Here is an 898,538-nt window from a genome sequence, read left to right as displayed (position 1 = left end):
CCCACGGACCGGGCCGAGCAGGTGCCCCTGGAGGGGTTCTGCGCCCTGGCCCGCGAGGTGGCAAAAGGCTGAGACCAAAAAAGGCCGCCATTGAGGCGGCCTTTTCAATCCGGTCAGAAACATACGCTTATTCAGCGGCCTCTTGCGGCGGTTGATCGCCGCCCTCGGTGCCCTCGGCCTCGGCGGTCGGGGCGCTTTCCTTGGGCTTGCGGCGGCTGCGCGTGCGCTTGGGCTTGCTTTCGGGCGTTTCGACAAGGCCGGAGTCGCTGTCCGAATTGTCGATCACGGCGTCAAACGGCTTTTGCTGGTCGCCTTCGCTCTTGGCTTCGGGTTTGGCATCGGACTTGCTGTCCTGTTTGGGCTCGTCGCCCTCGGCCTGCTGATCGCCCTTGCGTTGATCGCCCTGGCCCTTCTGCTGGGTGCCACCCTGCTGGTTTTGCTGCTGCTCGCGGCGCGCTTCCTGCTCGCGCTGCGCCTCGGCCAGCATCCGCAGGTAATGCTCGGCATGCTGCTGGAAATTTTCCGCCGCGACCCGGTCATTGCTCAGCTGCGCATCGCGCGCGAGCTGGTTGTATTTGTCGATGATCTGCTGCGGGGTGCCACGCACCTTCCCCTCGGGGCCGGAGCTGTCAAAGACACGGTTGACGATGTTGCCGACCGAGCGGTTGCGGTTCCCTTTGGACCGCGAACGGTTCTTAGATGATCTCATATTGGTTCTTTGATCCAGTTGTCCTGGGTTTGCAAAGGGACGAGGCCCACGCCCCGATCCGCTGGTGCGACGAACCGACGTGCAAGCACACAGGTCCGCGATTTCTGGCAAATGCGCCGGCGGCGGCCAAGGCCGCGTCGCCCGCTTGACCTGAGTAAGCACGCAAACCCGCGCGAAACAAGGCCAAAACGACGTTTTCGCCATATTTGGCCGTGAGAAGCGGCATTTTGCCCATCCGCGTGTCGGATCGGCACCGCTTGCCGCGTAACCCTAGGGCACTCGGGCCGAGGCCACGCGGTCCTTTCCGTTAATATCGGGGTGGAGACCACAATCCGCAAGCCCCGCCCCGGCCATCAGGTCCAGCAATGCAGGGCCCTGGTCTTCGCCGATCTCAAAGAGCAGGCGCGCGCCCTTGGCGGCATGCGCACCCAGTCCCGACAGGATCGCGCGATAGGCCGCAAGACCGTCGCCGCCGGGCGTCAGCGCCATCTGCGGTTCATATCGGGTCACCTCCGGGGACAGGCCCGCGTAGTCCTGCGCGGTCACGTAGGGCGGGTTCGACACGATGAGGTCGAAGGCGCCATCGACGCCCTCCCACCAATCGGCCCGCTGCAAGGTCAGGCGATCGGCAACGCCGTGGGCCTCGGCATTTCTTCGGGCCACCGCAAGGGCCTCGGGCGAGGCATCCGTGGCCAGCCCGGTCGCGTCGGGACGCTCGGCCAGCAGCGTGACGGCAATCGCGCCCGACCCGGTGCCGAGGTCGATCAGGCGCGCGAAGGGGGCTGACAGGGCGAGGTCGATCAGCGTTTCCGTATCGGAACGCGGGGTGAGCACGTCACGGCTGACGGCAAACTCGCGTCCGTAAAAGTTCCAATGCCCGAGGATCTGGGCGAGCGGCTCGCGCGCGGCACGACGGTCGAGCATCGCCTCTGCCTGCGCTTCGACGGAGGCTGCAAGCGGGTCGCCCGCCTCGCTGAGAAGACGCGCCGCGGACCAGCCGGTTGCCGCACGCAGGATCAGGCGCGCATCACGCTGCGCCTCGGGCAGGCCGATCAACGGGGCCAAACGGGCGACCGCCATCCGCAGCCAGACTGCACCCGTCATCGTCATGGGGCCGGCCTGCGCCCGCCACCATGGCGGACTCTTGCAAACGCGCGCCGGTGGTCAGCCCGGTTCGGCTCCGGGGGGCGGCGGCACGACGGGGCGCGGTCCTGACCTGCCTTCACCCCTGCCCCTCCATCTCGGCCAGCATCTGCGCTTGCGCGTCGGCGGTCAGCGCGTCGATGACGTCATCGAGATCGCCGCCCATCACCTCGCCCAGCTTGTAGAGCGTCAGGTTGATCCGGTGATCGGTCACGCGGCCTTGCGGGAAATTGTAGGTGCGGATGCGTTCGGACCGGTCGCCGGATCCGACCTGCGCCTTGCGGTCGGCGGACCGCTCCTCCTCGGCGCGGCGTCGTTCGAGGTCATAGAGCCGCGCCCGCAACACGCCCATCGCGATCTCGCGGTTGCGGTGCTGGGATTTCTCGGAACTCGTGACGACGATCCCGGTGGGTAGATGGGTGATGCGCACCGCCGAGTCGGTGGTGTTGACGTGCTGCCCCCCGGCCCCGGACGACCGCATCGTGTCGATGCGGATGTCCTGCGCGGGAATGTCGATCTCGACCGCCTCGGCCTCGGGCAGGACGGCAACGGTGGCTGCCGAGGTATGGATACGTCCGCCCGACTCCGTTTCGGGCACACGCTGCACCCGGTGCACGCCGGATTCGTATTTCAACCGGGCAAAGACCCCCTCGCCCACGATCCGCGCTGTCACCTCCTTGATGCCGCCCAGCTCGGTCTCCTGCAAATCCACGATCTCGACAGTCCAGCCACGTGCCTCGGCATAGCGGGTGTACATGCGCAGCAGGTCGCCCGCGAAAAGCGCGGCCTCCTCCCCGCCGGTGCCAGGCCGGATTTCCAGCATGGCGGGGCGGGCATCGGCAGCGTCCTTGGGCAGCAGCGCGAGGCGCAAAGCATGTTCGGCGCGGGGCAGCTCGTCGCGGATGCGGGCGATTTCCTCCTCGGCGAGGTCGCGCATCTCGGGATCGGCCAGCATCGCCTCGGCCTCCTCCATGCCGTTGCGCAGGGCATCATGGGCGGCAATCTGCGCCACGACCGGCTTCAACTCGCTGTATTCGCGGCTGATCTCGGCGATCTTGTCCGGGTCGGGCCCGGCATTGAGCTGCGCTTCGAGATACTCGAACCGGTCGGTGATCTGGCGCAGGCGATCGAGTGGGAGATTGGCGGGCTGCATGGATGTGGAAGTGCCGTGCAGCGCCCGCGCGGTCAAGAGCGCTTGACGCGGCGCAAGGCGCGGTCAGGGGGCCAGAGGCTCGGTCCAGCGGGTCACGCGCGCCCGGTTCGCGCCAAGGTCGGAGGTTCCGAAACGCGAGCGCGAAAAGATCTCGACCCGGGTTGCATCGCCCTCCGGCACCAGCCGGATCGACACCGCGTCGGGGAAGCCCATCAGAGGTGTGCGCACGACGTAGGTGGCGTGGCCCTCGGCCAGATCGCCCGCGATCAGCGTCGCGTTATCGGCCGCGGCAACCTGTTCGAGGATCGCGGCCGTCTCGGACAGCGAGCCGCCGTTGCGCGGCGCATCGTCCCCGATCAGCAGCACGTAATTCGGCGTCGAGGGCGGCGTCACCTCGGACGGCTCGACGTGCCAATCCTCCGCCGGCATGGAGACCTGGCGGAAATAGATCGCCCCGGCAACGATGGCGACAAGGATGAGAGCGGCGATGATCAACAGGATACGCATGGAACCTCAGGTGGGGTGCGGGAAGCGACGGTCAAGGGATGGTGTCTGTGGTGCGGGCGGATCGGTTACAAGAGCGCTGCGGTGGCACGCGCGATGACGCGTTCCTCATCGGTCGGCAGAACGAGGATGGGCACCGGCCCCGACTCGATCCGTGTGGCGTTGGCGGCATTGGCCTTGGCATCGACCGACAGCCCGAGAAAGCCGAGTTTCTCAAGCGCGCGCGCCCGGATCGGTGCCGCGTGCTCCCCGATCCCGCCGGTGAAGACCAGCGCATCCAGACCGCCGAGCGACGCCGCTAGCGCCCCGATCTCGCGCGCCAGTCGCGAGGTGAAATAGGCGACCGCCTGTTCGGCGCGCGGATCGGCCGAGGCCAGCAGGCTGCGCATGTCGTGGCTGATCCCCGACAGGCCTTTCAACCCGCTTTCCTTGTAAAGCAGCTTGGTCAGCGCGGCGGCATCGTATCCCGCATCGACAAGGTAGATCAGCACACCGGGGTCGATCTGGCCCGAACGGGTCCCCATCGGCATCCCGTCAAGCGCGGAAAAGCCCATGGTCGAGTCGACCGAAACGCCGTTTTTCGTGGCGCACAGCGAAGACCCATTTCCTAAATGTGAAATGATTACATTGCCTTGCGAGATACTGCTAAAGTCCTGCTTGAGCTTGGAGGTGATGAAATCGTAGCTGAGCCCGTGAAACCCGTAGCGGCGCACCCCTTGGTCATGGAAGCGCCGGGGCAGCGCGAAGGTGTCGTTCACCCAAGGATGGCCACGATGGAACGCCGTGTCGAAACAGGCGATCTGCGGCGCGCCGGGAAAGGCCGCGCGGGCGGCGGAGATCCCGGCAAGGTTATGCGGCTGGTGCAGCGGGGCGAGCGGCGACAGCGTCTTGAGATAGGCGATCAGGTCGTCGTCCAGGTGCCGCGGCCCGTCGAGATAGGGTCCGCCATGGACCACGCGATGCCCGATGCCCGCGATCTCGTCCCCGGCCAGCAAGGGTTTGAGCGCGGCGATGATGGCCGCGAGCGCAGCCTGGTGATCCGGGGCGGCGACCGCCGCGCGGGTTTCCCCCTCGCCCGTGTCCAGAACGAGCGCCGCATCGGGACCGATCCCGTCGACCTGCCCCCGCGCCTCTTCCACCGGGTCGTCGCCCTCCCGGTAGAGGCCGAACTTGATGGAACTGGACCCGGCATTGAGCGTCAGGATCGCCCGGCTCATGCCGCGTCCCCGGCCTGCGCATGGGCATAAAGCGCCGCCACCGCGCAGGAGGCCAGCCGCGCACGGTCGTCATCGGCCCGGCTGGTCAGGATCACCGGAACCTGCGCCCCCATGACAACCCCCGCGGCCTCGGCATGGGCGAGGAAGGTCAACTCCTTCGCGATCATGTTGCCGGATTCGAGGTTCGGCGCGACGAGGATATCGGCCCGCCCGGCGACGAGGCCCGTCAGCCCCTTGGTCCGCGCGGCGCCCAGATCGACGGCATTGTCCATGGCCAGCGGCCCGTCCACCAGGCCGCCGGTGATCTGGCCCCGGTCCGCCATCTTCGACAGGACCGCCGCGTCGATGGTGGACGGGATGGAGGGCGTCACGGTTTCCACCGCCGACAGGATGCCGACCTTGGGCGTCTCCACCCCGAGCGCGCGCGCAAGGTCGATCGCGTTCTGCACGATGGAGACCTTGCAATCGAGGTCGGGCGCGATGTTGATCGCCGCGTCGGTCACGAAAAGGAAATGGTCAAGGCCGGGCACATCCATCACGAAGACATGGGACAGGCGGCGATTGGTGCGCAGACCACCCTCTTTCTTCAGGATGGCATGGAGCAACTGATCGGTGTGGAGATGCCCCTTCATCACGGCGCGTGCGCGGCCCTCATGCACGAGCGCGACGGAACGCAGCGCAGCGGCACGGTGATCCGGGATGTCGATGATTTCGACGCCTGCGATGCTGACCCCGGCCTCTTCCGCGGCGGCCTCGATCTTGGGGCGCGCGCCCACGAAAACGGGTGAGATCAGCGTGTGCTCGGCCCCGAGGATCGCACCGGCGACGGCATCCGGCGATTCCGGGCATACAACCACGGTGCTCACGGGCGGCAGCGGCTCGGCACGGGCCAGCAGACGGTCGAAATTGGCGTGACGCTGCACGGTCAGGCCCGGGACATCGGCCCCGTCAAAGCTTTGGGCGCGATCCGGGGCGATGACCCGGACCTCGCCCTTGGCGACCGCGCCCGAAGGCCCCTCGACCAGCGTGCTCAGGCGCACCACGCCGCCATCGAGTTTCTCGGCCACCCGCACGGTCACGGTCATCTCTTCGCCGGCATGCGCGCGACCGCAGAACTCCGTATCCTGGTGCAGGTACAGCGTCCCCGGCCCCGGCAACTGGTTGCCAAGCACGCCGGAAATCAGCGCCACAATCCACGCCGAGGGGGCCACGGCCTCGGGCTTGCCATCGCCATCGCCGTCTTCCTTGGGCAGGTGCATCGGGTTCAGGTTGCCGCTGGCATTGGCGAAGACATAGAGATCATCGGCTCGGACGAGCCGCTTGATCTGCGCCTCCATTCCGATCTCCAGCTGGTCGTAGGGGATGGCGTTGAAAATGGTCATCGGCGTCTTTCGTGATGTGGTCCGGTCGGGCGGCAGATTAGGCGCTCATCGTAACACGTCCTTGATATGGGTCAGGCTTTTCCCGGGCGTGGGTTGGCAGAAAATTCCGGAATTTTCTGCGGCCTGGGGCGAGCGCCGCTCCGCCCCCCATCCTGGCGGCGTCTTTGGCTGCGCGCGGATGCCTCCGGCGGGCATATTTGCAGGATAAAGATGCGGGCAGACTCACCTATGTAGTCGGGTTGGGAAAAGACGACGGAGCCGGGGGCTTCGGTCCGCAAACGTCTTGCACCCGGACGGCAGCCGCGCAAGGGTCGCCCGAAAACGAGGATGCAAACATGACCCGCAAGATCATCATCGACACCGACCCCGGACAGGACGACGCGGTGGCCATTCTTCTGGCGCTGGCCAGCCCCGAAGAGGTCGATGTCCTGGGCATCACCGCCGTCGCGGGAAACGTGCCGCTGGAGCTGACCGCAAAGAACGTGCGGATCGTCTGCGAACTGGCCGGCAAACGCGACGCGAAGGTCTTCGCGGGCTGCGATCGGCCCCTGGGGCGCGACCTTGTTACGGCGGAATATATCCACGGCAAGACCGGTCTCGATGGCCCGGTTCTGCCGGACCCGACCATGCCGTTGCAGGAGGCCCACGCGGTCGATTTCATCATCGAGACCTTGCGCGCAGAGCCCGAAGGAAGCGTCACGCTCTGCCCCCTCGGGCCGCTGACGAACATCGCGACCGCCTTTCAGAAAGCGCCCGACATCATGCCGCGCGTGGCCGAGATCGTGCTGATGGGCGGCGCCTATTTCGAGGTCGGCAACGTCACGCCGGCTGCCGAGTTCAACATTTACGTCGACCCCGAAGCCGCTGAGATCGTGTTCAAATCCGGCGTGCCGATCACGGTCATGCCGCTCGACGTGACGCACAAGGCGCTGACCACGCGCGCCCGGATCGAGGCGTTCCGCGACCTCGATACGGATGTCGGCCGGGCCGTGGCGGAATGGACCGACTTCTTCGAGCGGTTCGACATGGAGAAATACGGCTCGGAAGGCGGGCCGCTGCACGACCCCTGCGTGATCGCCTACCTGATCAAGCCGACCCTCTTCTCGGGACGGCACGTGAATGTCGAGATCGAGACCGCCTCCGAGCTGACGCGCGGGATGACGGTGGCCGATTGGTGGGGGGTCACGGATCGCCCGAAGAACGCGATGTTCATGGGGGATGTGGATGCGGACGGGTTCTTCGACCTGCTGACCGGACGTCTGGCGCGGCTCTGACGGGGTGGCGGCGCGGGCCCGGCGCACCTAGGTTTGGTGGGACAGACACAGGACGCGCCATGACCCTCCAAGCCCGCTTCGACAATTCCTACGCCCACCTGCCCGACCGGTTCTTTACCCGGCAACGCCCCGAGCCGGTCGAGGCCCCCCGCCTGATCGCGGTCAACCGCCCGCTGGCCGAGCGCTTGGGCCTGACTTTGCCGCAAAGCGACGCCGAGATCGCCGACGTCTTTTCGGGCAACACCCTGCCCGACGGCGCCGAGCCCCTGGCCCAGGTCTATGCCGGGCACCAGTTCGGGGGATGGGTGCCGCAACTCGGCGACGGTCGCGCGATCCTGATGGGCGAGGTCGTGGCCCCGGACGGCGCCCGCTTCGACCTGCAACTGAAGGGCGCGGGCCGCACCCCCTACAGCCGCATGGGCGATGGCCGCGCCTGGCTGGGACCGGTCCTGCGCGAATACATCGTGTCCGAGGCCATGGCAGCGCTCGGCATTCCCACGACCCGCGCGCTGGCCGCCACCGCCACCGGCGAGGATGTCCTGCGCGAAGCCGTGATGCCCGGCGCGATCCTGACGCGGGTCGCCTCCAGCCATATCCGCGTCGGGACCTTCCAGTATTTCGCCGCACGACAGGACATCGAGGCGCTCTCTACCCTCACCGCGCACGTGATCGCGCGCCACTACCCTCAGGCCGAGGGGCCCGAGGGGCTGCTTGACGCCGTGATCGGCGCGCAGGCCGATCTCGTGGCCCGCTGGATGGGCGTCGGCTTCATTCACGGCGTCATGAACACCGACAACATGAGCGTCGCAGGCGAGACGATCGATTACGGCCCCTGTGCCTTCATGGATGCCTACCACCCGCAAACGGTGTTTTCCTCGATCGACCAGTACGGGCGCTACGCCTACGGCAACCAGCCGCAGATCGCGGTCTGGAACCTCGCCCAACTGGCCACGGCCCTTCTGCCGCTGATGCCGGACCGGGATGCCGCGATCGAGCGTTTCACCGAGTTGGTGAACGGCTTTTCCGGGCGGTTCGACCCGGCATGGCACGCGGTGTTACGGGCCAAGCTGGGCCTCGCCGAGGAGGAGGCCGACGACCTGCCCCTCGCCTTTGACCTGCTGGAGTTGATGGCGAAACAGGAGGCGGATTTCACCAACACGTTCCGTACGCTCTCCGGCCCGACGCCCGAGGCGATGGCCCAAGGCTTCCGAACCCCGGACGCCGTCCAGCCATGGCTCGACCGCTGGCGCGTCCGCCTTAGCCGGGAAACGCGGCCCGAGGAGGCCCGCATCGCGGCCATGCAAGCGACCAACCCGGGCCTGATCCCGCGCAATCACCGTGTCGAACAGGCGATCAGCGCGGCCTTGCGGGGCGATCTCGCACCGTTCCATCGGCTGACCTCCGCCCTGTCGACACCCTTCACGCCGAGCGAGGCGGAGGCCGACCTCGCCCAGCCCCCGTCCGAAATCGAGCGCGTCACGCGCACCTTCTGCGGCACGTAGGCCGCCCAGGCGAAAAGCTCCGATCTTTATCCTGCAAATATGCCTGCCGACGGCGTCACCGACACCCATCCGTTCGGGTGCCTGGTGCGACCTCGGCCACAGGCCGCAGAAAATTCCCGAATTTTCTGCCCCCGGCGACGACGCAGTCGGCGCAACCCCTACCTGGCTGTGCGCGTCGGCCGGTTGACCAGGATCAGGCCCGCCGAGACCAGCACAAGCGCCACGCCGATCTCCCACCCTACCGCTTCGTCCAGCAGCGCCCAGCCGAGCGCCACGCCGAAGATCGGCGACAGGAACGAGAACGCCGCGACCGACGCCGCCGGGTAGATCGACAACAGCCACAGCCAGAACAGGAACCCCGCCGACACGATCACCACCACCTGAAAGGCGAGACCGGCCCAATGGATCGCCTGCGGATCGCGCAAAAGCGGGCCGTAAAGCGGGGCGAGCGCCAGCAGGATCGGGGCGGAGACGGTCAACTGCCACAGAAGCTGCATCTCGGGCCGCACCTCCTTGAGCTTGGTCGCGCGGGCGCAGAGCGCGATCCCGGCCCACCCCATCGCGGCGGCCAGCGCCAGCAGATCGCCCAGAAGCGACGCCTCCCCGTCCCCGCCACTGCGGCTGACGATGGCCACGCTGACGCCGAGAAAGGCCAGCGCAAGCCCGGCCGATTTCATCATGGTCAGCCGCTCGCCCTCGATCAGGACATGCCCGGCCAGGGCCAGCCAGATCGGCATCGTGTAGAAAATGACCGAGACGCGCGTCACCGTCGTGTAGTCGAGCGCAAGGAACAGGCAGATGAACTCCACCGCGAAAAGCGCCCCGATCAGCAGCCCCGCGGGCACCGTCCCGGGCGCGATCCGCGCAGAAAGGCCCCGCGCCCTGATCCAGAGATAGATGCACAGCGCTCCGAAGAGCGACCGCAGCCCCGCGAAGAAGATCGGCTGCAGCCCGTCATTCGTGACCTTGATGACGACCTGATTGAAGGCCAGGAGTGCTGCGAACCCTGTCAGGGAAACCGCCCCGAAGGCGTCGATGCGCGATTTGCGGGGCATGGGGGCCTCTCGATCCTGATGGTGCCCTGACCTGCGCCCGGGACGACCGCCTGTCAAGGCGATCCGCCCGTTCCTTCCGGTCCGTTGCACCCCGCGCCGCCGGTTTCCCCTTGGTCAATCGACCCAACGGGTGCCATGCTCGACCCACCTTATTCATTCTGGCGGGGAGATTTTTCGATGAGTTTATTGCGAACATTGGCCTCGGTGGCCGTGGGCGTCGCCGCGGCGCGAGGCGCTGGCGCGCTGATGAACCGCGCCGACCGGGATCGCGACGACGAGGAGGAGGGCCTGCTCGACAGCATGCGCCGCTACGACCGGGACGACACCGGCGGTCTGGGCGAGCTTCTGGGCGGCGGGTCGCGCCGCGATGGCGGGCTTGGCGGGCTGATGGACCAACTGGGCGGCTCCGGCGCGCTTGGGGGTCTTGGCGGCCTCGCCGGCGGTCTTCTGACCGGCGGCGCCGCGGGCGGCGCGCTTGGGAGCCTCTTGGGCGGCGGGCGCGAGCGCGGGCGCGAGAATGCCTTCGGACGGCGCCTGAACGAGTCGCTGCGCACGGGGCGCGAACCTTCCGACCCGCCGACCGAGGCGGAAGAAGAAATGGCCGCGCTGATGATCAGGGCCATGATCATGGCCGCCAAGGCCGATGGGCGCATCGACGGGGCGGAACGCGAGCGGCTCTTGTCACGCCTCGGCGACCTCGACCGGCAGGAGCGTCGCTTCGTCGAGGAAGAACTTGATCGCCGCATCGACGTGCGCGATTTCGCCCGCGACGTGCCCAACCATCCCGGCCTGCGCGCCCAGGTCTTCGCCGCCGCGATGAGCGCGATCGATCTCGACAGCATGGCCGAGCGCCGCTTCGCCGAGGAGCTGGCCGAGGAACTGGGCGTGGACCAGAAGGCGCGCGGCACCGTCGGCCAGCGCATGGCGCGCGACTACGGCACCGAGACATGGGGCAAGGCGGGCCCGCCCCCCGTGCGAGACAGCTATGCCAAGGGGTCGGCCACGCGCGGCGGTCCGGTCCATGGCAAGACCATGCAGGGGACGCCGGGACAGGGACGGCCCTATCGCAAGGGCTGACACCCCGCGCGGGGTTCCCTCCCACGGCCAAATCCCATAATCCTTTGCGCCGCCCGGATTCGGTTCCGGGCGGCGGACGAGACACGGGGCCGATGACCGATACGATCGAAGCGCGCTGCGAGGCCAAGGGCCTGCGCATGACCGAGCAACGCCGCGTGATCGCGCAGGTGCTGGAGTCGTCCTCGGACCACCCCGATGTCGAGGAGCTTTATGCCCGGGCCACGGCCCGCGACCCGCGCATCTCGATCGCCACGGTCTACCGCACGGTCAAGCTGTTCGAGGAGTCGGGCATCATCGACCGACTGGAATTCGGCGACGGCCGCGCCCGCTACGAAGATGCCGAGCGCGACCACCACGACCACCTGATCGACATGAATTCCGGCGAGGTGATCGAGTTCGTGGACCCCGAGATCGAGGCGCTTCAGGAAAAGATCGCGGAGAAGCTGGGGTACCGGCTCAAGGGCCACAAGCTCGAGCTTTACGGCGTGCCGATCAAGAAGCGCTGAGGGGTTGCGCCGGGCCTTCGGCCCGTCGCCCCGCGCGGGCTGCGCCCGCGTTGGGGGGCTCTGCCCCCGCCGCCTCCGGCGGCTCCCCCGGCATATTTTTCGGGATAAAGATGGGGTGACGTTGCGGCTTTGCGCTGCGGTCATGCAAATCTTGAGACAGGTCAAGTCGGCATGGCACAGTGCATGCGATGTCTGGCCCCACAGGAGCCGCCCCATGCCCGAGACGGTTTTTCGCACCGAAGCGATCACCAAGACCTATGACACCGGCGAGGTGAAGGTGCACGCGCTTGCGGGCGTGGACCTGGAACTCTTCGCGGGCGAATTGGCGGTTCTGCTGGGGCCGTCGGGGTCGGGGAAATCCACGCTTCTGAATATCCTCGGCGGGCTGGATCATGCGAGTTCGGGCCGGGTCTGGTTCCGCGATCTGGAATTGACCGACCTGGGCGATCGGGCGCTGACCCGCTACCGGCGCGATCACGTGGGCTTTGTCTTTCAGTTCTACAATCTCGTGCCCTCGCTGAGCGCGCGAGAGAACGTGCAACTTGTCACCGACGTTGCGCCGAACCCGATGCCGGCGGCCGAGGCGCTGGACCTTGTCGGCCTCGGGCACCGGCTGGACCATTTCCCGGCCGAGATGTCGGGCGGCGAGCAGCAGCGCGTCGCCATAGCCCGCGCCATCGCCAAGAGGCCCGAGGTGCTGCTCTGCGACGAGCCGACCGGCGCGCTGGACAGCAAGACCGGGGTGCAGGTGCTGGAGGTGCTCAAGACCATCAACGACCAATTCGACACATCAACCGTGGTCATCACCCATAACGCGATGATCCGGAAGATGGCGCATCGGGTGATCCGCTTTGCCGATGGCAAGATCGCCGGGCTGGAGGTGAACGAGACCCGCCTCGCCCCGCACGAGATCGCGTGGTGAGCGGGATGCAGGCGCTCGACAAGAAACTGCTGCGGGATTTCAGGCGCCTCTGGCTACAGGCGCTGGCGATCGCGATGGTCCTGGCCTGCGGCGTGGCGATCCTGCTGACGGCCTTCGGGATGCACAGCGCGCTGACCGACACGCGCGACGCCTATTACGAACGCAACCGCTTTGCCGATGTGTTCGTCGAGGCGCGGCGCGCCCCGCAGAGCCTCCTGCCCGAGATCATGGCCATCCCCGGCGTCGTCACGGCCGAGGCGCGGGTCACCGGGGCGGCCATCCTCGACCTGCCCGGGCGCACGGAAACGGCAACCGGGCGCATCCTGTCCTGGCCCGAGGGGGACGACCCGCTGCTGAACGTGCCGCTGCTGCGCTCGGGCGTGCCGCCGCGCGTCGAACGCCCCGACGAGGTGATGGTGACCGAGGCCTTCGCCGAGGCCAACGGCTTCGAGATCGGCGACGGCTTCACCGCGAACATCAACGGGCAGGCGCGGGACCTGACGATCACGGGCACGGTCCTCAGCCCCGAGTTCATCTACACTATCGGGCCCGGCGCGCTGATGCCGGACAACGAGGGGTTCGGCATCATCTGGATGACGGAACAGGCCGTCGCCGCAGCCTTCGACATGGCCGGCGCGTTCAACGCGGTGTCGCTGCGGCTGGGGGCCGACGCGCGCGAGGCCGAGGTGCTCGACCGGCTGGACACGCTGCTGGAACCCTATGGCGGGCTGGGCGCCTATGGGCGCGACCGCCAGCAATCGGACAGTTTCGTTTCGGCCGAGATCGACCAGCTGCGCGGCATGGCGATGGTGGTGCCGCCGATCTTCTTCGCGATCTCGGCTTTCCTTGTCGGCATGGTGATGAGCCGGATCGTGGCGTTGGAGCGATCGGAGATCGGGCTATTGAAGGCGTTGGGCTATTCCGATTTGGAGGTCTTGGCCCATTACATGATGCTGGCCGGGTTGATCGCGCTGTTCGGCATTGCGATCGGCTGGGGCGCGGGCACGCTGATGGCGCGCGGCATGGCGCTGCAATACGCGCGGTTCTTCGACTTCCCCTACCTGCTGTTCCGGGTGCCGGCCTGGGTCTATGCCATGTCGGGGCTGGTGGCGTTGGTCACGACGCTTTTGGGGGCGGTCCGGGCGGCGCTGGCCGCCTCGCGCCTTGCCCCTGCCATCGCGATGCAGCCCCCGGCCCCGCCGAGGTTCCGACGCTCGGCCTTCGATGGGCTCATGCGGGGGATGCGGCTGAGCCAAGGCACCATCATGGTGCTGCGCAGCATGATCCGCTGGCCGGTGCGGTCGGCCCTGACGGCCCTTGGGCTGGCATGCGCGGTGTCATCCATCGTGGCGTCGAGCTTCATGTATGACGCGCTTGACGAGATCATGGACCTCGCCTTCTACCAGGCGAACCGGCAGGACGCGATGGTGCTGTTCACCAATGACCTGCCGGAAACTGCCCTTGCCGAGGTGGAGCGCCTGCCCGGCGTGTTGCAGGCCGAGCCGCAGCAGTTCCACGCCGCCGTTCTGCGCAACGGCCCGCGTGAAAAGACCGTCTCGCTGGAGGCGCGCCATCCTGACGCGAGCCTGAGCCGGGTGATCGGGGCGGACGGCCAGCCGATCATCGCGCCGCCGGGCGGCATCCTCCTAGCCGAACGGCTGGCCGGACATCTCGAGCTTGCGGTGGGCGACACGGTCGAGGTGGAATTCCTGACCGGGCGGCGCGAAACGCACGAGATGCTGGTGACCGGGCTGGTGGAGCAGTATTTCGGCCTCGGCGCCTATGTCGATGCCGGCTTCCTCGACGAGACCTTCCGCCAGTCGCCGCGCATGAACGTGGCCAACCTGATCGTCGACGAGGCGCAGCTTGACGCGTTGCATGCGCGCCTGCAGGACCTGCCGGCCTTGTCGGGCCTCATCATGATGACCGACACGCGGCGCGGCTTCATGGACACGATCAACGAGAACGTGGCCATCGTGAACGGGGTCTATGCCACGATCGCCATCCTGATCACGGTGGGCGTGGCCTATAACGCGGCGCGCATCCAGATGTCGGAGCGCGCGCGGGAACTGGCCAGCCTGCGCATCCTGGGCTTCACCCGCGGCGAGGTTTCGGCCATCCTCGTGGGCGAGATCATGCTGCTTGCCGTGATCGCCCAGCCCGTCGGCTGGCTTTTGGGGGCATGGATCGCGCGGGCCATGTCGAACGCTTTCACCTCGGACCTTTACGGCATCCCCCTGGTGCTCGAGGCCGACAGTTTCGCCTATGCCAGTCTCGTGGTTCTTTTCGCCTGCCTCGCCTCGGTCCTCGTGGTGCGGCAGCGGATCGACCGCATGGACCTGGTGGCCGTCATGAAAACGCGGGAGTGACGCGATGCATTGGAATGCCCGGACGATCCTGACCATGGGCGTGATCGCCGCAGCCCTCGGCGGGCTTTTCTACGTTGCCACGCGGACCGAGCCTGTGGCCGTCGATCTTCACCAGGTCGAAAGCGCGCCCCTGACCGTGACCATCGACGCCGACGGGCAGACGCGGATCCGCGACATCTTCGAGGTCGCCTCTCCCATCACCGGGACGGCGCGGCGCGCCCCGGTGGCGGTGGGTGACCTCGTGGTGCAGGGCGACACCGTCGTGGCGCGGGTGGAACCGATCAGCCCGTCGCTTCTCGATGCGCGATCCCGGGCGCAGGCGGAGGCGGCGGTGGACGAGGCGGCGGCGGCCCTGGATGTTGCGCGCTCGGACCTGACCCGTGCCGAGGAGGAAGAGGCCTTCGCACGGATGCAATTCGACCGCACGCAGGCCCTTGTCGAACGCGGTGTCACCAGCCTGACGCAACTGGAAACGGCCACCCAGCAACTTGCCGTCGCGCAGGCCGCCGTGGCCGCGGCCCGGTCGCGCATCACCATGGCCGAGGGCACGCTGGAACGCGCGGAAGCCGCCCTTGTGGGCCCGGAAACCGGTGAGGCTCAGACTAACGACTGCTGCGTGGACCTTCTTGCCCCGGCCGACGGGGTCGTCCTGTCCGTCTCGACGATCAGCGAACATCCGGTGACGGCCGGCGCGCCGCTTCTGACCATCGGCGATCCGGGCGACCTGGAAATCGTGGCAGACCTGCTGTCCTCCGACGCCGTGCGCATCGGGCCGGGCACGCGCGCCATCGTGCAGCGTTGGGGCGGCGACGTCGATCTCGACGCGGTGCTGACGCGGATCGAACCGGCGGCCGAAACCCGCGTCTCGGCGCTTGGGATCGAGGAACAGCGCGTGGATGCGATCTTCGACCTCGCCTCGCCGCCCGAGGCGCGGGCGGGCCTTGGTCATGGCTTCTCGGTCTTCCTGCGGATCGTGGAGTGGGAGGCGGACGCGGCCCTTCAGGTGCCCCTCGGCGCACTGTTCCGACGCGGCGAGGATTGGGCGGTCTTCGTGGTCGAGGATGGCATCGCCCGCGAGCGGATCATCGAGATCGGCCAGCGCGGCACACGCATGGCGCAGGTCATCGGCGGGTTGGAGGCAGGCGAGGCCATCATCACCCATCCCAGCGACGCGATCAGCGACGGGGTGCCGGTGGTCGACCGCGAAACGCTCTGAGCCGTCAGATCATCGGCAACGCGCGGCGCACCAGCACGTCGAGGTCCTTGTCATGGCCTTTTTGCGCGTAGACCTTCAGTTCCTCGCGCATTTCGGGCCCCCAGAAATCCTTGAGGTGACCCGCCACCCGCTCGGCCTGGTCCTGGCCCGGCTGGGAATGGAAGAAGGTGGCGATCTGGTTCGCCATGCGAACGAGCTTGTCAGGCGACATCGGTGTCCCTCCTGCGGATACGGGTTGGGTTTGCATAGATCTCGACCGCGCCGCGACGGGCGAAGGCGGCCAGCGTCAGCCCCGCGCCCTCGGCAAGGCGCAGCGCATGGGCGGTGGGGGCCGAGACGGCGACGAGCGTCGCACATCCCGCAAGAACGGTCTTTTGCACCATCTCGACGGAGACACGGCTGGTCAGCAGAATGGCGCCGCTCGCCGGGTCGTGGCCCGCACGCAACAGCGCCCCGATCAGCTTGTCCAGCGCGTTGTGGCGGCCCACATCCTCGCGCGCCATCACCACCCCCTGCCCCGGCTGCAAAAAACCCGCGGCATGAACCGCATGGGTGCGGTCATGCAGCGGCTGATGATCGCGCAACAGGTCGGTGGCGGCGGCGATCTCGGCCATCTCGAAACGCGCGCCCTCGCCCACAGGCGGCAGCGCGCGCAAGGCCTGCTCGAGGCTGTCGATCCCGCACAGGCCACAGCCCACAGGCCCCAGCATCGCCCGACGCCGCGCGCCAAGGGCCTCGGCAATCTCGTCCGCCACCCAAAGCCGCGCCTCGATCCCCTGCTCCAGGTCGATGACCTCGATGCGCTCGATCTGGTCGGGGCGCGCGATGCCTTCGGTCAGGGCAAAGCCGGTCGCGAACTCCTCAAGATCGGCGGGGGTGGCCATCATCACCGCCTGCGTGGAGCCGTTGACGGTGATCGCGACGGGCATCTCCTCGGGCAAGGTGCGCGCCACCTCGCGCGCCCCGTCGGGGCCAAGCGCCAAGCCGCGCGCGCTATGGGAGGTCGCGCTCATCCTCACTCCGCCGCCGGCAACACGCGGCGGGCGCGCCGCGCGCGGTCTTCATAGTCTTCCTGCCATGCGGTCGGGCCGTTCGACGGGCTGACCTGCACCGCCGTCACCTTGTATTCCGGGCAGTTCGTGGCCCAGTCCGAGAAATCGGTCGTGATGACATTGGCCTGCGTTCCGGGGTGGTGGAAGGTCGTGTAGACGACGCCGGGGCTGACCCGGTCGGTCAATGTCGCGCGCAGGCTGGTTTCGCCTGAGCGGCTGGCAAGCTTGACCCAATCGCCCTCGGTGATGCCGCGGGTTTCGGCGTCGTGGGGATGGATCTCCAACACGTCCTCCTCGTGCCAGACGGTGTTGTCCGTCCGCCTTGTCTGTGCGCCCACGTTGTATTGCGACAGGATGCGGCCCGTGGTCAGCAACAGCGGGAAACGCGGGCCTGTGCGCTCCTCGGTCGCGACGTATTCCGTGATCATGAACCGCCCCTTGCCGCGCACGAAACCGTCGACATGCATGATGGGCGAGCCATCGGGGGTGTCGTCGTTGCAGGGCCATTGGACCGAGCCGCGTTCCTCCAGCATCTCGTAGTTGACGTTCGCGAAACCGGGGGTGGTCGCGGCGATTTCCGCCATGATTTCCGAAGGATGCGCATAGCTCCACCCCGCGCCCATGGCATTGGCCAGAAGCTGCGTGATCTCCCAATCGGCATAGCCGTTCCTGGGCGCCATCACCCGGCGCACACGGTTGATCCGGCGTTCGGCATTGGTGAAGGTCCCGTCCTTTTCGAGGAAGGTCGACCCGGGCAGGAACACATGCGCGTAATTCGCCGTCTCGTTCAGGAACAGGTCATGGACGATCACACACTCCATCGCGGCCAGACCAGCGGCGACATGGCGCGTGTCGGGGTCCGATTGCAGGATGTCCTCGCCCTGGCAATACAGCCCCTTGAACTGCCCCGAGGTCGCCGCATCGAGCATGTTGTTGATCCGCAGGCCCGGCTCGGGGTCGATCTCGACGCCCCAGGCCGCTTCGAAGATCGCGCGAACATCGGCGTTCTTGACGTGCCTGTAGCCGGGCAATTCATGCGGAAAGCTGCCCATGTCGCAGGAGCCTTGCACGTTGTTCTGCCCGCGCAGCGGGTTCACGCCAACGCCCTCGCGACCGATATTGCCCGTCAGCATCGCAAGGTTGGCGATCCCCATCACGGTGGTGGAGCCTTGGCTATGCTCGGTCACGCCGAGGCCGTAATAGATTGCCCCGTTGCCCCCCGTGGCAAAGGTGCGGGCCGTGGCGCGCAGCTCCTCCGCCGGAACGCCGGTCAGCGCCTCGACCGCCTCGGGCGCATGGCGCGGGTCCGAGACGAAGGCGGCATACTCCTGGAACTCGTCCCAGTCGCAGCGTTCTCGGATGAAGGCCTCGTCGTATAGCCCCTCGGTCACGATCACATGGGCCATGGCGGTCACCACGGCGACATTCGTGCCGGGCCGCAGGGCAAGGTGATGCGCCGCCTCGACATGGGGCGTCTTCACCAGGTCGATGCGGCGCGGGTCGATCACGATCAGCTTGGCGCCCTGCCGCAGCCGCTTTTTCAGGCGCGAGCCGAAGACGGGGTGCCCATCGGTCGGATTTGCGCCGATCACCAGCACGACGTCGGAGTGCTCCACGCTGTCGAAATTCTGCGTGCCCGCGCTGGTGCCGAAGGCCTGGCCCAGCCCATAGCCGGTGGGCGAATGGCAGACCCGCGCGCAGGTGTCGGTGTTGTTGTTCAGGAACACGCCGCGCGCCAGTTTCTGGACGAGGAAGGTTTCCTCGTTCGTGCAGCGCGACGAGGTGATGACCCCGATGGATTTGCGGCCATGCTTTTCCTGCAAGCCGCGCAGGCGGGCCGCGGCAAAGCCGATCGCCTCCTCCCAGCTGACCTCGCGCCACGGCTCGTCGATCGAGTCGCGGATCATCGGGTGCAGGATGCGGTCGGGATGGCTGGCATAACCCCAGGCAAAACGCCCCTTCACGCAGGAATGGCCACGATTGGCCTCGCCATGCTTGTGCGGGACCATGCGCACCAATTCGTCGCCGTTAAGCTCGGCCTTGAAGGAACAGCCCACCCCGCAATAGGCGCAGGTGGTGATGACCGAGCGTTCGGGCGTGCCCAACTCGATCACGCTTTTTTCCTGCAATGTCGCGGTCGGGCAGGCCTGCACGCAGGCGCCGCAGCTGACGCAGTCCGACGACAGGAAATCGTCCAGCGATCCGCCCGCCTTGACCCGGCTGTCAAAGCCGCGCCCTTCGATTGTCAGCGCGAAGGTGCCCTGCACCTCTTCGCAGGCGCGCACACAGCGATTGCAGACGATGCATTTCGACGGGTCATAGGTGAAATACGGGTTACTTTCGTCCTTGGCCTGCCACAGCGGGTTGGCCTCTCCGCTGGTGTTGCGCGGGGTCACGTGGTTGGCGAGGGCCGCGTTCTCGGGCGCCTCGTAGCGCACGTCGCGCAGGCCCACGACCCCGGCCATGTCCTGCAACTCGCAATCTCCGTTGGCCGCGCAGGTCAGGCAATCCAGCGGATGGTCGGAGATATAAAGCTCCATCACCCCGCGCCGGATCTTCTTCACCTTCTCCGACTGGGTGCGCACGACCATGCCGGGGGCCACAGGCGTAGTGCAGGAGGCCGGCGTGCCGCGACGCCCCTCGATCTCGACCACGCACAACCGGCAGGAGCCGAACGCCTCAAGGCTATCCGTCGCGCAGAGCTTGGGAACCCCGATCCCGGCCAGGGCCGCGGCGCGCATGACCGAGGTACCCGCGGGCACCGTCACCTCGACACCGTCCACACTCAGCGTGACCGGCGCGCCGGTTTTGGCAGGCGTGCCAAGGTCGCGGTCGTCATCCCACGGAATGATGAAATCCTTCATATCCCTCTCCCATTCTGGGTGGCCGAATTGCCAGGGGCCGGAAAACGCGCGTTTCCCGGCTCGCAAAAGCCGGCTTTTGCGCCCGTTTTCATCGAGGAAAACGCTCCCTCCACCGGGCCGCTCATTCCGCCGCCTCCTGCTGCGCGGCGAACTCGTCGGGGAAGAGGCGCAGCGCACTCAGCACCGGGTAAGGCGTGAAGCCCCCGAGCGCGCAGAGCGAGCCGTCCTTCATGGTCTCGCACAGGTCCACCAGCAGCGGCACGGCCGACGCATCGCCCTGCGCCACGCGGTCCAGCGTTTCGACGCCCCGCACCGCGCCGATCCGGCAGGGCGTGCATTTCCCGCAGCTTTCCACCGCGCAGAATTCCATCGCGAAGCGGGCCAGCCCCAGCATGTCGGCGCTGTCGTCGAACACGACGATCCCGGCATGGCCGATCAGCCCGCCTGCCCCGTCGAACTCCTCGTAGCCGAAGGGCGTGTCGAACTGCGCGGGCGCGAAATAGGCCCCGAGCGGCCCGCCCACCTGCACCGCCTTGACCGGGCGGCCCGTGGCGGTCCCGCCCGCGACATCCTCGACCAACTCACCAAGCGGCATGCCGAAGGCGGTCTCGAACAGCCCGCCACGCGCGACATTGCCGGCGATCTGGATCGGCATGGTCCCCTTGGAGCGTCCCAGCCCGAACCCTGCGTAATGCGCGGCACCTTTCTCGAAGATCACGGGGATCGTGGCCAGCGACAACACGTTGTTGACCACCGTTGGCCGCCCGAGGAACCCCTCCAGCGCGGGCAGTGGCGGCTTGGCCCGGACAACGCCGCGCTTGCCCTCAAGGCTGTTGAGCAGCGAGGTTTCCTCGCCGCAGACATAGGCGCCCGCCCCCACGCGCACCTCCATGTCGAAGCGGCGGCCCGAGCCCATCACGTCGCCCAGCACGCCATTGGCGCGGGCGATGTCGATGGCCTCTTGCATCACCGCAATCGCATCGGGGTATTCCGAGCGGATATAGACATAGCCCTGCGTGGCCCCGGTCCCGAGGCCCGCGATCACCATGCCCTCGATCAGGCTGAGGGGATCGCCCTCCATCAGCATGCGGTCGGCGAAGGTGCCGCTGTCGCCCTCGTCGGCGTTGCAGACGATGTATTTGCGCTCCACCGGGGCGAGGCGCACGGTGTCCCACTTGATCCCAGTCGGGAACCCGGCGCCGCCGCGTCCGCGAAGCCCGCTTTCCTTGACCTCGTCGATGATGTGTTCCGCGCGCATGCCAAGCGCCCGGCGCAACCCGCTCAAACCGCCATGCGCTTCGTATTCGGCCAGCGACAGCGGGTCGATCAAACCCACGCGGGCAAAGGTCAGGCGGTTCTGGCGGGCGAAAAACGGGATCTCTTCGACGGGGCCAAGCCCGTCCAGTGCGCCATCGAAAAGGGCCGGCACCATCTCGGGCGTCATGGGGCCGTAGCCGTGACGCACCCCGTCGCGCTCGACCTCCAGGAGCGGCTCCAGCCAGGTCATGCCACGCGAGCCGGTACGGGTCAGCGAAACCTCTATCCCGCGCGTGGCAGCCTCGGAGAGGATCGCTTCGGCGACCTCTTCAGAACCGAGTGCCTTGGCGGCGGCATCGCGTGACAGGTAGAGCTTCATGCCGACACCTCCGCCACCAGCGCCTTGGCCTCGGCGCGGCCCTTGAGCTTGCCGTTCACCATCGCCGCGGGCGCACAGGCGCAAAGCCCGAGGCAATAGACCGGCTCGACCGTGATGCGCCCATCGGCAGAGGTTTCGCCCCAGCCCAGGCCCAAAAGGGTCAGCACCGCCTCGCCAAGCGCGCTGCCGCCCATGGACTGGCAAGCCTCGGAGCGGCAGATCTTCAGCACGTGTCGCCCGGCGGGTTCCTCGCGGAAGTCATGGTAAAAGCTGATGACGCCATGCACTTCGGCCTGCGTGATATTCAGCGCCGCCGCGATGGCCGGGCGCGCCTCGGCCGGGATGCAGCCGAAGTGATCCTGAAGGTCGTGCAGAATGGGCAGCATCGGCCCCTCGCGGTGCAGGTGTCGCGCGATGATCTCCTCCACCCCTGCGGGCGAAACGGTCTGGCTGGCAGGCATGCGTGGCTCCGGTCGTCTTTCGCATACAAAAGTCCACCGAAATTGATGCCTTTTCAATATCGCAATTTCGTCATGCGATAGAGATTTTGAATGAAACGCAGACGACGCCTCAGGGCGCAAAGACGACCGTTTCCCCCGTCCTAGCGAGCTTTTCGGCCTCTTTCAGCAGCGCCTCGGTGACCGGTGTGTGCGGTTCACGGAAGGGGGCGACCAGCCCGACAGCGTGGTCGGCGCGCTGCCGGTCGAGGGGCAGGATTCGCAAATCCGTGCCCTCGGCGAGGAAGCGCGCCATCTCGGCGGGCAGGATCGTCACCCAGTCCCCCTGCCCCACATGGGCCACCAGAACGACGGTGGAATTGCTTTCGACCTGCGCCTCGGGGGTGACGCAGGCCTCCATGAAGTTCTGGTTGATGATGCGCCGGTTCTGCATGTCGGGCGTCAGAAGGCACAAGCGGCACCCGGCGAGGTCCGACCAGCCGACGCTGTCCCGATCGGCCAGCGGGTGATCCGCGCGACAGACCAGCGTGTAGCGCTCGGTATAGATCGGCACGGTGGTGACCCGGCCCAATGGTTCGTTGTCGAGATAGGAAAGCCCCGCGTCGATCTCGAGGTTTTCCAGCATAGACAGGATCTCGGCGGAGGTGCGCGACAGGATCGTGAAGCGCAGGTTCGGATGCGCCTTTGAAAATCGCGCCGACAAGGCCGCCGCCCATGTCAGGGCGGTCGGGATCACGGCAAGGCGCACATGCCCGGCAAGCCCGTGCCGCGCGGCGCGCATTTCCTCGCGGAAGGCGCGGGCATCGCCGACCAGTTGGCGCGCCCAGACCAAGGCGCGTTGCCCCTCGGGCGTCAACCCGCCGTAGCGATGGCCACGAAAGATCAGCTGGACGCCCAGCATCGCCTCGAGCTGCTTGATCCCCGTAGAGAGCGTGGGCTGCGTTATGCCGAGGCTTTCGGCCGCGCGGCCGAAATGCCCCTCCCGGGCGACGGCGATGAACATTTCAAGCTTGTTGATCATGCACCCGACAGTGCAATCGATTGGCCATTTTTCAATCGAAAACTTCGATCAGTCACCGTTCAACGGGTGAAAACAGGCCGCCGCCTGCCCCGCGCCGCCGGTTTCCAGGCGCGGCACCTCCTTGGCGCAGCGCTCGGTGGCATAGGGACAGCGCGCACGGAACGCACAGCCCGTCGGCGGGTTCAGCGGGTCGGGCAGTTCGATTTCCCTGGCCTCGGGCGCGGTCAGCGGACGCCCCACGACCGGCGCGCTATCGGCCAGCAGCTTCGTATAGGGATGGCGCGGGGCGCGGAACACGTCCTCGGCCCGGCCCAGTTCCACCAGCGATCCGAAATACAGCACCGCGATGCGATCCGACACGGCCTCGACCACCGCAAGGTCGTGCGAGATGAACAGGTAGGTGAGCCCCAGGTCGGCCTTGAGATCGGCCAGCAGGTTCAGCACCTGCGCCTGCACCGAGACATCCAGCGCCGAGACGGGCTCATCGAGGATCAGGATCCGCGCCTCGGCGGCCAGCGCCCGCGCGATGCCGATCCGCTGCGCTTGCCCGCCCGAAAACTCGTGCGGGTAGCGGTCGAGGAAGTCCTCGCGCAGGCTGACCATGTCGAAGATCTCGGAAATCCGCTTGGCCCGCGCCGCCCGGTCCATCCCGTGCAACAGTTTCAGGGGCGCGTCCATGATCTGACGGATGGTCTTGCGGGGATTCAGGCTGCTGATCGGGTCTTGAAACACGTACTGGATGCGCTTGCCGAAGACCGCCGGGTCGGCATTGTCGAGCGCCGCACCCTCGATCTCGATCGTGCCGGTCGTGGGCTCCGACAGCCCCACCAGCATCCGCGCCAGCGTGGACTTGCCACATCCGCTTTCGCCCACGATCCCAAGCGTTTCCCCCGGCGCGACCTCCAGCGAGATCGGGTGCACGGCCCGCACGCCCGGCCGTTCGGGGCCGAAAAGCCTGCGCCCCAGCGAAAAGGTCTTGGACAGGTCTTCGAGACGCAGGGCGGCGGTCATTCGGCGGCCTCCTGTTCTGGCACGGGATTCAGGCACCGCACGGCGCGGGGTCCGCTTGGCTCCAGGGCGATGTCGCCCTTGCGGCAGTCCGGCTGCACGCGATTGCAGCGCTCGGCAAAGGCGCAGCCCGGCGGCAGGTCGTTCACGGCAGGCGGCAGGCCGGGGATCGCCTCCAACCGCCGGCGCCCGCCGCCCAGTTCGGGCACGCAGGCCATGAGGCGCGCGGTGTAAGGGTGGCGCGGCGCATCGAGGATGTCGCGCGTCGGCCCCTCCTCCACGATGCGGCCGGCATACATGACGGCGACCCGGTCGCAGAGTTGCCCGACCACGCCGAAATCATGGGTAATGAAGACGATGGCCAGCCCCCGTTCACGCCGCAGATCGTCCAGCAGCGACAGGATCTGCGCCTGCACGGTCACGTCCAGCGCTGTGGTGGGTTCATCGGCAATGATGACCTCGGGGTCGTTGGCCAGCGCCATGGCAATGCCGACCCGCTGGCGCATGCCCCCGGACAGCTCGTGCGGGTAATTGTCGATCCGGCTGGCGGCGTTGGGGATGCGCACCGCCTCCAGCAACTCGATGGCCTTGGCGCGCCCCTCGGCCCCGCTGATGGCGCGATGCGCGGAAATCGCCTCGATCAACTGGTCGCCGATCCGGTAAAGCGGGTGCAGCGTGGCCAGCGGGTCCTGGAAGATATAGGCGACCTTGCGCCCCCTGAGCGTACGCAAGCGGCGGTAGGGTGCGCCGATCAGGTCCTCTCCCTCCAGATGCACCGAGCCGCCGGTGACGATGCCCGGCGGCGAGGCGACCAGCCCCATCACCGACAGCGCCGTGACCGATTTGCCCGAGCCGCTTTCGCCGATGATGCCAAGGCATTCGCCGGGGCGCACGCCAAGCGTGACGCCCCCCACTGCGCGATAGACGCGGTCCTTTACGTGAAACTGTGTCTCCAGGTCGGTCAGCGTCAGGATGCCCTCGCGCTTCGGCTCGACCGGCTTGCGGTCGCGGGCCACCAGCGTGGCCGGCAGCGGGCGGTTCAGCGCGCCGGATTTCAGGCGCGGGTCCAGCGCGTCGCGCACGCCGTCCCCCAGCAGGTTGATCGCCATCACGATGACAAGGATCATCATCCCCGGCACGATGGAGGTATGCGGGTTGGTGATCAGCGCCGAGCGCGCCTCGCCCAGCATGGAGCCGAGATCGGCCTGCGGCGGCTGCGAGCCGAGGCCGAGAAAGCTCAGGCCTGCGGTTTCAAGGATCATCCAGCCAACGGTCGTGGACATGGCGATCACGATGACCGGAATGACGTTGGGCAGGATCTCGGTCAAGATAATGCGCGCGTCCGACATGCCCGACAGCCGCGCGGCATCGACGAATTCCTTGTTCGCGATGCTCACCGTGATGCCCCGGATGTTGCGCGCGAAGAACGGGATGTTGACGGCGGCCACCGCGATCAGCGCGTTCAGCAGGCCCGGCCCAAGGGCCGCGACGATGGCCAAGGCGAGCAGGATGTAGGGAAACGCCATCAGCATATCGACACCGCGCATGATGATGTTGTCGGTGCGCCCGCCGTAATAGCCCGCGATGATGCCGATGGCCGCGCCGATCGTGGCCGCGATCAGCGCCGCGGCGAAACCAACGGCGAGCGACAGGCGCGTGCCCCACATCAACCGGCTGAGCAGGTCGCGCCCGAGGTGGTCGGTTCCCAGCAAAGCCCCTTCGGAAAAGGGCGGCACGAAGCGGTTGGAGGTGTTCGTGACATCCGGGTCGGGCAGCGGCAGGAGCGGCGTGATCAGGGCGAAGAACACCACGAGCGCCATGACGATCAGCCCGGCCAGCGCAAGACGGTTGCGCGCGAGAAGGCCCAGAAACGCCCTCATGTCTTGATCCTCGGATCGAGCAGGCTTTGGGCGACATCGACGACGATGTTGAAGAAGACGTAGCAGGCCGCGACGATGACCACGCCGCCCTGCACCAGCAGGATGTCACGCCGCAGGATCGCGTCCACCAGCATTCGCCCGATCCCCGGCCATTGGAACACGACCTCGATATAGACCGCGCCGGACAGGACGAAACCTGCCTGGATGCCGAGGACGGGGATGATCGACACCATGGCCGCGCGCAGCGCATGGCGCCAGATAACCCCCCGTTCCGGAACGCCTTTTGCCCGCGCGGTGCGGATGAAATCCTGCCGCAGGACCTCCAGCATGGCGGAACGTGAGAGGCGCGCGATGACGCCGGTGGCGACGACCGACAGGGCGAAAGCGGGCATGACGAGGTGATCCAGAAGCGCCCAGATATCGCGGTCGCCATAGATGGGCCACATGCCCGAGGCGGGGAACCATCGCAGGTTCACCGCGAAGGTCAGGATCATCATCATTCCCAGAAAAAACGAAGGAATAGAGATACCTAGCAGGACGACGAAGGTGATGGCCTTGTCCGCTGCGCCGTATTGATTGGCCGCCGAGACCACGCCCGCCATGATCCCGAGCACGGAGCAGAAGACGAAGCTGGTGCCGGCCAGAACCAGCGTGGCGTTGAAGCGTTCCAGCACCTCGTCCAGCACGGGGCGGTTCAGCGCGAAGGAGCGTCCGAAATCGCCCTGCAGCATGTTGCCCAGCCAGATGAAATACTGCTGCACCAAGGGCTTATCGAGGCCCAGATCCTCGTTCAGGGCGGCGACGTTCTCGGGCGTCGCATAGCTGCCGAGGATCGCCGTGGCCGGGTCGCCGGGGATCATCGCCATGATCGCGAAGACGATCACCGAGATGCCCAGAAGGACCGGAACGGCCGAGAGCAGGCGGCGGAGAATGTAGCGGGTCATCGGGCCCTTTCCGGCGAAAAAAGCGAGTCACAGGGCGTACACACCCCGTACACAGCCTGTGCATATACGCATGCAGAAATTCTCGAGAATTTCTGGACGGAATTCTCGAGAATTCCGGGTCGGCCCCGGCGCGACCCTGTCGCGCCGGGGCCAGGGGATCAGTTCTTCACCACGTCGTCGAGCAGCAGGAAGAAGGACGGCTCGAGCGCGAAGCCGTCGACCCGGTCGCTGGTCACCGCGTTCTGCACCCAGTTGGCGACGAAGACCCAAGGGGCGTCTTCCTGCACGATCACCTGCATCTCGCGGTAAAGCTCGGCGCGGCGCGCCTGGTCGGTGGCCGTGCGGGCCTCTTCCAGCAGGGCGTCGACCTCGGGGTTGGAGTAGTAGCCCGAGTTGAAGCCGCCATTCTCGGGCCAGGCCTCGGTGCGCAGGGCGAGATAGGGCAGCGTGTCGGGATCGTTGGTCATCCACGCCATCTCAGCCATGTCGGCCTCGCCCTCCAGACCCGGGTTCACGCGGCCAAGGAAGGTGTTCCACTCGTAGGTCTCGATCGTCACGTCAAAGCCCACGGCCTCCAGATCGGCCTGGATCGCGGTGCCCATGGCGACCGGGTCGAGCATGCCCGAGCCGCCCTCGGTCACGTAGAAGGTGATCTCGGGGTTCTCGACGCCCGCCTCGGCCAGCAATGCGCGGGCGCGGTCGGGGTCGTAGGGATAGGGCTCCAACTCTTCGTTATAGGCCCAGGCGAAGGCGGGCGGCGTCGGGCCTGCGGCCACGGCGGCGGTGCCTTCAAGAACCTCGTCCACCAGTGCGGTCTTGTTGATCGCGTAGTTGGCCGCCTGCCGCACGAGCTGGTCGGTGAACGGCCCCTCGCGCATGTTGAGGATCAGGAACCAGACATGGGGGCCGGCCTGTTCGACGATGTTGAAGGCGTCGCCCTCGAACTCGGACAGGGCCACCGGGGGCACCTCGACCATCATGTCGATGCCGCCCGACAGCATTTCGGCCACACGGGTGTTGGCGTCGGTGATGGGGCGGAAGACCACGGCCTGAAGCGCGGGCGCGCCATCCCAGTAATCGGGGTTCGCCTCGACCACCACGGCTTCGTTCGAGCGCCATTCGGCGAAGGTGAAGGCGCCGGTGCCGACCGGGTTGCGCCCGAACTCGGCCCCATGCTCCATCACCGCCGCGGGCGACACGATCAGGCCGGTCGGATAGGCGAGGTTCGACAGGAAGGGCGCGTAGGGCGCGTTCAGCGTGAAGCGCACGGTCATGTCATCCACGGCCTCGACGCTTTCGACCGCCGAGAAGAAGAAGCTCAGCGGGAAGGGGCCGGTGTCGTGATAGGGGTGATCCTCGTTCAGCATCCGTTCGAAGTTGAAGACCACGGCCTCGGCGTTGAAGGGCGTGCCGTCGTGAAACTCGACGCCATCGCGCAAGCTGAAGGTGTAGACGGTGCCGTCCTCGGAAATCTCCCAGTCGGTGGCCAGTGCCGGTTCGACCTCGAGCGTGCCGGAGGCGTAGCGCACAAGCCCGTCATAGACATTCATCAGGATGCGGAAATCATTGACCGCCGTGACAGCGTGCGGGTCGAGCGCCTGCGGCTCGGCCACCTGTCCCACGACCAGGACACCGGGCGGCGTCTGCGCAGACACGGGCGAGAGCGCGGCGAGGGAAAGCGCAACGGCGGCCCCACCCGCGAGGACCGCGCGGCGGGTCCAGTTCAACAAAGCCATTTTCTTCACCTCTCCTGTCAAAACATTCTCGTATTGATCATGATAAATTGAATGACGCCAAATTATCATGATAAATGCAAGGCTCATGGCAGCGGAGGCAGGCGCGTGACGATTTCTATCCTCGCATATGATGAAAAAACGGGCCTTATGGGCGGCGCGGCGGCCACAGGAAGCCTGTGCGTCGGCGGCTGGGTCCTGCGCGGCGACGCCGATTCGGGCATGTCGGCCAGCCAGGGCACCGCGCCTTCGACGCTGTGGGGCGACGGGGTGTTGCGCCTGATGCGGGACGGCGCCCCGGCCTCGGACGCGGTGGAGCGGATGGTTGCACCCGACACGGGCCGCGCGCATCGGCAATTGGCGGCGCTGGACCCCAGGGGCGGGACCGGTGCGCATACCGGCGTCGAAAGCGTCGCCTATGCGGGCGAGGCGTTCGCGCCGGGCGTCGTGGTCGCGGGCAACATGCTGACCGGGCCGGAGGTGATCGAGACCGCCCTGGCGCGCTATCTCGGGGCGGCGGACCGCCCCTTTGCCGAGCGCCTGCTGGTGGCGCTGGATGGCGCGGCGCAGGCGGGCGGCGATGCGCGCGGGCTGAAATCGGCGGCGCTGCTGGTCGTGTCGCGCCGCGCGGCGCCCCTGACGCTGCGCATCGATCATTCCGACCGGCCGCTGGCCGCGCTTGGCGATCTGTATCGCGTGGCCCATGCCGACCCGTATTTCGGCTGGACCAAGGTGGTGCCGGTGCTGGACGACCCCTACCGCGCGCCGCCCTCCGAAGCGGTGCCAGAGGTGCCCGAGCCGATTATAGAGGCCTCACCGGCCGTGAAGCGCTGACCCCCTGCCCTATTCGGCGATGAACCGGCGCAATACCTGCGCCTCCTGCCGCTGCATCAGCGCCTCGGCGGTTTCCATATGGGCGCGCATGATGGCACGGGCATCCTCGGCCCGGCCATCGCGCAGGGCGGCGATCAGGTCGGTCTGATAGGCGAGGCCCTTTTCATAGAGCTCGGGGTTGGGCGGGTCGTAGAGCTGCCGGTAAACGGTCAGGTCGGTCAGGATCCGGCCCATGAAGCTGACCACGAAGGCCAAAAGCGGGTTGGTCGAGAAATTGGCCAGCCGCCGGTGAAAGGCGAGCGAGGCGACATGCTGGTCGCGTTCTTCCTCGGCGGTCTTGGCGGGCTCGGGGTATTGCGCGACCACGGCTTCGAGCGCGGCGAGTTGGTCGTCGGACAGCTTCCCGGCGAGCGAGGCGGCCAGTTCAGGCTCCAGCACGCGGCGCAATTGGTAGATATCCGCGACCGATAACTCATTGAAATAGAAGTAGTTGGCCAGCAGCGCCTTGGCGCGGTCGGCGGTGACCTCACCGATGAAACTGCCGCCGCCGGGGCCGGTGCGGGTTTCGATCAACCCCTGGGCTTCGAGGATGCGCATCGCCTCGCGGATGGTGCCCTTGGCCATGCCGAAACGCTCCATCAACTCGGCCTCCGACGGCAGACGGTCGCCCTTTTGCAGGTTGCGCTCGACCACCCAGTCCTTGATCGCGTCGGCCACGCGCACGGGGCGCGAGCGGCGGGGTTTGTCGGCGGAGGCGGCGGTCATGGCTGTCGTCGGTCACCTGGGGATCGGGTGATTTATCATGATGAATGGCGCGCGGCCTTGCAATGAAAAGGGGCCGCGCATCACACGCGGCCCCGGTCCCCTGTTCGCGATGGGGATCTTCTCAGCGGATCACTTCACGTCGAAGCGGTCGGCATCCATGACCTTGGTCCAGGCGGCGACGAAGTCCTTCACGAACTTCTCCTGCGCGTCGTCCTGGGCATAGACCTCGGCATAGGCCCGCAGGATCGAGTTGGAGCCGAACACCAGGTCCACACGGGTCGCCGTCCACTTCACGTCGCCCGACTTGCGGTCGACGATCTCGTAGAGGTTGTTGTCCGCCGGCACCCACTTGTAGGCCATGTCGGTCAGGTTGACGAAGAAATCGGTCGTCAAAGCGCCCTCACGGTCGGTGAAGACACCGTGCTTGGTGCCGCCGTGGTTGGTGCCAAGCACCCGCATGCCGCCCATCAGGCAGGTCATCTCATGCGCGGTCAGGCCCAACAGCTGCGCCCGGTCGAGGAGCATTTCCTCGGGGCTGACGACATAATCGGCCTTCAGCCAGTTGCGGAAGCCATCGGCCAGCGGTTCGAGCGGTTCGAAGCTGTCGGCATCGGTCTGCTCGTCGGTGGCATCGCCACGGCCCGGCGTGAAGGGCACCGCGACGTCGAAGCCGGCCGCCTTGATGGCCTGCTCCAGACCCACGTTACCGGCCAGAACGATCACGTCCGCGATGGACGCGCCGGTTTCCGCCGCGATCGGCTCCAGCACCGAGAGGACCTTTTGCAGGCGGGCAGGCTCGTTGCCTTCCCAGTCCTTCTGCGGGGCCAGACGGATGCGGGCCCCATTGGCGCCGCCGCGCATGTCCGAGCCGCGGAAGGTGCGGGCGCTGTCCCATGCGGTCGAGATCATCTCGGCCACCGACAGACCGGCATCGGCGATCTTGGCCTTCACCGCATCGACATCGTAGTCGGTGGTGCCGGCCGGGATCGGGTCCATCCAGATCAGGTCTTCTGCCGGAACCTCGGGGCCGAACCAACGGGCCTTGGGGCCCATGTCACGGTGGGTCAGCTTGAACCAGGCGCGGGCGAAACAATCGCGGAAGTACTCGTGGTCTTCGGCGAACTTCTCGCAGATGGCGCGATAGGCCGGGTCCATCTTCATCGCCATGTCGGCGTCGGTCATGATCGGGTTGTGCCGGATCGAGGGGTCGGACGCGTCAACAGGCTTGTCCTCTTCCTTGATGTCGATCGGCTCCCACTGCTGGGCACCGGCGGGCGATTTCCGCAGTTCCCATTCGTAGCCGAAGAGCAGCTTGAGATAGCCGTCATCGAACACGGTCGGGTTGGTCGTCCAGGCGCCCTCGATGCCCGAGGTCACGGCCTTGGACGCCTTGCCACCCATGTTCGGGTTATCCCAGCCAAGGCCCTGCAGCTCGACCGGGGCCGCTTCGGGCTCGGCGCCCAGAACGGAGGCGTCGCCATTGCCGTGACACTTGCCGACGGTGTGGCCACCAACGGTCAGAGCCGCGGTTTCCTCGTCGTTCATCGCCATGCGGGCGAAGGTTTCGCGCACCTGCTCGGCCGTTTTCAGCGGATCGGGCTGACCGTTCACGCCTTCGGGGTTCACGTAGATCAGGCCCATCTGCACGGCGGCCAGCGGGTTTTCCATGGTCGAGGGCTTTTCGACGTTCTCGTAGCGCTCGTCCGAGGGGGCCAGCCATTCCTTCTCGGCGCCCCAGTAGACGTCCTTTTCCGGGTGCCAGATGTCTTCGCGGCCAAAGGCGAAGCCAAAGGTCTTCAGGCCCATGGATTCGTAGGCCACGTTGCCCGCGAGGATGAGCAGGTCGGCCCAGCTGATCTTGTTGCCGTATTTCTTCTTGATCGGCCACAGCAGGCGACGCGCCTTGTCGAGGCTGGCGTTATCCGGCCACGAGTTCAGGGGGGCGAAACGCTGGTTGCCGGTGCCGCCGCCGCCACGGCCATCGGCCAGACGGTAGGAGCCCGCGGCGTGCCACGCCATGCGGATCATGAAGCCGCCGTAATGGCCCCAGTCGGCCGGCCACCACTCCTGGCTGTCGGTCATCAGCGCGTGCAGGTCGGCCTTCAGCGCGTCGACGTCGAGCTTTTCCAGCTCCTTGCGGTAGTCGAAATCGAGGCCCAGCGGATTCGTCTTGGTGTCGTGCTGGTGCAGGATGTCGAGGTTCAGCGCATTCGGCCACCACTCCATCACGTCCGAATTGTGATGCGTGGCCCCGCCATGCATCACCGGACAACCCCGACGGCTTTCGTTCAGTTCGCTTTCGACAGTATTGCCGTCCATAGCTTTGCTCCCTTCCGTTGGTCACGGGCCGGGGCGCTGCACCCCGACTTTCTGGAATCGTTCTAGCATGACTGTTTGATTAGTTTTAGTTGGATTTACTGATTGTCATGATAAGTTCATCTTATGCTTAATCTGACCCTCAAACAGATGCGCTATTTCGAGGCGCTGGCCCGCCATGGCCATTTCGGGCATGCCGCCGACGCCTGCGCAATCTCGCAACCCGCCTTGTCCATGCAGATCAAGGAGATGGAGGAGGTGATGGGCACGCCGCTGTTCGAACGGGGCGCGCGGCAGGTCCGCCTGACCGGATTCGGAGAGGAGGTCGCCTCGCGCATTCGCGACATCCTGCGCGGGGTCGAGGAGTTGAGCGACCTTGCGCGCAGCACGGGAAACCGGCTGGCGGGGCGGCTGCGCATCGGGGTGATTCCCACCATCGCCCCCTATCTTCTGCCGCGCATCATCCCGCACCTGACCGAGGGCAACGGCGCGCTGGATGTCCGCGTGCGCGAGACGGTGACGCCGAAACTGATCGAGGAATTGTCCGAGGGGCGGCTGGATACCGCCATTGTCGCGCTTCCGGTCTCGGAGCCCGCCTTGACCGAGGTGGACCTGTTCACGGAGGATTTCGTGCTGGTGCGTCCCGGCTCGGATGCGAACAAACCCGTGCCCAGCCGCGACATGCTGCGCGAGATGCGGCTGCTTCTGCTGGAGGAAGGGCACTGTTTCCGCGACCAGGCCCTGTCGTTCTGCAACCTTGCCAGCAATGCGCCGCGCGAATTGCTGGATGGCAGTTCATTGACGACGCTGGTGCAGATGGTCAGCGCCGGGATCGGCGTGACGCTGATCCCGGAAATGGCGGTCGAGGTCGAAACCCGCGCGGCGCAGGTCTCGGTCGCGCGGTTCGACGGGCCGCAACCCTCGCGCAGGATCGGGATGATCTGGCGCAAATCCAACCCGCTGGCCCCGCAATTGACGGAGCTGGCAGGCCTGGTGCGGGACGCGGGCGAGGAGATGCGCGCGGCCATGGCGCCCCTGCCCGTCGCCCCGGTGGCGGGCCAGATGCCGGGGGACCGCCCCGCCTAGTGCAGGGTGGCGCCCGACCAATCGACGCCGCGCGCCCCCGACAGGAACCCGTCGGACAGGGAATGGCCCGGCTCGACCTGCTGGATCTCGGCGGTGATTGCCCGTGCGTCGCGCGTGCCATCGACCAGCTCGCGGTACAGGCCGCAGATCTGCGCAAAGCCCGAGGATTGCGGCGACAGGCGCAGCGCGTTCACGCCGGCCTCTTCCAGCGCGGCCACGTGCGGCGCGGCACAGGCGTAGCTGTCCGACAGCGTCTGCACCCCGTTCATGGCAAGGAAAGGCTGGTCATCCATCGTGTGCACGTCCAGCCCGTCGGGATCGTCCTCGCAGGCGAATTGGCAATTGTCCTTGGTCCGGCCATGCATCCGCGCGTGGTAGCAGCGCCCCGAGATCGCCAGCGGCACGCGGCCATGGCCCCAGACCTCGATGGCGACGCCCAGATCCGCCCCCGCCTTGGCCAGCACCGCGATGGAGCTGAGCGGCAGTTCCGGCGGCAGGCAGACGCGGGTCGCGCCCTTTTCGGCCAGCCAGGCCAGCGTGGTCTCGTTATAGACGTTGACCAGTGGCCCCACCGTGAAGGGCGCGCCTTCGGGCAGGTAGGCCAGCGCGGTCAGGTCGTTGACTTCGACCAGGGCGCCCGCCTCGGCCAGTTCGGTGGTCAGCTTGCGCTCGCGCTTCAGCGTCACGAGGGCGAGGCTGGTCAGCACCACCTCTTTCCCGGCCTGCGCCAGGGTCTCCACAGCCTGCGGGATGCGATCCTGGTAGAAGGGCAGCCGCTTGGAACACACAAGCTCCCCCAGCACGACGCGATCGACAGGCGCGGCGGCCAGATCGTCATAGAGCGCCGCCCAGCGCTCGGCTTCCCAGAAGAATTGGTTCGGTCCGACGGTCAGTTCCATGCCCTTACCTCCAGGTCTTCTTGTAAGCGCCGGTCGTGGTCGCCTGCCCCTCGGACAGCCGCGCCAGCATGCCGGTCGGCAGCGGACGCCCCGCGTCCAGCGCATCGACGGCGGCGCGGAAATTGCGCACCACCTCGGCCACGTAAGAGCGCGAGCGTTGCCGCCCCTCGATCTTGAGCGCGGTGACGCCGGCCTTCTGCAACTCGGGCAGCAGAGCCTCGGCGTTCAGGCTGACCGGGTCTTCGAACAGGTGGCCGGTCTTCTCGCCCGCGCTGAAACAGCCCTTGCAGAGTGTCGGATAAGGCGCGCTTTCGCCCTTGCCCACGCGGTGGATCGTGTAGCCGCCCAGACGCGCATCCAGAACGCCGCCGTTATCCTCGTACTCGACATGGGACGCGGGCGAACACACGCCGTTCATGTTGGGCGACCGGCCCGTGGCATAGGAGGACAGCGAGCAGCGCCCCTCGGCCATGACGCAGAGACCGCCGAAGACGAACACCTCGGTCTCGACCTCGGTCTCCTTGTTGATCGCCGCGATTTCCGGCACCGACAGGACGCGCGGCAGCACCACGCGCTTCACGCCGAATTCCGTGCCGTAGAAATTGATCATGTCGGCATTGGCCGCCGCCGCCTGCACCGAGAGGTGACGCCGCAGGCCGGGATGGGTTTTCGCGGCATAGGCCAGAAGCCCCAGATCGGCGAGGATGACGGCATGGGCGCCGCAGGCCTCGGCATCCGCCACGGCGCGGTGCCACATCTCTTCGCCGCCGGCGCGGGGAAAGGTGTTGATCGCGACCAGCACCTTGGCGCCGTGCGATCTGGCAAAGGCGATGCCCTCGCGCATTTCATCGCGGTTGAAGTTGAGGCCCGGAAAGTTGCGGGCGTTGGTTTCATCGTTGAAGCCGCAATAGACGGTATGCGCGCCGGCCTTCACGGCGGCGCGCAGCGCGGCGGGGGTGCCTGCGGGGCAGACGATTTCCATTACCATAGATCGACCTCCTCGGGTCGCGAGAGGCTGACGCCGGTGCGCCGTTCGGCGATGGCCATCAGCTGTTTGATGGGAGCGGCGAAGGGCCCGGTGAGCCGGGCGATTTCCTCGGACAGGTCCAGTTCGGCATCATCGACGGCGTTGCGCAGCGCCAAGGCGGCCGAGGTGTCGCCCTCGATCACGAGATCGCGCGAGAAGAACAGCGCGTCGCCGTCATAGGCCCCGTGAACCAGCCCGAGCAGCGCGGCCAGCGGCCCGGCGATGCGCGCCTCGCCCTGCCCGGCCCCGCGCACCACGCGGACCGAGGGGCGGCCCTTGTTGGGCTGCAACTCGATCACGATGGGCAGGTCGGTCGGGTCCAGCACGAAGGGCGTGCTGTCATACTCGCCCAAACGCTGGAACAGGCCCGGATGGCTTTGCGCGATGCGCCGCGCATAGACCGTCAGCGACAGCGACATGGGCAGAAGCGGCGCAACCCGCAGGCCCAGCGCCAGCGGCTGCGGGAAACGGGGGATCGGGGCATCGGATGGAGGCACGCGTTTTCCTCTTCGCGAAGACAACAAGGGGGCTCACGCGGCTTTCCTATGCCGGAACCTGTCAACCGGAATTGACATCCATCAAATCGGGGCAGGTTTTTTACTGCTAGGCGGAGAGCCACGCATTCGATCGAAGGCCCCTCCGTTGCGAAACCTGCCCCCCTTTCCGACCTTGCGCAGCTTCCTCGACTGGTGCGCAGCCACCGACCAGTTGGCCCGCATCGCGGAGCTTGTGCCGATCCGCCATCGCATGACCGCCGTGCATCGCCGTGTCTTGGAGGATGGCGGCCCGGTCCTGCGCTTCGATGCGCCGGTGGACGGGGCGACACGCCTCGACATGCCGGTTGTGACCAACCTGTTCGGCACGACGGACCGCGTGGCGGCGGGCCTTGGCATGGGGCTGGACGGGATCGACGGGCTGGGCGAGTTCCTTGCCGCCCTGCGCGCGCCCACCCCGCCCGAAGGGATCAGTGACGCGCTGTCGCGCTGGCCGATGCTGAAAGCGGCGCTCTCGACCCGGCCCAAGACGGTGAAAAGCGCGCCGGTGCAGGACGAGGTGGTCGAGGGCGCGGACGTGGACCTGTCGCGCATCCCGGTACAGACCCATTGGCCGGGCGATGCCGGGCCGCTGATCACATGGCCCATCGTCGTCACGCGCCCGCAGGACAGCGCGCCGGGCGATCTGAACCGCTATAACGCGGGCGTCTACCGCGTGCAGGTAATCGGGAAGAACCGCGTCATCATGCGGTGGCTGCAACATCGCGGTGGCGCGGCGCATCATCGGACATGGGGCCGCGCGGGAGAAAGGACGCCGGTGGCCCTCGTCTTGGGGGCCGATCCCGCCAGCCTGCTGTCCGCCGCCCTGCCCCTGCCCGAGACCGTGTCGGAGCTGACCTTCGCCGGTGCCCTGAACGGGTCGCGCCCGCGCTTCGTGCCCGCCAAGACGGTGCCGCTGATGGTGCCCGCCGAGGCCGAGATCGTGCTGGAAGGCTGGGTGTCGCAGACCGAGACCGCGCCCGAGGGGCCGTTCGGCGATCACACCGGCTACTACAACAAGGCCGAGCCCTTCCCGGTGGTCGAGATCACCGCCGTCACCCACCGGCGCGATCCGCTTTACCTCTCCACCTACACGGGCCGTCCGCCGGATGAGCCCGCCATCATCGGCGAGGTGTTCAACCGCCTCGCCCTGCCGACGATGCGCGCGCAGATCCCGGAAATTCGCGACCTCTGGCTGCCGCCCGCCGCGTGCTCCTACCGCATCGCGGTTGTGTCCATCGACAAGCGCTATCCGGGGCAGGCCCGGCGCGTGATGATGGGGCTGTGGGGGATGCTGCCGCAGTTCAGCTACACCAAGATGGTGATCGTGGTGGATGACGATATCGACCCGAAGAACTGGGACGATGTCGCCTGGGCCATGGCCACCCGGATGGATCCGGGGCGCGATTTGATGCTGCTGGAAAACTCGCCCATGGATTACCTCGACTTCGCCTCGCCGCAGCCGGGGCTGGCGGGAAAGATGGGTATCGACGCCACCACCAAGATCGAGGCCGAGACGACGCGCGACTGGGGGACGGTGATGAAGACCGCGCCCGAGGATGCGGCTTTCGCCGAGGACCTGGTCACACGCCTGCGGCTGCGGGGGGCGGCATGACCCCGGCGCGCATCATCCTGGGCGTTGCAGGCGCGTCGGGTGCCGTTCTGGCGCTGGAGGCCGCGCGGCACCTGCGCAGCATCGGGGCGGAGATCGACCTTGTGGCCAGCAGCGCCGCCGAACGCACCCTGACCGAGGAAATCGGGCCCGACGCGTTCGGAGAGTTGCGCGCCATGGCCACCCGGTGCCACGCAATCGGCAATATCGGGGCGGATATCGCCTCGGGCTCGGTCCCCGTCTCGGGCATGATCGTGGCACCCTGCTCCATGCGGTCGCTGGCGGCCATCGCCCATGGGCTGGACGACAACCTGCTGACCCGCGCAGCAAGCGTACAACTGAAGGAACGGCGGCGGCTGGTCCTGCTGGCGCGGGAGGCCCCCTTGACGCTGGCCCATCTGCGCAACATGACCTCGGTGACCGAGATGGGGGCCATCGTGCTGCCGCCCGTCCCGCCCTTCTACCTGCCCCATGCCACCGTGTCCGAGATCGCCCGCCAGATCGCGGCGCGCGCGGTGGACCTGCTGGCCGTCGCCCCGCCGGTCGCCAAGGCCTGGTCCGGGTCGGACTGAGCGGTCAGTTTCCCTGCTGGCGCATCATGCGGTCATGCACCGCCGCCATGCCCCATCTGCGCCGCTGCCATGCCCGTGCCGCTCAGGACCATCAGGGCCACGGCCAATAGCTGTCGTCCCATGCGCTTAACCCTTGGCCACGGTCGCGTCCCGGATCAGGAACCCCCGTCCCCCCTGAACAGGTCAATCGAGGACGATGCCCCGAACGGGAACGTGATGGCCCTTTCGTCGTTTCACATGGGAGGGAACCCGTTTACCCCTTTCGAGACGACCCGCCAGAGGAGACCGCCATGCCAGATCCCAAACGCCCCATCCGCCGCATCGCCTGCGTGGGCGAGGTGATGATCGAGTTGATCGCACGCGCGGATGGCACGGCCCGGATCGGCGTGGCGGGCGACACCTACAACACGGCGGTCTACATGGTAAGGGCGCTTCGTGGCAGCGGCATTCACGTGAGCTACGTGACCGCCTTGGGCGATGATCCCTATTCCGACCGGATCATGGACGCGCTGCGCGGACAGGGCGTGGAAAGCGACCTTGTCGAACGGCGGGTTGGCATGATGCCGGGGCTTTACGCTATCGACACGGATGCCAGGGGCGAGCGCAGTTTCAGCTATTGGCGCTCCACCTCGGCGGCGCGGAGCCTGTTCGATGAGCCGTGCGAGATTGGCCTTCCCGCGCTGGACGGGTTCGACTTGGTGTACCTGAGCGGCATCACGCTGGCCATTCTGCCCGAACACAGCCGCGCGCGCCTGTTCGACTGGGCCGAGCAGTTCACCCGCTTGGGCGGCACGCTGGCCTATGACAGCAACTACCGCCCGCGCCTGTGGGACAGCCCCGAGGCCGCTGTAGCGGCCAACACCCGGATGTGGCGGCTTGCCGATATCGCCCTGCCCTCGCTCGACGACGAAGAACGTCTCTCCGGCCTTGATGGCAGCGCCGCCGTTCTGGCGCATCTGCGCGCCCTGGGCGCGACGCGCGGGGCGTTGAAACGCGGCGACCAGGGGCCGATCGACCTGGCCACCGGCCAGACGCTACCGGCTGGCAGCCCGGTCGAGGTGGTCGATTCCACCGCCGCCGGCGACAGTTTCAACGCGGCCTATCTCGCCGCGCTTGCCCGCGGGCAGGACGAGCTAAGCGCCATGGCCGCCGGGCATGGCCTTGCAGCCGAGGTCATCAGGCATCCCGGTGCCATCATGGCGGGCTGAGAAACCTCGTTTCTCAAGGCTCGGTGCAGACCTGTGCAAACCGTCCATTTCATTGGCCTACATGCGCGGATCGGCGGAGCCTCGGGCGGGTGAGCACTTGCGCATGATCCATTTCCCGACTAATTCAATCAACTAATGCCGCGCGCATTGGCCAGCCCTGCCCTGTTGCAGAGCCAGCGATCCCCGACACCTTTCGCCGAGAGATCGCCCAAGCCATGGTTTCACGCCCGTTTTCCTTTGTCTTCCGCCTGACGCCCGGACACTGCCACGGCGGATTGTCCGTGCTTCTTGCCGTCATCGCGCTTGTCCTCGGGGTGTTCACGGGGCCGGTGCAGTCCCAGGAAGATCGCGGGCGCATCATCTCGCTTGGCGGATCGGTGACCGAGATCGTCTATGCGCTTGGGGCGGGCGACCGGCTGGTGGGGCGCGACACGACCTCGACCTGGCCCGAGGCGGCGCTGGCCTTGCCCGATGTCGGCTATGTCCGCGCCCTGTCGCCCGAGGGGGTCCTGTCGCTCGATCCGGGCCTGATCATCGCCATCGAAGGCAGCGGCCCGCCGGAAACGCTGGAGGTGCTGGACAGCGCCTCGGTCCCGCTTGTGACGGTGCCGGAGGGCTACGACATGCCCGCGATCCGCGCCAAGATCGAGACCGTGGGCGAGGCGCTTGGCCTGCCCGAGGACGGCGCAGCCCTTGCCGACCGCGTCGAGGCGGAGCTGGCGGCAGCGGTCGAGGCCGCCCGCATCGACACCCCGCCGCGCGTGCTGTTCATCCTGTCGATGCAGGGGGGCCGGATCATGGCCGCAGGGGCCGGCACGGCGGCGCAGGGGATCATCGAACTGGCCGGTGGCATGAACGCGCTGGAGGGGTTCAGCGGCTACCGGCAGATCAGCGACGAAGCGGTGCTGCTGGCGGCACCCGACGTCATCCTGATGATGGACCGGACCGGCGATCACGCCATGGGCGATGACGCCATGCGCGCCCACCCGATGCTCCGCCACACCCCGGCGGTCGAGGCCGGGCGCATCGTCCGCCAGCCGGGGACGCGCCTTCTGGGGTTCGGCCCGCGCACGCCCGAGGCGGTGCGCGCGCTGGCCGACGCGTTCCAGACCACCGGGAGCTGACCTTGGCGATGTCGCACGCCATGACGGCACATGCTCGTGTCACCCTGCCCGGCGACCGCGATAGGCGGGGTGCGCGGGCCATGGTGGCGCTGAGCCTGCTCTTGCTCGTCACCTCGGTCCTGAGCCTCGGCACCGGGGCGTCCGGCACCAGCCTGTGGGGCGCGCTCTCCAATCTTCTGCGGGGGGAGGAGATCGCTGCGCGCGACGCGGTGATCCTGCTCGACATTCGCTTGCCGCGCCTTGGCCTCGGCATTCTTGTGGGGGCGGCGCTGGCCGTGTCGGGGGCCGTGATGCAGGGCCTGTTCCGCAACCCGCTGGCCGATCCGGGGCTTGTCGGCGTCAGCGCCGGGGCCGGGCTTGGGGCTATCGGGGCCATCGTGCTGGGCGGGCTGTTGCCCCTGGCCGTTTCGGAGAGCCTTGGCTTCTACCTCGTGCCGGTATCGGCCTTTCTGGGCGGATGGGGCACCACGCTGCTGCTCTACCGTTTGTCCACGACGCGGGGGCGAACCTCGGTCGCGGTCATGCTGCTCGGCGGGATCGCCATTGCCGCGCTCGCGGGCGCACTGTCGGGTATCCTGATCTACCTCGCCGATGACGCCCAACTGCGCGACCTGACCTTCTGGGGGCTGGGATCGCTGGCGGGGGCGACATGGGACAAGCTGCTGGTCGCTGGTCCGCTGATCGGGCTGGCGCTGGCGGCCTCGCCCTTTCTTGCGCGTGCCTTGAACGGACTGGCCTTGGGCGAAGGACCGGCGGCGCATCTGGGTATCCCGGTGCAGAAAATGAAGAACATCGCCGTCCTGATGGTGGCCGCGGCGACCGGGGCGGCGGTGGCGGTTTCGGGGGGTATCGGCTTCATCGGGATCGTCGTGCCGCACCTGCTGCGCCTTGTGATCGGGCCGGATCACCGTTTCCTGCTGCCCAATGCCGCGCTTCTGGGGGCAAGCCTGCTGATCCTGGCCGACATGATCTCGCGCAGCGTCGTCGCGCCGGCGGAACTGCCCATCGGGATCGTCACGGCCACCTTGGGCGGGCCGTTCTTCCTGTGGATCCTGCTGCGCAACCGCAGCCTTCTGGACGTGTGAGATCATGCTGAGCGCCAAGAACATCCGGGTGAACCTGGGCGCGACAACCGTTCTGCACGGCGTCGACCTGACCGCGCAGCCCGGCGAGGTCACCTGCATCGTCGGCCCCAACGGGTCGGGCAAAACAACCCTCCTGCGCGCCATGACGCAGGATCTGCCCTACGAGGGGGACATCCGGCTGGACGGGGACGACATCGCGCAGATGCCCGGCTGGCACCTGGCCACGCGGCGCGGGGTGCTGCCGCAGGCCAGCCGCATCGCCTTTCCCTTCACGGTGCTGGAAATCGTGCGCCTTGGCCAGATGGCCGCCGCCGACCGCGCCCCGCCGCATCGCGCCTCGGAGGCGCTGGAGCGTGTCGGGCTGGCCGGGTTCGAGGGGCACTATTACCAGGAATTATCGGGCGGCGAGCAGCAGCGCGTGCAACTGGCCCGCGTCCTGACGCAGGTCTGGCACCCGGTCGGGCATGACGGGCCGCGCTGGCTGTTTCTCGATGAACCGGTCTCCAGCCTCGATATCGGGCACCAGCTGGAGGTGATGGACCTGATGGCCGATTACGCCGCGCAGGGCGGCGGCGTCGTGGCCGTCATGCATGACCTGAACCTGACCGCGATCTACGCGCAGTCGGTCGCCATGCTTGCGGGCGGGCGCGTGATGGCGCAGGGTTCCCCCGCCGCCGTCCTGACCGATGCGGCCCTCAGCCACGCCTATGGCTGCCAGCTGCGCGTGAACGCGACGCCGGGCGAGGCTGCGACGTTCCTCTTGCCCCACATGGCCCGCCGGGCGGGCTGACCCAGTTTCAAGACAGTGAAAGGAAACGACCCCATGTATCTCGCCATGAACCGCTTCACGGTGCGCAGCGAAAATGCCGACGCCTTCGAGGCGCTGTGGCTCGGCCGCGACAGCCACCTGAAAGACATGGAGGGCTTTGTCGAGTTCCACATGCTCAAGGGCCCGGAAAAGGAGGATGGCACGATCCTCTATGCCTCCCACACGGTGTGGGAAAACGAAGAGGTCTTCCGCGCCTGGACCCGCTCCGAGGAGTTCCGCAAGGCCCATGCCAATGCCGGCACCACCTCGAAACTGCACGAGGGCAGCCCGAGCTTCGAGGGCTTCTCGGCGATCCAGCACATCGCCCGCGACGCCGCCGCCTGATCCGGAACCAAAATCGAGCAAAAAAGCCCGCCGCGGTCCGAAAGGAGCGCGGCGGTTCTTTTTGGCGAAATGACGATCAGGTCAGAAGGTGAAACTCGCCGTCAGTTCGAAACTGCGGCCGGTCTGAGACAGGCCGTTGGGATAGATCACGTAGTCTTCGTCAAAGACGTTATCGATGCCGAAGCGGATCGTGCTGCCTGCAAACACGCCGTTTTCCGGCGCGACGGAGGCGAACAGGTCCAGCGTCCGGTAGCCGTCGAACGTGTCGTCGGCAATCGGCTCGGCGGCGAAGGTCGCGCGCGCGCCGACGCTCCAGTCGTCATTGGGGCGATACCCGGCCTCCAGGGTCAGGCGATCTTGCGGCAGCGACGACAGCCAGTCGCCATCGGCCCCTTCGCCGCGCGCGATGCTGAGGCCCGCGCCCGCGAACCAGCGCTCGGCGTCGTAATCGACCTCGGCCTCGAAGCCCCAAAGCTCGGCATCGACATTGGTGAAGGTCGTGGTGCCGGCAAGGATGTTCACGGCCATCTCGATGAAGTTCTCGACTTCGGCAAAATAGGCATTGGCCGAGAAGCTCAGGCGGTCGCCCGCGCTGAACACGCCCATGCGTTCGAACCGCGCCCCGATCTCGAATTGCGTCGACTCCTCGGGGTCGAGGTTGGGGTTCGGAACGAAGAAGTTGTCCGGCGGGAACGGTGCCCCGATCGCGAAGTGCAGACCGCTGTTGTAGAGCTCGGTCAGCGACGGCGCGCGGAAGGCGCGGGCCACGTTCGCGAAGATCTGCCATTCTTCGGTCGGTCGGTAGCTGACGCCGAGACGGGGCGACAGGAACTCTTCGCTGACCTCGTCGAGCGTCGCGTCACTCGGGTCGCGCTCGTACAGGTCGTAGCGCAGGCCGGCGATCACGTCGAAGGACGGGCTGACCGAGACCGTGGCCTCCATGAACACGCCCACCGTGTCGGCCTCGGCATCGGGGAAGGCCGTGCGCGGGGCGCCGTCACGTTCGCCTTCCTGCGTGTCGCGGAAGGCTTCGAACCCGTAGACCAGGTCCACCGGCACGCCCAGATCGAAGCTGGAGCGGTTCGTGACCTCGAAGCCGAACGTCTCGTAGCGCGTCTCATCCAGACGGGGCGCGGTCACGCGGTCTTCGGTGATCTCGAGCCATGTGCCATAGGCCAGGACCGACAGATCGATCCAGTCCGAGGCGACCGGGGCATAATCCCACGACAGGCGCAGGTTGGTGACCTCCGCCTCGCGGTCGACCAGCGGGTTCGACCCGGTGACCGCTCCGTTGGAGTTCGACGGAATCTGCCCCTCGTCGAGGTAGCTGGAGAACGTCAGTTCGAACCGGCTGTCGGCCGACGGCTCGAACCCGATGGCGACATGGCCGTTGACCGAGTCGACTTGCGAATAGGCGATGTCGTCGCCGCCACCGGCTTCGAGATCGGCGTTGATCTGGCGCCCGCCGACGAACAGCAGCGCATCCCAATCGCCCCAATCGGCATAGACCATCGAGTTGGCGTTGACCTGCTCGCCGTTCGAGCTGTAGCCGAGCGTGACGCGCCCGCCTTCGGTCTGGTCGGGGCCGAGCAGATCCGCCGCCGAGATGGTCTCGACCGAGACGACCCCGCCAAGCGCGCCCGAGCCGTAGAGGGTCGATCCGCCGCCGCGCACCACTTCGACGCTGCCGACCAGGTCGGGATCGACGAAGAACCGGCCCCGGTGACCCTGGCTGTAGTTGAACCGCCCGCCGTCGAAGCGCAACACGATCTGGTCGTCGGAGAAGCCCCGGATGTTGATCTCTTGCGACATGCCGCGCGGGCCGCCGTTGATGGATACGCCCGGCAGATCGCCGATCAGGTCCTGGAAATCGCCGGCCTGTCGATTGGCGAGGTCTTCGCCCTCGATGACCGAAGCCGCCGCCGGCGTATCGAGCACTGCGCGTTCATCGCGGAAGGCGGTCCCCAGGAGAATCGGATCGAGCACGAAACCCAGATCCTGTGCTTGCGCGGACGCACCCGAGGTGGCCAGCGCTGTCGTCAAAAGCAACACCGTGCGACGCATGATTTGCCCCTTTTCCTTGGCATTGTCTGTCGCGGGACCTGCCTGCGGGTGGGGCGCGTTCGTGAGGCTGCGCTACATTTCCCGATTGTTTTAGTCAAGAAAGCAGATCGCGATTTTTCTCAGCCTGTTACCGGCCGCGCACAGCCACGCTGTAACTGCGCTGCGCGCCGGGCGGCGGTGGCGGAAACGGGGCCGCGCGCTGCACATGCGACAGCGCGATCCGGTCGAACTCGGCATTGCCGGAGGAGCGCGCGACCGAGATCGCGGCCAGCCCGCCAGACGGCGCGATGGTGAAGGCGATCACCGCCGCGCCGCTGAACCGAGTGTTCGGACGGCGCAGGCGCGTCAGCTGGCGGTTGACCAGGTTCGGATACCGCGCTGCGGCCCGACCGTCGCTTGCGCTGCTGCCCGTGTCTCCGGCGGCGGTCTGCGCCCCTGCCCCGGTCTGCTGGCCTGCCGCCTCGCCCGCCCGCGTGGTGGTCGCGGCGCTGCCTTGAGGGGCGGGTTGCGACGGTTGCGGCGCGGGGCGCGCGACCCGGGGCGTTGGGCGCGGCGTGTCGGCCTCGGGGCGCCGCACCACGGGATCGGGCTGCGCTTCGACCCGTTCCGGCTGGGGCCGGGTCGCGGGTTGCGCGGGGCTGGGGGTGACGGGGGTAGCGGCGACCGGGACCGTCGGGGCGAGCGCGCTCGGCGGCGTCGGGGTGACCTCGGCCATCATGGGACTGGGAATGGTGGGCGGATCTGTGGGACGGGTTTCGGCGACGGTCGCCTGCGCCACCGGCTCAGCCTCGCTCGGCGCGATCCGGTCTGGCCGCGCGGCCTCGGTCGGGTCGATCCGGTCGGGCGTTTCGGTGACCTCGGAGGGCGGCACGGGGGTGGCGACACCGGCCACGGCATCCTCGAAACTGTTGCCGATCATCGCGATCTGCGGCGGGCCACCGGACAGGGTTTCGCGCTCCTCCCCGCCGAGCGCCACGATGCCCGTGCCATGCAGGGTGACGGAGAGCAGCGCCGCGACGCCGACTGCGAAGGGCGCGCGCCTCCTCATGGCAGGCCCCGCTCGGTCACGATCCAGATCTCGGCCGCACCGGCCGCGCGCAACTCGCGCGCGATGGCAACGAGGTCCTGCGCAGGCAGGGCGCGGTCGGGGACAAGCCGCAGCGCAACCTCGGCCCCGCGTTCGGACAGGCGCTCGGTCAGGTAGGCCTCGGAGGTGATCTCGGCGCCGCGATAGACCATGGTCCCGTCCGCCCGGATCACGGCGGCGTCGGGCGGCGCGCGCCCCTCCAGCCGGTCGGCGCGCACGAGGGTCACCCCGCGCTCCATCGGCGGGGCGATGCTGGCGGCGACCAGGAAGAAGACCAGCATCAGGAACACGACGTTGATCAGCGCGATCATCGGCTCGGGGCGGCGGCGTTTGCGCGAAGGGGCAAGGGCCATGGCGTTATCCCAGCACGGAAACGGCCAGCCACGGCACAGGCCGCAGCATCACCAACAGGTCGATCAGGCGCTGCGATGTGACGACTTCGGACAGCGTCACCAGAAGGGTCGTGGGTTCCCCTTTGTCGGGCCGCAGCGCGGTCAGGGCGTCGATGAGATCGGCATCGCCCACGGGCGCGCCGTTCAGGCGGAACGCCTCGGGCCCCAGTTGCAGGAAGATCGGGCGCGGGCCCGGCGCGGCCCCGCCACCGGCATTCTGCAACGGCACCTCGGCAAAGCGTGTGAAGGTGGAACTGAGCATGAAGAACAGCAGCAACAGGAAGATGACGTCGATGAGCGGCGTCAGGGTGATCGGGCGCCGCCGCCAGATGCGCGTTCTAACCGGCATGGATCGCCTCGACCCGCGCAGGCTGTGCCGCGACCTCGGGCCGTCCGTGCGACGACATCGGGTGGAACGCGGTCTCCAAAGCGAGATCGGCGCAGGCCCGTTCGCGCGCGGCGCGGCTTTCGAACCAGGTCAGCGCCAGCGTGGTCGGCATGGCGACGGCAAGGCCCGCCGCCGTGGTCAGCAGCGCGACCCAGATGCCGCCCGCCAGAACCGACGGGTCCACCGCATCGCCCGCCTGTTGCAGGGCGCGAAACGCGTCGATCATGCCCAGAACGGTGCCGAACAGCCCCAGAAGCGGCGCAACCTGCGCGATGCTGTCGAGCAGGCGAAACCCGCGTTCGACGCGCCCCAGCCGATCCTCGGCCATGGCGACCAGGCGCGCCCTGGTGTCGGCGGCGCCCTCGATCGCCATGGCCAGCACGGGGGCAAGGTGGCTCCGGCATCCGGCGAGGATCTGCGCCGCCTCGGCCGGGCGGCCCGCATCGATGGCCGCACGCGCGCGGGCGATGCCGCCATGCCGGCCCACGCCGAGCGCCTGGAATTGCCACAGCTTCCAGATCACCGTCGCAACCGCGATGATCGACAGGAGCAGCAGCAGGCCGATGACCGGGCCGCCAAGGTCGATAATGTCCTGAAGGCGCGCAAGAATGGTGTCGAGGAGGTTCATCCGATCACCTCCACATCCGTGCGGGAGGAGACGCCGAGGGCCCCCGCGCAATCCGCGCCGCCGCTGCATTCGGCCACGCCGTTGATCAACACCCGCCCCAGTTGCGCACAATCGAGCGCCCCCAGATCGAACTGGCGCACACGCGGCAGGCCGTCAGGCAGCGCGCCGAAGTCGAACAGTGTCAGGCGGTCCACCTGCCCCGCGGTGTCGATTAGCACGGTTTCCAGCGACAGCGTTGACAGGTCCGCGCCGGTGGCATTCTCGGCCATGAAGGTCAGGCGACAGGCGCCGTCCAGCTGATCGACCCGGTTCAACTCGATACCGAGGCGCGGGGGCTGATCGGCCTGTTGGGCCAGAACGGGGGCGGACAGGAGCGTGAACGCAAGGGTCAGGTGGCAGAGGGTGCGCATGAAGCCTCCGGTGCGGTCGAAGTTTCGGGATGATTGGCTGGCACCGAACGGGCTTGCGCGTGGGGCGATGCTTGGTTTCCATCGCCTGACTTGCATCATCTACGAAAACCGATAAAAACTGTCAACAAATGCCGGATCCGAGGTGGTTACCGGTCTGACCCAGCCCTTTCCCCCCTGACCTCGAACCGAACAAAGGTCCTCGACATGACTGAGTCCGATACTCTTGCCGACACACGCCGCACACCCAGTGCCGCCGACCTGCGCACCGCGCTGGAGGATGCGACCCTGCGGGCGCGCGATCTGGCGAAAAGCCTTGGCGTGACGGAGGCCGATCTGGTCGCCGCGCAGGTGGGCCATGGCGCCACGCGCATTCCCGCCGACCCGAACCGTCTGATGCCCGCGATCCGGTCCCTGGGCGAGGTCATGGCGCTGACCCGCAATGAAAGCGCGGTGAACGAGCGGACCGGCACCTATGACGACTGGCACCCGGGCGATCATGCCGCGATGATCCTCGGGCCCGAGATCGACCTGCGCATCTTTCCCAAGCATTGGGTGCATGGCTTCGCCCTGCGCAATGACAGCGGGAAAGGCCCCGCGCGCGGCCTGCAAATCTTCGATGCCAGCGGCGAGGCGATCCACAAGGTTTATTCGCAGGACGGCACCGATCTGGACGCCTGGGACCGGGCGGTCGAGGGCTTGGCGACCGGCGACACGCGCGACACGCTGACACTCGACCCCGCCCCGGTGGCCGAGGGCGTCCGGTCCCGCCCCGAAAAGGCCGAGGCGTTGCGCGCCGAGTGGTCGCGCATGACCGACACGCACCAGTTCCTGCGCGTCGTCTCCAAGATGAAGATGAACCGGCTGGGGGCCTACCGCATCGCGGGGGCACCTTTCGCCACGGCGCTGCCGCCCACGGCCCTGAACGACGCACTGATTGCCTGCGGGAACGGGGCGGTTCCGATCATGCTGTTCGTCGGCAACCGGGGGTGCATCCAGATCCATTCCGGCCCGATCGACACGTTGAAAGAGGTGGGGCCGTGGCAAAACGTGCTCGACCCGCGCTTCAACCTGCATCTGCGGCTGGATCACGTGGCCGAGGTCTGGCTGGTCGAAAAGCCGACCAAACGCGGAGCGTCCCTGAGCATCGAGGCGTTCACGGAAACCGGCGAGTTGATCCTGCAACTCTTCGGCATGCGGAGCTCGGCGGTCGATCACAGCGCGGCCTTCCGGACGATGACAGAGGCCCTACCAAGGCTCTGATACGGCCAGTCCGAAAAAGGCGGGCGCTGGAGATCAGCGCCCGCCTTTGTGTCTCGTCTCTATCCGAATGCCTTGCCCCGGCTTCAGATGATGGCGTGACGCACCCGCGCCGACACCCATTCGCTGAGCACGACGGTGGCAAGGATCAACAGCAGGATCACGGACACCTGGCTCCAGGCCAGCGTGTTGAGCGAGGCCTGAAGCTTGAGCCCGATGCCGCCCGCGCCGACAAGGCCGAGGATCGTGCTTTCGCGGATGTTGATGTCCCAGCGGAAAACACTGATGCCCCAGAAGGCAGGCATGATCTGCGGCACGATCCCGTAGTTCAGCACCTGCGCGCCACTGGCGCCGGTGGCCTGGACCGCCTCGATCTGCTTCGCGTCGGTTTCCTCGATCGCCTCGTACAGCAGCTTGCCCACGAAGCCGATGGAGCGCAGCGCGATGGCGACGATCCCCGCCAGAAGGCCCGGACCGATGATCGCCACCAGAAGCAGCGCCCAGATCAAGGAGTTGATCGAGCGCGAGGCCACGATGATGAACAGCGCGATGGGCCGCAGGATGGTGGCCGAAGGCGTCGTGTTGCGCGCCGCCATGAAGGCGACCGGCACGGCCATGATGACGCCGCCGATGGTGCCGAGCGTGGCGATGTTGATCGTGTCCCACAGGGGCTGCATCAACTCGGGGAAATACTCCCACCGCGGGGGCACCATGCGGCCCCCGATATCGGCAGCCTGCCGCGGGGCGTCGGCCACGAAGAACCAGATCGTGTTCTCGTTCATCAATTGCCAGCACCACACGAACAGCGCGACCAGCGCCAGCCACCCGCCCCAGAGAAGCAGGCGCTTGCGCGGGGTGCGATGGGTCCAGACCTGGCTGTAATGGGTGATCTCGGTCATTGCAGGAACTTCCGCAGATAGCTGGAGCTGTATTCGGCCACCATCACGATGGCGATGATGATCAGCAGGATCGCGCCCGCGCTGTCGTATTCGTAGCGGTCGATGGCGGTGTTCAGGGTGGCCCCGATCCCGCCCGCGCCGACGATCCCGATCACCGCGCTTTCGCGGAAATTGATGTCCAGCCGGTAGAGCGACAGGCCGATCAGGCGCGGCATGACCTGCGGCTGGACGGCGTAGTTGACCAGTTGCCACCACGACGCGCCGGTCGAGCGGATCGCCTCGGCCTGGGTTTCGTCGATCTCCTCGATGTCATCGGCCAGAAGCTTGGCGATGAAGCCGATGGTGGCGAAAGACAGGGTCAGGAAGCCTGCGAAGGGGCCGAAGCCGAACATCGCCACGAAGAAGATCGCGATGATGATTTCCTGAAGCGCACGGCTGACCGCGATGATCGCGCGGCAGATGTAGTAGATCCAGCGCGGGGCAAGGTTGCGGGCCGCCCCGATGCCGATGGGCACCGAGATGGCGACGCCCACGACCGTCGAGGTAAGCGTCATGGTGAGGCTTTCGACGAGCCCCTGGCTGATATCGCGCCAGCGGCTGGCGAAATCGGGTTGCAGGAAGCCCATGATGAAGCGCTGTCCGCGCTCCAGCCCCTCGTAGACGCGGGACCAGTTCACCTCGACCGAGCCGATCGCCAGCACGAGGTAGACGACGATGCCGATTTGCAGGGCCAGCCGCCAGCGCCGGTCGGTGACGATCTGCGGAGGCCTGCGCCACGTGCTCGGGTATTGATCGGGCGCGCTCATTTGGCCAACGCGGCCATGCGGTCGCGCGCCTCCGCCTCGGCCTCCTGCTGTTCCTGGTCGCCCCGGCGCATCTCGTGCCAGTCTTCCTCGCCGTAGATCGTGGTCAGGGTGGACTCGGTCAACTGGTCGGGCGTGCCGTCGAAGACCACGCGCCCGGCGCGCAGGCCGACGATGCGCTGCATGAACTGCTGCGCCAGCGGCACGTCGTGGATGTTGACGATGGCCGGCAGGCCACGCTCGGCGCAGATCTCGGTCAGAAGGCGCATGATCTGGCGGCTGGTCTTGGGGTCGAGGCTGGCCGTGGGTTCATCGACCAGCAGCAATTCGGGGTCTTGCGCCAAGGCGCGCGCGATGCCGACGCGCTGGCGCTGACCGCCCGACAGGGCATCGGCGCGGTTGTCGGCCTTCTCCAGAAGCCCCACGCGATCCAGCAACTGGTAGGCGCGCTGGATATCGGCGGCGGGGTATTTCCGCATGAAGCTGCGCCAGAAGGGCACGTAGCCCAGGCGGCCCGACAGGACGTTTTCCATCACCGTCAGACGTTCGACCAGCGCATATTCCTGGAAGATCATGCCGATGCGGCGGCGTTGGCGGCGCAGGTCGGCCTTCGACAGGCCCACAAGGTTCACATCGCCCAGCATCACCTTGCCCGAGGTCGGCTCCACCAGCCGGTTGATGCAGCGGATCAGGGTGGATTTGCCCGCGCCCGACGGTCCGATCAGGCCAAGGATCTGGCCCTTGGGCACGCTCAGCGTCACGTCCGAAAGCGCCGGGTCGCCGGTTTTGTAGGTCTTGGACAGACCTTCGAGTTTCAGCATTCAGGTAGCCCCCGCAAAGTTACACGGGCGGCACCGGGCCGCCCGTGTGTCGCCTTTGTCAAACAGGTTCAGTCGCAGTCGTACTCGACGCCGTTGAACGCGTCGATGGTGCGGATCACGGCCCAGTTGTTCTGGAAGGTGATCGGGATGAACTGCGATTCACCGTTGCGGCCGAATTCCTCGGCCAGCGGGGTGCCTTCCCAGTCATAGCTGAAGAAGGCCCCCTGGATGGCCTCCTGCAACTCGGGGGTCAGGTTGTAGACGACACCGTAGCCCGTGGTCGGGAAGGTCTGCGAGGTGTAGATCGACACGATCTGGTCCTCGGTCACGACCTCGCGGTCGATCATGCGGCCCAGAACCGAGTTGGCGATCGCGGCGGCCATGTAGTCGCGGTTGGCGACGCCGAGGATCGAGTTGTCATGCGCGCCCGAGAAGACGGCTTCGAAATCCTCGCCCGGGGTCATGCCGAACTCGTCATTCAGGATCGCCGAGGGGGCCTTGAAGCCCGAGTTGGAGGTTTCCGAGGTAAAGGCCATCTGCTGACCACGGATATCCTCGACTTCGGTGATGCCCGAGTCCGGGTAGGTGATGATTTCCATCTCGTACCCGAAAGAGCCATCTTCAGCCGCCATCATCGCAAAGGGGCGGAAGCCGGCGCAGGCCACGGCCAGCGGGTTCGAGCCGGTGTTGAAGCCCGCGATATGCAGACGGCCTGCGCGCATCGCCTCGATCTGGGCGGCGTTCGACTGCACCGGGAAAAATTGCACGTTGCGCCCCGTCGCCTCGGACAGGTGGTCGAGGAAGTCGGCCCAGACCTCGGCATAGACGGCGGGGTCTTCCACCGGCGTGTAGGCGAAGATCAGGGTATCGGGGTCGATCAGCTGATCGGGATCGGTCGGAATATCCGCGATGAGGTCGCCATCTGCATCGGTGAAACGATCGCCGAGCGCGAATTCGGCCTGCACCGGAAAGGCGACTGCAAGCGCGGCAACCGCCGCAAGAGTTGTGTAGGCTTTCATGATTCTCCCCAAGATGTTGTGGAACCTCGCGGCTCCTACCGATCCTCCGTAACCGGAGTATGACAACCGATGAAATTTGTCGCAATAAGCAAGGCGCGGCTGGCGCAGGGACAGGTCCAGCCGACTTGCAGGTCGATGACCCCGACCCGGCGGGATCCTGCAATGAGGACGGAAATGCCGGCGGCCGCGGACAACGGGGACACGCCGGAAACGCGCGGTCTATCCCCGCCACCGCGCGTGCAAGGTCGCGACCGGGTTTTCACCGAAGGCGTCCTTGTACTGCTGGCTGAACCGCCCGTGATGCTCGATCCCGCACAGGCGGCACACGTCGGACACGGTGGCGGGACCCTCGCGATCGAGCAGGGCGCGACGGGCGCGATGCAGCCGCGCCTGACCAAGCACTTGCGTGGGCGTGGCGCCGCGCACCTTGCGGAAAGCGGCCTGCAAGGTCCGTTCGGACACGCCGACATGGCGGGCGATGTCCCGAATGCTGCCGATCTCATCCGGTCGTCCGTAGATCAGGTCCTCGGCTTTTCGGACATGGCGCAGCGACAACTCGTGGATGTCGTCCGGCAGATCGGACCTGTCCGAGCCAGGCTGCGCGTCCAGGCAGCGATTGATCTGGCCGGTGACGACCGTTGTCCACGCGTCTGCCACGTTCCGGTCGAGCGTGGGTGTTCCCGACAGAGTCACCTGTGCGGCGAGGTCCATGACAAGACGTGCAAGATACTGGTCCTCTGCGCGTGACTCCGTGCCCCACACCATGCCACCCCGCGCTTCCACCTGCGCCAGCCGAGGCCCAAGGAATTGCGGCGGCATCGACAGCACGAAGGCCTCGTATTTCGTATCCCGCGACGCCGTCACCCGCGTCTGTCGCGTGCCGCGCCCCGTCAAAAGCCAGGGTTTGTCCAGGCTATCGCAGTGCATATGCTGGTTTCGGGTCTCCAGCTTGCCCGAAAAGACCACCAGGAGGTTGGGTCGCTGCAACTCCGTCAGGATGACGTCATGCCCGGTCGACCGGATATAGGCGAGGCTCATCAACCCGATATCGCCGATGGCCACCACCGCGCGACCGGCCAGGGGCGCGTGCAGATCCAGCACGGCCTTTCCGGTGAACTGACGGCGGTAGAGCTTCGAATCATCGCCGCGGTATTCGGCGCCGAGCCGGAATCCGCCCCTGCCCTGGGGGACAAGGTCGTCGGGCGCGGCCTGCGGCGCGTCGGACATGGCCCAATCCAGCGGATCGAAAGCGCAGGCGGACGAAAAAAAGCTTTTCAATAGCGCTATTTGGATATCCTCCTCGCTGTTTGGATAGACGCCTTACCGGCCCTTCGCAATCTTTGTCGGTGACAACGATAGAGCGCCTGGCAGATCCGAGATCCGGAGAGCGGACGACCAGAAGCGACTTTACGAGTGGCCGATCAAGCCTATGTGCCCAGTCGGCAGCAGGCGTGATGCCTGCAGGGTCAGCCGTCCGAACGCACAATGCGCCGGTGATTGACAAGACGCCAAGAAAGGGAGTTGTGGACCATGAACAGGGTGCTTTGTGCCGTTTTGGCACTACTGGTAACGGCCGCGGTCGCCTCGGCCCAACCGATGCTCAACCGACATGACGTTGATTTCGCGGGCTGGACCGGCACGGCCATCGACGGCGAGATCGTCGGGCGCGATTTCGACCGCTACGAGTTGCAAGGCGTGGCGGGCAACACGCTGACCATCCGGCTGAATACGCCGCATACCGGCACGTATTTCAACGTCTACACGCCCGGCAACGGCCCCGGCGACGAAGCGCTTGCCAACAGCAGCCTGATCGGCGGTCCGGTGCTTGACCTGAACGAGTTCTCCGGCACGCTGCCCGAAACCGGTGTGTACGAGGTCGTGGTCTACATGGTGCGCGCCGCCGCCCGGCGGGACGAAGTGGCCCCCTACTCCATCGAGTTCGACATGCTGCAACCCACCGATGCCGACGATCCGGATGCGGCCTTGCGCTACTTCCAGGTGCGCACGCGCGCGCGCGGTGGCCATCTGAACGTGCATACGGGCCCGTCGACCGACGCGCCCCGTGTCGGGCGCTACGACAACGGCGCCGTCCTGCGCGATATCGGCGGCTGTGCGCAGAACGGCGGTCGCGAATGGTGCGAGGTGATGGCCTATGACGGCGGGCTTGCGGGCTATGTCGCGCGCGAATTCCTTGCGCCGGTATCCCGCCATCACGGGGCCGCGCCGGTGACGCCGCCGCGCCGCGGTTCCGCCCTGCCCCAAACGCCGGCGACGCCGACGCGCGCGGGCATCACGACCACGTCGGACTGGTTCCACGTGCACCTGACCAATCCGGGCGGGCATCTGAACGTTCATGCCGAGCCGTCCGCGGCCTCGGTTCGTGTCGGTCGCCTTCCCGACGGGGCCGACCTGCGCAATGTCGGCGGCTGCGTGGCCTCGGGCGGGCGCACCTGGTGCGACGTGATGCAGGCCGGTGGTGGCGTCTCGGGCTGGGTCGCGGCGGAATACCTCCGCGACGGCCATCCCCCGGCAGCGGCGCTGACGACCCGCAGCGGCGCGCCGCGCCCGGTCACGAACGATTTTGCCGATGGCATGGCGGGTGGACCCGACTGGTGGCAGGTCGACCTCAACCGCTCGGGCAGCGCGCTGCGCGTCCACACCCGGCCCTCCACCCATGCGCCGATCTTAGCCCGCTTCCCTAACGGTGCGACCCTGCGCAACGCGGGCGGCTGCCGGATGAGCGAGGGGCGCCGCTGGTGCTATGTCAGCTCGGTCTCGGGCGATGCCACGGGCTGGGTTGCGGGCGACTTCCTGCGCGAAGGCGCCGCGCCCGGCGTGGCCTCCCACCTGCCCAGCCCCGTCCCGCAAGCCCCCGTGGCCCCGGCAGCGCCCGCTGCACCGGCGGACCCGGCGCCGCAGGATTTCGGGCCGAGCTACGACATGACCGGGACGCTCACCTGCTACGCCGATCGTGACGCCAGCGCCGCCGAGTGCAGCTATGGCACCGTCCACGAAGGCTCGGGCAATGGCTTCCTCCAGATCACCGAGGGCGGCTATGGCGGCCGGGCGATCAGCTTCGAGGCCGGCGTTCCCGTCTATTTCGACCAGAGCCAGGCCGATGGCGACATCTCGATGATCGTCGCGCAGCAGGGCGATCTGTGGATCGTCAGCATCGGCGAGGCGCGGTTCGAAATCCCGGTGGCGCTGTTCCAGCCGCACCGGGACATGGGGGCCGCCGTCCAGCTGCCGCTGGCGCCGCCGCCGATGGAGGAGGACGCCACCGTGCCGGGCACCAACTTCAACGCCACCACGCAGATCCCCTGCGTGCGGGACATGGATGCCGCCGAGGCGATGTGTGACGCCGGTGTCGTGCGGAACGGCGATGGCACGGGCTACATCGATATCTCCTGGCCCGATGGCGGTGGGCGCGTGATCTACTTCGAAGGCAACACGCCCCACCACTACGACGAGGCGCAGGCAGATGGCGGCGCCCAGATGACGGTCAGCCGCGATGAGAACGATAACTTCGTCGTCTTCGTCGGCCAGGCCCGCTTCGTCATTCCCTCGGCGCTTATCACCGGCGGCTGACCGCACAGTTGCTCCCGGCCCCTTGTTCGGGCCGGGGGCGTTCATTCCCCTCATCGCGAACCAGGAGGCTCATGCCCATGAAACTTCGCACCGCCGTCACCGCGGCCGCCCTTGCGCTCGCCGCCCCTCTTCCGGCCACCGCCCAGTCGGTCGGCATCCTTCTCGACCGCTGCGCCTCGGTCGCGCGCGACTATTTCAACGCGCCAAGCGCCCAGACCAACATGCGCTACAACGGGGCCCGCGTGGACGGCACCGAAACCATCGGCGGCGAGATCTACCTGCGCGGCCGCGCCCCCTACATCGCCTGCGCCTTCACCCGGCCCGGCCTGCGCCAGACCGAGTTCTTCGTCGACGGGCAGGACCAGAGCGGCTTCCTGCGCGCCTCAAGCGGGGGCGGCGGCGGAGGGGCTGGCCAGACCGACACCGTCCGCGTTCAGTTCCCCGCCGGCACCAGCGGCACCGAGCTGAGCGACAACCTCGCCCCCGGCGCCAGCCGCCGCTACGTGCTCGGCGCGGGCGACGGCCAGTTCCTTTACGTGCGCGTCGCGCCGTGGAGCGGATCGCTGGACTACCAGATCTTCAACCCCGACGGGTCCTTCCTGCTCGACATGGTTCCGTCCCGGCAGGAGTACCGCGGCCAGCTTTGGCAGGACGGCGATCATGTCGTCGAGGTGATCAACCGCACCAACCGGACCGTGTCCTACAACGTCATCTTCGGCATCGACTGAGCGCCGACACGCCCCCCAACACCAGAAGGAGGAACAGAATGAAAACCCCACTGACGATCGCCACGGCCACCCTTGCCGCGATAGGCCTTGCCGGCTGCATGGAGATGGGCGGCGATATGGGTATGGACCCCGGTCCGGGCAACTCGGCCGAGGCCGACGCGCGGGCCGCCTGTGTCCGCGACACGCGGGCGGAAACGGGCAACCCCGACGTGCGGGTCCAAAGCTCGTCCTTCTCGGAAGCCGGGACCGAGGTCATCATGCTGGTCGGCGGCACCGGCACATGGCGCTGCATCGCCTATCGCGACGGCACCACCGCAGGCATCATGTCGATGACCAACGAAGGGTATCTTTGACATGACGCTGTGCACGGACCCGGGGTCCCTCGTCTCCGGGTCCGTGCACCTTGATCGGCATGAGTGAGGGCCACGGATGGGCCACCGCATCTGCAAAATCCTGATGATCGTCCTGATCCTGCTTTACCTAGCGGCCTTGGCCATCGGGCTGATCGGCACCTATGGCTGGTTCGGACAGGACCGCGACCCGCTGTCCTGGATCTTCATCCTGCCCCTTGGGTTGCCGTGGTCCCTGATGCTGGACCGCGCTGGTGACACGGCTGCGCCGGTGCTTGTGGCGCTCACCCCGCTGCTCAACATCGCCATCCTTTGGCTCCTCTGCCGCTTCCTGAAAGGAGGCTCTGCGTGACCTTCGATATCGCCCACGCCCTGGTGACCGGCGTCCTGATCCTCCTGACAATCGTCGGGATGGAACAGGCGGGGCTTTATGTCCCCCACAAGAAAGGCGGACCGCGGTTCAGCTGGCCCCTTTTCCTGGCGATCTTCGTGGTCGTCCTGATCTTCAACCTCATCTGGCCATAGGGCCGGACATACAAGAAAGGCACTCATCATGGGACGTATCCTTTTCGGCATCATCGGCCTGATCCTCGGCCTCATCGGCGGCGCGCTGTTCGGCGGCGCCATCCTTGGCGGCACGGCGGCCGGCGTTGGGGTCGCCACGGGCATGACGACGGGCGTTTGCAGCACCGTCATGGCCGCCACCGAGGAGGGCTTGCTGACCGCCGAACAGGTCGAGCAGGTCATGGTCCGGGCCGCCGCCGACCTCGGCGCAACCATGGACGCCACGCCAGAAGCGACGACCGTCGCGCAATGCGAAGAGTTCATGCAGACCCTGATGAGCGAGAGCGACGGCTAAGGCGTCGGCGACCCCGAGGAGATGACATGAAAACAGACCGCCGCACCGTCACCCTGTCGCTGGCCGCAGCCCTTGGCCTGCCCGCGATCCCCCTCCGGGCGCAGAGCAACGCGGAGGAAGAAGTCGTCTTCGACGTGGCCAACATGCTGCCCGGCGATTTCACCTGGCACCCCGAACGGGAGCCGCAGGGCGCGGTCGCGGTCATCTGCTCGATCCCCGAGCAGCGCGTGCATGTCTATCGCAACGGCATCCGCATCGGCGTCTCGACCTGTTCCACCGGGCGCCCGGGGCACGAAACGCCGACGGGCGTGTTCACCGTGCTGCAAAAAGACGCCGACCACCGGTCTTCGACCTATAACAACGCGCCGATGCCGAACATGAACCGGCTGACCTGGGGCGGGATCGCGCTGCATGCCGGAAACCTGCCGGGCTACCCGGCCAGCCATGGCTGCATCCGCCTGCCGCTGGAGTTCTCGGCGCTTCTGTTCGAGGTCACCCATATCGGCACGCCCGTCATCATCTCGGGCGCGCGCAACGACCCGTGGGAGTTGATCCATCCCGGCTTCGTGCTCAGCGGCCTCGCCGAGGCAGACATGGAAGAGGCCGTCGCGGGCCTCGATGGGCGCTCCCACCCCTCCGACTGGACAAGCGGCGCGGACTATCCGGTGACGGCGGTGCTCGCCACCCGTGCGGATCGCAAGATCATCCTCATGGAAGACGGCCGAAAACTGGTCGAAAGCTCGATCGAGATCGACGACGACCGCCCCCTGGGCGAACATGTCCTCGTCATGCAGGGCAGCCGCGAGACCGGGCTGCACTGGACGGGCCTCACCCACCATCCCGACCCCGAGCATCCGCTTTGGCCCGAGGAGCAGGTGCTCAATCGCCTGCGGGTCCCGGAAGCCTTCTCGCAGGCGATGATGGCGCGGCTGCATCCCGGCCTCGTGCTGGTCGTGTCGGACCTTGCCGCCACGCCGGATCGCCAGTCTGGCCGCGATTTCGTGATCATGACCGGCGAAACCCTCACCTCGCCCCGTCCCCTGCCCAATCCGAGAGACTGACCACAGCGACCGGCACTCTTTCAAGACCGGTCCGGCCCTTGTCCTCCGCCGACGCAGGCACCAAGGTGGCCTCCGAGCCACCAGCGACCGCTGCCTCGTCCGCGCGGCCGGTGCCAAAGATAACAATCGCAAGGACAGGCCGGAGATGAGCGAACCGACATCCAGACCCCTGTGGCAGTGGAGTGCCACCGACATCGCCCGCGCGACCCATGCCGGTGAGATCACCGCAAGCGAGGTGACCGAAGCCATCCTCGCGCGGATGGACGCGGTCAATCCCGCGCTCAACGCCGTCGTCGAAAGCCTCGCCGAAGAAGCCCGCGCCGAGGCCGCCGCCCTGGATGCCAGCGATGCGCCCAAGGGGCCGCTCCATGGCGTGCCGGTGACCATCAAGGTGAATGTCGACCAGAAAGGCCATGCCACCACGAATGGCGTCGCCGCCCTGAAAGACCTCATCGCCCCCGACGACGCGCCTGTGGTGCGCAACCTCAAGGCAGCGGGCGCACTTATCATCGGGCGCACCAACACGCCCGAATTCTCGTTTCGCGCCGATACCGACACCCCGCTCCACGGGCGGACCTACAACCCCTGGGGGCGGCACCTGTCGGCAGGCGGGTCGTCGGGCGGGGCCGGATCGGCGGTAATGGCGGGCATCGGCCCCCTCGCCCATGGCAACGATATCGGCGGCTCGCTGCGCTTTCCGGCGTCGGCCAACGGGGCCGTGACGGTCAAGCCGGGCCTTGGCCGGGTGCCGGCCTGGAACCCGAGCCAGACCGCCGAGCGCGGCCTTCTGGCGCAAAGCATGTCGGTCCAGGGGCTGCTGGCGCGCTCGGCCAAGGACCTCCACCTGTCGATGCCCGCGCTGATCGCGCCGGATGCACGCGACCCGTTCCATGTGCCGCTGCCGTGGCGTGGTGCCCCGCCCGTTCCCCCGATCAAGGTCGCCGTCACACGGGACGATTTCGGCTTCGGCCTGCACCCCGAGGTCGCGACGGCGATCGACAAGGCCGCCTCGGCGCTGTCCGACGCGGGCTACGACGTGACCGAGGTCGAACCGCCGCTTGCCTTCGAGACCGGGGAGGAGGGCTACAGGACCCTTCTGGGCGAGGTCAAAGCCTTGATGGGCCCCGACATCGCCGCTTATGGCTCCAAGACCGTCAACGCGATCTTTGACGCCTATTTCGAGCTGTTCCCCCCCTACGAGGGCCCCGACCTGCTGCGCGCGATGGCCAAACGCAGCCATTACGCGCGGGCGTGGTCCCTGTTCCTCCAGGACTATCCGTTGGTCCTGACGCCCTTCCTGCTCAAGCCCTTCTTCCATGCCGGGCGAGATGCCGAGGGCCTCGACGGCGCCCGCGACGCCCTGGGACAGGCCCACTGGTCGTTCATCATGAATTTCACCGGCCTGCCCGCGGGCAACCTGCCGACCCACATCGCCGATCTACCCGAAGGCCCACAGCCCATCGGCGTTCAGATCGCGGGCCAAAGGTGGCGAGAGGACCTGATCGTCGACGCCATGCGCGCGATCGAGGAACGAATCCCGCCGGTCTGCACGACCTTGTGGGAGAGAATGGGCTGAGGATTTAAGGGGGCACATTCGGTGCGGCACCAAGACCGCCAAGCAGGGGGTGTCCGATGCCGATCCAAGGCCGGACGGGTGGCGTTCAACCGAATGATTTGTCGGTGCTAATGGTGCCCCCAGAGAGACTCGAACTCCCGACCCTCTGATTACAAATCAGATGCTCTACCAGCTGAGCTATAGGGGCGCTGACGTGCAGATACTGCGCAAAATGATGCGGCGCAAGCACCGGGCGCGGCAGCAATGGTCGTTTGCACGTGCTTTCGTCCTTCTATAGGGTTCTGAAAAACAGACGGGGCAGCCGGGGCATCTGCGATCATGGAGGTTGTGTTTCATCTCGGGGCGCCCTGCACCGACAACGATCTGTTGATCCAGACCCTGCTCAAGAACCGCAACCGTCTGATGGCCGAGGGGACGTCCGTGCCGCCGCCCGGCCGTTACCGTGCCGTCGTGCGCGACACGGCCCGCGCGCTCAAGGGGCATCCGGCGAGCGAGGAAATCCAGGGTGCGCTGCTGGATGCGATCCTCGACGATTTCGACGTCGAGCGGCTGATCCTGTCGGACCCGCGCTTCATCTGCATCAACCGCCTCGTGATCCAGCGGGCGCAGATCTGGCCGATGATCGACCGGCAAACCGCGCAACTGCGGGCGCTTTTTCCGGAGGCGCAGGTCGAGTTCTTCATCGGCATGCGCGATCCCGCCACCCATATCCCGGCCCTGTTCAAGGCGTCGCGCTTCAGCAATTTCGCGGAATTCTCGGAAAACATGCAGCCCCATGCCGTCGCCTGGTCCGAGATGCTGCGGCGGCTGAGCATGGCACATCCCGATTGCCCGATCACCGTCTGGTGCAACGAGGACACGCCGCTTTTGTGGGGCGAAATCCTGCGCGAAATGGCCGGCGTCGGAGAGGCCACGGCGCTGGAGGGGGTCGACGACCTGGTCGAGAAGATCATGGAACCCGCCGGGTTCAAACGGATGCAGGCCTATATCGCGGATCACCCGCCAGAGACCGACTGGCATCGGCGGCGCATCGTGGCCGCCTTCCTCGAACGCTATGCGCTGGAGACCGAGGTCGAGGTGGAACTGGACCTGCCGGGCTGGGACGAAGGGTTCATCGACGAGCTGTCCCTCGCCTATGACCGCGACATGGAAGAGGTCGCGCGCATTCCGGGTGTGACCTTGCTGATGCCGTGAGCGGCCTTCCCGGCGACTGGGTTATCGGCCCTTTGCGCATACGGCCCGTCTGCGCCGGAGACCTCCCCTTCCGCCAAGAGTTGTTCGCTGATCCGGCCCTTGCGGCGCACAAGCCCGATCCGACCCCGGACAGCGCGGGGGATATCGCCCGCCAGCACGCCAAGGATATCGCGCATTGGGGACGCCATGGCACGGGCCGTTGGATCGTGTTGGATGACGGCGCGCCCGTCGGCTTTTGCGGCTTGACCCGGCGCGACAGGGTGCCTGGGCTCAACATCTCCTACCATCTGACGCCCGACCGTTGGGGCAGCGGGATAGCCTCGCGGCTCGTGCGCGGCATGGTGGACCTCGTCTCTTGCACCTGGCCCGATCTTGACGGGCCGATCTACGGTTTGGTGCGAGCGTCCAACCCGGCCTCGGGCCGCGTGCTGGAAAAGGCCGAGTTTCAGCGGAGCGGTGAGGTGATCCATGCCGGCGCCCCCACGATCCGCTGGGTCCGCCCGATCCATGAAAAAGGGGGCGATCCGCTTCAAGATCGCCCCCCCAATCCTTGATTTGTCGCGCCATTTGCCAGGCGCTGACACGTCCTCAGCGCATGCCGAGCGCTTCCTTGTACATCTCCAGAACCGCCTCTTCCTCGGCGATGTCATCGGGCTCGCGCTTGCGCAGCGCGATCACCTTGCGCATCACCTTGGTGTCGTAGCCGCGCGATTTCGCCTCGGCCATCACCTCTTTCTGCTGTTCGGTGATGTCCTTCTTTTCGGCCTCCAGCCGTTCGTAGCGCTCGATGAACTGGCGCAATTCGTCGGCGGTGACGCGGTAGCTGTCGGGGCGGGCGTCGGTCTCGATCATCTCGTCCATCTGGCGGTCCTCGGGCAGGGTCGTGTGACATGTGGCTCGCGGTGACCCGCGATCGCGCCGCGCGAGGGGTCGCGCCGGCTGAGCCCGAGGTCTAGCCGCGCCCAACGCGGCCCGCAAGACTTGCCTGCCCTGTCGCGATGGGCTAGCCCCAAGCGGCGCGCAGCGATGAGGGGACATGCCATGGGTTGGCTGATCTGGGTGGGCACGGGACTGACGGTCATCGGCCTCAGTGCATTGGTCTATTGCATCTTCGCGGCCATGTCCGCCAAGCGCGCGGGCCTGCCGGACGACGTGCTGCGCGGCCGCTTGCAGCGGATCGTCGCGATCAACATGGGCGCGCTCCTGATCTCGGTGCTTGGGCTGATGTCGGTCGTGATGGGCGTGTTCCTGGGCTGACGCCACACCCTTTTGCTGCCCGTTTCGCAACAGAGCCGGTATCGGAAATGAAAAAGGCAGGACGCGATCCGCGCATCCTGCCTTTTTCATTGCACCCTGTCTTCGTCATGGTCCGTTGCGGGCGGCTCTCCTCCGCCTAGACCGGCATATCGTTGAACAGGTCGTCGTCATCATCCGGGTCGGTCGGCTGGACCTTGGATCTCGGACGCGGGCCCTTTTTCGTACCGCCCTCTCCCGATCCCTGCGGTCGAACCTCGGTATGCGCCTTTTCCTCTTGCTCCGGCGTCTCCTTCGGCGCGGCGTCGTCCTTGTCACTCAATGGTCTCTCCTCCCTGGTGCAAGTCATGGCGCCGCATCGCGCAGAATGGCCCGTTCGGCCCTCCGGTTACCCCGCGGCGCGGCGCAGGACGATCACGTTTTCCCGCGCTTCAAGCTCCTTTGCGCAAAGCGCCTCGACCCTTCGCGATCGCAGATCGGCCATCGCGGCGCGATCATGCCATCCGGCATCGGCTTGTTTCAATCTTTCGGCAACCTGACTTCCCGCCACCTGCGTCATCAGCAGGCGGGCGATCTTGTCCTCCAGGTCTTCCGGTCGTACTTGGCTCGCCATAGTCAACTCCCTGTAGGGTGGTATTCGCGCGTTTCCCTACACACTTTTAAGATGCACATTCCCGGCAGAACGGCGTGAACGGCAGCAGGTCCAACCTCTGTTCCGAAACTTCCTTGCCGCATTTCACGCAGTAGCCGTATTCGCCTTCATCCATGCGCTTCAGCGCCGCCTTGATCTGCTGGATCTCGGCCTGCCCCGATACGCCCAGCCGTTCCAGCACCTCGTCGCCTTCGCGCTCGGTCGCCAGTTCCTCCCAGTCCTTGGACTGGTGGCTGTCGAGTTCTTCATCAATCTCCTGCAAGCGCGCATTCAGATCGGACAGCCGTTGTTCAAGCTGTTCACGACGCTTCGCCAGATCCATGTCGGCCTTGGTCATTCCTACGCCCTCCGAATGCGCCCGGCCTTCCTCTGGGCCGGATCGTTCCCACATGCGTAGTCCCGTTCGTGGGGCGGCAGCCTTGATCTCGATCAAGAACCCGTGAGGCGGGGCCTTCCCTCTGCGCGCGGCATCCGGCATGGTCGCGCCGGACACGACTCCGTTTGAGTTAGCGAACAGGCAGGACACGCGACATGGACATTCGCCAGGTCACAGACCGATATTACACCGCCCCCCAATTGCAGCCGCAGGACATGGAAAAACTGGCCGAGCAGGGAATCACCACGGTGATCTGCAACCGCCCCGACGCCGAGGTGCCGCCCCAGATCCAGGCCGCCGCCATGCAGGAGGCCGCCGAGGCCGCCGGGCTGAATTTCGTCTTCAACCCCGTGGGCGGCGCGCTGAGCCAGCCGATCATCGAGGAACAGTCCGAGGCCATCGAATCGTCCGAAGGGCCCGTCGTGGCCTATTGCAACACTGGCAACCGCTCGACCATCGTCTGGGCGCTTGGCGTGGCCGGAGAGATGGAGATCGACGAAATCCTCACCCGCGCCCGCGATGCCGGACAGAGCCTTGACTGGCTGCGCCCCAACCTCGTGGCCTGCGCCGCCCAGAAATCACAGGGCTGATCTTGCGCGCGCTCTCGCCCACCGCGCAGGGCATCGTGATGATGCTCGGCGCGATCTTCCTGTTCTCGACCATGGATGCCATGGCCAAGGGGCTGAGCGCGACATACGACCCGTTGCAGGTGGTCTGGGCACGCTATGCCGGGCAGACCGCCGTGGTGATGCTGGTCCTCGCCCCCCGGTTGCACCTGCTGATCCGCACGCATCACCTTGGCCTGCAACTGCTGCGCTCGGGGCTGCTCTTCGCGGCGACGCTGTGTTTCTTCACCTCGCTCGGCCAGCTGGAGATCGCCTCGGCCACCGCCGTTCTGAACGTGCATCCGATGCTGCTGACGCTTGGTGCGGCGCTGATTCTCAAGGAACCGCTTGGGCCCCGCCGCCTGATCGGGATCGGCGCGGCGCTGCTCGGGGCGCTTCTGATCATACGGCCCGGCTCGGACATCTTCTCGCTCGCCTCGCTCCTGCCGCTGGCGGCGGGGGTCTTCCTCGCGTCCTATGCGCTGGCGACACGCTTCCTTGGCCGCGATGAACCGATCCTTACCTCGTTTCTCTATACCGCGCTGATCGGAACGCTGGTGGCGAGCCTGCTGGTCCCGACCGCGTGGCAGACGCCGCCGCCCATCGACGCGCTGCTGTTTCTGGTGCTGGGCACCGTTGGCGCGGCCGGTCAGTTCCTGCTGATCCGCTCGCTGACCGTGGCCGAGGCCGGGGCCGTCGCCCCCTTCGGATATGCCGGGGTGGTCTTCGCGACGCTCTACGGCGTGATCTTCTACGGCGAAACGCCTGACGCGCTCTCGGGCCTTGGCGCGCTTGTGATCATCGGGGCCGGCGTCTATGTCTGGCATCGCGAAACCCGCGCCCGCCAGGCCGAGGTCAAGGCCCCGGCCGCCCGCTGATCCAGGCGGCGAAAGGCGCCCCTGCCGAGCCGCGAGATGTCCAAACGCAAACGTATCAACTGGATCGACTGGTTAAGCGACCTCGCCGCGCGCACGCTGATCGCGGCGATCCGGCTGATCCCGTGGCGGTGGCGCGTTCCGATGATGGGGGCGCTGATGGCGCGCGTGATCGGGCCGTTGGCCGGCTACCGCCGCCGCGCCGAGGAAAACCTCGCCTATATCCACCCCGAGATGGGCGGGGCGGAGCGGCGCAGGATCGCCACGGCGGTGCTCGACAATATCGGTCGCACGATCATCGAGAACTACTCGCCCCGCGATCAGATCGCGCGCTTTGCAGATCTGGAGCCCACGGGGCCGGGTTGGCCCATCGTCGCCCGCGCCCTCGAACAGAACCGCCCGATGCTGTTCGTGACCGGCCATTTCGGGAACTGGCAGATCGGGCGCGTGGCGCTGAATGCCAAGGGGTTCGAGATCGGGGGACTCTATCGCCCCTTCAACAACCCCTACGCCAATGCCCATTACGTCTGGTCGGTCGAGGCCGTGGGCGGCAAGGCCTATTCCCGCGACCGGCGCGGGCTGGCCGCCTTTCTCAAGACCCTGCGCGGCGGCGGGCAAGCGGCGATGATGCTGGACCAGTTCGTCTCGGACGGGGCCTTCCTCAGCTTCATGGGCAAGCCGGCGCTCACCTCGCTGTCGGCGGCGGAGATGGCGCTGCGCCACGATGCCCTTCTGGTGCCGATCTATTGCCCGCGCGGGCCGGGCGGAATGAGCTTCACCGTAGAGATCGAGGCGCCGATCCCACAGGGCACGCCCGAGGAGATGACGCAGGCGCTGAACGACAGCCTCGATGCGCAGATCCGCAAGCGCCCCGAACAGTGGTTCTGGATTCATCGTCGGTGGAAGCCCGAGCGGCTTGAGCGGAAACGGCGAAAACGCCTCGCGGCCGAGAAAGCCGCCTCACACGACTAGTCGACGCGCGCCGCGCCCAGGATCGCGCCGTAGCCACTATGTTGCACGATCACGACATGCGGCATGTCCTCCGACACCGCCAAACGGGCCGAGAACGGTTCGGCGCCGTCCCATTCGCCCACCACCTGCCAGTCGCGCACGATATTGTGGTAGGTCACCGACCGCCCGGCATTCTCGCCGCGCGTGATCTCGACCTCTTCACTCGGCAGATAGGCCACAAGCTGCACCACCATCGCGGGCGCGGGCGGCGTTGCGCGCCACTCGGCGGTCAGGGCAAAGCCGTCTCCATCGGGCTCGACATGCACCGCGACCGGATCGGGCTGGCGGGCATGTTCGGCGATCACGTCCGCCACCTGCATCGGGCGGAACCCCACGACATGCTCGATCCCGCCGATCACCATCTGCGGCGTGTAGACCACGTTGGACCCCGCCGCGACGCCGTAGCCGTGCTGGCGCTGCGTGAACTCGGGCCGGGCAAAGGTGTCGGCCCAGCCGATATAGTCCCAGTAGTCGACATGAAGCGCCAGCGCGATCACCCCGTCACGGCTCGCCAATTCGCCCAGCAGGCCATCGGCCGGCGGGCAGGAGGAGCAGCCCTGGCTCGTGAACAGCTCGACCACGACGGGCTGACCGTCCTGTGCCGAAGCGGCAGACGCCATGATCCCGAACCCTGCAAAAAGGAAAGCGAAGCTGCGTGTCAGGCGCATGCGCGATGGTCCCCAGATGATTCAATTCGTCCCCAACTTGACCCAGAGCTAAGCCGATCCCCCCTCTCTTGCCAATCAAGCCTTTGCGAGAGCGCGTTACAGTCCGGCTCAAAACCAGCGATGCGTGCGGTTGAGATAGAGGTTGGCCTCGGTCCCGAAAATGCGCCGCAACCCCTCTTCTTCCGGCTCAATGAAGCGACGCGTCAGCACCTCGTAGAAGAGATAGGGCAACAGCACCGGGCTGAGCGATCCAAGCCAGAGAACATAGCCCGTCAGGATCGCCAGAAGGCCAAGGTAGATCGGATTCCGGCTGAAGCGATAGGGGCCTTCGACGATCAGCGCGGTGGGTTCGTGATGCGGCTCGATCGTCGTCTTCTTGCGCCAGAACCACAGCGCGGACCACGCGATCACGCCGAGGGCCGCGCCGATCAGCAGCCCGCCGGCCGCGCGAAAGACGAGGCCGAAGGCGGTGACCAGCGGCAGGTATTCGTTCAGCACCCAGGCTGCGGCGAGGAAAACGCTCAGCCAGACCGGCGGGATATCGGGAAAGCCCTTGAGCGGCCCGTCCAGCAACCAGCGGATCATGCGCCCCCCTGCCCGTCCGGCATGGAATAGCGCAGCGACATGCAGGACAACCCGCCATCGACCAGGGCGGCCTGCATCGTTTCCAGTTCCACGACCTCGTAGCCCGTCTGGGCCAATCGCTCCGCCGTGCGCGGGTGACCGGCGCTCAGGAACACCGGCGCGTTGAAGCGGACGGCGTTGGCCGCCGCCTCTTCTCCCTCGGCGGTTTCGATCACGCGGTAGCCCGCGAAGCAGCCCGTCGCGGCAAGGCGCGGCGTGGCGAGGACGGTCTCGGGGTCCAGCAGGCTCGACTCGGTCTTGAAATGGAGGATCTCGGGCGGCGTCTCGACCAGCCGCAGACGATAGCCGAGGTCTTCGACGATCGGGCGCAACGCCGCGATGCCCGCGCGATCCGTGCGGGCCGAGAGGCCGACCATCACCTCGCTGTCGGAACACAGGATGTCGCCGCCATCGACCGCGCCCTCGGGCAGGTCGATCACGCCGGCGCAATGGCGTACCAGGTCGGGGCGCAGCGCCGCGGCCTCCCCCGCCCGGCTGGGCGCGCCGGGGCGCAGGGTGATCGCCACACCGTTCAGCACCAGCGCCGGGTCTTCGATGAAGACGCTGTCGGGGAACTCCTCCAACGCGGGCAGAACGGTGACACTCGCCCCGGTCGCGCGCAGCGCCGCCACGTAGGCCGCATGTTCGCGCGCAAAGGCCACCGGGTCCGGGTCGCCCTGGTCGACAGCGCGCAGCCCATCCGTGACCGAGCCAGCCGGCGCGCGGCACAGCGCGTGGGTGAAACTGATCGAGCGGTTTTCCATCAACGCAGTCATCGCGCCCCCGTACCGGCTTGTCGAGCGCCCATCTCGCCGCGCATGAAAAAGGCCCCCGGTCCGAAACCGGGGGCCTTCATCCTCACTGTCCCTTCGAAGTGAGTGCCTCGCGCAGCTCTCAGGCCGCTTTCGCGAGGTCGCGCAGCACGTAGTGCAGCACGCCGCCATGTTCGACGTATTCCTTCTCGATGGCGGTATCGATCCGGCACTTGAGCATGATCTCCTTGGTCGACCCGTCCCCGTAGGTGATGGTGCAGGGCACTTCGGAAAGCGGCTTCAGATCGCCTTCCAGACCGTGGATCGCCACCGTCTCGTCGCCCTTCAAGCCCAGAGACTTGCGGGTGTCGCCGCCGGTGAACTCGAACGGGATGACGCCCATGCCGACCAGGTTCGAGCGGTGGATACGCTCGAAGCTTTCCGCGATCACGGCCTTCACGCCCAGAAGCGCGGTGCCCTTCGCGGCCCAGTCCCGGCTGGAGCCCGCGCCATACTGCTCGCCCCCGAAGATGACGAGCGGCGTGCCCTGTTCCTGGTAGGCCATGGCCGCGTCGAAGATCGAGGTCTGCTGCCCGTCCGGCCCGAGCGTGTAGCCGCCCTCGACCCCGTCCAGCATCTCGTTCTTGATGCGGATATTGGCGAAGGTGCCGCGCATCATGATCTCGTGGTTGCCGCGGCGCGACCCGTAGGAGTTGAACTCGCGCACCGGCACCTGACGCTCGATCAGGTACTTGCCCGCCGGGGTGGTATCCTTGAACGAGCCTGCGGGGCTGATGTGGTCGGTCGTGATCATGTCGCCCAGCAACGCCAGAACGCGCGCGCCCTCGATGTTCGAGATCGTGCCCGGCTCGGCGCCCATGCCCTGGAAATAGGGCGGGTTCTGGACGTAGGTCGAGGTGGCCGGCCAGTCGTAGGTTTCCTGCTGCGGAACCGAGACGCCCTGCCATTTCTCGTCGCCCTTGAAGACGTCGGCATATTTCGTCTGGAAGGCCTCGCGCGTCACGGTCTTCTCGACCAGGTCGGCGATCTCCTTCTGCGACGGCCAGATGTCTTTCAGGTAGACGGGGTTGCCGTCCTGGTCATTGCCCAGCGGCTCGCGGGTGATGTCGACATTCATGTCGCCCACCAGCGCATAGGCCACGACCAGCGGCGGGCTGGCGAGGTAGTTGGCGCGCACGTCGGGGCTGATGCGGCCCTCGAAATTGCGGTTGCCCGACAGGACCGAGGTCGCGATCAGGTCGTTGTCGTTGATGCACTTGCTGATCTCGGGCTCCAGCGGGCCGGAGTTGCCGATACAGGTGGTGCAGCCATAGCCGACGAGGTTGAAGCCGATGGCATCCAGGTCGTCCTGCAACTCGGCCGCTTCGAGATAGGCCGACACGACCTGCGAGCCGGGCGCGAGCGAGGTCTTGACCCAGGGCTTACGCGTCAGGCCTTTCTCGCGCGCCTTGCGCGCCACGAGGCCCGCACCGATCATCACGTAGGGGTTCGAGGTGTTGGTGCAGGAGGTGATCGACGCGATCGCGATCGAGCCGTCATGCAGCTGGTAATGGCCGTCCTCGGTCTGGACGAAGCCGCGCTGGTGGTGGCCCTCGTCGCCCGGGATCTCGGTCGGTTCGGGCGCACCGCCCTCGCCTTCCCAGCGGACCTCTTCCTTCGGGGTGGCGTCCTTGCCCTCGCGCTCGCCCTTCACGTAGGCGGCAAAGGCCTTTGCCGCCTGGTCGAGTGCGATGTAATCCTGCGGACGCTTGGGGCCCGAGATGGCGGGCACGATGGTGTTCATGTCCAGCGACAGCGTGTCGGTATAGACCGGCGCGTAATCGGCGCCGCGCCAGAAGCCGTTTTCCTTGGCATAGGCCTCGACCAGCGCGATCGTGTCCTCGTCGCGGCCGGTGTTGGTCAGGTAGCGCAGGGTTTCGTCGTCGATCGGGAAGAAGCCGCAGGTCGCGCCGTATTCCGGCGCCATGTTGGCAATCGTGGCCCGGTCGGCCAGCGGCAGGTGATCGAGGCCGGCGCCGTAGAATTCGACGAACTTGCCGACCACGCCCTTGGCGCGCAGCATCTCGACGACCTTCAGCACCAGGTCGGTGCCGGTGGTGCCTTCCATCATCTCGCCGGTCAGTTCGAAGCCCACGACCTCGGGGATCAGCATCGAGATCGGCTGGCCCAGCATCGCGGCCTCGGCCTCGATGCCGCCCACGCCCCAGCCCAGGACGGCGGCGCCGTTGACCATGGTGGTGTGGCTGTCAGTGCCCACCAGCGTGTCGGGATAGGCCACCATCTCGCCCGACTGGTCGGTGTCCGACCACACGGTGCGCGACAGGTATTCCAGGTTCACCTGGTGGCAGATGCCGGTGCCCGGCGGCACCACGCGGAAGTTGTTGAACGCGGTCTGACCCCATTTGAGGAAGGTATAACGCTCCATGTTCCGCTCGTATTCGCGGTCCACGTTCATCTGGAACGCGCGCGGGTTGCCGAACTCGTCGATCATCACCGAGTGGTCGATGACCAGATCGACCGGGTTCAGCGGGTTGATCTTCTGCGGATCACCGCCGAGCGCCTTGATGCCGTCGCGCATGGCGGCGAGGTCGACCACGGCGGGAACACCGGTAAAGTCCTGCATCAGCACGCGCGCGGGGCGATAGGCGATCTCGCGAGGGTTCTTGCCACCCTTGGCGGCCCAGTCCGAGAAGGCCTTGATGTCGTCGGTCGAGACGGTCTTGCCGTCCTCGAAACGCAGCATGTTCTCCAGCACCACCTTCAGCGCGGCGGGCAGCTTGGAGAAGTCGCCGAGCCCGGCGGCCTCGGCTGCGGCGATGGAATAATAGGCGTAGGACTTGTCGCCGACAGAAAGCGTCTTGCGCGTCTTGGCGGAGTCGTGGCCGACGGTAATGGGCATGGGTGCCTCCCTTAATCCGGTCGTGGCTGCGTCACAATTGGCCTGCTGTTGCCATTGACGCGAGGCGCAATCAAGGGGTCACAGCGGTTCTGCGACAATTTTTGTATGCAATCGCATACTGGGTGTGCAATTTCGCGCCCGAACACGCCCGCCGACCTCGCCCGGCGGCCTGCCGGATGCCCGCCGGATGTTCGCCGGGCTTGGGTGAGTCGCATGCCCGGACAGCGCGGCATTGCGGCGCGGGGCCTCGGCGCTTCCCCTTCGCGCGGCAATCGGATAGCGCTTGACCGCAATGAACTTGACCGTCACTGATCTTTCCTGTGCCCGAGGTTCCACGCAGGTCCTCGCCGATGTCAGCTTCACCGTTGCGGCGGGCGAGGCGCTGATCCTGCGCGGCCCCAATGGCGCGGGGAAAACCACGCTTCTGCGCACGCTGGCGGGCCTCACCCCGCCGCTTGCGGGGCGCGTCGATTGCCCCCCGGACGCCATCGCCTACGCGGGCCACGCCGACGGGCTGAAAGCGCAGCTGACGGTTCAGGAGAATCTCGAATTCTGGGCCGGCGTTTTCGCGTCGGGCACGATCACCCGCGCCGTCGACGCCTTCGACCTCGAAGGCCTGCTCGACCGCCGCGCGGGCGACATGTCCGCCGGGCAGAAGCGCCGCCTGTCGCTCGCGCGCCTTCTGGTCACCGGTCGCCCCATCTGGTGCCTCGATGAACCCACCGTCTCGCTCGATACCGAGAACGTGCAGCGGTTTGCGGCCGCCGTGGAGCGTCACCTCGACGGCGGAGGTTCGGCCGTGATCGCGACCCATATCGACCTTGGCCTGCCCGCGGCGCGCAGCCTCGATGTCTCGCCCTTCATCGCCAAGCGCCTGCGGGCGGACGACCCGTTCGCCCAGGGTCTCGACGATCCTTTCGCCGACGGGGTGGAGCCATGATCGCCCTGCTCAAGCGCGACCTCGCGCTGGCCATCCGCGCGGGCGGCGGCTTCGGCCTCAGCCTCGCCTTCTTCCTGATCTTCACCACGCTGGTGCCTTTCGGCGTTGGCCCGGCGGCCGGCATCCTCGGCACCATCTCGCCCGGTATCCTGTGGCTTGGCGCGCTGCTGGCCTGCCTGCTGTCGCTCGACCGGATCTTCCAGCTCGACTGGGAGGACGGGACGCTGGACCTTGTCGCGACCTCGCCCGTCCCGATGGAGGGGTTGGCCGCGATGAAGGCGCTGACCCACTGGATCACCACCGGCCTGCCGCTGGTCGCCGTGGCGCCTGCGCTGGGGATGCTGCTGAACCTGCCCGGCCCGGCCTATCCCTGGCTGATCGCCTCGCTCGCGCTCGGCACGCCCGCGCTCAGCGCGATCGGCACCTTCGGCGCGGCGCTGACCGTCGGAATCAAGCGCGGCGGCCTGCTGCTGTCGCTTCTGGTCCTGCCGCTCTACGTCCCGACCCTGATCTTCGGCGCGCTGGCCGTCAGCCGCGGGGCCGAGGGGCTGGACGCCACCACGCCGCTGGCGCTTCTGGCCGGCATCACCCTCGGCACGCTGGCGGTGCTGCCTTTCGCCGCCGCCGCCGCGCTCCGCGTCAATCTGCGCTAGACCCGCGCGGCCCTGTCCCATTGAGAGACCGACCATCCATGCCTAAAACTCAGACCATGTCTTCACTCTGGGAATACGCCAATCCGCGCAAGTTCATGGCCACCTCGGCCTGGCTGCTGCCGTGGGTGACCGCGATCACCGTGATCTGCCTGGTGGTCGGGCTGGTCTGGGGGTTCTTCTTCACGCCGAACGATTTCCGCCAGGGATCGACGGTGAAGATCATCTATGTCCACGTGCCCGCCGCAATCATGGCGATCAACGCATGGCTGATGATGCTGGTGACCTCGCTCATCTGGGTCATCCGGCGTCACCATGTCAGCGCGCTGGCGGCCAAGGCCGCGGCCCCGGTCGGCATGATCTTTACCCTGATCGCGCTGTTCACCGGCGCGGTCTGGGGTCAGCCGATGTGGGGCACGTGGTGGGAATGGGACCCGCGCCTGACCTCGTTCCTGATCCTGTTCCTGTTCTACCTCGGCTACATGGCGCTGTGGGAAGCGGTCGAGAACCCGGATTCGGCGGCGGACCTGACAAGCGTGCTCTGCCTCGTGGGCTCGGTCTTTGCGATCATCTCGCGCTACGCGCTGCTGTTCTGGAACCAGGGCCTGCACCAGGGCGCGACCCTGTCGCTGGATGCCGAGGAAAACATCGCCGACGTCTTCTGGTACCCGCTGGTCATTACGCTGGCGGGCTTCGGTTTCCTGTTCCTCACGCTGGTCCTGTACCGCACGCGGACCGAGATCCGCGCCCGCCGCCTGAAGGCGCTGATCGCGCAGGAAAGGATGGCCGCATGATGCCCGACCTTGGAACTTACGCCGTTCCGGTCCTTTCGTCCTATGCCGGCACTCTCGCACTGTTGATCGGGCTGGTCGTCGGTTCGATCTGGAAAGCCCGGCGCGTCGCGCGCAAACTGGATGCCGTGGAAGAACGGCGCGGGAAGGGCTGATGAAGATCAACTGGTTGATGATCGTGCCGCTGGCGGTAACGCTGGGGTTCTTCGGGGTCGCGGGCTACCAGCTGCTCAGCACGCAGGATGCGCTTCGCGAGGGGGTCGACACCGCAGCCTTGCCCTCGGCGCAGCAAGGCCGCGCCGCGCCGCCGCTGTCCCTGGAGGAAATGGACGGCACGCCGCTCCTGACGCGCGAGATGCTGGAAGGCCATGACGACATCATCATGGTGAATTTCTTCGCCAGCTGGTGCCCGCCCTGCCGCGTCGAGCACCCGAACCTGACCGCGCTGGCCGAGGCCGGCGTGACGCTTTACGGCGTGAATTACCGCGACCAGCTTTCCCAGGCCGAGCAATTCCTCGACGATCTGGGCAACCCCTATCACGCGATGGGCCGCGACCCCGAGGCGCGCAACGGGCGCGATTGGGGGGTGGTGGCGATGCCCGAAACCTTCTTCATCGACCCCGAGGGCACCGTGGTCCTGCATTTCCGCGGCCCGGTCACCCGCCGCTCGATCGCCAACCAGATCGCGCCGGCGCTGGCCGAGGCCGGGTACAGCCTGCCCGATCTGCCCGAGCTTGGTGCAGAGACCGACTAAGGCCACCGTGCCGCGCATCGCTCAGTAGATATAGCGGATCTGGTCCGACCAGTACCGCTCGATCCGTTTCAGGGAATGGTTCACGCGGTCGATCCCGTCGGTGTCCAGCACGCCTTGCCGCTCCAGCCCCTCGGCCTGCCGGGCGAACAGATCGGCCACGGCGGCGCGCACGTGCCGCCCCTTCTCCGTCAGGCGCACCCGGACCGAGCGGCGGTCGATCTCGCAGCGCTGGTGGTGCATGTAGCCCATCTCGACCAGTTTCTTGAGATTGTAGCTGACATTCGAGCCCTGGTAGTAGCCGCGCGATTTCAACTCGCCCGCCGTCACCTCGTGATCGCCGATATTGAACAGCAAGAGCGCCTGCACGGCATTGATGTCGAGGATGCCGAGGCGTTCGAACTCATCCTTGATGACATCGAGCAGCAGCCGGTGCAGACGTTCGACCAATGACAGCGACTCCAGGTACCCGGCCAGGAATCCGGCCCGGGCAGAGGGCGCAAGGGGCGCATGCATACTCATCTTCAACTCCGCAAATCTGACTTGCGGGGAAGATTCGGTCAAAAATGGAAATAAGTCGTTAAGCGCCTCGCCCCGCGGCCGCCCCTCCCGGCAAGCCGTTGAATTCGCTGGACACACGCAGCAGCATCGGCGCGATATCGGCAGGCGGCTCGGACTGGCCCGAGACCCAAGCGTAAAGGTCCTGGTCGGCCTCGGCCAGCACCGCCTCGAAGGCATCGAGCGTGGCGTCATCGGCCCCGTCGAGGTGCCGATCCGCCCAACCGCCCAGGATCAGGTCCATTTCCTTGATTCCACGGTGCCAGGCCCGCATGCGCAGGCGCTTGACCCGGATCTCTCGTGTTTCCTCGACCATCTTGTCCTTTACAGATCCTTTGCCAGAACCAGCCGCAGCCGTTTTTCCAGGCGCCCCATTTCCTCGGCGATGCGCGCCTGCTGGACCTTGAGCTTGCGCAGGTCGGTCAGCACCGCCGTCATGTCCTCCGAAAGGATATGGTGTTCGTCGGGGCCGTCCAGCCCGTCGCCCTCGCCGCTGAGCAGCCACATGATCGAGACGCCCAGCATGCCCGCCAGCATCTGGAGCTTGTTGGCGCGCGGTTCGGCCTGGTCGTTTTCCCAGCCTCGGACCGTCTTGACCTTCACGCCCAGCCGCTTGGCCAGCTCTGCCTGGCTCAGCCCCGCCGCCTCGCGGGCGCCGGTCACGCGGTCGCCGAAGGTGGTGGCCTCGGCATCGTACCAGCCGGGGCCGTCGGTCTCTTGGCCGTTCTCGGGGGTGGTGGACATTGCTCCTCCTCTCGGTGGCGGCTTGATTGCCGCGCGGGCGCACCCTAAGCATGGGCCCGACCTATTGCAAACGACCCCGATCGGCGGGGTCAGGCCCAACCCGGAGCGACTTGATGCCCTTCCTTTCCGACACGCTGGCCCGTGTGAAGCCCTCGCCCACCATCGCCGTCTCGAATCTCGCCGCCGAGTTGAAGGCGCAGGGCAAGGATGTCATCGGCCTCGGCGCGGGCGAGCCGGATTTCGACACGCCGCAGAACATCAAGGACGCCGCCAAGGCCGCGATCGACGCAGGCAAAACGAAATACACCGCCGTCGATGGCATCCCCGAGCTGAAACAGGCCATCTGCGACAAGTTCCAGCGCGACAACGGCCTGACGTACACGCCCGCGCAGGTCAGCGTCGGCACCGGCGGCAAACAGATCCTCTACAACGCGCTGATGGCCACGCTGAACCCGGGCGACGAGGTCATCATCCCCGCGCCGTATTGGGTCAGCTACCCCGACATGGTGCTGCTTGCGGGCGGCGCGCCGGTGATCGCCGAGGCTGGCGCCGACACCGCCTACAAGCTGACGCCCGCCGCACTCGAGGCCGCGATCACGCCGAAGACCAAGTGGTTCATCTTCAACTCGCCCTCGAACCCCACCGGCGCGGGCTACACCGCCGAGGAACTCAAGGGCCTGACCGATGTGCTGATGCGTCACCCGCATGTCTGGGTGATGTCGGACGACATGTATGAGCACCTCGTCTATGACGGATTCGAATTCGTCACGCCGGCACAGATCGAGCCGGGCCTTTACGACCGCACGCTCACCTGCAACGGCGTCTCCAAGGCCTATGCCATGACCGGCTGGCGCATCGGCTATGCCGCAGGCCCCGAAGAGATCATCAAGGCGATGCGCAAGATCCAGTCGCAATCGACCTCGAACCCCTCGTCGGTCAGCCAGTGGGCCGCGTTGGAGGCGCTGACCGGGCCGCAGGATTTCCTTGGGCCGAACAACGAGACCTTCAAGCGCCGCCGCGACCTGGTGGTCGAGATGCTGAACGCGGCCGAGGGCGTGACCTGCCCCGTTCCCGAAGGCGCCTTCTACGTCTATCCGTCCATCGAGGGCTGCATGGGCAAGACCACGCCCGGCGGTGTGACCATCGACAGCGACGAGGCCTTCGCCACCGCACTTCTGGAAGAAAAAGGCGTGGCCGTCGTCTTCGGCGGGGCCTTCGGCCTGTCGCCCTGTTTCCGCGTCAGCTACGCCACCTCGGACGAGAACCTGAAAGAGGCCTGCACCCGCATCCAGGATTTCTGCGCTTCGCTGACCTGACCCGCGCCCGTCGCGCCCGCCTCGGGCGCGGCCTCGGCGGAACGTTTCACGGATCGGCACGTTGTCGCGAGGAGCGGCGACGGCGCACCGGCTGCGCGCGGCCCCCGATGAAAGGAACAGGCGCGCACGATGCTGGCCGAATGGTCCACTCCGATGATCCTCGCCGCCTTCGCGGCCGCCGTCCTGGTCGTGCTGGCCAGCGGGGTGCGCATCACCGGGCTGGTGGACCGGCTGGCCGACCGCACCGGCATCGGCGAGGCCATCGCGGGCGCCGTCCTTCTGGGGGCGGCGACCTCCCTCGGCGGCTCGGTCGTGTCGATCACCGTGGCGCTCGATGGCTATGCGTCGCTGGCCTATTCCAACAGCATCGGCGGGATCGCGGCGCAAACCGCCTTTCTTGCGGTGGCCGATGCCGTCTATCGCCGCGCCAACCTCGAACACGCGGCGGCGGACTTGACCAATATCTTCCAGGCCGTCGTCCTGGTGATCCTTCTGACCCTGCCCCTTCTGGCCGCCTCGCAGCCCGAGGTGACCCTCTTCGCGATCCATCCCGTCTCGCTGGCGATCCCGATCATCTACGTCATGGCCCTGGTCGGCGGGCGCGCGCTGCGCGAGGCCCCGATGTGGCGGCCCGTGTCAACCACGGACACCCGCACCGACACCCCGGAGGAGGAAGACGCCGACACCGCGCGGATCAGCACCCTGCGCCTGTTTTCCACCTTCCTGCTTCTCATGGTGATCATGGGCATGGCGGGCTGGGTCATCGCCAAGACCGCCAGCGAACTGACCGACCGCCTGTCGCTGTCGCAATCTCTGGTGGGGGCGCTGGCCACCGCCGTCGCAACCTCGCTGCCCGAACTGGTCACCACCATCGCCGCGGTGCGCCGGGGCGCGCTGCAACTGGCCGTGGGCGGCATCATCGGCGGCAATTCCTTCGACACGCTTTTCCTGACGGCGGGCGACATCGCCTATCGCGACGGGTCGCTCTACCACGCCGCGGGCCTCAGCGACCAATTCTGGACGCTGACCGCGATCCTGATGACCGGCGTCCTACTCAGCGGCCTTCTGTTGCGCCAGCGCGAGGGGCCGGGCCGCATGGGATGGGAAGGCGCCCTGATCCTTGCGATCTACGGCGCGGCGGTAACGATCCAGGTGTTCACCGCAAGCGCCGGGTAATCGCGCGCGCCTTCGAGAAATTTGCGCCTTTTTAACGGTTTCTTAAACGTTTCGGTGTAGCACGTTCCCCGTGGCCACATCGTGAGGACGGTTCGCGCGGGTCTTTGCGCAGACAGCCCCCTCAAAGGGCCAAGCATCCCCCGCACCACCGCCGGCATCCGCCCCGATTGACGACCGGGGCATCAAGGAACCGCTCCGCCAAACCCGAGGCGGCGCCGCTTCACCTTCTCGACCGGGCACCGGGGCAAGGCCCCGCCGCCCCTCCCCGGACAGAGACAGCATGCCTCCCCCGGCCGATCTTGCCACCGGGCGGGAAAAGCGTATGCCGAACGCACACCGCCCGAAAGGCCGCCATGCCCCGCACCTCGCCCCCCGATTTCTGGAACCGTATCGCGCGCCGCTATGCCGAGCGGCAGATGGGCAACCCCGAGGCTTACGAGGCCGCCATGGCGCGGGTCATCGCGCATCTGGCCCCCACCGACCGCATGCTGGAACTGGGCTGCGGCACGGGCTCCACGGCGCTCAAGCTCGCGCCCCATGTCGCGCAGATCACCGCCAGCGACTACGCGGGCGAGATGTGTGCCATCGCCGGTGAACGCATCGACCAGGCCCGCGCGACGAATGTCACCGCGCTTCAGGCCAGCGTGGACGAGGCCCTGACGCACGGCCCCTTCGACGTGGTCTGCGCCTTCAACCTGCTGCACCTGCTGCCCGACCTGCCCGGCACGCTGGCGCAGATCCATTCGGCCCTGCCGGAGGGCGGGCGCTTCATCTCGAAAACCGTCTGCCTTGGCGGATCGCTGAAATACCGCGCCATCGTCACCGCGCTGCAATGGGCCGGCGTGGTGCCGCAAATGCGCTTCGTGACCGCCGAAGGGCTGGAAGCCGAGATCACCGGGGCGGGCTTTGCCATCATCGAGACCGGCACCTACCCCGCCGCGCCGCCCGGCCGCCTGATCGTCGCGGAAAAACGATAGCGCAACGAACCGTTGACCATGGGGAACGCTTGGCTTTGACAGGGCGGGACCAAACGGCATACTTGCCGCATCGCAACGCGTGAGCAGAGCACGAGGGTTCATGTCCGACCTGCCCGAATACTATTTCCGCGTCCGCGAGAACGGGGCCGCCGTCTTCCGCATATCGACCGAGAACCGGCAGCGCCGGATCGAGATGGACGAGATCGCGGTCATCAATATCCGCAATGGCAGCGTCAAACCCCATGGCGACCATGTCCTGACCGACGAGGAACACGAGGTCATCGCCGACTGGATGGAGGAACGCCGCGCCGTGCTGGCCGAGCGTGACCTCGACGACATTCACCGCGCCATCGACTACCTGAACCTCACGACCCATTGGGCGCAAAGCCGGGCCTCGGACGAGGATCTGGAGGAGGTCACGGACCGCCTGCTTCTGGCCATGCACGATCTGCGCAGCGTTCTGGTCCGCAAGAAGGCCGACCGGCTGATGGCCGGGGCCGCCGACGCACAGGAGGACAACGCGGCCGAGTGACCGGCCGCGCCGCCTCATTCGTTTCCGAAAAACTGACCCGGCCGCGTGATGCGGAACCTCTCCTGCCCCGCGACGGGGCTGAACATCTCCAGGCAGTTGCCCGGCCCGTCCGTGATCATCCAGACATGGCCGACGAAGGTGAAGAAGGCGGTGCTCGCGCCGGGGTCGAGAAAACCCAGATCCTGCACGCTGCCATCGCTCGCCACCCAGGACAGGCCGCGCCCGCCATCGCTGGCATTCTCGAAGGTCACCGTCAAAGGGGCGCCCCCGCCCGTGGACACGGCCTGCCCCAGCTGATCGCAGGACATCGCCCCCGGCTCGGACGAGGCAGCCGCCATATCGCCCCCGCCCGGAGCAGCTTCGGCAGCGACCGGGAACAGGATGTCCCCGTTCGGATCGGGTTGCTGGCTGCCGAAATGCGCGCATTCGTACAGGAACCGGCCTGCGATATGCTGGTTCACGCTGGCATCGACGGTAAAGCTTGCCTGCCCGTCGATCGCCCAGGTCAGAACCGGCGCGGCCACCAGTGCGAAGTTGAACGGGTCGGTCGGTGTCCGGTCGATGAAAACGCCGCCGATGAACTCGGTCGCGCGGGTCGTCGCCGGCACGGTCGAGGGGTTCAGCCCCTCGGGGGTCACGGTGAAATCGACATCCGTTTCCAGCGGAATGGCCCCGGCATCAGCGGCGAAATTGAACGAGACCTGCGGGCCCGAGGTCAATTCGCAGCGCGCCTCCAGCACGACGTCATCGGTTTCCGGCACGCCAAGCCGCAGCGCCATGACGGTATTCATCGGGTTGGGCTGAATATCGCGGAAGTAGCTCCACTCGTAGCCGGTGACTTGCGCGAAGGACGGGGCGCTCGACAGGGCGAGCAGCGCCGCGCTGAGTTTGAAAAATCGGGAACCGGGCATTGGCGTCTCCTTGCGGGACAAAGGATCGAAACCGTGAATGCCCGATCAGCCTACGCAGCCCGCCCGCGATCTGGCAAGCGCGGGGTTTCCCTACGTCACCGGGGCATCTTCGGGAACGAAACGCGAGCGGATGATCAGGTCCTTGCGCGGCCCAGAGACACGCCAGACGCTGCCCCAGCGCGGCCAATCGGTGAAATCATAGGTCACGTCATAGGTGTCGGGATCGCACCAGTGGCGGTCGCCCGCCCGGCCCGGCCCGATCCTGTGGAACGGGCGACCGTCCTCGAAGAACACGGCCAAGTCGGTCCCCTCCGCCCGCCAGAGGTAGACCCGTTCGGCCCGCATCGGCGCCGCCGCCCCGTAATGCAGAAGGCCGCTTTCCTCCTGCCGCAGCCCGTCGCCATCGGGCCGCCAGACCGCCCTGCCCTCCAAGTGCCCCGTCAGTCCAGCGCGCGCATCCTCGATCACGCGGCTGAGCTGCCAGCGCCCTACCAGATCGGCCAGCGCGATCATTCCGCCTGAAACCGCCCGGCACTGACATTGCCGTGGTCGTCGATGAAGCGGACGCCGTCCTCGCCGTCATATTCGACCGTGTAGCAGGCCCAGTCGCCCAAACGCACCCAGCGTTGGCAGGACTGGCCGTCGCGCACGATCCAATCGCCCAGGCTGGTCTGGCCCATCCGCGCCTCGCCCGCGTGGAACGCGGTGCGGCCCGCCTCGGTGAAGATCTGCCAGCCGACATCGTCGTAGACCACGGTCCGCCCGGTCAGAACGCCCTCGATCTCGGCATCGCTCAGCACGCGCCACTCGGCCAGCGCCGGACCGGGCAGAAGCGCCAGAAGCACCGCCCAGACCGGACCTTGCGTCAGTTTGCGTGAAACGCTCACCTTGTCCCTCCCGTTTTGCGCCTCTATGAGACCCCTGAACTGCCAAGCAACGCAAGGCCTGCCGATGATCCCCCGTTATGCCCGCCCCGAGATGACCGCCATCTGGGAGCCCGCCACCAAGTTCCGCATCTGGTACGAGATCGAGGCCCATGCCTGCGACGCGCAGGCCGAGCTGGGCGTGATCCCCCGCGAGAACGCCGAGGCCGTGTGGAAAGCCAAGGACGTGGAGTTCGACGTCGCCCGCATCGACGAGATCGAGGCCGTCACCAAGCATGACGTGATCGCCTTTCTCACCCACCTCGCCGAGCATGTCGGGTCCGAAGAAGCGCGCTTCGTGCACCAGGGCATGACCAGTTCGGACGTGCTGGACACCTGCCTGAACGTGCAGCTTGTGCGCGCCGCCGACATCCTTTTGGCCGATATGGACAAGGTGCTGGCCGCGCTGAAAAAGCGCGCCTTCGAACACAAGATGACGGTTCGCGTGGGCCGCAGCCACGGCATCCATGCCGAGCCGACCACGATGGGCCTGACCTTCGCCCGGTTCTACGCCGAGATGGACCGCAACAAGGCCCGCCTGCAACAGGCCCGCGACGAGGTCGCCACCGGCGCGATCTCGGGCGCTGTCGGCACCTTCGCCAATATCGACCCGCGCGTCGAAGAACATGTCTGCGAGAAGCTGGGCCTGCGCCCCGAGCCGATCAGCACGCAGGTCATCCCGCGCGACCGCCACGCGATGTTCTTCGCCGTGCTGGGCGTCATCGCCTCCTCGATCGAGAACATCGCGATCGAGATCCGCCACATGCAGCGCACCGAGGTGCTGGAAGGGGCCGAGTTCTTCTCGATGGGGCAGAAGGGCTCCAGCGCCATGCCGCACAAGAAGAACCCGGTTCTGACCGAGAACCTGACCGGGCTGGCCCGGCTGGTGCGCATGACCGTGATCCCCGCGATGGAGAACGTGGCGCTCTGGCATGAACGCGACATCTCGCACAGCTCGGTCGAACGCGGCATCGGGCCGGACGCAACGGTGACGCTGGATTTCGCGCTGAACCGTCTGGCGGGTGTCGTCGACAAGATGCTGATCTTCCCCGAGAACATGCTGGAGAACATGAACAAGTTCCCCGGCCTGGTGATGAGCCAGCGCGTGCTTCTGGCCCTGACGCAAGCCGGTGTCAGCCGTGAAGACGCCTATTCCATGGTGCAGCGCAACGCGCTGAAGGTCTGGGAAGAGCGCCTCGATTTCCGCGACTTGCTGCTGGCCGATCCGGAGGTCGTCGCGGCCCTGGGCGAGGACGGCATCAACGAGAAATTCGACATGGAATACCACACCAAGCATGTCGACACGATCTTTCAGCGGGTCTTCGGCGAAAGCTGATCCGCCGCGCGATCTGCCTGCGAAACAGGCACGGACCCTGCCCTGCGCCCGTCGCGGGGCAGGTTCTTTTTTGTCTTTCCGCCACGTCATGCTACCGTTCGGTCATACGACGACGACCAGACCGATCCTGACAGGAGTGCCAAGATGACCAAGCTGAAGACCCTGCTGGCCGCCGCCGCGCTGATCGCCGCGCCGGGCTTTGCCCTTGCCGACTGCCCCTATGACCATCAGGTCACGATGAGCTGCGCCGATGGCACCAGCTGGGATTCCGAAAGCCAGAGCTGCGTGCCCAGCGGCATGAGCTGAGGCGCCTGAACCTTCTCTCTTCCGGCCCCGCGCGGATTGCCCTGCGCGGGGCTTTTTCGTCTTTGGGCAATTGTCGGAAAATCCCGTGCAACGGGGACAGCCCCGTCAAGCCCGTCTTAATCCGCGTCCGGCATGGTCGGGTCCGGGTGAAGTGGTGCCACGTCAGTGGCGCGGGACGGGTGGAACCGATGACCATTCAACAGGCAATTGGCGCGTCGCAATCCGACGCCATGGACGTCGATGAGATCCGCGACGCGACGGCGCGGGAAATCACGCCCCGGCCGCTCAGTCCGGGGCAGAAGGCTGCCGTGATCGTGCGGCTTCTGCTGGGACAGGGCGTTTCCCCCGGGCTTGACCGCTTGACGCCCGACCAACAGGCCCGGCTGGCGCGCACGATGGCGGGGTTGGGCAATATCGACCGTGCCACGCTGGCACACGTTGTGCAGGAATTCACCGGTCGGCTCGATGGCCTCGCGCTCACCTTCCCGGCCGGGCTGTCCGACACGCTGACCCTGCTCGAAGGCCACATCTCGCCCATTGCGCGCGACGGGCTGAGGGCCGAGGCCGAGTTGGGCGACGCCACCGACCCCTGGGCGCGGCTGGCCGCGATGGAGCCCGACCGCCTGCGCCCGCTTCTGGAACAGGAAAGCGCCGAGGTCTGCGCGATCCTGCTGTCCAAGCTGGGCGTCGCCAAGGCCGCGGGCCTCCTGGCCGACCTGCCCCCCGACCGCGCCCAGGTCATCGCCCATGCCGTGGCGCTGACGGCCACCGTCACGCCCGACATGGTGACCCGGATCGGCGAGCATCTGTTCCAGCAGATGACGACCAGGCCGCAACCGGCCTTCCGCGCCAGCCCGGTTGACCGCGTCGGCGCCATCCTCAATGCCGTGAGCGGCGCGGCGCGCGATACCCTGCTCGAAGGCCTGGACGCGCGCGATGCCGGTTTCGCCGCCGAGGTGCGCCGCGCGATCTTCACCTTCCATCACATCCCCAAGCGGGTCGAGGCGACGGACGTGCCGCGCATCCTGCGCCGGGTGGAGCCGGACGTGCTGAACACCGCGCTGGCGGCAGGCCTGAAAAGCGCCCCGCTTTCGGTGGAATTCCTGCTGGAGAACATGTCGAAACGCATGGCCGAGCAGTTGCGCGACGAGGCCGAAGCGATCCCCACCCCGCGCGAAGACGATGGCGAGGCCGCCATGGCGCAGGTCGTCTCGGCCATCCGCGCCCTGGAAGAGGAAGGCGAGATCCGCCTGATCCCGCCCGAGGATTAAAGCCGCAGCCGCTCGGCCCGGCTCATGGCACGGAACCGGCGGTTGGTCTGTTCCTGGTCGTACTCGGTCTCGATCCATTGCCGCAGCGGCACGCCACGCGCCTCGGCCTCGGCCGCATCGGCCAAGAACAGGTCCAGCACACCGGCCTTCGACCATTTCGCATGCAGCCGCGCCAGAGACAGTTCGCGCTTCGCTTCAGCGGCCGGCACGCCATGCTTCGCGATCAGGTAGATCGCCGCCGCCAGCCCCGTGCGGTCGGCGCCGGATTTGCAATGGACCAGCATCGGCGCGTCGAGGTCTTCGAAAAGATCGAGAAGGCTGAGCAAGCGGGCGCGCTTGGGGGCGCGCTGCGCCGAAAGCGGGATCTGCAGCAGCGTCATCCCGTGTTTCTCGCAGGCCTCGGCCTCGAACCGGTACGGGGCCACGTGCTGCCCGCCGCGCAGCGTCAGAACATGGGTGATCCCCATGCCCGCGTAGCGACGCAAGCGGCGCGGGCTGGGATGGTTCGACCGGTAAAGCTTGGGGGCGACCTGTTTGAAGTTGTGCCACCCCGCACGCAGGGCCGCGTGATCGAACAGTTGCGTGTAGACACCGGACATGAACCGATCCCACGGCCTGTCGATCCTGTGCGAGAACGCATCGCGCAGCCAGCGGTTCATCGACTTGTTCACGGAATGCTTTTTCGCGGCCTTGCGCGCGCGCCGCGCCGCGCGTTCCTTGGCATCGGCGACCGATGGCTGGTGCTGGTCTTCGGTCATGAACGGCCCGTGTGGTGACAGCGCCTGTTCCGGCGCTGGCGGTCTGGTAAAGCAGGCGGCGGTGCAGGGCAACACCGCCCAGGCCGGTGCGCCCCCTTCTCTTGCCGGCCGGGACCCAATAGAGACGGAGGGGAAACGACGGGAACGGAGGCCAGATCGATGCGGGTCGCCCAATTGGTGCCGGCGCTTGGCGATGGCGGGGTCGAGCGCAGCGCGGTCGAGATGGCCGCTCGGCTCTCGGCCGAGGGCCACCCGAACTGGGTGGTCAGCGCGGGCGGTCGGCTCGAGGCCGAGCTTGCGGCCCTGGGCACCGGCCATCTTCGGCTGGAGATCGGGCGCAAGTCGCCCCTGGCCATCCGCGCCAACGCCACCCGTCTTGCCCGCTGGATCGACGCCGAGGGGATCGACCTCATCCACGCCCGCAGCCGCGCACCGGCCTGGGTCGGCTGGCTGGCCAGCCGCCGCGCACGACGCAAGCCTGCCTTCCTGACCACCTTTCACGGGGTCTACGGCCACAAGGGCGCGCTCAAGCGCTGGTACAATGGCGCGATGCTGCGCGGCCCGGTCGTGATCGCCAATTCCGAGTTCATCCGCGATCACCTGCAAACGGTCTATGGCGTTGCGCCCGGTCGCATCCTCGTCGCCCCGCGCGGCGTGGACGAAGCGCGCTTCGACCCGGCGAAGGTAAGCGGAGCGGCGACCGCTGCAATCCGCACCGAATTCGGGGCCGGGGACTGTCCCCTTCTGGTGCTGGTCGCCCGGATCAGCCGCTGGAAGGGCCATAGGCTGCTGCTGGACGCGTTGGAGCAGGTCACGGATCTGCCGTGGCGACTTGCGCTGGTCGGCGGAACGGATTCGGGCACGCTGGAGGCCGAGTTGCGGGCGCGGGTTTCGGACGGGCCGCTGACAGACCGCGTCATCTTCACCGGCAGCCGCTCGGACATTCCCGCGATCCTGGCCGCCGCCGACCTCGCCTTTTCCGTCTCGACCGAGCCCGAGGCCTTCGGGCGCGCCGTGATCGAGGCGGGCGCGATGGAAACCCCGGTGATCGGCGCGGCCCATGGCGGCACCTTGGAAACGCTCGTCGCGGGCGAAACCGGCTGGATGGTCCCCCCCGGGGACGCGACGGCGCTGGCCGAGCGCATCCGCGCCGCCCTGACCGCCCCCGAAGGCGCGCAGGCCATGGGCCGGGCGGGCCGCGCGCATGTGCTGAGCCGCTTCACCACGCGCCACACGCTCGATGCGGAGCTTGAGGGCTACCGCCGCGCGCTGGCGGAACGGGGGGCGGCATGACCGACGCCCCGCGAGTCTGGATCCTGGGCGATGGCCGGATCGGCCACGCGGTGCCCATGATGGGCGTGGCCGAGCGCGCCGGATGGCCCTACGAGATGCGGCAGGTCGCCCCGCGCAAACCCTTCGAGCTGTTGGCCCCCTTCGGCCCCATCGACCCGGCCGAGGCGCCGGACCGCGCGGGCAGCCCGCTTGCCCCGCCCTACCCCGATATCTGCATGGCCTCGGGGCGGCGGACGATTCCGTACCTTCGGCACCTCAAGCGCGTCTCGCCCCGCACCTTCACCGTGCTGTTCCGCATGCCGCGCACGGCGCGGACGGGCGCGGACCTGATCGTGGTGCCCGAGCATGACGGGTTCACCGCCCCGAACGCCATCACTGTCCCGGTCCTGCCGCATCGCTTCTCGCCCGACAGGCTGGCCGCCGCCCGCGCCGCACCGTCCAGCGCCCTGGAGGGCCTTCCAATGCCTCGCGTCGGTGTGCTGATCGGCGGCGACAGCCGGCATCACAGCTTCACGCCGGACGATATCGCGCGGCTCGCGACAGGGCTGAGCGACCTCGCCGAAAGCGGCGCGGGCCTGATGGTGACGCTCTCGCGTCGCACGCCCAAACCGCTCGCCGACGCGATCACGGCGCTTGGGAAGGCCGAGACCGTTTATGTCTGGGACGGGACCGGCGAGAACCCCCTGACCGCGATCCTCGCGCTCTCCGACGCGCTGGTCGTCACCGCCGATTCCACCAACATGGTCGGCGAAGCGGCGGCCACCGGCGCCCCGATCCACCTGTTTCACCCCTCGGGCGGTCATCCGAAGATCACCCGCGCCTACGAGATCCTCGAACGCGCCGCCGAGATCCGCCCCTTTCCGGGGCCGCTCGACGGCACGACCTACCCGCCCATCGACACCACCGCGGACGTTCTGGCCGAGATCGAGGCACGCTTTGCCGCCCACCGCGCCCGCAACAGCGCTTGACGCCGGACGCCCTACGCGGGAAGGAACGCCGCGATGACTGAGACACGCACAGATGACAGCCGCCAGACGGTGATCTGCCTCAAATGGGGGGATCGCTACGGGCCCGATTACGTCAACCGGATGTATCGCATGGTCAGCCGCAACACGGCGCGGCCCCTGCGCTTCGTCTGTTTCACCGATGACCCGACGGGTATCGGCGACGGGGTCGAGGTCAAGCCCATGCCGCCCTTCGACCTGCCCGAGCGGATGCGCTTTCACCCGTTCCGGCGCATGTTCCTGTTCCAGGAGACGCTGGACGACCTCTCCGGCCCGCTGCTGCATCTCGATCTGGACCTTCTGGTGACAGGGTCGATCGACGCGTTCTTCGACTACAAGCCCGAGGCGCGCTTCGTCGTGGCCGAGAACTGGACACAGAAGGGCCAGGGCATCGGGAACATGTCGGTCTTTCGCTTCCGCGTGGGCGAGTTGACCGAGGTGTGGGAGCGCTTCCGCCCCGATCCCGGCGCGATGATGGACCTCTACCGCAACAGCCAGACTTTCGTCTGCCGCACGCTGGGCGAGGTGGAGTTCTTCCCCGAGGACTGGTGCCTCAGCTTCAAGCATTCGCTGGTGCCGGCCTGGCCGCTGCGCTTCTTCGTGGCGCCGAAACTGCCGCCCGAGGCCCGCACCGTGGCCTTCACCGGCAAGCCCGATATCGACGAGGCGACGCGCGGCGAATGGCCGGTGCGCGCAGGTTGGAAGAAGCTCTACAAGCACATCCGCCCCGCCCCCTGGATCGCCGATCACTGGCGTTGAGCGGGAAAAGCCCATGCCCCTGGCCGAGATAAATGGAAACACGGTCCTCTTCGCCCATGTGCCGAAGACGGGCGGCTCCTCCATCGAGCGGTACCTGGCGACACACGGGACGGTGACCCTGAAGTCAGACCGGCGCGCCGAGGGCTTTCCCTGCTCGGCCCAGCACCTGCATGCCGAGCCGCTGTCCAGCCTGGTCGAGGCGGCCACGGTCGACCTGAGTTTCATGATGGTGCGCCACCCCGTCGCCCGGATCGCCAGCGAATACCGCTACCAGATGCGCAAGCGCGGCTGGCTGCGCGACCGGCTGAGCTTTTCCGGATGGCTGCGCTATGCCCTGACCCGGCGCGCGATAAACCCCTGGTATCGCGACAACCATTTCCGGCCGCAGCACGAGTTTGAACTGCCCGGCGCCGAGGTGTTCCGCTTCGAGGATGGCGTTGATGCCTGCATCGCCATGCTGGCCGAACGGCTGGGAACACCGCCGCCCGCCAAGCAGATCCGCGAAAAACCCTCCCCCGCCCGCGCCTTCGCCTTTTCCAGCAGCGACCTTGCGCGGATCGAGGCGGTCTATGCCGAGGACCTTGCCCGCTACGGCTACGGCATGGGGCGCGACGCCCTGTTGGAGGCCGGGCTTGGCGCGGATATGCTGCCGTGATGGAAAAGACTGCCCCCACCATGACCGACACAGCCGCCACCACTGCCGCTGACCCCGTCGAAAAGGTCTTCGTCATCGGCCTGTCCAAGACGGGCACGACCACGATGAAGGACATGCTGACGACGCTGGGCTACCGCGTGCGCGGCCCGTCCAAGACCCTGCTGGCCGCGATCCGCGCCGGTGACATGGACGCGGCCCTGCCGGTGATGGAGGCCTATGACGCCTTCGAGGACTGGCCCTGGCCGCTGGTCTATCGCAAGGCCTACGAGGTCTATGGCGACCGCGCGCGCTTCGTCCTGACCGTACGCCGGGACGAAGACACCTGGTTTCGCTCGATCGAGCAGCATGGCTATGGCACCAGCCCCCTGAAATCCATGAAGGATGCCTACGGCCACTACCGGCCCTTCGGGCGCAAGGCCGAATTCACGGCGCTTTACCGCGACCACACCGCCGCCGCGCGGGCGTTCTTCGCCGACAAGCCGGGCCTGTTCATGGAATTCTGCCTCGAACACGGGGATAGCTGGGACAAGCTCTGCCCGTTCCTCGGCCATCCGGTTCCGACGGGTGAACCCACGCCCCACCGCAACAAGACCGCCAAGGGCAAACGGGCGCTGAACCGCAAGCTGAACGCCCTGATCGCGCCGATCTACGCGCGCCTGCCCTGAGCCACGCAACACAAGAGGACATCCCGTGCCCGAGACCACCGACACACGCGGCGTGATCTACGTCGCCACCGGGGCCGCCTATGTCACCGACGCCTGCGCCTCGGCGCGCACGCTGCGCGAGGCAAGCCCGGGCATCGAGATCGACCTCTATTGCGACGCCGCCGACGGGGTCGAGGACGGGCTGTTCGACAAGATCCATATCATCGAGAACCCGCACAAACGCTCAAAGGTCGATTACATCTGGCAAACCCGCTTCGACCGGGCGCTGTTTCTCGACAACGACACGCGGATCGTCGCGGATATCTCCAACCTGTTCGACCTGCTCGACCGGTTCGACCTCTGCCTCGCGCATGCCCATTCGCGCGAACGTCCCTCGACCAACCAGACCTGGCGCACCGAGATCCCGAGCTGTTTTCCGCAACTCAACAGCGGCGTCTTCCTGTTCCGCAGGTCCGAGGCCGTGGTCGCGATGTTCAGGGAATGGGCCGACGCCTATCACGCGAACGACTTCACGCGCGACCAGGTCACCCTGCGCGAGTTGATCTGGCTGTCGGATCTGCGGCTGTTCGTGCTGCCGCCGGAATACAACATCCGCTATCCGAAATACCTCGAAGTCTGGGACGACAACGAAGCGCATCCCAAGATCCTGCATTACCCGGAATTCACCTCGGGCCGGACCGGCAAGCTGCGGCACGCGTGGAACAAGCTGCGGGGCCGCAAGGATTGACCGCTCAGAAGGTCATGCCGAACAGGTCGATCTCGCGCGCATAGCGGCGGCGGACGATCTCGGCGGTCTCGTCGGTATAGAAATCGCGGTAATCGCGCTTGGCCTTGGTGCGGAAACTGCCCTTGGCGCGCGGCAGGACAGGCACGTGGTCAAGCCCGAGACTGCCGACGAAGCTGGCGAAATCCTCCGCCAGCGTTTCATAACGCATCACGGTGTCGGCGACGCTCTTGCCGTTGATCGAGTAGATCTCGAACGTCTTCATCCCGGGCCGCCAGACCCTGCGACGCACGAACTGCTCGAAACCGGGTTTCTCATCCAGCTTACGCGTCGCCCAGAAATACAGCGACACTTCCCGGTCCCAGGCATTTCGCACGATCGTCACCTTGCGGTAGCTGTCGAACTCTGCCGGGTCCATGCGGCGGCGGACAAGCGCGGCCGGCATGTGCTGGAAATAGGAAAAGCCGGATTTGCGCGCCCGTGCCCCCATCCGGTGCAACAGCGCCGCGCCGAGCGGGCGGTAGGCAGGCGGAACATGGTAATTCTGCGGGCCGCGCCGCGCCGGATCGTCCTCGCGTTCCACGGCGTTCATCGGCGTGATGACATCCTCGGGGCCGCAGATCTCGGACAGCGCCAGCTCGACGCTGCTGCCAGCGGTTTTCTGCGTCTTGAGAAAGATGAACCTGTGACGGTGCGAGATGATCATGGGGCGCGGGCCGGGTCGGATCGGCCAGAACGGCCTTGGGCTGGAGATCACGCTTACGCGCCCCCCTTCCCCTTGTCCAGTTCGCGCCCCCGGCGCGGTCGCTTGCCTTGCCAGGGGCAGGCCAGTAAGACGCGGTGCATCGAGCGATGCCACCGCTCCGCCCGCATCCCCGCGCCGCTGACCGAAGAAGATCTGACGGATATGCACCCATGACGGCCGTTCTGCCGACCACGACCGAGCCCATGCCGCCCTTCTTCTGGCTGCACATCCGCAAGAGCGCGGGGCAATCCACCCGGGCGGTGCTGCACGAGACCTATGCCCAGTCCTGCCGCCGCGGCAACATCCAGAACTTTCCCGAAAGCCCGCCGAGCGAATGGAACGACGTGCTGAACAACCACCGCGTTCCGCTGGGGCGCTGGCAGTTCCGCCGCTGCATCTATGCGCGCGATTTCATCTACCGCGAGCATTGGGACAAGATGGTCCGCTTCGCCTTCAGCCGCGACCCGCTCGAGCGCTGCATCAGCGGGTTCTTCTACCTCGACAAGCCGGGCTATCGCGGCGGGCTGCTGAGCCGCTCGGCCCGGCTGCCGATCGGCCCCCTGCGCCGGACCGCGCTGAACCACCGGTTTGACCGTCACCTGGGCAAGATCGAAGCCTGCCTCGCCAGCCCGGTCGCGGAAAAGCCGCATGGCGTGCATTTCGCCACGCACACCGCGCCCATGTGGCCCGATATCGTGGACGAAGACGGGAACATCCTGCTCAGTCACGTCTTCGACCTGAGGGATTTCGACAAGGGCATCGCGTTGGTGCACGAGCTTTGCGGCCTGCAGCCGCCGCCACGCGCGACCGTCGAGAAAAAGACGAATGTCAACGCGCGCCGCATGCCCTTCACCCCCACGCGCCAGCAGATCGCGCGGGTCGAAAAGATCTACGAGCGCGATTTCACGCTGCATCACGACCACCTGCACAGGTTCGACTGATCCGCGCGCCCCCGTCGACGGATCCGTTGTTTTGCGCGAGCCGCCCCGCTATCACCAATGACGAGTTCCGCGCCAGCCCCTGACATCACAGGACAACCCGTCAATGAAGAGCCCGCGCCTCCTCTACCATCGGGCGATCGCCGATCTGCATAACTGGCGCGTTCTGTCTGCTTATCCGGACCCGAAAGACCACCCGATGCTGGCCAGCACGCCCGGGCACGCGAAAAAGGCGGTGCTGTCGCGCTGCTACTACATTCCGAAATTCGGTCTCTACTACGCGCGCATCCCCAAGAACGCGAATTCCACGATCTCGCGGACACTGACCGCCCATGCCGGGGTGAAGCGGCAGGACGAGGTCGGGCTGCTGGCCAAGAACATCTTCAACCGCATCCCGACCGCAGAGCAGTTCAGAGATGCCAGGAAGGTCGTGTTCCTGCGTGACCCGGTGGCCCGGGCCATGTCCGGTTGGAAGGACAAGGGCGTGTCGAGGAGTTTCCACATCCGCTACGGACTTTGCGGCGCAGAGGGTACGCCGCCGAATTTTCTGGACTTCCTGCACTGGCTCGAAGACCACCGTTATTTCACCAACCCGCATTTCCTGCCGCAGGTCGACCTGATCCCGGGCGATGTGTCCGACTACGGCGTTCATGTCATCGAGGATCTGGAGACCGGCCTGCGCGAGGTCTGCCAGGAGGTGTTCGGCCATTTTGGCGGGCTGGAGGAACGCCACTCGGGGCGGACCGGGGCAAGGTCCCTGCGCGAAAACGTCTCGGACGCGGAAATGGCCATGATCGAGCGCCTCTATCCTCGGGATCTCGCCCTCTACGCCAAGGTGACGGGCCAGACCGCCTGACGCGCCTGTTCGGGGGGCGCATTCCTTCCTATAACCGTTCCATGGTTCTGGAATTCACCGAAGCCGGCATCTACTGCCCCGCGGCCGATGCCTATATCGACCCGTGGCGGCCGGTCGAGCGGGCGCTGATCACCCACGGCCATAGCGACCATGCGCGATGGGGCCACCGCGCCTACCTCGCGACTGAGGCCGCCGCGCCGGTGATCCGGCATCGGCTGGGCGATATCCGGCTGCAAACCACCCCCTACGGCGAGGTCCACAGGATCGGCGACGCCAATATCAGCTTCCACCCCGCCGGCCACGTTCCCGGCTCGGCCCAGATCCGCGTCGAGGTGGGGGGCGAGGTCTGGGTCGCCTCGGGCGATTACAAGGTGGTCGATGACGGGCTGTCCGAGCCGTTCGAGCCGGTGCGCTGCGACACCTTCATCACCGAGTCGACCTTCGGATTGCCCATCTACACGTGGACGCCACAGGACGTGCTGGCCGAGGAGCTGAACCAGTGGTGGGCCGACAGCGCGGCGCAGGGCAAGCGCGCCGTGCTTGGCGTCTATGCCCTTGGCAAGGCGCAGCGCATCCTGCGGCTGCTGGACCCGTCCATCGGCCCGATCCTGACCCATGGCGCGGTCGAGGCGGTGACACAGGTTTTACGCGACCAGGGACTATCCCTGCCCGACACGGTCCAGATCAGGGCCGAAACCGACCTCACGGCCTATCCCGGCGCGATGGTTCTGGCCCCGCCCTCGGCGCTCGGGACGCCCTGGATGCGCAAGCTGGGGCCGGTCTCGACCGGCTTTGCCTCGGGCTGGATGCGGCTGAGGGGCGTGCGGCGCAGGCGGGCGGCGGATCGCGGCTTCATCGTGTCCGATCACGCCGATTGGGACGGGCTGAATACCGCCATCGCCGAGACCGGGGCCAGCCGCGTCTATGTCACCCATGGCTACACCGCGCAGTTTTCGCGATGGCTGTCGGACCAGGGCTACGAGGCCGGGATTGTCGAAACCGAATATGGCGGCGAAACGCTCGATGACGCCGAACCTGAAGGAACACCTGATGAACGCTGAGCTGACCCTCAAGGACCGCCTCTATCGCGGCATGGCACGATACATGGAAAAGCCGACACTGGCGAACGTGCCGTGGCACAAGGCGTTGCGCGTCCTCTTCGCGACCTCCGCGCTGTCGGGCGGGAAGAAACCGCGCGGCACGCAGGTCGAAAGCGACGGGCGCGACGGGCTGATGATCACCCCGCCGGGCGTGGGCCCGGAGGCGCCGCTTCTGTTCTACATCCATGGCGGCGGCTTCACCATCGGCAGCCCGCGCACGCACCTTGCGCTGGCCAGCCACGTCGCCAAGGCGGCGGGCATGCGGATGCACATGCCGGGTTACCCGCTGGCGCCGGAAAACCCGTTTCCCGCCGCGCCTGACGCGATCCTTGCCGCCTACCGCGCCCATTGCGACGCGGGCGACCCGCCTGCCGCCATCGGCGGGGACAGCGCGGGCGGCAACCTTGCGCTCGGGACCGTCATGGCAGCGCGCGACGCGGGCCTGCCCCTGCCGCGCGCCATCGCGCTGATCGCGCCCGCGCTGGATCTGACAGGCGATGTCGGGGCCCGCGCCGACGAGGCAACCGAGGAATACCTGATCCCCGCGGCCTGGGCGCAGCGCATCTTCGACGCCTATCTCGACGGGGCCGACCCGACCGATCCGCGCCTCAGCCCGCTCAAGGGCGATCTGGCGGGTCTGCCGCCGATCATGGTGCAGGCCAATGACGGCGAGGCGCTGGCGCCCGACGCCCGCGCGCTGGCCGCCCGCCTGCCCGAGACGCGGCTCGACCTGTGGCACGGGTTGCAGCATGTCTGGCACCTGCGCGCCGGCGCCACCCCCGCAGCCACCCGCGCCTGCGCAGAACTCGGCGCCTGGATCAAGGAGACCGCGGCGGCATGAAACGCTTCGCCGCGATGTTCACGCGGCTGGATCAGACCAACTCGACCAAGGCCAAGACCGAGGCGCTTGCGGACTATTTCCGCAACGCGCCCGAGGCTGACAAGCTGTGGTGCATCGCGCTTCTGTCAGGCCGCCGCCCGCGCCGGACGATCACCACGACCAAGCTGCGCGAATGGGCGGCCGAGCTGGCGGGCATCCCCCTCTGGCTGTTCGAGGCCTGCTACCCCGTGGTGGGCGATCTGTCCGAAACCATCGCGCTGGTCCTGCCGCCCAACACGCGCGACGCGGAGCTCAGCCTGGCCGAGTGGATCGCGCGGCTGCGCGCCCTCGATGCCGAGGACGAGGAGGCGCGCAAATCCGCCATCTTCGACGCGTGGGACAGCCTCGGCCCGGTGGAACGCTTCGTCTTCAACAAGCTTTTGACGGGAGGCTGGCGCATGGGGGTCAGCCAGAAACTGATGACCCGCGCGCTGGCGCAGGCCACCGGCATCGACGAGGCCGAACTGACCCACCGGCTGATGGGCGACTGGACCCCCGACAGCGTGACATGGCAAACCCTGATCGAGGCGCCGGACCCGACCGCCGACCTGTCGCGCCCCTACCCGTTCTACCTCGCCTACCAGTTGGAGGATGCCCCCGAGGACCTCGGCGATGTCTCCGACTGGCTCGCCGAGCGCAAATGGGACGGCATCCGCGGCCAGGTGATCCTTCGCGGGGGCGCGCATTGGCTGTGGTCACGGGGCGAAGACCTGATGACCGACCGCTTCCCGGAACTGGCGCGCCTGCGCGATTTCATCCCCGAGGGCACCGTGATCGATGGCGAGGTGCTGGCCTGGGACGCCGAGGCCGCCCGCCCCCTGCCCTTTGCCCGCTTGCAGCCGCGCATCGGGCGCAAGACGGTGCCGAAAAAGCTTCTGAAAGAGGCGCCCGTGATCGTCATGGCCTATGACCTGCTGGAATGGGGCGGCGAAGACTGGCGCGATCGCCCCCTGTCCGAGCGACGGGCGCAGCTCGAAACCCTTGCATCAGACCTGCCCGAGGGCGCGCCCCTGCGCCTGTCCCCCTCGGTCGAGGCCGACACTTGGGCCGAGCTGACCGAGGCCCGCGCCATCAGCCGCGAGATCGGGGCCGAGGGGCTGATGCTGAAACGCCGCGCCGCGCCCTATCTCGCGGGTCGCAAGAAGGGCGATTGGTGGAAATGGAAGGTCGATCCCCTGACCATCGACGCGGTGATGATCTATGCGCAGGCCGGCTCGGGGCGGCGGGCGACGCTCTATACCGATTTCACCTTCGCCGTCTGGGACGGGGACGCGCTTGTGCCCTTCACCAAGGCCTATTCCGGCCTGACGGATGCGGAGTTCCGCAAGATCACCGCCTGGGTGCGCAAGAACACCACCGACCGCTTCGGCCCGGTCCGCGCGGTCAAGCCCCACCATGTCTTCGAGATCGCCTTCGAAGGCATTCAGGAAAGCCCGCGCCACAAATCCGGCGTTGCCCTGCGCTTTCCCCGCATGGCCCGCTGGCGCCAGGACAAACCGGTATCCGAGGCCAACACGCTCGACGACCTGAAGGCGATGCTGGCGCAATACGGCTGATGCCCTGACCTGCATCAAGGCGTCTCGATCTTTTCATGCGCAACCTATCGGCGTCTTTTCGCGGCACGCAGGGAGGTTGCCATGACGGACGTGGACGCGCTTCTGACATCGACGGTCGAAGACCTCGACAAGCTGCTCAATCCAAAGAACGTGCTCGGCGACCCGATCGAGCGGGATGGCGCGACGGTCATTCCCATTGTCAGCTACGGCTTCGGCTTTGGCGCGGGCGGCGGCGAAGGCACAGGCGATGCCGGCAAGGGCGAGGCGCAGGGCAAGGGCGGCGGCGCGGGCGCCGGTGGCGGGATCAAGCCGCTGGGGGCGATCATCATCGACCAGAACGGCGCGCGCGTCGAAGCGGTGAAAGGCGCCATGACCTCGGTCGCGACCGTGCTGGCCGAAACCGCGGGCCGCGCCATGGGGCGCAACGCGGCCAGGGAAAACGACGCCTGAGCCGATGGTCCCCGCGCTCGGCATCCTTTTGACGTTGCTTGCGGCAGTGGTGCTGCTGGCCCTGCTGCCGTGGCACCTGCGGTTCCGGGCGCGCACCGCACCGGCGGAGCTCCGCTTGGACCTGCGCCTGTTGGCGGGGCATGCGCCAGCCATCCCGCTGGCGGGTGACAAACGGCGCGACAAGCCTGCGCGAGATCGGAAAAAACGACCCGCCCCCCACCGCGCCTCGCGCCACCTGCGCAGGTTGCAACAGGTGCAGGGTGTGGGTGCCTTGGTGGCAGGCCTGCTTTCGGCCTTTCGCCTGCGCGACCTCGAACTGGACGGCCGGATCGGCACCGGTGATCCCGCCGATACCGGCGCGCTCAGGGGCTGCCTCACCCCCCCCGATCTACGGGCCGGGACAGGCCGCGCGCCGGATCGAGATCGTGCCGGATTTCGCCAACCGGGTGTTCGAGTTCAGCGCAGCGGGCACCCTGGCGATCCGCCCCGACCGGGTGCTGGGAACCGGCCTGCGCTTTGCCTGGGTCAATCGCGGGATGCTCTTTTCACGGGGTCCCGCATGAGACGGCGGCGCGTCTCCCTCGGCCCGGTGCGGCAGTGCGGACCCAACGCGGTCAGCACCGTGGAAGAGGTCACGCTCGACGTGAGGCGCGGCCCGTCCCCCGAGCGCGGTCTGGCCGGATGGGGCGGGAAACGCCCCCTTGCCATCCTGATCCAGACGCCCGGCGGCCTCATCGCCACCACGCCCGATGGCCGCCCTCTCGCCCCCGACACGCTCGACGCGCTCTGCCCGGGCGCGCGGGATCACCTGACATCAGACCGGATCAACCAAGGAGGAGACCAGATGGAAACCAAGGACATCATCCAATACGCCCATGCGCTTTACGACGCCCATGGCGACAAGGCCGAGGCCGAAGCAGCGCAGAAGGCCGCCGCCGCCCGCGACGAGGGCAACACCGCAGACGCCGAGAAATGGGACAAGATCCGCCTCCATATCAAGGAGTTGCGCGGCCCCAAATCGACCTGAGCGCATCACGCCGGAGCGCGGGGTGCCTTGCTGCAAGGCGAAACGCGCGCTCCACGCGCCATGGCCCGACATGGTCACACCGCGCATCGCGCTGGCGGTGCCGCTTGGCTGCGCGCCGGTGGTGGCCCGCCACGCCCGTGCTTTGCGGCGATGCGGCCCAATCGGCCAGCGCGGGGCCTGCCAATGCGCCGGCCGCCATGGCGGCGCGTATGCGGAAACGGCACATCGTGACCCCGTTTCGAGATGATGACGAGAGGGTCAAGCGCGTCGCCATCGGCCCAAGGCATGACCGAAGCGGCGCAAAAGCGGGGTGTTCCTGACAGCGCAGGGCCGATCAGGCGACCTCGGCGACCGAGACGGGCCGTTTCCGGGCCTGCCAGTCCCGCGCCGCCTGCCCGAAAGCCTCGAACAGCGGGCGGCTGACCGGGTCGGTCGCCGCGCGGTACTCGGGGTGCCACTGGACCGACAGGGTGAAGCCGGGCGCGTCCTTCACATAGGTTGCCTCGGGCGTGCCGTCGGGCGCGTGGCCGTCGATCACGATCCGTGCCCCCGGCGTCTTGATCCCCTGCCCGTGCAGCGTGTTCGTCATCACCTCGGTCGAGCCGAAGAGCCGATGAAACGGCCCGCCTTCGGTGAAGGTGACGGTATGGCGGAGGGCGAATTTCTCTTCGATCGTGCCATCGGGGGGCATGCGGTGGTTCATCCGTCCGGGCAGATCCCGGATCTCGGGGTAGAGCGTGCCCCCCATCGCCACGTTGACCTCCTGGAAGCCTCGGCAGACGCCGAAGATCGGCTGTCCCCGCTCGACGCAGGCGCGGATCAGCGGCAAGGCCACCGCGTCGCGCGCCCGGTCGAACGCGCCATGCGCCTCGGTTGCGTCCTCGCCATATTCCTCGGGGTGCACGTTGGGCCGCCCGCCGGTGAACAGGAACCCGTCGCAGGCCGTCATCAATTCCTCGGTCGCTACGAAGCGCGGATCGGCCGGGATCAGCAGCGGCATGCAATCGGCCACGCAGGCGATCGCCTCGGAATTCATCGTCCCGCCCGCATGGGTCGGGTACTCGTCATTGACGAGGTGATGGTTGCCGATGATGCCAATGACGGGCCGGGCCATGATTGTCCTTCCGGGTCGTTCCGATCCTTCCCGATATAGCCCGGCTAATCGCCGCCGCAAAGGGACAGCCCCGCGCAGACCGCCCGCAGCCCGTGCACATGCCTAAGTCTTGGGCAATCTTGCGGTCACTTCGATCTCGATTTTCATGCGCGGGTCCTGCAAGGCCGCCACGATCATGGTCGCGGCAGGCCGCACCTCGCCCAGCCAGTTGCGCGTCACCGGCCAGCAGGCGGGCCAATCTTCGGCATCGGGCAGGATGTAGCGCACCCGCACCACGTCAGCCATCGAGGCCCCGACCTCGGCCAACGCCCCGGCAATGGTGCGAAAGGTCTGATCGGCCTGCGCGGCCACGTCGTCGGAGATCTCCATCGTCGCATAGTCGAACCCGGTCGTGCCCGCGACGAAGACCCAGCCATCGGCCACCACGGCGCGCGAATACCCGATCTCGGCCTCGAAGGGCGATCCGGTGGAAATCAACTGGTCAGCCATCCTTTCCTCCGCTCTTGCGCCCGCGCTTCGCCTCGGCCCGGCAGCGGTCCGAGCAATAGCGCAGCTCGTCCCAGACCTTCTCCCATTTCTTGCGCCACGCAAAGGGCCGCCCGCATTGCGCGCAGGTCTTTTGCGGCAAATCCGAATTCCGGCGCATCCTGGCCATCGCTTCCCCTTTCCGGGCCACCCCGCCCCATCTTTATCCCTCAAATATGCAAACCAGCGCCGAAAGGGGCTCAAGGCCCCTTGAGGCGCTTGCCCGGGCGACGCGGCGCAGGCGCGGCGCACCCTCTCACAGGTCCATGCGCAACTGCCGGGCGTCGCCGCCGCCGCGCCGCCGGGGTGCACGGTCATTCACGAAATGCCGGCCCGCGCCCCGATCCTTGCGGCTGGCATGCTTCTCGACAATCCGCGCGGCCTCGTCGCGGAAAGCCGCGCCGCGCCGCACACCCCAGACCTTTTCGCGCGCCTCCTTCGCGGCCCTGGCCACATCCACCAGCGGAACCGGATAGCGTTTGCCCAAGAGCCGCCCCGCCCCCTCCCAACGCCACGGTTCCTGCAGGAAAGCATCGGGCACCTCGGCCAGTTCCGGCACCCACCGTCGCGTGAACACCCCGTCCGGGTCCTGGTCATGCCCCTGCTTGACCGGGTTGTAGATGCGCACCGTGTTCATGCCGGTCGTGCCCGATTGCATCTGCACCTGCGGCCAGTGGATGCCCGGTTCGTAATCGGTGAACATCCGCGCGAGATGCGGCCCGGTCGCGCGCCAGTCCAGCCACAGGTGATAGGAGGCCACCGCCACCAGCATCGAGCGCATCCGGAAATTCAGCCAGCCGCCATGGGCCAGGTACCGCATGCAGGCATCGACAAAGGGCAGGCCCGTCTCTCCCGCCTGCCACGCCGCCAGACGCGCGGCATCGGGCGCGACCGGGCGCAGAGCCTCGTAGGCCGGGTGCAGGCAGCGCGTCTCGATGCTGGGCTGATCCTCCAGCTTCTGCATGAAATGGTCGCGCCAGGCGAGCCGCGCCTCGAAGCTTTTCAGCGATCCCGCCCACTCCTCGCGCGTGCCTTTCACCTCGGATTTGCGCGCCTTGGTCGCTTGCACCACCTCGCGCGGGCTGAGCGTGCCCCAGGCCAGGTGCGGCGACAGGCGGGAACAGGCCCCCTCCCCGGTCAGGGGAGAGGACATGTCGCGGCGATAGCTGCGCCCGCGTTCGGTCAGAAACCCCTGCATCAGCGAAAGGCCGTGCGCGCGCCCGCCCTTCTGACGCCCCGGACAGGGATCGAAGGCAAGGCCCAGATCGCGCGCATCCGGGATCGCCCCCGCCTCTTCCGGCAGGGGCTTCAGCGCCTCGGGCGCGGCCATCGCTTTGCGCCGCATGGCCTTTTCGCGACCGGCGGCCCACCCGTCGCGCCCCGACAACCGCCGCACCACGCCCAGTTGCGGCACCTCGACCCAGGCGATCCCGGCCTCGCGCGCCCAGGCCCCCACGCGGCGGTCGCGCGCATAGGTCCAGAGGTTGCCGGTTTCCTCGCTGCTGACGATCTGCGCGATGCCGTGCCGCGCGCAGAGCGTCCGCAGCACCTCGACCGCATCGCCCATGCGCACCACCAGGGGCGCGCCCAGCCCGGCCAGGTCGTCCCGCACCCCGGCCAGGCTCTCGGCCACGAAGCGCCATTGCCGGGCAGAGGCGTCGGGCTGCGCCCAGAGCTCGGGCTCGACGATGTAAAGGGGCAGAACGCACGCACCCCGCCCGGCCGCCTCGGCCAGTGCGGGGTTATCGTGAATGCGCAGGTCGCGCTTGAACCAAACGAGAACATTGCCGTTCATGGGCGGTCAGATAAGGGGAAATCGCCGCGCGTCAAAGCGATTCCCCGCGCTGCCTCAATCGACCGCAGCAGAGGGGGCGCTGCCGGTTTCCAGCTCTTCGGCGATCGGGTCGCCCGAGCCGAGCATCTGCAGCGCAACGAAACCGACCAGCGCCAGCACGGCGAAGGCGATAACCAGCCGCAGGGCGATCATCGAGGGTTTGTGGCGGCGTTCCTGTTTTTCCAGATTGGTGTCGGGGGCGCTCATCTGAGGTCTCCTGTCCTGTTCTTGCGTCAGCCTCTCAACGCCGCAGATGCGACATGGTTCCCATTCAGCCGCTTGGCGCGGTTGCGGCCCCGCCCCGCGCGGCCTAGCTTTCAGACAGCCCCAACGACAGGACCCGCGCCATGAAGGACGCCGCCCCCCAGCCGATCCACCTTGCCGATTACCGTCCACCCAGCCACCTGGTGGACAGCGTGCACCTGACCTTCCGGCTGTCACCCAAGGACACGCGCGTGAAATCGAAGATCGCCTTCCGCGCCAATCCCGAGGGGCTGGACGAGGGCAACCTGCGCCTCGATGGCGAGAACCTGCGCCTGATCACGCTGTCGCTGAACGGCAAGCCGCTGACGGCCTTCGACTACCTGCTGACGCCCGAGGGGTTGACCATCCCCGCCGAGCGCCTGCCCGGCGACGCCTTCACGCTGGAGGCCGAGGTCGCCATCGACCCCGAGGCAAATACCGCGCTGGAGGGGCTTTACACCTCGAATGGCATGTTCTGCACCCAGTGCGAGGCCGAAGGTTTCCGCAAGATCACCTTTTACCCCGACCGGCCCGACGTGATGGCCCCTTTCACGGTGCGCATCGAAAGCGACCTTCCGGTGCTCCTGTCGAACGGCAACCCCATCGCCCAGGGCGACGGCTGGGCCGAGTGGCACGACCCCTGGCCCAAACCCGCCTATCTTTTCGCGCTGGTCGCGGGCGATCTTGTCGCCCATTCCGACAGCTTCACCACCGCCAGCGGCGCCAAGGTCGATCTCAACATCTGGGTGCGGCCCGGGGACGAGACCCGCTGCGCCTATGCGATGGACGCGCTGAAACGCTCCATGGCCTGGGACGAGCAGGTCTATGGCCGCGAATACGATCTGGACGTGTTCAACATCGTCGCCGTGGACGATTTCAACATGGGCGCGATGGAGAACAAGGGGCTGAACATCTTCAACTCCAAATTCGTGCTCGCCAGCGCCGAGACCGCCACCGACCGCGATTACGACTTCATCGAGGGCATCGTCGCGCACGAGTATTTCCACAACTGGACCGGCAACCGCATCACCTGCCGCGACTGGTTCCAGCTGTGCCTCAAGGAGGGGCTGACCGTCTTTCGCGACCAGCAGTTCAGCGCCGACATGCGCAGCGCCCCGGTCAAGCGCATCGAGGACGTGCTGCAACTGCGCGCGCGCCAGTTCCGCGAGGATGCCGGCCCGCTGGCCCACCCGGTCCGGCCCGAAACCTATATCGAGATCAACAACTTCTACACCGCCACGGTCTACGAGAAGGGCGCCGAGGTCATCCGGATGCTGCGCGAGCTGGCCGGCCCCGACGCGTGGCGCGCCGCCCTTGACGAGTATTTCGCCCGCCATGACGGGCAGGCCTGCACCATCGAGGATTGGCTTCAGGTCTTCGAGGATGTCGCGCAACGCGACCTCAGCCAGTTCAAGCGCTGGTATTCGCAGGCGGGCACCCCGCGCGTGACGGCGGAGTGGTCCATCGCGGGCGACGACCTGACCCTGACCCTGCAGCAAGAGGTGCCGGAAACCCCCGGCCAGCCGCTCAAGGAACCCGCGCTGATCCCCGTGCGGCTCGGCTTTCTCAGCCCCGAGGGCGTGGACCTGTTGCCCGACACGGTGCTGGAACTCGACAGCCCGGACCTCACCCGCACATGGGACCTCGCCGCCCTCGCGCGCGAGGCCGGCGTGCCCCGCCCGGACCGGGTGATCCCATCGCTGCTGCGCGGCTTCTCGGCGCCGGTCATCCTCGACGCGCCGCTCTCGGCCGAGGATCGCGCGGTGCTGCTGGCCCATGACAGCGACCCGTTCAACCGATGGGAGGCGGGCCGCAGCCTGCTGCGCGAGGCCATTGTCGCCGACCTGTCGGGAACGCCGTTCGACACCGGGATGGTGATCGACGCGATCGGCAAACTGGCCGGGGACGAGACGCTCGACCCGGCCTTCCGCGCGCTTGCGCTCGGCTTCCCGTCCGAGGATGACATCGCGCAGGCCGTCCATGATGCGGGCCTCGTGCCCGATCCGACCGCGATCCACGCAACGCGGCAGGCCATATCGGAGCGGATGGGCACGGCCCTGGCCCCCCTCTTCCGCCAGCTTTACGAGGCGCATGACCCCGGCCCCGATTACAGCCCCGACGCCGCCTCGGCCGGCAAGCGCGCCCTGCGCAACACCGCGCTGCGCTTCCTGTCGCCGCCAAGCGACCCGTCGCTGGCCCGCGCACAGTTCGACGCCGCCACCAACATGACCGACCAGGTCGCGGCGCTGACCTGCCTGATCGCCGCCGGCGACCGCGCGGCCCCCGCCGCCTTCGAGGCGCAGTGGAAAGGCGACCGGCTGGTGATGGACAAATGGTTCATGCTGCAGGTCAGCACGACGCCGCCCGCCGACGCGCTGGCGGTCGCCCGGGCGCTGACCGAACATCCGCTCTTCGACTGGAAGAACCCCAACCGCTTCCGCTCGGTCATCGGCGGGCTCAGCATGAACCCGGCGGCCTTCCACGATCCCTCCGGCGCGGGCTACCGCTTCGTGGCCGACTGGCTGATCCGGATGGACGGCGCCAACCCGCAAACGGCGGCGCGGCTCTCCACCCTGTTCGAGACCTGGCCGCGCTATGACACCGACCGGCAGGAGATGATCCGCGCCGAACTGGACCGCATCGCCGCGACCGAGGGGCTGAGCCGCGACATGACCGAGATGGTGGCCCGCATCCGCGGGTGACCCGCGCGAGTCGGCGGGCGGGTCAAGGATCGCCCGAAGGGCGACCGCGCAGCGCGCGGCTTGTCCTTGAGGCGACCGGCGACTCGCCTGCATCCTCGGGAAGGCCTGTTTGCCTGGCAGAATGGCCAGCAAACGGCCTCTCTACAAATGGCCGACCCCCGCCATGCCGCGCGCCGCATCCGGCCGGGCGCGCCCCCGCGCGGACCCGGCCAAAGGCCGGCCCGCGCGCCACGCCCAAACCAAGGCGGCGTGGCACAGCCATGCCGGCCTTGGGCGGGAGCGCCCGCCTCAGCGCATCAGTTGCGTGTAGGACCAGACCAGCGCGATCAGGACCGGCTGGTGCAACAGGTAGACCCAAAGCGAATGCTTGCCCGGCCAGGCCAGCGCGCGGGCCAAGCGCCCACCCTGCCATGTCGCGGCCCGGGTCCAGAGGCCCGTCACCGTTCCGATCCGCCCCGCCGCCAGCCCCAGCAGGAACGGCCCCAGCCATGGGAACAGCGGCACGTAATCCACCGCGATGATCGGCACGGTCTGCAACCCCGTCCACCACAAGGGCCATGGATCGAAGAACGCAGAGCGCGCCACATGCGGCGCCGCGAAGGCCAGCGCCGCCAGCAGGATCACCCCCACCGCTGGGATGCGGATCACCAGCATCCCCACAAGGCTCGCCGCCGCGATGGCATGCAGGATGCCGAAGAAGATGAAGGCCTGCGGGATCGCGATCCGGGTCGCCACCGTGATCAGAAGCGCCGCCGCCGCGATCTTGGCAAAGCGTTTCCAGAAGGACGGCCAGCGCGCGCCCTGCCCGTGCGCCAGCCACAGGCTCACCCCGGCGAGAAACAGGAACGACCCCGCCGTGCAGATCGCCAGCATCCGCCAGCCCCCGGTCAGAACCGTGCCGCGCGGCAGGTATCCGAATGTCTCGAGGTCATAGGCGAAGTGAAAGATCGCCATGGCCAGAAGCGCGAGGCTCCGCGCATGATCAAGCGCCAGCACCCGCCCGCGCCGCAACCCCGTTCCGGCCCTCACCGCGGGGCCATGCCTGTGCACAAGATCCACCATCGCGCCCGACCCTAGCAGCGGGACTTCGCCTTGCCCATGCCCGACGCAAGCCGGGGGCTGGAAAGGGCGCTGCGTGATCCCCATGTCATGACGGCGTTACAGGAGCATGTGATCCGGAGGATGCCATGCAACCCGCCGCACGCCACTCCGATGCCTTCGACTGGCCGCCCGCCGCGGCGCCCGGCCCGATCGAGGACCGGCTCGCCCCGCTGATCGAGGAGCGCGCGCCCTGGCTCTTCTCGGGACGGCGCGGCACGGCGACCGCCCGCGCGGCGCTCGACCGGCTTCTGGGCCAGAAACGCACCGTCGAGATTGCCACCGCGCTCGACCCGCATGCGGGCCCGCGCGTCATGGATACCGCGGCGCGCCTCGTGTGTCGCAGGCTCGATGTCACGGGGCTCGGCAACATCCCCGCCACCGGACCCGCCCTGATCGTGGCCAACCACCCCACCGGCATCGCCGACGGCTTGACGCTTTGGCGGGCGCTGGCCACGCGGCGACCCGATCTCTTCTTCTATGCCAATGCCGATATCCTGCGCGTCCTGCCGCAACTGTCTCAGGTCATCGCCCCGGTAGAATGGCGCGAGGAGAAACGCTGCCACGCCAAGGCGCGCGCCACCATGGCCTACACCCGGCAGGCGCTGGTCGAAGACGGGCGTCTCGGCGTGATCTTCCCGTCGGGGCGGCTGGCCAAGCGGCGCGGGCTGCGCCTGCATGAGCGGCCCTGGATGGCCTCCGCCGCGCAGATCGCGCGGCGCTTCGACGTGCCGGTGATCCCGATCCATATCCGGGCCCGCAACTCGGCGCTGTTCTATACCTTCGACGCGATCCACCCCACGCTGCGCGACATCACCCTGTTCCACGAGGTGCTGAACAAGGCGCGCCAACCGTTTCGCGTCACCATCGGCGCGCCGATCCCGGCCGCCGATCTGCCCCGCGCCCCGGAGGCGGCGATTGCCCATCTGCGCCGCGCCACCCTTGCCCTTGGCGAGGACCAGGGCGGCGGGGGGCTGTCGCTGCTCAAGGCCGGGCCGCCGCGCCTGTTGCCGTCCCCCCGGCCGGGCCTCGGCTGAGCGCCCGAGGGCCGCCGATCCGGTCGAAAAAGCGGACTGTCTCCAAGGTTTCCCAGTGGTGACACAAACTTGTCCAAATCGGGCGGTTTAACATCGCCATGACCGACACGTTCGAATACGCAGCCCGTCCGGGCAATACCGCGCTCAGCCTCGCAGCCTTTGCCGGGCTTTCGTTTCTGACCGTGCAACTCTGGGCCGTGATCCCGGGCTACGTGCTGCTTCTGCTGCTGCCCGCCCTCGCGATCAGCCTTGCACAGATGATCTTCGTGCCGAACTGGGGGCTGCGCATGGGGCGCTCGGTCTGGCAGCTGGATATCGGGCGCGACAAGGTCTCGATCCCGGTCGGCCGGATCGCCTATCTGGAGGTCGCGGACCGCCGCGGACAAACCCGGATCGCGGTGGTTCTGGAAACGGGCGAGCGTATCGCGATGCCGAAGCAGGCGCTGCCGGACCCCCTCGTGCTGATCCGCGAGGCGACCAGCCGCGGCATCCCCGTGCGCCACACCTGATCTTTTACGGCAAGCCTACCCCGCGCGCGCCGGACGCGCGACGGGACGCAGGCTCAACCTGTTCATCGGCCCCGAGATGGCCTCCATCACCACCGATCCGCCGGGCCGCGCGGCCTCGGCCAGGCCGGCCGGCCGCATTTGCGGGCGGGTGGCGGATTGGCAATAATCCTGCGACCGGACCCAGTTGCGCATATCCTCTCGCTTGCGGCGCGAATGGAACGGCCCCCAATCCGCGGCCACCCCGCGCATCCCTTCCGAGACGACATTATCGCGCGGCACGGTGATCCCCATGATCCGGATGCCGCAGCGCAGGTTCGCCGACCCGTCGAGCAGCGCCTCGGCGCTGGTCACGTCGCAATTGCGCCAGCGCGCCGTCCCCGGCGCGATCTGGACAAGGCCGAACCATTGGCCGCCGCCGCCCACGGCGCGCGGGTTATGCGTGCTTTCGTGCCACGCCAGGGCCGAGATCAACCCGGCCCAGAAGGCCGCACGCTGACCGCGATCGGCAGTGATGTATCCGGGGCACCAGGCCTCGATATCCTCGGGCACGGTATCGAGCAGCGGCGCCCCCGGCCCGCGCAGCGCGGCCATGACGGCGGCGGTCCAGCGGTCGCCGCGCGGATGTTCGTCCCACCGGGCGGCCGGCACCAGCCACCCCTCTCGGTGGCGCGGCCTGAGGCTCCGGGCCGGGGCCAGCGCGCTGATCTCGGGTTCGGGCGGCAGGCTGACGGGGGTGTCGGCATCGGCCAAGGGGGGCGCCAGAGCCATCTGGCCCGCGGTCACCTCGACCTCCGGCACGCTTGGTGGAGTCACCTCAGGTGTGGCCGCGACAGGGCGCGGGATCGGGCGTAGCGACAACACCCCGGCAGGGCCGTCCTGCGCCGTCGCGGGCCGGGGCAAAAGCCCCGCCAGCACGATGCAGACGGCCAGTGCCACAGCCTTGGTCAATGGCTTGGCAGCCATGCGCTCTCCCCCCAGTTGCGATCGCGCACCGCGCGACACTGCACCCGCACGCGCGAAAAGGCAAGGAAAACAAGGGGCGAACATGGGGCTTGGCCCGCGTCAGCCCGCGCAGAAGGGCTGGGCGCTGACCCAGGCGCGCATGTCCTCGCGCTTGTCGGATTGCACGAACGGCCCCCAATCGGCGGCCACGCCGCCCCGACCGCTGGCCACCACGCCATCGCGCGGCACGGTCTCTCCCCAGATCCGCAGCGCGCAGGAAAGATTGGCCTCGCCATCGCGCAGGGCGTCGCCGCTGGTGGCGCGGCAGCCGTAATGGCGCGCGGTGGCCGGGCTGATCTGGACCAGGCCGAACCAGCGCCCGCCGCCGCCCACGGCTTGCGGGTTCCAGGTGCTTTCATGGCGGGCCAATGCCGACAGCAGGCCAACCCAGAAGGCCTCGCGCTCGGCGCGGGTGCCCTCGGTATAGGCCGGGCACCAGGCCTCGATATCGGCGGGAACAAGGTCGGGCAGATGACCCGCGGGCGCGCCTTCTTCCAGCATGGCGAGGCTGGCATCGGTCCAGGCGGGGGCTTCGGGGCGGTGGTCCCAGCGCATCACGAACTCGGTCGGTTCCACCTCGGACGCGCCGAGCGGCAGCATGGAACAACCCGACAGGCCCAGCACGGCAGCAGCCGCCAGAATGAACGCTCGCATAATGATTTCTCGAAACTATTGCAGACAGCGCGGTGTGCCCGAGCCTGTATGGCCGAGTCCATGACCCTGTGGAAAACCCGGCAAGGTCGGCAGAAGCCCGCCGAAACCGGGCGGAAAGAAGCGCATCCGCCAAGAAACGACCGGCGCCCCGTTCGGACATCGGAAACGGGGCGCCGGGGTGGTCAGCCTAAAGCCGACCGGGGGGAAAGATCCTGCGGTCAGGCGGCCTTTTTCTCGTGGCGGCCTTCCTCGATCTCTTCGACGATCTTGCCGACGAACTCCTTCAGATCGTTCGGGTTGCGGCTGGTGACGATGCCACTGTCGGCCACGGCGGATTGATCGACCCACTCGCCGCCCGCGTTGATCACGTCGGTCCTGATCGAGTGATACGAGGTCATCTGGCGGCCCTTGGCAAGGCCGGCCTCGACCAGCAGCCACGGCGCGTGGCAGACGGCGGCGATGACCTTTCCTTCACGGGCGAACGCCTTGACCGTCTCGATGGCGCGGTCATCGACGCGTAGTAGGTCGGGGTTGATCTGGCCGCCCGGCAGAACCAGCGCGTCATAGGCCGCGACATCGATCTGGTCGAAGGACAGATCCGCCTCGGCCTCGCGGCCCCAATCGCTGCCTTCCCAGCCCTTGATGGGCTGGCCATCGGGCGTGGCGATATGGACCGTCGCGCCCTTCACGCGCAACTGGTCACGCGGGAATTCGAGTTCGGACTGCTCGAACCCGTGGGTGGCGATGATCAGGATGTTCGACTCGGTGATGCTTGGCATGGCGTGTCCTTTCGGCTCGCTTGCATTTATGGTGGAACGCGCCCGTTCGGCGCGCCCTTCGCTTTCAAAACGCGCGCCCCCGGCTTGCGTTCCATCGCTTGGCGCATGCCGCCCCCTTGCCCGCTTCGCGCCGCTGACCTAAACGCTTGGACAAACGAGACGGAGGCCCGAGAATGCTCGACCTGACCCCAGACGAAAAACCGACCCCGAAACCCAAGATCATCCCCGGCGCCAAGCAGGATTGGGAACTGGTGATCGGCATGGAGGTGCATGCGCAGGTCTCGACCCGCGCCAAGCTGTTCTCGGGCGCCTCGACGCAATTCGGGGCCGAGCCGAACTCGAACGTGGCCTTCGTGGACGCGGGCATGCCCGGCATGCTGCCCGTCATCAACGAGGCCTGCGTGGCGCAGGCGGTGCGCACCGGGCTGGGCCTCAAGGCCGAGATCCACCTGAACTCGGCCTTCGACCGCAAGAACTATTTCTACCCCGACCTGCCGCAGGGCTACCAGATCAGCCAGCTCTACCATCCGATCGTGGGCGAAGGCGAAGTGCTGGTCGAGATGGGCGACGGCACCGCGCGCACGGTGCGGATCGAACGCATCCACCTCGAACAGGACGCAGGCAAGTCGATCCACGACATGGACCCGGCGATGAGCTTTGTCGATCTCAACCGCACGGGCGTCGCCTTGATGGAGATCGTCAGCCGCCCCGACATCCGCGGCCCCGAGGAGGCAGCGGCTTACGTCGGCAAGCTGCGCCAGATCATGCTCTATCTGGGCACCTGCGACGGCAACATGCAGAACGGCAATCTGCGCGCCGACGTGAACGTGTCGATCTGCCAGCCGGGCGCCTACGAGAAATACCGCGAGACGGGCGATTTCGGCTATCTGGGCACCCGCTGCGAGATCAAGAACATGAACTCGCTGCGCTTCATCCAGGCCGCCATCGAATACGAGGCGCGCCGCCAGATCGCCATCGTCGAGGGCGGCGGCAAGGTCGACCAGGAAACCCGCCTCTACGACGCCGACAAGGGCGAGACGCGCTCCATGCGCTCCAAGGAAGAGGCGCATGATTACCGCTACTTCCCCGATCCCGACCTTCTGCCGCTGGAGATCGAGCAGGCCTGGGTGGACGAGATCGCGGCCAACCTGCCCGAACTGCCCGACGCCAAGAAGGCCCGCTTCATCGGCGATTACGGCCTGTCGGATTACGACGCCAGCGTGCTGACCGCCGATCTGGAGGCCGCGCATTACTTCGAATCCGTCGTGGCCGAGGCCAAGGACGGCAAATCCGCCGCGAACTGGGTCATCAACGAGTTGTTCGGCCGTCTCAAGAAAGACGAGACATCCATCACCGACAGCCCGATCACGCCCGCGCAGCTGGGCCAGATCGTCAAGCTGATCAAGTCCGACGCCATCTCGGGCAAGATCGGCAAGGACGTGTTCGAGATCTCCTACACCACCGGGCGCGACCCCGAGGAGATCGTCGAGACCGAGGGCATGAAGCAGGTCACCGATACCGGCGCGATCGAAACGGCGGTGGACGAGATCATCGCCGCCAACCCCGCGCAGGTGGAAAAGGCGCAGGCCAACCCGAAACTGGCGGGCTGGTTCGTGGGCCAGGTGATGAAAGCCACCGGCGGCAAGGCCAACCCCAAGGTCGTGAACGAGATCGTGACGGCGAAGCTGGGGCTGTAGCATGGCGCGGCCCGCCTGCGCGACGAACTGGCCACCCGTAACCGGCGGGTGAAGCTGCTGGCGGGGGTCCTGAACGCGGTCGGGCTGGGCCTGATCGGCTTTGCCGTCCTGCGCCCGCTGACCGATAACGCCATCCCGCTGACGGTCATGACGGCCATCTGGGCGCCTGCGGGACTCGCATTGCACGCCATTGTACACTATATTCTTGGCATGACGCGCAAGGAGGCTTCCCATGACGCCCTTTGAAATCGCCATCCCCGTGATCGCCCTGGCCGTGGCCGGGATCGGTGTCATGCTGATGCGTCACGAGACCCGCAAACTCGATGCCCGCATCGAGGTCGAGGCCCGGCGCCGCCATCCAGCCGAGTGAAGATTGGGGCTATGCGCCCCGATCCCCCTTGCCCCGGCCCCGTGGCACGGGCTAAGACGCGCCGATCCAACGCCGCGCTCCGGAGAGATCCATGCCCTATTTCGAGTACAAGGTCGTGCCCGCCCCCGACAAGACGCCGCGCGTGAGGGGTCTGAAGGGCGCTGATCGCTTTGCCTACACGCTCGAAACGATCCTGGGCGAAATGGGCGCCGAGGGCTGGGAATATGTCCGCGCCGACACGTTCGACGATACCGAGCGCAAGGGCATGGGCCTTGGCACGAAATCGACGGTCAAGCGCTGCGTCCTGATCTTCCGCCGCGAGATCTTTTACGAAGACGAGGCCGCGACGGAGCACCCCGAGGACACCGCCGAAGCCCCTGCCCCCGAGGGTGCCGAGGACGCCTGGGCCGAACCGCCCGCAGCGTCCGCCGCCGGGCGGCGTCTCGTGGCCGACCCCGCCGACCGCGCCGCCGAATAAGGCTCAGGCGCTGATCTTCAGCGCCAGCGCGTGGATCTCCGACACGAGGTCTTTTCCCAACGCGTCATGGACGGCGCGATGCTGGGCGACGCGCGACAACCCGTCGAATTTCTCGCTCTCGATGCGGACCCGGAAATGGCTTTCGCCGCCCTCCTGGTAGCCCGCATGACCGCGGTGGCGTTCGCTGTCATCGACCACCTCCAGAACCCGGGGCGCGAAGGCCTCCTGCAGTCGTGATCTGATTTTCTCTGTCCGCGTCACGAAATCCGCTCCTCGCCTCTTTCCCTTGCCGTCCAAAACCCTAAACTGCCTGTTCCGAGTCGAGAAGGGGCCGAGCATGAGTGACAAAGACCCGTTCAATTTCGACCTGCGCGTCTCCACCGACAAGAAAAAGCGCCGCTCCGGCAGGCGCGGGATGTCGGGCGCGTTCGAGACGTCGCAGCGCGTCTGCGAGCATCCCGGCTGCAACGAGCCGGGCCAGTATCGCGCGCCCAAGGCCCCCGACGTGCTGGACGATTATTACTGGTTCTGCCGCGACCATGTGCGCGAATACAATCTCAAGTGGAACTTCTTCGAAGGCACCACCGAGGCCGAGATGGAGGCGCAGCTGGACCGCGACCGGGTCTGGGACCGCCCGACCAAGCCGTTCAAGAAATCGACCGAGGAACGCGCCTGGGCGCGTCTCGGCATCGAGGACCCGCACCAGGTGCTGGGCGAGAACGCGACGCGCAACCCGGGCCGCTCGAACGGGTCGACCGGCCGCCGCCTGCCGCCCACCGAACGCCGCGCGATCGAGATCCTCGACGCCAAGGATCACTGGACCAAGGCCGAGATCCGCAAGAGCTACAAGGCCCTCATCAAGGTACTCCACCCGGACATGAACGGCGGCGACCGCTCGGACGAAGACCGCCTGCAAGAGGTCGTCTGGGCCTGGGACCAGATCAAGGACAGCCGCAATTTCGGGGATTGAGCGAAATGATGCGCCCGCCCGGGATCGCGTCTTGATCTTTATCCTTCAAATATGCCCGCCGGAGGCGCCAGCGCCGCGCGGGGCTCGATGCCCCGTGCGGCGCTCGCCGGGCGACGCCAAAGGCGGCGCAATCCCTCGATGAGTGCGAAACCGACAGACGTGACCACCCTGATCCTCGGCGCGGGCGCGGCGGGGATGATGTGCGCGGCCCATTCCGGCCCCGGCACGCTGGTCATCGACCACGCCAAGGCGCCGGGCGAGAAAATCCGCATCTCGGGCGGCGGGCGCTGCAACTTCACCAATCTCTACACCGAGGCCGAAAATTTCCTCGGCGAGAACCCGCATTTCCCGAAATCCGCCCTCAGCCGCTACACCCAGTGGGATTTCATCGACCTCGTCGACCGCCACGGCATCGCGTGGCACGAAAAGACTCTGGGCCAGCTGTTCTGCGACCGCTCCGCCAAGGACATCATCGCGCTCCTGCGGGCCGAGATGGACCGCGCCGGGGCCGATCTGTGGCTCGAGGCCGACCCGGGCGAGATCACCCAGGCCGATGGACTTTTCCGGGTCGAGGTCACGCAAGGCGGCACGCCGCGCAGCGTCACCGCGCGGAACCTCGTTCTGGCCACGGGGGGCAAGTCGATCCCCAAGATGGGCGCGACGGGGCTGGCCTACCGCATCGCCGCGCAATTCGGCCACCGCGTGACCGAGACGCGCCCTGCCCTCGTGCCGCTGACCTTCGACGAGACGCGCAAGGCCGGTTTCGCCGACCTGCCCGGCACGGCGGTGGACACGCGCATCACCTGCAACGGCGCCAGCTTCGACGAGGCGATGCTGTTTACCCATCGGGGCCTCTCCGGCCCGGCGGTGCTGCAGATCTCGTCCTATTGGCGCGAGGGCGACAGCTTGTCGGTCTGCCTGCGCCCCGATCTCGACCTGTTCGAACATCTGCGCGCCCGCCGTGCCGAGGCTGGCGGAAAGGCGCTCTCCACGGTCCTGTCCGAGATCCTGCCCCGCAAACTCGCCCTGCACCTGGCCGCCGAATTGGGCCTTGCGGGCAATCTTGCCGACCAGTCCGACGCCGCGCTGCGCACGCTGACCGACCAGTTGACCCGGTGGGAGCTGACGCCGACCTCCTCCGAAGGCTACCGCACGGCGGAGGTCACCTTGGGCGGCGTGGCAACCGATGCGATCAGTTCCAAGACGATGGAAAGCGCGCTGGTCCCCGGCCTCTTCGTCATCGGCGAGGCGCTGGACGTGACCGGCTGGCTGGGCGGCTACAATTTCCAGTGGGCCTGGTCCTCGGGCGTGGCGGCAGGACGGGCCATCGCCACGCGGTGAGGGGGGCGTTTTCCGCAACGGAAAACGCCGGAAAAGCCGGCTTTTCCGGTCCGGAAATCTCGAGATTTCCGCCCCTCACGTCCGCCAGAAGGCGGTAGTGAACAGCACGAAAACCGCCATCAGTTCCAGCCGTCCCACCAGCATGGCCAGCGACAGGATCCATTTCGCGGCATCGTTGAGCGATGCGAAATTGCCCGAGGGTCCGATGGTATCGCCCAGCCCCGGCCCGATATTGCCCAGCGCCGCCGCGGCCCCCGAGACCGAGGTGATGAAATCCAGCCCGGTCAGCCCCAGCGCCACCGAGACGATGCCGAGCGACACGAAGAACAGCACGAAGAAGGCCATGACCGAGGACAGGATCTCTTCCGAGATCGGGCGGCCCTCGTAGCGCGGCTCGAACACGCCGTGGGGGGCGTAAAGGCGGCGCACCTGCGTGGCGATCGAGGCGAAGAGCAACTGGTAGCGGAACACCTTGATCGAGCAGGAGGTCGACCCGGCGCAGCCGCCGATCAGGCCGACGAAAAAGAAGATCACCACCGGCACCGGCCCCCACAGCTGGTAGTCGACGCTGGCATAGCCCGTCCCCGAGATGATCGAGGTGACGTTGAAGATCCCCTCGCGGAAACCGTGTTCCCAATGGTCGTCATTGGCAATCACCCGGTAGAGCGTCAGGAACACGGTCAGCAGAAGGATCGTCGCGATATAGGCGCGCACCTGGCTGTCGCGCAGGATCGGGCGCGCGGTGCCCGCGACCAGCTGGATGTAGCGGACGAAGGGCAGGCTCGCGAGGATGATGAACACGGCGGCCACGTATTCCAGCGGCCCCTGATACGCGCCGAAAGACGCATCGCGATTGGAGAATCCCCCTGTCGAGATGGTCGTCAGCGCATGCATCAGCGCGTCGAACCCCGGCATCCCCAGCGCGGCATAGGTCAGCGCACAGGCGACCGTCAGGCCCAGGTAGATCACCGAGATCCGCGCCGCGATCTCGGTCGCGCGGGGCAGGATCTTGCCCATCGTGTCGAACGCCTCGGAGCGGAAGATCTGCATGCCGCCCACGCGCAGCTCGGGCAGGAACACCATGGCCACGACGATGATCCCGATGCCGCCGAACCATTGCATCAACCCGCGCCAGAGGTTCAGCCCCACGGGCAGATCGTCGAGCCCCGAAAACACCGTCGCCCCGGTCGTGGTCAGGCCCGACATCGCCTCGAAGAAAGCGTCGACATAGCGTGCCTCGGTCGCGCCGAGCACGAAGGGCAGCGCCCCGAAAATCGGAAGGACCAGCCAGACGCCGGTGGTCAGCAGAAAGGTCTGCTGGATCGACAGGCCCTCGCTCACCCCATTGGCGCAGGCCAGCGTCAGTAGCAGCCCCGTGACGGTGGTGATCGCCATGGCCTCGGCGAAGGGGCCCCAATGCCCGTTGCCCGCCGCGAGATCGAAGGCGAGCGGCACGATCATCGTCGCCCCGAGCACGAGCACGAGAAGACCGAGAACATAGACGACGGGGCGCAGGTCGAACATGGCGCGGAGCGTTGGCGCGCGCCGCCCCCCCTGTCAAGCGACCGAGGCTGCGCGGGCGCGGTTTCCGGGCAAACCCCGCTCCCGCTTGGAAAAACCGTGGCAGCCTGTCGCAGGAAAATGTTGCCGCAAGGTCATTTGGTCGTTAGCCTTTTTTGGAAAGGTTCCAGAGTGAGGGCGATTTTGGCCCTTTGGTGGAGCTCAAACCCCCGCCAGCCGCCCTCGGGTGGCCCGCCAGGACAAAGGGGACGCCATGGGCGCCCAGGACCAAAAAGGCCAGAAAACGCTGACCGACGATGACATCGCCACCATCCGCTATCCTCGCGGACCTGCGGGCGGTGGCCATGACGTCGACAGCGACGCGCACGCGCATACCGATTCGGACGCCGCACCGGCGCACAGCACGGATTCAGACACCAGCCACCCCGCCCCCGCCCATGACAGGGACGCGGGATAGGCCGATTTTAACCTGAATTTTCAATCCACCCATTCACGCACGGAGGACAGGACCGATGACGGACAAGAAGGAAGACAAGGCCAAGCCGACGCTGGACGAGAGCCAGATCGACACCAAGCGCGGCCTCAACCGGCGCACCATGCTGCGCGGCTTCGGGATCGGGGGCCTTGGCCTTGGGACGGCGGCGGCAACCGGCTGTGTGCCCGTTGGCTATGCCAGCGGCATCACCGACTCCGACAACGGCCCGATCATCGACCCCGCTGGCTGCGGGCGCGGCGGGCGCCGGGGCTACTACACCGGCTACACCGACGCCGATAACGGCCCGATCGTCGATCCGGGCGGCCAGGGCCGCGGTCCGCGCACCTGCTGAGGCGATCAAAGCTGTTCATGACGAAGCGGTCACCGGCCCAGGCGCCGGGGCCGCTTTTTCATTGGAACCCGGTCCGGTTCCGCGCGGCGCATCGCCTGTCGCCATTGCGCCGCACCGCTGGCGAAACCCGGCGAAGGGCTTGAACGCCGCGCCCGTCCAGTCCAAGGCGCGCAAAACTGCGCAGCAACACCTCGGAGATCGCCGCCATGGGCCTGTTCGAACGCTACCTGTCCGTCTGGATCGCCCTGGCCATGGTGGCGGGCATTGCCATCGGTGCCACCCTGCCCGGCCTTGTCGAGGCCATCGCGGCGGCTGAACTGGCCAGCGTCAACCTTGTCGTGGCCGTCCTGATCTGGGCGATGGTCTACCCGATGATGGTGGGCGTCGACCCAGGCAGCCTGAAGGACGTGGTGAAACAGCCGCGCGGTCTCGCCATCACGCTGGCGGTGAACTGGCTGATCAAGCCCTTCACCATGGCGGCGCTTGGCGTCCTGTTCTTCGAGGTGGTCTTTGCCGACCTGATCGCCCCCGAGGATGCCCAGCAATACATCGCCGGTTTGATCCTGCTCGGCGCCGCGCCCTGCACGGCGATGGTCTTCGTCTGGTCGCACCTGACCCGGGGCGATGAAAGCTACACGCTGTTGCAGGTCTCGGTGAACGACGTGGTGATGGTCTTCGCCTTCGCCCCCATCGTGGCCTTCCTGCTGGGGGTCACGGATATCGCCGTGCCCTGGGGCACGCTGATCCTGTCGGTGGTGCTGTTCGTGGCGCTGCCCTTGGCCGCGGGCCTCTGGACCCGTGCACGGCTGGGCAGCGAGGACCGGATCGAGGCGTTTCGCAACCGGGTGAAACCGTGGTCGGTGATCGGGCTGATCGCGACAGTGGTGATCCTGTTCGGCTTGCAGGGGCAAGTGATTTTGGACCGCCCGCAGGTGATCGCCCTGATCGCGGTGCCGATCCTGCTGCAATCCTATGGCATTTTCGCGCTGGCCTACGCGGCGGCCTACATGCTGCGCGTGCCGCACCGCATTGCCGCGCCCTGCGCCCTGATCGGGACGTCGAACTTCTTCGAACTGGCCGTCGCTGTCGCGATAAGCCTGTTCGGCCTGAACTCGGGCGCGGCGCTGGCGACCGTGGTGGGGGTGCTGGTGGAGGTCCCGGTGATGCTGTCCCTTGTGGCCTTCGCCAACCGCACGCGGGCACGGTTCACCTGAGATAAAAAAGACCCCCGCACAGGATGCGGGGGCCTTTCGGCGATCTTGGGAGGAGCGCCGCGCAGGCGACGGGTCAGCCTGCGTGTATCAGCGACTGGAACAGGCGCGGGTCGAGGCTCGCCGCCTCGAAGGTGGGCCCTTCGGTCAGCACGCTGACCGCGTCGTGGCTGTGCAGGCTTTCCTGGTGGCTGGCCAGCACGCGGAAATCTCCGACACGCAGGTCATTCTCCAACTGCTCGGCAAAGAGCCGCGCGGCATCCTCGACGAAAACCGGGTTGGCGGCGTTCAACTCGGCAAAGGCCTGTTCATCCTCGCGCTTGACCATCACCTGCGTTTCGGTCGGCACGGCGGCGCGCGCCATGTCGATCAGATCCTCGAACCACAGGCAGTCCTGCCCGTCGGCCAGTTCGACCGAGATCCGCGCGACCGAGCGCTGCGAATGGGGCGTCGCCAACTGGTTGCGCGTGGCTCGCGCATGTTCACTCAGTTCCAGCGAGCACGGGCAGGTCGAGGAATAGACATAGTCGAGATGGATGATCTTCTGCCGGACGCCGCCGCGCTCCACCAGTTCCAGCGCGATGTCGTAATACTGGTAGCCCGACAGCCCCGAGCGCAGGCTGTCCACCTTCATCGGGAAGGACAGGCGCATCTGGATGCGGGCGTCGAAGCTTTCGAGATCGGCCTTGTAGTCGTCCAGCGCCGCCTCGATCACCTCGAAGCTGAAGGTTTTTTCGGCATGGGCATAGAAGGACCGCATGATGCGGCTCATGTTGATGCCCTTCTTCTCGGCTTCGAGGCTGACGGTGCCGGTAACGCTGGTCTCCAGCGTCAGGTCGCCATTGTCGCGCGTGTGATAGTGGATCGGCAGGCGGAAATTCGAGATGCCGACATGCTGAATTTGCCGCTGCGCGCCACGGATCAGCGAGGACGGCCCGTTCTGGAGGTCGGGCAGACCGGCCTTGTAGGCGGCATCGACGGTGAACGCCTCGGGATACTCGCGCGAGAAGGACGGGTAATCCCCCTGCCCGGTCAGCAGACGGGCGATGCCCGGATCAAGCTCGGCCAGATCGGCATCGCTGGCGCCGGCGGCCCAGTTCTTCAATAGGCGCAGTGCCTCGGCCGCGTCCTCGCGGTTCGGCTGCTCGGGGGTGCTGGTTACATGCATATTCATGGGGGTCACCCTGTCCTGTCTCTCATCCAAGAATATGGGGCGCGAGGGTCGCGACCCAAGTCTTGTCTTTCGAAAGAGTTACGCTAAGCGCCCGGAAACGGATTATTTTCCAACGTTCACGAGCACGTTATCCGCCGAAACGACGGGTGAAATTCGACAGGATGCGCTCCGGCACGGTGATCTCTTCGGCAAGGCAGGCCTCGGTCAGCGCCTCGGCGTCGGACGGGTCGAAATAGCCGCGATCGCGGTAGATGCGGATGCGGTTGGCGAAATTCTGCCCCTTGGCTTCGGGGTGGAACTGCGTGGCATAGACGTTGCGCCCGGCCCGGATCATCTGGAACGGGCACGGGGCCGAGGCGACCAGGTGAACGGCCCCCTCGGGCAGGGTTTCGACCGCTTCCTTGTGGCCCACCAGCGCGCGGAAGTCGCGCGGCAGATCGGCAAGGATCGGGTCGGCCGCCCCCGCCTCTGTCATCGTGCAATCGACGCCGCCGATCGGCTCGCCATAGCGGCCCTTTGCGACCGTGCCGCCCAGCGTGTGGCCCAGGATGCCCATGCCGTAGCAACAGCCCATGAAGGGCATGTCCCGCGACAGGACCTCGGGCATGAGCGACAGGATGTCGGCCTCGATCCGGGCTTCCAGCGGGTCCTTGTCCTCGGGCGCATCGCTGACGCATCCCGGACCGCCGCCGACGATGATGCCCGCATAATCGTCCAGCGACAGCGCGGGCAGCGGCGCCTCGTCCAGCCGGATGCGATGCACCTCGGCGGCGCTCAGCCCGCCACGGTCGAGAAAGGCGTCGAACTCCTCGTCGGCGGCCTCGGTCTCGGGGCGCAGTTGCAGGACGAGGAACCGTCTCATGCCGCCACCTCCGCCGCGACGAGGGGCTTTTCCATCACCGCGTTGGGCAGGCCGATGCCGTGGCGCTTGACCCTCTGACGGCGCAGGACCGACCAGCCGCGCGCGGCAAAGAACGGCTCGGCCACGCGGCTGGCCTCGGTTTCCAGACGGTCGATCCCGGCGGATTTCGCCCGCCCCTCCAGCACGGCCAGCAGCGTGCCGCCGACGCCCCGCCCCGCCGCCTCGGGCAGGACATAGGCGAAATCGAGGAAGGCATCGTCGAGGTTCAGCGCCATGAAGCCAAGCAGGCCGCGCCCATCCTCGGCCACCATCGTGTCGAGGCGCGACAGGCGCGTATCCCAATGCTCGGCCGTCTGGGGGCGCGGCGACCACGCCACGCGCTGCGGCAGGGTGTAGTAGCGCGCGGCCCCGCGACGGACGGCGCGGTGGAACACGGTCGCCAACCCCGCCGCATCCTCGGTGCGATAGGGTCGGATGATGAGCCCGCTCACCGCGCGGCCCTCAGGCGGACCTTGCGGCGGCCAGCGCCGACCTCAGGTCCTCGACCAGGTCCTCGGGGTCTTCGAGGCCCACCGACAGACGCACCAACCCGCGCGTGATCCCGAGGCGATCGCGCTGCTCTTCGGACAGGCGCTGATGCGTGGTGGTCGCGGGATGGGTGATGATCGACTTGGCATCCCCGAGATTGTTGGAGATCGTGATGATCTGCAGCGCATTGAGGAAGCGGAAGGCCGCCGCTTGGCCGCCCTCGATGTCCAGCGCGATCACGGTGCCGGGCCGATCCATCATGCGCGCGGCCAGTGCGTGCTGCGGGTGATCGGACAGGCCCGGGTAGATGACGCGAGAAAGCCCCGCCTGCCCCTGCAACGCATCGGCAATGGTTTGCGTGCTGTCCGATTGCGCGCGAACGCGCAGGTCCAGCGTTTCCAGCGATTTCAGCAGAACCCAGGCGTTGAACGGGCTCATCGCGCCGCCGGTATGTTTCATGTAGGGCTCAACCGTCTTGCGGATCATCTCGCGCGTGCCGAGGATTACGCCGCCCAGACAGCGCCCCTGCCCGTCGATATGCTTGGTCGCGGAATAGACCACCAGGTCGACGCCCTGCGCGATGGCGTTGGAATAGACGGGCGTGGCAAAGACATTGTCCACCACGACCTTGGCCCCGACGGCATGGGCCAGGTCGGCCACGGAAGCGATGTCGATCACCTCGAGCGTGGGGTTCGAGATGGTCTCGAAGAACACGGCCTTGGTCTCGGGACGGATCGCCGCGCGCCACTGGTCGAGCTCGGTGCCATCGACGAAGGTCACCTCGACGCCGTAGCGGGTCAGCACCTCTTCGAGGATATACAGGCACGATCCAAAGAGCGCGCGGGCGGCAACCACATGGTCCCCGGCCTTGAGCAGGGACACCAGCGCCCCGTTCACCGCGGCCATGCCCGAGGCGGTGGCAAAGGCATCTTCGGCCCCTTCCAGCGACGCGATACGCTCTTCGAACATGGCGACGGTCGGGTTGCCGTAGCGCCCGTAGATGAACTCGTCGGGGCCGGTTTCGATGAAGCGCGCCTCGGCGGCCTCGGCGGTGTCGTAAACGAAGCCCTGCGTCAGGAACATCGCCTCGGACACCTCGCCATACTGGCTGCGGCGGGTGCCGGCATGCACGGCGCGGGTGCGCGGTTTCAAAACGGGTTTGGCGGGAGCGTCCTTCATGCGCCCAATCCTCCTGATCCGGGTGCGCGGACCAAAAAAGCCCCCGCACCATGTCCTGGCCGGGGGCGGGCGGTTCTAGCGCACTCCTCGACCTCTTTAGCGGTTTCTTTAGCGTGGCCCGCAATCCGGTTCACAAATCGCCACGAATGCCGCGATGCCTAAGCTCGCCGCGCGGGACGGTCAAGCGAAATGAGGGGCGGCCCGCAGGTGGCGCGCGGGTCACGTCACCGAACTGTCGTGCCCGCGTTACCGAGATGTTGCGGAGGCCACCTATCCAGCCATCAAGCTCTGGTGGAAAACGGGCGGCAGGATGGCGCTGATCGGGCTGAACGTCGATGGCACGGGGATCGAGGGGGCAGAGGCGATCTGGCCCGCGCTCGATGCGCTACCCGAGGGCCGCGCGGTTACCGTGATGACCCATGGCTACCGCTACAGCCCCCGCAGCCCCGAGACCGATCCGCATACCCATATCCTGTCCCTGCGCCCCTCGCGCCGCTGCTGGAAGGCCGTCAGTTGGCCGCGGCACCTGCATCTGCACCGCGCGGGGGCCGATCTTGGCCTCGCGCTCGGCTGGCATGCGACGGGCGCCCTGCCCCGCGTCGCCCTGCGCGCAAGCCGCGTGGGCGGTATCCTCGGTGGCCTGATCGGAGAGATCCACGCACGGCGTCCCGATCTGCGCATCAACCTCGTGGCGCATTCGCTGGGGGCGCGGGTGGCGCTCGCGGCCATCGCGGATGCGCCCGCGGGTTCCGTCAGCCGGGCGATCCTGCTCAGCGGAGCCGAGTATCGCAGCACGGCACGGGCCGCGATGGCCGCGCCCGCCGGACGTAGCGCGCAGGTTCTGAACGTGACCAGCGGCGAAAACCTGCCCTTCGACGCGATGTTCCGGCTGGCCGCGCCGCCGCTTTGGCCCGCCGACCGGGCGCTCTGCGCCGGGCTGCCCGGCCTGCCCGGCTGGACGGACCTGAGGATCGACTGCGCCGACACGCGTGCGGCCCTGTCCGCGATGGGCTATCGCACGCGCCCGCCCGTCACGCGGGTCTGCCACTGGTCGGGCTATCTGCGCCCCGGCCTCTTTCCGCTGTATCGCGATGTGCTTGGACCGAACGGCTCCGAAACGCTCGCCCGGATCGCAACGCGAACGGGCGCGGCCCACCGCGCCGCGAACCGCGTCAGCCTGGGCAAGGGGATGGTCCGCGCCTGACCCGGCCCCCGCATCGGGGAGAGAAATTTGCCCTTTCCCCCTTCACGGATCGCGCATGTGTCCCGATCTGATAGGCATCGCCGGCGACGCAGCGCGCGGTGGCAAGAAACTGCAACAGGGGACGGCAATGTCTGGTTTTCACAAAGAATCCTGCCTATCGTTTCGACAGGCGCGTATGATTGCGTCTGAAACGACCACGGGGCCGACATGAGTTCGAGTTTTCTTCAGGGCGTGGCGTTCTTCGCGCTGACCATCATCATCCTGATGGCCATCTTCGGCGGATTCGGGGCGCTCTGATCATGGCGAAGCGATACGGCGGAGAATTCAGCCCCACCGGCCAGCGCCCCGATAGCGGCGCGCCCCGCGACATGGTGACGGCCGAGCGCATCACCCATGCCAGCTTTGCCGGGCGCAAACCCCTGCGGCACGGCGCGAAGATCAACCTGATGTTCGTGCTGCCGCTGCTGAGCTTCTTCACCGCCTTCTTCCAGCCGGTCACGGCCATGGCCACCGATCTGGCCGGCGCGGCCGCGATCCTGCTGGCCGCATGGTTGACGCGCGACGGCGTGCGGGCCGAGGATGCCTTCAACGAACGCAAGGTGGCGCGCCGCCCGGCGATCCCGCGCAAGATGTTCGGCTCGGTCCTGACCGGGATGGGGGTGTTCCTGCTGGTCTTCGGCGGGCAGTGGAACCCGATCACGGCAACGCTGATCGGCCTGATCGCGGCGGGGCTGCACCTGTTCTCCTTCGGACCGGACCCGCTTCAGGACAAGGGGCTTGAGGGGGTCGACCGCTTCCAGACCGACCGGATCGCCCGCAAGATCGAGGAAGCCGAGGCCGTGCTGAGCGAGATGACGGACGCCATCAAGCGCGCCCGCGACCGCGAGATCGAGGCCCGCGTCGCCAGCTTCGAGGAGACGGTGCGCCAGATGTTCCGCCAGGTGGAGGCCGACCCGCGCGATCTCGCCTCCTCGCGCCGGTATCTCGGGGTCTACCTGCAAGGGGCGCGCGACGCGACGGTGCAGTTCGCCGATCTCTACGCGCGCAACCGCGAGACCTCTGTCCGGGCCGATTACATGGCCTTTCTCGATGACATGGAAACCAATTTCGCCCTGCGCACGCAGAAAATGCTGACAGATGACCGCGAAGGCCTCGATATCGAGATCGAGGTGCTGCGCGAAAGATTGAACCGGGAAAACCTTAGGATCGAAGGGTAACAAAAATGAGCACACAAGTCAGGGAACAGGCCGAACAGGCCGCCAAGCTGGTCGATGAAATCAACGCCGTCGTCCTGCCCGAACCGAGCGCCGACATGGTGCCGCTGCCCGCCGCCGACGCACCGACCGCCGAACAGATCAACCGCCGCATGGCCGAGATCAACATGTCGGACACCAACTCGATCGTGACCTTCGGCTCGAACGCACAGGCCGAGTTGCAGGCGATCAGCCAGGAAATGCTGCAAGGCGTCAAGAACAAGGATGTCGGCCCCGCCGGCGACAGCCTGCGCGAGATCGTCGGCACGATCCGCGGCTTCTCGGTCGATGAGCTGGACCCCAACCGCAAGCGCAGCTGGTGGGAGCGCCTGTTCGGCAAGGCCAAACCGATCCACGATTTCATGGCGAAATACGAGGAGGTGCAGGACCAGATCGACCGCATCACGGACAATCTGCTGAGCCACGAGCACATCCTGATGAAGGACATCAAGTCGCTCGACAAGCTCTATGAAAAGACCCTCGATTTCTATGACGAGCTGGCGCTCTACATCGCCGCGGGCGAGGAAAAGCTGCGCCTGCTGGACGAGGTCGAGATCCCCGCGAAATCCGCCGAGATCGAAGCCGCCCCCGAGGGCGACCAGGTCATCAAGGCGCAGGAACTGCGCGACCTGCGCGCCGCGCGCGACGACCTTGAACGCCGGGTGCACGACCTGAAACTGACGCGCCAGGTCACGATGCAATCGCTGCCCTCGATCCGCTTGGTGCAGGAAAACGACAAGAGCCTCGTCACCAAGATCAACTCGACGCTCGTGAACACCGTGCCGCTGTGGGAAACCCAGCTGGCGCAGGCCGTCACGATCCAGCGCTCGACCGAGGCGGCCAAGGCCGTGCGCGAGGCGACCGACCTGACCAACGAATTGCTGGAGCAGAACGCCTCGAACCTGCGCGAGAGCAACAGGATGGTGCGCGAGGAAATGGAGCGCGGCGTCTTCGACATCGAGGCCGTCAAGCGCGCCAATGCCGAGCTGATCGCGACGATCCAGGAAAGCCTGGAGATCGCCGACGAGGGCAAGCGCCGCCGCGCCGAGGCCGAAGCCGAGATGGAAAAGATGGAGGCGGAACTGCGCGACACGCTGGCCGCCGCCTCGGCCGGGCAAACGCCCAGCGGCCAGGCCGCTTCCGCGACGCCCCCCACCCCGCCGCAGAACGGCTGACAGGAAGAAAGGGGGCGCGCGTGCCCGCACGGTTGCAATCAGACAAGGCGACGGGGATCGGACGCATCCTCGGGCGCGCGGCCCTGGTCGGCGCCTGCCTTGCCCTTGCGGCCTGCGTCATGCCCACCCCCGACACCTCGCCCCGCCCCGAACCGCGCGAGGCCGAGGGACCGCCGCCCCCCTCTGCCGAAAGCGAAAGCTTCGCGCGCTACTACGCCTCGGTTCAGGCGCGGCTGGTCAGCGACGGGATGCTCAGGACCGATGGCGGCGGGGTCGACACGCCCTTTTCCGCCGCGCAACTGGCCGCCAATTTCGAGCGCATCGCGCTTTACGACGAATACGCGCTGTCGGGCGGACGCTTCATCGCGCAGCAAACCCCGTCGCGCCTGCGCCGCTGGGACCAGCCGGTGCGCATCCAGCCCCATTTCGGCGCCTATGTGGACGACGCGCAGCAGGCCGAGGACCGCTCGGTCCTGTCGACCTACGTGTCGCGGCTTGCGCGGGTCTCGGGCCATCCGATCCGCGTGGTCAATTCGGGCGGCAATTTCCACGTGCTCTACATCAACCGCGACGAGCAGCGCACCGCCGGGGATCTCGTGCGCCAACTGGTGCCCGGGATCAGCGCCGAGACGGTAAACGAGATCCAGACGCTGTCGCGCTTCACCTTCTGCTCGGTCTACGCCTTCTCGCAGGCCGGGGGCGGCTCGACCTATGTGGCGGCCATCGCGATCATCCGCGACGAACACCCGGACCTGCTGCGCCGGTCCTGCGTGCACGAAGAGGTCGCCCAGGGCATGGGCCTGCCCAATGACAGCCCCGCCGCCCGCCCCTCGATCTTCAACGATGACGAGGAATTCGCCCTGCTGACCCGCCATGACGAGCTGCTGTTGCGCATCCTCTACGACGACCGGCTGACACCGGGGATGCAACCGGACGAGGCGCGCCCCATCGTGCGCCGGATCGCGGAAGAGGTGATGGGCGGGCCATCCTGAGGCGCCCCACGGGGTGAAACAAGGTCGGGTTTTCCCCGCCCGATTCCCTGTAGCTAGGGGCGGCTCGTCCCTATATCATGTGTGCAAAGATCGGCTTTTCGACAGGGATTGCAGCGCCATGCCATTTTTCGATTTCCTTTCCGGCCAGTTCATCGACGTCATCGAATGGACCGACGATACCCGTGACACGATGGTCTACCGTTTCGAGCGGCATGGCCATGAGATCAAGTACGGCGCCAAGCTGACCGTGCGCGAGGGGCAGGTCGCCGTCTTCATCCACGAGGGGCAGCTCGCCGATATTTTCACCCCCGGTCTCTACATGCTCGAGACCAACAACATGCCGATCATGACCAGCCTTCAACACTGGTCGCACGGGTTCAAATCGCCCTTCAAATCGGAAATCTACTTCGTCAACACCAACCGCTTCACCGACCTGAAATGGGGCACGAAGAACCCGATCATGCTGCGCGATCCCGAATTCGGGCCGACGCGCATCCGGGCCTTCGGCACCTATTCCGTCAAGGTGATCGACGCGGGCAGGTTCATGACCGAGATCGTCGGCACCGATGGTGAATTCACCACCGACGAGGTCACCTTCCAGATCCGCAACATCATCGTGCAGCAGTTCAGCCAGACGGTCGCGGGGTCGGGCATCCCGGTGCTCGACATGGCGGCCAACACGGGCGAATTCGGCGGGCTGGTCGCGGGCAAGATTTCCGAGACGATCGCGGCGTACGGCCTGTCGCTGCCCGAGCTTTACATCGAGAATATCAGCCTGCCGCCCGCCGTCGAAGAGGCGCTGGACAAGCGCACCTCGATGGGGGTCGTGGGCGACCTGCACAAATACACCCAGTTCCAGACCGCCGAGGCGATGCGCGCCGCCGCCGAGAACCCCGGCGATGGCGGCATGGGCGCGGGCCTTGGCATGGGCATGGGCATGGCGATGGCCAACCAGATGGCCAATGCAGGCCCCTGGGGCCAGGCCGCGCAGCAGCCGCAGCCGCACCAGGCCGCCCATGCCGCGCCGCCGCCCCCGCCGGTCGAACATGTCTGGCACATCGCCGAGAACGGCCAGACCAAGGGCCCGTTCTCCAAGGCCGACCTTGGCCGCATGGCGACCGATGGCAGCCTGACCCGCGAGACGCTGGTCTGGACGCCGGGTCAGGACGGCTGGATGAAGGCCGATGACGTGCAGGAACTGGCGCAGCTCTTTACCGTCATGCCGCCCCCGCCCCCACCACCGCCGCCGGCCGGCTGAGACTTGATCGCAGCCTCATCTGCCTCACATCTTGGGGCAGCGACCCCGGCGCCCCTGGTTGCCGGGGTTTTTCTTGCCGAAACTTTCCCGCGCCGTCGCCCGTGACTGTCCCATGACCGAAACGCTCACATCGCCGCCCCCTCGCCCGCTCAGCGCGCTGCGCAGGCGGCTTCCGCGCCGCCGGACGGTGCTGAAAGCGATGCATCTGGCGATGATCCCGCTGACGGTCTGGTTCGTCATCGCCACGCCCGAATTCGTCCGCTCCATCTGGGGCGCGCGCGGGGCCGAGATCAATTCCGACATCGCGCTGGTCTTCGTGACGATCTGCCTGATCTGGTCGGTCGACACTTTCTTTCGCGGGCTGGCGGGACGCCCGGGGCCGAAACTCTCGCCACGGCTGAAGCTGTTTCACCAGGTGCTGCACAAGACCATCGTCTGGGGCCTGTTCCTGGTGGCGGCGGGCGGGTTCCTGATCGGGCTGACCTCGGACCGGATGCTGTTCGCGGGCGGCTGGCTGCCGATCGCGCCGCCCCTGGGGCTGGAGCGCGCGAACGAGATCATCGGCAAAATCCACATCTACCAGTTCTACGCCCTCGCCGGGATCATCGTGATCCACGCGGGCTTCCATGTCTGGCGGCATCTCCGGCTGAGGGACAACGCGCTGCGCATCATGGCGCCAAAGGTGCTGCACCGCTTCCTCTGACGCGGCCAATTGCCGGGAAAGATAAGGAAATCCACCCTTGCCGCGCGGGCGCATGGGGTGTCTGATTGCCCCAAGCCTCCCGAGCCGCGGAATCCCTCATGTCCGACACTTTCGACGCCGACCCCGAAGCCCGCCGCCCCGAGGACGAGCATCGCTTTCCCTGTCCGTCCTGCGGGTCCGACATGCGCTATGCCCCCGCCGACGGGAAACTGATCTGCGACCATTGCGGCCACGAGGAAGGGATCGAAGCGGGCGAGTTGGACGGCACCGGCGAGGCGCATGTCGAATTCGATTTCGAGGACGCCCGGCGCAGGGACCACTCCGAAATCGAGATGGAGGAAACCCGCGTTTCCCAATGCCCGAGCTGCGGCGCGCAGGTGGAATTCGACCCGAATGTGCACAGCCAGGAATGCCCGTTCTGCGCCACGCCCGTGGTCACCGATACCGGCACGCACCGCCATATCAAGCCGCAGGGCGTCCTGCCCTTCGGCGTGACCGAGCGCGAGGCGCACAAGGCGATGAACGACTGGTTGGGCAAGCTGTGGTTTGCGCCCAACGGGCTGAAGGAATACGCCCGCAACGGGCGCAAGCTCGACGGGATCTACGTGCCCTACTGGACCTATGACGCCGATACCCGGACCGCCTATCGCGGTCAGCGCGGCGATGCCTATTACGTCACGGTCCGCGGACCCGATGGCAAGCCACGGCAGGAACGGCGCATGCGCTGGACCTTCGTGCGGGGCCGCGTGGCGCGCTTCTTCGACGATGTGCTGGTGCTGGCCTCCCGCTCGCTGCCCAAGTCCTATACCGACGGTCTTGCGCCTTGGGACCTGACGAAACTGGCCGATTACAAGCCGGAATTCCTGTCGGGGTTCCGGGCCGAGGCCTACCAGATCGACCTGGAAGACGGGATGGTCGAAGCGCGCGCGATCATGGACAACCAGATCCGCCGCGACATTCGCCGCGATATCGGCGGCGACGCGCAGCGCATCTCGAAGATGGACGTGAACGTCTCTGCGGTGACGTTCAAGCATGTCCTGCTGCCGGTCTGGCTGGCCGCCTACAAGTATCGCGGCAAATCCTACCGCTTCGTGGTGAACGGCCAGACCGGCAAGGTGCAGGGCGAACGCCCCTATAGCTGGATCAAGATCGCGCTGGCGATCCTGGCGGCGATCATCATCGCAGGCGGCGTTCTCTACGGGCTGGAAGTGCTGGACAATGGCGGCTTCCCGCAAAGCGGCAGCCTGCCCGCCCCCAGCCAGACGACCGGCTTCACGCCGCCGCAACCCGTCCAGACGCCGACCTTCACACCACCGACCAAGTAACGCGCATCAGCCCTTGCGGATGGACACCTTGCGCGCGCCTTCGGGCGGGGTCTCGGCCCGCTTGGGCACTGTGATCGTCAACAGCCCGTCCTTCAGGTCGGCATCGACCTTGTCGCCATCGGCATCGGGCGGCAGGCGGAAGCTGCGCGAGAACGACCCGTATTCGCGTTCCGAGAAGAACCAGGTTTCCCCTTTCTCCTCGCGCTCGGATTTCTTCTCGCCGGTCACGGTGACGACGCCCTCGTGCACGGTGACGTCGATATCGCCTTCGGCAACCCCCGGCACCTCCATCGAGATGCGGTAGGCGCTGCCGTTCACCGCCGCCTCGGCGGCGGGCGCGAACCAGTCCGCGACCTTCGATCCGAACTGGCGCAACGGGTCGGCGAGAGATGGGAAAAAGCCGGATTTATGGGCAGATTCAACCATGACACCCTCCTTCGTGAAATGGTTTCATTGCAGGTGCAATCATCCTGTCCGAGCGCGCGACTCGCCTTGATTTGCGTCAAAAGGGCTGGCGACCGGCCGGTCCACGGGCTAGCACTTGGGCCGTGCCAAAAACGGAGGGCTCCGATGATCCTGTGTGCCGGAGAAGCGCTGATCGACATGCTGCCGCGCAAGACGGAGAAGGGCGAGGCGGCCTTTGCCCCCTATCCCGGCGGCTCGGTCCTGAACACCGCCGTGGCGCTGTCGCGCCTCGGCGTGGCGACGCAGTTCTTCACGGGCCTGTCCACCGACCTGTTCGGCGAGCGTTTGTCCAACGTGCTGACCGCGAATGGCGTGGGCCATGGCCTTGCCGCGCGCTCGGACCGCCCGACCACGCTGGCCTTCGTCACGCTGACCGATGGGCAGGCCAGCTACGCCTTCTATGACGAGAACACCGCCGGGCGCATGCTGACGGAGGCCGACCTGCCCGCGATCCCCGAGGATTGCGCGGCCTGTTTCTTCGGCGGCATCAGCCTTGCCGTCGAACCCTGCGCCGAGGCCTATGCCGCGCTGGCCGCCCGCGCCGCCGGGGCGGGCCGCGTCGTGATGCTCGATCCCAATATCCGCCCCGGCTTCATCGCCGAGGAAGAACGGTTCCGCGCCCGGATGGACCGGATGCTGTCGCATGCCGATATCGTGAAGCTCTCGGACGACGACCTGCGCTGGCTGATGGGCGACCGCAGCTTTGTCGAGCTGACCAGCGAGTTGCAGAAGAAAGGCCCGAAGCTGGTTCTGGTGACGCAGGGCGCCGCGGGCGTGACCGCCTTCGGCCCCGGCGGCGAGGTGCATGTCGATGCCACCACGGTCGAGGTCGTCGATACCGTCGGCGCGGGCGACACGTTCAACGCAGGCCTCTTGGCGGGCCTGTCCGATGCGGGGCTTCTGGACAAGGCGTTGTTGGCCGAGGGGCTGCCCGAGGACGGGCTGCGCGCCGCGCTGGAGCTGGGCGTGAAAGCCGCCGCCGTGACGGTGACGCGCGCCGGCGCCAACCCGCCCCGCCGCGAGGAGATCGCGTGAGGGCGCTGATCCAGCGTGTCACCGGCGCCCGCGTCGAGGTCGCCGGAGAGGTGGTCGGCCAATGCGGTCCGGGGCTGATGATCCTCGTCTGCGCCATGCAGGGCGACACAGAGGCCGAGGCCGAGAAGCTGGCCGCCAAGACCGCCAAGCTGCGCATCTTCAACGACGACGCGGGCAAGATGAACCGCTCGCTTCTGGACGTGGGCGGCGAGGCGCTGGTTGTCAGCCAGTTCACGCTGGCCGCCGACACGCGCTCGGGCAACCGGCCCGGCTTTTCCACCGCCGCCCCGCCCGATGAGGGCGAACGCCTGTACGAACATTACGCCCGCGCCCTGGCCGCGCTTGGCCCCAAGGTCGAGACCGGATGCTTCGGCGCCGAGATGGCGGTCAGCCTGACCAATGACGGGCCGATCACGATCTGGCTCGAAACCTAGGCAATTTGCCTAAAATTCAGGCATTTGCCCGCATCCGGGCGCGACAACCCCTTGGATGCAAGCGGTTTTGCCGTCACATTTGCAGCGATGTGACCGGGATGCGACAGTAGTGACATGTCAGACACGACTCAGTTTTTCGACGAGATGACGGGCGGTGCCGGCGGGGCCCGCCCCCCCTACAGCGCCTATGACGCGTGGTTCTCGGGCGAGGACCTGACGGAACTGCGCAAGAAATCCCTCGATGCCGAGGCCTTCTTTCGGCGCACCGGGATCACCTTCAATGTCTATGGCGAAGCCGAGGCAGACGAACGCCTGATCCCCTTCGACATCGTGCCACGCATCATTTCAGGCCGCGAATGGGCGCGCCTGACGCGCGGGATCGAGCAGCGGGTGCGCGCGATCAACTCGTTTCTCTACGACATCTATCACCGGCAGGAGATATTGCGCGCCGGCCGCGTGCCTGTCGATCTGATCGCCAAGAACGAAGCCTTCCTGCCGCAGATGATCGGGATGAAGCCGCCGGGGGGCGTCTATACCCACATCGTCGGCACCGACCTTGTCCGCACCGGCGAGGACGAGTTCTACGTGCTCGAGGATAACGCGCGCACGCCCTCCGGGGTCAGCTACATGCTGGAAAACCGCGAGACGATGCTGCAGATGTTCCCCGAGCTGTTCAGCCGCATCAAGGTGCAGCCGGTGCAGGATTACCCGATCCAGCTGCGCCGCTCGCTCGCGGCCTGCGCCCCCGCCATGACCACGGAGACACCGACGGTCGCGGTGCTGACGCCCGGCATCCACAACTCGGCCTATTTCGAACACGCCTTCCTCGCCGACCAGATGGGCGTCGAACTGATCGAAGGCCACGACCTGCGGGTCCTCGACGGACGCATCGCCATGCGCACCACGCGCGGCTACAAGCCCATCGACGTGATCTACCGCCGCATCGATGACGATTTCCTCGACCCGCTGAACTTCAACCCCGACAGCATGCTGGGTGTGCCGGGGATCATGGATGTCTATCGCGCGGGCGGGATCACCATCGCCAATGCGCCCGGCACGGGCATCGCCGATGACAAGGCGATCTACAGTTACATGCCCGATATCGTGGAATTCTACACCGGCGAGAAGGCGATCCTGCAAAACGTGCCCACCTGGCGGTGTTCCGAGGCCGACAGCCTGGCCTATGTGCTCGACCACCTCGAAGACCTGGTCGTGAAAGAGGTGCACGGCTCGGGCGGCTACGGCATGCTGGTGGGCCCCGCCGCCTCGAAGAAGGAGGTCGCGGCCTTCCGCAAGAAGCTGGAGGCCCGGCCGGGCAACTATATCGCCCAGCCCACGCTGGCGCTGTCGACCTGCCCGGTCCTGACCAAGGCGGGGCTGGCGCCGCGCCATGTCGACCTGCGCCCCTTCGCGCTGGTCAGCCCGCAAGGCTGCACCATCACGCCGGGTGGGCTGACGCGGGTCGCCATGAAGAAGGGCAGCCTTGTCGTGAACTCGTCCCAGGGCGGCGGCACCAAAGACACCTGGGTTCTGGAGGAATAGGCGCATGCTGGGCAAGACAGCCGGCGGGCTCTTCTGGATGTTCCGCTATCTCGAACGGTCCGAAAACACCGCGCGCCTGATCGAGGCGGGGTTCCGCATCGCGCTGACACGGGCCGCCGGGGATGACGACGAATGGCACAGCGTGTTGCAGACCGCCGCCGTGGCCAACCTCTACTACCAGCGCCACGAGGAGTTGGAGGCCGCCAAGGCCATCGACTTCATGCTGCGCGACATGTCCAACCCGTCCTCTGTCCTGTCTGCGATCACGGCGGCGCGGCAGAATGCGCGCCTCGTGCGCACCGCGATCACCCGCGAGGTGTGGGAGGCCGTGAACGACACCTACATGCTGATGAAGGACGCGCTGGCCCGTCCGGTGCGTCCGCGCGACCTGCCCGCGGTGCTGGCCATGGTGCGGCAGCAATCGGCGCTGGTGCGCGGCTCGATGGCGGGCACGATGCTCAGGAACGACATCTTCGATTTCGCCCGCCTCGGCACCTTCATCGAACGCGCCGACAACACCGCGCGCATCCTCGACGTGAAGTATTACGTGCTGCTGCCGTCGATCAACCAGATCGGCTCCAGCCTCGACAACGTGCAGTGGGAGACGATCCTGCGCTCGGTCGCCGGGCAACGCGCCTATCGCTGGCTGAACCAGGGCGAGTCGAACCCGATGGGCATCGCCGACTTCCTGATTTTCGACGGGCGCATGCCGCGCTCGCTGAAATTCTCGGTCGCGAAGATGTCGACGAACCTGCGATATCTCGCCGAACAATACGGCCAGCGCCACGCCAGCCACGACCAGATCGACGGGCTGAACGCGCGGTTGAGCAGCGCCACGATCGAACACGTTTTCGAGGACGGGCTGCATGAATTCCTTACCGACTTCCTGACCGATGTGGCGCGCCTTGGCGGGCAGATCGAACAGGACTACCGTTTCCTCGGATAGCGCGCGTCAGGACCCCTATGAAACTGAAGATCAAGCATACGACGACCTACAATTTCGACCAGCCCGTGCCATACGGGCTGCAACAGCTGCGACTGACCCCCAAGAGCCGGGCCGGTCAGGCCGTCGTCGATTGGCAGATGTCAATCGAGGGCGGCGAGATCCAGACGGACTACAACGACCACCACCAGAACCGGGTGACGCTGATCTCGTTCGACGCGGGCGCGACCTCGGTCGTGATTCATTGCGAGGGCGAGGTCGAGAACGCCGACCTGCACGGGATCGTGGGCAAGCACACCGGGTTTGCCCCGCTGTGGCATTTCCAGAAATCCACCGAACTGACCCGCGCGGGCCCCAATGTGCGCCGTCTTGCCAAGGGGTTGCGCGACGAGGTTGCCGAGGACGTGCCGCGCCTGCACGCGCTGTCGGCCCGCATCATCGAGGAGGTGCCCTACGAGATCGGCACCACCCATGCCACGACCACCGCCGAGGAAGCGATCGAACACGGCTGCGGCGTCTGCCAGGACCATGCCCATATCTTCGTCGCCGCGGCGCGGTCGATGGGATACCCGGCGCGCTATGTCTCGGGCTACCTGATGATGGAAGACCGCATTCACCAGGATGCCAGCCACGCCTGGGCCGAGGCCCATGTCGAGGGGCTTGGCTGGGTCGGGTTCGACGTCTCCAACGGCTATTCGCCGGATGCACGCTACGTGCGCGTGGCGACGGGGCTGGACTACCGCGAGGCCGCCCCGGTTTCGGGCATGCATTTCGGCGGCGCGGGCGATGCGATGGGCATCGACATCATGGTGCAGCAGCAGTAAAGCGATGCGTCCGCATCCAATCGAAAAGGCGCCGGGGCAATGACCTATTGTGTGGGGCTGAAGCTGGACCGTGGGCTGGTCTGCATGTCCGACACCCGCACGAACGCGGGCATCGACAATATCAGCGTGTTTCGCAAGATGTTCATCTGGGAGACCGAGGGCGAACGCTCGATCACGCTGATGACGGCCGGCAATCTTGCCACCACGCAAGCCGTGATCAGCCTTCTGAACGAGCGCAGCAAGCCCGCCGAGGATCGCGGCGCGCCCTCGATCCTGGAGGCGCCGTCGATGTTCCAGGCGGCCAAGCTGGTGGGCGAAACCCTGCGCGAGGTGATCCGCGACCAGTCCGGTATCGAAGGGCCGCAGGCCGACAGCCCGTTTTCCGCCACCCTGATCCTTGCGGGCCAGGTCCGCGGCGGCGAGCCGCGCCTGTTCCTGATCTACCCCGAGGGCAATTTCGTCGAGGCCGCCGACGACACGCCGTTCTTCCAGATCGGCGAGACGAAATACGGCAAGCCGATCCTCGTGCGCGCCTATGATCCGGCCATGAGCTTCGAGGAAGCGGTGAAGCTTCTGATGCTGAGCTTCGATTCGACGATCAAGGCGAACCTGTCCGTGGGGCTGCCGCTGGACCTGCATATCTACGAGGCGGACACGTTCCGCACCGGGATCCTGCGCCGGATCGAACGCGACGACGCGTTTTTCGAAGCGATCTCCTCGGGCTGGGGCGAGGCCCTGCGCGAGGCGTTCAGCCACCTGCCGGATTACTCGTTGACCTGAGGGGTTTCGCCCGCTGCGCGGTCGACCCGTGCGAGGGGGCGCTGCCCCCTCGCGCTCCCCCGGCATATTTTCCAGGATAAAGAGGGGATCAGGCCGTCACGTCGTGGGTGTGGATCCACGCGTAGCGGTTGGTCACGGCGTGCGGAGCGGCGCGGGCGGCCAGCCGCAGCGCGCTATGGGCGGCAAAGCGCAAGGGACCCGGGCGCAGGTGGTAGTTCGTCGCGTTGTCGGTGGCGGCCTCGACGATGCGGGCGGTGCGGTCGCGCCGCAGGGCCTGGTAGCGGGCGAGCGCGGCCTCGGGCAGATCCTCCTCGGAGAGGCAGCGCGCGAGGGTCCAGGCGTCTTCGAGCGCCATGTTCGCGCCCTGCGCAAGGAAGGGCAGCGTCGGATGCGCCGCATCGCCAAGCAGCGCAAGGCCGCCCTGGTACCAGTTGACCGCAACCGGGTGGCGGAAAAGCCCCCAGAGGTTCACCTCCTCCGCGCGGGCCAGGAGGCCCTTCACCTCGGGGCAGAAATCGGAAAAGGCGCGGCGCAGGTTGGCGGGGTGATCGGTGTGATGCCACCCCTCGGCGACCCAGCCATCGCGTTCCTCGACGGCGACGATATTGACCAGCTTGCCCCGCCGAAGCGGGTATCGCACCAGGTGACGGCCCGGCCCCATGAACACATGCGCCTCGGGGGCGAGGCTGCCATCCTGCGGGATGGTCGCGCGCCAGGCGACCTGACCGGTGAAGAAGGGCCGCGTGCGCGGGTTCAGCACCTTGCGGGCGGGCGAATGCAGGCCGTCGGCAGAGATGGTCAGGCCGTGGACCTCCTCGCGTCCATCCTCCAGCGTGATCCGCGCGCCCTCCCCCTCGGGCGTGACGGCTGTGATGCGGGTGCCCAGCCGCAAGGCGACCCCGGCGCCCCGCGCGGCCTCGGCCAGCACCTCGACGAGATCGGCACGATGGACGAAATGCCAGGGCTTGGCAGGATCGTTCAGCGGCATGGAGAAGACCTCGGCCCCGCGGCGGAAATCGCGCAGCCGCACGGCGCGCGCGCGCGGCGCCTGCTGGGCCACCGCCTCGGCCACGCCGAGCGCTTTCAGAACGACCCAGCCATTGGGGCTGATCTGGATGCCGGCGCCGACCTCGGTGATCGCGGGCGCCTGTTCCAGCACGGTGACCCGCGCCCCGTGCCGCGCCAAGGCCAGCGACACCGCCAGCCCGCCGATGCCGCCGCCCAGAACCGTGATCTCTTGCCCGATCAACATGCCTGTCCCCCGAAAACCCAAAAGGGCGCCCCGGATCCGGAACGCCCTTGTTCTTTAGCTCTGCTGGCCGGCGGATACCGCGCGGTCAGTCGTCGCGATGCACCTTTTCGCGGCGCTCGTGGCGTTCCTGCGCCTCGAGGCTCATGGTGGCGATCGGACGGGCATCGAGGCGCTTGAGCGAAATCGGCTCGCCCGTGACCTCGCAATAGCCGTACTCGCCTTCCTCGATGCGGCGCAGCGCCGAGTCGATCTTGGCGATCAGCTTGCGCTGGCGGTCGCGCGTGCGCAGTTCCAGCGCGCGGTCCGTTTCCTCCGAGGCGCGGTCGGCCACATCGGGAATGTTGCGCGTGCCATCCTGCAACGTCTCCACGGTCGACCGGCTTTCCTCCAGCAGATCGGCCTTCCAGGATTCGAGTTTGCGACGAAAATATTCGAGCTGGCGCTCGTTCATGAACGGTTCGTCCTCGGCGGGACGATAATCTTCCGGCAGAAAGATCTCGGCTTTCATCTTGCTCCCCTCGACGGGGCCGGGTTCGATCTCAGACATGAAATTGTCCTTTCCGGCCACCCGCCGCCCGATTACCCGAGCGGCCTTGGCTTGTCACCTCCTAATGCGCGTGGACCCAAAAGGAAACCTGTCCCGCTGCCACAACGGGTCCTGTCTGGGCAAATCCGCGAATCGCCGCCCTGATTTGCATCAAGCCCGCGTTGCCGAGGTCGGGCAAAGGCCGGGCTCAGGCCTGTTCCGGCCGCTTGGCTGGACTTCGCCGCGCGCGCCGCCTAGGTCGGAGGGAATGCGAGCGGAAACGAGGGCACCCATGCGGTTCGAAGGCACATCCGACTATGTTGCAACCGAGGATCTGACCGTGGCGGTCAACGCCGCCGTCACGTTGGAACGGCCCCTGCTGGTCAAGGGCGAGCCGGGCACGGGGAAAACCGAACTGGCGCAGCAGGTGGCGACTTCGCTGGGGTTGCCGATCATCGAATGGCACATCAAGTCGACGACGCGCGCGCAGCAGGGCCTTTACGAATACGACGCTGTCAGCCGCCTGCGCGACAGCCAGTTGGGCGACGAACGCGTCCATGACGTGAAGAACTACATCAAGAAGGGCAAGCTTTGGGAGGCCTTCGAATCCGAGGGCAAATCCGTCCTGCTGATCGACGAGATCGACAAGGCCGATATCGAGTTTCCAAACGACCTGTTGCAGGAACTCGACCGGATGGAATTCTTCGTCTACGAAACCGGCGAGACGATCCGCGCCGTCACGCGCCCCATCGTCATCATCACCTCGAACAATGAAAAGGAACTGCCCGACGCCTTCCTGCGGCGCTGTTTCTTCCATTACATCCGTTTCCCCGAGATGGAGGTGATGAAGCAGATCGTCGAAGTGCATTTTCCGGGCATCAAGCAGCAGCTTCTGAGCACCGCGCTGACGCAGTTCTACGAAATCCGCGAGCAGCAGGGGCTGAAGAAAAAGCCGTCCACCTCGGAGGTTCTGGATTGGCTCAAGCTGCTCCTGGCCGAGGATCTGGACCCCGAGGACCTGCGCCGAGACGGGGCCAGCGCCTTGCCGAAACTGCACGGGGCGCTCTTGAAGAACGAACAGGACGTGGCCCTGTTCGAACGGCTGGCCTTCATGGCGCGGCGGCAAAGGTAAGGGCGTTCCGGCAACACACCGCCGACGCGATCGCAAAGCGGCTGGTTCCCATCCCGATTCCTGCCATAATCATTCCCAAGGCTCGTGGATAAACGGGCAGACGCGCAAGGCAGGCAGAGTGACGAACTCCATCCAGATCCGCCCCCTCGAACCGGGCGACCGGGAGGCATGGGCCCCGCTGTGGCGGGACTACCTGGCCTTCTACGGCACCGAGCGGGATCAGGCGGTCTATGACACGACCTTCGGGCGCTATACCGATCCCGCGCGCGAGGACATGAAGGCGTGGCTGGCCTGGGATGGCGGGCGCGCCGTGGGGCTGGTGCATGTGATCGTCCATGCCCATGGCTGGCAGGTGGCGCCGATCACCTATCTGCAAGACCTCTACGCCCGGCCAGAGGCGCGCGGCACCGGCGTGGGCCGCAAGCTGATCGAGACGGTCTATGCCGATGCCGACACCCATGATCGGCCCTCGGTCTACTGGATGACGCAGACGGGCAACGCCACCGCGCGGCGCCTTTACGACCGGATCGGTGTCGCCACCGATTTCATGAAATACAGCCGGAGTTGAGGTGACCATGCCCCCCTGCCCCAAGCGCCTGACCCGGACCCTTGCCGGCATCGCCTGCCTCTCGGCCCTGGCGCTTGCGGGCTGCACCCCGTCAACGGCCGGCTACACCGAGGTCTCGGCCCGCCATGACGCGGCGCTGCCGCAGGACATGCCGCCGATGAACCGCTTCGGTCCCGAGCGCACGGACCCGCCCAGCCGCTCGAACGCCGAGATCGCGCGCGATTTCCTCGACCTGTCCTTCATGATGGAATCGGGTCGCCCGATCGAACGCCTGAGCCGGTTCGAAGGGCCGATCACCGTCGCCGTGGCCGCCGGGGCGCCTGCGACCCTTGGCGCCGATCTCGACCGGCTGATCGCGCGGCTGCGCGCCGAGGCGGGGCTCGACATCCGCCGCGTGGGCGCGGGCGACGGGCCCGCCGGCATCACCATCGAGACCCTGCCGCGTGACCGCATGCAGCGCGTCGTGCCGCAAGCCGCCTGTTTCGTGGTCCCGCGCGTCAGCAGCTGGGGCGAGTTCCGCCGCGCACGGTCCGGCGGGACGCTGGATTGGACGACGCTGCAAACCCGCGAACGCGTGGCCGTCTTCATCCCGTCCGACGTGGCCCCGCAGGAAATCCGCGACTGCCTGCACGAAGAGGTCTCGCAAGCCCTGGGGCCGCTCAACGACCTCTATCGCCTGCCCGATTCCGTCTTCAACGACGACAATTTCAACGCCGTGCTGACCGGCTTCGACATGCTGATCCTGCGCGCCTATTACGACGAGACGCTGCGCTCGGGCATGACGCGGGCCGAAGTGGCCGCCGCCCTGCCCGAGATCCTGTCGCGCCTGAACCCGCGCGGGAACCGCAGCGCGGGCGGCCGCATCAGCCCCACGCCCCGCGCCTGGATCGAGGCCATCGAAACCGCGCTTGGGCCGGGCAGTTCGGACCGCGCGCGCATCGCCGCCGCCCAGAACGCCGTGACCATCGCGCGCAACGCGGGCTGGACCGACGGGCGGCTGGCTTTTTCGCATTTCGCCCTCGGACGCCTGACGCTGTCCAGCGACGTGGAAACCTCGGTCGCGGCCTTCCAGCGCGCGGCGGGGATCTACGACCGGATCGCGCCGAACGGCATCCAGACCGCCCATGTGGACATGCAGCTGGCCGCCTTCGCGCTTTCCTCGGGCCGCGCGGACGAGGCGCTGCGCCTGACCAATGCCGCGATGCCGGCGGCCACGCGGGCGCAGAACGCGGCGCTTCTCTCGACGTTGCTGATGATCCGGGCCGAGGCGCTGGAAGATGTCGGGCGCGCCTCCGAAGCGCGGGCCGTGCGCCTCGACAGTCTGGCCTGGGGCCGCTATGGCTTCGGCGCCAGCGCGGCGGTGGGCGCGCGGCTGACCGAGGTGGCCGCCCTGTCACCCGGCGGCTGAGGCAGGCGAGACGAGGACCTATCAGATGCTGAACCTGATCGGCGCCCTTCTGGGCGCGGCGCTTGGCGCCTTTCTGGCATGGCGGCGCAACGGCAACCGGCTGGACATCGCGCAATACACGGCTGTCCTGGCGATCATCGGGTTTCTGCTGGGCACTTTCGCCATGCTGCTGATGCCCGCGCCCTGAACGGTTGCGGACCGGGCCACGCTGCTCCTAGATAGGGGGCATGTTCCTGCCCTTCTTCGAAACCCTGCGCGCGGCGCGCATCCCGGTCAGCTTGCGCGAATATCTCGCCTTTCTCGAAGGCATGTCGAAGGGCCTCGTCACCTATGACGTGGACGGGTTCTATTACCTCGCCCGCGCCGCGATGGTGAAGGACGAACGCCACCTCGACCGCTTCGACCAGGCCTTTGCCCATACCTTCGGCGGGTTGGAGCAGATCACCGCCGAGGACGTGCTTGAGGCGACCGAGATCCCCCGAGAATGGCTGGAAAAGCTCGCCGAAAAGCACCTGACCGCGGAAGAACGCGCCGAGATCGAGGCGCTTGGCGGCTTCGACAAGCTGATGGAAACCTTGCGCGAACGGCTCAAGGACCAGGAGGGCCGCCACCAGGGCGGCAACAAGTGGATCGGCACCGCCGGCACCTCGCCCTTCGGCGCCTATGGCTACAACCCCGAGGGCGTGCGCATCGGCCAGCACGAAAGCCGCCACCGCCGCGCGGTCAAGGTCTGGGACAAGCGCGAGTTCAAGAACCTCGATGGCGACGTGGAACTGGGCACCCGCAACATCAAGGTGGCGCTCAAGCGCCTGCGCCAATGGGCGCGCGACGGCGCGGCCGAGGAACTCGACCTCGACGGCACGATCCGCGCCACGGCCGAACACGGCTATCTCGACGTCAAGACCCGCCCCGAGCGGCGCAACGCGGTAAAGGTGATCCTGTTTCTCGACGTGGGCGGCTCGATGGACGACCATATTCGGGTGGTCGAGGAACTGTTCAGCGCCGCCCGGGCCGAGTTCAAGCACCTGGAATACTACTATTTCCACAATTGCCTGTACGAATCCGTCTGGCGCGACAATCGCCGCCGCTGGAACGAGCAGATCCCGACGCATGAGGTGATGAACACCTACGGCTCGGACTACAAATGCATCTTCGTGGGCGATGCCTCCATGTCGCCCTACGAGATCGCCTTTGCTGGCGGCGCGAACGAGCATTGGAACGAGGAACCGGGGCAGGTCTGGCTGCACCGCGCGCGGGCGCAATGGCCCGACCACATGTGGATCAACCCGGTGCCCGAGAGGCATTGGAAATATACGCAATCCATCGGCATGATCGACCAGATCTTCGAAGGACGCATGGTGCCAATGACGCTGGAAGGCATCGATCGCGGCATGCGGGAACTGGGCCGGTGAGGGCCGAGCGCCCCCGCGCCCTGTCCTACCTTTGGGCGCATCACCGCCCGGCCCTGGTCGCCTTCGCCCTTGCGCTGGCCGTGGCGATCTTCTTCCTCGTGCGCCTCGTATTGCACACGCTTTACTGGGCCGATCCCGCGCATCGGAACCAGCCGCTCGAAGGCTGGATGACGCCGGGCTATATCGCCCGCTCCTACCAAGTCGAGGGCGAGGTCTTGCGCGACGCGATCGGCCTGGCGCATCCCGAGTTTCCCACCGCGCGCCCGACGCTGAACCAGATCGCCGAGGCGCGGGGCGTTCCGCTTGAGCAGGTCATCGCCGAGATCGAGGCCGCCCTTGCGGCCACGGGGACGGGCACGGGCGCCGGACGTCCGAGGCGCGGCGAATGACCGAGGACATCCTCGCCCTTGTCCCGATTTACGGGCTGGTCGTGCTGGGGGTTGGCACCTTCCTGTCCTGCCTCGCCCTGCCCGTGCCCAGTTCGCTGCTGATGCTGTCGGCGGGCGGGTTCGCCGTCTCGGGCGACCTTGTCTTGTGGCAGGCCGCGATGGCGGCGCTGACCGGCGCGATCCTCGGCGACCAATTGGGGTATTACATCGGCCACGCGGGCGGACGCTACGCGGCCAGCGCCAGCCGCTCCCCCCGGCGCGCGCACCTGATGGAAAAGGCCCGGCGCCAGATCATCGACAAGGGCGGGTGGGCCGTGTTCTTCAGCCGCTGGCTGGTCTCGCCGCTCGGCCCATACGTGAATTTCGCCGCCGGGGCGGCCGGGCTGCGCTGGAGCCGCTTCACCCGCGCGGGCGTGGCGGGGGAACTCGTCTGGGTCACCGTCTATGTCGGCCTCGGCGCGGTCTTTGCCGACAATATCGTGGTCCTTGGGCAGCTTCTGGGCGACGTGACGGGCCTTCTGGCGGCCCTTGTGGCGCTGGGGCTTTGCGCGCTCTGGCTGCGCGCCGCGCTGCGTCAACGGCCCCTGATCCCCCGCGGCGAAGCCGGGCGGCGGGCGAAAGAGGCCCTCGTTCGCCTGCAGGAACGCCGCAAATCCTGAGGCGCACCCCACCTGAGCGCATGCGCCCATTGCCGGGTCCCGCGCCGCGCCCCATATCTGGGTCATGTTGAAATTCACGCCCATCCTTCTCGCCATCCTTTATGCGCTTGCGATGTACCAGTTCTCGGCCTGGCGCACCCGCAAGGAGCTGGATGCGAAATCGACCGAACTGGCCGATGCGACGCTCAGGCGCCTGACGGACCGCATGGCCGAGGCGCTGGGGCTGGAGCGCATCCCGGTGCATATCTACGAGGTGCCGGTTGTGAACGGCCTCGCCGCGCCCGACGGGCGGATTTTCCTGACGCGCGGGTTCTACGACCGCTACCGCAGCGGAGAGGTCAGCGCCGAGGAGCTGGCCAGCGTGATCGCGCATGAGATGGGCCATGTCGCCCTTGGCCATTCGCGGCGGCGGATGATCGACTTTTCCGGCCAGAACGCCGTGCGCGTGGTGTTGGCGGGCATCCTGGGCCGGCTGATCCCCGGCGTTGGCGTGTGGCTGGCCAATACCCTCGCGTCGCTTCTGGCCGCCCGGCTCAGCCGGCAGGACGAATACGAGGCCGACGCCTATGCCTCGGCGCTGCTGACCAAGGCCGGGATCGGCACAACGCCGCAGAAATCGCTGTTCGAAAAGCTGGAACATCTGACCGGCATGGCCGGGCGCGGCACACCGGCCTGGCTGATGAGCCACCCCAAGACCGAGGACCGGATCGCGGCCATCGAGGCGATGGAGGCCCGCTGGCGCCGCGAATTGCCGAGCGAGTGACTTGGGGGCGCTGCCCCCAAACCCCCGGCATATTTCAGGGATAAAGATGGGGTCAGGTCCGTGCCATTGCCTTGGCGAGGCGCGGCAGGCGGGCCCGTTTCAACAGCGCGCGCAGGGGCAGGTCTTCCCCGGCCAGGCGTTCGGCCTCGGCATGGGTCGCGGTGACGGCGGCGCGGACCGTCCCGGCGTCGCGTTCCAGCGCGTTCAAGAACAGCGTATCGGGGTGCAGCGCGATCAGGCCGAACCCGGCCAGTTCCCGCGTCGGGAAATCGCGCATGTTCAGCGTGACGATGGCCTGCGCCCCGCCCGCGCGCGCCGTGGCCAGCACGTGGATATCGCCCGGATCGGGCAGCCAGAGCGGTGCCTCTTCCTCGGCCTCGTGCCGGATCTCGGCCTCGGGGAAAGTCGCGCGCAGCCGCGCGATCTCGCCCCGCGCCAGCAACTCGTCCGCCGGTCCGCCCTGTTTCAGCGCCGTGCGCGCCCATTCTTCCAGCAGGCGCGGCGACCAGAGCGGCGCGAACAGCCCCCCCGCCGCGCAGCCCAGAAGGATCTCGCGCAGCACGGTGGGATAGAGCACGCAGGCATCCAGCACGTAGCGCGGTGCGCTCATGGCATCAGCCGGAACGCGAGCGCCTTGAGATAGCCCGTCTCGGTCAGGCTGGGATGCTGCGGATGATCCGGCCCGGCAAAGCCCGTGTAGATCAGGCGCGGGTCGCGCCCCGCCCGCCCGATCCCGCGCAGGCAGGCCATGCGGAATTTCGACAGGTCCGCGGCGTGCGAACAGGAACACAGGATCAGCGTGCCCCCCGGCGCAACAAGGTCGGCTGCCAGCCTTGCGACACGTTCATAGGCGCGCAAGCCCTGTTGCAGCGCCTGTTTCGACGGCGCGAAAGCGGGCGGATCGCAGATGACGAGGTCGAACTGCGCACCCTCGCCCTGCAACGCGGTCATCACGTCGAAGGCATCGCCTGAACGGGTGGAAAACCGATCTGCCACGCCCGACAGTTCCGCCCCCTGCCCCGCCAGCGCCAGCGCGGCCTCGGAGGCATCGACCGACAGTGCGCTCTGCGCGCCATGGGCAAGGCAGGCCAGCGCAAAGCCGCCCACATGCGAGAACACGTCGAGCACCCGCGCGCCCTGCGCCATCCCGGCGGCAAAGCCGTGGTTCGGGCGCTGGTCAAAGAACAGGCCGGTCTTCTGCCCGCCCATGACGTCGGCGGCATAGGTGGCCCCGGTCATCGGCACCGGGATCGGGCCATCGGGCGCGTCACCGGTCAGAACCGCCATCTCCTCGGGCAATCCTTCGGCCGCGCGGGCGCGCGAGGTGCCGTTCTTGAGGATCGTCAGCGCCCCGGTCAGTTCGGACAGAAGCGCGGTCAGGGTGTCGAGACGCTCCTCCAGCCAGAGCGCGTTGGGCTGCATCACCAGCGTGTCGCCGAAGCGGTCGACGATCAGGCCGGGCAGCCCGTCCCCCTCGGCATGGACGAGGCGGTAGAAGGGCTGATCATAGATCCGCGTCCGAAGCTCCAGCGCCGCCGACAGCCGCGCGCGCAGCCAGTCCGCGTCGATCTTCGCCGACGCGTCGCGATCCAGAAGGCGCAGACCGATGCGGGCCTCGACCGTCGCGATGCCCACGCCAAGCGGCTGACGCTCGGCATCTTCGAGGATCGCCAGGGCGCCGGGCGCGATCTTGCGCGACCGCCGGTCAAGCACGAGGTCGTCGGACCAGGCCCAGGGGTGGCCATGGCGGATGCGGCGGGCATCGGCCTTGGGTTTCAGGCGCAGGACGGGAAAGGGGGACGCTGTCATGCGCCCCCCTTAAACCGGGTTCGGAATTTGCGAAAGGGTTAGCTGCCGAGCGCGCCCACAAGGGTCTGTGAAAACTCGGTATGAACCCATTGTTGCAGGCGCTGCGTGATGCGCACGCGCTGCGTGATGCCCTGCGCCTCGGCATCGACGGCCTGCTGGCCGCCATAGGCGCGGAAGGTCAGGTCCACCTCGCGCGGGCCGGACAGGATCTGGCCGGTTTCGGCATGGGCGACGGTGACCGTGAACTCGATCTCGTGCTCGCCGCCGATGGTGTAGCGGGCGCGCTCGGTCAGGGCGTGAAAGCGCGTGACCTCGATCTGGACCGTGACCGGCGTCGCGCCCTGCATCGGGGCCAGGGTCGGCTCGAGCGCCGCCTGCATGACGGCCTGCACCTGGGCATGGCGGTCGCCGACCGGGTCCTCGCGCCAGACGATATCGGCGCGCGGCTTGATCGAGTTGGCCTCGGAGACCTCGAGGTTTTCGGGAACCAGAACCACGAGGCGGGCGAAATCCCAGTTCTGCGTCGGAACGTCGATTACCGGGCCGAGGTCGAGGCCGGCGTTCCGCGACGAGACGTTCACGGCGGGCGTCGTCACGCAGCCCGACAGGATCATTGCGGCGCCGAGCGTGATGGCGGGAAGGATGCGCTTGATGGTCATGACTGTTCCCTTTTCTAGGGCCGGTTCGTGCCAAACCGGATGGTGTTTCTGCCTCTGTCGCGCGGGTCTTGGCCCTTTGCGACATTCCGAATATCGCGCTTTAGTCGGGTGAAACCGGGATCGAACCCGCGCAGGGGCGGGGTGTTTTCAAGGTCATTTGCAGGCGCAATTGCGGCAGATTTGCCTTAAAGGCCACCGATCGGCGGCTGCATCGCTCAGGAAAACTCGCGGATGCCCGCGACGGCGGCACGCGCGCCCTGCAGCATCCACGCCTGTTCCGAGGCGATGAAGAACATGCCCAGCCCATGCGCCTCGGCCAGCGTCCTGGCCGCGGCGGCGTTCGGCACGAAGGTCGCGTAGCCCAGCCCGTTGGCCTTGGCCGCCGCCCCCACGCGGGCCAGCGCGGCGGTCAGTTCCGGGCTGTCCTGCCTGTCCTTGCCATAGCCCACGGACAGGTCCGCCGGCCCCAGGAACAGCGCGTCGATCCCCGGTGTGGCCGCGATCTCCTCGACCGCGCCGACCGCTTCGGCGTCTTCGATCTGGGCGATCACCACCGTTTCCTCGCGCGATTGCGCCAGAAGCTCTGGCATGGGACGCGTGGCGAACCCCGCCCAACGCGTGGACCCGGCAAAACCGCGCCCGCCGGGGCCAAAGCGCGACTGCCGTGCGACGCGGGCGGCGGTTTCGGCATCGGTCACATGGGGCACGACGACTCCCACGGCCCCGAGATCGAGCACCATGCCGATCCGCTCGGCGCTGCTGGACGGCACGCGCACCAGAAGCGGGAAATCGGCGGCGCGCGCCAGGGCGGCGCAGGCATTCATCGCCGCGCGCTCGAACGGGGCGTGCTCGGCATCGAGGCAGACGAAATCGAGCCCGGCGAGGATCAGAACCTCCAGCACGTCGATGGCAGGCGTCTTCATGAAGGTGCCCGCCAGCGGCGTGCCCGACCGGACCCTTTCCTTGAAATCAGCGATGCCCATGCGCCTGCCCCTTTCGCCCTTGCTGCGCGAGCTTGGCCAAGCTCCGGTCCGATTGCAACCGCGTCTCAGCCCTTTGCCACCTGTGCCACAGCGGGGCCGTCACCCCCGGAGGCAGGCGCGGGCGCCGGGATGTCGGCTGCGGGCCGGTCGTCGCCGTCCAACGCCGCCTTGTCCGGGGCCGACGGGGGCCTGTCCGGCGCCGCGACCCGCAAGGCGCGGCGGCCACCCTGCTGCCCGAGGGCGGCGCTGAGGACCACGGTGCCATCCGGCGTTTCAAGCGCGACCGAGGCGAGGTCCGCGCGGTCGAAGGGCAGGATATCGCCCTCCGACAGCGCCTCGACCTCGCCCAGGGACAGGGTCAGGCGCATCAGCACGGCATCCAGCACCAGCGGCGCTTCGGACAGGGACGCGCGCAGCCCCGCCTCCCAGCCCGGCGGGGGTGCGGGCGCGTCGCGGCCAGGTTTGCCCCCTTTGGCGTCGGCCAGGGCCGCGTCGCGCGGCAGGACCAGCACGATCTGCCCCTTGCGTGCGCCCGTTTCGCCCAAGGCGACCTCGGCGGTGAGGGCGTGATACGCCCGCTCGGGCAGCAACAGGGTCAACCGATCGCGCGCCTCGACCCGGCTGCCATAGGCCATGCGCGCGGGCCAGTCGCGCCCCTCCCCCTCCGCGGCCTCGCGCGCGAAGGCGGCAAGCGTCAGGTCGATGAAATCGCGGCTGAGCGCCTCGTCGATGGCGGTGACGCGGCGCGGCGGCAGATCGGCGGCCTCGACCCGCCCCGTGGTCTGCACCTCGATCAGCGGGTCCATCGCGCCATGCGACAGGGCGATCATGCCGCGCGATCCGCCCTCGGCCTCCAGCACGGCGACCAGCCCATGCGCGGGCAAGGCGGCAAGCGCGGCGTCCAATGGCACGGACGTGGCGACGGTGACGGAGCTCGGCGACAGGCCCAGCCCCTCGAACGGCACGCTCGCATGCCGGAGCGCCCGCGTGAAAGCACGCTCCAACACCGGCGCAAGGTCGGGCGCAGGCGGTCGCTGCCCCGCATGGGCCGCGACGATACGGCGGAGCACGGCCTCTCCCTCGGGTGTCGCGCGCTGGTGGGTCACGGTCTTTGGCCTGCAAAAGGGGTGATGGGCATCACCCCGGTTCTGCCATGGAAAGGGTTAAGAAAACCCCAACGCGCCGGCGTCAGGCCGCTTCCTGCGCGCGCGCGGGCAGGCGCACGCGGAACCGCGTGCCGACCTTCGATGGCATATAGGCCAGGTCGCCGCCGAGCCGCGCCATGATCTCGCGGCTGATGGCCAGGCCCAGCCCCGCCCCCGGCGCGCCCTTGGCCGTGTCCAGCCGGGCGAATTTCTCGAAGATCAGGGTCTGCTGGCGCGGCGGGATGCCCGAGCCATTGTCGACGAAATCGACCTCGATCTCGGCTCCGCGCCCCTGCACGGTGATCGAAAGTTCCGGCGCCTCGGCATCGCAGTATTTCTGCGCGTTCGAGATCACATTGATGAAGACCTGCGCCAACCGGTCCGCGTCGGTCCAGAGCGTCACCGCCTCGCGCGCGCGGTCGCGGCGGATGGCGATGCGCCCGCCCTCCTCCAGCGCGCCAGCGGCGTAGATCGCCCGGTCCAGCACGTCCGACAGGCTCGCCTCCCCCTCGTTCAGCGACACGCGCCCGTTTTCCAGCACCGACAGGTCCAGAAGGTCGTCGAGCAGCCGCGTCAGGCGCAGGCTTTCGTCGTGGATGATGCGCGAAAAGCGCGCCCGCGCGGCATCGTCCAGCGGATCGGACTCCATCAGGATTTCCGAGAACGACCGGATCGAGGTCATCGGCGTGCGCAACTCATGGCTGATCTGGCTGAGGAAGGCGTCCTTCTGAACCGACAGTTCGGTCAGTTTCTGGTTCACCTCGCGCAGGCGCTCCGCCGTGCGGACCAGTTCGGCCGATTTCGCCTCCAGCTGGCTGGAATATTCCATGATCTGCGCCGTTTCATCGGCCACGGCCAGCAGGTCGCGCACCGACACGCTGGCCCCCCCGGTGATCTGCGCCACCATCGCATGCGCCGTCGCCGCGCCGACCGAGCCCGCCAGTTCACGCTCCAGCGTTTCAAGGAAATCGGCGGTCGGTTCCGGCAAGGCCCCCTCGCGCCCCTGCGCGGCGGCGGCACTCTGAAACAGCCGCCCTGCCCGGCCCGACCCGAGGATACGCTGCGCCATGATCAGCAGGTCATCGGCCGTGCCCGCCGCCCCGCGCCAGCCCAGAAGCGCGCGGGAATGGTCATAGACATTGACGAATTGCGCGCCCTGCAACCGCTCCAGCGGGCTGGGAAAGGAAAACAGCGACCCGAGGATGAAGAGGAGCGTGTTGGTCCCCAGCGACAGGATCATCGCGGTCAGAAGGCCATCGGTCGCCTGCAAGCCAAGGGGCGTCGCGGGGCTGAGCCAACCGATGCCGAACGGCCCCTCCTCCAGCATGGCGGGGATCAGGCCGCCGGTCTCGGCCATGTTCGGGATCAGGAGCAGCCACGCCCAGATCAGGAAGCCCGCCCCGATGCCCAGCGCCGCCCCCACCCGCGTCGCCCCCCGCCACAGGATGCCGCCCAGAAGCGCGGGCAGCACCTGCGCCACACCGAGGAAGGCGATCAGCCCGATATCGGCCAGCGCGTCGGCCCCGCCCGACAGGCGATAGTACCACAGGCCCAGGAACAGCACGCCCGCGATGGACAGCCGCCGCGCCGTCAGCGCCACGCGCCGCATGTCACCCGAGGTCGGCCCCTCGGCCCGCGAAAACCGCAGCCAGAGCGGCACGATCACATGGTTCGACACCATCGTGGACAGCGCCAGCGCGGCAACGATGACCATCGAGGTCGCCGCCGAGAAGCCGCCGAGAAACACCAACAGCGCCAGACCGTCGCGCCCCAGGCCCAAGGGCACGGTCAGAACGAAAAGGTCGGGGTTGTCCCCGGCGCTTGGCAGGTCCAGCCCGATCACGGCGATGGGCACCACGAACAGGCTGATCAGCATCAGGTACAGCGGGAAGGCCCAGCCCGCCGTCGCAAGGTGCCGCTCGTCCGAGTTCTCGACCACCAGCACCTGGAACATGCGCGGCAGGCACAGGATGGCCGCCCCCGCCAGCGCCGTGATCCCCACCCAGCGCGCACCGTTCCAGCTTGTGTCGATCACGGGGCTGGCCTCGATCCGGGCCAGCATGTCGCCGGGGCCGTCCGCCACGCCCCAGACGACGAAAACCCCCAGCGCAAGGATCGCGAAAAGCTTCACGATCGCCTCCAGCGCGATGGCCGAGACCAGGCCGGGATGGCGTTCGTTCACATCCAGCGACCGCGTTCCGAACATGATGGTAAAAAGCGCAAGGCCCGCCGCCACCCAGATCGCCGTGGCCTCCGCATCCGGCGCGTCCGCCCCGCCATTGCCGGAAAAGACCGAGAAGGACAGCGTCACCGATTGCAGTTGCAGCGCGATATACGGCGTCGTGCCCACCACGGCGAGCAGCGTCACCATCGCCGCCAGCGCGCCTGACTTGCCATACCGGCTGGAGATCATGTCGGCGATCGAGGTGATCCGCTGCGCCCGCCCGATCCGCACCATCTTGCGCAAAAGCCAGAACCACCCGATGAAAACCAGCGTCGGGCCAAGGTAGATCGTCAGGAACTCCAACCCCGAGCGCGCGGCAGAGCCGACGGCGCCGTAAAAGGTCCAGGCCGTCGTGTAGATCGACAGGCTGAGCGTGTAGGTGATGGGCGAGTTGAGCCAGCGCGCCTTGCCCTCGGCGGCGCGTTTCTCGGCGAGGAAGGCCACCGCGAACAGTCCCGCCACGTAGAGGACGCATACCGCGACGAGGCCGTTGAAACTCAGCATCTCAGGGATCCGGTGCGCCGCGTGGCGCGGGGGCGGCATCCGCCTCGCCCGGCATGTCGCGCATCAGGGACCGGTTGATCCAGTAGGTTGCGCCGATCAGCCCCGCCCAGATCGCGAAGAAATAGACCAGCCAGGCATCCAGCCCGGCCGCCGCCGTCTGCTCGGCCTCGGAGCGGATGAAGACCGGCCCGAACAGCAGCACCGCACCGAGAACCGGCAACAGCCGCGCGGCATCCTGCAACCGGTTGTGCCGGTAGGTGCGTCGCTCCAGGAAAAGCCGCCGCGCCACGGGTCCGGCCCTCAGGCCCCGCCGCCCGACCGCGCCGCGGCCGGGGCGTCTGTCAACGTGCCGACGATCGAGACCAGTTCCGCGTTGGAAAAGGGCTTGGTCAGGAAGGCATTCGCGCCCAGCGCCATCGCCTGTTCGCGGTCTTTCGCCTGCCCCTTGGCCGTCAGCATCAGCACCGGCAGATCGCGCGTGGCGGGGTCGGCGCGCAGGTCTCGCAGGATTTCCAGCCCCGACCGCCCCGGCAGCATCACGTCCAGAACCACGATATCGGGCGAGACGCGGGCGATCTCGGCCAGCGCGCTTTCCCCCTTGCCATGGCCCTGAACCTCCCACCCTTCGCGGGACAGGAGAAACCCGATGGCTTCGAGGATGTTGGCCTCGTCCTCGATCAGTAAGATACGCTTGCCCAAGTATTCCGGCCCTCCCTCAGGTCGGTTCGATCAGTCTGCAAAACGCCGACCAAATAGGCAATGGCCCATCTGGCAGGACTCAGCGCCGCGCGGGGCATGCCTCGCGCGGGCACAAATGGCACCCCGGACCGGCGGGAATGGCCGCCTCGGCCCCGTTGTCCGAGCTGGCGGGCGCAACCAGCATGGTGGCCTGCACCACCGGCGCGCGGCCAAAGCCTGTCTGCGCCACCGGTTGCGCCACGGCCCAGGCGTCGAACACCCCGCCTTGCGGCAGGTCCAGCCGCGCCGCCTCGGGCTGGCCGGGACGCGCCAGAACGGCATAAAGCGGCCAGAGCGGGCAACCGGGCCCGAAGCGCGGGATGGAAAAGGACGGCAAACGCCGCCGGAACAACAGCGCCCCGGCCGCATCGCAGACCGCCAACCCGAAATCCGGCGCCCCCGCCGAGAGCGGCAGGCTCGCCAGCCGCCGCAACACCAGCGCCACGTCCCCCTGCCCCAGCATCAGCAGGCGGCCCGGGTCGAACCCGGCCTCGCGCGCGGCCGGCAGGATCACGTCGAGCGGAAGGCGCGCGGCATCCTGCGCGTAGCGCTCCAGCATGTCGCGGGCGAGCGCGTGGCTGGCGCTATCCTCCATCCCCGCCGCCCGCGCGATGACCCCCTCGATCCCGGCACGGCCCTGCGTCTCGATCTCGGGGAAATGGTGGCCGGCGGCCTCGAACAGCGCCTCGACCGTTTCGATGGGCGTCGAACTGGCGCCCGCCTCCTCGGTATCGGGCGCTTCGAAATGGGCCAGCATCGCCGTGGCGCGGATCGACAGGCGCTCGGCCTCTTCGTGGAGGTTGCGGTGAAACCGCCCGCGCCACGCCGCGTCCAGATCGGGGTCGCGCGCAAGGATGTCGGCGGTCGAACGGATCGCCGCGACCGAGGACAGCATCTCGTGCATCGCCTCGGCCAGAACCGGGTCGTGGCCCAGCCGGTCGCGCAGCCCCTCGGCCACCGCCTCAAGGCCCGCGATGCGCTTGTGCTGCGCGGCGATCAGGCCGGTCCAGCCCGGAAAGCGCGCGGCCAATTCGTCGATCCGTGCCGTTTCGGGCAGCACGCCGCCCAGCCCCGCGCGGGTGTCGCGCGCCGAGGCCTGCAACGTATCGTAAAGCGTGGCATCCGCCCCTTCGGACAGCGCCGCCGGTTCGACGTCCAGCGCGCGGGCCAGCGCGTTCAACAGCTTGCCCCCGATCTTGCGGCGGTTGTGTTCGATCAGGTTGAGGTACGAGGCCGAGATGCCCACCGCCTCGGCCAGCGCCGCCTGCTTCATGCCGCGGGCAAGGCGACGTTCGCGGATCCGATTACCGGTCAGCTGCGCGCGCCGCATCCCGTCGGGCAATCCGGCCATCTGGTTTCTCCTCCCAAGACGCGCGCAGATTAACAGGTTTTACAAACCCGGCAAAGGATTTACCGACCGCGCCCGCCAGCATCTGGAAAACCGACGAAAACCAAAGAACCTTGCCTCCCCTCCGGCGATGCGGAACACTCCCCCCGACTGCCGGACCGGAGGAGGGTTCGGTTGCCAATCTGACCTGAAGGGGAGGACCCATGCCCAACGATATGACACCCCCGTCCGCCGATTTCGCGAAATCCGCCCATATCGACGCGGAAACCTACGAAAAGATGTATGCCGCCTCGGTCGCCGACCCCGAGGCCTTCTGGGCCGAGCATGGCCAGCGCATCGACTGGATCAAACCCTATACCAAGGTCAAATCCGCCAGCTTCGCGCCCGGCAATATCGACATCAAATGGTTCGAGGACGGCACCCTGAACGTCGCCGCCAACTGCATCGACCGCCACCTGGCCACCCGCGCCGACCAGACCGCGATCATCTGGGAGCCGGACGACCCCAACGACGCGGCCAAGCACATCACCTATGCCGAGTTGCACCGCGAGACGTGCAAGATGGCTAACATCCTCGAGGATATGGGCGTGCGCAAAGGCGACCGCGTGGTGATCTACCTGCCCATGATCCCCGAGGCCGCCTATGCCATGCTGGCCTGCGCGCGGATCGGGGCGATCCATTCCATCGTCTTCGCGGGCTTTTCGCCCGACGCGCTCGGCGCGCGGATCAACGGCTGCGACGCCAAGGTCCTCATCACCGCCGACTATGCGCCGCGCGGCGGGCGCCAGACGCCGTTGAAATCAAATGCCGACGCTGCCCTCCTGAACGTGTTGCGTGACTGCAAGGTGCTGGTGGTGCGCCGCACCGGCGGCCAGATCACGTGGAAGGACGGGCGCGACCACGATTACAACGAACTGCGCCTCGAGGCCGACAATCACACCCAGGCGGTCGAGATGAGTGCCGAGGATCCGCTCTTCATCCTCTACACCTCCGGCTCCACCGGGCAGCCCAAGGGCGTGGTGCACACCACCGGCGGCTACCTTGTTTATGCCTCGATGACCCACGCCTATACCTTCGACTACCACGATGGCGACATCTTCTGGTGCACCGCTGACGTGGGCTGGGTCACCGGCCACAGCTACATCATCTATGGCCCGCTCGCGAACGGGGCCACGACCCTGATGTTCGAGGGCGTGCCCACCTACCCCGATGCGGGCCGGTTCTGGGCCGTGTGCGAAAAGCACAAGGTCAACCAGTTCTACACCGCCCCCACCGCGATCCGGGCGCTGATGGGACAGGGGGACGAGTTCGTCACGAAATACGACCTGTCGGACCTGAAACTGCTGGGCACCGTGGGCGAGCCGATCAACCCCGAGGCGTGGAACTGGTACAACAGCGTCGTCGGACAGGGCCGCTGCCCCATCGTCGACACGTGGTGGCAGACGGAAACCGGCGGCCACCTGATCACCCCCCTGCCCGGCGCGATCCCGACCAAGCCCGGCAGCGCCACGCGCCCCTTCTTCGGGGTGCAGCCGGTAGTGCTTGACCCCCATTCCGGCGCCGAGATCACCGCGACCGAAGCCGAGGGCGTGCTGTGCCTGAAAGACAGCTGGCCGGGCCAGATGCGCACCGTCTGGGGCGATCACGAGCGCTTCGAGAAGACCTATTTCTCGGACTACAAGGGCTACTATTTCTCGGGCGACGGCTGCCGCCGCGACGGGGATGGCTACTATTGGATCACCGGCCGCGTCGATGACGTGATCAACGTCTCCGGTCACCGCATGGGCACCGCCGAGGTCGAAAGCGCGCTGGTCGCCCATGCCAAGGTCGCCGAGGCCGCCGTGGTCGGCTACCCGCACAAGATCAAGGGGCAAGGCATCTACGCCTATGTCACCCTGATGAACGGGGTCGAGCCCTCGGACGAGCTGCGCAAGGAGCTGGAAACCTGGGTCCGCACCGAGATCGGCCCCATCGCCAAGCCCGACCTGATCCAATGGGCCCCCGGCCTGCCCAAGACCCGCTCGGGCAAGATCATGCGCCGCATCCTGCGCAAGATCGCGGAGAACGATTACGGCAGCCTCGGCGACACCTCGACGCTCGCCGAACCCGCCGTGGTGGACGAGCTGATCGAGAACCGCATGAACAAGGGCTGACGCCCCCCTGCCGAACCGAAAAGGGCCGCCCGATCCGGGCGGCCCTTTTTCTTGGCGTGTCGCCCCTCATGGGCGAGATCCGGGTGGGCGTGACGCCACGTCTGACAAAGTGCCCAAGGAAAGTTTCGAGATACGTCTGCGCCAAGGGTCGGCTTGGCGGGACCGAACCCAAATTCGCTGCAACGGCACCAATGGCAGGTTGTGACGTACGAAGTGTTTCCGTCAATCTGAAGTGATTACCCTATGATTCTGGCATTTTCAGCGGAAACTGACGTCAATGTGCAATCGAGTTTGAGGAGCGGACTCCAAAATGACTTCCCGTTGTGCAGGTAAGGCACATTTCTGCCGCAATCTGGTGAGACAAATGTGCTGGGAGACGGGTTTCTTCGAAGAAAGTCGGGAGCAAGCCTGATGTAGACCGCCCGTCCCCGTGATGTAGATAGCAAAGGTATCTAGTTTTGGGTACGTCAACGGCATTCATATCAGAGATGCACTACCGGACCGGTGAAGGTCCGGCGGAATTCCTTGAGGTGACGCTTCTCGCGACCGAGGACCCGGCTGACTATACAGTATCTTTTTACACCCCATCTGGCACTCTTCAGACTGCAATTCCTGTAACTGGTGCCGTTGGAGGGGAAATCACGCTTGATGCCGCGTCGGTCACCGCTGTTGCAGACCCCGACAACCCTGACTACGTCATTTATACGATCACCTCAAACACCGGTTATTTGTTCACGGCAGGAAGTACCGCCTCGGGAGAAGCCCGCGCGGTTACGCTGACCAATACCGATACAAGCACCGTAATCGATGCGTATAACGTCAATGGCGGGACAACAACGACGACCCAAGGTGCCGGCTCTGGCGTGACGACGGCACCGTCGGGTGCCGCAGGCTCAAACCAATCGGTACATTGGGATATATTTGGCAATCAGACCTCCGGCACCTATACCCCTGACGACGCTGTTTTGTGCTTTCACTCCGACGTTAGGATACAAACAGCCACCGGTGAATGCCGGGCAGGCAACTTGAAAGTTGGCGATTTGGTCAAGACCTTGGATCATGGTTATCAACCGATCCGCTGGATTCATAAAACACCCGTTTCACCTCAAGCACAGCAGGCAACCTCGAAGAACTGCCCGATCCAAATTTCCAAAGGTGCATTGGGTGATAACTATCCAGAGCGTGATCTACTGGTTTCTCCGCAACATCGTATTTTGCTGCAATCACGAATTTGCGAAAGAATGTTTCGCACTTCTGAAGTTCTTGTCAACGCCAAAAGCCTGCTGACAATTAACGGAGTTACTCAACTTGAGCCAGGCGAAGAGTTCAGCTACGTACATATACTGTTCGGGAAACACGAAATCGTTTTTGCAAACGGTCAGCCCTGCGAAAGCCTGTTGCCCGGCGAAATGGTCTTCCAAACGCTGAGCCAAGTTGACAGTTATGCACTTGAAGAGGCGCTTTCCAAGTATTGCCCTGTTCTGGAACGAGTCAAACCGAGCCGACCCATCGTGAGGGGCCACGCTGTGAGAAAGATGATTGCGCGCCATAAAAAGAACGAAAAGCCACTAGTTGATTTGAGTTTGAATTACCGCTCCTCCCCCCTGCCAAAAGCCTCATAGTTTTTTTGAAGGCGGGAGGTTTTTGAACGCCATTGTCGCGTTTCCAAAGCGAGATCAATTTTCTCAATGCTGCCATTCAGCTACTTTGCAGCATCCTGAAATGTGGGTTCCAAACCGACAACACCCTCCTTCCCCTCCGCGCTCATCTGCGCCCCGAACCCAAAAGGACCGCCCGATCCGCGCGTCCTTTTTCAGCCGGGGGGCAGGCCTTATGCCGCCTCCATCAGATCCTTCAGATGCGGAGGCAGCATGCCGTTCCGCGAATACTCGCGGGCCGCTTCGCCCAGCACCTTGTCGACATTCACGCCGGTCAACTCCGGGAACAGGCGGTGCAATTCCTCCAGCGCCGCGTGGTCCAGGCTGCCATAGCCCATCGGGCCGGGATAGAAGCTCTCGCTCGGGATGCCGTTCGACCAGATCACCTCGTGGCGGTCGAACAGGATGTGGTAGTAGGTCACCGACCGTGCCCCGTTTTTCACCCGCGCCGCGCCGCCCGGCATGCGCGCCAGGTGCGTCGCCCGGTAAAGCACCTCTCCGCCCGGATGGTCGCGCGGGGACAGAAGCACGCCGTGCTGCGGCGATACGATCAACTCGCGTTCCAACCCGAAATGGCCCGCCTGCAACTGGATCGGCCGCAGCCATGGCGCGGCCGCAAGATCCTCGGGCCCCAGCCGCTTGCACCCGACCCAGAGGATCGGCTTGATCCCGTTGTCGCGCGTCTGCACCAGATCACCCACACGGAGCATTTCGATCGCCACTTCGCCCGAGGGCGTCGCGATCATCGTGCCTTCGGCGAAACAGACCACGCCGGTGTTTTCCTGCGTGAAAAAGGTCTCGTCTGCCGCGCCGCCCTCGAAGACGATACCCTCGCCCGAGCCGAACTGCGTGTTGTCCGAGTAATCGACCGTGTTGCCACGGGTATCGGTGGTGTTGGACTGGTTCAGGATGCCGTCATCGGCGTAGTCGGCATAGAGCTCCGAGATATGGTCGTAATGGCCGGACAGGTCGATCGCGTCGTTATTGGTGGCATCGCCATCGTCGATCGCACCGGCGGTCGTGTCGTTGAAATCGGTGATCGTGTCGAGACCGCCGGTATAGGCAAAGGTGTCGTTGCCCTCGCCGCCGGTCAGGCTGTCGTTCCCGGCACCGCCATCGAGGCTGTCATCGTCCAGTCCGCCGTCCAGCACGTCATTGCCGTCCTCGCCCGACAGGGTGTCGCCGCCCGCGCCCCCGGTGATCGAGTCGTCATCGGCCCCGCCCAGGATCGTGTCGCTGCCGTCGCCCCCCTCCAGCGTGTCATTGCCACTCCCGCCGAGAATTTCGTCATTGCCGGTGCCGCCATCGACGCTGTCCGCCCCGGCTCCGGCGTCGACGCTGTCGTCGCCGCTGCCGGCAAAGACGATGTCGTCGCCCGCCCCGGCCAGAACCGTGTCATCGCCGCCCCAGGCCTGGATCACGTCACCGTCGCCCGTCGTACCCAGAACGCCGGTCGCATCGCCCGCATCGACCATGTCGCCGTCGGGGTCGCCGGTGTAGCTTGCGTCGATCACCTCTCCGGCGGTGGTGCCGTCGACGATCCCGTCCAGCGCCGGCACGGCCTCGGTGTTGAGCGTCAGGTAGCCGACATCCGTGGTGCCGTCGCCATTCTCGATTGTGTAGGTGATCTGCGTGGTGCCGACATCGCCGTCGGTCTGGATGGTCAGCGTGCCATCCGCGTTCAGCGTGATGACCTCACCCGTGGACAGCGTCACGCTGCCGCCAACCGCGATGGCCTCGCCATTGATCTCGGTGATGGTCAGGCCCTGCCCCAGATCGTCCACGTCATTGGCCAGCACGTCGACGACGCGCGCGGAATTGACCGGACAGGTCACCTCGTCATCGAAGGCCAGCGCGACGGTCTGGAGACTGTCGGCCGCGAACAGGACATTGGTGTCATAGGTCCCGTCGCCCTCGTCGGCGAGCGCGATCTTGATCGTGTTTTCCTCGCCCGCATTGACCGGCGCCTTGAAGGAGAGGTTGACCGTGAACCCGTCCATCTCGGTGTTGTAGGGATCGCTCCCGGCGGGATTGTCGATGTAGAGATTCGAATTCGAACTGTCGTTGACCGTGTCGATGGACACCTCGTCGCCGAGGGGCGTCACCGCGATGTACTCGCCGTTCACCCAGACGCCCAACGTGTCGCTGAACCCCGAATTCACGTATTCCAGGTACTCCTCGGACGAAAAGGTGAACTGCATCGTGATGTAGTCACCATCGGGCACGAACACCGCCTCGAACACGACCGCGTCGTAGGTCCAACTGCCGGTGATGGCCTGGAGGTCCGCATCCCCCGTCCCGCCATGGTCGGTGGATGTCCCGGCGGAGGTGTTGGTGTTCGTCGACCCGCCGGAATTGGTGAAATCCGTGACATTCCCGGTCGAGAAGATGACGCCGGAATCGCCCGCCGCCACGCCGGGCGAGGTCGTGTCGGCATTGCTGTAAAGCCCGGTCTGGCCAGTGGCCCCGCTCAGCGTGGCCGACTGAACGGTGATCCCGTCGCCGAAAAGCTGGTTGGCAACGGCCGTCGCGTCGGTGGTGACGGTGACATCGAGTTCCGCGGCGGTGGCCATTCTGAAATCCTTCGCGCGTTGATCATTACAAGGGACAACGCATACCAGACGACCCATCGGAGATGGGGGCCAGGGTCTGCCTGCACGTTGCCTCGATCATGGACTACCGGGCCAAGGTGCCGCGAGTGCGACCAGAACGTGGCATTTTGTGCGAACTCTGCGGCGGAAAGGGTGCACAGGACGGATACGGGCGGCGCGCGGGCCGCATCAAGCTTGGATTTTAACCATCTCGGGACAGACCGACTCCGGCTGTGGTAAACGGGTCTCGGGTCGGGGCATCACCATGCAAACCAAGGGTGATCGTGATGCTGACCATGCCTTTCCCCCCTGTCACCGCAGGTTCCGCGGCCCCGGTCATGGGCCCTGCGTCACCCAACACGCCCCCGCCCGGAACGCCCACGGAAACCGGCCGGCAAGCCGTCACGCCTGCATCCGATGCGACGCCGGCCGACATGCGGCAGGCACCATGCGGGACCAACGGCGTCGAACCGCTGGACCCACCCGCCGATCCGCCGCCGGTGAAAGGCCTGGGCATTCCGCCGCTCGACGTGACGCGGGTGGGCGATTCCGACAGCCCCGAGGCCCGGCCACGGACCCCGGCCGAGGCGCTGTTCGCCGCCCGTCTCGACGGTGCGCCAAAACGCGACGGCGCATGAAAAAGCGGCCCCGCACAGATGCGGGGCCGCCTCTTGTTCAACCGTTCAGCAGGATTATTCGCCCAGCGCCATATCGGTCACGGCATGGGTGAAGGCCCCCTCGGGCGCCTCGGAGATCACCGGGTCCGAGCCGCCGGCCAGAAGCGTGTCGACCGTGCGCTGGTAGGCCTCTTCATCCAGCGTGCCGTCTCCGCCTTCGACCAGCAGGGCGATCTCGCCCATCATGCGCATCTGGTGCTGTTCGGTCTGGGCTCCGGTCTCGTCATAGTCGAGCACGATCATCGCCGCCTCGTCGGGGTTTTCCACCGCCCAGGTCCAGCCGCGCATCGAGGCGCGCACGAAACGCGACATGCGCTCGACAAATTCCGGATCTTCGAGGTTCTCTTCCAGCGTCCAGATCCCGTCTTCCAGCGTGGCGACGCCGTAATCTTCATACTTGAAGGTCACCAGTTCCTCGGGCGTGATGCCCGCGTCGATGATCTGCCAATACTCGTTATAGGTCATGGTCGAGATGCAGTCGGCCTGACGCTGCAACAGCGGATCGACGTTGAACCCCGCCTGCAACAGCGTCACCCCGCCCTCGGAGCCGTCGGTCGGAATGCCAAGCTGGCTCATCCAGGACAGGAACGGGTACTCGTTGCCGAAGAACCAATGCGCCACCGTATGACCGGCCAGGTCGGCGGGCTCGCTGATGCCCACGTCCGCCCAGCAGGTCAGCATCAGGCCCGAGCGCACGAAAGGCTGGGCGATGTTGACCACCGGCAGGCCGCGTTCGCGCGCGGCCAGGGCCGACGGCATCCAGTTCAGCATGACGTCGGCCGCCCCACCGGCCAGCACCTGCGGCGGGGCAATGTCGGGGCCGCCCGGCATGATGTTTACGTCGAGGCCTTCTTCCTCGTAATAGCCGTTTTCCAGCGCCACGTAGTAGCCGGCGAACTGCGCCTGCGTGACCCACTGAAGCTGCAGGTTCACGGTATCCATCCCGCCATGGGCCTCGGCCCAGGCTCCGGTGGTGGTCATGGCAAGGGCCGCAGCCCCCATCATCGTCTTTTTCATGGTCTTCCCTCCTGTTGGGCTCTCTTGGTTTGTTATGCCGTTTTATCAGCCCCGCCGTTGCGACGGATGCCAGAATGTCGTCTTGCGCTCGATCAGCGCGACAAGCCCGTAAAATCCAGACCCTGCCAGCGCCGCGACCGCGATCTCGGCCCAGACCATATCCATGGCTAGGCGTCCGACCTCGATTTTGATGCGGAAACCCATGCCGACCGTGGGCGAGCCGAAAAATTCGGCCACGATCGCCCCGATCAGCGCAAGGGTTGTGCAGATTTTCAACCCGTTGAACAGGAAAGGCAGCGCCGTGGGCAGGCGCAGTTTCATCAGGCTCTGGCCGTAGCTGGCCGCGTAGGTGTGCATCAGGTCGCGCTGCATCGGCTCGGAGGCCTTCAGCCCCTGCACCGCGTTGACCAGCATCGGGAAGAACACCATCGCCACCACGACCGCCGCTTTCGATTGCCAGCCGAAGCCGAACCACATCACCAGGATCGGGGCCGTGCCCACGATGGGCAGCGCCGCGATGAAATTGCCCACCGGCAACAGCCCGCGTTGCAGAAAGGGCGACCGGTCAATCAGAAGCGCGGTCAGGAAGGCCGCACCGCAGCCGATCAGGTAGCCCGCCAGCGCACCTTTCAGAATGGTCTGCTGGAAATCGGCCCAGAGGATGTCGGTGTTGGCGGCGAAGGTCTCGGCGATGGCCGAGGGCGCGGGCAGGATGATGGGCGAGATCTCGAACAACCGCACCGCCAGTTCCCACAGCCCCAGAAGCGTCGCGCCGAAGATCACCGGCACGAGGAACCGGACGCCACCGCCGCTGTCCGTGTTCGAGATCAGCACGTTGACCAGCCACGCCCCGATCCACAGCGCAAGGATCGCCCCCAGCCGCCAGTCGATCAGCCCGCCCAGCAGGACAAGCGCGACGCCGACCGCCGGCATCATCCCGCTTCTGACCAGGCTTTGTTGCATCGCGGCTTTCATCGACCTGCCTCCATCCGTCCGGCCAGGGCGCGTTTTCCTTGAGGAAAACGGCCAGAAAAACTCGAGTTTTTCTGCGCCGCGCAGGGCGCGGCGGGCATGCCCCACCCCGTCATCGCGCAAACCCCATGCGTTTGAGGACCAGCCGTTCGATCAGCCCCAGGATGCCCACAAGCGCCGCGGCGCAGATCGCTGCCATGAACAGCGCCGACCAGATCTGGATCGTCTGGCCGTAATAGCTGCCCGTCAGCAGGCGCGCGCCAAGGCCGAACCGCGCCCCCGTGGGCAGTTCCGCCACGATCGTGCCCACCAGCGCCGCCGCGATCCCCACCTTGAGCGAGGCGAAAAGGAACGGCACCGAGGCCGGCAGGCGCAGTTTCCAGAAGGTCTCTCCACCGCTGGCCGAATAGGTCCGGAGCAGGTCCAGATCCATCCCCGAGGGGCTGCGCAGCCCTTTCACCATGCCCACGACCACCGGGAAGAAACTCAGATAGGCCGAGATCAGCGATTTCGGCAGCAACCCCTCCAACCCGATCGAGTTCAGCACCACGATGATCATCGGCGCGATGGCAAGGATGGGGATGGTTTGCGACGCGATGGCCCAGGGCATGACGCTCAGGTCCATCGCGCGGTTATGCACGATCCCCACCGCCAGCAAAATGCCCCCCAACGTGCCAAGCGCGAAGCCCAGCATGGTCGGCGCCAGCGTTTGCCACGCGTGGAAGAACAGGCTGCGCGGGTTCGGGCGATACTCGCCCCGGCGTTCGCGCAGGATCGGCTCGCCCATCGTCGTGTTCCACAACTCGGTCGCGACCTGCACCGGCGTCGGCAGAACCGGGCGTTCCTGGCTCAGCGTGTCGGCGATGATCTCGGAGGTGGTCATCTCCAGCCCCCGCCGCTCGATCTGGTCCAGCGTCCAGGCCCGGTTCATCATGATCGCCGCCGCGTACCACAGCGCCACGATCACCCCGACCACCACGAGGATCGGCAGGAGGGACCGACCGACCGCGCTGACGCCACGGCTCAGCAAGCCAGCGCCGCCGGGCCGGGTTGCCGGATCGACCGCCGCGCTCATGCCCGGCCCCCGCGTGTATGTACGGGCTGTGTACAGGGCGTGTACGGGGTGTGACGTGCCATGTTCGCGGCCTCAGTCGTCATAGGCATGCCCCGCGCGCAGCCCTTCGCGCACCCGGTGCGCGATCTCCAGAAACTCGGGCGTGTCGCGGATATCGAGCGGGCGCTCGGCGGGCAGCGTGCTTTCGATCACGTCGGTGATCCGCCCCGGGCGCGGCGACATCACGACGATCTTGGTCGAGAGATACACCGCCTCGGGGATCGAGTGTGTAACGAAGCCGATGGTCTTGTGCGTGCGCGCCCAAAGCTCCAGCAATTGCTCGTTCAAATGGTCGCGCACGATCTCGTCCAGCGCACCGAAAGGCTCGTCCATCAACAGCAGGTCGGCATCGAAGGCCAAGGCCCGTGCGATGCTGGCCCGCTGCTGCATCCCGCCCGAAAGCTGCCACGGGTATTTCTTTCCAAACCCAGCAAGATCAACCAGTTCCAGAACGTTCTTCACGCGCCGATCCTGTTCGGCCTTGTCGAAGCCCATGATCTCAAGCGGCAGCTTGATGTTCTTCTCGATGGTCCGCCACGGGTAGAGGCCCGCCGCCTGGAACACGTAGCCATAGGCCCGCTTCCGCCGCGCCTCGTCCGGGGTCATGCCGTTGACGGTGATGGAGCCGCCCGTGGGATGCTCCAACGCCGCCACGACCCGCAGGAAGGTGGTCTTGCCACAACCCGAGGGGCCGATGAAGCTGACGAAATCCCCCTTGTTGATGGTCAGGTTCACGTCCCGCAACGCCTGCACCGGACCGTCATTGGTCTGGAAAGTCAGGTCCAGGCCCTTGGCCTCGATCACGGGGGATTGGGGGGCGGCGCTCATGCTGGCAGACCCGTCGATCTCGCTTGCAACAGCCATCACACCCCGCTCGGAATATTCAGCGGATCACGCTCGATCTTGCGCGGCGTGGTCAGTTCCTTCCACTTGCTCAGCGCCTTGGACGCGCTGGCGAACGGCGCGCGCTTGACGAACTTGCCACGGCCGGGCTGCGGCTGACTGTTCTGCCCGTAGGCCCAGACGACATCGCCGCGAGACAGCGTGTACCGCGGCTGTGCCGTGACCTCCATGCCCTCGAAGACGTTGTAATCAATGATGGATTTCTGCGTCGCGGGCGAGATCGTCTTGCTGATCGTCGGGTCCCAGACCACCACGTCGGCATCCGCGCCGGGCACCAGGGCGCCCTTCATCGGATAGATATTGAGGATCTTTGCGATGTTGCTGGAGGTGGCGGCGACGAATTCCTCGGGCGTCAGGCGGCCCGTCTCGACCCCCTTGGTCCAGAGCATCGCCATGCGTTCCTCAAGGCCACCGGTGCCGTTCGGGATCTTGGTGAAATCGCCGACGCCCATCCGCTTTTGCGCATCGTCGAAGGCTGCGTGGTCGGTGGCCACCACCTGCAACGACCCCGCCGCCAGACCCGCCCAAAGGCTTGCCTGATGCTCCTTGTTGCGGAAGGGCGGCGACATCACGCGGCGGGCCGCATATTGCCAATCCTTGTTGAAATACTCGCTTTCATCCAGCGTCAGGTGCTGGATCAGCGGCTCGCCATAGACGCGCATGCCCTTCTGGCGCGCGCGCCTGATCGCCTCATGCGCCTGCTCGCAGGACACGTGCACGATATAGAGCGGGGTGCCGGCGGCATCGGCGATCATGATCGCGCGGTTCGCGGCCTCGCCCTCCACCTCGGGGGGGCGGGAATAGGCGTGGCCCTCGGGGCCGGTGACCCCCTCGGCGAGATACTTGTTCTGCAATTCCTGGACGATATCGCCATTCTCGGCATGGACCAGCGGCAGCGCGCCCAGTTCGGCGCAGCGCTTGAAGGACGCGAACATCTCGTCATCCTCGACCATCAGCGCGCCCTTGTAGGCCATGAAATGCTTGAACGTGTTGATGCCGCGCTCTTTAACGACGGCTTCCATCTCGTTGAAAATGTTCTCGTTCCAGCCGGTAATGGCCATGTGGTACGAGATGTCGACGCAGATCTGGTCCTTCGACTTGCGGTCCCAGTCGTCGATCGCGTTCAGAAGCGAACCATCGGCGCCGGGCAGACAGAAATCCACCAGCATCGTGGTGCCGCCAGCGGCCGCGGCGAAGGTGCCCGACTCGAAGGTTTCGGCGGCCGTCGTGCCCATGAAGGGCATTTCCAGATGGGTGTGCGGGTCGATCCCGCCGGGGATGACATAGGCCTCGGAGGCGTCGATCACCTCGTCACCGCTGAGGTTCTCACCGATCTCGACGATCTTCTCGCCCTCGATCAACACGTCCGCCTTGTACTGGCGGTCGGCGGTGACGACAGTCCCGCCCTTGATCACCTTGCTCATCTCGTACTCCCCGTTTGCCCGGGGCCTTTCCCGGCCCCGGTTTGATGTCATTCCCCTGTTTTCAGGGGCATTTTCAGGTCTGCACGTGGCTTATTGCGCCACGACACAGATCATGCGGTCATCGCGCGTCATGAGCGGCAGGTAGGTCGTTTCGACCGGCCCCTCGTAACGGTACCAATAGCAGCCGTCGGACTCGAGCCGCACGCTCGTCGTGTCCTGCCCGGGTGCCGCGAGCGCCAGGATCTCTTCGCTCAGGGCCTCGGTTTCCCCCTCGGGCGTCGGCGTCACGCAGCCCGCCAACAGGGCCAGCATGACCGCCGGGGCCACGAACTTCACAAATTTCATTCCACGATCTCCGCAGTTTCCACTACGGCGTGGAATAGCACATTGGCGCCCGCGGTCGCCCATTCAGGTGAAATTTCTTCGGCTTCGTTGTGCGAAAGCCCATCCACGCAGGGGCACATGATCATCGCGGTGGGCGCGACATCGTTGATCCAGCACGCGTCATGGCCTGCGCCCGACACGATATCCATGTGGGAATATCCAAGACGTTCAGCAGCTTGGCGCACAGCGCTCACGCAGTTTTCGTCAAAGGCCGGCGGGTCGAACTGCCCCACGATCTCGGCGCTGAACGCGACCCCGATCTCTTCGCAGAGTTTCGGCGCCCGCTCCATCAGCTCGTCCACCATGGCGTTGAGCTTGTCCAGCAGGTGCGTGCGCATGTCGACGGTGAAGACGACCTTGCCGGGAATGATGTTGCGCGAGTTGGGGTAGACGTCGATATGCCCGATCGCGCCAACCGCGTTCGGCTGGTTCTTCATCGCGATCTCGTGGACCAGCTCGGTAATGAGCGCGAGGCCCCGGCCCGCGTTCTTGCGCATGTGCATGGGGGTAGAACCGGTGTGGCTCTCCTTGCCGGTCACGGTGCATTCGATCCAGCGCAGCCCCTGCCCGTGCGTGACGACACCGATATCCTTGCCCTCGGCTTCGAGGATCGGGCCCTGTTCGATATGCAACTCGAACATGGCGTGCATCTTGCGATCACCGACCTTTTCCTCGCCCTTCCAGCCGATCCGCTCCAGCTCGTCGCCGAACCGCTTGCCCGCCGCATCGACGCGGTCATAGGCCCAGTCGAGCGTGTGGCGCCCGGAAAACACGCCCGAGGCCAGCATCGCGGGCGCGAAGCGCGTGCCTTCCTCGTTCGTCCAGTTCGTCACGACGATCGGATGTTTCGTCTTGATGTTCAGGTCGTTGAGGGTGCGGATCACCTCAAGCCCGCCAAGGACGCCCAGAACGCCATCGTATTTGCCACCCGTGGGCTGCGTATCGAGGTGGCTGCCGACATAGACTGGCAGGGCGTCGGGGTCGGTGCCTTCACGACGGGCGAACATGTTGCCCATCTCGTCCACACCCATCGTCATGCCCGCCGCCTCGCACCAGGACTGGAACAGGGCGCGGCCCTCGGCATCCTCGTCGGTGAGCGTCTGGCGGTTGTTGCCACCCGCCACGCCCGGCCCGATCCTGGCCATTTCCATCAGCGAGTCCCAAAGCCGCTCGCCATTGATCGTCATGTTCTCAGCCGGGGCCGCCATGAATAGTCCTTCCCTGTCAGTTTCGTCCGGGGCCCTGTTAGTCCAGGCCCTTCAGGATGTCGGCCAGCTTGCCGAACAGCGTGTCGATATGGTGCTTCTCGATGATCAGCGGCGGGCTGAGCGCGATGATGTCGCCCGTGGTGCGGATCAGAACGTCGTTCTCGTAGGCCTGCAGGAAGGCCGAGAACGCCCGCTTCGTCGGCGCGCCCGCGATCGGGTCCAACTCGATCCCCGCGATCAGGCCCATGTTGCGGATGTCGATCACATGCGGACAGTCGCGCAAGCTGTGCACGGCGTCTTCCCAATAAGGCGCCAACTCGGCCGCGCGCTCGAACAGCCCTTCTTCCTTGTAGGTCTCCAGCGTCGCCAGGCCGGCGGCCGAGGCGATCGGGTTGCCGGAATAGGTGTAGCCGTGGAACAGCTCGATCGCTTCTTCCGGGCCGTGCATGAAGGCGTCGTGGATTTCCTTGGTCGCCAGCACCGCGCCCATCGGGATCACGCCATTGGTCAGGCCCTTGGCGCAGGTGATCATGTCGGGCATCACGTCGAAATGATCCGCCGCGAAGGACGACCCAAGCCGCCCGAACCCGGTGATCACCTCGTCGAAGATCAGCAGGATACCATGCTTGCGCGTGATCTCGCGCAGGCGTTGCAGGTATCCCTTGGGCGGCATCAGCACCCCGGTCGAGCCCGCCATCGGCTCGACGATCACGGCGGCCACGGTCTCGGGGCCATGCAGGGCGACGATACGCTCCAACTCATCGGCCAGGTGCGCGCCGTGCTCGGGCTGGCCGCGGCTGAAGGCGTTCTGCCCGGGCAAATGGGTGTGCGGCAAGTGGTCGACCCCGGTCAGGAGCGAGCCGAAGAACTTGCGGTTATTGACGATCCCGCCCACCGAGATGCCGCCGAAATTCACCCCGTGATAGCCGCGTTCGCGCCCGATCAGGCGGGTGCGTGTGCCCTGCCCGATGGCGCGCTGGTAGGCGATGGCGATCTTCAGCGCGGTCTCGACCGACTCGGAGCCTGAGTTGGTGAAGAACACATGCTCCATCGGCTCGGGCGCCATGTCGCGCAGGCGCGTCGCCAGCTCGAACGCCTTGGGGTGGCCCATCTGGAAGGCGGGGGCATAGTCCAACTCGCCGGCCTGTTGGCGGATCGCCTCGACGATCTTGGGACGGTTGTGGCCCGCGTTGCAGCACCACAGACCCGCCGTGCCGTCCAGCACGTCGCGCCCGTCGGATGTCTTGTAGTACATCCCGTCCGCCGACACGAACATGCGCGGCGTCTTCTTGAACTGCCGGTTCGCCGTGAACGGCATCCAGAATGCGGAAAGGTCGTTCGGCACCGGGTTGGAACGGTCGAGGGCCATCGTGGTCATTCCCTGTCTAGCGCCCCGGTCGCGCGCCGCCGGGGCTTCGATTGTTTTTGACCAAACGGTCAAGATCACGCTAGCAGAGGCGCTGTGCCAGTCAATGAATTGAACGCCCTCGCCTGCCCAATCGCAAGGCAAATGATGCCTGAAAAGGCAAACATGCCCAGCAATCGGGCATGCCGCAAAGCAGCACCTTGCCTCTCGCCCCGCCGCCAGCCAAACATCGCCCCATGAACGCCGATCCGCCCCGCACCCGCATCCAGAAAAAGAACCGTCACGCGATTCTCGACGCCGCGCTCGAAGTCTTCTCGCGCCACGGGTTTCGGGGCGCCACACTCGACCAGATCGCCGGAGAGGCGGGGCTGTCGAAACCCAATCTGCTTTACTATTTCCCATCGAAAGAGGCGATTTTCATCACGCTTCTCAGCGGCTTGATGGAAACCTGGCTGGACCCGCTGCGCGAATTGGACCCGGACGGTGAACCGGTCGAGGAACTGCTCGCCTATGTCCGGCGCAAGCTGCAACTCAGCCGCGATTTCCCGCGCGAATCGCGCCTCTTCGCCAACGAGATCGTCCAGGGCGCGCCGCGCATGGAACACCTGCTGGCCACCGACCTGAAAACGCTGGTGGATGAAAAGGCCGGCGTCATTCGCGGCTGGATCGCCGAGGGCCAGATCGCCGACGTGGACCCGCATCACCTGATCTTCTCGGTCTGGGCGCTGACCCAGCATTACGCCGATTTCGACGTACAGGTCCGCGCCGTGCTCGGCCCCGGGCATGACCCGCTGGCCGAGGCCGAGACATTTCTCGACACGCTGTTCCGGCGCCTGCTCGCCCCCTGACGCAACGCGAAAAGGCCGCCCTGGTGCGGGCGGCCCTTCCTTCATCTTGGCAAGAAAACTCTGGGGGGTGCGGGGGGCAAAGCCCCCCCGCGGGTCGCCGCGCGCAGGCGCGGCGAAACCCTTCATTCAGCGGCGCAACTGCCGGGGTTGTTCGGATGCGTCGTCCAGTTCGCATACTCTTCCTCGACGACCTTGCCGGTGCGCGGATCGGTGGTGCCGGGCTCCATCCGCTCCATGGTGATGCAGCCCTCGACCGGGCAGACATTCACGCACAGGTTGCAGGCCACGCATTCGGCATCGATCACCTCGAAGGTGCGATCCTCGGACATGGAAATCGCCTGATGGCTGGTATCCTCGCAGGCGGCATAGCAACGCCCGCACTTGATGCAGGCCTCCTGGTCGATCCGCGCCTTGGTGACGTAGTTCAGGTTCAGGTGCTGCCAGTCACTGAGGTTCGGCACCGCGCGGCCGACCAACTCATCGACCGAGCTCATGCCTTTTTCATCGAGGTATTGCGACAGGCCCGAGATCATCTCCTGCACGATCTTGAAGCCGTAGGTCATGGCCGCCGTGCAGACCTGCACGTTGCCCGCGCCAAGCGCGATGAACTCGGCCGCGTCCTTCCACGTGGTCACCCCCCCGATGCCGGAGACCGGCAGGCCCGCCAGCGACGGCGTGCGCGTGATCTCGGCCACCATGTTGAGCGCGATGGGTTTGACCGCCGGGCCGCAATAGCCGCCATGCGCGCCCTTGCCGTCGATGGTGGGTTCCGGCGCGAACAGGTCGAGGTCGACCGAGGTGATCGAGTTGATCGTGTTGATCAGGCTGACCGCATCCGCCCCGCCATCCTTGGCCGCCTGCGCGGGCTTGCGGATATCGGTGATGTTGGGCGTCAGCTTCACGATCACGGGCAGGTCCGAATGTTTCTTGCACCATTCGGTGACCTGCTGGACGTATTCGGGCACCTGCCCCACCGCCGATCCCATGCCGCGCTCGCTCATGCCGTGGGGGCAGCCGAAGTTCAGCTCCACCCCGTCACAGCCCGTTTCGATCACCCGGTCGAGGATCGCTTTCCAGCTATCCTCGTTCACCGGCACCATGAGCGAGGCGATCAGCGCGCGGTCTGGGTAGTCCTTTTTCACCCGCGTCATCTCTTCGAGGTTCACCTCGAGCGGGCGGTCGGTGATCAACTCGATGTTGTTCAGGCCCAGCAGGCGCCGGTCCGCGCCCCAGATCGCGCCGTAGCGCGGGCCGTTCACGTTGACGACGGGCGGCCCCGCTTCGCCGAGGGTCTTCCAGACGACACCGCCCCAGCCGGCCTCGAAGGCGCGGCGGACGTTGTATTCCTTGTCGGTCGGCGGCGCCGAGGCCAGCCAGAACGGGTTGGGCGAGGTGATGCCGCAGAAGGTCGTGGTCAGGTCTGCCATGTGTCTTACTCCTTCGGTTGCGCGGCGCTCAGCCGGCTGCCTCGGTCAGCATTGCGTGGATGTCGTCGGCGGCATCGCGGCCCTCGGCCACGGCTGTCACGGTCAGGTCTTCGCCCCCCGCGGCGCAGTCGCCGCCAGCCCAGACCTTGGCGAGGTTGGTGCGCCCCGCCCCGGTCACGGCGATCTTGCCGCCGGTCAGGTCCAGCCCCTCCGGCATCTCGCCAAGGGTCTGGCCGATGGCCTTGAGAACCTGGTCGGCGGGGATGTCGAAGGTTTCGCCGGTGCCCACGAGGGATTTGCCCTCGGATCGCGTGTATTCGCAGCGCAGCGCCGTCACCGACCCGTTGCCGACCACCTCGATCGGCATGGCGTTGAAGATGAAGCGCACGCCTTTCGACGCCGCGAGATCCTGTTCGAACCGGCTGGCCGGCATCGCCTCGCGCCCGCGGCGGTAGACCAGCGTGACGTTCTCGGAGCCCAGCAGTTTCGACTGCACGGCGGCGTCGATGGCGGTCATGCCGCCCCCGATCACCACAACGTTGCGGCCCACCGGCAGCGTCGCCAGATCATCGGCCTGCCGCAGATCGGCGATGAAGCCCACCGCGTCGGCCACGCCGTCCTTGGCCTCGCCATTCGCGCGCAGGGCGTTCACCCCCGCCAGACCCATTCCGAGGAAGACCGCGTCGAAGTCGTTTTCCAACTCGCCAAGGGTCAGGTCGCGCCCAAGGGCCTTGCCGTTCTCGATGGTGATGCCGCCGATCTTCAGCAGCCAATCGACCTCGGCCTCGGCGAAGCCGCCCACGGATTTGTAATAGGCGATGCCGTATTCGTTGAGGCCACCGGGCTTGGGCTTGGCCTCGAAGATGGTGACGTCATGGCCCTTCATCGCCAACCGATGCGCACAGGAAAGGCCCGCCGGCCCGGCGCCCACGACGGCGATCTTGCGCCCCGTCGGCGCGGCCCGCTCGAACGGGTGCACGCCCTGCTCCATCAACGTGTCGGTCGCATAGCGCTGCAAGCGCCCGATCTCGACGGGCTTGCCCTCGGCCACTTCGCGCACGCAGACCTCTTCGCAGAGCGTCTCGGTCGGGCAAACGCGGGCGCACATGCCGCCCAGGATGTTCTGCTGGAAGATCGTCTTCGCCGCTGCCTCGGGCGTGCCGGTGGCAATCTGGCGAATGAACAGCGGAATATCGATATCGGTCGGACAGGCTGTCATGCAGGGCGCGTCATGGCAGAAATAGCAGCGGTCGGCGGCCACGAGCGCTTCGTGGTCGTCCAGCCTTGGGTGCAGATCGGAGAAATTCTCCTCCAGCGTCGCGGGCGCAAGACGCGCAGGCGCGATGCCGGGGGTGAAGGGGGTGTTGCTCATGTGTGGCTCTCCCGGTCGGATGGATGGCTCGGGCCTTTCACGGCCTCTTTCGTCGCAATCACGCTGGCACGGGTCCGATTTTTTATCAAATGGTAAATTATTGGATCGCGCCGCAACGGGTGCAGTTTGCCGTCCAAACCGGCGCGTTTGCCCGAAATTCGGGCAACACGGGGTTCCAATACGCCCGCGCCTCCCCAAATCACCTAGGTGATTGCGCGGCTTTTCCCCCGGGTCATGCTGCGTTATAGGGCGTCGATACCGTGGTGATGCAGCCCCGGCGCGACGCCGCCCAGGGATGAGCTCAGAGGATATACATGACCAACAAGACGCATGAGCAGGACGTGGAGTTCATCCGCGCATTGGCAGAGCTTCTGAACGAGAACGATCTGACCGAATTGCAGGTCAAGCGCGACTACGGGGAAGACGACAGCCTGAATGTCCGCGTCTCGCGCCAGCAACCGGCGCCCGCCCCGGTCCAGTACGCCGCACCAGCCGCGTCGGCCGTGATGCCCGCCCCCGGCCCCGTCGCAGAGCCCGCCGCAGCGGCACCGGCCACCGCCGAGGACCCGGCCCAGAACCCCAACGCCGTCACCTCGCCCATGGTCGGCACCGTGTACCTGCAGCCCGAACCGGGCGCGCCGTCCTTCGTCTCGGTTGGCGACAAGGTGGCCGAGGGCCAGACCCTGCTGATCGTCGAAGCGATGAAAACCATGAACCAGATCCCCAGCCCGCGCGCCGGGACGGTCAAGCGCATCCTCATCGAGGACAAGGCGCCCGTGGAATTCGGCGCTCCGCTGATGATCATCGAGTAAGCGGGGCCGCGCCATGTTTTCCAAGATCCTCATCGCCAACCGCGGCGAGATCGCGCTTCGCGTGATCCGTGCCGCGCGCGAGATGGGCGTGGGCACCGTCGCCGTCCATTCCACCGCCGATGCCGACGCGATGCATGTGCGCATGGCCGACGAATCGGTCTGCATCGGCCCCGCGCCGTCGAATGAAAGCTATCTCAGCATGGCCGGTGTCCTGACCGCCTGCGAGATCACCGGTGCCGAGGCGATCCACCCCGGCTATGGCTTCCTGTCGGAGAACGCGAATTTCGTTCAGGCGGTCGAGGATCACGGCCTGAAATTCATCGGCCCCTCGGCCGAACATATCCGCATGATGGGCGACAAGATCACCGCCAAGGACACGATGAAGGCGCTTGGCGTGCCCTGCGTGCCCGGCTCGGATGGCGGCGTGCATCATTTCGAAACGGCAGAGGCCGTGGCCAAGTCCATCGGCTACCCCGTGATCGTCAAGGCGACCGCCGGCGGCGGCGGGCGCGGCATGAAACTCGCCCGGACCGAGGCCGACCTCGAAACCGCCTTCCGCACCGCCCGCGCCGAGGCCAAGGCCGCCTTCGGCAATGACGAGGTGTATATCGAGAAATACCTCGGCAAGCCGCGCCATATCGAGGTGCAGGTTTTCGGCGACGGGCGCGGCACGGCCGTGCATCTGGGCGAGCGTGACTGCTCGCTCCAGCGCCGCCACCAGAAGGTTCTGGAAGAGGCCCCCGGCCCCGCCATCGACCCAGAAACGCGCGCCCGCATCGGCGAGACCTGCGCCAAGGCCGTGGCCGACCTGGGCTATGAAGGCGCAGGCACGATCGAGTTCCTCTACGAGGATGGCGAGTTCTACTTCATCGAGATGAACACCCGCTTGCAGGTGGAACACCCGGTGACCGAGGCGATCTTCGGCGTCGACCTCGTGCGCGAGCAGATCCGCGTCGCCGCCGGCGAGCCGATGTCCTTCACCCAGGACGACCTGGAGTTGCGCGGCCACGCCATCGAGGTGCGCATCAACGCCGAGCGGCTGCCGAATTTCGCCCCCTGCCCCGGCAAGATCACCCAGTATCACGCGCCGGGCGGCCTGGGCGTCCGGATGGATTCCGCGCTCTATGACGGCTACAAGATCCCGCCCTATTACGACAGCCTGATCGCCAAGCTGATCGTGCATGGCCGCGACCGGCCCGAGGCGCTGGCGCGTCTGAACCGCGCGCTTGGCGAGTTGATCGTCGATGGCGTCGACACGACCGTGCCGCTGTTCCATGCGCTTCTGCAGGAACCTGACATCCAGTCGGGCGACTACACGATCCACTGGCTGGAAGGCTGGCTGGAAGAGAACATGGACTGAACCGGGCCGCAGAATTTTTCCGGAAAATTCTGCCCGGTCGGGTCAAACGCGTTTTTCAATGGGAAATCGCCGCGCATGCGCCTACCTCTAGGGAATGGCGCATGACATGTATCCCCGCACCCGGCCCCCGCTCAGCCCCGAGCTGATGCTGCGCGCCTATGCGGCGGGGATTTTCCCCATGTCCGAAGGGGCCGATGACGACGACCTGTTCTGGGTCGACCCGCAGCGGCGCGGTGTCTTTCCGCTCGACGGCTTCCACATCTCACGCAGCTTGCGGCGCCGTATCCGCAGGGGTGGGTTCGAGGTTCGCGTCAACAGCTCTTTCGCCGAGGTCGTCCATGGCTGTGCCGACCGCGAACCGACCTGGATCAACGCGGAACTCTTCGGCGTCTACCTCGCCCTGCATCAGGCGGGCTTTGCCCATTCCGTCGAGGTCTATGAGGACGGAGATCTGACCGGCGGCGTTTTCGGCATCACGCTTGGGGCGGCCTATTTCGGCGAGTCGATGTTCTCACGCCGCCCGGACGCCTCGAAACTGGCCCTTGCGTGGTTGGTGGCGCGGCTGAACTACGGCGGTTTTCGCCTTTTTGACACGCAATTCGTGACCGAGCACCTGATCAGCCTCGGGGCGGTCGAAGTCCCGCGTGCCGACTATCGCGAAGGCCTGGCGCAGGCCTTGACCGAGACTGCCGATTTCCACGCCATGCCAAGCGACCTGCCCGTTCAGGACGTGCTGCAGTTGAGCACCCAGACGTCGTAACGCGCATGCTCCAGCGCGTTCAGCGCGGGCGACGAGGCGATCATCCATCCATCGAACAATTCGCTGCCCGCAGAGTCGACGACCTGCACATAGGCGAATGCGTCCGAGCTTGGGTTATCCACCGGGTAGCGGCAGTCGAGCACACGAATGGCGATCCGCCCGAAGAGAACGGTTTCCCCCATCGCAAGGTCGAGATCGGTCGGCGACCCGCGCATGCGATCGAGGGCGCGCAAGGTCACGCGCGACGCGCTGTCGGTTTCAGGCTGGCTGACCGAGGTGACCGGCCCGGTCACACCCGGAAAGGTCTGGAGCACCGCGCCGCCCTCGATCCCGTCTTCGAGCATGACGCCGTTCTCGCCAAGCGGCTGGATGATGATCTCGCCGGTCTGGTTGTCCTCCTCCCCGAGCCCTTCGATCACGAGGCCGTCGGGATTGGGCAATTGAAACCCTTCGAACGGATCGTCACCGAAATTGTCGAATTGCTGCGCCCCGAGCGGTGCGGCGATCGCGATGCACAGCCCAAGCGCGGCAGCGGCAGCGGCGCGGCGCATCATTCGCCCCCCTCCCCGCTGACGAAGCGCATCAGCAGTGTCAGCAGGCTGACCGAGCTTTGCGTATCAAGGATCGCGTCGCCCGGTTCGAGGTTAAAGGGCGACCCGCCCGGGATCACCTCGACGAAATTTCCGCCCAAAAGACCCTCGGAGGCGATGGCGATGGCGCTGTCATCGGGCAGGATCACGTCGTCGGATACGGTGAAGGTCGTGTCCGCGAGGAAGGTCTCGGGGTTCAATTCCATCGCCGTGACAGTACCGATTCGCACCCCGGCCAGTCGCACCTCGGTTCCGACGCCGATCCCCTCGGCCGACCGGAAGGACGCCTCCAGCCGGTACCCGCCGGGCGTGCCGAGCCCCCCCGCGCTGGTCACCGCGTAGAAAAAGAACCCGGCGGCGGCGGCAAGCACGAGGCCGCCGACAAGGATCTCGGTCAGGGTGTCGTCACGCTCAGCCATGGAGCCTGTCGCCTCCTTGGGCCCGATGGGGGGACCGGTGGTTCAAGGCCGGACGCGTCAAACGCTCACTCCGGGGTCCACGCCTCGTAATCCTGCCGCTCGACCGGCTCAATCCGGCGGATGGAGCCCGCCGGCGCATAGGCTGCCGGTGTGCCCGTCAGGTTCGGCAGGTGCGGCTTTTCCCACGCCTTGTGAACGACGGGTTTCTCGGTCGGCGGCTCGTCCCAAGTGTGATGCAGCCAGCCATGCCAGTCGGGGCTGACCCGGCTGGCCTCGGACAGGCCGTTATAGATGACCCAGCGGCGTTTGTCGTCGCGCGAGCGGTAGTAGATGTTGCCCTGCTCGTCCTCGCCGACCTTCACGCCTTTGCGGGCGGTGAAAATCTGCGTGCCAAGGGTCTGGCCGTTCCACCAGGTAACAAGGCGTTTGATGAAATCCAGCATGACAGGGCGTCTCCGCTCGGGGTCGGTCGTTTGCAGAGGGTAATGCCCGATCGCCGCGCGGGCGTCCAGTGGCAAGGGGCCGATCCGGTGGTCGCGCGCGGCGATGGTCTGAACGTTCGAAAGCGGCAATTCTCGACGAACAGGCATCTCCAATCGCATCTTGTCGCATGACACGCGTTCCTATCCACGCATGGGCCGTTGTGACGTTTCGACAACTCGCCTACTCCTGTCGCGATGCAGTTCGGGAGGAAGGATGACCCCATGAGTGACGCACCCAGCTACGGCTTCGACACGCTTCAGATCCACGCGGGCGCCCGCCCCGACCCGGCCACGGGCGCGCGGCAGACGCCGATCTACCAGACCACGGCCTATGTCTTCCGGGACGCGGAACATGCCGCGGCGCTCTTCAACCTTCAGGAAGTGGGCTACATCTATTCGCGGCTGACCAACCCCACCGTGGCCGTCCTTCAGGAACGGATCGCGACGCTGGAGGGCGGTGTCGGCGCGGTCTGCTGCTCGTCGGGGCATGCGGCGCAGATCATGGCGCTGTTCCCGCTGATGGGGCCGGGCAAGAACGTGGTCGCCTCGACGCGGCTTTACGGCGGCACGGTCACGCAGTTCAGCCAGACGATCAAGCGCTTCGGCTGGTCGGCCAAGTTCGTCGATTTCGACGACCTGGACGCGGTGCGCGACGCCATCGACGACGACACCCGCGCCGTCTTCGGCGAAGCCATTGCAAACCCCGGCGGTTACATCACCGATGTGCGCGCCATTGCCGATATCGCCGATGCGGCGGGCCTGCCGCTGATCATCGACAACACCTCGGCCACGCCCTACCTGTGCCGCCCGATCGAACATGGCGCCACGCTGGTCGTGCATTCGACCACGAAATACCTGACCGGCAACGGCACGGTCACCGGCGGCTGCATCGTCGATTCGGGCAAGTTCGACTGGTCGGCCAGCGACAAGTTCCCCAGCCTCTCCCAGCCCGAGCCCGCCTATCACGGGCTGAAGTTCCACGAGACTTTCGGACCGCTCGCCTTCACCTTCCACGGCATCGCGGTGGGCTTGCGCGACCTGGGCATGACGATGAACCCGCAAGCCGCCCATTACACGCTGATGGGGATCGAGACGCTGTCGCTGCGGATGGAGCGCCATGTCGAGAACGCGGTGACGGTCGCCAAGTGGCTGGAGGCCGACCCCCGCGTCGACTACGTGACCTATGCGGGCCTCGAGAGCAGTCCCTACCACCACCGCGTGGCCGAGGTCTGCCCCAAGGGCGCAGGCGCCCTGTTCACCTTTGCCGTGAAGGGCGGCTACGACGCCTGCGTCAAGCTGGTCGATGCCCTCGAGATCTTCAGCCATGTCGCCAACCTGGGCGATACGCGGTCGCTGATCATCCATTCGGCCTCGACCACGCACCGTCAGTTGACGCCGGAACAGCAAGAGGCCGCAGGTGCCGCGCCCAACGTGGTGCGCGTGTCGATCGGCATCGAGAATGCAGAGGACCTGATCGCCGATCTGGACCAGGCTTTGGCCAAGGCGACCGCCTGAGTCGCCGTCAACCCGGGCCGCAGAACACGGCCCGGGTTATCCACAGAAACCGGACTTATCCACAGACTGTGCAGGACCCGACAACGGGCTGGCAACAAACCCTTTTTTCAAAAGGGGAATCCCGGTAGTCTAAATTCCGCTTATAGCGCCCCCTCGGACCGCGCCCTGTTTCCCCAAGGGCGCGATACCTATATGAGGGGGCGATTGTTCGGGTATCTGCGCCCGCTGCTGCCGACAGAGGTCTGTCTTGACGGTTCATTTCGCGCTCTTTCTGTCGCCCGATGGTATCGCGCTTGCGCATCGCCAGGGGGCTGGACATTGGGCTTTCCTGGGCGATGTCAGTTTCGACGCGCCCAATCTCGACGGCGCCATGGCCAAGCTGCGGGCCAAGGGCGAGGAACGCGAGGGCAAGGGGTTTGCCACGATTCTGGTACTGCCGGACGACCAGATCCTCTACACCTCGCTGACCGCGCCCACGGGCGATGACGAATTGACGACCTTCCGGATCGAGGAAGGACTGGAAGGGCTGACGCCCTATGCCGTGACCGAACTGGTCTATGACTGGCGCACCATCGAAGAGGATCGCGTCAAGCTGGCCGTGGTTGCCCAGGAAACGCTGGACGAAGCGCGCGCTTTTGCCGAGGGGCACGGGTTCAACGGGGTTGGCTTTGCGGCCATGCCACCGCTTGAGAAATTCCCCGGTGTGCCGCTGTTCGACCTGTCCGGCCCCGCGCACGGGCTGAGCTTTCCCGACGAAGGGCTGGCCTTTGGTGCAGACGCCTGGGACGAGACGACCGGGGCCACGCCGGACGCGCCCCAGACTCCGGACGACACCGCCGAGGCCACGGATGTGCCGGAGGCTGACGCGGAGGCGGCCGCCACGCCTGCTGAGCCTGCTCCCGCAGATCCAGAGGTGATCGAACCGGCAGAGGATGAGGACAAAGCACCGGCGCCGGACCAGAGATCGCCCGATAAGACGCCCGGCGAACCTGCCGAAGCGGCGATCGCGGCGGACGGCACCTCGGAGGCCGAGACGGTCAGCGCCGGGGAGGAGCCTCAAGCCGCGCCGGAGCAGGGTGAGGCTGAAACCGTTGCCGCCGAGCGGGATGCGCCCACCAAGGACGCATCCTCCGAAGAAAGCACGCCCGAGGACGAGACCCCGCCGAACCCGATCACCGATCCGATGCTCGATGGGCCGGTCGCCCCTCTGCCGCCAGAGGACGAAGCCGAGGCAGCGGTCGAAGATGCGAAAAGCGCCCCCGATGCGCCGCGCCCCTCAGCGCCCGCTGCGGCAACGCCTTCGTCTCCCGTGCCGTTTCTCGATGACATGGGCGAAGAAGGGGACGACGACCTGCCGCCCCTTCCGGCGACGGCTGTCCTCGCGGCGCGTCAACGCGCCCGAGACGAAAAGGACGCCGGAAAAACGCCGGCCGGCAAAGATAAAAAACCGTCCGTGGCAGCGCCTACGCCGGGCTCTCCCGATGCGGCTGTGCCCACCTTCTCGGCTCGTCGGGCGAAGGACGCCCCGCCCGCCGATACGCCGACCGCAGCAGCCAGTGTCGCGCAACGCAAGCCACGGATCGGCTTTGCCGCGACACGCCCCCAGCCTGCGACGGGCAAGGCCCCGACGGCACCTGCAAGCGATGCACCGACCAAAGCCCCGGCAGACGCGGCCAAGTCCAACCCGCTGACGAGCCGCTTGACGCGCCTGCGCGACATCAGCCGTGCAAAACCCCGGGACGACGCGGCGACGCCGCCACCGCAAGCAAAGGGTCGCAATGGCGGAGCGTCGCCCGCTCCGGGCGCGGCCAAGCCGTCCACCCCCGATCCCTTGGCCAAGGCGGCTGCGAAAGCGGCTGGCGGCAGCGCCAAGGTCCGTCGCCCCAAGGGCGGAGAGAACGTTTCTGGCGGCACACCGACAAGCGGGGCGTCCGGTCGCGGGCGGCTGACCGGCCTTCTGGGCTCGGCCAAGGCCGGCGCGGCAGGCCAACCAGCCCCGGGCGCGACGAAACCGACCGAGGCGACGCGGCCCGGGCGCTTGTCCGGCCTGCTCGACGCGGCGCGGCAAGGCGCAAAGGGGCTGAGTGGCCAGGACAAGGGCGACACGGGCGCAGATCGTGGTCAGGGGAGGCAGGCGAAGCTGTCCGACCGGCTGGGAACGCGTACACCGACGGCCCCCACCCCCGCCGATGCGGCACCGGAAAGCCGTCTCTCGGCGCTTGGCGCGGCGCTGCGCAGCAGCGATCCCGAGGAGAGCCGGGCACAGCCCACCCCTGCGGGCAAGACGGCCCCGGCAGCCGATGGCGCGACCACCGCCGACGGGGCCTTCTCCAGCGGGCTTCTGGCACGCAAGAGCGATACGACCGCGGGTTCAGGACCGTCGCTTCGCACGGGGTTGATCTTGACCGTGGTGCTTCTGGTGCTGTTGGCGCTGATCGCCATCTGGTCGGTCCTGTTCCTGCCGGACAGCCCGATGGCGCGATGGGTCTCGGGCTCCGACACGATCGACGTCGCTGCCGAAGACCCACTGACCGCACCGGCCCCACCCGCCGCGATCACGGCACCGCCCGCAATCGGCCAATTGGGCGAAGCGCCCAACCCGGCGGCGGCCTCGGCCACCGCGCCGGTGCAACGCCCGGAGATCGCCGCAGCAGCCCCCCCCGAAGCGCAACCCGATGCGGAAGACGAGGCCGCCGCGGATGGCGTGGACCTTGCGGCATTGGAGGCCGCCGACCCGGCAGAGCCTGTCACGGTGCCCGAAGCCGCCCCCGCCCCGGCGCAGGACTTACCGGATATCGACGCCGAGTTGGACCTGCCGCCACTGCCGCCGACACCGGAAGACCTGCTGCCCTCGCTGGAGGAAACCCAGCAGATCTACGCCGAGGATGGGATCTGGCCCCGCACGCCCGAACGCCCCGACCCGGGCACGATCACCGGGTTGAACGACCTCTACGTGGCCTCGATCGACCCGACGCTCAGCACGTTTGATGCCCTGGCCCTGCCGGCCGCCGGCGTGAACCCCTCAGAGATGCTGCGCCGGATGCCGCCCCCGCCGCCCTTCGGCACCGAGATCGACACGGACGCGCGCGGACTTGTCGTGCCCACGCCCGAGGGCGTCGTGACCCCGGACGGGGCTTTGGTCATTCAGGGCCGCCCCGACATTGTCGCCGTGCCGCGCCCGCGCGAGATCGCCCCCGAGCCCACCGCTGACGCGCCGGTGGTGAACGGGGTCGAGGGCGCGATCCTCGCCACGTTCCAGCCGACGCCCCGGCCGACCGATCTGGACGAAACCCGCGAGCGCCAGGTGCTGGGTGGCCTGACCTTGGGCGAGTTGAACGAGCTGCGGCCCGATGCCCGCCCGCTCTCGGCACAAGAAGCCGCAGCGCAGGCCTCGCTCTTCCCCGGCAACGACGCAGATGCAGATGCCGACACGGATGCGGCCGCCCTGCCCGATGGCGAAGAGCCCGAAATTCAAGGCACGGCGCTGGCCGTGGCACAGTCGCTGGTGCCGCCGACCCGTCCCGCGAATATCGACGAACTGGTCGCCAACGCGGAACGGGCCCCTGAACCCACAGCGCCTGCCGTGGCGCCCAGCCAGATCGCGCCGCAGCCGCAGATCCCCTCGAACGCCGACGTGGCGCGCGCAGCCACGGAACGCAATGCGCTTCGCCTGCGGGACCTCAACCTGATCGGTGTGACAGGCACGAACTCCAGCCGCCGCGCCCTTGTCCGCCTGCCCTCGGGCCGGTTCGTGCGGGTGGCCGTCGGCGACAGCCTGAACGGCGGCACGGTCGCCGCAATCGGCGAAAGCACCCTGCAATACGTGCGCAACGGCCGCACCATCACGCTGGAAGTGCCGGGCTGAGCGCACGCCTCCAAAGACGGTCGCCTGTCTTTCTCCAGACCGCCGCTGATGCTTTCGGGTCGCACGCAACCGGCGCAGGCGGCCATGACAGTGCCCTAGAAAATCTCCGATTTTCTGCCCCCGGCGACGCGCGACAGCGCGGCGCACCCCCTTACAACAACAGCAGGACAGCCAGCCCGAGGAAGGCGAAGAAGCCGACCACATCGGTCACCGTTGTCACGAACGCCCCCGAGGCCAGCGCCGGGTCGACCTTCAGCCGATCCAGCACAACTGGCACGAGGATCCCGGCCAATCCCGCCACCAGCAGGTTGATCACCATCGCGACGGCAATCACCACGCCCAGCATCGCGCTGCCGAACCATGCCAGCCCGATCACCCCCATCACGACGGCGAAAACCGCCCCGTTGATCAATCCGACCCCGGCTTCGCGCATCACGACCCGCATCAGGTTCGAGCGCGTCAGGTCCTTCGTGGCCAGCGCGCGCACCGCGACCGTCAGGCTTTGCGTGCCCGCATTGCCCCCCATCGAGGCGACGATTGGCATCAGCACGGCCAAGGCCACGATCTGCGCGATGGCCTCCTCGAATTGCGAGATCACAAGCGAGGCGAGGATCGCGGTGATGAGATTGACGAAAAGCCATGGAAAGCGCCGCTTGGTCGTGTCGATCACCCGGTCGTTGAGCGAGCTTTCGCCATCCACACCGGCAAGGCGCAGGATGTCCTCCTCGTTCGCCTCGTCCAGCACGATCATGGCGTCGTCGATGGTGATGATCCCCACCAGCCGCCCGTCATCATCGACCACCGGGGCCGAGATCAGGTGATACTGGTTGAAGGCATAGGCCACCTCATCCTCGTGCTGGGTCGCGGGGATGGCACGAAAACTGTCCTCGACCAGGTCGGTCAGGGGCGTCTTGCGCGCCGAGGACATGATCCGCCCCAGCGTGACGTAGCCGGTGGGCTTCATCCGCGGATCGGTCAGGATCAGGTGGTAGAACTGCTCGGGCAATTCGCGCTTGTGGGCGCGCATGTAGTCGATGGCCTCGCCCACGGTCCAATGCTCGGGCGCGGCCACGACCTCGCGCTGCATCAGTCGCCCGGCGGAGTCCTCGGGGTAACTCAGCGCCTGTTCGACGGCGGCCCGTTCCGTGGGGTGCAGGAAATCGAGGATCGCCTCCTGCTGGTCATCCTCGAGATCCTCGACAAGGTCGACCACGTCGTCGGAATCAAGGTCGCGCACGGCGTCGGTCAGAACGGCGTCGGGAAGAAGCCCGATCACCTCCTCGCGCAGATCGCCATAGAGTTCCGACAGGACCGCACCGTCGATGTTCGACGGCCACAGCTTCAGCCAAGCCTCGCGCACCGGGGGCGACACCTGTTCCAGAAGGTCGGCGATGTCGGCCGGGTGCAACGGGGTGATCAACGCGTCGATGGCCGCCGGGTCGCCGATATCCACGGCGGTGCGCAGCTTGCCAAGCAGCGTGTCGTCGAGCGCATAGCTGTCGCGGGCTTCGCCGGATTGCCCCCCGGCAGCCTCGTCCAGCACGTCATCCTCGATGTCGCTCATGCCTGCCTCCCGGGATCTGTTGCGCGTGACCTGTTGCGATTGGGCCTAACATAGGGCGCATCGGATCGCTATGCAGGGATCGCATGAAACAAGGCGGGATAGACGCATGACCGGCAAGCGCCTGATCCTTGGGCAGGTTCTGGAATTTTCGGGCGATCCCGCGCGCGAGGGGTCCGGTGCAGCACGCCACAGACGGCGGGGTGCGGTGCTGGTGGCGGACGGGCACATCGTTGCGGTCGACGAGGCCGACATCCTGCGCGCCGCCCATCCCGAGGCCGCCGTCACCGACCACGGCGATCACCTGATCCTCCCCGGCTTCATCGACGCCCATGCCCACTATCCCCAGACCGCGATCATCGCCTCCTGGGGCAAGCGGCTGATCGACTGGCTGAACAGCTATACCTTCCCCGAGGAGATGCGCTTCGGCGATCCCGACTATGCCACCAGGGTCGCGGCGCGCTATTTCGACCTCGTGCTGTCGCACGGCACCACCACCGTCGCCAGCTACTGCACCATCCATCCCGAAAGCGTCGAGGCGTTCTTTGCCAAGGCGCAGGCGCGCGGGCTGAGGATGCTGGCGGGCAAGACCTGCATGGACCGCGACACGGCCCCCGAGGGCCTTCGCGACACGGCGCAATCGGCCTATGACGACAGCAAGGCGCTGCTCGACCGCTGGCATGGGGTCGACCGCCTGTCCTACATCGTCACGCCGCGCTTCTCGCCCACCTCGACACGCGGCCAGCTCGACGCGCTCGGCACCCTCTGGGCCGAGCATCCCGACTGCCTGATGCAGACCCATCTCAGCGAGCAGACCGACGAGATCGCCTGGATGCACAGCCTCTATCCCGAGGCGCGCGATTACCTCGACACCTACGAGGCACACGGATTGCTCGGCGAAAACGGCCTCTATGGCCACGCCATCCACCTCACCCCGCGCGAGATCGACCGGCTGGCCGAGGTCGGCGCGGCGCTGGTCCACTGCCCGACCTCCAACACCTTCATCGGATCGGGCCTGTTTGACATGAGCCTGCGCGCCCGGATGCGCGTGGGGCTGGCCACCGACACGGGCGGCGGCTCCAGCTTCTCCATGCTGCGCACCATGGCCGCCGCCTACGAGATCGCACAGCTTCGCGGCACGGCGCTGCATCCGTCAGAGCTGATCTGGCTCGCCACGGGCGCATCGGCCGAGGCGCTGAAGCTCGGTGACCGGATCGGGCGGCTGGCCCCCGGGTACGAGGCCGACATGATCGCGCTCGACCTCGCATCGACCCCCGCCATCGCACAGGCCGCCGCACGCGCCGAGGATATCTGGCAGGCCATCTTCCCCACGATCATGATGGGCGACGACCGCGCCATCATCCAGACCTATATCGCCGGCCAGCCGGTGAAACCGGACTGACCCTGCCCTTCATCTTGGCTGAAAAACTCCGGGGGAACGGCCGAAGGCCGTGAGGGGGCAGCGCCCCCGACGGGCAAGGGAGCGGCCCCCGGACACCGGGGGCCCGAGCGCGCCCGTTCCCCCTCAGACGGCGGCTTCGACCGCGCCGACGATCTCGTCGACGACGGCCATCATCAACGCCTCGTCCTCGGCCTCGGCCATAACACGAATCAACGGCTCGGTGCCCGACTTGCGGATCAGCAATCGCCCCTGCTCACCAAGCCGCGCCTCGCCCTCGGCGATGGCCTCCTGCACCTGCGGCAACTCCAACGGCGTCTGGCCCACGCCGTAGCGCACGTTCTTCAGAAGCTGCGGCACCGGGTCGAAGCTGCGCGCCAGGGCACTGGCGGGTTGGCCCGTCCGCACCATCTCGGCCAGGAATTGCAGGCCCGCCATGAGGCCGTCGCCCGTGGTGGCATAATCGGTCATCACGATATGGCCCGACTGCTCCCCGCCCAGGTTCAGGCCATGCGCGCGCATCGCTTCGACCACGTAGCGGTCGCCGACGGCGGTGCGGTGCAGCCCGATCCCCTTGCCAGCCAGGAACCGCTCAAGCCCGAGGTTGGACATCACGGTCGCGGCCAGCTTGCCGCCGGTCAGCCGGCCTTCCTCGGCCCAACGCGCGGCCAGAAGCGCCATGACCTGGTCGCCATCGGCCACGGCGCCCGTCTCGTCGATCAGGATCACCCGGTCCGCGTCGCCATCGAGGCAGATGCCCACATCCGCGCCGGTTTCCCGGATCTTCTCGGCGGCGGCCTGCGGCTTCGTCGATCCCACGCCGTCATTGATGTTCATCCCGTTGGGCGAGACGCCCACGGCAATCACCTCGGCCCCCAGTTCCCAAAGAACCTCGGGGGCGGCGCGGTAGGCCGCGCCGTTGGCGCAGTCGATCACGACCTTCAGCCCCTCAAGCATCAGACCTGCCGGAAACGTGCCCTTGACCCGTTCGACATAGCGGAAGCGGCCATCGTCGATGCGCTTGGCGCGCCCGATATTCTCGGCCTGGGCGGGTTCGACCTCTCCCGAGACGAGGTCCTCGATCTCGGCCTCGGCCGCATCCGACAGCTTGAAGCCATCCGGTCCGAAAAACTTGATCCCGTTATCCTCGGCCGGGTTGTGGCTGGCCGAGATCATCACACCCACATCCGCCCGCATCGACGGCGTCAGCAGCCCCACCGCGGGCGTCGGCACCGGGCCAAGCAGGAACACGTTCATCCCGGTCGAGGTGAACCCCGCCGTCAGCGCGTTTTCCAGCATGTAGCCCGACAGCCGCGTATCCTTGCCGATCACCACGCGATGCTCACGGCTGGTGTCGCGCCGGAAAAAGCGGCCCGCCGCCGCGCCCAGGCGCAGCGCCATGTCTGCCGTCATCGGATAGGTGTTCGCACGGCCCCGCACCCCGTCGGTGCCAAACAGCTTGCGTGTCATTTTTCTCTGCCCTCCGCCCGGGTTGGCCCCGGACCGTCGCTTAGCCTCTCGTCGCGCCGGAGACGGCGCGCCACAGGCGGATCGCCTGCGCATGCATCTCCATATCATGAACGCGCAGCATCTGTATGCCCTGCGATATGGCCCATAGGCCAACACCCGCCGATCCGGGGCCGCGCGCCTCGGGGTCGGGTGCCCCGCCGATCCGCCCGATCAGCCCCTTGCGCGACACCCCCAGCAGGATCGCACATCCAAGCCCATGAAACAGGCTGATCCGGTTCAGCACCGCAAGGTTCTGCGCTTGCGTCTTGCCAAAGCCGATGCCGGGATCGACCACGATCCGCTCCCGCGGCACGCCCGCGGCCTCGGCCTGCGCGACGGACGCCGACAGCGCATCATAAATGTCGAGCAGAACGTCGGCATAGGCCTCTTCGGCCAGGGATTGCATCGTTTCGGGCGTGCCGATGGAGTGCATCAGGATCAGCGGTGCGCCGGTTTCAGCCGCGACATCGGCCAATGCAGGGTCGAACCGCAGGCCGGAGACATCGTTCAGGATCGGCGCCCCGGCGGCCATTCCCGCCCGCGCCACGCCCGATTTCCGCGTATCGAGGCTGATCGGAGCGGACACCCCCTGCGCCCTCAACGCCGCGATCACCGGCGCGATGCGGCCGATCTCCTCCGGCTCGGGCGTCTCGGGCGCGCCCGGTCGGGTGCTTTCACCGCCGATATCGATCAGGTCTGCACCTTCCTCAAGCAAGCGCGCGGCATGGGCACAGGCGGCCTCGACACCTTCATGCTGGCCGCCATCGGAGAAACTATCGGGGGTGACATTGAGGATGCCCATGAGCCGCGGCATGTCCATGCTCAGCCCGGCGATGGGCGCACGCGGCGCGATCAGTGGCGCGCGATCCTCCTCGGGCAGATCGGACGCGGCGATGATCTCGGGCGCGGCCCCGCGTGACAGGCACTCGACATGGCTGAACCGCGCCCACCCCCCCGCCAAGACGAAGCTGCCCGGCATATCTGCGGGATCGAGGTACGGGATCGGGCGAAAATAGCGGCTCATGACGCGCCGAGTAGCGTCTGCGGCCTTGCATCGCAAGGTGCTCTCGATGGTATATGAGCCTGTCGCAGGTTATAAAGTGACGCCACGTCAATCCAGTGCCGGACCCAATGTCTGCCCCTGTCCCGTTTCAAACGCCACGTTTGTCCTGCCGCCCGCCCGAGGCCGGCTCGGCCCCGACATACCGGGCGCTCTTCAACGAGAAGGGCCCGGCGCGGCTGGCCCTGGATCGCGGCGAATGGGAACGGCGCGGCGTGGCCCCCTGGACTTTGTCACATGCGGGCCATGACCTGGGCGTGGGCGGGTTCAATATCGGGTTCGGGCGCAAGGGCCTGCAACTGAGCTGCTACCTGCTGCCCGAGCAATGGGGCAACGGGCTGGCCAGCGAATTCGTCGCCCACGCGCTGGATTACGCGGTGCGGGTGTTCCGGGAAACGGATGTGTTCGCCATCATCGGCCCCGAGCATCGCGCGGCCTTGAAGGTCCTGGAAAAGTCAGGCTTTCGGCGCGATCCGACCCCCCCGTCGCAATCCGGCACGCGGGTCATGTGCTGGTCAGCGGGACCGGCACGTCGGGCAGATCGGCGGCGCTAAGCAGGCGCAGCGGGCAATGGGGATCGGGCGCGCCCTCCGGCGGGGTCGCACCAAGGGACAGGACCTCGCGCGCGTGGAACGCGGCGGCCAGCCAGAGCGCGAGCGACAAAGGGTGCGTTACGTCGGGCGCAGGCCCCTCAACCGCGTCGAGCACCAATTTCGAGGGCGCCCAGACACTGATCTGCCCCTGCCGCATGGCCCAGTCCAGCTCGGTTCGGCTGTCGACCACCACGCAGCGCCGATCGCGCGCCGCCAGCACCCAAGCGCCCTGCTCGATCGCCAGAAGGTCGATACGACGCTGGGGCATCGGGTGGGCGGCATGGGGCACCGGCAGGTCGGGCCGGTCGACGCAGAGGATCACCGGCGCACCGGCGGCCTCCAACCGGTCAAGCAAACCGGAAAGATCCGGTCGCGCGACCGCTTCGTTCGACAAGTACACGACCAGCGGTTGCGGCGCCGTCTCGGCCAGAAGGCGCAAGGGGCGGCGGCCCTCGGGTGCCTCACGCACGATCTCGACGCCAAGCGTGTAGGGGCCACGATCCAGCTTGCCGATGCGCACGAAGACGCGCGCAGCGAGCGGATGGGCGAGGATGCCGTCGGCGATACGCGCGGCCAGCGTCTCCAGGAGGTTGACCCGCTCGGCTGCCAGTGCCGCGTCGATCGCCTCGACGATGGTGTCGTAGCTCAGGATCCTGTCCACGTCGTCGGCGGCGCTTTCGGCGCGACTGCTGACCTCGACCACCACGTCGAACCGGATGGTCTGGGTTACACCCCGCTCGGCCTGGAAAGCGCCGATCTCGACCTCGCGCAGATGCTCGGTCATCGAGATCCGGTCGCGCGGCGCGTCGCCCGCCGTCGCCTTGGCGCGCTCCGAAGGGTGGCGGAAGGCCAGGGAAATCTCGTCACTCATGGTTGGAACCCACCCGCTGTCGTCCTGCGGGTGTGGCCTAACATGCGAAACCGCCACGCGCCATGACAGGCCGCGGCGGTTCGGGCGCGAAAGACGACGCGCTCAGTATTGCTGACGGTAGAACAGGTGGATGCCGTATTCGGCGGTGCGCGGATAGACGCGCGCCCAGTTCGGGCTGACCCAATCGGCGTGGTAATGGGTGGCCCCGCCCGTCAGGTCCCGCGGCGCACCGTCCATCATGATGCGGGCGATGTGCCCAGCCCTGTGCCACGCGGTGCGCTCGGTCATGTCTTCGGGCTGACCGTCGCAGGTATAGGTGAACTGGCAGGCGAACCGGCGCCCGGTGCCCTGGTGCACCACGTCGCAGATCGTGTTGGGGTAGTTCGGACTGTCCACGCGGTTCAGGATGACTTCGGCCACGGCATACTGGCCGACGATGGGTTCGCCGCGCGCCTCGAAATAGAGCGCTTCGGTGAGGCACTGCCACTGCCGGTTGCCGCGCGGGCGGCGCAGGTCATCGAGCTCCGCGGCATCCATGATGCGCACGTCATCGCCCGTTCCACCGGTGTAAGGGGCACCCAGGCGGCGCAGGCGCGTTTCGGAGAGCGTGGCGAGCGACGCCTGCTCGATCCCCATTAGGGCGCCCAGTCGACCAGAGATCCCACCACCCGGGGTCCGCGATGTCGACATCGTCACCTCGGGATTGAGTGTATCGGCGGCGGCGGGCACCGCAAAACTCATGAGGCCGGCCACAAGGGCGGCCAGCTGCATCTTTCTCGACATTTTACCCCTTTCCACGGACGGCATGGCCCGTGCGCAGCCGTTGATTCGACCGTCGTCGAGTGGTGTACCGTGTTTCGCCTGCGTCACAAAATTCGCACCGAATCTAGTGATTGAAGCTGAACAGGTCACAAATAGTTGACGACACTCGTGCCGAAATCAGTCATCGGCGCCAATATCCAAATCAACGTCGTGCGGCAAATGCTTGTCAAGAATGGACAATTGTGCCGCCGCCAACTTGGCGACCGGAACCCGGAACGGGGAACAGGAGACGTAGTCGAAGCCGGCGCGCCGGCAAAAACCGATGGATTGCGGATGGCCGCCATGCTCGCCGCAGAGCGACAAGGTGACGTCCGGCCGGGCCTCGCGCCCGCGCTCTGCCCCAAGCAAAAGCAACTCGCCCACACCGTCGATATCGAGCTGGGTGAAAGGGTCTTCTGCGAACACGCCCTGGTGGACATAAGCCGACATGAAGCGGCCCGCATCGTCGCGCGACAGGCCATAGGTCATCTGGGTCAGGTCGTTCGTCCCGAAGGAGAGGAAGGCGGAGTGCTCCGCGATCTCGCCCGCGCGCAACGCGGCGCGCGGCGTTTCGACCATGACGCCAAGGCGATAGGTGAATTCCTTGCGCGTCTCCGATTTGACCGCGCTGGCCACCCCGTCGATGCGCGCCTTGACCAGTTCGACCTCGCGCCGGGCCGAGACGAGGGGGATCATGATCTCGGGCACGACCGGCGCGCCCTTGCGGGACGCGGCGATGGTGGCTTCGAAAATGGCGCGCGCCTGCATCTCGTAGATCTCGGGCACGGTGATGCCGAGGCGCACCCCTCGCATCCCCAGCATCGGGTTGAATTCCTGGAGGTTCTCGATCCGCGAGGCGACGCGGCTGGCGGGCAGGTCCAGCGCCTCGGCCAAGGCATGGATACCCTCGCGATCGCCGGGCAGGAATTCATGCAGCGGCGGGTCGAACAGGCGGATGCACACGGGCTGCCCGCGCATCAGCTCGAACAGGCCCTGGAAATCGGCACGCTGCATCGGCAGCAGGCGTTCCAGCGCGGCGGCGCGATCCTCGGGGTTCTCGGCGAAGATCATCTCGCGCATCACCGTCAGGCGACCGGCCTCGAAGAACATATGCTCGGTCCGGCACAGGCCGATCCCGTCCACGCCGAAGCGCTGCGCCATCGCGGCATCCCCGGCCGTGTCGGCATTGGCGCGGATGCCGATATCGCGTTCGGCATCGGCCCAGTCCATCAGCGTCGCAAAGGCCCCGCCAAGGGCCGGTTCGATCATCGTGGCGGCGCCCACCAGCACCTCGCCCGAGGAGCCGTCTACCGTGATGATATCGCCCTCGTGAAACACCTTTCGGCCCGGCACGGTCAGGCTTTTCTTCCGGCTGTCGATCTGAAGCTGGGTGGCCCCGGCAACACAAGGCACGCCAAGGCCCCGCGCGATCACGGCGGCATGGCTGGTCATGCCGCCCCGCTCGGTCAGGATGGCGTCGGCGGCATGCATGCCGCGAATATCTTCGGGGCTGGTTTCGCGCCGGACAAGGATGCAGGCCTCTCCCTTCGCGGCGCTGGCCTGCGCGGCGGCAGCGGTGAAACAGATGCGGCCCTGCGCAGCGCCCGGAGCCGCGGCGATGCCGGTCGTCAGCACATCGCGATGCGGGTCGGGCAGAACCTGCCGGTGGAGCATCTGGTTCAGCGTGTTCGGCGCGATGCGCGTCAGCGCCTCATGCCGCGGGATGATGCCGTCCTCGGCCAATGAGACGGCGATGGCGACCTCGGCGCGGGCCGAACGGGGCGCGCGCACGGCGTCGAGCAGCGACAGATGCCCGTCCATCAGCGTGAACTCGATCTGCATCTCCTCGCGCAGGCGGGTCCGCATCAGCAGTGCGGCCTCGCGCAGGGCGGCGACGGTCTCGGGCGCATCGTCTTCAAGCGACGGGCCGCGTTCGTCATGCTCGATATACCGGGCCTCGGATTTCGACAGGGCGGCACGGCCCTGCCCCTGCGGCAGGTAGCGGCCCGTCACCTGCGGCTCGCCCGTTTCGGACGAGACGAATTGGACGACGCCCGCCCCCGAAAGCCCCTTGCCGGGACCAAGCGCCATCTGCTGCACCACCAGCCCGAGGCCCGCATCGGCGGGCGCACCCTTGGCCTGCCGCAAAAGGCGTGCGGTCGTCCCCTCCCACGCGCGCGCCATTGATTTGAGCACCTGCGCAAGTTGCACGGTTGGGTCCTGCGGAAACTCTTCCTCCATCTCGTCCTCGAACTGGGACTTGGCGAGGCGGGGCGTCAACGGCCCTTCGAAGGCATCTTCGTCAAGGCGCAGCACATCGACGGCATAGCTGCGGATGAAATTGACATAGAAGGCGTCGGCGGCGGATTGACCGTGGATGGCGGCAAGCCGCTCGGCCTGCGCGTCGTTCATGCCGATATTCAGGATGGTGCCCGGACCGCCCCAATCGGCGGCCTCGCTGGAGGACCGGACCGAAACCAGCGTATCGGGGCCGAACAGCCCCAGCACCTGCGCGAGGTCCGGCATCCGCCCCTGGGCGATGGCGCGCACCGTGTCAAAGGGCAGCGCGACCGTGGGCGGCACCGGCAAATCCAGCCGGACCAGGCGTTGCAGGCATTTCGCGCGATTGCCGTGCCGGTCCGTGCGAATGTCGGCCGTCGGCGTGATCTCGGTGAAGTCGGGTGTGGTGAGCATCATGCTCGTCCTTTCGCGCGTGCAGCACACCATACTAGCACGAAATGACCTGTCCAGTTCAGGTGACAGGATGCGACGCCACGTTGCCTGTGGCAAAGCGGCCCGCCCGGGGCCGCCCGCCCTACCCGTCCAGCTTGTCCAGATCGGCCACCTGGCCGCAGGTTTCCACGATCTGGTGCAGCAGATTCAGGCGGTTGCGCCGGACGATCTCGTTGTCGGTATTGACCTGCACCGCCTCGAAAAACGCGTCGATCGGCGCGCGCAAACCCGCCATATGGCCCATCGCGGCGGTGAAATCCTCGGCCGCAAGCGCGGGGGCGATGGCCGCTTTCGCCTGATCGAGGGCCGCGAACAAGGCCGTTTCCTCGTCCGTCTCGGCGAATTTCGGATCGGCGCCGAAGCGGTATTCGACCCCGTCCTTTTCCTCGGCCTGCGTCAGGATATTGGCTGCGCGGCGATAGGCCTGAACGAGGTTCTCGCCATCCTCGGTCGCGATGACCTCCTGCAGGGCGCGGGCGCGGGCGACAACCAGCGTCAGGTCGTCTGCGGGCGGTTTCGACAGGCTCGCGTCGATCACGTCATGGCGCAGACCTTCGGCCCGCAAGTGCACTTTCAGCCGGTCATGGAAGAACGCCAGCAGGTCCGTGGACAGGTCCGGCACCATGTCCCCCACGGTGCGCAGGGGCGAGCCCTCTTCCAGATCAGGCCCGTTGCCAGCGGCCTTGAGACGGTCGGTCACCGCGCGGAAGGCGGCGCCGAAGACGCCCCGCTCCGCGATCTCTTCAAGGATCTCTTCCATCGTGTCGATCACGTCATCGCCGACCACGGGGCGCTCCAACGCGATCTTGTGGCGCAGAACCTGGCTGTCGATGAAGCGATCCAGCGACAGGCGACGCCCCTCACTCAGCACGATGCGAATGATCCCGAGCGCGGCGCGGCGCAGCGCGAAAGGGTCTTTCGACCCGGTCGGCTTCTCGTCGATGGCCCAGAACCCCGTCAGTGTGTCGATCTTGTCGGCCAGGGCGACGGCGACCGAAAGCGGCGAGGACGGCACATCGTCCGACGGGCCGAGCGGCTGGTAATGTTCCTCCGCCACGGCGGCGATATCGGGCGCATGGCCGGCGGCCTCGGCATAGTAGCGGCCCATGACGCCCTGCAACTCGGGGAACTCATAGACCATTTCCGAGGACAGGTCGGCCTTGGCGAGCTTGGCGGCGGTCGCGGCATCCTCGGGGTCGGCGCCCACCACCGGCGCGATTTCCCGCGCCAGCGACGCGATGCGCTGGATGCGGTCGGCCTGGCTGCCAAGACGGCGCTCGAAGGTCACGTTTTCCAGCGAGTCCATCCACTCGGTCATGCCGGACTTGGCGATGCGCAGATCGTTTTCCCAGAAGAACTTGGCATCCGACAGGCGCGCGGCCAGAACCTTCTGGTTCCCGGCAAGGATCGTCGCGCCATGATCGGCGGTCTCGCGGTTGGCGACGGTGATGAATTTCTCGATCCGGCCCGTGGACGGGTTCTTCACCGAGAAGAATTTCTGGTGCTCGCGCATGGAGGTCTGCAGAACCTCGGGCGGAAGGCCAAGGAACTCGTCCCCGATATCGCCCATCAGCACGACCGGCCATTCGACCAGCCCCGCCACCTCGGCCAGAAGCGCGCGATCCTCGACCACCTCCATGCCGGCGGCAAAGGCCATCGTGGTCGCGTCATGCCAGATCTTCTCTGCCCGTTCTTCGGGCGAGAGGATCACATGCGCCTTGGCCAGCTTGGCCGCGTAGTCGTCGTAAGAATTCACGGTAAAGCGGCCGGGCGCCATGAAGCGGTGCCCCTCGGTCGTATTGCCGGCCTCGATGCCATCAATGTCGAAGGCGACGGTGCTGGAGCCGTTCTCGTCTGACAAAACGCAGAGGATGGAATGCAGCGGGCGCACCCACCGCAAGGAGCCCGCCCCCCAACGCATCGACTTGGGCCAGGGGAAGGTGCGGACGGTCCGGGTGACGACCTCGGCCACGATCTCGGCGGCGGGGCGGCCCTGGGTTTCGATGGTGGCAAACCAGAAGCTGCCCTTCTTTTCCTCGCGCGCCTCAAGCTGGTCCTTGCTGAGGCCGGTCGACCGCAGGAACCCCTCCAGCGCCTTTTCGGGCGCGTCGGTGCGGGGGCCGCGCCGTTCCTCGCGCATGGTCGGGGACTCGGCGCTCAGCCCTTCCAGCGCCAGAACCAGCCGCCGCGGGGTCGAGAAGGCCCCTGCCCCGGCATAGGTCAGACCCGCCTCGACCAGCCCGTCGGTGACGAGGCGCTTGAGGTCTTCCGCCGCGCGCGCCTGCATGCGGGCGGGGATTTCCTCGGAAAAGAGTTCCAGCAGAAGGTCGGGCATCGGATTGGTCCTGAAGCTCGGGTCGGGTTGGTCGGTCTATCGCGCGAAGGGCGCGCGGGGGCAACCGGGTTCGGTGAGGGTCATTCCAGCGTGCCGTTCAACTGGTGCCACGCAAAGCCACGCCCATCGGGGAAAAGCGCGATCACGCGGTCCACGCCGGTCGCGATGTTGCGTACCCCGAGGATCGCGGTCGCCTCGTCGCGGTCGAGCGCCAGCGCGATGGTTTCGGCGTCGTAGCACTCGAACCAGCCGGGCGCGACGAGCGGCTCGGGCGTGTCATAGGCCATGCCCGCTTCGATCAGCGGGGCGACCTCTGACGGGTCAAGCGCGAAACAGGCGCGGTAGCGCAGCGGCGAGGTGCTGGCGTCGATCCCCTCGAACGCCAGCAGGGGCCGCTCCATCGGTGTTCCGTCCGGCGCGCTGAAGGTGATGTCGGGCGTATCCACCGGGCCATACCAAGCCTGGGTCTGGGCGTACCAAAGGCCCACACCGGCCGCGATGGCCGTTGCGACCAACGCAAGGACGACCCATTTGCCCGCCGTCATGCCGCGCTGTCCGCCGGGCGGAACCCGCCCGCCGCGGTCGCCACGAAGGCATCAGCGCAGAGTTTCGCCAGCGCGCGGACACGCCCGATATAGGCCTGCCTCTCGGTCACCGAGATCACGCCGCGCGCATCCAGCAGGTTGAAGATATGGCTGGCCTTGATGCACTGGTCATACGCCGGATGCGCCAGCACGATACGCTTGCCCGTTTTCGGATCGTCATGGGGCTCGTTCAGGATGCGCTGGCACTCGGCTTCGGCGTCCTCGAAATGCCGGAACAGGACCGCTGTCTCGGCCACATCGAAATTGAAGCGCGAGTATTCTTCCTCGGTCTGGCGGAACACGTCGCCATAGCTCAGCGGGATCGGCGCATCGGGGTCGTTGAAGGGCATGTCCATGACATGGTCGATGCCAAGCACGTACATGGCCAGACGCTCCAGCCCGTAGGTCAGTTCGCCCGAGACCGGATGGCAGTCATGGCCGCCAACCTGCTGGAAATAGGTGAACTGGCTGACTTCCATGCCGTCGCACCAGACCTCCCACCCGAGGCCCCAGGCCCCCAGCGTCGGGCTTTCCCAGTCATCCTCGACGAACCGAACGTCATGCATGGCAAGGTCGATGCCGATGGCTTCGAGGCTGCCGAGATAGAGCGCCTGCAAATCGGGCGGGCTGGGTTTGATGAGCACCTGGTACTGGTAGTAGTGCTGCAACCGGTTCGGGTTCTCGCCGTAGCGCCCGTCGGTCGGGCGGCGCGAGGGCTGGACATAGGCGGCGGCCCAAGGCCTGGAGCCAAGGCTGCGCAGCGTTGTCGCCGGGTGAAAGGTGCCCGCGCCGACCTCCATGTCGTAGGGCTGCATGATGGCGCAGCCCTGGCTGGCCCAGTAGGTCTGCAGCCGCAGGATGATCTCCTGGAAACTGCGGGGCGCGTCGGCTTTGGTCGTGGCGGCGGACATGGCGTCGATCCCGTGGCGTCTGTTGGGGTTCGGCGCCTTCCTATGCGCGCGGCACCAAAGGGTCAATCAGGGTGCACCGCCTTGCAGGGCGGATGCGCCACACCGCATGGCCCGAAAACGTGCTTCTTCACTGGCGTAAGGGGCAGACCCTCTGCTAACGTCCGCCGGGAACGTGCGGAGATTTTACACCGCGCCATACACAAAGCCTCGAAACGACAGGGTTTTTGAAACGATGTTGACGACTTTTCTCCGGGGCATTCTCGCCCTGACGCTGGTCTTGGGCCTTGGCGTATCGCTGGCCGGACCGGCCAGCGCACAGGACCCCGATCAGCGGGTCTGGATCCAGATCGAAAGCTACCCGGATCTTGCCACGACCGAACAGCGCACGCGCGCCTATGCGCAGCTTCTGGAGGATGTGAACGGCTTCCGCGCCGGCGCGCGCTTCTACGCCATTGCGCTTGGTCCCTACGCGCGCGCCGAGGCGGTTACGCTTCTGGGCCAGCTTCGCGCACAGGGCCTGATCCCCGGTGACAGTTTCCTGCAGGACGGACAGGCCTTCACCGAGCAGTTCTTCCCGGTGGGTGTGAACACCCTGGCCGGGGATAGTGTCGTGACCACCGAAGGTGTCGTCGCCTCGGCCGAGGATGCGTCCGAGGAATTGGCGGAAGAGGTCGTGGACGCGGTCGCCGAGGAGGTCGCGGAAGAGGTCGTCGAAGAGGTGACGCCGCCCGAACCTGCCTCCCTGCCCGAGGAAACCGTTGCCGAGGCGCGCCAGAGCGAAGCCCAGCTCACCCGCGAACAGCGCGACGCGCTGCAGATCGCCCTTCAGTATTACGGATTTTACCGCGGTGGCATCGACGGGGCGTTCGGCCCCGGCACCCGGGCCGCCATGTCTGCCTGGCAGCAATCGCGCGGCTATGAGCCGACGGGCATCCTGACCACGCGGCAGCGGGCCGAGTTGCTGAACCAACGCGCCGAAGAACTGGCAAGGCTTGGCATCACCACCGTGCGGGACGACGGCGCTGGCATCGAAATCGATCTGCCCCTCGGCATGGTCGAATTCTCGGAATACAACTTCCCCTTCGCGCAGTATGACAGCATCAACGACAGCGGATTGCAGGTGCTGCTGATCAGCCAGCCGGGCGACCGCGCCACGCTTTTCGGCCTCTACGAGATCATGCAGACGCTTGAAATCGTGCCGATGCAGGGCGAGCGGGAACGCCAGGGCGACCGCTTCCTGCTGACGGGTCAGTCGGCCACCCTGCGCAGCCATACCGAGGCGCGCGTCGTGGGCGGGGCCGTCAAGGGCTTCACCCTGATCTGGGGCCCCGAGCGGGACGAGGATGTCGAGCAGATCCTGCCCATCATGCAGGAGACGATCAGCTATTTCGACGGCGCGCTCGATCCGGCCTTCGTGCCGGAGGGTGCAGGCCAGGATATCGACCTTGTCTCCGGGTTCGAAGTGCGCCGCCCCGAGGTTTTGCGGACGGGGTTCTTCATCGACAGCCGCGGCACGGTGCTGACCACGACCGAGGCCGTGACCGGACCCACCGGGCAATGTTCCCGCGTGCTGATCGACAATGCCTACGAGGCCGACATCGCCTATCGCGACGACGCCCTCGGGATCGCGGTTCTGCGCCCCCGCACGGCGCTGGCCCCGCTGGACTATGCGCGGATGGCGGAAACGCCGGGCCGCGTGCGCGGTGAAATCGCCGTCGCAGGCTTTCCGTTCAACGGTGCCCTGTCGGCCGCGTCGACCAGCTTTGGTTCGATCTCGGCCCTGTCCGGCGTGAATGGCGAGACCACCGTGCAGCGGCTGGACGTGGAAACCGCCGATAGCGAAGCGGGCGCCCCGGTCATCGACGCCTCGGGTGCGGTTCTGGGCATGGTGCTGCCCGGCATGCTGGATGGCCGCGCCCTGCCCGGCGAGGTGACGCTGGCGCTGCGCGGCGATCAGCTGTTGCCGATCCTGCAGCAGGCCGGTGTCGCGCCGCAGATCGCCACGCCCGCCGGGATGATGAACCGCGAGAACCTGTCGCGCCTGGGCGCAGATATCGCGGTTCGGGTAAGCTGCTGGAACTGACGCTGGCGCGACACGAGACTAAAAAAGGCCGGGCAGAACGCCCGGCCTTTTTCGGTGCAGCCGTTGCCGCTCAGGCGGGCTGAAACCGCAGCGCCACGCCGTTGATGCAATGGCGCATCCCGGTCGGTTCGGGCCCATCCTCGAAGATATGGCCGAGGTGACTGCCGCAGCGAGCGCAATGACATTCGGTGCGCACCATCAGCAGGAAGGACCGGTCCTCCATCGTGCCGATGGCGTCGGGCAGCGCCTCGTAGAAGCTGGGCCAGCCCGTGCCGCTGTCGAACTTGGTTTCCGAGGAATAGAGCGGCAGGTCGCAGCCCCGGCAATGGAAAAGTCCGTCGCGGGTTTCATCGTTCAGGGGGCTGGTATAGGCGCGCTCGGTCCCGGCCTCGCGCAGGACGGCGTATTCCGCATCACTCAGCATCGCGCGCCATTCTGCCTCGGTGCGCGTGATCTCGAACGGCCCCTCGGCAAGGGCGGCTTGCGCATGGCGGGTGCTGAACGGCGTTGCGGCCAGGGCCGCTCCCACCGCGCCCATCAGGCTGCGTCTGGATATCATGGCGATCTCCTTTCGCTTGTTATGTGGGGAAGATACCCCTTGTTTCAAAGGGCGGCGGCCGAGGCGATGGCACCGGGAGGGGCCCCATGGGTCTAAGGACCCGGCACCACCACGTTGGGGACAAACACGCGCGGACTGGACCCGCGCCTCGGCCGTCGTCCAGCCCGGGGGCAATCCGGGCCGGATCGGGCTGTGTCTTGCGCGGCGCGCTTACGCGTCGGGCAGAAGCACCGTGTCGATGACGTGGATCACGCCATTGGACTGATCGACATCGGCCTGCGTGACGGTGGCCATGCGGCCCTGCTCGTCCTCGATCATGATCTGGCCGCCCTGCATCCGCGCGGTGAAGGTACAGCCGCCGACCGTGTCGATCGGGTGTGCACCGCCGTCATCGGCGATCATACCCGCGATCGCCGAGGAAAAGGCCTCGGCCGCCACCACGTGACAGGTCAGGATCTCGGTCAGGCGGTCCCGGTTGCCGGGCTCCAACAGGGCTTCGACCGAGCCTGCGGGCAAGGCGGCAAAGGCGTCATTCGTCGGCGCGAACACGGTAAAGGGACCGTCGCCGGCCAGCGTATCGACAAGGTCCGCGGTCTGGACGGCGGTGATCAGCGTGGTGTGATCGGCCGAGTTCACGGCATTCTCGACAATATTCATGTTGGGATACATCGGCGCGCCGCCCACCATGGGCACGGACTGGGCCAAGGCAGTGCCGCCAAGAATGACGGCGGTGGCGGTGGCTGCAAGCGTCTTGGGGGTGAACATATGGTTGTCCTCTCTGTTGCTTTGGTCACCGGGGCGTTTCCTTGTCCCGGAGATATGAGCAGCCACGAGAGGGGAGGCGCGGGAGTTTCAGATGGGTCAGAAAAAATCCTCAGACCCTTGGCCGGGCCGGGATTGGCGGTTTCCGATGAGGCAAGGCAGGGCCGCTTGACCGTATAATCAGAGAGGCACGAGCGTGCCGAGGGCGAGGATTGCCCCGGTCGGCAGCCCCGTGGGCGACCCGCCGGGCGGCTCATCCGAGATCGCGACGGAGGCGCCCGCTTCGAAAAGCCGTGCCGTCTCCCCGTCCGGGGTCAGAGTGGTGATCTGGTCTTCGGCCAGAAGGCCAAGCGAGATGGGCGCGTCCTGCCCCTCCACGATCAGCCACAGTTGCTGTTCGCGGCCCGGTGTCGGCGCGCCCGCCACGCGATTGACCCGCAAAGTCCCATCGGGTTCCCGCGTGAGGGCCAGTCCAAGGCCGGAATCCTCAACGGGGATCAGGTGCGTCATCAGGATCGTGCCGGGCGGGATGCCCTCGGCGGGTGCCTCAGGGTCCGGGCCCGGCTCGGGCGGCTGGATCACCGGCAGAATGGCCACCCCAACGGCGACCGCCGCGACGACGGTGCTCACACCGGACAAGGCGCGCCAGAACCCGACACGCTGCCAGAGCGTGGGCCGTGACGCGGCGCTTTCCTCGCCAAAGAGTCTGCGCTCGACGGCGGCCTTCACATGATCGGGCGGCGAGATGGCGTCGACCTCGACCTCGGCAATGCCGGCGAACTGCGCCTGCCATCTTTCGACCGCGCGCCGCATGGACAGGTCGTCGAGCATGCGCTGCTCGACGATCCGCGCCTCGCCGGGTGCGAGCAGCCCGAGGGCGTACTCCGCGGCGAGCGCGTCATCGTCGGGGCCCAGCCCCCCGCCCATCATGTCGGGACGGTCGCTCATCTCGACAGGCACTCCTTCAACTGTTGCAGGCTGCGGCGCAGCCAGGTTCGCATCGTATTGAGCGGCACCGCGTGGCGCTCGGCCAGATCGGCGTAACTCATGCCGTCCAGATAGGCCCCGCGCACGGCTGCGGCGCGGTCCGCCTTCAATTCGTCCATGCAGGCCACCACCCGCCGCGCCTCACCCGCCGCAACCGCTTTCGCCTCGGGTCCTGGGGCGGCATCGGCAAGCGGCAGGGCATCGTCGATCTCGGTCGAGGGCTTGCGCGCCCTCAGCCGGTCGATGGCCCGGTTGCGCGCCAGCGTGATCAGCCATGTCATCGGGCTGTGCCCTGTCACCTGGTAGCGATCCGCCTTTTGCCAGATCAGGACATACACCTCTTGCAGAACCTCTTCGGCCTCGGCCCTTACCTTGAGAACACGAAGGCAGGTGCCGAAAAGTTTCGCGGACGTGGCATCATAAAGCGCGGAAAAGGCCGCACGATCCCCAAGGGCCACCCGTGCGATCAGGGCTTCCAGTTCTGCGCGTGCATCCATGGGTCAAGCAGATCACGGCATGGCTATAATGGAAAGCCCCGGCAGCGCGGAAACCGCGTCAGGCGAGACGAAAGCGCCCCTTCCCCTTGCAGCCTCCCGCGATATGTTGCACCACCAGCGGGTTCGATCCCTTTCCAGATAATTCCCGAGGACGACATGGCCGATGGCAGCTTGAGCATGGATGCAAAACCGACCGAAGAAATCTCGGTCCGGGAGGTGTTCGGGATCGACACCGACATGAAGGTGAAGGGCTTTGCCGAAGCCACCGACCGCGTGCCCGACCTCGACTCGACCTACAAGTTCGACCCCGACACGACGCTGGCGATCCTCGCGGGCTTTGCCCATAACCGCCGCGTGATGATCCAGGGCTATCACGGCACCGGCAAATCGACCCATATCGAACAGGTCGCCGCGCGCCTGAACTGGCCCGCCGTGCGCGTGAACCTCGACAGCCACATCAGCCGGATCGACCTGATCGGCAAGGACGCGATCAAGCTGCGCGACGGCAAGCAGGTGACCGAGTTCCACGAGGGCATCCTGCCCTGGGCGCTGCGCAACCCCGTCGCCATCGTGTTCGACGAATACGATGCGGGCCGCGCCGACGTGATGTTCGTGATCCAGCGTGTTCTGGAGCATGACGGCAAGCTGACCCTGCTCGACCAGAACGAGATCATCACGCCGCACCCGTATTTCCGCCTGTTCGCGACAGCCAACACGGTGGGCCTGGGCGACACGACCGGCCTGTATCATGGCACGCAGCAGATCAACCAGGCGCAGATGGACCGCTGGTCGCTGGTGGCCACGCTGAACTACCTCAGCCATGATGCGGAAACCGCGATCGTTCTGTCCAAGAACCCGCATTACAACACCGAGAAGGGACGCCGCACGGTCAGCCAGATGGTGACCGTGGCCGACCTGACGCGCACGGCCTTCATGAATGGCGAGTTGTCGACCGTGATGAGCCCGCGGACGGTGATCACATGGGCCCAGAACGCCGAGATCTTCCGCGACGTGGGCTATGCGTTCCGCGTGTCCTTCCTCAACAAGTGCGACGAGCTTGAACGCCAGACCGTGGCCGAGTTCTACCAGCGTTGCTTTGACGAGGAACTGCCGGAAAGCGCCGCCTCGATGAGCCTCGGCTGATCCGGCGCGCGGTCCGGCTGGGACGGCTGGCCAACCGTTAACGATCTGTTAAGAAACGGGCATGAGTGGTTCTCTTGCCCGTTTTCTTTTTGCCGGTTCGGTTGCTGTCGTGCTGGCAGCCGCCTCCTGCACACCAGGCCTGCCACCCGCACCCGAACAGGGCGACGCGTGCCGCGTGACCAACGTGGTCGATGGCGACACGGTGGATATGACCTGTGCGACAGAAGGCCGGTTTCGCGCCCGCCTGACCGGGTATGACACGCCCGAAAGCTATCAGCCCGGATGCCGGGAAGAGGCGGAGCTTGCCCGGCGCGCGACCGACCGGTTGCGTCAGCTTGTGCGCAATGCCGCGCGCGTCGACGCGCGACTGGGCGGGATCGACCGCTACGACCGCCGCCTCGTGCAGCTGCGTCTCGACGGGGTGGATGTCGGGCGCACCCTGATCGCCGAGGGGTTGGCGGTGCGCTACAGCGGCGGGTCCCGCATCGACTGGTGCGCGCGACTGACCTGACCGCGTTGGGTGGTGTTTCGTGGCGGGCCTGCTAGGCTGGGGTCCACGACCGACCCGACCTTCGAAGGACTTTGCATGCCTCTCCCCCCGATCCGCGCGGCGCTCTGCGCGCTCTGCCTTGCCTTGCCCGCCACCGCGCAAGAGATGAGCGAAGCCCCGGCCGCCCCCGAAGGTTTCGACGAAGCGATGGGGGCCGCCTTGGCCGCGGCGGGGGCCGGCGAGACGTTGGTGCAATGCACCGCGCTGTTCCGCGCCTTTCGCCTTTACGCCGGAGAGCAGACCGAGGTCGGGCGGATGGCCGCCGAGCGCGAAACCGACATGGCCGTGTTCTCGGTCCTCGTCTGGCAGGATGAGACCGGCTCCGAAGATATGGAGGCCGCCTTCGAAGTCGTGGTGCCGTGGGTCGACGCGGCGACGGAGTTGTATCTCGACCGGATGACGGCGAACCAGGCCGAAGGCGGCACGGTGTTCGACGCGAACCTCGAAGGCAATCTCGGGTTCTGCAACGCGTTGCGCGACCGGCTGGCCGGCGATGCGCCTGCGGACGAGGAACCGGACGGCGATCAATGAGACAGGGCACAGACCCTCGCGGCCTGACATCCCTGGCTTGCTGCTCGCCCCCCTCCGAAATACGCCGCTGACGGCGAGGAATAGCGCGCGAGCCACCTTGCCCTCGGCCCATTCGCGGTCCACATTCCACGCCATGGCGAAACCGACCTCAGACAACCCCGCAGAGCCGTTCAAGAAGGCCCTGGCCGAAGCCACCCGCGTGATGGCCGACGACCCGGATCTGGCCGTCAGCTACACCGTCGATCCGCCGGGTCTGACGAATGACAGCGTGCGGCTGCCCCAGATCAGCCGCCGCATGACCCGCGACGAGGTTCTGCTGGCGCGTGGCACCGCGGATGCCTTGGCCCTGCGCCACCGCTATCACGATGCGGGAACGGCCGCGCGCTACGCGCCCTCCGGGGCGATGGCCCGCGACCTGATGGACGCGATGGAAACCGCCCGCTGCGAGGCGATGGGCGCGCGCGACATGCCCGGCACCGCCAAGAATATCGACGCCAAGATCGGACACGAGGCCCGCCGCAAGGGCTATGGCGAGGTGCGCGAAGCCGCCGAAGCGCCGCTGGCCACCGCTGCGGGCTACCTGATCCGGCATCTTGCCACCGGGCGCGACCTGCCGCCCGAGGCCGCCAACGTGATGGAGCTGTGGCGCGGCTTCATCGAGGATCGCTGCGACGACCGCCTTGGCGATCTGTCCGAGGTGCTGTCCGACCAGACCGCCTTCGCCAAGTTCGCGCGCCAGATGATCCAGGACCTCGGCTACGGCGACCAGTTGGGCGAAGACCCGGACGATCTGGACGACGAGAGCGAGGAAGAGGCCGGGGACGAGTCGGAAGAGGATCAGCCCGACTCCACCGGCGAAGACGACAGCCAGGAAGACGACGCCGAGGCCAGCCCGGAACGCAGCCAGGACGAACAGCAGGATGCCAGCCAGGCCCAGGTCGAGATGGACGACCAGGGCGACATGGACGAGGCGGAAGAACAGGAACTGCCCGAAGGCGAAGCCCCGCTGGAGCCGCCCCCGCCGCAGCCCCATTCCGACGCGGACCCCGATTACAAGGTCTACACAACCGAGCATGACGAGGAGATCGAGGCCAGCGAATTGGCCGAGCCGCAGGAACTGGAACGCCTGCGCGCCTATCTCGACCAGCAACTCGACCCGCTGAAAGGCGCGGTCAGTCGCCTCGCCAACAAGCTGCAGCGCCGCTTGCAGGCGCAACAGAACCGCAGTTGGGATTTTGACCGCGAGGAAGGCATTCTCGATGCCGGACGCCTGGCCCGCGTGGTGGCCAACCCGACGACGCCGCTCAGCTTCAAGGTCGAGCAGGACACCGAGTTCCGCGACACGGTGGTGACGCTGCTTCTGGACAATTCCGGCTCGATGCGCGGGCGGCCGATCTCCATCGCCGCGATCTGCGCCGATGTGCTGGCCCGCACGCTGGAACGTTGCGGCGTGAAGGTCGAGATCCTCGGCTTCACCACCCGCGCCTGGAAAGGCGGCAAGTCGCGCGAGGAATGGCTGGCCGAGGGGCGGCCGCAGCAACCCGGACGTCTGAACGACCTGCGCCACATCATCTACAAGCCCGCCGATGCGCCCTGGCGGCGGGTGCGCGACAATCTTGGCCTGATGATGAAAGAGGGTCTGCTGAAGGAAAACATCGACGGCGAGGCGCTGGAATGGGCGCATCGGCGGATGCTGAACCGGCCCGAGGCGCGCAAGATCCTGATGGTGATCTCGGACGGGGCGCCGGTGGATGACAGCACCCTCAGCGTGAACCCGGCGAACTACCTCGAGAAGCACCTGCGCGACGTGATCGCCATGGTAGAAAAGCGCCGTGCCGTGGAACTGCTGGCGATCGGGATCGGCCATGACGTTACGCGCTATTACGAGCGCGCGGTGACGATCACCGATGCCGAACAGCTGGCCGGCGCGATCACCGAGCAACTGGCCTCGCTGTTTGACAGCGACCCGCGGGCGCGCGCCCGCGTGATGGGCATGAAACGGGCAAGTTGACGTTCGCGACCGGGGGCGCCCGTCGCACGAGACCGCTCGACAAGGGGCATCGAGCCCCTTGCCGAGCGCGCGCGGTCCGCGCGTGCATATTTCTGGGATAAAGATGGGGTGGGACAGCGCCCTCCTGTCTGGTGCGGGGAAAGGTGGCAATGTTTCAGGAGTTTTCAGCGACAACGCGGCCCGAGGACGGGCCGAAGCGGCTGGCACGGTTGCGCGCGCATCTTGCGCAGGATGGAGTGACCGGCTGCCTTGTGCCGCGCGCGGATCGACACCAGGGGGAATATGTCGCCGCCTGTGATGAACGCCTGTCTTGGCTGACCGGGTTCACCGGGTCGGCCGGGTTCTGCGCGGTTCTGCCCGACGTCGCCGGTGTGTTCGTCGACGGGCGCTACCGGGTGCAGGTGAAAGCGCAGGTGGACACGGGCGCCTTCACGCCGGTCGACTGGCCCGAGACCAAGCTGGAAGATTGGCTGCTCGACCATGTGCCGGGGGGCGGCGTGATCGGCTATGACCCGTGGCTGCACAGCTCTTCGGAGATCGACCGGTTGGAGGTGGCCCTGGCGAAACGGAAGATCAGCCTGCGCCCCATCGCGAACCCGGTCGATGCGATCTGGACCGACCGCCCTGCCCCACCGACCGAACCGGCGCGCGGCTACCCGGTGGAGTATGCCGGGAAGACCTCGGGCGAGAAGCGCGGGGAGATCGCGGCGCTTCTGCGGGAAGAGGGCCAGCGCGCTGCGGTTCTGACCCTGCCGGACTCCATCGCGTGGCTCTTGAACATCCGTGGCGGTGACCTGCCGCATCTGCCGGTCACGCAGGCCTTCGCGATCATCGAAGACGACGCCCGTGTGACACTGTTCACCGATCCGGCGAAACTCAAAGGGCTGGGGCCGGACCCGGCGATCACGGTCCTCGGCTGGGAGGCATTCGACGCGGCCTTGGCCAACCTCGCGGGACCCGTGCGCGTGGACCCGGCGACCGCGCCGGTGCGGGTGGCGCAGGTGCTGGAGGAGGCCGGCGTCGAGATCGCGAAAGCGGCCGATCCCTGCCTCTTGCCCAAGGCGAAAAAGACGCCGGCCGAGATCAGGGCCACGACCGAGGCGCATTTGCGCGACGGCGCGGCAGTGGCGCGGTTCCTGCATTGGTTCGATACCGAGGCGCCCAAGGGCAACCTGACCGAGATCGATTGCGTGCGGTCGCTGGAAGCCTTCCGCGCCGAGACGGGCGCGTTGAAGGATATCAGCTTCGACACCATCGCAGGGGCCGGCGCGCATGGCGCCATCGTGCATTACCGCGTGACCGAAGAAACCAATGCGCGGGTCCTTCCGGGTCAGTTGTTCCTGATCGACAGCGGCGGCCAATACGAGGACGGGACCACCGACATCACCCGCACCCTGCCCGTGGGCGAGGTGGGCGACGAGGAGAAGACAGCCTTCACCCAGGTGTTGCAGGGCATGATCGCCATCCATCGGGCGCGCTTTCCCAAGGGTGTGACAGGCGGGCACCTGGACGCGCTTGCCCGCGCGCCGCTCTGGGCCGCGGGCCGCGATTTCGACCATGGCACGGGGCATGGTGTCGGTGTCTACCTCGGCGTCCATGAAGGGCCACAACGGCTTAGCCGCGTGTCGACGCTGCCGCTGGAGCCCGGGATGATCCTGTCGAACGAACCGGGATACTATCGCGAGGGGACCTTTGGCATCCGGATCGAGAACCTCGTCGTCGTGACCGAGGCCGACACACCGCCGGGCGGCGATGCGCATCGCGCGCTGCTTGCCTTCGAGACGCTGACCTGGGCCCCGATCGACCGGCGCCTTGTCGTGGCCGACATGCTGTCGCCGGCCGAACGCGATTGGCTCAACAGCTATCATGAGGGCGTTGCGCGGCGGATCGGGCCGCGCCTGGATGGGGCGGCGGCCGATTGGCTGGGGCAGGCAACCGCGCCGGTTTGACACGCCCCTGTCACAGAACATGGGCAAAGCCGGGGGTGGAGGCTATAAGCAACGTCGACGACAGTGGAGGGGACCGTGATGGGCGAGCATATCAAGATCAGGAACGCGACGGGCAAATGGGTTGTCCGTGCAGGCGGTGCCGTCGTGGCGGAGTCCTCGGACGCCAAGGAACTGACCGAGGGTGACATGCCCGCGGTGATCTATTTCCCCCGCGCCGACGTCGGCATGGCGTTTCTGGAGAAAACCGACTCGACCACGCGCTGCCCTTTCAAGGGCCAGGCAAGCTATTACACGGTGTCCACGGCAGCCGGTGACATCCCCGATGCGGCCTGGAGCTACGAGGACCCGATCGACCGCGTGGCAGATATCCGGGATCACATCGCCTTCTACAGCGACAAGGTAACGGTCGAGCAGCTGTAATGGCGCCGGCCGCGTGCCGCTTATTGCGACAGCAGGAAACCGAGACGCCCGCCCTCAAGCGCCGAAACCAGCGTGTCATAGGCGCCATTCGTGGCCGCTCCATCCTCGCCCCAGCCGCCATTCAGCGCGATCGTCACGGTCGGCTGCGCACCGGGGCTGAGGGTGATGCTCGGGGCCTCGGCGACACGTCCGGCATGAAGGATCGGCCAGGCCTCGGCCAGGCGCGTATCCAGCCCGTCGAGCTCCGTACCTGGCGCGAACAGCAAGACGAGCGCCGCGCCTTCGTTCTCGCGCGCGGCCGCGTCGCTGAGCAACAGGCCTTCGAGCGCCGCCGCGTCCGCATTGGCAATCGGAAGCGTGCCGCCGTTTCGAAGCCAGATGCGCACCGAGGCCGCAACGCCGAGGCTGCCCGCCCGTGCGAGGCCAGACAGCAGCGCCTCGACGTCGGGCATGGCGGCAAGGCTTGCCCCGGAGGGTGCCATGGCCGCGTCCAGCGTCGGCCAGCCGGTGGCCCAGAGCATCCGGTCATCGTAGATGGCGAAACGGGTCGAAAGCCCCCTGTCCCCGCCAAACGGGTTGGCCGGATCGACGCGCGCCTCGGCGGCCTCGTAATCGGCATCCCCGCGCCACATGATGGTGACGCCCCGCCGCTCGCCCATCTCGAACCCGTTGCCGAAGAGGTTGCCGCGCAGGCGCATGGAACTGTCGGGATGGATCTCCATCCCCCCGAGGCGGATGTCACCGGACGCGACCTCGAATGTCGTGATCCAGTCCGACGGGTTCATGCCGCTGGCCTCGCGCACCTCGTCGTCGGTGAATTCTTGCCAGACCCGCATTTGCAGGGGCGAGGCGCTGCGGATCGCCGAGAACAGGTTCGGCGTATTGGGATTGACGCCGATCTGCGCGCCGCGCACCGCGGGCCAGCGCACGGCGTCGCCATTGCCCACACCGATCACGATGGACTCCGACGCGCCCGATAGCGCCGCTTGCGGGATCCGCGACAGCGTGCTGCGGGCGAGCTCCGCCCCGCCCTGCGCCTGGACCGGCGCGGATGACAGGAACAGCACCAGCGTTGCAAACAGTGCCGCGGCATATGCGGCCAGACGCCCCCGAATTCCCATGGCGCAAGCATGGCCGCGCCCAGGGGCGGCTGGCAAGCCTTTCGAACGGTTGGCTTAAAGAAACAACGCGTTGCCCAACCAGGATCTGCGAGATGCCGGAAACCGGGGGGCTTAGCTGTGTTCCTCGGCCGCCGTCGCCGCCAACGCGCGGTTATAGGCCTTGAGCGCATCGACATGGAACAACGCACCTTCCAGCGCGGGCGGGCCATCCCCCGGGGCAAGCTGGACAACGGGCACGTAATCGAGGCCGGTATTCTCGAAGATCGGCAGGGCACGTTCCAGCGTTGCGTTGGTGTCGGTATAGATCCCCTGCTCGACCAGCGTCAGGAGCTTTTCCTGCGGGGCGCTGTTTTCATGGTCCATGGGACGCATCACCTTGCCCACCCGGAACATCGCCAGAAGGTAGGCCTGCGGCCCGGCGGCAAGGTGGATGTTGCGCCGCTCCAGCTGCGTCAGGAAGAAGGACCGGTGCACCAGCCGCGAGGCGATGGCCGTCGAAAGGGACACCGCCACCATCACCGCAAGGCCCGTCTGCCAGTCGCCGGTCAGTTCGAACACGATCAGCGTGGTGGAGATCGGCGCGCCGAGCACGGCCGCGGCGACCGCGCCCATGCCCGCCAGCGCATAGAGCGTCTGCGACCCGGATACGTCGGGAAAGATGGCCGTCGCGATCAGGCCGAAGGCCAGCCCCGACAACGCCCCCAGCATCAACGAGGGCGAGAACACCCCGCCCCCCATCCGACCGGCGATGGTGATGGTCGCGGCCAGGGCCTTGAGCGCGGCGAAGATGATCGCCTCGTAGAGCAACAACTCTCCCGTCAGCGCCGCCGAGGTCGTCTCGTATCCCACGCCGATGATATGCGGAAAGAAGATCGCCAGCGCGCCCAAGAGCAACCCCGCCACCGCCGGGCGCAGCCAGCGCGGCAGACCGGTCTTGCGTTGCAGGTGGTTGGCGACATCCTCCGCCCAGAAGGTGCCGCGCATGAAGGCGACCGCGATCAGGCCCGACACCAGCCCGAGGATCAGGAAGGCGGGCAGCTCGACATAGAATTGCAGCGCTTCGTCCGGCCGGAGGCTGAACTCGGTCACATCGCCGAATTCCAGCCGGTTGATGACCGTCCCGGCGACCGAGGCGATGACGATGGGGGCAAAGGAATGCACCGCGAAATGCCGCAGAACGACCTCGAGCGCGAAAAGCGCGCCCGCGATGGGGGCGTTGAAACTGGCCGAGACGGCCGCGGCGACGGCACAGCCCAACAGGTCGCGCCCGGTGACGCCATCCGCCTTGATCCAGTCCGAGACACGGCTTGAGATGACGGCGGCAAGGTGGACAACCGGCCCCTCCCGGCCCGACGACCCGCCTGATCCGAGCGTGATCATCGAGGCCAGCGCCGAGACAAGGCCCGCCCGCTGCTCCACCCGCCCATTGTCGAGCGCCGCGCCCTCGATCACGTCCGCGACCGATCGGACCCGCGCGTCCGGCGTGAAATAGTGCAGCAAGAAGCCCACGATCAGCCCGCCACAAACCGGGATCAGCAGGATCAGGTACCACGGCAGGCTTTCCGCGAAACTGTGCAGCAGGCGCACGTCTTCGACCCCGTAAAGGGTATGCTGCAGCGCATTGATCCCCATACGGAAGAACAGGGCGGCGAACCCGGCCGCGATACCGATCACCAGCGCGATGAACCAGAACTGGACCTGGCTCGGCCCTCGCTGCAACAGAACGCGCCAGCCGTTGCGCAGGGCTGCGGCAGCATCACGGGCCTGCGTCTGCAGGAAACCCTTGCTCTGGGGCGGTTGGGTCACCGCGCTATCCCTTTCATGGGGAGGATCGGGTCGTTCGCCCTGTCACGCTGCCGCCTCCCGCACCCGGCACCGTCAGGTCAACTTGACGTGTAGCTTGCCAAAAAGACGAAGGAAAGGCGGCGCTTGCCTTGGAAAGGGCCGCGGTCCATCTGTGTCGGCATGGACACTGGATTTGAAGATGCAGAGGCCGTGGCAGATGCTTTCGTGATGCGCCTCGTCGCGGCGTGGCATGCCCGCGATGGCCAGGCCTTGGCCGATCTGTTCGCGCCGGACGCCGATTTCGTCAATGTCGTCGGCATCTGGTGGGAAGACCGCGGCGCCATCGCCCGCGCGCATCAATATGCGCTCGACAGTTTCTTTGCCGACACACGGCTTGCGCCCGGACGGCGCAAGCTGCGCCCGCTCGGGCCGCATCACCTGCTGCTGCATCAGCGCGTCCGGTTGAGCGGGCAACGCGCGCCGGACGGGTCCGAGGCGGGTGCGCGCAGCACCATCTTCAGCTTCGTTCTTGAACGTCGCGGGGCGGATTGGCTGGCCGTTTCGGCGCAGAACACGGATGTCGTGCCGGGGGCGGAAACCCATGTCAGCGACGGCAGCGGCCTGACGGCGCAGGATTATCGCAGGTCTCGTTAAGCCCCTGACAACAACGCGCGCGCCGCCTCCCGCGCGGCGTCGGTAATCGTGTCCCCTGCCAGCATCCGCGCCACCTCGTCGATGCGGTCCTCCGGGGCCAGCGGCACGACCCGGCTGGTGGTCACGCCGCCCTCGACATCCTTGGCCACCCGCCAGTGATGCGCGCCAAGCGCGGCCACCTGCGGCGAGTGGGTGACGACCAGAACCTGCCCGCCCTCGGCCAGGGCCGCGAGCCTGCGGCCCACCGCATCGGCGGTCGCGCCGCCGACCCCACGGTCGATCTCGTCGAAGATCATCGTCAGGCCACTGTCGTCATGGGTCAGGCAGACCTTGAGCGCCAGGAGAAAGCGCGACAACTCCCCGCCCGACGCGATGCGGTTGAGCGGCCCGGCCGGCGCGCCGGGATTGGTGGCCACCGTGAAGGTGACCGCGTCGGTGCCGGTGGGGCCCGGATCGGCCGGTACGACCTCGGTGGTGAAGACCGCGCGTTCCATCTTCAATGGTCCAAGTTCGCGGGCCATCGCCGCGTCCAACCGACCGGCAGCCTCGACGCGCGCCTCGGTCAGGCGGGCGGCGGCGGCGGCAAAGGTGGCCTCGGCCTCCTGCAAAGTCTTGGCGAGAGACGAGATTTCCTCGGCACCACCATCGAGCTGGCCTAGGCGGGTGCGCAAATCATCGGCAAGACCCGAGAGGTCGTCGGCCATCACCCCATGTTTGCGCGACAGGCCGCGCAGCGCGAAGAGCCGTTCTTCGGCTTCCTCCAGCTCCGCCGGATTGAACACCAACTGGTCGGCGAAGGTCTCGACCGCCGATTGCGCCTCGGACAGTTCCACCGTCGCGCGTTCCAATGCAGCAAGGGCCGCATCCAACCCACCCTCCGCCCGATCCGTCACGCCTTCCAGCCAACGGCGCGCATCCGAGAGCATCCCCTCGGCCCCCTCCAGCCCGAGCGCGGCCCCGGCACGGGCGACATCCTCGCGCATCTTCTCGGCCGCCTGCATCAGGCGCCGCCGCTGGTCGAGTTCCCCCTCCTCGCCCGGCTGCGGGTCGAGCTTGTCCAACTCGGCCACGGCGTGGCGCAGGTAATCTTCCTCGGATTTCATCTCGGCCAGCCGGGCGTCCGCCTCGGCCAAGGCGCGGGACGCCTTGCTTCGCGCGCTCCAAGCCTCTGCCACCTCGGCCTTCAGCGCCCGCAAACCGCCGAATTCGTCCAGCATCGCGCGGTGGTTCTTGGGGTCGAGCAGGCCCTTGTCATCCTGCTGCCCGTGCAATTCCACCAGCACATCCGACAGTTGCCGCAGCACTTCCCCCGAGGCACGGCGATCATTGACCCAGGCGGTCTTGCGCCCCTCCGGCGTGTTGACCCGGCGCAGGATCAACTCGTCGCTGACCGGCAGACCGGCCTCTTCCAGCACGGCGCGGGCCGGGTGGCCTTCCGTGATCTGGAACTCTGCCACCACTTCGCCCTGTGCCGCCCCGGCACGGACCAGATCGGCCCGCCCGCGCCAGCCCAGCACAAAGCCCAACGCATCCAGCAGGATCGACTTGCCCGCGCCCGTTTCGCCCGTCAGCACGTTGAGACCCGGCTGAAACGCAAGTTCCAGCCGGTCGATGATCAGCATGTCACGGATGTCGAGATGCCTCAGCATGGGCGCACCATCCAGCCAAGCGGGGGCAAGCGCAAGCCTGCCCCGCGACTTACAGCCAGTCGCCCCGCACGGTCTGATCCCAGATCTCGCGCAGCCAGCTTTCGCCCGCGGCCTCGTCCGTCAGGCCCTGCCCCGTCAACTGACGGAAGGCGTCGTCATAGAAAGGCGAGCCGCGGAAGTTGTAGCCAAGGATGGCACCCGCGGTCTGGGCCTCGTCCGTCAGGCCAAGCGCAAGGTAGGCTTCAACCAGGCGCAAGAGCGCTTCGGGCGTATGGCTGGTGGTCTGGAATTCCTCGACCACGACACGGAAGCGGTTGATCGCGCTCGTGTAATGCTGGCGGCGGAGGTAGTAGCGCCCAACTTCCATCTCGCTTGCGGCCAACTGGTCAAAGGCCAGATCAAAGCGCAGCACGGCATCCTGAACGTATTCGCTATCCGGGTAGCGTTCGATGACGTTGCGCAGTTCCTGCAAGGCCAGGTAGGTGATCCCCTGATCGTTGCCGATCTGGTCCATCTGGTCATAGTAGCTCAAGGCCATGAGGTATTGCGCGTAAGCCGCATCCTCTTCGGCGGGGTAGAAATCGAGGTAGCGCTGCGCCGCGAGGCGCGCATTCTCATAATCCTCGTCCTGGTGATAGGCGAAGGCCGCCATGATCAGGCCGCGCTTGGCCCATTCCGAATAGGGATGCAGGCGCTCGACCTCGGCAAAGAGGACCGCCGCGTCATCGGGGTTGCCGGATTCCAATTCAAACTCGGCCTGCTCGAAGATGGATTGGGCATCCATTTCTTCCAGCGGGACCGTGGCGTTGCGCGAGGCGAAGAGGCCACCGCCGCCGCCACCGAACAGGCCACCGCCATCGCCGCCGCCGCAGGCCGCAACCGCCGCAACAACGGCAACCAGCGCCGCGCGCCGCGCCGCTTGTGTCAGGATGGAAGGCTCTCTCAGCAGCATCCGCGCATTCCCCAAGGTCGTAACGTCCGTTTCGCGCCCGCGTCCGAGCGCTGTCGGATTGCGTCTAGCACATTCCTTTTAGGGGCAAAACGCTTGAAATCGTCACGGCCTGCGCCAAGCGCCTCCCCGCCGTGTCGGCTCAGGCGACATGCGCCAGGTCGGCGACGTTCACACCCATGCCCGGCAGGCGCGCGGCCAGGGTCGTGTCGCATTCGACGACGCGCGTCGCGCCCGGTTCGGCGAACAGCGCGCGCAGCAGACGGTTGGTCAGCATGTGGCCCGCGCGTTCACCGGTGTACCGCGCGAGGATCGGCGCCCCGGCGAGGTAGAGATCGCCAAGCGCGTCCAGCATCTTGTGACGCACGGCCTCATCCGCATGCCGGAAGCCACCGGGGCTCAGCACGATGTCGCCATCGACGACCACGGCGTTGTCGTAGCTGCCCCCGAGGGCAAGGCCAGCCGCGCGCATCGCGTCGACATCCGCCTGCCGGCAGAAGGTGCGGCTGTCGCACAACTCTCGCACGAAGCGGCCATTGGCGAGGTTGGCAACGCGGCGCTGGCGACCGATGGCGGCATCCGTGAACTCGATCGCGAAATCCATCTCCAACCCCTCGGACGGGTCGAGACGGGCAAAAGCGTCCCCTTCCCGCACCTCGATGGGCCGCGTCACAGCGATGGCATGGATCGCGGAAGACTGGCGCTGGATCCCCGCATCAAGGATCGCGCGCACGAAGGGCGCGGCCGAGCCATCGAGGATCGGCATTTCCGGACCATCCACTTCGACCAGCGCGTTGTGGATACCGCAACCGGCGAGCGCGGCCATCACATGCTCGATGGTCGAGATCTCCACACCATCTTCGCCGAGAAGCTTGGTGCAAAGACGGCTTTCGGGAACGCGGTCGTAGCGTGCGGGGATCAAGGCCGACCCGGGCAGGTCGCTGCGACGGAACCAGATCCCCATGTCGGCGGTCTGCGGCTGGATCGACATGCGGACCAGACGCCCGGTGTGAAGACCCGTTCCGGTAAAGCTGACAGAATGGCGGATGGTTGCCTGCATCTCGTCCCTCGTCCCGTTTCCTTCGGCCTGGCTGCCATCATGCTCGGTGCAGCTTCTGGGCCTGCGCTGCGGGCCCTTGGGCCCCATGCAGCTTTGCTTGAGGAAAGGGGGTACAGGCGCGCCGGGAAAGAGACAATTCAAGGTTTATGACGCATTGCAACAAACCCGGACCCTGTCGGCAAAATCCCGCCCAAACACCCCCAACGCTCTGAAATAAAAGGGAAAAGGGCCAGCGCATGGCTGGCCCCTTTGTTGCAAATATGACCCTGTTCAGTTGGCTTGGCGACGCAGGAACGCCGGGATCTCGATCCGCTCCTGCTCGGGATCAACGGCGCTTTCCTCGGCACGGGCCGGTTGCGGGACGGATACCGGCTGCGGACGCGGCGCCTGCATGCGCGGCTGCGCCCGACGCTCGACCGGGGCCGGTCCCTCGTCGCCATGTCCGGTCATGCGGTTGATCAGGCTGTTGATGCCGAAGCGGGACTTTCCGTGGCCTTCGGGCTGATGCTGCGCCTGGGGGGCAGGCTCTGCCGCGCGGGGGGCGTCCTTCTGGATGGCCGCGCGCAGGCGGGCCAGGGCTTCGGGCGTCGGGGCGCCGGCCGGGGCCGGTTTCGGCGCCACGTAGTCCGAGCCGTCTTCGGCGTTCTGAACCGGCATCGGGGCCGGGCGCGGGGCGCTGGCCGCGGGGCGCGGGGCGGGACGATAGGCCGGGGCCGGAACATCGTCTTCCGCCAGGTCGTCGAAGCCGGGCTCTTCCACCTTGCCGGGCGCAAAGCTCTCGAACAGCGACGGTTCGGGATGCTCTTCGGTCAGCTCGGGCATATCCGCGGGTTCGGGCTCCACCTCGGCCACGGCCAGGGCGGGAGCCGCCGGTTTCGGAGCCGGAGCGGCACCCGAGCGGTAGGACGCGTAGTTCTGACGCGCCGGTTCCTGCGCCGCCTGCTCCGAGACGTCGATGCCGGTCGCCACGACGCTGACGCGCATCTGGCCTTCCATCGTCTGGTCCAGCGTCGAACCGACGATGATGTTGGCCTCTTCGTCGACTTCTTCGCGAATGCGGTTCGCGGCCTCGTCCAGTTCGAACAGGGTCAGGTCGTAGCCGCCGGTGACGTTGATCAGAACGCCTCGGGCCCCCTTGAGGCTGATCTCGTCGAGCAGCGGGTTCGCGATCGCCTTCTCGGCGGCCTGCAATGCGCGGCTCTCGCCCTCGCCTTCGCCGGTGCCCATCATGGCCTTGCCCATCTCGTTCATCACGGCGCGCACGTCCGCGAAGTCGAGGTTGATGAGGCCCGGGCGCACCATCAGATCGGTCACGCCTTTCACGCCCTGGTACAGAACGTCGTCGGCCATCGCGAAGGCTTCGGTGAAGGTGGTCTTCTCATTGGCCAGCCGGAACAGGTTCTGGTTGGGAATGATGATGAGGGTATCGACCACCTTTTGCAGCTGCTCGATGCCTTCATCGGCCTGCCGCATCCGCTTGGAGCCCTCGAACTGGAAGGGCTTGGTCACGACACCCACGGTCAGAACGCCCAACTCCCGCGCGGCTTGCGCGATGATCGGCGCGGCGCCCGTGCCGGTGCCGCCGCCCATGCCGGCGGTGATGAAGGCCATGTGCGCGCCAGCGAGGTGATCGACGATTTCCTCGATCGACTCTTCGGCAGCGCTTGCGCCGACGGCGGGGCGCGCACCGGCACCCAGACCTTCGGTCACGCGGGCGCCCATCTGCACCTTGCCCGACGCCTTGGACTGCGCCAGCGCCTGCGCATCGGTGTTGGCGACCACGAATTCGCAGCCATCCAGCTGCTGGTCGATCATGTTGTTGACTGCGTTGCCGCCCGCCCCACCGACGCCGAAGACGGTGATGCGCGGTTTCAGTTCCTGCCGCATGTCGGGCATGGTGAGATTGAGTGTCATCGCTCTGTCCGCCTGTGTTTCGTTTGCGACCCCGGTCTTGTGCCGGTTGATCTTTTCTGCCTCTTATTCCGATACATGCTACCCAACTCCCGCGCGCGCGTCACGCGGAAATTTGGCGAAAATCGCGAAATATGGGGCGGAAAACCGCCGATTTTGCGGGATTTGGGGGCTGACCACCAGATGCGGTGGTCACCAATTGTCACGGAACCACTTGACGGCCCGTTTCAGGCTGCGCGCCGGATAACGGTCGGCGGGCATTTCGAAGTCCCACCATTCGTCCTGCGGGTAGGCCGCAAAAAGCGCGAGGCCCACCGCCGAGGAAAAGGCAGGGCCGCAGGTCGATTGCGGCAAGCCCTGTACGCGCAACGGACGCCCGAGGCGCACCTGGTTGCCCAGGATGCGGCTGGCCAGACCGTCGAGCCCCGGGATCTGCGACGATCCCCCGGTCAGAACGATCCGCTGGCTGGGCAGATGATCGAACCCCGCCGCATCCAGACGCGCGCGCACCTCTTCGAGGATCTCCTCGACCCTGGGACGCATCACGCCGATCAGCTCGGCGCGGCTGACCGTGCGCCGATCATGGTTCCAGTCGCCCGTGTCGCTTGCCAGCTCGATGATCTCGCGATCGTCCATGCCCGTGGCGATCACGCCGCCGAAGCGTGTCTTGATCCGCTCGGCATCGCACATCGGGATCTGAAGGCCCTGGCTGATATCGCTGGTCACGTGGTCCCCGCCCATCCGAACGGTATCGGCGAAGATCATGTGCTTCTTCATGAAGATCGACAGGCTGGTCGTGCCGCCGCCCATGTCGATACAGGCCGCGCCCAGTTCCTGCTCGTCCTCGACCAGGCTGGAGATGCCGGCGACATAGGGCGCGCTGGCCAGACCGGCGAGTTCCAGGTCGCAACGCTTGACGCAATACAGCAGCGTCTCGATGGCCGCCGCCTCGATCGTCAGCAGATGCATGTCCACCGACAGGCGATTGCCCACATGCCCCCGAGGATCGCCCATCCCGGTGCGGTGATCGAGCGAGAAGTTCACGGGCTGGGCATGCAGCACCTCGCGCCCCTGCCCGAAATCGGGCACATCGCAAGCCGCCAGAACGCGGGCGACATCGGCATCATGCACGGTGCCCGTCGTCAGGGTGATCTCGCCATCGAGGCCATAGCTGCGCGGCCGCGCCCCGGCGAAGGAAACGATTACGTGATCGACGCGCACCTGCGCCATTTTCTGGGCGGCCTGCACGGTGGTGCGGATCGCACGCTCGGTTTCCTGCACCGTGTCGATCTCGCCAAACCGCACCCCACGGGACCGGGTCGTGTTGGCGCCGATGACGCGAAAGCCCGCCTGCCCCGCCATGGCCCCGACGCCCTCTGACGCCGCGCCGGGATCGGTTTCGTCGAAACGCAGCACGAGACAGGACATCTTGTGCGACCCGATATCGAGAACGGCGAGGACACCACGGCGCATCGCCTCTTGCCGCTTGGCCCGCATCGCCCGTTGGGACTGATAAAGCAGGTTCATCCGCGTTGATCTCCGCTGAGGGGTTGAGGGTTGGGTTCGCCGTCGCGCAACTGGCGCAGCGCGGTCATGGCGTCGGGGCTGAGCTGCACGGTCGGGCGGCGCGGGTTGCGCAGGTCGATCCGCATGACGTCGCGCGACAGGATTTCCTGGACATCATCCAGCGCCAGCACACGGTCGAGCGCGGCGCGCGCCCCGGTTTCCGGAAGCTGGATACGCAGCCCGCTGTCCAGCACCACGTCCCACCGGCGCAAGCCGACACGCACCAATCCGCGCAGCCGGTCCCCCAGCGGCTCGGCCACGGCGAACAACGCCAGGGCCTCGTCCACGACCATGTCTGCGCCTGCACCGCCCACCATCGGCAAGGGACGCTCGGGCACGCGGTCTTCCAGGCCGGCCACGAAATGCCCTTCGCCGTCAATCAGGACCGTGCCTTCCCGCGTTTGCCAGATCAGGGCCGGAACACGCTCGGTGATGGTGACCGACAGGATGCCGCCGGACTGGATACGCAGATCGGCATCCGCAATCGCCGGCAAGGCAACGAGCCGCTCGCGCAGCATGTCGAGGTCGATATCGAACGAGGATTGCGGCAGGTCCAGGCCCATCGCGCCGCGCACCTCGTCGGTCACGACGGGGCTTGCCCCCTCGATCGCCATCAGGTTCACGCGGAACTCGGGGCGGTTCTCGATCTCGCGCCGGATCTCCTGCACGCCTTCAACCAGCGCCGTGACATTGTCCTCGTCGGTGAAATACCAAAGCGTCCCAAAGGCCAGCGCAAAGGCCGGCAGGCCCACCCGCAGCAAGCGGCGAAAGAACGGGGTCAGCCACAGGCGCTGCACCCGGTAGGTCCAGATCGAGGGCGCGGGATCGACGCCGTTCCGCCGGCGCATCAGCGATCGCATGAGGCATCCTCCACCATCCAGCGGCAGAGCGCGCCGAAGGAATATCCGCAGGCCTGCGCCTGCTCGGGCGTCAGCGATGTGGGTGTCATGCCGGGCTGGGTGTTTGTCTCCAGCAGGATCAGGCCGTCGAGCCCCCTCGCCTCATCCCAGCGGAAATCGGTGCGGCTGACCCCCCGGCACCCGAGGGCGACATGCGCGCGGGTGGCATAGTCCATGCAGGCATCGAAGATCTCGGAGGGCACATCGGCGGGCACGACATGACGCGATCCGCCGGGGCGGTACTTGGCGTCGTAGTCATACCAGCCCTCGGTCAGGATGTCGGTCACGGTCAGCGCACCGGGGTCGCCCTCGCCCGCCCCCATGACCGAGGCGGTCAGCTCGCGCCCCGCGGCGAAGGCCTCGACCATGACATGCGCGGGCATGTCGGCAGACAGTTTCGGCGGATCGTTCGCCCCCTCGGTCACGAGGTAGACGCCCACCGACGAGCCTTCGTTGTTGGGCTTCACGACATAGGGCGGCTCCATGACGTGGCGGGCCATCACCTCGTCCCTGGAGCGAATGACGCTGTCGACGATGGGCAGGCCCGCCGCGCGGTACACCTCTTTCGAGCGGGTCTTGTCCATCGCCAGCGCCGAGGCCAGCACACCGGAATGGGTATAGGGAATGCGCAGCCATTCGAGCATGCCCTGAACACAGCCATCCTCGCCCCAGCGTCCATGGAGGGCGTTGAACACCACGTCGGGGGAAAGATCGGCAAGACGTTCGGCCAGACCGGGGCCGGCATCGACCTCGATCACCTCATAGCCCTCGCCCCGCAGCGCCTTGGCGCATTCCGTTCCCGTGCTGAGCGACACGTCCCTCTCAGCCGAGGGGCCGCCCATCAGGACCACGACGCGGGAGGCTGTTCTGCTCGAACTTGCCACCACTGTGCCTCATCTGCCGCCGGTGTTCTTTTGGCCCGGTCAGCTTTTCTTGTTATTCTACGGCCCGGTCTTTGCCGGGCCGGTCGGTGTCGGTCGGCCGACACGCTTGATTTCCCATTCTAGCGTCAAACCGCTGGTCTCGAAAACCCTTTTTCGGACAAGCTCGCCCAATCCTTCCAGATCGGCAGCACTGGCCCCACCGGCATTGATCAGGAAGTTGGAATGCAGCTCGGACATCTGGGCCCCGCCAAGGGTCGCGCCGCGCATGCCGGCATCGTCGATCACCTTCCAGGCCTTCAACTCGTGGCTGTCATCCGCACGGCCCGTCGAGGAAAACCCCGCCGGGTTGCGAAAGGTCGATCCGGCCGTCCGGTCCTTTGTGGGTTGGGTCGCATCGCGCTTGGCCAGTTGCTCGTCCATCCGCCCAAGCAGCGCCTCGGGGTCTCCCGCCTCGGCGCGCAAGCTCACCTGCGTGATCACCGCGCCATCCGGCAGGTCCGTGTTGCGGTAAGCGAAACTGACGTCATCCGACCCCAGCGATACGATGGTGCCATCGCGCAACACCGCGCGGGCCGACACGAAGTGATCGGCCACGTAGGAGCCGTAGCACCCGGCATTCATCCGCAGCGCCCCGCCGATCGAGCCGGGGATCGTCCGCAGGAAGGTCAGGTCGCGCCCGCCCTCCGCCGCCCGCTTGGCAACCTGCGCATCCAGGGCCGCCGCGCCCGCGTGAACGAGGTCGCCCTCGATCTCGACGCCATTGAACCCGCGGCCGAGCCGGATCACGACGCCCTCGATCCCGCCATCCCGCACGATCAGGTTCGAGCCGACGCCCATGGGGAAAACCGGCATCTCGGGATCGAGCGCCGCGAGGAAATCGGACAGGTCCGCTTCATCCGCGGGCTGGAAGAACCAATCGGCCGGCCCGCCGACGCGCAGCCATGTCAGCGAAGACAGATCGCGGTTTCGCGTCAGGCGTCCGCGCACATCGGGCATCTCGATCTCGGTCATCCCCTGCCCTCCCGGCTGCGGGCCCAGCCCGACACCGCCCCGATGGCCAGCCCCACCGGCATGGGCAAGAGCACGCCCAAGGCCTGCCCGAGCCGACCGGAGGACAGGAATGTGCCAAGGATCAGGCCGGATAGGCCGAAACTGGTGGAAAGGATTGCAGCGCCCGTGGTCATGGGCGTTCTCTAGCCCGAGCGCGTGGCCCGGGTCCAGTGGCGCTCATTCACCCGGGGGCGTCTGCGCTTCATTGGCACCGAAGGAGGCGCGCAGCGTTTGAGCAAGCCGGATCAGCGGCCAGCGCAGGACCGAGACCCCGGCGGCCATCACGCCCAACCCCCACCACGGCCCCATCGACACGGTCACGAGCCCCAGAAGGGGAATGCCCGTTGCGATCAGCACCCAGGCCGCCGGCCAGTGAAACCGGGTTGGCATCATGCCTGCAAGGCAGGCTGTCAACGCCCAAAGGCAGGCCAGGATAAAGGCAAGGGGCATGGTCAGGCCCTCCAAACCAGGTGACGCGCGGACGCGCCAAGTGGGCGGCGGACCGCCGATGCGATGTCCGCCAAAATGACAGAAACGGGAATTCCCCGGGGCTGCAAGCTGAAAAACCCGTGTCGCAGGGGCATGGAGACCTCGCACGAGACGCTCGGCACGACCTGCGCTGCCCCCGGCATCAGGACCAGGGGCGCATCCTCCGAGGCGGGCAGACGGGACAGGATCGACAGATGGCTCATGCGCTCCCCCATATGGCGGCGGAAAAACAGGACAGGCAGGCCGCGATCCCCAGCCACGGCACCCAGACGGGCGCGGCAAACCCGTCCCACGGGCCTTGGCGTTTCACCCCGATCAGGGCCGCGTTCACGATGGAGAACACGATCAACAGGGCCAGCGTGGTGATCTCCGCCAGCTCTGCCACAGGCAGCGCAAGCGCAGAGAGGATCACCGCCACCCCGATCAGCAGAGAGGCCAGAACCGGTGTTCCGAAGCGCGGGTGCGCATGGTGGAAGATCGCCAGTGTCGGGCTGCGCCGTCCAAGACCGAAAAGGACCCGCGCGGCCATGATGATCTGCGCCAAAACGCCGTTCAGCGCAGCGAAGACGGCGATAACGGACAGGAGCAAGGCGGAGGTTCCCGTCGCCGTGGACCAGACCAGCGCCAGGGGCTGCTCGGATTGGCCAAGCGCCTCGACCTCGACGCTGCGCACCGCCGCCATCGTGACCAGCGCGTAGAGAAGCGCGGTGATCGCCAGCGAGATCAGGATCGCGGCCGGCATCGTGCGGCGAGGATCGCGGGCCTCTTCCGCCATGTTGACGAGGTCGTCGAACCCGATGAAGGCGAAGAAGCCGAAGATCGCGGCGAAGGCGATGCCCGACCATTGGGGCGCCGGCGGAGCCTGCCAGTCGGTCACAGGCTCGGCCACGCCGAAACCCGCCCAGATGATCAGGATCAGTCCCCCGACCTCGACCGCGGTCAGCACCGCGGCGAAACTCAGGCTTTCGACAACGCCGAGGATGGCGATGGCGGTCAGCGCAACCCCAAGCCCCACGGTGGCCACCACCGGGTCGAGATCGACCACACCGGCCAGATAGCCGACCCCGCCGCGCAAAACGGCCGCCGAGGCGACCGTTCCGGCGATGATGTTGATCGCGCCGACGACGACGGCCAGCCAATGCTGGCGCAGTCCGATCTCGACATAGGAACTGTCGCCCGCCGCCTCGGGGATGCGCGCCGACAACTCGGCGAAGGCCAGGGCCGAGGGCACGGCCACCAACCCGGCCAGCAGGAAGGAAACCGGGGCCCAGACACCCGCCGCCCCGGCGGCAGCGCCGACCAGAACGTAGATGCCCGCGCCGACCATGATGCCGATGCCGTAGGCCGTCATCAGGCCAAGCCCCAACCGGCGCTGAAGCGCCTCTGTGCCCGGGGGCGTTATCTCAGGGCGCGCCTGCACCGGCCTCCTGCCCGTCGGCCAGCCGCTTGGGCAAACCATGCGCCCAGGCGCTGATCGTGCCCGCCCCGAGGCAGACCACCATGTCGCCGGGACGCGCCTCGGCCCGGACCAGTTTTTCGAGGTCATCCTCGGAATTCACCGCGACCGCGTGGCGGTGACCATGCCGGATCAGCCCGGCGACGAGATCGTCACGCGATGCACCCTCGATAGGGTCCTCGCCCGCGGCATAGACCTCGGCGATGCCCACCACGTCGGCATCGTTGAAACAGCTGCAGAAATCGTCGAAGAGCGAATGCAGCCGCGTGTAGCGGTGCGGCTGATGCACGGCGATGACGCGCCCCTCGCAGGCCTGCCGCGCGGCGCGCAGCACGGCGGCAATCTCGACCGGGTGGTGGCCGTAATCGTCGATCACGGTCACGCCACCCACCTCGCCCACGCGGGTGAAACGGCGGTTCACGCCCTTGAAATTGGCGAGCGCCGCGCGGATTTCATCCGCCTTCATGCCCAGGTGCCGCGCCACCGCCACGGCCGCCAAGGCGTTCGAGACGTTGTGATCGCCCGGCATCGGCAGGGTACAGCCCTCGATGATCTTTCCCTCGGGCTGAAGCGCGATGTCGAAATGCGCGATGCCGCCCTTGTAGGTCAGGTTCATCGCCCGCACGTCGGCCTGCGCGTTGAAGCCGAAGGTCGTCACGCGGCGGTCGGTGATCTTGCCCACCAGCGTCTGCACATCCGGGTCATCGGTGCAGCACACCGCAAGCCCGTAGAACGGGATATTCGACACGAAATCGAGGAAGCCGCGATGCAGGTTCTCCTCGGTGCCCCAATGCTCCATATGCTCGGGGTCGATATTGGTCACGATGGCGATGGTCGCGGGCAGACGGTTGAAGGTGCCGTCGCTTTCGTCGGCCTCGACCACCATCCAATCGCCCTGCCCGACCCGTGCGTTCGAGCCGTAGGCATGAATGATCCCGCCATTGATGACGGTCGGATCCACCCCGCCCGCATCCAGCAGCGTCGCCACCAGCGTCGTGGTCGTCGTCTTGCCATGGGTGCCCGCCACCGCGATGTTGGAGCGCAGGCGCATCAACTCGGCCAGCATCTCGGCCCGGCGCACCACGGGCAGGCCGCGCAGACGCGCGCTGTCCAGTTCCGGGTTGCCCGGCTTGATCGCCGACGAGATCACGACGACCTCGGCATTTTCGAGGTTCTCCGCCCGTTGCCCGATGAAGATCCGCGCGCCCAGCCGTTCCAGCCGCTCGGTGATCTTCGAGGGTTTCAGGTCGGACCCCTGCACGTGATACCCGTGGTTGAGCAGAACCTCGGCGATGCCCGACATGCCGATCCCCCCGATCCCGACGAAATGGATCGCGCCCAATTGGGTCGGCAGCTTGGTGGCGGCGGCAGCACTCATTCTTGGTCCTCATGTGTCTTGGCGGGCTTGAGGCCTGCCAACTCCTCGACCAGGGCGACAAGGCGTTCGGTGGCGTCCGGCACACCGACCGACAGCGCGGCCTGGGCCATGCGCCCCGCGGCCTCGGGCTGGGTCAGCACCGACGCGATGGCTTCGGCCAGGGCCTCGGGGGTCAGCTTGCTTTGCGGGATGCGGATCGCGGCCTCGGCCTCGACCAAGGCCTTGGAATTGGCGGTCTGGTGATCGTTGGCGGCAAAGGGATACGGGATCAGGATCGACGGCCGCCCGATCACGGACACATCCGCAAGCGACGAGGCCCCCGCGCGGCAGATCACCAGCTGCGCCTCGGACAGGCGGCGCGGAATGTCCTTGAAGAAGGGTTCGATCTCGGCCCGAACGCCCATCGCCTCATAAGCTGCGGCAACGGCCTCGGCGTCCTCGGGGCGGGCCTGCTGGGCGACGCGCAACTGGCCGCGCCGCTCTTCGGGCAGCAATGCCAGCGCGGCCGGAACGGCCTCGGAAAAGACATGGGCCCCCTGGCTGCCGCCGAAGACCAACAGGCTCATCGGCCAGTCGCCGGGCGGCGTGTAGGGCGCGCCCGCGCGGTCCAGCACGGCGGCGCGCACCGGGTTTCCCGTATGGATCGCCTGCGCCCCCTCGGGCAGGACCGTGGGCCATGTGCCGCACGCGACCGTGTCGACGCGCTTGGCGAAGATGCGATTGACCTTGCCCGGCACGCCGTTCTGTTCGTGCAGCATCCGGGGCCGGCGCGTCAGGATCGCCGCCGCAACCGCCGGGATCGTCGGGTAACCGCCGAAGCCCACCACCACGGCAGGCTTCTCGCGCCGCATCCGCAGGGTGGCCGAAAGAATGCCGCCGAGAATCCGGAACGGCGCCGCAAGCTTGGCGCCCACACCGCCGCGCGCGAAACTGGCCGACGCGACCTCGCGCACCTCGACAACATGCGGGAAGCCACCGGTGTAGCGCGCGCCCCGCGCATCGGTCGAGAGCGTCACCCGCCAGCCCTTGCGCACCATCGCCTCGGCCAGCGCCTGCGCGGGGAACATATGCCCGCCGGTGCCGCCTGCCGCTATGATCAGATGGGGGTGATGCGTCATGTCCTGCCGTGCCGGTTGAGAAGGAAATCGCCGATGTCGCCCTGCGGGCGGGTGCGGGTGAAACACAGCAGCATCCCCACCGCAATGCCCGTCGCGATCAGCGAAGAGCCGCCGTAGGACACGAAGGGCAGCGTCATCCCCTTCGCGGGCAGCAGCCGCACCGCGACGCCCATGTTGATGAAAGCCTGCAAGGTCAGCAGGCTGACCAGCCCCGTGCCCGCCAGCCGGATGAACGGGTCGCGTTCGCGCATCAGCCGGAAGAAGCTGCGCATCGCGATGCCTGCGTAAAGCGCGATGATGATCAGGACCAGCACGAGGCCATATTCCTCGGCCGCGACCGCGATGATGAAATCGGTATGCGCGTCGGGCAGCGTCCACTTGACCGAGCCCTCGCCAAGGCCCGCGCCGAACAGCCCGCCCTCACGGATCGCATCCGTGGCATAGGCCAGCTGCGTGTTCGGATCGACCTCGGCCGACAGGAACCCGTCGATACGGCGGGCGAAATGTTCCGAGTTGTTATAGGCGACGACGCCACCGACGCCCACAAGCCCGAGCACGACGAAGAGGATCATCATCGGCGCGCCGGCGACGAAATAGATCACCGACCATGCGAAGACGATCAGCGCCGCCTGCCCGAAATCGGGCTGCATGGCCAAAAAGCCCACGATCATCACCGCCACGAAGAGCGAGACCGACTTGCCGGGCGGGCCGCCGATCTCCTGGCTGGCGGCGACCATCCATGCGGCGAAGACCACGAAGACGGGCTTCAGGAATTCCGAGGGCTGAAGGCTCGCGAAGCCGAGGGAGTACCAGCGCACCGCGCCTTGCCCGTAATCGGTTCCGAAAACCGGCAACAGGGCCACCGCCGCAACGGCTGCGAAGAACCCAAGCACGCCCATCCGGCGCACCGTCGTGGGCGGCAGCATCGAAACGAAAACCATCACCGACAGGGCCATGCCGCCAAAGGCCGCCTGCCGGATCACGTAGTGAAATGGATCGTGACCGTTACGCTCGGCCAGGGGCGGAGACGACGCAAAGCCCAGCAGGATGCCGATGGCGAACAGCGCCAGAATGCACCCCAAGGTCACGCGATCGACCGTCCGCCACCAACGGGGCAAAACAGCCTCGCCGGATTGCACGATCACCGTGCCATGCGCGATTTCCGTCATGGGATTGCCCGATCCCTTGTTGTTGTCGTTGCCTGGTTCTGCCTCGTGCCCCGGTTTTCCGAGGTCTATCCGCGCACTCTAGCCGTATTCGGGGCGCGGGGCCAGCAATAACACTTGCCAGCCGCTCAGCCGCGCGGTGGCTCCCACAGTTCCAGCTTGCGTCCATCGGGGTCCATGATCCAGCCGAAGCGCCCATAGGGATGCGCCTCGCGCGGTTGCACCTCGTCCACGCCCTCGGCCCTGGCGCGCGCCAGGATCGCGTCCAGATCGTCGACGATCAGGTTCAGCATGAATTGCGCCGAGGACGGCGCGAAATAGCTGGCGTCGGGGAATGGGGCAAAGACGGTCCGTGCGCCCTGCGGGAACGCCTCGGCACTGTCGCGGTGCAGGAAGGCGAGGCCACCGTCCGCGTCAGGCTCCATGCCAAGAACCCGGGCATACCACGCTTTTGTATTGTCGAGATCGGCGCAAGTGAAGAACACGCCGCCCAATCCAAGAACCTTTGCCATGTCGCCCCCCCGGCTCGGGATGGCCGTAACCATAGCATGAAACGCAGATTGCATAACGGGGTGTGGAGAGTCCGCTACGCGAAAAGCCTAGCGTTCGCCGCGACATCCAGTTGCGCACACGGCAGCAAGCTCAGCCCAGCTTGGCCACTTGCGTGGCGAAATCATCGCCGCGTTGCTCGAAATTGTCGTATTGGTCGAAACTCGCCGCTGCCGGGGCCAGCAGAACGGTCTCGCCCGGCTCCGCCTCGGCGGCGGCGCGGGACACGGCCGTGGCCATGTCGCCGCAAACCTCGTGCGGCAGGTCGGCAAGATGCAGGGCGAAGCCCGCCGCCTCGCGCCCGATCACGTAGGCTTTCACCACGTTACCCGTGGCACCGGCCAGCGCCTGCATACCGCCTTCCTTCTCCAGCCCGCCACAGATCCAGCGGATACGCGGGAAGGCCGACAGCGCCTTGACCGCCGCATCGACATTCGTGGCCTTGCTGTCGTTGACATAAGCCACGCCAGCGATCTCGGCGATGCGCTGGCTGCGATGGGGCAGGCCCCGGAACGTGTGAAGCGCCTGTTCGATGACGCGCGGGGACAGGCCAAGCGCACGCGCCGCCGCGTAGGCGCAGGCGGCGTTCTGGTGGTTATGCGCGCCGGGCAGGCCGGCGATACCGCGCAGGTCGATCGAGGCGGCCTGCCGTCCCTTGCGCGTTTCCGACAACCAGCCCTTTTTGGTCACGATATCCCAGCCCGCGCCGGCCAGCTTGCGGCTGGCGACCCGGATCAGGCGCGCGTCTCCGTCGCCCTCGCTGAGTTGGTTCGCCAGGTAGCGCCCCTCGGGTTCGTCCACGCCGATCACCGCACGGTCCGGCCCGCCTTCGGCGAAAAGCCGGCGCTTGGCGGCGAAGTAGCCCCCCATCCCGCCATGGCGATCCAGATGATCCGGCGACAGGTTGGTGAAGACCGCGATATCCGGCGTCAGGGCGCGGGCCAGATCGGTCTGGTAGCTGGACAGTTCCAGCACGATTACCTCGCCGTCAATCGGCGGCTCGAGGTCCAGAACCCCGCGCCCGATATTGCCCGCCAACTGGCAGGGCGTGCCCGCCGTCTCGAGGATATGGGCGATCAGGGCCGAGGTCGTGGATTTCCCGTTCGACCCGGTGACCGCCACCACGCGCGGGGGCGTGTCGTGATGCACCCAATCCCCCTGCCCCAGCGAGCGGAAGAACAGGCCGATATCATTGTCCACGGGCACGCCCGCCGCCATCGCGGCGGCGATGGCACGATGCGGCGCGGGGTAGAGATGCGGGATGCCGGGCGACGTGATCAGGGCCGCGACGCCGTCGAAGGCGGCGGCTTTCATCGGGTCCACCAAGGTGAAGCCCTCGGCCTCGGCGGCGGATCGCCCGGCCTCGCCATCGTCCCAACACAGCGCCTCGGCGCCGCCCGCACGCAATGCCCGCGCGGTCGACAGGCCCGAGCGGCCCAAGCCCAGAACCATGACCTTTTGGCCTTCGAAACCCAAGACGGGGATCATCGCACGCACCCTTTGTTCCAAGTCGCTTCGACATAGGCGCTTCGCGGCCCCGATGCCAGTGCGCCCGCGCCTTCGCGGGAGACAGGCACGGCGGGGATCAGGCGCACAGGCGCGGGCGAATGTGCCCCGTCAGGGGCGCGTGAGGCCGCGCCTCCCCCCGGCCGCGCGCTCAGCGCAGTTTCAGCGTGGCAAGGCCAATGAGCGCAAGGATCAGGGAAATGATCCAGAAGCGGATGACGACCTGCGGCTCGGCCCAGCCCTTCTTTTCGAAATGGTGGTGGATCGGCGCCATCAGGAAGACGCGTTTGCCGGTCGATTTGAAATAGAGGACCTGGATGATGACGCTCAGCGCCTCGGCCACGAAGAGGCCGCCGACAATCGCCAGAACGATCTCGTGCTTGGTGGCCACGGCGATGGCCCCCAAGGCCCCGCCAAGGGCCAGCGAGCCGGTATCGCCCATGAAGACGGCAGCAGGCGGCGCGTTGTACCACAGGAAGCCCAGCCCGCCGCCAATCAGCCCCGCCGTGAAGACCAGCAACTCCCCGGTGCCCGGAACGTAATGAACGTCGAGATACTCGGTGAAATCGACGCGACCGACCGCGTAGGCGATGACGCCCAGGGTGCCCGCCGCGATCATCACCGGCATGATCGCCAACCCGTCCAGCCCGTCGGTCAGGTTCACCGCGTTGGCGGACCCCACGATCACGATCATCGAGAACGGCACGAAGAACCAGCCCATGTTGATCAGGACGTCCTTGAAAACCGGCATGGCCAGTTGCGCCGACAGTTCATCCGGATGGGCATAGACGGCCACGATCCCCGCGACCGCCGCGATCAGGAAGCCGATCGCCAGCCGAACCTTGCCGGAGACGCCCTTGGTATTGTTGCGGCTGACCTTGGCCCAGTCATCGGCAAAGCCCACGAGGCCGAAGGCGACCGTCACACCCAGCACCATCCAGACATAGATATTGTCGAGCCGCGCCCAAAGCAGCGTCGACAGCGTCAAGGCCGCAAGGATCAACAGCCCCCCCATCGTCGGCGTCCCCGACTTGGTGGTGATGTGATGCGCCGGCCCGTCCTCGCGGATCGGCTGGCCGTTGGAATACTTCCGCCGCAGCGCGTTGATCAGGGGTCGCCCGAAAATGAAGCCGAAAATCAGGGCCGTGAAGAAGGCGCCGCCAGCACGGAACGTGATATACCGGAACAGGTTGAAGAAATCGCCGCCATCCGACAGCTCGTTCAGCCAAAACAACATCTAGCGGGGCCCTCGCCTATCATCCGCAGCCGCTTGCCCCAGTTTCCTGAGCGCGTCAACCACGCGGGAGATCTTGCTGCCCTTCGATCCCTTGACCAGCACGATATCGCCGGGACGCAACTCGCGCGGGACCAGGCAGGCCAACTCGTCGGCGGTCTCAGCGTGAAGGCCGCGCTTCGCGCCGGGCAACGCGTCATGGAGATGCTGCATCAGCGGGCCAGCCGTGTGCACCAGATCCACCCCCGCCATACTGGGCAGATCTGCCACCTCGGCATGCATCACCGCGGCCTCGGGCCCCAGTTCAAGCATGTCCCCCAGGATCGCGATGCGCCGCCCGCCGCGCTCTGGAACGGTGCCCGCCAATACCTCGAGCCCCGCAGCCAGCGAGGCCGGGTTGGCATTGAACGCGTCGTCGATCAGGTCGATGGCGATGTCGTCGGTCCGGCTGAGAACCAACCGTTCGCGGGTGCCGCGCCCTTCAACCGGCGTCCAGTGCCCCAAGGCAATCGCGGTCTCGGCCGGGTCTGCGCCCGCGGCGTCTGCCCCCGCAAGGGCCATCAATGCGTTCATGGCCAAGTGCCGCCCGGGCGCCATCAGTTTCAAGAGCCGCTCGACGCCGCGATCCTCGGCCCGGATGACCGTGGTCTCGCCAACGATCCGCGCATCCAGCAGGCGCAGATCGGCGCCCTCGGCCTCGCCCACGCGGATCAGCCGGGCACCGACCTCCTCCGCCTTGGCAAAGAGGATCGGCGCGGTTTCCACGTCGGCATTGACGATGGCCACGCCGCCGGGGTCCAGACCGTCGTAGATCGACGCCTTTTCATGCGCGATCCCGTCGAGGCTGCCGAATGCCTCGAGATGCGCACCGGCCACGATGGTGACCATCGCGACGTGGGGCCGGGCCATCCGCGCGAGGGGGGCGATCTCTCCGGGGGCGTTCATGCCGATCTCGATAATGGCGAAATCCGTCTCCACCGGCATCCGCGCCAGCGTCAGGGGAACGCCCCAATGGTTGTTGTAACTTGCCTCGGCGGCATGGGTTTTACCCTGTGCCGACAACGCCGTGCGCAACATCTCCTTCACGGTCGTCTTGCCGACGGAGCCCGTGACCCCGATCACCCGCGCCTTGCTGCGCGCGCGCCCCGCCCGGCCAAGCGCCACCAGCCCATCCAGCACATCGGGCACCAACAGGCAGCGCGCGGGATCGACGCCCTCGGGCACATAGCTGACCATGGCCGCGGCAGCGCCCTTCTCCAAGGCCTGCGCCACGAACTCGTGCCCGTCGCGCGCCGCCGTCAGCGCCACGAACAAATCGCCCGGCGCGATCGTGCGCGTGTCGATGGAAACGCCCGTCGCCGCCCAGTCGCCCGTCCCCTTGCCGCCCGTGGCGGCGGCTGCGTCGGCGGCGGTCCAAAGCGCGCTCATGCCCGGCCCTCCAGCGCGGCCACGGCGACGCTCGCCTGCTCCACGTCATCGAAGGGGTAGACCACGTCCCCGACGATCTGCCCCGTCTCGTGCCCCTTGCCCGCGATCAAAAGCGCATCGCCGGGTTCGAGCGCGTCGACCGCGCGCAGGATCGCTTCGGCCCGGTCAGCAACCTCGATGGCATCGGGGCAGCCCTGCCTGACCTCGGCCCGGATCAGGTCCGGATCCTCGGAACGCGGGTTATCGTCGGTCAGATACAGCACGTCCGCGTTCTCGGCCGCCGCCTTGCCCATCAGCGGACGTTTCGTTCGGTCGCGGTCGCCACCGGCGCCGAAGACGATCACCAGCCGCCCCAGAACATGCGGACGCAAGGCTTTCAGCGCGGTCTCGATACTGTCGGGGGTGTGCGAATAATCGACATAGACCGGGGCGCCGTTTTCACGCCGCGCCGCCAGTTGCATCCGCCCGCGCACGCCGCGCATCTCGCCCAGGACCGAGACCACGGCATCGGGGTCCTCGCCCGCCGCGATGCACAGCGCGGCCGCCGTCAGCACGTTCATCGCCTGGAACGCGCCGATCAGGTCCAGCCTGATCCGCCGCGGCTGGCCCCAGACCGTGACAAGCAGGTCCTGCCCGGTTTCATCCATGCGACGCCCGGTGATGCGGATCTCGGCATCCTCGGCGTATTGCGCAATGCGGATCAGTTCCAGCCCGTCACGCTCGTCCAGCGCGTCGGCGAGGCGCCGCCCGTATGGATCGTCCACGTTGATCACAGCCGAGCCCTGATCCAGAAGCAGATCCGAGAACAGCCGGGCCTTGGCCTCGAAATAGGCCTCCATCGTGCCGTGATAGTCGAGGTGATCCTGCGTCAGGTTGGTGAAGGCCGCCGCACAGGGGCGGACCGCTTCCATCCGCCGCTGGTCGAGACCGTGCGAGGAGGCCTCCATCGCGACGCGGTCGATGCCTTCGGATTTCAGCTCGGCCAGAAGGCGATGCAGCGTCAGCGGATCGGGCGTGGTATGGATGCCGGGCGCGGTATAGCTGCCTTCGACGCCCGTGGTGCCGATGTTCACGGCTGGCTCGCCCAAAGCCTCCCAGATCTGGCGCGCGAAACTGGCGACGCTGGTCTTGCCATTCGTGCCCGTCACGGCGACGATCGTCTCGGGTACCGCGCCGAACCAGAGGTTCGCCGCATGCGCTAGGGCGGCGCGCGCGTCCTCCACCACCACCAGCGCCACGTCCGCGCCAGACAGCGCATCGGCGGCCAAGATCGCCCCTTCGCGGTCCGTCAGGATCGCCGCGGCGCCATCCTCGATCGCCGCGCCCACATAGCTGGCCCCATGCACCTGCGTGCCGGGCAAAGCCGCAAAAAGACAGCCTTTTTCAATCTTCCGGCTGTCGATGACAAGGCCCGTGACCTCGACATCCCGCCCCTCGCGCGGGGTCAGTCCAAGGGCCGAAAGCGTGCTGGTGTGGTTGGCCATGAAATCCCCCGTTCCGCCCCGCCCGACCGTCGCGCGGCACTCAATTCGAGGAGCTGGATAGCGGAGAAACGGGGGGCTGTTCAATCTCGGGTCGCAAGCCCAGCAGGGGTGCGACACGCCGGATCATCTCGGCGGCGACGGGCACGCTGGTCCAGCCCGCCGTACGGCGCGGTTCCGGCCCCGAGGTTTCCGCCGGTTCGTAGAGCGTAACCACCAGCACGTATGCCGGATCATTGCTGGGGAAGACGCTGGCGAAGGTGTTGATATTGCGGTCCTCGAAATAGCCCCCTTGGGGGCGCGGCAACTCGGCCGAACCGGTCTTGCCGCCCACCGAATAGCCTTCGACCTCGCCAAAGCTGGCGGTGCCGTCGGTGACCACCGCGCGCAGCAGCGCGCGCATCCGGGCGCTGGTTTCCTCGGAAATCACCCGCTCGCCCAACACCGGTGCATCCCGGCGCAGCAGCGTGGGCGTTACCCGCGTGCCGCCATTGGCAATGGTCGCGTAGGCCGCCGCAAGATGCACGGGCGACGTGGAAACGCCATGCCCGTACGAGATCGTCATGGTCGACAATTCGCCCCACCGGCTGGGGGTAAGGGGGTGCGCCGCGCCTGCCTCGACCAGTTCCACCCCGGTCGGTTCCAGCAGGCCCAGACGATCGAGAAACGCGCGCTGCCGCTCGGCGCCGATCATGCGGGCAAGGCGCGCCGTGCCGATATTGGAGGAATGCACGAAAACATCCGTGACGGACTGTTCCGGTCCATAGCTGTGAAAATCACGGATCGCGAAGCCCGCCATGCGAAGCGGCCCGGTCGTGTCAACCATGGTCGAGAGATCGACCAGGCCCTCGTCCAGCGCCTGCGCCACGGTGAATGTCTTGAACACGGAGCCCAGTTCGTAGACGCCCTGAAGCGCGCGATTGAACAGCGGGCTGTCGGCCTGATCGCCTTCGGTCAGGGGGCGCGGCCGCGCGTTGGGGTCGAAATCGGGCAGGCTGGCCAGCGCCACGATCTCGCCGGTGTCGGCATCCATCAGGACGGCCGCCGCGCCGCGCGCGTTCATCAGCGCCATGCCACCGGCGAGGACCTCTTCCACCGCGGCCTGCACCGTCAGGTCCAGCGACAATTGCAGCGGGCCATCGCGCGCCGGGTCACGCAGATCGCTGTCGAACTGCGCCTCGATCCCGGCCACGCCGACGACCTCGGCGGCGTTCACCGCCTCCTGGCCGAAACCAGCACCGCCCAGGACATGCGAAGCGACGGACCCGTTGGGATAAAGCCGCATCTCGCGCGGCCCGAAGAGCAAGCCCGGTTCGCCCAGATCATGCACCTGCTGTTCCTGCTCGGGGCTGATATAGCGGCGCAGCCAGATGAACCGCGCCTCCGAGGTGAAGCGGCGGTAGAGCGCATCGGCGTCCATATCCGGAAAGATCTCGGTCAAACCGTCCGCCGCGGCGCGCGCGTCAATGATCTCGTGCGGATGCGCGTAAAGCGCGTTGGTCGCGAAATTCGTGGCCAGAACGCGCCCATGGCGGTCGATGATATCGGCCCGCGTGTTCAGGATCGTATCGCCGCTGCCGGTCGCCACGCGCGGCTCGACGGGTTCCGAGGTGGCCAGCGCGGCCATCCGGTAGCCCACCGTGCAGAACGCCGCGAGGAAACAGACCGCAACCAGCAACAGGCGGCTTTCGGCGCGCACGCGCAGCTTGTCGCGTTCTGCCTCGTGCCGCAGACGGCGGTTTTCCCGCTCGATCGCGTCGGGGTTCTCGCCCTTTTGACGGGCGTCCAGAATGCGCGCCAGGGGGCGCAGGGGGGTGCGCAGGCTCATGGATCGTCCCTCCCCTCTGGGGTCGAGGCGTTTTCCAGCAACAATTCTTCGACCGCATCGGCCGGGTCCGGCTCGGGCAGCGGATAGGGGATCTCGATCACGTCGCCGAACTGTTCGGGGGCCAAGGGCATCAGGCCCAGCCTGTCGAAATTGAAATCCGCAAGGTCGCGCAGACGGTCGGGCCGGTTGAGATAGGCCCATTCGGCACGCAAGACCGACAGGCGTTCATGTTCGGCCCCGATGGCGCGCTGGAGACGATCGACCTCGCGCAAGGCTTGCTGGGTCAGGATGGTCTGGTGATACGCCCAATACCCCAGTCCGATCACTGCGAGCGCCGCCAAAGCCGTGACGAAGGTCCGCATTTACCAGCCCCCCTCGACCTGCGGGACACCAAGGGATGCGGCATCGACGCCCCGGGCGGGCGCGTCGGTCCGCGTGGCGACCCGCAGCTTGGCAGAGCGCGCCCGCGGGTTGACCTCGATCTCTTCGGGGTCGGGCGGGATCGCCTTTTTCGGGGTCAGGTCGAAGCCCGGATCGCGAAGCGCCTCGGCCGGGGCATGGCGCGAGCCGCCGCCACCGCGGCTGGAGCGTTCGGCGAGGAACCGTTTCACCACGCGATCCTCGATGGAGTGAAACGACACGACGGCCAACTTGCCGCCGGGCTTCAGTGCGCGCTCTGCCGCCTCCAACCCCCTGACAAGGGACATGAATTCGTCGTTCACCGCGATGCGGATCGCCTGGAAACTGCGGGTCGCCGGGTGGCTCTGACCCGGTTTCTTGCGCGGCAGGCAACCCTCGATGAGCGTCGCGAGGTGCAGGGTCGAGGTGATGCGCCCCTTGGCGCGCTCGGAGACAATCGCCTTCGCGATGCGCCGCGCGGCACGCTCTTCCCCATAGTGAAACAGGATGTCGGCAATCAGCGCCTCGGGGGCGTCGTTGACGATATCCTCCGCCGAGGGCCCCTCGCGCCCCATGCGCATGTCGAGCGGGCCGTCGCGCAGAAAGGAAAAGCCGCGCTCGGCCATGTCAAGCTGCATGGAGGAAACACCAAGATCCAGCGTCACACCGTCCAGGGAGGCAAAGCCCACGCTTGCGGCATGGGCATCGAGGTCCGCGAAATTTCCCGCAACCAGCCTGAGCCGGTCGCCATAGGCGCCGGCCCAATCCTCGGCCATCTCGAAGGCCAACGGGTCACGGTCCACGCCGATCACGACATCCGCCCCCGCCTCAAGCAGACCACGGGCGTAGCCACCAGCGCCGAAAGTGCCGTCCAACCACACGCCAGACACCGGAGACACGGCCCGGATCAACGGACGCAGCAGAACGGGAATATGCGGGGCCTTTTCCTGGTGCGACGCGTCCGTCATTCCACCGGCTCGACCTTGCGCGCCTCAAGCTCGCGATAGGCGGCCGCGAGCGGATCGAAATAGGCATCGTCCTGCCCCATCTCGGCCAGCATCGCCTCGTAATCCTCGTCCGCCGCGCTGGCCTCGGACGGCTTGAGGATGTGAAACTGGTCGCCATGGCCCTGGAACAGCGCCTCTCCGTCCACGTCGATCTTTTCGCGGGCGGCCTGTGACAGCACGAGGCGTCCGGTATCGTCCAGAACGGTCGCGTCACACTTGGTGTAATAGAGGTAGCCCATCGCCTTTTTCAGCGGACTGCCGGGGGTAAGCTGCTGGATCATCTGGTCGATCTGGTCGAACGCATCGCCCGACAAGCATTCCAGGTAATTTTTCTTGGGGTCGCCATAGGCGATGTACAGGCGCGGCGCGCCGCCGGGCGCATAATCCTTGTCGCAGTTCTGCAAGACGCGACGGAATTTAGCCGGGATCGAGACCCGGCCCTTTCCGTCCACCTTGTTGAGGCTTTCGCCCAGAAATCTGCGGTCCACCGCGCTTGCCTCTTTTTCGCCCCATTCGAGCCTTATTCCAGCCCCGAAACGGAAACGGCGGATTGAGCAAGCTGCCACTGCTCAATCCGCCGCCCTCGTCCCATTGCTGGGTGTCCGACTACGCAGGCCACCTGGGGGGATGTCTGCTCGCTTGCGCGCCGGATCTCTTTGTCTTGGCGTTCGAGATTGCCTGTATGAACACCTGCCGTTTTTGTTGTCTTTTCAGGTCTTTGCGACCCGTTGTTCGATCTCGTCTGCCGATAGATGATTTGTGCCATGGGATATGCCCCCACTCAACACCTTTTTTTGGGTTTATTTGCCAAAGCCTGGGAAACAGGGCCTCTAAGCACCCCCGCCGTTGCTCATTTGCAACGAAAGAGGCGGCCCAAATTGTGGGCCGCCCGGAAATAAACACCATATGTAGTGAAAATCAGGCCTCGACCGGGACATTCCCATAACGTGGCAGATTTTTCCAGATTTTGCGCCGCGAGGGCGGAATGGACGGGTTTTCCCGCCCCGAGTCCGGCGAATCACCCTGCCGTGATGCCTGCGTGAGGGCCGGTGTCAGGCCAGCCCGCCCTCGATGAACCGCTTCGCGAGGTTCGCATAGGCCTCGGCCATCGGTCCCTCGCCTGCCGCGATCGGCGTGCCCGCATCGCCCGCGATCCGCGTCTCAAGGCTGATCGGAAGCGCGCCGAGGAACGGATGGCCCAGCTTTTCGGCTTCGGACCGGACGCCGCCCTCGCCGAAGATATGCGCCTCGTGACCGCAATTGGGGCAGATGTAGCTCGCCATGTTCTCGATCAGGCCCAGAACGGGGGTCTTCAGCAGGTCGAACATATTCAGCGCCTTGCGCGCGTCGAGCAGCGCCACGTCCTGCGGCGTCGACACGACGATCGCCCCCGTCACCTCGGCTTTCTGGCAGAGGGTCATGGCCACGTCGCCCGTGCCCGGCGGCAGGTCGACGAGGAGCGTGTCCAGCTCGCCCCACTCCACCTGGGTCAGCATCTGCTGCAGCGCCCCCATGAGCATCGGGCCGCGCCAGACCACCGCCTTTTCCTCCGGCAGCATGAAGCCGATCGACATCATGGTGACGCCATGGTTCTTGAGCGGGATGATCGTTTTGCCGTCCGGGCTGGCGGGGCGTTTGTTCACACCCATCATGCGCGGCACGCTGGGGCCGTAGATATCGGCATCCAGCAGGCCCACGCGCCGTCCCTGCCGCGCCAGCGCCACGGCGAGGTTCGTGGCGACGGTGGATTTGCCCACGCCCCCCTTGCCGGACCCGATCCCGATGATCGTCTTGACGCCCGAGGGTTTCATCGAGCCTTGCTGCGGCTTCATGTGCCCGCCCATTTTCAACGTCGGCGGCTCGGCGCCTTGCGGCGCGGCGGGCGGGGCCTTTTGCGTCGGACCATGGGCGGTCAAGGCGACGCTCACCCCGTCGACACCGGGCAGACGCGAGACGATCTGTTCCGCGGCGCGGCGCACTCCATCCATGCCACGCGCGGCCTCGGGCGTTTCCGCCTCGATAATGAAACTGACCTTCCCGCCCTCGATCCGCAGGGCACGCACCATGTCGCGACTGATCAGGTCGCCCCCATCGGGCAGTGTCAGCGCGCGCAACGCGTCGAGGATGCTGTCACGGGTCTGGGTCATGGGGCGCGTCCTTTCCTGAGCAAATCCGTCAACCGCCACATAGGGCACAAGTCAGCGGCGCGCACCCCCCAGAAAGATGATCGCGGCCAGAAGCATCCCCACGCCCCCTGCCACGGCCAGCGCAGTCCCGATGCCCAACCGCTCGGCCAGCGCCCCGATGGACAGCGCGCCGATGGCCACCGTGCCGAAACCGACCACCACCCAAAGCGACATCACCCGGCCCCGGTAGGCATCGGGCAATTCCGTCTGGATCGCGGCCTGCAAACTGACGCCACACCATGTCGCACAGAACCCCGTCACGGCCGTCGCGGCCAGGGCCAGCGGCCAGACAGGGGCCAAGCCCATCCCGATCACGGCAGCAAAACCCAGGACGACCGCAATATAAACCGCCGGTGGGATGCGCGCGCCGACCGCCCCGGCGCCGAATGCTTTCAGCAAGGCCGACGACAGCGCCCCGGCCCCGGCCGCCGCCGTCAACATGCCCAGACCCGCCGCGCCACGACCGAAGGCCCCGTCGGCCAACACGGGCAAGACCTCCAGGGCGCCACGCACGAGCGTCGCGAAGACCAACGTGATCAGCAAGGCGCGCCGGATCAGCGGCGTGCGCCAGGCATAGAACACCCCTTCCCGCAATTCGGTCAGGAACGGCGCACGCGCGCGCGGCGGCAGATCCCTTGGGCGCAAGCCCGGCAGAACGGCCAGCATCGGGACATAGCAGGCCACCGCGACCCACAGCGCGACCGCGCCGCTGAACCCCGCGATGATCCAACCGGCAGCGACCGGCGCCACAAGTCGCGCCAGGTTGAAGTTGAGCGCCGTGACCGACACCACGTGCTGCACCATGTCCGCCGGGACAAGTCGGGGGCCAAGCGACATGCGCACCGGGTGATGCGCGGCCGAGATCACGCCGACACCCAGAGCAGCCAGCGCAAGCGCCAGCGGTCCGGCGATGGGCAAGGCAATGGCCAGCGCCGCCAACACCGCCGCCATGCCGCCATTGGTCACAAGCGCCGCCCGCCGGATGTTGACGCGGTCGGCCAGCACACCGAACAGCGGACCTGCCACAAGGGTCGGTGCAAGGCTGAGGCTTGCCACCAGGCCGACGAACTCGGCAGAGCCCGTCCTCTCCCACGCGAGCCAGGAAATGGTCACCCTCTGGATCCAGATCGCCTGCACCGCGAAGAACACGCCGCCGAAAAACCGGCGGAACTGCGGATCCCCGAATGCACCCCCTGCAATCATGCAAAGGCCCGTTTACGTAGGGGAAAATAGGTCAGCATGATGTATGCATTTTCTGCATAGCGGCGTTGAAGCCTTGTTCATTGTGCACTCGCAGCATTCGCCTATCTTCTTCCTCAACAGGGGCGCGGCCCCGAGCACTACACCGAGCAGGACGCGCGGCAGTTCCACGGCCGCCTCCGGCAAAAAACGCAAGGATCGGAAACATGGCATTTGTTTCGAGCAACCGCAGCAACGTCGCACTGGGCAGCCGCCTGGGCGAAATCTGGCAGCAAGCCTCCGAAGCCTACGCGACCTGGCGTCTGTATCGCCGTACGCTGGCCGAGCTTCAAGGCCTGTCGGGGCGCGAATTGGCCGATCTGGGCCTGAACCGCTCGATACTGCGTCGCGCAGCGCTCGAAGCCGCTTACGGCAAGGACGTCTGAACGTTCGAACACGGAATTCGCTGGCCTCACCTCCTCCCTTCAGAGGCCAGCGTCGCGGGGCGCATCCCCCTCCTCCCTTGGATGCGTCCGCACAATCCGCCCGGATCCTCCCTCCGGGCAAAAGATCGGCCCCCTCCTCCCATCAGGGGTCGTGACAGCGGCGGTGATCCTCTCCTCCTCCCTTGAGGGTCACCGCCGAAAAATTCCGGGGCCTTGCAGCCCCAAACGGCATCGGCGCCCCTCCCCTCCCTTGGGGGCCGGTACTCAGGCGGTGATCCTCTCCTCCTCCCTTGAGGATCACCGCCGCTCAATACCGGGATCCTCCCTCCCGGACGTCATCGGTGCCCCTCCTCCTCCCATTCGGGGGCCGATAACAAAAGGCGGCGGCTGACCCTCCTCCTCCCTCGGGTCATCCGCCGCCTTTCTCTTTTTCGGTCCCTGTCAGGCGCGGTCGTCCTTGGGGGAGCCCATCACGACATAGGTTTGCAGGGTCGCCACTTGCGGCAAGCTGCCCAGCACATCGGTATGGAATCGCTTGTAGGCGCCAAGATCCGCCACCTCGACCCGCAGCAGGTATTCCACGCTGCCGGTGATGTTGTGGCACTCGCGCACCTCGTCGGCCTGCGCCATGGCGCGTTCGAACGCCTCTTGCGCGGCTTTCGTATGCTCGTTCAAACCAACCGCGATATAGGCCACGAAACCGACCCCCATCGCGGCGGGATCGAGCACCGCGCGATACCCGCGGATCACGCCCGCCTTTTCCAGCGCCTGCACCCGGCGCAACGTGGCCGAGGGCGACAAGGCCACACGTTCGGCCAGGTCGAGATTGGAGATTCGTCCGTCGCGCGACAGTTCGCGCAATATTTGGCGGTCTTTTGCGTCCAAATTGCCCATGGATTGCAAAACTACCCGCTCAACGGCAAGGTTTGCAATTTCATTCCGCAGCGGCGCGCATAGATTGCGCCGCATGACACCCGATCTTCTGACAGCGCTGATCCTCTTCGCCTTCGCGGCATCGATTACCCCGGGGCCGAACAACATCATGCTTCTGGCCTCCGGCGCGAATTTCGGGCTGCGCCGGACGGTGCCGCACATGCTGGGCATCTCGCTGGGGCATGCCCTGATGACCTCTCTGGTGGGGCTAGGGCTGATCGGGCTGTTCGAAATGCTGCCATGGGTGCGCCCGACCCTGATGGCAGGCTGTGCGGTCTACCTCGTCTATCTCGCGTGGAAGATCGCCAATGCAGCGCCCCCGCCCGAGGCCGAGGACGTGGCCAAGGGCCGTCCGCTGACCTTCCTTCAAGCCGCGGCGTTTCAATGGGTCAACCCCAAGGCCTGGTATATGGCGATCTACGCGCAGACCAACTTCGCCCCCGAAGCCGGCATTCTCGGCGTCACCTGGGCCGGGGCCCTTGCGGTTGCCCTGGTGTTCGCCGCAACGAATCTGCCATCGGTCACCGTCTGGGCCTGGGGCGGAACGCAGTTGCGCCGTTGGCTGGACGGCCCGGGGCGGCTCAGGGCGTTCAACATCACGATGGCGCTGTTGCTGGTCGCCTCGCTCTGGCCGATCCTGTCCGGCGGATTCGGCTAGAGCATCGAGGGCACCGCCCGCCGCCGCAATCGCGGCACGGCACGCCCCAAAAGCGCCGAGGCTTCACGCAGGCGCAACACGGGCCGCGCGGCGTTCATTCGGCCCATCCGTGGGTGGGCAAGAACCTCGGGCATCAGCGCGCCCGCCTCTCGCAAGCCCAGATCGGCAGGCGGAGACAGCCGCGCCACGGCCATTTCGCCCAATAGAAGGCTTTCACAGGGCGCGCCCTCCGCCCAAACGATCTCGTGCCGCTCGAACAGGAGATGGACGTAGGTCACCCATCGAGCACGCTTTTGGCTGACGCCCGGCAGCCCGAGGAAGGCGCGCGCGGGCAGCAGCACCTCGGGCACACCGAACATCATCTCGACCCGGGCGCCGCGCATCAGCACCCGGTGCTGTGGCGACAGGCGCAAGGCCCTCCGGTTTCCGATCGCCCCGGCCTCGAAGCAGACAGGCGCCATGTCACCTCGCGCGCTGACCTCCTTTTTTCCGACCCACAGGATCGGCTGCGTCCCATGATCGAGGGTGCGGACACGATCCCCCGGCTGCAGCCGCTCCACCGCGACGGTTCCGCGCGGCGCCGAGATCAGCGTGCCCGCGGCGAAACAGACATAGGTCAGGTACTCGGCCGGGTTCTGGTCGGCGGTGTAGAACCCGGGCGAGACGCCGCCGTTGAAATTGTCGAAATACCAGCTTTCGAGATCGAATTCGGGCGTCCAGACGACCTGGACCGCGTCGCCCGCATCGTCCACCATCTCGAAGACGACCGCATGGCCGCTATCGCCGCCCACGCCGATCGGATCCGACCGAATAACCGTCGCCTCGAAGTCGCCGCCCCCGCCCATTCCGTCCCAGGACAGGTGATAGGTGTCGCCCACCTCGAAGGTGTAGGGTGACGGGTCGTCCGGCGCGGCGGTGATCGTCAGGTCGTTCGTGGCAGTTGGCGGATAGTCGAAAATGCTGCTGTCGCCCATCGCATAGACATTGTCGCCGGTCGACGCGGCGAATTCATTGTCCAGAGCAGTGAAGACGATAGGCAAGGCAGCCCCCCGGCGAGGTCAGAAACGACCGCCGGAATACCAACGCCCCATTGCGGATTGGTGAATCGGCCTGGGAAGATGCCTAAAATGCCACCTAGAAGGGCACGTCACCCGCGGAGTCCGCCGCCACGACGAAACGACCGACGACATGCTTTTCGCCGGCCTTGTCAAAGGCAATGCCCAGCTTGTCGCCCTCCACCGAGATCACCTCGCCATAGCCGAATTTCTGGTGAAAGACGCGGTCGCCGACGGTGAAGGCGCTGACCGCCTCGGCGTCGATGGTGACGTTCTTGGCCTCGGACGGCTGGCGCATTCCGAACCGGCCTTGATTCTGCTGCAACCGTTTCCAGCCCGGGGAGTTGTAGACATCCGCGCGCGCGGCCTTTTCCTGCAAATCGCTGCCGCGCATCATACCGGACACGGGACTTGCGCTCGCCGCCATCCCGCCCTGGTGACCATGCAGGCCCGGTGGGGTCAGGATCTCGACATGCGCCTGGGGCAGTTCGTCGATGAACCGGCTGGGAAGCTGGCTTTGCCACTGACCATAGACGCGGCGGTTGCCCGCAAACGAGATCGTGCAAACCTCTTCGGCCCGCGTGATGCCCACATAGGCAAGGCGGCGCTCCTCCTCCAACCCTTTCAGCCCGGTCTCGTCCATCGAGCGTTGCGAGGGGAACAACCCGTCTTCCCATCCCGGCAGGAACACCGCCGGAAACTCCAGCCCCTTGGCGGCGTGGAGCGTCATGAGTGTCACTTTCGGCTCATTGTCATCCTGCTCGTTGTCCATGATCAGGCTGACATGTTCGAGGAACCCTTGCAGGTTTTCAAAGGATTCAAGGGCCTTCACGAGTTCCTTGAGGTTTTCCAGCCGCCCCGGCGCCTCGGGCGTCTTGTCGTTTTGCCACATCGCCGTGTAGCCGGACTCGTCCAGGATCACCTCGGCCAGTTCGATATGGCTGAGCGCGTCGGCGGCGGGGCGATCCTCTTCGATCAGGTCATCCATCGGGCCCACCTGCCGCAATCCGCCTTGCATCAAGGCGCGCCAATGGTGGACCTGGTCCACCAGCCGCGCCAGTTCCTTCAGGCCCTTGCCGGACAGCGCCTTGGCCTCGACCGCCAGCCGCGCGCCTTCCAGCAGGCTGACGCCATTGCTGCGCGCCATGCGCTGGATGGTTGCCTGCGCCTTGTCGCCAAGGCCGCGCTTGGGCGTGTTCACGATCCGCTCGAAGGCGAGGTCATCCTCGGGGCTGACCACGACGCGGAAATAGGCCATCGCGTCGCGGATCTCCATCCGCTCGTAAAAGCGCGGGCCACCGATCACGCGGTAGGGCAGACCGATGGTCAGGAACCGATCCTCGAAGGCACGCATCTGGTGGCTGGCGCGAACGAGAATCGCGATGTCATTGGGGCCGATCGGGTCCATGCCCCGGGTGCCCTGACCCATCGCCTCGATCTCTTCGCCGATCCAGCGTGCTTCTTCCTCGCCGTCCCAATGGCCGATCAGGCGGACCTTTTCGCCGTCCTCGCCCTCGGTCCAGAGCGTTTTGCCCAACCGGCCCTTGTTGGCCTCGATCACACCGCTGGCCGCCGCAAGGATATGCCCGGTCGAGCGATAGTTCTGCTCCAGCCGCACCACCTTCGCGCCTGGAAAATCCTTTTCGAAGCGCAGGATGTTGCCCACCTCGGCCCCGCGCCAGCCATAGATCGACTGGTCGTCATCCCCCACGCAGCAGATGTTGGAATGCCCCTGCGCCAACAGCCGCAGCCACAGGTATTGGGCGACGTTCGTATCCTGGTATTCGTCCACGAGGATGTAGCGGAACCAGCGCTGGTATTGCGCCAGCAGGTCCTCGTTCTCCTGGAAAATGCGGATGACATGCAGCAGAAGGTCGCCGAAATCGACCGCATTCAACTCGATCAGCCGCGCCTGGTATTGCGCGTAAAGCTCCGGGCCACGCCGGTTGAATGCGCCCGCATCCGCAGCCGGCACCTTGTCGGGCGTCAGCGCGCGGTTTTTCCAGCCGTCGATGATGCCGGCCAGCTGCCGCGCGGGCCAGCGTTTCTCGTCGATGCCGGCGGCGTTGATCAGCTGTTTCATCAGCCGAACCTGGTCATCGGTATCGAGGATCGTGAAATTCGATTTCAGGTCCACAAGTTCGGCGTGGCGGCGCAAGAGCTTCACGCAGATCGCGTGAAAGGTGCCCAGCCACGGCATCCCCTCGACCGCCTGCCCCATCAGCGCGCCGATACGATTTTTCATCTCGCGCGCGGCCTTGTTGGTGAAGGTCACGGCCAGAACCTCGTTCGGGCGGGCCGTCCCGGTGGCCAAAAGATGCGCGATCCGCGCAGTCAGCGCCTTGGTCTTGCCGGTGCCAGCCCCCGCCAGCATCAGGACCGGCCCCTCCATCTGCTCGACGGCCTCGCGCTGCGCGGGATTCAGCCCGTCCAGATGCGGCATCGGGCGCGCCGCCATTGCGCGCGCGGACAGGGACGCGGCCGAGGCCGCCTCGAAAGCGTCGGAATCGTCGAAACTGCTCATGGGCTGATCATAGGTCGGACACCGCGCTTGTTAAAGGTTTGTTCGCAGATTGTTCCAACCGCACTCAAATCCGGCGGAGGCAACAGGTTTTTCGATGGCTCGCCACTGGACAAGCGCGGCGCAAGACGATCATCTCGGCGTAATGGACCTGCACAGCCGCTTTCCCGCCCTGTCCGATCTCAAGGCCCGCGCCCGTCGCCGCATTCCCCATTTCGTCTGGGAATATCTCGACAGCGCAACCGGGTCGGAAAAGATCGCCGAGCGCAACCGCGCGGCGCTCGACAAGGTGTTGTTCCGCCCCGCGGCCCTGCGCGGCGAGATCACGCCAGACCTGTCCACCACGCTGTTCGGCGAGGAGTTCCCGGTGCCCTTCGGCATCGCACCGCTTGGCATGTCCGGCCTGATCTGGCCCGAGGCCGAGCGCATCCTTGCCCGCCACGCGGCCCGCGCGGGTATTCCCTACACGCTGTCCACCGTGGCGACGCGGACACCGGACGAGTTGAAGGGCCAGATCGGAGACCATGGCTGGTTCCAGATGTACCCGCCCAAATCGCCCGAGATCCGCGACGACATGCTGCGCCGCGCGCGGGAGGCCGGGTTCAGGGCGCTTGTCCTGACCGTCGATGTGCCCGCCGCTTCGCGCCGCGAAAGGCAGACGCGGGGCGGGCTGGTCCAGCCCCCTCGCCTGACGCCGCGCCTGTTGTTGCAGGTCGCGCGCTGCCCGGCCTGGGCGCTTGGCATCCAGGCCAGCGGCATGCCGCGGATGCGGCTGATGGATTCCTACGCGGACCAGAAAAAGACCGGCCCCCTGCCCTCGACCGCGCATGTGGGCTACCTGCTGCGCGCGGCCCCGGATTGGGACTATGTCGCGGCGCTGCGCGAGAAGTGGGACGGCCCGCTGATCCTGAAGGGCGTGATGGAGCCCGAGGTCGCCATCCGCGCCGCAGCCGAGGGTGTCGATGCGGTCTGGGTCTCGAACCATGCCGGGCGGCAATTCGACGGTGCCCCGGCCTCGATCGACGTATTGCCGGAAATCCGCTCTGCGACCGATCTGCCGATCCTGTTCGATAGCGGGATCGAAGGGGGGCTCGACATCATGAGGGCCCTCGCCACGGGTGCGGATTTCGTCATGATGGGCCGCCCCTGGCACTACGCGCTCGGCGCGTTGGGGCGGCAGGGGCCGTCGCATCTGCACGACATCCTCGCAAAGGACATGGTATCGAACATGGCGCAAATCGGTGCGCAGAGCTTGGACGCGCTCGCCGCGCGTGGGATGCAACCTGCCGACTGACCGCGCCCCCGCGACTTCTGTGCAGTTGCCCCAACCTTTCACGCCGCTTACACATTCTGCATCCGGGAGATGGAGGCCTGCGCCCAAATGACTGATTTCAAGAAAATCCTCATCGCGAACCGCGGCGAAATCGCCATTCGCGTGATGCGCGCGGCCAACGAGTTGGGCAAACGCACCGTCGCCATTTACGCCGACGAGGACAAGCTGAGCCTGCACCGCTTCAAGGCGGACGAGGCCTACAAGATCGGCGAAGGCCTTGGTCCCGTTGCGGCCTATCTCTCGATCCCCGAGATCATCCGCGTGGCCAAGATGGCGGGCGCCGATGCGATCCATCCGGGCTATGGCCTTCTGTCCGAAAACCCCGATTTCGTGGATGCCTGCACCGAGGCTGGAATCACCTTCATCGGCCCAAAGGCCGAGACGATGCGCAAACTGGGCGACAAGGCCAGCGCGCGCAAAGTGGCCATGGAGGCGGGCGTCCCCGTCATCCCGGCAACCGAGGTTCTGGGCGACGACATGGACGCTATCCGTGCCGAGGCTGACACCATCGGCTACCCGCTGATGCTCAAGGCCAGCTGGGGCGGCGGCGGGCGCGGCATGCGCCCGATCCACAGCGCCGACGAGCTGGAGGAAAAGGTGCGCGAAGGCCGCCGCGAAGCCGAGGCCGCCTTCGGCAACGGCGAGGGCTATCTCGAGAAGATGATCACCCGCGCCCGCCACGTCGAGGTGCAGATCCTCGGCGACAAGGAAGGCAATATCTACCACCTCTACGAACGCGACTGCTCGGTGCAGCGCCGGAACCAGAAGGTGGTGGAGCGCGCACCCGCCCCGTATCTTTCCGAGACGCAACGCGAAGAGATCTGCCGCCTCGGCAAAAAGATCTGCGAGCACGTGAATTACGAATGCGCAGGCACGGTCGAATTCCTGATGGATATGGATACCGGCGCCTTCTACTTCATCGAGGTGAACCCGCGCGTGCAGGTGGAACACACCGTCACCGAGGAAGTGACCGGTATCGATATCGTGCGCGCCCAGATCCTGATTGCCGAGGGCAAGTCGCTGACCACGGCGACGGGCGTGGCGTGCCAGTATGACGTGACGCTGGACGGACATGCGATCCAATGCCGCGTCACGACCGAGGATCCGACCAATAACTTCATCCCCGACTATGGCCGCATCACCGCCTATCGCGGCGCGACGGGCATGGGCATTCGCCTCGATGGCGGCACAGCCTATTCCGGTGCGGTCATCACCCGCTATTACGACAGCCTTCTTGAAAAGGTCACGGCCTGGGCCCCGATGCCCGAGGCCGCCATCGCCCGGATGGACCGCGCCCTGCGCGAGTTTCGCATCCGCGGGGTCAGCACCAATATCGACTTCGTCATCAACCTGCTGAAACACCCGACCTTCCTGAACTACCAGTACACGACCAAGTTCATCGACGAGACCGAGGAACTGTTCGACTTCCGCCCGCGCCGGGACCGGGCGACGCGCATCTTGCGCTACATCGCGGACATCACCGTCAACGGGCACCCCGAAACGGCGGGCCGTCCCCTGCCCCCGGCCGATGCGAAACCGCCCAAACCGCCCGCGCTGTGGGCCGAGACGCCGCCGGCAGGCACGCTGCAATTGCTTGAAGAGAAGGGCGCCAAGGCCGTTGCCGATTGGATGAAGGCGCAAGACCGCCTGCTGATCACCGACACCACGATGCGTGACGGGCACCAGTCGCTGCTGGCCACGCGGATGCGCTCGATCGACATGATCAAGGCCGCGCCTGTCTACGCGGCGAACCTGCCCGAGTTGTTCAGCGTGGAATGCTGGGGCGGTGCGACCTTCGACGTGGCCTACCGCTTCTTGCAGGAATGCCCGTGGCAGCGTCTGCGCGACATCCGCGCGGCCATGCCCAACATCATGACGCAGATGCTCCTGCGCGCCTCGAACGGGGTGGGCTACACCAACTATCCCGACAACGTGGTGCAGGGCTTCGTCGCGCAGGCCGCCGAAAGCGGCGTCGACGTGTTCCGTGTCTTCGACAGCCTGAACTGGGTCGAGAACATGCGCGTCGCCATGGATGCCGTGGTCGAGTCCGGCAAGATCTGCGAAGGCACGATCTGCTACACCGGCAACGTGATGGACCCGGATCGCGCCAAGTATGACGTGAAATACTACGTCGCCATGGCGAAAGAGCTGGAAAAGGCCGGCGCGCATATCCTTGGCCTCAAGGACATGGCGGGGCTTCTGAAACCCTCGGCCGCCGAGGTGCTGATCCCTGCCCTGAAGGATGCGGTCGATCTGCCGATCCATTTCCACACGCATGACACGGCGGGCGTCGCCTGCGGCACGATCCTTGCCGCGTCGCGCGCCGGGGTGGACGCGGTCGATTGCGCGATGGATGCGCTGTCGGGCAACACCAGCCAGGCGACGCTTGGCACGGTGGTCGAGGCGCTGCGCCACACCGACCGCGACACCGGCCTCGACATCGCGGCGATCCGCGAGATCAGCGACTATTGGGAGGCCGTGCGCACGCAATATGCCGCCTTCGAGTCCGGCCTTCAGGCCCCCGCCTCCGAGGTCTACCTGCACGAGATGCCGGGCGGCCAGTTCACCAACCTCAAGGCGCAGGCGCGCTCGATGGGGCTGGAAGATCGCTGGCACGAGGTCGCGCAGATGTACGCTGACGTGAACCAGATGTTCGGCGATATCGTGAAGGTCACGCCGTCGTCCAAGGTGGTGGGCGACATGGCGTTGATGATGGTCAGCCAGGGCCTGACCCGCGCCGATGTCGAGGACCCCAAGAAAGACGTCTCTTTCCCCGACAGCGTGATCGACATGATGCGCGGCAATCTCGGCCAGCCGCCGGGCGGCTTCCCCGATGCGATCGTGAAAAAGGTGCTCAAGGGCGAAAAGCCCCAGACGGACCGGCCCGGCAAGCACCTCGACCCGGTGGACCTGGAAAAGACCCGGGGCGATCTGGAAGACCAGCTCGAGGTCGCGATCGATGGCGAGGACCTCATGGGGTATCTCATGTATCCCAAGGTCTTCACCGACTACACCAACCGCCACAAGGATTACGGCCCTGTCCGCACCCTGCCCACCAAGACCTTCTTCTACGGCATGGAACCGGGCGAGGAGATCGAGGCCGAGATCGACCCGGGCAAGACGCTGGTGATCCAGTTGCAGGCCGTGGGCGAGACCACCGACGATGGCGAGGTGAAGGTGTTCTTCGAATTGAACGGCCAGCCGCGCACCATCCGCGTGCCGAACCGCAAGGCGGCGGCCACGCAAGCGAAGCGGCCCAAGGCAGAGACCGGAAACGCCGCCCATGTCGGTGCGCCGATGCCCGGTGTGGTTGCCTCGATCAGCACCTCGGCGGGCCAGGTGGTCACGAAGGGCGATCTGCTGATGACAATCGAAGCGATGAAGATGGAAACCGGCATTCACGCCGACCGCGACGCGGTGGTCAAGGCGGTCCATGTCACCGCCGGCGCCCAGATCGACGCCAAGGACCTGCTGGTGGAATTCGAAGCGTAAGCGCGCTGGACATCCGCGAAAAATCGGCCGCTGCGATCCTCTCGCAGCGGCCTTTTTCATGCGATCGAAGCGACCGAACAGGGCGCGGTCAGGCCGGGAACAGACCACCTTCGCGGGCGGCGGCCAGTTCATCAGCGTCGATGGCGCCGTCCGCGTTCGCGTCGGCCTCGTCGAACAGCTCCTGCGTCAGATCGGGATAAGCCGCCAGCATCTCCTCATAGGAATATGCGCCATCCCCGTCGGTGTCTTCCAACATGGTTTGCGCGACAGCAGCGTTACCCGTGAATGCCATGGTGGCAACGAGCAGCAGAAAGAAGCGTGTCATTTTCAGGTCCAGAAATGCGGCCCATATGCGGGCCGCGAGCCGAAGGCACCATGCCTTCGCGGCGGAATATATTTGCCGAGATCGTCATGCAGAAGAGGCCGCCACTTTGGTTACATCAATGTGATCGACCGGCCTTGAACCGCTACTCGATCCGGAATTCGGCGACCTTGTCCGACAGGTAATAGACCCGGTAGACACCCGGCTCGGCGCGTCCGAGGAAGTAGAGTGTGAAGTCCGAACCGCGCGGCTGGTCCTCCCAACTGATCGAGGTGGACCAGTGGACGCGGTAGGATCGCCCGGTTTCATACCCCACCGGCATGAGCGGCAGGCCATCCGGCCCCGTCACGCCGATCCAGTCCGAGTAGAAGAAGAACTGGTTCTCACCCGCCTGCGCATCGGTGTCTGTGGACATCGCGGGCGTCAGGGTGAGGTCGACCTGCATCAACCGACCCGGGCCAGTCGGTCGGATCGTTCCGGGCACATCCTGCCCGTTGAAACGCTCTTCCAGCGTCAGCATGTCGGTCACGCCCACGCCCGAGACCGCCATCGACAAGGTCGCGGCGGGCCGCAAGACGCTGGTCACACCGACATCGAGATCCAAGGGCACGTTCAAGACATTGCCATCCTCGGGGTCGCCGATCTGCATCGTGGCGCTGGTCACCCCCTCGGGCACGACCCAGACGGCATCCAGAAAGGCCTGCTCGGTCTCGGCCGGGAAATCCCGGGGGCGGCGGGCATAGATCGACGTCGCGCCCGGTTCATAGACAGGCATGTGGTCGAAATGCCCAATCGCGCGCAAGCCTTCTTCGGCGCCCGGAAACATGAGCAGGATGTCGGACGAGTTGATCGAGACGCGGTCCACTGCGTCGGAGAAGGCCACGTCGAACCCCATTCGGATATGGTAGTAATCCGCCGCCTCCCCCGAGCGGTGCACATGGGTGGCGCAGCAGAAAATGCCGCTGTCGCCCGAGAAATTGGGGATCGCGTCATAGCGTTGAACGGTGATGGAGGTCGGGCTGAGCAGGGATTGCGCCATGCCCATGGCAGGAACAAGCGACACCGCAGCGGCCAATATCGTTTTCGAGAAATTCATGAAATCCCCCTGGCAACATGCGGATCGACTGTGCGCCCCCCGATCCTGATCGGTCAAGCACGCCAATCCTGCACATGCGTGGATCACGATCGTGACCTCGCTGGGGGCAAATACTCCCCGGACACTTGCCGCGACGCCGCGTCCCCTCCGCTTTCGCGGGTGGTCCCGGAAAACCGCTTTGCAGGGCGCATGAATGTCCGTGACCCAATCGCCCGCAAGAGACTCAGGCACCAGCAAACCGCAGCGCCGCCGGGCGTCTGCGCGAGGGCACCCAAGACACGCCCGCAGGAGAATTGTTATTTATCATGATGTTGCGTAAGATCCGGCGAAGAAATCGCCCGAAATGCAAAAATGGGAAAATCCCCTCTTGCGCCCCGGAAAAACTCTTTATAGATACACGCCTCACAGAGCGGGTGTAGCTCAGGGGTAGAGCATTACCTTGCCAAGGTAAGGGTCGTGAGTTCGAATCTCATCACCCGCTCCAATTTCTCCGACGACCCATCGGAGAACCGCACTCCAGCCGAAAATCGACGATTGCAGTAGAGTAGATCCCCGCTTCGGGGGCCCCTCGCCGTGTGCGTCTGTGGGCGTGTTGCAACTATGCGCCGGCCTTTTGACGCGTTCCAAGGCGTGGCTGTGCCTTTTCGCCGTGTTCAAGCTACACATGACACCAGAAGCGTTGCGCGAGCCTTTTCGAAGGGACAGCTTTCTGCGGCGCGTCACACGGGGAAACTGTCCGAATGGTTCGAACGCGGCTTGTCGTTTGCCTTGGCATCAGCTGTTTCGCGCACGGGGTCCTTGCGCCTGCTGCGTCTGCAGACACGCTCTCGCAGATGCCGACGCTGAACTATTACGGCCTTCCGGGCCTTATCGACATGCCCACCGCAAACGTGATGCCGGATGCCGACCTTTCGCTGACCGGCTCCTATGTCGATGGCACCCTGCGCGGCACGATCGCGTTCCAGGTGATGCCGCGCCTGACCGCAACGTTCCGCTACGCCGCGATCCCCGAATTCACGCCGGACAGCACGCCGATCAACCAGGATTACTACCTCGATCGCAGCTTTGATCTGCACTGGCAGATCCTCGAGGAGGAGAGCTGGTGGCCGTCGCTGGCCGTGGGCATTCGAGACATCGCGGGCACCGGCGTCTATGGCGGCGAATATATCGTGGCGACCCGCCATTTCGGCGCCGATGACCGGCTGGCGGTCACGGCGGGCCTGGGTTTCGGCCGCCTGGGCGAGCGGGACGGCTTTGCCAATCCTTTTGGCCTGGGCGACCGCCCGCCGCGGGATTTCGGCCTTGGCGGCACGGTCAATTTCGACCAGTTCTTTCGCGGCGACGCGGCGGTGTTCGGCGGGGTCGAATACCAGGCGAGCGACCGCCTGAGGCTGCAGTTGGAATATTCCACCGACCTCTACACCGCCGAGGCCGCCGATGGCGTGATCGAGATCGAGAGCCCGATCAATCTCGGGGCCACCTATGACATGGGCCGCTATGGCACCATCGGGGCGCATTACCTTTACGGCACCACGTTCGGGCTCAGCTATTCGCTCAGCACCAACCCCCGCCGCGGCGCGTTCAACGGCACCGTCGACGCCGCGCCAGAACCGGTGCGCCCGCGCCCCCTCAGCGCCGAACCCTACGCGACAAGCTGGGTGTCGCAGCCCGATGGCCCACCGATCCTGCGTGACAATGTCGAACGCCTGTTCGAGGAAGACGGCGGGCTGGAATTGGTGTCGCTGTCGCTCGATCCGCAGCGCGCCACGATCCGCGTGCGCAACATCCGCTACGGCCAGGAAGCGATGGCGCTTGGCCGCGTGCTGCGCGTGCTCAGCGTGACCATGCCCAACTCGGTCGAAGTATTCGAGGTCATCTTCATCGTCAACGGCGCCGATGCCAGCCGCGTGCGGGTGAACCGTTCGGATGTCGAGGGGCTGGAGCATGACGTGAACGGGGCCTCGGGCCTTCTGGCGCGCGCCGACGTGGAACCGGCCGGGCGGGTGCGCGACCCAGACACGATCACCGTTCGCGGCACCGCACCCGATCGTCTGACCTGGGGCATCGGCCCCTATATCGAGACGGCGCTGTTCGACCCCGACGCCCCGTTCCGCGGTGACCTGGGGCTCGAGGCGCAGGCGCGCTTTGAGTTCGGCCGCGGCTTCGTCGCCGAGGGCGCGCTGCGCGTGCCGCTGATCGGCAACCTGTCGGATGCGCGTGTGGTGGATGGCGTCGAGCCCGGCGGACCCTTCCCGGTCCGCTCGGAATCGGCGCTCTATTACCAGGAAAGCGAGGCGCGGCTGGACCGCCTGACGCTGTCGCATTACGGGCGCCTGGGCGATGATCTCTACACCCGCCTGACCTTTGGCTACATGGAGCGCATGTTCGCCGGCGCCTCGGCCGAGGTGCTGTGGCAACGCGTCGACAGCCGCCTTGGGCTGGGGGTCGAGTTGAACCACGTCTGGCGGCGCGATTTCGACGGCGGCTTTGGCCTGCAGGATTACTCGGTGACCTCGGGCCATGTGTCGGCCTATTTCCCGATCTTCGGCGATTTTACCGGGCAGGTGGATGTCGGCCGCTACCTGGCCGGCGATTACGGCGCGACCCTGCGGGTGGACCGCGAATTCGCCAATGGCTGGCGGGTGGGGGCGTTCGCGACCTTCACCGATGTCAGCTTCGACGAATTCGGCGAGGGCTCCTTCGACAAGGGGATCGAACTGACCGTGCCGCTCGGCTGGTTCACCGGCACCTCGTCGCGGTCCGAGCAGACGACGACGCTGCGCCCGATCCTGCGCGATGGCGGCGCGCGCTTGTCGGTGGAGGGGCGGTTGCACGACCTGATCCTCGACTATCACCAACCCGCTCTGGAAGAGACGGAGGCGATGCTGTGGCGTTGATTTCCCTGCCCCGGCCCTTGGTCGCTTGCGCGGCGGCGGCCTGTCTTGTGCTGTCGGCCTGCGGCACTGCCGAGGAAAGCCCGCTGGGCACGGTTCTGGGTGGCGTCGCCTCGGGCTTCGGCCCGTTCGGCGGCGGCAGCGATGCCGCCCCGTCCGACCCACGCCAGGCGCTGGACCGCGCCACCATCGAAGCCATCGGCCAGCCCCTGTTGACCGCCGAGTTGACCGCCCTGCCCGGTGCCAGCCTGATGACCCGCGTCGGCCGCAACCGCGGCGTCGACAGTTGGCGAGACAGTGCGGGGCTTGGCCTTGCCCTGAGCTATGCAGGCCTGTTGCGCGCGACCCGTGGCTTTGGCTTTGACCTGATGTCATCCGATGCCTCGGGCACAGCCCACGCGCTGGCCGCGCGCCGCCCCGCCGAGGTTAACCGCACGATGGTTTACCTGGATGGCGAATTGCGCGAGGCGCGTGAAATCCATCGCTGCCGATTGACCGTCGAGGGACAGGCGGGCATCGAGATTGTCGGGCGCAGCCATGCCACCACCCGGATCTCCGAGGCCTGCAGCCGCCCCGATGGCGACAGTTACACCAACCGCTACTGGGTCGAGGCCTCGGGCACGATTCGGCGATCGGAGCAGTGGATCTCGGACGAGGTCGGCAGCATCCGGCTGGACCGGCTGACCGACTGACGGGGCGCGCGCCCCACAAGTCTGCGGCAGCCTTGCCACAGGCTGCTGCAAATATCGGCAACTGCGGCGATGATCCGTTTTTTGCCCCAGCCTCCCCGCTGCGGCTGTTGATAGCGCGGCAGGCTTTGTGCATAAAAGATGCAACTTGAATTTGGGTTTGGAGACCTGACCATGAAAAAGACCATCGCAGGCGCACTCGCCGTCATCGCCATGGCCGGCTCGGTCGCGGCGCAGGAAATTCAGCCGCTGGACACCACGGCCTCGACCCAGGCCGAGGGCCTTCCGGTCCTCAGCACGATCCCGATGGGCGCCATCGTCGTCGGCGGCGTCGTGATCCTGGGCGGCATCGCCATCGGTCTCGCAGCCGACGGCAGCTGAAACCACGCAGCTTCGTGAATGTGGCCCGCGGCGCCTTTCGCGCTGCGGGCCTTTTTTCTCAAGACCGGCAACACCCCCTTTTGTCCGCCCCCCGACCCCCGACTGTCGCCATCGTGGGCACAAACGGTGTCCCGGCCCGCTATGGCGGTTTCGAGACCCTGGCCGAACAATTGATCCGCTGCGCGGCACGACAGGGGATCGCCGAACGGTTCACCGTGTGGTGCCCCGCGCCGCGGAACGTCAAGCATCCGCCGCGAACATGGCTCGGCGCGCGTTTGAGGACGCTGCCATTGCGGGCCAACGGAATACAATCCATCCCCTATGATTTCACCTCGATGGCGCTTGAAGCTTGGGGGCGAGATCGCGCGGACTGCATCCTCGTGCTCGGCACATCCGGGACAGCGGCCCTCCCACTTCTGCGGCGGACAAGCCGGGCACGCCTCATCGTGAATATCGATGGGCGGGAATGGGGGCGTGAGAAATGGGGCAACGCGGCGCGGCGCTTTCTCCGCTGGTCCGAGGTCAGTGCGGTCCGCAACGCGCATGAGGTGATCGCCGACAACGTTGCGATCGCCCAGGAAATCGAGACCCGCTATGGCCGCACACCGCACGTCATCGCCTACGGCGCGGATCACGCCCTTGACGCGACGCCCGCAGATATTTCCGACCTCGCCCTGCCCGACAGCTACGCCCTGGCCATTGCCCGCGCGGAACCCGAGAACAACCTCGAGATGATCCTCGAGGCGTTCGCGCCCTACCCTGATCGTCCCCTCGTGGTGGTCTCGAACTGGCAGGATACGCCCCACGGGCGCGCCCTCAAGGCCAGGTACGGTCCCGCGCCCCAGCTCTTCTTGCTGGATGCGCAACACGAGGCCGGCCGCCTGCGTGCCATCCGGGAGCGTGCCAATGTCTACGTCCACGGCCATTCTGCCGGCGGCACGAACCCATCGCTTGTCGAGATGATGCCGTTCGGGCGACCGATTGCGGTCTTTGACTGCGCGTATAACCGTGCCACGACCGAAAACCAGGCCGCGACGTTTGATGACGCTCAAAGCCTCGCCCGCCTGCTGCCGGACCTGTGGCGACCGCAGACCGCGACCGCCATGGGCGCGGCCCTCGCGGAAATCGCAGCGCGCCGCTACCGCTGGGACGAGGTCGCGGCGGCCTATTTCGATCTTATGGGGCTCTGAGGCTTTCCCAACCGCCGCAGCACGCCTATAAGCGCCCGCGAGACAAGGGAGAAACCCCGATGCGCACCGCCCAGATCACCCGCAAGACCGCCGAGACGGCGATCACCGTCGAGATCGACCTCGATGGCACCGGCAGCTACGACAACCAGACCGGTGTGGGGTTCTTCGACCACATGCTGGACCAGTTGGCGCGCCATGCCCTGATCGACATGAAGATCATGGCAGAGGGTGATCTGCATATCGACGACCACCATACGGTCGAGGATGTGGGCATCACGCTCGGCCAGGCCTTGACGCAAGCGATGGGCGACAAACGCGGCATCCTGCGCTACGGCGCCTGCCTGTTGCCGATGGATGACGCATTGGTGCGCACGGCGCTGGACCTCTCCGGCCGCCCCTACCTGGTGTGGAACGTGGAATTCCCGACGCAGAAGATCGGCACGTTTGACGTGGAACTCGTGCGCGAGTTTTTCCAGGCGCTGTCGACCCATGGCGGCATCACGCTGCATGTCGATGCGCTGCACGGGATCAACAGCCATCACATCGCCGAAGCGGCCTTCAAATCCGTCGCCCGCGCGCTGCGGGACGCGCTGGAGGCCGACCCGCGCAAATCCGACGCGATCCCCTCGACCAAAGGCAGCTTGTAGGCCGATGACCACCGTCCTGATCGACTACGACTCGGGCAACCTGCACTCGGCGGAAAAGGCGTTCCAGCGCATGGCCGCCGAAACGGGTGCAGGCCCGGTGATCGTCACGTCCGACCCCGATCTGGTGGCCCGCGCCGACCGGGTCGTGCTGCCCGGAGACGGGGCCTTCCCGGCCTGCCGCCGGGGACTGCGCGGCTTCGACGGGTTGGAAGAGGCCCTGATCGACGCGGTCGAGGCGCGCGCCGTCCCCTTCCTTGGCATCTGCGTCGGCATGCAGATGCTGGCCAGCTGGGGCCGGGAATACGAGGATGTCGAAGGGTTTGGCTGGATCCCCGGTGAGGTGGTTCGGATCGAGCCGTCGGATCCGTCGCTCAAGGTCCCCCACATGGGCTGGAACGATCTGGTGATTGATCGGCCCCATCCGGTGCTGGACGGGCTTCAGACGGGCGATCACGCCTATTTCGTGCATTCCTACGCCATGCGCGTCGATGACCCTGACACGCTGCTCGCCCATGCCGATTACGGCGGGCCGGTCACGGCCATCGTGGGCAAGGACACCGTGGTGGGCACGCAGTTCCACCCCGAAAAGAGCCAACGCGCGGGCCTGAACCTGATCGCGAATTTCCTGAGCTGGCGTCCCTGACGAAAAAGGGCGCCGCGTGGCGCCCTCTTTGTCGCGACCCAAATCACCTTACTGGACGCGCACCCAGGTTTGGCGCGCACAAAACAGGCCACCCGCAACGCATCCGCGCAAATTCAGGCGGTCGCCCTCGACTTCCATCCGGCCGATATAGATCCGGTCATTCGCCGGACGATAAACCGAGCCCTCGTATTGCCCATCGCCCTGCGGCACCATGTCGATCACGATCTGGCGGCCGATATTCTCGGATTGATACTCGCCTGTTTCGTCGAAGGTGCGGATGATGGTCCCGCAAACGGCGCTGCCACAGGTGCTCATACGGACAAAGGCGAAGGCTCCGTCATCGGGTTGGGTTTGCCAAATCCCTTCGGCGATATCGGCCGATGCGGTGCCTGCCAGCCCCATGACAAGGGCAAGGCCCAAAGCCAGTTTCTTCATCTGGATCTCCTCCCAAAATCTCCTCCGGCCAAAGGGTGCGGTCAATTCACGCGATCTGGCAAGGTTGACGTGGCGGCGGGATCGCGCACCGCGCGCCTCGAAAGGCCGGCTTGCCCCGCCGCGTTCCAGGGTGCAAAAGCACGGCGACGTCCCACCCAAGCCCGGAACTGCACCATGATCCTCTATCCCGCCATCGACCTGAAAGACGGAGCCGCCGTTCGCCTGCTGCGCGGCGAGATGGACAAGGCGACCGTGTTCAACACCGACCCCGCAGCGCAGGCGCGGGCGTTTCAGGATGCGGGCTGCCAATGGTTGCACCTTGTCGACCTGAACGGCGCCTTCGCCGGGGAACCCGTCAATGGCGCGGCGGTTGAAGCGATCCTCGAGGCAACCAGCGTGCCGACGCAACTGGGCGGCGGGATCCGCGACCTGGAGACGATCGAGATGTGGCTGAACAAGGGGATCGCCCGCGTGATCCTGGGCACCGTCGCGGTCGAGGACCCCGACCTTGTCTGGCACGCCGCCGCCTCCTTTCCCGACCAGGTCGCGGTTGGGATCGACGCCCGAAATGGCCGCGTCGCGACCAAGGGCTGGGCCGAGGAAACCGATGTCATGGCGACCGACCTCGCCAAGAGCTTCGAAGACGCCGGTGTCGCGGCGATCATCTATACCGATATCGACCGCGACGGCGCGATGGGCGGTCCGAACGTTCAGGCCACGGCCGATCTGGCGCGGGCCACCTCGATCCCGGTGATCGCCTCTGGCGGCGTGTCGTCGCTGGCCGACCTCGTGGCCCTGCGCGACACGGGCGTGATCTCTGGCGCGATCTCGGGGCGGGCGCTTTATGACGGCGCCCTGGACCTTGCAGACGCGTTGGCAGCACTCGGATGAGCCTGTTGCGCGCGAACACGCTTCCCCCTTCCCCTGCGATCGCGTAGTTCAGTCCCATGCTCAAGACCCGCATCATCCCCTGCCTCGATGTCGCCGATGGGCGCGTCGTGAAAGGCGTGAACTTCGTCGACCTGATCGATGCCGGCGACCCGGTGGAACAGGCGCAGGCCTATGATGCCGCCGGCGCGGACGAGCTGTGTTTCCTCGACATCCACGCGACGCACGAGAATCGCGGGACGATGTATGACCTCGCCACCCGAACGGCCGAGCATTGCTTCATGCCGCTGACAATCGGCGGCGGTGTGCGCACCGTCGAGGATGTGCGCAACCTGCTCCTGGCAGGCGCGGACAAGGTCAGTTTCAACTCCGCCGCCGTGGCCGACCCGGATGTCGTCGCCCGCGCTGCGGACAAGTTCGGCAGCCAGTGCATCGTCTGCGCCATCGACGCCAAGACGGTCGCCCCCGGCAAATGGGAAATCTTCACCCATGGCGGGCGCAAACCGACCGGCATTGATGCCGTGGAGTTCGCCAAAACGATCGTGGCCAAGGGTGCGGGGGAAATCCTGCTGACCTCGATGGATCGGGATGGCACGAAACAGGGCTTCAACATCCCGCTGACCCGCGCCATTGCCGATGCGGTTCCGGTGCCGGTGATTGCATCTGGCGGTGTCGGCACGCTCGATCACCTGGTCGAGGGCGTGACCGAAGGCCATGCCAGCGCGGTGCTCGCCGCATCGATCTTTCATTTCGGGACCTACACCATTGCCGAGGCCAAGGCCCATATGGCCGCGGCGGGCATCCCCATGAGGCTGACATGAGTACGCTGGAACGACTGGCCGCAACGATCGAATCCCGCAAGGGCGCCGATCCGAAATCCTCCTGGACGGCGAAGCTGCTGGCCCGCGGCCCCAAGAAAGCCGCCGAGAAATTCGGAGAAGAGGCCGTGGAAGCGATCATCGAGGCCGCCCGGGGCGACCGCGAGCGGCTGACGAGCGAGGCCGCGGACGTCCTTTACCACTTCCTCGTCATGCTCGCCTCGCGCGACGTGGCCCTGGCCGATGTCTATGCCGAGTTGGAACGGCGCGAGGGCACCTCGGGCATCGAGGAAAAGGCCCGCCGCTGACCGATCCGGTCAGAGCTTGGAACTGATGATTCCCGTCGCGAATCCGCCCATGCGCAATTCGCCGAAGAGGCGCTGATATTCGATCTTTGGACAGCGGTTCTGGATCACCGTCAGCCCTTCGGCCTCGGCCTTCGCAGCCGCCTCGGGATGTTCGACCCCGATCTGCATCCAGATCACCTTGGGGCGTGGCTCCATGGCAAGCGCTGCATCCACGATCTCGGGGACGGCCTCGGGGCGGCGGAAGATGTCGATCACATCCACCCCGCCCTCGATCTCGGACAGGTCCGCCACACAGGTCGCGCCGAACAACTCCTTTCCGGCCTGCCCCGGATTGACGGGCACCACACGGTAGCCTTTGAGCTTGAGGTATCGCGCCACGTAGTGACTGGGCCGCACCGGGTTCGGGCTGACACCGACGCAGGCAAAACTCTTGGACTGGCGCAGCACGCGACGAAGCAGGTCATCTGACGGGTTTGTTGTCATGCCATCCGCATAGCACGGCAAAAAAGCGCCCGCAGCGGAAATCCGGCGGGCGCAAGTCACGGAACGAGGGACAGTGATGGATGCTACGGCGTTCCGGGCCGCTGCATCTGGTTAACAGATGGGGGTTTCCGGCGTGTTTTGAAGGGTGGGAACAAATTCGTGATCACGCCTTGCGCGCCATCAATCGAAGATATCGTCGAATAAATCGAACGCTTCTTCCATCACTTCGCGCAGCATCCCTTTGCGTTTCTTGTGCTTTTTCTTTTTCCGGCGCGGATCCGCTCTGCCTTGCCAATCCCGGCCACCGGCCCAGTCCGGCTGAGCGTGTCCGTGCGGGGCAGTTGTGCGTGGGCTGCGCTTGGCCCCGCCCCGCTCTCTCTCGGGCTTGAGCCATTTCATCTCGTGCAAAGGCGCCCCGCAGGAGCCGCAGGCCAGTTCGTGGCCTTGCCGTGCCGTCAGCCGCAAGGTCTGCCGGCTTCCGCAATAGGAACAGGTGGCGATCTTCGTGTCGTAGGGCACAGGCATTCACTCCGGCTTGGCTTGTGACACCGCATATAGAGAGACTGCCGCCGCATTCGAGACATTGAGCGACCCAAATCGGCCAGACGCAGGGATCCGGGCCAGCAGATCGCACAAATCACGGGTCCGCTCACGCAGCCCCGGCCCCTCTGCCCCCATCACGAGCGCGACGGGTCGGTCTGCATGATCGGCAAGTGCCTCTCCGATCTCGACCGCTCCGTCCCCGTCGAGGCCAATCAGTGAGAACCCCATTTCCCGCAATCGCTCCATCGTGTTGCCGAGATTTGCCACGCGCAGATAGGGTTGGCGCTCCAATGCACCCGATGCCGTCTTGGCCAACGCGCCCGTTTCCGGCGCGGAGTGCCTGGCCGGCGCAATGACAGCGCGCGCCCCGAACACCTCGGCCGAGCGCAGGATGGCACCCACGTTATGCGGGTCGCTCACGCGATCCAGCAGGACAAGGCACGCCCGCCCTTCGCCGCGCAGCACGATGTCATCGAAGCTGCCCCAATCGAGGGGTTTGACCTCCAGCGCGGCGCCCTGGTGCACAGAGCCCGGATCGAGCGGCACCGGGAACCTACGCGGATCCGCAATCTCCGGGGCCAGCCCGGCGGAGGCGATGGCGTCTGCCAGCTTGGCCTCGGCATTCTTCGTGACGACGAGGCGCAGTTTCTCGCGGCGGGGGTTGTTCAACGCGTCCCGCACCGCGTGCAGACCGAAAAGCCAAACGGTTTCCGCCGCAGCAGCCCGTTTGCCGCGCTCTTTCTCGATCACCCAAGTGGGTTTCCTGGCCATGCTTTCACCGTATTGTCGCGCTTTCGCGATAGGAGTTACGGGTCCTTCTTTCAAATGCCAAGCCCGGCGCGGCAGTTATGACAGATTCCCCGTTGACGCCCCCGCAGCGCGCTATTATTCACCCCCTCGCGTCGGGCGACGTGCTGCAAGGTGCGGCAGCGGACTGTAACTCCGCCGGGGAGACCCATGCCTGGTTCGATTCCAGGGTCGCCCACCATTCCCCCCTCCCCCAAACGGAACAGCAGCCCATCGTGTGATGCGCGGTTCGAGTGCGCGCAGAGCCGGTTGCTTCGGTTGCCATGCCAGATGTCATCTGCACGTTGGGCTGGAAAACGCCGCCAAAACTGCCCAAGAATGTGACAAAAAAGAAACGTCAGCGACACACCGCTTGTACTTGGCATCTGCCGTTGACGCCCCGCCGCATATAATGGGATTTGGAAACGGTCGCCGATAGCGCTGTGCGCATCTGACGGCTGCTGCTGCCACGACACCGGGGGAATTGTGGTGACCTATACACCCGACGCGTCAGGCTTTCGCACGAAAGCGCGGCCTTCCCGCGTCGACGTGCTGCGCCGACAGGGCTACCTCCTCGCCAAGCGGGGGTTCGACCTCGTCTTTTCCACCGTGGTCTTGCTGCCTGCGATGCTGGTGGTTGCAACGCTCCTGCTGGTTCTCAACCCGATCTACAATCCCGGACCCTTGTTCTTTCGCCAGATTCGCATGGGACGTGGGTGCAAACCGTTCTGGGCCTTCAAGTTCCGGACGATGCGGGTTGCAAAAAACTCGGCCAAACAATGTCGTCCTATCGATGCGCCCGTCGAGAAGGACCGCATCACTGCGATCGGAAATTTCCTGCGTCGCTCTCGCTTCGATGAGTTGCCGCAGATCATCAATGTGTATCGCGGCGACATGAGCCTGATCGGACCGCGCCCGGATTACTACGTGCATGCCCATCGCTTCATGAGAACGATCCCCGACTACCGCGACAGGCACACCGTGCGTCCCGGCATCAGCGGTCTGGCGCAGATCGAACTGGGATATGCCGAAGGGTACGCAGCGACGCGCCTGAAGACGGCGTCAGATATCGAATATATCCGCAAGGCAAGCTTCAAGCTCGACACCTGGATCCTGTGGCAAACGATCCGCACCGTCGTCGGTATGCACGGAGAATGATCGTAGTGATGGCAGCCCGTTTCCGACGCTGCTAGCATACGGAAAATCCTGCAGTGCCCGGGGACAAGAAGAGCAGCCATGCCCGGCGATACCACATCAAAACCCGCACCGGCGTCGCCACAGGGCGGCACAACTGGGGCAGACCGCCCCTTCAACGTCGTGATCGTCGGACAGAGCGGTCGGCTGCAATACGAAGCAGCCCTCTTTTGCGTCTCGTTTCGAGCGGCCAACCCGGACTTCGCCGGCCGTCTGTTCGTTGCGGAACCCGTTGCGAATGCCGCCTGGTCACGCAATCCGCGCATGAATGACGACGCTGTTCGGCAACTCCTAAGTGACCTGGACGTCGAAATTTTGCCCTTCGAAGCGAACCACTTCGGAGAGGCCTATCCCTACGGCAACAAGATCGAGCTTTTGTCCGCCTTGCCGGCCGACGAGCCCTTCGTGTTCTTCGACAGTGACACGTTGATCCTTGGCGATCTGGCGACGGTGCCCTTCGATTTCGACAGGCCAAGCGCCAGCAAGCGCGTGGAAGGCACTTGGCCGAAACTGGAGCTTTACGGTCCTGGCTATACGCAGATCTGGAAATCGCTCTATGACAAGTTCGGCCTGGAGTTCGAAAGCTCACTGGACCTGGGCCAGCCCGACGAATACTGGCGCCGGTACCTTTACTTCAACGCCGGCTTCTTCTTTTTCCGCTGCCCGCAGGAGTTCGGGGAACGGTTCCTGGAATACAGCCTGGCCATTCGCGATGATCCCCCACCGGAACTGGTGTGCCAAACACTTGATCCGTGGTTGGACCAGGTGGCGCTTCCCCTCGTGATCCATTCTTTCGGGGGCGGGCGCGAGACGCTCCCCGCTGGCCTGCTCGATGGTGAGATCAGTTGCCATTACCGCGTGTTGCCGTTGCTCTACGCGCGCGAGGATCAAAAGGTCATCGACGTGCTCGAAGAGGTGACCGCGCCGAACAAGGTCAAGAAAGTCCTAAAGGCCTACGAGCCCTTCAAGCGCATGATTTATCAAGGCAAAGGCATCAAGGCGCGGGCGCTGTTCGATCAAGGCGACCTGCCACGCCGGGAACAACAAATTCGCAATACCCTGAAGCGAGAAAACCTCTGGCTTCGGTGAAACACGCCTGATCCCAAGCAGAAAGGCCCGCCGCTTATCCGCGACGGGCCCTCGTTTTTCGTCAAGCCAAGTGTCAGCCCGCGGTCGCCGACTCGTCCTTTTTGCGTTCGGCATAGATCATCAGCGGCTGTGCGTCCGAGGTCACGGCCTCTTCGTTGACGACCACTTCTTCGACGCCTTCGGCACCGGGCAGATCGAACATGGTATCCAGCAGGATATCCTCCATGATCGACCGAAGGCCGCGCGCCCCGGTCTTGCGTTCGATCGCGCGCTTGGCAATCGCGACCAGGGCATCGTCGGTGAATTTCAGCTTCACGTCCTCGAGCTCGAACAGACGCTGGTACTGCTTGACCAAGGCGTTTTTCGGCTCGGTCAGGATCTGCACCAGCGCATCGGCGTCGAGATCCGTCAAAGTGGCGATCACGGGCAAACGGCCCACGAATTCCGGGATCAGGCCGAACTTGAGCAGGTCTTCGGGCTCAAGCTCGGTAAAGACCTCGCCGATGCCGCGGCTGTCATTGTCCTTCACGTCCGCGCCGAAGCCGATGGCCGACCCTTTCCCGCGCTGCGCGATGATCTTTTCCAGACCGGCAAAGGCGCCGCCACAGATGAACAGGATATTCGTCGTGTCGACCTGCAGGAACTCCTGCTGCGGATGCTTGCGCCCGCCCTGCGGCGGGACGGAGGCCACAGTCCCCTCCATGATCTTCAGAAGCGCCTGCTGCACCCCCTCGCCCGACACGTCGCGGGTGATCGAGGGATTGTCCGACTTGCGGGTGATCTTGTCGACCTCGTCGATATAGACGATGCCGCGCTGCGCACGGTCGACATTGTACTCGCTCGCCTGCAGCAGCTTGAGGATGATATTTTCCACATCCTCGCCCACGTAACCCGCTTCGGTCAGCGTCGTGGCGTCGGCCATGGTGAATGGTACGTCAAGAATGCGCGCCAGTGTCTGCGCCAAGAGCGTCTTGCCGCAGCCGGTCGGGCCGATCAGCAGGATATTCGACTTGCTCAGTTCGATATCCGATTTGCCGGCATGGTTGAGACGCTTGTAGTGGTTGTGCACGGCCACCGACAGCACGCGCTTCGCATGCGCCTGGCCGATAACGTAATCGTCCAGGACGTCGCAGATTTCCACCGGGCTGGGCACGCCATCGGTGGCCTTGAGGCCGCTGGTTTTCGTCTCTTCGCGGATGATGTCCATGCACAATTCGACGCATTCGTCGCAGATGAACACCGTGGGTCCGGCGATGAGTTTGCGCACCTCGTGCTGGCTCTTGCCGCAGAACGAGCAGTAGAGCGTATTCTTCGAGTCGCTGCCGGATGAACTTGCCATTTCGTCTCCCTCGACGGGTCGTCGCGGGGCGCTTGCCCCAATTTCGCCGGCACCAAGCCAAACTTTGAAAAAGACTAAATCAGCCCCGGCGCCTTCACAATCTCAAATTCCCAAGGCCATGAACCGTGTCATTTCAGCCTCGGAACGGTCAACACGACCGTGATCAACCCTCCGCGCCAGCGCGGCTTTCCACGATCTCGTCGATCAGGCCCCAATCCTTGGCCTGTTCGGGATCCATGAAATTGTCGCGTTCCAGCGCATCCACCACGGTCTCCATGTCTTGGCCCGTGTGTTTAACGTAGATCTGGTTAAGACGGTCTTTCAGCTTCTGCGTTTCCTGGGCGTGGATCATGATATCCGTCGCCTGCCCCTGGTAGCCGCCCGAGGGCTGGTGCACCATGATCCGGCTGTTGGGAAGAGAGAACCGCATCCCCTTCTCACCAGCCGTCAGCAAGAGAGAGCCCATCGAAGCCGCCTGACCGATCACCAAGGTCGACACCTTGGGCTTGATGTACTGCATCGTGTCGTAGATCGACAGGCCGCTGGTCACGACCCCACCGGGCGAGTTGATATACATCGAAATTTCTTTCGACGGGTTCTCGGCCTCGAGGTGCAAGAGCTGTGCCACGATCAGGCTCGACATGCCGTCATGCACCGGACCGGACACGAAGATGATCCGCTCTTTCAGCAGTCGCGAGAAAATGTCGTAGGCCCGTTCCCCGCGACTGGTCTGCTCGACCACCATGGGAACGAGGGTGTTCATGTAAAACTCGTGGGGATCTTTCATGCCGCCTGCCTCACTGATGCGCGTAGCTTTGACCAAGAGTCTTAGGGGTGCTTGGGGGGGGCTGCAAGGGCGCGCGACGCCTCATGGTCAGTGTCCCGTTGCGCACTAGGTCCGCCCGGATGACCAACGACGCAGCTTTCACCCCGACCCGACATGCCGCGCTGGAACGGCTCAGCGCATTCTTGCCTCACGCCGGCAAGGACTATGCCGCGAAACGCAACTACGATCTGCCCGAACAGGGGCATCCGCATGTTTCGGGCCTGTCGCCCTATTTGCGCCATCGCCTGCTCACGGAAGAAGAGGTTGTCGAGGCCGTTCTGGGCCGTTTTTCAACGTCTTCGACCGAGAAGTTCATTCAAGAGGTTCTGTGGCACAGCTACTGGAAGGGCTGGTTGGAGCTGCGGCCATCGGTCTGGTCCGAGTATCGCAACAATTTGGATGCCGAGTTGTCGCGCCTGTCGCAGGACCCCGACCTCGCCGAGCAGGTCGCAAAGGCCGAACAGGGTGAAACCGGCATCGACGTCTTTGACGGCTGGATGCACGAGTTGCGCGACACGGGCTATCTTCACAATCACGCGCGCATGTGGGCGGCCTCGATCTGGATTTTCACACTGCGCCTGCCATGGGAGCTTGGGGCTGACCATTTCCTGCGCCATCTTCTGGACGGCGACCCCGCATCCAATACGCTCGGATGGCGTTGGGTCGCCGGCCTGCAGACCCGCGGAAAGAACTATGTCGCGCGGGCATCGAACATCGAAAAGTTCACGGATCGCCCAATCGGAAGCGGGCTCGACCGCTTGGCGCGGGATCCTGCCCCGCTGGACGCCCCCCCTCCCCCAAGCCGCCGCGAACCGCCAGCGGGCGGAACACCGAGGCCGGGCGCAGTGACGGGCGTCTTGCTGACCGAAGAGGACCTGTCGCCGCGCTTCCTGCTCTCGGCGTTGCGTGAGCCGCCTGTCGCCCATGCCATCTTGAATTCCACGCATCAGAGATCCCCGCGCGGTGTCAGCGCGCCCGTTGCGGATTTCGCTGCTGGTGCCCTCGCGGACGCCCGAACGCGGTGGCAGGACAAGATGGGCGCCCCGGGACCCGAAGCAACCGACCCGACCGTCATTGCCGATTGGGCGCAGGCGCTCGGGCTTGACCAGGTCGTGACCGCCTATGCGCCGACCGGCCCGGCGGCGCGGGCCCTGTCATGGTTGGACACGCTTCTGGCAGAGCGGGGAATTGCCCTGGTTCAGGTCTTGCGTGACTGGGACAACGCGGCGTGGCCCCACGCAACGCATGGGTTTTTCCGCTTCAAGGAGCGGATTCCAGACCTCATCGGCCATTTGCAAAGGTGAGCTGCGAACAGGTTTTGAAAATACAAGCTTTTCGTCACTTAAATACTATTTTTGAGCCCGAAGAAGCCAAAGGATGTTCGATTTTGTAAGGCGACTGCCAGACGAGATCGCCCCACACCCTCGGAATCTTGACCGGCTCTTGGCCTAATCCCGGGCCGGTGGCTGGAACTGCGCCAGATCACGCATCAAGGCGACGAACCCTTCGACCTGGGACGCCAAATCTGCCTCGCCCAGTTCCGCGGTCGCGCGGCTGGCATCCCCGACCGTGCCCTTGGGGTTCAAATCGTGGGATAACCAGCCGATGTTCGCCTCTGCCATGTGATACCCCAACCGGGCCGAGCCCTGCCGCAGGGTGGTTTGCGCACTCGCAAAATCCTCGGCCAGGTCCATCCGAACCAGTTCCGGGTACAGCGCCAGCATCATCGAGGTTTCGGACAGTCCGCCATGAATATCCACCATCGGACCGTCCGGGTAGGAATAGACACGCTCCCCGGCCAGACGGGTCCAGGCCGTCGTCGCGACGGACATACCCTGCGTTTGACGCAACTCGCGCGCGACGATCTCCATCGGGGGCACGTTCCCGCCATGGCTGGTGATGATGACCATCTTGCGCACCCCGGCCCGCGCCACGCTTTCGCCGATTTGCAGCCAGGTCTTGACCGCCTGTTCCCAATCGACCGTCAGCGTCCCGGGAAAGGCGATATGCTCATTCGACTTGCAGATCTGCTGAACCGGCAGAAAGGTGACCGGCAAATCGTCAGGAACGGCCTTGGCGCAGCGCGCGACCATGCCTTCGGCGATCAGCGCATCCACGCCAACGGGCAGATGCGGCCCGTGCTGTTCGATGGCCGCGATCGGAAGCACCGCGATCCAGTCGCTCGTACCGGCCTCGGTGAAATCGAGGGTCGTCATCTCGCGCCAATGGCGTTTGGGAAGGCTCATCGCATCCTCCTGTCTTGCGGTGCGAACCGCAGATGATCCTGCCCACCGTCACTTGGCCAGAGCTTGCGCGGCTTGACCGCGACACGCCCGCGACGCTGCCGCATTTTCATTCAGCCCTGCCCGAGCGGCGGGCGGTATCGAAAGACGCCGGTCGCCCGTGACAGCACCGCGCCCGTTTCATCCCGCAACTCGGCCTCTGCGAAATAGGTCGATCGACCACCGCCGACGCGCCGGCCCTCTGCGATCAACCGACGGCCCTTGGGCTGACTGACATAGTTGACCGTCATCGACAGGGTCATCGCGTTCTGTTTGCGGCCCGGGTCGCCGGTGAAACACCCGGCATAGCCCATCGCCGTGTCGAGAAGCGTGGCGTGGATTCCACCGTGGGGGATGCCCTGCCGGTTCATGACATGCTGGGCCAGGTCCATTTCGACCCGCGCCCAATCCTCGGTCCAACCCGTCACCTCGTAGCCGAGATGCTGCTGGATGGCATAGGGATCTTCGCGGAGATCCGGGTTCAGCTCCGTCATCCCAAGGCCTCCAATCCGCCCGTCGCATAGCCGGGGACGAGGGCGCCAAGCTCCAGGGCGCGTTCGGGGTTCGAGGCATTCCCGTCCAGCGCCCGCTTCTTGACGCCTTGCAGGATCGCCGCCATGCGGAAGAAACAGAATGCCACGTAGAACCCGAAATTCTCGATCCGCGCCAATCCCATGTTTTCACAATAGAGCGCCACGACCTCGTCATCGCTCGGCAGGCCCTCGGCCGCGCGGTCGACACCCGCCAATCCCCGGCCTTGCGATCCGGGCGGCATCTGCCATTGCATGATCACGGCGGCCAGATCCGCGAACGGATGGCCGATGGTCGACAGTTCCCAATCCAGAACCGCCACGATATCAGGGGTTTCCGCCGCAAAGAGAAGGTTGTCCAGCCGGTAGTCGCCATGCACCAGCGTCGCGCGCCCGTCATCCTCGGGGCATGCACGGTCCAGTCTGGCCATCAAGGCGTCCATCGCCTTGATCGTGCCGGTTTCAGTCGCGCGATACTGCTTTGTCCAACGGTCGATCTGTCGCCGGTAGTAATTACCGCGCGGCCCGTAGTCGGACAGGCCAGCGGCGTCCAGATCGACCCTGTGGATGGCCGCAAGAACGCGCACCAGTTCCCTGAAATAGGGTAATCGGTCTTCCTTGCGGAGTTCCGGCAGCTGCGGGTCGTCAAAATTGCGGCCCTGTACATGCTCCATCAGGTAAAAGGCCGAGCCGATGACGGTTTCATCCTCGCAAAGCGCATGCATCTTCGCGACCGGCACGTCACTATCGGCCAGCGCGCGCTGAACGCGGTATTCCCGGTCCACCGCATGCGCCGATTTCAGCAACTGCCCGGGCGGTTTGCGGCGCAGCACGTAGCTCGAGCGGGCGCCCCGCAACAGGTAGGTGGGGTTCGACTGCCCGCCCGCGAATTTCTCGGCAGATACGGGCGGGTCCAGACCCTCCGCATGGCGCGCCATCCATGCGCCGATCGCTTCGAGGTCAAGATCACTCATCGCGTCGTGTTCGAGTATTTCCGCAACTCGGCGCGGGCGACCTGCCGACGATGCACCGCATCCGGCCCGTCGGCGAACCGCAAGGTCCGCAGATCGGTGTAAATTCCGGCCAAAGGCGTGTCCTGGCTGATGCCGGTCGCGCCGAAGATCTGCATCGCCTCATCCACGACCTTAAGCGCCATGAGCGGGGCCTGAACCTTGATCTTGGAGATCCATGGCTGGGCCGCCCGCACACCGGCATTGTCCATCATCCAGGCCGCCTTGAGGCACAGAAGCCGCGTCATCTCGATCTCGATCCGGGCATTGGCGATGATGTCGTAATTCGCGCCCAACTCGGCCAGCGGCTTGCCGAACGCCTCGCGCCCGAGGGCCCTTTTGCACGCCAGTTCAAGGGCATACTCGGCGCGTCCGATGGCCCGCATGCAATGATGGATGCGCCCCGGTCCAAGCCGCCCCTGCGCCACTTCGAAGCCGCGCCCTTCGCCCAGAACGACCGCATCGCGCGGCACGCGCACATCGGTGAACCGGATATGCATATGCCCGTGCGGGGCGTCGTCGTGGCCGAACACCTCCATCGGGCGCAGCACGTCGATGCCGGGCGTGTCGGCGGGCACCAGCAGCATGGTGTGGCGCGAATGTTTCGGCGCGTCCGGATCGGTGCGGGTCATGACGATATACAGCGAACACCGCGGATCGCCCGCGCCGGTGGCCCAGTATTTTTCACCGTTCAGGACGTAGTCTTCGCCGTCTCTTTCGCATTCGAGTGAAATCTGCACCGCATCCGAGGACGCAACGTCCGGCTCGGTCATCAGGTAGGCCGACCGCGTCCGCCCCTCCATCAAGCCGGGCAGCCAACGCGCCTTCTGGGCATCCGTGCCGTAGCGCTCCAACACTTCCATGTTGCCGGTATCGGGCGCGTTACAGTTGAAAATCTCGGGCGCGATCGTCACCGCCCCCATCTCTTCGGCGAGATAGGCATATTCGACGGTGGTCAGCCCGTACCCCTTGTCGCTGTCGGTCAGCCAGAAATTCCACAAGCCCCGTGCTTTTGCCGTTTCCTTGAGGGCATCGAGAATCTCCACCTGCCGCCCGGTCATTGCGAACCGATTGCCGGACGGATGCCGGCCGACCTCGGCGTGATACTCGGCATCCAGCGGCGCGATCTCGTCGCGCACCATGCGTCGCACCTGTTCGACCAACGGGCGCACCCGGTCGCTCATGCCCAGATCCATGGCCGCTGTCATGGCCCACTCCTCCCCAAAACCTCGCTCCCGAGAGGGACGCTAGACCGCGCATCGGACGCTCGCAAGCAGTCAGGCTTGCCTTGCGCGGGCAAATGAGGTGAGTTGCGCCCAATATTGGAGGAGACGCATATGCCTGACGGACAGACCCGCCACACCGGCCCTTCGCTCGCCCCGTTCGATTGGGCCGACCCGTTCCACCTGTCGGCACAATTGTCGGAAGAAGAGCGCATGGTCGCCGAAAGCGCCCGCGCCTACGCCCAGGACAAGCTGGCTGCGCGCGTGACCGACGCCTATCTCAACGAGACGGTCGCGCCGGAAATCTTCGCGGAAATGGGTGAGATGGGCCTTTTGGGCGTCACCATCCCCGAGGAGTTCGGCGGGCTCGGCGCAGGCTATGTCACCTATGGTCTCGTCGCGCGCGAGGTCGAACGGATCGACTCGGGCTATCGCTCGATGATGTCGGTACAATCCTCGCTGGTGATGTATCCGATCAACGCGTACGGCACCGAGGAACAGAAGCGGAAATACCTGCCCGGCCTTGCCGCGGGCACGCTGATCGGCTGTTTCGGCCTGACCGAACCCGATGCCGGCAGCGACCCGGCTGGCATGAAGACCGTCGCGAAGAAGACCGAGGGCGGTTACGTCCTGTCCGGCGCGAAAATGTGGATCTCGAACGCGCCCATCGCCGATGTCTTCGTCGTCTGGGCCAAGTCCGAGGCCCATGGCGGCAAGATCCGCGGCTTCGTTCTGGAAAAGGGCATGAAGGGGCTGTCCGCGCCCAAGATCGGCGGCAAGCTGAGCCTGCGCGCCAGCGTGACGGGCGAGATCGTGATGGACGGTGTCGAGGTGGGCGAAGACGCGCTTCTGCCCGGTGTCGAGGGGCTCAAGGGGCCGTTCGGCTGCCTCAACCGCGCCCGCTACGGGATTGCGTGGGGTGTGATGGGCGCGGCCGAGGATTGCTGGCACCGCGCCCGGCAATACGGACTGGACCGCACGCAATTCAACCGCCCGCTCGCGCAGACGCAGCTGTTCCAGAAGAAACTGGCCGACATGCAGACCGAGATCGCCCTTGGCCTGCAAGCCGCGCTGCGCGCCGGCCGCATGATGGACGAGGGCAGCTGCGCCCCCGAGGTCATCAGCCTGATCAAGCGCAACAATTGCGGCAAGGCGCTGGAGATCGCGCGCCACGCGCGGGACATGCACGGTGGCAACGGGATCATGGCCGAGTACCACGTCATGCGTCACGCCCAGAACCTCGAGACGGTGAACACCTACGAGGGCACCCATGACGTCCACGCGCTGATCCTCGGGCGCGCCCAGACGGGATTGCAGGCCTTCTTCTGAAGGATCAACGCGCCCTCGCGGCCTGAATTGCCCCCAAGGTGGCCAGAACCGGCGCCGCAGGACGTGGCGTCGGACTGGCCCTGCAAACCGCGCGTGTTACTCTTCCCTTCAATCCGGCCCGGGGAGGGGCCGAAGGGAGAGTGACCGCATGGACCTGACCTATTCACCAGCAGAGCGCGCCTTTCAGACTGACGTGCGCGATTTTCTTGCCGAGAACCTGCCGCCCGCCCTGTCGCAAAAGGTCAACGCACGCCGCGAGTTGACCAAGGACGACATGGAGCGCTGGCACGCGATCCTGAACGCGCGCGGGTGGCTGGCCGGCCCGTGGCCCAAGGCGTTCGGCGGCCAGGGCTGGGGACCGATCGAGCAACACATCTTCGAGGAAGAATGCTGTCTTGCCGGTGCCCCGCGCATCGTGCCTTTCGGCCTTAAGATGCTGGGTCCCGTGCTGATGAAATTCGGAACGCCCGAGCAGCAGGCGACCTATCTGCCGCGCATTCTCGATGGCACGGACTGGTGGTGCCAAGGCTACTCGGAGCCGGGCGCCGGGAGCGATCTGGCCAGCCTCAAGACCCGCGCCGAACGGGATGGCGACGACTATGTCATCAACGGGCAAAAGACCTGGACGACCCTCGGCCAACACGCCAACCGGATCTTTTGCCTCGTGCGCACCAAAGCCGATGGCAAGCCGCAGGAAGGCATCAGTTTCGTTCTCGTCGACCTGGACACCCCGGGGATCGAGATGCGCCCCATCCGCCTGATCGAAGGCGGGCACGAGGTGAACGAAGTGTTCTTCACCGATGTGCGCGTGCCCGTCACCAACCGCGTCGGCGCGGAAAACGAGGGCTGGACCATCGCCAAGTTCCTGCTGGGCCACGAGCGCACGAATATCGCGGGCGTCGGTTTTTCCGTGCAGGCGCTGGAACAGGTCAAGCAACTGGCGGGCAAGGTCATGCGAGGGGGCCAACCCCTGATCCAGAACACGCTCTTCGCCGCGCGGCTGGCACGGATCGAGGCCGAACTGGAGGCCATGAAGATCACGAACCTGCGCATGCTGGCGCGCGCAGCGCAGGGCGACCGGCTGGGGGCCGAGCCGTCGATGCTCAAGATCAAGGGGACCGAGATCCGCCAGGCCATCAACGACCTTGCCCGGCGTGCCCTGGGCCCCGCCGCGGCCCCCTTCCCCTCCGAAGACCTCGACGGCAACCTGCCCATCGCCCCAGAGGGACACGCCTATGACGCGGCGAGCTACTTCAACAACCGCAAGATCTCGATCTACGGCGGCTCGAACGAGATCCAGCGCAATATCCTGGCCAAGGGGATGATGCAGCGATGAATTTCGAGATGAGCGACGACCGCCGGATGCTGGCCGAGACGATGCGGCGCTACCTGTCCGAGCAATACGGCTGGGAGCATCGGCTGCGCGTGGCCTACACCGCCCCCTATCACGACCCGCAGAAATGGACCGGAATTGCCGGGCTTGGCATCTTCTACGCATTGGTCGGCGAAGATCACGGCGGCATGGGCGGGGCCGGGTTCGACATCGCGGTCATCTTCGAAGAGATCGGTCGCGCCCTGTGTCCCGAGCCCCTGCTCGGAGCGGTCATGGCCGCGCGGCTCTTGTCGGCGGCGGGCGCGCCCCTGACGGATCTGCTCTCGGGCGATCAGCGCTACGCCGTCGCCATCGGCGAGTTGGACGCGCCCTATGATCCGGACGGGATCACCTGCACCGCCGCGGACGGCGGAGACGGTTGGCGCCTGACCGGGCGCAAATCCGTGGTCTATGGCGGCGGCGTGGCGGACCATGTGCTCGTCGCGGCGCGGGCCGAGGAACGCCTTGCGCTGTTCGACGTGGCCGCCGCCGATGCCGACCTGCGGCCTTACCCCATGATCGATGGCGGCCCTGCCGCCGAATTGCTCCTTGATGGCGCGAAAGCCACCCTGCTGATCGCCGATGCGACATCCGCCCTGACCGACGCGCTCGACTGGGGGGCCTTGGCGCTCACGGCCGAAGCCCTCGGCGCGATGGAGACGACCTATGCCATGCTTCTCGACTACATGGGCACCCGCAAGCAATTCGGGCAGCCCATCGGCGCGTTCCAGACCCTGCAGCATCGCGCGGTCGATCTGACCATCGAGATCGAGCAGGCGCGCTCCATCGTGATCCTCGCCGCCAGCGCAATGGCTGGGCCGGACCAGGCGAAACGCGTGGCGCAAGCCAAGCATCTCGTGGGACGGATCGCCCGGACCGTCGCCGAGGAGGCCATCCAGATGCATGGCGGCATCGCCATGACCTGGGAGTATCCCGTCAGCCACTATGCCAAGCGGCTGGTGATGATCGACCACCAGCTGGGCGACACCGATCACCATCTCGAACGCCTGATCGTACAGCTTCAGACAGGGTGACGCCCAGGCCACAGCCCCTGTCAGGCTGTCCTCCTTGTCACATCTTTATCCCGGAAATATGCAAAGGCGCGCACAGCGCCGCAGCGCAGGACGGGGCTCGATGCCCCGTCCTGCGCTTCCCCGGGCGACGCCGGAGGCGGCGCAACGGCTCAGTCACAAAGCCGGGCGACGACGCTTTCCGAGGTGACCCGCCCGATCGGCGTACCGGCGTCTTCCACGATCAATGCCGTTTCCCCCGCGGCCAACCGGTCCATCAGGTCGCGCACGGGCGTCTCGGCCCCCACGCGCGGCCCCTCGCCCGGGCCTGCCTCCATCACGTCGCGCGCGGTCAGGACCCCGAGCGGGTTCATGTTGGCGACGAACTCGGCCACGTAGTCACTGGCCGGGGCCGAGAAGATCTCGCGCGGGGTGCCGACCTGCACGATGCGCCCGCCCTCCAAGATCGCGATGCGATTGCCGATCTTGAACGCCTCGTCGAGGTCGTGGCTGACGAAAATGATCGTGCGTTTCAGGTCGCGCTGCAGGTCCAGCAACTCATCCTGCAATTTCGTGCGGATCAGCGGGTCGAGCGCCGAAAAGGGTTCGTCCATCAACAGGATGGGGGCGTCCGTGGCGAAGGCGCGGGCCAGACCCACGCGCTGCTGCATCCCGCCCGACAGCTCGCCCACCTTGCGCTCGGCCCAATCCGACAGGCCGACGAGGCTGAGTTGCCGGTCAACCGCCGCAGCCCGCGCGCTGGTGGACAGGCCGGCCAGTTCCAGGCCGAGCCCCACGTTCTCGCGCACCGTGCGCCAGGGCAGCAGGCCGAATTGCTGGAACACCATGGCCACCGTGTTTTGGCGCAACCGGCGCAGCGCCGCCCCCTTTGCCCCGGTCACGTTGACCATGCGCCCGTCGGCGGACACCTCCACCGATCCGCGCGCGACGGGGTTCAATCCGTTCACCGCCCTCAGCAGGGTCGATTTGCCGGACCCGGAAAGGCCCATGAGGACAAGGATCTCGCCCTCGGCCACCTCGAGAGAACAATCATGCACGCCCAGCACATGACCGGTTTCAGACTGGATCTCGGCCCGGCTTTGCCCCTCATCCGCCATCGCCAGTGCGGGCGCGGGATGGGGCCCGAACATGATGCAGACCTCGTTGAAGCGGACAGCGGTCATTTCGTGCGCACCCTCAAGAGACGATCCAGGATGATGGCCACCACCACGATGATGAAGCCGGATTCAAAGCCAAGCCCCGTATCGACGCGGTTGAGCGCGCGTACGACGGGCACGCCAAGGCCATCGGCCCCCACCAGCGCGGCGATCACGACCATCGAGAGCGACAGCATGATGGTCTGGTTCAGACCGGTCATGATCTGCGGCAAGGCATAGGGCAGCTCCACTTTCCACAACAACTGCCTTGGTGTTGCGCCAAAGGCCTGCCCCGCCTCAACCAGGGATTGCGGGGTGGACGAGATGCCCAGATGTGTCAGGCGGATCGGCGCGGGCAGCACGAAGATCACCGTCGCGATCAGGCCCGGCACCATGCCGATTCCGAAAAACACGATGGCCGGGATCAGATAGACGAAGGTCGGCAGCGTCTGCATCAAGTCCAGAACGGGCCGCATCCCGGCATAGAGGCGCGGTCGGTGGGCGGCTGCAATGCCGATGGGCACGCCCAACCCCATGCAGACCACGCAGGCCGACAGGACCAGCGTCAGGCTCTCGGTGGTTTCTTCCCAATAGCCTTGGTTCACGATGAACAGGAACCCGACCGCCACCAGCATCGGTACTTTCCAGCCCCGGTGAAGCCACCATGCGATCCCGGTCAGGATCGCGATGATCAGGATCGCATGCAGATCGGGCGGATACAGGTAAACTTCTTCACCACGCCCCACATCGCGGATCCAGCCGGTATTCGGCGGCTCCTGCAGCAGGGTCAGGATTGCCTCGATCATCAGGTCGAGGAAATCCGAGATCCAGTCGAACACCGCTGAACCGTTCGCTTGCAGCCAGTCGAACCCGGCCTCGGCCGCGTCCCCGATGCGGATCTTGCACTCGGTCAGGTATCCAAGCGGCCCTAACCCCTCGGTATCCTCGGGTGTCTCGCACTCCGTCACCCAGCTCAGCATCCGGCGGTGTCCTTTTGTCTTGTCGCGCCCCGGTCAAAGGGCGCAGGCTGAGGCCAGTCCAGCCCGGAGGTGTCTTTATGTCCGACCTTACGCTCTACACGCATCCCATGTCGCGCGGGCGTATCGCCCGCTGGATGATGGAGGAAGCCGCCCTGCCCTACGAGGTCAAGGTCATGCGCTATGGGGACGAGATGAAGTCGCGCGAATACCGGGCGATCAACCCCATGGGCAAGGTGCCCACGCTGATCGACCGGGGCATGGTGATTACCGAGGTCGCCGCGATCTGCGCCCATATGGCCGATCTCGCGCCGCAGGCGGGGCTCGCGCCTCCGCCGGGAACGCCCGAGCGCGGAGCCTACTATCGCTGGCTTTTCTTCGGCGCGGGCGCCGTGGACCCGGCGGTCAGCGTCGCCTCGCTGGAAGTGGAAACCGACGACCCGCAGATTTACCGGCGCGTCGGCTGGGGCAGCCTGACGGCGGTGGCGGCGACGCTGGAACACCTGCTGGAAGACGGTCGAAAACATATCCTGGGAGAAGCCTTTTCGGCAGTCGATGTTTATCTCGGCAGCCAGATCGCCTGGGGCTTGCAGTTCGGAACCCTGCCCGAACGCCCCGGTTTCGCAGAGTACGTGGCCCGCATCACGAACCGTCCGGCCGCCAAGCGCGCCGTCGAACTGGATGACGCACTGCTGGATGAGGTGTAGGGCAACGGACATTACGTGCCTGCCCCTGTCAGGTCGGCCAGAAATATTCCGTCGCCCTTGGCCCATCCCAAGCGCAGAACGAGTCCGTCCGGCAAGGCCACGTCCCCGGCCTCAGCCGCCCCCAGGTCGAGACCAAGGGCGGCGGCGAAAGCCTGGAAATCCGGCAACCAGTGGAAACTCTGGCTGAAGGAATGCACGATCATTCCGGCGACGGGGCGGCGAAACCGGCGCGCTTCGACGATGGCCGCCGCACAGCGATGAAAAAGCTGGTAGCGCAAAGTCGGATCTGGCGCGTCCAGACCAAGCCAACCGGCGATAGTGTCTATCCTTTCCAGCTTGTTCAGCGACGGCGTCTCACCCAGCCACTCTCCGATAGTGGGACCGAAGGGTTCGGCAACCTTGGCCTCGACCGCGACGGCCATGTCGCGGCCATCCGCATGGACCAGCGCGAAGACATCACATTGCGAGGGGAAACCTTTTCCCGGCATCGGCACCTTGTGCTCGACCAACGCCAGTTGAAGCTCTGTTTGATCGCCGCAAAGGGCCGCGACCTCAGGCGGAAAGCCGGCCTCCCAGCATTGGGCAGCGGCCATGGCAGAGTACCCCGCGCGCCATTGCTTCGCGGGATCAGCCAGAAGGGCCCGCCAATCGGCAGGCCCTTCGGTTGCGCGGTAAATTTGCCTCAAAGGCCGAGCGCCTCGCTGACGGCTGCTGCTGCATCGCCGCCGTCGATCGTGGTCACGCCGTCGAGCCAGCCCATCACGAGGTCGGGATTGCCGGCCATCCACGCACGCGCGGCGTCGGACGGGTCCTCTCCATCGTTCAGGATCGCGCCCATGATCTCGTTTTCCATGGCCAGCGTGAACTGGAGGTTGTTCAGCAGCGCGCCCACGTTCGGGCATTCCTCGACATAACCGGCACGGGTGTTCGTATAGACGGTCGCGCCCCCCAGGTCGGGGCCGAACCAGTCGTCACCACCCGTCAGGTAGGTCATCTCGAAATTTGCGTTCATCGGATGGGGCTCCCAGCCGAGGAAGATGATCGGCTCATCGCGATCATTGGCGCGCGCGACCTGCGCCAGCATGCCCTGCTCCGAGCTTTCGACCACCTCGAACTCGGCATCCCCGAGGCCAAAGGCGTTGGCCTCGATCATGTCCATGATCAGGCGGTTGCCGTCATTCCCGGGCTCGATCCCGTAGATCTCGGCGTCGAGGGCCTCGACCGCACCCGCGATGTCGGCGAAATCCCCGATCCCGAGGGCGGCGCCCGCCGCGTTGGTGGCCAGCGTGTATTTCGCCCCTTCGAGGTTGGCGCGGACCGTGTCGACGGTGCCGGCCTCCCGATAGGGCGCGATGTCTGCCTCCATCGTCGGCATCCAGTTGCCAAGGAAGATGTCCACATCCCCTTCGGCCAGCGAGGTGTAGGTGACGGGCACCGACAGGACCAGCGTCTCGGTCTCGTAGCCCAACGCCTCCAGCACGACGGTCGTGGCCGCCGTGGTGGCGGTGATGTCGGTCCAGCCCACGTCGGAGAAGGTGACGCTGTCGCAGTCGGCCATGGCCGGGGCGGCGACCAGCGCGGCAATGGCGGTGGCGGTGGTGAGGCGGATCATTTGGAACACTCCCTTGTGTTTTTGTTCGTTTCGTCTTTCCGGCGCGGAGTTGACCACCCGCTTGGCATCGGTGCAAGCGGCACATCCGGATTTTTATTGATTGATGAGTCAATCAAAACGCCTTAGGTCCGTGATTGCAAGCAATTGGTGAGAAAATGCCTAAAATCGGAATGGAAGCGATCCGGCGAGAGGAACTGGTGGACGCCGCGATCCACGAGATCGGTGAACGCGGATCGTTGAATGTCACGGTCGGCCAGATCGCGAAGCGCGCAGGCGTGTCGCCGGCGCTGGCGTTCCATTATTTCAAGGGCAAGGACCAGATGTTCCTTGCGGCGATGCGCTCGATCCTGACGGTCTACGGGGCCGAGGTGCGCGGCGCCCTTGTCGCCGCGAAACGGCCCGAAGACCGGTTGGAAGCGTTGATCCGCGCAAGTTTCGGCCCCTCGAACTTTCGGCACGAAGTGGTCGCTGCATGGCTGAATTTCTACGTTCTGGCGCTGACCGACGCCGGTGCGCGCCGTCTCCTGACGGTCTATCAGCGCCGACTGCGGTCGAACCTTGTCCATGAACTGCGCCCGCGCGCGGGCGATCGCGCCCCCGCAATCGCCGAACGACTCGTGGGGCTGATCGACGGGCTCTACCTGCACGCCGCGCTGGATACGGGCGACACCGACGGCAAGGCCGCCGCCGAACAGGTTTTGGCCGCCCTCGCCTGCGACTTGAAACAAAGGGACACCGAATGATCGAGATGCAACCGAACGCCAGCCATTTCATCAACGGCGCCTATGTCGAGGACGAGGGCGGGGCCGAGATCGCCCTGACCTACCCCGCGACCGGGGAGAAGACAGGCCGCGTCTTTGCCGCCCGTCCCGACATGGTGGCCAAAGCGGTGCGCGCGGCGGAAGCCGCCCTGCCCGTATGGTCGGCCATGACAGGCGCCGAGCGCGGGCGCATCCTGACACGCGCGGCGCAGATCATCCGCGAGCGGAACCGGGACCTGAGCATTCTGGAAACGCTCGACACGGGCAAACCCCTGTCCGAAACGCTGGTGGCCGATGCGGCCAGCGGGGCGGATTGCCTCGAATATTTCGGCGGCATGGCGGCGACGATCACCGGCGAAACGGTGCAACTCGGTGCCGATTTCGCCTACACGATCCGCGAACCGCTGGGGGTCTGCGCGGGGATCGGGGCATGGAACTATCCGATCCAGATTGCCTGCTGGAAGGCCGCCCCGGCGCTCGCCTGCGGCAACACGATGGTCTTCAAGCCCTCCGAGGAAACGCCGCTGACGGCGCTCAAACTGGCGGAAATCCTTGTGGAGGCCGGCGCGCCGCCTGGCGTGTTCAATGTGATCCAGGGCGCGGGCGAGACTGGCGCGGCGCTGGTCGATGATCCGCGCGTCGCCAAGGTCTCGCTCACCGGGTCGGTGCCCACGGGCCGCAAGGTTTACGAGGCGGCAGCGCGCGACCTGAAACACGTGACGATGGAATTGGGCGGCAAATCGCCCCTGATCATTTTCGACGACGCGAATGTCGAGGATGCCGTCTCGGCCGCGATCAACGCGAATTTCTACTCGACCGGGCAGATCTGTTCGAACGGCACGCGGGTGTTCGTGCAAACCGGCATCAAACAGGCGTTCCTGACGCGGCTGGCCGAACGCACGGGCTCCGCCGTCATCGGCGACCCGATGGACGAAGCCACGCATCTTGGCCCGATGGTCAGCGAGGGGCAGCGCGGGATCGTGCTGAACTATATCGCCAAGGGGCTGGAGAACGGCGCGCGGCTCATCACGGGCGGCAAGTCCATCGACGGTCCGGGATACTTCATCGAGCCCACCGTTTTCGCCGACGTCACCGACGACATGGCCATCGCGCGCGAGGAAATCTTCGGCCCGGTCATGTCGGTCCTCGACTTCGAGACCGAGGAAGACGTGACGCGCCGCGCGAATGACACGGAATTCGGGCTGGCGGCGGGCGTCTTCACCCGCGACCTCGCCCGCGCGCATCGCATGGTCCGCGCCCTTCAGGCCGGAACATGCTGGATCAACCAATACAACCTCACACCCATCGAGATGCCCTTCGGCGGGGTCAAGGCCAGCGGCATCGGGCGCGAAAACGCCCGCGCCGCGATCGAGGCCTATAGCCAGCCGAAATCCGTCTATGTGGGTCTGAGTGCGGTGGAGGCGCCGTTCTGATGGAAGCCGATTACATCGTCGTCGGCGCGGGCTCTGCCGGGTGCGCCATCGCCTATCGCCTGGCCGAGGCGGGCAAACGCGTGATCGTTCTGGAACATGGAGGCACCGATGCGGGGCCGTTCATCAAGATGCCCGCCGCGCTGTCTTACCCGATGAACATGCCGCGCTATGACTGGGGCTACCAGACCGAGCCCGAGCCACATATGGGCGGGCGCCGCATGGCCTGTCCGCGCGGCAAGGTGATCGGGGGGTCCTCGTCGATCAACGGGATGATCTATGTGCGCGGCCATGCGCGCGACTATGACACCTGGGCCGAGATGGGGGCGCAGGGATGGTCCTATGCCGATGTGCTTCCTTACTTCCGGCGGATGGAGCATTGGCACGGCGACGATGGGTGCGGCACGTGGCGTGGCACGGATGGCCCCCTTCACATCACGCGCGGACGGCGCGACAACCCGCTCTTCGAAGCCTTCATCGAGGCCGGATCGCAAGCAGGCTATGGCCGGACCGAAGACTATAACGGCCACAGGCAAGAAGGGTTTGGCGCCTTCGAGATGACGATCTGGAAGGGGCAGCGCTGGTCGGCGGCGGATGCCTACCTGAAACCTGCCCTCAAGCGCGAAAATTGCAGCCTTGTCCGTGGTTTGGTGGAGCGCGTTCACATCGAAAACGGCCGCGCCACAGGCGTCTGGATCAGGCGCGGCGGCGGCGAAGCAGACCTGATCCGCGCCCGCGCCGAAGTGGTCTTGTCGGCCGGGGCGATCAACTCTCCCAAACTGCTGATGCTGTCCGGCATCGGCCCGGCGCAGCACCTTGTGCAACATGGCCTTCCCGTTGTGGTCGACCGCGCGGGCGTTGGACAGAACCTGCAAGACCACCTCGAGCTTTACATCCAGTATGCCGCCAAACAGCCCGTCTCGCTGGCCCCTTACTGGAGCCTTTGGGGCAAGGCGCTGGTGGGCACGCAATGGGTGCTGACCCGCTCGGGCCTCGGCGCGTCGAACCAGTTCGAGGCTTGCGGCTTCATCCGCTCGCGCGCGGGGATCGACTATCCCGATATCCAGTTCCATTTCCTGCCCATCGCCGTGCGCTATGACGGCTCGGTCAGTGCCTCTGGCCACGGGTTCCAGGCGCATGTCGGGCCGATGCGATCAAAAAGCCGGGGGCGCGTGGCGCTGACCTCCTCCGACCCGGCGGCGGCGCCGTCGATCCTGTTCAACTACATGAGCCACGAGGAAGATTGGCACGATTTCCGCAAGGCGATCCGGCTCACGCGCGAGATTTTCCAGCAGCCCGCCATGCAGGCCTATGCGGGCGATGAATTGCTGCCGGGCGCGGATTTGGCCAGCGACGACGCGCTTGACGACGTGATCCGCGAACACGCCGAAAGCGCCTATCACCCCTCGGGCACCTGCCGGATGGGGCAGCGCAATGATCCCGCGGCGGTGGTCGACCCGGAAAACCGTGTCATCGGGGTGGACGGCCTGCGGCTGGCCGACAGTTCGATCTTTCCGCAAGTGACCAACGGCAACACCAATGCGCCCTCGATCATGGTCGGAGAGAAGGCCGCGGATCATATCCTTGGCCGCGACCCCCTGCCCCGCGACAACCGTGGTCCGTGGATCGCCCCGGATTGGGAGCAGGCCCAGCGCGAGACGCCGCTGCCCACTGCCGCGCAGTAGGGCCTCAGCCCACCCCGATCCGCAGCACGCGACCGAAGGGCGGATCGTCAACCGGCCCCATACCCGGTACGGCCCAGAGCACAGGGTAAGCCGGCGCCGGGCCAAAAGGCGCATCGAGGTCGGTCAGCATCACGAGGATCGATGGCGAAAGCCGTGTCGCGCACTCCAGGACCGGGACGAAATCGGTTCCCCCACCGGTGCGCAGGGGCATGTCATGCAGGTCGCGCCATGACCCGGAGTCGAGACGGCGGGTCTCGAACACCTCTTCGTCGAAGGCCAGCAGATGCGCCTCGGCCCCGGTACGGCGGGTGATCCCCTCGGCCTCGGACAGGAACAACGACAGGGTCAGCGGATCAATCGAACTGGAGGTATCCAGCCCGATGGCGATGCGCGGGCGGGTGTCGAGCCGGGCCATCCCCGGCTGGTAGGCCGGGTCAGGCGTGCCGGCGGCCTGCGCTTGGGCGGTCATGGCAATCCATCGTGCTGCGGGGCGGCGGTGGCTGAGATGCGGGCGATGGATAAGCGCGCGGGACAGGATGCCACGCAAGTGCACCTCCCACGGCACGGAGGGCGGCGAGATATCGGCCAGCACGGCACCCAGGCGGCCAATTCCCGTTCCCGCCTTGCGCCCCGCCTCCATCGCGCGCAGCAGCTGGTTGCGCCAATCGGCGGTTTTCTGTCGCTCGCCCTCGGGGTCGGGTTCGCCCACCTCGACATCCTGCGCGAAGCCACGCGTCACGCCGAATTCCCGTGCCTTCTCTGCGCGTTTCGGGTCGCTGTGCAGGAACATAGCCAACCGGTCTGCATCCCAATCCGCCAAGGCCGCAATCGGGGAACGGGCTGGTTCGCCGATCTCGTCCAGCAGGTCGGTCAGGGTCACGGCCGGACGCGGCAAAGCATGTCCGGCCAGCAGTAGGGTCTCGTTGATGATCCCATCCGCGGCGAGGCCGAAGAGCGAACCGTCGAACCGCGCGCCAAGGCGTTCGGCCAACCCCGCCTGCCGATCGGAATGGCGCAGCGCCACGTGCAGCACATGGTGGGCCGCAAGCCCCACTGCCTCCTGCAAAGGCAGGCTGTCGAAGCCGGGGCCATAGAGGATCGTGTCGCGCTGGGTGCGCGTGGCCCCCGTGCCGTCGCGGTGCCGGCACCAGAGCGACAGAACCGCCAGTGCAGGGTCAACCTCACCGAGATGGGCGAGTGCGGTGGCGGCGCGGGTGGAATGGATGCTCACGGCAAGCCCGCCGCCTCGCGCGCGCGGGCGTAATCGGCATAGGCGTCGGAGGTGGCAAAGGCCTCTTGCCAGCCATTTTCGATCGCCTTGGAAATCAGCATCTCGAACCCGAAACTGGTCAGTTCCGACAGCGGCAAGGCGCGATGAGACGGGTCCGACAGGCCGCGCATATCTGCAAGGATCTCGATCGCGGCGGGCATGGTCTGGACGTTTGCCGCGCCGGTCAACCCGTAGATCAGGGCCGTCAGCCCGTGGAGCGTTGACGGATAGAGAGCACCGCGTTTCCCGCGCGGCGTATCCAGCATTTCAGCGACGTGGACCGAGGCTTCGATCTCGTCGGCGATGAGGGCGAATTCGGCGGCGGCCGCCTCCCCCACGGTGCCCGCGACCATGACCTGCCGGGTCATGCGGTCGGGCACGGCCTGCATGATCTGGCTGACTCGCGCCCAACTGCGCGGCGTGCACGCGATGGTCTGACCCCGGCGCAACGCGTCTTCGGTCGTTTCCAACAGGTCGGGGCGCGCGCGCAGAAAGGCCGCGACGGCGGGGTGAATACCAGCGGACGCGGCGTAGTTTCTCAGCCAATCTTCGGCTTCGGCCTGCACGATCAGGTGGATCAACCGATCCGACAGCGCGGTGCCCATGTCGTAGGCGATGGCCCCGTCCTCGACCATGTTGCCCGCCGCGACGATGAAAACGCTATCGGGAAGCCGGTGGCGACCGACGCGGCGTTCCTGCAACAATCCGTAAACCGTGGGCTGCAACGTCGGCGCGGCGGCGGTGAGTTCGTCGAGGAACAGGATCGCCGGGCGCTCGGGATCGTCCGGCAAATCCTCGGGGCGATACCAGACGGTGCGTCCGGCCTCGTGATCGTAGAACGGCAGGCCGCGCAGGTCCTGCGGCTCGATCGTGGTCAGGCGCAGGTCGAAAAGTTCAGCGTCCATTTCCCGGGCAAGGCCCTGCACGATCTCGGTTTTTCCAACGCCGGGGCGGCCATGCAGCATCCAGCTGCTGGTCAGCGCCCCTGTCGCCTGCGCCTCCCACGCCGCGCGCAGAACGTGCAACGCTTCACCGGCGGAGACCGCACTTGCATTCACCGCCATGGCTCAGGCCTCCGCCGGTTCGGGCTGATTTTCGGCGCGCTTGTCGATCCAGGCCGCAAGCCGTGCATGGGCCGACACGCCCCGCGCCTCGATCCTCACTTCGCGGATCATCTGCCCGTCGCGGAGGTTGGCCTGGTGCAGCATTTTCTCCGTCAGGTCCGGCCCGAAAAGATCGCGTTCGATCAACTTGCGCTCCTCCGGATCGAGGTCCAGCACATGGGGGCCTGGATGCGCCGATTGAACCGACACCAGGGTCAGCGGCGGCACGCGGGCCAGTTCGGATTGCTCGACCACCAACGCCAATTCCCCCTCTGCCATGTCTCGGCGCGCCGCGATCTTGCGCAGCACCGCCCTGCCCCGAAAGACGAGCGTGTCCAAACGGCGCGCGGCTTCATCCTCACTCATCAACCGTTCCCGTCCGCGGTCGGACAAGCGCAGCACCTTCAACTCGACCACGCCAATCAGAAGAACCATCGCAAGCGGCGCCTGCGTCACGGGCAACGCCATGCGCGAGGATGAAAAGGCCAGCAAAATGAAAGGGATGAGCGCCGCAAAATATCGCAAGAGCTGCATTTCAACCAGCAGACGCAGCCACAAACCGATGCCGGCGCGACGCGGCACCAATGCCACGCGTCCGAAAAATTTCTTCGGCAAGGATCGTGTTTCCAACACGCCGGCATTGCGCAAGGTGTCGTGGGTAACCACCAGCATTGGCGTCCTCTTCACAGTGTCTGCTGCAAAGCCTAGCGTAAAACACACAAGGTCCAAGGCCTTCGGGTGGTTTGTAGCTGCCAGCTTGGGTATACCGCTTGTGACGCTTGTTCCCTCAGGAAGGATCCGACCCCATGGCATTCGACGCGCTGACCCTGACCTGCTTCAAGGCGTATGACATTCGCGGACGGCTTGGCGACGAATTGAACGAGGACATCGCCTATCGCATCGGCCGCGCCTTTGCCGAGGTTCTGGGGGCGAAACGCGTGGTGATCGGGCGTGACGTGCGCCCGACCTCGGAAAGCCTCGCCAACGCGGTGGCGCGCGGCCTGATGGCCTGCGGTGTCGAGGTGCTGGACCTTGGGCTGTCCGGGACGGAAGAGACGTATTTCGCCACGACCCATCTGGGCGCGGATGGCGGCATCTGCGTGACCGCATCGCACAATCCCATGGATTACAATGGCATGAAGATGGTGCGCGCCGGATCCGCACCGATCGGAAAGGCCGACGGCATGGCCGAGATCCAGGCGCTGGCCGAGTCGGGGGGCTTCGCCGCCGAGGTCGGGGGCGGTCGTGTTGTGGATGCATCGGACACGCGCGCCGCCTACGTGGAAAAACTGCTGGAGTTCGTCGAGATCGACGCCCTCAAGCCGCTGAAAATCCTCGTGAACGCTGGCAATGGCGCGGCTGGCCCGAGTTTCGACGCCTTGGCCGAGGGGTTGGCGGCGGCCGGATCGCCGCTGCAATTCGTGCGGATGCATCACGAGCCGGATGGCCGTTTTCCAAATGGCATCCCGAACCCGCTGCTCGATGAAAACCAGCCTGTGACCGCCGACGCGGTCGTGGCCGAAAGCGCGGATATGGGCGTGGCTTGGGACGGTGACTTCGACCGGTGTTTCTTCTTCGATCACGAAGGCGGCTTTATCCCCGGTGAGTATGTCGTCGCCCTGCTGGCCGAGGCGTTCCTCGCCAAGGAGGCAGGTGCCAAGATCATTCACGATCCGCGTATCATCTGGGCGACGCAGGCGGTCGTGTCCAAGATGGGTGGCGAGGCGATCCAGTCGCAATGCGGCCACTCCAACATCAAGCAGGTCATGCGCGACACCGGTGCGGTCTATGGCGGCGAAATGTCGGCCCATCACTATTTCCGCGATTTCATGGCCTGCGACAGTGGCATGATCCCGTGGCTTCTGGTTGCCGAACTGGTCAGTCGCCGGGGCGAGAGCCTCAAGGACCTCGTGGCGGAATTGCGCAGCTCCTACCCGTCCTCGGGCGAACGGAATTTCCGCGTGGACGACGCGAAGGCGATGATCGCCAAGATCGACGCGGAATACGGCCCCAAGGCCGACGCGCGCGACGAGACTGATGGGCTGAGCCTGAGCTTCGGTGATTGGCGGTTCAATCTGCGCGCATCCAACACCGAACCCCTGCTGCGGTTGAACATCGAGTCCAAGGCGGATGCCGCCCTCGTTCAGGAAAAACTGGCGGAGATGCAGGCCCTGATCGCTGGCTGACCCGGTTCTGTGGATATCCTGTGGATAGATCGGGTTTGAATCACGATTCCCGATCAATCCGCTGCCCCCGGCCTGATAGAGGCGTGAATTGTGGAATCCGCTTTTGAGCGGATGCCTCGTTATTCAATCCGGATGCATGCCGGTCCGGCCTTGCTCGCGCCCGCGCCCTGCCCCATGCTCGCCGCAAAACATACGGGACCTGCATGGGCTATGATCTGATAATTCGCGGCGGCCACGTGATAACCGCCTCCGGGCAGTTCCACGCCGATATCGCCGTATCGCAGGGGCGCATCGCGGCAATCGGACAGACCCTCGGCGACGCGATTGACGTTGTCGACGCGGGCGGTCTGATCATCACCCCCGGTGGCGTCGACCCCCATTGCCATATCGAGCAGGTGTCCGGCATGGGCCTGATGAATGCCGACACGTTCGAGACGGCAACCCGCTCGGCCGCGATGGGCGGGACAACCAGCGTCATTTCCTTCGCCGCGCAAGCCAAGGGTCAACGCCTGTCCGAGGCGGCTGCCGATTACGCGGCCCGGGCCAAGCGCGGCGCCGCGATTGACCACGCGTTTCACCTGATCATTGCCGACGCCACCGTGCCCAACCTCGAGGCCGACCTGCGCGAGTTGATCGCCGCCGGGCACAGGTCGCTCAAGATCTTCACCACCTACAATATCGGTCTTGGCAATGCCGAGATCCTGCGCGTGTTGCACATCGCCCGCGAGGCCGGCGCCCTGACCTGCATCCATGCCGAAAACGACGCGATCATCGCCGCGGCGCGCGACCGGCTCCTGTCCGAGGGGCGCACGCGCCCCATCGACCACGCGGCGTCCCGCCCCCGGTCCGCCGAAATCGAAGCCGTCGCGCGCATGTGTCGCCTCGCCGAGGACGCCCGGGCCCCGGTGATGATCTTTCATGTCTCAACAACCGAAGCCGCCGCCGAGATCCGCGCCGCCCGCGCGCGCGGCGCCCCGGTCTGGGCGGAAACCTGCCCCCATTACCTGTTCCAGACCGAGGACATCCTCGACAAGCCGGGGATCGAAGGCGCGAAATGGATGTGCTCTCCGCCGCAGCGCACGACCCGCGATCAGGACGCCCTCTGGCACGCGCTCGCGCTTGGCGATCTGCAACTCGTCTCCTCCGATCACGCCCCCTACCGCTTCGATGAAACCGGCAAGCTGTCAAACGGCGCCGACGCCCCCTTCCCTGCCATCGCCAACGGCATGCCGGGCTTGGAGTTGCGCCAGCCATTGATGTTCGACGCGATGGTCAAAAAAGGGCGCCTGGGTCCAGAGGCCTTCGTGGCCCTGACCGCCACCCTGCCCGCGCGCCTCTATGGCTTTGCTCGAAAGGGTGACATCGCGCCCGGCATGGATGCCGACCTCGTGCTGTGGGATCCCGGTCGCGAGGTGACCTACGGCGCGAACGACCTGCATGACAACGTCGGCTACAATCCCTGCGAAGGCGTCACGGTCCGTGGCTGGCCCGTGCGCACGATCCTGCGCGGCCGAACCATCATGCAGGACGGCACCTATCTCGGCGAACCGGGTACAGGGGCCTGGATTCCGCGCCCCGCCATCGGCACCCGCCCCGCCGACATCACCGGAGCCCACACATGACCATTCCCCGCCCCGACAGCCCGAACGAATTGGCGATCACGTTCCTCTACTATCGCGATCTTGCACGGGCCGAGGCCTTCTATCGCGACGTGATGGGCTTTCCCCTCGTCATCGACCAAGGCGGCCTGGCCAAGATCATGCGCATCTGTGACGGCGCCCATGTCGGTCTCGTGGACGAGGCGCATGGCATGCACACATGGGCCGAAACGCGCCCCGTACAGCTTTGCGTGCGCGTGCCCGATGTCGACGCCTGGTACGCGTATATCGAAGCGCAGGGCGTGGAGAGCCTGTCTCGCATGTTCGTCAACGACAAGATCGGCATCCGCGCCTTCGTCTTCGACGACCCGGAAGGCTACCAACTGGAAATCCAGCAAGCCACGCGGGCCGATGCATGAGCCGATTATTCATCATCAATCCGAATTCATCGGAAACCGTAACACAAGGGATCGACCACGCCGTCACGCCCTTGCGCGCCCTGGGTGTGACGATCGAATGCCTGACCTTGGCCGAGGGCCCGCCGGGCATCGAAACGCAGGCCCAGGCTGACGAGGTCGTCACGCCCCTGTTGCGCCTTGCCGCGGACCTGGAGGACGACGCCGCAGGCTTCGTCATCGCCTGTTTCGGCGACCCAGGTCTTCACGCCCTGCGGGATCGGACAGCCAAGCCGGTGCTCGGAATCCAGGAATGCGCGGTGATGACGGCGCTGACCTTGGGCCAGCGCTTTGGCGTCATCGCGATCCTTCCGGCCTCCATTCCAAGGCATTTGCGCGCTTTCGGCGCGATGGGCGTCACCAACCGGCTCGCCGGGGACCGCGCCTTGGGCCTCGGCGTGGCCGCGCTGGCCGATGAAGACGCAACGCTTGCCCGGATGATCGAGGTCGGCGGCCTGTTGCGCGACACCGATGGCGCCGACGTGCTGATCATGGGCTGCGCCGGCATGGCGCGGTTCCGCGCGCCCCTGGAACACGCCCTCGGGATGCCGGTGGTCGAACCCTGCCAAGCCGCAACCGCCACGGCCATCGGGCGCATCGCGCTGAACCAAAGCCACAAGATCAGAGACTCTCATGCTGGATGAAACTGCAAAAGGCGTCTTCACGATCGCCGTCACCCCGTTCCTGCCCGACGGGGCGCTCGATCTCGACAGCATCGACCGCATGGTCGCCTTCTACGAAGAGAAGGGCGCAACCGGCCTAACCATTCTCGGCATGATGGGCGAGGCCGGGAAACTGTCGGCGGAGGAGTCCGTCGCGGTCGTGCGCCGCGTCATCGCGCAAGCCAGCGTGCCCATCGTGGTGGGCGTATCGGCGCCGGGCCTCGCCGCGATCAAGGCGCTGTCAGAGACCGCGATGGACGAAGGTGCGGCGGGCGTGATGGTGGCCCCGCCCTCCAGCCTGCGCACCGACGACCAGATCACCGGCTATTTCCGCAACGTCTCCGAAGTGCTGGGAACGACGCCTTGGGTCTTGCAGGATTTTCCGCTGGCCACCGGCGTGCAGATGTCGCCCAGGGTCTGCCTGCAGATCTTCGCCGAGAACCCGACCTGCGTGATGCTGAAGCACGAGGATTGGCCAGGTCTCGAAAAGATCACGACGCTCCGCCATGCCCAGGCCGATGGCGCGCGGCGCGTCTCCATCCTGTGCGGAAACGGCGCACAGTTCCTGCCCGAAGAGATGCTGCGCGGGGCCGATGGCGCCATGACCGGCTTTGCCTACCCCGAACTGATGGCCGAGGTGGTGCGGCTGATGACCGAAGGCAAGGTCGAGGCCGCGCGCGACCTGTTCGACATTTACCTGCCACTCATCCGCTACGAAAGCCAACCCGGCCTCGGCCTTGCCATCCGCAAATACACGCTGGCCAAACGCGGCGCGATCGCCCATGCCACAGCGCGGAAACCGGCCCCGACCCTCTCCTCCGAGGCCATCGCAGAGATCGAGACGCTGATCGCCCGGCAAGAGGCCAGGTTGGCCGCGCGATCCTGACCCCATCTTTATCCTTCAAATATGCAAGAGCGCGGCACGCGCGACAGCGGTGCAAGGGGCTCGATGCCCCTTGCACCGCTCGCCCGGGCGACGGCAAAGCCGGCGCAAACCCTCAAGCTGTCAGGACGCCATCTGCACCTGGCTTTTCGCGGCCTGCTGCACGATCCCGGCATCGAACAGCGACGCGATCTCGGCATCCGGCAGCCGCGCCACGTCTCCAAGGATCGCCTCGGTATGCTCCCCCAGAACCGGCGCGGGACGCGGGGCCTCGCGCGGATCGGAGGAAAAGGCGAAGGGCGTGCCGGGGACCTTGTAGGATCCGATACCGGGTTGCGCGATCCGGCTGAACATCGGGTTGTCCAGCGACAGGTCAGGGTCTTCGGCAACCGCGCGCTGAAAATCACGGAAGACCGACCATGTCACGCCGGCTTCGTCGAAATGCGTCGCGAAATCAGACAGCTTGCGCGCGGCAAACCACGGGCGCAGCACCTCGGTGATCGCGTGACGGTGGCGGAACCGCGCCCCCTCGTCGCGGAGGCTTTCCCCCAGCCGTTTCTCCAGTGAGGCCATCTCGTCGGTGGTACCCGTGACATTCATCAGCCCGTACCATTGCCGGTCAGTCAGGCCGATCACCATCACGCGTTCACCATCGGCGCAGAGAAAATCCTGACCATACGCGCCATAGAGCGCATTGCCCGACTTCGGGCGCGAGGTGCCATTCACCTCGACCTCGCCGATGATGCCCAGATGACCCAGCATCGCTGCCGCCACGTCCTTCAAGGACAGGTCCACCGCGCTGCCTTGTCCGGTACGCAGCCGCTTGCGTTCCGCCGCGAGCAGACCGGACACCACCATGTTGCCCGCGATGCAGTCCCAGGCCGGCAGCGCGTGCGCCACCGGCTCGGTCGATCCCTCGGGGCCGGTCGCATCCGGGAACCCGATGGCCGGGTTCACGGTGTAATCCACCGCCGGGCGCCCATGGCGATCCCCCATCAGCGTGACCATGCACAGGTCGGGGCGGCGCTTAGAGAGGGTTTCGTAATCCATCCAGCCCTGAACCCGCAGGTTGGTGATGAACAGGCCCGCATCCTCACCCGGGGCGGTGATGATCTCGGTGATGATTTCGCGGCCGCGCGGGTGCTTCATGTCGATCGCGATCGACCGCTTTCCCTTGTTCAGACCGGCCCAGAACAGGCTCTGCCCGTCGCGGGTCACCGGCCAGCGCCCGGCATCGAGCCCGCCCTGCAGCCGGTCGAAGCGGATTACGTCCGCCCCCATCTGCGCCAGTGTCATGCCGGCCAGCGGAACCGCGACAAAGGCCGAGCCTTCGACCACGCGCATACCATCGAGAATGCCCATCAGTCCCACTCCGCCGTTGCTTGCATGCCCAAATAGCCCTCGGGCGTGGCCGTCCCCAAATCCATCGACTTGCCACCGGGCGCGAGACGCCCTTGCAGCCGCAAATCATGGCTGTGGAACATCGGATGCACACCACGGAAACGAAAGCGCTTGGGCGGCTCGCCCACATGGCGCTTGGCGGCTTCCATCAGCATGATCGCCTGCATCGGCCCATGCGTGACAAGGGCCGGGTATTTCTCGACCTCGCGCGCATAGGGCAGGTCGTAATGGATGCGATGCGCGTTGTAAGTCGCTGCCGAAAAACGGAAAAGCCGCGCCTCGTTGATCGGCACGGTTTCGTCGAAATCCCGCTTTTCCAACTCGGGAACGCGTTTTGGCGCTTTGAATTCGTCCGGGATGTGAAGGTAGACGATATCCTGTTCTTCCTCGACGAAACTGCCGGTCTCGCCCTCGATCTGGTGGGAAACGGTCACGAACACCATGTCGCCGGTGCCGCCCGATTTGGGCGTCACCGATTTGATCGTGGACAGGCGGCGCAGCCGTTCGCCCACCCTCAGAGACCCGAAGAAACTGAGCTTACCCGCCGCCCACATGCGGCGCTTGAAGGCCAGCGGCGGCAGGAAGTCGCCCAGTTTCGGGTGCCCGTCTTCGCCCAGTTGGCTGAGAGGGACGAATTCGGGGAAAGCCGCCCAATGCCAGAGCCTTGGCATCAGGCAGCCGCGCCGCACATCCCGCCTGAGCGAGAGCGGATGCGACACCGCCGCGCTCATCATGCCCGCCAGTTCGGGCGTCAGGCTGCCCCAGCGTTCCTCGGTACGGCCGACCCAATCTTCGGCCTCGCGCATCGCCACCATCGGAAAAGTCTCCACCCGGCTCATGCGGCCGCCTTCTCACCTAGAACGCTGGCCATGGTGTCGCCCATGACCGATGGGTTCGGCGCCACGGTGATCCCGGCCTCTTGCAGGATCTCGACCTTTTCCTGCGCGCTTTCGCCGAAGGCCGAGATGATCGCGCCCGCGTGGCCCATCTTGCGGCCCTTGGGGGCAGAGAGTCCAGCCACATAGGCCACGACCGGCTTGGTCATGTGCTCGCGGACATATTGCGCGGCGTCTGCCTCCTGCGGGCCACCGATCTCGCCGATCATCATCACGGCATCGGTTTCCGGGTCGGCCTCGAACAGTTCGAGGATGTCGCGGAAGGACGAGCCGTTGATCGGGTCGCCGCCGATCCCGATGGAGGACGAGATGCCGATGCCAAGCGCCGACATCTGGCTGGCGGCCTCGTACCCCAGGGTGCCCGAGCGGCCGACGATGCCCACGCGACCGGGCTTGTAGATATGCGGCGGCATGATCCCCATGAAGCCTTTGCCCGGGCTGATGATGCCGGCGCAGTTCGGCCCGATCAGGCGCATCTTCTGGTCATCCGGGAAATGGCGCAGGAAGCGTTTGACCTTCATCATGTCCTGCGCGGGCAGGCCATCGCTGACGCAGACGCAGGTCTTGATGCCCGCATCGGCGGCTTCCATCATCGCGTCGGCGGCGAAGGGGGGCGGCACGAAGAGAAGCGAGGCCTCGGCGCCGGTCGCTTCGACCGCCTCGCGCACGGTGTTGAACTGCGGACGGTTGAGGACGGTGGTGCCCCCTTTGCCCGGCGTCACACCAGCCACGACATTCGTGCCTGCGTCGATCATTTCCTGGGTGTGGAACTGTCCGATCCGACCGGTCATGCCCTGAACGAGGACACGGGTGGTTTCGTCGATGAGAATGGCCATGGTCCTGTCTCCTTATTCGGCGGCGATGGGGTTCGGGCGGGCGGCGACGGCGGCCTCTGCGGCCCCGGCCAACGTGTCGGCCGAGATGAGCGGCAGGCCCGAGTTTTCGATGATCTGACGACCTTCCTCGACATTGGTGCCCGAGAGGCGCACCACGACGGGGATGGTCAGCCCGACTTCCTCGTAGGCCTGCACCACCCCTTTCGCGATCCAGTCGCACCGGTTGATGCCTGCGAAGATGTTGACGAGGATGACCTCGACATTCGGGTCGGTCAGCACCGTGCGAAACGCCGTGACGACCCGTTCGGGGCTGGCCCCGCCCCCGATATCGAGGAAGTTTGCCGGCTCGCCACCCGCAAGCTTGATCATGTCCATCGTCGCCATGGCGAGGCCGGCGCCGTTGATGATGCAGCCGATATCGCCGTCGAGGCCGACATAGGCGAGGCCATTGTCAGCGGCCATGGCCTCGCGGGCATCCTCCTGGCCGGTATCGCGCAGCGCCTCGACCTGCGGCCGGCGATAAAGCGCGTTGGTGTCGAAGCTCATTTTCGCATCGAGCGCGACCAGGTCGCCCGTCCCGGTGATGGCCAGCGGGTTCACCTCGACCATCATGGCGTCGAGATCGCGATAGGCGCGGTAGCAGGCGCGCAGCATCGTCACCATCTGGCCGATCTGCTTGCCCTTGAGACCCAGCTTGAACGCCAGTTCGCGGGCCTGGTATTCGATCAGGCCGGTGGCCGGGTCGATGACCATGCGCACAAGGCTGTCGGGGTCGGAATGGGCGAGGTCTTCGATCGCCATGCCGCCATGGGCGGAGGCCACGATCATGATCCGCTCGGTTTTCCGGTCGAGCACGAAGCCGAGATAAAGCTCCTGCGCGATATCGGTCGCTTCCTCGACCCAGAGGCGATAGACGCCTTTGCCCGCCGCGCCGGTCTGCTTGGTCACAAGTTGTTTGCCCAGAAGCGACTGGGCATAGTCGCGGATCTCGGCCTCGGACCGGCAGACCTTCACGCCACCGGCTTCGCCGCGCCCGCCCGAATGGATCTGTGCCTTCACCACCCAGGCCTCGCCGCCCAACTGGCGCGCCTGGTAGGCCGCCTGCTCGGGCGAGTAGGCAAGGCCGCCGCGCGGCACGGGAACGCCGAACCCCGCAAGGATTTCCTTGGCTTGGTACTCGTGAATATCCATCTCTCTTCCCTCCGGTCTGTGCGCGAATGCGCCTTCCGTTCCTTACGCCTTGGCCGCGATGGCCTTGGCCATGTCGATCACGTTGCGCGCCATCTTCTCGCTGGCGGCGTCGATCATCTTGCCGTCGAGGCTGGCGGCGCCGCGCCCCTCGGCCTCGGCTTTCTTGAGCTCCTCGATGATCCGTTCGGCGCGGGTCACCTCTGCCTCGGGCGGGCTGAAGACCTCGTTGGCCAGTTCGATCTGGCTGGGGTGGATCGCCCATTTGCCCTCGCACCCCAGCGCGGCGGCGCGGCGCGCGCCGTCCTTGTAGCCCTCGGGGTCGCTGAAATCGCCGAAGGGGCCGTCCACGGCGCGCAGGCCGTAGGCGCGGCAGGCGATGACCATGCGCGTGATCGAGGCATGCCACTGGTCGCCGGGGTAGTCGGGGTTCAACCCGCCAATGTTGACCGTGCGGGCCCGCATCGAGGCGGCGTAATCGGCGACGCCGAAATGCAGGCATTCAAGGCGACCGCCGAACTGCGCGATGGCCTCGACATTGGCCATGCCAAGCGCGGTTTCGATCAGCGCCTCAAGCCCCACGCGCTTTTCCTGACCGCGCGCTTGTTCGATCTGGTTGACCATCGCCTCGACCATGTAGAGGTCGGCGGGCACGCCCACCTTGGGCACCAGCAGCGTATCGACCCGGTCGCCCGCCTGCTCCATGATGTCGACCACGTCGCGGTACATGTAATGGGTGTCGAGCCCGTTGATGCGAACACTGACCGTCTTGCCCTTGGCGGCCCAGTCAATGTCATTGAGCAACTGCACCGCGTTCTTGCGCGCCTGTTCCTTTTCAGGCGGGGCGACGGCATCTTCCAGATCGAGGAAAACAACGTCGGCGGCGCTTTCGGCGGCCTTCTCGACCATGGAGGGGTTCGAGGCCGGCACGGCCAATTCGGAACGATGAAGCCGTTGCCGCCGCAGCGGATGAAGCGTGTGGGACACGATTTTCTTCCTTTTTACAGTTTGTTACTCAGCCGCGATGCGCAGCTTGGGCTGGAGATGGGCCACCCCGGTGAAATGTCGCTGAGCCTCGGCCACGCCGGCCCCCATCGGGATCTGCGCACCGGCCCGAACCAGGGCCATCTCGGCGATGGACAGTGCCGTCAGGCACATTCCTTCGTTCAGATCGCCAAGGTGACCGATGCGGAACACCTTGCCCGACAAACGCCCGAGGCCCGAACCGAAACTGGCATTCATCTCCTCATAGGCGATGCGGATCACCTCGGTCGCATCCACGCCAACCGGCGTGCGAATGGCCGACACCGTGTTCGAGTAGAGCGAGGGGTGTTCGGCCACCAGGTCCAGGCCCCAGGCGTGAACACCGCGGCGGATGCCCTCGGCCAGGCGCGCGTGCCGCGCGATGACCTCGTCCAGACCCTCGGCAAAGATTCGGTCGAGCGCGGCGCGCAGGCCATGAAGCAGCGGCGTCGGCGGCGTGTAGGGGAAGTATCCGCCCGCGTTCATCGCCCGCATGTCCCCGAATTCGAAATAGGCGCGGCGCATGGTCGAGGTTTTGGCCGCGTCCATCGCCTTCTCGCTGACGGCGAGGACACCCAGGCCCGCCGGGCACATCAGGCCCTTCTGGCTACCGGTAACGGCGAGATCGACACCCCAATCCTCCATGCGGAAATCGATCGAGCCGATGGAACTGACCCCATCGACGAACAGCAGCGCGTCGTGGAAAGAGGCATCAAGCACGCGGCGCACGGCGGCGATGTCGGAGGTGACGCCGGTCGCGGTCTCGTTATGGGTGACGAAGACGGCTTTGATTTCGTCCTTGGTGTCCGCACCGAGAATACGCTCGAACTCGGCCACCGGAACACCGGCGCCCCAGGCCACGTCGATCACCTGTACATCGAGGCCAAGGCGTTCCGCCATCTGCACCCAAAGCGTCGAGAACTGCCCGTAGCGGGCCATCAGAACCTTGTCGCCCGGGTTCAGCGTGTTGGTGATCGCCGCTTCCCATGCCGCGCTGCCCGAGCCGGGAAACAGGAACACCTCGCCCGTCCGCATGCGGAACACCTGCTTGAGGTCTTCGAACAGTCCGATGGTCAGATCCCCGAAATCGGGCGCCCGCATGTCCTGCTGCGCCACGTTCATGGCGCGGCGCACATCATCCGGCACGTTGGTCGGGCCGGGAATGAAGAGATGGGTCTGACCGATTTTCATGGGCTGAGTCCTTTTCGCCTTTGGCTTGAGACGACGTTTGCCCATTTTGCGAGCGCGAGTGAAATCATTCCGGGTCGCGCTGTAAACGCGAGATTTTACATGCTACAATATTTGTGAACTTGTAAACCTTTCTGGATACAAAGGCATGCTGAAAACCTTCATCGGGCCCCGCCTTCGCCGTCTCCGCCTCGACCATGAACAGACCCAGGCACAGATGGCCAAGGCGCTCGGCATCTCCACGTCTTACGTTAACCTTTTGGAAAAGAACGAGCGAAGCGTCTCGGTGCCCGTGCTGCTGAAACTTTTCGAGGTTTACGGCGTCGACTGGCGCGAAATCGCGGAGGATGACGACACCGCCGTTCTGGCCGATCTGCGCGCGGCGTTGCAGGACAATTTCTTCGAGGCGAACCGCCCCGACCTGACGCAGCTTCGCGCAGCGCAGATCCACGCGCCCGATCTCGTGACGTCGTTCCTGAAACTGCACCGCGCCTATCTGGCCGTCACCGACCAGCTTGCCACGGTCGCCGCGGGATCCGGCGATGCCAGCCAGGTTCTGACCACCTCGCCCGAGGCAGCGGTGCACAACTTCTTTCGCCGCCATCACAATTACTTCGAGGCCCTCGAACAGGCCGCCGAGGCGTTCTGGGGCGGTCGCCGGATCGAACCCGACGATATCTATGCCGCGCTCAAGAGCCGCCTGATGGACCGGCTGGGCCTGCGCGTGCGTCTCGTGACCGTCCAAGACATGCCCGACAGCCTCCGCGAATATGACGAGGACCAACGGGAGGTCCTTTTATCCGAGGCGCTGGACCATCCCAACCGTGTGTTCCAACTGGTGCACGTGGCGGGGCTGATCGAACACCGGGCCCTGCTGGACACGTTGCTTGCGCAATCCGGCATCGACAATGCCCAAGGGCTGGCCCGCTGCCGCGTCGAGCTGCTCAACTATTTCGCCGCCGCAGTCCTGATGCCTTATGGCCCGTTCCTGTCCGAGGCGCTTGCCTGCAAATACGACTTCGACCACCTCGCCATCCGGTTCGGGGTCAGTTTCGAACAGGCCTGCCATCGCGCCACGACCCTGCAACGCTCCGGCGCGCAAGGGGTGCCGTTCTTCTTCCTGCGCGTCGACAAGGCCGGGAATGTCACCAAGCGGTTCAACGCGACCGACTTCCACTTGGCCGAGTATGGCGGAGCATGCCCGCGGCTCGAGGTGCACACCTCGCTCCGCACACCGGGGCGGATCGTGCCCCAGTTCGTCGAGATGCCCGACGCGAGCCAGTTCTTCGTTTTCTCGCGCACGGTCGACCGGCCCAGCGTCACGCGCCACAAGCAGGATGTCCGGCTTGCCGTCGCCATGGGATGTGCCACGGACCACCTCGACCAGATCGGCTATGGCGAAGATCTTCGGGCCAGCCATGCGCACCCCACCCCCATCGGCATCAACTGCCGGATCTGCCCCCGCGCCAATTGCGACCAGCGCGCCCACAACGCCGTGGTCCTGTCCGAACCCGTGAACGAGAAACGACGTGGCCGGACGCGATATGCGAGCTGAGTAGCGCAGAGAGGCCCCTGACGTGGCGGTGGACGGGAGTTTCGCCTTTCATCGCGGCGCACGTGGGACTATTGCTCGCGGCACGGGAACGGCCGGGATAGCAGAGATGACCGACAGAGCCGCAGGGCCAGAGGGGCGGGCGGATACGACGCCGCGTTTCGCAATCGCGATCCCCATGCTCGATGAGGCCGGCGCCGCCGAGGCGCTTCTTTCGGCATGCCGGGACGCGGCTCAGCCGCTCGGCCCGTTCGAGATCTGCGTCACCAATGATGGATCGCGCGACAACACAGCCGAGGTTCTGCTGGCGTTTCGCGCGGCCAATCCCGATGTGGCGATGACCATCGTGACCCATCCCCGCCCCGGCGGACAATCCGCCGCGATCCACGACGCGGTGCGCGCGGCCCGGGCCCCGATCATCGTGACGCTGGATGGCGACGGACAGAACCCGCCCGAAGAGTTGCCCAAGGTCTTGGCGCCGCTTCTGTCCGACACCCGCCCGGCTCTGCTGGGCCTCGTGGCCGGGCAGCGCGCCAAGCGCAACGACCCTCTGCCCAAGCGGCTGGCGAGCCGCGCGGCGAACGCGCTGCGCGGCTGGATGCTGAAGGACGGCACCCGCGACACCGGCTGCGGCCTGAAGGCGTTTCGCCGTGACGCCTTTCTGGCCCTGCCTTACTTCGATCACATGCACCGGTTCCTCCCCGCCCTGTTCCAGCGAGACGGCTGGAGCGTCGCCCATGTGGACGTGGCCCATCGCCCGCGCGTTGCCGGCGAATCCAAGTACACGAATCTCGGCCGCGCCATTGTCGGGGCCAGCGACCTGATCGGCGTGGCATGGCTCATCCGGCGGCGGCGCAAACTGTCGGCGGCGGATGTCTCCATTTCGCGGGGGACCGAGGACGAACAACACGTGGCGCCGGAGGTTGCCCAATGACCGAGCAGATTTTCCAATGGCTTGCGATCGAAAGCTGGACCGAGTTCTGGTGGGTCGTTCTGGGCCTTTCGGCGCAGCTTGCCTTTTCGATGCGCTTCATCGTGCAGTGGATCGCATCGGAGCGCGCCGGACGGTCCTACGTTCCGCTTGCCTTCTGGTACCTGTCGATCATCGGGGGAACGTTGCTGCTGTCCTACGCGATCTACCGGCAGGACGTGGTCTTCATCCTGGGTCAGTCGATGGGCGTGATTGTCTATGCGAGAAACCTTGTTCTGATCCACCGTGCCAAACGGGAGGGGCGCGCCGGGAAAGACCCGGCAGACGCCGCCCGCGCGCCTGACCCCGCCGCGGAGTAAACCGGCACCATGACGTCTCACGATATTCCGTCTGCGCGGTCCACCGGGCTTTTGACCCGGCTGGCCCCGCTCGCCGTCCTGCTATTGGCGCTGTTCAGCTTCGGGGTTGGTTTGACCGAACTGCCCGTTCAGGACCGTGACGAGGCCCGCTACGCCCAGGCCAGCCGCCAGATGGCGGAGACCGGCGATTGGGTCGACATCCGCTTTCAGGAGGACGCGCGTCACAACAAGCCAGCCGGCGTTTACTGGATGCAAGCCGCTGTGTTGCGGGCAACCGGCCAAACCGGGACGACCGAGATCTGGGTGCAACGCATCCCCAGCTACCTGTCAGGGGCGCTGGCCTGCCTTGCCCTGATTTGGGCGGGCTCGCCGTTGGTCGGACGGCGAGCCGCCATCTTGTCGGGCGTCATGCTGGCCACCGTCTACATGCTCCATGCCGAAGCGCGCACGGCCAAGACCGACGCAGCGCTTCTATTGGCGATCATCCTCGCGATGGGGGCGATGGCGCGGGCCTGGCTCGGCGCCGATTGGCTGAAACAGGGCCGCCGATGGACCGTTCCGGCCGTCTTCTGGACGGCCATGGCGGCGGGGCTGCTCATCAAGGGGCCGATGATCCTGCTGCCGGTCCTGGGCGCAGCGGCATGGATCTCGATCTCGGGACGCAGCCTGCAATGGACCAAGGGGCTCAAACCCCTGCCCGGACTGGCGTGGATGCTGCTCCTCTCGCTGCCGTGGTTCGTGGCGATCATGATCCGTACCGAGGGCGAGTTCCTGATGGCCTCGGTCGGGGGCGATCTCGTGGAAAAGATCACCGCCGAGGGCGAACATAGCGGCTTCCCGCCGGGTGTTTACCTGGTGACGATGTGGTTCACCTTATGGCCGTGGAATATCCTTGCCCCGCTGGCGGTCGTCGCGGGCTGGAAGGCCCGCAAATCACGCGAAACCGCGTTCCTGCTGGGCTGGCTGATCCCGACATGGCTGGTCTTCGAAGCGATTTCGACAAAGCTGATCCACTACACCCTGCCGACATATCCGGCGCTCATGCTGCTCGCGGCGGGCCCGCTTGTGGCGATGATCGACGGCACGCGACGCTTCGCCGGGTGGCCCGCGCATCTTGGGGCCTTCGGCTTTACCCTCGGCACGGTTTTCTTCGTTGCGATTGCCTTTGGAGGGCCGATTGCGTTCGGAGAGGGCATCGACCTTCTTTCGGTCGCAGGTGGGCTCGCTCTCGGCGCCGCGGCTTTTGCCGGCCTGATCTGGCTCTACCGTGGCCAGGCGAAACGCGCCTTGGCCTCGCTTGCCACGGCCGGTGTTCTGATGGGGTGGACCATGACGGCCGTCACTCTGCCCGCGCTTCATGACTATTGGATCACCCCGCGCCTGGCCGACGCCATGGCGCAGCACGAATGCCTCGTTGGGCCGATCTCTCTCAGCGGGTATGCAGAGGCGAGCACGGTCTTTCAGTTCGGTCGTGACACGCTGCACCAGTCACCGAACCAGGCACTGGCATGGTTGGCCGAGGGTGAGAACCGCGCAGCGTGGATCGATACCCGCCGCCTGCCCGACAGCATGGACATGCCGCCGGAGGGAGTCGCCGACCTGACGGAGATCCGTGGCACCAATTACACCAACGGACGACGCGTGCAGTTGCGCCTGTACGTTTCCCCTGGCGTGCCCGCCCCCGCTGACCCATGCGCCCCTGTCGAATAGCCACGGGCCCCGCTGCCCTGCCGCTGCTGGTGGCATTCCTGACGGTGCTGATGGCCGCCCTGGTCCTGGATGCACCGGTGCGCGCTGCCCTGAACGGAGCGCCGGATTGGCTGCGGTCAGCCGGGGAACGGGTCACCTGGCTGGGCAACTCCAACTGGATGTTCACGTCGCTCTTGGCCGTGATGGCCATCGCCGTTCCGCTGGCCGGCCTCTCCCCCAGCCCAAGAACGCGTCGGCAGGCGGTTCTTGCCTTGCGACTGGCCGTGGCCCTGTTCCTGCTGATCCTTCTGTCGGGGATCGCGGTTCAGGTCTTGAAACACCTCTTTGCACGGGCCCGACCGACCCATTTCGACGATCTGGGCGCCTATGCGTTCCATCCGCTGACCTTCCAGTTTCGGCACACGAGTTTTCCGTCGGGCCACGCGACCACGATGGGCGCCTTGGCCGTCTTTGTCGCTGCGGTGACACCGCGCCTTTGGCCGCTGGCGGCGGGGATGGCGACGGTCGTCGGCATCAGCCGTATCGTCGTGGAAAAGCACTATCCGTCGGACGTGGTCGCGGGTCTGGTTCTGGGCGGCGCCTGTGCCTGCGTTCTGGTTTCCGCGTGGCGGCGAACTGGTTTGTTGCCGCCCAGCCCGGTGCGCCTTTTGCGCGCGATGCGACCGCGCAAAGATGGAAAACGCGACAGGCCGCCGGGGCTCGCGCGGGGGGCGCAGGCGCTTCTGCGCGCTTTCGGTCAAGGATTTGCCGCCCTCAAGCGGTCGCCGACACAGAGGTGACCCGCGCCAGCATGCGGGTTGTCACGATGGCCCCCAGCCACATGCAGAACACCGCGGTCCAGGATGTCAGCGACATGATCGCGCCCCCCGACACACCGGCCCCGACGGCACAGCCACCCGCCAGCATCGCGCCGAAGCCCATCAGGATCGCGCCCGCAAGGTAGCGCTCCATCGGCGTGTCGGGACCGAAGCGTTCAAGCTTCCACTCGCGCGCCAACAGGGCCGAGGCCCCCGACCCGACAAAAACGCCCGGCACAAGACCTATACCGAAACTGAGGATGATCGAACGCTCGGAGACCAATGCCATCAGCGTGTCTGTCGCGGGCCCGGTAAAGGTGACCGACAGGATCGGCACGATTTCAAACGAATTGGACGCAATGGCATAGGTTGCGACCCAGCCCATCGTCACGGCAGCGCCGACGAAAATCGCAGCGATGGATTTTCCGATCGTCACCTCGCGGCTGCGGGCCAGGAACAGCGCCCCGATCAGCGCAACAGCGGCAATCGCGGCCACCTGCCAATGGTCCAACCCCAGGACCGGCCCAAGGTCTCGTGCGCTGCCGCCAACCAGCCAGAGCTGCGAGATTTGCTCGCGCGCCGGGGCGAGCACTCCGGTAAACGACGCCTGTGCGACCAGCGTCACCACAAGCCCGGTCACGAGTGCGCGCAGGTTGCCCGTGGCCGACAGCACCAGCAACCGGCTGGCGCAGCCGCGCGCCAGAACCATCCCGACCCCGAACATCAGCCCGCCGATCACGGCGCCCGACATGCTTCCGGTCGCGGCCAGCTGACGCGCGTCGCGCACGTCGAGCAGGTTCGTCGAGATCGCCGCCTGTGTCAGCATCAGGGCCGTGGTGAACACGATCAGCCAGATCGCGAGTTTCGACCCCACGTGCCCCTCGGCCACCTCGACCGTTGCGGCCCGCAGGCAGAACCGTGACCGCTGTGCGGCCCAGCCGAAGACAAGACCGGTCAGGGCCCCGGCAAGGCCGAGGACCAGCGGTTCACCCCAAGTGACGAGCAGATCTTCCAGCATGTGAAGGGCCTCCGGATTGGAGCGGACCCTATGGGAGGGGCGTGCCGCGCGCGTTGATTTGGCTCAAATCGCGCGCGGCGCTGCCCCTACTGGGCCGCGATGGGCTGGCGTGCCAGTTGGCACTGCGACCAAAGATCGCCAAGCGCCTCGACCAGGCGGTCGACATCGCCCGCGCTGTGCACCGGCGACGGCGTGATGCGCAGCCGCTCGGTCCCCTTCGGGACGGTCGGGTAGTTGATCGGCTGGATGTAGATGCCGTGATTGGCCATCAACTGGTCCGAGATGAAGCGGCATTTCACCGGATCGCCGACCATCACCGGGATGATGTGGCTGTCGTTTTCCAGATACGGAATGCCAAGCGCGTCCAGACGCGCCCGAACCTCGGCCACGCGGTCCTGATGTGCGGCACGCTCGGTCTGACTGTGCTTGAGATGACGCACGGCAGCGCAGGCCCCGGCCGCCACGGCGGGCGGCAAAGCGGTCGTGAAGATGAACCCACTGGCGAAACTGCGCGCGAAATCCACCAGGGCCGCCGATCCGGTGATGTAGCCGCCCATGACGCCGAAGGCCTTCCCGAGCGTGCCCTCGATCACCATCAGCCGATCCATCAGCCCCTCGCGTTCGGCGATGCCGCCCCCGCGCGGACCGTAGAGGCCCACGGCGTGCACCTCGTCGAGATAGGTCATCGCGCCGTAGCGGTCGGCGATGTCGCAAATCGCCTCGATGGGCGCGATATCGCCATCCATGGAATAGACGGACTCGAAGGCCACGATTTTCGGGCAATCCGCCGGCAACGCGGCAAGCTTGGCCTCGAGGTCCTCCAGATCGTTGTGCTTCCAGATCAGCTTTTGAGCGCGGGAATGGCGGATCCCCTCGATCATCGAGGCATGGTTGCCCGCATCCGACAACACCACGCAGCCGGGCAGCCGCGAGGCGAGCGTTCCCAACGCGGCCCAGTTCGACACGTAGCCCGACGTGAAAAGAAGCGCTGCCTCCTTGCCGTGCAGATCGGCCAGTTCGGCCTCAAGCTCCACATGGGCATGCGTGGTGCCCGATATGTTGCGCGTACCCCCCGCCCCTGCCCCGGTCTTGTCCAGGGCCGCGTGCATCGCGGCCAAAACGTCAGGGTGCTGGCCCATCCCGAGATAGTCGTTCGAGCACCAGACGGTGATCTCGCGTTCTTCGCCCTCCTGCCGGTTGATCGCCCGGGGAAAGGCGCCGCGGCGGCGCTCCAGGTCCTTGAACCAGCGATAGTTCCCCTCCTCCTTCAGCGCATCAAGCTCGGCGCGGAAGAAGCCGTCATAGTCGTTGAATTGCGTCACTGGCCGGTCACCTCCAGGATGATGGCGTCCAGAACCGCCTCGACCTCTTGCATCGGGCCGTCGGGGTAATCGCGATGGCCCAGCATGACCTGCCCATCGCGCTGCATCACGAAGATCGAATAGGGGCAATGCACGATGTTCATCGGGTCGGCCTCCATCACGCGGCGCGAGATCGCGGCCGAGCAGAAGAGGTAGATCTCGGCCTCTTCGAAGATCGGCTCGGCCCCTTCCGCGCCGACATCCTCGGCGGTTCGGTTCAGCATGTCTCCGACATGGCTGGTGTAATCGATCACGAGCCCACGATTGATGATCGCGTTCTCGACCGCGAAGGTCGCGTCCTCGAAACTGCCGTCGAAGGGAAAGGTAAGCGCGTGCTGTGCCGATGCCGCCGATGCCGACAGGGCGAGTGCCGCAGAGAGTGCCAGTGCCTTTTTCATAGGTGACGTCCCCAGGTCAGAAAACCCGGACGGCGGGCGCATCCCGCCGCCCGGAAAAAAGGTATCACATCAGCCGAACATGTCTTCGGTGATGGCGTCATACCAGCCAAGGCTTTCGCGGTAGGTTTCGGCCCGCGTTTCGGGCGTCTCGTCCACCTGGCTGATGAAGCTGTCGACGCTGGCGATGCCCTCGTCCGTCGCCTCGTAGGTCGCGCCCACCTTGACGCCGTCATCGGTGGCGATGAGCGACCAGCAGGTGTTGGCGAAGCGCGGCGGGAAGGCCCGGCCATCGGTCAGCGCGGCGACAATGGCATTGGCCGCCACCTTGGCCTGGCTGTTGGCCGAGAAGCCCGACTTCGGCATCGCGCCCTGTGCCGCCGCGTCGCCCAGAACATGGATGTTCGGGTCGATCCGGCTGGACAGGTCATAGGCCGAGACCGGCGCCCAGTTGCCATCGTTGATGCCGGCGGCAAAGACGATGCCCCCGGCACGCTGCGCCGGGATGACATTGCAGACATCGACCTGCTCGACCTGGCCATCGATGCTGATGGTCATGGCCGACGGGTCCACGGTGACGTTGCCGCCGCCGAAATCCGGACCGATGCGCTGGATCATGCCGGGGTAATGGCGTTCCCATCCATCCTCGAAGAGGCCCTGCTTGGAGAAGCTCTCCTTCGGGTCGGCCACAAGGATCGTCGCGGTCGGGTTCACCTCGGACAACAGATGCGCCACCATCGAGATCCGCTCGTACGGCCCCGGCGGGCAGCGATACGGGTTGGGCGGGGCGACCATGGCGAAGACGCCGCCTTCGCGCATGTTCATGATCTGGTTCTTCAGAAGCTCGGTCTGGCTGCCGCCCTTGTAGGCATGGGGCATGACGTTCTGCGCCGCCGTGGACCAGCCCGGCACGCTGTCTTCGACAAAGTCGATGCCGGGGCTGAGCACCAGCCGGTCATAGGGCAACACGTCCCCGCCAGCCAGCGTCACGGTCTGCGCCTCGCGGTCGACACCGGTGGCCCAGTCATGAACGACGTTCACCCCGCCCGAGGCGATCCCGCCATAGGTGTGGCCGAGGCTGTCGAACTCGCGGAACCCGCCAAGATAGAGATTCGAGAAAAAGCAGGTGTAGTAGGCGCGGGTGGGTTCCACCAGCGTCACGTCGATCGCGCCCTGCGATCCGTTGGCGATATAGCGCGCGGCCGTCGCCCCGCCTGCACCGCCCCCGACGACGACGACACGTGGCGCCGTTTGCGCTCGGGCGATCATCGGCGCACTGAGCGACGCCGCCACTGCGGCGGTCGTTCCCATGAATACACGTCTATTGATGGTCATTTGGGTCTCCTCCCTTTGCCACCCCGGTCCGTTCGCTCTGCCGGAGCCAGAAAATTCCGGATCTCCCCTTCCGGATACACCGGGTCTCCTCACCCGGGATACCTACGCGACCTTGGCCTATTGACCGACGGTCTCGAAATATGCGGCCAGCGCGGCGATCTCCTCATCGCCCAACCGGCCGGTAATGGTTTGCATCACCTGATGTTCGCGCTCTCCCGAGCGATACGCAACAAGTCCCTCAATAAAATCGACAGGGGCCATGCCCGCGATCGACGGAATATCATCCCCGCCCTGAGGACGATGACAGGTGGTGCACTCGTTGGAAAGATACTCGCCGTAATACGCGTCGCCCTCCATCCGCAAGATCTGCAGCACCTCGTCAGACGGGGCAAGCAGGACGGCCGTGGCATTCGCGTAGACGGGGTCGGGGGTGCCGCCCTCCTCACGCAGGAAGGCAACCAGGTCTGCCCTGTCCTGTGCGTCTTGGATGCCACGGAAAATCATGCGAAGGCCAGGCACGTAATCGGACGGATCCGCAAGAAAATCGTCAAGCGCGTCAGCCGTCCAGACCAAGCCTTCGGACGCCGCGTCGATCAGGGCCTCGGAATACCGGTAGCCCATGGCCACCGCCGCGGGGCGCCCGACGATGCCATCGAGATGCGGGCCGATCCGGTTGATGGCGCCATCGCCGATCATGTGGCAGGCGGCGCAGGGGCGGTACAACTCGCGACCCCGCTCGGGGTCGCCTTCGGCCAGCACCGGGGTCCCGGTGCTGGCCGTCATCAAGACGATCGCGGTTAGAAAGCGCTGTCCCATAAGGTTACTGCGGAGTTTCCGACATGATGTAGGCAAGAACCGCCCGGATATCCTCGTCTTCGTCGATGCCGTTGAACACCATCCGGCTGCGCGGCATGAACCCACGCGGATTATGCAGATAGGCGATCAGGTTTTCCTCGGTCCAGACAAGACCTTCCTCTGCCGCCTCCTGGAACGCCGGCGAATACCGGAAATTCTCCCGCATCCCGGCCTCGGCACCGACGATCCCGTTGAGAGCCGGCCCGACGCGGTTCCGCGCCCCCTCGCCAACCTCGTGGCAGGCCTGGCACTGGCGCCAGATGCTAGCACCGGCGGCAATCAGTTCCGGGCTCGGGCCGGTGTCGGCCGCGGCTTCTTCCACGACCTCGGGTTCGGCAGATGCTTCTTCCTCATCTTCTTCCGGGGTCACGTCGAGGATCGTCGCACGCATCGTGATCTCGACTTCACCTTCGGTGCAGTCGGTCATGCAGGGCTCGCGCGTCCAGGCCACGACTTCGGTTTCGTCGCGGTCGTCCATGAAGAACCCGTCGGCGTTCGGCATCTCGACATCGTGGAACGTGTCCTGGTTCAGGACAAAGTCGTCATCCACGACGTTGTTGAGATAGAGCAGGTAGGCCACGATCGCGTAGGTTTCGTCCGGCGACAGGCTTTCGGCCTGGCCGTAGGGCATCGCGCGATGGACGTAATCGACCACGGTCGAAAGGTAGGGCCAGTAGGACCCGATGGTCTTGGTCGGATCCTCGTAGGTCAGCGTTCCCGCGCCACCGGCAAGGACCGGCCAGCGGCCCACGGCCTCGCCGAAGTCACCGTGGCAGGCGGAGCAGTAATCGACGAAGAGTTCTTCGCCGGTCCACACGTCCCCCTCGCCCACGGGAAGACCCACACCGTCGGGGCGCACGTCCCAATCCCAGGCCGCGACCTCTTCGGGCAGCGCGGGACGGCCCAGGCCGAAGCCACCCTCGCGGGAGGCAGCGGCGTTTTCCTGCGCCAGGGCAAAGGTGGCGGCGCCAGCCAGAAGCGCTGCTGAAAGCGTAAGCGTTTTCATCATCTTAACCGACCTCGACATTTTCGGCTTCGCCGTTTTCGTTGACGTACCAGGTCTGGATACCGTTGTTGTGGTAGATCGAGTTCTCGCCCCGGAATTCGCGCAGCTGCTCTTTCGTGGGCTGCACGTAGCCGGTGGAGTCGATCGCCCGCGACTGCAACAGCAGCGGGGAGCCATCCCAGTCGAACTCGTAGTAGAAGCGGTGCATCGACTTATCGAGCGACGGGCCCGACATGCGTGCCTGGTGCCAGTTGCGGCCGCCGTCCAGCGTGACGTCGACGCGCGGGATGGTGCCGCGGCCCGACCATGCCACGCCGGTCAGGACCATCGGGCCCGGGCCGTGGGTGATCGGTGCTTGCGGGCTGGGGTTGGTGATGACCGACTTGGCGTCCATGACCCAGGTGAAGCGGCGGGCATCGCCATCTTCCAGGAGGTCGGTGTACTTGGACGTCTCCTCGCGGTGATGCCAGGGCTCGTCCCCGACTTCGAGGCGGCGCAGCCACTTGATCCACATGTTGCCTTCCCAACCCGGCACCACGAGGCGCAGCGGGTAGCCCTGCTCGACGCGGAGGGCTTCGCCGTTCATCTTGAAGGCGACCAGGCAATCGTCGAGGGCCTTTTCCATCGGGATGGAGCGGGTCATGCCGGCGGCATCGGCCCCTTCGGCCAACAGCCAGCGGCCATTCGTCTGCACGCCGGCCTCTTCCAGAAGCAGGCGCAGCGGCACGCCGGTGTATTGCACGTTGTGGATCATGCCATGGGTGAACTGGCAGCCGTTCAGCTGCGCGCCCGCCCATTCCATGCCGGTGTTGGCCGCGCATTCCAGGAAATAGACGTGGTTTTCCCGCGGGAAGCGCATGATGTCTTCCATCGTGAAGACCATCGGCGTGTCCACGAGGCCGTTGATCATCAGGCGATGCTCGGCCGGGTCGATCTCGGCCGCGCCGCCATGGTGGCGCTCGAAGCAGATGCCGTTCGGCGTGATGATCCCGTCAAGCTCGTGCAGCGGGGTGAAGTTGATCGAACTGACCTGGTCAGCCGTCAGCCACGGCACGGTGCGGCGCACCGCTTCGGTCTCGTAGGGCGAGGGCATGCCGTAGGGGGCGTTGTCGACGCCGGGGCCAAGATACTGGCGCCATGGCTGGGGGTCGATGATGGCCGGGTCCGGTGCTGCCTGGGCATGCACCAGCTTGCCGCTGGCCAATGCGCCGCCCGCTGCCGCCGAGGCGGTCAGGAAGCTACGGCGCGAGGGGGAGAAGGATTTCCCGTCAGACATGACTACTCCTTTTCTTTGGGGCAGGCCGGGCGATCAGCCCGCCACCACGTCCACGCTGTTGTTGGGTTCGATATTCACGGTGCCGAGTTCGCGGATGTGGTTCTCCACCACGTCCCAGATCGGCGGGCCTTCGGTGCCTTCGTTGACGCTGGCCCAGCCGGCGACGACGTAGGTCTGATCGGGGGTGATCGGCTCCCCGGTTTCCAGAAGGGTCATGTTGGTGACGCGGTTACCGGCCTCGGCCGCGGGGTCGATGCGGTAGCCCATGCCACCGACGCGCACCATGTCCCCGCCCTGCTGGTAGTAGGGGTCGGGGTTGAAGATGTTGTCGGCCACGTCCTCCATGATCAGCTTGAGGAATTCGCCGGTCATCTCGCTGCGATAGGCGGCCGGATAGCTCATGGCCGTCGCGTTGAAGATGTCTTCGCGGGTGATGTTCTGACCCGGCACGACCGTTGCGCCCCAGCGGAAGCCCGGCGACAGCGCGATCTGGGCATCGCGCTGCGAGATCAGCGCGTTGCAGATCACGTCGTCCCAGGTGCCGTTGAAGTTGCCACGGCGATAGAGCAGCGATCCAGCCTGGCCGATCACTTCCGACATCTCGGCCTCGAAGGGCGCACGGGTCTCGGCGACCAGCGCGGCCATCTCGGGGTCCGGGGTGATCACGTCCGAGAAGATCGGGATCAGGCGATGTTCGATCCCCTGCATCGCGCCGTCGCGCACGTCGAGATCGATCCGGCTGACGAACTTGCCGTGGCTGCCCGACGCGATGAGGAACGTGTTTCCGACCTGCACCGGTTCGGGCAGGGCGTCATGCGTGTGGCCCGTGAGGATCACGTCGATGCCGGGAATGTCCTCGGCAAACTTGCGATCGACGTCAAAGCCGTTGTGGGAGAGAAGGACAACGACCTCGGCGCCCTGCGCACGGACCTGCTGCACGACTTCCGCGATCCGCTCGCGGCGCAGGCCGAAACTGTATTCGGGGAACATCCACGAAGGGTTGGCAATCGGCAGATAAGGGAAAGCCTGCCCGATCACGGCGATATTGGTGCCGCCCCGTTCGTACATGCGATAATCGTCGAAGACCGGCTCGTCCCATTCGGCGTCGAAGATGTTGGCGCCGAGGAAAGCCGGGTTCACGTGGTTCTCGATCAGCTCGTTCACGCGGGCCGAACCGAGGGTGAATTCCCAGTGCGAGGTCATCGCGTCCACGCCGAGCGCGTTCATGATCTGCACCATGTCCATGCCCTCGGTGCGCAACGCGGGCAACGAGCCGTGCCAGGTGTCGCCGCCATCGAGAACCAGCGCCTCGGGGCGATCCGCCTTGATCGCGTTGACGACCGTTGCGATGCGGTCGACGCCGCCCATGCGGCCATAGGCATTGGCCAGCGAGACGAAGTCGTCATAGGTCAGCGCATAATCCATCGCGCTGCCCTGCTCGATCCCGTACATCGCGCGGAAATCTGCGCCCACGATATGGGGCGGCAGGCCGGTCATCTCGCCGACGCCGAGGTTGAACTCGGGCTCGCGGAAATAAAGCGGCTGGGTCTGGGCGTGAATGTCGGTGATGTGGACAAGGGTGACATTGCCCGAGCCGCCGCCACCGATCAGGTCGTCCTGCGTCAGTTGCTGCTGAGCAGCCAGGCGGGCCCAGTTGCCGAAGCCCGAAGCGCCGTAAAGCGCAGAAGTTGCCATCGCGGCCTGGAGGAAGTGGCGACGGGAGATCATGGGTTCACCCTCTGGTTTTATTCAGGTTTTTGAATGTGTTTGGGCGGAAGGCCCGCCTCGGATCGCTCCGGGGCGGGACTTGTCGATGTCTTAGTTGCGGACCGAGGGGCCTTCGACCGTCAGGCCGTTGCCACGCGAGGCGACATACAGCTCGAGGGCGATGAACTCGGGGCTGCCTTCCGCGAAGGTTTCCGCACGCGTGTCCCGGATGCAGCCGCGGAAGCGCGAATGCGTCGAGTTCAGGCGGGCGTTCTTCAAACGGTAGGTCGGGAACCCGTTGATCTGACCCTGGCTGAGATGGTCTGCGCGGATGTAGTTGCCATAGTTCTGCTCATGGCAGGTGGCGCAGCTCATCTCGAGGATACCGTACTCGGTGTAGTAGATCTCACGACCCATTTCCCAGGTTTCCCGGGCCGGGCCATCGATCGCCACGTTGACGACATTGCCACGTCCGACGGACGCGATCAGCGCTTCGAGGTTGACCATGTCACGGCTGGACCAGCCAAGCGCTTCGGCCCCCATCCGTTCGGTCACACACTCGTTGATCTGCATGGTGATCGTCTGGACCTCGCCACGCTCCTCATCCCACTGGGGATAGACGGCACGCACCTCGGACAGGTTTTCCGGGGTCTCGTGACAGGTCGCGCAGCTATTGCCCTCGGTGCCCATGGCCGTGTTGAAGATTTCGATCCCCTGCTCGACGAAGAGCATGGCGGGGTTGTCGAAATCATCCATCTGCATGGCCTGGGTCTCGTCCGACCGGAAGGTCCAGCCCGAGTAGATCATGTCGAGATGGCCATCGAGGTGATCGGGCGCTTCGGTGCGCACGATCATCTCCAAGTCGCCATTGATGACCAGGTCCGCGTCCTCGTCGGCCGACAGCGTCGCCGCGGTGCCCATCAGGGCCATGGCCGCCACGCTGCCGAGCGCGAGTGCTTTTTGCATCTTGTTCATGGTCGTTCGCCTCCTCCCTGCGATGACCGGCACCTATCAGGCGACCGTGATGTCGGCGGTTTCCTCGTAGACGGACCCGTCGTCATCGTACCAGGTGAAGTTGAACGTGCCCGTCTCGTTCACCACCGCCGAAAACTGGAAGTAAGGGTTCGTCGACACCGCGGGCTCGATGGTCACGTCGATGACGTTCTCGCCGTTGAAGTCGCAGGTGAAGCGGTTGATGATCGAGCGCGGGATGACGTTGCCATCGCCGTCTCGACGCTGGCCGCTTTCCATCGGGTGGCTGATAAGGGTGCGGATCGACACCACGTCGCCGGCCGAAGCCTCACGCGGGACACGCACACGGGGGGTAACATTGTCTGCCATTTCTCGTGTTCCTTATGTCTGTCCTCAGCCGCCGCAGCCGCCGATGGTGACTTTCACTTCCTGCTGGGCCCGAAGAAAGGTGCCATCTGGCATGCGAGCGATCGCGATCACGTCCTGCTCACCGGCAAGGCGGATACGGGTCGACGCGGCCTGAGCACCGGCTGCGGGGCCAAAGTTGAAGGTGGCGACGTCCGGGCTGGGGTTGCCGGCGGCCAGAAGAATGATCGCCTCGGCGCCGGGGGCGTCGACCTCGATCGGCACGGTATTGCCGTTTTCGGCGATCTCGGGGGCGATCAGGGTGATCCCGTCCGGGCTGGTGTCGGCCCCGCCGGTGAAGGCGTTGATCGCCGCATCGACATCCTGGGCGGTGGCGACGCTCGGCAAGAGCGTGATCGCGGCTGCGGCGCCAACGCCGGTGCCAACGAACTGCCTGCGGTTCATTTCCATAGTCTCGGTTCTCCTTTCTCGGCCCGACCTTACTCGGTGAGCGTCAACAGATATGCGACCACGTCCTCGACCTGCTGCGCCGACAGGATCGGCTCGAGCGGGCCTTCGGCAGCGCGGCCGGTGTAGCCGTTCCCGGGGCGAACGAACCCGCTGACCCGGTAAAACGAAGGCATCGCCGAATCCGGGAAAATGTTGTCCGCGTTCACCAGCATTCCGCGAAGCGCGGCTTCGGTCCAGCGATCTGCCGCGCCATCAAGCGTCGGCCCAACCTCCCCATGAAACGGGTAATCATCCAGCGCGGTGACCTGGTGGCAGGCAATGCAATTGCCCAAGCCCCGATTGGTCATCACCTCTTCCCCACGGGCCGGATCACCCGACACACCCGTGAGAGAGACTTCAACCTCGCCATATTCATTGGCAGCCACATCATCCGGTGCAATCACGTCGGCATGCAGCCCCGTTGCAGCCACACTGAAAAAGGCTGCGAAAAGCAGTTTGCGCGTCATTTTTCCTCCCTAGACGGTCGTTCCGCCCTGCATACGACCGTAGACGAACTCCCGTTATGATTGCAACAACACATTTGGTTTTTTGAATACAACTCCCGCGAGACCCGTTTGACACTCAGTCATCCGCGCCGATCCGCTGGCCCGAAGCAGCCCGTTCGTTGAACATTCTCGCATGATAACGTTGGAAATCTTCCTCGCCGTCATAGCCCTCGGCAAGGATCCAGTTGAGCAGGTCGTACATGGTGGGCGCGCCGAACGCTCCGGGCATGGTGACGACCGCGGCCTCGGCGCCGCTCAGGCCATCGGGCACCTCCGAATCGAAGAAGAGAATCGTCGGCGTGAACATGTTGCGCCAGCGCCGGGCGATATCGCTTTCCGACATGACTTCGCCGTCAAAGTCGGTCACCTCGGTCGCGCCATGCATGTTCAGCCGGACGAAGAAGAACTCCTCCGACAGCATCTCCTCGATCTCGGGAACGACGAAGACCTCTTCGTGCATGCGCGTGCAGTAGATGCAGCCCCGCTGCTCGATGATGACGGCGAAACGCTTGCCCTCGGCATTGGCGTCTCCAAGATCCTCGCGCAGGTCGCGGAAGGTTTCGTGCAACCACTCCGCCTCGTGCAGGCCATCCCCGTTCAGGGTCTGCGCAGCTGTGGCGAGTGGCGCGACGGCGATCATGGCCGCGGCGATCACGGTTCTCAGCATTCTAGTCTCCTCCCAGGTTGAGGGTGCCCGTCAGCCCATCTGACGGAAGACCTCGAAATTCTCGATCATCCACTGCCCGATATAGTTGAGAGCGTTGGTCGCGATCAGCACGCCGAAGACCACCAGAAGCAGGCCCATCGTCTTCTCCACCGCGCCAAGATGCCGGCGAAAGCGGCCCATGAGCTTCATGAAAGGTCCGACGAAGGCGGCTGCCCCGATGAAGGGCAGCGTCATGCCCAGACCGTAGGACGTCAGCAGGATGGCCCCCTGCCCTGCCGTCTCGGTGCCTGCGGCGGTGAACAGGATCGCGGCCAGAACGGGGCCCACGCAGGGCGTCCAGCCGAATGCAAAGGCGAGGCCGATCAGGTACGCCCCTCCAAGGCTGAGGTTGCTGACACTTCCGGTTTCGGCGCGCCATTGGCGATTGAGGAAGCCGATCTTGAACACACCCAGGAAATGTAGCCCCATCACGATGATCAGCGCCGCCGCGATCCAGCGCAGCACGTCGAACCAGTCGCGCAGCAACTGCCCGAACACCGAGGCCGAGGCCCCGAGGCCGACGAAAACGGTCATGATCCCGGCGGCGAAGATCGTCGCGGCGAGAATCGCCCGCGCCCGGACGGCCGCCGTGGCCCCTCCGCCCTCCGCGACCTGATTGACGCTTACACCGGCGAGATAACTCAGGTAGAAAGGCACCATAGGTAAAATGCAGGGCGAAAGAAACGACAGGAGTCCTGCCGCGAAGGCACCCCAGATGGTCACATCGAACATGATCCCTCCCAAGCCATCATATTCAGGTATTCAGATTAGAAGCGCTTTTCGATCGCCGTCAATCGAAACGCGAAAACCCAAGCGCGCCATACTCGCAATGGTAGTGGCGCTTGGGAGCCTCCTGCCCCTGCCTGCACTGGCAGACTTGCAATTGATCATGATCGAGCAGACCGGCTGTTTCTATTGCGCGCGCTGGCACGAAGAGGTTGGCGATGCCTATGACCGCACGCCCGAGGGGGCGGTCGCGCCCTTGCGGATGCTGCAACTCTCCGAGCCCATTCCGGATGACCTCGACATACAGGGACGCGCGGTGTTTACCCCGACCTTCATCCTCGTCTCCGACGGTCGGGAAGTGGGCCGCCTGGAAGGGTATCCCGGTGAGGACTTCTTTTGGGGACTGCTTCAGCGTATGATCGAACAGACCGGCGTGGATTTGGAAACGGAGGCCGCAGGCGCGACCAACTGATTGGCGCAGCGGGAAAAGACATTGGCACGGACTGCAATGGGTTTCAGCGAGATCGCCGATCTCATAGGTGTGGAAGAGACCGACGCAACGGCGACGGCGCCGCCGCGCGGTCACCGTCCGCTGACCCGCGCGACCATTCTGCCGGCACCGGGAGAACCCATGGATGACGCCACCTGGCGGCTGTTGCGCGACCATGCGCAGGAGGCCTCCGATTTCCTGAAGGCCATCAGCCATGAAGGCCGTCTCATGATCCTCTGCTCGCTGGCCGATGGCGAGAAGTCCGTGACCGAGATCGAACGGCTGCTGTCCTCACGGCAGGCTGCGATCAGCCAGCAGCTCGCGCGGCTGCGCCTCGAAGGGCTGGTGACGGCCCGGCGCGAGGGAAAACAGATCTTTTACAGTTTGACAGATGACCGGGCCCGCCGGATCATCGAACAGGTTTACGAGTTGTTCAGCAGCTAAACGCTTTCCCGCCGAACGATAATGATCGCGGCGCGGACGTTCAGCCACGCAGGGAGGGAACATGCTCGACATTCTCGGGGAGACCGGGGCCGTCCTGCTGATCGGACTGGTCGGCGGGATCATCCTGGGCCTTGCGGCCCGGGTCGGTCGCTTTTGCACGCTCGCCATGGTCGAGGACGCCCATTACGGCGATGACACCAGTCGCCTGTGGCTGTGGGTCATGGCCCTGGGGACGGCCATGGGCACCAACTACGCGCTGCAGGCCATGGGGCTGATGGAGATCAGCCAATCCTTCTACATCACGAACGCCTTCCCGATCCTCGGGGCCGTTCTGGGTGGACTGATGTTCGGCTACGGCATGGCGCTGGCCGGCAATTGCGGCTTTGGGCATCTGGCCCGGATCGGCGGCGGCGACCTGCGCTCTCTCGTGATCGTTCTGGTCATGGGCGTGACGGCGATGATGGCGATCTCGGGCCTGCTGGCCGCGCTGCGCATCCAGCTTTTGCCGGTGGTTTTCTCGCCCGAGACCCCGCAGAGCTACCCGCACGCCATCGAACGACTGACCGGCATCGACTCCTCGTTGATCGGCCTGGCCTTGGCGGCTGTCCTGATCGTGGCGGCGATCCGCTTCCTGCCGGCGCACCGGCGGATCTCGCACCTGATCTGGGGGGCGGTCGTGGGCCTGACGATCACCTCGGGCTTTTACGGCACCTATTGGGTGACCAACACCGGCTTCGAGGTGTTCCCGATCCTGTCCCACAGCTTTACCGCGCCGGTTGGCGACACGATTCACTACGTGATGTTCTCGAGCGGGCTCGACCCGAAATTCGGTATCGCGTCGGTCGTGGGCGTCATCATCGGCGGCGGTATCGGCAGCGTGATCCGCCACGGGTTCCACTGGGAGGCCTGCGACGACCCCCGCCAGTTGAAGCGCCAGCTTGCAGGGGCCACCCTGATGGGGTTTGGCGCGGTCATGGCCGCGGGGTGTTCCGTTGGACAGGGCCTGTCGGCCTTTTCGATGCTCGCCTATACGGGTCCGATCACCGCGGCCGCGATCTGGGCGGGGGCCTGGTTCGGCCTGCGCCAACTGATCGTGGGCTTTGCAACCCAGCACTGAGAGCCGCGCCGGCATGGCCGGCGCGCTTGGCTAGTCTCAGGCATTCCAGGCGATGGTGCGCTGGCGCTGCGTGCCCAGCCCCTCGATCCCGCAGGCGATCTCCTGCCCTTCGCGCAGATAGACCGGCGGTTTCTGCCCCATGCCCACGCCCGGCGGCGTTCCGGTCGAGATGATGTCGCCCGGCTGCAGGCTCATGAACTGGCTGATATAGCTGACCAGGTGACGAACGCCGTAAACCATCGTGGCGGTCGATCCATCCTGGTAGCGGTGGCCATCGACCTCCAGCCACATGGCCAGCGCCTGCGGGTCGGCGACCTCGTCCGCCGTCACCATCCACGGGCCGGTCGGCCCGAAGGTATCGGCCGACTTGCCCTTGACCCATTGGCCCGCCCGCTCGATCTGGAACGCACGCTCCGACACGTCGTTGACGATGCAGTAGCCCGCGACATGGTCCATCGCGTCGGCCTCATCGACGTAGGATGCGGGTTTGCCGATCACGATGCCCAACTCGACCTCCCAATCGGTTTTCTCAGACCCGCGCGGGATACGGATATCGTCGTTCGGACCGCAGATGGCACTGGTCGCCTTGAAGAACAGAATAGGTTCCGGCGGGATATCCATTCCCGCCTCGGCGGCGTGATCGGCGTAGTTCAACCCGACGCAGACCATCTTGCCGATATCGCCAACGCAAGCGCCGATGCGCGGCGCGCCCTCCACCACGGGCAGGCTGGCCGGGTCGATTGCGGACAGGGACGACAGGCCTTCAGGCGTCAGGACCGCGCCCGAGATGTCACCCACATGGTCCGAAAGGTCGCGCAGACGCCCCTCGGCATCCAGCATCCCCGGCTTTTCCGCCCCGGCCTCACCATAGCGCAAGAGTTTCATGTCCCGACCTCCCGTTACCTGACGTGTTGCCACGGGTTTGCCCAAGCGTCGCGCCGCCTGCAAGCGGCAACTGCCCATGGACGCCCGCCCACTGTTGCGCCAGCATGGCGAAAACGGATCGAGCGGGAGGGGTGCGGATGACCCATGACATCGTGATACTTGGTGTGTTCGTGGCGGATACGGCCTATCGTGCCGCGCGATTGCCCCGGATGGGGGAAACCCTGATCGGCTCGGGCTTTTCGCTCGGGCCGGGGGGCAAAGGCTCCAACCAGGCGGTCGCGGCAGCACGGGCGGGCGGCGACGTGGGATACCTGACCAGGCTGGGCGATGACGATTTTGGCGCGATGGCCCGCGAAATCTGGGCCGAGGCCGGGGTGACGTCGCTTGCCACGATCGATCCGACTGGTTTCACCGGGGCGGCATTCATCTTCGTGGACCAGGCCACCGGCCAGAACGCCATCATCATCAGCCCGGGCGTCGGCGGCACGATCTCACCTGCCGATGTGGCGGCGCAGGCGGGCGCGGTGCGCTCGGCGAAAATCGTGATGACGCAACTGGAACAACCGCTGGACGCCGCCGAGGCGATGCTGCGCACCGGGCGCGAGGGCGGCGCGGCGACCATCCTGAACCCCGCCCCGGCGCAGGATCTGCCGGACGCGATGCTGTCCTTGTGCGACTACGTCACCCCGAACGAGACCGAAGCCGAAGGTCTGACCGGGATCGCCGTCACCGACCTGGCCAGTGCCGAGGCTGCGGCGCGATCCCTGCTGGCGCGTGGCGTCCGCAAGGCGGCCATCGTGACGCTGGGTGAAAACGGCGCGCTCTGGGTGGACGACACGCGCGTGGTTCACAGCCCGCCCATGTCCGCCGGGCCTGTCGTGGACACCACGGGGGCAGGCGATGCGTTCAACGGCGGGCTGGCCGTCGCCTTGGCCGAGGGTCGTTCCCCGGACGATGCCATGCGCTTTGCCACTGCAACGGCCGCCCTCTCGGTGACACGCCCCGGCACGGCACAGGCCATGCCAAAGCGCGCCGAGATCGAGGCGTTGCTGGCGGGCGCCTGACCCCGCTTCAGATGATCGCCTTTTCAAGGAACGGGCGGTTTTCGAGGAGGCGTTCCACGCCCAGTTCCGACAGGTCCAGCGTCCGGTAGCCGCCGTGGACGATCAATTCGGCCACGGCCCGCCCCGTCGCGGGGGCCTGTTGCAGCCCATGGCCTGAAAAGCCGTTGGCGCAAATGAAGTTCGGGCAATCCGGGTGCCGCCCCACGATCAGGTTGTGATCGAGCGTGTTGTAATCGTAGTGCCCCGCCCAGTGGCGGATCGGCTTGATCGCCTCGAAGGCCGGGGACCGTTCGGCGAGGGCCGGCCAGATGATCTCTTCGAATTCATCGTGGCGGGGATCGAAATCGTCCCAGTCGACGGCGGGGTCCTCCAGCGGCGGCGCGCCAGTCAGGAAATAGCGCCCCTCGGGGCGGCAATAGACGCCGGTCGGGTCGATCATCAGCGGCAGGCGACCGGCATTCACCGTGGCCGTGCCTTGCGGGCTTTGGGCGCAATCGAACACGAAAACCGTCCGCTTCCTCGGCTCGATCGGCAGGTCGAGGCCCGCCATCCCCGCCACCTTGGCCGCACGCGCCCCCGAGGCGTTGACCACCGTCCCGGCAGAGATTGTGCGGCCCGACTTCAGAACCACGCCGGTGACGCGACCGGCATGGGCAACAAGATCGACCACCTCGTCAGCCAGGTACTCGGCCCCCTGCGCGCGGGCCTTGGCCCGGAATCCGTGCATCAGCCCGGTATTGTCGAACCACCCCTCACCCGAACGGCCATAGGCGGCGAGCCGGATGTCGGCGACATTGAGATGCGGAAAGGCGCGCGAGAGCGCCTCCTGGTCCCAAAGCACCACGTCTGCACCGCAGGCGGTCTGCACCGCGTGGTTCTCGCGCAAGATGCGCTCGGCGGTTTCGTTATTCGCAAGATAGAGGTAGCCGCCCTCGTGGAAATGCAGGTCCGGGCCGGGGCCATCGACCGCCACGGCCTGTGCGAAATCCCGTATGACCTCAAGGCCGTACTGGCTGATCTTCACGTTGATCTCGTTGGAAAACTGCGTTCGGATCCCCGAGGCCGACAGACCGGTCGATGCGGTCGCGTAACTGGGGTCGCGTTCGACCACCAGAACGCGCCCGTCGAAATCGGGGTCGGAGGTCAGGTAGCACGCCACGGCAGAGCCGATGACGGCTCCGCCCACGATCACCACGTCATAGCTATCTGCCATCTTGCCACCGTCTCGCTGCATGCGAACTGCCCTAGCGCGGGACCCGGCAGGCTGACAAGACGCCCGGGCGCCTAGCGGTATTTCTCGATGAAAGCGTCGATGGAAAATGCCCGGAAATCGGGCAGCGCCGCGCCGAAGGCGTCGTGCGACCAATCCCACCACGCGATCTCCATCAACGCATCCGCCTGTGCCGGTGTGAAGCGCCGCTTGATGGGTTTTGCCGGAACGCCTGCGACGATGGTGTAGGGATCGACATCCTTGGTCACCACGGCCCCTGCCCCAACCACGGCCCCGGTGCCGATCGTGACACCGGCCAGAACCGTGACGTTATGCGCGATCCACACGTCATGGCCGACCGTGACCCAATGATCCTTGCGCCATTCGAAGAAGTCACCCTCGTCCGCGCCGAACCCGTATTGCTCGGCCCGGTAGAGCGCGTGATGCTGACAGGCCCGCCATGTCGGGTGGTTACCCGGGTTCAGCCGCACCATGTTGGCGATGTTCGTCCACTTGCCGATGGTCGACCAGATGACATGGCCGAACTCGCAGATGTAGGAGTAATCCCCCATCTCGCAGGCGGCCAGTTTGGTGAACCGCCCGACCTCGGTATACCGGCCGAGCGTCACGTCCGTCCCGACCTCGGCATCGGGGTGAAGCGTCGGCTCCACCCCGAGTGTTTTCTTGCTCATGGCATCATCCTTCAATCGTGGCGCACGCCGATCAGCCACAGGCGGATGCGTTTGGACAGCCAGTCGATGGCAAAAATCAGCACCAGCACATTCAACACCACGAAGGCCACCTGATCATAGAGCGATGCGCGGAAGCGTTCGATGATGATCATGCCGATGCCGCCCGCCCCCACGATGCCGAGGATCGTCGCGGAACGCGTGTTCGACTCGAGGAAATACAGCGATTGCGAGATGAAGACCGGCAGGACCTGCGGGATGTAGCCATAGCGGATGATCGCCAGCGGCCCCGCCCCGGTCGAGCGGATCCCCTCGACCTGCTTGCGGTCGATATTCTCGATCGCTTCGGAATAGAGCTTGGAAAGCGTGCCGAGGTCCGAGACGAAGATCGCCAGCACGCCCGCCAGCGGCCCCAAGCCCACGGCGCGCACGAAGACGAGGCCCCAGACCAGCTGATCCACCCCGCGCAGGATGTCGAGAAAGCGCCGCACGACATGGCGCAGGAGCGGGATCCGCATCACGTTCCTGGCCGCGAGGAAGCCCACGAACAATGCGCCGATGGTGCCCATAAGCGTGCCGAGGAAGGCCATGGCAAGGGTCTGCGCGATCCCCTTGTAGATGTTGGCATATTGCCAGTCGGCCATGTCGCGCCACACCACGAAATTGCGCAGCAGGTCCCAGACCCGTTCCGAGGCGTCGGCCAGTTTCCAGATCTCGAAATACCAAAGCGACCCGATGACATAGACCAGCGCGATGGCCCACGGCGCCCAGCGGCGGATCTGGTGGCCGATCCCGCCGAAAGCGCCGGGATGTTCGGCGCGGACGGCGGCGACCTGCGTCTCGTCCAGCGCGGACAGCGAAGCAATGCCCATCAGAAATTCTCCTTTCCGATGAAACCGTGCCGGATGCGTTCCGAGATCAGGTCGATCACGGTCACGGTCAGAACCACGAGGATGAGGACGGCAAGCACCCGGTCATCCGAGTAGAAGGAGATGACGCGGTTGAGTTCCTGCCCGATCCCGCCCGCGCCCACGAACCCGATGATCGACGAGGCGCGGACGTTGATCTCGAAGCGCAGCATGGCATAGCTGAAAAAGTTCGGCGCAACCTGGGGCACGACCCCGTAGGCCATCTTCTCGGCCCATGTGCCGCCGACCGCCGTGATCCCCTCGATCGGTCGAGAAGAGGCGTTCTCGTTCACCTCGGAAAAAAGCTTGCCCAAGGCGCCGGTGGTGTGGATCGCGATGGCAAGGACACCGGCCAGCGGGCCGATCCCGATCATGAAAACGAAGACCAGCGCCAAGAGGATTTCGGGGATGCCGCGAGACAGTTCGAACACACGGCGGGAAATCCAGTAAGCCCAGCGCGAGGGCGCCAGGTTGGCCGAGGCGGAAAAGCTGAGAATGAAGGCAAAGAACGTGCCCAGGAGCGTGGCGGTGATCGCCATCAGGATCGTTTCGAAGATCAGGCCGACATAGTCCCAGAAGTCGGTGTACCAGTAGGTCAGCGAACCGGGGACGGCGCGGCCCTCCTCGGTGCGGCCCTCGAACAGGAGATCCCATTGCAGGTCGGGGATGATCGTTCCGAAATACTCGAAGATGCGCGGCACGCCGCTGGCCAGCCGATCCGGGTAGAACTGGCTGATATAGATCGACAGGCCGAGACAGATGGCAAAACCGGCGAGAAGCAGGATGTTCCAAAGCCGCTTGGAGGCGCGCAATTCGGCGCGGTGCCGCTCGAAGGCGTGGACCGCATCGTGGGGCGCATCCCCCGTCGCACCGGCCGATCCGCCCATCATGATGATGTCAGACATGGGATGCTCCGTCAGGCCAGTTCGCGCACGGGCTGCGCCGCCGGGATGGAGGTCGAGGTCGCGGCCTCGTTGAAGGCTTCATGCGCTTCGGCGCCGTAGATCTCGCGCGCCATACCGGTGGTCAGCAGATCGGGCGTGCCGTCGAACACGATACGTCCGTCCTGCATGCCGATGATCCGGTCGCAATACTGCCGCGCGGTATCCAGCGTATGCAGGTTGCAGATGACGGTGATGCCGTCCTGCTTGTTGATGTCGCGCAGCGCGTCCATGACGATCTTGGCGTTCATCGGGTCGAGCGAGGCGATGGGCTCGTCCGCGAGCAGGATCTTGGGCTCTTGCGCCAGCGCACGGGCGATGGCGACGCGCTGCTGCTGGCCACCTGACAGCGTTTCGGCCTTTTGCAGCGCCGTATGCGCCATGCCGAGGCGGTCCAGCGCCTGGATCGCGAAGGCGCGTTCCCGCGGGGTGAAGACCTGCGCCATGGAGCGCCAGGAGGGGATGGTATGGAGGCGGCCGGTCAACACGTTGGTGATGACATCGAGGCGGCCGACGAGATTGAACTGCTGGAAGATCATCGCGCAATCCGAGCGCCAGGCCCGCAGTTCCTTGCCCGAAAGCTGCGCGATGTCGGTATCACCGAACAGGATCTGGCCCTCGGACGGGTCGATCAGGCGGTTCAACAGGCGCAGCAGAGTGGACTTGCCCGCGCCCGAGCGGCCGATGATGCCGACCATCTGCCCGTCCGGGATCTCGATCGTCGCATTCCCCACGGCGATATTCTCGCCGAATTTACGGGTCAGTTTCTCAAGCTTGAGCATGTGTGTCCCCTTTGCCTTCGCGGTATGGTTGTGCCCGGCCAAAAAACGACCAAGGGGCCGATGCGATCCGCACCGGCCCCGGCCAAGAGTCTCGACGTTCAGCGTGCGCCCTCGGCGGCGCGACGCATGTTGATGATCGGCTCGTAGAACTCGTGGTTGATCGGCCAGTAGCCCATCGACTCGCCGTCATTGATGGCGTCGAAGCAGGCGCGATCCTCGGTCTGCAACTGCATCATGGCGCCCATGACCAGGTCCTTCAGTTCCTGGGGCAGGTCCGAACGGATCACGCGCGGGCCATTGGTGATCAGGTTCGACTGCCAGATGATCTGGATGTCCGACATGTCGAGCATGCCGCGATCCACCATCGAGCGCAGGTTGCCGCGCGAGTAACCCTGGTTGATGTCGCCGACACCCGAGGTCCAGGTCACGCCGGCGTCATACTGACCATTCAGCACGGCGACGACGGCCTGCTCGTGACCGCCGCCAAAGCCGGTTTCACCGAAATACCCTTCAAGCGGGCCGCCCAGTTGTTCGGCCAGTTCAAAGGACGGCACCAGGTAGCCCGAGGTCGAGTTCGGGTCGGCGAAGGCGAGCGTGCGGCCTTCCATGTCCTCGAGCGTCTCGATGCCGCTGTCGGCCAGCGTGTACATCACCGAGTAGTACCCGAGAGAGCCGTCCGACTGCATGACTGTGTAAAGCGGTTCGACCGCTTCGGGGTCCTGCAGGTAGATGCCCGCATAGCCCGAGGAGCCGAGACCGGCGAATTCGAGTTGACCGGCCAGCAGGCCCTGCATCACGCCAGCATAATCCGAGGCGGGGAACAGCTCGACATCCACGCCGAGGCGCTCTTCGAGATAGGCTTCCTGGCAGGCGTGGTCGCGCAGGCGGTCGGCTTCGTTCTCGCCGCCCAGCAGGCCGATGCGGAACACCGGCACGTCCTCGCGCCAGTCGGCGTCCTGTGCCAGAGCGGCGGTGGAAGTGAGGGCAGTCGCACCGAGGGCGAGCGCTGCAATCGTCGGTTTCATCATGGGTCAGGTCCCTATGGCTGGTTCCGGTGGAATGGTCCGGTGCGGGGCATTGCCGCGACCATCGCAGCCCACCCCGTCGAGCCGGGGTGCTAGGGGTGTTTTGTGACCGTTCGACGAAACGGAGATGAAAGATATGTAAACACACGCCAAGCGTTTGATGCCGCGTGTGCTTTGTGCCGTTAGACCTCGAAGGTTGCCGACATAACCGGCGGCCGGCACGATCGACAAACCCCATATTTGTTGGCTTTCCGCTCGAAAAACGCGCAGCCGGGCGTGGTGCACCCCTTGGCCCGCGATTCGATGCGGGGCCACGCGGCAGCAGGTTTGGGCGGCCTGCCAAACTGTCACCAAAACATCATCCCAGCGGCATGCACTCGTTACAAAACGCGCCTTTACGGGGCATCTCCATCGCAAGGACAAGACCGATGTTCGACCAGGCCAATCCCGCCACCCTGACCCTTGGCAATGCCCGCATCGTCACGCCCGATGGCATCGTCGAGGGCGGCCTCACCATCGACGGCGGCCGTATCTCGGGGCTGACGGACGCCCGCGACGGGCGCGACCTCGCCGGGGCCTTCCTGATCCCGGGTATCGTCGATCTGCACACCGATCACGTCGAGCGCCACACACATCCGCGCGGCGGCGTCATCTGGCCCTTCCTGCCCGCGCTGATGGCCCATGACGGGGTGGTGATTTCAGGCGGCACCACCACCGTGTTCGACAGTCTTTCGGTCGGCGCCTCGATGAAACGTCCAGAACGGCGCGAGATTCTCGAACCCCTCGTCGCAGCTATGCTCGAAGGACAGGAGCGCGGCCTGTTCCGGGCCGAGCACCTTCTGCACCTGCGCTGCGAAATCTCCGACCCGGCCACCATGGCGCTCACCGATGCCACCGTCGGCCTGCCGATCAGCCGCCTCGTCTCGGTCATGGATCACACGCCCGGTGACCGTCAAAGCCCCGATGTGCAGCGCTGGTTCACCCACATGATTCACGAGATGGAGGTCGATGAAGAAACCGGGCGCGTCATGATGGAGGACCTCTTTGAACGCTCGCGCACCTGCGGGGCCGAGGTGCGCGCCCATGTCATCGCGGCATCGCAGGCCGCGGGCCTGCCCCTGATGAGCCATGATGATCGCACCGAGGCCCATGTCGACCAGGCCGTGTCCGAGGGCATCCATATCTCGGAGTTTCCCACCACGCTGGCGGCCGCGCGCCGGGCGCGCGAGGCTGGCTTGGCCATCATCGCCGGCGCGCCCAACTACCTGCGCGGCGGGTCGCAATCGGGCAATGTCGCGGTGGCCGAATTGCTGGCCGAAGGTCTCGTCGATGCACTCGCGTCCGACTACATCCCACGCTCGCCCTTGGACGCGGCATTCGCCATTGCCGCCGATCCGGCCCTGCCCTTCGATCTGCCCGCCGCCCTGGCCCTCGTGACCCGTGCGCCAGCGCATCTCACCGGCCTTTCGGATCGCGGCGCGATTGCCGAGGGGCTGCGCGCCGATCTCGCCGCCGTCCGGATCGAGAACGGCCAACCGGTTGTGCAGGCAGTCTGGCGCGAAGGCCGACAGGTGTTTTGAAGGGAGGCGCAGATGACCCCGCTCAAGATCGGTGCCGCCCTGATGGTGGCCGACCTGCCCCACTTCCGCGACTGGCTGATCGCCGACCAGCGCGATCTGGAGGTTCAGGATTTCCTGCTTCCCGAGGTGCTGCTCGGCGACTGGCAGGACCGCGTGGCCAGCGCCAAAGCCCATCTCGACGGGTTCGAGGGGCGTTTGGGCATTCACGGCCCCTTCTATGACCTTGCACTCGACACTGCCGACCCCGAGATCGCCCCCATCGTCGCGCGGCGCTACGTGACCGGGGTGCGGGCCGCCGCCGCCCTTGGTGCGTCGCAAATGGTGATCCATTCGCCCTATACGACATGGGACTGGTTCAACCTCGGAAACAATCCGCGTGTGGGCAACACCCCCTCCGCCGCTGACCACAAGATCGAAAAGGTCCACGCCATTCTGCGCGAGGCCGTCGCGGTCGCCGAGGCCGAGGGCGTCACCCTGGTCATCGAGAATATCGAGGATATCGACCCCGGCTTCCGCCGCGACCTCGCCACCAGTTTCGGGTCGGACGCGGTGAAACTCTCGATCGACACCGGCCACGCCCATTACGCCCATGGCGCGACCGGTGCGCCGCCGGTCGATTACTTCATCGCCGATGCCGGGCCGCTCCTCGCTCATGTCCATTTGCAGGACGCCGACGGGTTCGCCGACCGTCACTGGGCGCCGGGGCGCGGCACGGTGAACTGGCACGCGGTTTTTGCGGCCATCGCCGCCCTGCCCCAGCGTCCGCACCTGGTACTGGAACTGCGCGAGGCCGCCGACATTCCCGCTGCCATGGCCTATCTGCAAGGTCAGGGTCTTGCCTGTTAAAGGCACCAGCGCGCATCACCCCGCGCCCAAGCGCCGAGGCGGGTTCAAGGCCCGCCGAGGCGCTTCCCCCTCACGCGACGCGGTTGCCTGCCGACCAGACGCCGCGCAGCACCGGCACGCCGCGCACGGTGGCAAAGCGGATCAGGTCGGCGCGCATGCCTTCGGCCAGTTGCCCGCGATCCATCAGGCCCGTGGCCTGTGCCGGGGCGGTCGACACCGTGGCCATCGCCCGCGCCATGTCGCCCCAGATCTCGCCCAGCTTCACCGCCGCATAGAGCAGCGCCGCCGGAACGTAGTCCGACGACAGGATATCGAGCAGGTCGGCCTCGGCCAGCTCCTGCGCCGCGACATTTCCCGAATGCGACCCGCCACGGATCAGGTTCGGCGCGCCCATCATCACCTTGATCCCATGCTGATGGCAGGCGCGTGCGGCGTCTTCGGTCGTCGGAAACTCGGCCAGCGCAATCCCGTGTACGGCCGAGCGCGCGACATGATCCACCGTGGTGTCGTCATGGCTCGCCAGCACGGCGCCAAGGCGCTGCGCGGCCTCGACCGCCGCCTGTTCATGACCATCGCGCACCCGCGCGCCCAGCGCCGTGCGGCTTTCCACGTGTTCGAGGAAAACCTCCTCGGACAGGCCGTGCTTGCCTTTCATGTAGGTGCGATACTGGTCGATATCGGCGAACTGGCGCTGGCCCGGCGTGTGATCCATCAGGCTGAGGATGCCGACGCGGTCCTCGGGCGCGAACTGCGCCAACTCCTCGACCAGCGTTTCCGAGCAGATCTCGGCCCGCAGGTGGATGTGGTGGCTGATCTTCAGCGCCCCGGCCCCGCGCATCTCCAACAGCTCATGCGCCAGGTCGCGCGCATAGCGGGACCAGCCGACCCCGCCCTTGCCCTCGATGGAGCCGACGCGGATCGCGTCGAACACGGTGGTGATGCCGCAGGCCGCCAGCTCCGCGTCATGGGCCACGATGGCCGCGTCATGGGGCCAGTGGGCCGAGGGGCGCGGCCGGATGTGGCGTTCGAGGTTGTCGGTATGCAATTCGATCAGGCCCGGCGCCACGTAATCGCCCGCGCAATCCACGGCGCCCGGCGGCAGCGTCGGGCCAGTTGCGATTTCGATGATCTCGCCACCGCGCATCGTGATCGCCCCCGAGACCTCCCCCGAAGGCAGGATGAGACGGGCATTGGCAAGCGTCAGCGTGTCGGGCATCAGGGCGTGGTCCTTGGGCATGATTTGGTCAACCGGAGCAGGGAAAATGGATAGGTTCAAGCGCTATGGCATCTACGCGGTTCCCGAGGGCGCGCTTTACCGCGCAGGCGCGGAATGGCTGGGGTGGGACAGCGTGGCGGGCAAGGCCGTCGCGCAGCCGCAGGTGCCGGGCCTGCCCGCCGCGCCGGAGGGCCTTACGGCGACGCCTCGCAAATACGGGTTTCACGGGACGATCAAGCCGCCCTTCCGCCTGGCCGATGCGGACCAAGCCGAGGATCTGGATGCCGCAACCCGCGCCTTTTGCGCCATGCGCGCGCCCGTCGTGATCGACCGGCTCGAGGTCCGCCGTCTCGGCGGGTTCGTGGCCATCGTGCCAGCCGCACCCAGCGCGACACTGTCCGATCTGGCCGCAGCGACCGTCGAGGCGCTCGACGGTTTCCGCGCGCCCGCGACCGAGGCGGAGTTGGAAAAACGCCGGAAATCCGGCCTCTCCGTGCGGCAAGAGCAGAACCTCCTCCGCTGGGGCTATCCCTACGTGATGGAGGAGTTCCGGTTTCACATGACGCTGACCGGCAAGCTCTCTGGTGCCGACGCGGAGGCCACGCGCGATGCGCTCAGCGCACAGTTCGCCCCGGCCCTGCCCGAGCCTTTCGTGATCGACAGTCTCTGCCTGATGGGCGAGGACGACCAGGGGATGTTCCACCTCGTCCAACGCTACACCTTCTCGGGGTAAAGCGCGGTCAGGGCCTGCGCCACCGCAGCGCCGAGCGTGCCGGAATTGTCGATCTCGGTGACGCGCATCCCCTCGGGGATCTCGGGCGCGGAGCGGGCAAGGCGTTTGGCGATCTCGGCCTCCGTCTCGCGCGCGCGGCCTTCCAGCCGCGTGATCAACACCTCGGGCGTCGCGGTGATGTGCAGAACGTGGACATCGTCGAAAACGCGGTCCGCCTTGACCAACACCGCGCGCGACAGGTTGGCGAGCACGTCACGCCCGCTGCGCAGGATGGCATGCACCTCGCACGGGATGCCGTAGCTCAGGCCATGCGCCTGCCAATGCAGGGCGAAATCCCCGCCGGCCGCCCGCGCGGCGAACAGCGCGGGACTGATCCCGTCGAAGGCCTCGCCGCCCGCCGCCTCCGGCCGCGTGATGACCCGCCGCGCGCGGTAGAGATCGGAACGCGCGGCGCAGAGCGCCTCCATCACGCTGTCCTTGCCGACGCCCGAAGGCCCGACCACCGCGATGAAGCGTCCGGTCATCAGGCCGCCCTCGGGGTGAAGACCGAGACGTCGATCTCGCGATCCGCGACCCGCTCGCGCGCATCGAGGTCATGGAAGATGCCGATAATGGCCGCCCCGCCCGCCTTGGCCTCTTCGATCAGGCTCAGGACCGTCTCGCGGTTGGTCGCATCAAGGCTGGCCGTGGGTTCATCCAGCAAGAGCGCGGGATAGGCATGGGCAAAGCCGCGTGCGATGTTCACGCGCTGCTGTTCCCCGCCCGAGAATGTGGTGGGCGACAGCGACCAGAGCGTTTCGGGAATGCGCAGCCGGGTCAGCAGATCTCGGGCACGGTCCAAGGCCTCGCCCTCGTTGCGGCCCAGCGCCAAAAGCGGCTCGGCCACAACCTCCAACGTGGGCACGCGCGGCACGACACGGAGGAACTGGCTGACATAGCCCAGGGTTTCGCGCCGCAGCGCGAGGATGTCCCGCGGTTCCGCGCTGGTGATGTCGATGCCGTTGATCCGCACCGATCCGCCTTGAGCGAGGTAATTGCCGTAAAGGATGCGCATCACGGTGGATTTCCCCGCCCCGCTTTCCCCGGTCAGCGCCACGCATTCGCCCGGCGCGACCGAGAACCCGGCCCCTTCGATCACCGGGATGACGGCGCCCCCCTGGTTGTGGAGCGTGAAATTCTTGGCGAGGTTTTCGACTTGGATCATGGGACGCCCCCTTCAAACTTGCAGAACCGAGCTGACGAGCAGCTGCGTATAGGCGGCTTGCGGATCGTCCAGCACCTGATCGGTCAGGCCGGTTTCGATCACGTGGCCGTCCTTCATCACCATAAGCCGGTCAGCCAACAGGCGTACGACAGCAAGGTCGTGCGTGACGACGATGGCACTGAGGCCCATGCGCCGCACCAACCCGCGGATCAGGTCGAGAAGCCGCGCCTGCACGCTTACATCAAGGCCCCCGGTCGGTTCGTCCATGAACACCAGCCGGGGCCCGGTCACGAGGTTGCGCGCGATTTGCAGGCGTTGCTGCATGCCGCCGGAAAAGGCCGACGGACGGTCGTCGATCCGCTCGTCCGCGATCTCGACCCGGCCCAGCCAATCCAGCGCCTGTTCGCGGATGTCGCCGTAATGCCGCGCACCAACGGCCATCAGGCGCTCGCCCACATTGCCACCGGCGCTGATCCGCATACGCAACCCATCGCGCGGGTTCTGGTGCACGAAGGCCCAATCGGTGCGGCCCAGCATCCGGCGTTCGGGCTCGGACATGCGCAGCACGTCGCGCGGCCCCTCGGCCCGCGTGTCGAAAATGACCTGCCCCTCATCCGGGGCCAGATGCCCGGCGAGGCAGTTGAGCAGCGTCGACTTGCCTGAGCCGGACTCGCCCACGATCCCCAGCACCTCGCCGGGATAGAGGTCGAAGCTCACATCGGCGCAGCCGAGCCGCGCGCCGTAGCGTTTCGTCAGGCCGTGAACGGATAAAAGCGGGGGCATGAATGCATCTCCAGGAAACGGGTCATTATCGGGTCGATCGTGTCGGGCGCATCGAAGGGCAGCATGTGGCCGGCGTCGATCTCGGCCAACTCGGCATTGGGCAGGTCGGCATAGGCGCGCCGCTCCATCTGGCCGGTCAGCATGCTGTCACGCCCCAACAGGCACAGGACCGGCATCGCCAGCCGCGACAGCAGCGGACGGCCATCAAAGCGCGCCGTGGCCACCATCGCATCCTGAAACCCGCCGCGGTCCATCGCCTTGATCCGGTCGCGGATGGCCGGGCGTGCGGCCTCGTTGGCGGTGCGCCGCGCCATCATGCGGGCGAACCCGACCGGGCCGGGAAACCGCGCGAAGACCGGCGACGTCCAGACACCGAGCCGCTTCGGCATCCAGTCGGGCAACGACAGGGGCACATCGACCAGGATCAGCGCGCGGCAGCGCGCAGGCAGCCTCGCCGCCAGCGCCATGGCCACCATGCCGCCCAGCGAATGGCCGACGATGGCAAAGCGCGACGGAAGGCTGGGTGCCAGCGCCTCGGCATAGGCCGCGACCGTGCCCCCCGCGCGTGGCGCAGCGCCGTGGCCAGGCAACTCGGGCCACAGGCCGCCCGCGGCCTCCGGTCCCCAGTGCAGCCCGTTCAGGCCCGTCCCGTGCAGCCAGACGCAATCGCTCATGCAGGCACCTCCGCCCCGGCGACCCCGACATGCCCCGCCGCGCGCCGCGAGGCGCAGAAATCGGTATCGGAGCAGACGAACATGCGGCTGCCCTTGTCGTCGGTGATGACCTCGTCGAGATAGCTCTCCTCGGCCCCGCAGAGCGCGCAAGGGTGCGGCGCTTTCGACGGATCGAACGGGTAGTCCTCGAAATCGAGGCTGACGACCCTGGTATAGGGCGGCACCGCGTAGATCCGCTGTTCGCGCCCGGCCCCGAACAGCTGAAGCGCCGCGCTTTCCAGCTTGGGGTTATCGAATTTGGGGATGGGCGACGGGTCCATTACGTAGCGCCCCTCGACCTTCACCGGGTAGGCATAGGCGGTCGCGATCTCGCCATGGCGAGAGATATCCTCGTAGAGCTTCACATGCATCAGGCCGTAATCCTCCAATGCATGCATGCGCCGCGTCTCGACCTCGGAGGGTTCGAGGAAGCGCAAGGGCTCGGGGATCGGAACCTGGTAGACGAGGATCTGATCCTCGGTCAGGGGATCTTCGGGGATGCGGTGACGGGTCTGGATGATCGACGCCTCGCGCGTCCGTTCGGTCACCGCGACACCTGCGGTCTTTTCGAAGAACTTGCGGATCGACACGGCGTTCGTCGTGTCGTCGGCCCCCTGGTCGATCACCTTGAACGTATCGTCCGGGGTCAGGCAGGCCGCAGACACCTGAACACCGCCGGTGCCCCAACCATAGGGCATCGGCATTTCGCGCGACGCGAAGGGCACCTGGTAACCCGGCACGGCAACCCCCTTCAGGATCGCACGGCGGATCATGCGCTTGGTTTGTTCGTCGAGATAGGCGAAGTTGTAATCAGACATGGGACCCTCGGGGGGGAATTGCGATGGAATGGCTGCTTTGGGGCTTTGCCGGTCTTGCCGCCGTGGTGGCGGTGATCCTCGGTATTGCGCTGTATGTCGTGCTGATCCGGGACCGCGACACCCCGAACCAGGGGCCGCGCAAACACGCCCGCCCCGGTCGGATGCCACGATCCGACCCGCGCCGCGGCGTGCCGAAATCGCGCTGAGAGACGGCCGTGGTCACACGACGCGCATGCGGTCGGGATCGGCGGCGCCGATCATGGCCTCGACGACAGCAGGCCCTGTTTTGGGCTTCTTCGCGTGACAGGCTGCTCCCGTTACGGAACAGAAAAACGCAGTGGCCGACATATGGATCATGCTCGTCAACGGCGCCATGGACCGCGTCGTCGACAGCAATGACGGCGACGGGGATGGCGGTGGGGGCGATCAGGCTCATTCCGCGGCCTCCTGCCGGGATTCGCCCATCGCCTCGGCGCGCAGGCGTCGGATCAGCTCCAGCTCGGACTGGAAATCGACGTAGTGCGGCAGCTTGATGTGCTCGAGGAAACCGGTCGCCTGCACGTTGTCCGAATGGTAGAGGACGAATTCCTCGTCCTGCGCGGGCGCGCCGACATTGTCTTCGCCCAGTTCTTCCCACCGCAGCGCCCGGTCGACCAGCGCCATCGAGATCGCCTTGCGCTCGGTCTGGCCGAAGACGAGGCCATAGCCACGGGTGAATTGCGGCGGCTCGGTTTTCGAGCCGGTGAACTGGTTCACCGTTTCGCACTCGGTCAGGACGACCTCGCCGATCTCGATGGAAAAGCCCAACTCGGGGATCTCCATCTCCACCGGGACGGTGCCGATGCGAAGCTCCCCGACGAAGGGGTGGTTGCGCCCGTAACCGCGTTGCGTGGAATAGGCCATCGACAGAACGAACCCCTCGTCCCCGCGCGTCAGCGCTTGCAGGCGCAGCGGACGGTCGGCGGGAAAGTCGAGCGGTTCCCGCGTCAGGTCGCGGGGCGTCTCGGGGCCTTCGGGTTCAGACTGGATCAGGTCTTCGCGGGCCAGGAACTCCGTCACATGGGGCAGCGGAGCCTGGGCCGCTTCGCCCTCGGCCACGTCGGGCGCGTCCAGCCCCTCGGCGGCCAGGGCGAAATCCAGAAGCCGGTGCGTGTAGTCGAAGGTCGGGCCCAGCACCTGCCCGCCGGGCAGATCCTTGAAGGTCGCGCTGATGCGCCGGTCGCAGTCCATCGCGCCGGTCTCGACAGGCCGTGTCGCACCGAAACGCGGCAGCGTCGTGCGATAGGCCCGGATCAGGAACACGGCCTCGATCAGGTCCCCCCGCGCCTGCTTGATCGCCAGCGCGGCGAGGTCGGGGTCGTAGAGCGATCCCTCGGCCATCACGCGGTTCACGGCGAGGCTGAGTTGTTCGCGGATCTGCGCAAGGCTCAACTCGGCCACATCCGTGTCGCCACGCCGTTCCTCGGCCAGCCACGCGTGGGCGTTGTCGATGGCGCGCTCTCCGCCTTTTACGGCCACATACATGGGTCAGTCCTCCTCGACGCGGGTGGAGCGCGGCAGGCCCGCCACGCGGTCGCCGCAGGTGAAATAGCTGTCGAAGCCGAGCGGAAACTGGCGACGGTTGGTCCGGAAGGCCGCAACCTCCGGCAAGGAAAGGCGGGCGCTGTCCCTGATGCCGGGGCCGGTCAAGACCGCGCCGGAATTGTCGAGCATATCCATCTCGACGATCAGCGTCGCCGCGCGATCCGGGTATTCGGACGTGCCGACCGAGAACCGGGTGACGGGCTGCAACGCCTCCCACGTGCCGAGCGCGAACATCGCGTGCTCAGGTCCGACAAAGGGCGCGCCGGTGTGAAAAGTGATCCACCCGCGCAGGGCGTCACTGTCATGGGACGGGGCAAGGTAAAGGCCGGTCGTCGCGTCGCAAAGGGTCAGGAGCAGCGCACCTGCCGCCACCGACGCCGGCGCGGGCGGGCGCGCCCCGGCCAGCGTTTCGATCCGTCCGGGCCGGGACAGGGCCGTCAGAGCCGCCCGGAAAGCATGGGCCGCATCGCGGGCCGGATCGGCGAAGCCGCCATCTAGATACTGGGCCTGCATCAGTCTTCCCCCCGCACCATTGTGAAGAACTCGACCTTCGTGGCGGCCGCTTTTGCCGCGCGCGTGGTCCTTTTCGCCCCGGCCTCCGCGCGCAGCGGCGTTAGGATGGCGGCGTCCAAGGCATCGGCCTCGCCCTCTTCGGCCAGCGCGTCGATCAAGGCGGCCAGCAAGGCCGCGTCACGATCCCGCCCCTGCACATGACCATGCCCAACGGCGCCGCTGTCCAACCGAATGGAACAGCGCGCCACCGTCATTTCGCCAAGGTTGAACGGAGCCCCGGTGGCCCCCGCCCGACCGCGCACCATGACGGTGCCGACCTCGGGGGCGCGCAATACCTCGTGGGCAGGAAGGTCAGAGCTGTAGTTGGCCCAGAGCGCCCGCAGACGATCGCTCGGCGCCTTGGCCAGGGTGGACAGCCGGGCCTTGCGCGCTGCGATGGCTGCGTCGTCCGGCGCTTGGGTTGCAGAGATCGACATCTTTTCAGGTTGTCCATGTTTATATACAACTATACAAGTTGATACGACGCAGCCTGAGTCGGCACAAGCCCCATTGACGTGAAGTTTTGGTGACAACATGGGACGTTCCCCCCTTTGGACCGCGATCCGCGACCGGCTTTCCGAGGAAATCGCGGATGGCCATTACGGACCCGGCGACAAGCTCCCGACGGAGCTGCAACTGGCCGAGCGGTTCGGCGTGAATCGCCATACGGTCCGCCGCGCGCTGGCCAATCTGGCCGAGGCCGGAATCGTTCACGCCCGGCGCGGGGCGGGGGTTTTCGTGCGCCACCGTCCAACGCCCTACCCCATCGGGCGGCGCGTACGCTTTCACCAGAACCTCATGGCCGCGGGCCGCATTCCGGATAAACGCATCCTGCATCTCGAAACCCGCGCCGCGGGGCGCGAAGAAGCGGAGGCCTTGGGCCTCACCGATGGAGACGAGGTCCACATCTACGAGGGCCTCAGCCTCGCCGATGGCGCCCCGATCGCGCTGTTCCGCTCGGTCTTTCCGGCGGCCCTCTTCCCCGACATGCTGCGCGCGTTGCAAGAAACCCAATCCGTCACCGCCGCCTTCAAGGCCCACGGCCTTGCCGACTACACCCGCGCCCGCACCGAGATTACCGCCAAGACGGCGCAGCCGACCCTCGCCGCTCACTTGCAGCTGCCCGCTGGTGCCGCGATCCTGCGGACGATCAGCGTGAACGTGGATGCCGACGGTCGCCCCGTCGAATATGGCCGTACGTGGTTCGCAGGCGACCGCGTGGCCCTGACCATGGGCGAGGATGGTTGATCCCCCGCCCGGCGCGGCCCACACTCCACCTCAAACATCATGAGGGAGGACTCGTGTGGGCACGTTCGACGAGGATCTGTTCGAGAAAGGGATGGCGCGGCGCAAGGCCACTTTGGGCGAAGAGTACGTCGCCAGGAGCTTTGAGTCCGCCGACGACCTGACCCAGGGATTTCAAGAGGCGATGACTGCCTGGGCCTGGGGCTTCGGGTGGGGCGACGACGCCATCGACGCCAAAACCCGCAGCCTGATGAACCTGTCGATGCTGGGCGCGCTCGGCAAGATGCACGAATGGGAAATCCACTGCCGCGGGGCCATCCGCAACGGTGTCACGCGCGACCAGATCCGCGCCGCCGTGCATGTCGTGGCGATCTATTGCGGCGTGCCCCAGGCGCATGAGTGTTTCCGTGTCGCCCGCAAGGTCCTGGACGAGGAAGGGATGCTCTGACGTGGCGGAGACCATCACGATGCGCCCCATCGGACGTGTCGTCTCGGACCGGACGGAGCCCATTGACGACGACTGGGACAGCATCGCCGCGCGGATCGAGTTGGACCCGGCACAGTTCACGCCCGAGGCCTTGATGGACCTCGACAGCTTTTCCCATGCCGAGATCGTCTTTCTGTTCGACCGGGTGCCGGACGCGAAGATCGAAACCGGGGCGCGGCATCCGCGTGGCAACCCCGACTGGCCGCGCATCGGCATTTTCGCACAGCGCGGCAAGAACCGCCCGAACCGCATCGGCGCAACGGCCTGCCGCGTGCTAAAGGTCGACGGCCTGACCCTGCATGTTGCGGGCCTCGATGCGATCAACGGCACGCCGGTGCTGGACATAAAGCCCGTCATGTCGGGCTTCGCCCCGCGCGGGCGCGTGACGGAACCGGATTGGGCAAGCGAGTTGATGCAGGGTTATTGGAAGCGCTAAGCCGTCAGCCCTGCAAGGTACGCAGCAGCGCTTCCGCCTGCGGCGACAGGGCCGAGGGGCTTTGCACCGCGATCATCAGGTCGCGCGTCGCCCAAGGCTCGTCAATCGGGATCATCACGATGCTTCCGTCTCCGAGATAGGCCTCCACCGCGCCGAAGGGCAGGATCGCGATCCCCAGCCGCGCTTGCACCATGCGGCGCACGCCATCGAAGCTTTTGACCTCGACCGTGGTGCGGATCGTGATGCCCAGATCCGCCGCACGCTTGTCCACATGGGCCTGAAGCGAACTCTGGCGCTGCAAGGCCACCACGCTTTGCCCGTCGAAATCGCGCAACCTCAGGGATTTCCGCTGGCTCAACGGATGATCCGACGGCGCACAGACCACCAGCGTGTCGCGCCGATAGGGCAACACCTGCAACCCGCGCGCATCGGTGAAGGCCGAAAAGACACCCAGATCCACCGCACCGGATTGCACCGCCTGGATGATCTCGACGCTTTCCATTTCCGCCATCTGGATGCTGATGCCGGGGTTCGCGATCAGGAACTCGGCCAGGTCCTCGGGCAGGAATTGCGTGATGGCCGAGGTGTTCGCGGCCATTCGGATCGTGCCCTTGTGACCTGCGGCGTAATCATCCAACTCGGCTTGCATGCGCGCGACCTGACCGGCCAGCGTCTCGGCATGGCGCAGCATCAGCCGACCGGCCTCGGTCAGGACAACACCACGCCGGTGGCGCTGGATCAGGCCGGCCCCAGCCTGCTTTTCCAGTTCCGAGATGCGGCGGCTGGCGGCCGAGGGCGCAATCCGGTGCCGCGCGGCAGCGGCTGCGATACTGCCCAACTCGGCCAGGCTCCGGAACAGGGCCAAGGAGGTCAGATCATAGGCCATGCGGCTACCGCCCTCGTGTCACCCTTCCATGGTCCGCGACTGCATGCGCTTGTGGTCGCGCATGGTCAGCCAGATCGACAGGCCAAGGAACAGCACCGTCAGGACATAAAGCGTCACCGAGATCGGGCTTGCGATCAGAACGCCCCAATCGCCGTCCGAGATCGACATCGCGCGGCGCAGGTTGCGCTCCATGTCACCGCCGAGCAGCAGCCCCAGAACCAGGGGCACGAGGCTGACGTCCAGCTTGCGCAGCAGGTAGCCGAGAACGCCGAAGATGATCATCAACTCGAGGTCGAAGGTCGAATTCGAGATCGAGAACACGCCCACGAAGCTGACCGCCGCCACGATCGGCATCAGCGCCCAGGTCGGCACCATCATCAACCGGCTGAAGATGCCGATCATCGGCAGGTTCAGGATCAGCAGCGCCACGTTGCCGAGATAGAGCGAGGCGACAAGGCCCCAGACGAGATCGGGCTGACGCTCGAACAGAAGCGGCCCCGGCTGCACGTTGAGCGAGATGAGCATGGCCAGCATCACGGCCGTGGTCCCGGACCCCGGCACGCCCAGCGACAGCATCGGGATCAGCGCGCCGCCGGAGGCCGCGTTATTCCCCGCCTCGGGCGCCGCAACACCGCGCGGATCGCCCTTGCCGAACGTGCCGTCCTTGTCGCTGGCCTGCTTCTCCATCGAATAGGACATGACCGACCCCAACGACGCCCCCGCCCCGGGCAGAACACCCGCGACGAAGCCGACGACCGAGCCGCGCAGAACGGCCCATTTCGTCGTCCAGATCGTCCGGAAATCGGGGATCCAGCTGTCGATTCCGATCGGCTTGGCCCGGTCTTTTGCCGCCTTTTCCAACAGCATCAGGATCTCGGAGATCGCGAAGAGACCCACCAAGGCCACGATCGCGTCGATCCCGTCGTAGAGGTGGTAATTGTCGAACGTGTAGCGCGGGATGCCAGAGATCGGATCAAGCCCCATGGTCGCGATCATCAAGCCCAGCAGGGCCGAGATCAGCGTCTTGCGCGGGTCCACCCCGGCGATGCCGCCGATGGTGATGAAGGCCAGGATATACAGCGCGAAGTAATCCGCCGGGCCGAAATAGATCGCCATGCGCGCTAGCATCGGGGCAAACAGCGTCAGGCCGATCACTGCGACGGTCGCGCCGAAGAACGAGGCCACGCCCGAGATCGCAAGCGCATCCGCCGCGCGCCCCTGTTGCGCCATCGGGTAGCCGTCGAGCGTGGTCATCACCGCGGGCTCGTCGCCGGGGATATTCAGCAGGATCGAACTGATCCGCCCGCCATACATGCAGCCGAAATAGACCGACGACAGAAGGATGAGAGACGAGGTCGCGTCAAAGCCGAAGGCAAAGGTCAGAGGGATCAGGATCGCGACACCGTTCACCGGGCCAAGGCCGGGCAAGGCGCCGATCAGCGTGCCTGCGAAACACCCCAGCAGAAGCAGCGCGATGTTGAGCGGCGTCAGGGCAACGGCGAAGCCGTGGGCCAGAAGGGAAAAGGTTTCCATGATCGCGCCTCGTCGGAAATGTCAGGTGAACCAGCGCCCCAGCACCGCCAGGGGCAGGCCGAGAACCTGGTCGAACAGCGCCCAGAGCGCGGGCGCGAAAAACGCGCCAAGGATGATCGCCTTGACCGGCGAGCCGCCCAGAACGATCCCCATCCCGGCAATCAAGCCGAAGGTCGCGAGCGGAAAACCCAGTGGAAGCAGCAGGAAGGCATATCCCAGAAGGATCGCCAGCGCCGCCACCTGCCGCAGCATGTGAGACCGGTCGGGCCAGGCAACCTGCCCGGTGGGAAACACCACGAGGGAGGCCGACAGGATCATCGCCGGAATACCTACGATCATCGGAAACACGGACGGGCCCAACACATCGCCGAAACTGGCGGTGTAGTCGCGCCCATACCAAGTGTAGAGCGCCGCGATCATGAAGATCGCGACGCCCGCAAGTCTGACACTCATTCGATGATGCCGATGTCGCGCGAGATCTGCGCCATGACTTCTTCCTGCTCACGGACGTAAGCCTCGAAGTCGTCGCCGCCGCGCCAGATCGGCACGAGGCCGAATTCAACGGCTGCGGTCTGCCAGTTCTCGGAGTTGTAGAGCGTTTCAAGGCGCTCGACCCACGCGGCGTAGTCTTCGTCCGACACATCGCCGCCGGTGTAGAGACCGCGCCAGTTGTAGCCGGTCACGTCGATGCCCTGCGAAATGGCGGTCGGGATGTCGGGGAAGGCCGGGATCGGCTCGTCCGACAGCGCCGCGAGGATGCGGATGTCGCCGGATTCCACGAAGCCTGCGATCTCGCCCATGTCGGTCGACACGACGTCGATCTGGCCGCCCATCATTTGCGTCACGGCATCGGTGCCGCCGTCGAACTGCACCCAGCGCAGGTCGCCGAGGTTCTCGAGCCCGCCTTCACGCGCCACCATCAGCAGGCGGATATGGTCCCAGCCACCGGCGCCGGACGAACCCGCCGTCACCAGCGAACCGGGGTCGGCCGCCATCATCTCGGTCAGCTGTGCCAGCGACTCGATCGGGCTTTCGTCGTCAACGGCGATCACGCCGACATCCGCACCCAGCATGGCAAGGTAGCGCATGGCGTCGACCGGCGCGGGATAGCGGCCCTGCGCGATCTGCGTGATGCCCACGGTCGAGGTGGCCACGATCAGTTCCGCGTCACCCGGGCGCTCGTTGGCGACCATGGCATAGGTCACGGCGCCGACACCGCCAGGCATGTTCGTGATCTGCACGTTGCCTTCGACAAGGTCCAGATCGCTCAGGATTCGACCGATGGTGCGGCAGGTGAAATCCCAGCCGCCGCCGGGATTCGACGGGGCAATGCATTCGGTGGCCGAAGCCGGCGCTGCGACCGTCACCATGGCGGTCATCGCCAGACCAAGAGCGGCCGACGTGGTATTGAAGATTTTCATGTGACGTCCTCCCAGAAACGTGGTCGTGAGCAAAAGACGTTTGCCGCCCGATTGCAAGGGGATGCGCAGTCAGAAAACGGAAGGCCTCGAAATTTTCTAAGCTGCCGTCTCTTTTTTGCATGTCAGGGGCCGACCCTTGCACGCTCCGCCAGACACCTGTGATTCCACCATGATTTCCTTTACTTGGCAGGCTCAAACGCCCACATGCCACGGCAATCCCCACGCTCCAAAAGCTGTCAAGGTGCCGTCACCACGGCATTTGAACGGCCCCGCGCCGCGGCGCGCACCCTTGCCGAAAGCCCCCCGATCTTGCCACTTTAGCGCCACGAGCCTCGCCGATCCCCGGACGAGGCCTTCGAAAGGACGAGACACATGGCCAGCACCGCGCCGGTGCCCGAAGGGTCCCACATCACCATCTGCGAAGTCGGCCCCCGGGACGGGTTCCAGAACGAGAAAACCTTCATCCCGACCGCGAAAAAGATCGAGATCGTCAACGCGCTCTTCGCAAGCGGCCTGCGCCACATGCAGGTGACGTCCTTCGTCAGCCCCCGCGCGGTGCCGCAACTGGCCGATGCCGAGGACGTGCTGGCCGGGATCGACCGCCCCGAAGGCGCCTATGTCACCGCCCTCGTGCCGAACCTGCGCGGCGCCGAACGGGCGGCGGGCGCGGGCGTCGATGCGGTGCATACGGTCGTGTCGGCCTCCGAAACGCATAACCTGAAGAACGTGAACCGCCCCGTCGACCAGTCCCTGGCGGAATTCGAGGCGGTGTTCGACACGCTCGGCAAAGCCGGGATCGCGATCGAGGGCGGCATCGCCACGGCCTTCGGCTGCCCCTTCGAGGGGATCGTGCCGCCCGAACAGGTGGCGCGCATCGCAAAGCGCTATCAAGAGCTGGGCGCCAGCAGCGTGTCGCTTGGCGACACCACGGGCATGGCCACGCCGCTGACGGTCAAGGCCGCCATCCGCGCCATCCGCGAGGCCGCGCCGGAGCTGGAGATCCACCTGCATTTCCACAACACCCGCGGCGTCGGCCTTGCCTGCGTGATGACCGGGCTGTCCGAGGGCGTGACGCATTACGACGCCTCGGTCGGGGGGCTGGGCGGCTGTCCCTTCGCGGCCGGGGCCACGGGCAATATCTGCACCGAGGATCTGGTCTATCTGCTGCAGGAAAGCGGCTACGAGAGTGGCGTCGACCTCGACAAGATCATCGCTGCCGCCGCGCTGACGCAAGACGTCCTCGGCCGCCCCCTGCCCGGACAGGTGCTCAAGGCCGGACCCCGCCTGAAACGCCATGACCCCAACCTGACCGTGACGGCCGCAGGATGAGTTCCCTTCCCCTTTCCGGCGTCCGGGTCATCGACCTGACGCGTATTCTGTCGGGCCCGTTCTGTTCCATGATCCTGGGCGATCTCGGCGCAGAGGTCGTGAAGGTCGAAGCCCCCGGCGGCGACCATGTTCGCCAGCAAGGCCACAAGGTCGATGGGCTCTCGTGGTATTTCGCGGGCTTCAACCGCAACAAGCAGTCGCTGGAACTGGACCTGCGCAAGCCCGAGGGCGTTGCCGTGCTGGAACGGCTGCTGGCCCGCGCCGACATCCTGACCGAGAATTTCCGCCCCGGCGTTCTGGACAAGATGGGCCTGACCGAGGCCCGCCTTAATGAGATCAACCCCGATCTCATCGTCGTCAGCGTAAACGGCTATGGCTCCACCGGGCCTTATGCCGACCGCCCGGCCTTCGACTTCATCGCCCAGGCGATGTCGGGCTACATGGCGACGAATGGCACGCCCGAGACCGGACCGCTGCGCACCGCGCCGCCGATCACGGACCTGGTGGCCGGTCTCTACGCCGCGCTCGGGGCCGTCGCGGCCCTGCGCGGGCGGGAAAACGGCGGCCCGGCCCAACGGGTCGAGGCGTCGATGATGATGTCCATGATGTCGATGATGGCGTATCTGTCCTCGAACGCGCTGGCCACGGGACGAGACCCGGTGCCAACCGGCAACGACCACCCGATCGCATCGCCCTACGGCCTGTTCCGCGCCTCGGACGGCGATATCGCCGTGGCCCCCTCGACCGAGGTGATCGTCCAGCGTTTCATGAAGGAAATCGGCCTGTCGCACCTGCTGGACGAACCGCGTTTTGCCGACAATGCCATGCGGGTCCAGAACCGGGCCGAGTTGAACGAGTTGATCAATGAGGCGATTGCCGGGGGCACACAAGCGGAATGGATCACGCGCCTCAACAAGGCCGGAGTGCCGTCAGGCCGCGTGCAAACCCTGACCGAGGCCTTGACCGATCCGCAGGTCGCGTCGCAGGACATGGTGCTGGAGGTCCCCCATCCGGGCCACGGCACGGTCAAGATGACCGGTTTCCCAATCAAGTTTTCGCACACGCCGCTTCGCGTTCGCCATACGACCCCCGAACTGGGGGCCCATGGCCGCGACGTCCTGCATGCAGCAGGCTACGACGAAGCCGAGATCGACGCGCTCGTCGAACGGGGGATCATGGGCTCGGGCGACCCATAAGGCTAAGGACGCTTTCCTGGCACGGGCTGGCCAGTTATGCTGTTGCCTCAAGGAGTGACGCGTGACCCCCAGTTCCGACCGAAAGCACCTGCCGGGCCAACCGGTCCTGACCGATACGGTCTGGGCCGATGTGCTCAATGCCGTCGACAAGACCTACGCGGAACTGGTCGCCTACCAGGAGCAGTTGGAGGCCAAGAACCACGAACTCGATGCGCTCAGGCGTTTCATGGGGTCTGTTCTGCAATCGGTGTCGGATGTGCTCATGGTCGTGGACCGGTCGCAGCGCATCGAAGAAGCAAGCAGCTCGCTGGGGCAACTTGTCGGTCAACCCGGCAAGGTTCTGCTGGGAACCTCGGTCACCGATGTTGTCATGGACGAGAGCCGCGACCGGCTGACCAGGGAAATCGAGCAGGTCATGGCGCTGCGCAAACCCGCCACGATCGAGATCGACATGATAACGGCGGATGGGCCGGCGCCGCTGGAAATGTCCATCGCGCCCCATCTCGACGATCGTGGCCGCGCCGCCGGCGCGGTGCTGACGGGGCGTCCCCTCGGGGAACTGCGCCGCGCTTATGCAGAGCTGTCGGACAGTCACAAGGCGCTTCAGGACGCACAGGCGCAACTTGTCCGAAACGAGAAATTGGCGGCCCTCGGTCGGTTGTTGGCCGGTGTCGCCCATGAACTGAACAACCCGATCAGTTTCGTGTACGCCAATGCCCATGCCCTCGAGAAATACGTGGGCCGCTTCGAAACCTATTTCGAGAAGGTGCAGGAGGGCGCATCGCGCGAGGAACTGGTGAGGCTGCGGAAAGACCTCAAGCTGGAGCGCGAGTTGCGCAACCTGCGCACCGCGATCGACGGGGCGCGCGACGGCTCCGAGCGGGTGCGCGATATCGTGGCCGACCTGCGCCGCTTGTCCGCCGAAGGGTCGGGCGACCTGGCGCGGTTCGACCTGTCAGAAACCGCCCGCGTCGCGGCCAACTGGGTCGAACGTGGTGCGCGGCACGACTTGAACCTCGCGTTCACGGGCGCCGACAAGGTCGAGGCGTTCGGAAGGCCCGGCCACGTGCAACAGGTCATCATGAACCTCGTGCAGAACGCTCACGACGCGGTCGAGGGTCTGGAGCGCCCCGAGATCACGATCGACGTGCGGCAAGACGGCAACCGCGCGGTCCTCGCCGTGCGCGACAACGGGCCAGGTGTGCCGAAGGATCAGGTGAGCGCGATTTTCGACCCGTTCTACACCACCAAGGAGGTCGGGCGCGGCACCGGCCTTGGCCTCTATATCTCGCTCCGTATCGCGGAAGAGCATGGCGGCACCCTCAGTCATTGTCCCGAGGGTGATGGCGCGTGTTTCCGCCTTGAGCTTCCGATCGCGGGAGAGGACGCATGAACCTGTTGTGGCTGCAATCGGCGGGCTGCGGCGGTTGCACCATGTCGCTTCTCTGTGCCGAAGACCCGAACGCGATCGAGACACTGGAGGCGGCGGATATCAACCTGCTCTGGCACCCGTCCCTGTCCGAGGCGACCGGGAGCGAGGTGCGCGCACTGCTGGACGGCATCCTGTCGGGCGAAACCCCGCTCGACATCCTTTGCGTCGAAGGCGCCATCCTGCGCGGGCCGAACGGCACCGGGCGCTACCAGATGCTGGCCGGGACGGGCCGGTCCCTGCTGGAATGGGTGCGCGATCTTGCGGTCCATGCTGGCCACGTGGTGGGCGTCGGCACCTGCGCGACCTATGGCGGCATCTCGTCGGCCGGAGAAAACCTGACGGACGCGGTCGGCCTGCAATTCGAAGGCCACCACCCCGGCGGCGCCCTGTCCACCGGGTTCCGGGGGCGACATGGCCTGCCCGTGATCAATGTCGCAGGCTGTCCGACGCATCCCGGTTGGGTCACCGAGACGCTATTGATGCTGAAGGCCGGAACCCTGACCGAGGCGGCGCTCGACGATCTGCGCCGCCCGTTGTTCTATACCGAAACGCTCGCCCATCACGCCTGCCCCAAGAACGAGTTCTACGAATACAAGGCCAGCGCCGAGCGGCTCTCGCAGATCGGCTGCATGATGGAGCATCTGGGCTGTGTGGGAACGCAGGCGGCGGCCGATTGCAACATCCGCACCTGGAATGGCGAGGGGAGTTGCACACGCGCCGGCTATCCCTGCATCAACTGCACCGCGCCCGAGTTCGAGGAACCGCACCACAGCTTTACCGAGACACCGAAATTCGCGGGAATCCCGGTCGGGCTTCCCTCGGATATGCCGAAAGCGTGGTTCATGGCGCTCGCTTCCCTGTCAAAGGCCGCCACACCCGAGCGGATCAATCGAAACGCCTACGCCGATCGCATCGTCGTGCCCCCCACCATAAGGCACAGGAAATCATGACCGGACCAACACGCACGCTCACCGTCGGTCCGTTCAACCGGGTCGAAGGCGACCTCGAAATCCGGCTGGATATTGAGGACGGCTATGTCCGTGCCGCCTACGCCAACTCCCCGCTCTTTCGCGGCTTCGAACGGATGTTGATCGGCAAGGACCCTCGGGATGCGATGACCATCACGCCCCGAATTTGCGGGATCTGTTCGATCAGCCAGTCCGCCGCCGCGGCGGGGGCGCTTGCCGCGCTGACAGGTGCCACCCCCGCGCCGCAGGGCGCGCTCGCCGCCGCGATCCTGCACGGGGTCGAGAACCTTGCCGACCACCTGACGCATTTCAACCTGTTCTTCATGCCTGATTTCGCCCGTCACGGGTACGCGGGACGCGCGTGGCATGCCACCGCCGTCGAGCGTTTCACGGCCGCGCAGGGCTCGGCCGTTCGCGCCGCCATCGATGCACGGGCCAAGCTGTTTCACATCGTCGGCCTTCTCGGGGGCAAGTGGCCACACACGCTGGCCATCCAGCCCGGCGGCGTGACGCGTGCGCCCTCCGAACGGGACAAGATGCGCATCATTTTGTCCCTCAGAAGTTGCCGCCGATACTTGGAGGGCACGCTTTTCGGCCGTCCGGTCGAAGAGTTTCTCGGCCTGTCCACCCATGACGACCTGATGGGTTGGACACGGGGCGATGCAGGGCTGTTCCTGATGATCGCGGGGGAACTGGGGCTGGAGCATTTCGGGCCGGGACCGGGGCGCTACCTTTCGTTCGGGGCATACCCTTTGCCAGAGGGCCGCGCGATGCGGGCCGGAACATGGACGGATGGCCAGAGACAGCCGCTCGACACCTCCCGGATCACCGAGGATCTGACCCACGCCTGGATGATGGGAAAGTCGGCCCACCCCGCCGAGGGGATGACGGAGCCCGATGACTCCATGGCCACGCCCGCCTACAGCTGGTGCAAGGCGCCCCGGCTGGACGGGCAGACGATGGAAACCGGAGCCTTCGCCCGTGCCGTGGTGGACGGCCATCCCCTCGCGCTCGATCTTGCCGCGCGCAATGCCGGCGTGCTGTCGCGGATCGCCGGTCGCCTGTTGGAAATCGCTCACACGCAGGTTCTGCTTGAAACCTGGGCACAGTCCCTCAAGCCGGGCGACCCGTTCATGGCCGAGACGCCAAACATGCGGGACGGATCGGGCGAAGGTCTGGTCGAGGCCGCGCGCGGGGCGCTCGGTCATTGGATCGAGGTCGAAAACGGCTGCATCACGGGGTACCAGATCGTTGCTCCGACGACTTGGAATTTCAGCCCCCGCGACGAGGCCGGCACCCCCGGCCCGGTCGAGGCGGCCCTGGTTGGCGCCCGTGTGGACGGCGGCGAGGAGACGCCGCTTACGGTGCAGCATATCGTGCGCAGCTTCGATCCCTGCATGGTTTGCACGGTGCATTGATGAAGGGCCGTCGCATCCGCGTGCGAGGGCAGGTGCAAGGTGTCGGATATCGCCCCTTCGTCTGGGATCTTGCGCATCGGCTCGGGGTGGCGGGCGATGTCCGCAACGACGCCGAAGGGGTGCTGATCCACGCCTGGGGCGGGGATCTGGCCCGGTTCGAAACCGCCCTGCACACCGATGCGCCCCCGCTGGCCGACGTACAATCCGTGGAAGGGGCCAGCCACGATTTCGCAACCGCGCCCGACGGGTTCGACATCATTGCGTCGTCTGCCGGTAGCGCCGATACCGGGGTCACTCCGGATGCTGCCACCTGCCCCGACTGCCTTGCCGAGATCCGTGACCCCGCGCAGCGCCGTCATCGCTACGCCTTCACGAACTGCACTCACTGCGGCCCGCGCTTCACGATCCTCGACCAATTGCCCTATGATCGCGCGCACACCTCGATGGCGGTGTTCGAGTTGTGTCAGGATTGCCGCGCCGAATACGAAGACCCTGCGGATCGCCGATTCCACGCCCAACCGGTCGCCTGCCCGGCCTGCGGCCCGCGCCTCTGGCTGGAGATGGACGGGGCGGAAGTAACTGGCGATGCGATTGCCGAGGCCACTCACCTTCTGTCCGCAGGCGCTATCCTTGCGATCAAGGGACTGGGCGGGTTCCACCTGGCCTGCGACGCGACGAATGGCGATGCGGTCAACCGGCTGCGCGACCGGAAACGACGGCCGGGAAAACCCTTTGCCCTCATTGGCACGCCCGCGATGATCCGACAGCATTCCGACCTGACGGAGGCACAAGAGAAGCGCCTTCAATCCTCTGCCGCCCCGATCATGCTGTTGCAGCGGACCGCATCGGACCTTCCAGACAGCATCGCACCGGGACAGGACACGCTGGGATGGATGGTACCGCCGACGCCGCTGCATCACCTTTTGCTCGACGCGATCAACACGCCACTTGTGATGACCTCCGGCAACCTCTCGGGCCAACCGCAGGTCATCGGCAATGAAGAAGCGCGCGAGAAACTCTCGGCTTTCTGCGACGGGTTTCTCATGCACGACAGGGACATCCTGCGGCGTCTCGACGATTCCGTTGAACGGATCACGCCACAGGGGCCGATGGCGCTGCGGCGCGCCCGCGGCCGCGTGCCGGGAACGCTGCCCTTGCCCCCTGGATTCGAGGATGCCCCGCAAACCCTTGCCTTCGGCGGGCAGCTCAAATCCGCGATCTGCCTGACCAAGTCGGGCCGGGCGCTGCTGTCTCATCATCTGGGCGATCTCGACGACCGGTTGTGTTTCGATGAGTTTCGCAAGGCCGACGCCGATTACGCGGCCCTGTTCAACCATGAGCCAACGCTGTTCGCCTGCGATCTGCACCCGGGCTACCGGGCGTCGGCCCACGCGGCCCGCCGCGCGGCCGGGTCACGCCTTGTCGAAGTTCAGCACCACCATGCCCATCTCGCCGCCTGCCTTGGGGAGAACGGATGGCCCCGTGACGGCGGCAGGGTCGCCGGCATCATTCTCGATGGCTTGGGCCTTGGCGACGATGGCACGATCTGGGGCGGAGAGCTTCTGGTGGGGGACTATGCGGGCTTCGCGCGCGTGGCGCATCTGGCGCCCGCCCCGTTGATCGGGGGGGACGCCGCGCAGCGCGACCCTTGGCGCAACCTGCTCGCACGACTGGACGCCGCCGGACTTTACGACCTCGCAGACGAGATGCTTCGAGGCCCGGATCTCGCGCTCGCCCGCGCGGCGGCGGCACGCGGGATCAACGCGCCCTTGTCCAGTTCGGCCGGCCGCCTGTTCGATGCCTTCGCCGCAGCCCTGGGCCTTGTCGCGGGGTCGCAAAGCTTCGAGGGCGAGGCCGCCATGCGGCTCGAGACACTGGCGCGGCGGGCGCCCGACGGGTTCGGCGCCCCCTACCCGTTCGATCTGTGCGGCAACCAGATCGACCCGGCGCCCCTGTTCCACGCCTTCGCAAAAGACCGCGCGGATGGCATCGCGCCCGAGGTCATGGCCGCCCGGTTCCACGCCGGTCTGGCGCAGGCATTTTGCGGTCTCGCCCGGCGCGAGGTTGAGGCCGGCCGCGCCGCCGCTGTCGCCCTGTCGGGGGGGTGTTTTCAGAACGCCACGCTCCTGTCGCTCTGCGCCGAGGCTCTCGCTGATCTTCCGGTTCTCCTGCACCACGAGACGCCGGCCAACGATGGTGGTCTCGCCCTTGGGCAAGCGCTTGTCGCGGCGGCACAAGCATAACCGCAGCCGGTAAGGTGCCTGCCACCCGGTGCGCGCTCCGGCAACGAAGCAACCGGACACCATGGCATACATTGGCGTCGAAACCGCGCCCATCACCCTGTTTTCAATATCTTTTCATCATTTGTTCGAGGGAGTCGCCCTTTTCCGTTCCCTGGTCCGCCGCCGACGCCATCCTGAGGCTTGGAGGAGCCCGCGCATGCCGCTGCGGGCAGGATCGACACCGGAGGACAGCCAGCTTTGCCAGCTTTGGAAACCTTCTACGACGTGATGCGGCGCCAGGGGATCACCCGGCGCAGTTTCATGAAATACTGCTCTCTCACCGCCGCGGCCCTCGGCCTCGGCCCGAGCTTCGTGCCGCGCATCGCGCACGCGATGGAAACGCGCCCGCGAACGCCGGTCATCTGGTTGCACGGTCTGGAATGCACCTGCTGTTCGGAAAGCTTCATCCGCTCCGCCCACCCGCTGGTGCGCGACGTCGTTCTGTCGATGATCTCTCTCGACTATGACGACACGCTGATGGCGGCCGCCGGCGAAGCCGCCGAACGCACGCTGGAAGAGACCATCGAAGAGTATCGCGGCAACTACATCCTCGCCGTCGAGGGCAACCCGCCCCTGAACGAAGACGGGATGTTCTGCATCACCGGAGGCCGTCCCTTCGTCGAAAAGCTGCGCTACGCCGCCGAGGGCGCGCGCGCCATCATCAGCTGGGGTGCCTGCGCGTCCTACGGGTGCGTACAGGCGGCAGCGCCGAACCCGACGCGCGCCACCCCCGTTCACCAGGTCATCACCGATAAGCCCATCATCAAGGTGCCCGGCTGCCCGCCCATCGCCGAGGTGATGACCGGCGTGATCACCTACATGCTGACCTTCGACCGCATGCCGGAACTGGACCGCCAAGGCCGCCCGGCGATGTTCTACGGCCAGCGCATCCATGACAAATGCTATCGTCGCCCGCACTTCGACGCCGGTCAGTTCGTCGAGAACTGGGACGACGAGAATGCCCGGCGCGGTTACTGCCTCTACAAGATGGGGTGCAAGGGTCCAACCACCTACAACGCCTGCTCTACCATCCGCTGGAACGAAGGCGTCAGCTTTCCGATCCAGTCGGGCCATGGCTGCATCGGCTGTTCCGAAGACGGCTTCTGGGACCAGGGCAGTTTCTACGATCGCGTGACCGACCTGACCCAGTTCGGGGTCGAGGCGAATGCCGACCAGATCGGCATGACCGCAGCGGGCGTCGTCGGCGGCGGCATCGCTGTTCATGCCGCCGTCTCGGCCCTCAAGTCTGCGCAACGCAAAACCCAGAACGCCGCGTCCGAGGAGGCTTGATAGATGGTTGTTCAAACACCCAACGGTTTCGAACTCGACAATTCCGGCCAGCGGATCGTCGTGGACCCGGTCACCCGGATCGAGGGCCACATGCGCTGCGAAGTCAATGTCGACGAGCAGGGCGTCATCCGCAACGCGGTGTCGACCGGCACGATGTGGCGCGGCCTTGAGGTCATCCTGCGCGGCCGCGACCCGCGCGACGCCTGGGCCTTCACCGAGCGGATCTGCGGCGTCTGCACCGGCACCCACGCGCTGACCAGCGTGCGGGCAGTCGAGGATGCACTGGGGATCACCATCCCGGACAACGCGAACTCGATCCGTAACATGATGCAGTTGAACCTGCAGATCCATGACCACGTGGTGCATTTTTATCACCTGCACGCGCTGGACTGGGTGAACCCGATCAACGCATTGCGCGCCGACCCGCGCGCGACCTCGGAGTTGCAACAGACGGTCGGGCCGAACCACCCGATGTCGAGCCCCGGCTACTTCCGAGACGTGCAAAGCCGCCTGCGGCAGTTCGTTGAATCCGGCCAACTGGGCCTGTTCAAGAACGGCTACTGGGAGAACCCCGCCTATCGCCTGCCCCCCGAGGCAGACCTGATGGCGGTAACGCACTACCTTGAGGCGCTGGACCTGCAGCGCGAGATCGTGAAGGTCCACACCATCTTCGGCGGCAAGAACCCGCATCCGAACTGGCTGGTGGGCGGCGTGCCCTGTCCGATCAACATGCACTCCACCGGTGCCGTGGGTGCGATCAACATGGAGCGCCTGAACCTGGTCTCCAGCATCATCACCCTGTGCAGCGATTTCGTGCGGAACGTCTACATCCCTGACGTCATCGCGATCGGCGGGTTCTACCGTGACTGGCTCTATGGTGGCGGCTTGTCCGGGCAATCGGTCCTGGCCTATGGCGACATCCCCGAGCATCCCAACAACTTCGATGCCGACCAGTTGTACCTGCCGCGCGGGGCCATCATCAACGGCAACCTCGACGAGGTGCACGAGGTCGATGTCCGCGACCCCGAGCAGATCCAGGAATTCGTGGATCACAGCTGGTACGAATATGGCGAACCGGGCCGGGGTCTGCACCCGTGGGACGGTGTCACCGAAGCCCGGTACGAGTTGGGCGAAAACACCGTCGGCACGCGAACCAACATCCGCGAGATCGACGAATCCGCCAAGTACAGCTGGATCAAGGCGCCGCGCTGGCGCGGCCACGCGATGGAGGTGGGCCCGCTCGCCCGCTACGTCGTGGGCTATGCCCAAGGCCACGAGCAGATCACCGACCAGGTCAACGGGCTTCTGTCTGCTATGGACCTGCCGGTCGATGCGCTGTTCTCAACCCTGGGCCGAACTGCGGCGCGCGCGTTGGAATCCCAATACTGCGCAGACCTGCAGCGGTATTTCTTCGATAAGCTGGTGACCAACATCCGCAACGGCGACGAAAGCACCGCCAATATCGAGAAGTGGGAGCCCTCGACATGGCCGTCGACCGCGCGCGGTGTCGGCATGACCGAGGCCCCCCGCGGGGCGCTCGGCCACTGGGTTTCGATCTCGGAGGGGCGCATCGAGAACTACCAATGCGTCGTTCCGACCACGTGGAACGGCAGCCCGCGCGACACCGAGGGCAATATCGGTGCCTTCGAAGCAAGCCTTCTCAACACCCCGATGGAGCGCCCCGAGGAACCGGTCGAAATCCTGCGCACGCTGCACAGTTTCGACCCCTGCCTCGCATGCTCCACGCATGTCATGTCGCCCGACGGCGACGAACTCACCACGGTCAAGGTCCGCTGAAGGAGACGCCACATGAAACAGTCATTTGCAATTTTCCTTATGTCGACCGGCGCCGCCATGGCCCATCCCGGCCACGGCGCCCAGACCGAGGCCCATTGGCTGAGCGAGCCCGATCACCTGATCGCGCTGACCGCCCTCGCGGTCCTCGTGGTGCTGCCGGTTCTCGGCTGGATCGCGGGGCGCAAGTCGGGGGGCAACAGAAATGGATGAACGTACGATCCACATCCCCAATCCCGATGTCGAACCGCTCCAGTCATCCCGGCTGACCGGGGACGCGACCGAAAGCGACATCGAGAGCATTCGCCAGCGCACGGCCGTCTACGTCTACGAGTGGCCCGTGCGGCTGTGGCACTGGCTGAACGCACTGGCAATCCTTGTCCTGTGCGTGACCGGCTGGTTCATCGGCTCTCCTCCGCCGACGATGCAGATCGACGAGGCGAACTACCAGTTCGTCTTCGGCTATATCCGGTTCGCGCATTTCACCGCAGGACTGCTGATGATGGTCATGTTCATCGGGCGCATCTACTGGGCGTTCGTGGGCAACCGCCATGCGCGGCAGCTCTTTCGCTTGCCGGTATGGAACAAGCGCTGGTGGTACGAGGTGTACTTCGAACTTCGCTGGTACATGTTCCTTGAACCAGAGCCGAAGAAATATGTCGGCCACAATCCCCTGGCGCAGGCGGCGATGTTCTTCTTCATCACAATCGGCATCGCCTACATGGTCGGCACCGGGCTTGCGCTTTATGGCGAGGGTCTCGGGGCGGGGTCCTGGGCGGACACGCTCTTTGGCTGGGCCATTCCGCTGGTCGGGGGAAGCCAGGCGATGCATTCGCTGCATCACCTGGGCATGTGGACGATCATCGTGTTCATCATCATTCACGTCTACGCCGCGATCCGCGAAGACATCCTTTCGCGGCAGTCCATGGTCTCGACCATGATTTCCGGCCACCGCACGTTCAAGGACGACAAGCCGGATTGAGCAGCTGACGGGCGTACCGTCAAAACGTCTTAAAGAGTGATTCAGTACGAATGGCGGCGGGCTTCGGCCCGTCGCTTTCATTGTAAGCTTTGCTTTCAATTGTGAACCAAAATGGATACTAACTTTGCACCATGTGTCATCTGGCATGCAATCGCACACATTAAAACTATTATAATTCAACCCCTTACCGAAATCCCCTGCATTCCCGAAAAAATGGCGCTGGCGAACCGGTCACTCTAGTGTCGGTCGGGACAACAAATGAACACCGCTTGTCCGGTTTGCCGATGAAGGGGAGGAGTCATGGGCGCCAAGACACTCATTCTGGGTATTGGAAACGTCCTGTGGGCCGATGAAGGCTTTGGCGTGCGCTGCGTCGAAGAGCTGGCCCGGCGCTGGTCACTCGGCCCCGACGTCCATGTCATGGACGGCGGAACACAGGGTCTCTACCTGCTGCCCTTCCTTGACGACGCCGAAACGCTGATCGTCTTCGATGCGGTCGATTATGGCCTGCCTCCCGGCACCCTGAAGCTCATCGAGGGGGACGACGTGCCCTCCTTCATGGGCGCCAAGAAAATGAGCCTGCACCAGACCGGCTTTCAGGATGTCATCGCAACGGCCCGCCTGATGGGCTCCTGCCCCGAGACGCTGATCCTCATCGGCTGCCAGCCCGAAGAACTCGAGGATTACGGCGGTGGTCTGCGCGCAGTCGTTGCCGCCCAGATCGACCCGGCGATCGACATCGCGCTGGACAAGCTGGCTGCGCTCGGGGTCACGCCCACCCCCGGGCAAAGTGATGGGTCCGATCTCGCCGATCCCTCCATCCTGCGCGATGCCTACGAAGATGGGCGCCCCTCGCCCGAGGATGCGTGCCGCATCGGGGACGAACGCTTTCTTCCGGGACGGGCCTGAGCCATGTGTGTCGGCATTCCCATGCAGATCCTGTCCAGAGATGGCATCGCCGCGACCGCCCGCGATGGCGATAGCGAAAGGCTGATCGACCTGTCGCTGACAGGCCCGCTCGCGCCCGGAACCTGGGTGCTGACCTTCCTTGGCGCTGCCCGCGAGGTTCTGCCCGAAGACGAGGCGCAAAAGATCCGTGCCGCGCTCGACGGTCTGGGCGCGCTGATGGCGGGGGGCGAACTTGGAGATGCCTTCGCCGATCTTGAATCCCGGGGACCAACCCTGCCCCCGCACCTGGCCGCCGCGCAGGCGGCCGGCAAAACCCACGCCTGAGGACCGCGAACCCATGACCCACCCCCTGATTGACCGCCTGACCACGGAATTCGGCTGGCCCCGACTGACTGATAGCGAGGCCCTACAGGCCTTTGTGTCAGCCCCCGGCGAACATGTCCTGTTCGTCCCCGGCGACCCGGCCCGCAACCTCGAAACAGCCGATGTGGCGGTCATCGCCCCCGAGCTTCGCATGGCCTTCCAGAACCGGTTCGATTGCGCCGTCGTCGACGACGACATCGAGACCGAGGCCCGCGAACTCGGCAAGACCTACAAGACACCCAGCCTGCTGTTCTTCCGCGAAGGTCAGCCCATTGGCGCCATCGCCAAGGTGCGCGACTGGTCCGACTACATGGACCGGATCACCCGCATCCTCGCCGCCCCCGCCGCCCCCGCCGTCGCTGAATAAGGACCCGTCATGGCCAACTTTCACCTTCCACCAATGGGCTTCGGGCCCGGCTCGCAAACCGACGATGCCGATGGCGCCCCCCAGTACATGCCGATGCCGCAGGACATGCGCGTCTATGCCCCGCACCTGCCCGAGGTCGAGGACAGCAGCGCCTATTCACCCGCGCTCGCCCTGCTCGAAGCAATCGCCACCGCCTGTGACACCGTGGCCGCGGGCGGCGCGCAAGTCGGGTTCGACCTGGGCGACCTCGACACGCAGAACCGCAGCCTCATGGCCGAAACGCTGGGTCAAGGCGAAGTCTCGGTGAAATTGCGCGGCGTCCCGGCCATCGCCATCCAGGAAAGCGTATTTGCCGGCGTCTGGGTCCTGTCCGGCCACGGGATCGACCGGATCGAGGTTGCCGCGATCCCCGAGATCGTCACGAAACGGGGCTTCGAAGTGACCCGGCCCGCGCAAGGCACCGACACGCCGCGCAACCCGCAGGTCCTGAACGCACCGCCGCTTTACGTCGAACTCAAGGACAAGTCGGGTGCCTATTCGCAGCAGGCAGAGTTGCATGTCGTCAATCTGTCGCTTCTGCCCCACAGCGAGGAAGATCTTGTCTGGCTCGATGCCGCCCTGGGCCAGGGCGCGGCAACGATCCTGTCGCGCGGCTACGGAAATTGCCGCGTGACCGCGACGGCCCTGCCCCATGTCTGGCGGGTGCAGTATTTCAATTCGATGGATACGCTGATCCTCGACACATTCGAGGTGACCGACCTGCCCGAGGTCGTCCTTGCCGCATCCGAAGACCTCGAAGACAGTAGCAAGCGGCTGAGGCAGGTGCTGGAGGCGATCCGATGACCCCCTTCGAAGGCGGCTATCACAACAGCCCCGAGGGGTTCAGCGCCGAGGCCGTGCTGGAATGCAAGATCTGCTGGACGCCCTACGACCCGGCCGAAGGCGACAGCTATCGCCAGATCGACCCGGGCACGGCGTTCCGCGATCTGCCCGAGGACTGGTCCTGCCCGAATTGCGGTGCCCCGAAGGAGCATTTCCTCGTCAATCGTGATCCTGGCGCAAGCGCGTTGATGGAAACCGTGCGCCTGCGTGGGCTGACCGACAAGCTGGTCGCAGATTTCCGCGAGATCTGGAACGGCAAGATGCGGGACGTTCCCATGGTCAACCGCACCCTCAGCATCGAGGCGATCGGCTTTCGCATGCATGACGGACGGCCCCTGGGTGTGCTTCTGTCGCCTTGGTTCATGAACCTGATCCAGCTTCCGGGGGAAGACGAGGATTGGTCCGGCCTTACGCCCGGCGAGAAGGAGAGCATCGCCTTCCCCTCCGGCGAGTACGAGTTCATCCATAACACGCGCGAGACCATCGGCGGCTACAAGGCCTGTTCGCTCTTCAGCATGATGGGGGATTTCGGCAGCCAGAAGCAGGCCGTCGACGTCGCCAACGCGGTCATGGTCGCGCTGTTCGACCCCGAGGTGCGGGCCGAGACAGACCGCAAGGCCGATATCCGCGCCAGCCGCGAGGCCGAACTTGCCGCCGCCGCGCCGGTCGAGACCGGGGATATGCCGGTGCCGGACCTGTCCGAGCCGACACGCCGTGGCTTCATCACCGCCGGCCTTGCCGAAGACGCGCAGAACTGACCCGATGACCGTCATTGCCCGCCAAACCCCTCTCGTTGCCCATGCCATCCCTGGCCTGCCGGTGACACAGTTGGTTGTGGGCAAACGCGCCAAGGACGTGGCCGAGCTGTTGCCGAGGGTCTTCAATCTTTGCCGCACGGCTCAGGCGGTCGCGGCGCGCCTTGCCCTCGGCCTGCCCGCTGAAGACGAAGACAGCCAGCGCGAAGGTCTGCGGCGGGAGATCCTGCGCGATCACCTCATGCGTCTGATGTTTGTTCTACCCGGACGGCTCGGTACGGGGTCACACGCCCTGCCCGCGAATTGGGAGGCCGACCCCGTCACCGTGCGAACCGCCGTTTTCGGGTCCGGCCAAAGGTGCCCGGACACTGCGGACGACATGAACGCTTTCTTGGCGTCGGGCCAGGGCATCGCGCCTGTCCTTTCGGCAGTCGCAGCCTGTTTTCCCGACGGGATCGCGGCGGTCGACTTGCCGCTGGTCGATGACCGCACCGCTCTCGAACCCGACCCGGTGGAAAACACCGTGGCCGCGCGCCATTCCGACCACCCGGCCCTTTCTGCTATCGCCAACACACATGGACGCGGCCCGCTCTGGCGGAGCGCCGCACGGCTCTTCGATATCGATGCCTGCCTGACTGGCACACTTCCCGCGCCTCGCATCATCGAACCCGGTGCGGCACTGGTCCCGGCCGCCCGGGGCACCTATTCTGTGCGGGCCCGCGTCTGCGACGGGTCCGTGACCGAGTTTTCCCGAGTAACTCCGACCGACCACCTTCTTTCACCGTGCGGTCTGCTGGAGCGGTCCCTCGCCACTCTGCCGGCGGACCGCTCGGGCCTTGCGCCGCTTCTGCTCGAAATTCTCGATCCGTGCAGTCCGGTGCGGCTGGAGGAGACGCAAGATGCATGAAATGTCGCTCTGCGAGGGCATCCGCGAGGTGATCGAAGATCAGGCGCGACGGCACCGCGCCACCCGCGTTACCTGCGTCCGGGTCGAGATCGGGCGTTTTGCCGGGGTCGAAAAGCCGGCCCTTGAATTCGCCTTCGACGTGGTGATGCGAGGCTCTCCGGCCGAGGGCGCGCGACTGATTATGATCGACCTGCCGGGCCGCGCGCTCTGCTACGATTGCATGAAAGAGGTCGAGATCGCCGACAGGCTCGACCCCTGCCCCGATTGCGGTGGCGGAAAACTGATGCCGGTCGGCGGCGATGAAATGCGGGTCAAGGATCTGGAGGTAGTCTGATGTGCACGGTTTGCGGTTGCGGTGACGCCAAGGTCGAAGGGCATGGAAACGACCATTCCCATGATCATCACCACGAACATGGGCATGACCATCATCATCATGGCACCCATGGGGACATCCACTATGGCCACGGCCCCGCGGGTGTTGCCGTGCCCGGCATGTCACAGGAACGTCTGATCGAGATCGAGACGGGCATCCTGGCCAAGAACGATCGCTACGCCGCCGAGAACCGGGCCTTTCTCAAGGGACGTGGCGTCTTTGCCGTGAACCTCGTTTCCTCGCCCGGGTCGGGAAAGACCACGCTTCTGTGCAGGACCATCGAAACGCTTGGCGACCAACCGCTGGCCGTGATCGAGGGCGACCAGCAGACGGCGCATGACGCCGACCGTATCCGGGCCACCGGTGCACCTGCCGTGCAGGTCAACACTGGCAAGGGCTGCCACCTCGACGGGCATATGGTCGGGCACGCGATGGACCATCTCGACCTCGCCCGCGACAGCTTGCTGTTCATCGAGAACGTGGGCAACCTCGTCTGTCCCGCCGGGTTCGATCTCGGCGAGGATTGCAAGGTCGCGATCCTCTCGGTCACCGAGGGAGAGGATAAGCCGTTGAAATACCCCGACATGTTCACGGCCTCGCGGCTGGCGCTGCTCAACAAGGTCGACCTCGCCCCGCATTGCGACGTGGACCTCGACCTGTACGAGGAGAACCTGCGCCGCGTGAACCCCGGGATCGAGATCCTGCGCATCTCGGCCCGCACCGGCGAGGGCATGCAGGACTGGTTGACCTGGTTGCACGCGCGCCTTGCCGAAAAGACCCACCGCCCACAGGCCGCCGAATGAACACGCAGCAATTGCCCTCCATCCTGCTGATCGACGACGAGGCACATTCCCTCGCGGCGATGCGCATGGCGCTTGAGGATGACTTCGAGTGTCTGACGGCCAGCAACGCCGCCGAAGGGTGGCAGTTGATGGAAGAGCACTTCGTCGAGGTCATCTTCTGCGACCAGCGGATGCCGGGCAAGTCCGGGGTCGAATTCCTGACCGAAGTGCGCGACCGCTGGCCGGAAACGATCCGCATCATCATCACCGGCTATACCGACTCGAACGACATGATCGCGGCGATCAACGATGCCGGTATCTACCAGTTCGTGACCAAGCCCTGGCACCCCGATCAGCTTCTGATGGCGGCGCGCAACGCCACGCAACTATTCGAACTCAGCCGCGATCACGACCGCATGGCGCTGGAAATGCGCTACCTCTCGACCCAGGCGGAAAGCCAGGTCGAGCAACGCCGAAAGGCCCTTCGCGAAGGGTTGGGGTTCGAGAACGTCTTGCGCGCGCCGAATTCGCCCATGAACGCGGTCGTTACGCAGGCCCGCCAATACGCCAGCTTCGATGTTCCCGTCCTGATCCAGGGCGAGGCAGGCACCGGCAAGACAATGCTGGCGCGGGCGATGCATTATACCTCGCTGCGATCGGACAAACCGTTCCACGAGCTGAACTGCGCCGGATTGTCGGACGAGTTGCTTGAGATCGAGCTTTTCGGCGCAAAGCGCGGCGCCTTGCCCGGCCAGCCCTCCAACCGCATCGGCCTCTTCCAGAAGGCCGACCGGGGAACGTTGTTTCTGAACGGGATCGACACGCTCAGCCCGCGCATGCAACTCGCCTTGCTGCGCGTCGTGACCGAGGGGGCGTTTCAGCCCGTGGGCGGGCACGAAACGCTGACCAGCAGCCTGCGCCTGATGACCGGCAGCCACCGCGACCTGAAGGCACAGGTTGCGGACGGCCAGTTCCGCTCGGACCTGTTCTACGCGCTGTCGGTGGCCGAGATTTCCGTTCCGCCGTTGCGGGCGCGGCGCGGCGACGTGTCGGTCCTTGCGCGCAACATCCTGTTCGATGCGGCCTCTGCCCACGGCAAGCCGGTTCAGGGCCTATCGGACGCCGCGCTCGAATTTCTCGAGAACTACGATTGGCCCGGCAACCTCAAGGAGTTGGCGAACGAGGTCACGCGCCTGTTGATCTTCGCGCAGGATCGCATCCTCGGCCCCGAACTGATCTCGCGCCACATCCTTCAGGCCCCGCCCGGCGAAGACGGCGCCGATCGCACGGCCGAGGCCGTCATGACGGGCACCGGCCCGCTCAAGGACCGCATCGAACTGATCGAGATGCGCATCCTGCGCGAAACCCTGACCCGCCTGCGCTGGAACAAGAGCCGCGCCGCCGCCGAACTGGGCCTGTCCCGCGTCGGCCTGCGCGCGAAACTGGACCGCTACGGCATCACGCCCCACAGCCAGACCGAAGATCAAAACGAGGAGGAATGACCCCATGTGCCATGCCGTGCCTGCGCGGGTAACGCGCGTCCTCGACGGGGACTTGGCCGAGATCGATCTCGGCGGGGCCCGCAAGACCGTGTCCACCGTGCTGGTCGGCCCCGTCATCGAAGGGGAGTTCCTGCTGGTGCATGTGGGTTACGCGCTTGGCCGGATCGACCCGGACGAGGCCGAAGCGACCTTGGCCGCGCTGGCCGAACTTGACGCCCTCGAAGAGGCAAGATCATGAAATATGTCGATGATTTCCGCGCCCCCCGCATGGCCCGCGCGCTCGCCGCCCGGATGCGCGACGAGGTGAATCCGGACCGCGACTACCGTCTCATGGAGTTTTGCGGCGGGCACACGCACGCGATCTTTCGCTACGGCGTCAAGGATCTGTTGCCGTCCAACGTGCGCATGATCCATGGGCCCGGCTGCCCTGTTTGCGTTTTGCCGATCACCCGCCTCGACATGGCCATTGCGCTTGCGCGGCGCGAGGGCGTCACGCTCTGCACCTACGGGGACATGCTGCGCGTTCCCGGCTCCCGCAAGCAAAGCCTGCTGAAGGCCCGCGCCGAGGGGGCGGACGTCCGGATGGTCGGCTCGACCATGGACGCGATCAAACTGGCTGAAGACAACCCCGATCGGCAGGTCGTGTTCTTCGCCATCGGGTTCGAGACGACCACACCGCCAACGGCCGTCGCGCTGAAGGTGGCCGAGGCCAAGGGCCTGCGGAACTTCACGGTCTTCTGCAACCACGTCCTGACGCCCGCTGCGATCACCAACATCCTCGAAGCGCCCGAAATCCGCGACATGGACGCGGTCGAAATCGACGGGTTTCTGGGCCCGGCGCATGTCTCGGTGGTGATCGGCTCGCAGCCTTACGACTACTTCGCCGAGGAATTCCGCAAGCCCGTGGTCATCGCAGGGTTCGAGCCGCTGGACGTTATGCAATCCATCCTGATGCTGATCCGCCAGATCAACGAGGGCCGCGCCGAGGTGGAAAACCAGTACACCCGTGCCGTGACGCCGGCAGGCAACGCCGCGGCCAAGGCCATGGTCGCCGAAGTTTTCGAGTTGCGGCGCAGCTTCGAATGGCGCGGGCTTGGCCATGTGCCCTACTCCGCCTTCCGCCTGCGCGACCGGTTTGCCGATTTCGATGCCGAACGGCGCTTTGACATGCAGCCGGGCCGGGCGATGGAGAACAAGGCCTGCGACTGCCCCAAGATCCTGCGCGGCGCGGCGATCCCGACGGATTGCAAACTGTTCGGCAAGCAATGCACGCCGCAAACGCCGCTTGGGTCCTGCATGGTCTCGGACGAAGGCGCCTGTGCCGCCTATTTCAAGTATGGCCGCCGCAGGGCTGCCCCCGCCCGGATGGAGGCCGCAGAATGAAACATGCATCCTTCGAGAACGGCGTGGTCGAGATGAGCCACGGCGCTGGCGGCCGCGACATGGCCGACCTGATCCAACGGCTATTCGTGGCCGCGTTCGGCAACGACCTGCTGACCGGAGAAGAGGACCAGGCGATCCTGTCCTTCCCCGCCGGGCGCATGGCCGTGTCCACCGATGGGTTCGTGGTCTCGCCTCTTTTCTTTCCGGGCGGAGATATCGGATCGCTTGCCGTCAACGGAACGGTGAACGACGTGGCCATGGGCGGTGCGGACCCGGTCGCATTGACCTGTTCCTTCATCATCGAAGAGGGCCTGCCGCTGGCTGATCTTTCGCGCATCGTCGCGTCCATGGCCGGGGCTGCGCGGGCCGCGGGCGTTCGGATCGTGACGGGCGACACCAAGGTGGTCGAGCGCGGCAAGGGCGACGGGGTCTTCATCACGACGACCGGCTTCGGACAGGTGCGCGAGGGGGTGTCCCTCTCGGCCCGGAACGCGCAGCCCGGCGACAAGGTGCTTGTCTCGGGCACGCTCGGCGATCACGGCGTGGCGGTCATGGGCAGCCGCGAGGGCTTTGATTTCCAGACCGACATCGTCAGCGATTGCGCCGCATTGAACGGGCTTGCCGCCGCGGTGCTGGATGCCGCCCCGAGCACGCGGCTGATGCGTGACCCGACGCGGGGCGGGTTGGCCGCCGTCCTCAACGAGATCGCCGAGGCCAGCGGGGTCGGCATCAGCATCGCCGAGGAGGCCCTCCCGATCCGACCCGCCGTGGCCGGGGCTTGCGAGATCCTGGGCCTCGACCCGCTCTACGTGGCCAACGAGGGCAAACTCGTCGCCATTGTGCCTGCCGCGGAGGCCGAGGCCGCCCTTTCCGCGATGCGCGCGCACCCGTTGGGCATCGACGCGGCCATCGTGGGCGAGGTGGGCGAAGACCCTGATCATTTCGTCGAGATGGAGACCGCCTTCGGCGGCCGCCGCATGGTGGACTGGATCGCCGGCGAACAACTCCCGAGGATCTGCTGATGCGAATTCTTCTGCTGACCCACGCCTTCAACAGCCTGACGCAACGCATCTGGCTGGAGCTGGCCGCCGCCGGGCATGACCTTTCGGTGGAACTCGACATCAACGATGCCGTGACGAGGCGCGCGGTGTTCGAGCGTCGGCCAGACCTGCTGATCGCCCCGTTTCTCAAGCGCGCGATCCCCGAGGATGTTTGCCGCGCGGTGCCAACGATGATCGTCCATCCCGGACCGCTGGGGGACAAGGGGCCAAGCGCGCTTGACTGGGCGATCCTCGACGGTGCCGAAACCTGGGGCGTCACGATCCTCGGGGCCGCGGCAGAGATGGACACCGGCCCCGTCTGGGCGCATCGGACCTTCCCCATTCGCGCGGCCACGAAATCCAGCCTCTACCGGCGCGAAGTGACCGAGGCCGCCGTTGCGGCCCTGCACGAAGCGCTGGACCGGTTCACGCGCGCCGCTGGACCGCAACGCGATGCCAACTGCCCCGACGTTCCGGCCCGGCCCGCGATGACCCAATCAGATCGCGCCATCGATTGGTCCGCGATGACCACCGAGGCCGTGCTGCGCCGCATCCGCGCCTCTGACGGTCACCCGGGCGTACGCGACGAGATCGGGGGCCAGTCCGTCTGGCTCCATGACGCCCATCCGTCCGATCAGACCGGCACTCCGGGCGAGATTGTTGGCCATAGCGGCGAGGCGATCCTGCGCGCCACTTCCGATGGCAGCGTCTGGATCGGCCAGCTTCGCGTCACGTTGCCCGGCGAAACCCGCGCCCTCAAACTGCCAGCGACACACGCCTTGCGCCTTCTGGGCCTTCCACTGCCGCCGACGATCGTTTCCGACGACACGCCCGGTGCGGTTGAGGTCGAGCGACACGGCAATGTGGTCTTGATCCGCTTTCCCTTTCACAACGGCGCGATGAACCACGACCGCTGCCGCGCGCTCGAAGCAGCCATCCGCGCCGCCTCCGCCTCGGACGCCAAGGCGCTCTTGCTGACGGGCGGCCCGGATTTCTGGTCGAACGGTATCGATCTCGCCACGATCGAGGCCAGCGACAGCCCCGCAGAAGCCTCGCTGGAACTGATCGAGGCCATCGACGACGTCTGCCTCGCCCTGTTGGAGGCTCGCGACAAGTGGGTGGTGTCTGCCATGCGCGGGAATGCCGGTGCCGGGGGCGTTTTCATGGCGCTGGCCGCTGACGAAGTGCTGGCCATAGATACCGCCGTCTTGAACCCGCATTACAAGAACATGGGCAACCTCTACGGGTCGGAATACTGGACTTACCTTCTGCCCCGCCGCCTCGGCGAGGCGGGGGCCAAGGCGCTGATGGAAACGCGTCTGCCCCTATCGGCCCCCGAGGCCGCGCGATTGGGGCTGATCGACCGCATGCTGACCGGAACGCCGGAAGAAGCCGACAGCCAAGCACTCGAATTTGTGCAAACTCGGGTCGCATCGGACGCGTTCGACGCGACATTGGCCCGGAAACAGGCCGATCGCATGCATGACGAGGCGCAGAAACCGCTTTCCGCCTATCGCGACGAGGAACTGGCGCAGATGCGCCTTAACTTTTTCGGGTTCGATACCAGCTACCACGTGGCCCGCCACAACTACATCACCAAGGTCCCAAAATCGCGCACGCCGCTTTACCTGACGGGCACGTAGCTCCAGGGGCGGCCTCTCCCACCCATGGTCCGAGCTGCGCGCCATGCCCGTCCCCGGCGTGGCGCGCTTTTCGCTAGCCCTTTGAAAACAAGCTGAACTACCGTCCACTGAAGGCCAAATCACCGGCCGGAAATCGCCCGCAAGCCCGCAAGCCGGTTGATGTTCAAGGGATAATCCCTATCCTTTCTGCACATGCAAACAGATCACCGCGACCTGACTACCGACATCGCCCCGCCCGAAAACCTGGCCCGCCTCCTCAAAGGTGAGTTCGACGATCCATTCTCGCTGCTTGGACCGCATGAGCGAAATGGGGACCGGATCGTGACCGTGTTCCTGCCGGGCGCGGACAGCGTTTCAGCAAAGCTCGAAGGGGTTGAAGACCCCTACCCGCTTTCCCCGGCCAAAGAATATGAGGGCATATTCTTCGGCCCCGTGCCGGGCGACGCGCCGTATCGCCTGCACGCGACCGCCCCCGGTGGTGTCGCGTGGGAGTTCGACGATCCCTACCGCTTCGGCCCGGTCCTGGGCGAGATCGACGACTACCTGATGGGCGAAGGCTCCCACAAACGCCTGTGGGAGGCGCTGGGCGCCCATGTCATCACCCATGAGGGCGTGGAGGGCACCCATTTCGCCGTCTGGGCGCCGAACGCGAAACGCGTCTCGGTGGCCGGGGGCTTCAACCTCTGGGACGGCCGCCGCCATGTCATGCGCCGCCGCGCCAATACCGGCGTGTGGGAAATCTTCATTCCCGGCATCGGCGAAGGCGAACCCTACAAGTACGAACTTCTCGGTGCGGACGGAAAACTCGGCCCGCTCAAGGCCGACCCGGTCGGCTTTGGCTCGCAACACCCGCCGGAAAACGCCTCGGTGGTGCGTGACATTCGCGGCTACGGATGGCCCGATGGCGACTGGATGGAGACGCGGGCCGGGCGCAATGCCCGCACCGCGCCGATTTCGGTCTACGAGGTGCACCTGGGATCGTGGCGACGCAAGGCGGGCGGGCGTCCGATCTCTTATGTCGAGGCCGCAGAGGAACTGGTCGAGTATGCTGCCGACATGGGCTTCACCCATATCGAGCTGATGCCGATCAGCGAATACCCGTTCGACGGATCATGGGGCTATCAGCCGGTGGGTCTGTTCGCTCCGACCGTGCGCCACGGCCCCCCACATGAATTCCGCGACCTCGTCGCGGCTGCCCACGAGAAAGGCCTTGGGGTCATCCTGGACTGGGTGCCGGGGCATTTCCCGACCGATCCGCATGGCCTCGGCCATTTCGACGGCACGGCGCTTTACGAACATGCCGACCCGCGCGAGGGGTTCCACCAGGACTGGAACACCCTGATCTACAATTACGGGCGGACCGAGGTTAAGAACTACCTCGTCTCCAACGCGATCTACTGGCTTGAGGAATACCATGTCGACGGGTTGCGCGTGGATGCCGTGGCCTCGATGCTCTACCGCGATTATTCCCGGGCCGAGGGCGAATGGGTTCCCAACAAGGATGGCGGGCGCGAAAACTACGAAGCCATCGCCATGTTGCAGGAGATGAACGCCGCCACCTACGGCGCGCAGCCCGGCATCATGACCGTGGCCGAGGAAAGCACCTCTTACCCCAAGGTCTCGGCGCCGGTCGATCAGGGGGGGCTTGGCTTTGGCTACAAGTGGAACATGGGCTGGATGAACGACACGCTCGACTACATGTCGCGCGAACCCATCCACCGCCGCCACCACCATCACCAGATGACCTTCGGCCTGACCTACGCCTTTTCGGAGAACTTCATCCTGCCGATCAGCCATGACGAGGTGGTGCATGGCAAAGGCTCGATGTTCGGCAAGATGCCCGGCAACGAGGATGAGAAACTGGCCAACCTGCGCGCCTATTACGGCTTCATGTGGGGGCATCCGGGCAAGAAACTGCTGTTCATGGGGCAGGAGTTCGGCCAGCGATCCGAATGGAACCATGACGCCCAGATCGACTGGGCCGCATTGGACGATCCGCGCCATGCCGGGCTGCAACGGCTCGTGCGCGACCTCAACACGCTTTACCGGGGCACGCCTGCCCTGCATGCGCTGGATGCGGACCCGCAAGGGTTCCAGTGGATCGAGGCCGACGATGCCGCGAACTCCGTCTACGCGTGGCTGCGCCGCGGCGGGCCGGACGACCCCAACGCGGTCGTCCTGTGTAACTTCACGCCCGTCGAACGCCCGGCCTACAAGCTGGGCCTGCCCGCCACGGGCCGCTGGCGCGAGGCGCTGAACACCGACGCCGAGATCTATGGCGGGCAAGGGCGTGGCAACATGGGTGCGGTCGAGGCCCGATCCGAGCCGCTGCACGGCCAGGCAGCCAGCACCGAGATCTACCTGCCGCCCCTCTCCACGGTCGTTCTTGTCCACGAGGGCTGAGCGTCGCCTGACCGACCTGTTTCCGAGAAAGGAGCCGCGATGCCCCTGACCGACCGTATTGCATTCGACGAGGATGCCGCCCGCGCCGAAGCCGATGCCGCGCGCGACGCGCTGACCACCGCTGAAACGAGTTTCGAGGCCGAACGCCGGATTGCCCGCCGCCTTGGCGGGCGCGTCGAGGGCGACCGTGCGCTCTTCGGCTTCTGGACACCGGAACTCCTCGACCAGCGCGTGCCCTCGGGCGATATCTTCCTTGAAATCCTGTCGCCCCTTGAGCCGCTCGACCTGACGCGCGCGCATCAGACCGTGCGGTTCGAGCGCGCATGGGTCCCGGTCATCCGCGAGGAAGCACATTGCTTTACCGCCGTCACCGGTATGCGCGCCGGCAGCCGAGAGACGATCGGCGACTTCTACGCGCTGGCCTGGAGGGATGCCGAGGACCAGTGGCACCGCATCCTCGACCCGCTGGCCATGTCGCTGCCCTTTGGCGCGATGGCCCCGGCGGAACTCTATGACGTGGCCGCGATGCAGGCCGGGCGCGGCGACACGGCCTATTTCGAGGCGCTGCGCGGCGACGCCCCGCACAAGTTCGGGCCGCCGGGCAATATCCTGCAAATTCACGTCCCCACGGCGACGGCGGGCGGCACCCTGGCCAGCCTGACGCGTCACTACCAACGCCTCGCCGAACGGGTCGCCCGCGACCTGCCGCTGGAACCGGCCGATCAGCTTTTCCTTGGTTATGACGCTGTTCAGCTTCTGCCCGTCGAGCCGACCACCGTCTACGAAACCGGCCCGGATTTCTGGCAGGAGCAGGACGGCGATAGCGATGCCGTGGAGGTCTCTCTGCTTCGCCCGGACACGACGAACTGGGGCTACGACATCGTCATCGCGGGCATGTCCACGGTTAACCCGGTCCTTCTTGAATCCGGCCGTCCCGATGAGTTGATCGACCTGATTTCGGTGCTGCACAACTTCCCATCGAAGCCCAAGAAACTGGTTCTCGACGTGGTCTTCGGCCATTCCGACAACCAGGGCCTCGATGCGCTGAACAGCCATTTCTTCGCCGGGCCGAACATGTATGGCCAGAACCTCGATTACCAGAACCCGACAGTCCGCGCGATCTTGCTGGACATGCAGCGCCGCAAGGTCGATTTCGGCGCCGATGGCGTGCGCGTCGACGGCGCGCAGGATTTCAAATGGTGGGACAGTGCCGCACAGGTCTTGCGCCATGACGACGACTTCCTGCAGGAGATGGCCGATATCGAGCAGGAGGTCGCGGGCACCCGCTATCGCCCGTGGTTCATCTTCGAGGATGGCCGCCCCTGGCCGGACGAGGATTGGGAACTGTCCTCGGATTACCGCGCGGTCATTACCGCGCAGCGTGACGATGACGTGTTCCAATGGGGGCCGCTGACCTTCGCCCATAACACCCCGTTCCTCTATACCTTCTGGCTGTCGAAATTCTGGCGCATCCGCGAGATGCTGGACGTGGGCGCGAACTGGATCTCGGGCACGTCGAACCACGACACGCTGCGCCGGGGGACGCAGGTGAACCCCAAGCTGAACGTGAACACGCGGCTGGGCCGCACGCGGATGGAGATCCTCGACAAGGCCTATGACAACCCCGCCGTCCATGTGCTGACCTATGTCGCGCTGCCCGGGGTGCCGATGGATTTCCTGAACGCCATGGCGCGGGCCAGTTGGGGCTTCATCCGCAACCAGGACGACCGCTACGGCGTCAAGGTCGTCGCCGAAGAGGCGATCAGCCTGAAATGGCAGGTCGATGAATACAGCTACTCCGTGCCCGCCAATTTTCGCCGCCTGAAGGAATTGGGCTTCGAGACGCGCGAGGAATTGGCGCGCTTCATGGAATTCCTGCCCGCGCTGGTCGAGGTCACGGAATACGACCTCGAGGAAATCGCGCGGCTTCTATCCAAGGCAGAGCCGCCGCTCGCCGGACCCGAGTTCACGGTTGTGAACCTCAAGCGCATCGCACGGGCGTGGATGGACGACATGCACGATTACTGCAACGTGTCGAACTCCCTGCCCTCGCTCGATGGCGAACAGGCGGCGTTCTGCCTTGCCACGCGCAATTTCCGCCGCGCGCGGCCATGGCTGCGCGACAATTACGGCCCGAAGGATCATTTCGACTACCTGCACCCGGTCAGCGGTCGGACAGTGTTCACCTCGCTCCGGCACGGGCCGGACGGCGAGCAGGTCTTTTCCGTCGCGCATATGGAAGGCAAACCAACTGATGAGATCGACCCGCTGACCTTGGCCGTTCCCGGGATCAAGGGCACCGGCTGGCGTCTTGCCCTCCGCACGCCTTCGATTGGCGGAGACTATACCGGCGGGCCGATCACCCTGAAGGACTCGATGGCGCTGGTCTATACCCGCGCGCCGCGCTGAGGGTTCAGCGTTTATGCGCCGCCATGATCCGCGCGGCGCGGGCGATGCGAGGGTCATTCCCTAGGTCGGCCGCACCGACGGGAAGGCGCTGACGCCAGTTCGGGTATTCGGTCGTGGTCCCCGGCAGGTTCGGTTGCGGCACGATGTCGAGGGCGCATTCGACCTGCACCATCGCCAAGGCCGAGCGCGTCGCCCCCAGCGCATGGTGCATCGCATCGACCGAGGCCGGATCCGTCCCCTCCGGCGCGACCTTTGCAGTCATCGCATCGAAAGCCGCGACCTCGACCTTGCGTCGGTCGAGTTCCTCTTCCGCGAAGCCGGGCATGATATGGCCCAGATCGCGCCGTGTCGTGACCTCGTGCCCTTGCCGCCAGCCTTTCCACGTCGGCAGATCGTGGGTCGAGAAACTGGCGATGGACCGCCGCCCGAACGTCTCGGGCGGGCGAAAGGCCGGCGCATCGCCCGGCAATCGTTCGAACAGTTGCAAGCGGCAACTCAGGATGCCGGAGGCTGCCAGCCTGGCGCGCAGCCCCCTTGGCACGTTGCCCAGATCCTCGCCCACGACAATCGCGCCTGCCCGGGCGGCCTCCAGCCGGACCACGGCCAGCATCGCCTCGCGCGGCATCTGGACATAGGCCCCCGCCGCCCCCTCGGGCACCCAGAACGCGCGGTCGAAGCCGAGGATATGGTCGATCCGGACCGCCCCCGACAACGCCATCTGGCAGCGAAGCGTCTCAGCCAAGGGGCGAAATCCCTTCGCGATCAGCGCATGCGGGTTGAACGGCGCAAGACCCCAGCTTTGCCCATCGGCGGCAAACGCATCGGGCGGCGCCCCGAGAGAGGCGCCGATGGCAAAGCTCTCGCGGTCTTCCCAGGTCTCGGCGCCAGCCGGATGGGTCCCCACCGCAAGGTCGAGGTAGAGGCCCAAGCCCATGCCTGCTGCCTTGGCCCGGTTGTTGGCCGTCTGCAACCCTTCATGCGCCCGCCATTGCAGCCAGGCGTGGAAGGTCACGGCATCGCGCAACCCGGCCTGTGCCTGCGCCACCTCGGCGCTGGTCGGGTCCTGCAAGGCAGCGGGCCACTCCGTCCAATAGGCCCCGTATTGGTCCGACAGCGCCTGATGCAGGGCGAAGCGGTCGAGCGCCGCGCCCTCGGCTTTCCTGAATTCGGAAAACCCGGGATCGCCCCCGGCCTCTTGGAAGGCGGCGAACGCCCTCTGCAAAGCGGCCCGGCGCTTCGGGATCTCCGTGGCATAGTCGACGGTTGCGCCGCCGGCGGAGGCCGTTTGGCCCTCCGCGACATGAAAGACGCTGAGCCGGCGGCGATGGGACGGCGTGTAGGGGCTGAAGCCCCCGGGATCGTTGAAGAAACCGGCATGGATCGGGTTGAGACCCAGAAACGCCGCCCCTTGCCGCGCCAGACCTTCGCCCGCGACGGCCAGGTCCTCGTAATCGGCCAGGCCGCCGATCTCGGCCGGGCGCATCGCGTGAAGCGGCGCCATCAGCCCCCAGCAGCGCGGCGGTTCGGGCAGACGCCGTGGCGCCACGATCAGCGTGCAGACGGATGGGCCGACCCGCAGCGCGTGCAACCCCAGCGGCAGGCCCGGCAGGGTATCCCCCCACCCTTCGCATGCGGCGCCGTCTTCCAGTTGCAAGGACCAGTCCGCACCGGTGGGGACCAGGTTGCGCAGCGGTTCATCCGGCACACCGACGGCCCAGGCCGGCAGGCGGCCCGCGGTCGCCTCTGCCTCGAGCGCATGGAGGCGATCCGCGGCCTCGGCCTCCGTCGCGGCAGGCAGCCCCATCGCGGCCAGCAAGGCCCGCATCGTCGCACGCCCGGTCCGACGCCGCCGCCCCGTCTGATCGGTATAGGACGGAACAATCCCCGCCCGGACCGCCAGCGCCGACAATGCGTCAGCCATCCCGCGCCTCAAGCACACAGACGGTGACCGACGGACCTGCGACCTCCACCGTATCGCCCACTTCTTCTGCGCCGAACCACGCGGCGGCGCTGTCGATCCTGCGCGACCAGAACCAGCCCTCGGTCGGATCAGGCAGGGTCACACGCACGCCCTCGTCCCCGGCATTGAAGACGAGGAACAGGGCTTCTTCACGCTCGGCATAGGCCGGGCTGCCCGAGGCCATGCGCAACTCGGCGCAGAGCACGCGACGTTGGTCATCGTCCCAGTCGTCCTGCTCCATCGGCGCGCCATCCTCGCGCCACCAGAACAGGTCCTCGACCCCGTCCACCGCGCGTTCCTGGCTGTGCAGGAAGCGTTTCTGCCGCAGGATCGGGTGCGCCTTGCGAAACGCGATCAAATCACGGGTGAAGGCGCGGAAGTCTTCATCGGCGTTGTCCCAGTCGATCCAGCTGATCTCGTTATCCTGGCAGTAGGCGTTGTTGTTGCCAATCTGGCTATGCCCGACCTCATCGCCGGCGAGGATCATGGGCGTGCCTTGGGACAGAAGCAGCGTCGCCATCATGTTGCGCCGCCGCCGCCCCCGCGCCGCGATCACGTCGGGATCGTCGCTTGGACCTTCCACCCCGAAATTGTCCGAGAAATTCTCGCCATGCCCATCGCGGTTGTCCTCGCCATTGGCCGCGTTGTGCCGCTCCACGTAGGACACGACATCGGCCAGCGTGAACCCGTCATGCGCCGTCAGAAGGTTGACCGAGGCCGTGGCGGGCCGCCCCGAATGGTCGAACTGCACCGCCGATCCGGTCAGGCGGTCGGCCAGCTCCGGCACCATGCCGGCATCGCCGCGCCAATAGCGGCGCACGCCGTCGCGAAACTTGTCGTTCCATTCCATGAAGGGCGGCGGAAAGGCCCCCAGCTGGTAGCCACCCGGCCCGATATCCCATGGCTCGGCGATCAGTTTGACCTCGGTCAGAACCGGGTCCTGCCGGATCGCGTCAAAGAAGGCCGCCCCGCGGTGAAAGCCGTGATCCGTGCGCCCCAGCGTCGAACACAGGTCAAAGCGGAACCCGTCCACATGCATCACCTCGACCCAGTAGCGCAGGCTGTCGAGGATCATGCGCAAAACCATCGGGTGATCCACGTTCACCGTGTTTCCCGTGCCCGTGTCGTTGATGTAGCTGCGCCCGTCCGAGGCAAGGCGGTAGTAGCTGAGGTTGTCGAGCCCGCGGAAACACAGGGTCGGACCGGCCTCGGACCCCTCGCAGGTGTGGTTGTAGACCACGTCGAGGATCACCTCGATCCCGGCCGCGTGGAGCCGGGCGACCATGTACTGGAACTCGGCGATCTGGCCGTCCGTCAGATAGCGGGGCTCGGGCGCGAAAAAGCCAAGCGTCTGGTAGCCCCAGTAATTCGTCAGCCCCTTTTCGACGAGGAAACGGTCATTCAGAAATGCCTGCGACGGAAGCAACTCGATCGCCGTGACGCCGAGATCGGTCAGGTAATCCAGCACCACATCCGACCCGAGCGCAAGAAAACTGCCGGGGTGATCGGCGCCCGGGAACCGCTGCGTGAAGCCTTTGACATGCGCCTCGTAGAGGATCGTTTCGGCCTCGCGCCTGCGCGGGGCACGATCCCCGCCCCATGAAAAACTGGGGTCCTCGACCGAGCAGCGCGGCATGTAGGGCGCACTGTCGCGCTTGTCGAAGCTCAGGTCCTGGTGGCTGTGGCCCACCGTGTATCCCATCAGCGCGTCATGCCAGCGCGGGTGGCCCGTGAGACGCTTGGCATAGGGGTCGATCAACAGCTTGTTGTAGTTGAACCGGTGCCCCTGGTGCGGGGCGTAAGGACCCTCGGCGCGCAAGCCGTAAAGCTGCCCCGGACGCAGGCCGGAGACATAGCCATGCCACACGTCGCCGTCGCGTTCGGGCAGATCCAGGCGGTGTGTCTCGTGCTTTCCGTCCTCGGAAAACAGGCAGACCGTGATGCGCGTGGCATGTTCCGAGAACACGGCGAAGTTGACGCCCTCGCCATCGAATGTCGCGCCGAGGGGCGCCGCGCGGCCTTCGGCCATCGTCAATTGTGCGGTCATGCGGGGGTGGCTACCTCGTGATAAAGCCGGGCATAGGCGGCGGCCGAGGCCTCCCACCCGACGGGCTGGGCCATCGCGTTGCGCTGCATCCGGGCCCAGGTCGCCTTGTCCTGGTAGAGTGTACAAAGGTCGAGAAGCCCCAGCGCAAGGGCGTGGGACGTGAGCGGGTTGATCTGGATGCCCGTCGCCACCCCCTTTGCCAGGGCGGCGGGGTTGGCCGGGATGACGGTATCTGCCAGCCCCCCGGTCAGAGAGACCAGCGGAATCGTCCCGTAGCGCAGGGCATAAAGCTGGGTCAGGCCACAAGGTTCGAAGCGCGAGGGGACAAGGATCGCGTCCGCCCCCGCGATCAGGCGGTGCGACAGCCCTTCGTCATAGCCAATATGAACCGCGACGTTCTCATGATGCGCCGCCTTGCGGAAGGCCGCCTCCAGCTTGGCCTCGCCCGTGCCAAGCAGGATCAGTTGCCCGCCCTGATCGACAAGGGCAGGCAAGGCCTCGATCAACAGGTCGAGCCCCTTCTGCTCGGTCAGGCGGGAGACGACGACGCAAAGCGGGCCACCGGCCTCGGGCAAGCCGAATTCCCAGCGAAGGGCGGCCTTGTTCCGGGCCTTGCCGCGCGGGGTCTTGAATGGTGCGGCGATCAGGGGGTCGGTCGTAGGATCCCAGGCCTCGGTGTCGATCCCGTTCAGGATGCCCGCGAGATCGCTCGCCCGGGCCTCGATCACCCCATGGAGGCCGGCGCCAAACTCGGGCCGGGTCAATTCCCGCGCATAGGTCGGCGAGACCGTTGTGATCTTGTCGGACCAGACCAGGCCCGCCTTCAGAGCATCCACCTGCCCCCAGAATTCGAAACCTCCGTCCTGCACGAAATCCGCCGGGTCGAGCCGGAGCGTCGACAGTTTGTCCCGCGGCGCAAGGCCGTGGAAGGCGATGTTGTGGATCGTCAGGATCGTGGGGAGCGCGCTGCCCTGTTTCTTCAGGTAATAGGGCGCGAAACCCGCCTGCCAGTCATGGCCATGCAAGATATCGGGCCGCCATTTGCCCGCCCCTTCCATCGCGACACGCGCCGCCATCCAGGACAGCGCCGCGAAGCGTTCGGGATTGTCGGCCCAATCCGTTCCGCCCGGCCCCGTGTAAAGCGAGCCATCCCGCTCGAACAGATGCGGCGCATCGAGGACCAAAAGGTCGATACCCGCCGCCTTGGCGGCAACCACACGGCCCGCGCCGCCGAAGAGGTCACTCTCTTCCAGAACGGTTTTCGCCTTGCCGATGGCCCGCATCACGCCGGGATAGCCGGGCAGCATGACCCGCATCTCGACGCCCGCCTGCCCCATGACGCGCGGCAGCGCGCCCACCACGTCGGCAAGCCCCCCCGTCTTGACGAAAGGCACGCATTCCGAGGCGACCGACAGAACCTTCATCCGAGCGCGGCCTGACGCTTTTCCAGCATTCGCTTGGTGATCAGGGTGACACCCCCCTCGGACACGCGGAACCACTTGGCGTCCTCTTCCGGGTCCTCGCCCACGACCAACCCCTCGGGGATCTGGACGCCACGGTCGATCACCACCTTGGTCAGCCGCGCATGGCGCGCAATATTGGCGTGCGGCAGGACCACCGCCTGATCGAGGCTGGAATAGCTGTTGGTATGGACCATGGTGAACAGCAGCGATTGCCGGATCTCGGTGCCGGAAATGATGCAGCCGCCCGACACAAGGGAACTGACAGCGATGCCGCGCCGGTTTTCCTCGTCATGAATGAACTTGGCGGGCGGGACGATCTCGGAATAGGTCCAGATCGGCCAGTTATGATCCCAAAGGTCCAGATCGGGGGTGAAGCCGGTCAGGTCCACATTCGCCTTCCAGAACGCATCGAGCGTGCCGACATCGCGCCAATAGGCCGGCGCGTCGGAGGCGTGGCGCACGCAACTGTCGAAAAAGCGATGGGCCATCGCCTTGCCATTCTTCACGATGTCGGGGATCAGGTCACCGCCGAAATCATGGCTGGAATTCGGATCCTCGGCATCGGCGATCAAGAGCTCGCGCAGGAACTTCCAGTCGAAGACGTAAATCCCCATCGAGGCCAGCGCGACGCCGGGATCATCCGGGGTGCCGGGCGGGTCGGCCGGTTTTTCCAGAAAGCTGGTGATCCGGTCGTTGGCATCCACCCCCATCACGCCGAAGGCCGTGGCCTCTTTGCGCGGCACGGTCAGGCACCCCACGGTCACATCCGCCCCCGTCTCGACATGCTGTCGGATCATCCGTTCGTAATCCATCTTGTAGATGTGATCACCCGCAAGGATCAGGACGTAATCCACCCCGTAGCTGTCCACGATGTCGATGTTCTGCGTCACCGCATCGGCGGTGCCCAGATACCATTGGTTCTCGGCCACGCGCTGACTGGCCGGTAGAATATCGAGATACTCGTTGCGCTCGGGCCGGAAAAAGCTCCAGCCGCGCTGGCAGTGGCGTATCAGGGAATGCGCCTTGTACTGGGTGGCAATGGCCATCTTGCGAATGCCGGAATTCAGGGCGTTCGACAGGGCAAAGTCGATGATCCGCGCCTTGCCCCCGAAATAGACCGCCGGCTTGGCGCGGTTGTCCGTCAATTCCTTGAGGCGGCTTCCCCGCCCCCCGGCCAGAACGAAGGCCATGCTTTTGCGCATCAAACGTGAAGAGCTGTCGACCATGGATCGTGGTCCTCCCTGTTCCGGGTCGTGGCGTCCACCGGGGGGCCGCCGATGCGACAGCCCGACCCGGCGATGGGATTCCCCAGCCGTGAAAAAGCTGTCACCGCCAAATACATCCAGCACCAGCCTAGGGAAACGCCGGGCAGTTGCAACCGCTCCACACCGCAGGTCGCCGCCGATCAGATGACCGGCTCCGCGCCCCAGACATCGGCCATGTAGCCCCGGATCGTCCGGTCGGACGAGAACCAGCCCGAGCGCACGGTGTTGCGCGCGGCCATCCGCGTCCAGCCATCGGCATCCCGGTAAGCGGCATCCACCTCGCGCTGCGCGCGCCAGTAATCCGTGAAATCCGACGACACGAGGAAGTAATCCGGCCCGGACAGGTTCTGCACGATATGGGCATAGCGGTCAGGCTCCTCGGCGCAGAACGTGCCGTCGCGCACGGCGGCCAGCGCGGCGGCAAGGCGCGGGTCGACAGCGATGGCCTTGGCCGCATGATCCTTGATCTTGCGTCGCGCCACGACCTCGTCCGCCGTCATCCCGAACAGGAAAAAGTTCTCTTCCCCCACCCGTTCGCGGATTTCCACGTTCGCGCCGTCCAGCGTGCCGATCGTCAGGGCACCGTTCAGCGCGAATTTCATGTTGCCGGTGCCCGAGGCTTCCTTGCCCGCGGTCGAGATCTGTTCCGAGAGATCCGAAGCCGGGATCAGACGCTCGGCCAGCGTCACGTTATAATTCGGCAGGAACACGATCTTGAGCTTGTCACGCGTCACCGGATCGGCATTCACCACCTCGGCCACGTCGTTGATCAGGCGGATGATGTCCTTGGCGAAATGATAGCCCGGCGCGGCCTTGCCCGCGAAAATCTTGACCCGCGGGGTCCAGTCCGCATCGGGCGCGGCCCGGATCGCTTGCCACAGCGCAATGGCCTCGAGGATATTGAGATGCTGACGCTTGTATTCGTGCAGGCGCTTGATCTGCACGTCGAACATCATCGCGGGGTCGAGGGCGATGCCATGCTCGGCCTCGATCCACGCGGCAAGGTCCGCCTTGTTGGCGCGCTTGGCCTCGGCATAGGCCGACAGGAAGCCCGCGTCGCCGACATGCTCTTCCAGCCTGGACAATTGTTCGAGGTCACCGACCCAATCCTCCCCGATCCGCTCGGTGATCAGGCTGGCCAGCCGCGGGTTCGACGACAAGAGCCACCGGCGCGGCGTGACACCGTTCGTTTCGTTCACGATCCGGTCCGGGTGAAGCGCGTTCAACTCCTTGAACACGGTCGATTTCATCAACTCGGTATGCAGGGCCGACACCCCGTTGACGCGATGCGCCATGACAAAGCTCAACTCGCCCATCTTCACCACGCCGGGTTCGCGGATCGTCACGCTGCTTGACGGGTAGGTCGCGCGGTGCGCCTGGTCGATCCGGTCGATGATCTCGAGGTGCCGCGGCAGCAGACGCCCGAAAAGATGGTCCGACCAGCGCTCCAACGCCTCGGGAAGCAGCGTGTGGTTGGTGTAGCCCAGCGTGCTGCGGGCAAGGTCCATTGCCTCGTCGAAGGGGATGCCATTGTCATCGTGCAGCAGGCGCACCAGTTCCGGCCCGGCGATGGCCGGGTGGGTGTCGTTCAACTGGATCGCCACCTTTTCCGGCAACTTGCGCAGATCGCCATGCTCCATCTCGAAGCGTCGCAGGATGTCGGCCAGCGAGGCGGCGGTGAAGAAATACTCCTGCTTCAGCCGCAGTTCCTTGCCGATCTCGGTCGTGTCGTCGGGGTAGAGCACCCGGCTGATCGTGCGGGCCATCGCCTCGGGCGTGGCAGCGCCGACGAAATCGCCCCGGTTGAAGCTGTCGAGGTCGAACGCCTCGACCGGTTTGGCCGCCCACAGGCGCAGCGTGTTCGCCCAGCGCCCCTGCCAGCCGACGATCGGCGTGTCATAGGCCGCGGCGATCACCGCCTCGGCCGGGTCCCAACCGGCATCACGGGCATCGCCACCGAACCCGATCCGATAGCGCGCCTCGGGGCGCTCGAATTCCCAGGCGTGATGTTGCTGCAACCAGGTTTCAGGCAATTCCACCTGCCGACCATCGACAAAACTTTGGCGAAACAGACCGTGTTCGTATCGGATGCCGTATCCATGGGCGGGCACCCCGAGGCTGGAGAGCGACTCGAGGAAACAAGCCGCCAATCGTCCCAATCCACCGTTGCCCAGCGCCGCGTCCGGCTCATTCGAGATCACTTGCCAAGGGTCGAGGCCAAGCGCGGTCAGCGCCTCGCAGGCATCGTCGAGCAGCCGCAAGTTCACCAGCCCGTCCTGCAAAAGCCGCCCGATCAGGAATTCCATCGACAGGTAGTAAACCCGCTTCGCCCCCGCCTCGTAGCTTTTCCGGGTCGAGGCGAACCAGCCGTCCACGATCCGGTCCCGCACCGCGAAAGACAGGGCCATGCGCCAGTCGTAGGTCGTGGCGTGGTCCGCATCCTTGCCCATCGTGTAGGTCAGGTGATGCAGGATCGCCGCGCGCATGTCTTGCGTCGTGAATGTCGTTGAAACCGTCATGGCGTCTACCTTCGAAGAGTACATGGCACGATATGCATCCTGCCTTCTTTAACAGCGTGCCCCCCGATGCAAGCGCATGGCGCCAAAACGGCGGACACACCGGGATTATTCGGCACCTGTGTCGAGAAAGGCCGACAGTTGGATCGCGATTGCGGGCCTGTGTCTATTCCTCGGGCACTGCTGAAACGCGGCCAGTCTCACTTGCGTGCGGCCCGGATCGCCTCCCAGATTGCCGAGGGCGTGGCCGGCAGGGTGACATGGTCAACCCCGAGGGGCGCCAAGGCATCCGCGATGGCCGAGGACAGGACCGGCAGCGCGCCGACCGTTCCCGCCTCGCCCACGCCCTTGGTGCCCAGCGTGTTGGACGCGGTCTCGACCGAGGCCGTCTGCGCGTTGAAAAACGGCAGGTCGCTGGCGCGTGGCATCGCGTAATCCATGAAGGACCCGGTCAGAAGCTGGCCGTCCTCGTCATAGCGGATCGCCTCCATCATGCCCTGGCCAAGGCCCTGCACAATGCCCCCATGGATCTGGCCTGCGACCAGAAGCGGGTTGATGACCTTCCCGATATCCTCGAGGGCGGTGTAGCTGCAAATCTCCATCTCGCCGGTCTCCGGGTCGATCTCGACCTCGGTGATGTGGCAGCCGTTGGGGAAGCTTGGGCCTTGCGTGGCCTCCCAGCGCTCGGCTGAAACTGTAAGGTCATCCTCGGCCAGGAGACTCTCCAGCGTGATCGCCCGGTTCGTTCCCGGCAGCTTGAAGGTGCCATCCCCAAAGGTCAGCGCCTCTGCCTCCGCGTCGAGGTGCCGGGCAGCGTGAACGGAGAGTTGCGCGATGAGATCCTCGCACACATGCACCAGGGCACTGCCCGCCGCGCCAAGACTGCGGGAGCCGAAGCTGCCGGTCCCCTTCGGCACCACGCCGGTATCGCCCGAAAAGAGCGAGACCTTCTCAAGACCAAGCCCGAAAGCATCCGCCGCGATCTGGGCAAAGGCCGTGTCATGCCCCTGCCCCGCATCGCCCGTCCCCAGCATCAGGCGGCAGCCCTCGGGCGACAGGGTGGCCGAGGCATATTCCGGCATCGGTTTTGCCGGAGGCCCGCCCGCGATCTCGATCGTGTAGGCCAGCCCGGCGCCGCGCAGCTTGCCGCGTGCCTGCGCCTCTTGCTTGCGCGCCGCGACACCGGCCCAGTCGGCCGCCTGAAGCGCGCGGTCGAAAAGCGCCGGGAAATCGCCGCTGTCATAGACATAGCCCAGCGCCGTTTTGCGCGGCAGTTCCTCGGGTTGCAGCATGTTGCGCCGGCGCAGCTCGACCCGGTCGATGCCGGTCTCGCGCGCGGCGATGTCGATCATCCGCTCGATGATGAAGGAGGCCTCGGGCCGCCCGGCCCCACGATAGGCTGCGGTGGTTTGCGTGTTGAGGTGTACGCCCTCGACCGCGACGCGGATCGCCGGGATGCCGTAAACACCCGTCACCGAGGCGATGTTGTTGAAGCTCGACAAAAGCGATGTCGCGTTGGCATAGGCCCCGATCCCCGCCACCACGTCGACCGAGAGCCCAAGGAACCGCCCTTCAGCATCCAGCGCGAGGGTCGCCTCGGCCACCTGCTCCCGCGCCTGCGGGTCCGAAAGGAACGCCTCGGATCGGGTCTCGATCCAGCGCACGGGCCGCCCGAGTTGCCGCGCCGCCACCAGGATCGGCGGATACTCCGGCATGCCACCGTTCTTCATGCCGAAGGTGCCGCCGCAGTTCTCGGACACGACGCGCACATCGCCCTCGGGCACGCCCATCTGGGCGGCCATGGCTTCGGCCAGGCGATGGGTGGCCTGCGTTCCGGAGGTCATGACGTAACGCCCGGTCTCCGCGTCCCATGACCCGATCGCGCCGCGCGGTTCCATCGACACGGCGGTGACGCGATTGATCGACAAGCGGCGCGTGACCCGGTGCGCGGCCGTGTCCATGGCATCTTGCGTGGCCGCCGCATCGCCCAGTTCGACGCGAAAGATCCTGTTGTCCGAAGCCGTGGGCCAGACCGCGGGGCCGCCCTTGGCCTTGGTCAGGTCGGTGTTCGCGGGGCGATCCTCGAACTCCAGGTCGACCATTTCAGCGGCATCCATCGCCTCGGCCAGCGTCTCGGCCACGATGGCGAGGATCGGCTGCCCCAGGTGATGCACCTCGTCGCGGGCCAGGGCCGGAAAGGTCGGCGCGTGCAGGTCGCCGACCAAGAGATGCGGCGGAATCGCGGGGCTCGGAAACGGCTTCACCCCGGCGGCATCGAGCGTGTCGGCGTCGATGACGGCCAGCACCCCCGGCATTTCGCGGGCCCCCGCGGCGGCCAGCGCAACGATCTTGCCCGCGGCCACCGGGCTGCGGACGAAGACGAGATGGGCCGCGCTGTCCGGCGTCAGGTCGTCGGTGTAGCGACCTTCTCCGCGCAGCAGGGTAACGTCCTCGCGACGTGCGACAGGGCGTCCGACAAGCAATTTCCCATCCCCCATGAGTGGCGTCGTTTCGGTCAAAGCTGATGCCCAACCCCTCGATTTCAAGGCAAACCCGCCGTGGCGGCACCAGGTCATCGCGCTCCGCGTCTCCCAACGGCAGTCATGTCGCGCTCCGCGATTTCCGTCAAGGAAGCCGCGTCGGCGGGGCCGGTATGCCATAGGGCGAAAGACTGCCTGCCTTGGGCCGATGATCGCCCCGGACCCGAACCCTCCACGCGGTCACAGCGTGCAGGCGCGGGCATCCCCCGATGACATTGACCGGGATCAATGCGATGCATTGTCAATAATCGTATTAGACAACAATAAAATTTCACGAAGGGAGATATGCAACATGGCACTCAACTGGAAAACGGGCGGGATACTGCTCGGCGTGGTGTTCTTCCTCGCCGTGGCACTCGTCAAGCCGATCGGGGTCTCGACCCAGTTCGTCATCCTCGACGGCATCCTCTGGAACGCGGTCGACAATTCGGTCGTCACCGCAACGGAGGAAGGCGGCTACACCTCGACCAACGCCTACCTCGCGCGGTCGAACGGCAAATACGCGGCCTCGGTCGCGAACCCGTTCAACTACAGCTTCGTCTTCGTGCTGGCGATGATGGCGGGCGCCTTTGCCTCGGCGATGGCGCGCGGCGGCGTTGGCGCCTCGGAACGGAGCATGCCGCAGGTCTGGCGCGACAATTTCGGCGACAGCACCCTGAAACGCTACGCCGTGGCCTTTGCCGGCGGCTTCATCGTGCTTTACGGCGCACGCCTCGCGGGCGGCTGCACCTCGGGGCACATGATGTCGGGCATGATGCAGACGGCTGTCTCGGGCTACATCTTCGCCGCGGGCGCCTTCCTCGCCGCCATTCCCACCGCGCTTGTGCTGTTCAAGGAGGCCTGACCCATGACGAGCATCATTCTCGCCCTCGTGATCGGGGCCGCCTTCGGCGCGGTGCTGGATCGGATCGGGGCCACGAACCCCAATTATATCAGCAAGATGCTGAACCTGACGAACCTGCACCTGATGAAAACCATCCTTCTGGCGATCGGCACCGGGTCCATCCTGATGTTCGGCGGCCAGATGATCGGCATCATCGATGTCGGCCACATGTCCGTGAAGGCCGCCTATATCGGCGTGTTCATCGGCGGGCTTCTGCTGGGCGGCGGCTGGGCGTTGTCGGGCTACTGCCCCGGCACCGGCGTCTGCGCAGCCGCCTCGGGCCGCAAGGACGCGTGGTTCTTCGTGGCCGGCGGCCTTCTGGGCGCAGCGGCCTACATGGCGACCTACCCGATGTGGGACAACTCCGGCCTTCTGGAAAACATCCTCGGCGGCAAGGTCACGCTCGGCACGGTGCCCGGCTCGGACTATGCCGGCTTGACGGCCATCTCGGGTGATATCCTCGGGATCGTTCTGGGTGCCGTTTTCGTTCTGGTGGCGTTCCTTCTGCCCGAACGTCCATCAGCCGCACGCGGCGAGGTTCAGCCAGCGGAATAACCACTCCCCAGCTTGACGGCTATCGGAACGGGCGGCGCAAGAGCGTCGCCCGGTTTCGTTTCGGGGACACCCCAATTCTTTCATCGGAAAATAATGTCGCAGGCTGTTGAGGTGCCCCGGCGCAGGCCTACCTCTGTTTCAGAAATTTCTGAAATCTCTGCGCGAACAGGATTTTGGGCATGAAAACAACGCCTCTCTTGCAGGAGTTCATCCTGCATTTCGGAGAGATGGGCAGCCGGTGGGGCATCAACCGCACCGTGGGGCAGATCTATGCCCTTCTGTTCCTCTCGTCCGAGCCGCTGAACGCGGAAACGATCACCGATGCGCTCGGGATCAGCCGGTCGAACACCTCGATGGGCCTGAAAGAGTTGCAAAGCTGGAACCTTGTCCGGCTCAAGCACATCCCCGGTGACCGGCGCGACTATTTCACCACCCCCGACGACCTGTGGGAGATCGTGCGCACCCTCGTCGCCGAGCGCAAGAAGCGCGAGATCGACCCGACCCTGACCAAGCTGCGCGAATTGGAGATGCAAGGCCCCGCTGGCGACGACTACGCCGAGGCCCGCATCGCCGAGTTGCGCGAGTTGATCGAGATGATGACCGGCTTCTACGCCGAGTTGGACCGGCTTGAGACGGACCGGCTGGTGAAGCTCATGACGACGGGCCGCCGGATCGCGGGCCTGATCGACAAGACCGGCGGGGTCATCCCGGCCCTGGCGAAACGCAAGTAGCGGACGAACGACCATGGAAACGCTCGACACCCTCATCCTCAGCCGCATCCAGTTCGCGGCGAATATCTCGTTTCACATCCTGTTTCCGACCATCACCATCGCCCTTGGCTGGGTGCTGTTCTTCTTCCGGGTGCGCTTTGCCCAGACGCAGGACGACAAGTGGATGGCGGCCTACCGCTTCTGGGTGAAGGTCTTTGCCCTCAGCTTCGCCATGGGCGTCGTGTCGGGCATCACCATGTCCTTCCAGTTCGGCACCAACTGGCCGGGCTTCATGGAAACCGTGGGCAATATCGCGGGCCCCCTGCTGGCCTACGAGGTGATGACGGCCTTCTTCCTCGAAGCGGTGTTCATCGGCATCATGCTGTTCGGCTTTTCGCGGGTGCCGGGCTGGCTGCACATGCTGGCCACCTTTCTCGTCGCCTTCGGCACCACCATGTCGGCCTTCTGGATCATCGTGCTGAACAGCTGGATGCATACGCCGCAGGGTTTCGAGATGATCGACGGCGTGGCGCACGCCACCAGCTGGGTCGAGATCATCTTCAACCCGTCCATGCCCTATCGCTTTGCACATATGATGCTGGCCAGCTTCCTGACCGTGGGCTTTCTGGTGGCGGGCGTCTCGGCCTTCCGCTGGCTGATCGGCGACCGGTCGCGCGAAGTGCGCGCGATGCTCAAGACCGGCGTGGCGATCGGCGCCCTGCTGATCCCGGTGCAGATCTTCATGGGCGACCTGCACGGTCTGAACACGAAAGAGTATCAGCCCGCCAAGGTCGCCGCGATGGAAGGTCTGTGGGAAACCCAGGAAGGCGCACCGCTGGTCCTGTTCGGCATTCCGGACGAAGAAGCCCGCGAAAACCGCCATGCCATCGAGATCCCGGGCCTTGCCTCCTTCATCCTGACGCACGAGTGGGACGGCGAGTTGACCGGCCTGAACGATTTCGTGGCCGAGGACGGAACCGCCCTGCACCCGCCGGTGGCCCCTGTCTTCTGGTCCTTCCGCGTGATGGTCGGCACGGGCGTTGCCATGCTGCTGCTCAGCTGGGCCGCGGTCTGGTTCATGTGGCGCCGCCGCGACCGGCACGAGGGGCAGATCGCAGGCCACTGGTTCGCGGTCGAAGGGTTGCCCAAACCGATCCTCTACGCGCTGGTGCCGATGGCCTTTTCGGGCTGGGTCGCCACGCTGGCCGGTTGGTACACGACCGAGATCGGCCGCCAGCCTTGGCTGGTACAGGGGGTCATGACGACCGAGATGGCCGTGGCCGAGGTGCCCGCGCCGATGGTCCTGGGTACGCTGGTCACCTATCTGGCGATCTACGCCGCCCTGCTCCTGGCCTATATCGGCGTCATCGCCTACCTCGCGCGCAAGGCCGCGCGCGGGGATGACGGACGCGCCATCGACATGAGCCATTCGGGCAAGGCGCAGGTCGCCGCCCTGAGCCCTGCGGAGTGACGCCGATGCTGCCTGATTTCGCCAACCCCGCCGACTGGCTGCCCTGGACCTTCGCCTCGCTCATGGGGCTGTCCATCCTGATCTATGTCGTGCTGGACGGGTTCGACCTCGGTGTCGGCATCCTGTTTCCGCTGGCCGGACCGGCGGAGCAGGACCGCATGATCGGCTCGATCGGGCCGTTCTGGGATGCCAACGAGACATGGCTCGTGCTGGCGGTGGGTCTGCTTCTGGTGGCCTTTCCACAGGCGCACGGGATGATCCTCTCCACGCTTTACCTGCCGGTCTTCGTCATGCTGGTGGGCCTGATCCTGCGCGGCGTGGCCTTCGAGTTCCGCGCCAAGGCCCGCGCACAGCACAAGCGCTTGTGGAACCGCCTGTTCTTCACCGGCAGCCTGATGACCGCCTTGGCGCAGGGGTTCATGCTGGGGCTCTACATCATGGGGCTGGAGCAGACGCGCGCCACCTACGCCTTTGCCACGCTGACGGCGGTTTTTCTTGCCGTTGGCTACAGCTTCATCGGTGCGACCTGGCTAATCCACAAGACCGAAGGCGCACTGCAATGGAAGGCCGTGCGCTGGGGCCGAGAGAGCCTTTGGGGCGTGATCCTCGGGATCGGGGCGGTGTCGCTGGCCACGCCGCTGGTCAGCACCCGCATCTTTGACAAGTGGCTGGCAGCGCCGCAGGTCTTCTACCTGGCCCCACTGCCGATCCTGTCGGGGCTGGCGATCGTGTGGCTGTGGCGCATGCTGCGGGCCATGCCCTTCGCCGAGGATCGTCGATCCTGGCTGCCCTTCGCCGTCTCGACCGGCCTGTTCGCCTTGGCCTATATCGGCATGGCCTACAGCTTCTACCCCTATGTCGTGCCGGAACGGCTGACAATTTACGAGGCCGCTGCAGCGCCCGAAAGCCTGCTGATCATCCTTGTCGGGGCGGCTTTCGTCATTCCGACCATCCTCGGCTACTCGATCCTCGCCTACACGATCTTCCGCGGCAAGGCGACGGACCTGCGCTACGACTGAGCGCCACCATCCTTGGCGGGATCGAGCACAACCGGCTCGGTCCCGTTTTCCGGCGCCTGCACGCTTTCCGGCGGATCGTCATAGATCGACCAGCCGTAACCGCTCTGGCTCTCCGGCAGATCCTGCTTACGGAGATTGCGCGCCATATAGGTCTTGGCGATGAAATTCGCAGTGATCGGCGCGGTCAGGAACAGGAACAGCGTGATCAGCAGCTCATGCACCGAAAGGTGCCCCTTCTCGACGTAGAAATAGATCATCGAGGCGATCAGCACGCCACCGACGCCGAGCGTCGTGGCCTTGGTCGGCGCATGCAACCGTTGCAGCGAGTTCTTCAGCTTCACAAGGCCGAACGACCCGACAAAGCCGAAGACCCCGCTGATGACGAGGAAGATCGAGATGAGCAGTTCGGCTGCGAAACTCATGTCTGCCTCACTCGATGATGTCGCCGCGAAGGACGAAACGGCAATAGGCGACGGTCGAGACGAACCCCACCATCGCGACCAGCATGGCCGCTTCGAAATAGATCGCCGTGCCGCGCCACACGCCATAAAGCACCAACAGCGCGATGACATTGATCACCATCGTGTCCAGCGCGAGGATGCGGTCGGCCGGGTCCGGCCCGACCCCGATGCGCCACAGGTCCAGCAGGAGCGCGATCCCGTAGCAACCGGCCGTGAAGTAGAGGGCGTATTCGATCATTGGAAGATCTCCTTCAGGCGGCGTTCGTAGCGGGACTTGATGTCGTCCCGGACGCTTTCGGGATCGTCGGTATGCAGGCAATGCACGAGGATGCTGCGCCCGTCGGCCGACAGCGTCGCAGACACCGTGCCCGGCGTCATGGTGATGGTGCCGGCCAGAACCGTGATCGCCTCGGCCGAGGTCAGTTCCAGCGGGATCGGGATCCAGTGCGACCGGATGCTCGGCTCGCGCTTGAACAGGATGATCATGGCCACCTGCACATTCGCGACGATGATGTCCCACAAGACGATCAGGAAGTATTCCAGCACCTTCAGCGGATGGCCCAGCTTCGGCCGGTTCGGCCAATAGGGCGCGGTCACCATCGGGATCACAAGGCCGAACCCCAGGCCGAGGATCAGGTTGCCCAGCGTGAAGGTGTTGACCAGGCCCAGCCAGACCAGAACCAGCGTCAGGCTGAGCAGCGGGTGGGGAACGAGACGGCGCAGCATCGATCAGTCCTCCTCACCGGGAACGGGGTCGAGAACGGCGGAGACATAGCCGTCGCGGTCAAAGAGCTGCCCCGACGTGTCCTCCAGATAAGCCGCCACCGGCCCGGCAAAGATCGCAAGACCAGCCAGCGCCGCCAGCGCCAACATGGTCGGTGCGACCTGCAAAGCGCCCGCCCGCGCCTGGGGAACGGGCGCCCCCTCTTCCTCATCGGTGGGTTCGGGCGTCAGCACAGGGATGGCCGTCGATTTCCAGAACAGCGCACTCCCGGCGCGGGCGAAGCCCACGATGGTCAGCAGCGAGCCGATCAGGATCGCCGACCATGCCCAGGGCATCTCGCCCGGGGCGCGCAACGCGTCCAGCACCAGAAGCTTGCCCAGGAAACCGCTGAGGGGCGGCATGCCTGCCATGGCGATGGCCGCGGCAAAGAACAGCGCCGCGAAAAGGCCGTTCTGCACCGTCGCCGGGACCGGTTGCAGGCTGTCGCTGTTGCGTTGCGTCACGATCAGATCGGCCACGAGGAACAGGCAGGCCGCGGCGAAGGTCGAGTGGATCATGTAATAGAGCGCAGCCGTCGTCGCCACGGGCGAGAATGCCGCCACCGCCACCAGAAGCGTGCCCATCGACCCCACCACTGAGAAGGCGATCAACCCCATCAAGCGGCGCGCCCCCAGAACACCGAAGGCCCCGACCGCGATGGTCACGATCGCCGCCGGGAACAGCAGCGACGCGACCAGACCATCCGTGCCGGGAATGCCCGGACCGAAGGAAATCGTGTGGACCCGCAGGATGGCGTAAGCGCCGACCTTGGTCATGATCGCGAACAGCGCGGCCACCGGCGCCGGCGCGTTGGCGTAGGTCGCGGGCAGCCAGAACTGCACCGGGAACAGCGCCGCTTTCACCGCAAAAACGATCATCAACAGCGTTGCGGCGACCCGCACCAGCGCCGCCTCTTCCGCCGGGATCTCGGCCACGCGCACGGCAAGGTCGGCGATGTTCAGCGTGCCCGTGGACGCGTAAAGCGTCCCCAATGCGAACAGGAACAGCGTCGACCCGGCGAGGTTCATCACCACGTATTGCAGGCCCGCGCGCATCCGCTCGCGCCCGCCGGAATGGATCATCAACCCGTAAGAGGCGATCAGAAGAACCTCGAAGAACACGAAAAGGTTGAAGACGTCGCCCGTCAGGAAGGCGCCGCAGATACCCATGAGCTGGAACTGGAACAGCGCATGGAAATGCCGCCCCCGCGCATCCCAGCCGGTCGCGATGGCATGGATCAAGGCGATCAACGCCAGGATCGAGGTCAACAGCACCATCAGCGCCGACAGGCGGTCGAGCACCAGCACGATGCCGAAAGGCGCAGGCCAGTCACCCAGCCGGTAGATATGCGTCTGCCCATCGGCGGCCAAAATGACCAGCCCCACGGCGATGGCGGCCAGCAAGGCCGTGCCCGCAACCGAGGCGGTGCGCGCCAGCGTGATGTCGTGGCGCATCACGAAACCGATCAGCGGCGCCAGCATCGCCGGCAGAACCACGGGCAGGATGATCCAGTGCATCATGCTTGGGTGTCCTTCTCGGGGGCGGCCGCGTCATCGGCGGTGTCGATATCGATGCGGTCGGTCTCGGACTCGAAGAATGCGCCCAGCCCGATCATCACCAGGACCGCCGTCATCCCGAAGGAGATCACGATCGCGGTCAGAACCAGGGCTTGCGGCAGCGGGTCGGTGTAGCTTGCCTCGCCATAGGGCGACAGGATCGGCGACTGGTCGATCGACAACCGTCCGCTGGCGAAGATGAACACGTTCACGGCATAGGACAGCAGCGCGAGGCCGAGGATCACCGGGAATGTGCGCAGGCGCAGCATCAGGTAGACGCCCCCCGCGGTCAGCACGCCGACCGTGCTTGCAACGATCAACTCCATCTCAGTCCTCCGTGTCGCGGTCTTTTGCCGCCTCACCCGGGTCGTAATCCATCGGACCCTCGTTCACCGTCTGACCGGCAAAGCGCGCGATGCGGCTGAGGCTGTAGAGCATCAGCATCACCGCGCCCAGAACGGTCAGGAACACGCCCAGGTCGAACAGCATGGCCGTGGCCAGCTCGAACTCTTCGATGGGCGGCAGGTGGATATAGGTGAAGGCGCTGGTCAGGAAGGGCTTCCCGGCAAGCCAAGCCCCTGCCCCCGTCAGCCCTGCAATCACCACGCCCAACCCGATCAGCGTGTGATACTCGATCCGCTTGCGCTCCTGCGTCCAGGCAAAGCCCGAGGCCATGTATTGCATCAACAGCGCAATGGCGACGACGAGGCCGGCAACGAAGCCGCCGCCCGGCTGGTTATGCCCGCGCAGGAAGATATAAAGGCCCACGACCATCGCGATGGGCATCAGCACGCGGGTCACGACCACCATCATCAGCGGGTGCCGGTCGCGCGAGCGATCCTCCGAGTAATCGGTGTTCTTCAGCCGCCGCGCCGACGGGCCATCCAGCAGCGCATGCATCAGGGCGTAGATCAGCAGGCCCGCGATCCCCAGCACGATGATCTCGCCATAGGTGTCATAGCCCCGGAAATCGACGAGGATCACGTTCACCACGTTGGTGCCGCCGCCGCCCTCGTAGCTGTTCGCGACATGGAAGCCCGAGATCGTGTCGATATCGCGCATCAGGAAGGCATAGGCCAGCGCGCCGACGCCACCGCCCGCCGCCAGGCCGATCAGCCCGTCGCGCAGTCTCAAGCCGGTGGAGCTTTCCTTGGGCGTGAGTTTTGGCAGGAAATGCAACGCCAGCAGCAACAGCATGATCGTGACCGTCTCGACCGAGATCTGCGTCAGCGCGAGGTCGGGTGCCGAGAGGTAAACGAACCCGGCCGAGATCGACAGGCCGATGATCCCGATCAAGACCAGCGCGCGGAAGCGGTGGTGATGCATGCCGACGACCGAAATGGTGGCCACGATCAGCATGATCCAGCCCACCGCGATCACGAGCGGCACCGGCAGCATGTCGCGCGTCGGTGCGGACAGGCCGCTGCCGGCATAGGCGATGTAGCCAAGCGCGACCGCGGTCACCGTGAAAATCGCAAGGTATCGGCTGATCGCGCCGTTATGCGTGCTGTCGGTGATCCCGCGCGAGACAGCCACGATACCGGCGACGAGACGGTCGAAGATCGCCTTGGCCTCGGGCCGCGGCATGGCGATCCATCCCTTGTCCAACGGGCGATGCAGCATCAGCAACAGCGCGCCGCCCGCCACCGCGATCGCCGACTTCCAGAGCGCCGGTGTCACGCCATGCCAGATTTTCAGATGCGGGTGCAGGTCGGCCCCGGTCACGGCATTGGCCGCCGCGGTCACGATCCCTTCGGCAAGGAAGGGCGCGACACCGATCGCGATCACCAGCGTCGCCAGAAGCGCCGGCGCGGCCCACATGCCGAAGGGCGGATCATGCGGCATGTGCGGGTAGTCGTCGCGCTGCGGCCCGAGGAAGACATGGGCCACGAAGCGGAAGGAATAGGCCACCGACAGCAGCGCCCCCAGCGTCGCCAGGACCGGCACGGCGTATTGGCTGCCGAACCAGTCGGTGTGCGAGGCCTCTTCCAGCATCATCTCTTTCGACAGGAACCCGTTGAACAGCGGGATGCCCGCCATCGACAACGCCGCCACCGTCCCGATCAGGAAAGTGACCGGCATCAGGTGGCGCAGGCCCCCCAGCCGCTTGATGTCGCGGGTATGCGTTTCGTGATCGACGATCCCCGCCGTCATGAAGAGCGCGGCCTTGAAGGTCAGGTGGTTGATGATGTGGAACACGGCCGCGACGGCGGCCGCTTCGGTTCCGAACCCAAGCAGCATGGTCAAAAGGCCCAGGTGGCTGACCGTCGAAAAGGCCAGCAGCGCCTTCAGGTCATCCTTGAAGAGCGCGATCAGCGCGCCGAGGACCATCGTGACAAGGCCAGTGGTCGCGACGATGTAGAACCACGCATCGGTGCCCGCCAAGACCGGCCACATCCGTGCCATGAGGAAAACGCCCGCCTTCACCATCGTGGCCGAATGCAGGTAGGCCGAAACGGGCGTCGGCGCGGCCATCGCGTGCGGCAGCCAGAAATGGAACGGGAACTGCGCCGACTTGGTGAAGGCCCCCAGCAGGATCAGGATCAGCGCGGGCAGATACCACTCCGAGGCCCGGATCGCCTCGCCCGCCTGCAGGATGTCGGTCAGGTTGTAGCTGCCCGCGATATTGCCGAGGATCAGCATGCCCCCGATCATCGCCAGCCCCCCCGCGCCCGTCACGGCCAGCGCCATGCGCGCGCCCTGGCGGCCTTCGGGGAGGTGCTTCCAATAGCCGATCAGCAGGAAGGACGAGAGCGAGGTCAGCTCCCAGAAAATAAGCAAAAGCAGGATGTTGTCCGAAATCACGATGCCAAGCATCGCACCCTGGAACAACAGCAGGTAGGTGTAGAACTGTCCCATCGGGTCGGCGCTCGACAGGTAGAACCGCGCATAAAGCGTGATCAGCAAGCCCATACCGAGGATCATCCCGGCAAAGAGCAGGCCCAGCCCATCGAGGAAGAACGACGCGGAAAGGCCCAGTTGCGGCAGCCACTCGATCTCGGCCTGGATCACCTCGCCGCGCAACACGGCCGGGGCAAGGATCATCAGCATGACAAGCGCCAGGGCGGTCGGTGCCGCCGTGAAAAAGGCGGATGCCGTGCGACCGGCGCGGATCATCAACCCCGGGACAAGCGCACCAATGAAAGGCAGCAACGCAATGATAAAGAGGAGATGCCCCGCGTGGCTCATGCTTTGACCTTATTCAGCTTTCAAGTCGTGTGATAGGTAACGTTCAACCCGCGGGGCTGTAAAACATAGCTTCCGCCTTTGCGTAAGACTGATTTTGCCGCGCACCGGGCGAAAGGGCGTGATCGCACAGGAAGAAAATGCCCAGTGCCGAGGGCAAAATGCCCTACGCGGGGGGCCAGCGCATTACAGACAACCAACACCATTGCCAGAGGCTGCGACGGGGCGGCTGCGACATCGGGGCGGCATTCCTCTCTTCACAAAACCGGCCAAATTTGATCTTCCCGCGGTCGATGGAAAGGTCGAGCAAGATTACCGGTAGCGTCCATTCGGGGAAACGTGGTTTCGCCCAGCGCACGGCGCTGCGCCTGAGCCATGCCTCGAAAGCGGGACCGGAATATTCGGCCCCAAGGTGGCAAACCTCACCCGAAATACCTGTTCTCGCCCCGGCCTCCATTTCCGTCATGCAAAACGCCAAATGCGCCGTTCGCCTTGGCTTTTGCGTCGAAGATCCTCTCGTGAAAGTAAACGTTCGATGACCTCGCTTACCGATCTATCAAAGCTCGACGATATCCTCGCCCTGGACCTGCCCGCCCCGGATGCCGGCGCGATCGAGGCCGCGCGCGCGCGACAGAACGACCTGACCAAGCCACCGGGGTCCCTCGGGCGGCTCGAGGATCTTGCCGCCTTCATGGCCGGATGGCAGGGCACTGACCGTCCCACGATCGACCGCGCGCAGGCCCTGGTGTTCGCTGGCAATCACGGCGTCTGTGCGCAAGGCGTGAACCCTTTCCCGCAGGCGGTCACCGCCCTGATGGTCGCGAATTTCGAGGCGGGCGGCGCGGCGATCAACCAACTGGCCCGCACGGCCGGGGCGGATATGACCGTCGTCCCACTCGACCTCGACCAGCCGACCGCCGATTTCACAACCGGTCCCGCGATGACCGGGGCCGAATGCCTCGACGCCTTTCTGAAAGGGGCGCAGGCCGTGGACAGCACGGCAAACATCGTGATCCTCGGCGAAATGGGCATCGGCAATTCGACCGTCTCGGCGGCCCTTGCCCATGCCATCTGCGGCGGCACGGCCGAGGATTGGGTCGGACGTGGCACGGGCAGCGATGAAGACGGACGTGCGCGCAAGGCCGACGTGGTGGCGCGCGGTGTCGAACAACATGGCCACTTGTCCCCGCTGGAGATCCTCGCCGCCCTCGGCGGCCGCGAGCAGGCCGCGATCTGTGGTGCGGTGGTGGCTGCACGTCTGGCGCGAATCCCGGTTCTGCTGGACGGATATATCTGCACGGCAGCCGTCGCCCCGCTTCACGGCGCAAATCCCGCCTTCCTCGATCACTGCCTGATCGGGCACCAGAGTGCCGAACCCGGCCACGCCCGCTTGTGTGGCGCGATGGAAAAGCAGCCGATCCTGCACCTCGGCATGGCCTTGGGGGAAGGCACCGGCGCGGCGCTGGCCCTTGGTGTCCTGCGCGGGGCCCTCGCGTGTCACAATGACATGGCCACCTTCGCCGAGGCTGGCATCGGATGACCAATGTTCTGCGCCGCAGGTGGGCCGAGATGCGCTTGGCAGTCGTGCTGCTGACGCGCCTGCCTGTGGGGCGGATGCAAGATTCGGCCACCGCGCTCGCAGAGGCGCGGTGGGCCTTTCCCTTCGTCGGCGTGATCGCCGGCGCAAGCCTTTGGGCAATTCTGCACCTGGCGCTTGCCTTGGGAGCAGGCCCGCTTGGCGCGGCCTTTCTCGCGCTCGGGGGGCTGGTCCTGCTGACCGGCGGCTTGCACCATGACGGCCTTGCCGATTTCGCGGACGGGATCGGCGGCGGCTGGAATCGCGAGCGGCGGCTCGAGATCATGCGCGACAGCCGCATCGGCAGCTACGGCGTGCTGGCCCTGATCTTCGCGGTGGGCATCGGCGTGGCGGGTGTGGCCGACCTCGGGTCCAGCCTGACCTTGGCCGCCGCGATCTTCGTGTCGGTCCTCTCACGCCTCGCGATGCTCGGGGTCCTGCTTTTCGTGCCCGCGGCCCGAGCGGACGGCCTTGGCCATGCCGCAGCGGACGGTGCCAATCTTGCCTGGGTGCCTGCCGCCCTGTTCGTCGTTGCCCTTGGGTTTGCCATCGGACTGCCCGCCGCCGCAGTCCTGGCCGCCGTGGGCCTTGTGTCGCTGGTGATCGCCCGCCTAGCCCAAAGCCGCATCGGCGGGCAGACGGGCGATGTCCTGGGGACAGTCCAATACATCGCCGAAACCACCGGCTGGCTTGTGTTGTCAGCAACCCTCGCGCCCTGATCGGCATGACCAAAAGGCCGGTGCGGGCGTGACGGCCCGCGCACGGCGGTCGCCAGATTGGCCGTGGTCGGGCGCGCGGTTTCTGCCGTCTGCCCCGCGCAAAGCGATGGGGACAGCTTGGGCGATCATTCCCTTTTGGCCGAAGGCCACATTGACGACGTGCAGAATGGGCGTTTGTCCGCGTTCATCCTGATAGATGCCCACGGTGAGGTTGAGTTTGTCCTGCCGAGGGTCATTCGCGAAGTATTCCGCCCCGATCATGATCGGATCGACAGGACAATCATAGATCTTTTCGAACAATTAATTGCCAAATCCTTGCGAATATTCGCTGAATGATTTCACTTTAAAGACCCGATCCAAGGTTATCCACAACCACACCCATCCCGGCATCCTTTCTGTTCGTCGTCCGGTTCGGCAACGGGATGTGCGCCTGAGCCACCCGACGTGGCGGTGGTCGACTGCAACGTCGAACCGATCACGCTGCCGATGGCATCCTGCTTTTCGCCATCACCGCCACGACCGGGAGTCCACTGGCCTGGATCATCCGGGAAACTCGGCGCTTCCTTCGCGACTCCCTCTGGGCGCCGCTGATTGTGATTGTCGCGCCCATGGTGTCGCCCTGACGGCCATGCAGTCCGAGTGCCGGGGGAACCTCAGTGAATGCGCGCGCCACTCTCCTGCCTTCAAGAAACGACTCAGCAGGCAGGACCGAGAATCCGACACGTGAAATAACCCCTAAATGGTTCGGATCAGGGCCGGCGACCCGCAATACTCTCCTGTCGAACCTCTGAAAAGCACAGGTCAACGCGCCTGCGGGGAAGTGCGACATGTGGAAACATGTGCGCACCCGTCGCCCGACATTGACGCAGGACAAAAACGCAATCCCTTGAAAAATATCACAATAATCTTTTCACTTTCATGGCGCCACCCAGCCAGATCCACAACTGTAGCCTTACGTTTACAGTTGAAAGTGTAAACTCAACTGGACATAATCAAGTCGGCGGGGCGTAGACCAGTTTCCGCCGGGGAAATGAGAGATTGATCGCCGACATGTCGTCCGGGGTCGTCGCTTGTTTCTGAACATCTGAACGGAAGAGGAGATCAGAATGTCAGATGATCCAGACAAAGTATGGCCGACAGGCCTGACGCTGAGCGAGGCCGAAGAGGTGCATAGCTACCTCATCGACGGCACCCGCGTTTTCGGGGCCATCGCCCTGTTGGCGCACCTGCTGACCGCAGTTGCCACGCCTTGGCTCGGGTAAGGAGGATACACCATGAACAATGCAAAAATCTGGTTGGTTGTTAAGCCGACCGTCGGCATTCCGGTGTTCCTCGGCGCAGTTGCCGTGGCTGGTTTCGCCACGCACGTTGCCGTCCTGAGCTACACCAGCTGGTACAACGACTACCTGCAAGGCCAGCCGCTCGGCACCACCGCCGCAGCAGCAACCGCCGAAGCAGCGCTGGTCGCACCCGAGGCAGAGTCGGCATCCTACGCCGCCACGCTCGACGGCGAACTGCCCGTCGATGTTCTTGCATCGGCGAGCGTCGCACCTCCTCTGGTGGAATAACGCTTCTGCAAGCCTGTGGCCCCACCGCTATCGGGGCCACAGGAAATTCCTCCGGATGATCGCCACGCACCGCCTTTTCGGCGGTCGTGGCCCCCCCCCGCCGGGACGCAAGGTGATGCCGTTCAACTACCGCCAATATGCCCTGACAAAGCTGTCGCGCATTACGCCGCGGTATCTCCCTTTCGCCGATGTGGCGACCGAGGACGTTCCTCTCCGGCAACTTCTGCGTCTGTCGCTGTTCCAGGTCACGGTCGGCATGGCGCTTGTCCTTCTGGTGGGGACCCTGAACCGGGTCATGATCGTGGAGCTCGGGGTGCCCGCGACATTGGTCGCCGGCATGCTGGCCCTGCCCCTTGTCTTCGCCCCGTTCAGAACCCTGATCGGGTTCAAATCCGACACCCATGTCTCTGCGCTTGGCTGGCGTCGAGTTCCCTTCATCTGGAAGGGAACGCTTTACCAGTTCGGTGGCTTCGCGTTCATGCCCTTCGCGCTACTGGTACTCTCCGGCTTCGCCGAGGCCGTGGACGCGCCGCGCTGGATTGGCCTGTCATCGGCCGCACTGTCCTTCCTTCTGGTCGGGGCGGGCGCCCACACCGTTCAGACGGCGGGCCTCGCGCTGGCGACCGACCTCGTCCGGGAAGAGGACCACCCCAAGGTCGTGGGCCTGATGTATGTCATGCTGCTGATCGGCATGGTGGTCAGCGCGCTGGTCTATGGCGCGCTGCTTTCGAATTACACGCCCGGTCGACTGATCCAGGTGATCCAGGGCACCGCCGTCGTGACCGTGGCCCTGAACCTGATCGCGATCTGGCAGCAGGAGGCGCGCGACCGCGCCCGGGCCCAAAGGCTGGCCGGGTCGATGCCGCCCACCTTCCGAGAGGCCTGGCGCCTGCTGGTCGCCCGCCCCGACATGATGCGTTTGCTGGTCGTGATCGGCCTTGGCACCTTCGGCTTCGGCATGGCGGATGTGCTTCTCGAACCCTACGGCGCGCAGGCGCTCGGCTTTTCCGTCGCCGAAACAACGCGGCTGACGGCGCTGCTCGCCGCGGGGACGCTTCTGGGCTTCGGCTATGCCTCCAAAGCGCTGGCGACGGGCGGGCGTCCGGCCCAACTGGGCTCGGTCGGGGCATTGATCGGCATCCCCGGCTTCATCGCCTTCATCCTGTCGCCCACGATCATGGGCACGCCCCTGTTCCTCGCCGGCACGCTGGCCACCGGGATCGGGGCCGGGCTCTTTGGCCATGCGACCCTGACCGCCACGATGCGCGCGGCCTCGGCAGACCAGATCGGCCTGTCGCTCGGCGCATGGGGCGCTGTTCAGGCAAGCTGCGCCGGTATCGGCGCCGCCCTTGCAGGGATCGTGCGCGATATTCTGGTCGAGCTGCGTCCCGTCGATGGACTCGAAGCCTACACGCCCTATAACGTCGTATTCATGGTCGAAATCGCGTTCCTTGCAGCGGCGATCATGATTGCGGTTCCAATGGTTATCCGGCAGCGCAAGACGCGCGCCAAAACGGTTGCTTCCGAGCAACAAACCACCCAGATGGAGGTCCCATGACAACGGTAATCACACGGCTATTCGCCTCCAAGGCACCGGCGCTCGCGCTGGCAGAACGCATGAAGGTCATGGGGTTCCCCCATGATGACGTCATCGTGGTCACGACGGCGTCCAAGGAACCCGCCGAAACCATGAAAAAGGCAGGCGTCAAGGACAAGACGGCCAGCGCCTACATGAAGCAGCTCGAAGGCGACGCAGCGGTGTTCATCGTGCGCGCGAGCTACAAGCCGCTGACCGCCACCACCATCGCACGCGATCTTCTGGCTGCCGAAGACACCGTGGACATGGGCAAGGTGGACGAGGAAAACTTCGTCAAGGATGCACCCGCCAAGTCCGCGCCGAAGATCCTGACGGATCACCCGCTTTTCTTCACCTCCCGCAAGAGCGTGGACAGCAAGCGCAACGGGTTGGTCACACCGGGTTGGGGCCTCAAGCTGCTGAGCAAGCGGAAGCCGCCGGAAAATGCCGTGATGAAAGGCGGCAAGTTCATGTCGCAGGGCATCTGGCCGATGCCCCTCGTCTCGGACAAGCCGCGTAAGAAATCCGTGATGGAGGATCACCGCTTCATGTCGGAGTCGTTCTGGCCCACCCCGCTTCTGTCGAACAAACCGCGCCATAAGTCGGTCACCCCCGGCGGGGACAAGCCGCTGTCGCGGATGCTGAACTGGCCGACGATCTCGCGCTGACGCGAGATCGCTCGAAGGACGGTCGCGCCGCACAGCCGGGGACACGCGAATGATCGCCTGCGCCTAGGCCGCATAAAGACCGTCCTTTGGGACTACACCTTGGCGCTCGGTCCGAATGGTTACATCGTTCGGTCCGGGCGGAGGGTCTCGGGTTGGCACCTTCGCATCCACCGGCCTGTTCTCGAAATGGCCAGTCTGTGGCCTTGTTTCGAAGGATCGGCGGATAGTCTGCCTGCCGGGTGCATCGGGGCATACAGACCACTCTGGATGCGGTCAGGGCCGGTCATTTCGTAAGAAATCGCGAGCGCAAGTTCGCACTCCTCCGGAACGTCGAAAACGGCAAGGGTGCGGTGCTGGGCGGGGCCCTCCACCCCGCCAGTCGCCAGAAGAACCAGTTGCGCCAGGTTTCACCCTCGGCCTCCAGGACGGCGGCGATCGATTCCTCCTTGGAGCCGAAGTGGTGCTAGAGCGTGGCCTTCGCGGTGCCCGCCCGGTTCAGGATGGAGTCGATCCCGGTCGCGGCGAACCCATGATTGCAGACCACGAAGGCCGCAGCGCTCATGATCCTGTCGCGCGCATTGTCTGGCGGCAGGGCGGCAAAGCTCCAGCCCGATCCGTCGCGGACGCAGATGTCCTGAACACCGCCTTTCATCTTGCACCTTCCCTTCCGCGACCGGGCAAATCGCGCCATGCGATCCGCAACCGGCTGACCCGATGCTCATCGGGATCGCGCGCCATCTACCGCTTACCCGGACCGAAAAACCAAGACAGATCCGTCAGGTGCCTGCGCTGCGGGGATTTCCGGCCGATCGAAAGCTTCGTGGCAAACCGGTTCAACCTCGGCACGGAGTATCGAGATGAATGATGCAACGACGCTCACCGCCTGGGACTTTGACGAAATCGACCGCATCTCTCGGGAAGACCTGGCCGCGATGGCCCGCACGATCGACGAGGAACAGGTCTATCTCAGGCCGCCGGGTTTCTACGACGATCAGGACATCACGCTGCTGACCGCCACACGCGTGGCCGCGATCGACGCCGACAGCATGACCCTGCGGATGGAGGGCGCAGGCACGCTCTCCGCCGATCAGATTGCGCTGACCACCGGGGCCGACCCGATCTGCCTGCCGGGGATTGCGCCTCCTTCCCGTGGACGGGGCGGCGCATTGCCTTGACAGCGTGCCCAACGCCATCGACCAGGCCGAGGCGACCGCCGCAACCCTGCTGGGACAGGGCGCGCCTATGTCGCGCGCCCGTGGTTCTGGTCCGATCAATACGACGTCAAGCTTCAGATCGCGGGGCTGAACACCGGCAGAGCGGGGCTGAACGCCCTGCCCTGGCGCTGCGCTCTCAGGCCAGGTGCTTTGCCAGGAACGCCTCGGTCCGATCATGGGCCATTGCCGCGGCATCGGCCACATAGGACGGGCGCGCATCGTTGGCGAAGGCATGCCCGGCCTCATAAAGGTGCACCTCCATCTCCGGCAGCGCGGCCTGGGCCTCGGCCCGCATCTCGGGCGGCACGTGATCGTCCTGCGCGCCGAAATGGGCCAGCACCGGGGCCTTCAACGGTTTGTCGAGGTATTGCGGCAGCCGCGTGCCGTAGAAGGACACGGCGCAGGCCACGTCCAGCACCTGCGCCGAGCGAATGGCCAGCCCGCCACCCCAGCAGAAACCGATGACACCGACCTTGCCGCCGCGCGCAGCAAGCGCCCCGACAGCCGCGTCGATATCCATCATCGTCTGGTCGAGATCCGAGGCCAGCATCATGTCACGGCCCCGCGGTGCCTCGTCAAAGGGGATAACCGCCCCCTTTTCATGGCGGTCGAACAGAGCGGGGATCGCCACGTCGTAGCCGAGCGCGGCGTAACGGTCGGCCACGCCCTTCAACTGATCGGTGATCCCGAAAATCTCCTGAACGATCACGAGGCCGCCGCGCCGGTCGCCCTGGGCACTCGCCATCCAGCAGTCGAGTTCATGGCCGTCGGCCGCCGTCAGGACCGTCATCATGTCGCGTCATCCTCGCGCAATGGAAGGGGTCCGCCCCGGCCATGGACCGGGGCGGACAGTCAGGTCACTCGGGCGTCGCCACACCGGCCTCGGTGTAATAGCGCAGCGCACCGGGGTGGTAGGGCATGGCATTCGCCGGCGCCATGTCGGCAAAGTCCGCCCGCGCGAAGGCCCCGAAGGAGGCGGCCAGTGCTTCCTGGTTCTGATGGATGATCGAGGTCAGGTTGTAGACCACCTCTTCATCCACGTCGGCATTCGTCAGCAGCATCCAGGGAACCGCCACAAGGTTGGCGCCCCAGTCCTGCAGGCCGTTGATATCCTCGTTCTGGGGCAATGCCAGGATCGAGCCCGAGGGCAGAACCTCGGCATAGGCCGCGAAGCCCTCTTCGCTGTCATCCATCGAGATGTAGCACAGGCCGCCACGGTCCTGCATCTGCACCGCTGCCTGCTGGCCCGCACCGGCATTCAGGCTGACCAGCGCGATATCGACAAGGCCATCGCCCAGCGCGTTGATTCCGTCGACGAAGGACGAGACCGGCACCTGCTCGAAATCGTCGTAGGACATGCCGCCCGAAGCCAGGATGCCCTCGATATAATAGGGAATGATCGTGGACGAGGTGTATTCCGACGCGATCCGCAGGTCGCCGCGTCCTTCGAGGTCGGCGACGGTCTGAAGGCCCATGTCGCAAGGCGCCATGACGCCGGTGGTCAGCGGGAACATGGTGCCGACAAGGCGCACGTTCGGATGCTCACGGTCGAAGTTGCCGCTGCCGGTATAGGCAAAGGCAGCCTCCGCGCCGTTCACGTAGCCGAAATCGACCTCGCCCGAGTTCAGAAGCGGCATGTAGCCGACCAGCGGCTGCGTGCGCACGGTCAGGCCATTGTCATTGGCGACCACGGCCACCGCCTGCCCCGAGTTGTAGGCGAGCGAGCCTTGCGCACCGGTGGCCATCGAAATGACCTGCGCCATCGCGCCCCCGGTCGTCAGCGCCAGCGCGGTCAGGCCCGCGCCCGTGAGAAGTTTAAGGTCCAACATGGTGTGCTCCCTTTTGGATTGGTGTCGTCTCAGGTCGTCCGATCACTGGTGCGTCCCCGGCGCAGGACGATCAGCCCCAGCGCCAGCGACAAGGCCGCCGCCGCGGCGATGCCGTGGGCCGCGGTCGACAGCCCGATAAAGCCAAGCGGCAGGGTCAGCGCGCCGAGCGCCACGAACAGCAGCCGAAGAAGGCTGTTCAGCGGCCCCGCCCAGTGGGCCGAGATGCCGATGGTCACCCCGGCGACGCCGATGGCGGTCAGGGTGGCGGCAATGGCAATATCCGTGGTCGAGCCGATGAACAGCAGCTCTGGCGTCGCGACGAACGCGAAAGGCAGGATGAAGGCCGCCCAGCCAATGCGCATCGCGGCAAGCCCCGTGGCCACCGCGCCGGCCTTGGAGATCGCGGCGGCGGCAAAGGCCGCCAGCGCCACGGGCGGGGTGATCATCGACATCATGCCGAAATAGAGGATGAAGAGATGCGCCGCGATGGGCTGCACCCCGGCCTCGACCAGCGAGGGCGCGACCAGCGAGGCAAGCAGCACGTAAACCCCCGAGGTCGGCATCCCCATCCCGAGGATGATGCAGACCACCGCCGAGATCAGAAGCAGCAGGATCAGGCTGGAGCCCACGGCATCGACCAGCACCAGCGTCAGCGCAAAGCCCAGGCCCGTGACATTCAGAACCCCGATCACGAAACCGGCCGCGGCAACGACCAGGATCAGGTCCACCATCGAGGTGCCGGTATCCACGAACACCTTGCCGAAGGTGCGCAACGTCAGGCGCGTTCCCTTGTACCCGCGCACCCAGCCCGCAACCGCGATGGCCACGGCGGCCAACAGCGCCGCGTCCTCGGGGTCCGAGCGCATCCCGAACAGCGCATAAAGCAGGATCGCGAAGGGGATCAGGAAATGCCAGCCCTGCACCATGACCTTGCGCACGGTCAGGTCCGCATCCTCGGGCGCCGCGATATCGTCGCGCGCCGCGATCAGGTCCACCTGCATGAAGGCGCCCAGATAGTAGAGAACCGCCGGGATCAGCGCCGCGGCCGCCACCTGGGCATAGGGAATGTCGAGAAATTCGGCCATCAGGAAGGCGGCCGCGCCCATGATCGGCGGCGTAAGCTGCCCCCCGGTCGAGGCGACGGCCTCGATCGCGCCCGCGTCTTCCTTGGAATAGCCGCCCCGCTGCATCAGCGGAATGGTGATGACCCCGGTGGTCGCCACGTTCGACACCGCCGAGCCCGAAATCGACCCGAACATCGCGGACCCGACCACGGCGATCTTGGCGCTGCCGCCCCGCGCCCGGCCCGTCGCGGCCATGGCGAGGTCGGTGAAAAAGGCCCCGCCGCCCGCCGCGAACAGAAGTTGGCCGAAGAACACGAACAGCAGAACCGTGATCGTGCCCACCGCCAGCGGCGACGAGAAGACGGCGGAACTGTCGAAGCCGACGTAATCCACCAGCCGCTGCGGTGACAGTTCGCGCCCCACCAGTCGCCCCGGCACGAGGTCGGCGAACAGGGCGTAGACCAGGAACACCGCCACGATCCCGAACAGCATCAGCCCGGCGCGGCGGCGGATCCCTTCCATCACGCCCAGAACCACGATCGCGCCGACCATGGTGATCTGCCACGGGCGGTAGAATTGCTCCTGCAACAGCCAGACGAAATCGATGGCCGCGTAGATCAGCGCGCCGAAACAGGCGACCGCGATGGCGAGATCAACGATGTTTGGCCGCGCCACGGGCCGTCCGCGCGGGCCGAACCGCAAGAAGGCGATGGTCAGGGCCAGCCCCAGTTGCAGCGCCATGTATTGCTGGCGCAGCAGGGCAAAGCCCAACCGCGTGTGCAGTTCGAGATTGTAGGCGATGCACGCCAGCACCATGACGCTTGCGAGAATGGCCACGACCCAACGGACCCAGCCGCCCGACGGCACCTCATCGGGGACGGCACCGGCTTCGACCGATTGCGAAACGCTCATGCCCCGACCTCCTCGGGCCAGTAAAGCCGCATCGGGTTGTCGATCAGAAGCTTGCGCTGCAAGGCATCGCTCGGCGCGATCTGCGGGATCATGTCGACCAGCGCGCCCTCGTCGGGCATGTGGCTTTTCATGTTGGGATGGGGCCAGTCCGTGCCCCAGAGCACGCGATCCGGGAAACGCTCGACCAGCGTGCGGGCAAAGGGCACCACGTCGTCATAGGGCGGCCCGGCGACGCTCAGCCGCTCGGGGCAGGACACCTTGATCCAGAAGCGTTGATCGCTCTCCATCAGGTCCAGCACATGGCCGAAACCTTCGCCATCCAGGCCGTCGGCCACCTCGGGCCGGCCCATGTGGTCGATCACGATCACGCCCGGCAGCGCGGTGATGAAGGGGGCCAGTTCAAGCAGTTCGGCGCTTTCGAAATAGACAACCGTGTGCCAGCCCAGGTCGGCGATGATCTCGGCGATGCGCACGTAGTCATCCTTGGGCGCATCCCCCACAAGACGCTTGAGGAAGTTGAAGCGCACGCCGCGCACGCCGCCCTCGTGAAGCGCGTTCAACTCGGCGCGCGAGATACCGGCATCGACCACCGCGACGCCCCGCGCCCGTCCCTCGGACCGGGCGATGGCATCGAGCATGGCGGCGTTGTCGGACCCGTGGCAGGTGGCCTGCACGATCACGTTGCGCGACAGGCCGAGATGATCGCGCAGGGCGAACAGGGTTTCGGCAGGCGCATCGACCGGCGTGTATTTCCGACGAGGCGAGAAGGGAAAGACCGCAGCCGGTCCGAAGACATGGCAATGCGCGTCGACCGCGCCCGCAGGCGGGCGATAGGCCGGCTTGGACGGTTCCGCGAGATAGGGCAGGTAATCCGGGTCGGGTCCGGTACGTTCGACGAGTTCCATGACGCTCCTCCTTCGTCCGTAACACCTTGACCAAGTCTCGACTATTTTTGAAATGGATAGTCGTGTTCCATTCCATCACTCAGAATGATATTAGGCTTGAAATGAAACTGAATTTCGACCTGAATCTTCTGATCGTTCTCCATGTTCTGCTGGAGGAACGCAGCGTCACCCGAACCGGAGAGCGACTCGGGCGCACCCAGTCGGCCATCTCGAACGCGCTGAAACGGCTGCGCGATCACTTCGATGATCCGCTCCTCGTGCGCACGCCCGACGGGCTCAGCCCGACCCCGCGCGCGGCGGAACTGGCCCCGCTCGTTGCGCGGATCCTGCGCGACGCGGGCACGGCCATCGCCCCGCGCGGCGGGTTCGACCCGGCCACGGCCAGCGCGCAATTCGCCATCGGCGCGCCGGACCGGTTCAACCTGCCCGTCTTCCTGCCTCTTCTGGAACATCTGGGCCGTGTCGCGCCCGGCATCGTGATCAACCTTCGCACCACCGACCGCGACTATGCCATCCGCCTGATCGACGAGGGCGAGATCGACATGGCCGTGGGCTGGTTCGACGCGACACCCCCGCATCTGCAACGCCGCCTCGCGTTCGAAGATCGCTTTGTCTGCCTCTGCCGCCGCGATCATCCGCTGGTCGCAGGCGGCCTTCATCCCACGCTCGACGAAATCCTGTCCTATGCGCACCTTGTCGTCAGCTCGACCGGCGACCGCCGCGCCGCCTTCGACGCCGTGCTCGACCGGCATGGCGTGCACCGCAACATCGCGGCAACCCTGATGAGTTTCACCATCGTGCCCGAATTGCTGCTGGCCTCGGACCTGATCGGGGTCTTCACACACCGCACGGCCGAGTATTTCGTCGAACGATATCCATTGGTGACCGCGCCCGTCCCGCTCGAGGTCGCGCCCATTGCCAATCACCTGATCTGGCATTCGAGGTTCGATGCCGACGAAGCCCATGGCTGGTTGCGCGGCCGGATCGAGAGGGCCTGCGCAGACAGGCTCGACGAGGGCGCGCGCGCAATCCGGCTCCGCGCCTGATCCCCGTCCAGCGTCGTCCGGGACCAAAGCCAGCACGACGCACGCGGGGCATCGTTCCCTTGCCCTGCCCCACCGGTTCCGGCTTTCACCAAGGTCGCGTTGTGGCGCCCGGTGTCACTTCCACTGCCAGTGCGTGCGGAACGGCTGCGGCCACCTCGGCCTCGGCATCGAAGGTGATCGTTCTGGCCGGGGCTTGCCCGTCCTCGGCGATGGCCCGGGCCTCGCTCGGGTTGCTGCGCTCCCAGTCGATCTTTTCTACCAGATCGGACATGTCGGCCGCGACCGGCACGAAATGGCGGCCGGGTTCGAGGCGGTGCGAGAACCACTGGCTGAAGCCGAACGGACTGGCCGCTTTCCGCCCGCAACAGCCCATTGCGGGCGCACGATCGGCTCCGACATGCGTTCGTCGATCCATGACAGATTCTGCGCGATGTCCACCGGATGTCCCTTTCGCCCGCCAAGACCGCCAAAGGAAGCAAGCCACCTGTCAAGGGCGGACCACTCCGGACCCGGTCGCATGACACTGCCCGACCTCCCATACCCGACGCCTAGTCCGGCGCCATGTCGGGGTGGCGTAGCGTAACGATCCGGCCCGCCTCGACACTGTCGTGCGTCAGCGCGCCATCGGGCCACGAGACCTCGACAATGGCCGTGTCATGCGCGCCCAACCCGACATGCAACCGCACGTGATCCTGCGCCGCCCAATGGCTACCCCCCGTCTGGCCAAGGGCCTGAACCCGCCCGCCCGCATGAACCCGAACCCGCGCGCCCAGCCCGTCCAGCGACCAGGGATCGCGCAGATCGATCTGCACCCGGTTGCCCCTCGGCGCGGCGCCCATCAACAGCGTGTAGCTTGTGTCCGTCGTCCTGCCGCCGTCCCCGATCACAAGGTCCAATGCCATGCTGGTCCCAGGCGTTGAGAACCTGCCAGCCGGTCGGCCCGTCCGGCGCGCCCGGGTCGTACACGACCTGCGCATCCGGGAAAGCCGCCGCGCCCGACACCCAGCGGTGATGATGGTTGAGGTAGAGATCCGGCTCCGGCCCGCCGCCCATGTCTCCGATCACGATGCCGAAGGCCTCGGCGGTGAAAGGTCGCCGCACGCCCGCTCGGTCCGGCAGATGCAGGCGCTCCGATTGATCGAGGAAGATCACGGGCGCGGTCCCGACCTCGGCCAAGCCAGGCGCGGCCAGCACCAGATGGAGAGCCAGGGCTTTGGCCAGCACGCCCCAGGCACGGCTTGGACACGGCCCCTGCGGTCCGCCCCCGCGGCCGGCAATGGGCCAAGCCCGACCACGCATCACGTCTCTCATCCCCGCAACGCCTCTCGATACCCAAGGGCAATACGCGCAGGCTTTTGACCCGGTGACAAACCCAAGCAAACGCGCAGGAAGAAAAAACCGGCGCGCACACGATCTGCCCCCCGGTTTTAATTCGATGTTTACCTTTTGCGGGTAAGTCTGCGACTCACGGGCGCGTTCCGCCAAGGCCGCCCCCGCATTTCCCACAGAGAGCCGACATGATCCCGCCCCGCCTTGTCGCGTGGGGCATCGCAGCCTGTCGCGCCCTCGGCCAAACGACAGGTTTTCGACGCATGACCATGATCCATGCCACATCTGCCGAAAAGGACCGCGCGCTCCTGCCCGCCGGGATGTCAGACGGGCGCGGCGTCGAACTCCGGCAGAACCGCCGCGGAGGATCGCGTGCGCCAAAGATCGACCTTGCCCAGATCGTCGAAGGTCAGGTCGCCGCAAGCATCGCCGAACACCTCCCGAAGATGCGGGCGGAGCAGATCGACCACTCCCGCCCGGTTCGACGCCAGCCGATCAAGGACCGAGGCGCGCACCGCACCTGTTGGAAAACCTCGGTCGACAAGGTCGCGAACCGCACCGGCCACCGCGTCCGGATCGGGCGGAACCACGCGGCTATGGGCCGGGTCCATCATCTCGACACGGCCCCCGTCGGCCTCGACCGTCACCACGGGAAGATCCAGCAATTGATACTCGATGCTGGCGCGCATCGGCCCCTCCCGCTTGGACAGGCACAGCCCGACCCGCGCCCCCTGCACGGCACGGGCGTACTCGGCCCCCTGCAGCAGCGAGAAGGCGCCGTCGCCAAGCTCGTGATTGTAGAACTCCGCAGCGGGCAGCAGAGCGCGCATCCGGGCAAGGGCGGCGGCGGTCGGTCTCCAATACAGCAACCGCAGGCTTGGGATCGCGCGGGCAAGCTCGTGCCGCTTGTAGCCTTCCAGCCCCGCGACATAGACGGCATCCACGGTCTTCTCGACCCCGCCCGCCCGATCGAACTGGCTCTCGTCGACGAAGTTGAGCGAACTGAAATGAATCGCCGGAAGGCCGGCACGCTGGCACAGGCCCATCTCGTCCATCGTGTTGGCCAGGACAAGGAACCGCCCCGCGGGCCACGCCTGCCGATAGGCGCTGATCTCATCGGCCAGCGCCTCGGCCTCCTGGACGGTGGCGATGCCCCAGGCCAGCGCCAGGAGATGCAGGGCCGGACGCGCACGCATCGCCTCGGGCAGCAACGGGGCAATCCCCACGGTACAGCCGTGAAACAGGCTCCGCTTGGACAGCGTGACCAACGGATCAAGCGATACGACGCCTCCGAAATATTGATCCGCCCCAGTCATCCGTGCCCCGTTCGCCCGTCGCGTCCCCGCCCCCCGAGGGTGCGTGTAATCCTGTATCACGTGCCGGCCGCAAAGAAATTGCGCTTTCCGGCCCGCTTTCCTATCACACGCTGGTCGGTATGAGGAGCCGGGATGGACAAGGAACACCTCCTGCGGGCGGCGGAAGCTCTCGATGCCGAGGACGCCGCGACTGCGTGGAGTACACTCTCTGATCTGCGCGGCCTGTCCGCGACCGCAGCGGAACGGCGCCTGACGCTGAGCCTGTGGAAACGCGCCGTCCAGTTAAGCTTGGCGAAAGAGCGCCTGTCGTCGCCCGATGCCCTCGCGATCCTGCGCTTTCTGGGCGAGTTGGACCGCCTCGTCGCAAGCGGCAATCATTGGCGTCTCTACGATGATCTGACCGCGGTGCAATCCGCGATTGACGCCAATGCCCTTGCGTCGATCCTTGTCACGGCATTGGGCGACGTGCTGCCCGACATGCCGCTGGAATTGCGCCAGGAAATTCTGATCCGCTGCTTCATGGCCGGGCAGTCGGACACGCTGACCGAGCTTTGGGGCCTGTATTTCCGAATTGCACCGGATTTCGTGCCGGATTTCTGGCTGTTCCAGGCCTTCTTCCGGTCGCTGCACGAAACCGGGGAAGACGCCCCCGGGGCCCGGATTCTCGATCTCTGCCGTGACGCGGAACGCGACGATCTGCTGCCGCTTCTGGAAATCTACCGCGCCTTGCTGCACCAGCGCGACCTGACGGATGCCTTCACGAAGGCGCGCGACCTGACCGATCCGATGCAGCGGCGCATGATGGTGCTGTGGCTGCGCGGCGCGTCCCACAAGCACGACCTCATCGCCGAGGCTGTGCGGCTGCATGCCGAGCTCAGCGGCCCGGATGACGTCGACGAACGCGCCTATATGCAGGCCCGCCAGAAAGCGTCCGAAGGCGCATGGGACGAGGTTCGCTCCATCACCGCGACCCTGCCCGCCGATGTCGATTTCCGGGGCGAGGCCCTCTGCCTCGAAGCGCTGGCCGAGGCTCATTCCGGGAATTTCGACGCCGCCCATTCTGCGCTGCGTCACGTCCGGGCGCGCCGGGATGTGCCCTGGTTTCTTGCCGGTCGCGCGGCCCTTGTCGGCTGCATCGTGTCGCGCATGGAGCGCGACGCGCCGCCGCCTGAGCTTGCCAGCCCCCCGACCCTGTCGGTTATCGCGGGGCGTCCCTTGGCGCAGTCGCTCTGGATCGGCCCGCGGCTCAGGTGGATCGAGGAGATGTCGATCCGGTCCTACCTGCGCAACGGATGGCGCTACCAGCTTTTCGTCTATGACCTGCCCGAGAACGTGCCCGACGGGGTCGAGGTGATGGATGCAACGGCCATCCTGCCGCGCAATACCGTGTTCCGCGAGGGCGCGGGCAGCGGCATGCACCGGGGATCGCTGGGCGCGTTTTCCGATCTTTTTCGCTACGCGCTCCTGTCGCGGCGGGGCGGGCTCTGGACCGATACCGACGTCATCAACCTCGACCGGTTCGAGCCTGACGGCGCGCGCTTCATCGCCAGCGAGTGGACCGATGCGGGCATCGTCGGTCCGAACGGCGCGCTGATGGCCGCGCCGGCTGGATGCGCGTTTCAGTCAGCCGCGCTCGAACGCGCCCGGATGCTGCATGCCCAGCCGGACATGCATTTCGCAAGGATCGGGCCAGAACTTCTGGCCGAGATGATGTGGCTCGGGGATGCGCAGGACTACGACCTTTTGCCGCCCGACTACCTGAACCCGATCGGCTGGATGGAAACCGGCCGCCTGCTGGGCCCGTTCGAGGAAACGGCCGCGGCCCTGTCGCGGACGCAGGCGCGATGCCTTCATGTCTATACCGAAACCTGGCGGCTGATCGGCCTCGGCCTCGACACGGAACCGGCAGAGGACGGCAGCTTCCTGGCAACCCTGAACCAGCGGCTGAAGGACGCCCCCGCCGACCGTTCCGTCCGCGACCTGCTGGAGGCATGAGCCCATGATCATCGCCCATGACGACATGATGCGCCGCGCCGGAATCGAGGGGCCGGTGGCCTCGCTTAAGGCTTTCCTGCAAGGCACCCGCGCGCCGATGCGGGCGACCATGTCGAGGCCAATGATCCCGCCCGCGCAGAACGAGGCCAGCCGCACAGGGCCTTCGGGTTGCACCTCGTCGATCACGTCGAGGTAATGCTCAGCCAGCGCGCCGATGGTGTCGTACTCCGGCCCCTCGGTCCGCAGCGACGGCACTTCGAGGAGGTGAATGCGGAACCTGTCGACCATCCCTGCGAAAAACTCGCGCGGCGGGAGCGTGTAGCCCCCCTTTCCGTGCAGAATGAATACGTACGGTTTGCCATCGCCGGCGACCGTATCTGTCGCAGTCAGGAACGACGCCAGCCGGCGCGGCGTCGCCGTGTCGCCGATCTGTGAGATCTGGAAATCGCGCCCGCTGAGCTTGGCCATTCCGGCGCTCAGCGCCTCGGCATGGAGGGAGTCGCCGCCCAAATCGAAGAAATCATCGTCCAGACCGACCCCATCCACCTCGAACACGGTCTCGAACAGGCCCACGACCGCGCGTTGCTCGGAGGTTTCGGGGGCGGCATAGTCGATGTCGAGCTGCAGATCGCTCCGCTTGATATGGGATGTGTCGGTCATGATCCGTCGTCAGGCTCGTCCACTTGGCGCTGCGGTCGGGCGGTAGCAGCGCACGGTATTTCGAAACTCAAAACGCATGGGGCGCGAGATCCGCATGGGCCAAGCGCGCCTGGAAGTCGGCCCAAGCTATGCGGAGGCCGAAAATTTGCTAACCCAAGGTCATATAGCAGGGTTGGCGTAGCCGCGAAGCCGTTCGTGCGCGTCTGTTAACCTTTGTGTCCCTGGAAACACGCAATCCAGAAAACGCCGCCGCATCTGGTGCCACGCATCTTTTTCGCTGACTATGGCGAGCGGAAAGGATGCGGAAACAGGGACGGCAAGATGTCAGACTGCACCAAGATTTCTTTGGCCAATACCCTATTGTCGATGGCGGCCATTCGTGGGGATGCTCCGGCAGTGGTCGGCAACGACATCGAACTGACGTTTCGCCAACTCGCCGAACGCTGCGCCCAGACGGGGCACGAATTGATCGCCGCAGGCATTCAGCCGGGGCAACATGTCGGCATCGCCGTGCGGGACAGCGTCGAATACCTGGTTTCGATTTTCGGGATCTGGATGGCCGACGCAGTGGCCGTTCCAATCGATTTCCGCAGCTCCATCGAGGAGCGCCAGCGCATCGCTTCGGCATTTGACCTTGCCGCGATCCTGCAGGACAGGCCCGCCACCTATGAAGGGTGTGAGGCGATGCTTATAGATGCCGCCTACAAGGACCGCCGCGCGACTCGCCCCGTCCTGCCGCCCCCTATGACCGGCCCCGACGCCCCGGCCTATATCTCGTTGACCTCGGGCACCACGGGCACGCCCCTGGGCTTCGTCATCGGCCATGGCGCGATGCTCGCCAAGACGGAGTGGGACCCGTACCGCTACCTGCCTGGATGCGGCGGGCCGAGGGAGCTTGACCTTGTCACGCTGAACGCTCTGCCGCTTTCCTTTTCGGCGGCGCGCACCCATGTGTTCGCCCGCCTGCTGAGCGGGGGAAAAACCATCTTCTTCCCGATGATGCACACGCTGCCGGAACTCGCCGAGGCGATGCAGCGCCACCGGGTCGAGTTTTCCTTCACGGTTCCGACCGTGGTCCGGGGCTTGATGGATCTTGCCCCTGACAACGGCCAGCCATTCTTTCCGGATCTCAAGCTGTTCTACATTGGTGGCGCGAACCTTAACCGGGACGAGAAACTAGCGGCGCAGAAGATCCTGACGCCCCACGCGATGACGAACTACGCCTCCACGGCCAGCGGGACCCTCGCCTCGCTCTACGGGGACGACATGCGTGCACGGCCCGACAGCGAGGGACGGGTCCTGAGCAGCTCGCGCATCGAGATCGTGGATGGGCAGGACACCGTCCTACGACATGGCGAGCAGGGCATCCTGCGGGTGCGGGCGCCCGGCATGGCGACGCATATCTACGGCGGGCAGGGCCGCGAAGACGGTGACAAGATCCGCGCCGGCTGGATCTACCCCGGCGATATCGCCAGCATCGACACCGAGGGTTTCCTTTCGATACACGGTCGTCAATCGGACCTGATCATTCGCGGCGGGTCGAATGTCTATCCCTCCGAGGTCGAAGCCGCGATTGCCGCCCTTCCGGGGGTGCGAGAAGTCGCGGTCATCGGTTTCGAGACGGCCCGAGAGGGAGAGGAGATCGCGGCATTCGTGGTCGTGAAGGACGGCATGACGCAGGCCGATATCGACGCCCATTGCCGCCGCGCCCTGACCAGCGACAAACGCCCCCGCGAGATCGTCATCCTCGACGCCCTGCCGCGTAACACCAATGGCAAGGTCCTCAAGCGCGACCTGAGCGAGATGGTGCCCGCCGGAAAGATCTGAACACGATGACCGACAAAGCACAGCCCCTCATAGACCGCGATGCCATCGGTTTACCGGTCGAGTTCGAACCGCCTGCGCCTGGCCTGGAAACGCAGGTCGCGAAGATCTTTCAGGACGCGCTGCGGATTGCCCCCATCGGGGCCATGGATGACTTCTACGATCTCGGCGGCGACTCTCTCCAAGGCGAAGAGATCAGCCTCCAGATCGAGGCACAAACGGGCTTTGCCTTCCCGATCTCGAGGCTGTTCGACGCCGGCACTCCAAGGGCTATCGCCGCAAGCCTCGACACGGGAGAGGACAAGGCCAAGGCCGCCGACGAAGCCGCGCAAGAGATCCTGTTCGTCGTGCATGGCCGCCGTGGCTATACCGTTCCGCGCCGTAGCTTCCTTGACGGCCTTTCGCCGGGGTCGAAACTCGTGATGTTCGAGATGCCCGGCCTTCTGAACAAGGAAACGCCGCCGGAGTCCCTGCGCGAGCTGGCCGAGGCTTACGTGGCCGAGATCGAGCGCGTTCAGCCCGAGGGCCCGGTTCGCCTTGCCTCTTTCTGTGTGGGCGGGCTGGTGGCGATCGAGATGGTTCATATCCTGAGGGCTCGCGGCAGGCCGCCCATTTCCATAGTCATGCTAGATCCGCGCCCGCCCAAGCCGCTGCCCAAGCGGCTGGAAAGCGAACGGGCCATTCGGAAATCACCGTGGAACCTGTTCGCACGCCTGCGCCTCTTTGGCCTGACCGGACGGCTCGATCCCGACAAACCGTTCCTTGAACCCACCTATCGCCGCCTAAACACGGCCTACGAACGTATCATCGTCGCACGCGGCTGGGGGCGCCATGCGAAGGCCGATGGACGCAAGGAAAAGACCCGCTATGCCGGGGTCAAGATGAATGTCGAAGCACAAGCGCGGCTGACCACGGCGATGCTGTTCGCATGGCCCGACCCGCTCGATGCCGAGGTTCATATCCTCGGGTCGCGACAGCGTTCGAGGCTTCTGACCGATCCCGACGGCTTCTGGGGGCATCTGTTGCCGAACCGGAAGGTCTATCTCGTGGTCGATTCTCACCAGGAGATCCTGCGCGGGGAATCGGCAACGGTCGCCGGGGCGATGGAAGACCTGCTACTTGGACGGGGCTGCGAGATCGACGAAAGGCCCGCGGCCTAGCCCTCCGGCCCTGCCAGCCGCGCCTTCAGGTCCCGGCGCAGGATCTTGCCGTTGGTATTTCGGGGCAAGCTCTCGACGATCTCGACCCGCGATGGCCGTTTCCCCGGCGGAAGGGCCAATTGGCACTGCGCAAAGACATCGGCCTCCGCCAGATTACCGGCGCGCGGCACGACGAACACCGCGATTTCTTCGCCCATCGCCTTGTCGGGAAAGCCCACGGCCACCGCCTCGGACACGCCGTCAAGGTTTTCCACGACCGCCTCGACCTCGGCCGGGAACACGTTCAGTCCGCCCCGTATGATCATGTCAGTCGTGCGCCCCTCGATGGTCAGGAACCCGGCCTCGTCGATATGGCCGATATCACCGGTATAGCCCCAGCCATCCCTGATCCGGTCTCCATCCTCGCGATCGCGGGCGTTGTAGAACCCGTCGGCAAGACCCGGGCTGCGCACCCGCAAGGCCCCGGTTTCCCCGACCGGCAGCGGGTCGCCCTTCGGGTCCACCACCTCTAGCCGCACCGTCGGCAGGATCTTTCCAGAGGTCTGGGCGCGCGCCCTCACGTTCTCGCCGCTTAGCACCGAGACCGTGCCGGACAGCGTCGAGGAATAGCAGTGGATGACATTGGGAGAGAGTTTCTCATGAGCCGCGATCATGTCCTGTGCAGAGATGCCCGAACCGCCGCAATAGATCATCTCGACGGCCGGAAAGAGCGGCCCCTCTCTTTCCCCCGCGATCTCAAGCAGTGCCGACACGGTCGCCGGCACCGCAAACACAAAGGTCATGCCCTCGGCGTTGATCCGCTCTGCGAGCTCGCTCGCCCCGAAGGTGGGGGGATGGAAATGGATCGTGCCGCCCCGCATCAGATGCGCCAGCGTGTGATTGCGCGATGCCGAGAACGACAGGGGAAAGGCGTTCAGGAACTTCGCGCCCGTCGGATAGGCACATTCCATCGAGTAGCTGAGCATCCGCATCATCATGGTGCGATGGCTGATCACGACCCCCAACGGTCTGCCCGTCGTGCCCGACGACAACGAGATCAGCGCGGGGTTCCCCCCCTGTGTCGGCAAGGGCGTGCTGGGCTGGCGCGCACAGTCTTCCTCGAATTCCGGGGTCCACTGGATCGAGGCATAGTCCTGCCCCGGCATCGGACGGTCCTCGAACAACACCGCAAGGTCGAAATCCGCAACAAGCCGCGCGCGGTCGTCTCCCCTCAACCGGAAGTCTACCGGCACGGCAACCGCGTCCAGCATCCAAGCGGCCATCATCGCCTTGACGACATTGAGGCTGTCACGGTGCGCGATGCCAACATGATCCCCCGCTTGAACGCCCTCGGCGGCCATCTGGCGTGCCAGCTGCGAAACCTGCAAGGGCAACTCCGCATAGGTCACGGACTTGGGGCGCTGCACGAGCGCCGGTTTGTCCCCGTGGTCGCGGGCCAACGAATACAAAAGGTCGGACAGGTTTGTCTTGTCGGCGATCATGTCTCGGTCGTCCCATCGCTGAAGAAGGGGAGGCGAACCCATCCCCTGCGTCGATATCCTTAAGCAGAGATCAACGATTAACCAGCCCAAAGCCCGATCGCGACACGTCGACTGCAGGCAAGTTGCTTTGCCCGATGATCGAATGGTGAATTTCGGTTTTCTTGATCTTGGATGATTGCTTGGCGTTCTCCACCAGCGTCCAACTTTCGGCGGAGCGATCGAAAGATGCTTACCCGTCCCAATGGCTGCTTCTCTGAAATGAAACGGGTAAGTTCAGAGGGCTTTTCTGCAGTTCCTTCATTTGGCAGATATGGCAGCTTGATTTGCCATGTCCGTCGTCAGATGAAATGGAACATGCGGGCCACATGATGAGCGGAAATGTAGGATGCGCCATTGTCACTGAGCAGCCGCGGACGGTGCGCCACCGTGGCGCTGTCGCAGCCGGAGACGGCCAGGGCATCCTCGAGCGTCGCCGAGAGATAGAACCAACCCCAGCCGACGACCTTTAGATAGGTGATGTCTGTCTGAAAGGCCTGGTTCGGCCTGGTGGTCTTCTCGTGGAACTCATCCGCCGCGCCGATCACGGCGAAGGCCGGCCTGGTGACAAGGTCATGGGCCTTCAGAATCCCGCAGACACTGACCTCGGAGACGAAGTAGCGCCGCGCAGCGTATGAGCATGGCCGGGGAACGTCGCGACGGCGCGTCCGTCAGACGCCCTACCCGTGCAACACTGGTATCATTCATCAACACGCCTGTTTATGCTTAACCCATGAAGGCTGGGACCGACTTCAGTAGTGCTGCGGATCCACTGACCGGCGCGCCGATGACTCGCGTGGGTTTTGCCGCGACATGCGCCATGGCGATGTCGCGTTTCCGCGGAGACCCCGGGGTCGTCTTGCAAACATCAAGCGGCAGTTCCGGACCCGCGCTGGTGTTGCCCCGGCGGGCGGCGGATGTTGCCAACACCTTCTCTCGGGTCGCGCGCCATTATGTGGCCCGGTTCGGAGAAGCGCCGCGTCGGGTGGCGCTGATTGGCGGCATTTCTCATCAGGCAACGTCCGAGGGTGTGGATCTCGCCGGAATCGCGATCCGGTCATTCGATCCCGAAGATCGCGAGGGGTTGGAGGGTTTTTCACCGGATGCGATTTCCATCTATCCCAACCTGATGCGGCGACTTCTGGCCGACGACATCGAAAACCTGACCGATCTGCGCGCAATCAAGCTGGGGGGAGAGCGGGTGTTTCCTTCGGATGTTGCCCGGATCTCTGCGATGGGTCGCGATCTGCAGATCCTAGAGCAATTCGGCTCCACCGAAATGCCAGCCGTTGCACTCAGGGACCACTGCGGAGGCCGATTTTGCAAGAAGTTCAGTCTATCGCTCGATCGTTTCACCTTTGCCGGTGCGTCCGATGACGGTTGGAGGCCGCTGATCGTTCGCGATAACTTCGACGGACTTCTGGCCGATCCGGGAGGATATTACGACACCGGCGACGAAGCGCTTTGGCAGAACGGTAGCGTGATTGATATCCGCAGGAGAGGAGACCCGGCCAACGCCTTTTTCGAAGCTGCGGAGATGTTGCTTGATACGGGAGCGGTCAATGTCCAGTTCAACAATGCAACAGAAGAGGTTTCTGTTGAGAGCGATGTCCCACAGCCAGCGTCCGTTGAGGTTGGGGGCAGACCCTATCGTGTCCGGACGGTGGAACGTATCGTCCGAGCGCCGTCCAACAAGTTGCCGCTGTTGATCGATGCACGCCGGCAGTGATCCATCCCGTGCAGCGCGGGGTCGCGACATCGTCGTCGTCACCAACCCCGACAAGGGTGCGCGGACGGCTTACTTGAAACTCCTGTCCGATCGGTACCGGGAGCGGATAGGTACCGATCTTCGCGATGAAGCGGTCACGCTTCCGGCAACTAGCCATTTGTTCCTGTGCGTGCGTCAGGGAGAGGTGGTCGGCGGAATGCAAGTCGCAGTGGCCGGGCCGGACGAAGCACTTCCGTGTGAAGACGACGGCGTATTGGTGGGCGATTATCACGCGGCGCGGTTCCCCAACCGACAATTTCGCGCCGAGGTCTTGCGAAATGTCAGCGCCCGCGGCGCCGGCGGATTGGTGCAATATGCGCTTCTGGGTCGGCTCTCCGAGGCGTTAAAGGCGTTGGGCTGCAATACGCTCTACTGGCTGGCGGATGAGCGGCAAACGACCAATTCGCACCGGGTCGTAAGGGCGCTTGGCGGAATGCCGGAACGTGTGGACACCTACGTGCTGACCCGAAAGGGCAATCCCGCAGCACGGAAACTGGTGCTTTCGGTAGCAGATATCACTGACTGGACAGCCCCCGCAGACCTGCCCCCGGTTCAGGCTCGCGCCGGACGTCCCAAGGAATAAACTCGCTTGCGCAGAAGCTCGATTGCGGCCTGATCGTCGAGGTCGCAAAGTGCCTCGGGGTCTAGCGGGTCACCGACATCGAAACGGATCACATCGCCGGAACGACGGTAGAGTTCGCGCACGAGAAGCAGAGTCCGAAACAGCGGATGTACAAGTCCGGCCGCGTTGAAGAGCAAGGAGTTTCTTCCGGGAAAATACACCGGCAGCAGACGTGCCCCGGTCGCCCGTGCCAGCCGTATGACATGGGCCGTCCAGTCCGGGTCGGTGACCGACATGTGCGACAGACGGAAGTGAGATACCCGACCGGCCGGATAGATCAGTAATGCGCCACCCTCAGCCAAATGCTGCCGCGCCTGACGCAACGGGGCGACGTTGCGCCGGTTTGGATCCCAGCGCCCGAAGGAGTCGACCGCGATCAGCCGTGTCGCAATCGGCCCGATCCGGTTGAGATAGTCGGTCGCAACCAAGCGAAAGCCGGGACGCTGGCGTTCCAGGACGGCCCCGAGGCAGAGCATTTCCAGTGCACCGAACGGGTGGTTGGAGACAACGATCAGGGCGCCCTCGGACGAAAACAGTTCGGTAACCCCCGCGGGGGCGGCGACCGTGACATCTAGGATCTCAAGCGCCCGGGCCATGCGCGCCGGATCGGCCGTATCCTGCGCCCAGAGTGCAATGTCTTTGTCGAAGCGATTGAATTTCAATGGCCCATCGGCCAGCGCGAAGATCGCCGGGCGCAGCAGGCTCAACACCGCTGAGCGGTCACAAAGACGCCCCAGATCGACGAAGGGCTCGGTCTCATTTGTGGGATCGGAGGACATCGCGTTGCCCGTGCTCTGCGGTGCGCGCAACGCTAACGCAGCCTGCATGCGACTCAAACTGATTGTTTGGATAGTCGCGTTTCGCCTAGTTTGCTGGCATGGAGCCGATGGCAAAAAGACCCGGTCCGCGTGCCGGACCAGCCCGTTGGATTGTCGCGGCACTTCTGCTGATCTCGGCCGCGCTGGCTGCCTATACGGCCTCAGCCTGGCTCTATATCGAGACGGATGCCTCCAAGACCGTGCGCGGCGGCAGTCCGGCATTCACGCGCTTCACCGATCTTGAAGACCGGTTCGGTATGCCCTCGGAAGACGAGGTGCTGGTTGTCTCGGCCGCCGACCTCGGCAGCGCCGACGCTTTCCTGGCGCTGGAGGACCTGGTTGTCGAGCTGCAGCTATCACCCAGTGTTCGCGGTGTGATCAGCATCTTTTCCATCACCGGGCCGGATGGCGCGCCGCTTTTGGCGGCCCCCGACTACACGGATCTGGAGCCGGGTGAACGGCTCGACCGGCTTCGCGCCGAAAGCGCGATCGCGCAACGTTTTCTGGCTGAGGATCGCGGCACCACCCTAGTTCTTGTCCTACCCGATCTGGCCCTCGCGGAACCCCAAAGGATCACAGAACTGAACGACGTGATCGAGATCGCTGGCGGTCCGATCGAGGTTCAGCTTCTCGGTTTGCCGGCGCTCAACCGGGAGGTGTCGGCCGCGATCGTATCCGATCTGGCGTTCTTTGTTCCTCTCGGGGCAGTGCTGTGCCTGTTGGTGGCCGCGTTACTCTTTCGGTCACCCCGCGCGCTGGTGGTCTGCGCTGTAGCACCTGCCCTCTCGATCACCTGGACGGTGGGCATCGTTGCGCTGACGGGCACTGCTTTCACACCGATGGTCACGCTAGTACCCGTTGTCATTATCACGCTCGGCATCGCGGACAGCGTCCATGTCTATCATGCCATCCTTGCGCGCCTGAACGAGCGCCAAGACCTGTCGGCGGCCATTGCAACCGGCATGCGCGAGACGATGCCAGCGGTGGCTGTGACTTCGGGGACGACGGCCGCCGCCTTCTTGAGCGTGCTTGTCGTAGGGTCGGAGACCCTGAGGACGCTGGCATGGGTCGGCAGTCTGGGTCTTTTTCTGACCTTCGTGGCACTGAATCTGTCCATGCCGCTGATCGTGCGGGCCATGCACCGGTCCAACGGGGGAACACATGTCGACCCCGGCGTATCGGCCGCGGAAAACGTAGCCTTCGCTCTTTTCGCTCGGCCACGCCTGATGCGCAGCATTGCAGCCGGACTGCTCGGCCTCTTGCTTATCGTCCAGACATTTACGGAACGTGGGTTCGACGTGATGGAGTTCGTGCCGCACCGCTCGGAATTCCGCGCAGCACTCGATCAACTGGAGGCTGCGGTTCCGGGCAGCAACCAAAGCTACGTCGTTATCGAGGGAACCGACGGCACCCCAACCCTGTCGGATGCCGAGGCAGACCGGATCGGCGCCGTAGCCGAGGCAGTCTTCGGCGAGGGGGCCGCCTTTCCGCTCGATGCAGCGCAGATGGAGACCAGCGACGCGCTGACGGCTCGGTTCGTTGCGCGGGATGGGTCAGGCTTCGCCCTGCCCGTGCCCGGGCCCCTATCGGTCGATTGGCGCGAAACCCTGGCCCGCAGCACCGAGATCGAGGCCTCTCTCGACGCCGCAGGCCTTTCGGACGTCACCCATGTGACAGGCTATACACACATGCTCAGCATCGAGTTGCCGATGATCGTGTCGCAGCTTCGGACGGCTTTCTACCTTGCGGTAGGGATCATCACTCTTGCCACGATCATCCTGATGCGGTCGGTCATGCTCGCCATCGCGGCCTTGATCCCCAACATCATCCCGATTCTCGGCGCCGAGGCGTGGCTGGTCCTGACCGGCGCGACGCTCACCCTGGTCGAAGCCGTTGCGCTGACCATCGCGTTTGGCATCGCGGTCGACGACACGACCCACATCCTGAACAGGATCCGCTTGGCCATGCGACGAGCGGGCACCAGCGTGAACGAGGCCGTGGTGCAGGCCTTGCGCGAAGCAACGCGCCCAATCGTGGCCACGAGCCTGATCCTTCTGGCCGGATTCGGGGCGGCGAGCCTGTCAACTCTGCCCAGCGTATCGTCCTTCTGCCAATTGGCCGCGATCGCGACGGCCCTTGCTCTGCTCGCCGACCTTGCCCTTTTGCCGAGCCTCGTGACGGCCTTCTGGCGCCGGTAGCATGATGCTCACCGGCGTTCGAACCGCATCAGAAGCGTGCGGTGCTCGGGGCCACCGCTCTCGGGGCGCATCCACTGCTGGAGAACGAAACTGTCCGCGTCTCGGAAATCGATATCGAACCGCGAACTGTAGAGAACGTCATCGACGGAAAAGAGGCTGACCGATTGCACCTCGATCCGCTCTCCGGACAGCTGCCCGGCAAAGCCCGCTGCCGCGCTCAGGCGGTCGCTCATGAGGGTCGCGCGGACCCGGTCACCGTCATCGACGATCATCGCAAGCGAGAACTCGCTGCGCCCGGCGCTGGCCGCGCACAGGCCTTCGATGACGAGGTCCCTGCCGCTGGCGCCAGCTCGGACCTCTACAGTGCACCGGCCACGTTGCGTAACCGCGTGGTCAGAGACCGCAATTTCACCGGCGCCCCGCCAAGCGCCGACAACCTCAGCCACGTCGATTTCGCCTAGGCCGGCACCGGCAAACACAAAGCTACCAAGCACGCCAAGCCCGACCCTAACCGAAACCTGAACCGCCTTGGCGGCCAGTCGCCCCATGATCCCGCCCTTCCGATCTAACCCAAACGGCCGCCCGAGTGTTGGGCCTGAGGTCCATTGCGTCAAGTAAGGTGGGGTCCACGGACCCGGAGATTTCGATCTTGCGACACGGTCCACGGTTCGGAAACGCGCGCGGTGACATCTCCGATCTCTTCTGGAGGGTCGAGCTGCGGAAGGCACGTCTGTGGCCTTCAATTCCTGAGTTTCACGACAGGTCGCCGAACGGCCGCTTTTCACCTTTGCCGAATGGGTGCGGGTGCTGTCAGACTAATTCGAACTCGTCTCTGCAAGGACGGTGACGCTGTCCATTTTGCCGCGCAAAGACCGCGCCACTGCCATCTGGAGAAGGCGCGCAGCTGCTGCACACGTCGGCGGCGGATCTCTGACGCACACATCGGCCCGAACCGGTTCCACCAGAACCGGACGGTTTCATGACTGGCGTCAAAGCGTTCGCCGGCACCACCCGCATGGTTGACCTTCGAGCCGTCCGCATGGGGCGCTCGCGGGGCGGTCTGACGACGAAGATCCACGCCGTGACCGATGCGCGGGGCCTGCCGATCGCGCTGAAGCTCACCGCCGGGCAGGCCCCTCTCGACAGATTGCTTCGCAATCGCCTGCCGGGCAATGCATGACGGGCGCCCGGCCGGCGACATGCTCGACACCATCGGGCCGGGCCAGGCCCTGCTGGCGGACGCCGCCTATGACAGCAACCGACAGAGAGATCACCTCGCCGACATCGGCGCCGGGGCCATCATCCGCGCGATCCCGCGCCGCTCTGCGCCGCCTCCGCTTGACCGCGACGCCCACCGCCGCCGCAACCGGATCGAGCGGTTCTTTTAAAAGCTCAAGCATTACAGGGCCATCGCAACCCGATACGAGAAGCACAACGCCAACTTCCCCGCCCTCGTCAAACTGGCAGCCACACGCATCTGGTGGCGCGTTTATGAGTCGGTGTCCTGGACGAAGCTACCGCCCTTGGCAGAATACTCGACTGTCAGCTATGCGGCACGGATCGGACCTTGGGATAGACTGTGCCGCCATACGTCAGCCGGCGAGCCTGCCTAGGTCCAGTCGGCCACCACTTCGCCGCCCTGCGGCGTAGGCATCGCGGCCAGGTGCGGCCCCATCCGCCCCCAGAGCGCGCGGACCTGCTCGGCGTTCGAGTCTGAGATTTCCTGGCTTTCCACCAACGAAATGACATAGCCGCTCCCGTCCTCGCCGAGCACGTTAATGAACTGTTTCAGGCCGGGCAGTTTCATTATGTCGGCCTTCATCTTCTCCAGAGTGGCCAGTGCGGCCTCCCTCTCACCGGACTTCAACTGATATGGCGTGACGCGAGCAAACATGGGTGGTTCTCCCCCTAAATTGGTCCATCGGCACGGGAATGCGCAGGTGCTGGACATGCACGAGTGTGCCACAAAAAGGCGTTAAGAAGGGAATTATCTGCCCGTAGGCCGACGGGCGCTCTGGCCGCAACTCAAATCCGGATTGGCCTTCCCCCGGAAAAGGGATGCTCTCTGAAGTCGCCTTTCGAGCCCAATGGAGGATCAGGGAATGCCCCAGAAGAAGCATAAGCCCGAGGAGATCGTCGCAAAGCTACGGCAGGTCGATATGTTGGTGTCGCAAGGCCAATCGGTAGCCAAGTCGGTGCGCATGATCGGCATGACGCGGCGCCGCCAGAGAAATTCGAACCAGCCTCAGCTTAGACAGTGACACGGCCCCTTCCTTAATCTGGCAGCTCCACCAAGAAGCGGGCCGTGAGGGGCAGACTCGCAGCGCCAAGCGGGCGCGCATCGGGGCCTATGGTGCCGGTGACGATCGACGGAACGGCCATGCCCGTCATGTCGATCTTCTCCAACTCTGCCCTCACGCCGTCGACGAGGTCGGACCGCAGCTTGCTTGGAAGCCACCCATCGATCAAGATTGCGTTGAGATCCAACACAGTTTGCGTCGCTCGAACGGCCTGGGCCAATGCAAAGGCAGCGTTTTCGGTCCATTTCTGCAACAACGGCTTGGGGACGTCCCAGCCTTCCGGGTCTACCCAGATCTGCCTCGGGTCGATGCCTTCCTCGATGAGGCGGCGCTCCAGGGTCGACAATGACGCCGTGTCAATCAGTGCAGAGACCCGGCCGTCTCGGTCGGGCACTCGAAGCGGACCGAAGCCGGCGGCGTTTCCATTGGCGCCACCGAAAATCGATCCGCGCAGAACAAGACCGCCACCGATGAAGAAGGCGACGTGCAGGCTTGCAAAATTCGGAGGGTGGGAGGCCTTTCCGAAGACAAGCTCTGCGCTGCAGGCTGCTGTCGCATCATTTTGAAGGAAGACTGGAATGGACATCTGTCGCTCCAGTTCGGCCTTCAGATCGCGTGTCTTCCAATCCAACATTGCATCTGCAGGCACGCCTATCCGCGGCGCCCATTCCCAGAGGTGAAAGGGCATGGCGATACCTAGGCCCGCAAGCCTGCTTGCCCGTTTCGGCCCAAGCCGCGTTGTCACGCGATCGATCGCTTCTCGGGAACCTTTGAGGATTTCCGCGAAAACCGGATAATCGTAGATCTGTTTTTCACGCTCTATGATCCTTCCCAAGAAATCGGTCGCAATCAGTTCCGCCGACCGGCGCCCCACCTTTAACCCGAAGAAGAAGGCGCCCTCGGGATCGAGCGAGAGTGGGGTCGATGGCTGCCCCACACGCCCGCGCTGCGGCGCACCGCGCAGGATGAAACCGTCGGTCTCGAGAGCGGCGATTAGGCGCGAAACCGTTTGTGCCGAAAGGCCTGTGCGCCGCGCCAGCTCGGCCTTGGCAAGGCCCGGCGTGCGGCGAAGGAGGGTGAGGATCAGCCTCTCGTTGCGCTCCCTCATACCCTTTTGGTTGGACCCGTAGCGCGCGCCATCCGAAGGTTTCTGCTGATCACGAAATGTCATATTTTATAGGGCCTGATACTCGGGTGGCGGGTGTTCACACACTCACAAAGTAATTAACTCTCTGGAAGTTAATTATTGACAGCTAAAGTGCGCTCCGTAAAGAGTCGAACGATCCGGCCAGGGAGGGCCGAAGGAAACGTGGAGGAAAACATCATGAAAATGTCGAAGTCCATGCTGCTTGGAGGCGCGCTGGCAACAGCGACGGCTGGCGCGGCCCTTGCGGACGCTCATGGCGATGTGTCGGCTTGTCTCATCACCAAGACGGACACCAACCCCTTCTTCGTGAAGATGCGCGAAGGCGCACAGGCCGCGGCCGAAGAGCTCGGGATCGAGCTGATGTCCTTCGCCGGCCAGTTCGATGGTGATCACGAAACGCAGGTCGCCGCAATCGAGACCTGCATCGCGAGCGGGGCGTCGGGCATCCTTTTGACCGCGTCCGATACGTCGTCGATCACGCCGGCGGTTCAGCAGGCCCGCGACGCGGGCCTCCTGGTCATCGCGCTCGACACGCCGTTGTCGCCCGCTGACGCTGCCGACGCGACCTTTGCGACGGACAATTACGAGGCAGGCCGTTTGATCGGCGCATGGGCAGCGGGCCAGCTGGGCGACGCCGCCGCGGAAGCCCGCATCGGCCTTCTGAACATCAACGAGAGCCAGCCGACAGTCGGCGTGTTGCGCAACCAGGGATTTCTTGAGGGTTTCGGGATCGACCTCGGTGATCCAAACCGTTGGGGCGACGAGGATGACCCACGCATCGTCGGCCATGACGTGACGAGCGGCGCCGAGCAAGGCGGCCGCGAGGGCATGGAGAACCTGCTGGCGATCGATCCGATGATCAATGTGGTCTACACCATCAACGAGCCCGCGGCCGCCGGCGCCTACGAGGCGCTGCGCGCCATCGGGCGTGAGAACGATGTGCTGATCGTGTCCGTCGACGGTGGCTGCCCCGGCGTCCAGAACGTTGCCGAGGGCGTGATCGGCGCCACGTCGCAGCAATACCCGCTCGACATGGCGCGGCTCGGCATTGAGGCTATCGTACAGTATGCAGCCGATGGCACCCTGCCCGAGACCTCACCCGGGCTCGACTTCTTCAACACCGGTGTGTCCCTGATCACCGACGCGCCCGTTGAGGGCCTGCCGTCGATCTCGTCGGAAGAGGGCCTAGCGCTCTGCTGGGGCTGATCGGTCCGTTCAACACGTGACGGATCGCCCCGCCGGCCGGCACTACGGCAGGCGGGGCTTTCTATCTCAAATAAGCCGGGTCGCATGCCATGTCCGACAATTACGAAGCCGCCGCCAACCGCAACGATCAGGTAGCAGAGTTCGTCCAGCCCCCGCCAACGCTGGCCTATCGGGTGCAGAATCGCCTGCACTTAACCCCTTCGCTGATCCCCCTTTTGGTGTTGATCGGTGCGGTCATCGTCTTCGGTCTGACGCTGGGCGAACGCTTTCTCTCGCCCTTTGCGCTGACGCTGATCCTTCAGCAGGTACAGATCATCGGCATTGTCGCGTTGGCGCAGTCCATCGTGATCCTAACCGCCGGTATCGATCTGTCGGTTGGCGCTGTAATGGTGCTTTCGTCGGTCGTAATGGGCCAGTTCACCTTCCGCTACGGGTTGCCGCCCGAGGTGGCGGTGCTTTGTGGTCTGATATGTGGCGCAAGTTGTGGGCTTATCAGCGGCATCCTTGTAGCCTACGTCAAACTGCCACCCTTCATCGTCACGCTCGGCATGTGGCAGATCGTTCTGGCCGCGAATTTCCTTTATTCTCGCAACGAAACGATCCGGAGCCAGGACATCCAGGCAGATGCTCCACTCCTACAGTTCTTTGGGACCCGGCTGGAGATCGGCGGCGCAGTCTTCACCTACGGCGTTATCTTCATGCTGGTCCTTGCCGTGGTGCTGGCCTACGCGCTGCGACACACTGCGTGGGGCAGGCATGTCTACGCTGTGGGGGACGACCCGGAGGCAGCTGAGCTGGCAGGCGTCAACGTGAGGGGCACGTTGATTTCAGTCTACCTGCTGGCCGGAACGATCTGTGCCTTCGCCGGCTGGGCGCTTATCGGGCGGATCGGCTCGGTCTCTCCAACCTCTGGCCAGTTGGCCAACATCGAAAGCATCACGGCGGTCGTGATCGGGGGCATCTCGCTCTTCGGCGGGCGCGGCTCGATCCTCGGTGCGCTCTTCGGTGCGCTTATCGTGGGGGTGTTCACCCTCGGATTGCGTCTCGCCGGGGCAGATCCGCAGTGGACGAACCTGCTTATCGGCATCCTGATCATTGCAGCAGTCGCCGTGGATCAGTGGATCAGAAGGATTTCGGCATGACGGAACCGGTCTTGAAGGCTCGTGGCCTCGTAAAGCGCTTCGGCAAGGTGACGGCTCTCAATCACTGCGACTTCGACCTTATGCCGGGAGAGATCCTCGCCGTGATCGGCGACAACGGCGCGGGCAAGTCGGTGATGATCAAGTCGCTCTCGGGCGCGATCCAGGTCGACCAGGGCGAGATGTATCTCGACGGAAAGCCATATCACTTCAACTCGCCCACCGAGGCGAGGGAGGCAGGCATCGAGACGGTCTACCAGACCCTCGCGATGTCGCCCGCCCTCTCGATCGCCGACAACATGTTCATGGGCAGAGAGCTGCGAAAACCGGGTCTGCGCGGATCGCTTCTGCGGCAGCTCGATCGCGCCGCGATGGAAAAATTCGCGCGGGAGAAGCTAAGCGAGCTTGGCCTGATGACCATTCAGAACATAAACCAGGCGGTAGAGACGCTGTCCGGAGGTCAAAGACAGGGCGTGGCCGTGGCTCGCGCCGCGGCGTTCGGTTCGAAGGTAATCATTCTCGACGAGCCAACGGCGGCACTCGGCGTGAAGGAAAGTCGCCGTGTGCTCGAACTGATTCAGGACGTGAAGGCGCGCGGAATTCCGATCATTTTGATCAGCCACAACATGCCGCATGTTTTCGAATTGGCAGACCGCATTCACATTCATCGCCTTGGCCAGCGGCTTTGCGTCGTCGATCCCAAGCAGATCGCCATGTCAGATGCCGTCGCCCTGATGACCGGCGCCATGAGACCCGATGAGATCGCTGCCGCATAACGTCAAGTCTGCCTTCTGACCACTAGCAAGTGAGCTGCCCCCGGGAATTCGGACACTGACATAAGCTACGCTTTGCAGTCAGCTGATCTTCGACGAGAAGGAGATCAGAGATGTCGAAACGCAAGCAGCGCGCGCCTGAGTTCAAGGCGAAGGTGGCGCTGGAAGCCCTGAAGGGTGAAGAGACGGCGGCCGAGCTGGCGAGCCGGTTCGGGGTGCATCCAACGATGATCCATCAATGGAAGCGGGCCCTGCTGGAAGGCGCGTCGGGCGTGTTCGAGCGCGGGGGCCGCAAGAAGCCCGAGATCGACGAGGAGCAGGTGAAAGAGCTCCACGCCAAGATCGGGTGAATTGGCGGGTGAACGCCACTGGTTCGAGAGAGCCCGCCAATGCGGTGGCCAACTCTTTTTTGGAACGAAAGCTCAAACCCTGGGGCGGGAAGTGAGGCGCGGCATGATCGAGCCCGACCACCCGGATCTGTCGATTGGGCAGCAGTGCAAGCTGCTGTCGATCGCGCGCTCGTCCTTCTATTATACGCCGAAGGGCGAGACCGAGCAGAACCTCGGCCTGATGCGGCAGATTGACGAGCAGGTCCTGGAGACCCCGTTCTTCGGTGTCCGCCAGATGACCTGGCACCTGCGCAATGACGGGCACTTCGTGAACGAGAAGCGGATACGCCGGCTGATGCGCCTCATGGGGCTGATGCCGATTTATCAGAAGCCCAACACAAGCAGGCCGGCGAAGGGGCACAAGACCTATCCCTATCTGCTGAGAGGCCTGCGCGTGGATCGCCCGAACCAGGTCTGGTGCTCGGACATCACCTATCTGCCCCCTCTCGGCAGATTGCTACGCAATCGCCTGCCGGGCAATGGATGCGGCGTGGGTTCCTCTACCTCGTTGCGATCATGGACTGGCACACCCGCAAGGTTCTGTCCTGGCGGATCTCTAACACGCTGGAGGCCGACTTCTGCGTCGAAGCGTTGACCGAGGCCATCCACAAGTTCGGCCCGCCCGAGATCATGAACACGGATCAGGGAAGCCAGTTCACTTCCTTCGCCTGGACGGATCAGCTCCGCCGATCGGGCGTCCGGATATCGATGGATGGGAAAGGCCGGTTCCTCGACAACATCTTCATTGAGCGGCTGTGGCGAACCCTGAAATACGAGTGCGTCTGCCTGCATGCCTGGGAGACCGGATCAGAGACGAAAGCGGCCATCCGGAAATGGATGACCTTCTACAACCACCAGCGTCCTCATTCAGCCCTCGGCGGCAAGCCTCCGGTGCCGGCCTATTGGCAGAGAAATGATATCAACCAACCCGATCAGCAGCTGCAACCAGTAGCTTAAATCACGCCAGATCCTGTCCAGCCGATGGGGAGGAGCTCAGTCAAGGCGAGCGAAACGCTATGACCACGACGCGATCGAGTTCTCGCTGGCGCATGTGCAAACGAAGCTTGAGGAAGCCTACATGCGCGACGACCTCATTGAGGAGCGGTCAGAGCTGATGCAAGACTGGGCGGATTTCGTCACCGATGGGAACTTGCCGCCGTCGCTCCGACAGCAGTTGGGCCTTGGGTGAATATTCTTACCGAAGCTTGCTGACGTTCGCGTTCTCATCCTCGAGCGTCTTCAGGCGCTTGGCCTCCGACACCGTCATGCCGCCAAACTTGGCCTTCCAGTTGTAGAAAGTGCCTTCCGACATGCCGCACTTACGGCACAGGTCCGCGCACTTCGCGCCGGCCTCGTGCTCAGCCAGAATGCCGATGATCTGCTCATCCGTGTATCTCCTTCGCTTCATTGTCCGTCCTCAGGTGGAGGCCGGACTCAAATCAACGGTGGAGGAAAAATCCCGTGGCAGGTAAGGGCTGCGATCCTTGCATTCCTGGTGCCGATGTTCGTCGACCTGATGATAGAGAACCCAACCTCAGACTGGGGGCGTCCGTTCTATCCAGTCGTGACGTGGCGGATTGTTTACCCTGCTGATCATGTGCCGATCGTTCAGCTGTGGACGACCTCCTTACGGCGATGTCGACGACCCTTGCGCGCCCAAGCGGTTCGATTGTGTCGAAAATCATCGGATTTTCCATCAGCTGTCCGCCACTGCCCCAACGCGCTTCTTTAGGCGCTCGATCACCCAAGGCAGGAACAAGGAAAGCACGAGCAGCAAGAACAGGGCCAGCGTGATGGGTCGGGACCAGAGATAGTCGAAGTTGCCACCGCTGATCTGGTAGGATCGCAGCAATTCGCCCTCGGCCATGCGTCCGAGCAACAAGCCGATCACAGCGGCTGCGACGGAATACTCGTATTTCCGCATGACCCATCCAACTGCTGCAAAGACCAGAAGCGTGATCGGCCCCGCCATCGTGCCCGTCAGGCCAAAGGCCCCGAAGGTTGCCAGGACGAGAACGGATGGGACGAGGATACGTAGTGGCACCTTCACGATGGAGCTCATCAGGTGCATCAGAAGCATGCCGACGAAAAGCAAGAGAACCGCTTGGGCGATGTTCGCGAGGATCACGGCATAGACGATGTCCGTCTGTTCGCTCAGGAAACGCGGGCCGCCCGTGATGTTATGCATCGAGAAGGCTGCAAGCAGCACGGCCGTTCCTGCGCCGCCGGGAATGCCAAGCGCGAAGAGCGCTACCATGCCGCCACCTTCGGAACTGCTGTTTGCCGACTCGGACGCGGCGATGCCGCGTGCGTCACCCTTGCCGAAGCTGTCCGGATTGCCGGCGCGGCGGCGCGCATCGCCATATGAGACAAGGTTCGCCACCGAAGAACCCACCCCCGGGATCGCCCCTATCAAGACGCCGTAGGCACTCCCCCGCAACAGCGTCATCGGCATTTTCAGGGCTTCGACCATCCCCGCAAGTATGCGCCTTAAACTGATGTTTCCTTTGTCCTCCTTCTTCACAAGGTAGCCGCCACCCGCGATGCTGAAGAGTTCCGAAGCCGCAAACATGCCGATCATGGCAGGTATGACGGGAACACCATCAAGCAGAAAGGGCGATCCCATCGTTCCACGGATCACGCCATTAGGACTCATACCGATTGTGCCGATCAACAACCCGATTATCCCAGCAAGGACGCTGCGTCCCATGAACTTGCCCCTCAATGCCGCAATCAGCGTAAGCCCCCAAAGGATCACGACGAACATCTCCGTCGGCCCAAGACGCAGCACAACAGAGGTCAGCGGCTGGATCAGCAAGAGGAGGGCCATGTAGCCAACGGCAGTTCCGATGGTGGAGGCGCCCAAGGCGATGCCGAGCGCCTCACTGGGTCTGCCCGCGCGCGCCATCGGAAAGCCATCGAAGGTAGTGGCGACGGCCGAAGATGTGCCGGGGATGTTCATTAGAATGGCCGACACGCCCCCTCCAAACATGCCCCCCGTGAATATCGCCGTGAGAAACAGCATGGCCGACAGGAAATCCATACCCAGCGTGGCCGGCAGGAACACTGCCATCGCCATGCTCGTCTGAAGCCCCGGCACCGAACCGAAGAGAAGGCCGATGATCAGGCCTGGAAAGACCACCATCCAGGGCTGGAATGACCCGAAAAGAAGGCCGAAGGCATCCCCAAGAGCACCAAAATCGATCATTTTGCCCTCACAGGATAAGCGTGGTCATTGGGTACGGCAGAAGCCAGCCAAACAGCAGCGTGCAGATCGCGGCGAACACGACTGGATAGACAATCAGAAACACCGGACGCCGCTCCCCATCGGCCAACAAGGCGATCATTATGAAAAGTACAGAACCCACGTCGAACCCTGTGACTGGAAGCGACAGGATATAGAGTGCAAAAATGGCCATCAGGATCAGCGGATAGATCCTCTCGCGCACCGAGGTCGTGGCACTTTCCGCACCTTCTACCGCGGGATCCGCACGCCCCTGCAATCCGCGGATGATCACACCGCCTGCAATCCCTGCCGCCAGGCCCAACGCCAGAATGCTTGCCGGCAAGACGAGGATGAGGTTGCGAACCCGCGAAGACGCGCTCCAGGTGTCATGCAGGTACCAGATGGCTATCCCAGCCAATATGACCAGAAGGGCTATGTGCCCCCAGTCGATACCACGCGGCACGCTTCGATCTGTCATTTTCACCTCGATGGAACAGCGTTGATGGGATGAGGGACACACGCCCCTCATCCCGGGGATCGCCTTACTGCTGCATCAAGTGACCGAAGCGCTCGAGGATCTCGTAGTTGGTGCGAACGCGTTCGGTCGTACGCTCCGGGCCGAGCCAGTCTGCTCCGATCTCGTTCTCCTCAAGGAAGGCAAGAAATTCCGGGTTCTGCATGGTCCGCTCGTAGGCCAACACAACCGTTTCCCAACGATCCGGATGCTCTCCGCGGAACGCGGCGGAAGCGGCAAGACCGCGGATGGATCCGCTGACGACCGGCATTTCCAGCCCGGCCTCTGCAAGGGCGTCGTTCACGACCGGCACGCCCTCCCATCCTTCCAGCGGCTCCTCTGCAACCACGGCCAGCGGCGTGATCATGTCGCGGATGGCGTCGCTGCCTTCTGCACCGAGGATGGTGAAATCGACCTGGCCACCGGCTGCCGCGGCGCGGGCTGCTCCACCGCTCTCGTAGGTCACGATGTTGAGGTTCTCGAACGGAATGCCTGCGGCATCAAGCAGGATGTATGTCGACAGCTCGCCCGCTGAACCGGTCACCACGCTTACGCTGTGCTCGCCCGGATTGTCGCGGATGGCCGCGATCATTTCGGCCATGGACCCGATCCCCGATGACGTGCTTGCTGCAATCAGGTCATGATCCGACCACTGCCCGTTGATGAAGGCGAAATCATCGAGCGTGTATTCCGCCCCGGTGTTAAGGATCGAGTTGGCGAGATAGGGCGAGATGGCGGTGGCAAGCAGCGTGTAGCCATCGTTCGGCTGCGCGAGGACATATGTGGCGGCAAGCTGGCCGCCTGCGCCATCGCGATTCACGACCGTGATGGGCTGGCCGATCTCTTCGGTCATGAACTGCGCAAGTGCGCGCGCCGTGCGGTCCGCACTCCCCCCGACGCCGAAACCGACGACAAAAGTGATGGGGCGCTCGGGCCAGGCTTCGGCCTGCGCGAGGGCTTGCGTAGGCATGGTCATGGCCGCCGCGGCGGACAGCAAGAGCGCCATTCCCGCGCGGCGGGTTACGGCTGGATTCCATTGGGTCATCGAGTTCTCCTCCTCGGCTCCGTTGACGCATTCTCGTGATTCTTTGTCAACATTCATGATGTTCTTCCGCGGAATCCCCCCTGTCAACATCGAATGATTTCCTTATTTTATTGCATATAACGTAGCTTATTGACCGGGCCCTCCCGTCATGACTAAAGTCAAACGAACCAAAATGTTGACATTGTGAGGCACATGTCCGCCGTTGACCCCACACTGGCCAAGGCCAGCACTCTTGCCGACCAGGCCTATCAGGCTCTGGCGCGCTCCATCGTCACGGGAGAGCTCTTGCCGGGCACCCGCATGCTGGAGGTGGAGATCTCTGAACGGTTCGGCATGAGCCGTGGCCCCCTGCGCGAGGCCATGCGACGGCTCGAGGAACGTGGGCTGGTCGAGAGGATTTCGCAGCGCGGCGTCCGTGTTGTTCGGCTCACCGGATCAAAGCTCCGGGGCATCTACCAGGTTCGCGAAGCGCTTGAGGGCATGGCCTGCAGGCTTGCAGCGCAAAACATGACCGACACGGAAATCGCCGAACTGCGCATGATGCTGAAGGCTCACGAGGCCGTCGTCCGTGAACGGGATGACTACAGCCAAAACCAGCAGGACTGGGATTTCCACGACCGAATTGCCCGCGGATCGCGAAACGAGATGATCGTTTCGCTCCTGTGCGACGACTTGTACCAGCTTCTGAAGGTCTACCGGAACCAGCACAAGTCTAAGCCGGGCCGGGCGCGACGGGCGCTCGAGGAACACTGGCGGATTCTCGGCGCGCTCGAGGATCGGGACGGCGAGATGGCCGAATTGATGATGCGTCGGCATATCGGGGCAGCTCTCGCCCTGTTCGAGCCCACTTGGGCAAATGAAGAAACCGAAAACGACAGAGACGCGGAGACAGCTCCCTGAGCAAACGGGACAACCGCAGCAACGACCGACAGATGAAGAACATAGGGAGACAAACCATGAAGGCATCGACGCGGTTGCGCGAGTTGATGGCGGGTGGCGGGCCGGTGGTCGCGCCGGGCGGCTATGACGGAATTTCCGCCCGCATCATCGAACGCACGGATTTCCCGGCGGTCTATGCCAGCGGCGGCGCCATCGCGCGATCGGCCGGCATTCCCGATCTGGGGCTAATAAGCATGGCGGAAATCACCGATCGTCTCGCCACCATGGTCGACGCCGTTGGCATCCCCATCATCGCCGATGCCGACACCGGCTATGGCAATGCGCTGAACGCCCAGCACATGGTCCGCGCCTTTGAACGCGCGGGCGTGGCGGGTTTTCATCTGGAAGACCAGCAATTCCCCAAGCGCTGCGGTCATTACGACGACAAATCCATCGTGCCGGTCCGCGAGATGGCGCAAAAGATCCGTGCGGTGAAGGATGCCGCGACCGACCCCGATCTGGTCGTGATCGCCCGCACCGACGGGCTGGCTGTCGAAGGGTTCGAGGCCACGATCGACCGGTCTCATGCTTACATGGAGGCCGGCGCCGACGTGATCTTTGTCGAGGCGCCGACGAGCGTAGAGCAGATCGAGCGGATCGCCGAACTTCTCCCCTACCCCAAGCTCATCAACATGTTCGCGGGCGGCAAGACACCGCTGATACCCACGGACCGCTTGGGCGAATTGGGCTACAGCATCGTCATCATCCCCAGCGACCTGCAACGCGCAGCCATTTGGGCGATGGAACAGACGCTGGCCGCGATCCGGCGCGATGGATCGTCTGCCGCCTTCCAGAACAGCATGGTTTCCTTTGGCGATCGCGAAGAGATCATCGGCACCAAGGACTGGCTTGCCCGGGACAAGGCCTATGCCGTCTGATGCTACGACACGCTGGCTGTCGCCTGAGCCGTCGAGAGTCCGCCAGCACCAGTTGCGACAGAGGCTCACCAAACCAGATGTCCTGGTTGCGCCCGGCGCAGACAATGGAATGACGGCACGCCTGATTGGGGCCGCAGGGTTTCTTGCCGTCCACATGATAGGCTCAGGCGTCGCCAAAAGTCTGACCGGAAAAGCCGGATGTGGGTCTGGTGACGCTAACGGAAACCGCCATGATGGCGCGTTTCTGGTACAGGCAACCGGGGTTCCCGTCATCTGCGATGTCGACGACGGTTACAGCAATGCGATCAACCTTATCCGCATCGTTCAGGAATTCAAGCGGCCGGGGCGTCAACCCTGCAGATCGATTTTCTTGCGGGCCTGCACGCCCACAGAACAGAGCATGAGATCGAGCACATCGCGGCGCTCGACGGCAACCCAGTCACGAACTGGCACGCGTTCTCGGGCATCGGGACGGTGCGCGCTCTCGAGGCGCGATATCTCGATCCCGACAAGATCACGGCGCGCTACGCCGCGAGCGAAGGCTATCAACCGCCTCTTTCGGCGGAGTGACGACAATTCGGCCAGAGGGGCCAGGTAAGGGAGATCACCATGGGACGCAGCCTCGACAGTCTCGGCACCCGCCGGACGATGGATGTGAATGGCCAGCAATTCGCCTATTTCAGCCTGCAAGCGGCAGAAGAGGCGGGCGCCGGTCCCGTCATCCGGATGCCGCGATCGCTCAAGGTGCTCTACGAAAACCTGTTGCGCCATGAAGACGGAAAGGCCGTCAGAAAGGATCACCTGCTTCAGTTCGCAGATGCCGCGGCTCAGCCTGACCGCGAGATGGAGATTTTCTTCCATCCGACCCGCATCCTCATGAACGATTCCGCGGGCATTCCGTTGATGGCGGATCTTGCAGCTCTCCGGGCCGCGGCCGTGCGCAACGGGGGTGATCCGGCCCTCGTAAAGCCGCAGATCCCGGCGGACCTGGTCGTCGATCATTCGGTGATGGTTGATGCCTACGGATCAGCAAGTGCCTTTGACGCAAATCTCGACCTCGAATTCGACCGCAACGGCGAACGCTACCGCTTCCTGCGCTGGGCGCAGGGTGCTTTCGACAATTTCCGCGTCGTGCCCCCCGGGACCGGCATCTGTCACCAGGTCAACCTCGAGTATCTGGCCCGCGGTCTCTGGACCACCACCGATGGAAACACCACGATTGCGCATCCCGAGACGCTTCTGGGGACGGACAGCCATACGCCCATGATCAACGGGATCGGTGTGCTTGGCTGGGGCGTCGGCGGTGTCGAGGGCGGCACGGCACTTCTGGGCCAACCCGTCACCATGATGGTGCCGCGCGTCGTCGGCTGTCACCTCACCGGGCGGCTGCCGGCCGGAACAACCGCAACCGATCTTGTCATCACCATCACCGAACGGCTGCGCGCGCATGGCGTGGTCGGCAGCTTCGTGGAGTTCCACGGCGCTGGACTCAAGGCCCTGTCTCTGTCCGACCGCGCGACCCTTGCGAACATGGCCCCCGAATACGGGGCGACAATGGGCTTTTTCCCGATCGACGAAGAGGCGCTGCGCTACCTTGATGTCACCGCGCGCGGCGGCGACCACCTAGCGCTTGTAGAGGCCTACTGCCGCGCACAGGGCCTCTGGCACGACCCGACCGAGGTTCAGCCGGACTACGCCGAAATCGTCGAGGTCGATCTCGGCAGCATCGAGCCTTCCATCGCAGGACCGCGCCGCCCGCAGGACCGGATCCGCCTTGCCGATGCGGCCGCGAGATTCGGAGAACTTGCCAAAGGATATGGTGCGCTGCCCGACGGCGGCGCACCGGTCGCGGATCAGGACTGGCTGCTCGACCATGGGCATGTCGTGATCGCCAGCATCACCAGTTGCACCAATACCTCCAATCCGTCGGTCATGCTGGCCGCCGGCTTGCTGGCGCGCAACGCCGTGGCGCGCGGCCTGACGGCCAAGCCCTGGGTCAAGACCTCGCTCGCACCGGGGTCGCGGATCGTGGCCGACTATCTGTCACGGATGGGCCTTCAGGCATCGTTGGACCAACTTGGCTTTCAACTCGTTGGCTTCGGCTGCATGACCTGCATGGGCAATTCCGGTCCGCTCGATCCGGCCATCGCCCAAGCGATCGACACACATGGTGTGGCGGCCAGCGCGGTTCTGTCCGGAAACCGCAACTTCGAGGGGCGCATCCACCCACATGTCCGCTCGAACTACATCTGTTCGCCGCCCCTTGTGGTGGCCTACGCGATTGCGGGCAGCCTGCGCGTGGATCTGACGCGCGAGCCCCTCGGAACAGACCCAGCCGGACAGCCCGTATACCTTCGTGACATCTGGCCCTCGGCCGAAGAGCTGGCAGAGGAGGTGGATCGCGCGCTCGATCCTGATGTCTTCCGCGAGCGCTACGGCGATGTCTTTACGGGCGACGCCCGATGGAAGGCCGTGAAGGCCCCGCAGAGCGGGACCTTCGAATGGGATGCTGACAGCCTCTACATGAAGGAGCCCCCGTTCTTCGAGGATTTTGGACCGGATCTGCCGCCCGTGACCGACATCAGGGGTGCGCGGGTGCTGGCCATGTTTGGGGACAGCATCACCACCGATCACATCTCGCCGGTAGGCACCATCACGCCCAGTTCGGCGGCAGGGCAATATCTGCAAGAGCTTGGTGTCGCCCCCGCCGACTTCAATTCCTTCGCAGCCCGGCGGGTCAATCACGAGGTGATGATCCGGGGGGCCTTCGCCAACATCCGGATCCGCAACGAGATGGCGGATGGCCGCGAGGGCGGCTGGACACGAGATGCCGACAGCGGCGAATTCGTTCCGATCCATGTCGCAGCCGAGGGCTATCGGCAGGCCGGCGTGCCCTTGGTCGTGATCGCGGGCAAGGATTATGGGGTGGGCTCCTCTCGGGACTGGGCGGCAAAAGGCACGACTTTGCTTGGCATTCGAGCCATCATCGCGGAGGGTTTCGAGCGCATCCACCGCTCGAACCTGATCGGTTTCGGGGTGCTGCCGCTGCAGTTCATGCCCGGCGTGACACGTCAGTCCCTGAAGCTCGATGGATCGGAGGCCTTCGACATCGGCGGACTGGCTGAAGGTCTAGAGCCCAGGCGCCACTTGCCCTGCCGGATCACGCGGGCCGATGGATCGGTGACCGACATTGAGCTGATCTGCCGTCTCGATACCGCAGTGGAGCTTGACTACTACCGCAATGGTGGAAGCCTGCATTACGTGCTGCGTGGCGCAATGGGGCACGCATGAGCATGGCTGCTCCGACCGCCCGCCAACTCCGCATACCTGCGGTGTTCATGCGAGGCGGAACAAGCAAGGCCATCATCTTCCATGCGCGCGATCTCCCGGAGAACGAAGGCGAAAGGCACCGCATTTTCCTGCGCGCCATTGGCAGCCCGGACCCCGGCAAACGGCAACTGGACGGGATGGGCGGCGGGGTTTCGTCGCTCTCAAAGATCTGCGTCATCGGACCGCCTTCGCGGCCCGATGCAGATGTCGACTACACCTTTATCCAGATACCCGTCACCACCGCCATTCCGGATTACAGCGCCAATTGCGGGAACATGTCATCTGCAATCGGGCCCTTCGCCATTGAAGAGGGCCTTGTCGCAGCCGCCGATGGCCAGGCGGTTGTCCGCATCCACAACACCAACACAGCGAAGATCATCGAAAGCAGGTTCTGGGTGCAGGACGGCGTTCCGCTCGTCGAGGGGCATTTCGTGAACCCGGGCGTTGCCGGAAACGGGGCGCAAATCCAGCTAGACTTCCTAGACCCCGGCGGCGCAGGAACGGGTCGTCTCTTGCCCACCGGAAATGTCGTCGACCGTCTCGAAGACCCCATCCTCGACACGCCGGTCATGGCCTCCCTCGTGGACGCAACGAACGCAGTGGTCTTCGTGCAGGCCGATGCGCTGGGCCTGACCGGCTATGAGACGCCAGACCAGCTAGAGGGCAACCAGAATGTCATGGCACGTCTGGAGGCGATCCGATGTGTCGCCAGCGTCCGGATCGGCCTGGCTCGGAATACCGAAGACGCCCACAAGCTTGCCGGAAGCCCGAAGATCGCCGTGGTCGCCAGTCCGCGCAGTTACATCAGCACAGCCGGAGAGAAGACCCCGGCAGGGTCATTCGATATCTCCGTCCGCATGATCTCCATGGGACAGGCGCATCGGGCGGTTACGCTAACCGGAGCCATGTGTACAGCCGTAGCGTCCGGAATCGTTGGCAGCTGCGTGGCCGACGCGCTCAGAGCCGGCGAGACCGACCTGATCCGGATCGGCCATTCCTCCGGCGTGATGCCGGTAAAGGCACAGGTGTCACATGAGCAAACCGGCTGGAGCGTGGAGCGCGTCACCGTATTCCGGACAGCGCGAAGATTGATGGAGGGAATGATCCTCGTGCCCCAACCGGCAGATGATTGAACAGGGTGGTGTCAGCTGGCACATGACCTGACGTTGAATTTTTACAATGGGTGCTGTCAGACAAATTCTAACCAGTCTCGACTTTGACAGTGACGCTGTCTGAACTGATGCGGTGGATGCCCCCACCCAGCGGTATCTCGTATGCCATGATGGTTCTGTGAGAACCAATTGGAGGGCGCACCGATGACGACGAAGATCAACATGCTTGCGATTGACCTGGCGAAGGGCAGCTTTCAGGTTTGCGCGGTGGGGCCGGAGGGGACGGTTCAATATAACCGAAGTTTGTCGCGGACACGGCTGGCGACGCTTCTTGCCGAGCAGCCGGCCTGCGTCGTGACGATGGAAGCCTGTGCCAAGTCGTATCATTGGGGCCGGGTAGCGCAACGGCACGGCCACGAGGTGCGGCTCGTCCCGGCGGCCTACGTGAAGCCGTTTGTGAAACGCCAGAAGAACAACCGCGCAGATGCGGAAGCTATTGCGAAGGCGGCTATGCGGCCGACCATGCGCTTCGTGGCAGTATAAAGCGCTGAGACCCAAGGGCGCGCGGCGGCCTTCCGAACGAACCAATGTTTGGTCCGGCAAGGGTGGCAGTTTGAAACGTTGGTTGGCCGCGCTCGTGGCGCGCACCCGCTGTTTAGAGCAACAACCAGCTGTGACGTGACTCGGACGGCTGACCAGATTGCCGATGCCCTGCACACGATGACTGCGGTATCCAAGGAGGTCGACATCGTTGATCCGTATTTCGACCTCAGACCGGCGAAGGGAAATTATCTTGCCACGCTGGTCTCACTGCTTGCTCGGCTTGCGGGGGCTCCGGGTCAGACGAAAGCCATCAGAATTCACTTCCGTGACCACGACACTCGCCCATCGGCGGAGATCCTTGCTCGAGACGGATCGGCTCAGGTCACAGGCTTGCTGCCTCCCGGCTATCGCATCGAGTTCTATGCCTGGTCGGAAAAACTAGGCGGCGAGGACTTCCATGATCGGTACGTTCTGACGGAGCTTGGTGGGATCATGATCGGGGCGGGCCTATCTGCGGATGGTCCCGAAGAGTCAGCCGCTTTCACGTTACTGAACTTCGAACACGCTCAGGGGCTTCGCAGCAGATTTTCAGACGGATCAACGGTCTACGCCCGAGTTGATTCGGCTGTACGCATCCACGACGACGGAAGTACCGAACTGTTCTGATGGCGCTAGTTCGATTTATGTTCCATCTTGCGAATGCCACCGGCGTCGAAGTGTCCAGCACCGGCCTCGGAAAAACTTCGATATTCCAATTTGTTGAAAGCTATTCACCAAATCGGCGCAGTCATGAGGTCCGGAGAATATCTGCTCCGAGAGACCGCTTCCGAGCCTCTTGGTGACGAGGCCAGTGCTCAGCCCCAACCGCATAACCCTCGAAAACAACGGAAAAATCCGGCCGCAGCCGGATGGGGAGAACGCTTTCGCAAAGGCACGTGGCGGAGGAGGTGGGATTCGAACCCACGGTACGCTTTCACGCACGCCGGTTTTCAAGACCGGTGCATTCGACCACTCTGCCACTCCTCCGGGCTCATCGGGCGGGCCGGAAACTCCCTTAGCCGCGCCGATGCGATTCTGAAAGGCAACACTGTGCGCACAGGCGACGCAGCGGCTTTTCAGAACGCCTTCCAGGTTGTATGATCCTCAAAAAAGGCAGGCACCCGTGCGCAAAGCACGATCAATAACAACACGTGCGACACGCACGGACCGAGCGCGGAAAGAGCAGTACATGACCCGTAATACCCCCCTCCCGCACCGGGCCCGGCTTGGGCTGATCCTATGCACCGTCGTGGCGCTTGGCGCCTGTTCCGAGACGGGCGAGTTTTCCTTCGGTTCCCGCAACGCCGACGCGGATGGCCCCGCCGCCATCGGCGCCACGCGCCTGATCGAGCGCGATGTCGAAGCCCCCGAGGTCTTCCAGGCCACCGACCAGGGTCTTTGGGATGGCCGCCCCTCGCTTGGCGGGGTCTGGGTTGCGCATCCCGACGCCACCGACCCCGAGCGTGTCATCATCCGCAACGAGGAGAACGGCCGTTTCGTCATCGGCGCGCTGTTCCGTCGGGAACGCGAGAACCCCGGCCCGATCATCCAGGTCTCGTCGGATGCGGCGGCGGCGCTCGAAATCCTTGCCGGCGATCCCGCGACGATCCAGGTGACGGCGCTGCGCCGCGAAGAGGTCGAGGAGCCCGACCCCGATGCCATGGCCTCGGCCGACCCCGAGGCCGCCGCGCTGCCCGAGGGAGAGGCGCCCGCAACCCTGGCCGCCGCGGCGATCACCGCCGAACCGCTCGACCCGATCGCCGAAATGGCCTCGGGCGCGATTGCCGAAAGCGAAGCCGCCACCCCCGCGCCAACGCCCGCATCCCTGCCGACCGGCTCGTCCCTGGACCGGCCTTTCGTCCAGATCGGTATCTTCTCTGTGCAGGAAAACGCCAACAACACCGCTCAGGCCTTGCGCAACGTGGGACTTGTGCCCACCATCTACGATCAGGAGAGCAACGGCCGCCGCTTCTGGCGGGTGGTTGTCGGTCCGGCGCCCACCGCCTCGGATCGCGCCGCCGTTCTCGAATCCGTGCGTGAACTCGGTTTCGAGGATGCTTATTTCGTGACGCGTTAACCGCCTGAAACGGATCAAATGACAGCTGCCACATTCCGACACCCGATCCAGCGCGCCGCCGCAAGCCTTCTCGCGGCGGCGCTTCTCGTTCTGGCCTTCACGGCCGCAACCCTCGCCCAGGCCTTCGAGACCGAGGCGCGCGCCGCCTACGTGATCGACCACGGCACCGGGCAGGTGCTGCTGGCGCGCAATGCCGAGGAGCCACTGCCGCCGGCCTCCATGTCGAAGCTGATGACGCTTCTGATGACGTTCGAGGCCCTGGACGATGGGCGCCTGACGCTGGAAACCCGCCTGCCCGTCAGCCAGCACGCGATGGATTACGGTGGCTCGACGATGTTTCTCAACACCGCAGACCGCCCCACGGTCGAGGACCTGATCCGCGGCGTGATCATCAATTCCGGCAATGACGCCTCCGCCGTGCTGGCCGAGGCGCTGTCGCCCGACGGGACCGAGGAAGGGTTCGCCAACCTGATGACGCAGCGCGCGCGGCAGCTTGGCATGATGAACTCGACCTTCCGCAATTCCAACGGCTGGCCCGCCGACGGCCACGTCATGTCGGTGCGGGACCTCGGCATTCTGGCCGAGCGGATCATCACCGAGCACCCGGAATACTACACCTATTTCGCCGAGCAGGAGTTCGACTACGAAGGGCGCGCGCCGCAGAACCGGTTCAACCGCAACCCGATCCTCGGCATGGGGATCGGCGCGGACGGCCTCAAGACCGGGCACACGCAAGAGGCCGGCTACGGCCTTGTCGGCTCCGCCCAGCAAGGGGACCGCCGCGTGACCTTCGTGATTTCCGGGTTGCCGTCCTCCGAAGCCCGCGCGCGCGAGTCCGAGCGCATCGTCAACTGGGCGTTCCGGCAGTTCGTCATGCGCGAAGTGGTCGGGGAAGGCACCGAGATCGCCCGTGCGCCCGTGTTCATGGGCACCGCCGAGACAGTGGGCCTTGCCCCCGCCGAAAGCGTCGAAATGCTGATCCCCGCCCTGCTCGATCCCGAGATCACGGCAGAGGTCACCTATACCTCGCCGCTTCCGGCACCGGTCACCGCTGGCGACGTGGTGGGCGAGTTGGTGATCCACCAGGGCGTGCGCGACCTCGAACGCCGGGTGCCGGTCGTCGCGACCGAGACCGTCGCGACAGGGGGGCTGATGACCCGGCTGCGCACAGCGGCCCGCTCGGTCATGACGCAGGTTCTGGGGCCGACGCCCGAACCGGCGGCCGGCAGCTGATCCGCCAGACAGGCGAGGCCAGGGTTTGACAGGACGCTTCATCAGCCTTGAAGGCATCGACGGCTCGGGGAAATCGACCCAGTCGCGGCGACTGGCCGAGCATCTGCGCAGCCTAGGGCGCGACCCGGTCCTGACGCGTGAGCCGGGCGGGGCTCCGGGGGCCGAGGAAATCCGCCGCCTGCTGGTCGAGGGGGATCCCGACCGCTGGTCGCCCGAGACCGAGATCCTGCTGTTTACCGCCGCGCGCCGCGATCATCTGGAGCGCACCATCCGTCCCGCGCTCGCCGCAGACCGCGACGTCATCACCGACCGCTTTGCCGACTCCACCCGCGTTTACCAGGGCGCGACACGGGGCGACCTGCGCGCGCTGGTCGATGCGATCCATGCCGATGCCATCGGGGTGGAGCCAGACCTGACGTTGATCCTCGACATGGACCCGGAGGTTGCCCTGTCGCGTGGATTGGCCCGCAATTCCGGCGAAGACCGGTTCGAGGAATTCGGCCTGCCCTTCCAGCAGAAACTGCGCGCCGGGTTTCATGCCTTGGCCGAGGAATTCCCCGACCGTTGCATCCTGATCGACGCACAGGCCGATCCCGATACCGTCGCCGCCGCCATCGCCGCCGCCGTGGACGGCGCGTGAGGCGCGGGACATGTCCCGCCGCGATCCCCCTCCCCCCCGGTATGTGCCCATGCTAAACCGCACCCATGAGCGATGACGCCCTCCCCGAAGCCGACCGGATCGACGGCGCGCCCCACCCGCGCGAGACCGTCACCCTGTTCGGGCAAGACACCCCCGAGGCGGAATTCCTGTCCGCGCTCAACTCGGGGCGTCTGCCCCATGGCTGGCTGCTGACCGGACCGCGGGGCGTCGGCAAGGCAAGCTTTGCGTGGCGGGCCGCGAAATACCTGATCGCCACCCCGCCGGATGGCGGCGATGCCCTGTTCGCCGCCCCCCCTGCGGCGACGCTCGATATCTCGCCCGAAAACCCCATAGCCCATCGTATCCGGGCCCTGTCGGAGCCGTCCCTGATGCTGCTTCGGCGCGGCTGGGACGCCGACAAGAAACGCCTCAAGACCCAGCTGACCGTGGATGAGGTGCGCAACCTCAAGGGGTTCTTCGCCATGTCCTCGGGGGGCGGGCGCCGTGTGGTGATCGTGGATTCCGCCGACGAGATGAACGCCTCTGCCGCCAACGCGCTGCTCAAGGAACTGGAGGAACCGCCGCGCGATACCGTGTTGTTCCTCGTCTCGCACCAACCCTCGGGCCTGTTGCCGACCATCCGCTCGCGCTGCCGGACATTGCGGTTTACCCCGCTAAGCCCGGCGGACCTGTCCGCCGCACTGGCACAAGCCGGGCACACGCCGCCCGAGGGCACCGAGGCCGGGGCGCTGGCCGCGCTCTCCGGAGGATCGGTGGGCGAGGCCATCCGCCTGATCTCGATGGACGGTCCGGCGCTTTATGCCGAGATCGTGCGGCTCCTCTCGACCCTGCCGGACATGGACCGCCCCACGGCCCTGCGCTTGTCCGAGGCCGCTGCCGCGAAAGGGGCCGAGGCGCGCTTTGACCTGACCCTGTCCCTGCTCGACACGGCGCTGTCTCGCCTCGCCCGCGCAGGCGCGACGGGGCAGGCCCCTGCCCCCATTGCCCCCGGCGAAGACGCGGTGATCGCAAAACTTTCGCCCAATCCCTGGGCAGCCCGCGCCTGGGCCGAGCTTGCCGCGACGCTCACCGCCCGTGCGCGCCAGGGCAAGGCGGTCAACCTTGACCCTGCCGCCCTCGTATTCGATATGTTCCTCGACCTCGACCGGACGGCGGCCCGTCTCGCCGCCCCCGCCTGACCGAGACCGAAGGACCAAGTTTTCCGATGCCTGACAGCACCCCCCAGATCGTCGACAGCCATTGCCATCTCGACTTCCCGGATTTTTCCGGGGAACTGCACGAGGTCATCGACCGCGCCGCCCGCGCGGGCGTCTCGCGCATGGTCACGATCTGCACCAGGCTGAAGAATGCCGACAGCGTCCGCGCCATCGCCGACATGCACGCCCCCGTCTTCTGGGCTGCGGGCACCCATCCGATGAGCGCGGCCGAAGAACCGCTGGCCACCGTCGAAGAGTTGGAGGCGCTGGCCAAGCACCCCAAATTCGTCGGCATCGGCGAAACGGGGCTCGACTATCACTACACCGCCGAGAGCAAGGACATTCAGCAAGAAAGCCTGCGCATCCATATCGAGGCCGCGCGCAACACGGGCCTGCCGCTCATCATCCACGCCCGCGACGCGGATGAGGACATGGCCCGCATCCTGGCCGAGGAATACCGCGCCGGCGCCTATAGCTGTGTCATGCACTGCTTTTCGTCGGGGGCGGGGCTGGCGCAAGCCGCGCTCGACCTCGGCTTCTACCTGTCGATGTCGGGGATCGCGGCCTTCCCCCGCTCGACCGAGCTGCGCGATATCTTCGCCGCGGCCCCGCTCGACCGCATCCTTGTCGAAACCGACAGCCCCTACCTCGCGCCGCCACCCCATCGCGGCAAGCGCAACGAGCCTGCCTATACCGTGCACACCGCGCGCGTCGGCGCCGAGACCTTCGGCGTGTCCGAGGCCGAATTCGCCGCCGCCACCACCGCCAATTTCGACCGCCTCTTCTGGAAGGCCGCCGACTGGGCCAAGGCCGCCTGAATGGGCGAGCTGCGCTTCACCATCCTCGGCTGTGGATCGTCCGGCGGGGTCCCGCGCCTCGGCGGTCACTGGGGAGAGTGCGACCCGGATGAGCCGCGCAACACGCGCCGCCGATGCTCCATGCTGGTCGAGCGCGACGGCGAGGAGGGCACCACCGCCGTCCTGATCGACACCTCGCCCGACCTGCGCGCGCAATTGCTGGATACCGGCATCGGCCGGCTGGACGGGGTGGTCTATACCCACGCCCATGCCGACCATGTCCACGGTCTCGATGACCTGCGGATGATCGTGTTCAACATGCGCCAGCGCCTGCCCGTCTGGGCCGATGGCGCGACGCAGAACGACCTGCTCAACCGCTTCGGCTATGCGTTCGTTCAACCCAAGGGCAGCGCCTATCCCCCGATCCTCGATCTCAACAGCATCGAGGGCGACGTGGTGATCGACGGGTCCGGCGGACCGATCACGCTGACGCCTTTCAAGGTCACGCATGGCAATATCCATGCGCTCGGCTTTCGCATCGGCGATCTTGCCTACCTGCCCGACGTCTCCGACATCCCCGACGCGGCATGGCCGGTGCTGGAAGGGCTGGATTGCTGGGTGCTGGACGCGCTGCGCCGCACGCCGCATCCAAGTCACGCACATCTGGACAAGTCGCTTGGCTGGATCGCCCGCGCCGCGCCGCGCCGTGCGATCCTGACCAACATGCATATCGATCTGGACTACCAGACCGTCCTGAACGAGACACCGGAGCACATCACGCCCGCCCATGACGGGATGGTGATTACCTACCAGACCTGAGGCACCGACATGGCCGAGCTACTGGGCGTCGTCCTGCCCGTCTTTCTCGTGGTGGGCGCGGGCTATCTCGCCGTGTGGCGCGGGCTCTTTGCCGACACGGCGGTCAACGGGCTGATGGTGTTCGCCACCAAGTTCGCCATCCCCTGCCTCCTGTTCACGGCCATCGCCACGCTCGATCTCGGGCAGGAGTTCGATCTGCGGCTGCTCGCCAGTTTCTACACCGGATCGGCCAGTGTCTTTGCCCTCGGCATCCTTGGGGCGCGGTTCATCTTTGGCAGGCCCATGGCCGACAGTGTCGCCATCGGCTTCGTCGCGATGTTCGCAAACAACGTCCTGCTGGCCCTGCCGATCATGGAGCGCGCCTATGGCGCCGACGCGCTGGCCCCGAATTTCGCCATCATCGCCGTGCATGCGCCCTTCTGCTACCTGCTCGGCATCATCACGATGGAGATCGTCCGCGCGGGCAGCGCGCGGCCCCTGCAATTGATGCGCTCGGTCTTCACCGCCGCCTTCACCAACGCGATCATGATCGGGATCATGCTGGGGTTCGTCGTGAACCTGACGGGCCTGCCCATCCCCGGCGTGGTCGACGAGGCGCTGGGGCTGATGGTCCGCGCCGCCCTGCCGGCCGCTTTGTTCGGACTGGGGGGCGTGCTCTACCGCTACAAGCCAGAGGGCGACGCCTTTGTCATCGCGATGATCTGCGCGCTGGCGCTGCTGGTTCACCCGGTCATCACCTACACGCTGGGCACGAATGTCACGGCCCTCAGCCAGGGGCAGTTGCGCTCGGCGGTCATTGCCTCGGCCATGGCGCCCGGTGTGAACGCCTATCTCTTCGCCGACATGTACGGCGTGGCGCGGCGGGTCGCGGCCTCCTCGGTGCTGATCGGGACCGGGCTGACGGTGATCAGCGCCTCGCTCTGGCTTCTTGTCCTGCCGTAACGAAAAACCCGGCTGCAGGGGCCGGGTTCTCCACTCGAACTTCTTGCGGCGTCAGCCCGGCGACATGCCCCGCAACCGCTCGGACCGGCGGCGCAGGATCTCGACCGTGGTCAGCAGCAGGATCGAGATCGACACAAGGATCGTCGCCGCGGCAAGGATCGTCGGGCTGATCTGCTCGCGCAGGCCGGTGAACATCTGCCAGGGCAGCGTCTGCTGACCGGCGGAGCCGACGAACAGCACGACCACAACCTCGTCGAAGGAGGTGATGAAGGCGAACAGTCCACCCGAGATCACGCCCGGCAGGATCAGCGGCATCTGGATCTTGAAGAAGGTGGTCACCGGGTTCGCGCCAAGGCTGGCCGCCGCCCGCGTCAGCGACCGGTCGAAGCCCACCAGCGTGGCCGTGACGGTGATGATGACAAAGGGGATACCCAGCGCGGCATGGGCCAGCACGACGCCCCAATAGGTGCCCTGCAACCCGACGCGGGAATAGAAGAAATACATCCCCGCCGCCGAGATGATCAGCGGCACGATCATGGGCGAAATCAGGATCGCCATAATCGCCCCCTTGAAGGGCACATGGGTCTGGCTGAGACCGATGGCGGCCAGCGTTCCCAGCGACACCGACAAGAGCGTCGCCATCGGCGCGATCACCAGCGAGTTGCGCAGCGGCGTCATCCACTCGGCCCCGTCCAGGCCCCAGAGCTTGCCCACGATCAGCCCGAACAACGCCCCGACCAACACCGGCAACACGATATACCGCTCGCCTTTCCACGCCCACATGGCGCCAGCGAACCCTGCCCCCAGAACGGCGCCGATCAGCAGGCCGCGCCACGGATAGCCGTCATCGCCAAAGAAGTCACGGTAATGCTTCAGCGAATACCCCTCGGGGTCCAGCCGAAGCATTTCCGGCGTGAAGGTGAAGAAGTCCTGCGCGTTGAAGCTGAGCGGGATGATGATCAGGATCGGGGCGATCAGGAAGAAGAAGATCAACCCGCAGATCACGCGAAAGCCATAGAACCAGATCTTGTGACCGGTCGAGGCATAGGGGGGCAGTTTGTGGTCCATGTCTCTGTCCTTTCCCTCAGCCCAGCTTCACGTTGTCGATGCCGACCATCCGGTCGTAGAGCCAGTAGAGCGCGAGCACGAGCGCCAGCAGGATCGATCCGAGCGCAGCGGCCAGACCCCAGTTCAGGCTTTCCGAGATGTGGAAGGCGATCCGGTTCGAGATGAACGTGCCGGTGCGGCCGCCCACCAGTTCCGGCGTGATGTAATAGCCGATCGACAGGATGAAGACGAGGATCGAGCCCGCGCCGATGCCCGGCACCGATTGCGGGAAATAGACCCGCCAGAAGGCCGTCCACTGCGTTGCGCCCAGCGACTTGGCCGCGCGGACATAGGAAGGCGGGATCGTCTTCATCACCGAGTAGAGCGGCAGGATCATGAAGGGCAGCAGGATATGCGTCATCGCGATGATCGTGCCCGTCTGGTTGTTGATCAGCGCAAGCCGCGCGTCATCGGCCACGAAGCCCAGCCAGACCAGCGTGTCGTTGATCACACCCTGGTTTTGCAGCAGCACCTTCCACGCGCTCGTCCGCACCAGAAGCGAGGTCCAGAACGGCAGCAGCACGAGGATCAGCAGCAGGTTCGACGTGCGCAGCGGCAGGTTCGAAAGCAGATAGGCGATCGGGTAGCCCAGCAGGATACAGCTGATCGTGATGACCAGCGACATGAAGATCGTGCGCTGGAACAGGAGCAGGTAGATGCGCTGCTCGTCCGGCTGCTGTTCGATCCCGTCCGGCGTCAGTTGCAGGTCGATTGCGGCAAGGAAATAGCCAGCCGTGTAAGGATCTGAAAACGCCTCGATGGTTTCCCAGATGGGCATCTCGACCCAGCCGTCGTCCATGTCTTCCCAGACGGCGCGCAGATCGACGGTTTCGAACCCGTCCACCGCCGTGTCCGCCGCCACGAGCATCTCGGCGCCAACCCCGTCATACGCGGCGACAGACGCTGCGGGGACGGTCACGAGATCGCGATAGAGCGCAAGGTAAACGCTATTCCACGGCTCCTCTTCGAGCGGACTGTCTTGGTCTTCCTGCTGCACCGTGCGGGCGAAACTGCGATAGGCGTCCGCCGTCTCGGGCAGCAGAGTGCGGATACCGTCAGACAATTGGAACAGCGGCTCGGGGCCGGCGGCATCTTCGCCCTCGGCCTCCAGCGTCGCAGCCCACTCGGACTGCGCAGCAAGCCAATCGGACGAGGCCATCATCTCGGCCCAGGCGACCGGATCTTCCCACGCTTCGTCGAGATCGATGAACTGGTCGGCATATTCCTCGCCCACGTCGTCCACCCCGCGGCCGGAGCGGCGGAACATCGAGCTCAGGCCCGTGGTCTCGTAATTCAGGCGGCTGCCAAGGCGCGTGTGGATCCGGCGCTCGGCCGCTTCCATGAAGTCGTAGGTCAGCGCGGCATAGGTTGCCTCGTCCGGCAGGGTCTCGGCATCCCAGTCATCAAGGGCAACGACGGTGCGCGGCAGGGTTTCCGACACGATCTGGTTCTCGACCGAGCGGAACAGCATGTCGATGATCGGCGCAACGAAAGTGACAAGCACGAACAGCAGAAGCGGTGCGATCAGCATCAGTGCCCGCATCTTCTGCGCGCGCAGGGCGCGGTTCAGGCTGACCTTGAGCGGGCTGCCATCCGCGGCCAGGACCGGCCCCGTGCTTTCGGCATCCGCGCGGCGCGCATCGGCGGCGGCGCGGCTCATGTCTCCGGCGTCGGTCGCACTCATTCCGTGCCCTCCACGACAAGGATCACGCTATCGGCGGTGCGGCGGCGAATGTCCGCAACCTCCTGGTATTCGGGGTCGTTATAGGCGGCGAGTGCGGCCTCATAGCTTGGGAACTCGATCACCACGTGGCGGCTGAGGGTGTCGCCCTCCATCACCTGCGCCTGTCCGCCACGCACGATGAACTGTCCGCCCAGCGCCTTGAGGATCGGCGTGTCCCGCTCGACATATTCCTTGTAGGCCTCGGGGTCGTTCACGGTGATATGGCCGATGATATAGCCTTTGGGCATTGCGATGCGCCTTTCGCCGTCAGTCGTTTGGGTAGGGTGCGCTTCAATGCACCGCCGGTGCGACGTGACCGCCGCTCGGGCCGGTCTTGCGGGCGGTGCGCTCAAGCGCCCCCTACGCTGGGAAGGACCCGGGGCCGCCGCGCGGGCGGCCCCGGACCGGATCACGTCAGATGTCGATTACTGCGACAGCCAGGCCTGGAAACGGGCGTCCAGGTCGTCGCGGTAGTCGGCCCACCATTCGTAGTTGAACAGCAAGGTGCGCGTGGCGTTCGCCGGATCGGTCGGCATGTGCGGCGCCATGTCGATGCCCAGGTCGGCATGGGTCGAGACCAGCGGCGCCGAAGACGCACGGGCCGGACCGTAGGAGATGTATTGTGCCTGGTCGGCCAGACGCTGGGTGTCGGTCGCGAAGCGCACGAAATCCAGCACGCGGTTCAGGCGATCTTCCGGCAGACCCTCGGGGATGATCCAGCCGTCGAGGTCGAAGACCTGCGCGTCCCACATCATCGCGACCGGCTGATCCTGCTCTTCGATCAGGCTGAACAGACGACCGTTATAGGTCGAGCCGAAAACAACCTCGCCATCGGCCAGAAGCTGCGGCGTGTCGGCGCCGGCGGTCCACCAGACGGCGCTGTCCTTGATGGTGTCGAGAACGGCAAAGGCGCGCTCGATGCCTTCTTCGGTTTCCAGCACGTCATAGACGTCTTCCATGGCGACGCCGTCACACATCAGCGCCCATTCCATGTTGCCGATCGGACGGCGCTCAAGGCTGCGCTGACCCGGGAAGGTCTCCAGGTCGAACACGTCGCAGATGTCGTCGGGGGTGTTGCCGCCCCACTCTTCCACGTCGGTGCGGTAGCCGAAGGTGGTCGAGTAGACGATCTGTGGGATGAAGCAATCCGACACGATCAGGTCGCCGAAGTCTTCCGACGCGGGCGTGCCATCGGGCGCGGGCGCCAGGATCTCGTCATGGTCGATTTCCATCGCCAGGCCTTCGTCGCAGAGACGGATGGCGTCGGAGGCCACCACGTCGACGAGATCCCAGGTGATGTTACCGGCTTCTTCCATGGCGCGCATGCGGGCCACGGCCTCGCCGGAGCTCTCGTCCCAGATCACCTCGAGGCCTTCGTTCATGGCCTGGTAAGGGTCGGAATAGGCGCGGATCTGGCTGTTCTGGTAGGCACCGCCCCAGCTGACCAGGGTCATGCTGTCGGCCATGTCCTGTGCCATCGCGGCCGGGGCCGCGAGGGCCGCGCCGGTGGTCAAAAGCATCAAGCTCTTGAGTTTCATGTTGTCTCTCTCCTTGCTGTTGGACGTAAGTTTCACGTTCCGATTGATTTTCGTTTTGATTGGGCCGCCACCGGGTCGTCCAAGGGAACCCGGCGGCTGTTCGGCCATGTCAAGCGTCCAGCGCCCGGCAATCCTGCGGGCGCCAGCCGATCTCGATCCGCTCTCCCGGCTTCAGGCGACGCTGATCCGGGGCATTCCGTGTCTTGATGATGAAATCATCTTTGCCCGCGACGCGCAGGCGCGTGCGGTAGATGTCGCCCATGTAGATGAATTCCAGCACCTCGGCGTGGATCGTATGGGCCTCCGGTGACAGCCGTTCCTTGTTGTATTCGACGCGTTCGGGCCGGATCGACACCAAGGTGCGGGCGCCGACCTCGCTGACATTCACGGGCAGCGCGTCGATCACCTCGCCATCGTCCAGCGTCACCTCGCAGCTATCCTCACCGATCTTCGAGATGGTGCCTTCCAGCGTGTTGTTCTCGCCGATGAACTGGGCAACGAAACTGTTCTGCGGCGCTTCATACAACTCGTCCGGCGGCGCGAGCTGCTGAATGCGGCCATCGTCGAACACCGCCACGCGGTCCGACATGGTCAGCGCCTCGGTCTGGTCGTGGGTCACGTAGACCGTGGTGATCCCGAGGTTGTGGGCCAGGTTGGTGATCTCGAACTGCATGTGCTCGCGCAACTGCTTGTCGAGCGCGCCGAGCGGTTCGTCCATCAGCACAAGCTCCGGCTCGAACACCAGCGCGCGCGCCAGGGCGATCCGCTGCTGCTGACCACCCGAAAGCTGCGCCGGGCGGCGGCCGCCGAACTCGCCCATCTGCACCATGTCCAGCGCGCGCTTGATCTTGCCCTCGCGCTCGGACTTGCCCATGCCACGCACTTCGAGCGGGAAGGCGAGGTTCTCGGCCACCGTCATATGCGGGAAAAGGGCGTAATTCTGAAACACCATCCCGATGCCGCGCTTGTGCGGTGGGATGTTGTTGATCGGCTTGCCGTCGAGGGTGATCTCGCCATGCGTCGCCGTTTCGAACCCGGCCAGCATCATCAGGCAGGTGGTCTTTCCGGAGCCCGATGGCCCGAGCATGGTCAGGAATTCGCCCTTGCCGATCGCAAGGTTCAGATCTTTCACGACGAGCGTTTCACCGTCGTAGCTCTTTTGCACGCGCTCGAACGCGACGAAGGCGTCGTTTCCGTTAGAGGTCAAACCTCACTCCCCTGTTGTGCGCCCGGTGTTACCCCGGAATTTGGCAGCCAATAAAACAAGACACTATCAATCTTGCAACAAATTTACCGGAACAGGCCCCGCGCAATTGCCGTTTGAAACGGCATTTGCTTGCTTTTCGGGCGCTTCCGAGACGTCTTGTAAGCCTTTGCCCCTTGCCTTAGCACCGTCTGGACCGTTCAGACCCGAGGCTTGCCCACAACCGTGCCCTGCACAAACCCGATGCCCCGCCCTGCCCCGATCCATTCCGAGCGCCCCCCCGAGGCGACCGGGAAGGCGGCGACGCGATGAGCGCGCGGCAATCTCTCGATATCGACGTCGGCGCGGACATGCCGGGGCTCGGCCTGGTCGGACGCTTCTGGCGCGAGCATGTCGTGCAGCATTGGCCGATGCTGGTGCTTGCCACGATGCTGATGTCGGTCGAAGGCGCCGCGCTCGGTGCCTTCGCCTGGCTGATCCAGCCGCTCTTCGACGATTTCTTTGCCGCGGGCGAGATGGACGGCGTTGTGTGGATCGCGATCCTGATCGCCGGCCTTTTCCTCGTCCGCGCCCTGGCCGGTTTCTTCCAACGCCTGATCGTCGTCACCATCGGCCTCAAGGTCACGATGGCGCTGCAATCGCGGCTGGTCTCGCATCTCCTGACGTTGGATCAGCGGTTCTTCCAGGACAATTCGCCGGGTGCGCTGATCGAACGGGTGCGCGGCGATACCCTGTCGCTTCAGGGGGTTGCCTCGGGCACGCTCATGTCGCTCGGACGTGACGCGATTTCCATGGTCTCGCTGCTCGCCGTCATGCTCTGGACGGATTGGCAATGGACTCTGCTCGCGCTCTTCGGCATTCCGCTTCTGGTGCTCCCGCTGCTTGCGGTGCAGCGCTACATTCGCAAGACCACCCGCCGCGCGCGAGAGGCTGCCTCCAACCTCTCGAATCGGCTGGACGAGATCTTTCACGGCATCCAGACGATCAAGCTCAATCGCCTTGAGGAGCACGAGGACAGCAGGTTCGCGCGTGAAACGCGGCGGTTCCTGAAACCTTCGGTCAAGGCGCAGGCCGGGTCGGCAGCGAACCCCGCGCTGATTGATCTGGTCGCCGCGGCGGGATTCGTCGTGGTGGTCTATTTCGGCGGCTCGCAGATCATCTCGGGCGAGAAGACGATGGGCGAGTTCATGTCCTTCTTCACCGCGCTCGGCCTTCTCTTCGAACCGCTGCGTCGCCTCTCGTCGATCTCGGCGCGCCTGCAAACAGCCATGGCCTCGCTCGAACGCCTTTACGCCGCGCTCGATGCGCGCCCCAGCGTGCTGCCGCCAGTGCAGCCGGAACCGATGCCGGCTGGCGATATCGCCTTTGAAGATGTGAGCTTCGCCTATGGCGATGCAACGGTCCTTCACGGCCTGTCCTTCCACGCGGAGGCGGGCAAGACCACGGCGCTGGTCGGGCCGTCGGGGGCCGGCAAGACCACGGTTTTTGCGCTCCTGACGCGGCTGATCGACCCGCTGTCGGGCCGGATCAGCATCGGCGACATGCCGGTCGAGCGGATCGACCTGGGCGCATTGCGCAGGTCCATCGCCGTTGTCGGACAGGAAACCGCCCTTTTCGACGAGGGCATCGCCGACAATATCCGCATGGGTCGTCTGGATGCGAGCGACGCCGAGGTGATGCAGGCCGCGCGGGACGCCTCCGTTCTCGAGTTTGCCGAAACCTTGCCTGACGGTCTGGACACCCAGGTCGGCCCTCGCGGTTCGGGCCTGTCGGGCGGACAGCGCCAACGGGTTGCGATCGCCCGCGCCCTGCTGAAATCGGCCCCGATCCTGCTTTTGGACGAGCCGACCTCGGCGCTCGACGCCCGGTCCGAGCAACTGGTGCAGCAGGCCCTCGACCGCTTGGCCGAGGGGCGCACGACCCTCGTGATCGCCCATCGCCTTTCGACCATCCGCGAGGCCGACAAGATCGTCGTCATGGAAGAGGGCCGCGTGGTCGAAGAAGGCGCCCATGACGAGTTGCTCGCACGCAAAGGCGCCTATTGGCGGCTGCACCAATTGCAGGCCGCTGGCATCGATCCCAACATCTGAGGGGCGACGCGCCTCCGCCCGTGGGTTTCGCCTCTCCGACGCCAAACCCAACCCCGAGCGCCGGCCTCCGGACGGAACCACCATTCCGCGAACCCGGTAGCCTTAGCTCCCTCAGCGATCCGGGTAATGGACCCGGCACGCCAAGACCGTTTCGACGGCATCGCCGGGCGGCATCCAAAAGTTTTCGTCGCTTGATTCAGGTCAAGGAGCGACTTGGGAATCAGACCGATAAAGCGAAAACCAACTGAATCACTCAGGATTAAACGAGTCACTCGTGTACGCCGCGCTCGACATGGTTTCGGCTCCCCCCATCGACCACAACGGAACCGCATCGGCCGGGATAACGATTTCGGAGTTTTGCCCAATGAAACGACTTCTGACCGCAACGGTGGCAACCCTCGCGCTGGCCATGCCGGCCTCGGCGCATTTCCAGTTGATCTTCAACCCCGAAGCCAACCCGACCGCGCCCGCCGAGATGCCCTTGCACCTGATCTTCTGGCATCCGTTCGACAACGGGCATGCGATGGACATGGGCACGCCCGAGGAGCTGTTCTACGTCTTCCGCGGCGAGCGGATCGACATCTCGGACAGCCTGACGCCGATGACCTTCACCGGCGCACATAACAGCGCGGCGGGTTTCGAGGCGACCCTGCCCGTGCGGCGCAACGGCGACTATACCGTCGTGCTCGTGCCCGAGCCCTATTTCGAAGAGTCCGAGGGGATCTACATCCAGCAGTTGACCACGGTCTATTTCAACAAGGGCGGCATCCCCACGGATTGGAACGAGCCGGTGGGCCTTCCGACCGAGTTCGTGCCCCTGAACCGGCCCTACAACGTGATCGCGGGATCGACCTTCTCGGCGCAGCTTCTGTCGAATGGCGAGCCTGTTCCGGGCGCGGAAATCGAGGTCGAATACCTCGCCGCCGAACCCGACATGGAAACCCATACCGCAGGTGCCCCAAGTGTCGGGCCGATGCCGGGCGGGGCGATCGTGGCCATCACCGACGAGAACGGCGTCTTCACCTTCGGCGTGCCGCGCGCCGGCTTCTGGGGGTTCGCCGCGCTCGGCACGGGCCCCGAAACCGAGCATGACGGCACGGACCTCAGCCAGGACGCCGTGATCTGGATCCGCGCCTACGACATGGAGTGAGGCCCGATCCGGGCACCTCGGGCACGAACACAAGGTAGACGAGCCATGATCAAGGGACGGGGTTGGCGATTACGCCACCGGCGCAGGCATCGAAACGGGACGTGCCATGTCGCGAACGGCACCGGCTGCCCGATGGCCGAGGCTTGTGACACGCTGCTCAGTCTCGACCAGGTCGCCCCGTCATCGCAATGCACGATCCGCCGGCTGCATGGCCATGGCCCGACGCGGCAACGGCTGCTCGATCTGGGCTTTCAGCCGGGCCGCGAGATCCGGGTGCTGCGCAACGCGCCGCTCAACGACCCGCTGGAGGTGCAGGTCGGCGATACGTTCATCGCCCTGCGCCGCGCCGAGGCCCGCCATGTCGAGATCTGCGATGACTGAGTCACATCACCACCGGATCGCGCTGGCCGGGCAGCAGAACTGCGGAAAATCCACGATTTTCAACATCCTGACGGGCCTGCAGCAGCATATCGCCAACTATCCCGGCGTGACCGTCGACAAGAAATCCGGCACCTACATGTGGCAGGGGCAGCGTTACGGCGTGACCGATCTGCCCGGCGCCTACAGTCTTTCGGCCTTCTCGCCGGAAGAGCGTGTCTCGCGCCAGGTGCTGCTGGATGAGCCGCCCGACGTCATCGTCAACGTGATGGACGCCACGAACCTGCGGCGGTCGCTGCCCCTGACCTTCCAACTGCTTGAGATGGGGTTCCGCGTCATCGTGGCGGTCAACATGATGGATGCCGCCAGGCGCCGCGGCCTCGCCATCGACCTGCCCGCCCTGTCACGGCGCCTGACTGCGCCGGTCGTGCCCATGGTGGGGCGCTCCGGCAAGGGCGGCAAGGAGCTGCGCGGTGCCATCGCCGAGGCCGCCCAAGCCCCCACGGCCGTGCCCGCGACCCTGAACTACGGCCCGCTTGAAGATGACGTGGCCGCGCTCCACGCGCGCCTTTCCGCGATCCCCGGCCTCGATGGCCGGATGTCGCGCTGGCACGCGGTCAAGCTGCTGGAAAACGACAGCGAAACCATCGGACGCGTAAGCCGCCTTGGCCAAACGGACGTGATCGAGGCCGCCGCCGCGATGCGCGCCCGCTTCGAAGAGGCCCACGGCCTCAGCGCCGGAGATCATATCAGCGCGACCCGCGACCGGCGCGCGGCGGAGATCCTGGGCGACTGCGTGCAGGACACCAGGCATGGCACGGTTCCGGTCTCGGAACGGATCGACCGGGTGCTGCTCAACCGCTTCGTCGCGCCGCTCTTCCTGATCGCGACGGTCTGGGTCATCTACCAGCTTTCCATCGTGCAGGGCTATGAACTGACCCATATCACCTGGCCGTTCCTTGCGGGCTTGCGCACCCTGGCGGCCAGCATCCTTCCCGATGCGGGCTTCCTCGTCGATCCGCAGATCCGGTCGCTTGGGCTCTGGATCGTGGATTCGGTCAACACGCTACTGAACTACGTGCCGATCTTCCTGATCCTCTTCGCGCTGATCGCGATCCTGGAGGATTCGGGCTACATGGCGCGCATCGCCTTCATCCTCGACCGTATCCTGCATCGTTTCGGCCTGCATGGGCAGTCCACCCTGCCCTTCATCCTCGGCGGCGTGTTCGCGGGCGGCTGCGCGGTGCCGGGCGTGATGGCGACCAAGGGCATCCCCGACGCCCGCGCCCGGCTGGCGACGATCCTGACCGTGCCCTTCATGAACTGCATGGCCAAGATCCCGCTCTATACCCTTCTGATCAACATCTACTTCCCCGACGCCAAGGGGCTGATGCTGTTCTATCTTTCGACCATCACAGTACTTGCCGCACTTCTGGTGGCCAAGCTGCTGACCTCCTCGGTGCTGGCCACGCAGCCCACGGCGCCTTTCGTGATGGAACTGCCCAGCTACCATATGCCGACCGTGACCGGCATCGCCCGCCGCGCCACGGACCGGACCTGGATGTATATCAAGAAGGTCGGCACCGTGGTCGTCGCCATCGCCGTGGTGATCTACGTGCTGCTGCAATTCCCCGGCGTGCCCGAGGATCGCATGTCGGCCTATGAGGTGCGCGGCGAAACGGTCATCGCAGAATTCTACGCCGCGCTTGAGGGGAACCCCAACCTCGCCGCGGTGGCAACACCCGAGGACCTGGTCTCGCTGGTCAATGTGCACAGCACCTACAAGGCGCGCCGCCTGAACGCGTCCAGCCGCGCGGCGGCCGAGGCGTTGGACCAGGGCATTCGGGACAACCACCCGCAATTCGCCCCCTTCGTGCTGCGCGGCCGCGCCGAGGCCGACCGCGCGGCCTTCAGCGCCATGCGCGATCTGGCCAATGCCCGCAACACGCTGCGCCGCGAGATGCAGTCCGAACGGATCGAGAGCAGTTTCCTCGGCCATATCGGGCGCGGGCTGGAGCCGGTGACGCAATTCGCCGATTTCGACTGGCGCATCAACATCGCGCTCCTGTCCTCCTTCGCCGCGCGCGAAAGCTCGGTCGCGACGCTCGGGGTGCTGTTCGACCAGGAAGAGGGCGAGAACCGCGCGCTCGAGGACCGGATGGGAGACCAGCAGCGCGCCGAGGGCCGCACCGCGCTCTCCGCGGTGGCATTGATGCTGTTCTTTGCGCTCTACCCGCCGTGCCTTGCCACCGTCATCATGGTGCGGGTGCAGACGCAATCGACCGGCTGGATGGTCTTTTCGATCGTCTTTCCCACGATCCTCGGCCTCACCGTCGCCTCGGTTGTCTTCCAAAGCGCAACGGCACTTGGCCTGACCGGGCTTGAGACGATGACGGCGGTCTGGCTGGGTACATTCGCCTTGCTGCTCCTCGTCGCCCTGCCGAAACCGTGGCTGCCCGATCTGAGACAGCGGGCCGCGCCCGAGATCGAGGATGTGGCCCCATGACGACCCCGACCATCGACCTCGCCACCGAAACCGGCAGCCGCTTGCCGGAAACCGCGCTCATCCTGTTCCTGTCCGCGCTTGCCCTCGCCTACCTCGTCCGCGGCGCCCTCAAAAAGCGGCGCCGGTTCCAATCGGGCGGAAGCTGCGGCGACTGCAGCGGCTGCGCGACATCGGGACCGGGCCCCTGTCCGGTCGCCACCGCCTTTACCCAACCCGAGACCGAAAGCACCAAGTAGGAGTATGTCATGCTGATGCGTCCGCTGTTTGCCCTTCCCATCCTCATCCTCTCGGCCGGGGCGGCCGCCGCCCACACGCCGGTTTGCGCCTGCTACGACAATGGCGACGGAACCGTTCTGTGCGAGGGCGGCTTCTCGGACGGCGCCTCGGCCTCGGGCGTGCGCATGGTCGTCTATGGCGACACCGACACGATCGTGCTCGAAGGCGCGATGGACGAGAACAGCGAGTTTGTCTTCGACAAGCCCGGCGACGCGTTTCGCGTCCTGTTCGATGCTGGTGAGGGCCACCAGATCGACATCCCGAGTGACGAGATCTACTGAAGCGCGCCGCTTCGGCCAGATCAATCGCGCGCCCGCGCCCTGGCGGGCGTGACACGCCAAACGACCGCCCGCAGGCGCGTTTGATCTATCGCTTCTGGAGTGATTGGTGCGGTCGAGAAGACTCGAACTTCCACGGGAGTTACCCCACAGCGACCTCAACGCTGCGCGTCTACCAATTCCGCCACGACCGCACGTGATCCCGGTAGGTGCGCGGTCTTTAACCGAGCGGTTTGACCTTGTGAAGAGGGGTCGGTGAAAAATCTGCACCCTGGCGGGGCATCCCCGAAAAAGCAGGGGCGGGCCACCATGGGCCCGCCCCCGTTTCACCCGCGAAAGGGGCTTACTGGTTGACCTGGAAGGTCGGCATCGCGTTCGTGCTGGGCACCGGAACCGGCACGGGCTGGGTCGCCGGAACCGGGGCCGCGGCCCCTTGCGCGCCCTGCATCCGCATCAGCGCGGCGCGCAGCAGTGGCGTGCGTTCGGGCTGACCGGGCATGAAGGCCGCATCCGCCCCCTGCTCCAGCGCGCGGATCGAGGCATCGTACCACTGAACGGCCAAGTCACGGCGGGTGTTCGCGCCGAAGCCTTCGCGCAGGTGGTGGCCCAGCAACTCGCCATAGGCCGGTTCACCCAAGGCCACCAGCGTCAGCGCCGAGCCGACCGCCATGCGCATGTTGTCCTGCGCGTAGCCCACCGCCAGGCAGACCCGCGCGGTCGCGGCAAGGTCCGCCGGGGCAACGCCGGTCCCGGCCACAACCGTCTGCATCTCGCTGACCAGCGGGGCGCGGTCGATCAGCGACAGGCGGTCGATCTCGTCCGACAGCATGGCCGCGAATGTGCCGCACTGCTCGGCGATCTGCGCCTGCGTCAGGCCCGCAATCTGGCCCATCAACTCTTCGCCGCGGGCCATCGCGTAGGTGCGCGCGACGCAGAACTGCTCGGACATGGCCTGCCCCGGTTCGGACAGGGTGGCGAGCGTCACGTAGCCGCCATTCGACGAGGTCTGCAGCATCACCGCGTTGCAGCTATTGGCCAGCGACATCTGCGGCTGCGCGTTTGCAAAGAGGTTCGGCATCCCGGCCTCGGCCGCCGGTGCGGGCTGAACCGGCGTCGGTTGCGCGGGGTTCACGATCACGGTCGTGGCAGGCTGCGTCGGTTGCGGCTGCGGGAAGCCGCTTTGCACCGGCCCGCCCTGCAGGCTGTCGCGATAGGCGTAAAGCAGCGACTGGCCGCGCAGGCCGGTCTGCTGTGCACCGCCCTGGTTGGTCGCCCAGAAATAGGCGTCCATCAGGAAATCGAACTGGTAGGACGAGAACTCGCGCCCGTTCACCGGGTAGCCCATGGCCGACTGGAAACGCTCGATCGCGGACCGCGTGCCCGGCCCGATCTGACCGTCAACCGTCCCCGCCTGGAAACCGAAATAGTTCAAAGCGGTCTGCGTTTCGCGGCCCTGCTGGGTGGCGGGAATGCCGGGGCGCACGACGCGCGTGCCGGTTGCCGGGCGCGGGCGCTGCCCCTGCGTCAGGGCGTGACCCAGGACCCCGCCGATAATGGCGCCGCCGATAAAGTCGGCGGCATCCGCCTCGGCCCGGTCGGCCGGTGCAATGGCCAGGGCGGCGATCAGGCTGGCGCTGGTCAGGAATTTCGCGAACATGTCTTTTGTCCCTCCGAGGTAATGCGAGCAAAGGATACCCTCGGGGAAGCGTAGCACAGGATTTTTCCCGGCTAAGAGGGAATTTGGGGCATTTCCGGAAAACCCTACCTTTCGAAACCGCGCTGCGGAGTGGTGACAAACCCGTTCGCGCGGGGCATATCGCCGCCATGGTCGAATGGATCACATCGGACGCCCCCGTCCCCTACCCCGAAGCCGTCGCCTGGATGGAGGCCCGCGCCGACGCCATCGCGCGCGGCGAGGCGGGCGAGTGCATCTGGCTGCTGGAACATCCGCCGCTCTACACCGCCGGAACCTCGGCCAATCCGGCCGATCTGCGCATGCCCGACCGCTTTCCGGTCTACGAGACGCGGCGCGGCGGGCAATACACCTATCACGGGCCGGGACAGCGCGTGGCCTATGTCCTGCTGGACCTGAACAAGCGCGGCCGCGACATCCGCCGCTTCGTCACCAGCCTCGAGACCTGGGTCATCGCGGCGCTGGCCGAGTTCAACCTCCGCGGAGAGATCCGCCCCGGTCGCGTCGGCGTCTGGGTCGCCCGCCCCGAGAAGCCCCCCCTGCCCGACGGCACCCCGCGCGAGGACAAGATCGCCGCCATCGGCGTGCGCATCCGCAAATGGGTCAGCTTCCACGGCATCTCGATCAACGTGGACCCCGACCTCGACCATTTCGACGGGATCGTGCCCTGCGGCATCTCGGGACACGGGGTCACCAGCCTTGTCGACCTGGGCCTGCTGGTGACGATGGACGACCTCGACGTCGCCCTGAAACGCACCTTCGACGAGGTGTTCACAAGCGACCAGGTCTCCTGACCGCGCCGCGGCAACCGGCCACGGAACCATCCGATCCATCACCACGTTGCCCTCCTGAACCCAGAGGCCCGGCGCTGCGCGCGCACCCACGGGCCGCACCACAGGAGGCCTGATGCCCGATATCGCGCCCACATCGCAGGCCGACTATGCCCCGCAGAGCCTGACCGACCTGCTTAACGATGTCGCCGATCTGAACGATCACGCAACGAAACCGCCCACCCTGCAAACGGTTCTGCACGCTTTCGGGCGGGCCGGGGTGCTGCCGGTGCTGATCACCGTTGCCCTGATCGTCGTCTCGCCACTGTCGGGGATCCCGCTTCTGTCCAGTTTCGCGGGCCTCACCATCGCCGGGATCGCGCTGCAACTGGCCGCCGGGCGAAACAGCCTGTGGTTGCCGAAATGGCTCTGCCAACGCTCGGTGCCCCGCGACCGGCTCGCCCGCGCGGTGGACAAGCTGCGACCGCTTGCGCGGTTTCTCGATCGGCAAAGCCGTCCGCGTCTGCGCGTGCTGACGGACCCGCCCATGTCACGGGTCCTCTTGCTGCTGTGCGGTTTGGGCGGCCTTGCCATGCCGTTCATGGAATTGTTGCCGTTTTCCTCCTCGCTCATGGCGATGGCCGTGGTCTTGACGGGGTTCGCCATCCTGACCCGCGATGGCCTCTGGGCTATCGTCGCGGGCGTGCCCATGACCCTCGCCCTGGGCGTGATCCTGACCGCCGGAACCGCCGCCACTGCCGCGCTTTGATCTGGGACAAGTTTTTCGCCCGAAACGTGTGGCCGATTGACGCGTATGCGTTGCGCCGTCAACGACCGCCCTGATAGAACGAAGCCCAGAGGAAACGCGCGGGGAGGATTCTGTCGACACCACCCGTGCAGAATACTGACGGGAGACGACCATGGCAGACGCCACCCTTTCAGGGCATGACCACGAGCGGCCGGGCTTTTTAACCCGGTGGTTCATGTCCACCAACCACAAGGATATCGGGCTTCTATATCTCTTCACCGCGGGGCTTGTCGGCCTCGTTTCGGTGATCTTCACCGTTTACATGCGGATGGAGCTGATGGAGCCCGGCGTGCAGTACATGTACGTCGCCTTCGAAGGCGCTCCGGGGATGATCGAGAGCATCTTCACCCGCGCCGGTGAGGCCCTGGCCACGGCCGGTGGCGGCGCCAACGCCTTCGCCGATCAGTTGTCCAGCCTTCAGGGCTCGATCCTGGGTGCCGCGTCGGGCACCGGGGACGAGGCCCGCGTGGTCATCGACGGTTCGCTCCGCGCCGAAGTGATCGACGTCCTCGACGCCGCCGCCGCATCGGCCAACCCGGCCGAGGCGTCGACCCTGCTTGCACTGCGCGACCAGCTTGACGGTTCGCCCGACGGGCATCTTTGGAACGTCCTGATCACCGGTCACGGCGTCCTGATGATGTTCTTCGTGGTTATTCCCGCGCTGTTCGGCGGCTTCGGCAACTACTTCATGCCGCTGATGATCGGCGCGCCGGACATGGCGTTCCCGCGTCTGAACAACCTGTCCTACTGGCTCTATGTCGCGGGCACCGCGCTGGCCTTCTGCGCCGTGTTCATCGACGGCGGCGCCGGTCCGGGCTGGACGTTCTACCCGCCGCTGTCGTGGCAGGACGCCGCAACCAGCCGCGCCGTGGACTTCGCGATCTTCGCCGTGCACGTGTCGGGCGCCAGCTCGATCCTCGGCTCGATCAACTTCATCACCACCTTCCTGAACATGCGTGCCCCGGGCATGACGCTGCACAAAGTGCCGCTGTTTGCATGGTCGATCTTCGTCACGGCATGGCTGCTTCTGCTGTCGCTGCCGGTTCTGGCGGGCGCCATCACCATGCTGCTGACCGACCGCAACTTCGGCACGACCTTCTTCGACGTGTCGGGCGGCGGTGACCCGGTCCTGTTCCAGCACATCTTCTGGTTCTTCGGGCACCCCGAGGTCTACATCGTGATCCTGCCTGCCTTCGGCATCATCAGCCACGTGGTCTCGACCTTCTCGAAGAAGCCGATCTTCGGCTACCTGCCGATGGTCTACGCGCTGGTGGCGATCGGCGGCCTGGGCTTCGTCGTCTGGGCGCACCACATGTACACCGTGGGCATGACCCTGACGCAGCAGGCCTATTTCATGGTCGCCACGATGGTGATCGCGGTGCCCACGGGCATCAAGATCTTCAGCTGGATCGCCACGATGTGGCAGGGCTCGATCGAGTTCAAGACGCCCATGCTGTTCGCCATCGGCTTCATCTTCCTCTTCACGGTCGGCGGTGTGACGGGCATCATCCTGAGCCAGGCCGGTGTGGACCGGGCCTATCACGACACCTACTACGTCGTGGCCCACTTCCACTACGTGATGAGCCTCGGGGCCGTGTTCGGCATCTTCGCGGGCATCTACTACTGGTTCGGCAAGATGTCGGGCCGGCAGTACCCGGAATGGGCCGGCAAGCTGCACTTCTGGCTGTTCTTCATCGGTGCCAACCTTACCTTCTTCCCGCAGCACTTCCTGGGTCGCCAGGGCATGCCGCGCCGCTACATCGACTACCCGGAGGCCTTCGCCACCTGGAACTACGTCTCGTCGATCGGCGCCTTCCTGTCCTTCGCATCGTTCCTGTTCTTCCTCGGGATCGTGGCCTACGCGCTCTTCGCCGGCCGCCGTGTCGAGGAACCGGCCTACTGGGGCGAGCATGCGGATACGCTGGAATGGACCCTGCCCAACCCGCCGCCGGAGCACACCTTCGAGGAGCTGCCGACGCGCGAGATGTGGGATCGCCAGCCGCACCACTGAGGGGCCATGCCGATCCAAACGCATTACAGACAGGAGGCCCCGGCATCGTCCGGGGCCTTCTCGTCCGGGGAGGGGGGCGAGGGCCGCGGCGCGCCGCGTCTCCAGCTTCTGCTGACCCCGCACAAGTCGCTGACACCCGAAGGGTTCGTCTGGTTCATCGGCGTCACGGCGGCCCTGATCGCCGTGCCGCTTCTTCCCGTGCTCGGCACGTCGGTCTTCTGGGCGCTTTTGCCGTTCATGGGCGCGGCCATCGCCGGGATCTGGTTCTCGCTGAAACGCTCCTGGCGCGACATGGAGCTGTTCGAGGAGATCACGATCTGGGACGATCTGATCCGGATCGAGCGGCACGAGCCACGCCGCGCCACCCCACTGGACTGGGAGGCCAATCCCTACTGGGTCCGCGTCTCTCTGCATGGGAAAGGGGGGCCGGTGCCCAACTACCTGACGCTGTCGGGCGGCGGGCGCGAGGTGGAACTCGGGTCGTTCCTGACACCGGGCGAACGCAGCCAGCTCAAATCGACGCTGGTGCGCGAGTTGCGCCCCCTCCCGACCTGACCTTACCGCGGAAATGACCCACCCCGGCGCCCATCGAGGGAGCCGGGGCGTGATCTTAGCTCAGGCGCTCTTTCACCATCGGGCCGACCGCGCCGAAATCGATCTGGCCGGTATACTTGCCCTTCAGCACGCCCATGACCTTGCCCATGTCGCGCAGGCTGGTCGCCTCGGTCTCGGCGATCGCCTCGTCGATGGCCGCCGCGACCTCGTCCTCGTCCAGCTGGCGCGGCAGGTAGGTCTCGATCACCGCGATTTCCTCGCGCTCCTTTTCGGCCAGTTCCAGCCGCCCGCCTTCCTCGTAGGCGCGGGCGCTTTCCTGGCGCTGCTTGACCATCTTGCCGAGAATCCCCAGCAAATCCGCCTCGCCCACGCCATCGGCATTGCCCTTGGCGCGCGCCGCGATGTCCTGGTCCTTGATCGCGGCATTGATCAGGCGCAGCGTCGACAGCCGCGTCTGGTCCTTCTCGCGCATGGCATCTTTCAGGCCGGTGGTGATCCGCTCGCGCAGCGTGCCCCCGTTCCCGCCAGTGTTGACTGTCTGGCTCATCGTGTTCCGCCCCCTTTCAGGACTATCCAAGGCGCCTAGATAGGGAAAAGGGCACGCGCTCACAACTCCCCCCGCCGCAGCGCGGCATCGCACACCGCCGTGGCTTGACCGCACCGGCCGCGATCCTTAAACCCGCATCGATTTGCCTGCCGCCAGCTGCCACCGGAGAGATCCCATGCCCAAGACGCCCACCGCCTGCCTCGCCCTCGCCGACGGGACGATCTTTTACGGCCGCGGATTCGGGGCCACCGGCACCCGCGTGGCGGAACTGTGCTTCAACACCGCCATGACCGGCTACCAGGAGATCATGACCGATCCGTCCTATGCCGGGCAGATCGTGACCTTCACCTTCCCCCATATCGGCAATACCGGCGTCACGCCGGAAGATGACGAAACCGCCGATCCCGTGGCCGAGGGCATGGTCGTGAAATGGGACCCGACCGATCCGTCGAACTGGCGCGCGACGGGCCATCTCGTCGACTGGCTGGAAAAGACCGGGCGCGTCTGTATCGGCGGGCTGGACACCCGGCGCCTGACCCGCGCCATCCGGCAGCAGGGCGCGCCCCACGTGGCGCTGGCCCATGACCCCGAGGGCAAGTTCGACCTCGAAGCGCTGGTCGCCGCCGCGCGCGGCTTTGCGGGGCTTGAAGGGCTGGACCTCGCCAAGGACGTCACCTGCGCCCAATCCTACCGCTGGGACGAGATGCGGTGGGCCTGGCCCGAGGGCTACACCAGGCGCGAAGGCCCAGCGCCCAAGGTCGTGGCCATCGACTACGGCGCCAAGCGCAACATCCTGCGGTGTCTTGCCAGCGCAGGCTGCGACGTGACGGTGATGCCCGCCGCCACCACCGCCGAAGAGGTTCTGGCCCAGTCGCCCGACGGCGTCTTCCTGTCGAACGGCCCGGGCGATCCGGCGGCGACGGGGGAATACGCGGTTCCCGCGATCAAGGGCGTGCTGGACGCCGGCCTGCCCGTCTTCGGGATCTGCCTCGGCCACCAGATGCTCGCCCTCGCGCTCGGCGCCAAGACGGTCAAGATGAACCACGGCCATCACGGCGCGAACCATCCCGTCAAGGACGTGGAAAGCGGCAAGGTCGAGATCACCTCGATGAACCACGGCTTCACCGTCGACAGCCAGACCCTGCCCGAGGGCGTGATCCAAACGCATGTCTCGCTCTTCGACGGGTCGAATTGCGGGCTTCGCATGGCCGACCGCCCGGTCTTTTCCGTGCAGCACCACCCCGAGGCCAGCCCCGGCCCGCAGGACAGCTTCTACCTGTTCGAACGCTTTGCCGCCGCCGTGCGAGAGCACGCCAGCGTCAAGGCCTGAGACGGGCGTGAAAACTGCAACGGCGTTAACGGCACGTTAACCTCTGTGAGTTATTCTGTGGATTGTTGCTGAACATCCACGGGACAACTGGCGCACGGGTTGATGAACACGGGAAAACCGGAAACCGAGGGAAACCGCGCCAGCCATGCGTGGGATGTTTCGGGCTCCGGACAGGGTGTCGGCGCGGCCGCATCCTCGGTCGCGGTGCAATGCGACCCTTACGATACGCCGCCCGGCACCTTCGATGATCGCCTCGCCGCGATCCTGGTCGGGCGCGGCCTTGCGACCGTCGCGCAGGTGAACGACGCCCGCGCGGCAACGCGCACGCTGGCCCTGCCCCTCGGGCGCATCCTGCAAGCGCGCGACCTGATCAGCGAGGCCGAACTGCTCTCCGCCCTCAGTCAGCTTTACGGCACGGCCATCGTCGACCTCCACAGCGACGCGCCCGACCCGGCACTGGCCGGCTCCGTTCCCGCCGAACGCGCGATCGGGGCCGAGGCGATCCCGTGGCGGCGGGCCGGGTCTGCCCTCGTCGTGGCCACGGCGCGCCCCGACCTCTTGACGCAGCTTGAACAGGACCTGCCGCCGGGCATGCGCCTTCTTCCCGTCCTCGCCAGCCGCGAGAAGATCGCGTCGGCCCAGCATGACGCCTACGGGGCCAAGCTCGCCCGCGAGGCCGAGGGCCGCGCCCCCGAGGAACATTCCTGCCGGGTCTGGAACCCGCGCAGCCTGGCGGGCCGCGCCTATCTCGTGGCGATGCTTCTGGCCGCGCTTGCAGTCCTGCAACCGGGTGTGGCGATCGTGGGCGCCATGGGCCTTGCGATCCTTGTCTACGCCGCGAACCTGACGCTGAAACTCCTGTCGCTCGGCGCCACGCTGATCGGCAAACGCCCGCCCCGGCCCGAGGGCGCCGCCCCTACGCTGCTGCGCCTGCCCGTGGTGACGGTCCTCGTGCCGCTCTACCGCGAAGCTGAAATCGCCAGCCATCTCGTCCGGCGGCTGGCCCGGCTCGATTACCCGCCCGAGCGGCTGGACGTGATCCTCTGCGTCGAGGAGGATGACGCGATCACCAGCGCGGCGCTGGCCGCCACGCACCTGCCTCCGCATATCCGCGCGATCCGGGTGCCCCCCGGCACGCCGCGCACGAAGCCCCGCGCCCTGAACTACGCGCTGAACTATGCGCGCGGCACGATCATCGGCATCTACGATGCCGAGGACCGCCCCGACCCCGACCAGATCACGCGCATCGTGCACCGCTTCGCCGAGGTTGCGCCCAACGTCGCCTGCCTCCAGGGGCAGCTCGATTATCACAACAGCACGCATAACTGGATCGCGCGCATGTTCACCGTGGAATATGCCAGCTGGTTCCGCGTGCTTCTGCCCGGCGTGCAGCGCCTCGGCCTTGTGGTTCCGCTTGGCGGCACAACGCTCTTCCTGCGGCGCGAGGTGCTGGAGGCCGTCGGCGGCTGGGACGCGCATAACGTGACCGAGGATGCCGAGCTTGGCTTGCGCCTCGCCCGCGCGGGACATCGGACCGAGATCGTCGAGACCACCACCTTCGAAGAGGCGAACGCCGCCATCCGACCCTGGATCAGGCAGCGCTCCCGCTGGCTGAAAGGGTATCTCGTCACATGGGCCACCGCGATGCGCCGCCCGGTTTCGCTGTGGCGCGACCTGGGGACCTGGCGTTTCCTCGGGCTGCAGGTGCAGATCCTCTCGGCGGTGTTGGGGTTCTTCCTGGCGCCGCTTCTATGGAGCTTCGGGATCAAGCTTTTCGGCCTCTCGCACCCGCTTGACCCCTACATGCCGCCCGCGTGGTACCCGCCCCTTTTCGCCACGATGCTTTTCGGGACCGGCGTCACGTTCCTGGTCGCCCTTGTCGGCTGCCGCGCCCCGCATCTGCGCCGGCAACGCGTCTTTGCCCCGCTGATGGAGTTCTATTACATCCTCGGCATCGCAGCAGCGTGGCGCGCGGTGTTCGAGACCCTGTTCCGCCCGTTCTTCTGGGCCAAGACGGAGCATGGTCAATTCGGCGGCAATGCCGAGATCGAGGCCGGCGACACGAGCCAGCCGCGCCCGCCTCAATCCTTCTCGGCTTCTTCCTTGAGCCGCACGACAAAGGCGATGGACAGGTGATCCTTCAGAACCTGCGCGGCCCGCTCGCCATCCCGCTCGGCGATGGCATCGACGATGGCCATATGTTCCTCCAGCGCCTTTTCCCCGCGCCCGGCCGCCGCCAGCGACGTCCGCGCCATCAGCGCCATCGAGCGGTACACGAGGTCCAACTGCTGCACGAGGTAGCGGTTGTGGCTGGCCAGGTGGATCTGGTGGTGAAAGCGCCGGTTGGCCCGCGCCAGCGCCTCGGGGTCATTCAGCAAGGCACGGTCGGCCTCGACCATGTCGCGCAGCACCGCGATCTCTTCCTGCGCGGCGTGCTGGGCGGCCAGCTTCGCGGCCAGCCCCTCCAGTTCCTGGCGCACCGCATAAAGCTCGGCCGTCTGCGCGTGATCCAGCGAGGCCACGATCAGCGACCGGCCATCCCGCGTCAGCAGGCTTTGCGTCTCAAGCCGCTGCAAGGCCTCGCGGATCGGGGTCCGGCTGACGCCGAACCGCTCGGCCAACTCGCTTTCGACAAGCCGCGATCCGGGCCGATAGACACCCGAGTCGATCGCTTCGAGGATCAGGTCATACGCATCCTTGTGCGGCTCGCCGTTCAGTTTCATTTTACGTCTTTCCTTGTGATGCGGCGTCACGCTAGGCACCGCCCCGGCCCTTGTCCAGAGCATGCAATGGCACACCCGGTGATGGCTCTGGACGTCGCCCGCCCCTCGCCCTAAGCCATTCCTCATGACCACACCATGCCCCAAACCGCATTTCGCGCATGTCGAGACCTGGGTCTTCGACCTCGACAACACGCTCTACCCGCCCGAGATGGCGCTGTTCGACCAGATCAACATCCGCATGACGGACTGGGTGATGCGCGCGCTCGGCGTGGACGAGGCCGAGGCGAACCGGCTGCGCGTCAAGTACTGGCGCGAGCATGGCACAACGCTGGCGGGGCTAATGCGGCACCACGATGTCGACCCCGGCCCCTATCTGACCGAGGTGCACGAGATCGACTTTACCGTGCTGGCCCCGGACGCCGAACTAGCCGCCCATATCCGCGCCCTGCCGGGTCGCCGGATTGTCTATACCAACGGGACCGAGCCCTATGCCCGCCGCGTGTTGGAGCATCGCGGCCTGTCCGGCCTGTTCGATGCGATCTACGGCGTGGAACACGCCGCGTTCCGCCCCAAGCCGGAGCGCGAGGCCTTCGACCTGGTTTTTGCAAAGGACGGGTTGGACCCGACCCGCGCCGCCATGTTCGAGGATGATCCCCGCAACCTCGCCGCGCCGCACGAGATGGGGATGCGCACCGTGCATGTCGCCCCCAAACCCGACCCCGCCGAGCATATCCACCACCATACCGTGGACCTGAACGACTTCCTCGCGCATTTGCAGTGACACCGGTGGACAGAGTGCCGCGTCGTCGCGGTGCCACAGCCGCCCTAGGTTTGAGACATGACCGAGATCAAAGATATCGACATCTTCGTTTCCGGCGGCGGCGTGGCCGGCCTGACGGCCGCCGCAGCCTTCGGGCAAGCCGGGTTTTCCGTTCTCTGCACCGATCCGGCCCCCCCGGTGACAGACCGGGACGCCAAGGGGGCGGACCTGCGCACCACCGCGTTCCTGCAACCCTCGCGCACGTTTTTCGAACGCATCGGGCTGTGGGATCGGCTGGCCGATCATGCGATGCCATTGCAGGTGATGCGGATCGTGGACGCGGGCGGCGAGACGACAGAACCGCGCGTCGCCCATGATTTCGACGCCTCCGACATCTCGGAGCTGCCCTTTGGCTGGAACCTGCCCAACTGGCTCCTCCGGCGCGAGATGGTGGCCCATCTCGCCACGCTGCCGAACGTGGAGTTCCGGCCCGGAACCGGCACGGCCCACGTGTTGACCCGCGAACGCGAGGCGCGCGTCACGCTCAGCGACGGCACGCGGCTGCGCGCCAAACTGGTCGTGGCCGCCGACGGACGCCACTCGCCCGTGCGCGAGGCCGCCGGGATCGGCGTGAAGACCATTCGCTACGGGCAAAAGGCGCTGGCCTTCGCCGTCACGCACCCGGTGCCGCACAACAATGTCTCGACCGAGATCCACCGCTCGGGCGGGCCGTTCACCCTGGTCCCGCTGCCCGACTGGGAGGGCAAGCCCTCTTCCGCCATCGTCTGGATGGAGCGCGGCCCCGAGGCCAAGCGCCTGATGGCGTTGGAAAAGGAAGACTTCGAAATCGAGATGACCGAACGGTCGGGGCACCTGTTCGGGCCGCTGACGCTGGCCTCGAACCGCACGATCTGGCCGATCATCACGCAGGTCGCCGACCGGATGGAGGGCGAGCGCGTGGCCCTGATCGCCGAGGCCGCGCATGTCATGCCGCCCATCGGCGCGCAGGGTCTGAACATGAGCCTTGCCGATCTGCGCACGCTGCTGGACCTGGCCGAAGCGCATCGCGACGATCCCGGCGCGGCGGACCTGCTGCGCAAGTATCACCGCGCGCGCCATACCGAGGTCGTGGCAAGGATCACGGGGATCGACGCGTTGAACCGGGCCTCCATGGTCGAGGCGCAGGGCCTGCGCGACATGCGGATGCGCGCGCTGAACGCGATTTATTCGGTCAAGCCGGTGCGCCGCGTGATGATGCAGGCGGGTCTGGGCGCGCGGGGCTGATCAAAGCCGCGACTGGATCGCCTCGGTCGCCCAAAGCGCCTGATCCGACAGGTCGGGGTGCAACGCGTCCCAAGCGCCGGGCGGCCAGCCGGGGCCGAACAGGTCGTCACTATCGAACTCACCGCCCCAATCGAAAACCAAGGCCTGTGGCAGGTCAGGCTCGCCCATCCCCGTCGTAACAAGGTCTCGGATTGGCCAGCCGCCAAGGGCCAATATATTCATCTCCCGCGAAACCCCGACCTTGCGGCGCTGCATGGCGGCTTTCCCTACCCCAACGGTCCCGGCAGGTGTTCTTCGGACAACAGGACATTGGCCTCGACATTGCCGACACCGGGCAGCGTCATGATGCGGCGGCGCAGGATGCGCTCGAAATCCGGCAGGTCGCGGGCGACGATGCGCAGCCGATAGTCATACATGCCAAGAACGTGCTGCACCGTCTGCACCTCGGGGATGGCGGTGACCGCACGCTCGAAATCTTCAAGGCTGACGCGGCCCTTGGTGGCCAGCTTCACGCCCAGAAACACGGTCACGCCAAAGCCAAGCTTTTCGAGATCGAGATCAAGTTGGCGCGGCTTCAATACGCCCGCATCGTTCAACCGCTTGATCCTCCGCCATGCCGCGGGCTGGCTCAACCCGACGCGTCGACCCAATTCGCTGGCCTTCAGCGTGGCATCCCCTTGCAGCGCGCGCAAAAGGGCGCGGTCCGTCTCGTCGAGATCGATCATAGCGGCAGACTCTGCGCCTCCTTGATGGTGGCGACCTGCATCAGAGACTCGATATCCGCGATATGGGGCAGGTTCAGGATGCGGGCGCGATAGACCTCTTGGTAATGCGGCATGGATCGCGCGATCACGAACAACCGCACATCGACGACGCCCAGAAAGGTCTGGATCGCGATCACCTCGGGCACCTCGCGGGCGGCGGCGAGGAATTCGTCAAACGCACGCGGGTTTGTCTTGTCGAGCGTCACGCGCAAGCTGACCTCGACCGCGTATCCCAGTGCGGCCCAGTTGATCGCCGCGCGGCTGCCCTTGATGATGCCCTGCGCCTGCAATCGGTCGAGCCGCTTGTAGCAACTGGCCAACGGCAGGCCCGCCGCCTCGGCCAGCTTGGTGACGGGCTGGTCCGGGTCTGCCTGTAGGTGGCGCAGCAAGCGCCTGTCCGCATCCGTGAGCATGATTTTTTCTATTTCTTCGATTCCTCGAATTAACTTCTACGTCATTCCGGAAATATTGCCAATTCCGTTACAGGCTTTTCCGCATCCAAGGCGCAGATTGCGCCCAGAGAGACGAACCGCAAAACGGAGAGACCCATGCGCGTTTACTACGACCGCGACTGCGACGTGAACCTGATCAAGGACAAGAAGGTCGCCATCCTCGGCTATGGCTCCCAGGGCCACGCCCACGCCCTGAACCTGCGCGACTCGGGCGCCAAGAACGTCGTCGTCGCCCTGCGCGAAGGCTCCCCCTCCGCGGCCAAGGCCGAGGGCGAGGGCCTTCAGGTCATGGGCATCGCCGAAGCCGCCGCCTGGTGCGACCTGATCATGTTCACCATGCCCGATGAACTTCAGGCCGAGACCTACAAGAAATACGTCCATGACAACCTGCGCGAAGGCGCGGCCATCGCCTTCGCCCACGGCCTGAACGTGCATTTCGGCCTGATCGAGCCCAAGCCCGGTGTCGATGTCATCATGATGGCGCCCAAGGGCCCCGGCCACACCGTGCGCGGCGAATACGTCAAGGGCGGCGGCGTGCCCTGCCTTGTGGCGGTGAACAACGACGCCACCGGAAAGGCGCTGGAAATCGGTCTGTCCTATTGCTCGGCCATCGGCGGCGGGCGCTCGGGCATCATCGAGACCAACTTCAAGGAAGAGTGCGAAACCGACCTCTTCGGTGAACAGGCCGTTCTCTGCGGTGGCCTGGTCGAGCTGATCCGTATGGGCTTCGAGACGCTGGTCGAGGCGGGCTACGCCCCCGAGATGGCCTATTTCGAGTGCCTGCACGAGGTGAAGCTGATCGTCGACCTGATCTACGAAGGCGGCATCGCGAACATGAACTACTCGATCTCGAACACCGCCGAGTATGGCGAGTATGTCAGCGGCCCGCGCGTCCTGCCTTACGACGAAACGAAGGCCCGGATGAAGGCCATCCTGACCGACATCCAGACCGGCAAGTTCGTGCGTGACTTCATGCAGGAAAACGCAGTGGGTCAACCCTTCTTCAAGGGCACGCGCCGCATGAACGACGCCCACCAGATCGAAGAAGTCGGCGAGAAGCTGCGCGGCATGATGCCGTGGATCTCGGCCGGCAAGATGGTCGACAAGGCGCGCAACTGATCGCCGCGACTGCGAAATGAAAAAGGCCCCCGGTCAGCCGACCGGGGGCCTTTTTGCATCTTTGGTGGATCGGATCACCGCGGCTGCGGCTCTCCCCGACGCGGAGCCGTGACAGGGTTCGGCCCGGGACCGTCCTTGGCCAGCGACGATTTCGGCGCATTCGGGTCGTTCAGCCGCTGTTCCGTACGGCGCTTGCTGATGGTCGCCCAGGTGAGGAAGATCCCCATCGTCAAAAAGAAAAGGGCGGCGAGAAAGATCCACGTGTCCATTGCTCGTCTCCTTGGAAACTGCTGAATTTGCGTCGTCTGCAGACACAACCCGCAGCGACGCGTCAGGTTCCGTCAGGACGCTCCAAGGACCTGTTCCGGCCCGGTCAGCCGCTTACAGAACAGGCCTAGCAGGGCTGTGCGAGGACCAGAACCCAGACCGAGCCCGCCCGCGCGATCCCGTAATCGGTCAGGCGCACGTTCAGGATGTTGTCGCGATGCCCGGAGGACGCCATCCAGTCGGTCAGAACGCCGCGCATATCCGGCTGCCCGCGCGCGATATTTTCGGCCGCGAGACAGGCGGAATAGCCGGCCCGCCGCACACGATCCTGCAAGGTCGACCCGCCCTGCCCGTCATGGCTGAACCCGCCTGTCCGGCTAAGGTATTCCGCGTGATCGGCGGCCGCCGCCTGAAGGGCCGAACTGTGCGCCAAGGGGCGCACGATTCCGGTTTGCGCCCGCTCCACGGAAAGCTGGGTGCCAGCCGACGCGATGCTGAAACTTTCGCTCGGAGACAGGCGTGTGGTGCCGGGGGCCGATGAACAGGCCGCCAAGGCCAAAGCGGTCAGAAGGGTCAGGATCGGTCGGAGCATTCTGTGCGTCTCCTTGCTCGTGTTAAGCCTCGCACGGAGGATGACCTCGGCCGCGACGCCCTGCAAGGACTTGCGCGAAGACGCCGGAAAGACGCGGATCTCTGCCTGTGGAAATTTCTGTGGATGGGTTTTGGATAGATTTAAAAATAACAATAATGTTGGCGATAACCGCCTAACTCCCTCCATTTCTGATCCGAAAATTGATACATCAGGCACGGTTCGCAAGCGCCTGCACCAGCCGGGTCTGATGCTCGATCACCCTAGGCAGGTCGATCGTCGTGACCTGCCCCTCCGCAACCACGCGGCGCCCATTCACCAGCAGGTCGCGGACCCGTGTCGGCCCGGCCAGCAGCAGCGCGGCCGGATCCCAGTTGCCCGCAGCCTCGATCCCGGTCATGTCCCAGATCGCGATATCCGCGCGGTAGGCCAGGGCGATCTGGCCGCAATCCTCGCCGCATCCTGCGCACCGGGCACCGCGCGGGTCAGGCTCTGGTAGAGGTGGTGGTGCGTGTTCACCAAGCCCGGCGTGACAAGGCACCCACGGGCATCAATGCTTTCACAATCGGCGACAAGCCCTTGGCCAATATCCGAAATCACGCCGTCCGAAATCAGGATATCCACATCCCGCAATTCGCGCCCCGCATCATCCATCGTCAACGCGAGCTGCGCGTTGCGGATCAGGATGTCAGCCACCGACAGCCCCCTGCAGAAGCGCCCGCGCCTCGGCATGGAGCGCGGGGCTGGAGGCCGCCAGGACGCGGCCACCGCCATGGGCCGGGTTGCCCCGCCAATCGGTGACGATCCCGCCCGCGGCTTCGATCACCGCGATGGGGGCGCAAATGTCGTAGGGGTGCAGCCCGGCTTCGATCACGAGGTCGATCTGACCGGCCGCCAGAAGGGCATAGGCGTAGCAATCCATCCCGTAGCGCGTCAGGCGCACGGCGTCGCGGACCGCCTCGAATCCGCGCCGATCCTCGGGCGTTCCGACCTCGGGAAAGGTGGTGAAAAGCGTCGCGTCCGCCAGAGACAGCGACGGGGCAACCGACAGGACCCGCCCGCCACGCGGCCCGGTCAGGCGCGCGCGGTCCAATCCCCCCTCGAACCGTTCGCCGATATAGGGCTGGTCGATGATGCCATAGACCGGCCCCTCGGCATCGCAAAGCGCGATCAGGACACCCCATGTCGGCGCGCCCGAGATGAACGCGCGCGTCCCGTCAATGGGGTCGAGCACCCATGTGTAGCCCGAGGTGCCTGCGGTCGCCTCTTCTTCCTCGCCCAGAACCCCGTCATCGGGGCGGCGTTCGGCCAGAACGGCCCGCATCGCGGCCTCGGCGGCGCGGTCGGCGGCGGTCACCGGATCGAACCCGCCCGCAGCCTTGTTGTCGGAGGTCAGCCCGTCCGAGCGGAAATAGGGCAATGTCGCCTTGCGCGCGGCTTCGGCCAGGGCATGGGCCGTCGCGATGATCGCCGGCACCTCGTGCGGCGGAATGCGAGACGAGAGAGGGAGCCCGGGCGAGGGCACGTTTGGAGTCATCGGGAACCTCGGTACGGCGGGGCCGCCGGTCTGGAAACAGCGCCCGCCGAGGTTGCATCAACCCCGCCCGGGGTCAAGCGTGACGCCGTTTCAGGCGGCCGCGTCCGACAGCACGCGCGCCAGTTCGAACAGGCGGCGGCGCTGGTTCTCGGGGATCGCGTAGTAGGACCGGACCAGTTCCAGCGCCTCCTTGTCGGCAAGGATATCGCTGGGAAGGTTCGACGCCCCGGATGCCGCCTCGGGCGACACCACATCGACGCTGTCCATGCCCTCGAAGAAGTAGCTGACCGGGACCGACAGCGCCTCGGCGATATCCCACAGGCGCGACGCGCTGACGCGGTTCATGCCGGTCTCGTATTTCTGGATCTGCTGGAACTTGATGCCGACCTTTTCGGCCAGCTGCTGCTGGGTCATGCCCACCATCCATCGACGATGCCGGACCCGCTTGCCGACGTGAACATCCACAGGGTGCTTCACGACGCTCTCCTTTTTCATTGCCAAACCTGTCTTCCAATGCCGTGGGGCAGACTTGAAACCACATGGCGAGTGCCACTCAACCCGGGCGACAGTGCAAAGTTAGCGCGCCACATCCAGGGATCAATCCCAAGTGGAAGAATTGTCGCGGCAACTCGCGTGCCTTCGGGGAAGGAGCGTGGACGTGGCATACGCGCTTATGGCCTGTGCGTCGACGTGACAGCAGCGCGCGGGGCTGGCCCACGGGGCACGGCCCCGCTAGGTTTGGCCCCGGAACACGGGATCACGGCAGGGACGACGACAAGATGCGCGCATTTCAGGTCACGGGCTTCGACACCGCACCGGAACTGGTGGAAACAGATCGCCCGGCCCCCGGCCCCGGTCAGGTGCTGGTGCGCATTGCGGCCTGCGGCTTGAATTTTGCCGACCTGCTGATGATGCGCGGTCGCTACCAGGACACGCCGGAGCCGCCCTTCACCCTGGGCATGGAGATCGCCGGAACGGTCGAGGCGCTTGGCCCGGGCGCAACCTCCCCCGCGCCGGGCACGCGCGTGGCCGTTTTCGCAGGCTCCGGCGGGTTGGCAGACTACGGCGTCTTCGAGGCCGAACGCTGCGTCGCCATTCCCGACGCCATGCCAGACACCCACGCGGCGGGGTTTATCGTGGCCTATGGCACCAGCCACGTGGCGCTGACGCATCGGGCGAACCTGCAACCGGGCGAACGGCTTTTGGTGCTGGGGGCCGGGGGCGGTGTCGGGCTGACCGCCGTCGAACTGGGCGCGATCCTCGGGGCCGAGGTGATCGCCGTGGCACGCGGGCAGGACAAGCTCGACGCGGCCCGGGCGGCGGGGGCGCATCACCTGTTCGACGCCGAGGAGGTGGATCTGAGGACCGAGGTGAAGGCGCTTGGCGGCGCGGACGTAGTCTATGATGCCGTGGGCGGTGACATGTTCACCGCGGCCCTGCGCGCGACCAACCCCTTGGGCCGCATCCTTGCCATCGGGTTTGCCAGTGGCGACGTTCCGCAGATCCCGGCCAATCACCTTCTGGTCAAGAATATCGACGTGCTCGGGCTTTACTGGGGCGGATACCTCAAATTCGCGCCGCAGGTCCTGACCGAAAGCCTGCGGCAGTTGATGGGCATGTATGAAGCCGGGCAGATCACACCGCATATCGGCGCGACGCGCCCGCTGGAACAGGCCGCCGAGGCGCTGGACCTTCTCAAGACGCGCAAGGTCGCGGGCAAGGTCGTTGTCTCCATCTCGTAATCCGATCGTTTCCCGTATCGGACCATCTGACCTTTTCTTGCCACAGTCCGATCCAATCCGGGTGCGAATCCGCTCCTATCGCTGAAGCTGTGTGGTGACGGCAGAGCTGCTGGGGGGCACCCGTGGCTGTGCCGAAAAGGATCGGAGCGAGGCGATGACCGAGTTTTTCGACGCGCAGGGGCGCGAGGCGGTTTCGGCCAATGCCGAGCTTGGCGGGGCGCACGGCATCTATTCCATGACCGACGGCTCTGTCGCGGGCTTCACCGACCCCACCAATGTTATCTGTTTCGCTGCCGGAACGCTGATCGACACCCCCAACGGTCGCGTCGCGGTCGAGGCACTGCGCCCCGGCGATCCGGTGATGACCGCCGATGAGGGCGCGCAGCCGGTCCGTTGGGCCGGCAAGAGCCTTGTGGCCGGCGTGGGCGACCTTGCCCCGGTCGAAATCCTGCCGGGCGGCCGTTTGACCGTGGACCGTCCGCTTCTGGTGTCACCGCAGCATCGCATGCTGGTCGACGACTATACGGCCCAGTTGGTCTTCGGTGCCGAGGAAGTGCTGGTGCCCGCAGGGGATCTGGTCGACGGGAAAAAGATCCGCCGGGTGGAGCGCCCCCTGATGACATACGTCCATCTCATGCTGGACCGCCATCAGGTGATCTATGCCGAAGGCGCCCCGACCGAGAGTTTTCATCCCGCCGGTGACGGGCTTTGTTCGCTGGGACCCGCGGCCCGCGCGGCGCTGTTCCGCGCCTTCCCGGACCTGCGCGACAATCCCGACGCCTATGGCGAGGTAGCCCGCCCCTGCGCCCGGCCGCACGAGACAAAGGTGATGCAGGCCCTGGCGGCCTGACCGCAGCCCGAATTCTTACCCGATTTCTTCGGACAATCGCCCGCGCGGCGTTTGCGCTCCGGGCTATTACAAGGCGCGGTAAGCTTGCCGAATATAGTCGACCAGCGCCGCGGCCGGTTCGCTGCGGCTCAGTTCCGCGCGGTAGAGGTTGATCTTGATCCTCGGCAGGTTGGGCAACGCGCCGTTATGGTCGATCCGCTCCACATAGGGCGGTTCCGTTCCCTCGATACAGGCATGCACCGCCAGATCGGCCGAAACCGAGGCCTCGACGGTGCGCGTCGAGTCGCTTTCGACCGCCATCTCCCAGGAAATCGCCGCACCGTCCAAAGCGTCCTGCACACCCCGCCGGAAAATGCAGGCATGTTCGAAGGCCAGCCGCAACGGACGCTGCCGCCAGACCTGCCCGTTGTGGGCCCCGACCCAGATCAATTGCCGCTCCATCAGGGTTTCGCCGCCCGTGCCGACATGGTCTTCGGTGGTCAGGATGACATCCGCCTCGCCCCGCTCCAGCATCCGTTTCAGCCGCGAGGTGTAGGAGGAGACCAGTTGCACCTTCATCCGCGGGAAGGCCGCGTTGAAGCGTTGCAACACCTGGGGAATCGCGGGGTAGACGATGTCGCTCGGCACGCCGAGCACCAGTTCACCCACGTAGCCCGGCGCGGTCAGGCGGCCCAGCACCTCGTCATTCAGATCGAGAATGCGCCGCGCGTAGCCCAGCATCTGCTCGCCCGCCCCGGTCAGGGCAAGCCGCCGCGACGAGCGGTCGAAGAGCCCCACCCCGATGGATTCCTCCAGCCTTTTCAGCTGCATCGAAACGGCGGATTGGGTCAGGTTCAGAAAGCCCGAGGCTTTCGTCACCCCACCCGCATCAACCACGGCCACGAAGGCGCGAAGGGCGGTCATGTCGAGGTTGCGCGGCATATCACAAATCCTGATTCAAAACTTCAGTAACATTCACTTTAAAAATGCCTCGCTGCAGCGCATATATCAAGCATCGAAATGATCGCCTGATCTTTGTTCACCATTCAAAAAGAGGTGTTGCCATGGCCACGCTTGCTACAAACCGCTTTGCGCCGTCGCGGCGCCAGTCCAATCCCATCGCCCTCCTGAGCCACACCTATGCCACCTGGCGCCAGCGCCGTCATCTCGCCATGCTTGACGATTACGCCCGTCGTGACATCGGCCTGACCGAGGGTGAGGCCCTGCGCGAGGCGCTGCGCCCGATGTGGTCGCTCGGTGCATAAGCGCGAGCGGAACTGACGACCGACTGCGATAGCCAAAAACTATCGCATGCCGGGCCCCGCAATGGAGCGTGTGACTTGAAAAGCCGCCCATCCTTGCCGATATTCAGGCTCAAGGATGGGCGTTTCTTTTAACGCCCGGCCGTTTGTTTGTCTTAGGAGGACTGCATGGCTGACTATCATACGGCACGCGCCCGCGCAGGGGCCTTGCCTGCCCAGATCGACGAGGGCCTGCGCGCCCATATGAACAAGGTCTATGCCACCATGTCGGTGGGCATGCTGGTCACCGCCGGCGTGGCTTGGGCCTTCGGCTCGAACCCCGCCCTGATGGCCATCCTGCGCGATCCGGTCACGCTTTCGCCCAACATCCTGGGCTGGGTCGTGATGTTCGCGCCGCTGATCATGGTGTTCGCCTTCGGCGCCGTCATCAACAAACTGTCGGCGGCCGCCGCGCAGCTGTTCTTCTACGCCTTCGGCGCGGTGATGGGCCTTTCGATCAGCTGGATCTTCGCCGTCTTCACCGGTGTCTCGATCGCCCAGACCTTCCTCGTGACCGCGATCGCCTTCGCGGGCCTCAGCCTTTGGGGCTACACGACCAAGAAGGACCTGTCGGGATGGGGCACCTTCCTGCTCATGGGTCTGATAGGCCTGATCGTCGCCTCGATCGTGAACATCTTCCTCGCCTCCTCGGCGGTTGCCTTCGCGATTTCGGTGATCGGTGTGCTGATCTTCGCAGGCCTGACGGCCTACGACACCCAGTCGATCAAGCAGGAATACATCGACCACGCCCAGTACGGCGATCAGGAATGGCTGGACAAGTCGGCGATCATGGGCGCGCTGCGTCTCTACCTCGACTTCATCAACCTGTTCATGTTCCTGCTCCAGTTCATGGGCAACCGCGAATAAGCGGGGCGAGCATCAAACGATCCGAAAGGCCGGGCCAAGCGCCCGGCCTTTTTCGTTGCGCTGTCATGGAAGTTTCATGTGGCTTTCGCCGGGCGCGGGGATAGATCACGGCAATGGAACCGCCCGCCCCCACCCTATCCGAGATTACCCGCGTATTCGGACGGATCGGCCTGCTCAGTTTTGGCGGGCCGGCGGCGCAGATCGCGCTGATGCATCGCGAGTTGGTCGAAGACCGCCCCTGGCTGACCGAGAAGCAATACCTGAACGCGCTGAGCTTCTGCATGCTCTTGCCCGGACCCGAAGCGATGCAACTGGCCACCTATGCCGGCTGGCGGCTGCACGGCACGCTCGGCGGCTTGATCGCGGGGCTTTTCTTCGTGGTGCCGGGGGCGCTGGTGATCCTGGCACTGGCCGCGCTTTATGCCACCTATGGCGACATCCCCTTGGCCGAGGCGCTGTTTCTGGGCATCAAGGCCGCCGTCATCGTCATCGTTGCACAGGCGTTGTGGCGCGTCTCGAAGAAAGCGCTGAGCGGGAGGCGCGCATGGGCGCTGGCCATCGCCGCCTTTCTGGGCCTGTTCGTCTTCGCCCTGCCCTTTCCGCTGATCGTCCTCGGCGCGGGGCTGATCGGCGCGATGACCGCCAGAGGCGGCGGCACGTCGCCACCCCATGCCGTGCCGATGGCGCGTACCCTGCACACCGTCCTTCTGTGGGGCGCGATCTGGCTGGTGCCGCTTGGCGCCCTCTGGCTGGTCGCCCCGGGCGGAACTCTGGCCGAGATCGGCCTGTTCTTCGCCAAGCTTGCCGTCGTGACCTTTGGCGGGGCCTATGCCGTGCTTGCCTGGATGGTGCAGGAGGTGGTCCAGACCCATGGCTGGCTGACAACGGCGCAGATGATGGACGCGCTGGGGCTGGCCGAGACCACGCCCGGCCCCCTGATCCTGGTGACCGAGTTCGTGGGGTTCCTGGCAGGGGCCTACGAGGGGGGCATCGCACTTGGCGTCGCGGCGGCGCTTGTCACGCTTTGGGTGACCTTTGCGCCCTGTTTCCTCTGGATCTTCGCGGGTGCGCCTTACGTCGAATGGATCGCCACGCAACCTCGCCTGACCGGCGCGCTGTCGGCCATCACGGCGGCCGTCGTGGGTGTCATCGCGAACCTCTCGCTCTGGTTCGCGCTGCATGTCGTCTTTGCCGAGGTCAGGCGGGTGGTCGCCGGCCCCGCGACCCTTTGGCTGCCCGAGGGGGCGACCTGGCAGCCGGATGCGGTGGTCCTGACGGGGGTGGCCGCGCTGCTGATCCTGTGGCGCAAACTCGACCTGATCCTGGCCCTGCCCCTGATGGCGCTGGCAGGCCTGGGGTGGCGCTTTGCCAGCGGGGCACTCTAGGCGCGTTTTCGCGGTTGACTCCTGCCCCGCCCAAGGTAAAAGGCGCACTCCACAGATTTGCGGACGCTGTTTTTGCGTCCCGCCCCGCTTAACCCGAGGAGCCCACCATGGCGAAGCCGACCACCATCAAGATCCGCCTGAACTCCACGGCGGGGACCGGCCACTTCTACGTGACCAAGAAAAACGCGCGCACCATGACCGAGAAGATGACCGTACGAAAGTACGATCCCGTCGCGCGCAAGCACGTCGAATACAAGGAAGGCAAGATCAAGTAAGATCGACCTCCATATTCCGACAGACCGGGCCGCGCACACACTGCGCGGCCTTTTTGTTTTTCAGGTCACGAAAGTCACAGCCATGCTGTCCGAGATCACGATACGGCCCACCACCGCCGCCGACATGGCGGCTATCGATACGCTCTTGTCCGAAAGCTACCCGGTCCTGCTTGGGCCCGATTACGAGACGGAGGTTCTGGAAACCTCCCTGCCCGTCATCGCGCGCGCCCGGCCCGAACTGGTGCGCTGCGGAAGCTACTATGTCGCCGAAGATTCGGCGGGCCGTGCGCTGGCCGCGGGCGGCTGGACCCATACCGGCCCGCAAGGGGGCGTCGGACCGCGCGACGTGGGCCATATCCGCCATGTCGTCACCCACCCGGATGCGACCCGGCAGGGCCTTGGCAGCGCCATTCTGGAACACTGCTTCGACAAGGCGCGGGCGCAGGGGATTACCTGGCTCTTGTGCCAGTCGACGCGCACGGCGGTGCCGTTCTACCGGATCATGGGGTTCGAGGATCGGGCAGAGATCGACATCACGCTGGAACCCGGCATCACTTTTCCCGCCGTCGAGATGGCGCGCGTTCTGTAAGCGGTGACCCGGAAATCTCGAGATTTCCGGGCCGTTTTCCTCGAGGAAAACGCTTACCTAGAGCTCGACCGTTTCACCCACTTCGGGCGCCACGACGTTGCGGCCCGGCAGGGCCGCAACCAGCGCCTCGGCGTCCTGCGCCAGAAGCGGGAAGGTCTTGTAATGGACCGGGATCACCGTCTTCAGATCGAAGAGTTTCGAGGCGGCATAGGCCGCGCGCTCCATATCCATGGTGAAATGCCCGCCGGCGCAGAGAATGCCGATCTCGGGCGTGTGCAGATCCTGAAGCACCTTCATGTCTGCCATCACGTCCGTATCGCCCGAGACGTAGACCGTCCGCCCCTCGCCACGGATCATGTAGCCAGCCTCACCCCCGGTATACATCGGGCCGTTCGGCGTCGCGATGGAAGAGGAATGCGTCGCGTTCACCATGGTCACGGCGACGTCGCCGATCATCACCGTGCCGCCCTTGTTGAACCCGGTGACCTCGATGCCCTCGGCCTCGCCCCAATGGCTCATCAATTCGTAGATGCCGTAGACCGGCACCCCAAGCTCCTTTGACAGCGCAACGGCATCGGTGGTGTGGTCGCCATGGCCATGGGTGATCAGGATGGCTGTCGCGCCCGCCAGCATGGCCGCACGCTTTTCGGCGGGCCACATCGGATTGCCGGTCTCCCAAGGATCGATCAAGAGAACCTGATCGCCGATCTCCAGGCGGATGCTGGCATGTCCGAGCCAAGTGTATTTCATGGTTACCCCCTGAACGTTGGATTGAATGCGCCTAGGGGGAGAGTGTCGCGCGCGCCTGGGCAGGTAAAGCCCCGGAACGCCTTACTCGGCCGGGAAGGCGTCGATCCGCCGGGCGGCAGCGTCCTGGTCGAGGACGCGGTTGCGCAGCGCGATTGCAAAAAGCGCCGACCACGCGCCCGCCAGGATCACGGCGACGGCAAGCGTGCTGGGAAAGTCCAATCCACGCATCATCAGAGGCGGGATGATCAGGATACAAGAGGTGAAAGACCCGATCATACCGGGAAACACGATACACAGGAAATTCTTTACAAATCGTTCCATGGGAGTGTCCCCTTTGAATGACGATTTCCGCATTTTCTCGCGTTCGACCGATGGTTGGCCTGAAAACCTGTCGGGAATGAGGCAAGCCAAAGGAATTCGCGCCCAATTCGTTGCAACATCACCGAATCCGACTGGTGCTTGCAGCGCCCCGGACGCCTCGCTAAACCCGCCGTGACGCGAAGGGCCCCGCCGGGGCCTGTCCGAGTGACGGAGACCGCCCGATGTCCATCGACACCGCAACCGCCGCCAAGGTGGCGAAACTCGCCCGCATCAAGGTCGAGGAAGAGGACCTGCCCGCGCTGGCACAGGAGTTCAACGCGATCCTCGGTTTCATCGAGCAGCTCAACGAGCTGAACGTGGATGATGTAGAGCCGATGACCAGCGTCGAGCCGATGCGCCTCAAGCGCCGCGAGGATGTCGTGACGGACGGCAACCAGCCCGAGAAGGTGCTGGCAAACGCACCCGACGCGCGCGAAGGCTTTTTCGCCGTGCCCAAGGTGGTGGAGTGATCGCCATGTCCGACCTGACCAAACTGACCATCGCCGAGGCCCGTGACGCGCTGCGCAAGGGCGATACGACCAGCGTCGAGCTGACCGAGGCTTGCCTGACGGCGATCGAGGGCGCAGATGCGCTTGGTGCTTTCGTGCACAAGACGCCCGAAATCGCGATGGACCGCGCCCAGGCTGCCGATGAGCGGATCAAGGCCGGCGATGCGCCCGCCATGTGCGGCATCCCCGTCGGCATCAAGGACCTGTTCTGCACCGAGGGCGTGGCCTCTCAGGCCGCCTCGAAAATCCTCGAAGGGTTCAAGCCGCAATACGAATCCACCGTGTCGGGCCAGTTGAAGGACGCGGGCGCCGTCATGCTGGGCAAGCTGAACATGGACGAATTCGCCATGGGCAGTTCCAACGAGACCAGCGTGTACGGAAACGCCGTGAACCCGTGGCGCGCCGAAGGATCGGCCGAAGCGCTGACGCCCGGTGGCTCGTCCGGTGGCTCGGCCAGCGCGGTTGCCGCCGACCTCTGCCTTGCCGCGACGGGCACGGACACCGGCGGCTCCATCCGTCAGCCCGCCGCCTTTACCGGGATCGTCGGCCTGAAGCCGACCTATGGCCGCTGCTCGCGCTGGGGCATCGTGGCCTTTGCCTCGTCGCTCGATCAGGCGGGGCCGATGACCAAGACGGTGCGCGACGCCGCCATCATGGGCCAGGCGATGATGGGCCATGACCCCAAGGATTCGACCAGCGCCGACCGGGCCGTGCCGGATTTCGAGGCGATGCTGACTGGCGACATTCGCGGCAAGGTCATCGGCATCCCCACCGAATACCGCATGGACGGCATGCCCGCCGAGATCGAGGCGCTTTGGGAAAAGGGCGCCGAGATGCTGCAGGACGCCGGGGCCGAGCTGCGCCAGATCAGCCTGCCACACACGAAATACGCCCTGCCCGCCTATTACGTGATCGCCCCCGCCGAAGCCTCGTCCAACCTGGCGCGGTATGATGGCGTGCGCTTTGGCTATCGCGCCAAGCTCGACCAGGGCGACGGCATCACCGAGATGTACGAAAAAACCCGGGCCGAGGGCTTCGGCGCCGAGGTGAAGCGCCGCGTGATGGTCGGGACCTACGTGCTGTCCGCCGGGTTCTACGACGCCTATTACAACCGCGCCCGCAAGGTCCGCGCGCTGATCAAGCGCGATTTCGACATGGTCTTTGCCGAAGGTGTCGATGCAATCCTGACGCCCGCCACCCCGTCCGCGGCATTCGAGCTGGGGCAAAGCTTCGACGACCCGGTGCAGATGTATCTCAACGACGTCTTTACCGTGACGGTGAACCTTGCCGGTCTGCCCGGCATCTCGGTGCCCGCAGGTCTCGACGCCAAGGGCCTTCCGCTTGGCCTCCAGTTGATCGGGCGTCCTTGGGAAGAGGGTGACCTGCTCAACACGGCCTACGCGCTGGAGAACGCCGCGGGCTTTGTGGCGAAGCCCGGGAAATGGTGGTAAATTCGGCTCAACGTTCCTCCGACGAGGCCGAGCAATGATAAGACGAAGCGTAATCGTGGCTGCGCTGGTGGCCCTGTCCGCCTGCGTGAGCGTTCCCAACGACATGCCCGAAACCACCGAGGCACGCGCCCAGGCCGCGTTCGAGGCGCGCCGCGCGCAGTTGCAAGGCACGCCCGCTGCAGCCCAACCCACCACACCGGCCCCGACGGATGATATCGCCGCCACGGCCGCCGCCGCGATTGCCGAGGCGGAAACGGGCGGCACGCCCCCGGCCACGCCGGCCACACCCGCTGCCCCGGCCCCTGCCGGTGTCGCAGCCCCGGCCGGTCGCGGCCTGCCCGCCCTGCCGGGCAGCAGCACGCCGCCGGATAACAGCGCACCGGGTTGTGCCCAGTTTGCCACCGCCGGCGCCGCGCAAAACTGGTTCATCGCCAATGGCGGGCCGAGCATCGACCCCGACAACCTCGATCCCGATGGCGACGGGTTCGTCTGCGGCTGGCGCCCGACGAACGGCTGAGGCGGCATGCGCTCTCCCAATCACGGGCCAAGGCGTGACGGGCTGCGTCCCGAACTGGTCGTGCTTCATTACACCGCGATGACGGAGTGCGCCGCGGCGGAAAAGGCCCTGTGCGACCCCGCGCGCGAGGTGTCCGCGCATTACCTGGTGTCGCGGACGGGCGAGGTCATTCAACTGGTCGATGAAAAGGCGCGCGCCTGGCATGCGGGTGCAGGCAACTGGCGCGGCGCGGGCGACGTCAATTCCCGCTCCATCGGCATCGAGTTGGACAATGACGGGGTTTCGCCGTTCGCCGCCCCCTTGATGGACGCGCTTGAGGGTCTGCTTCGCGGCATCCTTGAGCGCTGGAGCATCCCGCCCGAGGGCGTCATCGCCCATTCCGACATGGCGCCCGAGCGGAAATCCGACCCGGGCCCACGCTTCGACTGGCAGCGCCTTGCCCGCCAAGGGCTTGCCATCTGGCCCGATCCGGCCCCGCTCGGCACCGTCGATTCCGACCGCTTTCGCGCCGATGCGCTGGCCTTCGGCTACCCGGATGTCTCGGACGATCTGCTGCTCCGCGCGCTGCGCCTGCGCTTTCGGCCCTCGGTCAGCGGACCGCTCGACGCCGCCGATTGCGCCATCGCGGCCGAGCTTGCCGCCCGATATGGACGTTGACCGCGACCGCCCGCGCCCATAGATGACCCAGGCGCGGAGGGCCGGATGGCCGCGGGGTGGCAACACCGCGAGGAAAGTCCGGACTCCCTGAAGCAACGGTGCCGGGTAATGCCCGGGCGGAGCAATCCGACGGAAAGCGCCACAGAAATGAAACTACCCCGGTCCGCCGGGGAAAAGGTGAAACGGTGGGGTAAGAGCCCACCGCGCGCTTGGCAACAAGGGCGGCACGGCAAGCCCCACCGGGAGCAATGCCGAATAGGGATCGCATTACGGGGCGCTTCACCCCCGCGATCCGGGTTGGCAGCCAGAGCACACCGGCAACGGTGCGCCTAGAGGAATGGCCATCCAGAGGGGGCAACCCCTTGGACAGAATCCGGCTTACAGGCCCTCCGCGCGTATTTCCTGCTTTAGATCCGGCATGCCGGTGGATTCGCCCCCTTGGCCCGTGATATGCCGTGCACAAAGCAAGATAGCCCGCCGAGGGGCAGCTCAAATCGTGCAGCACCTGAAACCCACCTCCAAGCATGGCACCGTGATGGCGGTGTCTATGATGAAGGACGAGGCGCCCTTCCTGCTGGAATGGTTCGCCCATCACCTTGCTGTCGGCTTCACCGATATCCTCGTCTACACGAACGACTGTTCCGACGGGACGGTCGAGATGCTGCAACGGCTTGAGGAACTGGGGCTCGGCTATCACCGGCCCAACACCATCCCCGAGGGGCAGAAACCGCAGCCCTCCGCGCTGAACCACGCGCAGGCCGAACCGCTGGTGCGGGACGCCGACTGGGTGCTGGTCTTCGATGCCGACGAGTTCCTGGCGATCAACCACCCCTCCGGCACGCTGGAAGGAATGCTGGACGATGCCGTGGCCCTTGGGGCGAACGGGATCGTCATCACGTGGCGCATCTTCGGCTCGGGCGGCGTGGTCGACTGGTCGCGCGCCCCCGTGACCGAGCAATATACCCGCGCCGCGCCGCCGCTCTGGAACAAGGGCTGGGGGGTCAAGACGCTCTTCAAGTTTGACCACCAGTACTGGAAGCTCGGCATCCACCGGCCCTCGATCAAGAACAAGTGGTTGGAGACGGAGTTTCCCGACAGCGTGAAATGGCTCAACGGGTCGGGCCAGCCGATGGAGGATTATTTCAAGTTCCGCGGCTGGCGCTCGATCCGGCGCACGATCGGCTATGACTGGGCGCAGATGAACCACTACGCTGTGAAGTCGGTCGACAGCTACGCCGTGCGCAAGTTCCGCGGCAACGTGAACAACAAGAAAGACAAGTACAACGCCGATTACTGGTCGCTTCAGGACCGCAACGAGGTCGAGGATACCGCCATCCTGCGCCATGCGGAACGCCGGGCCGAGATCGTCGAGGAATTGCTGAAGGACCCCGTTCTGAACGAGTTGCACTATGCCGCGCTGGAGCGGGTGGAAAAGCGCCTCGACGATTACCGCCAGACCGAGGCCTACCAGCAGTTGCGCGACAGCCTGATCGAGGCGGGCAAGGTGCCGATCACGCAGGTCGAGGCCAAACCGCCGCAGGCCCGCGACCCCGCCAAGATCGCCGCGCTGATGAGCCGGGTCGAGAAGAAGGTGGCCGACCATCCCATGGAAGAACGCCGCAACGAAACGGTGGCGGGCTGGGCCGCGCCCGATGGCGACCCGTACATGGAGGGCACGATCGACATCTCGGGCGACATCGCCGTGGAATGGGTCGCCAACCATGACATCGAGTTGCCCGCCGACCCGCGCATCTTTGCGCCTGAGACACTCAGCGCGATCCTGATCGGCCGGTTCGAGCGCCGCCACGCGCGCAACATCGCGGGCTATCTGGACGGGTGCGCACGCGTGCTGGAAATCGGCACCGGGGTGGGCTTCATCCCCATGCGCACGATCTCGATCAGCCAGGGCTTGGTCTACATGGGTCAGGACAGCCGCGCGCCATTGATCGAGATGGCCAAGCGGATCGCCGCACGCAACGGGATCGAGGACACGTCACGCCTGAAGCTATCGGACGGCCCGCTGCGCTTGCCCAACGACGGCGCGTGTGAGGCCGGGGGCCTTGCCGCCTACCTGAATGACTTCCGCCCCGACGCCTTGCGCATCGCGCGGCCTGCTGACGTGCCACCCGACCTGCTGGGCAATCTCGATCTGAAGACGGTCAGGCGCATCCTCATCCCCTTCGTCTCGGACGAGCAGGCCGAAGCCTTTCGCAACGATTACACGCCGACGCTCAACGCCAAGGGCTTTGCCGAAGACGCGGATCGCGCCGGGTCCGGCAGCCTGCAATTCGACCGCCGACCGTGACAGCCCGGGGGCTTGGCGGCACAGCGGGGCGGGTCTAGTGTCGCGCCATAACACGACGGGAGAGGCCGGTGAGCGATACCCCTACGAATGACGAGTTGCAGCCCCCCAGCCATGGTGTCGTGGTCCATGCCCCCAATGGCGACGTGATCCGATACGATCCGTCCGGCCTGATCCTGCGCCTGTCCGACAAGGTCATCGAGGATATCGCGCTGCGCCTCGGGCAACGGCCCGTTTCACCCGGCGCGGCCCAACCCGATCAAGCGGATGCCGCTACAGAGGTGGATGCCGAGGCCGCGCTGGCGGGCGTCGACGCGTGGGATATCCGGCAAGAGGGACCCTGGCTGCGCTTTTCCGCACGGATGCCGGGCGAACAAGGCGTGCGCGGTTTCCGCAAACCCGTTTCAGGCGGTGATATCCTCGCCGACAGTCCCGGTGCGGTCCTCGGCATTCTCGGGCTGGGTGGCCCGCGCGCGGCCCTTGCCACGCCGCGCCCCCCGGCTTTCCCGCCGCATATCGTGGCGCCCGCGGACGATATCGGCGCGGTCGGGCATGCGGGCATCGAGGCCGCGCAGAAAACCGACCGGCTGGAACATCTGCGCGAGGTCACGCATGAGGCGCTCGTCGCCGAAACGATGCTCTACTGGCAGCTTGAGAAATACGAGCCGCTGCCCCTGTTCGTCACCCGCGTGGAAACCGACGGGTCAGCCACCGCCAAAGACCTCGCCAAGGGACAAGCCGCCGAGAACCTGCTGATCGCGGCCGAAAACCTGCGCGACGCCGCCCTGACCATGGGGCGCAAGCCGCGCCTTCTGGCGGTGTGCCTCGATTACGCGCTGGAGGATACCTCGTCCGATGCCACCGCCTTTCGCGACGGGATGCTGGCGCTGATGGATCGTCTGGAGACGGGCCTTTGGCACCGGGGCTACGACAAACCCCTGTTTGTTGCGCGCTTCGAATCCGGGTTGCCCGATGTCGCACCCGCCGCCGCGCTCGATGGGCAATGGGAACTGAGCTGGAACCACGGCGATCACAAACTGATCCACTCCGCCCCCGCCTACATGTTCGCCCTCGACGCCTTCGACCGCCCGACCGAGGACGCCCGCGTCCAGATGGCCGAGATGACCGCCGCCGCCATTGCCGCTGGCCCCGACTGGCGCTGCCCCACCCTGTTCCTCGCCGAGCGTGAGGCGGGCGCACCCGAGGTGATCCGGGTCATCGCACAAGGCGCGGGCGAGTTGGTGATCGACCCTGACGACTTGCTTGGGGCCGGTGATGCGGCGGGCTTCCACCTGACCGGCGACACCAGCGATGCGCAGATCATGAATGTCGAGATCGCGCCGGATGATCCCCAGGCGGTCCTCGTCCATTGCGATCGTGCGCCCGAGGGCCCCGACCTGCGCCTCGCCTATGCCTGCGGGGCCGAGGCGCATGGCGGCCGCAACACCGGGGCGTTGCGCGATACCTGGTGGCTCGACAGCCGGACCGACACGCGCCTCTACCGATGGGCCCTGCCTGCACATCTGCCGATCCAGCGGGGCCGCGCATGAACCTTGCCCTCGACACCCCCTTGCCGCCCGGGGCGCTTTGCGACGATGCCGCCGGCGTCCTGGCACCCGCCTTCGCCGCTACGCGCACGCTTTGGTGGCACGGGGCCGAAGCCGACATGGCCACCGACAAGACTGGCGCGGTGACCCATTGGCATCCCCGGTCGGGCGAGATCACCATGCGACCCACCAAGCCGAACGAGGGCAACGGCACGCTCGGCTTCGCCGGAGACCTGACCGGCTTGCAATGCCGCCACGGTGCGCAATCCGGCCTTTTCGCGGACCGCGCCATTCCCGGCGACGCGGCGACCGCCACCATCGCGATCCGCTGGTATGTTGCCGAGGGGGACGAGGCGCGCACGCTTTTCACGCTGAACACCGCCGTCCACGCCGCCGAGGAAGGTGGGGGCAACTACCTGTTTCTCAGCGCCGACGCGTCGACCCTCACGTCCAAGGACGACGCCAATACGGTCGAAACCAGCCTGCCGCTGCCAAATTCCGATGCGCCGCGGATGGCCATCGTCTCGCTCCATGCGGGGCGCATGGCGCTGCAGCTTCTCGGCGCGGACAGGGCCGAGGCGCGCTCACCGACCCCAATCCTCACGGGCCCGGCCAGCCTGTTTCTCGGCTGCCGCAACCAGCGGCCCCGGCTTGTGAAAACGCTCGGCGGGGCACTTATCCTCGATGCATGGCTCTGGCCGGGGCGCGCGTTGCTCCACTCGGACACGGACGAGGACCGCGCGCTACTGACCGCCTTGCATCGCTACCGTCTCTGGTCGGAGGACGCGGCATGAGCTTTTCCCCGGACGCCATCGCCGAGAGCCATATCTGCCTGATCTGGGTCGACGACATGATCGACGTCTACACCTGGCGCGACAGTTTCGGCATCCGCATCGAGACGCCAAATCTCGACCGGTTCATGGCAAAAGCCGCGCGCTTTTCGAACGCGTATGCCACGGTGCCGCTCTGCGCCCCCTGCCGGGCCGAAATCGCGACGGGTCTGTCGCCCTTCCGCACGGGTCTGGTCGATCTCAACCGGTTCTGGCGCGACGTGATGCGCCCCGAACGCGCCTGGCAATACGACCTGCGGCGCGCCGGGTTCTATACCTTCACCACGGGCAAGGTGGACAGCAATTACCAACCCATGCCCGAGGAGTATCGCCGCATCCTTTTCCACGAGGAACCGGCCGCCGAGGACAAGGGCAAGCGCCGCGGCGTGCACGCCTATCTCGACCGTGGGCCGGGCATCAAAGGCGTGAACCATCCCGACGATGACGGCAGCCAGGATGACCGGTTCTACGACCATTGGGTCGCCCAGAACGCCATCGACTTCCTCGACCGTGCCGACCCGACGCGGCGCAGCCTGATCCAGCTTGGCTTCAAGCATCCGCATTACAACCTGATCACGCCCGACCGCTTCTACGCGCAATACGATCCCGCCGCGATCCGCTGGCCCGACATCGCGCATGCCGAGGATTACTTCGGCCCCCAACCCGGCTTCGCCGTCTACGAGGCCGCCTATATCGCGAACGGCGTCTGGACCCCCGAAAAAGCCGGGGACGAGGCCTGGCGGCAAGTCGTGCGCGCCTATTTCGCCGCGATTTCCCATGTCGATCACGAGATCGGGCGCTTTCTCGATGCGCTGGAAGCCTCCCCTCTGGGGCAGAACACGACCGTCATCTTCCTCAGCGATAACGGCTTCAACCTCGGCAATCACGACAGTTTCCACAAGATGAGCCAATGGGACAGCGCCGCGCATATCCCGCTTGGCATCTGGCACCCGTCGATGGAGCGCGGCACCGAGATCGACATGCCCGTCAGCCTGCACAACATCCCCAAAACGATCATGCAACTGGCCGGTCTACCGCCACGCCCCGACTGGACCTCGGGCCAATCTCTGCTGCCCCTGATCGGCGAAGGCTTCGGCCGCTTCGACGATACGAAATCGCCTGCCACCTCGGTCTTCGGCACACTGTCCGTCCGCCCCTCGGTCGAGGGCTATCGCCACCTGCGCTACTTCCGTTACCCGAACGGCGAAGAGCACGTCTACGACATCGAGACGGACCCGGGCGAGACCGAGAACCTCGTCGAGACGGCGCCGATGGAGTTTCTGCGCGCCGAACTGGTCAAGGGCGCGCTGGCGCTCGGGCTCGACCTGCGCGGCTACGAGAACCCCGCCGATGGCGTCAACGCAATGATGGCCGTCGATGGCTCGGTCATTCTTGCCGGTGGGCGCGGCGACAACGATTACTGGGCCTATGGGTCAGATGCCGAGAAGATCCGCGAAGAGAAAGACGGCGGCACCGATACGCTGTGGTACATGGCCGGACCGGATGACTACGTGCTGCACTGCCCCGCCAATGTCGAAAAGATCCGCATCGCCACCGTCGTTTCCCGCAACGAGGCGGATGGCAAGGAAGGCAAGCGCCTCAAGATCGTCGCCCACCCCGACAGCCCGATCGAGTTCGAGACCTCGGAACGCGTCGAGATCGACCTCAAAGGCTCGGACGGCGACGACATCATGATCGGACCGAAACACGGGGCCGCCACCTTCTACGGCGGCGGCGGCAATGACCTGATGATCGCCAAGGCCAAGCAGGCCAACCGCCGCCATGCCTTCTATGGCGAGGCCGGCAATGACACGCTCCATGGCGGGCCGGGCCGCGACACGCTGGATGGCGGCACGGGCGATGACGTTATCCATGGCAATTCGGGGCGCAACCATATCTATGGCGGCCACGGCAACGACCTGATCCACGATGGCGAAGGGGCGTCGACCATCGACACCGGCCCCGGCCGCAACAAGCTCCACCTCGGCGCGGGCGACCATGTCGTGCATGTGGGGGCCGGCATGACCCGGATCGAGGCCGAACCCGGCGCGAAAACCTTCCACATTGCTCCGGGCGGCGTCACGATCATCGACGGGTGGACGCCGGACCAACGCTACGACCTGTCCGCCTGGCCAACGCCCCCCAAACTCACGACACCGGGTCCGCAGCAGGTCCGCCTGCGCACGGGCCTCACGATCCTGGATCTTCACGGCGTGCCCGAGGGGGCCGACATCGCGGCCCAGATCATCCAGCCCGACACCTGACCCAATCTTTCATCTTGGCCAAAAACTCTCGGGGGAGCGCGAGGGGGCAGACAGCCCCCTCGCCCGCGGCACAGCCGCGCGCGCCGGGCGGGGTTCGATGCCCCGTCCGGCGCGCCCCGGTCAAACCTGCGATGCGGCCGCTCTCATTTCTGCAACAGGCCACGAAAACGCCGTGCAAAGGCTTTGCCTTCGGCAGGCAAATCGGGGAGATTGACCGCCAACGACCAAGCGCGGCCCAAGCCGTCCCGTAACGAGCAGCAACAAGGGGATCCTTCGTGGAACTCAACCGTCGTCCTGTCGCCTCTCTGTGGATTGGCGACCGTTTGCAGTATCTCAACCAGCTCTGTCTGAAATCGCATCTGCGCCATGGGCATCCGGTCACGCTCTACTGCACGGACACGGTCACCAACGCCCCCGAAGGCGTCGAAATCCGCCCGGCGACCGAGATCATGGATATCCCGATGGATATCGTGGAGCAGACCTCGGCCAGCTTCCTGTCGAATGTCTTTCGCTACAAGATGATCCAGAAGACCGGCGCGATCTGGATCGATTGCGACGCCTTCTGCCACAAGCCCTTTCCCGATGAGTGGGAATGGATCTTTGCAGGCCACGGCATGCGCGGGGCGCTGAATTGCGGGGTCGTCGGCCTTCCGCAGCAGTGCGACCTGATGGACCTGCTGCTCGATTACTACGAGAACCTGCCCGACGTCCCGCCCTGGTGGAACAAGAACCAGCGCAAGAAGATCACGCGCCAGAACGATGGCCTCCCGCACGCGGTAAAGATCTACAAGACCGAGCGCACGGCCTTCGGCCCGCAGGCTTTCACGTATTTCGCCCAGCAGACCGGCGATTACGACCGTGCCATGACGCCGGACGCGCTCTACCCGGTTCCGTTCCAGCTCAACGACATTTTCTACGACCCCCATGGCCGCGTGGAAGGCTGGTTCACCGACAAAACGGTCTCGGTCCATCTCTACACCAACGGCACCAAGCCATGGTGGCGCAAGAACCCGCCGCTCGAGAACTCCTACGCCTGGCGCATGTGCCAGGAGGTCGGGATCACGCCAGAGGACGCGCTTGAGTGATGGAGGCCGCCGCGACAGCTGAGGCGGCGCTCGTTTTCGACCCGAGCCGCCGGATCGACTGGACGCCGCACTGGCACACGGACACGCTCGTCGTGCCATGGGGGGCCAACGCGGCCCCCGGCGCGAGGCGTGCGGCCGGTCTTTTCGACAATCAGGGCCGTCTTCTCCCCGAAGGTCACTGTTATCGCTACATGGCCGGCCCGATCACCATTGAACCGGAATTGCCGGAAGAGGCGGACACGCCCGAGGAGCTACCCGGCAAATGGCTGTTCGGGGGGCTGTTCTATGGCCATTTCGGCCACTTCCTCGTGGAGACCACCAGCCGACTTTGGGCGCTGGAGGCCCTGGAAGCGCTCGGTGGCGTGGATGGGATCATTTTCCACCCGAAGAACCAGTTCACCCACGAACGCCGCCAGTACAAGCATCTGGAACCGTTCTTTGATGCGCTTGGGCTGTCGCACCTTCAGTTGCGCGCACCGCAAAGCCCGGTTCGCGTCGAGAAGCTGGCCGTGCCGGACCCCGGCTTCGGCATTGCCGAGATGGCCGCGGGCCGGCCCGAGTACCGCGACTGGATGCGGGCCAATCTCGGGCGGGATATCGCGCCAAACGCCGCCGAGGATATCTACATTTCCCGCTCCGAACTTCCGGCCAAGCGCGGCTCGGTCGTGCTCGAGAGCCGGATCGAGGCCCTGATGGAAGACGCGGGATACACCGTCTTCCATCCGCAGAACTACCCGCTCGACGCGCAGATCGCGACCTACAAGGGCGCACGGCGGATCGTGTCGCTCGATGCGTCCTCGCTGCACCTGGCGGCCATGCTGGTTCCGACCGGTGCGAAGGTCGCCATCCTCAATCGCGGACCCTCCAACAACATCGAGGACTATGTTCGCCAGTTCCGGCATTTCGCCCAGATCGACCCGCTGCGGATCGAGGCCGTGACCGGCTTCTTCCACCCCATTGGCCGCCGGATCATCAAGCGCGAAACACATGCCCTTCTGGACTTTCCGGCGGTTGGGCAAGCCCTCGAAGAGGCCGGGTTCATTGCGTCCGCGTCAGGCTGGACCACCCCCGACACGGCCACCATCACAGCGGCCACTGACGCGATTGCCGCGCGGCTGGACGAACCGCTCGGATTTTTCGAGACCTGAGGAGACAGCCCTTGGCCAAGGACTTCGCCTGCGCCCTGACCCATGTGCGCCACGAGGGGTATTTCCTCGAAAAGTGGATCGCCTACTACGGCGGCCTTTTCGGACGCGAAAACCTCCATGTCGTGATCGACGGGGACGATTGGGAACCGGATGTGGACCTGACCGGCATCCAGACCGAGGTGCTGCTCGACGCGCCCCGCCGCCGCATCCGGAACGATCGCTTCATGGCTAAGGAAATGTCGGGCCGCGCCAACACCCTGCGCAAGCGGTACGAGCATGTCATCCGTGGCGACGTGGACGAATATGTGGTGATCGACCCCGATAGCGGGCTGGGCTGGGAAGACGCGTTCAAGGAACTGACGGAAGAGGGCTACATCTTCGCCCTCGGCGTCGACATCGTCGAGGCCGATACCGAGGCCACCCCCATCGACCGCGCCGCGCCGATCCTCGGCCAGCGCCGGCACGGCTTCGTCGCCGACCGCTACACCAAGCCCTTCGTCATCACCCGCTGGAACAACTGGGCGGGCGGCGCACACCGGCTTCTCAACCGCCCCACGGTGATCTCGAACCATTTCTTCCTGTTCCACATGGCGCTGGCCGACAAGACCGTGGCAGAGGAGCGGTTGGCCGCACGGGGCGGGCTGCAACAGCACAAGTCCTTCGTCGACCACCAGACGGGGCGGCTTGATGCGATCGCCGATGACGGCTTGGCCGACCCGATCGACTTCGCCGAGGCCTGCGACATCGGCCGTGCCCAGTTTCCCGTCGAACCGGATGGCTCCGTGGCCAAGCGCCCCCGCCCCGCCACGGACCCGCGCGCCACCGAACAGGGCCTGCCCACCACGGTGCCCGATCGGTTCTTCGGCCTTGTCTGATCGGCGCAAGATCCCATGACCCTGACCGTCATCACCATCGCCAAGGAACCGCTTCCCATCCTGCACCGGTTCCTCGACTGGCATCTGGGCCAGGGCGCGGATCGCATCATCCTTTTTCTCGACGATCCCGAGGACGATGCGCTGGCCGCCTTCGCCGACGAGCCGCGGATCGACATGCGCCCCTGCACGCCCGGATTCTGGAAAACCCTGGGCCTCGGCCCCGACAAGCGCTTTACCCGACGCCAGAACGCGGCCCTGACCGCCGGCTATCACGAGGTGAGCGAGGGCTGGGTCCTGATCCTCGACGCGGACGAGTTGATGTGGTTTCCGGGCATGACCCTGGCCGAGGCGATCCGGACATTTCCCGCCGACATCCCCTCGGTCCGCGTTGCGACGGCCGAGCAGGTGTTTCTCGACGACGGGACGGAGGGGTTGCGCCTGCCCATCCCGCGCGAGGCCGTGAACCGCCTCTATGGCGCGGATGCCGACCTGTTCCGCGGCCGGTTCGGGCTGGTCGGCCACCCGGAAGGCAAGAGCTTTCATCGCGCGGGCATTCCGGGGGCCAGCTTCAAGATGCATTGGGGGTTCGACAGCGCGGGCGACCGGCTGGAGGAGTTGACCCTTGGGCCAAGGGATGGCGGCCATCTCGTCCATTTCGGCGCCCCGACTTATGAAAACTGGCGGGCCAAGATGGAGTGGCGCACCGGGTCCTGGGGCTTCACGTCCCCGGTGAAGGAGGCCCTGCGCGACGCAGGCGATGATGCGGATGCCGAGGCCGCCTATCGCGCCCTTTATGACAAGTTCTACCGGCTGGATGCCGACATGGCCGCGCGGCTTGAAGCCGAGGGCGGGCTGCTCCGTGCCGGGCCGCCCGCGCGGGGGATCTAGCGCCATGAGCCGCGTCACGGCCCTGACCATGATGCGAGACGAGGCACCTGCCCTGCTCGAATGGGTCGCCTTCCAGAAACTGATCGGGATCGAGCGGGTCATCGTCTACACGAATGCCTGCCGCGACGGGACCGATGCCATGCTGGACCGGCTTGCCCGGATGGACGAAGGCATCCTCCACCGCCGAAACCCCGTTGCCCCGGGCGGCAAGCCGCAGCCGACCGCGCTCAGCCATGCGCAGACCCTGCCCGAGACGGTCGAGACCGACTGGCTCATCACGCTCGATGCGGACGAGTTCCTGAACATCAAGCCCGGCGCGGGCCGGGTATCCGACCTTCTGGCGGCCGTACCCGAAGACACCCAAGGCATCGTCGTGACATGGCGCATGATGGGATCGAACGGGCTGACCGACTGGACCCCCGGCCTTGTGACCGAGGCCTATACGCGGGGCGCCCCGGACGCGTTTCGCAAGGGCTGGGGCGTGAAAACGCTTTTCCGCCCCTTTCCCGATCTCAAGCTCGGCATCCATCGCCCGAGTGTGAAGGGGGCGGGCAAGGACCCCGAGCGCAAGGAACGCCTGCTGTCCATGGCGTGGGTCAATGGCTCTGGCCAGCCGATGACACGGCAATTCATGGATGGCATGTGGCGATCTTCGGCCGCGACCTTGGGCTACGACCTGGTCGAGTTGCCGCATTTCGCCGTGAAAAGCCGCGAGGCCTATTTGCTGAGACAACTGCGGGGCAACGTCAACGCCAAGCCCGACAAATACGACGCGACGTATTTCGGCATCTTCGACCGGAACGAGACCGAACAGACCAGCCTCACCCGCCACCTCCCCGAACTTCGCGACCGGATCGCCGACTACTTGCAGGACCCGGTGCTGTCCGACCTTCACGCGCGCGGCATGGCTTGGCACGCGGCACAGATCGACCGCCTGCGCACCCAACCCGATCACGCCGACAGGATGGCTGCCCTCGCCCGCGCCTCGGACATCCCCTTCGATCGCCTCGACACGATGCTGTTTACCCAGCCGCTCGCGCCCCGTGGGAAACAGATGGTCGCGGAGTTGAAGAGCAAGGGCGTGCCGGAGGCCGAGATCGCGCGCATCGTCGCGCAGTCCGTGGCGAAACTCGAAGTGCAGCGCGATGCCCGGGACTTTGCCGAGTTGCGCGCCCGCGGGATCATCGACTGACGCGCGCCCAGGGGCCGAAAAATCTTGGCGAAGATTTTTCGGCTCAGTTCGTCTTGTCGGGCGGCAGGATCGGAAGGGTGGCGATCTCGATCCCGTCTTCGATCAGCGAGCGTGCCTCTTCCGGCGTCGCCTCACCGTGGATCGCATTCTGATCCTTCTCCCCCAGATGCATCGCGCGGGCTTCCTCGGCGAATTTCTTGCCCACGTAGCGGGAATTTTCGGCCAGGTGCTTGCGGATCGCGCGCAGCACCTGTTCCGCCGGATGGGCCGGAGCACTCAAGGGGCCGGGCGCAGCGGCAGGCAGTGGCGCGTCCGATGCAGGTGTCGCGCTTTTCTCCGGCGCGGCATCCCGCGCAGCCACGCCCGGCGCCATCAGCGCCTTTTTCACATCCGCGCCACCACAGACCGCGCAGGCCACCAGCCGACGCCGCGACAGGGCCTCGAAGGCCTCGGCCGACTGGAACCAGCTGTCAAATTCGTGCCCTTCGGCACATTTCAACGCGTATCGGATCATGCTCTCGCAAACCTAAGGGGCCAGGCCTGTCGTTCAATAGAGGCGCGCGGGATCGAAGCTTTCGAGGATCACTTTCAACTCCGGTTCGTCGACCTTCTGCGCCGCCTTTTTGGGCGAAAACCATTTGCGCTTGCGCTCATCGGACTCCGGGAAGTCCTTGTCGAGTTTCTTCACTTCGACCGGGAAGACGGCGACGATGCAGGGCAGCGACAGCTCTTCATCCAGCCATTTGTCATAGGCGTAGAGCCCGACACATTGCCCATGCGCCCGCCCCCGCACCCCGGCTTCTTCCCAGGCTTCCTGCGCCGCCGCGGCGGCAGGCGTCATCCCGTCCATCGGCCATCCTTTGGGGATGATCCAGCGGCCCGTATCGCGGGAGGACACGAGCAGGATTTCGACCGCGGGGGCGGCCTCCTTCCCCTTCTTGCCCTTGGGCGTCTTCGACACGCGATAGCACAGCGCCGCGAACTGCGTGCGTGTCTCGCGTTTCGAGACGCCAGCGATGCGCAAAGGCGCTTGAGAGGTCGGAGTACGGGCCATGACGCGCGGATATGGCACGGGAATTGCGGTTTTTCAATGGTCTGTGCATGCGGCTCGCCCGCCTTGACCGCTCTTCGCCCCGCGATATTTCAAAGGGAAAAGGAGCGACCAGATGACCGATTTGACCCGCCGCACCGTTGTGCTTGGGCTGAGCACCCTGTCTGCTGCTACGCTGCTGCCCGACCTTGGCCAAGCGCAGGCGATGCCGCCATTCCGCTTCGAGTCCATCGACGGCGGCCACTACGACGTCGCGGATTGGGCAGGCCGCCCGATCCTTGTCGTCAACACGGCCTCGATGTGTGCTTACACCCCGCAATATGACGCGTTGCAGGCGTTGCACGAGGCCTACGGCCCTCGCGGCCTCGTCGTGCTGGCCGTTCCCTCCGACGACTTCGCGCAGGAATATGACAGCGACGAACAGGTGGCCGAGTTCTGCGAGTTGAACTTCAACCTGACCCTGCCGATGACCACGATCACCCGCGTTCGCGGGCCCGATCCGCACCCGTTCTACGCGTGGTTGGCATCCGAATACGGCATCCGGCCGGGCTGGAACTTCAACAAGGTGCTGATCGCGCCGGATGGGCGCGTGGTCGAGCATTTCGGCGCCCGCGTGTCACCGACCGGCCGCCGCATACTCAATCGCATCGAGGCATTGCTGTCGGCGTGACGACCCCCATCTTCTTCGGGTCCGAGGTCTATCGCGGTTCCAGCTACGGGCGCTGGCATCCGCTGCGCATTCCGCGCGTACCCACCGTGATGGACCTGGCCCGGGCCATGGGGTGGCTGCCGACCGCGCAGTACCGCACCTCGCCCCGGGCCAAGCCTGCCGCGCTGACGCTCTGGCACACGCCCGAGTATCTCGATGCCCTGAGCCACGCGGAGGCGGTGCAACAGGTCGACGAGGCCATCCGCGACCGCCACGGGCTTGGCACCGTGTCGAACCCGGTCTTCCCCGAGATGTATCGCCGCCCCGCGACGGGGGCCGGGGCGTCCCTCTTGGCGGGCGAGTTGTTGGCGGATGGTGGTGTCATCTACCACCCCGGGGGCGGCACCCATCATGCCTTTCCCGACCGGGCCAACGGCTTTTGCTATCTCAACGACCCGGTCCTTGCGATCCTGTCGCTGAAGCGCGCAGGCGCGCGGCGCGTGGCCTATATCGACATCGACGCCCATCATTGCGACGGGGTCGAACATGGCTTTGCAGGCGACCCGGAGACGCTGCTGATCTCAACGCACGAGGAACGCCGCTGGCCTTTCACCGGCGTCCTGGACGAGGATGGCGGCGGCAACTGCCTGAACCTGCCCTTGCCCCGCGGCCTGAATGACAGCGAGATGGCCGAGATCCGCGAGCGGCTCATCCTGCCCGCCCTCGCCGGGTTTGCGCCGGACGCCATCGTCCTCCAATGCGGCGCCGACGCGGTAGAGGAAGACCCGCTGTCCCGCCTCGCATTGTCCAATAACGCCCATTTCGACATCCTGCGCGGGATCATGGCGCTTGGCTGTCCGCGCCTGCTGGTCCTCGGTGGCGGCGGCTACAACCCGTGGTCCGTCGGGCGCTTGTGGACTGGCATATGGGCCACCCTCAACGGCCATGACATCCCCGACCGCCTGCCGCCCGAAAGTGAGGCGGCCTTACGCGCCTTGCATTGGGACGGGGCCCGTGCCGGACGCACCCCGCCCGCGCATTGGTTCACCACGATCCGCGACAAACCCCGCCCCGGACCTGTCCGGCCCGAGGTCGCTCAGCGGCTTGCACATCTGCGTGAGCGGTCCGCCGCGCGGGGCGAGATGCCGGAACCCTAGGGCGTCACGTCGGTTGATCCCTTAAGCAAGATTGGAGGTATCGACATGACCGACCACACCCCGACCGAGAAACTGCGCCGCGCGCTGTTCGACACGCTTGGCGATGAGCGCACCGGCATGCTGGGCCTTGAGGGGGCGCGCGACCACATGCAGCCGATGACCCATGTCTTCGACCCCGACAAACAGGTGCTCTGGTTCATCTCGGGCCACGACACCGACCTTGTTCGCCAGATCAAAGGCGCCCCGCGAACCGCGCATTTCACCGTGACCGCCGGAGACCGCAGCCTGTACGCCTGTATCTCCGGCCTGATCGCCCAGACCAACGACCGCGAAAAGCTGGAAGAGGTGTGGAGCCCCATGGCCGCCATGTGGTTCGATGGCGGCATCGACGACCCCAATGTCGCGCTGCTGTGCATGCCCTTGGACGAGGCGGCTGTCTGGACCGTCGAAGCGGGCGCCCTTCGCTTCGGCCTCGAGATGGTGCGCGGGGCGGCTGGCGACCACGACCCAGATGTCGGCGACCACGGCGTGCTGGAGTTTCGCCACGCCGCGTGATCGCCGCATCCTCCCAACCAGGCCCGCCTTCACCGGCGGGCCTTTTCCTTGCGCCCCTGCGCCGCCCATTATCCGAGTGAAAAACTCAGGATTGACAAAAGTTAGTGATTCACTCAGGAATTAGGTCATCCGCCGCGAACCGGAGACCCGATCATGACCTACCAACCGAAATTCCTCGAAGATGCCCTGCGTGCCGATGTCAGCCCGACGCAGGAGCTGCCCACCTATGACGCGCGCCGGTTGACCGGCGGCGATGCGACCGCACAAATCGTTCTGGACGACAAGACCTACACGCTGCGCATCACGCGGGCGGGCAAGCTGATCCTGACGAAGTGAGCCGACTGGTCGCCCGCCCGGCCTGGCAACCTGGTAGCAGCGACACTACGAAAAAGCCCCGGCAGTGCCGGGGCTTTTCCTTTTCCTGATCTGGCTTTTCGCCTTACCCCACCTTGGGCAGCAGGCTGTCGATCGAGGCCTTTGCGTCGCCGTAGAACATCCGGGTGTTGTCCTTGAAGAACAGCGGGTTCTCGATGCCGGAATAGCCCGTGCCCTGCCCCCGCTTGGAGACGAAGACCTGCTTGGCTTTCCACACCTCCAGCACCGGCATGCCGGCGATGGGGCTGTTGGGATCGTCCTGCGCGGCCGGGTTCACGATATCGTTCGAGCCGATGACGATGACGACATCCGTGTCCGGGAAGTCCTCGTTGATCTCGTCCATTTCCAGCACGATGTCGTAAGGCACTTTCGCTTCTGCCAGGAGCACGTTCATGTGCCCGGGCAGACGGCCCGCGACGGGGTGAATGGCAAAGCGCACCTCCTTGCCCGCGGCGCGCATCTTGCGCGTCAACTCGCTGACCGATTGCTGGGCCTGCGCCACCGCCATGCCGTAACCCGGCACGATGATCACGCTGTCGGCGTCGTTCAGGGCCTGCGCGACACCATCGGCGTCGATGGCGATCTGCTCCCCCTCGATGGCCTGCTGCTCGCCCGAGGCGCCGCCGAAGCCCCCCAGGATCACGCTGATGAAGGACCGGTTCATGGCCTTGCACATGATGTAGCTGAGGATCGCACCGGACGAGCCCACCAGCGCGCCCACGACGATCAGCAGGTCATTGCCGAGCGAGAAGCCGATGGCCGCCGCCGCCCAGCCCGAGTAGCTGTTCAGCATCGAGACGACGACGGGCATGTCGGCGCCGCCGATGCCCATGATCAGGTGGTAGCCGATGAACAGCGCCAGCGCGGCCAGCAGAACCAGCGTCCAGCCGCCAGCCCCGCCAAGATACATGACCAGCAGGATCACCGAGGCCGCAGCCGCGGCAGCATTCAGCAGGTGACCGCCGGGCAGTTGCTTGGCGCCCGTGTCGATCTTGAAGGGCAGCTTCGACGAATTGCCCGACAGCTTGCCATAGGCCACGACCGACCCGGTGAAGGTCACGGCCCCGATCCAGATGCCGAGCGCCAGTTCGACGCGCAGGATGCCGATCTCGACTGCGGTCTTCTTGCCGATCAGTTCGGCAAAGTTCGACAGCGTCCCCAGAAGGGCATAGGCCTCATCGCTCAGCGGCCCCTCGGGTTGCGGGAAGGGCAGGCCGTTGGTCGCGAAAATCTCGGCCACGCGGCCGATCTCGATATGGGCGTTGAAGCCGACGAAAACGGCCGCCAGACCGACGAGCGAGTGCATGATCGCCACAAGTTCGGGCATCTGCGTCATCTGCACTTTCGTGGCCAGCTGGTAGCCGACGGCCGCGCCCGCCGCGATCAGGATGATCGACAGGACCCAAAGCCCGGAGCCCGGGCCGATCAGCGTGGCCAGAACGGCAATCGCCATGCCGACGATGCCGTACCAGACCGCGCGCTTGGCGCTTTCCTGTCCCGACAGCCCCCCGAGCGAGAGGATGAAGAGCACGCCCGCGACCGCATAGGCCGCAATGGTGAATCCGAAATCCATGTGTTCTACCTCTGCCCGTTTACGATTTCTGGAACATGGCGAGCATGCGCCGCGTCACGAGGAAGCCGCCGAAGATGTTCACGGCGGCCATGAATATCCCCGCCGCGGCAAGGATCGTGATCAGCACCGAGGACGATCCCACCTGCATCAGCGCGCCGAGAATGATGATCGACGAAATCGCGTTCGTCACCGCCATCAGGGGCGTGTGCAGCGAGTGGCTGACATTCCAGATCACCTGGAAACCGATGAAGACCGACAGCACGAACACGATGAAATGCTGCATGAAGCTCGCCGGTGCGATCAGCCCCACGCCCAGAAGAAGCGCGGCCCCGACGGTCAGCAGGGCCACCTGCTGCTTGGTCTGCGACTTGAAGGCGGCCAGTTCTTCGGCCCGCTTTTCCTCGGGCGTCAGTTCCTTGGGCTTTTCCTTGGGCTTCTGCGCCGCGATGGCGGCCACTTTCGGCGGCGGCGGCGGGAAGGTGATCTCGCCCTGGTGCACGATGGTGGCCCCGCGGATCACGTCGTCTTCCATGTTGTGCACGACCTGCCCGTCCTTCTCGGGCGTCAGGTCGGCCATCATGTGGCGGATGTTCGTGGAATAGAGCGTCGAGCTTTGCGCCGCCATCCGGCTGGGGAAGTCGGTGTAGCCGATGATCACCACGCCGTTGTCGGAAACGATGCGCTGATCCTTCTGGGTCAACTCGCAGTTGCCGCCACGCTCGGCGGCCAGGTCCACGATGACCGAGCCGGGCTTCATGCTCTCGACCATGTCCTTGGTCCACAAGAGCGGCGCAGGACGGTTCGGAATCAACGCGGTGGTGATCACGATGTCCATGTCCGGCGCGATCTCGCGGAATTTCTCAAGCTGCTTGGCCTGGAATTCCGGGCTGGAGGGGGCCGCGTAGCCGCCCGTTTCCGCCCCGTCCGGCAATTCGTCATCCGAGAATTCGAGGAAGACGAACTCCGCGCCCATCGACTCGATCTGCTCGGCCACTTCGGGCCGGACGTCGAATGCGTAGGTGATCGCGCCAAGGCTGGTTGCCGTGCCGATAGCGGCCAGACCGGCAACACCGGCACCCACGACCAGGACCTTGGCCGGCGGCACCTTGCCGGCCGCCGTCACCTGACCGGTGAAGAAGCGGCCGAAATTGTTGCCCGCCTCGATCACCGCGCGGTAGCCCGCGATATTGGCCATCGAGGACAGCGCATCCATCTTCTGCGCGCGCGAGATCCGCGGGACCATGTCCATGGCGATGACATTGGCGCCCTTGCCGCGCGCCAATTCCATCAGCGCCTCGTTCGAGCCCGGATAGAAGAAGCTGATCAGAAGCTGACCTTCGTTCAGGCTCTTGGCCTCGGCCTCGGTGGGCGGACGTACCTTGGCGACGATATCCACACCCTTCCAGAGCGCGGCCGCAGTCTTGACGACCTCTACGCCCGCCGCCTCATAAGCCGCGTCGGTAAAGCCGGCCGCCTCGCCCGCGCCGCTTTCGATGGCGCAGTCATAGCCCAGTTTTTGCAACTGGGCGGCGCTGTCCGGCGTCATCGCAACGCGCGATTCGCCCGGTTCGATTTCCTTGGGTGCCCCGATTTTCAACGTGTTCCCCCCTCTGGCATGGGATATCCGATCGCCCCCATAGCAAGAGGGCGGATGCTCCACAACGTCACACTCCGCGACATTTTCTTACGCATACCGCGGCATGCCGCGCAATTTCGTTCCTTGACGCGCATACATGCCATCTCGCGCGGGAATGTCCAGTCATGCGACCAAGATTGCAGCCGGGAACTGGCGCGTTAGGGTGGCGGCGACACGCGCGGAGGCGAAATGCCTCGCCCGGTGACGAGGGAGGGACACGAAACATGCAACACCAGGGACGCCATGCGCTGGTGACCGGGGGCGGCACGGGCATCGGCCTCGACATTGCCCATGCGCTGGCCGCCGAGGGGGCCGAGGTCACGATCACGGGGCGCAACCTCGACCGGCTGGACGAAATGGCCGAGGGTCATGCGCACCTGCACCCGATGCAGATGGACGTGGCCGATGAGGCCTCGGTCAGGAATGGCATCGCCGAGGCGGCCGAAGCCCGCGGGCCGGTTTCGATCTGCATCGCCAATGCCGGCATCGCCGAGGGGGCGCCTTTCGCCAAGGCCTCCCTCGATCACTGGCAGAAGATCATGGCGACCAATGTCGACGGCGTGTTCCTGACCTTTCAGGCTGCGCTGGCAACGCTCGCCCCCGGAGACTGGGGCCGCATGATCGCGATCTCTTCCATCGCCGGGCTGCGTGGCCTGAAGGGTGCGATTGCCTACACGGCATCGAAACACGCGGTCATCGGCATGGTGCGGGGTCTGTCCGAGGAATACATGGGCGGGGCCGTGACCTTCAACGCGCTGTGCCCCGGCTATGTCGACACCCCCATCGTCGAGCGCAACGCCGCCCAGATCGCCGCCGCCCGCGGCATCACCGAGGACGAGGCGCGCGCCTATCTCGCCCGCGGCAACCGGCACAAGAACCTGCTGCAAGCCGACGAGGTGACCGCCGCGGCACTCTGGCTCGCCTCGGATGGCGCGCGCAGCGTGAACGGGCAAGCCATCCAGATCGCAGGCGGCCAGGTCGCCTGACCGCGCGTTTTATCCAGTCCGAAAGGGAACCATGACCGATTTCACCGCGACCCGCGCCCGTTTTCGCCTGCCACAGAATACGATCTACCTCGACGGGAACTCTCTGGGCCCGCTGCCGCGCGGCGCCGAGGCCGCCAGCCGAAAGGTCCTGTTCGCCGAATGGGGCGAAATGGTCATCACCGGTTGGAACCGCGCCGGGTGGATGGCCCTGCCCGAGCTGCTGGGGGACCGGATCGCCGGTTTGATCGGGGCCGAGGCGGGGCACGTGATGGTGGGTGACACGCTGTCCATCCGCCTGTTCCAGGCGCTCGCCGCTGCCTCGGCGATGACGGACCGAAAGGTCATCCTGACGGATCGGGGCAATTTCCCTTCGGATCTCTACATGGCGCAGGGCCTGGTCGATCACCTCAAGGGCGACAAGGAACTGCGCATCGTCGATCCCGGGGAGATCGAGGCAAGCCTGACCGGGGAGGTGGGCGTCCTGATGCTGACCGAGGTCGACTACCGGACCGGGCGGTTGCATGACATGGCCGCCCTGACGGCCAAGGCCCATGAGCTCGGTATCGTCACCGTCTGGGATCTGGCCCATTCCGCCGGCGCGATCGAGGTGGATCTTGCCGGCGCCCGCGCCGATTTCGCCGTCGGCTGCACCTACAAGTACCTCAATGGCGGCCCCGGCAGCCCGGCCTTCATCTATGTCGCCCCGCGTCATGCGGACAGCGCCGAAACCGTCCTGAACGGCTGGCTCGGGCATGCGCAGCCCTTCGCCTTCGAGGAAACCTACCGCCCCGGCCCCGGCATCTCGCGCATGCGCGTCGGGACGCCTGCCATTTTGCAGATGCGGATCCTCGAAGCCGCGCTGGATGCCTGGGACGGGGTGTCGATGGCGGATGTGCGTGCGAAATCCATCGCCCTCTCGGACCGGTTCATCGCCGGGGTCGAGGCCGCCTGCCCCGCGCTGACCCTCGCCTCGCCCCGCGATCCGAAGCAGCGCGGAAGCCAGGTCTCTTTCCGGTTTGCCGAGGGCTATGCCGCCATGCAGGCGCTGATCGCGCGCGGCGTTATCGGCGATTTTCGCGCGCCGGATATCATGCGCTTCGGCTTCACCCCTCTCTATATCGGCGAAGCGGAGGTCGACGCGGCCGTCGCGCATATCGCCGCCGTCATCGACAAGGGCGAATACCATAAGCCCGAGTTCCAGGCGCGCCAGCGGGTCACCTGACGGCTTTGCCGCAGTGCCGCGAAAGGGCCGCAGCGCAAAGGGCAAACGAAAAGTGTTATGCTGAGCATGTGCTTGGCGGGATGCATACCAAGGCATGCCGCCAAATACCCGGAATATTTACGGTTTCCCGTTTACGCAGGCGCAGAAAACCTTATCTGACATCGAACAGCCGCCGAAAGACCGCCCATGCCGCTCGAAGACCACCCGCTCCGCTACAAACTTGCCAACGAGTTGCACGCGCGCCCCTTCCCGTCGCTCGAAGCGCCCGGTCAGGCGGTGTATTTCGCGATCAAGGAACAGAAAGAGGCCGCCAAGCGCGACCGCGCGAAGGATCGCGCGCATCTGATCTCTTTGCTCGACCGGTTCGGAGCGCAACACCCCAAGCCCGACGCGACGCATTATTTCGGCGACCTCGGCAAGTTCCGTCTGAAATGGGAACAACATACCGAGTTCGTGACCTACACCGCGTTCCTTCCCAACGGGACGGCGCGCCCGTTCGATCCGACCGCGTGGGAAGTGTTTCCCGACGAATGGCTGAGCGAGGCGCCGGGCGCCCACATCACCTCGGCCCACCTTATGTTCCTGCCGATGCCGGACGACGAAAGCGGCGTCGAAGATACGCTGCACGACTGGTTCGTTCCCGAAAGCCTTGCCGTCAGCAAGGTGCTGGACGACAGCGCGGTGATCGCGGGCGATTTCCGCATCGACACCTCGGGTCACATGCGCTTTGCCGTCTTCACCCGGCCCGACACCGGGCGTCGGCGCCTGGGGCGGATCGTGCAGCGCATCTGCGAGATCGAAACCTACAAGACCATGTCCATGCTGGGCCTGCCGCGCGCGCACGAGCTCTCGCGTCACATGGGGGTGATCGACGAATCCCTGTCGCACCTCGTCAGTGACATGAACGGGCATCTCGCCAAGCCTGACGAAACGCTGCAACAACTGCTCAACATCGCCGCCGAGTTGGAGCAGCTGCAGACCGAAAGCGCATTCCGGTTCGGGGCCACCGGGGCTTACGAGGCGCTGGTCAACCAGCGGATCAAGGTTTTGCGGGAGGAACGGTTCCAGGGGCGACAGACCTTCGGCGAATTCATGACGCGGCGCTTCGATCCGTCGATGCGGACGGTCAAGGCGACCGAGAACCGGCTCTACCAGATGACCAACCGGGCGATCCGCGCGGGTGATCTCTTGCGGACGCAGGTCGATGTCGATCGCTCGGCCCAGAACCAGGAACTCCTGGCTTCGATGGACAAGCGCTCGGACATGCAGTTGCGCTTGCAGAAGACGGTCGAAGGGCTGTCGGTCGTGGCGATCAGCTATTATGCGGTGAACCTCGTCGTCTATCTGATCGGCCCGTTTGCCGAGCCCATCGGCGTTTCGAAACCCGTGCTGACTGCATTGGCGGTACTGCCTACGATGGCCGCGGTTTGGCTGGTACTCCAATCGATCCGCAAGTCGATGGAGAAATAACGCCGGGCCGGGGCCGTTTTCCTCGAGGAAAACGGGCCGGAAAACTCGAGTTTTCCGCCCGCTCAGCCGTCGCGCAAGGCGCGGCGCAGGATCTTCCCGGTGGCCGTCATCGGAAGGCTGTCCGCGCGGAAGATCTTGCGTGGCACCACATGCGCCGAAACCTTGTCGCGCACCCAGGCGCGGAGCGTTTCCGGCATGCCGTCCCAGTCCACCCCCTCGCGCATGACGACATGGGCCACCACCACCTGCGTGCGGATGGGGTCTGGCTTGCCGACCACGGCGGCCATCACGACATCGGGATGGGCGGCCAGCGCCTGCTCGATCTCGACCGGGCCGATGCGATAACCCGCACTGGTGATGACGTCGTCATCGCGCGCGTGGAACACCATCTGGCCATCCTCGCGCAGAAGCGCCAGATCGCCGGTGCGCAACCAGCCATCGAGCACCTTTTTCGCCGTCGCCTCGGGCTTGCCCCAGTATTCCAGGAACATCACCGGGTCCGGGGCGCGCACACAGACCTCGCCGACCTCTCCGGCCGACACGGGCTTGTCGTCCGGCCCCAAAACGGCAACCTCGTGCCCCGGCACGGCGAGCCCCATGGCACCCGGCACGCGGTCCATCATCCGGTCGCAGGAGGCGACGACAAGGTTCGCCTCGGTCTGACCGTAAAACTCGTTGATCGGACAACGCAGCGCCTCGCGCCCCCAGTCCAGAAGATCCGCGCCCAACGCCTCGCCGCCCGATCCGACCGCGCGCAGGCGCAGATCGCGCGGCACCGGAGCGTGGCGCATCAAGCGCAGGGCCGTTGGCGGAATGAAGGCATTGGTGACGCCCTCCTCCGCCATCAGGTGCAGGGCCGCGTCCGGGTCGAACTTTGCGAAGCGGTGGCTGACCAGCGGCACGCCGTAGAAAAGGCACGGCATCGCCATGTCCATCAACCCGCCGATCCAGGCCCAATCCGCCGGCGTCCAGCCGACATCGCCGGCCTGCGGGAACCAATTCTGCGACAGTTCCATGCAGGGCAGGTGGCCGTAGAGGAACCGATGCGCATGCAGAACGCCCTTCGGATCGCCCGTGGTGCCCGAGGTGTAGATCATCACCGCCGGGTCTTCGGCATCGGTCGGCACCCGTTTGAAACCGGGGGCAGGCGTCGCGATGATCTCGTCGAAAGACTGGATGGGCTCGACGGCCGCGCCTGTCGAAATCACCAGCTCAAGCTCGGGCAGGTCAGGGCGCAGCGCCATCAGCTTGTCGATCTGACCACCGTCGCACAGCACGGCCCGGGCCCCTGAATCGGCCAATCGGTAGCGCAGCGCATCTTCGCCGAAGAGGGTGAACAGCGGCAGGGCCACCGCCCCCAGCTTCATCGCCGCGAAATGCGTGATGAGAACCGCCGGGTGCTGCGCCATCATCACGGCAACACGGTCTCCGCGCATGATCCCGGCCGCATCCATCGCGGCCGCCAACCGGTCGGAGGCGCGCTTGAGATCCCCGTAGGTCCAGACCTGCCGGTCGCCATCTTGCGTGATGTGAATGACGGCTGCCCTGCCCGGGTCCAGGGTGGCCCAGCTATCGCAGCACAGGTCGGCAATGTTCATGGCTGCCGGCACGTGCCAGCGAAACCCGTCGCGAAGCCGCGCCCAATCGGCGCGTCCCCGCACGGGCCGTTCGATCAGGCAACGATCCTGCGACGCGTCAGACATCCGAGATGACAGTCACCGTCGGCAGGTCGGTCAAGGGGATACCGAGCGCCTGCATCGCCTCCAGCGACAGGCGCGAGCCCGACCCCCGATCGCCGCCCGACGGGATCAGCGTCAGCGCGACGACCGTTCCGTCCGGCGCGATCACCCGACCGGGGCCTTCCTCGGTCACGACGGGCGTTTCGATCCAGAGCCCGGGGCGCGTCGCGTCGCCAAGGCTGGCCACCGTCAGGCCGCGAAACTGGCCGTCCGAGGCAGGGTTCGAGGGCGCGCCGGCGGCAAGGCCACCCTCGGGCTCGGCCACCGCGGCGGGCCCCAGATCGACCGGCTCATCATCGCCGCCGAAGAGGCCAAAGCCGGTGCCACCACAGCCGGCGAGCGCCAGCACGAAAACGAGTGAGAATATGCGTGTCATCATGGCGCGAACCCTAGGGCCGTGCGCAAGGACGTTCAACTGGTCTCATGCACAGGCTTGCGGGTTGGCGGCGCGATACCTAGTCTTCACCCATGGAAACGACCGCCCCTCTTATCGATCCGTTCGCGCGCGCGATCTCCTATCTGCGCGTCTCGGTCACCGACCGCTGCGATTTTCGCTGTGTCTATTGCATGGCCGAGAACATGACCTTCCTGCCGAAGAAAGAGCTTCTGACGCTGGAGGAGTTGGACCGGATGTGTTCGACCTTCATCCGCCTCGGCGTGGAAAAGCTGCGCATCACGGGGGGAGAGCCGCTGGTGCGCCGCGATATCATGACCTTCTTCAACGCCATGACGCGGCACCTTGACTCGGGCGCGTTGAAGGAACTGACACTGACCACCAACGGAAGCCAGTTGGCCAAGTTCGCCGAACCGCTTTACGCGGCGGGGGTGCGGCGGGTGAACGTGTCGCTCGACACGCTGGACGACCAGAAATTCGCGGACATCACCCGTTGGGGACGCCTGAAACAGGTGATGGAAGGCATCGACGCCGCGCAAGCCGCAGGGCTGCGCGTGAAGATCAACGCCGTCGCGCTGAAAGGGTTCAACGAGGATGAGCTCTTTTCCCTGCAGGACTGGTGCGCCGCGCGCGACATGGACCTGACCTTCATCGAGGTCATGCCGATGGGCGATCTGGGCAACGAGGACCGGCTGGACCAATACTGGTCGCTGAAGGACCTGCGCGCCCGATTGGAAGACCGCTTTACCCTGATCGACCTGGCGGAACGCACCGGGGGTCCGGCGCGCTATGTTCAGGTGCAAGAGACCGGACAGAAGATCGGCTTCATCACGCCGCTGACGCATAATTTCTGCGAAAGCTGCAATCGCGTGCGCCTGACCTGCACGGGCGAGCTTTACATGTGCCTCGGGCAAGAGGACATGGCCGACCTGCGTGCGCCGCTGCGCGCCTCAAGCGACGACGCCGTGCTGGAAGACGCCATCCGGAAGGCGATCGCCCTCAAGCCCAAGGGGCACGATTTCGACTATTCCCGGCAGAGCGTGGATGGTCAGGTCAGCCGCCACATGAGCCATACCGGCGGCTAGTCCTCTTCGGCGTCTCCCGCACGGGCCGTGATCGCGACACCATCCGCATCGGACAGAACAAGCAGCCCGTCTTCGTCGAACGCGTAAGTCTCCACCCGGGAAAGCGCATCGAAATAGCGCCGTTCCAATGCCATTCGCGCCTCCTCGCAGGCCATCATCGTGCTGGCGATCTCGGCCACGGAGATCGTGCCGTCGGTCACCTCGTATCCGGCGAAATAGCGGTTGCAGCCACCGGCACCGGCAAGGCGACCATCCTCCCCCATGGTCAGGGTGACTTCGACATCCTCGGGCAGGTCTTCGTCGCCGATCTGGAGGACTTGCCAATCCGGGCCGACAAGTTGCGGTGGCAGATCATCGCCATTGGCGAAGGCCGCGGGGGGAACGGTCATGGCGATGGCCAGGGCAATTGAAATCCGGTGCATGGAACAACCTCCGAAAGCTGGACCCGTTGAATATAGGAAAAAGGCCACGGCTCTTCAGCCGTGACCTTTCGTGTTGGGCAAAAGCCCGCCCAAAGGGATTTTGCTCGGCTTGGCGTTACGCCGCCGGCATCCGCCGTTCGACAACCTCGGCCAACCACGAGCACCCGGCCGGGATCGCCTCGTCGTTGAAGTTATACTTGGGGTGGTGAACCATCGCGGTGTCCCCGTTCCCGACAAGGATGTACGCACCGGGGCGCGCGTTCAGCATGAAGGCGAAATCCTCGCCGCCCATGACAAGCGGGGCCTCGTCACAGTCGCCGGCGATGTCGCGGGCCACCTCGGTCGCAAACTCGGTCTGTTCCTCGGAATTCACCATGACGGGATAGTTGCGCTTGTAGACCAGCTCGGCCTTGGCGCCGAACGTCGCGGCGGTGCCCTCGACGATCTCTTTCATGCGCGCCTCGGTCAGGTCCTGCACCTCGGGGTCGAGGGTGCGCACCGTGCCCTTCATCTTCACCGTTTCGGGAATGACGTTATGGGCATGGCTGCCGGTCTCGAAGCTGGTGACGGAGACGACGACCTGTTTCACCGGGTCCACGTTACGGCTGGCGATGGTCTGGAGCGCCAGGACGATATGGCTGGCCACCACGGTCGTGTCGATCGTGTCATGGGGTTTCGCCGCATGGCCACCACGGCCAGTCACGTTGATTTCGAACAGGTCCGCCGCCGCAAAAAAGGCACCGGGGCGGATCGCGAAGCTGCCGGTCGGCACGCCCGGCCAGTTGTGCATGCCGTAGACCTCGTCGATCGACCAGCGATCCATCATGCCGTCATCGACCATCTCGCGACCGCCGCCGCCACCCTCTTCGGCAGGCTGGAAGATGACCGCGACCGTGCCGTCGAAATTCCGGGTCTCGGCCAGGTATTTCGCGGCCCCAAGCAGCATGGCGGTATGACCGTCATGGCCGCAGGCATGCATCGCACCGGGGGTTTTCGAGGCATAGTCGAGGCCGGTTTCCTCGTGGATCGGCAGCGCGTCCATATCTGCGCGCAACCCGATGGTGCGGCCGGACTTGTCGGTCTTGCCCTTGATGATGCCGACCACACCAGTGCGCCCGATGCCGGTCACCACCTCGTCACAGCCGAATTCCTTGAGCTTGTCCGCCACAAGCGCCGCGGTGCGGTGTGTCTCGAACAGGATCTCGGGGTGTTCATGGATATCGCGCCGCCACTCGGTGATCTCGGGCAGCATCTCGGCGAAACGGTTCTTCACGGGCATCTGTATGTCTTTCTTTTGAGCGAGCGTCTTGGGTGTTACTTGGCCACGGGCATCCGGCGTTCAACGATCTCGGCGAAGAAACTGCACCCGTAAGGGATGGCCTCGTCGTCGAAATTGTACTTCGGGTGATGGCACATCGCCGTATCGCCGTTTCCGATGAAAACATAGGCGCCGGGACGCGCCTCCAGCATGTAGGAGAAATCCTCGGACGGCATGATGGGGCGGGTGTCGCCATCGACCTCCAGGCCGACGGCGCGCGCGGCCTCCACCGCGTGTTCGACCGCGGTCGCGTCATTCACCGTGACCGGGTAGCCGGGGTGCCAGACCACCTCGACCGTCGCGCCAAAGGCGGCGGCGATCCCTTCGGCCACGCGGGTGATGCGGCCCTGCATCTGGTCGCGCTCCTCGGGGTCGAGGCAGCGGACCGTGCCGGTCAGTTTGGCGGTATGGGCGATGATGTTGGTCGCGTTGCTGTCGGTCTCGAAGGTGCCGACCGTCAACACGACGCGGTTCAGCGGGTCGACATTGCGCGCCACGATATTGTGCAGCGACACCACGATCTGCGAAGCGACCAGCGTCGTATCAACGGCCTTGTGCGGCTCGGCTGCATGCCCGCCAAGGCCCGTGACGATGATGTCGAACTCGTCCGAAGACGCCTGCAACGGCCCGGCGCGGGTCACGAAATGACCGATTGGGATGCCGGGACCATTGTGCATGCCATAGACCTCGTCCACGTCGAACCGGTCCATCACCCCGTCATCGACCATCGCCTTGCCCCCTGCCCCGCCTTCTTCAGCGGGCTGGAACAACAGCACGACCGTGCCATCGAAATTGCGCGTCTCCGACAGGTATTTCGCGGCCCCCAGCAGCATGGAGGTGTGCCCATCATGGCCGCAGGCATGCATCGCGCCGGGTGTTTCCGACGCGTAGCCGACGCCGGTCTGTTCGTGGATCGGCAACGCATCCATGTCAGCCCTGAGCGCGATGACCTTGCCCGACCCGTTTTCCCGTCCCTTGATGACGCCGACAACCCCGGTCTGGCCCACCCCTTCGACGACCTCGTCGCAGCCGAACTCCCGCAGTTTTTCCGCGACGATCCCGGCGGTGCGATGCACCTCGTACATCAATTCGGGATGGCGGTGGAAATCGTGGCGCCACTCGGTGATCTCGGGCAGCAATTCGGCGAAGCGGTTCTTGATCGGCATGTCGGGGCCTCCTCAGGCGGCGGGCATTCGTCGTTCGACGAGTTCGGCGAAGAAGCTGCATCCGTAGGGGATGGCTTCGTCGTTGAAGTCATATTCGGGGTGGTGGACGCCGGCGCTGTCGCCATTGCCGACGTTGATGAAGGCACCCGGGCGGGCGTTGAGCATATAGGCGAAATCCTCGCCGCCCATGCGGGGCGGACGGCCCCAACGCACCTTTTCGTCACCCGCCACCGCGCGCGCGATCTCGGCGGCGATCTCGGCATTCTCGTCATGGTTGACCACGACCGGGTAGCCGCGATGGTAATCGAGATGCGCCTCGCAGCCATAGGCCTCGGCGGTGGAATGGATCAGCCGCGTCACCCGCCGTTCGGCGATATCGCGCACCTCCTCATCTAGGGTGCGCACGGTGCCACGGATCAGCACCTCGGGCGGGATGACGTTGAAGGCCTCTGACGCGGTGCGCAGCGTGCAGACGGAGACAACGATTTCCTTGATCGGGTCGACATTCCGGCTGGCGACGGTCTGCAGCGCCATGACCGTGGCGCAGGCGGCGGGCGTCGGGTCGACGCACATATGCGGCCGCGCGGCATGCCCGCCCTTGCCGACGATGCGAACCTCGAACTCGTCGGCGGCCGCCATGATCGGCCCGGGCGAGACGCCGAATTCCCCCACGGGCAGGCCCGGCTCATTATGCATGCCATAGACCTCGTCGATGCCGAAGCGCTCCATCATCCCGTCGCGCACCATGAGGTCGCCGCCCCCGCCACCCTCTTCGGCGGGCTGGAAGATCAGCGCGACCGTACCGTCAAAATTGCGCGTCTCGGACAAATACTTGGCAGCCCCCAACAGCATCGCGGTGTGACCGTCATGGCCGCAGGCATGCATCTTGCCGGGCGTCTGGCTGGCATGCGGCAGGCCGGTGTGTTCGTCCATCGGAAGCGCATCCATGTCGGCGCGCAACCCGATGCAGCGCCCCGAAGACTCCGTCTTGCCCTTGATCAGCGCGACGATGCCCGAGCGCCCGATCCCGGTATGGATCTCGTCGACGCCGAATTCCTTCAGCTTCTTTTCAACCATTGCCGTCGTCTTGGGCAGATCGAAGAGCAACTCGGGGTTCATGTGGATCTCGCGACGCCATTCGGCGATCTCGGGCATCAGTTCCGCGAGACGGTTCTTGATCGGCATGATGGGTCCTCGTTCAGGAAAGCGCGTCAAGAAGGCGGGCCATGAAGGTTTCGCCTTTCTTGAACTGGTCGACGGTCAGATATTCGTTGGGTTGATGGGCCTGCGCGATGTCGCCCGGGCCGCACACGACGGCGGAGTAGCCCGCCCGCTGGAATTGCCCCGCTTCGGTCCCGTAGCTGACGACGCGGGTGCCATTCTCGCCGGTGATCCGCCGAACCACGTCCTCGGCGGCGCCATCGGTTTCGGCCGCGAGGCCCGGCACGTCCCATTTCGGGGTCGCCTCGATCCAGGCTTCCGGGCGAATGGCTTTCATGCCCTCTTCGATCCGGGCGACCTCGGCCATGATCCTGTCGGCCCAGAACTCGTTCGATTCGGTCGGCACACACCGCGCCGACAGCACGAAGGTGCAGTCCTTGGCGGTGATGTTGTGCGCCGTGCCGCCCTGGATCATGCCGACATGCAGCGTCGTGTAGGGGGGATCGTAATCGCTGTTCGGATCTGCCTTGGCGCGGTTTTCCTCGTTCACGCGGTTGGCCCAGTCGATCAGCTTGGCGCCCTCCATGATGGCGGAGACGCCCGTGTAAGCGATCGAGGAATGCACCTCGAAGCCGTGGAAATGCAGGTCGTAGCCGACCCCGCCCTTGTGGCCGTTCACCACGCCCATATTGGTCGGCTCGCCGATGATGGCGACCGAAGCACGGGGCAGATGGGTCGCCATTCTCTCGATCATCGGCGGCGCACCGATGCACCCGATCTCTTCATCCCGGCTGAGGCAAAGCTGCACGGGGCGGGACACGCCGCGCCGCGCGGCTTCGACCGTGGCCCAGATGGCCAGGGCGTCAAAGCCCTTCATGTCGCAACAGCCGCGTCCGAAAAGCTTTCCGTCTTTCTCGACCACGGTAAACGGGTCGGTGTCCCATTCCTGCCCGTCGACGGGCACGACGTCGGTGTGCCCCGACAACACGACCCCGCCATCGACCTCGGGGCCGACATGGGCGTAGAGGCTGGCCTTGTGACCGCTCGCGTCATAGTCGCGATAGGTCTTGATCCCGTGGCTGTTCAGGTACTCCTCGACCCAGTCGACGAGGGCGAGGTTGCTGTCGCGGGAAACGGTGGGGAACGAAACGAGCTTGTCCAGAAGGGCGCGAGCGCCGAGCGTGTTTTTCAAGGTTTCAATACCCGCTGTCTGTAACGAGGATGTGGTGACCCGGCCCGACCTCTCGGTAAACCGAGGGTTCGGGTTCGTAGTCGACGGGATGCACCGGCGACGGGATCGGCTTGAAGTTCAGGTCCCGCGCCAGCTTGCGCATGCCGGGATCGGCAATCGGCACCGCCTTGAGCAGCGCTTGCGTATAGGGGTGCTGCGGGTCTTCGAACACCTGCTGTCGCGGCCCGATCTCGACCACGCGCCCCAGGTACATCACGCCGACATCGTGGCTGACCCGTTCGACGACCGCCATGTCGTGCGAAATGAACAGGTAGGACAGCCCCAGTTCCTGCTGCAATTCCATCATCAGGTTCAGAACCTCGGCCTGAACCGACACGTCCAGCGCGCTGACCGCCTCGTCCGCGATGATCAGTTTCGGGTTGAGCGCGAGGGCGCGGGCGATCGCGACGCGCTGGCGCTGACCGCCGGACAGTTCGTGCGGATAGCGGCGCATGAAATCACGCGGCAGGCGCACCCGGTCAAACAGCTTCGCCACGCGGTCCGTGCGTTCCTGCGCATCGCCAACGCCGTAGTTGATCAGGGGTTCGGCCACCTGCACGCCCAATCGCATCTGCGGGTTGAGCGATGCGAACGGATCCTGGAAGATCATCTGCATGTCCAACCGCGCCTTTTGCAGGTCGCGATGGTTGAGCGCGATGATGTCCTTGCCGTCGAGTTCCACCTTGCCGGACAGCGGTTCGACCAGGCGCAGGATGGACCGGCCGCAGGTCGACTTGCCGCAGCCGGATTCGCCCACGAGGCTGAGGGTGCGGCCAGCATTCAGCGTCAGCGACACGTCCTCGACCGCGTGGACATTGGCGATGGTCCGGCGAAACAGGCCGCCCTTGACCGGGAAGCGGGTCACGAGGTTTTCGACCTTCAAAAGCACCTTGTCGGTGCCGGTGATCGGCCCCGCCTCGACGTGCTCGCGGCCCACCAGCTTCATCGGTTCCGGCAGGGTCTTGCCCTTCATCTCGCCCAGCTTCGGCACCGCTGCCAGAAGGGCCTTGGTGTAATCGTGCTGCGGGTTGTTGAAGATCTGCTCGACCGGCCCTTCTTCGACCTTGTGGCCGCGATACATGACGACAACGCGGTCGGCCATTTGCGCAACCACGGCCATGTCGTGCGTGATGAACATGACCGAGGTGCCGGTTTCTTCCTTCAACCGGTTGATGAGGCTCAGGATTTCCGCCTGAATTGTTACGTCGAGCGCCGTGGTCGGCTCGTCCGCGATCAGGATCTTGGGTTCGCAGGCGAGGGCAATCGCGATCACGACGCGCTGGCGCATGCCCCCCGACAATTCATGCGGATACTGCTTCAGGCGTCGCTCCGGTTCGGGGATGCGCACCTGCCGCATCAGTTCCAGCGCCCGGTTGCGGGCGGCCTCGCGCGACATGTTCTTGTGCCGCAACAAGCCCTCGGTCAGCTGACGTTCGATCGTGAACACCGGGTTCAGCGCGGTCATCGGCTCCTGGAAGATCATGCCGATGTCGTTGCCGCGAATATCGCCCATCGTCCCCGAGGGCTGCTTGGCGAGGTCGATGGGGGTGCCGTCCTTGCGGTCGAAGATCAACTCGCCGCCGGTAATCTCTCCGCCGCCGAATTCCACGAGGCGCATCAGAGACAGCGACGAAACCGATTTCCCCGAGCCGCTTTCCCCGACGATGCAGACCGTCTCGCCGGCGCCGACCTCGAAACTGACATCCTCCACCCCGACCACGGTTCCGTTACGCGTTTCGAACTCGACGCGCAGATTGCGCACCTGCGCGATGGGATGGTCAAGCATGGGGGAGTCGCTCCTGTCGGGATGTCGCCTGACGGTAAATCCGGGGTCCATCTGCTGTCAAATGCTGCGATCGCCCAAATGTTGTGCATTCCGCTACGGCAGTAGGCTTGCATTTTGAACAAGTTGCGCGAACGATGCACGGATGAGGCGGACCACCCCGGCGCTGCTTGCGTCTGGGCGTCACCCGCCCAATCTTCGCCCAGACCGTCGGACAAGGCGGCATAGCTCAACGAGGCTCTGAGCGAACCAACAAGGAGAGAGAGACATAGAAATGAAAAAAACAGCGATTCTCATGGGCGCGGCGGCAGCGATGCTGACCCCGCTCGCCGCTGTGGCACAGGAGGGCGCCGAGCGCGGCTCTTCCGGCCACCTCAACATCATCTATTGGCAGGCGCCGTCGACCCTGAACCCTTATCTCTCGGGCGGCACGAAAGAGGTCGAATCGGCCTCGCTGGTGCTCGAGTCCCTCGCCCGCTTCAACGAGAACGGCGAAATGGAGCCGTGGCTCGCCGAATCCATCCCGACCATCGAGAACGGCGGCGTCGCCGAAGACCTGACCTCGATCACCTGGACGATCGCCGAAGGCGTCACCTGGTCGGACGGTACGGCGCTGACGCCCGCCGACTTCATCTTCACCTGGGAATACTGCACCCATCCCGAAGGCGGCTGTGCACAGGCCAGCTATTTCGACGGTGTGGCCAGCGTCGAAGCGCTCGATGACCGCACGGTGCGCGTGAACTTCGAAGAAGCCACGCCCTTCCCCTACACCGCCTTCGTCGGGTCCGAGAGCCCGGTGATCCAGGCCGCGCAGTTCGCGGAATGCCTTGGCGCCCGCGCGCCCGAGTGCACCGAGGCCAACTTCGGCCCGATCGGCACCGGTCCCTTCGTGGTGACGGATTTCCGCCCGAACGACGTGATCGAGTTCGTGGCGAACGAAAACTTCCGCTTCCCCGATCGCCCCTACTTCGCCTCCGTGACCTTCAAGGGCGGCGGCGATGCGGCAGCTGCGGCACGTTCGGTGCTCGAAACCGGCGAGTTCGACTACGCTTGGAACCTGCAGATCGACCCGACCATTCTGGCCGAGATGGAAGCCAACGGTCTGGGCACCGTGGTCACCGCCTTCGGCACCTCGGTCGAGCGTCTGCACATGAACCAGTTCAACCCCGATCCGGCGCTTGGCGACATCCGCTCGACGGCCGAAGCTGGTCCGCACCCGTTCCTGACCAACCCGATCATCGGCCAGGCCATGTCGATGGCGATCGACCGCGCCCTGCTGGTGGAAATCGGCTACGGGGCCGGTGGCCAGCCGACCTGTAACGTGCTGCCCGCGCCCGAGGCCTATGCCTCGACCGCCAACGATGGCTGCCTGGTGCAGGACATCGACGGCGCGAACGCGCTGCTCGACGAGGCCGGCATTGTCGACACCGACGGCGACGGCATCCGCGAGTACGAAGGCACCCCGCTGCGCGTTCTCTACCAGACCTCGACCAACGCTGTCCGCCAGGACACCCAGGCGCTGGTCAAGCAGTGGTGGGCGGAAATCGGCATCGACGCCGAGCTGCGCAACATCGACGCGTCGGTCTTCTTCGGCGGTGACCCGGGCTCGCCCGACACCTTCCAGAAGTTCTATGCCGACGTCGAAATGTACACCAACAACTTCGCCGGTGTTGACCCGCAGGCCTACATGGCCAACTGGGCCTGCGACGAGATCCCGAGCCCCGAGACGCAGTGGCAGGGCTCGAACATCCAGCGTTTCTGCTCGGAAGAGTATGACGCCCTGATCGCCGAGATGGCCATGACGGCCGACCTCGCCGAGCGTGGCCGCATCGCGATGATGCAGAACGACATGCTGGTGCAGTCCTACTCGATCATCCCGCTGATCCACCGTGGCGGCGTGTCGGCCCATGCCAACACGCTGGGCGGCATCCGCATGTCGGACTGGGATTCCGAACTGTGGAACATCATGGACTGGTATCGTATCCAGGAATGATCGCCTGATCTGAAACGACAGGCCCGCGCGTCCTGCGCGCGGGCCTTCCTATCCCTCTACCCCGGAAAGTCGAACTCATGACCCGAGGCGTTGGCCCATGCTGACATTCACCATCCGTCGCCTACTCACGGCAATCCCGACGCTTCTGTTCATCAGTTTCATCATCTTCCTGATCGTGAAGCTGTCGCCATCGGACCCGACCGCCGGTCTGCCCCTGACCATTCCGCCAGAGGTGCGCGAACAGATCCGCGAAAGCCTGGGCGTGAACGACCCGGTCTTGGTCCAGTATTTCAAATGGCTGAAGCTGATGCTGTGGGATGAGCCGCTGCATCTGATCGATGGCTGGCTCGGGACATCGCTTGCCCCCGAAGACGGCACGCGGATCATCTCCTACCAGACCCGCAGCCCCGTCATGGACCTGATCGTTCAGCGCATGCCGCAGACGCTGTGGGTGGTGGGCACGTCCTATATCGTCGGCATCATCATCGCGATGCCTCTGGGGATCATTTCGGCCTACCGGCAGTATTCGGTGTTCGATCAGATCGGCACGTTCGTCTCGATGGTTGGCTTCTCGGTTCCGACCTTCTTCACCGGCGTTCTGTTCATCGTGATCTTCGCCGTTCAACTGGGCTGGTTCCCGTCGGTCTACGACACGACCCACGAGGTGACGGACTGGGACAGCTTCGTGGTTCAGCTCAAGCAGATCATCATGCCCGTCATGGTGCTTGGCCTGTACAACGCGTCGCAGATCAGCCGCTACATGCGCGCCTCGATGCTGGACAACCTGAACCAGGATTACGTGCGCACCGCGCGGGCCAAGGGCCTGACGGAAAAGACGGTGGTGCTCGTCCACGTGCTGCGCAACTCGATGATCCCGGTCGTCACCGTGATCGCGCTCAACATCCCGGCCGTGTTCGGCGGCGCCATCATCACCGAGCAGGTGTTCAAGGTGAACGGCATCGGCCAGCTTCTGATCATCGCGATCCAGGGCGGCGACGTGCCCGTGGTGCAAACCGTGAGCTTCATCTTCGCGATCCTGATCGTGCTCTTCAATCTTCTCGCCGATATCCTCTACGGCTTGCTCGACCCGAGGATCCGCTATGACTGATCTCCAAGATCCCGCAGACCGCCCGAACCAGCCGCTGCAAACCGCCGGGGCCACCCCGGCTGGCGCCGCCCCCGTGATGGAGATGGAGGCCTCGGCCCCGCCACGAAACCAGTGGTGGGACGTGTGGGAGCAGTTCCGGACGCACAAGGGCGCGCTCTTTGGCCTCGGCTTCTTCATTTTCGCCCTGCTCTTCGTCTTCGTGGGCCCCCTGATCTGGACGATCGATCCGCAATACATCGACATCCGGGCGCGCAACACGGGGCCGAGCCTGGCGCATCCGATGGGCGCCGACCAGCTGGGCCGCGATACGATGGCGCGCATGATGGCGGGTGGGCAGACCTCGATCTCGGTTGGCCTGACCGCGATGCTGCTGGCCCTGTTCGTCGGGACGTTGATCGGCGTGCTCGCCGGGTATTTCAAGAAACTCGACGGACCGCTGATGCGGCTGACCGACCTGTTCCTTGCGCTGCCGCTGCTGCCGCTGCTCCTCGTCATCATCATGCTGTTCCGCGACCAGCTTCGCGCCGCCTTCGGCCCCGAGGGCGGGATCTTCATCCTGATCGTCTTCGTGATCGGGATCACGAGCTGGATGCAGACGGCACGCGTGGTGCGCGGCGACGTGTTGGCCATCAAGGAGCGGGAATTCGTGCTGGCGGCCAAAAGCATCGGGACACGGCCAAGCCGGATGATCCTGCGCCACATCCTGCCCAACGTCATGTCGCCGATCATGGTGTCGGCGACGCTGGGGATCGCCAACGCGATCATCACCGAAAGCGCGCTGAGCTTCCTCGGCCTCGGTTTCCCGTCGGACTTCCCGACCTGGGGGCGGCTTCTGTTCGACGCAACCGACTGGTTGCAACAGAACCCCGAGCGCGTGATCTGGCCGGGCATGGCGATCTCGCTGACGGTGCTGAGCGTGAACTATATCGGCGACGGTCTGCGCGATGCGCTCGACCCCCGCATTCGCGGGCGCTGACAACAGAGACCATCACGACGCAACGCCGGGCCAACACGCCCGGCGTTGTTCGTTTCAGCCCATCGGGAACCGAAGGGCGGGCCGTGCATTGGTCTGCGGTGACACCGCACGGGGACCAATGAGCAATCCGCAGACCCGCACCCTGACCGAAGGATCCACCGCGCGCGCCTTGGCCGTGGTCTCTGCGCCCATGTCCCTGGGTATCCTCGCCGTGATCTCGATCGGCCTGGCCGACGCCTATTTCCTTGGGCAGCTGGGTCAGGGGCCGCTGGCCGCCGTGGGCTTCATCTTTCCGGTGACGACGGCGATCACGTCGCTGTCCATCGGGCTATCGGCAGGCGCGAATGCCGTCCTCAGCCAATCCATCGGACGCGCGCGCAACAACAGCGCCGTGCAGCGCGCCGCCCTGCAAGCCATCGGCCTCGGCACGCTTCTTGCGGCGGCGGTCGCGGCAATGCTTTGGCTGGCCTACCCCACGGTGTTTGCGCTGATGGGGGCCGATGACGCGGTGTTGGGCCATATCGGGGCCTATATCCCGATCTGGTGCGCATCCTTCCCCTTCCTGGTCGCAATGATGGTGGGCAACGCGGCCTTCCGGGCCCATGGCGACGGGATGCGGGCGGCGGCAACCATGGTGGTGGCCGCCATCGTCAATATCGGCCTCGACCCGATCCTGATTTTCGGACTGGGCCCCCTCCCCGCATTCGACGTCGCCGGAGCGGCCTGGGCGACACTCGTGGCACGCGCGCTTGCCATGGCGCTGGCGCTGACATGGGCGTGGCGCAGGGGGTTGATCGGCAGTTGTGGCAACCCGCTGACCGATCTTGCCCGCAATACGCGCGAGTTGGTGAAGGTCGGCGCCCCGGCCGCGTTCTCCAATGCGATCAACCCGGCGGGCATGGCGCTCGTCACCGCGGCGGTCGCCACCCTGGGCCAGGCTTATGTGGCGGGGTTCGGAGCAGCCACACGCGTGCAGGCTTTGGCGATAGTCCCGCTTCTGGCGCTTTCGGCGGGCATCGGGCCGGTCGTGGGCCAGAACTGGGGCGCCGACAAGCAAGACCGGGCAAGACAGGCCCTGCGACAGACTTTCCTGATCTGTGCGGGCTATGGTTTGCTCGCCGGCGCTGGTCTGTTCCTTTTTGCCTCGCCCATCGCCGCAACCATCGCCTCGGGCGAAGAAGCCACGCGACACGCGGCGCTTTATCTCAAGGTCGTCGGGTGGAGCCTTGGAGGTTACGGCATTCTGGTCACCGCCAACGCGGCAATGAATGCGCGCTCCAGGGCCCTTTGGTCCATGTCGCTATCGCTGGCCCGCATCTTCGCCATCTACCTGCCCCTTGCATGGCTGGGCGTTTGGACGTTCGGCTATATCGGCATCCTTGGCGCGGCGGTGATGGCGAACCTGTTGGCGATCTGGGGCGCGGTGATCGCAACACGGGCGACCGGCCTGTTGCGGTTCAAGATGGGCCGCGTGGCTTGGCCCGCCCGCTTGGCCTCGTCCGGCTGATCAGGACCGGCGCAGCGCGCGTCCGAACAACAGGGCCAAGCGGTCGCGCGCATCGAGGTAATCGGCCCAAGCCAAGCCTTCGTGCTTCAACCCATCGAGCGCCGAGAGAATTGTGGTGGCGGTGCGATGAGGGTTCCCGTCAATGGCCTCGGGCGCGATGCGTCCCGCCATCACCGAGGATGCCAGCCAAACGCCGTAGACGTCCGCCAACCGACGCATCCCCGCGGCAACGATATCGGCGGCCGCCCCGCGCTTGTGCGACAGCAATTCCTCGGCATGCGGGGATCTCATCATTGCCTCGGCGGCGTCGCCAACCTGCACGGCGAAGGCCGCTGTCAGCGCCTCCACCGGGTCATCATGCTGCGCAAGGGTGTCGGCCACGGCCTCGGACGCGGCTGTGAAACAGGCCTCCATCAACGCGCGGAAGATGTCATCCTTGTTCCGGAAATGCAGATAGAGCGCCGCGCGCGACATGCCCGCCCGGTCCGCTATGTCCTGCATCGACGAGCGCCGCAGCCCAAAGCGAAGGAAACTGTCATATCCGGCGCGCAAGATAACGCGCGCCTTTTCATCCGGCACCGATGCGGTGATGCGCTCGAAAAGCGAGGGGATGGGAGGTTGCACGTCCATGATTATTTTCTGACGTTTTCCGTCCAAACCGTCAATTGACATACTGACAAGTCAAGACATCTTTGTCAGAAACGTTCAAAGACGCCGCAGGGAGCCAAAGATGCCAACCACGCTGACCGTGAACGGGACCGACTACCAGGTGGACCTGCCCGACGATGTCCCGCTTCTCTGGGTCTTGCGGGATGAACTTGGGCTCACCGGTACGAAATACGGTTGCGGCGTCGCGTCCTGCGGGTCGTGCACCGTGCATATCGACGGCGAAGCGATGCGCGCGTGCCAGGTCGCGCTGGCCGATGTCCGGGGGCCGGTGACCACGATCGAAGGCTTGGGCACCCCAAGCGCGCTTCATGCGGTGCAGCAAGCCTGGGTCGAGCATCAGGTGGCGCAATGCGGCTACTGCCAATCGGGCCAGATCATGCAGGCCGCAGCACTGCTCTCTGAAACCCCGAACCCCTCCGACGAGGAGATCGACCTCGCCATGTCCGAAAATCTATGCCGGTGTGGCACATATCCCCGCATCCGCGCCGCGATCCATGCCGCCGCCGATGCGCTTGGGCGGGAGGGCTGAACGATGCCGAACTGGGGTAAGATCACCCGCCGCACGCTGCTTGTCGGATCTGCCGCCATCGCGAGCGGCGTTGCGTTCGGCGTCTGGCAGTATCGCCGCGATCTACCGAACCCGCTGCAACCGGGCGACGGGCAGGCGACGCTTAATCCATGGATCCTGATCGACCAGGAGGGCGTCACCCTGATCGCCGCGCGGGCCGAGATGGGCCAAGGCGTCTACACCACTCTGCCCGCCCTTGTGGCGGAAGAACTCGACGTGGCGTGGGAGGATGTGCGCGTGATGCACGGCCCCGCGGCGCAGGCCTATTACAACGGGGCCGTGATGTCCCACGGCCTGCCCATCAACGACTATGAACGCACCGGTTTCCACGAGGTCATGATCGAAGCCATGACCGTGCTGCCCAAGATGATCGGGTTGCAGGTGACCGGCGGCTCGACCTCGACCATCGATGCGTTCGAGAAACTGCGCATGGCCGGCGCGACCGCGCGGGAGACGCTGAAAAGGGCGGCGGCAGAGAGGCTCAACATGCCGCTTGGGTCGCTGACGACACGGGATGGCAAGGTCATCGCGCCCGGCGGCATCGAGCTGAGCTATGCCGAACTGGCCCCAGCCGCCGCGGAGATCGACCCGCCGCGTCGCGCCGCGTTGCGGGACCCGGAAGATTGGCGCTACCTAGGCCGGTCCATGCCGCGCACGGACATGATCGCCAAGTCGACCGGAACCGCGGAATTCGGGCTGGATGTGCGTCTGCCCGGCATGAAATTCGCCGCCGTGCGCCGCAATCCAAGGCTCGGCGGCGGCATGCTGAGCTTTGACGCCAGCGCCGCCGAAGGCATGCCCGGCGTGGAGCGTGTCGTCGATCTGACGGACGGGATTGCCGTTGTCGCCAGTAACACGTGGCTCGCCATGCAGGCCGCCGACGCGGTCGAGATCGAGTGGGCGGCGGCCCCCTACCCCGACACGTCGGACGAAATGATGAACGTGATCCGCGCCGCATTGGACAACGCGCCGAATTCCATGCTGCGCGACGATGGCGATCTCGACGCGCTCGATATCTCGCCGGAAGATCGCGTGATCGAGGCGGAATATACCGTTCCCTGGCTGGCCCACGCCACGATGGAACCGATGAATGCGACGGCCCTTTACACCGGGGATGCGCTGGACATCTGGACCGGCAGCCAGGCCCCCGGATTTGCCGAGCAACGCGCGGCCGAGGCGGTTGATCTGGACACAGACCAGGTGACCTGCCAAGTGACCTTTCTCGGCGGCGGGTTCGGACGGCGTGGAGAGACGGATTTCGTCGTGCAAGCCGCCCGCGTGGCCCGCGCGATCCAGGGCACACCGGTCAAGGTCACATGGTCCCGCGAAGAAGACATGCGGCATGATTTCTACCGCCCGGCGGCGGCGGCCCGGATGCGCGGTGTCTTGCGGGGTGGCTTTGCCACGGCATTGGAAGGGCGCGTCGCAGCGCCCTCGGTCACCCGGCAATCCATGCAGCGCATGACGGGCCTGTCCCCCAGCGGCCCGGACAAGGGCCATGTCGAGGGGATGTTCAACCAGCCCTACGCCATCCCGAGTTACCGGGTCAGCGGGCATCTTGCGGATCTGGACGTCCCGATCGGGTTCTGGCGGTCGGTCGGCAACTCGTTCAACGGGTTCTTCATGGAAAGCTTCATCGACGAGATGGCCGCTGCCGTGCAGCGCGATCCCCTGGCCTTCCGTCTGGATCTTGCGCGGCGCGAACACGCGCCCTCGGCCGGTGTGCTGGAGGCCGTGGCCGAAATGTCCGGCTGGACAGGCAGCACCCCCGAAGGAACCGGGCGTGGCGTCGCGCTGACCTATTCCTTCCACACCGCGGTGGCTGTCGTGGTCGAGGTCACGGACCAAGACGGTGATATCTCGATCGATCGGGCCTGGGTGGCCTGCGATGTCGGAACGGCGTTGGACCCGGCCATCATCGAAGCGCAAATGTCCGGCGGCGTGATCTGGGGCCTGTCGGCGGCGGCCATGCAGGAAATCAGCTTTGCCGGGGGCGAGGTGGAGCAGTGGAACTTCCCGGATTTCGACTCGCTGCGCCTGCATAACAGCCCCGAGATCGAGGTACGCATCCTTGAGACGCAATCCCACTTGGGCGGCGTTGGCGAACCTGCCGTGCCGCCCTCCATGCCCGCCTTGGCCAACGCGATCTATGACCTGACGGGCGAACGCGTGCGGGATCTGCCGCTGAACCGGCGCCTGTCCTTCGTGATCTGACGGCGGACCGGGGCGCTGCCCCGGACCCCGGCATATTTCGCGGATAAAGATGGGGCAGGTGCCTTGCTTGCCTCAGAAGAGTGAGCCCTGATCCGGCGGGGGATCTTTCTTCGGCGATTTCGACGCCTTCGGACGCGGCGACGCCGAGGCCGGTGTCACGCCAAGCTTGCCATCCGCGAATTCGATCTCCAACGCGGGCTGTCCCTCGGCCTGCGCAAGACGGGTCACGACATTGTCGCCCCCGCGGATCACCGCGTAGCCGCGTTGCAAGGTCGCCTCGTATCCCAATGTCGCCAGAAGCCTGCCCAGTGAACTGAGCTTGTCGCGCCGTGTGCGCAGGTCGGCGCGGGCCGCACGGTCGAACCGACGCGACAGGTCATCCAGCCGGTCCCGGGCCGTGGATTGCCGCGCCGAAAGGCGCGACGGATCGAGCCGCCCCGCGAGAGAGGTCAGACGCTCGCGCCGGCTGCGCAGGGTCGACGCCAGCCGCGCGGGCGACAATCCCGCCGAGGCGCGGCCAAGGGCCAGTCGCTTGGAGGACACCGCGCGCTCCAGCGCGGGGTTGAGGTTCGAGGCCAGGTGGTCCAGCTCGCGCCGCCGGATCTGTGTCGCGTGGCGCAGGGCGGGGCCAAGTTGCAGGACCAACCGGTCGAGCCGCTGCCGCGGCGCATCGAGCAGGCTGTCGCGGCGCGGCAGGCCGCGCGAAAGATCGCCAAGCCTCTGCCGCCGCAGGCCTAACGCCTGCGTCACGCCGCGGCTGAGATACCCCTCTTGCGTGCGCAGCCAGTTCAACAGGTCCATCCGCACGGGCACGGCGATCTCTGCCGCTGCCGTGGGCGTCGGTGCGCGCTGGTCAGACGCGAAATCGATCAGCGTGGTGTCCGTCTCGTGACCCACCGCCGAGATCAGGGGGATCCGGCTGTCGGCAGCCGCGCGGACCACGGCCTCGTCGTTGAACCCCCAAAGATCCTCCAGACTGCCGCCGCCGCGCGCGACGATCAGAAGATCGGGGCGCGGGATGGGGCCACCCTCCGGCATGGCATTGAAGCCGCGTATGGCACGGGCCACCTCGGGCGCGCATTTCTCGCCCTGCACGGCAACGGGCCAGATCAGGACATGCCGCGGAAAGCGATCCCGCAACCGGTGCAGGATATCGCGGATGACGGCACCCGAAGGCGACGTGACGACGCCGATGACATCGGGAAGAAAGGGTAGCTTTTGCTTGCGGCTCTCGTCGAACAGGCCTTCGGCGGCCAGGGCCGCGCGGCGTTTTTCCAGCATCGCCATGAGGGCCCCCGCCCCGGCTGGCCGCAGATCCTCGATCACCAACTGGTACTTCGACTGCCCCGCAAAGGTGGTCAGTCGCCCGGTTGCGATCACTTCCATGCCTTCTTCGGGCGCGTGGCTCAGCCGGCTGGCGACGCCTTTCCAGATCACGGACGCAAGAACCGACCGGTCATCCTTGAGGTCGAGATAGACATGCCCCGACCGGGGTCGGCTGAGACGCCCGATCTCGCCGCGCACGCGCACATGGGCAAAGCTGCCCTCGATTGTCCGTTTCACAGCCCCCGAAAGTTCGGAGACGGTGAACTCCGGCGCGTTGCCGGGGCTGTCGTCGTCGATCAGATCATCCATGCCCGCAGTCTTAGTTGCAGGAGCGGCCGGCGCAACCTCTCTGCAAAGGGGCGCGTCAGGGCGTTATTGTGCCCGCGCCCAAGCGGCGGTATCCCGTCGCGACCGAGACGAAAGGATACCTGCCCGTGAACATCCTGATCCTTGGCGGTGGCGGCCGCGAACATGCGCTGGCCTGGGCTGTCTTGCAAAACCCGAAATGTGATCGCCTGATCGTTGCCCCTGGCAACGCGGGCATCGCCGAGATTGCGGAATGTGCGGATCTCGATGGGGAAAACCCTGTGGGGATTTCCGAGTTCGCAGCCGAAAATTCGATTGATTTCGTAATCGTAGGTCCCGAAGCGCCGCTAGCGGCGGGCGTTGTGGATATGTTGATGGATGCCGGGATTTTGGTGTTCGGGCCGAGCAAGGCTGCCGCTGAACTGGAAGCGTCGAAGACCTTCACCAAGGAAATCTGCGATGCCTGCGGCGCGCCGACGGCGGCCTGGGCTCGGTTCACCGACGCCGAGTCGGCCAAGCGGCACGTGCGCGACACGGGCGCACCGATCGTCGTGAAAGCGGATGGCCTTGCGGCGGGCAAGGGCGTGGTCGTCGCGATGGACGAGGACACGGCCCTCGCCGCCATCGACGACATGTTCGGCGGCGCGTTCGGGGCCGCAGGGGCGGAGGTCGTCATCGAGGAATTCATGACTGGCGAAGAGGCGAGCTTTTTCGTCCTGTCCGACGGGGAAACCGTCCTGCCGATCGGCACGGCCCAGGATCACAAGCGTGTCGGCGAAGGCGATACCGGCCCCAATACGGGCGGCATGGGCGCGTATTCCCCTGCCCCCGTCATGACCGAGGCGGTCACGGCAGCAGCCCTCGACCAGATCGTGAAGCCGACGGTCGCCGAGATGGCGCGGCGCGGCACACCCTATCGCGGTGTTCTCTATGCCGGCCTGATGATCGAAGACGGCCAGCCGCGCCTGGTGGAATACAACGTGCGTTTCGGCGACCCGGAATGCCAGGTGCTGATGATGCGGCTCGGGGCGCAGGCGCTCGACCTGATGCTGGCCTGCGCCGAAGGGCGGCTGGCGGAGATGCAGGTCACATGGGCCGAGGATCATGCCATGACGGTCGTGATGGCGGCCAAGGGCTATCCCGGCGCATACGCGAAAGGCAGCGTGATCGGCGGGCTTGAGGGCCTTCCGGAGGACTCGTTCAACATGGTGTTTCACGCCGGAACGAAGAAAGTGGACGGTCAGATCACCGCCTCCGGCGGTCGCGTCCTGAACGTCACCGCCCGCGGAGACAGCTTGCAGGAGGCACGGGATCGCGCCTACGCCATGGTCGACCGGATCGACTGGCCCCAGGGGTTCTGCCGCCGCGATATCGGCTGGCGCGCGCTGGGGCCCGTCAAGGACGCGTAACGCGCAGGTCTTCGCCTATGACAGCCAGCTCGCGTAGTCGGAGACAAGGAGATGCGTCGGCGCTTCATCCTCGTCGATCGCAGCAAAGCGCCCGATGGGATCACGGAACCAATTGTCGGTCTCGTCATCGTTGACGGTCGACACCTCGCCGATCAGCACGTCACCGCCCTCCCCCCAGAAGGCATGCCAATCCCCGGGCATGAGGGTCACGCTTTCGCCCGGCGCAAAGGTCAGGATCTCGCCCGGTGTGAAGTGGCGGGTGATCCCGTCACACAGGACGGTTCCGCCAGCGCTTTCGTCGAAGGACCCATCGGGCGCGGAACCGTAAAGCTCGATCGCCAAGGTCGCGCCACCGCGATTGATGATATCCTCGGCCTTGAGGTAGTGGCGATGCATCGGGCTGATCTGGTCCTGCTTCGAGATCAGCAGCTTCTCCGCATAGCACATGCCGGTGCCCCGTTTCAGGTCATCGAGCCGCCCGTTGCGCAGGGTGAACAGGAACAGCCCGAGCTTGTCGAAATCGCCCTGCCCGAAATCGGTTATGTCCCAGCCCATCCGGCCTTCGATCAGCCGGTCGATCTCGGCCCGGCGCGATTTCATCTCCTCCGGCGTCCAATAGGCAAACGGCGGCAGGACAAAGCCGAAGGACCGGATGAAAGCATCGGCCTCGGCCATGATTGCATTGATTTCGGAACGTTTCATCAGCGGCCCTTGCGTTTCAGATCGCCTTGATGCGGCATCCTGTCTTCCCTGACAAGGCCGGCGTTTTGCACGCAGACGCCATGTGCCCTATCCTGCCCCGACGAGACCCCTTCGGAGAGGCCCGCATGATCATCGCCCTTGTCCAGATCCCGCTCGACGGGCCGAAACGCGATCATGACTTCGTCGCGCAGCAATCGTTGGACGCGACCCGGATCTTTCACAAGGTAAAGGGACTGCGGCGGAAGTATTTCCTCAACAGCGAGGCCGGGGGCGGCGGCATCTACGAGTTCGCAACCCGCGAGGATGCCGCAGCCTGGTTCAACGAGGGTTGGGCCGACTGGATGGAGGGGCGTTTCGGTGTGCGCCCCACCCTGACCCTGTTCGAAAATCCCGTGGTGCTGGACAACGAGGCCGGAGAAGTCCGCGTGGACGGGGCCCCCGTGGCGCCGCCCTGGCTGGACGAAACCTGACCTCCTTCCGGCCGAAGACACCCTGCGCGCAGCTGACGCGCGGTGGATATGCACACCGGCCGCCGTCGCCAATGGACTTTGCATCTGCAGCACGGATAGGGTTGGGCCGGGCATCGAGCATGAAATGGAACCGGCATGGAAGGCATCCTGCTACAAGGTACGATCTACCTGACCGCTATGGTCATCGCGGTGCCGCTTTCCGTGCGCTTCGGCTTGGGGTCCGTTCTTGGATACCTGATCGCCGGCATCATGATCGGCCCGGTCCTTGGCCTGGTCGGGTCCGAAACCGCCGATCTCCAGCATTACGCCGAGTTCGGCGTTGTGCTGATGCTGTTCCTGATCGGGCTGGAACTGGATCCCAAGGGCCTTTGGGAGATGCGCAAAAAGCTTCTCGGCACCGGGGGCGCACAGATTCTGCTGTCGACAGTCGCCATCGCCATAGGGGTCTACCTGCTCGGCCTGCCGCTCCAGACCTCGCTGGCGGTCGGCCTGACCCTTGCACTGTCCTCCACGGCAATCGTGCTGACGACCCTCACCGAGAAAAACCTCATGCGGACCGAGGGCGGGCGCTCGGCCTTTTCGGTCCTGCTGACACAAGACATCGCCGTCATCCCGGCCCTGGCCATCCTCCCGCTGCTGGCCTTGGGGCGCAGCATTACCTTTTCCGAGGACGGCTCGATCAATCGCGCCCCCGAGGAAGACGCACACCATGCGATGTCGCTGGTCGAGGGGTTACCGGCATGGGGGGTGACCCTTGTGACGCTGGCCGCTGTCGCGGCGATCATCCTGGCCGGCCGCTACCTGTCCCCCCTGCTTTTCCGGTTCATTCACGCCAGCCGCATCCGCGAAATGTACACGGCAGTCGCGCTGGTGATCGTGGTCGGGATCGCCTTCTTGATGATTCTCGTCGGACTGTCCCCCGCGCTTGGTGCCTTCCTTGCCGGGGTCGTTCTGGCGAATTCCGAGTTCCGCCACGAGCTTGAGGCGGATATCGAGCCGTTCAAGGGGCTGTTGCTGGGCCTGTTCTTCATCACGGTCGGGGCCGGTATCAATTTCGGCACGCTGTTCGGCAATCCCGTCCTGATCATCGCACTGACCATCGCGCTGATGATCGGCAAGGGGCTGGTCCTTCTGGTCATCGCGCTCGTCTCCGGCCTTCAGGGGCGCGATCGGTGGCTGTTCACGCTCGGCCTCGCGCAGGCGGGCGAATTCGGCTTCGTCCTTGTCGCATTCGGCTTGCAGCAGGGGGTGTTCCTGCCCCGCATCGGCGAGATCATATTGCTCGTGGTTGCCCTTTCCATGCTGCTGACGCCGCTGTCCTTCATCGTCTACGAGTTTATCGGCAAGCGGTTGGCCAGTGAGCCGGAGGAAACACCCCGACATGACGAAATCGACGAGAAAGCCCCGGTGATCATCGCCGGCATCGGGCGGTTCGGTCAGGTGGTGAACCGGATGGTCCAGGCCTCCGGCTTTCGCACCGTGGTTCTCGATAGTGACCTCGCCACGATCCAATTGATGCGGCGCTTCGGCTTCAAGGGGTTTTTCGGCGACCCGACGCGGCCCGAATTGCTGGCCGCCGCAGGGCTGGGCGAGGCCAGCGTTCTCGTCGTGGCGGTCGATGACAAGGCGGCTGCCGTGCAACTGGTCGAATATGCGCGGCGGCTGCGCCCCGATATCGCCATCGTCGCCCGTGCCCATGACCGCTTGCATGTCTACGAGCTCTACAACGCCGGGGCCGACCATATCGTGCGCGAGATGTTCGACAGTTCGCTGCGGGCCGCGCGCTACGTCCTCGAAGGCATGGGTTTGAGCGATTACGAAGCCCATGAGCTTGAGATCGCTTTCTATCGCCACGACCGTCAGAACCTGCGCGAATTGGCCGAACTTTGGAAACCGGGTGTGCCCGTCGCCGAAAACACGGCCTATGTCGAACGTTCCCGCGAACTGAACAACAATCTCGAAACCGCCCTGCTCAGCCAACTTGACGGGCTCACCGAAGAAGCGCCGACCGAGGGGCGCAGGCGCCGCGGCGATGCTGGCGCCCTGGCCGGGACGCTTCGCGGAGTGGCGCCAAGGCGGCCCGGCGGTCGCGACACTTAAGGGGCCGGCCGCCGCCTCAGCATGGGTGGCTGCATCATTCCCGCCCCTTCTCGACCGGACCCAAAAAACGCCCGCTGCAAGATCTGCAGCGGGCGTTCATTCCGTGTGCTGCCGTGAAGCCCCACCATGGATGCCTGTCACCTGGCACCCGGAAGCGACACGCAGCGCGGTCAGGTCTGGTCAGCAGGGGCGAACCGTGTAGGTGCCATCCCCGTTCGAATAGGCGCAGTTTCCGGTTTGCGCATTCCGTGCAACCAGCGTGCCGACGGCGGCACCGGCCAGCGCAGCGACGATCGTCCAGTTGGCGTTGGCGTTCAGCGCGTTGGCGGTGATCAGGCCAGCACCCGCACCGGCCAGCAGGCCAAGGTTGGCCTGATCCTGCGGGCTGAGGTTCTGGCAGCCAGCCGTGCCAAGGGCAGCGACAAGCGCAATCGGTGCGAAGATCTTTTTCATTCCGGGTCCTTTCAGATGTCAGACTGGGTGGCAACGCATGACGCGATGCAGAGGTTCCCGTCCCCCGAACCTGTTTCTATCACAAAGAAAAACCCGCCGCGACAGGCGCGGCGGGTCTGGATTTCCTTAGCGATAATACGCCGATAGGCGGGATCAGGCCGCCCGGGCCGTCAGCACCTCGTCAACCTGGCGCTGCGCATTGGCCTCGTCCATGCCTTTCACGGCCGCCAGCTCGCGGGTCAGACGCTCGAGCGCGGCTTCGTAGAGCTGACGTTCCGAATAGGACTGCTCGCGCTGATCGTCGGCGCGGTGCAGGTCACGGACCACCTCGGCAATCGAGATCAAATCACCGGAATTGATCTTCTGCTCATATTCCTGGGCGCGGCGCGACCACATGGCCCGCTTGACCTTGGCCTTGCCCTTCAGCGTCTCCATCGCTTTGGACACGACATCGGGGGAGCTGAGCGAGCGCATGCCGATCTCGGTCGCTTTGGCCGTGGGCACGCGCAAGGTCATCTTGTCCTTTTCGAACGAAATGACGAAGAGTTCGAGCTTAAGGCCTGCGATCTCCTGTTCTTCGATCGAAACGATCTGTCCCACGCCATGGGCAGGATACACGACATAGTCATTCGCGCTGAACTCTTGCGACTTCCGTTTGGTCATTGGCAGTTCCTTTTTGGTTCCGTGGCGTCGGAAGCCCGTTCATGAGCGACACAAATTGCCCGCGGAAAACCGAAGCCTTCCACCAGCAAGGGATGTGAATCGCTGAACTAAGTCGGGTTGGCAGACCCGGTCGACACTACAGACAGACAATTTTTGTAACCGTTACATAACATAAAAAACGGCCACTTTAAAGATTCGCGCACACAGACAGAGCGTTCCCTCTTTGAATAAAGGGGGTTACACGTCACTTTTTGGACCGCGACGCCGCTTCGGACCCCAAGATTTCATGGCCCTGCGAATCGGATGCGCGCCGTTTCGTCTGTCCGTTACCCGCCTTCGCCGGGCGCTTCGGACAACATGCCCATCTTGTCGGGCTTGCCGTCCATCTCATCCGCCGTCGGGAGCGGATCTTTCTTGGTGATGATCACCGGCCACATCTCGGCATATTTCCGGTTGATCTCGACCCATTTTTCCATCTCGGGTTCGGTGTCGGGCCGGATCGCGTCAGCCGGGCACTCCGGTTCGCAAACACCGCAGTCGATGCATTCGTCAGGGTGAATGACAAGAAAGTTTTCGCCCTCGTAGAAGCAGTCGACGGGGCAGACTTCCACGCAATCGGTGTACTTGCAGGCAATGCAATTTTCGGTCACGACATACGTCATGCGATACCCTCGGATGGTCGTTCTTGGGGTCTGCTACGCGAGGCGAATGACCGATGCAAGCCTCGGCACCCACCCTGTGACATCAGACCATGTGTTGGGCAACTGTAAAGCCAGGTTGACAGCTTTCCAAGACCAACCCGAGCGTCCGGATGCGATTTTTTCGCGCAGCTTTCAGTCGTCTTCCGCCGCGCCGCGAAACGCGTCCAGGTCGCGCCGCGTCTTCTTGGTCGGGCGCGGGCCAACCCGGGCCGGGGCTGCGCCCTTGTCCTCGGGCGGTGTCAGGTCGTCGTAGAGGGTTTGCGCCTCGCTCGCCGGGCCGCGCCGCGTCGCAAGCGCCGCAATTCGAACAACGCGGATCTGTCGCCCCTGCGGAAAGGTCAGGACGTCCCCCTCTCCGACGCTGGCGGCAGGTTTCGTCACACGGTCGGCATTGACCCGCACCGCGCCTTCGGACACGCGGCGCGCGGCAAGGCTCCGGGTCTTGAAGAACCGCGCCTGCCACAACCAGCGATCGAGTCGATCCGTGCGCCTTGGCTCTGTCAAATGGCGTCAGGACCGATCTTTGAGGGCCGCCAGGGCCGCGAACGGATTGTCCGGGTCGATCGCCTTTTCTTTCTTCTTGGGGGCAGACGAAAAGCTCCGCGGCTTGTCGTCATGCTTGGGCTTGCCGCCCTTGCCGCGGGGCTTGCCGCCGCCTTGCTTGCGACCGGATTTGGGCTTGCCGCCCGGGGCTCCCCGGCCCGCATCTGCGCGGTCTCGCGGCGCACCGCCGGCCCGGCGGCGTGGCGCCCAGGCGAACGTGTAGAACACTTCCATCTCAGGCTCTGCCCCGGTCTCCGGCGTTTCCGCAGGCGGCGTGGCCGGAGCCTCGGACGGAGTATCCTCCGGCAACTCGGTCGGCGGTTCGGCGGGGGCTTCGCTCGGGGCTTCGACCGGCGTCTCGGCCGGGGTTTCGCCCGGCACCTCGGTCGGCGCTTCGGGGTCGGGCGTATCTGCCCCTTCCAGCCCGGTCGGGACAGTCGCGCCAAGCGGCGTCTCGTCCACCGTTTCCGGTGCATCGGTCGCAGCGGGTTCCGGCGCAGCCTTCACCTTCGCGCGCTCTCCGCGTGCGGCCTTGTAGCCCAAACCGCCCATGAGATCGGCGAATTGTTCGAGGGTCAGGCCCGTGATCGACAACATGTCGGCCGTCGCTTCGAACCCGCCGCGCGTATCCTGTCCGCGCAGCATGTCGGCAAGACGCTCCAGCATGTCGATGCGGATCGCGCGTGTGCCAGCGGTGCGGTAACCCGCCATCGTGTAGTATTCGCGGCTATGGGCCGTGTCGTTGGGGATGGTCACGAGACCCGGCGGCGGGCTGTCGGGCAACTCGTCCATGCCCTGCGCCAACCCCCAAAGCACCAGCCGCAGGCGGGTCGGCGCGGGTTTCAACAGGGCGGGCTGGAAGATCGTGAACTGGCCGAACCGCACCCCATGCTTGCGCAGCAGGCCGCGCGCCTCCTGGTCGAGCGCCTTGATGTCGTCGGCGATCTCGGTGCGCGGCACGATCCCGAACCCTTCGAACAGGCGGAAGGCAACGCCGCGGGCAAGCCCGGTGATCGTTTCATCGCGCGACATGGCGACGAGCGGTTCGAACTGGGCCGCGATGCGGCGGTCAATGTAGTGCTGCAAACGCCGCTGCACTTTCTGGATCACCTCGGCGCCGGCTTCTTCCTCGACGAAGGCCTCGGCCGTCGGGCGCAGCACTTCGGGGCCGGCGACCAGTTTGCCAACCGCCATCTCGCCCCACATGAGGCCGCCCTGCTCGGTCAGGTCGAACTCGGTGTCGGGTGCGTTGTACATGCGGTCGGCGCGCAGGTGGAATTCCGGGCGCAGGGCGGCCATGGCGGCCTGCCGCAGCGTCTTGGCTTCGTCCGGGCTGGCTGTCTCATCCTGAAGGAAACGGAATCCTGAGATCCGGCCGAGCACCTGGCCTTCGACAGTCACTTCACCCTTGTCATTCACATCGGCCACCAGGCTCTCCTTCTGTTTCAACCGGCGAAGGAGGACACTCGTCCGCCGGTCGACAAATCTTTGCGTCAGCGCACCATGCAAGGCGTCCGACAGGCGGTCTTCTACGGCACGGGTCGTCCCGCGCCAATGGGTTTCGTCATCAACCCACCCCGAGCGCTGTGCGACATAGGTCCATGTGCGGATATACGCCAAGCGTTTCGACAATGTGTCGATATCGCCATCGGTCCGGTCGATCCGCTTGACCTGCCGGGCCAGCCAATCGTCGGGAACGCGGCCCGTTTCGTGGAGAAATCCGAAAATGCGCCCCAACAGGTCGGAATGTTCGGCATGGCTGATTCCCCGGAAATCGGGGATGCGGCAGACATCCCACAGGAGCTTCACATCCCGCGCATCGCGAACCCGCTCGGCGATCTCGCTCCGCGCGCCGAGATCTTTCAGCGCCTTGAGGTCGTCGGCTTCGCGGGCGCGGGCCAGCCATTCGTCATCAGTCCGCTCTTCCAGCGACGCGATCAAACGGGCGACGGACCCGAAATCGAGGTCCGAGTTGCGCCATTGCAGCTTTCGCACGGGCGCAAAGCGATGCTCCATGATCGCTTGCGCGAGACCGTCATCGAGGGGCGGCGCCTCGCCCGTGACGCCGAAGGTTCCGGCCTGCGTATGGCGCCCGGCCCGCCCCGCGATCTGGGCCAGTTCGTTCGGCATCAGGTCGCGCATCCGTCGGCCATCGAACTTGCGCAGGCCCGAAAAGGCGACATGCCGAATATCTAGGTTCAGGCCCATCCCGATGGCGTCGGTGGCCACCAACACATCCACATCGCCGTTCTGGTAAAGCTCGACCTGGGCGTTGCGGGTCCGGGGCGAAAGCGCCCCCATGACCACCGCGGCGCCACCCTTTTGCCGGCGCAACAACTCGGCGGTGGCATAGAGATTATCGACCGAGAACCCCACGATCGCGCTGCGAGAGGGCATCCGGCTTATCTTTTTCGAACCTGCATACACAAGCTCTGAAAAACGTTCGCGGCGCATGAACTGGCAGCGCGGCACCAGGGCCGCGATGGCGTTGCGCATCGTGTCCGCGCCAAGGAACAAGGTTTCGTGCAGCCCGCGCGCATGCAGGAGGCGATCCGTGAAAACATGGCCGCGCTCCAGGTCGCCGCAAAGCTGGATCTCGTCCACGGCCAGGAAATCCGTCCCCAGGCCCATGGGCATCGCCTCGACGGTGCAGACCCAGTATTGCGTGCGCTCGGGGACGATCCGCTCTTCGCCGGTGACCAGCGCAACCACCGACGGGCCGCGCAGGGCGACGATCTTGTCATAGACTTCGCGGGCAAGCAGACGCAGCGGCAGCCCGATCATGCCGGTGCGATGCGCCAGCATGCGTTCGATCGCGTAGTGAGTCTTGCCCGTGTTGGTGGGGCCGAGCACGGCGGCAACACGACCGCGTCCGCTCAAGTCCTGCATGGCAAATCCCCTTCGGGCCCGAGGTGCCGCTGCCTAGAGCGTCCGGCCTTCCAGCTGGCGCTCGATGCGTTCGATGCCGCTTTGTATTTCGGGATGGTGGGGATGTATAGCGCGGGCGGCTTCGAACGCGGCCAGCGCATCTTCCAGTTCGCCCATCTCTTCCAGCATGAAGCCAAGCCCGCTCAGCGCACCGAAGTGACGGGGCTCAAGCACCAGGGTGCGCTGGATATCGGCAATCGCGGGGCCGTAGCTGCCCATCTCGAAAAACAGCGTGGCGCGGGTGTTCCAGCCTTCGGCAAATTCCGGCGCATGATCGGTCAGCGCCGTAAGATGGTCGTAGGCCACCGGGTAATCCTGCGCCTCCATCGCCGCGCGCCCCATGCGCAGCAGGTAGTCCGCCGTCGCCGAGCCAGAGCGCGACCATTCCTGGTAAAGCTGCGCCTCGACAACGTCCCAGTTCCGCAAATCCGGCTGGGCGAGTCGATCCAGCAACTCGTCGGCCGTGACTTGAGCCGCTGCAACTACGGGAAACCCGCAGATGACTGCCGCAACGAGAACGTTGAGAATGCGTTTCGGAAACCTCATGGTTGGTTTTGTAGCACGCCCGAAGGCGCAATCCACATCAAACGCGCGCGAGCCGGGCACCGCCACAGGACCAAGGACAAGACGGAGAGACCACCCATGAGCGAAACGATCAACGCGGCTGTCGAGGCAATCGCTGCGAAACTTGACGGCGGCTTCGACGGCACGGCGAAATTCGTCATCGAGGACGAAGGTACTGTCTACGTTGACGGCGACACCGTGCGCGAGGCATCGGACGACGATGCCGCCGATGTTGTGATGACCGCGGATGCGGACACGTTCCAGGAAATCCTGGCCGGGGATCTCGACCCGACCGCCGCTTTCATGTCGGGCCGTCTGAAACTCGACGGGGACATGGGCACCGCGATGAAACTCGGGTCTGCGCTGAGCTGAGTATGATGCTGTCGGCCAGATCCATCCCAGAGCTCGAGCCCGCCCCGTTCCTCGACGATATCGCCGAGGGACCTGCGGGCGCGCGCGCATGGTGGGTGACAAGCGCCGATGGCACGCGGCTGCGTCTTGGGCTATGGCCCGAAGGCGAGAAGGGAACGATCCTGATGTTCCCCGGCCGGACCGAGTATGTCGAGAAATACGGCAGGCTGGCGGCCGATTTCGCGGCCGCCGGTTACGGGATGGCCGCGTTCGACTGGCGGGGCCAGGGCCTCGCCGACCGTCCCATGCATCGGCGCGACATGGGGCACGTCACCAGTTTCGACGAGTATCGGCAGGACGTGGACGCGTTTCGCGCGGGGCTCGACTCGCTGGGGGTGCAGGGGCCTTTCTACCTGCTCGCGCATTCCATGGGCGGCTGCATCGGATTGCGCGCCCTTTACGATGGCTTGCCCGTTCAATCGGCAGCGTTCACCGGCCCGATGTGGGGCATCCAGATGACCCCGTTCCTGAAGTCCATCGCCTCCGTGGTGCTTGGGCTGGCCGGGCCGCTGGGATTTGGCACCACCTTCGCGCCCACCACAGGCCCGTGGGAGCCGATGGAGTATGACGACAACCCGCTGACCACGGATCGCGACCAGTTCGACTACATGATGCGCCAGATCCGTCAGCACGCCGAGCTTGCGCTCGGTGGGCCGTCGAACCTGTGGGTCCGGGCCGCTCTGCGGGAAACGCGGGAGTTGATGCGCAAGGAGCCGCTCGACATGCCCGTTCTGGCCATTGTCGGCACGCGTGAACGCATCGTCGAGGTGCCGATCGTCGGCGAACGGATGCAAGATTGGCCCGGTGGCCGCTATGTCGAGATCGAGGGCGGCGAACACGAGGTTCTGATGGAAAGCCCCGGGCGGCGTCAGAAAACCCTGGACGAGATCCTGGCCTGGTTCGAGACGCACCCGTAACCGCGGTTGCCACTGGCGCCCGTCACCCGTTGACCAACACGCCCTGATCGAGGCGCAGCACGCGATCCATGCGCGCCGCAAGGTCATGATTATGGGTCGCGATCAGCGCGGACATGCCCGTCTCGCGCACCAGTTCCATCAGCACACCGAAGACGGTATCCGACGTCTCCGGGTCGAGATTGCCGGTCGGTTCGTCCGCCAGCAGCAGGCGCGGCGCGTTCGCCAGGGCACGGCAGAAGGCGACGCGTTGTTGCTCTCCCCCTGACAGCGCACCGGGCCGATGGCTGCCGCGGGCGGAAAGACCCACCTTGGCCAGCAACATCTCGGCGCGATCAGCGGCCTCGCCGCGCGGCGTTCCGTTGGCCAGTTGCGGAACGATGATATTCTCCGCTGCCGTGAATTCCGGCAGCAGGTGGTGAAACTGGTAGACGAAGCCGACAAGATCGCGTCGCACGGTCGTGCGCGCCCGGTCCGAAGCCTGCGCCATGTCCTGCCCGGCGATCACGACATGCCCGCTATCAGGCGTGTCGAGCAGCCCCGCGATATGAAGAAGCGTCGACTTCCCCGCCCCGGAGGGGGCGACCAGGCCGACCACCTCACCCGGTTGGATCACGGCGTTTGCACCGCGCAACACCAACACTTCATTCGCCTTGCCACGGTTGTAGCCCTTTTCGATCCCGTCGAGGGACAGCACGGGATCACTCATAGCGCAACGCCTCGACCGGGTTCATCCGCGCCGCGCGCCGCGCCGGGAAAATCGTGATGAAAAAGGACAGGCCGAGCGACAGGCTGACCGCGCTGAGCACGTCGCCAAGCTCCAGACGCGCCGGCAGGCTGGACAGGAACCGCACCGAAGGGTCCCAGACGCCCCCGCCCGCAAGATAGTTCACGAAGGAAAAGATCGGGTCGATCCAGATCGCGAAGGCACAGCCCAGCGCGACCCCCATGACCGTTCCTGCAACCCCGATGGCCGAGCCGCAGATGAAAAACACGCGCAGGACCGCGCCTTCGGTCAGGCCCATGGTGCGCAGGATGCCGATATCGCGCGACTTGTTCTTCACCAGCATGATCAGGCCCGAGACGATATTCATCGTGGCGATCAGCACGAGGATGGAGAGGATGATGAACATCACGTTATCTTCCATCTGCAAGGCGCGCAGGTAAGCCCCGGCGCTGTCCTCCCACGTGCGCAGGTAGACACCCTCGCCGGCGGCGCGCGCCAGCGGCGCATACATCGCCTCCACGCCCTCGGGGTCTTCCACCGCGATATCTATGCTGTCAGCGACGCCGTCACGGTTGAAGAAGCTCTGCGCCTCGGCCATCGGCATGTAGATCCGGATCGAGTCGATGTCGTATCGCCCGACACGGAAGATATAGACGACCTCGTAACTGCCGATCCGGGCCGCTCGCCCCCCCGCAGTCTGCGCGCCGTTGGGGGATGTGATGCGGATCTCGTCGCCCACGCGGATCCCGAGGCGCCGCGCCAAGGCATCCCCGATCGCCACCCCCTCTTCGAAGCGGTCGAGGTCGCCCCAGTAGATCTCAGGATCGCGGACAAGGGGCACGGTCCGCAAATCCTCCAAGGTGATGCCGATCACCTGCCCGAGCGTGTCCTCGCCCGAGGCGCTGGCCATGACCTCGGCCCGGATCACGGCGGCGGCATGCACCACCCCCGGCACGGCGCGCACCGCCTCGGCAACCTCCTCGGGGTTGGCGATCGTGCGCGTCGTGGCCGCCCGACCCTCCAGCGCCGCAGCGACATCGGGGTTGCTGGCGATCAGTTCGAGTTCTTCATCCGTATAGGCGTAGCGTTCCTGCCCCAACACGCTGACATGCGGGTTCGCACCGAGGATCGTGCCCACGAATTCGTGCCGGAACCCCGAGCGAACCGCCAGCGTCGCGATCAGGGCCATGACGGCCAATGCGATGCCGATGAAACTGATCCAGGTCATCGTGCTGACCCCGCCCTCGGCGCGGCGCGCGCGCAGGTAGCGCCAGGCGATCATGAATTCGTAGCCGGAAAACGGCGGGGGAGATTGCGCCACAAAGGCCTCCGTCTCTGGGTCGGGCGCAAGGTGGTCAGTTTCACAGGCGTGTCAAGAAGCCCGGCCATCACAGATGCGCGTTGGCTGATCTCTGGTTGCCAGCGACGGGCATGTCGTTTTTAATCATTCATGTCGTTTTTGGACCATGCGACCGCCGACAGAGAGAGACACCTGAACGGTCCAACCGGGAGAGTTTTCCATGATGTTTTCCGCACGCAACGTGCATCCCGCCGCGCGCGCCTACGCGCAGGAGGTTGCCGACGGCACCCTGTCGCGGCGCGAGTTCCTGACCCGGGCCACCGCGCTCGGCGTTTCCGCCGCCGGGGCTTATGCCCTGATCGGCGTCACCCCGGCCCGCGCCGAGGCGCATATGCAGCAGGGTGGAGAGTTGCGCATCCAGCAAGACGTGCGCGCCCTGAAGGATCCGCCGACCTTCGATTGGCCGCAAGTCGCCAATATCTGCCGCGGCTGGCTGGAATACCTCGTGCAGTATAACCGCGACGGCACGTTCGAAGGCCGCTTGCTAGAAGGCTGGGAGGTGAACGAGGATGCGACGGTCTACGTTCTGAACCTGCGCCCGGGCGTGATGTGGAACGACGGCACGCCCTTCACCGCCGAGGACGTGGCCTATAATGTGAACCGCTGGTGCGACGGCTCGATGGAAGGCAACTCCATGGCGTCCCGCATGGGCGCGCTGCAGAACGAGGACGGCACGGCGGCGCGCGACGGCGCTATCGAGATCGTCGACGATCTGACCGTGCGCCTGAACCTGTCCCGGCCCGACATCACCATTCTGCCGACGATATCCGATTACCCCTCGGCCATCGTGCAGGCGGGCTTCAGCGGGAACCCGGCCGATAACCAGATCGGCACCGGCCCCTATCGCATGGTCGAATACGAGGTCGGCGTGCGCGCGGTTCTCGAGAAGAACACCGATCACACCTGGTGGGACGAGGGCAACTCCGCGCCATTGGATCGGATCGTCTTTATCGATCTTGGCACCGACCAGGCCGCGCATGTCGCCGCCGCAGAGGCCGGCGAGGTCGATATGCTTTACGAAACGCTCGGCGATTTCGTGGACGTCTTCGATGCCATCGGCTGGACAAAGAACGAGGCCGTATCGGCACAGACACTGGTCATCCGCACCAACCAGAACAATCCGCCCTATGACGATGTTCGCGTGCGCCGCGCCCTGGCACTGGGTGTCAATAACGCGGTTCTGCTGGATCTCGGGGTGAACGGATTGGGCACCGTGGCCGAGAACCACCATGTCTGCCCCGTGCATCCCGAATACGCCGATATCGGCCCGGCGGTGTATGACCCCGAGGCCGCGCGTGCATTGATGGAGGAAGCCGGCCAGATGGATTACGAGCACGAGCTCATTTCCATCGACGACAGTTGGCGCCGGCCAACCACCGATGCCTGCGCAGCGCAGTTGCGCGACACGGGTTTCAACGTCACTCGCACCATCTATCCGGGCAACACGTTCTGGAACGACTGGGCGGACTACCCGTTCTCGTCGACCGACTGGGGCCACCGACCGCTTGGCGTGCAGAACCTGACGCTGGCTTACAAATCCGGTGTCGCCTGGAACGAGACGGCCTTCGCCAACGAGGAGTTCGACCGCCTTCTGGAGGAAGCCTCGGCCATTGCCGATGCTGATGCCCGGCGTGTTCTGATGGCCGACATCGAGCAGATCCTGATCGACGAGGGCGTGATCATCCAACCTTATTGGCGCTCGATCTTCCGCCACCACAATGGCACGGTCATCGGCTCGGAAATGCACCCGATCTTCGAGATCCACCTGCATAAACTGGGTCTCGCGGCCTGATCGCCGACACATGACGCGACGACACCTGCGCGGGCCGGCCCAAAACCGGCCCGCGTTTCGCATCCACGCCCTTGACCAGGCCTGCGCCCTGCGGTCCTTTGCCTGAACCACAAGGGAAGAGAGACATGTACCAGCCCGCCATCACAGGCTCAGGCGTTTTCACGCCCTCGCAGGTCATCACAAATGACGAACTGGTCGCCGCGTTCAACGCCTATGCGGCGCGCTGGAACGCGGACCATGCCGAGGCCATCGCGGCGGGTGAGATCGAGGCGAAACAGCCCTCCTCCTCCGAGTTCATCGTCGCGGCGTCGGGCATCGAACAGCGATACGTTCTGGACAAATCGGGCGTTCTGGACCCCGAGGTGATGCACCCCTGGCTGCGGGAACGCGGCGATGACGAACCGGGCCAGATGGCGGAAATGGCGCTGTCGGCCTGTCGCGATGCGCTGGACATGGCGGGCGTGGATGCGGCTGAAGTCGACGCGGTGATCTGCGCGGCGTCGAACCACGAACGCGCCTACCCCGCGATCGCCATCGAGATCCAGGACCTGCTGGGCACCGGCGGTTTCGGCTTCGACATGAACGTCGCCTGTTCCTCGGCCACGTTCGGCATCCAGGCCGCCGCCGACATGATCCGGTCGGGCAGCATCCGTCGCGCCCTTGTCGTGAACCCCGAGATCTGTTCGGCCCACCTGGAATGGCGCGACCGCGATTGCCACTTCATTTTCGGCGATGTCTGCACCGCCGTGCTGATCGAGCGCGCAGACCTTGCGACCGGGCCGCACTTCATCATCCAGTCCACCCGCTGCGCGACGCAGTTCTCCAACAACATCCGCAACAATGACGGGTTCCTGCGCCGCACCCGTAAAGGGCACATGGAGGATCGGCGCGACATGCAGTTCATGCAGAACGGGCGCAAGGTGTTCAAGGAAGTGCTGCCGCTGGTCGCGCACCACATCGCTGATCACATGGCCGATGCGGACGTGCGGGCAGATGATCTCAAGCGGCTTTGGCTGCACCAGGCCAACAAGACCATGAACGACTACATCGGAAAGAAGGTCCTGGGCCGCACGCCCGAACCGGGGGAGCAACCCAACATCCTGCAGGATTACGCCAACACGTCCTCGGCCGGGTCCATCATCGCCTTTGCGAAATACTCCGAGGATCTGAAACCCGGCGACATGGGGCTGATCTGCTCCTTCGGAGCGGGTTACTCCGTCGGCTCGGTGATCGTGGAACGGGCGGGCTGACGTCTTTGGCTTACCGACTCGGCTAGCTGCGGCTTTCGGCTTCGAGCCGGAGCTTCATCTCGACGAGAACCTTCTGCAGCTCAAGGGTTTCTTCCAGCAGGCGCCGCGCCTCGTTGACCGAGATCACGCCATCCTCGATCGACTGGTGATATTCCGCCATCAGGATCGCGAAGCGCTGGCTGAGGCGGATGACATTGGCATTCACGCCGGCCTCGCCCTCGCCCCGCACCGAGTTGCGCCGGTCCGCGCCATAGCTCATCTGCCCGCCGTTCAGTTCGGCCAAGGCTGCGGTGACATGCGGGAAACTGGACGCGGCTTCGAGCGCCGCGACAGCATCGACCGGCATGAAGCGTTCGGCATGCTCCTCGGCTTCCGAGAAATAGCGCCCAAGCGTCGCCTTGGACCGACCCGTCAACTCGCAGGCGGCGGCGTAGCCGACATCCTTGATCAAGCGTTCTGTATGGCGCTTGAGATAGCCCTTGGCCGCGTCGCCCATATCCGCCCCCGTTCCCTGGTTTGGCGCACAAAACCGCGTTTGGCGGCCAGGGTCAATCTTGCAGGGCACGCCCGGCTGCGGCACAAGCCCCCTCCATGGCCAAGCTGTATTTCCACTACTCCACCATGAATGCGGGGAAATCGACCCTGCTTCTGCAAGCGTCCTACAACTACAATGAACGCGGGATGCAGACCTATCTTCTGACCGCCAGCTTCGATGACCGGGCGGGGGCGGGAAAGATCGGCAGCCGGATCGGGATCGAGGCCGAGGCCGATACCTACACCAAGGACGATGACCTCTTTGCCAAGATCGCGGCGCGGCTGCAGCAAGGCCCCTGCGCCTGTGTCTTGATCGACGAGGCGCAGTGGATGACCCGCGACCAGGTCTGGCAACTGGCGCAGGCCGTGGACGACCTGAATGTGCCGGTCATGGCGTATGGTCTGCGGGTCGATTTCCGTGGCGAGTTGTTTCCCGGCTCGGCCGCGCTTCTGGCGCTGGCCGACGAGATGCGGGAAGTCCGCACGATCTGCCATTGCGGAAAGAAGGCCACGATGGTGATCCGCGTCGACGAGAACGGCAAGGCCCTGACGGAAGGCGACCAGATCGAGGTGGGCGGCAATGACCGCTATGTCGCCCTGTGCCGCCGCCATTTCCGCGAGGCAACCGAAGACCGCACCCCTGCATAAGGGGTTGCGCCGCGCGTTCCGCGCGTCGCCCGGTGGCGCGGGCTGACGCCCGCGCAAGGGGGCGCTGCCCCCTCGGCCTGCGGCCTCACCCCCGGAGTTTTCTGGCCAAGATGAAGGGCAGGTCAGCCCACTGGATTTGGCAGCGCGCGCCCTTCGGACTGGGCGATGACATTGTCCAGCGCCATCCGCCCCATGGATTCGCGCACTTCCAGTGCCGCCGTCCCAAGATGGGGCAACAGGCACACGTTCTCCATCCCGAGGAGCGCATCCGGCACCCTTGGCTCGAATTCATAGACATCGAGGCCGGCGCCCGCCAAGGCGCCCTGTTGCAGAGCGGTGATGAGGGCCGCCTCGTCGACGACATCGCCGCGGCTGATATTCACGAAGATCGCGTGGGGCTGCATGGCAGCGAAGGCCTCGGCGCCGATCAGGTGATGGGTGTCCGCGGCGCCCGGCGTGGCCAGCACGACGATATCGGCCTGGCCCAACGCATCGGCCATGTCCATCTGCTCGGCGGGAAAGTCGACCGCCTTGGCCGAGCGGTTCACATAGACGATGCGGCAGCCAAACCCGAAATGGCAGCGCCGCGCGATGGCCTGACCGATGCGGCCCATGCCGATCACGCAGACCGTCTTGCCGGTCACATGGAGGCCCAGCATCTGCGTCGGGTGCCAGCCGGTCCATTGGCCCGACCGCACGAGGCGCTCGCCCTCGCCCGCGCGGCGGGCGGTCATGAGGATCAGGGTCATGGCGATATCGGCGGTCGCGTCGGTGACCGCGCCGGGCGTATTCGTCACCGCGATCCCGGCGGCCTGCGCAGCCGCCACATCGATATGGTTATAGCCGACACCGAAATTCGCCAGCAGCTTGCAGCGCGGCTCGCCGGCTTCGGCGAAGGCCCTGGCCGTGAAAGCGTCGCCCAGGGTCGGAAGGATGACATCGTAGGCGTGCAGCGCCGCAACGCATTCCGCGTGATCCATCGGCAAGGTCGTCGTGCGGCATGTCACGTGAAAGCGATCCTCAGCATCGGCCATCACGCTGTCCGGCAGGCGGCGGGAGATCAGGAGTTTCATCAGCAAAGCCTCGCGCCGTTGGGGACGTCCTTGTCCGGTATGGCAAGGACAACGGCGTTATCCTCGTCGTGAAAGCCCAGGACCAGCGCCTCGGACATGAAGGGACCGATCTGGCGCGGCGGGAAGTTCACCACCCCCAGCACCTTCTTCCCGACCAGGTCCTCGGGGGCGTAGTGCACCGTGATCTGGGCCGAGCTTTTCTTCTCGCCGATCCCGGGGCCGTAATCGACCCACAGCTTGATCGCGGGTTTGCGCGCCTCGGGGAAGGGTTCGGCGCGGGTCACCGTGCCCACGCGGATATCGACCTTGAGGAAATCGTCGATGCCGATCAGGTCACTCATCCCTTCAACTCCCGGCTGCGGTTGGCGGCGGCGGCGACCGTGGCCCGCATCAACGGCACAAGGCCCGCGTTGTCATTCATCAGCACCTCAAGCCCCGCTTGCGTCGTGCCATTGGGCGACGTGACATTGATCCGAAGCTGTTCCGGCGCTTCCCCGGCCTCTTCCGCCAGGGCCCCTGCCCCCGCCACGGTGGCCTTCGCCAATTGCATGGCCAGCGGTTTGGGCAAACCCTCGGCCTCGCCCGCCGCGGCAAGCGCGTCGATCATGTAGAAGACGTAGGCCGGACCCGAGCCGGACACGCCCGTTACGGCGTCGATCTGGTCCTCGGTCTCCAGTCGGACCACCTGCCCGATGGCGGAGAGGAGTGCCTCTGCCGTGTCGAGATCATCGGCGCCGGTGGCGTCATTGCCGATGATCGCCGTGATGCCCTTGCCCACGGCGGCCGGCGTGTTGGGCATGGCCCGCACGATCCGGGTGCCTGCCCCCAAAGCGGCTTCGAAGGCGGCAATCGGCGTGCCTGCGGCGACCGAGATGAACAAGGTCTCGCCGCCACCGAAGGCTGCCATGCGCGGCAGGGCCTCGCCCATCATCTGTGGTTTGACCGCGACGAGCGCGACGGCGGGGCTGTCCGGCAGGTCCGCGTTGATCGAAACGCCGGTGCCCTTCAGCCAGTCGGACGGGTTTGGGTCCAGGACAAAGACGGCATCGGGCGAAAGCCCCCGTTTCAGCCATCCGGCCAACATGGCCGACCCCATCTTGCCGCAGCCCAGCATCACAAGGCCGCGGCGCTCGATCTCGGTAAATGACATGCCTTCTCCCTCGGGCGTTTCCTGCCCGCGGGAGGTTAGGCGCGGCCGTAGCCCTCTGCAATGGCGACCTGCATGGCGTCTTCGGCAGAGCGGTCGGACCACAATGCCAGCTGGAAGGCCGGGTAATAGCGTTCCGCCGACAGGACGGCGGTTTCCACCATGCAGGCGATCTGGTCGGGGCTGGCCAACTGGTCGCCCGCGAGGACGAGGCCGTAGCGATAGACCATCAGCTTGTTCGCGCCCCACCAGGTGAAGGCCCCCGCCCAGCACCGGTCGTTCACGAGGTTCAGCATCTCGTAGAGCTTGGCCTTGCCTTCCTCGGGCGGGTCCATGTCGAAGGTGCAGATCATCCGCAGCGTTTCGTCATAGGAGGACCAGGCCAGCGTAACGGAATAGGTGCGCCACTGGCCCTCGATGGCCATGGCGATCTGGTCATCGGCGATACGGTCGAAATCCCATTCGTGATGCGCGGCCAGCGTCTCCACGATGTCGATGGGGTGAAGTTCCTCGATATCCAGATACTGCTCGGAATGCGACATTGCCCAGGCCTCTCGTTTGGCAGCCGACGCAGGGCCTTGGTTGTCGATCCCAAGACTCCCACTAATGGCTGGGTGTCCTATCTAGGGGTCGCCGGGCCACTCCCGGCCCCTACGAAATATGGTGCGGTGACTTGGAACTTCTGTAAAGAAGAATTTTTGTGACGCACAGGGGGGTGTGGCACGAGTATTCGGGTTACCCACAAGATATTGGGGTGCCTGCGGCTTTGCCCACAGATGGCGATACTGCACGCGCCTATTCGGCGGCAATCCAGGACGGCGGATAAAAGAGTGCTTTGATTTCGGCCTCTTGCCTCTCCGTCAAACCCTGCGGCATCACTTCCATGACGCCGATCCCAGCCGACATGCACGCGGTGCGCTTGATCGCGTCGCGCTTTTCGGCATCGCGTTTTTGTTTGATGGTGCCATCGGGCCCGTAATGTCCGGCCCCTTGATACTCGATCACCAGCACCGGGTTCCAATCGCGATCGACGATCAGGAAATCAACCCGCTTGGCGTTGACCCGATTGAAATCCGATTTCCACTCTCCGTAGCTTCGCCCCTTTCGCCGGATCCTCAGAAATTCGCCAAGCGAGACCTGTGCAAGCAGGTTGTGGCCCATGATGCTTGTCGAGACCAGATCATCGAGTTGTTCGAAGAGCCGGTCTTCGGCGCGGTTCAAAACGGGCCGCGCCGCAACTGGCATCGCATCCACAACGGCAAGTCCAGCTTTGGCAGGCAGGTGGTGAGCCGCAGTTTTGCCTGCGCGAACCGGGCTTGTCTTTTTACATGTGGCCCGCGCCCTCGGCGAGACCGACAAGGGTACAGGCCCTCTTGATCTGTGCGACCGTGCGCGAAGGGAAAAGATAGCCCCAACCGCCAGAGACCCGAGCGCCAAACCCCATGTCCAGGCCGGGAGATCGGAGACAAGTACAAGCAGGTTTTCCACTGTGAAGCCCGTAGTGATCCAAGCGATGTCTCGATCTTTCTCTCAACACTTGGATGCCAAGTTGGCAGGAATTGGGTCTCTCGGGGGGCTGGAGACAAAGGGACAGCAAAAAGGGGCCCGCAGGCCCCTTGCAGTTTCCGGTGGTGAACGCGGGTCTTACCCCTTGCCGCCTTCAAGCGCGTCGAGGCGGGCCTTGAGGGCTTCGTTCTCTTCGCGCGCCTTTTGCGCCATTGCGCGCACGGCTTCGAATTCCTCGCGGGTCACGAAATCCCGGTCGGCCAGCCAGCGGTCCATCATGGATTTCATCGCCGTCTCGGCCTCGGCCTTGGCCCCCTGCGCCACGCCCATGGCGTTCGTCATCAATTGGCTCATGTCTTCCATGATCTTGTTGCGGGTCTGCATCACACACTCTCCGTAATCCGTTCCCCGTGATATGGGCCGGTTGGCGTCAGCGATCAAGGTTGACTTCGACGCAGGTCGCCCCCACCCCTTGCACCCGACCCAGCACCCGGACGGAGATCAAATGCCCTTCGCGATCCTCTTCCCCGAGATTTCGCCCGAGATCTTCTCGATCACCATCGGCGAGTTCACCTTTGCCCTGCGCTGGTATGCACTGGCCTATATCGTCGGGCTTGCCGCGGGATGGTGGCTGATCGTGCAGGCGGTCAAGCGCCCCACGCTCTGGCCCCACGATACCAGCCCGATGCGCCCGGACCAGGTCGAAGGGCTTTTGACGGCCGTGGTTCTCGGCGTGATCCTCGGCGGGCGCTTTGGATACGTGCTGTTCTACCAGCCGGGCGGATACCTGTCCGATCCGCTTGCGATCCTGCGGATCTGGGAGGGGGGGATGTCGTTTCACGGCGGCCTTCTGGGCGTGACGCTGTCGGCCTGGATCTGGTGCCGCCGCAACGGCATCGCGCCGCTGCAAGTGGCGGACGCGATGGCGATGGTGGTCGCGATCGGCCTGTTCCTCGGGCGGATCGCGAATTTCATCAATGCCGAGCTTTGGGGGCGGCCCAGTGACCTGCCCTGGGCCGTGGTATTCCCCGGCCGGGCCGCGCAGGACTGCCTGACGCCAGAGGGCATGGTCGAAACCGCATGGGGCCTCGCCTGCGCGCGGCACCCCTCGCAACTCTACGAGGCGGTGCTCGAAGGGCTGATCATGGGGGCAATCCTGTTGTGGCTGGCCTGGCGGCGCGGCTGGCTGAAGCGCCCCGGCGCGCTGACCGGCATGTTCCTCGTCATTTACGGGCTGTCCCGGTTCGCGGTCGAGTTCGTTCGCCAGCCCGATGCGCAATTCGCAGGCCCCGGAAACCCGTTGGGATATGCGCTGCAATTCGGGCCATCGCTCGGCCTGACGATGGGCCAGGTCCTGACCATCCCGATGATGCTTGCCGGTCTTTGGCTGATCTGGCGCAGGCACACGGCATGACCCTGAAGGACCGCCTGATCGAGCGGATCGCCCGCACCGGCCCGATGACCGTTGCGGATTACATGACCGAATGCCTGCTCCATCCGGAACATGGCTACTACACCACCGGCGACCCGCTTGGCGGCGCGGGCGATTTCATCACCGCGCCCGAGATCAGCCAGATGTTCGGCGAATTGCTGGGGGTGTGGCTGGCGCAGGTCTGGATGGACCAAGGCGCGCCATCCCCATTCAACCTCGTCGAACTGGGCCCGGGCCGAGGGACGCTGATGGCGGATGCGCTGCGCGCAACCCGCACGGTGCCCGGGTTTCATGGGGCGATGCAACTGCACCTGGTCGAAGCCTCCCCAAAGCTGCGCGCGGCGCAAGAGGGGCTCTTGTCGGATTTTGCGCCACACTGGCACGAGACCCTTGCCACCGTGCCGGATGGCCCCCTGTTCCTGGTTGCGAACGAATTTTTCGACGCGCTGCCGATCCGCCAATACCAGCGCGGCGGTGCGGATGGCTGGCATGAACGCATGATCGGGGCCGACGGCGAAAACCTGATCTGGGGCCTGTCGCCCCCGTCAACCGTCGCGGCCTTGAGCGAGCGGTTGCACAACGTCCGCGAAGGCCAGATCGTCGAGTTGTGCCCTGCGGGCGAAGCGATCGCGGGTGAAATCGGGCGACGTGTTGCAGCCTTTGGCGGGGCGGCCCTGATCATCGATTACGGCGACTGGGCCAGCATCGGCGACACATTTCAGGCCATGGCGGGCCACGCCTATGCCGATCCGCTTGCCGATCCGGGCGGCGCGGATCTGACCGCCCATGTCGCCTTTGGTGCCTTGGCGCGGGCGGCAAACCCGGCTGTGCCCTCGACCCTCACCCCGCAAGGCGTGTTTCTGGAACGACTCGGGATCACGCCGCGCGCGCAAACGCTGCTCAAAGGCCTGTCCGGCCCCGCGCGCGATCAGCTTGTCGCCGCGCACAGGCGGTTGACGCACCCCGAGGAAATGGGAAACCTCTTCAAAGTGCTCGCCCTCGTGCCGCCCAGTGCGGCCCCGCCCCCCGGTCTCGATCCTCAAGGACCTGCTGCCTGAACCATGTCCGCCGCCTCGCTCAGCCTTGAAATCCTGACCTCCCCGTTGCTCGACGGGGTGCAACACGGGTTTTTCACGCGCCGTGGCGGTGCATCCTCGGGCATCTTCGAAGGGCTCAATTGCGGCGGCGGTTCGTCCGATCAGCGCGAGATCGTCGAGATGAACCGCGCCCGTGCCGCGCAGGCCCTGGAGGTCGATCGGGACAAGCTGGTGACCGTGCACCAGGTCCATTCTGCCGATGCCGTTGCGCTGGACGGCCCGCTTCCGAACGGGGACCGACCGAAGGCCGATGCCATCGTCACCGCGACACCGGGGCTTGCCATCGCGGTTCTGACCGCCGATTGCCAGCCGGTGCTCTTTGCGGACCGAGAGGCGGGCGTGGTCGCCGCCGCCCATGCCGGATGGCGCGGCGCCATAGATGGCGTGTTGGAGGCGACCGTGGACCAGATGGAAGCGATGGGCGCGCGCCGGGACAACATTCGTGCCGTGATCGGGCCGTCGATCAGCCAGCGCGCTTATGAAGTGGGGCAGGAATTCCTCGAACGCTTCCTCGATGAGGATCCCGGCAACAGCCGGTTCTTCATCAACGGGGCCGACGGCAAATACCTGTTCGACCTACCTGCCTATGGGCTGATGCGGTTGCGCCTGGCCGGGATCGAAAATGCCGAATGGACGCGTCATTGCACCTATTCGGACCACGGGCGCTTCTATTCCTATCGCCGCGCCACCCATCGGGGAGAGGCCGACTACGGCCGCCTTCTGTCAGCGATTCGCCTCTGACACCCTCGCGAAACGGCCGGGATTGCCGCGATGCCGACAGGCGTTAGGGCGATCTTGGCAGCATCCGGGCAAGCGCTGCCTTGTTCCCGCCGCAAAGTCTCAACGCATTTAACAAAAAACCTTTGGAAAAAGGCCATTCCGACGCCGGTCTTCGCCCCATTTTTGCCCAGTATTTTTACCGCGACTTAACGTCGACGCCCAAAGACTGCCACCATCTCGGGTCACGTTGGTCACAAGCCCACAAAGGGCGGCACGCAACAAGATAGCGACTGATCGCGGCACGAAAGGAACAGGCAGATGAAGACCCGGCGCTGGATGAAAACGATCCTTGAAGAAGCCAAGAAGGCGGAAGATGTGCAAATGACGTGGCACCGCCAGGTCCGCACCAAGCGCGGCATCGCTGCAAAGCCCATCCGCCTCAAAGCCGCGAGCTGATCCCGGCTACGCGCATCGGAAAAAACGAACGCTTGCAAGGGGCGGCCAGAATGGCCGCCTTCTTCGTGTCTGGCACAGGCGTCGCCTGATCGCTTCAGGACGCGCGCGAAAGATCCACCGACGTGTTCAAGGCGTCCACCAGTGGCTCCAGGGCCTCCTCGTAGTGACGCCAGCCCGCCACGGCATCCCGTCCAATGGGTTGCCGCGCCGTGGCAAAACTCAGCGTCTTGATCGCCCGATCTGCCGTCTCGGGCGAAAGACAGGCGTCCTCCCAATCGAGGCCCGCGAATGCGATCAGCTTCCGGATTTCAGCCTCGGGCTGCGCAGTAAGCTCTTCATAGTCGAGAACAAGCACACGATCCGGCAATTCCTCGCTCCAGAACTGCACCAAGGCGTCGTGCAACCGGATGTAGCGCCCCATTTGGGTCAGATCGTAGGCGTAACGATGAAGCCCTTCCGGGAAAAAATTGCGCCAGATGGACAGGCCGACATCTCGCGGGTCACGGCGCAACACGACAAAACGCGCCCCCGGCAAGGCCCTCGCCGCATGGCCGATGCGCGAGAACGTCGAGATCGCCTTGTCCGCGATGATGTCCGTCGCGCCGGTTCTACGACGCGCCGCGCGCAAATAGCGCTCTCCCGCCTCGGCGAATGCGCTGTCATCGGTCGCTCCGGCGCGCATCTGTTCGATGGCAGGGGCCAGCGCGCGGCCCAGGAACGGCAATTCGCCCGCAGCCGTGACACGGGAATGTGCCGCAAGGATCGTTTCGACGAGGGTCGTGCCCGACCTTGGCAGCCCCGTCACGAAGAGAACCGGGTCAGCGGGGCCATTGGACTCCGCGTCACGCAGATGCGTGTGCCAATCCTCGACCAGAAGACGCGCTTCTGTCAGGTCCGCGTCGAAACCGTATGGAAAAGCCTGCGCTGCCAGTCGGTTGGCCCGGTCGAGATGCTCTGCGGCCTCCCCGTATCTCGCCAGATCATGCTTTGCCTTGGCCGCTGCGAAATTCAGCGTGCGGCGCGCCGCAGCGTCGAGGGACGGGTTGCCCAACTGCTCTTCCATCCGGGCAAGCAGGGGATCGTCGGCCAAAAGTTTTTTTCCGTTCACATAGGCCCGGTACGCCTCTGCATGATCGGGCGCCGCGTCTATCGCTGCGCGCAAGTCCGTCTCTGCGCCGGAAAGATCGCCGGCGGTCTGCAACATCTGCGCGCGCTGCGTCAAAAGAAGGGGGTCTTTCGGTGCGTCGGACAAGGCGTCGTTCAAGAGCTGAAGGCCCGCGTCATGTTCGCCGGCAGTCTCAAGGTCCCAAGCCAGCCGCGATTTCAGCCGCTGCGGCTGCCCCCCCGCCTTGAGCGCGGCGGCAAGGCTTTTCCGCGCCTCTTCTGGTTTGCGCAACTCGGCCAACACGCCAGCGTGCGCCATCAGTGTGGGAATGTCGCGCGGGGAAGACTTCACCGCCCTTGCAGACCAGATGGCCGCGTCTTCGAACCGGCAGCTTTCCCGGTAAAGACGTGCAAGATCTGCCGCCACGTTCAATCCCGCAGCGGCCGCCTCTTCGAGCAGCTTTTCAGCCTGCTTGGGTCGGCCAGTGCGTGCGAGGGCGCGGGCCAGATCGGCCTTGTAGCTCGCGTTTTCCGGCTCGCGGGACAGGGCCACCTTCAGCGCCTCCGCCGCAGCGGCCCAATGGCCCCGCGCCATGCGGGCCAACCCCAGCGCATGCGCAGGCGCCGACGCTGCGGGCGCGGCCTTGAACAGGGCGATGGCGCGTTTCTCCGCCTCCTCCGGTTTTCCCTCGGAGAGAAGCCGCATGATGGGCTGCACATCCGAGGCCTGCCCCAAGAGGATGCCGGCCTTCGTGGCCTCGCGTTCCAGCTTCTTCCTCGCCCCGCCGCGCAGAACCCCGTGCAAAGCTTGCCATATGGCCGCTTCACGCGGCTTGGTCTGCAAGGCTTTGCGCAGATGCCGTTCCGCGCGGTCAAGCCGGCCGCTTTGCGCCTCGATCCGGCCCAGTTGGAACAGCACTTCGGCCTGTCGCGGCACCGCTAGCAGCAAGCGTTCGTAGATCGCCTGGGCCTCTGCAACCTGGCCCGATTGCTGAAGCTTCAGCGCGCGCTGGTAGAGCGGTGCGACGTCCTCTTTTCGTGGGGGCAACATGACGGTCAGGCCGACTGGCTCAGCCGCTCTTCCATCACGTCAAAGGGCACGCCCGGCGCATCCTTCGCGGCGCGAATCACCAACGACGTGCGCACGCTGGCGACGTTCGGCGCGGCGGTCAGTTCCTCGGTCAGGAAGCTCTGGAAGGTCGAGAGATCCGGCGCCACGCATTTCAGGATGAAGTCGATCTCGCCGTTCAGCATGTGGCATTCCCGCACAAGCGGCCAGCCGCGACAGCGGTCTTCGAAGGCCACGAGGTCCGCCTCGGCCTGGCTGTTCAGGCCCACCATGGCAAAGACCTGCACCTCGAAATCCAGCTGGCGGGGATCGACATCGGCATGGTATCCGCGGATGTAGCCCGCCTCTTCCAGCGTTCGCACGCGGCGCAAACAGGGCGGCGCGGAGATGCCCACGCGCTTGGCCAACTCGACATTGGTCATCCGGCCATCTTCCTGCAATTCGGCAAGGATCTTGCGATCGATCGGGTCGAGTTTCGTGCTGGGCATGCCATCCCTTTCCGGCAGGTGCTCATTTCTTTTCTGCCAAGAATTTATGCGTCTGCGCAATTTTATTTCACGCTTGCGCAACATATGGAATAGCCACCTGGAAGATGCAAGTCGCAACGCGGCGACACGCGCGCCCCTTTCATCGGCATGGTCAACTCTTTATATCGACGGCAACACCGATGAGGGGTGCGGCCTGCACCCCTCATGCCCCGAGATCAACGAACCCAAGGGGGTCCGCCATGCCAGACACACGTCACACCCGCGTTCTCATCATCGGCTCCGGCCCGGCCGGCTACACCGCAGCCGTCTATGCCAGCCGTGCCATGCTTGAACCCATCCTCGTCCAGGGCATCCAGCCGGGTGGCCAGTTGACCATCACCACCGAGGTCGAGAACTGGCCCGGCGACACGGAGGTGCAGGGCCCCGACCTGATGGTCCGGATGGAGGAGCATGCACGCGCCATGGGCACCGAGATCATCTCGGACCACATCAGCAGCCTCGACCTGCAGAACCGCCCCTTCACGGCCATCGGCGACAGCGGCACGACCTACACCGCCGACGCGATCATTCTGGCGACCGGGGCACAGGCCAAATGGCTGGGCCTGCCGTCGGAAGAGCATTTCAAGGGGTTCGGCGTTTCGGCCTGCGCCACCTGTGACGGGTTCTTCTATCGCGGCAAGGAGGTCGTGGTGATCGGCGGCGGCAACACCGCCGTGGAAGAGGCGCTGTTCCTGACGAATTTCGCGTCGAAGGTCACGCTCATCCACCGTCGCGACGAATTGCGCGCCGAGAAGATCATGCAGGACCGCCTGTTCAAGAACCCCAAGGTCGAACTGTTGTGGAACCACACGGTCGAAGAGGTCGTCGGCACCGACAATCCGCGCGGGGTCGAAGGCGTGCGCGCCAGGAACGTCCAGACGGGTGAAATCACCGAGGTGCCCTGCGCGGGCTTCTTCGTGGCCATCGGCCATGCCCCGGCGACCGAGTTGGTGAAGGACCAGCTTGAGTTGCACAACGGCGGCTACGTGAAGGTCACCCCCGGCACCACACGCACCTCGATTCCCGGTGTCTTCGCTGCGGGCGACCTGACGGACCATGTCTATCGCCAAGCTGTGACCAGTGCCGGCATGGGTTGCATGGCCGCGCTGGATGCCGAGAAATGGCTGGCCGAACAGGAAGGGGAAACCACCACCGAGGCCGGGCCCTATGCCGCCGTCACGGACAAGGCCGAGGGCGAGGTCGGCGCGGCAGAATAAACCCGAGCAGCGCCTTCAGATCCACATTTCGCCCCGCCCGGACCGTCCGGGCGGGGCTTTTCCTTGGCCTGTTGACCGACCCGTGGCTGCGGAAATTGGCCAATTTCGCCACAGCCCCTTTTCTGCGGCTGCAAAATGTGAGATGTGTTCATTGTTGAACACATATTGAGTCTCCCCGAATGCCCGCCGCGCCAAGCACGACCACCCTGCCGGAAGACGACCAGCTCTTCCGCCTCCTGCGCCAGCTCGACGCTGCGCCAGATGCGTCGCAGCGCGCGACAGCGCAGGCGCTGGGGATCAGCCTCGGGCGGCTCAACGCGCAACTTCGGGCCGTGGCGGACGCTGGCTTCGTCAAGATCACGGACCGGGCCGGGCCGGACAAGCGTCAGCGCTTCGCCTATGCCCTCACCTCTCGCGGGGCCGCCGAAAAGGCGCGCCTCACCGACCGTTTCCTCGCACGCAAACTTGCCGAGTACGACGCGCTCCATGCCGAGCTGACCGGCGCCACGAGCGGACTTCTTTCTCTCAAACCCAGGATTCAGATGATGCAGAACCATCACGCACCCATTCAGGAACTCTACGTTTCACCCGATAGCGCGCAGAAATTGAAGCGCGAAGCCGGCGACCTGCTGTCGTGGGATTTGACGCCGCGCCAGATCTGCGACCTCGAACTGTTGATGAACGGCGGCTTCAGCCCGCTCAAGGGCTTCCTCGGCAAGGAAGATTACGAGTCGGTCGTCGACAACATGCGCCTCGCCGATGGCACGCTCTGGCCGATGCCCATCACGCTCGATATCTCCGAGGACTTCGCGGCCAAGATCGAAGAAGGCCAGGACATCGCGCTGCGCGACCAGGAAGGTGTGATCCTCGCAATCCTCTCCATCAGCGACAAATGGGTGCCGAACAAGGCCCACGAAGCCGAGAAGGTTTTCGGCGCTGACGATATCGCCCACCCGGCGGTGAACTACCTGCATCACACCGCTGGCCCCGTCTATCTGGGCGGCGCGATCACCGGCATCCAGCCGCCGGTCCATTATGATTTCCGCGCCCGCCGCGACACTCCGAACGAACTGCGCGCCTATTTCCGCAAGCTGGGCTGGCGCAAGGTCGTCGCCTTCCAGACGCGCAACCCGCTGCACCGCGCGCACCAGGAACTGACCTTCCGCGCCGCGAAAGAGGCTCAGGCCAACCTGCTGATCCACCCGGTCGTCGGCCTGACCAAACCGGGCGATGTCGATCACTTCACCCGCGTGCGTTGCTACGAGGCGGTGCTCGATCAATACCCCAGCGCCACAACCACCATGTCGCTGCTGAACCTCGCCATGCGCATGGCAGGCCCGCGCGAAGCCGTCTGGCACGGGCTGATCCGCAAGAATCACGGCTGCACGCATTTCATCGTCGGCCGCGACCATGCCGGCCCCGGCAAGAACAGCGCGGGCGAGGATTTCTACGGCCCCTATGACGCGCAAGACCTGTTCCGTCAGCACCAGGAAGAAATCGGCATCGAAATGGTCGATTTCAAACACATGGTCTACGTTCAGGAACGCGCCCAATACGAGCCCGCCGACGAGATCGAAGACAAGGACAACGTCACGATCCTGAACATCTCGGGCACGGAACTCCGCCGCCGCCTGCGCGAAGGGCTGGAAATCCCGGAATGGTTCTCTTTCCCCGAGGTGGTCAAGGAACTGCGCCGCACCTCGCCGCCGCGCTCCAAGCAAGGCTTCACCGTGTTCTTCACCGGCCTCAGCGGTTCGGGCAAATCGACCATCGCCAACGCCATCATGGTCAAACTGATGGAAATGGGCGGCCGACCGGTCACCCTTCTCGACGGGGATGTCGTGCGCAAGCACCTGTCGTCCGAGCTTGGTTTCTCCAAGGAACACCGCGACATCAACATTCGCCGCATCGGCTATGTCGCCTCCGAGATCACCAAGAACGGCGGCATCGCGATCTGCGCACCGATCGCCCCCTACACCTCGACCCGCCGCGCGGTGCGCGAGATGATCGAAGCCTATGGCGCCTTCGTCGAAGTCCATGTCGCCACCAGCCTCGAGGAATGTGAACGCCGCGACCGCAAGGGCCTCTATGCGCTGGCGCGCGAGGGCAAGATCAAGGAGTTCACCGGCATCTCCGACCCTTACGAAGAGCCGACGGAACCCGAGTTGCGCGTCGACACCGAGGGGATGGATGTCGATTACTGCGCACAACAAGTGCTGTTGAAACTGGAATCCATGGGGCTGGTCGCAGGCTGATCCCGGCCCGGGTCATGAACCGAAAAGAGGCGCCAATGGCGCCTCTTTTTTCTTTTGCTGCGGGGTTTGTCAGCCGTCCGTGGGCGCTGCCTCGTCGGTCGGCGTCGCTTCGCTGGTGTCGGGCTGGGCGGCGGGCTCCGGGGCGGCTTCGGCGCCGTCGCCGGACAGCAGGCCGTTTTCCCAATCGCCCTCGATCACTTCACCGGTGGCATAGCGCATCGTGCCCGCGCCCTGCCGGCGACCGTTCACGAACATGCCTTCATAGACGTCGCCATTCGAATAGGTGGCCGTTCCCATCCCGTTGATTTCGCCGTCATCCCACGCGCCGGTATAGGTAAATCCGTCGGGCATCGTCAGCGTGCCTTGGCCCTCGCGTTGCCCGGCCACGAACTGACCTTCGTAGACCGTGCCATCGGCATAGGTCGCCGCCCCCTGGCCATGGCGCAGCCCGTCTTCCCACGCGCCTTCATAGCGGTAACCGTCGGGATGGCTCATCACGCCCTGCCCGTGCTGACGGGCATTCAGGAACTGCCCCTGGTAAACGAGGCCGTTTGCATAGCGCGCCGTTCCCGTCCCCTGGATCACACCATCGACCCACTCGCCTTCGTAGGAGGAGCCGTCAGGATAGGTGATCGTGCCCATGCCATGCGCCAGGTCGTTGCGGAACAGCCCCTCGTAGACCGAGCCGTCGGGATAGGTCACCTGCCCGGTTCCGGCGATGCGCCCCTCGCGCCACTCGCCGGAGTAAATATAGCCATCAGCCCCGGTGAAGGTGCCCTGACCATGGCGGCGGTCATCGGCAAACATGCCTTCGTAAACATCGCCATTGGCATAGGTCACGCGACCCTCGCCTTGCCGCTGACCGTTGACCAGCGTGCCGGAGTAGACGTCGCCATTGGGCTGGGTCAGCGTGCCTTCGCCGTTGATCTGCCCCTCGGCCCACTGGCCTTCGTAGACGACGCCGTCCGCCATCTCCAACCGCCCGGTGCCCGATCGCTGACCGGCGACAAACTGGCCGGAGTAGACCGCGCCGTCGGGATAGGTGATCGTGCCTTCCCCTTCCTTCAGCCCGTTGGCCCACTGGCCCTCGTAGCGATACCCGTTCGGGCCGGTCATCATGCCTTGACCGTGATGCAGCGCGTTCAGGAATTGTCCGGTGTAGCTGACGCCGTTGGAATAGTTCGCGGTGCCGGTCCCTTCGATCCGGCCTTCGACCCACTCGCCTTCGTAGGTGGAGCCATCGGCAAAGGTGATCGTTCCCTCGCCATTGGGTCGCCCGGCAAGGAACTGGCCCTCGTAGACCGACCCGTCGGGGAAGCGGGCCACGCCCTGGCCACGGATTTCTCCGTCGACCCATTCGCCGGTGTATTCATACCCGTTCGGCAGGCGGTAGGTGCCGGTGCCATGCTGCACGCCGTTGCGGAACTCTCCCTCGTAGATCCCGCCATTGTCATATTGCTGGATATCGACAGTGGCGTCGCCATCCGCCTCCTGCGCCACGACCCCGGTCGCGACCATCGCCACGCCGAGGCCAGCCAGCATTCCTCGGACCCAATTCCCGCTCTGCACCTTGTGTGCCCCCCTGTTTCGGAGCCGGTTTCCCTTTTCGACGAACAAGCTAGGTGACGACCCGCCCGCGCGCAATGTCTTTCCCCGGCAGGTCCCGGCGATGGCTTGGCCCCGCGCATGGGTCTGCTATGAGAGGGGCGCGCGAGACGGACCGCAAAGGCAGGATGCACCCATGGCCGACAAATTTCGCCTGACGCTGGCACAGTTGAACCCCACGGTCGGCGATTTGCGGGCCAATGCCCGCATCGCCCGCGAGGCCTGGGAAACCGCCAAGGCGACCGGTGCGGACATGATCGCCTTTCCCGAGATGTTCATCACCGGTTACCAGTTGCAGGACCTCGTCAAGAAGCCGGCCTTCGCGATGGACGTGCAGCGCGTGCTGGAGGAGTTGGCGGCGGATTGCGCGGACGGCCCGGCTATCGGCATCGGCGGCCCCCTGCCCGGCGGAGCCAAGCCGTTCAACGCCTATTTCGTCCTGCAAGGCGGCAAGATCGACGCGACGGTCCTCAAGCATCACCTGCCGAACTACGCCGTGTTCGACGAGAAACGCTATTACTACGCGGGCGACCCGGCGGGCCCCGTGCGCGTCGGCCCGGTGCGGATCGGCATGCCGATCTGCGAGGATGCGTGGTTCGAGGATGTGACCGAGACGCTGGCCGAGACCGGGGCCGAGATCCTGCTGGTGCCGAACGGTTCCCCGTACCACCGGGGCAAGATGGATATCCGTCAGGCGCAGATGGTGGCCCGCGTGGTCGAAACCGGCCTGCCGCTGGTGTACCTGAACCTGCTAGGTGGACAAGACGACCAGATCTTTGACGGCGCGTCCTTCGTGCTGAACCCGCACGGGGTGCTGACGCACCAGATGCCCGCCTTCGAGCCCGCCCTGACCCATGTCGATTTCGAACGCGGCCCCGAGGGATGGCTTGCGGTCGAGGGCGAGAAAGCCCACCTGCCCGACGCCTGGGAGGCCGACTATCACGCGATGGTGCTGGCCTTGGGCGATTACATGCGCAAGGCGGGGTTCTCGAAAGCCGTCTTGGGCCTGTCGGGCGGCGTGGACTCGGCGCTGGTGGCCGCCATCGCGTCGGACGCCCTCGGCCCCGAGAACGTGCGCTGCGTGATGCTGCCCTCGAAATATACATCGGACATGTCGCTGGAAGATGCCGGGGAAACCGCGCGGCGGCTTGGCTGCCAGCTCGATACCGTGTCGATCGCGGGGGCCCATGACGCGGTCGGCGATGCGCTATCGGACCTGTTCGCTGGCCTCGGCCCGGACGTGACCGAGGAGAACATCCAGTCCCGCCTGCGCGGCGTCATGCTGATGGCCATCTCGAACAAGTTCGGGGAAATGCTGCTGACGACCGGCAACAAGTCCGAGGTCGCCGTGGGCTATTCCACGATCTACGGCGACATGGCGGGCGGCTACAACCCGGTCAAGGACCTCTACAAGACCCGCGTTTTCGAGACCTGCCGCTGGCGCAACGCCAATCACCGCGACTGGATGGCCGGCCCCGCTGGCGAAGTCATCCCACCCCGCGTCATCGGCAAGCCCCCCACCGCCGAGCTGCGCGAGGATCAGAAGGACGAGGACAGCCTGCCGCCCTATGCCGATCTCGACGTGATGCTGGAAATGCTGATCGACAAGGAGGCCAGCGTCTCGGACGTGGTGGCCATGGGCTATGACCGGGCGACCGTGAAGAAGATCGAGAGCCTGATCTACATCAACGAATACAAGCGTTTCCAGGCCGCCCCCGGCGCGCGCCTGACAGAGCGCGCCTTCTGGCTCGACCGGCGCTATCCCATCGTCAACCGCTGGCGCGACACGCTGGACGAATGAAAAAGGGCGCCTCGCCGGGCGCCCTTTCCATCTCGGATGCAGTCAGGTCAGTGCACGCTGACCGGCGTCATGTCGTTCTGGCGCGCGACCACGAAGGCCAGGTGCCGGTCCTTGACCAGGGCGAGTTGCTCTCCCGTCTCGGACCCGATTGCATAGATCTCTTCCAGCCCTTCGGCCTGCTCGCGCACTTCTCTCGGAAGGTCGGCCACCGCGACCTTGCGGATGTAAACGATGGGCCGACCCTGGGTTTCGGCAGCGGAATTGCGTTCATTCATGGCATCACCCTTTCTTACTGGTCCGCCTTCGCGGTGTTGTTGATCCGGATCGTCTGCACCACGCTGTCGGGCACGGCGCGTTTCAGGTCGATGTGCAGAAGTCCATGCTCCATCGAGGCACCGGCCACCTCGACCCCGTCAGCCAGGACAAAGCTGCGTTGGAATTGCCGCGCCGCGATCCCCCGATGCAGGAAGACACGCGCGTCTTCATCCTCTCGCTGCTTGCCGCGGATCACCAACTGGCGGTCCTCGACGGTGATCGACAGGTCATTTTCGGCGAACCCGGCCACGGCCAGCGTGATGCGATAGGCGTTTTCGCCCCGCTGTTCGATATTATAGGGCGGGTAGCCGTCATTGCCGGATTTCGCGGTGCGCTCCACCAGGCGTTCCAGCTGGTCGAACCCAAGAAGAAAAGGGTGCGACCCAAGGGTTAGTTTCGTCATCAGGCACATCCTTTGCACGAAAGCGATCTGCGGTCGGACACTGCCCCGGTCATCGGCGACAGCGTGCTCAGGCAAAAATATGGGGTGTTCACCCACCCGGCGCAAGATGCCACGCCCTGCGCGACAGGCTTTGCGCCGCGCCGCTTTGCGTGTATCGTCATCAGGCGGATCCCGCGCGCGACGGATCTGGGGGACGACCGAAAAACATGAACGCACCCACCGAGATGAGCCACGAGGACGTTTTGCGCGTCAAACTCGAGGTTTTGCGCCGTGAGCACCGCGACCTGGACGACGCGATCGACGCGCTTCAGCAGGCGGTCAATCCGGACCAGCTGACCCTGCGCCGCCTGAAGAAGCAGAAGCTCGCCCTGAAGGACGAGATCTCGCGCATCGAGGACGAGTTGACGCCGGACATCATCGCCTGAGCTCCGATGGCGTCGACATGATGCCGATACGTCCGCCAAGCCTGAACCACCCGTTCTCTGCCGCATTGCACCGCCCCCGCCCGTCGCTATAGTGCGCCGCTCAAGACGCAGGCGGATGGAGTGCGGCCTATGGCGAAGATCGAAGTGGGCATCATCATGGGCAGCCAGTCCGACTGGCCCACGATGAAGGAAGCGGCCGATATTCTCGACGCGCTGTCCGTTCCTTACGAGACACGGATCGTGTCGGCCCATCGCACCCCGGACCGCCTGTGGGACTACGGCAAGTCCGCCGCGAACCGTGGCCTGAAGGTCATCATTGCGGGCGCGGGCGGCGCGGCGCACCTGCCCGGCATGATGGCCTCGAAAACCCGCGTTCCCGTGATCGGCGTGCCGGTGCAGACAAAGGCGCTCTCGGGCGTGGATTCGCTCTATTCGATCCTCCAGATGCCGCGCGGTTTTCCCGTGGCCACCATGGCCATCGGCGCGGCCGGGGCCTGCAACGCGGGGCTGATGGCCGCCGGTATCCTCGCCACCTCGGACCCCGACCTGGCCCAGCGCCTCGACCAGTGGCGCGCGGACCTGTCGGCCTCCATCCCCGAGGTGCCCAGCGATGACTGATCCGCTCCCCTCCGGCTCGACCATCGGTATCCTCGGCGGCGGTCAGTTGGGCCGGATGCTCGCCATGGCCGCCGCGCGCCTTGGCTATCGCACGCATATTTTCGAGCCGGGCGCCGCCCCCGCCGCCGATGTCGCGCATGACTGGACGCAAGCGCCCTACGACGATGCCGAGGCGCTGGCCCGCTTCGCCGCCGCCTGCGATGTCATCACCTACGAGTTCGAGAATATCCCTGCCCCCGCGCTCGATATCCTCTCCGCCGACACCCCGCTCTTCCCGTCGCGGCGCGCGCTCGAGGTCAGCCAGGATCGGTTGACGGAAAAGACATTCCTCAAGGATATCGGCCTCCGGGTCGCCCCCTTCGCCGCCGTGAGCGCCGCCGACGATCTGCCCGGCGCGCTGGCCGAAACTGGCGTGCCCGCCATCCTGAAAACCCGACGCTTCGGCTATGACGGAAAAGGGCAGGCCCGCGTGATGGCCGAGGCCGAGGCCGAAGCCGCGCTGGCCAGCCTGCAAGGCGCCCCCGCGATCGCCGAGGGGTTCATCGACTTTTCGATGGAAATCAGCGTGATTGCCGCCCGCGCGCAGGATGGCTCCGTCTCGGCCTTCGACCCCGGCCAGAACGTCCACAGCGACGGCATCCTGGCCACGACCACGGTGCCCGCGCCCATCCCGGCGTCGCTCAGAACCGATGCGGTGCTGCTTGCATCGCGCATCCTGACCGAACTGAATTACGTGGGCGTCATGGGGGTGGAGCTGTTCGTGACGCCAACAGGCCTTGTCGTGAACGAGATCGCCCCGCGCGTGCATAATTCCGGGCATTGGACACAGGCCGGATGCGCGGTCGACCAATTCGAACAACATATCCGCGCGGTGACCGGCTGGCCCCTCGGCAATGGCGAACGGCACGCCAATGTCGTGATGGAAAACCTGATCGGCGACGACGTGGACCGCGCGCCTGCGCTGGCCGCGGAACCGGGCGTTCAGGTGCATCTCTACGGCAAGGCCGAGACGCGCCCGGGGCGGAAAATGGGCCACGTCAATCGCGTCACCGGTCCGGCCGACTAGCACGGTCCTCCCTGCCCAGCCCCTTCATCTTGGCTGAAAAACTCCCGCGCGGCGCGCACAAGCGTCCCAAGGGGCTCGATGCCCCTTGGGACGCTTCACCGGGCGACGTCGAAGACGGCGCAACCGCTACTCGATGATCTCTTCAACCGCGTCGAGGAATTCCAGGTCGTGGTCGAAAGCGCCCTCTCGCAGGAAGGTCACGACCTCGGCGATGACCAGAGGGTTGTTCATCATGAACGTATGGGTCACGGGCAGAACGATATGATCGGCCATCCCGGCGACCCGGGTCCGTTCGACGGCGACCTTGCCATCGTCCGGACCGGGGATCAGGGCCGAATAGATCGGGTTCAGCGTGCGATCCCCCGCGATCACCCCAAGCTCGAAATCCACGTCCGGCAGAGACCGGGGCAAATCTTCTGCCCCCGTGCCAAGCTGCATCCCCGCCGGTCCGTTCATCCATTCGAAAGGTTCCAGTGGTCCCAGCACATCGACCAGTTCCGACCCGCCGTTCGGCGGCGCCAGCATGACCACGCGCCCCAGCCGGACGGGCCGGTGCAGCGACACCCAGTAGCGCAGCAGGATCCCCCCCATGGAGTGGGTCACGAAATGCACCCGATCCGCCCCGCATTGCGCCAGGGCCGGCAAAAGCGTCTGCGGCGCCAGTTCGGCAATCGAGGCGCGGGTCGATGGATAACCGCGATTGATCACGCGGTAACCTTCCGCCTCGAGCGCCTCCTGCATGACGATCAGCGACGCTTCCGTCCTCGCCAGCCCGTGCAAGAGCACGACGCAGTCCTCGGCCCGCGCCGGGACAGCGGCGGTGATGAAAAACAGGAACAGGGCAAGACACCTCGGCATGGCCGAAAGATAAGCTATGTCCGCCCCCCCTGCGAGGGGGCTTGCCGCGAACGCAGCGTCATTGCAGGCTGGCGCGGATGTCACGCCCCAACAATCGCCCCCGGCTCGCCGTGCGCGGCCTTCTTCTGATCGAGGACCGGCTGCTGCTGGTCAACGCCTGGGGGGGCGGCAAATCCGATCTGCTCTGTGCCCCCGGCGGCGGGGTGGAGCCGCATTCCTCCCTGCATGACAACCTCATCCGCGAGTTCCACGAGGAAACCGGCCTGACCATAGAGGTCGGCGCCCCCTGCCTCGTGAACGAGTTCCACTCCCGCGCGCGGGATTTCCACCAGGTGGATGTCTATTTCCGGGTGCAGCTCGTCTCGGGCGACCCGTTCGCCCCATGGACCGATCCCGACGGCGTCGTCACCGACCGGGTCCTCGCAACCCGGGCCGAGATGGCGCGGCTGCGCTACAAGCCCGATATCCTGCCGGATATCGTCTGGAGCGACGGCGTGGGCTACGATCCCCTCGAACCCCTCATCATGTGACCGGCGCCGAGGCCGTAGGCGATCCCACCGAGCGTCAGCGCCCCTGCGCCCAGCATCCGCAGGCTCAGGATTTCACCCAACAGGATCACGCCGGCAGCCGCCGCGATGACCGGGACCGAGAGTTGCACAAGCCCCGACACCGAGGCCGCCATCCTGGGCAGCACCCGATACCAGAGCGCATAGCCCAGACCCGACGTGACCGCGCCCGAAATCACAGCGAGCGCGAGGCCATAATCGGTCGGGGCCACCGCCTCGGGCGAGGCAGGCAGCATCAGAACAGGCAGCAGGCAGAGCGGCGCGGCCCAGGCGAAATTCGCCGCCGTCTCGGCCAGGGGATCGGTCGCGCCCCGCCCGGCCAGGGAATAGACACCCCATCCGATTCCGGCGGCCAGCATCGCGGCGGCGGCGATGGGCGGCACGCTGACGCTGCCCGCCGGCCAGATCAGCCATGCCAAGCCGCCAAGCGCCACGCCGGCCCCGATCCAGCGGCGCGCCGGTGGGCGGTCACCGCCCATCACGCCGCCCGCAAACATCGTGACCTGCACCGCCCCGAACAGGATCAACGCGCCCAGCCCCGCGTCGATCTGAACATAGGCGATGGAGAAGCCCAGCAGGTAGAGCGTGAGGGACCCCGCGCCGACCACGCGCTTTGCCCTCAGAACCGGAACGCAGCGACGCCGGGCAAGGACCAGCGCGGACAGGACAAGCGCGCCGGACACGGCCCGCACGATCGCGAAGGACAGCGCGTCGATCTCGCCCGCGCCGACGGCGGCGCGATTGAGGATCGAGTTCGCGGCGAAGGCCAGCATGGCCAGCGTCACCAACGCGGAGAGGCGAAAGGCGCTCATGCGATCATCCGGGCTGCAAGGTCGCCGGCAAGCCACGTCACCTGCCCGCCCGCGATGGTCGCATAGACCTGCGACAGGTCGGGATCCGTCATCAGAAGATCGGCGCGCGCGCCCGGCGCAAGCCTGCCACGGTCGGTCAGCCCGATCATCGTAGCGGGATTGGCCGACACCAGCGCCCAGGCCTCCGGTAGGGACCAGCCGAGCGAGACCAGTTTGCGCGCCGCGGTAAACGGGGCCGGGTAGTAGTAGTCCGAGCACAAGGCATCGCAAAGCCCGTCCTGCACCAACTCGAGCGCCGAGATGGATTTCTTCTTGTGGCTGCCGCCGCGCACCACGTTGGGCGCGCCAAGGATCACGGGATCGCCCGCCTCGGCCGGGGGGCGGGCCATGGGAAACTCGGCAATCACCGCGCCCATCCCGCGCCAGGCCGCGCGCTCTTCGGCGGTCATGTCGTCATGGCTGCCCATTCGGATACCCCGCCGCGCCAGTTCCGCACAGAAGGCCGGCAGCTTGGCGCGGATCTCGGGCATCGCGTCATGCATGGATTGCATCAGCGCGCGGTGTTCCTCGGGGGAGCGACCGGATTTCAGCGCCTGCCCCTGCAAGGATGGCGGGCGTTTGCCGCTGGCCAAGGCCTCGTGCGGCAGGTGATCGTTGAAGACGACGAACGGAATTTTGTGCTGGTCGATGAAGGCCAGGACCTCGTCGGTCTCCCTCATGCAGCCCAACTCAAGGCGCAGCTGGTAGATCAGGTCGGCGCGGGCGGGATGCACGCGCAGCGCATCGGCCAGCCGTTTGGCGAAGTCGGGGGCCCGCATCCCCCCCTCCCATGACCAGTATTGCGCGAGAACGGCGGTGGTGATGCCATTGGCCGCCAACTCCGCTTCAAGCCCCCTCAGACCGGGGCCGAGATCCCCGACCAGGCCGCGACGCGGCGCGACATGGCGTTCGAACCCGTCACCATGCAGGTCCACGATTCCGGGCAGGATCAGGTAGCCGGACAGGTCGATGCGGCGGGGTTGCAGCGCCTCGGTGATCCATCCATCGGACATCGACAGCGCGCGGGTTGCGACGCCATCGGGCATCAGCACCTGGGCGTTTTCGAAGGTGACGTACGGGCGGGTCATGCCCGCCCAATGCGCGATTCCACCGACGAAGGAAAGCCCCTAGCCCACCGGCACGGGGCCTGCCCCATCCTCTCCGTCGCCGCCGCCGGTCTTGCGCGCCCGGTACGAGTTCACCAACGCCCCAAGGCCGAACAGCGCCAGTGCCATCACGAAGAGCCATCCCAGGAACGGGATCAACGCAAGCAGTCCGGCAACCACGGCCCCAACGCGGCCAAGCCGATCTTGGGCAAGGCGCTATCGGGCATGACGTTGCCCAGCCGCAGCCAGATCGCCACGCCAAGCACGTAGGAGCCAAGCACATACCCCCCGTAGGCCAGCGCCGCGCCGATCAGGAAAGCGGCGGGTAAAAGCGGCAGGCCAAACACCGTGAAGGCAAGAACCACCCCCGCGCCCCAGATCAGCGAGAGCGCCCCGAACCCCCATGCCAGGCTGCGTCCGGGTTCGGCCAGGGCCCGTTCCCGCCAGCGGACGACCCGCCCGGGGATAAAGAAGATCGCGACAGCCGCGATGGCCGCAACCAGCAGCACGCTGAAGGCAAAGCCCCGGATCGCGGCAAGCCAAGCGGCCCTGCGCAGGTCGCGCATCGAGGGACCAACATCGCTATCCCACGCCTCCAGATCGCGGATTTCGATACGGTCAGGCGGCGCGACGCTCTCGGGGATGGCCGGGGCATCGCCGTCTTCCACGTAGAGGATGACCTGCCCGTCAACCCTTGCCCCCTCGCCGAAATCGACCTCGCGCACCGTCATCATGACGTCGCCCGCGATGGCGGCATCGAGCTCCAACTCGTCGGCTGCAAGGATCGCCGACCCCGCGATGTCGCCCGACAGGCTGAGATCCGAGGCGAAGGCGCGCAGGTTGCGGGCCAGGCTGCCGTCGATCTCGACCTCGGCGCCGAAAACCGACAGCGGCCCGTCAAAGGCCCCGTCTAGGCTGATCTCGTAGCCAGCAGCATAGAGCGCGCCCGCAACCGGGGCCGCGACACTCAGGCGCCGTCCGGCCATGTGGGCCGCCCCCGCAACAGGGGCAGACAGGGTGATTTCCTCGCCAGCGGCGAAAAGATCGCCGGTGGTCTCGTCGTCGATCTCGTAGTCTCCGCCAGCGATATAGCGATCGTCGGCAAAGACCGTCGTTGAAACATCGTCCTCCTGCGCCGCGGTCGCCGCTGGCATCATGACCAGGGCAACGAGGAGGGCTGTTAACGCTTTTGCGGGCATCCTGAACCTCCGGGGATCTGAGTTAAGCACGGCCATGCCGCGGCCCCGGGCCTTCGGCAGAACAGGCCGCCGTCGTGGCCCGCCAGCACAGACCCCGAGGGTGGACCGAGTCGGGCCGTGTCGCGAAGACCCGCCTCAAGATGCCGGACAACAAGCGGATCGCCGCCTAGGCCGTGTCATAGGCATGGGGGATCTGCATCGCGACATCGGCCTCGGCCAAACCATCCTCGATCCCGGTCTGCCAAAGCGCCGCCGCTGACCGAAGGCATGCGGCATCGACGCCAAGCTCCTCGGCCACCTGCTGAAAGATCGCGTTGTCCTTGGACACACCCGAGATCGGGAAGCCCACGCCCTCATCCTGCCCCAGCATCTTCGGCAAACGGGCGGTCAGCATGGGGGTGCCCGCCGGCCCCTTGGCCACGATGCCCAGCGCGGTCTCGAACGGCAGGCCGGCGCGTTTCGCGATGCGCATCATCTCGGCCAGCGTGGCGAAATAGCCTTGGAGAACGCCGTTATTCACCACCTTCATGACAAGGCCCGTTCCAAGTGGCCCGACATGGGCAAGCTTGTCGGAGAGGACGGCGCCGATGGCCGCGAACCGCTCGGCCGCCTCTGCCGTGCCACCCACGAAAATCCCGCAGTGCCCCACGGCCACCAGTTCAGGGCCGCCCGAGATCGGCGCGTCGAGGATCATGGCCCCTTTCTCGGCAAAACCGGCGGCGCGCGATTGAACCTGCTGCGGCGATACGGTCGAGGTCTCGACGATCAGCTTTCCGTCCAGGGGCAGGTCCAGAAGCGCATCCAGCACCGCGCCGACGGCCGCGTCGTCAAAGAGCGACAAGATCACCGTGTCCGATCCGGCGACCAGATCAGCCAGTGTCTCGGCCCGGGCGATCCCGAGTTCCCGGGCGCGGTCCGCCGTCAGACCGGAGCGCGTCCAGCCCGCCACCGCATGCCCCTGCCCCACCAGCCGCGCGGCAATGGCCGATCCCATGCGGCCAAGCCCGATAACGCCGATCCGATCCATCAGTTTCCCCCCTGTTTGCGCAATGCCGGCAGGCCGATGCCGGTGCTTTCGAACCCGCCGTCCGTCGAGATCAACTGCCCGGTCACGTAGCTGGCCTTGTCCGAACAGAGGAAGGCGATGACATTGGCGATCTCCTCCTCCGAGCCGTAGCGATTGAGCGGGATGGCATCGTGATAGGCGTCGATGATCTCTTGAGTATGCACCGCCATGGCCAGCTTCGTGCGCACCGGCCCCGGCGCGACGCAATTGGCACGAATGCCGTATTCACCCAGTTCCGCCGCCTGCTGCTGGGTCAAGTGGATCACGGCGGCCTTCGAGGTGCCGTAGGCCACGCGCAGGGTCGAGGCGCGCAGCCCCGAGATCGACGCGATGTTCACGATGGCGCCGCGGGTTTCCTTCAGATGCGGGATGGCCGCTTGCGAACACAGGAACACCCCGTCGAGATTGGTTTCCATCACGGTGCGCCAGCGGGCGAAACTCGTGTCCTCAATGGGTCCGAAATCGGCCACGCCCGCATTGTTCACAAGGCAATCGATGCGCCCGAAGCGCTGGATCGTTTCGGCCATGATCGCGTCGACCTGCTCGGGGATCGACACGTCGTAAGGAAGCGGCAGGACGTTGTCCAACCCGTCTGCCGCACGCTCAAGCTCCGCGGCATCGCGGTCGACCATGGCAACGGACAGCCCTTCGGCAAGGAACAGCCTGGTGGTGGCAAGGCCGATGCCCCTCGCCGCGCCGGTCACGATAGCGGTCTTCGTCTCTGACACGTTCAACACCTCCCCTTTGCCTCGCCGGACGCTAGTGCCGCCCGCCAAGGAAGGAAAGGTCCCCCAGGAATGACAAAGGCCCGCACGATGGCGGGCCTTTGCTTATCTGCTTGCGGAGGCAGGATTACATCATGCCGCCCATGCCGCCCATGTCGGGCATGCCGCCACCGGCGCCTGCGCCTTCTTTCTGCGGCTTGTCGGCAACCATGGCCTCGGTGGTGATCAGCAGACCAGCAACCGATGCGGCGTCTTCCAGAGCGGTGCGGACCACCTTGGCGGGGTCGATGACACCGAACTTGAACATGTCGCCGTACTCTTCCGACTGGGCGTTGAAGCCGAAGGAGGTGTCGTCGCTTTCACGGATCTTGCCGGCCACGACGGAACCGTCGACGCCTGCGTTCTCGGCGATCTGGCGCAGCGGAGCTTCCAGCGCGCGGCGCACGATGGCGATACCGGCGTTCTGGTCGCTGTTCTCACCCGAGACACCTTCGAGCGACTTGGCACCCTGCACGAGCGCCACGCCACCGCCGACCACGATGCCTTCCTGAACGGCGGCACGGGTTGCGTTCAGCGCGTCGTCGACGCGGTCCTTGCGCTCTTTCACTTCGACTTCGGTCATGCCGCCAACGCGGATGACAGCCACACCGCCGGCCAGCTTGGCGACGCGTTCCTGCAGCTTTTCACGGTCGTAGTCCGAGGTGGTTTCCTCGATCTGCTGACGGATCTGGGCAACGCGCGCCTCGATCTCGGCCTTCTCGCCATGACCGTCGACGATGGTCGTCTCGTCCTTGGTGATCTGGACCTTCTTGGCGGTGCCCAGCATGTCCATGGTCACGTTCTCGAGCTTCATGCCGAGATCTTCAGAGATCACCTGGCCGCCGGTCAGGATCGCGATGTCCTGCAGCATGGCCTTGCGGCGATCGCCGAAGCCCGGTGCCTTGACGGCAGCGATCTTGAGACCGCCGCGCAGCTTGTTCACCACGAGGGTGGCCAGCGCTTCGCCTTCGACGTCCTCGGCGATGATCAGCAGCGGCTTCTGCGACTGGATCACCGACTCGAGCAGCGGCACCATCGGCTGCAGCGACGAGAGCTTCTTCTCGTGCAGCAGGATCATGCAGTCTTCCAGCTCGGCGACCATCTTGTCGGGGTTGGTCACGAAGTAGGGCGACAGGTAGCCACGGTCGAACTGCATGCCTTCGACGACCTCGGTCTCGGTCTCCAGGCCCTTGTTCTCTTCGACGGTGATGACGCCGTCATTGCCGACCTTCTGCATCGCGTCCGCGATCTGGCGGCCGATTTCCTTCTCGCCGTTGGCCGAGATGGTGCCGACCTGGGCGACTTCGTCGCTGTCCGCGACTTCGCGGGCCTGCGCCTTGATATGGTCGATGACCTTGGCAACGGCGAGGTCGATGCCGCGCTTGAGGTCCATCGGGTTCATGCCGGCGGCGACCGACTTCATGCCTTCCTTGACGATGGCCTGGGCCAGAACCGTCGCGGTGGTGGTGCCGTCACCGGCTTCGTCATTGGTGCGGCTGGCCACTTCCTTGACCATCTGCGCGCCCATGTTTTCGAACTTGTCCTCGAGCTCGATTTCCTTGGCGACCGACACACCGTCCTTGGTGATACGGGGCGCGCCGAAGCTCTTCTCGATGACGACGTTGCGGCCTTTGGGGCCGAGGGTGACCTTCACCGCGTCGGCGAGGATGTTGACGCCTTTGAGCATGCGGTTGCGGGCATCGGTGTCGAATTTGACGTCCTTAGCAGCCATTTGGGGCTCTCCTTGGAATAGGGTTGAATGCTTGGAATGGGACCGGGCGCAGGCGCGCCCTCACGCTCAGGCGATGATGCCGAGGATGTCCGATTCCTTCATGATCAGCAGTTCTTCACCGTCGACGGTGACCTCGGTGCCCGACCACTTGCCGAACAGGACGCGGTCGCCCTCTTTCACGGCCATCGCGATCAGCTCGCCGGAATCCTTGCGGGCGCCTTCGCCACAAGCGATCACTTCGCCCTCGGCGGGCTTTTCCTTGGCGCTGTCGGGGATGATCAGACCGCCCTTGGTCTTCTCGTCGCTTTCCACACGGCGGACCAGAACACGGTCATGCAGCGGTTTGAATGCCATCTGTCGAACTCTCCTCTGGGTTCGGTTAATCCCTCGTTAGCACTCTCTCGATGCGAGTGCTAACGGCGCGGAGATAAGGAGGGGTCCCTGCCCTGTCAACAACCGCGTGATCGACACGTCCAAAAATTTTCCGAAACCAGGAGCGCGACGCAGACGGGCGAGGCACAGGTTCGCCTTGCAACGCAGACAACACCCGTGACTCCGACCGCACGCTTTGCTAAGCGGCGCGCGACCGAGCGCAATTACCGCCGAAAGGGATGTTTCGCCATGACCACGCTAGTCTTCGGGCACAAATCGCCTGACACCGATTCCACCGGCTCGCCCATCATCTGGGCCTGGTACCTGAACGAGGTGAAGGGCGGCAACGCCGAAGCCGTCCTGCTGGGAGAGCCCAACACCGAGGCCGCCTTCATGCTGGAAAAGTGGGACCTGCCCAAGCCCCGCATCATCGAGGGCGTCGAGGCCGGCCAGCCTGTCGTGATCGTCGACACCAACAACCCCGCCGAACTGCCCGACGCCGTGAACGACGCCGATATCAAGGCGATCATCGACCATCACAAGCTGGTCGGCGGGCTGGAAACGAAGGGCCCGATCGACATCCGCATCGAGCCGCTGGCCTGCACCGCGACCATCATGCACAAGATGATCGGCGATGACATGGCGCAGGCCCCGGCCTGGGTGAAGGGCGCGATGCTGTCCTGCATCCTGTCGGACACGCTGGAATTCCGCAGCCCCACCACCACGCAGGAAGACCGCGCCATTGCCGAAGCACTGGCCGCAGACCTTGGTGTCGAGATCCCCGCCTATGCCTCGGAAATGTTCGCGGCCAAGTCCGACGTGTCGGCCTTTTCCGATGCCGAGCTTCTGCGCATGGACAGCAAGGAATACGAGGTCGGCGGCAAGAAATTCCGCGTCAGCGTTCTGGAAACGACCTCGCCCGAGACGGTTCTGTCGCGCAAGGACAGCCTGATGGAGACCATGCCCACCGTCGCCGAAGAAGATGGCGTCGACCAGGTGCTGCTGTTCATCGTCGACATCCTGAACGAGGAATCGACCATGCTTCTGCCCAATGACCTGACCCGCCAGGTGGCCGAAAAAAGCTTTGCCACCGTTTGCGGTGACGGCGACACGGTCGTCCTGCCGGGTGTTGTCAGCCGCAAGAAGCAGATCATCCCGAACCTCGCCGTCTGACCGGCAGGCCAGGGCCAAGGCCGGTTTCGGCCCATCGCAGAGGCGGCTTCGGTCGCCTCTTGTCGTTTGAGGGATTCCGCGCGACGCTCGGACTCTGCCGGGGACGCACAAGACCCGGTCGGGCAGGCCTGTAACAGGGCGGTCACGATCCGGCGCTAGTCCTGCGGCATCGTTCCGACAGGAGGTATCCCATGCCCTTTCATCTCAACCGCCGCGCGTTCCTCGCCTCGACCGCAGGCTTCATCGCACTGCACCCGTTCTCGGCCCGCGCGCAGGCCGGGCAGGCGCATCTGCGCATCATGGAAACGACCGACGTGCACGTGCACGTGTTTCCCTACGACTACTACGGCGACCGGCCCGTCGACACGGTGGGCCTCGCCCGTACGGCCAGCCTGATCCAGGGCATCCGCGACGAGGCCACAAACTCGATCCTCCTGGACAATGGCGATTTCCTTCAGGGCAACCCGATGGGCGACTACATGGCCTATGAACGCGGCATGTCCGAAGGCGACAGTCACCCGATCATCTCGGCCATGAACACGCTCGGCTTCGACGCCTCGACGCTCGGCAATCACGAGTTCAACTACGGCCTGAACTTCCTGATGAATTCGCTGGCCGGTGCCGGCTTCCCGGTGGTCTGCGCCAACGTCGCCTCCGAGATGGGCGCAACCCCGACCGAGGACACCACGCTGGTGCCGCCCTATGTCATCCTCGACCGTGAATTGACCGATGGCGCGGGCGAGACGCACCCGATCCGCATCGGCATCATCGGTTTCGTCCCGCCGCAGATCATGACCTGGGACCGCCGCCACCTCGAAGGCAACGTGATGGCGCGTGACATCGTCGACACCGCCCGCGCTTATATCCCGCAGATGCGCGAGGAGGGGGCCGAAATCATCATCGCGCTCAGCCATTCGGGCATCGGCGAGGCGGATCACGTGGACGGGATGGAAAACGCCAGCATCCCGCTGGCCGCCGTGGACGGGATCGACGCCGTTCTGACCGGCCACCATCACCGCGCCTTCCCCGGCCCCGACTACGCGGAAACCCCCGGCGTCGACGCCGAAGCCGGCACGATCATGGGCAAGCCCGCCGTCATGGCCGGGTTCTGGGGCAGCCACATGGGCCTTGTCGACCTGATGCTGGAGCGTGATGGCAACAGCTGGCGCATCGCCAGCCACATGTCCGAAGCGCGGCCCATCTACCGCCGCGAGGAAGACCGCTCGATCACGCCGCTGGTGGAAAGCGTGCCTGCCGTGCTCGCCGCGGCACAGGCCGAACACGACGCAACGCTGGAATATGTCCGCCGCGCCGTGGGCGAAACGGACGCGCCGCTGCACAGCTACTTCGCGCTGGTGGCCGACGATCCCTCGGTCCAGATCGTGTCGAACGCCCAGACCTGGTATATTGGGCAGATGATGGTCGGCACCGAGCATGAAGGCCTGCCGATCCTGTCCGCCGCCGCCCCCTTCAAGGCCGGTGGCCGCGGTGGTCCGGAATATTACACCGAGGTGCAGCCCGGCCCCATCGCGATTAAGAACGTGGCCGACCTCTACCTCTATCCCAACACGGTGCGCGCGGTCCGCATCACCGGCGCCGAGGTGCGCGAATGGCTGGAGCGGTCTGCCGGCATGTTCAACCAGATCACGCCCGGCGAGGCCGACCAGGTGCTGCTGAACCCCGACTTCCCGTCCTACAATTTCGACGTGATCGACGGGGTCAGCTACCAGATCGATCTGAGCCAGCCCAACCGCTACAACAATGATGGCGAGGTGGTGAACCCGGATGCCCATCGCATCGTGAACCTGATGTTCGAGGGCGCGCCGATCGACCCCGAGCAGGAATTCATCGTCGCCACCAACAACTACCGCGCGGGCGGCGGCGGCAGTTTCCCCGGCGCCAGCCCCGAAACCGTGATCTTCGAAGGGCCCGACACCAACCGCGACGTGATCGTGCGTTACATCGTGGAACAAGGCACGGTCAGCCCCTCGGCCGACGCCAACTGGACCTTTGCCCCGATGGAAGGCACCACCGTCCTGTTCGACACCGGCCCTGCGGCGGAAACCTATATCGACAGCGTCGAGGGCGTGACGATCGAGCCGGCAGGCGATGGCCCGGATGGCTTCGCCCGCTATCGCATCACGCTCTGAAACCGAGGGTGGGCGGAGGCTCCGCCGCCCACCCCATCCCCTCGTCCTGACCAAGACCCTGCGGCACAGGCCGCCGCGCGGGAAGGGGGGCTGGCCCCCCTTCCCCATCCGCCCTATGCATCGCACCACGACCATAGGAGCGCCCCATGACCCAGATCATCGAATCCCTGTCCGAGATTTCAGACCGCTACGATGCGCTCTACTGCGATCTTTGGGGCTGTGTGCATAACGGGATCGAACCCTATGCCGAGGCGATCGAGGCCATGCGCGCCTTCAAGGCCAAGGGGGGAACGGTCCTTCTGCTGACGAATTCGCCGCGCCCGCGCTCAAGCGTCCAGAAACAGCTCGATCGCATGGGCTTGCCCAACGACACCTGGGACGTGATCGCCAGCTCGGGCGACAGCGCGCGGCTGGCCATGTGGCAGGGTGCGGTCGGCGAAAAGGTCTATTTCATCGGCGAAGATCGCGACCAGAGTTTCTTCAAACCGATGGACTTGGCCGAAGACGCGGTCGATATCCAACGGGTGCCCTTGTCCGAAGCCGAGGGCATCGTCTGCACCGGCCCGTTCGACCCCCATGCCGACCCGTCGGTGATGCGGCCCGAATTCCTGCTCGCCAAGACAAGGGGGCTGAAGCTTCTCTGCGCCAACCCCGACATCGTCGTGGATCGCGGCGAGACGCGCGAATGGTGCGCCGGCGCACTGGCCCGGCTTTATACCGAGATGGGCGGCGAAAGCCTCTATTTCGGCAAGCCGCATCCGCCGATCTACGACCTTGCCCGCCGCCGCTTGCAGCAGATCGGCCGCCCCGTCCCGGACGAACGCATCCTTGCCATCGGCGACGGCATCCGCACCGACATCCAGGGCGGTATGGGCGAAGGGATCGACACGCTGTTCATCACCGGGGGCCTCGCCCGCGCGGAAACCGGCACCGAGCGTCAGCCAGACCCCGCCAAACTGGAGGCCTACCTGGCCGAAGCCCAGCTTTCCACGACCTACGCCATCGGCATGTTCCGCTGAGCGTAACGATCTTGCGCGCAACATAATTGCGGCGGATCTGCGGTAATTTGGCATTTTCTTACTTTCCGCATTGCAGAATCCCGCTCGTTTGCCGTATGACAGCGCCATGACGGCGAAGGAGACGGTAGACATGCTGGACAACATGCCTCGCGGCACCATCGTGATCGAAGATCTCGAGGTCGGGATGGTTCGCACCCTGACCAAGGTGGTCACGGACCGGGACATCGAGCTTTTTGCCGAGGTGTCGACCGACAGGAACCCTGTGCATCTCGATGATGATTACGCGCAGGACACCATCTTCGAAGGCCGCATCGCCCATGGCATGCTGACCGCCGGGCTGATCTCGGCCGTGATCGGGGAACAACTTCCCGGCCATGGCACGGTCTACCTCGGACAGACCCTGAAATTCATGGCGCCCGTGCGTCCCGGCGACCTTGTGACCGCCGAGGTCGAAGTGCTGGAAATCGACTATTCCAAGCGCCGGGTGAAACTCGCCACCCATTGCCGTGTCGGCGAAACCGTCGTCGTCAAGGGGGAGGCCAACGTGCTCGCCCCGTCCGGCAAGTTCGACTGACGCCAAGCCCCCGCTTGCCCTCGGATCGCGTGGCCGCTAAGCCCGCCCCATGCGGATCGTGCGCGATTACCAATATGTCCGACCGGAAGAGCGCGGCGCCTCGGTGGCGATCGGCAATTTCGACGGCGTGCATCTGGGCCACCAGCATGTGATCGACCTTGCGCGGCGCGATGGCGTGCCCCTGGGCGTCGTGACCTTCGAGCCGCATCCGCGCGAGTTCTTCGCCCCCGATGCCCCCCCCTTCCGCCTGATGAATGCCGAGGCGCGCGCCCACCGTCTTGCCAAGCTGGGCGTCGTGGTGCTGGCCGAACTTCCCTTCGATGCGAACCTCTCGGGCCTGACCGCCGAGGAATTCGCCCGCGACGTGCTGGCGGGTGCGCTCGGGGTCAGCCATGTCGTGATCGGCGCCGATTTCTGCTTCGGCAAGGGCCGCACCGGCACCGCCGAGATGTTGCGCGACATGGGACGCGAGATGGGGTTCGACACCACCATCGCGCCCCTCTTGCATGGGGATCTCGGTGCCGTCTCCTCCACCGCGATCCGCGAGGCGCTGTCCGAGGGCCGTCCGCGGGACGCCGCCGGAATGCTGGGTCACTGGCACCGCATCGAAGGCCCGGTCCTGCATGGCGAGAAACGCGGCCGCCAACTGGGCTATCCCACGGCGAACATGGAACTCGACGGGCTGCACGTGCCCAAACCCGGTGTCTATGCCGTGCTGGTCGACGTCCTGTCCGGCCCCCACCAGGGCAGCTACAAGGGCGTTGCCAATCTTGGCATCCGGCCCATGTTCGAACGCCCGCGCCCGAATCTGGAAAGCTTCCTTTTCGATTTCTCCGGCGATCTCTACGAACAGCACCTGTCCGTCGGCCTGGTCGAGCACCTGCGCGGCGAGGTGAAATTCGACAGTCTCGACGCGCTGATCGACCAGATGAACCGCGACAGCGAACAGGCGCGCGCCGCGCTGGAGCATGCATGAGAGACCGGTTCTGGGATCGCGTGCCGATGGAGCGCATGACGCCCGAGGAGTGGGAGGCGCTCTGCGACGGCTGCGGAAAATGCTGCCTGAACAAGCTCGAGGACGAGGATACCGGCGAGGTCGCCCTGACCCGCGTCGCCTGCCGCCTGCTCGACGATCAGACCTGCCGCTGCGGCCAGTACGAGATCCGCAAGCAACTGGTGCCCGATTGCATCCAGCTGACCCCCGGCACCATGGCCGAGGTCGCCTATTTCATGCCCGAGACCTGCGCCTACCGCCTGCTGCACGAGGGCAAGCCACTGGCCTGGTGGCATCCGCTCGTCTCGGGCGATCCGGGCACGGTCCACGAGGCGGGCATCTCGATGCGCGGCATCACGGTGCCCGAGTTCGAAGTGCCCGAAGAAGACTGGGAAGATTACATTATCGAGGAGCCGGGAACATGATGTTCGCATCCGACAACACCGGGCCAGCCCATCCAAAAGTGATGGAGGCCGTGACGCGCGCCAACGACGGCTACGCGATGCCCTATGGCAATGACGCGCTGAGCGGGCTGGCCGCCGATGCCGTGCGCCGCCTCTTCGAAGCGCCCGACGCCGCGGTGCATCTGGTCGCCACCGGCACGGCGGCGAACTCGCTGGCGCTCGGCGTCATGGCGAACCCGTGGGATGCCGTCTTCTGCCACCGCGTCGCCCATGTCGAAGAGGATGAATGCGGCGCGCCCGAATTCTTCACCAACGGCGCCAAGCTGACCCTGATCGACGGCGCCGATGGCAAGATGACGCCCGAGGCGCTGGCCCGCGCCATCGCGCATACCGGCGACAAGGGCGTGCACGGCGTCCAGCGTGGCCCGGTCACCATCACCCAGATCACCGAGGTCGGCACCGCTTACACGCTGGAGGAAATCCGCGCCCTGACCGACGTCGCGAAATCCTTCGGCCTGAAAACCCATCTCGACGGCGCGCGTTTCGCCAATGCCTGCGCCGCGCTCGGCTGCACCCCGGCCGAGATGACGTGGAAGGCCGGCATCGACGCGGTCAGCTTCGGCGGCACCAAGAATGGCTGCCTCGGGGTCGAGGCCGTGGTGCTGTTCGATCCCGAGCTGTCCTGGGAATTCCAGCTCCGCCGCAAGCGCGCCGCGCATCTGTGGTCCAAGCACCGCTACCTCGCCGCGCAGATGCTGGCCTATGTCACCGACGATCTCTGGCTCGACACGGCTAGGGCCGCCAATGCCCGCTGCGCCGAACTGGCCGCCGCCCTGCGCGCCATCCCCGAGGCGCGGCTGTTGCATGACCCCGCCGGCAACATGATCTTCGCCGAACTGCCTCGCGGGGCCCACAAGCGCGCGATGGAGGCCGGCGCCCAGTATTATCTCTTCCCCTTCCAATCCTCGCTGGAGGGTCCGGAAGACGACTTGATCCGCTGCCGCCTCGTCACCGACTGGTCCTGCAAGCCCGAGGACGTGGCCCGGGTCATCGACCTCTGGCGCGGCTGACGGGATCGCACCCTCACCCCATCTTTATCCCGGAAAATATGCAGGCGCGCGGCACGCGCGTCAGCGCGGCACGGGGCTCGATGCCCCGTGCCGCGCTCGCCCGGGCGACGGCAAAGCCGGCGCAACCCCTGGGATCGTTCAGGACAGAAACGCCCGGATCTCTGCCGCGACCTCGGCCGGGTGGGTGATGGGCAGCATGTGCCCCGCCCCCTCGATCACCACGCGCCTCGCATCGGGCGGATCCTCGGCCAAGGCCGCCTGGATATCCGCAATCACGCGCGGCGAGCGGCCTCCCTCCAGCAACAGGACCGGGCACTGCACCCGGCCAAGGCGCGGCAGCAATCCCGCCCGGTCGCCGCTCAACGCCGCGTCGCTGGCCGGGATCACCCAGATGCGGTCGGCCATGTAGCGTTGCTGTGCCTCGGGCATGGCGTCGAACGGCACACCGCCGCCCCAGACCTTCAGAAACAGCCGCGCCGCGCCCGCGTCATCGCCCGCGGCGATCAGCGCCTCCATCCCGGACAGGGCGCTGGAATGTTCTCTCTGGCCCGCGCTGTCGCCGGCCGCCGCAAACAGCACCGGCTCGATCAGGGTAAGGGAGGCGACGCGGTCGGGCTGCTCGATCGCCAGCCGCAACGCCACCGTTGCCCCGAAACTGTGCCCGATCAGGTGGCACGCCTCCTCCGGCAAGCACGCCTTCGCCTGCGCGGTCACCTGGTCATGGTAATCCTGCGCCGGGTCCCGCGCCGGCCCGCGCCCATGGCCGACAAGGTCCGGCGCGGAAACGGCCAGCCGATCCCCAAGGGCGCGCGCCACCCCGTCCCACGCCCCGGCATGGGCCAGCGAACAATGCAGCGCCAGCGCGGGCTCTCCCGTCCCCCAATGCCGAATGCCGCTCACAGCTTGCCAGACAGAAACAGGTCCAGATCCTCGATGCGGTCCTGCCCCCAGAACTTCTCGGTCCCGTCCACGATGTAGAACGGCGCGCCGAACACGCCTGCGTTCACCGCATCTTCAAGATTACGCGTATACTGCTCGGCGCCTTGCAACATGGCCATGCCCGCAAGCCCCCGGTCGAACCCGGCCTCGTCGAGGCAATCGGCGATCACGTCATCCTCGGCGATGTCGCGCTTGTCGCGCCAGACCGCGCCGGTGAAGGCATGCACCAGCCGCCCAAGGTCTCCGCCACCCGCCTTCTCCGCCGCGATGAAGGCGTAGGATGACGGGGCTGCGTTCACCGCGCGCAAGGGCGGATCGAGGTCGATGGCAAGGCCGTGCTTGGCAGCCTGTCGGCGCAACTCTTGCGCGCGCAGTTCCAGGCGGGCGGGGTGCCGCTCTTTCGGGGCCACGCCACCGGTGCGGGCGAAGGCGGCGATCACGTCGAAGGGACGATAGGTGATCGTCGCCCCGTGGCGCGCAGCCACCTCCTCCATCCGTGTCCCGGCCAGGTAGGTGAAGGGTGAGATCGTCGAGAAATAGTAGTCGATATGGGCCATGTGCCGCGCGCTCCCGATTTGGCTTTGCGCGCAGCCTAGGCGGGTGCTAGGGGGTGTCAACCGATCGCAGGTCGCCTGTTGGGGGGCGGCGGCGTGCGTCCGGCCTCGAACACCAAGGGACAGACCAGGGGACCGCTGCCGCCATGCCTTCGACCGAACCCAAGCTCATTTCCGGAAACGCCAACCGGCCCCTGGCCGAAGCCATCGCGCGCCGCATGTCCATGCATCGCGGCATGCAGGTGGGCCTTGTCGACGCCCGCGTCGAACGCTTCAACGACCAGGAGATCTTCGTAGAGGTCTACGAGAACGTCCGTGGCGAAGACATGTTCATCATCCAGCCGACCTCGAAACCGGCGAATGACAACCTGATGGAACTCCTGATCATGGCCGATGCGCTGCGCCGCTCCTCGGCTGCGCGCGTCACTGCCGTGATCCCCTATTTCGGCTACGCCCGGCAGGATCGCCGCACCAAGGCGCGCACGCCCATTTCGGCCAAGCTGGTGTCGAACCTCATCACCCATGGCGGGGTCGAGCGGGTCCTGACGATGGACCTGCACGCCGCCCAGATCCAGGGCTTCTTCGACATCCCCGTCGACAACCTCTATGCCAGCCCGATTTTCGCGCTCGACATCCTGCACCAGATGGACGGCGACATGTCCGACGTGATGGTCATTTCGCCCGACGTCGGCGGTGTGAGCCGCGCGCGTGAACTGGCCACCCGGATCGGCGCGCCCCTCGCCATCGTGGACAAGCGCCGGGAGAAGGCCGGCGAAGTCGCGGGCATGACCGTGATCGGCGAGGTGACCGACAAGAAATGCATTATCGTCGATGACATCTGCGACACCGCCGGCACGCTCTGCAAAGCCGCCGACGTGCTGATGGAGGCCGGCGCGACCGAGGTGCACGCCTATACCACGCATGGCGTTCTGTCGGGTCCGGCGGTCGATCGCATCTCGAAATCGGTGCTTAAATCCATGGTCATCACCGACACGATCGAAGCGCCCGAGCCGGTCAAGACCTGCGCAAATATCCGCATTGTGCCCACCGCGCCCATGCTGGCGCAGGCCATCGTCAACATCTGGTCGGGCACCAGCGTCTCGTCGCTGTTCGATACCGCCAGCCTTGTGCCGATTTACGAGGGTCTCTACCCGCGGGGCATGTGGGGCCGCTGAGCGCGCGGCTCTACCGCGTCACTCGACATCCCAGACCTCGTCATCGGCAAGTTCGCCGATGGCCAGCCAATCGGCGCGCACGCGTGCGATGCGGCTGTCTCCCCATGTGCGGAACACCAGATCGAACCCTTCGGGCGTGATATTCTCGGCGCGCAGGTCGGCGCGCTGGTTCATCTGGCCTTCGGTGTCCCACATGCCCATCGCGACATGAACGACGGGCGGTGTTCTGAAACTGTCGTCGAACCGGATGTCGATACGCGCCTCGCGCGGGCCTTCGCCGGACCACATCGGCCCGTCATGCTCGAAATCGCTGAACATGATCGTTGAGCCCTGTTCAAGGCCCACAAGATGGCTTTTGAGGCGTTTCATGATCGGTGCGACCCCTCCCCCATCGGTACAGGGAACACGATTCCGCGGACAGGATTTGGGCAAAACCTAGGGTTTTCGCGGGCCGGGACAAAGAAAAACCCCGCCCACGATGCGTGGACGGGGCCCGTCAAATCCTGTCGCGCGATCACGCGTTGATGTGATCGCCCAAGGCCACCATGTCCGACAGAAGCTTGGCCGCGTCGTCGACGGGGCCCGGCTCGTTCTGGAAGGTGTCTTTCGCCTTTTCATGGGCCGCGCGGAACTCTTCCACGAGGCTTTCGTGCGTTTCGCGATCCAGCTCACCCTTCGGCAGGGCGCGTTCGGCCAGCACCGTGACGGCCTTGCCCGAGATGTCGGCGAACCCGCCCAGCACGATATATTCATCGGTGCCCGAGGCATGGGTCACGGACAGCACGCCGGGCCGCAACGTGGTGATGGTCGGCGCATGATCGGCCATCGCGGTCATGTCGCCGTCAGCGCCCGGGATGCGCACCTCGGAGGCCTCGACGGACGCAAGGCGCCGCTCCGGGCTGACGAGATCGAATTGCATCATCTCTGCCATGATGTCCTCCGTTCAGGACCCGTTGACGCGGGGACGCGGCAGGCGCCCCCGCACGGGGTTTGATCAGGCAGCCTCGGCGGCCAGTTTCTCGGCCTTCGCGATCACCTCGTCGATGCCGCCGACCATGTAGAAGGCCGCTTCGGGCAGGTGGTCGTATTCGCCGGCCACAACCGCCTTGAACGAGCGGATCGTGTCCTCGAGCGGGACCTGAACGCCATCCGAACCGGTGAAGACCTTGGCCACGTCGAAAGGCTGCGAGAGGAAGCGCTGGATCTTCCGGGCGCGGGCAACGGTCAGCTTGTCCTCTTCCGACAGTTCGTCCATCCCGAGGATCGCGATGATGTCCTGCAGCGACTTGTAGCGCTGGAGGATCCCCTGCACGTCACGGGCGACCTGGTAATGCTCTTCGCCGAGAATCTGCGGATCCATCAGGCGCGAGGAGCTGTCGAGCGGGTCGACGGCCGGGTAGATGCCCAGCTCCGAGATGGCGCGCGACAGAACGGTCGTGGCGTCGAGGTGGGCGAAGGTCGTGGCCGGGGCCGGGTCGGTCAGGTCGTCCGCGGGAACGTAGACGGCCTGGATCGACGTGATCGAGCCCTGCTTAGTCGAAGTGATGCGTTCCTGCATCTGGCCCATGTCGGTGGCCAGCGTCGGCTGGTAGCCCACGGCCGAGGGGATACGACCCAGAAGCGCCGACACCTCGGAGCCCGCCTGCGTGAAGCGGAAGATGTTGTCGACGAAGAACAGAACGTCGGTCCCGGACTGGTCGCGGAACTGCTCGGCCAGCGTCAGGCCGGTCAGGGCGACGCGGGCACGGGCCCCCGGAGGCTCGTTCATCTGGCCGTAAACCAGGGCCACCTGGCTTTCTGTCAGGTTGTCGGGCTTGATGACGTTGGATTCGATCATCTCGTGGTAAAGGTCGTTCCCCTCGCGGGTCCGTTCCCCCACCCCGGCGAACACCGAGTAGCCCGAGTGCACCTTGGCGATGTTGTTGATCAGTTCCATGATGAGAACCGTCTTGCCCACGCCGGCGCCGCCGAACAGGCCGATCTTGCCGCCCTTGGCGTAGGGGGCCAGCAGGTCGACGACCTTGATGCCGGTCACGAGGATCTCGGACTCGGTCGACTGGTCGTTGAACTCGGGCGCGGGCTGGTGGATCGCGCGATGCTCGTCGGCCTCGACCGGGCCGCCTTCGTCCACGGGCTCGCCCACGACGTTCAGGATGCGGCCGAGCGTGGCGTTGCCCACGGGCACGGTGATCGGTGCGCCGGTGTCGCTGACTTCCTGACCGCGGACAAGGCCCTCGGTCGCGTCCATTGCGATGGTGCGCACGGTGTTCTCGCCGAGGTGCTGCGCAACCTCCAGAACCAGACGCTTGCCCCCGTTGTCGCATTCGAGCGCGTTGAGGATCTCGGGCAGGTGTCCGTCGAATTGCACGTCAACGACAGCGCCGATGACCTGCGTGATTTTCCCGGTTTTTGTAGCCATGTGTCGTATCTCCGGTGACTTAGAGCGCCTCGGCGCCCGAGATGATTTCGATCAGCTCGTTGGTGATGACGGCCTGACGCGACCGGTTATACTGGATCGTCAGGTTCTCGATCATCTCGCCCGCGTTGCGCGTGGCGTTGTCCATCGCGCTCATCCGTGCGCCCTGTTCGGACGCCGCGTTTTCGAGCAGTGCGGTGAAGATCTGGGTTGCCACACCGCGCGGCAGCAGGTCTTCGAGAACGGCCTCTTCCGAGGGTTCGTAATCGTAGAGCGTCCCGGTCTCCTCGGCGCCATCCTCGGCATCGTCGAAGCTGGCGGGAATGACCTGCTGTTCGGTCGGGATCTGGCTGATCACCGACTGGAAGCGGTTGTAGTAGATCGTCGCGACGTCGAACTCGCCGGCATCGAACCGGTCGAGCAGGTTCGCGGCGATCTCGGCGGCGTTGGCATAGCCGATCCGCTTGACCTCGCTTAGATCGACATGGCCGACGAACAGGTCGGCATGGTCGCGCTTGAGCTGCTCACGGCCCTTCTTGCCGACGGTCAGGATCTTGATCGTCTTGCCGGCGGCCCGCAGGCTGTCGATGCGCTGGCGCGCCTTGCGCACGATGGTCGAGTTGAAACCACCGCACAGGCCACGCTCGGCCGTCATCACGACCAGCAGATGCACGTCATCCTTGCCCGTCCCCGACAGAAGGCGGGGCGCGCTTTCGGATGCGCCGACCGAGCGGGCGAGACCGCTCATGACGGTCTCCATCTTCTCGGCATAGGGGCGCGCCATCTCCGCCGCGTCCTGCGCCCGGCGCAGTTTCGCTGCGGCGACCATTTGCATCGCCTTGGTGATCTTGCGGGTCGATTTGACCGACTCGATCCGGTTCTTCAGGTCCTTAAGGCTCGGCATGTGCCTTTACCTCTCTCGATCGGTTCCGGATCAGGCGAAGTCGGCGGCGAATTCGTCGATCGCGGCCTTCAGCTTGTCGGCGGCATCGCCCTTGATCTTCGGATCCTCGTTCGTGATCCAGTCCAGCACGTCCTGCTTTTTCGACCGCATGAAGGTCAGCAGCGCTTTCTCGAAGCGGCCCACGTCCGAGACGGGCAGGTTGTCGAGATAGCCGTTGGTGCCGGCGAAGATCACGCAGACGATTTCCGCGTTGGTCAGCGGCGAATACTGCGCCTGCTTCATCAGCTCGGTCAGGCGCGCACCGCGGTTCAGCAGACGCTGGGTTGCGGCGTCGAGGTCCGAGCCGAACTGCGCGAAGGCCGCCATCTCGCGATACTGGGCCAGCGACAGTTTCACCGGGCCGGCAACCGAGGACATCGCCTTGGTCTGGGCCGAGGACCCCACGCGCGACACCGACAGACCGGTGTTCACGGCGGGGCGGATGCCCTGGTAGAACAGCTCGGTTTCCAGGAAGATCTGGCCGTCGGTGATCGAGATCACGTTGGTCGGAATAAAGGCAGACACGTCGCCGCCCTGGGTTTCGATGACGGGCAGCGCGGTCAGCGATCCGGCGCCGTTATCTTCGTTCAGCTTGGCCGAACGCTCCAGCAGGCGGGAGTGCAGGTAGAACACGTCACCCGGGTAGGCTTCACGCCCCGGCGGACGGCGCAGCAGCAGGGACATCTGGCGATAGGCCACGGCCTGCTTGGACAGGTCATCGTAGATGATGAGGGCGTGGCGGCCGTTGTCGCGGAAGTATTCGGCCATTGCCGTCGCGGCGTAGGGGGCCAGGAACTGCATCGGCGCGGGGTCCGACGCGGTGGCGGCCACGACGATGGAATAGGCCATCGCGCCGCTTTCCTCGAGCTTCTTCACGAGCTGCGCCACGGTCGAGCGCTTCTGGCCCACGGCGACATAGACGCAGTAGAGCTTCTTGCTCTCGTCGTCGCCGGCGGCGTCGTTGTAGGATTTCTGGTTCAGGATCGTGTCCAGCGCCACGGCGGTCTTGCCGGTCTGACGGTCGCCGATGATCAGCTCGCGCTGGCCACGGCCGATCGGGATCATGGCGTCGATGGCCTTGAGGCCGGTCGCCATCGGCTCGTGCACCGATTTACGCGGGATGATGCCCGGTGCCTTCACGTCGGCGACGCGACGCTCGGACGCCTCGATCGGGCCCTTGCCGTCCAGCGGGTTGCCAAGGCCGTCGACAACACGACCCAGCAGGCCGTCGCCGGCGGGCACGTCCACGATGGCGTTCGTGCGCTTGACGGTGTCGCCTTCTTTAATGTCGCGGTCCGAGCCGAAGATCACGATACCGACGTTGTCGGCTTCGAGGTTCAGCGCCATCCCCATGATGCCGCCCGGGAACTCGACCATTTCACCGGCCTGAACGTTGTCGAGGCCGTAGACGCGGGCGATACCGTCGCCCACCGAGAGCACGCGCCCCACTTCGGCCACTTCGGCGTCCTGCCCGAAGCTCTTGATCTGGTCCTTGAGGATCGCAGAGATCTCGGCTGCTTGGATACTCATTTATCCGACCTCTTTCATGCTGTTCTGGAGGGTGTTGAGCTTCGAACGGATCGACGTGTCGATCATTTTCGAGCCCACCTTGACGACAAGACCGCCAATGAGGCTTTCATCGACGGTCGTATTCAGTTTCACATCGCGCCCGACGGTTGCCGACAGCGACTTCTGGAGCTTGTCCGACTGCGCCTTGGTCAGCGCCTTGGCCGACACCACGTCTGCGGTGATCTCGCCCTTGTGCTCGGCGATCTTCTCGCGCAGCGCGGCCAGAAGCGCCGGCAGAACGAAGAGGCGGCGCTTTTCGGCCATCAGCTTGAGCGTGTTGCCCGCGATGGGTCCGAGCGACATGGCCTCGACCAGCTTGGCGATGGCCGCCCCGGTTTCGTCGCGCCCGTAGACGGGCGAGGCGATCAGGTCGCGCAGATCGGCGCTTTCGGCCAGTGCCGCATCCAGCGCATCCACATCGGCCTCGAGCTTGTCGAGGGATCCGCCTTCGTCGGCGAGTTCGAACATCGCGGTCGCATAGCGCGCGGCAATGCCGGTCGAGATCGAAGCTGGTTCGCTCACGTCCACCCTTTCACATGGTTGGCCCGGTCGGTGCAGGCAGCACCCCCAGGCGAGTTCGCGTGGCAGACGTGGCGGTCCGCCGTTTCCCCTTAAATCGCGGTGGATGTAGCAGAGCGTTCCTAATGCTGCAACAGCCACGCGGCACCGGCATCAAAACGGAAACTTTAACCTTTTCATGAGCTTACGAAAGAACAGCCGCGATGCGACGGTTTGAAGCCTCAAAAAACTGCGCTTTGACCGCGCCCGGTTCCACGATTCTGAGCGAATTGTTAGCGCCAGCACCGGCAAGCGGACCGGATTGGCACGCTCCGATCACGCCGGAACAGGGAAAGTCGCCCCCCCGGATCGAAAGGCGCATTGCCCAAAGAATGCCTTTTTCTCGGCAGAAACAATCCGTTTCCGGCTATGAAGTTGCCTTGATCGCAATGGAAACAATGCATTGGGCAACGAACAGGCAAAGACGACCCTTCATGCTATCCTATCTTTCCGTATTGGCGCTTTTGGGAACGGCCGGCTGGCTGTTCATGGGCGCGTTCGACACATCGGACGAGACCTCGGATCATGGCCGCGACGGATACGACCCCGACGATCCCGACGCGCCGGAGCACGGCGGAGACCTCCTGTCGATGGAATCCGTGCAGCAAGACATCGTGGATTTCATCGAAACCCATGGCGAGATCGGCGATGCCGTGGTCTCGCTCCAATTGCAGGACGACGAAACAGAAAACGAGAACTGGCCGCAGACGGAAACGGCAAACGGTTTCCGGATGTCCTTGCCGCCGGATGCGCAACTCGACCTGAATATCGAGGACGACGTTGCAGGCCAGGTCTTGCAGGTGGCCGCCAAGTTCGACGCCGCAAGCGGGGCCGAGGACGGGCGCACCGACACCGTCTTCTCGCTGAATTTCTATCTCGCGCCGGGTGACCTCCCGGAAAACGGTGACGATTTCCGCGGGACCGAAGCCGACCTGATCGAGCGATACGGCCTGGAGAAGCTGGGCGAACTGGCCATGGGACGGTTCACCACGGAACCCGCCGACGATGGCGATGGCCTGATCATGACGGAATACTCGCGCCAGACCGAAGAGCCCGAGATTCTCTGCAACCGGCCGATCACCTCGATCGAGGCCACTTTCGTCTGACGCGCGGGTTCAGGCCTTGCTGCGCCCGGTGGCCGCTGCGGGCTGCGGCGTGCCTTCCAGCACGCGCAACGGGCGGCGCACCCGCTCGGCCAGGCCCGGCCCGAGGGGGGCCGGGACGCGTTTCGACGCTTCCAGCAGGATCACTCCCCCTGCCCTGTAGCTCGACAATTGCCCGCCCATGCGCTCCACCATCTCCGCCGAGCGCAACCAGAACCGTTTGTCCGAAGGCGGCGCGAACAGGGCGGCGGCGTGGCGCTCGGGCACGAAATCGTGCCGTTTGAGTTGCGCCTCCAACTGTCCAAGCGAATAGGGGCGACCGAAGCCGAAGGGCGTCGCATCGCGCCGCGCCCACAACCCGCCCCGGTTCGGCACGATGAAAAGCGCCTTGCCGCCCGGGCCCAGGACGCGCGCCGCCTCGTCCAGCAGGGCCGAGGGATGTTCCGAGGTTTCCAGCCCGTGCAGGCAGACGATCTTGTCGGCGCGCCCCGTCTCCAGCGGCCAAAGGCTCTCTCGACACAGGACCGAGACGTTATCCATGCCGGCGGGCCACGGCATCACACCCTGCTCGGCCGGCATCAGGCCGATGACCCGGCGAGCATCGGCGAGGTAGGGCCGCAGCAGCGGCACCGCAAAGCCGAATCCCACCACGGTCTGCCCTTTCGCCTCGGGCCACAGCCCGAGCATCCGGTCGCGGATTGCCTTTTGCGCGGTCCGGCCCAATCTGGTCCGGTAATAGAACTGGCGCAGGTCCAGCACGTCCAGATGCATTGCACTCCCCATTGCTCTGCGCGAGGCTGTCGCTTCTTGTCGCCGTGCCGACCTTACCTACACGATAGGGAATTGCCATGCCCGAGACAGTCCTGAACAGCGAGATCGTCACCATTCCGTGCCTCGAGGACAACTACGCCTTCCTGCTCCACGACACGCGCACGGGGGCCACGGCATTGATCGACGCCCCCGAGGCCGCGCCGATCCGCGAGGCGCTGGAGGCGCGCGGCTGGCATCTGACCGATATCCTGATCACCCATCATCACTGGGATCATGTCGATGGCCTGACGGAATTGCGCACCCATTACGGTGCCAGGGTCTGGGGGGCGGCCGCCGATGCCGAACGCCTGCCGCCGCTGGACCATGCCCTGTCCGAGGGCGACACGGTCACGATCGGCGACCTCGAAGGTCGGGTGATCGACGTCTCCGGCCACACGATCGGGCATATCGCCTACTACTTCCCGACGGCCGGGGCCGTCTTTACCGCCGACAGCCTGATGGCCTTGGGATGTGGCCGGCTGTTCGAGGGCACGGCGGCACAGATGTTCGAAAGCCTGTCGAAGCTCGCCGCGCTGCCGCCCGACACGCTGATCTGCTCCGGCCACGAATACACCCAGTCCAACGCCCGCTTCGCCCTGACCATTGATCCCGAGAACGCGGCGCTTATTTCTAGGGCAGCCAGGATCGACGCGGCACGCGCTGCAGGACAAGCCACGGTGCCGTCGACCCTCGCCGAAGAATGCGCCACGAATCCCTTTCTGCGCGCCGATAAATCCGGAATAGCCGACCGACTGGGCATGGCCCAGGCCGACCCTGTCGCGGTTTTCGCGGAAATTCGGGCTCGAAAGGACCGGTTCTGAAGCTGCCCCGCCCGCCTGCCCTGTGCATCGCGCGATTCACCGCTGCCCGTTCCTTGGGCAGCCATCCGCGACCGATGCGCCGGGTTTCAAGGACTTGTGCATCAGGACCAAAGGAACACAGTCCTTTGAGCAGAAATTCCTTGAAACGCGCCGATAAAAACCAAACCTTAACCTTATGAGGCCATGATCGAGGAACGGCCTAGGCCCCGACTCGATGACACCGAAAGGAGCACGCCTGTGCCATCTTTTTCGAACACCCTAGAGCAGGCCATCCACGCTGCCCTCGCCAACGCGAATGCACGGCGTCACGAGCTTGCAACGCTGGAACATCTTCTTCTCGCGCTGATCGACGAACCCGACGCGCAGAAGGTGATGAAGGCGTGCAGCGTCGATCTCGAAGAGCTGCGCCAGACGCTGGTGCAATTCATCGAGGATGATCTTTCAACCCTCGTCACCGATGTCGAAGGCTCCGAAGCGGTGCCCACCGCCGCCTTCCAGCGTGTGATCCAGCGCGCCGCGATCCATGTCCAGTCCTCGGGCCGGACCGAGGTGACGGGCGCCAACGTCCTTGTCGCCATCTTCGCCGAGCGCGAGTCGAACGCGGCCTATTTCCTGCAGGAACAGGACATGACCCGCTACGACGCGGTCAACTTCATCGCCCATGGCGTGGCCAAGGACCCGTCCTATGGTGAGCAGCGCCCCGTGACCGGCGCCACCGAGGACGAGGACGAAGCAACCTCTGCCGCACAGGCGCAGGCGCCCGAGGGCGAAGGCAAGGAATCGGCGCTGGCGAAATACTGCGTCGACCTGAACGCCAAGGCCGAAAAGGGCGATGTCGATCCGCTGATCGGCCGCGACCACGAGGTCGAACGCTGCATCCAGGTGCTGTGCCGCCGCCGCAAGAACAACCCGCTTCTGGTGGGCGATCCCGGCGTGGGCAAGACCGCCATCGCCGAAGGCCTCGCCAAGAAAATCGTCGAAGGCCAGACGCCCGAGGTGTTGCAGGGCGCCACGATCTACTCACTCGACATGGGCGCGCTTCTGGCCGGCACCCGCTATCGCGGCGATTTCGAGGAACGCCTGAAGGCCGTCGTCAAGGAACTCGAAGATCACCCCGACGCGGTGCTGTTCATCGACGAGATCCACACCGTGATCGGTGCGGGCGCGACCTCGGGCGGGGCGATGGACGCCTCGAACCTGCTGAAGCCCGCGCTTCAGGGCGGCAAGCTGCGTTGCATGGGCTCCACCACCTACAAGGAGTTTCGCCAGCACTTCGAAAAGGACCGCGCGCTCAGCCGCCGGTTCCAGAAGATCGACGTGACCGAGCCCTCGGTCGAGGATGCGGTAAAGATCCTCAAGGGTATCAAGCCCTATTTCGAGGAGCATCACTCGGTCAAATACACCAATGACGCGATCAAGACCGCGGTGGAGCTGTCCGCGCGCTACATCAACGACCGCAAACTGCCCGACAAGGCCATCGACGTGATCGACGAGGCCGGCGCGGCGCAGCATCTTGTGGCGGAATCCAAGCGCCGCAAGTCCATCGGCGCCAAGGAGATCGAGGCCGTCGTGGCCAAGATCGCCCGCATTCCGCCCAAGAACGTCTCGAAGGACGACTCCGAGATGCTCAAGGACCTGGAGAGCACGCTCAAGCGCGTGGTCTTCGGCCAGGATGCCGCCATTGACGCCCTGTCGAGCGCGATCAAGCTGGCCCGCGCGGGCCTGCGCGAACCGGAAAAGCCGATCGGCAACTACCTGTTCGCCGGCCCCACCGGCGTCGGCAAGACCGAGGTCGCCAAGCAATTGGCCGACACGCTCGGGGTCGAGTTGCTGCGGTTCGACATGTCGGAATACATGGAGAAACACGCCGTCAGCCGCCTGATCGGCGCGCCTCCGGGCTATGTCGGCTTCGACCAGGGCGGTCTGCTGACCGATGGCGTGGACCAGCATCCGCATTGCGTGCTGCTGCTCGACGAGATCGAGAAGGCGCATCCGGACGTGTTCAACATCCTGCTGCAGGTCATGGACCACGGCACGCTGACGGATCACAACGGCCGGTCGGTCGATTTCCGCAACGTGATCCTGATCATGACCTCGAACGCGGGCGCCGCGGAACAGGCCAAGGCGGCCATCGGCTTCGGCCGCGACCGCCGCGAGGGTGAAGACACCGCCGCGATCGAGCGGACCTTCACGCCGGAATTCCGCAACCGTCTGGACGCGGTGATCTCCTTCGGCGCGCTGCCGAAAGAGGTGATCCTGCAGGTGGTCGAGAAGTTCGTGCTGCAACTGGAAGCGCAGTTGATGGATCGCAACGTGACCATCGAACTGACCAAGCCCGCTGCCGAATGGCTGGCCGACAAGGGCTATGACGACCGGATGGGCGCCCGCCCGCTTGGCCGCGTGATCCAGGAGCACATCAAGAAGCCGCTGGCCGAGGAACTGCTCTTCGGCAAGCTGGCCAAGGGCGGTGTCGTGAAGGTCGGCGTCAAGGATGGCGAGATCGACCTGCGCATCGAAGAGCCGGGCAATCCGCGCCTGTCTTCGAAAAAGCCGCCGCTTCTCACGGCGGAATGATCCGCACCCGAAAACCTTTCACGGCGGCCCTGACCGGGGCCGCCGTTTTCACATCCGCCGCCTGGGCCGATCCGCCTGCCCTGCTCTTCCCGCTGGATTGCACCCTGGGCGAAACCTGTTTCCTGCAACAATTCATGGACCGCGACCCCGGCCCCGGCTGGCGCGATTTCACCTGCGGACCGGCCAGCTATGACGGCCACACGGGCACGGACATCCGCGTCGCCGATTTCGAGGCGATGGCGACGGGCTGGCCCGTGCGCGCCGCCGCCCCGGGCATCGTGCGCGCCACGCGCGACGGGGTGCCTGATGGCGGGACCGCGGCCGCGCCCGAGGGACAGGGCTGCGGCAACGGGGTGGTGATCGACCACCCAGACGGCTGGCAGACGCAGTACTGCCATCTGGCCCAAGGCTCCATCGCCGTGGCGTCGGGTGATGCGGTCGAGGCCGGAACGCCATTGGGCGAGATCGGTTACTCCGGCAATACAGAGTTTCCGCATCTCGAGTTCCTGTTGCGCCAGAACGGCATACCGGTCGATCCGTTCGACCCCGGCGACCTTGCCACCTGCGGCAACGGCACCGCGGCGCTGTGGTCAGAGCCGGTCCCGGTGCGCGGCGGTGGCCTTCTCTCCATCGGATTTTCGCCAGGCGTGCCGGAGTACGACGCGATCCAGGCGGGCACGGCGGATGCAGAGACGCTGGCCGCTGATGCACCCATCGTGCTGTGGGGGTTCGTACACGGCGGACGGGAGGGGGATGCGCTGCTGTTCCGCATCTTCGGCCCCGATGGCACGGCGATTCACGAGAGCCGCGTGGACCTTGACCGCACCCAGGCCCAGCTTTTTCGCGCCTCCGGGCGGCGGGCCCCGGCAGAGGGCTGGCCCGCAGGCGCCTATTCCGGCGAGGTGACCCTGGTCCGGGGCACGGAGATCCTGCACCAGCGCCGAGAAACGATCCCGGTCAGGCCCTAGCGTTCGGTCAGTTTCAACTCGATGCGGCGGTTCTGCGCCTGCCCGGCATCGGTGGCGTTCGACGCGATGGGGGAATATTCGCCAAAGCCCGTCGCCGCCAGGCGGTTGGGCGGGAAATCCAGCTCCTCGGTCATGAAACGCACCACCGACAAGGCCCGCGCCTGGCTCAATTCCCAATTGTTGGCATAATCGGCATTGGGGCGAAGTTGCTGGTCATCGGTATGGCCATCCACCCGCACGATCCAGTCGATCGAGGGCGGGATCTCATCGGCGATGTCGAGAAGCAGGTCAGCCACGTTCTCAATCTGCGCCAACCCCTCGGGCGACAGGTCGGCCGAGCCGACCTCGAACAGCACCTCGGAGGAAAAGACGAAGCGATCCCCCTCGATCCGCACCCCCTCGCGGCCTTCCAGCAGGTCGCGCAGGCGGCCGAAAAACTCGGACCTGTAGCGTTCCAATTCCTCGGCCTCGGCGGCAAGGCGGGCGGCCTCGGCGGCCTCCAACTCGGCCCGCGCGCTTTCCTCGGCGGCCAGTTGGGCCAGCGCGGTGTTGAGGCGCGACCCAAGCGCCTCGATCTGCACCTGCGCCTCCTCGTCCCGCTCCTGCGCATCGTCCAGCAGGGACTGAAGCGACCCAAGCTGCTGGCGCAGCGCCGCGACCTGTTCATTGAGCAGGGCCACCTGCCGCGCGCTTTCGGCGGACGCGGCCTCGGCTTGCTCCAGTTCAAGATTGGCCTGCGCCAGAAGGGCCGCGCGCTGTTCGGCGGCACTCATGGCGTCACGCATTTCGGCTTCGGCGGCGAGGCGCGCGGCAAGCGCCTCGGACAATTGCGCTTCGAGGTCGGCCAATTCTCCGCCGCCCTCGGCAAGGCGGGTTTCGGCGGCCTCGGCCATCGCCTCGGCATCGGCGATGCGGGCTTCCAATTCCGCCAAACGGGCGGCGGCGCGGGCCTCGGCGGACTCGATCCGCGACAGCGCCAAGGCGAGTTGCGCTTCGAGTTCGGACATTTCGCGGGTTTGGTCGGCGCCTTCGCTTTCCATCCGCGCCAGTTCCGCCTCGGCGGCGGCCAGTTGCTGTTCTAAGGTTGCCACCTCACCCTGCCCCGCCTCGGCCTGGGCAAGGGCGGCGGCCAGCCGGGTTGCCAGATCGTCGCGGTTGGCCTCCGCCGCGGCCAGGAGCGTCAGGGTTTCCTCGGCGCGGCGACGCTGTTCCTCGAGGGCGAGGGTCATGGCGGTCAGTTCGGCCTGCGCGTTTTCCAGCCGCGCGCGCAAGGCCTCGGCGGCAGCGGCCTCGGCAAGCCGCGCGGCCTCTTCCTCGGTCAGGGCCGCCTCGGCGTCGGCAAGGCGTTCACGCAGCGCCTCGGCGGCAGCGAGTTCTTGCAGCCGCGCGGCTTCGGCGGCGTCCAGATCCCCTTCCAGTTCGGCCACGCGAGCCGCTGCGCCCTCGGCCTCGGCCAGCGCGGCAAGGGTTTGGGCGAGCGAGGTTTCGCGGGTCGCGGCCTCGGCCTCCAACTCCGCCACGAGGGATTCGAGCGCCTCGCGGCGGGCGGCGGCAAGGCGGGCCTCTTCGGCGGCGGCGTCGATCTCGGAGCGCGCCTGAGCAAGCGCCAGTTGCAGGGCCTCTGCCTCGGACATGGCCTCCGCCGCTTCGGTCCGCGCCGCATCCCGCGCGAGGGCGAGGTCCCGGTTTTCGGCCAAAAGCGCCGCGACCTGGTCCTCGAAATCCGCGATCCGGGCGGCCTGCGCCTCTGTCTCCGAGGTCAGCGACGCGATCAGCGCCGCCTGTGCGGCGACCTCGTCCTGCGCGGTGGCAAGGTTCCCCGACAAGGTGGCGACCCGGGTTTCCAACCGGTCGGCGCGGCTCGTCTCCAGCCCCAGGGCCTCGGACAACTGATTGAGTTGCGCGTTCAGCGCATTCAACTCGTCATCCTGGTTGGTGATCTCTTCGCGCAGGACATATTGCACGACCATGAAAATGGTCAGCAGGAAGATCATCACCATCAACAGCGCGGTGATCGCATCGACGAAGCCCGGCCAGATCGAACCGGAGAAGCGGTTTCCGGCGCGGCGGTGAAAGGCCATGCTGCCCTACCCCCCGCCGTCCGACGGTGTCTCGCTCGGCTCGGCGCGGCGGGCGGCGGCGGCAACGCGGCGCGGTTGCACCGGCGCGCGGGCGGCTTGGGTCAAGGCGCGCAGGGCATCCGTCAACCCGGCGATATCTTCGCGCAGCAGGCTCACATCCGAAGCGCGCCCCTCGCCCAGTTCCTCGAAGATCTGGAAAAGTTGCACGTCGATGGAGCGCAGCCGCATCCGGCTTTCTTCGTCCAGCCCGTGTTCGGTGGTGGACTGCGCCTCGATCACCTGGGCCAGACGGTCCTGCGCGGCGGCAAGGCGGGCGGCGGCCTCGACCTGCCCGCTGCCCATCTGGTCGGTCAGCGCGCCGAGACGGTCGGACAATTCGGCCAGCCGGGCATCGGTTTCCGCGCGGCGCGTCTCGGATTGCGAGAACAGGCTTTGCAGCGTTTCGATCTGATCGACCATGTGGTCGAGCACGGTGGCAATCGCCCCACGATCCACGCCGCCTTCCCCATCGCCCGAGGAAAAGCTGACCCGTGTGATCGAGGCGAGCCATTCCTCCATCTCGCGGTAAAAGCGGTTCTGCCCATGGCCGGCGAACAGCTCAAGCAGGCCCACAACCAGCGACCCGGCCAGCCCCAGCAGCGAGGACGCGAAGGCCGTGCCCATGCCGCCCAGTTGATCCTCCAACCCGTTCATCAGGCGTCCGAAAACGGCAAGCCCCTCTTCCCCCTCGGTCGGCTGGAGCGAGCGGATGGTCTCGACCACGGCGGGAACCGTGGTGGCAAGACCAAAGAACGTGCCCAGAAGGCCCAGGAAAATCAGCAGGTTCGCGATATATCGCGTGATGTCGCGGCTTTCTTCCATCCGCGCGCCGACCGAGTCGAGAATTGACTTGGACGTGCCGGGCGTGATCTGCATCCGCGATCCACGAAGGCGCAGGATCCCCGTGGCAGCCGCCAGCAGTTGCGGCGGCTTCTCGACCTGGTCCTGCGCGCTGGCGCTCGCGACCTGCTCGATCCACGCGACCGAGGAAAACAGCTGGAACACCTGCCAGAAACAGGCAAGCACGCCCACGACAAAGACAACGCCGATGGTGCCGTTCAGGTAGGGGCTGGACAGGAACACGGGCTGCACCCGCGGCCAGACGAGGACACCGCCCGCGATGACGCAGCCAAGGATCAGCAGCATCAGGACAATCTGACGGGTCGGTCGGATGATACGCGGCGCCGTAGCGCCGTCGGCTCTGCTCGCCATGGCCCTCTCAGCCATTTCTAGGTGTTTTCTGCGCAAACACTACTACCAGTTGCGTCTCATGCCAATGGCAGAGCGCGGGCTTACGCGGTTTTCAGGGCCTGGACACGCTCCACCAGCCAGTCGAGATCGGCATCGGCGAGGCCCAGCTCCCGCAAATGGGCCGCCGTGTTGAACAGGTATTCGTCGTTCGGCCCCCGCCCACCGGTCGCGCCTGCAATGATCTGCGCCTGGTCTTCCAGCGACAGGCTGCCGCGATACTGGTCGTGCGCGGCGTCGATCACGTAGGTCAGAACATCCGCCAGACGCGTTCGGTCGCCATGCAACTCCACCTCCTGCCGGGTTTCCACGTAGGCGGAAGAGATCAATTCCCGGTCGCGCAGGTAGTCGATGGTTTGCGCGGCGTAGCGCGCCTCGACCCGAAAGGCCAAACCATCGCAATGCGCACCCTCGGCGGCGTCGAGCGCAAGCACCAGGCCGGGGTTTTCGACCGTGCCCCGATGGTGGATCGAGGACATGCAGAACGAGCGGTGCCAGTGATGCAGGCGCGCCACCTGCGCCTCGGCCACCGGAAAGCCTGGGTTCCACAGAAGCGACCCGTAGCCGAACACCCACAAATCGCCGTCCATTTCCGTGGTCATCGCCCGTGGCCCTTTTCGTTCGGCCCGGCTATATCCGGTGGCACGGGGCAGGGTGAAGAGGCGAATGCGATGCGACGGCTGATTTCCGGTCTGGTGGTGCTGGCGGCGTTGGCCTCCGGCTGGTGGGCGCTCTACGCGTGGAGCACCGGGAATGTCGTCGCGGCCTGGTTCGCGGACCGGGCCGAGGACGGCTGGCTGGCGAATTACAGCGACGTGTCGGTGGGTGGTTTTCCGGCGCAATTCACTACGCGGATCGAGGGGCTGGAACTGGCAGACCCGGACACGGGCTGGGTCTGGACGGCCCCCACCCTCACGCTCGAACAACGCGTGTTCCGCCCCGACCACCTGCGCGCCATCTGGCCGTCCGAACAGGCCCTCGCCTCCCCTCGGGAACGGCTGACCATCCGGTCCGAGGCCATACGCTCGGACCTCGATGTTCAGCCCGCGGCGCGGTTTGCGCTGGATGCCTCGGACACGGAGTTGCGCGGGGTCGAAATCAGCTCGACCGAAGGCTGGTCGATGCGCCTGCCCGAGGGGCGGCTGACCGGCCAGAGGGTCGAGGGCGAGGATGACACCTACGACGTGGCCTTCCGTGCGAGCGGGCTGGTGCCCCCGGCGCCGATGGCAGCGGTTCTCGACCCGGCGGGCGTGTTGCCCGAGGCCATCGGCGAGGTGGTCTACACCGCCCGCATGGCCTTCGACCGCCCCTGGGACCTGCGCGCGATCGAGGATCGGCGGCCACAGATCACCCGGCTGGACCTCGACGAGGCGGCAGCGAGTTGGGGGGCGATGCTGTTCCGCGCGACGGGGGCATTGGACGTCGACGGCCAGGGCCAACCCGATGGCGAGATCTCCGTACGCGCCGAGAACTGGCGCGCCATGGTGGACCTTGCCGTGAACGCAGGCGCCTTGCCCGAGCAGTTGCAGAGCAGTGTCGAGGGGGTTCTGGGCATGGTCGCGGGCTTGTCGGGCAGCCCTGAAAACATTGACGCGACCCTCGCCTTTCGCGACGGCCGCGTGTTCCTCGGGCCCATTCCCCTCGGCCCCGCACCGCGTCTTGTCCTGCGATGAGCCTTTTCAAAACCCGTCGCAGTCACGGCTTTATTCACAAGCTTATCCACCGGAAACCGGCCTAGGCTATGGTTTCACCCACAACTTAGCGGCAGTAGGACCCGCTACGGTAAGACGCCACGTCGAGATGGAAATGGTCTTGGTGAAAGCGGTCCGAGTTCGGCCCGAGGACGGTGCCGAACGTGCCGCACGCGCCTTGATGCATCGCTTGCAAAAGCGGCCCGGAGCTCCGGTCACGCCAGCCGCCCAACACCGTCAGCTCAGAGCCGTTCGCCAGCCCGATCCCGGCGATGTCGACCGCATTGCCGAGCGCATGTTCGCTGAGCCGCGCCCCGGGTTGCGAGTTCCGCGTCCGGCAGGAATAGGAGGCGATGACCCGGATATTGGCGACGCCGCCGCCGCGACGTCCGACCGTGGGCACGACGCTCTGCTGCACCCAGTCCTGCAAGGCCGTGGCGGTATCGCAATTGATCGTCGCCGGTGTGGTCAAGGGGATCCCGTCAACCGCCCGAAGGCGCACAGGCTCGGCGATCCCACAGCCCGTGATCCGGCCCGTGATCGTCTCCAACCGATCCCCTTCCAGCCCAGCCCGTCCGCAAAGCTGGCCGCGACGGCCCGGCTGCGAGACACGCCCGGGTGTTTGCCGGGTCGCGGCGGCCCGCACGCGGGCCTCCAGTCCTGCCGGACGCAGGACCGGCCGCAGGGACTCGGCCACGGCCAGCGCGGTTGCGCCGGGAACCACGGTGATCCGGCGCGGCGGCAGCAGGGCCGAGAACAGACCGGGGCGGCGGCTCTCCGTCACGATGGCCGGAGTCGCGGCAGGTGCGGTGCCTGCGTCGGGCTGGGCGGTTGGGGCGGCCGGCGCGGCACCGGGGCGCGTGACGGGGCGCAGGGATTGCGACGGCGCCCGCGCGGTCGCGGCGACGACAACCCGCGTCACGGCCGGGGCCGCAGCCTCGCCTCGCATGATCGGGCGCGGGGATCGGTCTGGCGCATCGGCGGCGGCAGTGACCGCGGCAAGGGCAAGCGCCCCGGCCAGGATCGCCGCCCGCCGCTTCACCCCTCGGCCTCTTCCGCCTTGCGCGGCTTGGCGTGGGTGCGGCCGAAATCCGGGGCGTCGGTATCCTGTCCCGCCTCGATGATGCCACGACGGATCGCGCGGGTCCGGGTGAAATAGGCGTGCAGGTGGTCGCCGTCCCCGGTGCGGATCGCGCGTTGCAGGGCGAAAAGCTCTTCGGTGAAGCGCCCGAGGATTTCCAGCGTCGCATCCTTGTTGGACAGGAACACGTCGCGCCACATGGTGGGATCCGAGGCGGCGATACGCGTGAAGTCGCGGAAACCGGCGGCGGAATACTTGATGACCTCGCTATCGGTCACGCGGCGCAGGTCATCGGCCACACCCACCATCGTGTAGGCAATCAGGTGCGGCGTGTGGCTGGTCACGGCAAGGACGAGATCGTGGTGATCGGCGTCCATTTCCTCGACATTGGCGCCGCAGCCTTCCCAGAAGGCACGCAATTTCGCGACGGCCTCGGCATCCGTGCCGGGATCCGGGGTCAGCAGGACGTAACGGTTGTCGAAAAGCTCGGCAAAGCCGGACCGCGGGCCGGAATGCTCGGTCCCGGCCAGCGGGTGGCCGGGCACGAAATGCACCCCCTCGGGCAGATGCGGGGCGATGGCGGCGATCACGTCGCGCTTGACCGAGCCGACATCGGTGATCGTGGCACCGGGGGCGAGATGGGGGGCGATCTCCTCGGTGACGGCCTCCATAGCACCGACGGGCACGGCAAGAACGACCAGATCGGCCCCCTCGACGGCCTCGGCCGCTGTTTCAACGATCCGGTCGCAAAGGCCGATCTCGGCGGCCACCTTGCGCGTCTCGGCGGACCGGGCAGTGCCCACGATTTCGCCCGCCAGCCCCGCGCGGCGCATGGCATGGGCCATGGACCCGGCGATCAGGCCCAGGCCGATCAGCGCGACGCGATTGTAGATCACGCTCATGCCGCCCCCTTGAAGCTGCCCAAGGCATCCAGCACGCGGGTGTTGTCCTCGGGGCGACCAACGGTGATGCGCAGGCATTCCGGCAGGCCATAGCTGCGCGGATGGCGCACGATGATGCCTTGGGTCTTGAGGTGTTCATCGGCGGCGACGGCCTCGGCCTCGTCGGCGAAGCGGGCGAGGACGAAATTGGCGTGACTGTCATCGCAGGCGATGCCCATCTGGCGCAACCCGCCCGTCAGGCGCGCGCGTTCCTCTGCGTTAACGCGGACGCACTCGGCGACCCAGTCGGTGTCGCGCACCGCCGCCTCGGCCCCGGCCAGCGCGATCCCCGACAGGTTGAACGGCCCGCGGATGCGGTTGAGCACGTCGACGATCTCCTGCGGCGCGTAGCCATAGCCGACACGCAACCCGCCCAGCCCATAGGCCTTGGAAAAGGTCCGGGTCATCACGACAGTCTCGCGCGTCTCGACCAGCGATTTGCCACCGTCATAGCCCTCGGCAAACTCGGCATAGGCCCCGTCGAGGATCAGCAGGCAGGTCTCCGGCAACCCCTCGGCCAGCCGCGCCAGATCGGCCATCGGGATCATGGTCGCCGTGGGGTTGGCCGGGTTGGCGATAAAGACCAGACGGGTCTTGTCGGTGGCCATTTCCAGCAGGGCGTCGACATCCACCATGCGGTCACGCTCGGGCGCCACGATGGGGGTCGCCCCGGCAGCCAGCGCGCTGATGCGATACATACCGAAGCCATGCGTGGTGTACAGCACCTCATCCCCCGGCCCGGCATAGGCCTGGCAGAGGAAATGGATGATCTCGTCCGACCCCACGCCGCAGATCACACGGTCGGCGTCCAGACCATGCACCTCGGCAATGGCGGCGCGCAGGGCGGCATGATCGGTCGAGGGGTAGCGATGCGCCTGACCCAACACAGCCTGCATCGCTGCAACGGCGGCGGGCGAGGGCCCGAACGGGTTTTCGTTCGAGCTGAGCTTCAGCGGTTCGGCTTGGCCCTCGATCTCGGACTGCCCGCCCTGGTAAAGGGCGATGTCGAGGATGCCGGGCTGCGGGCGGATCTGCGTGGCCATGTCAAAGTCTCAAGACGCAAGGATTTCGCGGGGTTCTAGCGGGAGTTTGCCCCCATGGGAACCGCTATCAATAGAAGCTTTGCGGGTCGATATCGACCGAGAGACGCAGGTTGGTCGGCAGCTTCACGCCATCGGTCCAGCGCCGGATCGCCCCTTGCAGCGCGACGCCCTTGGGGGCCTTGACCAAAAGGCGCACGCGATGACGCCCGCGCACCCGCGCGATGGGCGCAGGCGCAGGACCGTAGACCACCGCGCCCACAGCCCGCAGCGCGTCGTCATGGCGCGCAAGATGATTGCCCAGATCAAAGGCCGAGGCCGCGTCGGGCGCGCTGATGATGATGCCCGCCAGCCGGCCATAGGGCGGCATGCCCGCCTGCTCGCGCTCCGCCGCCTCGGCCCGCCAGAAGCCTTCCTCGTCGCCCGACAGGATGGCGCGGATGACCGGGTGCTCGGGCTGGAAGGTTTGCAGAAGGGCCACGCCCCGTTTCTCCGCCCGCCCGGCGCGGCCCGCCACCTGCCGCATCAGTTGAAAGGTCCGCTCCGCCGCGCGCAGGTCGCCGCCCTGAAGGCCAAGGTCCGCATCGACCACGCCCACCAGCGTCAGGCGCGGGAAATTGTGCCCCTTGGCCACCAGTTGCGTGCCGATGATGATATCGGTGTCGCCCTGCGCGATCTCTTCGATCTGGGCCTTGAGCGCGCGGGCCGAGCCGAACAGGTCCGAGGACAGGATCGCCAGTTTTGCATCGGGAAAGGCGCGCGCGGCCTCTTCGGCAACGCGCTCGACACCCGGGCCAACGGCGGCCATCTTCCCTTCGACCCCGCAGGAGGGGCAGACCTCGGGCAAGGGTTTCGTCTCGCCGCATTGGTGGCAGACAAGGCGTTTCTGGAACCGGTGCTCGACCATGCGCGCGTCGCAATGATCGCACCCCACCTGCGCCCCGCAGGCCCGGCAGAGCGTCACCGGCGCATAGCCGCGACGGTTCAGGAACAAGAGCGCCTGTTCCCCGTTCTGGATGCGCTTGGCGACCTCGCCCGTCAGACGCGGCGACAACCAGCTTTGCGCGGGCAGATCCTGCGTGCGCATGTCGATGGCGGCCATCTCGGGCAAGACCGCCTCGCCGAAGCGCGCGGTCAGGTCCAGCCGCGCGTATTTCCCCGCCTCGGCATTGGCCCAGCTTTCCAGCGACGGCGTGGCCGAGGCCAGCACCACCTGCGCGTCGTTCAGGCTGGCGCGCAGCACGGCCATGTCGCGGGCGTTGTAAAGCGCGCCTTCCTCCTGCTTGTAAGAACTGTCGTGCTCCTCATCCACGACGATCAGCCCGAGATCGCGATAGGGCAGGAACAGGGCCGAGCGCGCGCCGACGACCAGTTGCGCCGCGCCTTGGCCCACCATCTTCCACGCGCGGCGGCGTTCGGTCATGGTCACGCCGGAATGCCACTCGGCGGGTTTCGCGCCGAAGCGCGCCTCGACCCGGGTCAGGAATTCGCTCGTCAAGGCGATCTCGGGCAGAAGGACCAGCGCCTGCCGCCCCTGCCGCAGGCATTCGGCGACCGCCTCCAGATAGACCTCGGTCTTGCCCGAGCCAGTGACCCCTTTCAGCAGGGTCGTGCCATAGCGCCGGGTGGCCATGCCTTTGCGCAACGCCTCGGCGGCGCTGGCCTGATCCTCGGTCAGGTCCTTGCTGGGCAGGTCGGGGTCCAGCGGCAGATACGGCGTATCGCGGGGCGTGTCGGCCTCTTCGACCACGCCCTGCTTCGCCAGCCCCTTGATGACCGAGGTCGACACGCCCGCAAGGCTGGACAACTCGGAAAGCGTGAAGCCCAAGCCACCGTAGTCCACCAGCGTGTCGATCACGCGCCGCCGCGCGTCGGTCATGCGGTCAGGCTCCCCCTGCCCCAGCCGGTAGATCTTGCGCATCGAGGGCGGGTCGCTCAGGCCCGGCACGCGGGTGGCCAGCCGCAACATCTGGCTGAGCGGGGTCAGCGTGTAGGCCCCGGCCTTTTCAAGGAAGCTGCGCAATTCGCCGCGCATCGGGGCGGCATCGAGCACGCGATTGACCGCGCGCAGCTTGGCCGCGTCGAAATCGCCCGCGCCCTCGCCCCAGACAACGCCCAGCACCTTGCGCGGCCCCAGCGGCACCTCGACGAAGGCGCCCAGCCAGCAGCCGCCCTCGGGCGCGCGATAGTCCAGAACGCGGTCCAGCGGCTCGGGCGTCAGGATGCCGACGCGCGCGCCTTCTTCGAAATACTCCCGGCTCATGCCTTTTCGCTGCCCGACCCTTGCGCTAGAAAGCCGCCAGATGACCATGGCCTGCCCGCGAAAGGAAGCCGAGCGATGAAATTCTTTGTGGATACCGCCGACATCGACGCAATCCGCGACCTGTCCGAGCTGGGGATCGTGGATGGGGTGACGACAAACCCCTCGCTGATCATGAAATCCGGCCGCGACATCAAGGAAGTCACCAAGGAGATCTGCGACCTGGTCGACGGCCCCGTCAGCGCCGAAACCATCGCACTCGATGCCGAAGGCATGGTGGCCGAGGGCCGCGAACTGGCCAAGATCGCCGATAACATCACGATCAAGGTGCCGCTGACCTGGGAAGGCCTGAAGGCCTGCAAGACGCTGACCGGCGAAGGCCGCATGGTCAACGTGACGCTGTGTTTCTCGGCCAACCAGGCGCTTCTGGCCGCCAAGGCGGGCGCGACCTTCATCTCGCCCTTCATCGGTCGCCTCGACGACCTGAACCTCGACGGGATGGATCTGATCGCCGAGATTCGCCAGATCTACGACAATTACGGGTTCGAGACCGAGATCCTCGCCGCCTCGATCCGCAGCGTGAACCACATGAAACAAGCCGCACTGATCGGCGCGGATGTGGCGACGGCCCCCCCGGGCGTCATCAAGTCGATGGCCAGCCACGTGATGACCGACAAGGGCCTGGAAGGCTTCCTCAAGGATTGGGAAAAGACCGGTCAGAAGATCCTCTGATCCCTCGATTGCAGAACGCGAAAGGGCGGCCAACCGGCCGCCCTTTTTTGCATCCGGATCTCGGTTGCTTATTCGGCAGGGACAGCACCGTGGTTTGCGCGCTGCTGGCTGCCGATCCGCGCCTCGACCACCCCGGCGCCCCACATCCCCGCGACGATCGACACCAGGGCTAGGATCGCGGCGACCGACAGGGTCGGAACACCGGCCAGACCGGCACCGACCGTGCAGCCGCCAGCCAGAACGCCGCCGACGCCCATCAGCGCGGCCCCCGAAAGGGTGCGGCCCATCTGGACGGGGCTGGTGAACGCCTCCCACGCGAAGCGGCGCGCGGCGATGGCCGCAACGATGGCCCCGGCCAGGACGCCGCCGATCAGGCCCACGCCGAAACCCGGCTCGACCAGGCTGGCCGCCACGCCCCAGAACAGGGAATCGGCCCAGGGCTTCGTGAAGGACAGGCTTTCCAGCGCAATCGGGTCGAACTCGTCGTATAGGACAAAGCCGGTTCCGACCCAGCCGAGCGGCACCAAGGCACCCAGCAGCGCGGCCCCCGACAGCATCCAAAGGCCCGCGCCGGACCGCCACGCCACGCCAAGTGCCGCCACGGCCAGCAGCGCCGCCCAAACCGCGGCACCGCCGGGCAGGGCCGCAAGGCTGACCGCCGCGCCCAGATCGACGGTCGCGGCGGACAGGCCCGTGCGCACCGGCGAAAGCGCGCCTTGCAGGGTCGCGTGGGCGAACACGGCGAAGACGAACAGCGCCGTCAGGGCCCGCAAATTGCCGGCACCGCTCAGCACCGTCAGACGCGAGATGCAGCCCCGCGCCAGCACAGCGCCCACGCCGAACAGCAACCCGCCCACGGTGATCCCCACGACCGGCAGCGCCGAGACGTGGAACCTGTGCGCATCGAACGAGACCCAGCCCAGCGCGACAGCGGCCTGCGTCCCGAGGATCGAAACCGCCAGCGCCATGGCCCAGACACCGCGCGCCGATGCACGCTCTTCCACCGGGCCGGCGACGGCGCGCCGCAGGCAGAAGCGCGTCAGTTGCGCCAAGGCCCCGAAGGCAAGGCCCAGCGCGAGGCCCAGCCAGAGAGATGCCGCACGGGGCGAGAGATCGAGGGCGAGCGTTTCGTACATATCCACCTCCGGGAAAGTCCTGTGGCCATGGTCCAGTCGGCGGGCATCTAGACGATACCGGCCGCCATGCAAGCGGCGGGCGAAGGACGATCAGCCTTTCAGACACCGACCGGACGAACGGGCGTTCCGGCCGTCCCGCGAGACAAGGCCGCATCGGACCACTTGTTCGCATCCCCCAACCGTTTGGACCTTTCTGCGCCTCGGCGATGCGATTTCCCGCCCCGTCGGGGACCTTGCTGCAACAACGGCCCGCAACTCCCTCAGCCGATGGCAAAAAAACTGGCCCGAACCGCTCGGCTCATGTTATGGGCCGTATCAACAAGGTGAAAAACCGAATAAAAGCACGAGGCAGCACAGTGAGCAGCGAGCAGGCCGGGGCGCGTCCCGGATATTTCGACGATTGGCGTGAACGTGTGATCTCGGACCCCGAGTTGATCCTCGAGGACCGCGACCTGATGCGCGCGCTGATCTCGGCCAATGACCGCCAGATGGGCGGCAATATCGTGGACATGCGCGGCATCGCGATGGAACGGTTGCAGAACCGGCTCGACCGGCTGGAGGACACGCACCGCTCGGTGATCGCGGCGGCCTATGAAAACCTCGCCGGCACCAACCAGGTGCATCGCGCGATCCTGAAACTGCTCGACGAGTCGGAGTTCACCGGTTTCCTGAAGGTCCTGGGCACGGATGTTGCGGGCATCCTGCGGGTCGATCGTATCCGCCTTGTGCTCGAGTCGCCCGAAGCGACCGAGACCGAGGCGCCGCGCGTCCAGAAGCTCGAGGATGTGCTGACCGTCGTCGCGCCGGGTTTCGTCGAAGACTACATCACCGGCGGGCGCGACATCCCGCACAAGCAGGTGACCCTGCGCCAGGTCGGCATGGGCTGCGACCGGATCTTCGGGGACGAGGCCGCGACCTGGATCAAGTCCGAGGCGTTGATGGTCCTCGATTTCGGCCCCGGACGCTTGCCCGGCCTTCTGGTCATGGGCGCCGAGGACCCGCACCAGTTCCGCCCCAGCCAGGGCACCGACCTTCTGACCTTCTTCGCCAGTGTCTTCGAACGGCTGATGCGGGGCTGGCTGGGTTGAGGCGATGAGCCTTGCGCTGACCCCGGCGATCCGCGACCTGCTGGACAGCTGGCTGACCCATGAACGCGCGATCAAGGGCGCGTCCGAGGCGACGCTGAGAGCCTATGGCGCGGATGTGACGGGCTTTTTTGCGTTTCAGGCCGAGTATCTTGGCGGCGCACCCGGCCCAGCGGCCCTGCGCGGCCTTGGCCCGCGCGAATTGCGGGCGTGGATGGCCGATCAGCGCGGGCGCGGTGTCGGCGCACGGTCGCTGGCGCGGCGGTTGTCTGCCGTCAAAGGCTTTTTCAACTGGTGGGCCGAGCGTGACGGGTTCGACGCGACCGCCATCCTGTCGCTGCGCGCGCCCAAGCATCAACGCCGCCTGCCCCGCCCCCTGACCGAGGATGGCGCACGCGACATGATAGACGGGGTCGGCGAACAGGACGCGCGCGACTGGGTCGCCGCCCGCGATATCGCGGTGATCACCCTGCTCTACGGCTGCGGCCTGCGGATATCCGAAGCCCTGGGCCTCGACGCCCGCCTGATCCCCCTGCCCGAGGTGCTGCGCATTCGGGGCAAGGGCGGCAAGGAACGCGAATTGCCTGTCCTTCCCGCCGCCCGCGCCGCCGTGGATCGTTACGCGGCGCTCTGTCCCCATGACCTGGCCCCCGGAACGCCGATGTTTCGCGGCATTCGCGGCGGCGCGCTCGGGCCCCGCGCCGTGGCCAAGGTCATGGAAAAGACCCGGATGCAGCTTGGCCTGCCCTCTTCGGCGACCCCGCACGCGATGCGGCACAGCTTCGCCACGCATCTGCTGAATGCCGGGGGCGACCTGCGCGCGATCCAGGAATTGCTGGGGCATGCGTCGCTGTCCACCACCCAGGCCTATACCGCCGTCGACACTGCGCGCCTGCTCGACATCTATCAATCGGCGCATCCATCCGCACGCAAGCGCGCCTGAACCGTTACGGAACGGTTGCATGTGCCGGGGCAAGCAGGCATCACCGCAGCCCATGAGCCCACGCGTCCAAGCCCTCTCCGTTCACCTCTTCACCGCCATCGGAGCCTCGCTCGCCATGCTGGCGCTGCACGAGGCGTTCGAGCGCAACTGGGAGATGATGGCGATCTGGCTGGCGGTGGCCTTCGTCGTGGACGGGATTGACGGCCCGCTGGCGCGCAGCGTGGACGTGAAGCGCAATTTCCCCGAGATCGACGGCGTCCTGATGGACCTGATCATCGATTTTCTCACCTATGTCGTGATCCCGGCCTATGCGCTTTATGCCTCTGGGCTTCTGCCCGGCTGGACCGGATGGGTGGCTGTCCTGCTGATCCCCTTCGCCAGCGTCGTCTATTTCTCGGACACGCGGATGAAGACGGCCGACAACAGCTTTGCCGGGTTTCCCGGCTGCTGGAACATGGCGGTGCTGGCGCTGCTGGTGGTCACGCCGCCATGGTGGATCACGGCGGCCCTGGTCGTGATCCTGACCGTGGCGATGTTCCTGCCGCTGAAATTCATTCACCCCGTGCGCACCGTGCGCTGGCGGTGGCTGTCGCTCCCCATCGCGTTGATCTGGACCGGGGGCATCGCATGGGCAGCCTGGACGGGCTTTGCCGAGAACCCGGCGCTCACCGTGACCGTGGCGATCACGTCGGTTTACCTTCTGTCGGCGGGCATCCTGCAACAGGTGATCCCGGCGCGCGGCTAGCCGTCAATATCCGCGCCGTCCTCTGCCTCCGCGGAAAGATCCGCGCGCAGGGCGGCCCAATCCTCGAAACTGGTTCGGATCGGCATGTCTCCAAGCCGCGTGGCCACGCGCGCGGCCATCCCCTCGACGGCATCCGAGACCTCGGACATCACCGCAAGGCCAAGGGCGACGGTGGCGGCGGTCATCACCACCCAATCCACGGCGGCTGAACCGGCCTCGGAGTGCACAAAGGAACGCGACAAGTCAGGCAAACGGGTCATGGGACCAGCATAGGCCCCAAATCGTTCGAAACTTTGACGATGGCGCCGATCAGGCGCCGCGATCGCGGATGATCCCCGAGAACCCGTCGAAAATCGGCTCGGACGCAGCGATCACTTGGCCATCCGTCAGGATCTCCTGCCCGTCGCGGATGGGCTGCACGAGGCCACCGGCCTCTTTCACCAGCAGGATCCCCGCCGCAACGTCCCAAGCGTTCAAGCCGCGTTCCCAGTAGCCGTCATAGCGGCCCGCCGCGACATAGGCGAGGTCAAGCGCGGCCGATCCCCAGCGGCGCACACCCGCGCAAGCGGGCATCAGGCGCGCCAGATCCTGCAAGGTCGCGGGCAGGTATTTCGCCCCCCCGAAGGGAACCCCGGTTGCGAAGATGCACTCGATCATCCGGTTGCGGCCCGAGACGCGCAGGCGCTGGCTGTCGTTCAGCCACGCCCCGGCGCCCTTCTCGGCGTAGAACATCTCGTCCTTGGCGGGGTCGTAGACGACACCGGCCACGATCTCGCCCTTGTGTTCCAGGGCGATGGAGATGGCCCAATGCGGCAGGCCGTGCAGGAAATTCGTGGTGCCGTCGAGCGGGTCCACGATCCAGCGCCGGGTCGGGTCCTTGCCCTCGATCTCAGTGCCTTCCTCGCCGAGGAACCCGTAATTCGGACGGGCCTCCATCAACTCGGTGCGGATGATCTCCTCGGCCGCGCGGTCGGCGCGGCTGACGAAGTCGCCCGGCCCCTTGGACGAGACCTGGAGGTTCTCGACCTCGCGGAAATCCTTGACGAGGCTGCGCGCGGCCTTGCGCGCGGCCTTGATCATCACGTTGAGGTTGGCGGAGCCTTGCATGGTCTCGATCCTTCGGAAACTGCCCGCGCGCCATAACGGAGCGCGCGCGACTTGCCAAGGGTCCGCCACGATCGACACGCGCAGACCCGGTCGCCCGAGCGGGCCAGGACAGGCAAACGCGCCGCCGCGACGCTCAGCGCGCGCCGGCCCCGCCCGGCCATTGCCCCCGGCGGTCCAACACGTCGCGCAAGACGGTGGGACGGTCGGTCATGATGGCGTGAACGCCCAGATCCAGCAGCCGCTCCATCTCGGACGGCTCGTCGACCGTCCAGACCTGAATGTCGATCCCCCGCGCGGCCGCAGCCCGCATGACGCCCCGCGTCACCACCGGGACGCCCCGGAAGACCGGGGGCACCTGCGCGACGGCAAAACCGGGTCGGCGGATCGGGACCCCCTGCCCCGCCAGCCAGAGCGCCAGCACCCCGGCCTGCCCCGGTGACCAGCACAGCCCAGACCCCAGCAGGGCCCGGATCGCCGCGGTGCGCTTGACCGAGAAGGACCCGATACAGACCCGCGCCAACGCATCGGCGCGGCGGATCACCTCGGCCAAAGGCGCGGCGACGCGGTCGCATTTCAGCTCGAAGGTGACGTTGAGCCCCGGAAAGGACGCCAGCACCTCGTCTGCCCGCGGGATGGCCGCACCGCCATGGGTGCGGATGCGCGCGACATCGGCCCAGTCCAGATCGGCGATGCGCGCGGTCTCGCCGGTCATCCGCGTAAGGGTCGGATCGTGATGGACCACGGCGACACCGTCGCGCGTTGCGTGCACATCGGTCTCGATATGGGTGAACCCGAGGCCGACCGCGCGCGCGAAGGCCTCCATCGTGTTTTCCTCCGCCTCCAGCGAGCCGCCGCGATGGGCGACCGCCGTGGGCGTCGGATGGTCGAGGAAGGGATGCCGCGCCATGTCTCAGGCCCTCTGAAGCTTGGGCGGCTCGGTCCGGCACAGCCTCAGCACATGGGCCATGTAGGGCTTGGCCGTGTCATCGGCCCGGGTGGCCCCGTACATGCGGCGGGTCAGGCCATCCCGGGTCAGCGGACGCGTCACGACGGATTGCGGCGTGCGCGGGTCCCGCACCACCCAGTCGGGCAGCACCGCCACCCCGCGCCCCGAGGCAACGAGCAGCATCATCACCGCCGACAGTTCCACCTGCCGGATGCTGCGCGGCTCGATTCCCGCCGGAAACAGCAATTCGCTGAACACGTCGAGGCGGGCGCGCTCCATCGGGTAGGTGATCAGCGTCTGATCCTCGAAATCCTCTGCGGTGATGAAATCCTTCTGCGCGAGGGGATGGTCCTTGGAGCAGACGAAAACCGGCTCGTAATCGAAAAGCGGGGTGAAATCGACGCCGGGCAAATTCTCGGGGTCGGACGAGATCACCAGATCGACCTCTTCGCGCAGGAGCGCGGGCAGCGCCTCGAATTGCAGGCCGGGGCGGATATCGACATCCACATCGGCCCACGTCCCGCGGAAGGCCTCGAGCACCGGAAGCAGCCAGTCGAAACAGGCATGGCATTCGATGGCGATATGCAGCCGCCCCGTCTTGCCGGATCGCAACCCCTCGAACTCTTCCTCGACGGCGGCGATGCGCGGCAGGATATCCTCGGCCAGCCGCAGCAGTTTTTGGCCCGCCGGCGACAGGCGCATGGGCTTGGAGCGGCGCACGAACAACTCCATGCCCGCCTGATCCTCCAGTCCCTTGATCTGGTGGCTCAGCGCAGATTGCGTGATGTGCAGGCGATCGGCGGCCCGCGCCAATCCGCCTTCTTCATGGATGGCCTTGATGGTGCGAAGATGGCGGAACTCAAGATGCATATCTGGCTCATATAGATGATGAGTTTTATGAATTTGTCGCAACAATCCCTATATGCGATCTAGGTGGACGACATTGCAAGGATCAGAATCGCCATGACCACGCCGCGCGTCTCTTTCGAGTTCTTCCCGCCCAAATCCCTCGAAGCCTCCTTCAAGCTTTGGGAAACCTTGGGTGTGCTGGCCCCGCTGGCGCCGGAATTCGTCTCGGTGACCTATGGGGCCGGTGGCACGACCCGCGCCCTGACGCATGATGCGGTCAAGACGATCCACAAGCATTACGGGGTCCCGGTGGCCGCGCACCTGACCTGCGTGGACGCAACCCGCAGCGAAACGCTGGAAATCGCCGAGAGCTATGCCGAGGCGGGCGTGACGCAGATCGTGGCCCTGCGGGGCGATCCGCCGAAGGGCGAAGGCAGCTTCACCGCCCACCCCGAGGGCTTTGCCAGTTCCATCGAGTTGGTCGAGGCGCTGGCCAAGACCGGGAAATTCACCTTGCGCGTCGGTGCCTACCCCGACCCGCACCCCGAGGCCGAGAACCTGCAGGCCTGCGTAGAGTATCTCAAGCGCAAGATCGACGCCGGGGCGGATGAGGCGATCACCCAGTTCTTCTTCGAAGCCGACACCTATTTCCGCTTCCGCGATGCTTGCGCCAGCGCGGGGATCACGGCCAGGATCATCCCGGGCATCCTGCCGGTGAACAACTGGACCCGCGTGCGCCGCTTCGCCGAGGCCACGGGCGCGGTCATCCCGGGCTGGGTGGACGAGGCCTATGACAAGGCGATCCGCGATGGCCGCGAGGCGCTGCTGTCGACCGCGATGTGTGCCGAGCTTTGCACCGAGTTGATGGCGGGCGGGGTCGAGGACCTGCATTTCTACACGCTGAACACGCCGGACCTGACGCGCGATGTCTGCGCAGCGATTGGCGTGACGCCCCGGGTGGACCTGTCCGAGGTCGCCTGATCCATCGCCCTTTTTCGAGGGATTTCGCCGCGCGTTCCGCGCGTCGACCCGCGCGGGGGCTCTGCCCCCGCACCCCCGGAGTTTTCTGGCCAAGATGAAGGGGTGGGGAGATCGGGCTGCTTTCATCAGGCGCAGCACTTGACCCCATCACCGTCTCTGAATTGACTTCGCGACAGGCCTCGGGCAAGCCGGGGCCTTCACATGGTCAACCCCCAGGAGACAGAAGATGATCTCGCCGGTCCTGCCAAGCTATGCGCGTGCACCGCTTTCCTTCGTCAAGGGCGAAGGATCTTGGATGATCGAGGCCGACGGGCGACGTTTCCTGGATTTCGGGTCCGGCATCGCGGTGATGGCGCTTGGCCATGGTCACCCGGCGCTCGTGGGCGCGCTCAAGGCGCAGGCCGAGACGCTGTGGCATACCTCTAACCTCTACACCGTGCCCGAGCAGGAGGCGCTGGCCGAACGGCTGGTCGAGCATACCTTTGCCGACACCGTGTTCTTCTGCAATTCGGGGACCGAGGCGGCGGAACTCGCCATCAAGATGGCCCGAAAATACTGGTACGAGAGTGGCCAGCCCGAGCGCACCACGATCCTCACCTTCGAGGGCGCGTTTCACGGCCGGTCCATGGCCGCGATCTCGGCTGCCGGGTCGGAGAAGCTGACCAAGGGGTTCGGCCCCCTGCTGGAAGGGTTCGAGCACCTGCCCTTCGGCGATCACGACGCGCTGCGCGCGGCGGCGGCGCAGCCCCATGTCGGCGCGATCATGATCGAGCCCGTGCAGGGGGAAAGCGGCATTCGCCCCCTGCCCGATCAATGCCTGAAGGGCCTGCGCGACCTGTGCGACGAACACGGCCTTCTGCTGATCCTCGACGAGATCCAGTGCGGGATGGGCCGCACCGGGCGCCTCTTTGCACATGAATGGGCCGGGATCACGCCGGACATCATGCTGGTCGCCAAGGGGATCGGCGGCGGCTATCCGCTCGGGGCGCTCTTGGCCACCGAAAACGCCGCCAAGGGCATGACGGCGGGCACGCATGGTTCCACCTATGGCGGCAACCCGCTCGGCTGTGCCGTGGGCGCCGCCGTGATGGACGAGGTGACGCGCGACGGGTTCCTCGACGAGGTGAACCGCAAGGCGGGCCTGTTGCGCCAGAAGCTCGAAGGCCTTGTCGCGGCGCATCCCGAGATTTTCGAGGGCGTCCGCGGGTCCGGCTTCATGATCGGCGTGAAATGCAAGGTCACCAATACCGACGTGGTCAAGGCCGGCTATGACGCCGAGGTGCTGACCGTTCCCGGCGGCGACAACGTGATCCGCGTGCTGCCGGCGCTGACCATATCCGACGACGAGATCGCCGAAGGGGTCGCGCGCCTCGATGCGGCCGCGACCGCCCTCGAAGCCCAGGGCGCGCGCGCGTGATCCTTCCCCATTCCTGAATTCGAAAAGACTGATCCGATGACCCATTTCCTCGATATCGACAAGACGGACCCCGCGGACCTGCGGGGCATGATCGACCAGGCCGCCGCCATGAAACAGGCGCGCGCGGGCCGCCCCAAGGGCGCGCCCGATGACGAGCAGCCGCTCAAGAACCGCATGGTCGCGCTGATCTTCGAAAAACCCTCGACCCGCACGCGCGTCAGCTTCGACGTGGGCACGCGGCAGATGGGCGGGCAGACCATGGTTCTGTCGGGCAGCGAGATGCAGCTCGGCCATGGCGAGACGATCGCCGACACCGCCCGCGTGCTCAGCCGCTACGTGGACCTGATCATGATCCGCACCTTCGAGGATGACGTCCTGCTGGAGATGGCCGAACATGCCTCGGTTCCGGTCATCAACGGGCTGACCGACCGCAGCCACCCCTGCCAGATCATGGCCGATATCCTGACCTACGAGGAACATCGCGGCACCATCGCGGGCAAGAAGGTGACGTGGTGCGGGGATGGCAACAACGTCTTTGCCAGCTTTGCCCATGCCGCCGGGCAGTTCGGCTTCGACCTGACCTTTGCCGGTCCGGAAACCCTGGACCCCGAGATGATCTTCGTCGAGGAGGCCCGCGCCAAGGGCGCCAAGGTCGAGATCATGCGCGACCCGGCCCGCGCGGTGGAGGGCGCCGACCTTGTCGTGACCGACACCTGGGTCAGCATGCATGACAGCCAATCGGCCAAGGAACGGCGGCACAACCAGCTGCGCCCCTACCAGGTGAATGCCGAGCTCATGTCCCATGCGAAGCCCGACGCCCTGTTCATGCATTGCCTGCCCGCCCATCGCGGCGAGGAGGTGACGAACGAGGTGATGGACGGCCCGCAATCGGTCATCTTCGACGAGGCCGAGAACCGCCTTCATGCGCAAAAGGCCGTCATGCGCTGGTGCCTCGGCGTCTGAGAGGGCTTGCGCCCGGCCCGGACACTTATCCGGGCCGGACCAAACACGCCCGCCCGGGTCACCTGCCCCCGGGCCGCCCTCACGCCCTGTCCACGGCGCGTCCGGAGGGCGCGGTCTTTTTTGCAGGGGTCACGGCCACATGCTGAAAACCGCGACACCGCCTGCCGCAGCCGAGGACGTCGCCGCCCATGACTGACCGGAATGCCCCGCAAGCCGCGATCCCGGCGGCCGCCATCGCCCCTCGGACCGCGCCGAACCCCGCGCTGGCCATTCTGTTGATGGTTTGCGCAACCGCCTTCATCGCGGCGACGACCCTGCTGGCCAAGGCGCTCGGGACGGAGGCCCTCGGTGCGCCCCTTCACCCGCTCCAGGTCAGTCACGGGCGCTTTCTGTTCGCCTGGATCGCCATATCCACGACCCTCGCAGTGCTGCGGCCCCGGCTCATCCGGCCCGATTGGGCGCGCCATGTCGGCCGCACGCTTTGCGGCTGGGGCGGTGTCTCGCTGATGTTCGCCGCCGCCGCGATGATCCCGCTGTCCGATGCAACGGCGATCAGTTTCCTGAACCCGGTTTTCGGAATGATCCTCGCCATTCCATTCCTCGGGGAAACGGTCGGCAAATGGCGGTGGTTGGCCGCCGCGATCGCCTTTGCCGGGGCGATGATCCTGATCCGCCCGGGAACCGAGGCGATGCAACCCGGGGCGCTGCTGGCCCTTGGCGCCGCGCTGTGCCTGGGGTTCGAGCTGATCTTCATCAAGCGTCTGTCCGGCCGCGAAGGGCCGCTTCAGATCCTGTTCATCAACAACTCGCTGGGGCTGATCATCGCAAGCCTCGCGGTTCTGGCCGTGTGGCAAATGCCCAGCCCGGCACAATGGGCCGCGCTGGCTGGCCTGGGGTTCGCGATGGCCTGTGCGCAGGCGTGTTTCGTCAACGCGATGGCGCGGGCGGATGCGAGCTTCGTGACGCCGTTTTCCTACCTCACGCTGGTGTTCGCCGCGCTCTATGACGCGGTGATATTCGGAGTGGTTCCAACCCCCGTCAGCGTGACGGGCGCGGGCATCATCATCGCCGGCGCAGCGCTTTTGGCATGGCGCGAGCAGGTCAATCGCCGCAAGCCAGCCTGAATACCGCGTCGCCGGCCTGAGTGACGACACCATCGACCAGCCCCATCGCGGCGGAGTTCACGGCGACGAAGCTTGCGCAGCCGCGGGCGGGATCAAACCGGGCATTTGCAAACCACATGGTGTTCGACCCGGAGTGGCGGAGGATGCCACCTACCTCCGCCCAACCCAAGGCATAGTCGCCCGGGCCCGCGGCCCGGTGCAGCTTGTCCCAGCTTTCAGCCGACAGGAACATTGGATCGCGCTGCGCATGCGCCGCGAGGTAGCGCAGCATGTCGGCGGTCGAAAGATGCACGCGCCCTGCCGGTCCCAGGGCCGCGATATTGTCCGCGCGCGGGCCGGGTGGAACCGCCCTTAGCCCGCCGATCAGCGGTGCGCGGTGCCCAAGGGGTTGATCGCCAAGCGGTGGCCCAAACCCGGCACTGTCCATGTGCAGCGGCCGAAAAACGCGCGTGGCAATCAGGTACTCCCATGGCGCGCCACCCGCTGCCTCCAGCATGGCGCCAGCCACGACATACCCGGCATTGGAGTAATGAAACCCGCCGCGTGCATGGCGTGGCGCCAGCCCGAGAACTTGTTCGACATAGGCGGAGCGGGGTCCACCGCCCAGCCGGCTGGCCGCGATTATCCCGAGGTTCGCCCGCATGCCTGACGCATGGCGCAACAGCTCCTCCAGCGTCACGTCGCGCCATGCGTCGCGCATGCCAGGCACCAGGTCGCCCAACGCCGCGCCGATGGTTGTGTGCCACTCGATGTCTCCCGCCTCGACCATGCGGGCGGCCAGCGTGGCGGTCATCGATTTGGTCAGCGACCCGAGGTGCCACAGGTCGTCGGGCTCAACCGGCGCGCCTCCGTCGATCCGGCGCAGGCCAGCCACAGCGCTGTCCTGCCCCACGGGTGACACCATGCCCACCGCGCCCCCGGGAATGGCAGGGTGTGCCGCCAGGGCCTGGGCGATATCGGACAGGTCGGCCCGCGCAGGAAGCGTCGAGAGCAGGGTGAACAGGGCCGAAAGCAAAACGGGAACGCGCATGGCCGCAAGGTGGGACGACGCGCCCGCCCGCGCAAGCTCAGCTTTTCAGCCGCCACCCCGTGCGGAACCAGTACCACGCCAGCCCACCAACCGCCGCCGTGGCGGCAAGGGTCACGACAAGCCCCTTCTCCGGCGCGCTATCGGACACCCCCAGCACCCCGAAACGCACCCCGTCGATGATGTAGAAGACCGGGTTCCAATGGCTGAGCGTGTTGATGACCGGCGGCAAGGCCTCGATCGAATAGAACGTGCCGGACAGGAAACTGAGCGGCATCACGATGAAATTGGTGATCGCGGCGATCTGATCGAATTTCTGCGCGACGATCCCGGCCACCAGCCCCAGCGCGCCCAGAAACGCCGCGCCCAGCACGACGAAGACCAGCGCCCAGAGCGGGTGGGCCACCCCGACCCCGACGATCGGGAACAGCACCGCCGCAATCGCAAGCGCCACGAGCAGCCCGCGCACCACGCCCCCCACGACATAGCCGGTCACCAACTCCCCCGCGGACAGGGGCGGCATCAGCGTATCGACGATATTGCCCTGCACCTTCGACACCACGATGGAGGAGGACGTGTTGGCAAAGGCGTTCTGGATCACCGTCATCGTCAGGATGCCCGGCGCGATGAAATGCAGGAAGCTGACCCCCATCACGTCCCCTCTCTGCGGCCCGATGGCGATGGAGAAAATCATCATGAACAGGCCCGCCGTCACCAGCGGCGCCAGCAGGGTCTGCGTCCACACCACCAGGAAGCGCAGCGTCTCGCGCCGGATCAGCGTCCAGAGCCCCAGCCAGTTGAAACGCCCAAACCGGCGCACCCCCATGTCCCGCGCATGGGTCAGTCCCGTCTCTGCCATGTGATTGCCGTCCTCTTCTTCGTCGTCCGGCCCCTCAGGTGCCTTGCCCTCGGGACATGGCAGCTTAGAATGGGGCTTTCAATATCGCGGCGCACGGCCCATATGAGGCCCCGAGCCGAAAAAGCGCGCAAGAGCGAGGAACACGCATGTCCTGGACCGAGGAACGGGTCGAGCTTCTGAAGAAGATGTGGGGCGAAGGCCAATCGGCAAGCCAGATCGCCAAGGAATTGGGCGGCGTCACGCGCAATGCCGTGATCGGCAAGGTCCATCGCCTTGGCCTGTCCAACCGCTCGGGCGGCGGCGGCACGACCGTGAAACCCGCCGCGAAAGAGGCCGAGCCCAAGCAGGCCGCGCCGAAACCCGCGAAAAAGCCCGAGCCCAAGCCGGAACCCGCGCCCGCCGCGGCCGAACCCGCCGCCAAGCCCGAGCCTGTCGCAGACCCCGCGCCGCGCCCCTCGAACGTCACGCCCATCCGCAAGACGATCGTGCCCGCCGGCCAACCCCTGCCGCCGCAGCCCTCGGCCAACGAGATCAGCCCCGAGGCGCTGGCCAAGCAATCCGAGGTCGAACGCCACGCCAAGCGCCTGACGCTGATGGAACTGACCGAGCGGACCTGCAAATGGCCCATCGGCGACCCGGCCACGGATGATTTCTACTTCTGCGGCCTGCCCGTGCAGCAGGGCAAACCCTATTGCGAGGCCCATGTCGGCGTCGCGTTTCAGCCGATGAGCAGCCGCCGCGACCGCAAGCGCTGAGCCACGGCACAGACACGGGCGGCGTCAGTCGCGCCGCCCGACAAGGCCGGTCAGCACCGCCGCCGCCAGCGCGGTGATGATCCAGCCCGCCCCCTGGAAAAACCAACGCGAGTAGAAGGCGACCTCGCCCAACACCCCGCGTTCGGTGCTGGGGCGCCACGCCTCCTCCTGCCCCAGCGCGTCGAGCGGGATGAACAGGTCCAACCCGTAAAGCAGCGGCTGGAACGTCTCGTAATCCTGCGCCGTCGGGCTGGTCTCCTGCCAGATCTGCACCGGCATCCGCGCATCCCCCGCCGCATGCGCCGCCACCGCGCCAAGCCAATCGGCGGAGGTCAGCACGACATCGGAATTCGGCGCGAACTGCCCGGCCGCGTAGGTGAAATGCGCAAGACCCGAGGCCAGCAGGACCAGCACGAGCGAGACCCCAAGCGCCCGCGCCGGGCGGTGGCCATAGCCCGCCAGCAACCAGAACAGGAAATCGACAGGCGCTTTCAGGTTGGCCTGCAAGGATTGCCATGCCGTGCGCCACGTCCCGTCCAGCCGCGCATGGGCGCGCAGGCGGGAGGCGCGCCGCTGCCGTGTTTCGCGGTCCACCAGCACCCGCGCCGCACCGTCGCGGTTGCCCTGCGCCCTCAGGACCGTGGCAAGCTGCACATGCGGCTGCGGGTCGAAATCCGGGCCTTTCAGGTGATCCGGCGCGCCGGGGGCGCAAACGCGAGGCCGATGCGCCGCCCGGCCCAGCCACGCGATCCGCTCGGCCACCGACATCGACCCGTCGATCCGGTCATAGCGGAACCCGTCAAGGATCAGTCGGCCCACGCCCTCCCAACTTGCTCGGTCATCATGTAACGACCTGACCCGTGCCTCGGTCAAGTCGATTAGTTCCCGCGCCCCGGTGACCTTCTTCCAGAACAGGCCATGGCCGATACGGGCCGAGTGAAAGGTAATTCCAGCCTTGATTTCGGCCCCATTGACCAACAAGACCCCCACGACGTCGGCCCGCGTGAAATTGACTCGTCCGACCGCAAGGAATGGCTTGTCTGGATGCTCCGGATCAGCGCGCAGGATCACATCCGCCCCGATCCGCGCGGCGTCGCAATTCAGCGCCCGGCCCTCCGCCGCCTCGAAGGCCCCGCCGGTGCAGTTCAATTGCCCGCCGATCTCGGCACGGCCGAAATTCACCTCCGCCATCGCCCGGAACTTGTCGCATAGAAAAACAGAAGCACCGATCTGCGCACCGTTGCAATTCAGCGCCTCGCCTTCCGACGCCTCGAAGGCACCGCCAGCGCAGGAAAACTGTCCACCGATCCGCGCAGCGGCAAGATCCATCCCCGCGCCGGCCTTGAACCCCTCGCGCAGATGCACATCCCCGCGTGTGGTCAGCCGTTGCAGATCCAGCCCCTGCGGCGCAGCGCAACCGGGCAGGTACAGCGCCCCGATCCGCGCAGCATGCAAATTGGCGCGCTCCGGCAGGCGGCAGTTCTCCAGCCCCAAGTCCAGCGGGGTTTTGCAGCTTTCAAGGTCCAGCACCCCGTCGATCCAGCCGCCCCTAATCCAGACACCCGTGGGGTGCGGGCGCGGGCCGTCCTCGCAGCCGCCCAGCATCAGGTAGCGGATCAGCCCCGCGCGCACCCGGCGGTCGGGGTCGGAACAATCCGGCGGCAGCTCCTCCTTGCTCGGAAGCACAGCCATCCGTCCCAACCTGCATTCAGCCAACAGGTCAGCCTCCAGCGCGCTCCACTCCTTGCCGCCTTTCACCTCGGCGATGCCGGGGCGATAAATCTCGATACTCGTCATACGCCCGATCATGGCCGCACAGACGCATGGCGCAAGGGCTATCGCCGCCCCGGCCTCGATGCGCGGCGTATGTACGGGCTGTGTACAGGATGTGTACGGGGTGTGACGTGTCCATTCAGGCGCATCTCGACAGGCTGGCGGCCCCCCGGCGCGCGGGCGCAAAGAAACGAACAGGCCCGTGTGCGGAATTGCGGCGGGGCTTTTCCTTGCGCTTTCGGGGGGCAGTCCCTTATCTTGAGTGAAACACTCAGATTAAGGACCAATCATGCACTCAACCACCCGTATTCAAACGGAAAAAGCCAGCGGTTACCTGCAACAGCTCTGCAAGCATTTCGCCCATAAATGCGAGGTCAGCTTCGACGCAGCGCGCGGTGTCGTGACCTTCCCCATGGCGCGCGCCGATCTCGCTGCCGAGGGCGGGGCGCTGGATATCTCGATCACCGCCGACGACGCCGAGGGCCTCGACTGCGGCCAAACCGTCATCTGCTCCCACCTCCAACGCTTCGCCTTCCGCGAAGACCTCCCCGCACCCGTATGGACCCGGCTGGCCTGACGTCTCAGCGGCAGTGGCGGGCGATTTCGCGGTCGTTCAGGCCGGTTTCGACCAGCATGCACCGGTTGCGCGCCTCGTAGTAATAGCCGCGCGCATACCACATCACCGCTTCGTCGATATTCCCGTCCGAGACCAGCCACGCGCCGCGCAGGTAGCGGCCCGCGTATTGCAGGTTCACTTCCGGGTCGAGCAGGTCCTCGGGCGGGCCGCTATGCCCCATCGTCCGCGCCGTTTGCGGCAGGATCTGCATCAGCCCCCAGTAAGGGCCGTTGCGCGCATTGGCGCGATAGTCGCTTTCGCGCTGGATCACCCGGTGCAACAGCGCCTCGGGGATGTCATGCACCTCGGCATATCGCCGGACCAGGCGCCGCATTTCAGGTGTCTCACCGGGGTAGAGCTCCGACGTCATCCGGGCCTGCGTGGTCTCCGGCCCGTCGCCCCCGAAAAGCCCGCCGCCACATCCGGCCAAGACCAATGTCAGGGCCAGGACCCCGGCGCGTGTTGCCGTCATCATCACTCGACCACCTCTTCCGCCTGCTCTTCATCGGGAGATCCGCCGAAGATCCGCAGCAACTGGTTCTCGATCTCTTCGTTGACCCGTTCCTGCACCTGCGCTTCGATCTCTTCGCGCCCGTCGCCGTCCTGGATATCAAGGCCAAGCGCCTCGTTCGCGCGGGTGCGCGCCTCTTCCTCCAGCCGGTCCGCTTCTTCTTCGAGACGGGCGCGGGCCTCGGCCTCCAGCCTTTCGCGCTGTTCCTCCAACTCCTGCTGGGCGAGGTATTCGAGGTCTGGCCGGATGCGCGGGCTGCTCCACGGCCCCGAGATCAGCACGGGCACCTGCACACCGGCCACGCCCTCCGCGTCGCGCATCACGCCGGGAATGACGCGGTAGTCCAGCGTCTGCGCCCCAAGGTCGACCGACCCCGCGCCGCGCACCTCGCCCCAAGGCGCATCGAGGAACAGGTCCTCGTTCTCGAGGATGCCGTCGGCGATCGTGAACTCTGCCGTGACCCGGTCGTAGACCGTGCGCTGCCCCTCGCCCTGGTAGGAGGTGTCGAGGTTTCGGACCATGCCCGCAAGGTCGAAGCCGCGGATCGCGCCTGCGCCAAAGGCAAGGTCGCCGCGCCCCTCCAACCCGTCCATGATCGTGGCGAGGTCATTGCCCACCCCCAGGAATTCGAGGCTGGCACTGCCCGACCCTTCAAGCCGATCCCAATCGGCAAAATCTGTCAGAAGCGGGTTCAACTGCACATCGGCCAGCAAAAGGTCACCGCCCACCGACAACCCGCCCCGCCCGTTGACGACGAACTGCCCGGCGAGCCGTCCGCCATAGGAGCCGATCCGCGCGATATCGAACACCAGCCGGCCCCGGGTCAGGGTGATGTTGCTCTCGACCGGTTCCAGAACCGCGCCCCCGAGGTCGAGCGCGCCCAACGCCAGCGACAACTCGGCATCCGTCGCGAAAAGGCCGCTGACGTCGATCCTGTCGGTCGGCCAGCCCGCGGCAGTATCCCCGCCACCACCGCCCGCTGCGTCAGCGCCCCCCATGCCGGGCAAGCTCAACCGCCCGCCAGAGATTGCGCCACGCACCATGGGGCGGTCGGCCCCCTGCGTGATGTCCAGTTCCGCATAGAGCGTATTGTCATCCAGCGTGATTTGCCCGCTGCGCAGATGCGCCGTGCCCTCGTTCGTCAGGGTAACGCGCCCTGTGGCCCGGATGCGGTCGCGGCCAAGGCCCTGCGGCAGATCGGGCGCTGCGGTGCCGGCCAGCGCCAAGATCGGTCCAAGCTCGCGGGCGTCCAGCGTGACGTCGCCAGCCAGGGCCGGCGCGGTCGAGACGCGCCCGTCAAAGCCCGCTTCGCCCCCGTCCCAATCCAGCGCCAGCACCGCGCCCCGCACCTCGCCTGCGATCAACCCGGCCAATCCGTCGACGGCGGCCTCGATCGCCAGGTCCGCGCCGTTCACGTTCGCCGACCCGGAAAGGGTTGCGCGCGCCTCGCCCCCCGGCACCGAGAGTTCCGCGTCCAGACCGGCAATCGTGATGTCCTGCCCCGCACCCTCGTCGATCCAGCGCAGGCGGCCATCCGATATGACGGCGCGTTCGAACCCGATGGCGGGCAGCCCGCCTTCACCGGCGGCCTCATCCGCGGCGACCTGCGCCTCGGCGGCGTCCGCGATCTCTCCGGCGCTGAAATCCCAACTGACGCGGCCATCCGCGCCCCGCTGCAAGACAATCTCCGGGCCGATCAGCTCCGCGCGCTCCAACTGGATCTGGCCGGAAAAAAGCGCGCTCCAGTTGACGCCGACATCCAGGCGCTCGGCGGCGATCAGTGGCCCGGCCTCGACCCAATCGGGGTTGCCCACGCGCAGCCCCTCGGCCCGGATCCCCAGATGCGGCCAGAGCGTCGGGCGCACATCGCCCGTGACCACCACCTCGCGGCCCGTGGCCTCGGCGATGCGGTCGGTGGCCAGCGTGGCGATCCGTTCCGTCGGCACCACGAAAAGCGTCGACACCCCGACCAGCGCCAAAATCATGACGCCCACGATTGACCTGATGATCCAGCGCATCTGCCCTGCTCGCCCTTCCGTTTTCGCCAGTTAGCCACAAACTGCGGGCCCTTGCATCCCTGACACGCGTGAATTTTCGACCGGCGGCGGCCCGCCGCCGACCGCCAAACCCCTTTCCGCAGCGCGTCGAAGCCAGTATGGGCAGCGCATGAGCACGAACCCACCCGACCTGCGCCCCGATCTCGCGCCCCGCGCCCGCATCACCGAGGCCCCCCGCCCCGGCCAGCCGACCATCGGCATGGTCTCGCTTGGCTGTCCCAAGGCGCTGGTGGACAGCGAACGCATCCTGACCCGGCTGCGCGCCGAGGGGTATGCGATCAGCCCCGACTATGCCGGGGCCGACGCGGTGATCGTGAACACCTGCGGGTTCCTCGACAGCGCCAAGGCCGAAAGCCTCGAGGCCATCGGCGAGGCGCTGACCCAGAATGGCCGCGTCATCGTCACCGGCTGCCTGGGCGCGGAACCCGACTACATTACCGGCGCGCATCCCAAGGTTCTGGCTGTCACCGGCCCGCACCAGTACGAGCAGGTGCTGGACGCGGTGCATGCCGCCGTGCCGCCCGACCCCGACCCGTTCGTGGACCTGCTGCCGGCCACGGGCGTGTCGCTGACACCACGTCATTACAGCTACCTCAAGATCTCGGAGGGCTGCGATCACAAGTGCAAGTTCTGCATCATCCCCGACATGCGCGGTCGCCTTGCGTCGCGCCCGGTCGCGGCCGTGACGCGCGAGGCCGAGAAACTGGTCGCCGCCGGGGTGAAGGAACTGCTGGTCATCAGCCAGGACACCTCGGCCTATGGCACGGATTGGAAAGGGCGCGAGAGCAAGTTTCCGATCCTCGACCTTTCCACAGAGTTATCCAAGCTCGGGGCTTGGGTACGCCTGCATTATGTCTACCCTTATCCCCATGTGCGCGACCTGATCCCGCTGATGGCTGACCCGTCGAACGGGCTGCTGCCCTATCTCGACATCCCGTTCCAGCACGCCCATCCCGACACGCTGAAACGCATGGCGCGGCCCGCCGCCGCCTCGCGCACGCTGGACGAGATCGCCGCGTGGCGCCGTGACTGCCCGGGCATCACGCTGCGCTCCACCTTCATCGTCGGCTATCCCGGCGAGACCGAGGAGGAATTCCAGACGCTGCTCGACTGGATGGATGAGGCGCAACTCGATCGCGTTGGCTGCTTCAAATACGAGAACGTCGGGGGCGCGCGCTCCAACGCGCTGCCCGATCACGTGCCCGAAGAGGTCAAGGAAGAGCGTTGGCACCGCTTCATGGCAAAGGCGCAGGCCATTTCCGAGGCCAAGCTTGCGGCCAAGGTCGGCCAGCGCATGACCGTTCTGGTGGACGAGATCGACGAGGATGGCGCCACCTGCCGCACCATGGCCGACGCGCCCGAGATCGACGGCAACCTTTTCATCGACGAAGGGGTCGAGGGCCTGTCGCCCGGCGATTTCGTCGAGGTCGAGGTGGACGAGGCCAGCGAATACGACCTCTGGGGCAAACGCCTCGGCTAGGGGTGGCATCCTCGCAGCGACAAGTTTCTGGGGCTTGCATTGCGCGTCAGCGATGCAACTCTGCACTGGTCCGTTGCTTTGTCGTTCACCCCGGGGGAGGCTGCCCATGATCCATGTCACGACCACCTGCGCCAATCTCGATCAGGCCCGTGAGATCGCACGCGAGGTTCTGACCGCGCGCCTCGCCGCCTGTGTGAACATCACGCCCGGCGTGGTCAGCCTGTTTCACTGGCAAGGGCAGATCGAAGAGGACACGGAGGTGACACTTGTCGCCAAGACCACGCCGGAACGCCGCGCGGATCTGGTGGCCGCGATCCAGCGCAGCCATCCCTACGATCTGCCGGTCATTTCCTGGGAAGAGGTCGGCACGACGCCGGACGCCCGCCGCTGGTGCTACGCCGAAACCGGCGCGGCTCAGTCCCCGGACTGACCGCCAAGCACGCGGTCGAAAAACGCGACATTGGGACAGGCGCGCGGGACATCCGTTGCGCCGGGTTGCTGCGCCTTGAGCCAGCAATCGCAGCCTTCGGTCCAGGCGCAACTGCGGCAACGCTGGACCACGCCGGCCCAGTCCGCATGGCTGATCCGCCCTTCTTCCAGCGCCCGTTGCAGATCGGCACCCGAGGCATTCGCCATGCCAAGCGCCAGCCAGTAGTGGCGCTTTTCATCGCCCAGCTTGTGGATCTGTTCTTCAACCATGGGGAAATGTCCTCTCCGACGGACAGCGATGGCAGGATCGCGAATTCGGGGGTCTCAGCGCGTCGCCAAGTCCTTCAGGCGTTCTCCGTTGCGGCAATAGGTGGGTGCATTTTCGGCGCTGCCGGTTCTCTGCAACCAGTCCTTGCAGCCCTCCGGATCGGTGCATCCGGTACAGACGAGCAGCATGTCCAAACGCTCGTCCGGGGGGAGATCCCCGCGCAGTTCCGCCTCGTCGAGATCGGCCCCGAGGGTCGATGCCATGCTCGACATCAATGCATCATGTTCCTGAAACGTCTTCTTGCCAGGCATGGAGCGAACCCTCCCGTTCTGTCGGCAATACCAGACCGCACGCGTTTCCCGCCGGTCCGGGGCACCCTAGAAAACTGTCGTCAAAGCGCCTTGACGCAGATCAAGGCCCGGTCCGGGGCTCAACCGGCGCGCAATTGCGCCAGGGTGCGACGCACGATCTCGATCCGGTTGGCATTGGGGGGATGGGTCGCCAGAAGCTGATCGCCGGGGTCCGGCAGGCGGGTAAAGACCCGGGCCCCCTGGACCGGGTTGAACCCGGCCTCGTAGGCGATGAGGGTGCCGATGGCGTCTGCCTCAAGCTCTGCCGTTTGAGAGTAGCGCCGCGCACCGACGAACGCACCCAGTTCCGCCGCCTCGATCACCGTTTGCCGGTCCGCACCGCGCGCCGCCGCAAGCCCCCCGAGGATGCGTGCCCCCTCGGCCGCCGATCGGGCGCGGCGATCGCGGTGCCGCGCGATATGATGCCCCGCCTCATGACCGATCACGAAGGCCAGCTCATCGGCGTTTCGCATATCGGCCAACAGGCCCACCGTGATCAGGATCACGGGCATCCCGGCCCGATCCGAGGTCTGGAAGGCGTTGACCCCGTTGCGAGGATCGCCATCCAGCAGGATGCGGAAATCGCAGGGCTGGTCCGGTGTCTCGGCGCGGCAGACGGCCTCGGCCACGGGCTCTACCCGGCGGGTGACCGCAACCACGTCCTGCGGCGAGAGGATGGGCGCCGGGGCAACAGCGGGCTCCGGCGCAGGCATCGGCGGCGCGACAGGCACGCAGGCCGCAATCCCCACGATCAGCAGGGCCGCTGCCGCCCGGTGCATGGCTCGAAGTCCCGTCGTCATGGGCGACAAGATTGGGCGACGACACCACGCCGTCCAGCGTGCTCACGCGCTTGTGGTCAGCCGGACCTGTCCAAACACGAACGATCACCTACCTCGCATGGCATGGAACCGGTTCGCATTCTCTACAATGATCGCTGCCCGATCTGCCGCGCCGAGATCGCGCTTTACCGCGCCAAGGCCGAAGCCGCGCAGGCCCCCTTGGTGTTCGACGACCTGAACCAGACCGACCTTGCCGCATGGCACCTGACCCCGGACCAGGCCAAGCGCCGCGTGCATGCCCGCCTGCCCGACGGGCGCATCATCTCGGGCGTTCCGGCCTTCGCCCGGATCTGGGGCACCCTTCCCGGCATGGGCTGGATGGCCCGCGCGGTGAACCTTCCCGTGATCCGGCCTTTGGCCGAGCTGGCCTATAACCGGATCGCGGCGCCCTGGCTCTACCGGCGTCATCTCCGCCGCGAGGCGCTGGACGAACGCCGCGCCCGCCCCTAGGCTGGCCCCATGTTCACCATCGAGCACGATTTCGACGCCACGGTCGTCACCCTCGTCGATGAAGGCGAAACGCCTTTGCAAGAGGACGTCACCATCACCGCCTTCGAGGAATGCGTGACGGTCGAACAACTCGACCCGCGGACCGACCGGGTGCAGAAGGTCACGTTTTCCATGGCGCAATTGCAGGAACTGGCCGCGGCGCTCGACCTGCCCGAGGGCGTCTACCGGTTAAGGATGGAAAGCGACGAGTGACCGCTCATGAGGCGCAGGACACGCAGCGCGTCACGCAAGGATCGACATCCAGTCGCCGCGTGCCGATGAACTCGCCGCAATCCTCGCACCAGCCAAACTCGCCCTCATCGATCCGCCCCAGCGCCGCGTCGATGGCGCGAAGGCGACCGGCGCGGCGCGCTTCCAGCCCCTTGGCCATGGCCTGCCCTTGCAACGCGTCCATCCGGCTGAGCCGCCCAACGGATTGCTGATCCAGTTCCACAGGTTTTCGGGCGTCGCGCGTTTCGTCGGACGAGGCCAGCAGGGTCGCCCTTTCCGCTTCCAGACGTGGTCGGTAGCGCGCGGCGAGGTCTTGGTCTGTCGGATCACTCATCGTGGCAGAGCAGCAGCTTTCGCACCGTCCCGCAACCCGTCACCCGACCCGCACCACCTTGTCGCGCGATGTCGCGCCGCGCACGATCTCCAGCCGCGACTTGGGCACGCCCATGGCCTTGGCCAGCAGCTTCAGGACGGCGGCGTTCGCCGCGCCCTTGTCGGGAATCGCCGTGACATGAACGCGGACCGTGCCGCCCTCGCCCATCTCGATCCGGTCGCGCGCCGCCTTGGGCGTGACGCGCAGCGAAATCTCGCGCCCCTCCACCACCAGATGGCTCAAATCCGGCAGATCTCTTGCCATATCCTGCGGTTTCTCCCGATCCATCCACAGGCCCGGATCGCCCATTGCAGCGCCCCCGACCCGGCGGCATAGTCCGCGAAACACCGCAGGAGGGCCATATGCGCACGGGATTTTTCTGGGACGAACGCTGTTTCTGGCACTCGGGCGGCAACTACGCCTTCCTGCTTCCGGTCGGCGGCCTGGTCCAGCCCGCCGCGGCCGGGGGCCTGCCCGAGAACCCCGAGACCAAGCGGCGCTTGAAGAACCTGCTCGACGTGACCGGCCTGCTGGCAGAGCTGGATGCCCGCTCGGCCGATCCGGTGACGGAGGCTGACCTGCTCCGCGTGCATCCGCCCGAATATGTGGACGCCTTCCGCGAGGCGGCGGCATCGGGCGGTGGCGAGTTGGGCTTGCGCACCCCGTTCGGCCCCGACGGGTTCGATACCGCGTCGCTCTCGGCGGGCCTTGCCAAATCCGCCCTCTTCGCGGTGCTTCAGGGCGATCTGGACAATGCCTATGCCCTGTCGCGGCCGCCCGGGCACCACTGCCTGCCTGATTTCCCGAACGGCTTCTGCCTGCTCGCCAATATCGCCATCGCGGTCGAAGCGGCTTTCGATGCGCGCATGGTTGACCGCGTCGCGGTCATCGACTGGGACGTGCACCATGGCAACGGCACCGAGGCGATCTTTTACGACCGCGACGACGTGCTGACCATTTCGCTCCACCAGGAACGCAATTACCCCGCCGACAGCGGCGCTTTCGAGGATCGCGGCACGGGGGCGGGCGAGGGCTACAACCTCAACATCCCGCTCCCGCCGGGCGGCGGCCACAGGTGTTACATCGAAGCGATGGAACGGCTGGTCATCCCGCAGCTACAGGCCTTTCAACCCGACGCGATCATCGTCGCCTGCGGCTTCGACGCCTCGGGCGTCGACCCGCTTTCCCGCATGCTGGCCGGGTCCAACACCTTCCGCGAGATGACCGAGATGGTCATGGCGGCGGCCAGCGACCTCTGTGACGGGCGTCTCGTCCTTGTCCACGAGGGCGGCTATTCCGAGGCGCATGTTCCTTTCTGCGGACATGCCGTGATCGAGGCGCTGTCGGGCAGCGCCATCACCGCCGAGGACCCGCTGGCCCACCGCATCGGCTTTCAGCAGCCGGGACCGCGGTTCGATGCCTATTGTTCCCAGATCATCGCCGAGATGGAGGATGCCCTCGGCTGAACCTGCGCCGCAACGCGGCATCGCGCGTTGACTTCACCGCCGACCCGCGCCACGTTGCGCGCGGTTTTCGAGAGGGGGAAAGACACCCATGAAGAAGGTTTACGGCTCCGCCGAAGAGGCCCTGGACGGGCTTCTGCACGACGGCATGCTGATCGCGTCGGGGGGCTTTGGCCTCTGCGGCATTCCCGAGCTTCTGATCGACGCTCTGGTCAAATCCGGCGTCAAGGATCTGACCGTGGCGTCCAATAATGCGGGCGTCGATGATTTCGGCCTCGGCAAGCTCCTGACGACCAAGCAGGTCAAGAAGATGATGTCGTCCTACGTGGGTGAGAACGCCGAGTTCATGCGCCAGTACCTCTCGGGCGAGCTGGAGCTGGAATTCAACCCGCAGGGCACGCTGGCCGAACGCATGCGCGCCGGCGGCTGCGGCATCCCCGGTTTCTACACCAAGACCGGCGTGGGCACCGTCATCGCCGAGGGCAAGGAACACAAGGAGTTCGACGGCGAAACCTACATCATGGAGAAAGGCATCTTCGCCGACCTCTCCATCGTGAAGGCGTGGAAGGCCGACGAGACCGGCAACTGCATCTTCCGCAAGACCGCCCGCAACTTCAATCCGCCGGCCGCCATGTGCGGCAAGGTCTGCGTCATGGAAGTCGAGGAAATCGTGCCGGTGGGCAGCCTCGACCCCGACCACATCCATCTGCCGGGCATCTACGTGCACCGCCTGGTGCAGGGCGAGCACGAGAAACGGATCGAACAGCGCACGACGCGCAAGCGGGAGGAAGCCTGATGTCTGCTGAAACAAAAGGCTGGGACCGGAACCAGATGGCCGCCCGCGCGGCCCAGGAACTCGAAGACGGCATGTACGTGAACCTCGGGATCGGCATCCCGACGCTGGTGGCCAACTATGTCGGCGACAAGGACATCACGCTGCAATCCGAGAACGGCATGCTGGGCATGGGCCCCTTCCCCTTCGAGGGCGAGGAAGACCCCGACCTGATCAATGCCGGCAAGCAGACGATCACCGAACTGCCGCGCACCGCCTATTTCGACAGCGCCACATCCTTTGGCATGATCCGCGGTGGCAAGATCGCCGCCGCGATCCTCGGCGCGATGGAAGTGTCCGAGAAGGGCGACCTCGCCAACTGGATGATCCCCGGAAAGCTGGTGAAGGGTATGGGCGGCGCGATGGACCTCGTGGCAGGTGTCGGCCGCGTGATCGTCGTGATGGACCACCAGAACAAGCACGGCGAGTCCAAGGTCCTCAAGGACTGCACCTTGCCGCTGACGGGCAAGGGCGTGGTGGACCGCATCATCACCAATCTCGGTGTGCTGGACGTGGCCCACAAGGGATTGCAGATCGTCGAACTGGCCCCCGGCGTCACCCGTGACGAGATGATTGCCGCGACCGAGGCGACGATTGTCTGAGGTCGCCCCGAGCGCCCCGGCGGGGCCATCGGGCACGCTGACGCTTCAGACCGTGCCGATGCCCGCCGACACCAACTCGGGCGGCGATGTGTTCGGGGGCTGGGTCGTCAGCCAGATGGACATCGCCGCCGGAACCACGGCTGCGCAGCGGGCCCAGGGCCGCTGCGCCACCGTTGCGATCGAGGCATTGCGCTTTCACGCGCCCGTCCTCGTGGGTGATCTCTTCTCGGTCTACAGCAGCATCGTGAGAACCGGGCGCACCTCGATCACCATGCACATCGAGGCGTGGGTCCGCCGTCAGCGCACGGGCGAGCATCTGATGGTCACCGAGGGCGATTTCACCTTCGTGGCGATCTCGGAATCGGGCGTCACGCGCTCACTGCCGCCAGACCCCGACGCCTGATCCGGCCTTATTGAACCGCCATCGGCTGGAAGACACACCCATCCGACACCAGAAGTGGTGGCGTCCGGCACAGGTTGCGCGCGAGGTCCCACGCGGCCAGAACGCGCGGCACGTAACTGCGCGTCTCGGGGTAGTCGGGCACGCCGCCTGCGCGCCGTACCGCGCCCTCGCCTGCATTATAGGCCGCCAGCACCAGCAGCGGGTCGCGGTCGAACTCCCCCATCAGCCAATCGAGATAGGCGATTCCCCCGGTGATGTTCTGAAGCGGGTCGAACGCATCCTCCACCCCGAAGCGCGCCGCCGTGTCCGGCATCAATTGCATCAGGCCTTGAGCGCCCGCGTGGCTTGTCACCTCGGCGCGCCCCGCGCTTTCGACCGCGATCACGGCCAGCGCAAGGGCCGGTGAGATCTCGGTCCCGATGGACGCCATCAGCAAGTCGCGCCCATGCGCCTCGGCCAATCGAAGCATATCGTCCAGCCGTGGCGCGCCCAGATCGGCCGCTTCGCCAGCTTGCGCCAGATGGTCCCGGGCCGCCCAGAACCGCCCCGGATCGGCGGGCAGGCTGGGACTGATCGCCGACCAGAACCAGTCCGCGGACGCTTCCCCGGGCGCCTCTGCGCGCGGTGCGGACGGGGCTGCGGCCGCTGTCGGCTCCACCGCCGCCCCCGGTGCCGGAGTCGTGAAATTGTCGCCGGGTCTGATTTGCACCGTGATGCGCGGCCCCGTGTGGCCAGGGCCGGGGGGCGAAATCAAACGTATCCCGCCGCCCGCGCCCTCCTGTGCCGCAACGGGCAAAGCGACCGATGCCACCACGATGTGCACCAGAACGGCCCTGCCGATCCGCGAAACGAGATACCCCATGAGACTGCTCTCTTATGCCTGACGGGCCGAACGCCCTTGTTTTCCGGGCAATCCGCCCCCTTGGCGCGGCACCCCGCCTGCTTTTCGAGGAATCATGCCGGTCGCAGGGCCGCAAAACAACCCCGGAGAATTCGAATTAAAATCTCATGAACGCCCAATTCCCGCCGCGATCCGAGACGACATTCACCCCATCGAAACGGTGAGGGCACCGAGAACTCGTCCCGATCCACACCAAAGCAAGAGCCTCGCGCTACGACATACAGGAGCAAGACCAATGACCGCACTGATCAAGAACTTCGCAAAATCCGAATCCGGCGCCGTGACCGTTGACTGGGTCGTGCTGACCGCTGCCATCGTGGGCCTCGGCCTCGCCGTCATGGCCGTCGTCTCGGGCGGCGTCGAAGACCTCGCCAACGACATTGACGGCCAGCTGACCGGCCAGGTGATCGATCAGACATTCTCGGGCGATGGCTCGGGGCTTGATTTCTCGGCACCTGCTGCTGGCAACGACGGCTAATGAGCCGTCTGCTCATTCGCAGTCAAGGGCCGCCCATCCGGGCGGCCCTTTTCGTCTTGCAGCCGACAAAACAGGCCCTTTTATTCAAAGCCTATTGAAAGGCGCAATCCGCGACCTGCGTCCGTCACATTCCTGCCCCGGGTTTCCGGCCAGTCTGCCCCTGCGTTCAAAGCGCCGGTGCAGAAAGCACCCGGCCGCCTGATCGCGACATCTGTCGCACCGGCGGGCCGCTCACCAATCACATCGACATCTGATGAGCAGGAGTGCTGACAATGGCCTTTTCGCAGTTCAAAACCTTTCTTTCCGACGAGTCCGGCGCCGTCACGGTCGACTGGGTCGTCCTGACCGCCGCCATCGTGGGCCTCGGCCTGGCCGTCATGGCCGTGGTCTCGGGCGGGATCGAGGACCTCTCCTCGAACATCTCTGACGGGATGACCAACATGGATCTCCAGGACAGCTTCACGAACGGCGCTTTGACCACCACCCTCGGAGACGGCGCCGGTGCGGGTGCCGGTGCGGGTGACGGTGCCGGTGACGGCAGCTGAACCATTCGGCCCGAAGCCCTCGCCGTTCATATCCTGCGGCGAGGGCTGCTCGCCATCGGCCCCACCGTCGGCCTTCTGATATCAAGCGTGGCTCCGACAGGCCCTGAAGCGCCACCAGACATCCAAGACGCGACCATCTTTTCGCCCGATTCATCGGGCACAGTCCGTTAACCGAAGGAGTGCGTGGCCGGTTTGCCCCCACTTCCAACACCAAGAAACGACAAGATTATCGAGAGCAGTCAAAGGGGAACGCGACGATGCGCCTGATCTTCATTCTCGTCCTTCTGGTCGGAGTCGGCCTCGCGGCATTCGCGGTCTCGGTCGCCAAGGACCGGTTCGACCAATACCAAACGGCGCTGGCCGAACAGCGCGAAGCCATCGTGCCCACCACGCAGGTTTTCGTGGTGACCCGCCAGGTGCGCTACGGCGAGCGTCTGCGCCCGAACGATGTGGAAGCCGTGCGCTGGCCCGCCGATCACGTGCCGTTCGGGGCCTTCACCTCGCTCGAAGATATCTTCCCCCCCGACACAGATGAACTGCGCACGGTTTTGCGCTTGATGGAAACGGACGAACCGCTGCTGCGCACCAAGGTGACCGCGCCGGGCGCGGATGCGGGCGTCGCGTCGCGCCTTGAAGAGGGCATGCGGGCGCTGGCGCTGCGCGTGGACGTGACAACGGGTGTGTCCGGTTTCCTGCGTCCCGGCGACCGTGTCGATGTCTACTGGACCGGCAATGGCCGCGAAGGCGAACGGCTGACGCGCCTCATCCGGTCGAATGTCCAGATCATCGCGATCGACCAGATCGCAGACGAGGATCGCAACAACCCGACCGTGGCCCGCACCATTACCGTCATGGCGCATCCCGGCGATATCGCCGCCCTGACACAGGCTCAGGCGTCGGGCTCGTTGACGCTTGCACTGGTGGGTGTCGGCGACGAGACTGAAAGCGAGGAGGTCGAAGTCTCGACCAGCCAGCTCCTCGGCGCGGTCGAAGCCGCCCCCAGCGCGGCCCCCGAGATCTGCACCGTGCGCGCCCGCCGCGGCGGCGAGGTCATGGTCACCCAGGTGCCCTGCACCAACTGAGCCCCTTCCGCGTCGCCCCCGGCGCACCATCTGACGTCTCACAGCGCCCCGACTGTCGTGAACAGCGACACGCCGGGGCGCTTTTTCGCATCGGCACCGTCGATTTTTATCCACAACGTGCCCTTTCGACCACATAAACAGTGCCCCGCAACATCGTGATTCTTGCGCGAAAAGCGAATTTGATGCACTGTGAACGAAATGGGCGGCCAATCGGACAACGCCCAACAGAGGCATAAAGGCAGGTTCACCATGCGTGTGACGACCATTCTGAGCGCGGCCCTCCTGGGCCTATTCACGGCATTTTCGCATCCCGGCACTGCCGACGCCCAAGGGCTGCGCGTGCTGGAAGGCGCCACCTCGGCCACCCTGCGCGTGCCGCTGAACAGGGCTGTCGTGGTGGAAAGCGAAACGCTTTTTGCCGAACTGTCAGTCGCCAACCCCGCCATCGCCGATATCGCGACCTTGTCCGAACGCTCCATCTACGTTCTGGGCCGCTCGCCCGGTCGCACGACTATGACACTGCTCTCGGCGGAGGGAAGCCTGATCGCCAATGTCGAGATCCAGGTCGTGCCAGACGTGGCCGAGCTGCGCGAACGCCTGCGCGAGATCCTGCCCGGCGAACCGATCGAGGTGCGCACCGCAAATGACGGCATCGTGCTGTCGGGCACCGTTGGCTCGGCCCAGGCTGTCGAGCGCGCCATGCAGCTGGCCGAGCGCTATGCGCCGGGCAGCGTGTCGAACCTGATGCTCGTCGGCGGCACCCAGCAGGTCATGCTGCAGGTCCGTTTCGCTGAAATGCAGCGCAGTGTCCGACAGGAACTGTCGACCTCGCTCGGGATCAGCGGCGGCGAAGGGAATTTCGGGGTAACAATCGGCACCGGCACAACGGGGACCGGACCTTCGACTTTCGGCGGAAGCAACCTCCTCGTCGGTGACGCCGGCGAGCGCGCCGGCGGCCTCGGTGTCAGCTTTGGGGCCGGTTCCCTACAGTTGTCCGTCCTGCTGGAAGCACTCGAATCGAACGGTCTCGTGCGGACTCTGGCCGAACCCAACCTGTCCGCTCTGTCCGGCAGCACGGCAACCTTCCTTGCCGGCGGCGAATACGCGATCCCCACGGAGTCCGAAAGCGGGGGCACGACTGTCGAGTTCAAGCCCTTCGGCATCAATCTGTCCTTCATTCCCACTGTAGTGGATGGCGACATCATTAACCTCGAATTGATTGCCGAGATTTCCTCGATCGGCGAAATCATCGAGGGAACGGACATCCCGTCGCTCAACACCCGCCGCGCTGCGACGACGGTCGAGATGCGCGATGGCGAAAGCTTCGCGATCGCCGGTCTATTGCAGGATGACTTCCGCAGCTCATTGGGCGAAGTGCCTTGGCTCAGCGACCTGCCGGTGCTCGGCACCTTGTTCCGGTCCTCCAGCTACCAGCGGGCCCAGTCCGAACTGGTCATCATTATCAGCGCCCACCTCGTGACACCCGTGCGTGGCGAGGCGCTGACCCTGCCCACCGACCTCGTGCAGATCCCGACCGAGAACGAGCTGTTCTTCCAGGGACGTGTGGAGGGGCGCGGCACCGCCGCTGGCGATGTTGCGGCACAGGATTTCACCGGTTCCTACGGCTACGTGATGGATTGAGCGAAACCATGATCAGCGCAACACACCGCCCCGCCCGCAAAACCACCGTGGCCCGCCTGATGTCGGGCGCCGCAGCGGCCAGCCTTGTCATGGCCCTTACGGCTTGCGATGCACCCATCCTCGATGGCGGTCGCGAACTTGGGTGGCAGTTGGACGAAGACGGCCACTTCGGCGAGGCGACGCGCAACAATATCGGCTTCCACACCGGCGAACTGCAATACGGTGAGATCCTTGCCGAGCGTTTCGCCGCCGAGGTGCCGACGACGATCAACTTCGCCTTCAACTCCGCCACGCTGGACGAAGAGGCCCGCGCCGTGTTGCGCCAGCAGGCCCGCTTCATCCGCCATTTCCCCGAGGTGCGCTTCTCGGTCTACGGCCATACCGACCTGGTGGGCAGCCGCGCCTACAACCAACGGCTCGGCTTGCGCCGCGCCCGCGCGGCGGTGGATTTCCTGGTCAGCCAAGGCGTTGAACGCTCGCGCCTCGAAGCGCTGGTCTCGCTTGGCGAGACCTCTCCCATCGTCGCCACCGAAGAACGAGAGCGTCGCAACCGGCGCACCGTCACCGAGGTCACGGGCTTCGTGCAATCGCATCCGTTGGTTCTGGATGGAGAATACGCGCGCATCATCTACCGCGCCTATCAGGGCGTCAGCAGCGACTGATCGCATCTCGCGCGGGGCCGGTTCCGGCGGCCCCCCGCGTCCCGCCGGCCAGGCGGTTGAGAAGACCGGCTTTTCCCGGATCGCAAACAGAATCCCCAAATTCCGTCCCATTGTCGCCCCTTTTGCCGGGCAGCTTTGCCCGTGAAGAGGTCCGAGTCCGTCCGGCATCCCGGGGACGCGCCCCTTCCCCTGAGCGCGACCGAGCAGACACGTGCCAGGGCATAACGACGATCCGGAAACCCGGACCAGACTGGGAATTGAGGAATGAGTAGCGGACTGGCACTACGATCCGAACCGGCGCCCATCGTGGCCTGTACCGTGTCACGCAATGTGCAGAGTTTCGACCTGCTGATTGAAGACATGGAGACGGAACTCGGCGAAGGCTGGGGCGATCTCGGCTTCGACGAGGCGCGCGCTTTTCTCACGCAACCCGAAGCGGAAGACCTGCGGTTCATCGCGCTTGCCATCGACGCCGAAGACGAGGCGGATATCGGCAGCCTCGGCGAAATCATCAAAACGGCAATCCAGGCCGATGTCCGTGTGATCCTCGTGGCAAATGGCGTCTCGCCGGCGGCCCTGCACCAACTGCTCAAGCTGGGTGCGGCCGATTTCCTGCCTTACCCTTTGGCCGAAGGTGCCCTGCATGACGCGATCGAGCGCCTGAAGGAACCTGCCGACCCACCCGCAGTGTCAGCCGCACCGATCCCGGCACAGCCTGCAAAAGACGTGGCGCCGCCCGAGAATGCAAAGCCGCAACTGGGCGGGCGCGGCGCCTTGTTCGCCGTGCAGAACCTGGCAGGTGGCACAGGCGCAAGCACGCTGGCGACCAACCTTGCGTGGGAACTGGCCCATGCCGACAAGAAAACATCGCCCTCCGTCTGCCTGATGGATTTCGATCTGCAATTCGGATCGATCGCGACCTACCTCGATCTGCCCCGCCGCGACGTGGTGGTGGAGATGCTGCAAGACGCGCAAAGCATGGATGTCGATGCGTTCCGGCAGGCACTGGTCGGCTATGGCGACAAGATTTCGGTCTTCACCGCCCCGCCAGAAATCCTGCCGCTGGATATCGTCGGGCCGGAAGACCTGGACGCCCTGCTGAACTATGCGCAGGAGTGTTTCGACATCGTCATCGTGGATATGCCGCGCAGCCTCGTGGTCTGGACCGAAACGATCCTGAACCGCGCCGATATCTTCTTCGCCACCCTGGAGCTTGACCTGCGCTCGGCCCAGGACGCGATGCGTTTCATCAAGGCGCTGCGCTCCGAGGATCTGCCGCTTGAAAAGGTGCAATATGTCCTGAACCGCGCGCCCGGCTTGACCGACCTGTCGGGCAAGACCCGCGCCAAGAAGATGGCCGAAAGCCTCGGCGTCGAGATCAGCACCTTCCTGCCCGAGGGCGGCAAACAGGTCATGGCCGCAGGCGACAATGGCCAGCCGCTTGCCGAAATTGCCAAGAAGAACCCGCTGCGCAAGGAAATCGCCAAGCTCGCCCAGGGCTTGTTCACGGCGATGGTTGGCGACACCGCCGTCACCAAGAAAAGGTAAGCTCCGCGATGTTCTCGAAATACCGCAAGCCAGGAACGCCCAAGCTTTCAGAGGTGCCCGCCGCATCCGCGTCCCGGCCCGAGGCCGCAACCTCCGCCGACGCCACGGACAAGCCCAAGGTCGCGCGCAAACAGGTGCCGGTTTCGGAGATCCCCGTCGCCGCGTCACCGACCAGCAACGAAAAGGATGCCAAGCGCCGCCAGCGTCTCGATGAAATCAAGACCGAGATGCATCACCGCCTGCTCGACAACCTGAACCTGTCGGCGCTGGAAACCGCCAAGGAAAGCGAGCTGCGCGCCGAGATCACCGCCATCACCAGCGAACAGCTGGCCGAGATGGGTGTTGTGCTGAACCGCGAGGATCGCCAGACCCTCAATGTCGAACTGTTCGACGAGGTCACCGGCCTCGGCCCGCTGGAGCCGCTGCTGAAGGACGACACGGTCAACGATATCCTGGTGAACGGCCCGAACCGGGTGTTCGTGGAACGCGCGGGCAAGCTGCAACTCTCCGATGTGCGCTTCAAGGACGAACGCCACCTGTTGCGCATCATCGACAAGATCGTGTCGGCCGTGGGCCGCCGCGTCGACGAGTCGAACCCCTATGTCGACGCCCGCCTCAAGGACGGCTCGCGTTTCAACGCGATGGTGCCGCCGGTTGCCGTGGATGGCAGCCTCGTCTCGATCCGGAAATTCAAGAAGGAAAAGCTGGGCATCGACGACCTGGTGAAGTTCGGCGCCTTCTCGGAAGAGATGGCCGCCTATCTCCAGGCTGCGGTCGCCACGCGCCTCAACGTCATCGTCTCGGGCGGGACGGGTTCGGGTAAGACGACCACGCTCAACGCGCTGTCATCCTTCATCGACAACAAGGAACGCATCCTGACGATCGAGGACACGGCGGAGCTTCAGCTTCAGCAGGTCCATGTCGGCCGGATGGAAAGCCGCCCGCCCAACGTCGAGGGCAAGGGCGCCGTCACCCAGCGTGACTGTCTGCGCAACGCCCTGCGGATGCGCCCCGACCGCATCATCGTCGGCGAGACCCGCGGCGAGGAAGTGATCGACATGTTGCAGGCCATGAACACGGGCCATGACGGCTCGATGACCACGATCCACGCCAACAGCGCCCGCGACGCATGTTCGCGCCTTGAAAACATGGTCGCCATGTCGGGCATCGAGATGCCGATCAAGGCGGTGCGCGCCCAGATCTCTTCGGCCGTGAACCTGATCGTGCAGGCCAGCCGCCTGCAGGACGGCTCGCGCCGGATGGTTTCGATCACCGAGGTCACCGGCATGGAGGGCGAGGTCATCTCCATGCAGGAGGTGTTCCGCTACCAGCGCACCGGCCTGAAACCCGACGGCACCATCATCGGTCATTTCACCGCCTGCGGTGTGCGCTCGCACTATGCCGACCGCTTCCGCCAGTGGGGGTACGACCTGCCGACATCCATTTACGAACCCGTCGCGGCGGAGTGATCTGACATGCAGCTTTCCATCGAACCGCTTATCTATATCGGCATCTTCGTCGCGGTCATCCTGCTGGTCGAAGGTGTCTATCTCGCCGTTTTCGGCAAGACGATCAGCCTGAACGCCCGCGTCAATCGCCGCCTGTCCCTGCTGGAACAGGGCTCTTCGCGCGAGGACGTGTTGGCACAGCTTCGCAAGGAGATGAACCAGCACAAGGGCAAGGTGCGCATCCCCTTCTATTCGCTGATCGCGGACAAGGCGAACAAGGCCTCGATCGCCTTCTCGCCCGAACAGCTGATGATGGTCATGGCCGGGATCACCGTCGCCGCCTTTCTGGGCTTGACCATCCTGACCACCGCGGGCTTTTCGATCCGCATCCTCGTGTCGGTCATCATGGGGGTCGGCGCCGTCTATTACTGGGTCAATTCCAAGGCCAAGAAACGCATCGCCGCGCTGGAAGAGCAACTGCCCGACGCAGTTGAACTGATGGTGCGCTCGCTGCGCGTGGGCCACCCCTTCGTGTCGGCCGTCGCCACCGTGTCGCGCGAGATGTCGGACCCGCTGGCCTCGGAACTGGGCGTCATCGCGGACGAAGCCGCCTATGGCCGCGACATCTCGGAATCGATCCGCGCCATGGCCGAGCGTCTCGACATACAGGACCTCCGCTTCCTTGCCGTGGCCGTGGGCATCCAGCAGAAATCGGGAGGCAACCTCGCCGAGATCCTTCAGGGCCTCGCCGACGTGATGCGCGCGCGCTTCAAGCTGTTCCGCAAGGTCAAGGCGATCACCTCCGAGGCGAAATTCTCGGGCACCTTCCTGTCGTTCTTCCCGATCCTCGCGCTGATCGGCATCAACGTGATGAAGCCCGACTATTACGCCGACGTGATCGACACCCCCGCCTTCATTCCCGCCTGCGCCGTCGTCGCGGTCATGCTGGCGGTAAACATGATCTTCATGAAGATGATGGTGAACATCAAGGTCTGATCCCGGGCGCGCGGGACGCGCCCAACCGGAACGCGAGCAGGACAAAACAAGAATGAACCAGATCCAGAAACTTTTCGACGACGTGAACGACTGGCTCGTGGGTCAGTTCGGTGAGCTTGGCCCCCTTTTCGCGGCCGGCTTGCTTGGCGTGGCGTTGATCCTTCTCGTGCTGCCGGCGGTTCTGAAAAAGGGCAAGGACCCGTTTGCGCGCCTGAACGACGCCGGCAATGATGCCGGCGGCGATGCACCGGCGGCGCGTCTGCGCGCGGGCGGGGGCAAGGATGAGCGCCTCGAACGCTTCTCGCAATTCCTGCAACCGCAGGACCAGGAAGAGCTTTCGAATTCGCAACTCACCATGATCCGCGCGGGCTACCGCTCGAAGAGCGCGGTGCAGATGTTCCACCTGGCTCAGTTGATCGGGGGCATCGGGGGTCTGATCCTGGGGTCGCTCTACCTGCTGATCGGCGGCGGCGGCGGCTCTGCCCAAAGCTCGATCCTGACCGTGCTGCTGCCCGGCTGTATCGGCTACTACGCTCCGAAATACTGGGTCCAGCGCCGTCTTCAGACACGGCAGGACCAGATCGTTTCCGGTTTCCCGGACGCGCTCGACCTCATGCTTGTCTGCGTCGAGGCCGGTCAATCGCTCGACCAAGCGATCAACCGCGTGGCCAAGGAAATCGAAAGCTCCTACCCCGCGCTGGCCGAGGAATTCCTGATGGTCGCCTACGAGATGAAGGCCGGCAAGGACAAGACGCGCGTGCTGCGCGACATGTCGGAACGTGTCGACATCCAGGATATCAACAGCTTCGTGACCACGCTGATCCAGTCGGCCACCTTCGGGACGTCGGTCGCCGAGGCCCTGCGCGTCTATGCCAGCGAAATGCGCGACAAACGCGTCATGCGCGCCGAGGAAAAGGCCAACAAGCTGCCCACAAAGCTGACGCTGGCGACGATGATGTTCTGCGTGCCGCCGCTTCTGATCATCCTGATCGGCCCGTCGGTTTATGGCATCGCGCAAATGCTGGGCAACTGAGGGCAGACAGCTTGGCCGTCTCGCGCTAGACTGCTCGCGAATACCCCGCGCGCGAGGGCCGGACCAACCGGCCCCGCCAGAGCAGTCCGTACCGGGAGAGTCACCCGATGCCGCCCTTATATCGTCTCATCGCGCCTGTCGTCGCGCTGTCGCTTGCCGCCGCCTGCACGCCATCGGGACCGCTGGCCGGGGCAGACCCCGAAGCGCCGGGCATAGATGCCACCGAAGAGTCGGTCGATGGGTTGATCGTGGGACACCGGCTGATGGCATCAGGCGAATACGACCTGGCCCTGCGCGCGTATTACCGCGCCGCGGGCGAGCTTGGACTGAACGTGGACGTGCTTTCGGCGGTGGGGTCGGCCAATCTCCGGCTCGGCCGCATCGGGCAGGCCGAGGACCTTCTGCGCCAGGCCATCGAAGAAGATCCCGAATTCGTCCCTGCGCTCAACAATCTTGGCGTCGTGCTGATGGAACAGGGCGAATACGGCGAGGCCAGCCGGATTTTCCAGCAAGCCTACGCGCTGGATAGTGGCCGTTCGGACGCGATCAGAGACAACTTGAGACTTGCCCTCGCGCGAATGGAAAATTCGGTATATGGTGTGGAAAACGAAGAATACCGTTTCGACCTGATCCGTCGCGGGCCCGGGGTTTACGAACTTCTCGAAACCCCCTGAGACCCGGAAAACAAGGCGACAGGAACGATGCGGACGAGCAGTATGAGGCAGACCATGGTTCCCGATCTCCGGTTCATTCCGGTCCTTTGCGCCGTTCTCGGCCTCGCGGCCTGTGACAGCACCACCAACGCCGATGTCGACCGTGCGCTCGATCCGATGAACGTCATCGACGATACGAACCTGTCCGACATCATGCTGACCGCCGCCGCCCCGGAAGAGGCCGTGACCTATTTCCGCGGCGCGCTGGAAAACGCCCCCGACCGCATCGACTTTCGCCGGGGGCTGGCCTCCAGCCTCGTCCGCGCGAACCGCGCGGCGGAGTCGCTGGTGCATTGGCGCGCCGTGCTCGAAGACGATGCCGCACTTGACCAGGATCGCATCGACTATGCCGATGCACTGATCCGCAATGGCGACTGGGACGAAGCCGAAGAGCAACTCGACCTCATCCCGCCCACCATGGAAACCTACGAGCGCTACCGACTCGAGGCGATGGTGGCCGACAGCAACCAGGAATGGGAGCGCGCGGACTCTTTCTATGAAACCGCCGCCGGCCTGACGACGCGCCCGGCAAGCGTGTTGAACAACTGGGGCTACTCGATGATGACGCGCGGCGATTTCGCCGGCGCCGAGGAACTGTTCATGGAGGCGATCTCTTACGATCCCGACCTCTTCACCGCCAAGAACAACCTCGTCATGGCGCGGGCGGCGCAAGGCAACTACAACCTGCCGCTGGTGCGCATGACCCAGATCGAGCGCGCGCAACTGCTGCACACCGCTGCCCTGGCCGCCATCCGCCAGGGTCAGACCGAAACCGGCCGCGCCCTTCTGGCCGAGGCGATCGACACCCATCCCCAGCATTTCGATGCAGCCGTGCGCGCCCTGCGCGCCCTCGACGCGGAGGCCATCTGACCCATGACCGGACTCGCCCTGACCTTCGAGCAGGCCCTTTGGTTCCTGCCGCTTGCCCTGCCGATCTGCATCTGGGTCGCCATCTCGGACCTGCGCGAGATGCGCATTCCGAACGTCGCCGTTCTGGCGCTGACCAGCGTGTTCCTCGTCGCCGGGCTGGTCGTTCTGCCGATGGACGCCTACCTGATGCGCCTTGCGCAACTTGGCATCGTTCTGCTGGCAGGCTTTGTCATCACGTCGCTCGGTCTTGCCGGGGCGGGCGACAGCAAGTTCGCCGCCGCCATGGCCCCCTTCGTCGCGCCGGGGGACTACCTGTTTTTCCTGATGCTCTTCAGCCTCGTGCTCATCGGGTCCTGGGCCACGCACCGGGGCGCGGGCCGGGTGCCTGCCGTGCGCCGCGCCACGTCCGACTGGGCCTCGTGGGACCGGGGCAAGCTGTTCCCGATGGGCGTCGCGCTGGCCGGGGCGCTGGTGATCTACCTCGCGCTCGGGCTGCGTGCCGGTCTCTGATCACAAGGCCGCCATTCTCTCGCCCAATTCGGACGGCACCCTGATCCAAGCAAGACCTGGACCAAGGTGGGAGCCGTCCACATGAACATGCAGACCGGGGCCGTTGAAGGGTTCGCACCGCCGCCCCTGCGCAGCCTGAAAGACACCCGCCTGACCGTCGTGATGATGCGGGACATCCTGCTCAAGACGGTGTTCCGCAAGAATGTCGAAACGGCGACCGAGATCGGGCAGGCCATCTGCCTGCCGCTTCCGCTGACCCAGCAACTGATCGACATGGCCCGCGAAATGGGGCTGATGCAGGCCACCGGCACGCTGCACGCCACCTCGTCGAACGAGATGGGCTTTCAGCTGACCGATACGGGCAAGGCGCGCGCGCTCGATGCGCTGTCGCAGTCGGAATATTACGGCGCGATGCCCGTCCCGCTTGAGGATTACAAGACGCAGACCAAGCGCCAGTCGGTCAAGAACGTGCAACTGACGCGCGAGCGGCTGCTCGGCTCCATGGGCCACCTGATCCTGCCCGACGGGCTGATCGACCAGCTTGGCCCCGCCGTCGGCTCGGGCCGCTCGGTCCTGATGTACGGCCCGCCGGGCAACGGGAAATCCTCCATCGCCGAAGGCATCCGCGCCGCGATGGGCGACAATATCTACATCCCGCAGGCCGTGACCTATGCCGGGCAAGTCATCACGCTCTATGACCCGATCGTGCACACGCTGGTCGAGGAAAAGCACGACACCGCCGGCAGTCCGCTGCGCAAGGCCTCGGCCCGCTACGATACGCGCTACCTGCTGTGCACGCGTCCGACCGTGATGACGGGGGGCGAGTTGAACCTGTCGATGCTCGACCTCAACTACAACGCGGTCAGCCGGACCTACCAGGCCTCGCTGCAGCTCAAGTCGACCGGCGGCGTCTTCATCGTCGACGACCTTGGCCGACAGGAAGAGCCGCCGCAGGCCCTTATCAACCGCTGGATCGTCCCGATGGAGATGGGCTACGACATCCTCGCCCTGCAATCGGGCGAGAAGTTCGAGGTGCCCTTCGACACGCTTGTCGTGTTCTCGACCAACTTCCACCCGAACAAGATCTTCGACCAGGCCGCGCTGCGCCGGATCTTCTTCAAGGTGAAGATCGACGGCCCGACACAGGACCAGTTCCTGAAGATCCTCGCCATGGTCGCGAAGAAGAAGAAGGTGCCGCTGGACGAGAAATCGCTTCTGCACCTGCTCAAGGTCAAATACCCGACGATCCAGAACGTCTTCGCCAACTACCACGCGAATTTCCTGCTCGATCAGATCATCGCGATCTGCGAGTTCGAGGGCATCCCCTACCAGATGCGTCCCGACCTGATCGATCGGGCGTGGCAGAACCTCTATGTCGACGAGGAAGACATCGTCCACTAACGGCCAGGCGGTTGGAAAACCCTTCCACGAAGGGTTTTCGGCCAGGCAAATCCTTCGTGAAGGATTTGCCTTTCAGCCGTTTTACAACTCGGTGAGCCTCAGCGACCCGCCGCCTTGCCCGACAGGGGCAATTCCTCCAGCCGCGTGGACAGAAGGCAGGCCACGGCCGCCATGACGGCCGCGATGATGAACACCGGGTGCAAGGCCTGGCTGACGCCTGCGATCACCGTTGCCCGAGTGGCTTCGGGCAACGAAGCGACCCATGCAGGCGACATGGAACTGAGGCCCGCCCCGGCCCCCTCGGGCAGCACGCCGGACAGGTTGCGCGCCAGACCCGCCGCGAACAAGGCCCCGAAGAGCGCCGTCCCGATGGAGCCGCCAATCAGTCGGAACATGTTGGCGCTGGCCGTGCCCACGCCCAGCATCTTGACAGGCACCGCGTTCTGGATCGCCGCCACCCCGACCGAAAAGACCGGACCAAGGCCAAGCCCCACGAACAGAAGCGCCGTTGCAATGGCCCAAAGCGGGCTCTGCCCCGTCACGGTGGCGAGATAGACCATCGCCAGTGCAAGAAGCGCGGTGGAGAGCGTCGGCATCAGCTTGTAACGCCCGGTGCGGGACATCACGACGCCCGCGGCGTTCGAGGCGAGGATCAGGCCCAGCATCATCGGCAGGATGAACAGACCCGATACCGTCGGGCTGACGCCCTTGGCCACCTGCAGGAAGAGCGGCAGGAAGGTGATCGTCCCGAACATCGCCGTGCCCACCATGAACCCCACGCCGTTGACCACCAGGAACGTGTTGTTTCGGAAGAGTTGCAGCGGAAGGATCGGCTCCGCCGCGCGTTGTTCGACCAAGATGAACCCGGCCAGCCCCCCTATGGCAAGCACCAGTAACGCCAGCGTGGCTGGATCGCGCCACCCCAGGACACCGCCCAGGTTCGACAGCATCACCGCCGAGGACAGAAGCACCGCCAGCAGCACACCACCGGCATAATCCACGTGGCGCTTGCCGCTATCGGCCGGTCCGGGCAATGCGCGGGACAGCACCAGCAAGGCCGCCAGCCCCACCGGGAGGTTGACGAAGAAGATCCAGTGCCAGCTCAGCGTCTCGACCAGGGCACCGCCCAAGAGGGGCCCGATCGCCGCCGAAACGCCGAAGGCCGCGCCGAGCACGCCTTGCGCCTTGCCGCGTTCTCGTGCCGGGAGCACGTCGGCCACGACCGCCATGGACAGAACGATCAGGCTGCCGCCGCCGAGGCCCTGAATGGCCCGGCCCGCGATCAGCACCCCGAAATTCCAGGCCACGCCGCAGATCACGGCGCCGACCACGAAAACGGCGATGGCGCCCTGCATCACGATGCGCCGCCCGTAAAGGTCGCCCAGCTTGCCCGAGATCGGCGCCCCGACCGTCGAGGCCAGCAGGTAGACCGTGATCGCCCAGGAGAGGTGCTCCAACCCTCCAAGATCCGCCGTGATGATCGGCAAGGCAGGCGACACGATGGTCTGCCCGAGCGAGGCAAAAAGCAGCGTCACCGCCACCGCTATCAGGATCAACCGGACGGTGACGTCCTCGGCGCTGTCATCGGGGGCGAGATCGGGAACCGACGTCATCGCGACAAAACTCCACAAGGCCCCTGCATATGCTGGCACAGGGACGGAAAAAGGGTGTAAATATGTGTTTGGTACACTTATGTGCACTTAACATTTATATGCATTCCACATGCATTTGCGTCAAGGCAGAGCCGGGGAAAAATGCCCAAGCGAGAAGAGACCATCCGTGACGAACTGACCGAGGCCGGCATCGCCGAGCCGACGCTCGACGCCGCCTTCGCCGTCGACGCCATCCTTCAGAAATGGCGTCGGCGCGTCGTCAAGCGCGAGCTTGGCACCCGCGCGCTGAACGAGCTTGGCCTTGACCTGGACCTGGCGCAGCTCGACGCGCTCATGGCCGTTTGGGCACCGGTCAATGAGTTTGACGACTCACCCGACGGGGAAACCATGGTCGCAACGGTCGCCGACCGGCTGGGCATCGACCCGTCCCGCGCCTCGCGCCTGACGGCGGACCTGATCCGTCTTGGCCTGATCCGCCGCGCCGTCAGCCAGGTGGACGGGCGGCGCACGATCCTGGAGCCGACCGACCTGGGCCACGAGGTCGTCCGCGCCGTCCGGCTCTACAAATTCGCGGCGCTTGGCGATTTCCTGTCCGGCTGGACGGAGGAGGAGGTGGCCACCTTCCTGCCGCTGCTCGACCGGTTCACAACGTGGTCCGAGCAAAGCGACCGGTTCCCGCAGCACCTGCGCGACCGGATCGAGACCCTGCGCACGACCCTGCCCAAGCTGGGCGAAACCTGAAAACCCTTCTCGAAGGGCTTTCGGCCCCGCAAATCCTTCGTGAAGGATTTGCCCCCTCGCCGCGCGCGCCGACCCGGCCTATCTAGGGGGCCATGACCGCCCTGCCCCCCGCAATCACCGGCTGGTTCGACGCCCGCGGATGGTCCATCCACCCGCACCAGCAGGCGATGCTTGCGGCCGCCGATCAGCCCTGCACGCTTCTGATCGCGCCCACGGGCGGCGGCAAGACCATGGCGGGGTTCCTGCCAACCTTGGCCGAATTGGCGGACGGGGACCATCACGGCCTTCACACGCTCTATATCTCGCCGCTCAAGGCGCTGGCTGCCGATATCCGCCGGAACCTGACCGGCCCGATCACCGAAATGGGCCTGCCCATCCGGGTCGAGGACCGCACCGGCGATACGCCCTCCAGCCGCAAGAAACGCCAGCGCGCCGACCCGCCGCATATCCTGTTGACGACGCCGGAGAGCCTCGCCCTCATGACGTCTTACGAGGATGCCCACCGAACTTTCGCGGGGCTCAAGCGCGTCATCGTCGACGAGATCCATGCCCTGGCGGAAAGCAAGCGGGGGGACCAGTTGATGCTGGCCCTGTCGCGCCTCTCCACCCTCGCGCCCGGCCTGCGCCGCATCGGCCTGTCGGCCACGGTCGAAGACCCGAAGGCCATCGCGCGCCTGCTCGCCCGCCACCCCGACCCGTGCGAGATCCTTATGGCCGACCCCGGCCCGGACCCCGACATCTCGATGCTGCAAACCACCGAGCCGCCGCCCTGGTCCGGCGGCGGCGGGCGCTATGCCATCCCCGCCGTGTTGGAGGAGGTCAGGAAACACCGCACCACGCTGATCTTTCACAACACTCGTGCGCAGGCCGAGATCTTCTTTCACCACCTGTGGCTCGCCAACGAAGAGCAACTGCCCATCGGCATCCACCACGGCGCACTGGCCCGCGAACAGCGCGAGCGCGTAGAACAGGCCATGACCGACGGGCAACTCAAGGCCATCGTCTGCACCGGCACGCTGGATCTGGGCATCGACTGGGGCGATGTGGACCTCGTGATCCAAGTCGGCGCACCGAAGAACGTCAAGCGGCTGGTGCAGCGGATCGGGCGCGCCAACCACCGCTACAACGCGCCCTCCAAGGCGCTGATCGTGCCCGCAAACCGGTTCGAGGTGATCGAATGCGTCGCTGCCCTCGACGCCGTGCGCGACCATGACCTCGACGGCGAGGCGCGCGGCCCCGGCCCGCTCGACGTGCTGTGTCAGCATATCCTGATCCGCGCCGCGGCCGGCCCCTTCCACGCCGACGACCTCTATGCCGAGGTCATCACCACGGGCGCCTATGCCGACCTGTCCCGCGACCTGTTCGACCGCTGCCTCGATTTCGTGGCCACGGGCGGCTATGCCCTTCGCGCCTATGACCAATGGCAGCGCCTGATGCAACGCCCCGACGGGCAATGGCAACTGCGCGACCCCCGCGCGACACAGCGAATCCGCATGAACATCGGCACCATCGTGGATGCCGACAAGATGCAGGTCCGATTGCACAAGACCCGTGGCGGCAAACCCCTGGGCGAGGTCGAGGAATACTTCGCCTCGCTCCTGCGCAAGGGCGACACCTTCCTGATCGGGGGAGAGATCGTGCGCTACGAGGGCATGCGCGAGATGGTGGTCGAGGTGACACGCACCCCCACGCAGAAACCCAAGATCGCCACCTTCATGGGCACGAAATTCGCCACCTCCACGCAGCTGTCCGACCGCATCCTGACCATGTTCCGGCAGGAGGATTGGCCCGACCTGCCCCCCCACACCCGCGACTGGCTGCACCTGCAACGGCAGGTTTCGCGCCTGCCCGAACGCGACCGGCTGCTGGTCGAAAGCTTCCCCCATGACGGGCGCGAACACCTCGTGGCCTACGGGTTCGCAGGCCGCAACGCGCAGCAGACCCTCGGCCTTTTGCTGACCCAAAGGATGGAGGCGCAGGGCCTGAACCCCATGGGCTTCGTCGCCACCGATTACGCAACGCTGATCTGGGGGCTGGATGCCGTGACCGAGGCCGCGCCGCTGTTTTCCCGCGACAACCTCGTCGAGACGATGGAAACCTGGCTTGCCGACAACGCGGTGATGAAACGGACCTTCAAGGGCTCGGCCATCATCACAGGCCTGATCGATCGCAACATGCCGGGCGGCAAGCGCAAATCGGGACGGCAGGCGACGTTTTCGACCGACATCCTTTACGACACGCTGCGCAAATACGACCCCGACCACCTGATGCTGCGGATCACCCGGGACGAGGCGATGCGTGGCCTCGTCGATTTCGGCCGGATCGAGGAGATGCTGGCCCGCATCGGCGACCGGATCGACCACCAGCGCCTGACCCGCGTCACCCCGCTGGCCGCGCCGCTTTTCCTCGAACCCGGGCGCGTCCCGGTCGAGGGGCTGGCCAACCAGCGCCTTCTGGAAGAGGAAGCCACCCGTCTGATGCAGACCGCGGGGCTGGAGACCACCGGGACCTGACCCGCCGCCCCCTCAGGCCTCAAGCCACCCCCTTGCGCCATGAAATTCCCCATGGCACACCGAACGAAGCATGAACACCCTGCCCTTCACCTTCGCCGGCGAAACCTTCCACGCGCGGCCCTCCGGCGCGCTCTCCTGGCCTGCGCAGGGTCTGCTCTGCGTCTCCGACCTGCACCTTGGGAAATCCGAGCGCATGGCCCGGCGCGGTGGACCGATGCTGCCGCCCTATGAAGGGATGGAGACCCTTGCAAAACTCGCAGAGGACATCGCCGCGACAGACCCGAAAACCGTGATCTGCCTCGGCGACAGTTTCGACGACAGCGCAGCCGCCGAGGCGCTGGACGAGGAGACGAGCGAGGCGCTCGGCCCCCTCATGGCAGGCCGCCGCTGGATCTGGATCGAGGGCAATCACGATCCGGGCCCCGTGTCGGTGGGCGGGACGCACCTTGCAACGGTCACGCTGGCGGGTATCACTTTCCGCCATATCGCGGATCCTGAGAAAACCAGGGAAATCTCAGGCCACTACCACCCCAAGGCCCGCGTCGCCCTGCGTGGCCGCAGCCTGTCGCGCCGCTGCTTTCTCGTCGATGACCGCCGCCTGGTCCTGCCCGCCTATGGCACCTATACCGGCGGCCTCTCCTGCGACCGGCCCGAACTGTCGGGGCTCATGGCCCCCGGTGCGCGCGCCATCCTGCTCGGCGACCCGCCCGTTGCTCTGCCCATGCCGCGCGCCCGTCGCGACGCCGGCTAGGGTTCGCTCGGCCGGAACACCGGCGCAGCGCTGACTGCACACCCTGCCCGCCACTCCACACGACGACATACCGACCGCCATCCTGCCGCACATGCAGGTGATCTCCGTCTGCCGACGCGTTGGCTCAGCTTCACGGCAAAACGTCAAAAACAGTCGTGTCGTCGCACAAAAACATGCAAGCTTGCGCGAACCTTCCGAGGGTTCGATCGCCCCACCCCGGCCCCATCTTCCGTCCCGGAAAAGGGCCAGAAAACCGCACTCAAAAGGCTTTTTGTTTCATGGAGCACCCCGACAGAACGACCTTGATCGCGCCCGAGCGCGTACAAGCGATCCGCGACAGCTTTGCGCGGCAAGAGATGATGGCGACAATCGGCGCACGGATAGACGAGATCGCAATCGGCCGGGTGGTGCTGTCCCTCGACGTGTCGCCACGGATCGGCCAGCAACACGGGTTCGTGCATGCCGGCGCCACCTTCGCACTCGGCGACAGCGCGGCGGGCTACTCCGCGCTCAGCCTCATGCCCGAGGGCTCCGAGGTGCTGACCGTCGAGATGAAGATCAACCTGCTGGCGCCCGCCACCGGCCGCCGACTGATCGCGGAAGGCGAAGTCGTCAAACCGGGCCGACGCCTGATAATCGCACGCGCGACCGTACGGGCAGAAGCCGAAGATGGCAGCCTGCGCGACGTTGCCATCCTGCAAGGCACGATGATCCCGTCCTGACCCTTCAGCACCAATGCCAAGGCGATCGACAGCCCTGTCCATCGCCCCCCAAGACCTTGCAAACGGGACCACAGGTCCCAACGACCAGTCAGCGAAACGGACCCGGCCAAAGCCTCTTCATCTTGGCCAAAAACTCCGGGGGAATGCCGCCCGCCCGGGCGGCATGGGGGCAGCGCCCCCGGCGTGGCGCGGGGGGTCAAGGCCCCCGCGCCGCGCGCCCGGCTCAGAACAGGCCTTCGATCAGGCTGTCCTCGTTCAGGCGGATATTCTCCGAGGCCGGCACGCGCGGCAGGCCCGGCATGGTCATGATCTCCCCGCAGATCGCCACGACGAACCCGGCCCCCGCCGACAACCGCACCTCGCGCACCGGGATGGTATGCCCCTCCGGCGCGCCGCGCTCGTTCGGGTCGGTCGAGAAGGAATACTGCGTCTTGGCCATGCAGACCGGCAGATGGCCGTACCCGGCCTCTTCCCAGGCCGTCAACTGGTCGCGGACCTTCTTGTCCGCCGTCACCTCGCCGGCATGGTAGATGCCCTTGGCCACGGCCTCGATCTTCTCGAACAGCGGCATCTCGTCGGGATAGAGCGTCGTGAACTCCGCCACACCGCTATCGGCCAGCTCCACCACCTTGCGGGCCAGCTCCTCGGCCCCCGCACCACCGTCGGCCCAATGCTTGCACAAGATCGCCTCGGCGCCCTGCTCGGCCACGTAGGCCTTCACCGCGGCGATCTCGGCCTCGGTATCGCCCGCGAAATGGTTGATGCCCACCACGACCGGCACGCCGAAGCCTTTGACATTCTTGATGTGGCGCCCGAGGTTCGCGCACCCGGCCTCGACAGCCGCCACGTTCTCGGCCCCCAGATCGGCCTTGGCCACGCCCCCGTTCATCTTCATCGCACGCACGGTCGCCACGATCACCACCGCGTCGGGCGCGAGCCCCGCCTTGCGGCACTTGATGTTCATGAACTTCTCGGCCCCGAGATCCGCGCCGAACCCGGCTTCGGTCACGACGTAATCGGCCAGTTTCAGCGCCGTCTTCGTCGCGATGACCGAGTTGCAGCCATGGGCGATATTGGCGAAGGGACCGCCATGGACGAAGGCGGGGTTGTTTTCCAGCGTCTGCACGAGGTTGGGCTGCATCGCGTCCTTCAGCAGCACGGTCATCGCGCCATCGGCCTTGATATCGCGGCAATAGATCGGCGCGCGGTCCCGCGTGTAGGCCACGATCATGTCGCCCAGGCGGCTTTGCAGATCGTCCAGGTCGGCGGCTAGGCAGAGGATCGCCATGACCTCGGAGGCCACGGTGATGTCGAAGCCGGTCTGCCGCGGGAAGCCGTTAGCCACGCCCCCCAACGCGGTCACCACATCGCGCAGCGCGCGGTCGTTCATGTCGATCACCCGGCGCCAGGTCACCCGGCGCTCGTCGATGCCAAGCTCGTTGCCCCAGTAGATGTGGTTGTCGATCATCGCCGACAGCAGGTTATGCGCCGCCGTGATCGCGTGGAAATCGCCGGTGAAATGCAGGTTCATGTCCTCCATCGGCACGACCTGCGCATGCCCCCCGCCAGCGGCCCCGCCCTTCATCCCGAAATTCGGCCCGAGCGAGGCTTCGCGGATGCAGATCGCGGCGCGCTTGCCGATGCGGTTCAGGCCATCGCCCAAGCCCACGGTTGTCGTGGTCTTGCCCTCACCGGCCGGCGTGGGGTTGATCGCGGTCACGAGGATCAGCTTGCCATTCGGGCGGTCATCCAGGGAATTGATGAACTCCTGCCCGACCTTGGCCTTGTCATGGCCGTAAGGCAGCAGCGCCTCGGACGGAATGTCCAGCTTGGCGCCGATCTGCTGAATGGGCTGTTTCTTCGCCTCTCGGGCGATCTCGATATCGGTCTTGAACCCCATGTCGGGCGGCTCCCTTCCGCTGCACTTCTCCCGCTCTCGGCTATATCGGCTGGCACGCCTGGCCAAGCGGACAATTCCGACATTATGGCCCGTTTGCCCGTCACTGCACGGCTTTCCCCGCGAGTTGCCCGGAACTTTTTGCACTGACGTCACGTTGTTACGGCAACTGCCACAAGCAAACGGAGCGACCCCATGCGCCCCTCGATGCCTGCGATCCTGATTTTCACCGGTGCCCTGATCGGCATGGTTCCCAGCCTCGCGCTTGCCGTTCTGGCCTGATCGCTCAGCCGTTCCGCGCCGTGGCGAGATGCGGCCAGACCGGTTGATCCGGGATGTGCAATCGCAACGTGGCCCCAAGCGCGATCTCGCCGGGCCGTTCGACCCAGGCCGTCACGCCCCGCCGGTTCCGCGCCGCTGGCTTGAAGCGTTTCCCGATGCCGGGATACCCCCGTTCGATCACCGCCGAGACCAGGTGACAGGGACGGTTTTCCATATCCACCACCAGCGTTGTCCCCGAGGCGTCATCCTGTAGCCGCGACGACGGTGGGATGAGCGAGAAATCGGGGATGCCAGCCACGACCATGCTGACGCCCAACCATTCCGGCTCGATCCGCGCAAGGCCCATGTCCTGCGCGATCAACGCCAGATCCTCCTCCGACACGATCGAGACCTGCCGCGTATTCGCGATTTCCGTGCCCTTTGGATATTGTCTGGAGACGCGACTGCATGACCGGCGCGTGACGCCGGAATGGCTTTCCTCCGGCGGCCCACCGAACGGCAGCGACAGCACGTCCCGCGAGGTCGACTCGAGCGCCGCGGCGCGGTCTTGGTTGACGCCCAGCCAGACCACACGGCCCATGAACTCGGTCGGTTTCAGCGCGGGCATGTCGGCATCCTTTCCAAGAAACGCGTCCACTTGATCGCCGGCTTCGGATCACCGCAACCCGAAAACCGGCGAAAGCGTCGCCTGTTTTTCGCAGAAGCGTGTTAGCCTCGTCTCATCTGGAATTGGAGGATACCACCCGATGAAACAGGATGAATTCGTCGAAAAGGCCAAGGAACAGCTCGATGCGTGGAATGCCGAGCTGAAAAAGATGCAGGCCCAGGCCGGCGAGATGCAGGCCAAGGGGCAGGAGCATTTCAAGGCGCAACTCGAACAGATGGAAGAGCAGCGCAAGGTCGCGCAGGACCATCTCGACAAGATCCACAAGGCGAACGTGGATGCGTGGAAGGAAATGCAGTCGAGCTTTCAGGACGCCTGGAAAGCCATGGAAAAGGGCATGACCGAGGCCCGCAAGAAATACACCGAAGACTAACCTCTGCGACCGATGAAACGAAAACGCCCCGGCCAAACCGGCCGGGGCGTTTTCTTTATCGGATGATCGCGGCGATCAGGCCGACGGTTCCGGCTCGAACCCGCCCGTGTCCGGATCGGATTTCGGCTTTTTCGTCTTCGGCACGGCCGTGATCGACGGGGTGCCGCCGGTCGAGGCGTCGTCGCTGTCGTCGCCGCGGTTCAGCGGCTCGCCGTTGATGACCTTCTGGATCTCGTTGCCGGTCAGGGTCTCGTATTCCAACAGGCCCTGCGCCAGACGCTCCAGATCGTCGCGCTTTTCGGTCAGGATGCGCTTGGCGGTTTCATAGCCTTCGTCCACCAGTTCCTTGACCTTGTCGTCGATGATCTTCTGCGTCGCGGCCGAGTGATTGGTGCCACCGCCATAGCTTCCCAGGTAGGATTGCTGTTCGTTGGCGTAATCGACGAAGCCAAGCTCTTCGGCATAGCCGAACTGCGTGACCATGGCCCGGGCGATCTTGGACACTTGCTGAATGTCCGAGGCTGCGCCCGACGTCACGTTCTCAGGGCCGAACACCAGTTCCTCGGCGACGCGTCCGCCCATCGCCATGGCGATCTTGGATGTGTACTTGGTGTAGCTGACCGACAACTGGTCCCGTTCCGGCAGCGACAGCACGAGGCCAAGCGCCCGACCCCGCGGGATGATCGTCGCCTTGTGGATCGGGTCATGCTGCGGGACGTTGAGGCCGACGATGGCGTGACCGGCCTCGTGATAGGCGGTCAGCTTCTTCTCGTCCTCGGTCATGACCATGCTGCGGCGCTCGGACCCCATCATGACCTTGTCCTTGGCGTTCTCGAAATCCTCCATCGTGACGAAGCGGCGGTTGATACGCGCGGCCATCAGGGCCGCCTCGTTCACCAGGTTCGCCAGATCGGCGCCCGAGAAGCCCGGCGTGCCGCGCGCGATGATGCGCAGGTCCACGTCGGGGCCAAGCGGCACCTTGCGGGCATGCACGCCAAGGATGCGCTCGCGACCGCGAATGTCGGGGTTGGGCACCTGCACCTGGCGGTCGAAACGACCGGGGCGCAGCAGCGCGGGGTCCAGAACGTCGGGGCGGTTGGTGGCCGCGACGATGATGATGCCCTCGTTGGCCTCGAACCCGTCCATCTCGACCAGAAGCTGGTTCAGCGTCTGCTCGCGCTCGTCATTGCCGCCGCCATAGCCCACGCCACGCGACCGGCCCACGGCGTCGATCTCGTCGATGAACACGATACAAGGCGCGTTCTTCTTGGCCTGCTCGAACATGTCGCGCACACGGCTGGCGCCGACACCGACGAACATTTCCACGAAATCCGACCCCGAGATGGTGAAGAAGGGCACGCCCGCCTCGCCCGCGATGGCGCGTGCCAGAAGCGTCTTACCGGTGCCCGGAGGGCCGACCAGCAGCGCGCCTTTCGGGATCTTGCCGCCAAGGCGCGAGAATTTCTGCGGGTTGCGCAGGAATTCGACGATCTCTTCCAGCTCTTCCTTGGCCTCGTCGATGCCCGCCACGTCGTCGAACGTCACGCGGCCATGCTTCTCGGTCAGCAGCTTTGCCTTGGACTTGCCAAAGCCCATGGCGCCGCCACGACCGCCGCCCTGCATCCGGTTCATGAAGAAGATCCAGATCCCGATCAGAACCAGCACCGGCAGCCAGAGCGACAGGACGCTCAGGAAGCCCGACTGCTCCTGCGGCTGCGCCTCGATGCGCACGTCGTTGTTCAGCAGCATCTCGGTGGTCTGTGCGTCACCCGGCGCGACGGTGCCAAAGGTGCCGTCCGCGGTGGTGAACTGGATGTTTTCGCCATCCAGTGTTGCCGACATGACCGTGCCGTTTTCGACCTGCTGGATGAAATCCGAATAGGCAACGCCGCGCGCATTCATCTGCGACTGGCCGCCCGAAAACAGGTTGAAGAGAGCGAGGATCAGCAAGAACAGGATGACCCAGAATGCGATATTTCGCGCGTTGCCCAAGGGAAATCTCCTCAAAATTCCGTGGCGGGGGAGTTCCGCGCCCGCCTTCAGCCTAAGATAGACACGGGGGCGCTGACTTCAATGCGGATTCAGACCTGCGGCAAAAGGGCCGCCGGACGGATCGAACTCGAAAACCTTTGGATCACCATGCCCGATCGCAGGGCATGCGACAAGCATTTCGCCCCTGAACAGCGCCGGCAGGCTGCGCGCCGAGGCGAAGGGGGGCGCATCGCCGGGTTTCTCCGCGACCTGCGCCCAGCCATCCGGGCCAAGCGCACGGATCGTCAGACCGTCACCTTGGGCGCAGATGCGCCAGCGTGTGTCCCAGCGTGCGCCGGGCCCTGCCGGCACGGACACCCCTTCGACCGCCTTGTATTCGCGGAACAAATGCAGATGCGTCGTGGTCACGCGCACTGCGCAGCCGGCAAGCGTGCTGCCCCCGCCCGACAGCGCGGCCTCCAGCATCGCCTCAAGCGCCGAGGCGCGCGGGCGATAGGCGGCGGACGCGATCCAGCGCAGCCCCGCCGCCAGCAGGCGCAACTGTGTTTCGCGATCCAACGCGGCGAAGCCGTCACGGTCGATCCACAGATCCCCGGTCGCATGGCCGCAGCCCACGCCCTCGGCGACAATCCGCTTGGCGGCCTCCGCCGCCCGCAAGGAAAGCGCGTCCCGCGCCCGCGCCATGCGCGCGGCAGTCCGGGCCAAGGCCTCGGCGCTCAGCCCGTAATGGGCCAATTCCGCCAAGGCGCGCCGCGCCTGAACGCGGTCGAAACGCGGGTCCTCGTTCGACGGGTCCTCGACCCAGGGCATTTTCAGTGTGCGCAGATAGTGCCGCAACGCCTCCCGACGCTCGCCCAGCAAGGGCCGCAGGATACGCATGCCCGAGGGCAGAACCCGCGCCTCGGCCATGCCCGACAGCCCGTCGACACCCGAGCCGCGCTTGAGGCGCATCAGCACCGTTTCGGCCTGATCGTCGAGCGTATGGGCGACCAGCACGTCGCGCATGCCCCCGCGCCAGCCGTCGATCAGGTTCAGCCGCGCGCGGCGGGCCGCGTCCTGCAAATTCCCCTGCCCGTCCCAGCCCTGCCAGCGCAACGTGTCATGCGGCCAGCCAAGGGACGCGCATTCGCAGGCGACCATCGCGGCCTCATCCGCGCTCTCGGGGCGCAGCCCGTGATCCACCGTGACGACGCGCAACTGCACGCCCCAATCCCGCGTCCAGTTATGCGCCAGCGTCAGCAGGGCCATGGAATCGCCACCGCCCGACACGGCCAACCCGATCGCGGACGGAAACTCCGGCCCCAGCAACTGGCCCATGCGGGCGGCGAAACGATCCTGTAGAGAAGGGTCGCTCACGAACAGCCGAGGCGCGACATCTCGGATTGCGCCTCGGATACGGCGGGGCTGCCGGGATAGCGCACGGCAACCTCGCCCAGTGTCACGCATGCCTCTTCGACCTGCCCAAGACGCCCCAGCGAGATCCCGAGACTGGTCAGCGCGGCGGGCGCACGCTCCCCATCCGGCGCTGCGGTGAAACTGTCGAGATAAGCACGCGCCGCACGGTTCCACGAGCCTTGCGCGGCCTCGGCCTCACCGCGCAGGAAATGCGCCTCGGACGACAGGGGACCACCCGGATAGGTCTGGGTGAACGCCTCGAAGGCCTGCGCGGCCTCGGCATAATTCCCGGCGTCGAAGGCCGCGCGGGCGCGGTCGAAATCGTCCTGCTCGGCCACGGCCAGTTGCGGCCCCGCGCCGCCGCCTGTGCCGCCGCCGCCCGTCGCGGGCAGCGTGCCACCGGTCGTCGGCACCTCGACCCCGCCGAGGTTGGGCGTGTCGCCAAGGCTACCGATATCGCAATCGGGCTCAAGCTCGCACAGACGAAACTCGAGGTCGCCCACGCGGTTCGTGCCATCCGTCACCACGCGGTTGATCCGCAGCTCCAACTCTTCGGTCAGCGAGGTCAGGCGCCGAAGCTCGGCCTCGATCGCGTCCATCCGCGCCAGAGCGGGGCCACTGCCCCCGCTGCCCGTCGCGCCGCCCGTGGTGTTCAACTCGCGCCCCAGCCGCTGCAACTCGACATAGAGCACCGACAATTCCTGCCGGATATCGGCCAGCGTCTCGGCACTCTGCGCGGGGGCTTGCACCGGCAGGGTGAACGCCAGAAGCGTGGCGGCGATCAGGGCGCGGCGCATGGGATCAGACCCCCGGACCGGCCGAGATCACCGTGACCGCGCGGCGGTTCTGGCGATAGCAGGCCTCTTCCGAGCAGATCTCGAGCGGGCGTTCCTTGCCATAGCTGATGGTGCGCAGGCGGCTGTCCGGCACGCCCTGCGTCACGAGGTAGTCGCGCACGGCCGAGGCGCGGCGCGCGCCGAGCGCAAGGTTGTATTCGCGCGTGCCCTGTTCGTCGGCATGGCCTTCGATCAGCGCGGCATACTCGGGGTTGTCCAAAAGCCAGCGCGCCTGTGCATCCAGCGTGGCGCGGGCGGCGGCGGTCAGGGTGGACTGGTCCACCTCGAACAGCACGCGATCGCCGACGACGCTGTTGAAATAGGCCGGGCTGCTCGGGTCGGAGGCCGCACCGCTGCCGGCACCGCCGCGCAACTCGATGGCATCATCGCCGCCAAACCCGCCCTGCGAACAGGCGGCCAGCGACAGGGCGGCGGCCACGAGTGCGGCGCGCGCGGCGAAACGGGTAATCAGGATCGGGGTCATTATGCTCGGGTCCTCGGGGTTCGTGTTTTGCCTAAACTATCATGGGGCCCGCGGCCCCGTCCATTGTCGTGACGGCTACCGCAACAGGGGCGACCATGCCGGGTCGGAGGCCATGCCGGGCGTCGCCACCCGCTGCAGGTTCCGCCCCGAGATATCGACCGAATAGACCGCCGGCGCACCGTTCGCGCCCGCCGTCTCGCGGGTGAACATGATGACGCGGCCATTCGGCGCCCAGGTCGGGCCTTCGTCGAGGAAGCTGGAGGTCAGCAGGCGCTCTTCCGATCCGTTCGTGCGCATCACGCCGATATGGAAGCGCCCGCCCTCCTGCTTGGTGAAGGCGATGTAGTCGCCGCGCGGCGACCAGACGGGCGTGCCGTAGCGGCCCGTGCCCTGGCTGATCCGGGTCGCCTCGCCGCCGCTGGCGTTCATGACATAGATCTGCTGCGTGCCCGAGCGGTCGGACTCGAACACGATCCGGCTGCCATCGGGCGAGAAACTGGGCGCGGTCTCGATCGACGGGGCGCTGGTCAACCGTGTGCGCGTGCCGGTGGCCAGGTCCAGCAGGTAGATGTCGGTATTGCCACCATCCTCAAGCGAGAACACGACCTGCGTGCCATCCGGCGAAAAGCGCGGCGAGAAGGTCATGTTGCCCGCCGCGATCGCCTCGAGCGGGCGGCTGGTGACGGTGGCGACATCCATCAGGTAGACGCGGGGCGTGCCGGACTCGTAACTGGTGTAGATGATCCGGTCGCCCTGCGGGCTGAAGCGCGGGGCCAAGACAAGGCTGCGGCTGTCGGTCAGGAACTGCACGTTCGCGCCGTCGTAATCCATGATGGCCAGGCGCTTGAGACGGGCGTTTTTCGGCCCCTCTTCGTGGATGAAGACCACGCGCGTGTCGAAATAGCCCGTCTCGCCCGTAATCCGCTCATACACCTGGTCGGCGACGGTATGGGCCATGCGCCGCCAGCTTTCCACGCTGCCGGAAAACTGGAGCCCCTCGCCCAACGGCGCCTCGGAGTACACGTCGAACAGGCGGAAGCGGACGACGATGGTCCCATCGCCACGCGACTCGACCGAACCGGTGATCAGCGCCTGCGCGTTGATCGCCTGCCAATCGGCATATTGCACCGGCGAGGAGAAATTCGTGACGCTGGAGATATAGGCATCCTGCGGGATCTGCCGGAACAGCCCCGTGCCGCGCAGGTCGGCGGCAATGACACGGGTGATGTCGGCGGCCACGTCCGTCGCGGCCCCGTTCTCGGCGATGAATTGCGGCAGGGCGAAGGGCAGCGGCTCGATCACACCCTCGGTGATCTCCAGCCGCAGAGGCCCGTTCTGCGCGCTGGCCGTCAACGGCACCCAGGCGGCAAGGGCAGCGATTGCCAGCAGTTTCAAGGATTTCAACATCAAAGACCTCCTGCCGCGCGGACGGCTTGGGAAAAGAGGATAAACGAATTCCGTGAAGGGATCATCTCAGGCGCATCCCCTCGGGGTTGAAGACCAGTTCGACCTGTTGCCAGCGGTCATAGCTTTCCTCGGGCAGGTCGTAGCCATTGGTCCCGCAGCGAATGATCGCGCGGCGCGCGGCCTCGTAGGCCTGTTGCGCGGCGGCGGAGGAGCCGCCGGAAAACTCGATCAGGCGGATGGTGCCGGTTTCGGGACGGCCATCACGCGCCATGTCGAACCCCACGACCACGGTCGTCCCCAACGCCTCGGTCGACAGCGCGCCGACGTTCCAGCAGGCCTGCACGGCGATGCGGAACCCGTCGCGCACCCCCTGGCTGAGCGGCGGACCGGAGGGTGCGGCGGGCGCGGGCGTCTCGACGGCCTCGGCCACGGCGCTGGCGATGGCATCGGCCAGCGGGTCTTCGGCAGCGGGCGCGGTGTCCTCGGGTTGCGGCTCGGGCGTCGGCTCTGGCGCAGGGGTCTGCTCGGCCACCTCGACCGGTGCGGGGCGCGCGGGCCGGGCCGTGGGGCGCGGCGAGGAGGTGGGCGCGATCGGGCCGCCTGCGGGCTCTTCGGCCTCCGTCACGATCTCGGTCGTCGCCTCTTCCGGGGCGGTCTGGGGGGCTTCGTCGGCGGGCGCATCGCTCACCTCGGGCGAGATGGGCTGGTCCAGAACCTCGGGCGCGGTCTCGACCTCCGGCTCGGGCGCGGGGGCCGGCACGGGGGCGACGCGCGGGGCCTCGCGCGGGATCGGCGTATCGCTGGGGGGCAGGTCCGGCGCACCCGACGGCTGCGGCAGGGCCGCAATCTCGTCGGTCACCTCGGCCTGCGGGGCGGGCGGCGTCGGTTCGGGCGCGACTTCCGGCTCGGGGGCGGCGGTTTCCTCGGGGCGCGCGCGCGGCGGCGGAGCCTGTTCCGGGGCCAGCGGGTCGGGGGCGGCGATCTCTTCCGCCGGTTCGGGTGGGGCGATCGTGTCCACGGCCGCCGGGGTGGGCAGGGTGCCTTGGGTCAACGCCTCGAACTCGGCGGTGGACAGAAGCGTCACACCGGTCACCTGGAACTCGGTCTCGGGCGAGCTGCGGAGCAGATTCCCCCCGATCGCAACCCACAACAGGATCGCGAGATGGATCGTCGCCGAGGCATAAAGCGACCGGCGCATGGCTCCGTCACTCCCCATTCCCGTCAAGGCGCGGCCCGCCGGAATCGGTCACCAGACCAATCTCGCGGAACCCGCCGGCATTCAGCGCGCCCATGATCGTCATCACCCGTTCATAGGGGATGGAGCCGTCCGCACGCAGGAAGATGCGCGGGCTGTCGCGCTCCGAGGCGATGGCCTGCAAACGCGCGACCAGGTCACCCACCGGCACCTCGGTCGTCTGGATCAGAACGGTGCCATCGGGCGCCAGCGTCACGGTCAACGGCTCCTCGTCCTCCGAGGGCAGCGCCTCGGCCGAAGTGTCGGGCAGGTCGATGGGCACGCCCACGGTCATCAGGGGCGCCGAGACCATGAACACGATCAGAAGCACCAGCATCACGTCCACGAAGGGCGTGACGTTGATCTCGGACATGGGGCGGCTGGCGACGCGCCGCGCCCGCCCCCGCCGCCTGCGCGGCCCCGCGTTATGTCCGACCGACGCCCCCATCAGTCGAGTTGCCGCGACAGAAGCGTGGAGAATTCGTCGGCAAACCCTTCATAGGTCGCCACAAGCGCCTCGGCATCGCCGGACAGCTTGTTGTAGAGGATCACGGCCGGGATGGCGGCCAACAGGCCCAGACCCGTCGCCAGCAGCGCCTCGGCGATACCGGGGGCGACGACGGCGAGCGAGGTGTTGCCCGAAATCGCGATCTCCTGGAACGAGCGCATGATGCCCCAGACCGTGCCGAATAGCCCCACGAAGGGCGCGGTCGCCCCGGTTGTGGCCAGGAAGGTCAGGCCGTTGGTCAGCCGGTCGGCCTCGCGCGAGATGGCGACATCCATCGAGCGGTCCACGCGCTGCTGCACGCCGGGGATCAGCGCCCCGTCATCGCGCAAGCTGCGCCGCCACTCGGTCATCCCGGCGACGAACACACGCTCGGACGCGCTGCCGGGCGCCTCGGCGACCTGGTCATAGAGTTCGTCCAGCGGCTCGCCCGACCAGAAGGCCGCATCGAAGGCGGCGGCGTTGGCGCGTGCCCGGCGATACATGGCGATCTTGGAAAAGGTGATGGCCCAGACCCAGACCGACGCCGCGATCAGCGCGATCATGACAAGCTGGACGATGAAGGACGCGCGGAAGAACAGCGCGATCAGCGTGAAATCCGCCTCCTGCGCCAGCGCGAGCGTTTCTGTTTCCATGGTGGCTTAAATCTTCCTCTGCCCGGCCTCAAACGGTCACGGACGCTGTTTTCAGCGCCTCATTAAGGAAGCAGTTTACCAGTTTGTAAGAGGAATGGCGAACACTTCTGCTTTATTCGCCGTCATTCGCCAAAATCGTCTCCAGTTTTGCGCGAATATCCGCCGGAAGCCGTGTGGCCCGGCCCGCCGCGTTCAGCACCACAACCTTGACCACGGCCTCCAGCAGCACCTCGTCGCCGCGCAAAACCCGTTGCGGCATGTCGAAACTGGCGCCCTTGAGGGCCTCGCAGCGGGTTTCGACCGTCAGCAGGTCCTCGAAATGGGCGGGCTTGAGGTAATCGGCCTCGACCCGGCGCACGGCGAAAACCAGCCCCTGCGCCTTCATCTCGACCTGGCTGATCCCGGCATCGCGCACCATCTCGGACCGCCCGCGCTCAAGGAAGCGCAGGTAGTTCGCGTAGTAAACGATCCCGGCTAGGTCGGTATCTTCGTAATAGACGCGGATGGGATGACGATGGATCATGTCAACGACATGCCCGCAGCCGCGCTTGCGTTCAAGAGGGGCGCGGCAATCGGGCCACCAGCCGCAGCGCATGGGAGGGGTCGGTCGCGGCCACCGGCATGACCGGGTCATAGCCCGCGCGGATCAGGTCGGCGATCTGGGGCTTCAGCATCGCGGGGCCACCTTCCTGCAAGACCGCCAGCGGCGATGCGCCGAGAAACGCGGTGTCCGACCACAGAAGGATTGTCTGCACCATCTGGCTGAGCGCAATGGTTTCGGCCGGGGCATCGCGCATTTCCGAATCCATGCGAACGAATACGAAAGCGGCCTTGATCCCGCCGGCCTCGTCGAAACGGAAGGAACGGTATTGGTTCGCGTCCGCCTCCTGCAGCCGCGCGACGATGCCGGGCAGATCGGGCAAAAGGCGGTCGAGGTTCGGCGTATCGACCAGTTCCGACCAGTCGCGAATGAAGAACACCATCAGGTTCGCGCCCAGTTCCGGGTCGGTTTCGGCCATCTTGTGACCGGCCAGCGCCACCACCGCCTCAATCGCGCCCTTCAGGATCGAGACGGTCTGATCCTCCACGCCGAAGACGACGGGCACGATGGGCCGCCCCCAGCGGGCAAAGAGGTACTGGCCATCGGCGCGGGTGAACAGCGCCTCGATCTCGGCGGGCGACAGCGGGTCGAGCGTTGCATCGGTCATGGGCAGCAGGGTCAATCGCGTCACGCCCACAGGGTCAAGAGGAGCCAGCGTTTTCGCTTGCGAAAACGCGGAAAACTCGAGTTTTCCGGCCAGGATTTCTCGAGAAATCCTGCATCGCTCAGAACAGGTCGCCCTGCCCCGGCTGTTTCGGGGCGTCCAGGCCCAGATGCGACCAGCCCTTATGCGCCAGCATCCGTCCGCGCGGTGTCCGGGCGATCAGGCCCTGTTGCAACAGGAACGGCTCGATCACCTCTTCCAGCGCATCGCGCGGCTCGGCCAGTGCGGCGGCGATGGTTTCGATCCCCACCGGCCCGCCGCCGTAATTCTCAGCGATCAGCGTCAGGTAGCGCCGGTCGGCCCCGTCGAGGCCCAGGCTATCCACCCCCAACCGGGTCAGCGCCCTGTCGGCGATGGCTTGCGTCAGGCGCCCGTCCCCCTCGACCAGCGCGAAGTCGATCACCCGGCGCAGCAGCCGCCCGGCGATGCGCGGCGTGCCACGGGCGCGCTTCGCGATCTCGGCGGTGCCCGCGGGTTCAGACTCCAGCCCCGCCAGACGCGCCCCGCGGGCCACGATGTGGTCCAACTCGGCATGGGTGTAGAAATTCAGCCGCGTCGGGATGCCAAAGCGGTCACGCAAGGGCGTGGTCAGCAGGCCCAGCCGCGTCGTCGCCCCGACCAGCGTGAAGGGCTGCAACTCGATCCGCACGGTCCGCGCCGCCGGCCCCTCGCCGATCACGAGGTCCAGTTCGAAATCCTCCAGCGCGGGGTAAAGCACCTCTTCCACCGCCGGGTTCAGGCGGTGGATCTCGTCGATGAACAGAACGTCGCGCGCTTCGAGGTTGGTCAGGATCGCCGCCAGATCCCCAGCCTTGGCCAGCACCGGCCCCGAGGTCATGCGAAAGTTCACCCCCAGCTCGCGCGCCATGATCTGCGCCAGCGTCGTCTTGCCCAGCCCCGGCGGCCCGTGGAACAGGACATGGTCCATCGCCTCGGCCCGCCGCCGCGCGCTTTCGATGAAGACGCGCAGGTTCGCACGCGCCTCTTCCTGTCCGATGAAATCGTCCAGCGTCTGCGGGCGCAGGGCGCGGTCGCCATCTTCGGGCAGCGGGTCGGGGCGCAATGTCGGGTCAGGCTCGGTCATTGCGCTGCGTTATGCCCGGCTTGGGGGGCCATTGCCATCACTCCTTGGGCGCGAGCAGTTTCAGCGCCGCGCGGATCAGCGCAGGGGTTTCGGCTTGCGCATCCTCGCCCGCCGCCTGCGCCACGGCCCGCGCGGCATCGGCGGGCGCATAGCCGAGGTTTTGCAGCGCCGAAAGCGCATCCGCCTGCGCACTGCTGGAGGCCGGGGCGGCAGGTGCGGGCGCGGCCCTTGACGCGCCGCCTTCGATCACCTCGGCCGGCGCGTCGCCCATGGCCGCGCCAAGGCTGCCACCCATCGCCATCGTCGCGGGGGCCTTGTCCTTCAACTCGTTGACCACGCGCTGCGCCAGTTTCGGGCCGACCCCCGGCGCGGCCTTGACCGCCGCCGCGTCACCCAGGGTGATCGCGCGCGCCACCCCCTCGGCCCCGAGCGTGCCGAGGATCGCCATCGACGCCTTGGCGCCGACGCCTTGCACGGAAATCAGCAGCCGGTGCCATTCCCGCTCATACGGCGTGCGGAAACCAAACAACTGCAACAGGTCCTCGCGCACCAGCAATTCGGTGTAGAGCGGCACCGCCTCGCCCGGTCCCGGCAGCGCCGCCAGCGTCCGGTCCGAGCAATAGACGACATAGCCCACGCCGCCCACGTCCAGCAGCACGTGATCCGACGCCTTGTAATCGACCCGGCCCGACAGCTTTCCGATCATTTCGCGCCCCCCGCCGCGGCCAGCGCCGCCTCCAGCCGGCCCGAGGCCTGCGCGTAGAAGGCATGGCAGATCGCGATGGCCAGCGCGTCGGCGGCATCCGAGCCCGTGGGGACCGCGCCCGGCAGTTGCAGCCGCACCATATGCTCCACCTGCCGCTTGTCGGCATGGCCCACGCCGACCACGGCCTTTTTCACGGCGTTCGGGGCGTATTCGGCCACGTGCAACCCTGCCTGCGCGGGCACCAGCAGCGCGATCGCCCGCGCCTGACCCAGCTTCAGCGTCGCCACCCCGTCGCGGTTCACGAAGGTCTGCTCCACCGCCGCCGTCTGGGGCGCGTAGGTGACGAACACCTCGCTCAACTGGTCATGAAGCGACAAGAGCCGCAGCGCGAGGTCGCCGCGTTCCGTCCGGCACTGGCCGTTCGCGACGTGACTGAGTCGGCCCTGATGCGCCTCGATCACGCCCCAGCCAAGGCTCCTGAGCCCCGGATCAATCCCGATGATGCGCATCTGCTGCCCGCCTGCCCCGTTTGCATCGCGATTTCTGCGACCTTTTCGCACCATTAGCACGAAAGGCGAACATTTGCCAAGCGAAGAGCGTTTTCGACGCTCCGATGTCCGATTGCGACACGCGCCCTTTCACGAGGCCGAAATACGGCATTTCGACGCCTGGAAACGACACCCCGCTAAGCGGTTTTTTGCCATATTTCGCATGGGCTTAGGCGGAAATCGAGGCATGCATTCCGCGCATGGATCCCATGCAAAGATCGCTTATTGCATGGCGCATTTCCGACATCTAAATGCGTTTTGTTCACCGGGCGCTGACACGCGCCTGCCGACCCAACTGAAACCGGAAAGGATGAGACCAATGGCCATCATCACCAACCGCCCCCTCGGCGCAGGGTTCAGCGCCACCCGTCTCCTTGCCGGCCTCGTTGGCCGGCTGGCCGCATGGAACGACGCCCGCGTGACGCGCAAGGCGCTGTCGCAACTCAGCGACCGGGAACTGGACGACCTGGGCCTTGTGCGCGGCGACATCGACATGATCGCAGAGGGCCGCCACCGCTGAACTCGCGGGACGGTGGCTGCACCGGCGGCCACCAGGGGACAGGAAAGGGGCACGCAGGAAACTGCGCGCCCCTTTTTTCATGGTGTAGCGGATGAAAGGTGGCGATCAGACCGCGATCATGGAAGAGGCGACCCCTTCCAAGGCCGTCATCATGGATCCGAAAAAGCGGTAGATGGCCTGCATGGCATCCACCATCCAAAGCGTCACCGCATCGGGGGCCATGATCAGCCCGGCCGCACGCTCCAGTTCCGACCCGGCCAACAGCCCCGAGATCGCGGCGCCATAGACCTCTCCGCCCAAGGTCCACATCATATAGGATTTGACCAAGGCGATCAGCACGAAAGCGACGATCAACCCGCGTAAAGGAAAGGCAAAACGCAGCCGCTGTCGCGGCGGCGCGCGCCGTGTCACGACACCATCTGCGTGAAAAACGAACCCCGGTTGAGGGGCACGGCGGCGGCGAGAAAATAAGCCACGCTTATTGGCGCTCTCGATTCTCTCGAGGCGCTGAGAAAAAGTTGTTTCATTCTGAGCCATTAGGGCAACCTGTCCGCTACAAGTCGCCCCCACCGGGAATCTTGTTACCACAAATGGGGCCAAAATTCGACGAAAATTAAGCAATCATGGTCAACGTCGTCCATTCGCCGATCTCGGACCGTGCGAAAAGGGACAGGCCCGCCACCTCGTAGGCGGCGATGACCTCGTCGGCCTGCTCGTTCAGCAGACCCGACAGGATGACATGCCCGCCCGGCGCCACATGGGCGGCCATCGCGGGCGCCAGGTCGATCAGCGGACCTTTCAGGATATTGGCGAACACCAGGTCAAAAGGCGCGCGCGCTGCAAGGTCGGGGTGGTCGAAGCCCGCCGCCTCGACACAGACCATGCGGTCGCCCACCCCGTTCGCCGTGGCGTTGGCCAGCGCCACCTCGACCGCCACCGGGTCGATATCCGAGGCGATCACGGGATTGGGCGCGGTCTTGGCCGCCGCGATGGCCAGAACCGCCGTGCCGCATCCGATATCCGCGACATTGCCGGGCACCTTGCCCTGGGCCAGCAGCGCGTCATAGGCCTCGAGGCACCCTTTGGTCGTGCCGTGATGCCCGGTGCCAAAGGCCATCGCCGCCTCGATCAGCAGCGGCACCGACGCCTCGGGAACCTTGTCTGCGTCATGCGAGCCATAGAGGTAGAAACGCCCGGCTTCGACCGGGTGCAATTCACGCCGCACATGGGCGACCCAATCGGTCTCGGGCAGCTCCGAGACGGCAAAGGGCTGCGCACCATGGGCTGCGGCCAAGAGCGCCAGCGCCACCTCGTCCGGGCTTTCGGTGAAATAGGCCCCGATCTCCCACAGGCCGGAGCCGTCTTCCATCTCGAAGACCCCGATGCCGGTCGGTTCCGGCACGATGCCTTCGAGCGCGAGGCCAAGCGCCTCGGCCTTGTCCTTTCCGGGAAGGGTGGTCAGCGCCGTGAAGGTGGGCATGGCGGGGCCTTTCTTGAGGGTGTCTTGCACCGCATAGCCTGCCTCGCGGCGTTAGGCCAGCAGCGCCGCGATCTTCGGGCAACCACGTGCCCCGCCCTTTTCAATCGCATCCGCCGAGGGATCGCGGACGGGCGGGAAATCCTGCCTGCCCGCCCGCCATCGTTTCGGGCTAGTCTGCGGTGACGGACGGCAAAAGGGACACGGCCATGCTCAAGGGTGCGCACGGCGTTATCGTTTTCATCGGCGGGGCTATCGCGATCATCGTCGCGGCGATCTGGTTCGGCTTTCAGGACCAAAAGGGCGACAGCCGCACGGCACGCGAGTTCCTGACCCTTGCCGGGGCCGGTCAGATCGCCGAGGCGCGCGCACTGCTCCACCCCGGCACCGCCGACAGCCTGAGCGAGGATGCCCTGCGCGCCATCTTCGACCCGCTGGCCCCCTTCGAGGATATCGGCTTCAATTCCTTCTCGTGGTCCACGTCAAACGGGGTGCGCCAGGGCCGGATCGAAGGCACCGGCACCACGGCGGACGGGTGCAGCAGCCGCTTGGTGTTCGATATGCTGAATGGCGAGATCACGCATTTCTCGATCTCACCCCTCTGCCAGCGGCAGGGGCAATCGGTCTGACCTACTCCGCCGGGGCGGGCGCGGTCGCCGCGCGGGTCAGCAGCGTTTCGCGCCCCGGTTCGGGATGGCGCGGCACCAAAAGCGACAGAAGCAGCGACACCAGTGCCATCGCCGCCGCCAGCACGAAGACCGACACGGGCGAGGTCAGCCAGAGATACCCCAGCCCCGCCGGCAGGAACACCGCCGCGATATGGTTGATGGTGAAGGCCACCGCCGCCGTGGGCGCGATGTCGCCCGGCGCCGCGATCTTCTGGAAATAGGTCTTGATGGCCAGCGCCAGCGCAAAGAACAGGTGGTTCACCACGTAGAGCGCCGCGGCCATGACCGGCCCCCAGTCGAACACGTAAAGCCCGGCATAGAACACGAAGACCATGCCGAGGCCGGCATACTCGATGATCAGCGCCAGACGCTCGCCGAAGCGCGCCACCACCGCCCCCAGAAGCGGGGCGGCCACCATGTTCGCCAGAAGCGTGCCCATGAACAGCGCGGTAATCTGGTGCACCTCGAACCCGTAGCGTTCGACCATCATGAAGCCCGCGAAGACGACGAAGATCTGCCGCCGCGCGCCCGACATGAATTGCAGCGCGTAATAGAGCCAGTAGCGCTTGCGCAGGACCATCTTCTTGGTCTGGGGATTGGGGCTTTCGAATTGCGGGAAGGCGATGAAGCAGAACAGCGCAATGGCCGCCGTGGTCCCGCCCGCGACCCAGTAGACCAGATCGTAGCTGAGGTCGTAGGCCCGCCAGGTCAGAACGATCAGCGCATAGGCCACCAGCGTCGCCCCCGACCCGATGGACAAGAGCCAGCCCAAGGTTTGCGGGGCCTTCTTCTTGTCGATCCATTGCAACTGGAGGGACTGGTTCACCGTCTCGTAATAGTGGAACCCGATGGAGCTGAGCAGCGTCACGATCAGCAACCCGCCGAGCGAGGGGAACTGCGCCGTCATCGCCGTGGCGAGGCCCAACAGCATCAGGGAAATCAGTCCCAGCACCTGTTCGCGGATGAAGATTATCAGCAGGATCACCCCGATGGCCAGGAAACCCGGGATCTCGCGCACCGTGTGCAACCAGCCGATATCCGAACCGTCGAAACCCGCCATCTCGATGACGAAGTTGTTCAAAAGCGCCGACCAGGTCGCGAAGGCGATGGGCATGGCAAAAGCCATGACCGCCAAGAGGGCCACGGGCCGCCGCCAGATCGGCAGCGCCTCCGCCTCGGACAGAGACAGGGTTCTGAGGGTATCGCCAAGTGCCATGCCCGTGCAGATACGCCGAAAGACTGCGGCTGACGAGGGGTTTGTCTGTGCGCTGGCGCAGAGTGGAACGGGCCGCGTCGACGGGCCGGGAAGCGAAAGCGGCAGGATCAGCGGGCGGGGCGCATCGCACCGGCCCCGCGCAGGAATTGCTGCGGGTGGACATGATGAAAAACTCGATGTGGGAAAACGTCGAGACTCACCATGGCAGGGAAAAGTGAACATCTCGTTAAGGGCGACCGGGAAAAACGCAGGCCCGGGAAAAGTGCCCCGCAGGAGGGGCAGTTGCTGGCTGTCGGTTCATGGCGCACGTTCATGTTTTCCGCATCGAACGGCTGGAAGGAGAGTGTTCGCCATCTTCTGGCTTGGGCTTTGGTACTGCGCCCTATTGTAATCGACCGGCCTGTGGCCCCAACGCTACGACTTGCGTGGAAACATGTGTCGAAACTCAGGGACAATTAGGGAAATTGGGCAGCAGACTCTATATTTTACTGACTGATCGGGCCCGCTTGAACGAGGCGCGACGAGGCAGGAGCTTGGCGGGTGGCGAATATAAACGTCACATCGAATGGGTCTGTTGTCACGGGTGACAACGACATCATTAACCTTAACATCTCCGGTGGCGGGGATGTGACCATTACCGCTGACCCCGGCGATGATGTCGATTTCTTCAAGATCAAGTTCCTGGACGATACCGAGGCCGATAGCGTCACGGTGGACCTATCCACGTTCTCGCAGGACGGCTTGAGGATCGACATCCTGCAATACGATCCCAACGATTCCATCGGGTTCATCGGCGGCTTCGACTTCTACGTTGACCCCGACAACGTCGATGAAATCCACTTCAGCTACATCGGCGCGGACGGCAATACCTATACCGGCGTCATCCGGGCGATGGACGGCGGCGAGAAGGACTTTACCGATCCGTTCCAGCCCATCACGGTCATCTGCTTTGCCGATGGCACATTGATCGACACACCCGAGGGACCGGTGCCTGTTGAGACTCTGCGCCCCGGCGACATGGTCATGACGCGCGACTCCGGGGCTCTGCCGTTGCGATGGGTGGGGCGGCGCGAACTGTCGGCAGATGTGTTGCGGACACAGCCCGGTCTGTGCCCGATTGAAGTCGCGCGCGACACATTTGGCCCCGGTCAGCCATCGCGCGATCTGGTTTTGTCACCGAACCATCGCTTGATGCTGAGCGATTGGCGGGTCGAGATGTTGTTCGGCGAATTCGATGTGTTGGCCGCCGTTCGGATGCTGAAGGACTGCCCTGGCATCACCCCCGCCAAGGCGCCCAAAGGCATTGCCTACAATCACCTGCTGTTTGATCGCCATGAAATCGTGGTCGCCAACGGGATGCCGTGCGAAAGCCTGTTCCCCGGCCCCGAAGCACTGGGCGCGCTGGACGACTGCGCCTTGTCAGAGATCCGCGCGATTTTCCCCGAAGCGATAGACGAGACGGTGGATGTCGGCCCGCCCGCCCGCCGCATTCTGCGTGCGTTTGAAGCCCACGCCCTCGCGTCGGCGATGATCTCAGGGCGCACGGTAGCCAGCGTGGCGGCGTGACGCCGCCTCGTGCCAACGAATCCACGACGTTGACGCCATTGTTAACCAGGAAAGCCCTGGCGAAGCCGCCGCAAGGGTCGCCAAGGTCCGGCAGGGTTTGACGCGGTCACTGCACCCCGTGCCATGAACGGCGGCCAAGTTCGCTGAAGCGACCCACGCGCCGCTCTCAGAAAACGTCCCCGCCCCCAAGCGAAAGAGATTGCTCGACAGCGGCAGCAGTTGCAATCCTGGGGCCAAAGGCCGTAGTGCGGGTGGTGACTTGGGATGGGGCTTGTCGCGGCCGGTTGCGGCCGCGCTCCATCGAAAACCACTGCAAGGATTGGCACGCTCCCCTTGACCACGCCCGAAATCGCCGCCGAGAACGGCCTCCTCGAAAACCTGCAAGTCGTGCTCTTGCTGATGGCGACCTTGCTGTTCCTTGTTCGGACCTACGCGCTCTCCAAGGCCAACAACCTCGCGCTGCTGTCCTATGGCCTGTTCGTCTCGACCTTCCCTTTCATCGGTGTCGGCCGAGAGGTGAGCTTTGGGTCAGCCGTGGGGGCAAGCGCGCAAGGCGTGTTGGCCGTTCAGGTCGTGATGGGCGCGGTCGTCGGCGTGGTTCTTGTTGCCGCGCTCGTGGTTTTTGTCCGCTTCGTGGACTCGAAACTGGCGACGATCCGGCGCCTTTTGGTACATCCGACAAGCTTGTCCATTTACCTGGCCATCCTCGTTTTCGGCGTGTCGAGCGTTTTCGAACAGGGCGCTTTCGGACTCTCCAAGAGTGCCCTGCTTGAAGAGCTGGTAGAATTGCTCGCCTTCGCGCTGTTGGTCAGGGCGGCCTGGGTTTTGAGATAAGCGCGCAAGAGATCGCCAGGGACGCCGTCCGTGTGACGGCCAGGGACACGTCTTGCCTGCCGCACTTGCCCCTGCGCGCAAGCCGCGCGCACCACCGCACCGCGACCGGCCCGATACCACGGACGCCCAAACGAAAAGGGCCGCCCAAGCAGGCGGCCCTTCGCAAATCGGATCGGCGCGAAGCTTAGTTCTGCGCGTAGTATTCGATGACGAGGTTCGGTTCCATCTGGACCGGGTACGGCACGTCGGCGAGGCCGGGGGTGCGCACGAAGGTCGCGGTCATCTTGGAGTGGTCGACATCGAGGTAGTCGGGCACGTCACGCTCGGGCAACTGGCTGGCTTCGAGGACCAGGGCCATCTGCTTGGACTTCTCGCGGACCTCGACAACGTCGCCTTCCTGCACGCGGTAGGAGGGGATGTTGACGCGCTTGCCGTTCACCAGCACGTGGCCGTGGTTGACGAACTGGCGGGCGGCGAAGACGGTCGGCACGAACTTGGCGCGGTAGACGACGGCGTCGAGGCGGCGCTCGAGCAGGCCGATCAGCTGTTCACCGGTGTCGCCGCGCAGACGCTCGGCCTCGGAATAGATGCGGCGGAACTGCTTTTCGGTCAGGTCGCCGTAATAGCCCTTGAGCTTCTGCTTGGCGCGCAGCTGCAGGCCGAAGTCGGACATCTTGCCCTTGCGGCGCTGGCCGTGCTGGCCCGGGCCGTATTCGCGGCGGTTCACCGGCGACTTGGGGCGGCCCCAGATGTTTTCGCCCATGCGGCGGTCGATCTTGTACTTGGCAGAGGTGCGTTTGGTCACCGTCTGATCTCCTTCGTTGCGGTGCCCCGGAAGCGGGGCGGTGAAGGGCGTTGTCCTTTGGACTTATCCGGAGGTTGTCCGGGGCCCGACAGGCATCCCCTCGCGGGGGCCACCAACACCAAATGAATACCCCGGCCTGATCGACCGGGGAATGAGCCGCGCTTCTACAGCACGGGACGCGGGTGTCAATGGGGGGGACGACCGCTGCGGTTGGATCAAATCGCAAGGCTGCGCGGCATTCGGGCGGGTGCGGCCGCCATCCAGCATGATCGCCGCCTCGGCCCGGTTGAGCATCCGCCGCGCGGGCGCGCCGTAGGCGTGGGGATCACGCTCCAACTCGGGGCGCAGTTCGAAGAGATAGTCGCGATGCAACCGGCTGAGATGGTCGAGCCCCATATAGCCGGGATGGAAACTTTCGACCTGCAAGCCGTTGGCCCAGACCACCTGGTGCCGCTCCAGCATGAGGTGGATGTAGTAGGTCTCGCGCAGGGAGTGATCGACGCTGATCTGTGCATCGCCCACGAGGTCGGCGGCGCGCACCAGCACCTCGGCCTCGCCGAACAGGTCGCGCGAGGCAGCCCCCCCGATCAGGACGCGGTGTTCGGGGCTGACCACGAGGTCGGCATCGGGCCGGTCCACCCCGAGCGCGCAGGCGCGCAGGCGGATCGGGCGCTGCTCGGGCATGGCAAAGAGGCGCGCGCCCGACATGCGGCGATTGCCGGACCAGATGACCTCTTGCGGGCCGTCGTCGCGGGTCAGGATGCGGTCGCCGGGGCCGAGATCCTCGATCGCGACATCGCCGTCTTCGGTGCGCAGGCGCGTTCCGGGCGTGAAACAGATGACGGCGGGGGCGTCGCTGTCGGGATCGCGCAGGAAGCGGTCGGAACAGGCGATGATGGTGTGCTCTCGATCCGGGGCCGGCAGACCATCCGAGAACAGCAGGATCGGCGTCGCGCCCTCTTCCACCGGGATCGGCACGGCACGGAAGAAGCCGACACCATCCGACACGATGAAGCCGCCGGAAAACAGCGGGTCGTCATCGTCGAGAACAGGATCGGCGGGGCCGCGCGCAGGGCCTTGGAGGAGTTTATCCACCACCCGCGCCGCGCGGGACCGGAGCTCTTCGTGATCCCGGCTGGCGGAGAGTATGAGGGCGGCGCCGTCACCTTCCAGCGGCAGGGCGCGACCGTGCCAGCGCCATGTCATCCCCTCGGCCAGTTCTTGATTTGGTTCTGCCGGTAATCCCTCGATACAGGTTTGCGTCCATGACAACATGAACGCGCCCCGCAAGCCCGTGCCCATAGCCCCGCCTCATAGGTTGTATGCTTCGCCGGTTTTCCGACGTTATGTATCAAAAGATAGCACGGGTGATTCGGCCTGTGAAGCCGTTGATTCGGCTGTGATTCGGGATGTGGCCTAGAAGCGGAGATCGATCGAGAGCGTGCCCACCACCTGCCCGGCGGGCTGGTTCACGAATTCCTCGGACAAGTAGGTGACGCCGTAGAAGAAATTGCTGTCGCCCACGCCGTAATTCACGCCTGCGCGCAGGCGGTGGCGCATCTCTTCGACCTCGACCCCGCGATCCTCGGGCAGAAAGACCGAATCCGTGACATAGGCCACGTCACCGCCAAGCAGGAAGGACCAGCCCCCCAACGCTTCGAGAGAGTTGAGCCCGGCGATGCGCTGGCCCGTCACCTCGTCGCGCAGCCGCAGGCCGTTGGCGCCGAGATTGCCGAAGGTCAGGTCGATACCGGTGCGCGCGAAGGTTTCCACCCCGCCCTGCACCTCGACAAAGGGACGGGCGGACCAACTGTCGAATTCGAATTCGCGGGCGACCTCCAGACGGCCATGGAGGTAGATCCCGTCGTCGATCTCGTAATCTTCCAGCCGGACGGGGTTGTTGCCGAAAAACTCGTGCACGGCGCTGTGGAGCTGCATCAGCCCGGTCTGCTGACCGGTGATGACCACGTCCGCCCCGGCGGTCACGTCAAAGCCCTGCCACCCGAAATGCGTGGCCGCGCCCAGCCACCAGGACGAGGCATAGGGACGGTCGCCCGGGTCCGGCACAGCGAGGTTGTCGGGCGCGATGATCTGACCGCGCACACGGTATTCCATCAGTTGAAACGGCCGCTCCGGCAGCGCGTCCTGCCATTCGTGCCCGTGCAGGATGGAGACGGCGAAACTGCCGGTCTGCCAGCGGTCATAGCGGTCGCCAACCGGGATGCCGTACCAGTCATTGTCGAAAATACGCGTCACGCCGAGGATGCGCCGCCCTTCGGGCATCGGCACGGGCGGCGCGATGGTGAGCGGGTCGACATGGGGAAAGTCGGTCTCGGGGCCGTTGGCCCAGCCCGCGCCGGTCAGCCCGACCACGGCCATTGCACAGAGAAAAGGGGCCGCCCAGGGGCTGTAACTTGCCATAACCATGCCTCGTCGTTTTTTCTTTCCGCTCGTCCTGGCGGTGGATTGTGGCGAAAATAGAGACGGCGGCGCAGAAAATGCAAGAAAAGCCGTTGCCTTTGAAACAGTGCAGCCGCGCCTGTGCGGTATTTGACACCCCATCGCGGCCGCCCTTGACCCGGATCAACGCCGCGCGCCACGGTCACGATACCCTCGGACCCGAACGCCGGAACAGGACGCAGGCGATGCACCACGGTCTCAGCGACAAATCCGTGCCCGACCTGCGGGCGCAGCACGGCTGGAACGAACTGCCCGAACCGCCACGGGCCTCGCCGCTGACCTTGCTGGCCAAACAGGTGATGAACCTGTTGGTGCTGTTGCTGATCGCGGCGGCGGGGATTTCCCTTCTTCTGGGGGAGATCGGGGATTTCATCGCCATCATCGCGGTCGTCGTGCTGAACGCGATCCTCGGCTTCGTGCAGGAATGGCGCGCCGAGACCACGATGCAGGCCTTGCGCAAGATGCTGTCGCCCGCGGCGGTCGTGGTGCGCGATGGCCTGCGCCGCACCATCCCCGCGCGAGAGCTTTTGCCCGGCGACCTCGTGATCCTGGCCGAGGGCGACCGGGTTCCGGCGGATGCCGACATCCTGCACGAGGCCGGGCTTCTGATCGACGAAAGCGTGCTGACGGGCGAGTCGGTGCCCGTCTCGCGCGCCGCCGGAGAGTCCGTCGCCTCGGGCACGACGGTCCTGCGCGGCCATGCCGAGGTCTGCGTCACCGCCATCGGCCAGCAGACACGGTTCGGCAAGATCGCCACGCTGACGGCCACCGTCAGCGATGCGCAGACCCAGTTGCAACGCGAGTTGCAGGGTCTCGCGCGGCAATTGGGCCTGCTGGCCGTCGGCGTGGCCGGTGTGGTCGCCATCGCCGCGCTTTTGACGGACCGGCCTTTGGCCGATGTCTTCATGCTGGGCCTGTCGCTGGCCGTGGCGATGGTCCCCGAAGGCTTGCCGGCGGTCGTCACCGTGACCCTTGCGCTCGGCGCTGGCGCGATGGCGCGCCGCAACGCGCTGGTGCGCAACCTGCAAGCCATCGAAACGCTGGGGGCGGCGAGCGTCATTTGCACCGACAAGACCGGCACGCTGACCGAGAACAAGATGACCGCCCGCGTCATCCGCACCGCCGAGGCGCGCTACGAGGTGACCGGCAGCGGCTACGACCCGGCCGGGCACATCGCCCGCGACGGGCAGAAAATCAGGGCCGAGGACGACCCCGTTCTGGCGCGACTGTCCCAGACCGCGCAGCTCTGCTCTCATGCCCGGCTGGTCCGGCGCGGCGACCAGTGGGACATGGTCGGCGAACCCACCGAAGGCGCGCTTGCGACGCTGGCGGCCAAGGCCTGGGCCGACTCGGTGGACCGCGACAGCATCGTCGAGGAACTGCCCTTCAGCAGCGACCGCAAGCGCATGAGCGTGCTGGAGCGGACGGGCGCTGGCATGGTGCTGCACTGCAAGGGCGCGCCGGAACAGATCCTGGCCATTTGCGACCGGATCGACCGGGCAGAGGGCCCTGCCCCGATGAGTTCCGCCGAACGGGCCGAGATCGCGGCAGAGGTCGAGGCGATGGCCGGGCGCGGATTGCGCACCATCGCGCTGGCCTACAGCCCCGGGGCGTCCGAGCCGATCGTCGAAGAGGGGCTGGTGTTCCTGGGCCTCGCCGGCCTCGTCGACCCGCCCCGCCCCGAGGTGCGCGACGCGGTCGCCCTCGCCGCGCGCGCGGGCATCCGAACCGTGATGATCACCGGCGACCATCCGGCCACCGCCATGAACATCGCGCAGAAACTGGCCATCCCCGGCGATCGCGTTCTGACGAGCGATGATCTGGCCGGCATGGAGGACGCCGCCCTGGCCGAGGCGCTGCGGGAAAACGTCGTCTTCGCGCGCGTCCAGCCCGAGGACAAGTTGCGCATCGTGGCCGCCTTGCAGGACGGGGGCGCCATCGTCGCCATGACCGGCGACGGGGTCAACGACGCGCCGGCGCTCAAACGCGCCGATATCGGCCTTGCCATGGGCATTCGCGGCACCGAGGTCGCCAAGGATGCGTCCGATCTCGTGGTGCTCGACGACAATTACGCGACCATCGTCGGCGCCGTGGCCGAGGGCCGCCGCCAGTTCGAGAACATCCGCAAGTTCGTGCGCTACCTGCTGGCCTCGAATACCGGCGAGGTTCTTGCGCTGCTGGTCAACCTCAGTCTTGGCGGGCCGCTGATCTTCCTGCCGACGCAGATCCTCTGGATGAACCTGATCACCGATGGCGTGACGGCGATTTCCCTGGGGTTGGAAAAACCCGAGCCCGGGCAGATGCGGGTGCCGCCGCGCGATCCGCGCATGCATCTGCTCGGCCTGTCCGCGTTGCCCGTCATCCTGGCCTTCGGCCTCTACACGGCGGGGGCCAGCCTGTGGCTGTTCTATTCGCTGCTCGACCAGGGGGTCGAGGTGGCGCGGACAGCCGCCTTCACGGGGATGGTCCTGTTCGAGAAAACCAGCGTCTTCGCCTTCCGCTCGCTTCGAACGCCCTGCTGGCGCCTCGGCTGGACCTCGAACCCGGCGCTGTGGATGGCCTTTTCCGCGATGGTGCTGGCGCAGATCGCGGCCGTCTACTGGCCGCCGTTACAGACCCTGCTACACACCGCGCCGCTCAGCCTCGACCACTGGGGCAGCATCCTGGTGCTGGCGCTGCCCCTGCTGGTCGTGCCGGAACTGGTCAAGAGCGTAAGATCACACTGAGGTTGTGAATCGGCCCAAACTGAACCGTTAAAACCATTGAACTTTCCCCCCCATGCCCGATCTGCGGCCAGGTCAATGGGTCCAGGGCCAAATCGCAAGAAGCGGCGCTTTCCTCAAGCGGATCGGATCACAGGCTAAGTGGTTGCACGGACGATGGCTCACGCAAGAGATCCGCGATCACGCTCAGGCCCTTCTCGACGCGCGCCTCATTTGGTTCGTGGCTAAGGCACAGTCTGACAGCTTCAGGTGCCCGCGATGCATCGACCGCGAAGCTTCGCGCCTCCGTCACCAACACGTCTCGTCTTGCGCAGGCCAGACAAAAGCTGTCGGCGCGCATGCCCTCGGGAAGAGGAAGCCACAGATGCAGCCCGCTCGGATCGGCGCGCCCGGTTGTGTCGCCGAGAACCGCGCGCGCAAGTGCCTTCCGCTGTGTCGCGAGGCCGCGCTGCTGCATCGCAAGGGTCGAAGCCGTGCCGCCGTGGATCAGGCGTGACGCAACTTCGAGTGTCAGAGGCGGCGCCATCCAGGCCGTGAGGTTGACCGCATGGCGCAAGGCGGGCGCGCAGCGGGCCGGGGCGCGCACGAAACCCACGCGCAGCCCGGGCGCCACCGCCTTTGACAGGCTGGTGATGTAAAGTGTTTTCTCCGGCGCCCGCGTGGCGATCGGTGCGGGCCGATCCGGCTTGAGTGGGCCGAAGACGTCGTCCTCGATCAACAACAGGTCGTGGCGCAAAGCGATCTCCGCAAGCGCCACGCGCCGTTCGTCGGGCAGGGTTATCGTGGTCGGTGCCTGCAAGGTGGGTGAAAGGTACAGAGCGCGCGGACGCGCGGTCTTGCAGAGCGCCTCAACACTCTCGGGAAGGATGCCGCCGTCGTCCGTCTCTACCTGCGCGGTATACAGGCCCAGCCTTTCGGCCATCGCAAGGACCGGCATGTAGGTCAGCGACTCTGTCAACAGCAGGTCGCCCCGTTTGAGCAGCCCGGAAAGGACGATGAACAGGGCGTGTTGCGCCCCGACCGTCGCCACCACCTCCTCTGGCGACGCCGGTACGCCGCACTGCGCCAGCCACGCGCAACCCGCCTCTGCATGGCCCCCGAGGTCTGTTTCGTTCTGATAGTCGAGCAAGGCGGATAACGCCGGTCCGCTCGATATCTCGCCGAGGACGTGACGGATATGTGGCTCTGCGAAGCCGGGGAAGGGCAGGTTGCGCGAAAGATCTATCGGGCCTTCGCATTTGCGTAAGAGCGTGTTCGCGGAGTCGCCCGGTGCCTGCGCCTCCAATCCGCGCACGTAGGTGCCGCGTCCGACTTCGCCGCGCAGAAGCCCGCGGCGTACAGCCTCTGCATAGGCTCGGCTCGTTGTATTGGCCGAGACCCCCAGTTGATAGGCAAGTTCGCGATGGGGCGGCAGGCGTTCCCCGGGCGCGAGAGCGCCCCTCGAGATGCTGTCGGCCATCGCCTCGACAATCCTCAGGTATTGAGGGCCGCTCCGGGCACCAAGGTCAGGTTTCCACATTGCTATCGTATCAATAATTCAATTGCACCCATCCAAGTACGGCGCAATAGCTGCAATCGTCAATGCACTTTTCAGGAACTGCACCATGGCTTTCTCCCCGTCTGCCGGCAAAGGCATCGCCCTCTCTTTCCTCAGTCTCACGCTCCTTGGCGTCATGCCGATCATCGCGAACTTGCGCCCCACCGCGCTGGATGCGCTCAGCTTTGCGCTTGCCCTGTCCGTCTGGCAGGTCGTCTTTGCGCTGCCGGTCTTTGCAATGGAATACGGGCGGGGGGTGCGCGGCATCTTCGGTGCGGAACTGACTGTGAGGGCGCGACGCCGCGTGGGGCTGGTCGCGCTTTTTACAGGCGCGCTTTTTGGGCTTTCGACGTATCTCTACGTTCTCGGTGTCGAACAGGCAGGCGCTACGAATGCGGCAATCGCCATCCAAGCCTATCCATTGTTTGCGATCCTGTGGGAAAGCCTCTTTCTCAAGCGTCGGAAAACGCCCGTTGAGCTTGCTCTGACAGCGATCCTGCTCGCCGCACTGTATTACCTGGGCACCGGTGGCACCTTCCGCATGTCTGGTCTGTCACCGTGGTTCCTGGTTTCGCTCGGCGTTCCATTCCTCTGGAGCATTGCCCATGTGATCATCAAGGAGGAACTAAGCCATACACCTGTCACGCCCGCGCAGGTGACGTTCTTTCGCGTGTCAATCTCGGCGGCATTCTTGGCGGCAGTTGTCATTCTGATCTTTCCGGCCGGGCTGTCGGCGGCTGGAGCGGCCATTTGGCAACCGATGTCGGCGCTGATGGGACTGGTCTACTTCCTCGAACTTATCGTTTGGTTCTATGCGGTGCGCCATATCGACGTGTCGCTGGCAAGTTCGATCACCACGCCCTGGCCAGCGCTCACCATGGTTTTGGCGGTGCCGTTCCTCGGGGATGCGATCGCGTCATACCAGGTGCTCGCCTTGGCTGTCGTCGTTGCCTGCATCTACGGCCTGACCTTGGCCAGCTTGCGGAAAGCCCATCTATCCGAAAACGCAATGGAGCGGTGACATGCTGCAGATTCTCGCACAAGCCATGTCCGTCGCAACACGGGCGGAGATCTTGGTTCAAGCGACGCCGCCGTCCGTGCCCCCCGCCGAAAATGCGCCGCGTCCGACGCTCCCGCCCCTTGAAGCGGGCCGCGGGGGTGGTCCGTATCCGTCAGAGTTGAGAAGCGCCATTCCCTAGACGTATCGAAAGACCGGTGCACCAGGTGCGTTCAGCGTCTCGAACCTCAAGACCTTGGTGTCATTCGGTGCGAGACGATCACCATCGGCCACGCTGCCGGCCATCTGCTCGGCAGCCTGTTCGAGCTTGAGCCGCATGATGACGGCTTGACGTATCAAAACGGCGTGCAGACCGGCGGGCCAGACCCCGCCCCGTCAACCGGGCAAGCGGGCCGGGTCGTTGGCGCCGAACAGGACGCAGGCCTTTTGCCAGACGAGCGCTGCGGCGTTCGGACCTGCGCATCGTGGCGTGGGTCTCGTTGCAGTTGAATGTCTCAGCCGCCAGTCCAGCGCCGCGCCGGTGATCTGGCCGCGCCAGACGCACGCGAGTCCGGCGGCACCCTCACGCATGGCAAACATGGCGACCGAGTGGATGGCCCTTTCGCAGGTCATCCACTCGGCCGCCATGGTGGTGTGGCACTTGTCAGTGTCCGCTAAGTGGCACCTCCGCCACGGATCTGGCCAGCGAAGACATTAACCGTGTGACGTCACCGGCTTTCGGCGCAGGCGGCCTGTCATGCGCATGCCTGCACGGATATTTGCACCGATCAGCGCCAGATTAAGTGCCCCCGCAATCAACTCGAGCGCCTGCACCGCGTAGAACCATGAGTCGAACACGCCAGCGCTGGCCCTGCTGGCGAGGAAAAACGCAGATGGCAGCAGAACAATCAGGCCGTTGGCCGCGATGATCGGCATTCTGCGCCGCTTCCGGTCCAACAGACCGCTCCGACGCCCGTCGGCCAGGGAAAAACCCGACGCCCCTGTGATCATCAGCGACGGGATCAATACCGTCATCAACCAAAGGATCGCGGTCTTGACCGTGGCAATGGATTCTTGAGATCCGGACAGTTCCGAGATGACGGTTGACGTCCAGAACCCGGCGATCAGCAGGAAAGCCAGCCCGCCTGCGATCCGATGTGCGTTTCGTTTCATTGCATGCTCCTTCATGACGCACCGGACCGCCCGGCGCTCTATTGTTCGCGGGCCTCGTTGCGCGCCCTCAGCAGTTGGAGAACCCGAACGGTCGTTGAGAGCGCGCCAGGCTCCATGCCATCTGCGAGGTCTCGGGCCCAAGCGATCTGTCGAGTGTCGGCCTCGGCATAGGCGGCTTCGCCAGCCTCTGTCAGCGCCACCAGTTTCGCGCGCTTGTGGTCGGGATTGTCTTCGAACCGGACCAGCTGCACCGCCTCAAGGTCAGAGACCACGCGCTGCACCGACTGGCGCGTCAGGCCCATGCGCCGGGCGATCTGCGCAACGGTCAGCGGACGGTCCTCCAGAATGACGGCGCCCAAGACCTGCCACCTGGCACTGGTTAGGCCGAGATCGGCCACCAAGGCATCGCCTGCGGCCAGAAGTGTCCCGTTCAACCGGAAAGTCTCGAGCATGATGTCAGTCACCAAGGCACTCTTTTCATCGTGTTCGCTCATACTGTAGCATATCCCCATTTTGACAGCAAGCTGTCCATTGTGAAGTGTGCATCTATTTTGGAGGTGAAGCGGAGCAATGGAAAGCGGAAACCAATCGGCCTATCGCGAGCTTCCAGACAGATCGGCGGTCAGCCCGCCGGGATGAGGGGCTTAGGGGGCCAAACCCTTCAGGCGCGGCGCAGCAGCGCAACACCTTGGCGTTCAGAAATATCATGCAAGACAGCACGCGCGGGGCGTCAATCCGAGGCTTGCCAGGCGCCGTTACAAAGCCGGGCGAGGCACGCCGCCTATATCTCGGCGATCCAGAAAAGAGGCTCGTGTCTCCGCTCGCTTATCGAGCGGCAAACCCGAGGCATGGAGCCTTGTCATTGGGTCCTGACCCCGAACGAGCGGATGCGAACCCATTCAAGGGCATTGGGGCCGCTTCAAGCGGCCCCAATGTGTCATTTCACAGATCCACCGAACAGCCATCCCAGCCCCATTCGCCGCATAATGCCATCCCGGCGGACGAACTGATGCCACAATGCTGCGCCGATATGGAACGTCAGGAGAGCGAGCAAAAGAGACGCGCCAAACCCGTGTGCCGCACGCGGGGGCAGCGTTTCGAAGCGTGGAAGATCGCCTTCTCCGCCGAAAATCACCGGGGCAGCGTCGGACACCGCGACCATGGCAACACCACTGATGACCATACCCAGCGGTACGATATAAAGAAGGATGTGCGTGGTGCGTGCGACCACTGACTCCAGCACAACCGGGTGAGATACGGGCGCGGGCCGCCGATCGAAGGTAAGCCATGCTGCAAGGCGTAGGATCGTCAAGGCTCCGACGCTTAGACCGAAGGCCAGATGGGCGCGAAGCGCCCCTGAGCTTTCCGGCATTGAGGCACTATCGGCCGCAAAACCACTGAGAAACACGAAGGTCAACACGGTCGCGACCGTCCAATGTAGAGTTTTGGCCAGCATCGTATACGCGGTCGGCAACGCATGGGCGTTCGGAGAGATGCTCATTTCATTCGGCCCCTTCGATCACGCGATACAGTGCCGGGTTGACCCCGAGCCCCTCGACCTCAGGAAAAAGGTCGTTCTCGGCCATGGCGCGCGACGCGGCCATGAAGTCGTCCACGCTTCTCCAGATTGCGACATTGACAAGTGCAAAGCGCGCGTCCTCGGCGAGGGCCCGGTGAAGTTCCGTGGACACATATCCTGGCTGTTCTTCGAGGTAGTCGCGCGCAGCTTCCCAAGCGGAGATGGTTTCGCTCAGGCGGCCCTCCGGCACCTCGAAGACATTTATCAACGTCACATCCGCGAGTGCAGGAGCACCTGCACACAGAGAAAAACCGAGAGCGAGCGCCGCCTTGGCGCGACGAAAACCTGGTTCTGGTGTCGAAGGGGCGAGCATGATTTCCTCCAAGGTCGCAATGACGCACTTATACCATTATGACAGAATTCTGTCTATTCGACAGATGGCTACCAATTTCTAGGTTTGGAGGTGGAAGCTAACGGGTTGTCGACGTGATCCCTGGGGACCTCGGCTTCAGAAAGGCGTCTTGTTCAAGAGGTTCAGCATTGTCTCGATATGGGCCGCTCGCAGGCTTTCCAGGCTCGTGATTCATTGCTTCCGGGCCGGACCAAGTCGGTGGCTGCGCGCGCGCTTCCTGAGAGGAATAGGGCCGGGGATCTGTCGCAACGGGCGGCGACGCGACGCCGGTCCTTCCGGCGCCCGAACATGATCCCGCTCGGCACAGGCCGATCAAAAACCCGCGGTGTGCTGCGGGACCGGCCAAGAAGGGCGCCGGACACGCCCTTGGCAGATCTTTCAGTCAGAAGAGATCAGACATGTCCACTTCTCGATTTCGGTCGGTGAGTCACGTCGGTTTTAATAGTAGCGATGTGCGCGGCCCTTGCACCAAAGACCGATTACGCCTGCCCTGTTCGGCTGAGAGGCTTGCGGAGCGACGGTTCACTCCCCGTCGACCGCCGCCATGGCGCCATCGGGTCCCAGTGTCACGAAGGGATTGAAGGCGATCTCCCAAAGAAATCCATCGGGATCGGCCATATAACCGGAGATGCCGCCCCATTCTCTCTGCGTCGGCCCCATCACCACCCGGCCACCGGCCGCCGAGGCAAGACGAAGGATGGGCTGGATTTCGGCCTCGTCTCGGACAAGATAGGCCAGTGTCACCGGTGGTACCTTTACGGCCTCCATCGTGACGCCAGCGTCGGCGGCGAGATCGCCGCGCGCGAAAAGCGCCAACATCATGCCGGGCATCTGGATGAACGCAATGTTCTCGTTGGAATGCGGCGCGAGAGGCCAGCGCAAGCCATCTACGTAAAAGCGCCGCGCCCTGTCGAGAGACTGGACGCCAAGAGTGACGATCGAGAGACGGGGCTGCAAAGATTCGCTCATGGCGTGGAGGTTAGATGCCTGCAACTGCTCCGACAATCCACGATGGGCACACTATACCGGCAGGATCGCCGGCAAGCGATATCAGTCCGATGCCGCTACGCCCATTCCGGGAACTGGCCAGCCCAAACCGGTCATGCATGACGGCCAGCAGCGGTGTACCGCAGCGTCATCGAACCAGACACCCTGCCCCCACAGCAACATGAGGTGGTCGAAACTCTGCGGCGTGGACCGAAGCTGACGGTCCCGTCCTCATGGACTGGTTGTTGCCCGAGACATATCATCGGCTCGACCATTCAGGCTGGAAGCCCTTCGATCCTTTGGATGGAGGCAAGATCGTTGTCCCAATCCGCGCGACTGGACCAACAGATATGCGCGTTGGGCCGTATGTCGATCCGGCTGTCGAGCGACCCTGCCGGCACCACAAGCAAACCAACCTCCGGCTGGGAAACTGGCAGCGCGGACCCGCAGTCGGAGCAAAAGCACTTCACGTGGCGCGTACCGGACAGCTGGAATGTCTTGACGCTTTCCGCACCTGACACCCAGGTCAGACTGGCAGTGGACGAAAACAAGTTTGCGGAATGAGCCGAACCGCTGTCCTTGCGGCAGCGGGAGCAGTGACACAGGAAAAAGGCCTGGAATTCTCCCGATATGCGGAATTTCACAGCGCCACAAAGGCATTGCCCGGTGATTGGATTATCGTTCATTCGTACTCCTCTAGACAGACAAGCCGTTTTCCGCCAGTCGAATGTATTCTCATTGATCTCAGGTAACTGCGGGTTGGATCGACGAGGACAACGCGATGGCGCTCGGCCAGACTTTCGGCACGTTAGGGAGCGCAGTTCCGCATCTGGCCCATCAGCCCGTGGATCAGCACGATCGCCGTCCCTTCGCCGCGATCCACGGGTTGCAGGCGCGTGCCGCCCACCGCTTTCAGGGTCCTGATCTGCGGATGGGCGCTTCGATCCACGCCCGGGCGATCCGGGTCGCAGGAGCCAAAGGCAGGTCGATGCGAGGACGGCTGCCGCGGCGCATCTGCGGCACCTCACAGTCATTCCCTGCCGGGTTCCCGCGCGCCATCGCGCTTCTCGGCGCGCAGGATGCGACGCGCGATATCCTCGGGCGGGAGGACCAGAATGAGGCGCGAGCGCCCCCCCCTCGAACATGCCGGTGTGGATGTACTAGGGCAGCACCGTCGTGACGCGCACCCCGGTGCCGCTGCGTTCCACCTCCCGCCGCAGGGACTCCGACCAGCCGGTCGCGGCCCATTTGCCGGCGGCGCGGACGCTCATGTTCGGGTTTGACACGAGCGCGGCCGCAGAAGCGATGTTGACAGCATGGCCCCTGCCCCGCGCTGTCATGCCCGGAAGGATTGCGCGCGTCAGGTGCATCAAAGCGCCCGCGTTGATCGCCGGCGCCCGGTCGAACGTGACGGCGCCCAGGGGATCGAGAACGGCCCGCGCCGCCTCTGTTTCGGGCGCGCTCGCGTCCCAAACGATCAGGCGCTTCGCGCCCTTTTCGAGCAGCCCCTGCCCCATCGGGAGCCCAATTCGCGAAGCGCCCCCGGTGATCAGCGCCCTGCGTCCCGCGCATTCCGTGATGGCTGTCCCGTCAGCGGCCGAAGGTCCGGATGGCAAATTCGGCAAACCGCCCAAAAGGCGGGCGCAGAAGGGCAAAGGCGTCGATCGGCCCGGGCCGGAAGACCGAGCGCGCATGGCTCAGTCGCCGAAAGCCGTCGCGCCCGTGGTAGGCACCCATGCCGCTTGCGCCAACACCACCAAAGGGAAGGTTCTCCTGCGCGATATGGGCAATCGTACCGTTGAGCGTCACGCCGCCCGAGATCGCACCATCAAGGATGCGCCGCTGCGTGGTCCGGTCCCTTGCGAACGCATAGAGCGCAAGCGGCCGATCGCGGCGGTTCACGAAGGTGAGCGCGTCGTCAAGATCGCCGTAGGGCACGATGGGCAGCACGGGGCCGAAGATTTCCTCGGTCATCAGCACGCCCTGGTCGGGCGCACCGATCACCACGGTCGGCGGCATCCGCCCGCCCCAGGCGCCCTGGGCGCGCAGGACGCGCGCGCCGGCCTGTTCGGCTTCGGCGACGGCATTCTCCAGCCGGGTGCGATGCCGCTCAGTGATGATGCTCGCATAGTCGCGCGCGGCAAAATAGGCGGGATAGCTCTTCTCCGCGGCGGCGAGCACCGCGCGGGCCAGCGCCTCTTCCTGACCGACCGGCACGAGCGCGTAGTCGGGTGCGATGCAGATCTGTCCGGCATTCAGGAACTTGCCCTGCGCGATGGCCTGCGCCGCGTCGTCCAGCGAATAGCCTTCGGTCACGATGGCGGGCGACTTGCCGCCCAGTTCCAGCGTCACCGGCGTCAGGTTCTCGGCCGCCGCGCGCATGACGTGGCGCCCTACCGTGGTTGAGCCGGTGAACACGAGGTGATCGAAGGGCAGCGCGGTGAACGCGCGTGCCACATCCACATCGCCCTTGATCACCGCCACTTCATCCGGCGCGAATGCCTGGTCGATGAGGTCAGCAAGCAGTTCGGAAAAACGCGGCGTCAGCTCCGATGGCTTGATCATGGCGCGGTTCCCGGCCGCAAGCGCGTCCACCAGCGGGCCGAGGCAGAGATAAAGGGGGAAGTTCCAGGGCGAAACGATACCGACAACGCCAAGCGGCTCGTGCCGCACCCAGGCGCGCCCGCCCCGGAAGGCGAGAGACGGCGCGCGCCGCTCGTCCCGCATCCAGCGGGCGACATGGGACCGCGCGTGCCGGATCGCGCCCAGAACGGGAACGACCTCGAGGATCTCGGTCTCCTGCGCGGGCCGGCCACCGAAATCCGCGTCGATCGCACGGGCGATCTCGTCGCGGTGCTCCTTTACCATGCGGCGGAGTGCGTCGAGCCGTCCCCGGCGCGTGGCGGCGTCCGGAATGCGCTCGGCCAATGCCGCCTTGCGCATGAGGGCCAGTGTGTTCTCCATGGGTGTCGCTCCACATCACGTCGTGGCGTCGCCTTCCGTGAACGGGACGCGCCGCTCGAGCAAACCTGACAGGTCTCTCGAATTTTTTTCAAGCCCCACGCCATCTACGCCGCGCACGATCGTCGCGGTCATTTAAGCGGCCGCTTGGGAAGTGGACGGCCCGGGCCGCTCATCCGGTTGCGGGATGGTTTCGAGACCCATCGCGAAGATCATCCGGGCGACGAGATCAAGCTCTTGTGCCGACAGCGCGCGACCATCAACGCGGGGTTGACCTTGGGACTTTGGGAAGAAGGCCTAAAGACGCGCCATTTGCGCGTCGGTCAGCCGGAAGAGACCAGACATGTTCACCGCTCGTTTTTCGAACCGTGCATCACGTCATCCCTGGGAAACTGTTCGGTGCTGACCCCGGGGTCAGTCGACAGCAGACCCGCGATCAATCGGCTTGACCGCGCACCTGCGCGACCAACGTCTGCAGTTGCTCCTGTTCAACGAGGCCCGGGACGAGCGCCTCCCCGATAACGAAGGACGGAGTACCGTTGAACCCCAGAGCCTCGCTAAGGCGCATCGAGGTTTCGATATGCTCTTCGATCTCGGGCGCCGCCATGTCCCGACGAAGTTGCGCGAGATCGAGCCCGACTTCTTCGGCCACCCGCATGACGGATGCTTCCTCCGCCCGGCCGTTCATCCCCATCAGAGCCCAGTGGAACTCCTCGTAGAGGTCCTGCTCGCGTGCGGCGAGTGCCGCCCGCGCGGCGAAAACGGACCCCTCGCCCAGAATGGGCCACTCGCGGTAGACGAGTCGAACGTTTGGATCAGCGGCCAGCAAAGCCTCGATCTCGGGTTTCACCCGCCTGCAGTAGGGGCAGTTGTAGTCGAAGAACTCGACGATGGTGACGTCGCCATCCGGATTTCCGAGTACGGGCGCGTTCGGATCCTGCTCAAGCAGGTCGCGTTGCTCTTCCAGGACCTGCGCTTGTGCCTGGGCCTGCGCATCCGCGTGCCTGCGTTCCAGGATGGCGACGGCCTCCATCACGATTTCCGGGTTCTCGCGAATGGTCTCGAGGACCAGTTCACGTACCCGATCCTCCGAAAGGTCGTCCGCGAACGCTGCGACTGGCAGAAAGACAGCCAAAACCGTGGCGGAGAAAATGGATTTCTTCATTGGGTCAACTCCCTTCGTTGGCGAGGCTCGCGTCCGTACGGGCGGCCTGCGCGGCACGCGCGCGCTCCGGCCACGTCGATAGGATGTAGGCGAGAACGGTCCAGATTTCCCGATCGCTCAGCTGCCCGGAGAAGCCGGGCATGCCGCTGTCGAACTCGATGCCCTGAAAGGCCAGCGCCTCACGGCCGCCAAGCTTCGTGTATTGAAACAGGACGCTGTCGGGGTGGTGCCATGTATGCCCGGTCTCGTCATGAGGGGGCGCCGGCAACCGGCCGTCAGGCCCCAAGCTTTGCCAGTCAGGCTGCCCTTCCAGGTTCGCGCCGTGACAGGACGCGCAGTACTCGCCGTAGAGCACCTCGCCTTGTGCCAGGTCGAGACCTTCTGGCATGACCAGCGCAGCGTCCGACTCCGAGCCGCCGCCCGTCCACCGGAAAGTAACCAGCGCAACGGAGACGACGGAGGCGACAGCGACCGCGACGACACTCCTCCGCATCAGGTCACCCTGACCCAGGTCATCATCCCTGACGCGGCATGGGAAAGCATGTGGCAGTGAAACAGCCAGTCGCCGGGATTATGCGCCGAGAACGCGATCTCGCGCGTCTCGCCCCCGAATGTCAGGATGGTATCCCGGAGCGGTCCGAGCGTACCGTCCGCCGCGATCTCGCGGAAGTGCATACCGTGGAGGTGCATGGCATGCGGAAAGGAGGTGTCATTGACGATTTCAAGACGGACCGGCTCATCGCGTGCCAGATTGGCCAGTGGTTCGTCTGTCATGCCGATGACGTCATTGAAGGCCCAGAACTGGTTGGCATCCACCAGTTGGCGAAAGGTTCTCCGCTCACCGTTGAATTGGGCCGACTGCAAGCGGCCCATCGCGCCTCCACCCATGTGGAGGCGCACACGCCGGGCTTGTGAGAGATCCGGCGGAGCCATGTTGGAGTTTGGGGGCAAGGCCTGGGGAGCATCCCGGCGCGCACCGGACGATACCCCGATCACCGGGAAGGCCGACTGAACGAACCCCTCCCCATTGTCGACACGTACCAGATAGGCCGTCTCACCTTGTTCCGCCACGACGTCCACAAGAAGATCAGCCCGCTGCCCCGGTCCGAGCAAAACCGTCTCGGACACGCGCTGCGGCGCCTCCAGTGGCATGCCGTCGAGCGCCACCACCCAGCCCTCGAGGCCAGCTAGTGCTAGGTCGAAGATCCGGGCATTTGCCGCGTTCACAAGGCGAAGCCGCAGCCGCTCATGGCGGCGCACATCGAGGCTGTGCCCGTACTGCCCGTTCGTCGCTATAAAGTTCCCGACCCGGCCCGCGTGGCTGCGATCGTGGCGCGAGGTGAAATCCGGATCGATCTGCGCAGTGTCAGGGTTCAGGAGCCAATCGTCGAGGATCAGGACCTCGTCGCGATCCACGTCGGGCCCCTCCGGTTCTTCGACCACAAGCGCGCCGTAGAGACCGCGCGCGACCTGTTCCACGGAGCGGTTGTGGGCGTGGTACCAGTAGGTGCCGGCATCGGGCGCGACGAAATCGATGTCGAAGGACGCGCCGGGGGCGACGGCCTCCTGCGTCAGGCCCGCGACACCGTCCATCGCGTTATCAATACGGACGCCGTGCCAGTGGAGCGACGTGGCCTGCGGCAATTCATTGACCAGCCGGCGCATGACGCGAGCGCCCTGCCGGACCCGGATTACCGGCCCCGGCATCGAGCCGTCAAAGCCCCAGATGGCGGTCTCGGGATAGTCCGGCGGCGCCAGTTGCATGCTGGCTTCACGGGCCGTCAGCGCCACGGCCGAGTTGCTCTGCGCGAGCAGGTGGGACGACGTGGTCGAGGCGAGCCCCGCGGCCACACCGATCTTCAGGATATCGCGTCTTGAGTAGGTCATGTCATATTCCTCGGTGGCTCAAGCCAGGATCGGATCGCGCCATATCAGTCGGCCTCGCCTTCCGTCGCATTCACACCTGCAGCACCTGCCATCTCGATCCCGGCGACATCGCTGTCGAGCAGGTATGTCGCCATCGCTTCGAGATCCGCGGGTGTGAGGAAGCTCGTCCCGTACATGACGACCTCTCCCATCGAGCCTCCGAAAGCGTCGCCGGATGGCGTGATGCCAGTTCTGAAAGCGTAGGCGAGGCTGGAGACGGTCCAGCCGCCCGCAATCAGGTCGCGAGGCCTGATCGACGGAGCTTCGTTGCCGCCGGGAAGCGCATCGTTGCCGGCGAACACGGCGTCGAGCACGCGCGCACCGGCAAGGTTCCGCCCCGTATGGCAGGCGCCGCAGTGCGTCGCGCCCCGAACCAGTTCCCGGCCCCGGTTCCACATGTCGCTCTGCCCATAGACCGGCTCCGTCTCCGGGTCATCGAGATAGGCCGCCCGCCAAAGCTTCAGGCCCCAGCGCCGATCGAAGGGAAACCCCACCTCATGCGGCGGGGCGCTCTCGGCCACCGGAGGAACGGTCTGGAACGCCGCCCACAGGTCGGCGATGTCCTGGTCCGAGAAATCGGCATAAAACGGATAGGTGAAGGTCGGATAGTAGGGCGCGCCATCCGGCCCGATGCCTTGCCGCACTGCGCGTGCGAAGTCCTCGACAGTCCACGCTCCGATGCCAAAGTCGGGATCAGTGGTGATGTTCGGCGGATAGAACGTGCCGAAGTCGGTGGGAAGCGGGGCGCCGCCGGCGAGCGGCGCGCCTCCGTCCTCGAAGTTGGTGTGACAGGCAATGCAGCCGCTGGCGCGGGCCAGATAGGCCCCACGCCCGACATCACCGACCAGTTCGATCGGTTCCGGCTCCACGCCAACCGGCCATGCGGCCAGCGCAGCGACGGTGGCTATACCGAGCACCGCGGCCGCTGCGCCGAATTTCAGGACCGGTCGCATCGTCACTCGTCCTCGGCGCGAAACCGGGTGTGACAGGCCAAACAGACCTGGCTCGTCATCGCGAAGGCCGCATCCGCAGGCATGGCGCCGATATCTGTGGCCGTCATGCCACCCGCCATGCCGCCGCCCATCATGGTGCTACCGTTTCCACCCGTCATGCCGCCGCCCATCATGGCGCCCGCAGACATCCCACCTTGCTCATGAGCGAGGCCGTTATCTGCGGCCATGGCGAGACCGCGTGCGGCCACCTGCATCTGCTCAGCGAGAGCGGCGAACCTGTCCCACTCCTCCCAGATCAGATCGCGGGCCTCGGAGGGGGCGCCATAGCTGCCTTCGGGGAACAGGTCCGTCATGGCGCTGCCGGAATGCGCCTCGATGGTTTCCGCCGCGCTCCTCAAGGCATCTGCATCGTATTCGCGTTCGCCGCGCATCATGGGGGCGACGGCTTGCACCGCATCGCCCATAGCCTGCATGCCGTCCATGCGCTCCAGGACGACGCCGGTGGCGCCCGTATGCGCCAGCGCCGCCGCACCGGCGACAACACTCGCAAGAGCAATGCTCGTCAGTCTGATGTTCATGGGGTTTCTCCTCGTCTCCGGGGGGCGAAATTCTTGAAAGGTTCACGACCCATTTCAGGGAGGCGGTAGATCGAAAGGTATCGTCACGCTTTGGCCATCGCTTCTGGTCAAAGCAAAGCGATGGCCGAATTCCGCAATTCGGATTTCGAGCCGGGGATTATTCAGAAACACGGTTACGGTCTGGCAATCGAGCCCCGGATGACAATGCCGGTCCAGCGCTGCATATTCATCCTCGGCATGACCCCGATGAGCGTCCGCATGGTCGTGCACGTCTACTCGTTCGGACACTCCGCCCATTGCCTCAGCGGAATCGGGCAAAGAGGAAAGGGCCATCGACAGCATGACGCAGACGACAGGAATAGCTTGGGCCAAGGTGCGATGCCCGGTTCGCATCAATTGATCCCGTTCGCACGTTGCAGTTCACGGACATACGCTGTGATTGCCATGACATCGGCGCGCGTAACGCCTTCGACCGGCGGCATGTTCCCGAAATTCCAGTGATGCGCCCTCACGCCGTTCTGGGCGGCCAGTAGGAACGCGGCATCTGCATGGTGGCTGGGTTCATAGATGCGGTGGACCAGCGGCGGCGCCACGCCGTTGCGGCCGGCGGCGTTCCCACCATGACACTCTGCGCATAGGGCTTCGAAACCGACCTGCCCGATCTGTGCTTGCGCCGAGAATGAGTCCGGTAACCGCACCTCGGTCATCGGCGAACCTTCTGCAATCGCCACAGCGCCGGACCCAACGACCGAACTCTGCTGAATCTCCTTTGAAGAAAACAACCACCAGCCAGTTCCGATTGCACCAACAACGATTGCGATCGCGATCGCGACAGATCTGGTATTCATTTTGCACTCACATCTCGTCACGTGCTCAGTTTGCTGCCTGAAGTTTCTATCTGCTTCTTGCGCGCCATCAATCTGACAAGGCGGAGATTTTTGTATCGGAATGTATCCGCGACCGCACGAACGACGTAATGGGTATCTGCATTGGACCTGCGGTTTGGTCCTTTCCGTTCCGAAAGACCTTTGCAGGATCTCTCGGGAGCGGTGACCGGTTCCAATGAGGTCGCTGTAAGCGCTGCCTCCCTCTTTTCGGATTCACCTGAGCCGCCCTTTGCTGCCGCGACCTCGGCCGTGGATCTGCCAGCGCTGATCAGGTTGGCGCTACCGCAGTTCCAGAAAGGCCCACTCTCAACCTGGTGCCCTTTGTGTTGCAGTAAAGCGACCCAAGCCGAGTGCGGATTTGCGGCTGCGTGGCAAGGACTGGCTCTTGTTAAAAGGGCAATTACCTCGCCGTGGGCCTGGTGGCATTCGTGTGCGGATTGGGAGCCATTAATATAATGTTACACGAAGTCGGCGTCATGGTGCCTCAGGGCCCGAAATTCGAGTTCCGGCCTTCCTTTCAATGACGGCCCTCGTCCCCAGAGTCCCAACAGGCGCCCTTGCGGGCGCGCCCGTAAAGGCGCCGTCTATCGGTCGAGGGCATCGGAGGGTATCGTTCTGCCGGACCTGTTGACAGCCGATGCAGTCATGGACGCGCTCGATGGGGCCGGACCCCGCGAGGTCAGCCGGACCGGGTGACGGGCCCGAGGGAGTGATGATTCAGCGCTCCAGCGCTTTCTTCCGGCTTTCGAATTCCTCTTCGTCGATTTCACCGGTGGCAAATCGTTCGCGCAGGATGTCGATCGCGTCGCGCCCTTCACGGTTGCCGCCGGCCTGGTTGCCAGTGAACCATTTCACAGCCAGGACGACCAGTAAGATGACGACGCCCCAGAAAAGAAGCATCATCAGGCCACCCACCATTCCGTAGCCGCTGCCCCACATCATGTGATCATACCTCCCCTGCCAATCCGCCGGAGGATCGGCGGTCACCGCCGTCGGAAGCATGGCGAACGTCGCCACTGTCGCTATCGATCTCAGCATTCTCCCACTCCTCTCTCATCGTTGACGTCTTGTGAGACAGCCTGCCCGCGAGCGGGACGACCATACGCGCCACGAGTCCGCCGTCCCTCCGGTTCGCGAGATGGATCTCGCCGCCATGCGCGCGGACGATGGATCGGGCAATGGAAAGCCCCAGACCATGCCCGCCGGTCTCGAGGGAGCGCGAGCCTTCGAGCCGGTAAAACGGGTCGAAGACCTGCTCGAGCTTGTCAGGCGGGATGCCAGGACCCTCGTCGCGTATCTCGATGACGAAAGTATCGCCTTCGGCGCGCCAGGCGATCTCGGCGTTTCCTCCGTAGCGGAGGGCATTCTCCGCGACGTTTCGCACCGCACGGCGAAACGAGACCGGGCGCAGGCGCGCATGGACGTCGGGGCCACAGAGGATCTTCGGCGGGTCCGGCATGTCGGATGCCAGGTCGTGAAGAAACGTACCGATATCGACCTCTCGCGGCTCTTCGGTGCCGGTCAGGTTCTCGGCGAAGCTCAACGTCGCCTCCGCCATGGATTGCATTTCCTCGATCGACTCGATCAGGCTTTCTCGGGTCTCTTTGTCGTCCACCATCTCGGCGCGCACCCTGAGCGCTGTGAGCGGCGAGCGCAGATCATGGCCCACGGCGGCAAGAACACGCGTCCTGTCGGCGACGTATCTGGTCAGGCGTTCCTGCATCAGATTGAACGCCAGCGTCAGGTCCCCGACCTCCGCGGGGCCGACCAGCGGTAGCGGGACCGCGTCCTCGCCACGACCAAACCGTTCGGCCGCGCCTGCCAGTTTGCGCAATGGTCCGGTCAGGCGCGTCACCAGAAACCAGCACACCGTAACGAGGATGAGTGCCGCCGTCGTCGCGAAGGTCAAGGTAGAGAACAGGGGCCATTGCAGCGGCGGCCGCTCGAACCGGGTCCCGACGTTCAGCCACTGCCCACCGGCGAGCGCAATGGACAGCGTCATCTCCAGCGCCGCCAACTCGCCCCGCATCATGGAACGGTGCATCTCCGCCATCTCGGGCGAGAGGTTCGGCAGCGGCAGGACCGGCGTCTCGATATCATCGAGTCGGACGCGAATATCGCGGCTGTAGCTGTCGCCAAGAAGGGCTCGCACGCGGGCTTCCACGGGCGCCGCATGGTGGTGGTCAGGCTCGGTCACGCTCGGTGCGTCGGACAGTTCGAAACGGACGAGCGGCGAGTTTGCGGCACGGAGGATCGAGGCCTGAAGGTCGGGCGGCGCTTCTTCCAGGAGCCGGGCGACGTTAGCGGCCCGGCCGGCGGCCTCGAAGCCAAGCGCCGCGCGGATGGCCAGGCTGCGCTCGTCCACGAAGAGCCACAGGCTGATGGCCTGCGCGACGACGAGCGCGGCGACGATCAGTATCACGAGTTGAGCGCGCAGGCTGCGAAACGGCTGTCTCATTCGATGACCTCGACATCCGTTGCGAGGCAGTAGCCCCCGTTTCGGACCGTCGTGATGATCTTCGGCCGCAGGGGATCGGGCTCGATCTTGCGCCTGAGCCTGCTGATCTGGTTGTCGATGGTCCGGTCCATGGGGCCCGCGGCCCGGCCCGAGGTCAGGTCGAGCAGCTGATCCCGGCTCAGAACCTTCCTGGGGCGCTCAAGAAGGACCGTCAGCAGGCGAAAATCGGCGGTCGTCAGCGGCAGACGTTCCCCGCCGGTCGTCTCGATCGCCTGTCCATCCGTGTCCAGCGTCATGCCGGCGAAGCGCACGCGTTTTCCTGCGAGTCCCCCGGCGTGGTTCTCGGCGGATGAACTCCTGCGCAGCACCGCCTTGATACGCGCCAGCAGCTCGCGGGGGTTGAAGGGCTTCGGCAGGTAGTCGTCCGCGCCGAGTTCCAGGCCGACGATCCGGTCCGTCTCCTTGCCAAGGGCCGTCAACATGATGATCGGGAGGCTCGATTGCCCCGCAAGCCTGCGGCAGACGGAAAGACCGTCCTCACCCGGCATCATCACGTCCAGCACCAGCAGATCGTAATGGCCCGAGGCCAGTTGGGCATCCATTTCGACCGCGTCCCTGGCCGCGGTTGCGCGCATGCCGTTCTTTTCCAGGAACCGCGTGACCGACTCCCGGATCTGCCTGTGGTCATCCACGACCAGGATATGAGGGCTGGTGGGCATCATTTTCTTTTTTACCGAACCGGCTTTCCACGGTCAGAGGCTGTTTTGTCTCCATTTGTATCAGATCGGCTGGCTGCGACACGCGGATACAAATCCCTGAATGACGCCCGTTCCGGTTTGCGTTGTGACTACCGACATGAGGCCTGCAACCCAAAACGGAGGATAATCGAATGATGTTGCGTGGAACGATAGCAGCTTCCGCGGTGGCAGTCCTGTTGGCGGCAGGAGCGGCAATGGCGGACAGCGGGCCGCATCATAGGGATGCGCGCGGAGCCGGCATCGGCGGCGAACACGACATGATGGCGATGATGATGCGCATGCACGGCATGATGGGCGCCGATGGCGCAATGCCGGGCATGAGGATGACGGGCATGCCTGGCGGCATGGGCATGATGGGTCCCGGCGGCCCCATGGTGGGCGGCATGACAGCGTTTCCCGGCATGGGCATGATGGCGGATCTCGATGCGGATGGCGACGGTGTGGTGACGCCCGAAGAGGCGCAGTCCGGGCTCGGAAGCCTCCTGTCGGACTACGATGCGGACGGCGATGGCACACTCTCCATCGCCGAGTTCGAGACGCTGCACAGCGCCCTTATCCGCGCGACGATGGTCGACCGGTTCCAGCATCTCGACGCGGACGGCGACGGCCGGATCACCGCAGAAGAGATGCAGGCACCTGCCGCGCAGATGCAACGCATGCAAGCCCTGCGAGAGCGGATGATGAACGCCGGTGGATATGCTCCGGGCCAGATGATGCCCGGCCAGGGACGCATGATGGAGGAAGGAGGCCCGCGCATGCAGGGCAACTGACAGTCTCGTCACGCGTTGTCGAGAATGAGGGCCGGAGCGAACCTCCGGCCCATACCCATTGAAGAAGAAGGAGGCACCCCGAGATGCCCTACACTCATGATCGCCTGCTCGCCGACACCAGCCTCGAGGAAGCGGAGCGGCGCGTGCGCGAGGCGCTGACGACCGAAGGCTTCGGCGTCCTGACCGAGATCGACGTGAAGGCCACGATGAAGAAGAAGATCGACGCCGATATGGATGGGTATCTGATCCTCGGCGCCTGCAACCCGCGAATGGCCTGGGAGGCCATCGGCCTCGAACCGCGGATCGGCGCGATGCTGCCGTGCAACGTCATCCTTCGCAGCGTCGATGGCGGCACCGAGGTGAGCGCCATCGACCCCGTCGCCTCGATGGCGGCTGTGGAAAACCCAAACCTGCACGCGGTCGCCGGTCAGGTCCGCAACATGCTCGTGCGCGCGATGGATGCGGCCTGAGGGAGACAACGATGACAATGGCACACCATCGGCGCGTCTTCGTTCTTGGGTTGGCGGCAGCGCCCGCCACCCTCATCACGTCTCCCCTGACCGCACAGGCCCGGACAATCTGGTCGGTGGACGAGGCCTACGACGCCCTTCTCGCAGACAATGCGCGTGTGATCGATGTGAGGTCGCGCGAGGAATGGCTGGAAACCGGCGTCGGGGCCGGGGTCTGGCCGATCAGCATGCACGAGGACCGTTTTCCGGATCGTCTGTTTGCGGCGAAGGCGCTGGCCGGACCCCGAAACGTCGGCCTGATCTGCGCGACCGGGGGGCGTTCGGCGTCCCTGCTCCGTGCGCTCCGGCAGGCTCGCTACGAAGGCTACGTGGACATCTCCGAGGGAATGCTGGGATCTCGCCGGGGCCCCGGCTGGCTTGCTGCCGGTCTGCCCTTGGTTGCGCTGGACGCAGCGCTTGCCTCGATGCCGGAGGAGCTTGCCTGACGTGTCCGACGAGAGCGCCTCAAAGAGGAATGACTCCTTGTCTCTCGGGAAAACTGCCGCCCTTGTCGTCGGCGCCGTCCTTGGGCTGGGCCTCGTCGGCTGGGCCGCCGGATGGTGGTCGTTCGACCTGGGCCGGGCGACGGTCGAGACGTGGGTCGCACGCGCCGGACCTTTGGGGCCGCTCGCGGTAGTCTTTCTCATGACTGTCGCGGTCGTTGCCAGCCCCATTCCAAGCGCGCCTGTCGCGCTGGCCTCGGGGGCCGCTTATGGCCATTACGCCGGCACCCTATATGTCGCCCTCGGATCCGAGATCGGTGCGGTTGCGGCCTTCCTCATCGCTCGCGGGCTCGGACGCAGACCGGTCGAGCGCCTTCTCGGCGAAAAGGCCGACTACGGTCTGCTGGGCTCGCAGAACGCGCTGACGCTTACCGTTTTCTTGAGCCGTCTGCTGCCCTTCGTCTCGTTCGACGCGATGAGCTATGCCGCTGGTCTCAGTCGGCTCCACTTCTGGCGCTTCGCCCTCGCCACGATGGCTGGCATCCTGCCCGCGAGTTTCCTGCTCGCGCATTTCGGCAGCGCAGCGATGGAGGGCACCTTCGGCAGCGCGGAATGGATCGCCCTTGGACTGGGCCTCATGACGGGCCTTCCCCTCCTGCTGGTTGCGCTTCGGCGTGGTGCCGCTTCGACGAAGGACAGACCCAGGAAGGCCATTGCGGAGGCCGGTCGATCATGAGTTCCGATTACCGGCAGAACAGCCTCAACCTGCCCGACGCCGTGGCGATGGGAACGGGCGTGATGATCGGCGCCGGCATCCTTGCCCTGACCGGGCAGATTGCCGAACTAGCGGGCCCGATGTTCCCATTGGCGTTCGTCGCGGGCGCCGTCGTGACCGCATTCAGCGCCTACACCTACATCAAGATGTCGAATGCCTGGCCGTCCGCGGGCGGCATCGGGATGATCCTCAGGAAGGCCTATGGGCCGACAACGGTTGCCGCTGGCGCGGCACTCCTGATGGCCCTTTCGATGGTCATCAACGAAAGCCTCGTCGCACGGACTTTCGCCACCTACCTGATGCGCGGGCTGGGAATGGAGCCGGGCGGCTGGCTTGTTCCGACGATTGGCGTCGGCCTCATCGTCTGCGCCTACCTTGTGAATGCCTCCGGCAACAGATCGGTCGGCTTCCTGTCGCAGGTCATGGCGATCCTCAAGGTCGGAGGGATCGCGCTCTTTGGCATCGCGGCGCTTTGGGCGGGTGGCATCTCGTTCGAGGCGACAGGCGGCGGGGAAACGGGCGCCGCCGGTTTCGTCGCATCGCTCGCCCTCACGATCCTCGCCTTCAAGGGCTTCACGACGATCACGAATTCCGGCGCCGAGATCACGGACCCGCACCGCAACGTCGGCCGCGCCATCGTCATCTCCATCGCGATCTGCGTGGTGGTCTATCTGCTCGTGGCCTTCGCCGTGGGTTCGAGCCTGCCGCTCGACCGGATCATCGCCGCGAAAGACTACGCGCTCGCCGAAGCGGCGGAGCCGGCGCTCGGCCGGATCGGATTCTACCTGACGGTGGCGCTGGCGCTCGTCGCGACGGCCTCGGGCGTGATCGCAAGCATTTTCGCGGTGTCCCGCATGCTCGCCATGCTGACCGACATGAGGATGATCCCGCATAGTCATTTCGGGATGCCGGGCACGATCCGGGATCATACTCTTGTCTACACGGTCGTGATCGCCGGCGTTCTCACGGTCTTTTTCGATCTCAGTCGCATCGCGTCCCTCGGAGCTTTCTTCTACCTCGTGATGGACATGCTGATCCATTGGGGCGTCTGGCGTCACCTGAGGGAAGAGATCGGCGCGCAAGGGTGGATCCTCCTCACCGCCGTCGGTCTTGACGCCGTCGTGCTCGGAGCCTTCACCGTGAGCAAATGGCAAAGCGACCCAAAGATCGTTCTGATCGCGCTGGCCGCCATGGCCGTCGTCTTTGCGTTCGAGCATGTCTTCCTGAAACTCAACCCGCCCATGGACGGCGCGCATGACCACGGGCCAGCAGGCACCATTGAAACAGAGAAATCATCCCCTTGACCTTCCAGCCGTTGGAAGCCCCACATTGAGGTGCGAAAGGGAAATCCCGATGTCCGAACACGCCCATCATCATTACGACGCTCCGCCGTCTGGCGCGAAGACCGCGACGGATCCCGTCTGCGGCATGCAAGTCGAAATGCGCCAGGACGCCCGATCGCGCGAGTATGGCGGCGAAACCTTCTGGTTCTGTTCCGAAGGCTGCCAGACGAAATTCGATGCCGATCCCTATTTCTACGCGTCGGGGAACGCGGAGACGACCGATCGGAAAACCCAACCCGGCACACAGTGGACTTGCCCCATGCATCCCGAGATCGTCCGCGACGAACCGGGGAGTTGCCCAATCTGCGGCATGGCGCTCGAACCGATGCTGCCCTCGGACGAACCCAGCGAAGAACTCGCGGACTTCACCCGACGTATGTGGATCAGTGCTGCGGCAGCGGTGCCGCTGGTCGTGATCACCATGGGCGAGCTTGCAGGCCTCGACGTGCGGGGCTGGATGGGCCACCAGCCGTCCATCTACGCCGAGTTCGTGCTTGCGACCCCGGTCATACTGTGGGCAGCCCTACCTTTCTTTCGGCGGGGCCTCGACTCCTTCCGAAACCTCTCTCCCAACATGTGGACGCTGATCTCTCTCGGCGTCGGCGCGGCATATGTCTATTCGCTCGCGGCTACCTTCACACCCGGTCTCTTTCCCGAGGAATACCGGATGGGGCACGGCGTCGGGACGTATTACGAGGCGGCCGTCGTCATCGTCGCACTCGTCTTCGTGGGTCAGGTTCTGGAGCTTCGAGCCCGGGAACGCACCGGTGACGCGATCCGTGCGCTTCTCGACCTCGCACCAAAGACCGCGCGGCGTATCCTCGAGGACGGGTCGGAGTACGACGCGCCGCTCGAGAATATTGTCGAGGGAGACCTCCTGCGCGTCCGGCCGGGCGACAGCGTCCCGGTGGACGGCGACGTGGTGGAGGGCCGATCCTCCATCGACGAAAGCATGATCACCGGCGAGCCGGTTCCCGTCGAGAAGACCGAAGGCGACCGGGTGACCGGAGGAACCATCAACAAGAACGGAACGCTGGCGATCCGGGCGACACAGGTCGGCGCCGACACGGTGCTTGCCCAGATCGTCGAGATGGTCGCCGGCGCGCGGCGCTCCCGCGCTCCGATCCAGGGGCTGGCGGACCGGGTATCGTCGATCTTCGCCCCGACGGTCGTTGCGATAGCGATCGCGGCATTCTTCGCCTGGCTTGCGTTCGGTCCCGAACCGGCGCTGGCCTTCGCCATCGCCTCTGCCGTCTCCGTCCTGATCATCGCCTGTCCCTGCGCCCTCGGGCTCGCAACACCGATCTCGATCACCACGGCTGCGGGGCGCGGCGCACAGGCGGGCGTGCTGATCAAGGACGCGGAGGCGCTGGAACGGATGGCGCGTGTGGACACGGTGATCGTGGACAAGACCGGCACGCTGACCGAAGGCAGGCCGAAGCTCACGGATGTCGTGGCGCTCGAAGGTCACGACGAGATCGAGGTGCTGTCGCTCGCCGCGGCGCTCGAGCGTGGGTCCGAGCATCCGCTCGCCGAAGCCATCGTCGAAGGCGCTCGAGATCGCGGCGCGGAGATCGGTCGTTCGGGCGACTTCGACGCCGTGACCGGCAAGGGTGTGCGTGGCACGGTCGGGGAGCGGCCGGTCGCGCTTGGCAACAGTGTCATGATGATCGACCTCGACATCGCGACTGACGGCGCGGAAGAGGCCGCCGACGGACTGCGAACCGAAGGCAAGACGGCGATGTTCGTGGCCGTCGATGGCGAACTGGCGGGGATCGTCGCCGTGGCCGACCCGATCAAGGAAACCACGGAAAGCGCGATCCGCGACCTTCACGCCCTGGGGCTGACCGTGATCATGGCCACCGGGGACAACCAGCGCACTGCCGAAGCCGTCGCGCGCAAGCTGGGGATCGACGAGGTGCGCGCCGGTGTTCTTCCCGAAGACAAGAAGTCGCTTGTCGAGGAGCTAAGGGCCAAGGGTGCCCGGATCGCCATGGCGGGCGACGGGGTGAACGACGCCCCGGCGCTTGCGGCGGCTGATGTCGGCATCGCCATGAGCACGGGCGCCGATGTCGCCGTTGAAAGCGCCGGGATCACCCTGATGCGCGGCGATCTCGTGGGGCTCGTGCGCGCGCGCAAACTCGCGACAGGCACCCTGCGTAACATCAAGCAGAACCTGTTCTTCGCCTTCGCCTACAACGCGGCCGGCGTGCCCATCGCGGCGGGGATCCTCTATCCGTTCGTCGGCTTGCTGCTTTCGCCGATGATTGCGGCAGCGGCAATGAGCCTGTCGTCGGTCTCGGTCATCTCGAACGCGCTGCGGCTGCGGCGTCTCGAACTCTGAGAGTTGCGACTTGCCCGTCCGGCTCTTGCCGCCAATTCGGGAAACCGGAAACCGGGAGCACCGCCCGGTCCGCGCAAGGGGACAAAACAGCCTTCGGCTGTCCGCCAGCAGGCCGCCCCCAAAGACTCGAAATGAAATGAAGCTTCACGTCCCGAACATGAGCTGTGGCCATTGCACAGCCGCGATCGACAAGGCGCTGAAGGCGAGCGATCGGGATGCCGCGGTCGATACCGACCGGTCATCGAAGACCGTGGCGATCGGTTCTGCCAAGGACCCCGCTTAAATACAGGCTGCCATGAAAGAGGCCGGTTATCCCGCCGTACCGGCCTGACGCAGTTGATGTGAAGGCTCGGGCAAACGGAAACTCAGACCATCGTCGCGAGCGGCATGCTTCGGGTCAGCAACCTGGAGATGATCGCGAGTGTCATCATGCGCCGAACACCGTCAGCGCCATCGCATTCCACCTTGGCGGTCTATTCGACGAGCCGAAGCCGAAAGAGCCCTTGGATCGACATGGGCTGCCTACTCGGTGGGAGGGAGACGGGTGTCGGCCACGATGTACAGAGAGGTCACGAACGCACGCAAAAACCTATCGCCGCGACAGGCCGGGTCAGCAGCTTATCGGGCCGGCGGAAGTGTTGAACATGAGCCGCTAGATGACGAGCGGATCGGTCGGGATCAAGTAGGTGCAGACCCACCGTCCCCGCCGTCCGGCTCGCGTTTCTTGTTGAAAACGGCGCCGTATTGCCGCGCACACGCGCCCGTTTTCAGCGAAACACCACGATCCCACGCAAGCATCTGTTTTTACGCTCTTTTCCAAAGGCCGCCACCAGAAATGGTCATTTGCAGCGTGCCGGAATGGACACTATCTCCGTGTCTCTACACAAGAGCCTGTCGCGCGCGGCTTAGCCGCATTTCGAATAGCCGCAACTGGCGCAGGTCAGGCAGCCTTCGACCATGCGCATGTCGTACTGGCCGCAATGCGGGCAGGCCGGTCCTGGGCGTTGGCCGAGATTGACCACCTCGGCCTGCGGGTCGGATTTCAGGCCCATCCCCTCCCCCTCGATGAACCCGATGGAGATCAGGTGCCGCTCGATCACGCCGCCTATGGCCGCAAGGATCGAGGGCACGTATTTGCCCTGCATCCACGCGCCGCCGCGCGGGTCGAAGACGGCCTTCAACTCCTCGACGACGAAGCTGACGTCGCCGCCGCGCCGGAACACCGCCGAGATCATACGCGTCAGCGCAACGGTCCAGGCGTAATGCTCCATGTTCTTGGAGTTGATGAACACCTCGAAGGGGCGGCGATGCCCGCTCAGCACGATATCGTTGATCGTGATATAAAGCGCGTGCTCGCTGTCGGGCCATTTCAGCTTGTAGGTGTGCCCCTCAAGGCTTTGCGGCCGGTCGAGCGGTTCGGACATGTAGACGATCTCGCCCGAGGCGGCTTCGACCGCGCGCGCGCCCTCGTCCTTGCTGTCGGTTTCGGACACGCTCAGCACGCTTCCCGTCACGTCGTTGGGGCGGTAGGTGGTGCAACCCTTGCAGCCGGTCTCGTAGGCTTCGAGGTAGACGTCCTTGAAGCTCTGGAAATCGATATCGGCGGGGACGTTGATCGTCTTGGAAATCGAGCTGTCGATCCAGGGCTGGGCCGCGGCCTGCATGCGGACATGCTCCAGCGGGGCGAGATCCTGCGCGGTGACGAAATGATCCGGCAGGGGTGCGTCGCCCTTCAGGTCGCGCCACAGAGCGACGGCGTAATCGACGACCTCTTCCTCGGTGCGGGTGCCGTCGGGTTGCAGCACCTTTCGCGTGTAGGAATTGGCGAAGATCGGTTCGATCCCGCTGGAGACATTGCCCGCGAACAGGCTGATCGTGCCCGTGGGCGCGATCGAGGTCAGAAGCGCGTTGCGCAGCCCGTGCTCGGCGATCAGCGCCTGCACCTCCGGGTCGAGCCGCGTGACCATCGGGGCCTTGGCATAGGCCTCCGCCTCGTAGAGCGGGAAAGTGCCCTTTTCCTTCGCCAGCAGGGCCGAGGCGCGGTAGCTGGCATTGGCGATGGCCTGCATCCAGCGGCCGGTTTGCGCCGCGCCCTCTTCCGATCCGTAGCGCAAACCAACCATGGCCAGCGCATCGGCAAGGCCGGTCACGCCAAGCCCGATCCGGCGTTTCGCCTGCGCCTCCTGCGCCTGAGCCTCCAGCGGGAAGCGCGAGGCATCGACCACGTTGTCCATCATGCGGATGGCGGTGGCCACAAGGTCATCCAGCGCGGCATCGGGGATCTCGGCCCCCGCCTCGAACGGGCGGTCCACCAGCCGCGCGAGGTTGACGGACCCCAGAAGGCAGGCGCCATAGGGCGGCAAGGGTTGCTCGCCGCACGGGTTCGTCGCCGCGATCTCCTCGGCATAGGACAGGTTGTTCTCGGCATTGATGCGGTCGATGAAGATCACGCCCGGTTCGGCGTAGTCATAGGTCGCGCGCATGATCCGGTTCCACAGGTCGCGGGCCTGCACGGTGTGATAGACCTTGCCGTCGAATTGCAATTCCCACGAGCCGTCGGCCTTCACCGCCTCCATGAACGGGTCGGTGACCAGCACGGACATGTTGAACATGCGCAGGCGGGCGGGGTCGGACTTGGCCGCGATGAACTCCTCGATATCGGGGTGGTCGCAGCGCATCGTCGCCATCATCGCCCCGCGCCGGCTGCCTGCCGACATGATGGTGCGGCACATCGCGTCCCAGACATCCATGAACGAGAGCGGCCCCGAGGCATCGGCGGCCACGCCCGTCACCGGCGCGCCCTTGGGCCGAATGGTCGAGAAATCGTAGCCGATCCCCCCGCCCTGCTGCATGGTCAGCGCGGCTTCTTTCAGCGCGTCGAAGATACCCGACATGGAATCGGGGATGGTGCCCATGACGAAGCAGTTGAACAGCGTCACCGACCGCCCCGTGCCCGCGCCCGCCACGATCCGGCCTGCCGGCAGGTACTTGAAGTCCTCCAGCGCGTCGTAAAAGGCCCCCTCGCACCCGGCGGGCTGATCCTCGACGCTGGCCAGCGCCCGCGCGATGCGGCGCCACGTATCCTCGACCGTCTGGTCGACGGGCGCGCCATCGGCGGATTTCATGCGGTATTTCATGTCCCAGATCTGCTCGGCGATCGGGGCGGCAAAGCGAGTCATGACAACATCCTGATGCATCGGGGGTCGGGCACCGCAAGATAGATGCACTGCCCCTACCGGTCAACGACCGGCGCGGATCTTAGGGGCGGATCGGAACAGTTCCCCCGACGGGCAGCACGATCGTCGGCATGTCAGCCGCCTGCGCCGCGGTGACGAAACGGTCGACGACCGGGCCGTGCGACACCCGGATCACCGGGAACATGCCCCAATGGATCGGCATCGCCCGGCGCGCGCGCAGCCGGGTGGCGATGGTGACGGCATCCTCGGGGCTGGCATGCATGTGCCCGAAGACCGAGGCCGGATCCCCCGAGGCGATGGGCACCATGGCAAGGTCGAAGGGGCCCAGTCGTGCCCCGATCTCGTTGAAGACCGGGCCAAGCCCCGTGTCCCCCGCCGCAAGCACCGCGCGCCCACCCCCGCGCAAGGCGTAGCCAAGCGCGAGGGACCGCGGCCCCACACCCGCGAAGACGGGCGAGCTTCCGTGGTGAACGACAGGCAGGGCGGTGACGTGCAGGGCGCCGATGCGCAGGTCCTGCCACGGATCGACCCGCGCGACCGACGCGAAGGGCAGCGCCGCGCGCAGGGCGGCATCGCGCGGCAGGATCAGCCGCGCCTCGGGAAAGCGGGCGGCCAGCATCGCCAAACTAGAGATGTCGAAATGGTCGCGGTGATCGTGGGTGATCAGCACTGCATCCAGCCGATCCAGGCCCGACAGATCCGCCGGGGCACCGACCCGCCGCAGCAGCGCGATCCAGCCCTCGTCGGACGTGTCCAGAACCGGGTCGATCAGGATGGACTGCCCGGCTTGCCGCACCAGAAGGCTCGCATGGCCGAGCCATGTGACCGTGCCGTCGCGCCATGCCATCGGCGAAACCTCGACCGCGGCAGGCCTCTGCGCGGGGCCGGGTGGGGCAAGACTGCTGCGCGCCGCGCTGACGACAAGGGCCGTTTCGCGGAACGGCGACAGGAGGCGCGGTGCGTCCTCGGGCGTGGTCCCCGGCGTGACCAGACCGCAGCCCGCGACGGCCAGCAAAAGAAGGCAAGCCAATCGCAGCCGGATGCGCGAAACGCAAAGTGACATGTCTTGGCCGCCCCACCCGGCCCGGCACCTTCCCCTTTTCCCGTGCTTACCGGACACCAGCCGGGTCGCGGCGGCAACACACCGGATTGTCGCGCCCAGGACCGCCCCGCCCCTTTTCCCGTCGCTGCGGGCGCGCTAGGTATTGGGTCAGGAGGCTGCCGTGACCGTTCATCTTGTGAAACTCTGCGTTGGCGCCGAGCGCGTCGAGGATTTGACCGCATGGCAGGCCACCGCCCGCGCCAAGGGACCGGACGGGCTGCCGCGCCATGTCACGCGCATGTGGCCCAAGCGCGCCGAGGAGGTTCTGGACGGCGGGTCGCTCTATTGGGTGTTCAAGGGGCTGATCCTGTGCCGCCAACCGATCCTGCGGCTCGACCCGGTGGATCGTGGCGACGGAATCTCGCGCTGCGGCATCGTTCTGGACCCGGCGACGGTTCGCGTGGCCTCGACCCCGAAACGCCCGTTCCAGGGCTGGCGCTACCTGCGCCCCGAAGATGCGCCGCGCGACCTGCCCCCGGGCCGCGATCAGGAAGAGGCCCTGCCGCCCGAATTGGAAAACGCCCTGGCCGAGATCGGTGTCCTCTGAACGGGAATGACCGGCCCCGAGAGGCCGGCCACGTGATTGCGTTGCGCTTGCGCGGTCAGATCAGAAGGACTGGACCAGCGCCGCAATAGCCGAGCGATAGTCGCCGCGGGCCGTACCCGTGTTGGTATTGAGCGGCTGCGAGGAGCCACCACCCAGCGGGATCGTGACGCCGAGCGCGAAGCGGTCGATCTCGGGGTCGATGCCGAGGCCGCCCAGATCCACCGTCGTGCGCGAGTATTCCGCGTTCAGCACCACGGGAACCGAACCCATGCCGGACAGGTCGTAAGACATGCCAAGCGTCATGCCGGTCGCGTCGAAGTCACCCAGAGGACCCAGATCAATATCCAGCAGGCCAACCGATCCGTAGACGGCTAGGCCGTTGCCGAACCCGTAATCCGCGCCGATCGAATAGGCGGTCAGGGCAAGGTCGGCACCGCCCGCGTCGATATCGGTCCGCAGGATCGAGCCGAACACGTCGAAGTCGGGGTTGATGTCATAGGACGCGGCGATGCCGTAATCCATGATGTCGATGCCCCCGCCAGGGATTTCCGGCTCGCCGTCCGACGTGCCGATGAAGGCTTCGACCCAAATCGGGCCGTCTTCGTAGCCACCGAAAAGACCGTAGCTTTCGGTATCCACGCCGATGTTGATCGGGCCAAAAATATCACCGATGGAAAGATCCAGATCGCCCATTCGGTAGTAGACACCGGCATAGGCGCCGTTGCCGAACTGGTACACCGGTTCGATCGCGAGGCTCATCAGGTCAATGTCGATATCCGTGCCGGCCACGTCGACGGTATTCGCCGAAAGGCCGAAGTCGAGGCCCACGGAGAAGGCGTCGGTCAGGCCGATATCGGTGTCGAGCTCGAGCGTCATGCCGGAGAGGTCGAAGTCGCCGATAGGGTCGAGATCGACATTCGACATCGAGAACCCGAGCGACACGGTACCGTCAAAAGTGACTGCGGATTGAGCGGTCGCGACTGCGGGCATAAAAACCACCGCAGCGCCCGCGAGGAGCAGACGTTTCATTTTACAAATCCCTTCAGGCTGCGCCGGCGAATTGCACGGCGGCCACCTCGTGGTAGCGCGCAAAATCTACCGCACAAACCGTGCGAGGTTTAGGTAGGGGAATCCACCTGCCAAAATATGTGGCATATTTAATACACGAAAAACGGCAAGAAATGATCCGTCTACATCCTTAGTCAAGGCCGAGCCGCGAAAAAAACTCCGACAGGGCCTGCCGCTCGTGGGCTTTCCACTCTGCCCCGCGCGCCCGGAACAGGGTCGCTTCGGAGCGGTGGATCAGCCCATCTTCGAGAATTTTCAGGTTGTTGGCGCGCAAGGTCTCTCCGGTCGAGGTGATGTCGGCGATCGCCTCGGCCGTTCCATGGGCCACCGTGCCCTCGGTCGCGCCCTGGCTGTCGACCAGCCGGTAATCGGCCACGCCCGCTTCGCGCAGGAAATCGCGGACCAGCCGGTGATACTTGGTGGCGATGCGCAGACGATACCCGTGCCGCTGGCGGAACTGCGCCGCGACCGCATCCAGATCGTCGAGGGTCGAGACATCGACCCAGCAGGTCGGCACCGCCACGATCAGGTCGGCATGGCCGAAGCCCATTTCCGCAACGACTTCGACCGCCTGCTCCCAGGCCGGGATGCGTTCCTGCACGAGGTCGCTGCCGGTCACGCCCAGATGGATGCGCCCCGAGGCCAGTTCGCGCGGAATCTCGCCCGCCGACAGAAGCCGCAGGTCGATATCCGCGCCCGCGACCTCGGCGGCGTATTCGCGCTCGGACCCGGTGCGGCGCATCTCGATCCCGCGCTCGGCGAACCAGGCAAAGGTCTTGTCCATCAGCCGCCCCTTCGAGGGGACACCCAGCCGGATGCTCATGCCGCGCCCTCCCCGGTTTTCAACTGGTGCACCAGTTCGGGGCGGATCACGCCGCCCACCGCCGGGATCGCGCGGCCATCGCCCAGGATCGCGGTCAGCGCATCGTAGCGCCCACCCGTGGCGACGGGGGGCAGATCGGGACGGCCATCGGCGAGGAAGCCAAAGACGAAGCCGTCGTAATATTCCATCGTGGTGCGCCCGTAGCTGGCCTCGAACGGCAGGCTGGCCGGGTCCAGCCCCGCGCCTGCCAGCGCCTCGTTCCGCGCGGCGAAGCGTTCGACGGCCTGGGTAAGGCCGGGCAGGTCCACGGTCATGTCCCACAAACGGTCGCAGGCCTGCGGAAGCGGCGCGCGCAGGCTGAGGATCTCGGACAGGACCTCGGCCTCGGCGGTGCCGATGGGGGGCGTGTCAGCATCGGCGAGCAGGCGTTCGACCCGTTCGGCGATTTCCGGCGTCCCGCGCAGCCCGACGGCGGGGCCGGCCCCGGCGATTACCGCCTCGACACCGTGCTTGCGCACGGCCTTCAGCAGCGCCGCGCGCCCGGCGGGCGGATCGGCCCGACCGGTGTACCGGTCGAGCAGCGCGCGGAACCGGCGCGGGCGCCAGACATGACGGCGCAACGCGGCCTTGCGCGGTTCGGTGGTGGAAAGCGTTTCGATCGCGGCCAGCAGGATGCCGATATCCCCGGTCACGGCGCGCAGGCCAAGGCCGTCGAGCGCCTTGGAGAACAGGGCGAAGACCTCGGCATCGGCGCGTGCCGGGTCCGTCCGGTCGAACAACTCGTACCCCAATTGCAGGTATTCCGTGGGGCGGCCCGACCCGGCGGGCTGCTTGCGAAACACCTCGCCCAGGTAGGTGTAGCGCGCGGGCTCGGCCCCGTTTTCCATGTGGCTTTGCACCACCGGAACGGTGAAATCCGGGCGCAGCATCATCTCGCCCCGGTCGGGGTCGTCGGTGGTGTAGGCGCGCGCGCGGATATCCTCGCCATAGAGGTCGAGAAGCGTGTCCGCCGACAGCATCAGCGGCGCCTCGACGGGCACCGCGCCCGCCTCGGAAAAGACCGAGGCCAGCGCCTCGGCCTCGGCGCGAATGGCGGCCTTGTCCCTCACCCGTGACGCTCCATCATGGCGCGGACTTCTTGCACAAGATCGGCGCGGGAAACCTCGGTCTGGGCGGGCTGGCTTTTCCATTCCTCCAGCGTGGCGTCCTGCGCCAGCTTCGCGCCGAGGATCAGGTCCTTGAGCTGCACCACGCCGCGGTCCTTCTCGTCCGAGCCCTGGATCACGGCGACGGGGCTTTCGCGTTTGTCGGCGTATTTCAACTGGTTGCCGAAATTCTTGGGGTTGCCCAGATAGACCTCGGCCCGGATGCCCGCCGCGCGCAAGTCGCTGGCCATCGCCTGGTAGTCGGCCATGCGGTCGCGATCCATCACGGTCACGATGACCGGCCCCTGCCGGGTGCCGTGGATGCGGCCCTTGGCGCGCAGCGCGGCCAGCAGACGGTCGACCCCGATGGAGACGCCGGTTGCCGGCACCTCCTGCCCCGTGAAGCGTTTGACGAGGTCGTCATAACGCCCGCCGCCCGCCACGCTGCCGAACTGGCGCGGGCGGCCTTTTTCGTCGGTGATTTCAAAGGTCAACTCGGCCTCGTAGACCGGGCCGGTATAGTAGCCGAGGCCGCGCACGACGGAGGGGTCGATGACGATGCGGTCAGGGCCATAGCCTTGGGCGGCGAGAAGATCGGCGATTTGCCGAAGCTCGTTGACGCCTTCAGTGCCCTCTACGGAACCAGCTACTGCCAATTCTAAGTTGCGTAAGGTCACCGCGCTGACCAAGGAAGACGTGCCGAAACCGTCATCGCCATTTTCGCGTTCAAAATCTAATACTTGGCCGACAGAAGAAACCACGTTCACCCGATCATCGTCTTCCGCAATTGCTTTAAAGCGCCCCGCGATATCGTCGCTCGCAGTGGCGCGAGCATTAAGAAATTGGAAGATCGCTTCGACTTGTTCAGCTCTCAGCCCTGCGCCCTTGGTGAAGTCGCCCGACTCGTCCATCCGGCCTTCACCCAGCAACAACCGCACGCCGTCTGGGCCGAACTTGTCGAGCTTGTCGATGGCGCGCAGGACGATGCCGCGCTCGTGCTCCTTGTCATCACCGGACAGGCCCGCGACCTCGAGCACACCGTTCAGAACCTTGCGGTTATTGACGCGCACGATGTAGTCGCCGCGCGGGATGCCGACGGCCTCGAGCGTGTCGGCGAGCATGGCGCAGATCTCGGCATCCGCGGCCACGCTGGCCGCGCCGACCGTATCCGCATCGCATTGATAAAACTGCCGAAACCGGCCCGGCCCTGGCTTTTCATTGCGCCAGACGGGGCCCATCGTGTAGCGGCGATAGGGGTTCGGCAGGTCGTTGCGGAACTGCGCCGCGACGCGGGCCAAGGGCGCGGTCATGTCATAGCGCAGGGCCAGCCAGGTGCCGTCATCCGAGCCCCCGTCTTCCTGGAACGCGAAGACGCCCGCGTTGGGGCGGTCCACGTCGGGCAGGAACTTGCCCAGGGCTTCGACCGTCTCGACCGCGCTGGTCTCCAACGGGTCGAATCCATAGCGGTCATAGACCTCGGCGATCTGGCGCAGCATCTCCTGCCGCTCGGTCACCTCGGCGCCGAAATAGTCGCGGAAGCCCTTGGGCGTTTCCGCCTTGGGGCGGGGCTGTTTCTTTTGCTTGGCCATGCTGGATCGCGGAGGTTTTTCAGGGTCGCGCCCCCTCTATCCGAGGGGCGGCGGATGGGCAAGGCGAGTGCGGCGGCCAGGCCGCGACAGTGCGCGAAACGATGCAAAATCGCCGTGCACAGGGCGTACACATCCCGTACACACCCCGTGCATACGCAAGGGTGGCGCAACGGCAGGAGGTTGGGCGATGGCGGAGACGGACAAGCTGGAAGAAGCGCTGGCGCATCTGACCCGCGTGGTCGACGAGTTGTCCGAGGTGGTGGCGCGGCAGGATGCCGAGATCACCCGGCTGTCCCGGCGGGTCGGCATGCTGATGGAGCGTGAGGCCGAGCGGGAGTTGGACCAGGGCGGCACCGTGCCGCTGGCCGACCAGAAGCCGCCGCATTGGTGAGCGGCCGATTTGGGGGCTCTGCCCCCAAGCCCCCGGCATTTTCAGGGGATAAAGATGGGCAGGGCCGCGCGCGTTAACCTTAACGGGCGTCAGGCGGCGGCCATGGCCGGTCTGCGCGGGCGGGAGCGGATCAGGATGCCCAGCATGATCGCGACGTTGAGCGCGTTGAAAGCGATGCCGTTGAGAAACGCCCAGCGATAGCTGCCGGTCAGATCGTAGATCCAGCCCGACATCCAGCCGCCCAGCGCCATGCCCAGGATCGTCGCCATGATGACGAAGCCGACCCGAGCGCCGGCCTCTTTCGGGGGGAGGTATTCGCGCACGATCAGCGCGTAGGAGGGCACGATGCCGCCCTGCGCCAGGCCGAAGACGAGGCTGACGATGTAGAGCGGCATCAGGCCGGTCGTCGGCAGGTAGAGGAAGAGCGCCAGCATTTGCAGGGTCGATCCGATCAGCAGGGTCAGCACCCCGCCGAGCCTGTCCGCGAGAAGGCCCGACACCAGCCGCGAGCCGACCCCGCCCAGAAGCATCAGGCTGAGCATCTCCGCGCCCACGGCGGGGCCGTAGCCGAGATCGACGCAATAGGCGACGATATGGACCTGCGGCATGGACATGGCCACGCAGCAGCCGATCCCCGCCGCCGCCAGCGCCCAGGTCAGCATGCGCGGCGAGAGGCCGCTGGTGCGGGCGCGAAGGGCCGCGGCCGTCTCCGAGGCGCGCATGGCCTCCTCGGGGAGCGGTTTGCGCAAGGCCCATGTCATCGGCAGCATGACCGCCAGCGCGGTGGCCGCGATGACCAGATAGGCCGCGCGCCAGCCCGGTCCGGCCAGGATATCGGCCAGGATCAGCGGCCAGAACGCGCCGGACAGGTAGTTGCCGCTGGCGATGATGGCGACGGCGATGCCGCGCCGTTTCAGGAACCATTGGCTGACATCGGCGATCAGCGGGCCAAAGCTGGCCGCCGTGGCGAAACCGATCACCGCCTGCACCGCGCTGAGGGTCCACAGGTTCGGGGCGAGCGCCGCCGCGCCGAAACTGCCCGCGATCATCAGCGCCGAGACGGCGAGCGCACGCGAGACGCCCCAGCGGTCCACCCAGCCGCCGATCAGGAAATTGCCCAGCGCAAAGCCCAGCATGGTCAGGGTGTAGGGGATCGAGGCATCCGCGCGGTCCAGCCCGAATTCGGCCTGCACCGCCGGCAGGATCACGATGATCGCCCACATCCCCACATTGCCGATCAGCGACAGGGCGAGGCTGAGGGCAAGGCGGGTCCAGGAGGTGCGGCTGTCGAGGGTCTGGCTCATGGCGGCGACGGTAGGGCGTCGCCCCGTGAATGGGAAGCGCGGTGAGCGGGTGTCGCTGCCTGCCTGATTTTCCCCGCCACGGCCCATCCTGCAAGGTTGACAGGGCGTTGCGACACCGCCTTACCTCGGCCCCATGAAAAAGTCCGTCTTCTCCCCCGCCCTCGCCCTGCCTGTCCTGGCAGCCCTCGCCCTTCCCGCCGCGGCGCAACCGGTCTGTTCCGCCGGGGAATACGTCGCCGAGGCGCATCTGACCTTGCCCGAGATGGCCCCGGTCGAGATCGCCACGCAATTCGCCTGGGATGGCGCGGACGGGATCGTCGAGGTGTGCAACCTTCTGTCGAGCACCGGCGATTTCGCGGAATTCTGGTACCTGTTCTCGGGCGAGATCAGCGAGGCCCATGGCGGCATCTGCATCCGCCTGACCGGGGAGGACGGGGCCGAGATGTTCTCTTGCGCGACGCCCGAGGTGGTCGCGGCCGCCTATGCCGCGACGCCCGGCACCGAGGAGTCGATCCTGCGCTTCGAGGACTGGCAGGCGGAGGTGATGGCGAACATCACCGAGTGAGGCCGTCACACGATCATCGCCTTGAGCGATAGGGCGGGCGGGCTGAGAACAGCCCATGGTGCGGACAGGTTTCCGCGCCCGCAGATCCAGCCGCTGTCGTGGAGAACTCGAACGGTGTTTGCACGCGGTTCAGGCCGATGGCCTGCGCCGTCAGGGCAAGAATTTGCTTTATTCGATCAACTATTCGTGCAGGGTAAAGAAGGAACGTGCGTTCTTTTTACTGCTGGAGATCGAAATGCACCGTTTTTTTCTTTCCATTCTTGCTTTTGGAATTGCCGCCTTCGTGGCTGTGACCCCGGCCGACGCATCGCCCAGGTGTTCCGCCGGGAGTGCCGTCGGCTGGGCGCGCGTGAATGCACCGTCCGGGTTCGGACCCATTGTCGCCATTCGTCAATACGCGTGGGATGGCGGCTCAAGTGTGGTTCAGGTCTGCAATTTGACCGGCAACACGGTATCCATCGGATACTGGCAGCTCTACAGCGGCGAGATTGACAGTAGCTACCCGGGCATCTGTGTATCGGTGGTAGGGACCAATGGCAGTGAGCTTTTCTCCTGTGCGACGCCGAACGCGGTGCAACGTGCGTTCAGTGCCAGAAACCAGCCGCGCAATGTCCTGCGTTTCTTTGAATGGCAGGCAGGTTTGGCTCCGAACCTGACCCGGTGAAAGACGCCGTTTAAACCTCTTCGACCGTCACCACCCCTTCGAGGCTGCGCAGGGCGCCCTTGATCTGGGGAAAGACGGGGAAGTCGTCGCCAAGCAGAACCTCGACCTCGCCCGGCAGGTCGGGGTGCAGCAGGCACATGTGGATCGGCCCCTTGGCCGAGCGCATCGCCTCGTCCCGGGCACGTTCGAGAAGGGTCGAGACGGTTTCGACGCCGCGCGGGTCCTCGATGAAGACGCGCAGGCCGCCCGCTTCGGCGGCGATCCCGTCATCGACGGGCTGCACGGCGGCGGCGAGGAGTTTCAGCTGGTCGCTTTCGAGTTCCGCCTTGACCTGCAGGATGACGTTCGAGCCGGTTTCGAGATGATGGCGGCTGGCCTCGAGCACGTCGGAGAAGACGGTGACCTCGTACAGGCCTGTGGGGTCCGACAGCGAGACGAAGGCGAAGCGGTTGCCGCGCTGGCTTTTGCGTTCCTGCCGGACCGAGACGGCGCCTGCCATCTTGGTGACGAAGGCGCCGCCCTGCACGCGCTGTTCGACCTCGGCCAGGGTCAGCACCCCGCGCCGTTTCAGGGCGGGCAGGTAATCGTCCAGCGGGTGGCCGGAGAAGTAGAAGCCAACGGCCTGGTGTTCGTTGGCGAGCCTCTCGTTCGGGAGCCAGTCGGTCGGATCGGGCAGGCGCGGTTCGGGCAGGTCCTCGCCCGCTTCGCCGAACAGGCTGACCTGATTGCTGGCCTTCTGCTCGTGGATTGCGGCGGAATAGGCCGTCAGCGCATCGAGCGCGGCGAAGACGCGCGCGCGGTTGCGGTCGAGATCGTCGAAGGCCCCGGCACGGGCAAGCATTTCCAGCGAGCGTTTGCCGACGCGCTTGAGATCAACGCGGCGGGCGAAATCGAATAGCGTGGCAAAGGGTTTCTCGCCGCGCTCGGTCTGGCGCGCCTCGACGATCATGCGCATCGCCTCGACGCCGACGTTCTTCAGCGCGCCGAGCGCGTAGAGGATCTTGCCGTCCTTCACCGTGAAGGTCGCGGCCGAGCGGTTGACGCAGGGCGGCACGGTTTCGATGCCGAGGCGGTCGACCTCCTGCTTGTAGATGCCCAGCTTGTCGGTGAGGTGGATATCGCAATTCATGACGGCGGCCATGAACTCGACCGGGTGGTTCGCCTTGAGCCACGCGGTCTGGTAGCTGACCACGGCATAGGCGGCGGCGTGGGACTTGTTGAAGCCGTAATTGGCGAATTTCTCGAGCAGGTTCCAGACTTCGAGCGCCTTGGCCTCGTCCACCCCGTTCTTGGCGGAGCCTTCGAGGAACTTGGGGCGTTCGGCGTCCATCGCCTCCTTGATCTTCTTGCCCATGGCGCGGCGCAGCAGGTCGGCGCCGCCGAGGCTGTAGCCCGCCATTTCCTGCGCGATCTGCATCACCTGTTCCTGGTAGACGATGATGCCCTGCGTCTCGTCGAGGATATGGTCGATCAGCGGATGCAGGCGGTCGCGATCGGAAATGCCGTTCTTCACCTCGCAGTATTTCGGGATGTTCTCCATCGGGCCGGGGCGGTAGAGCGCCACGAGCGCGACGATATCCTCGATACAGGTGGGCTTCATGCGCCGCAGCGCATCCATCATGCCCGAGCTTTCCACCTGGAACACGGCGACCGTCTTGGCGCTGGCGTAAAGGGCGTAGGTGGCGGGGTCATCCAGCGGGATGGCGTTGATCTGGTTCTCGGCGCCTTCGGGCGGCTGGTAGATGGTGCTGCCGTCCGGCGCCTCGTGCAACTGCCGCCCCGAGGCGTGGATCAGGTCGATGGCGTTCTGCACCACGGTCAGGGTCTTGAGACCGAGGAAGTCGAATTTCACAAGGCCCGCAGGTTCGACCCATTTCATGTTGAACTGCGTGGCCGGCATGTCGGAGCGCGGATCGCGGTAGAGCGGCACAAGCTCGTCCAGCGGGCGGTCGCCGATCACGACGCCGGCCGCGTGGGTCGAAGCGTTGCGCAGCAGGCCCTCGATCTTCTCGGCGTAATCCATCAGGCGGCGCGTGGGGTTCACGCGGCCATCGCGCTTGTCCTGCTCGGTCTCGCGCATTTCCTCGATGAAACGCGGCTCGTCCTTGATGGCCTGCGCGATCGAGACGGGCTTCACCCCTTCGACCGGGATCATCTTGGACAGGCGGTCGACCTGGCCGAAGGGCATTTGCAACACGCGGCCCACGTCGCGCACGGCGGCCTTGGACAGAAGCGCGCCGAAGGTGATGATCTGGCCCACCCGGTCGCGACCGTATTTCTCCTGCACGTAGCGGATGACCTCTTCGCGGCGGTCCATGCAGAAGTCGATGTCGAAGTCGGGCATCGACACGCGTTCGGGGTTCAGGAAGCGTTCGAAGAGCAGGCTGTAGCGCAGGGGGTCGAGGTCGGTGATCGTCAGCGCATAGGCGACGAGGCTGCCCGCCCCCGAGCCGCGCCCCGGCCCGACGGGGATATCGTGATCCTTGGCCCATTTGATGAAATCGGCCACGATCAGGAAGTAGCCGGGGAAGCCCATCCCCTCGATGATGCCCAGCTCGAATTCGAGCCGTTTTTCATAGGCCTCGACGGTATCCGCGTGGGGAATGACAGCAAGGCGGGCGTGCAGGCCTTCATGCGCCTGGCGGCGCAATTCCTCGACCTCGTCATCGGCGAAGCGCGGCAGGATCGGCGGATGGGTGCGGGCGCGAAACGCGCAGCGCCGCGCGATCTCGACGGTGTTTTCCAGCGCCTCGGGGAGGTCGGCGAAGAGCGCGGCCATCTCCTCGGGCGTCTTGAAATGGTGCTGCGGGGTCAGGCGGCGGCGCGGCTCGGACTGGTCGATATAGGCGCCTTCGGCGATGCAGATCAGCGCGTCATGCGCCTCGTACATCTCGGCCTTGGGGAAATAGACGTCGTTCGTGGCGACCAGCGGCAGGTTCAACTCGTAGGCCAGTTCGACATGGCCGCGCTCGGTCTGCGCCTCGGTCTCGGGCAGGCCGCCCTCGCCCGGGTGGCGCTGCAATTCGACGTAGAGCCGGTCGGGATAGATCGAGGCCATCCGTTCCAACAGCGCCCGCGCCCGCCCCGTGTTGCCGACCCGCAGGAATTGACCCACCGGCCCCTCGGGCCCGCCGGAGAGGCAGATCAGCCCCTCGCCATGCTGTGCCAGTTCCTCCAGCGTCACATGCGGAAAGCTGCCATCGCCGCGCAGGTAGAGCGCGGAGTTCAGCTTCATCAGGTTCTTGTAGCCGGCCTCGTTCTGGGCCAGCAGGACGATGGTGGCGGGCGGATTGGGACGTTCACCGGGCTGAACAGGCGCATAGTCCACGTCCAACTGGCAGCCGATGATGGGCTGCACCCCGGCCTTGGCCGCCGTTTCGGAAAACTCCAGCGCGCAGAACATGTTGTTCGTGTCGGTCACCGCGACGGCGGGCATGCCGGCATCCGCGACCATGCCGGGCAGTTTCTTGACCCGCATCGCGCCTTCCAGCAGCGAATACTCGGTGTGCAATCGGAGATGAATGAATCGGGGATCGGCCATGCGATCAAGCTATCCAAAGCCCGCCCGCGAGGGAACCGCCAAACCACATCATCTGGTGGCGAGGCTGTGGATAACCCCGAGGGGTCGCGTCACCGGACCATTTCGTAGCCGGTGATGCGCCCGCGCCAATAGGCGTGGTAGCCATCGTCATAGATATAGCCCACCTCGGCCGAGAGCGGCATGCGCCGACCGCCGATCTCGCCATACTCGCGGAACTCTCCGCGCCAGGGCCGCAGGATCACGGTGCCGTCCTGCGTGCGCTCGGGGCGGTCGGCCTCGACCGCCACGATGTCGCCCACCGCATCGAGGTGGAAGCGGACCCAGGCGACGGACCCGCCCACGGCCAGCCCGGCCTCGATGCTGCCATCCGGCCCGTCGCGCCAGCGGATATCGGGATTGCCGAGGACCGCGTCGGGCGCCCAGGGCAGTTCGGCGAGGTAGCGCATCGCCTCGGCCCGGTCCATTTCAGGGCCGGAGGCATCGGCCACGGTGACCGCGCCCAACAGGGCGGCCCGCAACCGCCCGCGCCCGCCTGCATAGGCATCCACCACCACGATCTTCGGAACGGGGCCACGGCCCTGTTTGGCTTGCCAGACAAAGCCCGGCTGCCCGAGTCCGATCACCTGCTCGGCCGTGATCGCGGCCCAGGGCTTGTCGGGACCGAGCCGCATCTCGGCCTCCTGCGTCAGGCGGGCGGCGCGCCAGGTGCCGCCTGCCCCGTTCCCCTCGGCGCGCATGCGCAGGATGGCGGGCGGGTCGCCGCGCCCGACCGTGCGCCCGCGCAGCACACGCTCGCCCAGCGCCTTGGCATCGCCGGCGAAGCGACGGGCCTGCCATTGCTGGAGCCCGACGCCCAGCGCCAGACCGATCAGAACCGCCCCCAGACCCCACATGACGAGTCAGTCCACCCCGCTGGATTGCGCGAACACCTGAGACCATGATTGCCCATTTCGCGCGCAATCGCACGTCAGAAGGGCAACCGAACCGACGCAAGGCTTGCATTGCCCGCCCCGCCCCGGTTTTCTACCATCTGGTAAACGCACGGACGGGGCCGCCCTCTACGCCGCATCGAGGGCCGGACAACCACCCCATCAGGGTAGCGCGGCGGAAGACATCCATGGCGATCCGCTTTCTGCTGAACGGCGAGGCACAGGTGGTCGAGGCCGCCCCCACGGTGACGCTTCTGGATTGGCTGCGCGAAGAGCGGCACCTGACCGGCACGAAGGAGGGCTGCAACGAGGGCGATTGCGGCGCCTGCACGGTGATGGTGACGGATGCGGACGGGGCGCGCGCGCTGAACGCCTGTATCCTGTTTCTGCCGCAACTGGACGGCAAGGCCGTGCGCACGGTCGAAGGGCTCTCGGGGCCCGATGGCGACCTGCACCCGGTGCAACAGGCGATGATCGCGCATCACGGGTCGCAATGCGGGTTCTGCACGCCGGGTTTCGTCGTCTCGATGGCGACCGCGCATCTGAACGGGCGGACGGATCATGACGATCAGCTGGCGGGGAACCTGTGCCGCTGCACGGGCTATGCGCCGATCATCCGCGCCGCCGAGGCCACCGAGGGCGCGCCGGTGCCCGCTTGGCTGCACGAAGACCTGGCCGCGCTGCCGGATGCGCCCGCGCCGGAAACGCCCTTCATTCCCCGGACCTCGGACGACCTGGCCGAGTGGTACGCGGCCAACCCCGACGCCACGCTGATTGCCGGGGCGACCGATGTGGGGCTGTGGGTGACCAAGGGGCTACGCGACCTGTCGCCCGTCGCATTCCTGAACCAATGCGCCGACCTGAAGGGGATTGTTGCCAACGGCGAAACAATCCGCGTCGGGGCAATGACCAATGTGGCCGAGTTCGGAGCGTTCATCGCCGACCGGCATCCGTCCCTGGCCGAAATGATCCGCCGATACGGCTCGGTCCAGGTCCGCAATGCGGCGACGGTGGGGGGCAACATCGCCAATGGCTCGCCCATCGGGGACAGCCCGCCGGCGCTGATCGCGCTGGGGGCGACGCTGCACCTGCGCAAAGGCGCGGCACGGCGTAGCCTGCCGCTGGAAGAGTTCTTTATCGATTACGGCAAGCAGGACCGCGCGCCGGGGGAATTCGTCGAAGCGGTCAGCATCCCGGTCCAGCCCGACACGCTGCGGGTCTACAAGCTTTCGAAACGGTTCGATCAGGATATCTCGGCCGTCTGCGGTGCGTTCAACATCGCGGTCGAAGGGGGCACGGTGACCTCGGCCCGCATCGCCTTCGGCGGCATGGCGGGGACGCCGAAACGCGCCAGCCATGTGGAGGCCGCACTGACCGGCCGACCCTGGACCGAGGCGACGATCGCCGCCGCGCTGCCCGCCTTCGCGCAGGATTACACCCCGATGAGCGACATGCGCGCCTCGGCCGCCTACCGGCTGGAGACGGCGCAGAACATGCTGTGGCGGACCTTCCACGACAGCGCGGGCGTGCCCACCTCGGCGCTGGAGGTGCGGCCATGAGCGTGCACAAGCCCCTGCCCCACGACGCCGCCCGCCTGCATGTGACGGGCGCGGCGCGCTATGTCGATGACATCCCGACGCCTGCCGATTGCCTGCACCTGGCCTTTGGCCTGTCCACCGTGGCGAAGGGGCGGATCACGGCGCTGAACCTCGACGCGGTGCGGAGCGCCGAAGGGGTGGTCGCGGTCCTGTCTGCCGAGGACCTGAGCCCCAACCCCGATTGCAGCCCGTCCAACCATGACGAACCGCTGCTGTCCGACGGCACGATCCATTACGCGGGGCAACCGATCTTCCTTGTCGCGGCGAGCTCTCACCTGCTGGCGCGCAAGGCGGCGGCGAAGGCGCGTGTCGAAATCGCGGAAGAGGCCCCCATCCTGACCATCGACGCGGCCATGGCCGCCGACAGCCGGTTCGAGGACGGGTCGCGCGTCTATGCCAAGGGCGATGTCGAAGCCGCACTCGCCCGCGCCGTTCATGTCATCGAAGGCCGGATCGAGATGGGCGGGCAGGAGCATTTCTACCTCGAAGGGCAATCCGCCCTCGCCCTGCCGCAGGAAGGGGGCGACATGATCGTGCACTCTTCCTCGCAACACCCGACGGAAATCCAGCACAAGGTGGCGGATGCGTTGGGGGTGCCGATGCATGGCGTGAGGGTCGAGGTGCGGCGCATGGGCGGCGGCTTTGGCGGCAAGGAAAGCCAGGGGAATCACCTCGCCATCGCCTGCGCGCTGGTGGCCGCGCGCACCGGGCGGCCCGCCAAGATGCGCTATGACCGCGACGACGATTTCGTCGTGACCGGCAAGCGGCATGATGCGCGGATCGACTATCGCGCGGGGGTGGATGCCGAGGGGAAGATCACGGGGATCGACTTTACCCAGTATATCCGCTGCGGCTGGGCCATGGACCTGTCGCTGCCGGTGGCCGACCGCGCGATGCTCCATGCCGATAACGCTTACCTGTTGCTGGCGGCGCGGATCACCTCGCACCGGCTGAAGACCAACACGCAAAGCGCCACGGCGTTTCGGGGGTTCGGCGGGCCGCAGGGGATGGTGGGCATTGAGCGGGTGATGGACCATATCGCCCACAGCCTCGGGATGGACCCGTTGGAGCTGCGCCGCCTGAATTACTATGCGCCGGCCAAGGGCAGTGCAGAGGACGGCGAGGCCGTCGTTGCGACGCCCGGCGGGCGGCTGGAGACCGCCGATCTGGCCGGGCGCGGCTCGGTCAAGGTCGAGACCGGCGCGGGGCATGCCAAGCGCTTTGGCGGGGCGCATTCGCCGGTGCCCAGCAGCGAGTTTGGCAATACCACGCCTTATGGGATGGAGGTCGAGGATTTCATCCTGCACCCGATGACCGAGGCGCTGGCCGAGGCGTGCGATTACGAGGGGCGCCGCGCCCGGGTCGCCGCGTGGAACGCCGGGAACCCGGTGCTCAAGCGCGGGATCGCGATGACGCCGGTGAAATTCGGCATCTCCTTCACGCTGACCCATCTGAACCAGGCGGGCGCGCTGGTGCATGTCTACCAGGACGGCTCGATCCACATGAACCACGGCGGGACCGAGATGGGCCAAGGCCTGTTCCAGAAGGTGGCGCAGGTCGGCGCCGACCGGTTCGGCGTGGGGATCGACCGGGTCAAGATCACCGCGACCGATACGGGCAAGGTGCCCAACACCTCCGCCACGGCGGCCAGTTCCGGCAGCGATTTGAACGGCATGGCGGTCAAGGCCGCCTGCGACGAGATCCGGGGGCGCATCGCCAGTGTGGTGGCGGAAGAGTTGCAAGCCGACCCGGCCAGCGTGGTGTTCGAAGACGGGCAGGTGATCGCGGGCGGGGCCTCGATGCCGTTCGACGAGGCGGTGAAGCGCACCTACATGGCGCGCGTCAGCCTGTCGGCGACGGGGTTCTACAAGACTCCCAAGATCGCGTGGGACCGGATCAAGGGACAGGGGCGGCCGTTCTTCTATTTCGCCTATGGCGTCGCCTGTTCCGAGGTGGTGATCGACACGCTGACGGGCGAGAACCGGGTGCTGCGCACCGATATCCTGCATGACGCAGGCGCCTCGCTGAACCCGGCGCTGGATATCGGGCAGATCGAAGGCGGCTTCGTGCAGGGCGCAGGCTGGCTGACGATGGAGGAACTGGTGTGGGATGACGCGGGGCGGCTGCGTACCCACGCGCCCTCGACCTACAAGATCCCCGCCTGTTCCGACCGGCCCGGGGTTTTCAACGTCGCGCTCTGGCAGGATGAGAACCGCGAGGACACGATCTATCGCTCGAAGGCCGTGGGCGAGCCGCCCTTCATGCTGGGGATCAGCGTGTTTTCGGCCCTGGGCAACGCCTGTGCCGCCTGCGGCCCGAACTTCCCCGACCTGCAAGCCCCCGCCACGCCCGAGGCCGTTCTGGCCGCCGTCAAGCGGGCCAAGGGCACGGCGTGAGCGGCATCCGCGTCACGGTGACGGGCACGCGCGGGTCCGCCCCGCGCGAGGCGGGGGCGGCGATGCTGGTCTTCGCGGACCGGACCCTTGGCACCATCGGCGGCGGTGCGCTGGAATGGGAGGCGATGGAGACTGCCCGGCGCATGATCGCGGCGGGCGAGGTGCAGGCAGAGCGCACCATCGCGCTTGGCCCCGCGCTGGGGCAATGCTGCGGCGGGGCGGTGACGCTGCGCTTCGAGGCGGCCGAGGGGATCGCGCGGCCCCAAGGCACGCCGCTCTGGGTCTGGGGCGCGGGGCATGTAGGGCGCGCCATCGTCACGACGCTCGCCCCCCTGCCCGGTTTCAGCCTCACCTGGATCGACACCGCGCCCGACCGCTTTCCCGATGACCTGCCCGACGGCGTCACGCGCCTGATCGCCGCCGAGCCGCCGCGGGCGATGGCGCATGCCCCGACCGGCGCGCATCACCTGATCCTGACCTACAGCCACGAAATCGACCTTGCGCTGTGCCATGCCGCGCTGACCCACGGGTTCGCAAGTTGCGGGTTGATCGGGTCGGCCACCAAATGGGCGCGCTTTCGCTCGCGGCTTGCCGCGCTGGGGCACGAAGGTGCTGAAATTTCGCGCATTACCTGCCCGATTGGCGACCCGAGCCTTGGGAAACACCCCCAAGCCATTGCCGTTGGGGTCGCTGCAAGGCTACTGAAAGGGCAAATGCACAAGGATTCGGCAGAACTGCCGGACGGGGGACATCAGGGGACATGAAGGGACGCCACCTTTGAGCGCACTCCTTGAGATCAAGGGGCTGACCAAGGCCTATCCCGGCGTCGTCGCGAATGACGACGTGTCCTTTGCGATTCAACCGGGCGAGGTGCATGCGCTTCTGGGCGAGAACGGCGCGGGAAAATCCACGTTGGTCAAGATGATCTACGGCCTGGTGCGGCCCGATGCCGGAACGATGGTGCTGAACGGGGCGGAGTACACGCCGAGCGAACCGCGCGCCGCCCGCGCCTCGGGCGTGGCGATGGTGTTCCAGCATTTCAGCCTGTTCGAGGCGCTGAGCGTCGCCGAGAACATCGCCCTTGGCATGGAAAACCCGCCCAAGCCGCGCGATCTGGCGCAGCGCATCCATGATGTCAGCCGGACCTATGGCCTGCCCCTCGACCCCGCGCGGCTGGTGGGCGACCTGAGCGCGGGCGAACGTCAGCGGGTCGAGATCATCCGCTGCCTGTTGCAGGACCCGAAACTCCTGATCATGGACGAGCCGACCAGCGTGCTGACGCCGCAGGAGGTGGAAATCCTGTTTCACACCCTGCGCAAGCTGTCGGCCGAGGGGACGGCGATCCTTTATATCAGCCACAAGCTGGAAGAGATCCGCACGCTTTGCGATGCCGCCACGATCCTGCGACTGGGCAAGGTGGTGGGCGAATGCACCCCGCGCGAGGTGTCGGCGGCCCAGATGGCCGAGATGATGGTGGGCAAGTCGCTGAGCCAGCCCGCACGCGACGAGGCCGAGCCGGGCGAGGTTTTGCTGACCGTGGCGGGTCTGTCGATGGAACCCGCCAGCCCCTTCGGCACGCCGCTGCGCCATGTCGGGCTGGAGGTGCGCGCGGGCGAGGTGCTGGGCATTGGCGGTGTCGCGGGCAACGGGCAGGACGAATTGCTGGCCGCGCTGTCGGGCGAGCGCCGCAGCGCGCCGGGTGCGATCGAGTTCAAGGGCGCGCCCATCGGCGACACCGCCCCCGAGGCGCGGCGCAAGCTGGGGCTGCTTTGCGCCCCCGAGGAACGGCTGGGCCACGCCGCCGCCCCGGACATGAGCCTGACGGAAAACGCCGTTCTGACGGGGCGGGTGCGCAAGGGGCTGGACCAAAACGGCTTCGTCGGCTGGGGCAAGGCCAAGGGCTTTGCCGAGGAGATCATCGCGCGGTTCGACGTGCGCACCCCTGGCCCCAACGTGGCCGCGCGCGCGCTGTCGGGCGGCAACCTTCAGAAATACGTCATCGGACGCGAGATCCTGCAGGACCCCGACGTGCTGGTGGTGAACCAGCCCACCTGGGGTGTGGACGCCAGCGCCGCCGCCGCGATCCGGCAGGCGCTGCTGGACCTGGCGCAGAATGGTGCTGCGGTGATCGTCATCAGCCAGGACCTCGACGAGTTGCTGGAGATCTCGGACCGGTTCTGCGCGTTGAACGAAGGGCGGCTGTCGGCCCCGCGCCCGGCGCGTGGCCTGTCGATGGAAGAGATCGGCCTGATGCTGGGCGGCGCCCATGACATGCACGAGGTGGAGGCCGCCCAATGATCCGCCTTGAAAAACGCCCCATGCCCTCGCGCTTCTGGTCTCTGTCGACGCCGGTCATCGCGGTGGTCCTGACCATGATCGCGGGCGGGCTGATGTTTGCCGCGCTCGGTCAGGACCCGGTCGAGGCGATCCGCGTGATCTTCTGGGACCCGTTGTTCCACCCGCAATTCGCCAGCTACTCGCGCCCGCAACTTCTGGTGAAGGCAGGGCCGCTGATCCTGATCGCCATCGGCCTGTCGCTGGGGTTCCGCGCGGGCATCTGGAACATCGGGGCCGAGGGGCAATATATCATCGGCGCGATCTGCGGTGCGGCCTTCGGCCTTGCGCTTTACCCGTCCGAGAACATCCTGATCTTTCCCGGCATGGTGATCGTGGGCGCGCTTGGCGGGTGGGCCTGGGCGATGATCCCCGGCATCCTGAAAACGCGGTTTCGCACCAATGAAATCCTCGTGTCGCTTTTGCTGGTCTACGTCGCAGAGGCCATCCTTGCCTCGGCCGCGACGAACTGGCTGCGCAACCCCGAGGCGCGGGGCTTTCCCGGCAGCCGGAACCTCGCCCGTCATCCCGGCACAGACAATCCCGAGCTGATCGCGGGAACCGGGATGCACTGGGGCGTTGTCGCGGCCTTCATCGCCGTGATCGCGGCTTACGTGCTGCTGAACCGTCACGTGCTGGGCTACCAGATCAAGCTGGCGGGCCAAGCCCCGCGCGCCGCGCGCTTCGCCGGGGTGGAGCCGACGCGGCTTGTGCTTTTGTGCCTCGGCGTCTCGGGTGCGCTGGCCGGAATGGCGGGCCTGTTCGAAGTGTCCGGCCCCGCGGGGCAGATCAGCATCGACTTCAATTCGGGCTACGGGTTCACCGCGATCATCGTGGCCTTCCTGGGCCGCCTGCATCCCGTGGGCATCCTGTTGGCGGGCCTGCTGATGGCGCTGACCTATATCGGCGGAGAACTGGCGCAGCTGATGCTGGGCGTGCCCGCCCCGGCGATCCAGGCCTTCCAGGGGATGCTCCTGTTCTTCCTGCTCGCGCTCGACGTCTTGTCGAATTTCCGCATCCGGTTCGGCACGGGGAGGGCCGCGGCATGAGTATCGACCTCGTCGCCCTGACCGTGGCGTTGATCACCGTCTCCACCCCCGTCCTGCTGGCCGCGATCGGCGAGTTGGTGGTCGAGAAATCGGGTGTCCTGAACCTCGGCGTCGAGGGGATGATGATCACCGGGGCGGTCGTGGGCTTCGTCACGGCGGTCGAGACCGGGTCGCCCACCCTGGCCTTCCTTGCCGGGATGGGCGGGGGCATGGCCCTGTCGCTGATCTTCGCCGTTCTGACGCAACTGTTGCTGTCGAACCAGGTGGCGACGGGCCTGGCGCTGACGCTGTTCGGCCTCGGCCTATCGGCGCTTCTGGGCGTGGGCTATCCCGGCCAGACCCCGCCGGTTGTGACCGATCCGTTCCCGGCTGCACTGGCCGAGATCCCGGTCGTGGGCCCGATCCTGTTCGGCCATTCGCTTGTCACCTACCTCTCCGTCCTGCTGGTCGCCGCCGTCTGGTACGTGCTGGCCTTCACCCGCACCGGCCTGATCCTGCGCGCGGTGGGTGAAAGCCACGAGGCGGCGCACGCGCTCGGCTACAAGGTCGTGCGCATCCGCATCCTCGCCATCCTGTTCGGTGGCGCCTGCGCGGGCCTTGGCGGGGCGTTCCTGTCGGTCGTCCGCGTGCAGAACTGGATCGAGGGGATGACGGCGGGCGCGGGCTGGATCGCGCTGGCGCTGGTCGTCTTTGCCAGCTGGAAACCGTGGCGCGTGCTGTTCGGCGCCTACCTGTTCGGCGGCATCGCGGCCCTGCAACTGCGCCTGCAAGCGGCCGAGATCGGCGTGCCCGTGGCGCTGCTGGATGCCTCGCCCTACCTCGTGACGATCATCGTCCTCGTCCTCATCTCGTCGGACCGCTCGCGTGCGGCGCTCAACGCGCCCGCAGCCCTGGGGCGCGTCTTTCACGCAAGCAGTTGACCGCGCAGATGGCGATCGTCTCTCCGAAAACGCGTTTGGTCTATTACGACGTGACGAAGGTCGGCAGCACCTCGATCAAGGAGTTGTTCTACCGGATCGAAACCGGCACGCCCTTCGTTCCAAGGCCCAACAAACTGCTCAAGCGTTTGCGCCAGCGCTTTCGCGGTCAGGCCCCGATGTCGGCCTGGACAAATGTGCACAAGGTACCCTTCCTGCGGACGCACCCGTTCGACCCCGACCCCGAGGGCGCGGAGGGCTTTCACAAGTTCGCGGTTGTGCGCGACCCGATCGGGCGCTTTGTGTCGGCGTGGCGGGGCAAGATCGCGAACCGGGTTCACGGCAAGGCCCATCCCGAACGGGCCGCGTTCCAGAAACTGGGGTTGCCCGCGGCACCCGATCTCGGAACGCTGATCGACCATATCGACAGCTATCGCGAGGTGAGCCCCAACATCTTCATCCACACCACCCCCTTCGCCTGGCACCTCGGCCCCAGTCTCGGGTTCTTCGACTCGATCCATCGGATCGACGCCATCGCCCCGCTCGAACGGCTGATCAGTGACCGGTTCGGCACGCCGGTGACGATGCCGACCGCGAACAGTTCGCGCCCCCCGGCAAGCGATGCGCGGCTGACCCGGGCACAGATTGACCGATTGTGCCAGATTACCGAAGGCGACTACGTTCTGCTGCAAGACCATTACCGCGTCGAGGATGCGATCGACCGGCTGGAGTTGAAAACTTGACCTCCGCGATACCAAGAGGCACGTCGTCATGAACGGGAGGCCGACCCGGAGCGCCCATGCACCGCAGCGACATCATCGAGATCCTCGACGGCACGCATCCGCGTGTCGGTCGCCGCGTCGCGCTGGCCCTTTACGCGCTGATCGTGATTTCGGGCGTGGTCATCGCGCTGGAAACCCTGCCTGCCCTGCCGCCCGAGCTGCGGCAGGCCCTGCGCTGGGGCGAGGCCGTGATCCTCGCGCTTTTCGCGGTGGAATATGTCACGCGGCTGATCTGTTCGCCGCGCCCGCTGCATTACGCGGTCAGCCCGTGGGGCATCATCGACTTCATCGCCATCGTCCCGGCGGTGGTGTTCCTGTTTCCCGATCTGGTCACGGTCCGCTCGCTGCGCCTGTTGCGCCTGGTGCGGCTGCTCAAGCTTTTCAAGGCGAACCGGGCGCTCGACCGCATCGCGCGCGCCTTCGAGCAGACCAAGGCCGAGCTACTGATCTTCAGCTTCATCTCGACCGTGATCCTGTACCTGGCCGCCGTCGGCATCTACCATTTCGAGCGCGAGGCGCAGCCCGAGTTCTTCGGCTCGATTCCCGCAAGCCTGTGGTGGGCGCTGTCGACGCTGACCACGGTGGGTTATGGCGATGTCTACCCCGTCACGACGGGCGGGCGGATCTTCACGGGCTGCGTCCTGCTGGTCGGCCTTGGCGTCGTGGCCGTGCCCGCGGGCCTGATCACCGTCGCCCTGATCGAACAGACGCACGAGGAACGGGCGGCGCAGCCGTCCGAGACACGTCACACCGAAACCCCGCAATCCAACACGGAGGATGATCTGACATGAAAACCACCACCAAGCTCCTGGCCAGCGCAGCGCTGGCCACCGCGACCCTTGCGGGCGCGGCCACCGCACAGGACGACCCGTTCCAGGTCGGCTTCATCTATGTCGGCTCGGTCGGCGATCTGGGCTGGACCTACGAACACAACCAGGGCCGCCTGGCCGTCGAGGAGCATTTCGGCGACGCCGTCGAAACCGTCTATCTCGAGAACGTGCCCGAAGGTGCGGATGCCGAGCGCGCCATCACCCAGATGATCCTCGGTGGCGCCGACATGGTCTTCACCACCTCCTTCGGCTACATGGACCCGACCAACGCGGTCGCGGCCCAGTTCCCCGATGTCTATTTCGAGCACGCCACCGGCTACCGCCGTGACACGCCGAACGTTTCGACCTACTCGGCCCGCTTCTACGAGGGGCGCGCGGTGATCGGCCATATCGCCGGCCACATGACCGAAAGCAACATCATCGGCTACATCGGCTCCTACCCGATCCCCGAGGTCATCCGCGGCATCAACTCGGCCTTCCTGCATGCGCGCGAAGTGAACCCCGATGTCGAAATGCGCGTCGTCTGGGCCTATACCTGGTTCGACCCCGCCGCCGAGGCCGACGCGGCCCAGGCGCTGATCGACGCGGGCGTGGATGTCCTGATGCAGCACACCGACTCGACCGCGCCGCAGACCATCGCGCAAGAGGCGGGCATCATCTCCTTCGGGCAGGCGTCTGACATGTACCAGTTCGCCCCCGCCCCGCGGGTGTCTTCGATCATCGACAACTGGGCGCCCTACTACATCGCCCGCGTCGAAGCGGCGATGAACGGCACCTGGGAATCGATGGACACCTGGGACGGCATCGGCCCGGGCATGGTCGAAATCGGCGAGATGACCGACGCCATCCCCGAAGAGGTCCGCGCCTCGGCCACCGAGCTGATGGAGGCGATCGCGGCAGGCGAGTACCACCCCTTCACCGGCCCGATCAATCGCCAGGACGGCACCGCGTGGCTGGCCGAGGGCGAAGTGGCCGATGACGGCACGCTGGCCGGCATGGATTTCTACGTCGAAGGCCTGACGGGCGAGATCCCGAACTGATCGCTGACGCGAAGCGACACGATCCGAAAGGCCCGCGCCCGACGCGGGCCTTTCCCGTTTCCGGGGTTGCGTCCCACCCCCCGATCCGCCCCCGCCAAGCCCCATCTTTATCCTTCAAATATGCATCGGCGCGACAGCGCCGGCGCCACGAGGGGCTCGATGCCCTGCGTGGCGCCCCCCTGCCCCTTGCAACGGCGCACGACCCGTGCAACCAAACCGAAATGATTTATGATTTCATCGTTATCGGCGGCGGTATTGCCGGCACCTCGGCCGGCGCGCGCCTCTCGGAATTCGGTCGTGTCCTCCTGCTCGAAGCAGAGACGGCACTCGCCTACCATGCCTCTGGTCGGTCGGCCGCCCTCTACGAGGCGAATTACGGGCATCCCGTCACCATCGCACTCAACGAGGCCTCGCGCCACGACCACCAGACACTCGATGGCGGGCTGCTTTCGCCGCGCGGGCTGATGCTCCTGGCCGGACCCGGAGAAGAGGGACGCTTCGAACGCGATCGCGAGACGATGGAATTGCCGGAGATCGCGGTGGACAAGGCCTGCGAGATGGTTCCGATCCTCGACCCGTCCCATGTGCGGCGCGCCGCCCATCACACGGAGGCCTGGGATGTCGATACCGACCGGATGATCCAGGTTTTTGCCCGCCAGATCCGCGCCAACGGGGGCACGGTCCAGACCGGTGCGCGCGTCAGCGCCATCGCCCGCGTCCGCAGGACCTGGCAGGTCAGCGTGGGCGACACGGTCCACGAGGGCAGGAAGCTCGTGAACGCCGCCGGGGCCTGGGCCGACCAGGTCGCCACCATGGCCGGGATCGGGCCCATCGGGCTGAAACCGCTGCGCCGCTCGATGGCGCGCATGCCTGCGCCGGGCGGCCACGATGTCTCGGGCTGGCCGATGCTGCTGGGGACCGGCGAAAGCTGGTACGCCAAGCCGGATGCCGGCGCGTGGATCGTCTCGCCCGGCGAGGAAGACCCGGTGGACGAGCCCCATGACGCCTGGCCCGACGACATGGTGTTGGCCGAGGGCATCGCCCGCTATCAACCTTTCGTCACCGAGGAGGTCACGCGCCTGTCCTCGAGCTGGGCGGGCCTGCGCACCTTCGCGCCCGACCGCTGCCTGGTAATCGGGCCGGAGCCCGGACGCCACGATTTCCTTTGGTTTGCAGGGCAAGGCGGCTACGGCTTCCAGACGGCGCCCGCCGCCAGCCGCCTGCTCTCGGAACTGGTTTCGGGCAGCACGCCCAGCCTCGGGCCCGAACTTGTCGCGGCCCTTTCCCCGGCAAGATTGCGCCCGGTCGGGAATCCCCGCGCTTGAAGACCGCCCCCAAGCGGATACCTTTGCCCGTGACATCCGACTCAAGGGAGACACCCATGACCACCCGCCTGATCCTCGCCTCGGCCGTTGCCCTGGCCCTGCCCATGGCCGCCAGTGCCCAATCCGCGCTGGAGCGGATGGAGGCCATGTCGGAAACCATGACCGAGATGACCTATACCGCGCTGGTCGCCGAGATCCCGGCGCTGCAAGGCAACCTGCCCACGGCCGAATGGGATGACGAGATGCGGGCAGCGGGCGAATGCATCCTCGACGGCGTCGAGGACGAGGTGGGCGAAGACGGCGTCAACGAGATGCTCGACAACATGGAGGCCGCCATGGCCAGCGCCACGCCCGAGGGCCTGATGCAGGGCACGTTCCAGCCGGCGCTGCCCGACGGCATCACGGACCAGCAGATGCAGGCGATCTCGAACGAGTGCGGCATGGTCGAGATCATGATGATGCGCATGGCCGAATCCGGCGCCATGTCGATCATGATGGAAAGCGGTCAGTAAGACCGACCCATGACCAGCGAAAGCAATGCACCGGGCGAACAGCCCGGTGCCGCAGGCACGGGCGATGCGCGGCTGTCCGCCCCCTCGGCGCTGCGCAACCGGGATGCGATCCTCGACCACCTGCCACGCTTCGCACCGGAGCGCGGCCGCGCCCTGGAGATCGCCTCGGGCACGGGCGAGCATATCGTGCGCTTCGCCGCCGCGACCCCCGGCCTGACATGGCAACCGACCGAACCCGACGCGGCCCGGCGGGCCTCGATCACGGCCTGGGCCGAGGCAGAGAGCGTGGCGAACATTCTGCCGCCCCTCGACCTTGATGCCGCGCGCCCCGGCTGGGGGGCCGAGATCGGGCCGGTCGACTTCCTGTTCCTGTCGAACCTTCTGCACCTGATCTCGACCGAAGCGGCGGAAGCTGTGCTGACCGGCATCGCCGAGGCCCTGCGCCCCAGCGGCGTCGCGCTGATCTACGGCCCCTTCCTGCGCGATGGTGAAGCCACCAGCGAGGGCGATGCCGCCTTCGACGCGCAACTGCGGGCGCAGGATCCGGCCATCGGCTACAAGGACGTGCTTTGGGTGCTGTCGCATCTGGTCGATCGCGGGTTGCGCGTGATCGAGACGGTGCGGATGCCCGCCAACAACCTGCTTCTGGCGGTCGAACGCGTTTGACACTGGTCAAAGTTGACGGGGCAACGGGCTGTTAAAGCGCGGCCATCCTTATCCTTTTGTGATGGAGTCCCCCAAGATGACATGGACCGACAAGGCCAAAGACATGCGCAACGACCTGCGCGCGCTGAACCGCACGATCCCCGAGGCGACCAAGGGGTTCGGCACCCTGTCCAAGGCGGTCAAGGACGGTGGCGTTCTCGACATCAAGACCAAGGAATTCGTGGCGCTTGGCATCTCGATCGCGGTGCGCTGCGAGCCCTGCATCATTTTCCATGTCGAGGCGGCGATCAACGCGGGCACGACGCGCGAGGAACTGGGCGACGTCCTGGCCATGGCGGTGCAGATGGGCGGCGGCCCGTCGCTCATGTATGCCGCCAAGGCCCTGTCGGTCTATGACGAGATGACGGGCGCCGAGTGAGGCGACCGGCCTGCCCGGGCCGCGGGGGGAGGCGGCCACGAGGCGGGACGTAAAGCAAGGAAACCGTTCGCATTTACCGGCGCGTCCCGTATGGTCGCGCCGGAATTGTTGCTTGATGGATTTTCAGCATGACCGGGTCCGAACCGTTTGCCCCCGAAGGCTTATTCTCCGTTCTCGAAGGCGCGGACGCGCTGGCGCGTCTTGAGCGAGAGGCGGTGCCGCGTGGCACGCGCCTGATCGCCGAAGGCACAGACGCAGACGCGATGTACCTCGTTGAAACCGGGCGCTTCCGCGTCTCGCGCGAAGGGGTGGACCTGGCCGAGATCGGCGCAGGCGGTGTGCTGGGCGAGATCGCGTTCTTCACCGGCCAGCCGCGCAGCGCCGATGTCATCGCCGCCCGCGACTCGGTCGTCGTGCGGGTCAGCCGCGCGGCCTATGACGCGCTCTGCTCCGAGACACCCGGCCTGCAAAATGCGATCAGCGCGGAACTGGCCCAGCGTCTGGCAGCGACCTCGACGCGGGTCGTGCCCGATCCGGGGCGACCGCCCGCGCGCACCTTCTGCATCGTGCCCTCGGCCCATGCACCGCTGCCCGACCGTTTCGTACCCGACCTTGCCGCCGCCATCGGGCGGTTCCACAAGGTCGCCACGGTGACCGAGGCCGAGTTCACCGCCGCGTTCGGGCCGGGGGCCGACCCCGCCAGCCCGGAGGCCATCGCTTGGCTCAACGCGCAGGAACGGGCGGCGGACCTTGTCCTTTTCGTCGCCTCGCCCGAGGCCGAGGCCTGGTCCCGCGCCGCCGTGAAACAGGCCGATCAGGTGATCTTCGTCGCGCAGGCCATCCGCTTCCAGGGCCCGTCCGAGCTGGAGGCGCTGGCGCTGGAGCTGTTGCCCGAAGCGCAGCGCCGGCTGGTCCTGATCCATCCGCACCGGTCGCAAAGCGCCAAGGGCACCGGGCGGTGGTTGGATTCGCGCCCTGTCTTCCTGCACCACCATGTCGCGCTGACGGGCGACGGCGAAGACCTGCGGCGGCTGGCGCGGTTTCTTGCCGGTCAGGCCATCGGCATGGTCCTGTCGGGAGGCGGCGCCTTTGGCGTGGCGCATGTGGGCATCTGGCGCGCCATGCGCGAGATCGGTCTGCCCGTCGATATCGTTGGCGGCACCTCGATCGGGTCGGCCATGGCAGGCGCCATCGCGCTTGGGGTTCCGCCCGAGGATATCGGGCCGCGGGTCGAGGATATCTTCGTCAAGTCCGGCGCCATGCGCCGCGTGACCGTGCCGAGATACGCGTTCCTCGATCACAAGGTGCTGGATGCCGCCCTGCAGGAGCATTACGGCAACGAGCCGATCGAAGACCTCTGGCTGCCCTATTACGCCGTGGCCGCCGATCTGTCGGCCATGGACAAGATCGACATCCGCCGCGGCCCCTTGTGGGAGGCGGTGCGCGCCTCGTCGGCCATTCCCGGCGTGCTGCCTGCATTTTTCAATGCCGAGGGCCAGATGCTGGTCGATGGCGGCTGCATCGACAACATGCCGTTCCGAACGATGCATTCGCTCAAGACCGGCCCGAATATCGTGTCGAACGTGCAAAAGGAAACCGGCACGCGCTACCACGTCGACTACGCGAAACTGCCGGGGCGCGCGGAACTGGTGAAGCGCACGGTGAACCCGTTTTCCAAAAGGGGCGCACCGCGCGCGCCCGGCGTGATCTCGACCGTGATGCGCAGCCTTCTGGTGGGTCAGGCCGATATGCTCAAGGCGATGAACCCCACCGACCTGATGATCCGGCCGCCCGGCCTGAAAGGCGCGGGCTTTTTGGCGTGGAACCAGCACAGGCTGTTCTACGAGATGGCCTACAAGCACGCCGTCGAAACCTTCGCGGCGCTCGACAAGGACGGCAACCCGGCCTTTGCCGCGTTGAAGGCGGCCGCAGGCTGAGCCGGGTCAGACGAGGAAGAAAAGAAGCCCGCAGCTGATCGTCAGGACCAGGGTCAGGGGAATGCCCTGGCGACGTTCGGCGCGGCTGCTGCTGAGGGCATTCGCCACGAAGGACATCGCGAAGAGGACGGCGAACGCCCCAAGCGCCGGGCGCAGCACCACCTGCGGCAGGCTCATCTGGGCGATGTCACCCACTTGCAGGGCGACCGCGACCCCGAACACCGCCAAGAGCGCGACAATCATGCTGCCGATGCGCAGCGCGGGCGGGAGCACGCGATGCGTTCCGCCCCAGGCCATGTTGCCCCAAGGCGTGCCCAGGGCCAGCGCGATCTGGAACAGCGCCAGCCAGCCAAAGCCCGCAAGGGCGAAATACGCGATGATCGTCACCATCCCGCCCGCTTAGCACGGGCGGCATGGGCGCAACATGCGACCGTCAGCCGTCCTTGCGGATCGTGGCGTTGGTCGGGTCATAGGGGCTGTCCTCGACCACCTCGGCATTCCACAGCTGATCGAACATCCGCACTCGCAGTTTGGTGCCGACCTCTGCGAGGTCCGGCTGGACATAGCCCATGCCGATGGATTTGCCGAAGGCCACCGAATACCCGCCCGAGGTCAGGCGGCCCACCTTGGTGTCACCGTCGTAAAGCGCCTCGCGCCCCCACGGGTCGGCATCCTCGGGTCCGTCGATCAGGAGCGTGACGCATTTCGAGCGGATGCCCTTGTCCAGCATCGCGGCCTTGCCGTTGAACTCCTTGTCGAGGTCGACGAAGCGATCCAGCCCGGCTTCGAGCGGCGTGGCGTCCCGGCCCAGTTCGGTGCCGAAGGCGCGGTAGGATTTTTCCTGCCGCAGCCAGTTCTGCGCGCGGGCGCCCACGGGTTTCAGCCCATGCTTCTCCCCGGCCAGCATCAGCTGGTCCCACAGGTAATTCTGCATCTCGATCGGGTGGTGAAGCTCCCACCCCAATTCGCCGGTATAGGCGACGCGGATGGCGCGGACCGGGCACATGCCCAGCTCGATATTGCGCATGGACAGCCACGGGAAGCGCTTGTTCGACAGCACGGTGTCCGGCTGCGCATCCTTGACCAACTCGTTCAGGACGTCGCGCGTTTTCGGACCGGCGATGGCGAAGACGCCCCATTGGGTGGTGACGTCGTGGATATCGACCCAGCCGCCGCCCGCACCCACGAAATCCTCGGCCGCCTTCTTGAGGAAATCGGCGTCATAGGCCGTCCATGCGCCCGCCGACACGCAGTAATATTCATTCTCGGCCAGACGGACGATGGTGTATTCGGTGCGCGTGGTGCCCGCATCCGTCAGCGCGTAGGTCAGGTTGATCCGCCCGACCTTGGGCAGCTTGTTGCAGGTGAAGCGGTCAAGGAACTCTGTCGCGCCGGGGCCGCGCACGAGGTGCTTGGTGAAGGCGGTCGCGTCGATCAGGCCGACACCATTGCGGATCGCCTCGGCCTCGGACTTGGCATAATCCCACCAGCCGCCGCGACGGAAGCTGCGCGTGTCGTGATCGAAGCCCTTGGGCGCATCCTTGGGACCATAGTAATTGGGCCGTTCCCAGCCGTTCACGCACCCGAACTGCGCGCCCATCGCGCGCTGGCGGTCATAGGCCGGCGCGGTACGCAGCGGGCGGCAGGCCTCGCGCTCCTCGTCGGGGTGGTGGAGGATGTAGACGTGTTCGTAGGCTTCCTCGTTCTTGCGCGCGCCATACTCGGTCGTCATCCAGTCGCCGTAGCGCTTGGGATCGAGGCTGGCCATGTCGATCTCGGCCTCGCCCTCGACCATCATCTGGGCAAGGTAGTAGCCGGTGCCGCCGGCCGCCGTGATGCCAAAGCTGAACCCTTCGGCCAGCCACATGTTGCGCAACCCCGGCGCGGGGCCGACCAGCGGGTTGCCGTCAGGGGTGTAGCAGATCGGGCCGTTATAGTCGTCCTTCAGACCCACCTCTTCCGAGGACGGCAGGCGGTGGATCATGCTCATGTATTCCTCTTCGATCCGCTCTAGGTCGAGCGGGAAGAGATCGGCGCGGAAACTGTCGGGCACCTCGTAGAGGAAGCGCGCGGGCGCGTTGCGCTCGTAGGGGCCGAGGATCCAGCCGCCGCGTTCCTCGCGCACGTACCACTTGGCGTCGGCATCGCGCAGAACCGGGTGTTCGGGGTTGCCGTCCTTGCGGTAGGCGACCAGCGCCGGGTCGGGTTCGGTCACGATGAACTGGTGCTCGACCGGGATCGCGGGGATCTTGATGCCCAGCATCCGCGCGGTCCGCTGCGCGTGGTTGCCGGTGGCGGTGACGACATGCTCGGCCTCGATCACGACGGTTTCTTCGGTCGAAATCAGGTTGCCGCCCTTCTCGCCCATCTTGGTGCAGGTGACCTTCCAGTGATCGCCCGCCCACGCGTAGCCATCGACCTGCCACTTGCGCTCAATCATCACGCCGCGCTGGCGCGCGCCCTTGGCCATGGCCATGGTCACGTCGGCGGGATTTATGTAGCCGTCCGTCGGGTGATAGATCGCGCCCTTCAGATCCTCGGTGCGGACCAGCGGCCAGCGCTCCTTGATCTGGGCGGGGGTCATCCACTCGTAGGGGATGCCGACCGTCTCGGCGGTCGAGGCATAGAGCATGTATTCGTCCATGCGCTCGTGCGTCTGCGCCATGCGCAGGTTGCCCACCACGGCAAAGCCCGCGTTCAGGCCGGTTTCCTCCTCCAGCGTCTTGTAGAATTTGACGCTGTAATCGTGGATGTGGCTGGTCGCGTAGGACATGTTGAACAGCGGCAGAAGCCCCGCGGCATGCCAGGTGCTGCCGGAGGTCAGCTCGTCGCGTTCCAGAAGCATCACGTCGTCCCACCCCGCGCGGGCGAGGTGATAGGCGATCGAGGTGCCGACGGCACCGCCGCCGACGACAAGGGCTTTGACTTGGGTCTTCATTCTGGGCCGCTCCGAGCAGGGATTCCGCGTCTGACCTTACCTGCCCGAGCGCGCAAGAAAACGCCTCGCCCAATCGACACAATGTCGCGCGAAAGCGACATGCGCGCGGGCGTCATGCGGATCAGGCCAGCCATGAGGTCATCAAGCGGCGTTAATTGTGGATGAGAGACGGCTGTGGAGCAGCCGCGGCCTCACAGCATGCTCGGCACGACCATGTCGGGCGGGCGGTGCCCGTCGGCGAAGGTCTTGATGTTGATAATGACCTTCTCGCCCATCTCGGCGCGCCCCTCGCGGGTGGCCGAGCCCATATGCGGCAAGAGCACCACGTTGGGCAGTTCCCGCAGGCGGGGGTTCACCTCGCGGCCCTTTTCGAACACGTCGAGGCCCGCGCCCGCGATCTCGCCCGAACGCAGCATGCGCGTGAGCGCGTTCTCGTCGATCACCTCGCCGCGCGAGGTGTTCACGATCACCGCCTCGGGCTTCATCAGCTTCAGCCGCCGCGCGTTCATCAGGTGGAAGGTCGAGGGCGTATGCGGGCAGTTGACCGAGATCACGTCCATCCGCGCGATCATCTGGTCGAGGCTTTCCCAATAGGTCGCCTCAAGATTGCTCTCGATCTCCTCGTGGAGGCGGCGGCGATTGTGGTAATGCACCTGCATCCCGAAGACCGCTGCACGGCGCGCCACCGCCTGCCCGATCCGGCCCATCCCGAGAATGCCGAGGCGCTTGCCCGCGACCCGTCCGCCCATGAAGGCGGTGGGCGACCAGCCCTGCCAATTGCCCGACTGCATCACCGCCATGCCCTCGGGCACGCGGCGCAGGACCGACAGGATCAGCGCCATCACCATGTCGGCGGTGTCATCGGTCATCACGCCGGGCGTGTTCGACACCAGGATGCCGCGCTGGCGCGCCGTGGCCACGTCGATATGGTCCACGCCAGCGCCGTAATTCGCGATCATCTTCAGCCGTTCGCCCGCCTGCCCCAGCATTCCGCCGTCGATGCGGTCAGCGATGCAAGGCACCAGGATATCGGCCCGGTTCATGGCCGAGACCAGCTCGGCCTTGCTCATCGGGTGGTCGTCCTCGTTCAACTCGACGTCGAACAATTCCTTCATCCGCGTCTCGACTGCCTCGGGCAACCGTCGCGTAACGACAACACTCAAGCGCTGACCTGGCATTCGATCCCTTCCTTCGCTGGCAATCCGCCCTGTCCCGTGACACTCTCCGATCCATCGGAACGGCGCAAGGCGTCAGCCCGGCACCGCGACAAAAGCGGCAAGAAAAAATACGATGGAACGGTGCGGAACCCGCAACAGAACGGGTCCGCGCATTGGAGGCAGAGCGTGGCAGGATTTCCCAAGAAGGCCGTGATGGGCCTTGTCTTTCTGTTGAGCCTTACCGCCGGCGCCGTGTCGCTGGCCCAGCAATCGGGTGAGGGAGAGGCGCGCCGCCTGCCGCCCGCGCTGCACCCCGCCCCCCGCCCCGAGATCGTCCAGGCCGCCGCCGAGGCCACCGCCCCCGCCGCGCGCGCCACGCCGCAGCGGACCGGACCTGTCACCGGCTTTCCCCTGCCCCGCTTCGTGTCCATGCGTGCCTCCGAGGGCAATGCGCGGCGCGGCCCATCGCGCAGCCATCGTATCGACTGGGTTTTCCAGCGCCGCGACATGCCGGTGATGATCGTGGCCGAACATGGCCATTGGCGCCGCGTGGTGGATCGCGACGGGGCCGGCGGCTGGATGCATTACTCGCTTCTGTCGGGCGTGCGCACCGCGATCGTCGAGGAAGACATGCTGCCGCTTTACGCCCGCCCCGATCCGGCCAGCCCCGTGCGCGCCCGCGCCGAGCTTGGCGTGATCGGACGTCTGCGCGAGTGCCAGCCCAACTGGTGCCTGATGGAAGTGGCCGGCTATCGCGGCTGGGTTCGCAGCGCGGCGCTTTGGGGAGTCGAGCCGGGCGAGACCTTTGAATGACGACCGCGACACGGCGGCGTTCACAACCGCGTCAACCCGTCTCGACTTTGGCCGCCTGTTTAGCCACGTGGAGGCCATGACGACACTCCGTGCGCTCCTCATTATGGCTCTGGCCGTGCTTCTCTTGCCGTGGGGGGCCTATACGGGCGTGGCCGCTGAACAAGGGCGCGACGTTGTGGTCGCAGCAAGCGCCGGGCCCGAGACATTCCCTGCCGCGGTCGCCTCGCTGACATCGACGAAACACTGCCGCGCGGCGGTTCTGCCCGGCGCGCCCTGCGCGTCCGATATCCTGCCTGGCGACGACATCGTGCTGAGCGATGATCCGTCGCGCGCCGAAAGCCCTGACCTCGGGGATGGCCCGACGATCAAGGGCCGCAGCATGTCGCCCCCACGGTCCCCGCCCCGCCCGTCCTGATCCGACCGCCGGCGCGCCGCGCCTGTTTCCGTCAGATCGAAGGACCACATCATGTTGACCCGTCGAAGCTTCACGTTTCTCTCCTTGGCGAGCGGCCTGACTGCCTGTGTGCAACCGCAGGACAACGCCGTCACCCGCGCCGAAAGCGTCTCGGCCGTGCCACCACCGCCGCCTATGCCCGAATTCTACGGCGCCATCACCGACGAGCCTTTCCCCATCCCCGCAATCCCGCCCGGCAGCGTGCGGCCCGAGCTATGGCGCCAGGAGGTCGCGAACCCCTGGCCCGAACGTGTACGCGGCACGATCGTCGTCGATCCGGATGCAAGGTTGCTGTTCTTTCTCCAAAGCCCAGACCGCGCGATGCGCTACGGTGTCAGCGTGGGGGCGCAGGGCTTTTCCTGGAGCGGCACGGCCCGGCTGCAATTCCGCCGCGAATGGCCACGCTGGAAGGTGCCCGACAGCATGATCGAGCGACAGCCCGAGCTGGAGCCCTACTCGGTGGCGAATGGCGGCATGGACCCCGGCCCCGGCAACCCGATGGGGGCCCGCGCCCTCTACCTGTTCCAGAACGGAGAGGACACGCTTTACCGCATCCACGGCGGCGCCACACCCGAGGGCTTGGGCCGCGCCGTGTCCTCGGGCTGTATCCGCATGCTGGACCAGGACGCGATCGACCTGCATGACCGCGCCATACACGGCGCGGACGTGATCGTCTTTCCCTCGATACAGGCCAGCGACGCCCCGCCGCTCTACTGACGCGGTCCCGCCCCGATCTGTCGGTCGGGGCGGCGCGATCCTCAGGCCGCGTCCAGCAGACCCCGCCCCTTGAGCAGGGCCTCGACCCCCGGCATCCGACCGCGGAACGCGGTATAGAGCGCATCTGCCTCGGCCGAGCCGCCGGCGGACAGGACATGCTGTTCCAGTTTGGCCGCGAGGGTTGCGTCGAACGGGTCGCCGACCTCTTCGAAGGCGGCGAAGGCGTCGGCATCCATCACCTCGGACCACATGTAGCTGTAATATCCCGAGGAATAGCCGTCGCCCGCGAAGACATGGGCGAAATGCGGCGTGGCGTGACGCATTCCAATTGCGTGCGGCATCCCGATCCGCGCAAGGGTTTCGGCCTGCGCCGCCATCGGGTCGGCGGGCGCGGCGCCGTCGTGGAAATCGAGATCGACCAGCGCGCTGGCGACATACTCGACCGTCTGGAACCCCATGTCATAGGTCTGCGCCGCCAGCAGGCGATCCAGCAACTCCCGCGGCATCGCCTCACCGGTCCTGGCGTGGCGGGCGTGTTTTTCCAGCACTTCGGGCACTTCCAGCCAGTGTTCGTAAAGCTGGCTGGGCAATTCCACGAAATCGCGCGCGACGCTGGTGCCGCTGATCGAGGCATAGGTCACGTCCGACAGCATCTGGTGCAGCGCGTGGCCGAACTCGTGGAACAGCGTGCGCGCGTCGTCATAGGACAGAAGCGCCGGGTCGCCCTTGGCGAAGTTGCACACGTTCACCACGATGGGCCGCACCTCGCCGCCCAGTTTCTTCTGGCTGCGCATGGCCGAGCACCACGCGCCCGAGCGCTTGGAGCCGCGCGCGAAATAGTCGCCGATGAAAACGGCCATGTGCCGCCCGTCGCGTGTCACCTCCCAGGCCCGTGCATCGGGGTGATAGAGCGTGACGTCGAGCGGGCGGAACTCCAGCCCGAACAGGCGGTTCGCGCAATCGAAGGCGGCGTCGATCATCGCGTCGAGTTGGAAATAGGGCTTCAACTCCGCCTCATCGAGGTCATGCTCGGCCAGTCGCCGTTTCTCGGCGTAGTAGCGCCAATCCCACGGCTCCAGCGGGCCGTTCACGCCCTCCTCGGCCATCATCTTCGCCAGCACATCCGCATCGGCCTCGGCCGCCGCCTTGGCGGGCGACCAGACGGCCATCAACAGGTCGCGCACCGCCTCGGGCGTGCCGGCCATCTCGGTTTCCAGCTTGTAGGCCGCGAAGCTCTCGTAGCCGAGCAGTTTGGCGCGTTCGTCGCGCAGGGCCAGAACCTCGGTCGCGATGTCCCGGTTGTCGGTCTCGCCGCCGTTCATCCCGCGCGCGGCCCAGGCGCGATAGGCCGTCTCGCGCAGGTCGCGGCGGGGCGAGAATTGCAGGAACGGCACGATCAGCGACCGCGACAGCGTCACGACCGGGCCATTCGCGCCCTTCTCGTCGCCCGCCTCGCGCGCGGCGCTGACCACGAAATCGGGCAGGCCTTCGAGGTCTTCTTCGGCAAGCTCCATGAACCATCCCGCCTCGTCGGCCAAGAGGTTCTGTGTGAACTCGGTCCCCAGCACGGACAGGCGGCTTTTGACCTCGGTCAGCCGCTCCCGCGCCGCGCCTTCCAGCGCGGCGCCCGAACGAACAAATCCGCGATGAGTCAGGTAGAGCACGCGCATCTGCTCGTCAGTCAGGCCCAGGGTATCGCGCCGCTGCCAGAGGTCGTCGATCCGTCGAAACAACGCCTCGTTATTCACGATCTCCGAGGAATAGGCCGAGAGTTTCGGCGCGAACGCGCGCTGCAATTCCTGGCGTTTGGGATTCGAATCCGACCCGGCGAGGTTGAAGAACACCCCCGCCACCCGGTCGAGCGTTGCATCCGCCAGTTCCAGCGCCTCGATCGTGTTGGCGAAGGTGGGCGGCTCGGGGGCCTCGGCAATCGCGCGGATCGCGGCGCGCCCGTCCTCCAGCGCAGCCTCCATGGCCGGGCCGAAATGCGCATCCTCGATCTTGTCGAAGGGCGGCAGGTCGAACGGCGTGTTCCAGGTTTCGAGCAGCGGGTTGGTCATCGGGGCAAACTCCTTTGCCCCGATAGATAGGCCAGCCCAAGGCTGGCGACGAGGGGTTATTCCACCGTGATCGTGATCTGATCGCTGGTGACCGGCGGCGAATGCGGCACGTGGTTCATGTCGCCCAAGACCAGTTGCAGCCTGTGCTGCCCCGGTTCGAGATCCAGTGTCACTTCGGTCTGGCCCGCGCCGAAATGGCGGTGGTTGTCATCGGCGGGCAGCGAAGAAAGCAACTCGTCTGCGCCATCCGGCCCTTCGCCCAAAGGCGCGCGGTCCACAAGCAGGTGATGGTGCCCGGTATGCTCGGCCTCGGTGCCCGCGGGGGCCACGCCCATGCCGCTCAGGCCGAAGCGAACGGTAAGGGGTGACGTGGCAGTCGCACCGTCCTCCAACCCGATGAAATAGACCTCTGCCCCCTCGGGCGCGGCCATTCCCTGACCAAACGCGGGGCTGGCGATGGCGAACAGTGATGCAACAAGAATTTGTTTCATGGCTATACCTCCCTTTACGTAAGGTAAGGTAGCGGCCACGGACACCAAGTCACGTTATCCGTCGGTCCTTTGCCCCTGCGCGCGCAACCGCCGCTCCAACCGGCGCAGCAGCAGCGACAGGGTCACCGTCATCGTCAGGTAGATCAGCGCGACCACGTTGTAGGTCTCGAAATAGCGAAAGTTCGACGCCGCCGTGACCTTGCCCAGTTGCGTCACGTCGAGGACGCCCAGGACCGAGACCAGTGAACTGTCCTTCACCATGGCGACGAAATCATTGCCCAGCGGCGGCAGGATCGTGCGGATCGCCTGCGGAAAGACGATATGCCGGAACCGCTGCCAGCGGTTCAGGCCAAGCGCCTGTGCGGCCTCGATCTGGCCGGGGTCGACCGATTGCAGGCCCGCGCGGAATACCTCGGCGATGAAGGCGGAGTAGCCGATCGCAAGGGCGATGATCGCCCGCCAGAGCAGCGGGAAATCCCGCGTGCGGATCGTGGCCCAACCGATCTCCTCGGCCAGCCGGTTATAGCCCGCCACCAGCGCAGGCGCGAAAACGAAGGCGACGTACAGCAGCAGAACCAGGATAGGGATACCGCGGACCACCTCGATGTAGAACCGCGCCACCTGCCGGAACAGGAGCGCCCGCGACAGGCTCATCACCGCCAGCAAAAGGCCCATGGCCGAGGCCATCGCGAACCCCACCAACGTCACCATGACGGTGATCAGGATGCCCCGCCGCAGCGTGTCCAGCACCTGCAGGTACATCTCGTCGGTCGCGATGCGCCACGCAGCCACGCCGCCCAGCAACACAAGGGCCACCAGCCACCACGGGAAGTCACGGTCGGGGGGAGAGGTCGGGATCATCGGGCAATGAAAACGCCGGTCCGCGCGGGACCGGCGCCTCGGTCATGGAGCGTTGCTTATTCGCCCAGCACGTACTCGACGAACCAGCGCTGGTCCAGTTCCTCCAGCGTGCCGTCGGCGCGCATCGACTCGATGGCGGCGTTGAAAGGCTCGACCAAGTCCGAGCCGTTGGGAAAGATGAAACCGAATTCCTCGGTGCCCAGCGGCTCGCCCACCACCATCAGCGCATCGGGATTGGCATTGATATAGCCCTGCCCGCCCGCGCTGTCGGACAGCACCATGTCCACATCGCCCGCGATCAGGGCCTGAATGGCAGCGGGGATGGTTTCGAACAGGACAAGGCGCGGGTTGGCCTCGTTGCCGTCCAGCACGTCATAGACGCCCACGTAGAAGGGTGTCGTGCCCGCTTGCGTGCCAAGCAGCAGGTCCTCGTCGGCGGCGAACCCGGCGGCATCCTCGAACCGGTCCTCGTCCGCGCGCACCAGCATGCGCATCTGGCTGACCATGTAGGGCGCGCTGAAATCGACCAGTTCGTCACGGTCTTCGCGGATCGTGATGCCGGTCATGCCCATGTCGTACTGCCCCTCGGCCACGGCCGGGATCATCGCTTCCCAACTGATGTTCTCGATGAGGGGCGTGATGTTGATCCGCTCGGCGATGATGGCCAGCGCGTCGTATTCCCAGCCGATTTCATGGCCCGAGGCCGGGTCGATGAATTGCAGCGGCGGATAGGCGTTCTCGGTCACGACGACCACCTCGCGCCCTTCAAGGTCGGGCAGGCCCTGTGCGGCGGCGGCAACGGGGGTAAGCAGGCCGAACGCGGTCAGCGCGGCAAGGAAACGGAACATGGCGGAACTCCCTGGCTGGTTTTGGCCCGAGTATGCCCGCCCGCGCGGCCCGGGCAAGGGAAAGCGCGCCTAGAGGTCGCTACAGACCGGGCAATCGGCCCTGCGCTGCATCCGAACCGTGCGGGTCTCGGCGTGCAGTGCATCGTAAATCAGCATCCGCCCCCGAAGGCCGTCGCCCGCGCCGCAGATCTCCTTCACCGCCTCCAGCGCCATCATGGAGCCGACAACCCCCGGCAGGGCGCCGATGACGCCGGTCTCGGCGCAGGTCGCCGCAAGGCCCGGTGCCGGCGCCTCGGGGAAGACGCAGGCCATGCAGGGGGCGCCCCCTGCCGGATCGTAGAGGGTCACCTGCCCCTCCCACGCGGAGATCGCCCCCGCGATCACCGGGCGGCCTGCGGCCACCGCCGCGCGGTTGACCAGCGCGCGCACCTCGAAACTGTCGGTGCCGTCGAGGATCAGGTCATACTCGCCGAACAGCTCCTCGGCGATCTCCTCGGTCAGTTGGCGATTGTAGGGCCGCACGTCGATGCGCGGGTTGAGCGCCTTCATCGCGATCTCGGCGGAAAACACCTTGGGCATATCCTGCCGCGCGTCGGTATGGATCACCTGCCGCTGCAGGTTCGACAGGCTGACGACATCGTGGTCGATCACGCCGATGCGGCCCACGCCCGCCGCCGCGAGGTAGAGCAAAGCGGGCGAGCCAAGGCCACCGGCGCCGACGACCAGAACCTTGGCGTTCTTCAGCGCCAGTTGTCCGCCGCCGCCGATATCGGGCAGCGTGATGTGGCGGGCGTAGCGTTCCAGTTCCTCGCCCGTGAAGGGGCCAGAGGGGTCCTGCGCCGTGCCGTCATTGCGCGCGGCCTCGACCGCTTCGGCGCGGCCCCGAAGGCGGGACAACCCGGCGCGGTAGATCAGGATCAGCACGAACGCCCCGCCCAGAAGCAGCCACAGGGCGGGCGAGCCGCCCGTCATCTCGCGCAAGGGATGGCCAGCCGGCAGCGCCGCCTGCACGCCCAGAACCGCCACATAGAGAAGCCCGACCATGTAGAGCCGCGCCTGAACCGGGGTCTTCATCAAGGCCCCGAGGCCCCAGAGCGCCCCTGCGAGAAGAAAGACGAACAGCATCAGCCGACCCCGGTCGACCCGAAGCCGCCAGCGCCGCGGTCGGTATCGGGCAAGGCGTCCACCACGTCAAAGCGCGCCTGGGCGACCGGCGCGATCACAGCCTGTGCGATCCGGTCGCCATGGCCGATCCGGAAGGACTCGTCCCCGAGGTTGATCAGGATCACCCCCAGCGGGCCGCGATAATCAGCGTCGATCGTGCCCGGCGAGTTGACCAGCGTCACGCCATGTTTCAGCGCAAGGCCCGAGCGTGGACGAACCTGCATCTCGTAGCCTTCGGGGATGGCGACCCGCAGACCGGTCGGCACCAGCGCGCGCGCCATGGGGGCAAGGGTCAGCCCCGCGTCCCGCCGCCCGGCTTCGAAATTCGCGCGCAAATCGGCCCCGGCCGCGCCCGCCGTCGCATAGTCCGGCAGCGCGATGTCCGGATCGGCCCAATCCTCGCGCATGATATCGACCGTAACGCTCACCCGTGACCTCCGTCTTCGGTGTTCAGTCGCCCCAACGGACGCGAACACGCCGCCCTAGTCCAACGCCTCGGCGATACGTAGGGCCAGACGGCGCGCTGTCTCGTGTTTCGTCAGGCGCGGCCAGGTTTCGGCCCCGTTGGCGGTGATCAGGGTCACCGCATTCTCGGCCCCGCCCATGATCCCTGTCCCGGGCGAGACATCGTTGGCGACGATCCAGTCACAGCCCTTGCGCGCGCGTTTCTCGGTTGCGTGGCGTTCCACGTCATGGGTTTCGGCGGCGAACCCGACCACCAGCTTGGGGCGGCCGGCCTGCAACTGGCTGACACTGGCGAGGATGTCGGGATTCTCGGCAAATTCCAGCGTGGGCAGGCTGCCGCTCCCGTCCTTTTTCATCTTTTGCCCGGCGGCATTGGCCACCCGCCAATCGGCGACGGCGGCGGCGAAGACGGCGGCATCGGCGGGCAGGACCGAGTTGACGGCTTCGGCCATTTCCTGCGCGGTTTGCACCGGGATCACCTCGACGCCCGCCGGCGGTGGAACGTCGGCAGGCCCGGTCACGAAACTGACCCGCGCGCCCAGATCGCGCAGCGCGGCGGCAATCGCCGTGCCCTGCGCACCGGAGGACCGGTTGGCGATATAGCGCACGGGGTCGATGGGCTCATGCGTCGGGCCAGAGGTCACCAGCACATGCCTGCCCTTGAGCGGCCCAGTGCCCAGCGCCGCCTCGACGGCCTCGACGATCTCGGGCACCTCGGCCATGCGGCCCGGTCCGAACTCGCCACAGGCCATGTTGCCCTCGTTTGGGCCGACGACGAGGATGCCGTCGCCCTCCAGCGTCGCGAGGTTGCGCCGGGTCGCCGGATGTTCCCACATGCGCAGGTTCATCGCGGGCGCGATCAGCACGCGCTTGTCGGTCGCCATCAGAACGGTCGAGGCAAGGTCGTTGGCAAGGCCCCCGGCCATCTTGCCCATCAGGTCGGCCGTGGCCGGCGCGACCACCACCAGATCGGCGGCGCGGCTGAGTTCGATATGGCCCATCTCCGCCTCGTCCGTCAGGTCGAACAGGTCGCGATAGACCTTTTCGCCAGCCAGCGCCGAGGCCGACAAAGGGGTGACGAAATGCTCGGCGGCGGGCGTCAGAACCGGGACGACCGAGGCCCCGCGCTCCCTTAGCCGCCGGATCAGGTCGAGCGATTTGAAGGCCGCGATACCGCCGCCGATGATCAGGAGAATTCGCTTGTCCGTCAGCATGATCCCGTCCCCGTCTGCCGCGCGGCAGGTTAGGTGGCGGCCCCGACCGGGGCAATGCCGAATTGCGGCACCAGTGGACAGGCCCCGTCCGCGCCCATTTCGTTCCGCAGGGCCAGCAGCGCATCCAGATCACCGGCCAGCCGCTCCAGGGCCAGCGTGACGCAGACCCGTTCCTGCGGGTAGCTTCCAAAAGCCTCTCGCGGCAGGGGACGCCCTTGGCTTGCCCGGGCCACCATGTCGGGCGTGGCCGGACCCAGCGCGACATAGTCGGCAAATCCCTCGTTGATCCAGCGCGGGATGCGCGGCACGGCGAAGCGGCCTGCGTAGCGCGACAATTGCAGATGCGTCGCCTCGTGCACGATGTAGTAGCTGAGCGTGCGGGGCGGCGGCAGCGCCTGACCCGCGCGCACCAGCCGGTTCCGGTCGAAATCCGCGTGACGCAAGAAGATGTTGTCGAGCGACGCCACCGGGTAGGTCAGGCCAGAGGCACGCGGGGACCCTGCGAAAAAGAGCCGCAGCGCCAGACCGTCCTCGACCAGCCAGACATGAACCTCTTCGGGCGGACCAAGGGGCGAGGCCGCCAAGAGCGCCGTCACCTCCCGGCCCATGACCTCGGCCGAGGGCGGCAGCGGGACGTCCGAGTGGAAGGTCAACGCCCCACCCGTTCGCTCATGCGAGAACAGCGGCGCAGGCCATGCGATCAACGCGATCATCGCGGCATAAATCGCGAGGACCGTGGCAAATCCGATCAGGCTTAGCCGGAAAAGGCCCTGGACAAAGCGCGCATAGCTCATCCGACCGAAATGGCGACGTCGCGGGCGCAGAACAAGTCAGCGAAACGCCGCGCAGGGGTCGGGCCGCTCGACCGGGTCCGCAACGGCCCAGAGGTCAAACGGGATATCGCCCTGAGGCGTCTCTTCAAACTGCCCGAGGCTGACCACGTTCAGGTCAGCGGCCGCAACGGAAAGGATCGAAGGGATGCCCCAATCGCGCCGGGCATGGCCATTGCCGGTGATGACGACAACAGGCCCGCCATGCGCCTCCAATGCCTCCAGCGTGGCCGCGGCAAGGGCCGCGTCGCGCAAACGCTGCGCCTCGACAAATCCGGGCAGAATCTCTTCCGGCAGGGCGTCGCAATGCGCCGCCATCTGTTCGGCCTCGCGCGTGGCCTGTTCTTCCTCGGTCAAGGCGGTGGTCAGGCCATAGCGCCCGGCGTCCGGGCCGAATGCCGCTGCCGCGCCATCCGCAAAGGCCGCCTGCGCCGCCTCTCGCCCAACCTGCGCGCCGTAGATGGGACCGGTTTGGGCAAAGGCGATCAGGGGATAGTAATACGAGAAATCCGGCCAACCGCTTTCAGCCCAGTTCAGCGCCTCTTCCAGGGCCGCGGCGTCACCGGCCAGTTCCGGGGTCACGCTGGCCGCTGCCGCTTCGGTCAGCTGCTCGAACACCAGGGCGGTCGGGCCGATGGCGGCAACCGCATCGGCTTGCAAGGCGTGATGGTGGGGATTGTCATGCACCTCGCCCAGGATGATCACGTCGGCACCCTGCGCCGCCTCGGACAGGGCGACCGCGTCCGCAACCTCCGATGCCGCGACGGGCAGGGCGGATGTGGCCATCAGGATCGGAAAAACAAAGCGAAACATGTGCGGCTCCCGTCAAAGGCTTGGAATGGGTGAGCTTTTGGCACATGCGCCATGGTCGGTCGCCCGGCAAGGCCGCGCGACCATCTGTCTGCCTGGTCCTAGTCGAACATCGCCATCTGGCGGATCGGCTGCGGGGCGATACCCCCTTGAGCCGCCTCTGCCGCGATCCCCGTCGGACCAGCATCCAACCCTCCCTGCGGCGCCAACCACAGGAAGGATCCGGCGAACAGTCCGGCAATCAGCGCCAAGGGTGCGTGGAGCATCAGGCGGCGAAAAACGACAGAACCTCCTTCGACTGCGCTTCGAGGTTCTTGCGCATCTTGCCGAAGGCGGCGGCCTCGAGCTGGCGCACGCGTTCCTTCGACAGGCCAAGCTCGTTGCCGAGGCTTTCCAGCGTCCGCGGCTCCTCGCGCAGCTTGCGCTCGCGGACGATGAACCGTTCGCGTTCGTTCAGGGCCTGCATCGCAGTGATCAGCCACTCGCGCAGTTGTTCGTTGTCATGCGTGTCCTGCACAAGGTCGGCCGCCTGGGCGCTGTCATCTTCCAGCGCATCGATCCATTCGCGCCCCTCGTCCTCGACGGATTGGGTGGCGTTCAGCGAGAAATCGGAGCCGGCAAGGCGACCTTCCATCATCTCGACGTCATGCAGCGGCACGCCCACTTCGGTGGCGATCATCTGACGCATCTGGTGCTTGTCGAGGTTCTCCCCCCGCGCCAGCGCTTCCCGCTCCAGCCGGGCCTGAACCCGGCGCATGTTGAAGAACAGCGATTTCTGAGACGAGGTCGAGCCGGTGCGCACCATCGACCAGTTGCGCATCACGTAATCTTGAATGGAGGCCTTGATCCACCACACCGCGTAGGTCGAGAAGCGCACGCCGCGATCCGGGTCGAACTTGTCGGCCGCTTTCATCAGGCCAAGCCCGGCTTCCTGGATCAGGTCGTTCATCGGCGCGCCGTAGCGTTTGAACTTGGCCGCCATCGAGATCGCCAACCGCATGTAGGCCGTCACCAGCCGATGCAGCGCCTGTTCGTCGCGGTGGTCGCGCCACGCGTAGGCCAGTTGCAATTCCGTCTCCGCGTCCAGCAACTCCGCCTTCATGGCGCGCCGTGACAGAGATTGGTCTCCACCCATGTCGAAAGCCATCGTCAGAACCCCCCGGTTCGTTGCTTTTGCTGTTTCGCTCGCAAGCCGCGATCATTCCTGTTACGCAACGTCTTCGCGTCCGGATCACTTCTCGGGAAAGAAAATTGCAGCTTCCCCCCATCACACTTGCCATTGGAGGCGCGGCCTCGGGCAAATCCGCCTTTGCAGAAAGGCTTGTGCGCCGCTCGGGCCTAGCCAAGGTCTATTTCGCCACGGCCCAAGCCGATGATGCGGATCTGGCGGCGCGGATCGACGTGCACCGCACCCGCCGCTCCGGGCAGGGCTGGCGTACCGTCGAAGCGCCGCGCGACCTTGCCCGGGCGCTCGCTCAGATCGAGGTCGAAGAGGTCGCGCTGGTCGATTGTGTGACCTACTGGCTGTCGAACCAGATACGAAGCGACACCGACATCGAGGAAGAGGCCGCTCTGCTTGAAGACGTGCTCGACCAACTGCCCGCGCCCGTCGTTCTGGTCACGAACGATGTCACCGGAGGGGTCGCACCGGACGGAGACCCGGGGCGCCAATTTCAACAGGCCCTGGGGCGATTGAACCAGCAACTCGCCGCGCAGGCCGATCTGGTGGTCCAGGTCACCGCCGGCCTGCCCTTGGTCCTGAAGGGCGGGGCACCCTTGCCCGACATGGAGACACCGACGCCATGGTGAGGCGGCTCTGCTGGGTCCGACACGGGCCGACCCACCAAGTCACCATGACCGGGTGGCGCGATGTGCCCGCCGACCTGTCGGATCGACAGGCGCTTGCGCGGCTGGACGCCTATCTGCCCCGGACGGCCACGGTCGTCTCCTCCGATCTCCGGCGCGCGGTCGCCACGGCCGATGCCATCATGGCCGAGCGTGTTCGCCTGCCCCATGACCCGGCCCTGCGCGAGTTTGATTTCGGCCTGTGGGACGGGATGCAGTTCGACGACGTTTCCGCCCGCGACCCGGACCTGTCCCGCACCTTCTGGGAACAGCCGGGCGACACCGCCCCACCCGGGGGCGAAAGCTGGAACGCCGTTGCCGCGCGGGTCTCCTCCGCGATCGACAGGCTGATCGGACAGGTGGAGGGCGACCTGATCGCGGTCAGCCATTTCGGCGCCATCCTCACCCATCTCAGCCGCGCGGGCGGCCTTGCGCCCGAAAAGGCGCTCTCGCACCGGATCGACACGCTGTCGGTCACCGAACTTCATCTCGGCGACGACGGCTGGCGCATTGCCGCCATCAATCACCTTCCCTGATCGGCACGATCAGCGAATGGCGATTGACGCCGACGCGCGCCCCTGCGCCTATGCCGCCATGGCTTATGCACTCCTGATCGGCCAGCGCAGCTATTCCTCCTGGTCCCTGCGCGGATGGCTCCCTTTCGCGGCCTTTGGCATTCCCGTCGATCTGTCTTCCACCGTCATCTATTCCGACGCTTTCGCGTCAGAGGTCGCGGCGTTTGGCGGCGGGGGGACCGTTCCGGTTCTGCGCACGCCCGAAGGCGGCATCCTGACCGACAGCCTCGCCATCGCCTGGCACCTTGCCGAAACCTTCCCCGAGAAGGGATTGCTGCCGGATGACCCGATCGCGCGGGCCGAGGCGCAAAGCCTGATCGCCGAGATGCATTCCGGTTTCACGGCCCTGCGCAACGCCTGCCCGATGAATTTGCGCACGGCATGGGACGGGTTCGAGGTCAGCGCCGCGGTGCAGGCCGATCTCGACCGGCTGCAAGCCCTGTGGTCCGAGGCATTGGCGCGCTCGGGCGGGCCTTACCTCTATGGCGACTATTCCCTTGCCGATGTCTTTTTCGCCCCCGTCGCCATCCGGATCGCGGGCTATGGCCTGCCGGTCGATCCGCTGACACAGAGCTACGTGACCACGCAACTGGCCCACCCCGCTATTATCGAATGGCGCGAGGCGGGACTGGTCGAGGATGACGAAGTCGCGAAATACGATATGGGTCTGCCGCGCCTGCCCTTCCCGATACCAGGCTGAGCCGACACCCGGGGCGCGACCGGAAAACTCGAGTTTTCCGGGCCGTTTTCCTTGAGGAAAACGTGTCGCGCCGATGGTGGTGTTAATCATTTCCTAACCAAGCCGGGCGAAGACTGTCGCCATGTTCGACAGTCCCAGCCCCGAGGCGCTTGCGCGCTGCCATACCGTCGCCTTCGAAGGGCTGGACGCCCGCCGGGTCGAGGTGCAATGCGCGGTCACCGCCGGGCTGCCGGGCTTTGCCGTGGTGGGCCTGCCCGACAAGGCCGTGTCCGAGGCGCGCGAACGGGTGCGCACCGCGCTGCAGGCCATGGCCATCGCGCTGCCATCCAAGCGGATCACGGTGAACCTGTCGCCGGCCGACCTGCCCAAGGAAGGCTCGCATTTCGACCTGCCGATCGCACTGGCGCTGCTCGCCGCCCTCGGCATCCTGCCTCCCGACCGGGTCGAGGAGGCCGTGGCCCTTGGAGAATTGTCGCTGGACGGGCGCCTCGTGCCCGTCATCGGGGCGCTGCCGACGGCGCTGGCCGCCGGCGAAGACGACCGCGTCCTGCTCTGCCCCGCCGCCTGCGGGGCCGAGGCGGCCTGGGTCGGCGCCACGCCGGTCTTTGCCGCCAAAAGCCTCGCCGACCTGATCGCCCATCTGACCGACCGTGCGCCGCTGGACCCGGCCCGCCCCGGCGAGATCCGTGATGATCCAACCACGGGCTGCCTGTCAGAGGTCCGCGGACAGGAGCGCGCCAAACGCGCCTTGGAGATCGCCGCCGCCGGGCGCCACCACATGCTGATGGTCGGCTCGCCGGGATCGGGCAAATCCATGCTGGCCGCGCGCCTGCCCGGGATTTTGCCGCCGCTCTCGGCCCCCGAGGCACTGGAAACCTCGATGATCCAGTCGCTTGCGGGGCTGCTCGACGAGGGCGGCATTTCCCGCACGCGGCCCTACCGCGCGCCGCATCACACGGCCTCGATGGCCGCGGTGGTGGGGGGCGGGCGTGGCGCGAAACCCGGCGAGATCAGCCTGGCCCATAACGGCGTGCTGTTTCTTGACGAGTTTCCGGAATACGCCCGGGCCGTTCTGGAAACCCTGCGCCAACCGATTGAAACCGGCGAGGTCGTGGTCGCCCGCGCCAATGCCCATGTCACCTATCCCTGCCGCTTCCTGTTGATCGCCGCCGCCAACCCGTGCCGCTGCGGGCAACTCTACGACGCGGGCCAGGCCTGTGGCCGCGCGCCGCAATGCGGGGCGGAGTACATGGGAAAGATCTCGGGGCCGCTGATGGACCGGTTCGACCTGCGGCTGGAGGTGCCGCCGGTCAGCTATGCCGATCTCGACCTGCCGCCCTCGGGCGACACGTCGGCCGAGATCGCGAAACGCGTCGCCGCGGCGCGCGACATCCAAAGCGCGCGATTTGCCGAGATCGGCGTCACCGCCCGCGTGAATGCCGATGCCGAAGGCGCGCTTCTTGACCGGATCGCAACTCCGGACAAGGCGGGCAAGGACCTGCTGCTCAAGGCGGCCGAGAAGTTCCGCCTGACCGCCCGGGGCTATCACCGCGTGCTGCGGCTGGCCCGGACCATTGCGGATCTCGACGGGGCCGAGACGGTCGGACAGCCCCATATCGCCGAGGCGGTCGGCTACCGGCTGATCGGGGCGCCGTCGATGTGACCGCTCACCCGGCGAGGCGTGCTTCGATCGCCTCCCAGATCTGGCCGGCCACATTGACCCCGTCGAAGCGTTCGAGTTCCTGTATGCCGGTGGGCGAGGTCACGTTGATCTCGGTCAGGTAGCCGCCGATCACGTCGATGCCGACGAAAACCTGCCCCATCTCCTTCAGGCGCGGCCCGATGATTGCGCAGATCTCGCGCTCCCGCTCGGTCAGGTCGGTTTTCTCGGGGCGGCCGCCGACATGCATGTTCGACCGGGTCTCGCCCTTGGCGGGCACGCGGTTGATCCCACCGACCGGTTCACCGTCCACCAAGATGATGCGTTTGTCGCCAGCCGAGACGTCGGGCAGGAATTTCTGGACGATCAAGGGCTCGCGGCTCATGCCGGTGAAAAGCTCGTGCAGCGAGGTCAGGTTCCGGTCGTTCGGGTCGAGGCGGAACACGCCCGCCCCGCCATTGCCATAGAGCGGTTTGAGGATGATATCGCCGTGCTTTTCCTTGAACTCGCGCAACACTTCGATGTCGCGGGCGATGGCGGTGGGCGGGGTCAGATCGGGGAAATCCAGCACCAGCAGTTTTTCCGGCGAGTTGCGCACCCAGAACGGGTCGTTCACCACCAGCGCCTGCCCCTTGAGCCGGTCCAGCAGGTGCGTCGTGGTGATGTAACCCATGTCGAAAGGCGGGTCCTGCCGCAGCCAGACCACGTCCATCTCGCCCAGATCGATATCGGCAACCGGCCCGAGGTCGGCATGATCGCCCTGCACGCGCTGGACCCGCAGGCTCTGGGCGCGCGCCATGACGCGGCCCTCGCGGTAGGAAAGGTGATCGGGCGTGTAGACCCACATCTCGTGGCCGCGCGCCTGCGCTTCTTCGGCGAGGCGGAACGTGCTGTCCGCGTTGATGTCGACGGATCCGATCGGATCCATCTGGAATGCCACTTTCATTGTCACCCTCCGACGGCCGTGTCGGCGCCATACATGGCGCGCTGCACCCCGAGAGGCAATGGCGCGCCATCATGTCATCAACGCGTTGGGCAGAATTTCCATGCGCCCGGAGCGATCCACCAAGGCCACGTCGAACCGCATCGGCGTAAGCGAACCCGTCGGCAAGGCCCCGATGTAGTGTTCGGCGCTCCGCAGCAGGCGGTCGATCTGGCGCCGCGTCAGCGACTGCGCCGCCGTCGAGAAATCCGCCGCCGATTTCACCTCGACGAAGACGGTTTCCCCGTCCTTCTCGGCAATGAGGTCGATCTCGCCCAAAGGCCCCCGCCAGCGTCGCGAAAGGATACGGTGCCCATCCCGCTCGTAGCGGCGCGCGACCTGTTCCTCGGCGGCCTGTCCGGCGTGGAAATTCCGTTGGCCGCGCTCGATCCGTTTCGCATTCGCCATTGCCCGTTCCTTTCGGTCCCGGGCGACCTGCGCCCGAGCTAGTCTTTCTCTCTCAACGCCAGCGCACGCTGGTAGACATCGCGCCTGGGCAGGCCAAGACGCTCGGCCACCTCGGCGGCGGCATCCTTGACCCGAAGCCGCGACAAGGCGTCATGCAAGGCGGCGTCCAGATCCTCTTCGCTCGTCTCCGCCGCACCTGCGCGATCCAGCACAAGCACGATCTCGCCCTTGGGCGGCACGGCCCCGACGCTGTCTCGCAACTCGGCCAGCGTGCCGCGCCGCGCCTCTTCGAATCGTTTGGTCAGTTCCCGACACAGCGCCGCCTGACGATCCTCGCCCAGAGACTCGCACAATTCCCCTAACAAACGATGAATCCGCTTGGGGCTTTCGAACAGGATCACCGTCGCGCCTGACGCATCCAGCCCGGCGATCCAGCTTTTGCGCGCCCCGGCCTGCGGCGGGGGGAAGCCCGCGAACAGGAACCGGTCCGAGGGCAAGCCAGAAATCGTCAGCGCGGCCAGCGCCGCCGATGGCCCCGGTGCCGCCGTCACCGGCAGCCCCGCCTCGATCGCCGCGCGGGCAAGTTGATAGCCCGGATCGGCCACCAGCGGCGTGCCCGCATCCGAGACATAGGCCACGCGCTTGCCCTCCGTCAGCGCCCGGATCAGGCGCGGCCGCATCTCGGCCCCGTTGTGATCGTGGTAGGGCAACAGCGGTCGCCCCCCGAGGGGGATGCCGTGAATTTCCATCAGGCGGCGCGCAGTCCGGGTATCTTCCGCCGCGATCACATCCGCCACGCGCAGCGTGTCGAGCGCCCTGAGCGTGATGTCGCGCGCCGTCCCGATCGGGGTCGCCACGAAATGCAGCCCGGCGGCAAGCGCGGCCGCCGCGACCGGCACCTCTCCGCCGCCCGGATCGGTTTTTTGCAACTGGTGCTTGCTTTCGCCCTCGCCCATGGGCCATGACCCCTTCCAACCGCCTCGTGCAAGCGGCGTTTACTTGCGCAACCGGAGAAACTAGCCTGCCACAGGGTGGCATCCGGTTGCCTTTCAATGTTTTTCGCGCCTCACGGAGGACAAGTTTCGATGATTTCCGCTTTCCGCGCGCTCCGCAACCCGGCCCGAGTGCTGGGCCTTCTGGTCGTTACCGCCTTTCTTGCCGCCTGTCAGGTCGGCGGCGGCCTCGGCGGTGGCTCCGGCCCGCGCGTGAGCGGACAGACGGTGCAGGTTGCCATGCTGCTGCCGATGAGCTCCACCCAGGGCGGCGACGCGATCGTGTCGCGCGGGCTGGAGAACGCCGCGCGTCTGGCCGCCGCCGAACTGTCGGGCGTGACCGTGGAAATCAGCGTTTACGACACCGCCGGTCAGGCCGCGACCGCCGCCAACGTGGCGCGCGAGGCCGTTCGCGATGGGGCGGATGTCATCCTCGGGCCGCTGCGCTCGGACGCCGCCGCCGCCGTCGGCGTGGCCGTTGCCGGTTCCAATGTCAGCGTGCTGAGCTTCTCGAACAACACCGAGGTCGCGGGCGGCAATGTCTTTGTCCTTGGCCACACCTTCGCCAATACCGCGACCCGCATGGTCAGCTACGCGGCCCAGCGGGGCAGCGGCAACATCGTGCTGGTGCATGCCTCGAACCTTGCCGGTGAGGTCGCGCGTGACTCGGTGCGCAGCGCGGCCGCCCGGTCGGGCGCGACTATCGCGGCGACCATCCCCTACGAATTCTCGCAGACCGGCGTCATCAACGTGGTGCCGCAGGTCGTCGCGGCCGTGCGCGAGAACGGATCGAACGGGTTGATCCTTACCTCGGATTCGGCGGGTGCCCTGCCCTTCTTCGCACAGCTTCTGCCCGAAAACGGGCTCGACACCGACGCGGTGCAGGTCATGGGCCTGACCCGGTGGGATATCCCGCCGCAAACGCTGGAATTCGCGGGCCTCCAGGGCGGCTGGTTCGCCCTGCCCGACCCGTCGGCCACCGCCGATTTCGAAGCCCGCTACCAGGGCCGCTACGGCGAAGCGCCGCATAACCTTGCGGCCTTGGGATACGACGCGGTCCGCGCGGCAGGGGAAACCGCGGCCAGTGCCGGACGCCTTGGCGCAGCAGACCTGACCGCAGGAGAATTCCAGGGCGCGAACGGCGTCTTCCGCCTGCTGGCCGATGGCACGATCTCGCGCGCCATGGCCATCGCCCAGATCACCGACAACCAGGTGGCCATCATTGACCCCGCCCCAAGACGCCTTAGCGCTCCCGGTTTCTGACCGGAACCCGCGCCTTCCCATCCCGTCCGCACCGGGGGAACTGATCCTCCCCGAAACGGCCATCTTCGACCCCGCCGCGATCCGCGCGCGGGTCGATGCCGCTGTCGAGAAGGCCGCCGACGCCTCGGCCGCGCGCAGCGCCGCGGTCAAGGTCCTGCAACAGGCGCAGGACGCGGGCCGCGCGGCCATCGCGGCGGCCATCGACACCTCTCCGCTCGCGGCGCGGCGGGCGACGCGGGCCTATGCGCATCTCACCGACCAGCTGGTGCGCGAGGTTCTGCACATTGTCCAAACCCACCTGCACCCCAACGCCCTGCCCGGGGACTCGGACCGCATGGCGGTGATGGCCGTGGGTGGCTACGGGCGCGGCGAGATGGCGCCCTATTCGGACGTGGACCTTCTCTTTGTCACGCCGTGGAAGATGACGCCCGCCATCGAAACGATGATCGAGGCGACGCTTTACATGTTGTGGGACCTTCGCATGAAGGTCGGGCATGCCAGCCGGACGGTGAAAGAATGCCTGCGCCTCGGCAGGGACGACATCACCATTCGCACTTCGCTTCTGGAGATGCGGTTCATCTGCGGCGAGGAGGCGATCGCGGACGAGTTGCAAACGGCCCTGCGCGAGCAGCTCTTTGCCAGCACGCTCGGCGAATTCGTCGAGGCCAAGCTGGAGGAACGCAGCACGCGCCACCGCAAGCAGGGCGGCCAGCGCTACATGCTGGAACCCAACGTGAAAGAGGGCAAGGGCGGGCTGCGCGACCTGCAGACGCTTTACTGGATCGCCAAATACCAGCACGGGGTCGAGCGGGCGTCCGAGCTGGTGAAAATCGGCGTCTTCCATCCCGAGGAATTCGCGGCCTTCGACGCGGCCGAACGGTTCCTGTGGGCCGTGCGCTGCCATTTGCACCTGATCGCGGGGCGGGCGCAGGACCAGTTGACCTTCGACAACCAGGTCGCCGTGGCCGAAAGGCTTGGCTATACCGACCATTCCGGGCGCCGCGCGGTCGAGCATTTCATGCAGGATTACTTCCGGCACGGCACGAAGGTCGGGGAACTGACCCGCATCTTCCTGACCGCGTTGGAAGCCGCCCATGTCAAACAGGAACCCGGCATCCTGGGATTTCTGCGCGGGCGGTCGCGACGCAAGAAGCTGAAGCCGGGCTACGGGCTCAAGCAGAACCGCCTGACGGTCGAGGATGACGAGGCGTTCTTCGCCGACAAGCTGAATATCCTGCGCCTGTTCGAGGAAGCGCTGCGGACGGGCTACCTGATCCACCCCGACGCCATGCGCGAGGTCTCCGCGCGGCTCGATCAGATCGACGACAGCATGCGCCGCGACCCCGAGGCGTGCCGCATCTTCCTCGATCTGCTGCTGAAACACGGCAACCCGGAACGCGCGCTGCGGCGCATGAACGAGCTGGGCGTTCTGGCGACCTTCATCCCGGAATTCGCGCCCGTGGTCGCGATGATGCAGTTCAACATGTATCACAGCTACACGGTGGACGAGCACACGATCCAGGTGATCTCGCACCTGGCCCAGATCGAACGCGGCGAATTGGTCGAGGAACTGCCCGTCGCCTCCGGCATCCTGGAGCGCGGGGTGAACCGCAAGGTGCTCTACGTTGCCTGCCTGCTGCACGATATCGGCAAGGGTCGGAAAGAAGATCACTCCATCGTCGGCGCGCGGATCGCCCGCTCGGTTTGCCCGCGATTGGGCCTGAAACCCGCCGAATGCGAGACGGTCGAATGGCTGGTGCGCTATCACCTGCTGATGTCCGACATGGCGCAGAAACGTGACATCGCCGATCCGCGCACGGTGCGCGACTTCGCCAAGGCGGTGAAGACACGCGACCGGCTGGACCTGCTGACCGTGCTGACGGTCTGCGACATCCGCGGCGTCGGCCCCGGTGTCTGGAACAATTGGAAGGCCACGCTTCTGCGCGGGCTCTACCGGGCGACGGCCTCGGCGCTGGAGACGGGGCTGGAGGATCTCAACCGCGAGAACCTCGAAGGCGAGGCCAAACGCGCCTTGCGCGCCGCGCTGTCCGACGAGTGGAGCAAGGCCGAGGTCAAGACCGAGATCGACCGCCATTACGGACCCTACTGGCAGGGCCTCGACCTCGCCACGCAGGTCGATTTCGCGCATATGCTGCGCGGCCTCGATCCCGATGAAATCCGAATCGACACGAAAGAAGACGAAGATCGCGACGCCACGCGCGTCTGCTTTGCCCTGTCCGATCATCCGGGCATCTTTTCGAGGCTCGCCGGGGCGCTGAGCCTTGTCGGGGCCAACGTCGTGGACGCCCGCACCTATACGACCAAGGACGGCTACGCGACCGCCGTATTCTGGGTGCAGGATGCCGAAGGCAGCCCCTACGAGGCCGCGCGACTGCCGCGCCTGAAAGGCATGATCGGCAAGATCCTCAAGGGCGAGGTCGTAACCTCAAAGGCGCTGGAAGGCCGCGACAAGATCAAGAAGCGCGAACGCCCCTTCGACGTGCCCACCAACATCGCCTTCGACAACGAAGGCTCCGAGATCTACACGATCATCGAGGTGGATACGCGCGACCGGCCCGGCCTGCTGTATGACCTGACCAAGACGCTAGCGAACAACAACATCTACATCGCCCATGCCGTGATCGCGACTTACGGGGTGCAGGTGGTCGATACCTTCTACGTCAAGGACATGTTCGGCCTGAAACTCTACACCAAGTCCAAGCAGGAAAGCCTTGAGCGCAAGCTGCGCGACGCCATTGCGCGCGTGGCCGAACGGGCGGGGGCCTGAGCATGAGCCCCGGGCCGCGCCCGATCCGTCTGATCGCCGGTTTCATCACCGTGGGTGGCTGGACCCTCGGCAGCCGCGTCCTCGGCTTCGTGCGCGACATCCTGATCGCGGCTTTCATGGGCGTCGGGCCGGTCTCGGAGGCGTTCTTCGTCGCCTTTGCGCTGCCAAACCTCTTCCGACGTTTCTTTGCCGAGGGCGCGTTCAACACCGCCTTCGTGCCAATGTTCTCGAAAAAGCTGGAGGGGGAGGAAGACCCCAAGCGCTTCGCCCGCGATGCCTTTTCGCTTTTGGCGACGGTGCTGATTGCCCTGACGCTGATCGCGCAAGTGGCGATGCCGTGGTTCGTCCTGGGCATGGCCTCGGGCTTTGCGGGGGATGTGCGGTTCGACCTCGCCGTCGATTTCGGACGCATCGCCTTCGGCTATATCATCTTCATCTCGCTTGCCGCCCTGCTGTCAGGGCTGCTGAACTCCACCGGCCGGTTCGCCGCGGCTGCGGCGGCACCGATCCTGCTGAACGTCATCCTGATCGGCCTGCTGCTTGCCACGGATCAGGGGTGGTTGTCCGGCGTCACGGTCGATGTCGAGGGCGCAGGGCAGGATGCGGAGCTGATCGGCCTGAATTACGGCACCGTGCTGGTCTGGGGCATCCTCTTTGCGGGCGTCGCGCAGATGGCGCTGGTCTGGGTCGCTGCCGCGCGGGCCGGCTATCGCCTTCTGCCGCATTGGCCGCGCCTCACGCCGGACATGAAGAAGCTGGCCGTGATCATGCTGCCCGCGATGCTGGCGGGCGGGGTCGTGCAGATCAACCTGCTTGTGGGCCGCCAGGTGGCGAGTTTCTCGGCAGAGGGGGCGATTTCCTGGCTCAGTTTCGCTGACCGGCTGTATCAATTGCCCCTGGGCGTGGTCGCAATCGCGATCGGCATCGTGCTTTTGCCCGACCTGTCGCGCCGCCTGCGAGCCGGCGACGCCGAGGGAGGCCGCCACGCGCTCAGCCGGGCGGGAGAGATCTGCCTTGCGCTGACCGTGCCCGCAGCCGTGGCGCTGGTCGTCGTGCCCGTGCCGCTTGTCTCCGTCCTGTTCGAACGCGGAGCATTCGAGGCCGACGATACCGCGGCAACCGCCCTGGCGCTGGCGGCCTATGGCCTCGGCCTGCCGGCCTTCGTTCTGCAAAAGGTGCTGCAACCGCTCTATTTCGCGCGCGAGGACACCCGCACACCGTTCCGCTATGCCTTGGTCGCGATGGTCGTGAACGCGGTCGCGGCCGTGGGCCTTGCCATGGTCATCGGCTTCGTCGGCGCCGCGCTTGGCACCACGCTGGCGGCCTGGGCGATGGTCTGGCTTTTGTTGCGCGGCAAGAACGGCATGGGCGATGTCGCCCGGTTCGACGACCGCTTCCGCGCACGGATGCCCCGCATCGTCGTTGCGTCATTGCTGATGGGCGTGGCGCTCTGGATTGCCGCCCTTGTCCTCGGCCCGCTGCTTGGCACGCCGGGGTGGCGGTACATCGGGCTCGCCATTCTCGTCATTGGCGGCGTGGTGATCTATTTCGCGATCGGCCAGTGGCTTGGCGCGTTCCGGCTGGCCGAGTTCCGCACGGCGCTGCGCCGCTCCTAACGCTGGCGGAGCTTTCCGAGCACGCGGTGCCAGCCTCCGGGGCTGACCACGAAGGACAGCAGGAACCCGGCGGCAAAGCCCGTCAGGTCGGCAACGACATTCCCGAAATCGCCCTGGAGCACACCGAAGATCAGCTGGATCGCCAGAAGCATCCCGATCAGCCCGAAGGCGCGGGCACGGTTGCCGCCCCGGTGGGTCAGGTCCACCCACATCAGGAACGTGAACGCCCCGATCAGGCCGTAAACGCCGGGATAGCCGCCAACCAGTGGATAGGGGCTGTTGAGGAAGGCCACGTAAGCCAGGGCCCCGGCCATGGCCGACAGCCAGAAGATCACCACGAAGGCCAGGGGCGAAAAGACCTCGGCCACCATCTTGCCGATGGCAAGGATGAAGACGACCACGAAAGCCGCATGGACAAAGCCGCCATGGATCAGCGGATAGGTGAGAAAGCGCAGCATGTGCTCGGGCGGGAAGCTTCGGTTCTCCCACATCCAGTCGGCGACCTGGTCCAGAACGGCATAGTCCTGCATCGCCGCGATGCGCCAGCCGACACCGCCCTGCCCGCCGAGAAACCCGGCACTCGCGGCCTGGAACAGGAGTTCCAGCCCCCCGATCACCACGGCCAAAGCCACCACGACGGGCGGCAAGGCGTTGAAAGGGGAAACATTGTGGTCTTCCATCGCGGCACGGCCTTCGGTTGACGCCATCTGCCCCCGTGGGTAAGCGATGCCGCGGCGCTTGGCCAGAGGATCGGGCGCCGCGTCCGCACAACAAAGAGCGTCCCATGTCCGAGCCCCAGTTCACCCCGCGCGTTTTCTCCGGCATCCAGCCCTCTGGCGGGCTTACGCTGGGCAACTATCTCGGCGCGATGAAACGCTTCGTGACGATGCAGAACGAAGGCACGCACGAGACGATCTACTGCATGGTCGACCTGCACGCGATCACCGCCAAGCGCCTCGATCCGAATGAATTGCGCAACAATACGCGCGAGCTGTGTGCAGGTTTCATTGCCGCCGGGATCGATCCGGAGAAAAGCGTGCTCTTCAACCAGAGCCAGGTGGCCGAGCACACCCAACTGGCCTGGATCCTCAACTGCGTCGCGCGCATGGGCTGGATGGGCCGCATGACCCAGTGGAAGGACAAGGCCGGCAAGAATGCCGAGAATGCCTCGCTCGGGTTGTTCGCCTACCCCGCGCTGATGGCCGCCGATATCCTTATCTACCACGCGACCCATGTGCCCGTGGGCGAGGACCAGAAGCAGCACCTGGAATTGACGCGCGACATCGCCGCCAAGTTCAACCATGACTACGGCGTCGAGTTCTTCCCCATCACCGAACCGGTGATCGGCGGGGCAGCAACCCGCGTGATGAACCTGCAGGACGGCACCAAGAAGATGTCCAAGTCCGACCCGTCGGACAAGACGCGCATCAACCTGACCGACGGCGCCGACGCGATCGCCAAGAAGATCCGCAAGGCCAAGACCGACCCCGACCCCCTGCCCGACACGGTGGACGGGCTGGAGGGACGCCCCGACGCGCGCAACCTCGTCAATATCTACGCCGCGCTGGCCGATATCACGCAGCAAGAGGTTCTGGACCAGCATGCCGGCGCACTCTTCGGACATTTCAAGGTCGCGCTGGCCGATGTCGCGGTGGACCAGCTCGCCCCGATCTCGACCGAGATGGCGCGGCTGATGAACGACCCGGCCGAGATTGACCGCATCCTCGGACGCGGCGCCGAGCGCGCGCGAGAAATCGCCGGCCCGATCCTCGACCGGACCTACGACATCGTGGGCATGCTGCGCAGCTAAGGGCGCGCGTCGCGCTGCACGGATGCACAAATCCGGTGCGCTTGCGTCTGTTTCATTTCGCATCTGCACAATGCATATCTCCGCTCGAAAGAACGGAGATATGCGATGTCCTACACAGCCCATCCCGAGACCCGCGTGGGTCACGTCCACCTCAAGGTGTCCGACCTCGACCGCTCGATCGCCTTTTATCGCGAGGTTCTCGGGCTTGAGCTCATACAGAAGTTCGGCCATCAAGCCGCCTTCCTGTCCGCGGGCGGCTACCATCACCATCTTGGCCTGAACACCTGGGAAAGCCGTGGCGGCACCCCGCCCGCCCCCGGCACGACCGGCTTGTATCACCTCGCGCTCCTCTACCCCGACCGCCCGGCCTTGGCGCAGGCGCTGAAACAGGTGCTGGGGTCCGGCGTGCGCCTGGACGGCGCCGCCGATCACGGCGTGTCCGAGGCCGTCTATTTCCGCGACCCCGACCAGAACGGGATCGAGCTTTATGTCGACCGCGCGCCGGAAGACTGGCCGCGCGATTCCGACGGAAACATCGAGATGTTCAATGCGCCGTTGGACATACCCGCCCTTCTGGCCGAGGCGTGACGTAACGTCTTTGCGGCATTGCAGCGTTAGCGCCACCGCTGTCATTTGACTTTTACAAACGGATGGTTATGTTTCGCCTATCCTGAAATCGACGATCCTTTTGGGGAGAACCGCCATGAGCACCCACGTGCCTACCGGTCGCCGTTCGGCTGACCGCGTCATGACCCGCCCCACCCGGACCGCCGCCCTTGATGCGCGCGCCGGTGTGGCCCGTGTCCAATCCCGTCCGGTAAAACGCCCGGCCACCAAGACAGAGGCGCATAGCAGCGGTGCGTCCATGGAATACCAGCAGGGTTTCACCTCTGGACCTTCCGCCTGATCCGGGCCTAGTCTCGCCCTCGAAATTCGGAGGGCGAGATGGCTACGGGTACGAACATCAAGACATTTTTCGAAGGCGCTTGGCATGATGCGGATGTTCCGATCATGCGGGCAGCCGACCACGGGTCGTGGCTGGGCACCACTGTCTTCGATGGCGCGCGCTATGTCGACGGCCTTGCCCCCGACCTGATGGCCCATTGCGAGCGTGTCGTGAACTCGGCCCGCGCGCTGATGCTTCACCCGGCCCAAACCCCGCAGGAAATCTTCGACATCGTCTGGGAAGGCGTGAAGCGCTACCCCGAGGACGCCGCGGTGTATATCCGCCCGATGTTCTGGGGCATCGACGGCGGTGCGCTCGGCATCCTGCCGGCCGAGTCGCCCGCGGGCTTCTGCGTGTCGCTGGAAGAGATCCCGATGGCCGATCCCAACAAGACCGTCCGCCTGACCACCACGCAGTTCCGCCGCCCCGTCCTGGCCGACAACGTCTGCAATGCCAAGGCAGGCTGCCTTTACCCGAACAACGCCCGGATGCTGGCCGAGGCCATGTCGAAAGGGTACGACAACGCGCTTGTCGCCGACGCCATGGGCAATGTCGCCGAAAGCGCCAGCGCCAATGTTTTCATGGTGCGCGACGGCGTCATCTACACCCCCATTCCGAACGGCACCTTCCTGCCGGGCATCACGCGCAAACGGCATATGGAACTGCTGCGCGCAGACGGGGTCGAGGTGGTAGAAACCGTCCTGACCTTTGACGATTTCCGCACCGCCGACGAGGTTTTCCTGACCGGTAACCTCAACAAAGTCACGCCGGTCTCGGAATTCGACGGCACCCATTACCAGCATGGTCCCGTCGCCAAGCGCGCCTACGACCTCTACTGGGAGTGGGCACGCGCCACCGCCTGATCACGGCAACAAGGCCGTTGCAACACCCCCGCTCCCGCGCCATGCTCGGGGGTGGGAAGGGATGGACCGATGCGCAAGTTTCTCGTCGTGCTCGACGACACCCGCGAATGCCTCAATGCCATGCGCTTCGCCGCCATGCGGGCCGCCAATACCGGGGCCGGAGTCGAGATCCTGTCGGTGATCCCGCCCGATGAATTCAACCATTGGATCGGTGTCGGAGAGGTCATGCGCGCCGAGGCCCGCGAACGCATCGAGGCGCATTTCAACGTCTTCGCCAAGTGGATGCGCGACAAGCAGCACGTCGATCCCACTCTGGTCATCCGCGAGGGCGAACCGGTGGACGAGATCCTGGCCCATATCCGCGAAACACCCGAGATCGGCGTGCTGGTGCTGGGCGCCGGAACGGATAAGGGCGGGCCGGGGCCATTGGTGACAAAACTCACCAAGACCGCCGGTAGCCTGCCGGTGCCAATCACCATCGTCCCGGTCGAGTTGAGCAAGGAACAACTGGAACAGATCACCTGAGGGGGCCTGCAGATGCCGATGCCGTGGACATACCGCCATAGCGAAACCGAATGGCGCCGGTTCCTCGCCGATATCCGCGACGTGATGGGCACAGCTTCGGACAACGTGGCCTATACAACGGCAGAAGGCGCGTTTCGTGCCTTTCGCGGCCGGTTGACGGTCGAGGAGACCGCAGACTTCGCTCAGATCCTGCCGGCGATGCCCCGTGCGTTGTTTTTCGAGGGGTGGAGGCCCGCGCCCCCGCGGCCTTGGGCCGATGTGTCGACCTATGTTTCCGAAATCAAGGCGCTGCGAGCCGACCACAACTTCGCCACCGGCGGCGCGCTGGAGGCCGTTTCGGTGGCGCTGCACCGGGCTGTGGGGCCAACTCCGTTGGCCCGCGCCCTTGCGGCAATCGGCCCGGAGGCCGAGGTCTTCTGGTCCGTCGAAGGATATTCCGCCGAGGCGCTTGCCGCGCACGGGTTCTGACTGCGGGCCGATTTTAGAACGATTCCAAACCTTGACTTCGCGCCGCCGCATCCGCATATCTGACGAAACCGATAAGGATCTCGTCCCATGTTCATTCAGACCGAATCCACTCCCAACCCGGCGACGTTGAAATTCCTGCCCGGACAGTCCGTGCTGGAGTCAGGCACCGCGGATTTCCCGTCGGCCGATGCGGCTGGCTCCTCGCCGCTTGCGCGGCGGATCTTCGCTGTCTCGGGTGTGACGGGCGTGTTCTTCGGCACCGATTTCGTGACGGTGACCAAGGCCGAGGGAACGGACTGGGATCACGTGAAACCCGCCATCCTCGGCGCCATCATGGAGCATTTCCAATCCGGCGCGCCGGTGATGGAAGGCGAAGGCCAGGCCGCCGGTGGCCATGCCGATCATGATGGCGAAGACGCCGAAATCGTGGGCCAGATCAAGACGCTCCTCGACACCCGCGTGCGTCCTGCCGTGGCGCAGGATGGCGGCGATATCACCTTCCACGGGTTCGACCGTGGCGTGGTCTACCTGCACATGCAGGGGGCCTGTGCGGGATGCCCCTCGTCCACGCTGACGCTCAAGATGGGGATCGAGAACCTGCTGCGGCACTACATCCCCGAAGTGGTCGAGGTGCGCCCTGTCACCGTCTGACCCGCTGATCCTGGGCTTCGACACATCGGCCGCGCATTGCGCGGCCGCTTTGCTGTCGGGCAATCGTGTCATCTCGGCGGCCCATGAAGAGATGGGCAAGGGGCAGGCCGAACGGCTGATGCCGCTGATCCAGGATGTGCTGGACGAGGCGGGCGTAGCACTTCGCGATCTCGATGCAATCGGTGTCGGGATCGGCCCCGGCAATTTCACCGGCATCCGCATCTCGGTCTCTGCCGCGCGCGGTCTGGGTTTGGCCCTGGGCATTCCGGCGGTGGGTGTCACGCTCCTCGATGCGCTTGCGCTTGACGGGCCGCGCCCGATGCTGGCTTGTCTCGATGCGCGCAGGGACAACCTCTATTTGCAACGCTTCGCCGACGGCGCCGAACGGGGACCGGACCTCGTGCCGCTGTCCGAAGCGCGGGATTGGGCCCTGCCCGGGATTACCGTTGTCGGTCAGCGCAGCGACGAGGTCGCGCAGTCAATTGGCGCGGCACACGCCCCGGCCGCCCACGCCCCCGCATCCGCCATCGCCCGCCTCGCGGCGAAGCACTGGCAGGACCCGGACCTTCCGCGCCCCGCGCCGCTCTATATCCGCCCTGCCGATGCCGCGCCGTCGCGCGAAACCGGCCCCGTGATCCTTCCGGGGTGACCATGACGCCCGAGGTCATGTCAGCGCTCTACTCGGCGGCATTTCCCGACAGCCGCCCGTGGACGGCGACGGAAATCGCCGCCCTGCTTAACCGGCCCACCACCCATGCCATCACCGCACCGCATGGGTTCGCCCTGATCCAGGTCATCGCGCCCGAGGCCGAACTGCTGACAATCGTCATCGACCCGGCCCAACAGGGCCAAGGCCTGGGACGCGCGCTTCTGGACAAGACGCTGGACCGTGCCGCGACACTTGGCGCGTCCTGCCTCTTTCTCGAGGTAGACATGACGAACGCGCCGGCCCTTGCGCTGTATGGTTCGGCAGGCTTCGAGCAGGCCGGCCATCGCGCGAACTACTACGTAAAACCTGACGGATCTCGCAGCGATGCCCTCCTGCTGTGCAAAGCGCTGTCGGCCGCCGCCTGACGCGGCGCTCCTCCTGCGATGCGTCGATCCTATCGGCGCCACATGGCAGAATCCGGTTGACCCTTCCCCGTCCCTTTGCCCTTAATTCACGCCGAGGATCGTGACGATCTTTGATGCGAGAGGGCTGCCTGCCTCAATGTGCAGCCCGCACCAACCGGGAGATACACATGAGCATGATGAAGTCCTTCCTCGGCGCGGCCGCCGCGCTGGCAATCACTGCCACGGGCGCGCTGGCCGAACCGGCCCTCGTCTTCGACCTCGGCGGCAAGTTCGACCGCTCCTTCAACGAGGCCGCCTTCAACGGCGCCGAGATGTGGGCCGAGGAAACCGGCGAAACCTATCGCGAGATCGAGCTTCAGAACGACGCCCAGCGCGAACAGGCGCTGCGCCGCCTGGCCGAGGCCGGGTCGAACCCGATCGTCATGGCCGGTTTCGCCTTTGGCTCGACCCTTGACGTGATCGCGCCGGAATACCCCGATACCAGCTTCGTGATCATCGACGCCGAGGTGGACCAGCCCAACGTGCAGTCGATCATCTTCCAGGAGCATGAAGGCTCCTACCTCGTCGGCATGCTGGCCGCGATGGCCTCGGAAAGCGGCACGGTCGGTTTCGTCGGCGGCATGGACATCCCGCTGATCTCGCGCTTCGCCTGCGGCTATGCCCAGGGCGCCGTGGCCGCCAACCCCGACGCAACCGTTCTGGCCAACATGACCGGCACCACGCCGGCGGCCTGGAACGACCCGGTGCGCGGCGGTGAACTGGCCCGCGGCCAGATCGAGCGTGGCGCCGACGTGATCTATGCCGCCGCCGGCGGCACCGGTATCGGTGTTCTTCAGGCCGCCGCCGACGCGGGCGTGTTCGGCATCGGCGTCGACTCGAACCAGAACTACCTGCACCCGGGTTCCATGCTGACCTCGATGCTCAAGCGCGTCGACGTGGCCGTCTACAACGCCTTCACCGCCGGTGAAGAAATCGAGCCGGGCCTGATGGTTCTGGGCCTTGCCGAAGAGGGCGTGGGCTACGCCCTCGACGAGTATAACGAAGAACTGATCACCGAAGAGATGATGGCCGCCGTGGACGAAGCGCGGGCCGCTATCATCGCCGGCGAGATCGAAGTGCACGACATCTACGAGGACAGCACCTGCCCGGTGCAGATGCAATAAGGCGGGTGTGACGCATCGGCAGGGCTTGCCCCCGCCGGTGCATGCGCCGAAAAACAGGACCGGGCCGCGGCATCACACGCCCGCGGCCCGTTTCCCATCAGGACACGCCCCCATCCGCCAAAGGGTCGCCCATGACCAACACACCCCCCGCCATCGAGCTTCGCGGCATCTCCAAGGCCTTCGGCCCTGTGCAGGCCAACAAGGACATCTCGATCTCCGTCCAGCCGGGCACGATCCACGGCATCGTGGGCGAGAACGGCGCGGGAAAATCCACGCTGATGTCCATCCTCTACGGGTTCTACAAGGCCGATAAGGGCGAGATTTGCATCAACGGACAACTGACCCCGATCCCCGACAGCCAGGCCGCCATCCGCGCCGGTATCGGGATGGTCCACCAGCATTTCAAGCTGGTCGAGAATTTCACCGTGGTCGAGAACGTCATCCTAGGGGCCGAGGACGGCGCGATGCTGCAGCCCTCGATCTCCAAGGCGCGCAAGCTTCTGACCGACCTCGCTGCCGAATACGGGCTGGAGGTCAACCCCGACACGAGGATCGAGGATCTGTCCGTCGGTCACCAGCAACGCGTCGAGATCCTCAAACAGCTCTACCGCCAGGCCGAAATCCTGATCCTTGACGAGCCGACCGGCGTTCTGACCCCGGCCGAAGCCGACCAGCTGTTCCGCATCCTCGAACGGCTGAAGGAAGAGGGGAAGACCATCATCCTGATCACGCACAAGTTGCGCGAGATCATGGAGGTGACCGATACCGTGTCGGTCATGCGGCGCGGGCAGATGACGGCCACCGTCAAGACGTCCGACACCTCTCCTGCCGAACTGGCCGAGTTGATGGTGGGCCGCAAGGTGCTGCTGCGGGTCGACAAGGCCCCGGCCAAACCCGGCAAGACCGTGCTGGAGGTCGACAACCTGCGCGTGCGCGATCACGGTGTCGACAAGCTCAAGGGCATCTCCTTCCAGATCCGTGCAGGCGAGATCCTTGGCATCGCCGGCGTTGCGGGCAACGGGCAATCCGAATTGCTGGAGGTGCTGGGCGGCATGATCCCGGCACAGGGCGGAACCGTGCGCATGAACGGCGACGAGATCGACCTGACCGGCGCGAAGTCCGACGGTCAGTCCCGCCGCGCCCGTGGCATCGCCCATGTGCCCGAGGACCGGCAGTCGGAAGGCCTGATCATGCCCTACGAGGCGTGGGAGAACATGGCCTTCGGCTATCATCACGACCCGGCCTACCAGGCCAATCGCTTCTTGATGAACAACGCCGCGATCAAGGCCGACACCGCCAAGAAGATGGAGCGATACGACGTCCGCCCGCGCAACCCGCGCCTGCCGGCGCGCAATTTCTCGGGCGGCAACCAGCAAAAAATCGTCGTCGCCCGCGAGATGGAGCGCAACCCCGACCTGTTGCTGGTCGGACAGCCGACCCGCGGCGTCGATATCGGCGCGATCGAGTTCATTCACCGCCAGATCATCGCGCTGCGCGATCAGGGCAAGGCGATCTTGCTGGTCTCAGTCGAGTTGGACGAGATCATGGGCCTCAGCGACCGGATCGCGGTCATGTTCGACGGCAAGATCATGGGCGAACGCCTGCCCGACCAAACAGATGAAAACGAGCTTGGCCTGATGATGGCCGGCATGACCAAAGGGGCCGCGTAACCCATGGACAAGATGCCAAAATGGGCCGATGTCATCCTGATCCCGTTGATCAGCGTTATCCTGGCGCTTCTGGTGTCAGGCCTTGTCGTGATCTTCATCGGCGAAAGCCCGATCGAGGCGATGCAGATCATGGTCCGTGGCGCCTTCGGCAACGCCTATGGCTGGGGCTACACGCTCTTTTACACCACGAATTTCATTTTCACCGGGCTGGCCGTGGCCGTCGCCTTCCATGCCAAGATGTTCAACATCGGGGGCGAGGGGCAGGCCGCGCTCGGGGGCCTCGGCGTCGCGATCATTTGCCTGACGATCCCTTGGCCACACTGGTCCGTCGCGCTGCTGGCCGCCGTGATCGGGTCTGCGGTTTTAGGGGCGGCCTGGGCGGCGATCCCGGCCTATCTGCAGGCAAAACGGGGCAGCCATATCGTGATCACCACGATCATGTTCAACTTCATCGCCTCGGCCTTGCTGGTCTACTTGCTGGTGAACGTGTTCCGCGTGCCGGGCTCCATGGCGCCCGAAACCGCCCGCTTCCCCGAGGCCGTGCACCTGCCCAACGCGTCGCAATTCGCGGGTTTCCTCGGCTTCCGCCCCTCGACGCCGCTCAACGTGTCCTTCTTCGTGGCGCTTCTTGCCTGCGTCTTCGTCTGGCTGCTGATCTGGCGCACCCGGCTGGGTTACGAGATCCGCGCCTTCGGCCATTCCGAAACCGCCGCCGTCTATGCCGGTATCCACCCGGTGAAGATCGTAATGATCTCGATGCTGATCTCGGGCGGGCTGGCCGGCATGATGGCGACCAACAGCGTCATGGGCGAGGCCGAGCGGCTGGTCATCGACAACGTGCAGGGCGCGGGCTTCGTCGGCATCGCCGTGGCGCTGATGGGCCGGTCGCATCCGGTGGGCGTGTTCCTCGCCGCGCTGCTGTTCGGGGCGCTCTACCAGGGCGGGGCCGAACTGGAATTCGAGATGCCCGCCGTCAGCCGCGAGATGATCGTGGTCATCCAGGCGCTGGTGATCCTGTTCACCGGTGCGCTGGACAACATGGTGCGGATGCCGATGGAGGCCTTCTTCCTCGCCCGTCACCGCCGGCAAGAGGCGGCGGCCGCCGCCGCGGCGCCAAACCCCAAGCCCGACGCGGCCCATACCGGCGCACCCGCCGCCCAACGCGAGGAGTGATCCAATGGATTTCCTGACCATCCTCCAGATCCTCGACTCGACGGTGCGACTGGCCACGCCGCTCTTGCTGGCCTGCCTTGCGGGGCTGTTCTCGGAACGCTCGGGGATTTTCGATATCGGGCTCGAGGGCAAGATGCTGGCCGCGGCCTTCGCCTCGGCGTCCATCGCCTTCGTCACCGGCAGCGCCTGGGCGGGGCTGGCGGCGGGCATCGGGGCCTCGATGATCCTTGCGCTGTTGCATGGGGTGGCCTCCATCACGTTCCGCGGCAACCAGCTGATTTCCGGTGTGGCGATCAACTTCCTGGCCGCTGGCCTGTCGGTCGTCATCGCACAAACCGCGTTCCGACAGGGCGGCCGTACACCTGCGCTGACCGGCAATGCCCGGTTCACCGAGATCACCCTGCCCTTCGCAGACGCGGTCGCGGATGTCCCGGTGATCGGGCCGATCTACGCCAACCTGATCTCGGGCCACTCGATTCTTGTCTATGTCGCGCTGCTGATCGTGCCGCTGACATGGTGGGTGCTGTTCCGCACGCGCTTTGGCCTGCGCCTGCGCGCCGTGGGCGAGAACCCCGCCGCCGTCGACACCGCCGGTATCTCGGTCGTCGGCCTGCGCTATGCGGCCGTGCTGATCTGCGGCGTTCTGTGCGGGATCGCGGGGGCCTACCTTGCCACGTCGCTGTCCGCCGGATTCGTGAAGGACATGAGCGCGGGGCGCGGCTTCATCGCGCTGGCGGCGCTGATCTTCTCAAAGTGGCGGCCCTGGTACGCATTGATGGCCTGCCTGCTCTTTGGTCTGCTCGACGCGGTGGGCAACCGCTACCAGAACATCCAGTTGGGCGATTTCGTGATCCCGGTCCAGTTCATGCAGGCGCTGCCTTACATCCTGACCGTCATCATCCTTGCCGGGTTCGTGGGCCGGGCCATTCCGCCGCGTGCGGGCGGTGAGCCTTACGTGAAAGAGCGCTGACCGTTCCGCGTTGCGCCTGCGAAAGGCGGGAGGCTTCCCGCCTTTCCGAGCTTTCGCGGTGTGAGCAGTCTAGCCACAGGTATGGCCCCGCGTTACATCTGTAAGGGCGCAGAACGGGAAGCCGCCCATGCAAATCTACCTGCCCATTGCCGAGGTCAGCGTAAACGCGTTTCTGCTGCTTGGCCTTGGCGGGCTGGTGGGCATCCTGTCCGGCATGTTCGGCGTGGGCGGCGGGTTCCTTCTGACGCCCTTGCTGTTTTTCATCGGCATCCCGCCCGCCGTTGCAGTGGCGACCCAGTCGAACCAGATCGTCGCGTCCTCGATCTCGGGCGTTCTGGCGCATTTCCGACGAAAGACCGTGGATCTGAAAATGGGCGTGGTGCTGCTGATCGGCGGCCTTGTCGGGGCCGGCGCGGGCGTGCAGATCTTCGCGCTGCTCACCCGGTTGGGCCAGGTCGATCTGGCGGTGCAGCTTTGCTACGTCGTCTTTCTTGGGGTGATCGGCGGGCTGATGCTGATCGAAAGCTTGAAGGCCCTGAAACGGTCCCGGATTCCCGGTGGAGCACCGCCGCCCAAACGCAGGCATATCGGCTGGATCCATGGGCTGCCCTTCAAGATGCGGTTCCGCACCTCCGGCCTCTATATCTCCGCGATCCCGCCGCTGCTGGTGGGCCTTTTGGTCGGCATCCTCGCCGCTGTCATGGGCGTGGGTGGCGGCTTCATCATGGTCCCGGCGATGATCTACCTGCTGGGGATGCCGACCAAGGTCGTGGTCGGTACCTCGCTCTTCCAGATCATCTTTGTCACCGGCTTTGCGACGATCATGCACGCCACGACGAACTACACCGTCGATATGGTGCTGGCGCTTCTTCTGATCGTGGGCGGGGTGATCGGCGCCCAGATCGGCACAAGGATCGGCGTGAAGATGAAGGCCGAGCAGTTGCGCATCCTTCTAGCACTGATGGTTTTGGGGGTCTGCGGCAAGATCGCGCTGGACCTGCTGCTCTATCCCAATGACCTCTATTCGCTGGCCGAGGTGGTCCAATGATCCGGCGCCTCGCGATCCTGCTTGCGGCGATGGTCGCTTGCACCACGCCTGCCATGGCCGAACGGGTTGTCGCCGGCCTCAGCCGCGATGCGATCTCGATCACCACGAATTTCGAAGGCTCCGAGATCCTGATTTTCGGCGCGGTCAGCCGAGAGGCCCCCGCCCCCGAAGGCGCGCCGCTGGAGGTCATCATCACGGTCGAGGGGCCAAGCCGCCCCGTGACCGTCCGCCGCAAGGAGCGCCGCTTCGGCATCTGGGTGAACACGGACGCGGCGGACGTGGACTCGGCCCCGACCTTTTACGCCGTGGCCAGCACCTCGCCCATGGCGATCGCGCTGACGCAGACCGAGGATTTGCGCCACCGCATCTCGATCCCGCGGGCGATCCGCGCCGTCGGCGTCGATGTGGGCGATCTGTCGAATTTCACGGACGCGCTGATCCGGCTGCGCATGAACGAGCGGCTTTACCAGTTGAACGAGGGCGCGGTGACGCTCCGCGACGACACCTTGTTCGACACCTCGATCCGGCTGCCTGCGAACCTGACCGAGGGCGATTACCGCACCCGGATTTTCCTGACCCGGGACGGCGAGGTGATCGACGCGTTCGAGACCGACATCGCCGTGCGCAAGGTCGGGCTGGAGCGGCTGATTTATAACCTCGCCCACCAGCAGCCCCTGGTCTATGGCATCCTGTCACTGATTATCGCAATCGCCGCCGGCTGGGGCGCTTCGGCAGCCTTCCGCTTTCTGCGCAGCTGAGCGACCCGCGGGGGCTCTGCCCCCGCATCCCCGGAGTTTTGCAGCCAAGATGAAGGGGTGGGGTGGATCTATCCGCGCCCGACATAGGGCATTTTCGTCGCCATGATCGTCTGGAACAGGACATTGGCCGAGAGCGGCAGGCCAGCCATGCCCAGAACCGCGTCGGCCACGTGGTCTACGTCCATCATCGGTGGCGGGGCCTTGCCCGCTGCGACAGCAGCCTCGGCGATGCCGCGCAGAAGGTCGGTTTCAGCGTTGCCTATATCGATCTGCCCGCAGGCGATATCGAAGGGGCGGCCATCGAGCGCGATCTGCCGGGTCAGGCCGGTGACGCCATGTTTCGTCGCGGTGTAGGGGGCCGCGCCTTCGCGCGGGACATGGGCGGAAATCGATCCGTTGTTGATGATGCGCCCGCCCTGCGGGGCCTGCCTGCGCATCAGGCGAAAGGCCATGCGCGCGCAGAGGAACATGCCCGTCAGGTTCACGTCGACCGCACGTTTCCAATCGTCGACGGCGATTTCGTCGATCGGGGCCGCCGAGGTGAAGATGCCCGCGTTGTTGAAAAGCAGGTCGAGGCGCCCCTGCCCTTCGACGAAGTCGTGAAAAGCAACCTGCACGGCATCGGGGTCGGCCACGTCGCAGGGCAGCGCCACGGCGCGGTCATGGCTGGCGGCGATGGCTTCGAGCGGATCGGCACGCCGCGCGATCAGACCGACGGTCCACCCCGCGCCGAGGAGCTTTTCGGCCACGGCGCGGCCAATCCCGGCGCTGGCCCCGGTGACGATGGCGGTTTTCATGGGGTCTCCTCCTGGGCTTCGAGGGCGAGGGGCGCGGCGGGCGCGACAAGATCGTCTGTGCGCAACGCGGCCTTGGGGCGCGACAGGCGGTAGCGTGTGACCCAGATCAGGCGTTCCTCGGCGCGGGTGATGGCGACATAGGCCAACCGTTTCCACAGCGCCTGACCGGCTTCCATCCGGCCCGCGCGCGAGGCGGCATAGAGATCGGGCGCGAAAACCTGCACCTCGGGCCATTGCGAACCCTGCGCCTTGTGGATCGTCACCGCTGCCCCATGCAGAAAGGCCGCGCCCATGCGGGCGGCATAGGGGATGAAAGGTTCTTCCTCGTCGGGTTTCTCGATCTTGACGATGGAGGCGGCGGAGAAGCGCGGGTTCTCGGCCCCGATCACGTGCAGCCGTGAAAAGCCGGGCTTGGAGCCGGGGCCGAGATAGATCACCGGGGCGCCCTTGATCAGGCCGCGCGCTTCGAGGTCGATGCGTTTCTTGCGGTGCTTGAGCGGCAGTTCGATCCCGTCGCAGATCAGGGGTTCGCCCGGCAGAAGCGCGTCCTCGGGCGCACCATGGGCCGCGCGGAAGGCCGCGATGAGGCGGATGCGGGTCGCGTTGCGCCAGACGAGCACGGGGCTGCGGGCCATCATGTCGCTGTCGACGCGCGGCGCCACCTGCACGCGGTCGTCCCGGGCGGCGGCGTCCTCGACCATGCGTTCGAACCGCTCGAAACTGAGGTCCGGGTCGCCGAGCGCATGCGCCAGATCGAGGATCGGATTGTCGGCGTCCTGCCGGTGGATGCGGCGCAGTTCCAGCTTCTTCTCGGGGCCGAAGCGGTCAAACACCATCTGGCCGGACTGACCCACCGGGGCCAACTGCGCCGGGTCGCCGAAGAGAACCAGCATCGGGAAGATCTCGCACAGATCCTCGAACTGCTTTTCATCCAGCATCGAGGATTCGTCGATCAGACCGATATCAAGCGGGTCGTCGCGCCGTTTCCAGCCGGTGATGAAATCGGACCCGCGCAGCCCGGCGGCGGCCAGCGCGGCGGGCACGGATTTATGCACCTCGTAGACGGCCTTGGCGCGATCCAGTGCCTCGTCGGTCAGCGCCTCGATCTCGGGGCGGTCGCCCTGCCCCGCAAGCCATTCCGCGACCTTCTCATATTCCGGGTCATAGACCGGCGTGTAGAGGATGCGGTGGATCGTGGTCGCGGGCACGCCGCGCAGGCGCAAGACGCTTGCGGCCTTGTTGGTGGGGGCCAGAACGGCGACGGTACGGCGATCCTTGCGGCGTTTTCCCTCCCAATCGCCCGACACGATATCGACGCCGGCGGCCTCCAGGCTTTTGACGAGTTCCGCCAAGAGCAGCGTCTTGCCCGATCCGGCCTTGCCGACGACGGCGAGAACGGTCGACTTCCCCTCGACCGCCGGGGTGAGCGTTTCGTGGTCGAGGTCCACGCCCATCCCGCGCAGCGCCTCGGCGATGCGGTCATGGGCGTGGGCTTGATCGTCGGAAAAGGGCATGGGCACGGTCATGGACGGACCCTACCCAAGCCCGACCACGGGCGCGAGGGCGAAACGCGTCGCGGGTCAGCTCACTTGACGTTCAACTCGCGCGGCAGGGAGGAAAAACACTCGTGCCCCTGCTCGGTGATGAGGATCGGTTCGGTGATCTCGATCCCGCCATCATCGAGCCAGAGCGCGGGCATGAAGTGGAAAGTCATGCCCGCTTCCAGAACGGTCTTGTCGCCACGGCGGAAACTCATGGTCCGCTCGCCCCAGTCGGGCGGATAGCTGAGGCCGATGGCATAGCCGCAGCGCCCGTCCTTCTCGAAGCCCAGCTTGTTCAGCGTGGTGTTGAAGGCGATCGCGATGTCCTCGCAGGTGTTGCCGGGTTTGGCGGCCTCCAACGCCATTTCGGTCGCCTCGACCACGGCCTTTTCGGCCTCGCGGAACTTGTCGGGGATGTGGCCCAGGAACAGCGTGCGCGATTGAGGGCAATGGTAGCGGCGATAGCAGCCGGCGATCTCGAAAAAGGTCGACTCGCCCTCGCGCATGGGCTGTTCGTCCCATGTCAGGTGGGGTGCCGTCGCGTCGATGCCCGAAGGCGTCATGGGCACGATGGCCGGATAGTCGCCCCAGTGCCCCTCGGCCCCCTCGACACCGGCGCGGTAGATCTCGGCCACCAGCCGGTTCTTGGGCAGACCCGGTTCGGCCACCTCCAGGATGGTGCGGTGCATATGCTCGACGATCCGGGCGGCGCGGCGCATGTACTCGATCTCGGCCGGGGATTTAACGGCGCGCTGCCAGTTCACGAGGCCGGTGGCGTCGATCAACTCGGCCTCGGGCAGTTCCTTCACCAGTACCTGATGGGCGGCGGCAGAGTAGTAGTAGTTATCCAGTTCCACGCCGATCCGCCCCTTGGTCCCGCCCTGTTGGCGGATCAGCTCGGCCAGCGTCTCATGCGGGTGCTTCTCGGGGTTCTGCACAAAGGTGTCGTCGTAGCCGTGAACGGCCTCGTCCTCCATCCAGACCGTGCGCAGCGCCCCGCGTGTGTCGATCCCGCGCCCCCACCAGAACGGATCGCCCGACAAGCCCAGCAACACCGCCTGGTGCACGTAGAAGGACCAGCCGTCATAGCCCGAGAGCCACGCCATGTTCGACGGGTCGGTGACGATGATCCAGTCGAGCCCTCGCTTTTCCATCTCGGCGCGGGTGCGCGCGATGCGGATCTGGTATTCTTCGGTCGGGAAGTTGTAGATGCGAGAGACCATCGGCGCGTCTTTCAGGTTCGTGAACAGGGCTCGGCCACGTCACCGCGGAACGCTATCCGGTGCAATGCCAAAGCCGACCGCCCCACGCAAATGCGCGACCTTTCAGTCGGATACCGGGCAGTATGCCCGTTCTGCGGGCGGCCTGCCAATACCGTGCCTCTCCTGCGGCAGATGCACCGCCCCGGGTTGCGTTTTGCCCCGCCCTCACGTTTGACTGCGCGCAAATCGAAAAGGAGTCTCCCGAATGCTGACCAATGACGAACTCGCGAAATGGGATCGTGAAAGCTTCATGCACCCCTCGACGCACCTTGCGCAGCACGCGCGGGGCGAGGCACCGGGCAAGATCATCAAGACAGCCGAAGGCTGTTTCATCACCGATCGTGACGGCAACCGGATGCTGGACGCCTTTGCCGGGCTTTACTGCGTGAATATCGGCTATGGACGGCAGGAAGTGGCCGAGGCCATCGCCGATCAGGCGCGCGAACTGGCCTATTACCACGCCTATGTCGGCCACGGCACCGAGGCCTCGGTCACGCTGGCGCATATGGTGATGGAGCGTGCGCCGGATCACATGTCCAAGGTCTATTTCGGCCTTGGCGGATCGGACGCCAACGAGACCAACATCAAGCTGGTTTGGTACTACAACAACATCCGCGGCCTGCCGCAGAAGAAAAAGATCATCTCGCGCTGGCGCGGCTATCACGGCTCGGGGTTGATGTCGGGGTCGCTGACGGGCCTGACGCTGTTCCACCAGAAATTCGACCTGCCGCTCGACACGGTGCTGCACACCACCTCGCCCTATTACTACCGGCGCGATGACCTGTCCCTGTCCGAGGAGCAGTTCACCGCGAAATGCGCCGCCGACCTAGAAGAGATGATCGAGCGCGAGGGCGCCGACACCATCGCCGCTTTCATCGCCGAGCCGATGCTGGGCACGGGCGGGATCGTGCCGCCGCCCGCCGGCTACTGGCAGGCCATCGAGCCGATCCTGCGCAAGCACGATATCCTGCTGATCGCGGACGAGGTCGTGACCGGCTTTGGGCGTCTGGGGTCGATGTTCGGCAGCCCGCATTACGGCATCACGCCCGACATCATGACCATCGCCAAGGGCCTGACCAGCGCCTATGCGCCGCTGTCGGGGTCGATCCTGTCGGACAAGGTCTGGAAGGTGCTGGAACAGGGCACGGATGAAAACGGCCCCATTGGCCACGGCTGGACCTACTCGGCGCACCCGATCGGCGCGGCGGCCGGTGTCGCCAACCTGAAATTGGTCGACAGCCTGAACCTTGTGCAGAACGCGGCCGAGGTCGGCCCCTACCTGACCGCGCAAATGGCCGAGGCCATTGGTGAACACGCCAATGTTGGCGAGGTGCGTGGCGAAGGGATGCTGACCGCCGTCGAACTGGTCAAGGATCGCGACAGCCGCACCTTCTTTGACGCCGCCGACAAGATCACCCCGCAGGTGGTCGCGGCGATGGGCCGTCGCGGCGTCGTGGCCCGCGCCATGCCGCAGGGCGATATCATCGGCTACGCCCCGCCCCTGTGCCTCTCGCGCGAGGAAGCCGACACGGTGGTTCAGGCCACCGCCGACGCGATCAAGGAAGTGCTGGGCTAACCACAGGCCGCACCGGGGAAGGCGCCCACAGCCTTCCCCCTTTACCCCTTTCCCCCGGCGCGGTTACATGACCGCGCTTTTCTTTTCCGATTTCGATCCCGTCACGACTGCCTATGCCCGACCCTGCCCTGACCTGCCCGAATTGCGGCTATGGCTTTCCCGAGCTTCGGCGCTCCACACGCATGTTCGATTGCCCATCCTGCGGCACGACCCTCTTTCGCGGGCAGGACGCGCTTGCCCCGATGGGCGACCACGGAGTGATGCACGAAACCCCGATGCTGTTCGGGATCGGCGACGCGGTCTGGGCCGATGGGATGCAATTCGAGATCGTGGGCCATGCCCAGTTCGACTATGGCCGCGGCTTCTGGGACGAGATGTGGGCGCTCGATGGCAACGGCGATGGCGCATGGCTGTCCATCGACGAAGGCGATGTGGTGCTGCAACGCGCCTTTCCGCCAGGGTCCGGCCCGCGCCAACCCGACCCGCTGCCCGTTGGCCATGACTTCACGTACCAAGGCCGAAAATACACCGTGACCGAGGCCGATCAGGCCAAATGCGTGGCGATCCGGGGCGAGTTTCCCGAAGTTCTGGAAATCGGGGAGCAACACCTCTTCATCAACGCCTCTGGCCGCGACGGGGAGGTGCTGTCTGGCGAGTTCTGGGACGGCGTCCATCAATGGTTCGAAGGCGTCTGGCTTGATCCCTTCACCCTCACGGTGCGGTCGGGCGCATGACACGGGCAGACGCGCTTTCCTCGATCAACTGCACGCAATGCGGGGCCGGCCTCTCGGTTCTGGGCGGCGGGCGCGTCCTGTCGCATGTCTGCGGCTATTGCGGCGCGGTCCTGGATACGCAGGATAATTACAAGATCCTGACCTCGATCGGGAAACGCGACCATCCCGACAGCCCGGTCAAGATCGGCATGAGCCTGACATACCGGGACATACCCTTCTCCGTGATCGGCACGCTCGGCATGAGTGAAACCTATCGCGGACGCACATGGCGTTGGGTCGAACACCAGCTTTTCTCACCCACCCATGGCTACGCCTGGTTGAGTTGGGAGGACGGCAATGTCCTGTTCACCCGCAAGACCCGCGATTTCAACATGGACCATTGGCTGAGTTCCGGCACCGTGGAACGGGCCGAGACTCCACCGACGCGCCAGTATGCGGGCGAGCGCTACAAGTATTACGAGACGACGGTCGCGCAGATCGACTTCATGGAAGGCGAATTCAACTGGGTGCCGCGGATCGGCGAGACCACCGAAACGATCACCCTGTTGGGCCCTTCGGCCATGCTGTCGCTCACCCGCAGCGAGACCGAGCGCGAGGTGGAACTTACGACACTGATGGACCGTGACACGGTTCTTTCGGAACTCGGCCTGGATGCGGCGGCCATCGGTCCGGCCCTGCGCCACCCCCTGACCCCCTACAAGCCGATGCGAGAGGAAGGGTTCCTGCGCCGGTCCTTGCTGGCCTCCGCCGTCGGAGCCGTTGTGCTTGCCGTCACGCTCTCCGGCGGCAGCGGATCGGTCGTGATGCCGCCCACGCGCGTTCCCGTCGACAGCCTTCCCAAGAATTTCAGCTTCGACGTGACGAACGCCTCGCAACTCAGCATCATCAGCTTGCAGGGCAATGCGGATAACGGGTGGTCTGCCTTCTCCGCCGAAGTCGCTGGCCCAAGCGGGGAACCCCTTACCGCCGGTGTGGGCGTGGTCGAATACTACCAGGGGATCGAGGACGGCGAGCGCTGGAGCGAAGGCTCGAACAGCGACAGGATCCGGTTCCGCCCCGCCGAGACGGGAACACACACGATCACGCTGGCCCTCGAAGAAGACGGCACCGAAGGCTTGCGCGGGCGCCCGGCCAGCACCGTCACGCTCAGCGTGGAAGAGGGCAAGATCAGCGCGTTCTGGCTGATCATCGCGGCCGCGCTGTTCGGGCTTGGCTGGATAGCCGTCACCGCGCGGCGCTCTGTCTACCACGCGCGCCGGTTTGCCGGATCGGACTGGTCGGACTAGGAGTGACGCCATGACCCCGTTCCGCCTTGTCATCATCCTGGGCTGCGCCGCCTTCCTGTCGGGGGCCACCTATCTCTCGTGGTTCGGCGTCGCGCGCGAAAGCGGCGATCTGGCCGCCAGTGCCGCCTCCATTCGCGCCGGGTCCGGCACCGGCGGCGGCTATTCTTCATTCGGACGGGTCAAATGAACGGAAAGGATGCGTGATGCTTGACGCAATTGTCTGGGCCGAGGTCGTCTCGACCATTTTTTACACGGCGCTTGGGCTGATCTTGCTGTGGGGCAGCTGGAAGGTGATCCAGCTGATGTCGCCCTTCTCGATCATCAAGGAGATCGAGGAAGACCAGAACACCTCGCTGGCCGTGCTGATCGCGTCGGTCTTCATCTCCATGTCGATCATCATCGCCGCCGTCATCCTGTCTTGAGCGTTTCGGACCAGAGCGGGGCAAGCCAGCCGGGACCGGATCTGAAGGTTGTCTGGCTGCTGGCCGCGACCTTTTTCGTCGCGGTCGCGGGCCTGATCTACGAGCTGATCGCGGCAACGATCTCCAGCTACCTGCTCGGGGATTCCATCCGGCAATTCAGCTTCGTGATCGGCGTGTTCCTGACGGCGATGGGGGCCGGCGCGTGGCTGTCGCGCTTCGCGGGCGATGCGCTGTCGGGCTTCGTGCGCACCCAGATCGCGCTTGGCGTCATTGGCGGGGCTGCCGGACCGCTCCTGTTCTTTGCCTACGCGATCTACGGCGCGGTGAGCCTGCCGCTTTACGCGATCCTGATGGCCATCGGCATCCTGTCGGGCATGGAAATCCCGCTCATTACGCGGGTGTTGAAAGAGATCGGGGCCGCTGAATTCCGCTTCGAGAATGTCCTGACCGCCGACTATATCGGGGCGCTGGCGGCCTCTCTCGCCTTTCCGCTTCTGATCGTGCCGAACCTGTCGCTGATGGCGGCGTCGCTGTCCTTCGGCGTGATGAACCTCGCCGTCGCCGGGTTTTCGCTGTGGCTGTTCCGCGACCGGTTGCCCAGGGGGCTGTGGCTGCCTTGGGCGGCCTTCCTTCTGGCGGCGCTGACCGCGCTGGTCCTGTCGGAACGGCTGGTCGCCAGCGTCGATGCGCGCCTGTTCCAGGACGAGGTCATCTTCCGCGAAGAGACGCCCTATCAATCCATCACAATCACCCGCTTCGACGAACGCTACCGCCTGTTCCTCGACCACTCCATCCAGTTCGACAGCCTTGATGAGCACCGCTACCACGAGATGCTGGTGCATCCCGCCATGGGCCTCGCCCCGCGCCGCGCGCATGTCCTGATCCTCGGCGGCGGCGACGGAATGGCCGCGCGCGAGGTGCTGCGCCATGATGGCGTCGAGCGGGTCACGCTGGTAGACCTCGACCCGCGCGTGACCGAGATCTTTGCGGCCAACCCCGACCTGGCCGCGCTGAACAACGGCGCGCTGACTGACCCGAGGGTCGAGATCGTATCCGCCGATGCGTGGACCTTCATCGCCGAAGATGACGCGCTTTACGACGTGGTCATCGCCGACCTGCCGGACCCCAAGACCATCGCTCTGTCGAAGCTCTATTCGATCGAGTTCTACAACATGCTAGCCGAGCGGCTGACAGCCCAAGGGCTGATCGTCACGCAATCCGGGTCGCCGACCTTCGCGCGCAACGCCTTCTGGACGGTCGCCGCAACGCTGGATGCGGCCAGAAATCCCTTCGCGCCGGACAGCACCTTGGAGACGCTGGCCTACCACGCCTATGTGCCAAGTTTCGGAGATTGGGGGTTCGTGATGGCAGGCCCGGCCCTCCCCGCCGAGGGGCGTGCACCGGAGTTGCCCGACGGCTTGCGCTTTCTGACCGCGGCGCAATGGTACGCCGCGCAGGTCTTTCCCGCCGATACCGGCCCGGTCGAGGTCGAGGTGAACTCGATACAGGGCCATCCGCTCGTGGCCCTGTATCAACGCGGATGGGATTACTGGTTCCGCTAGGCCCCGTTCAGGTGGGCCCGCATCGCGGTGATGCCCGCGTCGGTGATGCCGTGTCCCGGCCCCGGCGCCACGTGCAGTCGCGCCCGCGCGCCCAAATGTTCGAAGACCGCGAGGCTTTCTTGCCCCCGCGCCAACGGAATATGCGGGTCCTCTTCATGCACCGTGATCTCGACCGGCGTGCCGGAAAGGTCCGTGTCGTAGTCGAAGGCCTTGGCGGCAAACCCGTAAAGCGCCGGCTGCGGCCCACCGGCCATGGCGTCCCGCGTGCCGACCAACCCCGCCGACAGGCCGAACACCGCCGCCAGCCCGCCTTTGCGCGCCGCGTATTCCAGCGCAAGGCATCCGCCTTGGCTGAACCCCGCCAGCGCGATCTTTTCGCGCGGCAGGCCCCCTTCGACCAAGGCGTCGATGGCCGCATCGACGGCAGCCAGGCCACGGTCGACATGCGGGTTCATCTGCCCCATCGGCGCAAGGAACGAGGTCGGCCACCAACTCCGCCCGGGGGCTTCGGGGGCAATGGTCGCAATATCGGGCAGCGCCAGCGCCTCGCCCAAACCGAGGATATCGGCAGCCGAGCCACCCCGACCATGCACGAGGACAAGCCCCATGCGGGCCATGGCGGGGTTAACCCCGCCGACACGCAGCGGGGTTTCTTGATCCACGGCCATCATGCTACCTTCAGGGGCGGCAGAACCGCCTCGATCCGGTCGCGCATGGATTCGTATTGCGGCGGCAGTTTCAGGTCCTGCCCCATCGTCTCTTGCGGCTCGTCCACGGCAAAGCCCGGCGGATCGGTGGCGATTTCGAACAGAACGCCGCCCGGCTCGCGGAAGTAGATCGCGTTGAAATACTGCCGATCGATCTGCGGCGTAACATCGAACCCGGCCGAGGCCACCGCTTCGCGCCAAGCCATCTGCGTGTCGTCATCCTCGGCTCGGAAGGCCACGTGATGGATGGTCCCGGCCCCTTGCCGACCGATCGACGGCGCGTCCGAGCGCATCAGGTCCACCACCGTGCCGCGGGCATCGCCCGGAACGGCGAAGCGCAGGCGCTCGCCCCCATCGATGGTCTCGTGCCCCTGCTCTTGATAACCGAAGATATCGGTCAAGAGCTTCGCGGTCGGCGCAAGGTCGCGCTCCCACAGGGTGACGGAGTGGAACCCGTCCAACGCGTCCGCGCTCTCGCGCTCCGTTTCGATCAACTCGACCGGTGCGCCATCGGGGTCGCGCAGGGTGATGACGCGCTGGCCGAACCGCTCCACCGGGCCTTCGAAATCGACGGCGTCGGAGGCCAGCTTTTCCATCCACGCATCAAACCCACCCTTCGGAACGGCATAGGCATAGGCACTTGCCATCCCTGCACCGGCCCGACCGGGGCCCGCATTGGCGAAGGGAAAGAAGGTCAGGATGGTGCCGGGCGACCCGGCGTCGTCGCCGTAATAGAGGTGGTAGGTGTCGGGCGCATCGAAATTCACGGTCTTCTTGACCAGCCGCTGACCCAGCAGGCCGGTGAAGAAATCGACATTGGGCTGCGGCGGCCCGGAAATGGCCGTCACGTGGTGGATGCCGGGAATGGTCTTGGGCATTTCGCTCCTCCTTGAATGGCTCATCGGCGGTTTGGCCGGTGTCTGGCGGTAAAATGGTCGTAATCTCCTCTGCCTCAATGCACATGCGCGCATGGGGTCTGTGCGTAATCTCAGAGGTGACGGGTGCCGCCCGCCCCGGCCTTTCGGTTTGCTCCGCCCGATCATTCCGCGCATCATCCTGCCCGAAACGAAGCCACGCTGCGCCATGCCAGCCGCAAAAAGACGAAACGGACATCATGGACCTTCAGACTCACTTCGCGACATCCTCGGATGGCACCCGGATCGCTTACGCCACCGCCGGTGATCCGGCGGCGCCGTCGATCCTTTTGATCCACGGCTGGTCGCAGCAATACATCTGCTGGACGCCGACCATCTCGCGGCTGGCCGACCGGTTTCACCTCGTCGCGATGGACCTGCGCGGGCATGGCGGATCGGACAAACCCGAGGCGGACGCGGCCTATACGGACACCCGGCTTTGGGGCGACGACGTAAAGGCGGTGATCGAGGCTGCCAGCCTCGACAAACCGGTCCTGGTCGGCTGGTCCTACGGCTCGCGCGTGATCGCGGCGCATATCGCCACGCATGGCGACGCGCATCTGGGCGGCATCGTGCTGGCCGGTGGGATCGTGGCCATCGGCAAGGCGCGCGAAGACTGGATGGTCGGCAGCGCCAGCCCGGGCCTCGACCGCGACCTCTATACCGAGGACATCCCCCGGCGGCTTGCGGCGACGGCCCGGTTCGTCGACGCCTGCACGGCAGAGCCCGTAGACCGGCGCGTCTATGCCGAGCTTGTCGGCGCCAACATGCTCTGCCCCGCCCATGTCCGGCGCGCGCTTTTCGCGGCGAACCTCGACTTTCGCCCGGTCTATGGCGCGCTCTCCTGCCCCGGTCTGGTGATCCATGGCGCCGCCGATACGGTGGTTTCGCCCGCTACGGGGGAACACGCAGCCGAGATCATGCCAAAGGGTCGGTTCATTGCGTATGAGGGCGTCGGGCACGTCCCGTTCCTCGAAGCACCCGATCGATTTGCCGAAGACCTCGCCACCTTTGTCACAGACTGCCGGACCCAGGAATAAATCATGTATAAGAAAGGCGAGATTTCCTACGAACCGCTTCCCCTGCCCGATCGTGTCCAGAAACCGGACGCGGAGGCGTTGCAGGCGGTGGAGGCGTTTCGCGACTACATGCGCAAGCGCCATTCCGTGCGCGACTATTCGGGCCGTCCCGTGCCGCGAGAGATCATCACGGCCTGCATCGAGGCCGCCGTCACGGCGCCCTCGGGCGCGAACCACCAGCCATGGCATTTCGTGGCCATCGCGAACCCCGAGATGAAGGCCACGATCCGCGCCGCGGCCGAGGAGGAAGAGCGGGAGTTCTACGCAGGCGGCGCGGGCGACGAATGGCTGGCCGCGCTGGAGCCGATCGGAACGGGCGTGTCAAAACCGCACCTGACCAAAGCGCCCTGGCTGATCGTCGTCTTCGCGCAACGCTATGGCCTGACCGAGGACAACCAGCGCTACAAGAACTATTACGTGCCCGAAAGCGTGGGCATCGCCACAGGTATGCTGATCACGGCGATTCACCAGGCCGGCCTCGTCTGCCTGGAACACACGCCGAACCCGATGAAATTCCTGCCCGAGCTTTGCGGCCGCCCGGCGCATGAAAAGGCGGTGATGATCATACCCGTGGGCTGGCCGGCGGAGGATGCCACCGTGCCAGCCGCCGCCAAACGCAAGAAACCCATGGACGAGGTCATGTCCGTCTTTGACTGACCCGTCTTGGCCGTGCGGCCGGACCCAAGCCCGGATCAGATGACGGTGACGCTCAGGGCTCCGACGCCTTCGATCTCGGCCTCCATCACGTCACCGCGTTCGACGGCCGCCACACCTGCGGGCGTGCCGGACATGATCACGTCCCCGGGCGCAAGTTCGAAATACTCGGACAGGTAGGAGATCATTTCAGGCACCTTCCAGATCATCTGGTTCAGGTCGCCCTCCTGCCTCAGGTCACCGTTCACTTTCAGCGCAACGCGACCGTGGTCGGGATGGCCAATCTCCGAGACCGGGCGCACCGGGCCGACGGGAGCCGACCGCTCGAACGCCTTTCCGATTTCCCATGGGCGCCCCATCTTCTTGGCCTGCCCCTGCAGATCGCGCCGCGTCATGTCGAGGCAGACACCGTAGCCCCAGACATGCTCCAACGCCTTGTCCAACGGGATGTTCGTGCCGCCGCTTTTCAGAGCGACCAACAGCTCGATCTCGTGATGCACGTCGGAACTGTTGGGCGGGTAGGGAAACGCGCCCGACGGATCGAGGTTGTCGGGGTTTTTCTGGAAGAAGAAGGGCGGTTCACGGTCGGGGTCATGGCCCATCTCGACCGCGTGCGCGGCATAGTTCCGGCCGATGCAATAGACCCGCCGGACCGGAAAGGCGCCTTCGCCAGTCGTGGGAATGCTGTGCACCTCGGGTGCGGGGATAACGGTATTCGGCATGCTCTTCCTCTTGCTTTGCAGGACCGGATCGATGGGCCCGGTCCCCTTGGCCCGACAGCGGCGTGTAGACGGCCCACGGGGGCGAGCGGTGGGTTTCAGACATTGCCCGGTCAGAGATGTGGCGTGCAAACCTCAATCGAAACCGTCCGATCGGCAAGAGCCGTTTTAGCGCGTCGAAGCCGCATATCCCGCACCTCCAACGATCCGCAGCCTTCCCTTTCGAAAAGCACCGAAAGTTCAAGGAGGTCGGAGCGCAAAACGCCCGGATTCCGAGGGCACAGGAGGGATCCCACGATGCGGTCAGCTTCAAACACGCTGGTCCGTCGAGACTTTTTCCTCAGGAATGGCGCGGGTTCGTACTATTTTCTCCACGACACGTCGCGTCAAAGACCAAGACTGACGCTGGCGCGACCTAAAAAGGGAGGGGCTGAAATGCTGGCGAAGATACTTGTTCCCGTGCGCGGCGATGGCATGGGGAAAACGGTCATGCGGCACGCGGCTGCCTTGGCGCATCTGCACAAGGCGCATGTCACCGTGGCCCATTGCCGGGCGAAACCGGAAGACATGTTTCCCTACAGCACCCTGCTGCCCGCCTTCGCAAGCGAAACCATCAAGGCCCAGGCGGCAGAACTGGCCGATCAGGAAGAAGAGGCGCTGCGCGAAGCGATCCACGAGACGGCCCGGGCGCTGGACCTGGTCGAGACCGAAACCCCGGATGGCACCAGCGCAAGCGTCCAGTTCATCGAAGAATTCGGGCGCATGGGAGATATCATCAAGCATCACGGACGCCTCGCCGATCTTGTCGTGACGCCCAAGCCGAACCGCGACCGGAACCTTGGGACGAATGCGCTGAAATCGGCCCTGTTCCAAACGGGCCGTCCGGTTCTGATGTGTCCGCCGTCGGATGAGGTCGCGCCGGATTTCAGCACACATGTCGCCATTGGCTGGAATGGATCGCTCGAGGCCGCCCGCACCGTCGCCCTGACCATGGATATCGTGGCCAAGGCGGACCGTGTGAGCATTCTCGCGGTTGGCAGCGGGGAGCCGCACGGGGCCACCGCCGAAGAACTCGTCCAGTACTACCGCCTGCGTGGCAAATCGGCGGATGTGCACAGGTTCGACTCCCGCAAACCGGGCACCGCCCTGCTCGAGAAGTCCGAGGCAATCGGGGCCGGTTTGCTCATCATGGGGGCGTATGGCCACAGTCACGAGCGCGAGACGCTTTTCGGCGGCAACACGCAAACCGTTGTAGATCAAGCGAAAATCCCTGTCGTTTTGGCGCATTGATTGAATACGATGGTACGCAATTAAATTTCCCTTGAACTGATAGTCACGCAAGATAATTACCTTCCTATATGCCGACGAAGACTCTCCGAAAGGGGGGAGCTTTCCTGAGGGGTCTGCGCGGCGAGGGTCTTTATCATGGGAGGAAAAGACATGACGGTTTCCAAGCGGGTTTTGTTGCAATTGGGGTGTGCGGCAATCGTCGCCCTGGCCCCGCTGCCATCGGCAGCGCAGGAGTGGGAGCCGAGGCGCCCAATCGACTTCACGATCATGGCTGGCCCGGGTGGTGGCGCCGACCAGATCGCCCGGTTCATTCAGTCGGTGGCCGAAGAATACGACATGACCAACCGCCCGCTGGTTCCAAGCAACCGGGGTGGTGGCTCGGGCGCCGAGGCGCTGATCCACGTCGCGAATGCCTCCGATCCCGATCACACGATCCTGGTAACCCTGAATTCGTTCTTCACCACACCTCTGCGGCAGTCCGAGTTGGGGATCGACATCCAGACCTTCACGCCGGTCGCGATGATGGGGGTCGATCCCTTCGTGCTGTGGGTTCATACCGAGTCCGGCATCACCACCTTCGACCAGTTCGTCGAACAGGTGCAGTCCATGAACGGCGAATTCGTCATGGGCGGGACCGGTGCCGGCCAGGAAGACTCGATCGTGATCGCCTTCATGTCGGCGGCTTACGACCTCGACATCAACTACATCCCCTATGATGGCGGCGGCGCCGTGGCCCGCGATCTTGCCGGTCAGCAAATCATGGCGACGGTCAACAACCCGGCAGAAGCCAAGGGCTTTTACGAGGCGGGCGATTTCGTGCCTTTGCTGGCTTTCTCGGACGAGCGCTTGCCGGCCTATCCCGACGTGCCGACCATCCGGGAACTCGGTCACGACTTCTCGTACTACAACCAGCGGGCCGTTGTCGGCGCGCCGGGTATGTCGGACGAGGCGGCGGCCTATTACCAGGACCTCTTCGCCCGCATCTACCAGTCCGAGGAGTGGCAGTCCTACCTGGAGTCCGAAAGCCTCGCACCGCTTTGGATGGATGCCGACGAACAGCGCGCCTACTGGGCAACGCAGGTCGAAAACCACCGCGAACTGCTCGAAGCACTTGGCGAGTAATCGCTTGTCCTGACGGCACTTTGAGCAAGGCAGACCAGCGATGCGCAATGGCGAGATCATAACCGCCGGGGTCTTGGCGCTCTTTTCCATCTACCTGATGTGGAAGAGTGCCGAGCTCCCCATCGGCTACATCCCCGACCGCGGGCCCGGGGGCGGCTTCTGGCCGTTCTGGCTATCGGCCATCATGCTGGCCTGCTGCGGCCTGATCGCATTCAACTGGTGGCGGCGAACTTCGCCGCCATCGCGCTCGGAAGAGCCGTTTCTCGACAGCTATGGCTGGCGAATGGTGGCCCTTGTGGGCGGAGGCGTGGTCGTGTTCGTCGCCCTGATCAACATCATTTCGATGTACGGGGCGATCGCCGTTTTCCTGTTCTACTACCTGCGTTTCCTCGGCCGCCACTCCTGGGGCCTGAGCATCTCGCTCGCAGTCGCGACGCCCTTGATTTTCTTCTTCTTCTTCGAGGGCGCCATGCAGATCACCATGCCGTCGGGCATGTCTTTCACCGATCCGGTGTTCGATCTGCTGTACGAAATCATCTACTAGGCGGCGCTGCGCATGGAAATCCTTTCCCTTCTTGGCGACGGCATGCTGCTGGCCGTCCAACCCCAGAACCTCCTGCTGATCGTGATCGGGGTCACGGTGGGCCTGTTCATCGGCGCCATGCCCGGGCTTGGCTCGGTGAACGGGGTCGCAATCCTGTTGCCCATCACGTTCCTCGTGCCCCCGAGCGGCGCGATCATCTTCCTCGCCGCGATCTACTACGGCGCGATGTATGGCGGCGCGATTTCATCCGTGACACTTGGCATTCCGGGGGCATCGACCGCCGTGGCCACCACCTTCGACGGCAGGCCACTTGCCCGACAGGGGCGCGCCAGTCTTGCGCTGGTCACGGCAGCGCTGGCCTCCTTCGTGGGCGGCACCGTAGCCAACGTGTTCTTCACCGCTTTCGCGCCGCTGCTTGCCGACGTGGCCCTATCCTTCGGCCCGCCAGAGATCTTTGCGCTGATGCTTCTGGCCTTTGCCACCTTCGTGGGACTGGGTGGGGATGACATTCCCAAGACCATTTTCTCGATCTGTTTTGGCCTCGTTTTGGGGGCGATCGGCTTCGACCAGATCTCGGGCGCGCCCCGGTTGGTGCTGTTCGATATCACCGGTTTCCTGCAGGGCATCGGCTTCCTTGTGCTTGCCATCGGCGTCTACGGCATCGGCGAGATGCTCTGGACGATCGAGCAATCGCGCGGCGACGTCGAAAGCACGAACCCGAAAATGACCATGCGCGGCATGGCGGCGGACACGGCCGAAGCCACGCGGCGCGGCTGGAAAGGAACGGCCATCGGATCGGTGCTCGGGTTCTTCGTCGGCATCCTGCCTGCGGCGGGTGCAACGCCTGCGTCCCTCATGTCCTATGGCGTGGCCAAGATGATCTCGCGCGTTCCGCATGAATTTGGCCGGGGCAACCCGGACGGCGTCGCCGCGCCAGAGGCCGCCAACAACTCGGCCTCGACCGGATCCATGCTGCCGATGCTGACGCTTGGCATCCCCGGCTCGCCCACGACCGCCATCCTGCTCGGCGGTATGGTGATCTGGGGGCTCGTACCCGGACCGCTATTGTTCGTGCAGGAAACCGAGTTCGTGTGGGGCCTGATCGGTTCGTTCTACATCTCGAACGTCGCGGCGGTTCTGATCAACCTGGCCTTCATCCCGGTCTTCATCTGGATGCTGCGCATGCCCTTCACGATCCTCGCGCCGATGATCTTCGTGCTGTCCATCGCAGGCGGGTTTGCCGCGACACGGGACATGTTCGACATCTGGCTAATCGTGATTTTCGGGCTGGGCGCCTTCGTCCTGCGCCGCTTCGACTACCCGCTCGCCCCGGCGGTGCTGGCCATCGTGCTTGGCCCGATCGCCGAGCCGACATTGCGCCAGTCGCTGCTGCTGTCTTCGGGGGATCCGTCGATCTTCTTCACCCGCCCCGTGGCCGCGCCGATTACGATCATAGCGCTGATCCTGCTGTTCCTGCCGGCGGTCAAACTGCTCCGGCGCGGGCGTGGAAAAAGTGGGGCAGAGCCGTCCTGACCGGCTCTCCCCTTCAGCTATACAATCCCGCGACCCGCGCCCGGAGGCGTGTCAGGCCAAGCACCGTGTCGATAGTCGGGGTTTCCGTCTGGGTGACGCGGCCAAGCTCCTGCACGGACCCCAAGAGCGCGTCGATTTCCATGGGGCGACCAGCATCAAGATCCTGCAACATGGAGGTGCGATGCGCGCCCACGGCAGCGCCGCCATCGATGCGGCGGTCGACGTCAATGGGGAACTTCACGCCCAGCTTCTCGGCGATCTCCTGCGCCTCGAGCATCATGTTGCGGGCCACGGCGCGGGTGCCGGGATCGGTGCAGAGCACGTCCAGCGTGGCATGGGTCAGCGCCGAAATCGGGTTGAAGGACAGGTTGCCCCAAAGCTTGACCCAGATCTCGTCGCGCAAGCGGGGACGCACCGGCGCCTTGAGCCCCGCCGCGCCGAGCGCCTTTGACAGCGCCATCGCACGCTCCGATTTCGAGCCGTCCGGCTCACCCAGGGAAAAGCGGTTGCCCTCGATATGCTTGATCACGCCGGGTTCCGAGACCTCGGCGGCGGGGTAAACGACACATCCCAACACGCGGTCGGGGCCAAACCCGTCCCATTGCGCATTGCCGGGATCGACGGTTTCCAGCCGGGTCCCCTCAAGCGGGCCGCCGATCTTGTGGAAATACCACCAGGGCACACCGTTCACGCCCGAGACGATGGTCGTGTCAGGCCCGATGAGCGGCTGCATCTTGTCGACCACAGGCGGGACCGAATGCGCCTTGAGCGTCACGATGACGTAGTCCTGCGGCCCCAGATCTGCGGGGTTGTCCGAGGCGGTGACGGACACGGTGCTGGTGCCGCTCTCCTCGATCAGGGTCAGCCCGTTTTCCTTCATCGCGGCCAAATGCGGGCCGCGCGCGACCAAACTGACATCCGCCCCGGCCTGCGCCAGCTTGACGCCCATGTAACCGCCGATCGCGCCGGCGCCAAAGATGCAGATTTTCATGGATCAGCCTCCTGCCCGCGCGGGAGGGCGGGCGCGTAAGTCGATGGGGGGGCCGTGCGGCGCCGGGGCCGCACGGCCATGACGGTGTCAGGCCACGAGGCCCAGTTTCTCGGCCAGGCCGATGCGCTGCAGCTTGCCGGTGGCGCCTTTCGGGATCTCGTCGAGGATCAGAACCTTGCGCGGCACCTTGAAGGCGGCCAGCCGCTCACCCGCAAAGGCCCGGATCGCGGCCTCGTCGGCCTCGGCGCCTTCACGCAGCACGACGGCGGCGGCCACCTCTTCACCCAGCTTGGGATGGGGCAAAGCAAAGGTGACGACCTGCGCGATGGCCGGGTGCGCCGAGAGCACACCGTCAACCTCGAGCGGGCTGACCTTTTCGCCGCCCCGGTTGATGATCTCTTTCAGGCGGCCGGTCAGCGTCAGGTAGCCCTCGTCGTCGAATTGCCCCTGGTCGCCGGTGCGGAACCAGCGTTTGCCCTCGGCCTCGAAGAAGGACTTGGCATTGGCCTCGGGGTTGCCCTCGTAGCCCGGGGTGACGTTCGGCCCCGAGATCACGACCTCTCCGGTGCCCTCGATCAGGCGGTCCTCCACCTCGTGCGCGATGCGCACCAGAGGGCCGGCCTCGATGCCGACCGAACCGGGCTTTTGCGCGCGCGGCGGCAGCGGGTTCGAGGCCATCTGGTGCGTAGCCTCGGTCATGCCGTAGCCCTCGATCACCGGGGCGTTGAAGGTCTTGGCCAGCTGTTCCATGACCGGACCGGGCAGCGAGGCCGAGGAGGACCGCAAGAAGCGCAGCGGCACCTCGGCGATGGTCTCGGCGTTGCGGCCCGCGCGGGCCAGGATCGCCTGGTGCATGGTCGGCACCGCCGTATACCAGGTCGGGTGCACCTCTTTCATCCAGCCGAAGAATTTCATCGCGTCGAAACCCGGCGCGCACCAGACCGAGCCGCCCGCCGCCAGTGTGGACGAGACCGCGGCGATCAGACCGTGAATGTGGAAAAGCGGCATCACGTTCAGGCAGCGATCCTCCGGGGTCAGCGCCAGCGACACTCCGATGTTGCGCGCCGAGGCAGCGAGGTTCGACTGCAGCAGTGGCACGATCTTGGGGCGCGAGGTCGTGCCCGAGGTATGCAGGATCAACGCGACATCATCGGCCCCGGGGGCGGCGGTGTCGGCGGTTCCTGCGCTGCGCTCGGGCGTCAGGGTGAATTGTCCCGCCGCGCCGGTCGCGTTCGGCGTCAGGCGAATGACCGCCAGGTCCAACTTGCGCGCGGCGGCCAGGGCCGGGCCCTCTTCGCTGTCCAGCAGAACGATGGCCTTGGCCTTGAGATCCTCGAGGTAGAAGGCGAACTCGTCTTCCTTGTAGGCCGGGTTCAGGGGGCAGGTGGTCGCCACCTGCGCCACCGTCACGAAAGCCGCCGCCATTTCCGGACCATTCGGCAACACGATCGCTACCCTGTCCCCGCGCCCGACACCCGCCGCATGCAGCGCACCGGCCACCGACTGCGACAAGTCCCGCAAACCGCCATAGCTCAGCCAGTCACGACCAGGAGCGCCGATCGCAGGCGTTTCCCCCGGATGCCCCGCAATCAAGTCAGCCAGCAAGCCCGTCATTTCTTCCTCCCCAAGCGAAATCCGATCCGCGCAACAATAGGTCGCAAAATGCTGTCAGCAATGCCAATTGTGATCTTGTTCAGGCATCTGGGCGCGTTTTGTTGCGGATTGGTTGCGCATTCGTGGTCACCAGACTCCGGGTACGGATTGAGCCAGACCGGTCGCCCTCACCCAGACGGGCAGTGCCCGCGAAACGGCCTCCGCTGGCTTGTGTCAGCCCCCCACAATGGCCTGCGACCCCGGAACCTCTTGGATCCAACTGCTATGCCCGAAGATCGTGAGGCGGTCTTGGGTTTTCAGATCGCCTTTGAAGAACTGATCGACAAACCGTTCCACCTCATCTTTGTGGATATAGGCTGAGGACGAGATGCGCTGTTCGAGGTCGTAGATTTGCTTCACGCCCCTGCGTTCTTCCAGTGCGGTCGCCCCAAAGACGAGCGTGAGCGCCTTTGATACAAGGTTTCGAGTACTGAGTGCCTGCCCCGTAACTGGCACCCAAGCGGACCAGCAGACGTCAGCCCGGTTACCGCTGTGGCAGCTTGCGTTCCAAGCATCCGCTGTAGAAGCGAAGACAGTGCAAACAGGACCTCATCCACCCCAGGCTTTGCTGCCGTCAGGTTGCCCAATGCAAGCGCCTTGCCGCCAATTTCTGCGAGAGGCCTCGGGTCAGGACTTCGTCTATGGTCCCTGCCCCAGCCAGACTTCGTTCCAGCGGTGGGCGTTTGGTTCCAACTGGGATGGCAAAATCTGAGCAAGACAGGACACGCGCAGTGCGGCAGAACCGTATCGGGCAGCTCAATGCGAGCCTATAATTGGCCAACCGGCAGCGGGAGTTGATCTGACATCATAGCGGGTTTTCCTTCGATTAAGATTGGCTATTTTGCGCAGTGAACTAAACGGTTCACATCGGGGTCGGCCCGATGTTGGGTCTATCGAAGGAAAGTCACGATGCGTCTGCAAATCGGCCTTGCCACTGTTGCCATTTTTCTGGCCGCAGGCGGCTACATCCTCTGGACGGAAACGAATGGCGACGGATTTCCGGCCGATATCGCTTACGGCAATGGCCAGATCGAAGCCGTGCAGGTCGACATTGCATCCATGGTCGCCGGTCGCATCGAAACCGTGATGGTGCGCGAGGGCGACATGGTCACGCCCGATCAGGTTGTGGCCATCGTCGACGCCGAGATCATCGAGGCGCAGCTCTCCCAAGCCGAGGCGCAGATCGCCGCAGCCGAGGCCGAACGCGCCGCCGCCGAGGCCCGGATCGGCCAGATGGAGGCGCTGCTTGCCCTCGCCCAGGACGAAGAGAACCGCAGCCGCGCCCTTGTCGAACGCGGCACCTCGCCGCAATCGAACCTCGACACGCTCAGCACCAATGTCGCGGTGGCCGAAGCCAATCTGGAGGCCGCGCGCGCCGCCCTGCTGGCCCACGAACGCGCGGTCGATGCCGCCCGCGCCGCAGCCGACCAGATCGCGACCAATCTCGAGGATACCGAGCTGACTGCACCCACGATCGGGCGCATCCTTTATCGTCTGGTCGAGCCGGGCGAAATCATCACAGGAGGCACGCGGGTGATGACCATGGTCGACCTGAGCGAAGTCTACCTCGAGTTCTACCTGCCTGCGACGCAGGCGCACCGGCTGGCCATTGGGGACGAAGCGCGCATCAGGCTTGACGTCGTGGATGCCGTGGTGCCGGCCACTGTCACCTTCGTCTCCCCGGTGTCGCAATTCACGCCGCGCACGGTCGAAACAGCGGATGAGCGTCAGAACCTCGTCTTCCGCATCCGCGCCCGCGTGCCGCAAGAACTGGTCGAGGCCTATATCGACTACGTGCGCACCGGCATTCGCGGCGTGGCTTACGTGCGCCTTGCCCCGGAGCCGGGGCAGACCCCGTCCGACTGGCCCGAAGAGTTGCAACTTGCCGATTTCTCCGACCTACCCTTGCCGCGAAACTGAGGGGGGCGCGCCATGGCCGGCCAACCCATCGTCACCGCGCAGGGTCTGACCCAAAGCTACGGCCAGACCGTCGCCTTGGCTGACGTGTCAGTGGAGATTCCGGCTGGACGCATGGTCGGCCTGCTGGGGCCGGACGGCGTCGGGAAATCCACCCTGCTCGACCTGATTGCGGGCGCGCGGATGATGCAGCAAGGCACCTTGCAGGTGCTGGGCGGCGACATGCGCGATGCCCGCCATCGTCGCATTGCCGGGCCGCGCATCGCCTACATGCCGCAGGGGTTAGGCAAGAACCTGTATCACGCGCTGTCGGTGGCCGAGAACCTCGCCTTTTTCGGCACGCTGTTCGAACTGGACCGCGCCGCGCGGCAGGCGAGGGCCGATCGGCTGACGCGCGCAACCGGTCTGCACCCGTTCATGGATCGCCCCGCCGGGAAGCTTTCGGGCGGAATGAAGCAGAAACTGGGCCTGTGCTGCTCACTGCTGCATGACCCCGACCTGTTGATCCTGGATGAACCGACAACCGGGGTCGACCCGCTGTCGCGGCGGCAGTTCTGGGATCTGATCGAGACAATCCGCGCAGACCGGCCCGGCATGTCGGTTCTGGTCTCGACCGCGTATATGGACGAGGCCGAGCGCTTTGACTGGCTGGTGGCGATGGATGCCGGGCGCGTGCTGGCCACGGGCAGCCCGGCCGAGCTGAAGGACCGCAGCGGCGCGCCGGATCTTGAGCGCGCTTTCGTGCAACTGCTGCCCGAGGACAAGCGCGGCGACGGCACAACCCTGCAAATCCCGCCGCTGGCCGACAGCGGGGGGAAACCGGCCATCGCGGCGCGTGGCCTGACCAAGCGGTTCGGCGATTTCACCGCCGTCTCGGATGTCAGTTTCGACATTCGACCCGGCGAGATCTTTGGCTTTCTCGGCTCGAACGGCTGCGGCAAGACCACGACAATGAAAATGCTGACCGGCCTGTTGCCCATCACCGAGGGCGAGGCCGACCTGTTCGGCAAGCCGGTGGATGCCAGCGATCTGACCGCCCGCAAGCGCGTGGGGTTCATGAGCCAGGCATTTTCGCTCTATGGCGAATTGACCGTGCGCCAGAACCTCGATTTGCATGCGCGCCTGTTCGAATTGCCCGCCGATCATGCGACGGCCCGCATCGACACGCTGGCCACCCGGTTCGACCTTGGCCCGTACATGAACGCGCGGGCCGGAACCTTGCCGCTTGGGCTGCGTCAGCGCCTGTCGCTGGCGGTGGCCGTCCTGCACGAGCCCGAAGTGCTGATCCTGGACGAGCCGACCTCGGGCGTCGACCCGGTGGCGCGCGACGAATTCTGGGATCTGCTGGTGGAGCTGTCGCGCGGCGACGGCGTGACGATCTTCATCTCGACCCATTTCATGAACGAGGCGATGCGCTGCGACCGCATTTCGCTGATGCATGCAGGGCAGGTCATGGTGGTTGGCGCCCCTGACGAAATCGCGGCAAGCAGCCCCTCAGGCACGTTGGAAGAGGCCTTTGTGCAGCAGATCGAAGGCGCCATCGCCGCGCGCGCCACCGGCACCGCGCCAGACCTTGCGCCGCCGCGAATGCCCGCCGCGCCACCTGCCGATGCACCCGCACGCCCGTCGCGGTTCAGCATGACCCGCCTGTCGGCCATCGGGCTGCGCGAATGGCGCGAATTGATCCGCGACCCGATCCGGCTGGCCTTTGCGTTTTTCGGCTCGGTCTTTCTGACCATCGTCATCGCGCTGGGGATTTCGATGGATATCGAGGACATCACCATCGCCGCGCTGGATCACGACCAGACCCCGGCCAGCCGTCAGTATCTACAGGCGTTCTACAGTTCGAACACCTTTCTCGAACAGCCCGAAATTCTGACCCGAGACGAGATGGTCACCCGCATGAGTTCGGGCGATCTGACCGTCGCGATCGAGATCCCGCCGGGCTTTGGCCGTGACCTGCAACAGGGCCACGAGGTCAGCGTCTCGACCTGGCTTGACGGGGCCAACACCACGCGCGCGGGCACGATCGAGGCCTATGTCGAGGCCGCCCACTACGGCGCGCTCGAAGATGCCTATCGCCGCGCGGGCTATGACCCGGACGACTTGGCGACGTTCAACATAGAAAACCGCTATCGCTACAACCCCGCTTTTGAAAGCATCCGCGCCATCGGGCCGGCGGTGCCCGCGATCCTGCTGATGATGTTCCCCGCGATCCTGATGGCACTGTCGGTCGCACGCGAAAAGGAAATCGGGACCATCACCAATTTCTACGTCACCCCGACCAGCCGGATCGAGTTCCTGGTGGGCAAGCAACTGCCCTATGTCGCGATCACACTGGCCAATGGCGTGACCCTGTTGGCAGTGGTCAGCCTTGGGCTTGGGGTTGCGTTCGAGGGCAGCTTTGCGGCTCTGGTTGTCGGCTCGCTGCTGTATGGCGCGGCCGTCACGTCCTACGGGTTGCTGATCTCCAGCGCGACGCGCACGCAGGTTGCCGCCATTTTCGCCGCCGCCATCCTGTCGATGATGCCCACGGTGCAATTCTCGGGGATGATCCAGCCGATCTCGACCCTCGACGGGATCGGCCGGCTGATCGGTGAGGTCTGGCCCGCCAGCTATTTAATGCACCTGTCCGTGGGGGCCTACACCAAGGGGCTGAGTTTCGTGCAACTGCTGCCCGACATGCTGGCATTGGCCGCGTTCATCCCCGTCTTCCTGATCCCCGCGCTGCTGTTGCTGCGCAAGCAGGAGCGTTAGGCCATGGGCGCGTTGAAACACATCTTCTGGCTGGGCACCAAGGAACTGCGCGCGGTTCTGGGCGACGCGATGATGGTGGGGCTGATCCTGTTCACCTTCACGGGCATGGTCTACATGCAGGCCACCGCCCTGCCGGAAAACGTCAACCACGCCTCGATCGCCATCGTCGACGAAGACAACTCCACCCTTTCGCGTCAGATCGCCAACGCCTTCTACCCGCCCTACTTCCAAACCCCTGAGCAGATCGAGGCGGGCATGGTCGATACTGCGCTGGATGCCGGTGCCTACCTGTTCGTCATCAGCATCCCCAGCGGGTTCGAGGCCGACCTGCGCCGCGGCCATCAACCCGAGATCCAGCTTGATATCGACGCCACGGCGGTGATGCAGGCCGGGCTGGGCGATTCTTATATCCAGAACATCGTGAATGACGAGGTGACGCGCTACCTGTCGCGCGCCGATCTGGAGACAGATCTCGCCATCGGCAACGAGATCCACCGCGCCTTCAACCCCAATGGCACGATGAGCTGGTTCAACGCGCTGACCGGCATCCTCGATTTCCTCAACATCATCATCATCATGCTGACCGGCGCGGCGCTGGTCCGAGAGCGCGAGCATGGCACGATCGAACACCTGATGGTCATGCCCCTGCACGCGGTCGAGATCGCGCTGGCCAAGATCTGGGCCAACGGGTTGATCGTTCTGGTGGCCTTTGGCCTGTCGATGTCCCTGGTGGTCGAAGGACTGCTGGATGTCCCGGTGGCCGGGTCGCACTGGGTCTTGATGCTGGGGGCCACGCTATATTTGTTCGCAGCCAGCGCAATCGGCATCCTGCTGGGTACGGTGGCGCGCAGCATGGCGCAGTTCGCGCTGCTGGTGCTATTGGTGGTGATCCCGATGATGCTGCTGTCCGGTGGCATCAGCCCGGTCGAAAGCCAGCCCGATATGCTGCAACCATTCACCGCGCTGCTGCCCTCGCGCCACTACATGGCGTTTTCGCAGGCGGTGGTGTTTCGCGGTGCCGGGTTGGACGTGGTGTGGCCCGACCTGCTGCGCATCGCCGGGATGGGGGTGGTGTTCCTGTTGTCCGCCCTGCTGGTCTTTCGCCGGTCATTGAGTGTTGCAAGCTGAGCTTTCGGTCGTGCCTCGGCAGCTATACGACCTGTCCGGCCTAAACCGCATGCACCACGACAGTGAGGCCAAGTCCGGTGGAGGTACCGGTGACGAGAACCATCCTTGTCATGGATTGATCCTTTCGATCAGTGGTTTGCGGCGGGTAGCCAGACCCGTTCGAAAGCCTGCTCTGTAGGGGTTTTGGAACTCGGTTTCTCGGTGAGCATCGCGCTGCGGGCGAGTTGCGTGACTGGGGCCACCCGTGGAAGAGTCAGGAGGCCGGGGTCGAGATCGGCCACATAATCAAGCCTGACCTCTCCGAAGGTCGGCGGTCCTACACCATGCCTTGGGACATTTTCGATGCGTCGGGCCGAGAGCGCAGCAGTCCCAATGTTTCGGCTGGTTCTGCGCCAGAAAGGATGCGGCCGGACAACTCCTTTGTGATTTGTGGCGACAGGATTGAACCGCCGACCACGAGGAACTTGTCGATTAGTTCCTCATCGGTCGGGGCGTGAACCGGTTCCCCCCACGGTGCATCAACCTGTGCGGCGAATGTCCCGAGAGCGCTTATCACTGTAACGCGTGACGGTGTCTTAGCGGGAAACGCGTCATTCATCGCATCGCTGACATGCAGGGACACCTTCTTCGCGAAGGCTTCCGTTGCCTGGTGGTGCAGCACACGCGCAGTCATCGGCATCAGGCAGGATTCCCCCTGAACGGCTGCGATTGCCATCGCGTAGGGGACGCTGAACTGGGCATCGATCAACGTGTCTGGCTCATGCCGATTATTGAGGCTGGCCGCCTGCGTGAAGGTCTGAACCTCAACTCTTTCGATCTGATCATGGGTGAGGGCGAGATCCGACATGATGCTCAAGAGTCCCTCGACAGACGCATGCATCCAACGACAACACGAGTATCGTTTGAAGTAGGTATTCAGAATGAGATGGGTCTGTCCAAGACCTTGGAGCATTGCATCCCTGTTGAAGCGCTCCTCGATGTCGAGGGCGTCCCGGTTGCCAAGAAAACCCTTTCCAGCCAACTCTCCCGCACTGATCCCCACAACCACCGACCATGGCAGGCTTTCCTTGACGTCGCTGCCCATTTCACAGCTCAGCGTCAGATCTGAAACGCGAGGTCCGTAATAGGCACAGATTCCGAGCGCATGGGCGATCTGATCCTGCGAAAGCCCCATCAGACAGGCCGCTGCCGCGGTTACTCCGAAAGATGTGTAGTTGGCGGAATGGTAGGAAGGCCGTTGTTCAGCCCTTCCAACGCGCACTGCGACTTCGTAGCCGATCACGATCGCTTTTTGGATGGCGCACCAGTCTGCACCGAGCGTTTCCGCAAGGGCAAGAACCGCAGGCACCACCCCGGCACCCGGATGGCCCATGGCCTGCCTGTTTCCGTCATCCATATCGAGGACCATCGCGGCTGTCGCGTTGACCATGCCGGCGGCGACGGGGCCCAGTGACATCCCACGAAACCAGACCGAGGCAGATCCAGCGGCATAGAGCGACTGGGCTGCCTTTAGGCAGGCCGTAACGGCCGGGGCGTCCTGTCCTGCACTTGCACAGGCCACGACATCAAGGATGCACCGGTTGGCTTGGTGTGCGACCTTTGGTGGCAAGGGCGCCGCCATGGTTTCGTTGCACCATTGCGCAAGGTCTTGTGTTGCGAAGTCAGTCATCAAGACAGTCCTTCTGTGACCGCAGGCTAAGGAGGCCACAGTGTTCAATTGGTGGAAGAGAACGAGCTATGCTGCGGAGAAACTTTGGCTTTCACTGGAAAAGGACAGAGGGAAGCCACAGGGCGATATCCGGGAAAAGCGTTAGCAACAGTACTCCAAGACACATGAGGGCGAAGAAAGGCAGTGCGGCGGAGGCCACGCGCAGGATCGGAACACCACTCATGCCCTGAAGGATGAACAGGTTGAACCCCACAGGCGGGGTCATCTGGCCCAGCTCGACCATGATCACCAAAAAGACGCCGAACCAGATCGGATCGATCCCGGCTGCCAAGATAAGTGGCAAGATGATCGGAAGCGTCATCACGGTGATAGAGATTCCGTCCAACAACAGCCCGAGAAGCACGTAAAACACGGCAAGCAGCAACAGCAGCTGTGCGGCCGACAGGTTCAGGCCACCGATCAGGCGTGCAATGTCCTGCGGAATATGGAGAAACCCCATGGCCGTGGACAGGAAGGCAGCCGCCACAAGGATGCTACAGATCATGCAAGAGATCGGAACCGCAGCAATCAGCGACTCCCGGATCAGTTTGAATGACAACTCACCATGGATTGCTGTCAGTGCAAGCGCTGTCGCCACACCGATGGCCGCGCTTTCGGAGGGCGTCGCCCACCCGGTGTAGATCGAGCCGAGCACAACGATGATGAGGACCACGATCGGCCACAGATCTAGGATCGCCCGACCGGACACCTCAGGTACGCCGTCCCGCGGCGCGAGTTGGGGTTTCACGATACAGCGTGCGGCGACGTAACCCGAATAAATCGTTGCAATCAGAAACCCAGGCAACAGGCCGGCTGCAAACAATTGGATGATCGAGACGTTTGCCAGCAGACCGTAGATGATCATCACGATCGATGGCGGGATTAGCAGGCCAAGAGTTCCAGCCCCCGCAAGCGAGCCGACGGACAGTCGCTCGTCGTAACCGCGGTCGCGCAGCTCTCCGAGCGTGATCTTGCCAACGGTCGCCGTTGTGGCCGCGGACGAACCGGAGACTGCAGCGAACAGGGCGCAGCCGATAACATTGGTGTGCAGCAGCCCGCCAGGGAGGCGCCCCACCACCGGGCTTAGACCACGAAACATCTTGCTTATGAGCGATGATCGAAACACGATCTCACCCATCCAGACGAAGAGCGGTATCGCCGAAAGTTCCCATGAGCTTGAGGATCGGATCATGATCCGGGTCAGGGTTGCGCCGAGCCGATGCGCATCGAAGTCCAGAAAGGCCGCCAGGCTGATTAGCGACACGCAGATGATGCTGACGAAAATAACCGTGCCCGTGGCAAGGTATCCAACCAGAAGCAGCAGCACGAGCAAAGAGATCGAACCGGCATCCATCAGACGGTTTCCTCGGATTGGGGCGTTCTAAAGATCAAGCCGATCAGACCTGCAAGAGCCTGCAGCACAAAGATCGCGAGCCCGAATAGAACCAGAGCCTCGGGAATCCAGAGCGGTATCTGGGCAATAGACGCGCTCGTCGTCCCACGCTCGAACTGGCGTAAAACCGAAACGCCGACAAACCAAAGCGCAAATGACCCAACCGAGAGCGCCGACGCCATGGCAAACATCTCCAAGACGCGTTTCGCGCTGTCTGGAACACTATCATGCAACAGTGAGACACGGATGAGAGTGCCGGTACGCAACGCTTCTCCGAGTGCGAGGAAAGTCAGAGCCGAAACCGCGTGCCCGACGAATTCGTCAAGTACGAAAGTACTTGTATGAAAGAGATTCCTGAGAGTGATTTCCAGGATGATATGGCCGAACATGAACACCAACGCGAGGATGGCGGCGCCATTTCCAATCCGGCTCAGGTTTTTTGCCAGTGTAATCACGGGACCGTACTCACCTCCCCTTGGGATCTGTTCAGGCAGTGCGCAGGCAAGCCCCCTGCGCACCGCGAAAGCTCAATAAGAGCGGCCCACGGATTCGCCGTAGGCGGACAGAACGGCCGCCCCTGCGTCACCGGTCTGTTCGAGCCAATCCTCAAGAACCACCGAGGCTGCATCTGCCAAGTGGGCCTGCAATTCAGGAGTGATCTCCTCGACAATGATCACACCCTGACCGCGCAGCGTTTCGTAATTTAGAGACACCCGGTCGGCGAGGGCCTGCCAATTGCGGGCGTCCGTTGCGGCAGCAGCGTCGACAATGGCCTGTTGACCCTCGGGCGGCAGAGCCTCGAAGGCATCCCGGTTCATGTGGACGAAGTTCAGTGGCATCGCATAGTTGATCTCGGTGAAATGCGACAGATGCTCGTGGAAGCTGGCGTTGACTCCACCCTCGGCCGAGGTCAGGACGCCCTCGATGCCACCGGTTGCCAACTGCGGCACCACGTCGGCCCAGCTGAGCTGAATGGGCGAAGCCCCCGCTGCGATCAGCGTGCGTGTACCGTTAACGTCATAGGTGCGCATCGTCAGGCCTGCCAGAGCTTCAACTGTGTCAACGACTTCGTTTGCCCAAAGGCCCGACGATGGCCAGGGAGACGCATAGAGGAGCATCTGGCCGTGCTCTTCAAAGAAAGCCTCGTAGTAAGGCCGGGCCGCTTCGTAAAGCGCGCGGGCTTCTTCGGGGTTGGCCGCGACAAAGGGCAGCGAGCCTACAAGAAAGATGGGGTCTGACCCGGCGAGAACACCGCCGAGCGTATCTGCGATCGGCACGACACCGTCGCCCACCGCATCAAGATTGTCCGCGGACCGGAACCCAAGCGCGCCGCCCAGGTGCAGGGTGATTTCGACCCCTGCGCCGCTGTTGTTGACCTGTTCTGCAAAAAACTGGTCACCTTGGCCGTGGATGGAATTCGGCTCGTATTCGTTGGTCATGTCGAGGGCGGTTTGCGCATGCCCCATGCTGACCGACGCCGCGACTACGGCACCGGCAATGAGAAGCTTATTGAACATAGGGACCTCCTTGTTTGGTCATGGTTTGATTGGTTTGGGTGTGTCCATTCGGGCGCAAAGCAGTTTCCCGCTGCTTGCGCGTGGCCTCTTCATCGACGCAAAGGGCGCCATTGAAACTCGTTATGACAACAAGGTAGTCACGCAGCGCACCCTCGATGGTCACTTTGCCAAGTCGCACGTCGCGCTGCACGTTGAGCGGATCCCGTTCCATCGCATCACCAAAGCCTCCACCCGAGGCCATCACGTGTGAAAACACATCACCCCGTTTCATGCGCACCGGTGAATCCAAAAGAACCGGCAAAACGCGCTCGCCCGTGTCGGAGAGGATGCGATTCATCGAGGGATTGCCCTCGGCGCCGCCCTCCAGGCCGTGTGGTGGGAAGCGACGCTTGTCCGAACGCACATTTAGGTTGGCCGTTTCGCAAAGCACCCGGTAGTCTCTCCGAATGGCCAGCCCGCCCCGCGTTCGACCCGGCCCGCCGCTGTCAGCCACGAACTCATAGCGTTCAATGCGCAATGGGTATGTTTTTTCGATCATTTCAACGGGAACGTTTGACTGGTTCGCACCGATATGTGGCATGCCTTCCTGTCCATCATTGGAGCGGCTTGCACCCCATGTGCCCATGAAGGTTTCGCAGAAGACGAATACCTCCCCGTTCACGGTTCCTGATATCGTCGGCAGCGTTGATCCGCCCGAGCCATCGGCCGTCACCCTGTCAGGTGCTGCTTGCGCCAGCGCACCGAACAGACAGTCGATCATCCGGTAACCAGTAATGCCGCGCGCGCCACAAGGCGCAGGAGCAACGGGCCGCACGACACTTCCCTCTTCAGCGCGCACCTCGATTGCTTCGGTAAAGCCATGGCAGTTGGGAACATCCGCGGACATCAGAGACCGGATGGCGGCATATGCACAGGCCTTGGTGAACGGGAACGTGGAATTGATCCCACCCTCGATCTGCTTGCTGGTGCCGGCCCAGTCCACGATAGCTCTGGTACCCTCGATGGTGACCTTCACCGTCAATGTCACCGGCTCCGGTTTTTCACCGATTCCGTCGATATGATCGACAAAGGCGTAGGTTCCGTCGGGGATATCTGCAATCTCGGCCTGCGCCAGCCGGAGCGCATAGGCGTTCAGGTCTTCCATCGCTTGTTCGAGGATCGCAGCACCATAGCGTTCATAGAGATTGATCAATCCACGTGCGCCGATGGCACAGGCTGCGATCTGGGCTTGCAGGTCGCCAAGCACCATCTTCGGGGTCCGCACGTTGAGGGCGATCATATCCCAGAGCGTCTGGTTGCGCTGGCCCCGATCAATGAGCTTCAAGACCGGGATACGCAGGCCCTCCTGCCAGATTTCCGTCGCCCCTAACGCGTTCGACCCGGCAACGATGCCGCCCACGTCCGAATGGTGTGCAAGGGTTGCGGACCAACCGCGCAGTATGCCCTCGAAGAAGATGGGCTGAACGACATAAATGTCCGGCAGGTGCTGGCCGAGGGCAGCATAGGGGTCGTTCATGATGTAGACGTCATTGGGGTGTATGTCATCCCCGCGAACATCCAACATGTTGCGCAGCGCGTCGTGAAAGGCCCCCAGATGCATCGGTGTGCAGACCCCTTGCGCCAGCGTCCGCCCCTGCGCGTCACAAAGAGCTGTCGAGAAGTCCAGACTGTCGCGCACGATCTGGCTGTAGGCCGTGCGCACGATGGTCAGGGTGATCTCCTCTGCAATCGAGTCGAATGCATATCGCAGCACTTCAAGAAGGAACGGGTCAGTCTTCTGCGTCAGGCTCATGCCTTGGCCTCCAGGTCGACGATGATGTTGCTGTTCTTGTCGATCGAGACACGCGCATCAGGGGGAACCACTGTGGTTCCCTCATATTCCTCGATGATCAGAGGACCCTGCTCTCCATCCGTGGTCAGGGCCTGGCGGCCAACCACACGCGTTTGCATCAGCCCATGATCTGGCCCGAACCACACATCCCGCACGTCTTCCTGCAAGGAACATTGCGGAAGTTGCAGGGTAGTGGCTCTCGTTTGGGTGGTATCCGTTGCAGTCAGCTTGAGCGAAACGACCTCGACGGATTCGTCGTCGCCGAAGGCATGACCGAAGCGTTGGCCATATTCTGAAGCGAACCGTTTCCGCAGCTGCACAAAATCGACTTCCCTGAATCGCTCGGCGCCCAGATCGACGGTAAGCTCGAAGGCTTGGCCCACGCCGCGCATTTCTACCTGAAGATGGTAGGCCGCCTTTTCTCCGTCGATGTCCAGCAACCGGTTGGCTTCGGACCTCAGAGCGTCATAGACCTCGTCCGCTGCTGCTGGGTCGATGCCATCCAGCGGTGCTGCGAAGGCCCTGAGGACGGACACAGACTTATCCGCAAGAAGCAGGCCGACCGCGCTGAACACACCCGCAGCTGGCGGAATTATCACTCTACGGATATCAAGGTTGCGCGCGATTCCGACGCCATGCACGCCACCGTTCCCGCCAAAGGCAACGAGGGCGAACTCTCTTGGGTCCCGTCCGCGATAGGTGGTCACCGCCTTGATCGCGCGCACCATCGTAGCATTCGCCACTTCATGCACGCCGTGCGCCGCGGCGAGCAGATCGAGCTTCAGCGGATCGGCAATCGTTTCCTTCAACGCGGCCTTCGACAGGTGCGCATCGATCGGAACCGTGCCTCCGGCCAGCGACGACTGGTTCAGATACCCGAGAGTCACGTTTGCATCTGTCACGGTCGGTCTATTGCCGCCCGTGTTGTAGCAGGCAGGCCCGGGCACGGCCCCGGCGCTTTCCGGCCCCACCTTGATGGCGCCTGCCCGATCCAGCCAGACATAGGATCCGCCACCGGCGCCGACTTCCGATATGTCGATGACGGGCAGTCGCAATGAGTATCCACCGCCACCGGCAATTGCGCCCGCCGTGCTCATGCTATCGCCAACCTCGTAGTCCTCAGCGTAGATCAGGCCGCCATTCTCGATCATGGAGCCTTTGGCCGTGGTCCCGCCCATGTCGAACGTGATAATGTTGTCGATGCCGAGCGACCGGGCCAGCCAGGCGGCGCCAACAACGCCCGCGGCGGGGCCGCATTCCACTATCTGTGCCGGCTTTTCCTTCACCGCTTCCGCGTCGACCACGCCCCCCGAAGACTGCATCATCGACACGCGCGCTCCGCAGCCTGCTTCAATGAGGTCGGCCTCCATGCCGTCCAGGTAGGATTTCACCGGGGGACCGACGTAGGCATTGACCACGGTTGTCGAGGTCCGCTCGTATTCCCGCATCTGAGGAAGGGTGTCGACAGAAAGAGTGATGAAGGTATCCGGCATTTCCTCCCGTAGAATTTCACCAGCCATCCGTTCATGTATCGGGTTGGCATAGGAGTGCAGAAAGCAGACGGCCACGGCCTCGACGCCTGCGGCTACCATCTCCCGCGCGATTTTCCGCACGCGGTCGGTATCCAGCTGTGTCACGACGCGGCCTGATGCGTCCATGCGTTCGGCTACTTCGAACCGCAAGTCCCTCGGCGACAGTGGAGCTGGCTTGACGTAGAGCGGTTCATAGAGGCGCGGCACCCGTATGCGGCGCAGTTCCAGCACATCGCGGAACCCCTCTGTTGTTAGCAGCGCCGTGCGCGCGCCTTTGCCTTCGAGGATCGCATTTGTTGCAACCGTACAGCCATGCACCATTTCCGAAAGATTTCTGAGGGCAAGAGAAATGCCGTCGGCCAGTATTGAAACCCCGTGGACCACCCCGCGCCCGTAGTTTGGCGGGGTCGAAGGCACCTTGGCAGTCGATAGCGTGCCATCTTCGGCGATAAACGCGACATCAGTGAAGGTTCCACCAATATCGGATCCAAGTCTCCAGCCCATGAGTTCCTCATGCCTTTTGGGTTTTGGCAAGAGCAACAGACCTGCATCACAAAAAAAGCGTAAATATTTTATGCGCCTTGATAGGTAAAGTTTATGAAGCTTGAGGGGCCGCGGCGCTTCATGAACTCCATAGCACCGTCTGCGATGGCTTCGACCAGACGCCTATGGGGACCATCGAGGTAGCAGACACTGAAGTGAAGCGTCTGCGTTTTCAACGGAATTTCAAGGAGTTGTAGCCGTCCTGTCGCAAGATCCTTTTCTACAGCAACAAGCGGAACATATCCGATCCCCAGCCCTTTCCTTGTTAGGATGGAGATGGAGTGTAACGCTGAGATGGGACTCGTCTTGGCTAGGATCCCGACCTCCTTCAGGTTCTGCCTCAGGTGTTGATAAGGAACCGTACACTTTTCAAAAGTGAGGAAATTTTGGTCACGAAGCTCATGAGTTGTTAGTTCTCGACCGTGAAGTCCGAGGGACGGGGCCGCGACAAAACCCATGTCAGCAGTGCAGAAGTCCTTGCATAGGACACGAGGGGCTGAGATCGGACCCAAAAGAAAAGCCAGGTCGACGGCCTGATTCATCAAGTCATCATGAAGAAGGGGAGACGCGCCAACGAACATTTCAACGCTGATCCCGGGTTGCCTTTCCTTGAGCTCCAAAAGGAAATCCGGCAGCCAGCTGGCAACCATGGTGTCAGATGCACCGATACGCACCACGCCACTGAGATCCTTAGAATTTCGGACTTCAAGCATGGCATTTGTCTGAAGCTCCAGCAGCTTTTCGGCGTAGGGTAGGAACCTGCGTCCTTCCGGGGTGAGCGACACGCGGTAACCACTGCGATCGAATAGGCGTGTGTTCAAAGTGGTCTCAAGTGAGGCAATGCGTGCCGAAATCGCGGGCTGGGTCGCGTGAAGACGCTCTGCTGCCGCCTGATAGGTGCCGAGCTGAGCGACAAGGTAGAAACTATGTATTTGATTGAAGTTCACGCTGGATCTCTTTTGATTCTTCGTAATCGGTGCTCTGAACACGCGTTTCCGGGCCAGATCCGGGCACTCTGCGCCCAAGCTGGCACCGACGGAAGCTGGATTTTTCAGACTGTTTCACGATGGCCGGCCGGTGACGCCATTTTGACTATGCATAGCAATCTCGACGACGTCATGTCCGAACATGCTGCGTGGCCTGCCATCGTTTTAGTGCCCACGCTAAAGGTCTGCGAACTGCCGCGCGCCGCGTCTTCAACGCGCCCCACCATAGGTATCGCATTCATTGGACAGGCAACACGCTGGCCCATGCGGCGCTCTCCATCTGCCGAGTAGCTTTCCAATGGGGGAAACTTTCTTGCACATTTTGCATAACAGCCACGAACGTTCAATTTCGGGCGAGCTTTCTGGATCAGGACAAACCGATCCAATGAAGAGAGTCGCCTTTCTGCTGCAGGATAGATGCGCGCTGATGTCGACGGCATTGGCGCTCGAACCTTTGCGTGCGGCGAACCTGTTTTCGGGCACAGAGGCGTTTCGCGTGACGCTGCTGAGCCTGCATGGCCCGCAGGCTGTGGCCTCGGTCGGCGCACACTTCAACACCATGAAATGCAATAAAAAAACCACTCTATGACCTAGTATTTTTCATTGCATGGTACGACCAGGGCAGATCAACGACCCGGCGCTATTCGCGTGCCTGCGGCAGGCGGATCGCAATGGCGTGGCTTCGGGCGGCACATCCGGCGGGGCGGTTTTGCTGGCCAGGACGGGGCTATTGTAGGGACGACGCTACCCATCCATTGGCACCATCACGGCGATTTCGACCGGATGCCGGGCCCGTGGCTGCTGTGTGGGCGTTTGCAGGATGCGGCGGGAGAGACCACTGCTTCAGTCACCTCACAGCGCGATCGTGGGGCCTAGGGTCGCGTGCCATAGCCACCGCCCCCTGGCGTTCGCATCAAAATGACATCTCCAATCTGCACATGGGTCTGGTCGTTGCCTTTGAGGTGTTGGACCCGATCATCTGTCCGGATCACGATGTTCTCTCCGGTCTCGCCCGGCGCGCCGCCTGCCGTGCCATGGGGCGGGACCGAGCGATGCGAGGACAGGATCGTGACCGTCATCTCCTCAAGGAAGCGCAGCTTTCGGGTGATGCCGTCGCCGCCCTGCCAGCGCCCATCCCCGCCTGATCCGCGACGGATGGAAAACTCTTCGACCCGAACGGGGAAGCGGGTTTCCAGAACCTCGGGGTCGGTCAGGCGGGTGTTGGTCATATGGCTGTGCACGGCACTGGTGCCATCGAAGCCGTTCCCGGCACCGGTGCCGCCGCAGATGGTTTCGTAGTTCTGAAGCCGCTCGTTCCCGTAGACGAAGTTGTTCATCGTGCCCTGGCTGCCCGCAATGACCCCGAGCGCACCGTAAAGTGCATCGGCGATGGACTGGCTGACCTCGGTATTGCCGGAAATCACGGCCGCCGGCGGGCGCGGGTTAATCATCGAGCCTTCGGGAACATGGATCTCAAGGGGTTTAAGACAGCCCTCGTTCATCGGGATGTCGGCCCCTACCAGCGTTCGGAAGACGTAGAGCACTACCGCCCGGCAGATCGAAAGCGGGGCGTTGTAGTTCAGCCGGTCCTGCGGCGAGGTGCCGGTGAAATCCACCACCGCGCTGCGGCTGGCGTGATCCACGGTGATGGCTACCTCGATCCGGGCGCCGCTGTCCATTTCATAGCTGAAGCGTCCATCCCTCAGCACGTCGAGTACTCGACGCACGCTTTCCTCGGCGTTGTCCTGCACATGGCCCATGTAGGCCTGCACGACGGGCAGCCCGAACTGGCGCGTGATCTTCTGCAACTCGGCCACCCCGGTCGCATTCGCCGCGACCTGCGCGGCGAGATCGGCCATGTTTTCATCGATATTGCGGCAGGGGTAGCGGCCGGAGGTCAAGAGCGCGCGGGTTTCCGCCTCTCGCAACTGGCCCTGGTCAACCAGCAGAAAATTGTCGATCAGCACGCCTTCCTCCTCAATATGGGTGCTGTCAGGCGGGGCGGATCCGGGCGTCTTGCCGCCGATATCGGCGTGATGCCCCCGCGAAGCGGTGAGGAAGATGATCTGCTCTCCAGCATCGTCGAACACTGGCGTGACGACGGTCACATCCGGCAGATGGGTGCCGCCATTGAACGGATTGTTCATCATTAAGACATCGCCGGGGCGGATCTTGCCCGCGTTCTCGCGCAGGACGGTGCGCACACTCTCGCTCATCGATCCCAGATGCACGGGAACATGCGGGGCGTTTGCCACCAAGTCACCGTTTTCATCGAAGATCGCGCAGGAAAAATCAAAGCGTTCCTTGATGTTCACCGAGTATGCGGTGTTGGCCAGCGTGGCACCCATCTGGTCGGCGATGGACATGAAGAGGTTGTTGAAGACTTCCAGCATCACAGGGTCGACGCTGGTGCCGATCGCCTCCTGTCGCTTCACCGGCACGATGCGGCGCAGGACGAGCGCGCCGCCGGGCTGACCCTCAGCCTGCCAGCCGTTTTCCACGATATTGGTGCCGGTGGGATCCGTCAGGATCGCGGGACCAGGCAGGGTGTCGCCGGGACGCAGGGTGATGCGATCCACCAGAGGAACGTCATGCCACGCCCCGCCTGTAAACATGCGGGCGGTTCCCGGAGGGGGGTCGGAAGGCTCCGGGTTGGGCAGGGTGCCGGATTCACCGGTAGCGCCCACGGCTTCGGCTGTCAGCAGGTCAATGATCAGGTCGTCATAGGCGGGGACGAAGCCGAAGCGTTGCCGGTGCGCCGCGTCGAAGCCTGCGCGCATGGCCGCAGCGCCGCCGAAGGCCACCGGCAGGGCCTGATGCGAACCAGGTGTGCGGATATGGGCGGTTTCGATCAGCGTAATGCAATCCGGCGCGATGCCCTGACCGGCGACCTCGTTCCGTGCCTCGGCGCCGATCCGGTCCAATGCGGCACGCGCCGCGCCGGTGTCAGCAAGTGACCGGGCGAACTGATGTTCGCGGATCGCCCGGATATCAGCGAGCCCCATGCCGAAAGCCGAAAGGACCCCTGCAAACGGGTGGATGTAGATTCTGGTGATCCCCAGCACATCGGCCACCTGGCAGGCATGCTGCCCGCCCGCACCGCCGAAGCAATTCATGGTGTAGCCGGTCACATCATAGCCGCGCTGCACGCTGATCTTCTTGATGGCGTTGGCCATGTTCTCGACCGCTATGCGCAGGAAGCCCTCAGCCAAATCTTCGGGGCTGCGGGGGGCTTCGCCCGTCTCGCGGGCAATCCGCGCGGCCATTTCCATGAACTTCACGCGCGCCGCGGCGGGGTCGAGTGGCGCATTCCCCTCCGGCCCGAAGACATGGGGGAAATGATCGGCTTGTATCTTGCCCAGAACCACGTTGCAGTCCGTCACTGCCAGCGGCCCGCCGCGCCGGTAAGAGGCCGGTCCGGGATTGGCGCCCGCACTTTCGGGACCCACCTGCAAGCGGCCCTGCGCGTAGGACAGGATTGAACCGCCGCCCGCGGCCACGGTGTGAATACTCATCATCGGCGCGCGCATGCGTACGCCCGCGACTTCGGTCTCGAAAGATCGCTCGTAGGTCCCGGCATAGTGGCAGACATCCGTGGACGTCCCGCCCATGTCGAAACCGATCAACTTGTCGAAACCTGCCGCACCCGCGCTTTGCACCATGCCGACCACACCGCCAGCAGGACCGGAAAGGATCGCATCCTTGCCCTGGAAGAGCCGCGCATCGGTCAGACCGCCGTTCGACTGCATGAACATGAGCGAGCGGCACCCGCCACGATCGGTGCCGAGCGCGTCGCTGACCTGCCGAACATAGCGGCGCAGGATGGGAGAAAGGTAAGCATCGACCACGGTCGTATCCCCGCGCGAGACGAGCTTGATCAAAGGGCTGACTTCATGGGACAGCGAGACCTGAGAAAAGCCGATCGCGCGCGCGATGGTGCCGATGCGGGCCTCGTGATCAGGGAAGCGATAGGCGTGCATCAGCGCCACTGCGACCGAGCGGTAGCCTTCTGCGAACGCATCCTCCAGCGCTGCGCGCACGCCGTCTTCATCCAGCGGGACGATCACAGCGCCGTCGGCCGACAGGCGTTCACCCACCTCGACGGCCTCGGCATAGAGCAATTCCGGCAGCACGATATTCAGATCGAACAGGCGCGGTCGGTTCTGGTAGCCGATGCGCAAGAGGTCCTTCATCCCTTGGGTGATCAAGAGAAGCGTGCGTTCTCCCTTCCGTTCCAGCAGTGCGTTGGTGGCCACGGTCGTGCCCATCTTGACAGCTTCGATCGCGCTTTCGGGGATCGGCTCGTCCGTCTCCAACCCCATCAGGTCGCGGATGCCCTGAACCGCCGCATCTTGGTAGCGTTCCGGGTTCTCGGACAGCAGCTTGTGCGTGACCAGCCCACCCCCGGGCCTACGGGCGACGATATCGGTAAAGGTGCCGCCACGGTCCACCCAGAATTGCCACATCAGACGTGCCTCCGTTTGGGGCCAAATCTTTTTTCGCCCGCTGAATATCCTTTTCAAACCATGAGCTGACTCCGATCCGCTGCTGATCATCATCCCCGCCTTTGAACCGATCGGCATCTGGCGTCTCATTTGCATGTCGAAGGAATGATCTCGCTTTTGTCACCGCCTTCACATGACCGGGATCCTCTCAGGCCTCGGAAACATCGAAGGCAACCTTGATAAAGTCCAATTCATTATTCTTTGAAAGCTTAATAGAATTTGTTTATTTTTTGCGGACGCCTTGTTGCATAAATCAGGTTTTGAACGGTGCTCCCCTTGCTGGCATAGTCCGAGAGCGCGGCCGTGACCGCCTGCCATCCGGTGACGGCAGTCTCGGTTGCCGGCTCTGCCGCAGCGGCGGCCGCTCCGGCCGCAGCACCTACACCCGTGACGGCGCGCCGGCATCGCCGAGCGCCGCCCGCAGCGGCTCGGCAGCACCCGTGGCCTCGACCAGCGCATCGGCACTGGCCTCGTCGGTCCCGCGCACCGCATTGCGCAGCGCTTGCCAGCTTTCCAGCGGCGCGCGGCCCCCCTCAGCCAGATCGCGCGCCACGCCCCGATAGTGGTTGGCAGACTCGAGCGCGCGGTTCGCCGCCTCGGTCAGACCGAGATCGGGCACGGTGAGCGGGTTGTCCTCAAAGGCCCGGTCGAAGGCCGCCTGCGCGGCGGTAGTGGCGGCCGTCGCGGCCCCCTCAAACCGGTTCTCGATCTGGCCAAGCTCAAGATCAGGGATAATCGAGATGCGTCGCTCGGAGCCAAGTGCTTCAAGCCCCTGATTGATGCCGCCGATGAAGCCGTTGATGCGTGAGACCGCGCCGTTCAGCATCGCCTCGACGCCGTCGACGAGGCTGTTGGCCGCCTGGAACGCCAGATCGCCGATGGCGGCGGGCAGCAGACCCCAGATCGCCTTGATCGCCTCAAAGGCGCCTTCGAACGTGTTCGCCGCAGCATTCCCGAAACCGACCACGCTCTCGATGGCGCTCTGCATGCCCGACGCGGCGTCCGCCTTCAGGTCGAAGAACATCGCCGTGGCGGCAGCGGCGGCGGCGGCCACGGCAGCGGCAGCCGCGACCCGCACCCGCCGCGAGAAAGCCGCGAGCCGGGCGTTCGCCGCTTCCATCTCGCGGCTCAGCCGTCCGAAGCCGCGCGACCCGGCCTCACCGACACCTTCCAGTTCGGCGCGCACCTGTCGCCCGCCCACGGCCGCGAGGCGGACGCTGACCCTCTTCTCAGCCATGGGAGTGATCCATCTGTTCGTTGAGCTTGGTGACCATCACCGCTTCGATGACGGGCAGCAGTTCGGCCATGGCGAGCGGTGGCACGCCGAGGGCGGTACAGAGCGCCAGCGCCGCTGACATGTCCCAGCCGACCACCGCGCCGGGCAGCACGCGCAGCTGACCGCCGAGTCGGCCGACAAGGTCCCAGACCTGCCAACCCTCAAGGGTGAGCGGCCGGTTCAGCCGCGCCGAGCAGTCCGGGCAGGCTTGCGCACAGGCTTTGCAGTAGCGCTCGCCCCCGCCGAAGGACCATTCGGCGAGAGCGCGGAGACGTTTTTTTCCTGCTCCAAGAGCAGGCCCTTCGAGACGTAGGTCAGCTGGAAGGCCTCGAAGATCGGCCAGATGTCGAGCAGCGCGTCGATGGCCTCGGGGCTCGGGTCGATGGCGTTGCCGTCCGCGTCGCCCACGCCTTCCCAGACAAGCACCGCGCGGCGCGCCAGCGCCTTGGCGAAGGCGACGGCGCGTTCCTCGTCCGATGCGCCTTCGGACACCGCCTCGACGGCGGGATCGCTGCGCGTCGCCACCATCAGCGCGGTGGTCAGCGGGCGAAGTTGCGCCCGGACACCGGGGGCGAGGTCGTGCCAGCGCGGCGCGTTCGTCAGGTCGAGCGTCAGCATCAATAGGTCTCCACAGCGTTCACGAGGGTGGCGGTGCACATCCGGCCGACGACGCTGTCGCGGGCGGCCTGCCAGTCGAAGGTGGCCTGGACGCCCTGCGGCCCGGAAATCTCGATGCGCGGGCGCGGCAGGTAGACGGCGTGCGCGGTGAACGTGAAGCTCTCGCCGGACGGCAGGACGTAGACGAATTCCATCTCGCAGGCCTCGCCGTTGATCGCCTGCGTCACCAGCGTCTGGTCGGCGAAGCGCACCTCGATCCGGCCGGTGAGCCCCGCGATGGATGGGTCGGCACCGTCGATGCGCCCATCCGAGCGGATGGTCTCGATCCGGTCGAGATTGTTGGCATAGGTGATGTCGGCCGAGACCACGTTGCCGAGCGCCGTCCCACCGCGGGTGGGCGGCCGCGATCTCGCCTGCGATGGGCGTGCCTGCGAAGACGAGGTCGTGGCGGTTGACGATGCCGGGGCAGCGAACCACGGCGGCGGCCGGCGCATCACCACCGGACGCATCCGCCTTGCACCAGAGCACGGCGACGGCGGTCTCGGTGCCGACGACGGCCGCCGGATCGTGCGCGGCGTACTTGCCCGAGGCGGTGATTTTGCCCTGCACGGCGCCGGGCTCCAGCGTGCCCGGGGCGACGGTGATCGTCTCGCGGGTGACGTAGCGGAAGGCTTGCCAGACGAGGAATGCCGGAGGCACGATGTATCGAAGCACCCGACGAGATGGATACGATGGAACCCTCTGCTCAAGTCGCCACTTTGAACACCTAGTGCAATTCTGGACGGAGATGGGGTGGGTCGAAGTTTATCCCGGCTTCCGCCACTACGGTGAATTCGACGGAGGTGTGACCGTGGAAATTGCCAAGGCCCGTCGATTGAGGGCCACGCAGTCGTTTCTGGGGCTAGCTGAGGAGCATCAAATATATCCGGATACGCCTATTCAGCATTTCCGAAAGGACCATGCCGTCACCTCTCCGGTAGAGGTCAAGACCAGCAGCATCCGCAATGCCAGAGGGAAGAAGGTTTCGAAGAAAATGAAGCCGCCTCAAAGTCCGAAGCTGCGAATGGCTATGGAACAGGTCCGAGAAATCAACGCCTTCATGGAGCAGCATAGCTTCTCATTGGAGCAGGTCCCCCAGTTCAAACGCGTCTTCAACAAGGGAGACGAGCCAAGTTTTGACTACGACTTGGGGGGGCGTCTCTACTGCATTGCTGCCGGCACTGGATAGTCGGATGGCAGACCTCGCACGACGCTGTAGAACAGTGCGTCCGATGAAGTGTCCCATCTTGCATCTGCTCAGGTATAGAACGTCTTTGCGTGAACCCAACAAGCAGAGCGGAAAGCTGACAGTAACCTCGCATCAGCAAATCATCAGCATGCGACCAAAGCAGCCGAGCACCTTGTCTAGGTCACACGACAAAATTGCGCTAGTTTCTTGACAGTCCCAAACCGAAATCAGCGAGATCGACAAAAAGGAGCACCAAGCAACGATTGCCAATCACAACATTTCATGCCTACCTCAAGGCCAATCCACATCGAAGCGAAAGTTTGAAATCTGTAAATGTCCAACTCGAAACGTAGCGAAAATTTCATTGCGTCCCACTCATTAGCTCTCCTTCGTAAATTCACTAAGCCACGCCGCAACGAAATTCGTGGTGCTATTTCACATATTCGCCAAAAAGGGATAACTACTCGCTCCGAAGACATCATAAGGTGTAACACCTGTGTTGCTGATATGGCCGTCGCAGCGAGCCTACTCGAAGGTCCTTATGGCCTTAAAGGGCGCACTGTAACAGGTTTGTCGCAGAAAGATGTCTGGTTAGGTTACGAAACGCAAGATCGTGATTTCGAACTGGAACTGGCCTACCTATGTGGTTTTCTAAACTCTTGGCCGGAAGAAACAGCCAAAGCCATAGGAACCATTGAAATAATCTCAGGAATTTGGAACGCCGATCATCTTGATGCCGCTGGCGCGCTACTAGCGTGCGCAAACGAATGGGGCGCTTCAAACTATCTTGCCTTCAAGATAGCTTACCTAAAACATGTGTCGACAGGAGATGACAAAACGCTTTCAGTTCTGAATAAAATTGACTCAATTGTCGAGCACCGAGAAAGCCCGCAATTACAATTTAGCGCAATGGAGCATATGAAGGAAAGCCTCTCCATTTTCTCGATAGCTCGAAGACACACCAACACACTCCGCCAAATGTATGCCGGGAACTTTCGGAGAAGCCTTAGCTTAAGCAACCTTGTCTCAACACCCTTTTCCAACGCTGACGGAGCTGCGTTCATACATAGAGCAGTAGAATCGAGCTTATTTGATGGCGTACATGTACTTTGGATCCTATGGGGTCTACAAGATCGCTTTCCAAGTCTGGAAAGGATTGCAAAAAGAATTCTCAATGACGACATTTTAAGGCAGCTTGAGCTGGCCAGAACTCGATTGGGAGCATCGACAATCCCTGACCTGAAGAACAAGCTCCGATCAATTGACGAGCAAGATCGCTCTCTGGAATACTACAAGAAAAGTTCTGCATTTTTGGAGTTTCCAGCGCTGGCGCGATTCCGAAACGATATAGATCGAGTAATAGGCTATCGGTTTGTGATTGCTTTACTTCCAAACGGCACGGATTGGCCAACGAATCCTTATTGCAACCTGAACAATCTAATGCAACCCAATTCAACTTTTGACTTGGCTTTGCACAATCACGAAACTATCCAGATAGACACCTTCTACCGAACATACCTCTTTCTCCGCTATATCCAAGACAAAGGTCAACTTGCACTTCTTAATGAATACGAGGTAAAGTATCTTTTCAATAACACCGTCGGCCTCGACTCACTTTTGACCGAGGCCGAGCTTCAGACAATGCATATGAACGCCTCTGAAGAAACTAGGGCGTTGGTCTCTGTTCTGGCGCTGGCTCTGTTCAGAGGCCGTTCTTCAGATCCAGATGTAGATTTCGAATATCGCCTCAAACTCGAAGACTATATAATTGACGAATTTGACGGGAAAATCCCCGATTTCATTGAAGATCTCACATTAGAGAATCCACAGATTGCCAGCTACCTGTCATCATCGCTTGATGAGTCAACACTGCAAAAAATGTATCGTCTCATAAACTCTGCTCAGCAAGCAGGTGAAGTAAGGAAGCAAATTTTAACGTCTGTCGGCTTGGCATTAAATAGAATCGATTACATAATTGAAGCGGAGGCAATTGAAACTAGAGCGAAAGTCTCAGGGTTGCGCAAATATTTTGACGGAAGCCGAATGTTCGTAGACTCTGTTGCAATGAGTGATTGGCTCGCTGCAAACCCTTCTGCATACACCCAACATTATAAAGAACTTCTTCCACAGCTGGTGACACGGCTCACTGCCATTGCTGATTACAAAGACACTCGAACAGGCGAGACTCACAGAATCCCCGTTGTGGAAGTTTCAAATACAATCGACCACATTGTAAAACAAATTGTTCAGGAGGCATTCCGAGAATTTTGCACCAACGCTGAGTTCGGCATCGAATCATACCTTGGAAGGCGGATTCGGCATAATACACTGCACGGAGTTATGCTTGATCCGGTAGATGCGGTGATTGCGAAGCCCTTGTTTCACCCTTTACTTACCCAAACGAGATTTGGGGAGGCAATTTCCGATTGGAAATCCTCATATCGCATTTATATCGACCGAATGAGAAAGGAATTCCTCCAGTTCAAGCGTGACGGAAAACCATCAGCATTGTTTGACCCGGAATTGGACTTCCGCGAATCGGCTACAAAAAGAAGCATCGAAAACCTGACGCAGATCTTAAAAATATCCGGACCGGAGATGCTGCCAGACCTCGTTATCGCATTTTGCTGGGAGCAGATCTCTCCACAGTTGGACAACGCTTCGCGAGAAATCAGGATAAAGATGTCTGGGGATGTAAAACAGTCATTAGAGGCTTTAGCTGGAAAGTTCACAGCACCGGAACAGCAGCGCGTTCTACTAGAACTAAACGAAGCCATCGACACAGTATTCTCGCGAGTGGCTAGCTGGTTTCGGCGACCGGATACCGGCTTTGTGGCTGCTTCTCTACACGATATTTGTCGAATTATCGATATGGAGATTGGGCGGGCAGAATCTCCATCAATCGTAACCGGAAATCGGCTGGAAACCAAATATTATGGAATTAGTGTTCATCGAATTTATGATTGCCTAGCGGTTGTCCTGCAAAATGCGGTCCGTCATGGAACCTTTCATGAGGACATCAAAATAGCCGCAATATCCAATCCAATAGAAGGAACGAACCTACACCATCTAAAAATTTCTGTTATCTCAAAAATTGACACCGAAGAAGTTGAAAGTTCAATCGAACGAATTCAAGCAGCGTTAGACGCCGCCGAGACCGGCAGGGATATGGTAACCGAGGGTTACTCTGGTTTGAAAAAGTTGAAGTATTTGACTAAACTCAACTTGGGTGAAAGCAGTGTAGACTTCGCATCTGTTGGCGATGAGGTGGAAATTAGTTTTTCGTTAAAGGTTGAGATCTCGTCTGAGGAGGCCAGTTGTGGTGAAAGTTCTTCTGATTGAGGATGAGCCACACAAGAGAGATGAGCTCTCTGGCCATCTGATGCGCTACTTTGGCAGTCGCCTTGAACTTGAGATTGCCGATAGCGTAAAATCGGCCATCGACCGGGTAGCACTTAATGATTACGGACTCATCGTTCTTGATATGGCTCTTCCTACGTTTTCTATTGGAGAAGCTTCGAGCGATGGCGGTCTTGATCAAGCCCTCGGTGGCGTTGAGATCTTGCGCTCCTTGCGCGCCCATAATAAATCGCAGCGTATAATAATCGTTACTCAATACCCAGATATACTCTTGAGTGGTCGAAGGGTTAAGATTGCGAAAGCTCAGCTTGCACTCGAGAAAAAGTACAGGCAGAAAATAATCGGGGCGGTGCTCTACAAGTATAGATCACCAACGAATCGATCCAAGATTGAAACACTTCTGAGGCGGGTACATTGAAGATCCTTATTACCGAAGATGATGCAGAAAAGCTTGCGCAGCTCGTCGAGTTTCTTGATGAAGAAGGAGTATCCAAAAGCGAGCTTCTGATTGCAGACAATCTTGTCGATTTTGGGCAGATGCTCAGCAGCGAAATTGACATTTGTATTATTGATATCAGGATTCCTGCTTTCTCGGGCGGCACTCCAGATGTTAATGGTTTAGGGATTTTGCAGCGTCTTGCCAGCCACTCTAGTGGTCAAATTAAGTCGCTTGCTATTAGCTCGTATCCTGAAGAATTTGAGAATATTAGGGGTAAGTTTGAGAGCCAAGGCTGTATTCTAGCTAATTACCACGAGCCTGACACTTGGAAAGGGGCATTGAGAGTATTATTGCTTCAATGCGCTGCTAGAGAGCGATTTGACTTTCTCATTTTCACGGCACTTAGCGAGGAGCGTGCACCATTCTCCACGTTGGGAGATGGAGAGGTTGTTCCATCAACGAGAGGAGGAGTGACCCGTTTTGATATAGTTATTAAAGGAAGACGTGGCGCGATTATTGAGCTTCCCAGAATGGGCCTAGTTGATGCTGCAATTACAGCCGGAAAATGCATCCAACTTTACTCGCCAAAGATTGTAGCAATGTCTGGAATCTGCGGAGGGTTTTCTAATAATGCAGCGCTGGGCCAGCTTCTTATTGCCAATCCGGTCTATGAGTATCAAAGTGGAAAATGGTCCGATGACGGATTCAAAGCGGAGCCTTATCAAGTTCCCTTGCCTGAGAAATTGAGAGCGTTGATTTGGGGCAGCATAGAATCGAACAATATGTTAGCGGATCTCGAAGCTGGATGGTGTGGAGATAGGCCGCAGAAGTTTTCGAAGCCATGCATTGCTCCGTTTACGAGCGGCTCGGCAGTAATTGCAAGTGAGTCCTATATCAATAGCGTTTCCCAGTTTCATCGAAAAGTTGCTGGTTTGGACATGGAAACCTATGCCATTTACCGCGCGGCATATCTTGCTGGGGATAACATAGCCGTCTTCTCTGCCAAGGTAGTTGTTGACTTAGCTGATGGCGAAAAAAATGATACTTTGCATAAGTATGGATCTCACATTTCGGCGAAATTTGTGACGAAAATTATTGAAAATTTTTTTTCCGAACCAGGTGCTTGATTCTATAAATAACTTAGCTCTTTTTGTTGTCATGATATGGAATAAGTGTAATGCGCTTTTTTCATTAGATAGCCTGTGCAATCTTTCACGCATGCGACAGCGAACAATAGTCTTCTGACGAACCAGCTTTTGCCAACTGTTCCAATATATTTTCACGTGTAGAATCTCTTGCGCTCACAGTTGTCTGAAGCTGCGTGCCTCTCGAGCGCCCCCAAATGACCGTTGCGTCTTCTCTTGCGGCCTGTTGCGATAGCAACCCTGCAAAGACCGTTCTCTGACTACGTTAGGCCTTCGAGTTGATGGAACCATAAACCTGCGACCGTCCCTCCGACGACCTTGGCGCTCAACGTAGCCAGCCGAATACCCAGACTGACCTAAAGCCACTCAGTGATCTCCAGCAATTCTTCACGAGTTCGAGAGGGACTCTGGAGGGACACAACAATAACAAGTGTTTTTAACCCCCCATTTTTTGAAGTCGACTTTGTTGGCCCCCTACCCCCTTCCCAAAACGCACAAACGTTGCCGTGCCATGGCCGCACCGGAAATCTTTCGGGTTTCGCTCAAGCCGTGCAAGTCGCATGTCCTCGGTGCTTTGGCCATAACCTAACACGGCTCAGCACTGATATATGTCACTAGACCAAGGTCCCGTGTCAGCCCGTCAGTTGTGGCGGGATTGCTGCCTAGTGGATGGGTATCTGCATTTTGGCAGATGCCCATCCGCAACTCTTAGACATCATTGGCAGACAAGGAGGGCATCACCATGCTCATCGGATACGCTCGCACCTCCACACTGGAGCAGAAGGCGGGCCTAGAGGCTCAGATTGAGTCACTGAAAGCCATCGGCTGCGAGAAGGTCTACACAGAGCAGACAAGCTCCGTGGCCGTCAGAGAGGCTCTCAAGGCCTCTATGGAGTTCTCCAGAGAGGGAGACACCATCGTCGTCACCAAGCTGGATCGTCTGGCCCGCTCCGTGCGGCACCTAGGAGAAATCCTAGAATAGCTGGAGGCGAAGAAGGTTGGCCTCAGGGTCCTCGACTTGGGGCTGGATACATCCACTGCAACAGGGAAGCTGATGCTCAATGTGCTTGGCTCTGTGGCTCAGTTCGAAAGGGAAATGATGCTCGAACGGCAACGTGAAGGCATCGCCAAGGCGAAGGCTGAGGGACGCTACAAGGGCAGGAAACCAACGGCTCGGATGAAGGCTCAGGAAGCGCAAGCACTCTTGGCCGAGGGCATCACCAAGAGAGCCGTTGCCCAGCGCCTCGGCATCTCAGAACGCTCAGTCTATCGCATAGCAGCCCATCGCTCCTGCCAACATGAGGCAAGCGGCAACGCTATCGCAGGGTGAAGGGGGAAATCGAATGCTTCGGACCATCATCGCAGTCTACAAGGCTTCGTTCCTCGCCAGCTGCGCCATTGCGCTAGTGGGTATCCTGTTCTCGGGCCTTGTTGGCTTGATCGTAGGAGCAACACCTGAAGAACGTTGGTTCGGCCTCAGCTTCATGCTCGGAGGAACGCTCGTCGTGATCGTGTTGGCTGGGAGCCTCGCCCTGCAACTCGAAAACAACGCGTTGTTGAGGCAGATCGCCAGCAACACCTCAAGCACCCAACGACCACAGGAGCGGTCAGGTGGGTCAGCTGAGAAACGCCAAGCACCACCACTCACGTCATCAAGGACGCATGAAGCCCTAACAGAATGACGACACTGAACGCCGGGATGAGCCTTGCTTGTCCCGGCATTTTTTCCTCACATTGCAACACATATGGGCGGAATCGAAGGTCACCACACAACATCTTGTTGGATCAAGCAGACCCCAAAAGAACCTTCGAATGTAGATTCCTTGATGATGAAGCAACCACAGTTGGCTTGATCGAACTGCGTGGAAAAGAGGTGTGGTAAACAGGTGTGGTAAAATTCCACGCCATCTGGCAACCATATGATAATTATTGATTTTTTCGCCAAAAGGTTGACTGGCGGAGACGAAGGGATTCGAACCCTCGAGACGGTTTCCCGCCTACTCCCTTAGCAGGGGAGCGCCTTCGACCACTCGGCCACGTCTCCGCCGACCCGTTTAGTGGGCATGGCCGGGAGGGGCAAGGGGGAAAGGGCCACCTTGGGCGCCCTATTCCTTACGCGTTGAACAGGAAATGCAGGACGTCGCCGTCCTTGACCTCGTAGCCCTTGCCTTCGACCCGCATCTTGCCGGCATCCTTGGCGGCCTGTTCGCCGCCCAGGCTGACGAAATCGTCGTAGGCGATGGTTTCGGCCCGGATGAAGCCGCGCTCGAAATCGCCGTGGATGACGCCAGCGGCCTGCGGGGCGCGGGTGCCGCGGCGGATGGTCCAGGCGCGGGCCTCTTTCGGGCCGACGGTGAAATAGGTCTCGAGCCCCAAAAGGTCGTAGCCCGCGCGGATCAGCCGGTCGAGGCCCGCCTCGTGCAGGCCCAGTTCCTCAAGGAACATCTGCGCCTCGTCGGCATCGAGCTGGCTGATCTCTTCCTCGATCTTGGCCGAGATCACGACCTGCCCGGCCCCCTGTTCGGCGGCCATCTGCGCCACCTTGTCCGACAGCGCATTCCCGGTCGCGGCCTCGCCCTCGTCGACATTGCAGACGTAGAGCACGGGCTTGCTGGTCAAAAGCTGCAGCCCCTTCCACGCCTTGGCGTCATCCTCGGACACCTCGACCATGCGGGCGGGCTTGCCCTCTTCCAGCATGGCCTTGGCCTCTTTCATCAGACGCTCCTGCTGGACGGCTTCCTTGTCGCCGCCACGCACCTTGCGCACGATATTCTGCAAGCGCTTCTCGATCGACTCCAGATCGGCCAGCATCAGTTCCGTTTCGATCGTGTCGGCATCCTCGACCGGGTCGACGCGGCCTTCGACATGGGTGACGTCATCATCCTCGAAACAGCGCAGCACATGGGCGATGGCATCGACCTCGCGGATATTGGCGAGGAACTGATTGCCGAGGCCTTCGCCCTTTGACGCGCCCTTCACCAGGCCAGCGATATCCACGAAGGTCATGCGCGCCGGGATGATCTGCTTGGAGCCGGCGATGCCGGCCAGCGTGTCCAGCCGCGCATCGGGCACGGCGACCTCGCCCACGTTCGGCTCGATCGTGCAGAAGGGAAAATTGGCGGCCTGCGCGGCGGCCGTTTTGGTCAGCGCGTTGAAGAGGGTGGACTTGCCCACATTCGGCAGCCCCACGATCCCGACCTTGAACCCCATGTTTCGCCCTCGTGCCTTGGAAATTCGCCGCCTTCTACGGTGCGCACGCGCAAGGGGCAACCGAATGTGCTAGGGTGGCGCCCTCAACCGGAGGCTCAGCATGCACATCACACCCTATCTCTTCTTCGACGGCACCTGTGAAGCGGCCCTGACCTTCTATGCCAAGTTGCTCGGGGCGCCCGCGCCGGAGATCCTGCGTTTCGCCGACATGCCCGAAGCCGACCGTGCACAGATGGCAGGCATGGCGGACGATGCGGTGATGAACGCCACGCTGCGCCACGGCGGCATTGAAATCCTGGCCTCGGACAGCGCCCCCGGCGACGAGGCCGGAATGGCCGGCGCGTCCCTGCATCTGGCGCTGGACAGCGTGGCCGAAGCGCACCGGGTCTTCGCCGGGCTGGCCGAGGGCGGCGAGGTCGGCATGCCGATGAGCGAAACCTTCTGGACGCCCGCCTTCGGAACGGTGCGCGACCGGTTCGGCATCCGTTGGATGGTGTCCGTCGAAGACGGCGTCGCGGCCTGATCCCTCGCGCCCCATTGATTTCCCCGCCCCTTTGGCCCAAACCCTGCGGCGGAGATTTTGACGGGGGAGCCCATGACACGCATCGACGACACCTTCGCACGCCTGCGGGCCGAGGGGAAAAAGGCCTTCGTCGCCTATGTCATGGCGGGCGACCCCGATTACGAGACCTCGCTCGAGGTGGTGCGCGGCCTGCCCGGCGCGGGCGTCGACATCATCGAGTTGGGCATGCCCTTTACCGACCCGATGGCCGATGGCCCGACGATCCAGCTGGCCGGCCAGCGTGCGCTGGAAGGCGGGCAGACGCTGGAAAAGACCCTCCAGATCGCGCGCGAGCTGCGCAAGGAGGACGACACCACCCCGATCGTGATGATGGGCTATTACAACCCGATCTATTCGCGTGGCGTGGACCGGTTCCTTTCCGATGCGAAAGAGGCCGGGATCGACGGGTTGATCGTGGTGGACCTGCCACCCGAGGAAGACGAGGAATTGTGCATCCCGGCGCAGAAGGCGGGGCTCAACTTCATCCGACTGGCCACGCCCACGACCGATGACAAGCGTCTGCCGAAGGTGCTCCAGAACACCAGCGGGTTCGTCTACTACGTGTCGATCACCGGCATCACCGGCGCGGCCGAGGCGCAGACCGGTGACGTCGCCCCCGAGGTGGCCCGGATCAAGGCGCAAACCGACCTTCCCGTCATCGTGGGCTTCGGCATCAAGACCCCGCACGCCGCCGAGGCCATTGCAGGCGTCGCCGATGGCTGCGTCGTCGGCTCGGCCATCGTGGGCGAAATCGCGGCGGGCCGTACACCCGTGGACGTGCTGGCCTTCGTCAAGGGATTGGCCGACGGCGCCCATCGTGCCTGAGCGCGCGGATCGCGGTGGCGGAACGCCACAATGGACAGGGTGAGAGACAGGCGGTAAGAAAAACATACCAATTTCTGCGGACAGGGGGAGGCTGCCATGCCCGTCATCACCGAAATCGAAGACCTGCGCCGCATCTACCGCCGCCGCGTGCCCAAGATGTTCTACGACTACGCGGAATCGGGCAGCTGGACGGAACAGACCTTCCGCGAAAACTCATCCGATTTCGACGAAATCCGCCTGCGTCAGCGCATCGCCGTGGACATGGCGGGCCGCACGACCGCCTCGCAACTGGTGGGGCAGGACGTGGCGATGCCGGTCGCCCTGGCCCCGGTGGGCCTGTTGGGCATGCAATCGGCCGATGGAGAAATCAAGGCCGCCCGCGCCGCCGAGAAATTCGGCGTGCCGTTCACGCTCTCGACCATGTCGATCTGCTCGATAGAGGATGTGGCCAGCCACACCTCGAAACCGTTCTGGTTCCAGGTCTACACGCTCAAGGACGACGACTTCATGAAGCGTCTGTTCGACCGCGCGAAAGAGGCGAAGTGCTCGGCGCTGGTCATTACCGTGGACTTGCAGATCATGGGCCAGCGTCACAAGGACCTGAAAAACGGCCTCTCCGCTCCGCCGAAACTGACTCCCGCCTCCCTCGCCAACCTCGCCACCAAGGTGCCTTGGGGGCTGGAGATGCTACAAACCAAGCGGCGGTTCTTCGGCAATATCGTCGGCCACGCAAAGGGCGTGAAAGATCCCACGTCGCTCGGCTCATGGACGGCCGAGGCCTTCGACCCCTCGCTTGACTGGGCGCGGATCAAACAGTTCCGCGATTGGTGGGACGGCCCCGTGATCCTCAAGGGCATCCTCGACGAGGAGGACGCGAAACAGGCAATCAACGTGGGTGCCGATGCCATCGTCGTGTCGAACCACGGCGGGCGGCAACTGGACGGCGCGCTCAGCTCGATCCGCATGCTGCCGCGCATCATGGATGCGGTGGGCGACAAGATCGAGGTGCATCTCGACAGCGGCATCCGCTCGGGCCAGGACATCCTCAAGGCGCTCGCGCTTGGGGCCACGGGCACGATGGTGGGCCGCGCCTTTGTCTATGGCCTCGGGGCCATGGGACAGGAGGGCGTGAAGAAATCGCTCGAAGTGCTGCACAAGGAACTCGACACGACCATGGCACTCTGCGGCGAACGGGACGTGAAGAACCTGGGGCGTCACAACCTGCTGTTGCCCGAGGATTTCGAAACGCGCTGGCGCTGAGGTCTCAGACCACCCGTTCGGCGGCGCGCATCCGCGGCAACAGCAGCAACGGCACGACCAGCAGCATCGCCGCCCCCGTCGCAAAGGCGATGCGAAGGCCGACGGCCTCGGACAAAAAGCCCATCAGGGGCGGCCCGATGAAAAAGCCGAAATAGCCGATCATCGCGGCGCGCGACACGGCCAGCGTGCGCCGTTCGGGCTCCGCATGGACGCCGGTCAACGCCAGCGCCAGCGGCGCCACCACCGACACGCCCAGCCCCAGCAACCCGAAGCCGAGATAGGCGAGGATCGGCACAGGGGCCGAGGCCGCGATGATCAGCCCCGCCGCCGCGATCAGCGCCGCGAAGCGCAGAACGGTCATCTCGGACCCGCGAAACGTGACCATCTGGCCCAGCAGGCGGCCGATGCCCATGGTCAGGCCCAGCATGGCCGGGCCAAGCGCGCCCTCGGCCGCACCGCCGCCCAGCGTGCGTTCGACATGCAGCGCGGACCACCCTTCGGTCGCGTTCTCGACGAAAAAAGCGATCAGCACGACGCACCCCGCGATCCAGGCATATCGTCCCACATGCCCCCGGCTGGCTTGCGGCGCGTCCCCCTCGGCCTGCGAGGACATGCGGGGCCAGGTGAACGACGCAAGCGCCAGCGTCACCGCCGCGATCAGCACGAACCACAGGGCGGGCGAAAGCGCCGCCTCGCGCGCGATCCCGGTCAGGGCGGCACTGGCCGCGTAGGCAAAGGAATAGCAGGCGTGGTTGAGGTTCATCAGCGCCGTATTGTGCCGCGCCTCCAACCGCGCCACCCGCGCATTGGCAAGGATATCGGCCATGCCGGTGGTCATCCCCACCGCGACCATCACAATGCTGAAAAGCGCCACGCTCGCCGCCCATCCCAAAGGCGCCGCCGCCGCCGCCATGGCCACGACCGACAGCGTCAGGGCCGCACGCGGCAGCCGCGCCTCGACCCGCGGTGAGATCGCCATGGCGATCAAGGCCCCGCCGGAAGACGCCAGCAGGATCATCCCGAACAGCGCGTCCCCTGCCCCGATCCGCGCCTTGAGATCCGGGATGTAAGCCGCCGTGCCGCCCCAGAAGACGCCGATGGCGGCCAGGGCGGCGATGGGCGCGCGCGACAGGATCGCCGCGGTCAGGAGGTCGGAAAGGCGTTGCATATCCCGCCGCTATCCCGCCCGCGCCGGGTGGGCAAGCCCCACCAACCGCCGTGATACCCCCGACGGCTCTTTTTCCTCTGGTCAAATGGGGGATTCGCGGCTAATTGAGCGCCTTCATCGGGGCCGACACCCTTGGAGGCGGCCCCTCTAACCTATGGAGATATAGCTATGGCTGGTGAGATTCCTGATCTTATCGCCGAGGCACGGACGGGGACAGGCAAGGGGGCCGCTCGTCAAGCTCGCCGTGAAGGCAAGGTGCCCGGTATCGTGTACGGCGGCGGTGTTGACCCGCTTCCCATTCAGATCCCCTTCAACGCGTTGCTGAAGCGCCTCAAGGATGGCCGCTTCCTCTCGACCCTCTTCAACCTGAAGGTCGAAGGCCAGGACGACGTGCGCGTGATCTGCCGCAATGTCCAGCGCGACGTGGTCAAGGACCTGCCGACGCATGTGGACTTTATGCGCCTGCGCCGCACCTCGAAGGTCAACCTCTTCATCCCCGTCGAAGTGACCGGCGAGGAACAGGCCCCCGGCCTGAAGAAGGGTGGCGTTCTGACGATGGTCCGCCCCGAAGTCGAACTGATCGTGACCGCGGGCGATATTCCCGATCACATCACGATCGACGTCTCGGGCCGTCAGATCGGCGATGTCATCCACATCTCGGACGTGACCCTGCCCGAGGGCGCGAAGCCGACGATCGACCGTGACTTCGTGATCGCCAACATCACCGCCCCGTCCGGCCTTGTCAGCGCCGAGAACGAAGCGGACGACGAGGCAGCGGGCGACGCCGCGGAAGCCGCCGAAGAGGCGTGATCCGGACGCGCTGCGCGCCGTCTTGCAATGACTTGAAAACGCCGTCCCCCGGGGCGGCGTTTTTCATTCCGCCTCGTCCGATCCCCAGACCTTGCGAAACCCGAGGATCTTGCGGCTGGACACGACCGGATCATAGGTCATGCCCATCGCCGACATGGTATCGACGATCTTCTTGATGACACTGGGCCCGTATTGCCTGGGGTGCAGTTCCATCGCGCAAAACCGCAGCGGGCACTTCCAGTGACGGTCGAAGAACCCTGCCTCGGCCCCTTCGACATCCATCAGGACGACATGGGGACGATGCGCGCGGATCAACTCGTGAAACCCGATCAGCGGCACCTCGACCTGCCGCCCCCCCTGCGCACCCAGCCGTGACCCGGTGAACCCGTTCGAGATATGGAAGCTGGCGGTTTCGCCCTCCTCGGCCGCGCCGGACACGGCCCCATGCAGCAGGGTGACGCCGTTGCAGCCGTTGCGCGCGAGGTTGGCTTCGATCACCGGCAGAAGCGCCGGGTTCGCCTCGACCGACAGCACGTTTTCCGGCGCGGTCCTCTGTGCGGCCAGCGTCGTGACATACCCCAGCCCCGCGCCCAGTTCGAGCACGCGAAACCCCGGCTTCACACAGCGGTCAGCGGCGCGCGCCTCGTCCGCCTCATAGGTGCCGGTGCTCAGTTTCTCGATGATTTCGGGCGTGGCCAACCCCTCCGGGACATGCAGGTCGACGCCGTTGATCCGAAAGGCGGTGGCTGTGCGTGGGTCATTTGAAGAGGATTTCGGGGCCATGCCGTGCATCATGGCCCGCGCCCTACCCCGTGACCATGGCAAAAACGCGGCACCTCCGGCTTGGCAAAGGCGCGACGGGCTGGCATCACCGCGGGAAGACAGGAGGATGCGCCATGAAACTCTGGGTCGGGCTGGGCAATCCGGGGCCGAAATACGCGGGCAACCGACACAATATCGGCTGGATGGCTGTCGAACGCATCGCCGAGGATCACGGGTTTGCGCCGTGGCGGTCCAAGTTCCAGGGCAGCCTGACCGAGGGTAGCCTCAAGGGCGAAAAGGTCCTGCTGCTGAAACCCGAAACCTTCATGAACCTTTCCGGCCAGTCGGTGGGCGAGGCCATGCGCTTCTACAAGCTGAGCCCCGCCGACGTGACCGTCTTCCATGACGAATTGGACCTCGCCCCCGGCAAGGTCCGGGTGAAACAGGGCGGCGGGCATGCGGGCCATAACGGGCTGCGGTCGATCCACCAGCATATCGGCGAGGCCTACCAGCGTATCCGGCTTGGCATCGGGCATCCCGGCCACAAGGATCGCGTGGCGGGCTACGTCCTGTCGGATTTCGCCAAGGCCGACCAGGATTGGCTGGACGATGTGCTGCGCGGCGTGTCGGACGGGGCCCCTGCCCTTGCCAGCGACGACACGGGCCGGTTCCAGAACGCCGTCGCCTTGCGCACCGCGCCGCCCCGATCTTCGGAAAAAGCCAGTGAAACGAAGATTCCGATCGATAAAGCGAAGATCAACCGCGCAGAACAGAATACAACCGAAGACACACGTAGCCCGCTGCAAAAACTCGTGGACCGGTTCAAATGAGCGCCGAGACCATACGCGCGGCGTTTCGCGACCAGGGGAAAAGCTGCGCGATGCTTGGCTCGCCCTTCATGGGGCGGCTCATGTCGCTGATGGCCGACCGGCTGACCTCGGACAGCACCGTGGGTGCACGGGTTCTGGCGTGGCAGGGCGATGTCAGTTCAGCCGGCCAGTCGATCCCCCTGCGCTTGGCCGGGGCGTTGCATGGCCTGATCCTCGACGGGCTGGATGCCAAGTTGACCGCCGCCTACCCGCCCAACACCGTATCGGACGAAGCGCTTTGGGCCGCGGTGGACGGGGCATTCACCCGCCACGAGGCGCGTTTGATGGAATGGCTGGACCAGTTCCCCCAAACCAACGAGGTGCGCCGCGCCAGCGCCCTGCTTCCGGCGTTGTGGCATCTCGATGAGATCTACGGCCTGCCCCTTGTCCTGTCCGAATTGGGGGCGAGCGCGGGGCTGAACCTGTCGCTTGGCCGTTTTGCCCTGCACGCGCCCGGCGGCATCGGCGGCCCTGCCGACAGCCCGGTGCAGTTGCAACCCGATTGGCGCGGGGATGCGCCCCCTGCCCCGCGGACCCTGGCCGTGGCCGAGGCGGCAGGCGTCGATCGCAACCCGCTCGATCCGCATGACCCGGTGCATGCCTTGCGGCTGACGGCCTATCTCTGGCCCGATCAGCCGCATCGCCTCGCCCTCACGCGCGGGGCGATCTGGCTGGCCGGGGCCCCGCCCGATGCCGGGGACGCCGCGCCGTGGCTCGCCGCGCGTCTGGCCGAACCCCATCCCGGCCACCTGCATGTCGTCTTCACCACCGTGGCCTGGCAGTATTTCCCACCCGAGACACAGGCCGCCGCCACCGCCGCGCTCGAGGCCGCCGGCGCCAAGGCGACCCGCGCCGCCCCGCTGGCGCATGTGTCGCTTGAGGCCGACGGCCGGCCCGAGGGTGCCGCCCTGACCCTGCGGCATTGGCCCGACGCGCCCGAGCCGCACTGCCTTGGACGCGCGGATTTCCACGGTCGTTGGGTAGATTGGCGCGGATAGCCCGCGTTCCCCTTGACTTGTCCTGTGGCCGTGACATGTGAATCGTCAAGCGCACAGGACAGAGACGGCAACATGTCATTTGAAATGGACCCTTCGGTCAATGTCCGCGGCGGGCCGCTGCAAAGCTGCTCGCGCGATCCCATGACCGGCTTCTTCCGCAGCGGCGCCTGTGACACCTGCGCCGAAGATGCCGGGCACCACACGGTCTGCGCCGTGATGACGGACGAGTTCCTCGCCTTTTCGAAATACGTCGGCAACGACCTGTCGACCCCGCGCCCGGAATACGACTTCCCGGGGCTGAAGGCGGGGGATCGATGGTGTGTGTGCGCCAGCCGCTTTCTTCAGGCCCATGACGGCGGCTGCGCGCCGCGCGTGCACATGGACGCGACCCACGAACGCACGCTGGACGTGGTGCCCTTTGAGGTGCTGGAAACCTACGCGCTCGACGCGGAGGACCCGCTGGTCTGACCCTCTTCGCCCCGCGTGACGGTCGCAACGGGCATGCCCTCGCCCATCAGGTCATCGACGAACAGTGACAGAAGCTGCGGACGCCCGCTGACCCCGGCCTTGCGATAGATGGCGTTGGTCTGGGCCTTGACGGTGCCCTGCGAGGTGTCGCGCAACTGTGCGATCTCGGCAATCGACATGCCCTTCAACGCGAACAGGGCCACGTCGCGCTCGGCCGGGGTCAGGCCCCATTCCTCGAAGCGATCCGCGACGACCTCCATGAACGCCCCAGACGCGGCGCGCAGAGCCTCTTCGGCGGCCCGGGTCCGCCGCAGGGAGGCGCGCAGCAACATGGCCCCAAGGACCACGCCAAGGACCAGACCCAGGGCAGCCGCGATTTCCATGGCCTCGCGATAGGTCCACGGGATCGGTGAGATCGGGACCCCCAGAACAGACAACAGGATATCCGACACGAAGAAGATCCCGCAAAGGGATTGGATCACGAGGATCGCGCCGAAGAGCCATGGGTGCTTCAGCACAGGCGGCACCGCTGGCGGCGTTGAGCGTCCCCCGTGTCAGTCATCGTCATCATCGTCCCCGCCGTCATCGTCGCCGCCGTCATCATCGTCGTCGTCATCATCATCGTCGTCGTCATCATCGTCGTCGTCGTCATCCCCGCCGGGGCCGGCGCCGTCACCATCATCGCCCTGGTACGAAAACTGCGGCTCGACCGACCCGTCGCCGGATGTATAGTCCCGCAGGATCGCGCCGTTGCGCGGGTCGAAAACGATCTCGCGCATAAGGTTGCCGCGCCGCGCCACCACGCGCACACGGCCAAGCAAGGTCCGACGGATTTCCAGCACGGTGAACCCCTGCGCCTCGAGTTGACGCTGAACCGATTGCGTCGCGGCATCCTGCGCAAGCGCGGGCGCAGCACCGGCCGCAGTGGCCAGCAGCCCTGCGAGTATCGCGCGTCGCGTCATCATCGCCTTGTCCTTTCGAGACAAACCCCGCCGACAGAGGCACCGCCGGCGGGGGTGAGAAAATCCGTCATGCCAATATGGCCGACATCAACGGGTCAGTCATCGTCGTCGTCATCGTCATCATCGTCATCATCATCGTCATCATCGTCGTCATCATCGTCGTCGTCGTCGTCATCGTCGTCATCATCATCGTCGTCGTCGTCGTCATCATCATCGTCGTCGTCGTCGTCGTCATCATCGTCGTCGTCTTCATCGTCATCATCGTCGTCGTCTTCATCGTCTTCATCGTCATCGTCTTCATCGTCGTCGTCATCCTCTTCGACGAAAGACGTCAGCATCTCACCATCTTCGGAGTAGAAGAACTCGCCTTCCAGCCCGTTGCCATAGGCCTCGACCTCGTAGCCGTCATCCTCGACGTCGATCTCGATCCGTTCGTAGCCCTGCGCGGCGAGGTCCGCGACGATGGCATCGATCACCTCCTGGTCGACGGCAAAGGCCGAACCGGCACCAAGGACAAGCGCGGCGGCGGACACGGTAAACATATGCTTGCGGTTCATGAGGGTATCTCCCGTTCTGTCAGTTTGGTTCTGGCGAACCTGAATGGCCCGCTCCTCGTCAGACTGACCGGCGGCACCTCCCCCAGCCATTGCCACGGGGTTTAGACCCGGTGCCATAAACCCCGGCGCTATGCCCATATACCTTGGGTTTACGGGCTGCGTTTTCCTGAAAAACAAGGCCCCCGCATCGCCATGAACGCGGGGGCCTTTGACAGCCTACAGATATGGGCGGGATCAGCCGCCCTCGATGTCCCAGCCCAGCGCGCGGGCGACGGTGAAGATATCCTTGTCGCCCCGGCCGCACATGTTCATCACGATCAGGTGGTCCTTGGGCAGATCCGGCGCGATCTTGGCGACATGGGCCAGCGCGTGGCTGGGCTCCAACGCCGGGATGATCCCCTCGGTCTCACAGGACAGTTGGAACGCCTCCAGCGCTTCCTTGTCGGTGATCGAGACATACTCCGCGCGCCCGATCTCGTGCAGCCAGGAATGCTCCGGCCCGATACCGGGGTAATCGAGACCCGCCGAGATGGAATGGCCTTCGAGGATCTGTCCGTCCTCGTCCTGCAACAGGTAGGTGCGGTTGCCGTGCAGCACGCCCGGACGCCCACCGGTCAGTGACGCGCAATGCTCCATCTTCTCGTTCACACCGTGGCCCCCGGCCTCGACGCCGATGATGTTGACCGACTTGTCGTCGAGGAACGGGTAGAACAGCCCCATCGCGTTCGAGCCGCCGCCGATGGCCGCGATGATCGTGTCGGGCAGGCGGCCCTCGGCCTCGGTGATCTGTTCCCTGGTTTCCTTGCCGATGATCGCCTGGAAATCACGGACCATCGCCGGATAGGGGTGCGGGCCGGCCACCGTGCCGATGCAATAGAACGTGTCGCGCACATTGGTCACCCAGTCGCGCAGGGCATCATTCATCGCATCCTTCAACGTGCCGCGGCCAGAGGTCACCGGCACCACCTCGGCCCCCAGCAGCTTCATGCGGAACACGTTGGGGGCCTGACGCTCCACATCCGTGGCGCCCATGTAGACAATGCATTTCAGCCCGAACTTCGCGCAAACCGTTGCCGTGGCCACACCGTGCTGGCCCGCGCCGGTTTCGGCGATGATCCGGGTCTTGCCCATGCGGCGGGCCAGGATGATCTGGCCCAGCACGTTGTTGATCTTGTGCGCGCCGGTGTGGTTCAGCTCGTCGCGTTTGAAATAGATCTTCGCCCCGCCCAGCCGTTCGGTCAGGCGTTCCGCGAAATACAGCGGACTGGGACGGCCGACATAGTGCTTCCACAGGAAATCCATCTCGTCCCAGAAGCTCTGGTCGGTCTTGGCGTGCTCGTATTGCTGCTCCAGTTCCAGGATCAGCGGCATCAACGTCTCGGAGACGAACCGCCCCCCGAAATCGCCGAAGCGCCCCTTCTCGTCGGGCCCGGTCATGAAGGAGTTGGGAAGGTCGTTGGCCATGTCGGTCCTCAATATCGGTGTTGACCATGTTCTAGGGCAGTCATGCGGGGTTTGCCATGGGCCCCGTCGTCGTTCCGGTTCATTCCGGCGCTTGCCGGGTCGCCGTCCAGAGCCGGGCAAGCTTGCGGCGCAGACTTTGCGCCGGCGCGCGGCGTCGAGATGCGGCACGACACAGCAAGGCATGTGGGTCGAACCCCAAATGCTCGGCATAGGCCAGCACATCAGCTTCGGTGTTAAACACGATGGCATCCTCGGGCGGGCGATAGGCGGGAAGCGGGCGCCCCACCCGGTCTTCCATCCAGGCCAGGTCAGCCGCGTGTGCGGCAATGACCTCTCGGCAACCGTCGGGCGCGAATTCGAAATCTCGCCCTTTGACCTGCATAAGATCAGCCAGCGCACGGCGCATATCGGCATCGCTGACATCAGTCGGGGCTTCGGTTTCCCGGAACTTTCGCAGCGCGTAGAACAGGGCGAATGCCTCTGCCGACAATGATGGGTTTGCTTCCACACGTTCCGGCACGGCGCGCGCCCCGATCCGATTGGCAAAATCGGTCAACAAATCGCCCCCTGCGAAACTCGCACGGTCGAAGATCGCATAGCTGATCGCATCACGGCCCAGTGCCTCTTCCCAAGGCGCCAGACGGGTGCGAAAGCGCGGATAGTAATACGCGGGGTCCATCCGCAACTTGCCGTTTCGCTTGATGCCCTGCTGCAAAACGCTGCGCATGTAGGAGATCGGTTCCCGCACATAGACCAAGGCGCGAACATCCTCTACGCGGCGCCGAAAATCGGCGACCATGTCGGCCGGCGACGCGTGGCTTAACCGGGGTGCCGACAGGAACTCGGCCGAGATCACAAGTGTGCCCGGCTTCGGGTCGTCGAGCGCGTCGAGTAATGTTTGCAACCCAACTTCCGGCGCCAAAGGGACATCGCGCTCTGCCAGCGGCTCAAGCGGTTGCCCGCTCAGGTGCCGTCCGTAGTTGATCATCAGGCGGGAATGGTTCGGTGCACCGGCATCGAGGTAAAGCAAGCCGGGTTCGTCGAGGGATTGGAAACTACGCTGGATACTCGTCGTCCCGGTCTTGTTCAGGCCAAGATGGAGGATCAGCCTGCTCGTCATGGGGACGTGCCTTCACCCTGCACGTGCTGGATGAACCGCGCGATCTTGCCTGCATCCTTCACGCCGGGGGCCGCCTCGACCCCGGAGGACACGTCCACCTGCTGCGCCCCGGTCAGGCGCGCCGCCTCGGCGGCGTTCTCGGGCGTCAGGCCACCGGCCAGCATCCACGGCACCGTCCAGTATTTGCGCCCAGCCAGAAGCCGCCAGTCAAAGGCCAGCCCATTGCCGCCGGGCAGGTCGGCCCCCTCGGGCGGTTTCGCGTCGATCAGAAGCTGGTCGGCCACGGACGCGTAGCGGTCGATCTCGGCCAGATCGGTCGTATCCCGAATGCCGATGGCCTTCATCACGGGCAGGCCATGGCGCGCGCGCAACTCGGCCACCCGCTCGGGGCTTTCGTGCCCATGCAATTGCAGCATGTCCAGCGGCACGCGCGCGACGATCTCGTCCAGCACCGAGTCATCGGCATCGACTGTCAGCGCCACCTTGGCCACGCCCGGCGGCACGCCGAGCGCCAGCGCCCGCGCCTGCTCGACCGAGACATGGCGCGGGGATTTCGCAAAGAACACGAAGCCGACGTAACGCGCGCCCGCCTTGGCGGCGGACGCCACGTCTTCGGGCCGCGTCAGGCCGCAGATCTTGACGGAAACCGACATGGCGCGTGGATCAGCGGGCGGGGCTCGCGTCCTCGATGAGGGCCAGCACCTCGTCCTTGTGCTCGTTCTTCTGGCCCTTGAGCGTCTCGACCTCGCGTTCCAGCTTGCGCGCCTCGCGCTTGTTGGTGGCCGCAGCCGCCCGGTGGCGATGCTCGCGCAGCCATTCCCAGATAAAGCCGACCAGCGCGCCGGTCACGAAACCGCCGAGGATCACGAGAAACAGCGGCAGCTCGATCGCGTAATCGACCCCGGTCCATAACGCCAACTCACTTGGCAGGATCGTCAGGGAGACCGGATCGCGGTTCGCCATCGCCAGAACGACGAGGCCGATCGCGACCACGATGAGAAACAGGTACTTCATGTAGCGGATAAGTTTCATGCCCACCCCCGGGTTGCAGTAGTCACGCGTCCTGGCCGTTCAGCCTGTCGCGTAGCAGCTTCCCGGCCTTGAAGAAAGGTACGTGTTTTTCCTCGACCTCGACACTCTCGCCGGTGCGAGGGTTGCGGCCCACGCGCGCGTCGCGTTTCTTGACCGAAAACGCCCCGAACCCGCGCAATTCGACGCGGTTTCCATTTGCCATCGCCTCGATGATTTCCTCGAAGATCGCATTCACGATGCGTTCGACGTCCCGCTGGTAGAGATGCGGGTTTTCGTCGGCCAGCTTCTGAATCAGTTCCGAGCGTATCATGTTGTTTCCTCCCGGCTTGGCAGCGCCGCTAAGGCAGCACTATACGTCGACAGCGTGCGATTTGATACTGTGAAAGCTGCCCGAAAACGAGCCAAGCGGCTGTTTCAACGCCCTCTTTCTGACCTTTGCCCCTGCGAAACGGGCTCCTGTGGCGCTGTGGCCTGCCTTCGTTGAAGGGCGATTCGCGCAACGTTCGACCTCGGTGGCGATCTCCGCTTCACCGTCGCCATCGCGCCGACAGCGCTTCGCGATGCGATGTTTTGAAAGAGGATGACGCTATTGCTGTCCATCGGCAGGTGCAGGAACGCCACGGAACCGCTTCACGCGACTTTGGCGGGGGCTTGCAGACTGCCCCTTTCGTGTTGCGTGTCTTCCAGCCGATCGAAATCCAGGAAAAAGGTCGTCCCGACACCCAGTTCGCTCACGTAGTCGATAGAGGCATCGTGACGCTCAACGATCTGCTTGGCGATGTTGAGCCCCAGGCCTGTACCGCCGACCTTGCGGATATCGGACGAGTCGACCTGGGTGAACTTGCCGAACACGCGTTCTTTTGCACCTTCGGGGATACCAACGCCGGTGTCTTCCACCGAAACGCGGATGCGGCTCCCAAGGGTTTCCACACGCACATTCACCGTGCTCCCCGCCTCTGAAAATTTGAGGGCGTTCGACAGCAGGTTGTTCATCACCTGGATCAAGCGGCTTGGATCGCCGTTGATGCGGCCATCTTCGACACAAGGCGTTATCGTGACCTGGATCCCCAGCTTGGCGGCGAAATCGGCCGTGGATTCGACAGCTTCGGTTACGAGGTCGTTCACGTTCACCGGTTTGAACCTGAACTTCATCTCGCCAGCTTCGATTCTCTGCAGATCGAGCAGGTCGTCGATCAGGACGGCAAGGGTTTCTCCGTTCTTGGCCGCAATGCCAATCGCGCGTTTCAAATGTTCGGGGACTTCCCCGAGGGCGCCCTTGTTCACCAGGTCGAGCGATGCCTTGAGTGAGGTCAGGGGCGTGCGCAACTCGTGGCTGACCGTGGACAGGAACTGCGATTTGATCTCGTAGGCGGCCTTCGTGCGTTCGTTTTCCTCGCGTATCAATTTCAGCTGTTCCAGCTGCTTCTGGTAGTTCTGATAGAACTTCAAAGAGATATCGGCCAAGAAATAGAGCACCAACATGATTGTGAAAAAGTCCAACCACACGTGAGAGTCGAGCGGTGGAAAGAACCGGATGATATCGAGAAAGGCGATAACAAGAAAGGCGACGCCATAGATCGAGAGGCGCAGCAACAGGACGCTCATCATCTGGCTATTGTACATCGCCGCGAATAGCGATGCCGAGAACAGGAAGAAGAGTGGCGTGAAATGCCCGCCGGATGTCTGTTGGAGCGCCAAGCTGATGACGAAAATGCTGATGGCCGTAGCGCTCAAGGCGGTGTTTCGGCCAATACGCCTGAGGATCGAATCTCCCACAGAAGAGTCCACACCATCCCACGCCGCAGACTCGCGCCCCAGCCTCTCATCCAGAACTTCGGTCAGTGCAATAAGAATGTAGCACGCTGCCGCCAGAACGGGATCGTAGTAGAAGGCCGCCAATGCTGCTACGGTCAGAAAGCTCGCGTGCCGCTTCCAGACAAGCTGATTGGTCAGGGTCATGTAATCCTTGATGTGCCGCTCTCGGCCTGCCGAGGAAAACCACTGCGACCGGGCTGACCATAGCGCCTTCAAGTCCATCATTTCTGTTGCTTTCGCTTCATTCCATGGACCCTGGTTTACTGCAAATCAGAAGATCACTGTAACCGCGATAAACCGGTTGCTGCCGGTGGATCTGTAAACCTGCGGACGTGACGAGGGATGCGAACTCGGCTTCGGAATGGGTCCAGTAGATACCCTTTTTCTGAGCCGTGAGGATGGCTTTGTTTTGCCTGGCGATCTGGCGCGCGTGCCAAGCGATCCGAAGCGCGTTGAAGAGACCGTGTTCCTTTTTCAGGTGGTCGAACAGGTAGCACCGCCATTCCGCCACATCGAGGTAACGGCCCAAGTCGATCAGGTAGAGCCAGCCACCGGGGCGAAGCAAATGCGCAAGATCCCTGAGACGTTGCTCGGGGCGGGGCATGGCATAGAGCGCATGCACGCAGATCACGAGATCGGCCGTACCGGCCGCATCCATCGCTTCGAACGGACGTCCGTCGAAGGTGATGTTCGGATGGCCTGCAAGTTTGGATCGCGCCGCTGACATCATGCCATCGTCCGGCTCGACAAAGCGGATCTCGCTTGCCGGGCAGGACCGGACGGCGACCTGTGTGTAATTTCCGGTGCCGCCGCCGATGTCGTAGATAAGGCCCGGCGCTTCGATCGCCGAAAGGAACGCGGCGAAATCCTGCACGAGTTCTTGGTAGGCTGGGTTGTACTCGGCAAGCATGTCATAGGCCGTTGCGTAGGCGCTCCAATTGGTTGGTGCCGACGCCTGGGCCGAGTTCGGCCGACCTGATGTCAAACGTGCGATGGCCCCGGCAAGAGCGTCTGAAGGCATGCGCCATAACTCCACAGCTTAAGTGTGAACGTTCCTCAGCCGTGTCAGGCCCGTCTCTTCAGCGGCGGAAGAACTTGATCCGCGTTAAGGAATGACCCCGGAATCGGCCTTTTCTTGGGCAGGAAGGGTCTGTTTCTTTGCACAATTCAAGGCAAGGCCCCGGAATCCGGGCCTGGCCGCATACACTCTGGCGACCGCCAGCAAACGCGGAGCGCGTGCATTCGGGTGCAAGAAAGGTTGACGTGCCTCGGTCAGGCTGCGCTCGACCGACCCACCTTGGAGGAAACGCCGGGAAGCTTGGGGAAATCGACGTTGGAGTCCGGGAAGTCCTCCAACGGACCAAAGACCGGCGTGCGCGCCAGAACAGCATCGCGCTGTTCACGCTTGGCGATCAGAAGTTCGATGCGCTTGGCCAATCCCGGGTAAACACGCGGTTCAAGAACGGGTTTATGACCGAGGTAGCGGCGATAGAAAGCGCTGTGTTCCGGCCTGACGGGGGCCAGTGCAATATCCACGTCGTAGAAGATCGTGGCCAGAACCGGCACGCGAAGTGTCAGGAAGTTCAGCGGCACGCGCTGCTGGCGCGCCATGGGGTCCACGACGAACCGCGTCGGGTCGAGGATTATTTCGCCGCGCTCCAGGTTCTCCTTGAGTTCGGGAAAGACTTCCACCGTCGGCGAGATCGGCGAAGCCGCCGACACGATGTGAAGGCGCACAGCCGAGAGGATTTTGCCGTCCATCTCGACCGCGACCTGGACGCAGTTCTCGGTCTCGTCGAACGGGTCGGTCATGATCCCGCGCTCGTCCTCGGCGATCGAATTCTCGGCGCGATAGCACTTATAGCGCAGGCGATAGACCTCCTTCAGACTCTCACTGTCAGTCAGAACCCTGTAGCGGGAGTGCTTCAGTGCCTTGATGACCTGCTCGTTCATGAGAGCTCCTTGCGCATGGGCGCGATTATGGCGTGATGCGACACACAAGGCGGTCGCGACCATCGCAACCAACGGGTTGCTGTGTCAGGATCTTGAAACCGGCCGCAGTGGCATCGGATCGCAATGTCCATTTGGGCTGGCGAGGCCAGTCGGTAACAAGTTGAACGGGCGCATCGGTGCAAGCCGGTGACGGTATGCTTGCCACGACCCGTCGCTTTCGGCGAATGGCTTGAGTTGCATAGATTACCGTCTTATCAACGTGTTACACTGCGACGTTACCATTGCAAGTGGTTTTATCCACAATGCACAAATAAGCCGCTGACTGTTTCCATTTTGAACACAATAAAGGCAGTTTTGAGTGGCCTCGACCGCGAACCTGGCGGAAAAACGCCAGCCGCTCTTGGATGCGTTGCCGCTACAAAATGTGGTCGGACCGGGCGTTCATTCGTCCAAGTGTATCTCTGGTGGATTGGTTTGCGGTTCGGTTTCGACGTTGCGAAGCCGGGTTGAGCATAGCTTGAAGGTCGGTTTCGCGGCCATCCGAGGAGGCGGAGGAACGGCACAAGGAAAAGTGTCATTCCAAAGGCGAAAACGGCAAACTCCCGCGGCAAACGTCTCTTCTCCGACAAAAATCAGCCCAAATCATTAGCGACAAAAGAAGACTTCGGTGGGGGCCGATGATTCGGAGACGTGATGAAGGTTATGTTGGTTGATGACGATCCGATTGCATTGGATCTCGTCGCACACTTTCTCGGTATTGCGACGCACCACAACGTCAACGCTGCCCCTTCGGCAGTCGCGGCGCTTGAAGCGATCTCCGATGCAGAGGACCCCTACGACTGCTTCTTGTGCGACATCAAGATGCCGGACATGGACGGGATCGCCCTCGTTCGGCAGATCCGCCAATCGCCGGGGCATGAACATACGCCGATCGTCATGATGACGGCCTCGCAGGAGATGCAGGAAATCGACCAAGCGTTTTCGGCAGGGGCGACTGACTATGTCAGCAAACCGATTGACCTGAACGATCTGCCTCGGCGGCTGCAGGCGGCCCAACGGCTTGCCTTGGACAAGGCATGGCAAAGTCAGCAGGCGAGCCGGTTCGGCGAGGCCAGAAACGATGCCAATGATACGGGGAAGAACTGGTTCCGGGACCCCGTCCCGGTGCATGGCGTCGAGGGTTTGATCGACTACGTCGAATTTGAGAACTGCCTCCGCCAGCTCGTGCGAACGCCTAGGGCGCGGCTCTCGACCGTCGCGGTTCGGATCGCCGATGAAGATCGGCTTTCTGCCATGCGATCCTTGTCAGAGTTCGAGGCCGCGCTGACCCTTGCCGGCGATGCCATTCGCGGCGCCCTTCTGGCAGACGGGGGGGTGATGTCCTACCGCGGTGACGGCACGTTTCTTTGCATCTTGGAAAGGCGGATGAAGCTGTGGCCGAGTGCCGATCGTGAGACGACCCTGAACACGCTTTGCCAGGACCTCGCGGAAGAGCGATCGCAGACGCCCGTTCTTCTGCTGGTTGGCCAGGAAGTCCCACTTGGCCAAGGGGCCTATGCAGATGCGCTTGATGCGCTTGCCACGGCGGTCTTGAGCGCCGAGGCGCGCAGCGTCGCCCATGGCGACGTTTACGGCCAGGACATGCACGCAAGGCAACAGCGGCCCCGATCGCTCATGCGGCGTCACCCCGAGGAGGCACGTCTGGAAAAAAGCGCCTACTCGGACCTGCTGACGTCGCTCATGGATGATCGCAACGACGATCGCTGGCCCAAGCGACCCTATAGCCGCGTTCAGAACGAGTAAGGATGCCTCACATGGATATGGAGATCCTTGCTGTCGACGACGAACTTCTCTTCTGCGAACTGCTGTCTGCAGCGCTAAGGGAAATCGGCTATACAAACGCGAAATACACCACCTCTGCAAAGCAGGCGCTGGAGTTCCTGAGCGTTCCCGGAAACAACTTCGATTGCTTTCTGGTCGACATCCAGATGGCACCGATGAACGGCATCGAGCTTGTCCGTCGCATCCGTGCCATCGAACGGTTCCGATACACGCCGATCATCATGATCACGGCAAATGCGGAAAAAGCGTCGATCGATAACGCGTTTCTTGCCGGCGCCAACGACTACATCACCAAACCGCTCAAACCCGTCGAGCTGCAAGCGCGCCTCTCCATGGCCCAAAGCCTCGCGGAAGCGAGGCGGCAGACGCAGCTTCTAAACCAAAGCGTGGTCGACGCCGATGCCGGTCAGTCGGTGTCCTTCGCCTTTGACAAGCCTTACCTGATCGATGAACCGGATTGCCTGACCAGCGTGATGGCAATCGAAAACTACCTTCTCAAACTGGGGAACATTCGCCTGAAATCCAGTGCGGCCGTTGGGTTCCGCGTCGCCAACGCCCGCGCGCTTCTGGATGAACTCGGGGGTTTGGATTTTTCGGATATCATGGCCGATACGGCAACTGTGATCAGCAGCGCGCTTGGGCGGACACCGCATTTGCTGGCTTACACCGGCAGTGGCCTTTTCGTGGCGGTCACAAACGCGAAGACCGCGGACGAGTGGGAAAACGTTCGTTGGGAGATCGCAGACATGATATCCCAACTTGATCCGGTGTATGAGGGTGCCGGGTTGCGTCTGCCTGACGTCGTCATGGGCAAACCGGCCACCGTGAGGTTGTTGAGTCTGGAGAAGCCGACGAAAATGATCACACGGGCTATTGCGTCGGCCAGGAAAGCTAACTTTTCGGACAGTAACAAGTTAGAACAGTCAGTACATGGAAGTGTGAGAAAATATGCAGGTGTCATTGGATAGTGCGAAGTACAAGCTGGTCGAAGAACATCTAGCGCGCCTCAGAGACGAGTTCCGGAAAAACCTTGACGAGCGTATCATCAAAATCGAAACCTGCTGGATTGCTGCCAAAGACCCAGAACAGGCCGAAAACGCTTTGGCGGTCGTGATCCATGAAGTTCATCGCCTTGCAGGCACTGCCGCATCGTTTGGCTTTCACGCCATCGGAGAGGAAGCCGCGCAACTGGACGCGCGCTTACAGAACGCACTCCAACACAGCTTTTCCTGGAGGATGTTCGAGGAATTCGATTCAAGGATCGAATACCTGCTGGACCTGCTTGAAGCGGAGTTGCCCTGAACCAAACAGAGGCCAATCCACCCGCTGCGCCTTGAAAACAACCAACATCCGACGCCCATGACCTTTGATTGCCGGGCCCCAGGCTTCTTTCGGGCCGATCCGGTGTTACGCGAGCAGCCACACCCCTGTGCGAGGATGCAGCGGCGCACATCGCGCAGTCGTTCAACCAACGCCGACCGGCGAAAAGGTCAACCGGCTTCGGCTTGCGGCTGGATGAAAGCCCAGCGGCAGGTCGACTGGACGTGGCTACGATGAAGGATCCGGTCGGAAATAGCAGGAGCCACCGCACACGCCCGCACCGCTCCGCGAGATCGACGCGCCGCGCGTCGTCGGGCGATTGCTCAATCTTCCCGATCGGAGTAGTATCACTTGGGTTTGGGTCGCGGCTGGATGAAGGTTCCGTGGCAAGGCACCGCCGCACCGATTTCTTCGAGTATCTGTTTTCGGAGGTGACCAACGGTTTGGCAGGGGGTAGAGCCTCTACCGGCCACGGTCGCTATCGCGCGACGGTCTTAGCCATCTCATCTTTGCGGTCGCATACTGAACGGACCAAAGAGTGTCTTTGAGGGCCGGCGCAGCAGTTTCTCTCACGAGGAACTCACCGACTGGAATTTTCGAAGAGCAGATGTGTAACGAGTGTTCGAGTCCCCGAAGCTCAACCTTAAGCCATTGATTCTCAGGGAATAACATGGCCGAAGAACTGAAACGCATCCTGCACGTCGACGATGACGAGGATATTCGCGCCATCGTCCAGCTTGCGCTTGAAATCGTAGACAGTTTCGAACTGCTGCAATGCGCGTCAGGGCAAGAGGCGTTGGAGAAAGCCTCTGATTTCCGGCCCCAACTCATCCTTCTGGACGTGATGATGCCAGGCATGTCAGGCCAAACCTTGGCCACCGAACTGGCAAAGGAAGGGGCACTCACGCATGTCCCGGTCGTGTTCGTCACGGCAAAAGCAGAATCTGAGTTTACCGAACAGCTCGTGGCCGAAGGTGCAACCGCTGTCATCACAAAGCCGTTCGATCCCATGACGTTAGGAAGCGAAATCAAAAGCATCTGGGGCGATAGCCAGCGTTAAGGAATGACCGGCTGCGCCGATCCGCCAGCGTCTCCAGGCTCATGCATGCCAGAGCCCCCCGCATGCGTTTCCCCGGCATGCGTGAGGCGCGGCCGCGTGAGACTCGCCGAATTTATTCTCCTCAGAGAGTTTTGCCCTGCGCTCACGAATTGGAGCGATATGGTCCTGAAGAATAGCTTCCCGCCGCGCTGTGACCTTGCCGTCGCCAAGTCCGCTACGGTGATGGTGTGCCTTGAGTTCGGCAAGCCCGTCCTGAACGGGGTCGAAGGCGTCGAATTGGGTGAAAACCAAATTGCCCTCGATACAGCCGCGGCGTTCAACACGCAGGTGGTTAGGATCTGAAACACCTCTCTGACAGACCTGCGGATTTCCACGGGCGGCCCGGACAAGGCAATGGCTTTGCCACCGGATTTCGACATCCTGGCCTTGCCATCGATGCCCGGCAACCGGCCCGTTTTGGGGATGATCGCCCAAGATTCGTGCAACACGACGCGGCTTGCGGTTGCGTTGATGGACGGCACGACCTCGTTCGGTTGCTCCCTCAGCGCCGCCCGAGGCGCCCCAGCCCATGATTCAAGCGATGTCCGGCATCCGGACGGCGGCGGCCTGACGTCGGTCAGGCCAGCGCGCGCACCTTTTCAAGGAGGGTCGCATTGACCGCAACGCCTTCCGCTTCGGCCCGTGCTCGGAACGCGCGACGGGCATCGCCCGGTAGGCGCGCGCCATCCTGATCTTGAAAGGATGCAATCAGATCGCTCAAACGAGCCTGATACGCGCCATCAGATGTTGCCTCGGGATTGATGGCAATAAAGAATTGCCCAGTGCGCGGCGGGCCACCTGCCGTACCGGAAAACGGGCTGGCAACCGAGCCCAAAGTCGCCCCAGTCATCGTGGCGGCCATCATCTCGACCATCAGGGCGATGCCGACCCCTTTATAGCCGCCCGAGGGCACCATGGACCCTTTCAGCCCCGATTCAGGATCGGTGGTGGGATGTCCGTCGGCATCCAGCACCCAACCTTCAGGCACCGACTTGCCCTCGCGCGCGTATTTCATGACCTCGCTTTTGGCGATGGTGCTGGCGGATTGGTCGATCAGCACGGCGGCAGAACCGTCGGTGCCAGGAGCCGCGACCGATATCGGGTTGGTCCCGACCACCGGTTTTTTGCCCCCCGCAGGTGCAATCGAAGCGGGCGCATTGGTAAAGCCGATGCCAAGCAAACCTGCCTCGGCCAAGCGGCGCGTATGCACGCCCAACACGCCGCAGTTGTAAGAGTTATGGATTGCCAGAACACCGACACCCAAGTCGCGCGCCATCGGCACCAAGGCGTCAAATCCCATATCAATGGCCGGATGTGCAAAGCCGGTCGCCGCATCGACGCGGATCACGGCGGCGCTAGGGCGGCTGAGCGTGGGCTTGGCCCGACCGTCGACCTTGCCGCATTGAACGTGCTGGGCGTAGATCGGGATATAGGCCAAGCCATGCGAAGCGATGCCATCGGCCTCGGTCATCGCGGTCGCGGCGGCGAGCGGGCGGGCATTCTCGGGGGTTGTGCCGGCCTTCACCAATGCGCGAAAGGCAAGGTCCTCGATCTCGGTGAGGCTGAGGGTTTCTGTGTCAGTCATGTCAGGTTCCTTCCAATCCCCAACTGGCGCGATTGCGCGCGGCAGCCGTGGGTCAATCGTTGTCATCGACCCCTGCGCCAGCGCCGAGCAGGCGGCTGAGTTCCGTCGCGGGGGCAAAGGTTCTGTGGGCGAATGCGGCAAGCCGGTCCCACGTGGCGGCGGAGACATGCGCGCGCACCACGGGTTCCAGATGACCTTTCATTTCGGCGGGGGCCCTGAACACCACCTTCGCGGCCATCTTGACCCGAAGGGCCGCGCCCTCCCCCTGCAAACACAGTCGCCGTCCATCTGTGGCGATCCGTGCCCCGCGCCATTCGGCAGCAACGGGATGGCCCAGCCGCAACGCCGCGCCCCCCATGAACGGCACGCTCAGCAGCGGGACGCAGACGTTTTCCATGGAAATCTCGCCGCGCTCCATCAATGTTACGGCGCAATCGCTGAGCGAGGCCCCGGCGATCAGCGGGTTCATGCGGTGTGCCGGCGCATGCCAGACTGCATCGCGCAGCGACACCGGTGACAGGTCTATGGGCGGCAGCCGGTCGTTCATTTCAAGCAGATCAGCCAGCAGATCGGCCCCCGGCAAATCGTATGACGATAGCCAGCGCGTACCCTTGGCGGCCTCTTCCGCAAGGCCCCAGGACAAGCCGGCTCCGCGCGCGGCGCGTTTGCTCATGGCCTCGATCTCGTTGAGGGAATGGGTCATGCCATGGTGTCCTTCAGGTCGGGATATACCCAAAGATCGGCAGTGTCGCGCGACAGGTCCTTGGGCAGAGGGGCGTTGCGATACATGCAGATGCGCACCCAGCGATCCGATCTGGGGTCGAACTGGGTCGCGCCGAAAAACGCCAGTTTGCAGCGCAGCATGTCGATGGGCATAACCGCGCCGGATATGGTGTTGTCGCGAATCTCGGCATAAGGCGCGCGGCCGACAATCTGAGTGCGGCGCACGATGTGGCGGTGTTCGGGATGACGCAGAAGGAATTCGGCCACCGGCGCATCGTCCGGCCAATGGCGCAGCGCGGCATGAAGCGCGGCGGCGTCACGCCCCGGCGCAAGGGGTTGCTCATATTCCTCGATCGGTTCCTCGAACCGCTCGCCCAGTCGGGGTTCCAGCTTTTCCTCTGAAACATACCACGCTCGGGCCCGGTTGGCCGGGTCTGTCCAGTCGATGTCGATTGCCCATGCATAGATGTGGCGCAGCAGGGTGCGCAGATCTTCGATGCGCATGGCGCCCGCGATGCGAAAGGTCGCCGTGTTGTCGGCGGACATGGTCTGGGCCAGATCATCGACAAGCGTACCGTAGGGTTCAAGCATCAGTGAGACGATCCATTCCTGCCCTTCCAGCGACAGGGTCTCTTCGGCCCAATTGTAAAGCGCATCCCATGCATAGGGCGCGGACAGGCTGATCCTTTGCAGGTAGCTTGCGATCAGGTTGGTATCATTGTGCAGCGCGGACAGTTTCGCGACCTGCACCGGGTGGTCCGAGTGCCACATGTCGACCAGTATTCGGGCGCGGTCGAACAGCGTGCGAAAACGGGAAACCTCGTCGGGGGTGGCTTGCGCGATGCTGCGCACGCGGCTCAGCGCGGTTTCGCGGGCTGCGATCCAGTTGTGAAACAAAACGGGGTGATTCAGCAGGAAGGGCGCCATGCCAAGGCCTGTGGAATTGCCGATTCCGATAGACCGCGCAATGGCGGGCTCCAACGTTGCTGCCGTCGCGCCGCGTTCGGCGGCCCGGCAGTGCGCCATGTGCTGAACAAGGTCGATGACAAACCAGCGCGTCAGGAAAACCGACAGCATCTCGACCTGAAAGGGCACGCTGAATTCGGGACGTTCCGCGATCATTTCGCGATCCGCCGCGCCCAGTTTTCCCGACCCGTAGACGGCGGTGGTGCGCATCAGGTAACCCACCGCGTCGATCTGGTCGCGCGCGGGCTGTTGCCCGGCAGACAGGCGGCTGACCACGTGTTCCCATAGCCGGACCGACCGGTTGGCGCGCGAGACAGACAGTTCCGTGCTTGTCACGCGGCCTGCCTCTTGCAGAGGGATGTTCCGTGCGAGGCGGTCGATATCCTCGGCATCGGGGATGCCATCGAACAGGGTAAAGGTTGCATCCCAGGCCTCGGCGATGACACGGTCCGAGCGTTTCTCGGCAGGCAGGTCATGGGCAAAGGCGATCAGCGAATACGCGCGATCCGGGGTGTGGGCGGTATAGACCGCATGACCGATACCGCGGTCGTCGATCTCGAAGCAGGTCTGCTCGAACCGCCAGCCTTCGCGGGCCATACGGCGGGTGAGGATACGCATGAAGGACAGGCGCGATTGGTGCAGCGACCCAAGGCGGGCAAGGCGCATCACCAGATCGGGTTCGCGGATGGGGATCTCGGTCATGCGGTCGGACCTTTGCTGTCTTGAGGCGCAGGGCGTGTCGGTGTTGGTAGGTGTCTTGGGTCGGGCAGGATAGTGGGCGCGGGCGCAGGGGTCTGCGCCCGCGCGGGCCTTACTGGACCTTGCCTTTGGCCAGCGTGATCCGCAGCGCATCCCAAAGCGAGGGCAGCAACAGCAGCGATACCGGCACGGCGGTCACGACGATGAAGCTTTGCAGTTTGGATACTCCGCCCGACCCGACCGAGATCAGGATCAGGGCCATGACACCCATGGCCACGCCCCAGAATACGCGGATGGCGGCGGGCGGCGTTTCCGCGGTGCTCATGGTCGAGGCGATCATGTAACTCATCGAGTCACCCGTCGTGGCCACGAAGATGGTGGTCAGCACCAAGAACAGCAGCGACACAAGAAAGCCCATCGGCAGGTTCGACGTGATCGCCAACAGGGCTGCCGGCAGGTTGAACCCCTCGAACGCGGTCGAGATGCTGCCCGGGTCGGCCAGTTCCATCGCGATGCCCGTGCCGCCCACGATCGTGAACCAGAAATTCGTCACGATGGGCGCCACGATGGACAGCATGATGATGATCGACCGGATGGACCGCCCCCGCGACACACGTGCGATGAACATTGCCATCAGCGGGCCGTAGCCCATGAACCAGCCCCAGAAAAAGACCGTCCACCAGCCAAGCCAGCCGGGATCGCCGAAAACGCCCGCCTCGCCACGATACAGCGCCATCTGGAAGAAATTGGCGAGGTAGGTGCCAAAGCCCGAAAAGAACGAGCCAAAGATGAACCCGGTCGGACCGGCGATCAGTACGAACAGCAACAGCAATCCGGCCAGCAGGACGTTCAGTTTCGACAGCAGTTGGATGCCGCGCGACAGGCCGGTCATGGCCGAGATCGTGTAGACCGCGACAAGACCTGCAATCACCACGAACTGCGTGGCGAAGACGTTGGGAATACCGAACAGGTCGGCCAGTCCGTAGCTGACCTGCAACCCAAGAAAGCCGATTGGCCCGACAGTGCCCGCGACCACGGCAATGATCGAGCATGCATCCGCGATCAGGCCGATTGGCCCGTTGATCGCGCGGTCCCCGAACACGGGATAAAGCAGCGTACGCGGGGCCAGCGGCAGCCCCTTTTCATAGTGGTAATGCATCAGCATCACGGTGGACAGCGAGCCCAGGATTGCCCATGCGAGAAAGCCCCAATGCATGAAGCTTTGGGCGATGGCGGGGTTCACCGCGGCGGGTGTCGCGCCCTCTGCCCCGTAGAGCGGCGGGGAATACAGGAAATGCGCAATCGGCTCACCCGCGGCCCAGAAAACGCCGCCCCCCGCAAGCAGGGTGCACATGATCATCGAGCCCCATTGGAACATGGTGAATTCGGGTGTGGCCAACCCGCCCATGATGGCGCGCCCGCCGGGCAGAACGCACAGCAGCAGACCGATCAGGAAGGTCGCCAGCAGCAATACCTGCCAGTAAAGTCCGAAATAGGTCGCGGCGATGTTGAAGCCCCAATCGACAGCGCCAGAAAGCGCATCCAGATCGATCAGGGCCGCAAGGCCGAACAGGGCGATGAAGCCGCCGGAGATCAGGAAAAGTGGCATATTCACCTTCCTGTCCCGCAGGGGCTGTTGAAGGGTCGTGTCGTTCATGTGTCACTCCTGTTGGGGTCGGCATGGGGCTGCCATGCCGTGTTGGGGTCCCTCGGCTAGTTGTCTGGGTTTGTTTGTGGGCCGAAGTTTTCTGCAAAAAAGCGGTACCAGTTCCCGCCCATGATCCCTTGCACCTCAGCCTCACTCAGGCCGGTGGCGCGCAGGCCGTTCTCGATATTTCCAAAGTCGCGATTGTCCTTGAACCAGCTCGGCATGGGCGGAAAGCCCGCGTCCGATTTGGACCCTTCGCCATAGTCGATCTGCTTGGTCCAGCGACCGACGCGCATCCATTCCACGATGCTGTCGGGCTGGTCCTGGCAAAGGTCCGTGCCGATACCCAGGTGCTCCGCACCGTAGCGTTCGGCGGTGCGCGCGATCATCTCGCAGAAATCCTCGAGCGTGCAGGCAGACTTGTTGCGCAGATGGTGCGGGTAGACGGAAAACCCCAGCATCCCCCCGTGCGAGGTGACGGCGCGGATCACGTCATCGCGCTTGTTGCGCAAGGCCGGGGCCCAGTCATGCGGGTTGGCGTGGCTGACCACGATGGGCCGTTCGGACACCTCGGCCGCCTCGATCGTCGAGCGGTCGGCCGAATGGCTCATGTCCACCACGAGACCCACACGGTTCATTTCGCGCACGACCTGTTTGCCCATACGGGTCAGGCCCGCATCCTCGGTCTCGTAGCAGCCGGTCGCCAGAAGCGACTGGTTGTTATAGGTCAGCTGCATGAAACGCGCGCCAAGGGTGTGTACGATCTCGACCAAGCCGATATCGTCCTCGATCGGGCTGGGGTTCTGAAAGCCGAAGAAGACCGCCGTGCGCCCCGTCGCCCGCGCAACGTCGATATCGGCTGCAGTCAGACCTTTCATGATCAGGTCAGGGTATTGTTCGAACCAGCGGTTCCATTTCTCGAAGTTCAGGACGGTTTCACGGAAATTCTCGTGGTAGGCGATGGTGACATGGATCGCGTCCACACCGCCCTCGCGCAGTTGGCGAAAGATCTTTTCCGACCAGTTGGCGTATTGCAGTCCGTCGATCCGCATCAGACTGGCCCCGCGCTGATATAGGCCGTCTTGACGGTGGTGTAGAACTCGGCCGCGGCCTTGCCCTGTTCGCGCGGCCCGTAGGAGCTGTCGCCCCGGCCGCCGAAAGGCACGTGATAATCGGTGCCCGCGGTGGGCAGGTTGACCGTCACAACCCCGGTGCGGGCGTTTCGGCGGAAATGGGTCGCGCGCGCCAGCGAGCGTGTCACGATCCCCGAGGTCAGGCCGAACCGGGTGTCGTTGACCACTGACAGCGCCTCGTCATAGCTTCCCACCTTGATGACCGAGGTCAGGGGCGCGAACATCTCTTCGCGGTTGATGCGCATATCGTTCGTGGTGTTCAAGAACACGCCGGGCGACATGTAGAACCCGTCATGGGGCATCTCCAGCCGTTCGCCACCACAGGCCAACTCGGCCCCTTCGGACAGGCCAAGCTGCACGTAGGACAGGTTTTCAGTCAGTTGCTGTTCGCTGACAACAGGTCCCATCTGGGTGCCGGCCTCGAGCGCGTGGCCGACTTTCATCGCTTTGGCACCGGTGACCAGTTTCTCGACAAAGGCGTCGTGAATCGCCGCGTGTACCACCAGCCTGGAGGAGGCGGTGCATTTCTGCCCCGTGCCGCCAAAGGCCCCTCCAAGGGCCAGCATGACCGCCAGGTCCAGATCCGCGTCATCCATCACCGCCAGCGCGTTCTTGGAGCCCATCTCCATCTGCACCTTGGTCAGGTTGGTGATGGCGGCGGCGGCGATCCCCTTGCCCACGGGCACCGAGCCGGTGAAGGAAATCGCGTCGATCTCGGGGCTTTCGACAAGGCGCTGACCGACGCTGCGACCGGCCCCCATGACAAGGCTGAACAGGCCCTTCGGGATATCCTGACGGCTGATGATCTCGGTCAGGGCGACGGCAGAGGCGGGCGTCAGGTTGGCGGGTTTCCACACCACGGCGTTGCCGTAGCACAGGGCCGGGGCGATCTTCCACGAGGCGGTGGCCGTCGGGAAATTCCATGGGCTGATGATGGCCACGGTGCCCACCGGTTCGCGGCGAATGTCGACTTCGACCCCTTCGCGGACCGAGTCGGCGTTCTCTCCCAACTGCCGCAGGCATTCGGCCGCGTAATAGGTAAAGAACTGTCCGGCGCGGTAGACTTCGCCCTTGCCCTCGGCCAGCGGCTTGCCCTCTTCGCGCGACAACAGGGTGCCCAATTCCTCGGCGCGGGCCATCAACTCGGTTCCGATGGCGTTCAGAACGGCCTGCTTGCGCTCCATCCCGTAGGCGGCCCATTCGCGCTGCGCCACGCGCGCCTGCGCCAGCGTGGCGTCCAACTGGTCGCTGCTGGCCTGCGCGTAGCGGCCCACCAGATCCGACAGGTCGGACGGATTGCGGTTTTCGATGTCGCCTTCGCCAGCCTGCCATTCGCCGGCAATCAGGTTCTTTTGAATCTCGCTCATGCTTCGTCGCCTTCCGGAAAGTGGATTCGGGCGGACTATGGACATGGTGAGTTGTTTCAGACAAACTCAAACTTCTTAACGGTATTTCAGAAATTCTGAAATTGAGGTCGAATGCTGAAGATCGAAACCTTGCGTGGCTTTGCCGCCGTTGCGCAGTGCGGAAACCTGCGTGATGCAGCGGCAACGCTGGGGCGGACCCCATCCGCCGTCTCAATGATGCTCAAACAGCTTGAAACCCATCTGGGCGAGCCATTGTTCGAGACGGACCGCAAGAACCGCCTGACCGCCCTGGGTCGGTTCGTCCTGGACCAGGCCGAGCGGGAGTTGCACCAGTTTGACACGACCGTGCGCGCGATCGAGGGCTACGCCAAGGCTGTCTATGGTTCGGTGCGGATCGCGACCGTTCCGTCAATCGCAGGCACGATCATGCCACAGGTCATAGCCCGCCATTTCGGAACGTTCGACCAGGTCGATATCGAGCTGCGCGACATCGACTCCAACTCGATCCTGCGCGAGGTGTTGCGCAACCGCGTGGATATCGGGATCGCAACCATCGGCCAGAACCGGGCCGGGCTACACAGTCAGTTGTTGATGACCGATGCCTTTGGCGTGGTCTGCGCCCGCAGCCACCCGCTGGCCAAAGAGGACGGACCCATCGAGTGGGAGACGTTGAAGACCGAGCGCATCATCGCCAACAGCCTGTCGGAAAGCATCGACGCCATTCCATCGCGGGACCTGCACGAGACGTCGCGGCTGAAAGCGCATAACGTGGCCTCGATCCTGGGTATGGTGCGGGCGAATATCGGCATCAGCCTCTTGCCGAAAATGACCATCTTGGCCTTTGGGTCCGATGCGTTGGTGTTTCGTCCACTGGTCGACCAGACCGCGCGGCGCGAGTTGCACATCCTGCGCCGCGCCGACGCGACCCTGCCGCCGGCAGCGCGCCTGCTAGAGGAACGTATCCGCGACACGGTGGCGTCCATCACGCAGGACATGTGAACCTGCACCGGTGCATTGCATCTGGATGTGTTACCCGAAACAAAGCTTGGACAAGGGCGCCAGCCGGTTGCAGCTTACCACTAGGAACACCACCCCTTAGCCCAGCCAGAGCGAGCGCCATGAAGATAACTCTCGTTCAACTCCGCGCCTTTGTTGCCGTCGCGCGCGAACGGTCCTTCACGCGGGCCGCCAAGGTGCTGGATACCTCGCAACCCTCTGTCACCACGGCGATCAAGCAATTGGAAACGGGTCTCGGGTTAAAGCTCTTCGATCGATCAACCAAGGTTCTTTCGCTGACCAAGGCCAGCGCCGCGTTCCTGCCCGGTGTCGAGCGGATCCTGGAGGATCTCGATGCCACGCTGGCCGATTTTCAGGCCGCCGCCGATGGCACGCAGGGTAGCGTCGCGGTAGCGGTGCTGCCCTCGGTGGCCACCGTTGTCCTGCCCGATACGGTCAAGAGCTTTTCAGCAGCCTTTCCCAAAACCCGGATTTCGCTGCGCGACGACAATTCCTCGGGCGTGTGTGAACGGGTCTTGAGTGGTGAGGTCGATCTGGGTGTCGCGGGGCGCACGGATCACATTGCAGGGGTCCAGTTCGATCCATTGATCCGCGACCCGTTCGGCGCGGTCGCCCATAAATCCCACCCGCTTGCGCAAGAGCAGGGGCCGATTTCATGGGATGAACTCGATGGCTACCCGTTCATTTCCTTCGCCGCCGATACCGGGCTGAGGCCCATCCTCGACACGTTGACCGACATTCCCGAGAACGTGAAATCGCCGTGGATCGAAGTGTCGAACATCGCCACCGTTCTGTCACTTCTCAAGACCAATCTTGGCATTGCTGCGCTGCCCAAGATGTCGGTGAACCCGATCGAAAACGACGTGGTGTTTCGCACCCTGCTGAACCCGCCTTTGTTCCGCGAACTGGGTTTGATCACCCGGCCGGGGCGGTCCCTGTCGCCGGCGGCCCAGAACTTTGTCGATCACATGAAGGTCACGTTGCGTCCCAAATGGGAACGGTAGAACCGGGCAACACGCATAACGCGGCCCTATCTTATCATTAGAAAAGTTAATAAGTGACAAATTTTTATTCGATTTGGCCATAATATTTTTGGCGCGATGAGAAAATCTGTGCCCCGATGATCTGATCTGAACCGAGAGGGAACGCCATGACACACTCGATCAATCGCCGCGCCATTCTGGCCTTTAGCGGTGCGCTTGCTGCTTCACTGTCCTTCGCCACGCCATCCTTCGCCGAAGATCCGGATTTTCTCAATATCGGCGGCGGACCCAGCGGGGGTACGTTCAACGTCGTGGCCACGGGCCTCGGCGATCTGTTGCGCGGGGAATTCTCGGACAGCATCATCGGTGTTCAGCCGGGTGGCTCTGGCCCTAATCTCTTGCGCGTGGCCTCGGGCGATGTCGATCTTGGCATCACCTCGGCCAGCAATGCCGCCGATGCGTGGGCCGGTCGCGACCCTGCCACGCCCGACGCGCCGATCCGGAACGTGCGCGGGTTGATGACCTTCTTCCCCAGCGCGATCCAGATCTGGGTCGATGCCGACTCGGACATCCACTCTGTCGAGGATCTCGTGGGCCGCCAGATCAGCGCGGGCCAGCCCGGTCAGACCTCGTGGCTGGCCTTTAACAACCTGCTATCCGTCTATGACATGAGCATCGAGGATCTCGAGGCCGACGGCGGACAGGTGCATCACCTCAGCTGGGCCGAGTCGCAGGCCGCCTTGCGTGACGGCCAACTGGACGCGGTGATGTGGGTCGCGCTTTACCCGCACTCGACCGTACTGGCGACGGAAACCGCCCGCGAGATCCGCGTGCTGCCGCTGGATGAGGACCGTGTCGCGGAATATCTCGAATTGTACGGCGCGGGTTTTTCGGCCGTGACCTTGCCCGCGGGCCTTTACCAGGGCCACAGCGAGCCAACGCTTTCGGTCGGCACAACCACCTTCCTGTTCGGCTCGGACGAGATGAGCGACGACACGGCTTATCGCGTCACCTCGGCGATCTGGAACCAGCTTGATCGGTTCCAGCAGACCCACGCGCTGCTGCAATTCATCGACGAGGATACCGCCGGTCGCGGCATGTTCGTGCCGATCCACCCCGGTGCGGCCCGCTTCTACGAAGAGCAGGGCATCGCGATGGATGAGCCTCAGTTGAACTGAGCCTCGCCCTCGCGGACGGGCGCCTCTCCCCGTCCGTCCGCGCCCCTTACCCTTATTTCCCGTAACCAGATTTGTGCGCCGCAGCGGCCGGAGCCCGCTGCCCGCGAGAGGTGGACATCATGCCCTTCACACTGGACAGGACGGTGACCGCGCTGGCCGTTTCCATGGCGCTGTTTCACCTTTTCGTTGCGTCGCCCTTCACCCTACTGCCCGATCTGGTCGTGCGCGGCACACATCTGCTGCTCGCGCTTGTGATTGGGTTCCTGGTCTATGGGATGAAGGGCGGCCGCGTACAAAAGGCCATCGATCTGGCATTGATCGCGCTGTCGATCATATGTCTGGGCTATCTGATCGTTTTTCATTCCTCGATCGTGGTGCGCCCCCCTTGGACCCGCGACGCTACACCAATGGAGCTCTTCGTGGCCCTTGGCACTGTGGTTGTCGTGTTGGAATTGACGCGCCGTGCGCTGGGTTTGGCGATCACCGGGCTGTGCCTGATCTTTGTTCTTTACGGTTTTTTCGGCCCCGACTTGCGTCATGTCGATTTCCTGCGCCCGCTGGCCCATAGCGGCGTCGATCTGAACGAATTCGTCGACCAGATGTACTTCAGTTTCGAAGGGATCTTTGGCGTAGCGCTTGGTGTATCGACCAACTTCATTTTTCTCTTCGTGGTCTTCGGCGCGTTGTTGCAGGTGATCGGGGGCGGCGATTTCTTTGTCAACGTCACCAAGGCCGCGACCGGATCGACGCGCGGTGGCCCTGCCAAGATGGCCGTGGTCGCCAGTGCGCTGATGGGCACCATGTCGGGCAGTTCGGTGGCCAATGTCGCGACCACGGGTGCGATCACCATCCCGATGATGCGCAAACTGGGCTATCCCCGCAACTTCGCCGGCGCGGTCGAGGCCGTCGCCTCGACCGGGGGGCAGATCACACCGCCGATCATGGGGGCCGCGGCCTTTCTGATGGCCGCGATCCTGGGCATCACCTACCAAGAGGTCATCACCGCCGCCGCCCTTCCCGCGATCCTGTTCTTTTCGTCCCTTCTGGTCGCGGTCCATTGGGAGGCCCTGAAACACGGCCTGCAACCGCTCGATCGCAGCGAAAAGGGCGCGACCTGGCGCGAATTCAAGGCAGGTTGGACATTCCTGCTGCCCCTTGTCGTGATCATGACCTTCCTGATGATGGGATATACCCCCAGCCTGTCGGCCTTTTGGGGCGTGGTCGCCACGCTGGTCACGCCGTTCCTGCGCCGCTCGACATGGGTATCGCTGGCGGTTCTGGCGGATGGCTTGAACCTTGGCGCGCGGGCCGCCGTGACAGTGGCGATCGCCTGTGCCTCGGCGGGCATTATCGTCGGCATCGTGCAGATCTCGGGGCTTGGCTTCCGCTTCAGCAGCCTTGTCATCGCCTTTGCCGACGGCAACCTTTATGCGGCGCTGTTTCTAGCGATGATCGCGGCCTTTATCTTTGGCATGGGGATGCCCACGACACCGGCCTACATCATTCAGGCGACGCTCGTGGCGCCCGCGCTGGTCGATCTGGGCGCAACGCCGCTGTCGGCGCATCTGTTCGTCTTTTACTACGCCGTTCTTGGCCAGATCACGCCCCCCGTGGCCGTGGCGGCCTTTGCCGCCGCGCCTATCGCGGGGGCCACATCCACCTCTGTCGGGTGGCGGGCCTTTGCATTGGGTATCCCCGCCTACGTGATCCCGTTCCTCTTTGTCGCCAACCCGGTCCTGCTGGGGCAAGGCGAGCTTGTGGATCTGTTGATCGTGCTGTCGCGGTCCGCCGCCGCGATCGTGTGCCTGTCCATCATGCTGACCGGATGGTTGGGCGGACGTCCCCTTGCATGGGTCAGCCGGGGCACCCTGCTGATCGCCGCCGCCCTGCTGATCGCCCCGAACCACATTCTGAGCGCGGTGGCCGTCGTCGCGATCGTCTGTGTCTGGTCGATACAGCGGTCGGGATTGACCCTGCCGCGCCTGAAAGGAGAAAGCCGTGACTGAACTCTGCGATCCCAGCCAAGAGGTCCTGCCCACAGATCGCGCCGCGTTCGCCGAAGTCGCGCGCCGCTTGCCCAGCCCCGAGGGCACGAAATATCCCTATGACCTTGTGGTGATCGACGGGCGAACGGCCTACTTGGCCGGGCAAATCCCGAAACGGGATGGCCAGCTTGCGCTGGCAGGCAAGGTGGGGCGCGAGGTGAGCGTCGCAGATGCCGCCGCCGCCGCCCGCATCTGCGCCGAGCAGGCGATGGCGTGGTTGAACCATTCCGCCGGAGGGCTCGAGAACCTGCGCCGCATCCTGCGTTTGACCTGCTACGTCGCGCATGACGACGGGTTCGAGGATATCTCGGCGGTTGCGGATGGCGCCTCGACATGCCTGATTGAGATGCTCGGCGATCCGGGCCGCCATGCGCGGTCAGTGATCGGCGTGCGCAGCCTGCCGCGCAACGCCCCGGTGCTGGTCGAGGTCACGGCCTCCCTGCTGGCCCCGCCTGCGCCGCAGGGCGGCTGACGGCTGCGCCCCCGTGGCAGGGCAGGCAGGTCAACCACTCCGCCGACGCCTGCGATCAACCGTGGACACGGCCCTGACTGCCTCAACCTCCTGCGGCATGCGCCGCAGAGGTTGTTCAGGCCGCCGCCAAGGGATTGGGCACCTGGGCTTCGCCCGCCGCAGTCTTCGCACGTAAGCATGGCGTCCCATTCGGCATCGCGAAGACGCTGCCGCAGCCGGCCGTTGCCGCACCTGACATAGACCCGCAACTCACCGAAAAGGCTCTCGAGGATGAGCAACCATACCGGCCCTCAGCAAAAACCGAAGGCCTTCAGGTCCGTCGGCTCCGATCCGAGGGGCGCGGGGGGCTTTGCGAGGATGAGTTCATAGGTCCTGGCCATTCGGTCGATCTTTCCAGGGTTTGGTATGGTGATTGCGCCATCTGCGCGAGGAGTGCCCCCTTGGCCGGGCCGTATACGGTCCTTTCGCCATATCGGGTTGCGAAGCTGATCCCCACGCGGCTTACTGGCCTGCTGTTCGGTCTCGTGTTTCGCCGGCCGCTTGCGGTGTTTGGCGCCTTGTGGACGGCACGGCGCTGTTTCGGACCCACGGGACGGGCGGGCCCGTCGCCGCACAGGCGCAACTGGCACGTGCTGCAATCTGGTCACGGGTCTTCCCCAACAGCGCGGGCTGGCTGCATCTTTGGCTGCCGGGGGACAAAGCCGTGCCGGCGCGACTGGAGGCAGCCCTATCGGGCAGCGAAGAGTAAACCGTCCACGTCGAGATGCGCCTCGAGATGGGCGGCGAGTGCGTCGAGCGTCTCCTCCACTCCGGACTCGTAGCCTGTATTGGAGGAGACCACGCCAAAGTCCGACAAAAACGCCGCACGAAACGCGTCATCGCGGAACATGCCGTGCAGGTAGCTTCCCGCGATGCGCCGGTTGCCGCTGACCGCGCCTTCCGGGGCATCGTCCACATGGGCAAAGGGCCGGGCGCGGTCGGGGCCGTCCGTCTCGCCGATATGGATCTCGTAGCCGCGAAACTGCGTGCCGCTTGACACATGGATCGCCCCAACCTTGGTCAGCCGCTTTTTCGGGGTCATGACCGTCGACACATCGAGCAATCCGAGCCCAGGATCGGCCCCCGCCGGTCCCTCGATCCCCTCCGGATCCGCCACCTCGCGCCCCAGCATCTGGTAGCCTCCGCAGATGCCCAGCACATGCCCCCCGCGCCGGACATGGGCGGCAAGGTCCACATCCCAGCCCTGCGCACGCAGAAAGGCCAGATCGCCCCGCGTCGATTTCGTGCCCGGCAGGATCACCAGGTCCGCGTCGCCCGGGATCGCGCGGCCGGGGCCGAGCATCGTCAGCCGCACGCCGGGTTCCTGCGCCAGCGGGTCGAGATCGTCGAAATTCGCGATCCGGCTGAGCGACAGACACACGACGTGAAGCCCCGTCTCGCGCCGGGGTGCAGAGAGATCCAGCGCGTCCTCGGCCGGCAACTTCCAGGCGTCGGGGAACCAGGGGCAGACACCGTAGCCGCGCCAGCCGGTCAAGCCCTCGATCGCCCGGTAGCCGTCGTCGAACAGCGACGGGTCACCCCGGAAGCGGTTGATGAGGAAGCCCGCGATCATCGCGGCATCGGCAGGGTCGATCACCACCTGCGTGCCGACGATCTGCGCGATCACGCCGCCCCGATCGATGTCGCCTGCCAGGATCACGGGGACGTCCGCCGCCCGCGCAAAGCCCATGTTGGCGATGTCGCCTGCGCGCAGGTTGACCTCGGCCGGGCTACCCGCGCCCTCAACGAGCACAAGGTCATGGGCGGATTTGAGACGGTGGAAGCTTTCCAGCACCTTGTCGCGAAGCTGTGGCTTCAGGCACTGGTAGTCCCGCGCCTTCGCGGTGGTGAGCCGCCGCCCCTGCACGATCACCTGCGCGCCGACATCCGTTTCGGGCTTCAGCAGCACCGGGTTCATGTCGGTATGAAGCGGCAGGCCCGACGCCAAAGCCTGCAATGCCTGCGCCCGCCCGATCTCGCCGCCATCGGCGGTAACAGCGGCATTGTTCGACATGTTCTGCGGCTTGAAGGGCGCGATTGAAAGGCCGCGGTTTCTCGCCGTGCGACAGAGGCCGGCGACGAGGAGCGACTTGCCGACGTTGCTGCCGGTGCCCTGGATCATCAGCGCGCGGGGCATCGCTTCAACCGGAATAGAAGAGCGCGGACAGAACGTAGCCCTTCGGCAGCGGCACAGTCGGCGGCGTATCGAAGCCCTGCGCGATGCGGTCCGGGAGCAGGTGGGTGTGCGGGCCGTCGGGTGCGGTGCCACCGGCAAGCGGGATGATCGCATCGACCTCGGCCCGCAGCCAGGGTGCCTCGATCACGCGGACGGGCTTCGGGCACAGCACCATAGACGCCCGCGACGAAGGTGCCCGAGGACCCGGCGAAGCGCGCCTCGACTTCGTCGAGAAGGCGCTCACCCTGCCAGTCGAGACGCCGGACCGATAGGCCCATGGTCGCCGCGCGCGCGTCCAGCGCCGCCCAGACGCCCGCGCGATCGTCGTCGCTGGCACCACTCCAGACGGCGATCTCGTCCAGCGCGCGAACGCAGCCGGTGCAAAGGCGTTTTGCTTCGTCGGTCGCGCGGACGCCGGTACAGGGGCTTGCCGGAGGGCGCCTGGCTGCCATGTTCATTAGAATTCCACACCCTTTTGAGGCTTGATACCATCCCGAAACGGATGCTTCACCAACGTCATCTCGGTCACCAGATCTGCCACCTCTAGCAATTCGGGTTTGGCGTTGCGGCCCGTCAGGCAGACATGGGTCATGTGGGGTTTCTGCTCTAGAAGGAATTCAACCACCTCGTGGACATCGAGGTAGTCGTAGCGCAATGCAATGTTGATCTCGTCCAGCAGCACGAATTGGATCTCGGGGTCGAGGATCTGTTCCTTAGCGATCTGCCAGCCGTTCCGGGCGGCTGCGATGTCGCGCTCCCTATCTTGCGTTTCCCAAGTGAAACCTTCACCGGAAACGAAGAATTTGCATTCGCTGGCGAACCGATCGCGCAGGAACGTCTTCTCGCCAATCTCGCGATCGCCTTTGATGAACTGGACGACCGCGCAGGGCATGCCATGGGCGATGCAGCGCATGACCATTCCGAAACCAGAGGATGACTTACCCTTTCCCGGCCCGGTAAGGACGATGACCAGGCCCTTTTCTTTGTTTTTTTCCTTCATCATTTTGTCGCGCGCGGCCTTGATCCGCTTTTTCTTCTCGTTGTGGCGACGGGTTACATCTTCCATGGGAACTCCTGGCAGCTTGACACGAGTGGACAGGCCTGAGCATCTGACCATGCTGGTGCCTGACCTATCAGGTGAAAAGGGAATGTGCGAGGTCCGCAAGAATGGACCGAACCGCAGCCGCCCCCGCGACCGTGACCGGAGAGGTCGCCCGAAAGCCACTGACCTGTGACAGGTCGGGAAGGCCGGGCGACCGACAGGGTAACACCTGACATCCGCAAGCCGGGAGACCTGCCAGCGCGAAGACTGAACCCGGGCGGGGTGCTCCGGTGTCGGACTGACGGCGTGTTGGCCGTTCTTCCGCTCCGTGCCCGCGTCCGCCCAACAAGTGGAAGTATGCATGGCGCACCCGTCATCCCGAGTGGAACTCCTCGTCTGTATCCGCTGCCGTCAGGGGCACGACGTGCCGGAAGAGGCCGAGCGCCCCGGCGCGACACTCTTTCGTCGACTGAGCGAGTCAGGCCTTGATGGCGTGACCACCAGACCGGTCGAATGCCTGTCGAATTGTTCGCAGGGCTGCACCATCGCGCTCCGTGGACCTGGGCGCTGGACCTACGTCTATGGGAACATCGACCCACTGGATCATCCGGACACGATTCAGGACGGCGCCCAGAAATACGCCGCCACGCTGGACGGTCTCGTGCCGTGGCGCGAACGCCCCGAACACTTCCGCAAGAACTGCATTGCGCGCATCCCGCCCCTCGACCCTCCCGCGTGCAACCTCGGAGAGACCTGACATGGCCAGCCCCAAAAGCAATCTCGAAAAACTCCCCGTCACCGTGATCACCGGCTTCCTTGGCTCCGGCAAGACGACGCTGATCACTCAGCTGATGAAGAACCCGGGCGGCAAGCGTCTTGCCGTCGTCGTGAACGAGTTCGGCGAAGTAGGTGTGGATGGCGAGATCCTGAAAGGGTGTGCAATCCCCGATTGTCCGGCGGAAAACATTATGGAGCTAGCCAACGGCTGCATCTGCTGCACCGTGGCCGACGATTTCATCCCGACGATCGAGGCGCTGATGGCGCTTGATCCGCGCCCCGATCACATCCTGATCGAGACCTCGGGCCTGGCGCTGCCGAAGCCGCTGCTAAAGGCGTTCGACTGGCCCGACATCCGCTCGAAGATCACGGTGGACGGGGTCATCGCGCTGGCCGATGCCGAGGCCGTCGCGGCGGGTCGCTTCGCGCCCAATGTCGCGGCGGTAGAGGTGCAGCGCTTCGCGGACGAGAGCATCGACCACGAAACGCCTTTGTCGGAGGTGTTCGAGGACCAGATCTCCTGCGCCGACATCGTGCTTCTGACCAAGCCCGACCTCGCCGGACCCGAGGGCGTGGCCAAAGCCCGCGCCGTGATCGAGGCCGAGGCACCGCGCCCCCTGCCGGTCATCGAGGTGGCCGAGGGCGCCGTCGATCCGCGGGTGATCCTCGGGCTGGAAGCGGCCGCCGAAGACGACATGGACGCGCGGCCCAGCCATCACGACGACCACGACGACCACGAGCACGACGATTTTGACAGCGTCGTAATCGACATCCCCGAAATCGCGGCCCCCGTGGACCTGGTCGCGCGAATCGAGGCGCTGGCCGAGCGCCGGAACATCCTGCGGGTCAAGGGTTACGCGGCGGTCGCGGGCAAGCCCATGCGCCTTCTGGTGCAGGCGGTGGGCGCGCGGGTGCGCCACCAGTACGACCGGCCCTGGGCGACCGGCGAAGGGCGGCGCGGGCGGCTTGTGGTCATCGCCGAACATCACGATATCGACGCCGACGCGATCCGGGGTCTTCTCGTGTCCGGCGCGCAAGCCGCGGAGTAACGCGAGGCACCGGCCTGAATGCATGTCATCTTCCGCGAAAGCCATGGGTTGGAGGAAACCGAAACGCCAACCGATCTGGGGCAGTCGCCCGCGGATCTCGTCGTGTTGTCGTTTTCCGACAGCGACCTCGGGGCCTTCGCGGCGGGGTGGCATCGGGGCGGCGGCCCGGACGGCTGCCTGCCGACGCTGCGGCTCGCCAATATCGCCGCGCTGAAGCATCCACTGTCGGTCGATACCTATGTCGAGCGGACGCTCGAGGGGGCCAAGGGCATCCTGATCCGCCTTATCGGCGGCGTGCCCTACTGGCTCTATGGGTTGCAACAGATCGAGGCGCTGGCCCGGGCCAAGCGTATCGCGCTGGCAGTGCTGCCCGCCGACGGGCGCCCCGATGCGCGGCTCGATGCGGTCTCGACCGTGCCTGCGTCGACGCTGCGCCGCCTGGCGCATCTCTGCGACACCGGCGGCGCGGTGGCGGCTCAGGCTGCGCTGGCGCAGATGGCGCTCGCGGCGGGCCTCTATGCCGGGCCGGTGCCGGGGGCGAAAACCCTGCCGCAGGTGGGGGCCTGGACGCCGGAGGATGGCGTCTGCTGCCCGGCCCCAATCCGCTTCACGGATGGCGCACCGCTGGTGCTGGTTGTCTTCTACCGCTCCTATTTGGTCGCGGCGGACCTCGCGCCGATAGAAGCATTGTTCGCGGCGTTGCGCGACCGTGGGCTCCGCGCGCTCGGCCTCTTCGCATCGTCGCTCAAGGCAGCCGGCGCGCGGGAATGGCTGGAGGGTCAGGTGCGCGCACTCGGCCCCGCGGCCATCGTCAACGCAACCTCCTTCTCGGGGCGCGGCGATGCGGGCAGGTCACCCCTCGATGCGGCAGGCGCGCCGGTGTTTCAGGTCGCGCTGGCAACCTCGACTCGCGAGGCCTGGACGGAGGCGGAGCGCGGCTTGTCCCCTGCCGATCTCGCCATGCACGTGGTCTTGCCTGAAATAGACGGAAGGCTTTTTGCCGGCGTCGCCTCGTTCAAGGAACCTGAAGTGCGCGACGCGCATCTGCAATTCGCTCGATACGCCCATGCCCCCGAGGCGGGCCGGATCGCCGCCATCGCGGATCGTGTGGTCGCCTGGCATCGGCTGTCGACCACCGCTCCCGGCGACCGGCGTGTGGCACTCGTGCTTTCGACCTATCCAGGTCGCGGCTGGAACATGGCCCATGCCGTGGGGCTCGACGCGCTGGCATCGGCCGAGGCAATCCTCGGCGACCTTGCGGGAACAGGGTACGCGGTTGCGCCCGGCAAGGAGCTGCACGAGGCGCTTGCTACCCAGCACATTCACTGGCCGATGGAAGAATACCGCGCCGCGCTTGCCCATCTGCCGCCAAGCCTCCGCGACGATCTGAACGCCGCCTGGGGGACGCCCGAAGACGATGCCGATGCGGGCCCCGACGGCTTTGCCTTTGCCGCGGTTCGGCGCGGCAACGCGGTTGTGGCGCTGCAACCCGAACGCGGAACACCGAAGACCCGCGATGCAGACTACCACGATCTCGCTCGCGTGCCGCGGCACGCCTACGTTGCCTTCTACCTCTGGCTTCGGGAGCAGACTGACGCGCTGATCCATATCGGTGCGCACGGCACACTGGAGTGGCTGCCGGGCAAGGCGGTGGCCTTGTCCGAAGCCTGCTGGCCCGAGGCGCTGATCCGCGATCTCCCGGTGATCTATCCTTTCATCGTCAACGACCCGGGCGAGGCCGCGCAGGCCAAGCGGCGCATCGGTGCGGTGACCATCGGACACGTTCCGCCGCCATTGAAGGCTTCAGGCACGCCGCAGCGCCTTGCCCGGCTCGAAGCGTTGCTCGACGAATTCTCCAATGCGGACGGGCTCGACCCCCGTCGCCGCGACGGGCTGATCGCCGATATCCGCGACGAGGCGCGGGCCCTCGGCGTCGAGAGCGATCTGGGGATCGAGGCCGCATCCTGTCCAGCCGAGGCCATTACCCGGATCGACCGCTTCGTCTGCGACGTCAAGGAAAGCCAGTTCGGCGACGGGCTGCATGTCTGGGGGCGGGCACCGACCGGACAAGGTGCCTTCGACACCGCGGCCTCGGCCAATGCCGAGCGGCAGGCGCTCCTCGACGCGTTGGCGGGTCGTAGGATCGAGCCGGGGCCGTCGGGCTCTCCCTATCGCGGTCGGACAGACGTACTGCCGACCGGTCGCAACCTCTATACCACCGACCCGCGCAGCGTGCCCACGCGCGCCGCGTTCCGACAGGGCGCGGTACTGGCAGACGAGCTGATCCGCCGCCATCTGCAGGACGAGGGCGACTGGCCGCGGGCGCTGGTTGTCGATCTCTGGGGATCGGCCACGATGCGCACGGCTGGCGAGGAATTCGCCATGGCGCTGGCACTGCTGGGCATACGCCCGGTCTGGGAGGACGGATCGGAACGCGTGTCGGGCATCGAGGTCGTGCCGATTGCGGAACTCGACCGCCCGCGCGTCGATGTGACACTTCGCGTGTCGGGCCTCTTCCGCGACGTGTTTCCGACGCTCTCCGCGCTGTTCCAACAGGCGGTGCGGGTGCTCAGTGCCCGTGACGAGGCGCCCGACTGGAACCCTTATACCGGACAGGAGCAGGCGCGCGTCTATGGCCCCGCGCCGGGCAGGTTCGGGCTCGGAATGGGGCCGTCGATGGGCGAGTATTCCGAGGACGGACGTCGGGCTGCGGGCGAGGCGTGGCTGGCGGCTTCGGCCTGGGCACTCGACGGCCAACGGCAGGTGCACGATGCCAGCGGCATCCGAGATCGCGTGGCCAAAGCCGACGCCTTTGTCCACCTCCAGGACCTGCCCGAGACCGATCTCCTCCTGGCCGAGGACTATGCCAGCCACGAGGCGGGTTTTGCCGCAGCGCAAGCGATCACGGGCGGCGCCGCGCGGCTTTACCATTTCGACAACACCGACCCGTCGCGCCCTCGCGCCCGCGCGCTGACCGAGGAGATCGCCCGTGTCGTGCAGGCCCGCGCGGCGAATCCCGCCTGGATCGCGGGCATGCGCCGCCACGGGTTCCGCGGCGCCGCCGAGATCGCCGCGACGCTGGAGAACATGGCCGCCTTCGCGCATCTCGCGGGCGTCGTCGGGCCGCATATTTTCGACCAGTTCTGGGACGCAACGCTGGGCGATGCGGACGTGACCGGGTTCCTGGAGAGAGCGAACCCCGAAGCACTCGCCGCCATGCGCGCGCGCTTCGCCGGATTGCATGCCGCAGGCCTTTGGCAGTCGCGGCGCAACTCGATCCTGGCAGAGTTGGAGACCGGGTCATGACCGACCCCGCCATCCGCGGCTGATGCCCCGGCGCGCACCGGCCGATGGAGTCGGGCGATGGGCTTGTCGTTCGCATACGTCCAGCGCTCGGGCAGCTTGTTCCGGGCCACGCCCATGGGCTTGCCGCTGCCGTTCGCGATTTCGGGAATCGACCTGACGAACCGGGCGAACCTGCAACTCTGCGGCGTGACCGAGGCAAGCACGCACCGCTTCCGGACGCTTTGGCGCGCCTTGATCTTCTGGACGATGACCCGTCGGCAGAAGCGCGCCGTAGCATCGCCGTCGATCCCTTGAGGAGCTTGGACAACGATGATCCCGGGACGCAGATCGCATCCGATCTTGCCGCGGGGCTGCGCGCGCCGGAGGTCGTGGCTCTTCTTTCGCAATCCGGGTTTGTTGTGGATACCGGGTCGGAACGTCAGCTCTCGGAGGTGAGCGGCGATATCCGCATCGAGGCTTCGGAAGACCGCCTGATCGTGCGCGCGGACGGCCTTGGCACCGGGCGTGAGGCGCAAGGCGCGTGCGAAACGGCTGACTTCGCCCTCAAACTTGCCGGCTGGTTCATCGCGTCCGGTGGTGTCGGTCGCGACGGGCGCGGGCGTGTGGTGGGCGCTTTGCGAACGGAAACGCGCTGCCGCCCGGCCCGGCTGCAACCCTGGCACCCAATCCGGCTTCACCGTCACCGCAGCCGGGCCCGGTTCCGGGCGGGCTTCTTGTCGCGGCGGCCTTCGGCCAATTGGGCCCCGCCGACCTCGAGGCACTGGCAGACCTTGGTTGTCCGGTGCTCCGCATCTCACCCTGGCGCATGGTCTTCCTTCCCGGGGGGGGGGGCGTGATCCGGCGGCACTTGCAGGCCACCAGACCCTGCTGACCGATCCCTTCGACCCGCCCCTGCGGGTGAACGCCCGCATCGATGCGCAGGCTTGCCCGCAAGCCCTGGGACAGGGCACTCATACATGACGAGCGGTGTCACCGGATTGCTGGTTCGCTTTTGGCAAAGAGGAGAACAGCATGTCCCAGCGTCGCTGCGATCTGACCGATACCGAGTGGTCGATCATCGCACCGCTTCTGCCGAACAAGCCGCGCGGGGTGCCGCGGGTCGATGACCGGCGGGTCTTGAACGGCCATTACTGGCGGCTGAGGACCGGGTCGCCCTGGGCCGACGGCGGGGGCGCTGGCCGCGGCGCTCGGGCTTTGGCCGTCGGATGACCCGGTCGAGACCGCGCATGATCACCCCGACCTGTCCCCTGACGATCCCCATGTGCGGGGTGGGCACCGGCACGTGCGCCCCTTCACCATCGACGATCTGCACCCGTCTTGGCCGACCAGCGGCTGGACGTCAGACTGGCGCCAGCCGTCCCTCCGACAGGTGCAGCGCGCGGGGGGCGACGGCGTCGCGAAAGGCCGGGTCGTGGCTGACCAGAAGGACCGCCTGCGGCAGCGCATTCACGATCTCGACCAGCCGCGCCCAGTTGTCCACGTCGAGTGCATTGGTCGGCTCGTCGAGCAGTAGCACCTCGGGCGACATCGCAAGGACAGTTGCGAGCGTCACCAGGCGCTTTTCCCCGCCGGACAGGTGGTGTGTAATCCGATCCCGCAGCCGCATCAGGTCGAGCCGCGTCAGAACGTCATCGACGATGGCCAGCGCCTCGTCCCGGCTGCGACCGAGGTTCAGGGGGCCGAAGGCGATGTCCTCGGCCACGGTGGGGCAGAACAGCTGATCGTCGGCATCCTGGAAGACGAGGCCGACACGGCGGCGGACCTCCTCGAAATCGGGCTCGTCGCGGCGGGCCTCGCCGAAAACGCGGATCGTGCCGGCCCGGGGCGTCAGCAGGCCGACAATGAGCTTCAGGAGCGTCGATTTGCCCGCACCGTTCGCCCCGGTGATCGACAGCCGGTCGCCTGTGCCAAGCGATAGCGAGGCGTCAATCAGGACCGGTGCGGCGTTCGTGTAGCCGAAGCTTATGCCTTCCAACTCGATCAGCGCCATGGACCCAAATCCAGCAGGAGTAGCACCGCCATGGCCGCAACTGCGGCCAATCCGAAGCTCAGATCGCTGCGCGTCGCCTCGAACCGGTGCAGCATCACGATCCGACCCGAGAAGCCCCGGCATTTCATCGCGCCGAGGATGCGTTCGGAGCGCTCCACGGCCCGCACCAGCATCATGCCGACCAGATAGCCATAGCTGCGATAGGTGTGCCAATTGGTGCCGGGCCGGAAACCGCGGACCTTCATCGCGGTGCGAAGGCGAAGGTATTCCTCGCGCAAGGTGCCGATGTAGCGGATAGAGAACATCAACAGATGGACCAGCCGCTCGGGCATCCCCAGTGCATGGAGCGCATGGCCGAGTGTCACCGGCTCCAGTGTCCCTACAAGCACCAGCAGCGCAAGCACCACGGCGTTGGCGGTCAACGCAATCTCGACAGCATGGAGCACCCCTTGCCAACTGGCCGTGAAACCCCAAACGGCAAAGATCGGATCGCCGGGCACGGTGAAGGGCAGCAGGACCAGCATGAAGAGGATGAAGCCGTCCATGGCGGCCATGCGCTTGAGGGTTCGGGTGATGAGCAAACGCGAGGCCAGGAGCAGCGCGACGGAGAGTGCGAAGGCGAGCGCGAGCACCTCGATCCGGGAGCAAGCCACCACCACCACGGCATAAACGACGGCCACGATGATACGCGCACGCGGGTCAACACCGCCAAGCCAGCCAGGCACATCGCCGTTCGGCCCCAGCGCGGCGGCCTGTGGCGTGAGGATTGTCGCCAAGGGTCAGGCCGCCAGCTTGCGGCGGGCGGCAAGGTAGAACCCAAGACCGAAGAGACCGATGATATAGCCGATCCCGCCCAGGATGGTCTGGAAATCGTTGTGGTTCTTGTAGGCCGTGATCTCTTGGCGCAGCGGTCGCATTTCCGTGCGCACAGCTTCCGCAATGGCGGCGCGTTCCTCGTCTGTCAGCGAGGTCACCATGATCCCCCCGCCTGCCGGTGCGTCCGGGCCAGCTTGGGCCACCGCTTCGGTTTCCGGTGCGGCGACGCCCATGATCGCGGCGACATCTTCCGCAGCCATCTCCATTTCGGCAATGTGGCCCGCGCCCAGATCGGCGCGGAAAACATGGGTGACGGCCTCGGTGGGCGTGTAGAGGAAGAAACCGTCCCCGTCCGTGATGACCTCACCCAGCTTGCTTCCCTCTGCGTCGAAGACTTCGACCAGCCGATTGCCGGCCATCTCGCCATTGGAGAACCCGATCTCCCCTTCGATCTCGCGGCCCGCCGGAAAGACGGATGAAATGACATTATGGGCCAGCGCGGCAAAGGGGGCTGCAACCAGGACGAGTGCCAAAATGAGAGCGCGCATCATGCCTTGGCTCCTTTCATGGTCGTGAAGAGATCGGGCTTCACCTGCCGGGCAAGGTAGACCGCCGCTCCGGCAAGCAGCGCTTCGATCCCCATGACGGGGATATGCGCAAAGAAAACGAATTGTGCGGCAGCGACGAACTCGTCTCCTGACAGCATCAGGGAGGCAGCCACCAGCAGCGTTGTGGCGGCGATGGCAAAGGCACCGCCGATCCCGGCCCAGACCGCGCCCATCGCGGGCGAGGCCCGCGCAATCACCGGACCAACGAGGATACCGACCAGAACGGCCGGCAGGGCGATGTTCAGCGTATTCACCCCCAGCACCGTCAATCCGCCGAAGCCAAAGAAGACGGCCTGCAACAAGACCCCCACGAACAGCGCGGGAAAAGCGGCCCAGCCGAGGACAAGCCCGGCCAGACCATTGAGGATCAGATGCACCGAAGAGGGGCCGATCGGAACGTGGATCAGCGAGGCCACGAAAAACGTGGCCGACAAAACGCCCGCCGCCGGAATTTTTTCCAGCGGCAGCTTTTTCAGCCCCAGCGCGATCCCGCCAGCGGCAACGACGGCCCCGCCGAGGACAACCTCGTTCGCAAGCGCCCCGTCAACAATGTGCATGATCTCACTCCAACTCGGTCGCGTGAATCCAGATCACGGCATCTTGCGACAACTCGCGGCCGTCGAACCCGGTCTCCGGTCCGACACCAAGCGCGGCAAAACCCCACCACCCGGCCGTCGGGATGCCGAAGGTGAAATAACCGTTTGCATCGCTGATCGCGATCAGCGTGCCGCCCGCGGGCGCGGCAACCGTCGGTTCGGTCGTGGCACTGACCGCGATGTCGGGCTCGGAGGCCATGTATTCGATCTCGATCTCGGCCCCGGCGACCGGTTCGCCATTTGACAGCACGCGGCCCGTAAAGGTCGAACCGACGAGCACGTTGTAGGGACGGTTCAGGGGCTGGATCTCGGCCGGAAGCCCCATGATGCCGTCCCAATCAGTCGGCAGGCCGTTGCGGTTCAGGAAGACGCGCGCGATCTGCTGAATGTAGATGTCCTCGCTTTCCTCATAGTAGGGCTCGGGCACTGTCACCAAGACGTAGTCGCCCGACCGGCGGATCGGGACCGAGCCACGGAAGGCCTCGCCCGTGTTCTCTGCCCCCTGAAATACTGCGGGTTCGAGCGTATCGAGCAAGTCCGTGCGCTCACCGTTGTGGATCATGTAGAACTCGCGCGGCATAGCGAGGTCCATGACTTGGCCGTTGTCCATCGGGTGCCAGAAGATCAGCTTGACCGGAATTTCACCGGGTGTCTCGATCACCGCCTGTTCGGTGAAATTCAGCAGGAAATGCGCCGATGCCGCCATCGGCAGGGCGGCAGCGACACCAGCCGCGAAGATTGTCGTGCGAAGGGTCATCTACGTCCTCTTTCTGTCGTGCGGCTGAGAAGCCGCGCTTGGAAAGGACGGACGGGGAGATTTGGCGGGAGCGCGCAACCGGAGTGACGCGCCCATGCCCGACGCGTTTCCCCGGCGTCCAGGTGGCCGCGTCCCGGTGGGGACACGCATGACCGGCAGGTCTCCTGGCTCGCGGGTCAATGCTCTGGCTGGCCTTCCCGGATCGCTCCAGTGGCGTTGTCAGCCGAACTCGCCGCTCACAGTTGCGGGGACAGCCGCGGGTTCGGTGTGACCTCACACCCCACCGCGTTCCCTCTTGCCTCCACCCCAGAACGGGGCGGAACCGATCACACCAACCTGATGCCCCACGCCCCGTGTCCGGTCAATAGACGACTCATGGGGCGGAGGAGCGAGTGCCGCGACCATTTGACAATTCCGGGTGTTGATCTCGGCAGCCAAACCATGCCGCCTCGTTTGTCATGTCGACCTATGCGCTGAGCGACGGTGCTCTGGATCGGCTTGAGGCTGCCGCACGTGGCGCAACGTCCCGGCCAGCCCAGCCGGGTCCAGCCCCTTGGCATGCCGTTTCCCGAAGGCCTCCTGACCTGGCTTCCCGGCGCCATGGGGGATTGCCGCAGCGTGGGGCAGAACGCGGACACCAGGCTCGAGACCGGCCCCGATCCCGTGCGAGGCTCCGGCGCGTGCATCGTTTTCACCGTAGGCGACCCTGCCGTACAGCCGGTATGGCCTCCCAGCCCGGCCGGGCCGCGATCGGACCCGGCAGCCCCTCGGCCTTGGCTGAAACATCCGAGATCCGCTCCTCTTAGTGGTCGGCGAGACGGGTGTCCGCCTAATGGGGACTGCAGGTTGGAACGGTTTCCCCGAAATCGAGGATTTCGACGCTGTCTCGTTTGCCGCCTTTTGTGGGCTACGCTCTGGATCCGCTCTACGAAACGGTAGAGCGACGCCCTGCCCCTCACCGCGCTGGCCCGGACACCGCACGGCTTGCGCGGGGATGGCTCAGGGCGAGGCAGCATCAGGAATCTTTTTAAGTTGAAGTATCGATCGCATGCCCCGGCGATCGGAAATTTCGTACGGCGGAAAACCTCAAGGCGGCTGGGACTTTCCTGTCCACCTATTAGTTATATTTTTTAACAAGCCCTTAGCTGAATTCTGGCCGAGAAGGGCGAAAAATCCTTGACAGGGCGTGCATCAAAAACATCCGTTTTGTGCATACATATGCCCCATCCAAATTCGCTGTGGATGGGGCATATGTATGCACGCTCAGGTGATTCGAAATCAAACCTCTCCCCTCCAATATAATGAAATAAAACAATAAAATAAAGCTTCATCGAAATCTGATGGCATAAGCATGCACGTTCGAACCATAACCATGCACACCTCACATTGCTGAAAACAAAAAAGGCCCGCGCGAGGCGGGCCGTCCATCTATGAAAAAGCCAAGTGGTCAGTTCTTCCGGGGCATCTTCTTTCGTCGGGTCGTCTCGTAGGCGTCGAGCAAATTGTGCTGTTTGAAACCCTCTCGGTAGTTCGGCATAGTGAAGGGCGAGTAGCCAAATGGCAAACCTGTGCGGCGCGAAAACCCTTCGGCGAAATGGTCAATAGTGCAGATCTTTTCATTGGCACTAAGGGTGACCGTCAAAGCTTCGATCAACAGCTCGATCACCAGCCCCCATCGTTGGCATCCCGCGAAAACCAAGCGGTCGAGGAAGTCGTCCAACTCGAAGTCATCGAACTCAAGCTGCGCCTTGTCACAGTAGCTGAAGATAAGATGAAGGAGCTCGTCTTTGTCGGTTGTGCTCGCGAGATCGATGCCGGAAAAATTCACGGTGCGCAGGAGCCTGTAGAGCTGCTCTTCCTTCTGAATCTGGGCGGCGAGGCTGGGCACTCCGGAGAAGATCAGCATCAGCGGCCATTGATGATCCTTCAAAAGGGATTTGAAGCTATCCAGAAATTTCTGGTTGGTCAGGCTGTCGTTTTCCGTGAACACGTGCTGGCACTCATCAAAGTGAATGCCAACCACGCCCTGAAGCTCCGCATACTTTCTGACCTTGGAGCAAATCTCGCTTTGCGAGTGCCGCCCTCGCAGCGGGTATCCGAGGACTTCGAGAATTTCGACGCCGAGATCTTTCCAGGTGACCTTGCCGGACAGAAGGCATGAAATGACCCGAGCCGGACGCCCATCGGGCATGGTGGTTGATCCATCGTTAAGGCGCCTCAACATGGCATCGATTTCGGTCGACTTTCCTTGCCGGGAGTCACCGATCACCAAAATCCCGGAGGCTTCAAAACGACCGCCAATCGAGGCTTTGATATAGTATTCCGTGACGCACATAGTCATGGCCTCGGCCAGGTCCTGCGCTCGGTTAAACGGAAAGCGGGCCTCCATCAGGGGCTTTCGAACGTCGACCACCGCCTCGTTGACGAATGACATTACTTCAACTCCTTGAGGTTGGAAGGACGCGCAGATTTCATGGACTGCGACTTGCGTGTGCGAGACGTATTTCCCTTGGAGGGAGGTGGGTTGCTCGCCGAAGTGCCCTGAGATTTTTCCTCCTGTGTCCCATGGTCAGTGGGCTGCTCGTCCGACGACGGCTCGGAGGTTCCGGGCACCTCTTCAGCCGTCCCTTCAATGATCGAGGGTTCTTCACCGATGGCGAAAACCCCGTCGCTTTGCGCCAAGTTGGTGACATCGTCTGGAGAGGTTGTGCTGTTTAGCTGCTTTGTGCGGGGAACCCGGGCGCCTGCGAAGACCGCCCTGGCAAGTGCCTTGCACTCCTCGATGGTCGAATAGCTGCGGGGCAGGTCGTGTTCGACACCGATGGACGAGATGTCAGCGTAACGCCGTGTCCGCGCTTCCATAAGGCGATCATGATAAAGTTCAGTGACGTGCGGATCCTCGCGACGATACTCGGCGACCAACTGCAAGACCTCGCCCAAGGTCATGTCTGCGAATGCGGTCGTCTGAAGGGTGACTTCGATCGGATCCGGCACGCCCGCCATGAGGACCGTGGCAATGTTCAAATTGTCGGGGTCGACAAAGACCTCGACTTTCCCTTTGAAGAACTGCTCTTCGCGGGCCAGCTGCAGATCGTCCGAGTTGAACCAAATACCCTCGAACACGCGCACACCTTCATCGGAAGGTGTGGTGCTGACCTGCCAGCCGAGATGAATGCGCCGGGTGTGGGGGTCGATCACCCCAGCCATCCCGCGGGTATCGTTGAGCTCTTTATAGACATCCCAAGGACGGCGGCCGAACATGCCAACGCCGTAGTGCTTTTGAAAAGGGTATTCGTCCACGAGGTAGCGGGTCAGCATGGCATACAAAAGCTCAACACTCACAACCCCATTTTTGATTGCGTCGTAGCCGGGGATATCTCCCGGGCGGCGTCCCGTGTATCCCGGCATGACCTTGAAAAAACACGACTCCACTGTTCCAAAAAACCGTTCATCATGAGCTCGGTCTGTTGGAGAGTACGTTCGGGTGGTTTCGTTGATCGTTCCAATTCCCATCAATGATGCAATGACGGGTGAACTTCGCAGCCCAGTCCCGTTATCGTTGCGCAAACGGTGAATGCTGCATCCTTTAGCGGGATCATTCTTACACCCGTACCGGGTCTTTTCGCGGGTCTTGTCACGGGTCGCCATGCGCAGAAGAGCAAGAGTAGCCTCTGCATTCGGGTTTTCGGCAATAATCCAAGCCAAAGGCATGCGGCTGGCAACATCAAATAGGACGATAATGTGAAGCCGTTTTCGAATAAACTCATCCGCCTCTTCATAGGCCCTTTTCGTTTCGTCCGAGAGGGTGTGCCAGAAGCCTTTCTCTTTTGCAGACGTCACGAGCGACATTTTCTGCTCATCCATGCCGCAGAGCTCACCAACCATGAACCCCCGGATGTCGGTGCTGCCCCGCCCTTGCCTTCGGCGGGTTTCTCGAACTCCATCTACGGCAATCGCATATTCGGTTGGAGTGACGAGGCGATCACGGTGCTCCCGAAGCGTCTTCTGTGATGGCACAGCGAGTTTTGGCAACTCGTTCAAGATGCGGCGCTTGTTCTCCTCGTGAACGAGCGTCTCAAGGTATTGGTGAACATTCGCGATCGAATGTCCCCTTAGGTCGAAGCCAAATTCGCCCCAGGCTTTGGTCATCAAATCGCGGAGTGGTACGGAAATACGCGGCGACCTGTTGCCACGTAGGTGCGTCAATGGAACGAGGGCCTCGGCCACGCCCTCACCATTGTCGAGTTTCATATAGTTTTTGTAGTATTTCAGGATTGTGCGGCCTTGGTAGAGAATGCGCGCTTTGGTTTTCTCTCCTCCACGAGGCGGCGCGGTTCGAACAGGCTCTTTCAACAGCAGTGTCGTTTGTTCAGCGATAAACCGGCGGGCGCTCAATGTGCTCAGGTTCCGGACGGTCGGGCGAAAACGCGGATTGTCCTGTCGTCGCAAAGCAACAAAAATATCCACGGCCTGGCACATGGCCACGTGAAATCGTCCCAGAGCCTGCTGATCTTTGTTCTTCAGGGACATGATCGACTCGTGGCGGCTTTGTTGCGCAAAGACCGTAAAGCCCGGACTTCCCCTTTCCCCGGACGCACTTATCCCACAGGCTCTGTGAAGGGTATGCCGAGCGCGGTGTAGCCGTTCAGCACGGCGGCTCGGATCTGGAGTTCTGCGACTTGACGATCGAAGTCGCGCGCCATGAGGCTTTGCCCCAGCAGCTTCACGCAATGCATCTTCGTTTCGGCGCGGCTTCGGCGGTGGTATCCGGTCCACCTTCGCCAAAGCGCGCGGCCGAGGTATTTCGAGGCGCGCAGGGCCTCGTTTCGCGCGCCGGCGCCGGCGGTCGACGGCTTCCACGGCTTGGCGTTCTTGCGCGGCGGCATGACGGCATGGGCGCCCCGGTTGGCGATGGCGTCATGGCACTTGCGCGTGTCGTATGCCCCGTCTGCGGTGACCCAGCCGATCTCCACATCCGCGGGGATTTGGTCAAGAAGCTCGGGCAGCATGGGCGCATCCCCGACGTTGCTGCCGGTGACTTCTATGGCGCGGATCTCCAGCGTCTGTTCGTCGACGCCGATGTGGATCTTGCGCCAGACGCGCCGTTTCGCGCCGCCATGCTTGCAGGCGTGCCAATCGCCTTCACCCTCTGCCTTGATGCCGGTGCTGTCGATCAGCAGGTTCAGCGCCCCTGCGAGCCACGGTAGGGGATGGTGACGGCAAGCGTCTTCTGTCGTCGGCTCAATGTGCTGAAATCCGGCACCGTCCAGTCGAGGCCAACCAGCCGCAGAAGGCTCTCGACGAAGCCTGTGGTCTGCCTGAGGGCCATGCCGAAGAGGACTTTCATCGTGAGGCAGGTCTGGATCGTGGCGTCGCTATACAACGGCTGCCGGCCTCGCTTGCCGGTCGGCGGCGGCTCCCAGACCATGTCCGGATCGAACCAGATCGTCAGGGAACCACGCTGTTTCAGCGCTTCGTTGTAGGTCGGCCAGTTCTTGGTCTTGTAGCTCGGCGGGATCGGTCTGCTCATGCAGGACAGCTACCACGCTGGATTCACGAGATGAATCCCTAACCCAACCTTTGCGCAACAAAGCCGCATGCTGCCATCAACGGACAGTCGCCCAAATCGCATTGAACGATCTCTTGTGAACACGGTGTGACAAAACCCGGATTGGGCCGGTCTCACGCTCCGCTTTCGGATTTCCCAGCACGCGATAGGATGTATTCCGCCTGCATTTGCACAGGCTTGTCGATCATTTTTCCATCCAGTCTTGCAGCGCCTTTCCCTTCATCGGCTGCTGCCCGCATCGTTTCCATAACGGTTCTTGCCCAAGCGATCTCATTTTCGGGCGGCGCAAAACCCCGGTTCAATGCGGGGACAGCATCAGGGTGAACGGCCGTCGCACCGGAAAAGCCAAATCGTCGAGCCTCGTGTGCAAGATCCTCAATGGAGGTGCTGTCCAACACTGCGACGGAATCCAACAATCCCAAGGGAACGATGTTGGCGGCGCGGGCCGCATAGACGATTTGCTGCTTCGCACCGAGCAGGCTATCTCGTGAAGGCGTCATTCGACAGGCGGCGGCGAAATCTTCGCTTCCCAAGAGGAGGGCTTGAACTCTTGGGTGAGCCATTGCGATGGCGTTGACCTGTGCCAAGCCACCCGGGGTTTCCACCAGAGCAATGATCGCGACAGATCCGGCCTCGATGCCGCGTTCCGCCTCCAGGTCATCCAGGACCTCAGCAATGGCGATAGGTTTGCCAGGGTGCTCGCACTTCGGAAGAACGATCGCGCTGATTCCGAGATGAAGCAAGGCTTCCAGATCACGGATTCCGGCCCGCATACCGCCGTTTATGCGTATCGCAAGCGCCGAGGGACCAAGGGACAGACCCGGTAAATGCTCCTCCAACATGTTGCGCGCCGCCTGCTTTTCGCCATCCGGCACGCTGTCCTCCAGATCCAGGATCAATGCATCTGCTCCGCGCGACTGCGCCTTGGACAGGAATTTCGCGTTATTGCCGGGCACGTATAAAAGGCTGCGCCAGGTCGTGAGGTCGCTCATGGCTGATGCTCCGGCACAACTCCGGCGGTTTGAAGATCCTTGATGTCCTCGGCGCCAAGGCCCGCCTCCTCGAGAATGGCTTCGCTATGTTCGCCAAGCCGCGGGGCGGGCATGCGGAAGCCGCCGGGTGTCACAGACAGACGTGGAACAGGGCTATGCATCGTAGCCTGACCCAGATCCTCATCCGGGAGATCAACGAAAATCTCGCGGTCGCGGAAATGATCATCCTCCACGATATCTTCAATCGAATAGAGGGGGGCGGCCGTGATCCCCTCGCGTTGCGCTATCTCCATCACCTCGTCACGGCTGCGGCTACCGATCCACTCGGACAAGATCGCGTCAACTTCAGGCTTGTGCGCGACGCGGGCCTCATTGGTCGCGTAGCGCGGGTCTTCGTTCATATCCGCGCGCCCGATCGCCGCAAAGAGACGCGTGGCGGTGCTTTGGATGGATGCCGAAATCGCGATGTAATGGCCATCCGAACTACGATAGACATTGCGGGGACAGGACGTGTTCGACCCATTGCCAACGCGAGGTTTCGCTTCCCCTGTGAGGGCGTAATCCAATGGTTCCGGTCCCAAAACCGAGACCATGGAATCGAGGAGCGCAAGGTCGATGATCTGCCCACGGCCGGTTTTGTCCCGCGCTTGCAGGGCCATCAACACGGCGTTCGAGCCGTAAAGCCCCGAGATCATATCCGCGAGGGCCAAAGGCGGCAGAAGTGGGCCGCTCCCGGCCTCGCCGTTGCGATGAGCAAACCCTGACATGGCCTCGACCAGAGTGCCAAAACCCGGACGCGGACTGTAGGGGCCAGTCTGCCCGAAGCCCGAGACGCGCAGCACGATCAGGCGCGGATTGTCTTCCAACAACAGTTCAGGCGCCAAGCCCATACGTTCCAGCGTTCCGGGTCGAAAGTTCTCGACCAGAACATCCGCTGTTGAAAGCAACCGGCGCAGGAGAGCGATTGCACCCTCCGCGCGAAAATCGACGCCGAGGCTGCGCTTGTTTCGAGCGTACGCTTTCCAGAAACTGGGTTGTCCCGCTTGTTTCCATGCGCGGAGCGGATCACCCTTCGGCAGAGGCTCGACCTTGATCACATCCGCTCCGAAGTCCGCGAACTGAAGCGTTGCCATGTTCCCGGCAACCAGCCGGGAGAGATCAAGAACTCGGATGCCTTCCAAGGGGCCAGGAGGGGCCTCCGGTTGATAAGAAGCTTGGTGCCATTGGCTCTTTTTTGTCATTCCTGCCTCCTTCATTGCCCTGCGGTGTCGGCTTGCGCGCGGCGGCGCGACATCACTCGCTTGGCAAAAAGCGTGCCGATCCCGATCAGGACCATCGCGGCAATGAGGGCTACCGAGATCGGGCGTTCAAGAAAGATCCCGGCATCTCCCTGGCCCATCATAATCGACCGGCGGAAGTAGCCTTCGGCCAATGGCCCCAAGACAACCGCAAGGATGAACGGACCGGTGGGATAGTCGTTCTTGCGCATCAGGTAGCCGATGACGCCGAAGATCAATGCGATCCAGATGTTGAATTCCGAATAGGACAGTGAGAACGCCCCCACCACGCACAGAGCAATCACAACGCTTGCCAGATTGCCCTGAACAAGGCGCAAGAGGTTCACGAATACCGGGATGAGCAACACGTTCGAGGCCAAGAGGAAGACATTCGCCAGAACCAGTCCTGCGATCATAGCCCACATGACGTCGCCCGAGTTGACCATCATCAGAGGTCCGGGCTGCAGGCCGAACATGATCAGGGCGCCCAGCATGATTGCCGTACCGCCCGAACCAGGGATACCGAGCGTGATCAGCGGGATCAGGGCGCCGGGAACAGACGCGTTGTTGGTTGCCTCGGGTCCTGCAAGTCCAGGGATGGATCCTTTGCCGAATTCTTCGGGATTTCGCGCGATCCTCTTCTCCAATGCATAATCGAGGAAGGTCGCGACTGTCGCACCCGCGCCTGGGACAATGCCGATGACCGTTCCCATCAGCGAACCTCTCAGGGTGGCCGGTGCCGCTTCGCGCAGCGATCCACCAGATGGCACGAAATCGGCGATCCGAAGGCTCGGCTTGCCGAGGTTCAAGCGGACCCGCTCTTCGAGGTTGTAGAAGACTTCTCCCAAACCGTAGAGGCCGATGATGATCGCTACGAAGTCTATTCCTTCGATGAGTTCGACCGTCCATACGAACCGCATTCGGCCGGACACGTAGTCAGCGCCGATGGTCCCGACGAGAATTCCGAAACAGGCGACGATCAGCGCTTTGAGAACGTTTCCTCCAGCCAGGAGGATGATCGTGGAAAGCCCCAGCGCCATCAGCAGAAAGTACTCAGGCGCGCCGAGATGAATGGCATAGTCGGCCAATACAGGCGCGAAGAAGATGAGCACCACCAAACCGAACAAGCCGCCGACAAAGGAAGAGATCGCCGAAATGCCAAGCGCAAGTCCTCCGCGCCCTTGCTGCATCATCGGATAGCCTTCCATGGCCGTGATGATGGCCGGTGCATCGCCTGGTGTGTTGATGAGGATCGAGGTGATCCGCCCACCATACATCGTGCCCATGTAAACCCCGGTCAGCAAGCAAAGGCCGGACACATGAGGCATGCCGAAGGTCAGGGGCAACATCAGCGCGATGCCGGCCGAGGGGCCCAGTCCAGGCAGCGCGCCGACTACGGTGCCAATCATGGCGGCCGCGAAAATAACCAGGAGGTTGTAGGGGGTCAGCACCTCGGCGAACCCGCCGCCAAGGCTGTTAAGAATATCTATCATGTCAGGGCCTTAGGTAACGGGGATGTTCAGCCAAAGACTGAAGATCGCGTATATGACGGCAAGAGTGGCTGCTGTGAGCAGGACGGAACGGACCCAACCATGCCCTAGTAGCAAAGCCGAAATCACCGTCATCGCAACGGCAAGCGGGCCCAGGACCGAGCCAAAGCTCGCCGCCGCCGTGGCCAGCAGCAATAGCGCTATGGCACCGATTGCTGGCAAAGCGCGCGCGAGGTCCAACGCCATTTCGCCGGACCGAAGACCTGCCACTACAGCGCGGACCAAAAGCAGGCCGCAAAGCGCAAGGGTCGCAATTGCCATGTTCAACGGGATGAAGCCAGGCCCGAAGGCCTGACTTGATCTGTAAGGCATATCAAGGCTGTCGTGCAGAATGACCCCCGCGAAACAGGCGAGGCCAGCCAAAAGGATGAGTTCGGACCATTTCATCGGGAGTTCCTCCACATTCCTGAGACAGTTCAGTCGATCAGACCGAGATCCATCAGAACTTCGCGATAAACCTGCTGCGTTTCGGCGAGGTAGGCCTCGAATTCTTCACCTGTGAGCAATCCCGGAACAACCGAGTTCGGCTCGAGGTATTCGGTCCGCCAAGCGTCGTTTTCGTTCAGATCCGTCATGAGCGTGACCAGCCATTCCTCGGCCTCCGGCGAAATATCGGCCGGCGCGGTCACCCCGCGGAACAGGCTGAGGACGATGTCGATACCCTGCTCCGAGAAGGTCGGAAGCTCGGGATAGGCCTCGATCCGTTCTTCGGTCGAAATTGCGAGCGCTGCGAGGTCACCGGTCTCGATGAAATCTGAAACCGGGCCCGGATTGGTGATAGCGAAATCGACCTGGTTCGACAGCAAGGCGGCAACAACTTCACCATCGCCATCGAAGGGGATGAAGTTCAGCTCGATACCCGCTTCGCGTGCCAGCAGCACCGTGACGATGTGTTCGATAGATCCCGAAGCAGTACCACCGACATTCAGCATTCGATCGGCACCGAGGATCGCGTCCATGCTCGCGAAATCGCCATCGGGATTCACCACAAGGACCTCGGGGTCGATGCCCAACCGTGCGATTGGCGTAAAGCTCGAGTAGTCGAGAGGAAGATCGGTGTTCAGCGGCGTCGTGATGTGCGACGAGGTAACGGACATCAGGTAATGACCGTCGCCAGCCATGCCGTTGAGATAGCCCATCGCGACCGCCGAACTGCCACCGTCCTTGTTCACGACGTTAAGGGGCACCTCGACCAAGCCTTCTTCGGTCAAGACACGCGCCATGGTGCGAAGCATCGTGTCATGCCCACCGCCGGGACCATAGCCCGCCACGAGTTCGATCCCACGTTCAGGAAAATCCTGGGCCAGCGCCGGGCCGGCAAGGAGTGCAGCTGTACAAGCTGCGGTAAAAATCTTCAGCGAAGTTGTCATTGAGGTCTCCTCCATTTCAATGATCAGGTTGGGGATCGCGACACGCAGCAGCGCATCGCACGGCTGTCTCAGCTGCTTAGTCCACGCGCCTCCGCCAGAACGGCGCTACACCGTTCGGCATGCGCGACAGTGAGATCGATTATTTTTTCGAGTGATCCGGATATGCGATCTGCAGGGCCGGCTATGTTGAGCGCTGCAACCATTCTCCCGTTTCGATCGAGGATTGGTGCAGCGACACCTGCAGCGCCTTCGACAACACCCATCGGGTTTGCGTGATAGCCGAGGCGTTGAGCCTCGCGGACCTCGCTTAACAGGACGGCGGGCTCGATTGTTGCGCCTTCTGTTGAAGACAAAACGTCAAGGTAAGCTGCAAGATCGGCCTCAGAAAGACCGGCCAGTAGCACGATCCCACTTGAGACCTGCCACGCACGGCGCGCCACCGAAATGTCGCGGTCGTAGCGGATTTCTCGCTCAGGCATGACCTTATTGAGATACCGAACCGTCTTCTCAGGCTCGAGCACCGCAAGAAACCCGGACTCCCCAGTATCTGATACGGCCTGCGCAAGAGAGCTTTGCAACAGGCGCAGCAGGCTCCCCCAAGCGGGATTTTCATTCGTGGCTTCGCCCGGAAGCCGGACCAATCGATAATGGGTTGCGTCAGTGCGTTCGGCATACCCGAGATCGACGAGCATCCGTAGCAATCCGAGAGCAGAGCTTTTTGGCAGATTCAATGCCGCAACTGTTTGCGCGAGACTCACTGGCTCAGCGCAACCGGCCATCCATTCAACGAGCAGGAGACTTCTTTCGGCACCGCGACCGCTCATTTTATTGTCCTCCCCCTATTTGTTCATTATAATGAACGTGTTCGATTTGCTGAACATATGTATAGGAGGGCTATACCGGCCTGCGGTCAAGGCATGAAAATCACGCCTGTGTTTTTGTTTTCTCACAAAGACTTAACGTGATTGAATCGCTTTCACGCACGGACGCCAAGCCACTGCAGCCAGCCCGAATCACGCCGCATCCAAGGAATTGGATCTTGAGCATCCCCCCGAGGTTAAGAGCGACGGGGCGTAGCCTCTCGGCACTTCAGAAGCATGCCCGAAGTCTTCCTGTCAGCCATCGCCCTCGCAGCACTCGTCATCTACTGGCTGTGAGTCCTGACCCTAATGACGGGCCGCAGCTTCACCGGTCCGGACATACATGCAAGCCACGGCATCACGGCAAAGCCGAGTGTCAGCTGCGCGGGTGAAGCTGACGGTCCCGTCCTCATGGTCTGGTTGTTGCCCGAGACACATCATCGGTTCGACCATTCATCCTGGAAGCCCTTCGATCCTTTGGATGGAGGCAAGATCGTTGTCCCAATCCGCGCGACTGGACCAACAGATATGCGCGTTGGGCCGTATGTGGATCTGGCTGTCGAGCGACCCTGCCGGCACCACAAGCAAACCAACCTCCGGCTGGGAAACTGGCAGCGCGGACCCGCAGTCGGAGCAAAAGCACTTCACGTGGCGTGTACCGGACAGCTGGAATGTCTTGATGCTTTCCGCCCCCGACACCCAGGTCAGACTGGCAGTGGACGAGAACAAGTTTGCAGAATGGGCCGACCCGCTGTCCTTGCGGCAGCGGGAGCAGTGACACAGGAAAAAGGCTTGGAATTCTCCCGATATGCGGAATTTCACAGCGCCACAAAGGCATTGCCCGGTGATTGGATTATCGTTCATTCGTACTCCTCTAGACAGACAAGCCGTTTTCCGCCAGTCGAACGCAGTCTCATTGATCTCAGGTATCCGCGGGTTGGAAAATGTCGAAAAAGAGGGTCAAGACTTGCCCTGCAAACTCTCGGCCCCAAAGCGGACAGTCACGAAATATCCGGCAGATGCCTGCTCTGGCCCATAAATCGGATATTGTTTGCCTGACGCAAGACTTTCTCAGCTTCGCAGGCCCGCGGCAGCGAGAGAGCTTGCGGCATCGACAGCTGTGACCAAGACAACACACAAGCCATTGTTTTCCCAAGATATAGCAATATGCGCTTTCACGATCGACCCAAAAAACAGAACTTGCCGCTGCTTGAGAAGTTCCGGTGCTACAGGCCTCACCGGTAAGATGTCGGCTTTTGAGAAGATCTGAAGACGCGTTTTCGCGCCTTCCCGTCGCAAGCAACTGGCCCAATGAACGTGATGCAGTTGGCTGACTGCGTCGCCATTGGGGTATGTTGTTTGTTCTTCATGCCCCTGACTTGCGGGGAATGCATGAGGAAGAAAATCTGTGTACAACGCTGTCTGAAACACATCGCGCTGGCTCTTGCCACGTTGTGGTGCATCACAGCGTTCGCTGAGGAAGCCAGGGCGCAGGCGACAGACACCACGCCGCCACGCATCCAGTCGATCACACGTTTTGATCCTGTGGACCAGTATACCAGCGAGACTGAACTGGAATGGGAAGTGACCTTCACCGAAGACGTCACCAGTGTCAGTCTGGGTGGGGATTTTCAAATTGACGGAAATGTTCGCGTTGGCTCTCTTGCGGTACTCGGCGCGGTCCAGGTTACACCGAGCGTCTATCGGTTCAGGCTGCGGTTCTCTTTCGTTGTGTCCGATGGCACCGGGACTATTAGGCTCGAGCCTAGAACCGATGCCGTCATCATGGACATGGCTGGCAACGCCATGACGGATTTCAGTGTCATCGGTGCATATGAGGGTTATAATCCGGACAGCGTTGCGCCGACGCTGTCGATCACCTCTTCGGCATCTTTCCCGACCAACAGTTCCGTGATCCCGCTCACGTTCACATTTTCCGAAATCGTGACCGATTTCGATGCAAGCGATCTGACCCTGACGCAGGGGACCGGCTCTTTCTCGAATTTCAGGGGCAGCGGCAGCACCTATACGGCGGATCTGACCCTCAGCTCGGCGGGCGCGTTTGAGGTCGCCGTAGCGGATGCAGCTGCCGTTGACCGGGCCGGCAATCCCGGCACTGGCGCAACACTCAGCGGCACGCGGGATGTAACGGCGCCGACCGCTGTACTCTCCGCGATCCCTTCCGAGGTGAACGGCCCCTTCGATGTGACCGTGACCTTCGATGAAGACATGACTGGATTTGCGCTTGGCGATTTCACCGTGGTGAATGGCACGGCATCGAACCTTCAAGCCGTCTCCTTGCGGGTCTATTCGGCCACGATCACGCCCGACGGTGATGGCATAGTCACCGTGTCGGTGGGGACAGATGCGGCGACCGATGTGGCGGGTAATGGCAATACGGCGTCCAACTCGGAGAGCACCACGGCGGATGTGGCCCGTCCGACAGTGACGCTCGGCGTACCGAGCGGTTCGGTGAGCGCGCCTTTCTCATTGACGATGACCTTCTCCGAGGAGGTGACGGGCATAGCTCTGGGCGACATCGTGGTGAGCAATGGCGCGGCCACGAATTTGCAACCAACCAGCCCGACCGTCTACACGGCGACCATCACGCCGGCATCGGACGGGACCGTAACAGTCAATTTCCCCGAGAACAGCGTCAGGGACGCATTCGGCAATGACAACGAGGCTGCAGACCAGGTCTCGGTCACCTATGATGCAACCGCACCGACAGCGATCTTGGTCAGCCTCGCCTCCGACAGCGCGACCCCCAATATCGCCGGGACCGGGGACACGATCACCCTGTCCCTGACCGTCGACGAGGACGTGGTCGAGCCGACCGTGACCATCCAGGGCGAAACGGCATCCGTGTCGGGCAGCGGCTCGAACTGGACGGCAACCCTGACCGTTGGCTCGTCGACGACAAAGGGCGACGTGTCCTTCACCGTGTCCGGGATCGAGGACTTGACCGGCAACACAGCCACCGACATTACGTCCACCACGGATGGCAGTTTCGTGCGTATTGGCGATCCGCCGAGCTTCTCGGCTGTCTTCTCGCCCGATGCGATCATCCAGGGCGAAACCAGCACGCTGACCTTCACCGTCGATAACTCGGCAAATGCCATCGCGGCGACCGCCCTCGATTTCACGAACAACCTGCCGACGGGGCTGGAGGTTGCCAACCCGACCAATGCCTCGACGACCTGCACCGGCGGGACGTTGACCGCAATCTCGGGCGCGGGAACTCTCAGCTATACCGGCGGAACAGTCTCGGCGGGGGCCACCTGCACCGTGTCTGCCGATGTCCTGTCAACGGCGGGCGGCAACTTCGTGAACGCCTCAGGCGACCTGACGTCCTCGCTGGGCAATTCCGGGTCGGCAAGCGATACGCTTGAGGTGACCGCCGACACGGTTG

880 protein-coding genes, 6 tRNA genes, 1 other RNA gene, 15 pseudogenes and 3 riboswitches (1 of these 905 running past the window's edge) are annotated in these 898,538 nt (G+C 65.3%); of the genes and pseudogenes, 442 read left to right on the top strand and 460 right to left on the bottom strand.

What is annotated here, in order from left to right:
- On the top strand, positions 1-72 hold the final stretch of the coding sequence (gene rsmA, locus ABD923_RS04510) for a 16S rRNA (adenine(1518)-N(6)/adenine(1519)-N(6))-dimethyltransferase RsmA (RefSeq protein ID WP_259546438.1). 771 nt of this gene lie to the left of the window's left edge; only the last 72 of its 843 coding nucleotides appear in the window; its start codon lies off the left edge, out of view; it ends in the stop codon at positions 70-72.
- A 55-nt stretch (positions 73-127) separates the two neighbouring features.
- On the opposite strand, the gene ABD923_RS04505 is transcribed toward rsmA, so the two are convergent.
- The 6 genes from ABD923_RS04505 to ABD923_RS04480 form a co-directional block, all read right to left on the bottom strand.
- Entirely contained in the window at positions 128-709 is a 582-nt protein-coding gene (locus ABD923_RS04505; protein WP_259547418.1) for a DUF4167 domain-containing protein, read from the bottom strand.
- Between the two features lie 270 nt (positions 710-979).
- Positions 980-1,813 (bottom strand): peptide chain release factor N(5)-glutamine methyltransferase, encoded by an 834-nt coding sequence (gene prmC, locus ABD923_RS04500; protein WP_259547419.1) that lies wholly within the window; start codon positions 1,811-1,813, stop codon positions 980-982.
- Between the two features lie 118 nt (positions 1,814-1,931).
- Positions 1,932-3,005, bottom strand: coding sequence for a peptide chain release factor 1 (gene prfA / locus ABD923_RS04495; RefSeq protein ID WP_259546441.1), 1,074 nt, complete (start codon positions 3,003-3,005; stop codon positions 1,932-1,934).
- A gap of 63 nt (positions 3,006-3,068) precedes the next feature.
- The gene (locus ABD923_RS04490) at positions 3,069-3,512 is read right to left on the bottom strand and encodes a DUF1499 domain-containing protein (protein WP_259546442.1); all 444 of its coding nucleotides are present in this window, start codon (positions 3,510-3,512) and stop codon (positions 3,069-3,071) included.
- A 65-nt stretch (positions 3,513-3,577) separates the two neighbouring features.
- The gene (locus ABD923_RS04485) at positions 3,578-4,726 is read right to left on the bottom strand and encodes an acetate/propionate family kinase (protein ID WP_259546443.1); all 1,149 of its coding nucleotides are present in this window, start codon (positions 4,724-4,726) and stop codon (positions 3,578-3,580) included.
- Positions 4,723-6,108, bottom strand: a complete 1,386-nt coding sequence (locus ABD923_RS04480) for a bifunctional enoyl-CoA hydratase/phosphate acetyltransferase (protein WP_259546444.1) — start codon at positions 6,106-6,108, stop codon at positions 4,723-4,725. Before ABD923_RS04480 ends, ABD923_RS04485 begins: the two co-directional genes overlap by 4 nt.
- 335 nt (positions 6,109-6,443) lie before the next feature.
- On the opposite strand from ABD923_RS04480, the gene ABD923_RS04475 reads away from it, so the two are divergent.
- Complete coding sequence (locus ABD923_RS04475) at positions 6,444-7,382, top strand: nucleoside hydrolase (RefSeq protein ID WP_259546445.1); 939 nt, start codon at positions 6,444-6,446, stop codon at positions 7,380-7,382.
- A gap of 59 nt (positions 7,383-7,441) precedes the next feature.
- Positions 7,442-8,884: a protein adenylyltransferase SelO gene (locus tag ABD923_RS04470; RefSeq protein ID WP_259546446.1), complete on the top strand. Its 1,443-nt coding sequence runs from the start codon at positions 7,442-7,444 to the stop codon at positions 8,882-8,884.
- A 158-nt stretch (positions 8,885-9,042) separates the two neighbouring features.
- Here the strand turns inward: ABD923_RS04470 and ABD923_RS04465 are convergent, their stop codons facing one another.
- Positions 9,043-9,939 carry a DMT family transporter gene (locus ABD923_RS04465; RefSeq protein WP_259546447.1) on the bottom strand — a complete coding sequence of 299 codons (897 nt, stop codon included), beginning with the start codon at positions 9,937-9,939 and terminating at the stop codon, positions 9,043-9,045.
- Between the two features lie 177 nt (positions 9,940-10,116).
- On the opposite strand from ABD923_RS04465, the gene ABD923_RS04460 reads away from it, so the two are divergent.
- The 5 genes from ABD923_RS04460 (at position 10,117) to ABD923_RS04440 (ending at position 16,029) form a co-directional block, all read left to right on the top strand.
- Positions 10,117-11,016, top strand: a complete 900-nt coding sequence (locus ABD923_RS04460) for a tellurite resistance TerB family protein (RefSeq protein WP_259546449.1) — start codon at positions 10,117-10,119, stop codon at positions 11,014-11,016.
- Between the two features lie 92 nt (positions 11,017-11,108).
- Complete coding sequence (locus ABD923_RS04455; RefSeq protein ID WP_222187935.1) at positions 11,109-11,522, top strand: Fur family transcriptional regulator; 414 nt, start codon at positions 11,109-11,111, stop codon at positions 11,520-11,522.
- A gap of 214 nt (positions 11,523-11,736) precedes the next feature.
- A complete protein-coding gene (locus ABD923_RS04450) occupies positions 11,737-12,444 on the top strand; it encodes an ABC transporter ATP-binding protein (RefSeq protein WP_259546451.1) in 708 nt (235 codons plus the stop codon).
- A 5-nt stretch (positions 12,445-12,449) separates the two neighbouring features.
- Entirely contained in the window at positions 12,450-14,813 is a 2,364-nt protein-coding gene (locus ABD923_RS04445; RefSeq protein ID WP_259547420.1) for an ABC transporter permease, read from the top strand.
- A 4-nt stretch (positions 14,814-14,817) separates the two neighbouring features.
- Positions 14,818-16,029 (top strand): efflux RND transporter periplasmic adaptor subunit, encoded by a 1,212-nt coding sequence (locus tag ABD923_RS04440; protein ID WP_259546452.1) that lies wholly within the window; start codon positions 14,818-14,820, stop codon positions 16,027-16,029.
- A 4-nt stretch (positions 16,030-16,033) separates the two neighbouring features.
- Here ABD923_RS04440 and ABD923_RS04435 read toward each other — a convergent pair whose 3' ends face one another.
- From ABD923_RS04435 to ABD923_RS04390, 10 genes are all read right to left on the bottom strand, one after another.
- On the bottom strand, positions 16,034-16,240 hold the full coding sequence (locus ABD923_RS04435) for a formate dehydrogenase subunit delta (protein ID WP_222187943.1): 207 nt from the start codon (positions 16,238-16,240) through the stop codon (positions 16,034-16,036).
- Complete coding sequence (gene fdhD, locus ABD923_RS04430; protein ID WP_259546453.1) at positions 16,230-17,042, bottom strand: formate dehydrogenase accessory sulfurtransferase FdhD; 813 nt, start codon at positions 17,040-17,042, stop codon at positions 16,230-16,232. The genes ABD923_RS04435 and fdhD overlap by 11 nt, the downstream gene beginning before the upstream one ends.
- Positions 17,043-17,044: 2 nt before the next feature.
- Positions 17,045-19,945, bottom strand: a complete 2,901-nt coding sequence (gene fdhF / locus ABD923_RS04425) for a formate dehydrogenase subunit alpha (protein WP_259546454.1) — start codon at positions 19,943-19,945, stop codon at positions 17,045-17,047.
- A 121-nt stretch (positions 19,946-20,066) separates the two neighbouring features.
- Positions 20,067-21,581 carry a formate dehydrogenase beta subunit gene (locus tag ABD923_RS04420; protein ID WP_259546455.1) on the bottom strand — a complete coding sequence of 505 codons (1,515 nt, stop codon included), beginning with the start codon at positions 21,579-21,581 and terminating at the stop codon, positions 20,067-20,069.
- Entirely contained in the window at positions 21,578-22,042 is a 465-nt protein-coding gene (locus tag ABD923_RS04415; protein ID WP_259546457.1) for a formate dehydrogenase subunit gamma, read from the bottom strand. Before ABD923_RS04415 ends, ABD923_RS04420 begins: the two co-directional genes overlap by 4 nt.
- A gap of 109 nt (positions 22,043-22,151) precedes the next feature.
- Positions 22,152-23,060 carry a LysR family transcriptional regulator gene (locus ABD923_RS04410; protein WP_259546458.1) on the bottom strand — a complete coding sequence of 303 codons (909 nt, stop codon included), beginning with the start codon at positions 23,058-23,060 and terminating at the stop codon, positions 22,152-22,154.
- 48 nt (positions 23,061-23,108) lie between these two features.
- Positions 23,109-24,071 carry an ABC transporter ATP-binding protein gene (locus ABD923_RS04405; protein WP_259546459.1) on the bottom strand — a complete coding sequence of 321 codons (963 nt, stop codon included), beginning with the start codon at positions 24,069-24,071 and terminating at the stop codon, positions 23,109-23,111.
- Entirely contained in the window at positions 24,068-25,948 is a 1,881-nt protein-coding gene (locus ABD923_RS04400) for a dipeptide/oligopeptide/nickel ABC transporter permease/ATP-binding protein (RefSeq protein WP_259546460.1), read from the bottom strand. The genes ABD923_RS04405 and ABD923_RS04400 overlap by 4 nt, the downstream gene beginning before the upstream one ends.
- A complete protein-coding gene (locus tag ABD923_RS04395) occupies positions 25,945-26,892 on the bottom strand; it encodes an ABC transporter permease (RefSeq protein ID WP_259546461.1) in 948 nt (315 codons plus the stop codon). The genes ABD923_RS04400 and ABD923_RS04395 overlap by 4 nt, the downstream gene beginning before the upstream one ends.
- A gap of 158 nt (positions 26,893-27,050) precedes the next feature.
- On the bottom strand, positions 27,051-28,628 hold the full coding sequence (locus ABD923_RS04390; RefSeq protein ID WP_222187957.1) for an ABC transporter substrate-binding protein: 1,578 nt from the start codon (positions 28,626-28,628) through the stop codon (positions 27,051-27,053).
- Positions 28,629-28,733: 105 nt separating this feature from the next.
- On the opposite strand from ABD923_RS04390, the gene ABD923_RS04385 reads away from it, so the two are divergent.
- On the top strand, positions 28,734-29,459 hold the full coding sequence (locus ABD923_RS04385) for a DUF1028 domain-containing protein (RefSeq protein ID WP_259546462.1): 726 nt from the start codon (positions 28,734-28,736) through the stop codon (positions 29,457-29,459).
- 9 nt (positions 29,460-29,468) lie between these two features.
- On the opposite strand, the gene ABD923_RS04380 is transcribed toward ABD923_RS04385, so the two are convergent.
- Both ABD923_RS04380 and katG read right to left on the bottom strand, forming a co-directional pair.
- On the bottom strand, positions 29,469-30,224 hold the full coding sequence (locus ABD923_RS04380; protein ID WP_259546463.1) for a FadR/GntR family transcriptional regulator: 756 nt from the start codon (positions 30,222-30,224) through the stop codon (positions 29,469-29,471).
- A 129-nt stretch (positions 30,225-30,353) separates the two neighbouring features.
- A complete protein-coding gene (katG, locus tag ABD923_RS04375) occupies positions 30,354-32,543 on the bottom strand; it encodes a catalase/peroxidase HPI (RefSeq protein WP_259546464.1) in 2,190 nt (729 codons plus the stop codon).
- A gap of 123 nt (positions 32,544-32,666) precedes the next feature.
- On the opposite strand from katG, the gene ABD923_RS04370 reads away from it, so the two are divergent.
- Entirely contained in the window at positions 32,667-33,626 is a 960-nt protein-coding gene (locus tag ABD923_RS04370; RefSeq protein ID WP_259546465.1) for a hydrogen peroxide-inducible genes activator, read from the top strand.
- Here the strand turns inward: ABD923_RS04370 and ubiV are convergent.
- The 3 genes from ubiV to ubiT are packed head-to-tail and all read right to left on the bottom strand — an operon-like array spanning position 33,623 to position 36,049.
- Positions 33,623-34,525, bottom strand: a complete 903-nt coding sequence (gene ubiV, locus ABD923_RS04365; protein WP_222187970.1) for a ubiquinone anaerobic biosynthesis protein UbiV — start codon at positions 34,523-34,525, stop codon at positions 33,623-33,625. The two genes, ABD923_RS04370 and ubiV, sit on opposite strands and share 4 nt — an antisense overlap.
- Before the next feature lie 4 nt (positions 34,526-34,529).
- Positions 34,530-35,507 (bottom strand): ubiquinone anaerobic biosynthesis protein UbiU, encoded by a 978-nt coding sequence (ubiU, locus tag ABD923_RS04360; protein WP_259547421.1) that lies wholly within the window; start codon positions 35,505-35,507, stop codon positions 34,530-34,532.
- A complete protein-coding gene (gene ubiT, locus ABD923_RS04355) occupies positions 35,507-36,049 on the bottom strand; it encodes a ubiquinone anaerobic biosynthesis accessory factor UbiT (protein WP_259546466.1) in 543 nt (180 codons plus the stop codon). Before ubiT ends, ubiU begins: the two co-directional genes overlap by 1 nt.
- A 145-nt stretch (positions 36,050-36,194) precedes the next feature.
- On the opposite strand from ubiT, the gene ABD923_RS04350 reads away from it, so the two are divergent.
- The 7 genes from ABD923_RS04350 to hmuQ all read left to right on the top strand — a co-directional run bounded on the left by ABD923_RS04350 (position 36,195) and on the right by hmuQ (position 42,839).
- Positions 36,195-37,700, top strand: coding sequence for a UbiD family decarboxylase (locus tag ABD923_RS04350; protein WP_259546467.1), 1,506 nt, complete (start codon positions 36,195-36,197; stop codon positions 37,698-37,700).
- Positions 37,697-38,269 (top strand): UbiX family flavin prenyltransferase, encoded by a 573-nt coding sequence (locus ABD923_RS04345; RefSeq protein ID WP_259546468.1) that lies wholly within the window; start codon positions 37,697-37,699, stop codon positions 38,267-38,269. Before ABD923_RS04350 ends, ABD923_RS04345 begins: the two co-directional genes overlap by 4 nt.
- A gap of 290 nt (positions 38,270-38,559) precedes the next feature.
- The gene (locus ABD923_RS04340) at positions 38,560-39,477 is read left to right on the top strand and encodes a sugar kinase (RefSeq protein ID WP_259546469.1); all 918 of its coding nucleotides are present in this window, start codon (positions 38,560-38,562) and stop codon (positions 39,475-39,477) included.
- A 281-nt stretch (positions 39,478-39,758) separates the two neighbouring features.
- Positions 39,759-40,601 carry a heme/hemin ABC transporter substrate-binding protein gene (locus ABD923_RS04335; protein WP_345229437.1) on the top strand — a complete coding sequence of 281 codons (843 nt, stop codon included), beginning with the start codon at positions 39,759-39,761 and terminating at the stop codon, positions 40,599-40,601.
- A 20-nt stretch (positions 40,602-40,621) separates the two neighbouring features.
- Entirely contained in the window at positions 40,622-41,686 is a 1,065-nt protein-coding gene (locus ABD923_RS04330; RefSeq protein ID WP_405048271.1) for a FecCD family ABC transporter permease, read from the top strand.
- Between the two features lie 4 nt (positions 41,687-41,690).
- Entirely contained in the window at positions 41,691-42,476 is a 786-nt protein-coding gene (locus ABD923_RS04325) for a heme ABC transporter ATP-binding protein (RefSeq protein WP_259546471.1), read from the top strand.
- Between the two features lie 33 nt (positions 42,477-42,509).
- A complete protein-coding gene (gene hmuQ / locus ABD923_RS04320; RefSeq protein ID WP_222187985.1) occupies positions 42,510-42,839 on the top strand; it encodes a heme-degrading protein HmuQ in 330 nt (109 codons plus the stop codon).
- An 81-nt stretch (positions 42,840-42,920) separates the two neighbouring features.
- Here the strand turns inward: hmuQ and ABD923_RS04315 are convergent, their stop codons facing one another.
- The 6 genes from ABD923_RS04315 to ABD923_RS04290 form a co-directional block, all read right to left on the bottom strand.
- Positions 42,921-44,903, bottom strand: a complete 1,983-nt coding sequence (locus ABD923_RS04315) for a TonB-dependent hemoglobin/transferrin/lactoferrin family receptor (protein WP_259546472.1) — start codon at positions 44,901-44,903, stop codon at positions 42,921-42,923.
- Between the two features lie 127 nt (positions 44,904-45,030).
- Positions 45,031-45,951, bottom strand: coding sequence for an energy transducer TonB family protein (locus tag ABD923_RS04310; protein ID WP_259546473.1), 921 nt, complete (start codon positions 45,949-45,951; stop codon positions 45,031-45,033).
- A complete protein-coding gene (locus ABD923_RS04305; protein ID WP_259546474.1) occupies positions 45,948-46,343 on the bottom strand; it encodes an ExbD/TolR family protein in 396 nt (131 codons plus the stop codon). The genes ABD923_RS04310 and ABD923_RS04305 overlap by 4 nt, the downstream gene beginning before the upstream one ends.
- Positions 46,344-46,347: 4 nt before the next feature.
- On the bottom strand, positions 46,348-46,731 hold the full coding sequence (locus tag ABD923_RS04300) for a biopolymer transporter ExbD (protein ID WP_259546475.1): 384 nt from the start codon (positions 46,729-46,731) through the stop codon (positions 46,348-46,350).
- The gene (locus ABD923_RS04295) at positions 46,721-47,398 is read right to left on the bottom strand and encodes a MotA/TolQ/ExbB proton channel family protein (RefSeq protein WP_259546476.1); all 678 of its coding nucleotides are present in this window, start codon (positions 47,396-47,398) and stop codon (positions 46,721-46,723) included. The genes ABD923_RS04300 and ABD923_RS04295 overlap by 11 nt, the downstream gene beginning before the upstream one ends.
- Positions 47,395-47,808 (bottom strand): hypothetical protein, encoded by a 414-nt coding sequence (locus ABD923_RS04290; RefSeq protein ID WP_259546478.1) that lies wholly within the window; start codon positions 47,806-47,808, stop codon positions 47,395-47,397. Before ABD923_RS04290 ends, ABD923_RS04295 begins: the two co-directional genes overlap by 4 nt.
- A gap of 204 nt (positions 47,809-48,012) precedes the next feature.
- Between ABD923_RS04290 and ABD923_RS04285 the strand changes: the two genes are divergently transcribed.
- On the top strand, positions 48,013-49,068 hold the full coding sequence (locus tag ABD923_RS04285) for a hemin-degrading factor (protein ID WP_259546479.1): 1,056 nt from the start codon (positions 48,013-48,015) through the stop codon (positions 49,066-49,068).
- Positions 49,069-49,151: 83 nt separating this feature from the next.
- Here the strand turns inward: ABD923_RS04285 and phnE (ABD923_RS04280) are convergent, their stop codons facing one another.
- The 5 genes from phnE (ABD923_RS04280) to ABD923_RS04260 all read right to left on the bottom strand — a co-directional run bounded on the left by phnE (ABD923_RS04280) (position 49,152) and on the right by ABD923_RS04260 (position 53,834).
- Complete coding sequence (gene phnE / locus ABD923_RS04280) at positions 49,152-49,964, bottom strand: phosphonate ABC transporter, permease protein PhnE (RefSeq protein WP_259546480.1); 813 nt, start codon at positions 49,962-49,964, stop codon at positions 49,152-49,154.
- Positions 49,961-50,770: a phosphonate ABC transporter, permease protein PhnE gene (gene phnE, locus ABD923_RS04275; RefSeq protein WP_222188004.1), complete on the bottom strand. Its 810-nt coding sequence runs from the start codon at positions 50,768-50,770 to the stop codon at positions 49,961-49,963. The genes phnE (ABD923_RS04280) and phnE (ABD923_RS04275) overlap by 4 nt, the downstream gene beginning before the upstream one ends.
- Positions 50,767-51,588 carry a phosphonate ABC transporter ATP-binding protein gene (phnC, locus tag ABD923_RS04270; RefSeq protein ID WP_259546481.1) on the bottom strand — a complete coding sequence of 274 codons (822 nt, stop codon included), beginning with the start codon at positions 51,586-51,588 and terminating at the stop codon, positions 50,767-50,769. The genes phnE (ABD923_RS04275) and phnC (ABD923_RS04270) overlap by 4 nt, the downstream gene beginning before the upstream one ends.
- Before the next feature lie 68 nt (positions 51,589-51,656).
- Positions 51,657-52,607: a phosphate/phosphite/phosphonate ABC transporter substrate-binding protein gene (gene phnD / locus ABD923_RS04265; RefSeq protein WP_259546483.1), complete on the bottom strand. Its 951-nt coding sequence runs from the start codon at positions 52,605-52,607 to the stop codon at positions 51,657-51,659.
- Positions 52,608-52,826: 219 nt separating this feature from the next.
- A complete protein-coding gene (locus ABD923_RS04260) occupies positions 52,827-53,834 on the bottom strand; it encodes a helix-turn-helix transcriptional regulator (protein WP_259546484.1) in 1,008 nt (335 codons plus the stop codon).
- A 303-nt stretch (positions 53,835-54,137) separates the two neighbouring features.
- Here ABD923_RS04260 and ABD923_RS04255 point away from each other — a divergent pair, with 303 nt between their 5' ends.
- The 8 genes from ABD923_RS04255 (at position 54,138) to ABD923_RS04220 (ending at position 60,769) form a co-directional block, all read left to right on the top strand.
- Positions 54,138-56,195, top strand: coding sequence for an SH3 domain-containing protein (locus ABD923_RS04255; protein WP_259546485.1), 2,058 nt, complete (start codon positions 54,138-54,140; stop codon positions 56,193-56,195).
- Between the two features lie 77 nt (positions 56,196-56,272).
- A complete protein-coding gene (locus ABD923_RS04250) occupies positions 56,273-56,923 on the top strand; it encodes a hypothetical protein (protein ID WP_259546486.1) in 651 nt (216 codons plus the stop codon).
- A gap of 38 nt (positions 56,924-56,961) precedes the next feature.
- Entirely contained in the window at positions 56,962-57,276 is a 315-nt protein-coding gene (locus ABD923_RS04245) for a hypothetical protein (RefSeq protein ID WP_259546487.1), read from the top strand.
- 76 nt (positions 57,277-57,352) lie between these two features.
- Positions 57,353-57,625: a hypothetical protein gene (locus ABD923_RS04240; RefSeq protein WP_259546488.1), complete on the top strand. Its 273-nt coding sequence runs from the start codon at positions 57,353-57,355 to the stop codon at positions 57,623-57,625.
- Positions 57,622-57,798, top strand: coding sequence for a hypothetical protein (locus ABD923_RS04235; protein ID WP_259546489.1), 177 nt, complete (start codon positions 57,622-57,624; stop codon positions 57,796-57,798). The genes ABD923_RS04240 and ABD923_RS04235 overlap by 4 nt, the downstream gene beginning before the upstream one ends.
- A gap of 28 nt (positions 57,799-57,826) precedes the next feature.
- Positions 57,827-58,132: a hypothetical protein gene (locus tag ABD923_RS04230; RefSeq protein ID WP_259546490.1), complete on the top strand. Its 306-nt coding sequence runs from the start codon at positions 57,827-57,829 to the stop codon at positions 58,130-58,132.
- 26 nt (positions 58,133-58,158) lie between these two features.
- Positions 58,159-59,193, top strand: a complete 1,035-nt coding sequence (locus ABD923_RS04225) for a L,D-transpeptidase (RefSeq protein ID WP_259546491.1) — start codon at positions 58,159-58,161, stop codon at positions 59,191-59,193.
- A gap of 145 nt (positions 59,194-59,338) precedes the next feature.
- The gene (locus ABD923_RS04220) at positions 59,339-60,769 is read left to right on the top strand and encodes an amidase family protein (RefSeq protein ID WP_259546493.1); all 1,431 of its coding nucleotides are present in this window, start codon (positions 59,339-59,341) and stop codon (positions 60,767-60,769) included.
- 111 nt (positions 60,770-60,880) lie between these two features.
- On the opposite strand, the gene ABD923_RS04215 is transcribed toward ABD923_RS04220, so the two are convergent.
- Positions 60,881-60,956 (bottom strand) — tRNA-Thr (locus tag ABD923_RS04215).
- Positions 60,957-61,087: 131 nt separating this feature from the next.
- Here ABD923_RS04215 and ABD923_RS04210 point away from each other — a divergent pair.
- Positions 61,088-61,963, top strand: a complete 876-nt coding sequence (locus tag ABD923_RS04210) for a hypothetical protein (RefSeq protein WP_259546494.1) — start codon at positions 61,088-61,090, stop codon at positions 61,961-61,963.
- Positions 61,960-62,517, top strand: a complete 558-nt coding sequence (locus ABD923_RS04205) for a GNAT family N-acetyltransferase (protein WP_259546495.1) — start codon at positions 61,960-61,962, stop codon at positions 62,515-62,517. Before ABD923_RS04210 ends, ABD923_RS04205 begins: the two co-directional genes overlap by 4 nt.
- 34 nt (positions 62,518-62,551) lie before the next feature.
- Here ABD923_RS04205 and ABD923_RS04200 read toward each other — a convergent pair whose 3' ends face one another.
- Complete coding sequence (locus tag ABD923_RS04200) at positions 62,552-62,824, bottom strand: DUF2312 domain-containing protein (protein ID WP_259546496.1); 273 nt, start codon at positions 62,822-62,824, stop codon at positions 62,552-62,554.
- 180 nt (positions 62,825-63,004) lie between these two features.
- On the opposite strand from ABD923_RS04200, the gene ABD923_RS04195 reads away from it, so the two are divergent.
- The gene (locus tag ABD923_RS04195; RefSeq protein ID WP_259546497.1) at positions 63,005-63,220 is read left to right on the top strand and encodes a hypothetical protein; all 216 of its coding nucleotides are present in this window, start codon (positions 63,005-63,007) and stop codon (positions 63,218-63,220) included.
- 136 nt (positions 63,221-63,356) lie between these two features.
- Here the strand turns inward: ABD923_RS04195 and ABD923_RS04190 are convergent, their stop codons facing one another.
- From ABD923_RS04190 to ABD923_RS04180, 3 genes are all read right to left on the bottom strand, one after another.
- Positions 63,357-63,539, bottom strand: coding sequence for a hypothetical protein (locus tag ABD923_RS04190; protein ID WP_259546498.1), 183 nt, complete (start codon positions 63,537-63,539; stop codon positions 63,357-63,359).
- A 66-nt stretch (positions 63,540-63,605) separates the two neighbouring features.
- Positions 63,606-63,830 carry a hypothetical protein gene (locus ABD923_RS04185; RefSeq protein ID WP_259546499.1) on the bottom strand — a complete coding sequence of 75 codons (225 nt, stop codon included), beginning with the start codon at positions 63,828-63,830 and terminating at the stop codon, positions 63,606-63,608.
- Positions 63,831-63,876: 46 nt separating this feature from the next.
- Positions 63,877-64,206, bottom strand: coding sequence for a TraR/DksA family transcriptional regulator (locus tag ABD923_RS04180; protein ID WP_259546500.1), 330 nt, complete (start codon positions 64,204-64,206; stop codon positions 63,877-63,879).
- A 194-nt stretch (positions 64,207-64,400) separates the two neighbouring features.
- Here ABD923_RS04180 and ABD923_RS04175 point away from each other — a divergent pair, with 194 nt between their 5' ends.
- From ABD923_RS04175 to ABD923_RS04165, 3 genes are read left to right on the top strand one after another with little or no spacing between them, the layout of a single operon-like run.
- Complete coding sequence (locus tag ABD923_RS04175) at positions 64,401-64,835, top strand: protein tyrosine phosphatase family protein (protein ID WP_259546501.1); 435 nt, start codon at positions 64,401-64,403, stop codon at positions 64,833-64,835.
- A gap of 2 nt (positions 64,836-64,837) precedes the next feature.
- A complete protein-coding gene (locus ABD923_RS04170) occupies positions 64,838-65,728 on the top strand; it encodes a DMT family transporter (protein ID WP_259546502.1) in 891 nt (296 codons plus the stop codon).
- A 36-nt stretch (positions 65,729-65,764) separates the two neighbouring features.
- The gene (locus tag ABD923_RS04165) at positions 65,765-66,697 is read left to right on the top strand and encodes a lysophospholipid acyltransferase family protein (protein WP_259546503.1); all 933 of its coding nucleotides are present in this window, start codon (positions 65,765-65,767) and stop codon (positions 66,695-66,697) included.
- Here the strand turns inward: ABD923_RS04165 and ABD923_RS04160 are convergent.
- From ABD923_RS04160 to acnA (ABD923_RS04145), 4 genes are all read right to left on the bottom strand, one after another.
- Complete coding sequence (locus ABD923_RS04160; RefSeq protein ID WP_259546504.1) at positions 66,694-67,404, bottom strand: DUF1223 domain-containing protein; 711 nt, start codon at positions 67,402-67,404, stop codon at positions 66,694-66,696. The two genes, ABD923_RS04165 and ABD923_RS04160, sit on opposite strands and share 4 nt — an antisense overlap.
- A gap of 108 nt (positions 67,405-67,512) precedes the next feature.
- A complete protein-coding gene (locus ABD923_RS04155; protein ID WP_259546505.1) occupies positions 67,513-67,989 on the bottom strand; it encodes a methyltransferase family protein in 477 nt (158 codons plus the stop codon).
- Positions 67,986-68,792, bottom strand: coding sequence for a dimethylarginine dimethylaminohydrolase (locus ABD923_RS04150; RefSeq protein WP_405048285.1), 807 nt, complete (start codon positions 68,790-68,792; stop codon positions 67,986-67,988). The genes ABD923_RS04155 and ABD923_RS04150 overlap by 4 nt, the downstream gene beginning before the upstream one ends.
- Before the next feature lie 130 nt (positions 68,793-68,922).
- The gene (gene acnA / locus ABD923_RS04145) at positions 68,923-71,700 is read right to left on the bottom strand and encodes an aconitate hydratase AcnA (protein ID WP_259546507.1); all 2,778 of its coding nucleotides are present in this window, start codon (positions 71,698-71,700) and stop codon (positions 68,923-68,925) included.
- 292 nt (positions 71,701-71,992) lie between these two features.
- On the opposite strand from acnA (ABD923_RS04145), the gene ccmA reads away from it, so the two are divergent.
- Genes ccmA through ABD923_RS04120 form a run of 5 tightly spaced genes read left to right on the top strand, consistent with a single transcriptional unit; the run spans position 71,993 to position 74,835 of the window.
- The gene (ccmA, locus tag ABD923_RS04140) at positions 71,993-72,640 is read left to right on the top strand and encodes a heme ABC exporter ATP-binding protein CcmA (protein WP_259546508.1); all 648 of its coding nucleotides are present in this window, start codon (positions 71,993-71,995) and stop codon (positions 72,638-72,640) included.
- Positions 72,637-73,293, top strand: a complete 657-nt coding sequence (gene ccmB / locus ABD923_RS04135) for a heme exporter protein CcmB (RefSeq protein ID WP_259546509.1) — start codon at positions 72,637-72,639, stop codon at positions 73,291-73,293. Before ccmA ends, ccmB begins: the two co-directional genes overlap by 4 nt.
- Positions 73,294-73,349: 56 nt before the next feature.
- Positions 73,350-74,084, top strand: coding sequence for a heme ABC transporter permease (locus tag ABD923_RS04130; protein ID WP_259546510.1), 735 nt, complete (start codon positions 73,350-73,352; stop codon positions 74,082-74,084).
- Positions 74,081-74,236 carry a heme exporter protein CcmD gene (gene ccmD / locus ABD923_RS04125; RefSeq protein ID WP_259546511.1) on the top strand — a complete coding sequence of 52 codons (156 nt, stop codon included), beginning with the start codon at positions 74,081-74,083 and terminating at the stop codon, positions 74,234-74,236. The genes ABD923_RS04130 and ccmD overlap by 4 nt, the downstream gene beginning before the upstream one ends.
- The gene (locus ABD923_RS04120; RefSeq protein WP_259546512.1) at positions 74,236-74,835 is read left to right on the top strand and encodes a DsbE family thiol:disulfide interchange protein; all 600 of its coding nucleotides are present in this window, start codon (positions 74,236-74,238) and stop codon (positions 74,833-74,835) included. The genes ccmD and ABD923_RS04120 overlap by 1 nt, the downstream gene beginning before the upstream one ends.
- Positions 74,836-74,856: 21 nt before the next feature.
- On the opposite strand, the gene ABD923_RS04115 is transcribed toward ABD923_RS04120, so the two are convergent.
- From ABD923_RS04115 to ABD923_RS04105, 3 genes are read right to left on the bottom strand one after another with little or no spacing between them, the layout of a single operon-like run.
- Positions 74,857-75,354, bottom strand: coding sequence for a MarR family winged helix-turn-helix transcriptional regulator (locus ABD923_RS04115; protein ID WP_259546514.1), 498 nt, complete (start codon positions 75,352-75,354; stop codon positions 74,857-74,859).
- 58 nt (positions 75,355-75,412) lie between these two features.
- The gene (locus ABD923_RS04110; RefSeq protein ID WP_259546516.1) at positions 75,413-75,706 is read right to left on the bottom strand and encodes a succinate dehydrogenase assembly factor 2; all 294 of its coding nucleotides are present in this window, start codon (positions 75,704-75,706) and stop codon (positions 75,413-75,415) included.
- An 8-nt stretch (positions 75,707-75,714) separates the two neighbouring features.
- Positions 75,715-76,134, bottom strand: coding sequence for a helix-turn-helix domain-containing protein (locus ABD923_RS04105; protein WP_222188048.1), 420 nt, complete (start codon positions 76,132-76,134; stop codon positions 75,715-75,717).
- A gap of 113 nt (positions 76,135-76,247) precedes the next feature.
- Here ABD923_RS04105 and ABD923_RS04100 point away from each other — a divergent pair, with 113 nt between their 5' ends.
- The 4 genes from ABD923_RS04100 to ABD923_RS04085 all read left to right on the top strand — a co-directional run bounded on the left by ABD923_RS04100 (position 76,248) and on the right by ABD923_RS04085 (position 80,135).
- Entirely contained in the window at positions 76,248-77,450 is a 1,203-nt protein-coding gene (locus ABD923_RS04100; protein WP_259546518.1) for a pyridoxal phosphate-dependent aminotransferase, read from the top strand.
- A 129-nt stretch (positions 77,451-77,579) separates the two neighbouring features.
- The gene (locus ABD923_RS04095; protein WP_259546520.1) at positions 77,580-78,626 is read left to right on the top strand and encodes a sodium:calcium antiporter; all 1,047 of its coding nucleotides are present in this window, start codon (positions 77,580-77,582) and stop codon (positions 78,624-78,626) included.
- 353 nt (positions 78,627-78,979) lie between these two features.
- Positions 78,980-79,603, top strand: a complete 624-nt coding sequence (locus ABD923_RS04090) for a class I SAM-dependent methyltransferase (protein WP_259546522.1) — start codon at positions 78,980-78,982, stop codon at positions 79,601-79,603.
- Positions 79,604-79,703: 100 nt separating this feature from the next.
- Positions 79,704-80,135 (top strand): hypothetical protein, encoded by a 432-nt coding sequence (locus ABD923_RS04085; RefSeq protein ID WP_259546524.1) that lies wholly within the window; start codon positions 79,704-79,706, stop codon positions 80,133-80,135.
- Between the two features lie 14 nt (positions 80,136-80,149).
- Here the strand turns inward: ABD923_RS04085 and ABD923_RS04080 are convergent, their stop codons facing one another.
- The 3 genes from ABD923_RS04080 to ABD923_RS04070 all read right to left on the bottom strand — a co-directional run bounded on the left by ABD923_RS04080 (position 80,150) and on the right by ABD923_RS04070 (position 81,933).
- On the bottom strand, positions 80,150-81,046 hold the full coding sequence (locus ABD923_RS04080; protein ID WP_259546526.1) for a hypothetical protein: 897 nt from the start codon (positions 81,044-81,046) through the stop codon (positions 80,150-80,152).
- 90 nt (positions 81,047-81,136) lie between these two features.
- Complete coding sequence (locus ABD923_RS04075; RefSeq protein ID WP_259546528.1) at positions 81,137-81,559, bottom strand: DUF6314 family protein; 423 nt, start codon at positions 81,557-81,559, stop codon at positions 81,137-81,139.
- Entirely contained in the window at positions 81,556-81,933 is a 378-nt protein-coding gene (locus ABD923_RS04070; RefSeq protein ID WP_259546529.1) for a hypothetical protein, read from the bottom strand. Before ABD923_RS04070 ends, ABD923_RS04075 begins: the two co-directional genes overlap by 4 nt.
- Before the next feature lie 64 nt (positions 81,934-81,997).
- On the opposite strand from ABD923_RS04070, the gene purB reads away from it, so the two are divergent.
- The 3 genes from purB (at position 81,998) to ABD923_RS04055 (ending at position 84,882) form a co-directional block, all read left to right on the top strand.
- On the top strand, positions 81,998-83,305 hold the full coding sequence (gene purB, locus ABD923_RS04065) for an adenylosuccinate lyase (RefSeq protein ID WP_259546530.1): 1,308 nt from the start codon (positions 81,998-82,000) through the stop codon (positions 83,303-83,305).
- Positions 83,306-83,449: 144 nt separating this feature from the next.
- On the top strand, positions 83,450-83,611 hold the full coding sequence (locus ABD923_RS04060) for a hypothetical protein (protein ID WP_259546531.1): 162 nt from the start codon (positions 83,450-83,452) through the stop codon (positions 83,609-83,611).
- Between the two features lie 188 nt (positions 83,612-83,799).
- Positions 83,800-84,882 carry a FliG C-terminal domain-containing protein gene (locus tag ABD923_RS04055; RefSeq protein ID WP_259546532.1) on the top strand — a complete coding sequence of 361 codons (1,083 nt, stop codon included), beginning with the start codon at positions 83,800-83,802 and terminating at the stop codon, positions 84,880-84,882.
- Here the strand turns inward: ABD923_RS04055 and ABD923_RS04050 are convergent.
- Positions 84,879-85,640 (bottom strand): phosphatase domain-containing protein, encoded by a 762-nt coding sequence (locus ABD923_RS04050; RefSeq protein ID WP_259546533.1) that lies wholly within the window; start codon positions 85,638-85,640, stop codon positions 84,879-84,881. The two genes, ABD923_RS04055 and ABD923_RS04050, sit on opposite strands and share 4 nt — an antisense overlap.
- Before the next feature lie 159 nt (positions 85,641-85,799).
- On the opposite strand from ABD923_RS04050, the gene ABD923_RS04045 reads away from it, so the two are divergent.
- Genes ABD923_RS04045 through ABD923_RS04020 form a run of 6 tightly spaced genes read left to right on the top strand, consistent with a single transcriptional unit; the run spans position 85,800 to position 90,743 of the window.
- Complete coding sequence (locus tag ABD923_RS04045; RefSeq protein ID WP_259546534.1) at positions 85,800-86,933, top strand: glycosyltransferase family 4 protein; 1,134 nt, start codon at positions 85,800-85,802, stop codon at positions 86,931-86,933.
- Positions 86,930-87,901, top strand: a complete 972-nt coding sequence (locus ABD923_RS04040; RefSeq protein ID WP_259546535.1) for a mitochondrial fission ELM1 family protein — start codon at positions 86,930-86,932, stop codon at positions 87,899-87,901. Before ABD923_RS04045 ends, ABD923_RS04040 begins: the two co-directional genes overlap by 4 nt.
- Positions 87,902-87,934: 33 nt before the next feature.
- Positions 87,935-88,696, top strand: coding sequence for a hypothetical protein (locus tag ABD923_RS04035; protein ID WP_259546536.1), 762 nt, complete (start codon positions 87,935-87,937; stop codon positions 88,694-88,696).
- Between the two features lie 13 nt (positions 88,697-88,709).
- Entirely contained in the window at positions 88,710-89,351 is a 642-nt protein-coding gene (locus ABD923_RS04030) for a sulfotransferase family protein (protein WP_259546537.1), read from the top strand.
- A gap of 20 nt (positions 89,352-89,371) precedes the next feature.
- Positions 89,372-90,016 carry a sulfotransferase family protein gene (locus tag ABD923_RS04025; RefSeq protein ID WP_345229426.1) on the top strand — a complete coding sequence of 215 codons (645 nt, stop codon included), beginning with the start codon at positions 89,372-89,374 and terminating at the stop codon, positions 90,014-90,016.
- 25 nt (positions 90,017-90,041) lie between these two features.
- On the top strand, positions 90,042-90,743 hold the full coding sequence (locus ABD923_RS04020; protein WP_259546539.1) for a putative nucleotide-diphospho-sugar transferase: 702 nt from the start codon (positions 90,042-90,044) through the stop codon (positions 90,741-90,743).
- 4 nt (positions 90,744-90,747) lie between these two features.
- Here the strand turns inward: ABD923_RS04020 and ABD923_RS04015 are convergent, their stop codons facing one another.
- Positions 90,748-91,446, bottom strand: coding sequence for a sulfotransferase family 2 domain-containing protein (locus ABD923_RS04015; RefSeq protein ID WP_259546540.1), 699 nt, complete (start codon positions 91,444-91,446; stop codon positions 90,748-90,750).
- Positions 91,447-91,655: 209 nt separating this feature from the next.
- Between ABD923_RS04015 and ABD923_RS04010 the strand changes: the two genes are divergently transcribed.
- The 8 genes from ABD923_RS04010 to ABD923_RS03975 all read left to right on the top strand — a co-directional run bounded on the left by ABD923_RS04010 (position 91,656) and on the right by ABD923_RS03975 (position 98,292).
- Entirely contained in the window at positions 91,656-92,426 is a 771-nt protein-coding gene (locus ABD923_RS04010) for a sulfotransferase family protein (RefSeq protein ID WP_259546541.1), read from the top strand.
- A gap of 103 nt (positions 92,427-92,529) precedes the next feature.
- Positions 92,530-93,279: a sulfotransferase family 2 domain-containing protein gene (locus ABD923_RS04005; RefSeq protein WP_259546544.1), complete on the top strand. Its 750-nt coding sequence runs from the start codon at positions 92,530-92,532 to the stop codon at positions 93,277-93,279.
- A 41-nt stretch (positions 93,280-93,320) separates the two neighbouring features.
- Positions 93,321-94,340 (top strand): ligase-associated DNA damage response exonuclease, encoded by a 1,020-nt coding sequence (locus ABD923_RS04000; protein WP_259546545.1) that lies wholly within the window; start codon positions 93,321-93,323, stop codon positions 94,338-94,340.
- A complete protein-coding gene (locus ABD923_RS03995; protein ID WP_259546546.1) occupies positions 94,330-95,220 on the top strand; it encodes an alpha/beta hydrolase in 891 nt (296 codons plus the stop codon). The genes ABD923_RS04000 and ABD923_RS03995 overlap by 11 nt, the downstream gene beginning before the upstream one ends.
- Entirely contained in the window at positions 95,217-96,815 is a 1,599-nt protein-coding gene (locus ABD923_RS03990) for an ATP-dependent DNA ligase (RefSeq protein WP_259546547.1), read from the top strand. Before ABD923_RS03995 ends, ABD923_RS03990 begins: the two co-directional genes overlap by 4 nt.
- An 81-nt stretch (positions 96,816-96,896) precedes the next feature.
- Positions 96,897-97,265 (top strand): spore germination protein GerW family protein, encoded by a 369-nt coding sequence (locus ABD923_RS03985; protein WP_259546548.1) that lies wholly within the window; start codon positions 96,897-96,899, stop codon positions 97,263-97,265.
- 266 nt (positions 97,266-97,531) lie between these two features.
- Entirely contained in the window at positions 97,532-97,828 is a 297-nt protein-coding gene (locus tag ABD923_RS03980) for a hypothetical protein (RefSeq protein WP_345229425.1), read from the top strand.
- Entirely contained in the window at positions 97,825-98,292 is a 468-nt protein-coding gene (locus ABD923_RS03975; protein ID WP_259546551.1) for a hypothetical protein, read from the top strand. Before ABD923_RS03980 ends, ABD923_RS03975 begins: the two co-directional genes overlap by 4 nt.
- A gap of 334 nt (positions 98,293-98,626) precedes the next feature.
- On the opposite strand, the gene ABD923_RS03970 is transcribed toward ABD923_RS03975, so the two are convergent.
- The 5 genes from ABD923_RS03970 to ABD923_RS03950 all read right to left on the bottom strand — a co-directional run bounded on the left by ABD923_RS03970 (position 98,627) and on the right by ABD923_RS03950 (position 101,972).
- Complete coding sequence (locus tag ABD923_RS03970; RefSeq protein WP_222188116.1) at positions 98,627-99,406, bottom strand: gamma-glutamyl-gamma-aminobutyrate hydrolase family protein; 780 nt, start codon at positions 99,404-99,406, stop codon at positions 98,627-98,629.
- Positions 99,407-99,508: 102 nt separating this feature from the next.
- Positions 99,509-99,895 (bottom strand): RidA family protein, encoded by a 387-nt coding sequence (locus ABD923_RS03965; RefSeq protein WP_259546552.1) that lies wholly within the window; start codon positions 99,893-99,895, stop codon positions 99,509-99,511.
- Complete coding sequence (locus tag ABD923_RS03960; protein ID WP_259546553.1) at positions 99,888-100,061, bottom strand: DUF2256 domain-containing protein; 174 nt, start codon at positions 100,059-100,061, stop codon at positions 99,888-99,890. The genes ABD923_RS03965 and ABD923_RS03960 overlap by 8 nt, the downstream gene beginning before the upstream one ends.
- 126 nt (positions 100,062-100,187) lie before the next feature.
- Positions 100,188-101,726 (bottom strand): FAD-binding domain-containing protein, encoded by a 1,539-nt coding sequence (locus ABD923_RS03955; RefSeq protein WP_259546554.1) that lies wholly within the window; start codon positions 101,724-101,726, stop codon positions 100,188-100,190.
- Between the two features lie 54 nt (positions 101,727-101,780).
- Entirely contained in the window at positions 101,781-101,972 is a 192-nt protein-coding gene (locus tag ABD923_RS03950; protein WP_259546555.1) for a hypothetical protein, read from the bottom strand.
- Positions 101,973-102,112: 140 nt separating this feature from the next.
- Between ABD923_RS03950 and pepN the strand changes: the two genes are divergently transcribed.
- Positions 102,113-104,710: an aminopeptidase N gene (gene pepN, locus ABD923_RS03945; protein WP_259546556.1), complete on the top strand. Its 2,598-nt coding sequence runs from the start codon at positions 102,113-102,115 to the stop codon at positions 104,708-104,710.
- Between the two features lie 288 nt (positions 104,711-104,998).
- Here the strand turns inward: pepN and ABD923_RS03940 are convergent, their stop codons facing one another.
- The gene (locus ABD923_RS03940) at positions 104,999-105,772 is read right to left on the bottom strand and encodes a heparan-alpha-glucosaminide N-acetyltransferase (RefSeq protein ID WP_345229424.1); all 774 of its coding nucleotides are present in this window, start codon (positions 105,770-105,772) and stop codon (positions 104,999-105,001) included.
- A 188-nt stretch (positions 105,773-105,960) separates the two neighbouring features.
- Here ABD923_RS03940 and ABD923_RS03935 point away from each other — a divergent pair, with 188 nt between their 5' ends.
- Positions 105,961-106,845 carry a lysophospholipid acyltransferase family protein gene (locus ABD923_RS03935; protein ID WP_259547423.1) on the top strand — a complete coding sequence of 295 codons (885 nt, stop codon included), beginning with the start codon at positions 105,961-105,963 and terminating at the stop codon, positions 106,843-106,845.
- Positions 106,846-106,943: 98 nt separating this feature from the next.
- Entirely contained in the window at positions 106,944-107,354 is a 411-nt protein-coding gene (locus ABD923_RS03930; RefSeq protein ID WP_259546558.1) for a hypothetical protein, read from the top strand.
- 15 nt (positions 107,355-107,369) lie between these two features.
- Here the strand turns inward: ABD923_RS03930 and ABD923_RS03925 are convergent, their stop codons facing one another.
- The 3 genes from ABD923_RS03925 to ABD923_RS03915 form a co-directional block, all read right to left on the bottom strand.
- Positions 107,370-108,317 carry a transglycosylase SLT domain-containing protein gene (locus tag ABD923_RS03925; protein ID WP_259546559.1) on the bottom strand — a complete coding sequence of 316 codons (948 nt, stop codon included), beginning with the start codon at positions 108,315-108,317 and terminating at the stop codon, positions 107,370-107,372.
- Positions 108,318-108,416: 99 nt separating this feature from the next.
- Positions 108,417-109,010 (bottom strand): lytic transglycosylase domain-containing protein, encoded by a 594-nt coding sequence (locus ABD923_RS03920; RefSeq protein WP_259546560.1) that lies wholly within the window; start codon positions 109,008-109,010, stop codon positions 108,417-108,419.
- Between the two features lie 218 nt (positions 109,011-109,228).
- Positions 109,229-109,789 (bottom strand): type 1 glutamine amidotransferase domain-containing protein, encoded by a 561-nt coding sequence (locus tag ABD923_RS03915; protein WP_259546561.1) that lies wholly within the window; start codon positions 109,787-109,789, stop codon positions 109,229-109,231.
- Between the two features lie 173 nt (positions 109,790-109,962).
- Between ABD923_RS03915 and gatB the strand changes: the two genes are divergently transcribed.
- The 4 genes from gatB to ABD923_RS03895 all read left to right on the top strand — a co-directional run bounded on the left by gatB (position 109,963) and on the right by ABD923_RS03895 (position 112,334).
- On the top strand, positions 109,963-111,486 hold the full coding sequence (gene gatB / locus ABD923_RS03910; protein WP_259546562.1) for an Asp-tRNA(Asn)/Glu-tRNA(Gln) amidotransferase subunit GatB: 1,524 nt from the start codon (positions 109,963-109,965) through the stop codon (positions 111,484-111,486).
- 48 nt (positions 111,487-111,534) lie between these two features.
- Positions 111,535-111,732, top strand: a complete 198-nt coding sequence (locus ABD923_RS03905) for a hypothetical protein (protein WP_259546564.1) — start codon at positions 111,535-111,537, stop codon at positions 111,730-111,732.
- Positions 111,719-111,856 carry a hypothetical protein gene (locus ABD923_RS03900; protein WP_259546565.1) on the top strand — a complete coding sequence of 46 codons (138 nt, stop codon included), beginning with the start codon at positions 111,719-111,721 and terminating at the stop codon, positions 111,854-111,856. The genes ABD923_RS03905 and ABD923_RS03900 overlap by 14 nt, the downstream gene beginning before the upstream one ends.
- Before the next feature lie 91 nt (positions 111,857-111,947).
- Positions 111,948-112,334, top strand: a complete 387-nt coding sequence (locus tag ABD923_RS03895; protein ID WP_259546567.1) for a DUF4177 domain-containing protein — start codon at positions 111,948-111,950, stop codon at positions 112,332-112,334.
- 3 nt (positions 112,335-112,337) lie between these two features.
- Here the strand turns inward: ABD923_RS03895 and ABD923_RS03890 are convergent, their stop codons facing one another.
- Positions 112,338-112,595 carry a BolA family protein gene (locus ABD923_RS03890; protein WP_259546569.1) on the bottom strand — a complete coding sequence of 86 codons (258 nt, stop codon included), beginning with the start codon at positions 112,593-112,595 and terminating at the stop codon, positions 112,338-112,340.
- Between the two features lie 76 nt (positions 112,596-112,671).
- On the opposite strand from ABD923_RS03890, the gene ABD923_RS03885 reads away from it, so the two are divergent.
- Both ABD923_RS03885 and ABD923_RS03880 read left to right on the top strand, forming a co-directional pair.
- A complete protein-coding gene (locus ABD923_RS03885) occupies positions 112,672-113,304 on the top strand; it encodes a J domain-containing protein (RefSeq protein WP_222188148.1) in 633 nt (210 codons plus the stop codon).
- Positions 113,305-113,442: 138 nt separating this feature from the next.
- A complete protein-coding gene (locus ABD923_RS03880; protein ID WP_259546572.1) occupies positions 113,443-114,645 on the top strand; it encodes a BaiN/RdsA family NAD(P)/FAD-dependent oxidoreductase in 1,203 nt (400 codons plus the stop codon).
- A 75-nt stretch (positions 114,646-114,720) separates the two neighbouring features.
- On the opposite strand, the gene ABD923_RS03875 is transcribed toward ABD923_RS03880, so the two are convergent.
- Positions 114,721-116,169, bottom strand: a complete 1,449-nt coding sequence (locus ABD923_RS03875) for a TrkH family potassium uptake protein (RefSeq protein ID WP_259546573.1) — start codon at positions 116,167-116,169, stop codon at positions 114,721-114,723.
- Positions 116,170-116,419: 250 nt separating this feature from the next.
- Here ABD923_RS03875 and ABD923_RS03870 point away from each other — a divergent pair, with 250 nt between their 5' ends.
- The 3 genes from ABD923_RS03870 (at position 116,420) to arsB (ending at position 118,207) form a co-directional block, all read left to right on the top strand.
- Positions 116,420-116,623: a hypothetical protein gene (locus tag ABD923_RS03870; protein ID WP_259546574.1), complete on the top strand. Its 204-nt coding sequence runs from the start codon at positions 116,420-116,422 to the stop codon at positions 116,621-116,623.
- Positions 116,624-116,678: 55 nt separating this feature from the next.
- Positions 116,679-116,993: a hypothetical protein gene (locus tag ABD923_RS03865; RefSeq protein WP_222188154.1), complete on the top strand. Its 315-nt coding sequence runs from the start codon at positions 116,679-116,681 to the stop codon at positions 116,991-116,993.
- A gap of 206 nt (positions 116,994-117,199) precedes the next feature.
- Positions 117,200-118,207: an ACR3 family arsenite efflux transporter gene (gene arsB / locus ABD923_RS03860; protein WP_259546575.1), complete on the top strand. Its 1,008-nt coding sequence runs from the start codon at positions 117,200-117,202 to the stop codon at positions 118,205-118,207.
- 73 nt (positions 118,208-118,280) lie between these two features.
- On the opposite strand, the gene folE2 is transcribed toward arsB, so the two are convergent.
- The 4 genes from folE2 to metZ all read right to left on the bottom strand — a co-directional run bounded on the left by folE2 (position 118,281) and on the right by metZ (position 121,947).
- Entirely contained in the window at positions 118,281-119,378 is a 1,098-nt protein-coding gene (gene folE2, locus ABD923_RS03855) for a GTP cyclohydrolase FolE2 (RefSeq protein WP_259546576.1), read from the bottom strand.
- A 127-nt stretch (positions 119,379-119,505) separates the two neighbouring features.
- The gene (locus ABD923_RS03850; RefSeq protein WP_259546577.1) at positions 119,506-120,240 is read right to left on the bottom strand and encodes a glutamine amidotransferase; all 735 of its coding nucleotides are present in this window, start codon (positions 120,238-120,240) and stop codon (positions 119,506-119,508) included.
- Positions 120,237-120,731, bottom strand: a complete 495-nt coding sequence (locus ABD923_RS03845) for a GNAT family N-acetyltransferase (RefSeq protein ID WP_259546578.1) — start codon at positions 120,729-120,731, stop codon at positions 120,237-120,239. Before ABD923_RS03845 ends, ABD923_RS03850 begins: the two co-directional genes overlap by 4 nt.
- Positions 120,732-120,741: 10 nt before the next feature.
- Positions 120,742-121,947 (bottom strand): O-succinylhomoserine sulfhydrylase, encoded by a 1,206-nt coding sequence (gene metZ, locus ABD923_RS03840; RefSeq protein WP_259546579.1) that lies wholly within the window; start codon positions 121,945-121,947, stop codon positions 120,742-120,744.
- A 75-nt stretch (positions 121,948-122,022) separates the two neighbouring features.
- Positions 122,023-122,101: riboswitch (SAM riboswitch) on the bottom strand.
- A 156-nt stretch (positions 122,102-122,257) separates the two neighbouring features.
- On the opposite strand from metZ, the gene ABD923_RS03835 reads away from it, so the two are divergent.
- The 7 genes from ABD923_RS03835 to ABD923_RS03805 all read left to right on the top strand — a co-directional run bounded on the left by ABD923_RS03835 (position 122,258) and on the right by ABD923_RS03805 (position 129,857).
- Positions 122,258-123,151 carry a hypothetical protein gene (locus ABD923_RS03835; protein ID WP_259546580.1) on the top strand — a complete coding sequence of 298 codons (894 nt, stop codon included), beginning with the start codon at positions 122,258-122,260 and terminating at the stop codon, positions 123,149-123,151.
- Between the two features lie 299 nt (positions 123,152-123,450).
- Entirely contained in the window at positions 123,451-124,368 is a 918-nt protein-coding gene (locus ABD923_RS03830; protein ID WP_259546582.1) for a 5-bromo-4-chloroindolyl phosphate hydrolysis family protein, read from the top strand.
- 5 nt (positions 124,369-124,373) lie between these two features.
- Complete coding sequence (locus ABD923_RS03825) at positions 124,374-125,579, top strand: toxic anion resistance protein (RefSeq protein ID WP_259546583.1); 1,206 nt, start codon at positions 124,374-124,376, stop codon at positions 125,577-125,579.
- Positions 125,580-125,599: 20 nt separating this feature from the next.
- Positions 125,600-126,571, top strand: coding sequence for a DUF2927 domain-containing protein (locus ABD923_RS03820; protein WP_259546584.1), 972 nt, complete (start codon positions 125,600-125,602; stop codon positions 126,569-126,571).
- 118 nt (positions 126,572-126,689) lie between these two features.
- The gene (locus ABD923_RS03815) at positions 126,690-127,829 is read left to right on the top strand and encodes an SPFH domain-containing protein (RefSeq protein ID WP_259546585.1); all 1,140 of its coding nucleotides are present in this window, start codon (positions 126,690-126,692) and stop codon (positions 127,827-127,829) included.
- 112 nt (positions 127,830-127,941) lie between these two features.
- Positions 127,942-128,532, top strand: coding sequence for a cytochrome B (locus tag ABD923_RS03810; RefSeq protein ID WP_259546586.1), 591 nt, complete (start codon positions 127,942-127,944; stop codon positions 128,530-128,532).
- Between the two features lie 98 nt (positions 128,533-128,630).
- A complete protein-coding gene (locus ABD923_RS03805) occupies positions 128,631-129,857 on the top strand; it encodes a TFIIB-type zinc finger domain-containing protein (RefSeq protein WP_259546587.1) in 1,227 nt (408 codons plus the stop codon).
- Between the two features lie 6 nt (positions 129,858-129,863).
- Here the strand turns inward: ABD923_RS03805 and ABD923_RS03800 are convergent, their stop codons facing one another.
- Complete coding sequence (locus ABD923_RS03800) at positions 129,864-130,283, bottom strand: Hsp20/alpha crystallin family protein (protein WP_259546588.1); 420 nt, start codon at positions 130,281-130,283, stop codon at positions 129,864-129,866.
- A 144-nt stretch (positions 130,284-130,427) separates the two neighbouring features.
- Between ABD923_RS03800 and ABD923_RS03795 the strand changes: the two genes are divergently transcribed.
- From ABD923_RS03795 to ABD923_RS03770, 6 genes are all read left to right on the top strand, one after another.
- Complete coding sequence (locus ABD923_RS03795; protein ID WP_259546589.1) at positions 130,428-131,357, top strand: carbohydrate kinase family protein; 930 nt, start codon at positions 130,428-130,430, stop codon at positions 131,355-131,357.
- Entirely contained in the window at positions 131,354-131,791 is a 438-nt protein-coding gene (gene dtd, locus ABD923_RS03790; RefSeq protein ID WP_259546591.1) for a D-aminoacyl-tRNA deacylase, read from the top strand. Before ABD923_RS03795 ends, dtd begins: the two co-directional genes overlap by 4 nt.
- Before the next feature lie 114 nt (positions 131,792-131,905).
- Complete coding sequence (locus tag ABD923_RS03785; protein WP_259546592.1) at positions 131,906-133,333, top strand: circularly permuted type 2 ATP-grasp protein; 1,428 nt, start codon at positions 131,906-131,908, stop codon at positions 133,331-133,333.
- Between the two features lie 4 nt (positions 133,334-133,337).
- Complete coding sequence (locus ABD923_RS03780; RefSeq protein WP_259546593.1) at positions 133,338-134,279, top strand: alpha-E domain-containing protein; 942 nt, start codon at positions 133,338-133,340, stop codon at positions 134,277-134,279.
- A 17-nt stretch (positions 134,280-134,296) separates the two neighbouring features.
- Positions 134,297-135,100, top strand: a complete 804-nt coding sequence (locus tag ABD923_RS03775) for a transglutaminase family protein (protein WP_259546594.1) — start codon at positions 134,297-134,299, stop codon at positions 135,098-135,100.
- 39 nt (positions 135,101-135,139) lie between these two features.
- Positions 135,140-135,880 carry a proteasome-type protease gene (locus ABD923_RS03770; RefSeq protein WP_259546595.1) on the top strand — a complete coding sequence of 247 codons (741 nt, stop codon included), beginning with the start codon at positions 135,140-135,142 and terminating at the stop codon, positions 135,878-135,880.
- A gap of 88 nt (positions 135,881-135,968) precedes the next feature.
- On the opposite strand, the gene ABD923_RS03765 is transcribed toward ABD923_RS03770, so the two are convergent.
- Positions 135,969-137,132, bottom strand: a complete 1,164-nt coding sequence (locus tag ABD923_RS03765) for an FAD-dependent monooxygenase (RefSeq protein WP_259546596.1) — start codon at positions 137,130-137,132, stop codon at positions 135,969-135,971.
- Between the two features lie 85 nt (positions 137,133-137,217).
- The gene (gene dksA / locus ABD923_RS03760) at positions 137,218-137,640 is read right to left on the bottom strand and encodes an RNA polymerase-binding protein DksA (RefSeq protein WP_222189618.1); all 423 of its coding nucleotides are present in this window, start codon (positions 137,638-137,640) and stop codon (positions 137,218-137,220) included.
- Positions 137,641-137,950: 310 nt separating this feature from the next.
- On the opposite strand from dksA, the gene ABD923_RS03755 reads away from it, so the two are divergent.
- The 8 genes from ABD923_RS03755 (at position 137,951) to ABD923_RS03720 (ending at position 143,989) form a co-directional block, all read left to right on the top strand.
- Positions 137,951-138,790: an AAA family ATPase gene (locus ABD923_RS03755; protein WP_259546597.1), complete on the top strand. Its 840-nt coding sequence runs from the start codon at positions 137,951-137,953 to the stop codon at positions 138,788-138,790.
- A 118-nt stretch (positions 138,791-138,908) separates the two neighbouring features.
- Positions 138,909-139,358 (top strand): GNAT family N-acetyltransferase, encoded by a 450-nt coding sequence (locus tag ABD923_RS03750; RefSeq protein WP_259546598.1) that lies wholly within the window; start codon positions 138,909-138,911, stop codon positions 139,356-139,358.
- 7 nt (positions 139,359-139,365) lie between these two features.
- Positions 139,366-140,766, top strand: coding sequence for a DUF2927 domain-containing protein (locus ABD923_RS03745; protein ID WP_259547424.1), 1,401 nt, complete (start codon positions 139,366-139,368; stop codon positions 140,764-140,766).
- A 25-nt stretch (positions 140,767-140,791) separates the two neighbouring features.
- Complete coding sequence (locus ABD923_RS03740; protein WP_259546599.1) at positions 140,792-140,953, top strand: hypothetical protein; 162 nt, start codon at positions 140,792-140,794, stop codon at positions 140,951-140,953.
- Positions 140,954-140,993: 40 nt separating this feature from the next.
- Entirely contained in the window at positions 140,994-142,178 is a 1,185-nt protein-coding gene (locus tag ABD923_RS03735; RefSeq protein ID WP_222188213.1) for a vWA domain-containing protein, read from the top strand.
- On the top strand, positions 142,175-142,567 hold the full coding sequence (locus tag ABD923_RS03730) for a hypothetical protein (protein ID WP_259546601.1): 393 nt from the start codon (positions 142,175-142,177) through the stop codon (positions 142,565-142,567). Before ABD923_RS03735 ends, ABD923_RS03730 begins: the two co-directional genes overlap by 4 nt.
- Positions 142,564-143,226, top strand: a complete 663-nt coding sequence (locus ABD923_RS03725) for a DedA family protein (protein WP_259546603.1) — start codon at positions 142,564-142,566, stop codon at positions 143,224-143,226. Before ABD923_RS03730 ends, ABD923_RS03725 begins: the two co-directional genes overlap by 4 nt.
- Before the next feature lie 64 nt (positions 143,227-143,290).
- Positions 143,291-143,989, top strand: a complete 699-nt coding sequence (locus ABD923_RS03720) for a M48 family metallopeptidase (RefSeq protein WP_259546605.1) — start codon at positions 143,291-143,293, stop codon at positions 143,987-143,989.
- Between the two features lie 52 nt (positions 143,990-144,041).
- Here the strand turns inward: ABD923_RS03720 and ABD923_RS03715 are convergent, their stop codons facing one another.
- The 9 genes from ABD923_RS03715 to ABD923_RS03675 all read right to left on the bottom strand — a co-directional run bounded on the left by ABD923_RS03715 (position 144,042) and on the right by ABD923_RS03675 (position 153,402).
- Complete coding sequence (locus ABD923_RS03715) at positions 144,042-144,599, bottom strand: RSP_2648 family PIN domain-containing protein (RefSeq protein WP_259546606.1); 558 nt, start codon at positions 144,597-144,599, stop codon at positions 144,042-144,044.
- A complete protein-coding gene (locus ABD923_RS03710) occupies positions 144,596-145,798 on the bottom strand; it encodes an RSP_2647 family RNA methyltransferase (protein WP_259546607.1) in 1,203 nt (400 codons plus the stop codon). The genes ABD923_RS03715 and ABD923_RS03710 overlap by 4 nt, the downstream gene beginning before the upstream one ends.
- Before the next feature lie 38 nt (positions 145,799-145,836).
- Positions 145,837-146,457: a DUF6778 family protein gene (locus tag ABD923_RS03705; protein WP_259546608.1), complete on the bottom strand. Its 621-nt coding sequence runs from the start codon at positions 146,455-146,457 to the stop codon at positions 145,837-145,839.
- 215 nt (positions 146,458-146,672) lie between these two features.
- Entirely contained in the window at positions 146,673-147,440 is a 768-nt protein-coding gene (locus ABD923_RS03700) for an HpcH/HpaI aldolase family protein (protein ID WP_259546609.1), read from the bottom strand.
- A 65-nt stretch (positions 147,441-147,505) separates the two neighbouring features.
- Complete coding sequence (locus tag ABD923_RS03695) at positions 147,506-148,546, bottom strand: FliM/FliN family flagellar motor switch protein (RefSeq protein WP_345229420.1); 1,041 nt, start codon at positions 148,544-148,546, stop codon at positions 147,506-147,508.
- A gap of 82 nt (positions 148,547-148,628) precedes the next feature.
- On the bottom strand, positions 148,629-151,313 hold the full coding sequence (locus ABD923_RS03690) for an ATP-binding protein (RefSeq protein ID WP_259546612.1): 2,685 nt from the start codon (positions 151,311-151,313) through the stop codon (positions 148,629-148,631).
- Position 151,314: 1 nt separating this feature from the next.
- A complete protein-coding gene (locus tag ABD923_RS03685; protein WP_259546613.1) occupies positions 151,315-151,602 on the bottom strand; it encodes a hypothetical protein in 288 nt (95 codons plus the stop codon).
- A gap of 11 nt (positions 151,603-151,613) precedes the next feature.
- A complete protein-coding gene (locus ABD923_RS03680) occupies positions 151,614-152,012 on the bottom strand; it encodes a response regulator transcription factor (protein ID WP_259546615.1) in 399 nt (132 codons plus the stop codon).
- Between the two features lie 79 nt (positions 152,013-152,091).
- Positions 152,092-153,402, bottom strand: coding sequence for a helix-turn-helix transcriptional regulator (locus ABD923_RS03675; protein WP_259546617.1), 1,311 nt, complete (start codon positions 153,400-153,402; stop codon positions 152,092-152,094).
- 212 nt (positions 153,403-153,614) lie between these two features.
- Between ABD923_RS03675 and acs the strand changes: the two genes are divergently transcribed.
- Together acs and ABD923_RS03665 are read left to right on the top strand one after the other, a co-directional pair.
- Complete coding sequence (gene acs, locus ABD923_RS03670; protein ID WP_405048286.1) at positions 153,615-155,552, top strand: acetate--CoA ligase; 1,938 nt, start codon at positions 153,615-153,617, stop codon at positions 155,550-155,552.
- Between the two features lie 488 nt (positions 155,553-156,040).
- Positions 156,041-157,174 carry a Hint domain-containing protein gene (locus ABD923_RS03665; RefSeq protein WP_259546621.1) on the top strand — a complete coding sequence of 378 codons (1,134 nt, stop codon included), beginning with the start codon at positions 156,041-156,043 and terminating at the stop codon, positions 157,172-157,174.
- A 209-nt stretch (positions 157,175-157,383) separates the two neighbouring features.
- Here ABD923_RS03665 and ABD923_RS03660 read toward each other — a convergent pair whose 3' ends face one another.
- Positions 157,384-159,783, bottom strand: coding sequence for a choice-of-anchor L domain-containing protein (locus ABD923_RS03660; protein WP_259546623.1), 2,400 nt, complete (start codon positions 159,781-159,783; stop codon positions 157,384-157,386).
- A gap of 452 nt (positions 159,784-160,235) precedes the next feature.
- Between ABD923_RS03660 and ABD923_RS03655 the strand changes: the two genes are divergently transcribed.
- Entirely contained in the window at positions 160,236-160,439 is a 204-nt protein-coding gene (locus tag ABD923_RS03655) for a hypothetical protein (RefSeq protein ID WP_259546624.1), read from the top strand.
- A 54-nt stretch (positions 160,440-160,493) separates the two neighbouring features.
- On the opposite strand, the gene ABD923_RS03650 is transcribed toward ABD923_RS03655, so the two are convergent.
- The 8 genes from ABD923_RS03650 to aptA form a co-directional block, all read right to left on the bottom strand.
- On the bottom strand, positions 160,494-161,495 hold the full coding sequence (locus ABD923_RS03650) for an ABC transporter substrate-binding protein (protein WP_259546625.1): 1,002 nt from the start codon (positions 161,493-161,495) through the stop codon (positions 160,494-160,496).
- Positions 161,496-161,540: 45 nt separating this feature from the next.
- Positions 161,541-162,470, bottom strand: coding sequence for an ABC transporter permease (locus ABD923_RS03645; RefSeq protein WP_259546626.1), 930 nt, complete (start codon positions 162,468-162,470; stop codon positions 161,541-161,543).
- Positions 162,471-162,579: 109 nt separating this feature from the next.
- Positions 162,580-163,542, bottom strand: coding sequence for an ABC transporter permease (locus ABD923_RS03640; RefSeq protein WP_222188249.1), 963 nt, complete (start codon positions 163,540-163,542; stop codon positions 162,580-162,582).
- Between the two features lie 72 nt (positions 163,543-163,614).
- Positions 163,615-164,445, bottom strand: coding sequence for an ABC transporter ATP-binding protein (locus ABD923_RS03635; RefSeq protein ID WP_345229419.1), 831 nt, complete (start codon positions 164,443-164,445; stop codon positions 163,615-163,617).
- Positions 164,445-165,908, bottom strand: a complete 1,464-nt coding sequence (gene hydA, locus ABD923_RS03630; RefSeq protein ID WP_259546628.1) for a dihydropyrimidinase — start codon at positions 165,906-165,908, stop codon at positions 164,445-164,447. Before hydA (ABD923_RS03630) ends, ABD923_RS03635 begins: the two co-directional genes overlap by 1 nt.
- 90 nt (positions 165,909-165,998) lie before the next feature.
- Positions 165,999-166,253, bottom strand: a complete 255-nt coding sequence (locus ABD923_RS03625) for a hypothetical protein (RefSeq protein ID WP_222188255.1) — start codon at positions 166,251-166,253, stop codon at positions 165,999-166,001.
- Positions 166,250-167,500: a Zn-dependent hydrolase gene (locus ABD923_RS03620; protein ID WP_259546629.1), complete on the bottom strand. Its 1,251-nt coding sequence runs from the start codon at positions 167,498-167,500 to the stop codon at positions 166,250-166,252. Before ABD923_RS03620 ends, ABD923_RS03625 begins: the two co-directional genes overlap by 4 nt.
- Positions 167,501-167,537: 37 nt before the next feature.
- The gene (aptA, locus tag ABD923_RS03615) at positions 167,538-168,869 is read right to left on the bottom strand and encodes an omega-aminotransferase AptA (RefSeq protein ID WP_259547425.1); all 1,332 of its coding nucleotides are present in this window, start codon (positions 168,867-168,869) and stop codon (positions 167,538-167,540) included.
- Positions 168,870-169,102: 233 nt separating this feature from the next.
- On the opposite strand from aptA, the gene ABD923_RS03610 reads away from it, so the two are divergent.
- Positions 169,103-169,714, top strand: coding sequence for a TetR family transcriptional regulator C-terminal domain-containing protein (locus ABD923_RS03610; protein ID WP_259546631.1), 612 nt, complete (start codon positions 169,103-169,105; stop codon positions 169,712-169,714).
- 122 nt (positions 169,715-169,836) lie between these two features.
- Here ABD923_RS03610 and preA read toward each other — a convergent pair whose 3' ends face one another.
- Both preA and ABD923_RS03600 read right to left on the bottom strand, forming a co-directional pair.
- Positions 169,837-171,141: an NAD-dependent dihydropyrimidine dehydrogenase subunit PreA gene (gene preA, locus ABD923_RS03605; RefSeq protein WP_222188263.1), complete on the bottom strand. Its 1,305-nt coding sequence runs from the start codon at positions 171,139-171,141 to the stop codon at positions 169,837-169,839.
- A 28-nt stretch (positions 171,142-171,169) separates the two neighbouring features.
- Complete coding sequence (locus ABD923_RS03600; RefSeq protein WP_259546634.1) at positions 171,170-172,513, bottom strand: NAD(P)-dependent oxidoreductase; 1,344 nt, start codon at positions 172,511-172,513, stop codon at positions 171,170-171,172.
- A gap of 314 nt (positions 172,514-172,827) precedes the next feature.
- Between ABD923_RS03600 and accB the strand changes: the two genes are divergently transcribed.
- The 3 genes from accB (at position 172,828) to aat (ending at position 175,445) form a co-directional block, all read left to right on the top strand.
- A complete protein-coding gene (accB, locus tag ABD923_RS03595) occupies positions 172,828-173,325 on the top strand; it encodes an acetyl-CoA carboxylase biotin carboxyl carrier protein (RefSeq protein WP_259546636.1) in 498 nt (165 codons plus the stop codon).
- A gap of 13 nt (positions 173,326-173,338) precedes the next feature.
- Entirely contained in the window at positions 173,339-174,685 is a 1,347-nt protein-coding gene (gene accC, locus ABD923_RS03590) for an acetyl-CoA carboxylase biotin carboxylase subunit (protein ID WP_259546638.1), read from the top strand.
- 106 nt (positions 174,686-174,791) lie between these two features.
- A complete protein-coding gene (aat, locus tag ABD923_RS03585) occupies positions 174,792-175,445 on the top strand; it encodes a leucyl/phenylalanyl-tRNA--protein transferase (RefSeq protein ID WP_259546639.1) in 654 nt (217 codons plus the stop codon).
- Here the strand turns inward: aat and ABD923_RS03580 are convergent.
- The 3 genes from ABD923_RS03580 to ABD923_RS03570 form a co-directional block, all read right to left on the bottom strand.
- Positions 175,409-175,999: a DUF2155 domain-containing protein gene (locus ABD923_RS03580; protein ID WP_259546640.1), complete on the bottom strand. Its 591-nt coding sequence runs from the start codon at positions 175,997-175,999 to the stop codon at positions 175,409-175,411. The genes aat and ABD923_RS03580 overlap by 37 nt on opposite strands.
- Positions 175,996-176,454 (bottom strand): outer membrane lipid asymmetry maintenance protein MlaD, encoded by a 459-nt coding sequence (gene mlaD / locus ABD923_RS03575; RefSeq protein WP_259546641.1) that lies wholly within the window; start codon positions 176,452-176,454, stop codon positions 175,996-175,998. The genes ABD923_RS03580 and mlaD overlap by 4 nt, the downstream gene beginning before the upstream one ends.
- Positions 176,455-176,519: 65 nt before the next feature.
- Positions 176,520-176,897, bottom strand: a complete 378-nt coding sequence (locus ABD923_RS03570; protein WP_259547426.1) for an NADH:ubiquinone oxidoreductase subunit NDUFA12 — start codon at positions 176,895-176,897, stop codon at positions 176,520-176,522.
- Between the two features lie 261 nt (positions 176,898-177,158).
- On the opposite strand from ABD923_RS03570, the gene ABD923_RS03565 reads away from it, so the two are divergent.
- Positions 177,159-178,451 (top strand): O-acetylhomoserine aminocarboxypropyltransferase/cysteine synthase family protein, encoded by a 1,293-nt coding sequence (locus ABD923_RS03565; protein WP_259546642.1) that lies wholly within the window; start codon positions 177,159-177,161, stop codon positions 178,449-178,451.
- A 247-nt stretch (positions 178,452-178,698) separates the two neighbouring features.
- Positions 178,699-182,316 (top strand): hypothetical protein, encoded by a 3,618-nt coding sequence (locus ABD923_RS03560; protein ID WP_259546643.1) that lies wholly within the window; start codon positions 178,699-178,701, stop codon positions 182,314-182,316.
- Between the two features lie 151 nt (positions 182,317-182,467).
- On the opposite strand, the gene mgtE is transcribed toward ABD923_RS03560, so the two are convergent.
- Positions 182,468-183,880: a magnesium transporter gene (gene mgtE / locus ABD923_RS03555; protein ID WP_259546644.1), complete on the bottom strand. Its 1,413-nt coding sequence runs from the start codon at positions 183,878-183,880 to the stop codon at positions 182,468-182,470.
- 106 nt (positions 183,881-183,986) lie between these two features.
- Here mgtE and guaD point away from each other — a divergent pair, with 106 nt between their 5' ends.
- Entirely contained in the window at positions 183,987-185,279 is a 1,293-nt protein-coding gene (guaD, locus tag ABD923_RS03550) for a guanine deaminase (protein WP_259546645.1), read from the top strand.
- A gap of 123 nt (positions 185,280-185,402) precedes the next feature.
- Here guaD and glmM read toward each other — a convergent pair whose 3' ends face one another.
- A complete protein-coding gene (gene glmM / locus ABD923_RS03545; protein ID WP_259546646.1) occupies positions 185,403-186,746 on the bottom strand; it encodes a phosphoglucosamine mutase in 1,344 nt (447 codons plus the stop codon).
- A gap of 40 nt (positions 186,747-186,786) precedes the next feature.
- Positions 186,787-187,809, bottom strand: coding sequence for a dihydropteroate synthase (gene folP, locus ABD923_RS03540; RefSeq protein ID WP_259546647.1), 1,023 nt, complete (start codon positions 187,807-187,809; stop codon positions 186,787-186,789).
- Positions 187,810-187,916: 107 nt separating this feature from the next.
- Here folP and ABD923_RS03535 point away from each other — a divergent pair, with 107 nt between their 5' ends.
- Positions 187,917-188,399, top strand: coding sequence for a GNAT family N-acetyltransferase (locus ABD923_RS03535; RefSeq protein WP_345229418.1), 483 nt, complete (start codon positions 187,917-187,919; stop codon positions 188,397-188,399).
- On the opposite strand, the gene ABD923_RS03530 is transcribed toward ABD923_RS03535, so the two are convergent.
- The 6 genes from ABD923_RS03530 to ABD923_RS03505 form a co-directional block, all read right to left on the bottom strand.
- Positions 188,350-189,309: a dihydroneopterin aldolase gene (locus ABD923_RS03530; RefSeq protein ID WP_259546649.1), complete on the bottom strand. Its 960-nt coding sequence runs from the start codon at positions 189,307-189,309 to the stop codon at positions 188,350-188,352. The two genes, ABD923_RS03535 and ABD923_RS03530, sit on opposite strands and share 50 nt — an antisense overlap.
- Positions 189,310-189,411: 102 nt before the next feature.
- On the bottom strand, positions 189,412-190,092 hold the full coding sequence (locus ABD923_RS03525) for a cell wall hydrolase (RefSeq protein ID WP_259546650.1): 681 nt from the start codon (positions 190,090-190,092) through the stop codon (positions 189,412-189,414).
- Positions 190,093-190,248: 156 nt separating this feature from the next.
- A complete protein-coding gene (locus tag ABD923_RS03520) occupies positions 190,249-192,804 on the bottom strand; it encodes a pyruvate, phosphate dikinase (protein ID WP_259546651.1) in 2,556 nt (851 codons plus the stop codon).
- 121 nt (positions 192,805-192,925) lie between these two features.
- Complete coding sequence (glyS, locus tag ABD923_RS03515; protein ID WP_259546652.1) at positions 192,926-195,178, bottom strand: glycine--tRNA ligase subunit beta; 2,253 nt, start codon at positions 195,176-195,178, stop codon at positions 192,926-192,928.
- Between the two features lie 80 nt (positions 195,179-195,258).
- Positions 195,259-195,723 carry a DUF6446 family protein gene (locus tag ABD923_RS03510; protein WP_222188301.1) on the bottom strand — a complete coding sequence of 155 codons (465 nt, stop codon included), beginning with the start codon at positions 195,721-195,723 and terminating at the stop codon, positions 195,259-195,261.
- A complete protein-coding gene (locus tag ABD923_RS03505) occupies positions 195,720-196,673 on the bottom strand; it encodes a glycine--tRNA ligase subunit alpha (RefSeq protein ID WP_259546653.1) in 954 nt (317 codons plus the stop codon). The genes ABD923_RS03510 and ABD923_RS03505 overlap by 4 nt, the downstream gene beginning before the upstream one ends.
- A gap of 232 nt (positions 196,674-196,905) precedes the next feature.
- Here ABD923_RS03505 and ABD923_RS03500 point away from each other — a divergent pair, with 232 nt between their 5' ends.
- Positions 196,906-198,756 carry a serine protease gene (locus tag ABD923_RS03500; protein ID WP_259546655.1) on the top strand — a complete coding sequence of 617 codons (1,851 nt, stop codon included), beginning with the start codon at positions 196,906-196,908 and terminating at the stop codon, positions 198,754-198,756.
- Positions 198,757-198,826: 70 nt separating this feature from the next.
- On the opposite strand, the gene msrB is transcribed toward ABD923_RS03500, so the two are convergent.
- The 4 genes from msrB to ABD923_RS03480 form a co-directional block, all read right to left on the bottom strand.
- Entirely contained in the window at positions 198,827-199,312 is a 486-nt protein-coding gene (gene msrB / locus ABD923_RS03495; protein WP_259547427.1) for a peptide-methionine (R)-S-oxide reductase MsrB, read from the bottom strand.
- 213 nt (positions 199,313-199,525) lie between these two features.
- Positions 199,526-200,080 carry a fasciclin domain-containing protein gene (locus ABD923_RS03490; RefSeq protein ID WP_259546657.1) on the bottom strand — a complete coding sequence of 185 codons (555 nt, stop codon included), beginning with the start codon at positions 200,078-200,080 and terminating at the stop codon, positions 199,526-199,528.
- A 177-nt stretch (positions 200,081-200,257) separates the two neighbouring features.
- Positions 200,258-201,025, bottom strand: a complete 768-nt coding sequence (locus ABD923_RS03485; RefSeq protein WP_259546658.1) for an anti-sigma factor — start codon at positions 201,023-201,025, stop codon at positions 200,258-200,260.
- Positions 201,022-201,561 carry a sigma-70 family RNA polymerase sigma factor gene (locus ABD923_RS03480; protein ID WP_259546659.1) on the bottom strand — a complete coding sequence of 180 codons (540 nt, stop codon included), beginning with the start codon at positions 201,559-201,561 and terminating at the stop codon, positions 201,022-201,024. The genes ABD923_RS03485 and ABD923_RS03480 overlap by 4 nt, the downstream gene beginning before the upstream one ends.
- 156 nt (positions 201,562-201,717) lie before the next feature.
- Between ABD923_RS03480 and cobS (ABD923_RS03475) the strand changes: the two genes are divergently transcribed.
- From cobS (ABD923_RS03475) to ABD923_RS03450, 6 genes are all read left to right on the top strand, one after another.
- Positions 201,718-202,704, top strand: coding sequence for a cobaltochelatase subunit CobS (gene cobS, locus ABD923_RS03475; RefSeq protein WP_222188315.1), 987 nt, complete (start codon positions 201,718-201,720; stop codon positions 202,702-202,704).
- A gap of 61 nt (positions 202,705-202,765) precedes the next feature.
- Positions 202,766-203,215 carry a thermonuclease family protein gene (locus tag ABD923_RS03470; RefSeq protein ID WP_259546660.1) on the top strand — a complete coding sequence of 150 codons (450 nt, stop codon included), beginning with the start codon at positions 202,766-202,768 and terminating at the stop codon, positions 203,213-203,215.
- Positions 203,216-203,290: 75 nt separating this feature from the next.
- Complete coding sequence (locus tag ABD923_RS03465; protein WP_259546661.1) at positions 203,291-203,785, top strand: hypothetical protein; 495 nt, start codon at positions 203,291-203,293, stop codon at positions 203,783-203,785.
- A 133-nt stretch (positions 203,786-203,918) separates the two neighbouring features.
- Complete coding sequence (gene cobT, locus ABD923_RS03460; RefSeq protein ID WP_259546662.1) at positions 203,919-205,796, top strand: cobaltochelatase subunit CobT; 1,878 nt, start codon at positions 203,919-203,921, stop codon at positions 205,794-205,796.
- A gap of 149 nt (positions 205,797-205,945) precedes the next feature.
- The gene (locus ABD923_RS03455; RefSeq protein ID WP_259546663.1) at positions 205,946-207,745 is read left to right on the top strand and encodes an aminopeptidase P family protein; all 1,800 of its coding nucleotides are present in this window, start codon (positions 205,946-205,948) and stop codon (positions 207,743-207,745) included.
- Between the two features lie 78 nt (positions 207,746-207,823).
- On the top strand, positions 207,824-208,165 hold the full coding sequence (locus ABD923_RS03450) for a DUF427 domain-containing protein (protein WP_259546665.1): 342 nt from the start codon (positions 207,824-207,826) through the stop codon (positions 208,163-208,165).
- Between the two features lie 20 nt (positions 208,166-208,185).
- Here the strand turns inward: ABD923_RS03450 and ABD923_RS03445 are convergent, their stop codons facing one another.
- On the bottom strand, positions 208,186-209,286 hold the full coding sequence (locus ABD923_RS03445) for a hypothetical protein (RefSeq protein ID WP_259546667.1): 1,101 nt from the start codon (positions 209,284-209,286) through the stop codon (positions 208,186-208,188).
- 111 nt (positions 209,287-209,397) lie between these two features.
- Positions 209,398-211,029 carry a chloride channel protein gene (locus ABD923_RS03440; RefSeq protein ID WP_259547428.1) on the bottom strand — a complete coding sequence of 544 codons (1,632 nt, stop codon included), beginning with the start codon at positions 211,027-211,029 and terminating at the stop codon, positions 209,398-209,400.
- 222 nt (positions 211,030-211,251) lie between these two features.
- Between ABD923_RS03440 and ABD923_RS03435 the strand changes: the two genes are divergently transcribed.
- Positions 211,252-211,725, top strand: coding sequence for an SgcJ/EcaC family oxidoreductase (locus tag ABD923_RS03435; protein WP_259546669.1), 474 nt, complete (start codon positions 211,252-211,254; stop codon positions 211,723-211,725).
- Here the strand turns inward: ABD923_RS03435 and recN are convergent.
- From recN to ABD923_RS03305, 26 genes are all read right to left on the bottom strand, one after another.
- Complete coding sequence (recN, locus tag ABD923_RS03430; protein ID WP_259546670.1) at positions 211,722-213,374, bottom strand: DNA repair protein RecN; 1,653 nt, start codon at positions 213,372-213,374, stop codon at positions 211,722-211,724. The genes ABD923_RS03435 and recN overlap by 4 nt on opposite strands.
- Positions 213,375-213,423: 49 nt before the next feature.
- Positions 213,424-214,326, bottom strand: a complete 903-nt coding sequence (locus ABD923_RS03425; RefSeq protein WP_222188328.1) for an outer membrane protein assembly factor BamD — start codon at positions 214,324-214,326, stop codon at positions 213,424-213,426.
- A 139-nt stretch (positions 214,327-214,465) separates the two neighbouring features.
- Positions 214,466-215,383 (bottom strand): UDP-3-O-acyl-N-acetylglucosamine deacetylase, encoded by a 918-nt coding sequence (gene lpxC, locus ABD923_RS03420; RefSeq protein ID WP_259546671.1) that lies wholly within the window; start codon positions 215,381-215,383, stop codon positions 214,466-214,468.
- Between the two features lie 270 nt (positions 215,384-215,653).
- Positions 215,654-217,297: a cell division protein FtsZ gene (gene ftsZ, locus ABD923_RS03415; RefSeq protein WP_259546672.1), complete on the bottom strand. Its 1,644-nt coding sequence runs from the start codon at positions 217,295-217,297 to the stop codon at positions 215,654-215,656.
- Positions 217,298-217,486: 189 nt separating this feature from the next.
- A complete protein-coding gene (ftsA, locus tag ABD923_RS03410) occupies positions 217,487-218,821 on the bottom strand; it encodes a cell division protein FtsA (RefSeq protein WP_259546673.1) in 1,335 nt (444 codons plus the stop codon).
- Positions 218,818-219,720: a cell division protein FtsQ/DivIB gene (locus ABD923_RS03405; protein ID WP_259546674.1), complete on the bottom strand. Its 903-nt coding sequence runs from the start codon at positions 219,718-219,720 to the stop codon at positions 218,818-218,820. The genes ftsA and ABD923_RS03405 overlap by 4 nt, the downstream gene beginning before the upstream one ends.
- On the bottom strand, positions 219,708-220,643 hold the full coding sequence (locus ABD923_RS03400) for a D-alanine--D-alanine ligase (RefSeq protein ID WP_259546675.1): 936 nt from the start codon (positions 220,641-220,643) through the stop codon (positions 219,708-219,710). Before ABD923_RS03400 ends, ABD923_RS03405 begins: the two co-directional genes overlap by 13 nt.
- A gap of 57 nt (positions 220,644-220,700) precedes the next feature.
- Entirely contained in the window at positions 220,701-221,654 is a 954-nt protein-coding gene (gene murB, locus ABD923_RS03395; protein WP_259546676.1) for a UDP-N-acetylmuramate dehydrogenase, read from the bottom strand.
- On the bottom strand, positions 221,651-221,827 hold the full coding sequence (locus tag ABD923_RS03390) for a hypothetical protein (protein ID WP_259546677.1): 177 nt from the start codon (positions 221,825-221,827) through the stop codon (positions 221,651-221,653). The genes murB and ABD923_RS03390 overlap by 4 nt, the downstream gene beginning before the upstream one ends.
- Before the next feature lie 43 nt (positions 221,828-221,870).
- The gene (locus ABD923_RS03385; RefSeq protein WP_259546678.1) at positions 221,871-222,143 is read right to left on the bottom strand and encodes a DUF2484 family protein; all 273 of its coding nucleotides are present in this window, start codon (positions 222,141-222,143) and stop codon (positions 221,871-221,873) included.
- A gap of 238 nt (positions 222,144-222,381) precedes the next feature.
- Entirely contained in the window at positions 222,382-223,602 is a 1,221-nt protein-coding gene (locus tag ABD923_RS03380; RefSeq protein ID WP_345229417.1) for an APC family permease, read from the bottom strand.
- A complete protein-coding gene (gene murC, locus ABD923_RS03375) occupies positions 223,586-225,016 on the bottom strand; it encodes a UDP-N-acetylmuramate--L-alanine ligase (RefSeq protein WP_259546680.1) in 1,431 nt (476 codons plus the stop codon). The genes ABD923_RS03380 and murC overlap by 17 nt, the downstream gene beginning before the upstream one ends.
- A complete protein-coding gene (gene murG, locus ABD923_RS03370; protein ID WP_259546681.1) occupies positions 225,013-226,134 on the bottom strand; it encodes an undecaprenyldiphospho-muramoylpentapeptide beta-N-acetylglucosaminyltransferase in 1,122 nt (373 codons plus the stop codon). Before murG ends, murC begins: the two co-directional genes overlap by 4 nt.
- Positions 226,131-227,303, bottom strand: a complete 1,173-nt coding sequence (ftsW, locus tag ABD923_RS03365) for a putative lipid II flippase FtsW (RefSeq protein ID WP_259546683.1) — start codon at positions 227,301-227,303, stop codon at positions 226,131-226,133. The genes murG and ftsW overlap by 4 nt, the downstream gene beginning before the upstream one ends.
- Positions 227,304-227,428: 125 nt before the next feature.
- Positions 227,429-227,812, bottom strand: a complete 384-nt coding sequence (locus ABD923_RS03360) for a VOC family protein (protein ID WP_259546684.1) — start codon at positions 227,810-227,812, stop codon at positions 227,429-227,431.
- Between the two features lie 130 nt (positions 227,813-227,942).
- Positions 227,943-229,337, bottom strand: a complete 1,395-nt coding sequence (gene murD, locus ABD923_RS03355; protein WP_259546685.1) for a UDP-N-acetylmuramoyl-L-alanine--D-glutamate ligase — start codon at positions 229,335-229,337, stop codon at positions 227,943-227,945.
- Positions 229,338-229,506: 169 nt separating this feature from the next.
- Positions 229,507-230,592: a phospho-N-acetylmuramoyl-pentapeptide-transferase gene (gene mraY / locus ABD923_RS03350; RefSeq protein WP_259546686.1), complete on the bottom strand. Its 1,086-nt coding sequence runs from the start codon at positions 230,590-230,592 to the stop codon at positions 229,507-229,509.
- Positions 230,593-232,017 (bottom strand): UDP-N-acetylmuramoyl-tripeptide--D-alanyl-D-alanine ligase, encoded by a 1,425-nt coding sequence (locus tag ABD923_RS03345; RefSeq protein ID WP_259546687.1) that lies wholly within the window; start codon positions 232,015-232,017, stop codon positions 230,593-230,595.
- Complete coding sequence (locus tag ABD923_RS03340) at positions 232,014-233,501, bottom strand: UDP-N-acetylmuramoyl-L-alanyl-D-glutamate--2,6-diaminopimelate ligase (RefSeq protein WP_259546688.1); 1,488 nt, start codon at positions 233,499-233,501, stop codon at positions 232,014-232,016. Before ABD923_RS03340 ends, ABD923_RS03345 begins: the two co-directional genes overlap by 4 nt.
- A 40-nt stretch (positions 233,502-233,541) precedes the next feature.
- On the bottom strand, positions 233,542-235,326 hold the full coding sequence (locus ABD923_RS03335) for a peptidoglycan D,D-transpeptidase FtsI family protein (RefSeq protein ID WP_259546689.1): 1,785 nt from the start codon (positions 235,324-235,326) through the stop codon (positions 233,542-233,544).
- On the bottom strand, positions 235,323-235,688 hold the full coding sequence (gene ftsL, locus ABD923_RS03330) for a cell division protein FtsL (RefSeq protein WP_259546690.1): 366 nt from the start codon (positions 235,686-235,688) through the stop codon (positions 235,323-235,325). The genes ABD923_RS03335 and ftsL overlap by 4 nt, the downstream gene beginning before the upstream one ends.
- Positions 235,689-236,693: a 16S rRNA (cytosine(1402)-N(4))-methyltransferase RsmH gene (gene rsmH / locus ABD923_RS03325; protein WP_259546691.1), complete on the bottom strand. Its 1,005-nt coding sequence runs from the start codon at positions 236,691-236,693 to the stop codon at positions 235,689-235,691.
- A complete protein-coding gene (locus tag ABD923_RS03320; RefSeq protein WP_222188363.1) occupies positions 236,690-237,220 on the bottom strand; it encodes a division/cell wall cluster transcriptional repressor MraZ in 531 nt (176 codons plus the stop codon). The genes rsmH and ABD923_RS03320 overlap by 4 nt, the downstream gene beginning before the upstream one ends.
- Positions 237,221-237,252: 32 nt before the next feature.
- Positions 237,253-237,498 carry a hypothetical protein gene (locus ABD923_RS03315; protein WP_259546692.1) on the bottom strand — a complete coding sequence of 82 codons (246 nt, stop codon included), beginning with the start codon at positions 237,496-237,498 and terminating at the stop codon, positions 237,253-237,255.
- Positions 237,499-237,784: 286 nt separating this feature from the next.
- Entirely contained in the window at positions 237,785-238,879 is a 1,095-nt protein-coding gene (locus ABD923_RS03310; RefSeq protein WP_259546693.1) for an Mrp/NBP35 family ATP-binding protein, read from the bottom strand.
- Positions 238,880-238,930: 51 nt separating this feature from the next.
- Positions 238,931-240,121: an MFS transporter gene (locus ABD923_RS03305; RefSeq protein ID WP_259546694.1), complete on the bottom strand. Its 1,191-nt coding sequence runs from the start codon at positions 240,119-240,121 to the stop codon at positions 238,931-238,933.
- 203 nt (positions 240,122-240,324) lie between these two features.
- On the opposite strand from ABD923_RS03305, the gene ABD923_RS03300 reads away from it, so the two are divergent.
- Entirely contained in the window at positions 240,325-240,543 is a 219-nt protein-coding gene (locus ABD923_RS03300; RefSeq protein WP_259546695.1) for a DUF1127 domain-containing protein, read from the top strand.
- A 441-nt stretch (positions 240,544-240,984) separates the two neighbouring features.
- Here the strand turns inward: ABD923_RS03300 and ABD923_RS03295 are convergent, their stop codons facing one another.
- On the bottom strand, positions 240,985-241,437 hold the full coding sequence (locus ABD923_RS03295) for an Lrp/AsnC family transcriptional regulator (protein WP_259547429.1): 453 nt from the start codon (positions 241,435-241,437) through the stop codon (positions 240,985-240,987).
- 73 nt (positions 241,438-241,510) lie between these two features.
- On the opposite strand from ABD923_RS03295, the gene ABD923_RS03290 reads away from it, so the two are divergent.
- Positions 241,511-242,134: a LysE family translocator gene (locus ABD923_RS03290; RefSeq protein ID WP_259546697.1), complete on the top strand. Its 624-nt coding sequence runs from the start codon at positions 241,511-241,513 to the stop codon at positions 242,132-242,134.
- Here ABD923_RS03290 and ABD923_RS03285 read toward each other — a convergent pair.
- Positions 242,131-243,174: a Hint domain-containing protein gene (locus ABD923_RS03285; RefSeq protein WP_259546699.1), complete on the bottom strand. Its 1,044-nt coding sequence runs from the start codon at positions 243,172-243,174 to the stop codon at positions 242,131-242,133. The two genes, ABD923_RS03290 and ABD923_RS03285, sit on opposite strands and share 4 nt — an antisense overlap.
- Positions 243,175-243,268: 94 nt before the next feature.
- Positions 243,269-245,713: an ATP-dependent helicase gene (locus tag ABD923_RS03280; RefSeq protein WP_259546701.1), complete on the bottom strand. Its 2,445-nt coding sequence runs from the start codon at positions 245,711-245,713 to the stop codon at positions 243,269-243,271.
- Between the two features lie 142 nt (positions 245,714-245,855).
- Here ABD923_RS03280 and ABD923_RS03275 point away from each other — a divergent pair, with 142 nt between their 5' ends.
- Together ABD923_RS03275 and ABD923_RS03270 are read left to right on the top strand one after the other, a co-directional pair.
- Positions 245,856-247,004, top strand: coding sequence for an alpha-hydroxy acid oxidase (locus tag ABD923_RS03275; RefSeq protein ID WP_259546702.1), 1,149 nt, complete (start codon positions 245,856-245,858; stop codon positions 247,002-247,004).
- An 87-nt stretch (positions 247,005-247,091) separates the two neighbouring features.
- Positions 247,092-250,535 (top strand): pyruvate carboxylase, encoded by a 3,444-nt coding sequence (locus ABD923_RS03270; protein WP_259546703.1) that lies wholly within the window; start codon positions 247,092-247,094, stop codon positions 250,533-250,535.
- Positions 250,536-250,623: 88 nt separating this feature from the next.
- On the opposite strand, the gene ABD923_RS03265 is transcribed toward ABD923_RS03270, so the two are convergent.
- Positions 250,624-250,860, bottom strand: a complete 237-nt coding sequence (locus ABD923_RS03265) for an EF-hand domain-containing protein (RefSeq protein ID WP_259546704.1) — start codon at positions 250,858-250,860, stop codon at positions 250,624-250,626.
- Positions 250,861-251,002: 142 nt separating this feature from the next.
- Positions 251,003-251,953, bottom strand: a complete 951-nt coding sequence (locus ABD923_RS03260; protein WP_259546705.1) for a hypothetical protein — start codon at positions 251,951-251,953, stop codon at positions 251,003-251,005.
- Positions 251,954-252,362: 409 nt separating this feature from the next.
- On the opposite strand from ABD923_RS03260, the gene ABD923_RS03255 reads away from it, so the two are divergent.
- From ABD923_RS03255 to hisH, 7 genes are all read left to right on the top strand, one after another.
- Positions 252,363-252,437: transfer RNA gene (locus tag ABD923_RS03255), tRNA-Gly, on the top strand.
- Between the two features lie 349 nt (positions 252,438-252,786).
- Entirely contained in the window at positions 252,787-254,850 is a 2,064-nt protein-coding gene (locus tag ABD923_RS03250; RefSeq protein WP_259546706.1) for a YjbH domain-containing protein, read from the top strand.
- On the top strand, positions 254,841-255,539 hold the full coding sequence (locus ABD923_RS03245; RefSeq protein ID WP_259546707.1) for a YjbF family lipoprotein: 699 nt from the start codon (positions 254,841-254,843) through the stop codon (positions 255,537-255,539). Before ABD923_RS03250 ends, ABD923_RS03245 begins: the two co-directional genes overlap by 10 nt.
- Before the next feature lie 171 nt (positions 255,540-255,710).
- Positions 255,711-255,917, top strand: coding sequence for a hypothetical protein (locus ABD923_RS03240; protein ID WP_222188395.1), 207 nt, complete (start codon positions 255,711-255,713; stop codon positions 255,915-255,917).
- Between the two features lie 113 nt (positions 255,918-256,030).
- Positions 256,031-257,107, top strand: a complete 1,077-nt coding sequence (locus ABD923_RS03235) for a DUF1972 domain-containing protein (RefSeq protein ID WP_259546708.1) — start codon at positions 256,031-256,033, stop codon at positions 257,105-257,107.
- 59 nt (positions 257,108-257,166) lie between these two features.
- Entirely contained in the window at positions 257,167-257,754 is a 588-nt protein-coding gene (hisB, locus tag ABD923_RS03230; protein ID WP_259546710.1) for an imidazoleglycerol-phosphate dehydratase HisB, read from the top strand.
- 4 nt (positions 257,755-257,758) lie between these two features.
- Positions 257,759-258,397, top strand: coding sequence for an imidazole glycerol phosphate synthase subunit HisH (gene hisH / locus ABD923_RS03225; protein ID WP_259546713.1), 639 nt, complete (start codon positions 257,759-257,761; stop codon positions 258,395-258,397).
- Positions 258,398-258,445: 48 nt separating this feature from the next.
- Here the strand turns inward: hisH and ABD923_RS03220 are convergent, their stop codons facing one another.
- Positions 258,446-258,832, bottom strand: coding sequence for a DUF2147 domain-containing protein (locus ABD923_RS03220; protein ID WP_259546714.1), 387 nt, complete (start codon positions 258,830-258,832; stop codon positions 258,446-258,448).
- 174 nt (positions 258,833-259,006) lie between these two features.
- On the opposite strand from ABD923_RS03220, the gene hisA reads away from it, so the two are divergent.
- From hisA to ABD923_RS03205, 3 genes are read left to right on the top strand one after another with little or no spacing between them, the layout of a single operon-like run.
- Positions 259,007-259,723, top strand: coding sequence for a 1-(5-phosphoribosyl)-5-[(5-phosphoribosylamino)methylideneamino]imidazole-4-carboxamide isomerase (gene hisA / locus ABD923_RS03215; protein ID WP_259546715.1), 717 nt, complete (start codon positions 259,007-259,009; stop codon positions 259,721-259,723).
- Positions 259,724-259,779: 56 nt separating this feature from the next.
- The gene (gene hisF, locus ABD923_RS03210) at positions 259,780-260,541 is read left to right on the top strand and encodes an imidazole glycerol phosphate synthase subunit HisF (RefSeq protein ID WP_222188407.1); all 762 of its coding nucleotides are present in this window, start codon (positions 259,780-259,782) and stop codon (positions 260,539-260,541) included.
- Complete coding sequence (locus ABD923_RS03205) at positions 260,538-260,846, top strand: phosphoribosyl-ATP diphosphatase (RefSeq protein ID WP_222188409.1); 309 nt, start codon at positions 260,538-260,540, stop codon at positions 260,844-260,846. The genes hisF and ABD923_RS03205 overlap by 4 nt, the downstream gene beginning before the upstream one ends.
- A gap of 9 nt (positions 260,847-260,855) precedes the next feature.
- Here ABD923_RS03205 and ABD923_RS03200 read toward each other — a convergent pair whose 3' ends face one another.
- From ABD923_RS03200 to rlmB, 3 genes are all read right to left on the bottom strand, one after another.
- A complete protein-coding gene (locus tag ABD923_RS03200; protein ID WP_259546716.1) occupies positions 260,856-261,329 on the bottom strand; it encodes a CoA-binding protein in 474 nt (157 codons plus the stop codon).
- Positions 261,330-261,509: 180 nt separating this feature from the next.
- Positions 261,510-261,854 (bottom strand): hypothetical protein, encoded by a 345-nt coding sequence (locus ABD923_RS03195; RefSeq protein ID WP_259546717.1) that lies wholly within the window; start codon positions 261,852-261,854, stop codon positions 261,510-261,512.
- Positions 261,855-262,643, bottom strand: coding sequence for a 23S rRNA (guanosine(2251)-2'-O)-methyltransferase RlmB (rlmB, locus tag ABD923_RS03190; RefSeq protein ID WP_259546718.1), 789 nt, complete (start codon positions 262,641-262,643; stop codon positions 261,855-261,857).
- A 133-nt stretch (positions 262,644-262,776) separates the two neighbouring features.
- Between rlmB and ABD923_RS03185 the strand changes: the two genes are divergently transcribed.
- The 3 genes from ABD923_RS03185 to ABD923_RS03175 all read left to right on the top strand — a co-directional run bounded on the left by ABD923_RS03185 (position 262,777) and on the right by ABD923_RS03175 (position 264,941).
- Positions 262,777-262,860, top strand: a tRNA-Tyr gene (locus tag ABD923_RS03185).
- Between the two features lie 287 nt (positions 262,861-263,147).
- On the top strand, positions 263,148-263,816 hold the full coding sequence (locus ABD923_RS03180) for a sugar transferase (RefSeq protein ID WP_259546719.1): 669 nt from the start codon (positions 263,148-263,150) through the stop codon (positions 263,814-263,816).
- A gap of 78 nt (positions 263,817-263,894) precedes the next feature.
- Complete coding sequence (locus tag ABD923_RS03175) at positions 263,895-264,941, top strand: hypothetical protein (protein WP_259546720.1); 1,047 nt, start codon at positions 263,895-263,897, stop codon at positions 264,939-264,941.
- A gap of 73 nt (positions 264,942-265,014) precedes the next feature.
- Here the strand turns inward: ABD923_RS03175 and clpX are convergent, their stop codons facing one another.
- On the bottom strand, positions 265,015-266,280 hold the full coding sequence (clpX, locus tag ABD923_RS03170) for an ATP-dependent Clp protease ATP-binding subunit ClpX (RefSeq protein WP_222188415.1): 1,266 nt from the start codon (positions 266,278-266,280) through the stop codon (positions 265,015-265,017).
- A gap of 163 nt (positions 266,281-266,443) precedes the next feature.
- Positions 266,444-267,067 carry an ATP-dependent Clp protease proteolytic subunit gene (locus ABD923_RS03165; RefSeq protein WP_222188416.1) on the bottom strand — a complete coding sequence of 208 codons (624 nt, stop codon included), beginning with the start codon at positions 267,065-267,067 and terminating at the stop codon, positions 266,444-266,446.
- Between the two features lie 119 nt (positions 267,068-267,186).
- Between ABD923_RS03165 and ABD923_RS03160 the strand changes: the two genes are divergently transcribed.
- Positions 267,187-268,410 carry an FAD-binding domain-containing protein gene (locus ABD923_RS03160; protein WP_259546723.1) on the top strand — a complete coding sequence of 408 codons (1,224 nt, stop codon included), beginning with the start codon at positions 267,187-267,189 and terminating at the stop codon, positions 268,408-268,410.
- Between the two features lie 144 nt (positions 268,411-268,554).
- Here the strand turns inward: ABD923_RS03160 and ABD923_RS03155 are convergent, their stop codons facing one another.
- From ABD923_RS03155 to ABD923_RS03140, 4 genes are all read right to left on the bottom strand, one after another.
- Complete coding sequence (locus tag ABD923_RS03155) at positions 268,555-269,352, bottom strand: creatininase family protein (protein ID WP_259546725.1); 798 nt, start codon at positions 269,350-269,352, stop codon at positions 268,555-268,557.
- A 110-nt stretch (positions 269,353-269,462) separates the two neighbouring features.
- Positions 269,463-269,882 (bottom strand): PaaI family thioesterase, encoded by a 420-nt coding sequence (locus tag ABD923_RS03150; protein ID WP_259546727.1) that lies wholly within the window; start codon positions 269,880-269,882, stop codon positions 269,463-269,465.
- Positions 269,879-270,892 carry a phosphotransferase family protein gene (locus tag ABD923_RS03145; protein WP_259546728.1) on the bottom strand — a complete coding sequence of 338 codons (1,014 nt, stop codon included), beginning with the start codon at positions 270,890-270,892 and terminating at the stop codon, positions 269,879-269,881. The genes ABD923_RS03150 and ABD923_RS03145 overlap by 4 nt, the downstream gene beginning before the upstream one ends.
- A complete protein-coding gene (locus ABD923_RS03140) occupies positions 270,889-272,124 on the bottom strand; it encodes an acyl-CoA dehydrogenase family protein (RefSeq protein WP_259547430.1) in 1,236 nt (411 codons plus the stop codon). The genes ABD923_RS03145 and ABD923_RS03140 overlap by 4 nt, the downstream gene beginning before the upstream one ends.
- 141 nt (positions 272,125-272,265) lie before the next feature.
- Between ABD923_RS03140 and ABD923_RS03135 the strand changes: the two genes are divergently transcribed.
- The 3 genes from ABD923_RS03135 to ABD923_RS03125 all read left to right on the top strand — a co-directional run bounded on the left by ABD923_RS03135 (position 272,266) and on the right by ABD923_RS03125 (position 275,886).
- Positions 272,266-273,480: an acyl-CoA dehydrogenase gene (locus ABD923_RS03135; RefSeq protein ID WP_259546729.1), complete on the top strand. Its 1,215-nt coding sequence runs from the start codon at positions 272,266-272,268 to the stop codon at positions 273,478-273,480.
- A gap of 148 nt (positions 273,481-273,628) precedes the next feature.
- Positions 273,629-274,816, top strand: coding sequence for an acyl-CoA dehydrogenase family protein (locus tag ABD923_RS03130; RefSeq protein WP_259546730.1), 1,188 nt, complete (start codon positions 273,629-273,631; stop codon positions 274,814-274,816).
- An 8-nt stretch (positions 274,817-274,824) separates the two neighbouring features.
- A complete protein-coding gene (locus ABD923_RS03125; protein ID WP_259546731.1) occupies positions 274,825-275,886 on the top strand; it encodes an acyl-CoA dehydrogenase family protein in 1,062 nt (353 codons plus the stop codon).
- Between the two features lie 149 nt (positions 275,887-276,035).
- On the opposite strand, the gene choV is transcribed toward ABD923_RS03125, so the two are convergent.
- Together choV and choW are read right to left on the bottom strand one after the other, a co-directional pair.
- Positions 276,036-277,046: a choline ABC transporter ATP-binding protein gene (choV, locus tag ABD923_RS03120; protein ID WP_259546732.1), complete on the bottom strand. Its 1,011-nt coding sequence runs from the start codon at positions 277,044-277,046 to the stop codon at positions 276,036-276,038.
- Positions 277,043-277,999 (bottom strand): choline ABC transporter permease subunit, encoded by a 957-nt coding sequence (gene choW / locus ABD923_RS03115; protein ID WP_259546733.1) that lies wholly within the window; start codon positions 277,997-277,999, stop codon positions 277,043-277,045. The genes choV and choW overlap by 4 nt, the downstream gene beginning before the upstream one ends.
- A 77-nt stretch (positions 278,000-278,076) precedes the next feature.
- Between choW and ABD923_RS03110 the strand changes: the two genes are divergently transcribed.
- The gene (locus ABD923_RS03110; RefSeq protein WP_259546734.1) at positions 278,077-278,703 is read left to right on the top strand and encodes a glutathione S-transferase family protein; all 627 of its coding nucleotides are present in this window, start codon (positions 278,077-278,079) and stop codon (positions 278,701-278,703) included.
- An 11-nt stretch (positions 278,704-278,714) separates the two neighbouring features.
- On the opposite strand, the gene ABD923_RS03105 is transcribed toward ABD923_RS03110, so the two are convergent.
- Both ABD923_RS03105 and choX read right to left on the bottom strand, forming a co-directional pair.
- Positions 278,715-279,389, bottom strand: a complete 675-nt coding sequence (locus ABD923_RS03105) for a DUF6946 family protein (protein ID WP_405048272.1) — start codon at positions 279,387-279,389, stop codon at positions 278,715-278,717.
- On the bottom strand, positions 279,386-280,315 hold the full coding sequence (choX, locus tag ABD923_RS03100; protein ID WP_259546736.1) for a choline ABC transporter substrate-binding protein: 930 nt from the start codon (positions 280,313-280,315) through the stop codon (positions 279,386-279,388). The genes ABD923_RS03105 and choX overlap by 4 nt, the downstream gene beginning before the upstream one ends.
- 155 nt (positions 280,316-280,470) lie before the next feature.
- On the opposite strand from choX, the gene betI reads away from it, so the two are divergent.
- Genes betI through betA form a run of 3 tightly spaced genes read left to right on the top strand, consistent with a single transcriptional unit; the run spans position 280,471 to position 284,191 of the window.
- A complete protein-coding gene (gene betI / locus ABD923_RS03095; protein ID WP_259546737.1) occupies positions 280,471-281,058 on the top strand; it encodes a transcriptional regulator BetI in 588 nt (195 codons plus the stop codon).
- Positions 281,055-282,509, top strand: coding sequence for a betaine-aldehyde dehydrogenase (gene betB, locus ABD923_RS03090; RefSeq protein ID WP_259546738.1), 1,455 nt, complete (start codon positions 281,055-281,057; stop codon positions 282,507-282,509). The genes betI and betB overlap by 4 nt, the downstream gene beginning before the upstream one ends.
- A complete protein-coding gene (gene betA, locus ABD923_RS03085) occupies positions 282,509-284,191 on the top strand; it encodes a choline dehydrogenase (protein ID WP_259546739.1) in 1,683 nt (560 codons plus the stop codon). Before betB ends, betA begins: the two co-directional genes overlap by 1 nt.
- Before the next feature lie 4 nt (positions 284,192-284,195).
- Here the strand turns inward: betA and ABD923_RS03080 are convergent, their stop codons facing one another.
- The 3 genes from ABD923_RS03080 to ABD923_RS03070 are packed head-to-tail and all read right to left on the bottom strand — an operon-like array spanning position 284,196 to position 287,377.
- Positions 284,196-285,422, bottom strand: coding sequence for a vWA domain-containing protein (locus tag ABD923_RS03080; RefSeq protein ID WP_259546740.1), 1,227 nt, complete (start codon positions 285,420-285,422; stop codon positions 284,196-284,198).
- Entirely contained in the window at positions 285,419-286,525 is a 1,107-nt protein-coding gene (locus tag ABD923_RS03075) for an AAA family ATPase (RefSeq protein WP_259546741.1), read from the bottom strand. The genes ABD923_RS03080 and ABD923_RS03075 overlap by 4 nt, the downstream gene beginning before the upstream one ends.
- 3 nt (positions 286,526-286,528) lie before the next feature.
- Entirely contained in the window at positions 286,529-287,377 is an 849-nt protein-coding gene (locus ABD923_RS03070) for a hypothetical protein (RefSeq protein WP_345229413.1), read from the bottom strand.
- Here ABD923_RS03070 and ABD923_RS03065 point away from each other — a divergent pair.
- From ABD923_RS03065 to ABD923_RS03045, 5 genes are all read left to right on the top strand, one after another.
- On the top strand, positions 287,371-288,750 hold the full coding sequence (locus ABD923_RS03065) for a phosphohexomutase domain-containing protein (RefSeq protein ID WP_259546743.1): 1,380 nt from the start codon (positions 287,371-287,373) through the stop codon (positions 288,748-288,750). The two genes, ABD923_RS03070 and ABD923_RS03065, sit on opposite strands and share 7 nt — an antisense overlap.
- A 203-nt stretch (positions 288,751-288,953) precedes the next feature.
- A complete protein-coding gene (gene hydA, locus ABD923_RS03060; protein ID WP_259546746.1) occupies positions 288,954-290,372 on the top strand; it encodes a dihydropyrimidinase in 1,419 nt (472 codons plus the stop codon).
- Positions 290,369-290,767, top strand: a complete 399-nt coding sequence (locus tag ABD923_RS03055) for a VOC family protein (protein ID WP_259546748.1) — start codon at positions 290,369-290,371, stop codon at positions 290,765-290,767. The genes hydA (ABD923_RS03060) and ABD923_RS03055 overlap by 4 nt, the downstream gene beginning before the upstream one ends.
- On the top strand, positions 290,764-291,447 hold the full coding sequence (locus tag ABD923_RS03050) for an aspartate/glutamate racemase family protein (RefSeq protein WP_259546749.1): 684 nt from the start codon (positions 290,764-290,766) through the stop codon (positions 291,445-291,447). Before ABD923_RS03055 ends, ABD923_RS03050 begins: the two co-directional genes overlap by 4 nt.
- Positions 291,437-292,351, top strand: coding sequence for a dihydrodipicolinate synthase family protein (locus tag ABD923_RS03045; RefSeq protein ID WP_259546750.1), 915 nt, complete (start codon positions 291,437-291,439; stop codon positions 292,349-292,351). The genes ABD923_RS03050 and ABD923_RS03045 overlap by 11 nt, the downstream gene beginning before the upstream one ends.
- A gap of 120 nt (positions 292,352-292,471) precedes the next feature.
- Here the strand turns inward: ABD923_RS03045 and ABD923_RS03040 are convergent, their stop codons facing one another.
- The 6 genes from ABD923_RS03040 to ABD923_RS03015 are packed head-to-tail and all read right to left on the bottom strand — an operon-like array spanning position 292,472 to position 298,883.
- Complete coding sequence (locus ABD923_RS03040) at positions 292,472-293,713, bottom strand: CoA transferase (protein ID WP_259547431.1); 1,242 nt, start codon at positions 293,711-293,713, stop codon at positions 292,472-292,474.
- A complete protein-coding gene (locus ABD923_RS03035; protein ID WP_259546751.1) occupies positions 293,710-294,588 on the bottom strand; it encodes an HTD2 family dehydratase in 879 nt (292 codons plus the stop codon). Before ABD923_RS03035 ends, ABD923_RS03040 begins: the two co-directional genes overlap by 4 nt.
- On the bottom strand, positions 294,585-295,481 hold the full coding sequence (gene sucD / locus ABD923_RS03030) for a succinate--CoA ligase subunit alpha (protein WP_259546752.1): 897 nt from the start codon (positions 295,479-295,481) through the stop codon (positions 294,585-294,587). The genes ABD923_RS03035 and sucD overlap by 4 nt, the downstream gene beginning before the upstream one ends.
- A gap of 12 nt (positions 295,482-295,493) precedes the next feature.
- On the bottom strand, positions 295,494-296,672 hold the full coding sequence (locus ABD923_RS03025) for a malate--CoA ligase subunit beta (RefSeq protein WP_259546753.1): 1,179 nt from the start codon (positions 296,670-296,672) through the stop codon (positions 295,494-295,496).
- Between the two features lie 42 nt (positions 296,673-296,714).
- Positions 296,715-297,656 carry an HpcH/HpaI aldolase/citrate lyase family protein gene (locus ABD923_RS03020; protein ID WP_259546754.1) on the bottom strand — a complete coding sequence of 314 codons (942 nt, stop codon included), beginning with the start codon at positions 297,654-297,656 and terminating at the stop codon, positions 296,715-296,717.
- Between the two features lie 24 nt (positions 297,657-297,680).
- Positions 297,681-298,883, bottom strand: coding sequence for a pyridoxal-phosphate-dependent aminotransferase family protein (locus ABD923_RS03015; RefSeq protein ID WP_259546755.1), 1,203 nt, complete (start codon positions 298,881-298,883; stop codon positions 297,681-297,683).
- Positions 298,884-299,028: 145 nt separating this feature from the next.
- On the opposite strand from ABD923_RS03015, the gene ABD923_RS03010 reads away from it, so the two are divergent.
- From ABD923_RS03010 to ABD923_RS02990, 5 genes are all read left to right on the top strand, one after another.
- Positions 299,029-300,435 (top strand): helix-turn-helix domain-containing protein, encoded by a 1,407-nt coding sequence (locus ABD923_RS03010; protein ID WP_259546756.1) that lies wholly within the window; start codon positions 299,029-299,031, stop codon positions 300,433-300,435.
- A gap of 106 nt (positions 300,436-300,541) precedes the next feature.
- On the top strand, positions 300,542-301,366 hold the full coding sequence (locus ABD923_RS03005; RefSeq protein ID WP_259546758.1) for a glycosyltransferase family 2 protein: 825 nt from the start codon (positions 300,542-300,544) through the stop codon (positions 301,364-301,366).
- Entirely contained in the window at positions 301,363-301,722 is a 360-nt protein-coding gene (locus ABD923_RS03000; RefSeq protein WP_259546760.1) for a lipid-A-disaccharide synthase N-terminal domain-containing protein, read from the top strand. The genes ABD923_RS03005 and ABD923_RS03000 overlap by 4 nt, the downstream gene beginning before the upstream one ends.
- Positions 301,723-301,731: 9 nt before the next feature.
- Positions 301,732-303,432, top strand: a complete 1,701-nt coding sequence (locus tag ABD923_RS02995; protein WP_259546761.1) for an ArnT family glycosyltransferase — start codon at positions 301,732-301,734, stop codon at positions 303,430-303,432.
- The gene (locus ABD923_RS02990; RefSeq protein WP_345229412.1) at positions 303,414-304,211 is read left to right on the top strand and encodes a phosphatase PAP2 family protein; all 798 of its coding nucleotides are present in this window, start codon (positions 303,414-303,416) and stop codon (positions 304,209-304,211) included. Before ABD923_RS02995 ends, ABD923_RS02990 begins: the two co-directional genes overlap by 19 nt.
- Here the strand turns inward: ABD923_RS02990 and ABD923_RS02985 are convergent.
- From ABD923_RS02985 to ABD923_RS02920, 14 genes are all read right to left on the bottom strand, one after another.
- Positions 304,186-305,247, bottom strand: coding sequence for a YeeE/YedE family protein (locus ABD923_RS02985; protein ID WP_259546763.1), 1,062 nt, complete (start codon positions 305,245-305,247; stop codon positions 304,186-304,188). The genes ABD923_RS02990 and ABD923_RS02985 overlap by 26 nt on opposite strands.
- An 86-nt stretch (positions 305,248-305,333) precedes the next feature.
- A complete protein-coding gene (gene hemA / locus ABD923_RS02980) occupies positions 305,334-306,569 on the bottom strand; it encodes a 5-aminolevulinate synthase (protein WP_259546764.1) in 1,236 nt (411 codons plus the stop codon).
- Complete coding sequence (locus ABD923_RS02975; RefSeq protein WP_259546765.1) at positions 306,566-307,006, bottom strand: DUF302 domain-containing protein; 441 nt, start codon at positions 307,004-307,006, stop codon at positions 306,566-306,568. The genes hemA and ABD923_RS02975 overlap by 4 nt, the downstream gene beginning before the upstream one ends.
- 69 nt (positions 307,007-307,075) lie before the next feature.
- A complete protein-coding gene (locus ABD923_RS02970; RefSeq protein ID WP_259546766.1) occupies positions 307,076-308,338 on the bottom strand; it encodes an NAD(P)/FAD-dependent oxidoreductase in 1,263 nt (420 codons plus the stop codon).
- 117 nt (positions 308,339-308,455) lie between these two features.
- The gene (locus ABD923_RS02965) at positions 308,456-309,121 is read right to left on the bottom strand and encodes a c-type cytochrome (RefSeq protein ID WP_259546768.1); all 666 of its coding nucleotides are present in this window, start codon (positions 309,119-309,121) and stop codon (positions 308,456-308,458) included.
- A 37-nt stretch (positions 309,122-309,158) separates the two neighbouring features.
- Positions 309,159-310,202, bottom strand: coding sequence for a c-type cytochrome (locus ABD923_RS02960; protein ID WP_259546769.1), 1,044 nt, complete (start codon positions 310,200-310,202; stop codon positions 309,159-309,161).
- Position 310,203: 1 nt separating this feature from the next.
- Positions 310,204-311,475, bottom strand: coding sequence for a sulfite dehydrogenase (gene soxC, locus ABD923_RS02955; RefSeq protein WP_259546771.1), 1,272 nt, complete (start codon positions 311,473-311,475; stop codon positions 310,204-310,206).
- A gap of 33 nt (positions 311,476-311,508) precedes the next feature.
- Positions 311,509-313,203 (bottom strand): thiosulfohydrolase SoxB, encoded by a 1,695-nt coding sequence (soxB, locus tag ABD923_RS02950; RefSeq protein ID WP_259546772.1) that lies wholly within the window; start codon positions 313,201-313,203, stop codon positions 311,509-311,511.
- 90 nt (positions 313,204-313,293) lie between these two features.
- Entirely contained in the window at positions 313,294-314,148 is an 855-nt protein-coding gene (gene soxA / locus ABD923_RS02945; RefSeq protein WP_405048287.1) for a sulfur oxidation c-type cytochrome SoxA, read from the bottom strand.
- A 45-nt stretch (positions 314,149-314,193) separates the two neighbouring features.
- Positions 314,194-314,523, bottom strand: a complete 330-nt coding sequence (soxZ, locus tag ABD923_RS02940; RefSeq protein ID WP_259546773.1) for a thiosulfate oxidation carrier complex protein SoxZ — start codon at positions 314,521-314,523, stop codon at positions 314,194-314,196.
- 24 nt (positions 314,524-314,547) lie between these two features.
- Positions 314,548-314,970, bottom strand: coding sequence for a thiosulfate oxidation carrier protein SoxY (gene soxY / locus ABD923_RS02935; protein ID WP_259546774.1), 423 nt, complete (start codon positions 314,968-314,970; stop codon positions 314,548-314,550).
- A 29-nt stretch (positions 314,971-314,999) separates the two neighbouring features.
- The gene (gene soxX, locus ABD923_RS02930; RefSeq protein ID WP_259546775.1) at positions 315,000-315,476 is read right to left on the bottom strand and encodes a sulfur oxidation c-type cytochrome SoxX; all 477 of its coding nucleotides are present in this window, start codon (positions 315,474-315,476) and stop codon (positions 315,000-315,002) included.
- 115 nt (positions 315,477-315,591) lie between these two features.
- Complete coding sequence (locus ABD923_RS02925; RefSeq protein ID WP_259546776.1) at positions 315,592-316,182, bottom strand: thioredoxin family protein; 591 nt, start codon at positions 316,180-316,182, stop codon at positions 315,592-315,594.
- A 30-nt stretch (positions 316,183-316,212) separates the two neighbouring features.
- Positions 316,213-316,953 (bottom strand): cytochrome c biogenesis CcdA family protein, encoded by a 741-nt coding sequence (locus ABD923_RS02920; RefSeq protein WP_259546777.1) that lies wholly within the window; start codon positions 316,951-316,953, stop codon positions 316,213-316,215.
- Positions 316,954-317,110: 157 nt separating this feature from the next.
- On the opposite strand from ABD923_RS02920, the gene ABD923_RS02915 reads away from it, so the two are divergent.
- The 3 genes from ABD923_RS02915 to ABD923_RS02905 all read left to right on the top strand — a co-directional run bounded on the left by ABD923_RS02915 (position 317,111) and on the right by ABD923_RS02905 (position 318,998).
- Positions 317,111-317,419: a hypothetical protein gene (locus ABD923_RS02915; protein WP_310796375.1), complete on the top strand. Its 309-nt coding sequence runs from the start codon at positions 317,111-317,113 to the stop codon at positions 317,417-317,419.
- Positions 317,420-317,578: 159 nt separating this feature from the next.
- Positions 317,579-317,881, top strand: a complete 303-nt coding sequence (locus ABD923_RS02910) for an ArsR/SmtB family transcription factor (protein ID WP_259547433.1) — start codon at positions 317,579-317,581, stop codon at positions 317,879-317,881.
- Positions 317,882-317,942: 61 nt separating this feature from the next.
- Entirely contained in the window at positions 317,943-318,998 is a 1,056-nt protein-coding gene (locus tag ABD923_RS02905; protein WP_259546779.1) for a YeeE/YedE family protein, read from the top strand.
- A 36-nt stretch (positions 318,999-319,034) separates the two neighbouring features.
- Here the strand turns inward: ABD923_RS02905 and ABD923_RS02900 are convergent, their stop codons facing one another.
- A complete protein-coding gene (locus ABD923_RS02900) occupies positions 319,035-319,883 on the bottom strand; it encodes a fumarylacetoacetate hydrolase family protein (protein WP_259546780.1) in 849 nt (282 codons plus the stop codon).
- Positions 319,884-320,020: 137 nt separating this feature from the next.
- On the opposite strand from ABD923_RS02900, the gene ABD923_RS02895 reads away from it, so the two are divergent.
- A complete protein-coding gene (locus ABD923_RS02895) occupies positions 320,021-320,947 on the top strand; it encodes a ribokinase (RefSeq protein WP_259546781.1) in 927 nt (308 codons plus the stop codon).
- A 7-nt stretch (positions 320,948-320,954) separates the two neighbouring features.
- Here the strand turns inward: ABD923_RS02895 and ABD923_RS02890 are convergent, their stop codons facing one another.
- The 6 genes from ABD923_RS02890 to phnD (ABD923_RS02865) form a co-directional block, all read right to left on the bottom strand.
- Positions 320,955-322,181, bottom strand: coding sequence for an NAD(P)/FAD-dependent oxidoreductase (locus ABD923_RS02890; protein WP_259546782.1), 1,227 nt, complete (start codon positions 322,179-322,181; stop codon positions 320,955-320,957).
- A 50-nt stretch (positions 322,182-322,231) separates the two neighbouring features.
- On the bottom strand, positions 322,232-322,849 hold the full coding sequence (locus ABD923_RS02885; protein WP_259546783.1) for an LbetaH domain-containing protein: 618 nt from the start codon (positions 322,847-322,849) through the stop codon (positions 322,232-322,234).
- A gap of 11 nt (positions 322,850-322,860) precedes the next feature.
- On the bottom strand, positions 322,861-323,718 hold the full coding sequence (phnE, locus tag ABD923_RS02880) for a phosphonate ABC transporter, permease protein PhnE (protein ID WP_222188512.1): 858 nt from the start codon (positions 323,716-323,718) through the stop codon (positions 322,861-322,863).
- Entirely contained in the window at positions 323,718-324,659 is a 942-nt protein-coding gene (gene phnE / locus ABD923_RS02875; RefSeq protein ID WP_259546785.1) for a phosphonate ABC transporter, permease protein PhnE, read from the bottom strand. Before phnE (ABD923_RS02875) ends, phnE (ABD923_RS02880) begins: the two co-directional genes overlap by 1 nt.
- 11 nt (positions 324,660-324,670) lie before the next feature.
- The gene (gene phnC / locus ABD923_RS02870; RefSeq protein ID WP_259546787.1) at positions 324,671-325,477 is read right to left on the bottom strand and encodes a phosphonate ABC transporter ATP-binding protein; all 807 of its coding nucleotides are present in this window, start codon (positions 325,475-325,477) and stop codon (positions 324,671-324,673) included.
- A 98-nt stretch (positions 325,478-325,575) separates the two neighbouring features.
- On the bottom strand, positions 325,576-326,505 hold the full coding sequence (phnD, locus tag ABD923_RS02865) for a phosphonate ABC transporter substrate-binding protein (RefSeq protein ID WP_259546789.1): 930 nt from the start codon (positions 326,503-326,505) through the stop codon (positions 325,576-325,578).
- 425 nt (positions 326,506-326,930) lie between these two features.
- Here phnD (ABD923_RS02865) and ABD923_RS02860 point away from each other — a divergent pair, with 425 nt between their 5' ends.
- Together ABD923_RS02860 and ABD923_RS02855 are read left to right on the top strand one after the other, a co-directional pair.
- Positions 326,931-328,082 (top strand): alpha-D-ribose 1-methylphosphonate 5-triphosphate diphosphatase, encoded by a 1,152-nt coding sequence (locus ABD923_RS02860; RefSeq protein WP_259546790.1) that lies wholly within the window; start codon positions 326,931-326,933, stop codon positions 328,080-328,082.
- Between the two features lie 12 nt (positions 328,083-328,094).
- Positions 328,095-328,928, top strand: a complete 834-nt coding sequence (locus tag ABD923_RS02855; RefSeq protein ID WP_259546791.1) for a sugar phosphate isomerase/epimerase family protein — start codon at positions 328,095-328,097, stop codon at positions 328,926-328,928.
- A gap of 70 nt (positions 328,929-328,998) precedes the next feature.
- Here ABD923_RS02855 and ABD923_RS02850 read toward each other — a convergent pair whose 3' ends face one another.
- Complete coding sequence (locus ABD923_RS02850) at positions 328,999-330,144, bottom strand: alpha-D-ribose 1-methylphosphonate 5-triphosphate diphosphatase (RefSeq protein WP_259547434.1); 1,146 nt, start codon at positions 330,142-330,144, stop codon at positions 328,999-329,001.
- A gap of 46 nt (positions 330,145-330,190) precedes the next feature.
- Between ABD923_RS02850 and ABD923_RS02845 the strand changes: the two genes are divergently transcribed.
- Positions 330,191-330,877 (top strand): DUF1045 domain-containing protein, encoded by a 687-nt coding sequence (locus tag ABD923_RS02845; RefSeq protein WP_259546792.1) that lies wholly within the window; start codon positions 330,191-330,193, stop codon positions 330,875-330,877.
- Here ABD923_RS02845 and phnN read toward each other — a convergent pair.
- From phnN to ABD923_RS02820, 5 genes are read right to left on the bottom strand one after another with little or no spacing between them, the layout of a single operon-like run.
- On the bottom strand, positions 330,859-331,401 hold the full coding sequence (gene phnN, locus ABD923_RS02840) for a phosphonate metabolism protein/1,5-bisphosphokinase (PRPP-forming) PhnN (RefSeq protein WP_259546793.1): 543 nt from the start codon (positions 331,399-331,401) through the stop codon (positions 330,859-330,861). The two genes, ABD923_RS02845 and phnN, sit on opposite strands and share 19 nt — an antisense overlap.
- Positions 331,401-332,081: a phosphonate C-P lyase system protein PhnL gene (gene phnL / locus ABD923_RS02835; RefSeq protein WP_259546794.1), complete on the bottom strand. Its 681-nt coding sequence runs from the start codon at positions 332,079-332,081 to the stop codon at positions 331,401-331,403. The genes phnN and phnL overlap by 1 nt, the downstream gene beginning before the upstream one ends.
- A 12-nt stretch (positions 332,082-332,093) precedes the next feature.
- Positions 332,094-332,864, bottom strand: a complete 771-nt coding sequence (gene phnK / locus ABD923_RS02830) for a phosphonate C-P lyase system protein PhnK (RefSeq protein WP_259546795.1) — start codon at positions 332,862-332,864, stop codon at positions 332,094-332,096.
- The gene (locus ABD923_RS02825; RefSeq protein ID WP_259546796.1) at positions 332,834-333,538 is read right to left on the bottom strand and encodes an alpha/beta fold hydrolase; all 705 of its coding nucleotides are present in this window, start codon (positions 333,536-333,538) and stop codon (positions 332,834-332,836) included. The genes phnK and ABD923_RS02825 overlap by 31 nt, the downstream gene beginning before the upstream one ends.
- Entirely contained in the window at positions 333,535-334,395 is an 861-nt protein-coding gene (locus ABD923_RS02820; RefSeq protein WP_259546797.1) for an alpha-D-ribose 1-methylphosphonate 5-phosphate C-P-lyase PhnJ, read from the bottom strand. The genes ABD923_RS02825 and ABD923_RS02820 overlap by 4 nt, the downstream gene beginning before the upstream one ends.
- Positions 334,396-334,418: 23 nt before the next feature.
- Between ABD923_RS02820 and ABD923_RS02815 the strand changes: the two genes are divergently transcribed.
- Positions 334,419-334,601, top strand: coding sequence for a hypothetical protein (locus ABD923_RS02815; protein ID WP_259546798.1), 183 nt, complete (start codon positions 334,419-334,421; stop codon positions 334,599-334,601).
- A gap of 13 nt (positions 334,602-334,614) precedes the next feature.
- Here the strand turns inward: ABD923_RS02815 and ABD923_RS02810 are convergent, their stop codons facing one another.
- The 4 genes from ABD923_RS02810 to phnG form a co-directional block, all read right to left on the bottom strand.
- Positions 334,615-334,752 (bottom strand): hypothetical protein, encoded by a 138-nt coding sequence (locus ABD923_RS02810; protein WP_345229411.1) that lies wholly within the window; start codon positions 334,750-334,752, stop codon positions 334,615-334,617.
- Positions 334,753-334,827: 75 nt separating this feature from the next.
- The gene (locus ABD923_RS02805; protein WP_259546800.1) at positions 334,828-335,919 is read right to left on the bottom strand and encodes a carbon-phosphorus lyase complex subunit; all 1,092 of its coding nucleotides are present in this window, start codon (positions 335,917-335,919) and stop codon (positions 334,828-334,830) included.
- A gap of 3 nt (positions 335,920-335,922) precedes the next feature.
- Positions 335,923-336,492, bottom strand: a complete 570-nt coding sequence (gene phnH / locus ABD923_RS02800) for a phosphonate C-P lyase system protein PhnH (RefSeq protein WP_259546801.1) — start codon at positions 336,490-336,492, stop codon at positions 335,923-335,925.
- Positions 336,492-336,968, bottom strand: a complete 477-nt coding sequence (gene phnG / locus ABD923_RS02795) for a phosphonate C-P lyase system protein PhnG (protein ID WP_259546802.1) — start codon at positions 336,966-336,968, stop codon at positions 336,492-336,494. The genes phnH and phnG overlap by 1 nt, the downstream gene beginning before the upstream one ends.
- 97 nt (positions 336,969-337,065) lie before the next feature.
- Between phnG and phnF the strand changes: the two genes are divergently transcribed.
- The 3 genes from phnF to ABD923_RS02780 are packed head-to-tail and all read left to right on the top strand — an operon-like array spanning position 337,066 to position 338,699.
- Positions 337,066-337,779, top strand: coding sequence for a phosphonate metabolism transcriptional regulator PhnF (gene phnF, locus ABD923_RS02790; protein WP_259546803.1), 714 nt, complete (start codon positions 337,066-337,068; stop codon positions 337,777-337,779).
- Positions 337,780-337,834: 55 nt separating this feature from the next.
- The gene (locus tag ABD923_RS02785) at positions 337,835-338,224 is read left to right on the top strand and encodes a carboxymuconolactone decarboxylase family protein (protein ID WP_259546804.1); all 390 of its coding nucleotides are present in this window, start codon (positions 337,835-337,837) and stop codon (positions 338,222-338,224) included.
- Between the two features lies 1 nt (position 338,225).
- Positions 338,226-338,699: an SAM-dependent methyltransferase gene (locus ABD923_RS02780; RefSeq protein WP_259546805.1), complete on the top strand. Its 474-nt coding sequence runs from the start codon at positions 338,226-338,228 to the stop codon at positions 338,697-338,699.
- A gap of 4 nt (positions 338,700-338,703) precedes the next feature.
- Here ABD923_RS02780 and ABD923_RS02775 read toward each other — a convergent pair whose 3' ends face one another.
- The 4 genes from ABD923_RS02775 to ABD923_RS02760 are packed head-to-tail and all read right to left on the bottom strand — an operon-like array spanning position 338,704 to position 342,539.
- On the bottom strand, positions 338,704-339,585 hold the full coding sequence (locus ABD923_RS02775; protein ID WP_222188552.1) for a LysR substrate-binding domain-containing protein: 882 nt from the start codon (positions 339,583-339,585) through the stop codon (positions 338,704-338,706).
- An 18-nt stretch (positions 339,586-339,603) separates the two neighbouring features.
- Positions 339,604-341,118: a tripartite tricarboxylate transporter permease gene (locus ABD923_RS02770; protein WP_259546806.1), complete on the bottom strand. Its 1,515-nt coding sequence runs from the start codon at positions 341,116-341,118 to the stop codon at positions 339,604-339,606.
- A gap of 21 nt (positions 341,119-341,139) precedes the next feature.
- Positions 341,140-341,571, bottom strand: a complete 432-nt coding sequence (locus tag ABD923_RS02765) for a tripartite tricarboxylate transporter TctB family protein (protein WP_259546807.1) — start codon at positions 341,569-341,571, stop codon at positions 341,140-341,142.
- Entirely contained in the window at positions 341,568-342,539 is a 972-nt protein-coding gene (locus tag ABD923_RS02760; protein ID WP_259546808.1) for a Bug family tripartite tricarboxylate transporter substrate binding protein, read from the bottom strand. Before ABD923_RS02760 ends, ABD923_RS02765 begins: the two co-directional genes overlap by 4 nt.
- Positions 342,540-342,911: 372 nt before the next feature.
- Between ABD923_RS02760 and ABD923_RS02755 the strand changes: the two genes are divergently transcribed.
- The 25 genes from ABD923_RS02755 to gghA all read left to right on the top strand — a co-directional run bounded on the left by ABD923_RS02755 (position 342,912) and on the right by gghA (position 370,948).
- On the top strand, positions 342,912-343,868 hold the full coding sequence (locus ABD923_RS02755; RefSeq protein ID WP_259546809.1) for a hydroxymethylglutaryl-CoA lyase: 957 nt from the start codon (positions 342,912-342,914) through the stop codon (positions 343,866-343,868).
- Positions 343,865-345,064 (top strand): CaiB/BaiF CoA transferase family protein, encoded by a 1,200-nt coding sequence (locus ABD923_RS02750; protein WP_259546810.1) that lies wholly within the window; start codon positions 343,865-343,867, stop codon positions 345,062-345,064. Before ABD923_RS02755 ends, ABD923_RS02750 begins: the two co-directional genes overlap by 4 nt.
- A 61-nt stretch (positions 345,065-345,125) precedes the next feature.
- Positions 345,126-346,457 carry a sensor histidine kinase gene (locus ABD923_RS02745; protein ID WP_259546811.1) on the top strand — a complete coding sequence of 444 codons (1,332 nt, stop codon included), beginning with the start codon at positions 345,126-345,128 and terminating at the stop codon, positions 346,455-346,457.
- Entirely contained in the window at positions 346,454-347,446 is a 993-nt protein-coding gene (locus ABD923_RS02740; RefSeq protein ID WP_259546812.1) for an NADH-quinone oxidoreductase subunit B family protein, read from the top strand. The genes ABD923_RS02745 and ABD923_RS02740 overlap by 4 nt, the downstream gene beginning before the upstream one ends.
- Positions 347,443-348,882 (top strand): nickel-dependent hydrogenase large subunit, encoded by a 1,440-nt coding sequence (locus ABD923_RS02735; protein ID WP_259546814.1) that lies wholly within the window; start codon positions 347,443-347,445, stop codon positions 348,880-348,882. The genes ABD923_RS02740 and ABD923_RS02735 overlap by 4 nt, the downstream gene beginning before the upstream one ends.
- Complete coding sequence (hypF, locus tag ABD923_RS02730) at positions 348,882-351,125, top strand: carbamoyltransferase HypF (protein ID WP_259546815.1); 2,244 nt, start codon at positions 348,882-348,884, stop codon at positions 351,123-351,125. Before ABD923_RS02735 ends, hypF begins: the two co-directional genes overlap by 1 nt.
- 237 nt (positions 351,126-351,362) lie before the next feature.
- Positions 351,363-352,454, top strand: a complete 1,092-nt coding sequence (locus tag ABD923_RS02725) for a hydrogenase small subunit (RefSeq protein ID WP_259546816.1) — start codon at positions 351,363-351,365, stop codon at positions 352,452-352,454.
- A 3-nt stretch (positions 352,455-352,457) separates the two neighbouring features.
- Positions 352,458-354,251 carry a nickel-dependent hydrogenase large subunit gene (locus tag ABD923_RS02720; RefSeq protein WP_259546817.1) on the top strand — a complete coding sequence of 598 codons (1,794 nt, stop codon included), beginning with the start codon at positions 352,458-352,460 and terminating at the stop codon, positions 354,249-354,251.
- 12 nt (positions 354,252-354,263) lie between these two features.
- Positions 354,264-354,461, top strand: a complete 198-nt coding sequence (locus ABD923_RS02715; RefSeq protein ID WP_259546818.1) for a DUF6732 family protein — start codon at positions 354,264-354,266, stop codon at positions 354,459-354,461.
- A complete protein-coding gene (cybH, locus tag ABD923_RS02710; protein ID WP_259546819.1) occupies positions 354,454-355,230 on the top strand; it encodes a Ni/Fe-hydrogenase, b-type cytochrome subunit in 777 nt (258 codons plus the stop codon). The genes ABD923_RS02715 and cybH overlap by 8 nt, the downstream gene beginning before the upstream one ends.
- Positions 355,231-355,530: 300 nt before the next feature.
- Complete coding sequence (locus ABD923_RS02705) at positions 355,531-356,139, top strand: HyaD/HybD family hydrogenase maturation endopeptidase (RefSeq protein ID WP_259546820.1); 609 nt, start codon at positions 355,531-355,533, stop codon at positions 356,137-356,139.
- A gap of 3 nt (positions 356,140-356,142) precedes the next feature.
- On the top strand, positions 356,143-356,463 hold the full coding sequence (locus ABD923_RS02700; protein ID WP_259546821.1) for a HypC/HybG/HupF family hydrogenase formation chaperone: 321 nt from the start codon (positions 356,143-356,145) through the stop codon (positions 356,461-356,463).
- A gap of 13 nt (positions 356,464-356,476) precedes the next feature.
- Positions 356,477-356,869, top strand: a complete 393-nt coding sequence (locus ABD923_RS02695; protein WP_259546822.1) for a thioredoxin domain-containing protein — start codon at positions 356,477-356,479, stop codon at positions 356,867-356,869.
- A 9-nt stretch (positions 356,870-356,878) separates the two neighbouring features.
- A complete protein-coding gene (locus ABD923_RS02690) occupies positions 356,879-357,712 on the top strand; it encodes a hydrogenase expression/formation protein (RefSeq protein WP_259546823.1) in 834 nt (277 codons plus the stop codon).
- Positions 357,709-358,509 (top strand): [NiFe]-hydrogenase assembly chaperone HybE, encoded by an 801-nt coding sequence (hybE, locus tag ABD923_RS02685; protein WP_259546824.1) that lies wholly within the window; start codon positions 357,709-357,711, stop codon positions 358,507-358,509. The genes ABD923_RS02690 and hybE overlap by 4 nt, the downstream gene beginning before the upstream one ends.
- A 4-nt stretch (positions 358,510-358,513) precedes the next feature.
- Positions 358,514-359,413, top strand: a complete 900-nt coding sequence (locus tag ABD923_RS02680) for a hydrogenase expression/formation protein HupK (protein ID WP_259546825.1) — start codon at positions 358,514-358,516, stop codon at positions 359,411-359,413.
- A complete protein-coding gene (gene hypA / locus ABD923_RS02675) occupies positions 359,406-359,747 on the top strand; it encodes a hydrogenase maturation nickel metallochaperone HypA (protein ID WP_259546826.1) in 342 nt (113 codons plus the stop codon). Before ABD923_RS02680 ends, hypA begins: the two co-directional genes overlap by 8 nt.
- Entirely contained in the window at positions 359,747-360,589 is an 843-nt protein-coding gene (hypB, locus tag ABD923_RS02670; protein WP_259546827.1) for a hydrogenase nickel incorporation protein HypB, read from the top strand. The genes hypA and hypB overlap by 1 nt, the downstream gene beginning before the upstream one ends.
- The gene (locus tag ABD923_RS02665) at positions 360,586-362,070 is read left to right on the top strand and encodes a sigma-54-dependent transcriptional regulator (RefSeq protein ID WP_259546828.1); all 1,485 of its coding nucleotides are present in this window, start codon (positions 360,586-360,588) and stop codon (positions 362,068-362,070) included. Before hypB ends, ABD923_RS02665 begins: the two co-directional genes overlap by 4 nt.
- Positions 362,071-362,074: 4 nt before the next feature.
- The gene (locus ABD923_RS02660; protein ID WP_259546829.1) at positions 362,075-362,308 is read left to right on the top strand and encodes a HypC/HybG/HupF family hydrogenase formation chaperone; all 234 of its coding nucleotides are present in this window, start codon (positions 362,075-362,077) and stop codon (positions 362,306-362,308) included.
- Positions 362,305-363,453 (top strand): hydrogenase formation protein HypD, encoded by a 1,149-nt coding sequence (gene hypD, locus ABD923_RS02655; protein WP_259546830.1) that lies wholly within the window; start codon positions 362,305-362,307, stop codon positions 363,451-363,453. The genes ABD923_RS02660 and hypD overlap by 4 nt, the downstream gene beginning before the upstream one ends.
- The gene (gene hypE / locus ABD923_RS02650) at positions 363,450-364,475 is read left to right on the top strand and encodes a hydrogenase expression/formation protein HypE (protein WP_259546831.1); all 1,026 of its coding nucleotides are present in this window, start codon (positions 363,450-363,452) and stop codon (positions 364,473-364,475) included. The genes hypD and hypE overlap by 4 nt, the downstream gene beginning before the upstream one ends.
- Positions 364,475-366,136: a hydrogenase maturation protein gene (locus ABD923_RS02645; RefSeq protein WP_259546832.1), complete on the top strand. Its 1,662-nt coding sequence runs from the start codon at positions 364,475-364,477 to the stop codon at positions 366,134-366,136. Before hypE ends, ABD923_RS02645 begins: the two co-directional genes overlap by 1 nt.
- 192 nt (positions 366,137-366,328) lie before the next feature.
- On the top strand, positions 366,329-368,539 hold the full coding sequence (gene glgB, locus ABD923_RS02640) for a 1,4-alpha-glucan branching protein GlgB (protein WP_259546833.1): 2,211 nt from the start codon (positions 366,329-366,331) through the stop codon (positions 368,537-368,539).
- A 39-nt stretch (positions 368,540-368,578) separates the two neighbouring features.
- A complete protein-coding gene (gghA, locus tag ABD923_RS02635; protein ID WP_259546834.1) occupies positions 368,579-370,948 on the top strand; it encodes a glucosylglycerol hydrolase in 2,370 nt (789 codons plus the stop codon).
- Positions 370,949-370,952: 4 nt separating this feature from the next.
- Here the strand turns inward: gghA and malQ are convergent, their stop codons facing one another.
- The 6 genes from malQ to ABD923_RS02605 form a co-directional block, all read right to left on the bottom strand.
- Positions 370,953-372,869 (bottom strand): 4-alpha-glucanotransferase, encoded by a 1,917-nt coding sequence (malQ, locus tag ABD923_RS02630; RefSeq protein ID WP_259546835.1) that lies wholly within the window; start codon positions 372,867-372,869, stop codon positions 370,953-370,955.
- Positions 372,862-374,955 carry a glycogen debranching protein GlgX gene (gene glgX / locus ABD923_RS02625; protein WP_259546836.1) on the bottom strand — a complete coding sequence of 698 codons (2,094 nt, stop codon included), beginning with the start codon at positions 374,953-374,955 and terminating at the stop codon, positions 372,862-372,864. Before glgX ends, malQ begins: the two co-directional genes overlap by 8 nt.
- Entirely contained in the window at positions 374,952-376,379 is a 1,428-nt protein-coding gene (glgA, locus tag ABD923_RS02620) for a glycogen synthase GlgA (RefSeq protein ID WP_259546837.1), read from the bottom strand. The genes glgX and glgA overlap by 4 nt, the downstream gene beginning before the upstream one ends.
- Complete coding sequence (gene glgC, locus ABD923_RS02615; protein WP_405048274.1) at positions 376,376-377,644, bottom strand: glucose-1-phosphate adenylyltransferase; 1,269 nt, start codon at positions 377,642-377,644, stop codon at positions 376,376-376,378. The genes glgA and glgC overlap by 4 nt, the downstream gene beginning before the upstream one ends.
- 179 nt (positions 377,645-377,823) lie before the next feature.
- A complete protein-coding gene (locus ABD923_RS02610) occupies positions 377,824-380,202 on the bottom strand; it encodes a glycogen/starch/alpha-glucan phosphorylase (protein ID WP_259546838.1) in 2,379 nt (792 codons plus the stop codon).
- Between the two features lie 197 nt (positions 380,203-380,399).
- On the bottom strand, positions 380,400-382,697 hold the full coding sequence (locus tag ABD923_RS02605; RefSeq protein WP_345229410.1) for a xanthine dehydrogenase family protein molybdopterin-binding subunit: 2,298 nt from the start codon (positions 382,695-382,697) through the stop codon (positions 380,400-380,402).
- A 334-nt stretch (positions 382,698-383,031) separates the two neighbouring features.
- Between ABD923_RS02605 and ABD923_RS02600 the strand changes: the two genes are divergently transcribed.
- The 5 genes from ABD923_RS02600 (at position 383,032) to ABD923_RS02580 (ending at position 387,377) form a co-directional block, all read left to right on the top strand.
- Entirely contained in the window at positions 383,032-383,583 is a 552-nt protein-coding gene (locus tag ABD923_RS02600; RefSeq protein WP_259546840.1) for a YeeE/YedE family protein, read from the top strand.
- A 3-nt stretch (positions 383,584-383,586) separates the two neighbouring features.
- On the top strand, positions 383,587-384,177 hold the full coding sequence (locus ABD923_RS02595; protein WP_259546841.1) for a YeeE/YedE thiosulfate transporter family protein: 591 nt from the start codon (positions 383,587-383,589) through the stop codon (positions 384,175-384,177).
- Between the two features lie 179 nt (positions 384,178-384,356).
- Complete coding sequence (locus tag ABD923_RS02590; protein ID WP_222188602.1) at positions 384,357-384,908, top strand: GbsR/MarR family transcriptional regulator; 552 nt, start codon at positions 384,357-384,359, stop codon at positions 384,906-384,908.
- Between the two features lie 13 nt (positions 384,909-384,921).
- Positions 384,922-386,358 (top strand): cytochrome ubiquinol oxidase subunit I, encoded by a 1,437-nt coding sequence (locus ABD923_RS02585; protein ID WP_222188604.1) that lies wholly within the window; start codon positions 384,922-384,924, stop codon positions 386,356-386,358.
- A gap of 5 nt (positions 386,359-386,363) precedes the next feature.
- Complete coding sequence (locus ABD923_RS02580) at positions 386,364-387,377, top strand: cytochrome d ubiquinol oxidase subunit II (RefSeq protein ID WP_259546843.1); 1,014 nt, start codon at positions 386,364-386,366, stop codon at positions 387,375-387,377.
- On the opposite strand, the gene ABD923_RS02575 is transcribed toward ABD923_RS02580, so the two are convergent.
- Genes ABD923_RS02575 through ABD923_RS02550 form a run of 6 tightly spaced genes read right to left on the bottom strand, consistent with a single transcriptional unit; the run spans position 387,368 to position 393,346 of the window.
- Entirely contained in the window at positions 387,368-387,799 is a 432-nt protein-coding gene (locus tag ABD923_RS02575; protein ID WP_259546844.1) for a Na+/H+ antiporter subunit G, read from the bottom strand. The two genes, ABD923_RS02580 and ABD923_RS02575, sit on opposite strands and share 10 nt — an antisense overlap.
- Before the next feature lie 7 nt (positions 387,800-387,806).
- Positions 387,807-388,076, bottom strand: coding sequence for a K+/H+ antiporter subunit F (locus ABD923_RS02570; protein ID WP_259546845.1), 270 nt, complete (start codon positions 388,074-388,076; stop codon positions 387,807-387,809).
- Complete coding sequence (locus ABD923_RS02565; RefSeq protein WP_222188611.1) at positions 388,073-388,564, bottom strand: Na+/H+ antiporter subunit E; 492 nt, start codon at positions 388,562-388,564, stop codon at positions 388,073-388,075. The genes ABD923_RS02570 and ABD923_RS02565 overlap by 4 nt, the downstream gene beginning before the upstream one ends.
- A 3-nt stretch (positions 388,565-388,567) precedes the next feature.
- Positions 388,568-390,121: a monovalent cation/H+ antiporter subunit D gene (locus ABD923_RS02560; protein ID WP_259546846.1), complete on the bottom strand. Its 1,554-nt coding sequence runs from the start codon at positions 390,119-390,121 to the stop codon at positions 388,568-388,570.
- Positions 390,118-390,483 (bottom strand): Na+/H+ antiporter subunit C, encoded by a 366-nt coding sequence (locus ABD923_RS02555; RefSeq protein WP_222188616.1) that lies wholly within the window; start codon positions 390,481-390,483, stop codon positions 390,118-390,120. Before ABD923_RS02555 ends, ABD923_RS02560 begins: the two co-directional genes overlap by 4 nt.
- A gap of 1 nt (position 390,484) precedes the next feature.
- Positions 390,485-393,346 carry a monovalent cation/H+ antiporter subunit A gene (locus ABD923_RS02550; RefSeq protein ID WP_259546847.1) on the bottom strand — a complete coding sequence of 954 codons (2,862 nt, stop codon included), beginning with the start codon at positions 393,344-393,346 and terminating at the stop codon, positions 390,485-390,487.
- A 532-nt stretch (positions 393,347-393,878) separates the two neighbouring features.
- On the opposite strand from ABD923_RS02550, the gene cobT (ABD923_RS02545) reads away from it, so the two are divergent.
- Positions 393,879-394,883, top strand: a complete 1,005-nt coding sequence (gene cobT, locus ABD923_RS02545; RefSeq protein ID WP_259546848.1) for a nicotinate-nucleotide--dimethylbenzimidazole phosphoribosyltransferase — start codon at positions 393,879-393,881, stop codon at positions 394,881-394,883.
- On the top strand, positions 394,880-395,638 hold the full coding sequence (gene cobS / locus ABD923_RS02540; RefSeq protein WP_259546849.1) for an adenosylcobinamide-GDP ribazoletransferase: 759 nt from the start codon (positions 394,880-394,882) through the stop codon (positions 395,636-395,638). Before cobT (ABD923_RS02545) ends, cobS (ABD923_RS02540) begins: the two co-directional genes overlap by 4 nt.
- Here the strand turns inward: cobS (ABD923_RS02540) and ABD923_RS02535 are convergent.
- A complete protein-coding gene (locus tag ABD923_RS02535; protein WP_259546851.1) occupies positions 395,618-395,938 on the bottom strand; it encodes a hypothetical protein in 321 nt (106 codons plus the stop codon). The two genes, cobS (ABD923_RS02540) and ABD923_RS02535, sit on opposite strands and share 21 nt — an antisense overlap.
- 806 nt (positions 395,939-396,744) lie before the next feature.
- Between ABD923_RS02535 and pufB the strand changes: the two genes are divergently transcribed.
- The 4 genes from pufB (at position 396,745) to ABD923_RS02515 (ending at position 399,450) form a co-directional block, all read left to right on the top strand.
- A complete protein-coding gene (gene pufB, locus ABD923_RS02530) occupies positions 396,745-396,900 on the top strand; it encodes a light-harvesting antenna LH1, beta subunit (protein WP_259546852.1) in 156 nt (51 codons plus the stop codon).
- Between the two features lie 12 nt (positions 396,901-396,912).
- Positions 396,913-397,206 carry a light-harvesting protein gene (locus ABD923_RS02525; protein WP_259546854.1) on the top strand — a complete coding sequence of 98 codons (294 nt, stop codon included), beginning with the start codon at positions 396,913-396,915 and terminating at the stop codon, positions 397,204-397,206.
- A gap of 115 nt (positions 397,207-397,321) precedes the next feature.
- Entirely contained in the window at positions 397,322-398,764 is a 1,443-nt protein-coding gene (locus tag ABD923_RS02520) for a PucC family protein (protein ID WP_259547437.1), read from the top strand.
- Positions 398,761-399,450, top strand: coding sequence for a hypothetical protein (locus ABD923_RS02515; RefSeq protein ID WP_259546855.1), 690 nt, complete (start codon positions 398,761-398,763; stop codon positions 399,448-399,450). The genes ABD923_RS02520 and ABD923_RS02515 overlap by 4 nt, the downstream gene beginning before the upstream one ends.
- A gap of 463 nt (positions 399,451-399,913) precedes the next feature.
- Here ABD923_RS02515 and ABD923_RS02510 read toward each other — a convergent pair whose 3' ends face one another.
- Positions 399,914-400,102, bottom strand: coding sequence for a TetR/AcrR family transcriptional regulator (locus tag ABD923_RS02510; protein ID WP_259546856.1), 189 nt, complete (start codon positions 400,100-400,102; stop codon positions 399,914-399,916).
- A 474-nt stretch (positions 400,103-400,576) separates the two neighbouring features.
- Here ABD923_RS02510 and ABD923_RS02505 point away from each other — a divergent pair.
- A pseudogene (locus ABD923_RS02505) lies at positions 400,577-400,763 on the top strand (oxidoreductase C-terminal domain-containing protein); the annotation flags it as partial.
- A 37-nt stretch (positions 400,764-400,800) separates the two neighbouring features.
- On the opposite strand, the gene ABD923_RS02500 reads toward ABD923_RS02505, so the two are convergent.
- The 4 genes from ABD923_RS02500 to ABD923_RS02485 all read right to left on the bottom strand — a co-directional run bounded on the left by ABD923_RS02500 (position 400,801) and on the right by ABD923_RS02485 (position 405,374).
- Positions 400,801-401,457, bottom strand: a complete 657-nt coding sequence (locus tag ABD923_RS02500) for a dienelactone hydrolase family protein (RefSeq protein ID WP_259546857.1) — start codon at positions 401,455-401,457, stop codon at positions 400,801-400,803.
- A gap of 64 nt (positions 401,458-401,521) precedes the next feature.
- On the bottom strand, positions 401,522-402,493 hold the full coding sequence (locus tag ABD923_RS02495; protein ID WP_259546858.1) for a TAXI family TRAP transporter solute-binding subunit: 972 nt from the start codon (positions 402,491-402,493) through the stop codon (positions 401,522-401,524).
- Between the two features lie 29 nt (positions 402,494-402,522).
- On the bottom strand, positions 402,523-404,469 hold the full coding sequence (locus tag ABD923_RS02490; protein ID WP_259546859.1) for a TRAP transporter permease: 1,947 nt from the start codon (positions 404,467-404,469) through the stop codon (positions 402,523-402,525).
- On the bottom strand, positions 404,466-405,374 hold the full coding sequence (locus tag ABD923_RS02485) for an amidohydrolase family protein (RefSeq protein WP_259546860.1): 909 nt from the start codon (positions 405,372-405,374) through the stop codon (positions 404,466-404,468). Before ABD923_RS02485 ends, ABD923_RS02490 begins: the two co-directional genes overlap by 4 nt.
- A 101-nt stretch (positions 405,375-405,475) precedes the next feature.
- Here ABD923_RS02485 and ABD923_RS02480 point away from each other — a divergent pair, with 101 nt between their 5' ends.
- Positions 405,476-406,420, top strand: coding sequence for a LysR family transcriptional regulator (locus ABD923_RS02480; RefSeq protein ID WP_259546862.1), 945 nt, complete (start codon positions 405,476-405,478; stop codon positions 406,418-406,420).
- A gap of 85 nt (positions 406,421-406,505) precedes the next feature.
- Here the strand turns inward: ABD923_RS02480 and ABD923_RS02475 are convergent, their stop codons facing one another.
- The 3 genes from ABD923_RS02475 to ABD923_RS02465 form a co-directional block, all read right to left on the bottom strand.
- Positions 406,506-406,835 carry a glycosyl transferase family 90 gene (locus ABD923_RS02475; protein WP_259546864.1) on the bottom strand — a complete coding sequence of 110 codons (330 nt, stop codon included), beginning with the start codon at positions 406,833-406,835 and terminating at the stop codon, positions 406,506-406,508.
- Between the two features lie 133 nt (positions 406,836-406,968).
- Positions 406,969-407,322, bottom strand: a complete 354-nt coding sequence (locus tag ABD923_RS02470) for an ASPIC/UnbV domain-containing protein (RefSeq protein WP_259546865.1) — start codon at positions 407,320-407,322, stop codon at positions 406,969-406,971.
- A gap of 750 nt (positions 407,323-408,072) precedes the next feature.
- Positions 408,073-409,065, bottom strand: a complete 993-nt coding sequence (locus tag ABD923_RS02465; RefSeq protein WP_259546866.1) for a hypothetical protein — start codon at positions 409,063-409,065, stop codon at positions 408,073-408,075.
- A gap of 132 nt (positions 409,066-409,197) precedes the next feature.
- Here ABD923_RS02465 and ABD923_RS02460 point away from each other — a divergent pair, with 132 nt between their 5' ends.
- Together ABD923_RS02460 and ABD923_RS02455 are read left to right on the top strand one after the other, a co-directional pair.
- Complete coding sequence (locus ABD923_RS02460; protein ID WP_259546867.1) at positions 409,198-411,060, top strand: glycosyltransferase; 1,863 nt, start codon at positions 409,198-409,200, stop codon at positions 411,058-411,060.
- A gap of 4 nt (positions 411,061-411,064) precedes the next feature.
- Positions 411,065-411,256, top strand: a complete 192-nt coding sequence (locus ABD923_RS02455; protein ID WP_259546868.1) for a hypothetical protein — start codon at positions 411,065-411,067, stop codon at positions 411,254-411,256.
- Here ABD923_RS02455 and ABD923_RS19120 read toward each other — a convergent pair.
- Positions 411,217-411,720: pseudogene (locus ABD923_RS19120) on the bottom strand (phosphopantetheine-binding protein); the annotation flags it as partial. The gene ABD923_RS02455 and the pseudogene ABD923_RS19120 sit on opposite strands and share 40 nt — an antisense overlap.
- 321 nt (positions 411,721-412,041) lie before the next feature.
- On the opposite strand from ABD923_RS19120, the gene ABD923_RS02450 reads away from it, so the two are divergent.
- Both ABD923_RS02450 and ABD923_RS02445 read left to right on the top strand, forming a co-directional pair.
- The gene (locus ABD923_RS02450) at positions 412,042-413,547 is read left to right on the top strand and encodes a class I adenylate-forming enzyme family protein (protein ID WP_345229409.1); all 1,506 of its coding nucleotides are present in this window, start codon (positions 412,042-412,044) and stop codon (positions 413,545-413,547) included.
- Between the two features lie 5 nt (positions 413,548-413,552).
- Positions 413,553-414,704 (top strand): thioesterase domain-containing protein, encoded by a 1,152-nt coding sequence (locus ABD923_RS02445; RefSeq protein ID WP_259546870.1) that lies wholly within the window; start codon positions 413,553-413,555, stop codon positions 414,702-414,704.
- Here ABD923_RS02445 and ABD923_RS02440 read toward each other — a convergent pair.
- Both ABD923_RS02440 and ABD923_RS02435 read right to left on the bottom strand, forming a co-directional pair.
- Positions 414,701-416,185 (bottom strand): class I adenylate-forming enzyme family protein, encoded by a 1,485-nt coding sequence (locus ABD923_RS02440; RefSeq protein ID WP_259546871.1) that lies wholly within the window; start codon positions 416,183-416,185, stop codon positions 414,701-414,703. The genes ABD923_RS02445 and ABD923_RS02440 overlap by 4 nt on opposite strands.
- Before the next feature lie 374 nt (positions 416,186-416,559).
- A pseudogene (locus ABD923_RS02435) lies at positions 416,560-416,847 on the bottom strand (IS3 family transposase); the annotation flags it as partial.
- Positions 416,848-416,954: 107 nt separating this feature from the next.
- Here ABD923_RS02435 and ABD923_RS02430 point away from each other — a divergent pair.
- Positions 416,955-417,950 (top strand): acyl-CoA synthetase family protein, encoded by a 996-nt coding sequence (locus ABD923_RS02430; protein WP_259546872.1) that lies wholly within the window; start codon positions 416,955-416,957, stop codon positions 417,948-417,950.
- A gap of 73 nt (positions 417,951-418,023) precedes the next feature.
- Positions 418,024-418,572, top strand: a complete 549-nt coding sequence (locus ABD923_RS02425; protein ID WP_259546873.1) for a hypothetical protein — start codon at positions 418,024-418,026, stop codon at positions 418,570-418,572.
- Here the strand turns inward: ABD923_RS02425 and ABD923_RS02420 are convergent.
- Complete coding sequence (locus ABD923_RS02420) at positions 418,542-419,390, bottom strand: lysophospholipid acyltransferase family protein (protein ID WP_345229407.1); 849 nt, start codon at positions 419,388-419,390, stop codon at positions 418,542-418,544. The genes ABD923_RS02425 and ABD923_RS02420 overlap by 31 nt on opposite strands.
- Before the next feature lie 107 nt (positions 419,391-419,497).
- Between ABD923_RS02420 and ABD923_RS02415 the strand changes: the two genes are divergently transcribed.
- Complete coding sequence (locus tag ABD923_RS02415; RefSeq protein ID WP_345229406.1) at positions 419,498-421,627, top strand: efflux RND transporter permease subunit; 2,130 nt, start codon at positions 419,498-419,500, stop codon at positions 421,625-421,627.
- Between the two features lie 8 nt (positions 421,628-421,635).
- Here ABD923_RS02415 and ABD923_RS02410 read toward each other — a convergent pair whose 3' ends face one another.
- Positions 421,636-422,175: a hypothetical protein gene (locus tag ABD923_RS02410; protein WP_259546878.1), complete on the bottom strand. Its 540-nt coding sequence runs from the start codon at positions 422,173-422,175 to the stop codon at positions 421,636-421,638.
- A gap of 329 nt (positions 422,176-422,504) precedes the next feature.
- A pseudogene (locus ABD923_RS02405) lies at positions 422,505-422,618 on the bottom strand (IS6 family transposase); the annotation flags it as partial.
- Between the two features lie 48 nt (positions 422,619-422,666).
- Between ABD923_RS02405 and ABD923_RS19115 the strand changes: the two are divergent.
- Both ABD923_RS19115 and ABD923_RS02395 read left to right on the top strand, forming a co-directional pair.
- Positions 422,667-422,762 (top strand): annotated as a pseudogene (locus ABD923_RS19115) (IS5/IS1182 family transposase); the annotation flags it as partial.
- Positions 422,763-422,826: 64 nt separating this feature from the next.
- Positions 422,827-423,015 (top strand): hypothetical protein, encoded by a 189-nt coding sequence (locus ABD923_RS02395; protein WP_259546880.1) that lies wholly within the window; start codon positions 422,827-422,829, stop codon positions 423,013-423,015.
- 221 nt (positions 423,016-423,236) lie between these two features.
- On the opposite strand, the gene ABD923_RS02390 is transcribed toward ABD923_RS02395, so the two are convergent.
- Positions 423,237-423,521, bottom strand: a complete 285-nt coding sequence (locus tag ABD923_RS02390) for a hypothetical protein (protein ID WP_259546882.1) — start codon at positions 423,519-423,521, stop codon at positions 423,237-423,239.
- Positions 423,522-423,729: 208 nt separating this feature from the next.
- Between ABD923_RS02390 and ABD923_RS02385 the strand changes: the two genes are divergently transcribed.
- Positions 423,730-423,888, top strand: a complete 159-nt coding sequence (locus tag ABD923_RS02385) for a hypothetical protein (RefSeq protein WP_405048290.1) — start codon at positions 423,730-423,732, stop codon at positions 423,886-423,888.
- Between the two features lie 13 nt (positions 423,889-423,901).
- Here the strand turns inward: ABD923_RS02385 and ABD923_RS02380 are convergent, their stop codons facing one another.
- Positions 423,902-425,098, bottom strand: coding sequence for an ROK family transcriptional regulator (locus ABD923_RS02380; RefSeq protein ID WP_259546884.1), 1,197 nt, complete (start codon positions 425,096-425,098; stop codon positions 423,902-423,904).
- A 153-nt stretch (positions 425,099-425,251) separates the two neighbouring features.
- Here ABD923_RS02380 and ABD923_RS02375 point away from each other — a divergent pair, with 153 nt between their 5' ends.
- The 5 genes and pseudogenes from ABD923_RS02375 (at position 425,252) to ABD923_RS02355 (ending at position 429,770) form a co-directional block, all read left to right on the top strand.
- A complete protein-coding gene (locus tag ABD923_RS02375) occupies positions 425,252-426,280 on the top strand; it encodes a sugar ABC transporter substrate-binding protein (RefSeq protein ID WP_405048288.1) in 1,029 nt (342 codons plus the stop codon).
- A gap of 89 nt (positions 426,281-426,369) precedes the next feature.
- The gene (locus tag ABD923_RS02370; protein WP_259546886.1) at positions 426,370-427,422 is read left to right on the top strand and encodes an ABC transporter permease; all 1,053 of its coding nucleotides are present in this window, start codon (positions 426,370-426,372) and stop codon (positions 427,420-427,422) included.
- Entirely contained in the window at positions 427,419-428,195 is a 777-nt protein-coding gene (locus tag ABD923_RS02365) for an ATP-binding cassette domain-containing protein (protein WP_259546887.1), read from the top strand. Before ABD923_RS02370 ends, ABD923_RS02365 begins: the two co-directional genes overlap by 4 nt.
- A 110-nt stretch (positions 428,196-428,305) precedes the next feature.
- Positions 428,306-429,538, top strand: a pseudogene (locus ABD923_RS02360) (IS3 family transposase).
- Between the two features lie 94 nt (positions 429,539-429,632).
- On the top strand, positions 429,633-429,770 hold the full coding sequence (locus ABD923_RS02355; protein ID WP_345229405.1) for a hypothetical protein: 138 nt from the start codon (positions 429,633-429,635) through the stop codon (positions 429,768-429,770).
- A 12-nt stretch (positions 429,771-429,782) separates the two neighbouring features.
- Here ABD923_RS02355 and ABD923_RS02350 read toward each other — a convergent pair.
- The 4 genes and pseudogenes from ABD923_RS02350 to ABD923_RS02335 all read right to left on the bottom strand — a co-directional run.
- Positions 429,783-429,989, bottom strand: a pseudogene (locus tag ABD923_RS02350) (transposase); the annotation flags it as partial.
- 288 nt (positions 429,990-430,277) lie between these two features.
- Entirely contained in the window at positions 430,278-431,789 is a 1,512-nt protein-coding gene (locus tag ABD923_RS02345) for a tripartite tricarboxylate transporter permease (protein WP_259546888.1), read from the bottom strand.
- Positions 431,790-431,796: 7 nt separating this feature from the next.
- Positions 431,797-432,285, bottom strand: a complete 489-nt coding sequence (locus tag ABD923_RS02340) for a tripartite tricarboxylate transporter TctB family protein (protein WP_259546889.1) — start codon at positions 432,283-432,285, stop codon at positions 431,797-431,799.
- A 64-nt stretch (positions 432,286-432,349) separates the two neighbouring features.
- Positions 432,350-433,366, bottom strand: coding sequence for a tripartite tricarboxylate transporter substrate binding protein (locus ABD923_RS02335; protein ID WP_259546890.1), 1,017 nt, complete (start codon positions 433,364-433,366; stop codon positions 432,350-432,352).
- A 192-nt stretch (positions 433,367-433,558) separates the two neighbouring features.
- Here ABD923_RS02335 and ABD923_RS02330 point away from each other — a divergent pair, with 192 nt between their 5' ends.
- Positions 433,559-434,266, top strand: a complete 708-nt coding sequence (locus tag ABD923_RS02330; protein WP_259546891.1) for a GntR family transcriptional regulator — start codon at positions 433,559-433,561, stop codon at positions 434,264-434,266.
- Between the two features lie 56 nt (positions 434,267-434,322).
- A complete protein-coding gene (locus ABD923_RS02325; RefSeq protein WP_259546892.1) occupies positions 434,323-435,183 on the top strand; it encodes an isocitrate lyase/PEP mutase family protein in 861 nt (286 codons plus the stop codon).
- A 348-nt stretch (positions 435,184-435,531) separates the two neighbouring features.
- Here the strand turns inward: ABD923_RS02325 and ABD923_RS02320 are convergent, their stop codons facing one another.
- On the bottom strand, positions 435,532-435,732 hold the full coding sequence (locus ABD923_RS02320; protein ID WP_345229404.1) for a hypothetical protein: 201 nt from the start codon (positions 435,730-435,732) through the stop codon (positions 435,532-435,534).
- Positions 435,733-435,792: 60 nt separating this feature from the next.
- Between ABD923_RS02320 and acnA (ABD923_RS02315) the strand changes: the two genes are divergently transcribed.
- The 4 genes from acnA (ABD923_RS02315) to ABD923_RS02300 all read left to right on the top strand — a co-directional run bounded on the left by acnA (ABD923_RS02315) (position 435,793) and on the right by ABD923_RS02300 (position 440,834).
- On the top strand, positions 435,793-438,474 hold the full coding sequence (gene acnA / locus ABD923_RS02315; RefSeq protein ID WP_259546893.1) for an aconitate hydratase AcnA: 2,682 nt from the start codon (positions 435,793-435,795) through the stop codon (positions 438,472-438,474).
- Complete coding sequence (locus ABD923_RS02310) at positions 438,471-439,646, top strand: 2-methylaconitate cis-trans isomerase PrpF family protein (protein ID WP_259546895.1); 1,176 nt, start codon at positions 438,471-438,473, stop codon at positions 439,644-439,646. Before acnA (ABD923_RS02315) ends, ABD923_RS02310 begins: the two co-directional genes overlap by 4 nt.
- Positions 439,647-439,829: 183 nt before the next feature.
- Positions 439,830-440,168, top strand: coding sequence for an IS110 family transposase (locus ABD923_RS02305; protein WP_259546896.1), 339 nt, complete (start codon positions 439,830-439,832; stop codon positions 440,166-440,168).
- Positions 440,169-440,345: 177 nt separating this feature from the next.
- Positions 440,346-440,834, top strand: a complete 489-nt coding sequence (locus tag ABD923_RS02300) for a hypothetical protein (RefSeq protein ID WP_345229403.1) — start codon at positions 440,346-440,348, stop codon at positions 440,832-440,834.
- Between the two features lie 270 nt (positions 440,835-441,104).
- Here the strand turns inward: ABD923_RS02300 and ABD923_RS02295 are convergent.
- Positions 441,105-441,194: transfer RNA gene (locus tag ABD923_RS02295), tRNA-Ser, on the bottom strand.
- A gap of 202 nt (positions 441,195-441,396) precedes the next feature.
- Between ABD923_RS02295 and ABD923_RS02290 the strand changes: the two genes are divergently transcribed.
- The 7 genes from ABD923_RS02290 (at position 441,397) to ABD923_RS02260 (ending at position 447,932) form a co-directional block, all read left to right on the top strand.
- A complete protein-coding gene (locus ABD923_RS02290; RefSeq protein WP_259546898.1) occupies positions 441,397-442,284 on the top strand; it encodes an SPOR domain-containing protein in 888 nt (295 codons plus the stop codon).
- An 18-nt stretch (positions 442,285-442,302) separates the two neighbouring features.
- On the top strand, positions 442,303-443,517 hold the full coding sequence (locus tag ABD923_RS02285; RefSeq protein ID WP_259546899.1) for a D-alanyl-D-alanine carboxypeptidase family protein: 1,215 nt from the start codon (positions 442,303-442,305) through the stop codon (positions 443,515-443,517).
- Positions 443,518-443,542: 25 nt separating this feature from the next.
- Positions 443,543-444,157 carry a dTMP kinase gene (gene tmk / locus ABD923_RS02280; protein ID WP_259546900.1) on the top strand — a complete coding sequence of 205 codons (615 nt, stop codon included), beginning with the start codon at positions 443,543-443,545 and terminating at the stop codon, positions 444,155-444,157.
- A gap of 65 nt (positions 444,158-444,222) precedes the next feature.
- Positions 444,223-445,356, top strand: coding sequence for a DNA polymerase III subunit delta' (locus tag ABD923_RS02275; protein WP_259546901.1), 1,134 nt, complete (start codon positions 444,223-444,225; stop codon positions 445,354-445,356).
- A 26-nt stretch (positions 445,357-445,382) separates the two neighbouring features.
- Positions 445,383-446,192: a TatD family hydrolase gene (locus tag ABD923_RS02270; protein WP_259546903.1), complete on the top strand. Its 810-nt coding sequence runs from the start codon at positions 445,383-445,385 to the stop codon at positions 446,190-446,192.
- A complete protein-coding gene (locus ABD923_RS02265; RefSeq protein WP_259546905.1) occupies positions 446,193-446,990 on the top strand; it encodes an MBL fold metallo-hydrolase in 798 nt (265 codons plus the stop codon).
- A gap of 9 nt (positions 446,991-446,999) precedes the next feature.
- Positions 447,000-447,932 carry an AEC family transporter gene (locus ABD923_RS02260; RefSeq protein WP_259546907.1) on the top strand — a complete coding sequence of 311 codons (933 nt, stop codon included), beginning with the start codon at positions 447,000-447,002 and terminating at the stop codon, positions 447,930-447,932.
- A gap of 51 nt (positions 447,933-447,983) precedes the next feature.
- Here ABD923_RS02260 and ABD923_RS02255 read toward each other — a convergent pair whose 3' ends face one another.
- The 5 genes from ABD923_RS02255 to ABD923_RS02235 all read right to left on the bottom strand — a co-directional run bounded on the left by ABD923_RS02255 (position 447,984) and on the right by ABD923_RS02235 (position 453,507).
- The gene (locus ABD923_RS02255) at positions 447,984-449,000 is read right to left on the bottom strand and encodes an ABC transporter permease (protein ID WP_259546909.1); all 1,017 of its coding nucleotides are present in this window, start codon (positions 448,998-449,000) and stop codon (positions 447,984-447,986) included.
- A 16-nt stretch (positions 449,001-449,016) separates the two neighbouring features.
- Positions 449,017-450,723, bottom strand: a complete 1,707-nt coding sequence (locus ABD923_RS02250; RefSeq protein ID WP_405048275.1) for an ABC transporter permease — start codon at positions 450,721-450,723, stop codon at positions 449,017-449,019.
- Positions 450,720-451,010 (bottom strand): DUF1330 domain-containing protein, encoded by a 291-nt coding sequence (locus tag ABD923_RS02245; protein WP_222188768.1) that lies wholly within the window; start codon positions 451,008-451,010, stop codon positions 450,720-450,722. Before ABD923_RS02245 ends, ABD923_RS02250 begins: the two co-directional genes overlap by 4 nt.
- Before the next feature lie 177 nt (positions 451,011-451,187).
- Complete coding sequence (locus ABD923_RS02240; protein WP_259546910.1) at positions 451,188-452,300, bottom strand: extracellular solute-binding protein; 1,113 nt, start codon at positions 452,298-452,300, stop codon at positions 451,188-451,190.
- A 109-nt stretch (positions 452,301-452,409) separates the two neighbouring features.
- Positions 452,410-453,507: an ABC transporter ATP-binding protein gene (locus tag ABD923_RS02235; protein WP_259546911.1), complete on the bottom strand. Its 1,098-nt coding sequence runs from the start codon at positions 453,505-453,507 to the stop codon at positions 452,410-452,412.
- 305 nt (positions 453,508-453,812) lie between these two features.
- On the opposite strand from ABD923_RS02235, the gene ABD923_RS02230 reads away from it, so the two are divergent.
- The 6 genes from ABD923_RS02230 (at position 453,813) to ABD923_RS02205 (ending at position 460,185) form a co-directional block, all read left to right on the top strand.
- The gene (locus ABD923_RS02230; protein WP_259546912.1) at positions 453,813-455,594 is read left to right on the top strand and encodes an ABC transporter ATP-binding protein; all 1,782 of its coding nucleotides are present in this window, start codon (positions 453,813-453,815) and stop codon (positions 455,592-455,594) included.
- A 364-nt stretch (positions 455,595-455,958) separates the two neighbouring features.
- Positions 455,959-456,744 carry a DUF4198 domain-containing protein gene (locus ABD923_RS02225; protein WP_259546913.1) on the top strand — a complete coding sequence of 262 codons (786 nt, stop codon included), beginning with the start codon at positions 455,959-455,961 and terminating at the stop codon, positions 456,742-456,744.
- Between the two features lie 132 nt (positions 456,745-456,876).
- Positions 456,877-457,125 (top strand): FeoA family protein, encoded by a 249-nt coding sequence (locus tag ABD923_RS02220; RefSeq protein ID WP_259546914.1) that lies wholly within the window; start codon positions 456,877-456,879, stop codon positions 457,123-457,125.
- Complete coding sequence (gene feoB, locus ABD923_RS02215; protein WP_259546915.1) at positions 457,118-459,628, top strand: ferrous iron transport protein B; 2,511 nt, start codon at positions 457,118-457,120, stop codon at positions 459,626-459,628. Before ABD923_RS02220 ends, feoB begins: the two co-directional genes overlap by 8 nt.
- Positions 459,625-459,864: a FeoB-associated Cys-rich membrane protein gene (locus ABD923_RS02210; protein ID WP_259546916.1), complete on the top strand. Its 240-nt coding sequence runs from the start codon at positions 459,625-459,627 to the stop codon at positions 459,862-459,864. The genes feoB and ABD923_RS02210 overlap by 4 nt, the downstream gene beginning before the upstream one ends.
- A gap of 9 nt (positions 459,865-459,873) precedes the next feature.
- Positions 459,874-460,185, top strand: coding sequence for a hypothetical protein (locus ABD923_RS02205; RefSeq protein WP_259546917.1), 312 nt, complete (start codon positions 459,874-459,876; stop codon positions 460,183-460,185).
- Between the two features lie 104 nt (positions 460,186-460,289).
- On the opposite strand, the gene ABD923_RS02200 is transcribed toward ABD923_RS02205, so the two are convergent.
- Positions 460,290-460,376 (bottom strand) — tRNA-Leu (locus ABD923_RS02200).
- A 149-nt stretch (positions 460,377-460,525) separates the two neighbouring features.
- Entirely contained in the window at positions 460,526-461,839 is a 1,314-nt protein-coding gene (locus ABD923_RS02195) for a peptidoglycan-binding domain-containing protein (protein ID WP_259546918.1), read from the bottom strand.
- Between the two features lie 167 nt (positions 461,840-462,006).
- Between ABD923_RS02195 and lipB the strand changes: the two genes are divergently transcribed.
- From lipB to ABD923_RS02175, 4 genes are all read left to right on the top strand, one after another.
- On the top strand, positions 462,007-462,669 hold the full coding sequence (gene lipB, locus ABD923_RS02190) for a lipoyl(octanoyl) transferase LipB (protein WP_259546919.1): 663 nt from the start codon (positions 462,007-462,009) through the stop codon (positions 462,667-462,669).
- 112 nt (positions 462,670-462,781) lie between these two features.
- Positions 462,782-463,414, top strand: a complete 633-nt coding sequence (locus tag ABD923_RS02185) for an exopolysaccharide biosynthesis protein (protein WP_259546920.1) — start codon at positions 462,782-462,784, stop codon at positions 463,412-463,414.
- 151 nt (positions 463,415-463,565) lie between these two features.
- Entirely contained in the window at positions 463,566-465,464 is a 1,899-nt protein-coding gene (locus ABD923_RS02180) for a cytochrome c oxidase subunit I (protein WP_259546921.1), read from the top strand.
- 6 nt (positions 465,465-465,470) lie between these two features.
- On the top strand, positions 465,471-466,019 hold the full coding sequence (locus ABD923_RS02175) for a DUF2244 domain-containing protein (RefSeq protein WP_259546923.1): 549 nt from the start codon (positions 465,471-465,473) through the stop codon (positions 466,017-466,019).
- Between the two features lie 55 nt (positions 466,020-466,074).
- On the opposite strand, the gene ABD923_RS02170 is transcribed toward ABD923_RS02175, so the two are convergent.
- On the bottom strand, positions 466,075-466,566 hold the full coding sequence (locus ABD923_RS02170) for a GatB/YqeY domain-containing protein (protein ID WP_259546925.1): 492 nt from the start codon (positions 466,564-466,566) through the stop codon (positions 466,075-466,077).
- Positions 466,567-466,741: 175 nt separating this feature from the next.
- Here ABD923_RS02170 and carA point away from each other — a divergent pair, with 175 nt between their 5' ends.
- Both carA and ABD923_RS02160 read left to right on the top strand, forming a co-directional pair.
- Positions 466,742-467,896: a glutamine-hydrolyzing carbamoyl-phosphate synthase small subunit gene (gene carA / locus ABD923_RS02165; protein ID WP_259546926.1), complete on the top strand. Its 1,155-nt coding sequence runs from the start codon at positions 466,742-466,744 to the stop codon at positions 467,894-467,896.
- Positions 467,897-467,998: 102 nt separating this feature from the next.
- Positions 467,999-470,032, top strand: a complete 2,034-nt coding sequence (locus ABD923_RS02160; RefSeq protein ID WP_259546927.1) for a glycosyltransferase — start codon at positions 467,999-468,001, stop codon at positions 470,030-470,032.
- On the opposite strand, the gene ABD923_RS02155 is transcribed toward ABD923_RS02160, so the two are convergent.
- The gene (locus ABD923_RS02155) at positions 469,978-470,619 is read right to left on the bottom strand and encodes a GntR family transcriptional regulator (RefSeq protein WP_259546928.1); all 642 of its coding nucleotides are present in this window, start codon (positions 470,617-470,619) and stop codon (positions 469,978-469,980) included. The genes ABD923_RS02160 and ABD923_RS02155 overlap by 55 nt on opposite strands.
- A gap of 124 nt (positions 470,620-470,743) precedes the next feature.
- Here ABD923_RS02155 and ABD923_RS02150 point away from each other — a divergent pair, with 124 nt between their 5' ends.
- Both ABD923_RS02150 and ABD923_RS02145 read left to right on the top strand, forming a co-directional pair.
- Complete coding sequence (locus tag ABD923_RS02150) at positions 470,744-471,400, top strand: pyrimidine 5'-nucleotidase (protein WP_259546929.1); 657 nt, start codon at positions 470,744-470,746, stop codon at positions 471,398-471,400.
- A gap of 57 nt (positions 471,401-471,457) precedes the next feature.
- The gene (locus ABD923_RS02145; protein ID WP_259546930.1) at positions 471,458-472,663 is read left to right on the top strand and encodes a UbiH/UbiF family hydroxylase; all 1,206 of its coding nucleotides are present in this window, start codon (positions 471,458-471,460) and stop codon (positions 472,661-472,663) included.
- Here ABD923_RS02145 and ABD923_RS02140 read toward each other — a convergent pair whose 3' ends face one another.
- Genes ABD923_RS02140 through ABD923_RS02130 form a run of 3 tightly spaced genes read right to left on the bottom strand, consistent with a single transcriptional unit; the run spans position 472,664 to position 473,840 of the window.
- Positions 472,664-472,885 (bottom strand): hypothetical protein, encoded by a 222-nt coding sequence (locus ABD923_RS02140; RefSeq protein ID WP_345229402.1) that lies wholly within the window; start codon positions 472,883-472,885, stop codon positions 472,664-472,666. It abuts the gene before it with no gap.
- Between the two features lie 44 nt (positions 472,886-472,929).
- Positions 472,930-473,388: an Lrp/AsnC family transcriptional regulator gene (locus ABD923_RS02135; RefSeq protein WP_259546932.1), complete on the bottom strand. Its 459-nt coding sequence runs from the start codon at positions 473,386-473,388 to the stop codon at positions 472,930-472,932.
- Entirely contained in the window at positions 473,385-473,840 is a 456-nt protein-coding gene (locus tag ABD923_RS02130; RefSeq protein WP_259546933.1) for an Lrp/AsnC family transcriptional regulator, read from the bottom strand. Before ABD923_RS02130 ends, ABD923_RS02135 begins: the two co-directional genes overlap by 4 nt.
- A 135-nt stretch (positions 473,841-473,975) precedes the next feature.
- Here ABD923_RS02130 and ilvC point away from each other — a divergent pair, with 135 nt between their 5' ends.
- The gene (gene ilvC, locus ABD923_RS02125; RefSeq protein ID WP_222188816.1) at positions 473,976-474,998 is read left to right on the top strand and encodes a ketol-acid reductoisomerase; all 1,023 of its coding nucleotides are present in this window, start codon (positions 473,976-473,978) and stop codon (positions 474,996-474,998) included.
- Between the two features lie 74 nt (positions 474,999-475,072).
- On the opposite strand, the gene ABD923_RS02120 is transcribed toward ilvC, so the two are convergent.
- From ABD923_RS02120 to ABD923_RS02095, 6 genes and pseudogenes are all read right to left on the bottom strand, one after another.
- Entirely contained in the window at positions 475,073-475,267 is a 195-nt protein-coding gene (locus ABD923_RS02120; RefSeq protein WP_259546935.1) for a hypothetical protein, read from the bottom strand.
- Positions 475,268-475,392: 125 nt separating this feature from the next.
- Entirely contained in the window at positions 475,393-475,857 is a 465-nt protein-coding gene (locus tag ABD923_RS02115) for a CAP domain-containing protein (protein WP_259546936.1), read from the bottom strand.
- Positions 475,858-476,065: 208 nt separating this feature from the next.
- Positions 476,066-476,305, bottom strand: a pseudogene (locus tag ABD923_RS02110) (8-oxoguanine deaminase); the annotation flags it as partial.
- Between the two features lie 5 nt (positions 476,306-476,310).
- Positions 476,311-476,550: pseudogene (locus ABD923_RS02105) on the bottom strand (8-oxoguanine deaminase); the annotation flags it as partial.
- Positions 476,543-477,331: a histidinol-phosphatase gene (gene hisN / locus ABD923_RS02100; RefSeq protein ID WP_259546937.1), complete on the bottom strand. Its 789-nt coding sequence runs from the start codon at positions 477,329-477,331 to the stop codon at positions 476,543-476,545. The gene hisN and the pseudogene ABD923_RS02105, both read right to left, overlap by 8 nt.
- Before the next feature lie 150 nt (positions 477,332-477,481).
- Positions 477,482-477,868: a helix-turn-helix domain-containing protein gene (locus tag ABD923_RS02095; protein WP_259546938.1), complete on the bottom strand. Its 387-nt coding sequence runs from the start codon at positions 477,866-477,868 to the stop codon at positions 477,482-477,484.
- A 302-nt stretch (positions 477,869-478,170) separates the two neighbouring features.
- Between ABD923_RS02095 and ABD923_RS02090 the strand changes: the two genes are divergently transcribed.
- Both ABD923_RS02090 and ABD923_RS02085 read left to right on the top strand, forming a co-directional pair.
- Complete coding sequence (locus ABD923_RS02090) at positions 478,171-479,133, top strand: NADPH:quinone oxidoreductase family protein (protein WP_259546939.1); 963 nt, start codon at positions 478,171-478,173, stop codon at positions 479,131-479,133.
- Positions 479,134-479,287: 154 nt separating this feature from the next.
- Complete coding sequence (locus ABD923_RS02085) at positions 479,288-479,983, top strand: Hint domain-containing protein (RefSeq protein WP_259546940.1); 696 nt, start codon at positions 479,288-479,290, stop codon at positions 479,981-479,983.
- A gap of 66 nt (positions 479,984-480,049) precedes the next feature.
- Here ABD923_RS02085 and ABD923_RS02080 read toward each other — a convergent pair whose 3' ends face one another.
- Positions 480,050-480,904 (bottom strand): LysR family transcriptional regulator, encoded by an 855-nt coding sequence (locus ABD923_RS02080; RefSeq protein ID WP_222188838.1) that lies wholly within the window; start codon positions 480,902-480,904, stop codon positions 480,050-480,052.
- 122 nt (positions 480,905-481,026) lie between these two features.
- Between ABD923_RS02080 and ABD923_RS02075 the strand changes: the two genes are divergently transcribed.
- The 5 genes from ABD923_RS02075 to ABD923_RS02055 all read left to right on the top strand — a co-directional run bounded on the left by ABD923_RS02075 (position 481,027) and on the right by ABD923_RS02055 (position 484,379).
- Positions 481,027-481,227 carry a DUF1127 domain-containing protein gene (locus ABD923_RS02075; protein ID WP_259546942.1) on the top strand — a complete coding sequence of 67 codons (201 nt, stop codon included), beginning with the start codon at positions 481,027-481,029 and terminating at the stop codon, positions 481,225-481,227.
- A 165-nt stretch (positions 481,228-481,392) separates the two neighbouring features.
- Positions 481,393-482,130, top strand: a complete 738-nt coding sequence (locus ABD923_RS02070) for a Bax inhibitor-1/YccA family protein (RefSeq protein WP_222188842.1) — start codon at positions 481,393-481,395, stop codon at positions 482,128-482,130.
- 113 nt (positions 482,131-482,243) lie between these two features.
- Positions 482,244-483,515, top strand: a complete 1,272-nt coding sequence (gene chrA, locus ABD923_RS02065) for a chromate efflux transporter (protein ID WP_259546943.1) — start codon at positions 482,244-482,246, stop codon at positions 483,513-483,515.
- A gap of 107 nt (positions 483,516-483,622) precedes the next feature.
- On the top strand, positions 483,623-483,790 hold the full coding sequence (gene rpmG / locus ABD923_RS02060; protein ID WP_005630270.1) for a 50S ribosomal protein L33: 168 nt from the start codon (positions 483,623-483,625) through the stop codon (positions 483,788-483,790).
- Positions 483,791-483,872: 82 nt separating this feature from the next.
- On the top strand, positions 483,873-484,379 hold the full coding sequence (locus ABD923_RS02055) for a GNAT family N-acetyltransferase (protein WP_259546945.1): 507 nt from the start codon (positions 483,873-483,875) through the stop codon (positions 484,377-484,379).
- Between the two features lie 57 nt (positions 484,380-484,436).
- On the opposite strand, the gene ABD923_RS02050 is transcribed toward ABD923_RS02055, so the two are convergent.
- Both ABD923_RS02050 and ABD923_RS02045 read right to left on the bottom strand, forming a co-directional pair.
- The gene (locus ABD923_RS02050; RefSeq protein ID WP_259546947.1) at positions 484,437-485,129 is read right to left on the bottom strand and encodes a metal-dependent hydrolase; all 693 of its coding nucleotides are present in this window, start codon (positions 485,127-485,129) and stop codon (positions 484,437-484,439) included.
- A gap of 81 nt (positions 485,130-485,210) precedes the next feature.
- Positions 485,211-485,450 (bottom strand): hypothetical protein, encoded by a 240-nt coding sequence (locus tag ABD923_RS02045; RefSeq protein ID WP_259546948.1) that lies wholly within the window; start codon positions 485,448-485,450, stop codon positions 485,211-485,213.
- Between the two features lie 221 nt (positions 485,451-485,671).
- On the opposite strand from ABD923_RS02045, the gene gatC reads away from it, so the two are divergent.
- The 14 genes from gatC (at position 485,672) to ABD923_RS01975 (ending at position 500,754) form a co-directional block, all read left to right on the top strand.
- Complete coding sequence (gene gatC / locus ABD923_RS02040; protein WP_222188852.1) at positions 485,672-485,959, top strand: Asp-tRNA(Asn)/Glu-tRNA(Gln) amidotransferase subunit GatC; 288 nt, start codon at positions 485,672-485,674, stop codon at positions 485,957-485,959.
- Positions 485,960-485,964: 5 nt separating this feature from the next.
- Positions 485,965-487,449 carry an Asp-tRNA(Asn)/Glu-tRNA(Gln) amidotransferase subunit GatA gene (gene gatA / locus ABD923_RS02035; protein ID WP_259546951.1) on the top strand — a complete coding sequence of 495 codons (1,485 nt, stop codon included), beginning with the start codon at positions 485,965-485,967 and terminating at the stop codon, positions 487,447-487,449.
- Between the two features lie 34 nt (positions 487,450-487,483).
- On the top strand, positions 487,484-487,966 hold the full coding sequence (locus ABD923_RS02030; protein ID WP_259546953.1) for a hypothetical protein: 483 nt from the start codon (positions 487,484-487,486) through the stop codon (positions 487,964-487,966).
- A 6-nt stretch (positions 487,967-487,972) separates the two neighbouring features.
- Positions 487,973-488,623 (top strand): N-acetylmuramoyl-L-alanine amidase, encoded by a 651-nt coding sequence (locus ABD923_RS02025; RefSeq protein WP_259546954.1) that lies wholly within the window; start codon positions 487,973-487,975, stop codon positions 488,621-488,623.
- Between the two features lie 33 nt (positions 488,624-488,656).
- An RNA gene (rnpB, locus tag ABD923_RS02020) (RNase P RNA component class A) lies at positions 488,657-489,020 on the top strand.
- A gap of 99 nt (positions 489,021-489,119) precedes the next feature.
- Positions 489,120-490,928: a glycosyltransferase family 2 protein gene (locus tag ABD923_RS02015; protein ID WP_259546955.1), complete on the top strand. Its 1,809-nt coding sequence runs from the start codon at positions 489,120-489,122 to the stop codon at positions 490,926-490,928.
- 68 nt (positions 490,929-490,996) lie between these two features.
- Positions 490,997-492,475 carry a hypothetical protein gene (locus ABD923_RS02010; RefSeq protein WP_259546956.1) on the top strand — a complete coding sequence of 493 codons (1,479 nt, stop codon included), beginning with the start codon at positions 490,997-490,999 and terminating at the stop codon, positions 492,473-492,475.
- On the top strand, positions 492,472-493,266 hold the full coding sequence (locus ABD923_RS02005; RefSeq protein WP_259546957.1) for a hypothetical protein: 795 nt from the start codon (positions 492,472-492,474) through the stop codon (positions 493,264-493,266). Before ABD923_RS02010 ends, ABD923_RS02005 begins: the two co-directional genes overlap by 4 nt.
- A complete protein-coding gene (locus tag ABD923_RS02000) occupies positions 493,263-495,566 on the top strand; it encodes a sulfatase-like hydrolase/transferase (RefSeq protein WP_259546958.1) in 2,304 nt (767 codons plus the stop codon). Before ABD923_RS02005 ends, ABD923_RS02000 begins: the two co-directional genes overlap by 4 nt.
- Before the next feature lie 275 nt (positions 495,567-495,841).
- Positions 495,842-496,651 carry a hypothetical protein gene (locus ABD923_RS01995; RefSeq protein ID WP_259546960.1) on the top strand — a complete coding sequence of 270 codons (810 nt, stop codon included), beginning with the start codon at positions 495,842-495,844 and terminating at the stop codon, positions 496,649-496,651.
- Positions 496,651-497,799 carry a glycosyltransferase family 61 protein gene (locus tag ABD923_RS01990; RefSeq protein ID WP_259547440.1) on the top strand — a complete coding sequence of 383 codons (1,149 nt, stop codon included), beginning with the start codon at positions 496,651-496,653 and terminating at the stop codon, positions 497,797-497,799. Before ABD923_RS01995 ends, ABD923_RS01990 begins: the two co-directional genes overlap by 1 nt.
- A gap of 11 nt (positions 497,800-497,810) precedes the next feature.
- A complete protein-coding gene (locus tag ABD923_RS01985; RefSeq protein ID WP_259546963.1) occupies positions 497,811-498,674 on the top strand; it encodes a hypothetical protein in 864 nt (287 codons plus the stop codon).
- Positions 498,675-498,689: 15 nt separating this feature from the next.
- Positions 498,690-499,562 (top strand): glycosyltransferase family 2 protein, encoded by an 873-nt coding sequence (locus ABD923_RS01980; RefSeq protein ID WP_259546964.1) that lies wholly within the window; start codon positions 498,690-498,692, stop codon positions 499,560-499,562.
- Between the two features lie 4 nt (positions 499,563-499,566).
- Entirely contained in the window at positions 499,567-500,754 is a 1,188-nt protein-coding gene (locus tag ABD923_RS01975) for a glycosyltransferase family 2 protein (protein WP_259546965.1), read from the top strand.
- Positions 500,755-500,797: 43 nt separating this feature from the next.
- On the opposite strand, the gene ABD923_RS01970 is transcribed toward ABD923_RS01975, so the two are convergent.
- Both ABD923_RS01970 and ABD923_RS01965 read right to left on the bottom strand, forming a co-directional pair.
- Complete coding sequence (locus tag ABD923_RS01970; RefSeq protein WP_259546966.1) at positions 500,798-501,268, bottom strand: DUF1178 family protein; 471 nt, start codon at positions 501,266-501,268, stop codon at positions 500,798-500,800.
- A 33-nt stretch (positions 501,269-501,301) separates the two neighbouring features.
- Positions 501,302-501,808, bottom strand: coding sequence for an NUDIX hydrolase (locus ABD923_RS01965; RefSeq protein ID WP_259546967.1), 507 nt, complete (start codon positions 501,806-501,808; stop codon positions 501,302-501,304).
- Positions 501,809-501,920: 112 nt separating this feature from the next.
- Between ABD923_RS01965 and ABD923_RS01960 the strand changes: the two genes are divergently transcribed.
- From ABD923_RS01960 to hemP, 4 genes are all read left to right on the top strand, one after another.
- Positions 501,921-502,475 (top strand): glutathione peroxidase, encoded by a 555-nt coding sequence (locus ABD923_RS01960; RefSeq protein WP_259546968.1) that lies wholly within the window; start codon positions 501,921-501,923, stop codon positions 502,473-502,475.
- Positions 502,472-503,611, top strand: coding sequence for an acetoin utilization protein AcuC (locus tag ABD923_RS01955; protein ID WP_259546969.1), 1,140 nt, complete (start codon positions 502,472-502,474; stop codon positions 503,609-503,611). Before ABD923_RS01960 ends, ABD923_RS01955 begins: the two co-directional genes overlap by 4 nt.
- A 45-nt stretch (positions 503,612-503,656) precedes the next feature.
- Positions 503,657-504,166 carry a pyridoxamine 5'-phosphate oxidase family protein gene (locus ABD923_RS01950; RefSeq protein ID WP_259546970.1) on the top strand — a complete coding sequence of 170 codons (510 nt, stop codon included), beginning with the start codon at positions 503,657-503,659 and terminating at the stop codon, positions 504,164-504,166.
- Between the two features lie 153 nt (positions 504,167-504,319).
- On the top strand, positions 504,320-504,502 hold the full coding sequence (hemP, locus tag ABD923_RS01945) for a hemin uptake protein HemP (protein ID WP_222188884.1): 183 nt from the start codon (positions 504,320-504,322) through the stop codon (positions 504,500-504,502).
- 103 nt (positions 504,503-504,605) lie between these two features.
- Here the strand turns inward: hemP and ABD923_RS01940 are convergent, their stop codons facing one another.
- Both ABD923_RS01940 and ABD923_RS01935 read right to left on the bottom strand, forming a co-directional pair.
- A complete protein-coding gene (locus ABD923_RS01940) occupies positions 504,606-506,114 on the bottom strand; it encodes an NAD(P)(+) transhydrogenase (Re/Si-specific) subunit beta (protein ID WP_259546971.1) in 1,509 nt (502 codons plus the stop codon).
- Between the two features lie 19 nt (positions 506,115-506,133).
- Positions 506,134-507,711, bottom strand: coding sequence for a Re/Si-specific NAD(P)(+) transhydrogenase subunit alpha (locus ABD923_RS01935; protein ID WP_259546972.1), 1,578 nt, complete (start codon positions 507,709-507,711; stop codon positions 506,134-506,136).
- A 263-nt stretch (positions 507,712-507,974) separates the two neighbouring features.
- On the opposite strand from ABD923_RS01935, the gene ABD923_RS01930 reads away from it, so the two are divergent.
- The 3 genes from ABD923_RS01930 to ABD923_RS01920 all read left to right on the top strand — a co-directional run bounded on the left by ABD923_RS01930 (position 507,975) and on the right by ABD923_RS01920 (position 511,428).
- Complete coding sequence (locus ABD923_RS01930) at positions 507,975-508,736, top strand: SDR family NAD(P)-dependent oxidoreductase (protein ID WP_259546973.1); 762 nt, start codon at positions 507,975-507,977, stop codon at positions 508,734-508,736.
- 31 nt (positions 508,737-508,767) lie between these two features.
- Positions 508,768-509,958, top strand: a complete 1,191-nt coding sequence (kynU, locus tag ABD923_RS01925) for a kynureninase (protein WP_259546974.1) — start codon at positions 508,768-508,770, stop codon at positions 509,956-509,958.
- Between the two features lie 186 nt (positions 509,959-510,144).
- Positions 510,145-511,428, top strand: a complete 1,284-nt coding sequence (locus ABD923_RS01920) for a DUF3422 family protein (RefSeq protein ID WP_259546975.1) — start codon at positions 510,145-510,147, stop codon at positions 511,426-511,428.
- Positions 511,429-511,490: 62 nt separating this feature from the next.
- Here ABD923_RS01920 and ABD923_RS01915 read toward each other — a convergent pair whose 3' ends face one another.
- Positions 511,491-513,131 carry an AMP-binding protein gene (locus tag ABD923_RS01915; protein ID WP_259546976.1) on the bottom strand — a complete coding sequence of 547 codons (1,641 nt, stop codon included), beginning with the start codon at positions 513,129-513,131 and terminating at the stop codon, positions 511,491-511,493.
- Complete coding sequence (locus ABD923_RS01910; RefSeq protein ID WP_259546977.1) at positions 513,124-513,546, bottom strand: hypothetical protein; 423 nt, start codon at positions 513,544-513,546, stop codon at positions 513,124-513,126. Before ABD923_RS01910 ends, ABD923_RS01915 begins: the two co-directional genes overlap by 8 nt.
- Positions 513,547-513,635: 89 nt before the next feature.
- Between ABD923_RS01910 and moaA the strand changes: the two genes are divergently transcribed.
- Positions 513,636-514,646, top strand: a complete 1,011-nt coding sequence (gene moaA / locus ABD923_RS01905) for a GTP 3',8-cyclase MoaA (protein ID WP_259546978.1) — start codon at positions 513,636-513,638, stop codon at positions 514,644-514,646.
- Here moaA and ABD923_RS01900 read toward each other — a convergent pair.
- From ABD923_RS01900 to ABD923_RS01875, 6 genes are all read right to left on the bottom strand, one after another.
- Entirely contained in the window at positions 514,643-515,035 is a 393-nt protein-coding gene (locus ABD923_RS01900; protein WP_345229400.1) for an META domain-containing protein, read from the bottom strand. The two genes, moaA and ABD923_RS01900, sit on opposite strands and share 4 nt — an antisense overlap.
- 148 nt (positions 515,036-515,183) lie before the next feature.
- Complete coding sequence (locus ABD923_RS01895) at positions 515,184-516,347, bottom strand: M20 aminoacylase family protein (RefSeq protein WP_259546980.1); 1,164 nt, start codon at positions 516,345-516,347, stop codon at positions 515,184-515,186.
- Between the two features lie 35 nt (positions 516,348-516,382).
- Entirely contained in the window at positions 516,383-517,552 is a 1,170-nt protein-coding gene (locus tag ABD923_RS01890) for a M20 aminoacylase family protein (RefSeq protein ID WP_259546981.1), read from the bottom strand.
- Positions 517,553-517,564: 12 nt separating this feature from the next.
- Positions 517,565-518,737 carry a M20 aminoacylase family protein gene (locus tag ABD923_RS01885; protein WP_259546982.1) on the bottom strand — a complete coding sequence of 391 codons (1,173 nt, stop codon included), beginning with the start codon at positions 518,735-518,737 and terminating at the stop codon, positions 517,565-517,567.
- A gap of 13 nt (positions 518,738-518,750) precedes the next feature.
- Positions 518,751-519,905, bottom strand: coding sequence for an acetylornithine deacetylase (argE, locus tag ABD923_RS01880; protein ID WP_259546983.1), 1,155 nt, complete (start codon positions 519,903-519,905; stop codon positions 518,751-518,753).
- A 4-nt stretch (positions 519,906-519,909) separates the two neighbouring features.
- Entirely contained in the window at positions 519,910-521,730 is a 1,821-nt protein-coding gene (locus ABD923_RS01875) for an ABC transporter ATP-binding protein (protein ID WP_259546984.1), read from the bottom strand.
- A 271-nt stretch (positions 521,731-522,001) separates the two neighbouring features.
- Here ABD923_RS01875 and ABD923_RS01870 point away from each other — a divergent pair, with 271 nt between their 5' ends.
- From ABD923_RS01870 to ABD923_RS01855, 4 genes are all read left to right on the top strand, one after another.
- Positions 522,002-523,720, top strand: coding sequence for a peptide ABC transporter substrate-binding protein (locus ABD923_RS01870; protein WP_259546985.1), 1,719 nt, complete (start codon positions 522,002-522,004; stop codon positions 523,718-523,720).
- A gap of 97 nt (positions 523,721-523,817) precedes the next feature.
- Entirely contained in the window at positions 523,818-524,828 is a 1,011-nt protein-coding gene (locus tag ABD923_RS01865) for an ABC transporter permease (protein WP_259546987.1), read from the top strand.
- Entirely contained in the window at positions 524,821-525,804 is a 984-nt protein-coding gene (locus tag ABD923_RS01860) for an ABC transporter permease (protein WP_405048276.1), read from the top strand. The genes ABD923_RS01865 and ABD923_RS01860 overlap by 8 nt, the downstream gene beginning before the upstream one ends.
- Before the next feature lie 118 nt (positions 525,805-525,922).
- Positions 525,923-527,311 carry an MATE family efflux transporter gene (locus ABD923_RS01855; RefSeq protein WP_259546989.1) on the top strand — a complete coding sequence of 463 codons (1,389 nt, stop codon included), beginning with the start codon at positions 525,923-525,925 and terminating at the stop codon, positions 527,309-527,311.
- On the opposite strand, the gene ABD923_RS01850 is transcribed toward ABD923_RS01855, so the two are convergent.
- Positions 527,312-527,941 carry a TetR/AcrR family transcriptional regulator gene (locus tag ABD923_RS01850; protein WP_259546991.1) on the bottom strand — a complete coding sequence of 210 codons (630 nt, stop codon included), beginning with the start codon at positions 527,939-527,941 and terminating at the stop codon, positions 527,312-527,314. It abuts the gene before it with no gap.
- Between the two features lie 100 nt (positions 527,942-528,041).
- On the opposite strand from ABD923_RS01850, the gene ABD923_RS01845 reads away from it, so the two are divergent.
- Entirely contained in the window at positions 528,042-528,509 is a 468-nt protein-coding gene (locus tag ABD923_RS01845; protein WP_259546993.1) for a (2Fe-2S)-binding protein, read from the top strand.
- Positions 528,510-528,512: 3 nt separating this feature from the next.
- Positions 528,513-530,762, top strand: coding sequence for a xanthine dehydrogenase family protein molybdopterin-binding subunit (locus ABD923_RS01840; RefSeq protein WP_259546994.1), 2,250 nt, complete (start codon positions 528,513-528,515; stop codon positions 530,760-530,762).
- 72 nt (positions 530,763-530,834) lie between these two features.
- On the opposite strand, the gene xseA is transcribed toward ABD923_RS01840, so the two are convergent.
- A complete protein-coding gene (gene xseA, locus ABD923_RS01835; protein ID WP_259546995.1) occupies positions 530,835-532,397 on the bottom strand; it encodes an exodeoxyribonuclease VII large subunit in 1,563 nt (520 codons plus the stop codon).
- A gap of 125 nt (positions 532,398-532,522) precedes the next feature.
- On the opposite strand from xseA, the gene purD reads away from it, so the two are divergent.
- Positions 532,523-533,803 (top strand): phosphoribosylamine--glycine ligase, encoded by a 1,281-nt coding sequence (purD, locus tag ABD923_RS01830; protein WP_259546996.1) that lies wholly within the window; start codon positions 532,523-532,525, stop codon positions 533,801-533,803.
- 15 nt (positions 533,804-533,818) lie between these two features.
- Here purD and ABD923_RS01825 read toward each other — a convergent pair whose 3' ends face one another.
- Complete coding sequence (locus ABD923_RS01825) at positions 533,819-534,505, bottom strand: D-lyxose/D-mannose family sugar isomerase (protein WP_259546997.1); 687 nt, start codon at positions 534,503-534,505, stop codon at positions 533,819-533,821.
- Between the two features lie 125 nt (positions 534,506-534,630).
- Between ABD923_RS01825 and ABD923_RS01820 the strand changes: the two genes are divergently transcribed.
- Positions 534,631-534,975, top strand: a complete 345-nt coding sequence (locus ABD923_RS01820; RefSeq protein WP_259546998.1) for a hypothetical protein — start codon at positions 534,631-534,633, stop codon at positions 534,973-534,975.
- Positions 534,976-535,110: 135 nt separating this feature from the next.
- A complete protein-coding gene (locus ABD923_RS01815) occupies positions 535,111-537,075 on the top strand; it encodes a monovalent cation:proton antiporter-2 (CPA2) family protein (protein WP_259546999.1) in 1,965 nt (654 codons plus the stop codon).
- A 180-nt stretch (positions 537,076-537,255) separates the two neighbouring features.
- Here the strand turns inward: ABD923_RS01815 and ABD923_RS01810 are convergent, their stop codons facing one another.
- From ABD923_RS01810 to ABD923_RS01785, 6 genes are all read right to left on the bottom strand, one after another.
- Positions 537,256-537,528 (bottom strand): hypothetical protein, encoded by a 273-nt coding sequence (locus ABD923_RS01810; RefSeq protein ID WP_222188926.1) that lies wholly within the window; start codon positions 537,526-537,528, stop codon positions 537,256-537,258.
- A 153-nt stretch (positions 537,529-537,681) separates the two neighbouring features.
- The gene (locus ABD923_RS01805) at positions 537,682-538,191 is read right to left on the bottom strand and encodes a CarD family transcriptional regulator (RefSeq protein WP_222188928.1); all 510 of its coding nucleotides are present in this window, start codon (positions 538,189-538,191) and stop codon (positions 537,682-537,684) included.
- A 326-nt stretch (positions 538,192-538,517) separates the two neighbouring features.
- Positions 538,518-538,853 carry a ferredoxin FdxA gene (gene fdxA / locus ABD923_RS01800; protein WP_259547000.1) on the bottom strand — a complete coding sequence of 112 codons (336 nt, stop codon included), beginning with the start codon at positions 538,851-538,853 and terminating at the stop codon, positions 538,518-538,520.
- 171 nt (positions 538,854-539,024) lie between these two features.
- Positions 539,025-539,396, bottom strand: a complete 372-nt coding sequence (locus ABD923_RS01795; protein ID WP_259547001.1) for an RNA-binding S4 domain-containing protein — start codon at positions 539,394-539,396, stop codon at positions 539,025-539,027.
- Positions 539,397-539,402: 6 nt separating this feature from the next.
- Positions 539,403-542,324 (bottom strand): helicase-related protein, encoded by a 2,922-nt coding sequence (locus ABD923_RS01790; RefSeq protein ID WP_259547002.1) that lies wholly within the window; start codon positions 542,322-542,324, stop codon positions 539,403-539,405.
- 33 nt (positions 542,325-542,357) lie between these two features.
- A complete protein-coding gene (locus ABD923_RS01785; protein WP_259547003.1) occupies positions 542,358-542,909 on the bottom strand; it encodes a tetratricopeptide repeat protein in 552 nt (183 codons plus the stop codon).
- 96 nt (positions 542,910-543,005) lie between these two features.
- Here ABD923_RS01785 and ABD923_RS01780 point away from each other — a divergent pair, with 96 nt between their 5' ends.
- Positions 543,006-543,299, top strand: a complete 294-nt coding sequence (locus ABD923_RS01780; protein ID WP_259547004.1) for an SCP2 sterol-binding domain-containing protein — start codon at positions 543,006-543,008, stop codon at positions 543,297-543,299.
- Between the two features lie 2 nt (positions 543,300-543,301).
- Positions 543,302-544,255 carry an alpha/beta hydrolase gene (locus tag ABD923_RS01775; protein ID WP_259547005.1) on the top strand — a complete coding sequence of 318 codons (954 nt, stop codon included), beginning with the start codon at positions 543,302-543,304 and terminating at the stop codon, positions 544,253-544,255.
- A gap of 22 nt (positions 544,256-544,277) precedes the next feature.
- On the opposite strand, the gene ABD923_RS01770 is transcribed toward ABD923_RS01775, so the two are convergent.
- Positions 544,278-544,961, bottom strand: a complete 684-nt coding sequence (locus tag ABD923_RS01770; protein WP_259547006.1) for an ABC transporter ATP-binding protein — start codon at positions 544,959-544,961, stop codon at positions 544,278-544,280.
- Positions 544,954-546,300 (bottom strand): ABC transporter permease, encoded by a 1,347-nt coding sequence (locus ABD923_RS01765; RefSeq protein WP_259547007.1) that lies wholly within the window; start codon positions 546,298-546,300, stop codon positions 544,954-544,956. The genes ABD923_RS01770 and ABD923_RS01765 overlap by 8 nt, the downstream gene beginning before the upstream one ends.
- Before the next feature lie 202 nt (positions 546,301-546,502).
- Between ABD923_RS01765 and ABD923_RS01760 the strand changes: the two genes are divergently transcribed.
- Together ABD923_RS01760 and ABD923_RS01755 are read left to right on the top strand one after the other, a co-directional pair.
- Positions 546,503-548,131: an ABC transporter substrate-binding protein gene (locus tag ABD923_RS01760; protein ID WP_259547442.1), complete on the top strand. Its 1,629-nt coding sequence runs from the start codon at positions 546,503-546,505 to the stop codon at positions 548,129-548,131.
- Between the two features lie 125 nt (positions 548,132-548,256).
- A complete protein-coding gene (locus ABD923_RS01755; RefSeq protein ID WP_259547008.1) occupies positions 548,257-549,381 on the top strand; it encodes a beta-ketoacyl-ACP synthase III in 1,125 nt (374 codons plus the stop codon).
- A gap of 22 nt (positions 549,382-549,403) precedes the next feature.
- Here the strand turns inward: ABD923_RS01755 and ABD923_RS01750 are convergent, their stop codons facing one another.
- Entirely contained in the window at positions 549,404-549,877 is a 474-nt protein-coding gene (locus ABD923_RS01750; protein ID WP_222188943.1) for a hypothetical protein, read from the bottom strand.
- A gap of 95 nt (positions 549,878-549,972) precedes the next feature.
- Between ABD923_RS01750 and ABD923_RS01745 the strand changes: the two genes are divergently transcribed.
- The gene (locus tag ABD923_RS01745) at positions 549,973-550,563 is read left to right on the top strand and encodes a thymidine kinase (RefSeq protein ID WP_259547009.1); all 591 of its coding nucleotides are present in this window, start codon (positions 549,973-549,975) and stop codon (positions 550,561-550,563) included.
- Between the two features lie 122 nt (positions 550,564-550,685).
- Here ABD923_RS01745 and ABD923_RS01740 read toward each other — a convergent pair whose 3' ends face one another.
- The 6 genes from ABD923_RS01740 to ABD923_RS01715 all read right to left on the bottom strand — a co-directional run bounded on the left by ABD923_RS01740 (position 550,686) and on the right by ABD923_RS01715 (position 554,673).
- Positions 550,686-551,636, bottom strand: coding sequence for a 2-hydroxyacid dehydrogenase (locus ABD923_RS01740; RefSeq protein WP_259547010.1), 951 nt, complete (start codon positions 551,634-551,636; stop codon positions 550,686-550,688).
- Positions 551,636-551,977, bottom strand: a complete 342-nt coding sequence (locus ABD923_RS01735; protein WP_259547011.1) for a tRNA-binding protein — start codon at positions 551,975-551,977, stop codon at positions 551,636-551,638. Before ABD923_RS01735 ends, ABD923_RS01740 begins: the two co-directional genes overlap by 1 nt.
- A complete protein-coding gene (gene proC, locus ABD923_RS01730) occupies positions 551,974-552,786 on the bottom strand; it encodes a pyrroline-5-carboxylate reductase (RefSeq protein ID WP_259547012.1) in 813 nt (270 codons plus the stop codon). Before proC ends, ABD923_RS01735 begins: the two co-directional genes overlap by 4 nt.
- A 35-nt stretch (positions 552,787-552,821) precedes the next feature.
- Positions 552,822-553,325 carry a type III secretion system chaperone family protein gene (locus tag ABD923_RS01725; protein WP_259547014.1) on the bottom strand — a complete coding sequence of 168 codons (504 nt, stop codon included), beginning with the start codon at positions 553,323-553,325 and terminating at the stop codon, positions 552,822-552,824.
- Positions 553,326-553,578: 253 nt separating this feature from the next.
- Positions 553,579-554,004, bottom strand: coding sequence for a DUF2726 domain-containing protein (locus ABD923_RS01720; protein WP_345229395.1), 426 nt, complete (start codon positions 554,002-554,004; stop codon positions 553,579-553,581).
- Between the two features lie 423 nt (positions 554,005-554,427).
- Positions 554,428-554,673: an accessory factor UbiK family protein gene (locus ABD923_RS01715; protein ID WP_222188952.1), complete on the bottom strand. Its 246-nt coding sequence runs from the start codon at positions 554,671-554,673 to the stop codon at positions 554,428-554,430.
- Positions 554,674-554,794: 121 nt separating this feature from the next.
- Here ABD923_RS01715 and lgt point away from each other — a divergent pair, with 121 nt between their 5' ends.
- From lgt to ABD923_RS01695, 4 genes are all read left to right on the top strand, one after another.
- A complete protein-coding gene (gene lgt / locus ABD923_RS01710) occupies positions 554,795-555,703 on the top strand; it encodes a prolipoprotein diacylglyceryl transferase (protein ID WP_259547017.1) in 909 nt (302 codons plus the stop codon).
- Complete coding sequence (locus tag ABD923_RS01705) at positions 555,700-556,779, top strand: class I SAM-dependent methyltransferase (protein WP_259547019.1); 1,080 nt, start codon at positions 555,700-555,702, stop codon at positions 556,777-556,779. Before lgt ends, ABD923_RS01705 begins: the two co-directional genes overlap by 4 nt.
- 3 nt (positions 556,780-556,782) lie before the next feature.
- A complete protein-coding gene (gene pgeF, locus ABD923_RS01700; protein ID WP_259547022.1) occupies positions 556,783-557,559 on the top strand; it encodes a peptidoglycan editing factor PgeF in 777 nt (258 codons plus the stop codon).
- Between the two features lie 297 nt (positions 557,560-557,856).
- Complete coding sequence (locus ABD923_RS01695; RefSeq protein ID WP_222188960.1) at positions 557,857-557,994, top strand: hypothetical protein; 138 nt, start codon at positions 557,857-557,859, stop codon at positions 557,992-557,994.
- A gap of 94 nt (positions 557,995-558,088) precedes the next feature.
- Here the strand turns inward: ABD923_RS01695 and ABD923_RS01690 are convergent, their stop codons facing one another.
- Positions 558,089-560,149, bottom strand: coding sequence for a tetratricopeptide repeat-containing sulfotransferase family protein (locus tag ABD923_RS01690; protein ID WP_345229394.1), 2,061 nt, complete (start codon positions 560,147-560,149; stop codon positions 558,089-558,091).
- Positions 560,150-560,154: 5 nt separating this feature from the next.
- Entirely contained in the window at positions 560,155-560,655 is a 501-nt protein-coding gene (locus tag ABD923_RS01685; protein WP_259547024.1) for an Lrp/AsnC family transcriptional regulator, read from the bottom strand.
- 239 nt (positions 560,656-560,894) lie between these two features.
- Here ABD923_RS01685 and trxB point away from each other — a divergent pair, with 239 nt between their 5' ends.
- Both trxB and ABD923_RS01675 read left to right on the top strand, forming a co-directional pair.
- A complete protein-coding gene (gene trxB, locus ABD923_RS01680) occupies positions 560,895-561,911 on the top strand; it encodes a thioredoxin-disulfide reductase (protein ID WP_259547025.1) in 1,017 nt (338 codons plus the stop codon).
- 179 nt (positions 561,912-562,090) lie between these two features.
- A complete protein-coding gene (locus ABD923_RS01675) occupies positions 562,091-564,166 on the top strand; it encodes a bifunctional sulfate adenylyltransferase/adenylylsulfate kinase (protein ID WP_259547026.1) in 2,076 nt (691 codons plus the stop codon).
- A gap of 69 nt (positions 564,167-564,235) precedes the next feature.
- On the opposite strand, the gene ABD923_RS01670 is transcribed toward ABD923_RS01675, so the two are convergent.
- On the bottom strand, positions 564,236-565,708 hold the full coding sequence (locus tag ABD923_RS01670) for an MORN repeat-containing protein (RefSeq protein WP_259547027.1): 1,473 nt from the start codon (positions 565,706-565,708) through the stop codon (positions 564,236-564,238).
- Between the two features lie 199 nt (positions 565,709-565,907).
- On the opposite strand from ABD923_RS01670, the gene ABD923_RS01665 reads away from it, so the two are divergent.
- The gene (locus ABD923_RS01665; protein ID WP_259547028.1) at positions 565,908-567,572 is read left to right on the top strand and encodes an NAD+ synthase; all 1,665 of its coding nucleotides are present in this window, start codon (positions 565,908-565,910) and stop codon (positions 567,570-567,572) included.
- A gap of 47 nt (positions 567,573-567,619) precedes the next feature.
- Here ABD923_RS01665 and ABD923_RS01660 read toward each other — a convergent pair whose 3' ends face one another.
- Positions 567,620-567,847, bottom strand: coding sequence for a DUF1150 family protein (locus tag ABD923_RS01660; protein ID WP_222188974.1), 228 nt, complete (start codon positions 567,845-567,847; stop codon positions 567,620-567,622).
- Between the two features lie 14 nt (positions 567,848-567,861).
- Positions 567,862-568,290: an Hsp20 family protein gene (locus tag ABD923_RS01655; RefSeq protein ID WP_259547029.1), complete on the bottom strand. Its 429-nt coding sequence runs from the start codon at positions 568,288-568,290 to the stop codon at positions 567,862-567,864.
- A gap of 206 nt (positions 568,291-568,496) precedes the next feature.
- Here ABD923_RS01655 and ABD923_RS01650 point away from each other — a divergent pair, with 206 nt between their 5' ends.
- The 3 genes from ABD923_RS01650 (at position 568,497) to ABD923_RS01640 (ending at position 570,399) form a co-directional block, all read left to right on the top strand.
- On the top strand, positions 568,497-568,715 hold the full coding sequence (locus tag ABD923_RS01650) for a YdcH family protein (protein ID WP_259547030.1): 219 nt from the start codon (positions 568,497-568,499) through the stop codon (positions 568,713-568,715).
- A 129-nt stretch (positions 568,716-568,844) separates the two neighbouring features.
- The gene (gene purE / locus ABD923_RS01645) at positions 568,845-569,333 is read left to right on the top strand and encodes a 5-(carboxyamino)imidazole ribonucleotide mutase (protein ID WP_259547031.1); all 489 of its coding nucleotides are present in this window, start codon (positions 568,845-568,847) and stop codon (positions 569,331-569,333) included.
- Positions 569,326-570,399, top strand: coding sequence for a 5-(carboxyamino)imidazole ribonucleotide synthase (locus tag ABD923_RS01640; protein ID WP_259547033.1), 1,074 nt, complete (start codon positions 569,326-569,328; stop codon positions 570,397-570,399). Before purE ends, ABD923_RS01640 begins: the two co-directional genes overlap by 8 nt.
- 126 nt (positions 570,400-570,525) lie before the next feature.
- On the opposite strand, the gene ABD923_RS01635 is transcribed toward ABD923_RS01640, so the two are convergent.
- Positions 570,526-571,257 (bottom strand): alpha/beta fold hydrolase, encoded by a 732-nt coding sequence (locus ABD923_RS01635; protein ID WP_259547034.1) that lies wholly within the window; start codon positions 571,255-571,257, stop codon positions 570,526-570,528.
- 77 nt (positions 571,258-571,334) lie between these two features.
- Here ABD923_RS01635 and ABD923_RS01630 point away from each other — a divergent pair, with 77 nt between their 5' ends.
- Positions 571,335-571,787 (top strand): NUDIX domain-containing protein, encoded by a 453-nt coding sequence (locus ABD923_RS01630; protein ID WP_259547037.1) that lies wholly within the window; start codon positions 571,335-571,337, stop codon positions 571,785-571,787.
- On the opposite strand, the gene ABD923_RS01625 is transcribed toward ABD923_RS01630, so the two are convergent.
- The 8 genes from ABD923_RS01625 to groES all read right to left on the bottom strand — a co-directional run bounded on the left by ABD923_RS01625 (position 571,757) and on the right by groES (position 578,895).
- Positions 571,757-572,635 (bottom strand): DMT family transporter, encoded by an 879-nt coding sequence (locus ABD923_RS01625; protein ID WP_259547040.1) that lies wholly within the window; start codon positions 572,633-572,635, stop codon positions 571,757-571,759. The genes ABD923_RS01630 and ABD923_RS01625 overlap by 31 nt on opposite strands.
- Positions 572,632-573,762: an alpha-D-ribose 1-methylphosphonate 5-triphosphate diphosphatase gene (locus tag ABD923_RS01620; protein ID WP_259547042.1), complete on the bottom strand. Its 1,131-nt coding sequence runs from the start codon at positions 573,760-573,762 to the stop codon at positions 572,632-572,634. The genes ABD923_RS01625 and ABD923_RS01620 overlap by 4 nt, the downstream gene beginning before the upstream one ends.
- A gap of 39 nt (positions 573,763-573,801) precedes the next feature.
- Positions 573,802-573,960: a hypothetical protein gene (locus ABD923_RS01615; protein WP_345229393.1), complete on the bottom strand. Its 159-nt coding sequence runs from the start codon at positions 573,958-573,960 to the stop codon at positions 573,802-573,804.
- The gene (locus tag ABD923_RS01610) at positions 573,936-574,979 is read right to left on the bottom strand and encodes a hypothetical protein (RefSeq protein ID WP_259547046.1); all 1,044 of its coding nucleotides are present in this window, start codon (positions 574,977-574,979) and stop codon (positions 573,936-573,938) included. The genes ABD923_RS01615 and ABD923_RS01610 overlap by 25 nt, the downstream gene beginning before the upstream one ends.
- A gap of 166 nt (positions 574,980-575,145) precedes the next feature.
- Positions 575,146-576,006 carry an NAD(P)-dependent oxidoreductase gene (locus ABD923_RS01605; protein WP_259547048.1) on the bottom strand — a complete coding sequence of 287 codons (861 nt, stop codon included), beginning with the start codon at positions 576,004-576,006 and terminating at the stop codon, positions 575,146-575,148.
- On the bottom strand, positions 576,006-576,773 hold the full coding sequence (locus ABD923_RS01600; protein WP_259547050.1) for an SDR family NAD(P)-dependent oxidoreductase: 768 nt from the start codon (positions 576,771-576,773) through the stop codon (positions 576,006-576,008). Before ABD923_RS01600 ends, ABD923_RS01605 begins: the two co-directional genes overlap by 1 nt.
- A gap of 124 nt (positions 576,774-576,897) precedes the next feature.
- Positions 576,898-578,541 carry a chaperonin GroEL gene (gene groL, locus ABD923_RS01595; protein WP_222189004.1) on the bottom strand — a complete coding sequence of 548 codons (1,644 nt, stop codon included), beginning with the start codon at positions 578,539-578,541 and terminating at the stop codon, positions 576,898-576,900.
- Positions 578,542-578,607: 66 nt separating this feature from the next.
- Positions 578,608-578,895, bottom strand: a complete 288-nt coding sequence (groES, locus tag ABD923_RS01590; RefSeq protein ID WP_222189006.1) for a co-chaperone GroES — start codon at positions 578,893-578,895, stop codon at positions 578,608-578,610.
- Positions 578,896-579,162: 267 nt separating this feature from the next.
- On the opposite strand from groES, the gene ABD923_RS01585 reads away from it, so the two are divergent.
- The 7 genes from ABD923_RS01585 (at position 579,163) to ABD923_RS01555 (ending at position 586,297) form a co-directional block, all read left to right on the top strand.
- The gene (locus ABD923_RS01585; RefSeq protein WP_259547053.1) at positions 579,163-580,086 is read left to right on the top strand and encodes a manganese-dependent inorganic pyrophosphatase; all 924 of its coding nucleotides are present in this window, start codon (positions 579,163-579,165) and stop codon (positions 580,084-580,086) included.
- Between the two features lie 191 nt (positions 580,087-580,277).
- Positions 580,278-582,236, top strand: coding sequence for a bifunctional 2',3'-cyclic-nucleotide 2'-phosphodiesterase/3'-nucleotidase (locus ABD923_RS01580; RefSeq protein ID WP_259547055.1), 1,959 nt, complete (start codon positions 580,278-580,280; stop codon positions 582,234-582,236).
- Between the two features lie 146 nt (positions 582,237-582,382).
- Positions 582,383-583,255 carry a TIGR01459 family HAD-type hydrolase gene (locus ABD923_RS01575; RefSeq protein WP_259547057.1) on the top strand — a complete coding sequence of 291 codons (873 nt, stop codon included), beginning with the start codon at positions 582,383-582,385 and terminating at the stop codon, positions 583,253-583,255.
- A gap of 130 nt (positions 583,256-583,385) precedes the next feature.
- Entirely contained in the window at positions 583,386-583,829 is a 444-nt protein-coding gene (locus ABD923_RS01570; protein WP_259547445.1) for a MaoC family dehydratase, read from the top strand.
- A gap of 49 nt (positions 583,830-583,878) precedes the next feature.
- Positions 583,879-584,805 carry a bifunctional riboflavin kinase/FAD synthetase gene (locus ABD923_RS01565; protein WP_259547059.1) on the top strand — a complete coding sequence of 309 codons (927 nt, stop codon included), beginning with the start codon at positions 583,879-583,881 and terminating at the stop codon, positions 584,803-584,805.
- Positions 584,802-585,248 (top strand): YcgN family cysteine cluster protein, encoded by a 447-nt coding sequence (locus tag ABD923_RS01560; RefSeq protein ID WP_259547060.1) that lies wholly within the window; start codon positions 584,802-584,804, stop codon positions 585,246-585,248. Before ABD923_RS01565 ends, ABD923_RS01560 begins: the two co-directional genes overlap by 4 nt.
- Positions 585,245-586,297 (top strand): threonine aldolase family protein, encoded by a 1,053-nt coding sequence (locus ABD923_RS01555; RefSeq protein WP_259547061.1) that lies wholly within the window; start codon positions 585,245-585,247, stop codon positions 586,295-586,297. Before ABD923_RS01560 ends, ABD923_RS01555 begins: the two co-directional genes overlap by 4 nt.
- Before the next feature lie 138 nt (positions 586,298-586,435).
- On the opposite strand, the gene ABD923_RS01550 is transcribed toward ABD923_RS01555, so the two are convergent.
- Positions 586,436-587,197, bottom strand: coding sequence for an alpha/beta fold hydrolase (locus tag ABD923_RS01550; protein ID WP_259547062.1), 762 nt, complete (start codon positions 587,195-587,197; stop codon positions 586,436-586,438).
- Entirely contained in the window at positions 587,194-587,793 is a 600-nt protein-coding gene (locus ABD923_RS01545; protein ID WP_222189022.1) for a 2-hydroxychromene-2-carboxylate isomerase, read from the bottom strand. Before ABD923_RS01545 ends, ABD923_RS01550 begins: the two co-directional genes overlap by 4 nt.
- 143 nt (positions 587,794-587,936) lie before the next feature.
- Here ABD923_RS01545 and ABD923_RS01540 point away from each other — a divergent pair, with 143 nt between their 5' ends.
- The gene (locus ABD923_RS01540) at positions 587,937-588,965 is read left to right on the top strand and encodes a ribose-phosphate pyrophosphokinase (RefSeq protein ID WP_259547063.1); all 1,029 of its coding nucleotides are present in this window, start codon (positions 587,937-587,939) and stop codon (positions 588,963-588,965) included.
- An 18-nt stretch (positions 588,966-588,983) separates the two neighbouring features.
- On the opposite strand, the gene ABD923_RS01535 is transcribed toward ABD923_RS01540, so the two are convergent.
- From ABD923_RS01535 to ABD923_RS01510, 6 genes are all read right to left on the bottom strand, one after another.
- Positions 588,984-589,334, bottom strand: coding sequence for an H-type lectin domain-containing protein (locus ABD923_RS01535; protein WP_259547064.1), 351 nt, complete (start codon positions 589,332-589,334; stop codon positions 588,984-588,986).
- A gap of 145 nt (positions 589,335-589,479) precedes the next feature.
- Positions 589,480-589,896 (bottom strand): F0F1 ATP synthase subunit epsilon, encoded by a 417-nt coding sequence (locus tag ABD923_RS01530; protein ID WP_259547065.1) that lies wholly within the window; start codon positions 589,894-589,896, stop codon positions 589,480-589,482.
- 63 nt (positions 589,897-589,959) lie between these two features.
- Positions 589,960-591,384: a F0F1 ATP synthase subunit beta gene (gene atpD / locus ABD923_RS01525; RefSeq protein ID WP_222189029.1), complete on the bottom strand. Its 1,425-nt coding sequence runs from the start codon at positions 591,382-591,384 to the stop codon at positions 589,960-589,962.
- A gap of 19 nt (positions 591,385-591,403) precedes the next feature.
- Positions 591,404-592,285: a F0F1 ATP synthase subunit gamma gene (locus ABD923_RS01520; protein ID WP_222189031.1), complete on the bottom strand. Its 882-nt coding sequence runs from the start codon at positions 592,283-592,285 to the stop codon at positions 591,404-591,406.
- 30 nt (positions 592,286-592,315) lie between these two features.
- The gene (gene atpA / locus ABD923_RS01515; protein WP_222189033.1) at positions 592,316-593,854 is read right to left on the bottom strand and encodes a F0F1 ATP synthase subunit alpha; all 1,539 of its coding nucleotides are present in this window, start codon (positions 593,852-593,854) and stop codon (positions 592,316-592,318) included.
- Entirely contained in the window at positions 593,855-594,415 is a 561-nt protein-coding gene (locus ABD923_RS01510) for a F0F1 ATP synthase subunit delta (protein WP_259547068.1), read from the bottom strand.
- A gap of 470 nt (positions 594,416-594,885) precedes the next feature.
- Between ABD923_RS01510 and ABD923_RS01505 the strand changes: the two genes are divergently transcribed.
- Positions 594,886-595,557 carry a hypothetical protein gene (locus ABD923_RS01505; protein WP_345229392.1) on the top strand — a complete coding sequence of 224 codons (672 nt, stop codon included), beginning with the start codon at positions 594,886-594,888 and terminating at the stop codon, positions 595,555-595,557.
- A gap of 9 nt (positions 595,558-595,566) precedes the next feature.
- Here ABD923_RS01505 and ABD923_RS01500 read toward each other — a convergent pair whose 3' ends face one another.
- Positions 595,567-596,325, bottom strand: a complete 759-nt coding sequence (locus ABD923_RS01500) for a class I SAM-dependent methyltransferase (RefSeq protein WP_259547070.1) — start codon at positions 596,323-596,325, stop codon at positions 595,567-595,569.
- Positions 596,326-596,417: 92 nt separating this feature from the next.
- Here ABD923_RS01500 and gloB point away from each other — a divergent pair, with 92 nt between their 5' ends.
- From gloB to ABD923_RS01485, 3 genes are all read left to right on the top strand, one after another.
- Positions 596,418-597,185: a hydroxyacylglutathione hydrolase gene (gene gloB / locus ABD923_RS01495; protein ID WP_259547446.1), complete on the top strand. Its 768-nt coding sequence runs from the start codon at positions 596,418-596,420 to the stop codon at positions 597,183-597,185.
- Between the two features lie 237 nt (positions 597,186-597,422).
- Positions 597,423-599,759 carry an ATP-dependent Clp protease ATP-binding subunit ClpA gene (gene clpA, locus ABD923_RS01490; RefSeq protein WP_259547071.1) on the top strand — a complete coding sequence of 779 codons (2,337 nt, stop codon included), beginning with the start codon at positions 597,423-597,425 and terminating at the stop codon, positions 599,757-599,759.
- Entirely contained in the window at positions 599,756-600,727 is a 972-nt protein-coding gene (locus tag ABD923_RS01485) for a M23 family metallopeptidase (protein ID WP_259547072.1), read from the top strand. The genes clpA and ABD923_RS01485 overlap by 4 nt, the downstream gene beginning before the upstream one ends.
- Here ABD923_RS01485 and ABD923_RS01480 read toward each other — a convergent pair.
- The 3 genes from ABD923_RS01480 to ABD923_RS01470 form a co-directional block, all read right to left on the bottom strand.
- Positions 600,724-602,808: a peptidoglycan -binding protein gene (locus ABD923_RS01480; protein WP_345229391.1), complete on the bottom strand. Its 2,085-nt coding sequence runs from the start codon at positions 602,806-602,808 to the stop codon at positions 600,724-600,726. The two genes, ABD923_RS01485 and ABD923_RS01480, sit on opposite strands and share 4 nt — an antisense overlap.
- Positions 602,809-602,814: 6 nt before the next feature.
- On the bottom strand, positions 602,815-604,059 hold the full coding sequence (locus tag ABD923_RS01475) for a hypothetical protein (RefSeq protein WP_222189049.1): 1,245 nt from the start codon (positions 604,057-604,059) through the stop codon (positions 602,815-602,817).
- 80 nt (positions 604,060-604,139) lie between these two features.
- On the bottom strand, positions 604,140-604,697 hold the full coding sequence (locus tag ABD923_RS01470; protein ID WP_259547075.1) for a gamma-glutamylcyclotransferase: 558 nt from the start codon (positions 604,695-604,697) through the stop codon (positions 604,140-604,142).
- A 69-nt stretch (positions 604,698-604,766) separates the two neighbouring features.
- Between ABD923_RS01470 and ABD923_RS01465 the strand changes: the two genes are divergently transcribed.
- Entirely contained in the window at positions 604,767-605,768 is a 1,002-nt protein-coding gene (locus ABD923_RS01465; protein WP_259547077.1) for a DUF2125 domain-containing protein, read from the top strand.
- An 85-nt stretch (positions 605,769-605,853) separates the two neighbouring features.
- On the opposite strand, the gene ABD923_RS01460 is transcribed toward ABD923_RS01465, so the two are convergent.
- The 4 genes from ABD923_RS01460 to ABD923_RS01445 form a co-directional block, all read right to left on the bottom strand.
- Positions 605,854-606,828 (bottom strand): extensin-like domain-containing protein, encoded by a 975-nt coding sequence (locus ABD923_RS01460; protein ID WP_259547079.1) that lies wholly within the window; start codon positions 606,826-606,828, stop codon positions 605,854-605,856.
- Positions 606,825-607,769 (bottom strand): prephenate/arogenate dehydrogenase family protein, encoded by a 945-nt coding sequence (locus ABD923_RS01455; RefSeq protein ID WP_259547080.1) that lies wholly within the window; start codon positions 607,767-607,769, stop codon positions 606,825-606,827. The genes ABD923_RS01460 and ABD923_RS01455 overlap by 4 nt, the downstream gene beginning before the upstream one ends.
- On the bottom strand, positions 607,766-608,851 hold the full coding sequence (gene hisC / locus ABD923_RS01450; RefSeq protein ID WP_259547081.1) for a histidinol-phosphate transaminase: 1,086 nt from the start codon (positions 608,849-608,851) through the stop codon (positions 607,766-607,768). The genes ABD923_RS01455 and hisC overlap by 4 nt, the downstream gene beginning before the upstream one ends.
- Positions 608,852-608,918: 67 nt before the next feature.
- Positions 608,919-611,111 carry a primosomal protein N' gene (locus ABD923_RS01445; protein WP_259547082.1) on the bottom strand — a complete coding sequence of 731 codons (2,193 nt, stop codon included), beginning with the start codon at positions 611,109-611,111 and terminating at the stop codon, positions 608,919-608,921.
- Between the two features lie 75 nt (positions 611,112-611,186).
- Between ABD923_RS01445 and fsa the strand changes: the two genes are divergently transcribed.
- Positions 611,187-611,840: a fructose-6-phosphate aldolase gene (gene fsa, locus ABD923_RS01440; RefSeq protein WP_259547083.1), complete on the top strand. Its 654-nt coding sequence runs from the start codon at positions 611,187-611,189 to the stop codon at positions 611,838-611,840.
- A 68-nt stretch (positions 611,841-611,908) separates the two neighbouring features.
- Here fsa and ABD923_RS01435 read toward each other — a convergent pair whose 3' ends face one another.
- Positions 611,909-612,976: a YeeE/YedE family protein gene (locus ABD923_RS01435; RefSeq protein ID WP_259547084.1), complete on the bottom strand. Its 1,068-nt coding sequence runs from the start codon at positions 612,974-612,976 to the stop codon at positions 611,909-611,911.
- Positions 612,977-613,332: 356 nt separating this feature from the next.
- On the opposite strand from ABD923_RS01435, the gene ABD923_RS01430 reads away from it, so the two are divergent.
- The 3 genes from ABD923_RS01430 to ABD923_RS01420 are packed head-to-tail and all read left to right on the top strand — an operon-like array spanning position 613,333 to position 615,749.
- Positions 613,333-614,064, top strand: a complete 732-nt coding sequence (locus ABD923_RS01430) for a DUF484 family protein (RefSeq protein WP_259547085.1) — start codon at positions 613,333-613,335, stop codon at positions 614,062-614,064.
- 4 nt (positions 614,065-614,068) lie between these two features.
- Positions 614,069-615,004, top strand: coding sequence for a tyrosine recombinase XerC (locus tag ABD923_RS01425; protein ID WP_259547086.1), 936 nt, complete (start codon positions 614,069-614,071; stop codon positions 615,002-615,004).
- A gap of 52 nt (positions 615,005-615,056) precedes the next feature.
- A complete protein-coding gene (locus ABD923_RS01420) occupies positions 615,057-615,749 on the top strand; it encodes a CDP-alcohol phosphatidyltransferase family protein (protein WP_259547087.1) in 693 nt (230 codons plus the stop codon).
- Here the strand turns inward: ABD923_RS01420 and ABD923_RS01415 are convergent.
- The 4 genes from ABD923_RS01415 to ABD923_RS01400 all read right to left on the bottom strand — a co-directional run bounded on the left by ABD923_RS01415 (position 615,746) and on the right by ABD923_RS01400 (position 618,672).
- Positions 615,746-616,009, bottom strand: a complete 264-nt coding sequence (locus tag ABD923_RS01415; protein WP_259547088.1) for a hypothetical protein — start codon at positions 616,007-616,009, stop codon at positions 615,746-615,748. The genes ABD923_RS01420 and ABD923_RS01415 overlap by 4 nt on opposite strands.
- Positions 616,010-616,058: 49 nt before the next feature.
- Positions 616,059-616,856, bottom strand: a complete 798-nt coding sequence (locus tag ABD923_RS01410) for an inositol monophosphatase family protein (protein WP_259547089.1) — start codon at positions 616,854-616,856, stop codon at positions 616,059-616,061.
- A 133-nt stretch (positions 616,857-616,989) separates the two neighbouring features.
- A complete protein-coding gene (locus tag ABD923_RS01405) occupies positions 616,990-617,763 on the bottom strand; it encodes a glycerophosphodiester phosphodiesterase family protein (RefSeq protein ID WP_259547090.1) in 774 nt (257 codons plus the stop codon).
- A 3-nt stretch (positions 617,764-617,766) separates the two neighbouring features.
- The gene (locus tag ABD923_RS01400; RefSeq protein ID WP_259547091.1) at positions 617,767-618,672 is read right to left on the bottom strand and encodes a LysR family transcriptional regulator; all 906 of its coding nucleotides are present in this window, start codon (positions 618,670-618,672) and stop codon (positions 617,767-617,769) included.
- 93 nt (positions 618,673-618,765) lie between these two features.
- Between ABD923_RS01400 and metF the strand changes: the two genes are divergently transcribed.
- The 4 genes from metF (at position 618,766) to ABD923_RS01380 (ending at position 623,136) form a co-directional block, all read left to right on the top strand.
- Positions 618,766-619,632 carry a methylenetetrahydrofolate reductase [NAD(P)H] gene (gene metF / locus ABD923_RS01395; RefSeq protein ID WP_259547092.1) on the top strand — a complete coding sequence of 289 codons (867 nt, stop codon included), beginning with the start codon at positions 618,766-618,768 and terminating at the stop codon, positions 619,630-619,632.
- A gap of 226 nt (positions 619,633-619,858) precedes the next feature.
- Entirely contained in the window at positions 619,859-621,049 is a 1,191-nt protein-coding gene (locus tag ABD923_RS01390; protein WP_259547094.1) for an aspartate aminotransferase family protein, read from the top strand.
- A gap of 36 nt (positions 621,050-621,085) precedes the next feature.
- The gene (argF, locus tag ABD923_RS01385; protein ID WP_259547095.1) at positions 621,086-622,012 is read left to right on the top strand and encodes an ornithine carbamoyltransferase; all 927 of its coding nucleotides are present in this window, start codon (positions 621,086-621,088) and stop codon (positions 622,010-622,012) included.
- A 188-nt stretch (positions 622,013-622,200) separates the two neighbouring features.
- Complete coding sequence (locus ABD923_RS01380; RefSeq protein ID WP_345229390.1) at positions 622,201-623,136, top strand: DMT family transporter; 936 nt, start codon at positions 622,201-622,203, stop codon at positions 623,134-623,136.
- Here the strand turns inward: ABD923_RS01380 and ABD923_RS01375 are convergent.
- Positions 623,114-624,166 (bottom strand): serine hydrolase domain-containing protein, encoded by a 1,053-nt coding sequence (locus tag ABD923_RS01375; protein ID WP_259547096.1) that lies wholly within the window; start codon positions 624,164-624,166, stop codon positions 623,114-623,116. The genes ABD923_RS01380 and ABD923_RS01375 overlap by 23 nt on opposite strands.
- A gap of 37 nt (positions 624,167-624,203) precedes the next feature.
- On the bottom strand, positions 624,204-625,022 hold the full coding sequence (locus tag ABD923_RS01370; RefSeq protein ID WP_222189089.1) for an ABC transporter permease: 819 nt from the start codon (positions 625,020-625,022) through the stop codon (positions 624,204-624,206).
- Positions 625,023-625,168: 146 nt separating this feature from the next.
- Here ABD923_RS01370 and ABD923_RS01365 point away from each other — a divergent pair, with 146 nt between their 5' ends.
- Positions 625,169-625,777 carry a GcrA family cell cycle regulator gene (locus tag ABD923_RS01365; RefSeq protein ID WP_222189091.1) on the top strand — a complete coding sequence of 203 codons (609 nt, stop codon included), beginning with the start codon at positions 625,169-625,171 and terminating at the stop codon, positions 625,775-625,777.
- Between the two features lie 24 nt (positions 625,778-625,801).
- On the opposite strand, the gene ABD923_RS01360 is transcribed toward ABD923_RS01365, so the two are convergent.
- Complete coding sequence (locus ABD923_RS01360) at positions 625,802-627,574, bottom strand: hypothetical protein (protein WP_259547097.1); 1,773 nt, start codon at positions 627,572-627,574, stop codon at positions 625,802-625,804.
- Positions 627,575-627,839: 265 nt separating this feature from the next.
- Here ABD923_RS01360 and ABD923_RS01355 point away from each other — a divergent pair, with 265 nt between their 5' ends.
- Positions 627,840-628,127 (top strand): DUF2218 domain-containing protein, encoded by a 288-nt coding sequence (locus ABD923_RS01355; protein ID WP_259547098.1) that lies wholly within the window; start codon positions 627,840-627,842, stop codon positions 628,125-628,127.
- Positions 628,128-628,131: 4 nt separating this feature from the next.
- Here ABD923_RS01355 and ABD923_RS01350 read toward each other — a convergent pair whose 3' ends face one another.
- Together ABD923_RS01350 and ABD923_RS01345 are read right to left on the bottom strand one after the other, a co-directional pair.
- On the bottom strand, positions 628,132-628,641 hold the full coding sequence (locus tag ABD923_RS01350) for a transglycosylase SLT domain-containing protein (RefSeq protein ID WP_259547099.1): 510 nt from the start codon (positions 628,639-628,641) through the stop codon (positions 628,132-628,134).
- Entirely contained in the window at positions 628,641-630,695 is a 2,055-nt protein-coding gene (locus tag ABD923_RS01345; protein WP_345229389.1) for an AsmA family protein, read from the bottom strand. Before ABD923_RS01345 ends, ABD923_RS01350 begins: the two co-directional genes overlap by 1 nt.
- A 148-nt stretch (positions 630,696-630,843) precedes the next feature.
- Here ABD923_RS01345 and rimO point away from each other — a divergent pair, with 148 nt between their 5' ends.
- Both rimO and cutA read left to right on the top strand, forming a co-directional pair.
- On the top strand, positions 630,844-632,214 hold the full coding sequence (rimO, locus tag ABD923_RS01340) for a 30S ribosomal protein S12 methylthiotransferase RimO (RefSeq protein WP_259547101.1): 1,371 nt from the start codon (positions 630,844-630,846) through the stop codon (positions 632,212-632,214).
- 106 nt (positions 632,215-632,320) lie between these two features.
- The gene (gene cutA / locus ABD923_RS01335) at positions 632,321-632,644 is read left to right on the top strand and encodes a divalent-cation tolerance protein CutA (protein ID WP_259547102.1); all 324 of its coding nucleotides are present in this window, start codon (positions 632,321-632,323) and stop codon (positions 632,642-632,644) included.
- Here cutA and ABD923_RS01330 read toward each other — a convergent pair.
- The 3 genes from ABD923_RS01330 to ABD923_RS01320 form a co-directional block, all read right to left on the bottom strand.
- Positions 632,629-632,913, bottom strand: a complete 285-nt coding sequence (locus ABD923_RS01330; RefSeq protein ID WP_259547103.1) for a DUF6455 family protein — start codon at positions 632,911-632,913, stop codon at positions 632,629-632,631. The two genes, cutA and ABD923_RS01330, sit on opposite strands and share 16 nt — an antisense overlap.
- 54 nt (positions 632,914-632,967) lie before the next feature.
- The gene (locus tag ABD923_RS01325; RefSeq protein ID WP_259547104.1) at positions 632,968-633,222 is read right to left on the bottom strand and encodes a DUF6455 family protein; all 255 of its coding nucleotides are present in this window, start codon (positions 633,220-633,222) and stop codon (positions 632,968-632,970) included.
- Between the two features lie 119 nt (positions 633,223-633,341).
- Positions 633,342-634,061: a M48 family metallopeptidase gene (locus ABD923_RS01320; protein ID WP_259547106.1), complete on the bottom strand. Its 720-nt coding sequence runs from the start codon at positions 634,059-634,061 to the stop codon at positions 633,342-633,344.
- 102 nt (positions 634,062-634,163) lie between these two features.
- On the opposite strand from ABD923_RS01320, the gene ABD923_RS01315 reads away from it, so the two are divergent.
- Complete coding sequence (locus tag ABD923_RS01315; RefSeq protein WP_259547108.1) at positions 634,164-634,550, top strand: thiol-disulfide oxidoreductase DCC family protein; 387 nt, start codon at positions 634,164-634,166, stop codon at positions 634,548-634,550.
- A gap of 9 nt (positions 634,551-634,559) precedes the next feature.
- Complete coding sequence (locus ABD923_RS01310) at positions 634,560-634,802, top strand: hypothetical protein (RefSeq protein WP_222189101.1); 243 nt, start codon at positions 634,560-634,562, stop codon at positions 634,800-634,802.
- 4 nt (positions 634,803-634,806) lie between these two features.
- Here the strand turns inward: ABD923_RS01310 and ABD923_RS01305 are convergent, their stop codons facing one another.
- Together ABD923_RS01305 and ABD923_RS01300 are read right to left on the bottom strand one after the other, a co-directional pair.
- The gene (locus tag ABD923_RS01305) at positions 634,807-635,154 is read right to left on the bottom strand and encodes a TraR/DksA family transcriptional regulator (RefSeq protein WP_259547110.1); all 348 of its coding nucleotides are present in this window, start codon (positions 635,152-635,154) and stop codon (positions 634,807-634,809) included.
- 39 nt (positions 635,155-635,193) lie between these two features.
- Positions 635,194-635,457 carry a DUF167 domain-containing protein gene (locus tag ABD923_RS01300; protein ID WP_259547111.1) on the bottom strand — a complete coding sequence of 88 codons (264 nt, stop codon included), beginning with the start codon at positions 635,455-635,457 and terminating at the stop codon, positions 635,194-635,196.
- Positions 635,458-635,555: 98 nt separating this feature from the next.
- On the opposite strand from ABD923_RS01300, the gene ABD923_RS01295 reads away from it, so the two are divergent.
- The 4 genes from ABD923_RS01295 (at position 635,556) to ABD923_RS01280 (ending at position 638,493) form a co-directional block, all read left to right on the top strand.
- Complete coding sequence (locus tag ABD923_RS01295) at positions 635,556-636,659, top strand: class II histone deacetylase (RefSeq protein WP_259547113.1); 1,104 nt, start codon at positions 635,556-635,558, stop codon at positions 636,657-636,659.
- A gap of 88 nt (positions 636,660-636,747) precedes the next feature.
- The gene (locus ABD923_RS01290; protein WP_259547114.1) at positions 636,748-637,452 is read left to right on the top strand and encodes a CoA transferase subunit A; all 705 of its coding nucleotides are present in this window, start codon (positions 636,748-636,750) and stop codon (positions 637,450-637,452) included.
- Complete coding sequence (locus ABD923_RS01285) at positions 637,452-638,090, top strand: 3-oxoacid CoA-transferase subunit B (RefSeq protein WP_259547115.1); 639 nt, start codon at positions 637,452-637,454, stop codon at positions 638,088-638,090. Before ABD923_RS01290 ends, ABD923_RS01285 begins: the two co-directional genes overlap by 1 nt.
- Positions 638,083-638,493, top strand: a complete 411-nt coding sequence (locus ABD923_RS01280) for an acyl-CoA thioesterase (RefSeq protein ID WP_259547116.1) — start codon at positions 638,083-638,085, stop codon at positions 638,491-638,493. Before ABD923_RS01285 ends, ABD923_RS01280 begins: the two co-directional genes overlap by 8 nt.
- Positions 638,494-638,500: 7 nt before the next feature.
- On the opposite strand, the gene ABD923_RS01275 is transcribed toward ABD923_RS01280, so the two are convergent.
- A complete protein-coding gene (locus ABD923_RS01275) occupies positions 638,501-639,355 on the bottom strand; it encodes a lytic transglycosylase domain-containing protein (protein WP_259547117.1) in 855 nt (284 codons plus the stop codon).
- A gap of 274 nt (positions 639,356-639,629) precedes the next feature.
- Between ABD923_RS01275 and ABD923_RS01270 the strand changes: the two genes are divergently transcribed.
- The 3 genes from ABD923_RS01270 to cpaB all read left to right on the top strand — a co-directional run bounded on the left by ABD923_RS01270 (position 639,630) and on the right by cpaB (position 641,499).
- Entirely contained in the window at positions 639,630-639,872 is a 243-nt protein-coding gene (locus ABD923_RS01270) for a hypothetical protein (protein WP_259547118.1), read from the top strand.
- Positions 639,873-640,144: 272 nt separating this feature from the next.
- The gene (locus tag ABD923_RS01265; protein WP_259547119.1) at positions 640,145-640,417 is read left to right on the top strand and encodes a hypothetical protein; all 273 of its coding nucleotides are present in this window, start codon (positions 640,145-640,147) and stop codon (positions 640,415-640,417) included.
- A gap of 257 nt (positions 640,418-640,674) precedes the next feature.
- Positions 640,675-641,499: a Flp pilus assembly protein CpaB gene (gene cpaB, locus ABD923_RS01260; RefSeq protein ID WP_259547120.1), complete on the top strand. Its 825-nt coding sequence runs from the start codon at positions 640,675-640,677 to the stop codon at positions 641,497-641,499.
- A 38-nt stretch (positions 641,500-641,537) separates the two neighbouring features.
- Here cpaB and ABD923_RS01255 read toward each other — a convergent pair whose 3' ends face one another.
- Positions 641,538-641,765, bottom strand: a complete 228-nt coding sequence (locus ABD923_RS01255) for a hypothetical protein (protein WP_259547121.1) — start codon at positions 641,763-641,765, stop codon at positions 641,538-641,540.
- On the opposite strand from ABD923_RS01255, the gene ABD923_RS01250 reads away from it, so the two are divergent.
- The 10 genes from ABD923_RS01250 to ABD923_RS01205 all read left to right on the top strand — a co-directional run bounded on the left by ABD923_RS01250 (position 641,749) and on the right by ABD923_RS01205 (position 652,321).
- Entirely contained in the window at positions 641,749-643,140 is a 1,392-nt protein-coding gene (locus ABD923_RS01250) for a type II and III secretion system protein family protein (protein ID WP_259547123.1), read from the top strand. The genes ABD923_RS01255 and ABD923_RS01250 overlap by 17 nt on opposite strands.
- Before the next feature lie 8 nt (positions 643,141-643,148).
- Positions 643,149-643,802, top strand: coding sequence for an OmpA family protein (locus ABD923_RS01245; protein ID WP_405048277.1), 654 nt, complete (start codon positions 643,149-643,151; stop codon positions 643,800-643,802).
- Positions 643,803-644,066: 264 nt separating this feature from the next.
- Positions 644,067-645,350 carry a CpaE/TadZ family protein gene (locus tag ABD923_RS01240; protein ID WP_259547125.1) on the top strand — a complete coding sequence of 428 codons (1,284 nt, stop codon included), beginning with the start codon at positions 644,067-644,069 and terminating at the stop codon, positions 645,348-645,350.
- 8 nt (positions 645,351-645,358) lie between these two features.
- Entirely contained in the window at positions 645,359-646,819 is a 1,461-nt protein-coding gene (locus ABD923_RS01235) for a TadA family conjugal transfer-associated ATPase (RefSeq protein WP_259547127.1), read from the top strand.
- A gap of 6 nt (positions 646,820-646,825) precedes the next feature.
- Positions 646,826-647,794, top strand: coding sequence for a type II secretion system F family protein (locus ABD923_RS01230; RefSeq protein WP_259547129.1), 969 nt, complete (start codon positions 646,826-646,828; stop codon positions 647,792-647,794).
- Between the two features lie 52 nt (positions 647,795-647,846).
- A complete protein-coding gene (locus ABD923_RS01225; protein ID WP_259547131.1) occupies positions 647,847-648,827 on the top strand; it encodes a type II secretion system F family protein in 981 nt (326 codons plus the stop codon).
- A 107-nt stretch (positions 648,828-648,934) separates the two neighbouring features.
- Positions 648,935-649,501, top strand: coding sequence for a tetratricopeptide repeat protein (locus ABD923_RS01220; protein WP_222189137.1), 567 nt, complete (start codon positions 648,935-648,937; stop codon positions 649,499-649,501).
- Positions 649,502-649,555: 54 nt separating this feature from the next.
- On the top strand, positions 649,556-650,410 hold the full coding sequence (locus ABD923_RS01215) for a tetratricopeptide repeat protein (protein ID WP_222189138.1): 855 nt from the start codon (positions 649,556-649,558) through the stop codon (positions 650,408-650,410).
- 3 nt (positions 650,411-650,413) lie between these two features.
- Entirely contained in the window at positions 650,414-650,920 is a 507-nt protein-coding gene (locus tag ABD923_RS01210) for a prepilin peptidase (RefSeq protein WP_259547132.1), read from the top strand.
- Between the two features lie 81 nt (positions 650,921-651,001).
- On the top strand, positions 651,002-652,321 hold the full coding sequence (locus ABD923_RS01205) for an ATPase (RefSeq protein WP_259547133.1): 1,320 nt from the start codon (positions 651,002-651,004) through the stop codon (positions 652,319-652,321).
- A gap of 98 nt (positions 652,322-652,419) precedes the next feature.
- Here ABD923_RS01205 and ABD923_RS01200 read toward each other — a convergent pair whose 3' ends face one another.
- On the bottom strand, positions 652,420-653,934 hold the full coding sequence (locus tag ABD923_RS01200) for an MDR family MFS transporter (protein ID WP_259547134.1): 1,515 nt from the start codon (positions 653,932-653,934) through the stop codon (positions 652,420-652,422).
- Positions 653,935-654,075: 141 nt separating this feature from the next.
- Here ABD923_RS01200 and ABD923_RS01195 point away from each other — a divergent pair, with 141 nt between their 5' ends.
- The 4 genes from ABD923_RS01195 (at position 654,076) to ABD923_RS01180 (ending at position 658,661) form a co-directional block, all read left to right on the top strand.
- On the top strand, positions 654,076-654,675 hold the full coding sequence (locus ABD923_RS01195; protein ID WP_222189146.1) for a MarR family winged helix-turn-helix transcriptional regulator: 600 nt from the start codon (positions 654,076-654,078) through the stop codon (positions 654,673-654,675).
- A 92-nt stretch (positions 654,676-654,767) separates the two neighbouring features.
- A complete protein-coding gene (locus ABD923_RS01190) occupies positions 654,768-657,188 on the top strand; it encodes a ligase-associated DNA damage response DEXH box helicase (RefSeq protein WP_259547135.1) in 2,421 nt (806 codons plus the stop codon).
- Between the two features lie 70 nt (positions 657,189-657,258).
- Positions 657,259-657,939, top strand: a complete 681-nt coding sequence (gene pdeM / locus ABD923_RS01185; protein ID WP_259547136.1) for a ligase-associated DNA damage response endonuclease PdeM — start codon at positions 657,259-657,261, stop codon at positions 657,937-657,939.
- Between the two features lie 278 nt (positions 657,940-658,217).
- A complete protein-coding gene (locus ABD923_RS01180; RefSeq protein ID WP_259547137.1) occupies positions 658,218-658,661 on the top strand; it encodes a PaaI family thioesterase in 444 nt (147 codons plus the stop codon).
- A gap of 223 nt (positions 658,662-658,884) precedes the next feature.
- Here the strand turns inward: ABD923_RS01180 and ABD923_RS01175 are convergent, their stop codons facing one another.
- On the bottom strand, positions 658,885-660,561 hold the full coding sequence (locus ABD923_RS01175; RefSeq protein WP_259547139.1) for a formate--tetrahydrofolate ligase: 1,677 nt from the start codon (positions 660,559-660,561) through the stop codon (positions 658,885-658,887).
- A gap of 283 nt (positions 660,562-660,844) precedes the next feature.
- Positions 660,845-661,447, bottom strand: coding sequence for an MOSC domain-containing protein (locus ABD923_RS01170; protein WP_259547140.1), 603 nt, complete (start codon positions 661,445-661,447; stop codon positions 660,845-660,847).
- 139 nt (positions 661,448-661,586) lie between these two features.
- Here ABD923_RS01170 and ABD923_RS01165 point away from each other — a divergent pair, with 139 nt between their 5' ends.
- Positions 661,587-661,877 carry a sll1863 family stress response protein gene (locus ABD923_RS01165; protein WP_259547141.1) on the top strand — a complete coding sequence of 97 codons (291 nt, stop codon included), beginning with the start codon at positions 661,587-661,589 and terminating at the stop codon, positions 661,875-661,877.
- A 75-nt stretch (positions 661,878-661,952) separates the two neighbouring features.
- On the opposite strand, the gene ftsH is transcribed toward ABD923_RS01165, so the two are convergent.
- From ftsH to ruvC, 13 genes are all read right to left on the bottom strand, one after another.
- The gene (ftsH, locus tag ABD923_RS01160; RefSeq protein ID WP_259547142.1) at positions 661,953-663,869 is read right to left on the bottom strand and encodes an ATP-dependent zinc metalloprotease FtsH; all 1,917 of its coding nucleotides are present in this window, start codon (positions 663,867-663,869) and stop codon (positions 661,953-661,955) included.
- Positions 663,870-663,947: 78 nt separating this feature from the next.
- The gene (gene tilS, locus ABD923_RS01155) at positions 663,948-665,225 is read right to left on the bottom strand and encodes a tRNA lysidine(34) synthetase TilS (protein WP_259547143.1); all 1,278 of its coding nucleotides are present in this window, start codon (positions 665,223-665,225) and stop codon (positions 663,948-663,950) included.
- Entirely contained in the window at positions 665,222-666,061 is an 840-nt protein-coding gene (gene ybgF / locus ABD923_RS01150) for a tol-pal system protein YbgF (RefSeq protein ID WP_259547144.1), read from the bottom strand. The genes tilS and ybgF overlap by 4 nt, the downstream gene beginning before the upstream one ends.
- Before the next feature lie 4 nt (positions 666,062-666,065).
- Positions 666,066-666,584 carry a peptidoglycan-associated lipoprotein Pal gene (pal, locus tag ABD923_RS01145; RefSeq protein WP_259547146.1) on the bottom strand — a complete coding sequence of 173 codons (519 nt, stop codon included), beginning with the start codon at positions 666,582-666,584 and terminating at the stop codon, positions 666,066-666,068.
- Positions 666,585-666,659: 75 nt separating this feature from the next.
- The gene (gene tolB, locus ABD923_RS01140) at positions 666,660-667,991 is read right to left on the bottom strand and encodes a Tol-Pal system beta propeller repeat protein TolB (protein ID WP_259547147.1); all 1,332 of its coding nucleotides are present in this window, start codon (positions 667,989-667,991) and stop codon (positions 666,660-666,662) included.
- 61 nt (positions 667,992-668,052) lie between these two features.
- Positions 668,053-669,189, bottom strand: coding sequence for a hypothetical protein (locus ABD923_RS01135; protein ID WP_345229387.1), 1,137 nt, complete (start codon positions 669,187-669,189; stop codon positions 668,053-668,055).
- Between the two features lie 7 nt (positions 669,190-669,196).
- Positions 669,197-669,673 carry an ExbD/TolR family protein gene (locus tag ABD923_RS01130; protein WP_222189172.1) on the bottom strand — a complete coding sequence of 159 codons (477 nt, stop codon included), beginning with the start codon at positions 669,671-669,673 and terminating at the stop codon, positions 669,197-669,199.
- The gene (gene tolQ / locus ABD923_RS01125; RefSeq protein WP_222189174.1) at positions 669,673-670,365 is read right to left on the bottom strand and encodes a protein TolQ; all 693 of its coding nucleotides are present in this window, start codon (positions 670,363-670,365) and stop codon (positions 669,673-669,675) included. Before tolQ ends, ABD923_RS01130 begins: the two co-directional genes overlap by 1 nt.
- Before the next feature lie 112 nt (positions 670,366-670,477).
- Positions 670,478-670,888, bottom strand: a complete 411-nt coding sequence (gene ybgC, locus ABD923_RS01120) for a tol-pal system-associated acyl-CoA thioesterase (protein WP_259547149.1) — start codon at positions 670,886-670,888, stop codon at positions 670,478-670,480.
- Positions 670,889-670,919: 31 nt separating this feature from the next.
- Positions 670,920-671,573, bottom strand: a complete 654-nt coding sequence (locus tag ABD923_RS01115; protein WP_259547449.1) for a hypothetical protein — start codon at positions 671,571-671,573, stop codon at positions 670,920-670,922.
- Positions 671,574-671,691: 118 nt separating this feature from the next.
- Positions 671,692-672,714, bottom strand: a complete 1,023-nt coding sequence (gene ruvB / locus ABD923_RS01110; RefSeq protein ID WP_259547150.1) for a Holliday junction branch migration DNA helicase RuvB — start codon at positions 672,712-672,714, stop codon at positions 671,692-671,694.
- 37 nt (positions 672,715-672,751) lie between these two features.
- Positions 672,752-673,420 carry a Holliday junction branch migration protein RuvA gene (gene ruvA / locus ABD923_RS01105; protein WP_259547151.1) on the bottom strand — a complete coding sequence of 223 codons (669 nt, stop codon included), beginning with the start codon at positions 673,418-673,420 and terminating at the stop codon, positions 672,752-672,754.
- Positions 673,417-673,929 (bottom strand): crossover junction endodeoxyribonuclease RuvC, encoded by a 513-nt coding sequence (gene ruvC / locus ABD923_RS01100; protein WP_259547153.1) that lies wholly within the window; start codon positions 673,927-673,929, stop codon positions 673,417-673,419. Before ruvC ends, ruvA begins: the two co-directional genes overlap by 4 nt.
- Before the next feature lie 358 nt (positions 673,930-674,287).
- Between ruvC and ABD923_RS01095 the strand changes: the two genes are divergently transcribed.
- Entirely contained in the window at positions 674,288-674,488 is a 201-nt protein-coding gene (locus ABD923_RS01095; protein WP_259547155.1) for a DUF1127 domain-containing protein, read from the top strand.
- A gap of 105 nt (positions 674,489-674,593) precedes the next feature.
- On the opposite strand, the gene ABD923_RS01090 is transcribed toward ABD923_RS01095, so the two are convergent.
- Together ABD923_RS01090 and ABD923_RS01085 are read right to left on the bottom strand one after the other, a co-directional pair.
- Positions 674,594-674,827: a hypothetical protein gene (locus ABD923_RS01090; protein ID WP_345229386.1), complete on the bottom strand. Its 234-nt coding sequence runs from the start codon at positions 674,825-674,827 to the stop codon at positions 674,594-674,596.
- 274 nt (positions 674,828-675,101) lie between these two features.
- The gene (locus ABD923_RS01085; protein ID WP_259547157.1) at positions 675,102-675,968 is read right to left on the bottom strand and encodes a 50S ribosomal protein L11 methyltransferase; all 867 of its coding nucleotides are present in this window, start codon (positions 675,966-675,968) and stop codon (positions 675,102-675,104) included.
- 206 nt (positions 675,969-676,174) lie between these two features.
- Here ABD923_RS01085 and ABD923_RS01080 point away from each other — a divergent pair, with 206 nt between their 5' ends.
- Positions 676,175-676,594, top strand: a complete 420-nt coding sequence (locus ABD923_RS01080; protein WP_259547159.1) for a hypothetical protein — start codon at positions 676,175-676,177, stop codon at positions 676,592-676,594.
- Position 676,595: 1 nt separating this feature from the next.
- Here ABD923_RS01080 and ABD923_RS01075 read toward each other — a convergent pair whose 3' ends face one another.
- Complete coding sequence (locus ABD923_RS01075) at positions 676,596-677,849, bottom strand: MFS transporter (RefSeq protein WP_259547161.1); 1,254 nt, start codon at positions 677,847-677,849, stop codon at positions 676,596-676,598.
- A 540-nt stretch (positions 677,850-678,389) separates the two neighbouring features.
- Here ABD923_RS01075 and ABD923_RS01070 point away from each other — a divergent pair.
- Both ABD923_RS01070 and ABD923_RS01065 read left to right on the top strand, forming a co-directional pair.
- A complete protein-coding gene (locus ABD923_RS01070; protein WP_259547162.1) occupies positions 678,390-679,415 on the top strand; it encodes a Hint domain-containing protein in 1,026 nt (341 codons plus the stop codon).
- 333 nt (positions 679,416-679,748) lie between these two features.
- The gene (locus ABD923_RS01065) at positions 679,749-680,249 is read left to right on the top strand and encodes a hypothetical protein (protein ID WP_259547163.1); all 501 of its coding nucleotides are present in this window, start codon (positions 679,749-679,751) and stop codon (positions 680,247-680,249) included.
- Between the two features lie 184 nt (positions 680,250-680,433).
- Here the strand turns inward: ABD923_RS01065 and rpsD are convergent, their stop codons facing one another.
- The 3 genes from rpsD to ABD923_RS01050 form a co-directional block, all read right to left on the bottom strand.
- A complete protein-coding gene (rpsD, locus tag ABD923_RS01060; RefSeq protein WP_259547164.1) occupies positions 680,434-681,054 on the bottom strand; it encodes a 30S ribosomal protein S4 in 621 nt (206 codons plus the stop codon).
- Positions 681,055-681,117: 63 nt separating this feature from the next.
- A complete protein-coding gene (locus ABD923_RS01055; RefSeq protein WP_345229385.1) occupies positions 681,118-682,329 on the bottom strand; it encodes a Hint domain-containing protein in 1,212 nt (403 codons plus the stop codon).
- A 141-nt stretch (positions 682,330-682,470) separates the two neighbouring features.
- Entirely contained in the window at positions 682,471-683,475 is a 1,005-nt protein-coding gene (locus ABD923_RS01050) for a lipid A deacylase LpxR family protein (RefSeq protein ID WP_259547166.1), read from the bottom strand.
- Between the two features lie 4 nt (positions 683,476-683,479).
- Here ABD923_RS01050 and ABD923_RS01045 point away from each other — a divergent pair, with 4 nt between their 5' ends.
- A complete protein-coding gene (locus ABD923_RS01045) occupies positions 683,480-683,608 on the top strand; it encodes a hypothetical protein (RefSeq protein WP_345229384.1) in 129 nt (42 codons plus the stop codon).
- 19 nt (positions 683,609-683,627) lie between these two features.
- Positions 683,628-686,240: a cation-translocating P-type ATPase gene (locus tag ABD923_RS01040; RefSeq protein WP_345229383.1), complete on the top strand. Its 2,613-nt coding sequence runs from the start codon at positions 683,628-683,630 to the stop codon at positions 686,238-686,240.
- 127 nt (positions 686,241-686,367) lie between these two features.
- On the opposite strand, the gene ABD923_RS01035 is transcribed toward ABD923_RS01040, so the two are convergent.
- The gene (locus tag ABD923_RS01035; RefSeq protein ID WP_259547169.1) at positions 686,368-687,756 is read right to left on the bottom strand and encodes an aminotransferase-like domain-containing protein; all 1,389 of its coding nucleotides are present in this window, start codon (positions 687,754-687,756) and stop codon (positions 686,368-686,370) included.
- A gap of 85 nt (positions 687,757-687,841) precedes the next feature.
- On the opposite strand from ABD923_RS01035, the gene ABD923_RS01030 reads away from it, so the two are divergent.
- The gene (locus ABD923_RS01030) at positions 687,842-688,795 is read left to right on the top strand and encodes a DMT family transporter (protein WP_259547170.1); all 954 of its coding nucleotides are present in this window, start codon (positions 687,842-687,844) and stop codon (positions 688,793-688,795) included.
- Positions 688,796-688,969: 174 nt separating this feature from the next.
- On the opposite strand, the gene ABD923_RS01025 is transcribed toward ABD923_RS01030, so the two are convergent.
- The 20 genes from ABD923_RS01025 to ABD923_RS00925 all read right to left on the bottom strand — a co-directional run bounded on the left by ABD923_RS01025 (position 688,970) and on the right by ABD923_RS00925 (position 704,512).
- Positions 688,970-689,131: a hypothetical protein gene (locus ABD923_RS01025; protein ID WP_345229382.1), complete on the bottom strand. Its 162-nt coding sequence runs from the start codon at positions 689,129-689,131 to the stop codon at positions 688,970-688,972.
- 354 nt (positions 689,132-689,485) lie between these two features.
- Positions 689,486-689,944, bottom strand: a complete 459-nt coding sequence (locus ABD923_RS01020; protein ID WP_259547174.1) for a hypothetical protein — start codon at positions 689,942-689,944, stop codon at positions 689,486-689,488.
- A 38-nt stretch (positions 689,945-689,982) separates the two neighbouring features.
- Positions 689,983-690,408 (bottom strand): MarR family winged helix-turn-helix transcriptional regulator, encoded by a 426-nt coding sequence (locus ABD923_RS01015; RefSeq protein WP_259547176.1) that lies wholly within the window; start codon positions 690,406-690,408, stop codon positions 689,983-689,985.
- 473 nt (positions 690,409-690,881) lie between these two features.
- Positions 690,882-691,445 carry a cytochrome b gene (locus ABD923_RS01010; protein WP_259547178.1) on the bottom strand — a complete coding sequence of 188 codons (564 nt, stop codon included), beginning with the start codon at positions 691,443-691,445 and terminating at the stop codon, positions 690,882-690,884.
- A 1-nt stretch (position 691,446) separates the two neighbouring features.
- Positions 691,447-691,848: an antibiotic biosynthesis monooxygenase family protein gene (locus tag ABD923_RS01005; RefSeq protein WP_345229381.1), complete on the bottom strand. Its 402-nt coding sequence runs from the start codon at positions 691,846-691,848 to the stop codon at positions 691,447-691,449.
- A gap of 549 nt (positions 691,849-692,397) precedes the next feature.
- On the bottom strand, positions 692,398-692,844 hold the full coding sequence (locus ABD923_RS00995) for a VOC family protein (protein WP_259547180.1): 447 nt from the start codon (positions 692,842-692,844) through the stop codon (positions 692,398-692,400).
- A gap of 293 nt (positions 692,845-693,137) precedes the next feature.
- Complete coding sequence (locus ABD923_RS00990) at positions 693,138-693,548, bottom strand: GFA family protein (RefSeq protein ID WP_259547181.1); 411 nt, start codon at positions 693,546-693,548, stop codon at positions 693,138-693,140.
- Positions 693,549-693,670: 122 nt separating this feature from the next.
- Positions 693,671-693,811, bottom strand: coding sequence for a hypothetical protein (locus ABD923_RS00985; protein WP_259547182.1), 141 nt, complete (start codon positions 693,809-693,811; stop codon positions 693,671-693,673).
- A 211-nt stretch (positions 693,812-694,022) separates the two neighbouring features.
- A complete protein-coding gene (locus ABD923_RS00980; protein ID WP_259547183.1) occupies positions 694,023-694,379 on the bottom strand; it encodes an SDR family NAD(P)-dependent oxidoreductase in 357 nt (118 codons plus the stop codon).
- 73 nt (positions 694,380-694,452) lie between these two features.
- On the bottom strand, positions 694,453-695,826 hold the full coding sequence (locus ABD923_RS00975; RefSeq protein WP_345229380.1) for a coniferyl aldehyde dehydrogenase: 1,374 nt from the start codon (positions 695,824-695,826) through the stop codon (positions 694,453-694,455).
- Positions 695,827-696,259: 433 nt separating this feature from the next.
- Positions 696,260-696,988: a DsbA family protein gene (locus ABD923_RS00970; RefSeq protein ID WP_259547185.1), complete on the bottom strand. Its 729-nt coding sequence runs from the start codon at positions 696,986-696,988 to the stop codon at positions 696,260-696,262.
- A 4-nt stretch (positions 696,989-696,992) separates the two neighbouring features.
- Entirely contained in the window at positions 696,993-697,481 is a 489-nt protein-coding gene (locus ABD923_RS00965) for a c-type cytochrome (RefSeq protein WP_405048278.1), read from the bottom strand.
- Positions 697,481-698,875 (bottom strand): multicopper oxidase family protein, encoded by a 1,395-nt coding sequence (locus tag ABD923_RS00960; protein ID WP_259547186.1) that lies wholly within the window; start codon positions 698,873-698,875, stop codon positions 697,481-697,483. The genes ABD923_RS00965 and ABD923_RS00960 overlap by 1 nt, the downstream gene beginning before the upstream one ends.
- A gap of 44 nt (positions 698,876-698,919) precedes the next feature.
- Positions 698,920-699,867 carry a c-type cytochrome gene (locus ABD923_RS00955; RefSeq protein ID WP_259547188.1) on the bottom strand — a complete coding sequence of 316 codons (948 nt, stop codon included), beginning with the start codon at positions 699,865-699,867 and terminating at the stop codon, positions 698,920-698,922.
- Positions 699,868-699,869: 2 nt separating this feature from the next.
- Complete coding sequence (locus tag ABD923_RS00950; protein WP_259547190.1) at positions 699,870-700,445, bottom strand: c-type cytochrome; 576 nt, start codon at positions 700,443-700,445, stop codon at positions 699,870-699,872.
- 54 nt (positions 700,446-700,499) lie between these two features.
- Positions 700,500-700,787, bottom strand: a complete 288-nt coding sequence (locus ABD923_RS00945) for a hypothetical protein (protein ID WP_259547191.1) — start codon at positions 700,785-700,787, stop codon at positions 700,500-700,502.
- A 50-nt stretch (positions 700,788-700,837) separates the two neighbouring features.
- Positions 700,838-701,293 carry a c-type cytochrome gene (locus ABD923_RS00940; RefSeq protein WP_259547193.1) on the bottom strand — a complete coding sequence of 152 codons (456 nt, stop codon included), beginning with the start codon at positions 701,291-701,293 and terminating at the stop codon, positions 700,838-700,840.
- A gap of 756 nt (positions 701,294-702,049) precedes the next feature.
- Positions 702,050-702,274, bottom strand: coding sequence for an SHOCT domain-containing protein (locus tag ABD923_RS00935; protein WP_259547194.1), 225 nt, complete (start codon positions 702,272-702,274; stop codon positions 702,050-702,052).
- Positions 702,275-702,278: 4 nt separating this feature from the next.
- Positions 702,279-703,790: an ATP-binding protein gene (locus tag ABD923_RS00930; RefSeq protein ID WP_259547196.1), complete on the bottom strand. Its 1,512-nt coding sequence runs from the start codon at positions 703,788-703,790 to the stop codon at positions 702,279-702,281.
- Positions 703,787-704,512, bottom strand: coding sequence for a response regulator (locus tag ABD923_RS00925; protein ID WP_425584015.1), 726 nt, complete (start codon positions 704,510-704,512; stop codon positions 703,787-703,789). Before ABD923_RS00925 ends, ABD923_RS00930 begins: the two co-directional genes overlap by 4 nt.
- A 230-nt stretch (positions 704,513-704,742) precedes the next feature.
- Between ABD923_RS00925 and ABD923_RS00920 the strand changes: the two genes are divergently transcribed.
- The 7 genes from ABD923_RS00920 (at position 704,743) to ABD923_RS00890 (ending at position 711,015) form a co-directional block, all read left to right on the top strand.
- A complete protein-coding gene (locus ABD923_RS00920) occupies positions 704,743-705,318 on the top strand; it encodes an EF-hand domain-containing protein (RefSeq protein WP_259547199.1) in 576 nt (191 codons plus the stop codon).
- 83 nt (positions 705,319-705,401) lie between these two features.
- Positions 705,402-705,788 (top strand): DUF302 domain-containing protein, encoded by a 387-nt coding sequence (locus ABD923_RS00915; protein WP_259547200.1) that lies wholly within the window; start codon positions 705,402-705,404, stop codon positions 705,786-705,788.
- Positions 705,789-705,799: 11 nt separating this feature from the next.
- Positions 705,800-706,273: a rhodanese-like domain-containing protein gene (locus ABD923_RS00910; protein WP_259547201.1), complete on the top strand. Its 474-nt coding sequence runs from the start codon at positions 705,800-705,802 to the stop codon at positions 706,271-706,273.
- Between the two features lie 37 nt (positions 706,274-706,310).
- Positions 706,311-707,006, top strand: coding sequence for a TVP38/TMEM64 family protein (locus ABD923_RS00905; RefSeq protein WP_425584014.1), 696 nt, complete (start codon positions 706,311-706,313; stop codon positions 707,004-707,006).
- Positions 707,003-708,349 carry an APC family permease gene (locus tag ABD923_RS00900; RefSeq protein WP_259547202.1) on the top strand — a complete coding sequence of 449 codons (1,347 nt, stop codon included), beginning with the start codon at positions 707,003-707,005 and terminating at the stop codon, positions 708,347-708,349. The genes ABD923_RS00905 and ABD923_RS00900 overlap by 4 nt, the downstream gene beginning before the upstream one ends.
- A gap of 49 nt (positions 708,350-708,398) precedes the next feature.
- The gene (locus ABD923_RS00895; protein ID WP_259547203.1) at positions 708,399-710,732 is read left to right on the top strand and encodes a heavy metal translocating P-type ATPase; all 2,334 of its coding nucleotides are present in this window, start codon (positions 708,399-708,401) and stop codon (positions 710,730-710,732) included.
- Positions 710,733-710,868: 136 nt separating this feature from the next.
- Positions 710,869-711,015, top strand: a complete 147-nt coding sequence (locus tag ABD923_RS00890) for a heavy-metal-associated domain-containing protein (protein WP_259547204.1) — start codon at positions 710,869-710,871, stop codon at positions 711,013-711,015.
- Between the two features lie 622 nt (positions 711,016-711,637).
- Here the strand turns inward: ABD923_RS00890 and ABD923_RS00885 are convergent.
- Together ABD923_RS00885 and ABD923_RS00880 are read right to left on the bottom strand one after the other, a co-directional pair.
- Positions 711,638-713,911 carry an adenosylcobalamin-dependent ribonucleoside-diphosphate reductase gene (locus tag ABD923_RS00885; RefSeq protein ID WP_259547205.1) on the bottom strand — a complete coding sequence of 758 codons (2,274 nt, stop codon included), beginning with the start codon at positions 713,909-713,911 and terminating at the stop codon, positions 711,638-711,640.
- A 79-nt stretch (positions 713,912-713,990) separates the two neighbouring features.
- Complete coding sequence (locus ABD923_RS00880) at positions 713,991-714,992, bottom strand: MBL fold metallo-hydrolase (RefSeq protein ID WP_259547206.1); 1,002 nt, start codon at positions 714,990-714,992, stop codon at positions 713,991-713,993.
- A 160-nt stretch (positions 714,993-715,152) separates the two neighbouring features.
- On the opposite strand from ABD923_RS00880, the gene ABD923_RS00875 reads away from it, so the two are divergent.
- A complete protein-coding gene (locus ABD923_RS00875) occupies positions 715,153-715,578 on the top strand; it encodes a DUF1489 family protein (RefSeq protein WP_259547207.1) in 426 nt (141 codons plus the stop codon).
- 60 nt (positions 715,579-715,638) lie between these two features.
- Here the strand turns inward: ABD923_RS00875 and ABD923_RS00870 are convergent, their stop codons facing one another.
- The 4 genes from ABD923_RS00870 to hisS form a co-directional block, all read right to left on the bottom strand.
- Complete coding sequence (locus ABD923_RS00870) at positions 715,639-716,607, bottom strand: porin (RefSeq protein WP_259547208.1); 969 nt, start codon at positions 716,605-716,607, stop codon at positions 715,639-715,641.
- 169 nt (positions 716,608-716,776) lie between these two features.
- Positions 716,777-717,469, bottom strand: coding sequence for an ATP phosphoribosyltransferase (gene hisG / locus ABD923_RS00865; protein WP_259547209.1), 693 nt, complete (start codon positions 717,467-717,469; stop codon positions 716,777-716,779).
- Complete coding sequence (locus ABD923_RS00860; RefSeq protein WP_259547210.1) at positions 717,466-718,578, bottom strand: ATP phosphoribosyltransferase regulatory subunit; 1,113 nt, start codon at positions 718,576-718,578, stop codon at positions 717,466-717,468. The genes hisG and ABD923_RS00860 overlap by 4 nt, the downstream gene beginning before the upstream one ends.
- Positions 718,575-720,203, bottom strand: coding sequence for a histidine--tRNA ligase (hisS, locus tag ABD923_RS00855; protein ID WP_259547211.1), 1,629 nt, complete (start codon positions 720,201-720,203; stop codon positions 718,575-718,577). Before hisS ends, ABD923_RS00860 begins: the two co-directional genes overlap by 4 nt.
- A 187-nt stretch (positions 720,204-720,390) precedes the next feature.
- Between hisS and ABD923_RS00850 the strand changes: the two genes are divergently transcribed.
- A complete protein-coding gene (locus ABD923_RS00850; RefSeq protein ID WP_259547212.1) occupies positions 720,391-720,594 on the top strand; it encodes a SlyX family protein in 204 nt (67 codons plus the stop codon).
- An 89-nt stretch (positions 720,595-720,683) separates the two neighbouring features.
- Here the strand turns inward: ABD923_RS00850 and ABD923_RS00845 are convergent, their stop codons facing one another.
- Positions 720,684-721,898: an MFS transporter gene (locus ABD923_RS00845; RefSeq protein WP_259547214.1), complete on the bottom strand. Its 1,215-nt coding sequence runs from the start codon at positions 721,896-721,898 to the stop codon at positions 720,684-720,686.
- Between the two features lie 133 nt (positions 721,899-722,031).
- Here ABD923_RS00845 and ABD923_RS00840 point away from each other — a divergent pair, with 133 nt between their 5' ends.
- On the top strand, positions 722,032-722,463 hold the full coding sequence (locus ABD923_RS00840; RefSeq protein WP_222189238.1) for a hypothetical protein: 432 nt from the start codon (positions 722,032-722,034) through the stop codon (positions 722,461-722,463).
- 55 nt (positions 722,464-722,518) lie between these two features.
- On the top strand, positions 722,519-723,127 hold the full coding sequence (locus tag ABD923_RS00835) for a hypothetical protein (RefSeq protein ID WP_259547216.1): 609 nt from the start codon (positions 722,519-722,521) through the stop codon (positions 723,125-723,127).
- A 10-nt stretch (positions 723,128-723,137) separates the two neighbouring features.
- Here the strand turns inward: ABD923_RS00835 and dnaE are convergent, their stop codons facing one another.
- Both dnaE and ABD923_RS00825 read right to left on the bottom strand, forming a co-directional pair.
- Positions 723,138-726,668: a DNA polymerase III subunit alpha gene (dnaE, locus tag ABD923_RS00830; protein ID WP_259547218.1), complete on the bottom strand. Its 3,531-nt coding sequence runs from the start codon at positions 726,666-726,668 to the stop codon at positions 723,138-723,140.
- 89 nt (positions 726,669-726,757) lie between these two features.
- Complete coding sequence (locus tag ABD923_RS00825; protein ID WP_259547219.1) at positions 726,758-727,561, bottom strand: DUF6544 family protein; 804 nt, start codon at positions 727,559-727,561, stop codon at positions 726,758-726,760.
- Positions 727,562-727,785: 224 nt separating this feature from the next.
- Here ABD923_RS00825 and xdhA point away from each other — a divergent pair, with 224 nt between their 5' ends.
- From xdhA to ABD923_RS00755, 14 genes are all read left to right on the top strand, one after another.
- The gene (gene xdhA, locus ABD923_RS00820) at positions 727,786-729,156 is read left to right on the top strand and encodes a xanthine dehydrogenase small subunit (protein WP_259547220.1); all 1,371 of its coding nucleotides are present in this window, start codon (positions 727,786-727,788) and stop codon (positions 729,154-729,156) included.
- Positions 729,153-731,591 carry a xanthine dehydrogenase molybdopterin binding subunit gene (gene xdhB / locus ABD923_RS00815; protein ID WP_259547221.1) on the top strand — a complete coding sequence of 813 codons (2,439 nt, stop codon included), beginning with the start codon at positions 729,153-729,155 and terminating at the stop codon, positions 731,589-731,591. Before xdhA ends, xdhB begins: the two co-directional genes overlap by 4 nt.
- Positions 731,588-732,355, top strand: a complete 768-nt coding sequence (gene xdhC, locus ABD923_RS00810) for a xanthine dehydrogenase accessory protein XdhC (protein ID WP_259547222.1) — start codon at positions 731,588-731,590, stop codon at positions 732,353-732,355. Before xdhB ends, xdhC begins: the two co-directional genes overlap by 4 nt.
- A gap of 13 nt (positions 732,356-732,368) precedes the next feature.
- Positions 732,369-733,889 (top strand): ABC transporter ATP-binding protein, encoded by a 1,521-nt coding sequence (locus tag ABD923_RS00805; RefSeq protein WP_259547223.1) that lies wholly within the window; start codon positions 732,369-732,371, stop codon positions 733,887-733,889.
- Positions 733,886-734,974 carry an ABC transporter permease gene (locus ABD923_RS00800; RefSeq protein WP_259547224.1) on the top strand — a complete coding sequence of 363 codons (1,089 nt, stop codon included), beginning with the start codon at positions 733,886-733,888 and terminating at the stop codon, positions 734,972-734,974. The genes ABD923_RS00805 and ABD923_RS00800 overlap by 4 nt, the downstream gene beginning before the upstream one ends.
- Positions 734,971-735,894 (top strand): ABC transporter permease, encoded by a 924-nt coding sequence (locus ABD923_RS00795; protein ID WP_259547226.1) that lies wholly within the window; start codon positions 734,971-734,973, stop codon positions 735,892-735,894. Before ABD923_RS00800 ends, ABD923_RS00795 begins: the two co-directional genes overlap by 4 nt.
- 8 nt (positions 735,895-735,902) lie before the next feature.
- Positions 735,903-736,634, top strand: a complete 732-nt coding sequence (locus tag ABD923_RS00790; protein ID WP_259547227.1) for a sulfotransferase family protein — start codon at positions 735,903-735,905, stop codon at positions 736,632-736,634.
- 56 nt (positions 736,635-736,690) lie between these two features.
- On the top strand, positions 736,691-737,464 hold the full coding sequence (locus ABD923_RS00785) for an ion transporter (protein ID WP_259547228.1): 774 nt from the start codon (positions 736,691-736,693) through the stop codon (positions 737,462-737,464).
- Positions 737,461-738,543, top strand: coding sequence for a BMP family ABC transporter substrate-binding protein (locus ABD923_RS00780; RefSeq protein WP_259547229.1), 1,083 nt, complete (start codon positions 737,461-737,463; stop codon positions 738,541-738,543). Before ABD923_RS00785 ends, ABD923_RS00780 begins: the two co-directional genes overlap by 4 nt.
- A 224-nt stretch (positions 738,544-738,767) precedes the next feature.
- Positions 738,768-739,868, top strand: coding sequence for an NAD(P)/FAD-dependent oxidoreductase (locus ABD923_RS00775; RefSeq protein ID WP_259547452.1), 1,101 nt, complete (start codon positions 738,768-738,770; stop codon positions 739,866-739,868).
- A 56-nt stretch (positions 739,869-739,924) separates the two neighbouring features.
- Positions 739,925-740,380 (top strand): hypothetical protein, encoded by a 456-nt coding sequence (locus tag ABD923_RS00770; RefSeq protein WP_259547230.1) that lies wholly within the window; start codon positions 739,925-739,927, stop codon positions 740,378-740,380.
- 9 nt (positions 740,381-740,389) lie between these two features.
- A complete protein-coding gene (locus tag ABD923_RS00765; protein WP_259547231.1) occupies positions 740,390-741,046 on the top strand; it encodes a class I SAM-dependent methyltransferase in 657 nt (218 codons plus the stop codon).
- A 76-nt stretch (positions 741,047-741,122) separates the two neighbouring features.
- On the top strand, positions 741,123-741,464 hold the full coding sequence (locus ABD923_RS00760; protein ID WP_259547453.1) for a carboxymuconolactone decarboxylase family protein: 342 nt from the start codon (positions 741,123-741,125) through the stop codon (positions 741,462-741,464).
- A gap of 128 nt (positions 741,465-741,592) precedes the next feature.
- Positions 741,593-743,401 (top strand): patatin-like phospholipase family protein, encoded by a 1,809-nt coding sequence (locus ABD923_RS00755; protein WP_259547232.1) that lies wholly within the window; start codon positions 741,593-741,595, stop codon positions 743,399-743,401.
- A gap of 6 nt (positions 743,402-743,407) precedes the next feature.
- On the opposite strand, the gene ABD923_RS00750 is transcribed toward ABD923_RS00755, so the two are convergent.
- From ABD923_RS00750 to ABD923_RS00740, 3 genes are all read right to left on the bottom strand, one after another.
- Complete coding sequence (locus ABD923_RS00750; protein ID WP_259547233.1) at positions 743,408-743,791, bottom strand: hypothetical protein; 384 nt, start codon at positions 743,789-743,791, stop codon at positions 743,408-743,410.
- A 43-nt stretch (positions 743,792-743,834) separates the two neighbouring features.
- A complete protein-coding gene (locus ABD923_RS00745; protein ID WP_259547234.1) occupies positions 743,835-746,339 on the bottom strand; it encodes a GcvT family protein in 2,505 nt (834 codons plus the stop codon).
- Between the two features lie 191 nt (positions 746,340-746,530).
- On the bottom strand, positions 746,531-747,517 hold the full coding sequence (locus ABD923_RS00740; protein WP_259547235.1) for a 2-hydroxyacid dehydrogenase: 987 nt from the start codon (positions 747,515-747,517) through the stop codon (positions 746,531-746,533).
- Positions 747,518-747,682: 165 nt separating this feature from the next.
- Between ABD923_RS00740 and ABD923_RS00735 the strand changes: the two genes are divergently transcribed.
- From ABD923_RS00735 to ABD923_RS00725, 3 genes are all read left to right on the top strand, one after another.
- Positions 747,683-748,309 carry an SH3 domain-containing protein gene (locus tag ABD923_RS00735; RefSeq protein WP_259547236.1) on the top strand — a complete coding sequence of 209 codons (627 nt, stop codon included), beginning with the start codon at positions 747,683-747,685 and terminating at the stop codon, positions 748,307-748,309.
- A gap of 76 nt (positions 748,310-748,385) precedes the next feature.
- Positions 748,386-748,724: a hypothetical protein gene (locus ABD923_RS00730; RefSeq protein WP_345229378.1), complete on the top strand. Its 339-nt coding sequence runs from the start codon at positions 748,386-748,388 to the stop codon at positions 748,722-748,724.
- Between the two features lie 51 nt (positions 748,725-748,775).
- Entirely contained in the window at positions 748,776-749,480 is a 705-nt protein-coding gene (locus tag ABD923_RS00725) for a L,D-transpeptidase (protein WP_259547238.1), read from the top strand.
- A 41-nt stretch (positions 749,481-749,521) separates the two neighbouring features.
- Here ABD923_RS00725 and ABD923_RS00720 read toward each other — a convergent pair whose 3' ends face one another.
- The 11 genes from ABD923_RS00720 to ABD923_RS00670 form a co-directional block, all read right to left on the bottom strand.
- The gene (locus tag ABD923_RS00720) at positions 749,522-751,540 is read right to left on the bottom strand and encodes a M3 family metallopeptidase (protein WP_259547239.1); all 2,019 of its coding nucleotides are present in this window, start codon (positions 751,538-751,540) and stop codon (positions 749,522-749,524) included.
- Between the two features lie 56 nt (positions 751,541-751,596).
- Positions 751,597-752,031, bottom strand: coding sequence for a DUF4399 domain-containing protein (locus ABD923_RS00715; RefSeq protein WP_259547240.1), 435 nt, complete (start codon positions 752,029-752,031; stop codon positions 751,597-751,599).
- Between the two features lie 54 nt (positions 752,032-752,085).
- The gene (locus ABD923_RS00710) at positions 752,086-752,892 is read right to left on the bottom strand and encodes an amino acid ABC transporter permease (RefSeq protein WP_259547241.1); all 807 of its coding nucleotides are present in this window, start codon (positions 752,890-752,892) and stop codon (positions 752,086-752,088) included.
- 56 nt (positions 752,893-752,948) lie between these two features.
- Positions 752,949-753,740, bottom strand: coding sequence for a substrate-binding periplasmic protein (locus ABD923_RS00705; protein WP_259547242.1), 792 nt, complete (start codon positions 753,738-753,740; stop codon positions 752,949-752,951).
- Between the two features lie 69 nt (positions 753,741-753,809).
- Positions 753,810-754,865, bottom strand: a complete 1,056-nt coding sequence (locus tag ABD923_RS00700) for a HesA/MoeB/ThiF family protein (protein ID WP_259547243.1) — start codon at positions 754,863-754,865, stop codon at positions 753,810-753,812.
- On the bottom strand, positions 754,865-755,311 hold the full coding sequence (gene dut / locus ABD923_RS00695; protein ID WP_405048289.1) for a dUTP diphosphatase: 447 nt from the start codon (positions 755,309-755,311) through the stop codon (positions 754,865-754,867). The genes ABD923_RS00700 and dut overlap by 1 nt, the downstream gene beginning before the upstream one ends.
- Before the next feature lie 75 nt (positions 755,312-755,386).
- On the bottom strand, positions 755,387-756,583 hold the full coding sequence (coaBC, locus tag ABD923_RS00690; protein ID WP_259547245.1) for a bifunctional phosphopantothenoylcysteine decarboxylase/phosphopantothenate--cysteine ligase CoaBC: 1,197 nt from the start codon (positions 756,581-756,583) through the stop codon (positions 755,387-755,389).
- 29 nt (positions 756,584-756,612) lie between these two features.
- Positions 756,613-757,377 (bottom strand): hypothetical protein, encoded by a 765-nt coding sequence (locus ABD923_RS00685; RefSeq protein ID WP_259547246.1) that lies wholly within the window; start codon positions 757,375-757,377, stop codon positions 756,613-756,615.
- A gap of 36 nt (positions 757,378-757,413) precedes the next feature.
- Complete coding sequence (locus ABD923_RS00680) at positions 757,414-758,226, bottom strand: ChaN family lipoprotein (RefSeq protein ID WP_405048279.1); 813 nt, start codon at positions 758,224-758,226, stop codon at positions 757,414-757,416.
- Between the two features lie 98 nt (positions 758,227-758,324).
- Positions 758,325-758,489, bottom strand: a complete 165-nt coding sequence (locus ABD923_RS00675) for a hypothetical protein (protein ID WP_259547247.1) — start codon at positions 758,487-758,489, stop codon at positions 758,325-758,327.
- Positions 758,489-759,370, bottom strand: a complete 882-nt coding sequence (locus tag ABD923_RS00670; protein WP_259547249.1) for an RNA polymerase factor sigma-32 — start codon at positions 759,368-759,370, stop codon at positions 758,489-758,491. Before ABD923_RS00670 ends, ABD923_RS00675 begins: the two co-directional genes overlap by 1 nt.
- Positions 759,371-759,474: 104 nt before the next feature.
- On the opposite strand from ABD923_RS00670, the gene ABD923_RS00665 reads away from it, so the two are divergent.
- The 4 genes from ABD923_RS00665 to ABD923_RS00650 all read left to right on the top strand — a co-directional run bounded on the left by ABD923_RS00665 (position 759,475) and on the right by ABD923_RS00650 (position 763,006).
- Positions 759,475-760,032 (top strand): bifunctional adenosylcobinamide kinase/adenosylcobinamide-phosphate guanylyltransferase, encoded by a 558-nt coding sequence (locus ABD923_RS00665; protein WP_259547250.1) that lies wholly within the window; start codon positions 759,475-759,477, stop codon positions 760,030-760,032.
- Positions 760,026-760,604, top strand: coding sequence for a histidine phosphatase family protein (locus tag ABD923_RS00660; protein ID WP_310796381.1), 579 nt, complete (start codon positions 760,026-760,028; stop codon positions 760,602-760,604). The genes ABD923_RS00665 and ABD923_RS00660 overlap by 7 nt, the downstream gene beginning before the upstream one ends.
- Positions 760,605-760,662: 58 nt before the next feature.
- The gene (locus ABD923_RS00655; RefSeq protein WP_345229377.1) at positions 760,663-761,343 is read left to right on the top strand and encodes a glutathione S-transferase; all 681 of its coding nucleotides are present in this window, start codon (positions 760,663-760,665) and stop codon (positions 761,341-761,343) included.
- 121 nt (positions 761,344-761,464) lie between these two features.
- Positions 761,465-763,006, top strand: coding sequence for a YifB family Mg chelatase-like AAA ATPase (locus ABD923_RS00650; protein WP_259547252.1), 1,542 nt, complete (start codon positions 761,465-761,467; stop codon positions 763,004-763,006).
- Between the two features lie 4 nt (positions 763,007-763,010).
- Here ABD923_RS00650 and gshB read toward each other — a convergent pair whose 3' ends face one another.
- From gshB to rsmI, 3 genes are all read right to left on the bottom strand, one after another.
- Positions 763,011-763,949 (bottom strand): glutathione synthase, encoded by a 939-nt coding sequence (gshB, locus tag ABD923_RS00645; RefSeq protein WP_259547253.1) that lies wholly within the window; start codon positions 763,947-763,949, stop codon positions 763,011-763,013.
- A gap of 69 nt (positions 763,950-764,018) precedes the next feature.
- The gene (locus tag ABD923_RS00640) at positions 764,019-764,393 is read right to left on the bottom strand and encodes a YraN family protein (RefSeq protein WP_259547254.1); all 375 of its coding nucleotides are present in this window, start codon (positions 764,391-764,393) and stop codon (positions 764,019-764,021) included.
- Between the two features lie 38 nt (positions 764,394-764,431).
- Positions 764,432-765,349 carry a 16S rRNA (cytidine(1402)-2'-O)-methyltransferase gene (rsmI, locus tag ABD923_RS00635; RefSeq protein ID WP_259547255.1) on the bottom strand — a complete coding sequence of 306 codons (918 nt, stop codon included), beginning with the start codon at positions 765,347-765,349 and terminating at the stop codon, positions 764,432-764,434.
- 129 nt (positions 765,350-765,478) lie between these two features.
- Here rsmI and ABD923_RS00630 point away from each other — a divergent pair, with 129 nt between their 5' ends.
- The 3 genes from ABD923_RS00630 to murJ are packed head-to-tail and all read left to right on the top strand — an operon-like array spanning position 765,479 to position 771,052.
- On the top strand, positions 765,479-766,648 hold the full coding sequence (locus ABD923_RS00630) for a penicillin-binding protein activator (RefSeq protein ID WP_259547256.1): 1,170 nt from the start codon (positions 765,479-765,481) through the stop codon (positions 766,646-766,648).
- The gene (locus tag ABD923_RS00625) at positions 766,608-769,436 is read left to right on the top strand and encodes a [protein-PII] uridylyltransferase (protein ID WP_259547258.1); all 2,829 of its coding nucleotides are present in this window, start codon (positions 766,608-766,610) and stop codon (positions 769,434-769,436) included. The genes ABD923_RS00630 and ABD923_RS00625 overlap by 41 nt, the downstream gene beginning before the upstream one ends.
- Positions 769,437-769,438: 2 nt before the next feature.
- Positions 769,439-771,052 (top strand): murein biosynthesis integral membrane protein MurJ, encoded by a 1,614-nt coding sequence (gene murJ, locus ABD923_RS00620; RefSeq protein ID WP_259547260.1) that lies wholly within the window; start codon positions 769,439-769,441, stop codon positions 771,050-771,052.
- Here murJ and ABD923_RS00615 read toward each other — a convergent pair.
- Positions 771,049-771,759, bottom strand: a complete 711-nt coding sequence (locus ABD923_RS00615; RefSeq protein WP_259547262.1) for a rhomboid family intramembrane serine protease — start codon at positions 771,757-771,759, stop codon at positions 771,049-771,051. The genes murJ and ABD923_RS00615 overlap by 4 nt on opposite strands.
- A gap of 77 nt (positions 771,760-771,836) precedes the next feature.
- Between ABD923_RS00615 and trpS the strand changes: the two genes are divergently transcribed.
- From trpS to ABD923_RS00545, 14 genes are all read left to right on the top strand, one after another.
- Positions 771,837-772,862, top strand: a complete 1,026-nt coding sequence (gene trpS, locus ABD923_RS00610) for a tryptophan--tRNA ligase (protein ID WP_259547263.1) — start codon at positions 771,837-771,839, stop codon at positions 772,860-772,862.
- A gap of 105 nt (positions 772,863-772,967) precedes the next feature.
- Positions 772,968-773,450, top strand: coding sequence for a VOC family protein (locus ABD923_RS00605; protein ID WP_259547264.1), 483 nt, complete (start codon positions 772,968-772,970; stop codon positions 773,448-773,450).
- Positions 773,451-773,807: 357 nt separating this feature from the next.
- Positions 773,808-774,671 carry a branched-chain amino acid aminotransferase gene (locus tag ABD923_RS00600; protein WP_259547265.1) on the top strand — a complete coding sequence of 288 codons (864 nt, stop codon included), beginning with the start codon at positions 773,808-773,810 and terminating at the stop codon, positions 774,669-774,671.
- Between the two features lie 69 nt (positions 774,672-774,740).
- Positions 774,741-775,196 carry a universal stress protein gene (locus tag ABD923_RS00595; RefSeq protein ID WP_259547266.1) on the top strand — a complete coding sequence of 152 codons (456 nt, stop codon included), beginning with the start codon at positions 774,741-774,743 and terminating at the stop codon, positions 775,194-775,196.
- An 18-nt stretch (positions 775,197-775,214) separates the two neighbouring features.
- Positions 775,215-775,664 (top strand): DUF2267 domain-containing protein, encoded by a 450-nt coding sequence (locus ABD923_RS00590; protein ID WP_345229376.1) that lies wholly within the window; start codon positions 775,215-775,217, stop codon positions 775,662-775,664.
- An 87-nt stretch (positions 775,665-775,751) separates the two neighbouring features.
- Complete coding sequence (locus ABD923_RS00585; RefSeq protein ID WP_259547268.1) at positions 775,752-776,315, top strand: NifU family protein; 564 nt, start codon at positions 775,752-775,754, stop codon at positions 776,313-776,315.
- Positions 776,302-776,964, top strand: coding sequence for a tRNA (adenosine(37)-N6)-threonylcarbamoyltransferase complex dimerization subunit type 1 TsaB (gene tsaB, locus ABD923_RS00580; protein WP_259547456.1), 663 nt, complete (start codon positions 776,302-776,304; stop codon positions 776,962-776,964). The genes ABD923_RS00585 and tsaB overlap by 14 nt, the downstream gene beginning before the upstream one ends.
- Before the next feature lie 2 nt (positions 776,965-776,966).
- Complete coding sequence (locus tag ABD923_RS00575; protein WP_259547458.1) at positions 776,967-777,389, top strand: GNAT family N-acetyltransferase; 423 nt, start codon at positions 776,967-776,969, stop codon at positions 777,387-777,389.
- A 167-nt stretch (positions 777,390-777,556) separates the two neighbouring features.
- A complete protein-coding gene (locus ABD923_RS00570; protein ID WP_259547269.1) occupies positions 777,557-778,552 on the top strand; it encodes a BMP family lipoprotein in 996 nt (331 codons plus the stop codon).
- A gap of 131 nt (positions 778,553-778,683) precedes the next feature.
- A complete protein-coding gene (locus tag ABD923_RS00565; protein WP_259547271.1) occupies positions 778,684-780,222 on the top strand; it encodes an ABC transporter ATP-binding protein in 1,539 nt (512 codons plus the stop codon).
- A gap of 3 nt (positions 780,223-780,225) precedes the next feature.
- Positions 780,226-781,395, top strand: a complete 1,170-nt coding sequence (locus ABD923_RS00560; RefSeq protein WP_259547273.1) for an ABC transporter permease — start codon at positions 780,226-780,228, stop codon at positions 781,393-781,395.
- Positions 781,396-781,399: 4 nt separating this feature from the next.
- Positions 781,400-782,365: an ABC transporter permease gene (locus tag ABD923_RS00555; protein WP_259547275.1), complete on the top strand. Its 966-nt coding sequence runs from the start codon at positions 781,400-781,402 to the stop codon at positions 782,363-782,365.
- Positions 782,366-782,492: 127 nt separating this feature from the next.
- Entirely contained in the window at positions 782,493-783,413 is a 921-nt protein-coding gene (locus ABD923_RS00550; RefSeq protein WP_259547277.1) for a sulfite exporter TauE/SafE family protein, read from the top strand.
- A complete protein-coding gene (locus ABD923_RS00545) occupies positions 783,410-784,171 on the top strand; it encodes a TIGR02186 family protein (protein ID WP_259547279.1) in 762 nt (253 codons plus the stop codon). The genes ABD923_RS00550 and ABD923_RS00545 overlap by 4 nt, the downstream gene beginning before the upstream one ends.
- Positions 784,172-784,239: 68 nt before the next feature.
- On the opposite strand, the gene ABD923_RS00540 is transcribed toward ABD923_RS00545, so the two are convergent.
- From ABD923_RS00540 to ABD923_RS00530, 3 genes are read right to left on the bottom strand one after another with little or no spacing between them, the layout of a single operon-like run.
- Positions 784,240-784,968, bottom strand: coding sequence for an SDR family oxidoreductase (locus ABD923_RS00540; protein WP_259547280.1), 729 nt, complete (start codon positions 784,966-784,968; stop codon positions 784,240-784,242).
- Positions 784,965-786,494: an ATP-dependent DNA helicase gene (locus ABD923_RS00535; protein ID WP_259547281.1), complete on the bottom strand. Its 1,530-nt coding sequence runs from the start codon at positions 786,492-786,494 to the stop codon at positions 784,965-784,967. Before ABD923_RS00535 ends, ABD923_RS00540 begins: the two co-directional genes overlap by 4 nt.
- 59 nt (positions 786,495-786,553) lie before the next feature.
- Positions 786,554-787,732 (bottom strand): M24 family metallopeptidase, encoded by a 1,179-nt coding sequence (locus tag ABD923_RS00530; protein ID WP_259547282.1) that lies wholly within the window; start codon positions 787,730-787,732, stop codon positions 786,554-786,556.
- Positions 787,733-787,976: 244 nt separating this feature from the next.
- Between ABD923_RS00530 and ABD923_RS00525 the strand changes: the two genes are divergently transcribed.
- The 6 genes from ABD923_RS00525 to ABD923_RS00500 all read left to right on the top strand — a co-directional run bounded on the left by ABD923_RS00525 (position 787,977) and on the right by ABD923_RS00500 (position 793,351).
- Complete coding sequence (locus tag ABD923_RS00525) at positions 787,977-789,347, top strand: aspartate aminotransferase family protein (RefSeq protein ID WP_259547283.1); 1,371 nt, start codon at positions 787,977-787,979, stop codon at positions 789,345-789,347.
- Positions 789,348-789,460: 113 nt separating this feature from the next.
- Positions 789,461-790,081, top strand: coding sequence for a DUF4178 domain-containing protein (locus ABD923_RS00520; protein ID WP_259547284.1), 621 nt, complete (start codon positions 789,461-789,463; stop codon positions 790,079-790,081).
- Positions 790,078-791,367 (top strand): DUF4178 domain-containing protein, encoded by a 1,290-nt coding sequence (locus ABD923_RS00515; protein ID WP_259547285.1) that lies wholly within the window; start codon positions 790,078-790,080, stop codon positions 791,365-791,367. Before ABD923_RS00520 ends, ABD923_RS00515 begins: the two co-directional genes overlap by 4 nt.
- A gap of 10 nt (positions 791,368-791,377) precedes the next feature.
- Complete coding sequence (locus tag ABD923_RS00510) at positions 791,378-791,554, top strand: hypothetical protein (RefSeq protein WP_222189367.1); 177 nt, start codon at positions 791,378-791,380, stop codon at positions 791,552-791,554.
- Between the two features lie 16 nt (positions 791,555-791,570).
- The gene (locus ABD923_RS00505; RefSeq protein WP_222189369.1) at positions 791,571-791,789 is read left to right on the top strand and encodes a DUF350 domain-containing protein; all 219 of its coding nucleotides are present in this window, start codon (positions 791,571-791,573) and stop codon (positions 791,787-791,789) included.
- Complete coding sequence (locus ABD923_RS00500; RefSeq protein ID WP_259547288.1) at positions 791,786-793,351, top strand: polyamine aminopropyltransferase; 1,566 nt, start codon at positions 791,786-791,788, stop codon at positions 793,349-793,351. The genes ABD923_RS00505 and ABD923_RS00500 overlap by 4 nt, the downstream gene beginning before the upstream one ends.
- Here the strand turns inward: ABD923_RS00500 and ABD923_RS00495 are convergent.
- Together ABD923_RS00495 and ABD923_RS00490 are read right to left on the bottom strand one after the other, a co-directional pair.
- Positions 793,348-794,019 carry an alpha/beta hydrolase gene (locus tag ABD923_RS00495; RefSeq protein ID WP_345229375.1) on the bottom strand — a complete coding sequence of 224 codons (672 nt, stop codon included), beginning with the start codon at positions 794,017-794,019 and terminating at the stop codon, positions 793,348-793,350. The genes ABD923_RS00500 and ABD923_RS00495 overlap by 4 nt on opposite strands.
- Positions 794,019-794,936, bottom strand: coding sequence for a ring-cleaving dioxygenase (locus ABD923_RS00490; RefSeq protein ID WP_259547291.1), 918 nt, complete (start codon positions 794,934-794,936; stop codon positions 794,019-794,021). The genes ABD923_RS00495 and ABD923_RS00490 overlap by 1 nt, the downstream gene beginning before the upstream one ends.
- A 236-nt stretch (positions 794,937-795,172) precedes the next feature.
- Here ABD923_RS00490 and ABD923_RS00485 point away from each other — a divergent pair, with 236 nt between their 5' ends.
- On the top strand, positions 795,173-796,012 hold the full coding sequence (locus ABD923_RS00485; protein ID WP_259547292.1) for an alpha/beta fold hydrolase: 840 nt from the start codon (positions 795,173-795,175) through the stop codon (positions 796,010-796,012).
- A 3-nt stretch (positions 796,013-796,015) separates the two neighbouring features.
- Positions 796,016-796,708 carry a nitroreductase family protein gene (locus tag ABD923_RS00480; protein WP_259547293.1) on the top strand — a complete coding sequence of 231 codons (693 nt, stop codon included), beginning with the start codon at positions 796,016-796,018 and terminating at the stop codon, positions 796,706-796,708.
- Between the two features lie 35 nt (positions 796,709-796,743).
- Here the strand turns inward: ABD923_RS00480 and ABD923_RS00475 are convergent, their stop codons facing one another.
- Positions 796,744-797,427, bottom strand: coding sequence for a fumarylacetoacetate hydrolase family protein (locus tag ABD923_RS00475; RefSeq protein WP_259547294.1), 684 nt, complete (start codon positions 797,425-797,427; stop codon positions 796,744-796,746).
- Positions 797,428-797,859: 432 nt separating this feature from the next.
- On the opposite strand from ABD923_RS00475, the gene ABD923_RS00470 reads away from it, so the two are divergent.
- The 4 genes from ABD923_RS00470 to ABD923_RS00455 all read left to right on the top strand — a co-directional run bounded on the left by ABD923_RS00470 (position 797,860) and on the right by ABD923_RS00455 (position 801,913).
- Complete coding sequence (locus ABD923_RS00470) at positions 797,860-798,714, top strand: universal stress protein (protein ID WP_259547295.1); 855 nt, start codon at positions 797,860-797,862, stop codon at positions 798,712-798,714.
- Between the two features lie 150 nt (positions 798,715-798,864).
- Positions 798,865-799,836 carry a Bug family tripartite tricarboxylate transporter substrate binding protein gene (locus ABD923_RS00465; RefSeq protein ID WP_259547296.1) on the top strand — a complete coding sequence of 324 codons (972 nt, stop codon included), beginning with the start codon at positions 798,865-798,867 and terminating at the stop codon, positions 799,834-799,836.
- A gap of 40 nt (positions 799,837-799,876) precedes the next feature.
- On the top strand, positions 799,877-800,380 hold the full coding sequence (locus ABD923_RS00460) for a tripartite tricarboxylate transporter TctB family protein (protein ID WP_345229374.1): 504 nt from the start codon (positions 799,877-799,879) through the stop codon (positions 800,378-800,380).
- A 12-nt stretch (positions 800,381-800,392) separates the two neighbouring features.
- Positions 800,393-801,913, top strand: a complete 1,521-nt coding sequence (locus ABD923_RS00455) for a tripartite tricarboxylate transporter permease (RefSeq protein WP_259547298.1) — start codon at positions 800,393-800,395, stop codon at positions 801,911-801,913.
- 13 nt (positions 801,914-801,926) lie between these two features.
- On the opposite strand, the gene ABD923_RS00450 is transcribed toward ABD923_RS00455, so the two are convergent.
- From ABD923_RS00450 to ABD923_RS00440, 3 genes are all read right to left on the bottom strand, one after another.
- Entirely contained in the window at positions 801,927-802,904 is a 978-nt protein-coding gene (locus ABD923_RS00450) for a 2-dehydropantoate 2-reductase (protein WP_259547300.1), read from the bottom strand.
- A gap of 87 nt (positions 802,905-802,991) precedes the next feature.
- Positions 802,992-804,518: an acyl--CoA ligase gene (locus ABD923_RS00445; protein ID WP_259547301.1), complete on the bottom strand. Its 1,527-nt coding sequence runs from the start codon at positions 804,516-804,518 to the stop codon at positions 802,992-802,994.
- A 213-nt stretch (positions 804,519-804,731) separates the two neighbouring features.
- Positions 804,732-804,917 (bottom strand): hypothetical protein, encoded by a 186-nt coding sequence (locus ABD923_RS00440; protein ID WP_259547302.1) that lies wholly within the window; start codon positions 804,915-804,917, stop codon positions 804,732-804,734.
- A 549-nt stretch (positions 804,918-805,466) separates the two neighbouring features.
- Here ABD923_RS00440 and ABD923_RS00435 point away from each other — a divergent pair.
- From ABD923_RS00435 to ABD923_RS00425, 3 genes are read left to right on the top strand one after another with little or no spacing between them, the layout of a single operon-like run.
- Positions 805,467-806,477 carry an HlyD family secretion protein gene (locus ABD923_RS00435; protein ID WP_259547303.1) on the top strand — a complete coding sequence of 337 codons (1,011 nt, stop codon included), beginning with the start codon at positions 805,467-805,469 and terminating at the stop codon, positions 806,475-806,477.
- Positions 806,478-806,489: 12 nt separating this feature from the next.
- Positions 806,490-809,231: a ribosome-associated ATPase/putative transporter RbbA gene (gene rbbA, locus ABD923_RS00430; protein ID WP_259547304.1), complete on the top strand. Its 2,742-nt coding sequence runs from the start codon at positions 806,490-806,492 to the stop codon at positions 809,229-809,231.
- A 3-nt stretch (positions 809,232-809,234) separates the two neighbouring features.
- A complete protein-coding gene (locus tag ABD923_RS00425; RefSeq protein ID WP_259547305.1) occupies positions 809,235-810,359 on the top strand; it encodes an ABC transporter permease in 1,125 nt (374 codons plus the stop codon).
- A 316-nt stretch (positions 810,360-810,675) separates the two neighbouring features.
- On the opposite strand, the gene ABD923_RS00420 is transcribed toward ABD923_RS00425, so the two are convergent.
- The 7 genes from ABD923_RS00420 to ABD923_RS00390 form a co-directional block, all read right to left on the bottom strand.
- Positions 810,676-812,028: an MmgE/PrpD family protein gene (locus tag ABD923_RS00420; protein ID WP_259547306.1), complete on the bottom strand. Its 1,353-nt coding sequence runs from the start codon at positions 812,026-812,028 to the stop codon at positions 810,676-810,678.
- Positions 812,029-812,119: 91 nt separating this feature from the next.
- Positions 812,120-813,421: a TRAP transporter large permease gene (locus tag ABD923_RS00415; RefSeq protein WP_259547307.1), complete on the bottom strand. Its 1,302-nt coding sequence runs from the start codon at positions 813,419-813,421 to the stop codon at positions 812,120-812,122.
- On the bottom strand, positions 813,421-813,915 hold the full coding sequence (locus ABD923_RS00410) for a TRAP transporter small permease (protein WP_259547309.1): 495 nt from the start codon (positions 813,913-813,915) through the stop codon (positions 813,421-813,423). Before ABD923_RS00410 ends, ABD923_RS00415 begins: the two co-directional genes overlap by 1 nt.
- Before the next feature lie 72 nt (positions 813,916-813,987).
- Positions 813,988-814,977 (bottom strand): TRAP transporter substrate-binding protein, encoded by a 990-nt coding sequence (locus ABD923_RS00405; protein ID WP_259547310.1) that lies wholly within the window; start codon positions 814,975-814,977, stop codon positions 813,988-813,990.
- Positions 814,967-816,769: a hydantoinase B/oxoprolinase family protein gene (locus ABD923_RS00400; RefSeq protein ID WP_259547311.1), complete on the bottom strand. Its 1,803-nt coding sequence runs from the start codon at positions 816,767-816,769 to the stop codon at positions 814,967-814,969. The genes ABD923_RS00405 and ABD923_RS00400 overlap by 11 nt, the downstream gene beginning before the upstream one ends.
- Complete coding sequence (locus ABD923_RS00395) at positions 816,766-818,844, bottom strand: hydantoinase/oxoprolinase family protein (RefSeq protein ID WP_259547312.1); 2,079 nt, start codon at positions 818,842-818,844, stop codon at positions 816,766-816,768. Before ABD923_RS00395 ends, ABD923_RS00400 begins: the two co-directional genes overlap by 4 nt.
- A gap of 68 nt (positions 818,845-818,912) precedes the next feature.
- Positions 818,913-819,830, bottom strand: a complete 918-nt coding sequence (locus ABD923_RS00390; protein ID WP_259547313.1) for a LysR family transcriptional regulator — start codon at positions 819,828-819,830, stop codon at positions 818,913-818,915.
- 424 nt (positions 819,831-820,254) lie between these two features.
- Here ABD923_RS00390 and ABD923_RS00385 point away from each other — a divergent pair, with 424 nt between their 5' ends.
- Positions 820,255-820,458 (top strand): type 1 glutamine amidotransferase family protein, encoded by a 204-nt coding sequence (locus ABD923_RS00385; protein ID WP_259547314.1) that lies wholly within the window; start codon positions 820,255-820,257, stop codon positions 820,456-820,458.
- A 283-nt stretch (positions 820,459-820,741) separates the two neighbouring features.
- Here ABD923_RS00385 and ABD923_RS00380 read toward each other — a convergent pair whose 3' ends face one another.
- From ABD923_RS00380 to ABD923_RS00355, 6 genes and pseudogenes are all read right to left on the bottom strand, one after another.
- Positions 820,742-824,335 (bottom strand): hydantoinase B/oxoprolinase family protein, encoded by a 3,594-nt coding sequence (locus ABD923_RS00380; RefSeq protein ID WP_259547459.1) that lies wholly within the window; start codon positions 824,333-824,335, stop codon positions 820,742-820,744.
- 418 nt (positions 824,336-824,753) lie between these two features.
- On the bottom strand, positions 824,754-825,611 hold the full coding sequence (locus tag ABD923_RS00375) for a hypothetical protein (protein WP_345229373.1): 858 nt from the start codon (positions 825,609-825,611) through the stop codon (positions 824,754-824,756).
- Positions 825,604-825,762 carry a DUF7697 family protein gene (locus ABD923_RS00370; RefSeq protein WP_259547317.1) on the bottom strand — a complete coding sequence of 53 codons (159 nt, stop codon included), beginning with the start codon at positions 825,760-825,762 and terminating at the stop codon, positions 825,604-825,606. The genes ABD923_RS00375 and ABD923_RS00370 overlap by 8 nt, the downstream gene beginning before the upstream one ends.
- 68 nt (positions 825,763-825,830) lie before the next feature.
- Positions 825,831-826,268 carry a hypothetical protein gene (locus ABD923_RS00365; RefSeq protein WP_259547460.1) on the bottom strand — a complete coding sequence of 146 codons (438 nt, stop codon included), beginning with the start codon at positions 826,266-826,268 and terminating at the stop codon, positions 825,831-825,833.
- On the bottom strand, positions 826,268-826,762 hold the full coding sequence (locus ABD923_RS00360) for a phage tail tube protein (RefSeq protein WP_425584017.1): 495 nt from the start codon (positions 826,760-826,762) through the stop codon (positions 826,268-826,270). Before ABD923_RS00360 ends, ABD923_RS00365 begins: the two co-directional genes overlap by 1 nt.
- Positions 826,704-826,967 (bottom strand): annotated as a pseudogene (locus tag ABD923_RS00355) (head decoration protein); the annotation flags it as partial. The pseudogene ABD923_RS00355 and the gene ABD923_RS00360, both read right to left, overlap by 59 nt.
- An 88-nt stretch (positions 826,968-827,055) precedes the next feature.
- Between ABD923_RS00355 and ABD923_RS00350 the strand changes: the two are divergent.
- The 6 genes and pseudogenes from ABD923_RS00350 to ABD923_RS00325 all read left to right on the top strand — a co-directional run bounded on the left by ABD923_RS00350 (position 827,056) and on the right by ABD923_RS00325 (position 834,122).
- Positions 827,056-827,496, top strand: a complete 441-nt coding sequence (locus tag ABD923_RS00350) for a hypothetical protein (protein ID WP_345229371.1) — start codon at positions 827,056-827,058, stop codon at positions 827,494-827,496.
- Between the two features lie 333 nt (positions 827,497-827,829).
- Entirely contained in the window at positions 827,830-830,838 is a 3,009-nt protein-coding gene (locus tag ABD923_RS00345; RefSeq protein ID WP_259547320.1) for a hypothetical protein, read from the top strand.
- Positions 830,819-831,274, top strand: coding sequence for a response regulator (locus ABD923_RS00340; protein WP_259547321.1), 456 nt, complete (start codon positions 830,819-830,821; stop codon positions 831,272-831,274). Before ABD923_RS00345 ends, ABD923_RS00340 begins: the two co-directional genes overlap by 20 nt.
- Positions 831,271-832,422: a 5'-methylthioadenosine/S-adenosylhomocysteine nucleosidase family protein gene (locus ABD923_RS00335; protein ID WP_259547322.1), complete on the top strand. Its 1,152-nt coding sequence runs from the start codon at positions 831,271-831,273 to the stop codon at positions 832,420-832,422. The genes ABD923_RS00340 and ABD923_RS00335 overlap by 4 nt, the downstream gene beginning before the upstream one ends.
- A 760-nt stretch (positions 832,423-833,182) precedes the next feature.
- Positions 833,183-833,770 (top strand): annotated as a pseudogene (locus ABD923_RS00330) (recombinase family protein).
- Positions 833,771-833,783: 13 nt separating this feature from the next.
- Positions 833,784-834,122 carry a hypothetical protein gene (locus ABD923_RS00325; RefSeq protein WP_259547323.1) on the top strand — a complete coding sequence of 113 codons (339 nt, stop codon included), beginning with the start codon at positions 833,784-833,786 and terminating at the stop codon, positions 834,120-834,122.
- Between the two features lie 272 nt (positions 834,123-834,394).
- On the opposite strand, the gene ABD923_RS00320 is transcribed toward ABD923_RS00325, so the two are convergent.
- Together ABD923_RS00320 and ychF are read right to left on the bottom strand one after the other, a co-directional pair.
- Positions 834,395-834,484 (bottom strand) — tRNA-Ser (locus tag ABD923_RS00320).
- 68 nt (positions 834,485-834,552) lie between these two features.
- Positions 834,553-835,650, bottom strand: a complete 1,098-nt coding sequence (gene ychF / locus ABD923_RS00315; RefSeq protein ID WP_259547324.1) for a redox-regulated ATPase YchF — start codon at positions 835,648-835,650, stop codon at positions 834,553-834,555.
- A gap of 100 nt (positions 835,651-835,750) precedes the next feature.
- Here ychF and ABD923_RS00310 point away from each other — a divergent pair, with 100 nt between their 5' ends.
- From ABD923_RS00310 to ABD923_RS00300, 3 genes are all read left to right on the top strand, one after another.
- On the top strand, positions 835,751-836,173 hold the full coding sequence (locus ABD923_RS00310; RefSeq protein WP_259547325.1) for a VOC family protein: 423 nt from the start codon (positions 835,751-835,753) through the stop codon (positions 836,171-836,173).
- Between the two features lie 72 nt (positions 836,174-836,245).
- Positions 836,246-837,037, top strand: a complete 792-nt coding sequence (gene trpA, locus ABD923_RS00305) for a tryptophan synthase subunit alpha (protein WP_259547326.1) — start codon at positions 836,246-836,248, stop codon at positions 837,035-837,037.
- Positions 837,038-837,133: 96 nt separating this feature from the next.
- The gene (locus tag ABD923_RS00300; protein WP_259547328.1) at positions 837,134-838,297 is read left to right on the top strand and encodes an alpha-hydroxy acid oxidase; all 1,164 of its coding nucleotides are present in this window, start codon (positions 837,134-837,136) and stop codon (positions 838,295-838,297) included.
- 4 nt (positions 838,298-838,301) lie between these two features.
- On the opposite strand, the gene ABD923_RS00295 is transcribed toward ABD923_RS00300, so the two are convergent.
- Complete coding sequence (locus ABD923_RS00295) at positions 838,302-839,465, bottom strand: MFS transporter (RefSeq protein ID WP_259547330.1); 1,164 nt, start codon at positions 839,463-839,465, stop codon at positions 838,302-838,304.
- A 168-nt stretch (positions 839,466-839,633) separates the two neighbouring features.
- On the opposite strand from ABD923_RS00295, the gene ABD923_RS00290 reads away from it, so the two are divergent.
- Positions 839,634-840,275, top strand: coding sequence for a 50S ribosomal protein L25/general stress protein Ctc (locus tag ABD923_RS00290; RefSeq protein ID WP_259547332.1), 642 nt, complete (start codon positions 839,634-839,636; stop codon positions 840,273-840,275).
- 63 nt (positions 840,276-840,338) lie between these two features.
- Here ABD923_RS00290 and ABD923_RS00285 read toward each other — a convergent pair whose 3' ends face one another.
- Entirely contained in the window at positions 840,339-841,070 is a 732-nt protein-coding gene (locus tag ABD923_RS00285; RefSeq protein ID WP_345229370.1) for an FkbM family methyltransferase, read from the bottom strand.
- A gap of 101 nt (positions 841,071-841,171) precedes the next feature.
- Here ABD923_RS00285 and pth point away from each other — a divergent pair, with 101 nt between their 5' ends.
- From pth to ABD923_RS00270, 3 genes are all read left to right on the top strand, one after another.
- Complete coding sequence (gene pth, locus ABD923_RS00280; RefSeq protein ID WP_259547337.1) at positions 841,172-841,867, top strand: aminoacyl-tRNA hydrolase; 696 nt, start codon at positions 841,172-841,174, stop codon at positions 841,865-841,867.
- On the top strand, positions 841,864-842,904 hold the full coding sequence (locus tag ABD923_RS00275) for a DUF2332 domain-containing protein (RefSeq protein WP_259547339.1): 1,041 nt from the start codon (positions 841,864-841,866) through the stop codon (positions 842,902-842,904). The genes pth and ABD923_RS00275 overlap by 4 nt, the downstream gene beginning before the upstream one ends.
- A gap of 72 nt (positions 842,905-842,976) precedes the next feature.
- Positions 842,977-843,372: a DUF2237 family protein gene (locus ABD923_RS00270; protein ID WP_259547341.1), complete on the top strand. Its 396-nt coding sequence runs from the start codon at positions 842,977-842,979 to the stop codon at positions 843,370-843,372.
- Here ABD923_RS00270 and ABD923_RS00265 read toward each other — a convergent pair.
- The 11 genes from ABD923_RS00265 to ABD923_RS00215 form a co-directional block, all read right to left on the bottom strand.
- A complete protein-coding gene (locus tag ABD923_RS00265) occupies positions 843,339-843,899 on the bottom strand; it encodes a helix-turn-helix transcriptional regulator (protein WP_345229369.1) in 561 nt (186 codons plus the stop codon). The two genes, ABD923_RS00270 and ABD923_RS00265, sit on opposite strands and share 34 nt — an antisense overlap.
- Positions 843,900-843,926: 27 nt before the next feature.
- Complete coding sequence (locus ABD923_RS00260; protein ID WP_259547342.1) at positions 843,927-844,337, bottom strand: PepSY domain-containing protein; 411 nt, start codon at positions 844,335-844,337, stop codon at positions 843,927-843,929.
- 92 nt (positions 844,338-844,429) lie between these two features.
- Positions 844,430-844,876 (bottom strand): PepSY domain-containing protein, encoded by a 447-nt coding sequence (locus ABD923_RS19110; protein ID WP_425584016.1) that lies wholly within the window; start codon positions 844,874-844,876, stop codon positions 844,430-844,432.
- 249 nt (positions 844,877-845,125) lie between these two features.
- Positions 845,126-846,355 (bottom strand): tryptophan synthase subunit beta, encoded by a 1,230-nt coding sequence (gene trpB / locus ABD923_RS00250; RefSeq protein ID WP_259547345.1) that lies wholly within the window; start codon positions 846,353-846,355, stop codon positions 845,126-845,128.
- A 79-nt stretch (positions 846,356-846,434) separates the two neighbouring features.
- Positions 846,435-847,475: a hypothetical protein gene (locus ABD923_RS00245; RefSeq protein WP_259547347.1), complete on the bottom strand. Its 1,041-nt coding sequence runs from the start codon at positions 847,473-847,475 to the stop codon at positions 846,435-846,437.
- Complete coding sequence (locus ABD923_RS00240; protein ID WP_259547348.1) at positions 847,472-848,128, bottom strand: phosphoribosylanthranilate isomerase; 657 nt, start codon at positions 848,126-848,128, stop codon at positions 847,472-847,474. The genes ABD923_RS00245 and ABD923_RS00240 overlap by 4 nt, the downstream gene beginning before the upstream one ends.
- A 10-nt stretch (positions 848,129-848,138) precedes the next feature.
- The gene (locus ABD923_RS00235) at positions 848,139-848,498 is read right to left on the bottom strand and encodes a LapA family protein (protein WP_259547462.1); all 360 of its coding nucleotides are present in this window, start codon (positions 848,496-848,498) and stop codon (positions 848,139-848,141) included.
- 31 nt (positions 848,499-848,529) lie between these two features.
- The gene (gene ihfB / locus ABD923_RS00230; protein WP_222189419.1) at positions 848,530-848,817 is read right to left on the bottom strand and encodes an integration host factor subunit beta; all 288 of its coding nucleotides are present in this window, start codon (positions 848,815-848,817) and stop codon (positions 848,530-848,532) included.
- A gap of 320 nt (positions 848,818-849,137) precedes the next feature.
- Positions 849,138-850,466, bottom strand: coding sequence for a sensor histidine kinase (locus ABD923_RS00225; RefSeq protein WP_259547349.1), 1,329 nt, complete (start codon positions 850,464-850,466; stop codon positions 849,138-849,140).
- A 97-nt stretch (positions 850,467-850,563) separates the two neighbouring features.
- Positions 850,564-851,343, bottom strand: a complete 780-nt coding sequence (locus ABD923_RS00220) for a class I SAM-dependent methyltransferase (protein WP_259547350.1) — start codon at positions 851,341-851,343, stop codon at positions 850,564-850,566.
- A gap of 251 nt (positions 851,344-851,594) precedes the next feature.
- Entirely contained in the window at positions 851,595-852,275 is a 681-nt protein-coding gene (locus tag ABD923_RS00215; protein WP_259547351.1) for an N-acyl amino acid synthase FeeM domain-containing protein, read from the bottom strand.
- A 693-nt stretch (positions 852,276-852,968) separates the two neighbouring features.
- On the opposite strand from ABD923_RS00215, the gene ABD923_RS00210 reads away from it, so the two are divergent.
- From ABD923_RS00210 to ABD923_RS00190, 5 genes are all read left to right on the top strand, one after another.
- Positions 852,969-854,078: a response regulator gene (locus ABD923_RS00210; RefSeq protein ID WP_259547352.1), complete on the top strand. Its 1,110-nt coding sequence runs from the start codon at positions 852,969-852,971 to the stop codon at positions 854,076-854,078.
- An 11-nt stretch (positions 854,079-854,089) separates the two neighbouring features.
- Entirely contained in the window at positions 854,090-855,085 is a 996-nt protein-coding gene (locus ABD923_RS00205) for a response regulator (RefSeq protein WP_259547353.1), read from the top strand.
- Positions 855,078-855,419, top strand: a complete 342-nt coding sequence (locus ABD923_RS00200; protein WP_345229367.1) for an Hpt domain-containing protein — start codon at positions 855,078-855,080, stop codon at positions 855,417-855,419. The genes ABD923_RS00205 and ABD923_RS00200 overlap by 8 nt, the downstream gene beginning before the upstream one ends.
- A 688-nt stretch (positions 855,420-856,107) precedes the next feature.
- Complete coding sequence (locus ABD923_RS00195; protein WP_259547355.1) at positions 856,108-856,497, top strand: response regulator; 390 nt, start codon at positions 856,108-856,110, stop codon at positions 856,495-856,497.
- Positions 856,498-856,593: 96 nt separating this feature from the next.
- Complete coding sequence (locus ABD923_RS00190; protein ID WP_259547356.1) at positions 856,594-856,839, top strand: hypothetical protein; 246 nt, start codon at positions 856,594-856,596, stop codon at positions 856,837-856,839.
- Between the two features lie 274 nt (positions 856,840-857,113).
- Here ABD923_RS00190 and ABD923_RS00185 read toward each other — a convergent pair whose 3' ends face one another.
- From ABD923_RS00185 to ABD923_RS00160, 6 genes are all read right to left on the bottom strand, one after another.
- Entirely contained in the window at positions 857,114-858,121 is a 1,008-nt protein-coding gene (locus tag ABD923_RS00185) for an Ldh family oxidoreductase (RefSeq protein WP_259547357.1), read from the bottom strand.
- Positions 858,122-858,173: 52 nt separating this feature from the next.
- Positions 858,174-858,824: a DUF3726 domain-containing protein gene (locus ABD923_RS00180; RefSeq protein ID WP_259547358.1), complete on the bottom strand. Its 651-nt coding sequence runs from the start codon at positions 858,822-858,824 to the stop codon at positions 858,174-858,176.
- A complete protein-coding gene (locus ABD923_RS00175) occupies positions 858,821-860,512 on the bottom strand; it encodes a hypothetical protein (RefSeq protein ID WP_259547359.1) in 1,692 nt (563 codons plus the stop codon). Before ABD923_RS00175 ends, ABD923_RS00180 begins: the two co-directional genes overlap by 4 nt.
- Positions 860,513-860,621: 109 nt before the next feature.
- Complete coding sequence (locus ABD923_RS00170; protein WP_259547360.1) at positions 860,622-862,166, bottom strand: BCCT family transporter; 1,545 nt, start codon at positions 862,164-862,166, stop codon at positions 860,622-860,624.
- Between the two features lie 56 nt (positions 862,167-862,222).
- A complete protein-coding gene (locus ABD923_RS00165; protein WP_259547362.1) occupies positions 862,223-863,209 on the bottom strand; it encodes a dipeptidase in 987 nt (328 codons plus the stop codon).
- A complete protein-coding gene (locus ABD923_RS00160) occupies positions 863,209-864,657 on the bottom strand; it encodes an aldehyde dehydrogenase family protein (RefSeq protein WP_259547364.1) in 1,449 nt (482 codons plus the stop codon). The genes ABD923_RS00165 and ABD923_RS00160 overlap by 1 nt, the downstream gene beginning before the upstream one ends.
- A gap of 111 nt (positions 864,658-864,768) precedes the next feature.
- Between ABD923_RS00160 and ABD923_RS00155 the strand changes: the two genes are divergently transcribed.
- From ABD923_RS00155 to ABD923_RS00135, 5 genes are all read left to right on the top strand, one after another.
- Positions 864,769-865,656 (top strand): LysR family transcriptional regulator, encoded by an 888-nt coding sequence (locus ABD923_RS00155; RefSeq protein WP_259547366.1) that lies wholly within the window; start codon positions 864,769-864,771, stop codon positions 865,654-865,656.
- A 119-nt stretch (positions 865,657-865,775) separates the two neighbouring features.
- Positions 865,776-866,678 (top strand): LysR family transcriptional regulator, encoded by a 903-nt coding sequence (locus ABD923_RS00150; protein ID WP_259547463.1) that lies wholly within the window; start codon positions 865,776-865,778, stop codon positions 866,676-866,678.
- Between the two features lie 146 nt (positions 866,679-866,824).
- Positions 866,825-867,835, top strand: coding sequence for a TAXI family TRAP transporter solute-binding subunit (locus tag ABD923_RS00145; RefSeq protein WP_259547368.1), 1,011 nt, complete (start codon positions 866,825-866,827; stop codon positions 867,833-867,835).
- Between the two features lie 119 nt (positions 867,836-867,954).
- Positions 867,955-869,841, top strand: coding sequence for a TRAP transporter permease (locus ABD923_RS00140; protein WP_259547369.1), 1,887 nt, complete (start codon positions 867,955-867,957; stop codon positions 869,839-869,841).
- Complete coding sequence (locus ABD923_RS00135) at positions 869,834-870,352, top strand: RidA family protein (protein WP_259547370.1); 519 nt, start codon at positions 869,834-869,836, stop codon at positions 870,350-870,352. The genes ABD923_RS00140 and ABD923_RS00135 overlap by 8 nt, the downstream gene beginning before the upstream one ends.
- Before the next feature lie 727 nt (positions 870,353-871,079).
- On the opposite strand, the gene ABD923_RS00130 is transcribed toward ABD923_RS00135, so the two are convergent.
- The 4 genes and pseudogenes from ABD923_RS00130 to cobO all read right to left on the bottom strand — a co-directional run bounded on the left by ABD923_RS00130 (position 871,080) and on the right by cobO (position 873,633).
- Positions 871,080-872,528 carry a cobyric acid synthase gene (locus ABD923_RS00130; RefSeq protein ID WP_259547371.1) on the bottom strand — a complete coding sequence of 483 codons (1,449 nt, stop codon included), beginning with the start codon at positions 872,526-872,528 and terminating at the stop codon, positions 871,080-871,082.
- Between the two features lie 4 nt (positions 872,529-872,532).
- Positions 872,533-872,742 carry a DUF6925 family protein gene (locus ABD923_RS00125; RefSeq protein ID WP_405048282.1) on the bottom strand — a complete coding sequence of 70 codons (210 nt, stop codon included), beginning with the start codon at positions 872,740-872,742 and terminating at the stop codon, positions 872,533-872,535.
- A 124-nt stretch (positions 872,743-872,866) separates the two neighbouring features.
- A pseudogene (locus tag ABD923_RS00120) lies at positions 872,867-873,019 on the bottom strand (DUF1289 domain-containing protein); the annotation flags it as partial.
- Positions 873,020-873,024: 5 nt separating this feature from the next.
- Positions 873,025-873,633 (bottom strand): cob(I)yrinic acid a,c-diamide adenosyltransferase, encoded by a 609-nt coding sequence (cobO, locus tag ABD923_RS00115; RefSeq protein ID WP_259547372.1) that lies wholly within the window; start codon positions 873,631-873,633, stop codon positions 873,025-873,027.
- Positions 873,634-873,669: 36 nt separating this feature from the next.
- Positions 873,670-873,883: riboswitch (cobalamin riboswitch) on the top strand.
- 87 nt (positions 873,884-873,970) lie between these two features.
- Here cobO and ABD923_RS00110 point away from each other — a divergent pair.
- The 5 genes and pseudogenes from ABD923_RS00110 to ABD923_RS00090 form a co-directional block, all read left to right on the top strand.
- The gene (locus ABD923_RS00110; RefSeq protein WP_259547373.1) at positions 873,971-874,366 is read left to right on the top strand and encodes a DUF1636 domain-containing protein; all 396 of its coding nucleotides are present in this window, start codon (positions 873,971-873,973) and stop codon (positions 874,364-874,366) included.
- Between the two features lies 1 nt (position 874,367).
- Positions 874,368-875,435 (top strand): cobalamin biosynthesis protein CobW, encoded by a 1,068-nt coding sequence (cobW, locus tag ABD923_RS00105; RefSeq protein ID WP_259547374.1) that lies wholly within the window; start codon positions 874,368-874,370, stop codon positions 875,433-875,435.
- An 18-nt stretch (positions 875,436-875,453) separates the two neighbouring features.
- Positions 875,454-878,741, top strand: a complete 3,288-nt coding sequence (gene cobN / locus ABD923_RS00100; protein ID WP_259547375.1) for a cobaltochelatase subunit CobN — start codon at positions 875,454-875,456, stop codon at positions 878,739-878,741.
- Between the two features lie 57 nt (positions 878,742-878,798).
- Positions 878,799-879,035, top strand: coding sequence for a hypothetical protein (locus ABD923_RS00095; protein ID WP_259547376.1), 237 nt, complete (start codon positions 878,799-878,801; stop codon positions 879,033-879,035).
- A gap of 717 nt (positions 879,036-879,752) precedes the next feature.
- A pseudogene (locus tag ABD923_RS00090) lies at positions 879,753-879,905 on the top strand (transposase); the annotation flags it as partial.
- Between the two features lie 175 nt (positions 879,906-880,080).
- Here ABD923_RS00090 and ABD923_RS00085 read toward each other — a convergent pair.
- The 14 genes and pseudogenes from ABD923_RS00085 to ABD923_RS00020 all read right to left on the bottom strand — a co-directional run bounded on the left by ABD923_RS00085 (position 880,081) and on the right by ABD923_RS00020 (position 895,090).
- Complete coding sequence (locus ABD923_RS00085) at positions 880,081-880,731, bottom strand: energy-coupling factor ABC transporter ATP-binding protein (protein ID WP_259547377.1); 651 nt, start codon at positions 880,729-880,731, stop codon at positions 880,081-880,083.
- Entirely contained in the window at positions 880,722-881,507 is a 786-nt protein-coding gene (cbiQ, locus tag ABD923_RS00080) for a cobalt ECF transporter T component CbiQ (protein ID WP_405048283.1), read from the bottom strand. Before cbiQ ends, ABD923_RS00085 begins: the two co-directional genes overlap by 10 nt.
- A 3-nt stretch (positions 881,508-881,510) precedes the next feature.
- Positions 881,511-882,095: a cobalt ABC transporter permease gene (locus tag ABD923_RS00075; RefSeq protein ID WP_259547465.1), complete on the bottom strand. Its 585-nt coding sequence runs from the start codon at positions 882,093-882,095 to the stop codon at positions 881,511-881,513.
- On the bottom strand, positions 882,095-882,712 hold the full coding sequence (gene cbiM, locus ABD923_RS00070) for a cobalt transporter CbiM (protein ID WP_259547378.1): 618 nt from the start codon (positions 882,710-882,712) through the stop codon (positions 882,095-882,097). The genes ABD923_RS00075 and cbiM overlap by 1 nt, the downstream gene beginning before the upstream one ends.
- Before the next feature lie 4 nt (positions 882,713-882,716).
- Complete coding sequence (locus ABD923_RS00065; RefSeq protein ID WP_259547379.1) at positions 882,717-883,508, bottom strand: DUF4198 domain-containing protein; 792 nt, start codon at positions 883,506-883,508, stop codon at positions 882,717-882,719.
- Between the two features lie 137 nt (positions 883,509-883,645).
- A riboswitch (cobalamin riboswitch) is annotated at positions 883,646-883,850 on the bottom strand.
- Between the two features lie 1,105 nt (positions 883,851-884,955).
- Complete coding sequence (locus ABD923_RS00060) at positions 884,956-885,942, bottom strand: ATP-binding protein (RefSeq protein ID WP_259547380.1); 987 nt, start codon at positions 885,940-885,942, stop codon at positions 884,956-884,958.
- Complete coding sequence (locus tag ABD923_RS00055) at positions 885,942-888,038, bottom strand: hypothetical protein (RefSeq protein WP_259547381.1); 2,097 nt, start codon at positions 888,036-888,038, stop codon at positions 885,942-885,944. Before ABD923_RS00055 ends, ABD923_RS00060 begins: the two co-directional genes overlap by 1 nt.
- A gap of 68 nt (positions 888,039-888,106) precedes the next feature.
- A pseudogene (locus tag ABD923_RS00050) lies at positions 888,107-889,038 on the bottom strand (IS5 family transposase).
- Between the two features lie 152 nt (positions 889,039-889,190).
- On the bottom strand, positions 889,191-890,069 hold the full coding sequence (locus ABD923_RS00045) for an HpcH/HpaI aldolase/citrate lyase family protein (protein ID WP_259547383.1): 879 nt from the start codon (positions 890,067-890,069) through the stop codon (positions 889,191-889,193).
- Positions 890,066-891,310: a CaiB/BaiF CoA transferase family protein gene (locus ABD923_RS00040; RefSeq protein ID WP_259547384.1), complete on the bottom strand. Its 1,245-nt coding sequence runs from the start codon at positions 891,308-891,310 to the stop codon at positions 890,066-890,068. Before ABD923_RS00040 ends, ABD923_RS00045 begins: the two co-directional genes overlap by 4 nt.
- Positions 891,311-891,321: 11 nt before the next feature.
- Positions 891,322-892,839, bottom strand: a complete 1,518-nt coding sequence (locus tag ABD923_RS00035) for a tripartite tricarboxylate transporter permease (protein WP_259547385.1) — start codon at positions 892,837-892,839, stop codon at positions 891,322-891,324.
- A 9-nt stretch (positions 892,840-892,848) separates the two neighbouring features.
- Positions 892,849-893,283, bottom strand: coding sequence for a tripartite tricarboxylate transporter TctB family protein (locus ABD923_RS00030; RefSeq protein WP_259547386.1), 435 nt, complete (start codon positions 893,281-893,283; stop codon positions 892,849-892,851).
- 29 nt (positions 893,284-893,312) lie between these two features.
- Complete coding sequence (locus tag ABD923_RS00025) at positions 893,313-894,266, bottom strand: tripartite tricarboxylate transporter substrate binding protein (protein WP_259547387.1); 954 nt, start codon at positions 894,264-894,266, stop codon at positions 893,313-893,315.
- 68 nt (positions 894,267-894,334) lie between these two features.
- The gene (locus ABD923_RS00020) at positions 894,335-895,090 is read right to left on the bottom strand and encodes an IclR family transcriptional regulator (protein ID WP_259547388.1); all 756 of its coding nucleotides are present in this window, start codon (positions 895,088-895,090) and stop codon (positions 894,335-894,337) included.
- A 243-nt stretch (positions 895,091-895,333) separates the two neighbouring features.
- Here ABD923_RS00020 and ABD923_RS00015 point away from each other — a divergent pair.
- Positions 895,334-895,423, top strand: a pseudogene (locus tag ABD923_RS00015) (IS5/IS1182 family transposase); the annotation flags it as partial.
- A gap of 156 nt (positions 895,424-895,579) precedes the next feature.
- On the opposite strand, the gene ABD923_RS00010 reads toward ABD923_RS00015, so the two are convergent.
- Positions 895,580-895,990: a GFA family protein gene (locus tag ABD923_RS00010; protein WP_259547389.1), complete on the bottom strand. Its 411-nt coding sequence runs from the start codon at positions 895,988-895,990 to the stop codon at positions 895,580-895,582.
- A gap of 528 nt (positions 895,991-896,518) precedes the next feature.
- Here ABD923_RS00010 and ABD923_RS00005 point away from each other — a divergent pair.
- Positions 896,519-898,538: Ig-like domain-containing protein (locus ABD923_RS00005; protein ID WP_345229366.1), on the top strand; the 2,020-nt coding region annotated here is incomplete at its 3' end.

Origin of the sequence: [Roseibacterium] beibuensis (assembly GCF_039542305.1) — a bacterium.
Classification (GTDB): Bacteria; Pseudomonadota; Alphaproteobacteria; order Rhodobacterales; family Rhodobacteraceae; genus Roseibacterium; species Roseibacterium beibuensis.
The sequence above is the reverse complement of the archived record's forward strand: the minus strand, read 5'-3'. Positions and strand labels throughout refer to the sequence as shown.

Excerpts from the sequence above, each read along its gene's own strand:
- ABD923_RS03075 (WP_259546741.1), bottom strand. The coding sequence starts at position 286,525 with ATGGCGGTGAATGCAAGTGCGGTCTCCGCCGGTGAAGCGTTGCACGTT.
- ABD923_RS00660 (WP_310796381.1), top strand. The coding sequence starts at position 760,026 with ATGGTGAGGCGGCTCTGCTGGGTCCGACACGGGCCGACCCACCAAGTC.
- hypB (WP_259546827.1), top strand. The coding sequence starts at position 359,747 with ATGTGCACGGTTTGCGGTTGCGGTGACGCCAAGGTCGAAGGGCATGGA.
- hydA (WP_259546628.1), bottom strand. The coding sequence starts at position 165,908 with ATGAGCAAGGTGATCAAGGGCGGGACTGTCGTCACCGCCGACCGCCAG.
- ABD923_RS03975 (WP_259546551.1), top strand. The coding sequence starts at position 97,825 with ATGAGACGGCGGCGCGTCTCCCTCGGCCCGGTGCGGCAGTGCGGACCC.
- pdeM (WP_259547136.1), top strand. The coding sequence starts at position 657,259 with ATGAACACCCTGCCCTTCACCTTCGCCGGCGAAACCTTCCACGCGCGG.
- ABD923_RS03665 (WP_259546621.1), top strand. The coding sequence starts at position 156,041 with ATGCACTACCGGACCGGTGAAGGTCCGGCGGAATTCCTTGAGGTGACG.
- ABD923_RS00785 (WP_259547228.1), top strand. The coding sequence starts at position 736,691 with ATGCACCGCAGCGACATCATCGAGATCCTCGACGGCACGCATCCGCGT.
- ABD923_RS03280 (WP_259546701.1), bottom strand. The coding sequence starts at position 245,713 with ATGAGCAGTTTCGACGATTCCGACGCTTTCGAGGCGGCCTCGGCCGCG.
- pal (WP_259547146.1), bottom strand. The coding sequence starts at position 666,584 with ATGACCCCGATCCTGATTACCCGTTTCGCCGCGCGCGCCGCACTCGTG.
- ABD923_RS02815 (WP_259546798.1), top strand. The coding sequence starts at position 334,419 with ATGGAATGGCTGCTTTGGGGCTTTGCCGGTCTTGCCGCCGTGGTGGCG.
- ABD923_RS02075 (WP_259546942.1), top strand. The coding sequence starts at position 481,027 with ATGGCCACGCTTGCTACAAACCGCTTTGCGCCGTCGCGGCGCCAGTCC.
- ABD923_RS02825 (WP_259546796.1), bottom strand. The coding sequence starts at position 333,538 with ATGAGCGATTGCGTCTGGCTGCACGGGACGGGCCTGAACGGGCTGCAC.
- ABD923_RS00210 (WP_259547352.1), top strand. The coding sequence starts at position 852,969 with ATGAAGGTTATGTTGGTTGATGACGATCCGATTGCATTGGATCTCGTC.
- hisA (WP_259546715.1), top strand. The coding sequence starts at position 259,007 with ATGATCCTCTATCCCGCCATCGACCTGAAAGACGGAGCCGCCGTTCGC.
- ABD923_RS01740 (WP_259547010.1), bottom strand. The coding sequence starts at position 551,636 with ATGAAACTCCTGATCTCCCGCCGCCTGCCGGACAGCGTGATGGCCGAT.
- ABD923_RS03450 (WP_259546665.1), top strand. The coding sequence starts at position 207,824 with ATGGGCGAGCATATCAAGATCAGGAACGCGACGGGCAAATGGGTTGTC.
- ABD923_RS00075 (WP_259547465.1), bottom strand. The coding sequence starts at position 882,095 with ATGCGCGCTCTCATTTTGGCACTCGTCCTGGTTGCAGCCCCCTTTGCC.
- cobS (WP_259546849.1), top strand. The coding sequence starts at position 394,880 with ATGACCAATGTTCTGCGCCGCAGGTGGGCCGAGATGCGCTTGGCAGTC.
- pgeF (WP_259547022.1), top strand. The coding sequence starts at position 556,783 with ATGTCCGCCGCCTCGCTCAGCCTTGAAATCCTGACCTCCCCGTTGCTC.
- acs (WP_405048286.1), top strand. The coding sequence starts at position 153,615 with ATGACACCCCCGTCCGCCGATTTCGCGAAATCCGCCCATATCGACGCG.
- ABD923_RS02325 (WP_259546892.1), top strand. The coding sequence starts at position 434,323 with ATGAAGGCATCGACGCGGTTGCGCGAGTTGATGGCGGGTGGCGGGCCG.
- ABD923_RS03275 (WP_259546702.1), top strand. The coding sequence starts at position 245,856 with ATGGACCTGCACAGCCGCTTTCCCGCCCTGTCCGATCTCAAGGCCCGC.
- ABD923_RS01975 (WP_259546965.1), top strand. The coding sequence starts at position 499,567 with ATGAGCCGCGTCACGGCCCTGACCATGATGCGAGACGAGGCACCTGCC.
- phnE (WP_222188512.1), bottom strand. The coding sequence starts at position 323,718 with ATGGGCATTGCTTCGCTGTCCGCGCTGGACGAGACGCAGGTCGCCGCC.
- phnK (WP_259546795.1), bottom strand. The coding sequence starts at position 332,864 with ATGCCCCCGCTTTTATCCGTTCACGGCCTGACGAAACGCTACGGCGCG.
- gshB (WP_259547253.1), bottom strand. The coding sequence starts at position 763,949 with ATGAAAGTGGCATTCCAGATGGATCCGATCGGATCCGTCGACATCAAC.
- ABD923_RS03055 (WP_259546748.1), top strand. The coding sequence starts at position 290,369 with ATGACCATTCCCCGCCCCGACAGCCCGAACGAATTGGCGATCACGTTC.
- ABD923_RS00480 (WP_259547293.1), top strand. The coding sequence starts at position 796,016 with ATGTATAAGAAAGGCGAGATTTCCTACGAACCGCTTCCCCTGCCCGAT.
- ABD923_RS03480 (WP_259546659.1), bottom strand. The coding sequence starts at position 201,561 with ATGGATGCACGCGCAGAACTGGAAGCCCTGATCGCACGGGTGGCCCTT.
- accC (WP_259546638.1), top strand. The coding sequence starts at position 173,339 with ATGTTTTCCAAGATCCTCATCGCCAACCGCGGCGAGATCGCGCTTCGC.
- ABD923_RS03315 (WP_259546692.1), bottom strand. The coding sequence starts at position 237,498 with ATGGCACAAATCATCTATCGGCAGACGAGATCGAACAACGGGTCGCAA.
- ABD923_RS03755 (WP_259546597.1), top strand. The coding sequence starts at position 137,951 with ATGCGGTTCGAAGGCACATCCGACTATGTTGCAACCGAGGATCTGACC.
- hydA (WP_259546746.1), top strand. The coding sequence starts at position 288,954 with ATGGGCTATGATCTGATAATTCGCGGCGGCCACGTGATAACCGCCTCC.
- ABD923_RS04105 (WP_222188048.1), bottom strand. The coding sequence starts at position 76,134 with ATGTCCACCACCCCCGAGAACGGCCAAGAGACCGACGGCCCCGGCTGG.
- ABD923_RS01165 (WP_259547141.1), top strand. The coding sequence starts at position 661,587 with ATGAAACAGGATGAATTCGTCGAAAAGGCCAAGGAACAGCTCGATGCG.
- ABD923_RS01020 (WP_259547174.1), bottom strand. The coding sequence starts at position 689,944 with ATGAAACGAAACGCACATCGGATCGCAGGCGGGCTGGCTTTCCTGCTG.
- ABD923_RS01960 (WP_259546968.1), top strand. The coding sequence starts at position 501,921 with ATGACCGATTTGACCCGCCGCACCGTTGTGCTTGGGCTGAGCACCCTG.
- lgt (WP_259547017.1), top strand. The coding sequence starts at position 554,795 with ATGCCCTTCGCGATCCTCTTCCCCGAGATTTCGCCCGAGATCTTCTCG.
- ABD923_RS00760 (WP_259547453.1), top strand. The coding sequence starts at position 741,123 with ATGACATGGACCGACAAGGCCAAAGACATGCGCAACGACCTGCGCGCG.
- ABD923_RS02555 (WP_222188616.1), bottom strand. The coding sequence starts at position 390,483 with ATGGAGTTGATCGTTGCAAGCACGGTCGGCGTGCTGACCGCGGGGGGC.
- ABD923_RS01300 (WP_259547111.1), bottom strand. The coding sequence starts at position 635,457 with ATGGCAAGAGATCTGCCGGATTTGAGCCATCTGGTGGTGGAGGGGCGC.
- ABD923_RS01980 (WP_259546964.1), top strand. The coding sequence starts at position 498,690 with ATGACCCTGACCGTCATCACCATCGCCAAGGAACCGCTTCCCATCCTG.
- ABD923_RS04005 (WP_259546544.1), top strand. The coding sequence starts at position 92,530 with ATGAAGAGCCCGCGCCTCCTCTACCATCGGGCGATCGCCGATCTGCAT.
- chrA (WP_259546943.1), top strand. The coding sequence starts at position 482,244 with ATGGAACCGCCCGCCCCCACCCTATCCGAGATTACCCGCGTATTCGGA.
- ABD923_RS02695 (WP_259546822.1), top strand. The coding sequence starts at position 356,477 with ATGACCCACCCCCTGATTGACCGCCTGACCACGGAATTCGGCTGGCCC.
- katG (WP_259546464.1), bottom strand. The coding sequence starts at position 32,543 with ATGGACGGCAATACTGTCGAAAGCGAACTGAACGAAAGCCGTCGGGGT.
- ABD923_RS04380 (WP_259546463.1), bottom strand. The coding sequence starts at position 30,224 with ATGACCGCCGCCTCCGCCGACAAACCCCGCCGCTCGCGCCCCGTGCGC.
- ABD923_RS03205 (WP_222188409.1), top strand. The coding sequence starts at position 260,538 with ATGAGTACGCTGGAACGACTGGCCGCAACGATCGAATCCCGCAAGGGC.
- ABD923_RS04490 (WP_259546442.1), bottom strand. The coding sequence starts at position 3,512 with ATGCGTATCCTGTTGATCATCGCCGCTCTCATCCTTGTCGCCATCGTT.
- ABD923_RS01465 (WP_259547077.1), top strand. The coding sequence starts at position 604,767 with ATGCGACGGCTGATTTCCGGTCTGGTGGTGCTGGCGGCGTTGGCCTCC.
- ABD923_RS00720 (WP_259547239.1), bottom strand. The coding sequence starts at position 751,540 with ATGACCAACCCGCTGCTCGAAACCTGGAACACGCCGTTCGACCTGCCG.
- ABD923_RS02850 (WP_259547434.1), bottom strand. The coding sequence starts at position 330,144 with ATGCCCGACACGCTGACGCTTGCCAATGCCCGTCTCATCCTGCCTTCG.
- ABD923_RS02550 (WP_259546847.1), bottom strand. The coding sequence starts at position 393,346 with ATGAGCCACGCGGGGCATCTCCTCTTTATCATTGCGTTGCTGCCTTTC.
- ABD923_RS00655 (WP_345229377.1), top strand. The coding sequence starts at position 760,663 with ATGGCTTATGCACTCCTGATCGGCCAGCGCAGCTATTCCTCCTGGTCC.
- ABD923_RS02985 (WP_259546763.1), bottom strand. The coding sequence starts at position 305,247 with ATGCTGGAAGATCTGCTCGTCACTTGGGGTGAACCGCTGGTCCTCGGC.
- ABD923_RS03455 (WP_259546663.1), top strand. The coding sequence starts at position 205,946 with ATGTTTCAGGAGTTTTCAGCGACAACGCGGCCCGAGGACGGGCCGAAG.
- ABD923_RS02420 (WP_345229407.1), bottom strand. The coding sequence starts at position 419,390 with ATGTCCTCCGATCCCACAAATGAGACCGAGCCCTTCGTCGATCTGGGG.
- ABD923_RS00385 (WP_259547314.1), top strand. The coding sequence starts at position 820,255 with ATGAAGAGAGTCGCCTTTCTGCTGCAGGATAGATGCGCGCTGATGTCG.
- ABD923_RS02900 (WP_259546780.1), bottom strand. The coding sequence starts at position 319,883 with ATGAAACTCTTGCGCTATGGTGAGGCCGGGGCGGAAAAGCCGGGGATG.
- ABD923_RS03735 (WP_222188213.1), top strand. The coding sequence starts at position 140,994 with ATGTTCCTGCCCTTCTTCGAAACCCTGCGCGCGGCGCGCATCCCGGTC.
- ABD923_RS03110 (WP_259546734.1), top strand. The coding sequence starts at position 278,077 with ATGTCCGACCTTACGCTCTACACGCATCCCATGTCGCGCGGGCGTATC.
- ABD923_RS02330 (WP_259546891.1), top strand. The coding sequence starts at position 433,559 with ATGTCCGCCGTTGACCCCACACTGGCCAAGGCCAGCACTCTTGCCGAC.
- ABD923_RS04090 (WP_259546522.1), top strand. The coding sequence starts at position 78,980 with ATGCCCCGCACCTCGCCCCCCGATTTCTGGAACCGTATCGCGCGCCGC.
- glgA (WP_259546837.1), bottom strand. The coding sequence starts at position 376,379 with ATGAAGGTTCTGTCGGTCGCCTCGGAATGCGTGCCTTTCGTCAAGACG.
- ABD923_RS00590 (WP_345229376.1), top strand. The coding sequence starts at position 775,215 with ATGCCGTGGACATACCGCCATAGCGAAACCGAATGGCGCCGGTTCCTC.
- ABD923_RS01750 (WP_222188943.1), bottom strand. The coding sequence starts at position 549,877 with ATGGGCGACGCGGCCAAGGGCTATCTCAAGCGCCATACAGAACGCTTG.
- ABD923_RS03570 (WP_259547426.1), bottom strand. The coding sequence starts at position 176,897 with ATGCTGGATTTCATCAAACGCCTTGTTACCTGGTGGAACGGCCAGACC.
- glmM (WP_259546646.1), bottom strand. The coding sequence starts at position 186,746 with ATGACACGCAAGCTGTTTGGCACCGACGGGGTGCGGGGCCGTGCGAAC.
- ABD923_RS02480 (WP_259546862.1), top strand. The coding sequence starts at position 405,476 with ATGAAACTGAATTTCGACCTGAATCTTCTGATCGTTCTCCATGTTCTG.
- ABD923_RS00045 (WP_259547383.1), bottom strand. The coding sequence starts at position 890,069 with ATGAGCGACCTCACGACCTGGCGCAGCCTTTTATACGTGCCCGGCAAT.
- ABD923_RS01085 (WP_259547157.1), bottom strand. The coding sequence starts at position 675,968 with ATGCCCACCTTCACGGCGCTGACCACCCTTCCCGGAAAGGACAAGGCC.
- ABD923_RS00525 (WP_259547283.1), top strand. The coding sequence starts at position 787,977 with ATGCTGACCAATGACGAACTCGCGAAATGGGATCGTGAAAGCTTCATG.
- ABD923_RS00025 (WP_259547387.1), bottom strand. The coding sequence starts at position 894,266 with ATGACAACTTCGCTGAAGATTTTTACCGCAGCTTGTACAGCTGCACTC.
- ABD923_RS02145 (WP_259546930.1), top strand. The coding sequence starts at position 471,458 with ATGACCGAGATCAAAGATATCGACATCTTCGTTTCCGGCGGCGGCGTG.
- ABD923_RS02395 (WP_259546880.1), top strand. The coding sequence starts at position 422,827 with ATGCTCGACACCATCGGGCCGGGCCAGGCCCTGCTGGCGGACGCCGCC.
- gatC (WP_222188852.1), top strand. The coding sequence starts at position 485,672 with ATGTCCATCGACACCGCAACCGCCGCCAAGGTGGCGAAACTCGCCCGC.
- ABD923_RS00545 (WP_259547279.1), top strand. The coding sequence starts at position 783,410 with ATGATCCGGCGCCTCGCGATCCTGCTTGCGGCGATGGTCGCTTGCACC.
- gatB (WP_259546562.1), top strand. The coding sequence starts at position 109,963 with ATGCTCGACCTGACCCCAGACGAAAAACCGACCCCGAAACCCAAGATC.
- ABD923_RS01390 (WP_259547094.1), top strand. The coding sequence starts at position 619,859 with ATGATCTCGCCGGTCCTGCCAAGCTATGCGCGTGCACCGCTTTCCTTC.
- ABD923_RS03425 (WP_222188328.1), bottom strand. The coding sequence starts at position 214,326 with ATGCTGCTGAGAGAGCCTTCCATCCTGACACAAGCGGCGCGGCGCGCG.
- ABD923_RS04100 (WP_259546518.1), top strand. The coding sequence starts at position 76,248 with ATGCCCTTCCTTTCCGACACGCTGGCCCGTGTGAAGCCCTCGCCCACC.
- ABD923_RS03150 (WP_259546727.1), bottom strand. The coding sequence starts at position 269,882 with ATGACGGAGCTGAACCCGGATCTCCGCGAAGATCCCTATGCCATCCAG.
- ABD923_RS02495 (WP_259546858.1), bottom strand. The coding sequence starts at position 402,493 with ATGTTGGACCTTAAACTTCTCACGGGCGCGGGCCTGACCGCGCTGGCG.
- ABD923_RS03025 (WP_259546753.1), bottom strand. The coding sequence starts at position 296,672 with ATGGATATTCACGAGTACCAAGCCAAGGAAATCCTTGCGGGGTTCGGC.
- ABD923_RS03505 (WP_259546653.1), bottom strand. The coding sequence starts at position 196,673 with ATGTCCGCCGCCACGACCAAAGCCGACGCGCCCCGCAGTTTCCAGGAG.
- ABD923_RS03195 (WP_259546717.1), bottom strand. The coding sequence starts at position 261,854 with ATGCCTGTGCCCTACGACACGAAGATCGCCACCTGTTCCTATTGCGGA.
- ABD923_RS03650 (WP_259546625.1), bottom strand. The coding sequence starts at position 161,495 with ATGAAAAAGACGATGATGGGGGCTGCGGCCCTTGCCATGACCACCACC.
- ABD923_RS01485 (WP_259547072.1), top strand. The coding sequence starts at position 599,756 with ATGATCCGCACCCGAAAACCTTTCACGGCGGCCCTGACCGGGGCCGCC.
- ABD923_RS00745 (WP_259547234.1), bottom strand. The coding sequence starts at position 746,339 with ATGAAGACCCAAGTCAAAGCCCTTGTCGTCGGCGGCGGTGCCGTCGGC.
- ABD923_RS02050 (WP_259546947.1), bottom strand. The coding sequence starts at position 485,129 with ATGAAATACACTTGGCTCGGACATGCCAGCATCCGCCTGGAGATCGGC.
- ABD923_RS01665 (WP_259547028.1), top strand. The coding sequence starts at position 565,908 with ATGGCCGACAAATTTCGCCTGACGCTGGCACAGTTGAACCCCACGGTC.
- ABD923_RS02270 (WP_259546903.1), top strand. The coding sequence starts at position 445,383 with ATGCCTGACAGCACCCCCCAGATCGTCGACAGCCATTGCCATCTCGAC.
- ABD923_RS00680 (WP_405048279.1), bottom strand. The coding sequence starts at position 758,226 with ATGTTTCGCTTTGTTTTTCCGATCCTGATGGCCACATCCGCCCTGCCC.
- ABD923_RS00930 (WP_259547196.1), bottom strand. The coding sequence starts at position 703,790 with ATGAGACAGCCGTTTCGCAGCCTGCGCGCTCAACTCGTGATACTGATC.
- soxX (WP_259546775.1), bottom strand. The coding sequence starts at position 315,476 with ATGACGCGCAAACTGCTTTTCGCAGCCTTTTTCAGTGTGGCTGCAACG.
- ABD923_RS02240 (WP_259546910.1), bottom strand. The coding sequence starts at position 452,300 with ATGAAACTCAAGAGCTTGATGCTTTTGACCACCGGCGCGGCCCTCGCG.
- acnA (WP_259546893.1), top strand. The coding sequence starts at position 435,793 with ATGGGACGCAGCCTCGACAGTCTCGGCACCCGCCGGACGATGGATGTG.
- murB (WP_259546676.1), bottom strand. The coding sequence starts at position 221,654 with ATGACCGAGATCGAGATGCCCGATGTGCGCGGACGCCTGACGCGAAAC.
- hisS (WP_259547211.1), bottom strand. The coding sequence starts at position 720,203 with ATGGCCAAGCAAAAGAAACAGCCCCGCCCCAAGGCGGAAACGCCCAAG.
- ABD923_RS03835 (WP_259546580.1), top strand. The coding sequence starts at position 122,258 with ATGGCGCTGATCGGGCTGAACGTCGATGGCACGGGGATCGAGGGGGCA.
- ABD923_RS02455 (WP_259546868.1), top strand. The coding sequence starts at position 411,065 with ATGATCATCGCCCATGACGACATGATGCGCCGCGCCGGAATCGAGGGG.
- ABD923_RS00450 (WP_259547300.1), bottom strand. The coding sequence starts at position 802,904 with ATGAAAATCTGCATCTTTGGCGCCGGCGCGATCGGCGGTTACATGGGC.
- ABD923_RS03830 (WP_259546582.1), top strand. The coding sequence starts at position 123,451 with ATGGCGAAGCGATACGGCGGAGAATTCAGCCCCACCGGCCAGCGCCCC.
- ABD923_RS01435 (WP_259547084.1), bottom strand. The coding sequence starts at position 612,976 with ATGTACGAAACGCTCGCCCTCGATCTCTCGCCCCGTGCGGCATCTCTC.
- ABD923_RS00220 (WP_259547350.1), bottom strand. The coding sequence starts at position 851,343 with ATGCCTTCAGACGCTCTTGCCGGGGCCATCGCACGTTTGACATCAGGT.
- ABD923_RS04285 (WP_259546479.1), top strand. The coding sequence starts at position 48,013 with ATGACTGAGTCCGATACTCTTGCCGACACACGCCGCACACCCAGTGCC.
- ABD923_RS01330 (WP_259547103.1), bottom strand. The coding sequence starts at position 632,913 with ATGGTTGAAGAACAGATCCACAAGCTGGGCGATGAAAAGCGCCACTAC.
- ABD923_RS01735 (WP_259547011.1), bottom strand. The coding sequence starts at position 551,977 with ATGAGTGACCTGATCGGCATCGACGATTTCCTCAAGGTCGATATCCGC.
- ABD923_RS03850 (WP_259546577.1), bottom strand. The coding sequence starts at position 120,240 with ATGAGACGGTTCCTCGTCCTGCAACTGCGCCCCGAGACCGAGGCCGCC.
- ABD923_RS00700 (WP_259547243.1), bottom strand. The coding sequence starts at position 754,865 with ATGCTGTTCGTCTTTCTTCTCGCAGGGGCGCTCTGGGGCCTCGGGGCC.
- gghA (WP_259546834.1), top strand. The coding sequence starts at position 368,579 with ATGCCCCTGACCGACCGTATTGCATTCGACGAGGATGCCGCCCGCGCC.
- ABD923_RS03995 (WP_259546546.1), top strand. The coding sequence starts at position 94,330 with ATGAACGCTGAGCTGACCCTCAAGGACCGCCTCTATCGCGGCATGGCA.
- ABD923_RS03390 (WP_259546677.1), bottom strand. The coding sequence starts at position 221,827 with ATGACCACGGGCGCTGCAATCCTTTCCACCAGTTTCGGCCTATCCGGC.
- acnA (WP_259546507.1), bottom strand. The coding sequence starts at position 71,700 with ATGCCCATTACCGTCGGCCACGACTCCGCCAAGACGCGCAAGACGCTT.
- ABD923_RS03900 (WP_259546565.1), top strand. The coding sequence starts at position 111,719 with ATGACGCCCTTTGAAATCGCCATCCCCGTGATCGCCCTGGCCGTGGCC.
- folP (WP_259546647.1), bottom strand. The coding sequence starts at position 187,809 with ATGAGCCGCTATTTTCGCCCGATCCCGTACCTCGATCCCGCAGATATG.
- ABD923_RS02055 (WP_259546945.1), top strand. The coding sequence starts at position 483,873 with ATGCTGTCCGAGATCACGATACGGCCCACCACCGCCGCCGACATGGCG.
- ABD923_RS03145 (WP_259546728.1), bottom strand. The coding sequence starts at position 270,892 with ATGAGTGATCTTGACCTCGAAGCGATCGGCGCATGGATGGCGCGCCAT.
- ABD923_RS00800 (WP_259547224.1), top strand. The coding sequence starts at position 733,886 with ATGATCCGCCTTGAAAAACGCCCCATGCCCTCGCGCTTCTGGTCTCTG.
- ABD923_RS03895 (WP_259546567.1), top strand. The coding sequence starts at position 111,948 with ATGCCCTATTTCGAGTACAAGGTCGTGCCCGCCCCCGACAAGACGCCG.
- ABD923_RS04025 (WP_345229426.1), top strand. The coding sequence starts at position 89,372 with ATGACCGACACAGCCGCCACCACTGCCGCTGACCCCGTCGAAAAGGTC.
- ftsW (WP_259546683.1), bottom strand. The coding sequence starts at position 227,303 with ATGACGGAAATCGCGCATGGCACGGTGATCGTGCAATCCGGCGAGGCT.
- ABD923_RS00880 (WP_259547206.1), bottom strand. The coding sequence starts at position 714,992 with ATGTCACTTTGCGTTTCGCGCATCCGGCTGCGATTGGCTTGCCTTCTT.
- proC (WP_259547012.1), bottom strand. The coding sequence starts at position 552,786 with ATGTCATTTACCGAGATCGAGCGCCGCGGCCTTGTGATGCTGGGCTGC.
- ABD923_RS02845 (WP_259546792.1), top strand. The coding sequence starts at position 330,191 with ATGGATAGGTTCAAGCGCTATGGCATCTACGCGGTTCCCGAGGGCGCG.
- ybgC (WP_259547149.1), bottom strand. The coding sequence starts at position 670,888 with ATGATCCATCGTCATCCCATCCGCGTCTATTACGAAGATACCGACCTA.
- mlaD (WP_259546641.1), bottom strand. The coding sequence starts at position 176,454 with ATGGCTGAGCGTGACGACACCCTGACCGAGATCCTTGTCGGCGGCCTC.
- ABD923_RS00755 (WP_259547232.1), top strand. The coding sequence starts at position 741,593 with ATGACCGGGTCCGAACCGTTTGCCCCCGAAGGCTTATTCTCCGTTCTC.
- ABD923_RS02860 (WP_259546790.1), top strand. The coding sequence starts at position 326,931 with ATGTTCGACCAGGCCAATCCCGCCACCCTGACCCTTGGCAATGCCCGC.
- ABD923_RS04290 (WP_259546478.1), bottom strand. The coding sequence starts at position 47,808 with ATGCGCACCCTCTGCCACCTGACCCTTGCGTTCACGCTCCTGTCCGCC.
- sucD (WP_259546752.1), bottom strand. The coding sequence starts at position 295,481 with ATGGCCATTCTCATCGACGAAACCACCCGTGTCCTCGTTCAGGGCATG.
- phnE (WP_259546785.1), bottom strand. The coding sequence starts at position 324,659 with ATGTCTGACATCATCATGATGGGCGGATCGGCCGGTGCGACGGGGGAT.
- ABD923_RS01445 (WP_259547082.1), bottom strand. The coding sequence starts at position 611,111 with ATGAGCCGGGAGTATTTCGAAGAAGGCGCGCGCGTCGGCATCCTGACG.
- dut (WP_405048289.1), bottom strand. The coding sequence starts at position 755,311 with ATGCGCGAGGATTGGGCCGATCCGGACATCGCGCTGCCGGACTATGCG.
- ABD923_RS03270 (WP_259546703.1), top strand. The coding sequence starts at position 247,092 with ATGACTGATTTCAAGAAAATCCTCATCGCGAACCGCGGCGAAATCGCC.
- ABD923_RS00060 (WP_259547380.1), bottom strand. The coding sequence starts at position 885,942 with ATGTCATTCGTCAACGAGGCGGTGGTCGACGTTCGAAAGCCCCTGATG.
- ABD923_RS02810 (WP_345229411.1), bottom strand. The coding sequence starts at position 334,752 with ATGATCCATATGTCGGCCACTGCGTTTTTCTGTTCCGTAACGGGAGCA.
- ABD923_RS00260 (WP_259547342.1), bottom strand. The coding sequence starts at position 844,337 with ATGATGACGCGACGCGCGATACTCGCAGGGCTGCTGGCCACTGCGGCC.
- ABD923_RS03485 (WP_259546658.1), bottom strand. The coding sequence starts at position 201,025 with ATGAGCGACCGTCCCGACATGATGGGCGGGGGGCTGGGCCCCGACGAT.
- ABD923_RS00125 (WP_405048282.1), bottom strand. The coding sequence starts at position 872,742 with ATGGTGCTGTGCCCGAAGCCCGTCCGCGTGATCGAGGCACCCTGGCTG.
- ABD923_RS02665 (WP_259546828.1), top strand. The coding sequence starts at position 360,586 with ATGAACACGCAGCAATTGCCCTCCATCCTGCTGATCGACGACGAGGCA.
- ABD923_RS04160 (WP_259546504.1), bottom strand. The coding sequence starts at position 67,404 with ATGCGCCTGACACGCAGCTTCGCTTTCCTTTTTGCAGGGTTCGGGATC.
- ABD923_RS01360 (WP_259547097.1), bottom strand. The coding sequence starts at position 627,574 with ATGACGAGTATCGAGATTTATCGCCCCGGCATCGCCGAGGTGAAAGGC.
- murD (WP_259546685.1), bottom strand. The coding sequence starts at position 229,337 with ATGATCCCCGTCTTGGGTTTCGAAGGCCAAAAGGTCATGGTTCTGGGC.
- ABD923_RS02265 (WP_259546905.1), top strand. The coding sequence starts at position 446,193 with ATGGGCGAGCTGCGCTTCACCATCCTCGGCTGTGGATCGTCCGGCGGG.
- ABD923_RS04440 (WP_259546452.1), top strand. The coding sequence starts at position 14,818 with ATGCATTGGAATGCCCGGACGATCCTGACCATGGGCGTGATCGCCGCA.
- ABD923_RS02855 (WP_259546791.1), top strand. The coding sequence starts at position 328,095 with ATGACCCCGCTCAAGATCGGTGCCGCCCTGATGGTGGCCGACCTGCCC.
- ABD923_RS01195 (WP_222189146.1), top strand. The coding sequence starts at position 654,076 with ATGCCCAAGCGAGAAGAGACCATCCGTGACGAACTGACCGAGGCCGGC.
- ABD923_RS01640 (WP_259547033.1), top strand. The coding sequence starts at position 569,326 with ATGACTGATCCGCTCCCCTCCGGCTCGACCATCGGTATCCTCGGCGGC.
- ABD923_RS00470 (WP_259547295.1), top strand. The coding sequence starts at position 797,860 with ATGCTGGCGAAGATACTTGTTCCCGTGCGCGGCGATGGCATGGGGAAA.
- metZ (WP_259546579.1), bottom strand. The coding sequence starts at position 121,947 with ATGAAGGACGCTCCCGCCAAACCCGTTTTGAAACCGCGCACCCGCGCC.
- ABD923_RS04165 (WP_259546503.1), top strand. The coding sequence starts at position 65,765 with ATGTCCAAACGCAAACGTATCAACTGGATCGACTGGTTAAGCGACCTC.
- ABD923_RS02225 (WP_259546913.1), top strand. The coding sequence starts at position 455,959 with ATGAAACGACTTCTGACCGCAACGGTGGCAACCCTCGCGCTGGCCATG.
- pufB (WP_259546852.1), top strand. The coding sequence starts at position 396,745 with ATGTCAGATGATCCAGACAAAGTATGGCCGACAGGCCTGACGCTGAGC.
- xdhB (WP_259547221.1), top strand. The coding sequence starts at position 729,153 with ATGAGCGTGCACAAGCCCCTGCCCCACGACGCCGCCCGCCTGCATGTG.
- ABD923_RS01810 (WP_222188926.1), bottom strand. The coding sequence starts at position 537,528 with ATGAAAAAGATCTTCGCACCGATTGCGCTTGTCGCTGCCCTTGGCACG.
- ABD923_RS01895 (WP_259546980.1), bottom strand. The coding sequence starts at position 516,347 with ATGCCCGTGAAGAACCGTTTCGCCGAGATGCTGCCCGAGATCACCGAG.
- ABD923_RS02905 (WP_259546779.1), top strand. The coding sequence starts at position 317,943 with ATGCTCGACATTCTCGGGGAGACCGGGGCCGTCCTGCTGATCGGACTG.
- ABD923_RS01180 (WP_259547137.1), top strand. The coding sequence starts at position 658,218 with ATGGAGCACCCCGACAGAACGACCTTGATCGCGCCCGAGCGCGTACAA.
- ABD923_RS02965 (WP_259546768.1), bottom strand. The coding sequence starts at position 309,121 with ATGACGGCCAGCACCGGGACCCCGGTGCTGGCCGAAGGCGACCCCGAG.
- ABD923_RS01470 (WP_259547075.1), bottom strand. The coding sequence starts at position 604,697 with ATGACCACGGAAATGGACGGCGATTTGTGGGTGTTCGGCTACGGGTCG.
- ABD923_RS00975 (WP_345229380.1), bottom strand. The coding sequence starts at position 695,826 with ATGGAGAACACACTGGCCCTCATGCGCAAGGCGGCATTGGCCGAGCGC.
- ABD923_RS03635 (WP_345229419.1), bottom strand. The coding sequence starts at position 164,445 with ATGGCTGTTGCAAGCGAGATCGACGGGTCTGCCAGCATGAGCGCCGCC.
- ABD923_RS01635 (WP_259547034.1), bottom strand. The coding sequence starts at position 571,257 with ATGCCGAGGTGTCTTGCCCTGTTCCTGTTTTTCATCACCGCCGCTGTC.
- ABD923_RS01815 (WP_259546999.1), top strand. The coding sequence starts at position 535,111 with ATGGAAGGCATCCTGCTACAAGGTACGATCTACCTGACCGCTATGGTC.
- ABD923_RS03435 (WP_259546669.1), top strand. The coding sequence starts at position 211,252 with ATGGACACTGGATTTGAAGATGCAGAGGCCGTGGCAGATGCTTTCGTG.
- ABD923_RS02185 (WP_259546920.1), top strand. The coding sequence starts at position 462,782 with ATGCCCGATATCGCGCCCACATCGCAGGCCGACTATGCCCCGCAGAGC.
- ABD923_RS00825 (WP_259547219.1), bottom strand. The coding sequence starts at position 727,561 with ATGTGGGGTCTGGGGGCGGTTCTGATCGGTCTGGCGCTGGGCGTCGGG.
- ftsZ (WP_259546672.1), bottom strand. The coding sequence starts at position 217,297 with ATGACACTCAATCTCACCATGCCCGACATGCGGCAGGAACTGAAACCG.
- ABD923_RS01325 (WP_259547104.1), bottom strand. The coding sequence starts at position 633,222 with ATGCCTGGCAAGAAGACGTTTCAGGAACATGATGCATTGATGTCGAGC.
- ABD923_RS01655 (WP_259547029.1), bottom strand. The coding sequence starts at position 568,290 with ATGACGAAACTAACCCTTGGGTCGCACCCTTTTCTTCTTGGGTTCGAC.
- ABD923_RS01320 (WP_259547106.1), bottom strand. The coding sequence starts at position 634,061 with ATGACGACGGGACTTCGAGCCATGCACCGGGCGGCAGCGGCCCTGCTG.
- ABD923_RS01695 (WP_222188960.1), top strand. The coding sequence starts at position 557,857 with ATGAAGACCCGGCGCTGGATGAAAACGATCCTTGAAGAAGCCAAGAAG.
- ABD923_RS03340 (WP_259546688.1), bottom strand. The coding sequence starts at position 233,501 with ATGGCCAACCACACCAGCACGCTTTCGGCCCTTGGACTGACCCCGCGC.
- hisF (WP_222188407.1), top strand. The coding sequence starts at position 259,780 with ATGCTCAAGACCCGCATCATCCCCTGCCTCGATGTCGCCGATGGGCGC.
- ABD923_RS03470 (WP_259546660.1), top strand. The coding sequence starts at position 202,766 with ATGAGTGGTTCTCTTGCCCGTTTTCTTTTTGCCGGTTCGGTTGCTGTC.
- ABD923_RS04455 (WP_222187935.1), top strand. The coding sequence starts at position 11,109 with ATGACCGATACGATCGAAGCGCGCTGCGAGGCCAAGGGCCTGCGCATG.
- ABD923_RS02310 (WP_259546895.1), top strand. The coding sequence starts at position 438,471 with ATGAGCATGGCTGCTCCGACCGCCCGCCAACTCCGCATACCTGCGGTG.
- lpxC (WP_259546671.1), bottom strand. The coding sequence starts at position 215,383 with ATGCAGGCAACCATCCGCCATTCTGTCAGCTTTACCGGAACGGGTCTT.
- ABD923_RS00640 (WP_259547254.1), bottom strand. The coding sequence starts at position 764,393 with ATGGCGAATGCGAAACGGATCGAGCGCGGCCAACGGAATTTCCACGCC.
- ABD923_RS00375 (WP_345229373.1), bottom strand. The coding sequence starts at position 825,611 with ATGGCTGAGAAGAGGGTCAGCGTCCGCCTCGCGGCCGTGGGCGGGCGA.
- ABD923_RS02895 (WP_259546781.1), top strand. The coding sequence starts at position 320,021 with ATGACCCATGACATCGTGATACTTGGTGTGTTCGTGGCGGATACGGCC.
- murC (WP_259546680.1), bottom strand. The coding sequence starts at position 225,016 with ATGAGTGCTGCCGCCGCCACCAAGCTGCCGACCCAATTGGGCGCGATC.
- ABD923_RS02475 (WP_259546864.1), bottom strand. The coding sequence starts at position 406,835 with ATGGATCGACGAACGCATGTCGGAGCCGATCGTGCGCCCGCAATGGGC.
- cpaB (WP_259547120.1), top strand. The coding sequence starts at position 640,675 with ATGCGCCTGATCTTCATTCTCGTCCTTCTGGTCGGAGTCGGCCTCGCG.
- rsmI (WP_259547255.1), bottom strand. The coding sequence starts at position 765,349 with ATGGGCGAGGGCGAAAGCAAGCACCAGTTGCAAAAAACCGATCCGGGC.
- ABD923_RS04010 (WP_259546541.1), top strand. The coding sequence starts at position 91,656 with ATGACGGCCGTTCTGCCGACCACGACCGAGCCCATGCCGCCCTTCTTC.
- ABD923_RS00360 (WP_425584017.1), bottom strand. The coding sequence starts at position 826,762 with ATGCGCCGGCCGCCGCCGTGGTTCGCTGCCCCGGCATCGTCAACCGCC.
- ABD923_RS01670 (WP_259547027.1), bottom strand. The coding sequence starts at position 565,708 with ATGCTGGCTGGCCTCGGCGTGGCGATGGTCGCGACCGGGGTCGTGGCG.
- ABD923_RS03870 (WP_259546574.1), top strand. The coding sequence starts at position 116,420 with ATGGGCGCCCAGGACCAAAAAGGCCAGAAAACGCTGACCGACGATGAC.
- ABD923_RS03385 (WP_259546678.1), bottom strand. The coding sequence starts at position 222,143 with ATGCCCCTTGCCTTTATCCTGGCCTGCCTTTGGGCGTTGACAGCCTGC.
- ABD923_RS02605 (WP_345229410.1), bottom strand. The coding sequence starts at position 382,697 with ATGGGGGATGGGAAATTGCTTGTCGGACGCCCTGTCGCACGTCGCGAG.
- ABD923_RS04395 (WP_259546461.1), bottom strand. The coding sequence starts at position 26,892 with ATGACCCGCTACATTCTCCGCCGCCTGCTCTCGGCCGTTCCGGTCCTT.
- ABD923_RS01930 (WP_259546973.1), top strand. The coding sequence starts at position 507,975 with ATGCAACACCAGGGACGCCATGCGCTGGTGACCGGGGGCGGCACGGGC.
- ABD923_RS02370 (WP_259546886.1), top strand. The coding sequence starts at position 426,370 with ATGTCCGACAATTACGAAGCCGCCGCCAACCGCAACGATCAGGTAGCA.
- folE2 (WP_259546576.1), bottom strand. The coding sequence starts at position 119,378 with ATGAATATGCATGTAACCAGCACCCCCGAGCAGCCGAACCGCGAGGAC.
- ABD923_RS02970 (WP_259546766.1), bottom strand. The coding sequence starts at position 308,338 with ATGACCATCAATAGACGTGTATTCATGGGAACGACCGCCGCAGTGGCG.
- glyS (WP_259546652.1), bottom strand. The coding sequence starts at position 195,178 with ATGCCCGACCTTCTGCTGGAACTCTTTTCCGAGGAAATCCCCGCCCGC.
- phnE (WP_259546480.1), bottom strand. The coding sequence starts at position 49,964 with ATGACCGAGATCACCCATTACAGCCAGGTCTGGACCCATCGCACCCCG.
- ABD923_RS02585 (WP_222188604.1), top strand. The coding sequence starts at position 384,922 with ATGGAAACGCTCGACACCCTCATCCTCAGCCGCATCCAGTTCGCGGCG.
- ABD923_RS04475 (WP_259546445.1), top strand. The coding sequence starts at position 6,444 with ATGACCCGCAAGATCATCATCGACACCGACCCCGGACAGGACGACGCG.
- ABD923_RS02720 (WP_259546817.1), top strand. The coding sequence starts at position 352,458 with ATGGTTGTTCAAACACCCAACGGTTTCGAACTCGACAATTCCGGCCAG.
- ABD923_RS03525 (WP_259546650.1), bottom strand. The coding sequence starts at position 190,092 with ATGTCGAGAAAGATGCAGCTGGCCGCCCTTGTGGCCGGCCTCATGAGT.
- fdhD (WP_259546453.1), bottom strand. The coding sequence starts at position 17,042 with ATGAGCGCGACCTCCCATAGCGCGCGCGGCTTGGCGCTTGGCCCCGAC.
- murG (WP_259546681.1), bottom strand. The coding sequence starts at position 226,134 with ATGACGCATCACCCCCATCTGATCATAGCGGCAGGCGGCACCGGCGGG.
- ABD923_RS00845 (WP_259547214.1), bottom strand. The coding sequence starts at position 721,898 with ATGAGCCAGACCCTCGACAGCCGCACCTCCTGGACCCGCCTTGCCCTC.
- ABD923_RS00085 (WP_259547377.1), bottom strand. The coding sequence starts at position 880,731 with ATGGCGCTGATCGAGTTGGAAGGCATAAGCTTCGGCTACACGAACGCC.
- hisG (WP_259547209.1), bottom strand. The coding sequence starts at position 717,469 with ATGAGCATCCGGCTGGGTGTCCCCTCGAAGGGGCGGCTGATGGACAAG.
- ABD923_RS00295 (WP_259547330.1), bottom strand. The coding sequence starts at position 839,465 with ATGCAACGCCTTTCCGACCTCCTGACCGCGGCGATCCTGTCGCGCGCG.
- ABD923_RS02770 (WP_259546806.1), bottom strand. The coding sequence starts at position 341,118 with ATGGAAACCTTTTCCCTTCTGGCCCACGGCTTCGCCGTTGCCCTGACG.
- ABD923_RS01560 (WP_259547060.1), top strand. The coding sequence starts at position 584,802 with ATGAGAGACCGGTTCTGGGATCGCGTGCCGATGGAGCGCATGACGCCC.
- ABD923_RS01685 (WP_259547024.1), bottom strand. The coding sequence starts at position 560,655 with ATGCCCAGCACGAAACTCGACCCGATCGATCGCAAGATCCTTGCCGAA.
- ABD923_RS00835 (WP_259547216.1), top strand. The coding sequence starts at position 722,519 with ATGGTGCGGACAGGTTTCCGCGCCCGCAGATCCAGCCGCTGTCGTGGA.
- ABD923_RS03160 (WP_259546723.1), top strand. The coding sequence starts at position 267,187 with ATGACCAACGACGCAGCTTTCACCCCGACCCGACATGCCGCGCTGGAA.
- ABD923_RS04200 (WP_259546496.1), bottom strand. The coding sequence starts at position 62,824 with ATGGACGAGATGATCGAGACCGACGCCCGCCCCGACAGCTACCGCGTC.
- tolB (WP_259547147.1), bottom strand. The coding sequence starts at position 667,991 with ATGTTGAAATCCTTGAAACTGCTGGCAATCGCTGCCCTTGCCGCCTGG.
- rlmB (WP_259546718.1), bottom strand. The coding sequence starts at position 262,643 with ATGGCCAGGAAACCCACTTGGGTGATCGAGAAAGAGCGCGGCAAACGG.
- ABD923_RS01875 (WP_259546984.1), bottom strand. The coding sequence starts at position 521,730 with ATGCTTGACCATCCCATCGCGCAGGTGCGCAATCTGCGCGTCGAGTTC.
- ABD923_RS04120 (WP_259546512.1), top strand. The coding sequence starts at position 74,236 with ATGAAGATCAACTGGTTGATGATCGTGCCGCTGGCGGTAACGCTGGGG.
- ABD923_RS03950 (WP_259546555.1), bottom strand. The coding sequence starts at position 101,972 with ATGAGCGCCCCCGACACCAATCTGGAAAAACAGGAACGCCGCCACAAA.
- ABD923_RS02525 (WP_259546854.1), top strand. The coding sequence starts at position 396,913 with ATGAACAATGCAAAAATCTGGTTGGTTGTTAAGCCGACCGTCGGCATT.
- ABD923_RS01785 (WP_259547003.1), bottom strand. The coding sequence starts at position 542,909 with ATGAGGTTTCCGAAACGCATTCTCAACGTTCTCGTTGCGGCAGTCATC.
- ABD923_RS01950 (WP_259546970.1), top strand. The coding sequence starts at position 503,657 with ATGACCGACCACACCCCGACCGAGAAACTGCGCCGCGCGCTGTTCGAC.
- ABD923_RS00895 (WP_259547203.1), top strand. The coding sequence starts at position 708,399 with ATGTCCGAACACGCCCATCATCATTACGACGCTCCGCCGTCTGGCGCG.
- ABD923_RS03770 (WP_259546595.1), top strand. The coding sequence starts at position 135,140 with ATGACCTATTGTGTGGGGCTGAAGCTGGACCGTGGGCTGGTCTGCATG.
- betI (WP_259546737.1), top strand. The coding sequence starts at position 280,471 with ATGCCTAAAATCGGAATGGAAGCGATCCGGCGAGAGGAACTGGTGGAC.
- ABD923_RS00530 (WP_259547282.1), bottom strand. The coding sequence starts at position 787,732 with ATGGTCTCTCGCATCTACAACTTCCCGACCGAAGAATACCAGATCCGC.
- ABD923_RS02025 (WP_259546954.1), top strand. The coding sequence starts at position 487,973 with ATGCGCTCTCCCAATCACGGGCCAAGGCGTGACGGGCTGCGTCCCGAA.
- ybgF (WP_259547144.1), bottom strand. The coding sequence starts at position 666,061 with ATGCGCCGCGCCCTGATCGCCGCCACGCTTCTGGCGTTCACCCTGCCG.
- pepN (WP_259546556.1), top strand. The coding sequence starts at position 102,113 with ATGAAGGACGCCGCCCCCCAGCCGATCCACCTTGCCGATTACCGTCCA.
- ABD923_RS02960 (WP_259546769.1), bottom strand. The coding sequence starts at position 310,202 with ATGATGAAAACGCTTACGCTTTCAGCAGCGCTTCTGGCTGGCGCCGCC.
- ABD923_RS03985 (WP_259546548.1), top strand. The coding sequence starts at position 96,897 with ATGACGGACGTGGACGCGCTTCTGACATCGACGGTCGAAGACCTCGAC.
- cobW (WP_259547374.1), top strand. The coding sequence starts at position 874,368 with ATGGCCAGCCCCAAAAGCAATCTCGAAAAACTCCCCGTCACCGTGATC.
- ABD923_RS00750 (WP_259547233.1), bottom strand. The coding sequence starts at position 743,791 with ATGGTGACGATCATCGCGTATTTCGCCCTTGCGGGCTTTGGCTGGCTG.
- ABD923_RS02415 (WP_345229406.1), top strand. The coding sequence starts at position 419,498 with ATGGCAAAAAGACCCGGTCCGCGTGCCGGACCAGCCCGTTGGATTGTC.
- ABD923_RS02305 (WP_259546896.1), top strand. The coding sequence starts at position 439,830 with ATGACGACGAAGATCAACATGCTTGCGATTGACCTGGCGAAGGGCAGC.
- ABD923_RS04325 (WP_259546471.1), top strand. The coding sequence starts at position 41,691 with ATGCTGAGCGCCAAGAACATCCGGGTGAACCTGGGCGCGACAACCGTT.
- ABD923_RS03875 (WP_259546573.1), bottom strand. The coding sequence starts at position 116,169 with ATGTTCGACCTGCGCCCCGTCGTCTATGTTCTCGGTCTTCTCGTGCTC.
- ABD923_RS00460 (WP_345229374.1), top strand. The coding sequence starts at position 799,877 with ATGCGCAATGGCGAGATCATAACCGCCGGGGTCTTGGCGCTCTTTTCC.
- ABD923_RS03260 (WP_259546705.1), bottom strand. The coding sequence starts at position 251,953 with ATGAATTTCTCGAAAACGATATTGGCCGCTGCGGTGTCGCTTGTTCCT.
- ABD923_RS03580 (WP_259546640.1), bottom strand. The coding sequence starts at position 175,999 with ATGATGCGCCGCGCCGCTGCCGCTGCCGCGCTTGGGCTGTGCATCGCG.
- ABD923_RS01345 (WP_345229389.1), bottom strand. The coding sequence starts at position 630,695 with ATGCGCTGGATCATCAGGTCAATCGTGGGCGTCATGATTTTGGCGCTG.
- ABD923_RS02610 (WP_259546838.1), bottom strand. The coding sequence starts at position 380,202 with ATGACGGTTTCAACGACATTCACGACGCAAGACATGCGCGCGGCGATC.
- ABD923_RS04465 (WP_259546447.1), bottom strand. The coding sequence starts at position 9,939 with ATGCCCCGCAAATCGCGCATCGACGCCTTCGGGGCGGTTTCCCTGACA.
- ABD923_RS01415 (WP_259547088.1), bottom strand. The coding sequence starts at position 616,009 with ATGACCCGTTTGCCTGACTTGTCGCGTTCCTTTGTGCACTCCGAGGCC.
- ABD923_RS00240 (WP_259547348.1), bottom strand. The coding sequence starts at position 848,128 with ATGTCGGTTTCCGTCAAGATCTGCGGCCTGACGCGGCCCGAAGACGTG.
- ABD923_RS02445 (WP_259546870.1), top strand. The coding sequence starts at position 413,553 with ATGACCGACAAAGCACAGCCCCTCATAGACCGCGATGCCATCGGTTTA.
- ABD923_RS04085 (WP_259546524.1), top strand. The coding sequence starts at position 79,704 with ATGTCCGACCTGCCCGAATACTATTTCCGCGTCCGCGAGAACGGGGCC.
- ABD923_RS02410 (WP_259546878.1), bottom strand. The coding sequence starts at position 422,175 with ATGGGGCGACTGGCCGCCAAGGCGGTTCAGGTTTCGGTTAGGGTCGGG.
- ABD923_RS01370 (WP_222189089.1), bottom strand. The coding sequence starts at position 625,022 with ATGGCAGAGACGGGACTGACCCATGCGCGGGACATGGGGGTGCGCCGG.
- ABD923_RS02595 (WP_259546841.1), top strand. The coding sequence starts at position 383,587 with ATGACGAGCATCATTCTCGCCCTCGTGATCGGGGCCGCCTTCGGCGCG.
- glgC (WP_405048274.1), bottom strand. The coding sequence starts at position 377,644 with ATGGTCGACAGCTCTTCACGTTTGATGCGCAAAAGCATGGCCTTCGTT.
- ABD923_RS03880 (WP_259546572.1), top strand. The coding sequence starts at position 113,443 with ATGAGTGCGAAACCGACAGACGTGACCACCCTGATCCTCGGCGCGGGC.
- ftsL (WP_259546690.1), bottom strand. The coding sequence starts at position 235,688 with ATGCGGACCTTCGTCACGGCTTTGGCGGCGCTCGCAGTGATCGGACTG.
- ABD923_RS00885 (WP_259547205.1), bottom strand. The coding sequence starts at position 713,911 with ATGACTCGCTTTGCCGCCCCGATCGCCGAGCAGATCTGGGACATGAAA.
- ABD923_RS03200 (WP_259546716.1), bottom strand. The coding sequence starts at position 261,329 with ATGACAACAAACCCGTCAGATGACCTGCTTCGTCGCGTGCTGCGCCAG.
- ruvA (WP_259547151.1), bottom strand. The coding sequence starts at position 673,420 with ATGATCGGAAAGCTGTCGGGCCGGGTCGATTACAAGGCGTCGGATCAC.
- hybE (WP_259546824.1), top strand. The coding sequence starts at position 357,709 with ATGACCCCCTTCGAAGGCGGCTATCACAACAGCCCCGAGGGGTTCAGC.
- ABD923_RS03725 (WP_259546603.1), top strand. The coding sequence starts at position 142,564 with ATGACCGAGGACATCCTCGCCCTTGTCCCGATTTACGGGCTGGTCGTG.
- ABD923_RS02735 (WP_259546814.1), top strand. The coding sequence starts at position 347,443 with ATGACCGGACCAACACGCACGCTCACCGTCGGTCCGTTCAACCGGGTC.
- ABD923_RS03785 (WP_259546592.1), top strand. The coding sequence starts at position 131,906 with ATGTCAGACACGACTCAGTTTTTCGACGAGATGACGGGCGGTGCCGGC.
- lipB (WP_259546919.1), top strand. The coding sequence starts at position 462,007 with ATGGTCGAATGGATCACATCGGACGCCCCCGTCCCCTACCCCGAAGCC.
- ABD923_RS00740 (WP_259547235.1), bottom strand. The coding sequence starts at position 747,517 with ATGCCAGGTCAGCGCTTGAGTGTTGTCGTTACGCGACGGTTGCCCGAG.
- ABD923_RS02765 (WP_259546807.1), bottom strand. The coding sequence starts at position 341,571 with ATGAGTGTCAGACTTGCGGGCGTCGCGATCTTCATGATCGCGGCGCTC.
- cutA (WP_259547102.1), top strand. The coding sequence starts at position 632,321 with ATGATCCATGTCACGACCACCTGCGCCAATCTCGATCAGGCCCGTGAG.
- ABD923_RS02490 (WP_259546859.1), bottom strand. The coding sequence starts at position 404,469 with ATGAGCGTTTCGCAATCGGTCGAAGCCGGTGCCGTCCCCGATGAGGTG.
- ABD923_RS01505 (WP_345229392.1), top strand. The coding sequence starts at position 594,886 with ATGCTATCCTATCTTTCCGTATTGGCGCTTTTGGGAACGGCCGGCTGG.
- ABD923_RS03005 (WP_259546758.1), top strand. The coding sequence starts at position 300,542 with ATGACCGACAGAGCCGCAGGGCCAGAGGGGCGGGCGGATACGACGCCG.
- ABD923_RS02805 (WP_259546800.1), bottom strand. The coding sequence starts at position 335,919 with ATGTATGTGGCCGTAAAAGGCGGAGAGCGCGCCATCGACAACGCCCAC.
- ABD923_RS02130 (WP_259546933.1), bottom strand. The coding sequence starts at position 473,840 with ATGCTCACGGATGCGGACAGGCGCTTGCTGCGCCACCTACAGGCAGAC.
- ABD923_RS00490 (WP_259547291.1), bottom strand. The coding sequence starts at position 794,936 with ATGCCCAAGACCATTCCCGGCATCCACCACGTGACGGCCATTTCCGGG.
- ABD923_RS04460 (WP_259546449.1), top strand. The coding sequence starts at position 10,117 with ATGAGTTTATTGCGAACATTGGCCTCGGTGGCCGTGGGCGTCGCCGCG.
- ABD923_RS02390 (WP_259546882.1), bottom strand. The coding sequence starts at position 423,521 with ATGTTTGCTCGCGTCACGCCATATCAGTTGAAGTCCGGTGAGAGGGAG.
- ABD923_RS00705 (WP_259547242.1), bottom strand. The coding sequence starts at position 753,740 with ATGTTCCGTTTCCTTGCCGCGCTGACCGCGTTCGGCCTGCTTACCCCC.
- feoB (WP_259546915.1), top strand. The coding sequence starts at position 457,118 with ATGACTGAGTCACATCACCACCGGATCGCGCTGGCCGGGCAGCAGAAC.
- ABD923_RS04110 (WP_259546516.1), bottom strand. The coding sequence starts at position 75,706 with ATGGTCGAGGAAACACGAGAGATCCGGGTCAAGCGCCTGCGCATGCGG.
- ABD923_RS01760 (WP_259547442.1), top strand. The coding sequence starts at position 546,503 with ATGTTTTCCGCACGCAACGTGCATCCCGCCGCGCGCGCCTACGCGCAG.
- ABD923_RS02150 (WP_259546929.1), top strand. The coding sequence starts at position 470,744 with ATGACCACACCATGCCCCAAACCGCATTTCGCGCATGTCGAGACCTGG.
- ABD923_RS02440 (WP_259546871.1), bottom strand. The coding sequence starts at position 416,185 with ATGATCGCCGACAAGACAAACCTGTCCGACCTTTTGTATTCGTTGGCC.
- ABD923_RS00020 (WP_259547388.1), bottom strand. The coding sequence starts at position 895,090 with ATGAGCGGTCGCGGTGCCGAAAGAAGTCTCCTGCTCGTTGAATGGATG.
- mgtE (WP_259546644.1), bottom strand. The coding sequence starts at position 183,880 with ATGAGCGACATCGAGGATGACGTGCTGGACGAGGCTGCCGGGGGGCAA.
- ABD923_RS04400 (WP_259546460.1), bottom strand. The coding sequence starts at position 25,948 with ATGAGGGCGTTTCTGGGCCTTCTCGCGCGCAACCGTCTTGCGCTGGCC.
- ABD923_RS01225 (WP_259547131.1), top strand. The coding sequence starts at position 647,847 with ATGAACCAGATCCAGAAACTTTTCGACGACGTGAACGACTGGCTCGTG.
- ABD923_RS00970 (WP_259547185.1), bottom strand. The coding sequence starts at position 696,988 with ATGAAGAAATCCATTTTCTCCGCCACGGTTTTGGCTGTCTTTCTGCCA.
- ABD923_RS00555 (WP_259547275.1), top strand. The coding sequence starts at position 781,400 with ATGGATTTCCTGACCATCCTCCAGATCCTCGACTCGACGGTGCGACTG.
- ABD923_RS01825 (WP_259546997.1), bottom strand. The coding sequence starts at position 534,505 with ATGAAACGTTCCGAAATCAATGCAATCATGGCCGAGGCCGATGCTTTC.
- ABD923_RS02260 (WP_259546907.1), top strand. The coding sequence starts at position 447,000 with ATGGCCGAGCTACTGGGCGTCGTCCTGCCCGTCTTTCTCGTGGTGGGC.
- ABD923_RS03710 (WP_259546607.1), bottom strand. The coding sequence starts at position 145,798 with ATGACAGCGTCCCCCTTTCCCGTCCTGCGCCTGAAACCCAAGGCCGAT.
- hisC (WP_259547081.1), bottom strand. The coding sequence starts at position 608,851 with ATGGCCACGCAGATCCGCCCGCAGCCCGGCATCCTCGACATCGCCCTT.
- ABD923_RS01575 (WP_259547057.1), top strand. The coding sequence starts at position 582,383 with ATGACCCAGATCATCGAATCCCTGTCCGAGATTTCAGACCGCTACGAT.
- metF (WP_259547092.1), top strand. The coding sequence starts at position 618,766 with ATGACCACGCCGCGCGTCTCTTTCGAGTTCTTCCCGCCCAAATCCCTC.
- ftsA (WP_259546673.1), bottom strand. The coding sequence starts at position 218,821 with ATGAACCTGCTTTATCAGTCCCAACGGGCGATGCGGGCCAAGCGGCAA.
- carA (WP_259546926.1), top strand. The coding sequence starts at position 466,742 with ATGCCCAAGACGCCCACCGCCTGCCTCGCCCTCGCCGACGGGACGATC.
- ABD923_RS02120 (WP_259546935.1), bottom strand. The coding sequence starts at position 475,267 with ATGGACACGTGGATCTTTCTCGCCGCCCTTTTCTTTTTGACGATGGGG.
- ABD923_RS04050 (WP_259546533.1), bottom strand. The coding sequence starts at position 85,640 with ATGACCGAAGACCAGCACCAGCCATCGGTCGCCGATGCCAAGGAACGC.
- betA (WP_259546739.1), top strand. The coding sequence starts at position 282,509 with ATGGAAGCCGATTACATCGTCGTCGGCGCGGGCTCTGCCGGGTGCGCC.
- ABD923_RS00130 (WP_259547371.1), bottom strand. The coding sequence starts at position 872,528 with ATGCCCCGCGCGCTGATGATCCAGGGCACCGGCAGCAACGTCGGCAAG.
- ABD923_RS02660 (WP_259546829.1), top strand. The coding sequence starts at position 362,075 with ATGTGCCATGCCGTGCCTGCGCGGGTAACGCGCGTCCTCGACGGGGAC.
- ABD923_RS01920 (WP_259546975.1), top strand. The coding sequence starts at position 510,145 with ATGCCGCTCGAAGACCACCCGCTCCGCTACAAACTTGCCAACGAGTTG.
- phnG (WP_259546802.1), bottom strand. The coding sequence starts at position 336,968 with ATGTCGATCTCTGCAACCCAAGCGCCGGACGACGCAGCCATCGCAGCG.
- ABD923_RS04470 (WP_259546446.1), top strand. The coding sequence starts at position 7,442 with ATGACCCTCCAAGCCCGCTTCGACAATTCCTACGCCCACCTGCCCGAC.
- ABD923_RS03140 (WP_259547430.1), bottom strand. The coding sequence starts at position 272,124 with ATGGATCTGGGCATGAGCGACCGGGTGCGCCCGTTGGTCGAACAGGTG.
- ruvB (WP_259547150.1), bottom strand. The coding sequence starts at position 672,714 with ATGACCGAGCCTGACCCGACATTGCGCCCCGACCCGCTGCCCGAAGAT.
- ABD923_RS03155 (WP_259546725.1), bottom strand. The coding sequence starts at position 269,352 with ATGAGCCTTCCCAAACGCCATTGGCGCGAGATGACGACCCTCGATTTC.
- ABD923_RS04450 (WP_259546451.1), top strand. The coding sequence starts at position 11,737 with ATGCCCGAGACGGTTTTTCGCACCGAAGCGATCACCAAGACCTATGAC.
- ABD923_RS02990 (WP_345229412.1), top strand. The coding sequence starts at position 303,414 with ATGCGCCCCTGTCGAATAGCCACGGGCCCCGCTGCCCTGCCGCTGCTG.
- ABD923_RS03915 (WP_259546561.1), bottom strand. The coding sequence starts at position 109,789 with ATGCCAAGCATCACCGAGTCGAACATCCTGATCATCGCCACCCACGGG.
- ABD923_RS01425 (WP_259547086.1), top strand. The coding sequence starts at position 614,069 with ATGAGCCTTGCGCTGACCCCGGCGATCCGCGACCTGCTGGACAGCTGG.
- ABD923_RS02090 (WP_259546939.1), top strand. The coding sequence starts at position 478,171 with ATGCGCGCATTTCAGGTCACGGGCTTCGACACCGCACCGGAACTGGTG.
- ABD923_RS02910 (WP_259547433.1), top strand. The coding sequence starts at position 317,579 with ATGGATGACGCCACCTGGCGGCTGTTGCGCGACCATGCGCAGGAGGCC.
- ABD923_RS00615 (WP_259547262.1), bottom strand. The coding sequence starts at position 771,759 with ATGGCGTCAACCGAAGGCCGTGCCGCGATGGAAGACCACAATGTTTCC.
- ABD923_RS02045 (WP_259546948.1), bottom strand. The coding sequence starts at position 485,450 with ATGGAACGATTTGTAAAGAATTTCCTGTGTATCGTGTTTCCCGGTATG.
- ABD923_RS01375 (WP_259547096.1), bottom strand. The coding sequence starts at position 624,166 with ATGCGCGTTCCCGTTTTGCTTTCGGCCCTGTTCACCCTGCTCTCGACG.
- ABD923_RS00030 (WP_259547386.1), bottom strand. The coding sequence starts at position 893,283 with ATGAAATGGTCCGAACTCATCCTTTTGGCTGGCCTCGCCTGTTTCGCG.
- ABD923_RS01940 (WP_259546971.1), bottom strand. The coding sequence starts at position 506,114 with ATGGATTTCGGATTCACCATTGCGGCCTATGCGGTCGCGGGCGTGCTC.
- ABD923_RS03065 (WP_259546743.1), top strand. The coding sequence starts at position 287,371 with ATGGCATTCGACGCGCTGACCCTGACCTGCTTCAAGGCGTATGACATT.
- ABD923_RS03405 (WP_259546674.1), bottom strand. The coding sequence starts at position 219,720 with ATGCGATCGCTGATGCGCCGGCGGAACGGCGTCGATCCCGCGCCCTCG.
- ABD923_RS04045 (WP_259546534.1), top strand. The coding sequence starts at position 85,800 with ATGCGGGTCGCCCAATTGGTGCCGGCGCTTGGCGATGGCGGGGTCGAG.
- ABD923_RS01705 (WP_259547019.1), top strand. The coding sequence starts at position 555,700 with ATGACCCTGAAGGACCGCCTGATCGAGCGGATCGCCCGCACCGGCCCG.
- ABD923_RS01190 (WP_259547135.1), top strand. The coding sequence starts at position 654,768 with ATGACCGCCCTGCCCCCCGCAATCACCGGCTGGTTCGACGCCCGCGGA.
- ABD923_RS00290 (WP_259547332.1), top strand. The coding sequence starts at position 839,634 with ATGGCTGGTGAGATTCCTGATCTTATCGCCGAGGCACGGACGGGGACA.
- ABD923_RS01400 (WP_259547091.1), bottom strand. The coding sequence starts at position 618,672 with ATGCATCTTGAGTTCCGCCATCTTCGCACCATCAAGGCCATCCATGAA.
- ABD923_RS03810 (WP_259546586.1), top strand. The coding sequence starts at position 127,942 with ATGACCGAAACGCTCACATCGCCGCCCCCTCGCCCGCTCAGCGCGCTG.
- ABD923_RS04410 (WP_259546458.1), bottom strand. The coding sequence starts at position 23,060 with ATGATCAACAAGCTTGAAATGTTCATCGCCGTCGCCCGGGAGGGGCAT.
- purE (WP_259547031.1), top strand. The coding sequence starts at position 568,845 with ATGGCGAAGATCGAAGTGGGCATCATCATGGGCAGCCAGTCCGACTGG.
- ABD923_RS19110 (WP_425584016.1), bottom strand. The coding sequence starts at position 844,876 with ATGTTTACCGTGTCCGCCGCCGCGCTTGTCCTTGGTGCCGGTTCGGCC.
- pth (WP_259547337.1), top strand. The coding sequence starts at position 841,172 with ATGAAACTCTGGGTCGGGCTGGGCAATCCGGGGCCGAAATACGCGGGC.
- ABD923_RS02575 (WP_259546844.1), bottom strand. The coding sequence starts at position 387,799 with ATGAGTTTCGCAGCCGAACTGCTCATCTCGATCTTCCTCGTCATCAGC.
- ABD923_RS00095 (WP_259547376.1), top strand. The coding sequence starts at position 878,799 with ATGGGCTTGTCGTTCGCATACGTCCAGCGCTCGGGCAGCTTGTTCCGG.
- ABD923_RS03920 (WP_259546560.1), bottom strand. The coding sequence starts at position 109,010 with ATGCGAGCGTTCATTCTGGCGGCTGCTGCCGTGCTGGGCCTGTCGGGT.
- ychF (WP_259547324.1), bottom strand. The coding sequence starts at position 835,650 with ATGGGGTTCAAGGTCGGGATCGTGGGGCTGCCGAATGTGGGCAAGTCC.
- ABD923_RS01380 (WP_345229390.1), top strand. The coding sequence starts at position 622,201 with ATGACTGACCGGAATGCCCCGCAAGCCGCGATCCCGGCGGCCGCCATC.
- ABD923_RS00670 (WP_259547249.1), bottom strand. The coding sequence starts at position 759,370 with ATGGCTTTCGACATGGGTGGAGACCAATCTCTGTCACGGCGCGCCATG.
- ABD923_RS04000 (WP_259546545.1), top strand. The coding sequence starts at position 93,321 with ATGGTTCTGGAATTCACCGAAGCCGGCATCTACTGCCCCGCGGCCGAT.
- ABD923_RS00630 (WP_259547256.1), top strand. The coding sequence starts at position 765,479 with ATGATTTCCGCTTTCCGCGCGCTCCGCAACCCGGCCCGAGTGCTGGGC.
- ABD923_RS02345 (WP_259546888.1), bottom strand. The coding sequence starts at position 431,789 with ATGATCGATTTTGGTGCTCTTGGGGATGCCTTCGGCCTTCTTTTCGGG.
- ABD923_RS04040 (WP_259546535.1), top strand. The coding sequence starts at position 86,930 with ATGACCGACGCCCCGCGAGTCTGGATCCTGGGCGATGGCCGGATCGGC.
- ABD923_RS04260 (WP_259546484.1), bottom strand. The coding sequence starts at position 53,834 with ATGTCCGACGCGCCGCAGGCCGCGCCCGACGACCTTGTCCCCCAGGGC.
- ABD923_RS03700 (WP_259546609.1), bottom strand. The coding sequence starts at position 147,440 with ATGGGCATCGCTGATTTCAAGGAAAGGGTCCGGTCGGGCACGCCGCTG.
- ABD923_RS01130 (WP_222189172.1), bottom strand. The coding sequence starts at position 669,673 with ATGGGGGCGTCGGTCGGACATAACGCGGGGCCGCGCAGGCGGCGGGGG.
- ABD923_RS01405 (WP_259547090.1), bottom strand. The coding sequence starts at position 617,763 with ATGGCGCGGCATCCCTTCCTCGACCATCCGACGCCCACGGCGGTCGCC.
- ABD923_RS04340 (WP_259546469.1), top strand. The coding sequence starts at position 38,560 with ATGCCAGATCCCAAACGCCCCATCCGCCGCATCGCCTGCGTGGGCGAG.
- ABD923_RS00965 (WP_405048278.1), bottom strand. The coding sequence starts at position 697,481 with ATGCGGAGGAGTGTCGTCGCGGTCGCTGTCGCCTCCGTCGTCTCCGTT.
- ABD923_RS03660 (WP_259546623.1), bottom strand. The coding sequence starts at position 159,783 with ATGGCCACCGCCGCGGAACTCGATGTCACCGTCACCACCGACGCGACG.
- hypA (WP_259546826.1), top strand. The coding sequence starts at position 359,406 with ATGCATGAAATGTCGCTCTGCGAGGGCATCCGCGAGGTGATCGAAGAT.
- ABD923_RS01555 (WP_259547061.1), top strand. The coding sequence starts at position 585,245 with ATGATGTTCGCATCCGACAACACCGGGCCAGCCCATCCAAAAGTGATG.
- ABD923_RS00595 (WP_259547266.1), top strand. The coding sequence starts at position 774,741 with ATGCGCAAGTTTCTCGTCGTGCTCGACGACACCCGCGAATGCCTCAAT.
- ABD923_RS00685 (WP_259547246.1), bottom strand. The coding sequence starts at position 757,377 with ATGAGCTATGCGCGCTTTGTCCAGGGCCTTTTCCGGCTAAGCCTGATC.
- ABD923_RS01315 (WP_259547108.1), top strand. The coding sequence starts at position 634,164 with ATGGAACCGGTTCGCATTCTCTACAATGATCGCTGCCCGATCTGCCGC.
- ABD923_RS01035 (WP_259547169.1), bottom strand. The coding sequence starts at position 687,756 with ATGTGGAAACCTGACCTTGGTGCCCGGAGCGGCCCTCAATACCTGAGG.
- ABD923_RS03445 (WP_259546667.1), bottom strand. The coding sequence starts at position 209,286 with ATGGGAATTCGGGGGCGTCTGGCCGCATATGCCGCGGCACTGTTTGCA.
- ABD923_RS03265 (WP_259546704.1), bottom strand. The coding sequence starts at position 250,860 with ATGACACGCTTCTTTCTGCTGCTCGTTGCCACCATGGCATTCACGGGT.
- ABD923_RS01275 (WP_259547117.1), bottom strand. The coding sequence starts at position 639,355 with ATGGGGTATCTCGTTTCGCGGATCGGCAGGGCCGTTCTGGTGCACATC.
- aat (WP_259546639.1), top strand. The coding sequence starts at position 174,792 with ATGTATCCCCGCACCCGGCCCCCGCTCAGCCCCGAGCTGATGCTGCGC.
- ABD923_RS01900 (WP_345229400.1), bottom strand. The coding sequence starts at position 515,035 with ATGACCGTTCCCCCCGCGGCCTTCGCCAATGGCGATGATCTGCCACCG.
- ABD923_RS00140 (WP_259547369.1), top strand. The coding sequence starts at position 867,955 with ATGCCCTTCACACTGGACAGGACGGTGACCGCGCTGGCCGTTTCCATG.
- ABD923_RS03990 (WP_259546547.1), top strand. The coding sequence starts at position 95,217 with ATGAAACGCTTCGCCGCGATGTTCACGCGGCTGGATCAGACCAACTCG.
- ABD923_RS04255 (WP_259546485.1), top strand. The coding sequence starts at position 54,138 with ATGAACAGGGTGCTTTGTGCCGTTTTGGCACTACTGGTAACGGCCGCG.
- ABD923_RS02220 (WP_259546914.1), top strand. The coding sequence starts at position 456,877 with ATGGCCGAGGCTTGTGACACGCTGCTCAGTCTCGACCAGGTCGCCCCG.
- ABD923_RS01095 (WP_259547155.1), top strand. The coding sequence starts at position 674,288 with ATGGCCATCATCACCAACCGCCCCCTCGGCGCAGGGTTCAGCGCCACC.
- ABD923_RS02450 (WP_345229409.1), top strand. The coding sequence starts at position 412,042 with ATGTCAGACTGCACCAAGATTTCTTTGGCCAATACCCTATTGTCGATG.
- ABD923_RS00850 (WP_259547212.1), top strand. The coding sequence starts at position 720,391 with ATGGCGGAGACGGACAAGCTGGAAGAAGCGCTGGCGCATCTGACCCGC.
- phnH (WP_259546801.1), bottom strand. The coding sequence starts at position 336,492 with ATGCAGGCCCAGTATCTAGATGGCGGCTTCGCCGATCCGGCCCGCGAT.
- ABD923_RS00535 (WP_259547281.1), bottom strand. The coding sequence starts at position 786,494 with ATGACCGTGCCCATGCCCTTTTCCGACGATCAAGCCCACGCCCATGAC.
- ABD923_RS04480 (WP_259546444.1), bottom strand. The coding sequence starts at position 6,108 with ATGACCATTTTCAACGCCATCCCCTACGACCAGCTGGAGATCGGAATG.
- ABD923_RS01860 (WP_405048276.1), top strand. The coding sequence starts at position 524,821 with ATGACTGATCTCCAAGATCCCGCAGACCGCCCGAACCAGCCGCTGCAA.
- ABD923_RS02340 (WP_259546889.1), bottom strand. The coding sequence starts at position 432,285 with ATGACAGATCGAAGCGTGCCGCGTGGTATCGACTGGGGGCACATAGCC.
- ABD923_RS03070 (WP_345229413.1), bottom strand. The coding sequence starts at position 287,377 with ATGCCATGGGGTCGGATCCTTCCTGAGGGAACAAGCGTCACAAGCGGT.
- ABD923_RS00955 (WP_259547188.1), bottom strand. The coding sequence starts at position 699,867 with ATGCGACCGGTCCTGAAATTCGGCGCAGCGGCCGCGGTGCTCGGTATA.
- ABD923_RS02975 (WP_259546765.1), bottom strand. The coding sequence starts at position 307,006 with ATGAAAAAGGCACTGGCACTCTCTGCGGCACTCGCCCTGTCGGCATCG.
- ABD923_RS03360 (WP_259546684.1), bottom strand. The coding sequence starts at position 227,812 with ATGGCAAAGGTTCTTGGATTGGGCGGCGTGTTCTTCACTTGCGCCGAT.
- ABD923_RS03035 (WP_259546751.1), bottom strand. The coding sequence starts at position 294,588 with ATGAGCCGGGTGGAGACTTTTCCGATGGTGGCGATGCGCGAGGCCGAA.
- ABD923_RS03510 (WP_222188301.1), bottom strand. The coding sequence starts at position 195,723 with ATGACGGCGGGCAAATGGGTCGTCCTTGCGTTGGTCGCAACGGCCATC.
- ABD923_RS00790 (WP_259547227.1), top strand. The coding sequence starts at position 735,903 with ATGGCGATCGTCTCTCCGAAAACGCGTTTGGTCTATTACGACGTGACG.
- ABD923_RS03970 (WP_222188116.1), bottom strand. The coding sequence starts at position 99,406 with ATGGCCCGGCCCGTCATTGGCATCATCGGCAACCATCACCTCGTCAAT.
- soxY (WP_259546774.1), bottom strand. The coding sequence starts at position 314,970 with ATGGAAATGAACCGCAGGCAGTTCGTTGGCACCGGCGTTGGCGCCGCA.
- ABD923_RS00405 (WP_259547310.1), bottom strand. The coding sequence starts at position 814,977 with ATGTTCAATAAGCTTCTCATTGCCGGTGCCGTAGTCGCGGCGTCGGTC.
- ABD923_RS04195 (WP_259546497.1), top strand. The coding sequence starts at position 63,005 with ATGGGTTGGCTGATCTGGGTGGGCACGGGACTGACGGTCATCGGCCTC.
- ABD923_RS01205 (WP_259547133.1), top strand. The coding sequence starts at position 651,002 with ATGAACATGCAGACCGGGGCCGTTGAAGGGTTCGCACCGCCGCCCCTG.
- ilvC (WP_222188816.1), top strand. The coding sequence starts at position 473,976 with ATGCGCGTTTACTACGACCGCGACTGCGACGTGAACCTGATCAAGGAC.
- cobS (WP_222188315.1), top strand. The coding sequence starts at position 201,718 with ATGGCCGATGGCAGCTTGAGCATGGATGCAAAACCGACCGAAGAAATC.
- ABD923_RS02160 (WP_259546927.1), top strand. The coding sequence starts at position 467,999 with ATGAACACGGGAAAACCGGAAACCGAGGGAAACCGCGCCAGCCATGCG.
- ABD923_RS01265 (WP_259547119.1), top strand. The coding sequence starts at position 640,145 with ATGGCCTTTTCGCAGTTCAAAACCTTTCTTTCCGACGAGTCCGGCGCC.
- ABD923_RS04420 (WP_259546455.1), bottom strand. The coding sequence starts at position 21,581 with ATGAAGCTCTACCTGTCACGCGATGCCGCCGCCAAGGCACTCGGTTCT.
- ABD923_RS01650 (WP_259547030.1), top strand. The coding sequence starts at position 568,497 with ATGAACGCACCCACCGAGATGAGCCACGAGGACGTTTTGCGCGTCAAA.
- ABD923_RS01690 (WP_345229394.1), bottom strand. The coding sequence starts at position 560,149 with ATGTTGCCCCCACGAAAAGAGGACGTCGCACCGCTCTACCAGCGCGCG.
- ABD923_RS01910 (WP_259546977.1), bottom strand. The coding sequence starts at position 513,546 with ATGATGACACGCATATTCTCACTCGTTTTCGTGCTGGCGCTCGCCGGC.
- ABD923_RS04220 (WP_259546493.1), top strand. The coding sequence starts at position 59,339 with ATGAGCGAACCGACATCCAGACCCCTGTGGCAGTGGAGTGCCACCGAC.
- tolQ (WP_222189174.1), bottom strand. The coding sequence starts at position 670,365 with ATGGAAACAGAAACGCTCGCGCTGGCGCAGGAGGCGGATTTCACGCTG.
- ABD923_RS04435 (WP_222187943.1), bottom strand. The coding sequence starts at position 16,240 with ATGTCGCCTGACAAGCTCGTTCGCATGGCGAACCAGATCGCCACCTTC.
- ABD923_RS03295 (WP_259547429.1), bottom strand. The coding sequence starts at position 241,437 with ATGGGCAATTTGGACGCAAAAGACCGCCAAATATTGCGCGAACTGTCG.
- glgX (WP_259546836.1), bottom strand. The coding sequence starts at position 374,955 with ATGACCGCACAATTGACGATGGCCGAAGGCCGCGCGGCGCCCCTCGGC.
- ABD923_RS01535 (WP_259547064.1), bottom strand. The coding sequence starts at position 589,334 with ATGAAACGCCTCAAAAGCCATCTTGTGGGCCTTGAACAGGGCTCAACG.
- choW (WP_259546733.1), bottom strand. The coding sequence starts at position 277,999 with ATGCTGAGCTGGGTGACGGAGTGCGAGACACCCGAGGATACCGAGGGG.
- ABD923_RS00275 (WP_259547339.1), top strand. The coding sequence starts at position 841,864 with ATGAGCGCCGAGACCATACGCGCGGCGTTTCGCGACCAGGGGAAAAGC.
- ABD923_RS03565 (WP_259546642.1), top strand. The coding sequence starts at position 177,159 with ATGAGTGACGCACCCAGCTACGGCTTCGACACGCTTCAGATCCACGCG.
- recN (WP_259546670.1), bottom strand. The coding sequence starts at position 213,374 with ATGCTGAGGCATCTCGACATCCGTGACATGCTGATCATCGACCGGCTG.
- ABD923_RS01775 (WP_259547005.1), top strand. The coding sequence starts at position 543,302 with ATGATGCTGTCGGCCAGATCCATCCCAGAGCTCGAGCCCGCCCCGTTC.
- ABD923_RS04055 (WP_259546532.1), top strand. The coding sequence starts at position 83,800 with ATGACCATTCAACAGGCAATTGGCGCGTCGCAATCCGACGCCATGGAC.
- atpD (WP_222189029.1), bottom strand. The coding sequence starts at position 591,384 with ATGGCTACAAAAACCGGGAAAATCACGCAGGTCATCGGCGCTGTCGTT.
- ABD923_RS02195 (WP_259546918.1), bottom strand. The coding sequence starts at position 461,839 with ATGTTCGCGAAATTCCTGACCAGCGCCAGCCTGATCGCCGCCCTGGCC.
- ABD923_RS02560 (WP_259546846.1), bottom strand. The coding sequence starts at position 390,121 with ATGATGCACTGGATCATCCTGCCCGTGGTTCTGCCGGCGATGCTGGCG.
- moaA (WP_259546978.1), top strand. The coding sequence starts at position 513,636 with ATGGAAACGACCGCCCCTCTTATCGATCCGTTCGCGCGCGCGATCTCC.
- phnF (WP_259546803.1), top strand. The coding sequence starts at position 337,066 with ATGGGACGTTCCCCCCTTTGGACCGCGATCCGCGACCGGCTTTCCGAG.
- ABD923_RS02460 (WP_259546867.1), top strand. The coding sequence starts at position 409,198 with ATGGACAAGGAACACCTCCTGCGGGCGGCGGAAGCTCTCGATGCCGAG.
- ABD923_RS02070 (WP_222188842.1), top strand. The coding sequence starts at position 481,393 with ATGGCTGACTATCATACGGCACGCGCCCGCGCAGGGGCCTTGCCTGCC.
- ABD923_RS03805 (WP_259546587.1), top strand. The coding sequence starts at position 128,631 with ATGTCCGACACTTTCGACGCCGACCCCGAAGCCCGCCGCCCCGAGGAC.
- ABD923_RS02380 (WP_259546884.1), bottom strand. The coding sequence starts at position 425,098 with ATGACATTTCGTGATCAGCAGAAACCTTCGGATGGCGCGCGCTACGGG.
- ABD923_RS02485 (WP_259546860.1), bottom strand. The coding sequence starts at position 405,374 with ATGGAACTCGTCGAACGTACCGGACCCGACCCGGATTACCTGCCCTAT.
- aptA (WP_259547425.1), bottom strand. The coding sequence starts at position 168,869 with ATGGCCCTCGACCGTTCCAACCCGGTGCCGAACGACCTTTCCGCATTC.
- ABD923_RS00510 (WP_222189367.1), top strand. The coding sequence starts at position 791,378 with ATGACCCCGTTCCGCCTTGTCATCATCCTGGGCTGCGCCGCCTTCCTG.
- ABD923_RS02135 (WP_259546932.1), bottom strand. The coding sequence starts at position 473,388 with ATGATCGATCTCGACGAGACGGACCGCGCCCTTTTGCGCGCGCTGCAA.
- ABD923_RS00035 (WP_259547385.1), bottom strand. The coding sequence starts at position 892,839 with ATGATAGATATTCTTAACAGCCTTGGCGGCGGGTTCGCCGAGGTGCTG.
- ABD923_RS03335 (WP_259546689.1), bottom strand. The coding sequence starts at position 235,326 with ATGAGCCTGCGCACCCCCCTGCGCCCCCTGGCGCGCATTCTGGACGCC.
- ABD923_RS01780 (WP_259547004.1), top strand. The coding sequence starts at position 543,006 with ATGAGCGAAACGATCAACGCGGCTGTCGAGGCAATCGCTGCGAAACTT.
- ABD923_RS02115 (WP_259546936.1), bottom strand. The coding sequence starts at position 475,857 with ATGCTCCGACCGATCCTGACCCTTCTGACCGCTTTGGCCTTGGCGGCC.
- ABD923_RS02255 (WP_259546909.1), bottom strand. The coding sequence starts at position 449,000 with ATGGACCACAAACTGCCCCCCTATGCCTCGACCGGTCACAAGATCTGG.
- ABD923_RS01410 (WP_259547089.1), bottom strand. The coding sequence starts at position 616,856 with ATGCAAGGCTCCGCCAACCTCAACGTGATGATCAAGGCCGCGCGCAAG.
- ABD923_RS02385 (WP_405048290.1), top strand. The coding sequence starts at position 423,730 with ATGCCCCAGAAGAAGCATAAGCCCGAGGAGATCGTCGCAAAGCTACGG.
- ABD923_RS00205 (WP_259547353.1), top strand. The coding sequence starts at position 854,090 with ATGGATATGGAGATCCTTGCTGTCGACGACGAACTTCTCTTCTGCGAA.
- cybH (WP_259546819.1), top strand. The coding sequence starts at position 354,454 with ATGGATGAACGTACGATCCACATCCCCAATCCCGATGTCGAACCGCTC.
- ABD923_RS01660 (WP_222188974.1), bottom strand. The coding sequence starts at position 567,847 with ATGAATGAACGCAATTCCGCTGCCGAAACCCAGGGTCGGCCCATCGTT.
- ABD923_RS01755 (WP_259547008.1), top strand. The coding sequence starts at position 548,257 with ATGTACCAGCCCGCCATCACAGGCTCAGGCGTTTTCACGCCCTCGCAG.
- ABD923_RS00980 (WP_259547183.1), bottom strand. The coding sequence starts at position 694,379 with ATGGGGCAGGGGCTGCTCGAAAAGGGCGCGAAGCGCCTGATCGTTTGG.
- ABD923_RS00455 (WP_259547298.1), top strand. The coding sequence starts at position 800,393 with ATGGAAATCCTTTCCCTTCTTGGCGACGGCATGCTGCTGGCCGTCCAA.
- phnD (WP_259546789.1), bottom strand. The coding sequence starts at position 326,505 with ATGATGAAACCGACGATTGCAGCGCTCGCCCTCGGTGCGACTGCCCTC.
- ABD923_RS03940 (WP_345229424.1), bottom strand. The coding sequence starts at position 105,772 with ATGGTGGATCTTGTGCACAGGCATGGCCCCGCGGTGAGGGCCGGAACG.
- ABD923_RS03625 (WP_222188255.1), bottom strand. The coding sequence starts at position 166,253 with ATGAAATTTGTGAAGTTCGTGGCCCCGGCGGTCATGCTGGCCCTGTTG.
- ABD923_RS00925 (WP_425584015.1), bottom strand. The coding sequence starts at position 704,512 with ATGATGCCCACCAGCCCTCATATCCTGGTCGTGGATGACCACAGGCAG.
- ABD923_RS00040 (WP_259547384.1), bottom strand. The coding sequence starts at position 891,310 with ATGACAAAAAAGAGCCAATGGCACCAAGCTTCTTATCAACCGGAGGCC.
- ABD923_RS00345 (WP_259547320.1), top strand. The coding sequence starts at position 827,830 with ATGTCCAACTCGAAACGTAGCGAAAATTTCATTGCGTCCCACTCATTA.
- ABD923_RS02290 (WP_259546898.1), top strand. The coding sequence starts at position 441,397 with ATGACCCGTAATACCCCCCTCCCGCACCGGGCCCGGCTTGGGCTGATC.
- ABD923_RS02335 (WP_259546890.1), bottom strand. The coding sequence starts at position 433,366 with ATGACCCAATGGAATCCAGCCGTAACCCGCCGCGCGGGAATGGCGCTC.
- cobN (WP_259547375.1), top strand. The coding sequence starts at position 875,454 with ATGCATGTCATCTTCCGCGAAAGCCATGGGTTGGAGGAAACCGAAACG.
- ABD923_RS00145 (WP_259547368.1), top strand. The coding sequence starts at position 866,825 with ATGACACACTCGATCAATCGCCGCGCCATTCTGGCCTTTAGCGGTGCG.
- ABD923_RS03220 (WP_259546714.1), bottom strand. The coding sequence starts at position 258,832 with ATGAAGAAACTGGCTTTGGGCCTTGCCCTTGTCATGGGGCTGGCAGGC.
- ABD923_RS00780 (WP_259547229.1), top strand. The coding sequence starts at position 737,461 with ATGAAAACCACCACCAAGCTCCTGGCCAGCGCAGCGCTGGCCACCGCG.
- ABD923_RS00935 (WP_259547194.1), bottom strand. The coding sequence starts at position 702,274 with ATGATGTGGGGCAGCGGCTACGGAATGGTGGGTGGCCTGATGATGCTT.
- ABD923_RS01230 (WP_259547129.1), top strand. The coding sequence starts at position 646,826 with ATGCAGCTTTCCATCGAACCGCTTATCTATATCGGCATCTTCGTCGCG.
- ABD923_RS01620 (WP_259547042.1), bottom strand. The coding sequence starts at position 573,762 with ATGACCCGCCCGTACGTCACCTTCGAAAACGCCCAGGTGCTGATGCCC.
- hisB (WP_259546710.1), top strand. The coding sequence starts at position 257,167 with ATGCGCACCGCCCAGATCACCCGCAAGACCGCCGAGACGGCGATCACC.
- ABD923_RS01565 (WP_259547059.1), top strand. The coding sequence starts at position 583,879 with ATGCGGATCGTGCGCGATTACCAATATGTCCGACCGGAAGAGCGCGGC.
- ABD923_RS01200 (WP_259547134.1), bottom strand. The coding sequence starts at position 653,934 with ATGACGTCGGTTCCCGATCTCGCCCCCGATGACAGCGCCGAGGACGTC.
- ABD923_RS02515 (WP_259546855.1), top strand. The coding sequence starts at position 398,761 with ATGACAACGGTAATCACACGGCTATTCGCCTCCAAGGCACCGGCGCTC.
- cobT (WP_259546662.1), top strand. The coding sequence starts at position 203,919 with ATGGCGAAACCGACCTCAGACAACCCCGCAGAGCCGTTCAAGAAGGCC.
- phnD (WP_259546483.1), bottom strand. The coding sequence starts at position 52,607 with ATGAAAGCCTACACAACTCTTGCGGCGGTTGCCGCGCTTGCAGTCGCC.
- ABD923_RS00395 (WP_259547312.1), bottom strand. The coding sequence starts at position 818,844 with ATGGGCTGGAGACTTGGATCCGATATTGGTGGAACCTTCACTGATGTC.
- guaD (WP_259546645.1), top strand. The coding sequence starts at position 183,987 with ATGACCGGCAAGCGCCTGATCCTTGGGCAGGTTCTGGAATTTTCGGGC.
- ABD923_RS02580 (WP_259546843.1), top strand. The coding sequence starts at position 386,364 with ATGCTGCCTGATTTCGCCAACCCCGCCGACTGGCTGCCCTGGACCTTC.
- ABD923_RS04175 (WP_259546501.1), top strand. The coding sequence starts at position 64,401 with ATGGACATTCGCCAGGTCACAGACCGATATTACACCGCCCCCCAATTG.
- ABD923_RS03620 (WP_259546629.1), bottom strand. The coding sequence starts at position 167,500 with ATGGCGGCCCCGGCTGAGAACATGACGATCAATGGCGAGCGGCTTTGG.
- ABD923_RS00675 (WP_259547247.1), bottom strand. The coding sequence starts at position 758,489 with ATGCTCCACGCACCCTTGGCGCTGATTGCCGGACTGTTCGCCGGATCC.
- ABD923_RS00840 (WP_222189238.1), top strand. The coding sequence starts at position 722,032 with ATGAAAAAGTCCGTCTTCTCCCCCGCCCTCGCCCTGCCTGTCCTGGCA.
- hmuQ (WP_222187985.1), top strand. The coding sequence starts at position 42,510 with ATGTATCTCGCCATGAACCGCTTCACGGTGCGCAGCGAAAATGCCGAC.
- ABD923_RS04345 (WP_259546468.1), top strand. The coding sequence starts at position 37,697 with ATGACCCCGGCGCGCATCATCCTGGGCGTTGCAGGCGCGTCGGGTGCC.
- ABD923_RS03865 (WP_222188154.1), top strand. The coding sequence starts at position 116,679 with ATGACGGACAAGAAGGAAGACAAGGCCAAGCCGACGCTGGACGAGAGC.
- ABD923_RS00475 (WP_259547294.1), bottom strand. The coding sequence starts at position 797,427 with ATGCCGAATACCGTTATCCCCGCACCCGAGGTGCACAGCATTCCCACG.
- soxC (WP_259546771.1), bottom strand. The coding sequence starts at position 311,475 with ATGTCTGACGGGAAATCCTTCTCCCCCTCGCGCCGTAGCTTCCTGACC.
- ABD923_RS01115 (WP_259547449.1), bottom strand. The coding sequence starts at position 671,573 with ATGACCGATGCAACGCTCGACCCGCTGTCGCCCGCCGAGATCGAGGCG.
- ABD923_RS03955 (WP_259546554.1), bottom strand. The coding sequence starts at position 101,726 with ATGAACGGCAATGTTCTCGTTTGGTTCAAGCGCGACCTGCGCATTCAC.
- ABD923_RS00215 (WP_259547351.1), bottom strand. The coding sequence starts at position 852,275 with ATGAACGAGCAGGTCATCAAGGCACTGAAGCACTCCCGCTACAGGGTT.
- ABD923_RS02645 (WP_259546832.1), top strand. The coding sequence starts at position 364,475 with ATGCGAATTCTTCTGCTGACCCACGCCTTCAACAGCCTGACGCAACGC.
- ABD923_RS00920 (WP_259547199.1), top strand. The coding sequence starts at position 704,743 with ATGGCGGACAGCGGGCCGCATCATAGGGATGCGCGCGGAGCCGGCATC.
- ABD923_RS02750 (WP_259546810.1), top strand. The coding sequence starts at position 343,865 with ATGAGTTCCCTTCCCCTTTCCGGCGTCCGGGTCATCGACCTGACGCGT.
- ABD923_RS01245 (WP_405048277.1), top strand. The coding sequence starts at position 643,149 with ATGATCAGCGCAACACACCGCCCCGCCCGCAAAACCACCGTGGCCCGC.
- ABD923_RS01745 (WP_259547009.1), top strand. The coding sequence starts at position 549,973 with ATGGCCAAGCTGTATTTCCACTACTCCACCATGAATGCGGGGAAATCG.
- ABD923_RS00445 (WP_259547301.1), bottom strand. The coding sequence starts at position 804,518 with ATGACGGGCTTGCTGGCTGACTTGATTGCGGGGCATCCGGGGGAAACG.
- ABD923_RS02590 (WP_222188602.1), top strand. The coding sequence starts at position 384,357 with ATGAAAACAACGCCTCTCTTGCAGGAGTTCATCCTGCATTTCGGAGAG.
- ABD923_RS00995 (WP_259547180.1), bottom strand. The coding sequence starts at position 692,844 with ATGAGCGAATCTTTGCAGCCCCGTCTCTCGATCGTCACTCTTGGCGTC.
- ABD923_RS00170 (WP_259547360.1), bottom strand. The coding sequence starts at position 862,166 with ATGAACGACACGACCCTTCAACAGCCCCTGCGGGACAGGAAGGTGAAT.
- ABD923_RS03825 (WP_259546583.1), top strand. The coding sequence starts at position 124,374 with ATGAGCACACAAGTCAGGGAACAGGCCGAACAGGCCGCCAAGCTGGTC.
- ABD923_RS02510 (WP_259546856.1), bottom strand. The coding sequence starts at position 400,102 with ATGAAAGGCGGTGTTCAGGACATCTGCGTCCGCGACGGATCGGGCTGG.
- hypE (WP_259546831.1), top strand. The coding sequence starts at position 363,450 with ATGAAACATGCATCCTTCGAGAACGGCGTGGTCGAGATGAGCCACGGC.
- ABD923_RS02885 (WP_259546783.1), bottom strand. The coding sequence starts at position 322,849 with ATGAGCAAGAAAACACTCGGGGTGGAGCCGACGCTTCACCCCGATGCC.
- ABD923_RS00270 (WP_259547341.1), top strand. The coding sequence starts at position 842,977 with ATGTCATTTGAAATGGACCCTTCGGTCAATGTCCGCGGCGGGCCGCTG.
- ABD923_RS00485 (WP_259547292.1), top strand. The coding sequence starts at position 795,173 with ATGGACCTTCAGACTCACTTCGCGACATCCTCGGATGGCACCCGGATC.
- ABD923_RS03885 (WP_222188148.1), top strand. The coding sequence starts at position 112,672 with ATGAGTGACAAAGACCCGTTCAATTTCGACCTGCGCGTCTCCACCGAC.
- ABD923_RS01075 (WP_259547161.1), bottom strand. The coding sequence starts at position 677,849 with ATGGCACTTGGCGATACCCTCAGAACCCTGTCTCTGTCCGAGGCGGAG.
- ABD923_RS01530 (WP_259547065.1), bottom strand. The coding sequence starts at position 589,896 with ATGGCAGAGATGATGCAATTCGATCTCGTCAGCCCGGAGCGGCGCCTT.
- ubiU (WP_259547421.1), bottom strand. The coding sequence starts at position 35,507 with ATGGAAATCGTCTGCCCCGCAGGCACCCCCGCCGCGCTGCGCGCCGCC.
- ABD923_RS04240 (WP_259546488.1), top strand. The coding sequence starts at position 57,353 with ATGGGCCACCGCATCTGCAAAATCCTGATGATCGTCCTGATCCTGCTT.
- trpS (WP_259547263.1), top strand. The coding sequence starts at position 771,837 with ATGTCCGAGCCCCAGTTCACCCCGCGCGTTTTCTCCGGCATCCAGCCC.
- prmC (WP_259547419.1), bottom strand. The coding sequence starts at position 1,813 with ATGACGGGTGCAGTCTGGCTGCGGATGGCGGTCGCCCGTTTGGCCCCG.
- ABD923_RS00900 (WP_259547202.1), top strand. The coding sequence starts at position 707,003 with ATGAGTTCCGATTACCGGCAGAACAGCCTCAACCTGCCCGACGCCGTG.
- ABD923_RS02155 (WP_259546928.1), bottom strand. The coding sequence starts at position 470,619 with ATGAAACTGAACGGCGAGCCGCACAAGGATGCGTATGACCTGATCCTC.
- trpA (WP_259547326.1), top strand. The coding sequence starts at position 836,246 with ATGACACGCATCGACGACACCTTCGCACGCCTGCGGGCCGAGGGGAAA.
- ABD923_RS00795 (WP_259547226.1), top strand. The coding sequence starts at position 734,971 with ATGAGTATCGACCTCGTCGCCCTGACCGTGGCGTTGATCACCGTCTCC.
- arsB (WP_259546575.1), top strand. The coding sequence starts at position 117,200 with ATGGGCCTGTTCGAACGCTACCTGTCCGTCTGGATCGCCCTGGCCATG.
- ABD923_RS04300 (WP_259546475.1), bottom strand. The coding sequence starts at position 46,731 with ATGCCGGTTAGAACGCGCATCTGGCGGCGGCGCCCGATCACCCTGACG.
- ABD923_RS03175 (WP_259546720.1), top strand. The coding sequence starts at position 263,895 with ATGCCCGGCGATACCACATCAAAACCCGCACCGGCGTCGCCACAGGGC.
- xdhA (WP_259547220.1), top strand. The coding sequence starts at position 727,786 with ATGGCGATCCGCTTTCTGCTGAACGGCGAGGCACAGGTGGTCGAGGCC.
- ABD923_RS02465 (WP_259546866.1), bottom strand. The coding sequence starts at position 409,065 with ATGACTGGGGCGGATCAATATTTCGGAGGCGTCGTATCGCTTGATCCG.
- ABD923_RS03050 (WP_259546749.1), top strand. The coding sequence starts at position 290,764 with ATGAGCCGATTATTCATCATCAATCCGAATTCATCGGAAACCGTAACA.
- ABD923_RS02085 (WP_259546940.1), top strand. The coding sequence starts at position 479,288 with ATGACCGAGTTTTTCGACGCGCAGGGGCGCGAGGCGGTTTCGGCCAAT.
- ABD923_RS02570 (WP_259546845.1), bottom strand. The coding sequence starts at position 388,076 with ATGATCGAATACGCCCTCTACTTCACGGCCGGTTGCTACGGGATCGCG.
- ABD923_RS02000 (WP_259546958.1), top strand. The coding sequence starts at position 493,263 with ATGAGCTTTTCCCCGGACGCCATCGCCGAGAGCCATATCTGCCTGATC.
- ABD923_RS02500 (WP_259546857.1), bottom strand. The coding sequence starts at position 401,457 with ATGATGACGGTCCTGACGGCGGCCGACGGCCATGAACTCGACTGCTGG.
- ccmD (WP_259546511.1), top strand. The coding sequence starts at position 74,081 with ATGATGCCCGACCTTGGAACTTACGCCGTTCCGGTCCTTTCGTCCTAT.
- ABD923_RS03765 (WP_259546596.1), bottom strand. The coding sequence starts at position 137,132 with ATGTTGATCGGGCAAGAGATCACGGTTCTGGGCGGCGGCATCGGCGGG.
- ABD923_RS01580 (WP_259547055.1), top strand. The coding sequence starts at position 580,278 with ATGCCCTTTCATCTCAACCGCCGCGCGTTCCTCGCCTCGACCGCAGGC.
- ABD923_RS04180 (WP_259546500.1), bottom strand. The coding sequence starts at position 64,206 with ATGACCAAGGCCGACATGGATCTGGCGAAGCGTCGTGAACAGCTTGAA.
- ABD923_RS04015 (WP_259546540.1), bottom strand. The coding sequence starts at position 91,446 with ATGATCATCTCGCACCGTCACAGGTTCATCTTTCTCAAGACGCAGAAA.
- ABD923_RS00300 (WP_259547328.1), top strand. The coding sequence starts at position 837,134 with ATGCCCGTCATCACCGAAATCGAAGACCTGCGCCGCATCTACCGCCGC.
- ABD923_RS00195 (WP_259547355.1), top strand. The coding sequence starts at position 856,108 with ATGGCCGAAGAACTGAAACGCATCCTGCACGTCGACGATGACGAGGAT.
- argF (WP_259547095.1), top strand. The coding sequence starts at position 621,086 with ATGACCCATTTCCTCGATATCGACAAGACGGACCCCGCGGACCTGCGG.
- ABD923_RS00400 (WP_259547311.1), bottom strand. The coding sequence starts at position 816,769 with ATGAGCCTGACGCAGAAGACTGACCCGTTCCTTCTTGAAGTGCTGCGA.
- ABD923_RS01890 (WP_259546981.1), bottom strand. The coding sequence starts at position 517,552 with ATGCCGATCAAGAACCGCTTCGCCGAATTGCTGCCCGAGATCACCGAG.
- ABD923_RS02180 (WP_259546921.1), top strand. The coding sequence starts at position 463,566 with ATGGCAGACGCCACCCTTTCAGGGCATGACCACGAGCGGCCGGGCTTT.
- ABD923_RS02080 (WP_222188838.1), bottom strand. The coding sequence starts at position 480,904 with ATGCCGCGCAACCTCGACATGACCGCCCTTCGCGCCTTCGTGGCCGTG.
- fdxA (WP_259547000.1), bottom strand. The coding sequence starts at position 538,853 with ATGACGTATGTCGTGACCGAAAATTGCATTGCCTGCAAGTACACCGAT.
- ABD923_RS01250 (WP_259547123.1), top strand. The coding sequence starts at position 641,749 with ATGCGTGTGACGACCATTCTGAGCGCGGCCCTCCTGGGCCTATTCACG.
- phnN (WP_259546793.1), bottom strand. The coding sequence starts at position 331,401 with ATGACCGGACGCTTCATCGCGGTGGTCGGGCCTTCGGGCGTCGGCAAG.
- ABD923_RS01080 (WP_259547159.1), top strand. The coding sequence starts at position 676,175 with ATGCTCAAGGGTGCGCACGGCGTTATCGTTTTCATCGGCGGGGCTATC.
- soxB (WP_259546772.1), bottom strand. The coding sequence starts at position 313,203 with ATGATCTCCCGTCGCCACTTCCTCCAGGCCGCGATGGCAACTTCTGCG.
- ABD923_RS00540 (WP_259547280.1), bottom strand. The coding sequence starts at position 784,968 with ATGAAAACCGCCATCGTCACCGGGGCCAGCGCCGGGATTGGCCGCGCC.
- soxA (WP_405048287.1), bottom strand. The coding sequence starts at position 314,148 with ATGCAAAAAGCACTCGCGCTCGGCAGCGTGGCGGCCATGGCCCTGATG.
- ABD923_RS04080 (WP_259546526.1), bottom strand. The coding sequence starts at position 81,046 with ATGCCCGGTTCCCGATTTTTCAAACTCAGCGCGGCGCTGCTCGCCCTG.
- ABD923_RS00520 (WP_259547284.1), top strand. The coding sequence starts at position 789,461 with ATGCCCGACCCTGCCCTGACCTGCCCGAATTGCGGCTATGGCTTTCCC.
- ABD923_RS04185 (WP_259546499.1), bottom strand. The coding sequence starts at position 63,830 with ATGGCGAGCCAAGTACGACCGGAAGACCTGGAGGACAAGATCGCCCGC.
- ABD923_RS01630 (WP_259547037.1), top strand. The coding sequence starts at position 571,335 with ATGTCACGCCCCAACAATCGCCCCCGGCTCGCCGTGCGCGGCCTTCTT.
- ABD923_RS00550 (WP_259547277.1), top strand. The coding sequence starts at position 782,493 with ATGCAAATCTACCTGCCCATTGCCGAGGTCAGCGTAAACGCGTTTCTG.
- rimO (WP_259547101.1), top strand. The coding sequence starts at position 630,844 with ATGAGCACGAACCCACCCGACCTGCGCCCCGATCTCGCGCCCCGCGCC.
- ABD923_RS00180 (WP_259547358.1), bottom strand. The coding sequence starts at position 858,824 with ATGACCCATTCCCTCAACGAGATCGAGGCCATGAGCAAACGCGCCGCG.
- ABD923_RS03775 (WP_259546594.1), top strand. The coding sequence starts at position 134,297 with ATGAAACTGAAGATCAAGCATACGACGACCTACAATTTCGACCAGCCC.
- ABD923_RS04230 (WP_259546490.1), top strand. The coding sequence starts at position 57,827 with ATGGGACGTATCCTTTTCGGCATCATCGGCCTGATCCTCGGCCTCATC.
- ABD923_RS00435 (WP_259547303.1), top strand. The coding sequence starts at position 805,467 with ATGCGTCTGCAAATCGGCCTTGCCACTGTTGCCATTTTTCTGGCCGCA.
- ABD923_RS01870 (WP_259546985.1), top strand. The coding sequence starts at position 522,002 with ATGAAAAAAACAGCGATTCTCATGGGCGCGGCGGCAGCGATGCTGACC.
- ABD923_RS01010 (WP_259547178.1), bottom strand. The coding sequence starts at position 691,445 with ATGAGCATCTCTCCGAACGCCCATGCGTTGCCGACCGCGTATACGATG.
- ABD923_RS00715 (WP_259547240.1), bottom strand. The coding sequence starts at position 752,031 with ATGAAACAAATTCTTGTTGCATCACTGTTCGCCATCGCCAGCCCCGCG.
- coaBC (WP_259547245.1), bottom strand. The coding sequence starts at position 756,583 with ATGCTGACGGACAAGCGAATTCTCCTGATCATCGGCGGCGGTATCGCG.
- ABD923_RS01915 (WP_259546976.1), bottom strand. The coding sequence starts at position 513,131 with ATGTCTGACGCGTCGCAGGATCGTTGCCTGATCGAACGGCCCGTGCGG.
- ABD923_RS02775 (WP_222188552.1), bottom strand. The coding sequence starts at position 339,585 with ATGGCCTATGATCTGACCTCCTTGGCCCTGTTCCGGAGCCTGGCCGAG.
- cobO (WP_259547372.1), bottom strand. The coding sequence starts at position 873,633 with ATGGAAGATGTAACCCGTCGCCACAACGAGAAGAAAAAGCGGATCAAG.
- ABD923_RS04505 (WP_259547418.1), bottom strand. The coding sequence starts at position 709 with ATGAGATCATCTAAGAACCGTTCGCGGTCCAAAGGGAACCGCAACCGC.
- ABD923_RS04330 (WP_405048271.1), top strand. The coding sequence starts at position 40,622 with ATGACGGCACATGCTCGTGTCACCCTGCCCGGCGACCGCGATAGGCGG.
- ABD923_RS03640 (WP_222188249.1), bottom strand. The coding sequence starts at position 163,542 with ATGAGCGCGGCGGTCGATCCGGCAACCCGGCCCGGCGGCGCTGGCTTG.
- ABD923_RS03815 (WP_259546585.1), top strand. The coding sequence starts at position 126,690 with ATGCCATTTTTCGATTTCCTTTCCGGCCAGTTCATCGACGTCATCGAA.
- dnaE (WP_259547218.1), bottom strand. The coding sequence starts at position 726,668 with ATGGCCGATCCCCGATTCATTCATCTCCGATTGCACACCGAGTATTCG.
- ABD923_RS03125 (WP_259546731.1), top strand. The coding sequence starts at position 274,825 with ATGAGCGACGACCGCCGGATGCTGGCCGAGACGATGCGGCGCTACCTG.
- ABD923_RS02755 (WP_259546809.1), top strand. The coding sequence starts at position 342,912 with ATGGCCAGCACCGCGCCGGTGCCCGAAGGGTCCCACATCACCATCTGC.
- ABD923_RS01715 (WP_222188952.1), bottom strand. The coding sequence starts at position 554,673 with ATGCAGACCCGCAACAAGATCATGGAAGACATGAGCCAATTGATGACG.
- ABD923_RS02520 (WP_259547437.1), top strand. The coding sequence starts at position 397,322 with ATGCCGTTCAACTACCGCCAATATGCCCTGACAAAGCTGTCGCGCATT.
- ABD923_RS02680 (WP_259546825.1), top strand. The coding sequence starts at position 358,514 with ATGACCGTCATTGCCCGCCAAACCCCTCTCGTTGCCCATGCCATCCCT.
- ABD923_RS02915 (WP_310796375.1), top strand. The coding sequence starts at position 317,111 with ATGATCGAGCAGACCGGCTGTTTCTATTGCGCGCGCTGGCACGAAGAG.
- soxZ (WP_259546773.1), bottom strand. The coding sequence starts at position 314,523 with ATGGCAGACAATGTTACCCCCCGTGTGCGTGTCCCGCGTGAGGCTTCG.
- ABD923_RS02470 (WP_259546865.1), bottom strand. The coding sequence starts at position 407,322 with ATGGCATTGGACCTTGTGATCGGGGACGGCGGCAGGACGACGGACACA.
- ABD923_RS01030 (WP_259547170.1), top strand. The coding sequence starts at position 687,842 with ATGGCTTTCTCCCCGTCTGCCGGCAAAGGCATCGCCCTCTCTTTCCTC.
- ABD923_RS03930 (WP_259546558.1), top strand. The coding sequence starts at position 106,944 with ATGACCGACACGTTCGAATACGCAGCCCGTCCGGGCAATACCGCGCTC.
- ABD923_RS02140 (WP_345229402.1), bottom strand. The coding sequence starts at position 472,885 with ATGAATATATTGGCCCTTGGCGGCTGGCCAATCCGAGACCTTGTTACG.
- ABD923_RS00325 (WP_259547323.1), top strand. The coding sequence starts at position 833,784 with ATGCTTCGGACCATCATCGCAGTCTACAAGGCTTCGTTCCTCGCCAGC.
- ABD923_RS01170 (WP_259547140.1), bottom strand. The coding sequence starts at position 661,447 with ATGCCCGCGCTGAAACCGACCGAGTTCATGGGCCGTGTGGTCTGGCTG.
- ABD923_RS02700 (WP_259546821.1), top strand. The coding sequence starts at position 356,143 with ATGTGTGTCGGCATTCCCATGCAGATCCTGTCCAGAGATGGCATCGCC.
- ABD923_RS01840 (WP_259546994.1), top strand. The coding sequence starts at position 528,513 with ATGCCGAACTGGGGTAAGATCACCCGCCGCACGCTGCTTGTCGGATCT.
- ABD923_RS00415 (WP_259547307.1), bottom strand. The coding sequence starts at position 813,421 with ATGGATGCCGGTTCGATCTCTTTGCTCGTGCTGCTGCTTCTGGTTGGA.
- ABD923_RS00380 (WP_259547459.1), bottom strand. The coding sequence starts at position 824,335 with ATGTGGCAATTCTGGGTGGACCGTGGCGGCACCTTTACCGATATCGTC.
- ABD923_RS01050 (WP_259547166.1), bottom strand. The coding sequence starts at position 683,475 with ATGGCAAGTTACAGCCCCTGGGCGGCCCCTTTTCTCTGTGCAATGGCC.
- ccmA (WP_259546508.1), top strand. The coding sequence starts at position 71,993 with ATGAACTTGACCGTCACTGATCTTTCCTGTGCCCGAGGTTCCACGCAG.
- ABD923_RS04130 (WP_259546510.1), top strand. The coding sequence starts at position 73,350 with ATGTCTTCACTCTGGGAATACGCCAATCCGCGCAAGTTCATGGCCACC.
- phnC (WP_259546787.1), bottom strand. The coding sequence starts at position 325,477 with ATGCTCAAGCTTGAGAAACTGACCCGTAAATTCGGCGAGAATATCGCC.
- ccmB (WP_259546509.1), top strand. The coding sequence starts at position 72,637 with ATGATCGCCCTGCTCAAGCGCGACCTCGCGCTGGCCATCCGCGCGGGC.
- ABD923_RS00505 (WP_222189369.1), top strand. The coding sequence starts at position 791,571 with ATGCTTGACGCAATTGTCTGGGCCGAGGTCGTCTCGACCATTTTTTAC.
- ABD923_RS01500 (WP_259547070.1), bottom strand. The coding sequence starts at position 596,325 with ATGCATCTGGACGTGCTGGACCTGCGCCAGTTCTATTACCGGACCAGA.
- murJ (WP_259547260.1), top strand. The coding sequence starts at position 769,439 with ATGAGCCCCGGGCCGCGCCCGATCCGTCTGATCGCCGGTTTCATCACC.
- ABD923_RS00765 (WP_259547231.1), top strand. The coding sequence starts at position 740,390 with ATGACCAGCGAAAGCAATGCACCGGGCGAACAGCCCGGTGCCGCAGGC.
- ABD923_RS04415 (WP_259546457.1), bottom strand. The coding sequence starts at position 22,042 with ATGCCTGCCAGCCAGACCGTTTCGCCCGCAGGGGTGGAGGAGATCATC.
- hypD (WP_259546830.1), top strand. The coding sequence starts at position 362,305 with ATGAAATATGTCGATGATTTCCGCGCCCCCCGCATGGCCCGCGCGCTC.
- ABD923_RS03130 (WP_259546730.1), top strand. The coding sequence starts at position 273,629 with ATGGACCTGACCTATTCACCAGCAGAGCGCGCCTTTCAGACTGACGTG.
- ABD923_RS01865 (WP_259546987.1), top strand. The coding sequence starts at position 523,818 with ATGCTGACATTCACCATCCGTCGCCTACTCACGGCAATCCCGACGCTT.
- ABD923_RS01210 (WP_259547132.1), top strand. The coding sequence starts at position 650,414 with ATGACCGGACTCGCCCTGACCTTCGAGCAGGCCCTTTGGTTCCTGCCG.
- ABD923_RS02715 (WP_259546818.1), top strand. The coding sequence starts at position 354,264 with ATGAAACAGTCATTTGCAATTTTCCTTATGTCGACCGGCGCCGCCATG.
- ABD923_RS03715 (WP_259546606.1), bottom strand. The coding sequence starts at position 144,599 with ATGAGCGCACCGCGCTACGTGCTGGATGCCTGCGTGCTCTATCCCACC.
- hemP (WP_222188884.1), top strand. The coding sequence starts at position 504,320 with ATGACCTACCAACCGAAATTCCTCGAAGATGCCCTGCGTGCCGATGTC.
- ubiV (WP_222187970.1), bottom strand. The coding sequence starts at position 34,525 with ATGGAACTGACCGTCGGACCGAACCAATTCTTCTGGGAAGCCGAGCGC.
- ABD923_RS03045 (WP_259546750.1), top strand. The coding sequence starts at position 291,437 with ATGCTGGATGAAACTGCAAAAGGCGTCTTCACGATCGCCGTCACCCCG.
- ABD923_RS00870 (WP_259547208.1), bottom strand. The coding sequence starts at position 716,607 with ATGAAACGTCTGCTCCTCGCGGGCGCTGCGGTGGTTTTTATGCCCGCA.
- trpB (WP_259547345.1), bottom strand. The coding sequence starts at position 846,355 with ATGGCCAACGACCTTCCCAACTCCTTCATGACCGGGCCCGACGAGAAG.
- ABD923_RS04390 (WP_222187957.1), bottom strand. The coding sequence starts at position 28,628 with ATGGCTTTGTTGAACTGGACCCGCCGCGCGGTCCTCGCGGGTGGGGCC.
- ABD923_RS04035 (WP_259546536.1), top strand. The coding sequence starts at position 87,935 with ATGACTGAGACACGCACAGATGACAGCCGCCAGACGGTGATCTGCCTC.
- ABD923_RS03000 (WP_259546760.1), top strand. The coding sequence starts at position 301,363 with ATGACCGAGCAGATTTTCCAATGGCTTGCGATCGAAAGCTGGACCGAG.
- ABD923_RS03925 (WP_259546559.1), bottom strand. The coding sequence starts at position 108,317 with ATGGCTGCCAAGCCATTGACCAAGGCTGTGGCACTGGCCGTCTGCATC.
- ABD923_RS04075 (WP_259546528.1), bottom strand. The coding sequence starts at position 81,559 with ATGATCGCGCTGGCCGATCTGGTAGGGCGCTGGCAGCTCAGCCGCGTG.
- ABD923_RS01545 (WP_222189022.1), bottom strand. The coding sequence starts at position 587,793 with ATGGCCCATATCGACTACTATTTCTCGACGATCTCACCCTTCACCTAC.
- kynU (WP_259546974.1), top strand. The coding sequence starts at position 508,768 with ATGACCGATTTCACCGCGACCCGCGCCCGTTTTCGCCTGCCACAGAAT.
- ABD923_RS00910 (WP_259547201.1), top strand. The coding sequence starts at position 705,800 with ATGACAATGGCACACCATCGGCGCGTCTTCGTTCTTGGGTTGGCGGCA.
- ABD923_RS01255 (WP_259547121.1), bottom strand. The coding sequence starts at position 641,765 with ATGGTCGTCACACGCATGGTGAACCTGCCTTTATGCCTCTGTTGGGCG.
- choV (WP_259546732.1), bottom strand. The coding sequence starts at position 277,046 with ATGACCGCTGTCCGCTTCAACGAGGTCTGCATCATGTTCGGGCCCCAT.
- fdhF (WP_259546454.1), bottom strand. The coding sequence starts at position 19,945 with ATGAAGGATTTCATCATTCCGTGGGATGACGACCGCGACCTTGGCACG.
- ABD923_RS00725 (WP_259547238.1), top strand. The coding sequence starts at position 748,776 with ATGTTGACCCGTCGAAGCTTCACGTTTCTCTCCTTGGCGAGCGGCCTG.
- ABD923_RS02245 (WP_222188768.1), bottom strand. The coding sequence starts at position 451,010 with ATGCCCAAAGGCTATATCATCGGCCATATCACCGTGAACGACCCCGAG.
- ABD923_RS00285 (WP_345229370.1), bottom strand. The coding sequence starts at position 841,070 with ATGATGCACGGCATGGCCCCGAAATCCTCTTCAAATGACCCACGCACA.
- ABD923_RS02375 (WP_405048288.1), top strand. The coding sequence starts at position 425,252 with ATGAAAATGTCGAAGTCCATGCTGCTTGGAGGCGCGCTGGCAACAGCG.
- ABD923_RS03240 (WP_222188395.1), top strand. The coding sequence starts at position 255,711 with ATGAAAAAGACCATCGCAGGCGCACTCGCCGTCATCGCCATGGCCGGC.
- ABD923_RS04485 (WP_259546443.1), bottom strand. The coding sequence starts at position 4,726 with ATGAGCCGGGCGATCCTGACGCTCAATGCCGGGTCCAGTTCCATCAAG.
- ABD923_RS04245 (WP_259546487.1), top strand. The coding sequence starts at position 56,962 with ATGAAAACCCCACTGACGATCGCCACGGCCACCCTTGCCGCGATAGGC.
- ABD923_RS00770 (WP_259547230.1), top strand. The coding sequence starts at position 739,925 with ATGACCACCCGCCTGATCCTCGCCTCGGCCGTTGCCCTGGCCCTGCCC.
- ABD923_RS03965 (WP_259546552.1), bottom strand. The coding sequence starts at position 99,895 with ATGGCTGACCAGTTGATTTCCACCGGATCGCCCTTCGAGGCCGAGATC.
- ABD923_RS03010 (WP_259546756.1), top strand. The coding sequence starts at position 299,029 with ATGCTGAAAACCTTCATCGGGCCCCGCCTTCGCCGTCTCCGCCTCGAC.
- ABD923_RS03645 (WP_259546626.1), bottom strand. The coding sequence starts at position 162,470 with ATGAAAGCCGCGATGCAACAAAGCCTGGTCAGAAGCGGGATGATGCCG.
- ABD923_RS01805 (WP_222188928.1), bottom strand. The coding sequence starts at position 538,191 with ATGACCAAACGGAAGTCGCAAGAGTTCAGCGCGAATGACTATGTCGTG.
- ABD923_RS00575 (WP_259547458.1), top strand. The coding sequence starts at position 776,967 with ATGACGCCCGAGGTCATGTCAGCGCTCTACTCGGCGGCATTTCCCGAC.
- ABD923_RS01355 (WP_259547098.1), top strand. The coding sequence starts at position 627,840 with ATGCACTCAACCACCCGTATTCAAACGGAAAAAGCCAGCGGTTACCTG.
- malQ (WP_259546835.1), bottom strand. The coding sequence starts at position 372,869 with ATGGCTGACGCATTGTCGGCGCTGGCGGTCCGGGCGGGGATTGTTCCG.
- ABD923_RS03135 (WP_259546729.1), top strand. The coding sequence starts at position 272,266 with ATGCCTGACGGACAGACCCGCCACACCGGCCCTTCGCTCGCCCCGTTC.
- xseA (WP_259546995.1), bottom strand. The coding sequence starts at position 532,397 with ATGGATGATCTGATCGACGACGACAGCCCCGGCAACGCGCCGGAGTTC.
- ABD923_RS00175 (WP_259547359.1), bottom strand. The coding sequence starts at position 860,512 with ATGACCGAGATCCCCATCCGCGAACCCGATCTGGTGATGCGCCTTGCC.
- ABD923_RS01420 (WP_259547087.1), top strand. The coding sequence starts at position 615,057 with ATGAGCCCACGCGTCCAAGCCCTCTCCGTTCACCTCTTCACCGCCATC.
- ABD923_RS04060 (WP_259546531.1), top strand. The coding sequence starts at position 83,450 with ATGACCAAGCTGAAGACCCTGCTGGCCGCCGCCGCGCTGATCGCCGCG.
- ABD923_RS01480 (WP_345229391.1), bottom strand. The coding sequence starts at position 602,808 with ATGGCCTTTCACCGCCGCGCCGGAAACCGCTTCTCCGGTTCGATCTGG.
- ABD923_RS03960 (WP_259546553.1), bottom strand. The coding sequence starts at position 100,061 with ATGGCCAGGATGCGCCGGAATTCGGATTTGCCGCAAAAGACCTGCGCG.
- ABD923_RS00605 (WP_259547264.1), top strand. The coding sequence starts at position 772,968 with ATGTCCTACACAGCCCATCCCGAGACCCGCGTGGGTCACGTCCACCTC.
- ABD923_RS02275 (WP_259546901.1), top strand. The coding sequence starts at position 444,223 with ATGAGCGATGACGCCCTCCCCGAAGCCGACCGGATCGACGGCGCGCCC.
- ABD923_RS03720 (WP_259546605.1), top strand. The coding sequence starts at position 143,291 with ATGTTGAAATTCACGCCCATCCTTCTCGCCATCCTTTATGCGCTTGCG.
- ABD923_RS01790 (WP_259547002.1), bottom strand. The coding sequence starts at position 542,324 with ATGCAGGACTTGAGCGGACGCGGTCGTGTTGCCGCCGTGCTCGGCCCC.
- ABD923_RS02030 (WP_259546953.1), top strand. The coding sequence starts at position 487,484 with ATGATAAGACGAAGCGTAATCGTGGCTGCGCTGGTGGCCCTGTCCGCC.
- ABD923_RS02820 (WP_259546797.1), bottom strand. The coding sequence starts at position 334,395 with ATGTCTGATTACAACTTCGCCTATCTCGACGAACAAACCAAGCGCATG.
- ABD923_RS04030 (WP_259546537.1), top strand. The coding sequence starts at position 88,710 with ATGCCCCTGGCCGAGATAAATGGAAACACGGTCCTCTTCGCCCATGTG.
- ABD923_RS01365 (WP_222189091.1), top strand. The coding sequence starts at position 625,169 with ATGTCCTGGACCGAGGAACGGGTCGAGCTTCTGAAGAAGATGTGGGGC.
- ABD923_RS00065 (WP_259547379.1), bottom strand. The coding sequence starts at position 883,508 with ATGACCCTTCGCACGACAATCTTCGCGGCTGGTGTCGCTGCCGCCCTG.
- ABD923_RS01850 (WP_259546991.1), bottom strand. The coding sequence starts at position 527,941 with ATGGACGTGCAACCTCCCATCCCCTCGCTTTTCGAGCGCATCACCGCA.
- accB (WP_259546636.1), top strand. The coding sequence starts at position 172,828 with ATGACCAACAAGACGCATGAGCAGGACGTGGAGTTCATCCGCGCATTG.
- ABD923_RS00165 (WP_259547362.1), bottom strand. The coding sequence starts at position 863,209 with ATGCGGATCGACGGACTGCAATACGCCAACTGGTCGGAAAAGATCTTT.
- ABD923_RS00560 (WP_259547273.1), top strand. The coding sequence starts at position 780,226 with ATGGACAAGATGCCAAAATGGGCCGATGTCATCCTGATCCCGTTGATC.
- ABD923_RS02365 (WP_259546887.1), top strand. The coding sequence starts at position 427,419 with ATGACGGAACCGGTCTTGAAGGCTCGTGGCCTCGTAAAGCGCTTCGGC.
- ABD923_RS00160 (WP_259547364.1), bottom strand. The coding sequence starts at position 864,657 with ATGAGCGAGATTCAAAAGAACCTGATTGCCGGCGAATGGCAGGCTGGC.
- groL (WP_222189004.1), bottom strand. The coding sequence starts at position 578,541 with ATGGCTGCTAAGGACGTCAAATTCGACACCGATGCCCGCAACCGCATG.
- ABD923_RS01135 (WP_345229387.1), bottom strand. The coding sequence starts at position 669,189 with ATGCGCCGGTCGCTTTATGCCTCGGCGACGATCCATCTCGCGATCCTG.
- hisH (WP_259546713.1), top strand. The coding sequence starts at position 257,759 with ATGACCACCGTCCTGATCGACTACGACTCGGGCAACCTGCACTCGGCG.
- ABD923_RS01675 (WP_259547026.1), top strand. The coding sequence starts at position 562,091 with ATGCCCGCCGCGCCAAGCACGACCACCCTGCCGGAAGACGACCAGCTC.
- ABD923_RS04150 (WP_405048285.1), bottom strand. The coding sequence starts at position 68,792 with ATGGAAAACCGCTCGATCAGTTTCACCCACGCGCTGTGCCGCGCGCCG.
- ABD923_RS01475 (WP_222189049.1), bottom strand. The coding sequence starts at position 604,059 with ATGGCGAGCAGAGCCGACGGCGCTACGGCGCCGCGTATCATCCGACCG.
- hypF (WP_259546815.1), top strand. The coding sequence starts at position 348,882 with ATGAAGGGCCGTCGCATCCGCGTGCGAGGGCAGGTGCAAGGTGTCGGA.
- ABD923_RS01305 (WP_259547110.1), bottom strand. The coding sequence starts at position 635,154 with ATGAGTGATCCGACAGACCAAGACCTCGCCGCGCGCTACCGACCACGT.
- ABD923_RS02285 (WP_259546899.1), top strand. The coding sequence starts at position 442,303 with ATGACAGCTGCCACATTCCGACACCCGATCCAGCGCGCCGCCGCAAGC.
- ABD923_RS00495 (WP_345229375.1), bottom strand. The coding sequence starts at position 794,019 with ATGGCCGTGGATCAAGAAACCCCGCTGCGTGTCGGCGGGGTTAACCCC.
- ABD923_RS00225 (WP_259547349.1), bottom strand. The coding sequence starts at position 850,466 with ATGACCCTGACCAATCAGCTTGTCTGGAAGCGGCACGCGAGCTTTCTG.
- purB (WP_259546530.1), top strand. The coding sequence starts at position 81,998 with ATGATCCCCCGTTATGCCCGCCCCGAGATGACCGCCATCTGGGAGCCC.
- ABD923_RS01270 (WP_259547118.1), top strand. The coding sequence starts at position 639,630 with ATGACCGCACTGATCAAGAACTTCGCAAAATCCGAATCCGGCGCCGTG.
- ABD923_RS00365 (WP_259547460.1), bottom strand. The coding sequence starts at position 826,268 with ATGCTGACGCTCGACCTGACGAACGCGCCGCGCTGGCACGACCTCGCC.
- ABD923_RS02205 (WP_259546917.1), top strand. The coding sequence starts at position 459,874 with ATGCTGATGCGTCCGCTGTTTGCCCTTCCCATCCTCATCCTCTCGGCC.
- ABD923_RS04155 (WP_259546505.1), bottom strand. The coding sequence starts at position 67,989 with ATGATCCGCTGGTTGCTGGACGGGCCGCTCAAGGGCTTTCCCGATATC.
- ABD923_RS02565 (WP_222188611.1), bottom strand. The coding sequence starts at position 388,564 with ATGCTGCGCCGTCTCGTTCCCCACCCGCTGCTCAGCCTGACGCTGGTT.
- ABD923_RS00465 (WP_259547296.1), top strand. The coding sequence starts at position 798,865 with ATGACGGTTTCCAAGCGGGTTTTGTTGCAATTGGGGTGTGCGGCAATC.
- ruvC (WP_259547153.1), bottom strand. The coding sequence starts at position 673,929 with ATGCGCATCATCGGGATTGATCCGGGGCTCAGGAGCCTTGGCTGGGGC.
- ABD923_RS04210 (WP_259546494.1), top strand. The coding sequence starts at position 61,088 with ATGGAGGTTGTGTTTCATCTCGGGGCGCCCTGCACCGACAACGATCTG.
- preA (WP_222188263.1), bottom strand. The coding sequence starts at position 171,141 with ATGGCAGACCTGACCACGACCTTCTGCGGCATCACCTCGCCCAACCCG.
- ABD923_RS01285 (WP_259547115.1), top strand. The coding sequence starts at position 637,452 with ATGTCTGCTGAAACAAAAGGCTGGGACCGGAACCAGATGGCCGCCCGC.
- ABD923_RS04405 (WP_259546459.1), bottom strand. The coding sequence starts at position 24,071 with ATGACCGCCGCCCTGCGTCTCGAAGACCTGTCCAAGACCTTTTCGCTG.
- ABD923_RS03705 (WP_259546608.1), bottom strand. The coding sequence starts at position 146,457 with ATGACCATCAAGCGCATCCTTCCCGCCATCACGCTCGGCGCCGCAATG.
- rbbA (WP_259547304.1), top strand. The coding sequence starts at position 806,490 with ATGGCCGGCCAACCCATCGTCACCGCGCAGGGTCTGACCCAAAGCTAC.
- ABD923_RS01570 (WP_259547445.1), top strand. The coding sequence starts at position 583,386 with ATGCTGGACAACATGCCTCGCGGCACCATCGTGATCGAAGATCTCGAG.
- ABD923_RS04445 (WP_259547420.1), top strand. The coding sequence starts at position 12,450 with ATGCAGGCGCTCGACAAGAAACTGCTGCGGGATTTCAGGCGCCTCTGG.
- rsmH (WP_259546691.1), bottom strand. The coding sequence starts at position 236,693 with ATGACGGACGCGTCGCACCAGGAAAAGGCCCCGCATATTCCCGTTCTG.
- ABD923_RS00960 (WP_259547186.1), bottom strand. The coding sequence starts at position 698,875 with ATGACCTACTCAAGACGCGATATCCTGAAGATCGGTGTGGCCGCGGGG.
- ABD923_RS02740 (WP_259546812.1), top strand. The coding sequence starts at position 346,454 with ATGAACCTGTTGTGGCTGCAATCGGCGGGCTGCGGCGGTTGCACCATG.
- ABD923_RS03600 (WP_259546634.1), bottom strand. The coding sequence starts at position 172,513 with ATGAGCAACACCCCCTTCACCCCCGGCATCGCGCCTGCGCGTCTTGCG.
- ABD923_RS03165 (WP_222188416.1), bottom strand. The coding sequence starts at position 267,067 with ATGAAAGATCCCCACGAGTTTTACATGAACACCCTCGTTCCCATGGTG.
- ABD923_RS04295 (WP_259546476.1), bottom strand. The coding sequence starts at position 47,398 with ATGAACCTCCTCGACACCATTCTTGCGCGCCTTCAGGACATTATCGAC.
- mraY (WP_259546686.1), bottom strand. The coding sequence starts at position 230,592 with ATGTTGTTTTGGCTGAACGAGCTGTCGGATGGCGGCGATTTCTTCAAC.
- ABD923_RS02995 (WP_259546761.1), top strand. The coding sequence starts at position 301,732 with ATGACGTCTCACGATATTCCGTCTGCGCGGTCCACCGGGCTTTTGACC.
- ABD923_RS02760 (WP_259546808.1), bottom strand. The coding sequence starts at position 342,539 with ATGAAAATCTTCAATACCACGTCGGCCGCTCTTGGTCTGGCGATGACC.
- ABD923_RS02250 (WP_405048275.1), bottom strand. The coding sequence starts at position 450,723 with ATGAGTGCGACCGACGCCGGAGACATGAGCCGCGCCGCCGCCGATGCG.
- trxB (WP_259547025.1), top strand. The coding sequence starts at position 560,895 with ATGCCAGACACACGTCACACCCGCGTTCTCATCATCGGCTCCGGCCCG.
- ABD923_RS00585 (WP_259547268.1), top strand. The coding sequence starts at position 775,752 with ATGTTCATTCAGACCGAATCCACTCCCAACCCGGCGACGTTGAAATTC.
- ABD923_RS01175 (WP_259547139.1), bottom strand. The coding sequence starts at position 660,561 with ATGGGGTTCAAGACCGATATCGAGATCGCCCGAGAGGCGAAGAAACAG.
- ABD923_RS01605 (WP_259547048.1), bottom strand. The coding sequence starts at position 576,006 with ATGGATCGGATCGGCGTTATCGGGCTTGGCCGCATGGGATCGGCCATT.
- ABD923_RS02175 (WP_259546923.1), top strand. The coding sequence starts at position 465,471 with ATGCCGATCCAAACGCATTACAGACAGGAGGCCCCGGCATCGTCCGGG.
- phnC (WP_259546481.1), bottom strand. The coding sequence starts at position 51,588 with ATGCTGAAACTCGAAGGTCTGTCCAAGACCTACAAAACCGGCGACCCG.
- ABD923_RS00010 (WP_259547389.1), bottom strand. The coding sequence starts at position 895,990 with ATGAACGATAATCCAATCACCGGGCAATGCCTTTGTGGCGCTGTGAAA.
- ABD923_RS00710 (WP_259547241.1), bottom strand. The coding sequence starts at position 752,892 with ATGATCCCGACCTCTCCCCCCGACCGTGACTTCCCGTGGTGGCTGGTG.
- ABD923_RS01455 (WP_259547080.1), bottom strand. The coding sequence starts at position 607,769 with ATGAGCGTGATCTACAATCGCGTCGCGCTGATCGGCCTGGGCCTGATC.
- ABD923_RS01585 (WP_259547053.1), top strand. The coding sequence starts at position 579,163 with ATGACCACGCTAGTCTTCGGGCACAAATCGCCTGACACCGATTCCACC.
- ABD923_RS01770 (WP_259547006.1), bottom strand. The coding sequence starts at position 544,961 with ATGAGTGATCCCGTGCTGTCCCTCGACGGGATCGAAAAGGGCTACAAC.
- groES (WP_222189006.1), bottom strand. The coding sequence starts at position 578,895 with ATGGCATTCAAACCGCTGCATGACCGTGTTCTGGTCCGCCGTGTGGAA.
- ABD923_RS01990 (WP_259547440.1), top strand. The coding sequence starts at position 496,651 with ATGGAGGCCGCCGCGACAGCTGAGGCGGCGCTCGTTTTCGACCCGAGC.
- clpX (WP_222188415.1), bottom strand. The coding sequence starts at position 266,280 with ATGGCAAGTTCATCCGGCAGCGACTCGAAGAATACGCTCTACTGCTCG.
- ABD923_RS00940 (WP_259547193.1), bottom strand. The coding sequence starts at position 701,293 with ATGAATACCAGATCTGTCGCGATCGCGATCGCAATCGTTGTTGGTGCA.
- ABD923_RS03300 (WP_259546695.1), top strand. The coding sequence starts at position 240,325 with ATGGCATTTGTTTCGAGCAACCGCAGCAACGTCGCACTGGGCAGCCGC.
- ABD923_RS04315 (WP_259546472.1), bottom strand. The coding sequence starts at position 44,903 with ATGCGTCGCACGGTGTTGCTTTTGACGACAGCGCTGGCCACCTCGGGT.
- ABD923_RS02230 (WP_259546912.1), top strand. The coding sequence starts at position 453,813 with ATGAGCGCGCGGCAATCTCTCGATATCGACGTCGGCGCGGACATGCCG.
- ABD923_RS03610 (WP_259546631.1), top strand. The coding sequence starts at position 169,103 with ATGAACGCCGATCCGCCCCGCACCCGCATCCAGAAAAAGAACCGTCAC.
- ABD923_RS00310 (WP_259547325.1), top strand. The coding sequence starts at position 835,751 with ATGCACATCACACCCTATCTCTTCTTCGACGGCACCTGTGAAGCGGCC.
- ABD923_RS01220 (WP_222189137.1), top strand. The coding sequence starts at position 648,935 with ATGCCGCCCTTATATCGTCTCATCGCGCCTGTCGTCGCGCTGTCGCTT.
- atpA (WP_222189033.1), bottom strand. The coding sequence starts at position 593,854 with ATGAGTATCCAAGCAGCCGAGATCTCTGCGATCCTCAAGGACCAGATC.
- ABD923_RS02925 (WP_259546776.1), bottom strand. The coding sequence starts at position 316,182 with ATGCTGAGAACCGTGATCGCCGCGGCCATGATCGCCGTCGCGCCACTC.
- ABD923_RS02210 (WP_259546916.1), top strand. The coding sequence starts at position 459,625 with ATGACGACCCCGACCATCGACCTCGCCACCGAAACCGGCAGCCGCTTG.
- ABD923_RS03520 (WP_259546651.1), bottom strand. The coding sequence starts at position 192,804 with ATGCTCACCACACCCGACTTCACCGAGATCACGCCGACGGCCGACATT.
- dksA (WP_222189618.1), bottom strand. The coding sequence starts at position 137,640 with ATGAAAGCCGAGATCTTTCTGCCGGAAGATTATCGTCCCGCCGAGGAC.
- ABD923_RS03305 (WP_259546694.1), bottom strand. The coding sequence starts at position 240,121 with ATGATTGCAGGGGGTGCATTCGGGGATCCGCAGTTCCGCCGGTTTTTC.
- ABD923_RS00945 (WP_259547191.1), bottom strand. The coding sequence starts at position 700,787 with ATGCTGTCGATGGCCCTTTCCTCTTTGCCCGATTCCGCTGAGGCAATG.
- ABD923_RS03795 (WP_259546589.1), top strand. The coding sequence starts at position 130,428 with ATGATCCTGTGTGCCGGAGAAGCGCTGATCGACATGCTGCCGCGCAAG.
- ABD923_RS01240 (WP_259547125.1), top strand. The coding sequence starts at position 644,067 with ATGAGTAGCGGACTGGCACTACGATCCGAACCGGCGCCCATCGTGGCC.
- choX (WP_259546736.1), bottom strand. The coding sequence starts at position 280,315 with ATGATCCGCCTCACCACCGCCACCGCCATTGCCGCGCTGGTCGCCGCC.
- ABD923_RS00350 (WP_345229371.1), top strand. The coding sequence starts at position 827,056 with ATGGGGTGGGTCGAAGTTTATCCCGGCTTCCGCCACTACGGTGAATTC.
- ABD923_RS01520 (WP_222189031.1), bottom strand. The coding sequence starts at position 592,285 with ATGCCGAGCCTTAAGGACCTGAAGAACCGGATCGAGTCGGTCAAATCG.
- ABD923_RS03530 (WP_259546649.1), bottom strand. The coding sequence starts at position 189,309 with ATGAGTGACGAGATTTCCCTGGCCTTCCGCCACCCTTCGGAGCGCGCC.
- ABD923_RS00950 (WP_259547190.1), bottom strand. The coding sequence starts at position 700,445 with ATGAACATCAGACTGACGAGCATTGCTCTTGCGAGTGTTGTCGCCGGT.
- ABD923_RS03780 (WP_259546593.1), top strand. The coding sequence starts at position 133,338 with ATGCTGGGCAAGACAGCCGGCGGGCTCTTCTGGATGTTCCGCTATCTC.
- ABD923_RS01845 (WP_259546993.1), top strand. The coding sequence starts at position 528,042 with ATGCCAACCACGCTGACCGTGAACGGGACCGACTACCAGGTGGACCTG.
- ABD923_RS01540 (WP_259547063.1), top strand. The coding sequence starts at position 587,937 with ATGCCTTCGACCGAACCCAAGCTCATTTCCGGAAACGCCAACCGGCCC.
- ABD923_RS01610 (WP_259547046.1), bottom strand. The coding sequence starts at position 574,979 with ATGCCCGCAAAAGCGTTAACAGCCCTCCTCGTTGCCCTGGTCATGATG.
- ABD923_RS00600 (WP_259547265.1), top strand. The coding sequence starts at position 773,808 with ATGGCTACGGGTACGAACATCAAGACATTTTTCGAAGGCGCTTGGCAT.
- ABD923_RS03345 (WP_259546687.1), bottom strand. The coding sequence starts at position 232,017 with ATGAGCGCGCTTTGGACCGCCGCCGACGCAGCCGCCGCCACGGGCGGC.
- ABD923_RS04310 (WP_259546473.1), bottom strand. The coding sequence starts at position 45,951 with ATGAGGAGGCGCGCGCCCTTCGCAGTCGGCGTCGCGGCGCTGCTCTCC.
- ABD923_RS04370 (WP_259546465.1), top strand. The coding sequence starts at position 32,667 with ATGCTTAATCTGACCCTCAAACAGATGCGCTATTTCGAGGCGCTGGCC.
- ABD923_RS00150 (WP_259547463.1), top strand. The coding sequence starts at position 865,776 with ATGAAGATAACTCTCGTTCAACTCCGCGCCTTTGTTGCCGTCGCGCGC.
- ABD923_RS00990 (WP_259547181.1), bottom strand. The coding sequence starts at position 693,548 with ATGAACGATAATCCAATCACCGGGCAATGCCTTTGTGGCGCTGTGAAA.
- phnL (WP_259546794.1), bottom strand. The coding sequence starts at position 332,081 with ATGATCCAAGTCGAAAACCTCGCCAAGAATTTCACGCTCCACAACCAG.
- ABD923_RS01970 (WP_259546966.1), bottom strand. The coding sequence starts at position 501,268 with ATGATCCGATACGCGTTGAAATGTGCCGAAGGGCACGAATTTGACAGC.
- fsa (WP_259547083.1), top strand. The coding sequence starts at position 611,187 with ATGAAATTCTTTGTGGATACCGCCGACATCGACGCAATCCGCGACCTG.
- ABD923_RS01885 (WP_259546982.1), bottom strand. The coding sequence starts at position 518,737 with ATGCCGATCAAGAACCGTCTCGCGGAACTGATGCCCGAGATCGCCGAA.
- ABD923_RS03500 (WP_259546655.1), top strand. The coding sequence starts at position 196,906 with ATGTTGACGACTTTTCTCCGGGGCATTCTCGCCCTGACGCTGGTCTTG.
- ABD923_RS03675 (WP_259546617.1), bottom strand. The coding sequence starts at position 153,402 with ATGGCCGGATTGCCCGACGGGATGCGGCGCGCGCAGCTGACCGGTAAT.
- ABD923_RS00245 (WP_259547347.1), bottom strand. The coding sequence starts at position 847,475 with ATGACGAGCAGGCTGATCCTCCATCTTGGCCTGAACAAGACCGGGACG.
- ABD923_RS03465 (WP_259546661.1), top strand. The coding sequence starts at position 203,291 with ATGCCTCTCCCCCCGATCCGCGCGGCGCTCTGCGCGCTCTGCCTTGCC.
- ABD923_RS03800 (WP_259546588.1), bottom strand. The coding sequence starts at position 130,283 with ATGGTTGAATCTGCCCATAAATCCGGCTTTTTCCCATCTCTCGCCGAC.
- glgB (WP_259546833.1), top strand. The coding sequence starts at position 366,329 with ATGCAAACAGATCACCGCGACCTGACTACCGACATCGCCCCGCCCGAA.
- betB (WP_259546738.1), top strand. The coding sequence starts at position 281,055 with ATGATCGAGATGCAACCGAACGCCAGCCATTTCATCAACGGCGCCTAT.
- ABD923_RS01725 (WP_259547014.1), bottom strand. The coding sequence starts at position 553,325 with ATGTCGCATTCCGAGCAGTATCTGGATATCGAGGAACTTCACCCCATC.
- phnE (WP_222188004.1), bottom strand. The coding sequence starts at position 50,770 with ATGAGCGCGCCCGATCAATACCCGAGCACGTGGCGCAGGCCTCCGCAG.
- ABD923_RS00155 (WP_259547366.1), top strand. The coding sequence starts at position 864,769 with ATGCTGAAGATCGAAACCTTGCGTGGCTTTGCCGCCGTTGCGCAGTGC.
- ABD923_RS00185 (WP_259547357.1), bottom strand. The coding sequence starts at position 858,121 with ATGACTGACACAGAAACCCTCAGCCTCACCGAGATCGAGGACCTTGCC.
- ABD923_RS00570 (WP_259547269.1), top strand. The coding sequence starts at position 777,557 with ATGAGCATGATGAAGTCCTTCCTCGGCGCGGCCGCCGCGCTGGCAATC.
- ABD923_RS01290 (WP_259547114.1), top strand. The coding sequence starts at position 636,748 with ATGAAGAAGGTTTACGGCTCCGCCGAAGAGGCCCTGGACGGGCTTCTG.
- ABD923_RS00055 (WP_259547381.1), bottom strand. The coding sequence starts at position 888,038 with ATGTCCCTGAAGAACAAAGATCAGCAGGCTCTGGGACGATTTCACGTG.
- ABD923_RS02690 (WP_259546823.1), top strand. The coding sequence starts at position 356,879 with ATGGCCAACTTTCACCTTCCACCAATGGGCTTCGGGCCCGGCTCGCAA.
- ABD923_RS01965 (WP_259546967.1), bottom strand. The coding sequence starts at position 501,808 with ATGGCCCGTACTCCGACCTCTCAAGCGCCTTTGCGCATCGCTGGCGTC.
- ABD923_RS02890 (WP_259546782.1), bottom strand. The coding sequence starts at position 322,181 with ATGCAGCGAGACGGTGGCAAGATGGCAGATAGCTATGACGTGGTGATC.
- ABD923_RS00730 (WP_345229378.1), top strand. The coding sequence starts at position 748,386 with ATGACGACACTCCGTGCGCTCCTCATTATGGCTCTGGCCGTGCTTCTC.
- ABD923_RS00890 (WP_259547204.1), top strand. The coding sequence starts at position 710,869 with ATGAAGCTTCACGTCCCGAACATGAGCTGTGGCCATTGCACAGCCGCG.
- ABD923_RS03745 (WP_259547424.1), top strand. The coding sequence starts at position 139,366 with ATGCCCCCCTGCCCCAAGCGCCTGACCCGGACCCTTGCCGGCATCGCC.
- ABD923_RS00915 (WP_259547200.1), top strand. The coding sequence starts at position 705,402 with ATGCCCTACACTCATGATCGCCTGCTCGCCGACACCAGCCTCGAGGAA.
- ABD923_RS00515 (WP_259547285.1), top strand. The coding sequence starts at position 790,078 with ATGACACGGGCAGACGCGCTTTCCTCGATCAACTGCACGCAATGCGGG.
- ABD923_RS00650 (WP_259547252.1), top strand. The coding sequence starts at position 761,465 with ATGTTCGACAGTCCCAGCCCCGAGGCGCTTGCGCGCTGCCATACCGTC.
- ABD923_RS01820 (WP_259546998.1), top strand. The coding sequence starts at position 534,631 with ATGATCATCGCCCTTGTCCAGATCCCGCTCGACGGGCCGAAACGCGAT.
- ABD923_RS02920 (WP_259546777.1), bottom strand. The coding sequence starts at position 316,953 with ATGTTCGATGTGACCATCTGGGGTGCCTTCGCGGCAGGACTCCTGTCG.
- ABD923_RS02600 (WP_259546840.1), top strand. The coding sequence starts at position 383,032 with ATGGCACTCAACTGGAAAACGGGCGGGATACTGCTCGGCGTGGTGTTC.
- cobT (WP_259546848.1), top strand. The coding sequence starts at position 393,879 with ATGACCTCGCTTACCGATCTATCAAAGCTCGACGATATCCTCGCCCTG.
- ABD923_RS03740 (WP_259546599.1), top strand. The coding sequence starts at position 140,792 with ATGCTGAACCTGATCGGCGCCCTTCTGGGCGCGGCGCTTGGCGCCTTT.
- ABD923_RS03490 (WP_259546657.1), bottom strand. The coding sequence starts at position 200,080 with ATGTTCACCCCCAAGACGCTTGCAGCCACCGCCACCGCCGTCATTCTT.
- ABD923_RS02430 (WP_259546872.1), top strand. The coding sequence starts at position 416,955 with ATGAAGGCTGGGACCGACTTCAGTAGTGCTGCGGATCCACTGACCGGC.
- ABD923_RS03655 (WP_259546624.1), top strand. The coding sequence starts at position 160,236 with ATGCGGCAGGCACCATGCGGGACCAACGGCGTCGAACCGCTGGACCCA.
- ABD923_RS00425 (WP_259547305.1), top strand. The coding sequence starts at position 809,235 with ATGGGCGCGTTGAAACACATCTTCTGGCTGGGCACCAAGGAACTGCGC.
- ABD923_RS00110 (WP_259547373.1), top strand. The coding sequence starts at position 873,971 with ATGGCGCACCCGTCATCCCGAGTGGAACTCCTCGTCTGTATCCGCTGC.
- rpmG (WP_005630270.1), top strand. The coding sequence starts at position 483,623 with ATGGCGAAGCCGACCACCATCAAGATCCGCCTGAACTCCACGGCGGGG.
- ABD923_RS01045 (WP_345229384.1), top strand. The coding sequence starts at position 683,480 with ATGCCTCGTCGTTTTTTCTTTCCGCTCGTCCTGGCGGTGGATTGTGGC.
- cbiM (WP_259547378.1), bottom strand. The coding sequence starts at position 882,712 with ATGCACATTGTTGACGGGGCGCTTGCGAACGAGGTTGTCCTCGGCGGG.
- ABD923_RS02300 (WP_345229403.1), top strand. The coding sequence starts at position 440,346 with ATGACTGCGGTATCCAAGGAGGTCGACATCGTTGATCCGTATTTCGAC.
- ABD923_RS04095 (WP_259546520.1), top strand. The coding sequence starts at position 77,580 with ATGCTGGCCGAATGGTCCACTCCGATGATCCTCGCCGCCTTCGCGGCC.
- ABD923_RS00420 (WP_259547306.1), bottom strand. The coding sequence starts at position 812,028 with ATGACTGACTTCGCAACACAAGACCTTGCGCAATGGTGCAACGAAACC.
- ihfB (WP_222189419.1), bottom strand. The coding sequence starts at position 848,817 with ATGATACGCTCGGAACTGATTCAGAAGCTGGCCGACGAAAACCCGCAT.
- ABD923_RS03690 (WP_259546612.1), bottom strand. The coding sequence starts at position 151,313 with ATGCTGAGTTTCAACGGCCTCGTCGCGGTATGCGTCCTCTACGTGGCG.
- ABD923_RS04250 (WP_259546486.1), top strand. The coding sequence starts at position 56,273 with ATGAAACTTCGCACCGCCGTCACCGCGGCCGCCCTTGCGCTCGCCGCC.
- ABD923_RS01350 (WP_259547099.1), bottom strand. The coding sequence starts at position 628,641 with ATGATGACGGCAACACGCGCCGGGGTCCTGGCCCTGACATTGGTCTTG.
- ABD923_RS02170 (WP_259546925.1), bottom strand. The coding sequence starts at position 466,566 with ATGAGCCAGACAGTCAACACTGGCGGGAACGGGGGCACGCTGCGCGAG.
- ABD923_RS03535 (WP_345229418.1), top strand. The coding sequence starts at position 187,917 with ATGTCTGCCCCTGTCCCGTTTCAAACGCCACGTTTGTCCTGCCGCCCG.
- ABD923_RS01310 (WP_222189101.1), top strand. The coding sequence starts at position 634,560 with ATGTTCACCATCGAGCACGATTTCGACGCCACGGTCGTCACCCTCGTC.
- ABD923_RS04225 (WP_259546491.1), top strand. The coding sequence starts at position 58,159 with ATGAAAACAGACCGCCGCACCGTCACCCTGTCGCTGGCCGCAGCCCTT.
- ABD923_RS04305 (WP_259546474.1), bottom strand. The coding sequence starts at position 46,343 with ATGGCCCTTGCCCCTTCGCGCAAACGCCGCCGCCCCGAGCCGATGATC.
- ABD923_RS01235 (WP_259547127.1), top strand. The coding sequence starts at position 645,359 with ATGTTCTCGAAATACCGCAAGCCAGGAACGCCCAAGCTTTCAGAGGTG.
- ABD923_RS01855 (WP_259546989.1), top strand. The coding sequence starts at position 525,923 with ATGAGCAATCCGCAGACCCGCACCCTGACCGAAGGATCCACCGCGCGC.
- ABD923_RS01625 (WP_259547040.1), bottom strand. The coding sequence starts at position 572,635 with ATGAGCGCCTTTCGCCTCTCCGCGTTGGTGACGCTGGCCATGCTGGCC.
- ABD923_RS03250 (WP_259546706.1), top strand. The coding sequence starts at position 252,787 with ATGCCGACGCTGAACTATTACGGCCTTCCGGGCCTTATCGACATGCCC.
- ABD923_RS03290 (WP_259546697.1), top strand. The coding sequence starts at position 241,511 with ATGACACCCGATCTTCTGACAGCGCTGATCCTCTTCGCCTTCGCGGCA.
- gatA (WP_259546951.1), top strand. The coding sequence starts at position 485,965 with ATGTCCGACCTGACCAAACTGACCATCGCCGAGGCCCGTGACGCGCTG.
- ABD923_RS03310 (WP_259546693.1), bottom strand. The coding sequence starts at position 238,879 with ATGACCCAGACCCGTGACAGCATCCTCGACGCGTTGCGCGCGCTGACA.
- ABD923_RS04115 (WP_259546514.1), bottom strand. The coding sequence starts at position 75,354 with ATGAGTATGCATGCGCCCCTTGCGCCCTCTGCCCGGGCCGGATTCCTG.
- ABD923_RS01055 (WP_345229385.1), bottom strand. The coding sequence starts at position 682,329 with ATGTTGTCATGGACGCAAACCTGTATCGAGGGATTACCGGCAGAACCA.
- ABD923_RS02005 (WP_259546957.1), top strand. The coding sequence starts at position 492,472 with ATGAACCTTGCCCTCGACACCCCCTTGCCGCCCGGGGCGCTTTGCGAC.
- ABD923_RS01215 (WP_222189138.1), top strand. The coding sequence starts at position 649,556 with ATGGTTCCCGATCTCCGGTTCATTCCGGTCCTTTGCGCCGTTCTCGGC.
- ABD923_RS01295 (WP_259547113.1), top strand. The coding sequence starts at position 635,556 with ATGCGCACGGGATTTTTCTGGGACGAACGCTGTTTCTGGCACTCGGGC.
- ABD923_RS03015 (WP_259546755.1), bottom strand. The coding sequence starts at position 298,883 with ATGAAAATCGGTCAGACCCATCTCTTCATTCCCGGCCCGACCAACGTG.
- prfA (WP_259546441.1), bottom strand. The coding sequence starts at position 3,005 with ATGCAGCCCGCCAATCTCCCACTCGATCGCCTGCGCCAGATCACCGAC.
- ABD923_RS00565 (WP_259547271.1), top strand. The coding sequence starts at position 778,684 with ATGACCAACACACCCCCCGCCATCGAGCTTCGCGGCATCTCCAAGGCC.
- ABD923_RS02705 (WP_259546820.1), top strand. The coding sequence starts at position 355,531 with ATGGGCGCCAAGACACTCATTCTGGGTATTGGAAACGTCCTGTGGGCC.